The following is a 915,001-nucleotide window of genomic DNA, read 5'->3' as shown; positions in this document are numbered from 1 at the left end:
TTCAGCGAACGGCTCATGCCGTACCTGCTGATCCTTCCCGCGCTCGCGGCCGTGCTGGTGCTGCTCGGCTGGCCCACCGTCCAGATGCTCGGCATCAGCCTGCGCCAGCTCGACCTGCGCGAGCTGGTGACCGGCAAGATGGTGTGGATCGGCTTCAAGAACTACACCGACGTGCTGTCCGACCCCGAGTTCTGGGCAGTCGCGCTCCGCACGATCCTCTTCACCGGCGCGCTCGTCGCCGGGACCCTGCTCGTGGCGCTGCTGATCGCGGTGCTGATGCGCCACCTCAACCCGGTGCTGCGGATCTTCGTGCAGGTTTCGCTGGTGCTCGCGTGGGCGGTGCCGGTCATCGCCACCACCACGGTGTTCCAGTGGATCTTCGACCAGCAGTACGGCATCCTCAACAAGACGCTGGACCGGCTGGGCTTCCATTCGTTCATCGGGTACTCGTGGTTCTCCACCGGCACGAGCACGCTCGTGGTGATCGGGCTGCTGGTGCTGTGGCAGGCCGTGCCGTTCGTCGCGTTCACGCTCTACGCGGGCCTCATCGGCGTGCCGCGCGAGCAGTACGAGGCGGCGGGCATCGACGGGGCCGGGCCGTGGCAGACGTTCCGCGCGGTCAGCTGGCCCGCGATCCGGCCGATCCTGACGATGGTCACGTTCCTGTCGATGCTGTGGGACTTCAACATGTTCGCCCAGGTGTGGGCCATCCGCCAGGGCGGCCCGGACGGCGCGAGCACGACGCTGGCGATCCTGCAGTACCTCAAGGGCATCGCGGGCAGCCACTTCGGCTCCGCCGCGGCCATCGCCACCATCATGCTGGTGCTGCTCCTGCTGGTCACCGGCCGGTACGTGCAGCTGCTGGTCCGGACCAAGGACGGGGAGATCGCATGAGGAAGTCCCTGCCCGCCCGGGTGCTGGTGTCGGCCGCCGGCATCCTCGTGGCGCTGCTGTTCCTCTTCCCGACGTACTGGATGTTCACGACGTCGCTGAAGACGCCGGGCGACGTGCTGTCGCCGAAGTACGACCTGATCCCGACTTCGGCGACACTGTCGAACTTCGCTTCGGCGCTGACCAAGCCCGGGTTCGTCACGTACCTGAGCAACAGCCTGATCGTGACGCTCGGCGCGGTGCTGGCCGCGCTGGTGGTGGGCGTGCTCGCGGCGATCCCGCTGGCGCGCTTCCGCTTCCGCGGCCGCAAGGGGTTCCTGCTGCTGATCCTGGTGGCGCAGCTGGCCCCGCTCTCGGCGCTGTTCATCCCGATGTACCTGCTGATGCGCGACATCGGGCTGCTGAACACGCTGCCGTCGCTGCTGCTGGTGTACTTCGCGACGTCGCTGCCGTTCACCGTGTGGATGCTCTACGGGTTCGTCAACGGCATCCCGTACGACCTCGAAGAGGCCGCGATGATCGACGGCTGCAGCCGGGTCGGCGCGTTCCGCCGGGTCACGCTGCCGCTGCTCGGGCCGGGACTGGTCACCACGTCGGTGTTCAGCTTCATCACCGCGTGGAACGAATTCCTGTTCGCCCTGGTGTTCATGCGCGACCAGTCGAAGCAGACGCTGCCGGTGTGGCTGTCGTCGTTCAAGACGGCGTTCTCGATCGACTGGGGCGGCGTCATGGCCGCGTCGGTGATCTACGCGATCCCGGCGGTGATCTTCTTCCTGATTGTGCAACGGAAACTCGTGTCCGGCATGACCGCCGGCGCGGTGAAGGGATGACGGTGGCTGACCTGTCCGAAACCCGCCGGCTGGCCGAAGCCGTTCTGCTGCCCGGATTCGCCGGGACCACGGCGCCGGACTGGGTGCGCCGCCGGCTCGCCGAGGGGCTCGGCGGCGTGATCCTGTTCGGCCGCAACGTGGTCGACGACGAACAGGTCGCCGCGCTCACCTCGGCGCTGCGGTCCGAGCGGGACGGCGTGGTCGTCGGGATCGACGAGGAGGGCGGCGACGTCACCCGCCTCGACGTCGGCAAGGGCTCGTTCGTGCCCGGCCCGCTCGCACTCGGCGCGGCCGGGGATCCGGAGCTGACCGCGTCCGTCGCGGCCGCTCTCGGCGAGCGGCTCGCCGCGTGCGGGGTCACGGTCAACCTCGCGCCGTGCGCGGATCTCACGCTCGCGGCGGAGGATCCGGGCATCGGCGTGCGGGCGTTCGGCTCGGACCCGGCGGCCGCCTCGCCGCACGTCGCGGCGTTCGTGACCGGCATGCAGAAGTACGGGGTCGCCGCGTGCGCGAAGCACTTCCCCGGACACGGTGCGGCGACCGAGGATTCGCACCTCTCGCTGCCGGTGCTGCCGCGAACCGCCGCCGAGCTTCGGGAGGTGGAACTGGTTCCGTTCGCCGCGGCGATCGAGGCGGGCGTCCGGACGGTCATGTCCGGGCACCTCGTCGTGCGCGAATGGGGCGAGGAACCGGCGACGTTCAACCGGACCGCGCTCGTCGACGTGCTGCGCGGCGAACTGGGGTTCACCGGTGCGGTCATCACCGACGCGTTGGAGATGGGCGCCATCTCCGGGGCGTACGGGCGGCACGACGGGATCGGCGAGGCTTCGGTCCGGGCTCTCCTGGGCGGCGCGGACGCGCTGTGCCTCGGCGGGGCCGCGTTCGACGCGGAGACGCTGGACCGGACTGCGGAAGCGATCGTCGCGGCGGTGACCGAGGGGCGGCTTTCCTTGGCGCGCTTGGCCGATGCCGCGGCCCGGACCGCTTCGCTGGGCTCCTCCCCCGCTCCCGCCGCGGTGCAGCCGGTGGACTACTCGCTCGGCCTGTCCGCCGCGCGGGCCGCCTTGCGGATCACCGGCACGCCGCGGTTGGCCGGCCGGTCGCTCGTGGTGGACGTGCAGACCGAACCGGGCATCGCCGCCGGGCCGATGCCGTGGGGGCTGGGCGCGCATCTGGCGGAATTGGTTCCGGGAACCCGGACGCTTTCGGTGTCCCCGGACGACGTCGCGACGGTGGTGGCCGAAGCCTCGTCGGTCGACAGCGTCGTGGTGGTGACCCGGGAAGCGCACCGGCACCCGGCGGTGCGGGAGTTCCTGGCCGGTTTGTCCACTGTGGACTACACCCGGGTCGAGACCGGAGTGCCGGGGCCGGAAGCCGGTGCCGCGCCGCGGATCGACACGTTCAGCGGCTCCTACGTGAGCCTGCGGGCAGCGGCGGAGTATCTCGCCCGCGCCTGACGCGGTACGTGAGGGGAACCCTCAGGGAATCACCGTCCCTGAGGGTTCCCCTCACGAACTTTCGCGCGGTTAACCCCTGCCGCGCCAAGGGGATCCGGCGTCCGCGCGGAACGCGCTGCTCCCGGGTTCCAGGTCGAGGACGTCGAGCAGGCTCTGGTCTTCGTCGATGGCGTGGTGCAGATGGCCGACCTTCGCCGTGCCGTGGTCGGGCTCGGAAGCGCCGGAGAGAAGCCAGACGCCGTCGGCAGCGACGTGCCGGACGTGCAGAATCGGCTCCTGGCGCTCGAAAACCTCGGCGGTCTGGACGCAGGGCGTTCCGAGCAGCCAGTGCAGCAGCCACCACGCCCGCCGGTCGCGCTCCACGACCAGATCGGCGACCGCCCAGACGAACGGCAGGTCCGGGTGAGCGCGCGCCTGGTCCGCCGTCAGGTCCGGACCGCCTTCCGGAACGCGTTCGAACGGGTCGTCGGTCAGCGAGAAGGCGTGCCCGTCCGCGTTGTCGAAGATGACCGCGTGAAAGGTCCCGCCGCCGGGGTTGCCCGCGCCGATCCCGACCGACAACCGCGCGACGTGCGGGTCCGCGCCGGTCGTCCAGCCGAGCGCGTACGAAGCCAATTCTCCCCGCGGTCCCACGAACTCCCCGAACGCCCGCCGGTCCATTCCCGTGACCGCACGGGTCGGCGCCTCGAGCAGCGCCCCCTCCACCACTTGGATGTCCACTGCCGCAACATAGCGGATCAGAGGGCCAGTTCGGCCCAGACGGTCTTCCCGCCTTCCCGAGGCGTCTGGCCCCAGCGCACAGCGATCGCATTGATCAGCGCCAGTCCGCGTCCTCCGCCCTCGTACCCCTCCCGGTAGCGAGCGAGGACCGGAAGCGAATCGGACACCTCGATCAGGAGCCGGTCTCCGGGCAAGGACAGGGCCACAGTGCACGGAGGACGGGCGTGCCGCATCGCGTTGCAGGCCATCTCGTCGAGCACGAGGCGCACGTCCGCCACCGCGTCCGCGTCAGTGTGCGGGCGGTGGCCGCGCACGAACGCCGCTGCCTGGTCCCGGATCCCGCGCAACGTCGTGGAATCCTGCGTCAGCATCAGGTCCAGTCGCGGGATCGCGCCCTCCGGCGACGCGGCGCGCGCGGGCAAGCGGCTGGGCCGGAACTCGTCCACACTCATCGCTTGACCTCCTCTCGGCCGTACTGCGCCTGTCCGGGGACAGGTACCCGCGCGACGTCGTGCCAATCTTTCGGCGCTGCCCGCGAATTCCGCGGCGATTTCCCGGCAGTTCTCCGGAACTGGATACCCGCGGAGCGGAGGCGGCAAACCGGAATCCCGGGAATGGCGCGCGAAGTCGCCCGCCGCGCAGTTTTCCCGGCCCGGTTCCGCGCTTGCCGTGCGGGGTTTCGTGTGCTGTGCCACCGTTTTTTCATGACTGACATGCCTGCTTACCCGTCCCCTTCCGCCGGAACTCCCGCCGAAGCCCTGCCGCGCCCCGCGGTGATCACGGGCGCTTTCTGGGCGTTCGTCGCCGCGACGCTCGTCGGATTGGCCGGAGCCGTGTTCCTGTTTTTCGCGCATGACGCGCTGGCCGACGCGATGCGAAGAGCGAACGGGCAGAACGCCGCGCGTCTCACCGACGCCCAGATCGACCAGGCGGTCACGATCGGGATCGTCGCCGGGGTCGTGATCGCGGTCGTGATCGCGTTGCTGCGCCTGCTGTTTGCGTTCAAACTCCGCGCGGGCCGCAACTGGGCGAGGATCGTGCTCACCGTGCTCACCGCGCTCCAGGTGATCTCCCTGCTGGCCGGGCAGAGCACGGTCATCGGCTACGTCAGCACCGCCCTGGCCGTGCTCGGCGTGGTCCTTTCCTTTCTGCCGGAAGCCAATCAGTACATCGCCGCCGCGAAGGCGCCTCGCTGACCGCGCGGCCGGTTTGCGCACTGTCTTCAGCGGGTAGCCGGGGAATCCCCGGACACGAAGAGAGGCATCGACGATGAGCGACACCGCCGGACACAAGGCCGAGGAGCTCAAGGGCAAGGCCAAGGAAGCGCTCGGCAACGCCACCGGGAACGAGCAGTGGCAGGCCGAGGGGAAGGCCGAACAGGCCAAGGGCGCGCTCAAGCAAGCGGGAGAAAAGGTCAAGGACGCCGCCAAAGGCGTGAAAGACTGACCCGCGGCACCGATCGGCGGCCGGGACCGCGGTTCCGGCCGCCGCTTTGTGTCCGCCTCTTCCTCCAGACCCCCGGTCCGGTTTCGCGGCCCGGTAAAGTCCGTCGGTGCGGCCCGGTGGCGGGCGGCGCACAAGGAGGCCGGGGTGACGGACACCGACACGCAGACCGATCAGGGCTGGGAAGCCGACCGGGTCGCGTTCTGCGCGGAACCGGCCGTCGACGGCTGGGCCCGCAGCGGCGTGGCCCTCGAAGGCCCGCTCTCCCGGCAATTCGGCACGCTCGCGCAGCTCCTGCTCGACGCGGACTCCCTGCACGAGGCGATGGAGCGCGTGGTGTCCGCCGCGCTGCGGATCGTCCCGCAAGCCGATCTGGCCAGCATCACCCTGCGGTCGTCCGACGGCGGGTTCCACACCCCGGTCTGCACCGACCCGACCGCCGAGGAGCTGGACCGGATCCAGTACCAGACCGGCGAGGGCCCGTGCCTCGAGGCCGCCCGGCACGAACGGCCGGGACACGCCTTGACCAACAACCTTCCCGAGTCGGACGCCTTTCCTGAATTCGGCGTGCGCGCCGGACGGCTCGGGTTCGGCTCGCTGCTGGCCACGACGCTGCTGCCGGACGCCAAGTCCGACCTGCCGCCCGGCGCGATCAACCTCTACAGCCGCGAGCCGGGAGCGTTCGACGACGACGCCGTCGACAGCGCGCTCATCCTGGCTTCGCACGCCTCGCTCGCCCTTTCCGGATCGTCCGCGCACACCGCGGCCGCGCTCAAGGAGGTCCACCTCAAGCGCGCCGTCGACAGCCGCGACCTCATCGGGCAGGCCAAGGGCATCCTGATGAACCGGCGCGGGGTCACCGCCGACGCGGCGTTCGACATCCTGCGCCGCACGTCCCAGGACCTCAACGTCAAGCTGGTCGAACTCGCCCGCACGGTGACCGAACGGCACCGCGAACTCGACCTCTGACTCCCGCCGGTTTCCGTCTCGGTCCGTCCGGCTCGCGTGAATTCCCGGCGAACGGGTAGCCGAGGACCAGGGTCGGACTCCGGCGCGCAGGAGACCGGGACCTAGGTTCCGCCGGTCGAGACCCGAGGCCGGCGGAACCGCCCGGAAACGGTCACTCCCGTTCGAGTTCGCCGTGGCGGCCGGTCAGAGTGCGGGCCACCTCGACGAGTTTCACGTTCAGGTCCTGCGAAGTCCGCCGCAGCAGGTCGAACGCTTCCTCCGCGGTGAGGCCCTCCCGGTTCATCAGGATGCCTTTGGCCTGCCCGATCACGTCCCGCGTATCGACGGCTCGCCGGAACTCGGCGCGGCGCAGTTCGGCGGTCTTCCGCAGGTGCGTGTTCGCCAGCGCCAGCGACGCGTGCGTAGCCAGCAGCAGGGCGATGCGGCGGTCGGTCTCGGCCAGGCTGTCCGGGCGGCGCGAGTAGACGGTCAGCGAACCCGCCGTCCGGTCGAGGCCGGGTGCTGCCGGGAGTTCGGTGGAGAACGCCGCGCGGCAGCCGAGGGCGCGCGCGGCGGCGGTGAACCGGGGCCATCGGGCCTCGGCCGCCAGGTCCGCGCTCGCGACATAGCTCGGGCCGTCCGCGCGGGCCGCCTCCACGCAGGGGCCTTCCCCGTCGCGGTACTGGATCCGGTCCAGCTCAGCGGCGGTCTTCCCGGTCCGGGCAGCGGTGGAAAAGCGGCCGTCGGGACCCAGCACTGTGACGCTGACCCAGTCCGCTCCGGCGACCGCCGCCGCGGTCGCTTCCACGACCTGGCGCAGCACGTCCGCGACCGAGTTCGCGGACAGCAGCATCCTGCTCAGCGATTCGAACCGGTCCGCGGCGTCCGGCCGGGCGCGATCAGCCGCACCGGATTCGCTTTTCACCGCGATCGCCGTCCGAACGAAGCTCCGGCTGCCAGGGAAACGAACTTGCTCGGCGGTGTCCCGGTGCAGCGTCGACGACGGCGACTCGCCGTACGCGGTTCGGTAGTGCGCGGCGAACACACTGGGCGCGTAGCCCCATCGGGCCGCGATCCGGGCGACGGTGTCCTGCTCCGGCACGGCGGCGCGCAGTTCCGCCCGGGCGCGGTCGAGACGGGCCCGGCGCAGGTAGGCCATCGGAGTCGTGCCGAGATGTCTGCGGAAGGCCAATTGCACCGCGCGCGCCGAGACCCGGGCTGCCGCGGCGATCTCCGCGATGTCGATCGGCCGGTCGAGATTGGCTTCGATGAAGGAAATCGCGCGGCGGAGCGTCTGCGAATGGGCGTCGAGCCCGTCCCCGGTGCGCTCTGCGGAGGCCGTGTGGGGGAATGCGTTCAGCACGGCTATGGCGAGGTAACGCGCCGCCGTCGCCACAGCCAGCGGATTCTCCCCGACGCCGGGCACGCCGAGGACGTCGTCCCGCAGATGCGCGACGGTGGACCGCAGATGTTGGGCGGCGCTGGCGTCGACCGGCCGGTGGCCGAGCAGCCGAACCGGCCGGTCGACGCCAGCGGCCTGGCTCAGCAGGGTCGGATCCAGCATGGTGATGCTGCATTTGGCCCGAGCGATCCGCCCGGTGTAGGGCCGGTCCGGGGAGTAGGACACCAGATCCCCCGGGCCGAACGTCTCCGCTTCCGGCAAGCCGTCCACGCGATGGTCCTCGATCGTGCCCGATTCGACGTCGCAGAGGCAGATCGTGCCCAGCGGCTCGACGGAGTAGCTCATCTCGAAGGACAGGTCGAGCCGGTCGGCGCTCAGCCCGTCCACCGCGTGCCTGCGGATGTGCGTGCCCGCGTGTCCGGTGTCGCTGCCGATCCGCATCGGCGCGTACGCGCTGCTCAGGAACGCTTCGGTCCGGCTGAGATCGTCACTGTCGAAGGCGAGCGACCGCACCGCGCCGCTCGCCGCGAACGGCTGCCGGCCGTCGCCGGGTTCGGCCAGCGCCTCCGCCAGCGACGCGGCCCGCCGGACGGCCGCGCCCGGATCAGCGCTGTCCAGCGTCGTGGCCTGGCCCGGCGCCGCCACCAGCACGCAGTCGCGATCGCGGGCGAACGAGACCAGCGCCCGGGCCAGCACCGCGGTCAGCGGCCTGATCCCGCGCAGGTCCACCACCAGGCGCGGGCCCGGTGCGACAGCGCGGCCCGCCGCGTGCAGCGCCTCGACGATTTCGGCCGAGTGAGTCTTCGCGAGCCGGTCCGGCAAGGTCAGCACCACGGCATCCCCGAGCTGCCGAGGGGCGATCTTCAGCTCCGTCACGGCAGCCGCACGACCACGCTTCGCCCGAAATCGCCCGGATCGGGCTTGGCCGCGCATCTCTGCGCCGGACGGGATGCTCGGCTCTCGGCGGTCGCCACACGCACTCCTAGGAGCGGGCCGGACCGGGCGCAGGGCGCGCCTCAGCCAGGGAGTTGTGGACGCTGCCTGCTTAACGCACCGAGGAAAAAGCCTACCCGGCACGATCTTCCGCCGGAGCGGGGCACGCCGGAACCGGCGGCGGGCGCTCCCGGCCAGACTGTCTACTGTGGACTGACGACGGAGCGGCCCGTTCAGCCGCGCGGCCCCGCGGCGCGGCGAAGCCGGTTCGCGATCGCGAGCCCCAGCCCCTTCTCCTCCGGCAGCGACGCGACAATCAGGTCGCAGCCCTTCCGGTCCAGCTCGCGCAGAAAGCCGTAAAGACCGCGCGCGTACTCGGCCAGCGAAGCCGGAACCGCCACCACCGCGTGCGCCCCCGGCGCTGCGACGTCCTGGGAAGGCGGCAGGAAAACACCCACCTGGTGCCCGAGTTTCCGCGCCCGCTCCGCTTCGGCGGCCACCTCGTCGGGCTCGACCAGAATCACCCGGGCCCGCGGCGCGTAGTGCGACGGATGCTGGCCAGGAACCCGGATCGGGCTCACGGACGGCACCTCGAGGGAACTCCCCAGCACCGCTTCGAGATCTTCCCGCGGCACGCCGCCGGGCCGCAGCACGCTGAGGGTGTCGCTGGTGGCGTCGACGATGGTGGACTCGACACCGACCTGGCAGGGACCGCCGTCCAGAATGAAATCGACAGCCTCGCCCAGCTCCGCGCGGACATGCTCGGCGGTGGTCGGGCTGACCGAGCCGAACCGGTTGGCCGACGGGGCCGCCGCGCCGCCGCCGAACGCCGACAGCAGCGCCAGCGCCACCGGATGGTCCGGGACGCGCACCCCCACCGTCTCCAGCCCGCCGGTCGCCGCCGACGACACGCGCGGGCCGCGCCGCAGCACCAAGGTGAGCGGTCCCGGCCAGAACTGCTCGGCCAGCAGCCGCGCGGGCTCGGGCACCTTCTCGACCCAGCCGTCCAGGTGCCCGGCACCGGCGAGGTGCACGATCAGCGGATGCGTGGGCGGGCGGCCCTTCGCCTGGTAGATGCGGGACACCGCGGCCGGGTCCGAGGCGTCGGCGCCCAGGCCGTAGACCGTCTCGGTCGGGAAGGCCACCAAGCCCCCGGCGCGCAGCACCCCGGCCGCCTTCTCGATGTCGCCAGCTGCCGCGGTCACGCTCGCACTCTCCTGCCAGACGGATAGCTTTCCTCGCCCCGTCAGCCTAAGCCGCCCGCGCCAAGCGGCTTCACCCGGCGGCGAACCGCGCCTCCACCGGGTCCGAATGCATCCGCACCAGGTCCGCGAGATGGCCAGCTGCCGCGGATAGCTTCCCTCACCCGTCAGCCCAAGCCGCTCCCGCCAAGCGGCCTCACCCGGCAGCGAACCGCGCCTCCACCGTCGACCCCGCCGGATCCGAATGCATCCGCACCAAATCCGCCAGATGGTTCACCAGCAGCAGACCCCGGCCGCGGACCTGGTCCGGGGCAGCCGGGACGCGACCGGCCATCGGATCCGCCAGCCATCCCTCGTCCCGGACCTGGCAGACCAGCTCTCCGTCGGCGAACCCCAGCCGCACCACCGCGGCCCCGCTGCCGTGCTCGACGCTGTTCACGGCCAGCTCCGACACCGCCATCACCGCGTCCTCGACCCGGTCCTCGGGCAGGCCGTGCCGCCGCGCGGCCTCGGCGGTCACCGCCCGGAGGTCGACGAGGTCGGGTTCGGCGACGACGAAGGACCGGGCGCCAGGCGGGGGCGGCAGCTCGCGGTTGTAGTCGGCGACCACCGCGTCGGGCGCGTAGTCGCCGCTCGAGCGCCACTCCCCCGTGCCGTCGATCAGCCAGGGGTGCGTGCGGAGCGCGTCGGCCAGCTCGGTCGCGCCCAGCGCTTCGGCGTCGTACGGGCACAGGATGGTGGCCCAGCAGCCCTCGAACGCCAGGTTGATCAACGCCTCGTGCTGCGCGCACGCCGGGTACTCCGCCGGCGACCGGCCGGCCCAGATCGGCTCCCCGACGATCCGCACGTGCCGGTCCGGATGCCCGTCGGCGAACGCGCGCAGCACGCCCGGGATGATCCGGCCCGGATTGCGGCCCGCCTCGGTCATGTCGACCAGCAGCACCCGCTCGGCGTCCGCGCCCAGTTCGGCCCGGACCAGGCTCACGTGCTCCGGCGGCGCGGCGACCGCGACCGGCTCGCCCGCCGCAAGCCCCTCGCGGACGAACGCGACCACCCCGGCCGTGAACTCCTCGGCGCTTCGGTAGAAAAGCGCCGGATGCAGGAACGCCTGCTCCGAGTACTTCATGGACGCCCCGAAGGAAACACCGACATCTTCGCGGCCACCACGATCACTACCTCACCTCTGCCGTCCGCCGGACAGCTCGGTTCACCTTGCCCCTCAAGGCTAACCCAGCCGTCCGACAGTTCCGCACGCCCGACCGGACGCCGCGGTGCGACAGGCCCGGAGACCTGCCCTTTCGTCGCCGGTCAGGCCAGGTCGAGCACTGTCTTGCCCCGCCCGTGCCCGGAATCGAGCCGCTCGTGAGCCTGGCGCACCTGGTCGAGCGGCAGGACCTGGTCGACGACGGGACGGGCCTGGCCGCGCTCGAACAGCGGCGTCAGCTCCTCCAGCCGGCGGCGCTCCCGGGTGAGCAGGATCCCGTGCAGCTGCTGATTCCGCTGGTAGAGGGAGCGCAGCTCGCCCTTCGGCGGCAGCACCGTCGCGATCCGGCCGAACGCCCGGGCCGCGGCGGAGCTCTTCGCGACGTTCTCCCCGCCGACGAGGTCCAGCACCGCGTCGGCGCCCTGGCCGCCGGTGTGCTCGAACACCGCTTCGACCGGGTCGGCCTCGTGGTAGTCGATCGGGACGGCACCCAGGTCACGCAGCAAATCCTGGTTGTCCGGGCCCGCCGTCGCCAGCACCCGGGCGCCCGCCGCAACCGCGAACTGCACGGCGAACGAGCCGACCCCGCCCGCGCCGGCGTGCACCAGCACCGTCTCCCCCGGCCGGACCGCCAGCCGGCGGACGATCGCCTCCCACGCAGTCCCGCCGGCGAGCGGGATCGCCGCCGCCTCGACGTGACTGAGCCCCCGGGGTTTGGGTGCCGCGATGCCCGCCGAGACGACGTTCAGTTCGGTGTAGCTGCCCAGGCGGGACGCCATTTCCGGGGTATAGAACACCTCGTCGCCCTCGGCGAAGTCAGTCACGCCGGGGCCGACTGCCGCCACGACGCCCGAGACGTCGCCGCCCAGCACCGCGGGCAGTTCCAGATCCGGGATCGCCACCCCCTGCCGGATCTTCGCCTCGACCGGGTTCGTGCCGGACGCGACCACGCGCACCAGGATCTCGCCCGGCCCCGGCTCAGGACGCTCGACCTCGCGCAGCGTCAAGACGTCCGGGCCGCCGAACTCGTCCATCACCACAGCTCGCACAGACATTCCGCCCTGATACCCGGCACTGGCGCGGCGAAACGTCCTGTTCCGCGCCGAAGCCGAGCGGTCCACTGTGGACCGCTGCGCGACTGCCGGTTACCCGCCGCCCGGCCGGGTATCCCCGCCCGCATGGACACGTTGCTCGGGATCTACCTCAACGACCAGCTGGCCATGGGACTGGCCTGGCGCGAGCTGGCGCGCCGGGCAGCCCGCACCAACCAGGGCACCGAATTCGAGACGCCGCTGCGCGAGGTGGCGTCGGCGATCGCGGAGGACGTCGACACGTTCCGCGGCATCATGCAGGCAGTTCCGGTGCGGGCGAACCCGGTCAAAGCCGGGCTCGCGATCGTGGCCGAGCGGCTGGGACGGTTCAAGCTGAACGGCAGGATCACGTCGCACTCGCCGCTGAGCCGGTTCTGGGAACTCGAGGCGCTGGCCATGGGGATCGAGGGCAAGAAGATCCTCTGGACCACGCTGCGCGATTCGGCGAACCTGGGAAAGCGGCTGGCCGACGTGGATTTCGACGCCCTCCTGCTGCGCGCGGACCGGCAGCGCTCGCTGCTGGAGCCGGCGCGCGTCCGGGCGGGCGAGGACGCGTTCGCCCGGCACTCCTGACCAGGGGGCGAAACCGAGGATCCCCCGGGCGCCCGGCGCCTGGTTGTCGGAATTCCGCGGCGCAGCTACCGTGGCAGCATCGGTTCAGCAAGGAGCCGGCCGCCCAGCACAAGCGAGGCAGTCCAGCGCCGGTCCGCCTCCGCCGGTCCGCAGGAGGCCCCCGATGACTCACCCCGTTCGCCCGGCGAGGCTGCCCACCCGCGCAGCGCCCCTCGCGGACATCACCGTCAGCACCGCCGACGACAGCACGGTCGTCGCGGTCTCCGGAGACCTCGATTCTTCAAGCGCTGACACGTTTTTCGAGCACACCGTCACGGCGATCGCCCAGTCGCCCGGCGGAGTGATCGCCGATCTGGGCGCCGTCACGTTCTGCAGTTGCCGCGGGCTGTCCGTCCTGCTGGCGGCCGACCACACGGCTCGTCTCGCGAAGGTGTCCTTCACGGTGCTGGCGCGCCACCGCGCCGTGCTGCGTCCCCTCCGGCTGCTCGGCCTCGACCGGACCCTCGACGTCCGTCTCGTTCCGTTGCCCCGCAAGGAACTCTCGTAACCACCGGACGGTTTGCGCCTCCGATCAGCCGGGTAGCCGGGGAGTTCGGCAAGACTTCGCTGAACTCCGAGGAAAGGTGCCCATGGCTGCTGCAGCGCATTACGTCGAGGTCAACGCTCCCGCGCAGGCGTGCTACGACTGGTGGCGTCCGCTGACCCGGCTGCCGGAGCTCTTCTCCGACGTCCAGTCGGTCGAAGCCCTGGACGGCGACGGGACGCGCACCCGGTGGAAGGTCGACGGACCCGCGGGGTCCACAGTGGAATGGCAGGCCCGGATCGTCGAGGACGCACCGCCGCGCAAGATCGCCTGGACCACGGTCGACGACGCCGATCCGGACGTGCGCAACTCCGGGGTGGTCCGCTTCGACGACAAGGGCCACGGCCGCACCGGCGTGGAGATCTCCCTCGAATACGAGCCCCCGGGAGGCAAACTCGGCGAGGCGATCGCTTCGCTGCTGGCCGATCCGCAGAAGAAGGTGGAGCGGGCTGCTGAACAGTTTCGGACGGTCATCGAAGCCCGGTGACTACGGTCTCGCGCACCTTCGCGGTTCTCGCCTACCTGACGGCAGCTCGCGGACGCGCTCAACCGGCTGGACCGGTGAACCGACGGCCTGCTCAGCGCTTCTGCGCCGCGCGAACCACTTCGAGCACCTGGTTCGCCTCATCGCCGACGAAAAGCGCCAGCGGGGCGATCAGGGCCCCGCTGGCGCGATGCCCGGTGAGTTCGCGCTTCTCCCGGTCGCCGAACTCGACCGCCCGGCCGCCCCGGTAGTCGGTGATCGAAGGCTGCACGAGATCCGCCAGGCGCTCAGTGCGCCAGATCGGCCGCCCCCACCACGAGCCTTCGACCAAGACCCGCCGGGTCGTGACGGTGTAGCGGCCGCGGGTGAGCGTCCTCTTCATGCTGTACCGCTCGAGCAGCGTGCAGGTCAGCGCGATCCCCGCGACGCGGAACACGATGTCCCAGCCCCCGGCGGCTCCGAGCACGAACAGTCCGAGCACACACCCGAGGAATCCCAGCCGCAGCCACCGGTCTCTCCGTTCGGGCGGCGACTGGCCGGTCCACAGCACCGTCTCGCCGGGTTCCAGCTCCTCCGGTCTTCGTCCTCCCATGCCGCACGCATACCCGGCCAGCCCGCTCCCGAAGCCGGATCCGCGTTCTGCCGGGAGTCAGGCCGCGATGCTGCGGGTGAACGCGACCCGGTCCAGACCCGGCCCGTCGTAATCCGGGAGTACGTCGGACACCTCGAACCCGAGCCGGGCGTGGTACGCGCGCGACGCGGTGTTCTGCGGGCTGGTGATGCACTTCACCTTGCGCACCCCCGATTCCCGCACCTGCCCGAAGAACCACTCGTACAGCGAACGGCCGATCCCCTGCCCGTGCAGCGCCGGGTCGACGCCCACGAAGTGGATGTAGGCGGTGTCGGGGTCGGTCTGCGAGACGAAGCCGATCAGGAAGGCCGCCAGCGTCCCGTCCGGACGCTCCACCAGGCGGCTCGTCGTGGTGAAGTGCTGGAAGTACAGCCGCGGCACCAGCAGCGCCCGCTCCTGCGCACCGGCTTCGCCCTTCAGGCCGCCCCACCACGGTCCCAGCGCGGCGAGCACGCGCGCGTGGTCGTTTTCGGTCGGCTGGCGGAAAGTCAGGTCGGCACTCATGCCCCGACCCTCTCGTTTTCGCGCCCGTCGGGCAACCTGGTTACCGGCGCGGGTCGACGTGGATCTTCGGCGCCCCCGCGGGCCGCTCTCCACCGAGCACCGCCGCGACCTCGCCCAGCCCGACCGTCGCCGCCACCAGCGGCCGCGGATCCACCTCGCCGGCCGCGTACGCGTCGATCGCCTGCGCCAAGCCCGGTGAACCGCTCAGCACGCCGATCGCGGTGACGTCCTTCAAGGCGAGCATCCGCGTGTCCAGCAGGCTCGGCCGCCTGGACAGCCCGATGCAGACGATCCGGCCCGCCGGTTCGACCACCTCGGCGGCGAGCGCGGGAGCGGAGGGATCGCCGGTCGCGTCGACCACCGCGTCGAACGGCGGCTCGGGAACGCTCGTCCCGGCGGAAAAACCCAAGCCGCGCGCGAATTCCACCGACCACGGCGTCGCGCCGACGAGATGGACCTCGCTTCCCGCGGCCCGGAGGAACAGCGCGGTGAGCAACCCGATCGTCCCCGGGCCGAGGACCAGCACCCGTTCGCCCGCGGCCGCCCGCGCGGCCCGGAAGGCGTTGCCGCCCGGTTCGGCCAGCGCGCCCGCGACGGGATCCACCGCGTCCGGCAGTTCGTGCAGCGAGCGCACCGGCACGGCGAGGCGTTCGGCGAGCGCTCCCGCCCGGCCGCCGCGGATGCCGACCTCCTGCCGGTCCGCGCAGACGTGCTGATGCCCGCCCCGGCACCGCCGGCAGTCCCCGCATCCGAGCATCGTGTCGCCGGTGACGCGGCGGCCCACCCACGCCGGGTGCACGCCCCGGCCGACCGCCGACACCGTGCCGCACCATTCGTGGCCGAGCCGCATCGGGTACCGGGCGTGCCCGTCGGCGAGGTACTGCATTTCGCCGGTGAAGAACTCGACGTCGGTGCCGCACACCCCGGCCCGCTCCACTTCGACCACGACCTCGCCGACCCCGGCTTCCGGCTCCGGCACCTCGGCTGGCCCGGCCTCCCCCGGTCCGGTCACCACGAACGCCCGCATGGCCCCGATCGTAGCGGCGCTCAGCCGGTCACGCGCTCGCGCAGGAACGCCGCCGTCGCCGGGTCGGCCGGATAGAACGACTCGATCACCAGCTCGGCGACCGTCACGTCCAGCGGCGTCCCGAAGGTCGCGACCGTGCTGAAGAACGTCAGCTCCAGATCCCCGTGCCGGTAGCGCAACGGCACGAAAATGTCGCCCGGGCCGGGGATCTCCACCTCGGGGACCTCGTCGTCGCACGGATACCCGCGCAGCTCCTCCAGCAGCTCGGCGAGTCCGGCGTCGGCGGTCTGCTCGACCTGACGGCGCAGCCTGCCCAGCAGATGCGCGCGCCATTCCCCCAGGTTCAGCACCCGCGGCGCCATCCCGTCCGGGTGCAGCGTCGCGCGCAGCACGTTCACCGGACCGGTCAGCAGCGACGGCGCGATGCCCTCGGTGAGCACGCCGAGGCTGAGGTTGGCGTCGACGAGATTCCAGCCGCGGTCGACCACCGCCGCCGGATACGGGTCGTGCCCGGCGAGCAGCCGCCGGACCGCCTCGCGGATCACGGTCATTTCCGGCGCTCCGATGTCGGACTCGCCGTAGGCGGGCGCGTAGCCCGCGGCGAGCAGCAGGCGGTTGCGTTCGCGCAGCGGGATGTCGAGATGCTCGCCCAGCCGCAGCACCATGTCCCGGCTCGGCTTGGACCGGCCGGTCTCCACGAAGCTCAGGTGGCGCGTCGAGATGTCCGCCGAGATCGCGAGATCGAGCTGGCTGATGCGGCGGCGGTCGCGCCATTCCCGGAGCAGTTCGCCGATCGGGGCCTTCACCGTGGTCGTCACGCGTCCGAAGCTACGGGGTCTTCCGCCGGGAGACCATTACCCCTGAGGTAACGGCGCGTGCACCACCAGCGCCTCCGCCAGCGGCTTGCGGTCGAGATCCGGCACCTCACAGTCCGGCGCGGGATAACCCACCGGGAACAAGATGTACGGCCGCTCAGTCACCGGCCGCCCGAAAACCTCGTTCAGGAAACCCATCGGATTCGGCGTATGCGTCAACGTCGCCAACCCCATCGTGTGCAGCGCCATGATGAACATGCCGCACGCGATGCCGACGCTCTCGTTCACGCAGCAACTCCTCCTCTACCCCTGAGGTAACGGCGCGTGCACCACCAACGCCTCCGCCAGCGGCTTGCGGTCGAGATCCGGCACCTCACAGTCCGGCGCGGGATAACCCACCGGGAACAAGATGTACGGCCGCTCAGTCACCGGCCGCCCGAAAACCTCGTTCAGGAAACCCATCGGATTCGGCGTATGCGTCAACGTCGCCAACCCCATCGTGTGCAGCGCCATGATGAACATGCCGCACGCGATGCCGACGCTCTCGTTCACGCAGCAACTCCTCCTCTACCCCTGAGGTAACGGCGCGTGCACCACCAACGCCTCCGCCAGCGGCTTGCGGTCGAGATCCGGCACCTCACAGTCCGGCGCGGGATAACCCACCGGGAACAAGATGTACGGCCGCTCAGTCACCGGCCGCCCGAAAACCTCGTTCAGGAAACCCATCGGATTCGGCGTATGCGTCAACGTCGCCAACCCCATCGTGTGCAGCGCCATGATGAACATGCCGCACGCGATGCCGACGCTCTCGTTCACGCAGTAGTTCTTCCGCAGCGAACCGTCCGGCAGCGGGGTGCTCTTCTGCGCGAACGCGACCACCAGCCACGGCGCGACCTCGAGGAACTCCTTGTGCTCGTCGGTTTCGAGCCGGGCGAGCGCCGCGTGCCAGTCCGGCGCGTTGCGTTCGCGGTAGAACTTCCGCTCCTCGACCTCCGCTGCCTCGCGCACCGCGCGTTTGACGTCCGGGTCGGCCGTCGCGACGAACGTCCACGGCTGGTGGTGCGCCCCGCTCGGCGCGGTGTTCGCGATCCGCACCGCGGTCTCGATCGCTTCGAGCGGCACCGGGTCCGGGGAGAACCAGCGGACCGACCGGCGGCGGTCGAGCAGCCGGTACAGCTCCTGCCCGCGCGCGAGGCTCTCCTCCGGGGACAGCCGCGGCGGCGCGTACGGGACGAACGGGTGCTGGTGCCGGGTCATGCCCCGACCCTGCCGCGTCGGCGGTCATCGGTCCAGTTCACATTTCTGGTGAAGGACATAAGCTGAACTGATGTCTCCCTCGTTGCGCCAGCTCGAGTACCTGGTCGCGGTCGCGGACACCGGCGGCCTCACCGCGGCCGCGGACAGCTGCCACGTGTCGCAGTCGGCGGTGTCGCTGGCGATCGCTTCGCTGGAACGGACTTTGGGCGTCCAGCTCATCCTCCGCGGCCCCGGCCGCACGACCGCGCTGACCGACGCCGGGCGCCAGGTCGTCGGCGAGGCCCGCGCGGTGCTCACCTCGGTGGCGGAACTCGGCACCACTGCCCGCGACTACGGCCAAGACCTCGCCGGACGCCTGAATTTCGGCTGCTACACCCCGCTCGCGCCGTTGCACGTGCCCGCCGCGCTGGCGACTTTCCGCACCCAGCACCCGGAAGTCGACGTCTCCTTCGTCGAAGGCACCCTGCCGGACCTGCAGCACCTCCTGCTGGAAGGCCGCTGCGACCTCGCCGTGCTGTACCGGCAGGATCTCGTGCCGGGCATCGCAGTGGACCAGCTCTACGACCAGCCGCCGAGCGTGCTCCTCCCGTCGGCGCATCCCTTGGCGCGCCGGAAGACGGTTTCGTTGCGCGCCTTGGCCGACGAGCCGTTCATCCTGCTGGACGTACCGCCGTCGGAACGCTATTTCCGGGACGTCTTCGCCGCGGTCGGCCTGCCGATGCCGGTCGCACACCGCACGACGAGCTTCGAACTCGCTCGCGCGTTAGTGGCGCGAGGACTCGGCTACACCCTCTCGGTGCAGCGGCCGCCGCTGGAACTTTCCGTCGAGGGCACGCCATTCGCGGTACGTCCGCTGCGCGAGCGAGTCCCGACGACGCCGGTCGTGCTGGCTCGCGCGGAGGGTGCGCGGCTGACTCGGCGGGCGGAGACGTTTCGCGCTTTCTGCCGGGAGTTTTTCGGTGCTAGAGCGTGATTCCGTGTGGTTCGCGGCCGAGAAGCTCGGCCAGTACTGGGCTCGTCTCGGCAAAGTGGCCTTGCCGGGAGGCCTCGAACATCGACAGCTTCATCCGCGCCACCTCCTCCGGCTCGCCCGCGACCCACTCCTCGTCCGCTACTACCACGCGCCGCACCGCACGCCCGCTGACCCGCGACGCGAGCTCGGCCACGTCGTCGAACGTCACCGCCTGCCGCGCGGTCAGCACAACCGGCCCGTCGAACTCCCTGTCCCCGGCCAGAATCACCGCCGCCGCTTCCGCGACATCAGCCCGATCGGTCCACGAAACCGGGCCGTCCTCCGGGGCCGCGATCACCCCGTCCTCCCGCCAGTTCCCGAGCAGCCAGCCGATGCTGTGCGCGTAAAAACCGTTGCGCAGCGCGGTCCACGCGACCCCGGACCCGGCGAGGATCCGCTCGGTCGCCGCGTGCTCCGGGCCTGGCGGAAAAGGTGTGTCCATCCGGGAATTCTGATGGCTGGTGTACAGAATCCGTTGCGCCCCGGCCGCTACCGCCGCCTCGACGCCGGCACGATGCAGGCCGACCCCGTCCGCGCGCGGATCGTTCGAGGAAACCAGCAGGACTTTTTCGGCCCCTTCAAACGATTTCCGCAGTGCCTCGGGATCCTCGTAGGACCCCTGCCGCACCCGTACGCCCCGGTCCGCTAAGTGTCGCGCCTTGGCGACATCCCGGACGCTCACGCCGATCTCCTCCGCCGGGACGCGCTTGAGCAGATGCTCCACAGTCGCCCCGTTGAGCGCGCCGGTCGCCCCCGTGATCACGATCATCTCCGGACTCCCTTCAGCAATGGCAGCAGGATGTCGTCCACGAGATGCCGCAGGAACCGGTCGTCGCACGGTTCGCCGGCGAAGACGATCCGGTGCACGATCACTCCCGGCGCGACCTCGGCGAACAGCTCGGCCGCACCAGGCGCCGATGCGGTCTGCCGCACCCGATCCGCCATCGCCGCCTGGTCCCGGTGCAGGATCCGGCGCATCTCGTCCGCGAGCCGCGGATCGCTGCGCATCCCCGCGAACAGCGCGCCCAGCACCCCGATCTCCTGCTCGGCGATCTCGCGCGCCAGCCATCGCACGACGGCCAGCAAGTTTTCCCGCAGTCCGCCGGAGACGGCCTCGGGCGGAGCCGAGGTTTGCCGCTGCTCCGCTGCCGCCGCGACGACCGCCGCCTTGTCGCGGTACCGCCGGTAAACCGTCGTCTTGGCAACCCCGGCGCGGGCCGCGATCGCCTCGATGGACAACTGGTCGTAGCCGACTTCGGGCAGCAGCGCCAAGGCCGCCTCGTGGATCGCGGCATCCCTTCGGGCATCACGCGGCCTGCCCACCGAGAACTCCTCCGACACGATGCCTCTTTTCGATACGCTCCCGTTGCGTATCGAAAGTACGCCCGAGCCGGCACCCCGTCAACCGGGCCAAGGCAGGACGGTCAGCTCCGGCCATTGTTCCTGCCAGCGCCGGGCTTTCGCCTCGTAACTGCTCCGCGGCGCGTGTCCGGGATTGGGCCGGACGACGAGATTGAACATGTCCGCGAACCCGTGCGGCGCGTAGACCTGCCACTCCCCTCCTTCGGCCAACCGGATCCCCAGACAGGGCGTCGTGGACGGGAACGAGTCGATGGCCGCCTCGGTGGACGGGTACGGCGCGCACGGGACGCCGAAGCGGTCCTCGTACCAGAGATGCACCCGCGCCTCGTTGCGGATTTCCACCGTGATCGGGAGATCCCCGAACCTCCGGGCGCCCTCCTCGATGACCGCGTTCTCCGCGTCCCAGCTGAGATCCGAGTCGTCGAAGTAGAACAGGTCGTAATCCTTGATGCTCTCGGCGGGCGAGCGTCCGGTCACCACGTTCCACACGGTCTGGCACAGGCAGCCCGCGGTCAGGTACCAGCCGGGAAGAGCCAGTTTCGCCGCCCGTGCCAGCACTTCCGGCACCAGCTCGTTGCGCGTCACGAGCTCGCGGAAGGTCCCGAGCTGCCTGTCGATCGCCATCCGGCCGTAGTCCATGCCCCGGTTTAGCACGGCCAGCCGATTACCTCCCGCGTAATCGACCAGCCGCCGATCGTCGGCCAGGCTTGGCCTTACCGAAAACGGGACAACGCAAGGAGAACCCCGACATGACCACCACCGCACCGACCGCCGCCGACCTCGCCCGCCGTTACGTCGACGTGTGGAACGAGACAGACCCGCAGCGGCGCCGCCAGCTCGTCTCGGAGGTCTTCGCGCCGGGCGCGACCTACACCGATCCGCTCGGCGCGGTCGCCGGCCAGGACGAGATCGACGGATTCATCGGCGGCGCGCAGGCGCAGTTCGCCGGGCTCGTCTTCAGCCTGCCCGCGGAGCCGGACGCGCACCACGATCTCGCGCGGTTCCAGTGGCACCTGTCGGCTCCCGGCGCCGCTGAGCCGATCGCGATCGGGTTCGACGTCGTGGAGATCGCCGACGGCCGGATCGCCAAGGTGCACGGCTTCCTGGACAAGATTCCGGGCTGAGCCGCCGGAAACGCCGGGGATGTGGTCTTGACCACAGGCACGAGGTTCAGACCACCCGGGAGGTCTGAACCTCACCCGGCCAAGCCGCCACGCCGCGAAACAGGCGTGGCCCTCCCCACTCTGTCCGTACCCCGCGGGGCGCCTGAGAGTTTCACCCGCGTGGATAGCCGGGTTTGCACCGTCGGCGGCACCGGCTGGTGGTCTCCTGCCGATGCGCTTTCCAGAGGCGTCTCGTCCGCGCGGTCCAGGGTGCCTGAGAGGTTCCGGGGAGGACTTGCTCCTTCGGCGCCGGACCGGGGATGCCGGTTCGGTCTCTCCCGCGCGGGTTCGTCGATCGCGCGCCCAGTCTAGCGCGGACGAAGATCAGCCCGTGCGGCGGGCGTTGCGGCGCTGGGTCAGCTCGTCCGGCACGACGGCCTCGACCAGTCCGCCGTCGGCGCGCTCGGCCGGGAACTCGTGGATGGTGCCGCTGATCTCCTGCATCGCCCCGCTGACCGCGATGCCGAACACGCCCTGGCCGCCCTGGAGCAGATCCACGATCTCCTCCGGCGACGTGCATTCGTACACCGTGGTGCCGTCGGAGAACAGCGTGACCTTCGCCAGGTCGCGCACCCCGCGCACGCGCAGATGGTCGACCGCGACGCGGATGTTCTGCAGCGAGACCCCGGTGTCCAGCAGGCGCTTCACGACCTTCAGGACCAGGATGTCCTTGAACGAGTACAGCCGCTGCGACCCCGAACCGTGCGCCGTCCGGATGCTGGGCGCGACCAGCTTCGTGCGCGCCCAGTAGTCCAGCTGGCGGTAGGTGATCCCGGCGATCTGGCAGGCCGCGGGACCGCGGTAGCCGACCAGCTCGTCGGGCAGCGAGGCGTCGGGGAACAGCTCGCCCTGCTCGCCGTCGGCGACAGGTCCGGCAGGTATCTCCGGACGACCAGCCTCGACCACCGCAAGCCTCCCCTCGCCCGGCCTCGCGGCGGGGCGTTCGACAGGCCGGTCGAGCCCAGGATCGGGATCGGCCGGGGAAAACTGCCACGAGCGCGCCGGGTCGGCGAATCACATCGTGGCGATTTACCGCCTTTGACGGTAAGGCTGCGCCGCGAGCCGGTCAACGCGACGCGCGGCGGACCTCGAGGCCGTGTCGAGGCTTTGGCCCGTTCGCCGTACGGGATTGACCTTTTTTACTCGCCCGAGTAACTTATTACTCATGCAAGTAAACATCGACACGCAAGCCGAACTCGGCCTGAGCGTCACCGAGGCCACCACCCGGGCCCAGATCATCGGCGCGACCATCGCCACCATCGCCGACCACGGGTACGCGCGCACCACCTTCGCGCGCATCAAGGAACGGGCCGGGCTCAGCAGCACGCGGCTGATCTCGTACCACTTCACGAACAAGGCCGGCCTCATGCAGGCGGTGCTGAGCACGGTGTCCGAGACCAAATCGGAATACCTGCGCGAGCGCAGCGAAGGCGTCGACCCGGCGGACCGGCCGGGGAACCTGCGCGCGTACATCGAGACTTCGGTCGCGTTCCTGCGCGACTACCCGCAATGCGAACGGGTGCTGGTCGAGATGGCCGCGCACGCCGACGACCGCGACGGCTGGGCGATGACCGGCGTCATGGTCGGGCAGCTGCGCACCGGCGCGCTGCAGCGGCACCTGGAACAGGGCCGCAAGGAGGGGGCGTTCGGCGACATCTCGCCGGAGATCGTGGCGCTGTCGATCGCGCAGGCCGTCGACGGGGTCGCGGCCGCCTACGCCGCCGATCCGTCCGTGGACCTGGACCGGTACGGCCGGGAACTGGCGGACCTGTTCGCCCGCGCGACCGCGCGGTGAACTCGTGCCCGGCGGGAAACCGCCGGGCAGGGGCGATCAGGTGTCGGCGCCGCGGAAGTCTTCCGGGGACACGGAGTCGAGGAACTCGCGGAACTTCTCGACCTCGTCTTCCTGCTCGTCCGGGATGATCAGACCGGCTTCCTCGAGCACCGCGTCGACCGCGTGGATCGGGACGCCGATCCGCAGCGCCAGCGCGACCGAATCGCTCGGGCGGGCCGAGACCCGGATGTCGCCGTCGAAGACCAGCTCGGCGAAGAACGTGCCTTCTTTGAGGTCGGTGATCACGACCTGCTCGAGCTCGCGGCCGAGCGCGCCGATGACCTCTTTGAGCAGATCGTGGGTGAGCGGCCGGGCGGGCCGCACGCCTTGCTGTTCCAGGGCGATCGCGGTGGCTTCGACCGAGCCGATCCAGATCGGCAGGTACCGCTCGCCCTCGGTCTCCCGCAGCAACAAGATCGGCTGATTCGCGGGCAGTTCGACCCGCACTCCGACGACGCGCATCTCGCTCATCGGGCTTCGCCTCCCTCTCGTGCACACGGGCCGCAGCGCTGGCGACGGCTGACGACCGTTGTCTCCGACGCTACCCGTCATCCGGGCGCTGTGCTCGCTCGCAGCGGACATTCTCGGTTCGTGGTCTCGCGAACCGTCTCTCACGGTACGGCATCCCGGCGCTGAGGTTCAGTCATTGACAAGTGACCGACAACGCGTCTCGGGCATAAGGGTCAATCGCCGGCGACGCCGCGGATGCCGGCTTTGACGAGCAGCGTGTGCAGCGTGACCGACAGCGCGGCCAGTTCGCGCACGACCTCGTCCGCGCGCGCCTTCGCGTCCGCGTCACGATGCCGGTACGCCGGGGTCACGATCTGCTCCAGCAGGCCGACCTCGCGGTCGGCCGCGGCGCGGAACGCGCGCAGATGCCGCGGCTCGAGCCCGAATTCGGTCATCGCCTTGACGGTGCGGGCGATCAGGACCGATTCCGGGCCGAAAAAACCCGCCGCGCCGGGGCGCAGCAGGCCGTACTGGCACAGCTCGGCGAGCATCGCGTCGTCGATGCCCGCCTGCTCCAGCAGGTCTTCCTGGGTGAGCCGGGTGTCCGGCCCGGTCTCGAAGTCCGCCGCCGCGGGCAGTCCCGCCGGATCGCTCCCGTCGCCGAGCGGCACGAGCCGACGCGGCAGCTGGGGAGCCGACGGGACCGGCGCGGGCGGTTGCGCGCCCGCGTCGGCCGCGTCGAGCTGCTCCTTGATGACCTTGAGCGGGAGGTAGTGGTCGCGCTGCGCGGACAGCACGTACCGCAGGCGTTCCACGTCCGCCGGCGAGAACTGCCGGTACCCCGAGGGCGTGCGGCCCGGGCGGACCAGGCCTTCCGCCTCGAGGAAGCGGATCTTGGAAATCGTGACATCGGGGAAGTCCCCGCGCAGCTGCGCGAGCACCGCCCCGATGCTCAACCCGTCCCGCCGGGCCTCCTGACGACCGGGCTGCCCGGCCGCCGTCACTGCGCCCCCTGGCCCCCGTGCCCCGGGCCGGTCAGGAAGACCAGGCGGAACTTGCCGATCTGCACCTCGTCGCCGCCGGCGAGGACGGCCTGGTCGACCGGCTCGCGGTTGACGTAGGTGCCGTTCAGGCTGCCGACGTCGATCACGACGAACTCCCCGCCCTCGCGCCGGAATTCCGCGTGGCGGCGGGAAACCGTGACGTCGTCGAGGAAGATGTCGCTGTCGGGGTGCCGTCCCGCGCTGGTGGTGTCGCGGTCGAGCAGGAAGCGGGAGCCCGCGTTGGGCCCGCGCTTCACGACCAGGAGGGCGGAACCCGGCGGAAGGGCGTCGACGCCCTGCACCGGTGCCTCGGCGGCCGGCGCGGACTCCTGCTGGCCTTCCATGTCGGCCAGGAAATCGGCCCGGAAGACAGAGGTCCGCTCCGGAGACTGCTCCGGGGGAACGCCGGGCCCGTCGTTCGTGCTCACCTGAACTCTCCTCTACGCATGAAGTGTTGTCATCGACCAAGAACGTGCAGCTGTCAACGTACCGTGCCCGACCGGCCCGGAACCCTCGGGCTCCCCTTGAGGCTCCGGGGCCCGGCCGAACGGCTCAGCCCTTGATGAGGGCCTGGTACGCCTCGGCCTCGAGCAGCGCCTCGAGACCGGCCGGGTCGTCGAGCCGGATCTCCACGAGCCAGCCCTCGCCGTAGGGGTCGGAGTTGACGAGCTCCGGCGAATCGGCGACCGCCGAGTTGACCGCCACGATCTCGCCGTCGACCGGCGCGAACAGCTCCGAGACGCTCTTCGTGGACTCGACCTCACCGAACGCGTCGCCCGCCCCGACCTGCTTGCCGACCTCGGGCAGGTCGACGAACACGACGTCGCCGAGCTGGTCCTGCGCGTACTCGGTGATGCCCACCCGCACGAGCGAACCCTCGCGGGTCGCGACCCACTCGTGCTCCTCGGTGTAGCGCAGTTCTTCCGGAGTGGTCAACGCCGCTCCCCTTCCTGGTGCTGGCTTTCGTGCCGACAATCTTCCATCACCGGGTGCGCAGCGCGCGAGCCGCCTGCACGACGTAGAGCGCCCCGGACCAGACATACAGGACGCCGCCCCACACCATGAACGCGTAGGCGATCGGCCGCGCGACCGCCGCGACGTCCGAGCCGCCCTGCGTGAGCAGCAGGAACGGGAAGGCGTACATGAGGACGAAGGTCGCGCCCTTGCCGATGTAGGTGACCTCGGGCGGCGCGAACCCGCCGCGGCGCAGCAGCACCACGCACACCCCGAGCACCAGCTCGCGCAGCACCAGCGGCACGACCACCCACCACGGGATGATGTCGCGGATCAGGAACGCGACGAGCGTGGCGAGGATGTAGAGCCGGTCCGCGGCGGGGTCGAGCAGCTGCCCGAGCCGCGACATCTGGTCGAGCCAGCGGGCGAGCTTGCCGTCGAGCCAGTCGGTGAGCGCGGAGAAGATCAGCAGGGCGAGCGCCCAGCCGTCCTCCTTCGGGCCGAGCAGCAGCCACAGGAACACCGGGACGCCCGCCAGGCGCAGCAGCGACAGCAGATTGGGGACGTTGAGCGCCTGCCGCCACAGGGAGGGCTCGGTCTGGGGCTCGTCGGGGACCGTGGTCACGCCGGTCAGCCTAGAGCGGACGGGATCGCGAGGTTTGTCCTGGCGGGGTGAAAGGCGGGGGTTCGGTTGTGCTGGGGGTGGGTTCGGGCGCGGGAGGTCCGGGGGTGCTCTGGTCTGGTGCGGCGGTGGGGCATGCGCGGCGGTGGGTTTTTCGCTCCGGCTGACGGGCGCTGTGCGAGGCCGGGGTGGGTCTCGCCGCCGGTGCGGTGCCTTGGGGAGGCGCGCTGCGGCGGGCCCGCCGCGCACCCGTACCTCGCTGCGCGGCGCGGGGTGCACGGCGAATCGGCGCGGCCGGAGCCGTTCGGCTCGGCGCTGGAACGATTCCGTCGGTGCGGCAGGTGAATCGCAGCAGCGGGGAAGGCAACAGGGCGGGCCAACGCCGCGACAAGGCGGTGCGGCAGCCGGTCCGGCGCGGCAGGCGAGCTGGCACGGTGAGTGAACCGGTGCCGCGGGAAGCCGGTGCGGCAGCTCCCGGTACGGCAGGCGGGCCAGCGCGGCAGGCGAGCTGGCACGGTGAGCGAACCGGTGCCGCGGTAAGGCAGTGCGGCAAGGAGGTGCGGCAGGCGAGCCAGCACGGCGGGTGAATCGATGCCGCGGCCGAGCCGCCGCAGCGGGTGAATCGGTGCAGCGCCGGGAAAAGACGCGGATCCGCCGGACGGCGGCCGGGACCCCTCCCCGGTTCCGGCCGCCGTCCGGCGGAAGATTCAGCGGGAGCGTCGCCTGCTGGCCGCCCGGCGGTGGCTCCAGCCGCGGCGCTGCAGTTGCGCGTTGCTGAGCGTTTCGGGGCGGCCGCGGCCGTCGGTGCCCACCCAGCGCGGGCGCACGGCTCCGGCTTCGAGCACGTAGGGGCGGCCGCCGCACCACACCACGCTGCAGGGTTCGGTCGGCGGGTCGGTCGGGGCGTCGGTCTCGGCTGCGGGGGCGGTTTCGGTGCTCATGCTCTCGGTGACTCGTGCTCTCTGGCGTCGGGCTTCGGGGACCTGGAACGCGCGGGGCGCCTGCCCTCTACGTCGGCGCGGGACCGCCGAGCGTTAACCGCCCCGGGACGGATTCCTCCGAACGATGCGTCCCGGCGATGCGGATTTCCCCGTCCGGAAAGCGAAACCAACCGTCCACAGTAGACTCAACCGGCGCCGCTCCGGTGTGTCGGTGCCGCTCAGCGGGGGCGCGAGGGGCCAGAATGGGCGCGACCCCGGAGAAAGGATCGCGGTGCTCCCGTCGAAAACCGTGTACGGGCCGCTGTGCGCGGCTGTGGTGGTTTTGCCCGCGCTCACCGCCTGTTCGGGGGATCAAGCGCCACCGGCAGCCGCCTCGTCGGCGCCCTCCGCTATCGCCTCGGCCGCGCCGAGCACGCACGCTCCCCCGCCGCTGCCGCAGACCGCGGGCGCGAGCAGCCCGCCCGCCGCGCCCAGCAGCACCGCGGCCGCGCCGAAACCGTCAAAACAGGCGCCGCCGTCCACTCCGGGCACGTGCGGCACGGTCACCGCGGCGAGCGGGATGACGCTGTACGTCTACGACAACAAAGCCATCCCGTGCGCGGACGCGATGGCGCTCGTCAAGAAGTTCCACCAGGCGATCAACGGCCGCCAGGCGGCGGGCTCGAACAACCCGGTCAACGCGACCGTCGACGGCTGGCTGTGCGTGTCCGGCCCGCCCGCCGCGCAGGGCGGCACCACGTGCAGCAAGGGCGAGCAGACCGTGCTGGCGGCGGTGGTCCCGGCCGAATAGGACCGGGACCGCCGCCGCGGCTCAGGACTTGAGGTCCGGGAAGTCGTCCTCGCGGAACTCGCCCTCGGGCCGCTCGCCGCCTTCCCGGCCGCGCAGTTCGACCCGGCGGATCTTGCCCGAGATGGTCTTCGGCAGCTCCCCGAACTCCAGCCGCCGGATCCGCTTGTACGGCGCGAGGTGCTCCCGCGCGTACGCCAGGATCTCGCGCGCGGTCTCGGCGTTCGGCTCGCGCCCGGAGGCGAGCACGACGTACGCCTTGGGCACGGCCAGCCGGATCGGGTCCGGCGCGGGCACCACGGCCGCCTCGGCGACCGCCTCGTGCTCCAGCAGGACGCTCTCCAGCTCGAACGGCGAGATCCGGTAGTCCGACGCCTTGAAGACGTCGTCGGTGCGGCCGACGTAGGTGATGTAGCCGAGTTCGTCGATCGAGCCGACGTCGCCGGTGTGGTAGTAGCCGTTCGCGAAGGCGGCCGAGGTGCGTTCGTCGTCGTCCGCGTAGCCCGCCATCAGGCCGACCGGCCGGTGCGCGAGGTCCAGGCAGATCTCGCCCTCGGTCGCGCGCTCGCCGGTGACCGGGTCGACCAGCGCCACCGCGAACCCGGGCAGCGGGCGGCCCATCGAGCCGGCCACGACGTCCTGGCCCGGCGTGTTCGCGACCTGGACGCTGGTCTCGGTCTGCCCGAAGCCGTCCCGGATGGTGACGCCCCACGCCTTCTCGACCTGCTCGATCACCTCGGGGTTGAGCGGCTCCCCCGCGCCGACGACCTTCTTCGGCGGCGTCCGCAGCGCGCTGAGGTCGGCCTGGATCAGCATCCGCCACACGGTCGGCGGCGCGCAGAAGCTGGTGATGCCGCAGCGGTCCATCTGCGCCATCAGCGCCGCCGCGTCGAACCGCGCGTAGTTGTACAGGAACACCGTCGCTTCGGCGTTCCAGGGAGCGAAGAAGTTGCTCCACGCGTGCTTGGCCCAGCCCGGCGACGAGATGTTGAGGTGGACGTCGCCCGGTTCCAGCCCGATCCAGTACATTGTGGACAGATGGCCGACCGGATAGGAAACGTGCGTGTGCTGCACGAGTTTCGGCTTCGCGGTGGTACCCGAGGTGAAGTACAGCAGCAGCGGGTCCTCGGCGCGGGTGACCCCGTCCGGGGTGAATTCGGCGGCCGAGGCGTACGCGGTTTCGAAGGCGTGCCAACCGGAAACCGGCTCGCCGACCGCGATCCGCGTGTAGTCGCCGGCGACGTCGGCGAACTTCTCCGCGTCGACGTCGCGCACGATCACGTGCTTGGCGTTGCCGCGCTCCACCCGGTCCACGAGGTCGGCCGGGCCGAGCAGCGTCGACGCCGGGATCACGACCGCGCCCAGCTTGATCGCCGCGAGGATGGTCTCCCACAGCTCGCCCTGGTTGCCGAGCATGACGATCACCCGGTCGCCGCGCGCGACGCCGAGGCCGCGCAGCCAGTTCGCGACCTGGTTGGACCGGGCCGACATCTCCGGGAACGTCCAGCGGTTCTCGGTGCCGTCCTCTTCCACGATCCACAGCGCGTACCGCTGCGCGTTCGCCGGGTCCGCCGCGATCGCGTCGAACCAGTCCGTGGCCCAGTTGAACTCGTCCAGCTGCGGCCACGCGAACTCGCGGCAGGCGGTTTCGTAGTCCAAGCGGTGGGCCTGCAGATAGTCCCGCGCCGCGCGGAATGCCTGGTAGCCGGTGACCTCAGCGCCGTTGCTCACGTCGTACTCCTCGTGCTCGCTTTCCCGTGCCTGTTTTACTCGCCCTTGAAGTCCGGCGCTCGTCGCTCCAGGAAGGCCTGGACGGCTTCCTGGAGGTCCTTGCTCGGCAGGAAGGCGGAGTTCCACGCGGCGACGTAGCGCAGGCCCTCGGCGACCTGGCGTTCGGTGTTCGCCGACAGCACCTGCTTGGTGCCCTGGACGACCAGCGGCGGGTTCGCGGCGATCTCCGCGGCCAGTTCGCGGGCCTTGGCGAGCAGCGTCTCCTGGTCCGGGTACACGTCGTTGACCAGGCCGATCTTCTCGGCGCGCGCGGCGTCGACGTCCTTGCCGGTCAGCGCCAGCTCGCGGACGTGCCCCTCGCCGATGATGGGCGCGAGCCGCTGCAGGCTGCCGATGTCGGCGACGATCGCGACCTTCACCTCGCGGACGCTGAACTTGGCGTCCGCGCTGGCCAGGCGGATGTCGGCGGCGGTGATCACGTCCACGCCGCCGCCGATGCACCAGCCGGACACGGCGGCGACCACCGGTTTGCGGCATTCGGCGATCGAGCTGACCGCCTGCTGCAGCCGCTGGATCTCGCGGTGGAACTCGGTGCGCGGCCCGGCCAGCGCGTCGCCCGCCAGCAGCGGGGCCCAGCCGCCCATCATCGCGGGCAGGTCGAGGCCGTAGGAGAAGTGCTTGCCGCTTCCGGTCAGCACGACGGCGCGCACGCGCGGGTCGGCGTCGAGGGCGGCGAACACCAGCGGCAGCTCGCGCCAGAAGTCGGGGCCCATCGCGTTGCCCTTGCCCGGGCCGAGCAGGGTCACCTCGGCGACCGGTCCGTCGAGGTCGACGCGGAGCGAGGCGAGTTCGGGAAGGGCGGCTACTGGTTCGGTCATGCCGATCATCTTGACTCATCCCCCCGACCCCAGCCCATCCGGTTGACACTGTGCCAACGGCGCTGCGGGATGCTTTCCTGGAGACCCGAGGTGGAGAGGGAGGCGCCCGTATGGACCCGGCACCCGTGCCCGTCGCCGACGCCCCGCCGGCGGAACCCGCGGCGGCCCGCAAGGCCCGGCCGATCGAGCTGTCCGGCTCGTTCCGGCACGACGGCCAGCGCCTGTGCTACACCGAGTACGGCAGCGGCGACCGCGTCGTGGTGCTGATGCACGGGATCATGTTCACCCGCCGGATGCACGCGCCGCTGGCGAGGCGGCTCGCCCGCGCGGGGTTCCGCGTGGTGACCCTCGACCTGCTCGGCCACGGCGATTCGGACCGGCCGACGCAGTCGTGGCGCTATTCGATGCCCGCGTTCGGCGAACAGGCCGTCGCGCTGCTCGACCATCTGGAGATCGAGGACGCGGTGGTCGGCGGCACCTCGCTGGGCGCGAACGTGGCGCTGGAGGTGGCCGTGGCCGCTCCGTCGCGGGTGCGCGGGCTGGTGGTCGAAATGCCGGTGCTGGACAACGCGATCATCGCCGGGCTGCTGACCTTCGCACCCCTGTTGTTCGCCGCGCGCTTCCTGCCCGCGACGGTGCGCGGAGTGGCGTTGGCCGCGCACCTGGTGCCGCACGGGAACCAGTGGGTGGACGTCATCACGGACACGCTGAGCCAGGAGCCGGCGCCGATGGCCGCGCTGCTGCACGGCGTCCTGTTCGGCCGGGTCGCACCGCCCAAGTCGATCCGGGGCACGATCACCACGCCGACGCTGGTGATCGGGCACGAGGGCGACCCGATCCACCCGTTCGGCGACGCGGGCAGCCTGGCCGAGGACCTGCCGAACGCCGAGTTCGTCCAGGCCCGCAGCCCGGTCGAGCTGCGGTTCGACCCGAAGCGGTTGAGCGCGGCGATCCGGGACTTCGCGTTTCGCCGCTACCCCGCCTGAGCCCGGCCCCCGCGGTCCGTGAAGGGCTCCTTGAGGGAATCTGATTCCCTCAAGGAGCCCTTCACGGACTTGGTGGGGTGCGACCGCGTTTTGGCTTCACAGCGGGGCGGCTGCGCTGGTGGCTCGACCGCGGTCGGCTGGGCGGGCGGGCTTGGGACTCGCGGGGGCCGGGCTAGCGCACCCAATGTGGCGTTGGGTGCGTGCGACGCAACCAATGCCGCATTGGGTGCGTTCCGGCGGCAGGGCTCGTCCGCGAAAGGCACCCTCCCGACCCGCGCCCGGCGAGGAAGGGAGACCTGCGGAAGCAGCGCCCCGCCGGGCTCCCCCGGACTTTCGACCGGCCGCGGTCAGTCCTGGTCGGCTTCGGGGAATTCCGGCGGCGCCTGGAGGTCGTGGGCGCGGAACAGCACCGCGTGCGCCACCCCCATCGCCTTGCCGCTCATCGCCGTGAACTGCGGGATGAAGTCGGCGGGCGCGGGGTGGTCCGGAAGCGCGGCCAGGTACGCGGCGTGCGCCTCCAGGGAAGCGACGCCGCGCCGCAGCGGCTCTCCGGTGATGTCGACGCCGTGGGTCGCCCCGGAACCCGGAAGTCCCGGGACCAGGTACCAGCGCGCCGAATGCGGAGCGAGGCCCTTGTCGTCGATCTGCTCCGGGAAGACCCACCGGTTGCCCGCGTCGCGGATCGCGTCAAGGGTCGCGAGTCCGGCGGCGCGGTGGTCGGCCTGGTCGAAGCCGTAGGGAGTTTCGACGTCGAATCCGCAGCCGAGCACGACGTCGGGCTTGAACCGGCGGATCTCGCGGGCGATGTCGCGGCGCAGGTCGAGGCCGTAGACGAGCACGCCGTCCGGGTGTTCGAGGACGGTGAGGCGCTCGACGCCGACGGCCGCGCACGCGTTGCGCTGTTCGGCGACGCGCAGGCGGGCCGTCTCCTCGGGCGGGTTCGGCATGCCTGCCTCGCCGCGGGTGAGCAGGAGGTAACCGACCTCGATGCCGCGCGCCGTCCAGCGCGCGACGGCCGCGGACGTGCCGTACTCCATGTCGTCCGGGTGCGCGACGACGCAGAGCACGCGCCGGAAGGACTCCTCGGGCAGGGCAGGCAAGGTCATACCGGACATCTTCGCGCGCGGACGGCCCGCTGTCTGCGTTATCCGGGCTGATTCCGGTCCAGCCCGGCCACCGGGCCGAACACGATCACCGCGGGCGGGCGGACTCCCGCGGCCGCCGCTTCCTCGGCCACCGAGGCGAGCGTCGAGCGCAGCACCCGCTGGGTCCGCATCGTCCCGTCCTCGATCACCGCGACCGGCGTGTCGCCGGGGCGGCCGCCCTCGAGCAGGGCGGCGGCGAACTTCGGCAGCCGTTCGACGCCCATCATCAGCACGATCGTCCCGCGCATCCGGGCCAGCAGCGACCAGTCCACCAGCGACCGCTCGTCCCCCGGCGCGACGTGCCCGGACACGACGACCACCTCGTGCGCGACCCCGCGGTGCGTCACCGGCACGTCGGCCACCGCGGGCACCGCGAACGCCGAGGTGATGCCCGGGACCATGGTCACCGGCACGCCCGCCTCGGCGCACGCCTGGACCTCTTCGAACCCGCGCCCGAACAGGTACGGGTCGCCGCCCTTGAGCCGGACGACGAACTTGCCTTCCTTGGCCTTCTCGATGAGTGTCCGGTTGATCACGTCCTGGCTCGCCGCGCGGCCGTACGGGATCTTCGCCGCGTCGACGACCTCGACCTCCGGCGCGAGCTCGTCCAGCAGATCGCGCGGGCCGAGCCGGTCGACGACCACGACGTCGGCGCGCGAGAGCAGCCGCCGGGCGCGGACGGTGATCAGGTCCGGGTCGCCGGGCCCGCCGCCGACCAGCGCGACGCCGGGCAGCGTGCCTTCCGGATGCGGCTGGCGGCCGTCCTCGATCGTGCCCGCGTGCAGGCCGTCCAGCATCGAATCGCGGACCGCGGCCGAGCGGAGCGGCTCGCCGCCGGACAGGACGCCGAACAGGAGACCGCCGTGCCGTCCGGTTGCCGGGGTCACCGCCGAACCCGACTCGCCCTCGTCGGCGCGGACGCAGAAGACGCGTTCCCGCTCGGCCTCGGCACAGATCGCGGCGTTGGTCTCCGGGTCGTTCGTGCAGGCCAGCGCGTACCAAGCGTCCTTCAGGTCGCCTTCGGCGTAGCGGCGCTGATGCCACACCAGTTCGCCCGCGTCCGCCATCCCCTGCACCGACGGCGTCGTGTGCGGCGACACCAGTTCGACGCGGGCGCCCGCGCTGATCAGGCGGGGCAGCCGGCGCTGAGCGACGGAACCGCCGCCGAACACCACGACGCGGCGGCCGGTCAGGTTGAGGCCGGAAAGGTAGTGCGGGTCGTCCATGCGCGGAAGCATATGGGCGAGGCGCGGTCTCGCACGGCGAGCGTGGGTCATGCCACGCCGGAGTGTGGCTCAGGCCGCTGAGTCCGTCGGCGCGCTTCGCAATTCGGACATGTCACCGACGGGTCCGCGCATCGTCGGTCACTCCACCCGGAAAACCGGACCGCGCGGCACGAACGGCAGCCGAGCGCCGCGCGGAACCAGAAACGCGTGCTCCCGCGACGGCCGCACGTGGTCGCACTGCGCGTCGGTGATGATCAGCACCGGGCCGTCCGCCGGGAAATCCGGGGCGCGGCGCAGCAGATCGACACCGGGCTGCAGCCGGGTGCCGCCGCGGCCGCGGACCTTCACCCGGCCCGCGATGTCTTCCACCGCAAGGTATCCGGCGTCGTAAGCGGCCGCGTCGCAGAACACCACCCGGGCGGCCGGGACGTCGCGGGCCCGCGCGTACGACGCGATCGCGCCGAGCGCCTTGCCCAGCAGTTCCGCGTTCATCGACCCGGACGTGTCCAGCACGACGCCGAAGGTCGCGCGGCGGTCGACGCGTTCCGGACGGACCAGGCCCGGGCGCGGGATGTCCGGCGTCGCCGACTGACGGCGCGACGCCCGCGCGTAGCTGCGCACCGGCCGCTCGGCCCGGACGTGCTCGTCGAACCACCGGGCCAGTTGCGCGTCCCACGGCAGCGGCGGGTGGTCCAGTGCGCGGATCTCCTGTTCCAGACCGAGCGGCAGCAGGCCGCGGCCCTGCGCGTGGTGATAGACCAGGCCCTGGCTGAGCGCGCGGCGATAGAACTCGTCCAGGTCGACGCCGCCGGCCCGGTCGCCCTCGCGCCACGGCAGCGGCTTGGGTTCCGCGCGGCGCGAGGAGCGGCGGGCGGCGGCGTCCGGTTCGGACAGCCAGTCGCCGAGGACGTCGCCTGCCTCGCGGCCGCCCAGCGTGCGCAGTTTGCGGGCGCGGCGCAGGTCGGTGGTCAGCATGTCGTACACCGATTCCGCGGACAGCCCGGCGAGCTGCGGATCGTGCAGCCCGTCGCCGGGCAGTTCGCCGACGCCGAGGACGACCAGCCAGCCGTTGATCACGTAGTCGCAGGCGACGTTCCACAGGTACGGGTCGCGGCCGAGCGCGCGGCGGTCGTGCCGGAGCGCGGCGTGCAGCATCTCGTGCGCGAGCACGAACCGCCATTCCTCGGCGGTCAGCGCGGCGTGCGGGTTGACGTAGATCTCGCCGTGTTCGGCGTCGACCGCCGCGACCGAGATGTCCCAGGCGCGGACCACCTCCGGATCGGCGATCAGCGTGAACCCGGCGGCCACCGCGCCCAGCAGCGGGAACGACGACGCGAACCAGCCCAGCGCGCGGTCCCACTCCCCCAGGGTCCGGCGGTGCCGGGTCTGGCCGCGCGCGTCGGCGGCCCGCTCCATCGCCTCGGTGGCCGAGGCGATCAGGCCCTGCGCGAACCGCTCGGTCCACGGCGCGGACTTCCCGTGGTACTGGACGTGCCAGCGGCTCGGCGGCTCCGCGAGCGCGAGGCACGGCCGGTCGCCGCCGGTGCCGAGCGCACGGAAGACCTCCGGGACGCCGGTGTCGCGCCAAGAGCGGGCAAGGGAAAGCTCGTCCGTGCCGGGAAGTTCGGGCAGGAGCGTGAGCGGCGTGCCGACCCGTACCGCCTCCGCGAACCGGTGCACCGCAACGCAACACGCCGCGCCGTAGCTCGCCTCGACGGCGCGGTCAGCGGTGATCGCGTCCGCCTCGGCGAGCTGTTCCTCGTCCAGATGGCCGAGGCCGAGATGCAGCAGCAGATGCGCGAACACCCACGCCCACTCGGCGGGATCGGCGTCGCGGGCACGGTTCGCGGTGATCAGTCCGGTGTCGGCGACGACAGCCCAGGCCTCGGAGCCGGTCAGGCTGACGCGGTCCAGGCTCGCGCGCTCCGCGAGCCGCTTCAGGACGGTGTTCGCGCGGACCAGTGCCCAGCCCGCGTCGATCGCTTTGTTGCGGCGTTCGCGGAGGCGGGCGTCGGAACGGACACTGCTCATGCCCGAGCCGCCACCAGCCGCGGCAAGTCGCGCGCGGCCTCGACCAGGAACCACGACGGCAGGCGCGGGTTGCCCGCTTCGTCGTCCGCGATCACCAGCTGCGCCATCTCCAGCGAGATCTCCGCCAGCTCCACCAGCAGGCTCTTCGCGCGGAACGCGAACTGGCGCACCGCCGCCGACGCGTGCCGTTTGTCCGCGGGCAGGTCGCGGGCCAGCCGGACGCGGAACGTCTCGGCGAGGAAGTAGAGCAGGTCGCGCTCGTCCGGCTCGGCGGGCCAGCGCGCGTCGCCCTTGAGGATGGCTTCCAGGTCGTAGGCGTGCCGCGCGACCTTGAGGTACGACCGAAACGCTCCGGCGTGCTGCGGGGTGAGCGTGGCGTACGCGAGCAGCCCGACGGTCTCGTCGTCGAGCGGATCGCCCGCCGAGTGCAGCAGGTCGGACAGCATGTGCCAGGACCGCGGCGTGGAGAACGGTTCCTCGGTCTTCGGCGGCTGGCTCCACAGGTGGTCCGGGCGCTGGGTCAGGTACTCGACCACCGCCGGGTGGATGTCGTGGCCCGCCGCCCAGGCGAGCCAGTCGCCCGCCGACGCGCGCAGGTGGAGGTGGACCAGGCGGTTCACCAGCGCCGAGGCCATCGGCCGGGCGAGCGCCTGGTCGGTGGCGCGGTTCCCGGCGCCGATCACCACCGAACCGGGCGGCAGCTCGTAGGAGCCGATCCGGCGGTCGAGGATCAGCGAATAGAACGCCTTCTGCACGTCCGGCGACGCGGCGTTGAGCTCGTCCAGGAACAGGCAGTACGGCTCGTCGCGGGCGATCTGCTCCGGCGGGCAGAACCGGCTGCGGCCGTCGGCGATCTGCGGGACGCCGATCAGGTCCTCGGGCGCGAGCTGGGTGCCGAGCAGCGACACGCATTCGAGGCCGAGCGCCGCCGCGAATTCCCGGACCAGCGACGACTTCCCGATTCCGGGCGCGCCCCAGAGGAAGACCGGCCGGACGACGGCGGTCGTGAGCAGGATGTCGGGCAGCTGGGCAGGCGTGACCGTGAGCTGGGCGTGCACAACGCGGACCTTTCCGGTTTCAGGACATCCACGTGCGACGCCCGTTTCGTGCCGTTATCGTCCCGCGCCCGGCCCGCTGCCCGCATCCGGTTTTTTCAGCTCCGCGCCGCCGTCGGGTACGGCAGGAGCGCCATCTCCCGTGCGTTCTTGATCGCGGTGGCCACCTGTTTCTGTTGCTGCGGCGTCAATCCGGTGACCCGGCGGGCCCGGATCTTGCCGCGGTCGGAGATGAATTTCCGCAGCAGGTCGACGTCTTTCCAATCGACCTGGGTGATTCCGGCCGTATGGAAGGGATTCGGGCGGCGGCGCGGCGTGCGGTCCGGTTTGGGCACGGCGATCACCAGCTCGACTTCGAGACGCCGGGCAGTTCCCCGTTGTGCGCCATCTGCCGCATGCGCACCCGGGACAGCCCGAATTTCCGCAGGTATCCGCGCGGGCGGCCGTCGGCGGCGTCGCGGTTGCGAATCCGCGTGCGGCTCGCGTCGCGCGGCATCCGTTGCAGCGCAACCACTGCGTCCGCCTTCTCGTCGGCCGAGGCGGACGGCGACGCGATCACCGCCTTGAGCGCGCGCCGGCGTTCCACATACCGCGCGGCGATCACCTTCCGCTGCTCGTTCTTCGCGATCTTCGACTTCTTCGCCATCAGCGTTCTTCCTTGAATTCGACGTGCTTGCGCGCCACCGGGTCGTATTTCCGCAACACCATCCGGTCCGGATTGTTGCGGCGGTTCTTCTTGGTGACATACGTGTAGCCGGTGCCCGCGGTCGACCGCAGTTTGACGATCGGCCGGATGTCGGTGCTTTTCGCCATCTAGAACTTCGCTCCCTTCGCGACGAGATCGGCGACCACGGCGTCGATGCCGCGTTTGTCGATCGTCTTCATGCCCTTCGCCGACACCTTGAGCCGCACGGTGCGGCCGAGGCTCGGCACGTAGTAGCGGCGCGTCTGCAGGTTCGGCTCCCACCGGCGCGACGTGCGGCGGTGCGAATGCGAGACCTGCTTGCCGTAGCCCGGCTTGCGGCCGGTGACCTGGCACACGGCTGACACGGACCCTCCCAAGTTGATAGTGACATTCATGTTCAACTACGCTCGTCACCGTACCCCGCCCCGTCGTCTGGAGATCCAGTGCCCCAACGTCCGCGTGTCCCGCTCGTGCTCTGCAGCGGGATCGCCCGCACCGGCGACCTCGCCGCGCTCCTGCTCCGCGCGAGCCCCGGCACCGCCGTCGTCCACCACGACCTGCGCGACATCGGTTCCGGCGTCGTCCGCCGCCGGATCCTGCTGCGCGGGCGCGACGAGCTGACCCCGCTCGAACTCGCGCACGGCTGCGTCAACTGCACGCTGCGCGAGGACCTGCTGCCGCTGCTGCGCCGGCTGGCCCGGATGCCGCAGGTCGACCGCATCGTGGTGCGGCTGGACGAGGCGATGGAGCCGGAGCCGGTGAGCTGGGCGATCCGCAACGTGCTGGTCGGCGACCGCCCGGTGAGCGACGACGTCGAACTCGAAGCGGTGTTCACCGTGCTGGACTGCGCGACCTGGCTCGCCGACGTCACCGGCGACGACCTGCTCGCCGAGCGCGGCCTGCAGGGCAGCCCCGAAGACGAGCGGACGGTCGCGCAGGTCGCACTGTCCCAAGTGGAATCCGCGGACGTGCTCGTGCTCGCCGGAGCCGCGCCGGACGCGTGGTGCGCGGCCAAATCCGCCGCGGTGCTGGACCGGGTCGCGCCGTCCGTCCCGCGCGTCGAGCTGGCCCGCACCGACGCCGCCGGGCTGTTCGCCGCGATCCCGGCCGACGCCCGCCGCGGCGAGGTCACCGACCTGCACGGCGCGTTGCTGCGCGGCGCTCCGCCACTGCACCCGGACTGCGGCATCGAACTGCTGCGGTTCACCGCGCAGCGCCCGTTCCATCCGGAGCGGCTGCACGAGGCGATCGACCTGCTGCTCGACGGCGTGGTCCGCACCCGCGGCCGGGCCTGGGTGGCGAGTCAGCCGGAAGTCGCGTTCTGGATCGAATCGGCGGGCGGCGGGCTCGGCATCGGGCACGCCGGCCCGTGGCTCGCCTCGCCGGACGGACCGGACTGGGCCGACGTCTCCCCCGAACGCCGCACGCTCGCCTCGCTGCGCTGGGACCCGGTGCACGGCGACCGCGCGCAGGAGCTGGTGATCGTCACCGACCAGGCCGCTCCCGCGGAGATCGAGAGCGCGTTGCAAGCCGCCTTGCTCACCGACGCCGAACTCGCCGAAGGCGAAGCGGCCTGGCGCGCCTACCCCGACCCGTTCGGGGACTGGCACGAGGACCCCTGCGAAGAAACCGAAGAACCCGACCGGCACGCGAACGCCGCCAACCAGAAGGACGAAACCCTGTGAAACCCGGCATCCACCCCGACTACCACCCGGTGGTCTTCAAGGACTCGTCGACCGGCGACGCGTTCCTGACCCGCTCCACCGCCACCTCCGAACGGACCATCGAATGGTCGGACGGGAACACCTATCCGCTCGTGGTGGTGGACATCAGCTCGTGGTCGCATCCGTTCTGGACCGGCACCCAGCGGATCCTCGACTCGGCGGGCCAGGTCGAGAAGTTCCACCGCCGGTACGGGCAGCGCCGCGCCGGGGGTGCGCGCTGATGGCCGTCCCGAAGCGGAAAATGTCGCGCAGCAACACCCGGTCCCGGCGCTCGCAGTGGAAGGCGGCGGCGCCGGACCTGGTGCCGATCGTCGTGGACGGCGAGCGGAAACTGGTGCCGCGCAAGCTGATCAAGCACTTCCAGCGGCTCGAGCGGTGAGCGTCCCGGTCACTGTCCTTTCCGGATTCCTCGGCGCCGGGAAAACCACGCTGCTCAACCGGATCCTCGCCAACCGCGAGGGCCTGCGCGTCGCGGTGATCGTGAACGACATGAGCGAGGTCAACATCGACGCCGCGCTCGTGCGGGACAGCGTGTCGCGGACCGAGGAGCGGCTGGTCGAGATGACCAACGGGTGCATTTGCTGCACCCTGCGCGAGGATCTGCTCGACGAGGTCGCCCGGCTGTGCGAGGACGGCCGGTTCGACCACCTGCTCATCGAGTCGAGCGGCATCTCCGAGCCGATGCCGGTCGCGGCGACGTTCTCCTTCCCCGCCGACGACGGCTCCCCGGTGCTGTCGTCGGCGCGGCTGGACACGATGGTCACCGTGGTGGACGCGGCGAACTTCGCGCGCGAACTGGCGCGCGGGGACAGCCTGGCCGAGCGCAGGCTGGACCAGTACGAGGGCGACGAGCGGACGGTCAGCGACCTGCTGATGGACCAGGTGGAGTTCGCCGACGTGCTGCTGCTGAACAAAACCGACCTCGTCACCCCGGCCGAACGGGACCGGCTGCTCGCCTCGCTGCGCCGCCTCAACCCGGCCGCCGACGTCGTGTCCGCCGAGTTCGGCCGGGTGCCGCTGGAACGGGTCTTCGGCACCGGCCGGTACGACGCCGAACGCGCGCAGGAAGCGCCTGGCTGGGTGGCGGAACTGAACGGCGATCACGTGCCGGAGACCGAGGAGTACGGCATTTCCAGCGTCGTGTTCCGCTCCGCGCGCGCGTTCGACCCGGTGCGGTTGTGGGAGTTCGTGACCTCGCGACTGGACTCCGGCGAGTTCGGCACCGTGCTGCGGTCGAAGGGATTCTTCAGCCTCAGCACCCGGCCAGGCACGCTCGGCCTGTGGTCCCAGGCAGGCAGCGTCGCACGGTTCGAGCCACAGGGAGTTGCCGACGGACCAAGGCAGGAACTGGTGTTCATCGGCGTCAGGCTCGAGCACGCCGCGCTGCTCGACGCGCTCGAAACCTGCCTCTCCGACAGCCCCGCCATCGACGATCCGTTCCCCGAATGGGAACCGGTCCACGTCCACTAAGGACAGTTCCGGCTCACGGCCGCACCACCGTGAGCCGGAACCGGCCACCTACCGCAGCCGCGTGCTCCACCGCCTCGCCGACCGCGGACAGCGCGAACTCGTCCACCGAGAACTGCGTCAAGTCCAGCAGTCCGCATCGGGCCAGCGCGATCAGCTTCGGCACCGCGTCGCGCGGGTACATCCACCGGCCCCGCACCGTCACGCTGTTCAGCATCAGCCACGGGTACGGCAGCGCGAGGTCGTCCCCGATCCCGCCCATCAGCACCACGCGGCCGAACTCCCGGACCGTCATCGCGGCCGCGCGCACGGCGGTGACCGACGCGGACGGCGGCAGCAGATCCAGCACCAGATCCACTGGTCCCGCCACGGAGAGCATGGCCTCGCGGTCCTCGTCTTCGTTGCCGCTCACCACGACTGTCCGGACGCGGTGGCCGAAGCGCCGTTCCAGATCGGCCAGCGCGGCCCGGTTCCGGCCCGGCGCGATCACCTGACCCGCGCCCATCGCGAGCGCCACAGCCACCGCCGCCCCGCCGTACGTGCCGGTCGCGCCGCTCACCAGCACCGTTTCCCCCGGCTGCAATCCGCCGTCGAGCAGTCCGCCGTACGGCACCAGGCAGATCCCGAGCGCGGCCCACCGGCCCGCGTCGGCCTCGTCGATCTCTCCCAGCGGGGCCGCGTTCTCCGTCGGGACCATGATCTGCTCGGCGAACCCGCCGTTCCGGAAGTGGCGCTGCAGAGCCAGTCCCCCGTCGCCGCGCGCCGTCAAACCTTGCAGGACGACATCCGGCGTCACCGCGTCGTCGCGGGAGCGGACGGTCGGATCGCAGCGGACCCAATCGCCCGGCCGGAGTTTCGTCGCGTCGGGGCCGACTGACCGCACCCGGCCGACCGCGCCGGTGCCCAGGATCGCAGGCAGTTCCAGCGCGTACCGCCGGGCGCCGCTGACCACCTCGGCGGTGTAGTGCAGCACCGGCGCCGCGACGACGTCCACCACCACTTCCCCGGTGCCCGGCACCGGCTCCGCGACCTCCTCGACCGACAACGGGCGCCCGAATTCCCTGAGCACAGCAGCCTTCACCGAATCCTCCTTCGTCCCGCCCCCATCGTCGACACAAACGGGAAGGGCAGCCAGGAGTCCGTCGCTACCAGGATGGTTCGTCCGTTTCGCACGAGTTGAACAGGCTAGGTTTATCAGTCTAGGCTGTCGATTGTGGCGGACCGGACGATCGACACCCAGGCACGGCACGGCGGGCGCTACAAGTGGGTCGCGCTCTCCAACACGACGCTCGGCGTGCTGATGTCGGCGCTGGACGGGTCGATCGTGATCATCTCGCTGCCGGCGATCTTCCGCGGCATCGGGCTCGACCCGCTGGCCCCGGCCAACATCGGCTACCTGCTGTGGATGATCCTCGGCTACCTGCTGGTGTCCGCGGTCCTGGTGGTGACGCTCGGGCGGCTCGGCGACATGTTCGGCCGCGTCCGGATGTACAACATCGGGTTCGTGATCTTCAGCGCCGCCTCGGTGGCGCTGTCGTTCGACCCGTTCCACGCGGGCGGCGGGGCGCTGTGGCTGATCGGCTGGCGGGTGGTGCAGGCCGTCGGCGGCGCGATGCTCACCGCGAACTCCGCCGCGATCCTCACCGACGCCTTCCCGCGCGAACAGCGCGGAATGGCCTTGGGCGTCAACCAGATCACCGCGCTGGCCGGGCAGTTCCTCGGCCTGGTCGCGGGCGGGCTGCTGGCCGAACTCGACTGGCGCGCGGTGTTCTGGGTGAGCGTGCCGTTCGGCATTTTCGGCACCGTCTGGTCGATCCGCAGCCTGCGCGAGATCAGCACGCCGCAACGGTCGCGGATCGACTGGGGCGGCAACGTGACCTTCGCGCTCGGCACCGCGGTCATCCTCGCCTCGATCACCTACGGCATCCAGCCCTACGGCGGCGCGGCCACCGGCTGGGGCAACCCGTGGGTGCTCGGCGGGCTCGGCGCCGGGATCGCGCTGCTGGCGGGGTTCTGCGTGATCGAGACCAGGGTGCCGTCGCCGATGTTCCAGCTGTCGCTGTTCCGCATCCGCGCGTTCACCGCCGGCAACCTCGCCGCGCTGCTCACCGCGATCGCGCGCGGCGGGATGCAGTTCATGCTGATCATCTGGCTGCAGGGGATCTGGCTCCCGCTGCACGGCTACGACTACGAGCAGACCCCGCTGTGGGCCGGGATCTACCTGCTGCCGCTCACCGCCGGGTTCCTGATCGCGGGCCCGGTGTCCGGATTCCTCTCCGACCGGTTCGGCGCGCGGCTGTTCTCCACCGGCGGCCTGCTGCTGGTCGCCGGGTCCTTTCTCGGGCTGCTCGCGCTGCCGGTGGACTTCAGCTACCCGGCGTTCGCGCTGCTGCTCGTGCTGAGCGGGATCGGCCAGGGCATGTTCTCCGCGCCGAACACCTCGGCGATCATGAGCAGCGTGCCGGACAACCAGCGCGGCGTCGCGTCCGGCATGCGCTCGACGTTCCAGAACTCCGGGACGTCGCTGTCCATCGGCGTGTTCTTCTCGCTCATGATCGCCGGGCTGGCCGGGTCGCTGCCCGCGACGCTCACCGGCGGGCTGCAGGCGCACGGCGTCCCGGCGGACGTCGCCGCGAACATCGCCCAGCTGCCGCCGGTGAGCACCCTCTTCGCCGCGTTCCTGGGCAGCAACCCGGTGGCGCACCTGGTCGGCCCCGGCGTGCTCGGCCAGCTCTCCCCCGCCGATTCCGCCGCACTGACCGGCAAGGAGTTCTTCCCCACCCTCATTTCCGGGCCGTTCCACGACGGACTGGTCACCGTGTTCGTCGCGGCCGCGGTGATGGCGCTGGTCGCCGCGCTGGCGTCCGCGTCGCGAGGGAAGCGGTACTTCCACCAGGACTAGGTCAGTCCATCGTGAGCACGATCTTGCCGTGGATGTTGCCCGCCTGATAGGTCCGCATCGCTTCGGCGGCTTCGGCGAGCGGGAAGGTCGCCATGATGCGATGCGTCAGCTCGCCTTTCGCGTACAGGCCCGCCAACCGCGCGAGGCGAACCGCCGAGCGGTCGTTCACGGTGAGCTTGATGCCCAGCTCGTCGGCGCGGTCGTGCTCGACCAGGGTGAGAATCCGGGACCGGTCCTCGATGAGGTCCAATGTGTACTCCAGCGCGCCGCCGCCGACCCCGTCGATCGCCGCCGTGACGCCGTGCGGAGCCACCCGTTCGACGAAATCCTCGCTGTAGGCAAGGGGAATCGCCCCGAGCGCCCGCACCTGCTCGTGCCACGCCGGACGCGCGACGCCGAGCACCTTCGCGCCACGCAACCGGGACAGTTGCACCGCCATCGCCCCGACGGAGCCTGCCGCGCCGTGCACCAGCACCGTGTCGCCGGGACCGACGTTGATCCGCTCGATCGCGATCTCAGCCGTCTGCGCCGCCGCAGTGAACGCACCCGCGACCTCCCACGGCATCTCCGGTGGCTTGGGCACCACCTGGTCCGCTCCGGCGACGACCAGTTCCTGATACGCGCCCAGCCGCCCGAAGCCGAGCACCTCGCCGCCCGCCGCGAACCCTTCGACGCCTTCCCCGACCTCGTCGACGATTCCGGCGAACTCGTTGCCCGGCACGGTGAACGCGCCCGGTTCCGGCACCGGGATGAGCCCCGCGAGCACCGCGATGTCGAACGCCTGCACCCCCGCCGCCTTCGCCCGGATCCGGACCTCCCCCGGCCCGGGACGCGGTTCCGCCACCTCCTCCAGCCGCAGCACTTCCGGCCCGCCCAGTTCGCGGAACCCCATCGCCTTGCTCATCGCCGCCTCCAGCGCTCGTGTCGATCACCGCCAGTGTTCGACATCAAGCGGACTTGACGTCAAGCCGCGGGGTCGACCGGCGCCGCGCGATGGGCTAGGTTGATCAGCGATGACTACCGGGACGGCCTCGCGCCACTCACGGATCGGCTACCCGGCGCTCTCCTGAGCGCCGCGCGGGCCCCGCCTGCTTCGTCGTGTTGACAGCCACCTCAACCGACGACAGGAGAATTCATGCCCGACAAGACTTTGCGGATCCCCACCCCTGACGGCCAGGCCGACGCGTTCGCCGCGTTCCCCGCCGACGGCGGGCCACACCCCGGCGTGCTGATGTACGCCGACGGCTTCGGGATCCGGCCCGCAATCCGGGAGATGGCCCGAGAACTGGCCGGACACGGCTATTACGTGCTCGTGCCCAACTACTTCTACCGGCACGGCCCGGCGCCAGTGCTCGAACTTCCGGAGTTCATCGGAGCGGAGGAGCGTCCCGGGGTTTTCGCTCGCGTGCTGCCCATGATCGAAGCGCACACCCCCGAACTGGTCCTTCGCGACGCCGCCGCTTATCTCGAATTCCTCGCCGCCCAGCCCGAAGTCAGCGCGGGGCCGGTCGGGGTCACCGGCTATTGCATCGGCGGCCTTCTCGCGGTCCGCACCGCTGCGGCCCATCCGGATCAGGTGGCCGCCGTCGCCGGATTCCACGCCCCGGTCGGCGCGGCCGGGCCGGACGTCTTCTCCCGGATCACCGCGGAAGCGCACTTCGGCCACGCCGCATCGGATCTGACGCCGGAAACTCTCGCCGAACTCAACCGCGCGCTCGATGCCGCAGGGGTCAGTTGCACGTCCGAGATCTACCCCGGCACGGTCCACGGCTTCACCATGGCCGACACCGACACGTTCGATCCCGCCGCGCTGCGGCAGCACTGGGAAAGCCTGGTGCCGCTTCTCGGACGCGCCTTGCCTCGCGGCTGAGGGCCTTGAACAGCTGACCCGGCGCACCGGTCCGGAATCACGACCGGGCGCCGGGTGCGGCCACTACTCGACCCACCACCAGCCGTCGCCGACCTCGACCGTGGGATGGAGGGCGCAGCCCAGGCCGTCGTCAAGGTAGTCGTGCGAGTCGATCACCACGCCGGGCATGTACTTCTCCGGAGAACCATCGAAGTGCGCGTATCCGGCCGAGCACGCGAGAAACCCCTTCCAGACGCGGATGTACCACACCCGCGGGCCGTTCCCGGTGTCGATCGACAAGACGTCTTCGGGCAACGGCTCGGTCGGCACGCGGTGTTCGGCATCGCGCAGCACGGCGGCGTACTCCGACCTGTGCATCGCGTACCAGGTCGTGGCATGGAAGTGCACCCAGTTGACACAGACCATCAGCGCGATCACTGCGGCGGTGGCCACCGCCCATCCGGCCGCGCCGCGTCGGCCCAGCCTGCGCGTCGCCATCCGCGCGCTGACCGCGGTCCCGATCGCGGCGAGCAGCCACGCCGGAGCGAGGTACAGGATCTCGGGCAACGGAATAGCCCGGCCGAGACCGACGGCGAAGTACTTCACCGCGGCCAAGGGCAGCCAGCCGCACCCGAAGACGACTACAGCCCGCACCAAACCCGGTCTTCGATTTTCCTCGGAGCTCCCCACGATCCCTGGACGGGCGACCGGCCGATCGGTTGCGCTACTCCGAGGACGGCGTGTACAGCGCGCCGAGGAACTCCACCAGCAGCCGCTCCCGCAACGCTTCCGACGCAGCCGCCAGCAGCGCATTGACCGGAGCCATCCGCCCCGGCAACCCACCGCCACCCGTCAGGCCCGCCGCAGCGAGCAGCCCACCGAACTGCTCGGACGTCAACGTTTCCGGATCCAGCGCGGCCACGAGCGCGGCGACGTCCGGATCGACCCGCACCGGGCCTTGCGTCCGCGCCGCCTCGACCGAGGCCGCCAGGTCGGCGAGGAATTCCGGCTCGCTGCCGTGGTTCGCGGCGGTGACGGTGAGGTGCAGGTTCAGCGGAGAAGTCCCGTGCGCGAACTGCGGCTGGACGTACCAGCCGCGTGCCTTCATCTCGTCGGCGACGGTGAACAGGTCGAAGCCGTCCGAGCCGGTGAACGCGACCAGCGTCGACACCGGCTCGCCCAGCACGCGCAGGCCCGGAATCGAAGCCACGCCAGCACGAATCCGTCCGACGGCTTCCCGCGTCCGCGACGCGAGCTGCAGGTAGCCGTCCTCGCCGAGGTGGTGCACGACGGCCCACGCGGCGGCGAGCGGACCGCCGGAGCGGGTGCTCTGCAGCGTCGGGTTGAGCATCGTGTAGCCGGGCCAGGCGGCGCTGGCGAAGTAGTGAGTGCGCCGGAGTTCCGCCGACGCGTGCAACAGGACGGAGACGCCCTTGGCGCAGTATGCGTATTTGTGCAGGTCCACGGAAATGCTGGTGACGCCCGGAACGCGGAAGTCGAACGGCGGCAAGTCCGCGCCCAGCTTCGCGAAGTACGGCAGCACCCAGCCGCCGATGCACGCGTCCACGTGCATGCGCACCCCGCGTGCCGAAGCGGCGGCGGCGATCTCCTCGATCGGGTCGACGACGCCGTGCGCGTACGACGGCGCGCTCGCCACGACGAGCACGGTGGAGTCGTCGATGGCCGCGGTCATCGCCGCCGGGTCCGCGCGGAAGGTCTCCGGATCGACCGGCACCACGATCTTCCGCACGCCGAACAGATGCGCGGCCTTGTGGAACGCGGCGTGCGCGGTCTCCGGGAGCACGATCGACGGCGAAGCGAGGTCCGGCCGCGCCTCGCGGGCGGCGAGGACCGCCAGCAGACACGATTCGGTGCCGCCGGATGTCACCGTGCCAACCGTCTCCGGGGTCCCGCCGAGCAGTCCGGCCGCGCGGGCGACCAGGTCGTTCTCCATCCGCAGCAGGCTGGGGAACGCGGTCGGGTCGAGTCCGTTGGCGGAGCTGGCCAGCGCGTGCGCGGCGGCGGCGATTTCGTCCACTTCGGACAGTCCGCTGTCGTACACGTAGGCGAGCGTGCGCCCGCCGTGCGTCGGAAGGTCGCCGGAGCGGAGTTCGCGCAGCCGCGCCAGCACGTCGTTCACGCCTGCTTCTCCAGGACCGAACGGCGCAGCAGCGGGATGCCGAGCGCGATCAGCACCGCGGGCAGCACCGACGCGCCGATCACGATGGCGGTGATCGCCGAATGCGGTTGCGGGACGGCGGTCGTGCCGGTGCTCGACACGTAGCTCCCGCCCTGCAGCACGAGCCCGAACAATCCCGGCCCGAGCGCGAGCCCGAGCGTTTCGGACGCGGTCCACACGCCGGCCGTCACGCCCGCCCGGGTCTCGCCGGTCCGCTCTTCCTCGGCGCTGATCAGGTCCGGGAGAATCGCCAGCGGGAACACCGAAATGCCCGCGTAGCCGACACCGGCGAGCGCGACGAACACCAGCGTCGCGGCGAACGGGAGCCGGTCGGCGAAGTACATCGCCACCAGGCCGACGAAGAACGACGTGGTGGCGATCCGGAAGCCGGCGAGCTTGCCCCAGCGCGCGCCCACCCGCGGCCACAGCGGCATCGTGACGAGCGCGGGCCCGACGAAGCCGACGAACAGGTAGGTGCGGTAACTCGGGTCGCCGAGGACGTGCTGCGCGAAGTACGGGATCGCGGCCAGCACGGTGCCGATGCCGAGCGCCTGGATGAAGTAGACGCCCATCAGCCACCGGAACGAACGCCACTGCGCGATGGTGCGCGCCAATTCCTTGAGCCGCACCGTGTTGGGCCGCAGCGAGCCGACCGGCGCGCCCTTCAGGCCGAAGTAGACGCCGAGCGTGGCGGCCAGGATGATCACCGCCATCACCAGGCCCATGACCCGGTAGCCCGCCACTCCGGGCAGCAGGTCGGTGATCGCCGGGGCGCCGCCGCCGGACACCAGCACCGCGACCGCCAGCACGCCGATCCGGACGCTGGTGAGCTTCGTGCGTTCCTCGGCGGAATCGGTCAGCTCGGCCGGAAGCGCGTTGAACGGCACCTGGAAGAACGCGTACGCGGTGGCGCACAGGAAGAACATCACGACGACGTACGTCGCGTCCCACACCGGCGTGCCGAAGCCGGGATGCGCGAACAAGGCGAAGAACAGGATCGCGACGCCGATCCCGCCGCGCAGCAGGAAGCGCCGCCTGCTACCGGTGCGCGCGAGGTCGGCGTCCGACAGCCGCCCGGCGACCGGGTTGAAGACCACGTCCCACGCCTTGGGCACGAACACGATGATCCCGGCCGCCGCGGCGGGCACCGCCATGGTGTCGGTCAGGTACGGGAGCAGGAGCAGCCCGGGCACCGTGCCGAACCCGCCGGTGACGAAGGAGCCGAGCGAATAGCGGAATCTCGTGCGGCGGGACAGCGACGCCAAAGGTCCTCCTCCAAGGCGGAACGACGAACGCATGCCTAATGGATCTTCGCCGGTTCCGGGTAGTGGTCGGGAGGAATCGTGCCACCGTCGTGATGCACTGGCCGTACCGGGCCGACTACCGCCTCGTGAGCGGCGGTGCCGGTTCTGACCGGCCTCGCCGCTCACGACCTTCTCTCGTCAGGACAGCGCTTTCGCCGCCTTCGCCAGCGACCCGGCGTCCCCGCGCAGCAGCAGCGTGGTCACCACTGTCGCCTCCCACGCCGCCAGCTCTTCGCGGATCTTCTCCGCGGGGCCGATCAGCGAAGTGTCCTCGACCAGCGAAGTCGGGATCGCCTTGACCGCTTCTTCCTTCCGCCCCGCCAGGTACAGCTCCTGCACCTTGTCCGCCACGTCCGCGTAGCCGAGCCGGGCGAACACGTCGTGGTGGAAGTTCACGCTCTTCGCGCCCATCCCGCCGATGTACAGCGCCAGCGCCGGCTTGATGAAGCTCGCCGCCTCCTCGACGTCGTCGTGCACGATCACCGGCACCGACGCGGCGACCTCGAACCCGTCCAGGCCGCTCCGCCGCGCGCCCGGGCGGGCGAAGCCCTCCTCCAGCGCGGCCCGGTAGAAGCCGTCGGACTTGGGCGAGAAGAACAGCGGCAGCCAGCCGTCGCAGATCTCCGCGGCCAGCGCGACGTTCTTCGGGCCTTCGGCGGCGAGGTAGATCGGCAGGTCGGCGCGCAGCGGGTGCACGGTCGGCTTGAGCGGTTTGCCCAGTCCGGTCCCGCCCTTGAGCGGCAACTGGAAGAACTGCCCGTCGAGAGTCACCGGTTCCTCGCGAGCCAGCACCTTGCGCACGATCTCGACGTACTCGCGCGTGCGCGCCAGCGGCTTCGGATACGGCTGCCCGTACCAGCCCTCCACCACCTGCGGCCCGGACGCGCCCAGCCCGAGCACGAACCGTCCGCCGGACAGGTGGTCCATGGTCAGCGCGCTCATCGCGGTCGCGGTCGGGGTGCGCGCGGACATCTGCACGATGTTGGTGCCGAGCTTGATCCGGCTGGTCGCCGCGCCGACCCAGGCCAGCGGGGTGAACGCGTCCGACCCGTACGCCTCGGCCGACCACACCGAGTCGAATCCGAGCCGTTCGGCTTCGAGCACGGTCTCCTGCGCGCCCGGGATCGGCCCGCTCCCCCAGTACCCGAGGTGAAAGCCCAGCTTCATCAAGCCCTCCTGATCTCGAAGCCCGTGAAGGGCTCCTTCCGGGAAGCAGAGTCCCGGAAGGAGTCCTTCACGGCACGTCCGGCGAGTAGTGCTCCGGTTTCCCGCGCTCGGCGAGCGGGGGAAGATTGCGGCGCGGGGTCTCGACCGGCGGCGTCCCCGGGGCCAGTTCGCCGCGGGCGCGCCGCCAGCCCGCCCGTGCCCGCGGATGGTAGCGGCGGTCGTGCGGAAGCAGCGAGAACGCCGCGTTGATCAGCTTGCCCACGCGGCGGTGCCGGCGGGCGTCCCGCGCGGTCCAGCGGTAGCCGAGCAAATCGCGCACCTCCGGGTCGTACAGCCCGACGGTCAGCCACACGAACTGTTTCGCGATGACCTTCGCGACCGGTTTCCACAGCGGATCCGGAAGCCACGGCAGGAACGGCGGTTTCGCGATGCCGCGGAGGTCGAGGACGTCGCGGGTGGCCTTGTTGTCCTCCAGCACCTCGGCGCACATGTGCTTCCAGTACCGCTGGAAGTCTTCCCACGATTCCGGCACCGGCCGCATCGTCATGTCGTACATCCGCCACCAGCGCACGTGCTCGTCGAACAGCGTGCGCTTCTCCTCTTCGCCGATGCCGCCCATGAAATGGTCGGCGATCAGGACGGTGCTGACGAAGAACGTCGAATGCGCCCAGTAATACGTGTCCGGGTCGAGCGCGTGGTAGCGGCGGCCCTTCGCGTCCACTCCCTTGATGCGGTCGTGGTAACCGCGCACCTCCAGCGCCGTGCGGTGCGCGAGCGGACCGTCGTAGACCACGCCGCCGATCGGGTACAGCGACCGGAACAGCCGCTGCCAGCGCTCTTCGAAGAACCTCGAGTGCTCCTCGACGCCCGCGCCGAGGCCCGGGTGCATGTTCTGCATCGACCCGGCCCACAGCGCGATCAGCAGCCCGCGCCAGTCCCCGAAGTACTTCCAGGTCAGCGAGTCCGGTCCCAGCGGCTCCGGTGCGTCCCTCATCGCGGCTCCTCGGCGGGTCGGCGAAGTGACTACGGCTGTTGTCAGGTTAGGATGTGACAACATCTGTGGTCAACTCGGGACGGGAGCGGGGCATGCCGGGCCGCACGTGGGCGGGCACGACGCTGGACGACCGCAAGGCCCAGCGCCGGGCCCAGCTGCTGGCCGCCGGGCTCGACCTGCTGGGCGCGCAGGGCAGCGCGGCGGTGAGCGTCCGCGCGGTGTGCCGGTCGGCGAAACTGACCGAGCGGTACTTCTACGAAAGCTTCGCCGACCGGGAAAGCCTGGTCGCCGCTGTGTACGAGGACGTCGGAGACCAGGCGAGGAAAGCACTGGCCGACGCGGTGTCCGGCGAGGCCGATCCGAGCCGCCGGGCCGAACGCGCCGTGACCGCGTTCGTGGAGCTGGTGCTGGACGACCCGCGCAAGGGCCGCGTGCTGCTGCTCGCGCCGCTGACCGATCCGGCGCTGACCCAGCGCGGCCTGCACCTGCTCCCGGCGTTCACCACGCTTGTCGGCGAACAGCTGTCGCGCGGCGACGAAACCGGCCGCCAGCTGGTGGCGATCGGTCTCGTCGGCGCGCTCAGCAACGTGTTCATCGCTTACCTCGACGGCACGCTGAAGGTGAGCCGCGAGCGTCTCGTCGAGCACTGCGTGCAGCTCGTGCTCGGCGCGGACGCTTTCGACCCTGGAGCTCACTGAGCGGCTGCCCGCTCGTCGCGCAGCCGCAGCGCGATGTCGATGATCATGTCCTCCTGGCCGCCGACGTAGCGTTCCTCGCCGACCTTGTACAGGATTTCGTGCGCCGGGACGCCGTAGCGCTCGGCGGCGCGTTCGGCGTGCAGCAGGAAGCTGGAGTACACGCCGGCGTAGCCCTGGATGATCGACGACCGGTCCATCACCGGCAGCCGGGTCAGGTACTTCTTCACCACGTTCTCCGCGGCTTCCATCAGCACGTCTTTGTCCACGCCGGTTTTGATGCCCAGCCGCTCGAACGTGGCCGCCAGGACCTCGGTCGGCGAGTTGCCCGCCCCCGCGCCGAGCGCGGCGAGCGAACCGTCGATCTGCCAGGCCCCCGCGCGGTACGCGAGCACCGAGTTGGCGACGCCGAAGCTCAGGTTCTGGTGCCCGTGGTAGCCGACCTGGGCGTCGTCGCCGAGTTCCGCGACGAGCGCGGCGACCCGGTCGGACGCGTCGTCCAGGATCAGCGCGCCCGCGGAGTCCACGACGTACACGCACTGGCAGCCCGCGTCGGCCATGATCCGGGCCTGCTTCGCGAGGTCCTCCGGCGTCGACATGTGCGACAGCATCAGGAATCCGACGGTTTCCAGGCCGAGATCGCGGGCCGCGCCGAAGTGCTGGATGGACACGTCGGCCTCGGTGCAGTGGGTCGCGATCCGCACCGCGCCCGCGCCGAGGTCGGCCGCCGCGCGCAGGTCGGTGACCGTGCCGAGGCCGGGCAGGAGGAGCACGGCGATCTTCGCCTGCTTCGCCTCGTCGACCGCGGCGGCGATCAGCTTTCGCTCGTCCACCAAGGAAAAGCCGTAGTTGAAGGTCGAACCGCCGAGGCCGTCGCCGTGGGTCACCTCGATCAGCGAGATGCCCGCGTCGTCGAGCGCGCGGACGGTGTCGCGCACCTGCTTTTCGGTGAACTGGTGCGCCATGGCGTGGCTGCCGTCGCGCAGAGTGGTGTCGACCAGCCGGACGTCGGTGTTGTTCACGCGGCCACCTCCTGAGCGGCGAAGAGATCGCCGACGCGCGCGGCGGCGGCGGTCATGATGTCGAGGTTGCCCGCGTACTTGGGCAGGTAGTCGCCGTTGCCCGCGACCTCCAGGAAGACGCCCACGCGGGCCTTGCCGCTCCAGTCCGGCCGCGGCGGGTCGAACTGCGGGTCGGCCTTGAGCGTGTAGCCCGGCACGTACTGCTGGACGTCTTTCACCATGCGGTGCACGGATTCGCTGATCGCGTCGAAGTCGGCGTCCGGGTCGACCGCGCAGAACACCGTGTCGCGCATGATCATCGGCGGGTCCATCGGGTTGATGATGATGATCGCGCGGCCCTTGTCCGCGCCGCCGACCTTCTCGATCGCGTGCGAGGTGGTCTCGGTGAACTCGTCGATGTTCGCGCGCGTCCCGGGTCCGGCCGACCGCGACGACACCGACGCGACGATCTCCGCGTACGACACCGGCGTCACCCGCGAAACCGCGTGCACGATCGGGATGGTCGCCTGGCCGCCGCAGGTGATCATGTTGACGTTGCGGTCGGTCAGCTGGTCGGGCGGATTCACCGCCGGGCAGGTCAGCGGGCCGACCGCGGCGGGCGTCAGGTCGATCGCGCGGATGCCGGCCTCGGCGTACCGCGGCGCGTTGGCCTTGTGCGCCTTCGCCGACGTCGATTCGAACACCAGCTGCGGCAGTTCCGCGCGCGCCAGCAGCCAGTCGACGCCCTCGGCGGACGTCTCGAGCCCGAGCTTCGCGGCGCGGGCGAGCCCGTCCGACGCCGGGTCGACGCCCACCATGTAGCGCACTTCCACGTGCTCGCTGCGCTGGAGTTTTGCCAGCAAGTCCGTACCGATGTTGCCCGGGCCGACGATCGCGGCCGTCACCTTGCGTTCCGCCATGCCGCCACGGTGCTCGCCGGGATGGGGCACACTCAACCCATGCGTACCACTGGACGGAACGGCGACGGGCTCGTGACCGCGCGGGTCGCCGCCGTGCTGGAAGCCTTCCGCCCCGGCGACGACGCGCTCGGCGTGTCCGAGCTGGCGCGCCGGACCGGCCTGGCGAAGACGACCGTGCACCGGCTCGCGGGGCACCTGGCCGACACCGGCCTGCTGGAACGCGACGGCACCTCGGTCCGATTAGGACTGCGGCTGTTCGAGATCGGCCAGCTCGCGGTGCGCCGCCGCGGCCTGGTGGAGGCAGCGCGGCCGTACCTGGCGGATCTGCGGGAGGCCACGCGCAACACGGTGCATCTCGCGGTCCTGGAAGGCACCGAAGTCGTGTACCTGGACGTGCTGCGCGGGCCGGACGCGCCGGATCTGCCCTCGCGCACCGGCGGGCGGTTTCCCGCGCACGCGACCGGGGTCGGGAAGGCGATCCTGTCCTGCTCCCCCGACGACGTCGTGACGCGCGTAATCGACGCCGGGCTGCCCCGGGTCAGCCCGCGAACGATCACCGCGCCCGGGTTGCTGCGCCGCCAATTGGCTCGGATCCGTGAGGACGGGATCGCCTTCGAGCGTGAGGAATCCGGCGTCGGCGTCGTCTGCGCAGCGAGCCCGCTGGTCGACGCGAACGGACTCGCCGTGGCCGCGGTATCCATCTCCGGATGGGCAACGCGGATGCGCACCGAACGCGTCGCGCCCGCGGTGCGGACGGTGGCACTGGCGTTGTCGCGGACGGTTTCCGAGACCTGATCAGCCCTTGCTCATCCGCAGGATCAACGCGACCGCATCCTCCGAGTGGCCCTCCGGAGCCAGCACCTCCTGCAACAACAAACCACGAATCGCCGCAACGGCGACAGTCGCCATCGTCAGCGCTTCCTCGGCACTGCGCCCTTCCCGTTCCGCGAGCGAAGCCAGCATCTTCGTCAGGTCGTCCAGCGACTCCACCAGCTCGCGGAAATCCTCCGGCCGGTACGCCGCCAGCCCTGCGACATGAAAGAACCCGCGGACTCGCGACAGCTGCTCCGGGCGGGTATAGGTCCGCCAGATCGCCACGACGAACTCATCGAAGGTGCTGTCGCGAGCCGTCTCGAACAGTGCCTCGTTGTCGCGGGTTCGCTGCGCCTTGAGCATCGCCGCCAAGACCCCCGGCAGCGACCCGAAGTGGTAGCGCAGCAGGGCATGACTGGTGTCGGCCCGGGCGGCGACCTCGCGCAGCGACACGTCCGGCGAGGGAAGCGTCCCGTCGAAGGCGTCGAGAAGCCGCGCCAGAAGACGCTCGCGGGCGTCGCCCTGGGGTTCCGTGCTTGACAAGGTCACCTCCGCAGTTTATCCATTGGAAAAGAACGGTGCAACGGCGGAGGGACAGCTCGTGGGACGGTTTCAGGTAGTCGGCGCGACGGTCGTCGACGGGTCGGGGCGAGATCCCGCCGACGTCACAGTGACGGTCGAAGACGGGTTGATCGCCGAGTCCGACGCGTCCGGCGAGCGCTTCGCCGCCGACGGGCTGACGATGACGCCCGGCCTGATCGACGCGCACGTCCACCTGGGACTGTCGAGCCCGATCGAGCCGCAATTCGCGTTCCGGCTCAGTGCCGCCGAGCTCGCGGCGGACATCTTCGCCACGGCCGGCGCGGCGCTCGACGCCGGTTTCACGACGGTCCGGGACACCGGCGGCATCGACGGCGGCGTCGTCACCACGATAGCCAAGGGGAAGGTCCGGGGGCCGCGTGTGCTGTCGTGCGGACCGGTTCAATGCCAGACCGGCGGCCACGGCTACTACGGAGCCGAATGGGAGCCGACCGAACGGTGGAGCGACCATCACATCCCAGGCCTGTGCGCCCTGTCCATGCAGTCGGGCAACGCGAACGAGCTGCGCAGCAACGCGCGCGAGGCCTTCCGTCGCGGAGCCTCTTTCTTGAAGCTCTGCGTGACCGGCGGGGTGGTCAGCTCGCATGACCAGCTGACCGACACCCAGTTCACCGGCGAAGAAATCGCTGTCGCGGTTCAAGAAGCCGCCGCGCGCGGCACCTACGTGACGGTTCACGCGCACAACAACGAAGGCATCCGGAACGCCGTCGAGGCCGGGGTGCGTTGCGTCGAGCACGGCACCGACATCGACGAGCCGACAGCCGCCTTGATGGCCGCGCACGACGTTGCCCTCGTGCCCACGTTCGCCGTCGTCGAACAACTGCTTCGAGACACTGCGAGCACTGGCCTGAACGAGTCGATTCGCGAGCGAGTGCTGGGAGTTCGGGAGCGGATGGCCGAGGCGCTCGCTGTCGCCAAGAAGGCCGGGCTGCGGATCGGGCTGGGGTCTGACCTCATCGGACCGGCCCAGCACCACCGAGGCGAAGAACTCGCCTTGCGAGCCGGTCTGGAGACGCCGATGGATGCTCTCGTGGCAGCCACGAAAACCAACGCCGAGATCCTCGGCCTCGCCGGCGAAGTGGGAGTCATCGCTCCCGGCTTTCAGGCGGATTTCGTGCTCTGGAACGGAAACCCGCTCGAAAATCCGCAGCTTTTCTCCGACCCGGCCAACGCGATCGTCGTCGTCCAGGCCGGACGCGTAGTGAAGGACCTCCGATGAGCACCCTGTGGCACGGCTGCTTCGCCGACACCGAATACTTCGAAATGCGTTCGAGCAGCGGGTACGACTACGGCGTCTGGGTCACCACACCGCCGGGTTACGACCCCGCCACGACGCGGGCACCGGCCGTCTACGTGCTCGACGGCAACTGGGCCGTGGGCCAGACCGCTCCGCTGATCGTCACGCAGGCGGATCCCATGCAGCAGATCCAGCCGTACCTGCAGGTCAGCGTCGGCTACGCGGGCGAGGACGCGCAGCATTGGGCGCGGCTGCGCAACCGCGACCTCGTCCCGCCCGGCGAACCCGTCGCCCCGGAATTCGTGGATGCCGTGGAGATGGGCGTCAGCACGGGCCGGATGACCCGCGAGGAGGCCGACGCCTACCTCGCCGAACTGCGCGGCACCCGCGCCGACGCGTTCCTGGCCTTCCTCGCCGAAGAACTCCACCCGCGCATCGAACGCGACTACGGCACGGCCGAGAGCGGTCACGGCCTCTTCGGCTACTCCTACGGCGGACTTTTCAGCCTCTACGCCTGGCTCAGCGGCTGCCCGCTCTTCGAGAGCGTCGGAGCGGGCAGCCCCGGCGTTATCGGTGAAGACAGCCAGGTTTTCGCTCAACTCCGAGAGCTTGGCGACCGGCGGCCCGCCGCCAAGCTGCACGTGACCGTCAACGACCGGGAGCTTTTCGGGGACCTGGCCGTCTACCAGAACCTCGCGAAACACGCGGCCACGTTCCTGCACCGCGTCACGTCGCCCGCCGTCACCAGCGAGGTCTTGCGCGAAACGCACGTGACCGGGTTGCAGGCGTCGTTCCTCAGCTACCTCAGGACGTGCCGGTCCCAGTAGCGGCGTGGACTGCGGGTCGCCGGGCTGCCCACGGCATCGCTTCCTCCAGGAACGCGGCGACCCGCAGCAGCAACGATTCCGAACACACCGGCCCGCCCAGCTGCACTCCGATCGGCAACCCCCGCGAGGACTCGCCCAGCGGAAGGCTGATCGCCGGAGCACCGATCAGATTGAACAACGGCGTGAACGAGCAAACGTCGAAAAGCTGCTTCGTCCACTCGGCCGCGGTGAGATCCGCGTTCGCGTCCAGGCGGCCCAGCGGCGGCGCCGGGGTGTTGATCGTCGGGGTCAGCAGCAGGTCGTATCCGGTGAAAAACCGGCCTGCCTCCCGGGAAACGACGTTCATCGCGCCCAACGCCGCGGTCAGTTCCATCGCGCTGATCGAACGGCCGTACTCGACGCACGCCCATGTGGTGCGTTCGAGATTCTCCGGACTCGCCGCGACCCCGGTCAGCTCTTCGATGCCGGCGACCGAACCGGCCAGGAATCCGGACCACAGCACGTGATTCGTGTGCAGGAACGCTTCCCAGTCGAAGACCGGCGTCGCGCGTTCGACGTGGTGGCCCGCCGCTTCGAGCACCTCGGCCACGGCTTCGACCGCGCGCGCCACCTCCGGGTCGACGTAGCTGCCCGCCCAGGATTCGGTGTGCAGGCCGATGCGCAGCCGTCCGGGATCGGCGCCGACCTCGTCGAGCCACGGGCGCGCGGGCGGGGCGAGGACGTACGGGTCGCCCGGATAGCTCACCGCGACCTCGTCCAGCAGGGCCGCGGTGTCCCGGACCGTCCGCGACACCGCAAGTTCCACACCCATGCCGTACAACGGATCGGCGTAGTCCGGGCCGGTCGGCACCCGGCCGCGGCTGGGCTTCAGCCCGACCAGGCCGTTGCAGGCCGCGGGTACGCGGATCGAGCCGCCGCCGTCGTTGGCGTGCGCGATCGGGAGTGCCCCGGCCGCGACGAGGGCCGCTGACCCGCCGCTGGATCCGCCTGCGCTGTGCCCGGTGTTCCACGGATTGCGCGTCGAACCGTAGGCCAGCGCTTCGGAATTGCCGTTGAACCCCAGCTCCGGCGTGGTCGTGACCGCCAGCGTCGCCAGGCCCGCCGCGCGGAAGCGCTCCATCAGGTGAGTGTCCGCCGGCGGCACGATGCCTTGCCCGAGCATCCGCGTGCCCATCCGGGTCGGCACTCCGGCAGCGTGCAGCACGAGATCCTTGATCGCGAACGGGACTCCGGCGAACCGCCCGTCGGGCGAGTAGTCGAGCGGGCGCTCGAACGGGCCGTCGGCGACCGCGTTCAGCTCCGGATTCACCTTGCCGATCGCTTCGACCGCCAGCGCCGCGACCTCCTCGGCGGTGACCTCCCCGGAGGCGATGACCGCGGCCAGCGCGGTCGCGTCGAGGGCGGCGTATTCGTCAAGGTTCATCGAAGTCTCCTTCAGCCGGGGAATGGAAGGCTATGAGCGGGCGCGGGCGGCGGCATCGGCCGAAAAGCCGTTCCGTCGCCGCCGCGGATGTGCGTCCCGTTGACATCGGCGGCGGCGGCCGTTCATGCTCCGTCCGGCAGCGGAGGTGCGGAAATGACCGCGGATGTGCAGTGGTGGGCCCGGCTCGCCCGGGAAGTGCGCGCGGCGGGCCGCGGCGAACTGCCCGTCGAAACCCCGCTCCGCGCGGTGCGGGACAAACTCGGTTTCGCCTGCGTCGCGTTGGTGAGCGGCAGCAAACAGCGCACCACGACGGTCAACCTCGGCTATCCCGCGGACATGCTCGGCTACCTGACTACGACCTACCGCTGGAAATGCCCGATCCACCTGCGCGCCGTCCGGCTGGGCCTGCCGCTGCGCTTCGTCGACATCCCGGAGGTCCACGAGACCAGGACGTACCGGGAAGGCATTCAGCCCTACGGTTTCCGCGAAGGCGTGACACTGCCGCTCTCGCCCGGTTCCGGTCCGGAGCGCAGCTTTGTTGCGCTGAGTTCCCTTCACGATCGGCCGTTGGACGACGGATCCGTCCTCGCGCTCACGATGCTGTCTCATGATTTCGCCGCGCTGGCCGACCCCGGTGCGGAACCGGGCGATCCCGCGGCCGACGTCGTCCTGCTCGTCTCACCGGCGAGGGTCGACGTGCGCTCGGCTGCGATGGAGCACCTGCCGCTGAGCGAGCACGAGGCCCGGCTCGCCGCGCGATGCACCACGGGCGAGCGGACCGGATTCCGCCATCGGGACGCGGACGGCGTCTGGTGGCAGGTGCTCGCCCGGGCGCGCCGTCCGGACGGAGTGCTGCTGCGGATTTCCCGCCTGCCCGATCCCGGGCCATTGACCGGGCGGGAACTGGATGTCGTCGGGCTGGTCGCGCGCGGATGGTCGAACGAGCGGATCTCGGCGGCACTGGGGATCGCAGTCCGGACGGTGCGCAGCCACGTCGAGTCTTCGCTGGTGAAGCTCGACTGCCCGAACCGGACCGCGCTGGCCCGGCACGCGCTCGAGCACGACCTCGACACGCTCGGCGCGCTGGAGGCCGCGCGCCGCTGATTGTGTCACAATCCTTGCGCTCCCGATGGGGCCGTGTTTCACTCCTCCTGCCCATGAATCGCGCAAAAGTCGATGGAGCACGAAGTTCACCGGCTCGCGATTGTGTACCGATTCCCCGGCGGCCAGGAGGCAGCGAATGACCACGTTCGAACCCGAGCACCTGCCCCGGCGGGCGATCAAGCGGCGGCTGCCCCGGCCGTCGGAGATCCGGCCGCTGCTCAAGTTCCGGCAGCCCCGGTTCGACGTCCGCGAGCGCCGCCTCGCCACCGCGCACACCATCGACGACCTGCGCACCATCGCCCGCCGCCGCACGCCGCGGCCGGTTTTCGACTACGTCGACGGCGCGGCGGAGCAGGAAATCAGCCTGGGCCGGGCGCGCCAGGCCTTCGAGAACGTCGAGTTGCATCCGCGCGTGCTGCAGGACGTCACCGAGGTGGACCCGGCGACGTCCGTCCTCGGTGGACAGTCCGCGCTGCCGCTTGTGCTGGCACCGACCGGTTTCACCCGCATGATGCACCACGAGGGCGAGATCGCCGTCGCCCGCGCGGCCGCCCGCGCCGGGATCCCGTACGTGCTCTCGACGATGGGCACCACCGACCTCGAAGACGTCCGCGCCAGCGCACCGTCCGCGCGGCAGTGGTTCCAGCTCTATCTCTGGAAAGACCGCGCCGCGAGCGAAGCACTGGTCGAACGCGCAGCTCAGGCCGGATACGAAGCGCTCGTTCTCACGGTCGACACCCCGATCGGCGGGGCGCGGATGCGCGATGTCCGGAATGGACTGACGATCCCGCCGACGCTGACCGTCCGCACCCTCGCCGGGATCGCGGTCCGGCCGTCCTGGTGGATGAACCTGCTGACCACCGAACCGTTGCAATTCGCCGCGTTGAGCAACTTCGACGGCACCGTCGAGGAACTGATCGGCACGATGTTCGACCCGTCGCTCACCGTCGAAGACCTGCGGTGGCTGCGCGGGCTGTGGCCGGGAAAGCTGATCGTCAAAGGGATCCAGAGTGTCGCGGACGCCAAGGAGATGGCCGCTTCCGGCGTCGACGCCCTCGTGCTCTCCAACCACGGCGGCCGCCAGCTCGACCGCGCGCCGACCCCGCTCGAACTGCTGCCGCGCGTCGTGGACGCCGTCGGGGACGACTGCGAGGTCATCCTCGACACCGGCGTCCGGACCGGCGCGGACCTCGTTGCCGCACGGGCGCTGGGCGCGTCGGCGGCGATGGTCGGCCGGGCCTACCTGTACGGCCTGATGGCGGCCGGCGAGCAAGGCGTCGAGCGCACGATCGAGATCCTCCGCGCCGAGTACGTAAGGACGTTGCGGCTTCTCGGCGTCAAGCGCACCGACGAGATCACCGCGGAACACGCCTCTCTGCGGCTGCCCGCCCGGCTTTGACGGCGGGCTCGGCTAAGATCGGCAGTCGCTGTGGGAAGTTCTGCTGAAACGAGTGGCGAAGTGCGCGAACAGGCGGGCAGTACGCCGGGAAGCATCGCGCAAGCCCTCCGCGACGACCTCCTGGACGGCCTCCTCGAGCCCGGGACGCGGCTTACCGAGGAATCGCTGAGCGCCCGCTTTGGCGCCGGACGGCATTCGGTGCGGTCCGGCCTGCAGACGCTGGTGTCCGAGGGCCTCCTCGAACACCAGCGCAACAAGGGCATCGTCGTCCCCGCGGTGACGACCGAACGCATCGACGCGATGTGCTCGTACCGCTCAATCCTCGAACTCGGCGCACTCCGGCTCGCTCTGCTGCAGAACGCAAACTTCGACGCGGTGGACGAAGCGGTGCGGCGACTCGAAGCGATGACGGCCGAAACACCGTGGCGGCACGTGATCGAGGCACACAGCGCGGTGCACACGGAAATCGTGAAGGCCAGCGGGAATCCTCGCGTGCTCGCCGCGCACCGGGCCTGCGAGAACGAACTGAACTGCATGCTCGCGACGATCCGCGCCGAGTCCTCCGCCGCCCACCTGGCGACGACGCACCGGCACCTCGTCGACCAGCTCCGCATCGGCGGCCAGACCGCGCTGAAGGCCCTGGAGGACGACCTCGAACTCGGCGGCCGCGCGATGATGCACCTCGCGCTGCGCCGCCGGAACGAGGTGCCCCACCTATTGCCGTGAGCGTTCCTGCCGGGACCCGGCTCCCCTACAGAGCAGCCACCGCCCGCTCCCCCGGCACCGCCCGCACCGCCACCGGTCCCTCGTCCAGCAACCCGCGCCGAGCCAGCTCCGGCCGCACCCCTTCGCCGAACCAGTACGCCTCCTCCAGATGCGGATACCCGGACAGCACGAACTCCGAGACCCCGGCCTCGCGGTACTCCTCGATCAAGTCCGCGATCTCCGCATGACTCCCCACGAGCGCCGTCCCCGCACCGCCGCGCACCAGGCCGATCCCGGCCCACAGCGCCGGATGGATCTCCAGCTCCCGCGCCGTCGTCCCGGCCCGGCCGCCGTGCAGCGCGACCATCCGCCGCTGCCCCACCGACTCGCTCGCCGCCAGCTGCGACTGCGCCTTCGCGATCTGCTCCGGGCTCAACGCGTCCAGCAGCTTCTGCGCCTCCGCCCAAGCCTCCGCCGACGTGTCGCGTGCGATCGTGTGCAGCCGGACGCCGAACCGGACCGTGCGACCCTCCCGCTCAGCCAGTTCCCGCACCCTGCCGATCTTCTCCGCGACCTGCGCGGGCGGTTCGCCCCAGGTCAGGTAGACGTCGGCGTGCCGCGCGGCGACCGGGAGCGCCGCCGACGACGAACCGCCGAAGTACAGCGGCGGCACCGGATCCGGTGCGGCGAGCGTCGTGGCGCCCTCGACGCGCAGGTGGTCGCCGGCGAAGTCGAACGGTTTGCCCGACCACACGCCGCGCACGATCGACAAGAACTCGTCGGTCCGGGCGTACCGGGCGTCGTGGTCGTGCCAGTCGCCGAACCGGCGCTGTTCGACCGCGTCGCCGCCGGTCACGATGTTCAGCAGGACCCGGCCGCCGGACAGCCGCTGGAAGGTGCCTGCCATCTGCGCGGCGAGCGTCGGCGAGAGGACGCCCGGCCGGAACGCGACGAGGAACTTCAGCCCGCTCGTTTCGCGGATCAGCGCGGCGGTGGTCAGCCAGGCGTCCTCGCACCAGGTGCCGGTCGGGGTCAGCACGCCCTCGAAACCCAGTTGTTCGGCCGCGCGGGCGACCTGCGCGAGGTAGTCCAGATCCGCCGGTCGCTGCGCGCTGGGGCCCTGGGACTTGCTGGCGTGGAAGCGTTCCACGATCGTCCGGCCGTCCCCGGTGGTCGGCAGGAACCAGTGCAGTTTCAGGCTCATCCGTTCCTCCTCGCGGCCTCGATGTCGGGCCCGTAGCGGCGGTCGACGAACGCCGCGAAGTCGACCTTCCCGGGCAGCGTGCCCTCGTTCGTGAACGCGTCGGAGAGCTGTTGTTCGGACGCGACGACGGCGTCGTCCAGCGGGATCGGCCGGTCCCGTCCGGCAGAGACGGCCTTCTTCGCCACCTCCGGTTTCAACCCGGTTTCCGCTGCCCACGCGCGCGCCCATTCGTCGGGGTGCGAATTGGACCAGAGCTGGGCTTTCACCACGCGCTGCACGAAATCCTTGATCGCCGAGTTCTTGCCCGGATCGGCCAGCGCGGTCGTGCTGGCGGTCTCGAAAGCGAGCCCGTTAGACGCGCCGCGGCCGTCGGCGAGCACGCGGGCGTGCGCGTCGATCTGGGCCTGTGCGGTGTAAGGATCCCAGATCGCCCAGGCGTCGATCTGGTGCTGCGTGAACGCCGCGAACGCCTCGGACGGCTGCAGGAACGAGATTTTGATGTCCTTGGTGGAGAGACCAGCCTTCTTGAGCGTGTTGAGCAGCTGCCCGTGCGCCGAACTTCCCTTCGCAACGCCGACCGTCTTACCCCGCAGGGAAGCGACATCCGTCAGCGGCGAATCCGGCGGTACCAGAATGGTTTCCCGCTCCACATTGCTCTTCGCCACGCTCACCACGGAGATCTTCGCCTTCGACGCGGCCGCGAAAATCGGCGGCGTGTTGCCCACCCGGCCGACGTCGATCGCTCCCGCCGAAGCCGCCTCCAGCAACGGCGGCCCGGAAGTGAACGTGGACCATTCGATCCGGTACGGCATGCCGGTCAGCTGATTCGCCGCGGTGAGCAGGGATTTCACCCCGCCCTTCTGATCGCCGACGCGCAGCGTGACCTTCTTCAGCTCCGCGGGCGAAACCGCGGCGGGAACCGGCGCGCGACCGTCCGAAGCGGACGACGAGCAGGCGGCGAGCCCGGTCAGCAGAAGCGCTGCGGCCAGGACGTTACGCAGGTGCACCTTCGGTCACTCCCAGATCGGCCAGGACGCGGCTGCGCACCTCGGCGTGGTCGGCGGCCTTCCGCGGACGCGGGTGGCCGAGAACGTGTTCGGCGACGATGTGGCCCTCGCCGAGGACGAGAATCCGGTCGGCGAGCACGAGCGCTTCGTCGACGTCGTGGGTCACCAGCAGCACGGCGGGCTCGTGCGTGCGCCACAGGTCTTCGACGAGCCGGTGCATCGCCAGCCGGGTCAACGCGTCGAGCGCGCCGAACGGTTCGTCCAGGAGCAGCAGATCCGGCTCGCGGACCAAGGCCCGGGCGAGCGAAACCCGTTGCGCCTCACCGCCGGACAGCGTGAGCGGCCACTTGTCGGCATGCTCCGCCAGCCGCACCTCGGCCAGCGCTTTCTCCGCGACCGCGCGGTCGTTGTCCTGCCGCAGGCCGAGCACGATGTTGCGCCAGACCTTGCGCCACGGCAGCAACCGCGGCTGCTGGAACGCGACGGAAACCGTGCCGTCCACGGCTGCCGTGCCCTCGATCTCCTGATCCAGCCCGGCCAGCACCTTCAGCAGCGTCGACTTCCCGGACCCGCTCCGCCCGAGCAATGCCACGAACTCGCCACGGCCGATGTCCAGGTTCAGTCTGTTGAGGACAGTGCGGTCGCCGAATTTCTTCGCGAGGTCACGGACCTCGACTACCGGGCTCGCCATCGCAAGGCCCTCCTTTCGAGCAGCCGGACGAGGGCGTCGGTGACGAGGCCCAGCACGGCGTAGACCACGAGCCCGACCACCACGACGTCGGTGCGCAGGAATTCGCGGGCATTGTTGATGAGATAACCGATCCCGGCGTCCGCGTTGACCGTCTCGCCGACGATCAGCGCCAGCCACGCGACCCCGAGCGACTGCCGCAGCCCGACCAGCGCCTGCGGCAACGCCCCTGGCAGAACGACGTGCCACAGCCGTTCGGCGCGGGTGAATCCCAGTGCCCGCGCGGCTTCCACGAGTTGCGGGTCGGCGGTGCGGATTCCCGAGTGGACATTCAAGTACAGCGGAAACGCCACGCCCAGCGCAACCAGGAAGATCTTGGTCTCTTCGCCGATCCCGAACCACAGGATGAACAACGGGATCAACCCGAGGAACGGCAACGTCCGCAGCATCTGCACCGGCGGATCGACCAATGCCTCGCCCCAGCGCGACAACCCCGCGACGGCCCCGAGCAGCAGTCCGGCGAGCGCCCCGAGCGCGAATCCCGCGCCGACGCGGCCGAGCGAAACCGCGAAGGCGCTGCCGAGTTCGCCGCTGCGCGCGACGTCGACTCCGGCTTGCAGGACAGTCCAGGGCGAGCTGAGTTTGTCGGGCGGCAACGCGCCGGTCGAGCTGGCGATCTGCCACGCCGCGACCAGCGCCACCGGGCTGATCCAGCGGCGCAGCGACGGCAGCCGCCGCGGCGCGCGCTCGGGCACGGCCGTTTCGGCGCGCGGCAGCACGCCCGTGGTGGAAATCGACACGGATTTCTCCCGGGTGGGGTTTTCGGTTCAGGGAAAGGAATTCAGCGGCGGGTCGGACAGACCGCGCTCGCCTGCTGCCGGAGGTCGACGTGCAGGCGGCACACGAGGAGGACGCCGCGCTTCATGTCCCCGAGCTTCGATCCCCGGACGGGTGAAGTCAATGTCGGGCCGGACGGCTCTCACGCACTGGAATCCGCGCCGCGGTGTACGGGTTTTGTTCACCGGGCGGGCAGGCTTGTGCCCGGGATCCGGGACAGGTTTCCCGGTCCGCTGCCGAACACCGGCGCGCGGGCGTCACGAAATTGTCGGTGCCGTGGGGTACAAGATCACCATGCACATTTTCCAGGCACAGCAAGCACTCTCCACCGAGCCGGACCGGCGGCGGGCCGGCTCAGCCGCCGAACATCATCCGCCATTCCTCGAGCGATCGGGGCCGGAACACGAAATTCGAGCTCTTCACCCGGGACAGCGACGCCGAAGACTCTGGCGAATACTGGTGTCCCGGATACACCACTGGGTCGCCGGGCAGCGTCGCCAGCCATTGCAGGCTGCGGAAAATCGCGTCCGCGTCGCCGCCGGGGAAGTCGGTCCGGCCGCAGCCCTCCAGGAACAGCGTGTCCCCGGAGACCAGCCGGTCGCCGACCAGGAAGCACTGGCTGCCCGGCGTGTGCCCGGGCGTGTGGAGCAGCCGGATGTCGATCGAGCCGACCGTCACCACGTCGTCGTGGTCGTGCGCGCGCAGGTCGGTGTCCGACACGCCGGTCACCCGGCGCACCCACTCGCTTTCCTGCGCGTTGACGTGGATCGGCACCGGCCGCAGCGCGAGCAGTTCCGCGATCCCGGGCAGCGAGAAGCCCATCATGTCGCCGCCGACGTGGTCGGGGTGGTGATGCGTCGCGAGCACGCCGGTCAGCCGCATCCCGTCGGCCTCCAGCGTCTCGACCAGGTCGCCCACCGCGTACGCGGGGTCCACCAGCACCGCCTCGCCCGATTCGCGGTCCCCGATCAGGTAAGCGAAATTCACCATCTGGGTCGCGACGGGATCCCCGACGGCGAAATCGCGGCCGGCGAGCAACTGGCGGAAGTAGAGCTGGTCTGCCATGCCCGCAGCGTAACGTCACTCCCCCACGGAGCCGTCGGCCAGTTCCCGCAGCGCGTCGAGATGCCCGACGTGCCGCGCGGTCTCCTGCACGACGTGCGCCAGCACCCAGCGGACGGTGAACTCCCCCGACCGGCGCGTGCGGTCCCCCGGCGCGAGCCCGGCCAGCGCTGCCGCCGCCCGTTCCCTTTCCGCCCGGTAAGCCGCGACGACCGTCGTGACGTCGTCTTCCGGCGTCAAGTCCCAGCTCGGGTCCGGCGAGCCCGGCCACAGCGAGGGCTCGTCGGAGCCGCCCGCCTCGATCACCAGCCACCACCGCTCGACGGCGGTCAGATGCTTGAGCACACCCAGCGCGCTGGTGCGCGGCGAACTCGGCAGCGGCGCCGCGGCCGCCTGTTCCCGGGTCAGCCCGGTGATCTTCTGCACCGCAGTCGCCCGGAGGAAGTCGAGGAACCGCGTCTGCACGGTCATCTCGTCGCCGTCGAGCGGATCCGGCCAGACGCGTTCTGCCTCCGCCATGGCCCCGACCCTACTGGCGCCGGAGAGGAATACGCTCGGCGTCATGGTGTGGGGATTTCTGTGCGCGCTGCTGTCCGCGGTGGCCTACGGCGTCGCTTCGGTGATGCAGGCGGTGGCCGCGAAGGCCGCGCCGGACGAGGGCGGCGCCGGGGTCGACCCGCGGTTGCTGCTCCGGGTGCTGAAGCAGTGGAAGTTCGTCGTCGGACTGCTGCTCGACGGCGTCGGCTTCGTCGCGCAGATCGCTGCCCTGCACGTCCTGCCGCTGTTTCTGGTCCAGGCGACGCAAGCCGCGAGCCTCGCGGTGACGGCCGTCGCGGTGCGGGTGTTCGGAGTCCGGCTCGGGGCGCGGGAATGGACCGCCATCGGCGTCGTGATCGCTGGGCTCGCGCTGCTCGGTTCGTCCGCGGAAAGCGAAGGTTCCAGCGAGGTCGGCCTCGGTTTCCGCCTGACGCTCGCCGGTGCCGCCGTGGTTCTCGGGATTGCCGGTCTCCTTGCCGGGCGCGCGGGCGACCGCGTCCGCACCGCTGGGCTCGGGCTGGTCGCCGGGCTGTGCTTCGGACTGGTCGCGGTGGCGGGCCGGGTCATCCCGAGCCTCGCGCCGCTGGACCTGCTGCGCGACCCCGCGCTGTACGTCGTCGCTGTAGCGGGGGCGCTGGCCATGCTGTTCTTCGCCACCGCGCTGCAACGTGGCAGCGTCACCACCGCCACCGCGATGATGGTGCTCGGCGAAACGGTCATGCCGTCGCTGATCGGCGTCCTGCTGCTGGGCGACCGGACCCGGCCCGGGTTCGCCGTGGTCGCGCTGATCGGCTTTGTCCTAGCCGTGGCCGCCGCGCTGGCCCTGGCCCGCTTCGGCGAGCCCGAACCGCCCGTCGCCTCGGCCGGAGACCAGCCGCCGGAAGCAGAACCCGCGGGTCGCGACGTCCGCTGATGACTGCGCCCGGCACGGTCTTGGTGAAAGGTTAGGCTAGCCTTCTTCAGTGGACGAAAGGGAGGAACCGGCGACCGGACCGGCCTCGTCCGCACGAACGGAGGCGCCGATGACCACCGGCCGGGACGTCCTGCGCAGTGCCATCGCCGGACAACGGAAATCCGTCGTCGCCGCAGCCGTCCTCGCGGCGGGGCACCAGGGCGGCGAGGCGCTCGTCCCGGTAGTGATCGGCGTGGTGCTGGACCGAGCCGTCGCCGACAGCTCCGTGCTGACGCTCCTCGGCTGGCTGGCCGTGCTGGCGGTGGTCTTCCTCGTGCTCTCCTCCAGCTACCGCTTCGGCGCGCGGGCCGCGGAGGGCGCGTCCGAGCGGGCCGCGCACGAGATCCGGCTCGCGGTCAGCCGTCGCGTCCTGCATCCTCGCGGCGGCGCGGAAAACGGTGCGCTCGCCGGGGAACTGGTGAGCGTCGGGACCTCGGACGTCCGCCGGGTCGGGATGATCAACGCGGTGCTTCCGTTCGGCATCGCCGCGCTCGCCGGGCTGGTCGTGAGCGCGGTGGTGCTCCTCCGGATGTCAGTGCCGCTCGGGCTGCTCGTCCTTCTCGGCACCCCGCCGCTGCTGTTCCTCGCCCACCTCATCGGCAAACCGCTGGAGAAGCGCAGCGCACTGGAGCAGGAACGCGCCGCGCACGCCTCCGGGGTCGCGGCCGACCTGGTCAGCGGGCTGCGCGTGCTGAAAGGCATCGGCGCGGAACCGGCGGCGACCGCGCGGTATCGGCGCACCAGCCGGGATTCCCTGCGAGCGACCATCCGCGCGGCTCGCGCGCAGGCGTGGCACAACGGCGCCCTGCTCGCGCTCACCGGCATCTTCATCGCGATCGTCGCCCTCGTCGGCGGCTCGCTCGCCGCGAACGGCGAGATCTCCGTCGGCGACCTGGTCGCCGCGGTCGGGCTGGCGCAGTTCCTGCAGACGCCGTTCACCATCTTCGCCTGGGTCAATGGCCAACTCGCCCAAGGCCGCGCTTCCGCCGCCCGAGTCGCCGCAGTGCTCAGCACACCTCCCGCCGTCCCGGAGGGAACCGGCGAACTGCCCGCCCCGGCGACCGGCAGCGTTGAGCTTTCCGCGGTATCGCACGGAAAACTCAACGAACTCGACCTCACCGTCCCGCCCGGCGAACTGCTCGGCATCGTCACCACCGACCCCGCCACGGCCACCGATCTCCTCGACTGCCTAGGCCGCTTCGCCGATCCACACGCCGGTGCCATCCACGTCGACGCGGTGAATCTGTCCACTGTGGACCCCGACCGAGTCCGCGAGGCCGTCCTAGTCGCCGCGCACGACACAGACCTCTTCGAAGGCACCGTGGACGACAACGTCCGCGGCGGAATGCCCGCCATCCCGGACGGAGTGCTCACCGCCTCAGCCGCCGACGAGGTCGCCGCGACTCTCCCCTCCGGCACCGCCACGACCGTCACCGAACGCGGCCGCTCCCTGTCCGGCGGACAACGACAACGGGTCGCCCTCGCCCGCGCCCTCGCCACCGAAGCTCCGGTCCTGGTGCTGCACGATCCGACCACCGCCGTCGACACCGTCACCGAAGCCCGCATCGCCGCCGGAGTCGCGGAACTACGCCGCAACCGCACCACCATCGTGGTCACCACGAGCCCGGCCCTGCTCGCCGTCACCGACCGGGTCGTACTCCTCCAGGACGGCCAGGTCGCCGCCGAAGGCACCCACCCCGAACTCGTCCGCACGAACGCGACCTACCGAGCGGCGGTGCTGTCATGACCCAGCGCGTCGCGGAACCGCGCCCCCACCGCACCACGATCGTGATCACCGCACTCCTCGCACACGGCCACATCACTGCCCAAGGCACCCACCCCAAACCCGCCCACCGAACGGCGGTGCTCTCATGACCCAACGCATCGCGGAACCGCGCCCCCACCGCACCACGATCGTGATCACCGCACTCCCCGAGCACAGCCACATCACCACCCAAAGCACCCACCCCAAACCCGCCCACCAAACGACGGTCCTCCCATGACCCAACGCGAACTCCTCCCCACCGCCCCCGGACCGCGCATCCGGGCTGTCCTGCTCGACCTCCTGCGGCAAGCGAAAGGCCGCGCGATCGGGTCCTTCGCCTTCGTCGTCGGCGCGACCGCGATCGGCCTGCTCACCGCTCCCCTGCTCGGCCGCGTCGTCGACCTCGTCGCCACCCGGCAGCCCGCGGCCGCGCTCGCGTATCCGATCGCCGGTCTGGTCCTGGTCGCCGCGACGTCCGCGATCGCCACCGCCATCGGGGTCTCGATGCTCGCCCGGCTCGGCGAAACCATGCTCGCCGACCTGCGCGAACGGTTCATCGACCGCGCCCTCGGCCTGCCGCTGGAGCAGGTCGAGAAGGCCGGTTCCGGCGACCTGACCACCCGGGTCACCAACGACGTCTCCGTCGTCGCCGACGCGGTCCGGCAAGCGCTGCCCGCGCTCGCCCGTTCGGTGCTGACGATCGTGCTGACCCTGGTCGCGATGGCGATCCTCGACTGGCGTTTCCTCGCCGCCGCCCTGCTGGCGGTCCCGATCCAGCTCCACACCGTCCGCTGGTACGTCCGCCGCGCGACCCCGTTGTACGCCGCCCAGCGAACCGCCGTCGGCGCGCAGCAGCAACAGCTTCTCGACACCATCGGCGGTGCCAAAACCGTCCGCGCATTCCGGCTCGCGGACGCGCACGTCGACCGGGTCCGCGAACGGTCTAACGGCGCGGTGGAGCTGGCATTGCGCGGAGTCCGCCTCGCCACCCGGTTCTACGGCCGGCTGAATCTCGCCGAGTTCGTCGGCCTTTCCGCGGTACTGGCGGCCGGTTTTCTGTTGGTGGGCGCGAATCTCGCGACGGTCGGCGTCGCGACGGCCGCCGCGTTGTACTTCCACAGCCTGTTCGGGCCGATCAACACCGCACTCGCGCTGGTCGACGACGCGCAGGCGGCCACCGCGAGCCTGTCCCGGCTGATCGGCGTCGCGGATCTGCCCGCTCCGGCCGAACCCACCCGCGTCAGCCGTCCCGTCGACGCCTCAGTGAAGGCAGCCGGCGTCGGACACTCCTATGTGGACGACCATCCGGTGCTGCGCGACGTCGACCTCGAGGTCGCGCCGGGCGAACGCGTCGCGCTGGTCGGGGCGAGCGGGGCCGGGAAGACGACGCTGGCCAAGCTGATCGCCGGGATCCATCAGGCCAGCAGCGGCACCGTCTCCATCGGCGGCGTTCCGCTCGACCAGCTCGGCCCGGCCGCCACCCGGCGCGCAGTCGCGTTGATCAGCCAGGAGGTGCACGTCTTCAGCGGGCCGCTGGCCGACGATCTCCGCCTCGCCGCTCCCGAAGCCAGCGACGAAGACCTCCAGGCGGCACTGGCCAAGGTCGGCGCGGCCGAGTGGGTCGAGGCATTGCCGGACGGGCTCGCGACAGTCGTCGGCGAGGGCGGGCATCGGCTGACCGTCACGCAGGCTCAGCAACTCGCGCTCGTACGGTTGGTCCTCGCCGATCCGCCGGTCGCGATCCTCGACGAGGCGACGGCGGAGGCAGGCAGCGCCGGGGCGAAAACGCTGGAAGCCGCCGCAGCCGCCGCGCTCGAAGGCCGCACTGGCCTGATCGTGGCGCACCGGTTGACCCAGGCGGCGGCTTCGGATCGCATTGTCGTTCTGGACGCCGGAGTGGTCGTGGAGTCCGGGACGCACGACGAACTGGTCGCGGCCGGAGGCCGGTACGCCACGCTCTGGACCGCCTGGTCCGGCCTGCGCAGCCACCGTCCGTGAGGGGAACCCCTGACTGAGTTCCCCTCACGACCTTCAGGAGGTTCGGCGCAGCGAAAGCGGGCGCAGGTCGGTCCAGGTGCGCTCGATGTGGTCCAGGCAGGCCTGCCGCGCGTCCGGCCCGAAGGCGGTCCGCCACCCGTCGGGCACGGCCACGAAATCCGGCCACAGGCTGTGCTGGCCCTCGTCGTTCACGAGGACCCGGTAAACGCCGTCGGGGTTTTCGAACGGATTCGTCATCGCTCAGTCCTTTCCCTGCCTCAGCGGATCCCACTGACCGCGTACTCCACCGGATCCGCTCCGGCCGCCCGCCGGTCCACAATGGACTGCAGGATCTCGCCGACCCGCACCGCGGTGTTCGACAGCAGCGACGACGTGATCCCGTGCGTGTGCTCGGTGCCGCCCTGCAAGTAGAGCCCGCCGCGCACGGACGGGTCGGTGGTGATCCGGTAGTCGCGTTCGACCTTCAACCTGCCCTCGCCGTCCCGGCGGCACTGGCCGGCCAGCCCGCCGAGCAGCGGCGTCGGGTCCGCGGGCAGGTAGCCGGTCGCGTAGACGACCGCGTCGGCGTCCAGCACCGAACGTTCGCCGGTCGCCAGCGATTCGACCGTCGCGCGCACGTGCGTGCCCTGGTCGGCGACCTCGACCGGACGCGAAACATTGAACAGCCGCAACCGTTCCACGCCGAGCACCTTTTCCTGGTAGCGCCGCCGGTACAGCTCGTCGATGAGATCGAGGTCGACCGCGGAGTAGTTCGTCGCGCCGTGGTAGCGCATGAGGCGTTCCTTGACCGGTTCGCTTGCCGCGTAGAAGGAATCGACCCCCTCCGGGTCGAAAATCCGGTTGGCGAACGCACTGTCGTCGGCGGGGCTGTAGCCATAGCGCGCGAACACCGCGCATACCTCGGCACGCGGGAACTCGTCGTGCAGCAAGGCGGCGACCTCGGCCGCGCTCTGCCCGGCGCCGATCACCACGAACCGCCGCGCGTCCGTGCCGCGCAACGACTCGACGCGGTGCAGCAGCTCGCTGTTGTGCCAGATCCGGTCTCCGGCGACGACCCCGTCCGGCAGCTTCGCGCGCAATCCGGTGCCCAGCACGAGGTTCCGCGCCCGCAGCTCGACGATTTCGCCGTCCACGCGGGCGCGTACATCGAAGAACGCGACCTCGGCGCCGTCGCGCACCGGTTCGACCGAAACGACTTCGCTGCCGTAGGACACCAGGTCGTCGACCTTCGCCGCGGCCCATTCGAAGTAGTCGTGGAACTCGACGCGCAGCGGGAACAGGGTCTTGTGGTTGATGAAATCGACCAGCCGTCCCTTCTCGTGCAGGTAGTTCAGGAAGGTGAACGCGCTCGCCGGGTTCCGCATCGTCGCCAGGTCCTTGAGGAACGACACCTGCATGGTCGCGGTGTCGATCAGCATCCCGCGATGCCAGCCGAAGCGGGGCTGGCGCTCCAGGAAGTGCGCCGTGACCGTCTCCCCCGAGCCCGCGTTGTGCTCGGCGAGGGCGATCGCGAGCGCGAGGTTGGACGGCCCGAACCCGACTCCGACCACGTCGTACACCGGCACCTGGCTGTCCTCGGCCCCTGCTCGTGACATGAAAGTCCCCTAGCGCGGCACTGCCGCATCACCGTTCTCGACTGACCAATGCTCAAGAAACCCTAACCTAACTTAGGTAAGCCTCAACTAGTACTGTCTGGGTGATGTTCGTCCCGACCACGAAAGGTGCACCGCCGATGCGCGTGGCCATGTTCGGCTACCAGACCTGGGGACACCGCACCCTCAAGGCCCTCCTCGACGCAGGCCAGGACGTGCGGCTGGTGGTCACCCACCCGCCGAGCGACCACGCCTACGAACGGATCTGGAGCGATTCGGTCGCCGGACTGGCCGAGGAGCACGGAATCCGCACTCTGCTGCGCACCCGCCCGGACGACGCGGAACTGCTCGGCGAACTGAAGGCGGCGGACCTCGACCTGATCGTCGCGAACAACTGGCGCACCTGGCTGCCGCCGGAGATCTTCGACCTACCGCGCCACGGCACCCTCAACGTGCACGACTCGCTGCTGCCGGCGTACGCCGGCTTCTCCCCCATCATCTGGGCACTGATCAACGGCGAACCGGAAGTCGGCGTCACGGCGCACATGATGAACGACGAACTCGACGCCGGCGACATCGTCGCCCAGCGCGCGGTCGCGGTCGGCCCGCGCGACACCGCCACGGATCTGTTCCACCGCACCGTGGATCTCATCGAACCGCTCGTGACCGAAGCACTGGGCCTGATCGAATCCGGCACGGTGGTCCCCATCGCGCAGGACCGGACCAAGGCGAGCTTCTTCCACAAACGCGCCCCGCGCGACAGCCTCATCGACTGGACCTGGTCCGCCGAGGAACTGGACCGCCTGGTGCGCGCCCAATCCGACCCGTACCCCAACGCCTTCACCTACCACCGCGGAGAGCAACTGCGCATCGTGCGCGCCTCGGTTTCGGACGGCCGCTACGGCGGAACCCCGGGCCGCATCTTCATCCGCGAAGGCGAGGGCGTGGTGATCGTCGCCGGACGGGACGCACGGCGCGGCCAGTCGCCGGGGCTCCGGATCGAACGCGTCCGCACGGCTGACGACCGGGAACTTTCGGCGGCGGAGTACTTCACGACCATGGGCGGGTATCTCACCGACCGTCCGTAGCCGCCGCCCTCGGCCTCGGACCCCACCTCCGCGACGAGCCGGGTCCGAGGCCGAGATTCAAGTTAGGCTAGCCTTACCTACCTCGCACCGCTAGCCTGTCGGCATGAGCGCTGTTCTGGTGATGGGCGCGACCGGAAAGGTCGGCCGGCACGTGGTGGCCCGCTTGCGGGAACTGGGGCACGCGGCGCGGCCCGTCTCCCGGTCCAGCCCGGTCCGCTTCGACTGGGCGGACCGTTCCACCTGGCAGCCCGCGCTCGCCGGGGCGGACACGCTGTACCTCAACGTATGGGGCGTGGTCGGCACGGCGGATCCCGCGGAGTTCACGGAACTGGCGGTGCGGTCGGGAGTCCGGCGGATCGTGGCATTGTCCGGCCGCGGCGACGACGGCGAGGACTACCTGCTGAAAACCCCGTACGGCCCCTGGGCGCAGGCGGTGATCGACGGCGAGCGCGCGGCCGGCGAGAGCGGCGCGGAATGGACGATCGTGCGCCCGTGCTGGTTCGCGCAGACCTTCGAGGAAGACCCGAAACTGTCCGAACTGCGCGACGGCGAAGTCGCGATCCCGGTCGGCGACGGCGCAGTGCCCTTCGTGGACGCCACCGACATCGCCGCGGTCGCCGTCGCCGCCCTCACCGAAGACGGGCATCAGGAGCAGACCTACGAACTTTCCGGACCGGAACCGCTGACGTTCCCGGAGGCGGTAGCCGAGATCGCGAGGGCGACCGGCCGGGAGATCAGGCAGATGCCGGTGGAGATACCGGAGTACGTGCGCCGCCTGATCGGCCGCGGCTACGACCGGGCGTCGGCGGAAATGCAGGCAGGCCCGTTCGAATGGCTGCACCGGGGGAAAACCGGCTTCCTCAGCGACGGCGTCCAGCGCGCGATCGGGCGCGAGCCGAGGGGTTTCGCCGACTACGCCAAGCGGGCGGCGGCGACGGGCGTGTGGTCCGCGGGCGCACCGAAGTGACCGCGGTTCCGTTCTAGCGCTCGGAAACCTTGCCCCCGTCGACTTCCAGCCGCCGCGTCACCGAAACCGCGTCCAGCATCCGGCGGTCGTGCGTCACCAGCAGCAGCGTGCCCGGGTAACTGTCCAAAGCGGACTCGAGCTGTTCGATCGCGGGCAGGTCCAGGTGGTTGGTCGGCTCGTCCAGCACCAGCAGGTTGACGCCGCGCGCCTGCAGCAGCGCCAGCGCCGCCCGGGTGCGCTCGCCCGGCGAAAGGGTCGCGGCCGAGCGCAGCACGTGCGCGGCCTTGAGCCCGAATTTCGCCAGCAGGGTACGGACTTCCGCGTCGGGGAGCGACGGGACCTCCTGCGCGAACGCGTCCGCCAGCGGGAGGTCGCCGAGGAACAGCCTGCGGGCCTGGTCGACCTCGCCGACCACCACGCCCGGTCCGAGCGCGGCGTCGCCCTCGTCCAGCGGCAGCCTGCCGAGCAACGCCGCCAGCAGCGTGGATTTGCCCGCGCCGTTCGCCCCGGTGATGGCGACCTTGTCCGCCCAGTCGATCTGCAGGTCCACCGGCCCGAGCGTGAACTCGCCGCGCCGCACGACCGCGCCCCGCAGCGTCGCGACCACCGCGCCCGCGCGCGGAGCGGCCGCGATCTCCATCCGCAGCTCCCACTCCTTGCGGGGCTCCTCGACGACGTCGAGCCGCTCGATCATCCGGTCCGTCTGGCGTGCCTTCGAGGCTTGCTTCTCGGTGGCCTCGCTGCGGAATTTACGGCCGACCTTGTCGTTGTCGGTCGCCTTGCGGCGGGCGTTCTTGACGCCCTTCTCCATCCACGCGCGCTGCATGCCCGCCCGGGCCTCCAGCGCCGCCCGGGTATTGGCATATTCCTCGTAGTCCTCGCGCGCGTGCCGCCGCGCGACCGCCCGTTCCTCCAAATAGGACTCGTACCCGCCGCCGTACGTCTTCACTTGCTGCTGCGCCAGGTCCAGCTCCACCACGCGGTCCACCGTGCGGGCCAGGAACTCGCGGTCGTGGCTCACCAGCACGGTTCCCCCGCGCAGTCCGGTGACGAACCGCTCCAGCCGGGCGAGCCCGTCGAGGTCGAGGTCGTTCGTCGGCTCGTCGAGCAGGAAAATGTCGTAGCGGCTGAGCAGCAGCGACGCCAGCCCGGCGCGCGCGGCCTGCCCGCCGGAGAGCGAAACCATCGGCTGGTCGAGGTCGACCGCCAGCCCGAGATCCGCGGCGACCTCGCCGGCGCGGTCGTCCAGGTCGGCACCGCCGAGCGCGAGCCAGCGGTCCAGCGCGGTGCCGTATGCGTCGTCGGCGCCGTCCTCGCCCGCGGTAAGCGCATCCGTCGCCGCGTCGAGTGCGGTTTGCGCGGCCGCGACCCCGGTGCGCCGCGCGAGGAAGGCGCGCACCGACTCCCCCTCGCGCCGCTCCGGTTCCTGCGGCAGGTGCCCGACGGTGGCGGTCGGCGGGTTCAGCCGGACCTCCCCGGATTCCGGGCGGGCCAGCCCGGCCAGCGTCCGGAGCAGGGTGGACTTCCCGGCGCCGTTGACGCCGACGAGCCCGATCACCTCGCCAGGGGCGACGACGAGATCGAGACCGGAGAAGAGGACGCGGTCACCGTGGCCCGCGGCCAGGTCCTTCGCGACGAGTGTGGCGCTCATATCGGAGCCGAGTTTACGGGGAGCCCGCGCGCAGCGTGCCGCGTGTCGGCTCCGTCACTCCGAGTGGGTACTCTGGGCGGGTTGCCGGGTCCAACAAGAGCAGTGAGGTCGGTGAAAAGCGATGGCGGAACCCGCCCCGGTCCCGTTCGGACAGGGGAAGCAGCGGGCTCCCCGGCCGACCGTCAGCAGGCGGCGCGAGGTGAGCCACGCCAGCGCGCGGTCGCTGCTGATGACCGTGCTGGGCGAGTACGTGCTGCCCCGCGACCGTCCGGTGTGGACGTCGATCCTGGTCGAATCGCTCGGCATGCTCGACATCGAGGAGAAGTCCGCGCGCCAGGCGCTGGCCCGGTCCGCGGGCGAGGGCTGGCTGGTGTCCGAGCGCATCGGCCGCCGCGTCCGGTGGTCGCTGACCCCGCCCGGGCGGCGGCTGCTCACCGAGGGCGCCGAGCGCATATACGCCTTCGGCCGCGACGCGCACGCCTGGGAAAACCGCTGGCTGATGCTGATCGTCTCGGTGCCGGAGGCGAAACGCGACCTGCGCCACCGCCTCCGCACCCGCCTCACCTGGGCCGGTTTCGGTTCGCCGGTGGCGGGCGTCTGGGTGAGCCCCGATCCGAGCCGCGAGCCCGAGGCGCAGAAGATCGTCGCGGAGCTCGGCCTCGAAGCGCAGGCCATGTCCTTCACCGCCGAGTACGGCGCGATCGGCGACCAGGAAAGCATGGTCGCGCGGTCGTGGGACCTGTCCGAGCTGACCGACCGGTACGAGGACTTCATCGACCGCTTCACCGGCGTGTCGCCCTCGGGCGCGCAGGCGGTCCTGCGCGCGCAGACCGAACTGGTGCACGAGTGGCGGCGTTTCCCGTTCCTCGACCCGCAGCTGCCCGCGGAGCTGCTGCCCGCGAGCTGGAGCGGAGCCAAGGCAGCCGAACTGTTCCACCGCAAACACGTGGAATGGCGGCCGGCCGCACAGGCGTACTGGGACGAACTCACCGCGAACGAGGAGCAAGCATGACGAGGCTGGAACGCGACGGCGGGCTCGCCGTGCTCACCATCGACGAACCGCCGCTCAACCTGTACACGAAGCCGCTGCAGGACGCGCTTCTCGACGCGATCGGCTCGCTGGAGGAAACCCCCGCCCGAGCCCTCCTGATCCGCGCCGAAGGCCGCGTCGTCAGCGGCGGCGTCGATGTCGCACTGTTCGACGCCCAGTCTTCTGCGGCCGAAGCCAAAGTGCTGTTCGACGAGATGCTCAGCCTCCCGGATCGCCTTGCCGCACTGCCGTTCCCGACCGTCTTCGCCGCCCACGGCCTGTGCCTGACGTGGGCTTTCGAGGTCGCGATGGCCTGCGATCTGCTGCTCGCGTCCTCCCGCGCGAAGTTCGGCCTGGTCGAGAAGGTCGTCGGCCTGACCCCCACCATGGGCGGCACCCAACGCCTAGCCGCCCGGGCCGGGGTCGCCCGCGCGAAGGAGTTCGTCTTCACCGGCACTCCTTTCGACGCCGCCACGCTGGAGCAGTGGAACGTCGTCAACCGGGTCCTGCCAGACGAAGGCTTCGACGAGGCAGCACGGGAATTCACGCGGCAACTCGCCGAGGGACCGACGCAGGCTCATGCCGCCACGAAGCAAATCCTGGCCCACTTCGAACACGGCGGGGTGCCGGAAGCGAACGAGCACGTGACTGCCATTGCGGCTGAGCTGTACAACACCGAGGACTTGCGGGGCGCGGTGAAGTCGTTCCTCGCCGAGGGCCCGGGGAAGGCTCGGTTCAGCGGCCGCTGATGCGGCTTCGCTGCCCCCTGTGCCGGGGTCGGTTTTTATGCCGGTTTGTGCAGGTCAGGAGATAAAGGAGACCTCGTTGCAGGGGCGGTTGGAGGACCCGCTAGAGTAGTCGCATCGCACTTCACGAGGGGTTCCTCGGGGAGTGAGGAGTCCGGGCTGTGGCGCAGTTTGGTAGCGCACTTGACTGGGGGTCAAGGGGTCGCAGGTTCAAATCCTGTCAGCCCGACCGGACGAACAAGCCGCTTGGCTTGGGTGAGAACCCAGGTCGGGCGGCTTTTTTGCTGCGGGGACTTGGTCTTGCCCACGACGTCCCCAGCAGCCGCTTGGGGACCGGATGGGGACCCCGTCGCGTCCGATGTGGAGGGTGGTCTGGTCTCTGCCCCGATCAATGGGAAAAGCGGGTTGCGGGCCGGATAGTATTCCCGGGTGTCGGATGTGGGGGACGAACCTTTCGGCTGGGCCAATGATCCGTCGGTGGTCATGGTGTGCCTGACCTTCGTCCGGGATGCATCCCTGGACGAGATCTTCAGGGTGCTCGCCGCTCAGTCGTTCGGGACAGTGGCCACGCCCTTCTCGTTGGGCGACCTGACAAACAGCACCAACAGCGGCATTCGCATCGCACAGGACAGTCAGTGGGCGGTGGTCGTCGAGCTGGAATCCCTGGCGGCTACGAAATCGGAGATCCTCGCCGCGCTGTCCCGCGGGCGTGAGGTCGTGCAGGTTTTTCGCACCGGATCGGGGATGGAGAACTTCAGCTACTGGCGCGACGGTGAACAGTGGTGCCAGTTCGACCCGATCAATCCCTCCGTCCGGACAGGAAGCCGCCCCGACAGTCTGGTCGCCGAGATGCGGGCCTGCGGCATCTCCCCCGACGGCGGGGCGATGGTGGAGGGCGCTGGGCTGCACAGGCTGGCTGCGACGCTGACCGGCCTGGTCGCTGACACGGCGCTCGTGCTCGATGCCGCGCTTCCGGCCGGAGCGATTCCCCGGCGACGTCGCAGGCAGCTGCCGGACGGTCCATGATTGAGAACCACGGCCAGACTGGCTTCGTGGAGAACAACATCGACCTCGACGCCGCCGAGCAGCAGATCGCGCAGCGGCGCGTCGGCTGGCGCAGGCTCGGCATTCTCGCGGGCGAGACCACCTGGCGGGAGTGCGACGGATGGCCGCACCGGATCACGACTGATCGCGCGACGGTCGCCGACGCCGATTCGATCGGTGTCGAGCTCACCAAAGGCACGCAGCTGGGAATCATCGTGCTGTTCGCCGGCGGCTGGGCGGACTTCATGTTCTATAACGGCGTCGACGACGGCACCGGCATCGTGGAGGCACCCGGGTGGAACGATCCGCTTGACGTCGACAGATTCGGCCAGCTCCTTGATCGGCTCACCAAGCTGTTCTCGTAGCTGCGCACCCGGTGCCAAGCCGGAGAACAAAAAGGGTTCGCCTGACGTCAACCGCGGGCGAGCAGTGCGTACGCGGTGGACGCGGCCTGCCGAAGGAGGCTCGCGTCCGAGCGGGCGCGGGCCAGGACGTAGCCACCCTGGACTACTGACAGCACCATCGTCGCCAGCTCCGCCGCCGGGAGGTCGGCCCGTACGGCACCGGCTTCCTGAGCGTCCTGAATCGCGGGCTCGAGCAGATCAGCGACTCGGCCGAAAGCCTCACCGATGGGCTCCAGCAGTCGAGGGTCGTCGAGCACCGCGCGGTCGTACGTGAGACCGCCGATCTTGCATCCGGCGAGCGCGTCCCGTTCGTCCAGCAGGTAGCGGCGCAATCGGACTAGACCGGGTTCTGTTCCGGCGAGGGAGGACTCCGCAGCTGCTACGACGGCGTTCGCGTTCGCGGCGATCGCGGCGGCTCCCAGGTCGGTCTTCGCCGGGAAGTGGTGGTAGAAGCTGCCCTGGCCGACCCCGCTGGCGGCCATCACCTGGCGCGGGCTCGTCGCCGTGTAGCCGGACTGCCAGATCAGCTCCGCGCCCGTCTCGATTAGCTTCGTGCGGTTGTCGCTCACGAACCCACCATACCTACCTCTAGGTATGGTGGCTGCATGAGCGAAGAAATCACGCCGGACCGGCACCGTTTCGCGATCGGCACGGTCGGAGGGCCGACCGCGGTCATCGACTACGGCGGGCTGCGGTTCGTGACCGATCCGACCTTCGATCCGCCCGGCGATTACGGTGCGTACCGGAAGACCGCAGGCCCGGCGGTTTCGCCCGCCGCGTTGGGGAGGGTGGACGCGGTTCTGCTCAGCCATGACCTCCATTGGGACAATTTCGACCGCGAGGGCCGGGTTTTCGCCAGGAGCGCTCCGTTGATCGTCACGGGCAGGCAGAGTGCCGAGCGCCTCGGGGCTTCGGCGATCGGGCTTGGCGATTTCGAGGTGCACGGGATAGCGGAGGTGCGCGTGCACGTGGTTCCGGCGCAGCACGGGCCCCTCGACGGCGAGCGCGACGACGCCGGCAACATCAACACCGAAGTCCACGGGTTCGTCCTGGAATCCGCCGGGCTGCCCACGGTGTACGTCAGCGGCGACAACGCGGGCATCGGGCCGGTCAAGGCGATCGGGGCCGCGTTTCCCGGGATCGACGTCGCGGTTCTGCACGCCGGGGCCGCGCGGGTGCCGGGCAAGAACGCGGGGCGGGCGCTGACTCTCACCTCCGCCCGGGCCGCTGACGTGGCCGCGTTGCTCGACGTCGGCCAGGTCGTCGCGGTCCATCATGAGGGCTGGTCCGTCTACAGCGAGAATTTCGCTGATCTGAACCGCGAGTTCGCCGAAGCCGGGATTCGGTCTCGTCTGGTTCCGACGAAACCTGGCCGGTGGGCGCTCCGGCACTAAGGGGTTTCGTCCTGGCCGAAAGCCGAACTGAATTCAGTGCTCGTCGGCCACGCGCTGCGCCCGGGCGGAGAGTTCGGTCTTGCGGATCTTGCCCGTCGCGGTCATCGGGAACTCGCCGACGACCTCCACCAGCGGCACTTTGTACGGCGCCATCGCGGTTTTCGCCCACGTGCGCAGGTCCGAGGCGGTCACCGACGCGTCCGGGGCGAGGCTCACGAACGCCACCGGCACCTGTCCCGATTCCGGATGCTCCGCGGGCACGACCGCGGCGGTGCGGACCGCGGGGTGCCGGGACAGCAGGAGTTCCACCTCGGCCGGGAACACGCTCATCCCCTTGACCTTGATCAAATCCTTGTCCCGCCCCAGATAGTGCAGGCAGCCGTTCTCGTCGAGGCGGCCGTTGTCGCCGGTGTGCAGCCAGCCGCCGGTCAACTGCGCGGCCGTCGCCTCGGGGCGGTTCCAGTAGCCGGTCATCACCGACGGGCTGCGCACCACGATCTCCCCCGCTTCGCCGAGCGGAAGCGGGTCGAGGGTGCCGAAGCGGACCACGGCGAGATCTGTGCCGGGCATCGGGACACCGCAGAACACTGGTTCCGCCAACAGGTCCTGGTCCTCGTCCGCCATGCCGTACGGCGTCGCGTCGAAGGTGTGCGTCTCAGTCATCCCGTACGCCGCTTCGCAAAGCACCGAATGCGCGCCGACGGCCTCGCGCCACGCCGCGCGCACGTCCTGGGTCAGCTTGCGCACGAACGAAACGGCCATCGGCATCTTGAGACTGGACAGGTCGCGGGCCGCGAGGTCGGGGCGCTCCAGGAGTTCGAGGTAGTTCTCCACCGTGCCCACCATCGACGTCACGCCGTGCCGTTCGATCGCCGTCAGCGCGGCCTCCGCGTCCCACCGCGTCATCAGCACCGACGTGCCGCCGAGGACGATCGGGTTCAGGATTCCCAGATCCTCGCCGGCGATCCAGAAGACCGGCAGGTAGCACAACGGCACATACCCGGTCTCCACGGTGTGCCCGGTCGCCGCCACGGCCGTCGCCGCGGTATAGAGCATGTGCCGCTGCGTGTGCTGGCAGCCCTTCGGCAGACCGGTCGTCCCGCCGGTGTAGTTCAAGGCCGCCAACGCGTCCAGGTCGGCCGGGTGCTCCGGCGCGGGCGGGTGCGCGGTCGCTTCCGCCCAGGTGGTGGCGGCGAAACCGGTGGGCAGCACCGGGGAACCGCCTGCCGCCGACAACTCCCCCAGCGCCGTCGCGAGCACCTGCCGCACCCGCGTCTCCGGCAGCGCGGCCGCCACGACCGGCAGCACGGTGTCGACCGCGACCAAGACCGTCGCGCCGCTGTCGGCGAGTTCGTAGACGAGTTCCTCCCGCTGGAACATCGGGTTCACCGGCACGTGCACCGCGCCGAGCCGCAGGACCGCCAGCATCGCCACGGTGAACTGCGGGCAGTTCGGCAGGTCCACCGCCACCCGGTCCCCTGCCCGCACGCCCGCGGCGACCAGCCATCCGGCGACCCGGGCGACCAGGTCGGCGAGCTCCCGGTAGGCGATCGTCCGTCCTTCGTAGACGATCGCGGGCTGGTCGGGCCGTTCCCGCGCCCAGTGGTCGACGTGCCCGGGAAGGCTCAGTTCGCCGAGCGGCAGCACGAGGCGGTCCGGGGTGTTCGCCGGCCGTACCCGGGCCTGGCGAGCGCGGACGTCGTCGAGATAGGTCTCGAGGTCCATGTCGGGCTCCTTCGTCACCACGTGTCGATGCGCTTGCGGGGACCGGCCGTGCGCTCGCGCGGCAGCGTCCGGGTGATCCAGGCGCGGGTGTCGGCCGGGTCGATCACGTCGTCCATTTCGAACACGGTCGCCGCGGCCAGCGCTTTGCCGCGGCGGTAACTCTCGGCGAGCAGCCGGTCGAACTCGCGCTGCTTCTCGGCGTGGTCGGAGATCGCGTCGAGTTCGCGGCGGTAGCCCAGCCGCACCGCGCCTTCCAGGCCCATCCCGCCGACCTCGCCGGTCGGCCACGCGACCATCGCTTCGGGCACCCGGAACCCGCCGCCCGCCATGGCCATCGCGCCGAGCCCGTACGCCTTGCGCAGCACCACGCCCACCATCGGCACGTCCAGATGCGCGCCCTCGACGAACATCCGGCCGAACCGGCGCACGGTCGCGGTCCGCTCGGCGTCCGGGCCGACCATGAACCCCGGCGTGTCCACCAGCGACACGACCGGGAGCCCGTGCGCGTCGCACAGCTGCAGGAACCGGGCGGCCTTGTCCGCGGCGTCGGCGTCGATCGCGCCACCGAGATGGCGCGGGTTGTTGGCCAGCGCAGCCCCATAGGCCTGCCTTCGATGCGCACCAGCGCCGTGACGACGCCCGCCCCGAAACCGCGGCGCAGCTCCAGCACCGAATCCTCGTCGGCCAGCAGCTCGATCGCGCGCCGCACGTCGTAGACCCGGACCCGGTTTTCCGGCACCACGTGCCGCAACCGGCGCTGGTCCGCGACTGTCCATTCGCGACGGTCGCCCTGGAAGTACGACAGGTACCGCCGCGCCAGCTCCACCGCCTCGGCCTCGTCCGCGGCGACCAGATCGAGCACGCCGTTGGGTTCCTGCACCGAAACCGGGCCGATCTCCTCCGGCCGGTGCACGCCGAGGCCGCCGCCTTCGATCATCGCCGGGCCGCCCATGCCGACGTTCGCGTCCGCAGTCGCGATCACCACGTCGCACACCCCCAGCAGCGCCGCGTTTCCGGCGAAGCAGCGGCCGGACGCGATGCCGACGGTCGGCACCAGCCCGTTGAGCCTGCCCATCGCGGCGAACGTGTCGAGATCGAGCCCGCCCGCCGTCACCACGTCGGTGTCGCCCGGCCGCCCGCCGCCGCCCTCGGCGAACAGGACGAGCGGAAGCCGTTGCCGCGCAGCGAGATCCAGCATGCGGTCGGTCTTCTCGTGGTTCATGAAACCCTGGGTGCTGGCGAGCACGGTGTAGTCGTAGGAGAGCACGACGCAGCGCGCGTCGGCGGTGTGCTCGGCGTTGACGGTGCCGATTCCCGCGACCAGGCCGTCCGCCGGGGTGGCGGCGATCAGGTCCGCTTCGGTGCGGCGCTGGCGTTGCGCGGCGATCACGAGCGCGCCGTATTCCAGGAAACTTCCGTCGTCGCACAGATCCGCGATGTTCTCCCGCGCGGTCCGGTGCCCGGTGCGCCGACGCTTCGCCACCGCTTCCGGGCGTGCCTCGTCGAGACCGACCCGGTGCCGCTCCAGCACTTCTTCGAGGTCCGGCCGCACGTGCGCGGGGTCCGGTTCGGCCGGTCCGCTGCCCGCCCCGTGCTGGTCGGCGTCCGCGGTCAGTTCCACGAGCGGCTGCCCGGGCCGGGCGAGGTCACCGACTCCGATGTGGACAGACCGCACCACGCCCGCGACCGGCGCCGCGAGCACGTGTTCCATCTTCATCGCTTCGAGCACCACAACCGGGTCGCCGGCCGCGACGCGAGCGCCTGACTCGGCGACGAAGACCACCGAACCAGCGAAGTCGGCCGCGATCCCGTCGCCTTCCGCCGCGGCCTGACGGTGTTCCGGCACCAGTTCGGCGAGGTGTTCGTCCACAAAGGACGTGGTCGCCGATCCCTGCCGGACTTCGTCGCGGGACAACAGTTCCCGGAGGAAGTCCGCGTTCGTGCCCGGTCCGTCGACTCGCACCTCCGCCAGCGCGGAGCGGGCGGCGTCGATCGCCGCGGGCAGCTCCGCCGACGGAACGTGCGTGACGATTTTCGCCAGCAGCGAGTCGTACGTCGTGGTCGCGACCGCGCCGGCGTGCGCGGCGGTGTCGACCCGCACCCCCGGCCCGCCCGGCAGGTCCAGGGCCTCGATCCGCCCGGCCGTGGCGTGCGCCGTGCCGTCCGGCCGCAGTTCCTCCAGGTTGACCCGGCACTGCACGGCCGTCCCGCGCGCGGGCGGGACGTCCTCCTGCGCGAGCCCGAGTTCCGCGAGCGTCGCGCCCGCCGCAATCCGCAACTGGGCGACCACCAGGTCCAGTCCCGTGACCGCCTCGGTGACGGTGTGCTCGACCTGGATCCGCGGGTTCGCCTCCAGGAACGCGAACCGCGCCGGATCATCCGCGTCGACCAGGAATTCGACGGTGCACAATCCGCGATAAGACACCGCCGCGGTCATCCTCGTCGCCGCATCGCGCAGACGCGCCCGGCACTCTTCGGGCACCGTGCGGGCGGGCGCGACCTCGACCACCTTCTGGTGGCGGCGCTGCAGGCTGCACTCGCGGTCCCACACGTGGCTGACCGAGCCCGTGCCGTCGCCGACGATCTGTACCTCGACATGCCGCGCCCGCGGCACCAGCTCCTCCACGAACACGGTGTCGTCGCCGAACGCCCGCAACGCCTCCGACCGGCATCGCTCGATCGCCCCCGGCAGTTCGGCCGCGTCGACGACTCGCCGGATTCCGCGTCCCCCGCCGCCCGCGACGGCCTTGACCATCACCCCGCGGCCCGCGCCGAGGTTCGCGAGGAACGCGCCAGCCTCGGCGACGTCCGAGGTCGAGCGGAGCACCGGCACACCGAGCTTCTCCGCCAGCCGCCGCGCGTCCGCCTTGTCTCCGAACGTCCGCAGCACCGCCGCGTCCGGCCCGGCGAACCGGACCCCGCGCGCCGCGCACAGCTCCGCCAGCGCGGCGCTTTCGGACAGGAAGCCGTAGCCCGGATGCAGCAGCTCGCAGCCGGTGCGTTCGGCGGCCGACACGAGCTGGTCCGCGTCGAGATACGGCCGGTCCCCGGCGAGTACCACGACCTCGTCGGCCAGCCGGTGCACCGGGCCGTCGGGCTCCTCGGCGGCTTTGACTGCCACCGCCCGCCAGCCGAGAGCGCGGGCGGCGCGCAGGACGCGAAGGGCGATCTCGCCGCGGTTGGCGATGAGGACGGAAGGCAAGGGCTGCTCCTTCGGGACGTGAGCCGCCCTCATCCTGCGTTGACATTGACGTCAACGTCAATAGGTATGCTGGCGCCCATGGCATCCGGAACCTGGGCCGTGCGCGAGAAGCTCGACCGCGCCGACAGCGCGACCCGGCACGTGCTGCTGGCCGCCGCCCGCCGCGTCTTCGAAACGAAGGGCTTCGCACTGGCCACCGTCGCGGACATCACCCGCGAGGCCGGGGTCGGGCGCGCCACGTTCTACGTGTACTTCGCGGCCAAGGAGGAGGTTTTCGCGGTGCTCGCGCGCCAGGTGCGCGACCAGCTGGTGCAGGCGCAGGAGCTGACCGGACTCGACCCGGACGACCCGTGGGCGGTGGCGGCGGCGACCACCACCGCGTACCTCGACGCGTACGCGGAAAACCTGTCCTTCCTGACCGTTCTCGACCACCAGGCGATCGCGGACCCGGCGATGGCCGAACTGCGCGAGGAGATCCACGAGCTGCCCACGAAACGGGGCGGCCGCTACATCCGCCGGCTCGCCGAGCGGGGGCTGGCCGACCCGGCCGCCGACCCGGAGACGGTCTCGCTCGGCGGCGGCGGTCTCGTCGCGGTCCTCGCCCCCGTCCTGGCCCGGCACCCCGAACGCCGGGACCGGATCCTCGCCGATCTCACCCGGATGTACCTGCGGCTGCTCGGGCTGCCGCCGGAGAAGCCCGCCGGCCGGAGCTGACCCCGCCGCCGCGAAGCTTCTGTCATCTCGGCGCGCCGGATGCTAAACAGGACCTCCCTGGTTTCACCGCCGCTTTACCCGGTGCGCCCGGTCCGGGGTCCCGGGCGCACCGCCGAGAAAGGGTTGCCATGCCTGTGAAGCGCATCTTCACCTCCACAATGGCCACCGGGCTCGCCGCCGTCTGCGCACTGGCCGCGGCGCCCGCTGCCTCGGCGAGACCGGCGCCGCCGCCGACTCCGGTAGCGCAGGGTTCCGGAGGCGCGGTCGTCTCCGACACCGTCGAGTCCACCCAGGCCGGGATCGACGTGCTGCGCCGGGGAGGCACCGCCGCGGACGCCGCGGTCGCGGTCGCCGCGACGCTCGGCGTGACCGACCCATACGTCGCCGGGCTCGGCGGCGGCGGGTACTTCGTCTACTACGACGCCCGCACCAAGACCGTGTCCACCATCGACGGGCGCGAGACCACGCCCGCGGGCGACTCGTCGTCGATGTTCATCGACCCGGCCACCGGCAAGCCGTACGCCTTCGAGACCGCTGTCGAGAGCGGCCGGTCCGTCGGCGTGCCGGGCATGCTCGCCACCTGGCAGCGTGCGCTGCAGCGCTGGGGCAAGTTCAGCCTCGCGGACAACCTCAAGCCCGCGGAAAAGGTCGCGCAGCGCGGGTTCGTAGTCACGCCGGAGTTCGAGCGGCAGACGCAGTCCGTGGCGGCGAAGCTGGGCCACTTCTCCCCCAGCGCCCAGCTGTTCCTGCCCGGCGGAGCCGCCCCGAAGGCCGGTTCCGTGCTGCGGAACCCCGATCTCGCCGCGACCTACCGGCAGATCGCGCGCGAGGGCATCGGCGCGTTCTACGGCGGCTCGGTCGGCCGCGACCTCGTGCGCACGGTGCAGAACCCGCCGGCCGCGCCGGGCACCGCGACCCCGCTGACCGGCCCGATGCAGCTGTCCGACCTGCGCGCGTACCGGGCGCTCGACGGCACGCCGACGCACATCAACTACCGCGGCTACGACGTGTACGGCATGGCGCCGTCCTCCAGCGGCGGCATCACCGTCGGCGAATCGCTGAACATCCTCGGCAACTTCCCGATGTCCACAATGGACCAAACGCAGGCGCTGCACCACTACCTGGAGGCGAGCCGGCTCGCTTTCGCCGACCGCAACCGGTACATCGGCGACTCGCGCTACGTCAACGTGCCGCAGCAGCAGTTGCTCTCCAAGCAGTTCGCCGCGACCCGCGCGTGCCTGATCGACCCGGCCAAGGCGGGGTCGAGCCCGGTCGCGCCGGGCGATCCGTACGCGACCGGTTCGGGCTGCGCCACCGCTCCGGCGGCGTCCTCGGACAGCAATGAGCAGCACACGAACCACTTCGTCGTCACCGACAAACAGGGCAACATCGTGTCCTACACCAACACGATCGAGCAGCTGGCCGGCAGCGGGATCACCGTGCCGGGACGCGGTTTCCTGCTGAACAACGAGCTCACCGACTTCAACTTCGCCCCGACGCAGGGTTCGGCGCCCGACCCGAACCTGCCCGCGCCGGGCAAGCGGCCGCGGTCGAGCATGTCGCCGACGATCGTGCTGCACGACGGCAAGCCCTTCCTCGCGGTCGGTTCGCCGGGCGGCGCGACGATCATCACGACCGTCCTGCAGATCCTGGTCAACCGGCTCGACCTCGGCATGACCCTGCCGGACGCGATCGCCGCCCCGCGCGCCTCCCAGCGCAACGCGGCGACCACGGACGCCGAACCGGGATTCCTCGCCCTGCCCGTGGTGAAGGGTCTCGAGGCGCTGGGGCAGCAGTTCAAGAACGCCGGCAGCATCGGCGTGGCGGCGGGGATCGAATTCCTGCCGCACGGACAGCTGCTGGCCGCCGGGGAACCGGCACGGCGCGGCGGCACTTCCGCGGCCGTGGTGAACGGGAAGCACTGACGCCTGGACGGCCCGCCGCCTTTCCGGGCGGCGGGCCGTCTCGATCGGCGTTGCCGCTCCCGGTGCTGAGCCGCGGCAGACCGCGACGTGTTCGTGCTCACACGGGAAGCAGCGATGGACGTTTCGCGCTGCGGCCGTCCCCGGAAGACCTGCCGAGCAACCGCCGGACCAGCCAAGGGCCGAGAAACTCCGCCAGCCACCGGATTTCCGCGCCGACCGTGCGCCACACCGGTTCGCGGACGACGGGCGGCAGCGGGGCGCTCCAGCTGTCGTCGCTGCCGGGGAGGCCGAGGCTGTGCGCGACGGCCGCCGCGATGCGGGCGTGTCCGATCGGGTTGGCGTGCAAGCGATCCGCGCACCAGAGGCGTGGGTCGCTGGCGACCTCGTGCCGGTCGCAGTCCACGACCGTTACCCCGTATCGGGCTGCCGCGGAACGGATCCGGCGGTTGAGATCAGCGACTCGCGAGCGCAACGGCGCGGCGATCGGCGCGATTCGGCCGAGGTCGGGGAAGGCAAGGGTGACCACTTCGGCGCCCGCGGCGGTGAGTGCGGCGAACATGGCCGTCAGGTGCGCTTCCACGGCGCCGGCGTCGTAGCCGGGGCGGAGCACGTCGTTCATTCCGGCGACCACGGTGGCCAGCGTCGGCCGCAGAGCCAGCGCCGGAGCGAGCTGTTCGGCACGCACCTGGCCCGCGAGGCGTCCGCGGACGGCGAGGTTGGCGTACTCCACCGGCTCGCCGGTCGCGGCGAGATGCTGGGCGAACCGGTCCGCCCAGCCGCGGTGGCCAGTGGCCTCGTCGCCGTCCCCGATGCCCTCGGTCTGGCTGTCGCCCAAGGCCACGTAACGGATGGTCACGCACCGGCCTCCTGTTTGATCTGCTCGAACCGGGCGGCCATCGCTTCGCTCAGCGCCGTCGCCGCGGAGAGCGGGCGCACCATGACCACGAAGTCGTCGATCAGCCCGTTGTCGTCGGTGTGCAGGAAATCGCAGCCGTTGATCTCCTTGTCCCCCACCTTCGCGGTGAAGACCAGGGCGTGGTCGTGCCCGTCGGCGCTGGAGATCTCCCGGACGTAGCGGAAGTCGGCGAAAACCCGGCTGACGGCGCGCAGGATCGCCGAGGTGACCGGCTTGCCGGGGTACGGCCGGTACGCGACCGGGCTGGTGAAGGTCACGTCGTCGGCCAGCAGGGCTTCGACGGCGGTGTGGTCGCCGCTTTCGACGGCCTTGCGGAACGGGTGCACGCTGCCTCCTATTAACTTTGTTGATTAGGTGCAGCCGAGATTAATCACCGGGGTGTTACCGTGTCCAGGTGTCCTTGAAGTTCGCGATCCTCGCCGCCCTGCTGGAGGGCGAGTTCTCCGGTTACGACCTGGCCAAGTCGTTCGACGCGTCGGTCGCCAACTTCTGGCAGACGACCCCGCAGCAGCTCTACCGCGAACTCGAACGGCTCTCGGCCGAAGGCATGATCGCGCCGCGCGTCGTCGAGCAGGAACGCCGGCCGAACAAACGCGTGTTCCGCCTCACCGCCGCCGGGCGGCGCGCCCTGCACGAGTTCACCGCGACGCCGGTCCAGCCCACCACGATCCGGGACGACCTCCTGGTCAAGGTGCAGGGAAGCGACGCGGGCGACGCCGAAGCGGTGATCGCCGCCGTCGAGGAACGCATGGAGTGGAGCCGCGCCAAGCTCGCCCGGTTCGAGCGGCTGCGCGAGCGCATGCTGGACGGCCGGCCGGAAAGCGACTATCTGCGCGAGAACGACCGCGTCGGGCCTTATCTGACGTTGCTGCGCGGAATCTCGTTCGAGAAGGAGAACCTGCGGTGGGGCGAGCACGCCGCGCGAATCCTCCGGCAGCGCGCCGAATCGGGCGTTTCCAGGCCTGCCTAGCGCGGAGGTGGCGGAACCGTCCCGGGTGACGTATACCCGTGCGGTGACGGGTACGACGGTGGGGCTGTTGCATCCGGGCCGGATGGGTTCGGCGATCGCGGCGCAACTGATCGCAGGCGGGCATCGGGTGTTGTGGTGCCCGGCCGGGCGGTCGGCGGGAACCGCGCGCCGAGCCGAGGAGGCCGGGTTGACCGCGGCGGAGACGATTCCCGAGCTTCTCGAGCGGAGCGCGGTCGTGTTCTCGATCTGCCCGCCCGCCGCGGCCGAGGAGGTCGCCGGATGTCTCGGGGACTACCGCGGGATCTGCGTCGAGGCGAACGCGATCAGTCCGCATCGGACGGTCGCGATCGCCGGCCGGGTCCGCGCGACCGTGGTGGACGGATCGATCATCGGTCCTCCCCCGGACGAGCGCTCGACCGCCCGCGTCTACCTGTCCGGCCCGGACGAAGCCGTCGAACTGGTGCGGGGACTGCTGGCCGGGAGCAGGGCCGAACCGGTGCCGCTGGGCGGACGGATCGGCGCGGCGAGCGCGGTGAAGATGGCCTACGGATCGTTCCAGAAGGCCTCGCGTGCGCTGGCGGCGGTCAGCCATGCGATCGCCGACGACTACGGCGTCGGCGACCATCTGCTCAAGGAAGCGAACGCCTTCGGCGGCAACGCATTGGCGGACACCGACGGGCTGCCTTCCGCGGCCGCGCGGGCCTGGCGATGGGCGCCGGAAATGCTGGAGGTCGCCGAAACCGCACGGGCGCTCGGTCTCCCGGACGCCCTCGCCACCGGCGCGGCCGAGGTGATGTCGCGCTGGGCGGACGACAAGGACGACTTCGGCCTCGACCTTCCGGCCACGCTGCGCCGCCTGCACCGCGAGTGACCGGGCCGGGCCGCGATCTAGCCCGGCGATGCCGCAAAACCGAGTTCCAGCTCGCGTCCGCAGTCCACACGCGACTGACGGGGGTTCTTGGCAGCCCGGGCGTCACCCGCGAGCCCCTCGGCCGATGCCGCGGTCGCCCGCCCCGCGTGACCGCGGCCACTCGGCACGCGCCTTGCCAGACCCCAGTTGATCTGTTGTGCTTAGCCTTACCTAATCACCCGGACCGGCAAAGGGGTGTCGTCGGCGATGTACGCATGTGTCTGCGCGGCTGTGACGATGCCGCAGGTCGAGGCCGCCGTCATGGCCGGAGCCCGCAGCGTCGAGGAGATCGGCGAGCGCTGCGCCGCCGGGACCGGCTGCGGAACCTGTCACGAACGGCTGAACCGGATCCTTCTCGAGCGCGCCGCACCGCAGGACCTCGCGCACAGCGCCTGACCGGCACGCTCCGCTCCGGTTGTGAGCCGCATCACGCGTGGGTAGCATCCGGACCGGTCGAGGCCGGAGGTGCGGACGATGCAAGGCGACGAGGAAGTTCTCGCGCTGCTCAACGAGCAGCTGACCAGCGAGCTGACCGCGATCAACCAGTACTTCCTGCACGCCCGCATGCAGGCGAACTGGGGATTCACGAAGCTGGCCGCGCAAACCCGCGCCGAGTCGATCGAGGAAATGCACCACGCCGAATGGCTGACCGACCGCATCCTGCTCCTCGGCGGCCTCCCGAACTACCAGCGGCTCCTGCCGATCAACGTCGGCCAGACGATCCCCGAGATGTTCTCCTCGGACCTCGCGATCGAAATCGACGTGCTCGACCGGCTCCGGCCCGGCATCCCGATGTGCCGCGCCCACGGCGACGCGGGCAGCGCGAACCTGCTCGAGAAAATCCTTCTCGACGAGGAGCATCACGTCGACTACCTCGAAACGCAGCTGGAGCTGATCGACAAACTCGGCGAGCAGCTGTATCTGGCGCAGCTCGTGGATCAACCGCCCACCGCGGGCTGACCTCCGCCCGGGTAACGAAACACCGCGGCACGGCGACTCACTGGCACAGAATCCGGCACTGCCGAACCCCGGAGGACGCCGTGTCCGACGACGACCGCACAGAGACGACCCCGCCGATCCCGGCCGCGCCGCCGTCCCCTCAGGCGGAATTCGACTACCCGGCCATCGGGACCGAAAAAGTCCTCGATGGCGGCATTCTTCCTGACCCCGCGGAAGACCGCGACAAATGACCGCCGGGCCCGAACCGGCGGACAGCGCGAAGAAATCCGGGCCGGTCATCGCGAGCCTGATAGACAAAGAGATCGACAACGCTCGCGCGAACGCGAGTTCCCTGCAGGTCCGCGGACTGGCGGTGATCAGTTCTTCCGGAACGCTGGTCACGCTGCTTTTCGGGCTCTCCGCGCTGTCGACGAAAGCCCAGAACTTCGTGCTCCCGGACGCGGTCAAGCTTCCGTTGTACCTGGCGGCCGCACTGCTGGTGCTCGCCGCGGCCGCCGGAATCTTCACTAACGCGCCGCGAAGAAGCGACGCGATCGCGCTGAAAAACCTCACGCCGTTGATCGCCGAGGACCGCTACTGGAACGCGCCGTCGATTTACGCGGAAAGGGAAGTCGCCAAAACCCGGCTCACGGTGCTGCAGAACTCGCGAGCGATCAACATCAGCACCGCGCGGACCTTGCTCGTCGCGATCGTTCTCGAGATCGCCGGGGTCGCGTGCGTCACCTGGGCCGTCACGAGCCTCGTCTCGGCCTGAGCTCCGCGGGCGGGTCGTGCGCCCGGTCAGCCCTGGGTTTCCGCCGGGAAGCCGTGCCTGCGGGCGGCCACGACGACCACGATCACCGGCAGCATCAGCAGCAGCACGGTCCACGGGAACGAGCCGCTGCCCGCGAGGCCGAGCAGCACCCCGCCGACGACGCCGCCCGTCGCCATGGCGACGTTCCACAGGGTCACGAGCATCGCCTGTGCGGCGTCGGCGGATTCGCCGCCCGCCTCCCCCGCCGCGGTCTGCAGCAGGGTGGGCACGCCGCCCCAGCCGAGACCCCAGAGCACCGCCGACGCGTAAACCAGCACCGGATCGTGCGCGATGGTGGCCAGCAGCAGCGCGGCCGCGGCGACGAGCAGCGAGCTGACGATGGTCAGCAGCCGCAGCCGCCGGTGGATCTGCGCGCCGACGAGCCAGATGCTCGCGATCGAGGCGATGCCGAAGGCGAGCAGGACGAGGTCGGCGCTTCCGCCCATGCCGAGTCCGGCGAGGAAGGTGGCGATGTAGGCGTACAGGATCGTGTGCGCCAGCACGAAAACGAGCGTCACGAACAGCACTGGGACGACCCCGGGAATCCGCAGTGTCGGCAGCAGCTTCGGCCGCTCGCCGCTGCGGTGGCCGGGGAAGTCCGGGACCGCGGCGGCGATCCAGACCAGCAGCAGCGCCGTCAGGACGGTCATGGCGAGGAATGCGGTGCGCCAGCCCGCGGCCTGGCCGAGGAAGGTCCCGGCGGGCACGCCGAGGCACAGCGCGACCGGGATGCCCGCCATCGCGATCGCGATCGCCCGGCCCTGCAGATGGGCGGGGACCATCCGCCGCGCGTACCCGGCGAGCAGCGCCCAGGCCAGCCCGGCGGCGACGCCCGCGACGAACCGCGCGACCATCGTCAGGAAGTACTCGGACGACACCGCCGTAACCGTGTTGGCGACGGCGAATCCGGCCATCGCGGTGAGCAGCAGCGGTTTCCTTCGCCAGCCCGCGGTGGCTCCGGAGAGCGGGATCGCGGTCAGCACCGTGCCGAGCGCGTAGATCGTGACGGTCTGGCCGGTCGCGGACTCGCTCACGCCCAGCGAACCGCTCATCGCGGGTAGCAGGCCGGCGGGCAAGGTTTCGGTGAGGCTCGTGATGAACACGGCGGTGGCGAGGGCGAGCAGCGCGAACAGCGGAAACCGCGATCCGGCCGGGTCTTCTCCCGCTGCGGTCTCCACAGTGGATTCTGGTGTGGTGCTCATGCTCCGGCTTCTCTTCTGGAAGTGACTGCTGGTGGCGGTCGCTTCCGGATCCGGTCGTCGGACCGTTCCTTCCGCTCCCCGGCGACCACTCTGCGGACGGGGGCTTCGGGATTGCTTACGATCGGCTGACGGCGATCTGACGACAGCGCGGGGGCGACGGATGCGGTTCGGGGTTCTCGGCCCGCTGGCGGTGTGGGACGACGCGGGGGAACCGGTCGCCGTGCCCGAGGCCAAGGTCCGCAGGCTGCTCGCGGTGTTGCTGGCCAGCGACGGCGGTCCGGTCTCCGCCGACCGGCTCCTGTACGACCTGTGGGGCACTGAGCTGCCGGGCAAGCCCCTCGGCGCGCTGCAGGCGAAAGTGTCCCAGCTGCGCCGAGTCGTCGGCCGGGACCGGCTGGAACGCCAGCCCGCCGGGTACCGGCTGCGGATCGAGCACACCGAAGACCTCGACGCCCGGCGGTTCCGCGAACTCGTCGCCAAGGCCCGCTCGACGCCGGACCCGCGCAGCCGGGTGGCGCTGCTCACCGAGGCGCTGGAGTTGTGGCGCGGAGCGGCGTACGCGGACTTCGCGGACGAGGATTTCGCGCGGGCGGACGCGCACCGGCTGACCGAGCAGCGACTGACCGCGGCGGAGGAACGGGCGAAAGCCTGGCTCGACACGGGAGACCACGCTGCCGCGGCCGACGAACTCGCGGTCCTCGTGTCCGCGCACCCGCTGCGGGAAAGCTTGCGCGGGGTGCAGATGCGAGCCCTGTACCTGAGCGGGCGGCAGGGCGATGCGCTCGCGTCCTACGCGGAACTGCGCGAGCGTCTCGCCGAGGAGCTGGGCGTCGACCCGAGCCGGGAGTTGCGCGGCCTGCACGAAGCGATGCTCCGGCAGGATCCTGGGCTCGCCGCCGGACCGCAGCCGCACGGCAACCTGCCCACCCCGCTCGCCGCCGGACCGCTGCCGCACGGCAACCTGCCCACCAGGCTCGCCGCCACCGCACCGCAACTGCACGGCAACCTGCCCAACCCGCACGCCGCCACCGCACCGCAACTGCATGGCAACCTGCCCACTGGGCTCGCCGCCACCGCACCGCAGCCGCACGGCAACCTGCCCAACCCGCACGCCGCCACCGCACCGCAGCCGCATGGCACTCTGCCCAACGCACTCACCCCGCACGCCGCGGCACCGCGGCCGCACAGCAACCTGCCCAGCGCGCTCACCCCGCTCATCGGCCGGGAGCGAGCGCTCGCGCAGCTGACCGGCCTGCTGGGCACGACGCGGCTCGTCACCCTCACCGGCCCCGGCGGGGTCGGCAAGTCGCGCCTGGCCGTGGCGGCCGCAGCCGAAGCCGCCGCGGAATTCCCGGACGGCGTCCGGCTGGTCGAGTTCGCCGGGGTGCGCGACGGGACGGCCGACGACCTCGCCGAAGTTGCCGCAGCCGCGTTCGGAATCCGCGACGACTCCTCCGCGACACCGCCATGCACCGGGGCCGCCGCACCCGCGCGGCGTCTCGCGGCCGCGATGCGCGACCGGCGTGCGCTGCTCGTGCTGGACAACTGCGAGCACGTGGTCGACGCCGCCGCCGAGCTCACCGAACTGCTCCTGCACTCCGCGCCCGGACTGCGCGTTCTGGCCACCAGCCAGGAACCTCTCGGCCTCCCGGGCGAAGGCGTCTTCGCGGTGGAACCGCTGCCGACGACGGAAGCGGTGAGGTTGTTCGTCGAACGGGCCGCCGCGTCCGCGCCCGGTTTTCCCCGGCAGCCGGAAGATTGCGCGCCCGCCGATCTCGAGGCCGTCACCGAAATCTGCCGTCGGCTCGACGGCATCCCGCTCGCGCTCGAACTCGCCGCCACCCGCGTCCGCGGCCTCGGCGTCCGTGAGCTGGCGACGCGGCTCAGCGACCGGTTTTCGCTCCTGACCCGGGGAAAGCGCGGCGCCCCGGCCCGGCAGCAGACTCTGCGCGCGGTGATCGACTGGAGCTGGGAGTTGCTGAGCGCACCGGAGCGGATCGTGTTGCGGCGCCTCGCCGTCCACCGCGACGGCTGCGACCTGGAAGCCGCCGAAGCGGTGTGCGCGGGAGACGGCGTCCGGCACGAGGAGGTGCTCGACCTCGTGACGCGGCTCGTGGACCGTTCTCTCGTCGTCGTCGCGAACGGGCCCGCCGGGATCCGCTACCGGCTCCTGGAATCGGTCGCTGCCTACGCCACCGAACGCCTCCACGAAACGTCGGACGCTGCCGACACCCGCATCCGGCACCTGCACCACTATCTGGCTCTCGCCGAGCGAGCCGAGCCCCGGTTGCGCGGCGACGAACAGCGAACCTGGCTCACGCGTCTGGACGCCGAAGCAGGGAACATGCGCGCGGCCTTGGACGAGGCGGTCCGCGCGAGCGCCACGGAGGAGGCCGTCCGGCTGGCGACGGCGCTCTCGTGGTGGTGGCTGCTTCGCGGTCGTCTCGCCGAAGGCCGCCGCGCCCTCTCGACCGTTCTCGACGCGGTATCCCCGGACGCGGAACTCGCTGTGCTGCACCACGCTTTCGCCTTGCTGACCGGCGATCAAGCCGCCGCCCCCGCCGACGCCGCGGCCATTCGCGACCCGGTCCACCGCGGTCGTGCGCTGTGGCTGCGGGCCTACAGCCTGTTCAGCGTCGGCGACGCGACAGCCAGTGCCGAAACAAACGCCCTCGCCCTCGATCTGTTCACCGCCGAGGAAGATCAGTGGGGCGTCGCCGCGGCGCTGGGCTTGCGGGCCATGCTCGCCTTGGTCCGCGGCGACCTCGCCGGTCTCGGCCGCGACGGCGTCCGCAGCGCCGCGCTCTTCCGCGCTCTCGGCGACCGCTGGGGCGAAATGCAGACCATTCCGCCGTTGGCCGCCCTCGCCGAGATCAAGGGCGACTACCAGGACGCGGCGGACCGCCAGCGCGCCGGCCTCGCGATCGCCCGCGAACTGGACCTGCAGGCGGAGGTGTCCGCCCGGCTGTCCGGCCTCGGCAGGCTCGCGCTGCTGGAACGCAACTGGGAACGCGCGCGCGACCTACACCAGCAAGCGCACCGCATCGCCGTCGAACACGGCTACACCTACGGCCAGATCCACGCCGAGATGGGCCTCGCCCTCGGTGCGCGCCGCTCCGGCGACCTCGACACCGCCGAGAAGCTCCTGCACCACATCCGCGACAGCTACGCCGGTCTGTCCTCCTTGGCCGGGGACCATTTGCTGTACGCGGAGCTCGGGTTTGTCGCCGAACTCCGCGGCGATGCAGGGCAGGCAACAGCTTTTCATCTCCGGAGCCTGGACATCGCCCGGGCGCTCGACGAACCGCGCGCGCTGGCGCTGTCCTTGGAAGGCTTGGCGGGAGCCGCCGCTCGGAAGGGCACCGCTGAATGCGCCGAACTGCTGCTGGGCGCCGCCGACGCCGCCCGCCGCCGGGTGGACGCTCCGCTCCCCCGTGCCGAACGCGGCGACACGGACCGCATCACCGCCGCCGCGCAAGCGGCTCTTTCGGAATCCGGCTTCGCCGAGGCGTTCCAGCGTGGCGCGGGGTTGTCCGTCGAAGCCGCGATCGTGGAGGGAACGGCTGAGTGCGCGAATTCCGCGCGGATGCGGAACTGCCCGGCAGGATAAAGTGCAGTCGGAGCGAGGGGGCGTGATGACGGCAGGCGAGGGGCAGTCCCAGCTGCGCTCGGCTGTTCTCGCGCGGGCCTGGCAGCGGATCCCGGACGTCGAGGTGCTTTCGGCGGCCGACGGCGGGCCGCTGACCCGCACGATCAAGAAGATCATCGACCCGCTCGTGATCCGCACCGCGGCGCGGACCCGGCTGGGCCGTCCGCTGCTGGATCCGGCCGCCGCGGCGGAAGTGACCGAGTTGCTGCTGGCCGATTCGGCTCGGCTGCGCGCCACGGCAGCGTGGTTCACCCACCTGAAGCGGCAGCGGCGGGCGTTGCGCATCACTGCGGGGAACGTTCAGGACGTGTGTTTTCCCCTCGCCTACGAACTCGCGACCGGCTTCGGCATGCCGGACGACTCCGCGCCGGAGCGGGCCGCGGCGGCGTTGCGCGAGTGGCACGGCGAAGACGGTGCGGCCGGGGTCGATCAGGTGAGCCAGTACCTCGCTGATCCCCAGCGCGCCGCTGAGCTGACCGCTGAATTGCGCCGTCGCTGGGCTGCGGCACCCGATGGATCTCCCGCAGCATTCGTCGCGCTGCTCGACGCGGTCGCCGACGGCTTCACCGACGAGTCTTGGCAGAAGCTGGCCGACTCCCCCGCCGGGCACGCGTTCGGCCTCGCGTTGCGGCAGCCCGGCGGCACTGCCGTGCTCACCCGGGCCGTCCGCGAGATTTCCGGTCTGCCCACGCCTGATCTCGGCCTGCAACGCGGCGAACGCACTGCTGTACCTCCGTTGAGCCAGCGCGACGAAACGGGGAACGGGCTTCTCGAACGCAGCATCGAACGCCGGGTCCGCGCGACGCTGCGCCGGGTGGACGGGCAAAGCGCCGTCGCCGACCTGGTCGACGAGGAACTCCGCCGTGCAGCCGCTGGGTTCGGGCTGGAATTACCCGTGCTGGCAACGTGTTTCGTGCTTGGGGTCGTCCTCGCGCCCGCGCTCCGGCCACTCGACGGGCCCCGCGACCTCCCGGGCTTCGCCCAGCGGCTCAACGCTCAGGTCGCGCGGGAGGGATACGTCCTGTACGCACGCCGGGCGCTGGCCGGTTCGACGCCCCTCACCGCGCAGCCGGACGCCGAGATCCTCCGGGAACTGCGCGAATTCGCGAAGCGCTTCCTCGCCCGGTTGTGGGCGCGTCTGCACGGCTTCGACGTCAGCGGAGAGGTCCCGGACGACTTCCGAGACCTCCTCACCGGGGTGGTCCGGTCGACCTCGCTGGACCTGCGGACGAAAGTGCGCCGCGCACTCGTCGCCAACCTGCCGCGATTGGAGGTCGCGTCGTGACCCATCCAGTGCACACTCCGGTCCTCGCGGCGGACGGCGGCCTCATTCGCTTCGCGCTGACGGATCTGCTGGCCGCTTCGGTGCCGTCGATGCGAATCGAACTTACCGACGCCAGCGCGGCCGAACCATGGCTGACCAGGCTCGTCGGCGCCGAAGCCAGCTTGACCGCGCTCCGGGACGGATACGTCGACGTCCCGGCGAGCCCGGAGTTGGCCCGCCTCGCACTGCTGCTGTGGGCCCGCCGGTGGTGGCCTGCCAGCCCGTTGCTCGGGATCCCGTCGCTTGATCCGGCGCTGCTGGATTTCGAAGCGGCCGTCGCGACCGCGGACGTCGCCGAGGGCCTGCTCGACGGTTTCGAGGCCACCCCGGCTGAGCTGTTCGATCAGGCCGTCAGCGCGGGTCTGGTCGCCGCGGCCGGACCGGTGGCCGACGAAGTCCGCCGTCTGTGCGAGCAGCTTTCGACTTGGTTCGACCGCGAAGACGACCTCGATCGGGCCGAAGCCGCGGCCTCACTGGCGGCTCGGGTGGCTCCAGGGCAACGTGCGTACGCCTTGGCGGCGGGTTCCGGCCCCGCCGCGTCTGGCGAGGGCGTGCTGGCCGAGGGACGCGCCAGTGTCGACTGGGCGCGGGTGCCGTCCGGCGTTCTGGACGCCGCGGAGGACACGGTCGCCTGGCGGATCGTGGCGACTAGGACTGCTGCCCGGCTCGACGTCGAAGTCTCGGGAGCGCTCGACGACGCGTCGCTCACCGCGGTGGCGACCCACGACGGTGAGCCGTTCGCCGAGGTGGCCCTGCACCTGGGCAGCGCGGGGTTCGCCGGAACGGCCGACTTGGACGAAGCCGGTGCCAGGCTCGCAGCGACGTCCTCCGGCCGGATCGATCTCATCGTCGGCGCGGCAGACCCGGACGTCGACGGCACCACGTCCGAGGACCGCGCTGAGGTGATCTCCTTGGTGCGGGCCCGCGAATCGATGCCGCCGGAGGCCCGGACGTTGGCGGAGCGAGCCGCAGCCGACGAGGAGTTCTGACGTGCTCGCGGGGTTGCCGCCTCCGCTCGCCTCACCGGACCGGCCACTGCCTGCCGAACTGGCCGATGCGGTGTCGCACGGCTACAACTGCCGTTGTGTCGCAAGGCATTTCGGTCTCGACCCAGTGGCGTACCAGGAATTGCCCGCCTGCTCGCTGAGCCAAGCCGAGTACGACGCGCTGCTCGCCGAGGCCTTCGCCGTCCAGAACGAGGCCAAGAGACTCGCCGCGGCACGAGATGTCGCCGGGGCACAGCGGGCTTATGCACGGATGCGGCAGCTCGCCCAGCAGCTCGACCGCGTCAGCCTCGAAGTCGCCGCGGTCAGCGATCTGGCCACGGTCTGCTACTCCGCGGGCGACCTCCGCAATGCGCGCCAGTGCGCGGAAGCCGTCCTCAACGTCTTCCCGGTCAGCACCGCCGCCATCGTCCACTTCGGACAGTACGCCGAACTGCGGATGATCGAAGGCTCCCGCGAGGTAGTGGAACGCGTCCTCATCTCACTGTCCACAGAGGAGGGCGACCTCGCCAGGGCACGCGAGTTGCTGGCGGATCAGCGGCGGCGCGCGGCGTTCCGGAAGGCCGCCGAACCCGGCCAGTTCCCGCGCGAACAACTCGACCCGCACGGTGCCGACGAGCTGGAGCTGCGGATCCTCGAAGTGCGCGTGCAGGTGGCCGCCGGGGACCCGGCCGGTGCGCGGGACGCGATCGACGAGATCCTGACTAGCCTGGACCGCCTCGCGGACGTGGACGAGGTCCGCGACCAGGTGGCGGCGCTGCAAGCCATGGCCCGGGCTGAACGCGCCCGGATCCGCCAGGCAGGTGGCGAGGAAGCGGACGCGACGGCGGATTTCCTGCGGCTCAACGCCCGGCACGAAGGTCCGACAGCGGCGAAATTCGCCATCAGCCTGGCCGAAACCCGCGCGCTCGACGGAGATTTCCGCGGCGCGATGGCGGCGATAGTCCAGGCCCGAGACGAACTCGCTGCCGCAGGGGTGACCGGCGACATCGCCGAGGCGAGCTACGCGCTGAGCAGCTTGCTCCTGCTCGCGGGTGCTGCAGGGCAGGCGCGAGAACAGTTCGAGCACGCGGGAAAGCTGTGGGCCGCGAACGGCGACACACCCGGAGCGCGACGGCTCGCCGCGGCGCTGGCTCGCTGTGCGGCGGCCGAGGGCGACTGGACGTCGGCGGAAAAGCACGTGGCCCAGCTCCAGGCGGCGGCGCGCGAGTCGAGCGAATGGCTGGAGTGCCTGCGAGCCGATTACCTCGCGGCCGCGATCGGCTACGAACGCGGCGAAGACCCGCGAGCGGTGCTGGACCTGCTGTTGCCGGTGACCCTCGCCGCGCAGGAGTACCGGTTCGCGTTCGCGTCGGCTCAGGCCCGCACAGCGTGGGCGAACAGCGTCGCGGGCCCAGCGGCGGAGCTGCTGATGGTCCTGCTGACCCAACTCCGCGAAACGCGGCTGACCGCGGAGCTGATCGAACGCGCGTGCGCGGTCGGGGGGTATCCGGAGGACCGTTCGCTGAACCTGACCGGCGCGCTTCCCGCGCTGGCACCGCCGGTCGAGGACGGTCAGCTTCCCTTGGCAGCATTGGGTTCGGTCACCTCGTCGCTGCCGCTCCGGCTCGCCCCGCCACCCGGGCTGCGCTGGTCACCGTCCTCGCCGATGGAGCTGGACGCCTGGTCCCAGCTGGCCGCCGAACGTTACGGATGCGGATCGGTGCCGGGGACTGTCGAGACCTGGCCCGCCGCCGCATCCGGTCGCGAGACATTCATCCTGCGCTACGCCGACGCCGGGCACACCTACCTCAGCTGGCGCACCACCAGCGACCTCGACACCGTCCACACTCACCCCATCGACGCCGATCTCGTCGACACCGCGCGCGGCTTCCTCGCCGAGGCTTCCCCGACACCGCGGGAAGGCGAGCCGGTCGCGGACGCGGTCCGTCGTTCGCTCGACGCTTTCGGCAGTTTCGCCGCGGAGCAACGCCTTGCTCGCGTCCTCGCGCTCAACCTCCTGCCCGCCGATCTCGTCGCGCAACTCCGGCGCGCCAACCGTCCGCTGTTGCGAATCCAGCCGTCCCCAGCACTCGCCGCGGTTCCGTGGGGCCTGCTCGCTCTGCCCGACCGTCGCCCGGACCACGCGCTCGACGCCGACGAGGTCGACACCTGCTTCGACAGCGACGTCCGGATCCTCGACCTCGCCGACGTCTCGCTGCTCGCCCCCGCCGGAATCCCGCGCCGCGAACCGGCTCCCGCCGGACCGCCCGTCTACCTGCTCGACCCGCGGATCCCCGGGCAGAGCGCGTTCGGCGAATTGGGCTCCGTGCTCGGCAAGCAAACCGCCGCCTCCCCGCTGATCCGCCACCTCGACGCCCAACTCGCCGCGGGCCCCGTCCGCCCCGCCGCCGCGCGCGGCCTCGACCTGGTCCGCCGCACCGACACCGACCGCCGGCTGCTCGCCGACCTGCTGGCGGAATCGTGTTCGCGGCTGGTGTTCGCCGGGCACGTCAGCCGCATCCAGGACGTCCACGGTGCGCAGACCGCGCTGCATTTGTCGTGCTCGGCCGACCTGCCCGGCACCGCCGCGCCGATCGGGGCGCACCGGCCGTTCACCGCTGCCGACCTGGCACTGTCCGAAGTGGACATGCCCCCGCGGGTCGCGCTGATCGGCTGCGCCAGCGCGAGCGACTTCGGCCTGCCGGAACCGTTCGGCGTCCTGCTCGCCGCGGTCGCCGCCGGGGCCGGGCTGGTGGCCGCAACGGTGTGGGCGCTGCCGACGTCGGCCGCGGTGCCGGGCGCGGATCCGATGGCTGAGTTGATCATCGCCGTGGACACCGCGCTTGCCGGAGCGGACCCGGTTGCCGAGCTGTGCGCGTGGCAGCGGGCCCGGCTCGCCCTCTGGCGCGAGCGACCCGAACCAGCCCGCTCCCCGATCTTCTGGGCAGCCCTGACCTGCCTCGACGCCACCGACGACGGCAAAACTTGGGTTCGGTAGCAGCACGCCCGCCCGAAGCTGTGTCCAGCACACCGGCACAGCGAAAGGCACCCGATGTTCAAGAAGATCCGCGACAAGATCAACGAAGCGACCCAGCAGGGCATGGCGAAGGGCGCGCAGGACTTCCAGCAGCACGCCGAGCAGTTCCGGCAGGCGGCCGCCGCGCAGGGGCACGACATCACGCCGCAGCTGCCGACGCCGCAGCTCGCCGCGCAGGCGTACCGCAATGTCGCGGCCGACCCCGAGATGGCTGCGTTCCTGGCGCTGCCGATGCAGGAGCAGCTGCGCCAGCAGCAGGAACTGCAGGCCTACGGCACCGAACTGCGCCGGCTGTACGACACCGGCGAGAAGGCCACCCTGGTGATCCGCGCGCTGGAGCCCACCGGACGGACGGTCGCCGGGCAGGCGCAGTACACCGCCACGCTGGAGGTCACCCGCGCCGACGGCATGATGTACCGGACGGTCACCCCGCTGATCACCCCGCAGGCGACGATCCAGCAGTACGCGCCCGGCACCCGGCACGAAGCCCGTCTCGACCCCGCCGATCCGGCGAAGGTCGCCGTGTTCGGCCCGATCGCGTAGGCGGCCGCGGTGTTCAACTCCTTGGCATTCGGGCTCCCGGAGGACCCTGAACAGAACCGTGCGTCAAGCCGGCGGCTGTGGCTTCTCGGGATTCCCACGACGCTCGCCTGGGCGGTCGCCGGCTGGTCCGGCGCGCTCGGGCTGCTGGACGGCTTCCGGCTGATGTCGCTGAACCGCGTCGGCGCGTGGGGGGCCGACGCGGGGCCGGCGGGTTCGCTCGTGTTGTTCTTCAGCCTGGCGGTCACGATCGCGTCGTCGCTGGGATTCGCGATGCTGTGGGGCGGCGGGATGTCGTTGCGCCGTATGGGAATCAGCTTTCGGGCCAGCTCGCTGGCGGCAGCACTCGGCGTGACGCTGGGCAGCGGCGTGGCGGCTCCGTCGTGGACACCGCCCGAATCGGTCGGCGAAAGGCTGCCCTTCCTCGACGGCAAGGCCGAGCCGTGGTCCGATGTGGACTGGGTGATCTACTACGAGCCGTTTCTGGTGCCCGCGGTGTCCGGGCTCATCGCGCTGGTCCTGATCGTGGTGCTGCTGCGGTCTTTCCTCCGCGCGGCCGAGGCGGACGATCGCGAGCAGGCGCTGCGGCACTGCGGCCGCCAGGCGACGGGCGTCCTCACCCGGGTGGATTTCACCAACGTCTGGGTGATGGGGAATCCGCGATTCAGCGTCCACGTGCGGTTTCCCACCGAGACCGGCGAGCGCGAGGCCGTGACCACGATGATCACGTCGCTCTTCCAAGCCCCTTCCGAGGGCTCGGCAGTGCGGGTCCGCTACGACCCGAAGGACCCGAAAGCCGTTCTGGTGGAACCGGTTTCCCGCTGACCAAGTCTGGAGCACGTCCATGCGCACAATCGCGCTCGGTTTCCTGACCGGCATCGTCGTCGGAGCGACCGTCTGCTCGCTCGTCGTCGGGATCATCGTCGAGAGTGTTCCGTTGGTCGTGACGGGACTGGGAATTCCGCTCGGCTACGGTGTTCTCGTCTGGCTCGGCGGCCTGCCGCGACGCGCCCGCGAGGCGGCAGTCCCGCCGACAGTGGCACTCGCCCGGATCGAAAGCCTCCGCGCCGGCGGCACCGAAACGGGCGATCTCCCGGTCGAGTTCGTCCTCACGGTGGCGCCGGACGGGGAGCCGGCGCATCGCGCGACGGCGACCCGCACGGTCAACCTGGTCGATCTCCCGAGCTACCGCAAGGGCGACGTCCTGGTGGTCGCTTACCCGCCGGAGCGGCCGTGGAAGGTCCGGCTCGTGGACAACCCGACGCCGGAATGGCAGCGCCGGGCGGCGGAAGCGGTCATCGAACCCGCTCCCGAGTCCGCTTTGGTCGCCCCGCCGCCGGAGGGGTGCGCGGCCGGCGCCCTCACCCTTGTCGGGATACTGCTCGGCGCGGGCGCCGTTCTCGGGCTCTTCCGCGCCGAACTGTTCGCTCCGGAAGCTCCGTCACCGCCTCCCGCGTCCTCCACCGAGACCACTTCCTCCGGGTCCGCGACGGTCGACGTCGGCCCCGAGCAATCGTTGCTGGACGAGGGAGAACTGCGCCGCGCCGTCGACGGGCTGGCCCAGGCCACGGACGTCTCGCAGACGCTCACCGCGGTCGTCCAGGAGCACCGGCTGACGGTCGTCTTCGCCCCGACCGGAGTCCAGGTCCCGCGATTCGATCTCCGCACCCTGCCCGTCACCGAGATCCCGCGCCTGGTCCGGAAAGCCTTGCAGACCCTCGACGTCGGGACACCGCAGACCTGGCAGGTCACCGTCGCGCAGCTGCCGTCCGCACGCACCATCCGCGTCACGGTGACCGGCCCCAACGGCACCGCCACCCTCCCTGGGTGATCAGCCCGTCAGTCCCAGCGAAGCGCCGAGCAGCAAAAGTCCTTTGGCGGTGCGCGGATCCGCGCCGGTCAGGTTGGCGATGCGCGACAGGCGATTGTCCACTGTGTTCGGATGGACGTGCAGTTTCCGCGCGGTCTCGCGACGGTTGAAGTCAGTCTCGAAATAGGTCCGCAGTGTCGTCGTCAGATCAGGCTCTCCATCCAGCCGCGCCGCCAGCGCGCGCAATTGCGGCGTGGCGGCGCTGTCGTGGTTGAGCTGGTATTCGAAGAGGTGATCCGCAAGGACCGCAACGGTGTCCGGGACTGCGTTCAACCGCAGCAGCCGCTCCGCTTCCGCTACCGCCGCCGGGATTTCCGACAGTTCGGCCGCGTGGGCGAACGCGCCGGTGATCTCCACGCCCGTGGTCTGATGCGCTCGCGGCACCGCCAGCCGCGCCTCGTCCAGCACCGCTTCGGCATTGTCCAATCCGGACGGAAGCAACAGCAGGCCGCCGTCGGGATCCAGCGCGGCGAGCACGTCTCCGGACAGTTCGCGACGCAGGTGCTGCAACAGCAACCGCACCTTCCGCTGCCCGGCGAGATGGCGGCCGACCGCGTCGCCGACGGAATCCGCTGGGTCCACGGCGAATCGCAGCGCCAGCACGCCGTACGCCGGGGCGAGCCGGACGTCCGCCGGCTCCGGGACCGACTCCCCCGCCGCCAGCCGCCGCACCAGCGCCCGCGCCGCCTCGCGTTGTTCGTGGTCCGCGGTCTGGAATTCCTTCTGGTGCGCCTGCACCGCCGCGTTCATCACCCGGTGCGTGCACTTCAGCAGCACCGCCGCCGCTCCGTCCGGCGGAGACCCGCCGGACAGGTCGTCGACCTCCGCCCACATCTCCTCGGCCACCAGGAGGTAGGCGTGCACGAACTCGCCGACCGGCAGCCCCTCCGCACCTCGCTCCCGGCCGCGTTGCCGGAACAGCTCCAGCTCGTCCTCGCGCGGTTCGTCCCCCTCCCGCGCCGCGCGCGAGAACATCCGGCCGAACTCGCGGACCGTGTGCGCCATGTGCTGGTGCAGGTGCGCGGGCGCCTTGCCGCGGTAGTGCGGCGAGGTCTCGACGTACCGGCGGATCGTCCGCTCGGCCAGCTTCGGCAGCCGGTGCTCGAAGCTGCGCCACGACAGTTGTGACATGTCACAGCACGGTAGCCGAAAACCTGGGCAATGTGCGCTACCAGCTGGAGAGGCCAGCGGCGACAGTTGGGGTTGTGTCCATGACCGCGATCACAGGAGGTCCCGCACCGATGCGCTGCGAGCCGCTGTTCCGCCCGAAATCGGTCGCCGTGGTCGGCGTTTCCGCGACCACCGCGCTCTCCTGGGGACGGATCGCGCTGGACCGGCTGCTGCGCGGCGGCTACGGCGGCGAGGTCTTCGCGGTCTCCCGCGGCCCGGTCGACCTGCCCGGCGTCCGCACGGTCGGCTCGCTCGCCGAGATCGGCTACGGCCCCGACCTCGTGGTCCTCGCGACCCCGGCGGAAACGGTTCCCGCGCTGGTCAGGGAGGCGCGCGAACTCGGCTCCGGGGCGGTCATCGTGTTCGCGTCCGGTTTCGCCGAGGGCGGCAACACCGCGCTCGAAGACGAACTGCGCGAAGCCGCCGGAGACCTGCCGGTGCTCGGCCCGAACTGCCTCGGTGTGGTGAGCCACCCGGTCGGTGTGCAGCTGTCGACGACGGTTTTCCTCGACCGCGAGCGCGTGCCGCCGGGTCCGATCGCGATCGTCACGCAGAGCGGCGCGATGGGGTTCGTGCTCGCTGACCTGCTCGAACAGGCCGGGATCGGCTACTCCTACTACGCGAGCGTCGGGAACGAAGCCTGCCTGTCCAGCCACGAAATCGGCAGCGATCTGCTCGACCAGCCGGACGTCGAGGTGCTCGTGCTCTACCTCGAAGGCGTGCGTGACGCGGATGGTCTCCGCGCGCTCGGCCGTCAGGCGCGAGCGGCGGGCAAGACCGTGGTCGCGCTCGCGGTGGGCAGCAGCGCCGCCGGACGACAGGCCGCGCTGTCGCACACCGCGGCCGTCGCCGGTGATCACTTCTTGCTCGCTTCGCTGTGCCGTCAGGAAGGCATCCACCTGGTCACCGACGACGACCAGCTCGTGGACGCGGTGCTCTGCGCCCGCAAAGGCACGACGCTTCCTCCGGCACCAAGGCTCGCCGTGCTCACCATGTCCGGCGGCGCGGGCGGCATCCTCGCCGACAACCTGACCGTGCTGGGAGTGCGGATTCCGCCGCTTTCCAGTGCGACGCGCGCGAAACTCGCGGAGGTCGGCGGCGTCGAGGCCGCCGACGAGAACCCCGTCGACCTCGGCGGCAACATCGACCGCTGGCTCGACCGGGTCGGCGATCTGCTCGGCGCGCTCGACGAAGACCCGGAACTGGACGGCGTGGTGCTCTATCTGACGTTCGGCGACCGGTTCCGCGAGGCCTACCACCGGCTGGCCGCGGCCGCCGCTGCGATGCGGACGCCGACGTGGTTCGTCTGGGCCTGTGCGCCGCCCGGCGAGCTGGCGAACGTCGGACGGCCGGACACCGTGCTGCCCAGCATCGGCGCTCTCGTGCGTCGCCTTCGGGTGCTGGTGGCCGACCGGGTCCCCGAGCCCGCGAGCCACACCGCGGCCGATGACCGTCCAGTGTGGACTGAACTGCGCGCGATTCCACTGTTGGCGGACGCTGGCATCCTGCATGTGGACACCGTCGCCGGGGTCGATCTTGCCGCCAAGATAAGACAAAACGGCTGGCCGGGGCCGTATGTGGTCAAGGGCGACGCCGCCGACGTGCCGCACCGGGCCCGGGCCGGACTCGTCCGCGTCGGCGTCACGGCGGCTGAACTGCCCGCGGTGCTGGACACCCTCCAAGCGCGGCTGGACGAGGTCTCCACCGACCCGGACCGCACCCTCGTCGTGCAACCCCTGCTGCCGCACACCGCCGAGCTCGCCCTCGGGGCGACGCGAGACCCGTTGTACGGCACCGCAATCGTCCTCGGCGCGGGCGGCGACCGTGCCGAAGACTCCACCGCACCCCGGCGCGCGCTGCTGCTCCCGGCTACCCCAGAGCAGCGGACGGAACTGGCCGCGTGGGCCGGCGACGTCCTCGCCGCACCGGTCCCCGCCGTCGCCGCCGCGATCGACGGGCTCGTCCGCATCCTCGGCGACCATCCGGAATTCGCCGAAGCCGACCTCAACCCGCTCTGTGTCACCGGCGACGACCTGGTCGCCGTCGACGCGCTGTTCACCGAGAACGCTCAGGAGGCATCCCGTGACTGACCTGCTCGACTATGCCGACAAGGTCTGGCGAGGCGAGGCCGACACTCGCGTCTACCACACCGGCACTCTGCGCAAGGACGGTCTGCACGAGCTGGCCGAGGGCGTCTGGATGTGGCCGGCGTTCGGCAACGTCTTCCTCTTCCCCACTGCCGACGGCCTGTTCTGCTTCGACACCGGCGAACGCCGCACCGCGAAGGACCTGTTCGGCGCGACCCGGGCCCGCACCGACGCGCCGCTGCACACCGCCGTCTACTCGCACGGGCACATCGACCACGTCTTCGGCGTCGGCCCGTTCGACCTCGAAGCCGAGGAGCGCGGCTGGCGTCGCCCGTCCGTGCTGGCCCACGAGAACACGCCGCCGCGCTTCGAGCGGTACGAACGCACCCGCGGCTACAACACGGTGATCAACCAGCGGCAGTTCCAGTCGCCCGGATTCCGCTGGCCGGACCGGTACCGGCACCCCGACGTCACCTACCGCGACACCACGACCCTCCGGATCGGCGACCTGGACGTCCAGCTGAAACACGGCTGCGGCGAGACGGACGACGCGACGATCGCGTGGCTGCCCGACCGGAAAATCCTGTGCTGCGGCGACTTCTTCATCTGGTCCTCCCCCAACCCGGGCAACCCGCAGAAGGTCCAGCGCTACGCCGCCGAGTGGGCGCGGGCGCTGCGCTGGATGGCGGGGCTGGGCGCGGAACTGCTGCTGCCCGGGCACGGCGTGCCGATCGTGGGCGCCGACCGGATCCGGACCGCGCTGTCCGACACCGCCGAGTTCCTCGAGACTCTGCACGACCAGACCGTGGACGCGATGAACGCGGGAGCCACGCTCGACGAGGTCGTGCACGGCGTCACCGCGCCCGCCGAACTGCTGGCCAAGCCGTATCTCAAACCGTCCTACGACGAGCCGGAGTTCGTCGTCCGCAACGTCTGGCGGCTCTACGGCGGCTGGTACGACGGCAACCCGGCCAACCTCAAACCCGCGCGCCGCGCCGACCTGTCCCGCGAACTCGCCGACCTGTCCGGCGGCTCCGACCGGCTGGCCGCGCGGGCGCGGGAACTGCTCGCCGCCGGCGAACACCGGCTGGCCGGGCACTTCGCCCAGCTCGCCGTGGACGCGGCCCCGGACGACGAAACCGCGCACACCGCCCGCGCGGAAGTGTTCACCGCACTGGAAAAAGCTGCGACCTCGACGATGGCCAAGGGCGTCTACGCCTGGGCCGCCGCCGAATCCCAAGCCGTGCTCGACGGAACCGACCGCGCCGAACAACTGCGCGCCCGCACCGCGGGCCGCACCCGCTGGGCCTTCTGACCCGCCTTCCGCACCACCCCGTCCGACAACGACGTTGAAATGGGGACCCCACGATGAACGCTCCCGCTCTCCCCGCCGAAACCGCCGCCGGCGGGCGCACCCGCGGCACCAGCGCCCGCGGCTGGGTCGTCACCGGGCTGCTGCTGGTGTTCATGCTGATCAACTTCGCGGACAAGGCCGTGCTCGGCCTCGCCGCGAAACCGCTGATGCACGATCTCGGCCTGTCGCCCGAGGCGTACGGCCTGATCAGCAGCGGGTTCTACTTCCTGTTCAGCATTTCCGCGATCGTGGTCGGCTTCGTGTCGAATCGCGTGCCGACCAAGTGGATCCTGCTGGTGCTGGGCGTCGTCTGGGCGCTGACGCAGGCCCCGATGCTCGGCACCGTCGGATTCGGCGCAGTGCTGGTCAGCCGGATCGTTCTGGGCGCGGCCGAAGGCCCGGCGAATCCGCTGGCCATGCACGCGGCGTACAAGTGGTTCCCCAACGAGAAACGCGGCCTGCCGAGCGCGTTGCTGAACGCCGGTTCCGGCATCGGCGTGGCGCTCGCGTCGCCGCTGCTGACCGCGCTGATCGTCGGCTACGGCTGGCGGTGGGCGTTCTTCGCGCTGCTCGTCGTCGGCCTCCTGTGGTCGGTGCTGTGGGCGATCTTCGGGCGGGAGGGCAAGGTCGCCGGAACCGCGTCGGTGCACGCGAACGCGGCCAAGTCCGAAGCGGACGAACCGCGTGTGCCGTACCGGCGGATCCTGCTGAACGGCACCTGGCTCGGCGGCTTCCTGGCCGGATTCGCCGCGTACTGGGCGCTGGCCGTGCTGGTCGCGTGGGTGCCGCATTACCTGGAAACGGCGTTGCACTACAGCACGGTGACCACCGGGACCCTGGTCGCGCTGCCGTGGATCGCCTCGGTCGTGTTCAACCTCGCCCAGGGCGCGCTGAGCGACCGGCTGATGCGGCGCGGCGTGTCGAGCCGGGTGGCGCGCGGCGTGCTCGGCGGGATCGCGGTGCTGATCTCCGGGCTCGCGATGCTGCTGTTCCCGCACACCGGCGGCTGGTTCCAGATCGCGCTGCTGACCATCGCCTTCAGCCTGGGCGGGGTCGTGTTCGCGCTCGGCGTCACGATGAACGCCGAGATCAGCCCGACCCGCCAGCGCGGTGCGGTGCTGTCCATCACCGTCGGCCTGGTCACCACCGCCGGACTGCTCGCCCCGTACCTCACCGGGCGGCTGATCCAGGCCGCCTCGTCGCCGGTCAGCGGCTTCACGCTCGCCTTCACGATCAGCGGCCTGCTGTCCATTGTGGGCGGCCTGCTAGCCGTCTTCTTCGTCAACCCCGACCGCACCGCGCGGCGGCTCGGGCTCCGCACCGAGGTGGTTCGCTGATGCCTTTCCAGGACACCAAAAACCCGCTCTACGGCAGCGGCCAGGTCACCGAGGTCGCGCCCGGCGTGCGCTCGATCGGCTTGCAGGGCAACAGCCTGGCGGTGGAAACCGCGTCGGGCCTCGTCGTGGTCGACACCGGACCGTCCCCGGACCTTGTCGCGCCGGTGCTGGACGAGCTGCGCGAACCGGTGCGGTGGATCGTCTACAGCCATGGGCATCTCGGCTACAACTACGGCGTGCCCGGGTTCTTCGATTACGCGGCCGCGCACGGCAAACGCCGCCCGACCGTCGTGGCGCACGAGAACGTCGTCCGGCGTTACCAGCGGTATCTCGAGACGGCCGGGTTGCAGAACCACATCAACACCCGGCAGTTCCGCCGTCCGATGGACGACCTGTCGGCTCCCCCGCCGCTCACCTTCCCCGACCAGACCTACCGGGAAGCGCTGACGCTGACCCCGGACGTCCGGCTGTTGTGGGCGCCCTCCGAAACCGATGACGTGACCGCGGTGTGGCTGCCTTCCCAGCGGGTTCTGTACGGCAGTGCGGCGGTGATCAACGGCATCCCCAACATCGGGACGCCCATGCGGACCATGCGCGACACCGTCCGCTGGGCCGACACCCTGGACCGGCTCGCCGCGCTGAACCCGGCGATCCTGGTGCCGGAATTCGGCCCGGTGGTGCGCGAAGACCCGGTGCGGCAGCTCACCATGACCGCCGCCGCGCTCCGATGGCTGCGCAGCGCGGTGGTGGACGAGCTCAACCGGGGCCGGAGGGTGGACGACATCGTGCACGATCTCCGGTACCCGGCCGAGTTGTTCGACGTGCCGTGGATGCGCGAGCACTACGGGCATCGGGATTACATCGTCCGCGATATCGTCCGCTCGGAAACCGGGTGGTGGGACGGAAATCCGACGACCCTGCACCCGTCCCGCCCGGACGTCGCGGCCGCTGCCCGCGCGGAGGCGATCACGGACAAGCAGGCGGTGCTCGACCAGGCCGAGCGGCTGCGCGGTGACGGGCGGGTGCAGGAAGCGTTGCATGTCATCGATTTGCTGGCGCTCGCGCCTGGCGATGATCCGCTGGTGAAACAGGCGCGGGCGATGAAGGACGAACTGTGCACCGTGCGGGCCGAGGAAGCCAGCAGTTACGTCTCGCGGAGTTTCTACCGCAGCGGCTGGTGATGCCGCGGCGACAGTTGGCGTCCGGCCAGCGCCGAGGGGATCACGGGCACGCACGCGGTGCTCGACCACGCCGAACGGCTGCCCGGTGACGGACGCGCGCCCGGCGACGATCCACTGGTGAAGCAGGCTCGGGCGATGAAGGAGGACTCGCGGAGCTTCTACCGCAGCGGATGGTGATGCCGCAGCGACAGTTGGCGACCGGCCAGCGCCGAGGGGATCACGGGCAAGCACGCGGTACTCGACCACGCCGAACGGCTGCGCGGCGACGGACGCGCACCCGGCGACGATCCACTGATGAGGCAGGCTCGGGCGATGAAGGAGGAACTGTGCGCGGTGCGGGCGGAGGAAGCCAGCAGTTACGTGTCGCGGAGTTTTTACCGCAGCGGCTGGTGATGCCCCGGCGACAGTTGGCGACCGGCCAGCGCCGACCTTCGGAAGCACAGACCGCAGCAACCGAGGCAAGCGTGGTCGAGACAACCACGGCAGAAACCTCCACACTTTTCGGCTCCGGCTAAGCAAGAGGAGCCCCCGGCACGGCGGCCTCAGGTCGGCGCAAGGCCGCAAGCTGCAACCCGAGCACAACGCCGACCCCGATCGCTGCGGTGGACACAATCGCCTCCGCTACCGCGTCCCAGGCACCAGGGACCCGTGCGAATACCTGCGACAGGCTCAAATACAGCGCGGGCCCCGGCAGCACCGCACCCGTCAAACCCGGGATCGTGACCACCGCGGTCGGCACCTTCAGCGTCCGCGAAGCCACTCCCGCCAGCACGCCCAGCACCGTCGTGGCAAGGAAAATCGACACCGGAGCCGACAGGCCGAGCGCCGACCGGCCTGTCCAGTTGGCCAGTGACGTCACGATCCCGGCCCCGCAGGCGAGCAGCCACCAGCGCGCGGGCGTGCCCATCAGGATCGCGTTGCCCAGTGCACCCACCAGGGCCGTCACCGGGACCAGGGCCAGCGGCAGCGCGGCGAGTTGCACCCGGCTGGCCGCGCCGAGGATGTCGAGGTCGTTCGCCACCGACACCACGACCATCACGCCGGTCGCGATCGCCCCGGTGAGCAGCAGGACCGTCACGATCCGGGCGGCCGCCATCAGGTGGAAGTCACCGACCGCGTCCTCGACCAGCGACACCAGCGACAGGATCGGCAGCAGCAGCACCAGGTTCGCCGCCGAAAGGCTCGCCGCCTCGTGCCCGGTGAGCACTCCGAGCGACAGCAAGGAGATCGCGACGACCAGCACCGTGCTGGCTTTGGCCGCGACCTGGAAGAACTCCGCGATGCCGACCGTGCTCAACACCCAACCCACCCGGTTGGCGAGAACGAACAACCCGGCCGACACCGCCGCGGCGAGCACGGTTCCGTTCGCCTGAAGGCAAATCATCGCGGCGAGCAGGCAGCCGCCGAGCAAACTCACGTACCACGGCCAAGTCGGCCCCGCTTGAGCGAGGATTCCGGCGTCGCGCTCGGCTTCGGCAGGCGAAATCGTACCTGCCGCAGCCCGGACGGCGAGCGCCTCCAAATCTCCCATCCGGCCGATGTCGCGCGCGTCGTTCGCCTGCACGCTCCCGAACAGCACCAGCGGTTCTTCCCCGCCGCCGCAGTATTGGAGGTGAATTGCCCGTACTCCCACCGAAATCCGCAGATCCTCGACGCCGCCCGCCGCGGCCAGCCCGCGGACCGTGCGCACGACGACGGCGGTTTCGATGCCCTGCCGGAACATCTGCATCGCCACCTCGAGAGCGAAGCTCAGCACCCGTCGCGCCCGTTCGCGCTCGTCCACTGCCATGGCCCGCACTTTAAGCAGCCGCCCCGACAAGAAAGCGCCCGCGAACGCGCCGAACGGGACCCTTCGCCCGATCGTGGCGGATCCTGACTTCCGCTTAGCAGAAGACCCCCGGACAGCCGCTTGCGCGAGCGACCTCGAGGGCCACACTTTGGAGTGAACCGCCGCGAAACCTGTGACACGGCCCACATCTGAACCGATACACCTTCTGCCGTGCCTCGTACCGCATCGCGCGCCGAACGGCAGGACCTGGGGGAACCGCACGTGCTGACCGCCGCAGAACTCTTTGTCCGGCAAGCCTTCCGGCGACCAGCGGCAGGAACGGCCGTGCCGGAGCCGGTCGTCGCGCTGCTCGGGCCGAAGGGTTCGGGCAAGAGCACCGCGCTGAAAACGATCTCCGGTGCCTGCGGCGGCACGCTCGTCCACGCCCGGCTCGATTTCCAGGACGCCCAGGTCGCCGATCCGATCTCCGCCGCGGCGTACGTGTCCTTCCTACTCGCCCGGCACTGGGACAACCTGCCGCGCGACCCGGCCTTCCACCGCGTCGGGCTTTCCCTGCTGGCACTGAACGAAACCCTGCCGCAGGACCGGGACGCGGCCCGGGCGCACGTCCTCCAGCTCGTCGGGAGCTACCTGCACCAGGACGACGAGCATCCGGTCGCGGACCTGGCCGGCGAGGCGGTCCGGTTCGCGCTGTCGCTGTCCGGGATCGGCGCGCAGGTGCCGGGACCCGCCGTCCAGCAAGCGGTCAGCAGCGGAATCGGCGCGCTGCTGCGGCTCGCGAACCGGCGGCGGCGAAGCGTGCGGCAGGCGCTGAAATGGTTCAGCGGCTTGCTGGAGGGAGCCAGCACGATCGACTCGCTGATCGACCTGAGCCAGCGCAGTTCGGACCCGGTCCCACACGTGCTGAACGCGTTCCTGACCGATTTGTCGCGCAGTGCCGATCAATGGACGACGCCGGTGCGCCGGTGCGAATGCCTGGCCCCGCACAGACAGGACGTCCCGCACGAGCACGCCTGGGCGCTGCTGATCGACAACGTCGATGCCACCCCCGCCGGCCGCGAATTCCTCTCCGCGTTCGTACGAGCACGGCAGAATCGGTTGCCCGAACGCGATCCGCTGCTGATCGTGGCGGCGATGGACCGGTGGTCGTCCGCCTGGGGGCACTGGTGGCGGGAACCGTGGCGGACGAAGGCGGACTGCCCGGACAAGCGGCCGATTCCCCTGCTGTCCCAGGCCGATTTCAAGCAGTGGACCCATCATCTCGCCGCCACTGCCGACCGGGGCGACTCCCCGACCCGCGCGTGGTATCCCGTGTGGCTGGACCCGCCCGGTCCCGAGGTGCTGCGCAAGCTCGCCCCGACCCCGCCGGACGGCTGGGAACCGGCCCTCTTCGACGAGTTCGTCCAACGGCTCTCCGGCGGCCTGCCCGCCGCCGCGCAGGAGATCGGCCGCCGCGCCGGCGAACTTCCGGACGACGCCGCCCCGCCCGCCCGGTCGCTGCTGTTCCAGCCGCACAACGGAATCGCGCTGTGGGAACGCGCGCTGACCTCTTTCCTGCCGCGGTCGCTGCTGGCGGACTCGCTGCCGGCCGTCGTTCCGCAGGCGGTCGCGGTGGGGGTGCGGCTCGGCCAGCCGGGACAGTCGGCTCTGCTGGATCCGGCCGCCTTTCCCGACGCGAACGACATCCTGCGCGCACTGCGGGAAAACCTGTGGGTCAGCACCTTCGCCGCCCGGCCCTCGCGGCTGTGGCCGATCGCCGTCCCGGGTCGGGAACACCCGGCGGCCCTGCACCCGTGGCTGCTCGCCTGCCTGCTGGCCGGTCTGCACGCGCAGAGCGCCGCCGACCGCCATCCGGTAGCCATGACGTGGGCCGAGGTGTTCCGGCGGATGGCGAACACCTGCGCCGAACCGACCGGCGAGGCCGAGGACCAGGCCCGGCGGCTGTATTACGCCCTTGCCTGCGACAACTTCGCGGCCGTCGTCGACGAATTGGTCACCGAATTCGCCAAGAGCGGCCACCCCGATTGGGTCCGGCTGGTCGACCAGATCACGCGGGCGCCGTGCCGCCTGGCCGCGGTCGAGCCGACCGACGACAGCGTCGCGAAGCTCGTGCCGGACGGGCAGCCGGGACGGGAGTCCGCCGAGGCCGCGATCACCAGCATCGTCGCGCGGCTCTGGCTCTACCACGACCCGCACACCGTTCCCAGCCCGGCGCACGACCAGCGGATCTCCAAGAACTTCTCCAGATTGGCCGGCAATTACGCGGCCCGTGACGACACCGACGCGCTGACCGACGCCGCCGCGCAATTCGGCGGCCGGTGAAAGCCTCTTTCCCGACAGGAGCGTGATGGACCGCATTCGCAAGCTGCTGCGCTGGTTCACCTACCGATTCCCGCGGCTGGCCTACTGGGTGCTGCGGCGTCCGGTGCTGGCGACCAGTTTCGCCACGCTGACGGTGGTCGTCCTCGTCGCCGCGGGCCTGCTCGTCCCGCCGTTGTTCGCGCGGTGCGGGGAAGGCATGACCGCGGACGCGAACGACGCGTGCGTCGGCATCAACCTGGACAGCGCGCAGTTCCGGCAGAACGAGCCGGAGCACATGCGGGAGCTGGAAGCCGCGGTCCGGGCCAACAACGCGGCGATCACGGACAATTACGTGTCCGTGGTGCTGTTCCAGGACATGTCGCCGAACGAGGGCGTCGACACCCGGCTCTATCCCGATCTGTACCCGGACATCGAGGGCGCGATCGCCGGGGCGTGGCGGGCCAACCACACCGCCGCGTTCCAGGGCAGCGTGCCGAAGGTGAAGCTGTTCCTGGCGAACATGGGCAGCCAGTACGCGAGCTGGTCCGAGGCCGTCGACAAGATTTCCGAGCACGCGGCGGGCAACCACGTGGTCTCGGTGATCGGGCTCGGCCAGAGCATGGACAACACCCGCGCGGCGGCCGCGAAACTGACCGCGCAGGCGCATCTGCCGGTGATCGGCGCGACCGTCACCGGGGACACCATGAACCTCACCCCCGAGGGCAAGCTCAACACCGGGTTCTTCCGCACCTCGCCCACCAACACGCATTCCGTGGCAGCCGCCGCCCGGTTCATCGCGAGCATCGAGCCGGATCCGTCGCGGGTCGCGATCGTGCAGGACAACATCCCCGGCGACGACTACACCCAGACCCTCGGCTCGCGGGCGGTGAAGGAAATGCCCGCCGCGCACCGGTTCCCGTTCACCTCGCCGGGCGCGCTGCCGCACGACGTCTCCCGCGCCGACCCGCTGCTCACCCAGTTCGCGTACCTGAACCAAAATCTCTGCTCAGTCGCGCCGACGGTCGTCTACTTCACCGGCCGCGGCACCGACCTCGGGCCGTTCGTGCAGTCCTGGACGCAGGGGAACACGCCGTGCGCCAACGGAAAACTGACCGTCGTCACCGGCGACGACGGCGGCTCCGCGATCAACGAGGCCAGCCTCCGCGACGCCGTCCGCGGCGGCCACGTCCGCGTGCTGTTCACCTCGCTCGCCAGCCCGGACGAATGGGGTCCGTGCAACGGCAGCGCCGAACAGGCCGCCTACAACACTTTCCAGTCGGTCTTCACCGGCAAACCCGGCGTGTGCAACGGCCAGACCGTCCGCGCGGACGACGGCGCCGCCCCGCTGACGTTCTCCGTCGCCGACCTGGGCAGCGGCGAAGGCATCCTCGCCCACGACGCCATGATGGTCGCCGTCATGGCCGCCCGCCGAGCCGCGAACGGCAACGCCGACACTGTGGTGCGCACGCCGCTGTCCCAAATCGGCCTCATCGAGGAGATGCGCTGTCAGAACGCCGTCCAGGGTGCGAGCGGGACCATCCAGTTCAGCCCCGATCAGGCGCAGTACGGCAACCCGGTGGAGAAGCCGTTCCCGGTCGTCGAGATCAGGGCCGACGGATCCACCACGACAGTGTGGAACAAGGCGGTCACGACTGCGGTGCCGAAAACGTCCTGCTGACGCCTCGGCCGTCGAGCCAGCCGCGGTAGCGACGCAACGCGCGTTGCTGCAGGACGGTCTCTTTCGCCAGCGCCAGCCTGGGATTCGTCCGCAACCGCGGCGTACGGCCCGCCCCGACCCGCCGTAGCTGGCGGCGCACCCGCGCCATCCCCGCGGCCGAAGCCAGCGCTTTGTCCTTGATCGCCGCCGGTGCCAGCTCCACCGCGGCATCCTCCCCGTGGAGCCACTTCTTCGGCAGGTCGGGATCCACCGCCAGCGCCGTCCCCATCCCGGCCAGGTCGATGCCCCCGGCCAGCACCTGCTCGGCGACCGGCCGCCGGACGATGCCGCCGGTCAGCATCAACGGCAGCGGGCTCGTCCGGGCGAGTTCTTCGGCCAGAGTCAGGAAGTACGCCTCTCGCGCCACCGTGCGTTCGTCGGCGGAACGACCCGACATCGCCGGGCTTTCGTAGCTGCCGCCGGACAACTCGACCACGTCGACCCCGAGCGGAGCCAGCATCTCGATCACCCGGCTCGCATCCGCGGCGTCGAACCCGCCGCGCTGGAAGTCCGCCGAGTTCAGTTTCACCGCGACCGCGAACGCCGGGGAGACCACGTCGCGCACGGCTCGCACGATGTCGAGCAGCAGCCGCGCCCGGTTCTCCAGGCTGCCGCCCCACTCGTCGGTCCGCCGGTTGACCAGCGGCGACAGGAACTGTGACAGCAGGTATCCGTGCGCGGCGTGGATCTCGACCCCGTCGAACCCGGCCTCCTCGGCACGACGCGCGGTCTCGGCGAACCTCGCCACTGTCTGTCCGATCTGGACTGCCGTCATCTCGGTCGGCTGCGCGAGCCGCTTGCTCTGCTTGCCGAGGTTCACCTTGACCGCCGACGGACCCCACGCGACGCCGGGCATGTTCGCCATCACCTGGCGTCCGGGGTGGTTGATCTGCATCCACACCCGCGCACCGCCGCTCTTGGCCGCGTCCGCCCACGCGCGGAACGGCTCCAGCGGCGACTGGTCGTCCAGGACGATGCCGGCCGGCCCGGTCATCGCTTCGGCGTGCACCATCACGTTGCCGGTGATGATCAGTCCGGCGCCGCCTTCGCTCCAGCGCCGGTAGAGGCGGCGGATGCGCTCGTCGGGCAACTGCCCGGGGCCGGCCATGTTCTCCTCCATGGCCGCTTTGACGATCCGGTTGGCGAGCGCGGGCCCGTGGGCGGGCGCGAATGGCGTGAACAGCGGCGAGGTCGTCATGATTCCTTCGCTCCATGCGGTATGTTTGCAGTGCTCACATAAGAGTAGGAGGCGATGTAAGCAGTGTCAACTTCGACGAAGGACGGCTACCATCACGGCGATCTGCGGGCAGCCCTGCTGACGACCGCGATGGGGATGCTCGAGCAGGGCGAGCAGTTCTCCCTGCGGGCGGTCGCCCGGAAAGCGGGCGTCTCCCCGACCGCCCCGTACCGGCATTTCGCCGATCGCGACGCCCTGGAATCAGCGCTGGCCGCCCAGGGTCTGCGCGACCTCGATGCCGACCTGAACCAAGCCGACACCACGCCGAAAACGGTCGCCGAGCTGGCCGAACTGGGCGTCGCGTACGTCGACTTCGCCCTCCGCCGCCCAGCGCTGTTCCGGCTCATGTTCGGCAACGCCTGCGACGACACGAACGACGATCGCGTCACCGCGGCAGCCGCGGTGCACGAGACGCTCGCCCGCGCCGTCGCGAACGTGTTCCCCGACGCCGACCTGGCCAGCATCACCGTCGGCGGATGGGGATTGGTGCACGGACTGGCCTGCCTGCACCTCGACGGCAAGCTCGCCAGCACCTCCGCCGACGACGTCGCGAACCAGGTCCGAGCGTCCTTCACCGCAGTCTTCGCCGCCCGGCCGGGGGACTGACGACTCCCGGTGTTGACAGTGCTCACATCGCAGCCTACCTTGATGTAAGCACTGCACACATGACGTGAGGGAGCACCCCGATGGCACCGTCCAGCCAGGACAGCCCGGCGAGGACCGGAACAGTGGAGGTCGACCTCGGCGGCCGCCGCGTCGCCGTTCCCGAGAGCGGGCTGTTCGACCGCTACCGGATGGACACCGACCTCGACGAGGTGGCCCGCGACCCGCGCGTCAGCGGCGTCGAGTTCTTCCGCGGCCTGCCCAAGACGAAGGTCGAATCGCCGATCGGCCCGACGCTGACGCCGAACTTCTACTACCGGATGTCCTCGGCCCGGCTGACCATGCTCGCCCGGTCCCGCGCGATCCGCGCGCGGCTGCCAAGGGAGCTGGCGCCGCTGGAGGTCGCGCCCGGCCTCGGCCTGGTGTCGGTGATGTTCTTCCGCTACGACGTGTGCGACATCGACTTCTACACCGAGGCCGCCGTCGGCGTCGCGGTCCAGCCCGCGCGGCACGGGAAGCTCGGGTTCGTGGACCTGGTCGCCGCGCTCAAGAACGACCACCTCGACACTTACGTCCTGTCGCTGCCGGTCAACACCGCCATCGCGCAGGTCCGCGGCCACGACGGCTACGGCTTCCCCAAGTGGGTCACCGAACTGGACGTCGACATCGACGCGAGCCGCACCACCGCGCGGGTCGCCAACGACTCCGGCGAACTCGACCTGGCGCTGTCGGCCGCCACTCCCGCGCAGACCAGGCACCCCAGCGGCGAACGCGTTTCGACGCTCACCTCGTACACCACCATCAACGGCGCCTGGCACTCGACGCTGAGCCAGACCAACGCGCTGTCGTCCGGCAGCACGTCCTTCCCGCGCGACGTCGACCTCAAGCTCGGCCGCGGCCGGATGAGCGACGACCTGCGCTCGCTCAAGCCGACCCGCCCGGTCCGCCTGGACGTGCTCGCCGAAGGCCAGCTCGCCCTGCACCTGCCGGTCCCGTATTCGGTTCCCCAGCAAGGAGTTTCGCGATGACCAAGGTTCTGCAGGTGCTCTCCGCCGCCCGCGTCTGGACGCTGAAGGACGGCACCGAGCACCCCACCGGGTTCTGGGCCGAGGAATTCGTCGTCCCCTACACGCTGTTCACCGACGAAGGCTGGGACGTCACCGTCGCCACGCCCGGCGGCAAACAGCCCGTGGTCGACCAGCTCAGCCTCGGCGTCAAAGGCGGCGTGCTCCCGCACACCGCCAAGAAACTGCGCGCCGAACTCGACCGCCTCTCCCCCGTCCTGGAACACCCCGCCGATCTGTCCAAACTGGACCCGGACGACTTCGACGTCGTCTTCTACTCCGGCGGCCACGGCCCGATGGAAGACCTCGCCGTCGACCCGGTTTCCGGTGCTCTGCTGACCAAACGGCTCTCCTCGAACCGGCCGCTCGCCCTGCTCTGCCACGCCCCCGCAGCCGCGCTGGCCGCGAAGAACCCCGACGGCAGCTGGCCCTTCGCGGGCTACCGGATGACCGGCCTGTCCAACATCGAAGAACGCGTCAACCCCTTCGCGTGGAAAGCCAAATGGCTGCTGGAAGACCGCCTCAAAGAAGCAGGCGCCGATTACACCGCAGGCCTGCCGCTCAAGTCCCACGTCATCGTCGACCGCAACCTCTACACCGGCCAGAACCCCGGATCCTCAGCCGCGCTCGCACGCAGCATCATCCAAGACGTCTCCGCCGCCTAGCGCGAACGACGTCACGCCTTACGCTCATCGGCTGACAGCTCCAGGGCGTCGAGAACCAGCGCAGCCATCGCGGCCGGGTCGCCGTTTTCCGGGCGCAGCACCAGATCCGGGGACGCGGGGCGTTCGTACGGTGCGTCCACTCCGGTGAACCCGGTGATTTCACCCGCGCGCGCCTTCGCGTACATGCCCTTCGGATCGCGGTCCTCGCACACTTCGAGCGGAGTGTCGACGAAGACCTCCAAGAACGGCAGACCGGCGGTTTCGTGCACGGTTCGCGCGAGTTCGCGGTCCGCCTGGTACGGGCTGATCAACGACACCACCGCCACCACCCCGGCGTCGGCGAACAGCTTCGCGACCTCCGCGACGCGGCGGATGTTCTCGGCTCGTTGCGCCGGGGCGAAGCCGAGGTCGCCGTTGAGCCCGTGCCGGAGGTTGTCGCCGTCGAGCAGGTACGCGGGGCGGCCCGAGGCGACCAGCCTGCGCTCCAGTTCCACGGCCACGCTCGACTTGCCCGAGGCCGACAGCCCGGTGAGCCAGACTGTCCGGCCGCGGGTCGCACGTTCGTCGCGCGAGACCGCCGCGGGATGCCAGACCACGTTCGGCGCGGTCGCGCTCGGGCCGGTGATCATGCCCGCGCCGACGGTGTCGCCCGAGTGTTCGTCGACCAGCAGGAATCCGCCGGTCGGCCGGTTGCGGGCGTAGGGGTCGAACAGCAGCGGCTGCCGGGTCCGCAGCCGGATCCGGCCGATTTCGTTGAGCGACAACGACTCCGCCGTCTCGTCGCGGTGCAGCGTGGTGACGTCCAGCCGGTAGTCGAGCGCCTGGACCTCGGCCTTGGTCTCGCGCGTGGTGTGCCGGACGAGGTAGTTCGCGCCCGGAGCAAGCGAGGCCTGGTCGGAGAACCAGCACACCATGGCGTCGACGTCCTGGCCCACGTGCGGACGGTTGCCCGGACGGCAGATCAGGTCGCCGCGGCTGAGGTCCAGTTCGTCGGCGAGCTCGATGGTCACCGCCAGCGACGCGAACGCCTCGGGGACCTCGACCCCGCCGGGTCCCCAGATCGCGCGCACGGTCGTGGTGAATCCGGACGGCAGCACGGTCACTTCGTCGCCGGGCTTGAAGACGCCGCCCGCCACCGTCCCGGCGTAGCCGCGGAAATCCCGGCTGTGCTCGCGAATCACGTACTGCACCGGAAAACGCGCGTCGACCAGGTTCCGGTCGGAAGCGACGTGCACCTGTTCCAGGTGGTGCAGCAGTGAAGTGCCTTCGTACCAAGGCATGCTCGCGCCCCGGTGCACCACGTTGTCGCCGTGCAGCGCGGACATCGGCACGAACGTCAGATCCGGGGTCTGCAACTTCATCGCGAACCGGCGGAAGTCCTCGCGGATTTCCTCGAACCGTTCCTGCGACCAGTCGACCAGGTCCATTTTGTTCACGCACACCACCAGGTGCCGGATGCCCAGCAGACTGGCGAGGAACGCGTGCCGGCGCGACTGTTCGAGCACGCCCTTGCGCGCGTCGACCAGGATCAGCGCGACGTCCGAAGTGGACGCTCCGGTGACCATGTTCCGGGTGTACTGCACGTGTCCCGGGGTGTCGGCGATGATGAACTTCCGCTTGGGCGTGGCGAAATACCGGTGCGCGACGTCGATAGTGATGCCCTGTTCGCGTTCCGCGCGCAGGCCGTCGGTGAGCAGGGCGAGGTCCGGGTACGCGTCGCCGCGGTCCCGGCTGGTGCGCTCGATCGCTTCGAGCTGGTCGCTGAACACCGTCTTCGAATCGAACAGCAGCCGGCCGATCAGGGTCGATTTGCCGTCGTCCACGCTGCCCGCGGTGGCGAGCCGCACCGTCGTGACCCGGTCCCCGGCGCTCATCAGAAGTAGCCTTCCTTTTTGCGGTCTTCCATTCCGGCCTCGGAAATCCGGTCGTCGGCCCGGGTCGCGCCGCGTTCGGTCACCCGCGTCGCGGCGACCTCGGCCACCACTTCCGCCGGTGACGAAGCGGTCGATTCGACGCACCCGGTGCAGGTCGCGTCGCCGATCGTGCGGAAGCGAACCGTTGCCGGATAAGAAACTTCGCCCTCGGCGACGGTGAGGAACCGGGTGTCGGCGAGCAGCATCCCGTCGCGCTGGACCACCGACCGGCGGTGCGCGTAGTACAGCGACGGCAGGGTCACGTCTTCGGCTTCGACGTACTGCCAGATGTCCAGCTCGGTCCAGTTCGACAGCGGGAATACCCGGATGTGCTCACCCTTGCGATGCCTGCCGTTGTAGAGATTCCACAATTCCGGACGCTGCCGCCGGGGATCCCATTGCCCGAACTCGTCGCGGAAGCTGAACACGCGTTCCTTGGCCCGGGCTTTCTCCTCGTCGCGGCGCGCGCCGCCGAACACCGCGTCGAAGGCGTTTTCGCGGATGCCCCGCAGCAATGTCGCTGTCTGGAGCCGATTCCGGCCCGCCTTCGGATCCTCGACGCTGCGACCCGCGTCGATGTCGTCCTGGACGCTCGCGACCAGCAGCCGCAATCCGTAGCGCTCAACGGTTTCGTCGCGGAACCGGATCACCTCGTCGAAATTGTGCCCGGTGTCGACGTGCATGACTGGGAACGGCAACGGCGCGGGCCAGAACGATTTCGCCGCGACGTGCAGCATCACCATCGAGTCTTTCCCGCCGGAGAACAGCAGCACCGGCCATTCGAAGGTGGCCGCGACCTCGCGGAAGACGTGCACGGCTTCGGCTTCGAGCGCACCGAGGTGGCTCAGCTCGTAAGCCGGGGGTGCCTGGGACGCCATCGGATCCGCCCTTCCGAGGTTCGAGGACAGAAAAGTAGAACAGGTTCTTGCACTCGGTCAAGCGGCGGAGGACCCTGAGCGCATGGACCTGGCCGCACTCGAAGACATCCGCCGCGTGAAATTCCGCTACCTCCGGTGCCTCGACCTGAAGCGCTGGGACGAGATGGCGGAGACGCTCACCGCCGACGCGCGCGTGCACTACGGCACGCCCTCCTACGGCGAACCGCTGAAGTTCGACACCCGCGACGCGCTGATGGAGTTCCTGCGCACCACAGTCGGCCCCGGCATCACGACGATGCACTTCGCCGGCCACCCGGAAATCGAGATCGACGGCGACACCGCGACCGGGCGGTGGCTGTTCCAGGACAAGGTGATCGTCGCCGAGCACCGGGTGGTGATCGAGGGCGCCGCGTACTACGAGGACACCTACCGGCGCGAGGACGGCGTCTGGCGGATCAACAGCACGGGGTACGAGCGGCTGTACGAAACGCTGGTCTCGATGAAGGACCAGCCGGGCTGGAAGCTGACGGCGAACATGTGGGGTCAGCCCGCCTGATCAGGACGGACGCCGCCCGCCTCGGCGGTCACCGCGTCCGCGACCGCGGCCAGCGCCGCACCCCGCCGCGCGATTTCCGCACCGGTGATCGGCTCCCCGACCGACAACGTCAGCACCAGCTCCTGCCGCCCCGCCGCGTCGAAGGTCGGGGCGGCGAGCAGGCTCACCGCGTGCTTCTTCCGCGGCTCCAGGTCCGCGCCGAGGTACACCCGCTCCCCCAGGCTCGACACCAGCTCGCCGACCAGTCCGCGCACCTCGGGCGGCAGATCCCCGGCCGCCACCCCGGCCATCAGCGTGTAGAGCCGACGGCCCGCCGACGTCAGGCTTTCCACCAGATACCCGTGTTCCCGGCACTCCGCGACCACGCGCCGCAGGTACGCCTCGTCCAGCCGGACCGGCACCGCGGGCGGCGTCGCGAGCCACGCGTCGAAGGCGGAATCGGCGTCCCACAGCACGTACATCAGCCCGACCGGCGGCGCGAACGGATACGTCTCGCCGAGCCGCACTTTGCCCGGCCCGGCGCTCTGCAGCATCAGGATGCGCCCGTCGACCACCGCCGACGCGGTGCACGTCGCCTCGTACCGGACACTGAGTTCTTCCAGATGCGTGCGGGCGATTTCGCTGGCGCCGAAGCCTTCTCCCGCCGCGCGTCCGGCCGCGATCATCGCCGGTCCCAGGCGATACGTCGTGGTCCTCGGGTCACGGACCACGTAACCGCTCGCGGTCAGCTCGGTCAGGATGCCGAGGCAGGTCGGCTTGCTCAGGTCCAGTTCGCGGGCCAGCGCGGACAGCCCGAAGCGCTGGCCCGGCCGGGCCGCGAAATAGTCCAGCAGCCGCACGACCCGCTGCGTCGGCGGCGAGCGCCGGGTAACCGCCATTGACCCGTCCTTAGAACGCGTTCTAGTCTCAACCGACTGTGAACGTACCACTCCGGTACAGATCTGGACCAGTGAGGAGTCTCCGGTGCTGACCGAACCGCTCGCCGGCGCGATCGCCGAAGCCGAAAAGATCATCGCCGAGGCGCCGCACGTCCGGACCGAACAGGACCTGGTCGAGGGGTACGACTACCTCGCGGGCAGCATCCGGGCCTCGGTCCAGACCGCGTGGGCCTACGACCGGGACTTCCCGTACTTCACCCTCTCCACCGGCCCGTACACGAAAATGGGCCTGGACAACCCGGACACCCTGTACTTCAACGAGAACATCCGCGAGGACCGCGAGTACGTCGTCACCGGCACCCGCGGCACCACCGCCGACCTCAGCTTCCAGGTCCTCAACGGGGACTACACGCCGGTCGAGGTGCCCGACAGCGTGACCGCGTTCGACGACCGCGAGATCCCCATCGCCGCCGACGGTTCCTTCGAGATCCGCTTCGGCCCGGCGAAACCCGACCCGGAGCCCGGCTATTTCGTTCTCGGCCCCGGGTCGTCGATGCTCGTCGTCCGCGAGGTCTACAGCGACTGGGCGACCGAACGCCGCGGCACGATCCAGCTCCGCTGCGCCGATACCACCGGCCAGGCGCCGGCCACGCTGACCCGCACCGCGATGGAGAAACGGTATGGCGTCACCGGAAAGATCCTGCTCAGCCGGATCAAGACGTTCCTCGCCTTCCCCAAGTGGTTCTACCTGAACCTGCCGGTGAACACGATGACCGAACCGCGCAGCACGCCCGGCGGCCTGCCCACGCAGTACTCCTCGGCCGGGCATTACGAACTCGCCGACGACGAGGTCATGATCGTCACCGTGCCCCGTTCGGACGCGCCGTACCAGGGCATTCAGCTCGGCAGCACCTGGTATGTCTCGCTGGACTACCTGAACCACCAGACCAGCCTCACCGCCGACCAGGCCCGCGTCGACCCGGACGGCAAGATGCGGTTCGTGATCAGCGAACGCGATCCCGGCGTCGCCAATTGGCTCGAACGCACCGGGCACGACCGCGGCTACGTCCAGATCCGCTGGCAGCGGCTTTCCCGGGAACTGACCGCCGAAGACGGTCCGGAGGTCGAGGTCGTGAAGTTCGGCGAACTCGCCGACCGGCTGCCGTACCACAAGGAGGCTCGCGTGACCCCCGAGGAATGGGCGGAGCGGATCGCCGCGCGACAGGCCGCGGTCGCGGCCAGGATGCTGGGCTGACCCATGGACCTTTTGACCGGCAAAGTCGTTCTCGTGTCCGGAATCGGCCCCGGGCTGGGCCGCTCCATCGCCCTGCGTTCCGCCGCCGCCGGGGCTGACGTCGTGCTCGCCGCCCGCACCGAATCCCGGCTCGCCGAGGTCGCCGCCGAAGTCGAAGCACTCGGCCGCCGCGCCGTCCAGGTGCCAACCGACATCACCGACGACGCCTCGGCGACCAAGCTCGTCGAAACCGCGCTGAACGAGTTCGGGCGGCTGGACACCTTGGTGAACAACGCTTTCGCGATCCCGCCGATCACCGACCTCGCCGAAGTCGACCTCGACGCGGTCCGCGCCGGATTCGAGACCAACGTGCTCGCCGCGCTTCGGCTGACGCGGCTCTGCACCGCCGCGCTCGCCGAAAGCGCCGGTTCGGTCGTGATGATCAACTCGGCCGTGCTGCGGCATTCCCGCCGCACTTTCGGCGCGTACAAAATGGCCAAGGCGAGTCTGCTCGCGCTCGCGCAGAGCCTCGCGTCGGAACTCGGCCCGCAAGGGATCCGGGTCAATTCCGTCGCACCGGGCTACATCTGGGCGGATTCGCTCAAGTGGTATTTCGCTTACCTGGCCAAGGAACGCGGCGTGCCCGCGGAGCAGGTGTACGCGGAGACAGCGGAGACGATCGATCTGCGCCGCCTCCCGGAACCGGACGAGATCGCCGACACCGTCGTGTTCCTCGCGTCCGCGCTCGCCCGCTGCGTCACCGGGCAATGCCTCGACGTCAACGCCGGCGAATACCATCACTGAGGGGAAGAGCATGCGTCCAGGACGAGACAGCGTCGGCACGGTCGAAGACCTCCACGCGTCCGCCACGAAACTCACCGGCCTCGACGATTTCGGCGGCGACGACCACCTCGAAGGCCTCCGCGTGCTGCTCGATTCCTATGCCACTGAGGCGGATTTGACCCCGTACGGCAACAAAGTCCACCGTGCTTTCCTGCGCGGCGCGCTGGTCGCGAGGCTGCTGAGCGAAGCCTCGTGGAAACAGCATCCGCAGTACGCCGACGTGCCGATCGAGCGGCCGATCTTCGTCACCGGCCTGCCGCGCACCGGGACCACTGCCTTGCACCGGCTGCTGACCGAAGACCCGGCGCACCAGGGCCTCGAGGTGTGGCTGACCGAAATGCCGCAGCCGCGCCCGCCGCGCGAGACGTGGCCGGACAACCCGGTCTTCCAAGCGATCCAGGCCGGATACGAACAGCACCACGTCGAGCATCCGGAGTTCATGGGGCTGCACCACATGTCGGCCGACCAGGTCGAGGAATGCTGGCAGCTGCTGCGGCAGTCGCTGAAATCCGTCTCGTACGAATGCCTCGCCCACGTGCCCGGCTACTCGCGCTGGCTCGACGGACAGGACTGGACCGACGCCTATCGCAGGCACCGGCGCAACCTCCAGCTCATCGGCCTGCCCGACGCCGGCCGCCGCTGGGTGCTCAAGAACCCGAGCCACCTGTTCGCCCTCGACGCGCTGCTGGAGGTCTACCCGGACGCGCTGATCGTGCAGACTCACCGCGCGCCCAGCACCATCATCGCCTCGGTCTGCAGCCTCACCGAACAGGCGTCGGAGGGCTGGTCGGACACCTTCCGCGGCGAGGTCGTCGGACGCAGCCAGCTCGACCTGTGGGCCCGGGGCGCGGAACAGTTCGCCGCCGCCCGCGCCCGGCACGATCCCGCGCAGTTCTGCGACGTCCGGTACGAGGACTTCGTCGCCGACCCGATCGGCACCGTCGAGGGCGTCTACCAGCACTTCGGCCTGAATCTCGCCCCGCAAGCGCGCGAAGCGATGACCGCGCTGCACGAGCGGAGCCGCACCGGGGACGCGAAACCGAGGCACCGCTACGACCTCGCCGACTTCGGCCTGACCGCCGGGGAGGTCGACGAGCGGTTCGCCGGATACCGTCCCGCGCACCGAAGTTGAAGCCGTTTCGAGACCGGGATGTTCGGCGAACCGGCCGCGCCGGACGGGGCCGCGCCCTAGGATCTGCCCGACGTTCCTCGAGCGGAGAGCAGGCATGACGACCTTCACCAACACTGTGCTCCAGATCCTCCCGCAGGCGTTGCTGCTGATCGTGGGGCTGTTCGGCCTGATCCTCTCGATCAACCGGCGCTCGCGCGGCGGCTCCGGGCTGATGGTGGCCGCGTTCGCGGTCATGCTCGTCACCACGGCGCTGGACATCGCCTGGCGGATCATGCTGGCGAACGTCGCGTCGTGGATGGCGTCGGACCACCTGAGCACCTCCGAGATGACGACGATCTTCACGATCGTGGGCCTCACGCTCAGCGTGCTCGAAGTGCTGTCGTGGCTGCTGGTCGTGCTCGGCGTCGCGAAGGGCGGCCGCGCGCCGCAGCCCGGTTTCGCGCCGGGCGGGTATCCGACGGGCGGACAGCCCGGGTATCCGCAGACCGGGTACGGGTATCCGCAGGCCGGATACGCGCAGCCGGGCTATCCCGCGCAGCCCCAGCCTGGATATCCCCAGCAGGACCCCGGTCAGCAGTCCGGCTACTCCCAGCCGCTGCCGCCGCAGTCCAACCCGGGCGAGGGACCGCAGCAGCCGCCGAACTGACGCCGGTCAGACCGCCGCTTCGGCTTCGGCGCGGGCAAGAATCGCGGCCACGGTTTCCCCGACGGTCAGCTCCGACGTGTCCAGCCAGAGCCCGAGGTGCGGGGTCTTCTCCCGCAAGTACGCGTCCAGCCCGGCGATCCCGGTGTCGCCCGGCTGGTACGCGACCTTCCCCCGCGTCGCTTCGCGCTGCGCCACCACCTCGGCGCTCGGTGCCAGAACCACGACGTAACACGGGCGCGTGCGCAGCGCGCCGACCATCTCGGTCAGGTGCTCGCCGAGCACGATGTCCTGCAGCACCACGGTGAATCCGGCGTCGGCGTACCCGTCCGCGACCCGCGCCGCGAGCGCGTACCGGAGCCGCAGCTGGCGGACCGCCTCAGCGGGCGGGTCGGCCGGGCCCATCTCGACCCGTCCGTTGACCACCATCCGCCGGAACGCGTCGCCCCGCACGTGCGCGGATTTCGGCAGCCGTTCGGCGAGCGCCTGCGCCACCGTCGACTTGCCCGCCGCTTGGATGCCGGTCACCAGGAAGATCGTCACGCCGCGGACCCTGCCTTCTTCACCGCCGGTCCGCCAACGATTTTCAGCTTCGCTTCCCGCGTCGTCGTGCGGCAACCAGCAGGACGAAGCCGGTGAGCAGGCTGAACAGCGAGCCGGACCCATCCGCGCCGGCTGGGTTTGGCCAGCCATCTCGGCGTCCTGACCGGTCTCCCGACAGCCGGAGTCGCCAAAACGCCGTTCACCTTCTCGTACAGCCAACCCGGCCCTCTGCGCGGCGATTGGTCACCACTGCTGGAAGGCACGGAAGTGGTCGGCCGCGCCCTGCGCACGCGCCCGGACGTCAAGCCGGTCTTCGTGTCGGTCGGCCACCGGATCGGCCTGGCCGAGGCCTGCGACGCGACGCTGGCGCTGGCCCCGAAGTACCGCTTGCCCGAGACGACCCGCAGAGCGGATTCCTTGTGCCGACGCGCGCTCGCGGAAGCTCTCCGCGGCGAAGCCTGATGAACAGTCCCGAACGACTCGCGTTCATCGCGGAGCGACCGTGTCCGCCATCGCGGTATGTCCGCCAAACCGGCCTCGGCCGCTCCGCGGCACCACGCTGAGCGCCAGTTTTCAGCTTGCCTTCAGCCAGTCGCCGATAACCGCGAAATCCTCCTCCGCGAGACCACGTCCTGGCTCGACGCGGTGCAGCAGCGCACGGCCGGGATGCCGAGCGAGCACCCACTCCCGGTCGCCGTCGGTGATCTCGTCGTCCACCCAGACAAACGGACGCCCGTCGGCCCAGGCAACCAAGGTCCGGGTCTTCCAGTGCATGCCGAACCACTGGTCTTCGCGCTCCTCCGCCGGCGAGCGCTCCGGCCAGCGCACGACCGGCAGCGGCGGCAGCCCGAGCCGAGTCGCGAGCTCGGTGTTGGCCTCGTCTTCCCACGTCGTCGCCCACACCAGCTCGACCGGCAGCGAGGCGAGCCGGATCCCCCACCGGGAATCGAGCCGCCGCAGCGGATCCGCCTCGCGCTGCTCGCAGCCAGGTCCGAAGGGAAGCAGCGTTCCGTCGACGTCAAGGAAGAGCACCGAACGGCGATCCAAGGGAGATTTCATCGCGGCGCCAGCTTATCCAGTTGAACCGGCATCACCGTCGCAGCTACGTTCACCGGCGAACGGAGGGATGCCCGTGACGGTCATCGACAAGATCGCCTGGATCCGGTTCGACGCGGGCCGGATCCTCAGCACCCGCTCCCGAGGCAAGGACGTCTACTACCTCCCCGGCGGCAAACGCGAACCCGGCGAGACCGACCTCCAGACTCTCGTCCGCGAAATCGACGAGGAGCTCGCCGTCGCCATCACGCCCGAGAGCGCGAAGCATTTCGGCGACTTCCAAGCCCAGGCGCACGGCCACGCAGCAGGCACCCTTGTCCGGATGACCTGCTACACCGCCGACTACCGCGGCACCTTGACCCCCAGCAGCGAGATCGAGGAAATCGTCTGGCTGACCTACGCCGACCGGAGCCAGGTTTCCCCGGTCGACCAGGTCATCTTCGACCACCTGCGCGAGACCGGCCTGCTAGCGGACGCTCCACATTAGACACTCATCGCGCGCGCCTGGAGCGAAAAGCGCCCGTTAAACCTCCGGCACACCGTACCCCCCTCCCCCGCCAGACTCGCACCGCAGCACGTCCCCGCGCCGCACGCGAAGGCTGTTCACCTTCAACATCTCCCGCGCCTCCGGCGTCCCCGGATTCAGCACCACTCGCGGCGGCGCGCCCGACGACCCGCCGAACAGGCCCCACGCGGGGGTTACCGAGCGCTCCCACCACAGCGACAGGTCCTGATCCGCTTCCATCACGTACTCCCGGATCACCCCGTCCCCGCCGCGCCAGCGGCCCGCGCCTCCCGAGCCCGTGCGGATGCGGTATTCGTTCACCCGCACCGGATACAGCGTTTCGACCACCTCCACCGGCAGGTCGCGCAGCGAGCCGTTGACGTTGTTGATCAGCGCAGTCTCCCCGTCACCGCCATCCCAGGCACCCCAGCCGCCGACGGTCGCTTCCAGGGTCACGAACGGCTCGCCCGTCCGCGGGTGGTCGCCAGCGAACTGCACGATCATCGAATCGCCGTAGCTGGCCGCGGCGACGCGGTCCGGCATCGCGGGCGCGAGCGCGGCCACCACGAGATCGATCAGCATGCCGAGGCTCGAGTAGTAGTACTGGCACGCCGCCGGTTCCCGCGCGCCGAGCATCGACCCGTCGCGGACCTGGACGTCCAGCGGCGCGAACGAACCGCCGTTCAGGCTCACCTGCGGCGAGATCAGCAGCTTGTACCCGACCCGCGCGGCGGAAATCGCCTGGGAGCGGCCGCAGTTGACCGGGCCGGTGGCCTGGTCGGCGCAGTCGGTGAGGTCGATCGTCATCGATTCGCCCTCGACGACGACCCGCACGCGCACCTTCAGCGGCGTGTCCGGGTCGATCGCGTCGTTGTCCAGGTACCCAGTCGCCTCGTATTCGCCGTCCGGGATCGCGGCGATCCGTTCGCGTTCCAGCCGCTCGGTCTGGGCGAAGATCTGCTCGCGCGCGGCGTCGACGGTTTCCGCGCCGTAGCGGGCGAACAACTCGCCGAGGCGCCGCACGCCCATCCGAGCACAGGCGATCTGCGCGCGCATGTCCCCGAGGGTCACGTACGGAAACCGCACGTTCGTCTCGATCAACCGCAGGATGTCCATGCATTCGACGCCGCCCGCGACGATTCGCGTCGGACCCATCCGGAGGCCCTCTTGGTAGATGTTCGTCGAATCCATCGAACCGCCGGGATCCTTGGAACCCATGTCGATCCAGTGCGCCCGGGAAGCCGCGAAGCCGACCAGTTCGTCGCCGACGAAAATCGGCGCGTACACGGTGCAGTCGTTGAGATGCGTGCCGCCGATGTAGGAGTCGTTGAGCACCCACACGTCGCCGGGCTGCCAGACGTCCGCGCCGAACAGATCCTCGGTGTGCCTGGTGCAGATCTCCAGGTTCCCCAGGAAAATCGGCAGCCCCGAGGACTGGCCGAGGACGCGGTGGTTCCGGTCCAGCAGCGCGACGGCGCAGTCTTTGCCCTCGTAGATCGTCGGCGTGTAGGACGACCGGATCAGGGTCATGTTCATGTCCTCGGCCGCCTGGATCAGCGCCGAGCGGATGATTTCGGTGGTGACGGGGCTGATGCTCACGCGTGTTCCTCCTGCAGGTGGCCGGCGGCCGCGAGGGTGACGACCAGGAAGCCGCGGTCGTCGACGGCGAGTTCGGCGTCCGGCGGGACGACCGTGGTGGCGGTTTCCTCGTGCACGATCGCGGGTCCGGCCAGCCGGCTCCCGGGGGCGAGCGACGAGCGCGCCACGATCGCGGTGGGCACCGGCTGTCCGGCGAAGACGACGTCGCGGACCACCGGATCCGGCCGTTCGAGGTTCGCTTCGGCGGCCGCCGCGGAACGGTCGACAACGCCGTGGCCGGTGGTGCGGAGCGCGACGAACTGCACGGGCGCGCCGGGGGTCGCGTGCCCGTACCGCTGGTGGTGGATCTCGGCGAACCGCGCTTCGACGGCGGGCAGGAAATCGGGGCTGTCAACCGGGTCGTCGTCCAGGATCGGCACGGTCAGGGTGTAATCCTGACTTTCGTAGCGCATGTCGACGCCGTGCGTCACCGAGCGGCGGTCCTCGGGGATTCCCTGCTCCTGCAACGCTTCCAGCGCCTGATCGCGCAGTGAATCGAGCGCCACCCGCAGCGCGCGCGTGTCGAGTTCGGCTCCGTTGGCGAAGAACTGCATGGTGAAGTCCCGCCGGACGTCCGCCTCCAGCATTCCCCACGCCGAGAACGCGCCGGGGAACCGCGGCACGATCACCTCGGTGATGCCGATTTCCTGCGCGATGAACGCCGCGTGCATCGGCCCGGCACCGCCGAACGCGAGCAGCGCGAACTGGCCCGGCTCGCGACCGTGCTCGACGGTCAGAGTGCGGATCGCCTGCGCCATCTTGGCGTTTCCGACGTCGCAAATCCCGGACGCCAGCTCGATCGGGTCCATGCTCAGCTGCTGCGCCAGCGTCGAGACGGCGGTGCGCGCGGCGTCCAGGTCGAGCGGCATGCCGCCGCCGGCGAACGACTCGGGATCGACCCGGCCGAGCACGCAGTTCGCGTCGGTGACCGTCGCCTGCGTGCCGCCGCGGCCGTAGCACGCCGGACCGGGCACCGCGCCCGCCGATTCGGGTCCGACCCGCAGCGCGTCGCCCTCGGCGTAGGCGAGCGAACCGCCGCCCGCGCCGACGGTGTGCAGGTTGACCAGCGGCATCAGCAGCGGGAAACCCTCCGCCTCGCCGTCCGGCGAAACGTCGGCGGCGTAGTCCATGACCAGGGAGACATCGAACGAGGTCCCGCCCATGTCCACGCAGATCAGGTCGGGACGCCCGAGCAGCTTCGCCGCCGCGACGCCGCCCATCGTGCCGCCGACGGGGCCGGACAGCAGGGTCTGCAAGGGATGCCGCCGCGCGAACCCCGCGTTGACCAGGCCACCGGAGGACTGCATGACGTGCACCGGGACGTGCAGGCCCTTCTCGGTGAACCGCGCTTCGATGCGGTCGAGGTAGCGGTGCACCGACGGGCCGGTGTAGGCCTCGAGCACGGCGGTCGACGTCCGCTCGTACTCCCGCCATTCCGGCGCGACCTCGTGGGAGAGCACGACCAGCGCGTCGTCGCCGAGCTCGTCCCGCAGGATCTCCCCGGCCCGGCGTTCGTGCCCGGAATCCAAGTAGGAGAACAGGAAACACACCGCGACGGCCTCGAAACCCTCTTCGCGCACGCGTTTCGCGACCAGCCGCACGGCGTCCTCGTCGAGCGGTTCGAGCTCCGCGCCGGTGGCGTCGAGCCGTCCGGCGACCTCCGCGACCGCTTCCGGGCCGACGAGCGGCGCGGGCTTGCGGTAATGCAGGTCGAACAGCCGGTTCCGGTTGCCGCGCGCGATCCGGTAGACGTCGCCGATCCCCTTCGTGGTCAGGATCAGCACCTTCGCGCCGCGCCGTTCGAGCAGCGCGTTCAGGCCTTGCGTGGTGCCGTGCACGAAGAACTCGATCTCCGCGAACGGCAGGTCGAACCCTTCCAGCGCGCCGAAAACGCCGCGCGCGAGGTCGTCGGGGGTGGTGAGCACCTTGCCCGCGCGCAGCCGCTGCGTCGCGCCGTCGTGGACGACCACGTCGGTGAAGGTGCCGCCGATGTCCATGGCGACCCGGTAGGTCATGGGAACTCCTTGTCGGATAAGGGAAATCAGGTGAGCGCGCGACCCTCGGTCTCGGGCAGCGGAAGGACAGCGAGCAGCGCGACGACGAGGAAGGCGACGATCGACGCGACGGTCAGCGACGACGCCACCCCGTGGTCCATCATCGCGCCGATCACCGGCACCGAAACGGTGTTCGCCAGCAGGATCGCCGAGGTGGACCAGGAGTAGCCGACGCCGCGCAGCCCGGTCGGCAGCACCTCGGCCGACCAGGTGTTCCAGATGCCCCAGGCGCCGAGCGAGAAGAACGCGAGGATCAGGTTGCCCGCGTACAGCTGCGTGGAACCGGTGGCGAGGCCGAACAGCACGCCGCCGATCGCCGAGGCCAGCGCGAACAGCAGGAAGATCCGCTTGCGCCCGTGCCGTCGGGTCAGCCACGCGGCGAGCAGGTAGCCGGGCACGGACACCACCTGCGTCACCGCGACGAACCACAGCGCGCCGGACACGCTCAGCCCGCGGTTCTGCAGCAGGACCGGCAGCCAGGTCTGCAAACCCCAATAACCCCAGCTGAAGGTGAACGACGTGAGCAGCATCGGCAGGAACCGGCGGCGCACCGGCGAACGGAACAGGTTGCGCACCGCGCCCGCCTTGCGGTCGGCGTCCTCGACGGAAAACCTTGTGTCGGCGGGGATTCCCGCACCGAGACCACGCAAGACCGCGGCGGCCTCCGCGTGCCGCCCGCGCCGCGCGAGCCAGTACGGCGATTCGGGCACCCAGCGCAGCACGGCGAACGCCCACAGCCCGGCCAGCGCGGCGACAACGGCGACCGCACGCCAGCTGATCGTGCCGAGCGACTGGCTCACGCCGATGCACAGCAGCGTACCGATCGGAAACCCGATGCTGAGCGCGACCGCGCCTTGGCCGCGGCGAGCGGTCGGCAGCAGTTCGAGGAAGTACGGGAACGTGACCGCGTAAACCCCGCCGAACGCGACGCCGGACAGGAATCGCAGCACGACGAACGGCCAGAACGCCGGCGAAAGTCCCGCGGCCAGCGCGAGGACCGCGTAGATCAGCAGGCTCGCGACCGTCACGCGGCGGCGGCCGAGCCGGTCGATCAGCCCTCCCCACAGCAACGCGCCGGGCACCATGCCGAACGCGACCGCGGACAGGGCCCAGCCCAGTTTCGTGTTGTCCACGCCGAATTCGCCCGCGATCCCGTTCGAGACGTAGACCAGCCCGACCTGTTCCCAGGCCTCGACGACGAACGCGAAGAACAGCACCGATCCGGCGAGCCAATGCCGTCGGGTCAGCCCCATCCCGGTGCAGACGTCGCCGACGGTCGGCGCGGCAGCGGTGGGCGGGGCGGGCTCGTGCGGGGCGGCCATGGCGCCTCCTATCATCATCAAAACGTTTTGATGAGCTTTCGCGGCATCAAACCCGCGCGCCGGTGCGGTGTCAAGACCTCCTGGGCCGGCCGGTGGGCGATACTGGGCCGTCCGGAGGCAGCGCGAAGGGGAACGACGGTGGAGACCGAGGGCGGCAAACGGCCGGTGACGATCCGGGAGGTCGCCGAGCGCGCCGGGGTTTCGATCAGCACGGTTTCGCACGCGCTTTCCGGGCGCAGGCCCATTTCCGCGGCGACCAAGGCGCGGGTGCGCGAGGCCGCGGCGGAGCTGGGCTACGACCCGAACCCGAACGCGCGCTCGCTCCGCACCGGCCGGTCCGGGCTGGTCGGGCTCATCCTGCGGCCGCGCTACGCGGTGGCCGGCACGCCCGACCGCGCCGAGACGTTCAACCGGCTCGTCGGGTCGATCGCGACCGAGATGCTGCGGCACAAGACCGGCCTGATCCACGTCCCCGACCTGCACGACCCGGCGGTGGCGAGCGTGCCGATGGACGGCTGCATCGTGGCCCACCCCTACGGCCGCGACACCGCGCTCGCCGAACTGCTCGGCCGCGGCCTGCCGGTGGTGACCGTCGAGGAGGATCCGGAACAGCCGGACCTGCCGTGGGCGGTGCGGCTGGACTACCCACCGGTGGTCGAGGCGCTGCTGGACCACCTCTACGACCAGGGCGCGCGCGACGTGCTGCTGCTGTCCGGGACCGAGGACAACGCCTGGAACCGGCGGCCGCGCGAAACCTATCTCGCGTGGTGCAAACGGCGCGCACTGCCGCCGCGGACCGCCTTGCTCAGCGAGGGCTTGACTCCCGGAGACGTGCCCGAACTGGTGCAGCCCTTGCTGTCCGGCCCGGACCGGCCGGACGCGATCGTGGTCGCGACCAGCGATTTCGCCCCGCTCATCGCCGACGCCGCGGTCGCACAGGGCCTGCGCATCCCGGACGATCTGCTGCTCGCCGCACTGACCGACAGCGAACACGCCCGCACGAGCACCCCGCCGATCACCGCGATGGACCTGACGCACGAAGCTTTGGCCGAACGCGCGGTCGACCTGATGCTGGCGCGGTTGTCGGGTGCCGAAACGCCTGCGGGGCCGGTGTTCCTGACTCCGGAACTGCGACTTCGGGGGTCGACTCGGCGCGGAGGCTGACTCGCGACGGGATGCGCCGCGCTTTTCGCCGCGCGTCCAGCACTCGCGAGCCTGGCGGCCGCCCGTTCCCGCTGCCGGGATGAGCCGCGCTTTCGCCGCACCTCCAACACGCGCGAACCCGGCGGCCGCCCGTTTCCGCCGCCGGGATGAGCCGCGCTTTCCCCGGTGCGTCCAGCACTCGCCAGGTCGAGCCCGGCGGCCGCCAGTTCCCACCGCCGTTTTCGCAGCACCTCCAACACGCGCGAGCCCAGCGGCCGCCCGTTCCCGCCGCCGAGATGAGCCGCGCTTCCCCAGGCGCGTCCAGCACTTGCCAGGTCGAACCTGGCAGCCGCCAGTTCCCACCGCCGCTTTTCGCAGCACCTCCAACACTCGCCAGGTCGAGCCTGGCGGCCGCCTTCCCGCTGCCGGTCCGGGACCGCGCGCACCCCATCAGCCGCAGCCGCCCCCCACGGCGAACCGCGCCAGCCCAACGCTGTTCCCCGCCAAGCCAGTACTTGCCTAAGAGGAAAGTGACGGGGTACTTTCTCCTCAAGCAAGTACTCTCGGACAGACAAGGAGGCGGCCATGGCTGAGCAACCCTCCCCGGAAGAGGCGGCCCGCGCGTTGCGGGACGTCGACCACCGCAGGGACCAGGCACTGGACGAACTGCACGGCGCGAAGTGGGTGGACGTCGTCTTCGCGCTCGTCGTCTTCCTGTATCTGGCTTCGGCGGACTTCCTGCCCAGCGCAGCCGAGTGGAAGGGCCTCGTCCTGGCCGTGCTCGTCGTGGGCTACGTGCTGATGCTGCGCACCCGCCGAGGTGCGGCGGTGCTGGGTCACCGCGTGCGAGTGGACAAGTCCGCGATCCGGCCGAGGTTCGCCATCGCGCTCGTCTTCGTCCTCGTGTGCGTGGCGGCGGCCGTCGCGCTGGCGCTGCTGCACATACAGATCCCTTACGGGAACACAATCCTGGGCGCAGTACTGGCGATCGCGCTGATCGGGTTCGGACAGCACTTGCGGCGAGGGTTGGCCGCGCTGATCCGGCGCAGCCGTTCGGGAGGCGCGCCGCATGGCCATGCCTGATCTGGATCCGCTCCTGCTCGACCCCACCCGGCTGTCCATCGCGGCGTTGCTGTCCGGGACCGAGTGGGCGGAGTTCAGCTGGGTCCGCGACTCGGCCGGGCTGTCGGATTCCGCGCTGTCCAAGCAGATCGCGAACCTGGCCAACGCCGGATACGTCGAAGTCAAAAAGGGGTACGTGGGCAAACGTCCGCGAACTTGGCTCAACCTCAGCGGTTCCGGGCACCAGGCGCTGCGTGCGCACATCGCGGCACTGAATCAGATCGTCGAGCAGTCGCAGCGGGTGGAACGCCGCAGCTGAGTCTGCCCGAAGTGTCCACTGTGGAGTAAATGGCCGATCGCGGCGACCTGCTGGCCACCGCGATCGGCCGTCCGGCTAGTCGACCGGCGTGACCTCGGCCATTTCCGACCAGGCCGCACCGTCGAGGTTCTGGTAGTTGATCTCGGGCTTCTTCGCGACGACCGTCGACATGAACGGGAAGAACTCCTGCGCGTGCTTGGTCGCGACGTGCGCGTCCCCGGCGGCGCTGTCGGCGAAGACCTCGACCATGACGAACTCGTTCTCGTCGCCGCCGTTCTGGTAGTAGTCGAACGAGACGTTGCCCGGTTCGCTCCGCACGTTCGCGGTGTAGCGCTCGATGCCTTCCAGCCACTCGGCTCGCTTCTCGGGACGGATCTGTGCTTTGAGGACGATCAAGATCATGCCCCGAGTATCGCAAGCGACCGGCTACCCAGCGACCGCTGCGGCGCGAATCACCCGTGCCCCGGCCAAAGCCGTCACCAGCAGCACCACTCCTCCCCCGAACACCGCGCTCGCCAGGAACGGCCAGACGCTGAACGCGGCCGCCGGACCGCCCGTCTTGACGATCGAGAACGGCAGCACGCACAGCACCGAACCCACGACCGCGACGAAGATCGCCAGCGCGGCCGCGGCGGCGGTTTCGCGCAGGAGCATGCCGCGGACCTGCCGGACGGTCGAGCCGATCAGCGACAGCGTCGCGAACTCCGTCCGCCGGTCGCCGATCGCTGCCACCAGGTTGTTGGTCAGCGCGATCGCCATGAAGAGCGAAATCAGGACGACCACCAGGTAGTTGATCGACGCCAGCACCTCGCCGGTGCTGCCCGGGACGCTGTGCTGGTTTTCGATGCCCTGCATGGCGAGCGTGCCCGCGGAAACGCCGACCAGCAGGGTCAGGAAAGTGACGATCGGACGGGCGCGTTCCGGAGCCGCGCGCAGGTTCACGCCCGCCAGGTGCGCCTCGGCGTTCTTCGCCCCGCGCGAAAGCCGGCCGACGATCCGGTTGGCCGCGGCGATCAGTTCCGGGGCAAGAATCGCGAACCCGATCGAGCAAAGCACTACGGCCGGACCGGTCAGGCCGGTGGTCGCGATGCTGTCGGCAGGCAGGGCGAGCACCGCGCTTGCCGAGCCGAAACCCGCTGCCAGCAACACCATCGCGGAGATCCGCCGCAGCCGAGCCGACCTGGCGCGGCGCGGGCCGGACAACGCTTCCTCCACCGGGCTCCGCCGAGCCGGGCCGCGACTGCCGATCCACGCGGCGAGGACTCCGGCCAGCAGCACCACCGCGACACCGAGCAACGGCAGCCCGATGCCGGGTGCGTACGACGTACGCGGCGAGGTGAGCCCGGTCGACCGCACGCCGGTCAGCAGCAGGAGCCCGAGCAGGTAGCCGAGCCCCAGCCCGGGCAGCGCGGCCACGGCGGTGATCGCGAGGGTTTCCATCGAAACCAGCACGCGGATCTGCCGCGGAGCCGCACCGATCAGCCGCAATCCGCCGATCTCGCCGGACCGCCCGGCGAGCGTGACGCCGATCGTCGACACCATCGCGAACACGACGATCGCCACCACCCAGCCGCCCAGGATCAGCGGGAACTGGGTGAGGAATCCCCGATCGGCAGCGGCGGTGGCGCCGGAGAGGCCGGTTCCGAGCAGGGCGGTCATCGCGACCACGAGCGCCATCCCGACGAGCGCGACCAGACCGGTGGCCACCGCGGCGGCCCGATGGTGGCCGAAGAGCCGTAGAGCCAGTCTCAGCATGTCAATCCCCCTTCGATCTTGCTGTGGTCACCGGACATTCGCGCCGGATCACCGAGCACTCACGGCATTCGCGGCTCGCTCCGCGGACTCGACCAGCACCGCCATCCGGTTCGCCACCGCCGCCGCGGTGGGCCGGGCCAGCTGGTCGACCACCAGGCCGTCGGCCAGGAACAGGACCGCGTCGGCATAAGACGCGGCCACCGGGTCGTGCGTCACCATCACGATCGTCTGCCCCCGGTCCGCCAGATGCCGCAGCAGGCCCAGCACTTCCCGCGCGCTGCGGATGTCCAGCGCGCCGGTCGGTTCGTCGGCGAACACCACCTCCGGGTCCGTCACCAGCGCCCGGGCCACGGCCACCCGTTGCTGCTGACCGCCGGAAAGCTGTCCCGGCCGGTGTCCCCCGCGCTGCGCGAGGCCGACCTGTGCCAGCAACGCCGCAGTGCGCCGCGGGTCCGGAGCACGGCCGTCCAACCGCAGCGGCAGTTCGATGTTCTCCTCCGCGGTCAGCGCGGGCAGCAGGTTGAACTGCTGGAACACGAAACCGATCCGCTGACGGCGCAGTTCCGCCAGCCGTGGTTCATCCAAAGTGGACAGATCCGTGCCGTCCAGTTCGACGGTCCCCTCGGTCGGGGTGCGCAGACCGGCCGCGCAGTGCAGCAACGTGGTTTTCCCTGAGCCCGACGGGCCCATGATCGCGGCGAAAGCACCGCGCGGAACGTCCAGGTCCACGCCCCGCAGTGCGTCGACCGGGCCGCCTTCGCCGTCGAAGCGGCAGCGCAGCCGCCGGGTGCGGATCGCGGGTGCGGTCATCTCGAGTCCTCCCAGAGTTATGAACGCTCGTTTAAAACGAACGTTTACCTGATACGGTAGCACGCGTGGGACACCGCGAGAACCTGATCACCGCCGCCCGGGAATGCCTCCTCAAGGCCGGTTACGCGCGCACTACGGTGCGCGACCTCGTCGCCGCCTCCGGAGCGAACCAGGCGTCGATCAACTACCACTTCGGGTCGAAAGAACAGCTGCTCACGCAGGCGCTGCAGGACCTCAACGCGGAGTGGGGCGAGCTGCTGTTCGCCGTCCTCTCCGATCCGGACGACGAGAAAGCCGGGCCGGAGCGGCGCTGGGCGCGGATCATCGAGTCCATCCAGGAGCACCGCGAACTGTGGTTCGTGAACTTCGAGAGCATCAGCTACCTCCAACACGACGAAACGATCCGGAAGATCAACGCGGACGGCCAGCAACAGGCGCGCGTCTCGCTCGCGAAGGCCTTCGGCGATCTCGGACCGGACGCCGACCCGAAGGACGTCCACGCGATCGGCGCGCACTACTACTCGCTGCTCGTCGGGACCGCGCTGCAGTGGCTGACCGATCCGGAGAACGCTCCCTCAGCGGCGGACGTCGTCCGCGCCGACTGGCGATCGGTCTAAACCGGAGCAAACGCGGGTCTCGTCGGCGACCAGCAAGGCGAACAACCCGAACTGGCCGAGGAAATCCCGCAGTCCGCAGCCGAGTTCGTTCCGCGCGGAGCCGCGGCCGATCGTCGCGCCGCCGCACATCACGCTGACGTCACGGATCCCCGGCCCCCGCGGCAGCTCCGTTGACACGTCAGCCATCCGGGTGACATGATTCCGCCACCGCTTGGAAACGTTTCCAAACCATCCAGAGCGTAGCTTGGAAACGTTTCCAACAGCGGTTTCCGCCGCTGTTGCTGTGTCCGACTGGGAGGGACGATGACGTCAACCCGAGCCACGCTGATCCAGGTGGCCGAGCGCGCCGGCGTGTCGCTGGCTTCGACCTCGCGCGCGCTGCACGGGTCCGGCGCGAGCAAGGCGATGGTCGAGCGCGTGCGGGCCGCCGCGGCGGAGCTCGGGTACAGCGCGGACGCGATCGGGCGGTCGTTGCGGCTGAAGAAGACGTCGCAGATCGCGTTCGCGGTGGCGGACATCGGCAACCCGGTCTACGTCGAGATCATGCGCGGCATCCACGAGGTCCTGGCGCCGCACGGGTACCGGGTCGTGGTGATGTCCACCGGGGACACCGCGGCGTCGACCGCCGAGCTCATGCACAGCCTGCACGGCGGGTTCGTCGACGGGATGATCGTGATCCCGCTGCGCACCGACGACGAGCTGATCGAGCAGATCGGCCGGGCCCCGGTGCCGGTCGTGGTGATCGGCCGGGCGATGAGCGACCGCGGGATCAGTTCGGTCTCCACCGATTCCGCGGCCGGGATCGGCGCGGCGGTGCAGCACGTGGTTTCGCTGGGCCGCCGCCGGATCGGGTTCCTCAACGGGCCGCTCGACACCACGCCGGGCTCTTCGCGCCAGCGCGGATTCGACGAGGCAGTGTCCGCAAAGGACTTCGCCGCGCAGACGGACGTCGAGGTCGCCGCCGATTTCACCGTCGCAGCGGGGATCGAGGCGGCGCGGAAGCTGCTCGACCGTCCACAACGGCCGGACGCCATCGTCGCCGCCAACGACCTGCTCGCCATCGGAGCCATCCGCGCCGCCCACGAACTCGGGCTCAGCATCCCGCGCGACGTCGCCGTCACCGGGATGGACGACACCGAGCTCGGGCAGGTTTTCCTGCCCCGGCTGACCAGCGTGTCCCTCGGTTCGGCCGAGCGCGGGCGCGCCGCCGCTCGGCTCATGCTCGGGCTCACCGACGACGCCGAGGCTCCGGCGCAGCAGATCTCGGTCGGGACCGAGCTGTTCGTCCGGGAGTCCACTCGGGAATCCACTCCGGACCAGACCGCGGAGGACGCAGAATGACCACCGCGACGCAGCCGCGGGTCGCCCCCGCTCCCCCGCCGCGCCCGAAGAAGACCACTCAGGCGCGCACCCGCCGGCGCGAGGCGATCGCGCTGGTCATGCCGTCGCTGATCCCGATCCTGGTGCTGTCGGTGGCCCCGCTGGTGATCGGCATCGTGCTCGCCTTCACCGACACCCGCCTGGTGCGGCATCCGGACTTCGGCTTCGCCGGGATCGACAACTTCGTCCGTCTCGGCGGGAACTCGCTGTTCTGGGACTCGCTCCGGATCGGTCTGATTTGGACGGTCGGGGTGACCGTCCTGCAACTGGCCGCCGCGATGGGTCTCGCGCTGCTGCTCAATTCCGGTCTCAAACTCCAGGGCCTCACGCGGGTGCTCGCGCTCATTCCGTGGGCAATGCCGCCGGTGGTCGTCGCGATCATGTGGCAAATGATTTACTCGGCCAACGGCGGTCCGCTCAACGCGTTCCTCGGCAGCATCGGATTGCCGGACGGAATCAACTGGCTCGGCGATTTCAACACCGCGCTGCCCGCGGTGATCGTGGTCGGCGTCTGGGTCGGCATGCCGCAGACCACCGTGACGCTTCTCGCTGGCCTGCAACAGATCCCGGCTGAACTGCACGAGGCGGCAGCGGTGGACGGAGCCGGGGCGTGGCGGCGGTTCACCGCGGTGACCTGGCCGAGCATGCGCCCGATCGTCAGTTCGATCACTTCCCTCAATTTTATCTGGAATTTCAATTCCTTCTCGCTCGTTTACGTGCTCACCGCGGGCGGCCCGGGCGGAAAAACCATGGTCCCGATGCTGTTCGTTTACCTCGAAGCGTTCAAGAACCGCGAAATCGGCTACGCCGCCGCGATGGGGCTGGTCCTCGTGATCGTGGTCGTCGCGCTGCTCGCGATCTACCTGCGGTCGCAGTTCCGCGGCGACCGCCCGGAAAGGGGGCGGTGATCCATGCGCTGGTCCGTGCGCCCCGCGCAGTACCTGGCTCTCGTGCTGTACCTGCTGTTCCTCGGTTTTCCGCTGCTGTGGCTGATTTCCGCGTCGGTGAAGTCGTCGGCGGAGCTGAACTCGCTGTCGGTCAACCTGATCCCGAGCGAATGGCATTGGGACAACTACGGCGAGGCGCTCTCCCGCCAGGGCCTGCTGCATTCGGCGTTCAACAGCCTGCTGGTCGCGCTGGCCAGCACCGTGCTCGCGATCCTGATCTCGGTGCCCGCGGCCTACGTGCTGGCCCGGCTCAAGGGCAAGCTGCGCGTCGCGGGCGTCACCTGGATCCTGGTCAGCCAGGTGTTCCCGGTGGTGCTGGTGATCCTGCCGCTGTTCCTCGTGCTGCGGACGCTCGGCCTCGCCGACAGCCTCGTCGGGCTGACGCTCGTGCACACCACCTACATCCTCCCGTTCGCGCTGTGGATGCTGCAGGGCTATGTCGCGGCGATCCCGGTGGAACTCGAGGAGGCCGGGGCGATGGACGGCGCGAACCGGTTCACCGTGCTGCGCACCATCGTGTTCCCGCTGCTGGCCCCCGGCGTGGTCGCGACGGCGATGTTCAGCTTCGTGTCGTCGTGGAACGAGTTCTTCTTCGCGCTGGTGCTGCTGCAGACGCCGGAGAACTACACGCTGCCGATCACGCTGACCATGTTCATCGGCGGCGAGGGCAAGGTCGCCCTCGGTCCGCTGGCCGCGGGCGCGGTGCTCGCGGCGATCCCGAGCATCGCCTTCTTCAGCCTGCTGCGGAAGCGGCTCACCGGCGGCCTCATGGCCGGGGCGGTGAAGGGATGAGCCCCAACCCCATCGGAAACAGTTCGAAAGGTCGGTCGATGAAGACACGACGCGCGGCAGTCGCCGCCAGCCTCGCCCTCACCAGCCTGCTCGCCGCCGCGTGCGGCGGCAGCGGCGGGGACAGCGAGGACGGCGGCCCGGTCACCCTCACGTTCCAGTCCCTGTCGGACCAGCCCGCCGCGATCGCCGCCACGAACAAGATCGTCGGGGCGTGGAACCAGGCGCATCCGGACACGCAGGTGAAGGTCGTCCAGGCCGGCTGGGACAGCGCCTACGACAAGCTGATCACCCAGTTCAACGCGGGCACCGCGCCGGACATCGTGCACTACGAGGCGGCCGGGATCGGCCCGTTCGCGACCGACGGCTACCTCGCCGACCTCTCCCCCTACCTGTCCGAGCAGAAGCGCGCGGACATCCCGAAGGGCGTGCTCGACTCGGTGACGGTCGACGGCAAGGTCGTCGCCTACCCGACCGAGCTGCAGTCCTATGTGGTCTTCGCGAACAAGAAGCTGCTGGAGCAGTCCGGCGCGCAGCTCCCGACCGGCGAGACGATGACCTGGGACCAGCTGCGCCAGATGGCCAAGACCGCCACGAAGGACGGCAAGTACGGCCTGGGCTGGGGCCTGTCGAGCCCGACCGCGACGTTCGTGGCGATGGCACCGGCGTTCGGCGGCAAGTACTTCGAGGGCACCGGCGACCAGGCTCAGATCACTGTCGGCCAGGGCGAAATGGCGCTGCCGCAGCTCGTGCACGACATGAACGCGACCGACCACTCGATCCTGCCGGTGACGCTGACCCAGTCCGGAGGCAAGGCGCTGGCCCCGTTCTACGCGGGCCAGGTCGCGATGACCGTGCAGGGCTCCTACCAGGCGGCGAACATCGAGAAGGACGCGCCGAAGGACCTCGACTGGGTCGCGCTGCCGCCCATCGCGGGTCCGGCCGGACCGGCGCAGGCAGCGAACCCGCAGACGCTGTCGGTCAACAAGGACTCGAAGCACGTCGAGCAGGCCGCGAAGTTCCTGGACTTCTTCACCAGCACCGAGAACCTCGCCGCGCTCAACGAGGCCGACACGCTGATCCCGGCGAGCAACTCCGCTCGCGAAGCGCTGGACAAGAAGCTCGGCGCCAAGAAGGGCTGGAGCACCATCCTGGCCTCGGGCAAGTACCTGACCTCGGCGCCGTATCTGTTCGCCGGCAAGTACGCGCAGTGGAAGGACACCGTCGCGACGCCCGCCTACCAGCGCTTCCTGGCGAACCAGATCGACGCGAACACGCTGGCGCAGCAGCTGAAGGACGGCTGGAAGAGCGTCGGCAAGTGACCGCCGCGCCGGGGCCGGGCGCTTGCTCCGGTCCCGGCGCGCACGACAGGTGCGGGCCGCATGCCCGTGCCGGGGAATGAAGGGACAAGCCGGTGACCTGGCTGGAGGACCGCGCGGTGGCAGTGATCACCGGCGCGGCAGTGGGGGACGCGCTCGGCGGCGCGACCGAAGGGTGGACGCCCGAGCAGATCGAGGAGCGCCACGGCGGCCGGGTGACCGGGATCGTCCCGCCGTGGTACCCGAACTGGCGGGACGCCCGCCCGATCGCGCCGTATCACAAGGGCGACGGGCACATCACCGACGACACCTTGATGACCCGCGCGATCGTGGAGGTGTACGCGAAGCGCCGCGCGCACCTCGACGCGTACTCGATGGCCGAGGACCTGGTGCCGCTGATGATCGGCGAACCGCGCTGGGTGCCGGAGCTGGAGTCGACGGCGCTGTTGCTGCAGCGGGTTTTCCTCGCTGAGAAGTGGATCGTCGCGAAGCTGCATTACGGGCATGTGGACCCGCGGGAGGCGGGCGTCGGCAACATCGTGAACTGCGGTGCGGCGATGTACATCGCACCGGTCGGGGTGGTGAACCCGGGCGATCCGCAGGCCGCGTACGCCGAGGCGATCGACCTGACCGCGCCGCACCAGTCGAGCTACGGCCGGGAGGCCGCCGGGGTGCTGGCCGCGATGGTCGCCGCCTCGGTCGCGCCGGGTGCCTCGATCGACGACGTCGTGCAGGCTGCGCTCGCGGTGTCGCACGACGGGACGTTGGCGGCGATGCGGGCGGTGGTCGACGCCTTCCAGGGGTGGAACGCCGCGCCGAAGACCGACGACGAGGAGCGTGCGCTCGCGCGGAAGATCCGCGAGGTGGTAGCGCCGTTCGATTCGGTCGGGCCGGAGTACCGGCAGATGTCGATGGACGCGCGGCGGCCGTCGCGGACCAAGGCGATCGAGGAATTGCCTGCCGCGCTGGGATTCGTGCTGGGCCATCAGGGCGATTACCGCGGTGCGGTGCTGGCTTCGGTGAACTACGGCCGGGACGCCGATTCGATCGCGTCGATGGCAGGTGCGCTCTGCGCCGGTCTCGGCGGGGCGGCCTCGGTGCCGGACGAGTGGATCGATCCGATCGGCGAGGCCAGCAAGATGGATCTGCGCGAGACCGGGCGGCTCCTCGCTTCAGCCGCGACGGACATCGTCAAAGCCGACCGCGCGCGGGTCCAGGCGCGGCTCGCCGCTCTCGACGCGCTGGCCGCGGCATGAGGCTGACCTGGGCGCAGCCCGAAGACCTGCTCGCGCACGAGTTCGTCCAGTCCACTGTGGAGGGCAAGGACGTGACCTCGGTGCGGGAGCGCTGGATCGCCGCCGGCGGTGATCCGGTGCCCGCGGTGAGCGGGGCAGGACCGCGGCCGGCGCCCTCAGCGTTGCGGGCGCTGGCCCGGACGCTGCTGGACGAACTGGCCACGCTCCCCTGCCCGCCCGCGCCGTACGAGCCCGACGGATGGGACGAGATCGTCGCGCTGCTCCCGCCCGCGCCGGTGCTCCCGGCCCCCGTCGCGGACCGCGCGCTCGGCGCGTGGACCGGCCGGGCGGCGGGTTGCCTGCTCGGCAAGCCGGTGGAGAAGATCCCGCGCGAGGGCATCGAGGAGATCCTGCGCGCGACCGGACGCTGGCCGCTGGACCGCTGGTTCACCGCGGTCGGCCTGCCGGACGACGTCGGGGCGCGGTGGCCGTGGAACCGCCGGTCGGCGCCGACTTCGCTGGAGGAGAACATCTCCGGGATGCCGGAGGACGACGACCTCAACTACCCGATCCTCGCGCTCACGCTGCTGGAACGGCACGGCCGCGAGTTCACGACGGAAGACGTCGCACAGCTCTGGTTGGAGCAGCTTCCGGCCGGACGGGTGTTCACCGCCGAGCGCGCCGCGTACCGGAACCTGCTGGACGCGCGACCGGTGCCGGAGACCGCGACGCACCTCAACCCGTTCCGCGAGTGGATCGGCGCGTTGATCCGGACCGACGTCTTCGGCTGGGTCTCCCCCGGCGACGTCCGCGGTGCCGCGCGGCTGGCGTGGGCGGACGCGCGGCTCAGCCACACCCGGAACGGCATTTACGGCGCGATGTGGGCGGCTGCGCTCGCGTCGGCGGCGATGGTGTGCGATTCCGTCCACAGCGTCCTCGATGCGGCGGAAACCGTTCTGCCGCCGGACAGTCGGCTGGCTGACGCGGTGCGGTTCGGGCGGGAGGCTGCGGCTTACGACGACGGGCTGGATCGGTTGCATGCCCGGTACGGCGACCTGCATTGGGTGCACGTGCTGAACAACGCGGCGGTGATCGCGTACGCGCTGGCCCGCGGCGATGGCGACTTCGGGCAGAGCATCTCGCTCGCTGTCACGGCTGGATGGGACACGGATTCCGCGGCCGCGACGGTCGGCGGCGTGGTGGGTGCGCTGGTGGGGCTCGACGGGATCGGCGAGCAGTGGACGAAGCCGCTCGACAACCGGATCGCGACGTCGTTGCCTGGCGGCGAGCAGCGGATCACCGACCTCGCGGCACGGACGGCCGGGGTGCTGCGATGACCGGGCGAGTTGTCGTGGTCGGGTCCGCGAATGTCGATCTGGTGGTCGACGTTCCGCGGCATCCGGGCGCGGGCGAGACCGTCCTCGGCGGCGATTTGCGGCGCAGTCCGGGTGGCAAGGGAGCCAATCAGGCAGTCGCCGCGGCGCTCACCGGTGGCGCGGAGACGACGTTCCTCGGCGCGTTCGGTCCGGACGACGGCGCGGACTTTCTGCTGGCGTCGCTGACCGACGCCGGGGTGCGGACGGACCTGGTGTCGCGAGTGGACAGTGCGACCGGGACCGCGTTCATCATGGTGTCGCCGGACGGCGAGAACTCCATTGTGGTCGCGCCCGGGGCCAACTCGCGGCTCTCGCTTGCCGGGGAGCAACTGGAGCGGATCGCCGCGGCGGACGTCGTGCTCGCGCAACTGGAGATTCCGCTCGAAGCCGTGACCGCTGCCGCCGCGGCCCGGCGGGCTGGCGCCCGGATGGTGCTCAACGCGGCACCGTCGCGGACTCTGCCGGATCTCGACCTCGACGTGCTGATCGTCAACGAGCACGAGGCGGCCGACCTGGCGGGTGCGTCCGGTGCGCCGGAGGAATTGGCCCGGATTCTGCAGCAGCGCGCACCCGCCGTGGTGATCACGCTCGGCGCGACCGGTTGTGTTGTCGCTGAGCAGGACATCGTGCACCTGCCTGGCTTCCGAGTGTCTCCGGTGGACACCACCGGTGCCGGGGACACGTTCTGCGGCGTGCTCGCGGCGGCGCTCGCCGAGGGGCGTCCGCTCCGCGAAGCCGCCGAACGCGCCGGGGCCGCCGCGGCGCTCGCCGTCACCCGGCCCGGCGCGCAATCCGCTGTCCCGACCGTCGCAGAGGTCGCCGAGTTCGCGGCCGGAGGAAACGCCCGATGACCTACGTGTTCGACCCGCTCGTCCCGCGCCCGATCGACCAGCCGACCGAGGTCCCGCTCGGGGCGCCGCTGTCCCCCGAGCAGCTCGCGGCGCTGGACGAGGCCAAGATCTTCGTCGGCCCGGCGGATCCCGCCGACCGGCCGGAATGGCGGGCTCGGCTGCGGCAGTGGCGTGCCGACGCGCACGAGCGGCACAGCTACCACGGCCGCGCCTACGACCGGCCGGAAGCCGCGTGGGCCGCCGGATGCCACACGGTCGCGCAGGTATGGCTGTGGGACGAGTTGCTGTATTCGTTCGAGGAGCACCGATTCACGCCGGAGCGGTTCCTCGCCGACGCGCACCAGCGGTTCGGCGGCCTCGACGCGGTCGTGCTGTGGCACGCGTACCCGGTGATCGGTCTCGATGACCGCAACCAGTGGGACTTCTACCGCGACGTGCCCGGTCTCCGCGAACTGGTCGAGGTGTTCCGCTCGGCAGGCATGCGGGTGTTCGTGGACTACAACCCGTGGGACATCGGCACGCGCCGCGGCGAGGACGACGCCGCGGAGCTGTCCGCGGTGCTGGCCGATTTCGGCGCGGACGGCGTCTTCCTGGACACCTTGAAGAAGGCTGACCCCGCGCTGGTCGAGCAGCTCGAACGCGCGCGGCCTGGGGTCGTGCTGGAGGGCGAATCGAAGCTGCCGGTCGAGCGGATCGAGGATCATTCGGCGTCGTGGGCGCAGTTCTTCGCCGATTCGCCGGTGCCGGGCGTGCTGCGTTCGCACTGGTACGAGCGGCGGCACATGCAGCACCACGTGCGGCGATGGCACCGCGACCACACCGAGGAGCTGCAGTCGGCGTGGCTGAACGGCGTCGGCGTGATGGTGTGGGAAGTCGTGTTCGGCGTGTGGGTCGGCTGGTCGCAGCGAGACGCGGCGACGGTGCGCCGGATGGTGTCTGTGCAGCGTGCGGCGGGTGAGCTGCTGCGCGAGGGCGAGTGGACGCCGTTGGCGCCGCTGACGCCCGAGGCCGAAGCCGCCGGGGTTTACGCGTCGCGCTGGGAACTCGGCGACTGGACACTGTGGACGGTCGTGAACCGCTCTGACTCGGACTATCTCGGGTCCGTTGTGGACGGTCCGGTGATCGATCTGTTCGCCGACGGACGTGTGCCCGCGCGCGGGATTTCGGCGTTGCTGCGGGTCACCGATGGCGCGGCGGAGCCGTCGTGGCTGTCTCAGGTGGCGACGCTCCCCCACGATCCGCACGCGCGTTTCCCGCATCGGCTCGCGACGCGGGTCCGGCCGCAGCCGACGAACGGCACGCCCGACGACGACGCGGTCGTGGTGCCTGCCGGGCCCTACGCGCTGACGGTCCGGTACCGCGGCCGCGAGACCGGGATGTACCAGGGCGCGCCGTATGTGGACGAGTGGAAGCCGCTGCCGCCTCGGCTGCACGACGCCCGGACGCTGCAACGCGACGGTTCGCTGGCGTCGCCGGTCGCGGTCGCCGCTGCCGAGGTGACGAACGGCGATTTCGCGGAATTCCTTGCCGCTACCGGGTATCAGCCGGTCGAGCCGCATCGGTTCCTCGCGCACTGGGCCGACGGCCGTCCGCTCGCCCCGGACGAGCCGGTGACCTTTGTGGACCTCGACGACGCACGGGCGTACTGCGCGTGGCGCGGCGGCCGGTTGCCGACCGAGGACGAATGGCAGCTCGCCGGGGAGACCGGCGGGCTGCGGCGCGGCACGCCCGCGGTGTGGAACTGGACCGAAAGCGAACACTCCGACGGGAGGACCCGGTTCGTGATGCTCAAGGGCGGCAGCGATTACCGCGCCGAGGGTTCCGAGTGGTATGTCGAGGGCGGACGGCACGCGCCGGACTACAGCGTGAAGCTGCTGCTGCCCGGGTTCGGGCTGGCGCGCGGCGCGACGGTCGGCTTCCGCTGTGCGTGGGACGTGACGCGATGACCGTGTCGAGGGAGGCGTCCGCCGGGGCGCTGGCCGGGTTGCGGGTGGTCGACGCGTCGACGTTGTTCGCCGGTCCGATGGCCGCGATGCACCTCGGCGACATGGGCGCCGAGGTGATCAAGGTCGAGCATCCGTCGCGACCGGACCCGTCGCGCACGCACGGGGTGGCCAAGGGCGACGTCAACCTGTGGTGGAAGACGGTGGGGCGCAACAAGCGAACCGTCACGGCGAACCTGAGCAGCGACGGCGGGCGCGGGGTGTTCCTGGCGCTCGCCGAGACCGCGGACGTGGTGATCGAGAACTTCCGGCCGGGCACGCTCGAACGCTGGGGGCTCGGCTACGAGGAGCTGTCCGCGCGCAACCCCGGGCTGGTTCTCGCGCGGGTGACCGGTTTCGGCCAGTTCGGGCCGTACTCGCCGCGTCCCGGTTTCGGCACGCTCGCCGAGGCAATGAGCGGATTCGCCGCGGCCACCGGCGAACCGGACGGGCCGCCGACGCTGCCGCCGTTCGGGCTCGCCGACGGGGTCGCGTCGCTGGCCACCGCGTACGCGATCATGGTCGCGCTCGCCGGGCGAACTGCCGGCGGTCGCGGCCAGGTCGTGGACGTCGCGATCATCGAGCCGATTCTCGCCATGCTCGGACCGCAGATCACGCGATGGGACCAGCTCGGCACGGTCCAGCCGCGCACCGGCAACCGCTCCACGAACAACGCGCCGCGCAACACCTACCGCACGAGCGACGGGCAATGGGTGGCGGTGTCGACGTCGGCGCAGTCGATCGCGGAACGCGTGATGCGGCTGGTCGGCCGTCCGGAACTCGCGGACGAGCCGTGGTTCGCGACCGGCGCGGACCGGGCGGCGCACGCGGATGTGCTGGACGAGGCTGTCGGCGGCTGGATCGCGCAGCACACGCGGGACGAGGTCGTGGCGGCCTTCGAGGAGGCGCAGGCGGCGGTCGCGCCGATCTACGACGCGGCCGACATCGTCGCGGATCCGCAGTTCCGCACGCTGGGCACGATCCACGAGATCGAGGACCCGGAACTGGGCACGACGTTGATGCAGGGGCCGCTGTTCCGGTTGTCGGACAACGACGGCGTCATCGGCTTCACCGGACGTCCGCACGGCGCGGACACCGACGAGGTGCTCGGTTCGCTGGGCTTCACGGCGTCGCGGATCGCCGAGCTTCGGGCGGAGGGAGCGGTATGACGCCCGCGCTGACCCTGCTATACGTCCCCGCCGACCGACCCGACCGCGTCGCCAAAGCCCTCGCCTCGGACGCCGACGTCGTGCTGGTCGACCTCGAAGACGCCGTCGCTCCCGCGCAGAAGGACGCCGCACGGGACAACGCGATGCGGCTGTTGGCCGAGGTGCCCGCGTCGCGACCGGTGCAGGTGCGGATCAACCACCCGGACACGCCGTGGCACGCAGCGGACGTGACCGCGGTCGCCGCGCTGCCGACGTGGGTGGGCGCGCGACTGCCGAAGGTCGAGAGTTCGCTCGACGTCCGGTCGCACGCCGATGCCTTGCCGGGGCGGGAGTTGCACCCGCTGATCGAATCGGCGCTCGGGGTGGAGCGGGCGTTGGAGATCGCGGTCGCTTCCCCGCAGACGGCGTCGCTCGGCCTCGGCGAGGCGGATCTGCGGTCCGACCTGCGGATCGCCGACGAAGCCGGGCTCACCTGGGCGCGCAGCCGGATCGTGAATGCCGCCCGCGCCGCGCGGCTGCGCCCGCCGGCGATGTCGGTGTACGCGAACGTCCGCGACCTCGACGGCCTGGCGGAAAGCTGCCGGGCCGGGCGCGCGCTCGGCTTCCGCGGCCGCACGGCGATCCACCCGATGCAGCTGCCGACGATCCGCGCGGCTTTCCTGCCGACGGCGGAGGAGGTCGCGCGGGCGCGGGAGGTGCTGTCCCGAATGGACGGTGCCACTCAGGCCGGGGTGGGCGCGATCGCACTCGCCGACGGGACGTTCTTGGACGTCGCGATGCGAGACCAGGCCTTGGCGGTGCTCGCGCTCGTCTCCGACTAAGCCTTGTCCGCGGAAACCAAGCGCAGCAACGGGTCGAAGCGGGCCGGGCCCCCGGTCGTCAGCTGCACCGGTTCCGCGACCGGCTGATATCCGGTCACGACGACGGTGTACTCGCCGGGGAACAGGTCCTCGACGGTGTAGTGGCCCGCCTCGTCTGTCACCGTGACGCGCTGGACCTGGCCCTTCGCGTCCAGCACCGCGACCTGCGCGCCCGGGAACGGACCCCGGACCGCGTGGACAGTGCCGGTGAGCCGGACCGACCGCGCCAGTTCGAAGTTCTCGCGCACCGGCTCGGCGCCCACCTGGACATGGCGAGCCACCGGCTCCCGGCCGCCCGCCTGGACCAGCAGCAGATACGAGCCCGCCGGAGCGTCGAGCGCGAACGTGTTGTCCGCGCCGGTAGTGGTGCGGCGTACTTCGTGGGTCTCTAGAGACGTCAACGAAACAGCCGCGGTTTCCGCAGGCGCGAGGCCGCTCACCGCACCCGAAATCGCCGCGGGCGGCGCGCTTTGCGTTGTGCTGCGGCGTTTGCGCGTCCGCGACAGCAGGATGTCCACGACGCCGAACAGCAACGCGAGCCCGACCAGCGCGGTCGACCCGATCAGCCCGAGCGCGGTCGCGGAGTGGTAGTCCCCGTGCGAACGCCCGAGCTCGCCGAAGAACAGCGACCCGCCGAGCGCGGTGCCGACCGCGGAACCGATCCGCTGACCGGTCTGCAGGACGCCGGCCGCGGTGCCGCCTTCCGCGGGCGGGACTTCTTCCAGGGCGAGCGTCGAGTTCGGCGAAATCACCAGCCCGCTGCCGAACCCGCCGACGAACAACGGCCCGGCCAGCACGAACGCGGTGTTCGCGCCGGAGTAGTCGCGGACGAGCCACGCGGTCGCGGCGAGCCCGATCGCCACGAGCAGCGTGCCGAGCACGACCATCGGCCTGCCGAACCGGTGCACGAGCCGCCCGCCGATGGTCGGCGAGATCGCCGAACCGATCGCGAACGCGAGCATCGCCGAGCCGGCCTGCAGTGCCGTGTAGCCGAGGCCCTGCTGGAAGAAGAGCGTCAGGACCAGGAAAATCCCGGTGAATCCGGCGAAATAGACCATGCCGAGCGCGGAACCCATCGAGTAGCTGCGCACGGTCAGCAGCTTCAGGTTCACCAGCGGCTGCTTGCCGCGGTTGCCGAGCCAGCGCTCCCACAGCACGAACAGCACGAGCAGCCCGGCCGCGACGCCCATCAGCCACCAGCGCGGCGCGGCCGCCTGTTCCTCTTCCTCGATCAGCGGCAGCATCACCAGCACGACCGCCACGCCGAGCAGCACGCTGCCGACCAGGTCCGGCGTCCGTTTCCGGCCGCTGCGCGCGTCCTTGGGCAGCAGGCGCAGCCCGAACAGGATCGCGAGAATCCCGATCGGCAGGTTGACGTAGAAGACCCAGCGCCACCCCTGGTCGACGCCGATGCCCTGGATCAGCAACCCGCCGAGCACCGGCCCGATCGCGGTGGAAAGCCCGACCGTCGCCCCGAACGCGCCGAACGCCTTGCCCCGCTCGCGGCCGGAGAACAGCTGCTGCATCAGTCCGATGATCTGCGGGTTCAGCAACCCGCCCGCGACGCCCTGCCCCAGCCGCGCGACGACGAGCCAGGTCGCGTTCGGCGCGGCCCCGCAGAGCACGCTGGTCGCCACGAACAACGCCAGCCCGAGCAGGAACATCCGGCGGCGCCCGTAGTCGTCGCCGAGCCGCCCCGACGGCACCAGCGCGAGCCCGAACGTGAGCGCGTAGCCGGACACGACCCACGAGACGTCCGCGGGCGTCGCGCCGATCCCGTGCTCCATCGAGGGCAGCGCGACGTTGACGATGCTGACGTCGAGCAGCGTCATGAACCCCGCGATGAGGCACACCCACAAGGCGCGCCAGCGCTGCGGATCGGGCTCGGATGAAGGCGAAGCGTGCACGGACCGTCCTGATTCGAGACCGGTAAGATAATTACTGGTGTTAGAATACTCGCCCATGCCAGCGGAGCGGGACCACGTCGACGGAGTCATGGCGCAGATCACCGGCGTGCGCGAGGAAGACCGGGTCAGCAAGGCGCTGAGCTTCCGCCTGCTGCGCGCCGCCCGGCTGCTGGAAACGGAACTGCGCCGCGAATTCGACGCCTTCGGGGTCGGCCTGTGGGAAGTGGAACTGCTGGGCGCCCTCAAACGAGCCGGTCCCCCGTATCGGCTTTCGGCCGGGCAGCTGCTGGACAGCATGCGCCTGACGTCCGGCGGAGTCACCAAACGCGTCGCCGGACTCGAACGCAAAGGCTGGGTCCGCCGCGACATCGACCAGGCCGACCGACGGCAGATCCTGGTGAGCCTCACCGACGAGGGGCTGGCGCGGGCGCAGGAGGTGTTCGGGATGAAAACGCAGACGGAGGCACGGTTGCTGGGGGTTCTGCCGCGCGCGGAGCAGGAGCGGATGAACGCCGGGCTGCGGGAGTTGCTGCTGGACTGGGAAGGGCCGGACGGGCGGGGGTGATCGGTTGGGGGCCGCAGCCAGCGTCGCCGCGACGGATGCGCCGTCTCGCGCGCTCACCCGCACCCGGCACCGCGAAGCTCTCAGCCCGGCAGACTTCCGCACGCCGCGGCAGCCATCGCCGCCACGCGCACTTCCCCGCACACACGACGGCGGCTCACCCGCTAGCGCGAAGTCCCTCGCCTGGCAGGCTTCCGCACGCGGCAACAGCCATCACCGCCACGACAGACTCGCGGCCACCCGCGCGCGACGGCAGCTCACCCCGCCATGGCCAACCTCCCGGCCCGGCGCACTCCGCACGCGACAGCCGCCATCGCCGCCACGACAGACTCGCCGCCACCCGCACGCCACGGCAACTCACCCCGCCACGGCCAACCTCCCGACCCGGCAGACTCCGCACGCGACAGCCGCCATCGCCGCCACGACAGACTCGCCGCCACCCGCACGCCACGGCAACCCGCCCCGCCACGGCCACTTCGCACGCGGCAGCCGCCATCACCGTCACGACAGACTCATCGTCACGCGCACGCGGCCACAGCCCGCCTGCCGCGGCGCGCTTCCGTGTCCCGCAGACTCCCCGCACGCGGCTCTCGGCACCCGGCAGACTCGCCGCGCACGGGACCGGCCAACGCCACCGCGGTCTCGCGCGCGGACTGTGTCAGCCTCGCCGTCAGACAGGTTCCCCGCACACGGCAGCAACCAAGTCGGCGACGGCTCGTCGTCCGGCAGACGCCCGTCGGCGCCCGCGAACTCCCGGTAGACAGCTCCGCCGACGACACCCGCCGCGGGATCGGGCCGCGGGCTCAAGCTCCGGCGAACTCCCAGCACGTCGCTCCGTGTGGTTCCTCCGAAGCGACTCCCACCGCGCGGCGCAGGGTGAGCCGGTACAGGTGCCACGGCGGCGGGCCTGCGCTCGGAGCGCTGAAGGGTGCCGTCAGAGCATCCCCGGACGCCGTCGCTGGCCAGCCGCCGGAGCGGTAGACCTCGGCTAGGTGCGCCACGGTGTCGGTGTCCACCACGCGGTGGGCGTCGCCCTCGAGGACCAGGTCCAGGCCGCGCAGGCGTACCGAGATGCTGCACGCCGGGTTGGCCGCGAGGTTCCGCGAGCGGCGCGTGCCCGGGCCGCCGACGAAGTACAGGGCGTCGTCCACCCAGACCGCGCCCACGCCCGCCGAGTGGGGGCGGCCGTCTGGGCGGACGGTCGCGACGAAGAACGTCAGGTCGGCGGTCGGGGTGTCGGCGACCAGGACGTCGCGGGCGCGGCTCCACGGCAGCGGGGCGTTCCCGTAGCGGTCGAGGTTGCGGGTCGAGGTCGGTTCGTAGTCAGTCATGCCTATGCGTCGAACGGGGCGGCGTCGAATCGACACGGCCCCGCGAGCAGAGACTCAGGCGACTCCTAACGGGGCAGGGTGGTAGCGGAAACCGTCGCTGGCGCGGTCGATTCGTCCGGGCCCGAAATGCGCGGGCAGGAGAAGGGCGTCTCGTTCGACGGCCAGTTCGCACAGCGTCCGTCGGGACTCCGCGGCAGCGACTGGGTCTACGTCGCCGCCTTGGGCCAGTGTCAGGTCCGAGAACTGGAACGGGTGGTGCAGCACATCTCCGCTCACCAGCGCGTGCTGACCGCCGCCGCTGAGTTCGGCGATCAGGTGGGCGGTGGTGTGCCCGGGCAGGGAACGCAGGGTGATGCCATCTGTTACCTCGTATGGGAGGTCGATCAATTCGACCAGGCCTGCCTCCACCACCGGGAGGACGCTGTCTTCGAATGTCCTCGCCAGGTCGGCTGCCACCCCGCCTTCGGGGGCCGCGGCGTGCACCTCTTGCAGCCAGGCGTATTCGTCGGCCGCGATCAGGTACCGGGCGCGTGGGAAAGTCGGGTCCCACGAACCGTCGACCAGTTGAGTGAAGCCGCCGCAGTGGTCTGGGTGCAGGTGGGTCGCGATGACGACGTCGACGTCCTCCGGCATGACGCCCGTCGCGGCCAGGCGGTCCAAGTACGGCGTGTCGAACTGGTGGTGTGCCAGCAGGACTGGGCGTTCCTTCGCGTTGCCGTTCCCGGCGTCGAAAAGCACCGTCTGGTCCGGCGTGCGCACCAAGTACGTGGTGATCGACAGGTCGAGGTCGCCGCGGTGGTCCCCCAGTTGTTCGGGCGTGACAGCCGGGAACAGTTCCGCGGGGGCGAAGGGCCAGTGGTCCAGTTCGGTGACCGCATCGATTCGCAGCGGCCCGAGCGTGACGGTCATCGGGGCACCGCGGCCATCGCCTCGATTTCCACGGCCAGCTCCGGTTTCGCGAGCGCGGACACCACGATCAGCGACTGTGTCGGCCAGTCGCTCTCCGGGAACCAGCGGCTGAACACGTCCCCCGTCGCGGCGCGGAAACCGGGCAGGTGCTCGGTGCCGGCGACCATGCTGAAAATCTTCACCAGATGCTCCGGCCCGGCACCTGCCGCGGCGAGCACGCGTTCGATGTTCGCCAGCGCCTCGCGCGTCTGTGCTTCCGCGTCCGGCCCGGCGAGTGTGCCGTCCGGTCGTGCGCCGATCTGCCCGGCCACCACGACCAGTTCGTGATCAGCAGGAATCTGCGCGAGGTGGCTGTAGCGGCCGACCGGGCCCGCGATCGTTTCGGGATTCCAGCGCTTGCTCATCAGGGTTCCCCTCCCTTGGTTCGTGCCCACAGTTCACCACGAGGCACCGACAAAAACGGCCGAGGTCAGCCGATCGCGACCACCAGCTTTCCGAACTGGTCCCCCGACGCCAGATCGGCCAGTGCACGCGGACCGTCGGCCAGGTCGTAGACGTGGTGCACCACCGGACGTACGCGGTGTTCCGCGACCAGCGCGACCATCTGCGCGAACTCCCGCGCGCTGCCCATCGACGTGCCCAGCAGGCTGATCTGCCGGAAGAAAAGATTGCGCAGCGACAGTTCGACGTCCGGGCCGGTGGTCGCGCCGAGCGTCACCATCCGGCCGCCGGAGCGGAGGACGGAGAGGCAGGCGTCGAAGGTCGCCGAACCGATGCTGTCCACGACCAGGTCCACCGGTGCGCCGAGTTCGGCGGCCCAGTCGCCGCCGCTGCCGATCGCGCGGTCGGCGCCCAGTTCCGTTGCCCTGGCGAGCTTTTCGGGGCTGCGGGAGGTGACGCTGACCGTCGCGCCCGCAGCTTTCGCCATGGCGAGGGCGAACGTCGCGACTCCGCTGCCGATGCCCGGCAGCAGCACGTGTTCCCCTGCGGTCAGCCCGCCGCGAGTGAACAGCGCCCGGTACGCGGTGAGCGCAGCCAACGGGAGTGCGGCGGCTTCGGTCCAGCTCAGGTGTTCGGGCTTCGGCACGACATTGCCCGCCGGGACGACGACGTATTCGGCCAGCGTGCCGTTCGTCGGCACTCCGAGAATGGCGGGGACTTCCGGGACCACGTCCGGCTCGGCCCAGTCGAGGGACGGGTTGATGACGACCTCGGTACCAACCTCGACGGCGGTGTCCGCCCCCGCCGCGGCGACCACTCCGGCACCGTCCGAGCCCAGCACGGCCCAGGGATCAGCCGGGCCGCGACTGTCCACGATGAACAGATCCCGGTGGTTCAGCCCGGCCGCCTTCAGCCGGACCAGCACTTCACCCGGACCGGGCACCGGTGCCGGAACCTCCGCGACCCGCACCCCGCCGACTCCCGCCACGCCCTCGTGGACGACTGCCCGCATCGCGTTTGTTGTCACGTCCGCGAACCTAACAGCCGCCCGCACCCGCTGCCGACCTGGCGCGAATCCCGTCACAGCAGGGAATTTTCCGGTCCAGCCCGCAGTATGCCGACCGGTCCGAGCCGTTCTTTTTTCACTAGGCTAACTTGGATATATGACTCCTCGCACCGCCGCCGCGGCCCCGTTCGCCGTGCTCGGCCTCGGATGCGCGATCGCTGGCGGGCTGGCGTCCGCGGTCATCGCCCCGCAGCCGACCCCGCATGGCGCGTGGGCGGTCGCTTATCTGGTCCTCGTTGGCGGGATCGCCCAACTCGGACTCGGGGTCGGGCAGGCATTGCTCGCCCCGGCACTGCCGTCCCGTCGGCTTGTCGTCGCTCAGGTCGCGGCTTGGAATCTCGGAAATGCCGCCGTACTAGCCGGAACGCTTTCAGCGGTGACGCCCGTGGTGGACGTCGGCGGCGCGGTTCTGGTCGTCGCATTGGCACTGCTGGTTCTCGGCGTGCGCGGCAGTTCGCCGGACGGTCGCACCCGGTGGGTCAGGCACGGTTTCCGGGCGCTCGTCGTACTGCTGCTCGTCAGCATCCCGGTCGGACTCGTCCTCGCGCGGGTCGGCCCGACCTGAGTCCCAGGTCACGCCCGCAAGCCCGTTCTTTTGCACTAGTATTCTCGTAAATACTCTTTCCGGGAGGTTCCCGTGACCGGCTCGTCCGAGGTGTACATCAGCGGCACCAGCACCGACCCCGCGTTCCGCGCCAGCGAAGCCCTCCGCGCCGAATCCGGCCGGGTGCTGGCCCAGTACCGGGAAAAAGCCGCCGTGGTCACGGAACTTCAGCTCGACGGCAGCGCCCGCGAGGAGGCCAACGCCCGGCTGATCGAGTTCGCGACGGGCCGGTTGACCGAGTACCTGTCCGCCGCGGACCGCGTCCTCAACGCGACCGCCGCCGGCGCCCCCGCGACGCGCCTGCTGGTCCGCGCCTTGCGACGGATTCAGGACGCCGTGCTCCGCACCGTCGAGGAACTGCGGGAATCCGACACCTCTGCCCAGGTCAGCCATGCCGCGCAGGCATTGGACGCGCTTCTCGGCGCTTATCTCGACGCCGAAACCAGCGTCCTGCTGCCCGCGCTGGCCGATCTCCCCGGCGCGGACGTCCCCATCCTGGTCAACGACCTCCGCACGCTCCTCGACGGCGGCGAACTGGACCGCGCGGAAGTCCTCGACGTCCGCGAAATCCCGCACGGCACCCGGCATCCGCGCATCTTCGGCCGCTACGCGCGGCTCGCGCCCGGGGAATCGTTCGTGCTCGTCAACAACCACGACCCGAAGCCGCTGCGCCGCGAGTTCACCGCCACGCACGGCGAGGATTTCACGTGGGAGTACGTGGAATCCGGGCCGGAGAAGTGGCAGGTCCGGATCGGCCGCGCCGCGGTCCCGGCCTGACCCCCGATACCCGCGCCGACCCCCCTTCGGCGCGCCTCCCCGCGGCGGCCGGTCTCCCCCGCCCCGGCCGCCGCGGACCGGGCTTGCTGTGCAACGGACACGCGCACCGGCTGCTGCGCTTTGCGGGCGGAATTGCGTTGGCTGCCGCGAATTCGCGTCTCGCGCCTGACTGGCCGTTGCGGACGGGCTTACCCGTGCATCAGAAAGTCCGCGCAGCCACGCGCTTCGCAGGCGGAACTCCGGTAGTCGCCCGCGAATCCGCGCATCACCGGACGCTGCGGACCGGCCTGCTGTGCGTCACCGGACTTCGCGGATGAAACTCCGTTGGCCACCGCGAATCCGCGCCTAACCCACCGCCGCAGATGGATCGCTGGTGCATCAGAAACGCCCGCCCAGCCACCGCACTCGCGGACGGAAATCCCTTGCCCGCCTCGAATCCGCTCTCTGCGCGTGTCCGGCGTCATCGCGAATCTGCGACCCGCCGCGGAAAATCCAGCGCTGAACCGGCACCAGCGAGCATGGTCAGCGACGACGCTTACCAACAGGCTTCAAATGCGCCAAACACAACGACGGCTCGACAAACGCCTCCAACCGCTCCGCCGTCAGCGGTGCTCGTACCTCCTCCAGCACCCCGCGCATCAGCCCGAGATGCAGGCCGCACACCACATCCCGGCGTTCTTCCGCGATCTCTCGGAACGGGCAGTGCCGCAGCCGGATCACCGGCTGCTCCGGAGAGCCCGACGGGTCCGGAGCGAAACCGGCGTCGCTCAGCACGGTGGACAGTCTGCGGATCCCCTCGGCCTCGTCGACGCGGCGGGTCGGGGGCGGGCGGTCGGCCAGGTAGCGGCCCCACGCTTCGCCTGCGGATTCCGCGGCTTTCCCGGGATCGGCGACGTTTTCCGCGATCAGGCCGGTCAGCATTTCGGCGAGCAGGCGGTAGCTGCGGCGTCCCTCGGCTGCTTCCTCGGCGATCGCGGCGTAGACCGTCCGCGGGCGGCCGGGGCGGGTGCGGTCTTCCGTTCGGCGTTCGGCGAGGCCGGATTCGACGAGGCCCGTCCAGGTGGAACCGCGCGGTGTTGGCGTGCAGGCCGACCTGTTCGGCGACGTCCTGCACCGCTACGGGAGCGTCCGCCGACCGCAGTGCGGCCAGCACCCGGGCCCGGCTCTCGCCCAGTGCGCGGGAGGCGGGCGGATCGGTCAGCGTCTGCTCGCTCATGCGGACCAGTTTAACCGAGTTGAATGAGGTTTTCTCCGCCAGAAGCGGGGTACGGCGGGTCGCTCCCGCAGAAGCGTGCGGGGCGAACTACTGCTGGGCGGAAAGGTCCGGTCGTGGCTGCCCGGCGACCAAGGGCGTGTCCACCCCGAGGTCGCCGAGCTTCACCGCGCCGCCGGGGCTGTCGAGGGGCGCGTCGCGGCCGGGCAGGGTTTCGCTGAAGAACCGGGCGTTGTCCTCGGCGTAGATGCGCCAGCGGTCCGGAAGGTCGTCCTCGTAATAGATCGCCTCGACCGGGCACACCGGTTCGCACGCGCCGCAGTCGACGCACTCGTCCGGATGGATGTACAGCGAGCGTTCGCCGACGTAGATGCAGTCCACCGGGCACTCGTCCACGCACGCCCGGTCCATCACGTCCACGCACGGCTCCGCGATCACATACGCCACGGCCCGCCTCCTTCCGCCGTCTTTTTCACCAATGTACTCGGCAAAAAGGTCAGCCCAGCGGAATGGCGCGGAAAACCCCGTCCGGGTCGTAGCGGTGTTTGACGTCCCGCAGCCGGGCCGAGTTGGGGCCGAAGACGTTCGCCGAAGGGACGTCCGGGCCCAGCAGGTTCGCGTACGCGGCAGGCAAGGCATAGGGGGCCAACGCCGTCGACGTGGCATCCGCCCAGGCTCGGTCGTCGTTGCCCTCCCCCAGCCCGAGGATCTCGACCATGAGGTGGTCCTCCCGCACGGGGAACGCCGTGTCCGCGGCCGGAATCCGGGCGGCCAGGCCGTGGAAGTGGTGGATCGACAGTCCGGACATCGGCGAGGTCCGGCCTTCCGCGGCCGAGGCGAGCACTGACGCGGCCTCTGGAGTGAACGCCGGAAGCGACCGCGTGCGGATGGTGACTGAACGGCCGTTGGGGAACATCGCATCCCGCCGGGCGATCTCTGCCGCGTAGGACGACACCGGCTCGATTTGCGAGGCGAGCGGGGGTCCGAGGCGGGCGAGGAAGCCGTCGGGATCCGCGGCCCCGCACCAGGTGGGCCAGACCAGCACGCACAGTGAGCCGTCGGCACCGGCGAGGACGCCAGTCTGCACGGTGAGTTCGTCCGGCGCGTCGGCCTGGAGTTCGGCTACCGCAGCGAAAACCCGCGCCGCGTCCGACGCCGGGTACCAGACCGGGCCGGTCGTGATCGGCGGTGTCTCGTGCAAGCGCACGCCGAGGGCGGTCACCACGCCGAAATTCCCGCCGCCGCCCCGCAGCGCCCACCACAGGTCTGGCAACCGCGAAGCGTTGGCGATCACAACCTCGCCGTCCGCGAGCACGACCTCGGCACCGAGCAGATTGTCCGAGGCGAGCCCGTACTTGCCCAGAAAAGGACCGTATCCGCCGCCGAGCGCGAGCCCGGCGAACCCGACCGTGCCGATCGTGCCCACGACGGCGGTCAGGCCGTGCGCCTCCGCTCCCGCCAGCACATCGTTCGCCCGGGCGCCGCCGCCGACCACCGCGGCGCGCCGTCCTGGATCGACCGAGACCCGGTTCAGCGGACGCAGATCGAGCGTGATCCCGCCGTCCGCGATCGCGCGTCCGGCCCAGTCGTGCCCGCCGCTGCGCACCGACAGCGGCAGACCCAGTTCGCGCGCGGCACGCACCGAAGCCTGGACATCCGCCGTGCGCCGGCATTCAACCACCACGGCCGGACGCGCGACGACGGCGGCGTTCCAGACCGCCGCCGCCGATTCGTACTGAGGGCCGGACGTGTGCACCTGCCCGGCGGGCAGTCGGGCCCGCAAGGCACGGGCGGCATCCTCGGCAGTCATGGGCGGCTCCCCTGCTCGTCGATTCCGACTCTAGGGCCGAACCGGCCGGAAAAGGCAGCCGCGCACCGAGATTCAGCGGTTCACATAAGCCGCCGACGCCTCGCCGAGCGCCTCCAGCGCCGCCCGGACCCCGCCGTGCGCCTCCTCGCCGGACCGGCACGCGGCGATGATCGTGCGGTTCAGCACCGGCCGCGTCGCGAGCATCCGGACGCCGTCCGGCACCGGTCCGCGGGCGAGCCGCGGGACGAGCGCGGCGCCGACGTTGCCCGCGACGAGCGCCAGCTGCGTCACGTAACTCCCGATGGTGCAACTGATCCGCGGCTCCAGGTCCTGCGAACGGAGCACGTGCACGAGCCATTCGTAGCAGCCGGAACGGCCGGTCCAGCTGATCCACGACACGTCGTCCACCTCGGAGAGATCGACCGTGCGACGGTGCGCGAGCCGGTGCCCGGCGGGCAGCGCGAGATCGGCGACGTCGGAGAACAGCGTGACCTGCGTGATCCCCGCCGGCACCACGGTCGGCCGGTCCGCCCAGCTTTCGAACACCGCCACGTCGAGGTCCCCGGCGAGCACCTTCGGCAGCGTCTGTTCGGCTTCGCCCTCGCCCAGCGTCACGTTCAGCCGCGGGTGCTGTTCGGTGAGCATGGCGAGCGCGGGCGGTAGCAGCGCGTGCACGCACGTCGCGATCGACCCGATCCGCAACGGCCCGAAGACGTCCTCGCGCAGCCGCTCGAGATCCGTGCGCGCTTCGGCCAGCTGAGCCAGCACGCGTTCGGCATGCCCGACCAGCACCTGCCCGGCGCGCGTGAGCCGCACGGTCCGGCCGCGCGGCTCCAAAAGCGCCAGCCCCGCTTCCCGTTCGAGTTTCGCCAGTTGCTGCGACACCCCGGATGGCGTGACGTGCAGCGCGGCCGCCGCGCGGGCGACCGAGCCGTGCTGCGCGACCGCGTGCAGGGCGCGCATCCGATCCACACTGAACACGGTAGCGATGCTACCGGATTTTCCGCAGGAACATTCACTTGTCCTTGATAGTTAGCGCCCCCACCATAGAAGGCATGACCACCGAATCCGCCTCGTTGCCTGCCGCCGGCCCGATCGCCGCGCTCACCGGCCGCGCCGACCCCCGGCTGCTGGCCGCGGCGGGCTGCCTCTGCATCGCGCTGACCTCGGTGCTCATCAAGGTTTCCGGGGCCAGCGGCGCGACCAGCGCGTTCTGGCGCTGCGCCCTCGCGCTGCCGCTGCTCGCGATCCTCGCGTTCAGCGAGGCGCGGCGGACCCGCAAGCGCGCGAAGATCCTGCTGCCGCTGCTGGCCGGGCTCGGCCTCGGGCTCGACTTCGTCCTGTGGGGCGAGGCGATCCCGCGCGTTGGCGCGGGCGTCGCGACCATGCTGCTTTCGGTGCAGGTGGTGATCGTGCCGCTGCTGGCGTTCGTGTTCCTCAAGGAGCGGCCGGACCCGCGGTTCAAGTTCGTCGCGCCGACGCTCATCGGCGGGATCGTGCTCGCCGGCGGCGTGTTCGGCTCGTCGATGACCGGCTCGAACCCGGTGCTGGGCATGGTTTTCGCGCTCGCCGCGGGAGCGGGCTACTCGGCGTACCTGCTGTTGCTCCGGCTCAGCAGCACCCCGGCGACGCAGGTCCGTTCGCTGTCGCTGGCCACCGTGTCGGCGGGCTTCGTCTCCGTCGTGCTCGGGCTGCCGTTCGGCCGCCTCGACCTGGCGCCGAGCCTGCCCTCGCTCGGCTGGTTCGCCGCGCTCGCCCTCGTGGGCCAGGTCGTCGGGTGACTGCTGATCGCCGGGGCGCTGCCGCGGCTGGCGGCCTCGACCGGCGCGACGATGATGCTGCTGCAGCCGGTCGGCGCGGTCGCGTTCGGCTTCCTGCTGCTGAGCGAACGGCCGGGCCCGCTGCAGCTCGTCGGCTGCGTGATCGTGCTCGGCGCGGTGTGCTTCGCCGGCCGCGGCGCGGGCAAGAAGCCCGCGGTTCAGCCGTCGGCCAAGCTCAGCCCGGCCGAGTCGAGCAGCCCGCGCGCCATGTCCCTGAACTCGTCGCGGCGGTGATCGACCAGGCCGTCGCCGCCGAGCAGGTCCGCCGCCAGCTCGTCGACCGGCCAGCAGACCAGCTTGCCGTGCCGCCCGAGCAGCAGCCCGACCTCGCGGATCCGGTACAGGTCGGCGACGTCGAGCCAGGCATACAGCAGGATCTGCCACAGCCAGCGCCCGGCGCGGTCCGGATCGCCGACGGTCAGCACGGTCTTCACGTCCAGCAGCGTGCCGTCGGCGATCCCCGCTTCGGGGTCGAGCTTCCCGAGCAGGAGGTCGCCGTCGGCCCAGCCGGGCACGATGGTCGGTCCGGCGATCCCGAGCGGATAGCCCTCCGGCGGGGCGCCGCCGAGCCGCCGCAGTTCCCACAGCGCGCCGTTGTCGTGTAAGCGTTTCGCGAGTTCCGCCAGCTCGGTCACCTGTGCGTCGGCGGGCAGGGCGCGCAGGTCCGCGATCGTGCCGCCGCCGTCGACGACCCGGGCGAGCCGAGGGTCGATGCGGCCGGAGCGGTAGATGTCCTCGCACGCCGACAGCACCCAGTTCGTCCGCGCCAGTCCGGCTTCCGCGCCCGGTCCGCCGAGCATGCCGGGCGGGGCGTGCTGCGCCTGGTAGCGGCGAGCGCGTCCCAGCAGTTCGCCCCACAGCTCCTCGGCACCCGGCAGCGCACCGCCGCCGGGCAGCCCGTCGCCGAGGTCGAGCCAGGTCGCTGCCGCCGGACGGATGCCGAGCGCCCGCGCCTGGTACTCCGGCGGCAGCTCGTCGTGCGTCGGGTACTGGGCGGCTTGCGCGTGCGCCCACGGGCCGCTGCCCCACTGCGCCCGCACCATGCCGAGCAGCGCGTAGTACGGCGGCGCGGGCTGCACGAGATCGGCGATCCGCTGGCCGAACGCACCGCCGATCTCGGCCCAGTGCTGCCGCGGCGGCCGCGCGAGCGCCGGACGGACGCCGTTCGTCGCCTCCTCGACCCGGCGCGCGGCCGCTGCGGTGCCGGTGAAGACGCGGGCGCACCAGCGCGCGAGTTTCCCGCGCGGGTCGGCCAGTTCGGACGTCAACGACACCCGGCCAGTATCTCCCGGGACAGGAACGGCAGCAGGAGATCGAGGAACTCGCGCGGACGGTCCAGCGGGATCAGGTGCCCGCAGTCGGCCAGCACGTGGCCGGTGAGGTCGTCGGCGATCGGGCGTAACTGCTGCTCCAGCGCGTCGCCCACGGGATTCGCGCCGACCGCCATCGTCGGGACGATCAGCCGCTTCGTGGCCGCTTCGGTCAGCTGCCGGGCGCTTTCCGGCATCGCGCGGTAGTACTCGAAGGCGCAACGGAGCGCGTCGGTGCCGGTGTACGCCTCGGCGAAGGCGGCTTGGACGTCCGCCGGAGCGCCTCGGCCGAGCGTGCCCTGTTCGAGAAACCAGCCGACGTACTCCGCCTCGTGTCCATTAAGGACAGTCTCGCCCAGTCCCGGCACCGCGTGGAAGCCGAACCACCACGGCGCGCTCGCCGGGAAACCCCAGGGCAGCGACTCCATCAGCACCAGGCGGCGCACTCGCTCCGGCTGCCGCAACGCCAGCAGCAACGCGCTCGAAACCGCCAGATCGATGGCCACCACGTCGGCATCCGGCTCCCCCAGCGCGTCGAGCAGGCCCGCGACGTCAGCCGCGACCGTCCCAGCGTCGAAGCCGCTCTCCGGACGGCTGCTCGCGCCCAGCCCGCGCAGGTCCGGCGCGAGCACCCGGTACCGCTCGGCGAGGGTCGAGATGACCTTGCTCCACAGCTGCCAGGTGTGCGGAAATCCGTGCAGCAGCACCAGCGCGGGACCGTTCCCGGCGACGGCGACGCTCAGCCGGACCCCGTTCGCTTCGACCTGCCGCACTGCGTTCATCGCACCTCCTGTGGTTACCATTGGTTACCAGCACACGGTAGGTAACTCCGAGGATGCCGCCAAGACGGCACTTTCCCGACAGGTGGTGAGCCCGAGGTGACCCCCTCCGCCCGCGGCGATCTGTTCGACCCGGCCTGCCCGACGCGCCGGCTGCTCGACCGGATCGGGACGAAGTGGACGTCGATGACGGTCAAGATCCTCGCCGAGGCCGCGCCGGACGAGGTGCGCTTCGCGGATCTTCGCCGCCGCATCCCCGGGGTGTCGCAGAAGATGCTCTCGGTGACGCTGCAAAGCCTCATCCGCGACGGCCTCGTCACGCGGCGGGTCGAGGACACGGTGCCGCCGCGGGTGCATTACCGGCTTACCGCGCTGGGCACGTCGCTGGAATCCGCGCTCGCGGCGCTGCGCACGTGGGCGGAGGAACACATGGCCGAGGTCGACGAGGCCAATCGGAAATCGGAGCGGTAATTTTCCGCACACCGGCGAGTCGGTCGGCCACCGCGAAGCGGATACGGCACACACTCGCGCAAGTGGAATCGCCAACCGAACGGGACCGCAAACCGGCACGGCACGCAATCGGGCAGTTTTTCGCGCATCCGCTCGCGTCGTTCCGCATCATCGTCGGAATCTGGGCGCTGCTGACGCTGCTCGGCGCGGTGATGGCGCTGTCGTCCTCCCCTGCTCCCGGAACCGGGGTGTACCAAGCCTTCTTCCGGCATTTGACGTTCGTCGCGTTCGGCGTCGTCGCCTTCGTGCTCGGACTGCGCGTCCCGTTTTCCCGGCTGCGCAAGGCCGCCACCCCGGCGCTCGCCGCCGCAGTGGTGCTGCTGCTACTGGTACTGACCCCGCTGGGTTCCGACCACGGCGGCGCGCAACGCTGGCTTTCCGCCGGGCCGTTCACCTTGCAGCCAGTGGAAATCGCGAAGGTCGCGCTGGTGTTCTGGGGCGCGCATTTGCTCGTGTCAAAAGAGAAGGTGCTGCACCATTGGCGGCATCTGCTGGTGCCGCTGATCCCGGTGACGCTCGCGTTGTGCGCGCTGCTGCTGGCCCAGCCGAATCTCAGCGGCACGGTCACGCTCGCGCTGATCACCTTGGGCTTGCTGTGGTTCGCCGACGCGCCGAAGCGGTTGTTCGCCGCGATTCTCGCCGGCGGGGTCGCCGGAATCGTCGCACTCGCCCTTTTCGCCAGTTATCGTCTCGCGCGCATCCTTTCTTTTCTTTCGCCGAATCCCGACGCGAGTGGCAGCGGCTACCAGGCACAGCAGGCGCAATACGCCCTCGCCGACGGCGGCTGGTTCGGCGTCGGGCTCGGCCGCGGCGCGGCGAAGTGGAGCTATCTGCCGGACGTCCAGAACGACTTCGTCTTCGCGCTCGTCGGCGAGGAACTAGGGTTCGCCGGTTGTCTCGTGGTGCTGGGCCTGTTCGGCTACCTGGCGGTGATCGGCCTGCGCACCGCGGCGCGGGTCCCCGATCCGTGGGTGCGGCTCGTCGCCGGGACCACCACCCTGCTGCTGGTCGCGCAGGCGCTGATCAACATCGGCTACGTCGCGGGCGCGCTGCCGGTGACCGGCGTGACGCTTCCGCTGGTGTCCGCGGGAGGCACCTCGCTCGTGGTCACCATGCTGCAGTTCGGCATCCTCGCCCAGGCCGCGCGGGAGGAACCGGCCGCGCGGACGTTCCTCGCCGGGCTGCGGAAGAACGGCTCCGGTACAGTCCCAGCGTGATCACCAAGGCACTCTCCGCCACCTGCGCGGCCGTCGCGCTCGCCGGGCTGGCCGCGTGCTCCAACCCGACCGGCAAGTCGTGGGCGATCACCTACGAGATCACCTCCGACCAGCAGACCACGGCCACCGGCGTCGCCTACGGCGAATCCGGCAACCGCTACGAGGACAAGGTCGCGCCGCACCAGCTCACCGGCCCGCTCGGGCTGCCGTGGAAACAGGACGTCGTGGTCAGCGCCGGACAGAAAGCCTCGGTCACCGCCACGCCGTCGACCGCCGCGACGCTGCGCTGCCGGATCCTGCTGGACAAGACGAAGGAACTCGCCAAGGCGAGCGCTCCCGGCCCCGGCAAGCCGGTGACCTGCGAGCACACCACCGACTCCTGACCCGTCCCGGAGCGTCCCCGCGGACTCGCGGGGCGTCGCCGGCTCCCCTCCGCCGCTCGGTACGCTCGTGACCTTCGGGTGAACGCGAGATGGCCGCCAGGCGAACCGGCGGACCGGAGAGGGGTTGTATGGCGACCACGGCCGGAGCTTCCAGCAGCGAGACGTACGACGCGATCACCCATTTCGCCCACGCCATGCCGGGCTGGGTGCAGTCTCTCGTGCTGGCGTACACGCACTACGGCCTGGTCCTCGTGGCCCCGTTCTTCGCGTGGCTCTGGTGGCGGGCGCGCGGGACCGGCTCGCCCGAGCGGATGGCCGCGGCGCTGCTCGTTCCGGCGGCCACCGTGGTCGCCTACGTGCTCAGCGAGATCATCAAGGCCTTCGTCCACGAGCAGCGGCCCTGCCGGGGACTGCCGCCGGACGCGATCGTCGGCGCCTGCCCGCCGCCAGGCGACTGGTCGTTCCCGAGCAACCACTCCACCATCGCGGCCGCGGTCGCGCTCGGCGGGGCCTTCGCGTGGCACAAGGGTGCGCCGTGGCTCGCGGCCTTCGCGGCGACGATGGGCTTCTCGCGGGTGTTCGTGGGGGCGCACTACCCGCACGACGTCCTGATCGGGCTCGCGCTCGGGGCCGGGATGGCGTTGCTGCTGCAGCGATACGCGCTGGGTCCGGCCGCCGGACTCGTGCGGCGGTTCGCGGGCAAAGTGCCGTTCGGGTTGCTGGGCGTGGTGCCGGAAAGCGCGGAAGCTGCGACAGCCCAACCCAATCCGGACGGCGATGCTTCGCCAGGCCAGGCCGCCGGTGCGCGGCCGAGTGCTCGCGACGCAGGTGCGCCTCCCACTCGCCGCGTCGGCCCGCCCGAAGCCCGCGACGCCAGCGGTCGTCCCGTCCGGCCGCCCCGGCGGCAGAATTCGCAGCCCCTCCGCACCGCCGCGCCGCAACCGGGTGCGGCGGACGCACCGGCACCGCGACGGCAGAACTCCCAGCCGATCCGCACGGCCGCGCCCCAGCCCCGCGCGGCGGACGCCCCGGCTCCCGGACGGCAAAACCCCCAGCCGCCCCGCATGACTCCGCCGCCTCGTGCAGCGGACGCACCCGCTCCGGGTCGGCAGAACTCGCAGCCGATGCCCCAGGCCCGGCCCGTCGACGGCCCGCCGCAGAACCGTCCGCCCGCGCAGCCGCCGGTCCGTCCGGCTCGGCAGCAGCCGCGTCCGGCCGGTCCGCCGCAGGGCCGCGCCGCGGGTTCGCCGCCGCCGCGTCCGTCGAACCAGGCCCAGGCCGGTCCGCCGCCGGAGGTCAGCCCGGGAGATCGCCCGTCGCGGCGAACTCCAGGCGCTTCGCGACCGACACCGCCTGGTCGGCGAAACGCTCGTAGAAACGGGTGAGCAGGCTCAGCGCGACCGCGATCCGCTGGTCCTGCGTCCAGTCCGGGGCGGTGACCGTCGCCATCACGCGGGCGTGCAGTTCGTCCACGCGTTCGTCGGCGCGGCTCAGTTCGGCGTAGCCGCCGCGGGCCTCGCCGTGCACGAGGTCGGCGAGCCGCTCGGCCATCGCCGAGGTGACCTCGCCCAGCTCCGCGAACACCGCCTCCAGATCGGCGGGAACGGTCGGCTCCGGGTGGCCGCGGCGCGCGGTGCCCGCGATGTGCGCGGCGAGATCGCCCATCCGCTCGAGCTTCTCCGCGCAGTACACCGCGGCCAGCACGGCGCGCAGGTCGCCGGCCACCGGGGCCTGCAGGGCGAGCAGCGAATACGCCTCGTCCTCGCAGGTCGCGCGCTGGTCGTCGAGGTCGGCGTCGCCGCTGAGCACCTGCTCGGCCAGCGGCAGGTCCATGGTCAGCAGCGCCCGGGTGGCCCGGCGCATCGCCTCCGCCGCCGCCTCGGCCATCGCCGCCAGACGCCCTTCGAGCTGTTTCAGGTCGTCCTGGAAGCCTTCGCGCATGTCGAGCGACTTTACCGGCGGCCGGCGAACAGGCCCGCGTCGGCCAGCGGCCAGGCCTCCTCGGGCTCGGCCAGCTCGTAGCTGTGGCTGCCCTCGTGCCCGCCGGGCACCCGGCAGAAAACGCCCTCGTCGGACTCCGCGCCGCATCGCGCGCGGGTCTCCAGCACGCGGCGGCCGGGCCACCAGCGCAGCCACATCAGCGGCTCCTCGCCGCGTCCGCCGACGGGCGTCGCGTGCTCGTGGCCGTGCCCGGCCTCCAGCTCGCAGAACAGCTCGGGCTCCGTCCCGCGGACCGCGACGCTCCGCAGGACCGAGCGCTCGCGCCCGGTCAGCTCCACCGGTTCGCGGCACAGCGCACCTTCGGCCATGCGGCCAGCGTAAACGGCCGCCGCCGATTCCGCGCGCAGGGCCCGGCCGCGCGCGCGTCCCGCGTGCCGGGCCCTGCTCTTCCGCAGGTCAGCGCACCCGCTCCAGGAGCGCGAACAGGTTCTCCCAGTGCCGCTTCTCGCCCTCGGCGTGGTACGCGGCCGTGTCCGACATCGTGAACCCGTGCGACGCGCCCTCGTACACCTCCGACCGGTAGGTCACCCCGGCCTCGTCGAGCGCGTGCTCGAGCGTCTTGATCTGCTCCGCGGTGGCCGACGGGTCCTGGTCGGCGTGCCCGAAGTACACCTCGCCGGTGATCGAGCCGACCCGCAGGTGCGGGCTGTCCGGCTGGTCGGTGGCGAGGCGTCCGCCGTGGAACGACGCGATCGCCTTGACCCGGCCCGGGAACGCCTCGATCACGCGCAGCGCGTTCGTGCCGCCCATGCAGTACCCGGTGATCACGACCGGTCCCGGCGCGACGCCGTCCTGCGCGGCGAACCAGTCCAGGTACTTCTCCGCGTCGCGAGTGATCGCTTCGGTGTCCAGAGCCTCGATCATGGGCATCAGCTTGCCGAAGACCTCGCCCCGTCGCTCCGGGTCTTCCAGAGCGGCGAAGTCCACCAACGGCGTCCGGCCGCCGCGGTAGAGCAGGTTCGGCGCGAGCACGGCATAGCCCTTCTCGGCGATCCGGTCGGCCATCTCCTCGATCCGCGGCCGCAGCCCGAACGCGTCCGGGAAGAGCAGCACCCCGGGATGCGGCCCGCCGTCCGGCACGGCCAAGTACGCGTCCGCGGTCCCGTCAGCGGCCGGAACGTCTGGCTTTTCCTTGCGCATCCGCTTTGTCCTCCATTGATTGCAGTGCGTACGAGATCAATCTATCCCTGCGCCCGCGCCGCGCGAATGTCCCGTTTCCTGTCCGGTTATTGGACTGAACCACTGCGGTCGGCGGATTGACGGAGTCCGGTTTGCCCGGTCAGGATCACCGGGCCCGCTCCGGGCCGCCCTCCGCAGAACGGACTGTCGATGGCCAGACCTCCACGTTCCCCGCGCGCCCGGAACCGGGTCGCGCTCGCCGCGCTCGTCCTCCTGGGCGGGCTCGTTCCCGCCCAGGCCGCCCAGGCCGCCCCTCCCCCGCGCCAGCCGGAGATCGGCCGTCCCGCGCTCGACCGCAACGGGTGCGCCCGCATCGAAGACTCGCTGCCCCAGCTGGCCGACTGGCCCAAGGTGCGCAGCGCGATGCCGAAGAACCCGGTCGACGAATGGCGGATCAGGCAGATCGTCTCCGGCATGTCGCTTGAAGAAAAAGTCGGGCAGATGACCCAGCCCGAGATCGCCGCGATCACGCCGGCCGAGGTGACCCAGTACTCGATCGGGTCGGTGCTCAACGGCGGCGGCTCGTGGCCGGGCGGGAACAAGCACGCCGGCCAGCAGGACTGGCTGAAGCTCGCGGATTCCTATTGGGACGCGGCCAAGGCCACGAGGACAAAGATCCCGGTAATTTGGGGCATAGATGCCGTGCACGGGAATAACAATGTGTACGGCTCCACTGTTTTCCCGCAGAACATCGCGCTCGGCGCGGCGCACGACCCGTGCCTGGTGCGCGATGTCGAGAACTCGACCGCGCGGCAGATCCGCGCGACGGGCCAGGACTGGGCGTTCGCGCCGACTCTCGCCGTCGTGCAGGACGACCGCTGGGGCCGCACTTACGAAGGCTTTTCCGAGGACCCGCGTATCACCCGCGCCTACGGGTACGAGGCCATGAACGGTCTGCAAGCCGGGGCCCGCCTGCGCATCGGCGCGAACGGCGTGATCGGCACCGCCAAGCACTTCATCGGCGACGGCGGCACGACCAACGGCCAGGACCAGGGCGTGAACGCTTCGTCGGAAGCGGACATGATCAACCTGCACGGCCAGGGCTACTACGGCGCGCTCGCCGCGGGCGCGCAGACGGTCATGGCGTCGTTCAACAGCTGGACCAACCCCGACCTCGGCATCAACGAGGGCAAGATCCACGGCAGCGACAAGGTCCTCAACCAGATCCTCAAGGGCAAGATGGGCTTCGACGGCCTCGTCGTGTCGGACTGGAACGGCATCGGCCAGGTGACCGGCTGCACCAACTCCAGCTGCCCGCGCGCGATCAACGCGGGCATCGACGTCGTGATGGTCCCGAACGACTGGAAAGACTTCATCGCCAACACGGTCGCGCAGGTGCGCGGGGGCGAGATCCCGATGTCCCGCATCGACGACGCGGTCACCCGGATCCTGCGGGTCAAGATGCGCGCCGGGCTGTTCGAGGAGCGCAAGCCTTCGCAGCGCTGGTACGCCGGTTCGCCGGACGCGTTGACGGACAAGGCACTCGCGCGCGACGCGGTGCGGAAGTCGCAGACGCTGCTGAAGAACAACGGCAACGTGCTTCCCTTGGCGCGCAACGCGAAGGTGCTCGTGGTCGGCAAGAGCGCGGACAGCATCTCGAACCAGACCGGCGGCTGGACGCTGACCTGGCAGGGCACCGGGAACACCAACGCGGACTTCCCCGGCGCGACCTCGATCCTCGCCGGGCTCAAGGAGGATCTCGCCAACGTCACCTTCGACCCCACAGGCACCGTCGACCCCAAGGGTTATGACGCCGTCATCGCTGTTGTCGGCGAGACTCCGTACGCGGAAGGCGTCGGCGATCTGCAGCGGAAGAGCCTTGAAGCGGCCAAGCTGTATCCGGAAGACCTTGCGGTGCTGGACAAAGTCAGCGGCAAGGGCACTCCGGTGGTGACGGTGTACGTCAGCGGCCGCCCGCTGTACGTCGACAAGGAACTCAACCGTTCCGACGCGTTCGTCGCCGCTTGGCTGCCCGGCACCGAAGGCGGGGGCGTCGCGGACATGCTGGTGCGCGGCAAGGACCACGGCGGATACCGCGGCAAGCTGTCCTACTCGTGGCCGAAGAGCGCCTGCCAGACTCCGCTCAACCCGTGGAGTCCCGGCTACGACCCGCTGTTCAAGCTCGGCTACGGCCTCACCTCGAACCAGCGGACCACCGTCGGCAAACTCGACGAGACCGAGGGCCCGGCCCGCTGCGGTGCGACCGACGGCGGCGGCACCGCGACCGAGGACCTGCCGATCTACGACCGCACGGATGTCGCGCCGTACAAGAGTTTCATCGGTTCGGCGTCGAACTGGGGCGGCACCGAGATCGGCGCGGACGGCACTGCTTCGCATCCGGAGATCACCGTGGTCCCGGCCGACGTCAACGTCCAGGGCGACGGCCTGAAGGCGACGTGGACCGGCACCGGCGCGGCACAGCTGTATTCGCAGCATCCCGGCGGCACTGACGATCTGCGCGGATATCCCAACGCCGACGGCGCGCTCGAGTTCGACGTGATCGTGCATTCGCCGCCGGTGAACCGGACGGTCGTCAGCCTGCACTGCGTCTATCCGTGCTCGTCGGAGGTCAACGCGACGAAGCTGTTCGGCGATCTGCCCGCCGGGCAGAAGTCGACGGTGAAGATCCCGTTGTCCTGCTTCGCGAGCGGGCTGGACTTCGAGAGCATCGACACGCCGTTCCTCGTCTACACCGACGGCCCGTTCTCCGCGTCGTTCGCGAACGTGCGGTGGTCGCCCGGCGGGGCGAAGGATCCGGACGCGCGGAAGTGCTCCGACCTCACCGGATAGCCCGCGCCAGCTCGACGACCCGGGACCTGGCCGCCGCGCGCGACGCGGCGGCCAGGTCCTCGAGCCCGTCCAGCGCGGGGACGTCGCCGACCCGGGTGAACTCCTGGGACACGAACGTCAGCCGCTCCACGCCCTTGTCGGCGAGGTAGGCGCGCAGATACGACTCCTGGAACTCGAACGCCTCGCGCGGCGTGCCGGGCCCGTATCCGCCGCCGCGAGCATTCACGACCACGAAATCCTTGTCCGCCAGCAGTTTCCGGCCGGTTTCCGGATCGGCGAACACGCCGGGGAAGCTGATCCGGTCGATCCACGCCTTGAGCGTCGCGGGCACGCCGAAGTTGTACATCGGCACCCCGATCAGCACGGCGCGGGCTTCGCGCACCTCGTTCACCAGCGGCAGCGTCAGGTCCCATTCGCGCTGTTCGTCGGCGTCCGCGGTCAGCGTCGCGATGTCTTCCAGCGACAGCACTCCCTTGCGTTCCACCCGGCGGCCGAGCCGCGCGTACGCCTCGCGCAGCGGCGGCACGGGTTCGGCGGACACGTCTCGGTGCCGAACGGTCCCGCCGCCGCTCCGCCACTCGTCGGCGAACAACGCGCCCAGCTGCCTGCTCACCGACGCCTCGCAGTCGGCGCTCGAATCGATGTGCAGCAAAGGCGCTAGCATGACGGTCATCCGGTTCCTCTCCTCGTCCTTGGTCCTCGGGCCGGCACTCCCATGACGGATCGAGACGGGAAAAGGTGACCGATGGACGACGCACTGGCGCGGCGCTTCGAGGACGAGCGCCCGCGGCTGCACGCGCTGGCCTACCGCATGCTGGGTTCGGCGGCCGAGGCCGAGGACGTCGTGCAGGAGTCGTGGCTGCGGCTGAATCGCACGTCCGGCGTCGACAACCTCGGCGGCTGGCTCACCACGGCGGTGTCCCGGCTGTGCCTGGACGCCCTGCGCGCCCGCCGCGAAACGCCCGTCTCCGCGGTGCCTGACGCCGCCGGCGGCGCTGTGCCCGAGGACGAGATCCTGCTGGCCGGCGAGGTCGGGCGGGCGCTGCTGGTGGTCCTGGACCGGCTCGCCCCGCCCGAACGGGTGGCGTTCGTGCTGCACGACCTGTTCGCGGTGCCGTTCGACGCGGTCGGCCCGATCCTCGACCGGACGCCCGCGACCGCCAAGAAACTCGCCAGCCGCGCGCGGTTGCGGGTCCGCGGGGAACCGGTCGTGCCGGTGGCGGAGCTGGCTGAGCACCGGGAAGTGGTGACGGCGTTCTTGGCAGCGGCCCGGGGCGGGGACATGGCGACTTTGCTGACCGTGCTCGCCCCGGATGTCGTGCGGCGCACCGATCCGGCGATGCTGCCGCCGGGGGCCGCCGCGGTGTTGCGCGGGGCGGACGAGGTCGCGCAGGGGACGAAACTGTTCGCCGGGACTGCGCGGTTGGCTGAACTCGCACTGATCGACGGGGATGTCGGGCTGGTGCTCGCTCCCGCCGGACGGTTGGTAGGGGTGCTGAGGATCGAGGTTCGCGCGGGTCTTCTCTGCGCGTATGAGGTAGTGGTGAGCGCCGAGCGGTTGGCGGGGATGGAGATCGCTACGCTCTCCTGCGATGGCGTATAGGGCGTTATACGACTTGGGTGTCGAACGGTTCGTAGCAGTCGAAGGTCTCGATCGAGGCGATCAGGCCGTCGGCGGTCTCGACGAACTGGGCGATGTGCGCGACGAGTTCGTCGCCGCGGCGGAACGGACCCGCGTCACGCGCGATCACCCCGCTCCAGGTGAGACGAAGGATCGCGGTGTCCCCCACCGCCGCGGCCGAGCGCACGTCGTACCGCTGGCTGGACATCAGTCCGGCGCCGGCCTCCGACGCCGCGAGCATTTGGTCCAGAGTGGCGCGAGCGCCCGCGGGCTTGAGCCGGTTCGGATGCTCGACGGTCGACGCCGTCGGGGCGAAGTACTTCCGGAGATTCTCGCCGCACTGCCCGGCCTCGAGCGCCCGCAGCAGAGACGTCGCAAGGGCAACCGGGTCGCGGTCCATAAGAACAACTATAGTTGTACAACCTTGGTTGTCAATTGCATGGTAGGCACCGTGACTCCCCTGGACCCGGCCGATCTCGACCTCGCCACCCTCGCCTGGCTGGCGGGCAGTTCCGCGAACCGGGCGATCCTGGCGGAACTGCGCGAGGCGGGCCACCCCGGCGTGCGCAACTCCCACGGGTACGTGATCCAGCACCTGATCGACCGGTCGCCCACCGTTTCCGAACTCGCCGGTCTTCTCGGCGTCACCCAGCAGGCGGCCTCGAAGCATCTTCTCGAACTGGAGCGGCTCGGCTATGTCGCGAGGGTTCCGGATCCCGCCGACAGCCGGGTGCGACGGGCCCAGCTCACCGACCGCGGTTGGCGGCTCGTCGACGACAGCCGCCGGATACGGCAGCAACTCGATGCGCGGCTGACGAAATCGGCGGGCAAGGACGCTGCCGAAGCGGCCCGGCTAGTCCTGGCTCGCGTGCTCGAAGCGACAGGCGGAACCGCGGACGTGATCGCGCGCCGCGCCGCCCTGCCCAGCGAATAAACCTGCCGCCATCACCGCGCATCAGCGGCGCCCTCATCACGACGATGCATCGCGCGATAACGACCGGGAGCCTGACCGACGACCCGTTTGAAGGCACGCGCGAACGCGAATTCCGAGTCGTAGCCCACCTTCCGGGCGATCTGGCGCAGCGGGGCTTGGCCCTCGCGCAGCAGGCGGGCGGCGACGGTCATCCGCCAGATGCCGAGGTACTCCATCGGGGTGTGCCCCGTTGTCGACGTGAATCGGCGGCTGAACCGGGCCCGCGGGACGCCGACGGAGTGCGCGAGTGCCTCCACGGTCCAGGGTTTGCCGGGATCGTCGTGCAAGAGCGCGAGCGCGGGGCCGACCGCCGGGTCGTGGAGCGCGCGGGCCCACCCGGCCAGCTGGTCGGGCTGGCCGAGGAACCAGGACCTCAGGGTGTAGGTGAACAGCAGGTCGAGCAGCGAGGCCACCACGGCGGGCGTGCCGCGGCCGGCGTGGTCGACCTCGGTGGTGAGCAGATGGACGGCGGCGGCGAGGGAGGTGCCGCGCATCTGGCTCGCCGTGACACGCACGACGTCGGGCAAAGATGCCAGGAACGGGTGCTGCGGCGAGGGTTCGAGCAGGTACGCGCCGCAGACCAGAACGGTCTCGGGACCGTCGCCCTCGATGACGAGGTCGGTGGCCGACAGCTCCTCCAGATCGGCGCCGAACAGTTCGCGCACGGTGCGCGCTGACCGGCCTGGAGTGTCGGCCGCGACGTGTCCAGCGCCGGACGGCAGCAACGCGACATCCCCTTGGGCGAGATGCAGCGCCTCTTCGCCGTCGGGGACGAGCACGCAGGAACCGGCGATCACGACGTAGATCGTGGCGATCGAGCGCGACTCGAACGCGAGGCCCCAAGGGGCCCGCAGCAGCGCCCGGCCGTAGACGACGCCGCCGCGCCGGAGGGCGGCAACGATGTCGCCCACGACGTCCGCCACATGGTCACGGCCGACCGCTTTCACCGGCATCGCCATACCCGATTCACTCCGCCATCGCGCTGAACGGATATGAATCTGTCGAGAGCTGTCATGGCGCGCGTCGATAACCCGTTCATACGGTGAAGTGGTTGCCGATTCGACCCTACCTTGCGAGGAACGCGTGCCTACCACAGTTCTTGTCCTCGGCGCGGCCGGCCGCACCGGACGCCGGGTGGTGTCGTTGCTGGCCGAGCAGGGGCACACGGTCCGGGTCCCGGGGAGACCGGAGGGTTCGGCGACGCCGGTCCGGTTCGACTGGAGCGACCCGGCGACCTACCCGCCCGCGCTGGACGGCGTGGACGCGATCTACCAGTGGCTTCCGATCAGTCCCGACCCCACGACCGAGGTCGCGGCGCTGCTGGACGACGCCAAGAGCGCCGGGGTTCGCCGGGTGGTCCACCTGTCGACGACGACGGCGCGGCTGGCCGGCGAGGGCTTCCCGCTGGACGAGGCCGAGCGGCTCCTCGAAACGGGACCGGTGCCCGCGACCATTCTGCGCCCCAACGTCTTCGCCGAGAACTTCTCCGAACACCCCGCGATTCTGCACGGCATCCGCACCGGGGTCGTCGCGGTTCCCGCGGGCGACGGCCGGGTCGCGCCGATCTCCGTCGAGGACATCGCCGCCGCGGCCGCGGCCGCCCTGACCGAGGACGGGCATCAGCACAAGACCTACTCGCTGACCGGACCCGATTCACTGTCCTTTTCGGACATGGCCGCGATCGTGGGCGAGGCCGCGGGAAAACCGGTGCGGTACCAGGCGATGGACCCGGCCGAGTTCCGCGACGCCTTGCTCCGCGGGGGCACGCCCGGTCCGGTCGCCGACTTCTACGCCGCCATGTACGAAGGCATCCGCAACGACTGGGCCGCCGACGTGACCGACGACGTCCAGCGGATCACCGGCCGGCCGCCGGTCTCCTTCGCCGACTACGCCAGCGCCGCGGCGGCCTTGTGGCGTTGATTCGGCGAGTCTGGCCCGCGTCGATGAGGCCTGCCCCAGCCCAGGGGAGGTGGCGTGCCGCGCCAGGCTGGGGCAGGCATAACGGTGCGGTGAGCGATGGGCGGGACGCTCCTAACCGCACCGAGCTCTATCGGGTTTCTCCCCTTTTCGCGGGTTGTCGGCCTCCCGCGAAACGGTGTCGTCGACTTTCGGGATGACGTCGGTGTCCTCGCCGGCGCCTTCGGCGGCGGCCTCCTCGGCCGTCCGGCGGAATTCGGCCAGCCGGGCTTGTTCGATCTCGGCCTGGACCTCGTAGTCGAGCCGGGCCTGGAGGTCGCGGACGGTCAGCTTTCCGCGCGGGGGCGGGACCGGCCGGCGCGCGTGCCAGAGCCACATCGAGAGCAGTACCAGCAGCAAGAGCACGCAACACCCGATGACCACCGCCGGATGGCCGGTGCGGGCCGCCTCGCCGAGCGTCGCTGCCGCCTTCATGCGATCCACCTCTCAGCTGCGGAAGTGTCTTCGCGGTGCCTCCCCACCATGGGGCCGGCCAGTGGCCTGGACCAGCCAGCAAACCGGGCGAAAAGCGGGCGGCAACCGAGCGAATCGTCTTGCCCCGCACACGGTGACCTGCGGTAATCTAGCGACCCCGCGTTGTTGCGAAGGGGTGTCGCCCATGGGCGAACGGCGAGAAGGACTTGTCCGGGCACGCAAAGCGGCGAACCTGACGCAAGAAAAGCTCGCCGCGCTGCTGCCCGCCGACGAAAAAAGCATCCGCGCCTGGGAATCCGGCCGGTCCGAGCCGCGTCCGCACCGCCGCGACCGGCTCGCCCGGCTGCTGCGCATCAGCCCCGCCCGGCTGGAGGAACTGCTCCGGGAAGGCACCCCGGCGGACCTCCGCAGGCCGCCGGGAGCGCCGAGCGTCCTGCTGCCCGTCGTCGTGGACGGGCGTCCGGTCGCGCTGCCGCTGGACCGGGCGACCGTCGCGGCCAGCGTCCTCGCCCGGCTCGTGCCCGCACCCGGCGACGCGGCCCCGCCAGCGGTTCCGACCACAGAATGGGACGCCATGAGCCCGCTCAGTCGCCGCTCACTGCTCAAGAACGGCCTGCCGGTCGCGGCTTTGCCCGCGCTGGGAATAGGCAGCGCCGAGCACGTCGCGCGAGCGCTGGAGAATCCCCGGCGGTACATGGACAAAACCGTCACGCACTATTTCCGGCGGCAACTCGACCAGTACAAATACGAGGACGGCGAACGCGGTCCGGCCAAAACGCTCCCGATGACGCTGGGCGTGCTGGACATCATCGACCGCATCGCCCGCGACGCGGCGCCCGAGGACCAGCGGGACCTGCTGCGAATCGGTTCGGAGGGCGCGGAGTTCGCCGGCTGGCTCTACCGCGACCGCAGGCAGATGGAAGATTCGCTGTACTGGCACGACCGCGCGATGGAATGGGCGCAGGCGGCGGGCGACGGCACGATGCAGGGCTACATTCTGCTCAAAAAAGCCCAGGTCGCCTACGACGAACGCGATCCGCGGCGGATGCTCATCCTCACCAGGGCGGTGCGCAACGGCCCCTGGTCGCTCCCCCGGCGCCTGCAGGCTGAAGCCGCCCAGCAGGAAGCCCGCGCGGAGGCGATGCTCGGCGCGTCGGCCGATCAGGTCAACCGCACCCTCGACGTCGCATGGAAACTGCTGGACGACGCCGGACCGGCCGAATCGCCGCTGGGCGCGCACTTCAACGCGACTCTCCTGAATATGCAGACCGCGATCTGCTACACCGAAGCGGGCGAACCGCGCCGGTCGGTCGAGCTGTACGAGAAAACGTTGAAGGAAACCCAATTCTCCCGGCGCGACTACGGTTTCTTCCTGTCCCTCATGGCAAACTCGCTGGCCCTTTCCGGCGAACCGGACCAAGCAGCCAAAACCGGCCTGATCTCCGCTCAGCGAGCCGCGGAAACGAACTCCCGGCGCACCAAAGAAGAACTCCGCCGGGTCGTGGAAGTGCTGAAGCCGTGGCACAACCGCCCGGACGTCCGGGAATTGCGCGAGGTGCTCAACGGCTGACCCGTCAGCGAAGCCATTCCCGGACTTCGCCGATCACCTGCCGTTGCCACGCTTGGGTCTGCGGATCGGCGTACCCGGGATCGTCGTGTACCGCGAAGCCGTGCTGTGCCCCGTCGAGCTGGAGCAGCCGGTGTTCGCAGGTCAGCTCCCGATCCGCGGCCCGCGACGACTCGACCGGGACGAAGGTGTCCTCGGTGCCGTGCACAATCAGCGTCGGCGCGGTGATGCGCGGCAGGTTTTCGCGGGCCTCGAACCAGAACGCCTCGTTGAGCAGCGCCCGGCCGAGCCGGAAGCCAGGCCCGTGACCGAGATAGCCCTGCTGTTTGAGATCGACGGCGCCGTGGTCGTCGAGGTAGCCGTCCGCCGACCACGCGGACTTCTCCTCGATGAACCGCGCGCGGTAGTCGATGAGGGGGTTGAACAGGACGAGCCGCTCGACGTCGTCCGGTCGCTTGGCCGCGTAATACGCCGCGACGCCACCGGAGAAACTGGCCGCCGCGAGCGAGGTCCGCACGCCCGGGACGGCGGTGGAAAGGTGCTCGATGCTGGCCCGGATCACGTTGAGCAGCGCGAAAAGCGTCAGATCCTCCTGGCGGCCTTCGCTTTCGCCGTGCCCGGGAAGGTCGACTCTCAGCGACGCTATACCGGCCTCGGCCAGGTGGTCGGCGAGGCGAGTGAAGAACCCGCCTTCCTCGCGGGTGACGCTCGCCCCTTGCACGAGCAACACCGCCCGGCGAACTCTGCCGTCCGGCTCGGTGAGGGTGCTGGCCAGGGTGAGGCCGTCCGGTGTACGAACTGTCCGATAGCTGTCGCGCGACATGGACACTCCCGGAGTTGTCGTCACCTCCCAGTGTGTCAGGTTCGCGCGTTCGGGGGATGAAATTCTCCGACGGTGTAACGAAGTCGACAGTTGAGTTCGGCACGCAGTGCCGAACCCCGCCGAATGGCGCAGTCTCGGCGGGGCCGGGCAAAGCGCGCGTTCTGTCCGGCATCAAGGCCGCCGAAGCTGTTCTCCAGCCAGGAGCCGATGCCCGCTCAGCCGCCTACTTCTTCAGCCTCCTGCTCCCGCCATGCCAATCCTGTTCCCTCCCAGCCTCCCCCGCCCCCACCCCGAACGACGGCAGCTGCGGCATCTCCCGCAAACTCCGCTTCAGCTCGGCGAAGCCCGGGAACGCCGCCAACCCCACCACGTGGTCCCACAGTTCCACCGCCTCCTCGTCCGACGGCAAGCGGCTGATCACCGGCCCGAAGAACGCGACTCCCTCCGGCGGCTGGAAGTGCAGGATCGGCGTCCCGACGTCCTTCCCGGTCAGCGAAAGCGCTTCATCCGTCTCCCTCTGGATCTCCGCGTCCCACGCAGCATCGTCGACCGCGTCCGCGAGGTCCGTCGGAAGGCCAGCGCGCGCAAGGGCCGTCGCAGCCGCCGAGCGGGTGCTGTGCGCGGCGCGGGCCTCGGCGGTGTGCTCGACCAGACCGCTTTCGAAGTTCTGCTCCCCCAGCGCCTCGTAGAGCAGACCGACCGCCTCGCGGCCTTGCGAGGCGCGCACCGCGGCTGCCAGGCGGAGCAACCGCAGGCCCGACGTGTGCGAAGCGTCGTACTCCGGCGGGAAGTGCGTCGAGTAGTCCAGATGGGCGTTCAGCAACCGCAGGGAAATGAACCGCCAGTCCACCGAGTACGAGCGCTGGCGGGCGACTTGGCGGACCCACTTGCTGGTCATCCACGCGAACGGGCACACCGGATCGAAGTAGAAGTTCAGCTCGGCCATGGCCCGACTCTACGTCCCGGAGAGCTCAAGCGCCTTTGCTGCGCCGCCCGGCCTCGCCGGACAGTTCCTGGTGATGCTGCACCGCCAGCTGGACGATGTGCCGCACGTGCGGATCGTCGAGCACATAGACCTGCCGCTTCCCCTCGCGACGGGCGCGGACGAGGCCGGCGAGTTTGAGTTTGCCCAGGTGGTGGCTGGCGGTCGGCACGGTCTGGCCGGTCTCCTCGGCGAGCGTGCCGACGTCGCGCTCCCCGTGCGACAGCAGCCAGAGCAGGTGCAGCCGCACGGTCGCGGAGAGCAGGCCGAACGTCGCGGCGGCGTCCTGCAGCAGGTCGGCGGGGAGCGGTTCCAGCGGGGGCTGGGATGGGGTGGACACGACGGACATCCTCTCGGGTGGGCTCTCAGCGTGACTTAGCCCCCATCACTTGCACAAGTGTTTGACTGTTTTCGTGATCTGCGCTCTACTGGTCCCCGGCCGGCGCGCTGGCGCCGGCCGATGAGTCTTGCGGAGGAGGTGAGCCGGGTGACCGGCGAAGGAAGTAGTCGGCACGACCGTGCGGGAACCCCGGCAGCCATCTAGGTCCGGACGAACCCCGCGCGGTCCGCTGCCGCCCAGCAGACCTCGAGGGGACGACCGATGACCCGCTTTCCCGCCCTGCGCGCCCACGGCGACGCGCCGGTGCTCACTCTCTTCCGGAATCTCGACAGCTCGCCCAAAGGCCTCACCGAAAACGAGGCAGCCGAACGGTTGCGCCGCTTCGGCGAGAACCGCATCGACGGCACAGACCGCGCGCCTGCCCATTTCTGGGCCGCCGCGCGGAGCCCGTTCGTCGCGTTGCTGACCGCGCTCGGCGTGGTTTTCGCCGGCGTCGGCGACATTCGCGGCGCGGTGACCGTCGGCGTGATGGTCGTGCTCAGCGTCGGCCTCCGCTTCTGGCAGCAGTCCCGGTCCGAGCGCGCGATCAGCGCGGTTCGCGATCAGATCACCACCACTGTCACCGTGCGTCGGCGCGCGGCCGCGGAGTTTCCCGGCAGCGAACGCGAGGTGCCCACGGGAGACCTCGTCCCGGGTGACGTCGTGCTGCTCGGGCCCGGCGACGTGATCCCGGCTGACGTGCGCATCGTCGCCGCCAAAGACTTCGTGGTCGACCAGTCCGCGCTGTCCGGCGAGGCACTGCCGGTCGCGAAGCAGGCACCCCGGCCCGGTAAGCACGAGGAGCACGAACTCGTCGAGACGCCCGCGCTCGCCTTCGCGGGTACGTCGGTGGTCGGTGGAACCGCGACCGCAGTGGTCGCCGCGACGGGCAGCGAGACCTACTTCGGCGCGCTCGCCGAGCAATCCGCCGAGCCGCGCGCGGAATCCAGCTTCGACGCCGGCGTGCGCCGCGTCGGGTGGACGCTCGTGCGGTTCATGCTGGTGATGGTGCCGATCGTGCTCGTCGTCAACGGCACGGTCACCGGGGACTGGGCACAGGCCGGGATGTTCGCGGTCGCCGTCGCGGTCGGTCTCACGCCGGAGATGCTGCCGGTCATCGTCACCACGAACCTCGCCCGGGGTGCGGCCGCGCTGTCCCGGCGGCAGGTGATTGTCAAGCGGCTCAACGCCATTCAGGATCTCGCCGCGATGGACGTGCTCTGCGTAGACAAGACCGGCACCCTCACCGAGGACCGGATCGCCTACGCGCACAGCGTCGACTACTCCGGCGGCCCGGACGGCGAAGCGGCCGAGTACGCAGGCCTCGCGGTGCGCTTCCAGACCGACCGGCACGACCGGCTGGACGAGGCGATCGAGGCTCTGTTCGACGGCGAAGCCGACCTGGTCACCGACGCGCTGTTCACCGGCGTCGCCGAGATCGGCTTCGACCACGCGCGCCGCCGGGCCAGCGTCGTGGTCCGGCGCGGCAGCGAGCACCTGCTGATCAGCAAGGGCGACCCGGACGAGATCCTGCCGCGCTGCAGCCACGCGCGCCGCGACGGTGTCGTCGCCGAATTCGACGACGCCGCCCGCATCGGCGCGGAAGAACTGGTGCGCGCGTACGCCGAACACGGCATGCGGGTGCTCGCGGTGGCCGCGCGGGAAGTCGAACCCAGGCTCGGCGGATTTGACGAAACTGACGAGAACGAGATGATCCTCGTCGGTTTCGTGGGATTCGTCGACCCGGTCCACGACGGCGTCGTCAACGCGGTGAAAACCCTTGGCGAGCAAGGGGTCGCGCTGAAAGTCCTGACCGGCGACAACCGGCACGTGGCCGCGCGCGTCGCGGATTCGGCAGGCATCCCGGTCGGCGAGGTCGTGCTCGGCCGCCAGGTCGAAGCGGCGGACGACGCCGAACTGCGCGAGATCGTCAAGGACACCACCGTCTTCGCGAAGCTCACGCCAGCGCACAAGGCCCGCGTGGTCACCGCGTTGCGCGAGAACGGCCGTGCGGTCGGCTTTGTCGGCGACGGCGTCAACGACGTCACCGCACTGCGCACCGCCGACGTCGGGATCGCTCCGGACACCGCCACCGACGCGGCCAAGGACGCGGCGGACCTGGTGCTGCTGGAACGCGACCTCGGCGTGCTCGCCCGCGGCGTGGCCGAAGGACGGCGGACGCTCGGCAACACGCTGAAGTACGTCAACATCACCGCCGCGTCGAACTTCGGCAACGTGCTGTCGGTGCTCGCCGCGAGCGCGTTCCTGCCGTTCCTGCCCATCCTGCCGATCCAGCTCGTGGTGTCGAACCTGCTCTACGACCTGGCTCAGCTCGCGCTCGCGTGGGACCGGGTGGACGAGGACTACCTCAGCAAACCGCGCCGCTGGGACGCCCGCGGGCTGACCGGCTTCATGCTCGTGTTCGGCCCGCTGTCGTCGCTGTTCGACCTCGCGACGTTCGCCGTGCTGTGGCACGTCTTCGGCGCGGGCGCGGACCCGCTGCTCTTCCAGACCGGCTGGTTCGTCGAGGGGCTGCTCTCGCAGCTGCTGGTCGTGCTCGTCCTGCGCGGACGCGGCACTCCCCTGCGCGCCAGCCGCCCGGTCGTGCTGGCGACGGCAGCCGCGGCGCTCGCCGGTTTGCTGGTGCCGCTGTCGCCGCTCGCGGGACCGTTGCGCATGCAGGCGCTGCCCGCCAGCTACCTGCTGTGGCTGGTGCTCGTGCTGGCCGGGTACGCGCTGGCCGCCCAGGCAGCGAAACGCGGTTACGCACGCCAGCGCGCGTGGTGGTAACCGTCCTTTTTCCGGTTTTTCCCGACTATTTCTGAACTTTTCGCACCAACCAGTGGGAGCGCAGATGACGACTGCGGAGATGTTGCTGCGCCTTGGCGCCGGAGTGGGCCTCGGCACAGTGATCGGATTTGAACGCCAATACCGCGCCCGGATGGCCGGCCTGCGGACGAACGCCCTGGTCGCGGCCGGTGCGACGCTGTTCGTGCTGCTGTCCGCGCACGGGTTCAGCGGAGCGAGCGCCGACCCCACCCGGGTCGCCGCGCAAATTGTTTCCGGAATCGGTTTTCTCGGCGCGGGCGTGATTCTGCGCGAAGGATTGACCGTGCGCGGACTCAACACAGCGGCGACATTGTGGTGCTCCGCCGCGGTGGGCGCGCTCGCCGGAGCCGGGCTCTACACGGCCGCTGGCGCGGGCACTGCAGTGGTGATGGCGGTGAACATCGCGCTGCGCCCGCTCGGCCGCGTGGTCGACCGCCGTCCGGCGACCGGCCGCGAAACCCCGACGTCGTACACCTTCCTGGCGGTGACCAAGGACGATGCCGAAGCGCACGTGCGCGCGTTGCTCGTGCAGGCGTTGGCACGCACTGATTTCGCGCTGCAATCGGTCACCAGCACGAACACCGACACCGCCGGGCAGGTGCAGGTGCGCGCCGAACTGTCCGCCGATCAGCGTGACGACAAGCAAATGGAGTCGGCGGTGAGCCGACTGTCCATGGAGCCGTCGGTGACCAGCGTGCGCTGGCAAGCCGAACTCTCCTACACCGATCAGGACAGCGAGAACTAGACCAATGCTGCGTACCTTCCCCACCCGCGGCGCGCTCGTCCGGCCGCGCCGCACGGTCGCCGACGTGGCGGTGTTCCTCGGCGCCGCCGCGGCGTTGTGGCTGATCGTGCGGCTCGCGCACGGTGCCGCCACGGCGTGGACTCCGGCGACCGCACCGTCCACAGTGTCCACTGATCCGGCCGAACTCCCTTACTACGCCGGACGTTCGCTGCTGCGGATGTTCGTCGCGCTCGTGCTGTCGGTCGGATTCACCTTCGTCTACGCGACCGCGGCGGCCCGGCTGCGGCGCACGGAAAAGATCCTGCTTCCCGCACTCGACATCCTGCAGTCGGTGCCGGTGCTCGGGTTCCTGTCGGTGACGATCACCGGGTTCATCGCGCTGTTCCCGGGCTCGCAACTGGGCCTGGAATGCGCGTCGATCTTCGCGATCTTCACCTCGCAGGCGTGGAACATGACCTTCGCGTTCCACCATTCGCTGGTCTCGCAGCCGCGCGACCTCGACGAGGCGTCCCGGCTGCTGCGGCTGTCCCGCTGGCAGCGGTTCTGGCGCGTCGACGTGCCGAGCGGCCTGATCCCGCTGGTCTGGAACGGCATGATGAGCTTCGGCGGCGGCTGGTTCTTCCTCACCGCCTCCGAAGCGCTCAGCGTCAACAACCAGAAGTTCGCGCTGCCCGGAATCGGCGCGTACGTCGCGACCGCTTCCGAAGAGGGCGATCTCGGCAAGGTGCTGCTGGCCGTCGGTGCGATGGTGGTCCTGGTCGTCGGTGTGAACGTGCTGTTCTGGCGACCGCTCACCGCGTGGTCGGAGCGGTTCCGCATCGAAAACTCCGAAGCCGCCGAGGCACCTCGCAGCCTGGTACTCGACCTGCTGCGCCGCTCGCGGATCCCGGCACTGCTCGGCCGGGTGCTCGGCAAACTGGTGTTCCCGCTCGACCGCGCGCTGGCGGTTTTCGGGCTCGCCGAGTACCCGCTGCGGTTCTCCCCCGCCCGCCGGCGCGCCGCGGACATCGTGTTCAGCGTCGTGGTTTTCGGGCTGATCCTCTACGGCGCGGTGCGCATGGTGCTGTTCATCGGCGAGACCACCGGATACGGCGAGATCGGGCACGTGCTGCTGCTCGGCCTGATCACGTTCGCACGGGTGGTGACGCTGGTGGTCGTCGGCACGCTCGTGTGGGTGCCGATCGGCGTGTGGATCGGGATGAACCCGCGGGTGTCGCGGCTCGCCCAGCCGGTCGTGCAGGTGCTCGCGTCGTTCCCGGCGAACTTCCTGTTCCCGCTGATCACCGCCGTGCTCGTGGCGACCGGGATTTCCCTGGACTGGGGCGGCATCCTGCTGATGAGCCTCGGCGCCCAGTGGTACATCCTGTTCAACGTCATCGCGGGCGCTTCGGCCATTCCGCACGACCTGCGCGAGGCGTCGGCGAACCTGCGGCTGCCGCGAGCGCTGTGGTGGCGTCGGCTCGTGCTGCCCGCGATCTTCCCGAGCTACGTCACCGGTGGGATCACCGCGGCGGGCGGCGCGTGGAACGCCTCCATCGTCGCGGAAATCGTGTCCTACAACGGGGTCACGCTCACCGCGACCGGCCTCGGCGCGTACATCGCCGACGCGACCGGCTCCGGCGATTCCGGGCGGATCCTGCTCGGCGTCGCGGTGATGAGCCTGTACGTCGTCGGCCTCAACCGGCTCTTCTGGCGGCGGCTGTACCGCCTCGCCGAACGCCGGTTCTCCCTGTCCTGAAAGGTATCCTCATGTCCGAAGTCCTCGTGTCCGTCGAGCACGTCAGCAAAAGCTTCCCCGGTTCGGCGGGTGACGAACTGCGCGTCCTCGACGACATCACGCTCGACCTGCGCGCGGGCGAGATCGTCGCGCTGCTCGGCCGGTCCGGCAGCGGGAAATCGACGCTGCTGCGCACGATCGCCGGGCTGATCGGCCCGACCCGCGGCACCGTGCGTTATCGCGGCGAAGAACTCGACGGCGCCAATCCGGGTACCGCGATGGTGTTCCAGACGTTCGCGCTGATGCCGTGGCTGACCGTGCAGGACAACGTCGAACTCGGCCTCGCCGCGCGCGGCATCCCGCCGAAATCGCGCCGCGACCGTGCGTTGCAGGCGATCGACCTGATCGGCCTCGACGGTTTCGAATCCGCATACCCCAAGGAACTTTCCGGCGGGATGCGGCAGCGCGTCGGCTTCGCCCGTGCGCTTGTGCTCGAACCGGACGTCCTGCTGATGGACGAACCGTTCTCCGCGCTCGACGTGCTGACCGCGGAAAACCTGCGCACCGAACTGATGAGCCTGTGGCAGCGCGACGATTTCCCGACGAAAGCCGTCTGCATCGTCACGCATAACATCGAGGAGGCAGTACTGCTCGCCGACCGGGTGCTGGTCCTCGGTGCCAACCCCGGGAAGCTGCGTGCGGAGGTGGAGATCGACCTCGCCCGGCCGCGCGACCGCAAATCCCCCGCGTTCGCCGCGCTGGTCGAACGGCTCTACGACCTGCTGACCGGACGCGATCCGGCGGCCGTCGAACCCGCGCAGGCCACGCCCACCGCACGGCCGCTGCCGCCCGCGTCGGTCGGCGGCCTCGCCGGGCTCGTGGAACTGGTGCACGCCCGCGGCGGACACGCCGACCTGCCGGATCTCGCCGCCGAACTGAGCTTCGAGGTCGACGACCTGCTGCCGCTCGTCGACGCGGCAGCCCTGCTCGACCTCCTGTTCGTGGCGGGCGGCGACCTGCACCTGACCCCGGTCGGCACCGCCTTCACCACCGCGGACATCCAGACCAGCAAGAAGATCTTCGCCGGTCAGGTCCGCGACCGGGCGCCACTGGTCCGCACCATCGTCAACGCGCTCACCGCCAGCTCGGACGGCACGCTGCGCGCGGAGTTCTTCCTCGACCTGCTCCGCCGCGGCTTCTCCGCCGCCGACGCCCGGCAGCAACTGGACACGGCGATCGACTGGGGCCGGTACGCCGAGCTCTTCGACTACGACACCGACAGCGACCGGATCGCCCAGACGACCGCCGAATAGCTCAGCTCTCCGGAGCCGTCTCCACGCGCGGCGCCGGGCTGTCCGCCGGGGCGTCCGGAGCCGGGTCCCGGTTCACCGCCGCGATCGCGAGCGCCCCCATCACCGCCACCGCCGCGAACAGGTAGAAGCCCCACGGATACGCCAGCCCCGCCGACAGCAGCAGCCCGGTCACCAGCGGCCCGGACATCGCGCCGAACCGGCCGATCCCGCTCGCCGCGCCGAGCCCGGTGCCGCGTGCTTCGGCGGGGTACACGCGGGCGATGTACACGTAGACCAGCACCTGCGAGCTGAAGGTGAAGATCCCGGCCAGCAGCACGCCGGCGTACACGCTCGCCCCGGGCAGCTTGATGCTCAGCAGCGCCAGGAACACCGCCGCCGCGGCGAACCACAGGATGGTCGAACGGCGGTAGCCGATCTTGTCCGCGACCCGGCCGCCGACCAGCAGGCCGATGACCGCGCCGACGTTCAGCACCAGCAGCAGCGCCAGCGCCGCGCCGAGTTCGTAGCCCGCCGCGCGCATGATCTGCGGCAGCCAGGTGTTCAGGCCGTAGACCAGCAGCAGCCCCATGAACGACGTCACCCAGAACGCGATGGTCGCGCGGCCGTAGCCGTGCCGGAACAGGACGCCGAGCGGGTTGCGGTTGCGCCGGGCTTCCTTCGCCCGTTCCAGCGCCTTCGATTCGGGCAGGAACTTCATCATCAGCGGCACGAGGATCAGTGCGGGCGCGGCCCCGATGACGAACATCCACTGCCAGCCGAGCCGTTGCAGCACCAGGATTCCGAGCAGCGCGGTGAGCACTGCGCCGACGTGGTAGCCGGTCATCAGCACGGTGGTCGCGCTGCCGCCGCGGCCGATCCGCGCGTACTCGGTGATCAGCGCCAGCGCGGTCGGCAGCACGCCGCCGAGCCCGAGCCCGGCCAGGAACCGCAGCACGCCGAACAGCCACGGCCCGTTCGCGAACGCGCAGAGCAGCGTGCAGACCGAGAAGCTGGCCACGGTCAGCAGCATCATTCCCCGCCGGCCGAACAGGTCGCTGAGCGGGCCGATCGAGAACGCGCCGACCGCCACGCCGAGCAGCCCGACCGCGGAGATCAGCGACGCCGTGTTGGGGTCGAGCCCCCACGCTTTGTCCTTGAGCAGCGCGGGCAGCACGACGCCCAGCACCACCAGGTCGAACCCTTCGAGCGCCACCGCCGTCCAGCACAGCGGGGCCACCCAGCGGGCGTGGCGCGCCCGGGGATCAGTCGAGACCGTCATGTCATCACCTGCGTCGTCGGAGGGGACCTGGGCCGGATTGCTTCTAGAACGGGTACTGCGGAAGGTCGCCGCGCACGGTGACCCACTGGGTTTCGGTGAACGCCTCCAGGTTGGCCTGCGCGCCGCCGTGCCGGGAGCCGGTTCCCGAATCCCCCACCCCGCCGAACGGGGCGAGGGCCTCGTCGTTGACCGTCTGGTCGTTGACGTGCACCAGACCGGACGGGATCCGCTCGGCCAGTGCCAGCCCCCGCGCGGCGTCCCGGGTCAGGATGCCCAGCGACAGCCCGTACTCGGTACCGCCGGCCAGGCGCACTGCTTCGTCCACTGTGGAGAACGGCACGACCGGCGCGACCGGGCCGAACACCTCCTGGGCGTAGGCGGGCGCGGCGAGCGGGACGTCGGTGAGGACGGTCGGGCGGTAGAACAGGTCCTCGTAGGTGCCGCCGGTCGCGATCTTCGCGCCAGCCTCCGCGCTCCCGGTGACCACCGAGTGCACGCGGTCGCGTTGTCCCGCGTCGATCAGCGGGCCGAGCGCGACGTCGCCGGTCGCCGGGTTGCCGACGGTCAGCTTGGCCGCGTGCTCGGCGAGCGCGGCCGCGTAGTCGTCGGCGATTTCGGCGGCGACCAGGTGGCGTCCGGTCGCCATGCAGATCTGCCCGGAGTGGTTGAACGAACCGAACGCGCCGACCGACGCGGCCTGTTCGACGTCCGCGTCCGCGAGCACGACGAGCGCCGAGTTGCCGCCGAGTTCGAGGTGCACGCGCTTGAGCCGCTCCCCCGCCGCCGCGGCGATCTTGCGGCCCGCGTTCGTGGAACCGGTGAACGCGATGACGCGCACCAGCGGGTCCTCGACCAGCGCGGCGCCGACGTCCGCGCCGCCGGGCAGCAGGTGGAACAGGCCTTCGGGCAGACCGGCTTCCTCGAAGATCCGGGCCAGCACGACACCGCCGCACACCGCCGTGCGCGGGTCGGGCTTCGCCAGCACCGCGTTGCCGAGCGCCAAGGCGGGCGCGATCGCGCGGATGGAGAGGATCACCGGCGCGTTGAACGGCGAGATCACGCCGACCACCCCGGCCGGAACCCGGCGCGCCATCGACAGCCGAGGCTGGCTGGAACGCAACAGTTCCCCGTACGGATGTGCGGCGAGCGCCGCCGCCTCGTGGCATTCCTCGGCCGCGACCGCGCGGGTCTGGAACTGCGCGAACGCCCGCGTGGCACCGGATTCGCGGACAAGCCAGTCGTCGATCTCGTCGCCGTGGTCCTCGAAAAGCCGCGCAGCCCGGCGCAGCACCCGCGCCCGCTGGTCGTATGGCTTCGCAGCCCAGTCCCGCTGTGCTTCCTGCGCCGCCGCCGCTGCGTTGGCGACGTCTTCCGGAGCCGCCGCGCCCACTCGGGCCAGGGTGTTCCCGGTAGCGGGCTCGACCGCGTCGTATTCCCCGCCTGCGCCGGGGATCCAGCCGCCGGAGAAGATCCGGCCCTGCCATCCGGTTCCGAGCAACGTCATGCCGTCACCGCCACTTCCAGCACCAGCGGCTCCGTGCGCGCGGCCAGCGTCGGCAGCACCTCGTTCAACACCGACTCCAGTTCCTCGTAGGTTTCCGCGCGCCGCGCCGGGCAGCCGAGCGATTTCGCGAGCCCGCTCACGCTGACCTCATCGAACCCGGGCCACGGCGCTTTTCCGCCCCCGGCCGTGCGTTCGCCGTGCCGCACGGCGAGTTTGTCCATGATCGCGTAGCCGCCGTTGGACAGCACGATCACGAGAACGCCGACGCCGTAATGCGCGGCGCTCCACAACGACTGGATCGAGTACAGCGACGAACCGTCCCCGATCACCGCGACCACCGGACGCTTCAGCCCGCCCATCCGCAGCCCGATCGCCGCCGGAATGCCGAAGCCCAGCCCGCCCATGGCCGCGCTGAGGAACCCGAGCGGTTCGCGCGCCGGGACGTATGCGTGCAGCAGCGGACGGCTCGACGGCGATTCCTCGACCAGCACCGTGTCCTGGGGCAATCGGCGCGCGAGCAGGCCGAACACGTGGTCCGGTCCCAGCGGCGCACCCGCCTCCGGCGCCCCGGGCAACTCGACCGTCCGGCCGATCTTTTCGGTGCCCGCTTCCCGCGCCGGAACCAGCTCCGCCAACGGCCCGCACACCGCCGACGGCCGCGCCAGCACGGCGAGGTCGACCGGGCTGCGGTGCGCTTCGTTCGGATCGTCCGTGACCACCGCGATGCGGGTGCCCGGTTCGGTCAGCTGTCCCGGTTCGCGCGGGTACTGGCGGAAAACCGGTGCGCCGACCGACAGCACCGCGTCGTGTCCGGACAACGCTTTCCGCAGTCCTTCCCGGCCCGGCGGCAGATGCCCGGCGAACTGCGGATGGTCCTGCGGGAATCCGGCGCGCGCCCCGAACGCCTCCTGCCACACCGGGCACGCGAGCTTTTCCGCCAGCGTGGTCAGGCCGCGCCACGATTCGGCGTCGTCGGCCCCCGCACCCGTCACGATTACCGGATTGGTTGCGGTACCGAGGAATTCCGCCAGCTCGGCCAGCACCGCGGGCTCGGCGGCGTTCGCGCGGACCAGCTTCGCCGGGGCGGGCAGCGGCTCGTCCACGCCCGCCAGCTCCGACCAGTCGTCCATCGGCACGATCACCAGCGCCGGGCCGCGGTGCTCGCGCGCCTCGTGCCAGGCGCGGGCGAGCGCGCCCGGAACGTCCTGCGCCCGCGGCGGTTCCGCGATCCACACCGGCGTGGGCCGGGCAAGATCGTCGAGCCGATGGCCGGTGAGGAACGGCTCCAGCGCGAGGTGGCGGCGGTCCTGCTGCCCGACGAGCACGACCAGCGGCGCACGGTTGACCCGCGCGGTCGCGAGCGCGCCGACCGCGTTCCCGAGCCCCGCGGTGGTGTGCAGGATCGCGACCGCGGGCCGGTCGTTCGCGAGCGCCCAGCCGGTCGCCATGCCGACCACCGAACCCTCGTGCAGCGCCAGCACGAACTCGAGGTCGTCGGGCAGGTCGGTGAGCAGCGCGATCTCGGTCGACCCGGGATTGGCGAACACCGTCGTGGCGCCGAACCGGCGCAGCACGTCGAACGCGGCGTCGCGAACGGTCGGGGCAGGGCTCACGGACTTCTCCTCGGCAGTGACGGCAACGAGCGGTCCGGAGTCTCCCGGCTCGATCTTCCGCCGCCCAGCCCCTCTTCCACTCAGCGGAAAAGTTCCTCAGCCTTGCAACGCCCGCGTGACCCCCAGCGCGGCCATCCGGACCACCGGCACGAGCGGCGACAGATTCGGCTTGCAACTGGGCACCACCACGGAAATCGCCGCGACGACCTGATCGCCGGGCCCGCGCACCGGAGCAGCGACCGACGACGCGCCCTCGGTCATCTCGTTGCGGGAGATGCAGAACCCCTGCAGCCGGACCTCCGCCAGCACCTGCCGCAGCCGCGCCGGGTCCGTGATCGTCCCGCTGGCCCTGCGCTCCAGCCCGCCGGCGAGAATGCTCTCGAGACATTCCGGCGGCGCGTGCGCGAGCAGCACCTTGCCCGGCCCCGCCGCGTGCAACGGAAGCCGCAGCCCGACCCGCGAGGTCACCACGACATCCGGATGCGCCTCGAGCTTTTCCAGATACAGCGCCCGGTCCCCGTCCAGCACGACCAGATGGACGACCTCGTGCGTCACCTGCAGCAGATCCTGCAGAAACGGCAGCGCGACATCCCGCAGCTCCCGCCCGCCCGGCGCCTGCGCCCCGAGCTGCCACAACCGAAGCCCGATCCGGTACCGCCCTCGGCCAGTGCGCTCCAACGCGCCCCACCCGGTCAACTCGGCCAGCAGCCGATGCACCGTGGCAGGCGCGAGCCCGGTCGCCCGGGTGATCTCGCCGTGAGTCTGCTCGGGTCGGCCGGAAAGAAAGGAATCCAGCACCGCGAACGCGCGGCTCAAGACCGTGCGCCCGGGTTCGGCGGCGTTGCCGGCGATCGCGTGCCTCCGGGGCTGCGGTGGAACAGGACGGGGACTGGCCGCCCATCATCCGCCAGTCCCGCGAACACGGCAACCCGCGTTCCCCCTGACCGTCCACACTGGACGCTACCGCGCGGCCACGAGGTTCGTGAGGGCCACCCTGCGGAACTCTGATTCCCCCAGGTTTCCCCTCACGACCCCGCCGCCGGTTTCGTGAGGGACCCCTTCACGGACCTGGATTCCCTCAAGGAGCCCTTCACGGCCCCGCCCCCGCCAGCCTCGCGCCCGCTCGGGATGCCGCCCCAATGCCACATTGGGTGCGTCCCACGCACCGAACGCCACATTGGGTGCATCACATGCACCGAACGCCACATTGGGTGCGTCAGGTGCACCCAATGTGGCATTGGGGCGCTAGCGGCCACCCCACCCCGCCACCCGCACATCCGTAGCGACCACGCACCCAACCCGCGCGCCCTCAACCTCAGCCGCAGCCGCTGCACCCACCCATCGAGGCACCCCAGCCCGCCCCCGCAGCCGATGCACCCAACAAGCGAGGCACGGCAGCCCGTCCCCCGCAGCCCCCGCACCCAACGAGCGACACACCCCAGCCCGTCCCCCCGCAGCCGATGCACCCAACGATCGAGGCACCCACACCGCCCCCAACCCCGATCCGAAGCCCAACTGCGGTTCGGGGGTGCTTGTCAAGGCATCTTTCCCGCCTTGACAAGCACCCCCGAACCGTCAGCACAATAAACCTTCGGGGTGGCGGGCCCCATAGCGAGCGCAATGTCGCCGCCAGGCGACGAGCCGAGCCTCACCCCCGAAACGTCCGAACCTCCGGACTCACCTCCAAAGCATCCCGATTGAACGTCACCTCCACCCCTCGCCCCCGCAACCGAGACGCCCCCTGATCAAGCTTCCACCCATCCACCCGAACCCCAACCCGCGGATGCCGCCGAACCTGCCCCTCATCCAACCGAACCCGAACACTCGCGCCGTCCCCACCGACCAAATTCAAATAATTGTCACTGAACGTCGCAGGAAGAACCCGCTCCCCAGTCCGCACGTCATAAACCTGCAAATGCACCATCAACGCCACCGACTCGCCGACATTCCGCACATCCACCGCCACCTCAGCCCCGTCGGCCCCGCGCGAAACCCCGGCGATCACCGAAACAGCCGCCCCCGGCATCCCCTCCAACCCAGCAAACCCAGCCTCCCGCCCAGGCTTCTCCACCCAATAGAAACTCCGAACCACCTCCGACCCGCGCAAATCCCGAAGCACCAACCGAACAAAAGCAACCTCAGACGGCGCAGCACCAACCTCCGAAGCCACCCGCCCAACCACAGCACGATCAGCCCCGACCACCCCGCCCACCGGCATCGAGGCACGAGCGAACTCCACCCCGTCCACGCCGTAGAACGAAGCCTCAACACTCCCCCGAACCACCGCCCGGGAATGATTAGCCACAATCACATCGAAGTTCCGCGCATCCAGCACCACATTAACCCGCCGACAAGCATGCTGAACCGCATAGAACGACGAATGCGCCTCCAAATCATGACTGTACATCTGCCAGACAAAACTAGGCTGCGCAGGATTAGTCATCCACATGATGACCCCAGTACGCGGATAAGGCCCCACGCTCCCCATGTGAGCAACCGGAGCCTCGTAAATAGCCCGAATACACTCGTAATTCATCAACTGCGACTTACGCGCGAAATCAGCGAGATTCCGCAATTCCCCATACCGCTCGCCAGTCAGCCGAAGATACCCCGCACCACCCCCATTCCCCCCGTTCCCGTTGACATCCCGATCAGCCCAGAAATCGTCCGGATGCTCCCACGAAGCCTCCGGAAGCATCTTCCGCATGAACTCCAACGTAGGAATAGAATAAGACCCGACCTCATTATGAAACGGCGGCCACTGCGTACCGTCATTCAACGCGAAATGCTTGGCAGGCGGCACCCAGTGATACGGCCCGCCAGACCGGTACCCGTCAACCGGATTCGCCCCGGTATCCCCCGCAGAACTAGTCAACACCACCCGCTGCGGATCCAGCTCGGCAACCAGCGCGTCCAACCCGTCGATCAACGGCTGCGGCGGCGGCCCCTCGTTGCCACCACACCACAACAGGATCGACGGATGATTGCGAAACCGCACAATGCAATCCCGGATATTGGCAAGATCCCGCTCAATATTCTCCGCAGGCGGCCCCTCAGTGGAACAGAAGAAGTCCTGCCAGACCAGGATGCCGTACTCGTCGCAGGCAGCAAAGAAGTCCTCGGTACTGCTCTGCCCGTTCCAGTTCCGAATCAAGTTGAGATTAGCGTCCCGATGCAACCGGACCTGCGCCCGCAACCGTTCCCGAGGGATCCGCTTGAGCGCCTCGTCCAGCCCCCAGTTCCCGCCCATCACCAGGATCGGCTGATTATTGACCGTGATCGCCAGACACTGCGTCACCGCCCCGGACGGCGACCGCATCGGCCTCGTGTACTCGATCCGCCGGATCCCGAAGTCCACCGTTCGTTCGTCGTGCACCTGCCCGCCGGATTCGACCCCGACCGTCAGCCGGTACCGATACGGCTCCCCATACCCGTTGGGCCACCACAGCTTCGGCCGATCCACCCGAAGGCAGGCGATCTCCTTCGACGTCAGCTTCACCGACGACGCCCCAGCCGGAACACTGACCGTCCGCCGGAACCCCAGCCCGTCAAGGGACCCCGTCACCACCACGGACTTCCCGGCAGCACTGTCCAACGCGAGCGAGACCGAGACCTCCGCCGTCCGCAGATCCTGTGACAGCGTCGAGGTGACCTGCACGTCAGCCACCCGCACCGGCCCCGTGGTACGCCAGGTGACCGGCTGCCAGATCCCCAGATCCCGGTCCGGAATGGTGGGCAGCCAGTCCCACCCGGCGGTGCAGAAGAACGTCGGCCCGTTCTTCAGCGTGATCCCGGTCGGACCGCCGTTGCGCCCGCCGCGCGTCACCCCGCTGGCGTAACTCGGCAATGCGGGCGGATCGGTGTAGTCGAGCTTCCCGACCAGCACCGCCAGCCAAGCGACCCCGTCCGCCTCGGCCACGATGTCCGTGACCTCGAAGACCGCGCGCTTGAACGCGCCCTCGACCGTGCCGACCCTGGTCCCGTTGAGCCACACAGTGCCGAGGTAGTTGATCCCGTCGAACTGCAGCCAGAACCGCTGCCCCGGCACCAGCCGCGGCACCCGGAACGCGACCCGGTACCAGTAGCCGGTGTCCTTGAGGGTGTCCGGAACAGTGTCGGTCACGATGTGGCCGTACAACGGATCGGGATACTCGCCGTTGGCGATCATGCTCGTCAGCGGCGTCCCCGGAACAACCGCGGGCTTCAGCCCAGCGACATCCTTCGCACTGGCCAGCACACGCCCGTCCGCAGCCGTGCCGTCGGCCGCGACAAACGTCCAGCCGCTGCCGATCTCGCCGCCGCCGACCTGAGGCGGACGCGCGTCCGGAGCTGCCTCGGCGGTGCCGGACACCCCGAACGCGCCGAGCGCACCGCCGCCCGCGACAGCAATCCCGCCGGACAGAAACCGCCTGCGATTCACCTGGGTCACGTCGCTCCCATAGCCTCTGACATCGTTGTCACCTGCACTTGAACCCTATTATTCGGCCGCTCGCAGGCCCGATGTCAAGCGGCGTAAGGAGGTTTCCGCGCCGCCGCAAGGTTTCTGTCGGGCGGACAACCGGCGGCGGCGCCCCAGCGTGACCGTCGCTGCGCCATAGGAAGGAACCTTTATAAAGTCGGCGGGAAAATCGCCCCGCACCCCTGGCGACCGGCCGCCGCGCGCTTTTAGGGTGACGGCGTTCGGGGCGGGGACCACTGCCCCGCTCACCGGTGCACCACCGAAGGAAAGCGAGTTTCCCATGCCCGAACCCGTCGAGATGTGGACCGCGCCCGACTTCGTCGAGTACGAAACCCCGATGGAGGTCACCGCCTACGCGGCCCGCCGGGAGGAGTGACCCGCCGGACGGGGCCGGTCCGCCGCGGTCCCGTCCGTCCCGGAAAACCTTACCGCTGAGCGAGAATCCCGGAGGACGCGAATGTCCACTGTGCACCCGATGAGTCCGGCGGAGTTCACCGGAGCCCTGCGCGGCCTCGCCGACCGGTATTGGGGCGGCCATCCGTTCCACCGGCGGATGCACGCCGGCGAACTGACCGAGCGCGAATTGCGGCTCTGGGCCGCGAACCGCTGGTACTACCAATGCGTGCTGCCGCAGAAAGACGCGGCCATCATCAGCAATTGCCCGATCCCGGAAATCCGCCGGATTTGGCTGGACCGGATCGTGTACCACGACGGCGCCGTCGCGGGCGAAGGCGGAGCCGAACGCTGGCTGCGACTGTGCGCCGCGGTCGGCCTGGACCGCGCCGAAGTCCTCGACGAGCGACACGTCGCACCCGGCGTCCGGTTCGCCGTCGACGCCTACGTCACCTTCGCGCGCACCAAACCTTGGGTGGAAGCCGTCGCCTCCGGCTTGACCGAGATGTTCGCCGGGCACCTGATGCAGCAGCGGGTGGTCGACGTCCTGGCGAACTATTCGTGGATTTCCCGCGCCGACCTGGCGTACTTCACCAACCGGATCGACAAGGTTTCCGGCGAGGGCAAGGACACTTTGGACATTGTCGTGCAGCACTGCGTCGCGCGCGAACAGCAGGAGAAGGCGGTGGCCGCGCTGTCGTTCAAGTGCGATGTCCTGTGGTCGATGCTCGACGCCATCGAACGTGCCGCGGCCGAGGAGTGAGCCGATGGACACCATCACGACCGCGTCGGTGCCGAAACTGCGCGTCGGCGTCCGACTGACGTTCGATCACGTGCGCGGGACGCAGGTGCTGCTGTTCCCGGAAGGCGTGCTGGTACCGAATTCCACCGCCACCGCGGTCCTCGAACTTTGCGACGGTGCCACCTCGGTGTCCGGCATCGTCGCCACCTTGCGCAGCCGCTATCAAGGCGTCCAGGAGAGTGACGTCCTCACCGTATTGGCCCGGTTCGGACAACGGCGGGTGATCGAATGGACGTGACCGCACCGCTCGGGCTGCTCGCCGAACTGACGCACCGCTGCCCCCTGCACTGCTCGTACTGCTCGAATCCGGTGGAACTCGTCAGCCGGTCCGCGGAAATGTCCACCGCTGAATGGACCGGCGCGCTGACCCAGGCCCGGGAACTGGGCGTGCTCCAGGTCCACCTCTCCGGCGGGGAACCGTTGGCGCGCACCGACCTTCCGCATCTCGTCACGCACGCGAGCGACCTCGGCTGCTACGTCAACCTCGTCACCTCCGGCCTGGGCCTGACCGAGTCCCGGCTGACCGATCTCGTCGACCGAGGTCTCGCGCACGTCCAGCTCTCGGCCCAAGCTGCCACCGCGGACCGGGCGAACCTGCTCGCCGGCGCGAAAGCCTTCGATCGGAAACTGGCCGCCGCCGAGCTCGTGAAAGCCTCGGGCCTGCCGCTGACCGTCAACGTGGTGCTGCACCGGCAGAACCACGACCAGCTGGCCGACATCATCGCGCTCGCCGAGTCGATGGGCGCGGACCGGCTCGAACTGGCCAACACCCAGTACTACGGCTGGGCTCTGCGCAACCGCGACGCGCTGATGCCGACCCGCGCGCAACTCGCCGCCGCGGAACCCATCGTCCGCGCAGCCGTCGAACGCCTCCGCGGCACGATGGAGATCATCTACGTCGTCGCCGACTATTACGAGCCGTTCCCCAAACCGTGCATGCACGGCTGGGGCGCGCGGCAACTCACGATCGCGCCCGACGGCACCGTCCTGCCCTGCCCCGCCGCCAGCGCGATCACCACGCTCACGCTCGACAACGTCCGCGAGACCGCCTTGGCCGACATCTGGTACCGCTCAGAGTCCTTCAACGCCTACCGCGGCGAGGACTGGATGCGCGACCCGTGCCGCACCTGCGACCGCCGCACCACCGACTTCGGCGGCTGCCGCTGCCAGGCATTCCAGCTCACCGGCGACGCGGCGAACGCCGACCCCGTGTGCTCCCGCTCGCCACACCGCGGCACGGTCGACCTCATCCTCGCCGCACCGTCCACTCCGGACCTGATTATGCGTGGCCCAGCCCGATGAAAATCATCCTGCTAGGAACCGCGGCCGGCGGCGGCTTTCCCCAGTGGAATTGCGCCTGCTCGCAATGCACCTCCGGCTCGCCTCCGCGTACGCAGGACAGCGTCGCCTTCAGCGCAGACGGCCGTACCTGGCACCTCCTCAACGCCTCACCGGACATCCGCGCGCAAATCCTGGCCACGCCAGCGTTGCGCGCCGGACCGGGCCCGCGCGAGACGCCTCTGCGCACGGTCCTGCTCACCGACGCCGAACTGGACCACACCCTCGGCCTGCTCATGCTCCGCGAGGCGACGGCCCTGACCGTCCACGCCCCCGCCGCCGCGCTGCACGCGCTGACCGACCACTTCCCGGCCCGTCCCATCATCGGCGAGTACCACGACTGGACCTGGCACGCCTCCACCGAAACGACCCTCGACGGCCTCGTGATCACTTCCTTCCCGATCAGCGACAAACAACCGAAATACGCCCGCGCCTCCGCCCGTCCCGGCCCGTGGGTCGTCGCCTACCGCATCCACGACCCGGCAACCGGCGGCACGCTCGTCTACGCGCCCTGCCTGCGCACCTGGCCGCCCGGCTTCGACGAGTTCACCGACGGCGCGAGCCTCGTCCTCCTGGACGGCACCTTCTACAGCGGCAGCGAATTCACGACGGCCACCGACAGCGCCAACCCAGCCGCCCAGCAGGCGATGGGCCACGTGCCGATCACCACGACGCTGCCGATGCTCACGAACCGCCCGGGGGTCGGCCGGTGGGCTTACACGCATCTGAACAACACGAACCCCGTCGTGGACCCGCAGGGCGCGGAGCTCGCTGCCGTGGTGGGTGCTGCTGCGGAAGTGCCGCCGGATGGAGCCGAGTTCACGCTCTGAACCGCGCGCAATCCTCACGTCGGTTAGCTGGGCACGGCAGACGACGCGGCGTGGATTCCGGGCCGAACTGCTCCCGGACAGAACCGAACTCGCTCGCAGAGTCCCGCACCAACCTCGCGTCAGAACCGCGCGAACCTCACGACGGTTAACCGGAGGGAGAACCACCCCGCTCAGCCCAGCAGACGCCGCAGCGTGAATACCGGAGCCGAACTGCTCCCGGACAGAACCGAACTCGCTCGCAGAGCCGCACTCCAACCTCGCATCAGAACCGCGCGCAAGCCTCACGACGGTTAACCGGACAGCAGAACCGCCCCGCTCGACCCGGCAGAGGCCGTGACGTGGATACCGGAGCCGAATTGCAGCTGGACAGAACCGAACTCGCAGAGTCGCGCACGAACCTCGCGAAGGTTGCGCCACAAGGAAGGGCAGAACCACACCGCGCACCGACCTCACGGACCGGACGCACCGCCGTTCACCCCACGGGAAGCCGGATCAATGCCGGACGTAACGCCCCACCTCCCTACTCAAGCACGCAAACACACCACAGAACCGCGCCGCCACCCACCCGGAACCCGTCTCAGTTCGCCGAGCAGCGGCGCGATCAGCACCGGGCAGAACCGATTCATGCGGTGACCGGGCACGACTAACCGGCCCTCCGCCGGGCCTCGACCGGCGCGCGCCAGAAGCAGTCCACCAGCTGCTGCCACACTCAACCGCCAGGTGCTCGTCTCCTGACCACGACATCCCGGCCAGCAAACACGTTGACCAACCGCAGGTCGCCGGTCACCAAAAGCCCTACCACGGCAAGCAGATGCGACACACTTAGGTCCGGATATCCCCCACCAGCAACAACCGCTCCAACATCTCCGGCGTAAACACGACCCCGGTCACCTCCGCCGCCACCGCGAAAGCCGCCGCGATCGGATTCGACGGCGTTTCATCCGGGCCAGGATCCAACCCTGCCTCGCGCATCACCTGGATCAGCCGCTCCGATTCGCTGCCGTACGTCTGACTCGGCAGGCACGGAGTGAAACCAGCAACAACCGTGCCGTCCACCGCGTGCACGAAGTGCGCCTCCGCATAGTCGTGCCGGTTCACAGCCACGACCTCGCTCTCTTTCGACAGCCGCGCAACGACTTCCGGCAAATTCCCCTGCCACCCCCACGGTTCGACGGCGGTACTCCACCCGCCGGACGGCACCACGCCGACGTACCCTCCGCCGTTCCCGCCTTGGGTCTGCGCGACGTACTCAGCGACCAGATTGTTCAACTCCCCGAACGTCATCTGCTCGCCGCCGACGCCACCGAACCGCCGCACCACCTCGGGCGGATCGAGCCCGCGCACGAACGAAACACAGAAGATGTCCTGCAGCGGCCCGTAATCATCCAGCCATGCCAACTCGGTCAGTAAGTCCGTCATCACGCCTCCAAGATCGACTGCGGCCATGATGACAGGCACCACCGACAAAAACCGGATCCGCGACCAAAGCAGTCCATTGTGGACAGCAGAGGGTCAATGATGCGGCGGCTCCGCCTGCAAAGTCCCGGCAGGCAGCCGATCCGCGCCCCAGCTGCGCTCGAGATACCCGATGATCCGCGCGACGTCCTCCGCGGGCACCTTCTCCGGCTCGCCGTGTTCCCGAGGATCGACGTGGAAGATGTAGAGCCGGGACGCGAACTGGTCGAACGGCAGCGAGGCCTCGCCGAACCGCTCGCCGTTGCCCGCGGTCGAAACCACCACGCCGTCGCCCCAGTCCTGGCCGCTGTCGTTGTTCGGGTTGTAGAAGTACACCCGCATGACGTCGTCGGGATCGGGAGCGGTGCGCAGGATCGTGATCGCGTGCCAGCCGACGTAGCGGGCGGCGCTGTCGGTGACCGCGACCCCGGCTGGCTGCGGGTGGATCAGCGGTTGCTCGCCGTTATAGGACGGGTGGTAGCTCGCGTGGAACTGCCGCAGGAAGTCGTCAAGGTCGATCAGTTTTCCGGTGGCGACGTCGACGTTGATCCGGAAGCCCCGCGAGGCCCACCAGCCGTGGAATTCGGGGTTGACCCAGCGGTGCGGATCGCCCGGCCGGTCGGCGCAGCGGCGGCCCATCTCGGCGTAGATCCGGTCGAGATGGGGCACCACGAGCGACGACACCGGGTCCAGGTCGGCGGGCAGCGACTCGGAGAGCCCGGCCCCGCTTTCCTTCGACGACACCGGCTGTCCTTCGAAGTGCATGACGACCTCGTCGTCGCGCGCCGCCCACACCACGACCTGCAGCAGGTAGTCCGGGTCGTTGTAGGCCCACATCGACAGCGCCCGCGCCGACTGGCAGGTCGGGTTGTCGCCCTGTCCGACTCCGAGCGGCTGGCCCAGCATCGACAGCACGCCCGCGAGCAGCCGCGCCTCGGGCCTCGGCTGGTCGCCGAACACGAGCGCGAGCCGTTCCCGGGCGGCGGTGGACAGCTCCAGCGCCAGCTGTCGCCACAGCGCGGGCACGACCGGCGGTTCGTAGAGGATGCCGCGGTCGAGCAGCAGCGCCAGCCCGTAGACGCACTGCGCGGTCTGCGGGTGCACGGCTTCCTCGATCAGCCGGTGGACCAGGTCGTGGTAGCGCATGAGGCAGTTCCGGCCCACGTCGGACAGGCCGAGCGCCTCGCCGAGGAGGTAGTCGCTCTCGTGCGCCAGGTACCGCAGCAGTTCGGCGTGGTACGGCGACACCAGGCCGGTGTCGTGCATGGCCCGGGCGAACCCGGTCGCCTCGTACTGCAGGCTCGCCGCGTCCATCGCCTCGAGCCGCGCCCGGAAGACGTCGACGCCCGGGTCCTCCCGGCACGCCTCGGTGGTCCCGAACAGGCTGGTGATGAGCCGGTCGAGGCCCTGCACCGACGAACCGCCCAGGTCGACGTCCGGGTCGCCGCGGTAGATCGAGATCCGCGTGATCAGCGATTTGACCTGGTCGACCTGGATCGGGCGCTGGCGCAGGATCCGCCAGATCTCCTCGACGACCTTGTCCAGGATGCTGTCGTAGCCGATCTGGTCGGCGAGGTACCGCAGCAGGTCGCGGATCAGCTGCGCGGTCCGGCCCTGCCGGGTCCGCTCCGCCTCGCTGGGCGGCGTGAACAGCAGCTCCAGGTTCGCCCCGAGCACCTGCGACAGGAACACGCGGGCGTCCTCGGCCGGCAGCGTCGGATGCTCGTAGTCGCCGCACGCGACCGCGAGCATCCGCAGTTCGCTGGTCGCCTCGATCACCACGGTGTCGGAGTTCCCGCTGTGCAGCCCGGGGCCGACCAGCGCGGGGATCAGGATCTCCGGGGTGTCCCAGTCGGTGCCCTGGAAAACCCCGGCCTCCTCCAGCGCCCGCGCCCTCGCCCGGACCGCGGCCGCGCCGTCCGGCTGGAGCAGCACCCGCCGCAGCGCCTCCAGCACCCGGCGCAGCTTCGTGTGCTTGCCGAAGTCGCGGGTCGCGGCCATGGCCGCGACCGCGTCGTCGAGCGACGCCACGCGTTTGGCCAGCGTCGCAGTCGTGCCGGTGACGTCGGCGTTCGGCTCCAAGTGCGTCCTTCGGTCGGGGTGGCGGACTCGTCCGTGCTCAGACGTAGAAGTCCAGTTCTTCCTGTTCCTTCAGCAGGTCGCGCATCCGGTAGGCGTCGTCCCCGAAGAAGTACAGCAGACCCCAGTGCGTGCCGAACGCGGTCCTCTTCGTGACCGTCTCCTCCAGCGGCGCGGTCAGGTCGTGCGACTCGTAGTAGTCGTCGTCCTCGGTCTGCTGGGGGATCCGCAGCTCGCTGACCACCCGACGGCGAGGGTACACACCGAAACAGCCCGCGACGCCGGTCGCGTCGACGACCTCCCGCGGGAAGAAGGCGTCGATCTCCTCCTCCGTCGTTTTCGGGTCGAAGGACAGGACGAGCGCCTGGTAGGCGTTGAAGCCGTAGGCCCGTTCGAGCAGCTCGAAGACCTTGAACCCGGGCGGCCGGTAGGCGACCTCGCCGAAGTACATCTCGCCGTCGCTGGTGACGAAGTACTCCGGGTGCACGAAGCCGAACTCGATGTCGAAGGTCTTGACGAGCTTCTCGATCTGGGCGGTGATCTGCGGCCGGTACCGCTCCAGCTCAGGGGTCGCCGGCACGAACACCGAGTAGCCGAGCGTGACGTACTCCGAGATGTTCAGGAACTTGACCTTGCCGTTGTGGATCCACGCCTCGACCGCGAACTCCCAGCCGTCGAGGTGCGATTCCATCAGGACCGGGAACTCCTCGTCCGGGATCGAATCGATCTCGTCCGGGGTGCGGATGACGCGGTGGCCGAGGCAGCCCGCCTTGTCGAACGCCTTCAGGTGGATGGGGTCGTTCGGGTCGCCGTCGAGCTTGAGCAGCGTCTGGTTGACCCGCTTGAGGAACCGGACGACGTCGTCGCGGGCGTGCGCCTCCTCGAAGATCCCCACCCGGATGCCGCCGAGCTGCGCGCGCCGCTTCATCAGCGCCTTGTCCCGCAGCAGCATCGCCTGGCCGAACAGGCGCGGGTTGTCCATCAGCACCGAGTTGATCGCGCCCGCCCACTCGACGGTCTCCTCGAACAGCGGGATGGCGACGTCGACGCCTTCCTCGTGCAGGATCTCGGCGATCTCCATCGACCGGTCGTTGAGCCGCTCGAAATTCCACGACACGTACGGGATGTCGTGGTCCACGCAGTACTTCTCCGCCCAGTCCGGGGCGACCACGACGTAGCGGCGGTCGAACCGGTCGAGCGCCTCGACCGCGTTGAGCGACCAGCCGAGCAGCGCTACGTATCCCTTGTCCGGATCCTTCGCGACCGGCTCGGACTCTGGCATAGGGCGTTCCTCCGTTCAGCACGTGCGGCTCGCCACGGCGCGGCGGCCACAGCCGTGCTGCGGTCATATACCCGAAACCGGCGAAATGAAACGGATCCGTGCCGTCCGGCGAGGTTTGACGAGCGGAAACCGTTGCGCCATCAGGGTTTTCCGGGCTACCCGGCTCCGCCCGCCTGACCGAGCAACGCGCACGCGGTCGCGAACGCCCCCGGCAGGTCGTGCCCCATCCCCGCCACCACGTCGTCCAGTGCGCGCAAACCCGCCCGTTCCAGCAAGGTTTTCTCGTTCGTCACCCACTCCCCCTTCGCGGCCAGCACCGCGTGCCCGGTCTGCATCGCCGCCACGCCGACCGACGCCGCGGTCTCCGCGACCCGGCCGTGCCGCACGTACGCCGCCTTGGCGTACTCCAACATCCGCTCCGCCGAAGCGCGCCAGAACTTGGGGGCGTTTTCCCGCAACAGCTCCGGATACTCCGGCCGCGGCAACTCCCCGCGCACGACCCGGTTCAGCGCCAGCTCCGCCACCACGAGGTAGCTCGGGATCCCGGCCAGATGGAACGCCAGCGGCTCCCAACGGAACCGGCCCTTCTCCGCCTCGGCCAGCTCGTGCTCGACCACGTCCAGGTCGCGGTAGTGCACGTCCACCGGCCGTCCCTGCACGGTCAGCCACGCGCCGCCGTTGAAGACCCCGCCGCCCCATTCGCCCAGGCCGGACACCTCGCCCGGCAGGCCGAGCGCGCGCAGGTCGTCCGGGTCGAACGCGCCGCGGTAGTACACCGCGTAGTCCCAGTCGCTGTCCGGCCGATGGGTGCCGCGCGCCCGCGAACCGCCCAGCGCCACCGCTTCGACTCCGGGCAAATCGGACAACAGCTCGGCGACGTGCCCGGCGAAGGTTTCCTCGTCGTTTTCCTGCATCCCCAGAACATGCCATGAATCTCTGCCAAGATCGCCAGTATTTCGCCGGTTGTCCAGCCGACCTGGGGGTTTGAATGCACCGATTACGCACCATCGCGCTCACCACTGCCGCCGTCACCGCACTCGGCGCCGCGCCCGCGAACGCCGCGCAGCCCTTCTCCGACACCGTCTTCGCCGCGACGCACAACAGCTACTCCGGCAACGTCGATGGAGCGAAGGGATCCATCTCCTACCAGCTCGACCACGGTATCCGGTTCATCGAATTCGACATTCACGACAACGGTTACGCCACCCGGCACGACTACGGGATCGGCCACAGCTCGCCCGGCGACCTGGTCGACCACGCGGGCAACCCCGCGTCCGACAGCCTTCGCGACTGGCTCGGCGTGGTGAACAGCTGGTCGGCGGCGCACCCGGACGCGGCGCCGATCGTCGTCATGCTGGACCTGAAGGACGACCTCACCGACAACGACTCGTTCGCCGCCGGAAACCTGGCCGCGGTCAACGCCGAACTGAGTGCCGCGTTCGGTCCGCGGCTGCTCTCCCCCGCCGCCTACCGCACCGGAGCGACCACGGATTCCTTGTGCGGCAGGGTCCTTCCGCTGCTGTCGGGCGACGGCGGCACGCGCGCCGCGTACCGCCGGGACGTCGGGTACCACCCCGCGGTCGCGATCAACAGCCGCGGCCAGGTCGTCGAGGTGCACGATTCCGGCGGCGGCGCGCTCTGGTACTGGACCGGACAGCTCGGCGCCGACGGACGCGTCGCCTGGCAGCGCCACGGCCGTTACGACAGCGGCCAGACCCCGGCGGTCGCGCTGGACGGCTCCGGCCGGATCGTCGAGGTGCACCAGTCGCCGAGCGCCACCACCCTCTGGTACCACACCGGCCAGCTGGGCGCGGACGGTGAAATCCGCTGGTCGGCAAGCCATCAGTACGACAACGGCGTGCTGCCGACCGTCGCGTTCACCAGCTCCGGGCTCCGCGAAATCCACCGCAGCCAGTCGAGCGACCAGAACTGGCAGTGGCGCGGCACCCTCTCCGGCGAGACCGTGACCTGGACCGGCAACGCGAAAACGTCCGATCCGCGTTACGACAAGGCGAACGCTGGGCGAATCTCTGTCGCCACCGGCGCCGACGGTTCCACCCCGGCGCAAACCCTGCGGTACTCCACGGATCTCGTCACCGGCGGCCGCGTGCAGTACCAGCAGGTGGCGTTCGACGAATACCAGCAGGGCGACCCGGCCGAACTCCAGGACGGGCTGTTCTACGGGGCTCCGGCGAAGGATTCAGCGTTTTTGGTCGCTGCGCGCAAGAGCGGGCACGTCGTCCGCGGCTGGGACTTCGACAACGCGGGCCTGGCCACCGATCCGCTGGTCAACTACCCGGCGACCAACCACCCGTACGACGACTGGTACCGGCAGCTCACCCAGGACGCCGCGCGCTAGGTTTTCGCCGGAACCGGTTCCGGGCCTGAAGAAAAAGGGGCCCGCGCTCTCCCACCCCGACGGGGAGAGCGCGGGCCTCGCCCGCAGGCTGGAGGGTCGGTGTTCCTCCCAAGAACACCGGCCCCTCCGGCCCGTGGGCGGTCAGGCGGTCCGCTGCCTGAGCCGAGCCGCCCCGACGGCTACGACCGGCATCGACGCTTCCCGAAGCGCCGCCCGTTCGACCGGCCGGCGGACCGCCCCGCCCGGAGTCCGCAGGCAATGTCGCTCCACGGATTCCATGAGCACGGCGGCGACCATCACGACCACGGGGGTAGCCAGCGCGAACCACATGTGGCCTTTGGTACCCAGCCGCGCGGAAAACCAATCGCCCGGCTTCCGGGAGGGCGGTCGCTAGACTGGCGGCGTGCGCACGCGACCGACGCTGACCTGGGCCGGACCTGGCGAACCGCTGCCGCGCACGGGCACGGTCGCGGACGTGGCCGAGATCGTCGCCGGGCGGCGGGTGCTCGTGCTCAGCGGCGCGGGCCTCTCCACCGAATCCGGCATACCTGACTACCGCGGCGAAACCGGCAGTCTCCGCAACCACACGCCCATGACGTACGGCGAATTCGTCGCCAGCGAGGCGGGCCGCCAGCGTTACTGGGCGCGCAGCCACCTCGGCTGGCGCACCATCGCGCGGGCCGCGCCGAACGACGGGCACCGAGCCGTTTCCGCACTGCGCGCGGGCGGCTGGGTCTCCGGCGTCATCACCCAGAACGTCGACGGCCTGCACCGCGCGGCCGGCACTCCCGGCGTGGTCGAACTGCACGGCAACCTCGACCGCGTCGTCTGCCTCGACTGCCGCCGCACCACCGCGCGCGAAGACCTCGACGCCCGGCTGCGCGCGGCGAATCCGGATTTCGGCGCCGTGGCAACGCGGATCAATCCGGACGGCGACGTCGAACTGGCCCAGGAGGTCGTCCGCACCTTTCGCACCGTGCCCTGCACCAGTTGCTCCGGCGTGCTGAAACCGGACGTGGTGTTCTTCGGCGAGAACGTGCCGCGCGCCCGCGTGGAGCGGTGCTACCGGATGGTCGACGAAGCATCCGCGGTGCTGGTGCTCGGATCTTCGCTCACGGTCATGTCCGGCCTGCGATTTGTCCGGCGGGCCGCGAAAGCCGGCAAACCCGTGGTGATCGTCAACCGCGGCCAGACCCGAGGCGACGAGCACGCGACCGTCCGCGCGGACCTGCCGCTCGGCCCCGCGCTCACCGAGCTGCTTGCCGTGCTGGAAACCGCGTTGCCCAGCCCGAGCGCCGCCGGATAAGCTGCGGGCACTCCGATGGAACGGTCCCCGGAAGTACGCCGCAGAGCGGACCGGCCAGCCTGAAGACATCCAGGTCCAGGAGCGGGCGGCAACCCTGTAGTTGTCGACCCGTTTTACCGGAGGTTCTCCGATGTCTCTCGGCATTGGCCTGCCCGTCAGCGACCCCGCCGTCCTGCTCGACTGGGCGCGCCGCGCGGACGCCGGCCCGTTCAGCACGCTCGGGCTGCTCGACCGCCTCGTCTACGACAATCCCGAGCCGCTCACCGCGCTCGCCGTGCTGGCCGGCGCGACTACCCGTATCCGGCTGCAGACCGAGGTCCTGCTCGCCCCGCTGCGCGAGACCGCGCTGCTCGCCAAGCAGACCGCCACGCTCGACCGGATGAGCGGCGGCCGGTTCGTGCTCGGCGTCGGCGTCGGCGGCCGCGAGGACGACCACCACGCCGCCGGCACCCCGCTGCGCGAACGCGGCCGCCGTCTCGACCGGCAGCTCGCCGACCTGTACCGGCTGTGGTCCGGCGCGCCGTACAGCGCCGAAGCCGGTCCGATCGGCCCGGCACCGGCCCGCGAAGGCGGCCCGGAGCTGCTGATCGGCGCGTTCAAACCCCAGGCGCTGGCCCGCGTCGCCCGCTGGGGCGACGGGCTGCTCGCCGCCGCTCCCCCGTCGTGGGTCGGCGGGCTGTTCGACGCCGTGCGCCGCGACTGGCGGGACCACGGCCGCAAGGGCGAACCGCGGCTCGTCGCGCAGGTGAACGTCGCGGTCGGCCCGGATTCCGTCGCGGACGAAGCGAAAACGGCAATGCACGCGTACTACGCGTTCACCGAAATGGCGGAGCACATGGTGAGCGGAATGCTCACCACGCCCGGCGACATCCGCGCCGCGATCCGCGCGTACCGCGATCTCGGCGCGGACGAGGTGATGCTCTACTGCTGGGGCAGCGATCCCGGCCAGGTCGACCGGCTCGCCGACCTCTGCTGAACAGCTGACCTTTTCTGAACAGCACGGGAAGTAAGCTCGCGCCCATGCACGCGTCGACGCTTTCCGGCGGATCTTCCGCGCCCCGTCCCGGAATCGCCCGTCGGCGGGGATGACGGACGAACCTTCCGGGCGGGCCCCCTGGCTCGCCGCGCACCCCCGGCGAGGTTTCCTGCTCGGGGCCGGCGCGGTGCTCGCCGGATCGGGCGCGCTCGCGGCCGCGCTTTCCCGTCCCGCGCCCCCGGTGGCGCGGGACGGGTTCGGCGCGGACTGGCTTTTCGGGCCGTACACCGCGGGCAGCACCGATCCGGACTTCGACGACAGCGCGATGGCGCTGGTTTCGGTGCCGCACTGCGTGGTTCCGCTGTCCTGGCAGGACTGGGACCCGTCGGACTGGCAGCACGTCTGGGTGTACCGGCAACATTTCCTCGCGCCCGCGCAGCTGCGCTGGAACCGGGCGTTCCTCCAGTTCGACGGGGTGCTCAGCGCGGCGACCGTGTACCTCAACGGCCGCCGCGTCGCGATGCGCAGCGGCGGTTACCTGCCGCTGCGCTGCGAGGTCACCGGCCTGCTGACCGACAAGGACAACGTGCTCGCGGTGGTCGTCGACGGCCGCTGGCAGCAGAACACGCCGCCGGATCTGCCGGAATTCCCGCACCCGACGGCCATCGATTTCTATCAGCCGGCCGGGCTGTACCGCGAAGTCCGGCTGACCGGCGTGCCGCAGACGTATCTGTCCGATGTGTACGCGCAGCAGATCGCCGTGCTGACGCCGAACCGCGAGGTGCTGCTGCACTGCACGGTGGATTCGGCCAAGGCGGTCAAAGGCCCCGTTCGGCTTACCGCCACGCTCAGCCAGCACGGTGCGGAAGTCGCGTCCTCCTACACCGATCTCACCGGCCTGCCGAAGGGCGACACCCAGGTCACGGTGTCGTTGCAGGGCCTCGACGCGGTGCAGCTGTGGGACCTGGACGATCCGGCGTTGTGCGACATTCTCGTCACGCTCGCGGTCGACGGCCGGAAAGTGCACACCTACCCCGTGCGCACCGGATTGCGCGACGCTCAGTTCACTGTGGACGGTTTCCGGCTGAACGGGCGGCCGCTCAAGCTGTTCGGGCTCAACCGGCACCAGTGGTACCCGTTCGTCGGCGGCGCGATGCCGGACCGGGTGCAGCGCCGGGACGCTCAGCTGCTGAAAGAAGAGCTGAACTGCACGATGGTGCGCTGCTCGCACTATCCGCAGGCGACCGCGTTCCTCGACGCCTGCGACGAACTCGGCGTCCTGGTGTGGGAGGAACTGCCGGGCTGGGACCACGTCGGCGACACCGCGTGGCAGGAGCTGGCGGTGCGCGACGTGCACGACATGATCGTGCGCGACCGCAACCATCCGTCGATCATCGTGTGGGGCACCCGGGTGAACGAGACGCTCGGCCAATACGCGCTGTACGGGAGAACCGACCAGCTCGCCGCGGAACTCGACCCGATGCGGCCGTGCACCGGCGCGGTCGCGGGCGAGCGCGGTTACGTTTCGCCGCTGTGCCCGGTGAAAGCGGCCGGCGGGGTGTTCTCGTTCAACGACTACAGCCGCCCGCGTCCGCCGGGTTCGCCGCCTCCGCTGCGCCCGCCGCGGCGCGGGGTTCCGTACCTGGTCAGCGAAGCGATCGGCACGCTCGTCGGCTCCGCGTACTTCCGGCGGACGGATCCCCCGGCGGTGCAACGGGAACAGAGCATGCTGCATGCCTGGGTGCACGACCACGCCGCGTCCGATCCGCACTACAGCGGCCTGCTGGGCTGGTGCGGTTTCGACTATCCCTCCGGCTGGTACCACCACTATCGCGGCGTGAAATACCCCGGCGTGATGGACTTCTTCCGGATCCCCAAACTGGGCGCGGCGTTCTACCGGGCGCAACGCGATCCGTCCCGCGGCGCGGTGATCGAACCGGCCTTCTACTGGGATTTCGGCCCGGGCTCCCCGCCGGGCGGCCCGGGTCGCGACGCGATCATCTGGTCGAATTGCGAGGTGCTGGTGGTGACCGTCGCGGGCAAGCGCCCGGTCACCGTGCACCCTGATCGCGCACGGTTTCCGCACCTGGCGTATCCACCGTTCTCGGTGGACCTGCGGGTGAACGGCCGAACGCGCCCGGAGCTGACCGTCGAAGGCCGGATCGGCGGGCAAACCGTGCTGCGCAGGCGATTCAGCGCGGATCCGGCGTACGACACAATCGCGGTGACCGCCGACGACGACCAGCTCGTCGCCGACGGCGCGGACACCACCCGGGTGGCGCTGCGCTTGCTCGACCGGTACGGCGCTCCTCGTCCGCATGCGCGCGGGGTGCTGGCGGTCTCGGCGACGGGACCCGGCGTGCTGATCGGCGACCCCTACCTGGACTTCGGCGCGCTCGGCGGTGCGGCCGCGGTGTGGGTCCGTTCGATGCGCGGCACCCCCGGCACGATCACCGTGAGTGCCACGCATCCGTTCGTCAACACCGGAAGCGCCACGATCGAGTCAGTCTGACGTCACCACACAACCGGGACCTGCGAAACCCCGCCGGTGAGGCGGTTCGAGCGCACTTCCAGCTCGTCGGCGGGCACGGCGAGGCGGAGGTTCGGGAAGCGGCGGAACAACGTCGTGAACACCACGCGCAGTTCCGTGCGGGCGAGGCTGGCTCCGATGCAGAAGTAGCCGCCGTAGCCGAAAGCGATGTGGGAGTTGGGTTTGCGGTCCGCGTCGAACTCGTGCGCGTCGGCGAACACCGCCGGGTCGCGGTTGGCCGACGCGGTCGAGATCATCACCGCATCGCCGCGCGGGATCCGGACGCCGCCGATCTCGACGTCCTCGTGCGCGTACCGGAGCAGCCCGAGCCCGCCCGGCGCGGACATCCGCAGGATCTCCTCGACGGTGGCGTGCACGCGCGCATCGGGGTCGGCGGCCAGCGCGTCGCGGCGGGCGAGGTCGGTGAGCAGGAACAGCACGCCGAGGTCGATCCGGTTCGACGTGGTCTCGTGGCCGGCGAACAGCAATCCGGCGGCGAGCCTGCCGAGGTCGTCGTCGGTGAACGTCGGGTCGTCGGCCTGCGCGGCGACCAGGTCCGAGACGACGTCCTGGCCCGGGTTCGCTCGTTTCGCGTCGGCGAGGCCGGACATGTAGGCGGTGAACTCGGTCATCGCCACCTCGGCGTCGCCGCCGCTGTCGAGCACGCCGATGCGGTCGGAGAGGTCGCGGAACTTCTCGCGGTCTTCGTACGGGACGCCGAGGAGTTCGCAGATCACCAGCACCGGCAAGGGGAACGACAGGTGCTCGTGCAGATTCGCCGGCGAGCCCGCGGCTTCCATCCCGTCGAGGCAGCGATCGGTCAGTTCCTGGATCCGGCTGCCGAGGCGGCGCATCCGGTTCGCCGAGAACGCCGGGACCAGCAGGCGGCGCAGCCGGGCGTGCTCCCGCTCCTCGGTCTCGAAATCGCCCTGCGGCCCGTTGAGCACCGCGGCGTCGGAGACCGTCGAGGCGTCCTCGGGATGCGGGTGGGAACGGCCGAACCGGTTGTCCGCGAACACTTCCCGGGCCTGTTCGTACGCCGTGACGAGCCAGGCCGGGTCGCCCGCCGGGGTCGTCACCGGGACGATCGGGCCTTCGCGGCGCAGGACTTCGTACAGCGGCGCGATGTCCAGGACGTTCGGCCTCGCGAACGGCAGCTGGGTGGGGGTAGACATGCGGGGTCCTCCTCGGGTCAGCCCGCCCGCGTGCGCAACGACGCGAGCCAGTCCTGTTCGTTCTCGGCGCGGCGCTGCACCTCGGCCAGCACGAGCCGGCTCCACGGATCGGCCTGCCCCGCGCCGAGCTTGGCGAGCCGGTCCCGCTGCGCCGCGACGGCGGCCTGGCGGGCGTCCAGCACGCGCAGCCGTTCCTCCGGGGTGAGCCTGCCGAATCCCGCCAGCCGCGCCAGGAACTCGGCCGGATCGCCCGCCAGCTCCGGCGGCAGGTCGGCGAGCAGATCGTGCAGCAGCTCCCGCCCGACGTCAGTGATCGTGTACACGTGCCGCGGCGGACGGCCCTCCTGCGGCTCGGCGGTCCGGGTCACCGCGCCTGCCTCGGCGAAGCGCCGCAGCGCCGGGTAAAGCGAGTTGTTCGACAGCGTGCGGCCGCTGGATTCCTCGATCTGCTTGCGCAGTTCATAGCCGTGCCACGGCCGCTCGGCGAGCTTCGCGAGCAGGAGCACGTCGGTCCACACATAGGTCACCGTAACCTAGGGTCTGGTGAGCGGGCAACGTCCGAACGGCGGATGCCGGAAGAAGATCTCGGGCCCGTTTTTTGTCGGTGTCTCCCGATACGGTGCTGTTCGACCGATCCGGAGGGGGATCTCCTGTGACCGACCACGTCCGCTATGGCCTCTACCTGCCGCCTTTCGGCCCGTTCGGCGATCCGGCCGCCTTGGTCGACCTGGCCGTCCGAGCCGAAGCCGCCAGCTGGGACGGCGTGTTCCTGTGGGACCACGTGGTGCCCGCGATGCCGCCGATCGCCGACACGTGGACCACCCTGGCCGCCATCGCGCAGGCGACCAGCACGGTCCTGCTGGGCCCGATGGTCACGCCGCCGAGCCGCCGCCGCCCGTGGCTCCTGGCCCGGCAAGCCGCGACGCTCGCCCGCCTGTCCCGCGGCCGGCTGATCCTGGGAACCGGAATCGGCTCCGACGAAACCGGCGACTTCAGCCGCTTCGGCGATCCGTCCGCGCCGGTCGAACTGTCGTCGCGGACGGACGAGGCGATGGAGATCATCCGCGCGATGTGGGCCGGGGAGGCTTTGCGGCACGAGGGCTCGCATTACCGGGTGTCCCTCGATGCCGCTGACCCGGAGCCGTACCCCATTCCGGTGTGGACTGCCAGCACGACCCAGCATGAACGGGTTCTCCGGCGTGCCGCGGGGAGTAACGGGATTTTCCCGCTTCCTGGGCCTCAGCCGTTGCCGCCCGCGGAGCTGGCCAGTCTGGTTGCTCGAGTACAGCCGTCGGACCGTCCCTACGAGGTTGCGGTGTCCGGCAACGCGAGCCCGGCGTGGGAGGAACCGGCCACGGTGGATCTCGCGGCGCTCGCGGAGGCGGGGATGACGTGGTGGATGGAATCGCTGATCCACTTCGATCCGCTGGACCTTTCGCTGAAGATCGTGGACGCCGGACCGCCTCGGATCGGGGGTTGACCGGGCAGAGCTTTGCTTGCGGCGGCGGGGTTCGCGCTGTGCGGGTGCCTGTCGGATCGAGGTGTGGCCGAGCCAGTTGAGCTCTCCCGCAACGGCCGCCCGACCACACCCACGGGAGCGCAGCAACCGCCTCGATGCGCGGCCGAGCCAGCCGGACTCGCCCGCAGCAACCAAGCCCACGCCGCCTGACCACACCCGCGGGAGCGCAGCAACCGCCTCGATGCGCGGCCGAGCCAGGTGGGCTCGCCCGCAGCAACCCAGCCCGCCCCGCCCGACCACACCCACCGACCGCAGCAGCCGCATCGATGCGCGGCCGAGCCAGCCGGGCTCGCGCGCAGCAGTCGAACCGGCGCCGCCGGACCGGGCGCGAGTAACCGGGCCGGAACAGAGGTGTTGCGGTAGAGCCGAGCCGGTTGAGCTTGCGCGCGGTCACCGAATCCCGCGCCACGACAGCCGGACCGAGGCATAGCCGAGCCAGTTGGGCTGGGCACGGTAACCGGATCCGTGCCGTCGGGGAATGCCCGCGCGGGCAGCAACAGATCGGGGCCATCCGAGCCAGCCGGGTGCGGAAGCGCTTTCCACCGTGCCGAGGGACAACCGCGCCCTCGGTTGAGGCACAGCCGAACCCGGCAGCGAGTGTCCTCGTGCGCGGCAACGAAATCCGATCAGCTCCTCCGCCCGATCCCCGCCCGCCAGCAAGAAACTTCCCCGCCGCCACCGAATCATCTTTCCCGCCACCTTTTCCAGCCCGCACACCAGCGATCCCCCGCAGTTGCCTGATCGTTCAACCACCGCCCGCCCGCCGGTCGTCCCCCTTCGGCGGCTTCCCTCGGCCGCTCGGGAGAGCTACGGTGGAGGGTGGTTGAGCCTCCAGCCACCGTGTGATTCGTCCCGCGCGCCGGGATGCCCGGTGCCGGCCGGTCCGGCATTCCGCCGCAGCCCTGTGCGCGGCTCAGAGAGAGTGCCGTGATGACCGCCGCGCACATTGCCCGACTGCCCGCGCTTCCCTCGGACCCGACAGGGATGCTTCGGCTGCGCGTGGGCCACCCCGCTCCCGGGACCGCCGTCGTCGAGGTGTCCGGGGAGGTCGACCTGGCCACTGCGCCCCGGCTGGCCGAGGTCGTCGAGGCGCGGCTGCGGAGCACCGTCAGCCTGGTGATCGTCGACCTGCGCCGGACGACCTTCCTCGGCGTCGCGGGGCTGCGCGTCCTGATCCGGTTGAAACTGCTGGCCGCGGGAGCGGACAAGGACTTCTACGTCGACCCGGGCACCGCCCCGACGGTCCGGCGGCTGTTCTCGCTCTTCCCCCTGGACTGCGTGCGGTCCGGCGCCGCCGAGGGGCTCACCGAGATCCCGCTGCCCCGGCCCGCCGGGACGGCGTGACCGTCCACTGAGGACACAGTGAGCCACGGGCCGAGGCACACGCGCCCGGACCGCACAAAAACTCCGGGCTCACGTCGCCCAGCAGATCCCGGAACCGGCGGACAACGAACCACGGACGTCCGCGGAAAGACTCCGCGCTCACGTCATCCAGCAGGTCCCGCAAGCGGCGGACAGCGGACCGAAGCTCACGCGTCCGCGTCGCGGCGAACCACGGACCGAAACTCACGCGTCCGGGTCGCGGAAGTCCTCCGGGCTCACGTCGTCCAGCAAGTCCCGGAAGCGGCGGATCTCGTCCTCGGTCGCCTCGGCCGGTTCCTCCAGGTCGGCGGCCGCGTCGAGAGCGGTTTCGTCGCCCGCCGCCACCGTCACGTCGACCGCTGCCTCGTCGAGCACCGCTTCCGCGACTTCCAGCGGGGCATGCGTGCGCAGGCCGATCGCGATCGCGTCGCTCGGGCGGGCCGAGACGCGCGCGCCGCCGGACAGGACGAGGTCCGCGTGGAAGATGCTGTCCAGCAACTGGGTGATCTCGACCCGTTCCACGCTCTGGCCCAGCGCCGCCAGCACCTCGATGATCAGCTCGACCGTCCCCGGCCGCGCGGACACGACGTGTTCCTGCGCGGCGGCCAGTTCCTGCGCTTCCGGCGCGCCGATGGTGATGGCGAGCCAGCGGCGCGAGCCGGATTCCTCGCGCAGCAGCACGACCGGCGCCGACTCCTGCGCCACCACGGCCAGTCCCTGCACGCGCACCTGCACCATGGGGGTCACCCCGCTTCCGAAAAGGTCCTCCCTGCTGACTACCCAACGTCCGGCGTTTTGTCACGCGAAATCGCCGCGCGCATCACGCCGGATTCACCCGGGCAGCCGGCGCGGACCGGCACGGGCCCGCCGTAAACGTGCCGCGGCGCACAAACCGGAATCCCTGGCGCACGTGTCGATCGGGCCTCGTCTGGGTATGCGGGAGCCATGAACGACGAGGGACCCGGCAGCCGCGCCAGCGGCGGCATGCCAGCCGTGGACCGTTTGCTCGACGAGGTGATCGAGCTGCGGCTTCCGGCGGAGACTTACCAGATCCCGCTTGTCCGCATGCTCGCGCAGGCGGTCGCCGCGCGGGCCGATTATGGGCTCGACGCCATCGCCGACGCCAAGATGGCGGTCGACGAGGCGTGCGCCCAGGTTGTTTCGACAGCCGCCCCCGGGGCGGCGATGACCTGCCAGTTCACTGTCTCGCCCGAAGGGATCCGGTTCACCGTCAAGACGCGCACCCAGCAGCCGGAGCCGCCGAGCGAGCGAAGTTTCGGCTGGCACGTGCTGACCACGCTGGCCGCGAACGTGTCCGCGCGCTGCGTGCCGGACGCCGCCGACGACGGGTACGCGCTGACCCTCGACCTCGACCTGCACCGGGAGGCGAGCGGGTGAACCAGCAGCCCGTCACCCGCCACCGTGACGAATACGCGCACACCGCGCCGCTGTTCGAGGAGCTCGCCGCTCTGCCCGCCGACGACGGGCAGCGGCCGCGGCTGCGCGAACAGCTCGTCACCGAATTCCTGCCGGTCGCCGAGCACATCGCGACCCGGTTCACCGGACGCGGCGAACCCCGCGAGGACCTCGTCCAGGTCGCCCGGATCGGCCTGATCAACGCGATCGACCGGTTCACCCCGGACCGCGGCCCGGACTTCCTGTCCTTCGCCGTGCCCACGATCATGGGCGAGATCCGCCGGTACTTCCGCGACACCGGCTGGTCGGTCCGCGTGCCGCGGCGGCTCAAGGAACTGCACCTCGCGCTCAGCCGGGGTTCGGCGACCCTGTCGCAGACGCTCGGCCGCGCGCCGACGCCCACCGAACTGGCCGAGCACCTCGGCCTCGAGCTCTCCGAGGTCCACGAAGGGCTGGTCGCGGGCCACGCGTACCAGACCTTGTCGGTGGACAAGCCGGTGCACGACGACGCCGAACCGCTGCTGCTCGCCGACACGCTCGGCAGCGACGACCCGGAGATCGAGCACATCGAGAACCACGAGGCCCTCCAGCCGCTGCTGCGCGAACTGCCGAAGCGGGAGCGCGCGATCCTGGTGATGCGGTTCTTCGGCGGTCTCACCCAGACCCAGATCGCCGAGCAGGTCGGCATCTCCCAGATGCACGTGTCCCGGCTGCTGTCGCAGACTCTCGAACAACTGCGCGACAAGCTCACCGGCGACCCCTGAGCACGCCCGCGACGGGGGTCGCCCGACCGGGCTGGATCCCGTTGTCGCGCCCCTTCGGAGCTGCGACGATACGAGTCCGTCCAGCACTGAGGAGGGCCCGATGGCCTCGAGACTCAACCCGTACATCAGCTTCGCGGGCAACGCACGGGAGGCGATGGAGTACTACCACGACCTGTTCGGCGGCGACCTGGCGCTGAACACCTTCGGAGAGTCCGGCGCACCCGCGGACTCCGGCTACGCGAACAACATCATGCACGCGATGCTGGAGGGCGAGAACGGCTTCACGCTCATGGGCTCCGACGTGCCGCCCGGCATGGAGCACAACCCGGGCACGAACATCTCGATCAGCCTCAGCGGCGACGACGGCGACCTGCTGCGCCGCTGCTGGGAAAAGCTGTCCGACGGCGGAACGGTGGCGGTTCCGCTGGAAAAGCAGATGTGGGGCGACGAATTCGGCGCCTGCACCGACCGGTTCGGCATCTCCTGGATGGTCAACATCGGCCAGGCGGGCTGAGCCGGCCGGTCACCTGTCCACCTCGACCTCGGCCCCCACCGGCAGCCGGTCGAAGAACAGCGCCGCGTCCTCGTCGGCGAGGTGGATGCAGCCGTGCGACGGACGGTCGAGCGGCCCGGCGTGGAACGCGATGCCGCCCGGGGCGAAGAACACCGAGTTCGGCATCTCGTCGCCGTACTCGTCGCTGCGGTGGACGCGGTCCTTCCACGCCACCCGGAACGTCCCGGCCGGAGTCGGCTGGCCAGGCCCGCCCGGCTCCATCGGGACCGACCGCACCGCCCTGCCGTTCTCCATCAGCCACGCGCGCCGCAGCGAGAGGCTCGCGCACGCCCCGGTGACCACTGAGCACGAGGGGCTCGGCGGGGTGTGCCGCACCGGCGGCGTCGGCAGCTCCGGCGACGGCGCGAGCGGCAGCCCGGCCGCCTGGGCCTCCGGTTCCGCCGGCGCTCCGCACCCGGCCGCGACCACAGCCGCCCCGGCCAGCACGATCGCGACGATCTTCCCGCGCATCCGTCCGCTCCCGCCTTTCGCTCCCCTCTCCTCTACGGGCGAGCGGAGCGAAAGGTTGCGAACGACGACGAACTCGCGGTGAACGGATTTCGCGTCCGTCGCCACGGGCTGCCGGGGCCAGGGCGGATCGGCCTGCCCGATCCGCGGTGAGCAGCCACGGGCTTCGTAGTATCGACGGCATGGCTGACGATGATGCGAGCGATCCCGCCGCTCGTCGCGGATGCGCTCACACAAGCACGCTCAACGCGCTTCGCGAAGACCAGGTCGACCTCCGAGAAGAGATGCGACAGGGCTTCGCCTCGGTGAACGCCTCGCTCGGCCGGATCATCGAACTCCTCGACCGCGACAGCCAGTAGCGGCCGACTGGCCCCGACTGTCCATTCAGGACGCTTTACCTCCCAGAACCTTCTGCAGCGCCGCCCCGTCCGGCACCCCGAGCCCGGTGCACGCGTCCCAGCCGGCGGCGGCCGAGTACGCGCCGTTGCTGCCCTCGGTGATGTCGCGGAATCCCGGCTGCACCTTGCCCGCGCCGACTCCGGCGTACAGCTTGCTGTGCACTAGTCCGAAGCCGCTCCCGGCCGACTGCGCCAGCCTCGCCAGCAGCGCTGACCACAGCGGCGAAACCGCGCTCGTGCCGCCGACGACGATCTGCTGTCCGTCGACCAGGACCTGGTACCCCGTCGCCGGATCCGCGTTGCCCGCCACGTCCGGGACGCCGCGACCCGGTTTTCCGTCGCCTGCCCGAGCGGGCACGCCCGCGGCTTGCTGGTAGTCCGGCACCGGGAACGCGTCGCTCACGCCGCCGCCGGTCGACCCGCCGCCGGAGGTGTTCCAGACCGTCTCCGAGTTCACTGTGGACGGTGGGGTCCCGTCGAGTTTGGTGCCGCCGCAGGCGAGCGCGTGCGGGCTCGACGCGGGGAAATCGACGTGCTGTGCCCCGTCGGTCTGCCCGTCGGCGCTGCCGTTGTCGCCGGACGCGCAGCACACCGTCACGCCGAGCGCCGCGGCGTCGGCGAACGCCTGGTCCATCGCGGTGCGGGCCTGCGGCGTCCACTGGTCCTCGGACTGTCCCCAGCTGATGCTGACCGCGACCGGCGTCGGCGTCGCGTGCACCGCGGTGCTCACCGCGTCCAGGAAGCCCTGGTCGGTGTTCGGCGCGAAGTACACGACCTGCGCGGCTCCCGGGGCGAGCGCGCCGATCACCTCGATGTCGAGCAGCACTTCCCCGTCGGCCGAATTCGGGTCGCCGGTCGGCGCGTTCTTGCCGCCGTCGACCCCGGCCGCGGTCACCTTCGGTTCGGTGATCTTCAAGCCGGCGAAGTACTTCTGGAGATCCTCCGGCTTGTAGCCCCCGCCGAGTTCGATCACGGCGACGGTCTGCCCGGTGCCGTCGGCGTCGGCCGGGAACCCGTACAGCTGGCCGACTTGGTCCGGGGTGTAGCCCTGTCCGGCGGCTTCCTTGTGCAGCCGGAACATCGCCCGCGCCTGCGGCCGTTCGTCGAGGCCGAGCACGGCGACCACGACGTCCCCGAGCGAGGCGGGCACTTCCAGTTCCCCGGTGCGCGCGGCGAATTCGCCGGCCTCGCCGTGGCGGACCCGGTTCAGTTCGGTCTTGAACGCGGCCGTCATCGCGCGCGCCGGGCCCCGGACCGAGACGCGGCGCGATCCGGCGTGCGTGTCGGTGACGGTGAGCCCGGCGTCGGTGAGGACGGTGCGCACCAGATCGAGATCGTCGGCGCTGGCCCCGTAGCGGTCGGCGAAGTCCTCCGGGGCGAGCGGCTCGCTCAGCGCGGCCACATCCAGTTCGGCGCGGCGCCGCAGGACGACGGTCGCGGTGACGGTGGCGTCCGCGTCGAGCGGGCCGAGCACCTCGGCCTCGGCCAGTGCGGGACGCAGACTTCCGGACAACGATACCCATTGTGATTCTGTCATCACTCTATGGTGAACCCCTTTCGGCTGGTCCACCACCGTCGTATCCCCCGTCCGGAGGCAAAACCTGTCCGGTTTTCTGTCGACCCGATGACCGGGACCGCGGATGCCGCGGCGCGCGGGCGCGCGCACAGTGTCTCCATGAAACGGATCCTGATTCTGGGCACGGCCGCCGTGCTCACGCTGGGCGCGGTCACCGCGTCGAGCAGCGCCGAGGGCGACCTGGCCGCGCACGGCTGGGTCGGCACGTGGGCGGCGTCGCCCGCGGCCGCGGTGGCGAACACGCCGCAGGGGTATCCGAACTACTCGATCCGCAACGTCGTGCACACCAGCGCCGGCGGGAATCAGGCCAGGGTAAGGCTTTCCAACGCCTTCGGCACCGCACCGCTCACCTTCGGCCACGTGACGCTCGCCGTCGCCGCCGACGGTCCGCGCGCGGCCGGCGGCACGATGCGCACGCTGACGTTCGGCGAACAGTCCACTGTGGTCGTTCCGCCCAGGGCCGAGGTGCTGAGCGACCCGGCGTGGCTGCGCGTTCCGGCCGACGCCGACCTCCTCGTGACCACGTACGTGCCGACGCCGTCCGGTCCGGTCACCTACCACCCGCTCGCCCAGCAGACGTCGTTCTTCACCCGCGCCGGCGATTTCGCGGCCGAGGAATCCGGCGCGTCCTTCACCGAGCAAACCGCGGTGTGGCACTACGTCAGCGAGGTCGACGTCCGCGGGCCCGCGCGCGGCACCGTCGTGACGCTCGGCGATTCGATCACCGACGGCGCGCACTCCACGCCCGGCGCGAACCGCCGCTGGCCGGACGTGCTGAGCGACCGGCTGCACGGGCGGCTCGGCGTCCTCAACGCCGGGATCAGCGGCAACCGGCTGCTCCTCGACGGCGGCACCTCGGGGCGCAACGCTCTCTCCCGGCTGGCCGGCGACGTGCTGACCAGCGGCGACGTCCGCACGCTGATCGTGCTCGAAGGCATCAACGACATCCAGCAGAACCCGCACCAGACCGATCCGGCGATGATCGTCTCCGCGCTGCGGCAGGTCGTCGCGCAGGCCAAGGCGCAGGGCATCCGGGTCATCGGCGGCACGCTGACGCCGTTCAAGGGCTGGAAGATCTACGACCCGACGCTGGAGAAGACCCGGCAGGCGGTGAACGCGTTCATCCGGACCAGCGGGATCTACGACGGCGTCGTCGATTTCGACGCTGCCGTGCGCGATCCCGCCGATCCGCTCGCGATGCTCCCCGCCTACGACTCCGGCGACCACCTGCACCCGAACGACGCCGGGTACCAGCGGATGGCCGACGCGGTGCCGCTCACTCTGCTGTGACCGGCACCAGCGGTTTGCGCGGGAACGCCAGCACGGCAAGGAGACTGAGCACGCCGACGCCCACCATGTAGAGCGACACGGACAACGACGTCCCGGTCGAACTCTGCAGCGCGGCCGCGATCAGCGGGGCGAACCCGCCGCCCAGCACCGCGCCCACGGCGTAGGCGAACGACGATCCGCTGTAGCGGAACCGCGATTCGAACAGCTCCGAGAACAGCGCCGACTGCGGTCCGTAGGTCGCGCCGAGGCCGACGTTCAGCACCACCACCGCGACGATCAGCAGCCACGGCTGCGCGGTGTCCACGAGCAGGAAGAACGGGATCGACCACACGACCAGCAGCACGGAACCGGCGAGATAGACGGGTTTCCGCCCGACCGAGTCCGACCAGATCGCCGCCGCGACGATGCTCACCAGCCACACGACGCTGCCGACGATCACCACGACCAGCATCGTCGTGCTGGACAGTTTCAGCACCGAAGTGCCGTACGACAGCAGGTAAGCGAAGAAGATGTAGCCCAGCGCGGTGTTCGCGATGAAGCTGACCGCCGCCGCGAGCACCTGCTTCGGCCGCGCGCGCAGCACCTCCACGATCGGCAGCCGGCTCCGCTCGCCGCTGCTGCGCAGCTTCGCGAACACCGGGCTTTCCTCCACGCGCAGCCGGATCACCAGGCCGACCGCCACCAGCACGAGGCTGACCAGGAACGGGATCCGCCAGCCCCACGACCGGAAGTCGTCCGGGGACAGCGAGTTGTTCACCGCGAAGAACACCAGCTGCGCCAGAATCAGCCCGGCCGGGACGCCGATCTGCGAGAAGGACCCGTACCGGCCGCGTTTGCCCTCCGGCGCGTGTTCGACCGCCATGAGCGCCGCGCCGCCCCATTCGCCGCCCGCCGAAACCCCTTGCAGCACCCGGAGAACCACGAGCAGCACCGGCGCGATGACGCCGGCCTGGTGGTAGGTCGGCAACACGCCGACGCCCGCGGTCGCGAGCCCCATCAGCACCAGCGAGGCGACCAGCATCGCCTTGCGCCCCACGCGATCGCCGAAGTGGCCCCAGACGATCCCGCCCAGCGGCCGCGCGACGAACCCGACCCCGAGCGTCGCGAACGCGGCGAGCGTGCCGGACGCCGGGGAAAGCGACGGGAAGAACAGCTTGTTGAAGACCAGGGCGGTCGCCGTGCTGTAGGCGAAATAGTCGTACCACTCGATGGTCGTCCCGATCGCGCTGGCGAGCGCCACCCGCCGGATCCGCCCCGCCGTGTTCACTTCCTGCTCAAGCACCACTGCCGAGCCCCCTTCTCGTTCAGGCGCGTCATCTTGGCACGGCGGATCCCCTCCGGTCGACCACCGGAAGGCGGGCGCTTCAGCCGCCCAGCAGGGTCAACGACAACCGCGAGTCCGCGACCGCTTCCACCGCGTGCGGCATCGACGGCGGAAGGTGCACCAGCCCGCCCGGCCGCAGGTCGACGGTCTGCCCGGCGGCAGTGAGCCGGAGATGCCCGTCGAGGGCCTGCAGCAGGAGCGCGCGGGGTGCGCGGTGTTCTTTGAGGACGTGGCCCTGCTCGAACGCGAGCACGATGACCCGGACGCCGTCGGCGTCGAGCACCGTGTGGTGGCCGAGCTTTCCCTCCTCGACCGGGGCGAGGGCCAGCAGATCGTCGAGCACCTTCGGTGCGGGTTCGCTCATGGGGCCATTCTCGCGGAAACTCGGTTCCTCCCGTGGACGGAACGTGGACGCCGGAGCGGGCCGACAGCGAACCCGATTCTGTTCCGGCGCCCACGGCCGCCGGGCTGAGCTGGCAGCTTCGGCTCCAGCGAGCCGCCCGCTGAGAAACCGCCTAACCCGCCTTGGCGATCAACTCGTCCGCCACCCACTGCGCGACCCCGGCCGGGTACGGCGTGGACAGCCCCAGCACGACGTGACTGAACCCGGCCTCCAGCGCCTCCCCGATCGCCGCCCGGGTGAGAGCGGGCTCGTCGTAGGACACCGGCAGGTGGATCGAGCGCGTGATTTCCGCCGGGTCGCGGCCGATTTCCGCGCAGTACTCGTTCAGCATCGCGTTGCGTTCGACGGCGTCCGCGATGTCCCCGCCGGGGATGTTCCAGACGTCGGCGTGCTCGGCGACCACCCGCAGCGTCGCGCGGGCCCGGCCGCCGATGACGAACGGCGGATGCGGGCGCTGCACCGGCTTCGGGTTGCCGAACGCACCGGTCAGCTGGACGTGCTCGCCCGCGAAATCGAACGGCTTGTCCTCGGTCCACAGCTTCCGGATCACGGTGCACGCTTCGCCGAACCGGCCCACCGCGTCGCCGGTTTCCAGGTACGGCAGGCCGTGCGCTTCGTACTCCCGGCGAGCCAGCGGATGGCTCGGCCGGGAGCCGACGCCGATGCCGAAGTCGAGCCGTCCGCCGGACACGACGTCGACGGACGCGGCGATCTTCGCCAGCATCGCCGGCGGGCGGAAGCGGTTGCTGGTCACCAAAAGCCCGAGCCGGAGCCGTTCGGTCTGCGCGGCCAGCGCCGAAAGCAGCGTCCAGCCTTCGAAAATCGGGCCGTCCAGTTCTCCGGCGATCGGCAGGAGATGGTCGAACAGCCAGGCGTGCTCAATGGCCGGGATCGCGTCCGCGTCACGCCAGACCTGCTGGAGCTCGGCGTAGCTGGTCTGCATCGGCGCGGTCATGATGCCGAACTGCGGCTTCGTGGTCATCGCGGGAAGTCCTTTCACTCGTGTGATTCGACGCGGCCGAGCGGGCTGGCTTCGACGCCGGTCCAGCTGTCGTCGCCGGGAATGAGCGCGCTGCGGAGATACGCCGTGGTCAGCCGCTGTTGCAGTGCGACGCGTTCGGGGTTTTCGTCGGTGGTTTCCTTGGCCTCGTAGCCGGAGATGCCGCCGAGCGAGTGCTCCGCGCCGAAGAGCGTCAGCAGGCTCTTCTCCCCCGGGCTGAGCCGGTACGCGTCGGTGAACCAGTCCGGGCCGCGCACGGACAGCATCGAGTCGTCCTGGTCGCCCGCGACGATGAGCGCGGGCACCTTCAGACCGGTGAAATCCGGGCTCATGAACGGGAAATGCTCGGCAGCGAACGGTGACAGGTCCGCGCCGCCGACGCCGGTGATGGCGAACAGCACCCCAGCGGACACCCGCGAATCGGACAGATCCTCGCCGAGGCTGCCGTCCGCCTCGACGATGCGCGCGCCCAGGAGCATGCTCGCCGACTGCGCGCCCCAGGAGTGCCCGGCGACGGCGATGCGACTGTGGTCGACCCGCCCCGCCAGCCCGGGCAGCGCCGCTTCGACGGTGTCGAGCTGGTCGATGACGTGCCGCAGATCCTCGACCCGCAACCGCCAGATCACCGGCGTGCGCGGGTCGTCCGCGGGCAGCGCGCGGGTCCGCGAATCGAGGTGAGTCGGTTGCACGACAACGAATCCGTGCGCGGCCCAGTAGTCGGCGAGCGGGCCGTAACCGTCCAGGGACGAGCCGAAACCGTGCGAGAACACGATCACCGGCAGGTCCTGCCCGGCAGCCGGGACGGACACGCGCACCAGCAGGTCCTCGCCGCGGCCCGGCGCGTCGAGCCGCACCGGCTTCACCGAGACGGCCGGAGCCGGGAGCTGTACTGCGGACATGGGAATACCTTCTTTCGCCGTCCGGGCACGAATGGGTGTGGTGGCCGAGGGCCCGGTCTGGCATCATGAGCAAACGGAACGTTGCTCCGGTAACTATACGGAACACTGTTCCGCTTGTCTACCGGCAGCATGCGGAGGGAGCGGCACGTGGGCGAGAACGCGGGGGCCCGGGCGAAACGGGCGGACGCCCGGCGCAACGAGAAAACCCTGCTCGACGCGGCGGCGGCGGTGTTCGTCGAGTCCGGAGTGGACGCGCCGGTGCGCGACGTCGCGACCAGGGCGGGCGTCGGCGTGGGCACGATCTACCGGCACTTCCCCACCCGCGCGGACCTGATCATCGCGGTCTACCGGCACCAGGTCGAAGCGTGCGCCGACGCGGGCCCGAAGCTGCTGGCGGACAGCGCGTCCCCGCACGCCGCGCTCGCCCAGTGGATCGACCTGTTCGTCGACTTCCTCGTCACGAAGCACGGGCTGGCCGGGATCATGCAGTCCGACCACAGCGGCTTCGAGGCACTGCACGCGTACTTCCTCGAGCGGCTGGTCCCGGTGTGCACCGAACTGCTCGACGCGGCCAGGAAGGCCGGGGAAATCCAGACCGACCTGGAGGCGGTGCACCTGATGCGCGGCGTCGGGAACCTGTGCATCGGCGCGGAAGCCGACGACAGCTACGACGCGCGCCGGCTGGCCGGGCTGTTGATCACCGGCCTGCGCGACGCCGGGTGACCGCTAGCGTGCCGGAACCTCGACCTCGTCCGGACGCCGTTCCGGCCGCAACCCCCGCCACGCCGTGTGCCGCAACCGCCCGTCCCCCGGGGTGAGGCGGCGGTACACCACCTCGCCGACCACCTCCGGGTTCAGCCAGTGTGCGCCGCGCGCCCGGTCCCGCGGCACCTGGTCAGCGAACGGGCTTGTCTTGCGCTCCAACGGAACCAGCTGCGCCTGAAGGTCTTTTAGCATCACGTCGGTGAAGCCGGTGCCGACGTCGCCCAGGTACCGCAGCTCCCCCGACTCCGGGTCGTGCGCGCCCAGCAATAGCGCGCCGATCGTGCCCTCGCGCCTGCCCTGGCCCGCGCGCCAGCCGCCGACGATCACCTCGGTCGTCTGCACCAGCGGATGCTTGAGCCAGTCCGGACTGCGCCGTCCCGGGTGGTACCGCGACGTGCGGGCCTTCACCATCAAGCCTTCGAGCATCATTTTCCGCGCGACGTCCAGCAGACCGGCCGGGGTCATGCCGTCGGCAGCGAGGTCGCGGTGCCGGTACCAGGGCGTGATCGCGACCAGCTGCCGGTCCGGCGGTTCGATCTCGGCGAGCCGCTCGCGGCGTTCCTCGTACGGCGCGTCGAGCAGGCTTTCGCCGCCGAAGCTCAGGAGATCGAAGGCGAAGTACGCGACCGCCTGCCAGGTGCGGTTCTGCAGGAGCCCGAAGTCGGGGCGGCCGTGCTCGTCGAGCGCGACGATCTCGCCGTCCAGCACCGCGGGCCGTCCCCCGAGCGCGTCGCCGAGCGCGCCGGCCAGCTGCGGGAACCTGGTGGTGAAGTCGTTGTCGTTGCGGCTGGTCAGCAGGGTGCTCCCGTCCGGGGCGACGCGCATGGTCGCCCGGTAACCGTCCCATTTGAACTCGTACGCGTACGCCGGGCCGTCGCGCAGCGTGCCGCCGTCGGGCGACGCCAGCATCGGCTCGATCGCGGGCGGCATGCCGCCGGCCACTTCGGACATTCGGGCACCTCCGCGCACCACCGTAAGCCGAACCGCCCGGATCCGCCGCCGTAAGATGGCCGGGTCCACGACGGAGGGGGCCGGGACCGGTGCCGAGCAAGGATTTCGAACGGATCATCCGCAAGCTGCGCGAGGTCGAACGCGGCAGCGGCCGCGACTACACGTCGTTCAGCGTGCGGGGCAAGCGCTTCGGCTACCACTGGCCGCGCACGGACACGGTCGGGCTCAAGCAGACCATCGCGGAACAGCAGGCGCTCGTCGCCGAACGGCCCGACGTGTTCGAGGAGCAGTTCACATCCGGCGGATTCGGCTGGGTGGTGGTGCAACTGAGCGGCATCGAGGCTGACGAACTGGCCGAACTCGTGTACGAGGCGTGGCGGCTGTCGGCTCCCGAGGACCTGGCGGCCGAGGTGCCGCTGCCGCAGCTCTGACTATCCGGCATAACCGGTAACACGGTGCCGGGGCACGGCGATCTTCCTCGTGTTCAGGCGGAGGGGGTCTGCGGTGTCGCGGCGATCGGTGCAGGTGCTGGTGGCGTTCGGCGTGCTGGCCGTGGGGGTGTTCCTGGTGTGGCAGCCGCTTTTCGCCGCCGGACCCCGTCGCGAGTGCGTCCCGGGCCAGGACTCGCCCCCTTCGTGCGGCCCGGCCTACGCCGACCCGGCGGAGTGGGGCAAGGTGCTGGTCGGCGGCGCGGTGCTGGCGCTGCTGTACCTGCGCTATCTGGCCGACCGCAAACAGGCTCTCTGATCCTGGCGTCCACATCGGACAGTCCACACAGGACAGTGCGCTGGTCTTGACGTGCGTGAGGGGAACCCTGAAGGAAATCTGATTCCCCTCACGCACCTCTGCGCACCTAAGCGCCAGGACTCACCAGGGGTTGTTGTCCTGCTCGTCCGGGTCGATGCCGCCCGGACGGCGGCCCGGCGGCGGCGTAGCGGGCCCGCCCGGTGCGGGCGGCGACGCGGGCGGACGGTTGGCTCCGCCTGCCGGGGGCGGCGAAGCGGGCGGCTCCGGCTGCTCGTCCGGGGCGTCGGCCTGGTCGGCCGGGTCCGGGTCGGGGTCCGGGAAGCGGTTGCGGAGCGAATCGAGCATGACGGCGCGCGTGTCCGGGTCCTCGTCGCCGAGGCTGCGGCCCATGACCTCGGCCACCCGGTCGGTGATGCCCGACTGCGCCTTGCGCATCGTCTCGAGCACCATCCTGGAGAGCTCCTCCGGCGGGATGGTGCGCGTGCGGGAACTGAACACCAGGTCCGACACGACCCCGTCGGCCCCGACGGTGACCTTGACGGTCCCGTCCGGGCTCGTCGCGGTCAGCCGCAGCTGCTCGGTTTCCTGCTGGGCCGCCGCGTAGCGCTCCGCTTTGCGGGCGAACCCGGCCGCCCATTCGTCCATTCGCCGGATTGCGTCGTCGGGGTCCCTGATCAGGTCGCCCAGCCCACCCGCGCTGGTCATGCTTTTCGTTCTCCTCGAATCCCGTCACCCGCGCCGCTGCGGGCGGGTCTAGTCCTCGCCGCGACGGGCGGGGCCGTCCGTTGACGGTACCCGCCCGCCGCCGCGCCGCGAGAGCGCCACCGTTTCGTTACGTCTCGTCCGGCGCGACGTCGACCCGTTCCTTCGGCTGCAGCGGCTCCGCGCTCTCGTACCGGGCCTCCGCGGGCATGGCGTCCCGGGTGAACGGCACGTTCTGCCCGGTCGGGGCCTGCACGCCGCCGACCCGGAAGCGCTCCTTGAGCTCCCCGCTGTCGGTCTTGCTGAGCATCCCCTCGGTCGCCACCTTCTTGAAGGGCTTCGACTGGCCTTCGTCGCCCTCCTGGTAGGACTTCGCGGCCGTCCGCACGTTGTCCGCGGTCGCCTGGACGCCCTCGATCGCCCCGCTGATGGCTTCCTTCGCCTTCTCGCCGGTCGGGTTGATGATCGGCGGGAGGAACGCGCACAGCAGCCCGTACGCGTCGTCGGACATCGCGTAGTCGGCCGCCTGCGCCGCGGTGTTCAGCCGGTCCACCAGGCCGTCCAGGTGGCTCGCGTGCGCCACGAGGTCGTCGGGTTCTACGCGGAACCCCTGTGCGCCTCCGCTCATCGCCGCCTCACTTCCAGTCCTTGTTCTTCCAGTCGCCGATCACCGGCGGGGCGACGACCTCGTCGGGTGCGAAGAACGACGGGTCGTCCGCCTCGACGAAGCTCGCGACCTTGTGTTCCTTGTCCTCCGGGCCCTTTCCGCCCTTGCCGCCGCCCATGGCTCCCATGCCGGGAGCGCCGGCCGCGCCCTTGCCGCCCGCGGCTCCCGAACCGGAACCGCCGCGCCCGGCGGCGCCCTCCTCGGCCGGGCCGGAACCGCCCGCGCCGCTGAACGCGCCGCCGGAGCCCGGGCCGCCCTTCGCGCCGCCGAGTCCGCCCGCGCCGCCGCCGAGCCTGCTGCTGATGCTCTCGCCGTTGACGCCGCCGACCTTGCCGATGCCGCCGAGCTTCTCCCCGCTCGGACCGGTGCCGCCGCCCGGGAACAGCGGTTTGCCGTCCGGGCCGATCTTGCCGGGGTTGAACGGCTTGATCCCGCCGGGGCCCTCGGGGATCGAGGGCTTGAACGGCTGCGGCTTGTACGGGTTCGATTTGTACGGGTCGCCGTCCTTGCCGGTCGGCACGGTCGGAATCGTCGGGATGGGCGGCTGGGTGAAGGTCGGGCCGCCGCCCGGGTTGCCGCCGCCGGGGATCGGCGGGATGTTCGGCGGAGTGAAGTTCGAGCCGCCGGGCCCGCCGCCGCCCGGGATGGGCGGGATGTTCGGCGGAGTGAAGCCCTGCGCCTTCGTGGAACCGGGGTCGCCCGAACCCGGGATCGGCGGGAACGACCCGCCGGGGCCGCCGCCACCCGGGCTGCTGCCGCCGGGGCCGCCCTCCGGGATCTTCAGCGACGCCGGGTCGAACCTGTGCTCGGGCTGCTGCCCGCCGGGTCCGCCGGTGACGCTGCCCGGGCCGCCGCTTCCGCCGCCGTACGGCTTGCCGTCCGGTCCGATCGGCCGTCCGTCGGGACCGATCGGCTGCCCGTTCGGGCCCACCGTGGTCCCCGCCGGGCCGATCGGCTTGCCGTCGGGACCCAGCGGGCGCCCGTCCGGTCCGATGAGCTGCCCGTTCGGGCCGACCGTGGTCCCGGGCGGGCCGATCGGGTTGCCGTCGGGGCCGATCGGACGGCCGTCCGGGCCGACCCGCATCCCGCCCGGAGCGCCCGCGCCCCCGCCGGGCTTCATCGGGGTGCCCTGGATCGTGGGCCGGAACCGCTCCGTCTCGGCGGGCAGCTTCGGCGGTTCGGCGAACCGCGGCGTCGCCACCGCGCCGCCGATGGTCTGGTCGTACCGCGTCATGATCTGCGCGGCCTGCTCGCGGGCGGCCTGCTGGTCGGTGAAGGTCTTCATCGCCGAGGAGTAGGCCAGGACGTACGCGGTCGGGTCCTTGATCGTCATCAGGACCTTGTTCGCGTCCTGCGCCGAGAACTGCACCGGCGGGTTGGCGTTCATCGCCTTCTGCGTCTCGTTGAGCGCCTGCGAGTGCACCTCCTGCTGGCGCCCGGTGAGCGTCGCGCCCTGCGCGGTGGTGCCGAGCCACTTGCCCACGTTCGCGAGGTGCACGCGCGCCGCGTCGCCCGCGTCGCCCTTCCAGTTCGAGGTGCTCGCGTTGATCGCGTCGCCGAGGTTCTTCTGGTGCGTCGCCAGTTCGTTGCCGAGGCTCACCCACGCCTCCGACGACTCGGCCACCGCGGCCGGGTCCGCGTCCGTGGTGATGGCCTGGATCATCTGCTCGTGCGTCGCGTTCTTCCAGTCGGTGCTCGGCGCGGCGCCCGGATCGCGCATCTCGAGGTCTTTGCCGAGATGTTTCTTCGATTCTTCCAGGTTCCGCTGGTACATCGCCTGGATCAGCTGGTCGCGCGCCTTGCCCTGGACGTTCGGCAGCAGCCAGCCGTTGAAAATGGCGTCGATCTTGGTCGTCGCGTCCTCGCGCAGCTGGTCGCCCGAGGCCACGTCGTCCGGGCGGACCGGGCCGATGTAGTACTTCGACGACGGGTCCAGCGTCGGGTTGTAGAGCGCGGTGTTGCCCGGGTCGTAGTCCGTCGAGGACGGATCGGAGACCGACTCGGCGGTCGGTGCTTTCTTGTCGGCCACTGGTCTCCCCTTCAGCCCTGTTCCTCGGCGGTGCGGTGGATGCGCTCGAAGGCCTCCCGCGAGCTGTGCTCCCGCTCCTTGTAGTTCTTCTTCGCGAGCTTGATCGCCTCGACGTAGGTCGGGAACTCCCGGTGCGCCGCCTGCAGCTGGGTGACCAGGCCCTGCTGGTCGCGCGCGGTCTCGGCCATGTGCTTGCTGACGAACATCCCGGCCGGGCTCTTCGACATCGCCGGGACCCCGGCGATCTTCTCGATCAGGTGCACGTGCGCCTCGAGCGCGTCGAGCACGCCCTGGAGCGCGGCGATCATCTTGTCGCCGGTGCTGTCGTCCACCGCGAACGATCCGCGCTCGGCCAGCGTCTTCAGCTGGCGCGCGGGCAGCGAGAAGCCCACCGGGGCCACGGGGGCCGTCCTCGCTTCCATCGCCATCGGTGCCTCGTCGGTCATCGGGACCTCGTTCTCCTCGTGAACTGTCGCCGCTTGCAAGGGGGGAATGATCAGTAAACCTCGGAAACCGCCTGCTGCACGGCGCGCTTGAGCTCGCGGCTCCCGGCGGGCACGTACTCCGCGGTCAGGTCGCCCGCCTCGCTGACGGCCGACTTGATCAGGTAGCGGCCGTCGGCGGTGTCGAGCCACCCGATCGGGGCGCCGCCGCGCCGCTCGCCGTGCCGGCCCCAGCCGCTCACCGCGATGTGCCCGCCGCCGAGCCGCGGCTGCGCCAGCACGCGTTCGAGCACCTCGACCCCGCCGGGGGCGGCGCGGGAGACCCGCGGGTCCGGGCGGCGCGGCTGCACGCGCCCGCTGACCTCGATCATCCCGAACGCGTCGGTCTCTTCCTCGTCCTCGGCCGCCTCGGCCCGCCGGCGCGCGGTCATCGCGGAGACCTCCTGCGAGGCCGCCTGGCGGATCGTGTGCGCGCCGGTGCTCGCCGGGCGCGCCTGGGGCAGCACGCCGGCGATCACCTCGACGAGCTCCTCGTCGTCGAAGAGGGAGAACAGCAGCTCGTCGGTCTTCGGGTCCTGGGTGATCCCGAGCGCCTGCCTGCCGTCGGTGAGCGCGACCACCGCGATGTCCGCGCCGAGCCCGTCGATCCCGCTGACCGCGACCGACACCCGCGGCTTCGCGAGCAGGTCGAAGGCGGTGCGCACGTAGGGGCTCAGCTCGTCTCCGCTGGAGAGCCTGCGCGCCTCGATCGCGTCGTTGACCACCTTCGCGACCTGGACGTACCGGTCCGGCTCCGCGGGCACGGTACCGATCCGCAGCGGGAACTGGCGGATGTTCCCGCCGGTCGCCTCCCCGATCACCAAAGCTTCGACGACGTCGAGAACGAACTCGAACCTGTCCGCCATCCCGAGGGCATCCTTCCCACAGCCGGGTCGGGCACGGCCGCTCCGGCACCCTTGCGAGTGACGCCGAATTGCGTTGCCGTGCCTGGGATTCGCAATGGGGAAAGACTATCAGTCCGGCAGGGGGCGGTGATCACCACGGGGACGGCTGCCCCAATGTACCGAGGGCCGTGTCCGAAGAGACACGACCTGCGGTTTCGCCGCGCGCGCCGCTTGACGCGCGACCCGGGAGCGGCGGAAATTCCTTGATGCGAGAAAGCTGACAAAAGGCCGCCGCGGATCGCGGCGGCCCCTTGCGGTGCCCGGTTTTACCGAGTTGTTCGCCTGTTCTTCGCCCTCGTTTCGCCGGGTCGTCGCTCCACAGTGGACACGGGCTCAGGAGACGCCGCGCGCCCGTTCGATGTCCGGCGAGCGGTACATCCGCTCCGGGATCCGCGCGAGCGTCGAATCGTGCACCTGCGGCCCCAGCCCGTACAGCTTCTGGAAGCTCATGATCAGCGGCCGCCACGCGTCCGGGTCGACGTGGTCGTCCGTGCCCGGCGTCCGGATGTCGTCGTGCACGAACACCCGCTGCACGCGCACTTCCAGCCCGACGATGCCGCCGCGCTGCGCCTCGTCGTCCTCCGCGAACGGGTGCACGGATTCCAGCACCGCTTCCATCGCGACCGGGCACTCGGCGACCCGCGGCGGCGCGACCGTCTCGGACGGCACCGGCGTGAGCCCGGCGCGGCCGAATTTGTCCGCGACGTGGAAGTAGCCGCGCTCTTCCTTGCGCGGCGGCACCGGATCGGACCCGGTGGTCAGCGCCAGCCGGTCCACCGCGGCGGCCATCGCCGAGGACGGCAGGTTCAGCACGCATTCGCGCGTGCGCAGGAGGTTGAGCGTGGTCTTCGAGCGGGCGCCGAGGCCGAGCATCGCGCGCCAGCCGAGCCAGAACGCCGACGACATCGGGGCCAGGTTGGCCGAACCGTCCTCATTGGACGTCGAGAGCAGCACCACCGGAGTGCCGAAGTAGAGGATGCCGGGCTCGATCGCTGTGTGCGCGGGAAAAGTCGTGTTCACAGCGCCCAGTCTGGCCACCGCCGCCGGTCCGTCGCTGGCGGAAATCAGCCGTCGCTTTCCCGGCCCGGAAAGCCGTGAAGGACTCCTTGGGGGAATCAGATTCCCGCAAGGAGTCCTTCACGGACGGTCAGGCGATTCCGGCGGCAGCGAGAGCGCGGCCGGTGAGGACACGCGCGAGGTGCCGGCGGTACTCGGCCGTGGCGTGCGGTTCGTCCGGCGGCGAGGTGTCCTCCGCGGCCAGTTTCGCCGCCTCCGCCGCGGTCGCCCCGGCGGCCAGCGCGCGTTCGGTCGCCGACGCCCGCAGCGGCGTGCCGCCCATGTTGATCAGGCCGACCGAACGCCCGGCGACCGCGACGCCGACGATCGCCCAGTCGATGGCCCGGCGGGTGAACTTCTCGAAGCCCCAGCCCAGCCCGGCCTGGCTCGGCAGCCGGATCTCGGTGAGCAGTTCGTCCGGCTCCAGCGGCGTCGTGAACGGCCCGAGGAAGAACTCCGCGGCCGGGATCCGCCGCTCCCCCCGCGGTCCGCGCGCGACGAGCGTGCCGTCCGCCGCGAGCACCGCCGCGGGCAGGTCGGCCGCCGAGTCGGCGTGCACCAGCGACCCGCCGATCGTCCCGCGATGGCGCACCTGCGGGTCGCCGACCGAACCGGACACGTGCGCGATCAGCGGCGCGTGCTCGGCGAGCACCGGGTCGTGCTCGAGATCGTGGTACCGGGACAGCGCCCCGATCACCACCTCGTCGCCGTCGGTCCGGACGAACTTCAGCTCCCGCAGCGGCGCGATGTCCACCACGACCTCCGGCGCGGCGAACCGGAGTTTCATCAGCGGCAGCAGCGAATGCCCGCCCGCGAGCAGTTTCGCGTCCTCGCCGTGCTCGGCGAGCAGCGCGAGCGCCTCGTCTACAGTGGACGCGCGCCGGTAGGCGAACCCGGCCGGGATCACTGCGCCACCTCCTGCCCGGACGCGTCGATCACGGCGCTCACGATGTTGTGGTAGCCGGTGCAGCGGCAGAGGTTGCCCTCCAGCGCCGCGCGGGCCTCGTCGCGCGTCGGCTTCGGGTTTTCCTTCAGCAGCGACACCGTCGCCATCATCATGCCGGGCGTGCAGAACCCGCACTGCAGGCCGTGCTGCTCGCGGAACGCGCGCTGCACCGGGTGCAGCCCCTCGTCCCCGGCGAGACCCTCCACAGTGGTCACTTCGTGCCCGTCCGCCTGCGCGGCCAGCACCGTGCAGGACTTCACCGATTCGCCGTCGAGCAGCACCGTGCACGCCCCGCAGGACGTGGTGTCGCAGCCGATGTTCGTGCCGGTGAGCCCTGCGGTGTCCCGCAGGTAGTGCACGAGCAGGGTGCGGTCCGGCACCTCCTGCTCGACCTTCTTCCCGTTCACCTCGATCGAGACCCGCACGTCAGTTCGCCTTCCTAGCGTCGTTCAGGGCCGTCCACACCCGCAGCGGGGTGGTCGGCATGTCCAGGTGCCGCACGCCGAGGTGGGCGAGCGCGTCCACCACCGCGTTGTGCACCGCGGGCGTCGACCCGATGGTCGCCGCCTCGCCGATCCCCTTGACCCCCAGCAGGTTCCGGGTCGTCGGCGTCTCCATGTCCACCAGTTCGAAATCGGGCAGCTCGGGCGCGGTGACGAACGAGTAGTCGGCCAGCGTCGCCGTCGTCGGGTTGCCGTCCGCGTCGTAGCTCATCACCTCGAGCAGCGCCTGCGCGATGCCCTGGCCGAGCCCGCCGTGCCGCTGGCCGCGGAAGGTCAGCGGGTTCACGATCGGGCCCGCGTCGTCGAGCGCGACCAGCCGGCGGACCTCGACCTTGCCGGTCTCGGTGTCGACCTCGACGACCGCGAGGTGCGCGCCGAACGGGAACGTCGGCGCGCCGTCGCCGAACCAGACGTCCGCGGTGAACCCGTCGGCCTCGGCGGCGACCCGCGCCCAGTCGAGCGTCGTGCTGGACGGCGCGCCGCGGACCTGCCACACGCCGCGTTCGGCGTCCAGCTCCAGGTCGTCCGGCGCGGCTTCGAGCAGTTCGGCCGCGACCTGGCGGGCCTGCGCCACGACCTCCTCGGCCGCCTGCCGGATCGCCGAACCGCCGAGCTGCAGCGACCGCGAACCGAACGTGCCGATCGCGCGTGGGACCTCGTCGGTGTCGCCGTGCCGGACGGTGATCTTGTCCAGCGGCACGCCCAGCTGGTCCGACAGCAGCATCCCGAGCGACGTCCCGAGCCCCTGCCCGTGCGGCGAACTGCCGGTCCACGCGGTGACCGAACCGTCCGGGTGCACGTCGACCCGGCCGCTCTCGCCCGACGCGTCGCCGCCGGTGATCTCCACGTATGCCGCGATGCCGAGCCCCAGCGCCACCGGATCCCCGGCGGCCCGGCGCTTCCGCTGTTCCTCGCGCAGCTGCGCGTATCCCGCCGCGTCGAGCACCTTGTCGAGCGCCGCGGCGTACTCGCCGGTGTCGTAGGAGCCGCCAGTCGGTGTCTGGTAAGGGAATTCCTCGGGCCGGATGAAGTTGACCCGCCGGACGTCGGCCGGGTCCATGCCGATTTCCGCGGCGAACAGGTCGATCGCGCGCTCGACCGCCGCCGTCGCTTCCGGACGGCCCGCGCCGCGGTAGGCCGCGATCGGCGTGGTCGTGGTGACCACGCCGCGGCTGCGCGTCTGCACGACCGGGAACCGGTAGACGCCCGGGGCCATCATCTCGGTGAGCGTCGGCAGGAACAGCGCCCGCGGGTACGCACCGGTGTCCTGGAGGACGTCGAGCCGGTACGCCAGCACGGTTCCGTCGCGTTTGCCGCCGATGGTGACGGTGTTGCGCTGCGCGCGGCCGTGCGTCATCGAGGTGAGGTTCTCGCTGCGCGATTCGGCCCACCGCACCGCGCGTCCGGCCTGCTTGGCCGCCCAGGCGAGCAGCACCGCTTCCGGATCCGCGCCGATCTTCGCGCCGAACCCGCCGCCGACGTCCGGCGTGATCACGCGCACCAGGTCCTCGCCGATGCCGAGCCCGCCGGCCACCATTCTCCGGCCGATCTGCGCGTTCTGCGTGGACAGCCACAGCGTGACCCGCCCGTCCTCGCCCCACGCGACCGCCGCCCCGCGCGGCTCGACGGGGGCCGGGGCCACGCGCTGGTTGAGGATTTCCTCGGTGACGACGACTTCGCAGCCCTCGAACGCCGAATCGTCGAACTCCTCCGGGCCGTTCGTGTGGACCACGTTGGTGCCGTGGTCCGGGAACACCAGCGTCTCGTCGGCGAGCGCGGTGTCGAAGTCCGCGACCGCGTCCAGCGGGTCGTAGTCCACATCGACCAGTTCGGCGGCGTCGGCGAGCTGGTACCGCTCCTCGGTGAGCACCAGCGCGACCGCCTCGCCGACGTACCGCACGACGTCCTTCGCCAGGTACGGCTCGGCGACGGGCCCGGCCTTGCCCGGTCCGAGATCGAGATCGGCCGCGGTGTAGACCCCGACCACGCCCGGTGCGGTGCGTGCTTCTTCGACGTCGATGCCGACGATCCGCGCGTGCGCGATCGGGCTGCGCACGAAGACCGCGTGCACGGCACCGTCCAGCGCTTCTTCCTTGAGGTCGTCGACGTACGTTCCGCCCGCGGTGATCAGCTTCTCGTCTTCGACGCGCACCACCCGGGTGCCGACAATGCTCATCTGTCCTCCTGCTCGGGTACCCCGCCGACTATGCCCGCATGTGCCGCCCCGCGTCAGCCCGAACGGATCTGCCACGCCGAAACCGCGGTGCGGGAGAGTCTGCCGCGGCGTGGCGGAAGATAGCGCACGGACCGGATCGGGTCGGCGGCTGAGGCAGTTCGGTGATCAACGGGACTCGGCAGGCGGCTTCCGCGTCACCGTGGGTCCGCCGCTGGGACTCGCTCCTCGAACCAGGTCCGGAGCGACTTCAGCGTGCCCGCGATGTTCTGACCGGCGAGGTGCTCCAAAAAGGCTCTGCGCAGCGGGAGCTGGCCGCGCAGTTCACTGCCCTCAGGAGGCAGGAACTGCTCCCCTGCCCGACGGACCTCTGCGAACGTGGTGAAGATGCCGCTCTTGCCAGGCCGCAACGGGAAGCGCATCGCACCAGCCACCTCCGTGAAATCGACCAGCTGGCGGATCGACCGGTTCACCGCATAGCGGGACCCGGCCATATGCCGAGCGCTGTAGCCCGGCATGGTGTCGCACCAATCGGACAGGCCCCGCACCCAAACGAGCGCCTCCACGGCTCCGCCGTGAAGGAGAAGCCCCGCCTCCTCGCGGGTCAGCCCATCCTCGAAACGTTTGCCGTCGAACGCAGCGAGATCTTCCCGGCACCGATCGTGTGCGCGCTGGAGCAGCCGGAGTGCTCTGGCGGCGGGGACGTAGTCAACCTCGGCTGGCTGAGTCATTTCGGCACCCCTCCGTCTTGTCCCCGCAGTCGCGGCCAGGCATCCGCCTGTTGCTCAGCCCGAGTAAGCCTGCCAACCCAGCACCACCGCCAAAGTAAGCCCACCCAGTCCGATCGCGATGCGCAGCGGCGTCGCGGGCAGGTAGCGCACCAGGATCGAGCCCAGCCACGAGCCCGCGACCGAGCCGAGGCACACCGCGATCGCCGCGGGCCAGAAGACCTTTCCGGTGAAGGCGAACACCAGCGCGGCGATCAGGTTCGCGGTGCCGGTCGCGATGTTCTTCGCCGCGTTCGTGCGGGCCAGCGACTGGCTCCACACCGTCGTCAGCAGCGCGAGCATCAGCACCCCGGCCGCGGCCCCGAAGTAGCCGCCGTACACCCCGACCAGGAACGCGGCGATCCCGGTGAGCGGGCCGATTCCCCGGTGCTCGCTGTGCTCGGCCATGCGTCGCAGCCGCGGACCGGCCATCAGCACGACCGAAGCGCCGCCGATCAGCCACGGCACGACGACGGTGAACGCGTCCGGCGAGCTGACCAGCAGCACCAGCCCGCCGCACGCCCCGCCTGCCGTGGTGATCAGGCACAACGGCAGCAACCGGCGGCCTTGCCCCTTCAGCTCCGGGCGCGCGCCGACCGCCGCCCCGGCGGTCGTGCCCAGCATCGCGACGGTGTTGGTCATGTTGGCGACGACCGGCGGCAGTCCGGCGGCGAGCAGTGCCGGGTACGACACCAGCGACGCCAGGCCCGCGGTCGCGCCGGTCAGCCCGGCCCCGACCCCGGCCAGCACGAGGAGCAGGAATCCGCCGGGGCCAGTGATCACGTTGTCATCTCAACATGCCGTCCCTAGGCGCCCGCCAGCCGGGCCGCAGCGTATCGGCGCAACGTATAGGGCGTTATACGACATTGTCCGAAACCGGACGGGATCGGCCGGGAGGGTTGCCCGGTCGCCCGGCCGCCGCAGAGAATCCGCGCTGACAAGGTTGTCAACGGTTCGGGAGGACGCGGGATGGACGGGTTCACCCGGCGGCAGGCGCTCGGTTTCGCGGGGGCCGGAGCCGTGGTCCTCCTGGCCTCGGGAACAGCGCGAGCGGCGTCCCGGCCCGCTCCGGATCCCGTCGCCGCGACCTACCTGCGGGTCCTGCTCCGGCACACCCGCTGGGCCGAGCAGCAGTTCGACCGCGCCGCCGGGATCTACCCGGCTCGCGACTTCACCTTCGCGGTCGTCCTCGGCAACGCGCTCCTGCTGACCCGCGACGGCTACGACCCGGCCGTCGCCGGAGTCGACCGCGAAACTCTCCGCGCGCACACCCTCGCCACCATCAAGCACTTCGCCGCGTCGAACCGGCTCACCGGCGGCACCGAGTGGGGCCGGAAACTGTTCTTCGACACCACCTTCCAGTCCTACTTCCAGCTCGCCGCGCGTCTCTTGTGGACAGAGCTCGACGCGGCGACGCAACGGAACGTCGAGCGCATCGCCACCGAACAGGCCGCCTACACGGCCGGCCTCGGCACCGGCAACGACCCCGCCTCCGGCGACTGGACGCCCAACGGCCTGCGCGGCGGCTACGTCGGCGACACCAAGCTGGAAGAGATGGGCGTCTACGCGCAGTCGCTCGCCCCCGCGCTCGCCTGGGCGCCGGACGATCCGCGCGCCCCCGAATGGCGCGCGGCTTTCGGTTCTTGGAGCCGCAACGAAGGCGGCCTGCCCGCGGCGGATCTGGCGAACCCCCGGCTCGTCGACGGAAAGCCGGTCAGCGCCAACACCGCGACCAACCTGTACGACACGTTCCTCGTCGAGAACCACGGCTCGTTCGGCCCGCACTACCAGGAAGAACTCTGGCGCACGTCCGGCCGCAACGCGATGCACTTCCTCACTGCCGGAGTCCCGCTGCCCGAGGTGCTCACCGCGCAGCCGAACGGCGAACTGCTGTGGCGCACCATGCTCCTGATGACCAGCGACGCGGGCGAACCGCTGATGCCGATGGTCGCCGACCGCGAACACCTCTACGGCCGGGACGTCATCCCGCTGGCTTTCCGCGCGCAGGTCCTCGGCGACCGGCACGCCGCCTACGCCGAGGCCCAGCTGGCCGCGCGGCTGGAGCCGTACCAGGCGTACCCGCCGGTCGACCGGATCACGAAGTTCTCCGGCGAACCCAAGTACGAACCGGAGGCCCGCGCCGAACTCGCCATCAGCTACCTGCTGCACGAATGGCGCGCCGGGCACGGCGGCCCGGTCAACGCGGTACGCAAGGACGAATTCGACGCCCACGCCGCTCGCGCCGCCGATTTCGGGACCGGGCCGGGTCTCCTGGCGCAGCGCTCCCCCGCCGCATGGGCCGCGACCGTCACCAAACCCGGCTTCGTGAAATTCGCCTGGCAGCCGAACCACGACGACTGGCTGTTCGTTCTCGGCGGCGCCAACCCGATGCTGCTGCCCGCCACGAACATCGCTGTGCGCGAACGCCACGCCACGACATACCGCAAGGTCCGCGACGGATTCGACGGCACTCTCGGCGTGCTGCGGTTCGACACCGGGTACGCCGCACTCGCCACCCTCCCCACCGGCGCCGCGGTCTACGCCAGCACCGGCGTCGCGTCGGACGAAGGCGTGCTCAACGTCTACAACCTAGCCATGCCAGGCGTTCCCGGCCTCGACGGCGACCGCACCTACACCGCCGCCGAGGGCTCGGTGACGCTCGCCGCACAGTCCGGACCGACCGGCGCGCGCACCGACGACCTGACCTTCCCGCCAGTGACCGCGCGGCATGTGCGGATGCTCGGCGTGCAGCCGGATCCGCAGTACGGCTACTCACTCTGGTCATTCGAAGTCCACAACGGCGACGGCCCCGATCTCGCTCTGTCCGGAACCGCGTCCGCCTCGTCGGCCGCGCCGGGCAAGGAGGCGAAGTACGCCACCGACGGCAATTCCGCCACGCGCTGGGCAGTGTCCACATCGGACCGACCGCGCGCGGACAGCTGGCTTGCCGTCGATCTCGGTGCGCCACAACGGGTTGACCGGGTCCGGCTGAGCTGGGAGGCCGCCGCCGGGCGGAAGTACCGGATCGAAACGTCGCCCGACGGCGTCGCCTGGACGCCTGTCGCGACCTATCCGAAGCCCGCACTGCAGAGCACCGGCGGCTGGCTCGACATCGACGGCCGGGCCGGAATCGTCGTCACCAGCCCGAATCCGCTCACCGTCACGAACGACCACGTCACGCTGTCCGCCGGTGCGCCCGCGCCGCTGCTGGCCGAGCTGTACCCCGGACGCGCGGACCTGCCGAAACTCGCCCGGCGCGTTCGCGCCACCGCGCCCGGAGTCCATGCGAGCGTCACGGACGATTTCCTGATGCTGGCCAACCTTTCCGACCGCACCGCGGCCGGAACCGCTTCCCTGCCCCAGGATCGCAGCGCCCTGCTCCTGTACCGAGGCACGCAAAAGGTCACCTCGTCCGGCAGCGCGTTCAGCTACGAACTGGCTCCCGCCGAAGGCCGGATCGAACCGCCCCGATTCACCGTGCGCGGCAGGTCCGGCAGCGCCGTCCCGCCCGGCCTGACCGCGGTAGTGTACGACGCCAGCCGAGTCGACCTGACCGCGCCGCCCGGACTGCTCCCGGCGGTGGTGACCGTGACACCGACCGGCGGCCGTCCGCGCACCGTCACGCTGCCGCCGCGCCGCACCGTGCCGGTCGTCTTCGCCGAGATCCGGCCGTACCCGCTGAACGACCGCGCGCTCGGGGCCGTGACCTTCCCCGCCGAACCGCTGCCGCCCGGGATGACCAGCCCAGACGCCGCCGTCGACGACAACCCGGCGACAGCGTGGCAACCCGGCCCTGGCGGCCGGATGGTGGTGGACCTAGGCGCACCGCTGCAGATCGCGACCGTCGAAGTCGCCTGGACCGCGGGACGGGTGCCCGCCACCGTGGTCGAGACCAGCACCGACGGCCTCGCCTACGCCGAAGCTGCCCGCCCCGACCGAAAGCGCACCGCCTCCGTCGCGCTCGCCCAGTCTGTGCGCTACCTGGCCCTCCGCACCCTCGACTGGCGACGCGGCGACGCCGTCCTCACCCGGATCTCCGCCCTCACACCGCCGAACTAGCCGGCCAGTCCTCGAACGGCAACGCGAGCGTGTGCCCGGTCTGCTCGGCTTTCGCGCGCAGGTACCGGACGTTGTTCTCGTTCGCGAAAACCCCGGTGCGGACCCGTTCGCGCACGTCGATGCCGTGGCGCGCCAGCTGAGCCGCCTTGTCCGGGTTGTTCGACAGCAGATCGAGCTGCTGAACGCCGAACAGGCTGAGCATTTGCGCGGCCGCGGTGTAGTCGCGGGCGTCTTCCGGCAGGCCGAGCGCGGAATTCGCCGCATAGGTGTCCAGACCGGAATCCTGCAGCGCGTACGCGTCGAGCTTGTTGTACAGCCCGATCCCGCGACCCTCCTGGCGCAAGTAGAGCAAGTACCCGCCCGTCTCGGAAATCCGCGCAACCGACTCCGCCAGCTGCGGGCCGCAATCGCAGCGCGCGGATCCGAAGACGTCTCCGGTGAGGCATTCCGAATGCAGCCGCACCAACGGCACCGGACCGGGTTTCCCCAGCACGAAGGCAAGATGCTCGAGCCCGTCGGACAGCCCGGTGAACGTGACCGCCTCGGACTCCACCGCGGGCCCTTCGCCGAACCGCAACGGGATCCGTACTCGCGTGCGCACCTGCGGGACTGTCGTCATCGGGCAACTCCTCTCCCCTCGGTGACTCCGACCCTACTCAGAACCACCGACAGAAACGCGGTCCCGGACTGCGGCCAAGGTCACGTCGGCTCGCGGGCATGGCCGGACGCCGGGAATTGTTCGCCGCCGATCCCGCACGGCTCGTTCCCCGGATGGCTGGCTTCCGCCCGATGAGGTTTCTCAGCGGCGAGGGCAGCGCCGACGGCCGATGATCCGCATCGCTTCGCAGGCATCGCCCCCGCGAACCTGCCCCGCCCGCACCCCGACCGAGCTGTCCGTGAGGGGAACCCTCACGGAATCTGATTCCGTGAGGGTTCCCCTCACGGACCTCTGCGGCTCCCCCGCCCATCCGGGAGCGACATCGCCTGGTACGGGCGCGGGCGGCGGAAACTCCCGGTGTCCGGTGCCCGATCGCCCATCTGGGCCGCACCGGGATCGCGGCCGCGGCAAGCGTACTCCGCTCCGCCGGGCCGGACGACCGGCTAACTCCCCCACGTGGACGGCATCCACCCTTCCTCCCCCACCGGCGGTAGCTCGGGCGAAAGCAGCGCCAGGTCCGGCGGCACCAGCACCGCGGCCGAAACGAGCGCCGCCACCAGATCCTCGTCCGGAGAGCCCGGCCGGAACCGGAACCGCACCGAATCCAGCACCCCCGCCACCGTTTCCGCGGTCCATCCGCCGTCCGGGTCCAGCGCGGACAACCGGCTCGCGGCCAGCGGGACCGGCACCGGGCGCGGCCGTTCCTCCCGCCGCAGGAACGCGCGCGCCACCATCGCGAGAACGAGCCGTTCGTCCGGCCGCAGCCGCCCGGCCGGGACCGGCGACGGCGTCCCGTCGGCGATCCGGATCTCCAGCACGTGCTCGCGGTCCCCCGAACCGCGCGCGTACACCGGGAGATAGCCGGGCGGCAGCGGAACCGGCGCGGCCCCGGCGAACACGAGCCGCGACCGCGGCAGCCGCAGCGGCACCTTGCCGGTCGCCCGCACCCACCACCGGCCCGCGTGCCGCTCCAGCACGCCGTGGCGGCGGCTGACCCGGCGGTCGTCCTCGCCGAGCGGCACCGTCACCTCGGCGGTGTTCCGCCCGAACGTGACCGGGCACCGCGCCGCCGGCGGCACCAGGACTCCCCCCGCGCGTCCCAGCACCACCAGCGTGCCCGGCGGCGACGCGAACCCGAGCGCGAGGCTCGGGTGTCCCGCGGGCAGCGTCCGCATCGCCTCCCCTGCCACGGACACCCCCTGCGGAGCCGCTGCCGGACCCCGGTCGGCCGCGACGGCCCGCCGGGGGCGCGGGGCCGGATCCGCCGCGCACCGCGAGTCAAGCAGGCGGGGCCGGGACCCCTCCCGGATCGTCGCCGGGTTCGAGCAAAGCCAGGTCCGGCGGCACCAGCGACGTCGACAGCAGGAGTTCCTTGATGAGGTTGTCGTTGAGCGCGTTCCCGACCGGTTCGCCGACCTCTTCCCTGGTCAACCCGGCCACCCCGGCGCGGGCCAGCCGGGCGCGCACGGCGCCGACGAGATGCTCGACGCGCTTGCCGCTCCAGCGCCCCTCCGGTTTCAGCTCGGACAGCTGCGCCGCCACCTGCCGCCACGCGAGCGGCTGCGGGTACTGGTCCTGCAGCAGATACCGCTGCGCGAGCGAGACGAGGACGAGCCGTTCGTCTGGCGTCAGCCGCCACATCCGCGGCGGTTCGGTGACGTCCTGCGGCCGCGAATCCGGGCGGCGCCCGTCCGCGCCGGCGACGTACACCTCCAGCAGGTGCTCGCGCCCGGCCGAACCGCGCACGAACGCCGCGGTGTAGCCCTCGGCCAGCGGCACCGGTTCCTCCTCGGGGAACAGCAGCCGCGAACCGGGCAGCCGGATCGGCAGCTTCCCGGTGTTGTGGATCCACCAGCAATCCCGGCGGCGCACCAGGAACCCCTGCTGCCGGCTGACCTTCCGGTCGTCCTCGCCGACGCACACGTGCACGTCGTCGCGGTTGCGCCCGAACAGCACCTGCCTGCCGTCGCGCGGCGGCATCCGCACGCCGCCGGTCACCGCGAGCGCGAAGATCGTGCCCGGCGGCGAGGGCGGGACGCCGTGCGCGAGGCTGCCGTGGTCCGGGCCCAGCTCTTCCGGCGGGCCGCCGGGAAACGCGGTCATGTCTTCGGCAGCTTTCCGGCCAGCGAACCGGCCAATGTGGACACCGGCGCGCACAGCCGTTCCGAGGGCGGTTTTCCGTGCACCACGACCCGAAGGCGTTCCACCCTCTGGTCCCCGTGCGCGTCGGTGTAGGAACGGTAGACGAGGACCGCCTGGCAGGTGTTCTCGGCGAACTCGTCGGTCTTGAGATACGCGTCGTGCCCGCCGACCTGCACGAGCTGGCCGGTCGTGCTGTCCGGCGGCTGGTCCCGGTCGAACATGACGGTGACCGAACGGTCGCTCGCCGGGCTCTTCCAGTCGCACCACCAGCCGCCGAAGCCGCGCTCGATCCGGACCGGGGCGGCGACCCCGGCCGTGGCGGAGATCCCGATCGAGTCCAGCAGCGAGCACGCGTCCACGTACGCCAGCGAACCCGCCGGGAACGCCGTCGCGCGCGGCGGAACCCCAGCCGCGGCCATGGCTTTCGTCGCCGAAGCGACCGCGGTGTCGGCGGCCCGGCAGAGGTCGAGGTGGTACCCGTCGTTCTGCTTGGCCGTGACCTTCACCGCGAATCGATCCTGCAACTGGATCGTCCGCTCGCACTGGTCCGGCGACGACGCGGCGAAAACCGCGAACGGACCCGACTTCGACTGCGCGCCCTCGATCGCGGAACCGGGCGGGTCCTCCAGCTCCACCAGGACGTCCGCTTCGCGGTCGCCGTGATGCAGGAGCACGTCGCAGCGGTTGAAGTTCCCGTAGTCGGGAACCACTTCCGGATCGCCGAACGGCTTGAGCGGCGCGGGATCGACCAGTCGGCACGGGTCGGCGGCCCGCGGGTCGGGACCGATTCCGAGCTTCGGCTGCGCCGGCGGCGGAGTCGCCTCGGTCTTGGCCGGGCGCGTCACGAAATACGTGGCGACGACGACCGCCACCGCCGCGGCCGCCACTCCGGCGAGCAGCAGCCCGCGCCGCGGCCGCCACTCCGGCGAGCAGCAGCCCGCGCCGGGTGCGCCGCCGTTTCGGCACATCGACCGGCAGCGCGTCGATTCCCTCCGCGAGCAGTTCCCCGCCGGCACCGCGGTCGGGCGTTCGGCGGGGTCGCGCCGCATCAGCAGTTCCAGCGCCGGCGCGAGACCGTCCGCGTGCCGCGCCCGCGGGACCGCGCCCTCGGCGACCCGGCGGATGGTCGCGTACTCGTTGCCGCCGGAGAACGGCGGCGCGCCCTCGACGGCGGCGAAAAGCGTTGCCCCCAAGGAAAAAATGTCCGACGCCGCGGTGGGCGGATGCCCTTGCGCGACCTCCGGGGCGAGGTAGTCCGGCGTGCCGCCGATGAGCGGCGAATCGGTGACCGTCTCGTCCGTGCGGACCGAACGGGAGATGCCGAAATCGGTGAGCTTCGCGCGGCCGTCGGCGGCGATCAGGACGTTGCCCGGCTTGACGTCGCGGTGCACGATGCCGTGCGCGTGCACCGCGCCGAGCGCCGCCGCGATCTGCACGCCGATCTCGGCGACCGTGCGCGCCGGCAGTCTCCCTTCCGCGGCGAGGATTTCCGCGAGGCTGCGCGCCGGGACGTATTCCATCACGAGCCACAGCTCGTCCCCGTCGGCGGCGACGTCGAAGAAGGTGACCACGTTCGGGTGCAGCACCCCGGCCGCCAGCCGGGCCTCGCGGCGCAGCGTCCGCCCGCTCACCACGTCGGACAGCCGGGCCTGCTTGAGCGCCACCTCCCGGCCGAGCCGGTCGTCGCGCGCCCGCCAGACGACGCCCATGCCGCCGCTGCCGACGCGCTCCAGCAGCCGGTACCGGTCCGCGATGAGCTGGTCCCCGTGCACCGACGCTCCCCTCGGCGTGGTCCGACCCCTGTGAGGTAACTCGCAGTAACGATACTGCATCACGCGCGTTCGCCGGAAGCGGCCCGGGGACCCCTCCCGCCGTCCGGCCCTATCTTCGCCGCGACCCCCGTCCGAGCGAAGAAGAGGAGACCCATGCGCACCCTCGTCCTGGCCGTCACCACAGTGCTGGCCGCGGCTTTCGCCCCGTCCGCGCACGCCGGTTCCCGGCTGCACATCACCGCGGGCGGCACGCCGGACCACCCGCGCGTCTATTCCGGCGGCGGAAGATCCGTCCCCGGCATCGACGTCGACGCCGACTGGGTCGTCGTCGACGGATTCACCCTCGAAAGACCGTCCGCGCCCGGCGTGGAAATCCGCGGCGACCACGTGACGCTGAAGAACACCAGAATCACCGCCCCGCACGGCGGAGACGGCGACGGCATCCGGTTCTTCGGCGACTACATCGCCATCGAGCACAACACGATCAGCCAGACCTCGAACCGCGACGGCGCGCACGCCGACTGCATGCAGACCTTCTCCAGCGACAGCCCGCCGAGCAATCACGTCCGGATCGAAGGAAACCGCTGCGAGAAAATCGACAATATGTGCTTGATGGCGGAAGGCCCGAACGACGGCGAAGGCGACGGAAAAGGCCACACCACGGATTTCCTGATCAAGGACAATTTCTGCGAAACGCTCGTGGCGTCGCAGACGCTGATGTTCGAGGACGTACAGCAGGCCACCATCACCGGCAACACCTTCGCGGCGGGCCCGGACCACGCGATCGGCCTGGCCATCCACTCCACGGGAGCCCACGTCGAAGGCAACCGCGTGGACCCGTCGATCCCGTGCGAGGTCGGCATCGACGATTCGTCACGGGAGGGCTACACCGGACCGGAGCCCGCTTGCGCTCCGTGACCTTTGTGGACGGTCCAGCCGACCGCGCACCGTGACCGGAACCGCCGGATTCCGCGCGGAGTTCGAGCAGTCGGGTGAATCGAGGGTGACGCGGTTCACCAGCGCACGGGGCGGGTACTTCCTCGGGGACGGCACGCGGGCCGCCCAAGGAGACTCCATGCTCAGTCACCACGAACGCGTCGAGCTGGACAAGATCGAGCGCTGGTTCGAAACCAGCGACCCGGAGCTGGCCGCCGCCCTGCGCCGCGGCAAACCGGCCCGCTCCGCCGCGCTGCTGACCGCGTTCGCGATCCTGCTGGACGTCGCCGCGTGCGGTCTCCTGGTCGCCGGGATCGCCGCGTCGAGCCCGGCGCTGACCGTCTGTGCCCTCTTCGCCGCGGCGGGCGGGGTCGCGGCGCACGTCGCGCGCTGCCGCGGGTGACCACGCCCAATCGGCCCGGAGAAGTCCGTGAGGGCCACCCTCCGGGAATCTGATTCCCCCAGGGTTCCCCTCACGTACTTCCCGCGGGGACACCACGCGACCAACCGGCCCGGCACCTCCGGATGCGCCGCCGTGCCCGCGCACCGCACACTGGTCCAGTGTCCGATTGGGTGCTGCACGTCGACCTCGACCAGTTCATCGCCGCCGTCGAGGTCGCTCGGCGGCCGGAGCTGCGCGGGCGGCCGGTGATCGTCGGCGGGAACGGCGATCCGGCCGAGCGCGCCGTCGTGGCGACCGCGTCGTACGAAGCGCGCGAGTTCGGCGTCGATTCCGGCATGCCGCTGCGGCTGGCCGTCAAACGCTGCCCGGACGCCGTCCTGCTCCCCGTCGACGCCCCGGCGTACCAGGAGGTCTCCGACCGCGTCATGGCTCGGCTGCGGGAGTTCCCGGTGGTCGTCGAGGTGCTCGGCTGGGACGAAGCCTTCCTCGGCGCGACCGCCGACGATCCCGAAGCGCTCGCCGCCGAAATCCGGCGCGGCATCGAGGAGGAAACCGGTCTCTCGTCGTCGGTCGGAATCGGCGACAACAAACTCCGCGCCAAACTCGCGACCGGGTTCGCGAAGCCGGCCGGAATTTACCGGCTCACCCAGGAAAACTGGTGGGACGTCATGGCGGAACGGCCCACTGACGCGTTATGGGGAATCGGCCGGAAAACCGCGAAGAAACTCGCCGAAGCCGGGTATTCCACCGTGCTCGCCCTCGCCGCCGCCGACCCGGACGCGCTCGCCGCGCGGTTCGGTCCGAAGCTGGGTCCGTGGTACCGGCTGCTGGCCGGCGGCATCGGCGACGCCGAGGTGAGCGCGACCCCGTACGTCGCGCGTTCCCGAAGCAGGGAAACGACATTCCAGCAAGACCTCACCGACCCGGACGCCATCGCCAGGGAGACCGCGACCCTGGCCGGACGCGTCGCGCAGGACGTCGCCGACGAGGGACGTCCCGCGGCGCGCGTCGCGGTCAAGGTGCGGTTCGCGCCGTTCCTCACCCACACCCACAGCGTGACGCTGCCCGCACCGTCGTCGGATCCGGCGGTGCTCGCCGCGGCGGCGCAAGACCTGTTGGGCCGCTTCGCTTTCGGCAAACCGGTGCGGCTGCTCGGCGTCCGCGCCGAATTCCCGCGCGCTTGACAGGTCCCGACCGGGCTTGCCAAGGTGGAAACCGACGCGCCCGCCGGGGCGCGGCTCCGGGCCGAGAGGCGCTGCGACGGGGTTTCCCCGCCACGCTCGGCCCGCGGGACTTCGAGAGAAGGGCGCCTCCTGGTTCAGGAGGTGTCGCGTGCCACTGGTTGTCCCGGCCGCCTCAGCGCCGTCGCGCGAGGTGGGCCGTGTGGTCGGCGACCAGGTCGACCGTCTCCGGCAAGACCTGCCGGATCCGCGAGAAAACCTGCTCCCGCACCGAAATCGGCAGCACCAGGTACGCCGAAACCGTGGAGAACAGACCGATCAGCTCGTCCGCGCTCACCGTCATCCGTTCCTGGACGACGACCTGCCGGACGTCGGCGAACAACTCGGACTGCTCGAGTTCCGTGCCCGGCCACTGCAGTGCGTTCTCCGGCGGCGTGCCGTCCGGCGACGGGACCTCAGCGCTCTCCAGGAACGGGGCCTGAGCGTCGTCGACCGCTTTCCGCACAACGGGATCCGCCGGCCCGATCGGCCCGCCGATCGACGCGAACACCCCGCCCGGCGCGAGCAGGGCGGCGATGCGCGGCCACCGCCCGGCCGGGTCCGTCCAGTGCAGCGCCGCGGCCGAGTACACCAGCCCGTACTGCCGGTCCGGTCGCAGGTCCTCCAGTGCGCCGCGACGGGTCTCGACGTCGGCGGGCAGGTGCTTGCGCAGTTCGGCGAGCATCGCCGGATCCGGATCGGTCGCGGTGACCGCGATCCCCCGTCCCGCGAACAACCGGGTCGCTTTCCCTGTCCCCGCCCCGATTTCGAGGGCGTCGGCGACCGGCGCACCCGCGTAGTCCAGCACCTTTTCGGCTAACTCGGCGGGATATCCCGGGCGGTACCGCTCGTACGCCTCCGCCACTGCCCCAAAACTCAACGCGCGCTCTGCCATGCCCGCCATTCTGGCCTGGTCCGCACCGCGCGCGCCTCCCTTTTCCGGGCACCGGCACGGTGCCCGTGCTCCGCTATGCCCGAAAACCCCTGAAAGGAACGGAAAAATGTCGCCCACCCTGCGTACCGTCGACGCCTTGGAGTTCGCGGTCGCCGACCTGTCGCTCGCCGCGGCCGGACGCATCCAGCTCGACCTCGCCGAGCACGAAATGCCCGGCCTGATGGCGCTGCGCCGCGAGTTCGCGGACTCCCAGCCGCTCAAGGGCGCGCGCATCGCGGGCTCGCTGCACATGACCGTGCAGACCGCGGTGCTGATCGAAACGCTCGTCACGCTCGGCGCCGAGGTGCGCTGGGTGTCCTGCAACATCTTCTCCACCCAGGACGAGGCGGCCGCGGCGGTCGTCGTCGGGCCGAACGGCACGCCGGAGCGTCCCGAGGGCACCGCGGTATTCGCGTGGAAGGGCGAGACCCTCGACGAATACTGGTGGTGCACCGACCAGCTTTTCCGTTTTCCCGGCGGCGAACTGCCGAACATGATCCTGGACGACGGCGGCGACGCGACCCTGCTCGTCCACAAGGGAGCCGAGTTCGAGAAGGCCGGCGCGGTGCCCGCCGCGCACGAAGACGACCCGGAGGACTACCGGATCCTGCTGCGCACCCTCGCGGCCAGCCTCGCCGAGGACCCGCAGCGGTTCACCCGGATCGCCGGCGCGATGCGCGGGGTCACCGAGGAGACCACGGCTGTCGTGAACCGGCTGTACCAGCTCGCGGCCGCCGGCGAACTGCTGTTCCCGGCGATGAACGTGAACGACTCGGTCACGAAGTCGAAGTTCGACAACAGGTACGGAATCCGCCATTCGCTCCCGGACGGCCTCAACCGCGGCACGGACGTGATGATCGGCGGGAAGTACGCCGTCGTGTGCGGGTACGGCGACGTCGGCAAGGGCGCGGCGGAGGCGCTGTGCGGACAGGGCGCGCGCGTCGTGGTGACCGAGATCGACCCGATCTGCGCGCTGCAGGCCGCGATGGACGGCCTCGACGTGGTCGAACTCGACGACGTCGTCGAGCGCGCCGACATTTTCCTCACCACCACCGGCAACTTCGGGATCATCTCCGCCGCACAGATGGGGCGGATGAAGCACCAGGCGATCGTGGCGAACGTCGGCCACTTCGACAACGAGATCGACATGGCCGGGCTGGCGAAGGTCCCGGGCATCGTCAAGACCGAGGTCAAACCGCAGGTGCACACGTGGCGGTTCCCGGACGGGCACGCGATCATCGTGCTGTCCGAGGGCAGGCTGATGAACCTCGGCAACGCGACCGGGCACCCGTCGTTCGTGATGTCCTCGTCGTTCGCGAACCAGGTGCTCGCGCAGATCGAACTGTTCGCCAAGCCCGGCGAGTACGCGAACGACGTGTACCGGCTGCCGAAGCACCTGGACGAGAAGGTCGCGCGGCTGCACCTGGACGCGCTCGGCGTCCGGCTGACCAAGCTGAGCAAGGAACAGGCGGAGTACATCGGCGTCGACGTGGACGGACCGTACAAACTGGACCATTACCGCTACTGACCGCGCCGCCGGCCTCGCCGGGAAAAAAGGGGTCCTCCGGCTCCGAGGGGGAGGGAGAGCCGAAGGACCCCCGGTAGTGTTAGCACATCGCCAAGCAGCTTGTACACGGCAAGCTACCCGATCGGGTAAAGCCGCCCCGGCCGCGCAGCGTGGCGGCCGGGGCCCCGGCGACGGTCAGGAAGCCTGCCGCAGCAGGGATTTCTCCGCTCCGGTGCAGGCGCACCCCGCGTCGAGGGTGTGACAGTCGATGATCAGGCCGTGCCGGACCCGGTCCAGGTCGAGGCAGGACGGATCGGTGCACTCGCTGAACCCGCGGTCCGGGTGGACCACCAGGGTGCCGTGACAGTGGTCGATGCCGCTCGTGCAGAACGCGCACTCCATGCTCAGCCGCCTTCCGCTCAGGTATTCGGGTCCCCGGCCCCGTTGCTCCGGGGCCGGACTCCTCCTTGGTACCACTGGAAATCTCGCCGTCGCAGGATACCCGGCGGCGTGTCGGCGCCCCGGTCCGGTGAAGTCCGCCGCAGTCGCTCACCCGGCGTGACGATCGGCATTTTCCGGACGGCAGCAGTGAAATTTCACTGTTCCGCGGCGCGGAACACCCCGCGGCGGACTCAGGCGCTCTTCGGCCGCCGGGCCCGCGACGCCGGCTTCTTCGCCGCCGCCTTGCCGTCGCCGGCGGCCTTCTTCGTCTCCTTGGCGGGCCCGCGGGTCTTCTTCGCCGCCGAGACGCTCGCCTCCAGCGCCGCCATCAGGTCGACGACCTCGGCCTTCTCCCCCTGCTTCGGCGCGCCGACCGTCTCGCCGCCGCCCGCCTTCGCCTCGATCATCGCCTCGAGCGCTTCCCGGTAGGAGTCCGAGTACTTCTCCGGTTCGAACACCGGCTCCGACAGCGAGTCGATCAGCGACCCCGCCATCGTCACCTCCTGCGGGCGGACCTGCGGCGGATCCTCGTGCAGGAACGGGAAATCCGGGACCCGGACCTCGTCGGCCCACAGCATCGTGGTCATCACGAGCACGTCGTCCACGACCCGCAGCAGCGCCAGGCTCTCCCGCTGGCGCACGGCGACCTTCGCGATCGCCACGTGGCTCGCCTTCTGCAGCGCGTCGCGCAGCACCACGTACGGCTTCACCGCGTTCTTCTGCGGCTCCAGGTAGTAGGTGCGGTCGAACCGGATCGGGTCGATCGACTCCAGCGGCACGAACTCGAGCACGTCGATCGAACGCTGGGTGGGCAGCGGCAGTTCGGCGAGGTCGGCGTCGGTGATCACGACCATCTCGCCGTCGGGCAGCTCGTAGCCCTTGGCGATGTCGGAGTAGGGCACCTCCTCGCCGTCGATCGAGCAGAACCGCTTGTACTGGATCCGCCCGCCGTCGGCGACGTGCACCTGGCGCAGCGACACGTTCTTGTTCTCGGTCGCCGCGTACAGCTGGATCGGAATGCTGACCAGCCCGAAGGACACCGAGCCCTTCCACATCGACCGCATGCCGCGCACCTCCGCCGTCCGCCGGTACGTATTCACGCTCGGTGACCACCGTAGCCGCGATCGTCCGAATCCGACAGTCCGCGCAGGTCCGGGCCCCTACGCACAGGCGCCGCGCGTGCGCAGCCACTCACCGGCGGCGGTCTCCGGGTCCTGCGTCGGGAAGTCGGGCGCGATCGGGACCGCCCCGTAGACCCGCCCGGTCCGGTCTACGTCGGCCACGCTCGTGACGAGCAGTTTCGCCCCGTCTGCCAGGTCGAAGACTTCGTTGCCAGTGGCGTATCCCGCGGTGGGGCCGCCGAACGTCGCGGCCCGGGCGAGCCCGCGGAAGGCGATCAGCGTCGCTTCGCCCGAACTCGCGGTGACACGCGACGTCAGCACCGCGACCTGCGGTGCCGGGCGGCTCAGCCGGACCGGATTGACCTCTTCCGTGCCCGGGTGCTCGCCCGACCAGGATCGCCCGTCCCGGACGGACCAGAACTTCGGAGCCAGCCCCGGCCCGGCGAACGAGCCCGCGACGCCGTCCCCCAGCAACGGGGCCAGCACGGTCAGCATCGGCCACATGGTGCCGCCGGTGTCGTCGCGGAGATCGACGATCCATCCGCACGTCGCCTGCGCTTCGACCGCCCGCAGCGCCGCTGCCCCGGCCTGGATGTACCGGCGCTCGCCCGCCGGGTCGGCGATGAGGCCGGGAATCGTCAGCATCGCGACGCCGTTCTCGACCCGGCTCGACGGCACCGCGATCGTCGTCGCGAGCGGTGCCTTCGCTTGCGCGGGGCTGAGCAGTTTCGTGTGCTGATTGCCCAGTTCGGAGATCACCGTCTGGATCGCCGGATAGGTCTCGGAGAAGGTCGAAGCCCCTTCCGCGGCACGCAACGCCTCGGCCTCCACGCGCGGCCAGTCCACCCGGTCCCGGTCCATCGAGTGCGTCCGCAGCAGGTTCAGCGCGCCGAGAAGATACGTCCGCGGCGTCGGCGCCGACGACTGAGCCGCGACCAGTCCGGTGCCGAGCAGCACCAGCACGACGGCCGCGGCCAGCGCTCTTCTCAAGCCGGAGTGCCCGGGAAATGCGGGTTTTCGATCACCCCGACCAGGTTCCCGTCCGGCGCGCGCACCAGTGCGGTGCGGATCCCGCCGCCGAAATCGGTCACCGCTGAGTGTTCGGCCGCGCCCTCCTCGATCAGCTTCGCCACGGCGGCTTCCACGTCGGGCACTGCCCAGTACGTCACCGGACCGTCGCCGTTTTCCGCGCGGCCGTTCGGATCGAGGGCCAGCTCGTAGCCGTGGACGCTCTACCCGACGTAGAACGGCTCGTCGAAATACGGCGACACCCCGAGCACCCGCGTCCACCACTCCTTGGCCGCGGCCAGATCGGCGGCGGGATACACGACCGTGCGCAGTCCCTCGAACATGTGTTCATCCTGGCACAGCGAGAACGCCGTCCCCGCACCTCGACCCACCCCCTGCGAGAACGCAACTTTTCGCGGTCCGCATAATTTTTCGCATCGCGCAACTTTCGCTGCTACTCTCGACCCGGTGACCACCACCGCACCCCTGGGCCTGCGCGAGCGCAAGAAACGAGCCGCGCGGAGGGCACTCGCCGAAGCCGCGCTCCGGATCGCGCTCGAGCGGGGCGTCGACCAGTTGCGGGTGGAGGACATCGCGAACGAGGTGGGCGTCTCCCCGCGCACCTTCAACAACTACTTTTCCAGCAAGGAGGAAGCTGTCTGCGCGTTCATCGTCGAACGGCAGGAGAACGTGCGCGAAGCGCTCCTGGCGAGGCCAGCCGACGAGCCGCTGTGGGACGCGGTCGTCAACGCCTCGATCACCCGGTTCAACGAGGACGACCGCCCGAAACGCGAGCAAGTGCGGCGGGTCCGCGCGCTGATGGAAAACGGCGCGCTGTTCGCCGAGATGCTGCGCGCGTTCGCCACCGTCGAGCGGGTGCTGGCCGACGCCATAGCCGAGCGGGCCGGCGAGCACGCAAATCCGTTGCACGCCCGGCTGATGGCGAGCATTGTGCAGAACGCTTCGCGCATCGCCTTCGAAACCTGGCTCAATTCGGACTACTCCGACGAAGAGTTCGTATCGGCCTTCACCGGCCTCCTGCGGGAGGCAGCCGCCGGGATGCCGGCACTCGCCGCGCCCGCCGCGGCCCGCTAGACCCGAACCGACGCCATTCACTTTTTTTGGGGGAGTACCCGACCGTGCTGGTCAAACTGTTGCGCAGCTACCTGCGCCCTTACCGGGCGGCGCTGTGGGTCGTCGTCGCGCTGCAACTGGTGCAGACGATCGCCGCGCTGTACCTGCCCACGCTCAACGCCGACATCATCGACGGCGGCCTCGTCAAAGGCGACACCGGCTACATCGTGAAGATCGGCGGCGTGATGCTGCTGATCACACTGGTGCAGATCGCCGGGTCGATCGGGGCCGTCTACTACGGGTCCCGCACCGCCTCGGCCGTCGGCCGCGACATCCGCGCCGGAGTCTTCCACCGCGTGCAGGCGTTCTCCGCCCGCGAGATCGGGAAATTCGGCACGCCGTCGCTGATCACCCGCACCACCAACGACGTCCAGCAGATCCAGCTGCTCGCCGCGCTCACCTTCACGCTGATGGTGTCCGCGCCGATCATGTGCGTCGGCGGCATCCTGCTCGCGCTGCAGCAGGACGTCCCGCTGTCGTCGCTGCTCGTCGTCATCGTGCCGGTGCTGGGCGTCGCGATCGGGCTCATCGTCATGCGGATGCGCTCGGCGTTCCGGCTCATGCAGGTGCGCCTCGACCGGATCAACCAGGTCATGCGCGAGCAGATCATGGGCATCCGGGTGATCCGCGCGTTCGTGCGGGACAAGCACGAGCGCGAGCGTTTCGGCCGGGCCAACGACGAGCTGTTCACCGTGTCGCTGCGGGTCGGCAGGCTGATCGCGCTGATGTTCCCCACCGTGATGCTGGTGGTGAACGTGTCGAGCGTCGCCGTGCTGTGGTTCGGCGGGCAGCGGGTCGACAGCGGGGCGATGCAGATCGGCGCGCTCACCGCGTTCCTGGCCTATCTGCTGCAGATCCTGATGGCGGTCATGATGGCCACCTTCATGTTCATGATGGTGCCGCGCGCGGAGGTCAGCGCCGAGCGGATCACCGAGGTGCTGGACACCGAGTCCAGCGTGCGCCCGCCGGACGAGCCGGTCGCGGCCGGGACCGAGCGCGGTCACCTCGACCTGACCGGCGTCGGATTCCGGTACCCCGGCGCGGAAAAGCCGGTGCTGCACGACGTCTCCCTGTTCGCCCGGCCCGGCGAGACCACCGCGATCATCGGCAGCACGGGCAGCGGCAAGACGACGCTGCTCAACCTCATCCCGCGGCTGATGGACGCCACCGAGGGCTCGGTCCGGGTGGACGGCGTCGACGTGCGCCGGCTTGACCCGACGGTGCTGTCGTCGGTGGTCAGCATGGTGCCGCAGAAGCCGTACCTGTTCGCCGGAACGGTCGCCAGCAACCTCCGCTACGGCAATCCGGACGCGACGGACGAAGAGCTCTGGCACGCGCTGGAAGTCGCGCAAGGCAAGGACTTCGTCGAACGGATGGAACAGGGCCTCGACTCCCCCATCGCCCAGGGCGGCACCAACGTCTCGGGCGGGCAGCGGCAGCGGCTCGCGATCGCGCGGATGCTGGTGCACCGGCCGGAGATCTACCTGTTCGACGATTCGTTCAGCGCGCTCGACTACGCCACCGACGCCGCGCTGCGCCGCGCGCTCACCGAAGAAACCCGGGACGCGACGGTCGTCATCGTCGCGCAGCGGGTCAGCACGATCCGCGGCGCGGACCGGATCATCGTGCTCGACGACGGCCGCGTCGTCGGCACCGGAACCCACCACGAGCTGATGGACACCAACGAAACCTATCGGGAAATCGTGCTTTCGCAGCTGACCGAGCAGGAGGCGGCGTGAGCGAGGAAACGAAAACCGCCACCGCGCACGACGACGACGAACCAGCCGCCGTCGCGCGCGACAAGACCCGGCCGCAACCCACAGCGGGCCCCGGCCGGATGATGTCCGCGGGCATGCCCGCGGAGAAAGCCCTCGACTTCAAAGGCTCGCTCGCGCGATTGCTCCGGCTGCTTCGCCCGCAACGGGCGGCCCTGACCGGAGTGCTGGTGCTCGGCGCGATCGGCGTCGCGCTGACCGTGCTCGGCCCGAAGGTGCTGGCCCGGGCGACGGACCTGATCTTCGCCGGCGTGACCAGCAGGCACCTGCCCGCGGGCGCGACCAAGGAGCAGGTGATCGAGGGCCTGCGGGCGCGCGGGGAGAACACCCTGGCCGACATGTTCACCAGCGTCGACCTGATGCCCGGCCACGGCGTCGACTTCACCGCGGTCGGCCAGGTGCTGATGATCGTGCTGGCGCTGTACGTCTTCGCGTCGTTCCTGGGCGTCATCCAGGCGCGGCTCACGACGAACCTCGTGCAGGGCGCGGTGTTCCGGCTGCGCCAGGACATCGAGGAGAAGTTCGCGCGGCTGCCGCTGCGCTACTTCGATCGCCAGCCGCGCGGCGAGGTGCTGAGCCGGGTCACCAACGACATCGACAACCTGGCGCAGTCGCTGCAGCAGACGCTGTCGCAGATCGTCACGTCGCTGTTCACCGTGCTGGGCGTGCTGGTGATGATGTTCGTCATCTCGCCGCTGCTGGGCGCGATCGTGCTGCTGACGGTGCCGGTGTCGGTGTTCGTCGCGGCCAAGATCGGCAAACGCGCGCAGCCGCAGTTCATCCGGCAGTGGTCGACGACCGGGAAGCTCAACGCGCACATCGAGGAGATGTACTCGGGCCACTCGCTGGTGCACGTCTTCGGCCGGGGCAAGGAGGCCGAGGAGGTCTTCCGGCAGCAGAACGAGGCGCTGTACGAGGCGAGCTTCAAGGCGTCGTTCATCTCCGGCACGATCCAGCCGGGCATGATGTTCATCGGCAACCTGAGCTACGTGCTGGTCGCGGTCGTCGGCGCCCTGCGGGTCGCTTCGGGCACGCTGACGCTGGGCGACGTGCAGGCGTTCATCCAGTACTCGCGCCAGTTCAGCCAGCCGGTCACCCAGATCGCGAGCATGGCGAACCTGCTGCAGTCCGGCGTCGCCTCGGCCGAGCGGGTGTTCGCGCTGCTGGACGCCAAGGAGCAGGAACCGGAGCCGGAGCACCCGCAGCGCCCGGAGGTCGTGCGCGGGCAGGTCGAATTCGAGCACGTGTCGTTCCGCTACCTGAAGGACACGCCGCTGATCGAAGACCTGTCGCTGTCGGTCGACCCCGGCCACACGGTCGCGATCGTCGGCCCGACCGGCGCGGGCAAGACCACGCTGGTCAACCTCCTGATGCGCTTCTACGAAATCGACGGCGGCCGGATCACTTTGGACGGCGTCGACATCAAGGCGATGGACCGCGAGGAACTGCGCTCGAAGACGGGCATGGTCCTGCAAGACGCCTGGCTGTTCGGCGGCACGATCGCGGAAAACATCGCGTACGGCGCGGACAACGTGACCCGCGAAGAGGTCATCGAAGCCGCGAAGGCAACCTACGTGGACCGCTTCGTCCGCACCCTCCCCGACGGCTACGACACCGTCCTGGACGACGAGGGCGGCACCGTCAGCGCAGGCGAAAAGCAGCTGATCACCGTCGCCCGAGCCTTCCTGGCAAAGCCGGCGATCCTCATCCTGGACGAGGCGACCAGCTCGGTGGACACCCGCACCGAGGTCCTGATCCAGCACGCCATGAACTCCCTGCGCACCGGCCGCACGAGCTTCGTGATCGCCCACCGCCTGTCCACCATCAGGGACGCAGACGTAATCCTGGTAATGGAAAACGGCAACATCGTAGAACAAGGCAACCACGAAACCCTCATCAACGCAGGCGGCGCCTACTCCCGCCTGTACGCAGCCCAATTCGCAGAAGCCATGGCAGAAACCGAATAAAAAAAGCAAACCCACGTACGTGAGGGGAACCCTGAGGGAATCCAATTCCCTCAGGGTTCCCCTCACGGCCCTAAACCGCAGCCGATGCACCCAACGAGCGAGGCACCCAGCCCTCCCCCGCACCCCGATACGAAGCTCCCCTGCGGTCGGTGGGTGCTTGTCAAGGCATCTTTCCCGCCTTGACAAGCACCCACCGACCGTCAGCACAATCAAGCTTCGGGGTGCCCCACGCAACCACCGCGCGCAATGTCGCCGCCAGGCGACGAGCCGCCCAGCACCAACCCCTCAAATCCGAGGAATATTCCGCAAATTAGACTTAGCCAACTCCAGCATCTTCCCCACTCCCCCACTCAACACAGTCTTACTAGCCGCCAACGCAAACCCCTTAACCTGCGCAGCAGTAATATTAGGCGGAATAGACAACGCATTAGGATCCGTAACCACATCCAGCACCGCAGGCCCGTCATGCGCCAGAATGTCCCGGATCCCGTCCCGAACCTCGCCAGGCTTCTCCACCCGCCGCGCATACAACCCAGCCGCCCGGGCAATCCCCGCGAAATCCACCTGATCATGGTCGGTGCCGAACTCCGGCAACCCGTCCACGAGCATCTCCAGCTTCACCATCCCGAGCGAAGAGTTGTTGAACACCACAGCCTTAACGGGCAAGGCATGCGTCTTGAGCGTCAACAACTCCCCCATCAACATCGCCAGCCCACCATCCCCGCACATAGCGACAACCTGCCGCCCAGGATCAGCAGCCTGCGCCCCAATGGCATGCGGCAACGCATTAGCCATGCTCCCGTGCACAAACGACCCAAGAATCCGCCGCCGCCCATTAGGCGTGATGTACCGAGCCGCCCACACATTGCACATCCCAGTGTCCACAGTGAACACCGCATCCTCAGCAGCTTCCTCGTCCAGCACGTCGGCGACATACTCCGGATGCAACGGAATGTGCTTCGACACCTCATTGGTGTAGGCATCGACCACCCGCTGCAGCCCCCGCTCGTGCTTGCGCAGCATGGCATGCAGGAACGACCGGTCACTGCGCTCGCGCAACCGAGGCAGCACCGCCCGGATCGTCGCCCCGACGTCCCCCTGCACCCCGAACTCCAACACCGACCGACGCCCCATCCGCGCCGGATCGATATCCACCTGCACGGTATTCCGCTGCGGCAGGAAGTTGTCGTACGGGAAGTCCGTGCCCAGCAGCAACACGAGATCAGCCTCGTGCATCGCCTCGTAACAGGCCCCGTACCCGAGCAACCCGCTCATCCCCACGTCGAACGGATTCGAGTACTGCACGAACTCCTTGCCCCGCAACGAATGCCCCACAGGAGCCCCGACCGCCTCCGCGAGCGCGAGCACCTCGTCGTGCGCATTGCGACAACCAGCACCCGCCATGATCATCACCTTCTCGGCCCGATCGATCCGATCGGCGAGCCGAGCGATGTCAGCCTCGGCAGGCACCACAGCAGGCGGGCTCCCCAGCGAAGCCGACTCCCCGGTGGCGTGCGCGGCGGGCTCGTGCGACACGTCCCCAGGCAGCACCAGCACCGCGGCACCGCGACGTCCGACCGCGTTCTGCACCGCGATCCGCGCAAGCCGCGGCATCTGCTCCGGCGAGCTCACCATCTCGCAGTAGTGCGAGCACTCCGCGAACAGCTGCTGCGGGTGGGTCTCCTGGAAGAACCCGGTCCCGATCTGCGTGGAGGGAATGTGCGACGCGAGCGCGAGCACCGGCGCGCCCGAGCGGTGCGCGTCGTAAACCCCTTGCAGCAGATGCAGGTTGCCCGGCCCGCAGCTGCCCGCGCACACCGCGAGCCGCCCGGTGAGCTGCGCCTCGGCCGCGGCGGCGAACGCGCCGGCCTCCTCGTTGCGCACGTGCACCCAGTCGATCCCGCCGCGCGCCGAGCCCCCGGTGCGGCGCACCGCGTCCACCACCGGGTTGAGGCTGTCGCCCACCACCCCGTAGATCCGGCGCACCCCGGATTGCACCAGAACGTCGATCAACTGGTCGGCCACCGTCGCCATGCTTCTGCGTCCCTTCGTGAGAGTCCCTTCGCAGTCTGGCACCGATCAGGGGAACCGCCACCGCATTGACAGGTATTATTGTCAATGGCACGGTGATCGGGACGACCACGAGGAGGGACGCCGCAGATGCCACGCGAGTTCGAGGTGCGCAAAGAGGTTCAGCTGCCCGCGGAGCCCGAGGCCGTGTGGGAGGCCGTCGCGAGCGGGCCGGGCATCGACTCGTGGTTCATGGGCCGCCACGAGGTCGACGCCGCGGCGAAGCGGATCCGGTTCAGCCTCGGCGAAATGCGCACCGAGGCGGAGATCACCGCGTGGGATCCCCCGCGCAGGTTCGCCTACCGGGGCGAAGCCGCCGAGGACGGCACGTTCGACGTGATGGAGTTCCTCGTGGAAGCGGCCGAAGGCGGCACTTCCGTACTCCGGTTCGTGCACCGCGGGTTCGTCCAGGACGGCTGGGACGACGAATACCACGAGTCCTTCGCCGTCGGCTGGGAGATGTACCTGCACACGCTCGCCGAACTGCTGGCGCACTTCCCCGGCCGCTTCGCGACGTACGTGACCGCGGACGGCCCGGCCTCGTCGGCGAGCCGCGACGCCTGGCCGAAGCTGCTGGCGGCGCTCGGTTTGCCCGCCGAACCCTCAGCGGGGCAACCGGTCCAGTTCAGCGTCGGCGACGAGGTGGTCGAGGGCGTCCTCGACTACTCGACCCCGAACTACGCCGGAGTCCGCACCGAGGACGCCCTCTACCGGTTCCACGAACGGTCGCTGCTCGGCATGCCGGTCGCGGTCGGACATCACCTGTTCCGCCCGGACGTCGACGAGACCGCCGAAACCGCGGTCTGGAGCCGCTGGCTCGCCGACGCGCTCAGCTGACGTCAGCGGCGGCGCAGCAGCAACGCCGCGCCGCCGGCTGCCACGAGGACCCCGGCGATCACGTTGCCGATCACCGCTCCGGTCGACGGCAGCGTCTCGTCGCCGTAGCGAAGCAGAAACGGAGACACCGCGGCCCACGCCCCGAGCACCGGCAGCACCCAGGTCAGCGCCTGCCCGCCGGAATCCCGCGCCCGCATGGCTGCGAAAACGACGATCGCCAGCCCGGCGACCGTGTTGCTCACCGCGAGTTCGGCCGCCCCGCCGAAGCGCAGCAGCCACGGCGCGGCGATCAGGTACAGCCCGGCCAGCACAGCGAGGCCCGCTGCGCCCCCGGAGACCGCGGTCTTGCCGGACATCGTGCTGGTGGACATCTGGGATCACCTCAGCAGATCTCGGTTCCATCCCACGGGTACCCAGATTCCGGCCGGGGATTCACGCCCCCGCGGCGGCGCACGCCTCGCGCAGGCCGCTGCGCACCGGTGCCTCGATCCCGGAGACAGCGAAAGCACGCAGCACGAGCGGTCCGGTCGCCACGATCGAAAGCGCGGGCCGGGCGCGGCTCGTCTCTTCGAGCGCGCGCAGTCCGGCACAGCTGAGATAGCCGACCCGCGACAGGTCCACCACCAGTTTGCCGCCTGCCCCGGAGGCGGCCGAGAGCGCGGAGCGGAACTGCCCCACCGACGCGATGTCGATCTCCCCCGCCGCCGTGACCAGCACGATGTCCCCGTCCCTCCGGCTGGTGAAGACGGTCAGACCGGCAGCCCCGCGAGCACCCATTGGCGGAACGGTACGCGTCCGCGCGGCCCGGGCAAACCGTGCTGCCCCAGGTGGGTGGGGCAATTCACCGGAACGTCACTGCTGCGCCAGCAGCTTGTCCCGCAGCTCCGGGTGACCGGCCAGACCCTCCCGGACCGAGTGGTCGACGAACGGCCGCATTTGCTCGCGCGGCGCGAGCGACCAGTCGAGCGGCCCGAGCGGCGGCTGCGGGTCGTATTCGATGCCGAACTGCACGAGCCGCGCGGTGTCCGCTCCGCTCATCCGCTCCACCAGGTGCAACGCCAGGTCGATGCCCGCCGACACGCCGGCGGCGGTGATCACCGAGCCCGTGTCCGCCCAGCGCTGCCGGACCGGCGTGGCGCCGAACGCGCGCAGGGTCTCCAGGAACGTCCAGTGCGTGGTCGCCTCGCGGCCTTCGAGCAGCCCAGCTTGGCCCAGCAGCAGCGAACCGGTGCACACGGAGGTCATCAGCTCGGCGGAGGTCGCGGCGCGGCGGAGATAGCCGATGAGCTTCTCGTCGCCGAGCGCGCGCAGTGTCGGCGCGCCGCCGCCGGGGACCAGCACCCACGACGGGTCCGGAACCTGGTCGAAGGTGTGGCTCGGCGCGATCCGCAACGGCGTGTCGGTGCCGGTGGGTTCCAGGGTTTCGCCCACGACCGCCACGCGGACCGACTGGTCGGCCGCCGCGTAGCCGGCGATCACCTGCAGCGGTCCCACCAGGTCGAGCGGCGTCAGGCCGGGGTAGACGACGAACGCGAAGGTTTTCTGGGTCATGCCGCCACCCTCCCGAGCCCGCGGGCCTCACGGGACACGCGTGTCCGGAATCCTGCGAACCTGGTTGATCCGGCCGGGCGAGCTGCTACGGTGCGGCCATGCCGAGTACCGCCCGGCAGGTCGTGATCCTCGGGTACCCCGACGCCGAACTGCTCGACATCGCCTGCGTGTCCGACGTTTTCGACGCCGCCACCCGGCTGGGCGCGGCCCGGCCGTACGAGGTCCGGCTCGCCACCGTCGACGGGCTCCCCTTCGCCTGCCAGTCCGGGCTCACGCTCGCCCCGCACGTCCGGATCGACCAGGTCCGCGGGCCGCTCGACACGTTCGTCGTCGCGGGCGGGCTGGGCCATCTCGCCGCCGCCAAGGACGAGCGGCTGCTCGCCCACGTGCGACGGCTTTCGCAGCAGAGCAAGCGCACGGCGTCGGTCTGCACCGGGGCGACCGTGCTCGCCGCGGCCGGGCTGCTGAGCGGCCGGCGCGCCACCACGCACTGGTCGCACGCGTCGCGGCTCGCCGAGCAATATCCGTCGGTGACCGTGGACCCGGTGCCGCTTTTCGTGCGGCACGGCGACGTCTACACCTCCGCGGGCGTCACCAGCGGGCTCGACCTCACCCTCGCGTTCGTCGAGGAGGACCACGGCCCGACGCTCGCCCGCGAGACCGCCCGATCGCTGGTCACCTACCTGCAGCGGCCCGGAAACCAGGCGCAGGTGAGCATGTTCCTCGCCGGTCCGCCGCCGGAGCACCGGCAGGTCCGCGACCTCACCGCGTACGTCGCCGAACACCTCGCCGACGACCTCGGCGCGCACGCGCTCGCGAACCAGGCCGGCATCAGCACCCGCCAGCTGACCCGGCTGTTCGACGCCCATCTCGGCACCACGCCGGGGAAATACGTGCGCACCGTGCGCGCGGAACACGCCGCCCGTCTGCTGTCCGGCACCGACCTCCCGCTCGCCGCGATCGCGCGACGCTGCGGCTTCGGGTCCACGGAGACGCTCCGGCAAGCGTTCCTGGACCATTTCGACACCCCGCCCTCGGCCTACCGGCGAGTGCACCTGCGTTCTGCGCACGCCTGAACGAAACGCCCGCTTCCTCCCCTACCCGGTACGGGTGAACCGCGAGCCGGGAGGGCAGGATGTCCGCCGTGGCACCGCACGACTACCCCGACCAGGACCCCGACGACACCGGCCCGCTGCCGCGAGTGCCGGGCGAACCCGCGTCCCCGTCCTCCGCCGTGCCACCCGCCGCTCCGCCGCGCGCCCGGCCGGAGGGACCGCGCCGGGTGCGCCGCGCCGATCCCGGGCGACCGGCCGAGCGCCCCGGACGAGCGGCTGAGCCCGGACGACCCGGCAATCCTGAACGCACGGGCGATCTCGGATGGCCGGTGGAACGCTCCGGCGGCCCCGAGCGATCGGCGGAACCCGGGCGGCCCGAGCGCAATCCCGAACGATCGGCGGAGTACGGCCGAGCCGTTGAGCGATCGGCAGAACCCGGCCGACCGGGTGAGCCTGGGCGGCCCGTCGAGCGCAATCCCGCGCGATCGGCGGAGTCTGGCCGACCAGGTGAGCGATCGGGCACTCCTGGGCGCACCGGCGAACCGGGACGGCCCGGCGACCCCCGCCGTCCGCGCGCCGCCGCGCCACGACCCGCCCAACCCGGCGCCGCACGCTCCGCGCAACCAGGCACCCCGCGCTCCGCCGATGCCCGCAGCGGCGCCCAATCCGGCGAACTGCGCCTGCCCCGCCGCCCCGGCGACACCCCGCCGCCCGGCACCCGCCGCCGTCCCCCGGCCCGGCCGCCGCAGTCCGAAAAGGACAGTCCCGATCCGGCTCTGGCCAAGGAAATCCCGCCGCCCGCCGGGCACGGCCACGGTCATGGACACGGCCACGGCCCGGCCGCCCCGGCGTCGCAGCGGGTCCGCAAACTCCTGATCTGGCTTCTCGCCCCGCTGGCGCTGGCGACCGTCGTCGGCATGATCATCCTGTACCCGTGGGGCAGTTCGCTGCCGAAGAGCGCGGTGCCGCAAGGCACGCCGGTCCAGGCGGCGATCACGACCGCGACGTCCGGTCCGTGTCTGCAGCCCGGCCAGGTCCAGGTCGGCTCGCAGCCGGACCCGGACACGAAACCGTGCCTCACTGTCGACCTGCGGATGTCCGACGGCCCGGCAGCGGGGAAACCGGTGCGGCTGACCGTCCCGATCGAGCCGAGCACGCCGCGGTTCTCCGCGGGCGACAAGGTCGTGCTCGCCTACAACGGCGGCAATCCGCTCGATCCGCAGTCGTTCACGCTCGTCGATTTCCAGCGCGGCACGCCGCTGGTCCTGCTCGCCGCGCTGTTCGCGGTCGCCGTCCTCGTGCTCGGCCGCTGGCAGGGGCTGGCCGCGCTGGTCGCGCTGGTGCTGAGCTTCGTCGTGATCGTGCTGTTCGTGCTGCCCTCGATCCTCGCCGGGGAGAACCCGCTGGTGGTGGCGATCGCCGGGGCGGGCGCGATCATGTTCCTCGCGCTGTACCTGACGCACGGCCTGTCCGCGAGAACCTCGGTCGCCGTGCTGGGCACCTTGGTCAGCCTCGCGCTGATCGGGATCCTGTCGGCGATCTTCTCCGCCGCCGCGTCGCTCACCGGCCTCGACGACAGCACCACGACGCTGATCGCCTCCCTCGGCCACGGCATCGACGCCCGCGGCCTGCTGCTGGCCGGGATCGTGATCGGCGCGCTGGGCGTGCTCGACGACGTGACGATCACCCAGACCAGCGCGGTCTGGGAACTGCGCCGCGCGAACCCTTCGCTCAGCTGGCGCGAGCTGTACAGCTCGGGCCTGCGGATCGGCCGCGACCACGTCGGCTCCGCGGTGAACACGCTGGTGATGGCCTACGCCGGGGCCGCGCTGCCGGTGATGCTGTACTCCGCGATCTCCGGCGTCGGCCTCGGCGCGCTGCTCGGCAGCGAGGACATCGCCGCGGAGATCATCCGGACGCTGGCCGGTTCGGTCGGCATCGTCGCGGCCGTGCCGGTGACGACGGTCCTGGCCGCCTTGATCGCCGCCCGCGAGCCCGTGGAGCACCTCATCAGCACCACCAAACCCGCTGAATCACACTAGCCACACGGGGACTGACCCGGCCGGGCGCGGGCGTCGCGGATGAGGTACGAAGACCGCGACCCCGCACCCGAGGAGGGGCTGTGTTCTCAGCCGTCCTGGCCGGACCCCGAGTCACCGTGCACCTGATCCGCCGCCTGTTCGCGTCGGTGCTGGAAGCGGCCGAAACAGTCCCGCGGATCGCCACCGCACTCGACGAGGTCCGCGCGACCCTGCGCCACCTCGAACGGCTGCTCTCCTACGTCGCCGAAGAACTCCCCGAGCTGACCGACCAGCTGGACCGCATCCGCGCCCGCGTGGACGGCCCGCGGGATCGCGCCGACGTTTGGGATGAGCGGCGGGACAGGCCGCAGGCCCCTCCCGCCGCTCAGCCCAAACGTCGGCATAAAGGCGATCCCGCACGCGACGGCGAAGCCGGTGCCATCAAACGCAGCTGGTGAGATCCACTCCCAACTCAACCCCAGCCAACTCAACCCAGCGTGGCCACGAACCGGCTAACCGCCTCCATCGGAAACCGCTGCAAGTACTTCCCCGAAGGAGCCGCCGAAGCCAGCCGGTACAACGGCCGTTCCGCGACCGCGTCCCCGCGAGCCTCCGCCCGCAGCTCCGCCACCAGCAGTTCCGAAAACACCAGCCCGTTCGCCTCGGTGTTGTTCAGCACCGCGTCCGCCAGCCGACGCAGCTGCAGCGCTCCCAGTTCCCGTCCGCCGGTTCCCGAAAACACCGCCAGGTCGAGCTTCACCGCACGCCGCCGATGGCCCGCGTTCACCAGCAGCGCCACGGTCCGGGTGCCGCGCACGTCGCTGATCACCACGTCCAGCCTCGGCGCGGAAAGCAAGTCCACCCGCCGGACGCCCCACGTGCGCACCACCAGCGTCGTGCCTTCCAGCCAGATCCGGCGGCGATACGCGTAGAGGACCACGTAAATCAGCGGCAGCGCGACGACCGCCGCCACGATCAGCCCTACCAGCTGCCCGCCGATCAGCCCGGCGATCCCGCCGAACGCCGCGGCCAGGATCAGCACGCCGAAGACGCCGGACCACGCGCGGCGGCGGCGCAGTTTCGGTTCGTCGGCGAACAGCGGCAGGCGTTCCGCCGGCTTCTCGGTCACTGCGCGGCTCCCGGCACGAAGGGGTTGGCGGAGCGCTCGCGGCCGATGGTCGTGGCCGGTCCGTGGCCGGGCAGCACGACGGTGTCGTCGGCGAGCGTGAGCAGTGTGCGCAACGAATTCTCCAGGTCGGCGCCGGATCCGCCGGTGCGCCCGACCGATCCGGCGAAAAGCGTGTCCCCCGTGAACACCAGCCTGCCACCCTCGCCGGTCTCGACGGTGAACGCCACCGAACCCGGCGTGTGCCCGGGCAGCGCGAGCACGCCGAGCGTCAGCCCGGCCGCCTCGATCTCTCCCGGCGCGAGCGGTTCGAAGGGCCCGTCGTACCAGTCGGCGTCGCCCGGATGGAGCCGGACCGGTGCGGCAAAAGCGCGCGAAAGCTCGGCGGCCGCGCCGACGTGGTCCGGATGGCCGTGCGTGGCGAGCAGCGCGACCGGCGTCAGGTCGTGCTCCGCCAGCGCTTCGGCCAGCGGCCCGGCGGCGCCCTCGCCCGGGTCGACGACGAGGCACGGGCCCCCGGCGGCGGGGGCCAGCAGATAGCAATTCGAGCGCAGCGGACCCGCGGCGAACCCGGCGACGAGCACCGAACCCTCCTCCCCGGAAGCGGCCTTGATCACGACCCGGTGAAGACTAGCCGCCCCTGTACGGAGTCCTAACAGGCTGTGCCCATACACTGCCGCTACCTCAGACGTGTGACTTCGAGCGGAAACTGGAGGGCGGGTGGCGACCAACCAGCAGCGCCGAGAAGCCGCAAAGCGCAAACTCGAGCGGCAGCTCGTGCGCCGGGCGGAACAGGCGAAGCGACGCAAGATCGTGGGCGCTGGAGTGGTCGGCGGTGTGGTCCTCATCGTCGCCGGTCTCGTGGTGTGGATCGTGAACAGCGGGGGCAGCGGCGACCAGCAGGCCGCCGCGCCACCGTCGAGTTCCGCGCCGCCGGTCCCGAGCGTCACGAACATCCCCACCGAGCGCACCGCGCTCCCCAAGCGCCCCAAGGCGCTGCCGAACCCGACGACGTGCTCGTACCCGGCCGACCCGAGCGGCAAGCCGCCGTCGGGCAAGAAGGCGACCGCGCCGGACGGCAAGAGCGTGTCCTCGTCCGGGACCGTGAACATCACGATGAAGACCACCCAGGGCGACATCCCGATGACGCTCGACCGCGCGCTCGCGCCGTGCACCGTGCAGGCGTTCGAGGCCCTCGCGAAGCAGGGCTTCTACACCGACACGATCTGCCACCGCCTCGGCGTCACCGACCTGCAGATGCTGCAGTGCGGCGACCCGGACGCGAAGGGCGACGTGACGACCGACGGCCGCGGCGGCCCGGGATTCACCGTGCCGGACGAGTTCATCGACACCGCGAAGTACGGCCGCGGCATCCTCGCGATGGCCAACACCGGCCAGCCGAACAGCGGCGGCAGCCAGTTCTTCATGGTCTACGGCAACGCGCCGCTGCAGCCGCAGTACACGATCTTCGGCAGCATCTCCGACGAGGGCCTGAAGGTGCTCGACAAGATCGCGAAGAACGGCATCGGAGCGATCGGCCAGGACGGGTCGACCGGCGAGCCCAAGCAGCAGGTCAAGTTCACCGCGGTCACGGTTTCCTGACGTGACCGGCCGGGTCGAGATCGGCGGCGCCGCTCCTGGCGCCGCCGATCTCGCGGCCGCGGCGACCAGCTACGGCCATTTCACCGCGATGCAGGTCCGCGACGGGCGCGTACGCGGCCTCCGCTTCCACCTCGACCGGCTTGCAGCGAACACCCGCGAGGTGTTCGGCAGCGAACTGGACACCGATCTGGTCCGCCGCTACGTCCGGCGGCTCGTCGCCGGTCAGGGCGATTTGTCGGTGCGGGTGATCATTTTCTCGCGCTCGTCTCCGCACGACCCCGCGATGACGCCCGAAATCCTCGTGCGCACCGCGCCGCCGCGCTCGCACGTCGCCACGCCGATGCGGCTGCGATCCGTTTCCTACCAACGGGATCTGCCGCATGTGAAGCATCTCGGCGGCTTCGGCCTCACGCACCATTCGCGCGCGGCCGTCCTCGCCGGTTACGACGACGCGGTGTTCCTCGCCGACGACGGCCGGATCAGCGAAGCGACGATCTGGAACGTCGACTTCCTGCGCGACGGGACGATCGTGTGGCCGGAAGCCAAGGTGCTGCCGGGAATCACGTACCTGGTGCTGGAGGACCAGCTGCGTGCGGCCGGGGTGCCGCAGGAGACGCGGCCGGTGTACCCGGCGGAACTCCCGGAGTTCGACGCGATGTTCCTGACCAACTCGGCGACAATCGGCCGCCTAGTCGCCTCGGTCGACGATGTGCCGCTACGCACCTCGCCCGCCGCGACGGAACTGCTGACCACGGCTTACGAAGCCGCGCCCTGGGACGAAATCTGACCCAGCCTCACGGCCTCCGGTGCTCCACCCAGACATTCGGCTCGACGTACACCGCCGAATCCTGCACCAGGGACACCAGCACCGGACCATCCGCGACAATCGGCCGCCCGGTCGCCTCAGTCGACGACGTGCCGCTGCGCACCTCGCCCACCGCCACCGAACTCCTCACCACGGCTTACGAAACCGCACCCTGGGACGAAATCTGACCCAGCCTCACGGCCTCCGATGCTCCACCCAGACATTCGGCTCGACATACACCGCCGAATCCTGCGCCACCGACACATGCACCGGACTCAGCGCACCTTCCACGACCACCGGACCATCCGTGTCGAACGGCAGCCCGGTCCACTCCCGCCACTGCGCGAGCGTGCCGGGGATGGTCATCGACACCGGGCAGACCTTCACGATCCGCCCGCCCGCGCGCACGTGCACCCGCAGCCACGCGTCGTAAGGCAAGCCGTCGTCGCGCACCCGGAAGGCGTACTCGCTCATCGGGGTCTCGGGTTCGTCCGCCTTCTGCGACGGCCGCACCGGGGCGTAGAGCACGTCGTGTCCGAGGCGGAAAGCGTTGTCCCGCAACGCGTTCACCATCACCGAGGCGAGCCCGGTACCCTGCCGTTCCTTGCGGACGACGATCTCCAGCGCGGTCGCCGCAGTGCGTTCGCGGCCGGCCAGCCGGTCGGCGTGCTGCCAGCGGATCACCTCGTCCCACCCGCCGTCGGGCAGCGTCTCGCGCCCGGGGCCGCCGAACGCGAACGGTGTCGAGTAGGCCTTGGCGACCGGTTCGTCGCCGTCGGTCGCGAGCAGCACGTAGTCGGCGACCGGGTCGAGTTCGCCGTAATACAGGTGCCCGGTCGGGTTGTGCTGCATGAACACCGGCCACGACCGGTCGAAGTCGGCATGGTCGGTCGCCCGGAAGATCTCCGGGTTCTGACTGCGGTGATGGATGGTCAGCGCCACAAGCTTCAGTCTCGCTGAGCCGTCAACGGGTTATTCGTGCCGGTCAGCGGTAGGTGAACTTCGGCGCGCGCCGGTTCAGGAACGCGTCCACGCCCTCCGCGTAGTCCTCCCCGTGCAGCGCGGCGAGCCGGATCTCCTCGACCTCGTCGTCGGTCTTCTCCTGCCCCGCGACGATCTTCTCGATGATCCGGTTCATCCCGCGGACCGAGGCCTGCGACCGCCCGCACAGGGTCTCGGTGAACCGCGCCGTCGCGGAGTCCAGGTCCACGGCCGGGAAAACGTCGTTGACCAGCCCGATCTCGCGCGCCCGGGTCGCGTCGACCAGTTCGCCGGACAGCAGGAAGTACTTGGCGTTCGCCGGGCCGACCAGCGACACCAGCTGCCGCGTCGAGGCGAAGTGGTAGACGATGCCGAGCTTGGCCGGGGTGATGCCGAAGCGCGCGTCGTCCGCCGCGAACCGGAAATCGCAGGCGACCGAGATCTGGCAGCCGCCGCCGATGCAGTTTCCCTGGACCATCGCGACGGTCGGCTTCCGCATCGCAGTCAGCGCCGCCACCGCGCTGTCCACGGCCTCGTCGTACTTCGCGGCCGCCTCGGCGGTCGAGCGCAGCTCGCGGAACTCGCCGATGTCGGCGCCGGCGGAGAAATGCCGTCCGGCTCCGGTCAGCACGAGCACCTTCAGCTCGGGATCGGCCTCGACCTCGGCCGCCACGCCCGGGATCGCCGCCCACATGCCGCGGGTGATCGCGTTCATCTTCTCCGGGCGGGAGAACGTCAGCCGGGCCACGGCGCCGTCGCGGGTGAACTCGAGTCCGTCCGTCATGCCCAGCACCCTAATGCGCCCGCACCGCCCTCCCGCTGTGGGACAGGTCACCGGGCCTAACCGGACAGCCGCGCCGTCAGCTCGCCCCGGCTGCGCACGCCGACCTTGCCGAACACCGACTTCAGGTGGTCCTGCACGGTGTTCGCCGAGATCCCCAGCCGGGCCGCGATGTCCGAAGTGGACAGTCCGGACAGGACTTCCCGGCACACGTCGCGTTCCCGCGCGGTCAGCCGGTACGCCGCGAGCAGCACGTCCAGCAGTTCCCCGCCGGAAGCACGGCGGATCGTCACGACGAGGTCGCGCGCGTCGTCGTCGGCGACCAACCTGCTGGCCTGCAAGACAATCCAGCCGCCGTGCGCGTCGCGGACCCGGGCCCGGAACGTCCCGCTCGCCGCCGCCTGCGCCCCGGTCGCGACCGCGCGCAGCAGCACCGCGAACCGGCCGTCGGCGATCGCGTCCAATTCGGACTCCCACGCGCCGGCCCCCTCGGTCGCCCCGCGGCGGCGACCGTCCGGTCCGACCACGACGATCGCCGGTTCCGCCGCCGGAGCCGCCCCTCGCGCCAGCGCGGCCACCCGAGTGGCCGCCGCCAATGTCGGTCCGATCGACAGCAGGAATTCCACCTCGCGGTCGCTGAACTCGCCGCGGCGCACCAGACCTGCCGCGGCCCAGCAGACGCCGTCCGCGCGGAACCCGACGCGCAGTTCGCTCTCCAGCCCGAGCGGCCGCCACACCTGCGTCCACCGGCCGCTGCGCTCGCGTTCGCGGCGCGGCAGGTCGGACAGCCGCGCCACCGGCACGGAACGGCGGGCGAGCTGCGCGAAGGCGTGCGGTTCCGCGCCGTCGTACTCGTACGTCGCCAGCAGCGGTTCGTACTCCCCCGGGATCCGCGCCCGGCCGCTGGTCATCGAGCTGATCACGGCGGTGTCCGGGTCCAGGGACGCCCAGCAGGTCAGTTCGGCGGGCACGATCCGCTCGACCAGTTCGATGGCCGCGCTGTGCAGCTCGGCGACCCCGCGACCGGCCGCGGCGAGAGCCGCCAGCTCCCGCCGCACGCTCCGCGCCCGGCCTTCCCACACCCGACGAAGTATGCGCGCGCTCCTCCCGCGCGGGTATCCCTGAATTCCGGGATGGTCCCGCTCCCCCGGCGTTTCTACCTTCGGCGGCATGACTCTCAGCGCAGCGGGCGAAGGCCCGGAACTGGACACGCAAGACTCGACCGCGACGGTGAAAGCGTCCGCCGCGGACACCAGCGGCTACGAACTGTTCGAGATCGACGCCCCGCGCGGCCCCGCCGTCCCGCCGCACGCCGACCCGTGGACGAAGGGCTTCTACGTCCTGTCCGGCCGGATCACCGTCTGCCTCGACGGCGAGCTCCACGACCTGGGCCCGGGTTCGTTCGTGCACATCCCGGCAGGCACCCCGAACACCTTCACGGTGCACACGCCGCACGCGAAGTTCCTCGTGCTCACCCCGGACGACGCGATGGGCCGGTTCTTCCGCGAAATCGACGCCACCGTCCCGTCCGGCGCCCCGTGGCCCGACGCGGTGCCGCTGCTCGGCGCTATCGCCGCCCGGCACGGGGTCGCCTTCGCGGAGCAGGCGCCGTGAACGCCGCGGTGCAGGTGTTCGCCGGGATCGCCGTTCTGGTGCACCTGCTGGCCTTCGCGTGGGAAGTTCTGCTGTTCGAACGCCCGGGCGTGCACGCGGGCATTTTCCGGATCCCTGCGGAAAACCTGCCCGCCACGCGGCTCTGGTCGTTCAACGTCGGCTGGTACAACCTGTTCCTCGCCGCCGGGCCGGCCACCGGACTGGTGCTGCTGCACACCGGAGATCCCGCGGGCGGACGCGTGCTCCTGCTCTACAGCTGCGCCTTCATGACACTCGCCGGCATCGCACTGGGCGTGTCCGACCTGCTCGCACTGAGCCGCCCACGCGGTGCGGGACGCGCCGGAGCACTCGCCCAGGCACTGCCACCGCTGGCCGCGCTCGTCGCCACGGCGTTCTGACCTACGAAGCCGACGTCACCCGGTACACGTCGTACACACCCTCGACCCCGCGCACGACCTTCAGCACGTGCCCGAGGTGCTTCGGATCGCCCATCTCGAACGAGAACCGGCTCACCGCCACGCGGTCCCGCGAGGTCGTCACCGAGGCCGACAGGATGTTCACCTTCTCGTCCGCCAGCACCTTCGTGACGTCCGACAGCAGCCGGTGCCGGTCGAGGGCCTCGACCTGGATCGCCACCAGGAACACCGAGGACGACGACGGCGCCCACTCCACCTCGACCAAGCGCTCCGGCTGGGTCCGCAGGTCGTCGGCGTTCGTGCAGTCGGTCCGGTGCACGCTCACGCCGCCGCCGCGCGTCACGAAGCCGAGGATCTCGTCGCCCGGCACCGGCGTGCAGCAACGCGCCAGCTTCGCCCAGACGTCGCTCGCGCCCTTCACGATGACGCCGACGTCGTTCGAACCGCGGCGGCGCGTGACCGTGGACGGCGTGGCCCGTTCGGCCAGCTCCTCCTCGGCCTCCTCGACCCCGCCGATCAGCGCGACGAGCCGCTGCACCACGTGCTTCGCGCTCGTGTGGCCCTCGCCGACGGCCGCGTACAGCGACGAAATGTCGCCGTGCCGCAGCTCGGTGGCGACCGAGCCCATCGACTCCGCCGACACGAGCCGCTGGATCGGCAGCCCGACCTTGCGGATTTCCTTGGTGATCGCTTCCTTGCCCGCGTCGATCGCCTCGTCGCGGCGCTCCTTCGCGAACCACTGGCGGATCTTCGCGCGCGCCTTCGGCGAACCGGCGAACTGGAGCCAGTCGCGGCTCGGCCCGGCGCTCTCCGCCTTGGACGTGAAGATCTCGACGACCTCGCCGTTCTCGAGCTTCCGCTCGAGCGCGACCAGCCTGCCGTTCACGCGCGCGCCGATGCAGCGGTGGCCGACCTCGGTGTGCACCGCGTACGCGAAGTCCACCGGCGTCGAATCCGCCGGCAGCGTGATGACGTCGCCCTTCGGCGTGAACACGAAGATCTCGCGCGCGGCCAGTTCGTAGCGCAGCGATTCGAGGAAGTCGCCCGGGTCCGCGGCCTCGCGCTGCCAGTCGAGCAGCTGCCGCATCCACGCGATCTCGTCCAGCTCCATCGCGTTGTTGCTGGCGTGCGTGCCCTTGGTTTCCTTGTACCGCCAGTGCGCGGCGATGCCGTACTCGGCGGTCCGGTGCATGTCGTAGGTGCGGATCTGCACCTCGAGCGGTTTGCCGTCCGGCCCGATCACCGTGGTGTGCAGCGACTGGTAGACGCCGAACCGCGGCTGCGCGATGTAGTCCTTGAACCGCCCGGGGACCGGCTGCCACAGCGCGTGCACCACGCCCATCGCGGCGTAGCAGTCGCGCACGTCCTCGACCAGGATCCGCACGCCGACCAGGTCGTGGATGTCATCGAGGTCGCGGCCGCGGACGATCATCTTCTGGTGGATCGAGTAGTAGTGCTTCGGCCGTCCCTCGACCTTCGCGGTGATCCGCGACGACACCAGGTTGTTCGTGAGGTCCGCGATCACCTTGCGCAGGTAGGTGTCGCGCGAGGGCGCGCGGTCGGCGACCAGCCGGACGATCTCGTCGTACTTCTTCGGCTGCAGGATCGCGAACGCGAGGTCTTCCAGCTCCCACTTCACCGTGGCCATGCCGAGCCGGTGCGCCAGCGGGGCGAGCACTTCGAGCGTTTCGCGCGCCTTGCGGGCCTGCTTCTCCGGCGGCAGGAAGCGCATCGTGCGCATGTTGTGCAGCCGGTCGGCGAGCTTGATGACCAGGACGCGCGGGTCCTTCGCCATCGCGATCACCATTTTGCGGATCGTCTCCGCTTCGGCCGAGGTGCCGAGTTTGACCTTGTCCAGCTTCGTGACGCCGTCGACCAGCTCGCCGACCTTGTCGCCGAAATCGGCCTTGAGCTGCTCCAGGGAGTAGCCGGTGTCTTCCACGGTGTCGTGCAGGAGAGCCGCGACGAGCGTGGTGGTGTCCATGCCCAGTTCGGCGAGGATGGTGGCTACCGCGAGGGGGTGGGTGATGTACGGGTCGCCGGACTTGCGGCGTTGTTCGCGGTGGAGTTCTTCGGCTACGTCGTAGGCGCGCTGGAGCTGGCCCAGGTCGGAGTTCGGGTGGAGTTCGCGGTGGATGACCGCCAGGGGTTCGAGGACCTGTTTGACCGGGGCGGCTCGTTGGGCGGTGATTCGCCTGGCCAGGCGGGCACGGACGCGGCGGGTCGCGGAGGGGTTGGGCGCCGCTCCGTTGGGCCGCCCGGTGTCCGCGGCGGTGGCGCCGTTCCTGGCGGGAGTCGCACCGCCTTTGGCGGGGACGTTGGCGTCGAGCTCTTGGCTCACCCGCACCTCCAGCTGCTTCGTGCGGCCTCGAACCTTCAGGGTAACCGGTTGGTCTTTTGGTCGGGGTGGTGACGTGGGTGTTGGGGTGGGTTGTTCGGCTCGTCGCCTGGCGGCGACATCGGCTCTTGGTTGCGTGGGGCACCCCGAAGCTTGATTGTGCTGACGGTTCGGGGGTGCTTGTCAAGGCGGGAAAGATGCCTTGACAAGCACCCCCGAACCGCAGATGAGCTTCGTATCGGGGTGCGCGGGAGGTGTGGGTGCCTCGCTCGTTGGGTGCACTGGTGCGGGTTGGGTGGTGGTGGGGCTAGCGCCCCAATGTGGCATTGGGTGCGTCGGATGCACCCAATGTGGCGTTCGGTGCGTCAGATGCACCCAATGCCGCATTGGGGCGTATCCCCGGCAGTGAGGTGGGGCGGGCCGTGAAGGGGTCCTTGAGGGAATCCAAGTCCGTGAAGGGGTCCCTCACGGCCGGGTGGAGGCGCGTGAGGGGAACCCTCAGGGAATCAGGGTCAATGAGGGTGGCCCTCACGGACAAGTCTGCGAGGGCTAGACGGTGCGGAGGGTGTGCACTGTGCGGCCGTCCAGGGCGGCGCGGCCGTTGAGTGCTGCCAGTTCCAGTACTACTGAAATGCCGGTGAGCGTTGCGCCTGCGTCTTCCAGGAGTTTCGCGGTTGCTGCCACGGTGCCGCCGGTGGCCAGGACGTCGTCCATGACTGCGATGCGTTGGCCTGGTTTCACGACGTTGGCGGGGAGTTCGACGCTGGCGGTGCCGTACTCCAGGGAGTAGTCCACTCGGCCTGCTACCGACGGGAGTTTGCCTGGCTTCCTTACCAGCACCACGCCCATGCCGCGGGAGTAGCCGACTGCCGCGGCCAAGAGAAAGCCGCGGGCCTCGACTCCGGCCACCAGGTCGGTGGCCGGGTCGAGGGTGTTCGCCAGTGCGTCGGCGACGGCGGCGAAGCCGGGGCCGTCGGCGAACAGCGGGCTGAGATCGCGGAACAGGACGCCTGGTTCCGGGAAGTCCGGGACTTCGGCGATCAGGTCCAGTGCCTCGTCGAGCTTCATGAGGGTCAGCGCTTCTTCTTCCCCGACGGACGCTGCTTCGGGTGCCGCGCCGGGACGCCGGCCGCGGCGGCCATGGCCTTTTCCTTGCGGAGTTCGGCGGCCAGCTGGTCCTCGTCAGCAGCGTCGAAGTCGTCGTCGGCGGCTTCGCGCTTGGCTGCCTTCGCCCGGCGGGCGGCGACGCGCTCGGCCTGCTGGCGGTACTGCGGGTCGCGCATCTTGAAGTCGACCAGCAGCGGCGTCGCCAGCGCGACCGACGACAGGACGCCGACCAAGGTACCGGTGAGCTGCACCAGCGCCAGGTCCTGCAGCGTGCCCGAGCCGAGCAGGATGTAGCCGACGATCAGCAGGCCCAGGATCGGCAGCAGGGCGATGAACGCGGTGTTGAACGACCGCATCAGGGTCTGGTTCAGCGCCAGGTTCGCCGCCTCCGCGTACGTGCGCCGCGACAGGCCGAGCAGGCCGCGGGTGTTCTCCCGGACCTTGTCGAACACCACCACGGTGTCGTACAGCGAGAACCCGAGGATCGTCAGCAGGCCGATCACCGTCGCGGGCGTGACCTCGAAGCCCACCAGCGAGTACACGCCCGCCGTGACCACGATGTCGTGCAGCAGCGAGATGAGCGCCGCGAACGCCATCCTGGTGTCGAAGTAGATCGCCAGGAAGATCACGACGGCGACCAGGAACACCGCGAGCGCGATCAGGGCCTGGCGCGAGATCTCGTCGCCCCACGACGCGCTCACCGCGCTGTCGCTGATCGCCTGCTCGCTCGACTTGCCGTTGCTGCCGATCGGGCCGAGGTCCTCGAAGATCTGCTTCTTGACCTTCGCGACCTGGTCCGCGGTCAGCGTCTCGGAGCGGGTCTGGATGGTCGACGCGTTGCCGGTGCCGACCGTCTGGGTCTCCGCCGGCGCCTCGCCCAGCGCGGTGTTGAACGACTTGATCACCTGGTCCTGGGTGATCTGGCCGTGCGAACCGTGCGCGGGCAGCTGGATCTGCGTGCCGCCCTCGAACTCGATGCCGACGTTGAAGCCGCGGAAGATCATCGAGCCGATGCACACCAGGAGCAGCAGCGCGAAGAACATGTACCAGCGCTTGCGCGAGCCGACGATGTCGACCGCGCCGGTGCCGACGTAGAGCCGGTGGAAGAAGCTTTCCTTCTTGGCGGGCTGGGCCGCCGTGCTGCCCTGGCCGGTCGGGCCGTCGGGGCTGTCCGAGGTGACGCCCGCGGTTTCGTCGCTCACGTCAGGCCTCCTTCACGTTCGCGCGGCGGCCGGGAGCGGGGCGCGTGGACTTGCGCTGCGCGCCGAGCTTCTGGACGGCGCCGAGGCCGAGATTCCGGGGGTTGGACAGGAACTTCGACTTCGAGGTCGACACCATCGCCACGAGCGGATGCGTGACCAGGTAGACGACCACCAGGTCGAGCACCGTCGACATGCCGAGGGTGAACGCGAAGCCCTGCACGTCGCCGACCGCGATGATGTACAGGATCGCGGCGGCGAGGAAGCTGACCGCGTCCGAGGCCAGGATCGTGCGCCGCGCCCTCGCCCAGCCGCGCGGCACCGCGGACCGGAACGTCCGGCCCTCCCGGATCTCGTCTTTCAGGCGTTCGAAGTAGATGACGAACGAGTCCGCGGTGATGCCGATCGCGATGATCAGGCCGGCGACGCCCGCGAGGTCGAGCGTGTACCCGATCCACCGGCCGAGCAGCACCAGCACCGCGTAGACGAGCAGGCCGGACAGCACCAGCGACCAGATCGTGAGGATGCCGAGCAGCCGGTAGTAGAACAGGCAGTAGACGAACACGACCGCGAGGCCGATGGCGCCGGCGATCAGGCCCGCCTGCAGCGAGGCGTAGCCCAGCGTCGCGGACACCGTGGTGGCGTCGGACGAGTCGAACGACAGCGGCAGCGAACCGTACTTGAGGATGTCCGCCAGGTTCTTCGCATCGGTCTGGGTGAACTTGCCGGTGATCTGCGTGTTGCCGCCAAGGATGGCGTTCTGCACGGTCGGCGCGGACACCACGTCCGTGTCGAGCACGAACGCCGCCTGCTTGCCGATGTTGGCCGACGTGAAGTCGCCCCAGGTCTTGCCGCCCGCGCTCTTGAAGCTCAGGTCGACGATCCACTGGCCGCGCTGCTGGTCGTAGCCGGAGTTGGCGTTGGCGATCTCGGTGCCGGGGATGATCTCCGGGCCGAGCACGTACTTGGTGGCGTCCTTGTCGCCGCAGGTGACCAGCGGCTGGTTCGGCAGGTCGTTGCCCTCCAGCGGGTCCGCGGCGTTCGGCGCGCAGGTGAGCGAGGCGAGCGCCTTCTGCTGCGCGGCCTGCGCGGCGGCGGCCTCCTGCTGGTTCTTCGGGTCCTTCGGCATCAGGGCGGGAGCCTGGCGCACGGCGCGGGCCTGCTCGATCGGGTTCTTGCCCGCGTCCTGGCCGCCTGCTCCCGAGGCCGGGGCCGACGGCGTCGTGCTCGGCGGCTGCTGCGCCGGGGCGCCTTCCGCTCCCCCGCCGCCGGCGGGCTTGCTCGGCGCGGTCGCCGGGGCGCTCGGGGCGCCGGAGGCGGGAGCCGAGGGCGGCGCGGCCGGGGTGTTCGGGACCGAGGTGATCACCTCGCGGATCCCGAGCTTGGCGGTCCGGCCCAGGTTCTTCGCCTCGTCGCCCTGCTCGCCCGGCACGGTGATCACGATGTTGTTGCCGTCGAGCACCACCTCGGTGCCGCCGACGCCGATCCCGTTGACGCGGGTCTCGATGATCTGGCGCGCCTGGTTCAGCGAGTCGCGGGTGGGCTGGCCGCCGTCGGGCGTGCGCGCGGTGAGCGTGACCCGGGTGCCGCCCTGGAGGTCGATGCCGAGTTTCGGCGTCGCTTTGCCGCTGCCGGTGAAGAACACCAAGGCGTACAGCACGACCACGATCAGGGCGAAGAAGGCGAGATAGCGTCCCGGGCGGAGATGCCCGGCCGATGGTGCCACTGTGCTTCGGTCTCCTCGAACTGGCACGGACTGGATGGACCCCAAGTGGTTCGGGTGCGCGAGCCGGAAGGGGGTCCCCCGGACGCGGCTGGGCGTGAACTATGACGGCGGACACGCACGCAGCACCGAGACAGTACTCGGTGCTGCGTGAGCCCGGCGTTCGCCCGTACCGACTTTCGTAGGCTGTGGGCGGATCACTGCCCGGTGAAGCCCGGAGGCTACTTCTTCCCGTGCTCGAGCGGGGGCGCCACCTGCGCACCGGAGGTCTGCTTCTCCTCGGCGGAGATCGACTCCTGGGCCGGGGCCTCCGAAGACGACGCGGCAGGCGCGGCCGACTCGATGCCCGCGGTCTCGGTCTCGGCCGAGTCCTCGTTCTCCTCGGTCTCGACGACCGGCTCGACCTTCTCGCGCACCGCGAGCCGCAGCCAGGTGGTGACGACGCCCGGCGCGATCTCGATGTCGATCGTGGTCTCGCTGCTCGTGTCGGCGACCGTGCCGTACAGGCCCGACGTGGTCATCACGCGGTCGCCCGGGGCGATGCTGTTCTGCATCTCCTGCTGAGCCGCCTGCTGCTTCTTCTGCTTGCGGGTGCCCATGACGAGCGGCACGGCCACCACGAGCAGCAGCAGCAACGGCAGCAGTAACTGGTTCATGACTCTCCTCGACGGACGCCTTTCTCGGCTGCCCGCGTCCGGTTTCGACGGATGTGCTGTGTTCGAGTGTGCCAGGTACCGGCGGAAACGCCACCACCCGGGCCGCTGTCCGCCCTTGTCAGGCCTGGTCGAACAGCGTCGGACCGCCCGCCTCGGGACGTCCCGCTTCCGGCGGCGGCACGAGCCCGAGGTGGTGCCACGCGGCCGCGGTCGCGACCCGGCCGCGCGGAGTGCGGGCGAGCATACCGGCCCGGACCAGGTAAGGCTCGCACACCTCCTCGACGGTGGTGGCCTCCTCGCCGACGGCGACCGCGAGCGTCGAAATGCCCACCGGTCCCCCGCCGAACGAGCGGGTCAGCGCGCCGAGCACGGCCCGGTCCAGCCGGTCCAGGCCCAGTTCGTCGACGTCGTAGACCTTCAGCGCGGCCTGCGCGACGTCCAAGGTCACCTTGCCGTCGGCGCGCACCTCGGCGTAGTCGCGGACCCGGCGCAGCAGCCGGTTGGCGATGCGCGGGGTGCCGCGCGAACGGCCGGCGATCTCGGCGCAGCCGTCGCGGTCGATTTCGATGCCGAGGATGGTCGCGGCGCGGCGGACGACCAGTTCCAGCTCGGCCGCGGAGTAGAACTCCATCTGGCCGGTGAAGCCGAACCGGTCGCGCAGCGGCCCGGTCAGCGATCCGGACCGGGTGGTGGCCCCGACCAGCGTGAACGGCGCGATCTCCAGCGGGATGCTGGTCGCCCCCGGCCCCTTGCCGACGACGACGTCGACCCGGAAGTCCTCCATCGCGAGGTACAGCATCTCCTCGGCGGGCCGGGCGATGCGGTGGATCTCGTCGATGAACAGGACGTCGCCGGGCGCGAGGTTGGACAGCATCGCGGCCAGGTCGCCCGCGCGTTCCAGGGCGGGCCCGGAGGTGATCCGGATGGCCGCGCCCAGTTCGGCGGCGACGATCATCGCCATGCTCGTCTTGCCGAGGCCGGGCGGGCCGGACAGCAGCACGTGGTCGGGCGGGACGTCGCGCCGCCGGGCGCTCTCCAGCACCAGTTCCAGCTGCTCGCGGACGCGTTCCTGGCCGACGAACTCGTCCAGTTTGCGCGGCCGGAGCGAGGTTTCCAGGTCGCGTTCGCCGGTCTGGGCGAGCGCGGACAGCGTTTCGTCGTCCGCCTCGTACCCGCCGGTGTCGAACTCGGTGACTTCGTGGTTCATCGGCGGCTACCGCTTGCGGCCCAGCGCGGCCAGCGCCGCGCGCAGCACCGACGACGTGGTGTGCCCGTCGCCCTCGGACAGCACCTTGTCCACCGCCTGCTCGGCCTGCTTGGCCGGGAACCCGAGCCCGGCCAGCGCTTCGACCACCTCGCCGCGCAGCGCGCCGGGCGCGGTCACCACCGGGGCGTCGGCGGCGCCGCCGAGCGCGGTGACCTTGTCCCGCAGTTCGAGGCTGAGCCGTTCGGCCCCCTTGCGGCCGATGCCGGGGACCTGGGTGAGCACGGTGATGTTGCCTTCGACGAGCGCCGCGCGCAGCTTGTCCGGCTCCAGCACGGCCAGCGTCGCCAGCGCGAGCCGCGGCCCGATCCCGGACACCGTCTGGAGCAGGCCGAACAGCTCGCGCGCGTCCTCCTCGGCGAACCCGAAGAGGGTCAGCGAGTCCTCGCGCACGACCAGCGCGGTGTGCAGCCGCGTCTGCTCGCCGCGGCGCAGCGTGGCCAGCGTCGCCGGGGTGGCCTGCACGGCGAGGCCGACGCCGCCGACCTCGACCACCACGTGGTCGAGCCCGACGGACAGCACTTCGCCGCGTACCGAGGAGATCATCGTCGTGCTCCTGTTTCGTTCTGCTTCGTGGTGGTTCCGGCCGCCTTGGCCGCGGCCGCGAGCCGCGCCTTGTGGGCGCGGACCAGTTCGGCCGCGCGGGCCTCGGCCTCGGCGAGCCGGACCCGCATCGGCTCGCGCCAGAGGTGGCAGATGGCGAGCGCGAGCGCGTCGGCCGCGTCCGCCGGATGCGGTTTGACCTCGAGCCCGAGCAGCCGCATCACCATGGTGGTGACCTGTGCTTTGTCCGCGCGGCCGGACCCGGTGACGGCGGCCTTGACCTCGCTGGGCGTGTGGAAGACGACCGGCAGCCCACGCCGCGCCGCCGACAGCGCCACGACCCCGCCCGCCTGCGCGGTGCCCATCGCGGTGCGGACGTTGTGCTGCGCGAACACCCGCTCGACGGCAACCGCTTCGGGCCGGTACTTGTCGAGCCAGCGCTCCACCTCGTCGGCGACGCCGAGCAGCCGCTGCGCGAGATCCTGGTCGGCGGGCGTGCGCACGACCCCGACCGCGACCGGGCGCACGGACCGGCCCTTGCCGCCGTCGACCACGCCGAGGCCGCACCTGGTCAGACCGGGGTCGACCCCGAGCACCCGCACCGTTTCTCCTTCGCCCGCGCGAACATTAGTTCGAGATGCAGGCTAACGGTCGCCGAGCGCGGCCCGGCGGACGGACACGCGAAAACGGCGGCCGAGGTGGACGCCGGATCCGCTCCGCGAGCACGATGGGGCGCATGCCGGGACCGGAGGACTACGTCAAGCACCTGGGGCTGGAACCGTTGCCGGTGGAGGGCGGCCGGTTCGCGGAAAGCTGGCGCGCCCCCGAAAGTTCGGCGATCTATTACCTGCTCACCGCGCCCGAAATCTCCGCGCCGCACCGGCTCGACCGGGTCGAGGTGTTCGTGCACCACGCCGGTTCGCCCGCGCGGATGCTCCTGCTGCATCCGGACGGCGAGGTGACGCGCCCGGTGCTGGGCAGCGACGTGGCCGCCGGGGAACGCCCGCAGGTGGTGGTGCCCGCGGGGACATGGCAGGCCACGGTGTCGCTGGGCGCGTGGAGCCTGCTCGGCACCGTCGTGGTGCCGCCGTATACCGACGACTGCGTGGAGTTCGCGGATCCGGCGACGCTGGCCGAGCGCTTTCCGGACGCCGCCGACGACCTAGCCGCGCTGGGCTAGCCGGGAGCCGCGGTCAGGGGCCGTCGACGCCGGGCGTCCAGCTCTCCGGGTCGCCGCTCTCGGTGAGCACCGGCTGCCATTCGGCGAAGCCCTCGGGCGCGTCGGCGTGCCACGGGAAGTGCCCGTCCGGCGTCGCGACGATCATCTGCAGCGCCGGGAAGTCGCCGTCCGGGTAGACGAGGAACGCGGACCCGAAGTACTCCGGGTAGTGGCCTTTCGCGACGCGCTCGAAGATCACCGGCGCGCCCTCGAAGAAATCGTCGTAGCGTTTGCCGACCTCGAAGATCTCGCCGTTGGCGGAGCGGTCGACGTACGCGTCGAGCAGCACCGGGGCCATGTGGTCGGGCAGCCCGATCACGACGGCTTCGGGCACGTTGTGCAACGCCCACGCGCACGCGGTGAAGCAGTAGCCGGCCCCTTGGTCGTCGGCGGGCACGGCGATGACCGCGTTGCCCCGTTCCCTTGCCTGGGTCTCGATCCAGGCGATGAGGCTCTGCTCTTGCTCGGTGAGGGCGGAGGTCGTCACGGCGGACATTCTGCCCCACCCGCGCGCCCGAGCCCAGTCCCCGCGCCGGTCATTTTCCGCCTGCGCCTAGGATTTTCGCGGTTTCCGTTGCGCGGCAAGGGAAACCTTGCACGAAAACGGCCGCGCCCCCGGAGTGCCGGGAGCGCGGCCGTGTCGCGTGCGATTGGATCAGTCCACCTCGGCCATGACCTCGTCGGAGACGTGGAATCCGGCACAGTGCGTAGACGTTGCCCGTCCCACCGCCGAGATCAGTCCACCTCGGCCATGACCTCGTCGGACACGTCGAAGTTGGCATAGACGTTCTGCACGTCGTCGCAGTCCTCGAGCGCGTCGATCAGCTTGAAGACCTTCTTCGCGCCGTCGACGTCGAGCGGCACGCTCACCGACGGCAGGAAGGTCAGCTCGGCCGATTCGTACTCGAACCCGGCTTCCTGCAGCGCCTTGCGGACCGGGACGAGGTCGGTGCCCTCGGAGACGATCTCGAAGCTCTCGTCGAGGTCGTTGACCTCCTCGGCGCCCGCGTCGAGGACCGCCATGAGGACGTCGTCCTCGGTCGCGTCCGCCTTGGGCATGATCACGACGCCCTTGCGGTTGAACATGTAGGCGACCGAACCCGGGTCGGCGAGCGAGCCGTTGTTGCGCGTGAGCGCGGTACGGACCTCCATCGCGGCGCGGTTCTTGTTGTCGGTGAGGCACTCGATCAGCACCGCCACGCCGTTCGGGCCGTAGCCCTCGTACGTGATGTTCTGCCAGTCGGCGCCGCCCGCCTCCTCGCCGGCGCCGCGCTTGCGCGCGCGCTCGATGTTGTCCTGCGGGACGGAGTTCTTCTTCGCCTTCTGGATGGCGTCGTACAGCGTGGGGTTGCCGTCCGGGTCCCCTCCCCCGGTCCCGGTGCGGGCGGCGACCTCGATGTTCTTGATCAGCCGCGCGAAGAGCTTGCCCCGCTTGGCGTCGAGGTTCGCCTTCTTGTGCTTCGTCGTGGCCCACTTGGAGTGGCCGCTCATCTTTCCTCCATCTGTTCCCGCGGCCGCGTGCCTCCCGGCGCGGCCGCCGCAATCCTTGCTCAGGCTTTCCGCACGAGCTCGACGAACAGCCGGTGCACGCGCTCGTCCCGGGTGATCTCCGGGTGGAACGCCGTGGCCACCACCGCCCCCTGCCGGACGGCGACGATCCTATCCGCCCTCGGCCCGTCCGGCGGGTCCTCCGGGTCCGGCACGGTGGCCAGCACCTCGACCCCGGCTCCCGCCTTCTCGACCCACGGGGCCCGGATGAACACCGCGTGCAGCGGCCCGCCGGGCAGCCCGGCGAACGGGAGGTCGGCCTCGAAGGAGTCGACCTGCCTGCCGAACGCGTTGCGGCGCACGACGACGTCGAGCCCGCCGAGCTGCTGCTGGTCCGGGCGCCCGTCGAGCACCTGGCGGGCCAGCAGGATCATCCCGGCGCACGAGCCGAACGCGGGCAGGCCGCCGGCGATCCGCTCGCGCAGCGGTTCGAGCAGCTCGAAGGTCTCGAGCAGCCGCGACATCGTGGTGGACTCCCCGCCGGGCAGCACCAGGCCGTCCACTCGGGACAGCTCGGACGGGCGGCGCACCGGAACCGCGCGCGCCCCCGCGCTCTCCAGCATCGCGACGTGCTCGCGCACGGCGCCTTGCAGGGCGAGCACGCCGACCGCCGGCCGTGCTCCCGTAGCTGTCGCCACCCGACCTCCCGTGAGACGTTCGCATCAGCTTAGGGGGGCCGTCCGGAACGCAACCGGGCAGGTAAGGCGGGCAGCACCGGGGCCGCCGCCCACTCGCGGAGCGCTCCGGCGGCCGGTCCCGGGCCGACGTGAAGTGGACTGCTGAAATCTGTCGCCAGTGGCCACCTCGAAGGTGGTCTCCCCTGGCATCGAGGCAGCCTGTCTCCGGCGGGCCGGCCTCGTCTCCCATGGTAGGCCGTTCCGGAAGCCCCAGGTCAACGCTTCCCGGCGGAAAAGTGACCGAGCCCAAGTGGATCTTTCGGCGTGGAAAGTGGCCTTCCGAGATAGCCGCGCAATGGCCTGCCTCAGCGGTCCACCGTCGTCTTACTCTGGAGGAGAAGACCCATTCAGCTCCCCCGAGAAAGGCCCGCAAGGTGTCGCAGCAGCAGAACGCCGAACCCCAGACCGTCACCGGCACCGCGAAGGTCAAGCGCGGCATGGCGGAGATGCTCAAGGGCGGCGTGATCATGGACGTCGTGACCGCCGACCAGGCCAAGATCGCCGAGGACGCGGGCGCGGTCGCCGTCATGGCGCTGGAGCGCGTCCCCGCGGACATCCGCGCCCAGGGCGGCGTCGCCCGGATGAGCGACCCGGACCTCATCGACGGCATCATCGAAGCGGTGTCGATCCCGGTCATGGCGAAGGCGCGGATCGGGCACTTCGTCGAGGCGCAGGTGCTGCAGTCGCTCGGCGTCGACTACATCGACGAGTCCGAGGTGCTCACCCCCGCCGACTACGCGAACCACATCGACAAGTGGGCGTTCACCGTGCCCTTCGTCTGCGGCGCGACCAACCTCGGCGAAGCGCTCCGCCGCATCACCGAGGGCGCGGCGATGATCCGCTCGAAGGGCGAGGCCGGCACCGGCGACGTCTCGAACGCGACCACGCACATGCGCAAGATCCGCGGCGAGATCCGCCGCCTGCAGTCCCTGCCCGAGGACGAGCTGTTCGTCGCGGCCAAGGAACTGCAGGCGCCGTACGAGCTGGTCCGCGAGGTGGCCGAGGCGGGCAAGCTCCCGGTCGTGCTGTTCACCGCGGGCGGCATCGCCACCCCGGCCGACGCCGCGATGATGATGCAGCTCGGCGCGGAAGGCGTGTTCGTGGGTTCGGGCATCTTCAAGTCCGGCAACCCGGCGCAGCGCGCGGAGGCGATCGTGAAGGCCACGACGTTCCACGACGACCCGGACGTGCTGGCGAAGGTTTCGCGCGGGCTCGGCGAAGCCATGGTGGGCATCAACGTCGAGGACGTGCCGGAGCCGCACCGCCTCGCCGAGCGCGGCTGGTGACGTAGCCGCTCCACCTGAACTGACTGCGCGAGCGGTGAGGGACACCCGTCCTTCACCGCTCGCGCTTTTTACGTTCTGCACCTGTTATGGCCGAACCAGGCAGCGCTCGTAGCCACGTTGCCGCTCCGCGACGTTCGGACGCTCACAACAGCCCATCCGTGATGATTGAAGATGATGCAAATCGCTCACTTCAAGCAGAAACGATCGTCTACACTGAGGGCCGCGCTCAGTTCACGGACCGAAGGGCCTTCATGTCAGAGCCGTCCTCCCCCGAGTCGTTCTCGTCCGAGTCCTCCGTGTCCGATGCGGCCGGTGCGCTTTCCGCGCCGGGTTCCTTCGTGGCCGCCGAACTGGCCTCCCAGCCGCAGATGTGGCGGGCCGCCGCGGACTGCGCCGGGCCCGCCGCCCGAGTGCTGCCGCGGCCTGGCGAGCGGGTGGCCGTCGTCGGGTGCGGCACCAGCTGGTTCGTCGCGATGAGCTACGCCGCCATGCGAGAGCAGCGGGGCCTCGGCGTCACCGACGCGTTCGCCGGGTCCGAGTACCCGCCCGGCCGCGAGTACGACCGGGTGGTCGCGATCTCCCGGTCCGGCACCACTACCGAAATCATCGAACTGCTGTCCGCGCTGGCCGGGCAGCGCACCACGCTGATCACCGCGGTGGGCGACGGGCCGGCGGCCTCGGTCGCGGCGGAAGTGGTCGAGCTGCCGTTCGCCGACGAGCGTTCGGTGGTGCAGACCCGCTTCGCCACGAGCACGCTCGCGCTGCTGCGCGCCGGCCTCGGCGACGACATCGACGAGCTGGCGCGGCAGGCTGAACGCGCGCTGCTGGAACCGGTCGACGATCTGCTCGACGCCGAACAGGTCACCTTCATCGGGCGCGGGGCCGCGGTCGGCATCAGTTGCGAGGCCGCGCTCAAAACCCGGGAAGCGGCGCAGTTCTGGGCCGAGGCCTATCCCGCGATGGACTACCGGCACGGCCCGATCGCCATCGCGCAGTCCGGCAGGCTCGTGTGGTCGTTCGGCGAGACCCCGGACGGGCTGGCCGCCGAGATCGCCCGCACCGGCGCCCGGTTCGTGCACCACGATCTCGACCCGCTCGCCGGGCTGGTCGTGGCGCAGCGGTTCGCGGTGGCGCTCGCGCGGCGGCGCGGGCTCGATCCCGATCGGCCGCGGTCGCTGACCCGTTCGGTCATCCTCGCCTGATGGCCGTCCTCGGCGCCGACGTCGGCGGCACGACCGTGAAGATGCGCGTGACCGACGGCCGTTCCGTGTCCGCCGAATGGCGCGAACCGACCCCGTTCGGCGACCCCGCGGCGCTCGCCGACCTGGTGGCCCGGGCCGCCGCGAGCTACCCGGTCGAGGCGGTGGGCCTGGTGGTCCCGGGGATCGTGGACGAGCGCGCCGGACGGTGCGTGAAGGCGGTCAATCTCGGCTGGGACGACGTTCCGGTCCACGACCTCGTCTCCGCGCGCCTCGACGTCCCGCTCGCGTTCGGGCAGGACGTCCGCGCGGGTGCGCTCGCCGAAGCCCGCACCGGAGCGGCGGCCGGCGACTCGGGACCGGTGCTGTTCGCCCCGGTCGGCACCGGTTTCGCGACCGCACTGGTGGTGCGCGGCGAGGTGCTCGACGCGGGCCCGTGGGCAGGCGAAGTCGGCCAGATCCGGCTGCCCGACGGCCGCCGCGTCGAGGAGGTCGCGTCGGCGTCCGGACTCGCGCGCCGAGCCGGAGCCCCGGACGCGGCCGCAGTCGCCGCGCGGGTTCGCGACGGAGACCCGGCGGCGGCCGAGGCGTGGGGCGAGTGCGTCCGCGCGCTCGCGGAGCCGATCGCCTGGGCGACCGCCGTGGCCGGCTGCACCACCGTGGTCGTCGGCGGCGGCCTCGCCGAGGCGGGTGCCCTGCTGCTCGACCCACTCGCCCGCGAGGTCGCGCATCGGCTCGGGGCGCTGCGCGCGCCTGCGATTGTCCAGGCGCACCACGGGGATCGGGCTGCTGTGGTGGGTGCGACGTTGTTGGCGCTGCGATGATCGTCATCGCCACGTCCAACCCCGCGGGCCGCCGCACCACCGCCGTTGCCGAGGCGGGCACCCTCCTGCTCGAACCACTCGCCCGCGAGATTGCGCATCGGCTCGAGGCTCGCGACTGTCCAAGCGCGCCACGGCGATCGGGCGTGGTGGGCGCGACACTGCTGGCGCTGCCATGATCGCCGTCGCCACACCTAACCCCGCAGCCCGCCGCAGCACCGGCGGCCTCGCCGAAGCGGGCACCCTCCTGATCGACCCCCTCGCCCGCGAGACTGCGCATCAGCCCCGGAGCCCGCGACTGTCCAAGCGCACCATGGCGATCGGGCGTGGCGGGCGCGACACTGCTGGCGCTGCCATGATCGCCGTCGCCACACCTAACTCTGCGGCCCGCTGCACCACCGCCGTCGCCGAGGCGGGCACTCTGCTGCTCAACCCACCCACCCCCGAAGTCGGGCATAGGGCGCTGAGCGCACCTGCGATTGCCCAAGCGCACCACGGGGATCGGGCTGCCGTGGTGGGTGCGCTGCCATGATCGTCGTCGCCACACCGAACCCCGCAGTCGACGTCACCTACCGGGTCGGCGCCCACATCCTCGGCGGCACGAATCGGGTGCTCGACGTGCAGCGGCGGGCCGGTGGCAAAGGCGTGAATGTCGCCCATGTCCTTGCGGCGCTGGATATTCCCGTGCGCGCACTGCTCCCGCTCGGCGGTGACGCGGGACGCTGGCTCGGCTCGGCGCTGGCGGTTCCGTTCGACGCCACTGCGTGCGAAGCCGAGACCCGATCGACGGTCACGGTCACCGGCGACGGACATCCCACGGTGTACGCCGAGCCGGGGCCTCAACTGTCCGACGCGGAATGGGAACGATTCTCGGCGTTGCTCGCCACCCGGCTGCGGGACGCGGAGCTGCTCGTGATTTCCGGTTCCCTGCCCCGGAACGCCGCGCCGGAACTGGTCGGCGACTGGGTTCGGCTGGCCCGGGAAGCCGGGGTCCGGGCACTGGTCGATTCGTCCGGGCCCGCGTTGCTGGCCGCCGCGCGGGCCGGGGCCGACGTTAAGCCGAACCGGGAGGGACTGCTGTCCGCCACCGGTGCCGTCGATGAAGCCTCGGGTGCCGCGGAGTTGTCCAGGCTCGGGGCCGGGCTGGTTGTGGTGTCGCGGGGCGAGGACGGCATCGCCGCCTACACCCGGGCCGGGGTCGTCGCGGTTCCTGTCGTGCCCGGTGTGCGCGGCAATCCCACCGGCGCCGGGGACGCGGCGACCGCCGGACTGGCTGCGGCATTCGTGCGCGGGCTGCCGTTGCACGAGGCGCTGCGCCATGCCGCCGCAGCCGGTGCGGCCGCGGTGTTGCGTCCGGTCGCCGGAGAGATCGATCTGTCCGCGTACTGCCGATTCCTGAACGGAGCGTCCGCATGATCACCCGTCCCGCCTTCGCCCGGTTGCTCGCCTCGGCCCAGGACCGGGGCGGCGCGGTGGGCGCGTTCAACGTGATCCTGCTGGAGCACGCCGAGGCGATCGTCTCCGGAGCCGAACAGGCGCGGTTGCCGGTGATCCTGCAGATCAGCGAGAACTGCGTGACCTATCACGGCGGACTGGCCCCGATCACCGCGGCGTCGCTGGAGATCGCGCGCCGGGCGTCGGTGGAGGTGCTCGTGCATCTTGACCACATCGAGGACACCGGACTGGTCCGCGAAGGCATCGAACTGGGCGTGCACAGCGTGATGTACGACGGTTCGCGACTGTCCTATGCGGACAATGTGCGCAGCACCCGCGAGGTGGCGGACCTCTGCCACGCGGCGGGAGTCGCGGTGGAGGCCGAACTGGGCGAGGTCGGCGGCAAGGACGGCGTGCACGCGCCGGGTGCCCGCACCGATCCGGACGAGGCGGCGGAGTTCGTCGCCGCCACCGGGGTCGACGCGCTGGCCGTGGCGGTCGGCACGTCGCACGCGATGCTGTCGCGCACCGCCTCGGTCGACCGCGGACTGGTGACGCGGCTGCGGGACGCCGTCCCGGTTCCCTTGGTGCTGCACGGATCCTCCGGGCTTTCCGACGACGAACTGCGCGGCGCGGTGGCTGCCGGGATGGCGAAAATCAACATCTCGACGCACCTCAACGGGCTGTTCACCGGCGCGGTCCGGCAGTTCCTCGAGGAACAGCCCGAGGCGGTCGACCCGCGCAAGTATGTCCGGCTCGGCCGCTCCGCGGTGGCGGCGGAGACGGCACGGCTGCTCCGGCTGCTGGCCGGGTAAGGGAAACCGGGAGGTTAGGGTCAGGCTGAACGCGGTGCTGGGAAGCGGCACCGCGCGGATCTGCCTGCCGCCCACCGGATCCGGCTCGGCGGGCACCCCCGAACCTCGATACCGACGGAAGTCTGCTCCACTGCTTCGGCCGGTGACTTTCGCTGCCTGAGTGCGCTATACAGAAGCGCCATGTGCATTTTAATGCGCAAGAGAGGTATACAATGAGCAGATTTAAGCAATCCCTGCGATGTCTGGGCTCAGCGCTGGTTCTGCTGGCCGTCGCGACCCCCTCCTCCGCCCACGCCGCCACCGCCCCCGCCGGGCGGCTCGGCGACCTGACCGGCGTCTCCGCCGACGGCCCGGTGACCACCCTGACCGCGGGCGCCGCGGCCGTCCGGGTCAGCTTCCCCTCGGCGGCTGCCGTCCGGGTCTGGCTCGCGCCGGACGGGACCTTCACCGATCCGGCGGGCAGCAAGATCGTGCTGCCGAACGGCAAGGCCCCCGTGCCGCCGAAGCGCACCGACCGCGGCGCCTACTGGGCCATCGGCACCGGCAAGGCCACGCTCCGCGCCTACAAGCACCCGTTGAAGTTCGCCCTCTACGACGGCGCGGACCGCAAGCAGCTCTGGGCCGAGTCCGCGCCGCTGTCCTGGACCGGGGACACCACCACGCAGACGCTCGCCCGCGGCGCCGCCGAACAGTACGTCGGCGGCGGGGAGCAGAACGGCCGGTTCAGCCACCGCGACCAGACCATCAAGATTTTCGCCGACGACAACTGGAACGACGGCGGCGCGCCCAACTCCCAGCCGTTCTACGCCTCGACGGCCGGGTACGGCGTGCTGCGCAACACCTTCTCCCCGGGCAGCTACTCGTTCGCCGATCCGGTCCGCACGACCCACGACGAGCGCCGCTTCGACGCCACCTACGTCGTCGGCGACGGGCTCAAGGACGTCATCTCCGGCTACACCGACCTGGTCGGCAAACCCTTCCTCCCGCCCATTTACGGCCTGGAGACCGGCGATTCCGACTGCTACCTGCACAACGCGAACCGCGGCGAGCGGCACACCCTCGACGCGGTGAAGGTCGCCGAGGGCTATCCCGAACACGGCATGCCCAACGGCTGGATGCTGGTCAACGACGGCTACGGCTGCGGCTACGAAAACCTCCAGCAGACCGGCGAAGGCTTGCGGGACAACAAGATGCAGCTCGGTCTGTGGACCGAGAACGGCGTGCCCAACCAGGCCGAGGAGGTCAAGGCCGGAGTCCGCGTGCGCAAACTGGACGTCGCGTGGGTCGGCCCCGGTTACCAGTTCGCCCTCGACGCGTGCGACACCGCGCACAAGGGCATCGAGGACAACAGCGACGCGCGCGGGTTCGTCTGGCAGCCGGTGAGCTGGGCGGGCGCGCAACGATGCGGCGTGCTCTGGAGCGGAGACCAGTCCGGCTCCTACGACTACATCAAGTGGCAGATCCCGACTTACGCCGGTTCGACGCTGTCCGGCATCGCCTACAACACCGGCGACATCGACGGCATCTTCGGCGGCAGCCCGCAGACCTACGTCCGCGACCTGCAGTGGAAGTCCTTCCTCCCGGTCGCGATGACCATGGACGGCTGGGCGAAGTCGGACAAGCAGCCCTGGCGCCAGGGCGAGCCCTTCACCTCGATCAACCGCAAGTACCTGCTGCTCAAGGAACGGCTGCTGCCCTACACCTACAGCTACTCGGTGCAGGCGCACCAGACCGGCGTCGGCCAGGTCCGGCCGCTGGCCCTGGAGTATCCCGACGACCCGAACGCCTGGACCGACAAGGCGAAGTACGAATTCCTCTCCGGCACGGACTTCCTGGTCGCCCCGGTCTACGACAGTTCGTCCGTGCGCAACGGCATCTACCTGCCCAAGGGCACCTGGACGGACTACTGGAGCGGCAAGACCTACACCGGTCCGACCACTGTGGACGGTTACGACGCGCCGCTGGACAAGCTGCCGTTGTTCGTCCGCGGCGGCGCTGTCGTGCCGATGTGGGCGGAGGGCACGACGTCCTGGCAGACCCGCGACAAGAGCCGGCTGGACGTCGACGTGTACCCGCAGGGCAAGAGCAGCTTCACCCTCACGGAGGACGACGGCGTCACGCGCGGCTACCAGCGCGGCGAGCAGGCCCGGCAGACGTTCACGGTGGACGCGCCGGGGTCCGGTCCGGGCACGGTGACCGTCGGGATCGGCGCGAGCGCCGGGTCCTATCCCGGCAAACCGGCGGCGCGGAACTACCAGCTGTCCGTCCACACGGGAACGAAACCGGCGGCGGTGCTGGGCGGCCACGGCATGCTGCGGCAGTACGCCAGCAAGGCGGAGCTGGACCAAGCCCCGTCCGGCTGGTGGTACGACCCGTCCGCGCGCGGCGTGGTGCGGGTGAAGACCGGCTCGGTCGATTCCGGTGCCGCTCAGGACATCCGGCTGCTCGGGGCGAGCGCCGTCGGCGGGTTCTTCCCCGCCGACGACAACGCCTCAGTGCGGCTTTCCGCTCCCGCGACGGCCGCTCCGGGCCAGGCCGTGTCGGCAACCGCCAGCTTCACCAACAGCACCCCGCTGCCGGTGCGTGACGTGGCATTGTCCGTGCAGGCCAACGGTTTCCACGCGGAGGCATCGCAGGCTCCGGCGCTCGTGTGGCCGGGTCAGACGGTGCAGGTGCCGGTGCGACTCACCCCGGACGCGGGTCTGCGTCCGGCGGACTACGAGCTGACCGCCACCGCGAAGTACCAGGCCCGGCTGAGCACGCACGAAGCGACCGGGTCAGCGATGGTCACGGTGCCGTACGCGACGGTGGCCGCGGCGTACGGGAACGTCGGGGTCACTGACGCGGCACACGCCGCGAACGGCGACCTCGACGGCAGCGGCAGCAGCTTCCGCGCGGAGGGTCTCGCCGAAGCGGGCTTGAAACCGGGAGCGCAGTTCACCGCGGACGGCGCTCAGGCGACCTGGCCCGACGCCGGTGCCGGGAAGCCGGACAATGTCGTCGCGGGCGGCCAGACCGTCGCCGTGCAGGGCAGCGGCGCCAAGCTGGTCCTGACCGGCACCGGGACCGGATCCGCCGCGAAGGGCCAGGTCGTCGTCCGGTACGCCGACGGCAGCACGAGCCAGGCCGAACTCGGCTTCCCGAACTGGTGCTGCGCCGACCCGGCCCAGTACGGCGCGACCACGGTCGCCTCGGTGCAGGGCAAGAACACGAAGTCCGGTCCGGCCTATCCGACGGTGGCCTACCGGGTGTTCGCGAACTCCGTCCCGCTCGACCCGGGCAAACGGGCCGTCGCGGTCACCCTGCCGTCGAACTCGGCGCTGCACGTTTTCACTGTCGCGATCGCCTGACCGTCCGTGAAGGACAGGCGGATGAAGTCAGCGGCGCGGCGTCAGCTGCAGGATCTGCTCGCCCGCGGTCCGGCCGTTGCCGACCAGGCTGCCGGTGCGGTCGGTCCAAGCGCGCACCGGCGTGGTCTCGCTTCGCCGTCCCGGCTCGGCCGAAAGCGCCAGCACCAGCCCGCTGGAGCGGTTGACCAGCCTGGTCCCGCCGTTCGCCGGGACCAGGAACCATTGCTGAGCAACGCCGGAACCGGCGTTCAGGGTCGGCGCGGTCCCCCAGCCACGGCCCGGAACTCCCAGTGCCAGACCGCTCGCGGCGTTGGTGATGCGGTAAGAACCGTCGCCGACCGGGGTGAACCGCCAGTTCGCTCCATCGCCGGCCAGCCACGAGGGCACGGACGTGGTGCCGGTGCGGCCCGACTGGGCGAGCACGCGACCGGAGCCGATCCGGTAGACGCGGCCCGGGTCGACCAGGGACGCGGCCGGTGCGGCGGACGTGATGGTCACGTCGGCGTAGACGCCGTCGCGGCCGTCCGTGCACGAGATCGAGCAGTACGACCGGAAGGTCTTGCCCACGATCGTCCCGGTGGTCTTGCTCCCCGAGTCGACGAACCAGCGGTACCACGACTGGTCCCGGTACGAACCGGTGTCGCCGATCAGCCGCCACTTCGGGTTCGCCAGGTCCTCGGTCGCGTAGAACCGCTGCGGTCCGACCGAATCGACCGCCTCCGGCTCGCCGATGTACAGCCCGAGGTGCGCGTCGTAGGCGATGTTCATGACGAACAGGTCGGATTTCCGCGGCAGCGTTCCGGCGGCTACCTGCTGGGCGGCGGTGCCGGTGTTCGCCGGGTTGTAGTCCTTCTCCGGCGGCGTGTAGCCGAGAGGGTCGACGTCCGTGGGCACGAGGTTGCTTTCCTTGCCGCCGACGCCAGGCTGCGCCCATCGGCCGTCGTACCACTTCTGCCACGTTCCGGTGCCCATCTTCCCGGACATCGGCGCGCGGGCCACGTGCGCGAGGCCGCTGAACCCGCCGCCGCCCTGACCGGCCTTCGTCACGACGCGGGAACCGTAATAGACGTAGAAGTAGCCGGACTTCGGATCGGCGAACAGCCGCGGATCGCCGTCGCCGTAGTCGAACGTCTGGTTCGGGAACGCCGCCGTGTCGCCGCGTTTCGTCGAGTACGGCGACGTGATCGCGTGCCCGCCGATCCGCCAGGTGCGGCCCCGGTCGGCCGACACCGCCCAGTCGATCGCGTCGTAGTGGGAGAACGAATAGGCGCCGAAGGGTTCGGGGGTGAACTCGTTGTGCACCAAGCCGTACCAGTCACCGGTATCCGGATCGACCCAGGTGCCGACGAGATCGCAGAAGTTCTTCTGGGTGTAGCTGGACCCGGCGGGCGGGTCGGTCGCCTCGCGTCCGGTCGGGCTCGTGTTGCACCGCCAGGTGGTGTCGTTGTTGCGATCGCGCGGCTCGGCCGGGTTCACCGCGTCGCTCAGGCTCGCGTCGCGCTTGGCCGAGTCGAAGTCCTTGCCGGTGTAGAAGTCCCAGACCCGCGGGCCGTCTTTGCCGTAGAGGGCGGCGGACTGCTGGAAATAGAAGGTCCCGTCCCGGTCCAGGAACGGGGCGGCCGGCGTGTCCGTCGGGTACGGGTATTCGGCGACGGCCCCGACCGACACGGAGTAGCCGGGGTCGGCGTGCGCGGCCAAGGGCACGGTGCAGGTCCCGGCGGTGAGGGCCAGGACCGCACCGGCGGTCAACGATGTGCGGAAGCGTGGCATGGCTCGGTTCCTCGCAGGCGATCGGCATCAACAACCGACAAGAACGAACAAGTTCACACAGCTTTAGTGATCGATTGTGCACTGTCAACCCGCCATTCGACCTGCTTCGAGCAGGTCGGGCCGTTTCCGCCCGCGGGTCACGATGCCACCGCGAACCTGAGGGAAAATGTTGACAAGTGATTGGTAAGCGCCAAAAATGCGCAGCAACACGCACTGAGTGTGTGGTCTTCGACCTCGATCAGGTGGTGGCTGATGCGGTTTCACAAGCTCGTGGGCTCGACCTTAGCGGCGACGCTGCTGCTCGCCGGGTGCGGCAGCGGCGACGCGGCGGGCGGCGGCACTGGGGAGAACGCGCTCCCCGGCGCGGCCGAATTCCTTTCCTCGCCCTGTCCGGAGCCGGCGGCGAAACCGGCCGGCGGCGGGCAGCTCGTGTACTGGTCCATGTGGACCGCGGACGAGCCGCAGGGCAAGGTGCTGCAAAAAGCGCTGAAGTGCTTCCAGGACAAGACCGGCGTGAAGGTCGACGTGCAGTGGCTCGGCCGCAAGGCCTACACCCAGAACCTGGTCCCGGCGCTCAACACCGGCACCGTGCCCGACCTGTTCGACCAGGACGTCAGCAAGGTCGGCGCGGCGATCATGACCCCGGGCGGCACGCAGAGCCTCGACGACGTGTACGGCATGAAGATCGGCGAAGGCGACAAGACGGTCAAGGACGTCCTCTCCCTCACCTCGTACGACTTCCCGCAGAACAAGGACCACGAGGGGCACAGCTTCCTCGTGCCGTACGAGATCCAGTCCAGCGCCTGGTGGTACGACAAGGCGACGGCGGGCGGCGCGCTCGGCCAGCCGAAGACCGTGGACGAGCTGATCGGCCTGTTCGACAAGGCGAAGGCGGACGGCAAGGCGGCGGTCAGCCAGGACGGCGACATCCCGTTCTACAACATGTACTACTTCACCCAGCTGGCCGAACGCTACGTCGGCGCGGGCGGGCTGGCGAAGGCGGCGCAGGACCCGACCGGCCGCGCGTGGACCGACGTGCCCGGGTTCCGCGAGGCCGCCGCGCAGACCGCGCGGATCTCGAAGTACTTCATCGACGGCTGGGACGCGGCCAAGTTCCCGCAGATCCAGCAGCGCTGGGCGGACGGCGACGCGCGGTTCCTGTACGTCGGCACCTGGGCGCCCAGCGAAACCCGCGAATACCTGGACAAGCAGGGCGCGGGCACGAAGATCGACTACGGCTCGTTCCAGTTCCCGATGCCGCCCGGCGCCACGCACGACACCGTCGAGCAGATGTCGATCGGCTTCGCCGTGCCCAAGAAGGCCAAGAACGCCGACGCGGCCAAGGCGTTCATCGCCTACTTCCTCAACAAGGGCAACCTCGCCGGCATCCCCGCGGTGGCCGACAACCTGGTGCCCCGGCCCGACCTCGCGGTGCCGGACGACCTGAAGCCGGTCAAGACCGTGATGGACGACCAGAAGAAGGAGCACGTGCTGCAGTACGACGGCATCGACGCGATCGCCGGCGGCAAATGGCAGACCGACGTGTTCGACCCCGCCGACACCGCGCTGCTCAAGGGACAGCTGACCCCGGAGGCGTTCGTGGCGCAGCTCGCGCAGAAGTCCGCCGCCTTCTGGAAGAACCAGCACTGATGGCGACTGTCACGGAGGCGGCCCGGGCCGGGCGGCGGCCCGCGCTCGGGCCGCACCTGAGCCGCAAACGCAAGCTGTTCTGGCCGTTCGCCGCCCCCGCGCTGGCGCTCTACCTCGCGTTCCTGGTGCTGCCGACGATCGCGACCGTGGTGCTCAGCTTCACCAGCTGGTCCGGCGCGGGCGACACGCCGCGGCCGCAGGGCGTCGGGAACTACGTGCGGATGTGGCAGAGCGACGCGTTCCGCTACGCCTTCGGCAACACGCTGATCTACGTCTTCCTCGGCGGCATCGGCACTTTCCTGCTCGCGTTCCTGTTCACCATGGTGCTGCGGGACATGCGCGGCGGGAAGATCGTGCGGGCGATCCTGTTCTTCCCGAACATCGTCGCCCCGGTCGCGCTCGGCATGTTCCTCGGCTTCGTGTTCAAGTACCAGCCGGGCAAACAGGGGCTCGCCAACTACGTGCTGGAGCACCTCGGCGCGGACGCGGCGAAGTTCCTCGCGCCGGAGAACGTGACCGGCGTCGTGACCGCGTCGCTGATCTGGGCCAGTTCCGGCTTCTACATCACCATCCTGATGGCCGCGGTGGACCAGATCCCGCCGTACCTCTACGAGGACGCGGACCTGGGCGGGGCCTCGCCCTGGCAGAAGTTCCGCTCCATCACGCTCCCGCTCACCTGGGACGTGGTGGGCGTGGCCGGGGTGCTGTGGACGATCAACGCGCTCAAGATCTTCGAACTCGTCTTCGTGCTCGCCGGGCCGGGCACCTACGCGCCGCCGAACCGGGCGTGGACGCTCGGCATCTACGTGTTCGACCGGACCTTCGGCTCGAACGGCACGCCGGACTTCGGCGCGGCCTGCGCCTGCGCGGTCGCGATGATCGCGCTCGTCTCGATCCTCGTCGTCCTCCTGCGCCGGTTGATGCGCCGTGACGCCATCCAGTTCTGAAGGAGACCCTGTGACCGTCACGGAAGCGCCGCCGCGCGGCTCCGCCCCGGGCAAGCCCCGGCGCACCCCGCCGCGCCGTCCCCGCCCGGCTCCCGGCAGCCGCAGGCTCAGCCCGCTGCGGCTGCTCGGCTCCGTGCTCGTGTGGCTGTTCACCGCGGGCAACCTGCTGGTGCTGTACTGGCTGATCACCGCGTCGTTCAAGACCCCGGTGGAGATCTTCACGAAGCCGTTCGCCCTTCCCTACCAATGGTTCCACGTCGGCAAGCCGTTCCGGAATTTCGTCTACGCCTGGAACAACGCCGGATTCGGCGACGCCGTGCTGTCCACAGTGGTCCTCGTCGGGCTGGCGACGATCGCTACGGTCGCGGTCTCCGCGCCGTGCGCGTATGCGCTGACCCGGCTCGGCGTGCGCGGTTCGGGCGTGCTGACCAACGGCGTCGCGATCGGCATGGGGGTGCCGTTCCAGACCGTGATCATCCCGCTGTTCGTCGCGTTCAGCGAAATCCACCTGGACAACCAATACGGGCTGTTCGTGCTCTACGTAGCGCTGTCCATACCGTTCACGGTGTTCCTCCTGACCGGGTTCTTCCGTTCTCTGCCCGACGAAATCGAAGAGGCCGCGGTGCTCGATGGCGCCTCACCGGTGCGGGTGTTCGTCTCGGTGGTGCTGCCGCTGGCCCGCGGCGGCGTGGTCACCGCGCTGACGCTCAACGCGATCGGGCTGTGGAACGAAACCCTGCTGGCGATCGTGTTCCTCAAGGACCAGGCCCACTTCACGCTCTCGCGCGCGCTGTTCACCTTCTACGGCGCGGCGAGCTACCAGTCCGAGTACGGCGGGCTGATCGCCGGGGTGGCGATCGTCGTGCTCCCGATGCTGCTGCTCTACGTCGTGCTCGCCCGCCGGATCATCACCGGCCTGACCCTCGGCGCCGGAAAGTAGGACTTCGATGGCCACCGTGAGCTTCACCGACACCACCCGCTACTACGCCGGGGTCGAACGCCCCGCGGTGGACGGGCTCGACCTCGAGGTCGCCGACGGCGAATTCCTCGTGCTGGTCGGCCCGTCCGGCTGCGGCAAATCGACCACCCTGCGGATGCTCGCCGGGCTGGAGGGCGTGGACGAGGGCTCGATCCGCATCGGCGACAAGGACGTCACCGAACTCCCGCCGAAGGAACGGGACATCGCGATGGTGTTCCAGAACTACGCGCTCTACCCGCACATGACCGTCGCGGAGAACATCGGTTTCCACCTCAAGCTCGCGCGCATGCCGAAGGGCGAACGGGACCGCCGCGTCCGCGAAGCCGCGACCACCCTGGACCTGACCGAATACCTCGACCGCCGCCCGGCGAAGCTGTCCGGCGGGCAGCGGCAGCGGGTGGCGATGGGCCGGGCGATCGTGCGGGAGCCGAGCGTGTTCCTGATGGACGAGCCGCTGTCCAATCTGGACGCCAAGCTGCGGGTGCAGACTCGCACGCAGATCGCGTCGCTGCAACGGCGGCTCGGCACCACCACGCTGTACGTCACGCACGACCAGATCGAGGCGATGACCATGGGCGACCGAGTCGCTGTGCTGCGCGACGGCGTGCTGCAGCAATGCGATTCCCCGGTCGGGCTGTTCGAGCGGCCGCGCAACGTGTTCGTCGCGGGCTTCATCGGCTCCCCCGCGATGAACCTCATCGAGACCACAGTGGACGGTTCCGGCGCGGCGGCGGGCGACGGCACGCTCCCGCTCACCCCCGCGCAGCGGTCCGCGCTGACCGGGCCGGGGATCGTCGTCGGCGTGCGGCCGGAAGGCTGGGACATCGGCAGTGCCGGATATCGCGCGGTCGTGGAAGTGGTCGAGGAACTCGGCAGCGACCAGTACCTCTACTGCCGGACCGGGGACCGCGTGCTGACCGTCCGGACCCCGGGCATGGCGCCGTGGAAACGCGGCGAGGAGATCACCCTCGCCCCGCGGACCGGCGCGGCGCACTTGTTCGACGCCGCCACCGGCGAACGGCTGCCTGACGCATGAGCACGATCACCCGCACCGAACTCGTGCTCCCGGCGGCCGAATTGGGGCCGGAAAACCCGTTGCCGCCGTTGCGGCGGACCGAACCGGCGGCTTCGGTGTCCAACGTGGACGAACTGCCCGCGGACCTGGCGGCGAACCTTTCCTACGGCAGGCTGGACACGGTGCTGCCGTGCCGGATGCAGGACGGGTACGGCCGCGACCGGACCGAACAGCGGCTGCCCGCGCTCGTGCTGGAGAACGAGCGGCTGCGCGCCACCGTCCTGCCCGGGCTCGGCGGGCGGCTGCATTCGCTGCTGGACAAGGAAACCGGCCGGGACCTGGTGTACCGCAACCCGGTGTTCCAGCCGGCGAACCTGGCGCTGCGCGACGCGTGGTTCGCCGGCGGCGTCGAGTGGAACCTCGGCAGCACTGGGCACACCACGCTGACCTGCGCGCCGATGTTCGCCGCCGAAGCACCCGGCCCCGGCGGCGAGCCGGTGCTGCGGCTGTGGGAGTGGGAACGCACCCGCGACCTGCCGTACCAGCTGGATTTCTGGCTTCCCGACGGGTCGCGGCAGCTGTTCGTGGGCGTGCGGATCCGCAACCCGCACGCTCACGACGTGCCGGTGTACTGGTGGTCCAACACCGCGGTGACGCAGACGGCCGGGACCCGCGTGCTGGCCCCTGCGAGCAAGGCCTGGCACTACGGCTACTCCGGGCGGTTGGAACTCGTCGACGTCGCGGACGAACTCACCTACCCCGCACGGGCGGAGGCGGCGGCCGACTACTTCTTCGAGGTCGATGGGCCGCCGTGGATCGCCGCCGTCGACGCAGCCGGATACGGGCTCGGGCAGGCGTCCACGGCGCGGCTGCGCGGGCGGAAGCTCTTCGTGTGGGGCGAATCCGCGGGCGGGCGGCGGTGGCAGGAATGGCTCGCCCCGGGCATGGAGGGCTACCTCGAAATCCAGGCCGGGCTGGCGCGGACGCAGCTCGAACACCTGCGGCTGCCCGCGGGCACCTCGTGGGACTGGCTGGAAAGCTACGGCCCGGTCGCGGCCGACCCGGAGATCACGCACGGACCGGACTGGCCCGCCGCGCTCGCCTCGGTCGCCGCCGAACTGCCCGCCGCGGAGGAATTGGACCGGCGCTGGCGAGAATGGCGTGCAGCCGCCGATGCCGCGCCACGAGAACTCCTGGCAACCGGATCCGGCTGGGGCGCGCTGGAAACCCGCCGGATGCTGACGGAACTGCCCGGCACGCCGTTTCCCGAGGACAGTCTCGGCGCGGCCCAGCAACCGTGGCTGGATCTGCTCGACGGCGTGGCGCCCCGGTCCGACCCCGCCGCCGAACCGCCGGACACCCTGGTCAACCGCCACTGGGCCGAACTGCTGGAGGCGGTACCCGACGAAGGCTGGCTCACCTGGTACCACCGGGGAATCGCGCGCTGGGCGGCAGGCGACCGCGACGGCGCGAAGGCCGCGTGGCATCAGTCGCTGGAGGCAGAGCCGAACGGCTGGGCATGGCGCAACCTCGCCGTCGCCCAGGAAGATCCGGCGCGCGCCGCGGAGTACTACCGGCAGGCATTGGACCTGCTGCCGAAACTGGCTCCGCTCGCCGTGGAAGCCGTCACCGCGCAGCTCGCCGCCGGAGATCCCGGCACCGCACGGGAAATGCTCGAACCGTGGCCGGCCGAGGGCAGGTTCGCGTTGCTGCGGGCGCGAACCTCGCTCGCGCTCGGCGATCGCGAAGGGGCGCGCGAGGTCTACGAGCGCGGCTTCACGGTGCCCGGGATCCGCGAGGGAGAGACGTCGCTGAGCGATGTGTGGCACGCGATCTCCCCTGGCCCGCTGCCCGCCGAATACGATTTCCGGATGAAAACCGGTGGTGGGGCCGGATGAGCGCGACCGGCCAGATGGGTGAACAATGGCGCGGCGGCGGGCGCGCAGGGAATGGGTCGAAGGGAGCACAAGCCGATGGCTCGGCATGAACGGTTGAGCACACTGTTGGACCTCTTGGCGAAGCGGGAGAAACTCGACGTCGAAGAGGTGGCCGCGGAGCTGAACGTCTCCGCCGCCACGATCCGCCGCGACCTGGACCACCTCGCCGAACAGCAGCTGCTCACCCGCACCCACGGTGGAGCCGTCGCGAACGACCTCGCCTACGACCTGCCGTTGCGGTACAAAACCGCCCGCCACGCCCCGGAAAAACAGCGGATCAGCGCCGCGGCCGCGGCACTGGTGTCCAACGGCATGGTGGTCGGCCTCAACGGCGGCACCACGACCGCGGGCGTCGCCCGGGCACTGGCCATGCGCGCGGACCTCGCCGACGCCCCCGGCCTCACCATCGTGACCAACGCGCTCAACATCGCCCACGAGCTCGCGGTGCGGCCGAACATGAAGATCGTCGTCACCGGAGGGGTCGCCCGCCCGCAGTCCTTCGAACTGAGCGGCCCGCTGGCGACCCTGGTGCTCAGCCAGCTCAGCCTGGACCTGCTGTTCCTCGGCGTGGACGCGCTGCACCCGGCCGCGGGCGCGTTCGCCTGCCACGAAGGCGAGGCGGACATCAACCGGCTCATGGTCAACAACGCCGCCCGCGTGGTGGCGGTGGCGGACAGCTCGAAACTCGGCCGCCGCGCCTTCGCCCGCATCTGCGACATCACCGACGTCCACGAGGTCGTGACCGACAGCGACGCCGATCCCGACGTCACCGCCGCGCTCAAGGCCGCCGGAATCCCGGTCCAGATCGCCTGAAACCCGGCTCCGGCCCGCCGTCCGCCGCTGCTCCCGCGGACGGCGGTTCTGTCGTGCCCGGGTCCATTCAGGACACCCCCTTTCCGCGCCGCGTTCCCGCTCACCGGGCCTTGACAAAGCCGCTGCGCGATGTGCTTACTACTGCAAGTTCGAGCGTCACCTTGAGCATATTCACGCAGAATAGGAGGCTCCAGTGCCTCGACGACTCGCGTACGCGGCGGCCGGGCTCATCCTCACCGGCTCCGTCGCGACTCCTGCCGCGGCGCAACCGCTCACCTCGATCTCCGTGCCGCGCGGTCCCGACTCCCCCGGCTACCAGCTGCGCATCGACACCGCCCGCCTCGGCCTGAGTCTTACGCGCGGCGGCGAACAATTGCTGCGCACCGCGTCCGACGCGTTCACCTTCGACGGCGGCGTGGCGACGCGCGTGCGGTCGATCTCGCGAGACGGCGCGACCGTCGTCGCCACCGCCGACAGCACGGCGGGCCGCCCGGTGACCCTGCGGATCACCCCGCACCAGGACCGCTTTGATCTGAAGTGGACAGTCGACGGACTCGCCGCCGGACAGCGCGCGACCCACTTCGACCTCACGACGTCCGGCTATTGGTACGGCGGCGGCGAAACCAGCGAAGGGAAAGCCCAGCCGTATCCGCTTTCCGCCGGAACGGTGGACGAGCCGGAGTTCTCCCCCGCCAGCTACATGATGCAGGAACCCTACTTCTTCACGTCGAAATCGGTCGGGCTCTTCGTTCGCACCGCGCAGCCGATGAAGGTCGCGATGACAGGCGGGCGCGCCGACCTGACCGTGACGAACTCCGCGGAGTACTCGAGCACGGTGTTCGTGGAGTCGAACCGCCGAGCGGTGTACGACGACTACGTCGGCGAGGTCGGCAAGCCGGCCAAGAGCGACGCGACCGACGCCGAGTACGCGAGTCCACTGTGGAATTCCTGGGCGCAGTACTACCGCGACATCGACCAGGACAAAGTGCTTTCGTGGGCACGCGATCTGAAAGCGGCGGGCGTCGCCGGGCACACCGTGCAGCTCGACGACAAATGGGAATCCAACTACGGCAACCTGACCTTCGACCCGAAGACGTTCCCGGACCCGAAGAAACTGGCCGACGGGATCCACGCGATGGGCCAGAAGTTCGGCCTGTGGACCACGTTCTGGATCAACCTCGACTCGGCGAACTACGCCTACGCCCGCGACCACGGCTATCTGGTGCGCGCCAAGGGAAATCCGGCCCAGCCGTGCACGGTGACCTGGTGGAACGGCACCGCAGGCATCATCGACCTCGGCAATCCGCAGGCCCGCGAGTGGTACACCGGCAACCTGCGCAAGCTGATGGCCGACTACGGCGTCGACGGCTTCAAGTTCGACACCCGCTTCTTCGACGACCGCTGCGCCGCCACCGGGAACCTGACCCCGCAGGACTACCAGAAGCTCGGCGCGGACATGACCGACGCGTTCGACCAGCAGGGCGCGGGCATCCGCACGCACTGGGGCAACCAGCGCTACGGCTTCGTGATCCGGGCGGTCGACGCGGACACCACGTGGGACGGCCTGCGCACCTCGCTGCGCCGGGCGTCGGCGATCTCGGCCAACGGCTACCCGTTCGTCGAGACGGACATGATCGGCGGCTCGAACAGCATGCCGCCGCCGTCGCGCGAGGTGCTCGTGCGCTGGGCGCAGGCCGCGTCGCTGATGCCGCTGATGTACGCGTCGACGTCCCCGGTGACGACGGTCGACACCACCACCGGCAAGCCGGTCGCCTACCCGGCCGACACCGCGAAACTGTACGCCGCCGCGGTCCGCACCCACGCGAAACTGGCGGGCTACCTGAAAACCCAGGTACAGCAGGCGGTCGCGGACGGCACGCCGATCATGCGGCCGGTGTACTTCGACTTCCCCGCCGACCACCGCTTCGACACCGTCGACGACGAGTGGATGCTCGGCCCCGCCCTGCTGGCGGCCCCGATGATCACCGCGGGCGCCTCCCGCGACATCGCGCTGCCTTCGGGACTGTGGTTCGACCCACACACCAAGCGAGTCGAAAACGGCGGCCGGACCCTGCACGATTACGCGGCGCCGCTGGACACGACGCCGATGTTCGTCCGGATCGGCGCTCCCGGCTGGACGGAGCTCGCGGCGAAGCTGTGAGTCGCCGACTGGGCGTCCTCGCGGCGTCCGGGCGCATGGCCGTGACCCAGCAGCTCGCCCGCATTTCCGCCGCGCACCTTGCCGCCCGTCGGCAGTCGGCGGAAACGCTGGGCGAACTGCTGGGTCACGGCGGGAACTGACCGGAGTCGACGACTAGACCCTCGCGCTGCTGCGACGCGGGTTCGACGGCTACGAAGAAGTCAATCCGGCCTACCGAGATGTGCTCTACTCGATCGACGGACATCCGGTGACCGCGCTGGAGCCACGGCACGTCGCAGCGTTGCACGGCATCACCCGGAGTCGGTCCGCGCCGTCGTGCCGTCGTCCCTGGAGCAGATCGAGGCCGAGCTGGGCTCGCTCGCGCGGACGGTAACCGGCGACCTAGCGGGGCAGCATTCGGCGCGATTTCTATGCGGAAGCTGCCCGCCGTGAGCTGGCCGTCGCGCTGTGGTGGGACTGACCCGTCAAAGCCCCCGCAAGACCCGCTCCAGCGCCGCCCGGCCCGCAGGACCCCAGTGCGGTTTCCCGCCGGGCAGGCCCTGGTCCCCGTTCTGTCCCATGAGGATCAGGAAGAGGCCCTTCATCGCGGCCAGCCCGCGGGCACGCCGGATCGCCGCCTCGTCCGCCCGCGCGTAGCTCTCGAAGAACCGCGCGGCCGTGCCCGCGGGCAGCAGCACCCAGGCAGCAACGAGATCCCACGCCGGATCACCGGCGAACAGGTCGCCGAAATCCACGATGCCCGAGAGGGTTCCTTCTGAGACAACAACATTCGCCGGATGCAGGTCGCCGTGCACCCACACCGGCGGACCCTCCCACGCGCGGGCCGCGACGGCGTCGTCCCAGACTGCCCGGACGTCGTCCGCGAGGCTGTCGAGGGCAACTGCCTCGAGGAATTCCTCGAAGCCGCCCGTGCAATCCCGGGGATGGGCACCGCGATCCGCGGCGATCGGCGCGTCGACAGGGGCCTCCACGTGGAGCGCCCGGAGGAAATCCGCCAGCGTGTCGGCCGCGTGGACGCCGCGGCTGATCGTGCCGCGGTCGAGCGGTTCGCCGGGGACCCACGTCATCACGGTCCAGTGCTTGGGGAAACGCTCGGACGGTTCGCCGAACCGCACGGGCGCCGGCACCGGGAGCGGCAGACGCGGGGCCAGCACCGGCAGCCACCGGCGTTCCTTGAGCTGAAGCTGCGGGGTGGGGTCCATCCGCTGCATGCGGACGGCGAGTTCGTCCCCGAGCCGCCACATCTGGTTGCCCCAGCCGCCCGCCACCTCGCGGATCGGCAGACCGGCCAGATCCGGGTGCTGGTCCCGGAGCAGGTCGCGGACCAGATCTGCGGTGACGTCGGCGGTGGGCATGGGAAGGGACAGTACCGAGACGGCGGCCGACGCAGTCTGCCCGGCCGTGGACAAAATTGTCTGCACTCGCCGCTTGACACAATCTCCAGTGCGCGCTATAGAAATGGATATACGCGATAGCTGACCTGGGTGCCGAAACAACGTAGCCGGGGAGTGATCGACGATGCCGGACACCATCAGCCGCCAGGGCGCGACTGCCCGCGAATTCGTCGAGCTGATCTGCGCCGATCCGGTCTGGTTGCGCGCCGAGTTCGAGGCGATCGTGACCGCCGCGGTGCTCCCGCCGTTGCACCCCAACGACTTTCCCCCGCGCAGCACCGGAAACTCGGCCGAGGAGCGGGTTCCGGCGAGCTTGTGGCGGGCTTGGCCGCCAGAGCACCGGGAGCGTTCTCCTCCGGCAAGCAGCAGGCACCACACCCGACAGCCGTGACATCTCTGGGGAGGTGATACCGGAGACGGGGAAGGTCTGCCACGACGCCCGGCCGAAGAGGCTCGCACAGCCCCGGCATCGCGTCTCGTGACGTGGTCCCGCGACCGCCCCGCCGCCGCACAGCACTGCACGGTTGCTTTTCACCCGAACTGGTTCCGGCCCCGCCGCTTGCGTCCGGCGGGGCCGGATCTCCGCGACAGCCCCGACAAGCGAACGCCCGCCCCGGCGGCGGGCACGTGGGAAGGAGAAAGGGAGGCGCATGGTCATGTTGATGCGAACTGACCCGTTCCGGGAGCTCGATCGGCTGACCCAGCAGTTCTTCGGCGGCAACGGCACCGCCACCCGTCCGGCGGTGATGCTGATGGACGCCTACCGGTCCGGCAACGACTACGTGGTGCAGTTCGACCTGCCCGGCGTCGCGCCGGAGTCGATCGACCTGGACGTCGAGCGCAACGTGCTGACCGTCAAGGCCGAACGCAGGCCAGACTACGGCGAGGACGCGGAGGTCCAGGTCTCCGAGCGGCCGCGCGGGGTGTTCTCCCGCCAGCTGTTCCTCGGCGACACCCTCGACACCGACAGCATCAAAGCCGACTACGACGCGGGCGTGCTCACCCTGCGGGTGCCGATCGCCGAACAGGCCAAGCCGCGCAAGATCGCCATCGGCGGCGGCGGCGGAGCCAAGCAGATCCGCGCCTGACCGATATCGGCCCCGCCCCGAGGCGGGCGGGGCCACGAACTCTCCGCGGTTTCCCGCCCCACTGCTCATGCTCGGACGAGGACTGTCCAATCGCGACACCGCCGCCGGGCTGGGCTGAGCGCCAGCCGGGCCGGGGCCCTTCGGCTGAATCGCTTCGATCGGTGATTGCCGGGAACTCGTTGAGGAAAGCGGCAGTACTCAACGGAGGTCGTACTGGATGTCGATCCCCGAACCCGGCCCGCCGTTGCTGTTGATCGTCAGCCATCCGTGGTCGTACACGTCCGCGAGCTTGTACTCGAACCCGAAGTCGTACTTCTTGTCTCGGCCGAACGTCCCCGGCATCTCCCCCAACTGCATCGCCCCGTGCGGCGATTTGCTCTCGCCGCTGTCCGGATCCGTGACGTAGACGACCGGGCCCAGCGCCAGGCTCAGGTCGCTGTTCAGTTCGGAGTCGGTGCTGGTCTCCACGTGCACCATCACCGCCATGACCTGTTCGGAGCCGTACTTCGACCGCTGCTTCGCGATCTTGGTGACGGTGAACGACGGATCCGTCGGCGCGACAGCCGAAGAACGCGAGAAGTGCACGACCTCGCCGACCTTCTTCACCGGATTGCCCCGCGGGCCGGTCGACCCGGCGGACTGTGCCGCCTCGGGCGTGGACAGCGCGGCGGACGACGCCTCCGTAGTAACGGTCACAGTGACCGTTGGCGGTGCGCTCGCCACCGCGGCATCGCCATTCCCGGAGCAGCCGGCGGAAAGCGCCGCTGCGGTCGCCACCGCGCAGAGCAGCAACGACGAACTTGGTCTCATCAAGGAACTCCCGGTCGATCAGCATGACGACGCGACCGCACCGAAGGCTTTCTTCTCGATCGCAGCACACAAGTCGCAATGACCCGATCGACCGTTACGAAAGCTGTCCGCACCAGACCGAATCCCTCCCGCCTCCGGTCGGCGGTAGCGCGCCACCCCGCTCTCCGCCACCCTGGGCAGTCGAGGACGGGAGGCCGCACGTGAAGGTCGTCATCGCCGGCGCGGGCATCGGCGGGCTGACCGCTGCCCTGCGGCTGCACCGCGAAGGCATCGACTGCGCGGTGTACGAACAGAGCACCCGCGTCGCCGAGCTCGGGGTCGGGATCAATGCCTTGCCGCACGCGGTCAAGGAGCTCGCCGCGCTCGGGTTGCTCGGCCAGCTGGACGAGATCGGGATCCGCACCCGCGAGCTGTTCTACACCCATCGGCTCGGGCAGGTGATCCTGCGCAAGCCGTGCGGGCTCGACGCCGGGTTCACGCTCCCCCAGTACTGCCTGCACCGCGGCAGGCTGCGGAACATGCTGCTGCAAGCGGTCCAGACCCGGCTGGGTCCGGAGGCGGTGCGGACCGGGCATCGGCTGACCGGGTTCGAGCAGGACGCGCAGGGCGTGCGGGTGCGTTTCGCGGAGCGGGGAAGCGGCGAAGAGGTGACCGTGGCCGGGGACGTCCTGGTGGCGGCCGACGGGATCCACTCGGCCGCGCGGTCACTCCTGTTCCCCGAGGAAGGGCCGCCGCGCTGGAACGGGGTCTTGATGTGGCGCGGCGCCACCGACTGGCCCGCGTTCGGCGGCGGCGCTTCGATGATCGTCTCCGGCGGCACCGCGGCCAAGCTGGTGATCTATCCGATCGGGCCGGGCCGGAGCGCGGGCACCCGGCTCACCAACTGGGCGGTTTGCGTTCAGACCGGGCGGCCCGGCGACTCTCCCCCGGACCGGCAGGACTGGGCCAAACCCGGCGACCGCGCGGAGCTGGCCCGGCACGTCGAGCGGTTCCGGTGCCCGGAGGTCGACCACGCCGCGCTGGCCGAGGCCACCGAGGAGATCTTCGAGTTCCCGATGTGCGACCGGGACCCGCTGCCCGCCTGGTCGCACGGACGCGTGACGCTGCTCGGCGACGCCGCCCATCCGATGTACCCGATGGGCTCCAACGGCGCCGGCCAGGCGATTCTCGACGCGTCCAGTCTCGCCGCGCAGCTGACGCGGCACGCCGATCCCGCCGAGGCGCTGCGCGCGTACGAAGCCGACCGGCTGGCCGCCACCGGCGAGATCGTGCTGCGCAACCGCCGGGGCGGCCCGGAAAACGTCATCGACGAGGTCGAGCGGCGCGCGCCGGACGGCTTCGACCGTCTCGAAGACGTCATCGACGCGGCGACGCTCGACGCGATCGTCAGTGGCTACGCACAGGTTTCCGGGGCGTCCCAGCAGCAGGTGAACCGCACCTGAGGTCAGGCGCCCTCCACCGAACCGGGCGGCAGGAAGTCGACGTCGTGCAGCGCCGACACCCGGACCACCTCGGCCGGGTCGGTCAGGTTGTGCAGCTTGTCGAACAGCGTCGCCAGCTTCCCGGCCGGGCTCACCCAGAACAGTCCCCGGGTCATGCCCTCGCTGCGGTTGTAATAAGCGTGCGGGAGCCCCTTCGGCATCCGCACGGTGTCGCCGGGGCCGGCGGTCTCCCACTGGCCGTCGAGGTAGAGCGTGAAGACGCCCTCCAGGATGTAGATGTGCTCGTCCTGCGTCGGATGAACGTGCGGCGGCACCCCGGTGCCGGGCGGATCGAGGGTCTCGAACGCGAAGCTCGATTCGCTGGCCGCCTTCATCGAGTAGGTGTGGCCGAGCACGTTCCACACCTTGTTCCGCATGCCCTCGCGGGCGGGCGTGATCCCCTTGGGCAGGGGACCTAGCACGATTTCCTCGCCGGTCATCACACCTCCTGGCCGATGGTTTCGTCCGACAGGGACTCTGCGCTATCCGGACGCCGGTGTACAGGTGCCATTCACGAGAACGCGAGAACGCCGTCCGCGAGAACCGGCGTCCCGTCCGTCCTGCGCACCTCGAAGGCGACGGCATAGGGAAGCGTCCGGCCCGCGTGGACCAACAGCGTCGTCCCGGGGAAAACCGGGTTCGTGAAGCGGCATTCGACCCCAGTGGGCTCGCCCAGGTAAACGCGGATCCGCGCGCATTCGCTGTAGACGACCGCGTTGGTCGCGCGGCCTCGAAGGACTCGATACGGACGAGTCCAGCAGCATCGGACGGCTCGCGCTTTGGCAATGGGGCCGCGATCTCGTCGCCTTCGCGCGGGTGCCCGCCGCGGTACGTGAGGGGAACCCTGACGGAACCAGCTTGGGTTCTAGTGGTGGTTGCAACGCCTGAGTTGGGCAGGGGTTGCAGTGGTCGTGGTCGGGCGTGGTCGGGCTCCGCGGGGCCGGGTGAGGCTGGCGGCGGAACGCCGCCGCTATTTTGATCTTGTGGCGGAGGGCGTGGGCACGGTCGAGGCGTGCCGCAGGGTCGGGGTCGACCGCAGGACCGGGCACTATTGGCGGCACGGGCGACCGAGCCGGGCGGGCGCGACCGCGCGCCCGGCCGCGCGGCCCGGGCCGGACTCGGGCCGGTTCCTGAGCGCGGGCGAGCGGATCGCGATCGCGGACGGGCTGGCGGCGGGCCGCTCGCGGCGGGCGATCGCGGCCGAGCTGGGCCGCAGCCCGTCCACGATCAGCCGGGAGATCGCCCGCAACGCCCGCCCCTGCGGCGACTACCGGCCCCACGCCGCCCACGACCTCGCCCGGGCACGGCGCCCGCGACCGAAAACAGGCAAGATCGCGGCCTGCCCCGAACTGCGGGACCGGGTGCAGGCGATGCTGACCGACAAATTCAGCCCGGAGCAGATCGCCGCCCGGCTGCGCCGCGACCACCCCGACCGGCCGGAGCTGCACGTGACCCACGAAACGATCTACCAGGCCCTCTACGTCCAAGGCCGCGGCGAACTGCGCCGCGAGCTGGCCCGCGCCCTGCGCACCGGCCGCACCATGCGCAAACCCCGCGCCAGCAGCGAACAACGCCGGCCCCGCTTCGCCGAACCCATGGTCATGATCAGCGACCGGCCCGCCGAAGCCGCCGACCGCGCCGTCCCCGGCCATTGGGAAGGCGACCTGATCATCGGCAAGGACAACGCTTCCGCCATCGCCACCCTCGTCGACCGCTCCACCCGCTACACCCTGCTCGTCGCGCTGCCCGACGGCCGCGGCGCCGACGCCGTCCGCGACGCCCTCGCCGACACCGCCGCGACCCTGCCCGCACACCTGCGACGATCCCTGACCTGGGACCAGGGCAGCGAAATGGGCCGCCACCACGAATTCACCGTCGCCACCGGCATCCCCGTCTACTTCTGCGACCCCCACAGCCCCTGGCAACGCGGCAGCAACGAAAACACCAACGGCCTGCTGCGCCAGTACTTCCCCAAAAGCACCGACCTCTCAGTCCACACCCCCGAACACCTCGCCGCCGTCGCCGCACAACTCAACCGCCGACCCCGCAAAACACTCAACTGGGACACCCCAGCCGAACGCCTCGCTACACTCCTCGCCGAAACCAGTTGAACCACCCGCGTTGCAACAACCCCTCGAATCCACCCAGATTCCCTCAGGGTTCCCCTCACGGCTTTGAACCTGAGCTGCGCGGGCGCTCAATTGTACTCGGAGATCTCCACCCCGAACGTCCCCGGTTCCAGTGCCTCGAAGATGTGCGGCACGTCCCCCGGATAGCAGATGTAGTCCCCCGGCAGCAGCTCAACCGGGTCGTCCATGATGCCGATCCGCGCGCGGCCGGCGCACAGGACGGTGTGCTCGACCACGCCGCTCATGTGCGGATCCGACCGCCGCGGGACGCCGGGCTCGGCGCTGACCAGGTAGATGTCCCGGCGAGCCGCGGACGGGCACGCGGACAGCAGCGTGCACGCGTAGTCGGCGTGTTCGGCGAACACCGTCGGGCCCTTGCCCGCGCGGATCACCTTCACCTCCTGCCGCTCCGGTTCGACCAGCCGGGAGAACGGCACGTCCAGCGCGACGCCGAGCGCCCACAGCGTCTCCACGCTCGGGTTGCCCGCCCCCGATTCCAGCTGGGACAACGTGGATTTCGCCAGGCCGGCCCGGCGCGCGACCTCGGTCAGCGAGAGGCCGGCGCGGGCCCGCTCGCGGCGCAGGGACGCCGCGATGATCTCCAGCGGCGCACCCGTGCTCTCGTTCGGCATGTGTGTTCGCTCCATCAGTCTTCTCGTTCGCCTTGACGAACAGGCCCCGACGTGTTCAGCATAGGACACTATGCGTTCGATTTGGCGAACACTCGACCGCGGCCTCGCCCGCGACATCGGTCTCGTGTGCCTGGCCGACACCCTCGTAGGCGTGTCCTACGGCGCCATCGCGGTGGGCTCCGGCTTCCCGCTGTGGGCGCCGATGCTGCTCTCCCTGCTGGTTTTCGCCGGCGCGTCGCAGTTCATGTTCGTCGGCATCGTCGCCTCGGGCGGCAATCCGCTCGCCGCGGTGGCCGCCGGACTGCTGGTGAACGCGCGGCACGTGCCGTTCGGCTTCGCGGTCGGCGACGCGCTCGGGCGCGGGCTGCTCGGACGACTGGCCGGAAGCCACCTGATGATCGACGAATCGGTGGCATTCGCGCTGGCCCAGCGCGACGCGGCCCGGCGGCGGGCAGCCTACTGGGCGTGCGGCGCCGGGCTCTTCGTGTGCTGGAACCTCGGGGTCGTCGTGGGCGCGTTCGCCGGGTCCGCGATCAGCGACACCGACGCGTTCGGCCTGGACGCCGCCTTCCCGGCGGTGCTGCTGGCGCTGGTGCTGCCGTCGCTGAAGGACCGGGCGTCGCGGCTGCCGGTGCTGATCGGCGTGGTGGTCGCGCTCGCGGCCACTCCCCTGCTCCCGGCGGGCCTGCCGGTGCTGCTGGCGCTGGTCGGAGTGGTCGCGGGCGCCGCCGCGAAGGAGCCGAAGTCCCTGGAAGGAGCGCACTGATGGACGGCGCGGAACTGATAATCGCGACGCTCGTGCTGGCGGCCGGGACGTTCGCGTTCCGGCTCGCCGGGCCGCTGCTGCGCACGAAAGTGCGATTGTCCCCGAGGGCCGAACGGCTGATGACGCTGTCGGCGGTGGTGCTGCTTGCCGCGCTGGTCGCGACCAGCGCACTGACCGAGGGGCCCGAATTCGCCGGGATCGCCCGGCCCGCCGGGGTGCTGGTGGGCGGGGTGCTCGCGTGGCGGAAGGCCCCGTTCGTGGTGGTCGTGATCGCGGCGGCGGCGACGGCTGCGTTGCTCCGGCTCGCCGGGGTGCCGTAACCGTTCCCGGAACAATTGCGCAGCGAATTCCCGGTGGGATTTTCCGCACTCGATCTTCCGGCGGGAAAATACCGATCAGGAGCGGGAGAGGAATGCTCGCCTCCCGCTCCTGATCGGCGGGGAAATCAGTTTCGGTTCATCGAGCGGAAACGGCTCGCGAACCGGTCGTGCCGACCGCGCCGCACGTCGGTTCGTCCGGCTGGGCCGACACGCTCACCGCGTCCCACGCCGCCTTCACCGAGTTGAATTCGGTGCAGCCGTTGGGGAACAGGTTCTTCGCCGCGGTCAGCGTCCAGGTGCGGTAGCTCTGGTAGGAGCTGCCGCTGGTCTTGAGCAGCATCGCGTTGTAGAAGATCTGCACCGCGGTCTTCACGCCGAGCCCGGTGACCGTGGAGTTGTTGCAGGTCGGGCTGGTCGGCTGGCCGTTGGTCGGGTTCGACCCCTCGGCGAGGAGATAGAACCAGTGGTTGCCGGGGCCGGCCGCGGCGTGCACCTCGGTGCCGGGAATCGAGCTGTCGTAGCAGTTCGCGTGGCCGAGCTGGGACGGGTCGTACATGTTGCGGATCGGCCCGCTGCCGACGAGGTTCACCTGGTTGCCGACGAGGAAGTCCGGGACCGCGTACGGCGCGGGCTCGTTCGCGAACCACTCCGACGAGGCGCCGAAGACGTCCGCGACGAATTCCTGGGTGCCGCTGCCGGACATGCTGCCCGGGGTGTGGTCGTCGATGCCGTGGCCGAACTCGTGCCCGATCACGTCGAGCGAGCCGATCCACTGGCCCGCGGTGTTGTTCCCGACCTGGACCTGGGTGCCGTCGTAGTAGGCGTTCTGCTCGTTGAGGCCGACGCGGATCGGCCAGGCGCCGCCGTTGCCGTCGAAGCTGTTGCGGCCCAGCCATTGCGACAGCATCTTGTTCTCTTGCTGGATGCCGTACAGCGCGTCGGCGCAGCCGGTTTCCCGGTCGGTCTCGTCGCCGTTGCCCCAGCTGTCCGTCGACTTGGTGAAGGTCTGCTGGGTGTCCGCGTCCTGGCAGCTGAGGTTCGCGATGTTCGGGTCGGTCATCGAGTATCCGCCCGCGCCGTCCGAGGACGTGTCGAGGTGCAGCGGCTCCGGGCCGTTCCACACGCCCTGCGCGTCGCCGTACGCCACGTGTTCCTGCGTGTGCAGAACCTTTCCGGTCATCGCGTCGACGACGACGTCCAGCTTGCTCGGCCCTTCCGCGTTCCGCCCGGTCACCCGGGTCGTCCAGGCGAGTTTCGGGCTGCCCAAGGCATAAGTGGCGAGCGTCGCGGGCTGCACGCTGTCCACTGTGGGCACTTGAGTGCGGGCGATCGCTTCGGCCTGCTTGGCGGTCAGCTTCGGCGACGTGCTGGGCAGGTCGATCGCGGCGGTCTGCGCGACCGAGGTGGCGAGCACCTGCCCGGCCGAGTTCGTGGCCACGACGAAGTCGCCGCCGATCACCGGGAGACCCTTGTACGAGCGGTCGTACGGCACGTATTTCAGGCCGTTGACCGACGAGATCACCTTGTGCTGCTGGAAAACGTCGTCCTTGCCGGCGTGCAGCGCGGCGGGCCGGGAGGCGACCAGCGCCTGCGCGGCGGTGGCCGCCATGGCTTCGGCGGCCTGCGGACTCTGCGGTTCGAGCGGTTGCGCGTGTGCTGCGGTGGCCGTGGTGACGGCCCCGGCCAGCACCCCGGCTGCGAGCAGCACGAGCGGTCGGCGCGATTTCATCGGCGGTGTTCTCCTCCGGACAGGCCGGATCAGGCCCGGGGGTGGGGGCCGGATTCGGAAGTGGAATGGGATCGAACCCCGCCAAGAGTCGGGTTTTTTCCCACTCCGGACAACCGACGAAGGTCGTTAATTTATCAACTTCGGCGCATGGGTCCCGATTTCCGGTTCCCGCTTTCCGGGAATTCCGCGTTCCGCCCAAGAATCGCCACTCGCCCACCCCGGCAGCAGTCCGGCGTTCCGGATGAATCCGGCGGCAATGAGCCGGTGAATCCTTTGTAGACAGTGGGATTTCCGCTGTCCACAGTGGACTCGACCGGTCCGGCGCGCCGGGCTCCCTAGATGAGCGAACGGCTGGTCCCGGGCCGTTCGCCTTGCTTCCCGGCGGGTCGCGGGTGTGTGATCGGAGACACAGTTCTTCCATCCGCCGTCGCTGAGGAGGCCGTCATGGCCGACAAGCAGAACAGGAGTGCCGACCCCGGGGCCGCCGTCGCTGTGGACGACCCCGCCAAGGTGCGCAACGTCGTCCTCGTCGGGCCTTCCGGATCCGGGAAGACCACGCTCACCGAGGCACTGCTCGCCGCGTCCGGCACGGTGCCGCGCGCCGGTTCGGTCGTCGAGGGCACCACGGTGTGCGACCACGACCCCGCCGCGGTGCGCCAGCAGCGCTCGGTCGGGCTTTCCGTCGCCCCGGTGCTGCACGCCGGGCACAAAATCAACCTCATCGACACCCCGGGGTACGCCGATTTCGTGGGCGAGCTGCGCGCCGGGCTGCGCGCCGCGGACGCCGCGCTGTTCGTCGTCTGCGCCGCCGAGGGCGTGGACGCCGCCACCGTCGCGGTGTGGGAGGAATGCGCGTCGGTGGGCATGCCGCGCGCCGTCGTCGTGTCCCGGCTCGACCACCACCGCGCCGACCCGCTCGCCGAGATCGCCGCCTGCCAAGCCGCCTTCGGCGCGGGCGTGCTGCCGCTGTACCTTCCGGCGCCGGACGGCCTGGTCGGGCTCGTCACCCAGCGCCGCTACGACTATTCCGCCGGCTACCCGCCGCGCGTGGGCGAGCCGGACCCGGCCGTGGCCGAGGAGTTCGCCGAAGCCCGCAACGAGCTGATCGAGGGCATCATCGCCGAGAGCGAGGACGAGACCCTCATGGACCGCTACCTCGGCGGCGAGGAGATCGCCGAGGACGTGCTGATCGCCGACCTCGAGACGGCCGTCGCGCGAGGTTCGTTCCACCCGGTCATCCCGGTGTGCGCGACCAGCGGGATCGGGCTCGCCGAGGTGCTCGACGGCATCGTGCGCGCCTTCCCCTCGCCGCTGGAGCACACCCCGCCCGGCGTGACCAGCCCCGACGGCGCCGAGCACGCCGCGCTGTCCGCCGATCCGGACGGGCCGCTCGCCGCCGAGGTCGTGCGCACCGCGGTCGACTCGTACGTGGGACGGGTTTCGCTCGTCCGGGTGTTTTCCGGGACGCTGCGGCCGGAGCACCCGGTGCACGTCTCCGGCCACGGCCTCGCCGAACGCGGCCACGAAGACCACGACGCCGACGAACGCGTCGCCCACCTCTACTCGCCGCTCGGCGCGAACCTGCGCGAGGTGCCGTTCTGCGTCGCGGGCGATCTGTGCGCGCTCACCAAAGTGGGGTCCGCCGAAACCGGCGACACGGTGTCGTCGCCGGACGATCCGCTGCTGATCAAACCGTGGCGGATGCCCGAACCGCTGCTGCCGGTCGCCGTCGTCGCGAAGTCCCGCAGCGACGAGGACACGTTGTCCCGCAACCTTTCCCGGCTCGTCGCGGGCGATCCGACCCTGCGCCTGGAACGGAACGCGGAAACCGGGCAGCTCGTGCTGTGGTGCATGGGCGAGGCGCACGCGGAGGTGGTCCTGTCGCGGCTGCGCGCGGGCGGCGCGGACGTCGGCACCGAGCCGGTGCGGATCAGCCTGCGCGCCACGTTCGCGAAACCGGCGCGAGGCCACGGACGGCACGTGAAGCAGTCCGGCGGGCACGGGCAGTTCGCGGTGTGCGACATCGAAGTCGAGCCGCTGCCGCGCGGCGGCGGATTCGAGTTCGTGGACAAGGTGGTCGGCGGCGCGGTGCCGCACCAGTTCATCCCGAGCGTCGAGAAGGGCGTGCGCGCGCAGCTGCAACGCGGCGTCCAGGACGGCTATCCGGTGGTGGACGTGCGCGTGACGCTGACCGACGGGAAGGCGCACAGCGTCGACTCGTCGGACGCGGCGTTCCAGACCGCGGGCGCGCTCGCCCTGCGGGAAGCGGCGGCGGCCAGCCGGATCTCGCTGCTGGAACCGCTGGACACGGTCGAGGTCAGCCTGCCGGACGAACACCTGGGCACGGTGCTGGGCGACCTGTCCTCCCGCCGTGGCCGCGTGCTGGGCACGGAATCCGGCGAAGGCGGGCACACCGTCGTGCACGCCGAGGTGCCCGCGGCGGAACTGCTGCGGTACGCGGTGGATCTGCGCTCGCTGACCTCGGGAACGGCGACGTTCACTCGGCGGCACGCCCGGTTCGAGCCGATGCCGCAGGGAGCCGCCGTCCCCACCTGAGCGCGTCTCGTGCGTGTTGATGCCGGTTAGAACCGGCACCGCCGCTCACGACCTGCCACGAGGCAAGCGCCCCAATGCCACATTGGGTGCATGTGACGCACCGAATGCCACATTGGGTGCGTGGGACGCACCCAATGTGGCATTGGGGCGCATCGCCGCTCGCGAGTCAGAACTCGAACCCGCCCGGCCGCCCGTTGCGGTCCGCCACCAACCCGGCCAGTGTCGCGATCGCGATTTCCGCCGGGGTGCGCGAGCCGATGTTCAGCCCGACCGGCCGGTGCACCCGCGCGATGTCCGGGTCCGCCACGCCCAGCGCGCGCAGGGCTTCCACGTGCGGTCCCGGATGCCGCGGGTTGCCCAGCACGCCCACCCACCGCGTCGGCGTCGCCAGTGCGGCTTGCAGGACCGTCCCGAGTTCCGGGCGGTGGTGGTCGGTCACGACGACGTCCGCGTCCGCTCCCGGAGACGGCGCGGTGGTGCGGACTTCGACGCCTTCCGGGGCATCGCTGGCCCGCGCCTCGTCCGGCTCGAACAGCACGGCGTGGTAGCCCAGATCGGCCGCGTAGCGCAGCAGGTATCGGGCCACCGGCGAGGCGAACACGGCCACCAGGGTCCGTTCGGCGGGCGGTTCTTCGACCTCGCCGTGTGCGACGGCGCAGGCATCGGGTTCGGTCGTCATGCGCCTCAGTCTGCCTCAGAGGTCCGGCTCGGCGAATTCGAAGTACTCCGGCAGCGGCGCGGTCCCGGCGAGCTTGAAGTACCGCACCTTCCGGCGCCGCCGCAGCGCCAGCGTGTCCCGCACGGCGTCGTTGTGCACGCGGCGCGCGATGACGACCCGGTGTTCGGCGTCGGTCAGTTCCTCGGCGAGCACGACCGGCAGCCGGGACCGGTCGATCGGGGCCAGGACCAGCGTCAGTTCGTTCTCCGCGGCCTCGCGGTCCGGCCGCGCGGCAGCCTCGGCGCGAGCGGCCGCGGCGTGCAGATCCGCGCCGTCGTGCAGCACGGCGGCGACGGCTCGGGCTACCACGGCTCGGCGCGCGAGAGCGGCTTCCAGAGCGGCCCAGCCCGCGTCGGTCCGGACGTGCAGGCGGTCGAGCCGGTTCGCGGTCGCTACCAGGAACAACCCGCCGAGCACCACGATCGCGGCCGCCGCCACGAGCAGCCACACCAGCACCGTCACGCGAGCTCCCGCTCCCCCGCCGCGACCAGCCGGGGATCCGCCGCGATGGCCGTCTCGTACACCCGCAGCACCTGCGTGACCACGACTCCCCAGTCGTACGCGGTCACCCGCTCGCCCGCCGCGGCGGCGAGCGACGCGCGGTGCGCCGGGTCGCCCAGGAGTTCGCGCAGGCCGTCGGCCAGGGAGACCGGGTCGCCGGTCGTGGTGAGCATTCCGGCGCGGCCGTCGTCGAGGACGCGGCGGAACGAGTCGAGGCCGCTCGCCAGCACCGCGGTTCCCGCCGCCATCGCCTCGGTGAGGATCATCCCGAAGCTTTCGCCGCCGGTGTTGGGTGCGCAGTAGACGTCCACGCTGCGCAGCGCACGCGCCTTCGTCTCGTCGTCGACCTGGCCCAGCAGCTCGATGTGCGGCCACAGCTGCGGCCCGGCCATCCGCCGCAACTGCTCCGGCTCGCCGCGGCCGACCACGAGCAGCCGCAGGTCCTCGAACTCCGGCAGCAGCCGCCGCGCGGCCTCCAGCAGCACGTCCATGCCCTTGCGCGGTTCGGTGAACCGGCCGACGAACCCGATCGTCCCGCCCGCCCGCGGGTAGCCGTCCAGCGGCAGCGCGCGGGAAAAGAAGTCGACGTCCACGCCGTTCGGGATCTCGACCGCGTCGCCGCCCGCGTGCTCCACCTGCACCCGCCGGGCCAGCGCGGACACCGCGATCCGCGCGGTGATCTTCTCCAGCAGCGGACGCAGCACCGGCTGGAACGCCGCCAGCGTCCGCGAGCGCGTCGTCGCGGTGTGGAAGGTGGCCACGATCGGGCCGTCCGCGACCTTCAGCGCCAGCAGCGACAGGCTCGGCGCGGCCGGTTCGTGCAGGTGCAGCACGTCGAAGCCGTTGTCCCGGATCCAGCGCCGCACCCGGGCGTAGGAAACCGGCCCGAACTGCAGCCGCGCGACCGAGCCGTTGTACGGGATCCCCAGCGCCTTGCCCGCCGGGTGCACGAAATCCGGCAGCTGCGCGTCCTCGTCCGCCGGGGCCAGCACCGACACCCGGTGCCCGCGTTCGAGCAGCGCCTTAGCCAGGTCGATCACGTGCCCCTGGACCCCGCCCGGAACGTCGAACGAGTACGGGCACACGATCCCGATCTTCAACCCGCGCGCCACCCGGGTCAGCTCGCTTCTTCCAGCGCCGTCGCCGCCGCGTCGGCGGGCCAGAACGGCTGCAGCATGTGCCAGTCGGCCGGATGCGCGGCGATGTCGCCGGCGAACACGTCGGCCAGCGCCTGTGTCGCGGCGGGCACCTCGGCCCGCGCGGTGACGCGGATGCGCGGGTGGATCCGGATCTCCCAGCCGTCCTCGGTGAACCAGCAGCCGGTCGGCAGCAGCGCCGCGCCGGTGGTGGCCGCGAGCCGCGCCGGGCCGGGCGGCAGGTGGGTCTGCTCGCCGAAAAACCGCACCGGGATCCCGGACGACGTCAGGTCCCGGTCCCCCAGCAGGACCACCACCTTGTTCTCGCGCAGCCGCCGCAGCAGCAGCCGCATCGCCGCGCTGTCGCCGGTCAGCGGCACGATCTCGAAGCCGAGCGACTCCCGGAACGACACGAACCGGCGGTACAGCGATTCGGGCTTGAGCCGTTCCGCGACCGTGGTGAAGGTGCCCGCGTAGCTCGCGAGCCAGACTCCGGCGATGTCCCAGTTCCCGCTGTGCGGCAGCGTCATCACCGCGCCGTTGCCCTCGGCGAGCGCGGCGTCGATGTTCTCCGCGCCGGTCACCGTCACCTGCTTCGCGACCGCCGCGTGGTCCATCGCCGGGAGCCGGAACGTCTCGAACCAGTACCGCGCGTACGACCGCATCGCGCGCCGCACCAGCTCGTCCAGCTCCGCTTCGCCTGCCTGCGGCACGACGCGCGCGAGATTGGCGCGCAGCTGCCGCACTCCCCCGCCGCCGCGCCGCGCGGCCATGTCGGCGCCGAAGGCGAACGTCGCCGACCCGAACGACTTCGGCACCCGCCGGACGAACCGCCAGCCCGTCGCGTAGCCGAACTCGCTGAGCCGCTGGGACAGTGTGCTCACGGTTGCGCCCCGCCTGCCGATGAGTCGGCCTGTTTCGCCGCGGCCGCCCGCGCCGCGCTCGCCACCGCCGCGGCCCGCTGCAGCAGCGTGACCACCGACAGCACCGCGAGCAGCCACAGCGTGATCTCGACGGTGTAAGGCACGCCCAAGCCGTGCAGCCCGGTGCCGACGAGGGCGATGATGAGCCGCTCCGCGCGTTCCACCAGCCCGCCGTCGGCTTCGAGGCCGGACGCTTCGGCGCGCGCCTTCACGTAGGAAATGACCTGGGCCAGCACGAGGCAGATCAGCGCGGCGGCCGCGGCCCGGTTGTTGTGGTCCTGGACGAAGCACCACCACGCGATCGCGGCGAACAGCGCGCCGTCGACCAGCCGGTCGCAGGTCGCGTCGAGCACCGCGCCGAAGGGCGTGCCGTACCCGCGGGCGCGGGCCATCGCGCCGTCGAGCAGGTCGAGCATGGCGAAGCCCCACACGGTGAACGTGCCCCACAGCAGCATCCCCTGCGGGAAGAACGCCAGCGCGCACGCGACGGCGCCCGCGGTGCCGAGCACGGTCATCGCGTTCGGGGTCAGTCCGGCGCGGACCAGGGCGGCGCCGATCGGGTCCGTCACACGGGAGACCGAGGCACGGGCGAAAATGTTGAGCATCTTCCTCGTCTGTGCACCTGATTCGGGGGCGGGTGGGCGACGAAAGCCTATCGACCCCGCTGTCCGAACCGGACCCGCCCGCCCGCGACCCGCCGGAACGTCAGCCGGATTTCGGCAGTTCGGCGAGCGGCGCGGCCGATTCCGCCGCCTCCTCGGCCTCCCGGACGGCCTGGCACTTGGGCCGCAGCCCGGCCAGGATCGCCTCGGAAATCTCGCCGAGCTGGCGCACCTGCTCGGCGCTCAGCTGGTCGAACAGCGTCTCCCGGACCGCCTCGACGTGCCCGGGTGCGGCCTCCTCCAGCGCGGCGAACCCGGAGTCGGTGAGCACCGCCCACGACCCGCGCTTGTCCGTCGGGCACGACTCGCGCTGGACCCAGCCCTTCGCCTCCAGCCGCGCCACCGCGTGCGACAGCCTGCTGCGCGACGAACCGCGCACCGACGCGAGCTCGCTCATCCGCAGCCGCCGTCCGTCCGCTTCGGACAGCGCGACGAGCACCTCGTAGTACGTGTGCGGCATGCCCGACTCGTGCTGCAGCTGTCCTTCGAGGTGTGCGTGCAGCAGCGAACTGGCCTGGGCGTAGGCGCGCCAGACCCGCTGCTCTTCGTCGGTCAGCCAGCGTGGTTCGGACATATCGTCATCATACGCTGGTTGAGCACTCAATTACCGCCGCGCGACGGGCCTCACCACGCGCCCGCGAGCAGGTCGCGGGTTTCGCCGAGCAGCTGCGGCAGCACCTTCGTGTGCCCGATCACCGGCATGAAGTTCGCGTCGCCGCCCCAGCGCGGCACCAGGTGCTGGTGCAGGTGCGCGGCGATGCCCGCCCCGGCGATCACGCCCTGGTTCATCCCGATGTTGAACCCGTGCGCCGCCGACACCGCCCGGATCACGCCCATCGCGTGCTGGGTGAACTCGGCCAGCTCGCGCGTCTCCTCGGGCGTCAGGTCCGGGTAGTCCGCGACGTGCCGGTACGGGACCACCATCAGGTGCCCTGGGTTGTACGGGTACAGGTTCAGCACCGCGAACACGGTTTCGCCGCGGGCGACGATCAGCGCGCGCTTGTCGTCGCCGAGACCGGGCAGGCGGCAGAACGGGCAGCCGTCGGACTCCTCGCCCTCGGGCTTGTCCTGGCCGCGGATGTAGGCCATCCGGTGCGGGGTCCACAGCCGCTGCAGCGCGTCCGGGACCCCGACCCCGTCCTGTTCGACGAGTTCCGGCTCGGTCACTTCAGGATCTTCTCCACGGCCTCGGCCGACGGCGACGCGTTCTCCCGGCGCTCGACCCACTCGGCGATCGCGTCGACCGCCTGGTCCACCGGGATCCCGTTGATCTGGCCGCCGTCGCGGAACCGGAACGACACCGCGCCCGCCTCCGCGTCCTTCGCGCCGGCCAGCAGCAGGAACGGCACCTTCTGCGTGGTGTGCGTGCGGATCTTCTTCTGCATCCGGTCGTCGCTCGCGTCGACCTCGACGCGGATCCCCTTGGCGCGCAACGCCTTCTCCACGCCGCGCAGGTACTCGACCTGGTCGGCGGTGATCGGGATGGCGACCGTCTGCACCGGCGACAGCCACGCCGGGAACGCGCCCGCGTAGTGCTCGGTCAGCACGCCGAAGAACCGCTCGATCGAGCCGAACAGCGCGCGGTGGATCATGATCGGCCGCTGGCGGCTGCCGTCGGACGCGGTGTACTCGAGGCCGAACCGCTTGTTCTGGTTGAAGTCGAGCTGGATGGTCGACATCTGCCAGGTGCGGCCGATGGCGTCCTTCGCCTGCACCGAGATCTTCGGGCCGTAGAAGGCCGCGCCGCCCGGGTCCGGCACCAGTTCGAGGCCGGAGTCGACGGCGGCCTGGCGCAGCGTCTCGGTGGCCTCCTCCCACTCCCAGTCCTCGCCGATGAACTTGTCCGAGTCGCCCCGGGTGGACAGTTCGAGGTAGAAGTCGGACAGGCCGTAGTCGGCGAGCAGGTCCAGCACGAACTTGAGCAGCGACCGCAGTTCGGACGGCATCTGCTCCTTGGTGCAGTAGATGTGCGAATCGTCCATCGTCAGGCCGCGCACGCGGGTGAGGCCGTGCACGACGCCGGACTTCTCGTAGCGGTAGACGGTGCCGAATTCGAACAGCCGCAGCGGCAGTTCGCGGTAGGACCGCCCGCGCGAGCGGAAGATCAGGTTGTGCATCGGGCAGTTCATGGCCTTGAGGTAGTAGTCCTCTTCCTCGAACTGCACCGGCGGGAACATCGTGTCCGCGTAGTACGGGAGGTGCCCGGAGGTGTGGAACAGGTCGCCCTTGGAGATGTGCGGCGTGTTCACGAACTCGTAGCCGGCTTCCTCGTGGCGGCGGCGCGAGTAGTTCTCCAGCTCGCGGCGGATGATGCCGCCCTTGGGGTGGAACACCGGCAGGCCGGAGCCGATCTCCTCGGGGAAGGAGAACAGGTCCAGCTCCGCGCCGAGCTTGCGGTGGTCGCGGCGCTCCGCCTCGGCGATGCGCTCGAGGTGGGCGTCCTGCGCCTCGGCCGATTCCCACGCGGTGCCGTAGATCCGTTGCAGCTGCGGGTTTTTCTCGTTGCCGCGCCAGTACGCGGCGGCGACCCGGGTGAGCTTGAAGGCCGGGATGAACTTGGTGGTGGGCACGTGCGGGCCGCGGCAGAGGTCGCTCCACACGCGTTCCTTGGTGCGCGGGTCGAGGTTGTCGTAGATGGTCAGCTCGCCAGAGGAGGAACTGTCCACCTCCATGACCTCGCTGGTGTCCACAGCGTCCACATCGGACTTGAGGTCCACCAGCTCGAGCTTGAACGGCTCGTTCTTCAGTTCTTCCTTGGCCTCGTCGGTGGAGGCGAACACGCGGCGCGAGAACTGCTGCGCGCCCTTGACGATCTGCTTCATCCGCTTCTCGAGCTTCTGCAGATCCTCGGGCGTGAACGGCTTTTCGACGGCGAAATCGTAGTAGAAGCCGTCGCGCACCGGCGGGCCGATGCCGAGCTTGGCGTCCGGGAATTCCTGCTGCACGGCCTGGGCGAGCACGTGCGCGGCGGAGTGCCGGATCACGCTGCGGCCGTCCTCGGTGTTCGCCGCGACGGCCTCGACCTGGGCTTCGGCGTCCGGCGCCCACGCAAGGTCGCGCAGCTTCCCGTCGGCGTCGCGGACGACGACGATCGTGTCCGGGCCCTTGGTGGGCAGCCCGGCTTCGCGCACCGCGGCGCCCGCCGTAGTGCCCGCCGGCACCACCACGCGCGGGGCGGGTACGGCGGCAGCTGACGACGGTTGGGACACGATCGGACTCCTTTGGGAGATGTGACTGAAACGGCTTCCGCTGATGCTAGCCGTCGGCGGGTTCGCCGATTCGACCGCCGTCAGCCAACACTGCCCCCGGACGCCGAAAGGCCGCCCCGGGCGTGCGGGGCGGCCTCCCGGCGGCGCGGGAAGGGTCAGAGAGTGTCGACGACCTGGTCGAAGTCGAGCCGCGGCAGGCGGTCGAACCACGGGTTCTCGCCCGGCTTGCCGATGTTCACCGCGACGAGCGAACGCCAGTTGTTGCCGGAGAAGAACTCCTTGTCGACGCCCGCGGCGTCGAAGCCGGTCATCGGGCCCGCGGCCAGTCCGGCGGCGCGCACGCCGATGATGAAGTAGCCGACCTGCAGCAGCGAGTTCAGCTTGGAGAACTCGACGCGGCCCGCCTCGTCGGCGAAGTTGTCCTTCACGCCGGGGTTGTGCGGGAAGGTCTGCGGGATGTTCTCGTGGAAGTCGACGTCCGCGGCCAGGATCACGGTCAGCGGCGCGGCCTCGGTCTTGGCGCGGTTGCCCTCGGCCATGTGCGGCAGCAGGCGCTGCTTGGCCTCGTCGCTGCGGATCACCAGCGCGCGCAGCGGCTGGGTGTTCATCGAGGTCGGGGCCCACTTGACGAGGTCGTAGATCGCGCGGACCTGCTCGTCGGTCACCGGCTCCGAGCTGAAGCTGTTGGCCGTGCGCGCCTCGCGGAACAGCAGGTCCTGCACCTCGGCGGGCACCTGCAGCTGCTGGGACTCTGCGAAAGTAGTCATCGGTTCGGCGTTCCTTCCGTGCTGTCGCCTACGCACGGCACCAACCTGGTTGAACGCTTGACTATTTCGCTCACGGCCCCGTTGTGACTCAGCGCACAGGAAGGCCGCCGGTCCGTTACGGGACCGGCGGCCGCGGGCGGAACGATCTTCGCAGGTCAGTAGGCGCCCTGCCCGGCGAGGACCGCGCGGAAGGTCTTCCAGAGGATCACCAGGTCCAGCGCCAGCGACCAGTCCTCGACGTAGCGCAGGTCGAGCCGGATGCTCTCGTCCCAGGAAAGATCGCTGCGCCCGCTCACCTGCCACAGCCCGGTCAGCCCCGGCTTCACCAGCAGCCTGCGGCGCGCGGCCGGAGCGTACGTCGCCGTCTCCTCCGGCAGCGGCGGCCGGGGCCCGACCAGCGACATCCGCCCGGAGACGACGTTGAACAGCTGCGGCAGTTCGTCGAGCGAGTACCGGCGCAGCAGCCCGCCAACCTTGGTGACCCGCGGGTCCTTCTTCATTTTGAAGAGCGGCCCCGCGCCTTCGTTCGCGTTCTCCAGGTCGCGCCGGATCAAGTGGGCGTTCACGACCATGGTGCGGAATTTGAGCATGGTGAACGCTTCGCCGTCCTTGCCGATGCGCCGCTGCCGGTAGACCACCGGACCGCGGTCGCCCGCCTTCACCGCTACCGCGATCGCCAGCAGCACCGGGGAGAACAGCGCCAGCAGCAAGGTCGCGCCGCAGCGGTCGACGACCTCTTTGACCAACCGGCGCCCGCCGGTGAACGCGGGCGCGGTCACCCGAAGCAGCGGCATGCCCAGGACTCCGCTGACGTTCAGCCGCGGCCCGGCGACCTCCATCAGCACCGGCGCGACGACCATTTCCGACGAGGTGCCTTCCAGATCCCAGGCGAGTCGCTGCAGCCGCTCGGGATTCCAGTACTGGTCGGCCGTGATGGCGACGACCCGGTACCCGCCGCGGCGCACGTGCCGGGACAGCTCCTCCAGCCGCCCGACGACCGGAACCCCGTCGATCTCCCCGTGCCCGGTGGACGTGCAGACCGCCTCGACCCGCCATCCGACGTGCGCTTCGGTCCGCGTCCGCTTGATCAGGTCCGCGACCGTTTCCGCGCTGCCCGCCGCCATGACCGGCAGCAGGCACAGCCCGCGCCGCCGTCTCCGGTGCAGGATCTGACGGAGCACGTATCGCTGGGGAAACAGCACTAATGCGACTGCGGGAACTACGAAAAACACCCAGGGCTGCACTTCGAGCGCGCCGAACAGCAGTCCGCCGAACGCGACCAAGACCGCCGCAGTGATCAGCGCCCGACCCAGCGTGCGGTACTCCTCGGGGCCCTCCCCCAGCACCCGGGCGCTCCAGGCCCGGCTGGCCGGAAGGGCGCAGAGGATCGCGAACGCGGTGCCGAACGCGTGCATGTCGTGCGGTGCGAGGCGGTCGATGACGAAGGCGCTGATCGCGATCACCACGCACGCCGCGACGAGATCCGAAGCGATGACCGTCCTGCGGTAACGCTTCTCCCACTCCGCGGCGTGCGTTTTCGGCGGATCGCCTTCTTCCGGCGAGGACGCCGGGACGGGATCGAGCCGGTCTTCCGCGGCGGGATCCACGCGGTCCTCGGCGGCGGGGTCGAGCCGGTGCTTGCCGACGGGCTCCAGCCGGTGCTCGGCGGCGGAGTCGAGCCGGTCTTCCGCGGCCCGGCCGGGCGGCGGCACCGCCACGTCGACCGGCGGCGCGGGAACCGCCCTGAGGTCGACCCGCGGCAGCCCGACGCTGTCCGCGGGCCATGACCGCACCGGTTCTTCCATCAGTCCTCCCGCGCTGCGCAAGCTCCCCGGACCTGATCGCCACCGGCACGCTGAGTCAGGGCCGATGATCACAATCGGTGATCACGAGACGGTCCGGCTCCACGTCGCCGAAGGTGTGACACTCGCCAAGGTATCGGGTGGTCAGCGAGCGGTGTTACAGAGATTTTCCAGCCACGGCCTGCGAGTCTTTCCTGTCAGGAAGCACCGGGAAGATAACGGGGATGTCACGATGGGTCACGCTCACCCGGCAACGGAAATTACCCGCTGTAGTCAAGTTTCCCACTACCTACACCGAACGGCCCAGCGAGCCCGCAGCCGAATCAGCTCCCCCGCGCGGGTCATCACCCGAGCATGCGCCCGGCCCCAACCGCCGTTCGGGCACAAGCTCTCCGCCGACCCGCCGATTTCCCTTGCCCGCAGCGCAATCCGCTCCGGAATGCGGAGGGCCGCCCGGTTTGCGGCCATTCGGCTGGTCTGAACCATCCGGGGATGCCGTCCGCCTGCCGGGCCGGGCGTCCGCCGCACATTTTTCCCGGACTGCCGCCGTGTTCTCACCGCGATCAAGTCCACACTGGACACCCGGCCGAGTCCTGGCTCACTCCCTCCGAAGCGAAGAGCGCCCCCTCCCGGAATGAAGCTGCCTCGGCTCAGGCAGTCGGCGGTGCGGCAGCCGTGGCGTTGAGCGCAGTCACCACCGCTTGCTCCTCGAACTCGAAGTGCGCCTCCAACTCACCAGCGAGCCGCTCCAACTCCGCACGCAGCCGCACCGGGTCCGATTCACCGGGGACGAAGCTCTCGACCAGTTCCCGGATCGAGTCCTGCAGGCGCGCGACCACCTGATGCTGCTCCGCGAGCTGCGCGATCACCGGAGCGAGCGCGGGGAACTGCTCGGCCAGCGCAGGGAACACCACGGAGTCCTCGCCGACGTGATGCCTGCGCAGCGCGGTGCAGAAGCTGAGGCAGTGGGTCCGCATCTCCTGCGCCAGGTCCGGCTCCGGCCGGACGATCGCCGTCGCGCGGCCGTTGGCCAGGTCGTCCGCCTGCGCGCGCAACGCCCGCAACTCCGCGCGAAACCATTGGTGCACTTCGATGAGCCAATCGCCCATTCCTTTGACGCGCTCGTCGATCCGATGCACAACAACCACCGGAATTTCCCGGGTCGTCTTCGCCTGGTAATCGCCGTAACCCGGAGCCTCGGCGATTACCTGCGCGAAAAGCTTCTCGTACGCGGCACCTTGCGGAATGGCCGCCATCGCCTGGTAGGTCTCGCCGCCCACCTCGACGGTCACCAGCGGGTTCCGGCGGATGTTGTGGTACCAGCCGGGATGGCGGTCCGCGCCGTTCGCCGAGGCTACGACCACTCCGTTTCCCTCGATCTCCAGGTAGCCGAGGAGCACCTCGCGGGGCAGGCCGGTCCGTGCGCCGGTCGTCGTCAGCACGGCCAGCGACCAGCCTTCGAACATGCCGCCGAGTGCGCCGCGGTTCGCCCGGAACTCGGCGATCAGCCGGCGGTGAAAATCGTTGCTCACACAATTCCTTTCGGATTTTCGGAAAGGAGGAGTCGAGCACAGGAAAAGGGCATGCGAAAAGACCCCGCAGGCACAAGGCATGGCGCAGCGATCCGGTCGACGGATCCGCGGAACTGCGAGAGACGGAGAGCCCGATCTCTGTGCTGGCTGGTTAGCCGCTACCTCCATGCGTAGGCCCATACGGGGCGCACGGCTAAATTAGCACAGCTTCCGAACCTCGTGCGGCGAAGGCCGAATCCTTTCGCCGGGCCGGTCGCTCTTATGGACGTGCGGCCACGAGGCCGGCACGAACGAAGGAGGCTCGATGACCCTGATCATTGTCGCGGCGGCAGTCGTGGCGGTCCTGGTGTGCAGTTGCGTGGTTTTCCTGCGAGCGCGCGGAAGGTCGAAGCGTGGCTGAGCCCTGGTCGGCAGAGCAGCTCGTGACGGCGGCGCAGCGCGGCGACGAGGCGTCGATCGCCGTGCTGGCGTCCGGCGCGTACCCGCACGTGCGGCGGTTCGCGTTCTCGTTGTGCGCGAGCAGCCAGGACGCCGAGGACGCGGCGCAGGAGGCGATGATCGTCCTGTTCCGCAAGATCGGAACGCTGCGGGCGACGGCCGCGCTCGCGTCGTGGATGTTCCGCATCGTGCGCAACGAATGCCTGCGGCGGGCGCGGGCTTTGGTGCAGCGCGACGAGCCGGTCCCGGAAGCAGCCGGCCCGTCCGCCGAGGAAGACGTGCTGAGCAGGCTCGAGGTCGAACGCCTGTCCGCCGCCGTCGCCGCGCTGCCCGCCGATCAGCGCGGCGTGCTGATCATGCGCGACATCCAGGGCCTGCCGGGAAAGACCGTCGCCAAGTCGCTCGGCCTGAGCACGGCGGCGATGAAGTCGCGCCTGCACCGTGCCCGCACCGCCGTGCGCGCCCGCCTGGATCTCCCGGAGGAAGACCGATGAGCACCCGACCGTCGTTCGCGAGCAAGTCCCTGCCCGTCCATCTCGCCCGCGGGGCGATCGGATTCGGCCTGATCGCCGCGTCGATCGCGCTGGCCCCGGTCCTCGGATGGGCGAGCGTGCTGTTCCTGCCCGCGGGCGTGCTGGCCCTGCGCGGATGTCCGACGTGCTGGGCGATCGGGCTGGCGCAGACCCTCTCGCGGGGCCGCCTGGAACGGACGTGCGCCGACGGGCAGTGCCGGATCTCGACGAGAGGTTCCTGAACTGGCTGGCCCCCACCGTCCTCTCGCGTGCACGCCATGCGCGACGTGCCGGCACGGACGGGAGCGGCCAGCCCTGGAGACGCCGATGGCCTGCCGGCGAAGATCGCCGGCAGGCCATCGGATGCTGCTGGTGGGCGATACTGGGATCGAACCAGTGACCTCTTCGGTGTGAACGAAGCGCTCTCCCGCTGAGCTAATCGCCCGCTCGCGGTGCGGATTCAGCCTACCCCACGACTTTCGGGGGCCTGCAAACGGGTGGTTTGATCCGACTACAGCGCGTCTGCCAGCGAATACCGTCCGAACAATCCCGAGCTAACCAAGGCCTTGCCCGGGCGGGGGCGCGTGCGGGCGTCCGCGACATCCGTGCGACGGTGCTATCGCACAGCGGCCGAACCGCGCAAGATGTACTGGTGGCTCCCCACCGGGCGCCCGCTGAAGGCTGCGCGGCACGGACGGCGACGGACCGGACGGACCTCGGGGCAGACGGTCTCGAACGGGTGATCTCGAGCGCACTCGCGACGGATCCGGGCTCCTGGTGCGTCTCACCGTTGTCCTCGGTCGTCCGGGCCGGGAAGGGAGACGAAGGGTAGGACGATGCGCAACGATCACGTGACGCTCCGCTCGACGGCGGTCTTCGACCTGCTGGCGCCGCGGACCCCGGCGGTTCCGGTGAAGGTGGAGCTGCGCTACGACACCCGCGACCCCTATGCCGTCGTCGCCGCCTTCCGCACCGGGCGGGCCGGCTGGGTCGAATGGGTCTACGCGCGCGACCTGCTCGCCGACGGCCTCCTCGCCGACGCGGGCGACGGGGACGTCCGCATCCGGCCCTCGGTGGAGGACCCGGAGTCGGTCCTGATCGAGCTGAACTCGCCGTCCGGGCACGCCATGTTCGAGGCGTCCGCGCAGGAGCTGGCCGATTTCCTCGACCGCACGTACGACGTCGTGCTGCCGGGCAACGAGCACCTGTGGGTCGACGTCGACGACGCGCTCACCCACCTGATCCCGAACGATCTGGCCTGATCACCGGCCCGCGAGCGGGCCAACAACCCCCCGGTGCCAGGACGGTTGCCGGGGTCCGATATGGTTTCTTCACACCACGGCGACGGGGTGCGGACCGGAATACCGGCACCGCCTCGGACCCGAGGTAGTGCGGACGTAGCGCAGCTGGTAGCGCATCACCTTGCCAAGGTGAGGGTCGCGGGTTCGAATCCCGTCGTCCGCTCGGAGGGCTCAAGCCCCATGCGGTGGAGTGGCCGAGAGGCGAGGCAACGGCCTGCAAAGCCGTGTACACGGGTTCGAATCCCGTCTCCACCTCGCGCGATTAGCTCAGCGGGAGAGCGCTTCCCTGACACGGAAGAGGTCACTGGTTCAATCCCAGTATCGCGCACCAGCGTTGTCCGGAAGCCCTGCCTTCTCCTCGGAGAGGCAGGGCTTTTCCGTGTCCTCCGTGCTTCACGCCGGGAACAAGGTCGAACCCAGCGGCCGGTGTTCGTCGAAGCCGGGAAGGACCAGGAAGGCCCCGCTCGCGGTGGTGGTCGTGAACGGCAGCAGCTCGTCCGCCGCCTCCATGCTCGCCAGCGTGGCGGTGAACGTGTGCAGATCGTTCTGGAAGCTCACGAACAGCAGGCCGGGCGCCGGCGCGTCCATGCTGTAACTGCGGCGCAGCATGAGCCCCGCGCCCACGACGTTCGCGTGCGCCCGGCGGATATGAGCGCCGGCGGGGACGAGATAACGGCCGTCCGGCGTTTTCGCGCCCAGCTCCGGCCCGTCCCCGATGGCCCCGCCCGACAGCGGAACCCCGGTGTCCCTCCGGCGGCCGAACACGGCTTCCTGCTCCGCGACCGGCAAGGCCGCGAACCGCGCCACGTCGAGCACCATCCGCCGGACGACCGCGATCGTGCCGCCCGCCACCGGCGCCGGTCCGGCGATCCACAGATCCCGCTGCTGCTCGGCCGGCGTACGCGGGCCGACGATCCCGTCGACAAACCCCAAGACGTTCCTCGGCGCAGTCTGCCCGTCCGAGACCGGGATGTGCGGTCCGCGCGCTCCGGATTGCCGCCAACGCTCACGCACGCCCGGCGTCGCCAGAAGCGCAGCCGCGACGATCGGCGGGACCAGCGGGTCGCTGGCGCAGATCTGAAGCAGCAAATCCCCGCCGCGGTCGGCCGGAGCAATCTCCTCGCGGGCGGCCGGAGGGAGGTCTTGCGCGCCCGGCAGATGCGGATCCACGGCCCGGACCAGCCTGGGCCCGACGCCGACCGTCACGGTCAGATCGCCCGTGGGCAAGCCCAGCAGCCGCTCGTCCTTCCCCGCGGTCGCAGCCAGGATCTGCCGCCCCAATCCGGCGAGAAGTGGTCCTGGCGCAACGGAAACCTCCGCACTGACGACCAAAAGATGCGATTGCGGCTGCTGCGGCGCGATGATCCCGGCTTGATGCGCCCCAGTGGGCACAATCGGACCGGGCCGGTTCTCGCCGTCGGACACGGGAGCCGCATGACACCCGGCGGCGAGTCCGGCGGTCACGGCCGCCCCGAGAAAAGCCCGCCGGGAAGGGCGACGCTCAGCGGAATTCACGACGGGCAGCGTGACAGATCCCGGTGCGGCAGGCGAATTCGGCTCGGCAAACGGGTGTTAGATCCGGAGTGTGGCTAGGTGGCGCACCGCTCGCGACCCGTGACGCGAGCCCCGGCCGACTCCGCTACCCCGACACGAACCGCATGCCGCTGCTGCATCAACGGCGGGAACCATGCGAGTCCGGCAGTGCGGCACCCGCCCCAACTCGCAACCCCCGACCCCGCAACCACTCCCGTCCCGCACGCGCCGCAACTCTGGCAGCACAGCCGCACTCCCGCACCCGACCGCCGACCCCCACCACTCCCTCCCCCGCCCCGAGAATCGCGCACCACTCCCGCACTCAACCGCCCCCCGTCTCCGGTCCCAGCACGCCGCGACTCCGGCAGCACGCCGCGCTCAACCGCCAACCCCCAGCACCCCCGCGACTCCGGCAGCACGCCGCGCTCAACCGCCAACCCCCAGCACCCCCGCGAATCCCGCGGCACCCGGCGCTCAACCGACGACCTCATCGCCAGTCCCCCACCACCCGCGACCTCGCCAACGCACCATCCGTTCCCGCGCTCAACTGCCGCCCCCTCATCACGCCCGTCTCCGCATTTCCCGCGACTCCGGCCGAACAACACCCGGCCGCCAACCCATCCCACTCCCCCGCGCAGCACAACCCCAACCAAGCGCCCGACCGCCAACCCGGCTGACAATCACCCCAACGGAAACCGGCGGTCATGCCAGACTGGGCGCATGCGTTTTCTCGCCATGGTGGCGATCCTGGGGCTGTCCGCCGCACTGGTCAGCGGTTGTGGTTCTTCCTCCGCCGAAGGGCACCGGCCGGACGGGGCGGGTGTCACGATCCGCGTTCCGGCCGACGCGCCGACCATTTCCGCCGCGGTTTCCCTGGCTCAGACGGGAGATCTCGTGCTCGTCGCGCCCGGCGAGTACCACGAAACGGTGAAGATCACGACGCCAAGGGTCACGCTGCGCGGCGAAGTGCGGGAGAAAGTGGTCGTCGACGGGCAGCTGAAGCGGGACAACGGCGTCGTCGTGTCCGCGCCGGGCGTCGCCGTCGAGAATCTGACCGTCCGGAATCATACGCAGAACGGCGTGCTCGTGACCGGTTCGGTCAAAGCCGCCGACGGGCTGCCGGGGCACGGCGGCGGGTACGACACCGGGGACGAGCCGATCCGTTTCCTCAGTTCGTTCCTGGTCTCGCACGTCACCGCCACCCGCAACGGGCTCTACGGAATCTATGCGTTTTCCGCGCAGAACGGAGTGATCGAGCAGTCCTACGCGTCCGGCGGCGCTGATTCCGGAATGTATGTCGGCCAATGCAAACCGTGCCGGACGGTCGTGCGGGACAACGTCGCGGAGCTCAACGCGGTCGGGTACGAGGGCACCAACGCCAGCGGCGAGATGTACGTCGTCGGGAATCGGTTCAGCGGGAATCGCGTCGGGGCCACCAGCAACTCCGATCACCAGGAGAAGCTGTTGCCGCAGCAGGATTCCGTGCTCGCGGGCAACCTCGTCGCGGCCAACGGGCAGGCGGCGACGCCGGAGCAGGCCGACGGCGGCTGGGGCATCGGGATCGGCATCGACGGCGGCAGCGGCAACCAGGTGCTGCGCAACCGGATCGCCGGAAACCCGAACGCCGGGGTCGTCCTCACCGCGACCCAGGACATTCCGCCGAACGGCAACCGGATCGTCGGCGACGTCTTCGCGGCGAACGGCCTCGACGTCGGCTGGACGTTCCCCGGCGCGACCAAGGGCAGCGGAAACTGCGTTGATTCCGGACCGCTGCACACGATTCCGGAGGGACTGCCGACCAGCGCCGCTTGTCCCGCGGCCGCTGCCTCGCCCTCGGGAATGTGGACGAGGGCCAAACCGCCCGCGGGAATTCCGTTCACCGAGGTCGCGGTGCCGCCGTTGCAGCCGCAGTTTCCGGACGCGCGCACGGCCGGGCCCACGGTCGTCCCGGCAGTGCCGGAGTTTCCGGACGTCGCGAAAATCCAAGCACCGGCGGCGTCGTTGCTGGCAGACCGCGCGTCCGTGACCGCCGCTTAAGGACTCGCCCGGGCCGCGGCAGCACCGGGCTCGCAGGAAACGTCACCGAACAGACAGCACCGCGGCGGCAGACCGCGCATCCATGACCGCCGCTTAACGACGCGCCGCCCCGCGACAACACCGCACTCGACGAAAACAGGACCGCGCTGGCCGACCGCACATCCGCCACCGCCACTCAACTACGAGCCCGGCCCCCGACAGCACCAGGCTCAAAGAAAACCCCACCGAACAGACGGCACCGCGGCGGCAGACCGCGCATCCATGACCGCCGTTTAACGACGCGCGCCCGCGCCGTACTCGACGAAACAGCACCGCGCTGGCAGACCGCGCATCCGTCACCGCCGCTCAAGGACGAGGCACAACCCGCGACAACACCGCGCTCGAAGAAAACATCACCGCACAGGCGGCACCGCAGTGAATTCGTGTGTGTCGAAGGAAATGACGACCGGATCCGTTTCTCCCGGGATCGCGGCCTGCACCCGGTACATGACGCCGTCCGCGTCGAGCCAGTACCGGACTTTTCCCGCGCTGCCGGGGCGGTCGCGCGAATCCGGGCCGGTGAAGACGTCTACCGGATGTCCGTTCACCTGATCGGCCGCTACCCATTCGGCACCGTTCTGCGGCAGCAATTGCGCGTTGTCCGGCCGGTCGCTGCCGAGGCCGAGAAGAATCGCCAATGCGCGGTCGAGTGCGCCCGCGGACGGATTGAGCGGGCGGCCGAACCAGCCGTCCGCAGGCGGTTTCCCGGGAGGGAAATCCGGGACGGCAGCCAGCGGGCGGAGTTCGATCCGGCTGGCGGTCCACCGGATCAGACCATTGCCGGAGTCGTTGCACCCCTTGCCTTTCAGCACTCCGTAACCGGACTTCGCGCGGTAATCGGCCGAACCGGTGATCGCGAGTTCGCCCGCCGCGCCGGGGACACTGATCGTCACCGCGCGGCCTTGTTTCTGGTAATTGCGGAATCGCGCGATCGCGAGCCGGCTCGCCTCGTCCGCGGTGACCGCGCGCGGGCCGGAATCCGGGGAAACCGCGGCGGCATACCAGAATATTCCCGCGCCGAGCGCGACTGTCACTGCCGCGGCGACGACGATCCACCGGCGCGCGATCCGTTTTCCCAGCACAGCGAGTGACCGTAGCAGGGTTTTCGATTCACCCGGTCCGTGTGTCCCGGTGCCGTACCCGGACTGACCGTTTTCTGGTTCACTGTTACAGCTTTGCGCCACGCCGCGCGAATATTCCGCGCAGAGAACGGAGATCCCGCAGTCATGACCCGAGGTGGCAGAAGACCGAGTGGCAGATTCAGGCTGGCGCGCGCCGCCGCCGCTGTCTTAATGCTGGGCGGCAGCACGATGACGGTGACCACCGGCGCCGCCGCTGCCGCCGAGGACGGCACCTTGACCGTCCAGGTGCTCCGCGATTTCTTCGGCACCGGCATCGTCAACGCCGCCATGGACACCCCGCAGCCGGGCATGTCCGTGCTGGTCACCGACTCCGCCGGGCATCAGGTGCGCGGCCGCACCGACGCGGCGGGCAAGGTCGTGGTGGACCCGGCCGCCCCGCTCGCCGGCGGCCGGTACCGCGTCGACGTTTCCGTTCCGGATCCGTATCGCGCGTATTTGCGCGCCGCGCCCGCGTCGACGGAGAAAAACCACTTCGACAGTTTCACGACGTTCGTGGATCTGCGGGAAGGCAAAGACGTTTCGGTGATCACCGCCGTCTGGAACCCGGCCGACCACACTCCGCCCGACGCCCGCTATTACGTTCCGGTGCAAAGCCCGGCGGTAAACAGCAACGGCAGCGCGCCCGATCCGAACAGCCGCGCGCTGGTCGCTTTCGACCGCAGTCTCCGCGGCACCTGCCCGGCCGACTCGGCCTGCCCGACCGTGCTGAACACCCAGGCCCAGGTCGGCACCACCTGGGGCTTGGCGTACGACAAATACCGCGACCGCATTTTCCAGGCGGCGTTCGCGAAACGCTTCACCACCTACGGCCCCGAAGGCGGCGGCGCTATTTACACCACGCCGCTCGGCGGCGGCGCGCCCACGTTGTTCGCGAAAGTGCCGGATGCCGAGGTCACCGCGCACGGCAAGGTCGACATGCTCAAGGATCAGCACTTCGTGGACGTCCCCGGAAAGGAAAGCCTCGGCGGGATCGCGCTCACCGAGGACGGCAAAACGCTGTACGCGGTGAGCCTGGCGACCCGGAGCCTGCTCAGTTTCGACGCGACCGGAGCCACCGCGAAACCGGGCAAGACCGTCCCGATCCCGGCTCCGGATTGTGCCGTGCCCAACGACTGGCGGCCGTTCGCGGTCGCCGCGCACGACGCGAAACTGTACGTCGGCGGCGTCTGCTCGGCGGAGAGCACGAAGCGGCGCGAGGATTTGAAGGCCGTGGTCTACACCTACGACGGCGCGAAATTCACCCCCGTGCTCACCCACGGACTCGACTACCGGCGCGGCTACGTCATCACGGTCCCGGACCCGGACGACAGCATGGACCACTGGAACCCCTGGGACACCTCGTTCTCCTCGTGGGACAAGTTCATCCGGAAGGGCGCGGGGATCAACCCGCAGCCGGAACTGGCGAGCCTGGCGTTCACCCGCGACGGCTCGATGATCCTCGGCTTCCGCGACCGGTTCATGGACGTCTTCGGCTCCGGCAAAGACCCGCGGCCCACCGACGACACGGTCCGGACCGGGATGTCCGGCGGCGACATCACCATGGCGTGCGCGGCGCCCGGCGGCGGCTACGACTGGGAAGGCACCGGGGCCTGCCCGAACCACGGCAAGCCCGAGACGAACGGCCACGAACCGCCCGGCGTCGTCGAGTACTTCCCCGGCGACTTCTACGATCCGAGCCGGTCCGGCAACGGCGTGCACCAGGAGTCCTCGCAGGGGTCGGTCGCCTACATCCCGCAGCAGCAATGGGTGATCAGCACCCAGATGGACCCGGCGCAGTACGTCAGCTCCGACGGCGTCGGCTACTACGACGTCGACTCCGGCATCGGGCCGGGGCAGGACAATCCGAAGCACGGGTACGCGTTCGTGGGCCCGGCGAACAGCTTCGGCAAGGCGGGCGGCCTCGGCGACATCGCCTACCAGGCGGCGAACGCGCCGATCCAGATCGGCAACCTCGTGTGGTTCGACGGCGACCACAACGGCGTCCAGGACCCGAACCGCACCGACGAGGTCCCGCTCGCCAAGGCGACGGTGAACCTTCTCGACGCCGACGGCGCGAAGGTCGCCAGCACCCGGACCGACAAGGCGGGCGAGTACTACTTCGGCGGCGTCGGCGCGGAATACCAGCTGAAGCCCGGCGAGAAGTACACCGTGCAGTTCGACGTCTGCACCGCGGCGACGGACAACGTGCCCGGGACGCCGCCGGCGACCGATCTGCGGTTCACGCTCCCGACCGCCGGACCGGACCGGGCGCACGATTCGAACGTCGTGCCGCCGAAGTCCGGACCGCTCTGCAACGGCTACGCGCCGGTGACCGCTCCCGCCGAGGCGGGCGGGGTCGACCACACCATCGACGCCGGTGTCTACCTTCCGTTGCCGCCGGGTCCGCCCACGTCGTCGGCGCCGCCGGGCACGAGCCCGAACCCGGCTCCCCCGGCGGCCCATCCGCCCGCCTCGGACGCGACGGACACGGATTCGCTGGCCTCGACCGGGATTCCGCTCCTGCCGATGCTGCTGATCCTCGGCGGGGCGCTCGTCGCCGGAGGCACGGCCTTCCTGGTGGCGGCACGCAGAAAGCGGTTCAGGCGGCAGTGACCGCGGCCGAGGTCCGCACGCCTGGTGCGGACCTCGGCCCGGTTTTTCCCCTAGCGAAGACGGGAAACCGCGGTCAGGACAGCGCGCGCAGCCGCGGCAGCACGTCCTCGGCGAACTGCGACAGGTAGCGCTCCTGGTCGTGCCCGGGGCCGTGGAACACCAGGTGGTTCAGGCCCGCGTCGAGGTACGGCTTGATCTGCGCGACCGCCTCGTCCGGGTCGGACGCGACGATCCACCGCTTCGCGACCTGCTCGATCGGCAACTCGTCGGCCAGCCGCTCCATCTCCTCCGCCGACGACACCGTGTGCTTCTGCTCCGCACTCAACGACAACGGCGCCCAGAACCGCGTGTTCGCCAGCGCCTTCTCCGGATCCCGGTCGTACGACATCTTGATCTCGATCATCCGGTCCACCTTCGCCGCGTCCCGCTCCCCCGCAGCCGCCCCCTCGGCCATCGCCGGCATCAGCTTCTCGGTGTACAGGTCCATGCCCTTGCCCGACGTGCAGATCATCCCGTCACCCGCACGACCCGCGTACTTCGCCACCACCGGACCGCCCGCCGCGACGTACACCGGCACGGGACGCTCCGGCCGGTCGTAGATCTTCGCGTTGACCAGCTGGTAGTAGTCGCCCTCGAAATCGACGCTGTCCTTGCTCCACAGCTCGCGCATCAGCCGCACCGACTCCCGCAGCCGCGCGAACCGCTCCTTGAACTCCGGCCACTCCCGGCCCGACACCGCGATCTCGTTCAACGCCTCGCCCGTGCCCGCGCCCAGGATCACCCGATCGCCCGACAACAGCGCCATCGTCGCGAACGCCTGCGCGATCACCGCCGGGTTGTACCGGAACGTCGGCGTCAGCACACTCGTCCCGATCAGCACCCGGCTCGTCCGCTCCGCCACCGCCGGCATCCACGCCAACGCCCACGGCGCGTGCCCGCCCTCGTGCCGCCACGGCAGGAAATGATCCGACACCCACACCGAATCCAGCCCCAGCTCCTCGGCCCGCACCGCGAACTCCACCAGCTCGCGAGGCCCGAACTGCTCCGCCGACGCCTTGTACCCGACCTTCAGCTCCACGATCGCCCTTCCCCGTCCACACGCACCACGCAGGATTCCGTGGCACCGTCAACCGTACCCGGACGGGCCTTGCGGAGGCGGGTGTGCTGTCGGTCACTAACGGGGCTAGTACGTGGCGTTCATCAGGACGAGCGCCGCGGCCTGGCAGCCCGGGCCTTTGTCCCCGCCTGAGGACCACGGACGCGAGTACTGGTCGAAGTCGTTGCGGGAATGGGCGTAGGCGGAATCCGCTTGCCTGGCCAGGAAATCCCGGTAGGGCGCGCCGGCTGTCGCGGCGTCCAGTTCGGACAGTCCGCGCACGAGTCCGGCTTTGAAGTACGACCCGTCGTCGGTGCAGCTGCTGCCCTCCCCCGGGTCGTGGACGATGCCGTCGGAGCCGGTGAAGAACGACCCGGTGCGGGTCGTCGCGTCGGCCACTGAGCGGGCGGTGTTGATCAGGTTCTGGTCTCCGGTCACTTTGGACAGCGCCGTGAGGCCGGAGACGAATACGCCCTGGTTGTAGGTGTAGCGCTGCCCGACCGCGGCGCAGCTGGCACCGTCGACACCGTCCACCACCAGACCGTCGGACCCGATGAGTCCCTTGCCGCGGAACCAATCCCAGCCTTGCTGCGCCCGGGTCCGGTAGGTCGCGTCGCCGGTGCGGTCGGCGATGGTCGCGTTGACCTCGATGTACAGGCTGTTGGAGATGGATGCCTTGTACGTCAGGCCTTCTTTCCAGCGGATGCCGCCGCCGCAGTCGGTGGTCCAGAAGGTTTGCATGTGGTCGGCTTCGGCCTTCGCCGTCGCGAGGTAGCGCTGCTGGCCGGTGCGGTCGTAGGCGTCGAGCCACGCCATCGCCCACCAGCCGGTGTCGTCGGAGAACTCGTTGCGGAACTGGCCGCGGCCGGCGTTGACGTTCTTGTCGTACGTCGTCGCCATCGCGTAGTCGTAGCTGGCCATCCGGCTGACCGACGCGTTGCGGATCACCGCGGCGAGCGACACCGCGGTGCCCCAGCCGCCGCCGTTGCGGAAGTAGCCGGTGCCGTTGTCGTAGAGCGCCATCATCGCGGTCGCCGCCGCTTGCGCACGGTTCGCAGCGTTCCAGCGGGTGCGCGCCCAAGGCGTACAAGCGATCCGGCCGGTGTCGATGGCGCTGCCGCACGCGCGCAGGGCACCGACGCCGCGGTTGTTCCAGTCGTCGTTGTTGTACATCTGGGTGCGCCAGCCGCCGACCCCGGAGGGCGCGGTGGTGAGCCCGAGCTGCGCGCCGCCGTCCCAGGTCGCGCCGCCGTCGAAGGACCGGTCGAGCCACACCCGGTCGCCCGGGCGCGAGTGGTCGACGACGGCCCAGCCCATCGGGTCTGCGTCGGCGAAGTGCAACTGGAGGACGCGGTCGTCGAGCGCCGTCGTGACTGCGATCCGGTCGCTGGACGCCTGGTCGGCAGCGCGGTCGTCGCAGTATTTGTTGCACACCACGATGTTCGCCGCCGGCTGGGGCGCTTTCGCGTGGACCGGCAGCAGCGCCGACATCGTTGTCAGGACCGCCGTGAGCATGACCCGCACCGCTGCCTCCTCGGACCCCGTTCCCCCGGAACGAAGATCCGCCCGAGACGCGGTGCGGGTCAACGAATGACAAAGACCTGGCTCGGGAGTGCCGCCGGATGCCCGGCGCGCTGGGCTATTCCGCGGTCAGGTCCGGGAGGTCGTCGAACTCCACGACCTGGCGGACCTCGACCTCGATCTCGTCGAACAGGTCCGCGTACTCGCTCGCGTACTCGACCGCCTGCGCCCGGTCCGCGGCGTTGACCAGGGCGAACCCGCCGATGACCTCCTTGGCCTCGGTGAACGGCCCGTCCGTCGCCTTCGGGGCCGCGCCGCGGGGTTTGCGGACGATCGCGCCCTTCTCCGACGGGTGCACGCCCTCGGCGGTGATCAGGATGCCGCGTTCGGTCCAGTCCTGGATGAACGCGCCCATTTTCTCCATGAACTCGGGGCTGGGGTTCCAGGCCTCGGGGGCGCTCTCGTCGAGCCGGTGCATCATCAGGAAACGCATTGACCGCTCCTCGGTTGGGGCTGGCTTCGTCCAGCCGTCACATCCTCGTCGAACGGCCTGGCGCGGGTTCGACATTTTTTCAGCAGCGATGCGTCGGCGACTTCCGCGGCCGCGCTGCCCACGCCGCGACGCCCGCGACGAGGGTCACCGCGGCCCCCGCTATGGGGCTGTTCATCAGCACGAGACCGCTGAGGAACGCGGTCCCGGCGAGGAGAAGCAACGCCATCCGGAGCGTGGCCGCCCAGGCGACGACGAAATCCGCGGCCCGGGACATCCAGGGTTCGCGGGTGTCGGGCTTGCGGTGTCGGCCGGGCTTGCGCCGAGCCAGCACGCGGTGCGCGGAGGCGACCATCTCTTCCCGGGTCGCCACCCGGCGAGGAGGACGGGAGTAGGGATCCCAGTCGACGACGACCCGGACCCGGGCGGGGTGGTCGGGGTCGGGGTGGTTCGGTGGGGGTGGCTGCGGGGTGGTGGGGGCGGGCGGGAGCGGCTGTTTGCTTGCCGTTGTGGCGGGGGCGGGCGGAGTCGGCTGGTTGCTTGCCGTTGTGTCGCCGGAACGGGCGGGGCCGGTTGTGGAGTTTGCGGGAGGGTTGGGGATCGCCGAGCTACTCCCCGCTGCCTCGCCGGAACGGGCGGGGCCGGTTGTGGAGTTTGCGGGAGGGTTGGGGATCGCCAAGCCGCTCCCCGCTGCCTTGCCGGACCGAGCGGGGTCGGCTGCGGTGTTCGCGGGCGGGTTGGCAATCGTCTGATTGCTTGCCGCCGCGTCGCCGGACCGGGCGGGGTCGGTTGTGGTGTTCGCGGACGGGTCGGGAATCCGCTGGTTGCTTGCCGCTTCGTCGCCGGACTGGGCAGGGTCGGCTGTGGTGTTTGCAGGCGGGTTGGGGTTCGCCAAGCCGCTTGCCGCTGCCTCGCCGGAACGGGCGGGCTCGGCTGCAGTGCCGCCAGGCAGCTTGGGTTTCGCCAAGTCGCCTGCAGCTAGGGCGGGCTTCGGCGTGTCACCTGGCTCGGCTGCGCCGCCCGCGGCCGCGCTGGCATCTGCATCGGCCGCGTCGCCCGGCGGCAGGGGCTTTTCCTGCTCGTTCCCAGCGCTGTCCTGCATCTCCTCCGCGGGCCGCGCCAGGCTCTCCGGGTCGCGAGGCAGCGCCGCTTCCCCAGCGGGCTCCGGGCTCAACCCGGGCTCCCGGACCAGCACCGCGCCTTCCGCCCGCGCGGGCGGCTCGCCGGTTCGGTGCGGTTGGTCGGCGAGGCAGGGAACCACCGTCATGAGGTCGTCATCCCTTTCTCTTCCGGCCGGCGGACCGGCCCCGACGGCTGTCCGGAGCCCTGGCCGTCGTGCGGAGCGGGTCCCGGATGCGCTCATCCTGGCGAAGACGGTGCGTCACCAGCCAGCTCTACTGGCAGTGTCGCGGTGAACGGTCCCTCAGCGTCGCCCAACGGTTCGAGTGACGGTTTTCGCTACTCTTCGCGGTCACCGATTCGACACCCGGCGGACCTCTAGCCGCGACTTGTCCAGACCTCTCGCCGCGCCCGCGAACTGCGGCGAACCGGCTCTAACGCGGGAAGATGCACGTTCATTCGCACAGTCGCCAGCCGGAGAAACTCGAGCTCGGCACCCCAGTCCCCCACGCAGGCATACACAGAGTGTCACGCCAGCCCTGGTTATTGAGCGGTCAACAGTCACCCACAAGAGTGGTACGGAGAGTGATCAGCAGGAGAGCGTGATGCCCGACGCACTGGCCCGAACGGACGTATCCGCATTAGGCGAGGAGTACGCACAGCTTCGACCAGGGAGATTTCGACCCTTGCCGTCTCGTCGCACCACTGGCTAGCGTGAGACAGGTAAGCCTTACCTAAGTGAAGCGGGACCCACCATGCCGACCCTCCCCCAGCGCCGCATGCCTGACAGCAGGCGGCTGCTCCGGGCGTCCGTGCTGCGAGCTGAACGGACGTCCACGCATTTCGTCACCCTCACCGTCGGCGGGGAGGATCTCGAGGACTTCGCGCCGCTCGGGTTCGATCAATGGTGCCGGTTGTTCTTCCCGCGCGAGGGGCAGCGCGGGCTCCGCCTCCCCACTGCTTCGAGCAATCGCTGGCTCGCGCAGCACATGCTCATGAGCGCCGCGTCCCGGCCGTGGGTGCGGAATTACACGATCCGGGCGACGCGGCCCGGCGAGGTGGACATCGAGTTCGCGGTGCACGGCGACGGCGGTCCGGCCTCGCAATTCGCCGAGAACGCGCGGCCGGGCGACGAGGTCGGGATTCTCGACGAGGGGATCACTTATCTGCCGCCGGACGGCGTCACACAGCTCCTTCTCGCCGACGAGAGCGCGATTCCGGCGGCGTTGGCGATCCTGGAGTCATCGCCGGGTCTGCGGGCCACCGTCTTGCTGGAAGTCGGGGCGCGGGACGACATCCAGACGGTCGACGTGCCGCTCGGCGCCGAAGTGCAGTGGCTGGTCCGCGAGGACGACCGGCTGCCCGGACGGCTCGCGCTCGACGTCCTCGGCCAGCTCGATCTTTCCGATCCTCCGGGCTACACGTGGGTCGCCGGGGAGAGCGGGCTGGCCACCGGCGCGCGGCGGTTCCTCACGCGCGAGCGCAGGGTGCCGAAGCAGGCGATCTCGTTCCAGGGGTATTGGAAGCACGGTCGCGCCTCGCTGGGGTAAGCCTCAGAACAGGCGTCCGGCGTCGTCGGCGGGCGGTTCCTCCAGCTGCAGCAGGAACCGTTTCCGGTCGACGCCGCCCGCGTACCCGGTGAGACCGCCGCTGCTGCCGACCACCCGGTGGCACGGCACGACGATGCTCAGCGGATTCCAGCCGTTCGCGTTGCCGACCGCCTGCGCCGCGCCGGGCTCGCCCAGTTCGACGGCCAGGTCGCGGTAGGTGCGCGTCTCGCCGTAGGGGATGCGGGTGAGCAGCTGCCAGACGCGGCGTTCGAACTCGGAGCCGCGCAGGTCCAGTTCGAGGTCGAAGGTCCGGCGCCGGCCGGTGAAGTACTCGTCGAGCTGCCGAGTCGCGTCGGCGAAACCGTCGTCGGCGCGCGGGCCGAAGTCCGGGAAACGCGGGGTCCGGCTGTGGCCGTCGAAGTAGACGGCGACCAGCGCGCTGCCGTCGGCGACCAGGGTGAGGTCGCCGACCGGGGACGTCGCGACGGTGTGCCGGAAAGCCATCTTCTCCTCCGTGATCGGTGCCACGGAACGGTATCCGGCCGGGCCGTGCGTGAGAGCATCGCCGTCCATGGAAGACGGTTTCGCCGACATCCCGACCACGACCCTCGCCGACCTGCTCGGCCGCGGCCAGGTGCTCGACTACGGCGTGCGGCCCTTGTGGGGTCCCGTGCCGCGGATCGCCGGGCCCGCGTACCCGGTGCGCTGCCCGCCGGGAGACAACCTCATGCTGCACGCGGCCATCCACCGCGCGCCCGCCGGAGCGGTGATCGTCGCGGAATCCGGCGACGTCGACTACGCGCTGGCCGGCGGCAACGTCTGCGCGACCGCCCAGCGCCGCGGCATCGCGGGCTTCGTCCTGGACGGCGTGATCCGCGACCTGTCCGAGGTCCGCGAGGCACGTTTCCCGGTGTTCGCGCGGGGCGTGATCCCGATTCCCGGGACGAAAGCCAAGGTGACGCCGCTCGGCGAGCCCGCCCGGTGCGGCGGGGTGACGGTGCACCCCGGGGACATCGTCGTGGCGGACGAGGAAGGCGTGGTCGTGGTGCCCGCGGCCGATGCGGCGCAGGTGCTCGCGGACGCGCGGGCGAAGCTGGCCAAGGAGGAGGCGCAGACGCTCGACGAGTGGGCGGAGGCGCACCGGGCGAAGGTGGACGCGGCCCTGGAGGCTGGCGGCTTTCGCGGCTGATCCGGAGCGCTCGCTCGCGATGCCCGGCTCGCTGCGGGATCGGGAGGGGTCGATTGCTGGATAACCCGGCTCGCTCCGGCTGGACCGTCCACACCCCGGCTGGCCGGACGCCTGGGCCTGGCTACGGGACCGGGGCTTGCTCGCCGGAGAACCCGGACCCTCCGCGTCCCAGCTGGTCAGGCGGCCTGGTTACGGGATCGGGAGGCTTGCTCGCCGGAGAATCCAGCCCCTCCGCATCCCGGCTGGCCAGGCGACCTGGTTACCGGATCGGGACGGCTGCTCGCCGGAGAACCCGACTCGCCTGGCAACCTGGCTACCGGATCAGGAGGCCTGCCCGCAGGAGAACCCGGCTCGCTCCGGCCTGGCTACGGGGATTCGGAGGCTTGCTGGGCGGAGAACTCGGCCCGCCAGGCGACCTGGCTACCGGATGAGGCTTGCCCGCCGGAGCACCCCGATCACTCCGGCCGCACCGTCCACAACGGACCGGCCGTCGCCAGTTCGGGGCCGGGTTCGGAGTCCGGCGGGAGGGGTTCGGGGTCGGGAAGCGGGCGGTCCGGTCCCGGCGTCACCGGATCGGGTTCCACCGGGCCTGGCGGAACCGGCTCGGGCGGGGCGGGCGGCGCGGTCGAGCGGGGGCGAAGCATCGCGGGCTCCTTTCTCTCCCTGATGGGCTACCGCACACCGGCGGCGGCGAAACATCCACCCGTCCGCGCGAGGTCGGCTAGGGTCGAAGGCGGAGCCGACGAACCGAGAAGAGGCGAGACGATGAGCGCGGACAAGCCCGGCGAGCAGCAGCCGCTCGACGCGGAGATCGTGGAGAGTCCCGGCACGCCGCCCGCTGACCTCCCCGAGCCCGACTACAGCGACAACAGCGCCCCGTCGTTCGACTTCGTGCGGGACCGGATCGAGAAGCGCTACACCACCTCGGTCGGTTCGCAGGAGCTCGCCGGGATCGGCGGGCCGGAGGATCTGCAGTCGCTGGACAAGAAAATCGCCGACCGCAAGGAGGCGGCGAAGGACAAGCTGGCCGAGATCCGCCGGTCGATGGGCAAGGAGTAACGCCGTTTCCCGGCTTGGGCTCAGCGCGGCGGACACTCCGCGCCGCAGAGGTAAAGCCAAGCGGGAAAGACTGGGACGAGCGCGCGGCAAGCATCCGCCACCGGGGGTCGGCTGACCAATCCCGGCAGCACGACCGTCCACAATAGACCCGCCCTGCCAAACTCCGTGGCTTCCCCGCCGCCCGTTCTGGTTGAATCGCCCGTATGGCAACCACCGTGCGCATTCCCGGCCTCGTCCTGACCGAGCACGAGTTCTCCGTCCCCCTCGACCATTCCCGTCCGGACGGCGCGAAGATCACCGTCTTCGCGCGCGAGGTCGCTGATCCGGACGGGCTCGACCGGCCGTTTCTCGTGTACCTGCAAGGCGGTCCCGGGCACGAGGCGCCGCGGCCGTCCCGGGGCGCGCCGAGCTGGCTGCCGCGGGCGTTGCGGGAATACCGGGTCCTGATGCTCGACCAGCGCGGCACCGGGCGCTCCACGCCGGTCGGCACGCTGCCGGGCACTCCGGCCGAGCAGGCCGACTATCTCACCCACTTCCGCGCGGACGCGATCGTGCGCGACGCGGAGTTCATCCGGCAGCAGCTGGGCGTCGAGAAGTGGAGCGTGCTCGGCCAGTCGTTCGGCGGGTTCTGCACACTCGCTTACCTTTCCCAGTACCCCGAGGGCCTGGCCGAGGCCTTCTTCACCGGCGGGCTGCCGCCGATCGCGCGGCATCCGGACGACGTCTACACCGCGACGTTCGCCAATCTCCTCGAGCGCAACCGCCAGTACTACCTCCGCTACCCCGGCGATCGCGAGCGCGTCGAAGCGCTGCTGCCGCTGCTCGACGACGGGGCCGTGGTCCTGCCCGACGGCAGTCCGCTGACCGCGCGGTTGTTCCAGCAACTCGGTTACCTCTTCGGTGCCAGCGGCGGCGAGGAGGCGCTGCACTACCTGCTCGAACGCGACCCGAAGTCCCCCGCCTTCGCCTACGACGTCGCCAGCTCGCTGCCGTTCAGTGCGCGCAATCCGTTGTATTCGGTCATCCACGAGTCGTCGTACTCCGACGGGTTCGCCACCCGCTGGTCCGCCGAGCGCGTGCTGCCGGACGAGTTCCGCACCGACCGGACGCTGTTCACCGGCGAGCACGTGTTCCCCTCGCTCTTCGACGACCTCCACAGCCTCCGGCCGATGAAGGAGACCGCCGAACTGCTCGCCGCGCACGAGTGGCCGCGGCTGTACGACGCGGACGTGCTGCGCGAGTGCACGGTCCCGGCTGCGGCCGCGATCTACGCCAACGACATGTACGTCGAGCGGGTGTTCTCCGAGGAAACCGCGCGGCTGATCCCGACGCTGCGGCCGTGGATCACCAACGAGTACGAGCACAACGGCCTCCGCGCGTCGGGCGATCACGTGCTCGGCCGGTTGATCGACCTCGTGCGCGGGCGCGTCTGACCCGCGGTGCGGGGAACCCTGAACCCCCTTGCCATCCCAGGGTTCCCCGCACCGGCGAGGATCAGGCGACGGTGACGCCGCCGTCGACGGAGTCGGTGGAGAGGGTCAGGTCCTGCCAGGCGTCGAAGTCCTCCTGCACGCGCTGGCGTCCGGCGGTGACCAGCCGCAGCGCGTCCGAGCCCAGCAGCAGGTGCACCGGCGGGTTTTCCACGTCCAGCAGCCGCAGGATCGCGTCGCCCGCGCGGTCGGGGTCGCCGATCCCCTGTCCGGCGAGGGCCTGGCGGCGGGTCCGGATCGGGTCGAACAGGGCGTCGTAGTCGGCGATGCTGCGCGGGGCGCGGACCAGCGACCGGCCCGCCCAGTCGGTTTTGAACGCGCCGGGAGCCACCGCGGTCACCCGCACGCCGAACTGCGTGACCTCCTGGGCGAGGGTGTCGGTGATGCCTTCCAGCGCGTGCTTGCTGCCCTCGTAGAACGCCAGGCCGGGGAACGTGGTGTGCCCGCCCATCGAGGTGATCACGAAGATCTGGCCGTCGCGCCGTTCGCGCATGCCGGGCAGGACCGCCTTGATCGTCGCGACCGTGCCGAAGACGTTGACCTCGAACTGGCGGCGCAGCTCAGCCATCGACGATTCCTCGAAGGTGCCTTCGAGCCCGTATCCGGCGTTGGCGACGAGCACGTCGATCGGGCCGAGTTCCGCTTCGACCTCCCGCACGGTGGGTTCGATCCGGTCCGCGTCGGTCAGGTCGAGGACGAAGGCGCGGGCGCGTTCGGGGTCCAGCGCCCGGAAATCGGCCGCGTGCGCTTCGGTGCGCACGGTGCCCGCGACCTGGTGTCCGGCGGCGAGGGCGCGTCGGGCGACGGCCCTTCCGAGGCCGGTGCTGACGCCGGTGATCAGGAAGGTTTTGCTCACTGCTCAAGGTCCTTTCGTGAAAATGGCAGGACGGCGTGGACCCCGCGAGGACAGCGGGGCCCGAGGACGGGCGAAGGTCAGGACTCGGCGGGAGCGGCCGGTTCACGGCCCCAGCTGGCGAGCAGCCGCAGCCGTTCCTGCGAAGGCGAACCGGCCGGCGCGCTGTAGACGACCATCGACTGGCCCGGGTCGGCGACCGAGGTGAAGATCTCGTACTGGAGTTCGAGATCGCCGGCGACCGGATGCCGCAGGCGTTTGAGGCCGGTGCTGCGTTCCTGGACGCGGTGTTCCGACCACCACGCCGGGAACTCGGGCGACCGCATCATCAGCTCGCCGATCAGGTTGGCGATGTGCTGGTTCCGCGGCTGCGCGGCCGCGGCCAGCCGCAGCCCGTGCACGTAGTCGCGGGCGACGCGTTCCCAGTCCCGCCACACCAGGCGGGCCCGCGGATCGAGCAACGTCCAGCGCGCCATGCTGCGTTCCCGCCGCGGCAGCGCGGCCACGTCGGGAAACAGCAAGGCCCACAACGCGTTCCCGCCGACGACCGTCAGGTTCCGGTCGCTGATGAACGCCGACGCGAGTTCCATCGAGTCCAGCACCTGCCGCAGCGCCGGACGCAGCCGGGACGCATGCTCGGCCTGGTCGAGGCGTTCGGCCGTGGCGCCCGCGAGAGCGAACAGATGCCGCCGCTCGATGTCGTCGAACCGCAGCGCGTCGCAGAGTGCGTGCAGCACCTGCTCGGACGGCTGCCGCGCGCGGCCCTGTTCCAGCCGGGTGTAGTACTCGGTGCTGACCCCGGCCAGCTGCGCGACCTCGCTGCGGCGCAGGCCGGAAACCCGCCGTCCGCCGTCGAATCCGTCCGGAAGACCGATCTCCTCCGGCTTCAGCCCGCCGCGGCGGGCCCGCAGGAAATCGCCCAGGTCGTTCTTGCCCATGCCTCGAGTCTGCCTTCCGCCCGGGCGCTGCCCAAGGCCGTAACTGGTCCTGTCAGTACTACTCACCGGACCGGGCGAGGATGACTGCGCGAGCAGCCAGGTGCAGCGCCAGCCGTTCGTCCGGACGCGACAGGTCGACCTGCAGCAACTGCTCGATCCGGCTGATCCGCGCCGCGACCGTGTTCCGGTGAATCCCCAGCACCGTCGCGGTTTCCGCCAGCGAAGACTCGACATCGAGATATGCCGCGAGAGTGCGGATCAGATCGCCGGGTACGGAAACCAGCGGAGCGAGCAACGCACGCGCGGCAGGCTCGAAGGTGTCCGTGCGGGTCCATTCCAGAAGCAGCTGCGCCATGCCGAGCTGGTCTACGTGCAGGAAGTGCCCGGTCTCCGGACGGGTCGCGGCGAGGCGCGCGGCGTCGGTGGCTTCGGCGACTGTCGCGGTGAGACCGTCGGCGTGCGGGCGGCCGACGCCGAGGTGCGCGTCGAGGGTGCGGCGCAGGCTGTGGTGCACCGCCCGTAGCCGCGCGGACAGCGCCCGCACCCGTTCCGCGGTCGGTTCCTGTTCGAAGGTGACCCAGCCGGTCCAGCCCTCGCCGTGTTCGACGGTGACCGCGTCGATCGACTCCGCCCGGAGCGCGCGCACGACCTCCTGCGTGCGGGAGACCGTGTCGACGTCTGCGGGCACGCCGATGCGCAGGCCGACGTGCCAGCCGCCGAGTCGCCAGCCCGCGTCTGCCGCGCGTCGGCGCAGGTCGGCACCGGGTTCGGTGTCGTGGCGAAGCAGGTCGCCCAGCAGCGCGGACCGGGAACGGGCGTCGCGTTCCAGTTCCAGGCGGTGGGCCAGCAGCCAGCGCTGCACGGCACCGGCAGCGACGGCCAGCGTCGCGGCTACGACGTCCGCGCGCGGCGCCTTCGCGCCGGTCAGCTCGGCGGCCAGCCAGACCGAAGGCTGCGGCAGCACCGCGGGATGCGCCAGCAGAACGCCGTCCGCGAGGGTGACGCGTTGTGGGACCGGCTCGTGCACTCGCACGCGGGCGGCCTCGGCGAGTTCTCCGGCGAGCACTTCACCGCGGTCGTCGAGGACTGCGACGGGAGCGTCCAGCAGCCGGCGCAGCACGGTCACGATTTCTTCGGGCGGCCGCAACCGCTCCCCTAGCGCGCGATGCGCGGCGAGCACTGCCTCGGCGCGGTCGATGTCCGGGGCGGCCAGGGCGAGCCGGGCGTCCACGAGCAGATCGAGCGGATCGGCGGACGTGACCAGCAGCGGAACCGACAGTCGTTCAGCCAGAAGTCGTGACGCGGCAAGGGGTTCGGCTCCGGGAAGCAGGACTCCGGCGGCTTGGGCGTCGGCGCAGCGGCGCAGGAGTGCGTCGATCTGCCAATCGGAACCGAGCGGGCGGACGACCACCACCAGTTCGCCGCGAGCGGGCGTGCCGGACGCGTCGAGCGCGGCCTTGACTGTCTTGAGTGGACGGTCCAAACCGGACTCTCCGGAGCACACTCGGACGGGACCAGCCCACGAGGGCAGCGCGAGCAGCTGGCGGAGAATCACTGGGCTACCACCGGATCGCAGTCGATTCCGTACGCGCGCGGCTCCAGCAGCGGACGTCGTCGCGGGTCGGTCCAGAACGGGGACGCAGCCAGGCACACGACGTCCACCTCCACTCCGGCGCGGATCGCGTCGCACTGCAGCGGGACACCCGTACGACGGTCGAGGACCGAGAGAACGTCCGGAGTGGACGCCACCGGCCGCCCGTCCCGCAGCGCGAGCAGGTACTCGTTCTCCATTTCCAGCCGCAGCAGCGCGCCGTCGCGGTGATCGGCCAGCGTCGCCGAGCCGCGGCCGAAGCCCGGGTGGCCGTGCTGGCCGGGGCCGATGTGCCGCGACACCTCCAGCACCCGGCCGCGGGCGAGAACCTGGCCGTCCAGGGCGGTTTCCAGCGCGGCGAGGTCCGGGCTCTCCCCCGCCGCGAGCACGCGGGAGCCGAGGGCGAGCGCCTCGCTCGTCGTGCCGGGCACCGTGTGGTCGGCCAGTTCGCCGGCCGGGATCGGGGCCAGCGCGATCGCCGCCCAGCCGCCGGAGCTGGCCAGGAACGCGCGGATCCCGCTCTCGACCACCGAGGCCGCCGCGGCGGCGAGCACCACCACCCGACCGCCGGGTTCGGCCATCGCGGCCGGGGCGACACCGCGGCCGGTCGCGGCGACCGAGAGCTGGTCGAGCCGCGGCAGCCCGCGTCCGGACAGGTCCGCGTCCACGCAGGGCAGCCCCAGCTCCTGGGCGATCACCAGCGGAAGCAGGCCGTTGAGGCCGCCGATCTCGATGGTCATCAACGCCTGCGCGCGCTGCCCGGTCCAGCGTTCGATCGCCTTGATCGCCGAGGCGAACTCGTCGCCGCTCGGCAGTTTCTCGGCGAACGCGGCGGTCGCGCCGACGATCCCGACCGGGACCACCAGGGTGTCCGGCGGCAGGTCCGCGATCGGGTGCACGACGGGTTCGCGGCCGGATTCGGTCAGCCGCCGCAGCAGCACCGCCGCGGTGACGGTGTCGCCGCCCCCGCCGGACCCGAGCAGCGCGACGCCGCGTTCGAGTGCCGGCACGTCCGCGGCGGTGATGCGCATGGCTGGTCAGCGTATCAGCGGAAGCTGTAGCCGCCGTCCGGATACAGCGTCGAACCGGTGGTGTAAGTGCTGGTGAACAGGTACAGCACGGCATCGGCCACTTCGGACTCCCGGCCGACGCGGTGCAGCAGGGTGTCCGCGCGGTACTGCGCGAAACTCGCCTCCCGCGCGGCCGCCGGACGCCCGGCCCACAGGTTCCCGTCGATCGTGCCCGGCGACACGACGTTCACCCGGACCGGCGCCAGTTCCACCGCGAGCCCGCGGCCGAGCCCCTCGATCGCCGCGTTGCACGCGATGTACGCCGGTGCCGCGGCGGGCGGGCGCACACTCGCGACACCGGACATCAGCACCACCGAGGCGTCCGATGAGAGCTTCGGCGCGGCGTGCTTCACCGCGTGGTACTGGCCCCAGAACTTCGTGACGAACGGGCTTTCCGCCTCCGCGTCGCTCAGGTCCCGCATCGGGCCGACGGTGTAGGACGCGGCGGGGGTGAACAGGTGGTCGACCCGGTCGAGCGCGCCGAAGAACTCGGCGAGCGACGCCTGGTCGGTGGTGTCCACCGCCTGCCAGGTCGCGGTCGGGCCCAGCTCCGCCGCGGCGGCCCGGAGCTTGTCGCCGGTCCGGCCGCCGAGGTGGACGAGCGCGCCCGCCGCCGTCGCGCGCCGGGCGACCTCTAGCCCGATCCCGGACCCGCCGCCGAGCACCACGACCACCCGGCCGTCGAGCGAACTCACGAAGCCACCTCCACCGGAACGAACTCGTGCGCCAGCCCGAACGCGGGCGGGCCGAACGTCGCCAGCGCTTCCGGAGTGCGCATGAGCGGCGGCGTCGAAATCCCCACCACGGTGACCCGCTGGCCGTAACGCAGCGTCTCGGTGGTGATAGGCTCGGCGGACTCCGCCTCCAGCACGCAGATCAGGTCCGGCACCAGGCAGCGAACCTCGCCGTCGACAAGCGCGACCAGGTTTTCGTTCTGGAAAAGGATTTCCAGCTTGTGCTCACCGTCGAAGGACACCGCTGCCGCGCGGCCCCTAGCGAATCCTTCCTCGGTCCGGCGCTCCACATCGGACACTTTGCCCCGGAACAACACCCGCAGATGCGAGTACAGCGTGTCGCCGAGCGCGGTCGCCAGCGCAGCCACGGGGTCGGCGTTTTCTTCGCGGGCAAGGCGAATCGCCCGGCCGACGCTCAGTGCGAGCGAGAGCGTCCGCGGCACGGCGGTGCGTTTGACGTCCGCGCCGCTCATCGAGTACTCGGCGATGTGCGCGACTCCGCCGAGCCGGATGGTGATCCCGCGCGCGAGCCATTCCATCCGCCGATTGTCGGCGCCGGTGTCGATCAGCGTGGTCTCGCCGCGTTCTCCGGCGATGCCCATCGGCGAACCGGGGACGCCGTACACGCCGAACGTCTCCATCTGCAGCTCCGGGAACGCCCGGCCCATGCCGTCGGCGTCGACCACCGGCAGCCCGAGTCGCGCGCCGACGACCAGCGGGATCATCGAGTTGATCCCGCCGCATTCGATCGGCATGGTCGCGTCGGCCTTCGTGCCGAGGTGTTTTTCCAGTGCCCGCAAGGCCAACTCGGGTTCGGAGCCGTTCGGGAGCTTCTCGTGCACGACGGTCGGCGCGCCCATCTGCGCGGTCGGGATGACGAGGGCGTCGTCGTCCAGGTCGTCCGGGTCGAGCACGGTGACGGGTCCGTGCTCGCGGATCGCCTCGCGCACCAGCAGCCGCCCGACGTACGGGTCGCCACCGCCACCGGTGCCGAGGACGGCCGCGCCGCGGGCGAGATCCTCGAGGTGGTCTTCGGTCAGGGTCCAGCTCATCCCGCGACCCCGATCGGGTCCAGGTCATAGCCGAAGTAGCGCGGACCGGCCAGCGCGATGCCCTCCGGGGTGTGCCAGCGCGGGTCCGCCGGAGCCGCGATCACTGTGACCCGCTGGCCGTAGCGCAGGCCTTCGGTGGTGACGGCCTCGCCGGATTCGCGGTCTAGCGTGCAGATCAGGTCCGGCACCGAAGCGCGCACCTCGCCGTCGACCTCGGCCACCAGATGCTCGTTCTGGAACCGCAGCAGCATTTCCGTGCCGGTGTCACCGTCCATTCCGGACAGCCGGGCCTCGCCGCGGGCGAACCCGGTGACGGTGCGGCGGGCGACGTCCACGACCTTGCCGCTGAACAGCGTCCGCCCGCGCAGCCGCTCCACCACGCGATCCACCGGGTTCTCGTGCTCCTCGCGGGCCTGCCGCACGAGCGCGCCGAGTTCCGCGCACAGGGTCAGCGTTCCGGGCACCATCGATTCGCGCGCCTGCGCGCCGGACATCGCGTAGTTGCTGATCATCGCCGAGCAGCCCATGTCGATGGTCGCCGACCGGGCCAGCCGCTCCGCCCAGCGATTGTCCACAGTGTCCAGTACGCCGCGGTTGCCCTTCTCGTCCGCGATGGACATCGGGGTCGCGCGGATTCCGTACAGGGTCGGCAAAACCATCTGCAGCTCCGGGAACGCGCGGCCCATGCCGTCCGCGTCCACGAGCGGCAGGCCGAGCTGCGCCGCCGCGACGACCGGGATCAGCGAGTTCACGCCGCCCGCTTCGGCGCAGGCGATGTGCGTGAGTTCCTTGCCCAGATAGGTAGCGAGTGTCCGGGCGGCGAGCCCGACCTGTTCGGCGGACGGCAGTTTCTCCACCATCACCGTCGGCGCGCCCATCATCGCGACCGGCAGCACCACGGCGTCGTCGTCCAATTCGGACAGTTTCACCAGCGGCACCGAACCGTGCTCGCGGACCGCGGAATGCGCCAGCAGCCGGCCGATGTACGGGTCTCCCCCGCCGCCGGTGCCGAGGATCGCCGCGCCGCGGGCGATGTCGTCCAGGTCCTTCTCGGTAATCTCAGCCATCGTTCACGCCCCCAGCTGCAAGTCGCCGACCGCCTTGACCCGGATCCGGGTCGCGTTGCCGGGCAGGTACGGGATCGGCACCTCGTCGAAGTCGACGATGCCGACGGACGCCGGGCTCGCCCCGGCGGCCACCGCGCGGTCGACCGCTTCCTGCTTCGCCTCGTCCACCACGGCTTCGCGACGGCCGGGCTCGATCACGTACACCCGGTCGACCTCGCCGCCGATCTGCGCGATCGCCGCGCCGATCGCGTTGGCCACCGCGTAGTGGTCCGGCCGGCGGACCTCGCCGGAACCGGCCAGCTCGTCCGGCAGCAGCACCGAACCGCCGCCGACGGCGACCACCGGAAGCGGCTCGGACGACGTGCGCATCCGGTCCACGACGTCGGAAACGTCCGCCGCGATCCGGTCCAGCGCGGCCCGCACGAAGTCCCGGTCGAGGTGCGCGACCAGCGCCGGGTCGCCGATCTCGGCCCGCCCGGCGGCGACCGCGATGTCCGTGGCGGTCAAGGTGTCTCCGCCGAACACGAGCGCCTTCGAGGTCAGCTCGTAACCGACGGAATCCGGTCCGACGGTCACGCCGGACGCGTCGCCGCGCACCCGGCTGCCGCCGCCGATGCCGATCGAAAGGACGTCCGGCATCCGGAAGTTCGTGCGGATCCCGGCGACGCTCACGTCCGTGGTCGCCTCGCGCGGGAAACCCTGGCGCAGCACGCCGACGTCGCTCGTGGTGCCGCCGACGTCGACCACCGCGCAAGTGTCCAAACCGGACAACACCGCCGCGCCGCGCATCGAGTTCGTCGGGCCGGACGCGAAGGTCGCCACCGGGTAGCGGCGGGCGAAGTCGACGTCCATCAGCGTGCCGTCGTTCTGGCTCAGATACAGCGGCGCGGTAATGCCCGCGCCGGTCACCGACGCGGCCAGACCGTCCACGATGTGCGCCGCCAGCTCGCGCAGCGCGGCGTTGATGACCGTCGCGTTTTCCCGCTCCAGCAACCCGATCCGGCCGATTTCGTGGGACAGCGAGATCGCGACGTCCGGCAGCTGCGAGGAGATGATCTCCGCCGCCCGGGCCTCGAACTCCGCGTTCACCGGCGAGAACACCGACGTGATCGCGACGCTGCGCACGCCGGCCGAGCCCATGTCGTCGGCGGCCTTGCGCAGTTCGCTTTCGTCCAGTTCGGCGATGTGGCGTCCGTCGAACTCGTGGCCGCCGTGCACGAGGTAGCTGCGCCCGGACACCGCGTCGACCAGCCGCTGCGGCCAGTCCACCATCGGCGGCAGCGACGCGCCCGCGGGCAGGCTGAGCCGCACCGCCGCGGTCGGGGCCAGCCGGTGCGCCTCGACGAGCGCGTTGATGAAGTGCGTGGTGCCGATCATGACCGCTCGCACCGCGGCCGGGTCGAACGCCCGCTGCCGCTGCAGCCCGTCGATCGCGGCGACGATGCCCGAGGTGACGTCCTCGGTGGTGCTGGTCTTGATCGAGGCGAGCACCTCGCGGCCGTCCAGCAGGACCGCGTCGGTGTTGGTCCCGCCGACGTCGATGCCGATGCGCACGGAGAAATCCCCTTCCAGGTGACGGAATCAGGCGGCCGGGGCCGGTTCGGCGTCCGCGGTCCGGCTCTTGCCGACCCCGCGGACCAGGCCGAGCTTCCCGGCGGCCACGTACAGAACGAAAGCGACGACGAGCGAGTTGATGCTGGGCAGTCCCCAGTCCACGAACTCGCCGAACAGCGCGGCGGCGATCCAGACGACGATCGTCGCGGGCACCCACACCGGGGCGTCGGTGGGCACCGCGCCCCGCGCCCTGGCCTCCTCCAGCTCGCCGCGCCACTGCTTCACCACGAAGTACTCCGCGACCATGATCCCGGCGATGGGCGGGAACGCGACCCCGAGCACGGTCAGGAAATCGGTGAACTTCGAGAGGATCCCGGCGGCGGCGAGCACGCTGCCCACCACGCCGAGCACGGCGGTGACCAGGCCGCGGTGCGCCCGTTTCCCGGAGACGGTGCCGATGAAGTTCACGACGCCGAGCCCGGACGAGTACAGGTTCCAGTCGTTGATCTTCATCGTGCCCGCGATGACGATCAGCAGCCCGACCCAGCCGACCGACGACGTGACGATCGTGGTGATCTGCGCCGTGCCGACCGCGTGCGCGAGCAGCACGCCGGCCAGGCCGATCACGTACTCGCCGAGGGTGACGCCGACGAGCGTCTGCTTGACGACGTCGCCGGTGGTGCGGTTGAACCGGGTCATGTCCGGCGTGATCACCGCGCCGACGATGAACCCGCCCGCGACCAGCGTCGTGCCCTGCAGCAGGGACAGCGTCGGGCCGGGCGGCGCGGACGCCACGAGCGCGCCGAGGTCGTGCCGGGTCAGTTCGGAGACCACCGACCAGCCGACCAGGACCAGGAACGCGGGCACCATCAGGTACGCCGTCCACGCCATCGAGTGGAAGCCGCGGACCACGATCGCGGTCACCACCAGGCCGAACACGAGCGCCCAGCCCCACTCCGGCAGTCCGCCGACCAGCGCGGCGAGGCCCTGCGCGGACACCGCGGACTGGATGCCGAACCACCCGATCAGGCTGATCCCGATGGCCAGCCCGATGAGCGCGGAACCGCCGCGGCCGAAGCCGGTCCAGCGCGCGATCATCGAGGTGGTGAGGCCCTCGCGGACGCCGATCACGCCGACGAGAATGGTGATCAGCTCGAGGATGACCGAGCCGAGCGTGAACGCCAGCACGGCGTTCCCGAAGCTCATCCCGAAGCCGATGGTGGCGCCGAGCAGGAACTGCGACAGCGCGGAAACCTGGCCGAACCGCTGCACAGCGACCGACCACCACGAGTAACGGGCGGAATCGGGCACCCTGGTCAGCGCGTAATCGTCGACACCGACAGCCGAGGCCATGGCGACCTCCTCATTCTGGAGGGGAACGGTTCCCAGCACGGTAAGCAGCAGCTCCGGCGAGGTCACCGTGCGATCTGCACAGCCTGGACCATCCGGCTGTGCAACCCGCACTCTTACCCGACCAAGGCGTGGACAGCCTCGTACGCGAACGCCGCCGCGCCGACGCCCGCCGCGACGCTGACGACCACGTTCGCCGCCGCGGCGAAGTACGACTGGCGCTCGACCAGCCGGACGGTTTCGTAGCTGAACGTGCTGTACGTCGTGAGCGCGCCGCAGAATCCGGTGCCGAGCAGCGAGTAAACCGCCGCGGGCAGCGCAGTCCCGGCACCGGCGAGCCCGCCGAGCAGGACACAGCCGATCAGGTTGACGGTGAACGTGCCCCACGGGAACAGGCTCTGGTGCCGGGACTGGACGGCCCGGTCGGTCAGGTACCGCATCGGTGCTCCGACCGCGGCGCCGAGGAAGACGAGGAGGACGGTCATCAGACAGCCACCTCCACCGGGACCAGCTTGCGGGTGATCGCGTGCCCCAGCAGGACGGCGAGCAGCGCGGCGGCGAGCGTTCCGCCGAGATAGCCGAAGGCGACCGGCACGGTGTCCGGCCGCAGCAGATTGCGCGCTTCGACCGCGTACGTGGAGAAAGTGGTGAAGCCGCCGAGGACGCCGACGCCGAGGAACGGCCGCACCAGCCGGTGCGCCGACCACGCCTCGGTGACCAGCACCATCAGCACGCCGATGAGGAAGCAGCCGGCGACGTTCGTCCAGAAGGTCGCCCACGGGAAGCCGCCGGTCTCGGTGGGAAGGGCCTGGGCGAGGCCGTAGCGGGCCAGCGCGCCGAGCCCGCCGCCGAGCGCGATCACCCCGAGCACCGACACGTGGTGCCGGACGAGTTCGCGTTGCTGCACGGGATCCCGGAGGTCGACGTCGGGGTCGAGAGGTTCTTCAGGCACAGTCTTCTCCTACTCCACGGACACGCGTCACCGTTCGAGTAGGGACTGTTGGCGGCCCCCGGCCGCGGTTGTCCGGGCGATTCCCGGAGCGGCGAGCCCCACCGCCGCGCGTACGCGAGCCTACCCGATCAGTTCCCCGCCTCCCGCAACGCGGTCAGCGCCGGACCGAACATAGTGGACTTGATCGCCCCGAGCGTGCCGCGGTCCTTGCCCGCGAGCGGAGCGACCCGGTCGACCGCGGCCGTCCGCAGGTCGTCCAGCGCGGCGGTCGCGTCGACCAGGCCGAGCGCCTTCGCTTGCGGACCGCCGAACCGGCTCCCAGTGGTCATCGACGCGACTGCGGCGGCCGGGGTGAGCTTCGCCTGGACGAGCGCGGCCATCCCTGGCGTGAAGGGGAGGTTGATGTCGGCCTCGGGGAAGCAGAAGTAGCCGCGGTCCTCGCGCATGACGCGGAAATCGTGAGCCATCGCGAGCATCGCGCCACCGCCGAAAGCGTGCCCGTTGACCGCCGCGATCGTCGGGACCGGGAGGGCGAGCACGCGGGCGAGGAGTTCGTGGATGCTGGTCACGTATTTGCCCGCGTCGCCGGGGTGGCTGGTGAGCCAGTCGAGGTCGAGGCCGTTGGAGTAGTACTTGCCGCTGCCGATCGTGACGAGCGCGGCGGGTTCCTTGCCCGCGGTGACCGTGTCGAGGTGCGCGTGGACTTCCTCCAGCCACGTTGGGGCGAAACGGTTTTCGTCGGCGCCGAAGTCGAGAACGTGGACGGCGCCGGTGGTGGTGAGGGTGGGCATTTCAGTCCTTTCTGGACTTTTCCGGGGGTTGGAGTGCGAGGATCGCGCGGACCGCCGCGGCCAGCCGTTCCCGGCTTTCCCTGCTGGCGGGACCGGTGGCGAGTTCGCGGCGGAGCAGGGCCGTCGGGAGGTCCACGACGCAGGCGGTGATGACTTCTACGGCTTGCCCGTCGCCGCGGTTCCAGAGCTGGCGGGCGAGGCGGACCAAGAGGCGGACGAGGCGTTTGTCCAAGGCGTGCAAGGCTTCCGCTACGTCTTCCGGAAGCTGCGGCCCCAGCACCCGCTTCGAGGGGACGGCGATCATCATCCGCGCCGCGTCCGGTCGTGCGTCGGCTACTACGGCTGGGGTGTCGGCCGCTGCGACCACTGCTTCGATCGGGTTTGCGGCTTCGTCGACCAGCCGTTCTTGTTCGTCGAGAAAGAAGGTGGCGGCGCGGAGCCAGGTCCGGCCGATCAGGGCGGGGAGGTTGGCGAAGGCGTGGTAGATCGTGCTGTTCGGGACGCCCGCCTCCAGCGCGAGCCGCCGGACGGTGAGCGCCTCGGGACCGAGGTCGGCGATGAGACGCTCGGCGGTGTCGAGGATCAGCTCGGGATCGTGGATCCGGGGGCGGGGCATGGGTGGATGGTAATGGAGCGGATGCTCCAAAACTAGAGCGGGGTGAGGTGTGGCTCAGGGTTCGTGCTTGGGGGTGCTGGTTCTCACCGGCTTAAACGCACGCGAGGATCGCTGCATGACTTTCGCTGGGGCCATCGCTGCGTGCCCAGCTTTGCGTGGGGTTGCTCAGACGTCGTTCGCCTGATGCACGCCGCACGAGCTACTCGCCGGGGCACGCGTCGTTGCGGAGGCAACGTCGGTCTCCGGGGGCAAAGGTCGCTCTGGGGGAATGTCGCTCCGGAGCGAGCGTTCACCGCCGGAAATCTTGTCCGGCACCGAGGAATCGCCCACGCGCGAAGCAACCTTCGGCCGCTCACCGGGCAAGGCGTGATTCCCCGCCCCGTTCGCGGGAGCCGAGCCGCATTCGCCGCAACCGCCCGCGCCCCGCCGCGCAGACCGGGCCAGTCCGCGATGTACAGGCAGCCCCGTTCGCCGAGCAGAGCGCGGCCCCCCCACCCCGTTCGCGGGAGCCGACCGCATTCGCAGCAACCCCCCGCGCCCGCCACGCAGGCCGAATCAGCCCTCGAAGTACAGGCAATCCCGCCCGGCGAGCAGAGTGCGATCCCCGCCTCGTTCGCGGGAGCCGAGCCGCATTCGCCGCAACCGACCGCGCCCCGCGGGCCGGGTCAATCCGCGACGTACAAGCAATCCCGCCCGTCGCGCGCGGTGGCGTCCGGGTCGTCCAGCCAGCGGCCGCCGTCGGCCAGGTAGCGGAAGCGGATCCGGGCGCCCGGCGGGACTTCCACCGCGGCCGAGCGCGTGCCGTTCGAGCGTTTGCGGAGTTCGTGGCGTCCGGGCTGCCAGTCGTTGAAGTCGCCGACCACGCTCACCGGGCCGGGCGGGGTGTCGAGCGGCAGGACGAACGTCACCCGCCGGGCCCCGGAGCCGTTGCTCCGGCTGGTCTTGATCACGGCGTTTCCCTTTCCCGTTCCGGCGAATCGGTCCTTCTGAATCGTTCCATGACCGCCGCCGGGAACCCGGACGCGGCGGGTGCCGCGTCCGGGTGAAAAGCGGGCTCAGGTGGTGGAAACGTCGTCCAGCTGCTCGGCCGCCGGGCGCACCGGGAACAGGTCGCCGCCGGGCGGGGCCGGGATGCGGCCGACCGCGGCCCGGGCCTTCCAGTCCCCCGCGTCGGCGGCGGCGTGCACGCTGTCGAGGGCGGCGTACTGGATGAAATGGATGTCCGGCAACGGCCACGGCGCGGCCCCGGTCGCCGCCGGGAGCAGGTGGTCGACGGCGGCGAAAATGCTGCCGCCCTGCGGATTCCGGTAGCCCCACAGGTTGACGCCCAGGTGCTTGCCCAGCTGCGCCAGGCGAGTCAGCGCGACCAGGTTGAACGTGTGGTAGTGGTACGTCCGCGTGCGGGTGGATTCCTCGGGCTGGCCGCCGTCCGCGGCGATCTGGTGGTCGATCCGGGCCTTGCCGGAGTCGCGGACGATCGTGCGGGCCAGGTCGCGCTGGCCGACGTAGCTCGCGGTCGCCGCGGTCAGCAGGTCGTAGAAGGTGCCGTGGTTGTTGGTCGCCTTCGCCTCGTCGGTGCCGTTCTTGCTGGTGCGCAACCAGGTCAGGAAGTCGGCCGACCAGCCGCGGAACGCCTTGCCGTCGGCCTTCGTCCAGCCGGGCGCGCCCGCTTCGAGGATCCGCGCGGCGTCGAGGACCTGGGTGAAGGTGTAGGAGAACTCGATGATGCCGATCCCGCGCCCGTCGGTCTTGCACGGGATGCCCTGCGCGAAGTTCAGGTTCGGGTTCATTTTCGTTGCCGCGTCGAGGAACCAGGTGCGCAGGTCGAGCGCGGCGCGCTGGGCGTACTCGGCCTTGCCGGTGTAGTACCAGGCGAGCGAAAGCTGGTAGATCGAGTTGAACGCGACGAGCCGCTCGGCCTTGTCCGGCACGTTCTTCATCTCGGGGTTGACCTGGCCGTCGCGGTCGACGTACGGGCAGCCCTGCGGGTTTTCCGGCGTTTTCGGCTGGCTCGGCCAGTAGTACGGGGCGAGGCTGAGGTAGTCGTGTTTGTCGCCGCTCGGCGGGACGCGCTCCTTGTCGACGACCGTCCACGGGCCCTTGGTCAGCGCGTCGTCAGCCTGCTTCAGCAGGTTGGACAGCGACGTGCGCAGTGTCGGGTTCCCGGCCATCAGGCCGATCTTGTTGCCTGCCAGGTGCAGGCCGTCGAGCACCACAGTGTCCGGCACGCAGACGAACGAACACGACCTCGGTGCGGGCGCGGCGGTCGCCGCTCCGGCAGTGGACGCGAGCAGCCCCGCGACCGTCGCGAGGACCGCCGCGAGACGACGCGGACGGGAAGACCGGGAAGGAGGCAGCACCGCAACTCCGTTCAAGAATATGAATACTCCACAGATATGTGAACTGAGATTGAATAGCCGAACGCGCGGGGCCGCGTCAAGAGGAGGTCAGGCGGACCGGCCGCGCCGGACCGGGTTCCGGAGGGTGCCGATGCCCTCGATCATGATGGTGACCTCGTCGTCTGCCTCGAGCGTGACGTCCGGGCCGGGGACGGCAGATGTTCCGGTGGCCAGGACGGCTCCCCGTGGGAAAACGTCGCCGCGATAGAGCCACGCGACCAGATCCGCGAACCGGCGGTGCAGTCGCGCGGTGGACGTCTCCCCTGCCCAGAGCAGCCCTCCGGCGCGGTGGATCGACACGGTGATGCCGAGCGCGTACGGATCCGGGATGTCTTGCGCGGGCACGATCCACGGCCCGGCCGCGCAGGAGCCGCGGTACATCTTGGCCTGCGGCAGGTACAGCGGGTTCTCGCCTTCGATGCTGCGCGAACTCACGTCGTTGACGATCGTGTAGCCGACGATCTCCGCGTTCGCGTTGCACACCAACGCCAATTCGGGTTCCGGAACGTCCCAAGTGGAATCTTCGCGGACGCCGATCGGCTCTCCCTGCCCGCGCACGCGGTGCCCGACGCTCTTGAAGAACAGCTCTGGACGTTCCGCTTCGTACACCCGCGCGTAGACGTCCGCGTCGCCGCTCTCCTCCATCCGCGCCTCGCGCGACACCTCGTAGGTGACTCCAGCGGCCCACACCTCGGTGTCATCGTCGACCGGCGCTCGCGGCTCGCCCGGTTCGCCCGGCGTCAGCTCGATTCTCAGCGCTTCGGCGAAGTCTTCGGCGGACAGGGCCAGCAGGGAGCCGAGCGTTGTCCCGGGCGGGAGCGCGCCGGTGGACTCGCCGTCGGTGACCTGCCAGCCCGCGGCGGTTTTCAGGAGGCGGCGCATCAGTGCGAATCCCTCGGCACCGCGGAACCGCGGGAGCCGTGCAGGAAATCGAAGTCCGCGCCGAGGTGGGCCTGGGTGACGTGCTCGCGGTAAAGCCAGGTGTATCCGCTGTGGTACGGGCTTTCCGGCGGCGTCCACGCTGCGCGGCGGTCGGCGAGTTCGTCGTCGGACACGTGCAGGGTCAGCCGGCGGGCCGGGGTGTCGAGCGTGATCCGGTCGCCGGTGCGGACGAGCGCGAGCGGGCCGCCGACCGCCGATTCCGGGCTCACGTGCAGCACGACCGTGCCGTAGCCGGTGCCGGACATCCGGCCGTCGCAGATCCGCACCACGTCCGTGATCCCCCGTTCGATCAGCTTCTTCGGCACCGGGACGTTCGCCACCTCCGGCATGCCCGGGTAGCCCTTCGGGCCCGCGCCGCGGATCACGAGGATCGTTTCGGGAATGACCGGCAGGTCCGGGTCGTCGGCGACGCGGTGGTAGTCCTCGGCCGTGTCGAAAACCAGCGCCGGGCCGGTGTGCGTGAGCAATTCCGGCGACGCGGCCGACTGCTTCAGCACCGCGCCTTCCGGGGCGAGATTCCCGGTGAGCACAGCGGTTCCGGTGCCGGGCGGCTGGAACGGCGCGTCGACGGTCGTGATCACCTCGTCGTTCCAGCACTCCGCGGGTTCCCTCGTGTTGCCGGCGACCGTGCGGACGTCGGTGTGCAGCAGTCCGGCTTCGGCGAGCCTCGTCAGCACCACGGGAACCCCTCCCGCGTAACAGAAATCCTCCATCAGGAACTTCCCCGACGGCATCAGGTTCACCAACGTGGGGACGGCTCGGCCCAGCTCGTCGAAATCGCCCATCGCGAGCGGGACGCCGACGCGCCCGGCCAGCGCGAGAAGGTGCACGATCGCGTTGGTGGACCCGCCGATCGCCGCGTTGACGCGGATCGCGTTCTCGAACGCCGCACGGGTCAGGATCCCGGACGGGCGCAGGTCTTCCCGCACCATCGCGACAATCCGCTGCCCGGCCGCCTGCGCGGTCTCGAACCGTCGCGCGTCGACCGCGGGCCAGGTCGCCGAACCGGGCAGCTGCATGCCGAGCGCTTCGGCGAGACAGGCCATCGTCGAGGCGGTGCCCATGGTCATGCAGTGGCCGTTCGAGCGGGCCATGCAGCCTTCGGCGAAGAAGCACTCCTCCTCGGTCATCCGGCCGGCTTTGCGCTCTTCCTCGAACTTCCAGACGTGCGTGCCCGAGCCGACGTCGGCGCCGCGGAACTTGCCGTTGAGCATCGGGCCGCCGGTGACCATCACCGCGGGCAGGTCGACGCTCGCCGCGCCCATCAGCATCGCCGGGGTCGTCTTGTCGCAGCCGGAAAGCAGGACGACGCCGTCGAGCGGATTGGCGCGGATCAGCTCCTCGACCTCCATCGCCATCAGGTTGCGGTAGAGCATCGCGGTGGGGCGCATGAGCGTCTCGCCGGTCGCCATCGTGGGGAACGCGAGCGGGAAGCCGCCCGCCTGCCAGACGCCGCGCTTGACCGCCTCGGCGACCCGGTCGAGGTGGACGTTGCACGGGGCCAGCTCGGAAGCGCTCACCGCGATCCCGATCACCGGCCTGCCGTCGAACACCTCCGGGCCGAAGCCCTGGGACCGCATCCACGAGCGGTGGATCATCCCCGCCCGGCCGGACGCCCCGAACCACGCCGCACTGCGCACCCGCCGCTCCCTTCCCCGGAACCCTCCTCGATACCCGATCGGGCGGATCCTGGCAATCGGCTGAGAAATCCGGTGAACCGGACACTTCGCGGGACCGCCGGACGTTGGAGGGGGTGAGAACGTTGCCGGAGACGCGAGGTGTGCGATGAGCCTGATCGGGACCCTGGTCGGGTACGTCCTGACCGTGTTCATCGTGGTGCTGGTGGTGCGGATGGTCCTGGACTGGACCCGCCTGGTCGCGACCGGGCCCGCGTGGCTCGGCCAGGTGCGCCGGATCAGCCACCGCGCCACCGAACCGGTGATCGCCCCGGTGCGCCGGGTGCTGCCGCCGGTACGGGCGGGCGGGGTCGGGTTCGACCTGGCGTTCACGGTGGTGTTCTTCGCGGCGCTGGTGGTGCGGGGTATCGCGTTCGCGTTGTAGGGGGCGAGGGTTCGCGGGCTGATGGCCGGGTTGATGCCGTTGTGGGTTGGCACCTTGGCAGGCTGGCACCTTCGCGGCTGGCATCTTCGCGGGCTGGCACCTTCGCGGGCTGGCACCTTCGCGGCCTGGCACCTTCGCGGCCTGGCACCTTCGCGGCCTGACACCTTCGCGGGCTGACACTTCGCGGGCTGACACTTCGCGGGCTGGTGCCTTGGCGGGGCTGGCGACTTCGAGGGTTGGTGTCTTTGCCGCCTCGTGCCTTTGCGGGCTGGCACCTCGGCGGGCTCGCGCCTTCGCAGTCTGGAGCCGTCGCGGGCTCGCATCTTCGCGGCCTGACGCCTTCACGGCTGGCACCCTCGCGACCTGGCGGTCTTTGGGGCCTGGCACCCATGCGGGCTCGCACCTTCTTCGCGCCCCGACGCCTTCGCAGGCTCGCATCTTCGCGGGCTCGCTCCCTCTCAGCCTGGAGCCGTCTGGCACAACTTCGCCGGTTGGCACCTTCGCGGCTGGCAACCCCGTGTCGGCCCTCGATCGCGGCACCCGGCCATCCGCCCTCGATGGCTGCGGAGCGCCTGCGCGGGCGTCGCTCGCCGTAGACTCCCCACCGTCATCCGGAGGCGAGGGGGGCCGCGGTGAGCGGTAGCAGGGTGTTGGTGGCCGGAGCGAGCATCGCGGGGCCTGCGTTGGCCCATTGGCTGCGTCGGCGGGGAGCCGAGGTGACCGTGGTGGAGCGGGCTCCTGGCTTGCGTCCCGGCGGTCAGGCGGTCGATGCGCGCGGGGTGGCCAAGGAGGTCATCCGGCGGATGGGGCTGGACGAGGCGGTGCGCGCGGCCCGCACGGACACCGCGGGTGCGCACACCGTGGACGTCGACGGGAACGTGCTGGAGACCTACCGCGCCGACGACGACGGCGGCGACGGGTACATCGCGGAAATCGAGATCCTGCGGGGAGACCTGTCCCAGGTCCTTTACGACGACACCCGCGACGGCGTCGAGTACGTCTTCGGCGACCGGATCGCCGATCTCGTCCAGGACGCGGACGGCGTCGACGTCACCTTCGCGAGCGGCGGGCAGCGGCGCTTCGACCTGGTGATCGGGGCGGACGGGCTGCACTCGGCACTGCGCGCGGCGGTATTCGGGCCGCGCGAGAAGTTCGTCCGGCATCTCGGGCTCGTGCTGGCCTTCTACAGCGTGCCCAACGAGTTCGGGCTGGACCGCTGGTTCATCGAGTACCAGGACCAGGCGTCCGCGCGGGCCGTCGGTCTGCGGCCGATCCGGGACGCCACGAGGGCGATGGCCATGTTCACCTTCCCCGCGGCCGGATTCGACGTCGATTACCGCGATGTCGAGGGACAGAAACGCCTGCTGCGCGAGCAGACGGCCGGGCTGGGCTGGCTCGCGCCGCGCATTCTCACGCACCTGGACGACACCCCGGACTTTTACCTCGACCAGGTCGCCCAGGTGGTGATGGACCGCTGGTCGGACGGCCGGGTGGGGCTGATCGGCGACGCGGCGTACAGCTCGTCGCCGATGTCCGGTGCGGGCACCGGGCTGGCTCTGGTCGGCGCCTATCTGCTCGCCGGAGAACTGGCTGCCGCCCAGTGGGATCCCGGGGTCGGGTTCGCTGGGTACGAGGCCCGGATGCGCTCGTTCGTCGAGGCCAACCAGGAGATCGGCCGGTTGCACGCGGAGAGCCGCGCCGTCCCGCGGCCGGACGCCGAACCGGCACCGGAGCCGGATATGGAGGCGTTGACCGCGCTGATCGATCGCGCGATCAACGGCGTCGAACTGCCCGACTATGCCGGGGTGCCGGACTCCGGGCCTAGCCTGCGGACCTGATCAGGCGCGGGGTCCCGCGGTGACTGGGACTGGTTCGTCGCCGGGCCGGCGCCGGGCGGTCCAGGTGTCGTAGCCGCGCATGAGGAAGCGGTGGGCGGGGCGTTCGACCAGGCGGGTGAGGGCCCAGCCGAGGACGACGCCGGTGGTGATCATGGCGGCGGTCTGCAGCAGCGGGTCGACGCCGAAGCCGGACAGCCAGTGCAGCACGAGGTAGCCGATGGCCTGGTGGATCAGGAAGACGCCGTAGGAGATCCCCGCGAACCAGGTGATCGCGCGCTGGACGAAGGCCGGGAGGAACCGGTTCCAGTCCGGGCCCGCCGCGGCCAGCGAGATCACCGCGATCCCGGTCGCGATGCCGAGCGTCGAGCCCCATTCGACGTCGATCCCGGCCGGGGTGACGGCCGCGCCGTGCAGGGCGTGCGCGGTGACGCACAGGACTTCCAGCAGCACGAATTCGGTCGTGGACACCCGTTTTTTGGTCCAGAGCCAGACCGCGATGCCGGCGACGAACAGGTGCCAGCGGTGGAATCCGAAGCCGTCGACGACGACCCGGTACCACTCGGGCGGACCGGAGATGCGCAGCGGCCACTGCGCGAGCGGGACGAGCAGGGCGGCCCACATGACGACGCGGAACTTGCGGCCGTGCCCCCAGCTGCCGCGATAGAGCAGCGCGGCGACGGTGAACGCCATGAGCTGGAGGGGAATCGTCCAGTGCGAGCCGTCGAGGAAGGGGTAGACGGCGGGTTTCCAGTTCCAGAGCATCAGCAGGTTGCCGACGAGGTCGCCGAACCGCGGGCTGAACCAGCCGGGCGGCGAGAGGTACCGCAGCGCGAAGTAGATCACGACGACGGCGGCGAGAAACGGCGGCAGCAACCGCGCGATCCGCCCCCACCAGTACCGGCCGAGCGACCCGCGCCCGATCGTGACGGCGGCGAAGTACGCGGAAATCACGAGCAGCAGGCTCGCCCCGATCTGATGCGGGAACACGAACCGCCGCGGCCCGAGCTCGGGATGCACGACGACGCTCATGAAGGTCGCGTGGTACAGCAGCACCAGCACGACGCAGCCACCGCGCACGAGGTCCCAGCTGATCCGCCGGTTCCCCGAAGACACGCTCACCGGACGGAACGAGGACACGCACGCCACCGTAACTGGTCGGCTTCGCACGGTGCGGAGGGACCCTGGGGCATGGCGGGCGGGCATTTCCGGTACAGGGCGCGGGTTCGTGGTCTTCGGGCGGGGAGTCTGGCGGGGAAAGCCGTGGTGGCAGAGGGGTTTCCGGCTCGGTCGGCTCGCGAGGGGAGGGGCGGCTCGGGGTTGTCGGGTTCCGGTGAGTGAGAGGGTTTCGGTTGCGAGCAAGCGGGATTGACTCGTTGGATGTGACGGACAAATGCTTGCTTGGTTTCCGTGCACTGTGCGGTTGGCGGGGTTGGGGATGGATCGGCGGTGCGACTGAATCGGTCTTGTTCGTGTCGCACGAGCATGACCGGGCGCCACGGACCGCATGACGATTCGAGCGCACCGCGGGGTTGAGCGCTGGGGTCACTTGCGGGATGCCGCCCTCGCCGTACGACGGCCCGCTCCGGCATTCCGCTGAACCGGGACGACCGGCCCGGTTCGACCGGGCAAGCTGGCTTCCGCTCCGACCTGCTCCGGCCCTCCAGCCAGGCTCAACTCGCAGACCCGCTCGGCCGGTCGCAGCCCGCCGCCCGACACCGAGCCAGGCGCGCCCTGCGAATGCGCCCGGCCACCCGCAACCCGCCGACCGAGTCCGCCCCGCAACTGCAACCGGCCAGCCGTCGCGCGCCAGCCGAGCCCACCCCGCGCATGCGCCCGACCAGCCGCGGCCTGCCGACCGAGCTCACGCCGCGAACGCAACCGGCCAGCCGCAGCCCGCCAGCCGAGCTCACCCCGCGAACGCAACCGGCCAGCCGCAGCCCACCAGCCGAGCTCACCCCGCGAACGCAATCGGCCAGCGCACGCTCCGCGTGCGAGACGTCGCGCGCCGCCCGGCACGGACGATCCGCCGGTCCCGGCTCTCCGCCTTGTGGGTTCGGCTCGCGCTCCCCCGTGCAGATCGGCTGACCCGGGCTGGATGATGTTCGAGTCCCTCCGCCTCCAGCTCCCGTAGACGGTCTCACGCTCCGAGCCGTGACCTCTCGCGACCAGGGCTGCTCCGGCTCCGGACGACAGTTCCAGCCCGCAGCCCGCCGGTCCCACGTGCCGGACGCGAAAGACTCCGCCCCGCGGCAACCTTCCAGGATCCCCGCCGGTCTCACGCGCCAGGCTTGAAGGCGACCTCCTTCGTGGCGACAGTGCCCGCAGTCCGGCCGGGGGCGGTTTGGTGGGTCCAATACAAGTTGGTGTGCGCGATGACCTGCGCGGGCGGCGGCGCGCCCCACTTCGTGCGGTCGCCCGTGGTGTGGGCGTCGCTCACCAAGGTCGCGTCGTAGCCGCGGACGAAGGCGCCGTGCAGGGTGGAGCGGATGCAGGCGTCCGTTTGGGCTCCGCTGACCACCAGGTGTCCGATCCGCAACTCGGCGAGGATCGACTCCAGGGTGGTGTCTTCGAAGGAATCCCCGTACGTCTTCTCCACCAAGGGCTCGGACGGCGACGGCGTCAGTTCCGGGACCAGGCCCCATTCCGGGCTTCCCTTAGCCAAGCCTTCGCCGTTGTGCTGGACCCACACCACGGGAACCTCGGCCTCCCGGGCCTTGTCCACCAGTGCGGCCACGTTCGCCACGACGTTGTCTCGTTCGTGCGAGTCCTCGACGACGCCGTTCTGGACGTCGACGACTAGCAGTGCGGTGTTCGGCCGGTTGTCGAGAGTGGTCATCGGATCTTCCCTCCAGTCAGGTACCGCTCACGCTAGCGCCGCCCACCGACAAAAAACTGTCACTCGGGGCGGAGGGCATCGTGCTGGGAGGACGGGCCGAACTCGGTTTCGAAGCGGGTCAGCAGGCGGGAGAGGAGAGCGTTCAGGTCGGACAGGTCGGCCTCGTTCAGGACCGCGTTGAACAGAGACCGTTCCCGTTCGGTGCGTTTCCGGGTGGCGGCGGCCCAGCGGGCGCGGCCTTTGCGGGTCAGGCGGACGGGACGGCTCCGGCCGTCCGAGGACGCGGCGACACGTTCTACCAAGCCGGCTCGTTCCAGGCGGTCGACGCGGACCGTGACGGTTCCGGAGGTGACGCCCAGGCGGTCGGCCAGTTCCTTGGGCGTGAGGACGGCCGCGCGACCGGAGCGGTGCAACGCCGACAATGCCTGCCAATCCCCCACGCTGAAACCGTATTCCTCCGCGACGCCGCGCAGCACCTGCTCGAACTGCCGCGACAGCCGTCCGATTCGCTGGCGGGCCGCTTCGACCTGCTCATCCACGCCGTCCGGCATCACGGCCAGCCACTCGGGCAGGCCCGCCCCCACTGAGTCCAACTGGACACTCCCTCGATACTCAAGGTAGTTTGGTTTGAGTATCAAAGTAACTGGTCCTGGGGAGGTCCGCAATGTCCGGACGCGTCTGGTTCATCACGGGAGCGAGCAGCGGATTCGGCCGCGTGCTCGCGGAAACCGTGCTGGCGCGCGGGGAAAAGGTCGTGGCCACGGCTCGCGACACGAGTGTGCTCGAAGACCTGAAGACGTTCACCGCCCGGCTGGACGTCACTGATCCGGCGTCGGTGGAAGCGGCGGTGAGCGCGGCGATCGCCGAGTACGGGCGGATCGACGTGCTGGTCAACAACGCCGGGCACGGGCTGGTCGGGGCGCTCGAGGAGCTGACCGACGCGCAGGCGCGGCAGGTGCTCGAGACCAACGTGTTCGGCGTCCTCAACGTCACGCGCGCGGTGCTGCCGCATCTGCGGGCGCAGCGCAGCGGGCACATCGTGCAGTTGTCGTCGGTCGGCGGAGTCGTCGGGAACCCGGGGCACGCGCTGTACGCGACGTCGAAGTTCGCGCTGGAAGGGATGTCCGAGGCGCTCGCCGGAGAGGTCGCGCCGCTCGGGATCCGGGTGAGCCTGGTGGAACCGGGGCCGTTCCGGACGGACTTCGCCGGGCGGTCGATGACGTTCTCCGAGCCCATCGACGACTACCGCGACACCCCGGCAGGCATGATGCGCCAACGGTTTTCCGCGCAGGACGGCGCGCAGCCGAACGATCCGGCGAAGGCCGCCGAGGCCATTCTCAAACTGGTCGACACCCCGGACGCGCCGCTGCGGCTGCCACTCGGGCCCGAGGCGGTGACCCGGATCCGGGCGAAGCTCGAGCGGCAGCTCGCCGATCTCGCGGCGTGGGAGGAGGTTTCGCTCGACACGCGGTATCCGGACGACTGAACGATCCAGCCGTCCGGACCGCCGGCGAGTCAGCCCACGGGGCCCTCGGCGGGCACGACGGTGACATCCTGCTGCTGACCGGTCTGGTCGACGACGGTCACCGTCAGCTTGTCGCCGGGGTGGTGCTGGTCCATCAGGGTGGTCAGCGCGGTGGGCGAGTCGACTGCTTTGCCGTCCACCGCGGTGATCACGTCGCCGGCGGCCAGGCCCGCCTTCGCGGCCGCGCCGTCGGGGACGACCTGCTGGATCACCGCGCCCGAACCGGTTCCGCCCTGCTGTTGCTGCTGTCCGGCATCGCTGACGGTCACGCCGAGGAACGCGCTCTTTCCGATGTGGACGGTGTCGGAGCCGGTGCCGCCGACGATCTGGTGGGCGATGGAGATCGCCTGGTTGATCGGGATCGCGTAGCCCTCGTTCCCGCTCGAACCCTGGGAGCCGTCGCCCTGCGAGCCGCCTTGGGAGCCCTGGGAGTTGTCGCCGGGGAAGCCGTTGCCGAGCCCGCCGTGGCCGCGCCGTCCGCCGCCGTTGAACTGGTACCCGGCCGACGCCGCGGTGTCCACGCCGACGACCTGGCCCTGCGCGTTCACGAGCGGGCCGCCGGAATCGCCGGACTGGATGTTCGCGTCGACCTGGATCAGGCCCTGCAGCTTCTCGGACGAGCTGTTCGATTCGTCGGACGCGGTGATCGACTGGTCCAGCGCGGTCACCCGCCCGCCGGCCGGGATCGGCGCTCCCCCGGCGCCGCCCGCGTTGCCGAGCCCGACGACCGCGTCGCCGACCTTCACCGACGACGAATCGCCGAGCGTCTCCGTCGCCAGCCCGGACGCGCCGGCCAGCTTGAGCACCGCGACGTCGTGGCTGCGGTCGTAGCCGAGCACGGAGGCGGTGTACGTCTGGCCGTTGCCGATGTCGGTGACCTTGATGCTGGTCGCGCCCTCGACGACGTGGTTGTTCGTGAGCACCTCGCCGTCGGAGGTGAGCACGATGCCGGTGCCCGCCGCGGCCGCGCCCTGGTAGCCCAGCTCGGTGTTGATGTTGACGATGCCCGCGCTGACCTTCTTCGCGATCGCCTGCGGGTCGATCGCCGTGTTCGACGGGTTGGTCTGGTTGCCGATCGAGCCGAAGTTCTGGTTCCCGGACACGCCGGGCGGCGCGGACGGCGTCCACACGAAGTGCCCGACCCCGAGCCCGACAGCGACCGCCACCACGATCGCGCCGACCGTGACGGCCGCGGTCCGCAACGGGTGCTGCGCACGATGCTGCGTCAGCTGCTGCGTCGGATAAGGCTGACCGGCGTACTGGCCGCCCGGCTGGGGGCCGTACGCGCCGGGCGGCGGAGTGCCCCAAGCCTGCTGCTGTGCCCAGCCCTGCTGGTACGGCTGCCCCGGCGAATAAGGATGCGCCTGCCCGCCGTAGCCGGGCTGTCCCTGGTCGTGCCCGCCGCGCTCCTGCTCGTTCATCGTCCGCTCCCGCGTCTCGTCACCCTCCGCCAGCTCAGCAAACACCCGCTACCTGAGATTTTCCTTGCCGTGATCCGTGCGGAAGCTGTGTACCCGGGACCGGGCACGGAAAAGCCCCGCCCGGCTCGGGAAAGAGCCGGACGGGGCCCGCGGAGACCGCGCCTTCTCCGCGCCGCCGTGGTTCCGGCGGCGAGGGTGGTCAGCTCACGTGCACGTAGTCGACCACCAGCTGTTGCGGGAACTGCGTGCTGCCGTCCGGGTCGCCCGGCCAGTCGCCGCCCACCGCGAGGTTGAGGATCAGGAAGAACGGGTGGTCGTACACCCATTTCTTGCCGTTGAGGTCCGCCGTGGTGCGGGTCTGGTAGGCCTGCCCGTCGACCAGCCAGACGATCTTGTTCGGCGACCAGTCGACCGCGTAGGTGTGGAAGTCGTCGGAGAAATTCGGGCCGTTGAACGCCGCGCCGATGCCGCCCGCACCCGAGTAGCCGGGGCCGTGGATCGTGCCGTGCACGGTGTTCGGCTCCTTGCCGATGTTCTCCATGACGTCGATCTCGCCGTCGTCCGGCCATTGCCCGCCGCCGAGCATCCAGAACGCCGGCCACATCCCTTGCCCGCGCGGCAGTTTCATCCGCACTTCCATGTGCCCGTACGCCTGGCTGAATTTGCCGGACGTGTTCAGCCGCGCCGAGGTGTACTGGCACGCGCCGTACCAGCAGGTGTTGCCGGAATTCTCTTTCTTCGCGGTGATCACGAGGTGGCCTTGGCCGTCGAGCGCGCCGTTCGCCGCGCCCGCGGTGTACCACTGCCGTTCGTGGTTGTTGCCGTTGTTGTCGCCGGTTTCGTAGGTCCACTTGCTGCCGTCTGCGGGCGAACCCGCCGGGCCGTCGAAATCGTCGGAGAACCCGGCGGCCGGGGCGGCGGCGGCGGGGGCGGCGTGCCCCGCGGGCGTCAGCGCGACCGCGCCGGCGAGGGCGAGCGCCGCGGGGATCGCGAGCCGCCGCCAGCGGGAGGAGGTGGGCGTGGACGTCATTGTCATCCCTCAATCACTCGAGGGGCGGCCTGGCGGTGCCACCCCGGGTTTGTTGTGGATGGCAACAAAGTATGCCCACCAGCGCCTTCACCGGCAAGACGTCGCGTGGGTCATTTTCCGACCGCGACCGGCGAAAGGCGCTGACGGGAGGAATTCCGGGCAATCCGGGAGGGATGGACGGGCAACCGGCACCGGTCCGGGCCGAAACCGGCCTGGCGCGCCGGGCCGGTCTCGGCGAGGTCCGTGAGGGCCACCTTCACGGACGCTGATTCCCGCAGGGTTCCCCTAACGACCCGACGCCGCCGTCCGTGAGGGCCACCCTCACAGACGCTGACTCCCGCAGGGTTCCCCTCACGACCCGACGCCGTGCGTGAGGGCCACCCTCACGCAGGGCCACCTCACGACCAGCGGCAGCGGGCCGAAAGGGTCACTCCTCGACGGACGGACGCTCCTCCAGCAGCCACAACACCCCGCTCGGCGGCAGTTGCAGCACCGCCGACGCGGGCTGGCCGTGCCACGGCTCCTCGGTCGCCTCCACCGCGCCCAGGTTCCCGACCCCGGATCCGCCGAAGGACTCCGCGTCCGTGTTCAGCACCTCGGTCCACCGGCCCGCCGACGGGAGGCCCACCCGGTAGTCGTGGTGCGGCACTCCGGCGAAGTTCGCGATGCAGGCCAGCCGCGAGCCGTCCGCGCCCAGGCGCAGGAAGCTCAGCACGTTCCCGGCCGAGTCGTTCGCGTCGATCCAGCGGAAGCCCTCGGGCCGGACGTCGCCGCTGAACAGCGCGGCGGTGTCCCGGTAGATCGCGTTCAGCTGCCGGATCAGGTCGCGCACGCCGCGGTGCAGCGGGGTTTCCAGCAGGTGCCAGTCCAGCGACCGCGACTCCGACCATTCGCGCGGCTGGCCGAATTCGCCGCCCATGAACAGCAGCTGCTTGCCCGGATGCGCCCACATGAACGCCAGCAGCGAGCGCAGCCCGGCGGCCTTGTTCCAGTCGTCGCCCGGCATCCGTTCCCACAGCGAACCCTTGCCGTGCACCACTTCGTCGTGCGACAGCGGCAGCACGAAGTTCTCGCTCCACGCGTACACAAGCGAGAAGGTCATCTCGTTGTGGTGGTACGCCCGGTGGATCGGCTCGTGCGACAGGTAGCGGAGCGTGTCGTGCATCCACCCCATGTTCCACTTGAAGCCGAATCCCAGGCCGCCGAGATGCGTCGGACGGGTGACGCCGGGCCAGGCGGTGGATTCCTCGGCGACCATCACGACGCCCGGGTGTCGCTTGTAGACAGTCGCGTTCAGCTCCTGCAGAAACCGGACCGCGTCGAGGTTTTCCCGGCCGCCGTATTCGTTCGGCAGCCACTCGCCGTCCTTGCGCGAGTAGTCGAGGTACAGCATCGAGGCGACCGCGTCCACGCGCAGGCCGTCGAGGTGGAACTCCTCCAGCCAGAACAGCGCGTTCGCGACGAGGAAGTTGCGCACCTCGTTGCGGCCGAAGTTGAACACGAGCGTGCCCCAGTCCGGCTGCTCGCCGCGGCGCGGGTCCTCGTGCTCGTACAGCGGGCTGCCGTCGAACCGCGCAAGCGCCCAGATGTCGCGCGGGAAATGCGCGGGGACCCAGTCGACGAGCACGCCGATGCCGCGCTGGTGCAGGTGGTCGACGAGGTACCGGAAGTCGTCCGGCGAACCGAAGCGCGACGTCGGCGCGTAGTAGGAGGTGACCTGGTAGCCCCACGAGCCGCCGAACGGATGCTCGGCCACCGGCAGGAATTCGACGTGGGTGAAGCCGGTTTCCTCGACGTAGTCGGCCAGTTGGTCGGCCAGTTCGCGGTAGCCGAGCCCGGGCCGCCACGAGCCGAGGTGCACCTCGTACACGCTCATCGGCGCGTCCGCCCAGTCGGTCGCCTCGCGCCGGGCGACCCAGTCGCCGTCGCCCCAGGTGTACTCCGATTCGGTCACCTTCGACGCGGTCGCGGGCGGCACCTCGGTGGCGAACGCCATCGGGTCGGCCTTCTCGTGCCAGTGCCCGTCCGCGCCGAGGATGCGGAACTTGTAGCAGCTGCCGACCGGCACGCCGGGCACGAACAGCTCCCACACGCCCGAGGACCCGAGCGAGCGCATCGGGTGGCCGCGGCCCTCCCACGCGTTGAAGTCGCCGATCACCCGCACGCCGCGCGCGGTCGGCGCCCACACCGCGAAGGACACGCCCTCGACGACGCCGTTCGGGGTGTCGTACCGGCGCACGTGCGCGCCGAGCACGTCCCACAGCCGTTCGTGCCGTCCTTCGCCGATGAGGTGCTGGTCCAGCTCCCCCACCGTCGGCAGCCAGCGGTACGGGTCGTCGGTGACGACAGTGTGGTTGTCGTAGCCGACTTCGATCCGGTAGTCGCCCGGGTGCTCCGGCAGCGTCGCGGCGAACAGCGCGTCCGCCACGCGGTCCAGCGGAACGCGGCGCTCGCCCGCGACGACCGACACCGACGTCGCGCCCGGGCGCAGCGCACGCACGACGATGTCGCCGCCGGCGGTGTGCACGCCGAGCACCGAATGCGGGTCGTGGTGCTCGCCCGCCAGCAGCCGGTCGATGTCGAGCGGAGACGGGGCCGCCGAGGGCAGATCCGCGGGGACAGCGTTCACGGGGGTCACTCGCTTCCGTCGGTGCTGCGGGCGATCGCCGCCAGCGGCACGCTCAGCCAGTCCGGCCGGTTCGCGTGCTCGTAGGCGACCTCGTACACCGCTTTGTCCAGTTCAAAGGCGCGAAGCAGGTCCACATGCTCCAGCGGGTCGCCGACCGGGCCGCCGGCGCGCGCGTACCCGGCGCAGAACGCGGCGCGGTTGCGGCGGGCCCATTCCATCGCGTGCCGGGTCACGTCCGCGTTCTCGGGCTGCCCGACGAGCCGCTGGTGCGCCGCGTAGTCGAAGGACCGGAGCATGCCCGCGACGTCGCGCAGCGGCGAGCGCAGCGCGTGCCGTTCCGCGACCGGGGCGGCCGGTTCGCCTTCGAAGTCCAGCAACAGCCATCCGTTGACGGTACGCAGCACCTGGCCCAAGTGCAGATCGCCGTGGATGTACTGCAGCGAGATCGGCGCCTCGTGCGCGCGCACGGCCTCGAACACCTCGCGCAGCGCGGGCGCGTGCACCGCCAGCTCCGGGACCGCCTCGGACACCTGGTCGAGCCGTTCGGTCATCGCGCGCACCGTGCGGTCCAGCTCGTCGCCGTCCGCGGGCTCGGTGCCCAGCGCGGTCGCGAGGTCCGCGTGCACCTCGGCCACCGCGGCGCCGAGCCGCTCGGACTCCCCGGCGAAGTCGCCGCCCGCCTCGGCCGCGGGCTGGTCCGGATCGGCCAGCAGGTCCCGGACGCTCGTGGTCGCCATCGCCCAGCCGTCGACCGCGTCCGGCAGGAACTCCTGCAGCATCCCCATCGTCGCGGGTTCGCCGTGCAGTTCGCCGGAGATCGAGCCGACCACGCGCGCCACGTGCTTGCAGCCCGCGCTTTGCAGCGCGCGGTGCAGCAGCAGGTCCTTGTTCAGGCCCGGGCTGAGCTTGCGGAACAGCTTGAGGATGTACTGCCCGCCGTAAACGAGCGAAGTGTTGCTCTGCTCCGCGGTGATCGGCCGCGAGCGCAGCCCGGGTTCGAGCGTCGCGTCCGGTTCCGCGGCGAACCGCAGCGTCCCGGCGGACCCGCCCGCCGCCATCCGGTCCAGCAGCCCGGCGGTGAGGTCCGCGTCGCCGCTCGCCTCGTAGAACCGCTCGCCGAGCAGCGCCGCCGACGCCACCTCGGGAACCCTGGACCGGCGGCCGACCAGCAGCTGGTACGGCTCGGTCCGGTCGCCCTGCACCACGTCGACGACCGCGTGCACCAGCAGCGGATCCGGGCCCGCCAGCACGGTGAGGCTCGCCGGGCGGACCTCGTCGACCGGCCGGTCCTTGCCCGCGAACCAGCGCTGCGCGGGCAGCCAGTCCGGCAGCAGGGCGGCCAGCGCCCCGGACAGCTCGGGAGGTTCGGGCAGGTCGGACAGGTCAGGCGGGGAACCGTGGGGTGACAGCGGACTCACCTCATTCTTCCGGCTCGAGCAGCTGGAACCAGTAGAACCCGTGGCCGGGCAGCGTGAGCAGGTACGGCAGCTCGCCGATGTCCGGGAAGCGCACCCCGCCGGTCAGCTCGACCGGCGTCGCGCCCTGGTGCGCGGACAGGTCCAGTTCCACCGGCTGCGGGAAACGGGACAGGTTGTTGACGCACACCACGACGTCCTCGCGGCCGTCCGGGCGCAGCCACCGGCGCTGGTAGGCGAGCACGCTGGGGTTCGAGCCGCCGAGGTCGGTGAAATCGCCCTGGCCGAACGCGTGGTGCTGTTTGCGGACCTCGATCATCCGGCGCGTCCAGTTCAGCAGCGACGCCGCGTTGTCGGCCTGCGCCTCGACGTTCAGCGCCTGGTGCCCGTACACCGGGTCCATGATCACCGGCAGGTAGATCCGGCCGGGGTCGCAGGTGGAGAACCCGGCGTTGCGGTCCGGGGTCCACTGCATCGGGGTGCGGACGGCGTCGCGGTCGCCGAGCCAGATGTTGTCGCCCATCCCGATCTCGTCGCCGTAGTAGAGCACCGGCGAGCCGGGCAGCGACAGCAGCAGCGCGGTGAACAGCTCCTGCTGGTTGCGGTCGTTGTCCAGCAGCGGGGCGAGCCTGCGGCGGATGCCGATGTTGGCCTTCATCCGCGGGTCTTTGGCGTATTCGGAGTACATGTAGTCGCGCTCTTCGTCGCTGACCATCTCGAGCGTCAGCTCGTCGTGGTTGCGCAGGAAGATGCCCCACTGCGTGCCGGACGGGATCTGCGGCGTCTGCAGCAGGATCTCCGAGATCGGGAACCGCGACTCCCGGCGCACCGCCATGAAGATCCGCGGCATCAGCGGGAAGTGGAACGCCATGTGGCATTCGTCGCCGCCGGACTCCGCGTCGCCGAAGTACTCGACCACGTCGCTGGGCCACTGGTTCGCCTCGGCGAGCAGGATCCGGCCGGGGTACTCGTCGTCGACGACTTTGCGGCACCGCTTGAGGAAATCGTGCGTGCGCGGCAGGTTCTCGCAGTTCGTGCCTTCCTGTTCGAACAGGTACGGCACGGCGTCGAGGCGGAAGCCGTCGATGCCGATGTCGAGCCAGAACCGCAGCACGTCGATCATCGCGTCCTGCACGGCCGGGTTCTCGTAGTTCAGGTCCGGCTGGTGGGTGAAGAACCGGTGCCAGTAGAACTGGCCGCGCACCGGGTCGTAGGTCCAGTTCGACGTTTCGGTGTCGACGAAGATGATCCGCGCGTCGGCGTAGCGGGAATCGTCGTCGCTCCACACGTAGTAGTCGCCGTAGGGGCCGTCCGGGTCCGAGCGCGACTGCTGGAACCACGGATGCGCGTCCGAGGTGTGGTTGAGCACCAGGTCGGTGATCACCCGGATGCCGCGCCGGTGCGCCTCGTCGAGCAGGTACACGAAGTCCTCGACGCTGCCGAATTCCGGCAGCACGGCCCGGAAATCGCTGATGTCGTAGCCGCCGTCGCGCAGCGGCGAGGCGTAGAACGGCGGCAGCCACAGGCAGTCCACCCCGAGCCAGGCGAGGTAGTCCAGCCGGCCCGCCAGGCCGCGCAGGTCGCCGGTGCCGTCGCCGTTCGAATCGGCGAAGGCGCGCACCAGCACCTCGTAGAACACCGCGCTCTTGAACCATTCGGGGTCCTTCGGCGCCGCGTGCGCGTGCGCGAAGTCGTCCGCCTGCGGTTCGACCAGCAGGCCGTCGGCGGTCACCGCCTCCCCCGTGTGCGGCACGTCCGCCAGTCCCGCCGCGGTGCCGGGCCGGCTCTCCTCGTCCATCCGTTCCACCTTGTCGTGAGTCGCGTGTGCTGAGTAGTGGTTATCCCGTTCGGCGCCGGGATAACCACGGGGGTCGGAGCGGCCGCGGCGTCAGGCCGCGAGCCTGCGGCGCAGCGCCACGATGTGCGCCACCGCCCGCCACGGTTCGAGCCGGACGAAGTTCGCCTGGCCCCAGTCCCACGTCTCGCCGGTGACCTCGTCGTGCGCGATGAGCCGCTCGGTCCAGTCGAAGCCGAGCGCGGGCAGGTCGAGCCAGAGCGTGCCCTCGCGCGCGTTGTGCGGGTCGAGGTTCACGATCGCGACGACCGTGTCGCCGGTCGCCGGGTCCTGTTTGGAGTAAGCGAGCAGCGCGTCGTTGTCGATGTGGTGGAAGCGCAGCGACCGCATGCCCTGCAGCGCCGGATGCGCGCGGCGGACGGCGTTGAGCCGGGTCAGCCACGGTTCCAGCGAACGGCCCTCGGCGAGCGCGCGGGCGAAATCGCGCGGGCGCAGCTGGTACTTCTCGGAGTCGAGGTACTCCTCGCTGCCCGGGCGCACCGCCTCGGATTCGAACAGCTCGTAGCCGGAGTACACGCCCCAGGTCGGCGACATCGTCGCGGCGAGCGCGGCGCGCAGCGCGAACATGCCCGGACCGCCGTGCTGCAGCGATTCGTGCAGGATGTCCGGAGTGTTCACGAACAGGTTCGGCCGGCCGTGGTCCCAGTGCTCGACGAGGTCCGTGCCGAACTCGGTGAGCTCTTCTTTCGTGGTGCGCCAGGTGAAATACGTGTAGCTCTGGGTGAAACCGAGCTTTGCGAGTCCCCACAGCCGGGCCGGGCGGGTGAACGCCTCGGCGAGGAACAGCACGTCCGGATGCGCGTCCTTCACCGACTGGATCAGCCAGGCCCAGAAGTCCGGCGGCTTGGTGTGCGGATTGTCGACCCGGAAGATCCGCACCCCGTGCGACACCCAGTGCAGCACGACGCGCAGCACCTCGTCGTAGATGCCGCGCGGGTCGTTGTCGAAGTTGACCGGGTAGATGTCCTGGTACTTCTTCGGCGGGTTCTCCGCGTACGCGATGGTGCCGTCCGGGCGGGTGGTGAAGAACTCCGGGTACTTGACGACCCACGGGTGGTCCGGCGCGGCCTGCAGCGCGAGGTCGAGCGCGACCTCGAGGCCGAGTTCCTCCGCGCGCGCCACGAAGGCGTCGAAATCCTCGATCGTGCCGAGCTCCGGGTGGATCGCGTCGTGCCCGCCCTCGTCCGCGCCGATCGCCCACGGCGAGCCGACGTCGTCCGGCGTCGCGTCGAGAGTGTTGTTGGGGCCCTTGCGGTTCACCCGGCCGATGGGGTGCACCGGCGGCAGGTAGACGACGTCGAAACCCATGCCCGCGACGCGGTCCAGTTCGCGCTCGGCGGTGGCGAAGGTGCCGTGCACCGCGCGGCCCAGCGCGTCGACCCCGCCGGTGGAGCGGGGGAAGAATTCGTACCAGGAACCGAAAGCGGCGCGTTTGCGGTCGACCCACAGCTTCAGCACGCGGCCCTTGGTGATCAGCTCGCGCACCGGGAAGTCGTGCATGAGCTGGCGGACCTCGGGCGAGAGCGCGGGCCCGACGCGCTCGGCGAGATCGCGTTCGTCGTCGCGCAGCGCGGCCGCGGCCCCGGCGAGCAGCGGGCGCTCGGCCCGGCGCTCCGGGCGGCGGGACACGCGGTCGAGCAGCAGCGCCCCGCTTTCCAGGTCGTTCGCGAGCTCCCCCGGCCCCTGCCCGGCGGCGATCTTCACCTCGACCGCGTGCTCCCAGGTGGCCCACGGATCGCTCCACGCGTCCACCCGGTAGGTCCACATGCCCTCGGCGTCGGGCACGATCACCGCGCCGAACCGGTCGAGCCCGCGGCCCTGTTCGGCCATCCGCGTCTGGCGCGCCGCGCGGTCGCCCGGACCGCGCCAGGCGACCGTCGCGGCGACCGCGTCGTGGCCCTCCCGCCAGACCGTGGCGGTGACGGGGAAATGTTCGCCCGCAACGGCTTTGGCCGGATACCGGCCGCAGCTGACAATGGGTGCGACGTCGTCGATCCCGAGCCTGCCGGTCATGGCGATGCCCCTTTTTCACGGTGGGTGGGAGGGTGGTCGGAGTGTGCTTCCGCGAGCACGGTCAGTGTGCCTGATTCCTCCAAAGCCGTTGACAGCGGGGCCTTTTTCTGATTTTCCCGCCACCCGGTCGGGCGAAACGCCCCCATTCGGCGGAACTCCCGGACGCATTCCCGTCCCCCGCCCGCAACACGCTCGCCGAATTGCGTTAACAATCGGCGGCGCGTTCCGGTGATTACCGGTGAGTATCGGTGCGGATGTCCGGGTGACGGTTTCTCGGCGGCGGCTGACTGCAGCCAGAATGCCCCATGACGCCCGCGGCGATCACGCGAAGCGCCCGCACTTCTCGGACTCGGGCTCCTTACAGCTGCGGGATCTCCACCGTGTCCCGCGGCGCGCGCAGCAACAGCAGCGACCGCGCCTCGACCGTGATCCGCGCCTTGGGCTCCAGCACGCCCGGGTTGGCCGGGGTGCCGTCGGCGGTGCTGGTGTCCAAAGTGGGCTTGAAAGTCTCGCCGTACTCCGGGCCGGGCAGCACGATCTCCGCCGGTTCCGCGCCCGCGTGCAGCACCAGCAGCCACGAGTGGTCGGTGACGAGCGCGCCCTCGCGGTTGCGCGCCTGGCTGTTCGACCCGTCGATCCACATGCAGAGCGTGCGGCGGTCCTCGTCGAACCAGTCGATCTCGTCGAATTCCTCGCCGTCCGGGCGGAACCAGACAAGATCGGGCTTGCCGGTGACCGTGGTGCGGCCCTCGAAGAACTCCGGCTGCCGCAAGGCCGGGCTGTGCGCGCGCAGCCGCACCACGCGGCGGGCGAAGTCGAGCATCGGCTCCGACGCCTCGGTCGGGGTCCAGTCGACCCACGACGTTTCGTCGTCGAGGCAGTAGGCGTTGTTGTTGCCGTGCTGGGTCCGCCACATCTCGTCGCCCGCGGTGAACATCGGGGTGCCGGTGGACAGCAGCAGCGTCGCGAAGAGGTTGCGCGCCTGGCGGGTGCGCAGCGCGACGATCGCCGCGTCGTCGGTCTCGCCCTCCGCGCCGTGGTTCCACGAGCGGTTGTCGTTCGTGCCGTCGCGGTTGTCCTCGCCGTTGGCCTCGTTGTGCTTTTCGTTGTAGGACACCAGGTCCCGCAGCGTGAAGCCGTCGTGCGCGGTGACGAAGTTGATCGACTGCCACGGGCGGCGCAGGTTGTGGTCGTACAGATCGGACGAGCCGGACAGCCGGTACGCGAGATCCCGCACGCCGGTCGCGCCGCGCCAGAAGTCGCGGACGGTGTCGCGGTAGCGGCCGTTCCATTCGGCCCATTGCGCGCCGAAGTCGCCGACGCGGTAGCCCTCGCCGGTCGCGTCCCACGGTTCGGCGATCAGCTTGCAGCGCGACAGCACCGGGTCGGTGGTGATCGCGGTCAGCATCGTCGACTCGCGGTCGAACATCTCGCCGCGCGGCCGGCCGAGCGTGCTCGCCAGGTCGAAGCGGAACCCGTCGACGCCCATCTCCTGCGTCCAGTACCGCAGCGAATCGGTGACCAGCCGGACGACCGTCGGCGAACCGGCGTCGAGGGTGTTGCCGCAGCCGGTGAGGTCGGCCATGTGCCCGCGGCGGGTGTGCAGGTAGTACGCCGGGGCGTCGAGGCCGCGCAGCGAGAGCGTCGGGCCGTCCGGGCCGCCCTCGCAGGTGTGGTTGAAGACGACGTCGAGCAGCACCTCGATGCCTGCCGCGTGCAGGGCCGCCACCATCGTGCGGAATTCCTCGATCTCGCGGCCCGGTTCGCTCGCGTAGCCCGCGTGCGGCGCGAAGTAGCCCAGCGGCGAGTAGCCCCAGTAGTTGTGCCGCCCCGAGCGGATCAGCGCGGGCTCGTCGGCGAACGCGTGCACCGGCAGCAGTTCGACGGTCGTCACGCCGAGCCGGGTCAGGTGCTCGATCGCGACCGGGTGCGCGAGGCCGAGGTACGTGCCGCGCAGCGCTTCCGGGATGAAGGGATGCTGCTGGGTGAACCCCTTCACGTGCAGTTCGCAGATCACCGATTCCTCGAACGGCACCTCGGGCTTGACCCCGGTGTCCTGCCCGCCCGGCGCGGCGACGACCGACAGCGGCACCGCCCCCAGCGAGTCCACAGTGGACATCGGACCGCGCTCGGGGTCCCCGGTGAAGCCCTGCGCGGCGTGCAGGCTGGCGAGCTTGCCGTCGATCCGGCGCGCGTACGGGTCGACGAGGAGCTTGGCCGGGTTGCAGCGGTAGCCGTGCGCCGGGTCGTACGGGCCGTGCACGCGGTAGCCGTAGTGCTGGCCGACCGTGACGCCCGGGACGAGCCCGTGCCAGACGCCGAACGTGCGTTCGGTCAGTTCGATCCGCCGCTCGGAACCGTCGTCGCCGATGAGGCACACCTCGACCGCGTCGGCGACGGCGGACGTCACCGCGAACCGGACGCCGCCCGCCTCCGGGTGGGCGCCGAGCGGGAACGGACGTCCGGCGAGGACCTGGTTGTCGGATGCGGGTCGCTGTGCCATGCGCCGATCCTTTCAAACCCTCGGCGGCGACGGGCTCCGGCGCTTGGCTGAACTTGCCCGGAGCAGGGGTGATGACCTGGGCCGACGACGACGGCAGTAGGGGTTCGCTCCGGGCGTGCCCCCGGGATCCCTGACAGGTTCTGTCAGGGGACCGGGGCATGCTGGCCGCATGCGCGCGAGCCGGCTCGTCTCCCTCCTGTTGCTGCTGCAGGCCCGCCAGCCGAGGACCGCCGCCGAACTGGCCGCCCGGCTGGAGGTCTCGCCGCGCACGGTCTACCGCGACATCGAGGCGTTGAGCGCCGCCGGAATCCCGGTGTACGGCGAGCCCGGCCACGACGGCGGATACCGGCTGGTCGACGGCTACCGCACCCAGCTGACCGGTCTGACCAGGCAAGAAGCCGAGGCGCTCTTTCTCACCGGCCTGCCCGCCGCGGCTTCCGGGCTCGGCCTGGGGCCGGTCGCGGCGAACACGGAGCGCAAACTGCTGGCCGCGCTCCCGGCCGAACTGCGGTCCCACGCCGACCGGGTCCGCGAGCGGTTCCATCTGGACGCGGCGTCCTGGTACCACGACACGGAGGCCACGCCGCAGCTGCCGACGGTCTCGGACGCGGCGTGGCAGCAGCGGCGCGTCCGGATCCGGTATCAGCGCTGGGCCGTGCCCCGCGAAGTCGCCCGGACCGTCGAGCCGCACGGTGTGGTGCTCAAGGCCGGGCACTGGTACCTGGTCGCCCGGCATTCCGGGAAGTTCCGGACTTACCGGGTGGCGCGGATTGTCGAGGCGGCGATGCTGGACGAGACCTTCGTGCGGGCTGAGGGGTTCGATCTGGGCCGCTACTGGTCGGAGTACCTCGACGACTTCGACGCCCGACGGCACCGCGGCGAGGCGGTGCTGCGGGTGTCGCCGGAGGGGATGCGGCTCCTGCCGCAACTCGCCGAACCTGCGGTCGCCCGCTCGGCCGCGGGCGGCGTTGTCGAAGCTGACGGATGGACGCGCGTGGTCGTTCCGGTCGAGCAGCCCGACCAAGCCGTGCACGACCTGTTGCGACTAGGTCCGTTGGCGGAAGTGGTTGCGCCGCAAGAGCTTCGCGACCGAATGGCCGAAACGCTCACGAAGATGCTGCAGGGCTACACCGGGTAGCGACCAGCACGAACGACTCCGCGGGCAGCACCGTCGCGTCGCCGACCTCGGGGTTGCCCCACGAAGCCAGCACCTCCCCCGCCACCGGAACCTCGACCGGCTTCGCCCCGAAGTTGCACGCCAGCCGCAGCGTGCCCCGGTGCAGGATCAGCCACGCATCGTCCGGCGGGGTCTCCACCACGACGCGGTCCAGCCGCGGATCGGTCAGCTCCGGATGCGTGCGGCGGAGGCGGATCAGCGTCCGGTACAGGCCGAGGATTTCCCGGTGGCCCGGTTTGCCCGGTTCGGTCCAGTCGAGCCGCGAGCGGGCGACGGTGGCCGGGTCCATCGGGTCGGGCACGTCCGTTTCGCCCCAGCCGTGCCGGGCGAACTCGCGGCGGCGGCCGGTGCGGACGGCCTCGGCCAGTTCCGGGTCCGGGAACGACGCGAAGAACTGCCACGGCGTCTCCGCGGCCCACTCCTCCCCCATGAACAGCATCGGCGTGAACGGGGAGCAGAACACCACCGCCGCGCCGCAGGCGAGCAGGCCCGGCGAGACGGTCGCGGACAGCCGGTCGCCGGTCGCGCGGTTGCCGATCTGGTCGTGGTCCTGCAGGTAGGCCAGGAACCGGTGGCCGGGGGCGACGCGCCGGTCCAGCGGGCGGCCGTGGACGCGCGAGCGGAACGACGACCAGGTCCCGGCGTGGAAGAACGCCTCCCGCAGGGTTTTGGCCAGCGCGCCGGGCTCGGCGAAATCGGTGTAGTAGCCGGTGGTTTCGCCGGTGAGCCGGACGTGCAGCGCGTGGTGCAGGTCGTCGGACCACTGCGCGTGCAGGCCGTAGCCGCCGGCGTCGCGTGTCGTGACGAGCTTGGGGTCGTTCTGGTCGGACTCGGCGATCAGCGTCAGCGGGCGGTTCAGCGCCGCCGAGAGCGCGTCGACCTCGGCGGACAGTTCCTCCAGCAGGTGCACGGCGCGGTTGTCGACCAGCGCGTGCACGGCGTCCAGGCGGAGGCCGTCGAAGTGGAAGTCCCGCAGCCAGCCCAGCGCGTTGTCGATGACGTAGCGGCGGACTTCGTCGGAGCCCGGGCCGTCGAGGTTCAGTCCGGCGCCCCAGTCGGTGCGGCCGGCGAAGTACGGGCCGAACCGGTCGAGGTACGCGCCGGACGGGCCGAGGTGGTTGTAAACGACGTCGAGCAGGACCGCGAGCCCGCGTGCATGACACGCGTCGACCAGGCGTTTCAGCCCGTCGGGACCGCCGTACGGTTCGTGCGCCGCGCCCCACAGGACGCCGTCGTAGCCCCAGCCCGCGGTGCCGTCGAAGGAGTTCACCGGCAGCAGCTCGACGTGCGTGACACCGAGGTCGACCAGGTGCCCGAGCCGGTCGATGACCGCGTCGAACGTGCCCGCTTCGGTGAAGGTGCCGACATGCAGTTCGTAGACCACGCCGCCGGGCAACTGCCGCCCGGTCCACGACTGGTCGGTCCACTCGAACGCGGAATGGTCGTAAACCCGCGACGCTTCGTGCACGCCGTTCGGCTGGCGCAGCGAACGCGGGTCCGGCAGCGGGCGGTCGTCGTCGCCGAGCAGGAAGGCGTAATCGGTGCCGGTGACGTCGGCCTGCCACCACCCGTCCCCGGCGGCGGTCATCTCGTGGTCGGTTCCGTCCACGCGGACGCGGACGCGCTCGGCCGACGGGGCCCATACGCGGAACATCAGGATTCCTCCCGTACCAGAAGCGCGACCGGGTACCGCTCGAACAACGCGGACGCCTGCGGGGCATCACCGACTCCGCGACCGGTCAGCACGTCGGTCCATTCCCCGGCGCGCAGCGGCAGCACCGTGTCGCGCCAGCCGCCCGCCCGGTCCAGGCCCAGCGGCAGCCGCGTGACCGCGACGGTCAGGCCGGCACCGCGTTCGAAGGCCAGAAGGTGTTCCGCGGCAACGCCTTCGGCCTGCAGCGGCCGGTATCCGGTGAAGAGCTCCGGCCGGTCTCGGCGCAGGGTCAGCGCGCGGTGCACCACCAGCAGTTTCGCCGCGCCGGTCTCGTCGATCTCCGGCTGTTCGCCGCCCTGGATGCGGTCGAGAAGGGAGCGCCGGGCGGCGTAGTCGACCTCGCGGCGGTTGTCCGGGTCGACCAGCGAGTAGTCCCACAGCTCGGTGCCCTGGTAGACGTCCGGCACGCCGGGTCCAGCCAGTTGCAGCAGCTTCTGCCCCAGCGAGTTCGTCCAGCCCGCGCCGCGCACCCGTTTCACGAACGACTCGACATCGGCCGCCAAAGCGGCGTCGTCCAGCACCGCGGACGGCCACTCGGCGACGGCGCGTTCGAAGTCCTCGTCGTGGTCCGTCCAGGAGGTGCGGAGTTTCGCTTCCTTCGCGGCCTTGTCGAGGTAGTCGCGCAGCCGCTCCGGCGAGATCGGCCACGCGCCCACGAGCGTCTGCCAGGCCAGGAGATTCAGCGCGGGCTCGTCGATCCCGCGCGCGGCCGTCCAGCGGCGGACCGCGACGGCGAACTCGTCCGCGACCTCCGAGAGCGCCGCCATCCGGGCGCGGGTGTCCTCGGACCGCTTCGTGTCGTGGGTGGTCAGCGTGGTCATCGTGGCCGGGGCCGCGGCCGCCCGGCCCGCGGCCAGCGTGTGGAATTCCCCGGTGCTCAGCCCGAACCGGTCCGGGTTGCCGCCGACCTCGTTCAGCGCGGCGAACCGGGTGAAGCGGTAGAAGGTCGTGTCCTCGGTGCCCTTCGCGACGACCATGCCGGACGTCTGCTGGATCCGCGTCGCCAGCTCGCCGTCGGGCGCGCCGCGCACCTGGCTGTCGAGCGCGTCGAGCGCCGGGGCCAGTTCCGGCCGCCGCTTGCGGGCCCGCGCCACGGCAGTCGCCCAGTGGCCGGACCCCTCGGGAAGGTACGAACGGTAGACCGGGAACGCGATCATCACCTCGGCGACGGCGGCGCGGGCCGCGCCGGCGTCCACGCCTTGCAGCAGCGCCGCGATCCGGTGCACTTCGGCGACCAGGATGCCGTCGGTCACCAACCTCCGCGCGTTCTCCTCGACCGCGTGGTAGTCGGTGCGCACGCCCTGTTCGGCGGCGAGCCGGGTGAACACCGACGCGGCGGCCGGGTCCACGAACACGCCGGTGATCTCGCGCAACGCGTCGTATCCGGTGGTCCCGTCGACCGGCCAGCTCTGCGGCAGCGCCTCGCCCGGGTGCAGGATCTTCTCCGCGACCAGCCACGCCCCGGGCGCGCCCTCGCGGAGCCGCCGGAAGTAGCCGCCGGGGTCGGCGAGGCCGTCCGGATGGTCCACGCGCAGGCCGGTGACGTCGCCGTCGGACACCCAGCGCAGCACCTCGCCGTGCGTTTCGGCGAACACCTCCGGCCGCTCGACGGCGACCGCGGCCAGGTTCGTGATGTCGAAGAACCGCCGGTAGTTCAGCTCCCGGTTGCCGCGCCGCCAGCCGACCAGCTCGTAATGCTGGCGCGCGTGCACCTCGGCCGGCGTGCCGTCGCCGGTGCCGGGCGCGATCGGGAAGCGATGGTCGTAATAAACGAGTTCGGCATTGTCGGCACTGCCCTCGACGGTCAGCTCGGCAACCGCACTGTCCTCGCCGAGCACCGGCAGCAGCAGCCTGCCGCGGCTCCAGTCGATGTCGAAGAACGACGCGTACGGCGATTCCCGGCCGTTCCGGAGAACGTCCCACCACCACTGGTTCGCCTTCGCGACCTCGACCGACATGTGGTTCGGCACGATGTCCACGACGAACCCGAGCCCGGCGTCTTTCAGCCGCGCTGCCAACGCCTTTCGCGCTTCTTCGCCGCCCAGTTCGCCCCGGGCGCGCGTCGGATCGGTGACGTCGTAACCGTGCGTCGACCCGGGTGTCGCGTCGAGCATCGGCGAGCCGTACAACGCCCCGACGCCCAGCTCGCGCAGGTACTCCACGATCGCGGCGGCGTCGGCGAAGCCGAACTCCGGCCGCAACTGCACCCGGTACGTCGAGGACGGCGTGCTCATTCGCTCTCCTTCGCCGTGCGCTGGAGAACCACGAGCGAACGCGCGGCGAGCGTGAACTTGCCGCCGCCTTCGACCGGTTCGACGCCACAGTCCCCGACCGCCCCGGTCCGGGTGTCCACCACGACTGTCCATTCGCGACCGTAGCCGTTGCCCGGCAGCGTCATCGCGATGTCCTCCCAGTGCGCGTTGAACGCGAGCAGGAACGAATCGTCCTCCACCGGCATCCCGCGCGGGTCGAGGTCCGGGATCCCTTCCCCGTTCAGGAAGATCACCACGGACTTGCCGAACGCGTCGTCCCAGTTCTGCTCGGTCATCTCCTCGCCGGCCGGGGTGAACCAGGCGATGTCGCCCAGTTCCTCGCCCTTGCGCACCGGCTTGCCCTGGAAGAACCGGCGGCGGCGGAACACCGGGTGCGCCTTGCGGAACGCGGCGAGCGCGCCGGTGAACTCGACCAGGTCGGCGTTCTCCGTGGCGAGCTCCCAGTCCATCCAGGACAGTTCGGTGTCCTGGCAGTAGGCGTTGTTGTTGCCCTGCTGGGTCCGGCCCAGTTCGTCGCCGTGCAGCAGCATCGGCACGCCTTGCGACAGCAGCAGCGTGGCGAGCAGGTTCCGCCGCTGCCGGGCGCGCAGCGCGAGCACCTCTTCGTCGTCGGTCGGGCCCTCGACGCCGCAGTTCCACGACCGGTTGTCGTCCGCGCCGTCGCGGTTGTCCTCGCCGTTGGCCTCGTTGTGCTTTTCGTTGTAGGACACCAGATCGGTGAGCGTGAACCCGTCGTGCGCGGTGACGAAGTTGATCGACGCGAACGGGCGGCGGCCGTCGTCCTGGTACAGGTCCGACGAACCGGTGATCCGCGACGCGAACTCGCCGAGGGTGGACGGTTCGCCGCGCCAGAAGTCGCGCACGGTGTCGCGGTACTGCCCGTTCCATTCCGTCCACAGCGGCGGGAAGTTGCCGACCTGGTAGCCGCCGGGCCCGACGTCCCACGGTTCGGCGATCAGCTTCACCTGGCTCACGATCGGGTCCTGCTGCACGAGGTCGAAGAACGTCGACAGCCGGTCGACGTCGTAGAACTCGCGGGCCAGCGCGGAGGCGAGGTCGAACCGGAAGCCGTCCACGTGCATCTCGGTCACCCAGTACCGCAGCGAATCCATGATCAGCTGCAGCGTGTGCGGGCTGCGCACGTTGAGCGAGTTCCCGGTGCCGGTGTAGTCCATGTAGTACTGCGGATCGTCCTCGACCAGGCGGTAGTACGCCTCGTTGTCGATGCCGCGCATGGACAGCGTCGGGCCGAGGTGGTTGCCCTCCGCGGTGTGGTTGTAGACCACGTCGAGGATGACCTCGATCCCCGCCTCGTGCAGGGCGCGGACCATGCCCTTGAACTCCTGCACCTGCCCGCCCTGGCCCTGCATCGCGGCGTAGGCGTCATGCGGCGCGAAGTACCCGATCGTGTTGTAGCCCCAGTAGTTGCGCAGGCCCTTCTCGTCGAGGCCGTGGTCGGTCACGAACTGGTGCACCGGCATCAGCTCGACCGTGGTCACGCCGAGTTTCTGCAGGTGCTCGACCACCGCCGGGTGCGCCAGCCCGGCGTACGTGCCGCGCAGCCGCTCGGGGACGAACGGGTGCGTCATCGTCATGCCGCGCACGTGCGTCTCGTAGATGACCGTCTCGTGGTAGGGCACCCGCGGCGCGCGGTCGTTGGCCCAGTCGAAGAACGGGCTCACCACGAGCGAGTACGGCACGTGACCGGCCGAATCGTCCTCGTTGAGCTGTTCCGGGTCGTCGAAGCGGTAGCTGAACAGCGCCTCGGACCAGTCGACGCCGCGGGACAGTGCCTTGGCGTACGGGTCGATCAGCAGCTTGCCCGGGTTGCAGCGCAGGCCGCGGCTCGGGTCGTACGGCCCGTGCACCCGGAATCCGTAGCGCTGCCCGGGGCCGACGCCGAGCAGGTAGCCGTGGTGGACGAACCCGTCGACCTCCTCCAGCCGCGCGCGGGTTTCGTTGCCCTCGTCGTCGAACAGGCAGAGATCGACGTGCTCGGCGACCTCGGAGAACAGCGCGAAGTTCGTCCCCACGCCGTCGTAGGTCGCGCCGAGCGGGTAGGGCTTTCCGGGCCAGGGCCGCACAGGGCTTCTCCTTGGGCATCGGTTTACGTTGTCCGGACAGGCTTTTCGGGGGTTCAGCGCAGCGGGCGGGCCGCGGCCAGCGGAGCGACCGCCGCCCGCACCCGCGGATCGGCGAAGAACCCGTCCACGGTGACGGGAAGCGGGATGCGCCAGTTAGGGTACTCATCCACGGTGCCCGGCAGATTCGGCTGGCGCCGTTCGCCCGCGACGTCCGCGGGCGCGGTGAGCACCAGCCGCGACGCCGCCGAGGCGAGCAGCGTGTGCAGGGCGACCACCAAGTCGTCGTCCGGAATTCCTTCGCTCGCAACCAGTTCGAGCAACGCCCGGCGTTCGGCCGCCGCCTCGGCGTACTCCTGCTCCGCCGGGCGGTCGAGCTGGCCGAGTTCGGCGCGGACCCGGACGTGCTCGGCGTCGAGCCAGCCGGACACGGTCGGCAGGTCGTGCGTCGAAATGCTGGCCATCGCGTCCGGGTCCCAGCGGTCCGGGCGGACGAACGGCTTGCCGGGCGCGTCCCAGTCGCGCTGGAACCACAGCACCGCGGAGCTGAGCAGGCCGCGTTCGTGCATGGTTTCGGTGACGGTGTCCTCGACGGTGCCGAGGTCCTCCCCCACCACGACCGCGCCCGCGCGGTGCGCCTCCAGGGCGAGGACGCCGAGCATCGCTTCGGCGTCGTAGTGCACGTACGTGCCGCGACCAGCCGGTTCGCCCGGCGGAATCCACCACAGCCGCCACATCCCGGCGACGTGGTCCACCCGGATCCCGTCGGCGTGCTGCAACACGCCGCGCACGACGTCGCGGAACGGCGCGTACCCGGCTTCGGCGAGCCGGTCCGGCCGCCACGGCGGCAGATTCCAGTCCTGGCCCTGCTGGTTGAACGCGTCCGGCGGTGCGCCGACCCGCACCTGGGCGGCGAAGACGTCCCGCAGCGCCCAGGTGTCCGCGCCGCCCGGATGCACGCCGACCGGCAGATCGTGCACGACGCCGACCGGCATGCCCGCCTCGCGCGCGGCGCGGCGGACAATGTCCAGCTGCTCGTGGCAGAGCTGCTGAAGCCAGCCGTGGAACTCGATCCGCTCGGCCAGCTCCTCGCGCGCCGCGGCTACCTCGGCGCTGCCGGGATCGCGCAACGGCTCGGGCCACTCGCGCCAATCGCTGCCGTGCACCTCGGCGAGCGCGCCGAACGCGGCGAAATCGCGAAGGTCGTCGTCCAGGTCGACCGGGTGCGGATGGTGCGGGCGCAAGAGTTCCAGCGCGGCCCGTTTCGCGGTCCACACGGCGTCGTAGTCGATCAGCTCGCCGATCGGATCGGGCGCGAGCGCCAGCACCCGGCGCCGGGTGTCCTCGTCGGCGCGGGCGAACGCTTCGGTGTCGGTCACCCGCAGGTACAGCGGGTTCGCGAACCGGCGGCTGGACGGCGAATACGGCGACCGTTCGACCGGATGCGCCGGACTGATCGCCTGCACCGGGTTGACGAGCAGAACGCCCGCGCCCAGCTCGGCGGCCGACCGGGACGCCATCTCGGCGAGATCGCCGAAATCGCCCATCCCCCACGACCGTTCGGAATGCAGCGCGTAAAGCTGGAGCATCCAGCCCCACGCGGGCGGCACCGCGGGCAGCCGGTCCGGGACGACGGCCAGCGAAACCCGTTGCTCCGCGGTCTTGATCCGGTGCCAGCCGAGCGGAAGGTCAGCCGGAAGAGTGGCGCCGACGTCACGCGTCGTGCCGTCTTCGAGCTCAATCCTCGCGGCTTGGCCGAGTTCGCGTTCTTGCCCGGCGCGCACCACCACCGTCGGCGGCAGCACGCGCGCCGCGCTCGCTTCTTGCACCGCGGCCAATTCTCGCTGAATTGCCTGTGGAGTACGGGCATCGACGTCCAGCTGCGCCAATACCGCGATCACGACGTCGGGATCTACCTGTACTTCGACTTGGTCGGAGTTTTCGTAGTGGGTGGCGACTCCATGGGCGGCGGCCAGTTCGGCCAGTTCGGGGGTCACGTTTCGGTCCGGGGAACGGGAATGCGCACCGGACCAGTGTCCCGGGCGGCGCCCCGCGGCGCCATTCGCCTCGCCGCCGCGGACGGGCGAAGCGGTGACCGGCCGGTCGGGGGGCGTGCCGGCCGGTCACCGCCACACGAAACAAGAGGGAAGGCGTTCCCCGGAATGACGCGCGAACGCCCAGTTCACCCGTTCAGGCGCTATTCGCGATTTCAGCGCGCGATTTTCGCCTTAACGAGGTACCGCCGTGCGAAATGGACGCGGTCAGGCTCCGGCCAGCTGCCCGAGCTTCCCGGCGAGCCGGTCCAGCCACGCTTCGACCTCGCCCGGCGAACGGTCCGGCAGCCCGAACACGACCTCGGTCACGCCGGCCTCCTCGAGCTTGGCGAGCCCCTCCGGATCGGGACGCAGGCCGAGCGCGATCACTTCCGGCTCGCCCTCGCGGCCTTCCTCGCGCCAGATTTCGCGCAACTGCGCGACTTTCCCGGTGATGTCGCCTTCGCCCGGCGTGGTCAGCCAGCCGTCGCTGTGGCGCGCGATCCACCGGAACGTGCGCTCGGTGCCGCCCGCGCCGACGACTACCGGCACCTTGGGCTGCACCGGTTTCGGCCACGCCCAGCTCGGCCCGAACTCGACGAACTCGCCCGCGTAGCTCGCCTCTTCCTCGGTCCACAGCGCGCGCATCGCCTCCAGGTACTCGCGCAGCGCGGTCCGCCGCCGCTTCCCGGGCACGCCGTGGTCGGCGAGCTCGTCGGTGTTCCAGCCGAACCCGACGCCGAGCGTGACCCGTCCGCCGGACAGGTGGTCCAGCGTCGCGACGGTCTTGGCCAGCGTGATCGGGTCGCTCTCCACCGGCAGCGCGACCGCGGTCGCCAGCCGGATCGTCGAGGTCACCGGCACCGCGCTGGCGAGCGCGACCCACGGGTCGAGCGTGCGCAGATAGCGGTCGTCCGGCAGCGAGGAGTCGCCGGTCCGGGGGTGCGGGGCGTCCCGCCGGATCGGGATGTGGGTGTGCTCGGGCACGTAGAAGGTCGCGAACCCGGCCTCTTCCGCGGCCTGCGCGGCCGCCGCCGGGGAGATGCCCCGGTCGCTGGTGAACAGCACGATCCCGTATCTCACCCCCGGCACGGTATTAGAACGTGTTTCAGTTTGCAACGGCCCCGGGCGCGGGCGATTATTCCCGCGAAAACCCGGGCTTGACGGCGCCCCCGGCCGGGTACTCCACTGGTACTTGAGCGATCACCGGCCCGTCCTGCCCGAGGAGGGGATCATGCTGCCCCATCGCGACCGCAGCGCCCTGCGGAAGATCGAAGAGGAACTCGCCGCGAGCGACCCCGTGTTCGCCGCGACGCTGAGCCAAGGCGTGCCGCCGGTGCAGACCCGGCGATGGCAGAAGATCCTCGTGCTCGCCGAGGTCACCGTCCTGCTGATGCTGGTCTTCGGCCTGATGGGCGGGGAGACCGGCTGGTTCCTGTGGGGACTGCTCGCCGCGCCGCTGCTGGTCTGGGCGCACCGGACCATGCTGCAGCGCCGCCGCGAACGTGCGGCCGACGACCAGACGTGACCCTCAGCGCTGGGCAGCGCGCTCGAGCAGCGGAGTGAGCCGGTAAGGCACCATCTCGCGCATGACGAGCGCGTTGTTGGTGCGCTCGACGCCGGGGATCTCCAGGATTTCCCCGGCGATCCGGTACAGGTCGTCCGCGTCGGTCGCGACCACGTGCACCAGCAGGTCCTGCGCGCCGGTCAGTCCGCGCACCTGCAGCACCTCGGGCACCGCGGCGAGCGCGCGGCCGACCTCGTCCAGCAGCCGCTGCCGCGCCTGCACGGTCACGAACGCGGTGAGCGGGTAGCCGAGCGCGGCCGGGTCGATCCGGTGTTCGGCCGAGCGCAGCGCGTCGCCCTGTTCGAGCCGGGCGAGCCTGCTCTGCACGGTGTTGCGGGACAGGCCCAGTTCGTCGGCGAGCGCGACCGCGGTGGCGCGCGGGGTGCGGCCGAGCGCGAGCAGGATCCGGGCGTCGGTGGCGTCGAGCCGCTGAGTGCTGGGCATGCTGCGCAATCCTCTCCGCACCGTGTGGTGCCGACTTGGGCGTTCTGCGCAATGTTGAACGCGCTTGTTGTGCACCCTACCCAGCTCTGCTGGACTGGCCTGAACTTTCCGCCCAAGAAAGGTCCGATCCTTCGTGAGCAGCGCCGCCCCCGAACGCCTTCCGGACAACGACACGGTGACCGTCCTGCGCGAGGTGCAGGACCGGGTGCTGTGGCTGTCGACCGCGATCATCGACCACGCGAACCGGGTGCGGCCCAATCCGACCGGGCTCAAGGTCGGCGGGCACCAGGCGTCCAGCGCCTCGATGGTGTCGATCATGACCGCGCTGTGGTTCGCCCGGCTGCGCGCGCAGGACCGGGTCTCGGTCAAGCCGCACGCCTCCCCCGTGCTGCACGCGATCAACTACCTCCTCGGCGACCTCGACGAGAAGTACCTGACGACGCTGCGCGAGTTCGGCGGCCTGCAGAGCTACCCGTCGCGCTCGAAGGACCCGGACCAGGTCGACTACTCCACCGGTTCGGTCGGCATCGGCGCGACCGCCCCGATCTGGGGCGCGCTGGCGCGGCGCTACGTCGAATCGCACGGCGGCGGCGCGGGCACCGGACGGCAGTACTCGCTGGTCGGCGACGCGGAGCTGGACGAGGGCGCGTGCTGGGAAGCCGTCCTCGACCCGAACGTGGCCGAACTGGGCGAGGTCGTGTGGATCGTCGACCTGAACCGGCAGTCGCTCGACCGCGTGGTCCCGAACATCGGCGCGACCCGGCTGCAGGGCATGTTCGAGGCGGCCGGCTGGCAGGTGCTGACCGTCAAGTACGGGCGGCTGCTGCAGGACCTGTTCGAGCGGCCGGGCGGTTCGGCGCTGCGCCGGCGCATCGACGAGATGTCGAACCCGGAGTACCAGCGCCTGCTCCGCTGCACCCCGGCTCAGCTGCGCGAACGCCTGACGACGCCGGAACTGGCTCCGCTGCTGGACACTCTCGACGACGACACGCTGCACGCCGCCATCCGCAACCTCGGCGGCCACGACCTGTCCGCGCTGCTGGACACGTTCGACGCCATCGACGACCACCGGCCGACCGTCGTTTTCGCTTACACGGTCAAGGGATTCGGCCTCGCCAGCGAAGGACACCCGCAGAACCACTCGTCGCTGCTGACCGCCGAGCAGCTGGGTTCGCTGGCCGAGCGCGTCGGAATCTCGCCGGACAACCCGTGGCAGAAGTTCGCCGAGGGCTCCGCGGCCGCGCAGCTGTGCGCCTCGACGGCGGCCCGGCTCGAACGGGAACCCGTTGAGCTGCAAGCTGTTCCGGCCCTGCCGTCCGACATCGGCCGCACGCCGTCCGGCCGCACCACCACGCAGGCCGCGCTCGGCCGCGCGCTGCTCGACCTGACCCGCGAAGCGCCCGAGGCCGCGGAACTCGTGGTGACGCTGTGCCCGGACGTCTCGTCCAGCACCAACCTCGGCGGCTGGGTCAACAAGGTCGGCGTGTGGTCGCCGCAGGAACGCGTCGACTGGTTCGCCGACGACCCGGAAACGATCCTGCACTGGCGCGAGCGGCCCAGCGGACAGCACCTGGAACTGGGCATCGCCGAGGTGAACCTGGTGAGCGCGCTCGGCGAACTGGGCACGACGTGGTCGCGCTGGGGCCGTCCGCTGCTGCCGATCGGGGTGCTTTACGACCCCTTCGTGGAGCGCGCGCTGGAACCGTGGTCGTTCGGCATCTACGGCGGCGGACAGTCCATTTTGGTCGGTACCCCGTCCGGCGTCACGCTCGCGCCCGAAGGCGGTGCGCACCAGTCGGTGACCACGCCGTCGGTCGGGCTGGAGCAGCCGGGTTGCGTGACGTACGAGCCCGCGTTCGCGCTGGACGTCGAGTGGACCCTGCTGGCTTCGCTTTCGCGGCTCGGCCGTCCCGACGGGACTTCCGCTTACCTGCGCCTGTCGACCCGTCCGGTGGACCAGAGCCTGGCCGCGGTGCCGGCCGATCCGGCCGCGCGGGAGCGTCGCCGCCGCCAGGTCGTCGCGGGTGCCTACCCGATCCGCACCGCCGCGGTGGCGCGCCCGGACGTCACGCTGGTGACGATGGGCGCGATGGTCACCGAGGCGCTGGAAGCCGCCGACCGGCTGGACGCGCTGGGCAAGCACGCCGACGTCGTGTGCGTGACGAGCCCCGGCCTGCTGTTCCGCGCCGTGCAAGCGCGGGCAGGCCAGGACACCGCCGACACGTGGATCCTGGAGTCGGCGCTGCCGTCCGAACGGTCCGCGCCGATGGTGACGGTGCTGGACGGGCACCCGCACACGCTGGCGTTCCTGGCGAACGTCCACCGCGTGCGGGCGGCGCATCTGGGCGTGACGCGGTTCGGGCAGTCCGGCGACCTGGAGAGCGTGTACCGGCACCACGGCATCGACACCGACAGCATCATCCAGGCCGCGCTGGACGTGGCCGACTGAGCTAGGAGCATTTCTTGTTCGCCGCCGCCGTCACCCGCCATTGGCTGCCTCCGGTCCCGGACGGCGGCGGATTCAGCCTGACCGTCGACGCCGCGCTGGACGAGGAGGAGCGGCTCACCGTCCTCGTCACCGCGGACGGGCGGACCCGGATCCGGCTCACCCCGGCGATGGCCGAAACCCTCGGGCGCCCGCGCGACGAACCGGAGTTCCGGCAGCGGCTGGCCTCGGCGGGGATTCTGCTGCACGGGGCCGACAACCTGTTCTATTTCACCGACGAGGCAAGGGAAAAGCTGCTCGCCGAACCGGACGACACGTCGGTCCGGCCGCTCACCGGCTCGGACGCCGAAGCGTTCGCCGCGTTCGAGGCCGCCGCGTCCGAACAGGATCTGGACGACGCGTCCGTCGAACTGGACCACTGGGCGGTCTACGGCGCGTTCGCCGACGGACAGCTCGCGGCGGTCGCGAGCATGTATCCGTGGCGTGACGCACCGCTGGCCGACTTAGGCGTGGTGACGCTGCCGGCACATCGAGGCAAGGGGCACGCCCGACGCCTCGTACGGGCGATCTCGCGGCACGCGCTCGGGCGAGAGCACGAGCCGCAGTACCGGTGTCAGCTCGACAACCACGCGTCGATCGCCCTCGCCGCGTCCGCCGGGCTGACCCTGTTCGGCACCTGGGACATCGTCTCGCCCGGCTCGCCTCGCTGACGGCTCAGTCCCCGATCCGGATCAGCGAGCGGGCGCCCTCCCCGCGCCGCATCCGGTCGAACGCGTCGCCGACCTCGTCGAGCGAAATCCGGTGCGTCACCAGGGTTTCCAGGTCCAGCGCACCGGAACGGACCTCGTCGGCGAGCACCGGGATGTCGCGATCCGGGTCGGACGCGCCGTAGACGGTGCTGGTGAGCGTGCGGGCGAAGTGGAAGATCTCCAGCGGGTTCAGCACGACCTGCTGGTCCTTCCGCCCGACGCCGACCACCGTGCAATGCCCGCCGCGGCGCACCGAACTCCACGCGGCGCGGATCGTGGCCGCCGCGCCGACGCATTCGAAGGCGTAGTCCGCGCCGCGCCCCTCGGTCAGCCCGCGTACCTGCTTGGCGAGTTTGTCGTCGCTCACCAGGAAATCCGTCGCACCGGCCGCGCGGGCGAGCGCTTCCTTCTCCGGCGACAGGTCGGCCGCGATGATCTGGCCGGCGCCCGCGAGTTTCGCCCCGAGCACCACGCACAGCCCGATCCCGCCGAGCCCGAGCACGAGCACGCTCTGTCCTTTTCGGACCTTCGCGGTGTTGCGCACCGCGCCGACCCCGGTGAGCACCGCGCAGCCCATCAGCGCGGCCAGGTCGAGCGGCACGCCGTCCGGCAGCGGCACGACGGAGTGCCCCGGCAGCACGGTTTCCTCCGCGAACCCGCCGACGCCGAGCAGAACGTTGAGCGGCTGGCCGTCCAGCTCCCCGCGCGGCAGCGTGGTAACGCCCTCGATCGCCGAGCACAACCAGGGTTCCCCGGCCTGGCAGAACCAGCATTCCCGGCACGCGGCGGCCCAGTTGAGCACCACCCGGTCCCCCGGCCGCACGTGCGTGACGTCGCTGCCGACCTCCGCCACGACGCCGGACGCCTCGTGTCCCGGCACGAACGGGTACTGCGGACGCAGCGTTCCGTCCACCATGGACAGATCGGAATGGCACACGCCGGCGGCCGCGACCCGCACCCGCACGTCCTCCGGACCTACCGGCGGCAGCACGATGTCGCAGACTTCCGGACGCCCGCCCTGCTCGCGCACGACCACGGCTTTGACCACGATGTCTTCTCCTTGAAAGCCGGGGCTAGAGCTGGATGGACTTGAGTTCGGTGAACTCGTCGAGCGCGGCGCGGCCCATTTCCCGGCCGAGCCCGGACTGCTTGTAGCCGCCGAACGGGGCGAGCGGGTTGAAGGCCCCGCCGTTCACGTCGATCTGCCCGGTCCGGACCTTGCGCGCGAAGGCCAGCGCCCGGTCCTGGTCGGCCGACCACACCGCGCCGTGCAGGCCGTAGCGGGAGTTGTTCGCGATCCGCAGCGCGTCTTCCTCGTCGTCGAACGGGATGATCGACAGCACCGGGCCGAAGATTTCTTCCTGCGCGATCGTGGAATCCGGGTCGACGCCCGCGAAAACTGTCGGTGCGACGAAGTAGCCTGTGTCCGCAGGAGCTTCGATGCCGCCCGTCACCAGAGTCGCGCCCTCGGCAATGCCCTTTTCGATGTAACCGCGCACGCGGTCGCGCTGCGCCGCGCTCACCAGCGGGCCGAGCTTTGTCTTGGGGTCCAGCGGATCGCCGGTCGTGAACCCTTCGGCGAACGTCTTCGCGAGCGCCGCCGCTTCGTCGTGCTTCTCGCGCGGGACGAGCATGCGCGTCCACGCCGTGCAGGTCTGGCCGCCGTTGAGGAACGCGTTGGAGACGCCGACCTTCACCGCCGTCGCCAGGTCCGCGTCGTCGAGGATCACGTTGGCGGACTTGCCGCCCAGCTCCAGCGTCACGCGCTTGACCGTGCGCGCCGCGAGCTCGGCGACCCGGGTGCCGGCGCGCACCGAACCGGTGAACGACACGACGTCGACCTCCGGATGCGTCGCGAGCGCCTCGCCGACCTGCGGCCCGTACCCGGTGACCAGATTGACCACGCCGGGCGGGAAACCGGCCTCGTGAATGGCGTCGAAGAGCTGGTAGGCGCTCAACGGCGCGACCTCGCTCGGCTTCACCACGACCGTGCAGCCCGCCGCCAGCGCGGGCGCGATCTTGCAGGTGATCTGGTGCAGCGGATAGTTCCACGGCGTGATGGCCGCGACCACGCCCGCCGGTTCGCGCACGATCAGCGAATTGCCGACCTTCTCCTCCGGCTCGTCCTGGCCGAGCAGGTCGACGTACGTCTGCACGTCAGTCTGCGGCAGCGCGGCCTGGATCCGGGTCGCGATCCGCAACGGCGTGCCGACGTCCTTCGCGATCGTTTCGCCGATCTCTTCCGCCCGCTTGGCAAGGCCGTCGTGCAGCTTCCGCAGCAGTTCGCGGCGGGCGGCCCGGCTGGTCTCCGCCCACGCCGGGAACGCCTCGCGCGCCGCCCGGACCGCCCGGTCGACGTCCGCGGCCGTGCCCTCCGGAATGTGCGCCTGGACCTGCTCGGTGGCCGGGTTTTCCACCGGGATCGAGGTTCCGCTTTCCGCACGGACCCATTCGCCGCCGATGTACAGCACGTCGCGCTCAGCCACCGAGTCTCCTTCGCCCTGGGTTCCGTCCCTCGGGCCGGATTCTATAGAAAACGCTCCGGCTGTCTAGTGCGCCGCGAGCACGCCCTGCGCCGCGAGGAAGTCGACCAGCAGGTCCCCCGCCTCGCGGATGTGCGCCGCCATCGCTTCCCGCGCCGCCTCCGGCTTGCGCTCGTTCAACGCGGCCAGCACCCGATCGTGGTCGTCGCGCGCGAGCAGCGGCCAGCCGGGAATGTCCGCGTACGCCGAAAACGGCACGTACCGGAGGGTCAACGACAGCATCCACGTGAACTTCGGCGCGGCAGCCGCGTGATTCACCATGCGGTGCAACGCGAAATCGGCCCGCTCGGTCGCGTCGAGGTCGCCTTCGCGCACGGTCTTCTCGATCTCGCGCTGGAGGTCGTCCAGCCGTGCCAGCCCCGCCGGATCGAACGCTTCCGCCGCCCGCGCGGCCAGCTCGCCGGAGACGTAGGCCTGCATCGCATACACGTCGACGACGTCCCGGCGCGTCACCGGGATCACCCGGAATCCGCGCCCTGGACGGAAATCCACCATTCCCTCGCCCGCGAGCGCCATCAACGCCTCGCGCACCGGGGTCGCGCTGACGCCGAGCCGCTCCGCGAGATGCTCGGTGCGCAACCGCTCGCCGCCGCGGACCGCGCCGGTCAGGATCAGGTCGCGCACCTGCTTGGCGACCCGCGGACTCAGCCGTTCGCGCGCTTCTCCGGCCACTGTCACGAAAACTCCCCGCCAGCGTTGGATTTCCCGCTATCGTAGCCTTTCCCCACCGATGTGACCCCCGTCACTTTTCGCGCCGGAGAGAACCTGCGGAGGGGGTCGCGGCGACTACCCGGACGAACCCCATGGCCCGGGGTGAACCGCAGTGTCCTCAATGGACACACCGAGGGAGGGAACCCGAATGTCAGCGAAGTCTTCCATCCTGCGCCACGGCCGCCTTGTCGCAGGCACCGCACTGGCCGCGGCCGTCATCGCAGGCGGCACGATCGGCGTCGCGGCGGCCGCCACCAGCGATCATCCGGCGGCACCCGTCGCCGCTGCCGCCGCGCCTGCCGCCGCCGCTGTCGCCCAGCCGCCCGCCGCCGAACAGCCGCCGGAGGGCGCCCGGGCAACCGTGAAGGTCGACCCGAACCCCGCCGCCCCCGGCGGAGACGTCACGATCACCGGCAACTGCGGCGGAGGAAAAGGCCTGAAGAAGGTGATCGGCGGCTACCCAGGCCACCAGATCCTCAAGGACCTCAAGATCGTCGACGCGAACCCGGACGCCTTCAAGGCAACAGCGAAACTCACGACGAAGATCGGCAACGGAGTGGGCCCGGTGATGGTCGACTGCGACGGAGAAGCAGGCGTGACCCTGCTGGTGACCCACACTCCGCCGGCGGGTGAGTGACCATGCCGATCCGCGGCACCCGAGTAACCCGCTTCGGCTCGGAGGCGGTGTCGCCTAGGTAGGCGCCCGACTTCGTCAGATCGAAGTCGTGGGCACGCTGTTGCCGGTCCGGCCGGTGGCCAACGCCCGGACCGGCAACAGCCGCCGACTCGACGCACATCGAGCGGGTGACCGGAGACCTCACGGGCTCGACCATGCGGCCGTCCCGCAGGCTGCCTGCCCAGCAGGTGACCGGCCAGTCCCCCAGGCTGGCCGGTCACCCGTGGCCGACGGCAGCGCGCCCGCCGGTACCACCGCGTGCAGCCTGTATGACCTGCCAGCCCACCAGACTGGCCGCTCACCCCACGAACCCGGGCATCCCCAACCACAGCCAGGCCGCAACCCGCGGCGCTGCCCGCATGACCGCCAGACCACCAAACTCACCGATCACCCCACGAACCCGGGCAACCCCCCACCTCAACCAGGCCGCAACCCGCGGCGCTGCCCGCATGACCGCCAGACCACCAAACTCACCGATCACCCCACGAACCCGGGCAACCCCCCACCTCAACCAGGCCGCAACCCGCGGCGCTGCCCGCATGACCGCCAGACCACCAAACTCACCGATCACCCCACGAACCCGGGCAACCCCCCACCTCAACCAGGCCACATCCCGCGGCGCTGCCCGCATGACCGCCAGACCACCAGGCAGGCCGTTCATGCCGCACCCGACACCGACACGGGTGTCGAACGAGCACCTCCCAACGCTCGCCAACCACCCGCGCACCACCCCCGCGAGGGTGGAAAATCCCGGCCTCCCCGGCCCGAAATCCCCCTGCTGTGAGCGGATGTGCGAGCGCTGTGAGGTTGCTGTGCATCCGGCCGCACAGGATGCCCGGCGGGCGTCGGCATGGTCATCTTGAAGCGTGAGAGTCAACGTTTCCCGCACAGCGCTGATCGTCTGCGCGGCGGCCGCGATCGTCGCGACCGGCGGCGCCAACGCCGTCGTCGACACCGCTGACGTCACCGGCCAGGCCGTCCAGCCGAGCGGCGCGGGCACCCCGGCCGTCGCGACCGGCGGCGATTCCCGCGGTACGGGGACGAGCACCTCTTCCAGCAACACCTCAGCAACCGCCGATGCCCCCGGTGCCGGGACAAGCACCTCGTCCAGCAGCGCCCCCGCAACCGCCGATGCCTCCAGCCCAGGGACGAACAGTTCCCCCAGCAGCACCGCGACGGCCAGCGCGGCAGTCGGCGCGTTGTTCTCCGGCGGCAACCACTTCTGCTCGGCCAGCGTGGTGCACAGCCCCACCGGCGACCTGCTCCTCACCGCCGCGCACTGCATCGGCGGCGACGTCTCCGGCATCACCTTCAAACCCGGCTATCACGACGGCATCGCCCCGTACGGCACCTGGCAGGTCACCGCCGCGGTCGTCGCCGACGGGTGGAAGTCCTCGTCCGACCAGGACCTCGACTTCGCGTTCCTCAAGGTCGCCCAGCCCGGTTCCGCGAGCCTCGAAAGCCTCACCGGCGCCAACCAGCTCGGCACGAACCAGGGCTTCTCGCACACGATCACCCTCACCGGCTACCCGGACGGCACCGAACAGCCGGTCGTCTGCACGGGCACCACCACCCAGTCCGACACCTACCAGCAACGCGTCGCCTGCCCCGGCTTCCCCGACGGCACCAGCGGCGGCCCCTGGGTCATCAACCAGGACCCGAACACCGGAACCGGTACCGTCATCGGTGCCATCGGCGGCTACCAGACCGGCGGCGCCACCCCGGACGTCTCCTACAGCGCCTACTTCGACGACGACATCGCCCAGCTTTACCGCTCAGCGATCAGCTGACCCGGACAGCGACGGAAAACAGGCTCAGGAGGACTGCGGTGAGTTCCGGATCGGGACCGTCGGCGGAGGACTTCGACGAGTGGTACTCGAACATGCTGGACAGCCCCGCCCGCGACGAGATCCCCCAGCGGCATCTGGGCCTGCCGCCGCGGCTGCTGTCGAGCAGTCTGCTCTCCTGGGACGGCATCGCGGAAGTCGTCGAGGCGCTGCGGCTCGCGCCCGGCGACCGGCTGCTGGACCTGGCGTGCGGGCGCGGCGGATACGGCCTCGAGATCGCATCCCGGACCGGGGCGCGGTTGATCGGTGTCGACTTCTCGCGGGCGGCGATCGAGCAGGCTCGGACCTTGGCTCGGCAGTTCGATTCCGTGGACGCGGAGTTCCAGGTGGGCGACCTTGCCGACACGGCCTTACCAGCGGAGTCGGTCGACGCGGTCGTGTGCGTCGACGCGATCCAGTTCCGGGCGACCGCCGAGACGTTTGACGAGATACGCCGGGTGCTCCGTCCGGGCGGACGCGTCGCGCTGACGACCTGGGAGGCTGTCGACCGCGCGGACGAGCGCGTCTCGGCACGAATCCGGGCAGTCGACACCGAAGCCGGACTCGTCGGCGCGGGCTTCGCGAACGTTGTGGTCCGGGATCGTCCGCAGTGGCGGGCCGCGGAGCGCGCGATGTGGGAAGCGGCTGCGGCGCTCGACCCTGGCGACGACGCTGCCCTGCGCTCCCTCCACGACGAAGGCGTCCACGTGCTGTCCGCTTTCGATCTGAGGCGCAGAGTCCTCGCGACCGCGGACGGCTAAGGCTCGAAGCCGAACGACCCGGCGACAAACTCGCCACGGTCACGTCGAATTTGCCCGTCAGCGCACCCGATCAGCTTGAGCTGGGCGGCGCGGCCGGAGCCTGATGCAGCGAGAGATTCTGCCCCGCCTTCTCGTCCGGAGCCCACGCCCCGGCCTCCGCGGTCCACGTCTGACCGGCGAAGCTCACCCGGTCCACGCCCAGCTTCGCCGCGCGGGCCACGAGCCAGCTCGCGATCCGCCAGCCCTCCGCGGACGGGTGCGCGCCGCTCAAGCGCGCCGTGCCGAGTTCGGCGTTCGCGACGGTCACCAGGTTCGCCGGCGGGTTCAGCGTGAGGTTCCGGCAGGTCAGCGCCGCGGGGTACTGGCCGGTCAGCGCTCCGGTCAGCGCGGTGGCCTCGTCTTCCCACTGGGCGTACGCGTCGGGAGCGCCGGAGCGCTGCACCGCCTGTGCCGCTTCGGTGATCGGAATCGTCTGCCAGTTGTCGAGTTTCGCGAGTTTCTTGTAGAACTCCGTCGCCGAGTAGACCGGGTCCTGGAGCTGGTCGGGCGTGCCCCAGCCTTGGCTCGGGCGCTGCTGGAACAGGCCGATCGAATCCCGGTCGCCGCCGCTCAGGTTGCGGAGCTTCGACTCTTGCAGGGCAGTCGCGAGGGCGACCGTCACCGCGTGCGAGGGCAGCCCCTGCTTGATCCCGACGGCGGCAATGATCGCGGCGTTGTTCATGGGTTCCGGTTGCAGCGTGTACTGCGGCGCGGAAGCGTCGTTCGGCCCCTTCGGCAACGCGACCGTGCAGCCAGGGGTCTTCACCTCGTCACTGCTCGAGAACATGACCACCACGACGACCACCGCCGCGAGCGCCACGACGACCGCCAAGATCGCCGCTCGCACGCCACACCCGCGCACCCGTGCCCGCCCTTCCCCACTGCCCACTTTAAGTGCACAGTCTGCCCGGGCGTCCGGGTCGCGGGACGCTCGGGTCGGGTCAGCCGGCGTCGGCGGCGCCCAGGAAGATCGGGTTCGACATGGCGACCATGGCGTTCGGCGTGGTCGTCTTCGGACCGCCCGACGGACGCCGCACCTCGACGCGGACCCAGCGGCTGTAGCGCGGGTACGTCGTCCACGTGACGGTCGCGGTGCCGGATTCCGGGACGGTCTCGCTGTGCTCCGGGCCGAGCTGGTCGAGGAACGTCACGGTCGAGCCGGGAACTCCCCGAACGACCGCGCGCACCTCGATCGGCGTGCCGATGCCCGCGACGAGCCGTCCGCCGATACCTGCGCTGCGGCCCGCTCCGGACACGGAGAAGTCGAGCTGCACGTCCTTCGACTCGGCGAGCCACGAACGCCCTGCCTTGAGCCCGGCGAGCAGTTCGGCCCGGCCCAGCCGGTCCGCCTGGACGACCGTGTGCGGGAGCGCGACGGTCTGGTCCGGGTTGTGCGCGTCGGAATCGCCGATCGCCGGGATCCATCGGCCGCCGCGCAGCAGACCGTCCCAGTGCGTGACGCTCGCTTCGTCGTCCGCGGTCCACGGGCCGTTCCAGACCTCGACGAGGTCGGCGATCTCGTACGCGAATTCGTAGGTGCAGCCGAAACAATTCGCGAATGGGTGCGCGGCCGTGACCAGACCGCCCGCCCGGTGGACCTGGTCGGTGAACCGGCGGAAGTCGCGCGGGTCGGAAGCGCGGTAGCGCCAGTCGATCCACGTGCCTGCCGGGACGCCGATCGCGGGCCAGTGCCCGGACCGCGTGGTGACCTCTTCGCCGTTCAGGATCAGCAGGTCGTCGGTGGCGTAATTGCCCCACACCAGCTGCGAACTGGACGTGTTGTGGTCGGTGGACACGATGAAGTCCAGGCCGGCCGCGCGGGCATCCGCGACCAGTTGCTCGGGCGTGCGCTTGCCGTCGGAGTGGACGGTGTGCAGGTGGGAGTCGCCGCGATACCAGGAACGGCCGCGGTCGCGCGCGGGCGCGGTCTCCGGCGCCGGGTTCGGCTGGAACGGCTTCGCGGTGTCGCGGCCGAAGGTCAGCGTGATGTCGACGCGGTAGTTCAGCCCCTGCGGCGCGACCGTGTACGGACCGAGAATCACGTGCCAGCGGCCAGGCGTGATCGGCCCGGCGAGGTACCCGGGAGTTGCTTCGGCAGCACTGATCGAGAACCGGTCGCGGAAGCCGCCGGACCAGCCGCGGAAGCCGCGGCGGGTGCCCAGTTCGTGCCCCTCCGGCCCGAACATCCCGATGTCGCAAGCATTTCCGCGCGTCCCCGCGGGCACCGACGGCTTGTCATAGGAGTAGACGACGTCGATCTGCTTCACGCCGCGCGGCACGTCGACCGGGAGGTAGTACCAGTCGGGCACGTCCGGCCGAAAGGTGCCGGTGACGGTTTTCGTCTGCTGCCCGGCGCCGGGCGCGGGCGCCGCGAACGAGACGCCCGGCACCATGCTCATCGCCGCCCCCGCCGCGACGACGCCTCCGGCCCGGAACAGGTTGCGCCGGTTGAGTTGCCCAGTGGACATGGCTTACCTCCGCAGCAATGAAGTCGCGCCGACGCTAGCCCTCGAAGCCACCCCCTTCAACGACGCTGCGGTGAACACTGGGCGACTCGCCTCGGCTGCCAGGGATCGCCGCCTCGAGCCGCGCATCCGGCCGACGATGGGCGGGACCGGTTGCCACGCACGGGATCGTGGAGCAGGACCGGAACATTCGCCGATTCGCTTCGCCCGGCACCGACCCGCGCATCACGCGACGCAGGACGACATTCCGCGCACGGAACAGCAACGCAGCTGACTGCCGTCGCACAGCGAGCCGCGCACGACAGCTCGCCTCGTCCAGCACCGCCCGACGGCCTCAGCAAACCGCGCACCGCACGACGCAGCACCACTTGCGGCACCGGGGACCGCCGAGCCGCACCTGACCGCCCGCCAGCGCACAGCGACTCGCCTCGCCCGGCACCACACGAAACCGCGCACCGCACGACCAAGCACCGCCCACCACACCGCGAACAGCACCCGATCACCGCACAGCACGCAGCGATTCGCCACGCCCGCGCACCAACCCGGCACCACGACCCGCCGCGCACAACGCAATGCAGCACCGCCCGCCGCACCCGGGAACAGCCGAGCCGCACCCGACCACCCGCCACCGCAAAGCGACTCGCCTCGCCCGGCACCACACGAAACCGCGCACCGCACGACGCAGCATCGCTCACCACACCGCGAACAGCACCCGACCACCGCCCAGCACGCAGCGACTCGCCTCACCCGCGCACCACACCGCGCACCACACGACGCAGCGGCACGACCTTGCGCAGGGAACAGCCAAGCAGCACCCGACCGCGCGCCACCACCCAGCGCTCAGCAAGTCGCCACGCCCGGCACCGACCCAGCACCACACCACAGCGCGCACCACACGACGCAGCACCGCCGCCACACCAGGAACAGCCGAGCCCCTCAGCCAGCAATTACCCCGCCCACCCTCACTTCACCGCACCACTCCCCTCCTCGACCCGGTCCAGCCATTCCTCCACCAGCGCCTCGAACAACACCGGCTGCTCGAACTGCAGGTTGTGCCCCGCCCGGTCGAGCACCGCGTAACTCGCCCGCGGATAGTGCTCCAGCAATCCGTACAACTCCGCGAATCCCGTAGAAGCGTCCTGCCGACCGCACACGATCAGCGCCGGTTTCCGGTACATCGGACCGCTTTCCGGATCGACCGACAGCTTCCAGCCCGCCAGCATCCGCTGCAGCGCGGCCCGGTCGGCGGCCGCCAGGCCAGGCTCGACGTCCGCGCGGAACCGCGCCAGCGTCTCCTCGGACTGGACCACTGCCATCTCCCCGTACTCCGCCGCCTCCGCCGGATCGAGGCTCGCCAGCAGGTCCGGGTCGGCGCGCAGCACCTCGTGCTCCGGCACGTCCCGTTCCAGCACCGGCACCGGGCGGCCGACCGGGCACACCAGCGCCAGCCCGGCGACCTGCTCGGGCCGCGCCCGCGTGAGGCCGCGCGCCAGATAGCCGCCGTACGACTCGCCGACCAGCAGGAACGGCTCGTTCCCGATCAGGTCGTCCACCAGGTCCGCCAGCCCCGCCACCAGGTCGTCCGACCCGCGCGCGGACCCGGCGGGCGACTCGCCCATGCCGGGCAGATCCGGGTAGATCCGCCGGAATCCGGGCCGCCGCGCGAAGACCGGCTCGAGGCAGCCGGTCATCAGGCGGTGGTCCGGCATCCAGCCGTGGACGGCCAGCACCGGCGTGCCGGAACCGTGTTCGACGTAATGCATGTTCCCTCCCTGTTCGCCGGCCACCGTTGTACCGCACGGCACCGACAATTCCGGGACTCCGGCGGCCGGGAGGAGGCGGCGCCGGCCGCCGGGCGGCAATTCCGGGGGAATTCTCCGGAAAGTCAGCCGCGGGAGCTGATCAATTCTCTTTCGGGTGCCGGCCGGCCCGGGGCGGGACGGCGCGGAACACAAGCCAGCAGAAGGAAACCTGCCACGACGCCCAGGAGCACGTGGCCGGTGACGGCGCACAATCCGCACAATGCGGTCCATAGGACGATCTTCATCCACCGAGTGTAGGACCGCCGGGAATCGCCGTCGGCGGACTTGGGGAAGACTTAGGGTTCGGTTAAGCGGAATTCACCGGAAGAAGCAGAAAAGAAAGGGTTGCCTCTCCTTTCCGCCGGGAGCGGAGCCCTTGCGGTGCGACGGAGCGGGCGGTCCGGCAGGATCGGGGCCGTGCCCACGCCCGGAACCAGCGCGCTCGTCGTCACGCTCCCGTCCGCCGCCGTCCTGCTCGAAACCGCCGCGGCCGTCGACCCCGGACTCGTCCGTCCCGGTCTTCCGCCGCACGTCACGGCGCTGTACCCGTTCCTGCCCGCCGAACGGCTCACCGAACGGACCGACGCCGACGTCGCACAGCTCGCCGCGAGCTTCCCCGCGACGGATGTGCAGCTCACCGACCTCGTCCTCGCACCCGGATTCGTCGCAGCGGCCGCCCCGGCGCTCCAGCCCCTCGCCGACGCCGTGTGCGATCACTGGCCCGACGTGCCTCCGTACGGCGGACGCTTCGGAGCGCACCCGCCAGCGCACCTGACGATCGCCCTTGGCGGCACCGACGACCAGCGCGCCGAGGTCGCCGAACGTGCGCGAGCAGCGCTGCCGCTCACCGCCCGGGCGGACACGCTGCACCTCGTCGTGCTCACGGAGCAGGGTTGGCAGCTCCGGCTGTCGGCTCCGCTCGGAACTCCTGCGCGATAGCCCGCAGCCGAGCCACCTCAGCCGCGAACGCGGTCTCCTGGGGCAGCACCGGCGGCTCCGCGGACTGGTCAAGCACCGGCTCAGAACTGCGCAGCACCCGCACAGCCGCGCTCGGCGACAACTCAGGCCCGACCCCGGACAGCAGCAGTCCGTCGTTGATCTCGCTCATCATCGTCAGCAGCCGCTCCCGGCCGGTCCCCGACGCGTCGTCGAGCCGGACGACATCCGGGTACCGGGAAGCCAGGTGCTCCCGCAGCGGCCGGAGCACCGCCCGCGTCCGCGCGTCGCGCACCGCCCGGCCCACCGCGGGCCACGCAGGCACCGTCAGCCCCACCACGACCAGCAGCACCGATACCGCTGGGAAGCCGACCGCGAGCGTGCACGGAACCGTCGAAAACGCGCCGCGGCACAGCTTCGTGACTGGATGCTCCGTGGTCAGATCACCGATCAGGCCGACGATCTTGCCGATCAGATAAGCGAAAGCGAACACACAGGCCAGCAACATGATGCCCAGCCCGGCCCGCAGCGCACCCGTACCCGCGCGCACCGCCCCGGCCGACACCACGGCGATGTCCGCCACCGCCAAACCCAGGTACAGCGTGTAGACGACGATGTACACGACCAGTGTCGGATTCGACCGGTACAGCTCGTCGAAGAGCCCGACGCCCGTCGGAAGCCCGCGCGTCGCGAAGAACGACGCAGTGAGCACGACGAGCGCGACAATCAACGCCCCGAGCCGCGCGCGCCGCCGACGCTCTGCCACGCCACCGATCTCCGCGACAGTCACTTCAATGCCGTACGCGGCCACCATCGTCGCGAGGTTCGACAGCAGCCGCCCCAGGCTCGGGTACAGCTGACTCTCGATCGCCTGCGCACTGTCGGCGAGCAAGCACAACGCGACGCCGAGGGCGATCAGGCTGGTCGCGAGGCCCGCGCCAGCACCGGTCCGCCGTGCTCGCACCGCGCGCCAGATCCCGACCGCGACGGCGAGCAGGCCGACGCCGAAGAACAAAACGTCGATCATCCGCGCACTACCCGAGCAGCGACGCGAAGCGCCGCGCGCGCTCCGCTGCCGGGCCGGAAGCGCCTGGCCGCAGCTGCGCACCGCTCTCGGTGGCGGCGCTCATCAGGAACACGGCAATGAGCTCCGCTTCGTACTCGTCGGAATTCGTGGTGACGCGGGTGAGCAGATGCGACAGCAGGTGCGCGCTGAGATCCGGCGCGAGCGTCGCCGCTTCGGCGTCGGTGAGCACGCATTCGCCGCGGTGCTCGCACAGCAGGTGCGCGATTTCGTGGGCGATGATGTGGTCCTGGTGCAGCGACGACGTGCCCGCCGCGTACGCGATGAGGTCGAAGTCGTCGTGCCGCTGCCACGCGCCGGAGGGCTGGCCGGGCGCGTAGTCGACCGCGACCAGGTCGATGTCGCGGCCGCGGTGCCGTTCCAGCCGGTCGATCCACGCGTTCATCGACCACGGCCGCGGGGCGGGCACGTGCCGCAGCAGGTCGCGCACCCGGTCGCGGGCGCGCGCTCGCACGGTCGGGTCGATGTCCCCTCCCGAGGCGATCGGCGGCTGGACCAGCCTGGTGCACCAGGGGGTCCCCGGCGCTCCGGCCGCCGCCAGCATAGCCGCCCGGCTCACTCCGGCTTGCGTCCGCGCCGGGTGCGGTCGCGCCCCTCGGCGTAGCTGCCGAGCTGGTCCATCAGGGCGGAAACGGTCCGCCGGTCGCGCTCGGACAGCCGCATCGCGCGCTGCGCCAGGTCGCGGGCCTGGGTGTCGCGCCAGGCGACCACGTCGGCGACCTGCTCGTCGACCCGGCCGGCGACCTCGTCGTCGAAGAAGTAGGTGACCGGCACGCCGAAGAACCGCGCGAGCGCCTGGATGTGCGACCGCTTCGGGTCGCGCCGCGCGCCCACGGCGAGCTGCTGGACGTGCGTGGCCGACATGCTGACGCCGGTCACGTCCGCGACGCCCTGGGCGATCTCGCGGTAGGAGTAGGGCTTGCGGTCCGGCGGATGCACGGTCGCGATCAGGTGCGCCAGACGTTCCGCGAAGCTGCGCTCCCCCGCCTGCTCGGCCATGCCGCCCCCATCACCGTTCCGTCTCCGTAACAGCGACCAGCATAACCGTCCCGAAAACTTGACACCAGCCGTCCCGTTCCGGCTACACTCGCCCCGCGCATCGTTTAGAAAACTAAACACCGGGATCCGCGTGCGGTCGCTGGGGGTGCCCGCACGCGGTCCCGCGCTCGCGCGGGCGAGGGACGCACAAGTGACGCACAGACTGCGGAGGTAGGTTGTGCGCCATGACACTCCCCCACAGTCCCGAAAGGACACCCGTCGTCGTCACCGGCGGCAGCGGTTTCATCGGCCGCGCTGTCGTGCGCGAGTTCCGTGAGCGCGGCTATCCGGTCACTGTCGTGGACCGCGTGCGCTACGAGACGACGGACGAGGGAGTGCGCGTCGTCGTCGGAGATCTGCGTGCCGCCGAAACGCGCGAAGCAGCTGTCGAGGCAGGCGTCGGCGGGATCGTGCACCTTGCTGCGCTGACGTCCGTGCTGAAGTCCGTAGAGCTGCCGCGCGACACGTACGCGGAGAACGTTGCGGTGACACAAGAACTTCTCGAGCTGTGTCGCGTACGCGAGGTGCCGCGCTTCATTCTCGCGTCCACGAACGCAGTGATCGGCGATGTCGGCACTAACACCATCACGGTCGACCTGCCCACGAAGCCGCTTACGCCATACGGTGCCACGAAAGCGGCCTGCGAGATGCTGCTGTCGGGTTACGCGGGCGCGTACGGCATCACGACGTGCGCGCTGCGCTTCACCAACGTGTACGGGCCTGGCATGTCGCATAAAGACAGCTTCGTGCCGCGCATGATGCGTGCGGCGTTGAATAATGAAGGCGTGCGGGTGTACGGCACCGGCGAGCAACGTCGGGACCTCGTGCATGTAGACGACGTCGTGCGCGCGATCGTGCTCGCCTACGAAAGCGGCTACACCGGTCGCGCGATCGTCGGCGCCGGACGTTCGGTGTCCGTGCTGGAAATGGTCGAGACCGTGCGCGCGGTGACCGGGGCCGAGTTGCCGATCGAGCACGTGCCCGCGCCCGCCGGGGAGATGCCGGCGGTGGTCGTGGACGTCTCGGCGAGCGCGGAAACCATCGGCTACCGCCCGGAAATCACCCTCGCCGACGGTCTCGCCACCGCGTGGAAGTACTTCTCCGGACTGGACCGGGCCGAGGCGCCGTGACCGGATTCCTCCGGCGCCACGCGTTCCTGCTGGTGCTCCTCGCCGCGGGAACCACGCTGCGGGTGCTGTCCTGGATCGCCTACCGGCCCGCGCTGCTGTACATCGATTCCTTCCGCTACCTGGACAATCTGCAGGGCCTGCGCGCCGGCGGGATCAACCCGGTCGGCTACGACCTGCTGCTGAAACCGCTGCTCGCGGTCGGCGGACTGTCGTTCGTCGCCGCCGTGCAGCACCTGGCCGGACTGGCGATCGCGGTCGGCATCTACGCGCTGGCCCGGCGGCTCGGCGCGCGCAACTGGGTGGGCGCGCTGGCCGCCGCGCCCCTGCTGCTCGACGCCTACCAGGTGCAGATCGAGCAGAACATCATGGCCGAGGTGCTGTTCGAGGCACTGCTGTTCGGGCTGCTGTGGCTGGTGCTGGCCAAGGGAAAACCGAACTGGCGGCGGATCGCGCTGGCCGGGCTCGTGGTCGGGTTCGGCGTGCTGGTGCGGCTGATCGGCGTGACGATCGCCGCGCCGTTCCTGCTCTACGTGCTCGCCGCGGGCAGCGCGTGGCGTTCGTGGCGCGGCTGGCGCGACGCCGGGGTCGGCTTGCTCGCGATCCTCGTCGTGGTGGTCCCGTACGCGGCGAAAGTCAAGGCGGAGACCGGAAACTGGGGCCTGAGCGGGCCGTCCGGCAGCATGCTCTACGGCCGCACCGCCGCGGTCGCGGACTGCGCGAAACTCCAGCTCGACCCGGTCGTGCGGCAGTTCTGCCCCACCGAACCGGTCGAGAACCGGCTGGTCGACAACTACACGCACGCCGACCTCGACCCGGCGTGGCCCGGCCCGCTGCCGCCCGGCGCGGACAAGGGCGCGCTCGCGCACGAATTCGCGATGACCGCGCTGAAAGCGCAGTGGTGGGACGTCGCGACGTCGATCCTCGGCGACTTCGGCAAGAGCTTCCAGTTCACCCGCTACACCGCGCCCACCGACGTGCCGATCGACCGATGGCAGTTCCAGCTGACCTACCCGGAGTTCGCCGATCCCGCCGCGGTCAAGGCGGTCACCCAGCAGTACGACGGCACGGACCCCCAGGTCAACGAGCCGATCGCGGCGTTCCTGCGCGACTACCAGATCAACGGCGGATTCGTGCCCGGCGCGGTGCTCGGGTTCTTCGCGCTGCTCGGCCTGTTGACCGTGCTGCGGCGCAAGAAACCCCGGCACCCGGCGCGCAGCGGGGCGTTGTTCGCTGCGGGCACCGGGTTGTTCCTGCTGTTCGGGTCCGCCGTATTCGAGTTTTCCTGGCGCTACCAACTTCCCGCGCTCGTGCTGTTGCCAGTCGCGGGTGCGCTCGGGTTCACGACGCTCACTGTGGCGAGCCGTCGCCGTCTCGGCAGTTATCCCGACGCTGTCGACGAAGGCGCGATCAAGGACTTCCACGACCGGCATCCCGGCGCGAAGCTGTCCGAACTGACAGTGGTGATCGCCGCGTACAACGAAGCTGGCGGCATCGGACAAGTGCTGGAGAAGATGCCGGACGAATGTCTCGGGCTGCCAGTGGACGTCCTGGTGGTCGTAGATGGCGGTACGGACAACACTGCGGCTATCGCGGAAGACCATGGCGCGTACGTGTGCGTCGCGCCGACTAACCGCGGCCAGGGCGCCGCGCTCCGCCTCGGGTACCACCTCGCGGCCGAGAACGGCGCGAAGTACATCGTCACCACTGACGGCGACGGTCAGTACGACAACAGCGAAATGGCCGAGTTGCTCGCACCGCTGCTGGACGGCACTGCCGATTTCGTGACCGGCTCCCGGCGTTTGGGCCACGAAGAGGCCGACAGCCGGATGCGCTGGATCGGCGTGCGGGTGTTCGCGTGGCTCGCGTCGGTGCTCACCTGGCGGCGGATCACCGACACGTCGTTCGGATTCCGTTCGCTGCGCGCGGAACTGGCGTGCGCGATCCCGCTCAACGAACCGCAGTACCAGTCGTCGGAACTGCTGCTGGGCGCGACCGCGCAAGGCGCGCGCGTGCTCGAACGGCCGATGAGCATGCGACTGCGCAAGGCGGGCAAGAGCAAGAAGGGCGGCAGCGTCGTGTACGGCGCGAACTACGCGCGGGTCATGACAGGGACGTGGTGGCGCGGGTACGTGCTGCGCCGCGGTCGAAAACGAACCGGTCGAGCATCGTGAACTTCGCGACGAACACCAGCGCGTAGCTGAGCACGTACGCCGCGTCGAGCAGGACGACCCACCAGAAGTGCGGCAGGTGCAACGGCGCGAGCAGGTGGCCGGCGAGCGTCGTCAGGCCCACCGAGGCGAGGCCGCCGAGCGAGATGACGAGGACGTAGGGCAGCAGCTCGCGGACGGGTTCGGGACGGCCGCGGCGGCCCCACACCCAGCGCCGGGTGAGGAAGAAGTTCAGCACCGCCCCGGCCGCGAACGCGCACGCGCTGGCCAGCCACGGGGCCCCGCCCGCGGCGAGCACCGCGATCAGCGCGGCCTGGCTGAGCAGCGTGGCGGCCACCGAACTGGCGGCCGCGCGGACGAACCTGGCCAGGCCGCGGCGGCGCGGCTCGGGCGATTCTTCCGTCGTGCGCGGGTTCGCCGGGTTGGTTACCGTCGTCATAGTCCCAGTCTCCCCTCGGGCCGCCGGCTCCGCCGCGCGACCCCCCGGCCCACAGCGGATTCACAGCTGACTGCCAGCCGAACATCAGCGGCGGGCGATTAGGTTCGGATCTGCCACCGCGACATCCGGGCGTCGTGTACAACGAAAGGCCGTGCCTGTCGCGAAAACGAAAGGAAAGGGTGCTCCGGATGCGAGTGCTGGTTCTCGGCGGTGACGGCTACCTAGGCTGGCCCACTGCGCTCCACTTGTCGGACAAAGGCCACGAAGTGGCTGTTCTGGACAACTTCGCGCGGCGGCAGTACGACGTCGAGCTCGGCGCCGAGAGCCTCGTCCCCATCGAAGACCTGAGCACCCGCGTCGACGCGTGGCACGAGGTGTCCGGGAAGCGCATCGCGAGCTACGAAGGCGACCTGCTCGACGCGGAATTCCTGTTCGACGCCGTGCGCGATTTCCGTCCGGCGGCGATCGTGCACTTCGCCGAGCAGCGGTCCGCGCCGTATTCGATGATCGACCGCGAGCACGCCGTCTACACGCAGCACAACAACGTGGTCGGCAACCTCAACCTGCTGTACGCGATCGCCGAGATCGACCCGGACATCCACCTGGTCAAGCTGGGCACGATGGGCGAGTACGGGACCCCGAACATCGACATCGAGGAAGGCTGGCTCGAGGTCGAGCACAACGGCCGCCGCGACCGGATGCTGTACCCGAAGAAGCCGGGCTCGTTCTACCACCTGTCGAAGGTGCACGACTCGCACAACATCGAGTTCGCCTGCCGGATCTGGGAACTGCGCGCGACCGACCTCAACCAGGGCGTCGTGTACGGCCAGCAGACGCCGCAGACCGCGCTCGACCCGCGCCTGGCCACGCGGTTCGACTACGACGCGGTGTTCGGCACGGTGCTCAACCGGTTCGTCATCCAGGCCGTGCTGGGGCAGCCGCTCACGGTGTACGGCAAGGGCGGGCAGACGCGCGGGCTGATCGACATCCGCGACACCGTCGAGTGCATCCGGCTGGCCGTGGAGAATCCGGCCGGGCGCGGCGAGTTCCGGGTCTTCAACCAGATGACCGAGAGCATGTCGGTGCGGGAGATCGCCGAACTCGTCGCCGACCGCTTCCCCGGGCCGGTGCAGATCGAGAACCTGGACAACCCGCGGGTGGAGCAGCCCGAGCACTACTACAACGTCAAGCACACCGGGCTGGTCGGGCTGGGGCTGGAGCCGCATCTGCTGTCGGACACGCTGATCGAGTCGATGTTCGACATCGTCGGCGCGAACAAGCACCGGGTGAACGACGACCGGCTGCGGCCCACGGTGCGCTGGCGCGGGGCGGTCGAATCCTCCTGATTTCCGCTGCTCTCCCCCGCCGCCCGCGGAAATTGTCGGTGGCGGGTGGGATGCTCTTCGAGTCAGCCCCCGAGGGGGGGAAGAACTGGAAGAGCGGCAAGGAAAACGTGGGGGACGAAGCAGCGGCGCGGTGGAGCCCGGAGCGGGTGCTCGAACTCGCGCCGGACGCCGCGTCGGCGAAAGCCGGGCGCGGGCAGGCGGCGCCGGCGAAGTGGTCGGACGCGGGCGCGTCCGCCCGTGCGGTCTGGGGCGCGTGCCAAGGCAGCGGGAAGCGGCCGTACCAGACGACGGTGGAAACGGCCGGGCCCGCGTTCCGGTGCACCTGCCCGAGCCGGAAGTTCCCGTGCAAGCACGCGCTGGGGTTGCTGCTGCTCTGGGCCGACGGCCAGGTCCCCCGCGCGGAGGAGCCCGGATGGGTGCACCCGTGGCTGGACGAACGGGCCGCGCGCGCGGAGCGGGCCGAGAAGAAGACGGACGCGCCGAAGGATCTCGAAGCTGCGGCGAAGCGGGCGCAGGAACGGCTCGCGCGGGTCACCTCCGGAGCCGCTGAGCTGCGCGGATGGCTTGCCGACCGGGTGTCCGCCGGGTTCGCGGCGTTCGAACGCGGCGGCGCCGACGAGCTGTACACGGTCGCCTCGCGCATGGTCGACGCGCAAGCTCCCGGGCTGGCGAACGGCCTGCGCCGGGCGGCGGCGCTGGTCGGCCGCGGCCGGGACTGGCCGGACCGGCTGCTGGCCGAGTTGTCGCTGGTGTACGTGCTCGCGGACGCGGCGAGCAGGCTGGAGTCGCTGCCCGCCGGGCTCGCCGACACCGTCCGGACCCGGCTCGGGTTCTCGGTGAGCAACGCGCAAGTGCTGGAGTCCGGCGAACGGGTGCCGGACCAATGGCTGGTCACCGGCGCGATCGACGAGGAGCAGGAGTCGCTGCGCAGCAGGCGCACGTGGCTGCGGGGCAAACGCAGCGGCCGGCACGCGCTGGTGCTGTCGTTCGCTCCGCCCGGGCGTCCGCTGGACAGTTCGCTGCCGCCGGGATACGTCGTCGCGGGCGAGCTGGTGTTCCACCCGGGTGCGGTGCCGCTGCGGGCGGTGTTCGACCACCGGGAGGAACCCGTCGCTCCGGAAAGCGGGCCGGTGGGCGGGACCTTCGCTGCCGCGCTGGCCGAACACGCCGCCGCGCTCGCGGCTGATCCTTGGCTGGACCGGTGGCCGGTGCTGGTGAGCGATCTTCGTCCGGCGCGGCACGGGGAGGAATGGGCACTGTCCGATGTGGACGGTGCAGCGCTGCCTCTGGTTCCGTCCGTGGATCCGTGGCCGCTGCTGGCGCTCGCGGCCGAGCGGCCGGTCACGGTGGCCGCGGAGTGGACGACAGCGGGGCTGCGGCCGTTGAGCTGCTGGCATCGCGACGGGATGGTGCGACTGTGACTGCCTGGAACGATCTCGTCAGCACCGTCTTGCTCGGCACCCGCCGCCGGATCCTCGACCCCGCCGGATTACCGCCCGGGGTAACGGAAATCGCCGGACACCGCAGGGAGCCCGCCGACCAAGCGCTCGTCGCAGCGGCGGCGTACACCGGCTATCGGCGCGCCGGGCAGCGACCGCTCACCGGCATCGAGCCCGAACCCGCCGCGGCGGAGGACACCCGCCCGTTCATCCCGAACGTGGCGCGGGCGCGGCTCGGGCACCTGCTCTCCGCGAACCGGCCGGAGCTGGTCGAGGAATGGCTCGCCACGGTGGCGCACAAGGGATTCCGCGTCCCGGCCGAGCGGCTGCCCGCGTTGGCCGACGCGGCACGGACCCGGGTGTCGCTGCGGGCGCCGCTCGCGACGGTCGCCGGGCCGGTCGGCGCGTGGCTCGGCGAGCGGAATCCGGATTGGGCGTTCCTGGTCGCCGCCGACGACGACACCAGCGACGACGCCTGGCAGTTCGGCACCGCCGCGCGTCGGCAGGCCTGGCTGGAACGCGTGCTCGCCGCCGATCCCGCCCGCGCGCGCGAGACACTCGGCGCGGCTTGGGGAAACGAACCGGCCGACGTCCGGGCGACGTTCCTGACCTTGCTCGGCGAGCACCTCACCGAGGAGGACGAGCCGTTCGTCGAAGCCGCGCTCGGCGACCGGGCGGCCGGGGTCCGGGAGATCGCGCTGCGGCTGATCGGCCGGTACCCCTATTCGGCCTCCGGCGAGCGGATGATCGAACGGCTGCGCGCCTGCGTCACCGTGCGCAGCCGCGCGCTGCGGGCCGACGTCCTCGAATTCACCCCGCCCGAACCGGACGAGAGCCTGATCCGCGACGGCATCCGCGTCCCGGCCGGGCCCGGGCAGGGCACCGCCCGGCTGCGCGCGATCATCGCCGCCACTCCCCTGCGGTTCTGGGCCGAGTACGGCACCCCGGGCGAACTGGCCGGGATGCTCGTCGAAGGGCCGCCGCTGAACGTGGTGCGCGAAAGCTGGGCCACCGCCGCGCTTCGGCAGCGCGACGAGCAATGGGCGCAAGCCCTCGTGGAAGCCGAGCCCGGCGGGCGCAGCACCGCCGCGCTCATCGGCGTGCTGTCGCCCGAACAACAGGCCGCCACGGTCGCGAAGCTGACCCGCGGCCTGCCGGTCGAGGCCTTGACCCGGCTCATCCTCGACCTGCCGCAGCCGTGGCCCGCCGCGCTCGGCACGGTGCTGCTCGACTGGGTCGCCGGGCAGCGCGACCACCGGCTGGTCGCGCACGCGGCCGCGCTGATCGCGAAAGCCGTGCCCGTCGCCTGCCTCGGCCACCCGCTGGCTGAGATCCCGCTTCCCGGCGAGGCCGCCCCGTGGCGGCGCGCAGTCGCCGAAACCCTGTCCTTCCGCCGTGAAATGCACAAGGAGCTCGCATGACGTCCCCCGTCCTCCGGCCGCACGCCGAACAGGAATACGCCGGCGAACTGGCCGCTCTCGCCGCGGCCGACGACCGGGCGAAACCGCCGTCGTGGCGGCTGTCCCCGTGGGCGGTGGTCACCTACCTGCTCGGCGGGAAACTCGACGACGGCACCGAGATCAGCCCGAAGTACGTCGGCCCGCGACGGCTGATCGAGGTCGCGGTCGCCACCCTCGCCACCGACCGCGCGCTGCTGCTGCTCGGCGTGCCGGGCACGGCGAAGACCTGGGTGTCCGAACACCTCGCGGCGGCGATCAGCGGGGACTCCACGCTGCTCGTCCAGGGCACCGCGGGCACCGCCGAGGAGCAGATCCGCTACGGCTGGAACTACGCGCGGCTCATCGCCGAAGGGCCGAGCGACCAGGCGCTGGTCGAAAGCCCGATCCTGCGGGCGATGCGCGACGGCAAGGTCGCCCGGCTCGAGGAACTCACCCGGATCCCGGCGGACGTGCAGGACTCGCTCATCACGATCCTGTCCGAGAAGACGCTGCCGATCCCCGAGCTGGGCTCCGAGGTGCAGGCCCGGCCCGGGTTCACGCTGGTGGCCACGGCGAACAACCGGGACAAGGGCGTCAACGAGCTGTCGAGCGCGCTGCGGCGGCGGTTCAACACCGTCGTGCTGCCGCTGCCGGACACCGCCGAAGCCGAGGTGGACATCGTCCGGCGGCGGGTCGGTCAGCTCGGCGCCGCGCTGTCGCTGCCCGCCGAAGCCGCCGATCTCGCCGAAATCCGCCGGGTGGTCACGGTGTTCCGCGAGTTGCGGGCCGGCCGCACCGAGGACGGCCGCACCGCGGTGAAGACCCCGTCGGGCACGCTCTCGACCGCCGAGGCGATCAGCGTGCTCACCGGCGGTCTCGCGCTGGCCGCCCACTTCGGCGACGGCGTGCTGCGCGCGCAGGACGTCGCGGCGGGGATCCACGGTGCGGTGGTGAAGGATCCGGTCGCGGACAGCGCGATCTGGAGCGAGTACCTGGAGACCGTGGTGCGCGAGCGGGAAGGCTGGGCCGACTTCTACCGGGCAGGCCAGGAGATCGCCGGATGACCACTCACCTCCTCGGGATCCGGCACCACGGTCCCGGTTCGGCGCGGGCGGTCGCCGCCCGGCTCTCCGAGCTGGAACCGGACGTGGTGCTGATCGAGGGACCGCCGGAAGCGGACCAGCTCGTCGATCTCGCCGCGGACGACGGCATGCGTCCGCCGGTGGCGCTGCTGGCATACGCGTCCGACGACGTGTCGCGCGCGGCGTTCTGGCCGTTCGCGGTGTTCAGCCCGGAATGGCAGGCCCTGCGGTACGCCGCAGCGGCCGGTGTCCCGGTGAAGTTCTGCGACCTCCCCGCGGCACACCAGTTCGCGCTCGGCGAGGAACGGACCGCACCGCGCACCGACCCGCTCGCGGAGCTCGCCGCGGCGGGCGGATACGACGATCCGGAACGCTGGTGGGACGACTTCGTCGAATCCCGGCGAGGCGAGGAATCGCCGTTCGAGGTGATCGCCGACGCGATGACCGCGCTGCGCGAGGGCGACCGGCCGGACGATCCGCACGAGCAGCGGCGCGAGGCGTACATGCGGAACGTGCTGCGCAAGACGCGGAAGGAAGGCTACGAACGGATCGCCGTGGTGTGCGGGGCCTGGCACGTGCCCGCGCTGGCCGATCCGCTGCCGCCCGCGTCCAAGGACCAGGCTGTCCTCAAAGGACTCCCGAAGCGGAAGGTCGTGTGCACGTGGGTGCCGTGGACGCACGGCAGGCTCGCGTCGGTCACCGGCTACGGGGCGGGCGTCCGCTCTCCCGGCTGGTACCACCACCTGTTCAGCACCTCGGCCGACGTCACCGCCCGGTGGCTCACCGCCGTCGCCGGAGTGCTGCGCGAAGAAGACCTGCCCGTCTCCACCGCGCACGTGATCGAAGCGGTGCGGCTGGCCGACACGCTGGCCGCCCTGCGCGGCCGGTCGTCCGCCGGACTGGCCGAGGTCGACGCCGCCGCCCGCGCGGTCCTGTGCGGAGGCGACGACGTCCAGGCCGACCTGGTCACGCGACGGCTCGTGGTCGGCGAACTGCTCGGCGAGGTGCCGGACCACGTGCCGCAAGCACCGCTGGCCGCCGACCTGATCGCCACCGCCCGGCGGCTCCGGCTCAAACGCGAACCTCAAGCGCGGGAACTGGATCTGGACCTGCGCACCCCCGGCGGTCTCGACCGCTCGCGCCTGCTGCACCGGCTGCAGATCCTCGGCATCCCCTGGGGCGAACCGGAACTGTCCTCGGTGCGCAACAAAGGCACCTTCCGCGAGACCTGGACTTTGTGCTGGGAACCAGGTTTCGAGGTCGACCTGGTCGCAGCCGCGGTCCACGGCACCACCGTGCCCGCCGCCGCCACCGCGGTCGTGCGCGAAACCGTCGCCGAATCTCCGCCGCTCGCCGACATCACCGCAGCGGTAGAACGCTGCCTCCTCGCCGACCTGGGCGACGCCCTGCCGGAAACCCTCGCCGCTCTGGACACCCGCGCCGCCGCCGACGCGGACGTCGCGCACCTCATGACTGCGCTGCCGCCACTGGCGCGGGCAACCCGCTACGGCGACGTCCGTGGCACCGACACCGCGCAATTGCAAGAAGTCGCCGACCGGATCCTCACCCGGGTCTGCGCCGGCCTTCCGCCTGCCGTGCACGGGATCGACGAGGAAGCCGCCGCACAGTTCTGCGAACTCATCGACGACGTCCACGAAGCCACCGACCTGCTCGGCGACGCCGCCCGCGACCGCTGGTTCACCGCACTGGCCCGCCTCTCCACCCGCGACGCCCTGCCCCCGCTGCTGGCTGGCCGCATCGTGCGCCTGCTGCACGACGCCGACCTGCTGGACGGCGCAGAGGTCGAACTCCGGCTGAGCCGCATGCTCACCCCCGGCATCGCCCCGACCGACGGCGCGGCCTACGTCGAAGGCTTCTTCTCCGGCGGCGCGCTCCTGCTGGTCCACGACGAACGCATGCTGCGCGTCGTCGACACCTGGCTGAGCTCGATCCCGCCCGAGGTCTTCACCGAGGTGCTTCCCTTGCTGCGCCGCACTTTCGGCGCCTTCGCCAGTCCGGAAAAACGCGCCATCGGCGAACGCGCCGCCACCCTGTCCGGCACTCGCCGGGTCGAGCCGGCGCTCGCCGAAGACCTGGACGAGATCCGCGCCGCAGCCGCCCTGCCGGTCTTCGCCACCCTCCTGGGAGCCGCCCCGTGACCACCGACCCCGAACGCCTCCGCCGCTGGCGCCTAGTGCTGGGCGGAGATTCCGACGGCACCGGCCACGCACTGTCCGAAGGGGACACCGGCGTCGACAACGTGCTGGCCGCCCTCTACGACGAGCGCCCCAAAAACTCCCGCAGCAGCGGCGACCGCAGCGGCGGCCTGCAAGCCTCCGCACCACGAGTCGCGCGCTGGCTCGGCGACATCCGGAAGTACTTCCCCGGCTCCGTAGTCCAAGTCATGCAACGCGACGCCGTAGACCGCTTGGGCATCACCCGAATGCTGCTGGAACCGGAACTGCTCAGCGCCGTGGAACCGGACGTGCACCTGGTCGGCACTCTGTTGTCCCTCAACAACGTCCTGCCCGAGGAGACGAAGGAAACCGCACGCACCGTCGTACGCAAAGTCGTCACCGAGCTAGAGGAACGCCTAGCCGAACGCACCCGAGCAGCAGTCCGCGGTGCACTGGACCGTGCCGCCCGCACCCAACGCCCCCGAGGCGCGGACATCGACTGGGACCGCACCGTCCGCCGGAACCTGAAGCACTACTCCCCCCAGCTGAAAACCATTGTTCCCGAACAGCTTTTCGGCTTCGGCCGCCGAGAACAAAGCGTCCGCCGCGACGTGATCCTCGCGGTCGACCAATCCGGCTCAATGGCAGAATCCGTGGTGTACTCAGGCGTTTTCGGCGCGGCGCTGGCCTCGATGCGCGCCCTGAGCACGAAATTCGTCGCGTTCGACACCGCGGTCGCCGACCTGTCCGACCACCTGGACGACCCGGTCGACGTCCTCTTCGGCACCCAACTAGGCGGCGGCACCGACATCAACCGCGCGTTGGCGTACTGCCAAGGACTCGTGGAACGCCCCGAACAAACCCTCCTGGTGCTGATCAGCGACCTGTACGAAGGCGGGGTACGAGACGACCTGCTGCGCCGAGTCGCAGACCTGGTGGGATCCGGAGTGCAAGTGGTCACGCTGCTGGCACTGTCGGACTCGGGAGCGCCGTTCTACGACCACGAAAACGCCGCCGCGCTCAGCGAACTGGGGGTGCCCGCTTTCGCGTGTACGCCGGACCTTTTCCCGGATCTTATGGCCGCCGCACTCCGAAGGGAGGACCTGACCCGCTGGGCCGCGTCGGCAACCGCTCAATGACCCGGCGCGCCTAGCCTCTTCCGCCGGGAACGGTTCGGCGAGCGCGGGCTAGGGAGCGAACCCCCGCTCGCTGGTCCGTCCAGCCCAGCGAAACGCGTCGCGCGAGCCGACACGTTTCCCGCTCGAGAAATCTCAGCCGGCCGAGCGGTCCAGCGCGTCCAGCAGCCAGGCGTGCGCGACCCCGACCGGCGCGGCTTCTCCAGTGATCTCGCCCGCGAGACGCCAATAGCGGCGCACCTGCGGATGCCGATCGCCAGCGGTGCGCCGTCGCAGTGCGCAGCGGAACTCCGGGGTGTCGCGGGTGCCGGACGCGGCAGCGTGGGCTGCGGCGAACCGGTCGAGTGCCGGTCCTGCCTCCGGCTCGGATCCGGCCGCTACCTGCGAGTGGCTGGAAATGCTGTCCCATCCGGTCATGGCGAAGCTGAGACCGGGTTTCTCGGCCCTGCGCGGCACCGGCCAGACGCTCCAGCTCCGACCTGGCGACGGTGCGGGCTGGCTGATCACCCGCACTCCCGACGGCGTCCGGTGGACGCGCGCGACGGGCGCTGCGGACGTGACACTGACAGGTTCGGTCCTGGACCTCCTGCTGGTGCTCACCCGGCGGCTGTCAGCCGAACGGATCACGATCACCGGCGACCGCAACCTGGCCGACCACTGGCTGGCTCACTCGGCGGCGTGAGCGCGTGGACGCTACGAAAACCCAGGGCACTAGCTGGCTCAGGGGAACCGAGGGAGGGCGACCCGCACCCAGCACAAGTCCCGGGTCTCAACCAGCCCGAAGCCACTGCCCCGACGGGTATGTCACCATCGGAAAATGGGAACCACCCCCGGCTCGGCGCCCGAGGCGCAGCTTTCGCAGTTGCGGCAGCTGCGTCTGGCCAAGGACGCCATGGACCGGGACTGGGCCGACCCCCTCGACCTGGACGCGATCGCGGCGCACGCCGGCTACTCGCGTTACCACTTCGTGCGTCTTTTCCGAGCCGTGTACGGGCAGACGCCTGGGCAGTACCTCAGCCGCCGCCGGATCGAGCGGGCCGAGGATCTGATGCGAACCGCCGATTTGTCGGTCACCGAGATCTGCGCCCTGGTCGGATTCAGCAGCCTCGGATCCTTTTCGGCGAGCTTCAAGAGACACACCGGACTGACCCCGAGCGAATACCGGGCCCGCCACGTCGACCAGGACTCGGCCCTGGTTCCCGGATGTTACGCGATGCTGTGGCACGGCGGGTTCAAGGGACTGGGCCAGGCAACCGAGCCGGATCCTGAGTGAAGGCAGCCTCAGCGTGCCGAGATCTCCCGGACAGCTCGAGGCTGTTGCTGGCCAAGGAAGCAAGTCTCCCTCGCTGCCTAGCTGCGCGCCGGACAGGGCGAGAAGGCGACGGAACTGGTCCCGGCCCGTGAACGATCGGCAATGACCAGCCCAGCCGCTCTCCGCTCAGACGATGTCGAATTCGTTGCCCTCCGGATCCCGCATAGCGGCAGCGTAGAGCCCGTGATCCGGCTCGTCCTTGATCCGCAGAACAGCGGCGCCAGCCTCGACCAGCCGGTCCGCCGTGGCCTTGACCCGTTGTGCGCGACCATCCAGCGGGACGTCCCGGCCGCCACCGACCTTCAAGTCGAAATGCCACCGGTTCTTGGCCGCTTTCGGCTCCGGAACCTCCTGGAACCACACTTGCGGCCCCGTCCCGAGGGATCGACGATCGACTCCGGGACATCCCCTGCGCCGGGCGGAAGTTCGGCGTCGAGCACCCCACGCCGCCCAGTGAGCGCGCCACGTGGCGTGCCCGGCGGGCGGAGGTTCCAGCACGTATCCCAGTGCCTCGGCCCAGAAGGCCACCATTTTCTGCGGGCCGGAGCAGTCGATCGTCAGCTGAAGCGTCATGTCCATGCCCGGAGCATTCCAGGCAGGTCTGACAAAAAGGCGCTTCCGCGCCCGCCCCGGCCGCACCGCCGAGGACCGCAATTTTCGAGAAGCCTCCCGGCCCCGGCGGACGCTACGGTCGAGCACAGAGAGCGGGCGAACGACGTCCGCCGGATACAAGGAGTGAGCTGTGATCAAGGGCCTGTCCATCGCCAATGTCTGGGTCCTCGACCATGACCGCGCCAAGGAGTTCTACACGGAAAAGCTGGGCCTGGAAGTCCGCACAGACCTCACGATGGGCGACGGCGGGATGCGCTGGCTGACCGTCGGGGCCAAGGACCAGCCGGATCTCGAGATCACGCTGATGGTTCCGGGCGCGCCCGCACTCGATCCGGAGTCCGCTGAGGCGCTGAAGAAGCTCGTCGCCAAGGGGGTGTTGGGAGCCGGGGTCTTCGCGACCGACGATATTCACGCCGATTACCAGGCGTTGAGGGCGCGCGGGGTGGAGTTCGTGCAGGAACCGCAGGAGCGGCCTTACGGCACCGAGGCCATTTTCCGCGACGATTCCGGGAACTGGTTCTCCTTCACCCAGCGGCGGGAGAACCTCGACCTGGACAAAGACTGGAGTTGCTGATGGCCAGGACGGCGGGCCAGGCGGCGGTTCGCCGCCAGGTCGGCACGACGGCTCAGCAGCGCGGGCCGGGGGATCTCGGCTGAGCCGCGACGACCCCGACCAGGCAACAGGGAAGCGGAACAGGCCAGAGGGGAAAGAGGCCGGCAGGACCGAGTTCAACGGCGAGCGGACGGTCGCAGCGATACTGCCGAGGAACGGCCCGAGGACATGCCCGCCGCCGGGTTCGCCCTGCCAGCCGAACTGCAGGACATCGACCCAGCGGCAAGGAGAACACCCACCGGCCGCCTGACAGGACTCGCCGCCGGGCTCATCCCCAGCGGAACTGCATGACACCTGCCCGGCGGCAAAGAGACCAACTTTCCAAAGCCGGTCGCCCAGCAAACTGCCCGCCCGGTTCGCCCCGCCAGCAGAGCTGCACGACACCGGGCCGGTGGCGGCGAGACCGGCTCCCCGACACTGGCCGCCTGACAGAACTCGCCGCCGGAGGTCAGCGCGCGGCCGGTGGAGGCCTCCTACGACGGGACCGTCCGGCAAGCGGTCCAGCCCACCACAGACCGTCCACAGTGGACGGTCAAGGCCCGAAACCGGCTCTTCTCAGCCGAGCAATCACCAAAGACCGAGCATAGCCCACCAGGTCAGGAGGTCACGCGCTGCGCCCCCACCCGCTCGAAACGCAGCACCCCGTCGTCCATGCGGCTCAGGCGCAGATCCGCTGCGTCCAGCAGGTAGTTCTGCCGCATCAGCCACGGGCGGCGGTCGCCTTGGCGGGGCAGGACTGAGGCGGCGCGGGTGAGGTAGCCCGACGTCAGGTTCATGATCGGCCGCCGCCTCGTGGACGGGATCGAGGGCGGGCGGGGCACACAGGTGTCGAAACCGTTGCGCGACAGGTGGTTCAGCAACCGGCACACGTACCGCGAGACGAGGTCCGAGCGCAGCGTCCAGGAGGCGTTCACATAACCGATACACCAGGCCAGGTTCGGCACCCCGCCGAGCATCATTCCCTTGTACACCAGCTGTTCCGACGGTTCGATGACCTCGCCGTCGACAGTCAGCTCGATTCCGCCGAACGCGATCACGCGCAGGCCGGTCGCGGTGACGACCACGTCCGCGGGCAGATGTGCGCCGGATTCCAGCGTGATGCCGTCGGGGGTGAAGCGGTTGATCCGGTCGGTGACGATGTCCGCTCGGCCGCTGCGGAGTGCGCGGAAGAAATCCGCTCCGGGCGTCAGGCAGAGTCGTTGGTCCCAGGGCCGGTATCGGGGCGAGAAATGGGGGTCGACCGGGATCGAGGCGGGCAGCTGCTTCGCGGCCGCGTCGCGCAAGAAAGCCGCGGCGCGGTCGGGCTGGCGGCGCGAGAACTGGTACAGCAACGTTGTCACCAGGACGTTCTTCGTGCGCACCGCGTGGTACGCGAGCCGCGCGGGCAGGAATCGGCGCAGGCGGCGGGCGAGCGAGTCCGTCCACGGGCGGGACAGGACGTAGCTCGGTGAGCGTTGCAGCATCGTCACTGACTCCGCTGTGGAAGCCAGTTCCGGCACCAAGGTCACCGCGGTGGCGCCGCTGCCGATGACGACCACTCGTTTGCCCGTGAAGTCCGACCCCTCCGGCCAGAACTGGGGGTGCACGATCTCGCCGCGGAACGAGTCGCGGCCGGGGAAGTCGACGACGTGGCCGTTCTCGTAGCTGTAGTAGCCGCTGCACAAATACAGGAAAGAGCAGGTGTGCGTGACGACCTCGCCGTCGTGCGAGGCCGCTACCGTCCAGCGGGCCCGAGGCGGACGACCAGGACGCGCGGACCACCCGGTGCCCGAACCGGATGTGCCGGGAGACCTCGTGCTCAGCGGCGGTCTCGCGGATGTACTCGAGGATCTCGGCGCCGGACGCGATCGCCTGTTCCTTGCGCCACGGGCGGAACGGGTAGCCGAGCGTGAACATGTCCGAGTCGGAGCGCACGCCCGGGTACCGGAAGAGGTCCCAGGTTCCGCCGATCGTGTCGCGCGCTTCGAGGATGGCGTACGTCCGGTCCGGGGCTTGCTGCTGCAGCCGGCAGGCCGCGCCGATGCCGGAAAGCCCGGCTCCGACCACCAGGACATCGAAATGCGCCACGATTCCTCCCCGCGAGAAGCGACTCCGCCCACTCTACGGCCGGGGCCGGATCAAGTGGGGCCCCGCCGGGCCAGGCCGGGAACCACCGGCCCGGCGGGGAAAACCGGGTTCACCGCAGGGAAACCACCTTGGTGGCGCCGAAGGTGTCCTTGAGCGGAACTTCCACCGTGCGCCGCCGCACCGTCACGCGGACGCTGTCCTGCAGCTGCGTCGGGTCGGAAACAGCGATGCTGTTCCGGCCGAGCGCTACCGAAGCCGGTCCTGAAACGGATACTTCGTCTACCGTACCCGCACTGTAGAAGTTTGCGAGCAGTGTGTTATCCCACAGCCGCAAAGCCTGGACAGCGGGCGTATTGGCCCGCACGCGCCACGCGAGCACCGACGCGACCGTCCCCACCACCGATGCGCCCGGCAGAACCGCGTACGCGTACTTCGCGTCCACCGGCTTCGCGCCGTGCTCGATCACCAGCTTCTGGTACCGCCGCGTGTTCGGTGTCGTGGTGCCCTTCGTGTTGGCACCGGTGTCGACGTCGCGCCACGCGCCGGTCCGGTCTTCGCGCAGGGCGGTGACCTCGGCGTTGTCGAGCAGGACATACCCGCCGACCTGGTCGAGGTGCAGCCAGCGCGGCCGGTGCAGCGTGCTCGAATCGCCGACCGCGCGCGCGTCGGCCAGCAGCGTGCCGCGTCCGTTCTCGCCGAGGTTGCGGTTTTCGATCGTCGTCCGGACCGCCTGCCCGGACGTGTCGGTGATCCCCGCGCCGAGGCAGACGACGCCCGCCGGAGTGAAGAACCACGACTTCTTCGCGGTCAGCGAACCGTCTTCGGAGACGAAATCCATCGCGTACGCGCCGTGCCGGGCGTCCCAGCGCACGCCGCCGACGTGCGCTTTCGTCGTCAACGGCGTCGCTGCCAGCGGCCCCGGCGGCCCGGCCTTCGCCGTCGTGCCAGGCAGCAGTGCCGGATCGACAGTCGGCCAATAGGCGTCCGAGTAGTGGCCTTTCGAGTTGGGAAGGAACAGATACAGCACCCCGTCGCCGACGTGCCAGCCGTGCAGGTTCATCCCGTTGATCGACTCGTAGCGAGAGATCCGCGTGGAGCCGACGCCGAGCGACGCGGACCAGCCCTCGGTCACGTGCACCATCCGGTCCTGCTGCCCGAAGATCCGGTGCGTCGCGACAATCGGTGCGGGCCGCACGCGTCCGGCGAGCATCTCCTGGGCGAACTCGATGCCCGGCGTCGCGACGAGGTCCGGGCCGGGCGCGAACCGTTCGGGATCGGGGATTTCCAGGAACGGCGCGTACGTGCCTTCCTTGATCCACTTGGCGGCGAGCCCGGAAAGCTCAGACTGCACGGGGCCGGTCGCCGACCGTGCGAGGACCAAAGTCGCGACGGTCAGCTGATGTCCGATGTCGTGCGCGGTTTCGCCCTGCCGCGACAGCATCCGCCCGCGCACCGGCTCCATCAGCGCGCCCGCGTACACGAACGGCGCGAACGTGTCGCCGACCAGCGCGTACACCTTCTGCTTCAGCTCGTCCGGCAGCGCGTAGTCGGTGCCTTCGGTGACGTGGATCGTCCCGGCGAGCGCAGTCAGCAGGACGATGCCGTAGTGGCCGGGGTACGGGATAGTGTCGTGCTGGATGAACGAGCCGTCGGCGTGGAAACCGTCGCCCGCCGCGCGGTCCAGCTTCGCCAGGACGCTGGCCGCTCCCCCGCCGGCGACGTCGGTGATCGCGTCGATGCCGGTGCGGATCCACGCGGTGTCGCCGATCAGCGCGCCGGAAACGATGGAGATGAGCGCCTTGTCCGCTCGGTTCGCGCCGGTTTCGACGATCTTCGGGTTGTTCGCGCGCAGATTCGGGTTCCCGACGAACCGCTTGACCGGGCTGACATACCGCGCCAGCTCGTCGGCGGTCAGCTGGTCGGCGACCGTGACGAGGGTGTGCAGCAGGTAGTACGGGACGCCGATCTCGTAGGTGTACCAGTTGCCGATCTCGCCGACCTGCGGGTTGTACTGGCTGGCGTAGATCAGTTCCAGCGCCTTCTTGATCCCGTCGAGCACCTTCGGATCGCCGGACAGCGTGCTGCCCGGCGTCCCCCAGTCGACGGCGATCGCGCGCAGCCGGGCGTACATCGACGTCGTGTAGTCGCTGCCGGGACCGAGCGGCAGGTCGGTCCACAGTGGACCGTTCCCGGACACCGACATGCTGTCGTAGTAAGACTTCGCGACCCGGCCGAGGTTCTTGAGCGCGGCCGTGCGTTCCGGTGACGGGCGGTTGATGCCCGTCTGCAGCTCGCGGTAGCCGGCCACGATCTTCTTCAGCGGATCCGCGGCAGGTGCGGCGAAGGCCGGGCGCGCAGTGGCGACGAGCGCGGCCGACGCGGCGGCGATGGCACCGCCACGCAGTGCGGTTCTGCGGTTCACGGGCATGACGGTGCCTCCCAGTGGGGTTGGTTGTGCGTGGCGATCCCGGCTGGAACCGGGGTCGCCGCGCACGAGGGGGTCTGCTCAGCGCGCTCCGTCGACACGGCGCGGCAGCTGCCACGGGTTCGCTTCCTGAAGGGCTTCCGGCAGCAGCGCGTCCGGGAAGCTCTGCCAGGCCACCGGGCGCAGGAAGCGTTCGATCGCGGCGGTGCCGACCGACGTCGTGGTCGGCGCGGTCGTCGCCGGGTACGGGCCGCCGTGCTGCTGGGCCCAGCTGACCGTGACGCCGGTCGGCCAGTCGTTCCACAGCAGCCGTCCGGCCAGGCGGGTCAGGGACGGCAGCAGCGGACGCACGAAATCGGCGTCGCCGTCCTCGCCCTGGACCGTCGCGGTGAGGCCGGGTTCGAGGCTGTCCAGCACATCGATCAGTTCGGCTTGGTCGGAGTAGGTGACGATCAGCGACGCCGGGCCGAAGTGCTCCTCGCGGACCGCCTCGCCGCCCGCCAGGAACTCCTTCGCCGTGGTGGCCAGGAGCGACGGGGTGAACGCGTCGCCGTCCTGCGCGCCTTCCACAACCGATTCGACGCCGGACACCGCACGCAGGTCCGCCAGCTTCTGCGCGAACCCGGCCGCGATGCGGTCGTTCAGCATTTCCTGCTGAGCCACCGCGCTGACCGCCTCGCGGAGAGAGTCGTCCAATCCGTGGCCCTCGGGCAGGAAGAGCAGGCCAGGCTTGGTGCAGAACTGTCCCGCGCCGAGGCTGAACGACCCGGCGTAGCCCTTCGCCACCGCTTCGCCGCGCGCGGCGACCGCACCCGGCGTGACGACGACCGGGTTGACGCTGCCCAGCTCGCCGTAGAACGGAATCGGCGTCGGCCGCGAGACCGCGATGTCGAACAGCGCGCGCCCGCCCGGCACGGAACCGGTGAACGCGGCGGCGGAAATCCGCGGGTCCTTGAGCGCCGTGACGCCCTGTTCGACGCCGTGGATCACCGCGAAGGCACCCTCCGGCGCACCGGCGGCGGTCAACGCCTGCGCGACGATCTCACCGGTCCGCGTCGAGAGTTCTTCGTGGCCCGGGTGCGCTTTGAGCACCACCGGACACCCCGCGGCCAGCGCCGAAGCGGTGTCGCCGCCCGCGACGCTGAACGCGAACGGGAAGTTGCTCGCGGCGAACACCAGCACCGGGCCGATCGGCACGAGCACCCGGCGCAGGTCCGGCCGGGCGCCCATCGGCCAGGCCGGGTCGGCGTGGTCGACGGTCGCGCCCAGGAATTCGCCGTCCCGCAGCACCTCGCCGAACAGCCGCAGCTGGAACGTGGTGCGCGCGAGCTCACCCTTCAACCGCGGCGCGGCCGGCAAGCGGGTCTCCTGGTGCGCCAGCGGAATCAGCTCTTCGGCGGCAGCGTCGAGCGCATCCGCGGCGGCGGCCAGCCACCGGGCCCGATCGGCCGGGGTGCTCTCGGCGAACGGCCGGGCGGCAGCGGCCGCGGCGGCCAGCACGCTTTCCAGTTCCGGGGCGGAAGTTTCGCGGCTCAATGGATCTCCTCGTCAAACAGATTCAGGACGTCAAGTGCGCGGCGGCTCGATCAGCCGGGGCACGATCGCTGAACCGCCAGGCTTCGGCGGCCAACGCGGGTTCCCGCGCCGGGGCGGAAGCTTTGCGGTTCAACGGACCTCCTCGTCAAACAGGTTCAGGACGTCAGGCGCGCTGCGGCTCGATCAGCCGGGGCACGACCGACGAACCGCCGGACTGCAGCGGCCACCACGGGTTCCCGCGCCGGGCCGGAGGCTTCGCGGCTCAACGGACCTCCTCGTCAAACAGATTCAGGCACCAGATGCGCGCCAGCCCAGCCAACCGAGACACGACCGACGAACCGCCGGACTGCAGCGGCCACCACGGGTTCCCGCGCCGGGCCGGAGGCTTCGCGGCTCAACGGACCTCCTCGTCAAACAGATTCAGGCACCAGATGCGCGCCAGCCCAGCCAACCGAGACACGACCGACGAACCGCCGGACTGCAGCGGCCACCACGGGTTCCCGCGCCGGAGCGGAAACTTTGCGGCTCAACGGACCTCCTCGTCAAACAGGTTCAGGACGGCGGGGCGGTGCACCACTCGGCCCGGTCAGCCGCAGCGCTCTCGGCGAACCGCCGGGCGGCTGCCGCGGCCAACTCGCGTTCCCGCTCTGGCGCGGAAGCTTCACGACTCAACGCATCTCCTCATCAAACAAACCGTCAAGACACCGAGTGCGCGGCACCAGTAGCGGCATGCAGATCCGGCCACCGCGCCGGACCGGCAAGACCCAAGTGGTACAGGTGCAATTCCGCAGCTCCCGCCTTAGCCAACTCGCCCACGTACGCCGCGATGTCCGGCACCGCACTAGCCGCGACCGCCGTGATGTAGCTGCCGATCGCGACCCGGTCCGGCAGCGCTCGCCGTGCGGCCGCGACCGCGTCGACGCTCGCTTGACCCGGTGCCCAGTTCTGCAGCACGACCGTCTCGGCGTCGTCGGCGGCCGTTGGGGTCAGGCCGGGCAGTGCGCCGGTGACCCACGGGTCGAGCGCGCCGTGCAGCACGATCCGCGTACCCGGCGCCAGCACCGCCAAGACCGCAGCGCGCAACGCATCGGCCGCCTGCTGCCGACCGGAAAGCAGCTTTTCCTTCAACTCACCCGGAAGTCTATCCTCGACCACCGACAAATCCGCCGTAGCGATCAGCCGCTGCACCTCGGCCCGCAGAGTCTCGCGGACGTCGGACGGGTCGAGACCGGTCCAGCCCTCCGCACAAGCATCGCAGCAGCAGATCGACAACAGCCGCGCGGTAGCCGGAGCCCACACGCCGTCGGTCTTCTCGTGTTGATGCTGGTGCACGCTGCCGAGCGGCCCGCACGCCTCCAGCAGCACCGACGAAAGCTTCAGTCCCGCAACGGATTCCGCAGTCAGCGTCGCGGCGTACTCGCGTACCGCGGGCTGCGCGGGGCACAGCGCCCACGGGTACGTCTCGCCGAAGCAGTTGCGCACGGCGTACTGCGGAAACTCCATGCCCAGCTGCGAGTTGTGCGTAAGCACGATCCACGCGGCGGCCGGGATTCCGGCGTCGTTGAGCCGCCGGACCGCCTCGCCGCCGCTGTCCTCCGACGAGACCCAGTCCGGCGCGGCGGGGACGAGATCCCGGCCCGACCAGGCTTCCGCGCGCACCGGGCGGTAGAGCGCGGCGGTGCGCGCGACCACCGAGGTGCGCTCGGCCGACCATGGCGTCGCGGCGCGCGCGCTGTGGTAGGCCAGGGCCACCGCGACCTCGTCCACGCCGAGGTCCTGCACCCGCTCGGCGAACGCGGTGTCGCCGAGCACGTCCCACGGATACGCGTATCCGGTCACCTTCACCGGGTCACCACCTCGCCGTGTTCGGCTCGAAACCGGGCGTGTACTTGCGCATGTACGTCACATCGTCCCGTTTGGTCAGTCCACATCGGACATAGTCCTCGTGCGCCCTGGCGAGCGCGTCCTGGTCCAGCGTGATCCCGAGCCCGGGCCGGTCCGGCACCGCCACCGCTCCGTCGACGAAATTCAGCACGCCCGGTTCGATCACGTCGGCAGTCTTCCACGGCCAGTGCGTGTCGCAGGCGTACGTCAGGTGCGGGGTCGCGGCCGCGACGTGCACCATCGCGGCGAGGCTGATCCCGAGGTGGCTGTTGGAGTGCATGGACAGCCCGACGCCGAAGCTCTCGCAAGCCACCGACAGCGCCTGGGTGTCGCGCATGCCGCCCCAGAAGTGGTGGTCGGACAGCAGGACGCCGATCGCGCGCGCCCGGAACGCGGGCTCCAGGTCGCCGAAGTTCACCACGCACATGTTGGTGGCCAACGGCATGCTCGCCTCGCGCGCAACACGTGCCATGCCTTCGATGCCCGGCGTCGGGTCTTCGAGGTACTCCAGCACGCCGTCGAGTTCGGCGGCCACGCGGATGCTCGTTTCGGGCGTCCACGCCGCGTTCGGGTCGATGCGCAGCGGATGCCCGGGGAACGCTTCGGCGAGCGCGCGAATGCCCTCGATCTCTTGCTCCGGAGCGAAAACCCCGCCCTTGAGCTTGACCGAGCGGAACCCGTACTCGTCGACCATCCGCTTCGCCGAGCCGACCAGCGCTTCCGGCGTCAGGATGTCGCCCCAGCTGTCCTCGTCCGCATCGATGTGCGCGCCGTACTTGTAGAACAGGTACGCGGAGAAGTCGACAGCGTCGCGAGCCTTGCCGCCGAGCAGGTCGGCGACCGGACGGCCGAGGAACTGGCCCTGCGCGTCCAGGCAGGCGACCTCGAACAGCGAGTACACGCTGGCGATCGTCTTGCGGATGGAGAACCCGCCGATCAGGCCGTGCTCGTCGGTCAGCACGGTTCCGGCCAGCTCGCGCGCGATGATCCGCTTGAGGCCCGGCAGGTCGAAAATGTCGTGTCCGGCCAGTTCCGGCAGCACCTTGCGCACCTCGCCGAGGAACGCCGCGTCGCCGTAAGACTCGCCGAGGCCGACCACGCCGTCGTCGCACACCACCTGGACCACGCTGCGCAACGCGAACGGCTCGTGCACGCCCATCACGTTGAGCAGCGGTGCGTCCGCGAAGGCGACCGGGGTCAGCACTACGTCCCGGATCTTCATCAGAGGCCTTTCAGCACGGCGAAACCGTTCTCGACGACCTTGCCCAGCCGGTCGATCTGCTCCGGCGTCGGCTCGATCAACGGCGGCCGGACGGTGCCGACCTTGTCGCCGCGCAGCCGGGCGGCGGCCTTGACCAGCGACACCGCGAAGCCGGGCGTCTCGTCGCGCAACGCCACCAGCGGCAGGTAGAACCCGGCGAGCAGCGCGTCCATCGTCGCGTCGTCGTTCTCCGCGAGCGCGCGGTGGAACCGGTGCGCGATTTCCGGCGCGAAGCAGTGCACCGCCGAGGAGTAGCGCGCGACGCCTGCCGCCGCGTACGCCTTCGCGGACACCTCAGCGGTCGGCAGACCGTTGAAGAACAAGAAGTCCGCGGACCGCTGCGTGCCGAGCGCACGGATCGTGGTGACGATCCGGGTCATCGTTTCGACGTCGCCGTAGCCGTCCTTGATCCCGACCACCGACGGGATGTCCAGCAGCTTCGCCGCGGCCGGCGCGGTGAAGACGCCGGTGCTGCGGTGGTAGACGATCACCGGGACCGACGTGTCGCCGACCGCGTAGCGCACGTAGTCGACCAGCCCGTCCTGCGGCCCGGTGACCAGGTACGGCGGGAGCAGCAACACCCCGTCGGCGTTGCCCGCCTGCGCCGCCGCGACGCCCGCGCGCGCACCGGCCGCACCACCGCCCGCGCCGACCCACACCGGTACCCGCCCGTTCGCGACCTCGCGCGCCTTGGCCAGCAGCGCGGCGACCTCGTCGACCGACAGCGAGCTGAACTCCCCGGTGCCGCACGCGACGAACAGCGCGCCCGCACCGGCGGCGATGTGGCTCTCCACGTTCTCCGCGAACCCGTCGAGGTTGATCTCGAGGTCTTCGGTGAAGGGGGTCAGCGGGAACGCCAGCAAGCCGTCCAGCTCGATTTCGGTCTGTGCCATCAGTTTCTGCTCCAATGTTCACATTCTTGAATGGAGTCTGTTATCGTGACTATGTTCACCCACAAGAACGCTGTTCGGGACGCTAATATGGCCGGACTCACAAGTCAACGGCCCGGTTGGAGGACGCGCATGGCGCAGAAGACGGACCCCGCCACCGCTCCCGCGGAGTCCGCGGGCGTGAAGTCGGCGCGGCGCGCCATCGACCTGATCGAGACGTTCGCCGCGAACGACGTGTGGCTGTCGCTGTCGGATCTCCATGCGCGCACCGGGTTCCCCCGCTCCAGTCTGCACGGTCTGCTGCGCACCCTGCTGGACGCGGGCTGGCTGGAGGCCGACGCGAACTCCGCGCGCTACCGGCTCGGCGTGCGCGCGCTGATCTGCGGCACCGCGTACCTCGACCGCGACGCGATCGTCCCCTACGCCACCGAAGCTTTGGAGCGCATCCGCGAGAAGACCGGCTTCACCGCGCATTTCGCGCGCCGCAACGGCACCGAGGTCGTCTACCTGGAGACGCGCGAGTCGCAGCACTCCACGCACCTCATCTCGCGCGTCGGCCGCACGCTGCCCACGCACGCGACCGCGCTGGGCAAGGCCCTGCTCGCCGAGCTGACCCACGAAGAGGTCGAGGCGCTCATGCCCGACGAGCTGGTCGCGCTCACCCCGAACACCATCACCACGCTCGACGCGCTGCATGCCGACCTCGCGCGCACCCGGGAACGCGGGTACGCCGCCGAGATCGAAGAGGGCACCCTCGGCGTGCGCTGCGTGGCCGCGGTGATCCCGTACCGCATCCCCGGCACCGACGCGATGAGCTGCTCGATGCCGCTGGGCAAGGTCACCGACGCCGACGTCGAACGCGTCGGCGAGCTGCTGGCCGAAACCACCGCCGAGCTCGGCCAGCAGCTGCGCCGCGCCGGAATCCGCTGACCGCCGCCACCGTGTCGCCCGTCCGCGGGCTTTCGTGAGAGGAACTCCATGCCAGACCAGCGTGTGCTGATCACCGGATCGGCCGGCGTCGTCGGCACCCTGATGCGGCCGCGGCTGCGCCGGGAAGGCCGGGTGCTGCGCCTGCTCGACCTCGCCGAGCAGCCCGCCGCCGAGGACGGCGAAGCGGTCGAGATCGTGACCGGCTCGGTCACCGACCCCGAGGCGATGGCCGCCGCCTGCGCGGGCACGGACGCGGTGATCCACCTGGGCGGGCTCAGCCGCGAGGCCTCGTGGGACGCCACCCTCGACGTCAACATCAACGGCACGCACACCGTCCTCGAAGCCGCCCGGGAAGCCGGGATCCGCCGGGTCGTGCTCGCGTCGAGCAACCACGCCGTCGGCTTCCGCCGGAACGCCGACGCGGGCGAGCACGGGCTGCCCGCCGACTCCAGCACCCGGCCGGACACTTATTACGGCGTAAGCAAAGCCGCCATCGAAGCGCTGGGCAGCCTGTACGCGTCGCGCTTCGACATGGACGTGATCGTCATCCGCATCGGCTCGTGTTTCGAGACCCCGCTGCCGCTCGGCATCCGGGGGCTGACCAGCTGGTTGTCTCCGGACGACGGGGCGCGGCTGTTCGAGGCGTGCCTGAGCGCGCCGTCGCCGGGCTACCGGATGATCTGGGGCGTCTCGGACAACACCCGCCGCGTCTACTCGCTCGCCGAGGCCGAGGCGCTGGGCTACAAGTCGCACGACAACGCCGAGGTCTACGCCGAGCAGCTGGCGGACAAGCCCGCGCCGACCGGTGCCGCCGCCGAGTACGTCGGCGGGCCGTTCTGCACCGCGCCGCTGGGCGTGTTCAACCCGCTCTGAGAGGTACCCTCGCCCACGGGACCCTCGAGGAGGAGGACGCCGTGGGCGAGCTCGGGCCTGCCGACACGAACGGCATCCTTTCCCTGCCGTGGATCCGCCCGGAACGCACCAGCGCGGGTCTCGGCTGGGACCGGATCTACCTGTCCAAACAGCGCGAACGGCCGTATCGCGCGGAGTTCGGGCCCGCGCGCACGCACCAGCTGATCCTGCACCTCGCCGGTCCGGTCACGGTCCGCCGCGGCGTCGGGACGCCCGGCGAGCGCAGCAGGCGGATCCCGGCGGGCGGGCTCTTTCTCCAGCCGTCGCACCAGGAACTGTCGGTGGAACTCGGCGGCGAGCTCGACACGCTCCACGTCTACCTACCGGATTCGGCGGTGCAGGAGGCCGCTGGATCGGACGCTCCGATCCAGCTGGCCGACGAGCTCGGCAGCGTCGATCCCCTGCTCGAACAGCTCGTTCTCGCGCTCGACCAGGTCGTGCGCGAGTGGGAGCCCGGCGCTCGCGCGTACGCGGATCAGCTCAGCACGCTCGTCGCCGCGCAGCTCGCCCGCCAGCATCGAGCCGGCCGGAGCGCACCCGCGGCGGCGAGGCCGGTCGAGGCGCTGACCGATCGGCAGTTCGCCCAGGTGCGCGAGCTGATGGACGAACGCCTCGCGGAACCGCTCGGCCTCGACGAACTCGCCGCGGCGGCCGGGTTGAGCGTCAGCCGGTTCGCCCGGCGGTTCAAGGCACGCACCGGGCTGCCGCCGCACCGGTACCTGCTGCGACTGCGCGTGGAGCAGGCCGGATTGCTGCTGCGGACCGGCACCGAACCGATCGCGGACATCGCCGTGCGCTGCGGTTTCTCCCACCAGGAACACCTCACCCGGGTCCTGCGCGCCCAGCTGGGCACCACGCCCGCCGCGCTTCGCCGGGACGCCTGACGCGCGTTTCGTGCAGTCCGCTCAGCACGTCTGTGCAGGCGCGGTCTCTCCTCCGCCCGGATACTCGACGTACCCGCGTGGAAGGACCGTCGATGTTCACCTACACCGCCAACCCGGCCCGGGTCGTGTTCGGCAGCGGCACGCTCGCCGTCGTTCCCGACGAGGTGCAGCGGCTCGAGGCAGGCCGGGTGCTGCTGGTGGCCGGGAAGTCCGCCGCCGAGGCAGCCGACCGGACGGCCGGGGCGCTCGGCCCGCGGCTCGCCGCCCGCTTCGGCGAGCCCGCCATGCACACCCCGGTCGAGGTCACCGAACGCGCGCTCGAGCTGGTCACCGAGCACTCCGTGGACTGCGTCGTCGCGATCGGCGGCGGATCCGCGACCGGGCTGGCCAAAGCGCTCGCGCTCCGCACCGACATCCCGCAGATCATCGTTCCGACCACGTACGCCGGGTCGGAGATGACGCCGGTGGTCGGCCAGACCGAGAACGGCCGCAAGACCACCCAGTCGTCGCCGAAGGTGCTGCCCGAGGTGGTCGTGTACGACGTCGACCTCACTCTCGGCCTGCCCGTGCCGACCTCGCTGACCAGCGGCGTCAACGCGATGGCGCACGCGGTCGAGGCGCTCTACTCGGCGCAGGCGAACCCGATCGTCGACCAGTTCGCTTTGGAGGCGATCCGGTTGCTCGCCTCCGCGCTGCCGCGGATCGCCGCCGATCCGTCCGATGTGGACGCTCGGACAGACGCGCTGCGGGCCGCGTGGCTGGCCGGTTCGTGCCTGGGTTCGGTCGGGATGGGCCTGCACCACAAGCTGTGCCACACCCTCGGCGGCAGTTTCGGGCTGCCGCACGCGGAAACGCACACGATCGTCCTCCCGCACGCCATGGCGTACAACGCCCCGAACGCTCCAGAGGCGATGCGGCGGATCGCCGAAGCGCTCGGTGCGCCGGACGCGCCGACCGCGGTGTTCGATCTGATCGCCAGCCTGCCGGTACCGCATTCGCTGGCCGAAATCGGTCTTGCCGAAGGCGATCTCGCCAAGGCCGCCGAGCTGGCCACCGCAGCGCCGTATCCGAATCCGCGCGAACTCACCCGCGACGGCATCGAAGACCTGCTGCGGCGTGCGTGGTCCGGCACCCGGCCGACCCCCGCTGAAGGCACGCCGCCGGATCTACGCGGGCTCACGCAGGAGGTCGTGGACAGTTTCGCCAACACACCGGACGCTCGGTTGCGCGAACTGCTGTCCGAGCTGGTCCGCACCCTGCATTCGTACGTCGTGCGCACCGATCTCACTCAGGAGGAGTGGGAGTACGCGATCGGCTTCCTCACCCGCACCGGGCAGATCAGCTCGGACACGCGGCAGGAGTTCATCCTGCTGTCGGACACCCTCGGCGTTTCGAGCGTGGTCGACGTGCTCACGAACTCGCGCACGCCGGACACCACGCCGTCGGCCGTGCTGGGCCCGTTCTACGTCGAAGGCCCGCCGGAAACCGAGCAGGGCGCGGATCTCGCCGAAGGACTTCCGGGCACTCCACTGTGGACGGATGTCCAGGTGACCGAACCGGACGGGACTCCGGTGCCGGACGCGGTCGTGGACGTCTGGCAGTCCAATGAGGACGGTTTCTACGACGTCCAGCTGCCCGATCTGGACGGCCCGGTGCTGCGCGCCCGGTTCCGCACCGACGCCGAGGGCAGGCTGCGGTTCTGGACGATCGTGCCGTCGGCGTACCCGATCCCGGACGACGGCCCGGTCGGCGGCATGCTGGCCGCGACCGAACGGCATCCCTACCGCGCGCCGCACGTGCACTTCATGATCGCCAAACCGGGCTACCGCACGCTGGTGACCCAGCTGTTCGTCCGCGGCGGCGACTACCTCGATTCGGACACCGTGTTCGGCGTGAAGGACGGCCTGATCGTCGACTTCGCCGAGCAGACCGGCCCCGCGCCGGACGGGCGCGAACCCTGGCGCCGCCTCGATTTCACCTTCCGCATCTCCCCGGGAACCCACCATGACCAGCTATGACACCGATGTCCTCGTGGTCGGCAGCGGCCCGGCAGGCGGTTCCGCCGCACTGCTGCTCGCGACCTACGGCGTGCGCACCGTGCTCGCGACCAAGTACGGCTGGATGGCGCACACGCCCCGCGCGCACATCACCAACCAGCGGACCATGGAAGTCCTGCGCGACCTCGGCATCGAAGACCAGGCGCTCGCGCAAGGCACTCCCCCGGAGCTGATGGGCGACACCGTGCTGTGCACGTCGCTCGTCGGCGAGGAAATCGGCCGGATCGCCAGCTGGGGCACCGCCGATCGCTCAGCCGCCGAGTACGCGTCGGCGAGCCCGTGCCACATGATCGACCTGCCGCAGACCTACCTGGAACCGATCCTGGCCGCGAACGCCGCCGCTCGCGGGGCGAAACTGCGCCTGGACACGGAATTCCTCGACTTCGCCCAAGACGCCGACGGGGTGACCGCGCGGCTGCGAGACCGGGTCCGCGGCGACGAGTTCACCCTCCGCGCCCGCTACCTGATCGGCGCGGACGGCGCCCGCAGCCGCGTCGCCGAGCAGGCCGGGCTGCCGATCGACGGCCAGTCCGGCAAGGCCGGCAGCATGAACATCACCTTCACCGCCGATCTTTCCGAGCACGTCGCGCACCGGCCGAGCGTGCTGTACTGGGTGATGCGGCCCGGCGCGCACCTCGGCGGCATCGGGATGGGTCTGGTGCGGATGGTCCGGCCGTGGAACGAATGGCTGCTGACCTGGGGTTACGACATCGCCCAGCCGCCGCCCGACGTCACCGCCGAGGAAGCGGCCCGGATCGTCCGCGACCTCGTCGGGGATCCCGGTCTGCCGGTGGAGATCACCTCGACTTCACTGTGGACGGTCAACCACAGCTACGCCACGCAGTACTCGTCCGGCCGCGTTTTCTGCGCGGGCGACGCGGTGCACCGGCATCCGCCGTCGAACGGGCTCGGGTCCAACACCTCGGTGCAGGACGCATACAACCTGGCGTGGAAACTCGCGATGGTCGTCCGCGGCGAGGCGGGCGAAGGGCTTCTCGACAGCTACAGCGCCGAGCGCGCCCCGGTCGGCAAGCAGATCGTGGACCGGGCGAACCTCAGCCGCGACCAGTTCGGGCCGATCTTCGCCGCGCTCGGCATCGACGGCGACTCCGATGCGGACGCCATCACCGCCGGTCTCGCCGCCTGCACCGCCCCGACCGAGGACGGAGCGTTGCGGCGCAAGCAACTGCAGGCGGCGATCGAGCTGAAGAACTACGAGTTCAACGCGCACGGCGTGGAAATGGACCAGCGGTACGTCTCGGCCGCGGTGCTCCCGGACGGCGTCGAGCCCGCTGCGGACCGGGATCCCGAGCTGTACCACCGTCCGACGACCACGCCGGGAGCGAAACTGCCGCACGTCTGGCTCGTCGGCCCGGACGGCCGCCGAGTGTCCACACTGGACCTCGTCGGCCGTGGCCGGTGGACTGTCCTCACCGGACTCACCGGCGGCGCCTGGCGGGACGCCGCCGCGAAAGCCGGTGCGGACCTCGGGCTGGACCTCCGGGTGGTGACCGTCGGTTCGCCCGAGGCGCGCGATTCCTACGGCGACTGGGCGCGGATCAGCGGGATCGAGGAAGACGGCTGTCTCCTGATCCGGCCGGACGGGTACGTCGCCTGGCGGCACGCGGCCGCCGGAACCGGCCTGCCGGAAGCACTTCGCAAGCTCCTGGACCGCTAACTCACGGCATCCCCCACGGATCGCTCGCCCCGCCTGGCGCGACCGGCTGGACCGTGAAGTCCGGCCGGTCGCCGCGGCGGCAGACATACGCGTCCTGACCGCGTCCGAGATCGACCTGCACGTCTCCGTTCGCCAACCGCCGCCAGCGCCGCGGACGGCCGTGCGCGTCCGTCACCGTCAACTCGCCGTCGATGCCCGGGCGCAGGACACACGGCGCGCCGGCTTCGCTGTGCACCTTCAGCCAGCGCGTTTTCCCGCCGGAACGGGAAGCGCTGAGCAGGAACGCGCCCTCGGTCCGGAAGTCGCGCAGCGCGATGTCGCCCCACGCCTCCGGCACCGCCGGGAACAGCCGGATGACGCCGTCCCAGCTCTGCACCAGCATGTCCTGCATGGATTTCGCCGCGGACAACGGCGTTTCGATGACCGGGCCGGATTCCTTGTACATCGTGTTCGGCTGGATATACCGCTTTTGCAGTTCGCCGAGGTAGTACGCGGCCTTCTCGCCGCGCAGCATCTGCGCGGAAATCGACGCGGCCCCGGTGAACGTGTAGCCCTGCAACGCACCCTCGAAGCCGACCCAATGGTTGAGCGAAGTTTCGATGATCTTGCGGTGCTCCGGCTGTTCCCACGTGATCTCGTAAAGCGGATAGATCTGCAGCAAATGCGAGTAATGCCGGTGCGATTTCGCGAACGGGACGCCCGCGCCGATCATGTAACCGTTCTCGTCGGCCGGATAGTCGGTGAGCGTGGCGAGCACCTGCTGCCACTTCCCCGCCAGCGGGTCGGCGATGCGCAACTCGCGGGCGGTGTCCAGCAGCGTCTTGCAACCCCAGCGGATCAGGGCGAGGTCGTAATTGGTGTCCGGCGCGTTCACGCCGTACTCCGGGGAGAAGGTCGCCGGGAGATGCAGCCGGCCGTCCGGGTCGGGTGCGAGGAAGTGCAGGTAGTAGTTGATCGCCTTGCGCAGCAACGGGAACAGCGTGTCACGCAGCAGCTGGCGGTCCATCGTGTGCCGGTAGGACAGCCAGACGTTGTGCAGTGCCCAGGTGAGGTTGCCGACCTCGGGTGTCGGAGTGTCCTTGCCCGGGATGCCGACCGGATAGCCGCTGGTCGAGTCGGCGAGGCCGTTGAGCAGTGTCATGTCCGTGGTGCGCGGGATGCCCGCGGAGTCGGCCTGGTACGGCTGCGCGACCTGGCTGGTGAGCCGGTCGCGGTACTTGCCGAGCGCGTAGCTGACCGCGTCGAGTTCGAGGTGATTGGAACCCTGGATCAGCCAGTATTCCAGCTGCACGTTGAGGTTCCACCACGTCGCGGGCCACGGCGTGTTTTCCAGCCACGGCCCGGAAGTCGCCATCACCGGCGCTTCGCGGCGCGCGGCCGACGCGACTTTGTACAGCTGGATCCAGTAGAAACTCTGCAGCCGAGTGTCCGGAATGGACAGGAAGCTGCGCCGGTAGTAGTCGTGCCACCAGCGACGGTGATCCCAGGTCAGCACGTCCAGCGCGCTCGCGCGCCGCACCGTGTGCAACGCGCGGGCCGCCGAGGTCTTCTCCGGATGCGACCACGCGACCGACGTGTACAGTGTCCGCGCACTGCCCCGGGTGACCTCGCGCCAGGCCGTCACGTGCTCGCCGCCCGCGAGCAGCGGCTGGATCGCGAGGTGCGCGTCGCCAGCCTGCTGCAGCTGGACCGGCGGATTCTCCAGATATCCGTCCGGCGGCGGCTTCTTCCACACCGGATCAGCGCGCGGACTGATCGCCTTCGCCGGATGGAACACCCACTGGAAACCGCGTTCTCCCTCGGACGGCCGCACCTCCACCGCGAGCAGCGACTGTCCGGTGTGGACGATCGCACGCAGCTCCAGGCTGCCCGCCGCGGTGGTGATCGTGCCGGTCAGTTCGGCGTTCCAGACGTCGAGCCGCCAGTCGAGCCCGGTGATCGCGCCGACCGGTTCGAGCGTGAAATACCCGATCGGCAGCCGTGCCAGGCCGAACAGCGACCCGAACTGCGGCCGGTGGTCCTGCACCTGGCTGTGCTGGACGTTGAAGCGGACCGCGTTGCGCCCGGGTTCGGCGTAGATGCCGGAGCCGAGGAAACCGTTGCCCAGGAACGGTCCCTCGTACCAGGTCTTCGGCATCCGCCGCCAGCGCAGGTCCGCGGTCGCCAGGAAATCCGCCCAGTCGACGCCGTCGCGGCCCAGTTCCGCCGCACTGGCCTGCGGCAGCCCGACCGCTCCGGCGGCGATCCCGGCGAGCGCTCCGCCGAGCACTGTCCGGCGCGAGATGTCCATGTCCGCCAGCCTCCTCGTTTTCTAGTCAGGCAAACCCCAGGCCGGAACAGCACCCAGCGAAGGAACGTCACGCGGCCCGAAGTCCGGACGACCACCGCGCGGGGTAACGGTGACCGTGCTTCCCCGCCGCAGTTCGAGCGTGATCCGCCGCGCCCCAACCGACCGCCACGGCAACCGCCGACCCCATTGATCACGCACGTCGATCTCGCCGTCGATGCCGTGGTCAAGCACCAACGGCGCACCAGCTTCGCTATGCACCCGCACGAACTCCGTCGCACCGCGCCGCCGCGACGCGTCCACCAGGAACGCGCCCTCAGTACGCAACCCAGCGATCGACGCGTCCGGCCACTTCGCCGACACCGACGGGAACGCCTTCACCACTCCCCCAGACCCTTGCAGCAGTATGTCCACAACGGACTGTGCGGCAGTGATCGGGCTTTCGATGGCGAAGTTCGATCCCTCGCGGTACATCGTGTTCGCGGTCAGCTCGGTGTCCGCGACGATGTTCCGATCGAGGAAGAACTTCAAGTACCGCAACGCTTCCTCAGGCTGATCCATCACGGAATTCATCGACGACGCAGCCGCGTAACTGTAGCCGTGCCACGCCGACTGATCCGCCGCCCAATGCCGGAAAGTGCGGGTCATGATGTCCCGATCAGCAGGCCGCTCCCAATTCCGCTCCCGCAACGGGTACAGCCACAGCAAATGCGAGAAGTGCCGATGCGAAGCAGCGAGCCGGACGCCGTCGCCGATCAGCACGCCCTCCGCCGGATCCTCTTGGTACGGAACGAGTTTCGTCGCGATCTCCCGCCACATGGGCACGCGCGGCTCGTTCAATCGCAGGATCCGCGCGGAGTCGGCCAACGTCGTCGCGGCCCAGCGGATCAGCGAAAGGTCATACGTGCAATCGGCCGCGTCGGCGTACTCCGGCGACCGGGTGAGCGGCAGGTGCAGGAGGCCGTCCGGTCCGGTGAAGAGGAAGTGCCGGTAGAAGTTGAGCGCCTTGGCGAGCGTCGGGTACAGCACGTCGCGCAGCACCGACTGGTCGAGGTGATGGCGGTACGCGAGCCAGACGTTGTGCAAGCCCCACAACAGGTTCCCGGTCTGGTCCGTTTTGGACGTAGTCCCCGGCACGCCGACTGTCCGCACGCCGCCGGGCCGCAGCCGCCAGTCCCCCGGATGCGAAAGCGCGTAAGTATCGCCGTCCCGGTACGCGGGCGGAACCGACACCTCCAGGTTCGCATGATCGCGGCGGAAGGTCTCGGTGACCGCGTCCAGCTCCGGATGGTTGGTACTGTTCACGATCGGATACGTGACCTGGACGTTCAGGTTCCACCAGACCGCCGTCCAGCTGTTGCCGACCTCCGGGAACCACGGCCCCCATTCGGCGGCGACCGGCCCGTCCTTGCGGGTCGCCGAGGCGATTTTGTAAAGCTGGATCCAGTAGAACCGCTGGACCTGCTTGTCCGGCACGGACACGAAACTGCGCTCGTGGAAGCCGTTCCACCAGCGACGATGCCAGGCGACCAGCAGATCCGGATTCATCGCGAGCGTCCGCCCGACCAACGACACCGCGTCGCGAGTATGCGTAGACCGCGGGAAGGAATACGCGACCGCCGCCGCGAACAACCGCTTCGTACCGACCCGCTTCTCCCGCCACGCCGTCGTATACCCACCACCAGCGATAAGCGGCTGCGCACAGTACCCATTGGCCTGCTCAGGCTCAGGATTCGCGGTGTACTCCGGCGGCTTACGAACCGTCCGCGTCGTCGCCGACACGAGCGGCGCGAACCCCCACGTCGCCCCGGATTCGCCCGCGCTGGGGTCGAGCGAGACGAGCAAGACGCCAAGATCGTTGTGCACCACCGCAGAAAACGCGACCTGCCCGCGCGTCGTAGTGATGGTGCCCCCCAGCTCCGCGTTGTAAAGGTCGAGCGTCCAGTCGACCCCAGTGATCGCTCCGGCGAAGGCAAGCGTGATCGCGCCGATCGGCAACCGCGACAGCCCGATCCCCGCTTCCCACTGGATACGCTGGTCCTGGACCTGGGTGTGGCTGAGCATGAACTTCAGCACCTGCGGCGTCTGCCCGGCGTAGACCTGCACCCCGAGATAACCGTTGGCGAGAAACGGCGCTTCCTGCCAGTTCTTCGGCAACCGCTGCCAGCGCATCCGCGCATCCACCGCAACATCCCGATGCGGATTGCGCTGCGCCGCCACTCCCGGCGGCGCACCCTGCGCCCACAGCCCACCGAACGCCGCCGCCCCAGCAGCGACCGACACCGATCGAAGCACCGTCCGCCGCGACACCCCGACCATGTCACCCTCCGGATTCATATTACGTTTCGCTCCCGCAGGCGCGGGGTCAGCGGAATATATCCAGACAGAGCAAGCGAAAGCCAGAGTTGTTCACCCGGAAAGCCGCACAGACATCCGATGACTGGGATCCGACGGGCGTGCGTTCAGATACCTGAAACCGCCGGATCACCCCATCGCCCAGGACAGCTTCACGCACCGCACTCGCCGAGGCTCCACCCTTCCCACGACGGGCGGCGCACGGTGACAAAGGTTGTGAAGGGCTCCTTGAGGGAACCAGATTCCCTCAAGGAGCCCTTCACGGCCCACCCCGCCAGCCTCGCGCCCACCGGCCTGCTGCCCCAATGCGGCATTGGGTGCGTCCCACGCACCGAACGCCACATTGGGTGCGTCAGATGCACCCAATGCCACATTGGGGCGCTAGCCCCGCCACCACCAAACCGCCGCCGGTGCACCCAACCGTCGAGGCACCCAGCCCCTCTACCGCAGCCGATGAACCCAACCATCAAGGCATCCAGCCCCAACCGCAGCCGACGCACCCAACCGTCGAGGCACCCAGCCACGCCCCCGCAGCCGATGCACCCAACCATCGAGGCACCCAGCCCCTCTACCCGCAGCCGATGCACCCAACGAGCGAGGCACCCAGCCCCTCCCTCGCACCCCGATACGAAGCTCCCCTGCGGTTCGGGGGTGCTTGTCAAGGCATCTTTCCCGCCTTGACAAGCACCCCCGAACCGTCAGCACAATCAAGCTTCGGGGTGCCCCACGCAACCACCACGGCAATGTCGCCGCCAGGCGACGAGCCACCCTCACAACGACGGCAACCCCACCCGCCCCAACCAAGCAGCGAAGAACTCCCCCAAAGACCGCCCAGCATAAGACTCGGCCAGCGCCACGAACCCCTCCGTAGTCACCGCCCCGTGCCGATTCTCCACCGCCCAAGCCTTGACCAGCGCGAAAAACGCCGAATCCCCCATCTCCCCCCGCAGCGCATGCAGCGTCAACCCCCCACGCTTATACACGCGCTCATCAAACATCCGAGAAACCCCAGGATCCCCGATAGTCACATCCGCAGGCTTAGCCCGCACCCGCGCATACCAACCCCGAGCCAACGCCTCCGCAGACTCCCCACCAGCCCGCTCCGACCACAACCACTCAGCGTAAGTAGCAAACCCCTCATTAAGCCAAATATGCCGCCAATCAGCGACAGTCAAACTGTTCCCGAACCACTGATGCGCCAGCTCATGCACCACCAGCCGCTCGTGAGTCCGCTTCCCGTCGACATGGTTGGCCCCGAAGATCGCCATCCCCTGCGCCTCGATGGGATCGTCGAGGTCGTCGTCCGTCACGACCACCACGTACTCGCCGAACGGATACGGCCCGAACCACTCCTCGAGCGCGTCCATCATCCGGCCCTGCCGCCCGAAGTCCCGCGCGAACGCCCGCCGCAGCCGGGGCGGCACCGCAGCGCGCTGGGCGACTCCGCCCGGCCGGTCGACCGCGGTCCCCGGAACCCAGGCGCCGGAAGACAATTCGAGGTCCTCGTACCGCCCGATCTGGACGCTCACCAGGTACGTCGAAGTCGGCTCCGGCCGCTCGAACACCCACTTGGTCGTGCTCGCCGACTGGTACCGCGAGACGAGATTCCCCGTCGCCGCAACGAGATACGGCGACGACGTCGCGACCGCGATCCGGTAGCTCGCCTTGTCCGCCGGATGGTCGTTGCACGGGAACCACGACGGCGCGCCGACCGGCTGGCTCGCCACCAGCGCGCCGTCGGTCAGCTCGTCCCAGCCGATGTCTCCCCACCGGCTGCTGACCGGCCGCGGATTGCCCGCGTAGCGGATCTCCACCTGGAACTCGGCACCGGACGGAAGCGACCGCGCCGGTTTGACCTGCAGCTTCAGCCCGCGCCGCGCGTACTTCGCCGGTTTGCCGTCGACCAGCACGCGCGACACCCGGAACTCGCCGAAGTCGAGCGTCAGCCGGGACAGCGCCTGAGTGGCCTCGCACGTGAGCACCGCGGCGGCGGACAGCCGGTTCGGCCCGATCCGGTAGTCGAGATCGAGGTCGTAGTGCCGGACCCGGTAGCCGCCGTTCCCGTGCGCGGGGAGGTACCCGTCGCCCGAGGTCTCCGCTCCGGGCGCGGCCGCTTTCCCGTTCACCCGCACCGAAACCCGCCTTCGCCCGCTGCCGTGATCGTTTCCAGGATGAGGCACGAGGGCAGGGGCCGCAACGGCCGTGCCCTCACCGCCGCCAGGCCGAGATCGGATTGCCGAGCCAGCGGCTGTCCGCGGGCACCGCGTCGCCGCGCGTCACGAGCGAACCCGGGCCCACCGTGGTGCGCGCGCCGATGCTCGCGCCCGGCAGCACGATCCCGTGCGGGCCGAGCGTCGCGCCCTCTTCCAGCGTCACCCGCGACATGGTCATGATCCGGTCGTGGAACAGGTGCGTCTGCACCACGCAGCCGCGGTTGATCGTCGCGCCGTCGCCCAGTTCGACCAGGTCGGACTCGGGCAGCCAGTAGGTGTCGAGCCAGACGCCGCGGCCGATCTTGACGCCCATCGTGCGCAGCCACGCGGGCAGCAGCGGCGTGCCGCCGAGCGACCCGATCAGCCACGGCACCGCGAGCGCCTCGACGAACGTGTCGGCCAGCTCGTTGCGCCACACGAACGAACTCCACAGCGGATGGTCGATCTCGCGGAACTTCCCGACCAGCAGCCACTTCGCCGCGGTCGCGGTGAGCGCCGCGACGATCCCGGCGGCCAGCAGCACCGGCCCGGCCAGCAGCGCGGCGGCCCAGAAGCCGCCCCACTCCGCCAGCGCCACCAGCGCGAACGCGACGCCGACGGTGAGCGCCACCGCGCACATCACCGGCAGGATCCGGCACAGCTCGACCAGCGCCCGCGCCGCCTTGAGGTGCAGCGGCGGCGTGTACGTGCGGCTGGTGTCGCTCTCCTCCACCGCGCGGCGCACCGGCAGCGGCGGCATGCCCAGGTACGACGAGCCCTTCTTCGCCTTCGCCGGCGTCGAGGACAGCACCCCGACCAGCCCGCGCTTCGGCACCGAACGGCCCGGCGCGGTCATCCCCGAGTTGCCGAGGAACGCCTGCTTGCCGATCCGCGCCGGGGCGGCGTGCAGCCAGCCGTGGCCCAGTTCGTAGGTGGCGACCATGGTGTCGTCGGCGAGGAACGCGCCACTGTCCACTTTGGTCATCTTCGGCAGCGCCAGGACGGTCGACGCCTCCACGTTGCGCCCGACCTTCGCGCCGAGCAGCCGCAGCCACACCGGCGTGAACAGGCTGGCGTACAACGGGAACAGGCCTTCGCGGGCCATCCCCATCAGTCGCTCGGTCGCCCAGACCTGCCACGCGACGCGGCCGTGCACCGGGTGATAGCCCTCGACCATGCCGACGCCCAGCGCGCGGACCCCGGCCAGCACGAGCAGCGCGTAGGTCAGGAAGTACGCCACCGTGGCGACCGGCACGAAGATCAACGCCTGGCTCAACGCGGCACTCAGATCAGAGGTGCCAGCGACCGCGTACCCGATCACCGCGACGCCCGGCAGCGCGGCGATCCCGGGCAGCAGCCCCAGGAACACCGAGGTCGCGCCGTACACCGAAGCCCAGAACCGCGACCGCGGCGGACGGCTCGACGGCCACTTCAGCGCGTCCTTGACGTCCGAGCGCACCGCGGGCGAACCGGCCCAGCGCTGGCCCGCCGGGACCGCGCCGCGCACGGTCGACCCGGCGGCGATCTCCGCGCCCTTGCCGACCCGGGCGCCGGGGAACAGCGTGCTGCGCGCGCCGACCCTGGCTTCGGCCCCGATCCGCATCTTGCCGATGTGCACGACGTCGCCGTCGACCCAGTGGCCGGACAGATCGACCTCGGGCTCCACCGCCGCGCCGCGGCCCAGTTTGAGGAAACCGGTGACCGGCGGCGGCGAGTGCAGGTCGACGTCCTTGCCGATGCGCGCGCCGAGCGCCTTCGCGTACGTCGTCATCCACGACGCGCCCGCGACGCTGTCCGCACCGGAGAACTCGGCCAGCTTCTCGGCGGTCCACAGTCGCAAGTGGACACTCCCGCCGCGCGGGTAGGTGCCGGGGCGGACGCCGGACAGCAGCACGCGCGCGCCGCCCGCGGCGATGGCGATCCGGCCCGCCGGGGTGAACAGCACGAGCCAGGCGAGCACCAGCCACGCCCAGTTCAGCGTCGGCGCCCAGGACACACCCAGCAGCGCCAGCACGTTCGAGCAGGCGGCGGCGAGCGTCGTCCAGCGCAGCCCGACGAGACCCATCAGCGGGACCATCAGCAGCGACTGCACGAGACCGGCGCGGCGCGGCGTAGGCGCGATCTCGCGGCGTTCGGTCTCCTCGCCGCTGAGCGCGTCCAGCTTCGCGGCGAGCGCGCCGAGCTTCGGGTTCTGGTAGATGTCGCTGACCGACACCTCGGGGTGGCGGGTGCGGATGCGCGCGATCAGCTGCGCCGCGGTGAGGCTGCCGCCGCCGTTGGTGAAGAAGTCGGCGCCGGCGGTGCTCACCGACACGCCGAGGATCTCGCTCCAGCCCTCGGCGAGCCACGCCTCGGTGGGCGACAGCCCGGCCGCGCTCGCGTCCACAGTGGACAGCGGCCACGGCAGCGCGGCGCGGTCGACCTTGCCGGACGTGCGGGTCGGCAGGTCGTCGATCGTCGCCAGCAGCGGCACCAGCGCGGCGGGCAGCTGCGCGCGCAGCCGGGTCGCGGCGTCGTCGGTGTCGAGCGTTTCGCCGTCCTCGGGGACGATGTAGCCGACCAGGACCTGGTTGCCCGCCTTGGTGCGGCGGACCGCGGCGGCCGCGCCGCGCACGCCGGGCAGCGCCTGCAGCGCCGCGTCGACCTCGCCCAGCTCGATCCGGCGCCCGCCGAGCTTGATCTGCTCGTCGAGCCTGCCGAGGAACAGCAGGCCTTCCGGCTCCGCGCGGACCATGTCGCCGCTGCGGTAGGCGCGCTCCCAGCCCATCGACGGCAGCGGCGCGAACTTCTGCGCGTCCTTCTCCGCGTCGAGGTACCGGGCCAGCCCGGCCCCGCCGATGACCAGCTCGCCGGTCTCGCCCATGGCGACCGGCTCGCCCTCCTCGTTCACCACGACGAGCTGCCAGCCGACCAGCGGCAGCCCGATCCGCACCGGGCCCTCGCCGGTCATCTGCGCGGCGCAGGCGACAACGGTCGCCTCGGTCGGGCCGTAGGTGTTCCACACTTCGCGGCCTTCGACGGCCACGCGCTCGGCCAGCTCCGGCGGGCAGGCTTCGCCGCCGAAGATGAGCAGGCGCACGTCTTCCAGCGCGTCCGCCGGCCACAGCGCGGCCAGCGTCGGCACCGTCGAGACGACCGTGATGCCCTGCGCGACCAGCCACGGGCCGAGGTCGACGCCGGTGCGCACCAGCGCGCGCGGCGCGGGCACCAGGCAGGCGCCGTGCCGCCAGGCCAGCCACATCTCTTCGCAGGAGGCGTCGAACGCGACGCTCAGTCCGGCCAGCACCCGGTCGCCGGGGCCGATCGGCTCGTCGGTCAGGAAAAGCTGCGCTTCGGCGTCCACGAAGGCCGCCGCCGAGGCGTGCGTGACCGCGACGCCCTTCGGCTTGCCGGTGGAGCCGGAGGTGAAGATGATCCACGCGTCGTCGGCCGGGCCGGGCTGCCCGGTGGCGCCGCCCGGGGTCCCGGCGACGGTGATCTCGCCGTCGGTGGCGATCGCCGCGACGCCTGCCTCGCCGAACACCAGCTCGGCGCGCTCGTCGGGGTCGTCGGCGTCGACCGGCACGTACGCCGCGCCGACCGACAGGGTCGCCAGGATCGCGATATACAGCTCGGCGGTGCCCGAGGAGATCCGGATGCCGACGCGGTCGCCGAGGCCGACGCCGTGCTCGCGCAGCTTGCGGGCGTACGCGTCGATCTCTTCGGTCAGCCTGCGGTAGCTCAGCGGGCCGGTGCCGTCGTCGAGCGCGGCGGCGTTCGGGTGCCGCTCCGCGGTCGCGGTGAGGATGTCCAGGAGGGTGCGCTCGGCGGCGGGCGCGGCGGTCTCGAACAGAGCGGGCGAGAGCGCGGCCTCGACGGCGAGAGTCAGGGCTTCGGTGCTGCCGGAATCGGCGGTCAGCGTCACCAGGCCGCCCCAGCGGCTGGGTGCGTTCCGGTATTCCGGAACGGGGTGGACACGGTCGAACTCTGGGCGCGCAAGCCCATCACTCACCTTTCGCGAGCGTCATTCGGGCCGGCCATCCGAATGAGGCGCCCGTAGCGACCGTCCACCTTACGCGGCGATCAAGCCCAGGTCGCGTCAGGGTAACGGCGGCGTGTCGGACATCACCGACCGCAGGCCAGGCAAGGGAATCCCGGTGCATCGGATACGCCGGGAATTCCCTTGCCGGGAAAGGAATCAGCGGTTGCGAGCCGCTTTTCCGCCCGCCTTCGGCTTCTGCTTCTTTTCGCGGACGCGCACATTCACCCGGACGGGACTGCCCGCGAAGCCGAACTGCTCGCGGAATTTCCGCTCGATGAACCGGCGGTACCCGGCCTCGAGGAACCCGGTGGTGAACAGCACCAGCGTCGGCGGGCGGATGCCCGCCTGCGTCGCGAACAGCACCTTCGGCTGCTTGCCGCCGCGCACCGGCGGCGGCGTGGCCGCGATGAGGTCGGACAGCCAGCCGTTGAGCTGACCGGTCGACACGCGCTGGTCCCACGACGACAGCGCCGTGCGCAGGGCGGGCGCGAGCTTGCGCACCGCGCGCCCGGTGAGCGCGGAGACGTTGACCTTCTCCGCCCACGGCACCCGCACGAGGCCGCGGTCCAGCTCGCGCACCATCGCGTACCGGCGGTCCTCGTCGACCAGGTCCCACTTGTTGAACACGAGCACGCACGCGCGGCCCGCTTCGACCACCATCGTCAGCACCCGCAGGTCCTGTTCGGTCAGCGGTTCCGAGGCGTCCAGCAGCACGAGCGCGACCTCGGCCGCGTCGATCGCGGTCTTGGTGCGCAGCGAGGCGTAGTACTCCGCGCCGTCGGCGAAGTTCACGCGCTTGCGCAGGCCCGCGGTGTCCACGAACCGCCAGACCTCGCCGTCCAGCTCGACCAGCGAGTCGACCGGGTCGACCGTGGTGCCCGCGACCGAGTCGACCACCGAACGCTGCTCGCCGGAAAGCTTGTTGAGCAGGCTGGACTTGCCGACGTTCGGCTTGCCGACCAGCGCGACGCGGCGCGGCCCGGCGGTCACCGTGCCCGCTTCGCGCGGCGCTTCGGGCAGCGCGGCCATGATCGCGTCGAGCAGATCGCCCGAGCTGCGCCCGTGCAGCGCGCTGACCGGGTGCGGTTCGCCGAGGCCCAGCGACCACAGCGACGCGGTGTCGGCCAGCAGCCGGTCGTCGTCCACCTTGTTCGCGGCCAGCAGGACCGGCTTCTTGGAACGGCGCAGCACGCGCGCGACAGCCTCGTCGGTGGCGGTGGCCCCGACCGTCGCGTCGATCACCAGCAGCACCGCGTCCGCGGTCTGCATGGCCATCTCGGCCTGCTGCGCGACCGAGGCCTGCAGGCCGGTGGCGTCGGGCTCCCAGCCGCCGGTGTCGACGAGCGTGAACCGGCGCCCGGCCCAGAACGCGTCGTAGGCGACGCGGTCACGCGTCACGCCCGGCACGTCCTGCACGACCGCTTCCCGGCGGCCGAGAATGCGGTTGACCAGCGTGGACTTGCCCACGTTCGGCCGCCCGACCACGGCGAGCACCGGCTGCGCGGCGGCCGCCCGGCCGTCGGCCTCCTCGGCCTCGATCTTCGCGTCGAGCGCGGCGAACTCGGACTCGTCCGACCAGCTGCCGTCGACCTCGCCGAGACCGTCCACCGCACTGTCAGCGGCGGCGTCAAACCCTGTCATCGTTTCCCAACTTCACCTACGGCGTGGCGAACCCGTGTTCGCCACGCCAGTCGTCCAAAGACTGCACGAGCGCCGCGAGCTGCGTGCGCAGCTCCTCGGTGCCCTGGTCGAGGCCCTTGCGGCCCGGACCGACCTTCAGCGCGAACGGCTCCCCGAAGAGGAGGTCCACGCGCGGGCGCCAGCGGCGCTTGCCGTCGGCGGGCTTGCGCGTCCCGCGGATCGCGATCGGCAGCACGGTGGCTCCCGAAGCGCGCACCAGCCACGCCGCGCCGCGCTCGGCGGCGCCGACGTCGCCCTCGCCGCGCGTGCCTTCCGGGAAGATCCCGACCGCCCCGCCCGCCTTGAGCACCCCGACCGCCGTGGTCAGCGGCGTCCGGTCGATCTCGCCCCGGCGGACCGGGATCTGGCCGATCGCCCGCAGGAACCGGCCTCCGATCCCCGTGAACAGCTCGGCCTTGGCCAAGAACGCGCTGCGGCGCGGAAGCATTCCGATCACCAGCTGCGGATCGACGTTCGAGCTGTGGTTCGCGATCACCACGAGCGGCCCGTCGGCGGGCACCCGGTCGCGGCCGTGCACCCGGATCCGGAACGCCGGACGCAGATAATACCGGCCCGCGGTCCGCCCGATGTCGAGCAGGAGGCCGTTCGCCCCCTCGGGGAGGGCCCTGCTCACCGGCTGACCCCGGCCTCGGCGGCGGCCGGTTCGGCCGGGCAGTCGCCGAGCAGCCCCCGCCCGCGGGCGAGTTCGGCCAGCGCGACGATCACCTGGTCGATGGTCAGCTCGGAGGTGTCCACCTGGACCGCGTCCCCGGCCGCGCGCAGCGGCGAGGCGGCCCGGGTGGAGTCGATCCGGTCGCGGCGCTCCACCGATTCGCGGGCGGATTCGACGCTCGAGGCCCGTCCCGCCGCGGAGTCCTGGGTGTTCCGCCGCGCGGCGCGGACCTCGGCCGAGGCGGTGAGGTAGATCTTGAGCGGCGCGTCCGGCGCGACGGTGGTGCCGATGTCCCGGCCCTCGACGACGATCCCGCCGTCGTCCTCGACCGCGTCGGCGATGATCCGGCGCTGGCGGGCGACGAGCACCTCGCGCACCTGCGGCACAGCCGACACCGGCGACACCGCGCCGGTCACCTCGGGGCCGCGGATCTCGGCCGCGACGTCCTCCCCGGCCAGCCGGATGTCCGGCCGCTCCGGGTCGGTGCCGAGCGAGAAGTCGACGTCGTGCGCGAGGGCGCCGACCGCGTGTTCGTCGGCGAGGTCGATCCCGGCGCGCAGCACGGCGAGCGTGACGACGCGGTACATCGCTCCGGTGTCGAGGTAGCGGGCGCTCAGCCGTCCGGCGAGCTTGCGCGCCACCGTGGTCTTGCCGGTTCCCGACGGGCCGTCCAGCGCGACCACCCCACGTAGGGCTCCCGTCACCGATGCTCTCCTCACGTTCGTCCCGCACACCCAGTCCGGTTCATTCTGCCCGTAGCCGGTCCCGGCACCTCAGGCGGTGTCCGCGGCGGAATTACAGGCATCGCTAGACAAGCTAGCGCCGCTAAGTTAGCGTTGCACTTGTTCCTAGCGTTGCTAACTCACTCGGAGGCTCCCCGTGCTGATCGCCGCTTACGTCCTCGCCGCCGTCCCCGTCCTCGGCATCATCTACGTCGGCTTCGGCTATCTGACCGCCCCGGCGAAAAGCGCCGCGACGTTCGGCCTGCGGGAAATCCCGACCGGCTCGACGGCGTTCTTCGAGATCAAGGGGAACCGTGACATCGGCACCGGGCTGATCCTCGGCGTCGCGATGCTGGCGGGCAGCGCGCACCTGGCCGGCTGGCTGCTGCTGGCCGCGACCGTGATGCCGGTGTGCGACATGCTGATCATCCTGCGGCACAAGGGGAAGAAGAGCATGGCCTACGGAGTGCACGGCGCGACCGCCGCGTTCATGGCCGCGACCTCGGTCCTGTTCCTGCTGGGCTGAACTCCGCGAATCGGACAATGAGTTACCGTGGCCGAGTGAACGTCGAAGTCACCCCTCTTCCCGGAATCGGTGTCCGCAAGGACTTCGCCACCCGCGCGGGCCGCCGCATCGGCGTCGTCACCCAGCGGGACGGCAAGATCGAGCTGATCGTCTCCAAATCCGACGATCCGGACGCCTGCCTCGCGTCGCTGCCGCTGACCGCGGACGAGGCGGGCGCGCTCTCGAACCTGCTCGGCGCGCCGCAGCTGGTGGCGCAGCTGAACGAGGAGCACCGCGAGCTGCCGGGCATCAACACGAAGCAGCTGCCGATCACCGCGGACAGCCCGTTCGACGGCCGTTCGCTCGGCGACACCGCGATGCGCACGCGCACCAGCGTCTCGATCGTCGCGGTGATGCGGGCCGGGCAGGTGCACCCGTCGCCGACGCCGGACTTCCTCTTCACCGCGGGCGACCTGCTCGTCGTGGTCGGCACGTCCGAGGGACTGGAAGCCGCCGCCAAGATCCTCAAGCACGGCTGATGGATCACACCGCACTTTCGCTGATCGAACTCGGCGCGGTCTTCTTCGTGCTCGGCGCGCTGGGCAGGCTCGCCGGCCGGATCGGCCTCTCCCCCATCCCCCTGTATCTCCTCGGCGGCCTGTGCTTCGGCTCGGGCGGCCTGATCCCGCTCGCCGACATCGGCGATTTCGCCCACCTCGCCAGCGAAATCGGCGTGGTGCTGCTGCTTCTCCTGCTCGGCCTGGAGTACTCCGCGGCCGAACTGTTCACCGACATGCGGCGGTCGTGGACCGCGGGCCTGGTGGACATCGTGCTCAACGCCGCACCCGGCGCGGCGGTGGCGCTGATCCTGGGCTGGGGCCCGATCGGCGCGATCGTCATGGCGGGCGTCACGTACATCTCGTCGTCCGGCATCATCGCGAAGGTCCTCGGCGACCTCGGCCGGCTCGGCAACCGCGAAACGCCGGTGGTGCTGTCGATCCTCGTGTTCGAGGACCTCGTGATGGCGCTGTACCTGCCGATCCTGACCGCGGTTCTCGGCGGGGTGAGCCTGCTCGGCGGGCTGGAAGCCGTGGGGATTTCGCTGCTGGTGATCACGGTGGTGCTGGTGATCGCGCTGAAGTTCGGGCGCTATGTGTCGGCGCTGGTGGACAGCGACGACCGGGAAGTGTTCCTGCTCAAGATCCTCGGCGCCGCCCTGCTGGTGGCCGGGATCGCTTCGGCACTGCAGGTGTCGGCGGCGGTCGGGGCGTTCCTGCTGGGAATCGCGGTGTCCGGGTCGACCGCGCACAACGCGACCCGGCTGCTGGAACCGCTGCGGGACCTCTTTGCTGCGATGTTCTTCGTGGTGTTCGGGCTGAACACCAACCCGGCGTCGATCCCGCCGGTGCTGGGATGGGCCGCGGTGCTCGCGGTCGTGACGACGCTGACGAAGGTGGCCACCGGCTGGTGGGCTGCCCGCAGGCAGAAAATCGGTCGGCTCGGCCGCGCCCGCGCCGGGGCGGCTTTGGTTGCGCGGGGCGAGTTTTCGATCGTCATCGCCGGGCTGGCGGTTACCGCTGGAGCTGTCGATGGCGAACTGGCCGCACTGGCGACGGCTTACGTGCTGCTGATGGCGATCCTCGGGCCGACGGCGGCTCGGGTGGTCGAGCCGATCGCGAAAGCCTTCCAGCGCAAGGCAGCCGCGAAAGAAACCGTCACCGCAAGCTGACCCAATAAAGAAAAGGGCTCGCGCCGTTCGACGCGGGCCCTTTTCTTGCCTCCAGCAATGCCACCAGAATTTGTAGCCGATCACACCTTCGCAGGATAATCGATTATCCTGCAAACAAAATAGACGGGAACCGGAAACGCCCCCCCGGTCAGTTTAGAGCTTCACTCACGTTATGAAGCGACTTCCGGATTGGATCGCCGAAACCGCGCTTCCTCGTGGAAATTTACCGGACAATTATCCAGAACCCGCCCGATTATCCGACCGAAGAAGCTCCCCGGTGATAAATGCTCCGGGACAACACTTGTATTTATGCGAATGTTCGGAAGTCCCCTCAGCTTCTCATCGGCTTCGTTTTGAGACAACTCTAATGGGAGGACTTCCTCTGCGTCCGCAGGTTCTTCCACTCCGGCCACGACCAGCGGGTCCTCTTCCTCAGCGTCACTATCAGCCGCAAGCTCGACCCCGTCGGCATCGACCCACTCCGGGACGACTAGCGCGACAGCATCGTAGGCATCGTCCTCGCGGCCCAGCTTGCCCAAGAGGTCGACAATCCAAGCAGCAACCCTGGGCTTCTCCAGAAAAGCGGCGTGGTTGAGGCCGTAGATGAAGCCCAATGCAGCTTGCGGATGCCTTCCACGAAGATTCTTGGCGTCACCATAGCTTTCCTCGACACGATTCGCAGCATTGTTCCCAAAAGACGAGTCCATGCGTTTCGTGGAGATCATCAGCTCTGGCCCAGTATTCCAGGCTGACATCACTACGTCGACTTGCTTCACGTAGTTCTTTCCGAGAAGATTCGCACTCGCAGATATTTCGCCGTTGTAAGTCTTCTTTGAATTCAGCAACTCGACGAGAATCTTACGCTGATCCCGGGTCGCGCCCTTTAGCAGTTCAACCAAGGTAGAAGGCATTATCCGAGGGTGACTACAGCGCGGCCATACCCTGTCTGCTTCGAACCCAGCACGTCGCAGCTCATAAGCCGCCCAAACATCGAAAGCAAGAGCAGGCACACCCGACTGCGAAGTCGCTCCGAGCAGCAGCGGGACGCCGAGCAGCTTCCGCAACGTGACATAATCCGGCACATAGTGGGGCCCAGCAGAGCCCGGTCGCCACGGATTTGAATACCCGTCGCTAGAGCTGACTTCGACGATCCGATCGAACAGCCCCCATGCCTCAGACTTTACAGTCTTGCTGACCAAGTCAGCCTCCTTCAATCGTCGATAGGCGACGCACAATCCCCGCCCCCACAGGTTAAGACGTCAACGCTTAATTCTTTCCCGCGGACAAGAGTTCGTACTCTTCCAGATCGATTTCGTAAACCTTCGCCGCTGCCCTGGTCGCAGCCTCTGTATCACGAGAACGAAACGCTGACTTCAATTCAGCAGATATCATTCTATCCAGCGAGGATGGGCGAGGAACCCTGATTTTCTTGAGATACTGCGCCTGAAACCGAAGCGTTCCGCCACGCATGCGCACACAATAGGCTTCGATGAATGCTTGTGATACCCGCGAAAGAAGCAAACCCCCAAGAACCTCAAGGTCCCAAATATCGGAGACAATGTAGTACAGGTTGTGATGCGGATAGAAGCCACCCGGCTCATAGACAGGATGTATCGCAGACTTCATATCCTGGAGCAGCAACTTCGGCCGCGCGAGCAGGTCAGCGTGCACTTTGTCGATCGTCCTATACCAGCGAGCCGGAGCTTTCTTAGCTACATGCCGCGTCCTCAACTGCGGATGCCTTGAGAAGTACTCGCTCATTTGCGGGTAATCCTCGAGTTCCACGAGAGAACCGTCCTCCGACCACGGGTTGATCAGATAGTTCCCTTGCCACTCAAAATTTCCGGACATCAGGTCGCCGCTCATCGCCATAGGCAGTATGCGATCCGACTCGACTGCACTGCCATCCTTGGTAATATAGACTTTGTCGGCACCAGTCGCGACGCCAATCGAAACACGAGTCCCAGTGTTTTCAGGATCATGAAGCGGATAGTATCGGTCATTCAAATGCTCGACTAAAGCAAGACGAGCAGGCGTGCCAGTCGGCCATAAGTCGCTTCCGCCGAACCAATGAGGCAGTCGATGAGCCTTCACCCCAGGTCCCGAGAAGGCCGCACTTCTGCCTCTGGTCGACCACTTCACCAGTGATTTAGCCGAATTTTCGGAGAAGCTATCTTCCATATCAGCGACGACGACAGGGCCTTGCGCCTTGTTTGCTATGACTGTAATGGCCGGATATGCGGACACTTTTTCTTCAAACGCATCCACACCATGCATTGTCCAAACTTGCTCGACGGAATATTCACGAGAGACCAGTTCCCGCAACGCTGCGCCATACTGGTTCCGCATCCATCGATCCGCACAAATAAAACCGACCTTGCCGTCCGCCTTCAGGATACTGAGGCACCGCTCAAAGAATCCGACGTAAATGTCCCCGCGTCCGCGCATGGTTTGCCAAGCGGTTCGATATTTGACAGCTACCTCGTTTGACAAGTCGTCATACCGGATGTACGGGGGGTTTCCGACTGCGAAGTCGGCTTCCCGGTCATCGTCGTCATCCAGCAAGAAATCTGCCCGTCTCACCCAGCTTCGTGCCAGACCAGCTGCCACCGGCGCGGACGCCCCGGCGGCAGCGAGCAGGTCGCGGCACACAAGCCGGGCAGCTCGCACGTTCCCTGGCTGAAGGTCATACGCACGGATAGCACCGTCCAAGGACCGAAGATCACGGTCCGCGTTCTGCGCAGACCTAATCAACCGCTCGACCGCAGGCCGAAGGAAGGCACCAGTACCACATGAAGGTTCGACGAGGCGAAGCTCGCCGAGGTCTCGATCGGCGTCGTAACCGACCAAGTCAAGCAGTACGTCTACCACCCAGCGACGTGTAAAAACTTCACCGTGGTTCTGATCGAGTGCGGGCATGGTCGCGGTCACGCCGACCACTCTAGAAGTGGGGTACGACAGTCTCAGAAGCGACACGCATGTCGGGTCGGCCACGCCACCACGGATCGTGACCGACCCGACATGCGAGCAGAGAGGTGCTCCGCCGCCGCACGCTTCGATCTCCAGCTCAGCGCAGGTCGAACCGCGCCGCGGCCGGGACGTGCGCCAGCGGGCCCGCCGGAGCGGATTCCGTCCGCGGACGCGCCGGAACCGTGCCGACCAGCGGGATCCGGGCCGAGGTCTTGGCCAGGTCGATGGTCAGCTTCGGCGGGTTCGCCGGTGCGGTGATGAAATTGGCGTCCGTGCCGCCGATCACCAGTGCCAGCCGGTGTCCGGCCGGGACGATGTGGTCGGTGCTCGCCAGGCGGAACGTCATCGTGTACGCCTTGCCCGGCGTCAGCCGCGCTTCGCGGCTCAGGGACTGGTAGTTCGCCAGGTCCGCCCAGCCTCGGCTGATGATCGTGTAGTCCACGTTCGTCGTGTCCGCGCTGGTCACCTTGTAGCAAGCACTGTCGCCGTCGGTGCTCGAACCCCAGCACGTGCGGTCCGTGCCGGTCACGATTCCTTCGCCAGAGCCCGAGAAATTGCGGATCTTCGCGGGGCCGTAGTCCACCAGCATCGCCGACAGATGCGCGGTCGGAGTGCTCGGCGTGGCCGTCACGGTGATCGACGAGGTGCCCGAGACCTGCACCGGCGAAGAGAGCGCGCTAGTGCTGTACAGGACGCGGTTCGGCGATGTGCCCGACGGGTTCGCCGCCCACTCGTTCTCGCCGATCTTCGGGTTGTCGGTGAACGACGCGCTGCCCCGGCCACCCGCAGTGCCGAGCGTGCCGACGCCAGCGGTACGGCCCGGCTGCGGTCGCAACACCATCGCCTTGGTGCCCGGCGCGGGGTAGGTCGCTTCGTTGACCCACTGGTCCGGCTGGCGTTCGACGGTCGCCTGCGGTTCCTTCTCGATGCCGTTGTCGATGCCCATCAGGTAGTGGTCGAACCACCGGTGCAGGGTGTCGACCCACTCGGTGCGGCGGTAGTCGAACGGGTCGACGTGGCCGGTCTGGGCGAGCCAGATCTTGCGCTGCACGCCCTTCGCGGCGAGCGCGTCCCACCATTGGCCGTAGTTGATCGGCATGACGTTCAGGTCGTTGACGCCGTGCGAAATGAACACGGAGGCGCGCACGTTCTTCGCGTTCGCCACGTAGTCGCGCTCCGCCCACAGCGGGCCGTAGTCGCCGTTCTCGGTCGCGCCCTCGGCGAGTTTCCGGTTCTGCGCCGAACAATCCTGGCCGCCGTTGCGCCGCTCGACGGTCTGCGCGAGCCCGTCCGGGTTGAAGCCGAACGACGCGCCGTCCGAGCGGTAATAGTCGTACCAGGAGCTGATCGCGGAGATCGGCACGATGGTCTTGAGTCCTTCGACGCCGGTCGAGGCGACGCCGTTGGCGATGGTGCCGTCGTAGGACTTGCCGATCATCCCGACGCCGCCGTCGCTCCAGCCCGCCGACATCTTCGTGCCGCCGGTTTTCGCGGTGTAGCCCGTCGCGCGGCCGTTCAGCCAGTCGACGACCTTCTTCGCCGACTGGACGTCCGAGTTGCCGCCGACGTCCACGCACCCGGTCGACCGGTTGGTGCCCGCGAGGTCCACGAGCACCACCGCGTACCCGCGCGGCACGAAGTAGTTGTCGTAGAACAGCGGGAAACCGACCGGGCGGCCCTGCGCGTCGTACGTCTTGAACTGGGTTTCGTTGCCGCGCCCCACCGAGGAGTAGTACGGGCTGGCGTCCATGATCACCGGGATCTTCTTGCCCGCCTCGGCCGGTTCCTTCGGTCGCACGATGTCCGCGGCGACCCGGTCCGGCACGCCGTCCCCGTCGCCGTCCCGGCCGAGGTCGACCCACACCGTTTCGCGGATCGCCCCGGCGTAGTCGTACTGCGGCTCCGTGGCGGTTCTCGCCGGGGCGGCCGTCGCGGCCGCCGGCACCACCACTCCCGCGGCCAGCACCGCGGCGGCGCACAGCCCTGTCAGCACACGCATTCCCGTCGCCCTCCAGAGTCGTCGTCGGGTACCGACAACTCTGGTCGGGGCGCGGGCTCCGGCAGCAGGGCCGAAAGTGGGGAACCGGTCAGAGTCCCACGGTGCGGTACAGCGTGCCGACCTCGCCGCGGTTCAGCCTGCGGATCGTGCCCTGGCGCTGGTTGCCCAGCTGCACGTCGCCGACCGCGGTGCGCACCAGCTTGCGGACCGGGTGCCCGGTGGCCGCCATGAGCCTGCGCACGATGTGCTTGCGGCCCTCGTGGATCACCAGCTCGATCATGCTCCGGCCGGAATGCATGTCCTTGACCCGGAACTGGTCGACCTTCACGATCCCGTCCGGCAGCTCCCAGCCCGCGCGCAGCTCCTTGCCGAGCCCGCGCGGCACCAGCCCCTCGACCTCCGCGAAGTACGTCTTGAGCACCCGGTACGACGGGTGCATCAGCCGGTGCCCGAGGTCGCCGTCGTTGGTCAGCAGCAGCAGGCCCTCGGTGTTCTCGTCGAGCCGTCCGACGTGCACGACGCCCGGGGTCTCCTCCCACCGGCCGCGCAGGTAGTCGCCGACGCACGGGCGGCCCCGGTCGTCCGACATCGTGGAGTGCACGCCCTTGGGCTTGTTGAACGCGAGGTACACGAGGTCGTCGCGGAGGTTGACCCGCGTGCCGTCGACGTGGATCACCGCCTCGTCCGGGTGCACGCGGCGGCCCAGTTCGGTGACGACCTCGCCGTCCACCTCCACCCGGCCGGCCGCGATCAGGTCCTCGGCGGCCCGGCGCGACGCCACGCCCGCCTGCGACAGGACCTTCTGCAGGCGGATGCCGTCGGGGTGTTGCTCAGATGTCATCGATGGTGTCCACTTCGGGTAGCAGCGGAGCGATCGGGGGCAGGTCGTTCAGCGACGACAGCCCCAGTCGCTCCAGGAACAGCTCGGTCGTCACGTACAGCGTGCCCGTGGTCTCCGGGTCGGTGCCCATCTCCTCGATGAGCCCCCGCGCCAGCAGGGTCCGGATCACGCCGTCCACGTTCACCCCGCGCACCGCCGCGACCCGGGCCCGGGTGACCGGCTGCCGGTACGCGATCACGGCGAGGCTCTCCAGCGCGGCCCTGGTCAGCTTCGACCGCTGGCCGTCCAGCAGGAGCTTCTCCACGAACGGGGCGTAGGTGTCCCTAGTGTAGAACCGCCACCCTTCGCCGACGCGCCGCAGGTCGATCCCGCTGGCCCGCTCGGTGAACTTCTGCGCCATCGTCCGCAGCGCGACGGTCACCCTGGCGACCGGCTGGTCCAGCGTTTCGGCGAGGGAATCCTCCGCGATCGGCGAGTCCACGACGAGCAGCAGCGCTTCGAGAGCGGCTTCGAGCGCCTCGTCCGACTCGACGCTGGGCAGGCCGCTGTCGACGGCGACCAGACCTTCGTCGTCGGACGGCTCCGCGGCTTCGGGCTCCGGCGCGGGTTCGGCTTCAGCGGATTCCGGCTCGGTTTCGGCTGGCTCCGGCGCTTCGGCTTCCGGCGCGGGTTCCGGCTCGACGGCCTCCACAGGCTCGGCCTCGTTTTCCGGCTGCGGCGCGGTTTCCGGCTCAGTCTCGTCCGGCCCGGCCGCAGCCTGTTCGGCCTCGACCTGAGCCTCTTCCGCCGGAGCGTCCGGCGCCGCCGGAGTCTCCTCCCGCTCCGGTGCGCGGTCGTCTTCGGTGCTCACCCGTATTCCTCCTCATCGGCCGCCGCGCGGTCGTGCTCGGCGGCGACGGACGCCTCGGCCACGCTGCCGCCGGTCCAGCGGACGTGCAGTTCCGCCAATGCCTCCAGCTGGTCGAACTGCACCGACGACTCGCGGTACAGCTCCAGCAGCGCGAGGAACCGCGCCACGACCTCGACCGTGTGCTCGCAGTCCGAGGTCAGTTCCTTGAACGTCGCCTGCCCGGCCTCGGCGAGCTTGAGCCGCAGCAGCGCGGCGTGCTCGCGCACGGACACCCGGCCCATGTGGATGTGCGCGATCGACACCTGCGGCGGCGGTTTCGGCCGGAACACCGCGACCGCGATCTCCGCGAACCGCTCCGGCGTGACGCCGAGCATCACCTCCGGCAGCAGCCCGAGGTACCGCTCCTCCAGCGCCACCGACCGCGGGTACCGCCGCAGCGCGCCTTCCTCCAGCTCGCCGAACAGCGCGGCCACCTGCTTGTACGCGCGGTACTGCAGCATCCGCGCGAACAGCACGTCGCGGGCTTCCAGCAGCGCGAGGTCGTCCTCGTTCTCGACCTCGGCCGCGGGCAGCAGCCGGGCGGCCTTGAGGTCGAGCAGGGTCGCCGCGATCACCAGGAACTCGGTGGTCTCGTCGAGGTTCCAGTCCGGGCCGAGGGCGCGGGTGTAGGCGATGAAGTCGTCGGTGACCGTGTGCAGCGCGACCTCGGTGACGTCCAGCTGGTGCTGCGAGATCAGCTGCAGCAGCAGGTCGAACGGGCCCTCGAAGTTCTGCAGCCGCACCTTGAACTTCGAGGAGCCCTCGTCGGCGGCGTATCCCTCGGGGATGGTGCCGCCGTGCACCGTCTCGTGCACGGCCGGAGCCTCGGCGGGCCCGGGGGCTTCCGGAGCGTCGGTCTCCTCCGGAGCCTCCGCGGCCGCCGTGCTTTCCGGAGCCGCTGCGCCGGGTTCCTCCGCGCCGCGCGTGCTTTCGGCGGCTGCCGCTTCCGGCTCCGGCAGCTCGGCCGATGCCGGTTCGTCCATCAGCCCTCGGTTCCGCCGTCCTCGCCGTTCGCCCGCAATCGCTGCACCAGCACGGAGTCCTCGCCGCGCTGGTCGAAGTCGGCGAGCAGCACGGCGACCGCCTCGCGGACCAGCCTGCCGCGGTCGACGACCAGGTCGTGCTTGGCGCGCAGGTTCAGCCGGGCCTGCTCCATCGCGAGCAGTTCCTCGCCGGAGACGTACACGGTGATCTTCGCGTCGTGTTTGGTGCGCCCGGACCCGCTGCGCGCCGCGTTGCGGGCCAGCTGGTCGGCGTCCGCCGGAGCGCTCGGCTTGCGCGGCGGGGCCACCGGTTCCGCCGGAGCGGGCACGGCGGGACGTTCGAGCGCGGGGGTCGCCGGACTGGAGGTGAGGCGGAACAGCTCCGACGCTCCGGGCAGGGAAGCGCGCCTGCTCACCGAGCGATCACCTCGCGGGCCAGCGCGCGGTAAGCCGCGGCGCCGGCGGACTTGGGGGCCCAGGTCGTGATGGGCTCGCCCGCGACCGTCGTCTCGGGGAACCGCACGGTGCGGTTGATCACCGTGTCGAACACGGTGTCGCCGAATGCCTCGACCACGCGAGCCATGACCTCCTTCGAGTGCAGGGTTCTCGGGTCGTACATCGTGGCGAGAATCCCCGTGATGTCCAGTTTGGGGTTGAGGCGTTCCTGCACCTTCTCGATCGTGTCGATCAGGAGCGCGACGCCTCGCAGACTGAAGAACTCGCACTCCAGGGGGATGATCACACCGTCCGCGGCGGTCAATGCGTTCACCGTCAACAGGCCGAGCGAGGGCTGGCAGTCGACAAGAACATAGTCGTAGTCGTTCATCACCGGACGAAGGACCCGTAACAACGTGTGCTCGCGCCCTACCTCTGCGACGAGCTGGACCTCCGCCGCGGACAGGTCGATGTTGCTCGGCAGCAGGTCAACGCCGTCGACGCGGGTTTTGCGGAGCACGTCCTCGATCTGCACCGAGCGCTCCATGATGACGTTGTAGACCGTCTGGTCCAGTTCGTGCGGCTGGATGCCGAGCCCGACCGACAGCGCGCCTTGCGGGTCGAAGTCGACCAGCAGCACCCGGCGGCCGCATTCGGCGAGCGCGGCGCCGAGGTTGATCGTGGACGTGGTCTTGCCGACCCCGCCCTTCTGGTTGCACATGGCGAGCACCTTCGCCGGGCCGTGCCGCTCGAGCGGCGGCGGCTCGGGGATCTCGCGCAGCGGGCGCCCGGTCGGCCCGATCCCGCTCTCCGCGCGCTCCTTCGCCCGCATCCGGGCGCGTTCGGCGCGGGTCAGCGGCCGTTCCGGCTCGTCGCCCTCGTGGTCCGCCGGCGTGGCGATCCGCGCGTGCTCGAGGTTCGCCGCGGCCGAACCGGAGGACCCGGAAGACACAGCGGGCCCGGACGACGCAGCGGGCCCGGCGGACACTGCCGGCCCAGCTGGCCCGGCGGGCGCTGCCGGGTCCTCCGGCTGGTTCGGAGTCGGTGTCGACATGGCGCGAAAGCTCCTTGTTCGGCGGGGTCTCCGGCAGCCTATGCGGATTTCCGGAGCACCGGCAAAGCGCCGCGCCGGGCCGCACGGGCCGAGTCACCGCAGCGTGGGAAGGCCCTGAGGCGGTTCGGACGTTCAGCCCAGCGCGCGCGGATGCGCGGTGGCGTAGACCTCTCGCAGCGTCGTGACCGTGACGAGCGTGTACACCTGGGTCGTGGTCACCGAGGCGTGGCCGAGCAGTTCCTGCACCACGCGGACGTCCGCGCCGCCCTCGAGCAGGTGGGTCGCGAACGAGTGGCGCAGGGTGTGCGGCGACACCGCGGCGGTGATCCCGGCCCGCTCGGCGGTGTCCTTGAGCACCTGCCACGCGCTTTGCCGGGACAGCCGGCTGCCGCGGGCGTTGAGGAAGATCGCGGACGTGCCCCGGCCGTTCGCGGCGAGCGCGGGACGGGCGCGGACCAGGTACGCGTCGAGTGCTTCCAATGCGGGACGGCCGATCGGCACCAGCCGTTGCTTGCCGCCCTTGCCGTCGAGCAGGACGGTGCGCTCGGTCTCGTCCACATCGTCCACGTCGAGCCCGACGGCCTCGGAGATCCGGGCTCCGGTCGAGTAGAGCAGTTCCAGCAGCGCACGGTCGCGCAAGGCGCGTTCGCCGTCCGGCGGCGGGGTGTCGAGCAGCTTCAGGACGTCCGCGACCGGCAACGCCTTGGGCAGCCGTTTCGCCGCGGCCGGCGGGCGGACGTCGCGGGCCGGGTCGTGTTCGGTGAGCCCGTCGGCGTGCGCGAACTTGTGCAGCCCGCGCACCGCGACGAGCGCCCGCGCGGCCGACGACGCCGCCAGCGGCTGGTGTTCTTCGTCGCCCTCGCGCAGCGCCGCTCCGAATGACGTGACATGCGCGGGCGTGACCTCGGTCAGCCGCACGATCCCCGCCGCTTCCAGATGGGCGGCGTAGCGGCGGAGGTCACGCGAGTAGCTGTCGAGGGTGTTGCGGGCGGTGCCGCGTTCGACGACGAGATGGTCGAGGTACGTGGCGATCGCGCCCCGCACCTCGACTCTCGCGTCATTCACGCCGCCACTCTAGGACGGCACACCGACAGAACCCGGAAATTCAGCCCTCGGCCAGTCGGCGAGCGAACCGCGTCGGCCGGTCCTGCCACGGCGCGTCGGCCGGGCGCGTCTCCGCCGCCCCGGTCAGCACCGCGTGCGCCGACAGCACGCCCGAGACGGTCGCGCCGTTGACCAGCTCGCCCGCCAGCGCCATCCGGACCGCCTCGGCGAGCGGGAACTTCCGCACCACCAGGTCGGCCTCCTCGTCGCCGAGCACCTCGCGGTCCACTTCGGACAGATCGCGCGCGAGGAAGACACGCACCACCTCGTCGGTGAACCCGGGCGAGGCCGCGACGTCGACCAGGGTGTCCCAGCGGGCCGCCGCCAGCCCGGATTCCTCGGCCAGCTCGCGCTTCGCCGCCTCGACCGGCTCCTCCCCCGGCTTGTCGATCAGCCCGGCGGGCAGCTCCCACAGCCTGCGCCCGAGCGGATGCCGGTACTGGTGCACGAGCGTGACGTTGTCCTCGCTGTCCAGCGCCGCGATCACCACCGCGCCGAGGTGTTCGACCACCTCGCGCTTGGCGGTTTCCCCGCCGGGCATCACGACGTCGTCGACCCGGAGGCCGACGACGCGTCCCACGTGGACGACCGTGCTGCCGGCGACGGAGAACTCGTGCGTGCCGGGCGCGCTCACCGAGCCGCCACGGGCGTTTCGGGGAGTTCGACCGGGAGCCGCTCGGCGACCTTGCGGTCCACGACGGCCTTCACGAACGCGCTGAACAGCGGGTGCGGCCGGGTCGGGCGGCTCTTCAGCTCGGGGTGCGCCTGGGTGCCCACGAAGAACGGGTGCTTGTCCGCGGGCAGTTCGACGAACTCGACGAGCCGGTCGTCCGGCGAGGTGCCGGAGAACACCAGTCCCGCGTCGCCGATCTGCTTGCGGTAGGCGTTGTTCACCTCGTAGCGGTGGCGGTGGCGCTCGGACACCTCGGTGGTGCCGTACGCCTTGGCGACCTGCGAACCCGCCTTGAGCTTCGCCGGGTACGCGCCGAGCCGCATCGTGCCGCCCATGTCGCGCTCGCCCGCGACGACGTCGCGCTGGTCGGCCATGGTCGAGATCACCGCGTGCTGGGTGTCCTCGTCGAACTCGGCCGAGTTCGCGCCCTCGATGCCCGCGAGGTTCCGCGCGCTCTCGATGACCATGCACTGCAGGCCGAGGCACAGCCCGAGCAGCGGGACGCCGTGCGTGCGCGCGTAGTGGATCGCGCCGACCTTGCCCTCGATGCCGCGGATGCCGAACCCGCCGGGGATCAGCACACCGTCCACATCGGACAGCACGGACGCCGCGCCGGATTCGGTCTGCGCGTCGTCCGAGGCGACCCAGACGATCTCGACCTTGGCGCGGTGCGCGAACCCGCCCGCGCGCAGCGCCTCGGTGACCGAGAGGTACGCGTCCGGCAGGTCGATGTACTTGCCCACCACGGCGACCCGGACGATCTCGCTCGGGTTGTGCACGCGGTCGAGCAGGTCGCCCCACACCGTCCAGTCGACGTCCCGGAACGGCAGGCCCAGCCGGCGCACCACGTACGCGTCGAGCGCCTCGCCGTGCAGCACCTTCGGGATGTCGTAGATCGAGCGCGCGTCCGGGCAGGCGATGACCGCCTCGGTGTCGACGTCGCACATCAGGCCGATCTTGCGCTTGAGGTCGTCCGGGATCTCCCGGTCCGCGCGGCACACCAGCGCGTCCGGCTGGATGCCGATGTTGCGCAGCGCGGCGACCGAGTGCTGGGTCGGCTTGGTCTTGAGCTCGCCCGAGGGGGCGAGGTACGGCACCAGCGACACGTGCAGGAAGAAGCACTGGTCGCGGCCGACGTCGTGGCGCACCTGGCGGCACGCCTCGAGGAACGGCAGCGACTCGATGTCGCCGACCGTGCCGCCGACCTCGGTGATCACCACGTCCGGCGCGACGCCGTTCTCGTCCGGCCCGGCCGCGGCGGTGATCCGCGCCTTGATCTCGTCGGTGATGTGCGGGATCACCTGGACGGTGTCGCCGAGGTACTCGCCGCGGCGTTCCTTGGCGATCACCTCCGAGTACACCTGTCCGGTGGTGACGTTCGCCTTGCCGTCGAGAGAGCGGTCGAGGAAGCGCTCGTAGTGCCCGATGTCGAGATCGGTCTCGGCGCCGTCGTCGGTGACGAACACCTCGCCGTGCTGGAACGGGTTCATCGTCCCGGGGTCGACATTGAGGTACGGGTCGAGCTTCTGCATCGTGACGCGAAGTCCGCGCGAAGTGAGCAGCTGTCCGAGGCTGGACGCCGTCAGACCCTTACCCAGAGAGGAGGCAACGCCTCCGGTGACAAAGACATACTTGGTAGCCCGCGACTGAAGTCCCACGGGCCGCCAGCATATCCCACTCCCGGCAGATCGCTCGCCGACGCCTCTTCCCGGCGCGGCGGAATCGGTTCACCCGCGCCGCGCTAGGCTGCGCGCGTGCCGAACATCCGCGATGACCACTGGACCGCCCCCGTCGCGGGCGCCTCGCTGGACGCCGCGGTGCGCGTCCCCGGATCGAAGTCGATCACCAACCGGGCCTACGTGCTCGCCGCGCTCGCGAGCGCCCCCACGCGGGTGCGCCATCCGCTCGATTCGCGCGACACCCGGCTGATGCTGGCCGCGCTCGCCTCGCTGGGCGCGCTTTCGGAAGAGACCATCGACGGCTTCCTCGTCCACCCGCTGGGCACCATCAGCGGCCGCGGCGACGAAGCGACCGTCACGCTCGGCAACGCCGGCACGGTCGCCCGCTTCACGCCCGCGCTCGCCACCCTCGGCGACGCGTCGGTGCAGTTCGACGGCGACGAGGCGATCCGCCGCCGCCCGATCGACCCGCTGCTGGCCGCGCTGCGCAAGCTCGGCGCGCGGATCGACGACGGCGGACGCGGCGCGCCGCCGTTCACCGTGCACGGCACCGGCGGGCTGCGCGGCGGCCGGGTGGACCTCGATTCGTCGGCCTCCAGCCAGTTCCTGTCCGCGCTGCTGCTCGCCGGTCCGGCCTTCGAGCGGGGCGTGACGGTGCGGCTGGTCGGCGGCGCCCCGCCGAGCGAACCGCACATCGCGATGACGCTGGACATGCTGCGCCGGTTCGGGGCCACAGTGGAGCGTTCCGGCACGGAATTCCACGTGGAGCCGGCGAAACTGTCGTGCCCGGAGTACGTCGTGGAGCCGGATCTGTCCACCGCGGCCCCGTTCGTGGCCGCCGCGGTCGTCGGCGGCGGGACGGTCCGGGTGCACGGCTGGCCGAAGCAGACCACGCAGCCGGGCGACTGGCTGCGCGGACTGGTGACCGAACTGGGCGCGAAAGCGACGCTGGACGACGACGGCCTGGTCGTCACCGGCGGCGGCGCGTTCCCCGGCATCGACCTCGACCTGCACGAGGTCGGCGAACTGACCCCGGTCATCGCGGCGATGCTGTGCTTCGCCGAGAGCCCGTCGAGCATCACCGGCGTCGCGCACCTGCGCGGCCACGAGACCGATCGGCTCACCGCACTGGCGACCGAACTGTCCGGCCTGGGCGCGGGCGTCACCGAACTCGAGGACGGCCTGGAAATCACTCCCGCCCCGATGCACGGCGGCGTCTTCCACACCTACGAAGACCACCGGCTGGTGATGGCGGCGGCGGTGCTGGGGCTGCGCGTGCCCGGCGTGCTGGTCGAGAACCCGGACACGGTCGGCAAGACGTTCCCGAAGTTCGTCGAGACGTGGAGCGACGCCGTCAGCTGAGCAACCGGCGGACCTCCTCCGCCACCACCTCGGGGTCGGTGACCGGCACCAAATGCCCCGACTCCTCCGCGATCCGGTGCCGCCCCCGCGACGACACCCGTTGCGCGTGCGCGGCATTCGCCTCCGCACGCACCGCGGCGTTCATCCCGTCCCCAGCCCGGCCGCCGGACACAACCGTCACCGGACAACCGTTCAGCGCGGGCGGATTCGTCCGCCAGGTTTCCAGTTCGTCGAGGAAGGTCCGCGCCTGCTCGGTCTGAGTGCGCAACACCTGCGGGGTAAAGCCCTCCCGCACCAGATCGCGCCGGACGTCTTCGGGCGCGGCCCGCAGCATGGGGCGGTACAAGAACTTCAGCAATCCGGTCGCCGCGAGGATCCGGCCCGTGCGCAGCAGTTTCCGTTCGAGGCTGCGGAATTGCGGCGAGAACAGCACTTCCGCCGCCTCGTCGGTCGGGTCGACCAGGACCAGCCCCGACACCTGAGCGGAAGTCCGGGACGCGGCGAGCCGCACGATCGGTCCCCCGGCGCTGTGCCCGACGAGCACGTACGGCCCCGGCCCGAAGTGGCTCAGGACGTCCACGAGATCGTCGGCCATCCGGTCCAGCGTGCGCCCGGCCGGATCCGGCGCGCTGCGGCCGAGCCCGGACCGGTCGTACACCACCGCCCGTGCGAACTCGCCGACCAGCGGCTGCACGAGCCCCCACGACGACCGGCTCGCCGCCGCGCCCGCCTCGAACACGACCGTCGGCGCGTTCTCCGGGCCCCGCAGCACCATCGCGTACAGCCGTCGTCCGTCCTTGGCGGACACCCACTCCGGCTCGCCCTGCACGTGCGCCACCAGCGACCCCCTCGCTTCAAGTTAGGGTCACCTTACTAGAGGTCAGCCCGCGGGACGCTCGTCCCGCTCGTCGTCCCCGAAGAGGTCGCGCAACGTCACCGCGCGGTTGACCCGGACGTGCTCGGCGGCGTACTCGCGCGCCCGCTCCACGTCGCCGGACCCGATGGCGTCCACCAGGCGGCGGTGCTCGTCCAGCAGTTCGCCCCAGTGCTCGTTCTGGCTGGTCAGCCACCGCAGCTGACCCTCGAGCGGATGCAGCATCGTGGTGAGCAGCCGGTTGCCCGCGATGGCGATGATCTCGTCGTGCAGCCTGCTGTTGACCTCCGAAATCCGCGCGCCGTCACCGCCCTGGGTGACCCGCGCGGACTCCGCGAGCAGCCGCTCCAGCCGGCGCATCTCCGGCTTCCCGGCCCGTTCCGCGGCACGCGCGGCGGCGAGGCTCTCCAGCGCCTCCCGGACGTCGAACAGCTCCTCGACGTCCGCTCGCGCCAGCTGCCGCACCACCACCCGCCGGGGCGAGGGCACGACCACGAACCCCTCGGATTCCAGGCTGCGGATCGCCTCGCGCACCGGCACCCGCGAGACCCCGAGATCGTCGGCCAGTTCGCGCTCGACCAGCCGGTCCCCCGGCTTCAGCCGCCCGGTCAGGATCCGCTCCCGCAGCTCGTCGAGCACCCGGGCACGCGTCGCCGCGAGCGGCTGCCGCTCCTCCGTGGCGCCCACCTGACCCCCTCTCGCCGACACCGGCCATTCGCGAGTTTATCGGGCAGGGGGTTGACTCAGCAGACCTGCGGCGCGATATTTGGGATCCCAAGTTTGGGATCCCAAAGCTGCCGGCACGTCGACCGGAGGTCTGCAATGACGCACGCCCCGTCCACCGAAACCAGCGCGGACGTCCAGCCGAAACCCGACCCGCGGCTGTGGAACGAGGACCTGGCACCCGCCGAGGAGCGGCGATGGAAGGTCTACGACATCTTCGCGCTCTGGATGTCGGACGTGCACAACCTCGGCAACTACACCTTCGCGGCCGGCCTGTTCGTGCTCGGCTTGTCCGCCTGGCAGGTGTTCACCGCGCTGCTGTTCGGGTTCGTGATCATCTTCTTCGGGATGAACCTGATGGGCCGGATCGGGCAGCGCACCGGCGTCCCGTTCCCGGTGGTCGCGCGGATCAGCTTCGGCACGTTCGGCGCGAACCTGCCCGCGCTGATCCGCGCCGTGATCGCGATCTTCTGGTACGGCATCCAGACCTATCTCGCGAGCGTCGCGATCACCCTGCTCGTGCTGGCGATCGATCCCGGCCTGAAACCGCTGACCGAGCACAGTTTCCTCGGCCTGCACGCGCTCGGCTGGATGTGCTTCGTGGCGCTGTGGCTGGTGCAGGCGTTCGTGCTGACCCGCGGCATGGAGGCGGTGCGCAAATTCCAGGACTGGTGCGGCCCGCTGATCTGGATCGTGATGATCGCGCTCGCGGTGTGGATCCTCGCCGCGAGCCACTGGCACATCTCGTTCACCAGCAGCCCGCGGCGGCTGTCCGGCGGCGAGCAGGTGCGGCAGTGGTTCGGCGCGGCCGGGCTGATCCTGTCCACCTACGGCACGCTGATGCTCAACTTCTGCGACTTCTCCCGCAACGCCCCGGACCAGAAAACGGTGCGGCGCGGCAACTTCTGGGGCCTTCCGGTGAACTCGACGGCGTTCGCGCTGCTGTCGGTGATCGTCACCGCGGGCAGCCTGCAGGTGTTCGGCGAGGCGATCACCGACCCGGCCGAACTGCTCGCCCGCGTGCACAACACCCCGGTGCTGATCATCGGCGCGCTCACCTTCGCCATCGCCACGATGGGCGTCAACATCGTCGCGAACTTCGTCTCCCCCGCCTACGACCTGGCCAACATTTGGCCCAAGCGGATCTCGTTCACCGTCGGCGGGATGATCAGCGCCGTCGCCGCGCTGTGCGTGCTGCCGTGGAAGCTGTACTCGTCGCCGGTGGTGGTCAACTACTTCCTCGGCGGGCTCGGCGCGTTCCTCGGACCGCTGTTCGGGATCATGATCGTCGACTACTACCTGATCCGCCGCGGCAAGGTCGACGTCGAGCAATTGTTCGTGCGCGACGGCAAGTACCCCAAGGTGAATCCGCGCGCGATGGCGGCCTTCTTCCCGTGCGCGGTGCTCTCCGCGGTGATCGCGCTGGTGCCGTTCTTCGCGCCGGCCGCGCCGTACTCGTGGTTCCTCGGCACCGCCAGCGCCGGATTGCTCTACTACGCCGTTTCGTACCGCCAGCGGAGGGCTTGATGCGGATCCTCGTCACCAACTGCAACACCACCGAGGCCATGACGAAGGAGATCGAGACCGGGGCCCGGGCGGCGGCCAGCCCCGGCACCGAGATCGTCGCACTGACGCCGAAGTGGGGCCCGGAATCGGCGGAGGGCTGGCTGGACAGCTTCCTGTCCGCCGCCGCGGTGCTGGACCTGTTGCGCACCACCGGGGAAACGTTCGACGCGGTCGTCCTCGCCGGGTTCGGCGAGCACGGCCGCGAGGGCGCGCGGGAACTGCTGGACGTGCCGGTGGTCGACATCACCGAGGCCGCGGCGCATCTCGCCGGGCTGCTCGGCCGCCGGTACGGCGTGGTGACGACGCTGGACCGCACGTGCGGGCTGATCGAGGACAGCCTGCACTCGGCCGGAGTGGCCGCCAACTGCGTCGCGATCGTCGGCACCGGGCTGAGCGTGCTGGAGCTGCGCGACGAGGAACGCACGGAATCCGCCCTGCTCACCGCGGGATTGCGGGCGCGCGACGCCGGCGCCGAAGTGCTCGTGCTCGGCTGCGCCGGGATGACCGGGCTGGACCGCAAGATGTCGGCGATGCTCGACGTCCCGGTGGTCGACGGCGTCGCCGCCGCGGTCCGGCTCGCGGAATCACTGGTGGCACTGGGATTGCGCACCAGCCGGGCCGGTTCCTACGCGCGGCCGCTCGACAAGCACCGCACCTGGCCGGGCTGACCGCTCAGCCGCGCACCGGCACCCGGGCGCGCCCGGTCAGGGCTTTGCTCCACGGCAGCCGCCGCAGCACCTCGACGATCGCGAAGGTCAGCGCCACCGTCGCCGGGTACGCCACCAGCGTCGTCCACGGCGCGCCGTAGCGGTCGCCGACGAAGACGAACAGCGGGTCCAGCACCGCGATCGCGATCGGGTGGGTCAGGAACACCGCGAACGACCGGTTCACCGCCCAGGACACGAACCTCCCGCCGCGCTGCCTGCTCTCCGCCCATCGCGCGCCCGCGAGGTAGATGCCGGCGATCACCGCGACGAACCACGGGATCAGGTATGGGCGGAAAGCGTCCGACGCCATCTCCGGCCACTCTCCGAAGTGGACACTCACGAAGTAGCCGGTCTCCGCGATCGCGAGCCCGCCCGCCATCGCCAGCAGGACCCAGCGCGTGTGCGTGCGCAGCCAGGCGTGCACCGCCTCGAAATGCAGCGCCGCCGCGGCGCCGAGCAGCATGTAGAACTGGTAGACGAGGAAAGTCGCGAAGAACTTGCTGACGAACACGTAGCCCAGCGCGGCGGGCGGGTAGCTCATGAAGACCGCGACCGCGACCTGGATCGTGCCGGAGACCGCCAGCACGGTCCACGGACGGCGGCGGATCAGGTCGAACATCTTGGCCAGCAGCGGGAACAGCAGGTACACCTGCAGCGTCACCAGCATGAAATACATGTGGTACCAGGCGTTCCCGGTGAGCAGGTCCAGCCCGAGCGTGCGCAGCTGCGCGCCGACCGACCCGACCGGCTGGCCCGAGGTGATCAGCGTGTAGACCCGGTAGATGACCGTCCAGGTCACGTACGGAATGGCGACCAGCGGAAACCGCCTGCGCCAGAACTTCCCCGTCTGCACCGGCCGGTCCCGGTAGCCGAACACGAGCACGAACGCGGTCAGCGCGAAGAACGCCTCGCGGGTCAGGTGCAGCGGGGTCTGGATCGCGTCGGCGACGACGTCCTGCGGAAAGGTCGTGGAGCCGACCACGTGGATGAGGATGACCAGGGCGAACGTGACGACCCGGTACAAATCGAGCTGACGCAGGTGCGGCGATCGGACGGGCGCCGGCTCGTCCGCACGGACGAGCGGGATCTCGGTAGTGGTCATCGTTCGGCCGTGCTCCCGGGGTCGTTGGCGCTCATGGTGCCAGGCTCTCGTGCGCAGCTGTGAACCACCCATGATCTTCCTGAGACCCGCCTGATGCCGGACGGGACGAGTGTCGGATCAGCCACACCCGTACGGGTGAACCGGAACCCCGCGGTGGTCCGGACCACTCGCCCCGCTTGGAACAGGCCGTTCGTCGGGCCTTTCCGGACACTTCACCACAAAACGCCCAGGCGCGGAAATTGGTCTAGTCCACAGTATTGACTCCGGCTGTGCCCTGGTTCACATTCGACTACGGGCCGGCCCCCGCTCCTGCAGTGATCACCCGATGTCCGACGCTTGCCGCGCATTCCGGTGCGGCGGGCGGACTTCGCTTGTGCGAGGGAGAACCCTTATGCCCCACCGGACCCTGAGACCGCTGGCCGTGGCCTGCGCCGCCCTGGCCGCCGTGGTCGTGGCCGGTCTTACCATCCTGGCCCGGCCCGCCCCGGCCACCGCGACGCCCGCGCCCTCCTCGGGAGGCCTGCGCATCGCCTACTTCGACCAATGGAGCATCTACCAGAACGCCTACTACCTCAAGAACGTCGACAAGATCGCCGACAACATCGACTACCTGCTCTACGACTTCGAGAACATCGACCCGAACAACCTCACCTGCTTCGAGACGACCAAGGCGACCACCCCCGACCCGGGCGGCGAGGACGACCCGAACGCGGGCGACGGCGCGGGCGACCAGTTCGCCGACTACCAGAAGTCGTTCGGCTCGGACATCAGCGTCGACGGCACCGCCGACACCTACAACATGCCGATCGTCGGCAACTTCCACCAGCTGCAGGAACTCAAGGCCCGGCACCCGAAGCTGAAGGTGCTGCTGTCGCTCGGCGGCTGGACCTACTCGAAGTACTTCTCCGACGCCGCGGCCACGGACGCCTCCCGCAAGAAGTTCGTGAGCTCCTGCATCGACATGTTCATCAAGGGCAACATCCCGGCCGCGGGCGGCTTCGGCGGCCCCGGCACCGCCGCGAACATCTTCGACGGGTTCGACATCGACTGGGAGTACCCGGCGCACCCCGGCGGCCACACGGGCAACCACTACAGCCCCAACGACACCCAGAACTTCACCTCGCTGCTCGCCGAGTTCCGCGGCCAGCTCGACGCGCTGGGCAAGCACTACGCGCTTTCCGCCGCCCTGCCCGGCGGCCAGGACAAGATCGCGAAGATCCAGACCGACAAGATCCACCAGTACATGGACTTCGCGGACCCGATGACCTACGACATGCACGGCGCGTGGGACAAGACCGGTCCGACGAACTTCCAGGATCCGCTCTACCCCTCGCCGAACGACCCGTCGACGCCCATTCCGCCGGGCACCGAGAAATACACCATCGACCAGGTGATGAAGGCTTACACGCAAGGAGATCCGGCGTACGGCATCCCCGGCGGGTTCCCGGCTTCGAAGCTGACCTTGGGCATCCCGTTCTACTACCGGGGCTGGACCGGTGTTCCGGCCGGCTCGAACCACGGGCTTTACCAGACGGCGACCGGTCCGTCCGCTCCGCATCCGTTGAGCGGCAACGTGCCCGGCGTCGCGATGTACAAGGAACTCACCGGCGTGGTCGACAACCCGGCGACCACGTTCTGGGACCCGACAACGCAATCCGCGTGGTTCTACGACGGGACGAGCTTCTACGGCGGTTCGTCGAAGCAGTCGATCAAGGCGCGCACCGATTACATCCATTGCAACGGCCTCGGCGGCGCGATGATGTTCTCGCTCTACGACCTCGACCCCGATTCGACGCTGTTCCACGCCGTGGTGGACGGGCTCGCCGCGCCGACGGAGGGCTGCTCCGGCCCGCCGCCGACCACCTCGACGACGCCCACCACCCCCACGACGCCGACCACCCCCACGACCCCGACCACGCCGACGACCCCGACCACGCCCACCACTCCCACGACTCCGCCGGGCGGCCAGTGCACCGCGGCGGCCTGGGATTCGGGCAAGGTCTACAACGGCGGCGCGGTCGTGTCGTACAACAACCACACCTGGACGGCGAAGTGGTGGACGCAGGGCGAGCAGCCCGGCACCTCGGACGTCTGGTCGGACAACGGAGCCTGCTCCGGCAGCGGCGGTCCCACCACCGCGTGCCCGGCGGCGTGGAACACCTCCCAGTCCTACAACGCCGGCGCGGTCGTGTCCTACAACGGCCATCGCTGGTCCGCCAAGTGGTGGACGCGAGGCGAAACGCCCGGCAGCGCCGCGGTCTGGGCCGACAACGGCACCTGCTGACCCCGCAGCAGGCGCGTGAATGACGGCGGCGCCGGGGTCTCCACCCCGACAGGAGACCCGGCGCCGCTGCCTTGCCTGTGCTGGTTTTCCCGCCCCGAAGGGAAACCGCCGCGTTGTCAGTGCACACAGTCGGCGGCGGTACCGGATTTCCTCACCCACGAAGGGAATCCGGTGCCGCCGCCGACTGGTGTGCGGGAGGCGAAAAGTCTCAGTTCCCCGAAGCGGTCACGCCCGGCGCGATCGCCTGCGCGTTGCCCGCGATGCCGTAGCGTCCCGAACCGCCGTTGAGCTGTTCCTGCAACGCCAGGATCGTCGCGACCCGGCCCGCGGCCGAATCCGCGTTGTCCACAGTGGACAGAATCGACGTGGCCGAGGTGTCCGCGCGCACCACCCCGATCGGGCCGGAGCCGCCCGCCGAACCCGGGTCCCCGGCGAGCACCGTGCCCGCGCCGGAGCGGTCCATCTGCGCGGCGAACCGCGCGATCGTCGCGGCCCGGTCCCCCGCGCCGTCGCCGGTCTGCTGTGCTCCGGTCAGCACGATCGCCAGCTGCGCCGGCTGCACGCCCTGGCTCGGCTTCACGAAACCGCCGTCGGTCAGCCCGCCGAGCGCGGCGGCGAGTTCGTCGCCGCTCGACTGCGGTTTCGCGCTCGCCTTGTCCAGCAGCAGCGTCGAGCCGAGCAGCGCGCCGGCGAGCGTGCCGGAGTCGCCCGCGGTCGGGAACTTCGCACCGGCCGGCTGCAGCCGCGTGACGACGTCGCGCAGCTGGTCGGCCTTCGCCGGATCGGTGAACGCGTCGGTGAGCTGGAGTTCGCCGGTGACCGAGGCGCCGGCCTGGCCGACGAGCTTCTTGAGCGCGTCGCGGTCGGCCGGGCGCGCGTCCTGCGTGGTGACGAGGACGACGCTGCGCTTGTCGAGCGCGCCCGCGACGACCTTCGGGCCCATCGTCCCGGCGAACGCGTCGGCGTCGGACAGCCGCGCGTTGAGCGAATTGCGCTGCGCTTCGAGATCGGCGACCTGCGTGCCGAGGTCTTTCTTCTGGTCCGCGAGCCCGGACAGCAGCGAACCGTTGAGCGCGGTCGAGCCCAGCACCACGCCGACGGCCAGCGCCAGGAAGCACGCGGTGATGGAAACGATGTGGTACCGCAGGGAAATCACGTGAAGAGACCCTTCACCCAGGCGACGAACGTGGACCAGGTGTGCTGGATCCACTCGAGATAGACGGAGCCGACGTCGGAGACCAGCAGCGCGGCGATGACGACGACGATGGCGGCGAGCACGAGCAGCGCGACCGCGCCGAGCGACACCCTGGCCCGGTGCAGCGTCGCGACGGCCTTGCCGTCGACCAGCTTCGTGCCGAGCTTGAGCCGAGTGAGGAACGTGGACGGGTTCGACCCGGACCGGCCGTGGTCGAGGAATTCCCGCAGCGTGGCCTGGAATCCGACGGTGACCACGAGGCTCGCGCCGTGCGCGTCGGCCAGCAGCAGCGCGAGGTCCTCGGCGTTGCCGGACGCGGGGAAGGTGACCGCGCCGATGCCCAGGTCCTGGATCCGCTCGACGCCCGGCGCGTGCCCGTCCGGCTGCGCGGGGACGACCACCTCGCCGCCGCTGCGCAGCGTCGCGGTGCCGATCCCGGTCGGGTCGCCGACCATGACGTCCGGCTGATAACCCTGCGCGCGCAGGGTGTCCGCGCCCGCGTCGACGCCGATCAGCACCGGCCGGTGCTCGCCGATGTACTTCTTGAGCTTCTTGAGGTCCTCGGCGTGCCCGTTCCCCGCGGCGACGACCAGCACGTGCCGGTCGCGCACCGGGACCTTCAGCTCCGGCACGCCGACGCCGTCGAGGATCAGCGTCCGCTCGCGGCGCAGGAACTCGATCGTGTTGGCGGAGAAGGCTTCCAGCTGGGTCGACATCCCGGCCTTCGCCTCGATCATCTGGTCGGCGACGCTTTCCGGGGTCTGCTCGACCCCGGTCGCCAGCTGCCGCTCCCCCAGGTAGACCGCGCCTTCGTGGACGCGCAGCTTCGTGCCGTCCTTGACGCTGCGCAACAGGTCCCCGCCGACCGAGTCGACCAGCGGGATGCCCGCCGCCACCAGGATTTCCGGGCCGAGGTTGGGGAACCGGCCGGAAATCGACGGGGACGCGTTGACCACCGCGGCGACCTCGGCGGCGACCAGCGCGTCGGCCGTGGCCCGGTCGAGGTCGAGCTGGTCCAGCACGACGATGTCGCCCGCGCTGACCCGGCGCAGCAGTTCCCTCGTGCGCCGGTCGACCCGCGCGACACCGATGACGCCGGGGAGGGCTTCTTGGTTCCGCGCGAGTAGACCAGTGAGCTTCATGTGGCTGATGGTGACAAATTTGTGCCGGGGTGCGGAGCCGACGCGCCGATGCGGACGTGACTCGTTGTGGTGAGCCATGTCGCGCGGTAGGCGGAGCCGGGGTTAACTGTGCGGTCCGCCCGCCTCGAAATCGAGGTTGGACCAGGGGCTCGCGGGATCGTTCAGCAGCCGGTGGCGCACCCGGGCGGCCGAAACGTATTCCGGCCCGAATTCCTCGCCGTCGAGCGCGAGCAGCCTGCCCAGCACGTATCCGGTGGACAATTCCGCCCAGGAACCGTGGTAACGCCGGGCGATCGCGCCGGCTTCCAGCACCATCAATTCCGCGGTGAGCGCGTCGCAGTACCCGACCGCCAGGCCCCAGCGCGCCAATTCGACCGCGCGGCCGACGTCCCAGCCGATGATGCTGTCCACCACGCCGTCCGGCTCGAGCAGGCCGTCGGCGCGGAACCGCTGTTCGTACCGGACGATCCGGCGCACCGCCTCGAGGAGCGGACCGGCCTGGTCCTCGGCGTCGTTGTCGGAGCACCACTGCCGGACCAGCTCGACCCAGCCGTAGACGTCCAGCGCCAGCCCGCTGCGGGCGCGCAGCACGAGCACGAGGTTCCCGGTGGTGAGCTGGTAGGAATCGCCGAGCAGCCGGTCCATCGCGGCCCGCCAGCCCGTCGCGTCCGCGACGCCCCACCAGTCGCGCAGGCCGCGGACCTCGGCGACGTAGTCGTGGTAGCGCGCGTCGAGGACGTTCCACGGTTCGGCCGACAGCACCGCCTGGTGCGCGCCGCAGGCGAGCGCGTGCGCGACCGGACCGTCGAGAAGTCCGTACCGGGCCGTGTAAAGCCGCTCGACCTGCTGCTCCACCGCGGTGACCCGGTGCGGGTTCGCGTCGACCCAGGGCAGCACGGCCGCCGCGCTCACCCGCCATTCGCCGAGCGTGCCGCGGTTGAACACGACCTGTTCCTCGTGGCCGAGACCGTGCGTGGCCCAATCGAGGTCGCCGCTGAGGAACACCACGTCCGCGCCGAAATCCGGCAGCGCGCCGCGGGTGAACACCTGCAGCGACGGTTCGCCGCCGTGCGCGCAGCAGACTTTCGCGGGCGACCAGGTCCGGTCCTGCGCGAGCCGTTGCGCCTCGTCCCGGTGGATCGGCACGAACAGCTCCTCGTCGCCGAGGAGTCCGAGGAAGCGGTCGAGATCGTCCTCCCGCCGCGCGCGGGCGAGTTCGGCTTCGACGTCGGCCAGCGTGGCCCAGGTCATGGAATCCGGTCAGCCCTTCTTCGCGCGCTTGCGCTTCGCGCCGGTGTTCTTCGCTTTGTCTTTCTCCGCCGTGGCAAGGAGTTCCTCGGCGTGCGCGCGGCCGGTCTCGGTGCCGTCCATGCCGGCGAGCATCCGGGCCAGCTCGCGCACCCGGTCGTCCTGGTCGAGCGTTTTCACGCCGCTGCGCGTGACGCCGCCGCTGGTTCCCTTGTCCACCACCAGATGCTGGTCGGCGAACGCGGCGACCTGCGGCAGGTGCGTGACCACGAGGACCTGGTGCGTGCGCGCGAGCCGCGCCAGCCGCCGTCCGATCTCGACCGCGGCCCGGCCGCCGACCCCGGCGTCGACCTCGTCGAACACCAGCGTCTGCACGGTGTCCGCGTGCGCCAGCACGACCTCGATCGCCAGCATCACCCGCGACAGCTCACCGCCCGAAGCGGCTTTGTGCACCGGCAGCGGCGGCGCGCCGTTGTGCGCCCGCAGCAGCAGTTCCACTTCGTCGACGCCGTCCGGGCCCGCGTGCACCGCGTGTCCGTCGATCGCGAGCGCCTGCCGGTCGCCGTGCTCGGCCGGACGCTGCTCGACGGTGATCTCCAGCTCCGCCTGCCCCATCGCGAGACCGGACAGCTCCTTGGTGATCGCCGTCGCCAGTTCCGCGGCCGCCTTGCCGCGCGCGGCGGAAACCTCGGTGGCGTGCGCGACCAGCTGCACGGCCAGCTCGTCCCGGCGCAACGCCAGCGCGGACAGGGCTTCTTCGGACGTGTCCATCGATTCGAGCCGCCGGCGCGCGTCTTCGGCCCACGCCAGCACTCCGTCGACATCCGCGGCGTACTTGCGGGTGAGGCGCTTGAGATCGGCCTGCCGCGCGAGCACCTTCTCCAGCAGCGCCGGGTCGGCGTCCAGGTTCTCGACGTAGCTGCCCAGCTCCGCGCCGACGTCGCTCAGCAGCGTGGACGCTTCTTCCAGCCGCGGAACGAGGTCGCTCAGCGCGGAATCCTCCGCCGACACCAGCCGCCGCACCGCCTCGCCGACCAGGCCGAGCGCGCCCGGCGCGTCCGGATCGCCGTCCTGCGCGCCGGACACCGCCGCGTGCGCCTCGGTGGCCGTCGCACGCAGTTCGTCGACCGCGGCGAGCCGTTTGATCTGCTCGGTGAGCTCGACGTCCTCGCCCGGTTCGGGAGCGACCGCGTCGATCTCGTTCAGCCCGTGCTTCAGCAGGTCCGCCTGCTGAGCCATCTCGCGGGAGCGGTTGGAGCGCTCGCTCAGCTCGGTGATGACGGCCAGCCATTCCTCGCGGACCTGGCGGTAGGCGGCGAGCGGCCGCCCGACGTCCTCGCCGGCGAACCGGTCGATGACCGCGCGCTGCTCGGCCGGGCGCAGCAGCCGCAGCTGGTCGTTCTGCCCGTGCACGGCGATCACCTGCTCGGACAGGTCGGACAGCACCCCGACCGGCACGGACCGGCCGCCGAGGTGCGCCCGCGAGCGCCCGTCGGCCGCGACCGTGCGCAGCGCGATGACGCTTCCGTCCTCGTCGACGTCGGCCCCCGCGTCGGTGACGATGCGGGCGGCCGCGTCGTCCTTGCCCACGGTGAACCGGCCCTCGACGAATGCCTTCAGCATCCCGTTCCGGACCTTCGACGCCTCGGCCCGTCCGCCCGAGAGCAGATGCAGCCCGGTGACGACCATGGTTTTGCCCGCACCCGTCTCACCGGTGACCACGGTGAAGCCCGCGTGCAGTTCCAGCAGGGCTTCCTCGATGACTCCGAGGCCCTGGATGCGCATCTCGGCCAGCACGACGCATACGGTAGCGGCCCGCACCGACCTTCTGTGCGTTCGAGGTCCGCTAACTCTTCTTTTCGCTGGTCGAACACTTGTGCGGGCGCGTCGCGGATCAGCCGCCCTGGCGCTCCCCGCCGCGCCGGTCGCGCCAGCTGCGCACCGGCAGGCCGAACTTGTACACCAGCCGGTCGGTGAACACGCCGTCCCACAGCCGCACCAGCCGCACCGGCTGCTTGCCGCAGACCACGCGCACCAGCGCGCCCGGCGGCAGGTCGAACGACCGCAGCCCGTCGCAGGTCAGCGCCGCCTTCGGGCCCTTCGGGTCGATGCCGACGGTGATCACCGACTCGGGTGACACGACGAGCGGACGGGAGAACATCGCGTGCGCGTTGCTCGGCACCACGAGCAGCGCCTCGACGTCCGGCCACAGCACCGGGCCGCCGGCGGAGAAGGCGTACGCGGTGGAACCGGTCGGCGTCGCGCACAGCACGCCGTCGCAGCCGAAGGACGACACCGGACGGCCGTCGACCTCGATCAGCGCGTCGAGCACCCGCTCGCGGCTGAACTTCTCGACGCTGGCCTCGTTGAGCGCCCAGGTCCGGTAGATCTCCGCGCCGTCGGCGGTGACCGTGACGTCGACCGTCATCCGGTCCTCGACGTGGTATTCGCGATCGACCACGCGCTGCACGGCGTCGGCGAGCGCGTCCGAATCGGCCTCGGCGAGGAAGCCGACGCGGCCGAGGTTCACGCCGAGCACCGGCACCTCGGCCGGGCGCGCGAGCTCCGCCGCGCGCAGCAGGGTCCCGTCGCCGCCGAGCACGAACACGAGTTCCGCGCCCTCGGCCGGGTTGTGCTCGGGCGCGACCACGGTGCACAGCTTCGCCATGCAGCCGTCCGGGTCGATCAGCTGGAGAACGTCCTCGTCGAGCACGCGCAGCCGGATCCCGGCCTTGGCGAACCGCTGGGACACCTCGCGGGCGGCCTCCCGGGTGGTGTCCCGGTCGGGGTGCACCACGAGGAGCACTTCACGTTCGGCGGTCACTGGGGTCCTTCCTGGACTGCGGTGCGCACGAGCCGTTCGGCGTCCTCGCTGCCCGCGTCTTCCGGCTCCGTTTTGCGGAGCCACACGAAGTATTCGACGTTCCCGGAGGGTCCCGGCAACGGGCTCGCGACGACCCCGCGCAGCGACAGGCCGAGCTTCGCGGCTTCGGCGAGCACGCCCAGCACGGATTCGACGCGCAGTTCCGGATCGCGCACCACGCCGCCGCTGCCGAGCCGGTCCTTGCCGACCTCGAACTGCGGTTTGACCATCGGCAGCAGATCCGCGCCGTCGCGCGCGCACTCGGCGAGCGCGGGCAGCACGAGCTTGAGCGAGATGAAGGAAAGGTCGCCGACGACGAGATCCACCTGCCCGCCGAGGACGTCCGGCGTCAGGTTACGGACGTTCGTGCGGTCGAGGACCACGACGCGATCGTCGGTCTGCAGCTTCCAGTCGAGCAGCCCGCGCCCGACGTCGGCGGCGATGACCTGGTCGGCGCCGTTGCGCAGCAGCACATCGGTGAACCCGCCGGTGGACGCGCCCGCGTCGAGACAGCGACGGCCCTCGACGGCCAGCCCCTCGGGACCGAAACGCTCAAGCGCGCCAAGGAGTTTGTGCGCACCGCGCGACGCCCAGCCCGGGTCGTCCTCGTCCTTCACGACGATCGGCGCGTCGTTTTCCACGCCGGTGGCGGGTTTCGTGGCGACCATGCCGCGCACGGTGACCTTGCCGCCGGTGATGAGCGCGGAGGCCTGTTCGCGGGAGCGCGCGAGTCCGCGCCGCACGAGTTCCGCGTCGAGCCTGGCCCGTTTGGCCACGCCGGTCAGACCTTGTCGATGCTGGACAGGGCCACGGTCAGCTCGGTGTGCACGGCCTCGAACCGGTCCACGTGCTCGGCGGGCGGCAGCGTGTCGAGGTCGTCGAGCCCGGCGACGGCCTCGTCGATGCCCGCCCGCGGGTCAGTCTGCTGCGGGCCGGGTCCGGGGATCGGCGGGGGTCCGGGAACCGGCCGCGGAACGTTCGGGTGCACAGCCCCAAACTACCAGTCAGGCCAGCCCGAGCCCGGTCACTGCCGCCGCGGCCGCGTCGCCGTCCGCGCGCACCTGCGAGACGCCGGTGCGCCACGCCGCGTCGCACAGCGCGCGCAGCAGGTCGAGCTTGTCGCCTTCGCCGCGTACGGTCAGCTCGTCCCCTTCGCTGATCTCCCAGCCGGTTCGCTTGCCGACGCGCAATTCGTCGGCCGGCTGCGCGAGCGCGGTGAGGTCGGCGCCGAGGTGACTCGGCCGTTCCGCCGGGATCGCGGTGAGCAGCGTCGCCGGAGTCGCGATGCCGGTGAGGACGCACAGCGAGTCGAGCCCCGCCGCGACCGCACCCGCGATGTCCGTGTCGAGCCGGTCCCCGACCACCAGCGGGCGCTTCGCCTTCGCCGACCGCGCGGCCGTCTCGAACAGCAGCGGCTGCGGCTTCCCCGCGACGACCGGCTCCGCCCCGGTGGCGATCTTGAGCGCCCCGACCATGGACCCGTTGCCCGGCATCAGCCCGCGCTCGGTCGGCAGCGTGGTGTCGGTGTTCGTCGCGACCCACAGCCCGCCTGCCCGGATCACGATGCTCGCCTCGGCGAGGTCCGCCCATCCGGTTTCCGGCGAATGTCCTTGCACCACCGCGGAAACGTCGTCGCCCGCGGTCCGCACCGGCTCCAGTCCCACGGCGGAGATCTGGTCGCCGAGCGAGACGGTGCCGACAATGAGCACCTTCGCCCCGGACGGCAGCCGGTCCCGAAGGAGCCCGGCTGCCGCCTGAGCGCTCGTGTGCACCTCTTCGGTGTCCGCGGAGATCCCGAGGTCCCGGAGATGCTCCGCGACCGCCGACGGGGCCTTGGATGCGTTGTTGGTCACGAACCGGACCGCCGTGCCCTGTTCGCGCACGGCGGCCACGGCTTCCGCGGCGCCCTCGATCACCTGCGTCCCGTGGTACACGGTGCCGTCGAGATCGAACAGCAGCGCGTCGTAGGCCACGTCAGTCATCCGTCTCGCTGGAACCGTTCGCCTCGTTCGCGTTCGCCTCGTTCGCCAGGTCCGCGGCCCGCTCGGCGGCGTCGGTCTCGTCCTCGGCGTCGGCCTCCGCGGCGTTCAGGAACCACTGCACGGCCTCTTCCTTGCGCCCGGCAGCCTCGAGGTTGTCGGCGTACGCGTAGAACAGGCGCGCGCTCCACGGATCGCGCTTGGCCGCCTGGAGGTCCGGCCCCTGCAACGACACGACCGCCGCGTCCAGCTGCCCGAGATCGCGCCGCGCGCCCGCCGCGACGATCGCCAGCTCGACCTGGGTCGACTTGGTGAGCCGTTCCTTGTCGGTCTCCTTGGCGAGGTCGAGGGCGCGCTCCGGACGTCCGAGCGCGCGCTCGGCGTCCGCGATGATCGCGATGTGCTCGTCGCTGCGCGTCATCCGCCGGACGGCACGCAGTTCGGACAGCGCTTCCTGCCAGTTGCCGGCGTGGTAAGCGACCAGCCCGAGCCCTTCGCGGACGATCGGCACCCGAGACGCCTTGGTCTTCGCGTACCGCGCGTGCTCGAGCGCGGCCTCCGGGTCCTCGTCGACCAGCCCGCCCGCGGCGACCAGGTGCTTCCCGACGGTCTCCGCGAGCCCCTTCGGCAGGGTGCGCAGCTCGCGGCGGACTTCCTCGTCGAGGTCGGAGAACTCGATGTCCTCAGGCAGTTCTGGAGCTTCGAGCAGCTCGCGGGCGAGTGCCGCGTCCTGCTCCTCGACGGTCACCGGCCGCTTGGTGCGAGGACGGTCGTCCCTGCGGTCACGCCGGTCACCCCGGGTGTCGCGGCTGTCCCTGCTGCCACGGTTGTCGCGGTCGCCACGGTCGCTGCGGTTGTCGCGCTCCCGACGGTCCTGCCGCTCCTGCCGCTCGCCACGGTCGTCCCGGCTGTCCTGCGGCCGTTCCTGGCTCTCAGCAGCCTCGACGCTCCCGGTCCGGTCCCCCGCACCCGACTCGACGTCCGCGGCGCTCGAGCCAGCAGTCACCTCGTCGACTACCGCGGATTCCTCGACCGCAGCCGAAGAGGTCTCCTCGACCTCTTCGCGCCGCCCGCGGACACCCTCGTCCTGACGGTCGTTCCGGAACCCACCGTCGCGCTGGTCCTTGCGGAACCCGCCCGAACGCTCGTCCCGGCGATCCCCGCCAGGCCGCTTGTCCCCGGCGCGGTCGTCGCGACGGAACCCGCCGGACCGCTCGCCTCGGTAACCGCCCTCGTCGCGCCGGTCGTTGCGGAACCCGCCCGAACGGTCGTCACGCCGGTCGTTCCGGTATCCGCCGGAGCGATCGTCGCGCCGCTCGCCTCGGTAACCGCTTTCGTCGCGGCGGTCGTTGCGGAATCCACCGGACCGATCGTCCCGCCGGTCTCCGCGGTAGCCGCCCTCGTCGCGCCGCTCGTTGCGGAACCCGCCCGAACGGTCGTCCCGCCGGTTGTCGCGGAACCCGCCGGAGCGGTCGTCACGCCGATCCCCGCGGTAACCGCCTTCGTCGCGGCGGTCATTGCGGAACCCGCCCGGACGGCTGTCGCGACGCTCGTCGCGATCGTTGCGGAATCCGCGGTCGTCGCGCCGGTTCCCGCTGGACCGGTCGTCGCGGAATCCGCCGGAACCCCGGTTCCCGCCACGGAATCCACCGTCGCGCGGACCCCGGTCGTCCCGGTCCCGGTACCCGCCCGGCTTGCCGCCACGGTCATCCCGGTAGCCCCCGGGTTTGCCGCCACGGTCGTCCCGGTAGCCCCCGGGTTTGCCACCGCGGTCGTCCCGGTACCCGCCCGGCTTGCTGCCGCGGTCGTCGCGGTAGCCGCCGCGCGCCTCGCGATCGCCGGGCTTGCCGCCTCGGTTGTCGCGGTCGCCGTAGCCGCCGCGCCGGTCGTTGTCGCGGAATCCGCCGGACCCGCGCCGATCGTCGCGGAACCCGCCGCCCTGGGAGTCCTTGCCGCGGTATCCGCCCGGCCCGCGCCGGTCGTCGCTGCCGCGCCGGTCGTCGTTCCAGCGCCCGCTGGACCGTTCTCCATAAGAGGACTTGCCCTGCGGCCGCCCGCCGCGATCGCTGTAGGACTTCCCATCCGGACGATCACCGTACGACTTGCCGGGCCCGCCGGAGCGCTCGCCGTAGGAAGAACGTCCCTCGGGACGCCCCGAACGGTCGCCGTAGGGCTTGCCGCCGGAACGGTCGCCGTAAGACTTGCCTTGCGGACGGTCGAACTCGCGCTTGCCGCGGGGGCGGAAGTCGCGGTCGTCGTCGCGCTTCGCGCCGTATCCGCGGTTTTCGCGAGGGCCGTCGCCGCGATCGGGTCGGCCGGCGAACCCTCCGGACCCGCGTGCGCCGCGGTCGTCCCGCCGGGGCCAGCCCTGGTGGCTGTCCCGCCCGCCGCGGTCCTGCCGCGCGCCGCGCCGGTCTCCCCGGGGCGCGTCGGACCGGCCGCCGCGGGAGTCCTGGTCGCGGCGAGCCGACCGACCGGACCCCTCATCCGCTGAGTCACGTCGACCGAACTCGGACACCTGGCCTCCTGCCATAGACAACTCTGGAATTCTGAAGACGGCCCTCCGTACGAGGGCCGATTGACTATCCTACGGGCCCGTTCGGAGCAACCTCGCGCGGGCGGACCTGAGCCGCCTCGCGCGCCCTCCGAGCGGACGCGAACATGAGTCTGGGCCCCGGGAGAACCACCAGGGGTTCTCGGACCGGGGCCCAGACCTATCAGGTTAAGTTCGGCGGTGTCCTACTCTCCCACAACCCTTCGGTTGCAGTACCATCGGCGCAGTCAGGCTTAGCTTCCGGGTTCGGAATGGGACCGGGCGTTTCCCTGACGCTAAAACCACCGAAACACTCCGAAACAACACACACCCACCCCTCGAGGGGCGACCGGTGTGGTGTTTCAGAACCGTAGAGTGGATGCGTAACATCTTCGTGGGCAAGTCCTCGGCCTATTAGTACCAGTCAACTCGACAACACATTACTGTGCTTCCATTTCTGGCCTATCAACCCAATCGTCTCTTGGGGGCCTTAACCCACATGGGGTGGGATACCTCATCTTGGAACAGGCTTCCCGCTTAGATGCCTTCAGCGGTTATCCCTTCCGAACATAGCCAACCAGCCATGCCACTGGCGTGACAACTGGCACACCAGAGGTCCGTCCGTCCCGGTCCTCTCGTACTAGGGACAGCCTTCCTCAAGTATCCTGCGCGCGCGGCGGATAGGGACCGAACTGTCTCACGACGTTCTAAACCCAGCTCGCGTGCCGCTTTAATGGGCGAACAGCCCAACCCTTGGGACCTACTCCGGCCCCAGGATGCGACGAGCCGACATCGAGGTGCCAAACCATGCCGTCGATATGGACTCTTGGGCAAGATCAGCCTGTTATCCCCGGGGTACCTTTTATCCGTTGAGCGACACCCCTTCCACCAGGAGGTGCCGGATCACTAGTCCCGACTTTCGTCCCTGCTCGACATGTCTGTCTCACAGTCAAGCTCCCTTGTGCACTTGCACTCGACACCTGATTGCCAACCAGGCTGAGGGAACCTTTGGGCGCCTCCGTTACCCTTTAGGAGGCAACCGCCCCAGTTAAACTACCCATCAGGCACTGTCCCTGAACCAGATCATGGTCCGAGGTTCAGATTCCCAATCCGACCAGAGTGGTATTTCAACAACGACTCCACACCCACTAGCGTGAGCGCTTCACAGTCTCCCACCTATCCTACACAAGCCGAACCGAAAACCAATACCAAACTATAGTAAAGGTCCCGGGGTCTTTCCGTCCTGCCGCGCGTAACGAGCATCTTTACTCGTAATGCAATTTCGCCGGGCCTGTGGTCGAGACAGCCGGAAAGTCGTTACGCCATTCGTGCAGGTCGGAACTTACCCGACAAGGAATTTCGCTACCTTAGGATGGTTATAGTTACCACCGCCGTTTACTGGCGCTTAAATTCTCAGCTTCACCCCCCGAAAGGAGTTAACCGGTCCTCTTAACGTTCCAGCACCGGGCAGGCGTCAGTCCATATACATCGTCTTGCGACTTCGCATGGACCTGTGTTTTTAGTAAACAGTCGCTTTCCGCTGGTCTCTGCGGCCAACCACCGCTCCACCCGCAAGGGGTATCACAGTGCTTGGCCCCCCTTCTCCCGAAGTTACGGGGGCATTTTGCCGAGTTCCTTAACCACAGTTCACCCGATCGCCTTGGTATTCTCTACCTGACCACCTGTGTTGGTTTGGGGTACGGGCCGTGCATGCACTCACTAGAGGCTTTTCTCGACAGCATAGGATCACCCACTTCGCCTCAAACGGCTACGCATCACGTCTCAGCCTATATGCCATGCGGATTTGCCTACATGACGGCCTACACGCTTACACCAGGACAACCATCGCCTGGCGGAGCTACCTTCCTGCGTCACCCCATCGCTTGACTACTACGGAATCAGGTCCCACGCTCCACACACGGCCTCCGTCCGAAGACTTCAACCGCGGCTTCGGGTGGTTAGTGTCAACCGCCTCGCCATGGGCGCACATGCTCGGGTACGGGAATATCAACCCGTTGTCCATCGACTACGCCTGTCGGCCTCGCCTTAGGTCCCGACTTACCCTGGGCGGATTAGCCTGGCCCAGGAACCCTTGGTCATCCGGCGGCAGAGTTTCTCACTCTGCATTCGCTACTCATGCCTGCATTCTCACTCCCGCACCCTCCACGACTCGCTTCCGCGGCCGCTTCCCTGGATGCAGGACGCTCCCCTACCCATCCACACCACTGCACAAGAACCCGAAAGCTCTTGCGGATGTATTGTGTGAATGACACAGCTTCGGCGGTGTGCTTAAGCCCCGCTACATTGTCGGCGCAGGACCACTTGACCAGTGAGCTATTACGCACTCTTTCAAGGGTGGCTGCTTCTAAGCCAACCTCCTGGTTGTCTGGGCAATCCCACATCCTTTCCCACTGAGCACACACTTAGGGGCCTTAGCTGGTGTTCTGGGCTGTTTCCCTCTCGACGACGAAGCTTATCCCCCGCCGTCTCACTGCCGCGCTCTCACTAACCGGTATTCGGAGTTTGGTTGATTTCGGTAACCCGGTAAGGCCCCTAGACCATCCAGTAGCTCTACCCCCGGCAAGAAACACGCGACGCTGCACCTAAATGCATTTCGGGGAGAACCAGCTATCACGGAGTTTGATTGGCCTTTCACCCCTACCCACAGCTCATCCCCTCAGTTTTCAACCTAAGTGGGTTCGGGCCTCCACGACGTCTTACCGTCGCTTCACCCTGGCCATGGGTAGATCACTCCGCTTCGGGTCTAGACCACGCGACTATTTCGCCCTATTCAGACTCGCTTTCGCTACGGCTACCCCACCCGGGTTAACCTCGCCACGCAGCACTAACTCGCAGGCTCATTCTTCAAAAGGCACGCCATCACGTCGAAACGCTCTGACGGCTTGTAGGCACACGGTTTCAGGTACTCTTTCACTCCCCTCCCGGGGTACTTTTCATCTTTCCCTCACGGTACTCGTCCGCTATCGGTCTTCAGGAAGTATTTAGGCTTACCGGGTGGTCCCGGCAGATTCACAGCAAATTCCACGAGCTCGCTGCTACTCGGGAACACCAAACAAACACACGCAACATGTTTTCGCGTACGGGACTCTCACCCACTCCGGTCCGCCATCCCAAGCGGTTCCACTAACACGCGCGCACATTCCGAGGACTGTCAGATCCTCGACGCTGGGTCCCACAACACCGCCTGCACAACGCCTGACAGCTTGACATGCAAACGGTTTAGCCTCTTCCGCTTTCGCTCGCCACTACTCACGGAATCACTTTTGTTTTCTCTTCCTGCGGGTACTGAGATGTTTCACTTCCCCGCGTTCCCTCCGCACCGGCTATATATTCACCGGCGGGTAACACCACATCACTGGTGCTGGGTTTCCCCATTCGGAAATCCTCGGATCACAGCTCGGTTGACAGCTCCCCGAGGCATATCGCAGCCTCCCACGTCCTTCATCGGCTCCTGAAGCCAAGACATCCACCATGTGCCCTTAACAACTTGACCACAAAGATGCTCGCATCCACTCTACAGTTCTCAAACACCACACCAGAAACAACGTGTGTTGCCTCAGGACCCAACAGCGTGCAGTGAACACCCGACCACCCGGACTCCGCTCCCCCGTTCCACACGGCAAGCCGCAGTACTGAGCAGGAACATCATCCACCGTCGCCGGCGATAACCAGTAGTTCCACAATTCCTTGAGCAAGCCCGGCAACACCACACGCGGGTGTTAGACCGTGCCCACTCCCGACCGTGGCCGGGATGTGTTGTGCTCCTTAGAAAGGAGGTGATCCAGCCGCACCTTCCGGTACGGCTACCTTGTTACGACTTCGTCCCAATCGCCAGTCCCACCTTCGACCACTCCCTCCCTTGCGGGTTGGGCCATGGGCTTCGGGTGTTACCGACTTTCATGACGTGACGGGCGGTGTGTACAAGGCCCGGGAACGTATTCACCGCAGCGTTGCTGATCTGCGATTACTAGCGACTCCGACTTCACGCAGTCGAGTTGCAGACTGCGATCCGAACTGAGACCGGCTTTAAGGGATTCGCTCCACCTCGCGGTATCGCAGCCCTCTGTACCAGCCATTGTAGCATGTGTGAAGCCCTGGACATAAGGGGCATGATGACTTGACGTCATCCCCACCTTCCTCCGAGTTGACCCCGGCAGTCTCCCACGAGTCCCCGCCATGACGCGCTGGCAACGTAGGATAAGGGTTGCGCTCGTTGCGGGACTTAACCCAACATCTCACGACACGAGCTGACGACAGCCATGCACCACCTGTACACCAACCACAAGGGAAGCCCCATCTCTGGGGATGTCTGGCGCATGTCAAGCCCAGGTAAGGTTCTTCGCGTTGCATCGAATTAATCCACATGCTCCGCCGCTTGTGCGGGCCCCCGTCAATTCCTTTGAGTTTTAGCCTTGCGGCCGTACTCCCCAGGCGGGGCGCTTAATGCGTTAGCTACGGCACGGACAACGTGGAATGTCGCCCACACCTAGCGCCCAACGTTTACAGCGTGGACTACCAGGGTATCTAATCCTGTTCGCTCCCCACGCTTTCGCTCCTCAGCGTCAGTATCGGCCCAGAGACCCGCCTTCGCCACCGGTGTTCCTCCTGATATCTGCGCATTTCACCGCTACACCAGGAATTCCAGTCTCCCCTGCCGAACTCAAGTCTGCCCGTATCGACTGCACGCTGAAGGTTAAGCCTCCAGATTTCACAGCCGACGCGACAAACCGCCTACGAGCTCTTTACGCCCAATAATTCCGGACAACGCTCGCACCCTACGTATTACCGCGGCTGCTGGCACGTAGTTAGCCGGTGCTTCTTATCCAGGTACCGTCACTTGCGCTTCGTCCCTGGCGAAAGAGGTTTACAACCCGAAGGCCGTCATCCCTCACGCGGCGTCGCTGCATCAGGCTTGCGCCCATTGTGCAATATTCCCCACTGCTGCCTCCCGTAGGAGTCTGGGCCGTGTCTCAGTCCCAGTGTGGCCGGTCACCCTCTCAGGCCGGCTACCCGTCGTCGCCTTGGTAGGCCATTACCCCACCAACAAGCTGATAGGCCGCGGGTTCATCCCATACCGCCGGAACTTTCCACCACCACAGATGCCTGTAGTGGTCATATCCGGTATTAGACCCAGTTTCCCAGGCTTATCCCAGAGTACAGGGCAGATTACCCACGTGTTACTCACCCGTTCGCCACTCATCCCCGGCCGAAACCGGTTCAGCGTTCGACTTGCATGTGTTAAGCACGCCGCCAGCGTTCGTCCTGAGCCAGGATCAAACTCTCCAACAATGTCTTCAAGTTCGATCGAGACTACTCTCAATCAATCATTCTCAAAGGAAACCCCGACGAGGGGGTTTCATATAAGCTCTACTGGCTTAGTTCACTAGCACACTGTTGAGTTCTCAAGCAACACACCCCGAACCAAACCCGACCCCGTGAGGGCGAGCCTGACCGAAGCGGTCATTCCTAGCAGTTTTTGGTGGGACACCCACTCAATCACCCTAGAGGCGAGAGCTTGGTTCGTGTCCCGGCGGCCACCCGGTTTCCCTGGCGACTTGGAGAACTTTACACGCCCTCCCAGGGCCCGAAACAGGGGGGTACCTTAACTGCGTTCCCGCAGGTCAGACCCCCTGTTTCGGGCCGAGGGCGAGATCAGGCCCCGACGCGGACGCCGGCGACCGTGCGCTTGCCCTTGCGGACCACGAGCCAGCGGCCGTGGAGGGCATCGGAAGCCGAGGGCTTCCACTCCTCGTCGGCGATCTTCACGTTGTTCACGTACGCGCCGCCCTCCTTCACCGTGCGCCGCGCCGCGCCCTTGCTGTCCACCAGTCCCCCGGCGAGCAACAGGTCGACGATCGTCGCGTCGCCTGCGGGCTCGACCTTGCCGTTCGGGACCTCGGCCATCGCCGCGTCGAGCGTCGGGCCGTCGAGGTCGGTCAGCTCGCCGCGGCCGAACAGGGCCTGGCTCGCCGCGATGACCTGGCGCGTCTGGGCCTCGCCGTGCACCAGGTTCGTGAACTCCTCGGCCAGCCGCTTCTGCGCGGCGCGCAGGTGCGGGCGCTCCTCGGTGTCCTTCGCGAGCTCCTCGATCTCCTCCCGGTCGAGGAAGGTGAACAGGCGCAGGTAGCGGAGCACGTCAGCGTCGCCGACGTTCACGAAGTACTGGTACCAGGCGTACGGCGAGGTCAGCTCCGGGTCGAGCCACACGTCCCCGCCGCCGGTGGACTTGCCGAACTTGCGGCCTTCGGCGTCGGTGACCAGCGGCGCGGTCAGCGCGTGCGCCGTCCCGCCTTCGACGCGGCGGATCAGATCCACTCCGCCGACGAGGTTGCCCCACTGGTCCGAGCCGCCGACCTGCAGCTTGCATCCGTGCTTGCGGTACAGCTCCAGGTAGTCCTGCGACTGCAGCAGCAGGTAGCTGAACTCGGTGTAGGACATGCCGTCGCCCTCGAGGCGGCGTTTGACCGTCTCCCGGTTCAGCATCACGTTCACCGAGAAGTGCTTGCCGACGTCCCGCAGGAACTCCAGCGTGTTCTGCTTCGAGGTCCAGTCGAGGTTGTTCTCGACGATCGCGCCGGTCGGCGAGTCGTCGAAGTCCACGAACCGCTCCAGCTGCCCGCGGATCCGCCCGGCCCAGTCGGCGACGACGTCCAGGGTGTTCAGCGTGCGCTCCCCGTTGTCGCGGGGGTCGCCGATCATCCCGGTGGCGCCGCCCGCCAGCACGATCGGCCGGTGCCCGGCGCGCTGGAACCGCTTGAGCATCAGCAGCGGGACGAGGTTGCCGGCGTGCAGGCTGGGCGCGGTCGGGTCGAAGCCGCAATAGAGCGTGAGAGGGCCGCGGTCGAGTTCTCGGCGCAGGGCGTCGATGTCGGTGGATTGCGCGATCAGGCCGCGCCAGGACAACTCGTCAAGGATGTGCTCACTCACACCTGTAGATGATCCCCCACCAGGTCAAACGACTATCCCGCGGGTCGCACCTGCCGGCGTTTCCCGCCTCGGCGGTAGGTCGAGACGGCTGGTGAGCCGTCGATCCAGAACCGCCACGGTGTGTCCATCGCCATCGCGACGCCGACGCGCGGGCCGGTGCGCACGTTGTCCGCGGGCACGCGTTCGCCGGCGAGCAGCCGCACCGGCGATTCCGGGTCGGTGAGATCGAGCCCGTTCTGCTCGCGGGCGAGACCCAGCACGGAGGTGAGGATGGCCGGGCCTTTGGCGAGCTCGCCGTTGCCGCGCGCGTTCGGCCGCCGCTTCCGCACGATGTCCGCGCCCTCGACGACCTCGCCGGCGCGCAGCAGCACCGCGCCCGGCTGGCCGTCCTCGGTGCCGACGACGTTCGCGCAGAAGTGCATGCCGTAGACGAAGTACACGTAGAGGTGCCCGGCCGGACCCCACATCACCGCGTTGCGCGGGGTTTTCCCGCGGTAGCAATGCGAAGCGGGATCGTCGAGCCCGCGATAGGCCTCGACCTCGACGAGCCGCACCCCGACCCGGCCTTCGGGCGCGTCGGCCTCGAGGACGGCACCGAGCAGCAGCCGAGCCAGGTCGACCGGGTCCAGTGCCAGTTCTTCGCGCCGGAACAACCGGTCCACACGCACTCCCCTCGTCAGGCCGCCAGCCTAACCAGCGGCCCGGCGACAGATCACTTCAGCCACTGCCGATGCGCCGCGACGCGTTCGACCAGGCGCTCCCGCTGCTCGGCGACCCGGTCCGGCGCGGTGCCGCCGCGAGCGTCGCGCGAACGCACCGAGCCTTCGACGGTGAGGACTTCGCGCACCGCCGGCGTGAGCGCCGGGTTGATGGCCTGGAACTCCTCGTCGGTCAGCTCGTCGAGCCCGGCCCCGCGCGCCTCCGCGACCCGCACGCTCTCCCCCGCCGCCTCGTGCGCGACGCGGAACGGCACGCCCTGGCGCACCAGCCATTCGGCGATGTCGGTGGCGAGGGTGAACCCGGCGGGAGCCAGTTCGGCGAGCCGCTCGGTGTGGAAGGTGAGCGTGCCGAGCATCCCCGCGATCGCCGGGAAGAGCAGTTCCAGCTGTTCGACCGAGTCGAAGACCGGTTCCTTGTCCTCCTGCAGGTCGCGGTTGTACGCGAGCGGCTGCGCCTTGAGCGTGGCGAGCAGGCCGGTGAGGTTGCCGATCAGCCGTCCGGCCTTGCCGCGGGTCAGCTCCGCGACGTCCGGGTTCTTCTTCTGCGGCATGATCGAGCTGCCGGTGGCCCACGCGTCGTCCAGCGTGACGTAGCCGAATTCGGCGGTGTTCCAGATGATCACCTCTTCGGCGATCCGCGACAGGTTCACCGCGAGCATCGCGACGGCGAACGCGAACTCGGCGACGAAGTCGCGCGAGGCGGTGCCGTCGATCGAGTTCTCCACGCTGGTGTCGAAGCCCAGTTCGGCGGCCACGGCTTCCGGGTCGAGGCCGAGCGACGAACCGGCGAGCGCGCCCGAACCGTACGGGGATTCCGCGGTGCGGGCGTCCCAGTCGCGCAGGCGGGAGACGTCGCGCAGCAGCGACTGGCCGTGGGCCATCAGGTGGTGCGCGAGCAGAACCGGCTGCGCGTGCTGCAGGTGGGTGCGCCCGGGCAGGATCGCGTCCGGGTGCCGGGACGCCTGCGACACCAGGGCGTCGATCACGTCGAGCGTGCCCGCGACCACCCGGCGGGCGGCGTCGCGCAGCCACATCCGGAACAGCGTCGCGACCTGGTCGTTGCGGGAACGGCCTGCCCGCAGCTTGCCGCCCAGTTCGGCGCCGGCCCGCTCGAGCAGTCCGCGTTCGAGCGCGGTGTGCACGTCCTCGTCGGCGATCGTCGGGGTGAACGCGCCGGACGCGACGTCCTGCGCCAGCGTGTCGAGCGCGTCGAGCATCCCGGTCAGTTCCGCTTCGGTGAGCAGACCCGCCTTGTTCAGCACGCGGGCGTGCGCGCGCGATCCGGCGATGTCGTAGGGCGCCAGGCGCCAGTCGAAGTGGGTCGAGGCGCTCAGCGCCGCCATCGCCTCGGCCGGCCCGCTGGCGAACCGGCCGCCCCACAGCTGCACCGGCTGGTCTTTCCCGCTCACGTTCTGCCTCTCTCGTCCGGCGTCTCAGGACGCCTGGGTGCTCGGATGCTGGGTGTTTCCCAGCGGAGTCTGCCCGGTCGCGCGGCGGTGCCGCCGTCCGACCGGGCGAAGCCGCCTCCCGGAGAGGCCGGCCACGGTCGCGCTGCCCGCGTGCAGCACCAGCCGCACCTCGCCGGACACGCGCTCCTGCGCCCGCCGGACGAACGCGTCCAGCGGCTCGCGCAGCGGCGAGAACCACAATCCGTCGTGGACCAGTTCGGCCCACCGCCGGTCGACGCCGCGTTTGAACCTCGCCAGATCACGGTCGAGCGTGACCGATTCCAGCTCTTGGTGCGCGGCGATCAGCACCGCCGCGCCCGGTGCGTCATAAGCCTCGTACCGGCCGATCCCGTGCGGCCCGGCCCGATGTCCGAGCCGCTGCACCGCCTCGGCGACGCTGACCGTCTCGCCGTCGACCGCGACCGGCACCCCCTCTTCGAAGGTGACAACCACCTCGTCCGGCGCGCCGAGGTTCGCCACTGCGTCCTCGGTCCAGCGGTAACCGTCGTCCGCGGTCCGGCCCCACAAAGTCCGGCTCGTCGACAGTTCTTGCTCGCCGCGAACATCGAGTTCGACGATCTCGAGGTCCGGAGCGAGTGCCGCGATCATGCTGGACAACGTGTCTCCGCCACCGTGTGCAACGGCCGACGCGTTCCGGTCCCTCGCAGTCGCGACGAGCTGGCTTGCCAGCAGCGGCCGGGCCAGCGCTTCGACCAGCGGGTGCCGGTCGAGAATCAGCGCATTCGCTTGCAGCGCAAGCAAACAGTAGCTGTTCGCGAACTCCTCGCGGACATCCGCGACCACGACCTCAGCAGCCCCGTCGGCCATCGCCTGCCGCCGGAGCGCGCACAGATCCACGTCGCCTGAACCGAAATCCACGGCGACCGCGACCACTTCGCCTTGTTCCTGAAGGAGACTCAGCGCGGCTGAGGAGCCGTGCCCGCCCGGATAGGCGAGCACGACCCGCCGGGTCACGGCTCGTTTCCTTCCGCCGAACCTTGGGCGAGCGCGGTGAACCGCTCGGCGAGGTCTCGTCCGGTGAGCGGTTCGCGCGCGATCACCGCGACCGTGTCGTCGCCCGCGATGGACCCGACGACCTCCTCCAGCGCGGCCCGGTCGATCGCGCTCGCGAGGAACTGCGCGGCGCCCGGCGGCGTGCGCAGCACGGTGAGGTTGCCCGACGAATCCGCCGACACCATCAGCTCCGCGAGCAGCCGGGACAGCCGCGAGGTGCCGCCCTGGACGCCGCGCACGGGACTGCCGTCCTCGGGGATGACGTAGACCGGCGCGCCCGAGTCGGCGCCGCGCAGCTTGATCGCGCCGAGTTCGTCGAGGTCGCGCGACAGCGTCGCCTGGGTGACCTCGATCCCCTCGGCGGCGAGCAGCCGCGCGAGTTCCGTCTGGCTGCGGATGGCCATCGTGGACACCAGTTCGGTGATCCGCGCCTGGCGCCCGACCCGGCTGCTGGTCATTGGCCGTTCTGCCCGAACAGCCAGACCAGCAGGGCTTTCTGCGCGTGCAGCCGGTTCTCCGCCTCGTCCCACACCGCGCTGGCCGGGCCGTCGAGCACCTCGTCGGTGATCTCCCAGCCGCGGTGCGCGGGCAGGCAGTGCAGCACGATCGCCTCGTCGGCGGCGCGCTTCAGCAACGCGGCGTTGACCTGCAGCGCGCGGAACGGGCCGACCCGGTCGAGGCCGTCGTTCTCCTGGCCCATCGACGTCCAGGTGTCGGTGACCAGCACGTCCGAGCCGTCGACGGCCTCGTGCGCGTCGGTGTAGACGTTCGCGCTGCCGCCGGTTTCGGTTCCGCGCTGCTTGGCGTCGAGCATCACCTGCTGGTCGGGCTGGAACCCCTCCGGCGACACGACACGCACGTTCATCCCGGCCGTCGTGCCGCCGAGCAGCAGCGAATGCGCCATGTTGTTGGCGCCGTCGCCGAGGTAGGTGAGCGTGAGCCCGGCGAGCTTGCCCTTGCGCTCGCGGATGGTCATCAGGTCCGTGAGCACCTGGCACGGGTGGAACTCGTCGGTGAGCGCGTTGACGATCGGGATCGACGCGACCGACGCCATCGAGTCGATGCGCTTCTGCGCGAAGGTGCGCCACACGACGGCGTCGACGTAGCGCGACAGCACGCGCGACGTGTCCTCGATGGTCTCCTCGCGGCCGAGTTGCATCGAACGGCCGTCGACGATCACCGGATGCCCGCCGAGCTGGCTGATTCCGACCTCGAACGAGAACCGGGTGCGGGTGGAGTTCTTCTCGAAGATCGCGGCCACGGTGGAGCCGGCGAGCGCCTTCGTGCCGAGCGGGTCGGCTTTCAGCTGGTCCGCGAGGTCGAGCAGAGCGGTCTGCTCGGCCGGGGTGACGTCGTCGTCGCGGAGGAAATGGCGGGGCATCAGTCGGATTCCTTCGTGGTGGTGGAGTCGAGCACGCCCGGGAGGGCGGAGAGGAAGCCGTGCGCCTGCTGCTCGTCGAGCACGAGCGGCGGGGCGAGCCGGACGGTGTCCGGGGCGACCGGGTTGACGAGGTAGCCCGCTTCCTGCGCGGCCTTCGCGACCGCCGCGGAAACCGGCTTCCGCAGGCCGATGCCGAGCAGCAGCCCCGCGCCGCGGACCCCGGACACGAGCGGGTGGCCGAGCGCCTCGACTCCCGCGGCGAGATCCTTGCCCAGCGCGGAAACGTGGTCGAGCAGGTCATCCCGGACGATGGTGCGCAGCACGGCCAGCCCGGCCGCGCAGCACACCGGGTTGCCGCCGAAGGTCGTGCCGTGCTGGCCCGGCTTCAGCAGGTCGCCCGCCGCGCCGACGCCGATCACGGCGCCGAGCGGAAGCCCGCCGCCGAGACCCTTCGCGAGCGTGATCACGTCCGGCACGATCCCGGCCTGCTGGAAGCCGAACCACGTGCCGAGCCTGCCGATCCCGGTCTGCACCTCGTCGAGGACGAGCAGCGCACCGGCGGCCTTGGTGATCTCGCGCGCCGCGTGCAGGTAGCCGTCCGGAGCCGGGATCACCCCGGCCTCGCCGAGCACCGGTTCCAGGAAGACCGCGGCGGTCTCGCCGTCCACGGCGGCCCGCAACGCGTCTACGTCGCCGTAGGGAACGTGCGTGACGCCCGGAACCAGCGGCTCGAACGCCTCGCGCTTCGACGGCTGCCCGGTGAGCGACAGCGCGCCCATCGTGCGGCCGTGGAACGCGCCCTCCGCCGCGACGACCTTGCTGCGGCCGGTGAGCCGGGTGATCTTCAGCGCGGCCTCGTTCGCCTCCGCGCCGGAGTTGACGAACAGGACTTTCCCTTGCCCGTTCAGGCCCGCGACGTCGAGCAGGGTTTCGGCGAGTTCGACCGCGACCGGGTTCACGTACAGGTTCGACGTGTGCCCCAGCTTCGAGATCTGCTCGGTGACCGCGCGCACCACCTCCGGGTGGGCGTGGCCGAGCGCGTTCACCGCGATGCCGCCGACCAGGTCGACGTACTCGGCGCCGTCCGCGTCCCACACTCGAGCGCCTTCGCCGCGCACCAGAGTCAGGCCGGGGGTTCCGTAGTTGTCCATGACGGCCGACTGCCAGTGCTGCTGGCCGTCTGCATTGGACTTGAGGGTAGTCACGCGTGCTCCGTTCCGGGGTGCGCTGCCTCGGGCAGCACCATGGTGCCGATGCCGCGCGAGGTGAAGACCTCGAGCAGCACCGAATGGGCGAGCCTGCCGTCGATGACGTGGGCGCCGCGCACGCCGCCGCGCACCGCTCGCACGCACGCCTCCATCTTCGGGATCATGCCGCTGGCCAGGCCGGGCAGCATGCGTTCGAGACGGTCGACGGGGATCCGGTCGATCAGCGACGACCGGTCCGGCCAGTTGGCGTAAAGGCCTTCGACGTCGGTGAGGACGACGAGCTTCTCCGCGCCGAGCGCCGCGGCGAGCGCGCCCGCGGCGGTGTCGGCGTTGACGTTGTGCACCACGCCGTCGATGTCGGGGGCGACCGTGGACACCACCGGGATGCGGCCGGCGTTCACGATGTCGAGCACCGCGGCCGGGTTCACCTCGGCGACCTCGCCCACGAGGCCGATGTCCACCTGCTCACCGTCCACAGTGGCCTGTTTGCGCTCGGCGGTGAACAGCCGCGCGTCCTCGCCGGAAATGCCGACCGCGTACGGTCCGTGCGCGTTGATCAGGCCGACCAGCTCACGGCTCACCTGCCCGACCAGCACCATGCGCACGATGTCCATGGTCTCCGGCGTGGTGACGCGCAGACCGCCCTTGAACTCCCCCGGCACACCGAGCCGGGACAGCATCGCGCTGATCTGCGGGCCGCCGCCGTGCACGACCACCGGGTGCAGCCCGGCCAGCCGCAGGAACACCATGTCCTCGGCGAACGCGGCCTTCAGCTGGTCGTCGATCATCGCGTTGCCGCCGTACTTGACCACGACGGTCGCGCCGTTGAACCGCTGCAGCCACGGCAGCGCTTCGATCAGCACCCCGGCCTTCTCGGCCGCGCTGGCGAGCCGTTCGTCCGCGGAGACGAGCCTTCCGGTATCCGTCATGACGAGTACGCGCTGTTCTCTTCGACGTACGCGTGCGAGAGGTCGGTGGTGTAGATCGTGGCCTCGCCCGAACCGACGCCGAGATCCACGACGACGTCGATCGCCCGCCCGGACAGATCGGCCGCCGACCGGTCCTCGGCCGTGGTGCCGCCCGCGAACAACGTGACGCCGTTGATCGCGATCGACACCGTCTCGGGATCGATCCGCGCCGGTGCGCGGCCGAGCGCCATCGCGATGCGGCCCCAGTTGGGATCGGACCCGAACAAGGCGGTCTTGACCAGGTTGTCCTCGGCGATCGTCCGAGCCACGACGATCGCGTCGGCTTCGGACGCGGCGCCCTTCACGGTGACGTCGACGTCCTTCGTGGCGCCTTCGGAATCGGCCCGCAGCTGCAGCACCAGGTCGTGGCTGACCTTGGTGAGCAGCTCGGTCAGCTCGGCCTCGGTCGGCTCCACCCCGCTCGCGCCCGAGGCAAGCACGAGCACGGTGTCGTTGGTCGACGTCCCGCCGTCCACGTCGAGCCGATCGAACGTGACGTGCGTGGCAGCGCGCAGCGCACGGTCGAGAGTTTCCTTGTCCGCCACGGCATCCGTGGTCAGCACGGACAGCATCGTCGCCAGGTTCGGCGCGAGCATCCCCGCGCCCTTGGCGAACCCGCCGACGCTCCACCCGGAGTCGTGCCGGGCGAACGCCTGCTTCGGTTTGGTGTCGGTGGTCATGACGCCGGTGGCCGCGTTGAGCGCCGCTTCCGGGCCTGCGTCCAGCGCCTTGACCGCACTGTCCACACCGGACAGAACGGCGGGCATCGGCAGCCGCTCGCCGATCAGGCCGGTGGAACACACCGCGACCTCGATCGCCCCGGTGCCCAGCACCTCGGCGACCTTTTCCGCGGTGGCGTGCGTGTCCTGGAACCCGCCCGGCCCGGTCGCCGCGTTCGCCCCGCCGGAGTTGAGCACTACGGCCTTCAGCTTCTGCTGCTTCAGCACTTCCTGCGACCACAGCACCGGCGCGGCTTTGATCACGTTGCGGGTGAACACGCCCGCCGCGACGTCGAGCGGGCCGTCGTTGACGACCAGCGAGAGGTCGAGCGCGCCGGAGGCTTTGATCCCGGCGGCCACGCCCGCGGCGCGGAAACCCTTCGGTCCGGTGACGGTCACGGTGCCACTCCCACGGTGGAAAGTCCGGTGGCCTCGGGGAAACCGAGCGCCAGGTTCATCGACTGGACGGCACCGCCCGCGGTGCCCTTGGTGAGGTTGTCGATCGACGTGACGACGACCAGCCTGCCCGCGCCGTCGTCGATCCCGAGCTGGAGCTGGACGTTGTTCGAGCCGACCGTGGCCGCGGTCGTCGGCCAGGTCCCTTCGGGCAGCACCTGGACGAACGGCTCCGCGTCGTAGGCCTTCTCGTAGACCGCGCGCGCGGCGGCCTCGTCGACGTCGCCCGCGAGCTGGGCGCTCGCCGTCGTGAGAATGCCGCGCGGCATCGGCGCGAGCACCGGCGTGAACGAAACGGTCACCGGCTTGCCCGCCGCGCCGGAGAGGTTCTGCACGAACTCCGGCGTGTGCCGATGCGCACCGGCGACGCCGTACGCGCTCGCGTTGCCCATGACCTCGGACCCGAGCAGGTTCGGCTTCAGGCTCTTGCCCGCACCGGACGTCCCCGTCACCGACACCACGGTGACCGCGGGCTCGATCAGCCCCGCCGCCAACGCCGGGGCCAGCGCCAGCGACCCGCCGGTCGGGAAACAGCCCGGAACCGCGATCCTCTTGGTCCCGACGAGCTTCTCGCGCGCACCAGGCAGCTCGGGCATCCCGTAAGGCCATTGCCCCGCGTGCTCGCCGGAGTACCACCGTCGCCAGTCCGCCGCGTCCGCGAGCCGATGGTCGGCCCCAAGATCGACCACGAGCACGTCCGGCCCGAGCTGCGCCGCGATCTCGGCCGAATGGCCGTGCGGCAGAGCAAGGAACACGACGTCGTGGCCCGCGAGCGTCTCCGCGTTCGTCTCGAGCAGCACCCGCCCGGCCAGCGGAGCGAGGTGCGGCTGGTGCGCGCCCAGCGTCGTCCCCGCGCTGCTCGCCGCCGTGAGAGCGCCGATCTCGACCTCGGGATGGGTCAGGAGCAGGCGCAGCAGTTCGCCGCCCGCGTACCCGCTGGCACCGGCTACCGCGATCTTCACCGTCATACGAATGATTATGCACGAGCGTGCAAGCTCAAACAAAGAGGGTTTGCTCACCCTGACCGTCCCCTCCCCGGGACTTCCTTGGATTCCCTGCGTTCTCCAGGCTTTTTCCGCCGCCGCGATGGACTGGATCAGCCCTGATCGACGGCGTGCCGATGCGGTTCCGCGGCGGCAGGACTTCCGGACGGGCTTAGGCGACGGGTTCCTGGCCCGCGCTAACGACCGAGCCGCCTGAACAGGCGGACTCGTCAGCCGCGCGAGCTGGGTGCACGGGTTGTTCCAGCCCGCCGAGCCGCCCAGCCAAGACCGCTCAGCAACGCGCATCGTTCAACCGTTCGAACCTGCCTCCTTGACCGCCTGCCCTGTACCTGAGCCACCAGACCTGCGCGGGCACCACCTGTTCCGCGCCCGCCGCTCACCCCGGCACCTCAGCCGCGTGTCCGGCACCCACCGTCGCCCCGGAGCCCACGCCGCAAATCCGGCGCGCACGCCACCAGTCCGGCGCATGCCGCCCGCGCTGGGCCCAATCCGTCACTCCGGCACCCACCACTCGCCACGGAACCTATGCCGTAAGTTCCGCGCGAGCGCCGCTCGCCCGGGAGCCCAGGCCACCGTCCCGCGCGCATGCCGCTCGCCTCGAGACCCACGCCGCAAGTCCCGCGCTGCGGAACCCGCGCCACAACTCCCGCGCGCGCCGCGTCGCGGAACCCGCGCCAGAAATCCAGCGCGCACACCGCCGATCCCGGAGCCCAAACCCCAGTCCGGCCAGCAGCCACCGCCACGCCGGGCCCGCCTCGGGATGCGAACCCGGCGGGCACTCGTCAGTCCACCCCCTCCTCCGCTTCGCGCAGACTCGGCGGTGTGGGCAGATGATTTCCCGGATGTTCCGGATCGCACCCGACCCTCGGCAGCCGCGCCCGGATCCCGCCGGGCGTTCGCGCGAAATGGCGCGCCAACTCGATCACCGAGTCCCCGGCGAGCCAGCGGGCTTCCAGATCCGCGTCCATCTCGTCGGTCCACGGCCGCCCCTGCTGGGCCGGGCGTCCGCGCGATCTTCGCCGCGAGCCGCCGCCCGCGAAGGTGCGCAGGCTCGTGTCGAGCAGTTCCGCGACGGTCGCCACGGACGTCACGTCGAGTTCGAGTCTGCCCTCGACGACGGGTTCGCCGTCCGGCCGTTCTCCGCCGACCGTGACGGTGACCCGCTCGGGCTCGCCGTCCTCGGTGCGGGTGACGACGGCGACCTGGTACTGGACATCTCCTGACCGGACCTCGGTCCGGTGCTCCTGAATGATCGTCATGGCCGCGAAGGTATCCGCGACCCCCGACAATTTTCGATCACTTAACGCGATCGGGTGACTGCGTTCCGAAATTGTCAGACCCCCGTCGTAGCGTCCCCGGCGACCCGAAAACGACCGAGGGGGCTCGATGGACCACCGGAAAAGAACAATGCCCCGGCCTGGCAGACCAGGCCGGGGCACCGCGCAGAACAACTCAGAAACGCAGCAGACCGGCAAGCAGGCCCTGCTTCTCCTCCGCCGCGGCCTTCGCCGCGGCATCAGCCTTCTGCTGCGCATCGGAAGCGACCGGAGACGGAACCGGCTGCGGCACCGCGGCGCACTGGACGTCGGAGCGGTCGCCTCGCACCCGCTTCGGCAACGCGCCGGTGGCGAGGTAGTCAGCGACCCTGTCGTCCACGCACGAAACCCCGGAGAGCGATCCGGCGTGCGTCGTCCCGCCTGGCGCGCTGATGAGGCTCGAGCGCGGGTAACGCTTGCGCACTTCGAGGCTGCCCGAGTACGGCGTCGCCGCGTCGAGTTCCTCGCTGATCAGGAGCGCGCCGCTCGCCTTCGACCCGTCGATGTCCACCGGCTTGCCCGGCTTCGCGGGCCAGTTCAGGCAGGTCGCGTTGTACCAGGTGTTGCTCCAGGTCTCGAAAGGCGCGCGGGTGTGGGTGGCCCAGGCGTCGCGGCGCCAGCGGTCCCAGTCCTGCGGCCACTGGACATCGGTGCACTGCACCGCGTTGTAAACCGCGTAGCCGTTGTCGTCGCCGGGAGCGTTCGACTTGTCGTACAACGCTTTCAGCGTCTGCCAGTCACCGCGGTGCACCCATCCGTCGAAGGCCTTGGCCATGTCTTCCCAGCCGAACACGTAGTAGCCGGCTTGAAGGAAGATGTCGGTCCACTCGTCGCCGCCGATCACGCCGCCCGCCGGGGCGCGGTCGAGCTTCCGCTGCTGGGCGTACCAGAGCTGCTCGACGGCCGAACCGGTCTTGCCGAGGTGGTAGACGTTGTCGTACTTCGCGAGCCAGTCGAAGTAGATCTTGATGTTGCGGTCGAAAGCGACGTCCTGGTCCAGGTTGGCGTCGTACCAGACCTTGCGCGGGTCGACGTTCCCGTCGAGCACCATCCGGCGCATGCGGTCCGGGTACAGCGTGCTGTACACCTGGCCGAGGTAAGTGCCGTAAGAAAAGCCGTAGTAGTTGATCTGCTTCTGGCCCAGCGCCTTGCGGAGGCTTTCCATGTCCTGCGCGACGTCAGTGGTCTTGATGTGCTCGAGCAGCGGGCCGTTCTTCGCGCAGGCCTCGGCGTAGCCCTTCGTGCGAGCGCGCCAGGTGTTCTCCAGCTGCGGGGTCTTCGGCACGTAAGCCGGACGGACCGGAGCGAAGTAGTTCCCGTCGCACGTGAGCGCCGGTTTGCTGGAGCCGACGCCGCGAGGGTCGAAGCCGATCCAGTCGTAGCTGTCTCCGGCGTGCTTCGGCACGTTCCGGCCGAGCACCGAAAGACCGAGGCCGGAACCTCCCGGCCCGCCCGGGTTCACCAGCAGCACGCCCTGGAACTTCGCGGTCTTGTGCTTCACCCGGGAAACGGCGATCTGCGCCTTCTCGCCCGACGGCTGCGCGTAATCCATCGGGACCTCCAGGAATCCGCAGTCGGCTCCCGCCTTGGCGAGTCCTGGTGCGGAACACGGTCCCCACTTGATCGGCGGCGGCGCGTAGCCCGGCCCTTCGGGCTGCACCGCGGTGGCGGCGGGTGCGACAGCCAGCGTTCCGGCCGCGACAGCGGCGGCGGCCAGCGCGGTGACGATTTTCCTCACAGTGGTCCTTTGCGTCCGACGGCAACCAGGGCTCGTCGAAGCTACCGGCTGCGCGGCAGAATCTCGTTTCCCGACACGAGCCGCGCTGTCCCCCGATCGTCGGGATCCGAGACGACGGAGGTGGTCCTCAATGGGTGCGGGCGAAGCCTTGATCACGGCGGTGCGAACCGGGCTGGCCGAGCTGGCGGACCCGGTCAAAGCACCGGAGATGCAGGCGTACATGAAGTCCGCGATGCCGTTTCGCGGCGTGCCGAAACCGCCGCGCGGCAAGCTCATGAAGACGGTCCTGGCCGAGCATGTTCTGCCCGATCGAGTGACGTACGTCGAGACCGTGCTCGCGTTGTGGCGGGAAGCGGAGTACCGCGAGGAGCGGTACGCGGCGATCGATCTCTCCGGGCACCGCGCCTACCGGCATTGGCAGGACCCGGACCTGCTGGAGATGTACGACGAGCTGATCGTCACCGGTGCGTGGTGGGACCACGTCGACGAGGTCGCGATCCGCCGGGTCGGGCCGATCCTGCGCGAGCACCGGGCGGCGGTCACGCCGGCTCTGCGCCGCTGGATGACAGACGCTGATCGCTGGCGCCGGCGGACGGCGGTGATCTGTCAGGTCAGCGCGAAGGGCGAGGTGGACCAGAAGCTGCTGGCCGACGCGATCGAGGCGAACCTCGACGACCGGGATTTCTTTCTGCGCAAGGGAATCGGCTGGGCACTGCGGGACCACGCTCGTGCCGAGCCGGAGTGGGTCCGCGCGTTCGTCCGCGCACACCCGGGGTTGTCCCCGCTGTCCGTCCGGGAGGCGATGAAGCACCTCAGCTGAAGCGAACCGTTCGAGGAATAGGAAAGGAGGGTGCCATGACACCAGCGCTCCCCCGCCCCGGCTGACCGGCCGGTGGCCGGAGCGCGGGACGGGGACAGCGTCGGATCAGGCGCGGAGCGTCGCTCCGAAGCGCTCGCCGGCGGCGGCGACCGCGGCGTCGCGAGCCTTGGTGGCCTCGTCGACGGTCAACGTGCGGTCCGCGGCGCGGAAGCGGAGCTTGTACGCCAGGGAACGCTTGCCTTCGCCGAGCTGCTCGCCGGCGTAGACGTCGAAGAGGGTGATCTCCTCGAGCAGTTCGCCCGCACCTTCGCGGAGCACGTCGGCGAGGTCGGCGGACGGGACGTCCGTGCCGGCGACCAGTGCGACGTCCAGCAGCACCGGCGGGTAGGCCGAGATGCTGGGCGCCGGACGGGAGTCGGGCAGCGGGATCGCGTCCAGGTCGAGTTCCATGGCGACCGTGCGCGGCGGGAGGCCGAGGGCCTCGACGACCTTCGGGTGCAGTTCGCCCGCGTGGCCGACCGGCCAGTCGCCGACGCGCAGCTGGGCGCACCGGCCCGGGTGCCACGGCAGCAGGTCGGCGGCCTGCACGGTGAGCTTCACGCCGGCGGCCTCGGCCACGAGGCGCGCGGCCTGCACGGCGTCGGCCCAGCCTGCCTGGTCGCCCTTGCCCCACCAGCCGGCGCGCGGGCGCTGGCCGCTGAGGACGACGGCGACGTGCACCGGCTGCGCGGGCACGGCGGCCTCCAGCACGGCGAGGTCCTCGTCGCTCGGGCGGTGCTCGACGCCGAGGTCCGGGACCTTGAGCTGGTTCGGCTTCGGCAGCACGACCTGGCCGACGTGGAACAGCGACACGTCCTTCAGGCCGCGGGAAACGTTGCGTTGCAACGTCTCCAGCAGGCCCGGCAGGAGGGTGGTCGCCATCCGGTCGTGGTCGGCTTCGAGCGGGTTCTGCACGCGCACCGTCGTGCGGCGGATGTCGTCCTCGGGCAGGCCGAAGGCGTCCCACACCGCGTCGCCGATGAACGGGAACGGGCGCACCTCGACGTAGCCCGCCTCGGCGAGCGCGCCGGACACCGCGCGGCGGCGGCGCTGGGCGTCGGTGAGGCCGCGGCCCGCGGGCGCGGCGGGCAGGACCGACGGGATGCTGTCGTAGCCCTCGAGCCGCAGGACCTCCTCGACGAGGTCGGCGGGCTGCACGAGGTCGCCGCGCCAGCTCGGCGGGGTCGCGGTGACCAGGCCGACGCCCTGGTCGCTCGTGCTGAGCTGGACCTTGCAGCCGATCTGGCCGAGCCGCCGGACCGTGACGCCGCGTTCGTAACGGACGCCGGCGACCTGGTCGGGCAGGTTGATCGGCATGGTCACCGGGGCGTGCGGGGCGACGCCGCCGACGTCGGTGCGGCCCGGGCGGATCGCGCCGTCGCCGTACTGGCGCAGCAGCCGCGCGGCGAGTTCCACCGCGGCCGCGCACAGCGCCGGGTCGGTGTAGCGCTCGAAGCGCTTCGCCGCCTCGGAGAACAGCTTGTGCCGGCGCGCGGTGCGGCTGATCGACGCCGGGTTCCAGTGCGCCGCCTCGAGCAGCACGTCCGTGCTCTCCGGCGTGATCTCCGTGCTGGCGCCGCCCATCGTGCCGGCGAGGGAGATGACGCCGCTGTCGTCGGCGATCACGATGTCGTCCGCGTCGAGGGTGCGCTCGACGTCGTCGAGGGTGGTGAGCTTCTCCCCCGCCTTCGCGCGGCGAACCACCAGGTCGCCCTGGATGGAGCCGGTCGCGAACGCGTGCAGCGGGTGGCCGAGTTCGAGCATCACGTAGTTCGTGACGTCGACCGCGAGGGAGATGGACCGGATGCCGGCCAGCATCAGCCTGCGGCGGATCCGCCACGGCGTCGGCGCGGTCGCGTCGAGACCGGTGACGCGGCGCAGCACGAACCGCGGGCAGCCCTCGGGGTCCTCGACCCGGACCGGCCACGCTTCGCCCTCGGCTTCCGGGAAGTTGTCGAGCATCGCCGGGTCGCCGAAGGGCACGTCGAGGGCGTTCGACAGTTCGCGCGCCAGGCCGCGGATCGACAGCGCGTAGCCGCGGTCCGGGGTCGGCGTGACCTCGATGACGGTGTCGTCGAGGCCGAGCAGGTCCTTCGCGTCGTCGCCGGGGCTCGCCGTGCCCGGCGGGAGCACGAGGATGCCGCTGTGGTCGTCGCCGAGGCCGAGTTCGGCCGCCGAGCAGATCATGCCGTCGCTGACCTTGCCGTACGTCTTGCGCGCGGCGATCGCGAAATCGCCCGGCAGGACCACGCCCGGCAGCGCGACCACGACGAGGTCGCCCTCGGCGAAGTTGCTCGCGCCGCAGACGATGCCGCGCGTCTTGATGCCGTGCGGGCCTTCGTTCTCGAGCGGGCCGTCGTCCTCGTCGTCGTCCTCTTCGGACAGTTCGGCGTCGTCGGGCTCCGGGTCGGGTTCCTCGCCGACCTCGACGCGGCAGAACCGCACCGGCTTCTTGAAGCCGGTCAGCTCCTCGATCTCCGCGACGCGGCCGACCACGAGCGGGCCGGTCACCGGGCCGAGCTTGCTGAGCTCGTCGACCTCGATCCCGATCCGCACGAAGGCGTCGGCCAGGTCTTGCGGCGTGACGTCGGCATCCACCTCGAGATGCTCGGTCAGCCAGCTCACCGGGACTCGCACTACGCCTCCGTTCCGAAGGGAAGGGTGAACCGGACGTCGCCTTCGACCATGTCGCGCATGTCCGGGATGCCGTTGCGGAACTGCAGGGTCCGCTCGATGCCCATGCCGAACGCGAAGCCGGAGTAGACCTCGGGGTCGACGCCGCACGCGCGCAGGACGTTCGGGTTGACCATGCCGCAGCCGCCCCATTCGACCCAGCCGGGGCCGCCCTTCTTCTCCTCGAACCAGACGTCGACCTCCGCCGACGGCTCGGTGAACGGGAAGAAGTGCGGGCGCAGCCGCGTCGTGGAGCTCTCGCCGAACATCGCGCGGGCGAACGCGTCGAGCGTGCCCTTGAGGTGCGCCATGGTCAGGCCCTTGTCGACGGCGAGGCCTTCGACCTGGGTGAACACCGGCGTGTGCGTGGAGTCGAGTTCGTCGGTGCGGTAGGTGCGGCCCGGGCACACGACGTACACCGGCAGGTCGCGGTGCAGCAGGCTGCGGGCCTGCACCGGCGAGGTGTGCGTGCGCAGCACCAAGCCGGAGCCTTCCTCGCCGACGTAGAACGTGTCCTGCAGCTGGCGCGCCGGGTGGTCCTTGCCGAAGTTGAGCGCGTCGAAGTTGAACCACTCCGCCTCGAGCTCGGGTCCTTCGGCGACCTCGTAGCCCATGGCGACGAAAACGTCGGCGATGCGCTCGGACAGCGTGCTGATCGGGTGCCGGGCTCCGCGCGGGACCTGATCCCACGGCAGCGTGACGTCGACAGCCTCCTCGCGAAGCACGCGCTCGTCGCGCTCGGCCTGCAAAGCCGCGCGGCGCGCGTCGAACGCGGACTGCACCGCCTGCCGGGCCTCGTTGACGCGCTTGCCGGCGTCGGCCTTCTCCTGCTTCGGCAGCGCGGCGATTCCCCGGCGCGCGAGGAGCACGGGCGACTGGTCCCCGAGATGGGCCGGTTTGACGGCGGCGAGCGCGTCCAGGTCGGCCGCGCCGGCGAAGGCGTCCTCGGCCGCCTTGATCGCCGCGCGCAGGGTCTCCGGTGCGAGCACGTCGACCGGCTGTTCTGTGGCTCCGGACATGACTCCTCGGCGTCCGCTGGGACTGGTGTTGTCGGCGGCACGCGGGCATGCCGCCGCACGTGCACATCGGGCAGCTCAGTCTAGGGGATCGGGCGCCGGGCCCGGCCGCTCACCCTCCGCTTCCGGAGCGGCTGCGCCGGATCCGCCCCGTGATCACGACTGACCGTCGCCGGGGACCCGAACGGTGGTCAGCGGATCAGGTGAGAACCGCCTCCCGACCGGCTCGCCCCGGCCGCCCTCGCGGGTGGCTGCGGAGCGGCTCTGCCGGGCGGGGTTTCGGGAGCGCTCGGCACTGCGGAAGCGGAGCGCGGGAGTGGCCAGACCGGAGGCGGGGTGCGGCTCGCGCCGAAGGCGACAGCGCGGGCGGCGACGGTGGCAGTGGCGATGGCGATGGCGATGGCGGTGGCGGGGACGGGGGGCGATGACGGTGGCAGTCGTGGTGGTGGTGGTGGTGGCGATGGCAGTGGCGGCGGTGCCGACGTCGCGGCGGTGATGACGGCGGCGGGAGGGGCAGTGGCGGCGGTGACGGCGACGACGTCGCGGCGGTGATGACGGTGGCGGTGGCAGGGGCAGTGCCGGGGGTCGTGCGGGCGCGTGGGCGCGCGTGGTGTCGTCGGATGCGTAGTGATGCCAGCCATAACGTGCAGCCAAGCGGCGGGCGATCGTCGATTTGCCCGCACCGTGAGCAACGCCGATCCAGTAGAACTGCCGGAGGTCAGCGGCGTGCGGCCATCGCTGCGGTATAGACGCAGACCGCGGCGGCGGTAGCCAGGTTGAGGCTTTCCGCCTTGCCGTACAACGGGATCCGGACTGCTTCGTCGACTGACGAGAGGACGTCCTCGGGCAGGCCGTGTGCCTCGTTGCCAAAGATCCACGCCACCGGGTCTCCGAAGTGGACAGTCTCGAGCGAGGTCGAGGCGTAACCGTGCGCGGCCAGCGTGCGGAGGCCAGCTGCGCGGAGGGCGGTGAGGACCGCCGGGATGTCGCGGGCGCGGGCCAGCGGGACGTGGAACGTCGAACCGGCGGCGGCGCGGACGCTTTTGCCGTTGTGCGGGTCGACGGTGTCGCCGGCCAGGACTACCGCGTCGGCGCCGGCGGCGTCGGCTACTCGGATCACGGTGCCTGCGTTGCCGGGTTCGGCGACGTCGACCAGGACGACCACGAGGCGGGCCGAGGCGAGGACTGTCTCCAGTGGACGGTCGACCAGCGAGCAGACCGCGATGATTCCTTGCGGGGTCACGGTTTCCGACAGGCTCGCGGCGGCGCGATCCGTGATGGGCGACACGCGGGGAGCCGACGCGACCAACGAAGGGTGGGCGGCGGCGGCGCGTTCGGTCACGAAGAGTTCGTGGACCGTCCCGTGGGACAGGGCCGAGGTGACCGCGTTGACCCCTTCGGCCAGGAAGCGGCCGGTTTTCTCTCGTTCCGCGCGCCGGGTCAGTTTGCGCGCAGCAACGACCCGGGGGGTCCGTTCGGTGAACGGATCCGCCCCGGGCCGGAAAATGCTGCCGGTCAGGCCGACTTCGCTTCGCCGGTCGTGACGTTCGCCTTGGCGAGCTCGGCGAGCGCGGTGAAGGCGGCCGCGTCGTTGACCGCGAGGTCCGCGAGGATCTTGCGGTCCACCTCGACACCGGCGGCCTTCAGGCCCTGGATGAACCGGTTGTAGGTGACGCCGTTGGCGCGAGCGGCCGCGTTGATGCGGGTGATCCACAGCTGGCGGAAGTCACCCTTGCGCGCGCGGCGGTCGCGGTAGGCGTAGTTGAGCGAGTGGAGCGTCTGCTCCTTGGCCTTGCGGTACAGCCGCGAACGCTGGCCGCGGTAACCGCTGGCCAGTTCGAGAGTCGCGCGACGCTTCTTCTGGGCGTTGACCGCCCGCTTGACGCGTGCCACTGGTCCATCCTGTCGAATTCGGGGGGTGCGAGGACCCCGGGGTGGTCGGGAAAGGGTGCGGGCCTCAGCGGCCGAGCAGGCGCTTCACGCGGCCGACGTCGTTCTGGGCGACCTCGGTGGTGCCCTCGAGACGGCGGGTGAGGCGGTTGGACTTCTTCTCCATCAGGTGGCGACGGCCGGCCTTCTGGCGACGCAGCTTGCCCGAACCGGTCACGCGGATCCGCTTCGACGTGCCCTTGTGCGTCTTCATCTTCGGCATGCTTGTAGTCCTCTTTCGTGCGGCGGCACACCGGATCACCGGTGTGCCGCTGACTGTGCTGGTCGGCGCTGGGGCGCTACGCCTCGGGAGCCGATTCGGCCGATTCGGCTTTCGCCGCCTTCGGCTTCACGTTCTTGTGCGGGGCCAGCACCATGATCATGTTGCGTCCGTCCTGCTTCGGCGACGATTCCACGAAGCCGAGCTCGGTGACGTCGTCGGCGAGCTTCTGCAGGAGCCGGAACCCGAGCTCCGGCCGGGACTGCTCGCGACCGCGGAACATGATCGTGACCTTGACCTTGTTGCCCGCCGCCAGGAACCGCGACACGTGACCCTTCTTGGTCTCGTAGTCGTGCTGGTCGATCTTCGGCCGCAGCTTCTGTTCCTTGATGACGGTCAGATGCTGGTTGCGCCGGGAGTCGCGGGCCTTCTGCGCGCTCTCGTACTTGAACTTGCCGAAGTCCATGAGCTTGGCCACGGGCGGGCGTGCCTGCGGGGCCACCTCGACGAGGTCGAGGTCCGCCTCCTGCGCAAGCCGCAGCGCATCTTCGATCCGGACAATGCCGACCTGCTCGCCGTTGGGGCCGACGAGCCGGACTTCCGGCACCCGGATGCGGTCGTTGATGCGTGTCTCGGAGCTGATGGGGCCTCCTTGGTCCGAGTGATGTTTTCTCGTTTCGACCTGGTGCCCACATGATTCAGGCCCCGCCTCCGGCTGCTGCCGGTGCACGGGGCCCGCTCTGTCTCCGATCGCGCCCGGCCGGACGGCCGAACGCTTCGCCTCCGCAGTACGCTGCCGGAACGGCACGCACTGCTTCGGCGAGACCGGACCCGGACACCTGTAGCGGTGAGACGGGTGGGAGCGGGGCTCCACTTGCCGCCCCCGATCGCTCGGGAGCTGGTCGCACATGGAAGGGTACCAGACGTGCCTGAACAACCTTCGCCACCGCCCCCGTATTCCCCCGACGACCGCGGGCTCGAGGAGATCCCCAGCGTCGAGGTGATCAGCCGCGCCGCGGTGATGCTGCTGTCCGCGGGCGCCGAACGCCTCGGCCTCGCCGACGCCGACCCGGAGAACTCGCCGCACCGCGACCTCGACGAGGCGCGCCGCCTCATCACCGCGCTCGCCGGGCTCGTGACCGCCTCCGCCGAGTACCTCGGCCTGCACGCCGGGCCCCTCCGCGACGGACTGCAGTCGCTGCAGAAGGCGTTCCGCGAGGCGTCGGTCGTGCCGGACCCGCCGGGCCAGGGGCCGGGCGAGAAGTACACCGGGCCGGTTTACTGAGCCGGAAGCCGTTCCGAGAGATCTTCGAAGACCCGCCTCGCGGCATCGCCGGGCGGGTCTTCGGCGTTTCCGGGTGAGGGCGGGCGGCGATAAGGCCCCGGCGTGCCGGATCGGGACCGCGTGGCACTGCTCCGGTTCGCGATCGACGCTCCCGGCAGGCCGAAGCGATGGACCCGGTCGTGCCGGGTGCCGGAGTCTGGCCTGGCGATCCGCGAGGATTCGGCTCGGGTGATCGCCGCCGCGCTCCGGCACCGGGTTCGGCCCGGTGACCGCGAAGATCCGGTCCGGCAGCTTGCGTGGACCGCGGCCGCGCTCCGGTGCACGGACCGCCCGGCGACCGCTGCCGAGCTCCACGATGCCGACCGATGCGGCCACCTGACCCGCAGCTGAACCGCGCGACACCGTGCGACCGACACGCCTGCGACTGAGCCGCACAACGCCAACCCGCGCGGCCGCCAGGCCCACGACTGAGCCACGCGACGCCAACCCGCGCGGCCGCCAGGCCCACGACTGAGCCACCCGGCGCCAATCCGTGCGGCCGCCGGGCCGACAACTAAGCCACGCGACGTCGACCCGCGCGGCCGCCAGGTCCACGACTGAGCCACGCGACGCCGATCCGCGCGGACAAAGAGGCCAGGGCTGAACCGCGCGACGGCAACCTCTCCGACCGACAGGCCCGCGGGTCACCCACTCGACGCCGACCCGTGCGACCAACCGCCCGTGGCAGAGCCGCCACCACCCCGCGCCAGCCGCATCCCACCGTTCCGAGCCATTGCCTCCCCGCCAACCGACATCTAACATGTTAGATGTGAGAGCACTCCCCAAGGTCTCCCGGTCGCTGCTGCGCGACGAGGCGTACGAGCGGATCCGGCACGCCATCATCGACGGCAGCCTTCCGCCGGGCACTCCCCTGCGCGACGCCGACCTCGCCGAGCAGCTCGGGCTTTCTCGCGCGCCCGTCCGGCAGGCGCTGCTGCGGCTGGCCGAGGACCGGCTGGTCGTGTCGAAGCCGCAGAGTTACACGAGGGTCGCCGAGTTCGACGCCGGTGACGTTCGCGACGCGGTTCGGCTCGTGCGGGCGTTGCACGAGCTGGTCGTGCGCGAAGCCCGGCTCAGCGCGCGGCAGATCGCGGAAATGCGCGAGGCCAACGAGCGATTCCGGGAAGCGGTGGCCGAGGGGGACGTCGGCAAGGCGATCGAGGCGGACGACGAACTGCACGACATTCCGGTGCGCGCGTGCGGCAACCGGGCGGTCGCGGCGACGCTCGACCGGTACACGCCGTTGCTGCGCCGTCTCGAATACGCGCGGTTCAGTTCGCTGCCCGCGCATCGGTCGGTCGCCCGGCACGAGGAGCTCATCGACGCGCTCGAAAGCGGCGACGAGAAAACCGCCGCGCAGCTCACCTCAACGATTTGGACCGATCTCGAAGCTCTCCTGGAGGACGCGTGAGCCTGGCCGATTTCCCCCGTTTCCCGTTGCTCGTCGGGCCTTCGCCGGTGCACCGGCTGGACCGGCTGACCGAACACCTCGGCGGCGCGGCCGTCTGGGCCAAGCGCGAGGACCTCAACTCCGGTCTCGCCTACGGCGGCAACAAGACGCGCAAGCTCGAGTACCTCGTCGCCGACGCGCTCGCCGGGGGCGCGGACACGCTCGTCTCGATCGGCGGCGTGCAGTCGAACCACACGCGCCAGGTCGCGGCCGCGGCGGCGCGCGCGGGAATGAAAGCCGTGCTGGTGCAGGAAAGCTGGGTCGACTGGGACGATCCGCTGCACGACAAGGTCGGCAACATCCAGCTGTCGCGGATCCTCGGCGCGGACGTCCGGCTCGTCGACGCCGGGTTCGGCATCGGGTTCAAGGAGAGCTGGGAGCGGGCGCTGGCGGAGGTCGAGGCGAACGGCGGCACGCCGTACGCGATCCCGGCCGGGGCGTCGGACCACCGGCTCGGCGGGCTCGGGTTCGCCAACTGGGTGCTGGAGCTCGAAGAGCAGGAACGCGAACTCGGCGTTTTCTTCGACACCGTCGTGGTGTGCTCGGTCACCGGCAGCACGCAGGCGGGGATGATCGCCGGGGCGGCGGTGAGCGGGAAGCCGCGGCGGATCCTGGGGATCGACGCGTCGGCGAAGCCCGGCGAGACGCGCGAGCAGATCGGGCGGATCGCGAAGAGCACGGCGGAGCTGATCGAGGCCGGGCCGGTCGGGGAAGCCGAACTCGACGAGCGGTACCACGCGGGCGTTTACGGGATTCCGGACGAGCAGACGCTCGAGGCGATCCGTACCGCCGCGCGGCTGGAAGGCATGATCACCGACCCGGTGTACGAAGGGAAGTCGATGGCCGGGCTGATCGATCTCGTGCGCACCGGCGAGATCGCGAAGGACTCGAACGTCCTGTACGCGCACCTCGGCGGGCAGCCCGCGATCAACGCGTACACCAGCGTGCTCGGCTGAAGCTCTCGTGAGCGGCGGCTTCGGTGCCGCCGCTCACGAGAAACAGCGTCAGTCGAGGACGGCGAGCACGTCGATCTCGACCAGAAGCCCGGCGGGCAGCCCGACGTACACCGTGGTGCGGGCCGCGTACGGGGCTTCGCCGATCAGTTCGTTGTAGACCTCGTTGAACGCCGCGAAGTGGCTGGTGTCGGTGAGGTACACGCGCACCATCACCGCGTCTGCGAAGCTCGAGCCCGCTTCTTCGAGCAGCGCGGTCAGGTTCTTGAACACCTGCCGGGTCTGGCTCACGACGTCGTCGCCGACGATCTCGTTCGTGGCCGGGTCGAACGCGACCGCGCCGGCGACCTGGAGGATGTTCCCCTTGCGGACGGCCTGCGAGAAGTTCGCCGGCGGCTTCGGCGCGTTCTCGCTGGTGATCGCCGTCTTGCCCATCATTGCCCCTTTCCGTTCCCCGTCCATCCACTGTGGACGGAAGCTTCCTCGGCGGCGGCCAGCAGCTCGGGCACGAGCGCCAGCAGCCCGTCGTAGTCCAGCAGCACCTTCGGCACCGACATCGACGCCGCGGCGAGCACCTCGCCGCCCGCGCCGCGCACCGGCGCGGAAATGCAGTGGATGAAGTCCTCGTGCTCGGCATTGTCCACCGCGTACCCGCGCTCAGCGACCTGGTCCAGTTCGGCCAGGTACGCCTCGGGCGTGGTGATCGTGTTGGCGGTGAGCACGGCGTAGTCGATCGCGCGGGCGATCTCCTCGCGTTTCGCCCGCGGCATCGCCGCCACGAGCACCTTGCCGACCGCGGTGCAGTGCAGCGGCGCGCGTTTGCCGACCCGCGAGTACATCCGGACCGCGTGGTGTCCCTCGAACTTGTCGATGTACACCACCTCACCGTCCTCATAGGACGCGAGGTGCACGGTGTGCCCGGTGCGCGAGTTCAGCGCGGCGAGCGCTTCGTGCGAACTGCGCCGGACGTCGCGGTCCTCCAGCGCCTGGTTGGCGAGGTCGAAAAGCGCGCTGCCGAGCCGGTAGTGCCGGGCTCCTTCGCGCCGCACGAAATGGTGCGATTCGAGCGTGCGCAGCAACCGCAGCACGGTCGTCTTGTGCACACCGATCTCTTCGGCCAGCTCGTCGAGCGTCTTGCCGCCGCGGGCGAGACCGCTCAGCAGCGTCAGCGCGCGGTCGAGACTTTGGCTCACGTGACCACCACTCCCTCCCCGGTGAGCCGGACCGAACCCCAGCCGTCGGCGTCCGCCTGCACCAGTTTCGTCACGACGGCCTCGGCCAGCGGCACGCCGACGTCGTCTTGAGTCAACAGTGTCGCGGCAGCTTGCAGGTGCCCGCGACGGAGCCTCGTCAGGGGGTCGGCTCCGCGCAGAGTCGCGGCCAGGAATCCGGCGGCGAAGGCGTCTCCGGCACCGACCGGTTCGACGACATCGACCCGAAGCGCGGGCGAGAACAGCGGTTCGGCCGAGCCCTCGACGAGCGTCGCGCCGCGTTCCCCGTGCTTGACCACCAGCGTGCGCGGACCGGGCAGAAGGGCGCGCAGCCGCACCGGATCGCCGGTGCCCCACACGCGTTCCGCCTCGTCGTCGCCGGTCAGCACCAGATCGGCCTTCCCGGCCAGTTCGGCGAGGACGGACTGGTCGCGTCCGGTCCACAGCGCGGGGCGGTGGTTGACGTCGAACGACACGAGCAGGTCGCCGCGCGGCCGGTCGAGCAGCGCGCGGACGAGCGCGAGGCAGCTGTCCGAGAGCGCGGGCGTGATCCCGGACAGGTGCAGCACGCGAACACCGGAGAAGTCCAGCTGGGACACCAGTTCCGGGCCCATGCCGGACGCGGCGGAACCCGAGCGGTAGTAGCGGACGGGACTGCCGCCCGCGCCGCTTTCCTTCACGTACAGCCCGGTCGGCCTGGTCGAGTCGAAGACGACGCCGCGCACGTCCACGCCCGCCGACGCGATCTCGCGGACGAGCGCGCGGCCGAACGGGTCGTCGCCGACCGCGCTGACCCATCCGCTCGGCACGCCGAGCGCGGGCAGGTGGCACGCGACGTTGGACTCCGCGCCGCCGATGGTGCGCAGCCAAGTGCGCACCTCGTCCGGCGGCCCGGGCTCGGCGGGCACGAACAACGCCATCGACTCGCCGATGCAGAGCACTTCGGGCGACCCGGTCGGACTGCTGGTCACTGACGTCCCTTCCCCGTTGACCTGTGGCGACCCGGATGCTACACCTATGCAACGCATTTTGCGCAACGTCCGTTGCAAGATACGCAACCGAGGTCCCAGATGAACAGCAACGCCGCTCTCACCGCCGCCGTCCGAGCCGGGCGCGGCGAACGGATCGACTGGCGCTTCCGCGCTCTCCCCCCGGCACTGTCCGGGCTCACTCTCAACGAAGCCGCGGCCCGCCGCGCGAAGCTCTTCGACGACGGCTTCTTCGGTCCGTTCGTGGTCCTCGACGCGGCCGCGATGGAGCACAACCTCGCCACCATGGCCCGCTGGTGCGCCGAACGCGGGATCGCGCTCGCGCCGCACGGCAAGACGACGATGGCTCCGGAGCTGTTCGCCCGGCAGCTGGAGCACGGTTCGTGGGGCATCACCGCGGCGAACGCCGGGCACGTGCGGATCTACCGCGCGTTCGGCGTGCCGCGGATCCTGCTGGCGAACCAGCTCGTGGACCCGTCCGCGCTGCGCTGGCTGGCCGGCGAGCTGGCGGCGGACCCGGATTTCGAGTTCGTCTGCTGGGTCGACTCGGTGCGCAGCGTCGAGCTGATGACCGAAGCGCTCGCGGGCGCCGAGCGGCCCGTCGACGTGCTGGTGGAGCTGGGCGGCGAAGGCGGCCGCACCGGTGTCCGCGACGCCGCGACCGCGCTGGCGGTTGCCGAAGCGGCGGCGAAGAGCCCGGTGTTGCGCCTGCGCGGCACCGGCGGCTACGAGGGCGCGCTTTCGCACCACACCGACGACGCGGCCTTGGCGAAGATCAGTTCCTATGTGGACAGTCTTCGCGACGCGACGATCACCTTCGCGGAGAAGGGTTTGCTTGCCGACGGTCCGGTATACGTGACCGCGGGCGGCAGCGCGTACTTCGACCGGGTCGTGGACGAGCTGACCAAGCCGTGGCCGGACGGGCTCGAAGTGGTCCCGATCCTGCGCAGCGGCGCGTACCTGACGCACGACGACGGCTTCTACCGCGAGATCTCGCCGCTCGGCGAGCACCCGCGCATCGCTGGGGTCGACAGCTTCCGTCCGGCATTGCACGCATGGGCGCAGGTCACCTCGAAGCCCACGCCGGAACTCGCGCTGCTCACCGCGGGCAAGCGCGACCTGCCGTACGACGAGGGCATGCCCGAGCCGCAGTTGCTGCGCAAGGACGGCGTCGTCACCGAGCTGACCGGGCACACCGTGCCGAAGCTCAACGACCAGCACGCGTTCCTCGAACTGCCCGAAGGATCGCCGGTCGAGGTCGGCGACTGGATCCGGCTCGGGCTGTCGCATCCCTGCACGACCTTCGACAAGTGGTCGCTGCTGCCGGTCGTGGACAGCGACGGCGAAACAGTGGTCGATTTCGTGCGGACGTGGTTCTGATGGACCTCGTGATCCGCGGCGCGCGCGTCGCCGACGGAACCGGGGCCCCGCTGGAGATCCGCGACGTCGGGATCGACGGCGACCGCATCGCCGACGTCGCCGCGCCGGGAGACCTGACCGCGCCGCGCGTGCTCGACGCGACCGGGCTGGTCCTCTCCCCCGGGTTCATCGACATGCACTCGCATTCCGACCTGCAGGTGCTCGCCAACCCGGACCATCTGGCGAAAATCAGCCAGGGCGTGACCACCGAGGTGCTGGGGCAGGACGGTCTCTCCTACGCGCCGGTCAACGACGAGGTGCTGGCCTCCCTCCGCCAGCAGCTGGCCGGATGGAACGACGACCCGGCGGGCTTCGACTGGAACTGGCGTTCGGTCGGCGAGTACCTCGACCGGCTCGACCAGGGCATCGCGACGAACGCCGCGTACCTGGTCCCGCAGGGCACGGTGCGGATGCTGGTGGTGGGCTGGGAAGACCGGCCCGCCACGGACGCCGAGCTGGCCCGGATGCAGGAACTCGTCGCGACCGGGCTGGCCGAAGGCGCGTTCGGCCTGTCGTCCGGGCTGACCTACACGCCCGGGATGTACGCGACCACCGAGGAACTGGTCGAGCTGTGCCGCGTGGTCGGCGAGCGCGGCGGCTACTACAGCCCGCACCACCGCAGCTACGGCGCGGGCGCGCTGGAGGCGTTCGCGGAGATGGTCGACGTCTCCCGCCGCTCCGGCTGCCCGCTGCACCTCGCGCACGCGACGATGAACTTCTCTGTCAACAAGGGCAAAGCGCCGGATTTGTTGCGGCTGCTGGACAACGCCCTCGACGACGGCTGCGACATCACCCTCGACACGTACCCGTATCTGCCCGGCGCGACCTACCTGTCCGCGCTGCTGCCGAGCTGGTCCACCGAAGGCGGATTGGAGCCCACGCTCGCCCGGCTGTCCGATCCGGACACTCGCGAACGCATCCGCGCGGAGATCGAGGAGTCCGGTTCGGACGGTGCGCACGGCGTGCCGATCGACTGGGACGCCATCGAAATCAACGGCGTGCGCCGCGAGGAGAACGCCGCATTGGTGGGGCACAGCGTCCTCGCTTCGGCCCGCAAGAACGGGAAACCTCCGGCAGAGCTGTACTTCGACACGCTGATCGACGAAAAGCTCGGCACGTCCTGCCTCATGCACGTGGGACACGAGGAAAACGTGCAGGCCATCATGCGGCACCGCACGCACACCGGCGGCTCGGACGGTCTGCTGGTCGGCGCACGGCCGCATCCCCGGGCGTGGGGCACCTTCCCGCGTTACCTCGCCCGCTACGTCCGCGAGCTGGGCGTTCTCGAACTGGCCGACTGCGTCGCGCACCTCACCGGGCGCGCGGCACGGCGGCTGGGGCTGTCCGACCGGGGCCTCGTCCGCCCCGGGCACGCGGCCGATCTGGTGCTGTTCGACCCGGACACGGTCGCCGACACCGCGACGTTCGACAATCCGCGGCAGCCCGCCGCGGGTCTCTCCGCTGTCTTCGTCAACGGCGTCGCCGCGCTCGAAGACGGGTCCCCCACCGGCGCGCTCGCCGGGCATTCCCTTCGCCATCCCGGGAGTCGACGATGATCCACTGGCTGCAGACCAGCACCGCCGGTCTGCTCACGCTGGCCGCGGTGTCCATCGCGGTGCTGCTTTTCCTCATCATCAAGGTGAAGCTCGAACCGTTCATCGCCTTGATCGTGGTGGGCCTGCTCACCGCGCTGGCCGCGGGCGTGCCGGTCGGCACCCTGGTCGGCACCGCGCAGAAGACGTCCGATTCGCTGCTGGAGAAGGGTTTCGGCAGCATTCTCGGGCACATCGCGGCGATCATCGGGCTGGGCACGCTGCTCGGCTCGATCCTGGAGAAATCCGGCGGCGCGCGCGTGCTCACCGCGGCGCTGCTGCGCACGTTCGGCGAGAAACGCGCTCCGCTCGCGATGGGTCTTTCCGGCCTCATCTTCGGCATCCCGGTGTTCTTCGACATCGGCATTTTCGTGCTCGCGCCGCTGGTCTACGCCGCGGCCAAGCAGGGCGGCCGGTCGATCGTGCTGTACGCGATGCCGTTGCTGGCCGGGCTTTCCATCACGCACGCCTTCATCCCGCCGCACCCGGGACCGGTCGCCGCGGCCGGGCTGCTGCACGTGGATCTCGGCTGGCTGATCCTGATGGGCGCGGTCTGCGGCATCCCGGCCTGGTTCATCGGCGGCATCCTGTACTCGACGTGGATCGGCAAGCGCGTGAACGTGCCGCTGGCCGAGGACTTCGCGAAGCTCGCGGGCGAAGACGGCGAGCAGGACGGCCCCGCGCCGTCGCTCAAGCTGGTCGGCGGGATCATCGCGGTGCCGCTGGTGCTGATCCTGGTAGGCACGTTCGGCAGCATCCTGCTGCCCAAGGGGTCCACCGGCGCGGGCATCGCGGCGTTCCTCGGCACGCCCGCCATCGCGCTGACCATCGCGACCATCCTCGCGTCGTGGCTGCTCGGCCGCCGCCGCGGGATGAGCGGCACGGACCTCGCCCAGCTTTCCGCGAACGCGCTGCGCCCGGTCGCGATGATTCTTCTCGTGGTGGGCGCGGGTTCGTTCTTCGGAGCGGTGCTGTCCGCCACCGGCATCGGCAAGGCGGTGGCCGGTTCCCTAGGCGACGCCGGGCTTCCCGTGCTTTTGGCCGCGTACATCATCAGCTGCGGCATGCGCATCGCCCAGGGTTCCGCGACGGTCGCGATCGTGACCACGAGCGGCATCGTCGCGCCGACCGTACTGGAACTGCATTATTCGCAAGCACAATTGGCGCTCCTGGTGGTCGCGATCTCGGCCGGGTCGATCATCGCCTCGCACGTGAACGACGGCGGATTCTGGATCGTGTCCCGCTATTTCGGGCTGACCGTGACCCAGACCCTGAAAACCTGGACGGCTTTGGAAACAGTCCTTTCCTTGAGCGGTTTCGGTGTGGCAGCATTGGCGATGGCATTGGTCTGAACCACATCGGCACATGTTCCGGGGGTATTCGATGACCGAGATTTCCCGCCGCACGTTCGTCGGAGCAGTCGGCGCGGCCGGAGCCGCCGCCGTGGTGGGCGCACAGCTCGCCACGGCAGCGCCCCGGCCGCGCGCGGCCACGACGGTGTACGTCGGCAGCTACACCAACTCCGCGCCGGCCGGCCACGGACTGGACGTCACCCAGCGAGCGGCGGGAAGCCCCGCGCTCACGCCGGTGCGCACTGTCCCGAAGCTGACCGACGTTTCCTGGTTCGACCGGACTCGCGACGGCCGGATCCTGTACGTCACCAACGAAAACGAGGGCGCGGAGACCGGCACGGTGTCCGCGTTGGACATCTCCGACCCGACCCGGCCGAAGCTGCTCGGGTCGACGTCCTCGAACGGCGGCTCGCCCACGCACCTTTCGGTGCACCCGAGCCAGAAGTACGTGCTGGCCGCGAATTACGACTCCGGCAGCGTCGTGGTGCTGCCGATCAAGTCCGGCGGCAAGCTCGGCGCGGCCACCGATCTGCAGCAGCACCAGGGCAAAGAGCCGCACGCGCACCAGGTCGTCACCGATCCGTCCGGCAAGTGGGTGCTCGCGGTCGACCTCGGCACCGACTCGGTGTACGTCTACTCGTTCGACACCGGCAAGGGAAAGCTGAAGCTGCACAAGCAGATCACCCTTCCCGCCGGTGCCGGACCGCGACACCTCGCGTTCCACCCGAACGGCAAATTCGCTTACGTAGCCCAGGAACTGCGGCCGGAGATCACCGTCGCCAGCTGGGACTCCGCCACCGGCACGTTCAAGCCGATCTCCGTGGTGCCCGCGGTTCCGCCGGGCAGCACCGGCGAACTGTTCCCCGGCGAGATCACCGTGTCGCGCGACGGGAAGTTCGTCTACGCCACCGTGCGCGGCCCCAACACCGTCGCCACCTTCACCGTCGCCGACGGCGGAGCCGGGCTCACCCTGGTCTCCTCGGCGGCGTCCGGCGGCAACTGGCCGCGGCATCTCGCGCTGGACCCGGACGAGAAGTGGTTCTACGTCTCCAACCAGCGCTCCGGCACCGTCACCTGGCTGCCGCGCGACCCGGCCACCGGTCTGCCCGGCAAGTCCGCGGGCTCGCTCGCCGTGCCGAACGTCAACTCTGTCTTCTTCGTCTGAGAAAAACCGGGGCTGTCACGCCGCACAGCCCCGTCTTTCCCGGTCATTGACCGGTCCCCGCGACAGGAGTCACCGATGAAGCTGCGTTCTGTCCTGCCCGCTGTCGCCACGCTGGCGTTGCTCGCCGCGTGCGCCCCCACCCAATCCGGCCCGGCCGCCGCCGGCGGAAACCAAACCGACGGCACGCTCAGAGTCTGGCTGTTCGACGAAGCGAACCGTACGCCGAAGGAGGCCGCGGTCAAGGAAGCGATCACCGAATTCGAGGCCAGCCACACCGGCGTGAAGGTCGACGTGCAGTGGGTTCCGGTCGAAGGCCGCGCGGACAAGTTCTCCGGCGCGTTCAACGACCCGTCCAACGCCCCCGACGTCGCCGAGTTCGGCAACACCGACGTCTCCAGCTACGCGCAGACCGGCGCGTTGTCCGATCTCACCAAGGACATCGCGAACTGGTCGGACGGCAAGGACCTGCTTCCGTCCGTGGTGGACACCGCCAAGGCGAACGGCAAGATCTACGGCATCCCCTGGTACACCGGCATCCGCGCGTTGTACTACCGCACCGACGTCTTCGCCGAACTCGGCCTCAAGCCGCCGACGACGCTGGCGGAGCTGACCGAAGACGCGCGCAAGATCCGCGAGAAGAAGCCGGACCTGTACGGCATCGCGACCGGCGGCAAGTACACCTACGCGATGCTGCCGTTCATCTGGGCTAACGGCGGCGACCTGGCCAAACAGGACAACGGCAAGTGGACGTCCACTGTGGACTCCCCGCAGGCCAAGGCAGGCGTGACCGCGTACGCGAACCTGATCAAGGACGACATCTGCCCGCCCGCCGCCTGCGCCAACCTCACCGGCACGCAGAGTGTCACCGCGTTCGCCGGCGGCAAGGCGGGCATGGTGATCGGCGGCGACTTCAACCGCAAGGCCGTCGAAAAGGGCGCGGTGAAGGGCAAGTACGCGATCATGCCGCTGCCCGGCACCGCCCCGGGTTCGGTCGCGCCCGCGTTCGCCGGCGGCAACCTGCTCGGCGTGTTCGGCGCGAGCCAGCGCCACGGTCTCGCGGTGCAGTTCGCCGAACTGCTGGCCGGCGTGAAGTACCAGGAGAAGATGTACGCGGCGATGGGCAACCTGCCCACCCTCGCGTCGGTGCAGAAGAAACTCGCCGCCAGCGACCCGACGTTGAAGGCGTTCGTGGACACCCTGAGCGCGGGCACCAAGTTCGTGCCGAGCACCCCGGCGTGGTCCAAGATCGACAGCCAGAACGTCCTGCCCACCGCCGTGCAGCAGATCGCGACCGGCGGCAAGGACGCGAACGCCGCGCTGGCCGACGCCGCCGCGGCGATGAACAAGAACTTCGGCTGACCCGTGGCCGCAGTCCGTTCCGCGACCGTCCGCCGCGACGGCCGCGCGGCTCTTCTCTACCTGCTGCCGGCGGGCATCCTGCTCGCCGCGCTGCTGGTGTACCCGATTTACCAGCTGGTCGTGATCTCGCTCTACGACTACGGCCAGCCGCAGGCGGCGGGTGCGGCCCCGCTGGTGTTCCTCGGCCTCGACAACTACGCCAGCCTGCTGGCCGACGTCCAGTTCTGGACGGTGCTGGCCAAGACGGTCGGGTTCGCCGCGGCCTGCGTGATCGGCAGCCTGGTCGTCGGCACGGCGCTGGCCGTGCTGGCGAGCCGGGTCCGCGCGCTGCCGCGCATGCTGCTGTTCCTGGCGGCGCTCGGCGCGTGGGCGACCCCGGCGATCGCCGGCTCCTACGTCTGGCTGTTCCTCTTCGACACCGATTTCGGCCTGGTCAACGAGGTGCTCTCGGGCATCGGGTTCAGCGGGATGGAGCACCATTCCTGGACGTTCGGCACCTTCGGCACGTTCGGGCTGGTCGCCGCCGAGGTGATCTGGTGCTCGTTCCCGTTCGTGATGGTGACCATGTACGCCGGGATCAGCGGGGTGCCGAAGGAGACGCTGGAGGCCGCCGCGCTCGACGGCGCGTCGGTCTGGCGCACGACGCGGTCGGTGGTCCTGCCCGCGGTGCGGCCGCTGCTGACCATCGCGACCGTGCAGTCGATCATCTGGGACTTCAAGGTGTTCACCCAGATCTACGTGATGACCAACGGAGGCGGCATCGCCGGGCGCAACTTGATCCTGAATGTCTACGCCTACCAGCAGGCGTTCGCCGGGCAGGAGTACGGGCTCGGCTCGGCGATCGGGGTCGTGATGACCTTGCTGCTGCTGTCGATCACCGGGCTGTACGTCCGGTCCCAGCGCCGGAGTGCCGCATGGCTCTGAAAGTGCGCCGCCCCGCGCGGCTCGTCGCCGAAATCGTGACCGTGGTGATCGCCGGGATCGTCGCGTTCCCGCTGTACTGGATGGTGCTCTCGGCGTTCAAACCGGCGGGCGAAATCCAGTCGGCGCATCCGAAACCGTGGACCTTCTCGCCGTCGCTGGACAGTTTCCAGCGCGTGCTCACGGTGTCCGGGTTCGGTCGGTATTTCCTCAACAGCCTCGTGGTCGCGGTCGTCGTGGTGCTGCTGTCCCTGGTGTTCTCGTTCCTTTCCGCGGTGGCGCTCACCCGGTTCCGGTTCCGCGGCCGGGCGGTGCTGCTGGTGATGCTGCTGGTGGCGCAAATGGTGCCGGTGGAAGCGCTGACCATCCCGCTGTTCTTCCTGATGCGCTCGGTCGGCGGCACGGTGCCCGCGTTCGGGCTCAACGAACTGGGCTCGCTCGTCCTGGTGCACCTGGCGTTCAGCCTGCCGTTCGCGATCTGGATGCTGCGCGGGTTCGTCGCCGCGGTGCCCGCCGAACTGGAGGAAGCGGCCACTTTGGACGGTGCGTCGCGGATGCGGTTCACCTGGCAGATCCTGTTCCCGCTCGTCGCGCCCGGGCTCGTCGCGGTGAGCGTGCTCGCGTTCATCCACGCGTGGAACGACTTCCTGTTCGCCAAGACGTTCATCATCTCCAAGACCGAAAACCAGACTCTGCCGCAGGCGATCCTGGTGTTCTTCAAACCGGAGGACACCGACTGGGGCGCCGTGATGGCCTCGTCCACCCTGATGACGATTCCGGTGCTGGTGTTCTTCGTGCTGGTGCAACGGAAACTCATCGGCGGGACCGCCGGGGCCGTGAAGGGATGACCATGTCCGGTTTCGACACTCTCCTCCCCCGCCCGGTGTCCGCGGAAGCGGCGCCCGGCACCTGCCCGTGGCCCGCTCCGGTGGCGGTGCGCACCGCGGAGCTGCCCGCCGAGGGCTACCGGCTGCATATCACGCCGGACGGCGTCACACTCGAAGCGGCCGACTCCGCGGGCGAGTTCTACGGTCGGCAAACCCTGCGCCAGCTGGCCGGTCCGGATGCGTTCCGCGCCGTGTCGATCCACAATGGACCGGTCGAGCTGCCGTGCGGGACGATCACCGATCATCCGCGTTTCGCCTGGCGCGGCTGTCTTTACGACGTGTCCCGGCACTTCCGGACGAAGGCCGAGGTGCTGCGGTTCGTCGATCTGCTCGCCGCGCACAAGATGAACGTGCTGAACCTGCACCTCACCGACGATCAGGGCTGGCGGATCGAGACGCCAGAATTCCCCCGGCTCACGTCGGTCGGCGGCTGGCGGAAGTCGTCGATGGTCGGCCGGCACGACGGTCCGGAACGCGACGGCCGCCCGCACGGCGGCTACTACACTGTGGACGATCTGCGCGAGATCGTCGCGTACGCCGCCGCGCGAGCGATCACCGTGGTGCCCGAAGTGGACATTCCCGGGCACGCCCGGGCCGCCATCACCGCGTACCCGGAACTCGGCCCGGCCAGCGACACCCCTTGGGAGGTCTGGACTTCCTGGGGCATCAGCACGTCGCTGCTGCATCCGTCGGAGTCCACTCTGGACTTCTTCCGCACCGTCTTCGACCACGTGCTGGACATCTTCCCGTCCCCGGTGATCGCGCTCGGCGGGGACGAGGTGCCCGGCGTCACCGAGGCGCACCGCCGGTTCGTCCGGGCGATCGCCGACCACCTCGTCGCGCGCGGCCGCACGCCGATGGGCTGGGACGAGGTCCTCGACGGCGGCGACCTGCCCGCGATGGTGATCGGAGTGTGGCAGGACCGCGAACGCGCCTCGCTGGCGGTGAAGGGCGGGCACGAGGTCGTGCTCTGCCCCGAGGACGGCGTGTACCTCGACCACCGGCAAAGCGACCACCCGGACGAACCGATCCCGGTCGGCTACCTCCAGGATCTCGAACACTTCTACGGTTTCGAGCCCGAATCCGGACCGCACGTGCGCGGCGTCCAGGCGCAGTTGTGGTCCGAACACCTGGACACCGTGCGGCGGACGGACTACGCGGCGTTCCCTCGCTTGTCGGCGTTCGCCGAGGTCGCGTGGAGCAGCGGACCACGCGATTACGCGGAATTCCTGCCCCGGCTGCGCGACCACCATCTGCTGCGGCTGGACGCGCTCGGCGTGGAGTACCGGCCGCTCGACGGCCCGCACCCGTGGCAGACCCGGCCGGACGCGCCGGGCCGGCCCCGCTGATCGCTGCGGCTTTCTATCCCCGCGAAGCGGCGGCTCGGCTTCGGACTTGCCGAAGCCGAGCCGTATAGGTCGTTATACGCCAGCCGGGCCGAGGAACGTGCCGCCGGTCGCGTCGACGACCTGCCCGGTGACCCAGCGCGAGTCCGCCGAGGCCAGGAACGCCACCACGTCCGCGATGTCCGTCGCATCGGCGACCCGCCGGAGCGCGGACGCGCCCGCCATCCCCGCCCGCATCCGCTCGTCGGCGAACATGTGCGCGGTGCGGTCGGTCGGCGTCGGACCGGGGGCGACGCCGTTCACCGTGATCCCCCGCTGGCCGAGTTCCTGCGCCAGGCTGCGGGTGAACACGTCGAGCGCACCCTTCGTCATGCTGTACGCCAGCTCGAACGGCAGCGCGATGCGCGTGTCCGCGGACGAGATGTTGACGATCCGGCCGCCGTCCCGCAGCACCGGCAACAGCTTCTGCACCAAGAAAAACGGTGCTTTCACGTTCACCGCGAACACCCGGTCGAACTCGTCGGACGTCGCCGAGGTGATCGAACCGGCGCCGGTCGCCGCGTTGTTGACCAGGATGTCGAGCGCGACCTCGCCGGTGCGTTCGCGCAGCTCCGCCGAGAGCCGGTCGAGCAGCGTCTCCGCGTCCCCGTCGACGCCCAGCGTCGTCTGCACCGCGAATGCCTGCCCGCCGTTCGCCTCGATCGCCGCGACGGTCTCCTTGGCTGCCCCTTCGTCGCTGCCGTAGTGCACGGCGACCAGCGCGCCGTCGTGCGCCAGCCGCGCCGCGATGGCCCGGCCAATGCCCTTGCTGCCGCCGGTGACCAGTGCGGTCTTCTGCGTCATTTCTTGCTCCCCTTGAGTGGTGTGAACTTCGATGTCCACACTTTCGGGGAGTCCGCTTACCGTGGGCGCACGAAGCGCTGACGGGTCCGGTCAGCGCTCAGCCAGGCTTGAGCCGGTACCAGACCTCCGGCCGTCCGACCTGCCCGTATCGCGGTTCGCGCTGGGCCAATCCGTTGTCCGCCAAGTACTCCAGGTACCGCCGCGCGGTGACCCGGGACGCCCCGATCGCGCTCGCCGCACCGCCGGCGGACAGCCCTTCGCCTGCTCCGGCGAGCGCGTCGGTGATCGCGTCCAGCGTCTCCGCGCTCATGCCTTTAGGCAGCGGCGCGGCCTCGGTGGTGCGCAGCGTGCCGAGCGCGCGGTCGATCTCCGCCTGCCCGGTGACCTCGCCGGACGCCTCGCGGAACGACGCGTAGCGCTCCAGTTTGTCCCGCAACGACGCGAAGGTGAACGGCTTCAGCAGGTACTGCACGACCCCGACCGAGACCGCTGCCTTGACCAGCGCGAGGTCGCGCGCGGAGGTCACCGCGATGACGTCGATCGGCAGCCCGGCCGCGCGCAGCGAACGGCAGACGGCGAGGCCGTGCGTGTCAGGCAGGTAGAAGTCGAGCAGGACCAGGTCGACGGGTTCGCGCTCGCAGAACCGCAGCGCCTCGCCGCCGGAATGCACCACGCCGGCGACGGCGAATCCCGGCAGCCGCTCGACGTACAGCCGGTGCGCCTCGGCCGCCACCGGCTCGTCCTCCACCACCAGCACGCGGATCACGACGACACCTCCTGCCTCGGCAACCGTACGGTGAACACCGCGCCGCCGTCCCGTCCGACGTCGATGGTGCCGCCGTAGCGCCGGACCGCCTGCACGACCAGCGCCAACCCGAGACCGTGCTCGTCCCCCGCCTTGGTCGACCAGCCCCGGCGGAACATCTCCCCCACCGCTTCCTCCGGCACGCCCGGGCCGTTGTCCGCGACGCGCAGCAGCAGACCGTCCTCTTCGGACCGCGCGGTGACCACCACCGCCGGCCGCGTGCCGGATTCCCGCACCACCGCGTCGATTCCGTTGTCGATCAGGTTGCCGAGGATCGTCACCAGGTCCCGTCCGGCCACGCCGGGGCCGAGGTCGTCGATCATCGTGTCCGGCGTGATGGTGAACTCCACGCCGCGTTCGCTCGCCTCCGCGGCCTTGCCGAGCAGCAGCGCGGCCAGCACCGGTTCGGCGACCGCGGTCATCACGCGGTCGGTGAGCTCCTGCGCCAGCGCGAGTTCGGCGGTCGCGAACTCCACGGCGTCCTCGGGACGGCCGAGTTCCACCAGCGACACGACCGTGTGCAGCCGGTTCGCCGCTTCGTGCGCCTGTGACCGCAGCGCTTCGGCGAGGCTGCGCGCGGTGGTCAGCTCGCCGGTGAGGGTCTGGAGTTCGGTGTGGTCGCGCAGGATCACGACGGTGCCTTGCGCGCGTCCGCCCGAGCTGACGAGCGTCGTGCTCACGACCAGCACCCGCGAATCCGTCAGGTGCAGTTCTTCGGTGCGGTTTTCCGGCGCGGTGAACGCCGCCGTCAGCTCAGGCGACAGCCCCAGGTCTGCGAGCGGCTGACCGACCGGGTCGCCGGTCAGCCCGAGCAGGGTGCGGGCGCCGTCGTTGCACAACCCGACCCGGCCGTCGCGGTCCACCAGCAGCACACCCTCGCGAACCGAATGCAGCACCGCCTCGTGGTACTCGAACAGATTGCTCAGCTCCGCGGGCGCGATGCCACGCGTCTGCCGCTTCAGCCGCGCGCTCACCAGCCAGCCCCCGCAGGCGCCCACCAGCAACACCGCCGCCGCGACGCCGAGCAGCGGCCAGACGCGTTCCTGCACCTCGGCCGAGATCGCCGCGATCGTGATGCCCACCGCGACGAGCGCGACCACCCGATGGTTCGCGTCGAACACCGGCACCACCACGCGCACCGACGGGCCGAGCGAACCGGTGTAGGTCTCGGACACGACACCACCCTGCTGGGCCGCTTCGATGTGCCCGAGGAACCGCTGCCCGATCAACGCCGGATTCGGGTGCGTGTAACGGATTCCTTGCGGCGACATGATCGTCACGAAGTCCACGCGCGTGTCCACGAGCACCCGCTGCGCATACGGCTGCAGCGTCGCGGTCGGGTCCGCGGTGGCGGCCGCCCGAGCGACGTCGGGCGCGTCGGCGATCGAACGGGCCACCGCGAGCGACTGCTCCCCGGCCCGGTCGGTCGTCGTGCGCCGGGCGTCGAGATAGGCGATAGTGATGCCGCCGGAGACGAGCACGAGCAGGATCGCCAGCTGCAGCACCAGCAGCTGGCGGGCCAGGCTCCAGCGGCTCGTCCGGATCCGAGGTGTCGGGGGCACCCGCTCATACCAGCACACGCACGGGTCCGGCAGCACTCCGGTGCCGCTGCCGGGAAGTCCACACCGGACAGACCCGCCGCGAACTCAATGAACACAACGGTGACGCCGGTCATATCCGCCCCGCATAGTGACCCGCGTTCCCCCCACCGAGCTGGAGGCAACGGTGCCGACACCGACCCCCGAAGCGAGCGCGCCCAAGCGCGACCGCACGCGTTACCTGTACCTCGCCGTGATCGCCGCCGTCGCGGCAGGCGTAGCGGTCGGGCTGCTCTGGCCGTCCGCCGGCAAGAGCCTCGCCCCGCTGGGCACCGGCTTCGTCAACCTGATCAAGATGATGATCTCGCCGATCATCTTCTGCACCATCGTGCTGGGCATCGGCTCGGTCGCGAAGGCGGCGAAGGTCGGCAAGGTCGGCGTCACCGCGCTGGTCTACTTCATCGTGATGTCGACGTTCGCGCTCGCGATCGGGCTCGTCGTCGGCAACCTGCTGCACCCGGGCAGCGGCCTGCACCTCAACCCGGCCGACGTGTCGAAGGTGCACCAGCAGGCCGACGGCGGCGAGGGCACCACCGACTTCCTGCTCGGGATCATCCCGAAGACCTTCGTGTCCGCGTTCACCGAGGGCGAGGTGCTGCAGACGCTGCTCGTGGCGCTGCTCGCCGGGTTCGCGCTGCAGAAGCTCGGCAAGCGCGGCGAGCCGATCCTGCGCGGCATCGAGCACATCCAGCGGCTCGTGTTCCGCGTGCTCGCGATGATCATGTGGGCCGCCCCGGTGGGCGCGTTCGGCGCGATCGCCGCGGTGGTCGGCGCGACCGGCTGGGGCGCGCTGCGCAGCCTGCTGGTGATCATGCTCGGCTTCTACCTGACGTGCCTGGTGTTCGTGTTCGGCGTCCTCGGCGCGGTGCTGTGGCTCGGCGCGCGGGTCAACATCTTCAGCCTGCTGCGCTATCTCGGCCGCGAATTCCTGCTGATCCTGTCGACGTCCTCTTCGGAATCCGCGCTGCCGCGGCTGATCGCGAAGATGGAGCACCTCGGCGTCAGCAAGCCGGTCGTCGGCATCACGGTGCCGACCGGGTACTCGTTCAACCTCGACGGCACCGCGATCTACCTGACGATGGCGACGCTGTTCATCGCCACCGCACAGGACCAGCCGCTGGCACTCGGCGAGCAGATCACGTTGCTGCTGTTCATGATCATCGCGTCGAAGGGCGCGGCGGGCGTGAGCGGCGCCGGCATCGCGACCCTGGCCAGCGGCCTGCAGTCGCACCGCCCGGAACTCGTCGACGGAGTCGGCTTCATCCTCGGCATCGACCGGTTCATGTCCGAGGCGCGAGCGCTGACCAACTTCGCGGGCAACGCGGTCGCGACCGTCCTCATCGGATCGTGGATGAAGGAATTCGACCGCGACCGCTCGCGCCAGGTCTTCGCCGGACAGGCCCCGTTCGACGAAGCGACCCTGCTCGACGACAAACCGGCCGAGCCCGCTCAGCCCGTCCCGGCGAACGCCTGAGACCCAGTCCGCGCCCGGGTCCCTTCCCCCCGGGCGCGGACTGTTACGGCGCCGCGACCGTGCACGTCCCCCGTGCGCACGGCCGCGGCGCCTTTCCAGTTCAGCAAGCGGTGCGGCCGTCGTACCCCTGCCGCGAAACCGCGATCGCCTCGCGGTGCCGTTCCGCCCAGTCGACCAAACCGGACAGCGAGTCGTACAGCTCGCGCGCCACCTCGGTCGCCTCGTATTCGACGCGCGGCGGGACCGTCGGGTAGACCGTGCGGGTCAGCAGGCCGTCGCGTTCCAGGTTCCGCAGGGTGAGCGTGAGCATGCGGCGGCTGATCCCCTGCACCGAGCGTTCGAGTTCGGTGAACCGCACCGGACCGCGCGTCGCCTCCAGCAGGATGCCGATCACCCATTTCCCGCTGATCCGGTTCACGACCTCCATCACCGTGCACACCGCGAATTTCGCCGGGTCGAAGTCCGTGGCCTCGTCGGTCACAGCGATGTTCCCCTGGGACATGAAAGTGCCTCCTTCCGCAGTGCTCCATGGTCACACATGATGAGCACTGTAACAAGAGATGCCCTGGATACGACCAGCGGAAACTCTCCCCTGTGCCGGTTATGGAGGACTTTGTCATGCCCGAAACCGCTCGGCATCGCGGCGCGGCGCTCGCCGTGCTGTCCGCCGCCTCGCTGATGGTGGTGCTCGACAGCTCGATCGTCGCGGTGGCCCTGCCGGTGATCCAGACCGACCTGGGCTTCAGCGCGCCCGGGCTGGCCTGGGTGGTCAACGCCTACCTCGTCGCGTTCGGCGGCCTGCTCCTGCTGTCCGGCCGCCTCGGCGACCTGGTCGGCCGGCGGCGGGTGTTCCTCGCCGGCATCGTCGTCTTCACCGCCGCTTCGCTGGCGGCCGGCCTTTCGCCGAACGCGACCACGCTGGTGGTCGCGCGATTTGTCCAGGGCGTCGGCGGCGCGCTGGCGTCCGCGGTTGTGCTGGGAATGATCGTGACGCTCTATCCCGAGCCGCGCGCCCGCGTCCGCGCGCTCGGCGTTTACAGCTTCACCCAAGCCGCGGGCGCGTCGATCGGCATGGTCGCGGGCGGCGCGCTCACGCAGGGTCTCGACTGGCACTGGACCTTCTACATCAACCTGCCCATCGGTATCGCCGCGCTTGTCCTGACTCCGCTGGTCGTCGCCTCCGACCGCGGTCTCGGCCTGCGCACCGGCATCGACGTCCTGGGCGCGCTGCTGGTCACCGCCGGGGTGATGTTGCTGGTGCTGGGCATCGTGCAGGCAGGCGACGCCGGGTGGACGTTCCTGACCATCCTGACTCTCGCGGCCGCGGTCGCCCTGCTCCTGCTGTTCCTGCTGCGCCAGGCCCGGACGCGGACTCCGTTGCTGCCCTTGCGGTTGCTCCGGGTGCGCGCGATCAGCGGGGCCAACCTGACCATGGTCGTGATGGTCGCCGGATTCCTGGGATTCCAGTTCGTCACCGCGCTGTACCTGCAGCAGGTGCTCGGTTTCGACGCACTCACCACGGGTTTCGCCTTCGTCCCGACGCCGGTCATGATCGCCGCGTTCTCGCTCGGCCTGGCCGACTGGCTGAACAGCCGCTTCTCCCCGCGCGCGGTCCTGGTCGCCGGTCTGCTGACGACGTCGGTCGCGTTCCTTTACCTGACCCAGGTCCAGACGGCTGGCGGCTACGCCTCGCACGTGCTGCCATCGCTGATCCTGATGGGCGCCGGGGCGGGAATGGCGATCCCGGCGCTGATGGGCTTGGCGATGTCCGCCGCGACCCCCGACGACTCCGGCGTGACTTCGGGGTTGATCACCACGACCCAGCAGGTCGGCGGCGCGCTGGGAACCGCCGTGCTCGCCACCGCCGCCGCGACCCGCACGGCCGAGGTGCTGAGCGGAGGCGCTTCGGAGAAGGAGGCGCTGGCGTCGGGATTCCGGGTGGCTTTCGGCTTCAGCGCCGGGTTGACCGCTCTCGCCGCGATCCTCGCTGCGGTGCTCCTGGGCCGCCGAGCGGTCGAGGCTCCGGCCGCCGCTCCCGAACCGGTCGCCAGCTAGGCCGCTCGTTCTGGCCGGTTATCTCGACTCATCTCGACGCCGCGAGGTAACCGGCCAGCCCGTGGTGCCCGCGCCGCATCATCCACGCGTGGTTGGCGCGGAAGAACGGCCGGGCGATGACGTCCAGCCTGCGCAGCAACGGTTTCCGCACCTGAACGTGCTGCGTGATCTCCAGCCGGGAACCCCCGCCGTCGGCGTGGATCGCCCCGGCGAGCAGCCCGTCGAGGTCCCCGCTCAACCGGACGCGCACCCGCAGCCCCGCCGCGTCCTGCTGCTCCCGGTGCATCGCGACGACGATCCGGTACGGCAGCCGGGACCGGCAGACGACCTGAGCGGTGTCGTCGTCGACCTGGCGCACCGACTGGACATCCGGCCACCACCGCGGATACGACTCGAGGTCGACGATCGCGTCGAACACCCGCCTCGGGAGAGTCGGCAGCCACCAGTCGCTCCGGAACGTGTACTCGGCGTCCCTCTTCTTTTCGAGGACCACAGCCCGCCCCTCTCTCCCGATCAGCGGAACGCGTGCTTGTCGATCTTGACCGCCGTTTCCTAGGCTGGCCATTCGTTGGGTACGCCGCCGCCTGAACCATCGAGGAGGCTTGCCGTGCCGACCGCCGCTCGAACCGCCCTGGCCGCACTGGCCGCGCTGCTGACCGCGACGCTAGTCGGCTGCGGCACCGCTTCGCCGCCGCCGGCCGCCCCCGCCTTCACCGCGACTCTCACCTCGCCCACGAACGTCGTGCTGCACTGGCCTGCCGACCCGGCCGCGGCGGGCTACCTCCTCGAATACGCCAACGCCGCTGACGGACCGTGGACCGCGCTGCAGTACCTCCCGCCCGGCCAGACCTCGTATACCCATCCGAACCTGATCCCGGAAACGCCGTTCTACTACCGAATCCGGTCCTTCGCCGGTCCGGTGTCGGCGACCGTCACGGCGGGCAACGCTGCCCCGCCCGGCGCCGCCGCCCAGCAGTCCGCCCCGGCCGACCTCGCCGCGACCCCGGCCGCAGACCAGAACCTGCACTTCACCTGGACCGACCGATCGACCGACGAAGCCGGTTTCCTCCTGGAGATCCGCCGCCCGGGCACGCCGGACTTCGTCCCGGTCGAAGTGACCGATCCCAACGCGACCCAATGCGCGCTGTCGCTCCTGCCCGGCGAACAAGGCTCGGCCTTCCGCCTCCGCGCACTGTCCTACGGCCCGCTCTCCCCCGTCGTCGAGCGCACGACCGGAAAGGACTGACCCGTCCGCCAGACAGCGAAGAGCCGCCCGGCCCTGGGACCGGACGGCTCTTCGCGGCTCGGATCAGAGCGGCTGGATGCGGATCAGGCCGGGTTCAGCACCTGCGCGAGGAACTCGCCGGTGTAGCTCCCCTCGGTGGCCGCGACCTGCTCGGGCGTGCCCTCGGCGATCACCGTGCCGCCGCCGGAGCCGCCTTCCGGGCCCATGTCCACGATCCAGTCGGACGTCTTGATCACGTCGAGGTTGTGCTCGATCACGATCACCGTGTTGCCCTTGTCCACCAGCCCGTTGATCACGCCGATCAGCTTGCTGATGTCCTCGAAGTGCAGGCCGGTGGTCGGCTCGTCGAGGATGTAGACGGTCTTGCCGGTGGAGCGCTTCTGCAGTTCGCTCGCCAGCTTGACGCGCTGCGCCTCGCCGCCGGACAGCGTCGGCGCCGGCTGGCCGAGGCGGACGTAGCCGAGACCGACGTCGACCAGGGTCTGCAGGTGCCGGTGGATCGCCTTGATCGGCTCGAAGAACTCGGCCGCCTCCTCGATCGGCATGTCCAGCACGTCGGACACCGTCTTGCCCTTGTAGTGCACCTCGAGCGTTTCCCGGTTGTACCGGGCGCCCTTGCACACCTCGCACGGGACGTAGACGTCCGGCAGGAAGTTCATCTCGATCTTGATCGTGCCGTCGCCCGCGCACGCCTCGCAGCGGCCGCCCTTGACGTTGAACGAGAACCGGCCCTGCTGGTACCCGCGGACCTTCGCCTCGGTGGTGGCCGCGAACAGCTTGCGCACGTGGTCCCACACGCCGGTGTAGGTGGCCGCGTTGGAACGCGGCGTGCGGCCGATCGGCGACTGGTCGACGCGCACCAGCTTGTCGACGTTGGCGAGCCCGTTGACCCGGGTGTGCCTGCCGGGGACCTGGCGCGCGCCGTTGAGCTTGTTCGCCAGCACCTGCGCGAGGATGTCGTTGACCAGCGTCGACTTGCCGGACCCGGACACGCCGGTGATCGACACGAGGCAGCCGAGCGGGAACGACACGTCGATGCCGCGCAGGTTGTGCTCGCGCGCGCCCACCACGGTGAGCTGCCGCTTCTTGTCGACCGGCCGCCGGATCGCCGGGATCTCGATCTGCCGCCGCCCGGACAGGTACGCGCCGGTGATCGATTCCTTGTTCTTCAGGATCTTCTTGTACGGGCCGCTGTGCACGATGTGCCCGCCGTGCTCGCCCGCGCCCGGGCCGATGTCGACCACCCAGTCGCTGGCCCGGATGGTGTCCTCGTCGTGCTCGACCACGATCAGCGTGTTGCCGAGGTTGCGCAGCCGGGTCAGCGTCTCGATGAGCCGGTGGTTGTCGCGCTGGTGCAGGCCGATCGACGGCTCGTCCAGCACGTACAGCACGCCCACCAGTCCGGAGCCGATCTGCGTCGCCAGCCGGATGCGCTGCGCCTCGCCGCCGGACAGCGTGCCGGACGCGCGGTCGAGCGACAGGTAGGTGAGGCCGACGTCGAGCAGGAAGCGCAGCCGCGCCTGGATTTCCTTGAGCACCGCGCCCGCGATCATCGCCTCGCGCGGGCCGAGCACCAGTTCGTCGAGGAATTCCGACGCCTCCGCGATGGACAGCGCGCAGACCTCGGCGATCGACCGGTCGCCCTGCGTCGCGTGCTCCAGCGTGACCGCGAGGATCTCCGGCTTGAGCCGCGTGCCCTGACACGCCGGGCACGGCACCTCGCGCATGTAGCCCTCGTACCGCTCGCGCATGTACTCCGAGTCGGTCTGCTCGAGGCGCCGCTCCAGGAACGGGATGACGCCCTCGAAGGCCGCGTAGTACGAGCGCTGCCTGCCGTACCGGTTGCGGTAGCGGACGTGCACCTGCTCGTCGACGCCGTGCAGCACTGCCTTCTGCACCCGGGCGGGCAGCCGCCGCCACGGCGTGTCCATGCGGAACCCGACCGCTTCCGACAGCGATTCCAGCAGCCGCAGGAAGTAGTCGGCGCTCTGCCCGCCCGCCCACGGCGCGATGGCGCCTTCGGCGAGGGACAGTTCGTCGTCCGGCACCACCAGTTCCGGGTCGACCTCCTTGCGGATGCCGATGCCGGTGCACTCGGGGCACGCGCCGTAAGGCGAGTTGAACGAGAACGACCGGGGTTCGAGGTCCTCGATCGCCAGCGGGTGGCCGTTGGGGCAGGCCAGGTTCTCGGAGAAGCCGCGCACGCGGTGCGGGTCGTTCTCGTCGAGGTCGACGAATTCCAGCTCGACCAGGCCGTCGGCCAGCCGCAGCGCCGTTTCCACCGAGTCGGTGAGCCGCTGCCGCGCGCTGGTCTTGACCGCGAGCCGGTCGATCACCACGCCGATCTGGTGCTTTTCCTGCTTCTTCAGCTTCGGCGGGTCGGTGAGCGGGTGCACCGTGCCGTCGACCACCACGCGCGCGTAGCCCTGCTGCTGCAGGTTCTGGAACAGGTCGAGGTACTCGCCCTTGCGCCCGCGCACGACCGGCGCGAGCACATGGAACCGGGTGCCCTCGGTCATTTCCAGCACCTGGTCGACGATCTGCTGCGGCGTCTGCTTGCTGATCGCCTCGCCGCACTTGGGGCAGTGCGCCTTGCCGGCGCGGGCGTAGAGCAGCCGCAGGTAGTCGTAGACCTCGGTGATGGTGCCGACGGTCGACCGCGGGTTGCGCGAGGTCGACTTCTGGTCGATCGACACCGCGGGCGAGAGGCCCTCGATGAAGTCGACGTCCGGCTTGTCCATCTGGCCGAGGAACTGCCGCGCGTACGCCGACAGCGACTCCACGTACCGCCGCTGCCCCTCGGCGAAGATCGTGTCGAAGGCCAGGCTCGACTTGCCCGACCCGGACAGGCCGGTGAACACGATCATGCTGTCGCGGGGCAGATCGAGATCCACGCCGCGGAGGTTGTGCTCGCGCGCTCCGCGAACAACGAGGCGATCAGCCACGCCTTCGTCCCTTCCATCGTTCTGCTCGGTGGCCCGCCGGGAGATCCGGTGCCGACGGACGTGCCCAGGGTAGGGACGACCACCGACAAAAACCGGACCGCACGTGTTCTGCCTGGGGTTTTCCGCTCTCCGGGGGCCGGGGGAAGCGGCCCGCGGCGGGGTCGCCGGACGCTGTCGGAGGCCCCGCGCGGCAGAGCGGATGCGCGGGCTGGCCCGGTTCCACGATACAGGTCGGCGAAGTGCGTCCGGCCCGGGTGCACGGGCCCCGGGAACCGGCGCGGGGCAGCGCCTTCGGGCGGGTTTCGCGAAAAGTGTCGCCCCCTGCCGATACGTTCGGGGCGTGGCGAGCGAAGAAGCCGGAGCAGTGCGGATCTACGCGGCGGGGAAAGGCGGCGACACCTCGGGACCGGGCGGCTGGTCCGCCCTGCTGGCCTACGGCGACCATCGGAAAACCCTCACCGGCGGGGCGGCGGACACGACCGCGGGCCGGATGGCGCTGACGGCTGCGGTGGAAGCACTCGAAAGCCTGAAAAGGCCGGTCCGCGTGCACCTGTACAGCGACAGTGAGTATCTCCGCACCGCGCTGGACGGTCGTGATTCGGATGACCTCCTCCCCCGCCTCCGCACCTGCGCTGCCCAGCACAAGATCACCTGGCGGGCGGCGGAGGACCCGGCCGCCCGCACCCAGCTAGCCGAACTGTCCGACCTCGCGACGGCGGCCCGCCCCACCGGACGCCCGCCCGCACTGCCGGAGGACGACGAGTGCCGGCACGGCATGACGAAGGCCTACTGCGCCGACTGCCGCCAGCTCGACGCGGGAGTGCTGCCGACCGGCTACCACACGGCGGGCGGCCACGCCTACCACAACGACGCCGACTGTTACTGGCTGCGCAGGGGCCAGCAGCGGCAGGAGCGGATGGGCCGCGACACCCACGAGATCGTGCGGATCGCCTGGGCTTCGGTGATCCCTGGGGAACTCGCCCCGTGCGAGCACTGCTGCACGACGGAATGGCTGGAACTCAATCGGCGCAGGTCAGGGCTTAGCCGGTTTGCATGACGCCCGGACCCGGTCGAACCGGCCTTCGGCGAGGTCGTCCGCAACGCCCCGGCCCCGACGATCCCGAACCACGCCACACCGCTGCACAACGGCCGACACAGCACCTACGCAGACGACCACTCTGCACGACGCCGGACCCGGTCACACCGGCCTTCGGCGACGTCCGCAACGCCTCAGCCCCAGCGATCCCGCACCACTCCAGCCCCGCAATCGCCGACACCACACCAACGCAGATGAGGGCTCACCCGCCCTGCACAACGCACCGCACCCGGTCGAACCAGCCAGCGACGACACCGTGCGCAACGCCTCAGCTCCAGCGATCCCGCACCACGTCAGCCACGCAATCGCCGACGCGACACCAACGCAGGTAAGGGCTCACCCACTCTGCATAACGCACCGCACCCGGTCGAACCGTCCCTCGGCGAGGTCGTCCTCGCGGATCAGCCAGTACAGAACGCCGACGTCGCCCCACGTGAGGCCCGCGTCGCCGTCGCTGTCGATCTGCGCGAGCAGGACCCAGCGCAGCGCCTCGTCGGCGAGAGCGGATTCCGCCGCGTCCTCCGGCAAGACCGCCGCGGCGACCTCGTCCTCCGGCGGCCCCTGGACCGGCCAGGAGCAGCCGCCGATCTGGTGATACGGCGCGGCTGAGGACTCGCGAAGCAGGTCGAAGAACTCCTCGGACCAGTTGTCCGGGTCGGAGAGCGGCAGTCCGTCGCGGGCGAGCGTGCGGCGCAGCACCTCCTGCTGGGAGTTCGGGAAGGTGCCGACGATTTCCCCGGACACCTCGAGCCGCGGGTAAACCTCGACTCCCTCCGGCGCGGCCCGTTCCGCGGTCTCGGCGCCGGCCGGGACGACCACGACCCCGCCGAGAGAAGTCAGATCGACCGGCCCCTCGGCCTCGAACCAGTCGTCGCAGTAGAAGAACAGCAACGAACCCGACGCGGGCAACTCGATCCCGCCAGGCACCCGAGGCAGCGCAGCGCAGTCCACGGAGGCGACGAAGTTCATCGGCAGCTCGCCCCGCCAGACGGGCCACTCCACGTCCGCGGGCAGCGCGGGGTTCCCGCCGAGACACCCGACGCGCGCCCCGTTCCCGCCGGTACTCAGCCGCACCGCGGGCCGGAAGACGGTTTCCCAGGCCTCGGCCACGTCCGGCGGAAGGTTCTCGCGCGCCAGCTTGGCGAGCGGGTCGATCCAAGAGGTCATAGGGAGATCTTGACAGCAGGCACCGACAAAAACGGCCGCGTGGCCACCGCACGGGTGCTCCGGCTACGGTGGGACCTCGTGAACATCGCCGACACGTACACCGGACACGTCGAACCGGGCGGCGACGCCGCGCGCCGGACGCTGGACGGGCTCACCATCACCAAGCTCTCCGTTGGCCCGATGGACAACAACGCGTACCTGCTCGTGTGCCGCGAGGAGAACGAAGCGCTGCTGATCGACGCGGCCAACGACCCGGAACGCATCTCGGACCTGATCGGCCACGGCCCGGACCGCCCCGCGCTGCGCACCGTCGTCACGACCCACCAGCACCCCGACCACTGGCAGGCACTGGGCGCGGTAGCCGGAGCGAACGGCGCGAACACCGCGGCGCACCCGCTGGACGCGGAACCGCTGCCGGTCCCCCCGGATTTCCTGGTCGAACACGGAGACACCCTGAAGGTCGGCACGGTGACGCTGGAGGTGATCCACCTGCGCGGCCACACGCCGGGTTCGATCGCGCTGCTGTACCGGGATCCGTCCGGCCACGCGCACTTGTTCACCGGGGATTCGCTGTTCCCAGGCGGTCCTGGGCGGACAACAAATCCCGAGGACTTCAGCAGCCTGATGGACGACCTGGAGTCAAGGATATTCGGTGTGTTGCCGGATGACACGTGGATTTACCCCGGTCACGGGGATGACACCACACTTGGCGCTGAGCGTCCGAAGCTCGGAGAGTGGCGCGAGCGCGGCTGGTGAGTTTCACCCGATCGGGGCTGCCTGTGAACTATCAGGCGGCCCCGATCGCTGTTAGCGGCAGCGACCCGGGGCCTTGACGGACCGGAGATCCGCCATGGCACTAGATCCTTGCAGCACCAACGACTTCTCGGCAGTGCACCTCACCTATTCGGAGCCGCACGGTTGGACGTCCCCGCCGCAGTGCGTGGAATCCCGTGAGGCAGCCGAAAGACTCCGCGACGCCACCAATTTCCTCTCCGGACAGAGCGCTACTCAGCGTCGGACCTGGAACATCACCCCGTGCACCTGTGGCGGTGCGCTCTGAGCATCGAAGCCATCGCCTGGGCGCTGAACACAGCACCCATTCCCCGCGACCGCAGAGACGCTTCGTCCCTGGCGATCGTCCTGGTCGGGCTGGCCAACCACGCCGGGCCTGACGGGTGCAACGCGTTCCCGTCGGTCAGCACTTTGAGCGGCTACGCCCGGCTGTCCGAGCGATCGGTGCAGTACGCGCTGCGGTCGCTCGAAGAGTTGAACCTCATCCGCCCATCCGATCCCGACATCGTCGCGGCCTACGTCAAGCGAGCCGATCGACGGCCGAAGGGCTGGGATCTCGCTATCCCGAACGAGGTGCAGACAGTGCGCCCCGGTCAGGCCCACGGGGTGCAGACTCGACGCGGCGGGGTGCAAACGGCGACCCGACGGGGTGCAGAGCTTGCACCCGAACCTTCCCTTAACCGTCCAGAGAACCGTTCCGGCGCTTCGCCTGTTTGCGGTCAGTGCGACGGCCGCCCGGCCGATCCGGTCTCGGCTCGCGTCATCTGGCTCGACGCCGACCGCACGCAGTCCACTCCGTGCCCCCGCTGCCATCCGGCAGGTGGTCGCCGATGAACACCGAAATTCTCGACAAGGTCAGCCAAGCCGTCACCGATGCCCGGCTCGCCGGAAAGCCCGCACCCGGCCGCCCGACCTTGGTCAAGCTGACCGGCGCGACCGACTACCAAGTCCGGAAAGCTCTGGCAGCGCTGACTCAGGCCGAATCGACGCCTGATGAACCAGCCGCAGACGTCGAAGGACCTGAGCCAGACAGCTCGCTGCCTCCTGGACGACTGCCGAGGCCGTGGCCTTTGGCCTTCATCGGCCTGGCCGCGGCCGTCGCGATCTGGGGAGGCTGGGTGCGGCTCGGCGAACTGACCGGCTTCGGGCCGATCAACCTCTTGCCCGGCCTTGGCAGCGGCTTCACCTTCAACACCGCCTTGGTCCTCCCCCTGTCCGTCGAGTTCTACTCGGCGTACGCGCTCCGGGTTCTTCTCGCATCGGACAGGCTGACCGAGCACACTCGGCACTTCGCACGGCGGTCGTTCATCGCCAGCCTGGCGGTGGGTGGTGGTGCTCAGGTCGCCAGCCACATCATGGTGGCGGCCAAGGTCATCAGCGCGCCGTGGCCGGTGACCACGATCGTGGCCTGCGTGCCGCTCCTCGTGATCGGGTTGGCGACCGGCCTGGCGACACTGGTGAAACGAGACGCGAGCGCTGGTGATCGCCGATGACCAGCGAGTTGATTCAGGGCACCGGACCGGTCGTGGACGCCGAACTGCTAACGGATGACGAATACCTGGCGGCCAAGCGGCAGCGGTTGGCAGAGGCCCGTCCTGTCGTCCCTACCTGGCTGTCGAACCGAGAACAGCGCATCAACGCGGCGACCTGGGCGGTCCAGTTCGCCTGGCACCGGATCCGTTTCCACTCACTCCGAGCACCGGTATACGTTCTGCGCCTCGCAACGGCTTCACCGCGTGGAGCCGCTCGGGCGCTGACGAACTGGGGCCGGTGGGCATTCGATGCGGAAAGCCGTCCACTGCGCACCGCGAGTTTGCAGGCGCTCGACGCCGACACATACCTGCGCTTGTGCGGCCAACGACATGAGCGAGTGCGTCTCCGGCTCCTGCTGTCCGCTGTCGGTGCGATGGCGGGTGGCGGCGGCCTGGCGGTCATGGACACGCTGTGGCGGACAGGCTGGCTTCTGATCGCGCCAACCGCCGTCCTCGGGCTCGGGCTCCTCGGCCGCCGGGCGGACAACCCAATCGCCACGGCAGCCGTCCTCAGCCAGGAAACCACCAGGCTGACGCCAGATGTGGTGATGCGCGCCTTCGCTGCCGCCGGGCTGGCGAAGGAGACTAACCAGATCAGCTTCGCGCAGCCGATTCAACGGGACGGCCGCGGCTGGCTGGCGATCGTCGATCTGCCGTTCGGCAAGACGTTCATCCAGGCAGCCAGCAAGCGGGAAGCGCTGGCGTCGGGCTTGAACGTCAACGCCGTGACGGTCTTCCTGGACCCGGATGTCGTGAGCGCACGCCGGGTACGGCTGTGGGTGTCCGACATCGATGTCTTCGCCCAGAAGCCGGTCGTCTCGCCGCTAGAGAAGGCCGAGCGATTCGACTTCTGGCAGCCCATCCCGTTCGGAGTGGATGCACGCGACAGGCTGGTGACCTTGCCTCTGATCTGGTCGTCTTTGCTCGTCGGCGCGATTCCACGGATGGGCAAGACGTTCTCGGCGCGGATTCCCGCAGCGGCTGCCGCGCTGGACCCACACGTCCGGCTGTACATCTTCAACGGCAAGGGAGATGCCGCATGGAGGCCGTTCGAGCGGATTGCGCACGTGTACGGATCCGGGGTCCGAGACGAAGTGGTCGGACTCTTGGTCTCCAGCCTGCGCGAGTTGGTGGCCGACATGAACGCTCGATTCGAGCGGATGGCGGCTTTGCCGACCGACGTCTGCCCGGACGCGAAGCTGACGCCGGCGTTGGCACGCAATCGACGGCTGAACATGCCCTTGACCATGCTGGCGATGGACGAAGTCCAGCGGTACCTCGAACACCCGGAGCATGGCGACGAGATCCTGGCCCTGTTGACCGACCTGGCGAAAGTCGGCCCGGCCGCCGGAATCATGCTCGTGCTCGCCACCCAGAAGCCGGACAGCAAGGTCATCCCGGACTCGCTCCGCGGCCAGCTCGGCACTCGCTTCGCCATGCGGGTGATGACTTGGCAGGCATCCGAGACGATCTTGGGTGCGGGCACGTACGCAGCGGGCATGGACGCCTCGAAGTTCCTCTCACGGCACAAGGGCGTCGGCATCCTGCTCGGTGCGGACGACGGCGATCTGGCTGAGCGCGGAGGCCAAACCGTCCGAACTCACCTGCTCGGTGGCGAAGCGCTCGACGCGGTTTGCGCCCGAGGCAGGGCACTTCGCGAAGCCGAGAAGACCTTGACCGGTATGGCTTCCGGAGAGGTGCCTGTAACCAACGCGCCGGTTCGCGTGCTCGATGACCTGGCCTCAGTCTTCGGTCCCGGCGAGGACAAGGCATGGTCAGACACGCTGTTGACCAGGCTCGCGGAGCGCAACCCAAGCGCATACGACGGCTGGTCCCCTTCTCAGCTCGCGGTAGCTCTGAAGCCATACGGCGTGGCGCCCTCACAGGTCTGGGCGACCAACGAGGACGGCAAGAGCGCGAACAAGCGCGGGTACCTTCGAGCTGCGATATTCGAAGCGCTAGCGGCCAGGGTCAATCGTTGAGCGGATGTTCGTGTCCCAACTCCACGGACGGGGCACGAACACCTGCTAGACCACTAACCCGCAGGTCAGCGCGACGAGACTTGCTAGCACAACCCGCTAGAGCTAGCGGTTACGGCCGCTAGCTCGCGGCACCCACAAACCGCTCGGCGCGAGCCCTCGAACCAACCTGGACGCTCCCGGTTCCTCCGGATGTGATGGCTCCAAAGGCCGTCAACTACCTCGACGAGCGTGCCCTCTCGCTGCCAAACGAGTCCGCCCGCGCCCGACCAGCAATCCTGGACGACTCAACCCCTCAAAGATAGCGAAGAACACCTCCGTGTCCGCTGCCCGCGCGGGGTGTTCTTCGTTAAGACCTGGTCTCAAAACTCGGCGCGTCGCTAGGTGAACCAACGGCCCGCCCCTGGCTCCGCACCGCCCGCCTGTGGGCCCGGCCCGACGGACCGGAGGTCTGTCAGAGAGAATGGGGGCCAGTGCCCGCCCTCTCGACCTGGAGACTTTGATGCCGCAAGGGACCGTCCGCTGGTTCGACGCCGAACGGGGTTTCGGCTTCCTCGCGCCCGAGGACGGCTCGCCGGACGTGTTCGTGCACGCCTCCGAGATCGTCGGGGACGGCAGCGCGAAAGTGCTCCGCGAGGGTCAAGCCGTCGTGTTCGAGGTCGGCGAGAACGACCGCGGGCCCCAGGCGCTGCGCGTTCGCGTCACCGCCGATGCGGCCACCGGCAGCGCCGTGGGCCTGCTCGGCACCGTCAACTGGTACGAGCCGGGCAAGGGGTACGGCTTCGCGTCGCCGGACGGCGGCGGCGCCGACATCTTCGTGCACAGCTCCGCCATCGTGACCGGCGGCGTGGTCACCGAGGGGCAGCGGGTGGCCTTCCTGATCGTCGAAGGCGAGCGCGGCCCGCAGGCCGGGCACGTGATCCCGCTGGGAGCAGGGGCCGGCTCACCCGCTGCGGCTGGTATCGCGGACGGTGCCGACGGCACGGTGGCCTGGTACGACGAGGACAAGGGCTTCGGCTTCATCAACCCCGACTCCGGCGCCGGGGACGTCTTCGTTCACGCCCGGGCCCTGGCCGAGGGACTGACGTGGCTCGCGGAGGGCGACCGCGTCGCCTACGAGGTGGCTAGTGGAGACAAGGGCCCGCAGGCCCGCGACGTGCAGCTGGTCCGGGGTGCTGAGCCCCAGACGGCGCCGCAGCGGTCGGCACCTGCCGCGGCCGCAGGGCCGGCGGCGCGGGACGCGCCCGTACGAGGCGGCGAGGGCGTCGTCGCGCGCTACGACGACGACCGCGGCTTCGGCTTCATCACCCCGGACGCAGGCGGCGACGATCTCTTCGCCCACGCGTCCGTGATCATGGGGTCGGAGCCGCTGCAGAAGGGTGACCGGGTCCGGTACGCGGTGCGTCAGAGCGACCGGGGCCCGCAGGCCGACCGCATCGAACGCCTCTGAAGAGGCGGCCCCACCGATGGCTGATCACTTCCCGACGAGAGTGCTCGTTCATCCCCGCCGATGATGCCGTCAGCAACGCGGCTGCAGCCTCCTCCAGGAGATCGATCTCCCTCGCGGTGACGGGGGCCCCGTGCCGACCCGAGGACCTGCTCCGCGCTCAGAAACTCACCAGTCACCCCACCCAACGACACAGAGCTACCGATGTATCCCAAACGAGTGAATGGATGCGTTAGACCTGTTCGCAGAGCTCGATCTTTATGAGCCAGCGGACGTTGATCACGGTGCAGGCCAGCGTGAGTAGCGCCAGCGTGGTGCGTTCGGTCCGGTCGTAGCGCAGCCCGAGGCGTTTGAACCGCAGCAGCCAGGAGATGGTGCGTTCGACAACCCAGCGGACCCGGCCGAGGCGGGACTTGCCCTCAATCCCGCGCCGGGCGATACGGACCTTGATACCGCGGCGGGTCAGGTAGCGGCGGCAGCGGCGGTAGTCGTAGCCCTTGTCGGCGTGCAGCTTGTCCGGTCGGCATCGTGGCCGGCCCGCCCGGCCGTGGTGGCCGCGCACGGTCGGGTTCGTGTCCAGCAGCGGCTCGAACAGCATGCTGTCGTGGGTGTTTGCCGCCGACAACATGATGTGCAGCGGTAGCCCGTTCGCGTCGCACAGAACGTGGTACTTGGAGCCAGCTTTACCCCCGGTCAGTGGGGCTGCGGCCGGTCAGCTCGCCCCCTTTTCGACCGCACCGACACCGCGTCGATGCAGCCTCTGGTCCAGTCGAGCTCGTCGATGTTGGACAGCTCGTCGAGCACGAGCTGGTGCAGCCGGTCCCACACGCCGGCGTCCTGCCACTCACGTAACCGCCGCCACGCGGTGTGCCCGGAACCGCATCCGAGCTGCGCAGGTAGGTCTCGCCAGCGGCAGCCGGTGTCGAGCACGAACAAGATCCCCTCTAGCGCGGCACGGTCATCGATCCGGGGCCGCCCACCCGGACCGCGCGCCGCTGGTCGGGACGGGATCAGGGGTTCGATCAGCTCTCAGAGCCGGTCTTCGACCCGTCGCTGCTGCGTCGTCTTCGCCACGACTGCCCACGATCGACGACCAGGACCGGCAGGTTACGCAGTGACACACCCTTAAGTTTTGAGACCAGGTCTAAGAGTTAGCTATGCATCCTTCGCATACCACTCCCGATAGGTCTCTTGCCAGGGTGGAAGCACCTCCCCGCGAGGCTCCGATCGGTATGTTCGATGAGTCGGGTAGACAGTCATGCCTTGAGCGAATTCCGCCGGTTCGTGCGGCACCATCCATTGACCGTGCACACTAGGGACCGGAATAACCGGCCGGTGACCCGCTTCGATGAAGATGTGATCCATTACCCCATGCTCAAAGTAGTCGAACACGGTGACGACCAAAAACCCTGCCCCAGAGGGATTGGGCGGGTTCGGATTCTCGCACGCATCAACCCACTCCTTGAGCGAGTGGCCATAAGCCCACTCAAACAAAGCACTTTCACCTGGCCGGAGCGAGTATTCGTTCCGATCCGGCGTCCCAACTGACGGCGGGACGGGGATCACCCCGACTCCCGGCACCAAGGGAGATTCCCCCTCGATAAGGTGCGCCTCTCCGCCGAGACTGACGCGCGCGGTTCCGGCACCTTCGTTTACAAGTACACCTCGAACACGAAACCACATGAACCAGTCCTGGTCGCGAGGAAAGACGAAAGGCTCAGCGGAAGAAGCCTCGGAACTCTGCGCCACAGACCGGTGATGCCAAAGCCTAATCTCGTCCGCATTTAGCATTCCACGACGAGTCCGATCAACCAATGGGGGCCACTGCGGTGCTTCCATCAAAGCCACAACTCTTGGCGCTCGTTCATCAACACGAACCCGCACCGACTCGATGACAGCCAAGCGGCTCACATCAGTAGAATCCCGAGCTGCTTCTACCGCTTCCGCCGCAGCCTTAGTTTGATCATGTGCGAGATTGACTTGACGGCGCAGTAGCCGCAGTTGAAATAATGCAAAGACAACAAGAAAAACGTTTACCGCCGCAGCAACGAACGTGCCAATGGATGACAAATTCTGCAACTCGACCGACGGCTGGCTTGACGGGGTCGTACTCGGCGCTTGCTGCAGATGGGAAAGAATCACCAGACCGTTCATGCAGTTCGTCACAACGCAACCGACGCCTTTCATGTGTTTGCCCGACAAGCTAAGTATGGACGTCAGCCGAGATCGTCAGGCTCAGCGACACTCGGTTGCAGCCCAGCACCAAGCTCGCTTAGCACGGTGGACGGCGACGAATCAGCGCAAAGGGTCCGGCGCGGCTTATGCACCAGGCGAGCCAAGACAGAACGAACGCCACAGCACCGAACACCCAGCGATACCACGACCTACCAGAAAAGCAAGGACCAACCACATCACGACCATCGCATAGATCGGAGCACACCATCCAGGTAAGGCTTTGCCTAGGTACGCACCGATCGTGACAGGCGCTATCAAGACGATCATCCACGCAAAGATGGCGGTGATCTTCGGCCAGCCCCCATGGCACCTCTCAGCTCATCGACGTGCTTGGAAGTCGCCGAGACCTACCGGCCTGTTACGTGTGCCAGAAACAACGCATCCCTCAGCCACCGAACAAACCTGACTGAGGGATGCGTTGGCAAGTACGGTTATGGCGTCTTCACGCCACGCGCCGTGCTATAGACCCACGAACGGAAGTCCGGGCTGCTGGTGTAGACGGTCGGTGCTTCGCCAGGGAGCTGGGACGCTCCGCGGCTACATGAACCGACAAGCTGAGCCACTCCGTTCTCGAACCGCACCGCAGGGCCGCCCGAGTCGCCCGCACCTGGGCCGTCCGTGCCATGCGGGTTGTTGGTGCAGATTTCGCCGTCGGTCTGTCCGGCGTCAGCGCACCGGTAGGAGGGGAGCACTCGGGTGTCGAGCTGCTGGAGCGTGACCGGTAGGTCTTCCGGCACGCCGGCGGGGTCGTCAGATCCCCAGCCATACAGCGTGACGCGCTCGCCGGGTTGGGCGTCCCGGCCTGCCAGCTGGATGGATTGCTGCTGAACCCGGTGATCAAGCTTGAGCATGGCGATGTCGTCAGTCGGCGCGGTCATGCCCCAGTGCCAGTTGGGATGAACGACCACCTGCACGACACTGGCCGTCTCGCCGCCAGTCGTCCGGTTCTTCGAGCCGACGCGAACCTTGAAGTGCTTGTCAGCTGTAGGAATCGGCTGGTCGGCAACCCCGTTGAAGGTCAGCTTCTTCGGCGTGGCCTTCGCGTGCGGCTCATCCGTCACGCAATGCGCGTTCGTGATGATCCAGTTACGGAAGATCAAGGAGCCGCCGCAGGTGTGGTAGTCGAAGCGGCCGTACTTCGGGGCGTCGTACTGGAGCGACACCATCCACGACGTGTCGCCGGATGCTCCCGTGCCGCCGACGATGTGTGGTTGCACGTTTGCGCCTGCTGTAGTGGTGGACGAGAGGGTTGCTGTGATGGCTAAAGCGGACGCAGCGAACACAGTCTTCTTCAAGATCACTCTCTCTTAGGTGGAGTTTCCTTGTTCCTCCGGCGGATCGCCGGAAGTATGAGTGCCCCTCCCAACCTCCACGCCCGGGCTGGGAGGGGCCGCAGTCCAACGAAGAGCCACGCTCAGAAGCGGGGAGACTTACAACTTTTCCAAGCCGTCTACGACTCGCTGGAGAAGTACGGGGTATTCGTTCGATGCTGGCGGGGCGTGTGAATCGCGCGGATGAGGTGACGGCTTCACGTCGCGCTTGGGCAGCCCTGCCTTCGTACGCTGGTACACAGCGAGTTCGGCCCAGTTCACCCGACCCCACGGTGTCCGGCATGAACCCCAGCGGCCAGCGCGGGCGTCGACGAGCCCAAGGCCACTGGTCGAAGGACGTGATGAGCCGTCGGGAAGCACCAGCTCTTCTCGACGCTGGTCGGTGACCTCAAGAACGATATGTCGCCGCCAGCCGACGAGGCATACCTTGATCGCGGCGACCTCTTCGAGGTTCTGCCAGCTGGTCTCTGCACGCGGCCCGGTCGCTTGAACGGAGAGCTTAACCAGTTCCGCGGCGACATCTTCCATGTCCGGCTCAATGAACATCGCATTCCAACGGCGCAACGTGCCGGAGACGAACATGCGCACTACGGAGACCGCAGTAGGGAGCGCCACCAGATCGATCGCGGCTGTGAACCGAGGTTGCTCACGCATCCGGGGCACCTCGGCTTTAGCGGGTGCGTCTTGCTCGTGGGCGAGCGCGGTCATCGTCGCCACCTATCCCGGTTGCAGCTCCACCCCACGAGAGCCACGTAGACCAGCACCATCGGAGCGATTAGGAACGTGATGACTTGCCATGCCGGGCTCACCGTGGCGTCCAGAGGAGGTTAGAGCGCTTGACCAAGTGCGGAGCGCCGGCCATGCCCGGTTCCGGCAGATTCAGCAGCTCGTACACGACTTCTTGCAGGTCGGACCCTTCCTTCGTCCACACGCACCCGCCACCGTGGGAATCACCCAGAACCCGGGCAGCGGCTACGTTGGTGCGGTCGAAGATAAAGAGCGCGTCTGTCTACTGCTCGCGGCTGTAACTTCCTGCAATGCCAACAGGTTCGTCGCCTTCCACCATCACGCGGAATACCCAACCGGCTTCCCTTGCCGTGACGAGTGACTGAAGCTCCGGGTATCGACGGACCGCCTCTTCGTCGCTGATCGACTCGCTCATGGGGTCACCACCTCACTCGGCGCAAGCAGTGGCGTCAGCTCGTCAGCGATGATCGCAGCGGACTTCTCGGGCGGACGACTGGAACAGTCCACAGTGAGCACGTTGAAGCCTGCTTCTTCCAGAACCTCTGTCGCGTGCTGGTAGTACTGGAACTCCGCGTGACTGCTGCCTGGCGTGTGCTGGAAGCGGTTGTGTGGTCCACGTGCTTCAAGCCGTTCAGCAATCACGGTGGGGTCGGCTTCAAGAATCACAGCGAGATCGGGGCGCTCAACTTCCTCGTTAAGCTGCCACAAAAACACCGGGTCGACGCCATCGAAGCGTTGGACGACGAGCCCCGAGGCGACGTATCGGTCAGAGATTACGAGGTGACCGGTCTTCAGAAGGGGCTTCACCTCCGTCTCGACGTGGTGATACCTGTCAGCGGTGTACAAGCAGGCGAGCGCGTGACCAGTAACGGTCGGCGTCAAGTCGACAGCCAGCTTGCCGATGGAACCAGTCGACGGCTCGGCCGTCACGTGCACTTGGTGTCCTTCGGCAAGGAGCATCTGGGCTAGGTGCCGGACGATCGTGGTCTTCCCGGCACCGCCTGGCCCGTCGACACTGACGAACAAGCCGCGTTCGCGGCTAGAAGAGAGGTGGCTCGTCATCGCTGCCACCTCCTGAAGGTTGGTTCCGCAGTTCTTCGAGCGTCCGCCGGCCTGCGATATGAACGAACAGCCTTGCTGTCACGATGGCGTCGTAGGTAGCCCGGTGCGGTTGGTCGAGATGACCAAGGTTGTTGCCAAGCTCGAACTCCTCGACCAGCGAGCTGAGCTTGTACGTCGGCAGTCCAGGCTGGAGACGACGCGCCAGCTTGAGCGTGTCGAACACCTCGGGGCACTCCCAGTCATCCAGCTTGCGCGCAAGCACGCCAACATCAACGTGAGCGTTGTGTGCAATGAGGACGTCGGCTTCCAGCGCGCGGAGGACGTGTGTCTTGACGTCAGCGAAGGTGTCATTGTGCTCGACGTCGTGGTTGCTGATGCCGTGGATCCGCCGGGCCATTGGCGTAATCGGCTGATCGGGTCGAACCAGCCACTCATCCGGCTCTCCGATAACGCCGTCCACGATCGGCACTGCGGCCAGCTCCACCACGTCGGGCGGCTGGTGCCCGTTGCCCTCAAGGTCGACGACGACGTACTTGAGACTCTTCCACTCAGTCATTTGGCAGCAGCGTCCTTCCATCCGATGTCCGCGCGACCGTGCCGGTTCGCGTGGTGCGGGTGACGGACGTCGTGCACCTGGAAGCCGAGCGCATGCTGAAGGAAGTACCGCGGTTGCTCGACCGCCAGCCCGGACACGACGGCCGCCCGTTCGCTGATGTCTACGACCTGAAGCGCGTCCGCTTCGGGCAACACGCGGGCCACTTGGTGTATGTCCTCATCTGTTGGGATGCGGTGAGCGCCTGCGCACAGCTCCAGCTGTGAGAGCGGGCAGATGTTGCACAGCTCTCGGATGCCGTAGTGGCCGTTGTAGTCCGGCAGGCCATGCGCGTACGACACGGCACAGGAGGTCTTGCGGAACAAGGCCGACGAGTTCGAGAAGGTATCGAGAACTCGCTGTTCCAACGTCTCCGGAACGATCTTCCGACGGGCGGTGTCCTCGTACGGCTCGGGAATGCCGTTTGCCTTGTAGTAGTCGGCAATCTGTTCCCGGTAGAACAAACCGGTGAACACCGTGGCGTCGGCGTGCGTGCTCAACTCGTGCGCCGCGGCGAGATGCTGGTCGGTGTCGTTCAAGCCGGGGACGAGCGGCCGCCAGTAGAGGATGGTGCGGTACTTCCGGTACGGCGGCGCGCTCATGAGCTTCAAGGAATCCGCGGCGACGTCAGACGGATAGGGCTCAATGTCCTGGCTGTCGATGCCCGAGTACGTAAAGAGCAGTGTCACCTTCACGTGGCGCAGCTGGTTCAGTCGGTCAATGTCGTACGGCTTGAGCTGGTGCCGCGTGATGACCAGCACGTGGTTGGTGAGTTCGCGCTCGTCCAGTTCTTCCAGCACCGCGAAGGTGTGCGGCCGGACCTTCGGAAGGAACGGCTCGGTTGCCCGGTTGAACACCTGGATCGGCGTGACGTGCGGCTGGAAGTAGCGGTGATTCACCAGCACCTCAACCGCCTCGACGTCGGACATGAGCGCCACCGGCTGGTTCTCGTCCCACAAGCCGTAGGTGTGCCGGATGCAGTAGGCGCAGCCCAGCGAACAGCCCTGGATGTGGTTCAGGCTCAAGCCGCTCTTGCGGTACTCCACTACCTCACGAGCGCGCTCGGGCAGGCGAGCAATCTGGGCAGCATCCAGCAACGGTACGGGTGTCAGCATGACGCTTCTCCCTGGTCAGTGGGGGTGTGCCAGGAGAGTAAGCGCGCCATTACGCGATGGCCAGAAATTTGCTCGGTTTTGCTCGAAAAACTTTGACCGCTATCGAACCGAGAAATCAGGAGCCAAGATCGTCGTCCTCGGCGGCCAGCTGCTGTATGACGCGAGTCAGGACCGCACGAGCGTCGGGACCGTACTTGGCCACAGCCGCTAGGTGATCAAAGATGGTGGCGTAGAACTCGATCTCACTTGGCTGACGCAGGTTGATCTCTGCGGAGTAGGACTCAAACTGCACAAGCTGATCGTCGTAGATCCAGAAGCCATGCCGGGGATCGGTCACGTACTTGGTCTTGAAGTCGATAATGCCAAGCAGGATGTTACGCATCGAGGTAAGAGCCATCAGGCGGTCGAGTTGACCAAGCATGATGTCACGGTCAACCAGGCGGTAGCGGAGTGCTGCTTCGGTGATGACGAAGTGGAAGCGCCGGTCTGGCCGGTAAAGCATCTCCTGGCGCTGCATACGAGCCTTCACAGCCTCGTTGATGTCGTTGGGAACCTTGTGCACCATGACAACCTGCGCGAAGCGGGCGCGGGCGTATTCGGGCGTCTGCATGAGCCCGTGAACTACCGTGTTCTCGAATCCGCGGTAGAGCTTGGTCCGCTCGTCCAACTGAGACAGGCTGATCTGGTGGGACTTCATGCCTGCCTTGAGCACCCGTTGCCACTCGGCATGTTGGAGCTCAAGGTTATGCAGGGCAGCAAGAAGACTGGCGGCTTGGTCTTCTGCGTTAGTTGCCCGTGCCCAGTCTCTAATATCGTCATCGGTCGGCGTCTGCTTGCCGGTCTCAATCTTGGAGACTTTAGAACCTGGCCATGACAAAGACTCCGCGAGCCCTTTACCGGATAGCTTGGCAGCTACCCGTAGCTCGCGGAGTCGTTTGCCTAGCGCGTTACGCGCCTCATCAACGCCTGTGGTCCCGTTGTTCATGCTTGGCGACGAACTCTTCTCGTGTGGTGGCGTGATGCTGAGCCGCATCCCGCCAGTGGTTGTGCTGGACGACGACCGCGGGATCTTCTACGGCTTCTGCGCCAAGGAAGTGGTCTTCGTCGTCAAAGTGCATCTTGTACAGGCGGCTGGAGTCGAACAACCAGTAGTCGTAGTCCGGCAGCCCTACGGCCTGTTCGCGGGTGATGTAGCGGATGTCATCGCCTGCTTCACGGGTGTAGCCCGCAACCCACATGGCGAAGCGCGTGTAGTCGGTAAGCGGGAAGCTGACCACCCGGACCCGAGAAAAGCGCCGTCCTTCCGCCGTCGCCTCGCGGATCATGTGCAGCCATCCTTCGTGATACGAGGCGTCCGGCTCGCCGGCCAGGAACTTAGCGAGCGGTTCTTCCTCGTGAGGGATGTTGTACTGATCGCGGAGTTCTAGCCGGTAGGCCGTGTGCTCGAAGGTGCGGAAGAGGTTGCCGAACTCCGGACCCGGCTCGATGAAGGTCAGTTGCCTGCTCCGTTCTCCTGCTGGTAGCGGCGCGCGTAGAACTTCAGTACTTCCTCAGGGATCTCAATCAGGGTCTCATGGTCCGGCACGGGGCCGACGTCGGCGAGCACCTGCGGGTCGGTCACCCTCCATCCCTGGGCAACGTAGGTCACCCGGTCTGTGCGGTCAGTGGCGAACAAGGTAGGTGACGCACCTTCGGTGGACTCTGGATCTTTGCCTAGAAACTTGGCGCGCATAGGGTTCCTTTGCTCGAAGTTCGAGAAAAATGCTCGTCCATCCTCCGGGGCACACGCGCAGACGTCAACCCCTCCGGATGGCGCTCCGCTAGCATCCGTAACTCAGGGTGACCCCAGCGACCCCGCACTTATCGCCGACAAGCAGGACGACCAGTGCCATTCCGCTTGCGATCCCACGATCTCGGCTGACCAGCCACGGTGCCGTGCTGTGGACTGAATTCCACAGCACGGCACAACTCCTACCAAAGTCGGGAATAGCAGTGATTCATTACGCCAAGATGCCACAAATACGTTACCGATTGACCGCCAGGGAGGCAACAGCAGAAGTCAAATCCAATGCGATTGCAGAGCCCCAGATTGCAGAGTCGCCACTCGATCCCTTACTGCAGGACACATCACACTACCCTGAAATTAGCAGAAATGCCGGACACTGCGATCAATAACAAGAGTGAAGTGTCATACGGTTCCGACGTCCCCGAACTACTGCGACCTTAAAATCGAAGGATACAACAATCTCGCACGTCCGCGCATATAGAGCTGAGCAGGACGACCCGAATCCTGGCGCCGCACTTCGTTCACCGAAACCACAAAAGACTCGGTATTCAGCACCTTACGTTGAAAATTGCGCGGGTCTAGCCGGACTCCCCAGACGATTTCGTAGACCCGCCGAAGGTCCCCCATGGTGAACCTTTCTGCACAGAAAGCGGCAGCGATGGTCGTATACTCCAATTTAGCACGCGCCCGTTCGACTCCATCCTGAAGGATTCGCTCATGGTCGAAGGCCAGCGGCATACCGACGCTCAACGGAACCCAGCGCGCGGCCGCAGCATCGGTGTCGCCAACCGGAGCTGGAAGGTCTGGTGCGACAGCCAGATATACAACCGTGATCACACGACCTCTCGGGTCACGACCAGGGTTGCCGTACGTGCCCAACTGCTCCAGATGGAGCAGGTTCACGGGAATGTGGGTCTCTTCTTCCAGTTCGCGCACGGCCGCATCTTGCAGAGCCTCGTCCTTTTGGACGAACCCACCTGGGAGCGCAAGCCGCCCCCGAAAGGGCTCCACTCCGCGCTCCACCAGCAGCACATGGAGCACGTCGTCGCGGATAGTGAGCGCGACCAGATCAACCGTGATCATGACATCGGGTGGCCGCCAGTCATCCATCGGGCGAGTCTAGCGAAGGAGCGCAGCGCCGTGGAGACCCACGGTTGACGTCAGCTTGACAATTACCCAGCCGACCTCAGGTGATGAATTAATGTCAGTCGGACAGATTAATTTAGGTCACACTGACATAGTTATTTTGCGTCGTTCTGACCCTAAATGCGGACCTTTCGGCGCGCTTGCCATTAGCTACTGCGCCCCTTATGCTCTTTCCGCGTAACGCTCAAGCGCAGCGCTTCGCAGGCAGAGAGGGGCGAACAGTGGATGGCACAAGCGATGAAGCGCCCTGCCGCAGCGCACCCGCAAGCAGGCCCCGCTGGAACGCAAATCGCATCCGGGCGTGGATTGTAGCGGGCTCCCTGGCTTTGTTCTGCTTAGGACTCGCCGGCCTGTTTATCCTCATCCTCATAGGAGTCGACAGCGAACGACTACTAGTGTGGCAGGCGACGTTAGCCAGTCTCACACCACCAGCTGCTGCAGCCACCGCCTACTACTTCTCCCGACCGATTGGTAGCAGTCCACCCTCTCCAGAGTCGACCGAAGGGTAACCGTGCAAAATATCCCGTTGCTAGAATTCGACAACGAATCAACAGCAGTGGTGGAACCGGATAAGATAAAGCCAATGGTCAATGCCCCTACGGCTGCCGTAGCATGCTTCTTCCCCGAGATCATTGCCACCATGACGGAGGGTGTCGACTCAGCGCGCCCGCTACTGGAACTTCCCAGCCGGATTCCACTGTGGGAAATAAAGTACAGCGGACAGCGGTTGGCCTTATTCTACCCCGGTACCGGCGCTCCATTGGCTGCGTACACAATGGAGCGCGTAATCGCCTCCGGTTGCCGGAATATCATCGCATGCGGAGGAGCAGGTGCCGTGCAACCAAATACAGACATGGGGGAATCGATATTTATTGTCTCCGAGGCCGTCCGCGACGAAGGAACATCTTATCACTATCTTCCGCCGAGTCGATCGGTCGCCGCCGATCAAGAGGTAGCCAGCCTGCTTGCCGATGTCGTCACAAAGCGCGATCTGAAGTACCAAAAGTGCAAGACATGGACCACCGACGCGTACTTTCGGGAAACCATTTCTCGACGAAACCGGCGACAAGAAGAAGGCTGCGAAACAGTCGAGATGGAGGCTGCGGCACTGATCGCCGTGGCTGCCTTTCGCCAGATCAGATTCGGGCAATACCTGTACGCGGGGGACGACATCAGCGGCGCGGTATGGGATTCACGGGAATGGTGGCACGCAACAGAACTCCGACATCTGGTCGTGGAACTCGCAGCTGAGGCAGCGCTGCGCCTCTCCGGCTAGACCGGACAGAACCGTGGGCGCCCAGAGCCGGTTCTCATGTCAGTTCGTCACCAGACGTTGTTCGTTGCGGATCCCGCTAACCAACGTCGACGGATCGGCGACCTGCATAACAAGTGCTAGACGTCAGCCCTTGCTCTCCCGAGGATCATTGGCTGGCGCAATCGTGTCTTGCCTGCGAATGGTCCCCTTCAAACCGCGAACCTGGAGTTCACCCCCACCGTCATTGGCAAGAATCTCACGAGCCCGCTCGATACCTTGACTCTGGTTGTCGACGATGGCGCTGGCACGAGACGCGCCCGGCTTACGAACCTCTGTCTTACCGTCTTCTCGACGCTGCACGATTCGCCTGTTCACTTCAGACACGGCACTCACCTCAACTAGATGCGGATCAGTTTCCGCGTCACCTAGTGGAACACAGAGGACCGACAGTTTCAGGTATCGAAACTGTCAGCCGCAGCATCGACTTAGCAGAGGTTGCGGACAGAGATCGCATGTTTCCGGTGCGTAAGCGGCTACCTGATCAAGTTAGCAGCCAGCTTTCCTTCGACCGTTCATCGCCCTCGCCCGTACTTGCGGAGAGGCGGCACGACCTGCCTGCGCATTCCTGGCCGTTGCGCAGCCGATGCCCCTTGGTCACTAGCAGGCCGGCTCATGTGGAGATCGCCGACCTGGACCCCAGTATCAGGGCGGTCGGTTGGCTCCTGACGTTGCGAAGTGGCGTAGTCCTCGAATCCGACGATCCTTGCGGCCAAGGACGGGTGGCGACCAAGGTTTTTGGCTGCCACATTGATCTGCTGGCGAGCAGCAGAGCGGAGCCGTTGCCCATGCTGCTCAGTGACGGCTTGCAAGATTCGAACGATCCCCAGCACAAGCAAGAGCACCCCGGCGAGCACCAACGGAGCTGGGTCTTTGCAAGCGATGGCCGCCTGTGTGGCGGCAACCAGAAGAGGAACCGCTACCTCCCGCAGTCGTGGCCCAGGATGGCCCTGCCCGCGCTCGAGCTGAGCTGCGCGCGTCAGCTGGTCGCCAACTTCTCGCAGATTTCCATCCGCAGAGTCGAAGCGAGTGAGCACGACGATCAAGTCCGCCAGCTCTCCCACGGTTTGATGCCAACGGACGGGGTCTGCAGCTGGTTCGTTCTGGAGAACAGCCTCGGCCTGCTGGAGGTGCCTGGTCACCGACTTCCACGCGAGCCGCGATCGATGCTGCTCGACGAGCTCGGCACGCCTATTGCCGCTCCACCACTCGATCGCGTAAACGTCCCACTTCTCTCCCAGGTCCTCCCACCTGGATCTCAGCCGCGGCAGGCTCAGATCTCGGCGCAACGTGGACCCGGCAAACCACGATGGCTTGTCGCCTCCCGCGGAGGCAGCCAGCGCAACGGCGTAACCGACCACCTTGCCACCGGAGACATGCGGCTTGACCTGAACGTCGCGGAGGCGCAACCGGGCAAGAAAGTCCATCTCGTTCAAAGCAGTGACAGCAGTGTTAGCCACGATTTCGGCCAGCTGTTCTCGCTCAGTTGTCGTACCTGCGGTCTTGGCACGTTCAAGCTCGGCGCGAGACGTCCCCTTACGACCGGCGCCGGCGGGAGCTGTGCGAGTCAGGTCGAGTCGCTCCTCGACCGCCAGGCACCACTCCCGCCATCGCGGCCAGTCTCGGTAAGTTCCGGCGACCGTGCCGTCGCCGCGGACCAGGTTGACGAGCAAGTGCACATGGTCGTTGCCATCTGCCGACTTGCCGTGGTGAACAGCGACCCATCGACAACCACCAGACCCGTCTGGTTTCGGTCCGAATCCCATCTGCTCGACAGCGTCGTCAACCAACGTCTTCCACGTGCTGTCGTCGAGCGCCCCGTCGGCAGCTGGCAACGAGAGCGCGACGTGATAGACGTGCCCTGCCTCCAGCTGGACGTCGTGGCCGGTCATCGCGGCATCGATGTCACGAGCCAGCGTCGTTATCCAGCCGCGTTCCCCGATCTGCTCGGCGAACGCTCCGCCCGCCAACCACTCCGGATCCCACGCGGCGATCAAGTGCGGATTGGTGTGTTCGTTGGCCTTGCCCGGCCCGAAGAGGTAACGAAGGAGCCCACCCGTGTCCGCTCCTCGCTTGCCTCCCTGCGGGGCTTTGGCGATCACTGGTCTGGCGGACGGCGCGAGCGGTCCGCTGAGTCAATGCGGCTGAGAACTTCCCGATGCTGTTCCAGCGTCGACGTCAAGTACGCCAACGCGCCGTCGAGCGCAGCAGGCAGGTGTCCTTCTGCGTTGGCTGCCGCGGCCATCTGGTTCAGGTTGGTGCCAATCCTGATGAGCCGCGTCTCCACGACGTCCAGGCGCTCGACCCACCAACGTTGCTCACGAAGGCTCCATCCGTCACTAGCGCCACGGAGCGTCGACTCGATCAGGTACCGCGGTATGGACAGTCCGGCGGTCGCTGCACCGACGACCAAGCGCGTGTACGTCTCCGGGGTAGTCCTGATGTTGATACGACAAGGTGAACCGCCTTCCACCCGCCGCTGCCGACGTCGTCTCCCCTGCTGTTCGGTCATGACGCATTCCCTTCGGACGCGTCGGTGGCGGCTTGGGGAGGCGATCCACCCGCCGAGCGGCCGAAGGCTGCTCGGCGGGTGGGGCACCGATCAGGTGCCCGGTTCTCTAACTTGCTGCCCGGCTCCGGCGATGGCTGTTCGCTCGCCGTCCGGCTGTCTTGGTGGCACAGAATGCAGAGGTTGCCGTGCCCCTCAAGCACCCACCGCTCGACCGAATGACCGCACTTCGAGCACGGTTCAGCGCCAGCTGACGCCTCTGTCAGGACAGTATCTCCAGCGTCCTGATCAGCATTCGGCTCATTCGGCTCAAGTGTCCTGCCTTGATCCGAATGAGCTAAATGAGCTGCCGACGGGGCAAGGCTCCACTCTGAGCTGCCGCCCTTGCCACCGCCGCGTTTGGCGGTCACGTTGGCTTGTGATCGAGCGCGCTTGAGCGTCGCTTTCGAGATGCCATCGACGTCGGCGAGGTCGTATATCTCCGACGCGGGAGCCGATCCACCCAGTTCGGTCAGACGGGCCACAAGCCAATCAGCAGCGTCTTCCCGCCTGCTCGGGGATGCGGTGTCACCGGCTCGAGAGTCACGCAAGATGTCGTGGATTGAACGCTCCGACTCGCCGTTGAACACGAGCCTGGTAGTGCGAATTAGACCCGCGTCAGCCTGAATCTCGACTTCCTCAATCCCATAAGACAACGACGGCAGATCGTCACGACCGAGGCTGTTCTTCACCTGAGTCATGACTCGGACAGCTGGCACAGCGGCCTCATCACGAGCGAAGCCGAAGATCGAGCGCGGCACGTTCTTGAACGCGCCTGAGCCGGTGATCAGTGAAGCCGCGTCGCCGATGCGTCCCTTGCCGAAGTGAGCGATGCCAAGGATGACCGCGCCAGTCCGATCCGCGAGCTGGGCGAGTGGATCTAGCGCTCGTCGTACCTCACGTTCGCGATGGGTGTCGATCCGCTCAGCGATCACGGACATCAGAGGATCGATCACCACCAGGGCAACGTCGTGGTTGACGATCGTCTGCTCCAGGATGTCGTTGTCGAAAGGCAAAGACAGTGTGGCTTCCGTGTCCAAACCGGTAACAACGTCGAATCTTGCAACCTTGGCCAGGTCCGCGCCGACCGCGATCAGCCGCGGCACAATCGCGTGTTTCCACGAGTCCTCGACTGCCACATACAGCACCGTCCGACTGTGCCCGCGGTAGCTGCCGGGCAACTCGCCATGCGTGATCTTGGCTGCGACCCACAACCCGAACGATGACTTCCCGGTGCCTTCCCTGCCCGCCGCGATGGACAACGATCCAGCTGGAACACGCCCGAATCCGTCCAGCTCCCATGCCCAAACGACTGGCACAGGTTCGATCTCCGACGCCCAGGTGATACGCGCGCGGCGGCCCACAGCTGCGTTGTCGTCGACGCTGCCCTTGCTTGGCAACTTGCCGGTCATGCCGCCTCGCTCTTCGATGCGGGACGGTTCGAAGGCCGGACATCTTCACCACAGAGAATCTCGGCTATACGAGTCCTCTGCCGTTCGCTGAACGGCGGCGCGTTGCGCACGATCTCGTCTGCGTACTTGTCCAACCGGCGAGCAAGCTCAGCGCCTCTTGATCGAGTCGGGCGCGGTGTCGTGCGGCTCATCGCACGCGTCCGTCGCCGCAGGTGCGATGGGCAGCGGCGAACTCGTCGAGGTCGGCTATGGACACTCTGACCACACGTCCAAATCGGACGTGCGGGAGCTGCCCCGACTTGATGACTCGACGAATCGTCACCTCGGAAACGGACAGACGCGCAGCCGCCTCCGAGATCGGAACATAAGCAGGTGGTTGGTTCTTGTCTGCCACGGTGTGGCCTTCCCGTACAGGAAGGTCGCGGCGGGCTAAGTGAGTAAGACGCTCCCCCACGGCGTGCCGAGCCCGACGCGACCCTCGCTGCGATTAGCGACGAGGGACACGCCGCGCCCCGGTGCACGGGCCACGCATGGTGTCGCCAGCACCAGACGGCCTGGCGGTCTCGTTGCTCGTGTCAGGTGAACGATGCCGACCCGCTCGACTGCACGGGCCTGGTTGACGACTTCCAGGCTAAGGAGCCTGAGCAGCATCAACAACGACATGGCTGGGCGCTTCAGCTGCGCCGCAAGCAACAGCACGGCAAGGAACCGCATGACCTGGAGAACGTCTTTGACTTCGTCCGCGATGGTCTGCTGATCAGCAGGTCCGCCCCAGAGCCATTGCCCGCCCATGAAGTCCTGCCATCGAGCCGCGAGCACGCCCTTTGGCGACTGCCCAAGCAGATCCTCGAAGAGCGTGTACGGCAGGGTCTCCGCAGCCGCTAGCATCCTCCGCCGTTTTGGGTGGCTGGCAGTCAAGCAGCCAACAGCGGCCGACTCACGCCTGACGAACGCCTCGAACCCGCCGAGCAGACCGTGCGGCAGTTCGTCCTCAAGCGCGCGCTGTTCGTCGGCCGGCACCTGCTCGCGAGCTACCTGGACCGCGCGCATCGATCGACGGATTTCGAGGGCTGAGTAGCAGTGACCTCGAGCAGCCGGAACGATCAAATCACTTTGCGTGACATTGCCGCCGCTCCCCCGAGTGCGCATAAGGCCACGTTAGAACATCTTTGATCACACGTCGAGATGTGAACGACAACCGTCCAACTACCCTCAGTCATCGACTGGCCCGCTGTCGCGTCGGAAGAAAATCTTGACGGATTCCGGCTTGAACCCCGGCCCGCCACGTGCGCCATGGACCAGCTCCAGATCGAAACCCATGGCGGTCAGCAGAGCAAGTCGTTGCCCCGGTTCGAGAGTCTGCCAACGCTCCTGAGCATGCGGCCCGACCATCTCGGCGATCAAACCCGCAGGCAGGCCAACGACGACCTTCGCGGCCTTCTTCTCAAGCTCGACCAGACGAGCACGATGACGCGCCGTGAGCCGGAGAAACTGCTCTCGGGTGATCAAGTCTGACTCGTAGTCGTCGGTGAGCTCCAGGAGTTTTGCGTCGATCACGCGCATCTCTTCCCGTGCCTGCCAGGCTTCCGAGTCGTCGCGGCGGAACAAGTCGCGTGCGTCCGGCTCGGCCAGCCGCTTGACCACAACTCGTTCGACCAGGTCATCAACCCAGACCTTGCGCCGGCCAGTGCAGCCCCGGTCCTGGCAGACGTAGGTCTGATGGCCGCGCTTGTTGACGACGCGGAGCTTGCCTTTGCACTTACCGCATCGCGCGATCTCAGGAGCGAACGTCAGGTAGTGCTGGCGGGCACCCGTCCTGCTGGTAGCCCGAGACGGGTCGCTCAGCAGCATCCGAAGTTCGGTCTGCTGAGCGTCGGTCACGATCGGCGGCCACGCGGCGGGGAGGATCTGCTCGTCCTCACGCCCGCGGTGGTGCACGCGTTTGCCGCAGTTCGCCCACCTCATCGCGACCGACCTGACCGACGAAGTGCTCCAGGTATCTGGTCGACCCGGCGCCACGTCACGTCCGGCGGCCACCCGCGGCGGCTGGATCCCTCGTGCGTCCAGATCCGCGCCGATCTTGCACAAGCTCTCTTTCGCGAGCACACGCTCGACGATCTCGCGAACGATCGGTGCATGCTCGGGGTGTAGTTCGTCGTGGAAGCTGAGCCGCCTGCCGCTGCGGCCGTACTCGTTGATCCGCTTCCAGCCGTAGAGCACGTGCCCTGACGTCTGGCCGGCCTGCGCCCGTTCCAGTGCGGCCGAGGCCACGCGCTCGCTCTTAAGTTCGGACTCCAGCGTGTCGGCCTCGCCGAGTTGTGCGGCGAACGATCTGCCCATGGGCGTAGTCAAGTCGATGTCGTTCCCTCGAATCAGCGTGATCGACACGCGCCTCTTCGACAGCAGCTCGATGGCCTCGGCGCGTTCGCGGCGGTTCCGCCACAGGCGCGAGAGCTGGTAGGCGACAATGCGTTCGACCGAGCCCTTCTCGGCTGCCTCCAGCAGGGCTTCGTACTTCGGCCGGTACGCGCCGTGCAGTGCCGAGATGTCGTTGTCGGCGAACTCCTCCGCGACCGACCATCCGCGCTTCTCCACCAGCTCACGAGCGTCACGCAGCTGCCGCTCGACGCCCTGTTCCAGGCCGAGCGTGTCCTCCGAAATCCGTGCGTAGATCGCTACTCGTTCCCCCATGCCTTACAAGCTACGACATGTTCACCGCTAGTGCGATACACTGTTCCCGGGCGGGGTCGGGAAGACCGGCTCGCCGGAGGACTTCAAGTCGCTGCTGGACGACGTGGAGACGCGGATCTTCGGCGAACTGCCGGACGACACGTGGTTCTACCCGGGGCATGGGGACGATTCGACGTTGGGTGAGCAGCGTCCGCATCTGGCCGAGTGGCGCGAACGCGGCTGGTGAACCCCGCTGTTCAGCAACTCCTGACGCTGGCCGCGGTGCTCCTGGGCGCCGCGGCCTCGTTCACCGCGACGACGCTGGTCGAACGGAGCAAGTGGCGCCGCCAGTACTCGACGCGATGGGATGACAAGCGGCTCAGCGCCTACGCCGAGTACGCCACCGCGCTGAAATCGTGCGCGCAATAGTCCTATCGGATCGCCGCGACCCGCGGCTACCCGGCGGGCGCGCTGCCCGTGGACCTCGAGGAGGGTTTGGCCGCCCTCGCCGACGCCGAGAACGAGCGCGCGACCAAATGGGAAACCGTGCTGCTTCTCGGTTCCCCGGCCGCAGTCGACGCCGGACGCCGCTGGCACGAGACCGTCTGGAAGCTCAGCTGGGTCGCCCGGGGCAAAACTATGAGCCACGACGACTTCATCGGGCTCTATCACGCCATCGGAGCCAAGCGGGACGAGTTCTACGTGCACGCCCGGGCCGACCTGGACGTGCGCAGCGGACGCCTCCCGTTGCCCGATCGCGACTGGCTTCCGCCAGCGGACCGCGAACTGCGGGGGTGACCGGGAGGCGCTCGTTTTGTCCCCTGTCGACCAGGACGATCCGGAAATCCCAAGCCCGCCAACGGAATTCGGCCGCACCCGCGCGTGGCGCGTTGCCCAAGCCACCTCCCCCGAGTACGCAGCGAAGGTCAACTTTCACAGCACTCGGGGAGCGGCATGACAGCGCAACTGTGGTCACGGCGGACCTTGCTCGGCGGCGCAGCGGGCAGCGCAGCACTGCTCATCACCGGCTGCGCGTCAAAGCAAGCCAAAGCCGCCGCCATGCCGCCTGCTCAGCCCGGCGGGGCGCGCGTGATGATCATCCGGCACGCCGAGAAGCCGTCCGGTTCGACCGGGCCGCAAGGGATTGACGTGGACGGCAGTCCCGATTCCCACTCCCTGACTGTTCGCGGCTGGACCCGGGCCGGTGCGCTCGTCGAGTTGTTCGCGCCAGCGACAGGTTCACAGAGGGAAGGCCTCGCTCGCCCGACCGCTGTCTACGCGGCAGGCGGCAACGGCGGCGAGGGCACCCGGCCCAGGGAGACGGCCGGGCCGGTGGCGGAACGGCTGGGCAAAACCGTCCTCACCACTTATGCCAAGGGCAGCGAGAGCGCACTCGCGGCCGAGGTCGCCCGGCTGACCGAGCCGACCTTGATCAGTTGGCAGCACGAGGAGATTCCCGCCCTCGCGGCTGCCTTCGGGGTTGCTGCGCCGCAGAAGTGGCCGGACGAACGGTTCGACATGGTCTGGGTGCTGACCCCGGCCGGGTCCGGCTGGACACTTGCTCAGGTGCCGCAACTGCTGCTGGCCGGGGACAGCGCCGAGCCGATCAAATAGCCTGCTGCCGCTCGTAAGGCAGCTTCTCCCCCGCCTCCACCGCGAACGGCAGGTGATTCCCCTCCGGCGGCAACGGGCACGTAGCGAAGTCCGTAAACGCACACGGCAGATTCACCGCCCGGTTGAAGTCCAGCGTCACCGTCCCGTCCGCAGCAGCCTCGGCGACCGGCAGCGAACGGTTGGCAGCATAAGTAGTCACCCCACTAGTCGCATCAGTGAAAAGAATGCTGTACCCGCCAGTCTTCCCATTGAACGCAGTAAGCGTGTACTCAACCCCATCCCGCTCGAAGACAACCCGCCCAGGTGCCGTGTAGACATGCGACAGTCCCTCCACAACCGCACCCACAGTCGTCGGCCGGGGCTCGTCGAAGGGCTCGAAACGGCCAGTCAGAACCCAAGCCGGATCGGGTTCGTACGCGGGGACCCCGTGGAAGGCTTGCAGCACAGGGGCTTTCGGGTCGTGCACGCGAATCAAATACCCCGACCGGCGGGCGATCTCGATTTCCACCGAACCGGCCGTGACCCGGGTGCCCGCGCCGCTGTTCACTAGCTCGAAGCGGTGGACATCAGTCAGCAAGGTGCCTTCATGCCGCAACTCCCCGCCGTCCGGATCGACGTACGCGGCTTCCGCGTCTTGCCACCATCGGCCGGGCAGGCCGGGGTAGGTCCGGGGCGCATCCTCGAGCCAGTCGAGCGACACCAGGGCCAGCCAGCCGTACGGATCGGCCAGCGTCTTTTCCCGTTCCGCTTTCCAGTCCTGCCACGCCTGTGCGAACTCCACCGCCATGTCCGGATCCCTTCCGTGAGTGTCCAGGGGACAACACCGGACCCGGCATGGCATTCCGGCTCCCAGCACGTGGGAACGGTAGGGTCGCCGCGTGGCGGAGCAGACGGAACAGGCCGTGGAGATCTACACCGACGGCGCGTGCAGCGGCAATCCCGGACCGGGCGGCTGGGGCGCGCTGCTACGCTACGGCAAGCACGAGCGCGAGTTGTACGGAGCCGAGGACACCGTCACCACCAACAACCGCATGGAACTGATGGCTCCGATCCGCGCGCTGGAAAGCCTCACCCGCGCGTCCGTGGTGCGGATCTACACCGACAGCACGTACGTCCGCAACGGCATCCTCCAGTGGATGCCGCGCTGGAAGAAAAACGGCTGGCAGACGCAGGCGAAGCAGCCGGTCAAGAACGCCGACCTCTGGCAGCGCCTCGACACCGCCTGCCAGCAGCACGAGGTCGAGTGGCTGTGGGTCAAAGGCCACGCCGGACTTCCCGAGAACGAGCGCGCGGACAAGCTCGCGGTCAAGGGATCGCAGGAAGCCGCCGCGGCCGGGGTGCGCCGAGCCCGCGGCTGAGCCGTGCGGATCAACTCGCGAGCTTGGCCGTACCGGTTCGGCGAGTTCATGACACGGCGGCTGCGCATGCGGGATCCCGTCCTCCGGCGGACATCGTCGACAGCGTTCTGACCCGTGAAGGTGCGCACCGGTCGACAGGGCTCACGTCGACGCGCGATCTGGTCGTCGCGGCCCGCCCGGTGCCGGATGAGCCATCGATCGCGATCGTGGTCGTCCGAGCAATGCCGTCCACCGACAAAAAAATTAGTCTTGACAGTAATAACCATCGGCAGGCAGGCTCGGCAGCAACCAGAAAGCCGAGAGGACCAGCCATGCCGAAGTTCACGACCGTCGCCGAGTACGTCGCCGCGCAGCCTGAAGTGCTCCGCGAGGTCTACGCCGCTCTCCTGCCCGCGCTCGACAACGCGATGCCCGAACCGGCCGTGCTCTACCACGGCGCGCCTACCTGGAAAGCAGGCAAGAACCCGGTCTGCCTCGCGAAGGCGTACAGCTCATACATCACGCTCGCTTTCTGGCGTGGCCAACTGATCAAGGGCGGCGGTCTCGAACCGAGCGCTCGCGAGATGGCCCACGTGAAGCTGCGCAGCGCCGAGGACGTCGACGCCGAGCAGATCACCGCCTGGGTGCAGCAGGCTCTCGCACTGGAGACAGAATCAGCAGCGTGACGAACCCCTGCCCCTGCGGGCTGCCCGAGCCCTACGCCGACTGCTGCGGCCGGTTCCACCGCGGCGACCAGAACGCTCCGACGGCCGAGTTGCTGATGCGGTCCCGCTACTGCGCGTTCGCCGTCGGGGAGCCCGAGTACCTGCTCGACACCTGGCATCCGGACACCCGCCCGAAGCGGCTGCGGCTCGACCCCGCGCAGGAGTGGACACGGCTGGAGATCCTCGGCCGGACCGGCGGATCGCTGCTGCAGAACGAGGGCACCGTCGAGTTCCGGGCGCACTACCGCTACCAGGGCCGCGACGACTCGCAGCACGAGAACAGCCGGTTCGTCCGCGAGGGCGGGCGCTGGTACTACGTCGACGCGCTCTAGGCGGAACCGCAGGCGAAAATCGGGCGAAAAGACCCCGTCGAGGTCTGTTCCCGGCTCCTCCGGACGGCTACTATCACCGGCAATCGTTAAGGAACTTTACTAACAATCGCCGCCGCCAGGAGCCCGAGGAGGACCGCTCGTGACCCCACGCCGGCCAAGAATGCCCGGACGGCTGTTAGCAGTCGCCGCCCTGACCGCAGCGCTGATCCCCGGAGTCGCCGGGGCCGCTTCGGCCGGGCCGGAACCCGGGCAGGCCGCGATCCCCGGCTATCTGATCCAGTCCTCGGCCAAGGTGTCCGACGACGCCGCGGTGTCGAAGCCCGGTTTCGACGCCAAGGGCTGGTACCCGGTCGGCTCGCAGTCGACGGTGTACGCCGGGCTGCTCGCCAACGGCCGCTACTCCGACCCGTTCTACTCCACGAACATGAAGAACGTGCCGGCCGCGGACTTCAAGGTTCCGTGGTGGTACCGCGCCGACATCAAGGTCGCCGACCCGTCCCAGCGCACCTACCTCGACGTGAGCGGCGTGCTGTCCAAGGCCGACGTCTGGGTCAACGGCGCCCGCGTCGCCACCAAGGACGAGGTCAACGGCCCCTACACCCGGCACGACCTCGACGTGACCAAGCAGGTGCACGAGGGCGTCAACAGCGTCGCGTTCAAGGTCTACCCGAACGACCCGAACAACGACCTGTCGATGGGCTGGATCGACTGGGCGCAGACCCCGCCGGACCAGAACATGGGGCTCGCGCGCGAGGTCGTCGTCCGGCACAGCGGGCCGGTCGCGCTCCGCGGCGCGCACGTCGTCACGAAGCTGAACGTGCCCGCGCTCGACCACGCCGACCTCACCGCGAAGGCCGACGTCCGCAACGACTCCGACGCGCCGGTCCGCACCACGGTGTCCGGCACCGTCGCGGGCAAGCCGGTGAGCCAGGACGTTTCCCTTGCCGCGCACGAAAAGAAGACCGTCACCTTCCCGGTGATCGGCATCGACAAGCCGCAGGTGTGGTGGCCCGCCGGCATGGGCGGACAGCCGATGCAGCAGCTGGACCTCACCGCGAGCGTCAGCGGGACGACCTCCGACGCGAGCCACTCCAGCTTCGGCATCCGCGACGTCAAGGCTCCGCTGAACTCCAGCGGCGGACGGCAGTACGTCGTCAACGGCAAGCCGCTGATGATCAAGGGCGGCGGCTGGTCCCCCGACCTGCTGCTGCGCTGGGACGCGGGCCGGGCGGCGGACAAGCTCGCCTACGTCAAGAACCTCGGCCTCAACACGGTGCGGCTCGAGGGTCACATCGAACCCGACGCGTTCTTCGACCTCGCGGACCGGATGGGCGTGCTGACCATGCCCGGCTGGGAATGCTGCGACAAGTGGGAAGGCCAGGTCAACGGCGACGAGAAGGGCGAGCCGTGGACCGAGGCGGACTACCCGATCGCCAAGGCGTCGATGACCGCGGAGGCCGAGCGGCTGCGCGACCACCCGAGCGTGCTGTCCTTCCACATCGGCAGCGACTTCGCGCCCGACGCGCGGATCGAAAAGGGCTACCTCGACGCGTTGTCGGCGGCGGACTGGCCCGCGGCGGTGATCTCCGCGGCGTCGGCCAAGGCGTCGCCGAAGCTCGGCCCGTCCGGGATGAAGATGAACGGCCCGTACGACTACGTCCCGCCGAACTACTGGTACGACAAGGCGCACAAGGACGCGGGCGGCGCGTGGAACTTCAACTCCGAGACCAGCGCCGGGCCGGACATCCCGACGATGGACACGCTCAAGCGGATGATGACGCCCGCCGAGCTGGAAACGCTCTGGAAGAACCCGTCCGCGCCGCAGTACCACCGCTCCGAATCGGAGACCTTCGCCAACCTGAAGATCTTCGGCGACGCGCTGGCCGGCCGCTACGGCAAGCCGACGAGCCTGGACGACTTCGTCCGCAAGGCGCAGCTGGCGCAGTACGAGAACGTCCGCGCGGAGTTCGAATCGCACTCCCGCAACTTCACCGACTCGAAGGACCCGTCGACCGGGCTCATCTACTGGATGCTCAACAGCGGCTGGACGTCGCTGCACTGGCAGCTGTTCGACGCCTACCTCGACCAGAACGGCTCCTACTTCGGGGCCAAGAAGGCGAACGAGCCGCTGCACATCCAGTACTCGTACGACACCAAGTCGGCTGAGGTGGTCAACTCCACCACGAAGAAGGCGTCCGGCCTGACCGCCAGCGTCGAACTGTTCAACACCGACGGCACGAAGAAGTTCTCGAAGACCAAGAAGAACTTCTCGGTCAACGGCAGCGGCGCGCACGCGAAGGCGCTCGACATCGGTTCGGTCAGCGGGCTTTCCTCGACCTACCTGGCGAAGCTGGTGCTCACCGATGCGGCGGGCAAGGAGGTCAGCCGGAACGTGTACTGGCTGTCCACCAAGGACGACAAGCTCAACTGGAGCAAGTCGGACTGGTACTACACGCCGACGTCGTCCTACGCGGACCTGTCCGGGCTGTCGAAGCTGGGCGCGGCGAAGGTGGCGACCGCGGCGACCTCCGCGCCGGGTCCGGACGGCACCACCGTCACCACGGTGAAGCTCACCAACACCTCGTCGGGCAAGACTCCGGCGTTCATGGTGGACACGCACCTGGTTGACAGCACGGGCACGCCGGTGCTCCCGGTGTCCTGGTCGGACAACCAGGTCAGCCTGTGGCCGGGCGAATCGGTGACGCTCACCGCCATCTACCGCACGGCCGACCTGCACGGTTCGGCTCCGTCGGTGCGGGTCGCGGGCTGGAACACCGGCACGCAGACCGTCCGCGGCTAAGCGGCTCGTGAGTGGCAATGCCGGTTAGAACCGGCGTTGCCACTCACGAGTCCCACAGCCGCCGCTGCTCCGCGTCCGGATCGGACACCGTCACGCTGACGTCGTCGAACACCCGCGTCACCCGGCCTTCCGGCTCGTAGGCCGCCCAGCCGGGATCGCCGGTCGCCACGAACCGGACCCACGTCCCGAACATCTCCTCCGCCATCGCGCGCAGCCGTTCCGGATCGGGGCGGGCGATGGCGAACAGGAAGCGCCAATTCGGGTTGCGGACGTCGTCGAACACGAACGGCAGGTCCACCCCGTGCGCCGCGCCGAGGCCCTTCCCGCGCGGCGCGATCCGCCAGTCCAGCCGGTACATCCACGCCGTGCCGCCCGCCGCGTGCTGGGTTTCGGCCAGCCGGATCGCCGGCAGCCACCAGTCCCCCGCCGTGCGGACGCGGTTCACCAGCTGGTCCTCCGGCCAGTCCGGCAGCAGCTCGCGGTACGCCTCGGTCATCCGCGCGATGACGTCCGGTTCGAGCATCGTCGATCCGGTGCCGAGCAGTTTCGCGCCGCCGGTTTGCAGCCAGGAGAACAGATCCTGCTCGTCGGCCGTGGTGCCGGTGAGGATCCGGACTTCCCGGGCCGCGCCGTCCGCGACCGCTTCGCCGGGCCGCTGCGGCAGAAGATCTCCGTCGACCACCACCCGGTACGTCACGAGCGTGCCGAGTTGAGCGGTGACCCGTTGCTGCGCGGTCAAAATCTCCGTGACCGGCAGCGTGCGCAGGTCTCCGTCGCCCAGTTCGGCCAGCACCGCCTCGCCGACTGCTTCCGCCTCTGCCGGAGTGTGCACGACGGAACCGACCCCGGTGCCGCTCTGCACGATCGCCTGGCTGAACAGCCCTTTCGCGGCCGGAACCGCCAGCAAGGTCCCCACCGTGCGACCGCCGTTGGACTGCCCGGCGAGCGTGACGCGCCGCGGGTCGCCGCCGAACGCGGCCACGTTGTCGCGGACCCATTCCAGCGCCAGCACTTGGTCGTGCAGCGAGAGATTCCCGTCGGAAACGCCAGGCAGCCGGAGCATGCCGAGCACCCCGAGCCGGTACGCGACGGTCACGACGACCACGCCGCGGCGGGCGTACGCGGACGCGTCGAACTGGTGCGGCGCGCCCATCACCCCGCCCCCGCCGTGGATCCACACCAGCACCGGGTACGAACCGGGTGCTTCAGGCGCGTAGACGTTGACGTACAGGCAGTCCTCGTCGCCGACGAAGCGTTTCCCGGTCACGTCGGGCTGCGGAGCCTTGGCCGCGAATTCCGTCACGTCGCGTACCCCGGTCCAGGACGCCGCCGGCACCGGCGGGCGGAACCGCAGCTCCCCCACCGGCGGCTCCGCGAACGGCACCCCCAGGAACAGCCCGACTCCGTCCCGCACCTCGCCGCGGACGGCACCGGCCCGCGTCTCCACCGTCGTCACGAACCGCAGCCTAACGCTGGCCCCCGCGCGTCCTCCGGGACCGCAGGCGATGATTGTCCGGTGGAAATCGCAGCGGAATTGGTGGCGCTGGTCCTGACGGTTCTCCTGGTGACCGTCGTCGCGCGCCGGATGGACTGGTCGGCTCCGCTGTGCCTGGTCGCGGTCGGCGTCGGGGTGTCGTTCGTCCCCGGGGTGCCGCAGTACGAACTGGACCCGGAGATCGTCCTCATCGGGCTGCTGCCGCCGCTGCTGTACTCCGCGTCGATCCAGACGTCGCTCGTCGCGTTCCGCAAGCTGCGCGGGCCGATCGCGCTGCTGTCGGTCGGGCTGGTGGTGTTCACCGCGTTCGGCGTCGGGCTGGTCGCCTGGCTGGTCGTGCCGGGATTGCCGCTGGCCGCCGGGATCGCGCTGGGCGCGGTCGTCGCGCCGCCGGACGCGGTGGCGGCGAGCGTGGTCGCCCGGCGGGTCGGGATGCCGCGCAAGCTCGTCCGGCTGCTGGAGGGCGAAAGCCTCTTCAACGACGCCGCCGCGCTCGTCGCGCTGCGGACCGCGATCGCGGCGATCGCCGGCGCGGTCAGCCTCTGGCAGGTCGGTCTCGACTTCCTCCTCGCGGCCGTCGGCGGGATCGTCGTCGGCTTCCTCGTCGGGCTGATCGTGACGTACGTGCGCGCGAAGCTGGAAGACACGATCACCGACACCGCGCTGTCGTTCGCGGTTCCCTTCGCGGCGTACCTGCTCGCTGAGGCGGTGCACGGATCCGGCGTGCTGGCGGTGGTCGTCACCGGGCTGATCCAGGGGCACCAGACGCCGCGGATCCAGTCCGGGCCGTCGCGGCTGGCCAGCAGGCTGAACTGGGAGACCGTCCAGTTCCTGCTGGAGAACATGGTCTTCCTGCTCATCGGCCTGCAGGTGCGGGGCATCCTGCACGAGGTCGGCAAGAGCGGGCTGTCGGTGTGGCAGCTCGCCGGGATCTGCGCCGCGGTGCTCGCCGCGACGATCCTCACGCGGATGCTCTGGATGGTCGGCATCGGCGTGGTGAAACGGCTCCTGAAAACCTTGGGCCTGGAACGCGGCAAGGTGTGGCCGTGGCGCTATTCGGCGGTGATCGCGTGGGCCGGGATGCGCGGCGTGGTCACGCTCGCCGCAGCGTTCGTGCTGCCCGCGGACACTCCGCAGCGGGCGGTGCTCGTGCTGGCCGCGGTCGTCGTGGTGGCCGGGACGCTCGCGGTGCAGGGCATGACGCTGCCGCCGCTGATCCGCCGCCTGCGGCTGCCCCGGCCGGACCCGGCGGAGGACGCGCTGCAGGAAGCCGCCGTGCTGCACGACATGACCCGCGCCGCGCTCGCGAAGCTGGAGGAACTGCGCCGCCCCGAAGACCCGCCCGAGGTCATCGAGCGGCTGCGCGACCGGTTGCAGGGCCGCTCCGACGCCGCGTGGGAACAGCTCGGCAGGCAGAGCACGCTCGCGGAAACCCCCAGCGACGCCTACCGTCGGCTTCGCGTCCAGCTGCTCGAAGCCGAACGCGACGTGTTCCTGAAAGCACGGGACCGGGGCAGTGCCGACGACGCGGTGCTGCGCCGCGTGCTGGCTCGCCTCGACATCGAAGAATCCATGCTCGACCGCGACGAGGAGGAACCCCCGGTGGCCGAACGCGAACTCAGCACGCCCGCCGCCACGGCGGGGTCCTGCAAGCACCTCAGCCACGCATGGCCGGACAAGGAGCCCAGCACCCGGGATTCCTGCGCCGAATGCGTCGAGGCCGGGATGACCTGGGTGCACCTGCGGATGTGCCTCAAGTGCGGGCACGTCGCGTGCTGCGACTCGTCGCCGGGCAAGCACTCCTCGCAGCACTTCCACGAAACCCTGCACCCGGTGATGCGCAGCTTCGAGCCGGGCGAGACGTGGCGGTGGTGCTTCGTGGACAAGCAACTCGGGTGAGCCGACCGGTTAGGGTCGGGGCATGAGCACGCCCGAACAGGAAGTCGAGTACCGCCAGCACCGCTTCAGCCCGCCCTCGGGCGCCACCGAGATTTTCCTGGTGCGCCACGGGGAATCGATGCCGCAACGGCTCAGCGAGCCGTTCGATCTCGTCGACGGGCAGGCCGACCCGGACCTCGCGCCGGAAGGCCGTGACCACGCCGCCCGCGTAGGCGAGCGGCTGGCGTCGGAACGCATCGAAGCGCTGTACGTGACCACGTTGCGGCGCACCGCGCAGACCGCCGCGCCGCTGGCGGAAAAGCTCGGCCTCACCCCGGCCGTCGAGCCGGACCTGCGCGAGATCAACCTCGGCGAATGGGAGAACGGGCTGTTCCGCAAGCACACCGCCGAGGGGCATCCGCTCGCGCGGAAGCTGTGGGAAGAACAGCGGTGGGACGTCCTGCCCGGCGCGGAATCCGACGAGGCGTTCGGCCTGCGGATCCGGGCCGCCATCACCCGCATCGCCGCGGCGCACCCGGACCAGCGGGTCGCGGTGTTCACCCACGGCGGCGTGATCGGCGAGGCGTTCGCGCAGGCGAGCCGCGCGCTGGAGCGGTTCGCGTTCCTGGGCGCGGACAACGGATCGATCTCGCACCTCGTGGTGCACGGCGAGAACTGGCTGATCCGCGGCTTCAACGACCGGTCTCACTTGGCCGCCCCGCTCGGCTGAGCGCGCTCGTCGCGGCGGACGAACCCCGCCGCGACGAGCTGTACCGTCACCAGCACCGCGATCGCCTCCGCGGCCAGCAGCCCGATGAGCACCAGCACCTGCGTCGTCCCGGCCTGGAGCGGGCTCGCCCCGCCCAGCAGCACGCCGACGTACGCGCCCGGCAAGGTCACCAGGCCGACCGTCCGGGTCTGATCGAGCGCCGGGATCAACGCGTGCCCCGCGGACGGACGGCAGATCTCCAACGCGGCGTGCCGGGGCAAAAATCCCAGCGCTAGAGCGGCTTCGTACTCGCCGTGGCGTTGCTTGAGTTCGTCGAGCGCCCGGCGGGCCGCCTGCGAGGTCGCGGTCATCGAACCGCCGATCACGATCCCCGCGACCGGCACGACGGCAATCGGCTTCGCCGGAACGACGCCCGACCCGAGCACGAGCGCCAGCACCGGAAGCACGCCGGACGCCAGCGAAAGCGCGACCCACCCGATCCGCCGCGGCACCCCGATCCGGCCGGCGGACGTCGCGGCGGCGATGGAGAACATCGCGAGGACGAACAGGCCGGTCAGCCAGCCCGACCGCAGGATCACCGTGATGACCAGCGAAACGAGCGCGAGCTGCGCGACGGCGCGGACAGCCGCGACGAGCACCGCCCGCCCCTGCCCGAGCTGCCCGAACCGCACGACCGCCGCGCCCGCGAGCGCCAGCACCACGAGCACGACGATCAGCGCGGGCCCGAATCCGATCGCACCGTTCACGGGGGTGATCCTGCCGCAGTCCCGGGTTCGGGGCGGTGAAGCGGGCCGCTTTCGCTGGTTGACGCTGCGGGGCTTCCCGGGCAGGCGCGGCGGAGGTTCGTGAGGACAGCTTGGTGTGCTGGCGAGTGGACGGGCTCGCTATGCCACCTGCGCGGCCCGGCGAGCTTCAAGCCTCCCTGGTCACACGCTTCCGCGAGAACAACTCGGCGCGCTGCAGCCGGGCGGGATCCGTCCCGCCGATGCCAGCGCGGCCCCGGAGAGCTTCGCCCCGCCCCGATCAAGCGCTTCCGCGAGAGCAACTCGGCGTGCCGCAAGCGGGCGGGGTCCGCTCTGCCGATCCCCCGCGGCCTTCCAGCCCGAGTCAGGCGCTGCAGCTGAGCTGCCGCCCCTCCCCGGCCACCGATTTCTCCGCGACCACCTGCCCGTCCACCCGGATCCGGCACAGCAGCGCACCCGTGCTCTGCGCGACCAGGCTGCTGAACACCGGCTGCTCGGCGGGAGCCTTCCGCTGCACAGTCACCGACCAGGGCAGCCGCACCTCGGCCTGTTGTTCGAGGTCGCCGCCGGTCGCGACGTAGGTGAGGTTGTGCGCGACGTCCTCGCCGGCCAGTTCGTAGACGACCGTGCGGGTCACCTCGCGCACGATCGCGGGTTCGACGGTCACCGACGGCACCGACGCGGCCGGTGCGGGCCGGTCCGGGGTCGCTTTCGGCATGACGTACCACGCGACAGTGACCGCGACGGCGATGACGCCGACCACGACCACCGCGCTTCCGAGCGGCCGCAGCCTGCCCGATTCCCCCCGGGCCGCCGTGGGCCGGGTCGCGCCAGGAACACCCATGGAGAGGTCTTCTCTTCTCGAGCGCACTTCCCGCGAGTGCGACGTCTGGTTCTTCGCCAGACCGTTACACGGCGTTAGCCAACCCGAGAAAATTAGCTCCATTTCACCCTGATGGGGGTAGAGGACGTGCGCGTACGAGCACGATCACCACGCACGATGCCGATGACGCTCGCGCATCCCCCGGTTGACGCAGGGTGATCAGTCGACGAGCCCGGCGTCGGCCAGCATCCGCAGCACGCGCTGTCCGGCGGGCGGGCAGGCGGCGGCGTCCGCGGCGCGCAGCCAGGCGGCCTCGGCGATCTCCGCCGACGGCTCCGGTTCGCCGGCGTGGTCGGCGGTGTAGCAGGTCATCCGGACGCGGCGGCCGTCGGCGAATCCGTCCGCCTGCTCGTCGAGCAGCGCGAAGAAACGGAAGCTGAGCGGGTCGAGCGCGACGCCCAGTTCCTCGCGGATCTCCCGGCACAGCCCCTCGACGTCGCCCTCCCCCGGTTCGCGCTTGCCGCCGGGGAGATAGAACTTTTCCTTGCCGGTCGTGCGGACGGACAGCAGCCGCCGGTCCCGCACGTGGACCCAGGCCAGGGCATCGATCGGGGTCATGGGCGCCATTTTGTCGTACCCGCGAGGGATGATCGCGGGGTGTACTCGGAAAGCCCGCCGCCGCACTCGCTGCGCCGCCTCGTGCGGTGCCGCTGGGAGTCGGCCGAGCCCGGCCCGAAGCGGATCGTCCCGGACGGCTGCGTGGACCTGGTCGCCGGCGCCGGCCAGGTGTTCGTGGCCGGACCGGACACGACTGCGTGGACGTCGGTGTTCCCGCCCGGCACGCGGCTGCGCGGCCTGCGCTTCCGGCCGGGAGCGGCAGCCGCGATGCTCGGCGTGGGCGCGGACGAACTGCGCGACAGCCGCGTCTCGCTGCCGGACCTGTGGAACCGCCGCGGCGCGACCCTCGCCGACGAAATCCTCAGCGGCCGCGACCTCGCCGACGCGATGGCCGACATCGCGACGGAGCAGGCAGCTGCCGCGGATCCGGTGGTGGAACGGATGCTGGCGCACCTCGCCGCCGAGGCCGCCGGGATTCTGGGCCAAGGCGAAGGAGAAGCGCTCGCCGCGGGGCAATCGACGCACCCGGGCGTGCGACCTTCATCGAAAGCCGCGGGGCAATCGACGCACCCAGGCATGCGACCTTCATCGAAAGCCGCCGACCACTCTGATTGGCCTCCGGCTCAACCGAGCCGAAGCGAACGGCAGGCACGTCGGCTTTTCACTCTCGCCGTCGGCTACGGACCGGCCACCTACCGGCGCATCCTGCGCCTGCAACGAGCCATCGCACTGGCACCGGCCACCGCGACCCTCGCCGAGCTGGCCGTCGCAGCCGGGTACTCCGATCAGCCGCACCTCACCCGCGAATGCCGCGCCCTCACCGGCCTCACCCCGGGTGCCTACTTCGCCGGGCGACTCACTCCGCTGCCAAATCCTGTTGGCGCGCAAGGAAATGCGCCGTCTCCGCGGTAGCCGGATACAACGCCCGGTAATGCGCGTAAAACTCGTCGTACCGGTCCGCCCGGCCCGGATCCGGCTCGATCACCTCGGCAACCGGGTTCCACGCCTCGATATCCGGCTCCAGCCCGATCGCCACCGCCGCCAGGTACGCGTCCCCGAAGCACGCGCCGACAGTTTCCGTCGGAAGATGCTGCGGCGTCCGGGTCACATCGCTGACGATCCCCGTCCACACCCGTCCCTGGGTGCCACCGCCGACCGCCACCAACCGGCGCGCGGGAGCGCCCATCGCGGAAAGGTTGTGCCGCACCCCGTATGCCGTCCCCTCCAACGCCGCGCGGTACAGCTCCGCCCGGCCGTGCGAAGTGGTCAGCCCGGCGATCAGCCCGCGCGCCAACGGATCCGGCACCGGAGTCCGCTCGCCCGCGAAGTACGGCAGCATCAGCAATCCGCGGCTGCCTGCCGGAACTCGACCGGCCGAAGCGACGAGCTCGGCGAAGTCGCCGTCGAAGAGTTCCCGCAGCCAGTCGGTGATCGCGCCGGACGTCGCCATCCCCGCCGCCAGCGAAAAGCTGTCCGGGAAAACCCCGCGCGTCGCCCACAGCCCGGACACCGGACGGGCCTCGGCGACGGCCTGGACGAGGAACATCGTGGTCCCGTACATGACCATCGTGTCGCCGGGGTCGCGCACGCCCGCGCTGGTCGCTTCGGCCCACGCGTCGATCGTGCCGCAGGTGACCGGCAATCCCGCCGGCAACCCGGTCTCGGCGGCCGCCGCGGCGGTGACGGTGCCGACGACCTCGGTCGGCCAGGCGAGCCGCGGCAGGTCGATCCCCGGCGCGACGAGCGCGGACCAGTCCTCCGCCCAGCCGCCCGCGCGCAGGTCGTACATCGGGTCGCACTGGCTCGCCGAATGGTGGTCGAGCACGTATTCGCCGGTCAGCCGCCGCACGAGGTACGAACTCGCCATCAGGAACTGCCGGGCCCGCGCGGCGACGTCGGATTCGTGCCGGTACAGCCACCGCCACTTCGGGCCGACCGCCTGGCTCGACAGCGCGCTCCCGCAGCGTTCCACAATGGACTCTTCGCCGAGTTCGGCGGTCAGCTCGGCGATTTCCGCCCCGGCCCGGGTGTCGACGCCGTAGAGAATCGCCGGGCGCAGCGGACGGCCGTCGGCGTCCGCGGGCAGCAGCACCGGGCCGATGCCGCTCACCGCGAGCCCGGCGGGTTTCTCGCCGCCGGCCAGCAATTCGCGCACCAGCTCGGCGAACCCGGCCCACCACACGGTTTCGGCGTCGTGCTCGAACCAGCCGGGGCGCGGGCGGGAGGTGCTGTGCGGGCGGGCGGCGCGCGCCAGTACAGTGCCGTCCGCACCCACGAGGACGCCTTTCGAACTGGACGTGCCGATGTCGATGCCGAGCAACGGGCCCGGTTGCATCGCAGCACCCCCGGTAAGCGGACGGTAAACGATTACCGGGACGGTATTCTGCGGTCACCGGGGTGTCAAGGAAGCCAGGACGAGGAGGCTCGGTGGCCACGATCAGCGACGTCGCCGCCAGGGCAGGCGTCTCGACCGCCACGGTGTCGCGGACCCTGAACGGCAAGTCCACAGTGGACCCGGAGCTGGCCGCCCGGGTGCTCGAGGCCGCCGAGGAGCTCGGCTATCACCCGAACGGACTGGCGAGAAACCTGCGCCGCCAGGAAACCGCGGTGCTCGCGCTGATCATCTCCGACGTCGAGAACCCGTTCTTCACCTCGATCGCGCGCGGGGTCGAGGATCTCGCGCAGGTGTCCGGGTATTCCGTCGTGCTCTGCAATTCCGACGAGAACGAGGACAAGGAGCGCCGGTACCTCGACGTCGCGCTGCAGGAACGCGTCGCGGGCGTGCTGCTCTCCCCCACTGGCCCGACCACGAGCGTCACGCGGCTGCGCCGGCTCGGCATCCCGGTGGTCGCGGTCGACCGGCCGCTGCCCGGCACCGACGGCGACCAGGTGCTCGTCGACACCCGCCGCGCCGCCCGGCAGGCGGCCCGGCATCTCGTCGCGAACGGCTACCGGCGGGTGGCGTGCCTGACCGGGCCGTCCGGCGTGCGCACCGCCGACGACCGGCTGTCGGGCTACCTCGACGCGGTCGGCGAGGAGAACGCGGTCTTCCGCCGCGCCGAATACCGCGCGGAAGGCGCGCGCCACGCCGCCGGGGACCTGCTGGACCAGCCGGAGCCGCCGGACGCGCTGCTGGTCGCCAACAGCACGATGGCGATCGGGGTGCTGGAGGCGCTCGCGGAACGGCGCCTGCGGGCCGGGCGCGACATCGGCATCGTCTCGTTCGACGACGCCCCGTGGACGACGCTCATCGACCCGCCGCTGACGGTCGTCGCGCAGCCGGCGTACGAGATCGGCCGGGTCGCCGCCCAACTGCTGCTGGCCCGCATCGCCGACAGCACCCGCGAGCCGGTCACCACGACCCTGGACGCGCAGCTGATCGACCGGCAGAGCTCGCACCGCTGACCGGACTACCGCGCAACGGCGGCACCCGGCGAACTGCGGCGGGGCCTCGTGCGTGGCAATGCCGGTTAGAACCGGCCTTGCCGCTCACGAGAAGCCGCAGGAGACCGGAGGATGGGACCGGCGTCTGAGACCGTCCGAGGGCGGCGGACGATCCGACGAGCCGGGAAGACCCGGCGAAACCCGCCGAAGACGTCCGAGACGAGAGCGCGATGCGAGGGGAAACGACGTGCCTGGCGGCCCGGCGGAGTTCCGCCGAGCCGCCAGGCACGCCCCACCCCCTGTCCCCCCAGCGTCCGCCGCGGACGGCGGAGCACGGGCCGCACCCGAGGGCGGGAAACCGATTACTCGTTCGCAACGTAAATCGGCGGTCCGGGAGTGTCAAGCACTCGAAAGCCTGGACAAGCCACCCGGTGCGGGGCAGACTGGCCCGAACTCGCCTACCCATCGTGTTGACTTCTGTGCGATGCGTGTCGATCTTTGGTGAATTCACCCACAAAAAGGCGAGAAACCGCACGAACCCGCACACACGCGCTAGGCTGAGCGTATGTCGATAGCGCTGGAGAACGTTCTCGCAAGAGCCGGCCTCAAAGCCGACGCGAACGAGTTTCTCACGCTCGTGGAGGACGCGGCCCGAAGGCTGTCGCCGCCCAACCCCGACCCCTCGCACTACTTCTCCCCCGACCAGCGCGCCGCGCTGACCGACGCGGGGCTCGACCTGAGCCCGCGCGACGAGGGCGAACCGGACTTCCGCGCGCGCACCGTCGCCGCGCACGCCGTGCTCGCCGATTCCGCGCTTTCGGTCGGCCAGGCCGCCGAGATGCTGAACGTCGACGACAGCCGGATCCGGCACCGCCTCAAGGAAGGCAGGCTCACCGGCTGGAAGGACCAGGGCTGGCGGCTGCCCGCGTGGCAGTTCAACGGCGCGGGCGTGCTGCCCGGCCTCGAAACCGTGCTGCGCGCCGTCCCGGAAGACCAGCCCGCGCTGGTCGTCGCCGCGTTCATGAACACCCCGCAGTCCGACCTGGTGATCAGCGACCGGCCGGCCACGCCGCGGCAGTGGCTGCTCGCCGGCGGCGACCCCGAGCAGGTGGCCCGGCTCGTCGCCACGCTTGGCTCGCCGTTCTGACCCGCTGACCTTCCCCGCCTGCGCGCCGCCCGCCCACCGCGGCGCAGGCCCGCCCCCTGCCCCGACACAGGACGGACGACCTCCCCCGCATGGCCCGGCTCCCCTCGCCTCCGGCGCGGTCTGCTCTGGTCAAGGGGCTGGACCGCAGCCACGACGTGGTTTCGGTGCAGCCCGAGACCCGGCTGGTCCGCATCTTCACCGCGCACGGCAACCATCCGCAGCAGTGGAACACCTTCCGCTACACCGGCCCGCTCCCGCACGGCCGGTTCGACCAGCAGCAGCCCGGCCGCGGCGGCCGTCCGGTCACCGACCCGGGCAACGGCGTGCTGTATTTCGGCCTGACCGTGCGCACGAGCGTCGCCGAGGTGTTCCAGACGACCTCGACGGTCGACCGCACGACGCGCGGCCCGCGGCTGGTCGTGGTGCGCCCGACGCGCGTGCTGCGGCTGCTCGACCTCACCGGGCTGTGGCCCACCCGGGTCGGCGCGTCGCAGGAGATCTCCAGCGGCCCGAAAAAGATCACCCAGGCGTGGGCGCGGGCGATCCGCGGCGCGATGCCGGACCTCGACGGGCTCTGGTACCGCTCGTCGATGGACGCGGGCAAGCCCTCGCTGTGCCTGTGGGATCCGCCCGCGGGCGCGGCGCTGCCGATCGCCCCGGACGTCCTGCTTCCGCTGGACCATCCGGGGCTCGACGTGCCGCTCGGGCGGGTGTGCGAGGAGCTGAACTACACGCTGCTCAGCTGAGGTGCCGGGCCCACCAGGCCAGCACCGCCTCGAACCGCTGCACCCGGTGCCGCGGCTTGCCCGAGCGGGTCAGCTCGTGCCCCTCGCCGGGGAACAGCAGGAACTCCGTCTCGACGCCGGCCTGGCGCAGCGCCACGAACTGCCGCTGCGCCTGCTCCAGCGGGCACCGCCAGTCCTGCTCGGAATGCACGACGGCGAACGGGATCCGCACGTCGGCGGCGTAGCTGAGCGGGCTGCGGCGCCGCTGCTCGTCGGGGTCCGCGCCGACGTAGCCCTCGGTGAAGTAGTAGCCGATGTCGGAGCTGCCCGCGAAGGAATCCCACGCGTTCACCGCGCGCTCGCTCCACGCCGCGCGGAACCGGTCCGGGTGCTTCGCGGCGACCCAGCTCGTCATGAACCCGCCGTAGGAACCGCCCATGATCCCGGTCCGCGACGCGTCGAGGTCCGGCCGCTCCAGCGCCTTGTCGAGCAGCGCGAGCACGTCGTCGACGTCGACGGTGCCCATGTTGTGCACGACCGAAGTACCGTGCGACTGCCCGTATCCGGCCGATCCGCGCGGGTTGCCGAGCACGACGGCGAACCCGGCCGACGCGTACACCTGCGCCTCGTCGAACACTGTCCATTCCTGCTGGGCGAACGGCCCGCCGTGCACCACGCGCAGCACCGGGTGCGGGCCCTCGCCGTCGGGAAGGACGAGCCAGCCGTGCACCGGGTAGCCGTCCGGCGCGGTCGTTTCGAGCTCCACGACCTCGCAAAGACCCTTGTCCCGCAACGGCTTCGAGTAATCGGTGAGCACGCGCGGACCGTCCGAGCCGAGCACCACCAGCTCGCCCGCGGTGTCCAAATCGGCCACTACCGCGACAACCATGTCGCCGTCCGCGGCGAATCCGTGGACCGCCGAGTGCCCGGCGTGCAGCACGCGCAAGTCGTCGAGCTTCGCACCGTCGGCGTCCGTCGGGATCGCACGCAGTTCCACCGCACCGCGGTTGCGCACCGCGACCAGGACCTCGTCGCCGAGCGGAAGCGCCGGGCCGGAGCCGGGCTCGACGTCGACGGTCTCCACATCGGTCAGCCGCCGCGGTTTCCCGTCCGGCACGACTGCGTACAGCCCGATGTTGGAAGCGACGACGACACCGTCCTCATGGGACGTGCCGAAGAAGTAGAGCGTGCCGTCCGGCGCGTACACCGGCTGATCGGCGTACCCGGCGCAGGCGGCCAGCACCTCGGGGGCGCCACCGTCGACCGGGAACGCGACGAGGTCGTGCTCGCGCGTTTCCGTCCGGTCGAAGTCGTGCGGCACGGTCACGACCACCCGCTCGCCGTCCGGCGTCCAGACCGGCTGGTTCACGCTGTAATCGCGCGGCGTCACCGCTTCCGGCTCGCCCTCTTCGAAGGTGTCGAGCACGTACAGCCGCTTGGGCCGGTCGCGCAGGAAGCCGACGTTGTCGATGCGGTAGTCGAGCCGCGTGATCAGCCGCGGCGCCTCGGCGGCGGGCTCCGGCGTGCGCTCGTCGGCGTCCTCGGTGCCGTAGCGGCCCGGCTCGGCTTCCCGCGCGGTGAACGCGAGCCAGCGCGAATCCGGGGCCCACACCGGCGCGTCCGCACCGAGGTGCAGCGACGTGAGCTTCCGCGATTCGCCGCCGTCGACGGGCATCACGTGCACCTGCGGACTGCCTTCCGCGCCCTTGCCGTCGCCGGCGCGCAGGAACGCGACCCACCGGCCGTCCGGCGAGATGGCCGGCGACGAATCGCGCGGACCCTGCGTCCACGGCGATTCGCCGCCGGACAGCGAGATCCGCCGGATCGCGCTGCGGTACTGATCGGTTTCCAGGTCGGGACTGCTCACCGCGGCGAGCAGGAGATCACCGCGCAGCGCGGGACGGCCGGGGACGGCGAGGACTTCGATGTCGGCAGGACGCATGCCGACGACCGTACCCGATCCTTAGCAAGGCAAACGACCTATTTCGCCTCTACCGCCCGGCGTTCGTCGCGCTTGGCCTTCGCCAGGCTCAGCACCGTGGTGACGGTGAGGACCACGACGATCACGCCGAGGGACATCCAGTTGTTGATGTCCAGCCAGTCCGGCGCGAGGTGGTACTCGTGCAGCGCGTGGATCACGAGCTTCGCCCCGATGAAGGCGAGGATCACCGCGAGGCCGTAGCTGAGGTACACGAGCTTCGTGACCAGCCCGCCGAGCAGGAAGTACAGCTGCCGCAGGCCCATCAGCGCGAACGCGTTGGCGGTGAAGACCAGGAACGCCTCCTGGGTGATCCCGAAGATCGCCGGGATGGAGTCCACCGCGAACAGCAGGTCGGCCGAGCCGATCGCGACGATCACCAGCAGCATCGGGGTGATCTTCCGCTTGCCGTCTTCCTTCACCAGGTACTTGTGGCCGCGGTAGTCGTCGGTGACCGGGTAGAGCTTGCGCACCCAGCGGGTGAGCGCGTTCTCGTGGTACTCCTCCTCGTCGCCGTTGCCGCGCAGCATGCTGATCGCGGTCCAGACGAGCACCGCGCCGAAGACGAAGAACACCCACACGAACTGGTTGATCAGCGCCGCGCCGACCGCGATGAACACGCTCCGCATGCCCAGCGCGAGCAGGATCCCGACGAGCAGCACGCGGTGCTGGTGGATCGCGGGCACCTTGAACGAGGTCATGATGATCATGAAGATGAACAGGTTGTCCACGCTCAGCGAGTACTCGGTGATGTACCCGGTGAAGAACTGGACGCCGGGGTCGTGCCCGGCGAAGAACCAGATGCCCGCTCCGAACAGGACGGCGCAGGCGATGTAGAAGATCACCCAGCGAGCGGCCTCGCCGGTGGTCACCTCGTGCGGCTTGTGGTCGACGATCACCAGGTCGATGGCGATCAGCGCGAGCAGCCCGCCGACTGTCGCGAACCACAGCCACAGGGGGACAGTCATCTCTGAAACCTCCGGATAGTGCGCAGCAGCAACTAACCGGAGGTCTCTCCCGCCGGTGCGAAACCGGCCGACGGTGCCGGGGACCTCGGCGAATGACTCGCCGGGTGCACCGTGCTGACGACACCGCCGCGAAGGAATACTCCCCTCACAGCGCGTTCAGTCTGCCGGTTACGGGCTGCGAACGCCAGCCGGGGTTGCCCTCATCACTGGACCGGCCGTGTCTCTTTCGTCACTCCGGGCGTCGAACGGCCGAACCGGCGACTGTCCGGGTTCGTGCTCGGACGCCGGAATCAGCCGGTCACGGCGCCAAGCGGGTGAACTGTGTTTGATCCGTGTGAGGCCGCGTCACCGTTCTCAGCAAAATCGTCATAACGTCGCGTCGTGCCCCGAATCCCGCTTCCCCGCACCCGCGGCTCCCGGCTCGCCGCCGTCGCCGCCGTGGTGCTGGTCGCCGCTGCCGCGGTGACTGTCTGGGCGACTCGCGACCGCGGTCCCGCGCCGGTCCGCACCCAGGACGCCTTCCTCTCGATGCCGGCCGCACCGGGTTCCCCCGACCAGGTGCGGATCGACACCACCACCTACTACCCCGAACACACGCCCGCGCCCGCCGTGCTGCTCGCGCACGGCTTCGGCGGCGACAAGTCCAGTGTGGACCCGCAGGCGCGCGAACTGGCGCAGCGCGGATTCGTGGTGCTCACCTGGTCCGCGCGCGGATTCGGGCACAGCACCGGCAAAATCGGGCTCAACGACCCCGACGGCGAGGTCGCCGACGCGCGCAGGCTGGTCGACCGGCTGGCGGCGAGCCACGACGTGGCGACCGGCTCCGACGGCGCGCCCGAGATCGGCGTGACCGGGGCGTCGTACGGCGGTTCGCTGTCGCTGCTGCTCGCCGGGACCGATCACCGGGTGCGCGCGCTCGCGCCGGTGATCACCTACAACGACCTCGGCCAGGCTCTCGTTCCGAACGCCGCGGCGGCGACCGCTCCGTCAGCGAAGACCCCGGCGGCCGGAGCGTTCTCTCCGGACGGCGTCTTCAAGAAGAGCTGGGCGGGCATCTTCTTCTCCGCCGGTTCGGGCGCGGCCGCGGCGAGCACGCCGTCCGCCGAAGCGCCGGAAGCGGGACAGAAGACCAACGACAACGGCAGCACCGCGGGCAACAGCGGCGGCACCGCGCCACAAGCCGCCGCGCCACCGGCTGGTGCCCGAGCCGAGCGGCCGTCCGCGGATCCGTGCGGCCGGTTCACCGCGGCGGTGTGCAAGGCGTACGCGGAACTCGCGACCACCGGCAAGGCCAGCCCGGAGACGGTCGCGCTGCTGCACCGCGTCTCCCCCTCGTCGGTCACCGGCAAGATCACCGCGCCGACGCTGCTCGTCCAGGGCGAGAGCGACACGCTCTTCGGGCTCGACCAATCCGACGCCACCGCGCGGCAGATCACCGCGGCGGGCGGATCAGTCCGCACGATCTGGTACACCGGCGGGCACGACGGCGGGGTCCCCGGACCGCAGCTGCGCGCGAAGATCGGCGACTTCCTGTGGTCGTCGCTCACCGGTCAGGGCGACCCCGGCCACGGATTCAGCTACGACGTCCAGGGCACGTTGCGCGCCAACGGAACCCCGTCGGTGCGCACGGTCAACGCCGCCGCGTACCCGGGCCTCAGCGGCGCGGGAACCGAGCGGAAGCAGGTGGCGCTCACCGGACCGGCGCAGCCGATCGTCCGGCCCGCAGGCGCGAATCCCGCTGCGGTGAGCGGAATTCCTGGGCTCAACGGACTCGCGGCGGGCACCTCCCGGCTGGCTCCGCTGTTCAGCAGCGACCCACCGGGACAGGCCGCGCAGTTCGGCACCGCGCCGTTCGACAGCCAGGTGTTGCTGTCCGGTTCGAGCACCGTCCGGCTGCAGGTCGCGACCGACCCGGCGCATCCGCAGCCGGAGGCGGTGCTGTTCGCGAAGCTGTACGACGTCGGCCAGGACGGCACCCGCGTGCTGCCCGCGAACGCGGTCGCGCCGTTCCGGGTCACCGGGCTGCCCGCGGACGGCACGCCGGTCGACGTCACGGTGACGCTGCCGGGCGTCGTGCGGCCGATCGATTCCGGGCATTCGCTGCGGCTCGTGGTGGGCACGACGGACCAGGCGTACTCGGTGCCGGCGCAGCCGGGAGTGTTCCGGGTCGGGCTCGCGCCGGGCGCGGCGCTCGCCGTCCCGGTGGTGCCCGGCGCTTCGGTCGGCGCTCCCCTGCCGGTCGGGCAGCTGATCGGCATCGGCGCGACGCTGCTGGTCGCGATCGCGTTCGTCGCGGTCGCGGCGATCCGCCGCCGGCGGGCGCACGACGTCGACCCGGAGCTCGCGGACACGCCGCTGGTGATCAAGGGGCTGCGCAAGCAGTACGCGGGCGGGTTCACCGCGGTGGCGGACCTGTCGTTCCGCGTCGAACCGGGCCAGGTGCTCGGGCTGCTCGGGCCGAACGGCGCGGGCAAGACGACCACGCTGCGGATGCTGATGGGCCTGATCACGCCGACCGCGGGCGAGATCCGCGTGTTCGGCCACCGGATCGCGCCGGGCGCGCCGGTGCTGTCGCGGATCGGGTCGTTCGTCGAGGGCTCGGGATTCCTGCCGCACCTGTCCGGGAAGGCGAACCTGGAGCTGTACTGGGCGGCGACCGGGCGGCCTGCCGAGAAGGCGCATTTCACCGAGGCGCTGGAGATCGCCGGGCTCGGCGACGCGGTGCACCGGCGGGTGAAGACCTACAGCCAGGGCATGCGGCAGCGGCTCGCGATCACGCAGGCGATGCTCGGGCTGCCGGAGCTGATGGTGCTCGACGAACCGACCAACGGGCTCGACCCGCCGCAGATCCACCAGATGCGCGAGGTCCTGCAGCGCTACGCCGCCACCGGGCGCACCGTCGTCGTCTCGAGCCATCTCCTGGCCGAGGTCGAGCAGACGTGTTCGCACGTGGTGGTCATGCACCGCGGGAGGCTCGTGGCCTCGGGCGAGGTCGGCGAGCTGGCGGCCTCGAGCGGCGAGGCCACGTTCCGGGTCGACGACTCGGCGGCGGCCGCGGCGACGCTCAAGAGCGTCGGCGGGGTGTCCGACATCGAGACCGAAGGCGATCTGGTGCACGCGAATCTCGACGGGATGCCGCGCGCCGAGGCGGTCGCCGCGCTTGTGCGCGCCGGGGTCGCGGTCGAGCAGGCCGGGCCGCGCCGCCGGCTCGAAGACGCGTTCCTGCAGCTGGTGGGAGAGGATTCATGAACGAGGGCAACGGTTCCGGCGGGGTGCACACCGACCCGGCCGCACTGCAGGAACTGAGCGACCTGGCCACCGCGGAACCGGCCGAGGTCGGCCCGGACGGCGCGGTCGCGGGCTACCGGGCCGACCGGACGCTGCGGCTCGGCGTGGAGCTGAAACGGCAGCTGCGCCGCAGGCGGACCCAGCTGGTGCTGGCGTTCGTCGCGGTGCTGCCGTTCATCCTCGTGGTGGCGTTCCAGATCGGGCAGGCGAATCCGAACCGCCGCACCGGCGGGTTCGTGGACCTCGCGACGGCGAGTGCGCCGAACTTCGTGGTGCTCGCGTTCTTCGTGTCCGGCACGTTCCTGCTGCCGATGATCGTCGCGTTGTTCTTCGGCGACACGATCGCGAGCGAATCGTCGTGGTCGAGCCTGAAGTACCTGCTGGCGATCCCGGTGCCGCGGCAGCGGCTGCTGCGGCAGAAGGCCGCGGTGTCCGGGCTGCTGTCCATCGCCGCGCTGGTGCTGCTGCCGGTGGTTTCGCTGCTGGTCGGGATCATCTGGTACGGCGCGGGCGACGCGATCAGCCCCACCGGCGACGCGGTCGGCTTCGGCGACAGCCTGCTGGCGCTGCTGATGTCCACTGTGTACATCGTGGTGCAGCTGGCCTGGGTCGCCGGGCTCGCGCTGCTGCTGAGCGTGTCGACGGAGGCCCCGCTGGGCGCGGTCGGCGGGACGGTGCTGGTGGCGATCCTGTCCCAGATCCTCGACCAGATCACCGCTTTGGAGGGTCTGCGGAACTATCTGCCGACGCATTATTCGTTCGCCTGGATCGACCTGATCTCCACGGACATCGACTGGACGAACCTGGCCAGCGGAGTGCTGTCGTCGGTCATTTACACGACGGTGTTCCTGCTGCTGGCGGGCCGCCGGTTCGCGAGGAAGGACGTCACCAGCTAGGCGGATGTCCGGTACGGTTCGGCGCGTGACGATCCACCTGGAACTCGACGCCGGCGTCGCACTCGTGACCCTCGAACACGGGCGCGGCAACACCCTCGACACCGCCACCTGCAAAGAACTGGTGATCAGACTCGAAGAGGCCGAAGCCGCCGGGGCGCGCGCGGTCGTGCTCACCGGTGCGGGCGACATGTTCTCCGCCGGAGTGGACCTGCTCGCGATCGACGAGGGCGGCGCGCGCTACGTCGGCGATTTCCTGCCCGCGCTGTCGGACGCGTTCCTGGCCGTTTTCGGCTTCCCGCGCCCGGTGGTGGCGGCAGTGAACGGCCACGCGATCGCGGGCGGCATGGTCCTGGCGGCCGCGTGCGACCACCGGATCGCCGCGGACGGCCCCGGCCGCATCGGTGTGACGGAGCTGCTGGTGGGCGTGCCGTTCCCGTTGTCGGCGCTGGAAATCCTGCGCTGCACGTACGGCACGACGCCACTGCCGTCCCTGATCTACAGCGGCGCGACGGTCACCATGGCCGACGCGCTCCCCCGCGGCCTGATCGACGAGATCGTGCCCGCCGACGACGTGCTCACCCGGGCCCGCGAACTGGCCGCCCGGCTCGGCGAACTGCCCGCGGAGGCCTTCGCGCACACGAAGCAGCAGCTGCGGCAGCCGTACCACCAGCGGATCGCGGAGAACCGCGTTTCCGACGATGCGCAGGTAGAGCGTTTGTGGCGGTCCGAACCGGCACTCGCGGCGGTGAAGGCGTACGTGGAGAAGGTGCTGAAGCACTGACCCTTGCGGCCGTCGTTCGCCGGCGCCGACCGCGGACAGGAGACTTTCTTGCCTCGGCTCTGCCCTCGAACCCATTGCTTCGGGCGCATGTTTCTGTGAAAGTCGATACGAGGGTCCGGGAACCGGGGGTGCCTCAGTTTGGAGCGCACCCCCGGCTGGGGCCCGCCCGGCTGATCGCCGTCAGTTCTCCTCTAGCTTGACCAGCTCCAGGTCGGTCTGCGGGAAATCGTCGCCGATGCAGAGCAGCGGTTCTCCGGCGATCATCGCGGCCGCGCAGGTGAGGCAGTCGCCGAAGTTCAGCGCGGCGGGATGCCTGCCCTTGCCATAGCGCAGGTACGCGGTCTGCGCGGTCCGCCAGTGCGCTTCGCCGAACGTGAGGATGTCGAACCGCCGCCGTTGCAGGAACGAAGCCAGCAGCGTGGCTCCCCGCTCTCCTTCCTTGTGCGCCAGCACGATCGAGGTCTCCGCCAGGGTCGGGGCCCCGATCCGGCATTCCTCCGCGCCGCCGATCGCCCGGGCGATCGGCACCGCCAGCGGTTCGCCCATGAGCACCGCCACGATCGCGGAACTGTCGATGATCACACGCCACCCGGCCCGTATCCGAGGATTTCCTCGCGCTCGGCCTTGCTGACCGGCTTGCCCCGGTTCTCCGGGGAAACCTGCGGCCAGATCTCCTCCTGCAGGAAGCGCACGAACTCGTCCGCGTTCCGCTCCGCGCGCCGCTGCGCGACCAGCCGGTCGCGCATGATCCGCAGCGACTCGCGGACCGCGCCGGTCTTGGTGGTGCCGGTCAGCTCGGCCACCTCCGCGGCCAGGCGCTCCGTTTCCGGATCCTTGATGTTCATCGCCATGGTGTAATGGTACCGGAAACGGTGTAATTACTTGATGCCGGCCGCGTCCATCCCCCGCAGTTCCTTCTTCAGGTCGGCGACCTCGTCGCGCAGCCGGGCGGCCAGTTCGAACTGCAGGTCGCGGGCGGCCTGCATCATCTGATCGGTCATCTGCTGGATCAGGTCGGCCAGTTCGGCGCGCGGCATCGACCCGACGTTCTTGTCGGTGAGCATGCCCGAGCTGCGGACGCGGTCGCCCTGTTCCGGCTTCTTGCCGCGCGAGGCGTTGCGGCCCGAACCGCCTACCGCGACCGCCTCGTCGGAGTCTTCCGCTTCGGTGTAGACGCGGTCGAGGATGTCGGCGATCTTCTTGCGCAGCGGCTGCGGGTCGAGGCCGCGTTCCTCGTTGTAGGCGACCTGCTTGGCGCGGCGGCGGTCGGTCTCGTCGATCGCGTACTTCATCGAGTCGGTGATCTTGTCCGCGTACATGTGGACCTCGCCGGACACGTTCCGCGCCGCGCGGCCGATGGTCTGGATCAGCGAGGTTCCGCTGCGCAGGAAGCCTTCCTTGTCCGCGTCGAGGATCGCGACCAGCGACACCTCGGGCAGGTCGAGGCCCTCGCGCAGCAGGTTGATGCCGACCAGGACGTCGTAGTCGCCCGCGCGCAGCTGGCGCAGCAGCTCGACCCGGCGCAGCGTGTCGACCTCCGAGTGCAGGTACCGGACGCGGATGCCCAGCTCCAGCAGGTAGTCCGTGAGGTCCTCGGCCATCTTCTTGGTGAGCGTGGTGACCAGGACGCGCTCGTCCTTGTCCGCGCGCTCGCGGATCTCGTGCACCAGGTCGTCGATCTGCCCCTCGGTGGGCTTCACGACCACCTTCGGGTCGACCAGGCCGGTGGGCCGGATGACCTGCTCGACGAACTCGCCGCCGGTCTGCCCCATCTCGTACGGGCCCGGCGTCGCCGACAGGTACACCGTCTGCCCGATGCGGTCGGAGAACTCCTCCCAGGTGAGCGGCCGGTTGTCGACCGCGCTGGGCAGCCGGAACCCGTAGTCGACGAGGTTGCGCTTGCGGCTCATGTCGCCCTCGTACATGCCGCCGATCTGCGGCACCGTCTGGTGCGATTCGTCGATGACCAGCAGGAAGTCTTCCGGGAAGTAGTCGATCAGCGTGGCGGGCGCGGACCCCGCGCCGCGGCCGTCGATGTGCCGCGAGTAGTTCTCGATGCCGGAGCAGAAGCCGACCTGGCGCATCATCTCGATGTCGTAGGCGGTGCGCATGCGCAGCCGCTGGGCCTCCAGCAGCTTGCCCTGCTTCTCCAGCTCGGCCAGCCGCTCCTCCAGCTCGGCCTCGATGCCGCGGATCGCCTTCTCCATCCGCTCCGGCCCGGCGACGTAGTGCGTGGCCGGGAAGATCCGGACCTCGTCGACCTCGCGCACGATGTCGCCGGTGAGCGGGTGCAGGTAGTACAGCTTGTCGATCTCGTCGCCGAAGAACTCGACGCGGATCGCCAGCTCCTCGTACGCCGGGATGATCTCCACCGTGTCGCCGCGGACGCGGAACGTGCCGCGCGCGAAGGCGATGTCGTTGCGCGAGTACTGCACGTCGACCAGCGCGCGCAGCAGCACATCGCGCTCCACCGTGCCGCCGACCTCCAGCTTCGTGGACCGGTCGAGGTACGACTGCGGCGTGCCGAGGCCGTAGATGCAGGACACCGACGCGACCACGATGACGTCGCGGCGCGAGAGCAGGTTCATCGTGGCGGAGTGGCGCAGCCGCTCGACGTCGTCGTTGATCGACGAGTCCTTCTCGATGTACGTGTCCGTCTGCGCGATGTACGCCTCGGGCTGGTAGTAGTCGTAGTAGCTGACGAAGTATTCGACCGCGTTGTGCGGGAACAGCTCGCGCAGCTCGTTGGCCAGCTGCGCGGCCAGCGTCTTGTTCGGCGCCATCACCAGGGTGGGCCGCTGGACGCGTTCGATCAGCCACGCGGTGGTGGCCGATTTGCCGGTGCCGGTGGCGCCCAGCAGCACGACGTCTTTCTCGCCCGCCTTGATCCGGCGTTCGAGATCGTCGATGGCCGCGGGCTGGTCGCCCGCGGGCTGGTACTCGCTGACGACCTCGAACCGGCCGCCGGCACGGGGCACCTCGGAGACGGGGCGGAAGTCGGACTGGGCGAGGACGGGGTGTTCGGTTGCGAAAGCCACGGGAACCAGGGTAGGCCGGGCCACCGACAATTTCCGCGACGGCCCCGCTGAGCTGGGGATCTGCCGTCCTCGCGGGCTCCCCGGACGGCGGTGCGGGGACCCCGCGGACGGCTCAGCAGCTGCAGCAGTCGCACCCGCCGCAGCAATCGCAGTCGCATCCGCCGCAATCGCAGCAGTCGCAGCTGCCGCTGTTCGGTTCGCCGCTCCAGGGGCCCGGGTACGGGTCGCGGCAGCAGAACTGGCAGGAGCAGCACATGTACGTCGCGATCGCGCAGCCCGCGAAGAAGTTCCGGCGTTTCGGCGGGACGGCGAACTTCGGCACCCAGCAGCCGCCTCCCTTGCCGTCCAGCGAATCCCCGCCTTCCGGCGGCTCGGGACCGTCCGGACCACCGGGCCCACCTGGACCACCTGGACCACCCGGGCCACCAGGACCGGTAGGACCGCCGGATCCGGGCATGCCCGCAGGTCCATACCCCGGAACCGGAGTGCCGTAGCCCGGCGGCGGCCCGTACGCGGGCGTCCCCGGCGGCGGCCACGACGCGGGCATCCCCGGCTGCCCGGGCCCCGGTCCGTACGGCGACTGCTGCGGCGTCGGCCCCGGCCCGATCCACCCGGGCGGCGGCTGCTGGCCGTGCAAGTGGTGATGCCCGAACGCCCGCCGCACCGCCTGCCGCAGCTCGTGCACCAGCAACGCGTGCACCAGCGCCGAATCGGTGAACTCGGCCTCGCGCAACGCCAGCTCGACCCCGAGCACCGCGTCCGAGCACAGCCGGTGGGCCTCGTCCAGCGCGGTTCCCGTGGCCAGCAACGGATTCCAGGACCCGGACGCGGCATCCGCGGCCAGGTCCTCCACCGCGTCGAGCAGGTGGGCCACCCGGCCGAACAGCCGTCCGGCCTCCGCGAGCGGTGCGCGGTTGCCCGGACGTCCGGCGATCACCGCGGTCTGCGCGAACGCCGCAGACGACGCCAGCTCAGCCGGTTCGGTCGCCAGCAACGGCGAGTCCCCGGCGCGTATCGCGCGTTCCAGCTCGCCCTGGCGGCCGACCACTTCGGTCAGGACCGCGGTGTCGAAGCCGATATCCGCACCGGTCCGGCCGCCCTGCGCGGCCCAGCGTCGGGCGACGAGCCGTGCCGCACCGGCGACCGGGCGCCGGGCGAAAGCGCCGTCCCGGTCGGCGACGTGGTCGGCCACCTTCGCCGAGGCCAGGACCAGCGACACCGCCGCGGCGAGCCGGGCTCCGTCGCCGACCGCGACCGACGCCGGGCGCATCGACCGCAGCGGGCACGGTCCCGCGGCCCGCCGGGGTCCGCTCGGCGTCTGCGCCTCGACCAGCGCCGACACGATCAGCGCGTCGTAGTTCGTCACGACGCGGGCGAACTGCCCGTGCTGGTCGCGCAGCGCGAGGCAGAGGCCGCACAGGTGTGCCATCCAGTCCGCGTGCAGCCGGCCGGCCAGCCGGTGCCGGCAGGGTCTGATGATCCCGAACAAGTGCGCGTCCCCCCAGGAGAACCGAATGACCCGCGAACTTTAGCCCGCCGGCCGGACCCCTGACCCGGGTTCCGGCGATTCTCGCGAAGGGCGCGGGCAAGGCAGGATGGGCGGATGACCGATCTGCACCCGCCCAAGGTCGAGAGGTTCGACCCGGCCGCCCGCGTGAACATCGACAACAAGGGCATCCGCCGCGACGTGGACGAGTTCCGCGAGGAGCCGTTCGGCCTGTACCTGGCGCGCCCGGCGCCGGGGCGGGCGCAGTTCCACTACCTCGAGTCCTGGCTGCTTCCGGGACTCGGGCTGCGGATCACCGACTTCTGGTTCAGCCCCGGCCACGAACGGGACCAGGACTTCTACCTCGACGTCGTGCGCGTGCACCGCGACGGCCCGCGCTGGGTCGCCACCGACCTCTACCTCGACCTCGTGCTCAAGGACAAGATCTCGGTACGGGTGATCGACACCGACGAACTGCTCGCCGCCGTCGCCGGGAACCTGCTCTCGCAGCAAGACGGCGAGTACGCGCTCGAAGTCGCCTACGCCGCCGTCGAGGGCCTCGCCGCGCACGGATACGACCTGGCCGCCTGGCTGTCCACAAAGGACATGACGCTCGGCTGGCGCAGGCATCCCTAACCGGGAACGGGGGATTCCCCTCCCCTGCCCGGCGGTCAGCCGGATTACCCGGGGCGGTTCGCCCGGCCACGATCAGCGGCATGGAACGAACCGCACACCAGGTGACGCTCGACCTCGTCCGCTCGCTCTATCGCGAACACACTGAAGCGTTGCGCGCCGCGAAGGACGCTCAGCGGGCGCACCGCAACGCGCATCCGGCGATGAAGACGCAACTGGACGACGTCGAGGCGGAGATCACCTACCTGCTCCTGCGGCACCTGCGCCCGGAGAAAGTCGTGGAGATCGGTTCGCTGCACGGGTGGTCGACGAGCTGGATCCTCCGCGCGCTGGCGGACAACGGCACCGGCAAGCTGACCACGATCGACCTCATCGGCAACGCCACCAAGACCGTTCCGCACGCGCTGGCGAAAGGCCGCTGGGAGTTCCGCCAGGGCGACGCGCGCACCCTCGCCGGCGCGGTGCTGTCCGATGTGGACTATCTCTTCATCGACGCCGACCACGGCGCGCGCTTCGCGAGGTGGTACCTCTCCGACGTCTTCCCGAAGATCGACGCCGCGGTGAGCGTGCACGACGTGTTCCACCGCGCCACCCCGCTGCCGTTCACCGAAGGCACTGAAGTGGTGCGCTGGCTGGAAAAAACGCAGACCCCGTACTTCACCGCGGCACGCGCCCGCGCGAAACACGCGTACGCTTGCCTCGACGAACTCAGGCGCGAACTCGGCGTCGACAGCACCGTGCACACCGGGCGCGACAACCCGATGATCTACTTCCGCATCCACCGATCGGTGGATGCGCGGCGGACAGCCGGTGGACCGGAAGTCGCGCCGTTCCGCTGATCCGATCGGCCGCTCCGGCCGGGATTCTCGAAGGCAGCAACCGCTGCGATTCGAGAGGGGACTCCCAGGCAATGCCGGTCATCGAGGTGCGGAACCTCCATAAACGCTATCGCGAGAAGACCGCTGTGGAAGACGTTTCGTTCACCGTCGAGCAGGGCGAGATCTTCGGGATCCTCGGCCCGAACGGCGCGGGCAAGACCACCACGGTGGAATGCGTCGAGGGCCTGCGCTCCCCCGACGGCGGCACCGTTTCGGTGCTCGGGCTCGACCCGCGGCGCGACGTCCGCGAACTGCGCCAGCGCCTCGGCGTCCAGTTGCAGGAAAGCCGGCTGCCCGACCGGTTGCGCGTCCGCGAGGTGCTCGACCTGTTCGCCGCGATGTACCGCACGCCGGCCGATCCGGCGCGGCTGATGGGCCTGCTCGGGCTCACCGAACAGCGGAACACCTTCTACCGCAAGCTTTCCGGCGGCCAGCAGCAGCGCGTGTCGATCGCGCTCGCGCTGATCGGCAGCCCCGAGGTGGTGGTGCTCGACGAACTGACCACCGGTCTCGACCCGCAGGCCCGCCGCGACACCTGGGACCTCGTCGAAGCCGTCCGCGCGGAAGGCGTGACGGTCGTGCTCGTCACGCACTTCATGGAGGAGGCGGAACGGCTGTGCGACCGGATCGCGGTGATCGACGCCGGCCGCGTCGTCGCGACCGACACCCCGGCGGGGCTGGTCGGCCGGGTCGGCGGCGAGCAGCGCATCCGGTTCCGCCCGTCCGCGCCGGTGGACCCGCAGGCGCTGGCCGGGCTGCCGAGCGTGCGGAAGGTCGAGCGGAACGGCGCGCACCTCGTGGTGACCGGAGGCGACGGCGCGCTGCAGGCGGTGACGTCGTTCCTCGCCCGCACCGGCGTCGTCGCGGGGGATCTGCGGGTGGAGCAGGCCAGCCTCGACGACGCGTTCGTCGCGCTGACCGGCCGGAAACTGGACTGAGGGGGACCTGGAAATGCTCTCGAAGCTGACTGTCGCCGAGGCGAAGATCTTCCTCCGCGACCCGGGCGCGCCCGCCGCGGTGCTCGGGATCCCGCTGGCGCTGCTGCTGGTGTTCGGGCTGATGCCGGGTTCGCGCGAGCCGAGCGCCCAGTACGGCGGCGAGTCGCCGCTGGCCACGGTGATCGCGCCGATGGCGGTGGCGCTCCTGCTCGGCATGCTCGCGGTGTACCTGCTGCCGGCCGCGATGGCCTCGCACCGGGAGAAGGGGGTCCTGAAGCGGCTGGCCGCCAGCCCGATGCCGCCGTCGCGGCTGCTCGCCGCGCAACTGCTGGTGAACCTCGCCAGCGCCGTGGTCGCGATCGTGCTCGTCGTGGGGGTGGGCACGATCGCGCTCGGCATGGCCCTGCCGAAGAATCCGGGCGGCTTCCTCGCGGTCACGCTGCTCGGCGCGGTGTCGCTGTTCTCGATGGGCACGCTGCTCGCCGCGTTCGTCCCGAGCGCCCGCGCGGCGAACGGGATCGGCGCGGCGGTGTTCTTCCCGATGCTCGCGCTCGGCGGCGTCTGGGTGCCGAAGGAGCAACTGTCCCCGGTGCTGCAGCACATCGCTGACGTCCTGCCGCTCGGTGCGACGCTCGGCAGCCTGCGCGACACCGCCGCCGGACACGCGCCGCACTGGCTGCCGATGGTGGCCCTCGCAGTGTTCGCCATCGTGTGCTCGACGCTCGCCGCCCGATTCTTCCGCTGGGAGTGAGCGCGATGACCACGACACAGGAAGAAGCCACGACAGCCCGCTCGGTCGCGCCGTTCGCCCGGATGCCGGTGTTCGGCATCGCCGCCCTGATGGCGGTGCCGATGGCGCTCACCGCGAACAACTACGGCTACTTCGGCGACGAGCTGTACTTCCTCGCCGCCGGACGGCATCTGGCCTGGGGCTACGTGGACCAGCCGCCGCTGCTGCCGCTGCTCGCCCGCGCGATGGACGCGATCGCGCCGGATTCGCTGTTCGTCCTGCGGCTCCCGGCGATGCTGGCGATGCTCGCCGGCGTCGTGTTCGCCGCGCTCGTCGCCCGCGAACTCGGCGGGCGCACCCGCGCGCAGGCGATCACCGCCGCGACCTTCGCCGCCTGCACCCAGTTCGTCGCCAGCGGCCACTACCTGGCGACCTCGACGCTCGACCCGTTCCTCTGGACCGTCCTGCTCTGGCTGCTCGTCCGCTGGATCCGGACCCGGCGCGACGGCCTGCTGCTGTGGGCCGGGATCGTCACCGCGTTCGCGTTGTACGTGAAGTTCCTGATCGGCGGCTTCTGGATCGTCGCCGGGATCGCGTTGCTGATCTGCGGCCCGCGCGACCTGCTGCGCCGCCCGCTGCTGTGGGCCGGGGCCGCGATCGCCGCGCTGGCGCTGGTGCCGACGCTCGTGTGGCAGGCCCAGCACGGCTGGCCGCAGCTGGGCATGGGCGCGGCGATCTCGCACGAGGTCGGCCAGTCCTGGGGCGGGCGGCTGACCTGGATCCCGCAGGTGCTGCTGCTCGCCGGCGTCCCGATCGGGCTCGTGCTGCTCGGCTACGGCCTGTGGCGGCTGCTGCGTTCGCCGCGGTTCCGCGCCTACCGCTTCCTCGCCTGGACGACGCTCGCGCTGGCGGTGGTGTTCATCGCGGTGAACGGCCGTTCGTACTACATCGCGGGCATGTTCGCGCCGTGCTGGGCGGTCGCGGCGGTGGAGCTCGAGAACGGGCAGGCGGCGCGGTGGTGGCGCTGGATCCCGACGTGGCCGGTCTTCGTGCTCTCCGCGCTGCTGATGCTGCCCGCCGCGCTGCCGGTCTGGCCGCACTCCTGGGTCGAGAAGAACCCGTCGCTGCCGACGCCCGCCTTCTCCTTCGGTGAAGTCGGCTGGCCGGAAGCCGCGCAGTCGGTCGCCAAGGCGTTCCGCGGCGTGCCCGACCCGGCACACACCGCGATCGTCGGCGAGACCTACTGGACGGCGAGCGCGCTTGACCGCTACGGCCCCGACCTGGGCCTGCCCGAGCCGACCAGCCCGAACCGCGGGTACGCGACGCTGGCCGTCCCGCCCGATTCGGCGCGCGACGTCCTGTTCGTCGGGGCCGATCCCCGGCCGTTGCTCGGGCGCTTCGCCCACCTCGAGCCGGTCGGCGCGGTCACGACCGGGAACGCGAAGCCGAGTGTGCTCGACGGCACCCCGATGTGGCTGGCCACGGCGCGGCTGCGGCCGTGGGCGGAAATCTGGCCCGAGCTGGCGAACACCGGGACTTGACCGGCGGCACCCGCAGTGGGACGGCGGACGGCCTCGCCCGTAGGGTGCGGGCGAGGCCAGCCCCCGATTCGCCGACAGGGAGCAGGATGGATGCCGTGACCACGGCCACCGCACCGAGCACGCCCGGCCGCGCGCTCGCCGGGTTCGCCCGGCGGCCGGTCTTCCTGCTCGCCGCGGGGACCGCCGCCGTACTCCTCGCCACCGCCGGCCGCTACGGCTACTTCGGCGACGAGCTGTACTTCCTCGCCGCGGGCAAGCACCTCGCGTGGGGCTACGCGGACCAGCCGCCCGTGCTGCCGTTCCTCGCCTGGCTGGCGAACACGGTCGCGCCGGGCTCGCTCGTCGTGTTCCGGATCCCGGCGATCCTGGCGACCGCCGCGGGCGTGGTGTTCACCGCGCTCATCGCCCGCGAAATGGGCGGCGAACGCAAGGCGCAGACCCGCGCCGCCGCGGCGTACGCGATCTGCGGGCAGTTCGTCGGCAGCGGCCACTACCTCGCGACGTCCACTGTGGACCCGCTGCTGTGGACGATCGTGCTGTGGCTGCTGGTGCGCTGGATCCGCACCCGCGACGACAACCTGCTGCTGTGGCTCGGCGTCGCGACGGCGGTCGGGCTCAACGTGAAGTTCCTGATCGGCGGGTTCTGGGCGGTCACCGCGATCACCGCGCTCGTGTTCGGGCCGCGGGACCTGTTGCGCCGCCCCAAACTGTGGGCCGGCGCGGCGATCGCCGCGGTCGCGTGCGTGCCGACCTTGCTGTGGCAAGCCGCGAACGGCTGGCCGCAGCTGGGCATGGGCGACGCGGTCTCGCGCGAGGTCGAGGAAGCGGGCGGCCGGGCGATGTTCGTGCCCGCGCTGCTCGCCGGAGCCGGTCTGGTCATCGGCGCGCTGGGCGTGCTGTACGGGCTGGCTGTGCTGCTCGGCAGCGCCCGGCTGCGCGCGTACCGGTTCCTCGGCTGGACCGCGCTCGGAGTCTTCGCGATCTTCCTGATCGGCAACGGCCGGTTCTATTACGCCGCGGGCACTTTCGGCATCCTGTGGGCAGCCGCCGCGGTGCACCTGCAGGACCGGCGGCCCGCGTTGTGGTGGCGCTGGGTTCCGACGTGGCCGCTGTTCGTCCTCTCCGCGCTCTACAGCCTGCCCTACGCGCTCCCGGTGTGGCCGGAGCAGTGGCTGGTCGAGCATCCGACCGCGCCGCGCCCGGCGTACGCGATGGAGGAATACGGCTGGCCGGACCTGGCCGCGTCCGTCGCCAAGCAGTACCGCGCGCTGCCGCCGGAGGAACGGACCCGCACCGCGCTCGTCACCGGCGGGTACTGGCAAGCCGGCGCGCTCGGCCGCTACGGGCCGGAGCAGGGCTTGCCCGAGGCGTACAGCGCGAGCCGCGGATTCTGGTACTTCGGCCGCCCGAACGACAACGCCGACACCGTGCTGTTCATCGGCCGCGAACCGGCGAAGCTGGCGGCGCACTTCCGGTCCGCGCGCGTCGTCGGCGAGGTCGACAACCGGCTCGGCGTCCCGAATTCCAGCCGGCACATGCCGATCTGGCTGCTCGAGGGCCGGATCGGCTCCTGGGCCGGGATCTGGCCGCAGCTGAAGGACCTCAAGGCGTGAGGCTCGAAGACCTCCGGGGGGTCAAACTCGACTGGCGGGGCTCGCTGACGCCTCCGGCGGTGGGGTGGAAAGAAAGGACGCCGGTGCGGTGGCACCGGTGGTTCAGCCAGGCCGAGACCGTGCTCGCGTGGCTCCTGCTGGCGGTCTCCGTCCTGCTCACCGTGCTGGGCAGCGGCCGGACGAGCGACTACCGGACGGCCACCCTGCTGATCGCCGCCGGCGCCGCGGTCTGGCTGCTGCTGACGACCGTCGTGCTCAGCCCGAAGCTCCGCGATCACCCGGTGACCGCCGCGGTGGCGTTCGCCGGGGTCGTCACGTTCGGCGCGATCCTCGAAGCGCGCGAAACGTACTTCGTCATCTTCATGATCTACGCGTTCTTCGCCGCGATGCGGATGAAGCCGATGGTGCTGGCCGTGCTCGGCATCGGCGTCACGTCGCTGCTGATCAACACCATGACGCTCGGCGGGCCGATCCACGCGCTGTCGGACTCGCCGGGGATCTGGATCGCGCTGGTGACCGTGCAGACCGCGGCGATCAGCGGCGGCGGCGCGGTCTTCGCCGCCGTGGGCAGGCAGAACGCCGAACGCAAGCGGATGCTCGACCAGCTGGCTGCGGCCGAGGCGGAGAACCGCGGGCTGCAGCGGCAACTGCTCACGCAGGCGCGCGAAGCGGGCGTGCTCGACGAGCGGCAGCGGCTGAGCCAGGAAATCCACGACACGCTCGCACAGGGATTCACCGGGATCATCACCCAGCTCGAAGCCGCCGCCCAAGCCCGCGGCGACACGGCCGAATGGGAACGCCACCTCGCCGCGGCCACCCAGCTCGCCCGGGAAAACCTCACCGCGGCCCGGCGTTCGGTCGCCGCGCTGCGCCCGGAACCGCTCGAAACCGCGACGCTGCCCGAAGCGCTGGCCGAGGTCGCGCGGCTGTGGAGCGAACGCACCGGCGTGCCCGCGGAATTCTCGACCACCGGGACCGCCGTCCCGCTGCATCCGGAGCTGGAAGCCAGCCTGCTGCGGATCACCCAGGAAGCACTGTCCAATGTGGCCAAACACGCGCGGGCCAGCCGAGCCGGGATCACCCTGTCGTACATGGGCGACGAGGTGACTCTCGACGCGCGCGACGACGGCGTGGGCTTCGATCCCGCGCACCCGCCCGCGCCGCCCTCGGCGGAAGGCGGGCACGGCCTGCCCGGCATGCGGCGGCGCGCCGAACGCCTCGCCGGCACCCTGCACGTCGAGTCCGAACCGGGCGGCGGCACCGCGATCTCGGCGCGCCTGCCCGCGATCCCGGCTGCGACACTGGATCCGACCGAGGGGGCCTCATGACCATCACGCTGCTCATCGCCGACGACCACCCGATCGTCCGGGACGGGCTGCGCGGCATCTTCACCGGCGAGCGCGGCTTCGAGGTGCTGGGCGAGGCCGCGCACGGAGCCGAGGCGGTCACGCTCGCCGAGGCCCTTCGCCCGGACGTCGTGCTGATGGATCTGCGGATGCCCGGAACCGACGGCGTCGCCGCGATCACCGAACTCGCCCGCCTCGGCAACCCGGCGCGCGTGCTCGTGCTGACCACGTACGACACGGATTCCGACGTGCTGCCCGCGATCGAAGCGGGCGCGACCGGCTACCTGCTGAAGGATTCGCCGCGCGAGGAACTGTTCCGCGCCGTCCGCGCCGCCGCCCGCGGCGAGGCAGTCCTCTCCCCCGCGGTCGCGAGCCGGATCATGGGCCAGATGCGCGCACCGGCCCAGGAACCGTTGTCGCAGCGGGAAATCGAGGTGCTGAACCTCGTCGCGCGCGGGTCGACGAACAAGGAAGCGGCGAAGAAGCTGTTCATCAGCGAGGCGACGGTGAAGACGCACCTGCTGCACGCGTACGCGAAGCTCGGCGTGAAGGACCGGGCGGCCGCGGTGGCGGTGGCTTTCGAGCGCGGGTTGATCGGGTCCTAGCCCCACAGGTCGCTGCTGCGGGACGCCACCTGGGCCACCACCGCCGCCACGAACTCCTTGCCCGGCAACGGATCCAGCTTCCGGCCGTCCCGGAGCCGAGGCGCGATCAGCCCCTCCGCAGCCTCCCGCGGGCCGAGCACCGCCTGGTACGGCACCAGCCGCCGGTCACGGATCCGCGCGCCCAGGCTCCCCCGGTCCGCCGGAACGACCTCGGCGCGCAACCCGGAGTCCATCGCCTCCTCCGCGACCGCTTCGGCCGCCGCAAGTTCCGCGTCGCCAACCGGAAGCACCGCCACTTGCACCGGTGCCAGCCACGGCGGGAACGCGCCGCCGTGTTCCTCGATCAGTTGTGCCAGCACGCGTTCCAGGCTGCCGAGCACCGCGCGGTGCACCAGTACCGGCCGGTGCGCGCGGCCGTCCGGGCCGACGTATTCGAGCCCGAACTGCTCCGGCTGGTGCAGGTCGACCTGCACGGTGGACAGGGTCGATTCGCGGCCGGAACTGTCGGCGATCTGGATGTCGATCTTCGGGCCGTAGAACGCGGCCTCGCCCGGACCGCGTTCGTACTCGATGCCGTCGAGCGCGTCGACGAGCACCTCGGCCGCCTGCTCCCACGCCTCGGCCGCACCGGCGTACTTGCCGCGGTTGTCCGGCAAGGAAAGGCGATAGCGCGCGGGTTTCAAGCCAAGATCCCGGTACACGCGGCGAATCAGCGCGAGCGCATCCCGCACCTCCGCGCCGACCTGCTCGGGAAGGCAGAAAATGTGCGCGTCGTTCAACTGGATCGCCCGCACCCGGCTGAGCCCGCCGAGGACGCCGGACAGTTCGGCGCGATACATCCCGCCGAGTTCGGCCAGCCGCAGCGGCAGTTCGCGGTGGCTGCGGGCGCGGGAACGGTAGATCAGCGCGTGGTGCGGGCACAGGCTCGGCCGCAGCACTACCTGCTCGCCGCCGACATCCATCGGCGGGAACATGTCGTCGCGGTAATGCGCCCAGTGGCCGGAAAGCTCGTACAGCTCGCGTTTCCCCAGCACCGGCGACGCCACGTGCCGGTAGCCGGCCCGGCGTTCGATCTCGCGGACGTACTCCTCCAGCACGTGCCGCACGGCGGCGCCGTCGGGCAGCAGATACGGCAGTCCCGCCCCGATCAGCGGGTCGCTGCCGAACAGGCCGAGTTCGCGGCCGAGTTTGCGGTGGTCGGGCATGGCGGTCTCCTCACGGAAGGCGAGGCGAGCGCACGACGAAGCCCGGGGCGCTCGCCCCGGGCTCGAATGGCAGTGTTCAGCGCGCCGGGACGGGATCCGGCGTCGTCGTGGACTGGGCGCGCTTCATGCCGCGAACGGTAACCCGCACCCGGCGGATCCGCATCCGGTTTTCCGGCTCAGGGCTTCCAGCCGCTTTGCCCGGCCCACTTCTCCGCGCGCACGAACGCCTCGTTGACCCAGCCCTGCTTCTCTTCCGCGTACTGCTCGACCGTGCCGTCCGCGGAGTGCTTGCGCGCCAGTTCTTCCTTCACCTGGGCGTAGCTGTCGCGCTCGTCCGGGTGCGCGCGGATCCAGTCGCGGAACAGCAGCGCGAGCCGCCACGCCGGGGTTTCGGTGGACCGGACGTGCAGGTTGACCGGCCGCTTCGGGTCGGCGCTCTGGTGGAACCGCTTGAGCCACTTCCCGTCGCCGCCCTGCGGGTCGTCCCACCATTCGCCTTCGCGGCGCGGGAAACCGGCGTCGGCGAGCGCCTCGGCGAGCGAGTCCGCATCGTCCAAAGAGGACACTGTGAGCTGCAGGTCGAGGACGTCCTTGGCGGGCAGGCCCGGCACCGCGGTGGACCCGATGTGGTCCGCGCGCACCAGCCGCGAACCCGCGATCTGCCGCAGCCGCGCCAGCCGGCGTTCGGCCTGCAGCGGCCAGCTCGAGTCGTACGGCGAGATCACCGGCGAGGCGGGCGGACGCGGTTTGCGCAGCCGGAGGTTCGCCTCGAACGGCACCAGCCGGTCCGCCCACAACGCGTCCACTTCGGCGAGCACGACGTCCGGCGTTCCGCCGTTGTCGAGCCAGACGTCCGCGACGGCGCGCCGCTGTTCCTCCGCGGCCTGCGCCCGGATCCGCGCCCGCGCGTCGGCCTCGGGCATGCCGCGCACCTCGACCAGCCGGCGCACCCGCACCTCCACCGGCGCGTCGACCACCAGCACCAGGTGATACGCGGGCGCGAGGTCGTTCTCCACGAGCAGCGGCACGTCGTGCACCACCACCGCGTCGTCCGCGGCCGCGGCCATCAGCTCGCCGGTGCGCTGCCCGACCAGCGGATGCACGATCGAGTTCAGCCGCCTGCGCGATTCGTCGTCCGCGAACGCGCGCGCGGCGAGCGCGGGACGGTCCAGCGAACCGTCCTCGGCGAGGATTTCCCCGCCGAACGCCTCGGCCAGCGCGGCCAGCCCGGGCGTGCCCGGCTCGACGACCTCGCGCGCGATGCGGTCGGAGTCGATGACGACGGCCCCGTGTTCGGCCAGCCGGTTCGCCACCGTCGACTTCCCAGCACCGATCCCGCCCGTCAGGCCCACTCGCAGCATGGCCACACCCTACTGTGCCGATGATCGGCCATCCGACCACCGCCAAGGCCGAACGACTTCGCCGCACCGAGGGGTCGCTCCGCTCGTGGCCGGACGAGCAACGAGCCCCGCCGTCACCCGCTCAGGCGACACCGGGCCCCCTGCACGTGCAATCGCACACGTACCCGCACACCCTCCGCGCAAACGCAAGCACTTTTTCGGGCGTAGCCGAACTGATGTGGGTGACACGCCGCGTGCTTGCGCTGTTTTCGCGGGTCGAGTGCGTACCGTGCGCGGCGGAAGGGTCGCCCACACGGAGGAACAATGGCGGAGAAGCACGTCGGGAAGCACCGGCTCGGCACCCCGGGTCTGGTGCACTGCGTCTCCTATCGCCAGGTCTCGGACGCACTAGCGGAGTACCGGCGCACGTGGTTCAGCGCGCTGCTCGTGCCCGCGAAGCACAGCCTGGCCGGCCTCCGCCGCCGCGCCCGCGAAGCCGCGCTCGAACGTGCTTGGGTCCCCTCGGTTTCTCTGGAACGCGCCTGACCCGCCGCTCTCACGACAGGGTCCGCGAGGTACCCACGAAGGACGTCAACCTCGGCGCAATACGGCGAGTACGTGAGGGCCACCCTGAGGGACTCTGATTCCCTCAGGGTGGCCCTCACGGACGAACCTCGCTCACGCCACCCGCGTCGGCCTGGGCGGACACGCTTCAGCTGCGCCCGCGAGGCTCTGCTTGAGTCCTCGGCGTTGGTGGTGAAGTCCGTGAAGGACTCCCCGAGGGACTCTGAATCCCTCAAGGAGCCCTTCACGGACCGGTCGGGGTCAGACCGCGTGGGTTTCGATCGCGATCTCGTGGCTCAGCGTGCGGTGCACCGGGCATTTGTCCGCGATCTCCAGCAGCCGCGCGCGCTGGGCGTCGTCGAGGTCGCCTTCCAGGGAGATTTCCCGGGTGATCCGGCTGATCAGCCCGACCTCGGTCTCGCAGCGTTCGCAGTCGCGGGCGTGCACGCGGTCGTGCCGGAGCCGGACGGTCGTGCGGGTCAGCGGGATCCCCTTGCGGTCGGCGTACATCCGCAGCGTCATCGAGGTGCAGGTGCCGAGCGCGGACAGCAGCAGGTCGTACGGCGTGGGACCGGCGTCCGCGCCGCCCACGCTCTCCGGTTCGTCGGCGAGGAATTCGTGGCCCGCGGTCGTGACGCGCTGTGCATAGCGGCCGCTCCCGGCATCGGTGACGACGACAATGCCGGGTTCCGGCTGGGTCATGGGGAGGGATTCCTTCTGCTCGGCACCGCCCGCCCGGTCCGGGCGGTCGCTTGTGGACGGTCCGGGAACGACGTTCCCAAGAAGCCGTGAATATCGTATCTTCTGCTTGCGAGAAGCGGACGCGCTTCCCGCGGAGCACGGGCAAAAGGGGGGTGGGAGATGGCCACCCGGCATCTCTCGACACGGCCGGCGGAGCAGCACAACCGCGGCCGGTTCCTCGACGCGGCTTTGACCGTCCTCAGCGAACGAGGCGTCGCCGGATTGACCGTGCGCGCGGTGGCCGAACAGGCCGGGGCGTCCACGATCACGGTGTACACGCGCTTCGGCGGCCGCACCGGTCTGCTGGACGCCTTGTACGAGCGGGCTTTCGACCTGCTGGGCGAGGAACTGCGCACCGTTCCGCAGGACGACGGGATCGCCGAGCTGGTCGAGGTCGCCCTCGCCTACCGCCGGTTCGCGCTGGAGAGCCCGGCCCGCTACGGCTTGATGTTCGAGCGCTCGGTGCACGACTACGACCCCGACCCGGCGCTGCGGTCGGGAGTGCTGCGCACGAGTTTCGCCGAGTTCGTCGCGAAAATCGACCGGGTCTGCCCGCCGGACGTCGTCGCGCAGGAATGCGGCTACCTGCTCTGGACCTCGATGCACGGGCTGGTGAGCGTCGAGCTGACGATCCGCTCGCAAAGCCCGCTCGACGACTGGTTCCTCAGCTCGGACGAATCCGCGCACGAAACCATCTACCGCCGGGGAGTCCACGCGACGATCGACGGGCTCGGGCTGCGCAACTGACCCGCGCCCGGTGCGTCGAGCCGCGGAGAACGGCTCGGCCGTCCGCGGCCCGGTGTTCGAGCCTTCGGCGCACGACTACGCCCCCGGCCCGCGCTGCGGTCGGGGTGTGCTGCACAGAAGTTTCGCCGCGAGAACCGACCGGTTCTGCCCGCGCGACTACTAGCTCTCAGGCCCGGCGAATCGGCGCACGAACCACCTACCGCCCCGGCGTCCACGCGACGATCGACGGGCTCGGGCTGCGCAACTGACCCGCGCCCGGTGCGCCAGGCTTCGGAGAACAGCTCGGCCCGACGTCCGCGGCCCGGTGTTCGAGCCTTCGGCGCACGACAACGCCCCCGGCCCGCGCTGCGGTCGAGGTGTGCCGCGCACGAGGTTCGCCGATTTCGCCGCAAGGCCCGACGTCGCCCCGCAGCACTGCGGCCAGCCCCAAGACCCAGAAAAACAATTCGGCCCCGGTCCACCAGGACCGGGGCCGAACTTGTCAGAGACTCAGCGAGTCAGTCGCTCACGCGCCGCCCGACAGCTTCTCGCGCAGGGCCGCGAGCTGCTCGTCGCTGGCGAGCGTGCCGCCGCTCTTCGCCTCGACCGGGGCGGACGAGGTGTAGCTCTGGTCGCCGCCCTCGATGCCGGTGGCGGCGTCGGCAGCGGCTTCGGCGTCGGCCTCGGCGGCCTTCTTGACCTGGGCCATGTGCGCCTCGTAGCGCGTGTGGGCCTCGGCGTACTGCCGCTCCCACTCCTCGCGCTGCTTGTCGAAGCCTTCCTGCCACTCCTGCGTGTCCGGGTCGAAGCCTTCGGGGTAGATGTAGTTGCCCTCGGCGTCGTACTCGGCGGCCATGCCGTACTGGGTGGGGTCGAACTCGGTCTCCGGCGTGACGCCCTCGTTCGCCTGCTTCAGCGACAGCGAGATGCGGCGGCGCTCGAGGTCGATGTCGATGACCTTGACCATGACGTCGCCGTTGACCTGGACGACCTGCTCCGGGATCTCCACGTGGCGCTCGGCCAGCTCGGAGATGTGCACCAGGCCCTCGATGCCCTCTTCGACGCGCACGAACGCACCGAACGGAACCAGCTTGGTGACCTTGCCCGGCACGATCTGGCCGATCGCGTGGGTGCGGGCGAACTGGCGCCACGGGTCTTCCTGGGTCGCCTTCAGCGACAGCGAGACGCGCTCGCGGTCCATGTCGACGTCCAGGACCTCGACCGTGACCTCCTGGCCGACCTCGACGACCTCGGACGGGTGGTCGATGTGCTTCCAGGACAGCTCGGAGACGTGCACCAGGCCGTCGACGCCGCCCAGGTCCACGAAGGCGCCGAAGTTGACGATGGAGGACACGACGCCCTTGCGGACCTGGCCCTTGGCGAGCGCGTTGAGGAACTCGCTGCGCACCTCGGACTGGGTCTGCTCGAGGTAGGCGCGGCGGGACAGGACCACGTTGTTGCGGTTCTTGTCCAGCTCGATGATCTTCGCCTCGAGCTCGCGGCCCACGTAGGGCTGCAGGTCGCGCACCCGGCGCATCTCGACCAGCGACGCGGGCAGGAAGCCGCGCAGGCCGATGTCCAGGATGAGGCCGCCCTTGACGACCTCGATGACGGTGCCCTTGACGGGCTCGTCCTTCTCCTTGAGCTCCTCGATCGTGCCCCAGGCGCGCTCGTACTGCGCGCGCTTCTTGGACAGGATCAGACGGCCTTCCTTGTCCTCCTTCTGGAGAACGAGGGCTTCGACCTCATCGCCGACGGCGACAACCTCGGCCGGGTCGACATCGTGCTTGATGGACAGCTCGCGCGAGGGGATGACGCCCTCGGTCTTGTACCCGATGTCGAGCAGGACCTCGTCGCGGTCGACCTTGACGATGGTGCCCTCGACGATGTCCCCATCGTTGAAGTACTTGATCGTCTTGTCGATAGCCGCGAGGAAGTCTTCCTCCGACCCGATGTCGTTGATGGCGACCTGCGGGGCCCCGGTCGGGGCGGTCGGGGCGGTCGGGGCGGTGGCGGTGTCGGTGGTCATTAGGCGGGTTGCTCCGGTGGATGGGTGTCGTAGGTGGATGTGAAGTTGGCTACCGGCAGTGCACGCGGCGGGCTCGCAACCGGCATGCGACGACCCTGCTCAAACGTCCGGCGACCAAACGTTCCACCAGTGAACGACCGCGGCATGACCCGCTGACGATGCGCGGCCCCGGTGGGTAGTCACCCAGGCAGCGCGAACCCCACTGCGCTAACACGTATCGTACGCGGGCCTGTCCGGGGGACACAATCAGGGTCGCCCTCGGCTCCCGGTACCTTCCTCGCAACGTTTCCGCCGGTCCGGGCATTCCCCGCGCCCAGCCGGCCGCACCCGGGAGAGGAGACCGGCATGCCCGAGCCCGCCGCGGCCCCGGCGGACCGCCACGCGAGCGCCGAGGAACGGCTCGGCACGGTCGGCGTCGCTCATCGCGAAGTCGCCGGGAACGAGGCGGAAGCGGCGAATCTGGCCTGGTGGGACGCGGATGCCGACGACTACCAGGCTACCCACGGCGGATTCCTCGGCGACGCCGATTTCGTCTGGTGCCCGGAGGGCGTGCGCGAGGAAGACGCGCGGCTGCTCGGCGACGTGCGCGGCAAGCGGGTGCTCGAAGTCGGCTGCGGACAGGCCGCGTGCTCGCGCTGGCTCGCGGCCGCCGGAGCCGAACCCGTCGCCACCGATCTGTCCGGCGGCATGCTCCGGCACGCCCGCGAAGGGAACGCCCGCACCGGCGCGGCGGTCCCCCTCGTGCAGGCGAACGCCGAGCGGCTTCCGTTCGCCGCGGCGAGTTTCGACATCGCGTGCTCCGCGTTCGGCGCGCTCCCCTTCGTGCCGTCGCTGGAGACCGTGTTCGGCGAGGTGCGCCGGGTGCTGCGCCCCGGCGCGCCGTGGGTGTTCTCGGTGACCCACCCGATGCGGTGGATCTTCCCGGACGATCCCGGCCCGCAGGGGCTCACCGCGACCCAGCCGTACTTCGACCGCACGCCGTACGTCGAGGTGGACGACGACGGCACCGCGACGTACGTCGAATACCACCGCACGCTCGGCGACTACGTGCGCGCGCTCGCCGCGTCGGGCTTCGCGCTGGAGGACCTCGTCGAGCCGGAATGGCCGGCGGGCCACACGCGCACCTGGGGCCAGTGGAGCCCGCTGCGCGGCAGGCTTTTCCCCGGCACCGCGATCTTCCGCACCCGCCGCGACTGACCGGCTACGCTGCGGCAGTGAGCTCCGCAGGCCGATTCGCCGAACTCGACCCGCTCCTGCCGCCGCCCGTCCCGCTCGCGGGCGGCGAGCGGCTGCGCGCGGTGACGGCGTCCGGCACGCAGGTTTCCGCGATGCTCCAGCGCTACCGGCACGGTCCGGGCGACGCTCCCCTGCTCTGGTCGGCGGCCGAGGTGTGGCAGCTGTTCCCGGATCCGGAAACCGCGGGCACCGAAGCGTTCGACGCGCTGCTCGGCGCGCTCCGCTCCCAAGTGGACACTGAAGCGCCGGGCGCCGATTCGGCGTGCGTGGTCAACTGGCCGAGCCGCGACGCCGAAGCCATCCGGGCTTTTCTCGATCACGGGCTGGTTCCGTTGGCCGCATTGGCGGTTCGCCCCGCCGTCGCGCCGGAAGAAACCGCCGCGGACGCGTCGATCCGCCTCGCCGGACCCGACGACTATCCGGCGGCGCTGGCGCTGTGCACCGCGACCTTCGACTACACCGGCCTTGTCGCGCACCGGAAACGCGAGCAGACCGCGGAGCTGCTCGGCCCGGCGCTGCGCCGCGCGCTCGGCGAGAAGGCGACCTGGCTCGCCGAGGCCGACGGCGAAGTGGCGGCGCTCGCGCAATGCGACTGGGTGGAATCCGCGCCCGGGAACGAGGCCGCCGAGCTGCTGCCGACCGGGCGCTGGGGGTACGTGAACAACGTCGTCACCGCCCCGGGCAGCCGCGGCCGCGGGATCGGCCGCGCGCTGATGGCCCGCGCGCACCGCGAGCTGCTGAACCAGGGCGCGACCGGCACCTACCTCTATTACAACCCGACCAATCCCCTGTCGTCGGTGTTCTGGCACCGGCAGGGCTACCGGCCGCTGTGGACGTCCTGGGAGGCACACCCAGCGTGGGCCTTGCGCTGAGGCCGCCGCTCTTTGGTGTGACGTCCGGCGAGCCGCCTTGCCGACCTCGCCAGGTCAGGTCTAACTTTTGAACTGACTAGTCAGTTCAAAATCCGTGGAGTGTGTCCAGTGCAGGTCCGTGCCGACCGGGTGTCCCTGAAGGGTCCCCACGGCCCCTTGTTGCCGCCTACCTCGCTCACCGTCGAGGAGGGCTGCCTCACCGTCGTGCACGGCGAACCGGGCGTCGGCATCACCGCGCTGGCGCTCGCGCTGGCCGGACGGTTGAAGCCGACCACCGGGACCGTGACCGCCGAACCCGAGGGCGACCTGCGGCGGCTCGTGGCCGTCGTGGACTCGCCGGGAGTCAGCGAGCCGGACGAAGCCTTGTCGCTGCGCATCGTCGCCGGCGAAGAACTGGCGCTCGCACACCGTCCTTCCAGCAAGGATGCTGTCACAGCCTGGCTCTCCCAGCACGACGCGGCTCCGTACGCCGACAGCCGGTTCGAGAATCTCGAGCCCGCGCTGCGCATCCGGCTGCTCGCCGCGCTGGCCGCCGAACGCGACGGCGTGCGCGTGCTCGTCCTCGACGCGCCCGACCGGCACACCAGCAACGTCGAGACCTGGGCCGCGGTCGCGAAGGAGCACGCCGCCCGCGGGTTCGCGGTGGCCGTGCTGGCCGCGACGACGCCCGAGTCGGCGCTCCCCTGCCCGCCCGCCAAGGTCGGCGAGGTCGTACAGCCGGACCCGGTCCGGCTGTACGCCCCGCCGGAACCCGCCGAGGCCGAGCAGACCCGGCAGCTCACGGACACCGCCGAACTGACCGCCGAAACCGAGAACTCCGAGGGAGACCGGGCATGACCACCCCCCACAAGCGGGCCGGCGGACTGAACGCGTTCCGGATCGCGCGCAACGAGCTGCGCAGGCTGTCCACCGGGACGCTGCCGAAGCTCGCCATGTTCGCGCTCGTGATGGTGCCGCTGCTGTACGCGTCGTTCTACCTCTACGCGAACTACGACCCCTACGGCCGCCTCGACAAGCTGCCCGCCGCGGTGTTCACCGAGGACGCCGGCGCGAAGGACTCCGGCGGGGCCGAGCGCAACGTCGGCCGCGAGGTGACCGACGAACTGGTGAAGTCCGGCACCTTCCAGTGGCACCAAGTGTCCGAAAAGGACGCCCGGGACGGCGTGCGCGACGACAAGTACTCGTTCGCCATCGGCATCCCGCACGACTTCTCGAAGGCGCTGCTGTCGTCCGGCAATTTCGAGCCGCAGCAGGCGACCATCACGCTCACCACCAACGACGCCAACAACTACCTGTCCGGCACCATCGCGAAACAGGTGGCCGACCAGGTCCGCAAGACGATCGCGGAGAAGGTGGGCAGCGAGGCGGCGGACAAGTTCCTCGTCGGCTTCTCCACCATCTACGGCAAGATCTCCGAAGCGACCGACGGGGCCAAGCAACTGGCCGACGGCGCGGCGAAACTCCAGACGGGGCAACATCAACTGGCCGACGGGGCGAGCCAGCTCGCGACCGGGTCGAGCAGTCTCGCGACCGGGCTGGGCACGCTCAAGTCGAGCACCGCGCAGCTGCCGAGCCAGACGCAGAAGCTCGCCGACGGGGCGGGCCAGGTGGCCGACGGCAACCAGAAGGTGGCGAACGCGGGCTCGCTGGCCGCGTCCGCCTCGTCCGACGTGATGGGCCGGATCGACAGCTACCGCGGCCAGCTGGCCGCGAAGCTGCAGGAATCCGGGATGTCGGAGGATCTCAAGAACGCGATCCTGGCCGACTACGACAAGCTGCGCACGGACGCGAACCAGGCGAACGGGAAGATCCAGTCCGCCAACGGAGACCTGCAGAAGCTCTCCAGCGGCGCCCGGCAGGTGTCCGACGGGGCGCACCAGCTCGCGTCGGCCTCGCCGCAGCTGGCCAACGGGATCGCGCAGGCGTCCGACGGCGCGAACCAGCTGCGCGACGGCGCGGCGAAGCTCAACGACGGCGAGAAGACCGCCGCAACCGGCACCGACCAGCTCGCCGACGGTTCGGCGAAGCTGCGCGACGGGCTCGCCGCCGGGCTGAAGCAGATCCCGAACCCGGACGACCCGACCCGGACCGCCACCGCGAACACGATCGCCGACCCGGTCGCGGTCGCGTCGAACGGCGTCGCGTCGGCGGGCACCTACGGCGCCGGGCTCGCGCCGTTCTTCATCTCGCTGGCCACCTGGATCGGCGCGTTCGTGCTGTTCCTGCTGATCCGCCCGCTGTCGACGCGCGCGCTCACCGCCGGCGCGTCGCCACTGCGGGTGGCGCTCGGCGGCTGGCTGTCCTCGGCCGTGCTGGGGCTGGGGCAGGTGATCGTGCTGTTCGCCGCGGTGACCTGGCTGGTCGGCATCCACGTGGCGCATCCGTTGGGCGCGATCGGCTTCGCCTGTCTGGTGTCGCTGGCTTTCACGTCGATCGTGCACGCGTTGAACGCGCTCTTCGGCGCGGTCGGCAAGTTCCTCGGGCTCGTGCTGCTGGTGCTGCAGCTGGTGAGCGCGGGCGGCACGTTCCCGTGGCAGACGATCCCGGACGCGCTCTATCCGCTGCACATCGTGCTGCCCATGGGTTATGCCATCGACGGGTTCCGGCACCTGCTGTACTCCGGCGCGTCGCTGCAGATCCTCGGTGACGTAGGGGTGCTGGTCGCGTACCTCGTCGGCGGGATCCTGCTGTCCACTCTCGCGGCGCGCAAACACCGGGTGTGGTCGGTCTCGGCGCTCAAGCCCGAGCTGAGCCTGTGAGGGAAACGACCAAACGGAAGCTCTTCGAGGCCACCTTGCGGCTGTCGGCCAGTCGCGGGCTGGTCGGGCTGACTGTGGACGACATCGCGGCTGAGGCCGGGGTCGCCAAGGGGACCGTTTACTACAACTTCGGGTCCAAGGACGGGCTCGTCGACTCGCTGCTCCGGTTCGGCGTGGATCTGCTCGCCGGGCGGTTGCGGGCTGCCGGGTCGGACGACGATCCGTTGGCGGTGATCGAGGCTCAGGTGGATACGACGCTGGAGTTCATCGCGGAGTATCCGGGGTTTTCGCAGATCGTGGTCAGCGAGTTGTGGCATACGCCGGGGCGGTGGCACGACACGTTGGCGTTGCTGCGGGAAGAGCTGATCGCTGTCGTGAAGGCGCAGCTGGAGCGCTTGGACGCGGCTGGGCGGTTGCCGGAGGGGCTGGACATCGCGACGGCCGCGGCTGGGTTGTTCGGGACGATGCTCGTGGTGGCGTTGGATTGGCAGGTTTTTCATCCGGCGCGCGATCGGGCGGATGTGCTGGGGTCGGTGATGTTGCTGATTCGCGGGGTCAAGAGGTGAAGCTCGGGGGTGACCTTCCCTGGGCGACGTGGTGGGGCCCGGCGTTCGGTGCCGGGCCCCTGGGGGTTAGTGGCAGTTGGCGCAGCAGCCGCAGCCCTTGCCGGTGCAGGCGGAGCAGCATCCGTGCCGCAGGACGGTCTGGAACAGGCGTTTGATCATTGCTCGGTCCTTCCGGGTTGGTTCTTCCTGCGTGGGTCACGCTAAGTGGGGTCGTGGTTACTGGGGTACCGCTGACTGGGCTTGGGGGCGGGTGAATCCTCCCTCGGGGTGTCTCGGCTCGTCGCCTGGCGGCGACATTGCGCTCTGGCGTGCGTGGGGCACCCCGAAGCTTGATTGTGCTGACGGTCTGAGGGTGCTTGTCAAGGCTGGAAAGATGCCTTGACAAGCACCCTCAGACCGCAGGAGAGCTTCGTATCGGGGTGCGGGGGTGGTGTGGGTGCACCGATGCGTTGGGTGCATCGGTGGCGGTTTGGGTGGGGGTTGGGGCTAGCGCCCCAATGTGGCATTGGGTGCATGTGACGCACCCAATGTGGCGTTCGTTGCGTCTGACGCACCCAATGCCGCATTGGGGCGCATCGCGGGCGGGTGAGGCGCTGGCGGGTGGGCCGTGAAGGGCTCCTTGAGGGAATCCACGTCCGTGAAGGAGCCCTTCACGGACCGGCGAACGGTCGTGAGGGCCACCCTGGGGGAATCAGAGTCAATGAGGGTTCCCCTCACGGCTTCACTGTCCACAGGGGACGTTGAGCCAGTCTGCGTTGGGGATGCTTTTTCTCGTGTCTTCTAGGCGGGTCAGCAACGGTTCCAGTTGGGTGGGGTCTGCGGTGTATTCGAGGATTGCTCGGTAGAAGGCGCCGGTCATGGTTTTGGGCATTAGGTCGGAGGCGTCGAAGCAGACGGGTTTTCCTGAGGTGAGGGTGTCGGCGACCTTGCGGCGCACTGGGTCGCGGTAGACGTTCTTCGCGACAGCGGTTCCTGCGGAGAAGGCGGTCGCGTTGGGGTTGCCTGCCCAGATTTGCTGGGCTTCCGGCGAGACCAGGAACTCCAGGAACTGGCGGGCTTGCGGGGTGTCGGCGAACATCGCGGCCAGGTCTGCCGAAACCTCCGACGCGCCGGAGCCGGGGAACGGGAAGAAGTCGTAGTCGGTTCCCGGTTGCGGGCGGGGGCCGGCCGGGGTGTGCAGGTGCATGGTTTGGTAGCTGCCCATCGCGAACGAGCCCTGGTGTTCCATTCGGCAGCCTGGCGGGTCGGCGAAGAGGGGGCGGGCTGCGTCTCGGAAGTCGGTGAGCAGGGCGGAGGGGGCGCCGCCTTGGATGCCGCCCGGGTGTACTGCCAGGGTGCCCCAGTCTTGGAACGCTTTGCGCACTGGGTCTGAGGTCCACGGGAGAGTTCCGGCGGACCATTGGCGGTAGATCTCCGGGCCTGCGGAGTGCAGCAGGATGTCTTCGACCCAATCGGTGCCGGGCCAGCCGGAGGCGGGAGGGGCGGCTAAGCCTAGGCACCATGGGGTGTTCTGGCTGTTCGCCAGGGTTACCAGCTGCGGCCAGGTGCTGGGTTTCGGGCCGGGCAGGGTTGCTGGGCGGTACCAGATCGCGCTTTTGAGGTCGGCCTTCACCGCGACGGAGTAGAGCTTTCCGGTGCCGAGGCGTTGCAGGTTGACCCATTGCCTGCCGTAGAAGGATTCGGCTTGGGGTTCCAGGAAGTCGAGGGGTTTGATTTCCCGGCGGCGGGCGTAGTCGGCCAAGAGGCCAGGGCTGGACAGGACTGCGATGTCGGGGGCGGCGCCTTGCTGGACGTCTGCGGCCAGGACCTGCTCTACCGCGCGCGTGCCTTGATAGTGGACTTCGATGCCGGTCTTCGCTTCGAAACGTTGCTTGACCTGGTTGAAGGCGGCTTCCTCGCCTTCGGTCCAGACGCCGATCACCTGGAGCGTGTTGCTGCCTGCGGCGACTCCGCACGCCGACGAAGCCGCTAGCAGCGCGGCGGAGGCCAGCAGGAGCAGGTTCTTCCACAGTGGACGGTTCATGGCCGGTACCGGTATTCGTCGATCCTTCGGTACAAGCCGACGACGGTCAGGGCTCCGGCGAGGATCAGGGCGGCCGGGACCAGCACTGGCAGGCCGCCGGATTCGGTGGCTGCGGTTCCGGCGGACGTCACGGCGCGGGCGGCTGACGTGATGGCGTTCTGCGCTGGAGCGGTGGTCGAGGCGGACAGGGTTTGGCGGCGGAAATCGTCCACAGTGGACCCGCAGCCGGGTGGGCCGCAGCGTTGGTACAGGAGGGCGGCTAAGCGGGCGTGGCCGTCGGCGTCGGCGGCTTCGATGCTTTTCTCTCGGACGGCGACTGCTTCGTCCACGCTGCTGCGCACGGTGTCGAGGCGTCCGGCTAAGGCGGCGGCCAGCAGCAGTCCCGCGATGACGCCCAGGCCTAGGGCGGTCGCGCCCAGCAGAGGCAGGTTCAAACGGCGGCGGAAGCGTTGGCGGAGGAAGACTTGCGTCGACACCAGCAGGGCGAGCAGGACGAGCGGCGGCAGGAGCCAGAGGATCAGCGGGCCCGCGCTCATCCTCGTGCCGGAGATCTGGGTGTCGAGGGCGGCGCGTTCGTCTTTTTGCAGTTTGCCCAGCAGGTCGAGGACGTTGTCGGGGCCGTGCAGCAGCAGCGAGGCGTACCAGAGGTCGGCCAGCCCGACTAGTTCCCCGCCTGGTTGCCGGAAGTGCGCGTCCGCTTGGCCCATGGCGCCGGAGTACGACGCGACCAGGCCTTCGACGGTTTGCAGGGTTCCGGTGCCGGGCTCGCCTGCCTGGTTGAACTCCGCGACGCGCGCGAGGCTTTGGCTCGCCGACGCCATCCGGTTTTCGTACTCCTGTCCCGGACCGGCCAATTTCGCCTCGCCGGAAGCGAAACTGGCGATGGCGGCGGCATCGGCGGACACGAGGGCGTCCCGCGCGGCCGCGACCTCGAGGATCGCCCGGCTGGTCGCTGACGAGATCTGGTCGGCTGTCCGGACCACGCCGCTTACCGCGAGGTACGACGTGACCAGCGCGAGCACGGTCCCGGCCAGCAGCACTGCCCTGATCCGCACGAGCGCTTGTCGTGTCCGCAGCGTCACGCGGCACCTCCGTCGAACCGTTCGCCGCACTCCTCGCAGAATCGCGCGTCGGACGGGTTCGGGTTTCCGCACTGCGGGCAGATCGCCGGTTCGGCGTCCGGAAGGGGCACGGCGCGGGTGTCGCGAGGTTCGCCGCCGACGTTCGAGACCGTGGAGACCAGCAGGTTGAGCAGTTCGCTGCGGGTGACCTCGGGGCGCAGGCGCACGTCGTCGCCGTCCGTTTCGACTACCCGGGCGAGCCGGCGCAGCACCTCCGTGTTGCCGGTCCGCGTGGCGATTTCGACGGCCTGGCCCCATTCCCGCGCCGCTCGGGCGTGGTCGCCCGCGGCGTAGGCCTCGTCGGCGTTGACCAGAGCCTCGCTCAACTCGGCGTGCATGGTGTAGCGGCGCACCTTCGGGTCGACCAGCGTCGGTGCGACCGGGTCGCGGGTCCAGTGCGCCAGAACGGGCACCGCCGAATCCGGCGAGCCGTCGACCTCGACCCAGGCGAGCATCCGGTCGGAGCCGTATTCCGGTGGAGCGTCTGCCGAAACCTCGACTGCGAGCTGGAATTCCCGGGTCTCGCCGGCGCTCCAGGAGCCGAGGGAGAGGACCGTTTTCCGGTCGCCGTCGGGGACGCAGCGCGAGGTCAGATCGTATTCGCTCGGCCAGACCTGTTTCACGAACCGGAGCGTGGTCTGCTCGGTGACGCCGATCCGCAGCCGCGCCGACGGGATGACCTTGGCGAGCGCCGCGGACATCAGTGCGCGGAAGTCGTCGACCATGTCTTCGTCGCGCACCACCGAGTCGACGGAACCACGCAGCACCCGGCCGATCTCGACCAGCTCGGCGCGTTGCCAGCCGTCGCCGATTCCCCTTGCGTCGCAGACGAATTGGCCTTCGCAGGCGTCCAGTTCGCGACGCAGTGCCTCCGGGGATTGCGACTGGTTGTTCCCGTCGGTCAACAGGATCGCGTGGCGCACTGCGTCCGGCACCGAAGCGAACAGGTGCCGTGCGCATTCCAGCCAGGTGCCCATCGCGGTGCCGCCGACCGCGACGAACCGCTCCACTGCGGCGACCGCGGCTGCCCGCGTTTCGTTCGACGCGACCGCGAGACCGAACTCCGCGGGATACGCCAGGTCGGCGCGCTCGGTGCCGCGGACGACGGCGAAAGCGACGCCGTCCGGGAGGGCCCAGATCGCCGCGGCTGCGGCCCGGCGCGCGGCGGCGATCTTCGTCGGCGGGTAGCGCATCGAGGTCGAGCAGTCGACCAGGAGCACTTCCGCGCCGGGCGGCCGAAGAGCGGCGTCGCCGTCGTCGCACGCGGAAACGGTGACCACGGCCTGCATCGCGGTGTCGCCTTCGCCGAGGTAGCGGTTCTGATGGACCTCGACGTCCCAACCCCTGCTCATCCCTCGCCCCTTCGCCGCCTACACCCAGGTCGTCGGCCTCGTCTCGTTCGCGCGGTCGACCAAAGCGTCGTGGTACTCCGCCGAACCCGCCCGGCGCGCGATCCGCCGGTACGACTGCTCCACCAGCAGCCGCAGCCCGTGCTCGTCGAGCCGTTCGCCGAGCACCGGACCCGGCGGCATCCCGCGCATTCCGGCCAGGAAGCACCGCAGCGCGCTCTCGCGGACCTCGGCGGTGAGCCGATCCGCGGTGTCGCGGTCCACTTCCAGCGCGGACAGCCGGTCGATCGCCTCGGCCAGGTCCTCGATATCGGGCAGGGCGTCGCCCACCGGCAGGATTCCCGCGCGCACGCGGATTCCGGCGATCCGGGCCGCCTCGTCGTGCCGCGAGTACTCCGGGACCTGGTCCAGCAATTCCACCGCGGCCGTGCGCTCGTCCAGCTGCAGATGCCCGCGAGCCAGCCCGAAAACGGCGTTGACCTGCAGATGGTCGCGCACCCACAGCGCGTCGTAGTAGCGCGCCGCCTTCTTCGGGCCGCCGCAGTGCTCCGCGCACAGGCCGAGCGCGAGCTTCGGCGTCTCCTCCCCCGGGATGTCGCGGTGGACGCGCTCGAACCAGGTCTGTGCACTCTCCACGGCACCGACGGCGAGCGCGACCAGCCCGCGATGCCAGGCGATCCGCCAGTCGTGCCTCGCCCGGGCACCGAGCAGTTTCTCGGCCGCGTCCACTCGTCGCGCGGCTTGCTCCGCGCCGGTCGAGTCCACTTCGGACAGTTCGAGCCAGGCCCGGCAGCGGCGCAGCTCGACCTCGACCGTCGAGTCTGCCCGTTCGAGTTTCTTCAGCAGCCGAGCGGGATCCGGTGCGCGGACGGTGCGCAAGAAGGCGACCGCCGGATCGTGCGGATCCTCGTGCGGCACCGGCAATCCGAGCGCGATGTCGAGCGGTGCGGGCAGCGCGCCGAGCGGGCCTACGGTGCGCCGGGCGCGACGCACCCACTCGCCGACCGGCCGCGGCTGGCCGAGCCCGGCGTCCAGCAGTACCGCCGCTTCGGTGAACAGGGTGGAGATCGACGGGCGCGATTGGCGGTCGCGCAGCGAAAGGATCTCGTGCAGGACGCCGTCGAGCTGCACGAGCATTTCGCCGGTGGTGGCGAACCGGTGCTCGTACGGCCCGGTCGCCCGGTCGAGCACCTGGGTGAAGGATTCGACGCCGAGCGCGATCCGTTTGTCGGCCGGACGCGGCCAGCCGTCGCTGCAGCGGAACAGGTCGCGCAGCGTCGCGCCGACGGTGTGGATGTCCGAGCGCACGGTGAGGCCGTGCTCGTCCAGTTCGGTCGCGCCGATCTGGAACCGCGGGTTGCCGACGATCGGGCTGGTCTGGTCGCCGATCTTGCGGATCGCGCCGAAATCGATCAGCTTGACCCGCTTCTCGCCGTGGATCACGTTCTGCGGGCTCAGATCGCAGTACAGCAGCCCCTGTTCGTGCAGGTAGCCGAGCGCGGTGAGGATCTCCCGGCCGTACGCCACGACGTGTTCGACCAGCAGCTTGCCCTCGGGCCCGTCGAGCATCGCGCGGCCGCGCCGCATCACCTCCGCGAGCGGGAGGCCGTCGACGAACTCCATGACGATGTAGCGCGCGTCCGGCCCGCCGTGCGGATCGGGATGCGTGGCGACGTCGTGGATCCGGACGATGTTCGGGTGGTCGAGCGAGGTCAGCACCTGGCTCTCGGTCTCGGCGATCCGCACCGCGGCTTCGTCGCCGGTGTTGAGCAGGCCTTTCAGCGCGACGTACTGCTTCAGCCGCAGGTCGGTGCCGAGGTAGACGTACCCGAGCCCGCCGCGCGCGATGCAGCCGTGCACCTGGTAGCGGCCGTCGACCACATCGTCCGGAAACAGCTTGGGAGAGAAGGAAAACGGCGTCCCGCACTGCGAGCAGAAGCCTTCGGTGCGCGCGGGACGGCCACCCGCCGAGCGGCCGACCGGCGCGCCGCAACCGCGTTTGCCGCAGTACCGTTCGTCCTCGGCGACGTGCGGATCGGCGAGGACGCGCCCGGCGATGTCCGGCAGGACGACCACGGGGAGCGGGATGTAGTCGTCGCCGGTGCCGTGCCCGGCGGTCTGCTGCTCCCGCGTGACGACGGTGTCGGCGATCCGGCTCGCGCCCGGAGCGGGGATGACGAGCGTCGCGTCGGCTTTCGGCGGCGGCTTCTTCGGCTCGGATCCCGGCGCCCAGCCGCATTTCGCGCAGAACCCGGCGCGGCTGATCGTGCCGGAGCAGTTCGGGCGGGCGCAGGCGATCATCGATTCCCCTTGCGCACCGCGGCACCGAACGCCTCGACGGCCGCCGCGGCCTCCTCCGGATCGCACGCGCCCTCGTACAGCAGATGCCAAGCGTTGGCGTACAACGAATCCAGCAGCGGATCCTCGACCCGGCCGGCTGCGCGGGCACGGTCTCCGTAACCGTCGAGACGAAACCTCAACTCGGTACGGCGGTCATGTGCCGCGTCCAGCCGATCGCGTGCGCTTTTCGCCGCGGCCAGATCGGCGGCCACCACCCCGGCGACCTCCTCGACGTGTCGTTCCGCCCACGCGACCTCACCGAGATCGGCGGCTTCCTGCAACCGGCTCACCGCGCCACGGCGGCGACGCACCCGCGGCGGCGGAATGTCGCTCACCGCGAATCGCGGAGCCAGTTCGGAGAGGTGTTCCTCGATCGCGGCGAGTTCGTCGATCTGCTTGTCCAGCGCGGAAATCCGGCGCGCCAACCCGTCCGGGCGCGCTCCGTTCCGGCGCGACCGCAACTCCGTCAGCCCCGGCGACGACTCGCGGCGGAACCCGAGCGCGAGCCGGATCCCCAGCCCCGCGGCACGGTCCGCGAGCGGCGCGAGCACCTCGCCGATCAGCTGTTCCGGCTCGGCCGCGTCGTCGATCGCGTTCACCACCACCGTGCGGCCGACGCCCGAATGCGTCACCCCGTTGTCCAGCGTGAGGTCAAGCCGCTCGGCGAGCCGCTGCCGCACCTGAGCCGAGGTCTTGCCCGCCGCGTCCACCGCGAGGTCGACGCTTCCCGCCGGCGGCAAGGTTTCCTTGGCCAGGGTGTCGCGCAGTGCGTTCGCCGCCGCCGAACGCTCCCGGTCGGCAAGCACCACCGCGAGATCCAGCGCGGCGGCCTTCGCGGACCCGGCCTCGCCGGTCACGACGATCCACACGCCACGCCCCTCGCCGAACCAGCCCACGACCTCGCGCGCGAACTGCGGGTCGTAGGCGACCCGGTCGAGTTCGCGGCCGAAGGTCTGGTCGACGGCCGGGCTCCCCCGCCCCCACCGGTCCGCGCCGAGGTAGCCGAGAATCGTCTCGACCGGGATCATCCACGCGACCCGCTCGCCCTCGGCCTGGTAGCGGGACACGACCATGCCGACCACGCGGCCGGTCTCCTCGTCGAGCACGGCGGTGCCGCTGAACCCGCCGGTGATCGGCTGGTCGTCGTTCTTCCGGCCCAGCTGCACCCATTCGCATCCGGGCCCGCCCTCGCCGGCGAGCTCGCCGAACGTCCACAGCCCCTCGTCCGCGCCTTCCGGAAACCCGTAGGCGCGCACGGCCTGCCCGTCGGACAACGGCATCCGGTACAACGGCGCGCCCTTGGCTCCCGGCACCCGCTCGGCCAGCCGCAGCACGGCGATGTCGCCGCGCTCGTCCGGCCCCGGCGGCACCCACGCCCCCGGCACGACGCGGCCGGAACCGACCGGGGTGCCGGGCAGCCCGACGAAATCGACCAGGACGTCCGCGTCCGGCCCGCCCGCCCGCTCGACGACGTGCGCGCAGGTGAGCACATGGTCCTCGTCGAGCATGGTGCCTGCCCCGCGGATCCCGCCGGTGCGGTCGCGCAGGCGAACCCGCCAGCGTCGACGCTCGGCCTGGTACCCCACGAGGGGACCCTACGCCGCGCGATCGGCGGCCCGGGCGGCGTTCGCGGAAAGTGGCCCACGCTGGAGCAGCAAGCTCACCCGTTCAGCGGCGTGAAGACACTTCTCATGGGTGACACCGGTTTCGGGGAGTCGCCTCGTGTTGGCGGGCAGTCAGATCGCCGTGCTGGTGTTGGCGATCTTGCTTGGGTTGGCGGGCAAGGGTTTCGGGCCTGCCGCGCCGGGTTCGACGCGGGTTGGCCGAGGCGAACGGTAAATCTGCGGAGGCTGCTGATTCGGGTTTGCTCGGTTGGGTTCGCTACCGATTCCGTTGCCCGTGCGGGTTTGCTCGGTTGGGTTCGCTACCGATTCCGTTGCCCGCGCCGGTGTTCGCCTTCGGTGCAGAGCTGTCGCCGGTGCCGCCGATTCGCGCGCTTGCCCGGAGGTGCCGCCGATTGCCTTGCCCGCGGCGAAGATCCGTGAATCCCCGCCCGTGCTCGTCCGAACGGGCGAGCCGCCGAGTTCTTTCGTCCACGCCGACGAACCGCGACCGCCGACCGGACTCCCTCGCCCGCACAGCCGACTCGTGCCCGCCCGCTCGGACTCGCCGAGCCCGTTCCAGCCTCGCTGTGCCTGAGTGCCCGGGACCAGTCGCCGACCGGCCCCGGGCGTGCCTCAGCTCAGTGCGCGGCCTCGTTCCACGAGCGTCCGTATCCGACCGAAACCTCCAGGGGCACGGTGAGTTCCGCGGCAGAGCCCATGCCCTCGCGGACCAGTTTCTCGACGTCCGCACGCTCGCCGTCGGCGATTTCCAGGACCAGTTCGTCGTGGACCTGGAGCAGCACGCGGCTGCGCGAGCCCGCTTCGGCGAGGGCGCGGTGCACGTTCAGCATCGCCACCTTGATGATGTCGGCCGCGCTGCCCTGGATCGGGGCGTTGAGCGCCATCCGCTCGGCCATTTCGCGGCGCTGCCGGTTGTCGCTGTTCAGGTCCGGCAGGTAGCGGCGGCGGCCGAAGATCGTCTCGGTGTACCCGCGCTTCGCAGCCTCCCCGACGACCGACTGCAGGTAGTCGCGCACCCCGCCGAACCGCGAGAAGTACGCCTCCATCTGCTCTTTCGCGTCTTCCGTCGAGATCTTCAGCTGCTGCGACAAGCCGTACGCCGACAAGCCGTACGCCAATCCGTACGACATCGCCTTGACGCGGTAGCGCTGTTCCGCCGTGATTTCCGCGGCGGGCACGGAAAACGCGCGCGACGCGACGAACGTGTGCAGGTCCTCGCCGCTGTTGAAGGCCTCGATGAGGCCCTCGTCCTTCGACAGGTGCGCCATGATCCGCATTTCGATCTGGCTGTAGTCCGCGGTCATCAGCTCGACGTAGCCGTCGCCGACCACGAACGCGTCGCGGATGCGCCTGCCTTCCTCGGTGCGCACCGGGATGTTCTGCAGGTTCGGCTCGATCGACGACAGCCGTCCGGTGGCCGCGATCGTCTGCTGCAGCGTGGTGTGGATGCGCCCGTCGTCGGCGACCGATTTGATCAGGCCCTCGACCGTGGTGCGCAGCCGCGTCGCGTCGCGGTGTTCCAGCATGTGCTGCAGGAACGGGTGCTCGGTCTTCTCGAACAGCGACTGCAGCGCGTCCGCGTCGGTGGTGTAGCCGGTCTTGGTGCGCTTGGTCTTCGGCATGCCCAGCTCGTCGAACAGCACCACCTGCAGCTGCTTCGGCGAACCGAGGTTGATCTGCTTGCCGATCACCTCGTACGCGGATTCCGCGGCCTGCGTGACCCGGCTGAGGTAGTGCGCCTCCAGCTCGGTGAGCTGGTCGACGTCGACCGCGATGCCCGCCGCTTCCAGTTCGGTGATCACTTCCAGCAGCGGGAGTTCGAGCTCGGCCAGCAGCTTCGCGCCGCCGAGCTCCTCCAGTTCGGTGGCAAGCGCGCCGGCCAGCTCGAAGACCGCGCGGGCCTTCACCAGTTCGGCGGAGATTTCCTTCTGCTCCAGCTCGTCCGCGCCGCCGTCGAGCAGCGACAGCTGGCCGTCGCCGTCTCCCGCTTCCGAGCGCAGCTCGCGGTGCAGGTAGCGCAGGGCCAGATCGTCCAGCCCGAACGTGCGCTGCCCCGGCCGCGCGAGGTATGCGGCGAGCGCGGTGTCCATGCTGAGCCCGCCGAACGTCCAGCCGCGGGAGCGCACCGCGTGCAGCGGCACCTTCAGGTCGTGGCCGATCTTGCGGATCTTCGGGTCCGCCAGCCACGCCGACAGCGCCCGGTCGTCCGCCTCGTCCATCGCCGTGACGTCGACGTACGCACCCTCGCCGTCAGCCGTGGCGAAGGCGACCGCCTTGAGGTCGGAACGGACCGACGAACCCGTGGTGCGGAACGACAGCGCGACCGGCTCGGCCGCTCCGGCGTGCGCTTCGAGCCACGCGCCGAGCGCACCTGGCGCGAGCGCGGAGCCGGACACCTCGAAGCCTTCCTCGGCCTCCGGTTCGGCGCTGCTCAGCGTCTCGAACAGGCGGTCGCGCAGGACGCGGAACTCCAGCTCGTCGAAGAGCCGGTGCACTGCCTCGCGGTCCCACGGGCGCAGCTCCAGCTGGTCCGGCACGGACTCCAGCGGCACGTCGCGGACCAGCTCGGTGAGCTGCCGGTTGAGCTGGACCGAGGACAGGTGCTCGCGCAGCGCGTTGCCGACCTTGCCCTTGACCTCGTCGACCCGGTCGATCAGGTCGGCCAGGCTGCCGAACTGCCGGATCCACTTGGCCGCGGTCTTCTCCCCCACGCCGGGGATGCCGGGCAGGTTGTCCGACGGGTCGCCGCGCAGGGCCGCGAAGTCCGGGTACTGGGTCGGCGTGAGGCCGTATTTCTCTTCCACCGCGTCCGGCGTGAACCGCACGAGGTCGGAGACGCCCCGCTTCGGGTACAAAACGGTCACCCGATCGGTGACGAGCTGCAACGCGTCGCGATCGCCGGTGCAGATCAGGACGTCGTAGTCCTCGCCCGCCTGCGTGGTGAGCGTGGCGATGACGTCGTCGGCCTCGTAGTTCTCCTTCGTGAGCGAAGGGATGCCGAGCACCTCGAGCACCTCTTTGACCAGGTCGACCTGGCCGCGGAACTCGTCCGGCGTGGCGCTGCGGTTGGCCTTGTAGTCGGCGTACGTCTCCGACCGGAAGGTCTTGCGCGAGAGGTCGAAGGCGACCGCGAGGTGCGTCGGCTTCTCGTCGCGCAGCAGGTTGATGAGCATCGAGGTGAAGCCGAAGACCGCGTTGGTGACCTGCCCGGTCTTCGTGCGGAAATTCTCCGCGGGCAGGGCGAAGAAGGCGCGGTAGGCCATCGAATGGCCGTCGATCAGCAGCAGCCGGGGTCGTTCCTGCGCACCGGCGGCGCCTGTGGTCTTGGCAACGGTTCGGTTCTCACTCGGGCTCACGGGGGCGAGTCTAGGGTGAGGGTCTGACACTCTTGCGTGTCGCATAGGTTGAGGAGCAGAGAGTGACCGAGCAGACGGCGGAAATCACGCCGGGCCAGTTCGCGGGCATGGACCCCGCGGCCGCGGACCAGCAGCTGAACGACAAGATCGGGCTGAAGCTCGTGGAGCTGACCCCCGAGCGGGTCGTCGGCACGATCCCCGTCGAAGGCAACCTCCAGCCCTACGGCCTCCTGCACGGCGGCGCGAACGCCACCGTCGCCGAAGCCCTGGGCTCGGTGCTGGCCGCACTGAACGCAGGCCCGGAACGCGCCGCGATGGGTCTTGAGCTGTCCTGCACCCACCACCGCGCAGTCCGCTCCGGCACCGTGACCGGAGTCGCGACCCCCCTGCACGTCGGACGAGGCACCATCACGTCGGAAATCGTGCTCACCGACGACGAAGGCCGCCGCACCTGCACCGCCAGGCTCACCTGCGTCGTCCGGGACCGCCCGCCAGGCGCCTAATCCCACGGAGAGGCGGTCGTGAGGGGAGCCCTGAGGAACTCTGATTCCCTCAGGGCTCCCCTCACGACCGTCCGCGCCCAGGATCGACACACCCGCACCCGCTGCTGAGAAACCCCCAATGCCACATTGGGGCGCTAGCCCCACCCCCCACCCAACCGCAGCCAGCGCACCCACCGAACCAGGCACCCACACCTCCCCCACCTCCGATACGACGCCAAAAACACGGCGCGGGGGTGCTTGTCAAGGCATCTTTCCCGCCTTGACAAGCACCCCCGCGCCGTAGTCACAATCAAAAATCGGGGTGCCCGTCTCACCACCCGGGCGCAATGTCGCCGCCAGGCGACGAGCCGACCTCACCCCACCCCGAGATAAGCCTCCTTGATACTGGTATCAGCCAACAACTCCTGCCCAGTACCAGTCTTGGTAATCTGCCCAGTCTCCAGCACATAAGCCCGATGCGCCCGAGACAACGCCTGCTGCGCATTCTGCTCAACCAGCAGCACCGTAGTCCCCTGCCGATTGATCTCCGTGATAATCCGGAAAATCTGCTGAATGAACTGCGGCGCCAACCCCATCGAAGGCTCGTCCAGCAACAACAACCGAGGCTTAGCCATCAACGCCCGCCCGATGGCGAGCATCTGCTGCTCACCCCCGGACATAGTCCCGCCGACCTGAGTCTTCCGCTCAGCCAACCGCGGAAACAGCTCGAACACCCGGTCGAAATCAGGCTGCAGATTCTTCCGGTCCTTGCGCGCATAAGCGCCCATGTCCAGATTCTCCAGCACCGTCATGCCGGGGAAAATCCCCCGACCCTCCGGCGCCTGCGAAATCCCGCGAACCACACGCAAATCCCCGCGCAGCCGCGAAATGTCCTCGCCGTCGAACCGAATAGCACCGCCGGAGATCGGCCGGATACCGGAAATCGCCCGCATCGTGGTCGACTTGCCAGCGCCGTTCGCCCCGATGAGGGTGACGATCTCGCCCTCGTTGACCGTGATGGACAGCCCGGCCACGGCCTGGATCCGTCCGTAATGGACCGAAACGTCGGAAAGCTCAAGCAACGTCATCGTCGGGAACTCCCAGGTAAGCGGCGATCACGGCGGGGTTCTCCCGGATTTCGGAAGGCAGCCCGTCGGCGATCTTCTTGCCGAACTCCAGCACCACGATCCGGTCGGTGACGCCCATGACGAGCTTCATGTCGTGTTCGATCAGCAGGACGGTGTAGCCGTCGTCGCGGATCGTCCGGATCAGCCCCATGAGCTCTTCCTTCTCCGCCGGGTTGAACCCGGCGGCAGGCTCGTCGAGGCACAGCAGCTTCGGCTCGGTGGCGAGCGCCCGCGCGATCTCCAGCCGGCGCTGATAGCCGTACGGCAGGTTCTTCGCCCGGTCCGCGGCGCGGTCGGCGATGCCGACGAATTCCAGCAGCGCCATGGCCTTCTCGATCGCCTGCTTCTCCTCGCGGTGGTGCCGCGGGACTCGCAGGAGGGCGCCGAGCAGGCTCGTCTTGTGCCGGGCGTCGGTGCCGACGACCACGTTCTCCAGCGCGGTCATCTCGGAAAACAGCCGGATGTTCTGGAACGTCCGCGCGATGCCGAGCTGGGTGATCCCGTGCCGCGACGTCTTGCCGAGCGGCTGGTCCTCGAGCAGCACCTGCCCCGAGGACGGCCGGTAGACGCCGGTCATCGCGTTGAAGCAGGTGGTCTTGCCCGCGCCGTTCGGCCCGATCAGGCCCAGGATCTCGCCGCGCCGGATCTCGAAGGACACCGAGTCCAGCGCCACCAGCCCGCCGAAGCGGACGGTGACGTCGTCGACCTTGAGCAGCGTCTGCCCGTAGCCTGCCTGGATCTCCCGGTCCGGCGCGACGACCTCGGCGACCTCGGCCTCGTGCTCGGCGAGCTCGTCGGCGGTCATGTTCGCGACCTCCGCCACGAGGCCGCCCTCGGCCGGGACCTCGGGCCCGGTTCCGTTGCCAGGGACCGTCATGCCTTCTCCCCCGGGTTGTCGGTGACCAGCGAACCGTCGCTGCTGACCTGTTCGCCCTTGCCGAGCAGCCGCTGGTACGCCTGCCTGCCGTAGGCGAGCAGCCGCTGCCGCGCGCCGAGCAGGCCCTGCGGGCGAAAGATCATCAGGACGATCAGCGCCAGCCCGAAGATCAGGTACTTGTACTCCGCGATCTGCTGAAACCGCAGCGGCACGTACGCCACCACGATCGCGCCCAGCAGCACGCCGACCTTGTTGCCCGCGCCGCCGAGAATGACCGCGGCCAGGAACAGCATCGACGTGACCACGTCGAACTTCTGGTTGTTCACGAAGCCCAATTGCCCCGCGTACAGCGCGCCGGAGAGGCCGCCGACCGCGGCGCCGCCGACGAACGCCCAGATCTTGAACTTGAACGTCGGCACGCCCATGATCTCGGCCGCGTCCTCGTCGTCGCGGATCGCGACCCACGCGCGGCCGACGCGGCTGCGCTCCAGGTTCCCGACCACGAACAGGATCACGATGATGATCGTGACGCAGAGCCAGTACCACGGGATGCCGTCGGTGTTGTTGAAGAGCGGGTTGCCGTCCGCCTTCACGCCCGGCGGGTGCCCGACGCCCTGGAAGCCGCGGTTGCCGCGCAGCGGGTCGATGTTGTCGGCCAGCAGTCGCACGATCTCGCCGAAGCCCAGCGTGACGATCGCCAGGTAGTCGCCGCGCAACCGCAGCGTCGGCGTCCCCAGGATCACCCCGAAGATCATCGTGACCACCATCGCGATCGGCAGCACGACGAGGAACGGCAGCTTCGCCAGCGACGAGTCCGGGCTCGTGAAGAGCGCCATCACGTAGGCGCCGATCGCGAAGAACCCGACGTAGCCGAGGTCGAGCAGACCCGCTTGGCCGACCACGATGTTGAGCCCGATGGCGACCAGCGCGTAGCGGGCCACCTCGAACATCGCGATCGGGAAGTCGTACCCGGGCTGGGTGGTGATCAGCGGCGGGTTCAGCACCGGCAGCAGGTAGACCAGCGCCACCAGCGGGATCAGCACCCCCCACTGCTGGACCCGGGACAGCCTGTTCCACCAGTCCGAGAGCGGACGGCGGCGCGCCTTCGCCGGAGCGGCGGGCGGCGTCGTAGTCGTCGTCATACCCGTGCCTTTCCGAGCGATTCGCCGAGAATGCCGGTCGGGCGGAACATGAGGATCAGCACCAGCAGGGCGAACGCGACGACGTCGCGCCAGGCGCCGCCGAACAGCGACTGCCCGTAGTTCTCCACGACGCCGAGCAGCAGGCCGCCCAGCAGCGCGCCGCGCAGGTTGCCGATGCCGCCGAGCACCGCGGCGGTGAACGCCTTGATGCCGAGGATGAAGCCGCCCTGGTACGAGGCGCCCTGCGGGATCTTCATCATGTAGAACAGCGCCGCCGCGCCGGCCAGCAGGCCGCCGATGAGGAACGTCAGGGTGATGACGCGTTCCTTGTTGACGCCCATCAGCGTCGCGGTGTCCGGGTCCTGCGCGACCGCGCGGATGCCGCGGCCGAACTTGGTGCGGTTGACGAACATGTCCGTGCCGACCATCAGCAGGATCGACGCCACCACGGTGATGATGGTGACGATCGTGACGCTGCCGCCGAAGATCGTGAACACCTCGTCGTTGCGCAGCAGCCGGATGCTGTTCTCCGGGTTGCCGCCGCGCCAGATGAACAGGATCTGCTGCAGCACGAAGGAAGCGCCGATCGCGGTGATCAGGAAGACCAGCCGGGGGGCCTTGCGTTTGCGCAGCGGCCGGTAGGCCACGCGTTCCAGCACGACCGCGGTGCCGCCGGACACCGCCATCGACGCGATGAGCGCGAGCAGCAGGAAGCCGATCAGCTCGAAGATCGGCAGATCCGGGGTCGCGCCCGGGCGGAAACCCAAGCCGTAGAAGGTGAACCACGTCGCGAAGGCGCCGTAGATGAACACCTCGGAGTGGGCGAAGTTGATGAGTTTGAGCACGCCGTAGACGAGGGTGTAGCCCAGCGCTACGAGCGCGTAGATGCTGCCGTAGGAAAGACCGTCGATCGTGTTGTCCCAGAACTGGTTCAGGAACGAATTCACGTCGAAGGTGATCCAGCTTCCGCCGCCCTGCGCGAGGACGAGCGAACTGAGGTCAGGGGTCATCGACACACTAGTTCTCCATGTGGGTCCGGGGTGCGGGCCCGGCGGGATCTCGCCGCCTGGCCCGCACCCCGGTACTGGAACCGAAAGCGGTGAGCTACTTGATCTCGGTGTTGCGGACGATCTTCCCGTTCTCCACCTTGTAGGTCCACACGGTGGTCGCGGCGAGCTCGCCGTGGTCGTCCCACTTGAAGTGCTTCGTGATGCCCTGGCCGTCGTAGGTCTTCACGAAGTCCAGCAGGCCGGCGCGGTCCTTCTTGCCCGCGTCGATGCCCTTCAGCAGGATCGTCGCGACATCGTAGGCCTCGGGCGAGTAGGTGCCCGGGTCGACGCCGGTCGCCGCCTTGTAGGCGTCGGTGAACTTGGTGAACTGGTCGGCGGGCACGCAGGGGCAGGTGAAGTACGCGTTGGCCGCGGCGTCGCCGGCGCCCTTCACGAACAGGTCGTCCTTCACGCCGTCCGGGCCGACGAACTTGGCCTTGACGCCCGCGTCGTTCAGCTGCTGCGCGAACGGAGCGGCTTCCTGGTAGTAGCCCGAGTAGAAGATCGCGTCCGGCTTCTCGTTCTTGATCTTGTTGACCACGGCGGAGAAGTCGGTCTGCTTCGTCTTGACCTTGTCCTGGCAGCTCGCCTTGTCGCCGAGCGCCTTGACGGTCGAGGCGGCGAGACCGGTGCCGTACTCGGAGTCGTCCTCGATCACGCAGACCTTGTTGGCCTTGAGCTCGCCGGTGATGAACTTCGCGGCGGCCGGGCCCTGCGCGTTGTCGTTGCCCAGCGCGCGGAAGAAGGTCTTCCAGCCGTTCTGGGCGAGCGACGGGTTGGTCGCGGACGGGGTCACGGCGACGAGGCCCGCGGAGTTGAAGATGTTGCCCGCGGCCTTCGACTCGCCCGAGAACGGGAGGCCGATGACGCCGATGATGCCCGGGGTGTTGACGATCTGGGTCACGATGCCCGGCGCCTTGTCCGGGGTGCCCTCGGTGTCGAACTCCGCGAGCTTGACCTGGCAGCCCGGGTTCGCCTTGTTGTGCTGGTCGACCGCCAGCTTCGCGCCCTTGAGGATGTTCTGGCCCAGGGCCGCGTTCGCGCCGTTGATCGTGCCGGCGTAGGCGATCGAGGTCGGCGCGCACTGCGCCTTGCCGTCTCCCGCCGGGTCCGCCGCGTTCGCCGCCGCCGACGGGGCCGCGGCCTGCGGCGCGCCGCTGTCGCCACCCGAGTCACCGCCGGTCCGCGCCGAGCAGGCGCCAAGGGAGATGACTCCCGCCGCGGCCAGCACGATGACCTTAGTGAGTCGTGCTCTCTGCACTCGTTCCTCCAAATGCCACCCGCCACGCTCCTGCGGAACGGCGGGTCCCTGCGTGGGACTTCGACTGGGCGCTGAACGTAGCCGCCGGGTGAGGTGTTGCACAGAGTCACAGCGAGTCTTGTATCCACATCGTGACGGTCGTCACGAGAATTAACGGACGATTTACACTCGATCGCCTGATTGCAACGACCGAGTGAATGACTCTTCGTGTCCGAGCACCCCTCGAACGGACCTAGACCTGACGTCCGATCGATGGAGGCAGTGTAGGAACATCCCCTCTGTCATCGTGACCGACACCACGATCCCCCGGCCTCCAAGGTAGCAACCTTGCCCTTTCGCGCAGGGCAGATCAACCCGCACGGGTGGGTCGCGAACCGGTGCCGCAGAAGGGTTTTCGCTGGTCGGCGCCCAGGTTTCGGCGCGACACGGCGGGCCGGGACGGATGCGGCGAACCGGAAGGCAGTCCCGCTGGGCGGGAGCGCGCTCCGGGTCCGGTCGGTGACTCTCCGGAACGGTTTCCGGCGTTTCCGGAGTGCCGGGCCACGAAAAAGCGGGCGCGACCCCCTGGTCACGCCCGCTTCCCCGGGTGCTTGCCGGTTGCTCAGCCGATGCTTTCCACGACCGCCTCGGCGACGGCCTTCATCGTGGTGCGCCGGTCCATCGCGGTGCGCTGGATCCAGCGGAACGCGTCGGGTTCGGTGAGCCCCTGGCGGCTCATCAGCAGGCCCTTCGCCCGGTCGATGACCTTGCGGGTCTCGAGCCGGTCGGTGAGCCCGGCGACCTCGGCCTCGAGGGCCTGCAGCTCGGAGAACCGGCTGACGGCCAGCTCGATCGCGGGCACGAGGTCGCGTTTGGCGAACGGTTTCACCAGGTACGCCATGGTGCCCGCGTCGCGGGCCCGTTCGACGAGGTCGCGCTGGCTGAACGCGGTGAGAATGACGACCGGCGCGATCCGGTCGCCGGTGATCCGCGCGGCCGCCTCGATGCCGTCGAGCTTCGGCATCTTGACGTCGAGGATCACGAGGTCCGGCTTGAGATCGGTGGCCAGCGCGATGGCCTCCTCGCCGTCGCCGGCCTCGCCGACCACCTCGTAGCCCTCTTCGCGCAGCATCTCCACCAGGTCGAGCCGGATGAGCGCCTCGTCTTCCGCGACGAGCACCCGTCGCTGCGGCACGCCGGCGGCGGCGCCGTTCGACTCGGCAGCCTGTTCGGTCACCGGTGTCCTCCTGAAGGCTCGGCGGGACGTCTTCGACACGCGGTCACCCGCGAGAGCCCAGCGTACCGGGACCGATCCAGATCCCACGATGGCGTTCACCACGAAGTGGCGGGCGACACCCAGCCCCGGCCCCAAGTCGATCACCGTCGAGCCCCGTCGATCACCGGACCCGATCACCGGACCCGGTCGCCGGAGGGGAGGACGGGTCCCGTAAAGTTTCCGGCACTGCGCCCCCGTAGCCCAACTGGCAGAGGCAACGGATTCAAAACCCGTCCAGTGTGAGTTCGAATCTCACCGGGGGCACCCGGAAATCTTCCGTTTTCACAGGTCAGCGGCCTGCGGCTCCGGGAGCGGCATCCGCGCGAAGCGCATTTCCGCAGGTCAATCGGTGTGAGTTCGAATCCCCCTTGGGTTCGGACGATCGAGGCTCAGAGGAATACCCCGTCACAAAACTCGCCGTCTCGCTGTAGCCCAGGCGCTGGGCGACTTCCTCCGTTGTGAGACGGCCTCGCCAGCACCGCTTCCGCCGTCGTCGCTCGTACCTCGTCGGCCCGGGCGCGGATTGAGGTTCGTTCGGTGCTCAGCCGCCGACGCAGGGTCCGTGGATCGACGTGGAGTTCGGCTGCTCCCCTGTGTCATCGACGGGATGCCGCCGGGATCGTGCAGGGGATTTGCCCGGCGAGTCCGCGGTGGAGGGTCCGGCGGAGACGAAGGTCGGCGCACTGTCTCTCGCACATCCACGCGGTGTGTTCGTCTGTCTGGGGAAGGCGTTCGTCGAGCAGGGCGCGCGGGAACACAACTGCCGATCGCTGAGGTCCGGAGGTCACCGTCGGGACCGAGGCCGTCGGCATCGGATCCGCAGCCGCGCCGAACGAGAGTTCAACCGGGACATCGCCGAGATCGCGGGCCAGCAATGGCCCGAACAGGGTCGGGACGACCGCGCCGAGGTCGTGCTCGAGCAGGAACCGGCGGACGTCCGGCGGGATTTCCCCGTCGGCGAGGATGATTCCCGCGTGCTCGTCGGACTCTTCGAGCGACATCCGGCTGAACGCGTAGCTCAGCGCGAGGCAGGCTCACCGTCGAGCGCGGCTCGCAGCGTCGGGCTGGACAGGAGCGCGAAGCGCAGCTGCCGGTAGTCGCCCAGCGTGAAACGGCTGCCGACGTCCGCGGCGATGCTGGGCCGGTCGCCGAGCGCGCCGAGGACATGGCGGACGACGGCAAGCTCCTGATGCGCATCGATCTCGACGGCGGGATCGGCGGGATCGCTCGCCGCGGCCCCGCTTCCCGCCGACACGTCGCGATGGTCCACGCCGTGTTCGGCGGCCGCCTCGGTCATGGCCCGCACGGCGATCGCGCTCCGGCGGAAGTCCCACCACGCGCCCGCTTCCATGCGTCCGAAAGTAACGAATGCGAGTGCGCGCCGCGCCTCTTGTCGCGGTGGTGCGGCAATAGCCTCAACGCAGGCCCGCGAGCTTTCCCAGCTGGGCCTTCCCGCCCGCGAGCAGTCGGCCGTGCCAGTGGCGCGGCAGCCCGAAGCGGTCGTCCATCGTGATGCCGCGCTGCGTGGCGACGGTCTGCGATTCGGTGTAGCGCAACAGTCCTTGCTCACCGTGCCGCCGTCCCAGTCCGGATGCCTTCCAGCCGCCCATCGGCGCCGGATGGGACGCGAAGGCCGCCGCGTAGCAGTCGTTCACGCCGACGCCGGGGTCGACTACCGGCAGGTGCGGCAGGCCTACGTCGGCTACGTTTACGGCGACTCGACGTGCGGCCAGGCGGCGCTGTACGGGCTCGGGCAGTCCGGGATCCCGATCGTGAACGTGAACAACAACTGCTCGACCGGGTCCACGACGCTGTACCTGGCTCGGCAGGCCGTCGAGTCCGGTGCCGCCGAATGCGTGCTGGCACTGGGTTTCGAGCAAATGCAGCGCGGCGCGCTGACCATACAGTGGCCGGACCGGCCCAGCCCGTTCGAGCGGTTCGACAAGGTCGCGCACGCGGTGCAAGGCATCTCCGACGCTCCGTTCGCCGCTCAGTACTTCGGCGGCGCCGGCGCGGCCTACGCGCAGCAGTACGGTACCGGCCCCGAGACGTTCGCCGCGATCGCGGTGAAGGCCCGCCGGCACGCGGCGAACAACCCGTACGCGGTGTTCCGCGACCCGGTGACGACCGAGGACGTCCTGAACTCGCCGCACATTTTCGGCCCGCTGACGCGTTTGCAGTGCTGCCCGCCGACCTGCGGCGCGGCGGCCGCGGTGATCACGACCGAGGAGTTCGCGCGCAAGCACGGGCTGCGCACCGACGTCTCGATCGCGGCGCAGGCGATGACCACCGACACGCCGTCTACTTTCGACGAAGCAGACATGCGCAAGCTCGTCGGCTACGACATGTCGAAGGAAGCCGCGCGGCAGGTGTACGAGGCCGCGGGCGCGGGCCCGGAGGACATTCCGGTGGTGGAGCTGCACGACTGCTTCACCACCAACGAACTGCTGACCTACGAAGCGCTCGGGCTGACTCCAGAAGGCACCGCGGAAAAGTTCGTCGCCGACGGCGACAACACCTACGGCGGCCGCGTGGTGACCAACCCGTCCGGCGGCCTGCTGTCCAAGGGACACCCGCTCGGCGCGACCGGCCTCGTCGACGTCGTGCTGGACACAGACCTGCCCACGTCCTTCACCACCGCCACGCCCTCGCCCGGCACGACCGGGACGCTGATGCCGGCCTCCCGGCGCGAAGCCCTCCTCGCCCAAGCCGCACGCATGTTCGCCGAACACGGCTACACCGGAGTCGGCATCGAAGACATCGGCTCCGCCGTCGGCATCACGGGACCCAGCGTCTACAACCACTTCCCCAGCAAACTGGACATGCTCACGACCCTGATCGCCCGCGGAGCGGCCACGCTGCAAACCGAACTCTCGGCCGCCTACCTCGCCGCTGCCGGCGCACCGGACGCCCTGCGCCGCCTCGTCCGCTCCTACCTCAGGTTCGTCTGCGCCCACCCGCACCTGATCGACCTGCTGATCACCGAAACCGGCAACCTGCCGCCCGCGGAACGCCACCAGGCCCGCCAGGTCCAGCACGACTACCTCACCGAATGGGTGCACCTGAGCCGGCTCGTCGACCCCGGCCTCGACCCGGCTGTCGCGCGCATCCGGGTGCACGCCGTGCTCAGCATCGCCAACGACGCCGCTCGGATGCCCCGCCTGCACGACAATCCCGCCCTGCCCGCGGCGCTGGAGATTTTGGCCGACCGATTGCTCGAGGCTCCGCTCTGAACGTCGGACACTGGATGCCCACCCAGAAAATCATCGTCGCGAGGCACCGCGCGGCCGGCAATGGGGACCCCACCGGTGCTGAGCCGCGATCCCGGCGAGCACCTGTTCAGTTGGTGACGACCCGGCATCCGAGCCATCGCGCGGCTCCGCGCGCCGAGCGGGACAACGGCTCGGCCACGTTCAATACCAACGGGACGACACTCGCCCCGACCAGCAACTGCCGCGCAGACCGCTTGGTCGCAGGAAAAGCCCCGCACACCGACAATCGTCGAACCGCGACCAGCAGCGCCACAACGACGTCCCCGACGGACTCCCCTCCTACGTACTCCCAATCTCCCACCGCGGAGACCAATTTTTGCCAGCCGACCGGGCACACGCACCGATCACGCTCACCATCGGCGGCTGAACAGGCACCTCGACAAGCGGTTGCCGTCCAAGGTGACGGCGGCCCAGCTGGCGAGGAGTCAGGATTCGTGGGCGGTTCCGCACTGTCCATTGTGGCCGTTGACGGGTCGAGACGAGTCTGAGGCTTCCGGTAGCGCCATGTCGGAGATGCCTGGCGTTCGATCAGCCTTGTATGTCCGGAAAGCCGGGAATAACCTTCCAAGATGAGACGCTGGGGGACGAAACGTAAGCGCGGACCGCGGCCCTGGGCCGACCTGCACGAGGAGGAGTTGCGGGAAGCCGTCGATGGCCCTGATCCGCAGGACGCGGCCCATGCCATGACCGTCCTCGGTTACCACTGTGAGGGCAGGGACGAGTTGGCCGATGCCGAACAGTGGTACCGGCGGGCGCTGGCCACCGAGGATTCGGTCCATGCACCGATGGCGATGTTGCGGCTCGGCGGGATCCGCGAGCGGCAAGGTCGTCAGGACGAGGCCGTGCACTGGTTTCGGCTGGCTGCCGAGAGCGGAGAACCCGAGGTGGGGCCTGGTGCCGCGCTGCGGCTCGGTCTTGTTCTGGAGGGTCGCGGCGAAGACGAGGAAGCTGCGGAGTGGCTTCGCCGGGCCGTCGAGTCCGGCCAGCCGGGGACGGTCCCCGAAGCGTTGTTCTGGCTGGGGTCGCTGGCCCACAAGAACCACGACCTTGACACGGCCGAACACTGGTTGCGGCAGGCCGCGGACTCCGCCGCCCCGTCCGCAGTGAGCCGAGCGATGCATGAACTCGGCCTCATCGCCGACGAACGCGGCGAGCAGGGGGAAGCCACGCGCTGGCATCTCCAGGTGGTCGAGCACGGCGAGTTCGCGGCGCCGGACAGCATGCTCTGGCTGGCCGCCGACCAGCTGAAGCGCGGCGAACGCACCGAGGCGGTCGTATGGCTGCGCCGGGCCGCTGAAACCGACAATCCCCGAGTCGCCAAGGCTGCGCGCGCACTTCTGGAGAAGTTCTCAGACCTCCTCGGCGACTGAGACACGTCCGTCTCGATCAGGCGGCGCGGCAGAGATCTCGCGCAGCGCGAACTCAGTGTCCACTATGGACGTTGTTACGCGTCCACGGAGATCGCGGCTCCGGGGCAGACTGTGGCGGCTTCGCGGACGGTCGCGTGCAGTTCTTCGCCGGGGTGTTCGTCGAGCAGGAGCACGATGCCGTCGTCCTCGCGTTGGTCGAACACTTCCGGCGCGAGCAGCACGCAGGTGCCCGCGCCGCAGCACTTCGCTTCGTCCACGGTGACCTTCATCGGCGTTTCTTCCTTTCGTTCGGCGACGCGGTGACCGGTGCCTGCCACAGGCCGATCAGCGCGTCGATCAGGCCGGTGGCGGCGTCGTTCCAGTCGGATCGCGGGGTGGCGGTCTTCTCGGCGAGGGCGCGTTCGCGTTCGGCGGTCAGGTGGACCAAGAGAGTCCGGGTCATGTCGCTGCGTTCGGCGGCCGCTTCGGGCGGGAGGTCGGGCAGTCGTTGTTGCAGGCCCTCGACGATGCGCGCCAGCGACGGGGAGGACAGGGACTCCTCCACGACGATCGGGCGCAGCGTCGGATCTGCCATGGCCTGTTCGGCGAACCGGGCGTACCAGGTCGGGCTGCCCAGTGCGGCCAGATGCTCGGCCAGCGGACGCACCAGGCAGTCGAGCCAGTCCCGCAGGTCGGCGCTGTCGCCGATCTCGGCCAGCCGACGCTGCCGACGTTCCTCGATCGCGGCGGAGTGTTTGCGCGCGATCGCCCGGACCAGATCGGTTTTGGTGCCGAAGTGGTAGCCGACTGCGGTGTTGTTGCCCTGCCCGGCTGCTTCGCTGACCTGGCGGTTGGACACGGCGAGAATCCCGTGCTCGGCGAACAGGCGCTCGGCAGCGGTCAGGATCAGCTCCCGGGTCGCGTGCGCCCGAACCGGCGCGTCCCGGTCGGCGGCGTTGTTCCTCATGACTGTCACCATCGCACGGGCAGTTCCCGCAACCCGCCCACAGCCAGGCCCTCGATCCGGCGCAGTTCTGCTGCCGGGACGTCAAGTTCGAGCGACGGCAGCATTCGCAGCAGTACTTCGAGGGCTACCTGGAGTTCGGTGCGCGCCAGCGGCTGGCCCAGGCAGGCGTGCGCACCGGCGCCGAACGCCAGGTGCGGGTTCGGGCTGCGGTGCAGGTCCATGACGGCGGCATCGGTGAAGGCGGTCTCGTCGCGGTTGGCCGCGGCCATGCTGCACATCGCGGTGGTACCGCTGGGAAGCACGGTTCCGGCGACCTCGAAATCCTCTGTGAGATACCGCGACATGCCCACGCCCGCGTTCGCGTCCAGCCGCAGCGTTTCCTCGACCGCGGTGCGCACCAGCGACGGGTCGGCGAGCAGTTCCTCCCACCGCGTGCGGTCGGACAGCAGCATCGCGACCATCTTCGCGATCATGTTCGCCGTCGTCTCGTGTCCCGCGATCAACAACCCGATGCCGGTCGCGGTGAGCAGCGCGTCCGACCAATGCTGCCCGTCCGCGTCGGTGTCGGTGACCAGCGCGCTGAGCAGATCCTCCCCCGGCTCTGCGCGTTTCGCCGCGATGTGCGCGCCCATGTACCGGCCGAAGTCCGCTTGCGCGGCGTCGAATTCTTCCTGGGTGTAGCGGGTCATGCTGAGCATGACGTCCGACCAGTGCGCGAACCGGTCGCGGTCGGCGTCCGGGACGCCGAGCATGTCGCAGATGACCCACACCGGCAGCGGAAACGCCAGCCCCGCCTTCAGATCCGCCGGACCGCCCTTCGCGACCATCTCGCCGATCAGCTGCTCCGCCATCGCCGCGATCCCCGGCCGCAACGCGTTCATCCGCTTCGCCGTGAACCACTTCCCGATCATCCGCCGCCAGTTCAGATGCGCCGGACCGTGCTGCGGGATCACGGTCGCCATCTCGCTGTTGAACACCCCGCCGCTTTCGGTGTCCGCGACCCGCGCCGCGTCGTCGGCCGGGGTCGGACGGGTGAACCGCCGGTCCGAGAGCACGGCTTTCACATCGGCGTACCGGGTGATCAGCGCCGCCTCGTCCCCGCTCGCCAACGCGACCCGCGCGACCGGGCATCCCGCGCGCAGCTCCGCCCACTCAGCCGGAGGCTCCAACGCCCCCGGCTGCTCGAAGGGAAACCGCGGCAACTGCTCCACGTCGCTTTCGGGCATCGCAACCTCCTGCTCGCAACCGGCAACCGGCACGATCATGGCGAACCCGAGTTGTTAAGTCAATCAGCTGACTTAATTGGGTTGTCGGGCGGAGGCCGCGGCAGGTCGCGACCTTCTCCTCAGAACCAGTTCTTGACGTGCTCGAACCACTCGGGCTGCGCGGTGGCCAGGACCACCAGCAATACCCCGACGGCGATCGCGACGAACACCAGCGAGAACAGGAATCCCACCAGCCCGCGGGCCAGTCCGCCCGAACCGCGCCGGCGGTTGAGCTGGGCGTGGTAGGCGGCGTTGCGGGCGAAGGTGCTGCTGTTCTGCTGCACCTGCCGCTGGTAGTTCTGCTGGGCGTTCCGTCCGGCGGGCGTGGTCATGGTGGCTCCCCTTCGTCGATGTCGGCGTCGCGGTCCGCGGCGGCCTGCGACCAAGGTGTCAGCGGCGCGCGCCGTGCGAATCCGTGCTGATACGGAAAGCCGGTACGGAAAACCGGGTCAGGAGCGCTGGGCGGACCAGGCGGCGATCTGGGTGCGGTTGGCCAGGCCCAGTTTGCCCAGGATGTGCTGGACGTGGCTTTCCGCCGTGCGCTCGGAAATGTGCATCAGCGCGGCGATCTGCTTGTTCGTCAGCCCTTGCGCGACCTGCGCCGCGACCTCGGCTTCGCGCGGCGTCAGGCCGGCGGGTGCGTCGCCGCGGAGGGTCGCCGCCAGTTCGTCGGCACGGCGTCGCAGCGGTGCCATCCCGAGCCGTGCGGCCGACGACGTCGCGGTCGCGCACAGCGCGGCGGCTTCCTCGACGTCGCCCGGACGACGGCGGCGCGCCAGCACCTGGGCCAGCTCGAACCGGGCGTGGGCGGCGTGCGGCGCTATGCCGGCCGTGTCGTTGGCGGTGATCCCGAGCCGGATCTCGCGGACGGCCTCGTCCAGTCGCCCGCAGGTCGCCTCCGCGATTCCCAAGTAAGTCCGTACGGAGCCGACGTTCGTCACGGTCCCGGCACCTCCGGTGACGAACAGGTCGGCGGCGGGCCGCAGGCGGGCGGCCAGGTCCGCCGCCACCTCCGGCTCGTCGAACATCGCCGCCAGTTCGGCCCTCGTCGCGAGCGACGGGAGCAGTGCGGGCTGCGGAAAAGCGTCGGGGCCGGCGGAGCGGCGCACGATGCGCCGGGCACGCTCGAAATCGCCCCGCTGCGCCAGATAAAGCGCGTAGACCGGCGAGGCGAACGCGGGCGTGTAGCGGTCGAACAGCTCGAACTCCTCGGCGGTGAGCAGGTCGCCGCGGCCGACGAGACCGTCGATGATGAGCAGCACGAACAACGAAACGCCGCGCACCGAGTCGTGCGTGCGGCCTTCGATCAGCCGCACGCACTTTCGGACCGTCTCGACGGCGTCGTCGAACCGGCCCCGGGCGACCTCGACGGCGGCCACCGCGCGCAGGTACTGCCATTGGGCGAGCGGCCTCCGCAACCGGTCGGTCAGCAGCCGCATCGGCCCCAGCGCCGCCTCCGCGTCGTCGACCCGGCCGAGCATCATGTACCCGTCGAACCGCCAGAGCCAGCCCCACAGCGTGGTCTCGTCGTCCTGTTCGGACTGGCCGAGCGCGTGCATCCGCTCGGCCAGCTCGAGCCGTTCGTGCACGCCGTCCGGGCCCGAGCGCGCCATCTGCCGGGACCGCAGCGCCGAGCGGAGCACCTGGGTGTCGCCGAGCCGTTCCGCCATCGCGAGCGCCTCGCCGGACACACGCTCCGGGTCGACGCCGCCGACGAATCCGGCCTCGCCCGCCAGCAACGCCAGCAGCCGGGCGCGCATCGGGCTGTCCTCGTCGGGCAGCTGGGCCAGTGCCTCGGCGGCCAGCCGGTCGCCGCGGAAGCCGCCCCACGGATCGGAAAGCCCTTCCATGGCAAGGGAAACCGACCCGAGCGCGTACGGGTCGCTCGCTTCGCGCGCGGCGTCGGCCGCCCGGGCGAGGACCGCTCCGGCGGGCTGGATGTCGCCGTTGCGGGTCAACGCGGTGGCCTGCCGCAGCAATAACCGTCCCCGGTCGCCGGGCGACAGCGGCGCGCCGGCGTCCAGCGCCTGCTGGTAAAGATCGGCGGCCTGCTCCCAGGCGAGGCGGTCCAGCGCCAGGTCGCCCGCGCGCTCCGCCCACGCGACGGCCTCGCCCGGCTCCCCCACCGGCAACGACGCCAGCCAGTGGTGCGCGATTTCCGCGGCCCGTTCGGCGGCGTCGGGACGAGCGGCCAGCCAGGTCGCCATCCGGGCGTGCGCTCCGGCGCTGGTCGCCGTCGGCAGGTCGGCTCGCGCGGCTTCCCGGATGAGGTCGTGGCGAAAACGCCAGCCGTCGCCGCGGACGAGCAGACCCGCGGCACCTGCCTCGTCGAGCGCGCCGAGCACGGCCTCGACCGGACGGTCGGTCACCGCGGCCAGTTCCGGCGCCGCCGGCTCGCTGCCCAGCGCGGCGGCGATGGCGATCAGCTCTCGGCAGCAGCCGGTGAGCCGGGCCAGCCGCGCGCGGACGGTGTCGAGCACGCCGTCGGGCAGCGTGTCGCTTTCGAGCAGCGGGGCCAGTTCGTTGACGAAGAACGGATTGCCTCCGGTGCGGCGGCTGACGACGGCGGCCACGTCCGGAGACACTTCCTCGCCGGTCGCGAGTTCGAGCTGGCGCTGGACATCCGAAGGCGGCAAGCCGACCAGGCGGACGCGGGACTGTCCAGCTTCGTGGGCCAGCGCCGCCAGCGCCGAGATCAACGCCTCTCGGCCGCCGGTCTCGGTGTCGCGATAGGTGGCCACGAGCAGCAGCCTCGACCGCGACATCCCGCGCGCGGCGTGCACCAGCAATGCCAGCGACGCCACGTCGGCCCACTGCAGGTCGTCGAGCACCAGAAGCAGCCCGTCCGGCTCGGCAGCGTCGCGCAACTGGCCCGCGACGGCTTCGAACGCCTCGAAGCGAGCAGTCGCCGAGTCGGCCGACGGGTCGCCTTCGGCGAGCGCGGCGGGCAGTGTGCCGCCCAAATCGCGCACGAGCTGCCGGAAGATCCAGTACGGCGGGCTGCCTTCGTCGTCGCTGGCCCGGCCCCAGGCGACCGGGACGCCCAGCGCCGCGGCCCGCGCGGCGGTCTCCTGGGCCAGGCGGGTCTTGCCGATCCCGGGCTCGCCGGTGATCAGGACGAGCTGGCCGCGCCCGGACCGCGCCTCGTCGAACCGGGCGGCGAGCAGTTCGGCCTCGCGGGCCCTCCCGACGAACTCGCCTGTCATGCCCAGAACCATAAGGTTCGCCCTGCTGGTCCGCCTAGGCGTGGGAAAGCACTTTCCCGCCCCGCGCGTACACGGCGACGACCCGCCGCAGCGCCGCCGGATCGGCCAGCGGGTCGCCGTCGACGGCAAGGAGGTCCGCGTCGAATCCCGGCGCGACGCGGCCCTTGCGATGCCCGAGCCCGCACACCCCGGCCGCCACGGACGTCATCACGCGCAGCGTTTCGGCCGGGCTGAGGCCGATGCCGCGCAGCATCACCGACGCGGTCGCGAGGACACCGTGCGGCTTGACCGGCGCGATGCCCGCGTCGGTGCCGGCGACGAACGGCGCGCCCAGCTCGTGCAGCCGCCGCAGGTTGCGCGTCAGGGCGGGCAGCCGGCTCGCGATCTCCGGCGGCGGTGCGATGCCGGGTACCGGCTCCATGCCGACCGTCGCCCCGACGACGACGCGCCGCGCGGCGATGCCGGCCATCAGGTCCTCGCGCACGTCGACGCCGGCCGCGGACCAGAACGTCACGTGCTCCATGCCGTCGACCCCGGCGGCCAGCGCGTCGGCGATCGCCGGGGTGCCGTGCGCGTGCGCCGTGACCGGCAGGCCGTGGCGGTGCGCCTCGTCGACCGCCGCGCGCAGCACCTCGACGTCGAACTGGGCGCACTCCTGGCGCGTGCCGGGGGTCATCGTGCCGCCGCTGGCCATGATCTTGACGACGTCCACCCCGTTCGCGACGTGCTCGCGCACGGCCTTGCGGACGCCGAACTCGGTCGGCTCGGCGACCCCGCCGAGGAAGTGGCAGTGCCCGGACGGCGTGGTGATCGGCGGTCCGGCCGCGACAATCGTCGGCAGATCCGGCCGGCCGCGCAGCCGCAGGGACAGGTAACCGCGGTCGCCAAGGTCGCGAACGGTCGTCACGCCCGCCCGCAGCGAGGCCCGGCCCGCCTCCGCCATCGCGGCCAGCGCCTCGTCGTCAGAGCGGGCCGCGAGCGCGCCCACGGCGTCGGCGCTGGCATCGAACGCCAAGTGGACATGGGTGTCGATCAGCCCGGGCAGCAACGTCGCCCCGCCGAGATCGACGACGGGCACGCCCGCGGGCGGCGCCGCACCGGCCTCGACCGAGCGGATCACCGGCCCGTCCAGCACCACGAGCGGGTCGGCGAGCAACCGGGATCCGGTGCCGTCGAAAAGCCACGCGGCGCGTATCGCGGTGAGCTCGCGCCGCTCGGTGACAATCAATCGGGTCATGCGGACGACAGTCGCGGGTCGGCCGCGCGGGCGCGTCCGCAGTTGTACGGAAATCCGCTACGCAATTGAGCTTTCGAGCTCACGCCGGGAAAAGCAGGCTAGCCAGCAGAACGTGCACCGCAGTACCGCCGACGATGCTCAGTACTGCGTTGCGCCGCCACAGATGCAGGGCGATCGTCACCGCCAGCGCGATGGTCGGGGCGAGGGCGCTCGGGGACGTCCATGACACGTCGCGCAGGCAGTAGACCAGCAGGATCACCATGACGCCCGCTGGCATGCGGGTGCTCAGGTACTGCACGGTCCGGCTGGCGCGCAACGGGGCCAGGACGGCGAACGGGAGCGCGCGCAGGCCCCACGTGACCGCGGCGGATACCGCGACCGCGGCGAGGAGGTAGGCGGGGTCAGGCATTGCTCACGCTCCGTTCGGCGACGAGGCCGCGGACGACCAGGCCTCCGACGAACAGCACGAACGCCGCCAGCAGCATCTGCCCAGGGAAGACCACGCGGGCGACGACCGCGCTCAGTGCGGCGAGGACGGGGGTCGGGAGGTCGCCCTTGCGGTCGCGCACGGCGTCCAGCGCGAGGACGACGAACAAGGCGGTCATGGCGAAGTCCAGGCCGACGACACCGCTCGGGATCAGCGCGCCGAGCAAGCCGCCTGCGGTGGCTCCGCCGACCCAGAACAGGTGCAGGAACAGTTGCAGCCACAGGATTCGCGCGCCGTTCCATTCGCGGGCGGCGTCCGTTGTGGACAGTGCGTAGGCCTCGTCGGTGAGGGCGAACGTGCTGTACGCGCGTGCTCCGCGGCCGCGTACCCGGTGCAGCGGGAAGGACAGCGCGTAGAAGACGTGCCGGACGTTGACCAGGAACGCCGAGAGCCCGATCGACGCCAGCGGAGCCGCCGTCGCGGCCAGGCCGATGAGCAGGAACTCGAACGAGCCCGCGTAGATGAACGTGGTGAAGACGGTCGCCCACCACCAGGCGAGGCCCGAATGCGTGAGGAACGCGCCGAACGCGAGTCCGAGCGGGACCAGGCCGATCCCGACGGACCCGCAGTCCTTCAGCGCGGCCAGCGCGGGCGAGCGATCACGAACAGCCAGGTCGGAGACGGTTTCCACGCTTGGAACACTACGTCAGTCCGGGGCTAATTTGGTGTCCGATCATGGCGCTAGAATGGGTCGGTGAGCAATGTAGTTAGGCTGGATGCGCTGGATCGGGATATTTTATTTCACCTGCGTCAGGACGGCAGGCTGACCAACGTCGAACTCGCCAAACGCGTCGGGCTCACTCCTCCCCCTTGCCTGCGCCGGGTCAAGCGCCTCGAGGACGCCGGAGTGATCGCCGGCTACCGCGCGGTGATCGACCCGGCCACCGTCGGCCGGGGGCTGGAAACGCTCATCGACCTCGAGGTCTACGCGACCGACCGGGCGACGATCGAGGCGCTCGAGGACACCATCGCCTCCTACGAGGAGGTCATCGAGTTCCGCCGTCTGTTCGGCCGCCCCGACTACTTCATCCGCGTCGCGGTCGCCGACCACGCCGCGTACGAGGAGTTCCAGACCCGGAAGCTTTCCGGCCTGCCGGGCGTCCTGCGGGTCACGTCGCACCTGACGATGAAGAAGATCAAGGGCGACGCCTGAGTCCGGTGGCACGATCTCCGCGGTGCCGTCCGGAGTTGAACCGGTGAAGCGCGACGGCTGGCACGAACCGGATCGCCCACTCGGAGCGGGGCCCGCGGCAGGGCCCCGTTTGCCGTGTCAGGGGCCGGAAATCCCTCCCTCTGAGACAGGTGAGTGATTCGAGGTGGGCACCATGGACGAAAACCTGGCCTGGCAGATCGCGCTGGCACTGCTCCGGGTTGCGATCTCGTGGGTGGCGCAGCAGACAAGGCCGATGCCGGTGCCTCCCCGGCTCGGGCGTCGCGCTGCGCCGGGAAAGACCCGCTGAACTCCCCGGTGCCGGGTCGGGCGTCGATGCCCGGCCCAGCGTTCGGTTCCTCCAGGAGTTCCGCGGTCAGTCCATCCGCAAAACAACTTTGCCGAGCTTGCCCGGAGAACCCAGCCGGACATAAGCGTCACGCGCCTGCTCCAGCGGATAAACGCTGTCCACCGGCACCGTGAGCCGCCCCGCCGCGAGTGCGCCAAGGAGTCCTTCCCGCACCCGGGTCGCGAGCACCGCCTTCTCGACCGTGCTGCGGGCGCGGATCGTCGACCCGAGCACCCGGCCGCGGGCGCGCATCAGGTCGAACAGGCGCAGGGACGCCTCCTCCCCCGCACCGACTCCGATGACCAGGATCCGGCCGTACGGCTTGAGCCACCGCACGCGGCGCAGGCAATCCTTGCCACCGACCAGTTCCACGACGATGTCGTACGGGCCGTGTTCCTCTTCTTGCTCCGGCGTCACGACGGTCGCGTCGGGAGCCAAGGCCTGGACAGCGGCGTGCGCCTCCGGGCGGCGCACGCTCGCGACGACATCAGCTCCGGCGAGTGCGGCGACCTGGAGCATCGCGGTGCCGACGCCGCCGGCCGCGCCGGTGATCAGGACTCGGTCGCCGGGGCGGACGTCGGCCTGGTCGACCAGGCCGTCCCAGGCGGTGCTGAACGCTTCGGGGAAACCGGCCGCGTGGACGTCGTCGACCGAGTCCGGGATCGGCAGCAGCAGGCTCGCCGGGACCGCGATGCGTTCGGCGTGGGCACCGCCGCCCACTACGGCCATGACGCGGTCTCCGGCGGACCAAACGGCCGTGGCCGATTTTTCGACCGCCCCGGCGATTTCGAGTCCGGGGATGTCCTCCGGCCAACCCGGCGGGGCGGGGTAGGTGCCTCGGGCCTGCTGCAGGTCCGCCGCGTTCAACCCGGCCGCGCGGATCCGGACCACGACCTGGTCGCCGTCCGCGGCCGGATCGGGTGCCTCGCCGAGTTCGAACTCGCCGTTCCTGATTTTCACCGCGCGCATGCGTGTTCCCCTCGCCCGAATAGCTCCCGCCGCTGCGGGAAATCACGCCACGACGTTAGCGCTCCGGCTTCCCGGCACGGCCGAGCGAGCCAGCGCCTGTCCCAGCCACTCGTTGATCACCCGCGTCGATTCGTGCCCCGGCTGGTCGGTCAGCGGGACCGGCCGGTGTTCGGGCCAGCTCGCGGCCAGCGTCGCCGGATCGGGTATCGGGCCCAGTGCGGTCAGCAGGGCGGGCAGGGTCGGGTGGAAGCGGGCCGGGCGGCCGGCTGATCGGAGGGACCAGCCGGCCGGTCCGGCGGTGACGCGGACGCCGGGGCGCAGCGTCGACAGCCGAGCCGCGACAACGGTGCGGGCGTAGCTTCCCGACAGCACGCCGGTGAGCCAGTCCGTTCTGACAGTCCCGCAACTGCCGCACATCAGGGCATCACGTCGCCGCTGTTCGGGCCGAGCACCTGGCCGACATACAGGTTGCCGCCGGGGTTGGAGGCGAGCAGGACGGCGGTCGGCGCGATTTCCTCGACGGTGCCGAAGCGGCCGAGCGGCAGTTCCGCGGCTTTCGCCGAGCGCCAGTCGTCGCTGATTCCGGCCAGCAGCGGCGTTTCTACCGGGCCGGGAGCGATGGCGTTGACCAGCACGCCTCGGCTCGCCGCTTCCAGGGCGATCGACTTGGTCATCGCGATCACCCCGGCCTTCGCGGCGGCGTAGTGCGCGAGACCGACGCCACCCTTGATGCCCAGTTGCGACGCGACGTTGATGATCCGTCCGTCGCCGCGTTCGAGCATCGGGCCCAGCACTGCGCGGTTGAGCAGGAAGACACTGGTCAGGTCGATGTCGATAGTCTGCTGCCAGGTCTCTAGCGGCATCGTGTCGGCGGGAGCCTCGGTCAGCAACCCGTGCGAGGTCACCAGGACGTCGATCCGGCCGAGCAGACGGGTCGCCTCGGCGACGCCGTCCGCGACCGCTTGTTCGTCGGACGCGTCCATGACCACGGCACCGGTCGCGCCGAGTTCCGCCGCGCGTTCGGTGACCCGCGGCTGGACGTCGGCCAGCACGACGGTCGCTCCGGCGGCGACGAAGTGCTCGGCGATCGCGCGGCCGATGCCGCTCGCCGCGCCGGTGACCAGCGCGGTCCGGCCGACGAGCGGACTGGGGTCGATCATGGGAATCCTTCCGGTTTCGGTGGTGCGCTAGCGATCACGGGCTCAATCCCGCATCGCGACGGTGAGCGCGCCGTCGACCGTGATCGCCTGGCCGCTGACGTACGAAGCCGCCTCCGAGCTGAGGAACTCGATCACGCTGGCGATCTCCTCCGGCCTCCCGACCCGGCCCCACGGGATCGTGGCACCGGCCCGGCGAAGTCCTTCAGGGCCAAGGGAATTGGCCGCGTCCAGCGACTGCGGCGTCTCGATCAGGCCCGGGACGATCGCGTTCGCCCGGATTCCGCGCGGTCCGAACTCGACCGCGAGGCTGCGGATCAACCCGAGCACGCCTGCCTTCGCGGTGGCGTAGTGCGCGTGCTCCGCCCAGCCGTACACCCCGCCGGCGATCGACGAAATGGCCACGATCGAACCGCCCCCGCGCAGGTGCGGGGTCGCCGCCCGGGCGAGCCGCATCACGCCGTGCAGGTCGACTTGCAGGACTTCGTCCCACTGGTCGTCCGTCATCGTGTCGAAGGCGGCGCGGCGCAGGATTCCCGCGTTGGCGATCACGTGGTCGACCCGGCCGAAGGCGTCCAGGGCCGCGGCCACGAAGGCTTGCGCCGACGCGGTCCGGCTGACGTCGAGTTCGACGATCAGCCCGGTGCCGCCCGCCTGCTCGACCCCGGCCAGCGTTTCCTCCGGATCGTGCGGGTCGCCGGGGAAACTGCCGATCACGACCCGGTCGCCGCGCGCTGCCAGGCGGATCGCGGCGGCCCGGCCGATGCCGGACGCCGCGCCGCTGATCACTGAAACCGCCGTCATGCCGCTTCCGCTTTCGTTCCGGCCGGGCGCACCGCGGCCCCGGCGTCGGGGGTCACTGTCTTGGTGCCCAGCATGATCAGGCCGGACGCGAACGTCCCGAGCGCGCCGACCAGCAGGGCGGCCGTGGAGAACGACATCGCGTCCGCGACCAGTCCGGTCAGGATCAGGCCGCCGACGATCGCGCCGGGCTGGCTCATCGCGCCGATGAACGTGCTTCCGGTCGCGCGGCAGTCGGTGTCGTAGCACTCGGCCTGGAAGAACATGATCGCGGCGTACGGGCCGAGCAGGAAGAACAGCCCCAGCATGTAGGTGACCAGCACGTAGGCCGGGTTCTCCGGGCCGACCAGCATCGCGGCGAAGAAAACGCCCGCCAGCAGCCAGCCGGTCACGATCACCTTCTTGCGGCCGAACCGGTCGCCCAGCCAGCCGTGCGTGAGGTAGCCGAGCGCGCCGACCAGGTTCGACACCACGACCAGCACCAGCGCGTTGCCCGCCGAGATGTGCTTGCCGGATTCCAGCACCGTCGTGCCGAGCACCGAGAAGGTCTGGATGCCGAACCAGTTCACCAGCCAGGCCAGCGACAGCATGATCGTGTTCCGCAGGTGCTTGCCGGAGAAGATCCGCTTGAACGGCGCCGCGTGCTGCTCCTCGAGCCCGACCCGCGCGGCGAAGGCCGACGCCTCGTCGCCGCGGCCCTCCTTGCGCAGCCGCCGCAGCGTCTGCTGGGCGACGAACTGCGGGCTTTCCTTCAGCCGCAGGCACAACAGCGCCACCACGAACGCCGGGATCGTCGCCAGCAGGAACGCGATCCGCCAGCTGCCGGGGCCGAAGACCGCGGTGATCAGGCCGACGAACGCGGCCGCCAGCAGCGCGCCCAGCGGCCAGCCGGTCTGCACGATCGAATAGACGAAACCCTGATGGCGCTTGATCTTCCGGTCCTCGGTCAGCGCGTAGAGCTCGTTGAGGTAGGTCGCGTTCACCGACTGCTCGGCGAGCCCGAGGCCGCTGATCCCGCGGACGCCGACCAGGCTCGCGGCGCCCGCGGTCGCGGCCGTCGCGGCCGAGGACAACGCGGTGCCGCCGACCGAGATGATCATGCCCTTGCGCCTGCCGAGCCGGTCGACCAGCGGGCCGACCGCCAGCACCACGACGAAGGTGCCGACACTGACCAAAGTGGACACCAGCAGCGCGAAACTCGCGTCCCAGTGGAAACTGTCGGAGATCCGGGGCAGCAGGGTGCCGAACATGATGAAGTCGTAGACCGCGACGGCCCAGGCGAAAAAGGCGATCTTGGTTGCCCGTCTGGTCTCCTTGACCGAGACGGCGGGCAGCCCGCTCCCGGGTGCTGGGGTGGTCATCTGGACGCTCCTGTCGTGAGCCGGGTCAGGCGGTGCGCGGGAAACGCGCCTGGAAGTCCTGCGCGATCTGGTCGAAGGTCGCCCAGCGGACGCCCTCGTGCCCGTTGATGTGCTCGATCAGCCGCTCCAGCATCAGCAGCACCTGCGGGCGGCCGGACACGTCGGGGTGCACGGTGAAGGTGAAGACCGCGTAGTCGAGTTCGCGGTAGACCCAGTCGAACTGGTCGCGCCAGATCTCTTCGAGGTGGCGCGGGTTGACGAAGCCGTGGCTGTTCGGGCTGGACTTGACGAACATCATCGGCGGCAGGTCGTCGAGGTACCAGCTGGCCGGGATCTCGACCAGGTCGGTCTCGGCGCCGCGGACCAGCGGCTTCATCCAGGTCGAGGCCGGCTTGTCGTAGTCGATCTTGCTCCAGGAGTCGCCGACCCGGACGTAGTACGGCGTGAAGTCGCGGTGCATCAGCGAGTGGTCGTAGCGGATCTTCCGCTCCACCAGCAGTTCGTTGGTGACCGGCGAGAATTCCCACCACGGCGCGACGTACCCGGTCGGCCGCGTGCCGGTGCGCGCCTGGATCAGCTCCAGGCAGTAGTCGAGGATCTCCGATTCCTGCGCGCGGGTCATCGCGATCGGGTTCTCGTGGCTGTAGCCGTGCAGGCCGATCTCGTGGCCCGCCGCGACCACCTGCTCGAACTGCTCGGGGAAGGTTTCGATCGAGTGGCCGGGCCAGAACCAGGTCGCCGGGAGGCCGTAGCGAGCGAGCAGCTGGTTCAGCCGCGGCACGCCGACCTCGCCGGCGAAGATGCCGCGCGAGATGTCGCCCGGCGAGTCCTCGCCGCCGTACGACCCGAGCCAGCCGCCGACGGCGTCCACGTCGATGCCGAAGGCGACGAAAATTTCCTTGGCCATGCTCAGATTCCTTTCTCACGGTTCGCGCGGCGGCGCAGCCGGTCGGCGGCGTCGTCGGCGGGAAAACGGGACAGCAGCAGCGCGAGCAGGATCCGCGTCTGCGTGAACGGGAGGGCGGTCGCCGGGACCGCGCCGGCGGCGATCGCGTCGACCGCGCCGCCGCTGCCGTAGATGGCGGCACCCGGTCCGAACGGGACCCGGCTCGACAGCGCCACGACGGTCCCGGCGTCGACGGCCGTGCGCAGCGAGCGCAGGTAGCCGCGGTTGAGGTTCCCGGAACCGGTCCCGGCCAGCACGATCCCGGGCGTCCGCTGCTCGACGAGGTGGTCGAGCAGTTCCGGGGTCGCGCCGGGCGAGAGGGTCAGCGTTTCGACGCGGAGCGAGCCGAATCCGGGACCGGGCAACGGAAGCGGCGCGGACCGGACCGGCCGGGCGGTGATCAGCGGGCCGTCGTCGAGCACCTGCCCGATCGGTCCGCCGGACTGCGCGGCGAACGGCTGCGGCAGCAGGGTGTGCGCCTTTCGCAGGCCCCGCGCGGCGAAAAGCTCGCCGGCGAACGAGACCAGCACGCCGAGCCCGCGGGCCTCGGGCGCGGCCGCGACGGCGATCGCCTGCCGCAGGTTGCGGGGCCCGTCGGAGCCGTCGCGGTCGGGCGCGATCTGCGCGCCGGTGAGCACCACCGGCCGGTCGTCGTCGTGGACCAGGTCCAGCAGGAACGCCGTCTCCTCGATCGTGTCGGTGCCGTGGGTGAGGACGATGCCGTCCACCTCGGGGCGGGCCAGCTGGGCGCGCACCGCCTCGGCGATCGAGGCCAGGTCTTCCAGAGTCAGGTTGAACGAGTTCTCCCGCAGCACGTCGACCGGTTCGACCTTGACGGCGGGGTCTTGCCCGGCCGCCGCGAGCAGCGCGCCGGCTCCGTCGGCGGCGACCGAGGCTCCGCCGGGACCCGTGCGGGAGGCGATGGTGCCCCCGGTGGCCAGGACCACGATGTGCGTCATGGGCGTTGAGTGTGAGCTACACAAACGTTTGTGTCAATCGTTTGTGTCAATCGTTTGTGGCGAGGTGCGCGCGGGCCGGGCATACTGAAGCCCGACGACAGGAGGCAGATGCCCGCGACCGTGCGGCCCTTCACCCAGCGGATGATCGCCGAGGACGTGGGCGTCAGCGTGACGACGGTGTCCCGGGTGCTCAATCCGGCGGAAGAGCATCCGGAGCGCTGGGCGTCGCCGGAGAAGGTCGCGGCGATCCTCGACTCGGCCGAGCGCAACGGATACCGCCGCAATCCGCACGCCGCGAGCCTGCGCACCGCCCGGTCGAACGTGATCGGCGTGCTGGTCCCCCGGCTGCAGGACTTCGTGCTGGCGACGATCTACGAGGGCATCGACGAGGCCGCGACCGAGGCCGGGATCTCGACCTACGTCACGAACTCGCTCGACAACCCGGAACTGCAGCGCCAGCGCACCCAGCAGATGCTGGACCGCCGGGTGGACGGGCTGATCTTCGGCGACGCGCACTCCGACGACACGTTCCTCGACGGCCTCGCCGAAACCGGCGTCCCGTTCGTGCTGACCTCGCGCAGGCTCGGCAGGCACGTCTCGATCACCTGCGACGACCCGGCGGGCGGGCGGCTGATCGCCGACCATCTGCTGGAGACCGGCCGCCGGGACGTCGCGATCGTCGCCGGGCTCCCGTTCGCGTCGACCGCGCAGGAACGGACCCAGGGGCTGGTCGACCGCTTCGCCGAGGCCGGGATCGAAATTCCCGCGCACCGCATCGTCTACAACGGCTTCGACGCGGCCGCCGGACGCGAGGCCGCCGATCAGCTGCTGGCGCGCAAGCCCTATCCGGACGCGATCTTCGCGACCAACGACTTCGCCGCGATCGGCGCGATGGGTTCCTTGCGGGACAAGGGACTCCAGATCCCCGAGGACGTCGCGCTGGTCGGCTACAACGACACTCCCCTCGCCGCGTCGATCTCCATCCCGCTCACCACGATCCGGTCGCCGATGCACGAGATGGGACGCCGGGCGCTGGCGACGCTGCTGCGCAAGCTGGCCGGGCAAGAGGTGGAATCGGAGCGGCTGCAGCCGGAGCTGATCGTGCGGGCGTCGACGGTCGGGTGAGTTCCGCAGAAGTCTGTGAGGGGAACCCTGAGGGAATCTGGGTGGATTCGAGGGGTTGTTGCAACGCGGGTGGTTCAACTGGTTTCGGCGAGGAGTGTAGCGAGGCGTTCGGCTGGGGTGTCCCAGTTGAGTGTTTTGCGGGGTCGGCGGTTGAGTTGTGCGGCGACGGCGGCGAGGTGTTCGGGGGTGTGGACTGAGAGGTCGGTGCTTTTGGGGAAGTACTGGCGCAGCAGGCCGTTGGTGTTTTCGTTGCTGCCGCGTTGCCAGGGGCTGTGGGGGTCGCAGAAGTAGACGGGGATGCCGGTGGCGACGGTGAATTCGTGGTGGCGGCCCATTTCGCTGCCCTGGTCCCAGGTCAGGGATCGTCGCAAGTGCGCGGGCAGGGTCGCGGCGGTGTCGGCGAGGGCGTCGCGGACGGCGTCGGCGCCGCGGCCGTCGGGCAGCGCGACGAGCAGGGTGTAGCGGGTGGAGCGGTCGACGAGGGTGGCGATGGCGGAAGCGTTGTCCTTGCCGATGATCAGGTCGCCTTCCCAATGGCCGGGGACGGCGCGGTCGGCGGCTTCGGCGGGCCGGTCGCTGATCATGACCATGGGTTCGGCGAAGCGGGGCCGGCGTTGTTCGCCGCTGGCGCGGGGTTTGCGCATGGTGCGGCCGGTGCGCAGGGCGCGGGCCAGCTCGCGGCGCAGTTCGCCGCGGCCTTGGACGTAGAGGGCCTGGTAGATCGTTTCGTGGGTCACGTGCAGCTCCGGCCGGTCGGGGTGGTCGCGGCGCAGCCGGGCGGCGATCTGCTCCGGGCTGAATTTGTCGGTCAGCATCGCCTGCACCCGGTCCCGCAGTTCGGGGCAGGCCGCGATCTTGCCTGTTTTCGGTCGCGGACGCCGTGCCCGGGCGAGGTCGTGGGCGGCGTGGGGCCGGTATTCGCCGCAGGGGCGGGCGTTGCGGGCGATCTCCCGGCTGATCGTGGACGGGCTGCGGCCCAGCTCGGCCGCGATCGCCCGCCGCGAGCGGCCCGCCGCCAGCCCGTCCGCGATCGCGATCCGCTCGCCCGCGCTCAGGAACCGGCCCGAGTCCGGCCCGGGCCGCGCGGCCGGACGCGCGGTCGCGCCCGCCCGGCTCGGCCGCCCGTGCCGCCAATAGTGCCCGGTCCTGCGGTCGACCCCGACCCTGCGGCACGCCTCGACCGTGCCCACGCCCTCCGCCACAAGATCAAAATAGCGGCGGCGTTCCGCCGCCAGCCTCACCCGGCCCCGCGGAGCCCGACCACGCCCGACCACGACCACTGCAACCCCTGCACAACTCAGGCGTTGCAACCACCACTAGAACCCAAGCTGATTCCCGCAGGGTTCCCCTCACGACCGGTCCGCGACGCGGTGGCAGGTCACGATTGCCGGTCCATGGAGCCCCAGTCCGCGGGGGCTTCCTGATCGACCAGCCGCAGCGCTTCGTGCATGACGGCGTCCTCGATCCAGGCCAGCGGCTCCGCGTCCACGACCAGCGGCTCGTTGTCCGGGCCCCGCGCGATCTCCCTGCCCCGCAACAGCCACGGACGCACGCCGGGGCCGCCGCGTTCGCGCAGGTGCTGGTAGTCGTGCAGGCGCCGGGCCAGCCACAGCCGGAGCGAGCGGCCGCGCCACCACAGCTGCCGCGCCAGCGAGTTCGCCGACAGTCCCGGCAGCAGCATCCCGGTGAGCCCGTCGCGGCTTTCCTCGCCGGAGCGCAGGTCCGCGTCCGGGCCGCGCGACCACCGGACGTACAGGTCGTCCTCGCCGGCCCGGCGGAACGCCGAGACCAGTTCGTCGAGGTCGCGCACGACGGGCAGCCGGTTGTCCCATTCCGTCATGGGCCCGGGATTACCCGCGTCCGGCGGAGGCAACCTCAGCGGGCGACGACCCGCACGCCCCGCAGCAACGGATCCACCGGATCGGGCAGGAACATGCCCGCGGCGACCCCGCTTCGCAGGTAGTCGAGCATCGGCCGGGTCAGCACCTCGCCGGGCAACACCGCCGGGACACCCGGCGGGTACGGGCTCATCGTTTCCGCGACAATCCGTCCAGCGGAGGCAACCTCAGCGGGCGACGACCCGCACGCCGCGCAGCAACGGATCCACCGGATCGGGCAGGAACATACCCGCAGCCACCCCGCTTCGCAGGTAGTCGAGCATCGGACGGGTCAGCACCTCGCCGGGCAGCACGGCCGGGACGCCGGGCGGGTACGGGCTCATCGTTTCGGCGACGATCCGTCCAGCGGCCTTCTCGACCGGGATCTGTTCGGCCGGGCCGAAGAACGCGTCGCGCGGCAGCATCGCTTGGTCCGGTTCCAGGTCCTCGGGCGCGGGCAGGTCCACCGGTTTCGCGCGGGGCAGCTCATCGGCGTGATCGGACAACGCTTGCAGCGCCTCGACCAGCCGGGCGGCCGTCTCCTCGTCGTCGCCGACGGTCAGCTGGGCGGCGATCCGGCGATGGTCGGAGAGTCCGACGTCGACCCGCTGGTGTTCGCGCAGCCAGTGGTTCGCGTCGTAGCCGGAGCAGCCGAGGCCGGACACGTCGATCAGCATTTTCAGCGGATCCCGGTCGTCCGCCCGGCCGGGGCCGAGGAGTTCGGCGTCGCCCAGCACGGTGATCCCGGCGATTCCGGCCAGCCGCTTCCGGGTGTCCGCGGCCAGCTCCAGCACAGTGTCGAGCAGGCCTTTTCCGTGCTCGACCATCTGCCTGCGCCAGCCGTCGAGTCCGGCGTAGACGAGCGACGACGGGCTGGTCGTGTCGAGCAGGTCGGCGCGCATGGCGAGCACGTCGGCGTCGACCAGGTCGCCGCGCAGGTGGTAGACCGAGCCCTGTTCCAGGCCCGCGCCCATCTTGTGCACGCTCGTCACGCACAGGTCGGCGCCCGCGTCCATCGCCCACGCCGGCAGGTCCGGGTGGAACGGGAAGTGCGCGCCCCAGGCTTCGTCGACGATCAGCGGCGCCCCGCGCTCGTGGCAGATCCGCGCGACGCCGCGGATGTCCGCGCAGGACCCGTAATCGGTCGGCGTGATCAGCAGCATTCCCTTCGCTGCCGGGTGTTCCGCGAAGGCCGCCTCGGTTTCTTCCGGACCGGGCGGATGGGCGAAGTGCAGGGTCCGGTCCCAGCGCGGGGACACCCACACCGGCCGGACGCCGCTCAGGATGAGCCCGGCGACCACGGATTTGTGCACGTTCCGGGAAATCAGCAGCTCTTCGCCCGGACCCGCGACCGACAGCATCGCCGATTTGACCGACAGCGAACTGCCGCAGGTCGAGAAGAACGCGCGGTCCGCGTGCACCGCGTCCGCCATGAGGTCTTCGGCCTCGTTCAGCACGCCGCGGGTCAGCGCCCGGTCGTCGAGCCCGTTCATCAGGATGATGTCCGAGGCGAACACGTCGCGGCCGACGATCTCCGTCAGCCGGGGGTCGGCGCCGCGGCCCTGTTTGTGCCCGGGCGGCAGGAAGGACACGTGCCCGGACGCGCGGAACCGCCGGATCGCCTCGAGCACTGGTGCGCGGGAATGATCGGCCACCCGCCCTGCTTACCCAGCCGGGCCGATCTCAAACAACGACCCGTTTCAGGCGCCCCGGAAGGGGTAATCCCCGCTGGTCTTCACCCGGAGACGGAGGAATCATGACTCAGATGACAGAACAACCGCAGCAGGCAGGCGGCTCGCTCGCGACGCCGCGGCGCACGTGGATCGGCGACCACGACCCGACGGACCAGAACTGGCAGGAGGTCGGCGACGAGATCCAGCTGGCCGCCCAGCGGGCCGGAAGAGCGTGGCAGCAGCCGGAAACCGATTGAGCGAAACCCCGGGACCGACGACGGCGAAGAGGGATGATCGGGCAGGCGCAGGCGCCTGAACGTCCTCCGGCTTTCGCCGCCGTCGCTTTGTGCGCACCCTCGACCGCCGTCGCCGCACCCCTGTCGACGGCCGAATCGTCGCAGGTCAGCGCGGCGCGGGTCGGCCAGATGGCCGATGCCGGGACGGGGTTGCCCGCCGACTGGCCTGAATGGACGGACTTTTCGGACGATCCTGTCCGTCCGCCTGCCTCCCTACCTTCGGAGCGCTCCCGCTTCCCGCAGAAGCGGACCGTTGCCGAAGGAGTGCGCATCGATGAAGATGCTCGTGGGGCTCGCCGCGCTCGCCGTCGCGGGAGGTCTGGTCGCCGCGATCTGCCTGGCCGCCGACTCCGGCGGCACCGACTGGCAAGCCGCGTGCGGAACGACCCCGGCTTCGACGGCGGGCAAGCATCCCGGAGCCGTCGCGGACGCCCGGAAAGCGTTGCTGAGCAACGGGAACGACCCCCGGCTCGAAATGGAGGTCGTCGACCTCGACGCGTGCGCGGTGGAGGTCGGTTGGAAGGCCGATCAGCCGCAGCCGACGGCGTCGGTGGTGAAACTGCTCATCGCGCTTGATCTCCTCGACCGGTCCGGAGTCCCCGAAGACAGCGACGCCGTCCACGCCATGCTCGCGGCCAGCGACGACCGGGTCGCCAGCCGGTTCTGGCAGCAACTCGGCGGACCGGCGATCGTCCGGCGGCAGGCCGGGAAGCTGGGGCTCACGCACACTTCGCCGCCCGACGATCCCGGCCAGTGGGGGTCGACGAAGATGTCGCCGGAGGACGTCGTCACGGTGTACCGGCACATCACCTCGGCACGGTCCGCCGACGAACGCGATTTTCTGACCGAGGCGCTGGAAAGCGCCCCGCTCACCGCCGCCGACGGATTCGACCAGCATTTCGGGATCCCGCGCGCCTTCCCCGGTGCGACGTGGGCGATCAAACAGGGCTGGGGCACGTCGGAGGGGCGGCGGGTGCTCAACACGACCGGTCTGGTCCGGACCGGGTCGCGGACGTTCGCGGTCGCGGTGATGAGCACGTGGGACGACAGCATCGATGTCGGGACCGCGACCAAGGCGCTCACTACGGCCACGGGGGCGTTGAAGGATTCGCTTGTCGCCAACGGCAAACTCACCTGAGTTCGTCCTTTGTGGACACGCGCGTGCTCTCAGTTCATGCTTTGGCGCTCTGCAGTTTCAGCGGATTCTTCGGCGCGTCCGGCCGCGCGTCGATCATCCGCTGCCCCAATTCCTGCAACTGCTTTCGGCCCATGGCCGAGCGGACCTCCGGGAACCACTCGTCCTCTTCTTCCTCGACGTGGTGGCGGACGTTTTCGGTCAGGACGGTCACCTTCGCGTCGAAGGTTTCGTCCTCCGGGTCCAGGTCGAGCAGCTCCGACAGCATCCACACCACGACGTGGTGCTCCTCGACGCTTTCCAGGACGTGGTCCTTGGTCTCCGGCACGGCTTCCTTGGCCGCCGGGTAGAAGATCTCTTCCTCGATGTAGGCGTGAATGGTGAGTTCTTCGATGATCGAGTCGACGATGCGGCGCTTTTTCCGGTAAGCCTTGTCGCCCGCTTTCTCGAACTCCTTGAAAAGCTTCTCCACCGTCTTGTGGTCGTTCTTGAGCAGCACGATCGCGTCGGTCGACATCGGGGTCCTCCCAGCGCGGTCCGGGCGCGGGCAGCGCAGAGTCGCCCGCCCGCCGTTTCTTGGCCCGCGGATTACCCTTTTCCGGGCCGGGAAAACGTCGTTTGCGCGCGAGGCCGCCGGGGTACTCCGATGCCCCCCGACCCCAGGAGAACCTCGGTGAACGACCAGACCGGCGACGAGCTGACCTTCGGCATCGAGGAGGAGTTCTTCGTCGTCGACCGCGACGGCCGGCTGGCCCAGGCGGACGACGTCGTCGACCGCGCCGCGGAAACGGGCGGCGACAACGGCGAACTGCAGCACGAACTGACCCGGGCGCAGGCCGAGATCGCCACCGACGTCTGCCGGACCCGTGGCGAGGCACTGCAGCGGCTGCGCGAGTTGCGCGAAGACCTGGCGGCGGCCGCGCGGCGGCAGAACCGCCGGTTGCTGCCCGCGGCCTCGCCGCCGGTGTCGGAGGAGGGTTTGCCGGACGTCACGCCGAGTCCGCGTTACGAGCGGATCGGCGAGCATTTCGGGGCGACCGCGCGGACGTCGCTGACCTGCGGCTGCCACGTGCACGTCGCGATACCGGACAAGGAGACCGGCATCCAGGTGCTCGGGCGGATCCGGCCGTGGCTGCCCGCGCTGCTGACCGTGACCGCGAATTCCGCGATCGCCGACGGCTACGACACCGGTTACCGCAGCTGGCGCTACCAGCAATGGAGCCGCTGGCCCTCGGCCGGACCGCCCCCGCGGTTCGCGTCGCTCGACGAGTACGAAAGCGTCGTCGACGCGTGGCTGCGCTCGGGCGCGATCCTCGACCGCGGGATGGTCTACTGGGACGCCCGGCTCTCGGAGAAGCAGCCGACAATCGAGTTCCGCATCGCCGACGTCGCCGCGACGCCCGAGGAGGCGGTCTTGCTCGGCGTGCTCGCGCGAGGCCTGGTCGCCACCGCACTGGCGGACGACAATCCCCCGCCGGACCTGCCGAACGAGGTGCTGCGCGCCCACCTCTGGCGCGCGTCGCGGGACGGCATCAGCGGCTGTTGCCCGCACCCGCGCAGCGGCGATTTGGCCCCGGCGAAGGCGGTGCTCGCGGATTTGATTGAGGTGACGTCGTCCGCGCTGGAATCGGCCGGGGATCTGGAGTTCGCGCAGGAGGCGACGGCACAGCTTTGCGCCGAGGGCTGCGGCGCGGACCGGCAACGGCGGCGGTTCGCAGAGCGGGGGCGGGGCGAGGATGTCGTGGACTTGCTCGCGGGCAATCCCTGACCGCCAGGCCCGTCAGCAACACCGCTCTGGCCGAGCTGACCTCATCCGAGATCCGCGCAGGAACCCACAGCGCAACTGTGCGCCGAAGGCTGCGGCGCGGACCGGCAACGGAACCGGTTCGCAGAGCGAGGCCGCGGCGGGGATGTCGTGGACTTGCGCGCATGTACTCCCTGACTGCGGGCCGGTCAGGAGAGCGGTGCCAGACGATAAACGCGCCGAACGGGGACGCGGCGAGCGACGTCACGGACCTGCTCGCAGGCGCACCCTTCACCGCCGATGCGCCCACGCCGCAGCCAAGCAATAAACACCGAACGCCGCGAGACCGAGCGCCACCACCGTCAGCAGCACCGCGCCGAACGGCTGGGCGGCGAGGGTTTTGAGGCTGGCATCCAACCCGCCCGCCTGTTTCGCGTCGGAGCGGAAACCGGCGTAGCCCAGCAGGAACGCGGTCACCGCGAAAACGACCGCCTTCGCCAGGTATCCGGTGCTGCCCAGCCATCCGACCCAGCGGCGGGTCTTGCCGGGCAGCCCGGCGAGGTCGAGATCCTCGAGGAAACTCTGCTTCACGCCCTTGACCCCGGCCGCGACGGCGACGCCGAGCACGATCGCGGCGGCGGCCACCACGAGTGCGGGGCCGGCGGGCAGCTGGAGCAGCTTCGCGGTGAATTCCTGCTGGGTCTGGTCGCTCGAACCACCGCCGCCCTGGCCCGCGGCGAGGCGGAAGGCGGTGGCGCCGATTGCGAGCACGACGATTCCTCGCGCCGCGGCGCCAAACCGTTTGCGCGTCCGTTTTCCGCCGCTGGTCCAGGTGTATCCGGTCGCGGCCATCAGGAACTGCCACAACCCGAACGCGACGAGCCCGGCCGCGAGCACCCACAGCAGGACCTGGCCGAACGCCGTCGATCCGACCTCTTGCAACGCGCCCTTCTGATCGGGCTGTCCGCCGCTGCCGAAGGCGACCCGCAGGGCGAGGTAGGCGAGGATGAGGTGGACGAGCGCGTAACAAACCATTCCGGCCCGGCCGAGCAGCTGGGCGGTGTCGGTCTTTTCGCCTCGGGCGACCTTGGCGGCGATCCGGTTCATGGGGTGGGGATACCCGCTGTTGCCCCCGCTACCACTGGGCCAGGTGGCGCAATCCGCCACCTCGGTGAGCCGGGCTCACGGAGGGTAAGTCCACAGAGGACGCGCTCGCTCGAGCCAGGGTGGCACCGGGACCGGCTGCGCGGTTCTGCGGCGCGTGCGCGCGTTCAGAACGGCGTCGTCGAGGCTGCGCACGACGGGCAGCACGCGGTTGAGACCCAGCAACGCCAGTGGACGCAGCACAGCCCGCTGTTGCGCGACCACCGCGAACCGCACGCCGGCGCCGCGGGCGTTCTCGGCCTGCTCGGCGAGGGATTTCAGGACCCGGGCCGAGCAGAACGGCACCTCGGTCAGGTCCACGAGCAGGGCGGGCGGCAGCAGCCCGAGTTCGCCGGACACGATCCGGCGGAGCCGGGGAACGTCGGCGGCGTCGAGGTCTCCGGCGAGGGTGACCACAGTCGACTTCGCGGGGCCGGGCCTGCGGTCGGAACGCCCCCTCGTTCGGCTGGTCGGGTGCGGCGAGACCGGCGATGCCGCCAACATACCTTCGGGGCGCCCGTTTTGCGCAACCCTGCCTCACCCGGCCGGCGGTACGCGAGGGCGTCAGGCGTCCTCGATCCGCCGGTCGATTTCGCGGATCACAGCAAGGCTGCCGTACTCCGCGTTCGACATGACCGCGCGCCGATCGGCGGGTAGCTGAAGATGTTCTGCCGCCACCCGGTGACCCGCCCCCGGCATCGACGACCGGATCGCAGCCCTCGGCAATGTCCACCACCGCTTCCCGGCGGTCGAAGAAATCCGACGCGGTCATGCCCCCTCCCCCGGCGGGAAATTCGGTGGCTTGGCGGCGAAATTCGGCAAATGGTGGCGCGTCCGGGGCAAGTCGACGATCTCGGTGATCGGCGTGTCCAGCTCCAGCCGTCCCTCGTCCACCAGCTGCAAGGCGGCCACCGCCGTGAAGGGCTTGGTGATGGACGCCGTATCGAACCGGACGGCAAGCCGGTTCGGCACCGCCCACCGGCGGCTCGGGCGCTCAGCCAGGCGTCGAGGCCGGTGAAAGACATTCTCCGAAGGTAGCTCATCCCACCGTGACCACCCGGGCCCAATCGGGCGGGGCCTCCGGCCGGTAATCGGGATCGTTTTCGTTCACCTGATGTTCCCGGCGGAACAGGCCCACCACTGTCCGGCACGGCGGTTTCGCGGCGGGCCAAGGGGTTTGGCCGTCGGTCAGCGCCACGAGGACGTCCGGGCGCGGGCTGCCCTTCAGCGCTTCGGCGAAGCCGGCGCACAGATCCGTCCCGCCGCCGCCCAGCAACGGGATTCCCTCGTCTCGGCACAACTGCGTGACATACGCGGCGGCGTCGCACGACAGCACCGAAACCAGATCGCGTCGACCGCCGACCGCGCGGACGATCTCGGCGATTTCGAGGATTGCGCTGCCCAATTCGGCGTCGCTCACCGAGCCGGAAGTGTCGACGATGACGCAAACCTGCGGCGGCCGGCGGCGCAGGCTCGGCAGGACGATGCCGGGCAGGCTGGCCGATCTGCGCGCGGGACGGCCGTAGGTGTAATCCTCGCCCGCACCGGAAATCGCCGATCGGAGGGCCGCGCCCAGCAGTTTCCGCCACGGTTGCGGCGGGTGAAACGCTTCCTCGGCCCAGCGTTTCCAGCCCGCCGGGACCGCGCCGGGGTTGCCGTTGATGCCTTGCGCGACGCGGAACCGGACGGCGTCTCGTTCCTGCTCGCTGAGTGCGTTCGCGCCGTCCGGGCCCAGCTCCCATTCCCGGTCCAGACCGTCGGCGCCGCTACCGCAGTCGAGCCAGGCGTAACCCACGGTGTAGGGGCCGAGGCGGAATTGCGTCAGGTATTCCTCCATCAGCTCCCCCTCGCGCAGCCTGAGCAACTGCGGGTCGACGGTGCCCTCGGGCCGGACCAGGCCGTCGCCGAAGACGTCGTCGTTGATTTCGCAGTCGGCGGCGATGTTCATCCGCAATCGCTCCCCCGGCCCGGTGAGCTCGTGTTCCGCGGCGAACCGGTCGCTGCGGCCGTGGTGGTCGCGCAGCAGGTGGGAGACCTCGTGCACCCAGACCCCGGCCAGCTCCTCCAGCGGCATGCGGTCCACGAAGCCCGGCGACACGTAGCAGCGCCAGTGGCGGTCGACGGCCATCGTCGGCACTCTCCGTGACTCCACCACGTGCAAGGCGAACAGCGCAGTCGCCAGATACGGTCGCTGCCGGACGGCGTATAGCCGCGCGGCGTAGAGCTTCTCCTCGTCCATCACTTCTCCCCCGCGCGGTCCGCGCGCCGGGACAAGGCGACCGCTCCGGAAATCCGCTCGATCGCCGCTGGGACCTGCCAGTCGTCGCGGCGCAGCGAGGCGAGTGTCGACGCGGGCACGACCACCAGGTCCGGCGCGCCGGTTTCCAGTGCCAGCACCAGCAGCGACCACGCCGCGTCCCAGCGGGACTGATCCGGTCGCTTCCGTACCGCTTCCACCACACCGTCGAGCACGGTCTGGCGGAGGTCGCCGCGTTCGGGCAAGACGGCTGTGTGCGGGTTCGCGAGCAAGGCTTCCGGATCCGGCAAGTCCATTTGGTCCAGGCTGGCCAGCAGCTCCAGGCCCGGTCCGTCGCCGACCGTGCCCCTGACCAGCATGGACAGCACTTCCCGGGAGGCGCCCGCAGCGGTGGCGAAGGCGATCAGGCGCAGGGTCATTTCCCAGCTGCGTGGCGAGGGCCACGGACCGCCGCGGCGGGTTTCGCTCTTCGGCAGTTGGTGCACGAGGCCGGGCCGGGTGGTTAGCAATCCGCAGACCGCGCGGCGGGCGAACGTCACGGCGTCCGGCAACTGTCGTGGGTCCAGCTCGGGCAGCGCTGCCTTCGGCCACGTCCCGCCGAGTCCGCGTACCACGACGTCGTGGTCGTAGGTCCACTGCAGGTGCACGAAGCGGTTGGCCAGCGGCGGGCTCAGCTCCCAGCCGTCGGCCGCGGAGGAACGCGGGTTCGCGGCGGCCACGATCCGGACACCCGGCGGAAGCCGCAGGGCCCCGACCCGTCGTTCCAGCACGACCCGCAGCAGCGCGGCCTGGACGGCGGGCGGGGCGGTGGAAAGCTCGTCCAGGAACAGCAATCCCCGCCCCGCTTGGACCAGGCGCACGGCCCAGTCCGGCGGAGCCATCGGCACGCCCTGCACGGCGGGGTCGTCGCCGACCACCGGCAGGCCGGAGAAGTCGGACGGTTCGTGCACGCTGGCGATCACCGTCGTCAGCGGGAGTTCGAGCGCCTCGGCGAGGTGGTTCAGCGCGGCGGTCTTGCCGATGCCGGGCTCGCCCCACAGCAGCACCGGCAGATCGGCGGACACGGCCAGCGTCAAGGCTTCCAGCTGACTGTCGGGGCGCGGTTCGGTTTTCGTGTCGTCCAGGAGGGCGAGCAGATCGGCGGCGACGTCCAGCGGGCGTCGGGTTTCAGCGGAGATTTCCATGGCAGCAGACAGTTTTGATCACCTTTGGGGTTGGTTCAGCGAGTGGCGGCGGCGCGCACGCCGGGTGGTGTCCGGAGCGGACCGAAGGGGTCCTCGACCGGCGAGTCCAGCCCGGTAGAGACCGTGGACGACCTGGCCGCGCACAGCCGTTTCGAGTTCTTCGCGCAGGGCTCCGCTGCGCAGGAGCACGTCCGGTCCGAGCAGACTTTCGACGACGGCGAGGGCACCGGCGGCGTCGCCGTGGTCCAGCCGCGCGCGGACGTCCACGAGGTTCTCCGGCGACCGGTGTGCTTCATCGATTGCCCGCAGGCACGGCAGTTCAGGGCCGCCCAGCGCGCCCAGGAGTTCCTCGCGGCGGATCTCGTCGGGGTCGTGGTCGAGCGGGACGAGCACGCCGTCCACTACGCCGATCCGATGGGTGGCACCGCGGCATTCGACGTGACGATTCCTTGTGTGGCTGGGGTTTTGTGCCGTGCTGGGCCGAGGGCCGGGCCGGAGTGCCGCCGCGACGAGCGGATGCAGCTGACTGGCTTCGAGCAGTCCGGCGTGGAGCAGTTCCAGGTCGGGCAGGACCCGGGTCGCGGCGTCCGGCAGGACCGGGATTCTGCGGGTGGGGTTTCGCCCGCCCAGGTTCAGGGTCAGCCGGTGCCGGGAGGTGAGCCGGACGGAGACGAGGCCGTCCGTGCTGCCCTCCGCGCGCAGCAGCAGCTCCGCCTCGGCGCGCCAGCGGTCTACGGCGCAGTGGCCGATTTCGGGCGGGATCGGGCTGCTCCGGTCCGGCGGGCAGCGGCTCGATCGTTCGCGCAATTCGCCCGCGCTGTGGCCCATTCCCGGCGGGAACGAGCTGCTCCGGTCCGGCGGCCAGCGGCCCGACCGGTCCTGCAACTCGACCGCTCCCGGCAGGAACGAACAGGTCCGGTCCGGCGGCCAATGCCCCGGCCGGTCCCGAAACTCGCCCGTTCCGGGCAGGATCGGGCTGGTCCGGCCCTGCGGCCAACGCCCCGACCGCTCCCCCAACTCGCCCGCGCGGCGCACATCCCACAGGTGGCGGTGCAGATCCAGGCGATAACGCCGGTCAGGCCGGGGATGCGGATGCAGACCGGCACCGCGCTGCGAAGGCGACCACAGCGCAAGGCTGATCCGCTGCCCGGCAGCCGCCCACGCCGGCGGCGTGCGCGCGACGAGCTGGACGTCGCCGTAGCGGGCCAGGGACACGGTGAGTCCGGGACGCAGCAGGCCGTCCGGGGCGATTCTCGGGAAATGCCAGCGGAGCAGGTCAGGAGCCAGCTGCCGGAGATCGGCGCGGATCTGTGCGGCCAGCCCAGCGCCGTGGATCCGGCTTGCCGTTCGCAGGTTCAGATCCACGTCGACGCGGGCGGCAGCACAGGCTCCGGCCCAGTCGCCCGCGGCCCGGCGGGCAGTCGCTGACTCGATCATCGACGGCGGCGCGGCGAACTGTCGCACGCGCGCCCAGGAAAGAAGACGAGGATTCTCGTTCGCGGGGAATGGGTGCATCAGCACTCACCTGGGGCGAACGGAACCTCCGATCTGCACGAGTAGTCGTTCATCACACCCGAGCGTAGCAGGATCGCCGCGGGCCGCGCCGGAACGTGTCATATTCTGACACCCGTGGCCGGACGGCGCGTTGTTCCGCAGAGCGGTCAGCGGGCATCACCAGGCGCGTCCGGGCGGCTACGGTCCATGCACGCGACAGGGAGGGAGTCCTGGTGACGGAGCCGAAACGGCAGACCCTCACCGAGCGCCGGGCCGAGGAGCTGCGGATGAGCATCGCGCTCACCGCACGCGACCTGTTCGTGGCCGAGGGCCACACGGCGGTCACTGTCGAGCGGATCTGCGAGATCGTCGGGATCAACCCGCGGACGTTCCACCGGCACTTCCCGGTCAAGGAGGACGTCCTGATGCCGCTGCTGCGCCGCAGCGAACGGGTCATCCTCCAGGGACTCGAGGACGCGCCGGACGACGCGGACCCGGTCGAGGTCCTGACGGCCGCGCTTACCACGGAGCTGAACCGGCGGCAGGTGCCGGAGTACGACCACCAGATCATGACGCTGATCGTCAACACGCCGCAGTACCGGCTCCGGTTCGTGGAGTGGTGCGAGGGGCTCAGCGAGGCGGTGACGCGATTTCTGGCGCGGTATTACGAACTCGACGAGGATCCGTTCCTGCGCGAGCTTCCGGCGCTGCTGGTGATCCAGACGATGCGGCACGCGCTGATCCAGTGGGTGCAGAACGGCGGGTCGGACGACTTCGCGGACATCGAACGGTGGGAAGCGCGCGGGTTGCGGCTCGCGTTGAGCGGATTGACCCGGCTCCCCAAATAGTCCTTTGTGGACCGGACGCGAAACCCGCCCGGTCCACAAAGGACGTTACGAAGACGCGCCTGCCGCGTGAAGCGCCGCGATGTACCCGTACACCACACCCTGTCCGATCGTCGCGCCCGCGCCCGGGTACGACGCGCCGAAGGCGTTCGCCGCGGTGTTTCCGATCGCGTACAAGCCTTCCACCACGGTGCCGTCCTCGCGCAGGACTCGGGCGTGTTCGTCGGCGACCAAGCCCCCGCACGTGCCGAGGTCGCTCAGGACCACCTTGACCGCGTAGTACGGCGCGCGGCGCAGCGGGGCCAGGTTCGGGTTGGGGGCGACCGTGGGGTCGCCGTAGTAACGATCGTACGCGCTGTCGCCGCGGCCGAAGGCGGTGTCGCGTCCGGTGGCGGCGAGAGTGTTGAACTGCTGGAAGGTGTCCTGGAAGGAATCCGCCGGAACGCCGATCGCCCGGGCGAGTGCGCCGAGGTCGTCCGACTTGTGGGCGATTCCTGCCCGGTACCACGATTCCGGGAGCGGCTGCCGCGGGAAGCAGCGGCCGGCGAGGATGTAGCTGTCGCGGTAGCGCTGGTCGAAAACCAGCCACATCTCCTCGACCGGCGTCCCGGCTCGGTCGCGCGCCAGGATTTCCTGCCCGAACGACATGTAGTCGGTCGCCTCGTTGATGAACCGTTTCCCGGTCTGGTCGACGATGAACGAGCCCGGCAGCGAACGCTCCGCGAGCATGACCGCCGGGGAGCCGCCTGGCACCGGGGCGAAGGCCGGGAACCACCAGGCCTGGTCCAGCAAAGCGGTGCCCGCGCCGAGTTCCTGGCCGGCGAGGATGCCGTCGCCGGTGTTGCCTTCCGCACCCAGGCTGTACTCGCCGAGCCGCGGCGACTGGAACTTGTGCCGTGCCGCCACGTCGTGGTCGAAGCCGCCCGCGGCCAGGACGACGCCACGCCGGGCCTGCACGGTGACTTCGCGATCCCCTTGCCGCAGAACGGCTCCGGTGACCCGGTCGCCGTCGCGCAGCAGGCGGACGAGGGCGGTCTCTGTCCACACGGGAATGCCCGCGCGCAGCACGCCCGCGAACATCCCGGCCGCAAGCGCTTGCCCGCCCGCGAGGTAGTCGCGGCCGATCAGCATGCCGCCGATGCCCAGCGCGGCCCGGGCGAAGATCCGCGGCAACGCCTTGAGCGGCTTGCGCGCCACCAGGTTCATCCACTTGTAGTCCGCGCCGGTGACCGGCATCGGGACCGGCGCTTCCATCACGCCGGGACGCAGCCTGGGGCGCTCGTCGCCGAGCACGGAGGCGTTGAACGGGCGGCATTCGCACGTCCGTCCTTCCGCACGGCCGCCCGGTTCCTCGGGGTGGTAGTCGGAGTAGCCCTTGGCCCAGAAGAACCGCATGGGAGTGGTGCGGCGCAGCATGTCGACGGCGGCGGCGCCGTGTTCGAGGTAGGCGCGGCCGCGTTCGGCCGGGGCCGAGTCGCCGACCACGGCGTTCAGATAGGTGCCCGCGTCGGCGACCGAGCGGTCCGGCAACGCGGCGTTCCCGGGGATCCAGAACGCACCGCCGGAACGCGCGGTCGATCCGCCGACATAGCCGGTCTTCTCGACGACCAAAGTGGACAGTCCGCGTTCGTGCGCCGCGAGCGCGGCGGCCATCCCGGTTCCCGAGCCGACGACGAGGAGATCGACGGTCGTGTCCTCGGCAGGCACGAGCGCGGGCATTTTCTTCTTCATGTCCTTCGAACTCCACTTCGTTCTCGGCAGGAGGCCGGGTCACCGTATTTCGCCGGGTGCGCCGGTCCCCCGGCCGAGTCCAGTCAGCGGAACATCAGCGGCCGAGGAATGCCAGGACAGCGGCTTCCCAGGCGGCTTTCTGCTCGATCATCACCCAGTGCCCGCAGTTCGGGAAGATGTGCACCTCGCCCTGCGGCAGCGCACGCATCGGAAGCAACGCCATGTCGACCGGGCTGACGCGGTCGTCGCGCCCCCAGGTGACCAGGGTCGGGACGTCGAGGCGGCGAAGCTGGGCCCAGGCCGGGGTTTCCGCGCTGCGTGCGGCGGCCGCCATCGCGGCCAGTGCCGCCGCGCCGTACATCCGGCGCGAGTTCTCCAGCGTGGCGGGATCCGTTGCCTGGCTCCAGCGTTCCTCGATCAGTTCCTCGGTGACCATCGCCTGGTCGTAGACCATCGAGCGCAGCCAGGCGACGAGCGCGTCGCGGGTCGGGTTTTCGACGAACTCGCTGAGCCGGACGATCCCTTCTCCGGGCTGGGCAGTGAAAATCGGGGTTCCGATGCCGCCGATCGTGACCAGCCGCTCGACGCGTTCGGGGGCCGCGAGGGCGAAATCCGTCGCGACGAACCCGCCCATCGAGTTGCCGACCAGGCGCACGCGGTCCAGGGAGAGACCGTCGAGCAGCGCCCGCACGGCGGTCCTGGCGGACTGCATCGGGTGCACGGCGCCGAAATCGTCGCTGACCCCGAAACCCGGGAACTCCAGGACGATCGTGCGATAGTGCGGGGCGAAGGCCGGCAGGTTGGCGCCGAAGTTGCGCCATCCGGTCACGCCCGGCCCGGAACCGTGCAGCAGCACCAAAGGCGGGCCGTCGCCGCTTTCGCGATAGCGCAGCACACCGTGTTCGGTGGGGAGTTCAAGCAGTTCGGGGGTCATGGCCCGACCTTGCCAGCGGAACCGGGGCCGGTCGATCGCCCTTCCCGATCAGCGGACGCCCGCGCTGATCCGCCCGTAGCGGCCCCGGAAAAAGACCAGCGGCTCCAGGTCGGACGAGTACAGATGCCGCACCCGTGAAACGACGATCGCGTGATCGCCTGCCACGTGCTCGGCGTCGAGTTCCGCCTCGATCCACGCCAGCGAACCGGCCACCACGGGCGCGCCCGAAGGCGAGGGCGTCCAGTCGATCCCCGCGAACTTGTCGACGCCCCGGGCCGCCAGCTGACGGCACACCGCCTCCTGCGACTCGGACAGGATGCTGATCGCGTAACACCCCGCCGAGCGCACCCGCGGCCACGAAGTGCTGGTCGCGGCCACGCAGAAGGCGACCAGCGGCAGATCCAGCGACACCGACGTGAACGAGTTCGCCGCCAGCCCGACCGGCGAACCGGTTTCCTCGTCCATGCCGGTGATCGCCACGACGCCGGTCGCGAAATGTCCCAGCACGGTGCGCATCAGAGCGGGGTCGGACGGTTCGGTCACTGCACTTCCCCCTTCGCCGCGGCGCGTCCGGCCCGGCGTCCGTAGAAACTGCCGTCGCCCAGCGAAGCGCCACTGACGTAGCCGCCACTGCAGATCCCCGCCGTGCAGCGGCCCGCCGCGAACAACCCCGGGATCGGCGCCCCGGACACGTGCAGCACCCGCGAGTCCAGGTCCGTCCGCAGTCCGCCCAGCGGGAAGCCTGCGGTGGCGCCTCGCAGGTCGAAGGCAGCGACCGCGCCGGTAAGCGGGCGCAGCCATTCCGGTTTCTTGCCGAACAGCGGGTCCCGGCCTTGCGCCGCATACGTGTTGTAAAGCTCGACCGTGGTTTGCAGCGCCCGTTCCGGGAGGCCCATGTCGGCCTCGAGTTCGGCGACGGTCTCCGCGGCCCAGGTCGGCGGGACGCGGAAGTTCGGGGTCGCGGTCTCGGTCGCGAGCGCCTCCTCGTGTGCTTGTTCGTCGATCACCAGGTACGCCTGGTTGTCCTGGTGGAACAGCGTCGCCTGGCCGATCCGGCCCGGGTACGTGTCCTCGGTGACGTAACGCTGGCCCTGGCCGTTGACGAGGATGCCGCGCGCCATCATCTGCGGGTCGCCGAAGAACGCGACCTCCGTGGCGTCCATGTGCGCAGTCGCCGCACCGAACGCGGTGGCCGCCAGGATGCCGACGCCGTCGTGTTCCTCGATGGCGGCTCCCGGGCGGCCGATCAACCGCGGCGCGTGATCGGCGACCATCTGCTCTGAGTAGGCGAATCCGCCGGTAGCCAGGACGACACCAAGGTCGGCCCGCACGGCGATCTCGCGTCCGTAGCGCCGCGCGAGCACTCCGACGACTCGGTCGCCGTCCACAATGAGACTGCTCAGGCGGACGTCGTAGGAAACGCGCACGCCGAGCGCTTCGGCGGTCTCCGCGAGCGGCTTCATCAGCATGTATCCGCCGCCTTGCTCGCCCGTGCGCTTGTTGCTCATCCGCGGCACGTGCCCGCGCGGCGCGGGCCTGGCGACGGCGTTGAACGGGGCCGCGTTCTCGCCGCCGGAGTACGCCAGGCCTTCGTCGTGCGGCGGTTCCCAGCCGGGCTCGTCCCAGAGTGCCTCGCGGAAGGGCACGCCGTTGCCGACCAGCCAGTCGTAGTGCTCCAGGCTGCCGCGGCAGTAGTCGGCGATCTTGGCTTCGTCCGCGCCCGGGCCGACGGCCGCGAGCAGGAACCTCTCCATGTTCTCCGCGCTGTCCTCGAAACCGAGGGCGCGCTGGAGCGGAGTGCCGCCGCCGAGGTACACGAACCCGCCGGCCAGCGCCGCCGCGCCGCCCCAGCCGCTCGTGCGTTCCAGGATCAGCACCTGCGCGCCGGACCTCGCCGCCTCGATCGCCGCGGACACCCCGGCGATGCCGTACCCGGCGATCACCACGTCCGCGGAGTCGTGCCATTCGGCGATCGCGGCGGCCGGGACGGGACGCAGTCGGTCGGTCGTCATGGTTCAGTCCTTCCTAGGCCAGGAGGTCCCGCATCATCTGCCAGAGCTTCTCGCGCGCGGGTTCGGTCAGGGACAGCGCCGGGATCGTCAGGAAACCGTGGAACAGGCCCTCGAACCGGTGCGCGGTGACCGCTGTCCCGGCCTCCCGCAGGCGCTGCGCGTAGTCGTCGCCGGAGGTGCAGAGCGGGTCCAGTTCGGCGGTCGCGACCACGGCGGGCGGAAGGTCTGCCAGCGACTCCGCCCGGGTGGGCACCAGGCAGGGGCTGTCGGTTCCGTCCGGCGCGTATTGCGCCCAGTACCACCGCATTGCGCGCTCGGTGTTGTAGTAGCCCTCGCCGTAGCGCTGGTAGGACTCGGTGGTGAAATCGTCGTCGATCACCGGGTACAGCAGGACTTGCCCGGCGATGCGCGGGCCGCCGCGATCGCGGGCGGCGAGGCACACCGTGGCGGCCAGGTTGCCCCCGGCGCTGTCGCCGGCCACGCCGATCCGGGCCGGGTCTCCCCCGTACTCAGCGGCGTGTTGAGCAGCCCAGACCAGGGCCGCGTACATGTCCTCCATCGCCGCGGGCCCGGGATGCTCCGGGGCCAGCCGATAGTCGACCGCGATCACGACGGCACCCAGCGCGGCGGCCATCGAGCGGCAGAACTCGTCGTGGCTGTCGAGGTCGCAGAACACGAATCCGCCGCCGTGCGCGAAGACAACCACCGGAAGCGGCCCATCGTGCTCTGGCGCGTAGATCCGCAGCGGCAGGTCTCCGCCGGGGCCTTCGATCACGCGGTCCTCCGCGATCCGCATCGCGGGCTGGTGGGTCAGCGGCGCCCGCCGGGACCGGATGATCGCCCGCAGTTCGGCGGGCTCGTGCTGGGTCACGTCCGGGAAATCGGCCAGCCCGGCCAGCATCGCCTTCACCTCGGCGCCCGCGGGATCGTCCAGCACGAACCCGCGATACCCGGCGGCCGCGACGTCGTCGCAGATCGAGCGGTACTTGCCGAGCCCGCCGATGTAGGGCATGAACACCCGGGGCTTGCCGGGGATGTTCGCGCCGAGGTACCAGGAGTTGGCGGCCGGGAACAACGTCGCCGCCGCGTTGGCGTTGCACTCGGCCACCCAGTGTGCGACAGCTTCTTCGGTCGCCTCGATGGTCGACACCCGGTTTTCGTCGAGATAGTCCACACAGGACGCGATCCAGTCCACGTGTTGTTCCGCGGTCAGCACCATGTTCGCCAGGACGCTCGGGCTGCCGGGCCCGGAAACGACGAACATGTTGGGGAATCCGGCGACCGTCAGCCCGAGATAGGTGCGCGGGCCCGCCGACCACGCGTCGCGCAGCGTGCGCCCGTTCCGGCCGCGGATGTCGATCCGGGACAGCGCACCCGTCATGGCGTCGAAGCCGGTGGCGAAGATCAGCAGGTCGAGTTCGTGGAGAGCGTCCGACGTGCGTACTCCGTCCGGCGTGATCTCGCTGATCGGCGTGCGCCGCAGGTTGACCAGCTTGACGTTGTCCCGGTTGTACGCCTCGAAATAGCCGCTGTCGGTGACGATGCGTTTCGTGCCGATCGGATGGTCGTCCGGGATGAGCTGCTCGGCGATCTCCGGATCGTGCACGAGTTCGCGGATCTTCGCCTCGACGTACTCGCGGGCGGTGTCGTTGGCGGCGAGATTCGTGGTCTGGTCGGGAAAAGCCTTGGCGAACAGGTATCCCCCGCGCTCCCACCACTGGTCGTAGATCCGGGTCCGTTCGGCGGCATCGACCTCGAGCGCGCCGCGCGGGTGCGGGCTGTTGGGCGTTCCGCCGCCGCTGATCCGCGACAGCCGCCGCCGTTCGGGATAGCCGGCTTTGATTTCCGCGACGTACTCCGGGGTGAGCGGGTGGTTCCGCGCGGGAATCGAATAGTTGGGGCTGCGCTGGAAAACCGTGACCCGCGCGGCGGTTTCGGCGACGACCGGAATCGCCTGGATCCCGGACGACCCGGTCCCGATCACGCCGACCCGCTTGCCCGCGAAGTCCACGGCGTGCCGCGGCCAGGCGCCGGTGTGGTACAGCTCGCCCGCGAAACTGTCCCGTCCGGGAATCTCCGGCAGGTTCGTCGCGGACAGGACACCGGTGGCCAGCACGAGGAACCGCGCGCTGACGGTCCGGGCGGTGTCGGTGCTGACCGTCCACCGCCCGGACCGCTCGTCGTACTCCGCCGCCGTCACCCGGGTGGAGAACTCGTACGCGGGACGCAGGTCGTGCCGGTCCGCGACGTGGTCGAGATACCGCAGGATCTCTTCCTGGGTCGCGAACCGTTCGCTCCACGTCCAGTCCTGCTGCAGTTCTTCGTCGAACGAGTAGGAATAGTCGATGCTTTCGACGTCGCACCGCGCACCGGGGTACCGGTTGTGGTACCAGGTGCCGCCCACCCCGGCCGCGCTCTCGAAGCCCCGCACCCGCATGCCGCGCGCGCGGAGTTTGTGCACCGCGTAGAGACCGGCGATCCCGGCCCCGACGACGACTGCGTCGAAACAGTTTTCCACGTTGGTTCCCCTAGGTGCGGCAGTCGGCTCAGGCTTCTCCGCGCGCGGCGGCTTCCTTCATTTCCTTCATCCAGAGCCATTCGTGGCCCCAGTAACTGTCCGCGGTGATTTCCTCGGCGGTGTAATAGCTTTCGTCGACGAGCTGGCCGCCGTAGCCGTACTCGATGTCCCAGCCGCCGGGGACGCGCACGTAGAACGAGATCATCTTGTCGTTGGTGTGCCGCCCCAGCGTCGAGGACACGGGGAAATCGCGCGCCAGGACCTGGTCGTAGGCGCGGCCGACCGCGTCGAGCGAATCGACCTCGACCATGACGTGGATCAGGCCCGGGTCGCGGCCCTCCAGGCTCGGCATGATCGCCAGGCTGTGGTGGCGCTGGTTGATCCCGAGGAACCGGATCCGAAGCGGGCCGGCTTCCGGCGGGCCGGGCATCCGGAACGCGCCGCGGGACAGGAAGCCGAGCGTTTCGGTGTAGAACTCGAAGGACTCGTCGAAGCTGGTGGTCGGCATGACCACGTGCCCGAGGCCCTGCGCGCCGGTGACGAACTTGTGGGCGTATTTGGTGAGCACCGGGCTGTGTTCGAGGACCGGCCCGTGGAAGAACTCGAGCGGCGTCCCGCCCGGGTCCTTGGCGGAGAACCCGGCCTCGACCTTGCGCCGGTCCGCGAGTTCCTGCGACATCGGCGTGCAGTCCACCCCGGCCTTTTCGAGGGTCTCGCGGAGCCGGCGCAACGCCGGGGCGTCCCGCACTTCCCAGCCGACCGCCGTCACGCGGTCGGCGTCGCCGTGCTCGACAGTGATCCGGGACGGCCGCTCGTCCATCCGGAAGTGCAACGCGTCCTTCTCGTCGCCGAAGCCCGGCGCGAAACCGAGCACGTCGAAGCCGAGTTCGCGCCAGCGTTCGAGGTCGGTGGCGATGACCCGGACGTAGCCGAGTCCCTTGATTTCGCTCATCGTGGGTGTCCTTTCTCAGATCATCACGCGCAGCGGGCCCTGCGGGACTTCGACGTTCAGCGACGCCAGCGCGGCGGCGTGGTAAGTGGTGCTCGTGACGTGGATGGCGTGGTGCAGACCGGCGTGCGCGTCGCGCCAGAAGCGCTGCAACGGGTTGTCCATCCGCAACGCGTTGCCGCCGGCGCGGTCGAAGATCTCGTCCGCGGCGCGCACCGCCCGCCACGCCGCGCGGGCCTGGTCCCGGCGGATCCGGGCGCGGGTGGCGAAGTCGATCTCCTCGCCGCGGTCGACCTTGTCCCACACGCGGTCCACATTGGACAGAAGCTGCTGGCGCGCGGCGTCGATCTCCGAGGCCGAATCGCTGAGGGCGTGCAGCACGTACGGGTCGTCCTTGACGAGGGTGCCGGTCGCGCCGACGCGGTTGCGCTGGTAGTCGATCCCGGCAGCCAGCACGCCCTCGCAGATGCCGATGGTCGCCGAGGTGATGCCGAGCGGGAAGATCGTCGACCACGGCATCTTGTACAGCGTCTCGGTGACGCCGTACTCCCTCGCCGCGGAGCCGTCGATGACCTTGTCCGCGTCCATCACCCGGTACGCCGGGACGAACGCGTCCTTGACCACGATGTCCTTGCTGCCGGTGCCGCGCAGGCCGACGACGTCCCAGGAACCGTCGATGATCTCGTAGTCCGAACGCGGCAGGATCACGTGCATGCTGTGCGGCGGCATCAGCGGCTGGCCGTCCTTGCCGCCGAGCAGTGCGCCGAGGAAGATCCAGTCGCAGTGGTCGGTGCCCGACGAGAACTGCCAGCGGCCGTTCAGCACGAAGCCGCCGTCAGCCGGAACCGCGACCCCGGCGGGCATGTACGGCGACGCCTGCCAGGTGTCGGTGTCCTCGCCCAGGATCTCTTCCTGCACCTTCGGGTCGGCGAAGGCGAGCTGCCACGGGTGCACGCCGACGATACCGCCCACCCAGCCGGCCGACCCGTAGATGCTCGCCGTCTTCATGACGGTCTCGGCGAACTCGCGCGGGTGCGCCTCGTAGCCGTTGTACTTCTTGCGCTGCAGCAAGCGGATGATGCCCGCTTGCTTGAGCCGCTTCGCCATGTCGTCCGGCAACCGGCCGAGCGACTCGCCTTCGTCGGCGCCGGCCCGGAGGTCCTCGGCGATCGCCTCGATGTTGTCGATTGCTGCATGCGGCATGACGGCTCCTTGTGTGTGGGTCGAGCTTGCCAACCGGGAAACCGGATCGGGCCCGGTTTCCTGATGAGTGGAACAGCGGTTTCAGTACTCGATCGCGATCTCGTCGCTGACCGGTTCGGCCTGGCACGCCAGGACGTAACCCTCGGCGAGATCGTCCTCGGTGAGAATCTCGTTGCGCGCCAAGTTCACCTTGCCTTCCGTCAGCGCGCACACGCACGCGCTGCAGGCGCCTTCGCGGCACGAGTACGGCGCGTCGACGCCCGCGGCCAGCAGCGCGTCGAGGAGTTTCGCCCCGGCTTGCCACGGGACGACGTGGTCCTCGCCGTCGAGCGAGACCCGCACGGTGCACGCGACCTCGCCGGTCCCGGATTCCGCCGGTGCGAACGGATCTTGCTGCAGGGAAAGAAACCGTTCCGAATGCACCCCGGCCATTCCGACGCTCGCGGCGACCTCCGCGGCCACATCCATGAGCGGCTCCGGGCCGCAGAGGTAGAGGTCGCGGTCGGCGAACGGACGCAGCAAGACTGTCAGCAGGTTCCGGCTGGGATAGCCTTGCAGTGATTCCAGCAGATGTATCACCGTGAAGCGATCGGGAAACTTGCTCTCGAGGGCGGCCAGTTCGGCGGCGAAGATCACCGACGCTTCGTCACGGTTCGCGTAGAGCAGCACGACTTCCCCGCTGCCGCCGAACAGGATCGACTTCGCGATGGCGATCACCGGAGTGATCCCGCTGCCGCCCGCGAGCAGCACCACGGACTGGTCCAGCGAAGCGGGCGTGAACGTCCCCGCCGGCGGGAGCACGTCCAGCTCAGCGCCCGCGGCGACGGTGTCGCACAGCCAGTTGGACCCGTGCCCGCCCCGCACCCGTTTGACGGTGAACTTCATCGCCTCGTCGCAGTGCGGCGAACTCGACAGCGAGTAGCAGCGGGCGGAACCCGTTCCGGCGTCCGGGACCCGCACGGTCAGGAACTGCCCGGCGCGGTAGCCGAACGCGGGCCCGCCGGCCGGCTCCACGACGAACGAGCGCGCATCGGCGGTCTCCTCCACGACGGCGGTCACCCGGACCCGTTTCCCGCGGCCGGTACTCGTTTCGGCGGACATCCACCCTCCTGGTCGTCGTCCTCGCCCCGCCGGACGGGGCCTGCGCACGGTACGGCCGCGCCCGCCCGACGGATCGCGGTCGTTTCGCTGACTGGGAGACGAGTCGCGAAAGATCTTGTGCGGCAGGCGCTTCCGCCCACGTCAACGGCATAATTCGACGCGGCTTCCCACCAAGCGGTTGCTCGGGCTCGCTCCCGCCCCCGGCTGTGCTTGCATCCCCCGCATGCTGACCACCGACAAGATCACCCGCACCGTCGCGGAGTACGCGCGCAGGCTCGAAGCAGGCGACCCGGCGCGGATCGCCGCCCTTTACGCCGAAGACGCCACCGTCGAGGACCCCGCGGGCAGCGCGGTCCGCAAGGGCCGGGAAGCCATCGCAGCGTTCTACAGCGAACTCGAAGGCCTCGCCCTCACCGCCGAGCTGCTGACCGTCCGGGCCGCCGGCGACACGGCCGCCTTCCACCTGCGCGTGATCACCACGACCGAGGAGTTCGTCAGCGCGATCGAGCCGATCGACGTCATGACGTTCGACGAGCGCGGCCGGATCACGAGCATGCGCGCGATCTGGAGCCCGGCCGACGTAGTGCACCAGCGGCGTTCCAGTCAGTGAACTGTGACCGGGTTCATGGCCCCGGCGCTTGTTAGAACCGGAACGCACCGGACCGACAGCTCCCCACCAACCCTTTCCAGGAGAGCGCGATGACTTCTCTGCACCAGGACGAGATCCGCCGGATCGAAGCGGATTCCGCCCCCGCCCGCGGCTGGCATTGCCTCGGTCTCGTCCGCGATTTCGCCGACGGGAAACCGCATACCGTGCACGCCTTCGGCACGAAACTCGTGGTGTTCCGCGGGGCGAACGGAAAGATCAATATCCTCGATTCCTATTGCCGGCACCTCGGCGGCGACCTGTCCCAGGGCGAGGTCAAGGGCGACGAGATCGCCTGCCCGTTCCACGACTGGCGCTGGGGCGGCGACGGCCGGTGCAAGCAGATCCCGTACAGCAAACGCGTCCCGATGCTCGCGCGCACGCAGGCGTGGACGACCTTGGAGCAGGACGGTCTGCTGTTCGTCTGGAACGACCCGGAAGGCACGAAGCCGACCGACGAGGTCGCCATCCCCCGCATCGAGGGCGCGGAAAGCGACGAGTGGACCGACTGGCACTGGTACACGACCGTCGTCAACACCAACTGCCGCGAGATCATCGACAACGTCGTCGACATGGCGCATTTCTTTTACGTGCACGGATCGCTGCCGACGTACTTCAAGAACGTCTTCGAGGGCCACGTCGCGACCCAGTACATGAACGGCGACTCCCGCGACGACTACCCCGCGCCCGAAGGACAGCCGAAAATGCTCGGCAGCACCTCCGTCGCGTCGTATTACGGCCCGTCGTTCATGATCGACGACCTGACTTATCACTACGATTTCGGCGACCACCACACGGTTCTGCTGAACTGCCACTATCCGATCACGGCCGATTCGTTCGTGCTGCAGTACGGGATCATCGTCAAGAAATCGGCCACGCTGCCGGAGGACGCGGCAATGCGCTCGGCGATCGCGCTCGGCGACTACATCAAGGTCGGCTTCGAGCAGGACGTCGAGATCTGGAAGAACAAGGCCCGGATCGACAACCCGCTGCTGTGCGAGGAGGACGGGCCGGTGTACCAGCTGCGCCGCTGGTACGAGCAGTTCTACGTCGACGTCGCCGACATCCGCCCGGAGATGGTCGACCGCTTCGAGTACGAACTCGACCTCACCCGGCCGACCCAGGCGTGGCACGACGAGGTAGCCGCCAACATCGCCCGCCAGGCCAAGCCGACGGAGACCGCACCGTGAACGAACCGAGGACCGACAACCGGCTCGATGACATGCCGATGCAGCCCCTGCGCTGCCAACACTGCGCGGCGCGGCTGCTGGTGCGCAAGAGCACGGTGCACCAGACGAGCCTGCAATGGAACGCCGAGGCGATCGAGGCTTGCGCAGAACTGGGCACGTCGCCGATGCCGGGTCCCGCGCTGGCAGGTTGTTCGCGACTCAAGGAGTCCCTCGACGCCGAGGTCGCCGCCGGGCGGCTGCGGATCGTCCAGACCGTATGACCGCACGGATGCGCCGTGTCCGGTTTCCCCGGGCACGGCGCATCTTGCTGTCCGGAGGCGGTTTACAGCCGAGCTCCGGTGTGCCTACACTCCAAGGTGTCAGATTCTGACAGATAGTCTCAATCTGACATACGCAGTCTGGAGGTGGTGTTGCAATGGCGCACATCGAGGAAGCCCCCGCGGCGATGATCGACCGCGTCGCGTCGCTGCTGGAGTCCTTCGTGGGCGAACGGCCGCTGACTCTGGCCGAACTCGCCCGCCGCTCGCACGTGCCGCGGTCTTCGGCGCACCGGATCCTGCAGCGGCTGGTCGAACTCGGCTGGGTGGAGCGCAAGGAGTTCACCTACACGCTCGGGGTGCGCATGTTCGAACTCGGCTCGCAGTTCACCCGCTGGCGCACCGTCCCCCGCGCCGCCGTCGCGGTGATGGCTGAGCTGCATCGCCGCAGCGGGCTGACGGTGTACCTCAGCATGCTGGTCGGCGCCGAGATCATGCACCTCGAACGGATCGGCTCGTGGCCGTCCGCCTCCGGGCAGTGGAGCGCGGGCGCCCGGCAGCCGGTCACGCTCACCGCCCCGGGCCGGGCGCTGCTCGCCACCCTCTCCCCCGACCACTGGCCCGAGCTGCATTTCGGCTACGCGCCGACCCAGTACTCCATCCAGACCCGCAGCCAGCTCATGCGCGACCTCGCCCGGGTCCGCGACCGCGGCGGGGTGGCCGTGGACGCGCAGGGCACCCATCACGGCGTGACCGTGGTGGCCGCGCCCATCACGACCATGGACGACGACGGGCACTTCGCGCTGTCGGTGTGCGGGCCGACGCGAGCGCTCGATTTGGTCGCCACGATCACCGAGGTGCGCAATGCCGCGGCGACGGTATGGCGGGTCGCCAACGGCGTGCCCACGCTGCGGCCGCGGGCGGTGCCGGACTTGCCGACTGCGGGGGTCGAGTTGCAGCTGGCCAACGGCGGGTCTGCTTCCGGCTGATCGGCCCTTCGCCGCGGAGGGCCGATCAGCCGGTGCATCAGGCAGTTTGGCCGCCGTCGATCACAAAGTCCTGTCCCGTGCAGTAACTGCTCGCATCACTGGCCAGAAAAGCCACCAACGCCGCCACCTCACCCGTCGTGCCGGGGCGGCGGATCGGCTGCCCCGCCACCGCGCCGCCGCCTGCGCGGGTCGTTTCGGAGATCATCTGCGTGTCGATCGCGCCCGGGCAGACGCAGTTGACCCGGATGCCGAACTCGCCGAGTTCCTTCGCCGCGGATTTGCTCGCCCCGCGCAGCCCCCATTTCGACGCGCCGTACCCCAGACCGCCCGCGAAACCGGTCAACCCCGCGGTCGAGGCGACGTTGACGATCGAACCGCCGCGTTCGCGCATCAACGGCAGCACGGCCTGCATCCCGAGGACCGGGCCGATCAAATTGACTCCCAAGGTGTGCGTCAGGTGGTCCTCCTCGAAGCTCTCCAACGGGGCCTTGCGGTAGAAACCGGCATTGTTGACGAGGACATCGACCCGGCCGAACTCGGCGCGGGTGCGTTCCATCGCAGCGGCCCAGTTTTCCTTGCTGCGCACGTCCAATCCGACAGCGAGCGTCTCGCCGTCGATCCCGTCCGCGACCGCGGCGACGGCGCTTTCGTCCAGGTCCGCCAGGACGACGCGGGCACCCAGCCGCGCGGTGGTCCGGGCGTGCTCGGCACCCTGGCCTTGCGCGGCACCGGTGACGAACACGATTTTGTCCCGCAGGTCGACGAGTTGATCGGGCACGTTTCACTTCCTTCGGCTCGGAGCACTCAGCCGCGCGAAGGTACCTTCGCCGGAAGGGGCCACGGAGGGCATGCGTCGGCTCAGCGGACACCTGATTTCGCCGTTTGACCGGTGCCGCGCGGGACCGTAAGCTCGTACCAAGCGCTTGCTTCGTGCCGACGGAAGAAGGCTGCCTTTGAAGGATTTCCATGGCAAGCCGGGCGTCGCGGTCGTGACCGGCGGCACCGGAGGGCTGGGCTCCGCGATCTGCCGGGCCCTCGCCGCGCGCGGCTCCGCGGTCGCCTTCACCTATCGCAGCGATCACGAAGCGGCCAAGCGGCTAGCCGCCGAACTCGAAGCGACCGCGGATCCCCTGGACCTCACAGATGCCCGGCAGACCAAGGCGTACATCGAGCGTTTCGGAGCGATCCACACCCTCGTCCACGCCGCGCCGCCGCCGGCCACGATCGCCTGCTGCGGGTCCATCCCGCCGATCACCGCCGCCATCACCGGGTCCTTCACCGCTTCCGCGGTCGCGGTGGCCGGCGCGCCCTCCAGCAGCCGCGCGACCATCGTGGCGAGCATTTCGACGTGCCCGATCTCCTCGGTCGCGGTGTCCATGATCAGGTCCTTGTACTTGCCCTCGATGCGGCAGTTCCAGCCCTGGAACAGGTACTGCATGGTCACCGTCATCTCGCCGTACGCGCCGCCGATCAGCTCCTGGAGCTTGTGCGCGTAGACCGGATCCGGCTTCTCGGGCTTCGCCTCGAACTGCAGCAGCTTGGTGTGTCGGAACATCAGCGTCCTCTCCCGGGGATTCGAGCCGGGCGGCGCGCCCGGCGAGTCCGGCAGGAATGCCCGCGATCATCCGTCCTACACCCGGCATTCCGGGGTCTTTTCAGGGATTTCGGCGCGGCAGCGGCGCGGTGGCGGGCCCTTCGAGAACGGTGCCGTCGACGTCGAATCGCGAACCGTGGCACGGGCAGTCCCAGCTGCGCTCGGCGGCGTTGAACCGCACGAAGCAGCCGAGATGCGTGCAGCGCATGGAAACCGCGTGCAATGTTCCTTCCCGGTCGCGGTAAACGCCTTTGCGACCGTGTCCGTCCGCCAGCACTTTCGCCTGGTCCACGGCGATGTCGTCGGTGCTTTTCGCGTCGGCTTGCGCGAGCCGGTCGCCGACGAAGTCCTTCGCCACCTTCGCGTTCTGCTGCATCAGCTTCGATGCCGACTTCAGCGAAATCCGTTGCGGGGAAAAGAGGTCCCGATGCGGATTGGCCAATCCGGTGATCCCGTCGGCTACCACGGTCGCCGCCGCGCTCCCCATCGCCAGGCCCCATTTTCCGAACCCGGTCTCGACCCACAGCTTCCGGGCGCCCGGGAAGTACGGCCCGGCGATCGGGATGCTGTCGTAGGCCTTCGGGTCCTGCGCGGACCACCGGTGCGTGACCTCGTCGACGTCGAAGTGGCGCGCCGCGAATTCGCCCAGCTCGGTGTAGCGCGCGAAGTCGACCGGGTCGCCCGCCGGATGTCCTTGGCCGCCGAGGATCAGCCGGTCCTCGTAGGAGGCGAAAGACCACAATGGACTTCCGGCGCTGATCGCCAGCTCCTGCGGCGGCTTGCCGGATTTCAGGGTCGCGGCGACGCAATACGACCGTTGGACCTCCAGCCGGGGGAAGAACAGCCCGCGGTCGAGGATCGGGTAATGCGTTGCGACGACCACGTTTTTGGCGTCGAGCGCACCGTCCTCGGTCGTGACGCGGTACGGCGGCGCCGCGCTGACCTGCCGGACGCGACTGTTCTCGAAGACGCGGCCGCCCTCGGCCTCGACCGCATCGGCGAGCCCGCGCACGTAGTCGGCCGGATGGAGCGCGAGTTGCCCGGACAGCCGCACCGCGCCGTGCACCGGGACCCGCAGATCGAGCGTGGTCGTCCATTCGACCGGAAGACCCGCCTGCGTCGCGGCCTCGTACTCCGCTCGCACGGTGTCCACCTCGTCGGCGTCCATCGCGAACGTCGCGGCGGGCAGCCTGCGCAGGCCGCAGTCAATGGGTTCGGCCAGCTCCGCGACCAGTTCGACCCCTGCCAGCGCCGCCTCGGCGTAGGCCATCGCGGTGGCCGCGTCGTGCTCGCTGAGGAGCGTCGAGTACACAGTGGACTGCAACGCGGTGACCTTCGCGGTGTTATTGCCGCTGGCTCCTTCCGCGATGCGTCCCGATTCGAGGACGGCCACGTTCACGCCTCGCCGGGCGAGCAACAACGCGGTGGTCATCCCGGCGATGCCGCCGCCGATGACGGCGACCTCGGCGCGTTCCCGCCCGCGCAAGGACGACCGGCCGGTCGCCGACGCGCAAGGACTGATCTGCGGTGGTGGTCATCAGAGGCTCCTCCGGGTGCCCATCGGGAGGACGCCGAGCACGATCATCGCCACCGCCAGGCCGAGGTGCAGCCAGTTGTCGGCGGTGTTGACCGGGATGAAGTTGGCCGAGCTGCCGTGGTCGATGACCAGCCCGTACACCCACAGCGCCAGGTAGACCACCCCGCCGACGACGAGGAAGTTCTTCGCCCCGGCCGGCGTGCGGGCCAGCGCGAGCCCGGCGACGCCGAAGGCCAGGTGCACGACGTTGTGCAGGATCGACACGCTGAACAGCCCGAGCAGCAGCGCGCCCGAATGGTGCCCGGCACCGGTGAGCTGGTCGTAATGCGTGGTGACGCCCGGGATGAACCCGAGGATGCCCACGAGCAGGAACACGGCCCCCACACCGGCGGCGACGAGCTGGCGCGGCGTGCGCCGCGCGACGGCAGTACTCATGACCGGAGCCCTCCCTGAATCCCCCGCACCGGGTCCGGCGCGGAGATATCCGGATAACCGGTGCGGGACCGGGCAAACCTCGACTGCCGGCCGCGCGTCCGGAATCCTGTTTGAAGCCCGCCGCCGCGGGCAACCGCGAGCATGCGGTTACGGCGGAGCGAGCTGTCCTCGCCAGGCATCAGGCGGCAGCGACGCGGCCGCGGCTTCCGGTACCTCGCGCCGGACGGCACCCCGGTGACCGACTCCGAGGTGCTCGAGCGCATCCACGATCTCGTGATCCCGCCCGCGTGGCGGCGGGTGTGGATCTGCCCCCATCCGACCGGGCACATCCAGGCGGTCGGAACCGACGACGCGGGCCGCCGCCAGTACCTCTACCACCCCGAATGGCGTCGAGCGCGCGACGAGGAGAAGCACGATCGGGTGCTCGACCTGGCCGCGGAACTGCCGACCGTCCGCGCCGCCATCCAGAAGGATCTGCGCCGGTGCCACCTCGACCGTCGGCGAGTCGCGGCCGCCGCGCTGCGGATGATCGACCGGGGCGTCTTCCGCAGCGGCGGCGAGGAGTACGCCGAAACCAACGGTTCTCACGGCGCGACCACGCTGCTGCGCGAACACGTGAAAATCAGCGGCGACGAGCTGACCTTTTGTTATCCCGCCAAAAGCGGCCTGGTCCGGTCGCTGAGCATGCGCGACGGCGAACTCGCTGCCGTCCTCAAGTCGCTCCGCCGCTGTCGCACCGGCACCGCGCGCCTGTTCGTGTACCGCACCGACGACGGCTGGCACGAACTGCACGCCAGCGACGTCAACGAACGGTTCAAGGAACTCGCCGGCGAGGAGTTCACGGTGAAGGACCTGCGGACCTGGCACGCAACGGTGCTCGCCGCAGTCTCGCTCGCCGCGCGGGAGCCACCGACGTCCCAGCGCGGCCAGGCGAGGGCCGAGACCGCGGCGATGAAGGAGGTCGCGGAGGAACTCGGCAACACGCCTGCCGTCGCCCGGCGCTCGTACGTCGACCCGCGCGTGCTGCGGGAATTCGAGAGGCACAGCACGATCCACCGCGCGGTGCGGAAGGCCGATGCGGACGGGCTCGCGGAGGAGGAGCTGCGGGAGCGGATCGAGAAGGCAGTCATCCGGCTGCTGCGGCAAGCCCCGTGACGATTCGAGGCTTCAATCATATGTACCGCTAATGGTATGTTGCGCTTATGACTCTAGCCGGAAAGACCGTCCTCATGTCCGGCGGCAGCCGCGGCATCGGCCTGGCCATCGCGACCCGCGCGGCGCGGGACGGGGCGAATGTCGTTCTGCTGGCCAAAACCGCCGAACCGCATCCGAAGCTGGAAGGCACCGTCTACACCGCCGCGAAGGAGATCGAAACCGCCGGCGGGCAGGCGCTGCCGATCGTCGGCGACGTGCGCTCCGAGGACGACGTGCTCTCCGCGGCCGAAGCGGCGGCGACGCAGTTCGGCGGCATCGACATCGTCGTGAACAACGCCAGCGCGCTCGACCGGTCCGGCACCGAAGAGCTCTCGATGAAGCGCTACGACCTCATGCAGGACATCAACACGCGAGGCACGTTCCTGCTCAGCAAGGCGGCGATCCCGCACCTGCGCAAGGCCGCGAATCCGCACATCCTGACGCTTTCGCCGCCGCTGAACCTCTCCCCCGCGTGGATCGGCGCGCACCTGGGCTACACGCTCTCCAAGTACGGCATGAGCCTGTGCACCGTGGGCCTCGCGGAGGAACTGAAAGCGGACGGAATCGCCGCGAATTCACTGTGGCCGCGCACCCTCATCGACACCGCAGCGGTGCGCAACATCATCGGCGGCGCAAGCCAAGCGCGCACGCCGGAGATCATCGCCGATGCTGCGTACGCGATCCTCACCCGACCGTCGCGCGAATGCACCGGGAACCTGTTCATCGACGACGAAGTACTCGCCACCGAAGGCGTAACCGACCTCTCCCGCTATCAGCGCGGCGAAGGCGAACTGGCACTCGACATCTTCGTCGACCCGGCCTGATCCCGCATCCGGTCGAACTCCCCGGGCAGCGTCTCGCCCTCGTTCATCCTCGCCAACAGCTTGTGCAGCGAATCGTGAGAGCGCTGCGGAAGGTCGCTGAGCACGTGCTGGTCGAGGTCGACCAGCAGTTCGTTCGCCTTGCGCAGCGTCTTCCGCCCCGCGTCGCTGAGGTCGACGACGTAGCGCCGCCGGTCTTCGGGGTCTCGGGCGCGGGCGGCGAGCCCGAGGGTCTCGAGGTCGTCCAGGCTGCTGACCATCGTCGCCGGGTCGATGCGCAGGTACGCGCCCAGCGACAGCTGCGACATCGGGCCGTTGTCGGCCAGCGCCTGGAGAACGCTGTAGTGCCGCACCCGCAGGCCCAGCCCGTGCAGCCGGTCCTCGGCGAGCCGGAACACGACCTGGCCGAGTTTGACCAGCAGGCAGCTCGTGTGCTCCCCGATCCCGCCCGGCACCAGCGGACCTGACATCGTTTCCCCTGCCCATCATTAGCGGACCGTACGAATCCGATGATACGGGCCGGTCACGCCCGCAGCCGCACACTGCCGTCCATGGCCGCGAAAGCGCGCCGGACGTGCCCGGGGAGTTCGCCCGGCGCACAGTCGGGCAGCCATTCGTCCAGCGCGCACCGCCAAGCCGCGACGCAGAACTCGACGAGCAGCCGCAGTTCGAGGCGGGAATCCCCGAGCCTGCGCACGATCTCAGCCTCGATTTCCGCGCAGTGCCGCAGGGTGTGCCCGTTCAGCGCCGGTGATTCGTCGATGAGCCGGAGCGTCGCGGGGAACCGCTGGTACCAGTTCTCGTCCATGCGGCCAAGGGTCGCGAGCATCGCGTCGCGGAAGACGTCGGCGAGCGGGCCGGACTTGGCGGTCTCGTCCAGGACGTCGAGGTAGGCGCTCCAGAGCTCCTTGACCGCGGCGAGCGCGACGTCCTCCTTCGAGCGGAAATTGCGGAAGAACGTCCGGCGCGACACCTCGACCTCGTCGAGCAGCGCGTCGAGCGGGGTGGCGTCGAATCCGCGTTCGCTGAAGATCGCGATCGCGGTTTCCACCAGCGCTTGGCGGGTGCGCTGCTTCTTGCGCTCGCGCAGCGTGAGCGGTCCGGGGTCGGTCATCCGCGGCAGTTTACCCAGCACGCACCGCGGGCGCATATGCTATACAGAAGCAAATGCCACACTGTGGCACATTGACTTCCAGGGGGGTTCCCGACCGTGCGTGCACTCGTTGTCGACCACACCGCGCCCGCGCATTTGTCCCTGGCCGAGGTCGCCGACCCGGCCCCCGCGCCCGGCGAGGCGCTGGTCCGGGTGGCCGCGGCGTCGCTCAACTTCGGCGAGGTCAAGGACGCCGCCGATCCGTCCGCCGCGAACGGCACCGTGATCGGCTGGGACGCGGCGGGCGTCGTCGTCCAGGCGGCCGCCGACGGTTCCGGCCCCGCTGTCGGGACGCCGGTCGTCACGCTCGGCACCGCGGGCTGGGCCGAACTGCGCGCGGTGCCGACGAACTTGATCGGCACCGTTCCGGATGGCGCTGACCTGGGCGCGATCAGCACTCTTCCGGTCGCCGCACTGAGCGCTCTGCACGTGCTGCGCCGGATGGGCCCGGTCCTCGGACGGCGGGTGCTGATCACCGGCGCGTCCGGCGGAGTGGGCCGGTACGCGGTGCAGCTCGCCGCCCGCGCCGGGGCGGAGGTCGTGGCGATCAGCCGGGATCCCGCTCAGGAGAAAGGCCTGCTCGCGCTGGGCGCGGCCGAGGTGCGCACGTCGGCCGCCGATGTCGGCCGGCCGGTGTTCGCGGTGCTGGACAACGTCGGCGGGCCGGATCTCGTGGCCGCCTTCGCCGCGTTGGAGGCGGGCGGCACGCTGATCAACGTGGGCCGCTCAGCCGAAGGGGACGCGGTGCTGCCGCCGGAGGCCTTCTTGGGCACCGGGGGGCGGCACGACCGGTCGATCCGCACGTTCTTCCTGCTGGCCGATCCCGCGGCCGGCTTCTCCGCCGACCTGACCTGGCTGGCCGCCGAAACCGCCGCCGGACGGCTCGACCCGGGCATCAGCTGGCGCGGGCCGTGGGACCGGTACGCGGAGGCGGTGCAGGCGCTGGTCGGCCGGAGGTTGCGCGGAAAGGCGGTACTGGAGATCGGCTGAGCGGACCGGACGCGGCACGCGTTAACCTGGCCTCACCCGACAGCGCGAGAACCACGGAACCCAGGTGAACCAGACCGGAGCACAACCGCCAGCCGGAACGCAGGCCATCCGCCGGGCGCTCGGCATCCTGCGGCTCCTCATGGACGAGGACGGGGAACTCACGCTGTCCGCGATCGCCCGCAAACTGGACCTCACGCCGGGCACGACGCACCGGGTCGTGGGCGCGCTGAGCGCCGACGGGCTCGTCGCGCACAACCCCCGCACCGACAGCTACCACCTCGGCCCCGGCTCGATCCTGCTCGGCCAGGCCGCCCAGCGGGTGCACGGGCTCCAGCTCGCGCTGCCGGTCATCCAGCGGATCAACGCCGACACCGGGGAATCGGTCAACATCACGATCCGCGAGGGCCACGAGTCGGTGGTGCTGCTGCGCGCGCAGTCGACGCTCCCGCTGCGGTTCGAGCAGCACCCTGGCGCGCGTTTCCCGTTGTACGCCACGGCTTCCGGCAAAGCGATGCTCGCCCATTCGCTCGACGCGGAGTCCTACCTCGCGAGCCTCCCGGAGCAGCTGCCCGCGCTGACGCCGCACACCCTCGCCACCCGCGACGCCCTCGCCGTGGAGCTGACCGAGACGCGCGATCGCGGGTACAGCATCGACAACGAGGAAAACGTCGCGGGAGTGCGCTGCGTCGGCGCGGGAGTCCTGGACGACCGCGGTCTGGCCCGGGCGGCGGTGGTGATTCAGGTGCCGACTGTTCGGCTGCCCGAGGACCGGATTCCCGAGCTGGGAGCACTTGCGATCGAGGCGGCGAAGGAGATCGCGCCGTTCCTGCCGCCGGACCGGCTCACTCGCTACTGACGTCAAGCCAGCCGTACGTGAGGGGAACCCTGAGGGAATCTGCTTGGGTTCTAGTGGTGGTTGCAACGCCTGAGTTGTGCAGGGGTTGCAGTGGTCGTGGTCGGGCGTGGTCGGGCTCCGCGGGGCCGGGTGAGGCTGGCGGCGGAACGCCGCCGCTATTTTGATCTTGTGGCGGAGGGCGTGGGCACGGTCGAGGCGTGCCGCAGGGTCGGGGTCGACCGCAGGACCGGGCACTATTGGCGGCACGGGCGGCCGAGCCGGGCGGGCGCGACCGCGCGTCCGGCCGCGCGGCCCGGGCCGGACTCGGGCCGGTTCCTGAGCGCGGGCGAGCGGATCGCGATCGCGGACGGGCTGGCGGCGGGCCGCTCGCGGCGGGCGATCGCGGCCGAGCTGGGCCGCAGCCCGTCCACGATCAGCCGGGAGATCGCCCGCAACGCCCGCCCCTGCGGCGAATACCGGCCCCACGCCGCCCACGACCTCGCCCGGGCACGGCGTCCGCGACCGAAAACAGGCAAGATCGCGGCCTGCCCCGAACTGCGGGACCGGGTGCAGGCGATGCTGACCGACAAATTCAGCCCGGAGCAGATCGCCGCCCGGCTGCGCCGCGACCACCCCGACCGGCCGGAGCTGCACGTGACCCACGAAACGATCTACCAGGCCCTCTACGTCCAAGGCCGCGGCGAACTGCGCCGCGAGCTGGCCCGCGCCCTGCGCACCGGCCGCACCATGCGCAAACCCCGCGCCAGCGGCGAACAACGCCGGCCCCGCTTCGCCGAACCCATGGTCATGATCAGCGACCGGCCCGCCGAAGCCGCCGACCGCGCCGTCCCCGGCCATTGGGAAGGCGACCTGATCATCGGCAAGGACAACGCTTCCGCCATCGCCACCCTCGTCGACCGCTCCACCCGCTACACCCTGCTCGTCGCGCTGCCCGACGGCCGCGGCGCCGACGCCGTCCGCGACGCCCTCGCCGACACCGCCGCGACCCTGCCCGCGCACTTGCGACGATCCCTGACCTGGGACCAGGGCAGCGAAATGGGCCGCCACCACGAATTCACCGTCGCCACCGGCATCCCCGTCTACTTCTGCGACCCCCACAGCCCCTGGCAACGCGGCAGCAACGAAAACACCAACGGCCTGCTGCGCCAGTACTTCCCCAAAAGCACCGACCTCTCAGTCCACACCCCCGAACACCTCGCCGCCGTCGCCGCACAACTCAACCGCCGACCCCGCAAAACACTCAACTGGGACACCCCAGCCGAACGCCTCGCTACACTCCTCGCCGAAACCAGTTGAACCACCCGCGTTGCAACAACCCCTCGAATCCACCCAGATTCCCTCAGGGTTCCCCTCACGTACCTTCGCCCCCGCCGAACTGCGCCCCATCGATAGTCATCCAGGTGCCGACTGTCCGGCTGCCCGAGGACCGGATTCCCGAGCTGGGCACCCTGGCGATCGAGGCGGCGAAGGAGATCGCGCCATTCCTGCCGCCGGACCGCCTCACTCGCTACTGACCCCCAACGCCCGCGCCGTCAGCGAAGCGAGATGCGCAGGCTGATGCTCGGACAACTGCCGAATCTGCGTCCGGCAGCTGAACCCGTCCGCATGCACCACCGTCCCTTCCGGCGCCGCACGGAGCGCAGGCATCAGCTGGTGCTCCGCGACCGCGACGGAAACGTCGTAATGCCCCCGCTGGAACCCGAAATTCCCCGCCAACCCGCAACAACCCTCACGCAGCACTTGCGAATGCTCGGACAACCGCCCGAGCAACTGCGAATCGGCGTCGTAGCCGAGGTCCGCGTGCTGGTGACAATGCACCTGAGTGAGCACCGGCACCGCGGACTTCGTCAACACGGGAAGCTCGCTGTCCCCGACATGCTCCGCGAACGTCCGGACACTGCGCTTCAGCAAGGCCGTCCGCGGGTCCTCCGGCAGCAGCTCCGAGCCATCCTCCCGCAGGGTCGCGGTGCAGCTCGGCTCCAGGCCGATCACCGGAATTCCCTGCTGCAGCCACGGATCCAGCGCATCGAGCGACCGCCGCAACACCCGGCGTGCGGCGCTCAGCTGGCCGGTGCTGTGCCAGGTCAGTCCACAACAGACAGTCCGCTCCGGGATGACCACCTCGTGGCCAAGGGCTTCCAGCACGGCGACCGCGTCCCGGCCGACCTGGGGGTCGAAGAAGTTCGTGAAGGTGTCCGGCCACAGCACGACTTTCGACGAGGACGTCACCCGCTCCCGGCGGCGGAACCACGAAGCGAACGTCGGCGACGCGAGTTGCGGCAAAGCGCGTTCGGCGGCGATCCCGCCCAGGCGGTTCAGAACCGGCCGGAGCGGGCCGCCCGCGACGGCGTTGATCGCGCGGGCGAACGGGGCGCCCAGCCGGAGCCATCGCGGCAGCGCGCCCATCGTGTAGTGCGACATCGGGCGGATCCGTCGCTCGTAGTGGCGGCTGAGGAATTCGGTCCGGTAGGAGGCCATGTCGACGCCGACCGGGCAGTCGGATTTGCACGCCTTGCAGCCGAGACAGAGGTCGAGCGCGTCGCGGACTTCGGGTGAGCGCCAGCCGTCCTCGATGACGTCTCCGGCCAGCATTTCGAACAGCAGACGCGCCCGGCCGCGGGTCGAGTGTTCTTCCTTGCCGGTGGCGCGGTAGCTCGGGCACATCATCCCGCCCGACGCGGAGACGCATTTGCCCACGCCCACGCATCGCCGGGACGCCGCGGCCAGGTCGCCGTCGTCGGCGTGCAGGGCGAGCCGGGCCCGGGTCGGCAGGATCGGCGGGGCGATGACCGTGCGCAGATCGGCGTCCAGCGGCGCGGGATCGACGACGCGGCCGGGGTTCATGCCGTTCGTGGGGTCGAAGGCGGCTTTGAAGTCGGCGAACGCCTGCATCAGCCGCGGCGAGAACATCAGCGGCAGGAGTTCGGCCCGCGCTTGGCCGTCGCCGTGTTCGCCGGACAGCGAGCCGCCGTGGGATACCACGAGTTCCGCGGCCTCGACCATGAACGACCGGTACGCTTCCTTCGCTTCCGGGGCGGCCATCGGGAAATCAATCCGCACATGCAGACAACCGTCGCCGAAATGGCCGTAGACCACGCCTTTCCGGCCGTGCTTGTCCAGCAGCAGGTCGAATTCGCGCAGGTACGCGCCGAGCCGGTCCGGCGGGACCGCGGAGTCCTCCCAGCCGGACCACGCCTCGGAGCCGTCCGCCAGCCGCGTCGCGAGACCGGCGCCTTCTTCCCGGATCCGCCAGAGTTTCCGCTGGGCAACAGGATCCTCCACGACCAGCGACGAAGCGCCGACCTGCGGAGCGCGCGCGGCGACCTGGCGGGCGACGGCCAGCGCCTCCGCCGCGTCGTCACCGCCGGTTTCCAGGTACAGCCACGCCATTCCGTCCGGCAGGGTGCTGCGGTCGCCGGGTTTCCGGGCGTCGAGAGCAGCGACCAAACCGGCCTCGATGCCTTCCATGGTCAGCACCGGCAGGTCGAGCAGCGACGGGACCGCGTCGGCGGCGGCGATGCTGTTCTCGAAACCCAGCACGGCGAGGGCGCGCGTCGCCGGGATCGGGGCCAGGTCGACGACCGCGCTCAGCATCGTCACGCAGGTGCCCTCGGAGCCGACAAGGGCCTTCGCGACGTCGAAACCGTTCTCCGGCAACAGGTATTCGAGGTTGTACCCGGAGACTCGCCGGGGCAGTTTCGGATAGCCGAGCCGGATGTCGGCCAGGTATTCGTCGCGCAGGTCCCGCAGGCCGCGGTAGAGCGCACCGACCGAATCCGAGCGGGCGCAGAGTTCCTCCAGCTCCGCCGGTGAAGTGGGACCGACCTCGAGCCGGGTTCCGTCGAGGAGGGCGATTTCCAGCGCGCGGACGTTGTCGACCGTCTTGCCCCAGGCCACCGAATGCGAACCGCAGGCGTTGTTGCCGATCATGCCGCCGATCGTGCACCGGCTGTGCGTCGACGGGTCCGGGCCGAAGGTGAGCCCGTGCTCGGCGGCCCGTTCGCGCAGCCGGTCCAGCACGAGACCGGGTTCGACACGCGCGGTGCGGGCGGCGGGGTCGAGGTCCAGCACGCGGTTGAGGTGCCGGGTGAAGTCCAGGATCACCGCGCGGTTCGCGGCCTGCCCGCCGATGCTCGTCGCCGCGCCGCGCGGGAGGACGGGCGCGCCGTGGTCCGCGCACACCCGCAGCGCCGCCACCACGTCGTCCGCGCTGCGCGGCCGCACCACGAGCAGCGGGACGTGCCGGTAGTTCGACGCGTCGGTGGAGTGGGTGGCGAGCGTGGCCGGGTCGCCGGCGACCTCGCCGGACACCGCCCGCGCGAGTGCTTCCTGCAGTGCCGATTGCGAACGGGCTCGGGCCGGCATGGGCGTCTCCTGGGAAATCGGGGGTTCACAGCGCCGCGGTCGCCGGGCTACCGTGAAGGCTCGCCACATAGTGGATATAGCTTCCACATGTTGTCAACATCGACGTGAGGAGTGGTCTCCTTGACCGACATGCCCCGCAACGAAAGCGTCTTCACCTGGGCCGCGCCCCCGCTGAAGTTCGGTGCCGGCGCCCTCGACGAGCTGGGCGCGGAGGTGGCCGCCCGGCAGGCCAGGTCGTGCCTGATCCTCACCGACCCCGGCGTCCGCGCCACCGGCATCCCGGACCGGGCGCTCGACTCGATCCGCGCGGCCGGCGTGAAAAGCGAGATCTTCGACGGCGTCGGCGTCGAACCGACCGACGCGAGCATCGACGAGGCCGTCGCCTACGCCCGCCAGCAGGAATGGGACTGCTTCGTCGCGATCGGCGGCGGCTCGGCGATCGACACCGCCAAGGCCGTCAACCTGCTGACCACGCACCCCGGCGAACTGCTCGACTTCGTGACCCCGCCGATCGGCGCGGGCAAGGCCCCGTGGCTGCCGCTGAAGCCGCTGATCGCCGTCCCGACCACGGCGGGCACCGGGTCCGAATCGACCACGATCTGCGTCGTCGACCTGCTTGGCCTGCACCTCAAGGCCGGGGTGAGCCACCCGTCGCTGCGCCCGTCGCTGGCGGTCGTCGACCCGCGCACGACGATCAGCCTCCCCTCGGCGGTCACCGCGGCCAGCGGCATGGACGTCCTCTCGCACGCGCTGGAGAGCTACACCAGCGTCGCGTTCGACGCGAAGCCCGCGCCGGAAGACCCGATGAAGCGACCGGCGTTCTGCGGGTCCAACCCGATCAGCGACGTCTGGTGCGAGATGGCGCTGACGTTGGTGGGCAAGCATTTGCGCGCCGCTGTCCTCAATGGACGCGACCTGACCGCGCGCACCCAGATGGCGCTCGCGTCGACCTACGCCGGAACCGGATTCGGCAACGCCGGCACCCACCTGCCGCACGCGAACGCGTACCCGATCGCCGGCGCGGTGAAGCAGTACCGCGCCGAGGGCTACCCGGAGATGCCGATGGTCCCGCACGGCCAGGCCGTGTCCGCGACCGCCGCCGAGGTCTTCCGCTGGACCTATCCCTCGGCGCCCGAACGGCATCTGCACGCCGCGCACCTGCTGTCCGGCGGCCAGACCTTCACCGCCACCGACGGCGCCGACGCCCTCCCCCACGTGCTCGCCGAGCTGATGGCCGACATCCAGATGCCGAAGGGACTGCACGCGTTCGGGTACGGCGACGAGGACATCGACACCCTCGTCGACGGCACCCTCAAGCAGACCCGTCAGCTGGCTGTCGTGCCCCGTCCGGTCACCCGGGCCGCGCTCGAAGACATCTTCCGCCGTTCGCTCTGACCCTCGGGAGTTATCAATGGCGACAACTCCGGAAAAGAGCACCGACGTCCGCCTGGTGGTCGCGTCGAGCGTGTTCGGCACGACCGTCGAGTGGTACGACTTCTTCCTCTACGGCACCGCCGCGGGACTCGTCTTCAACAAACTGTATTTCCCCGGCTCCGATCCCCTGGTCGGCACCGTGCTGGCCTTCGCGACCTTCGCGCTCGGCTTCCTCGCCCGCCCGGTCGGCGGGTTCGTCTTCGGCCACCTCGGCGACCGGGTCGGGCGCAAGAAGATCCTCGTCGCGACCATGCTCATCATGGGCACCGCGACCTGCCTCATCGGGCTGCTGCCCGACTACCGGATGATCGGCCCGGCCGCCCCGATCATCCTCGTCGTCCTCCGGCTGGCCCAGGGCGTCGCGGTCGGCGGCGAATGGGGCGGCGCGGTGCTGATGGCCACCGAGTACGCCCCGGCCGGGAAACGCGGGCTCTACGGCAGTTTCCCGCAGATCGGGCTGGCCATCGGGCTCACGCTGGGCACCGGCGTGCTGGCGCTGCTGAACGCGGTCACCAGCGACGAGGCGTTCCTGTTGTGGGGCTGGCGAATCGGCTTCCTGCTGTCCGCCGTGCTGGTGGTGGCGGGCCTGCTGATCCGGGTCAAGGTGATGGAAACCCCGGCCTTCCGCACGATGGCGGCCGAGGAGTGCACCGCGACCGTGCCCGCCGTGGAACTGGTCCGCGACCGGCTTTCCCGGCGGCACCTGCTGCTCGGCATGGGCAGCCGCTTCACCGAGGGCGTGGCGTTCAACGCGTGGGCGGTCTTCGTGATCTCCTACGGCAGCGGAACGCTGAAGCTGGACCGGCAGCCGCTGCTGGTCGGCGTGATGATCGCGGCCGCGGTGATGGTGGTGTTCATCCCGGTGTTCGGCCGGGTTTCCGACCGGCTCGGCCGACGCCGGACCTTCACCACCGGAGCCGTGACGACGCTGGTGCTGGCGATCCCCGCACTGGCGGCACTGCACAGCGGCAATCCGGTGCTGATCACGCTCTCGCTGATCGCGGTGCTGGGCATCAGCTACCCGGTGATGTACGGCCCGCAGGCGGCGTTCTATGCCGAACTGTTCCCGATTTCGCGGCGGTGCACCGGGATTTCGGTGGTGTACCAGCTTTCCGGCGTCGTGGCTTCAGGGCTGACCCCGCTGATCCTGGCGTATCTCGCCGGGAAGACCGGCACGACCGGCATCCTGGTCTACCTCGCCGCGACGACGGTGGTGAGCGTGGTCTGCACGCTGGCGATCCGGCAGAGCGACCTGTTCGAGGACGACGAGCGGATTTCCGCGCCAGTCAAGGAGGTTCCCCGGTTCACCTGAGCGGCGAGCCTCGTGAGCGGCGGTGCCGGCTCTCACCGACACCGCCGCTCACGAGGCCGGACCGGCCGCCTCGGTGAGCTGCTCCCGCAGCGTGCCCAGCGTCCGGGCCAGCAACCGCGAAACCTGCATCTGCGACAGTCCGACCCGTTCGGCGATCTGGCTCTGCGTCATGTTCGAGAAGAACCGCATGACGACAATCGCGCGCTCCCGTTCCGGCAGGCTCCGCAGCAGCGGCTTGAGCGTTTCCCGATCCTCGAGCTTCTCGATTTCCGGATCCTCGTCGCCGAGGGTGTCGGCCAGCGCGATCGAGCCGCTGTCGTCGTGGGCCGGATAGTCGATGGACGCAGCCTGGTACGCGTTCCCGGCGTGCAGGGCCTCGGTGACCTCGTCCAGATCGAGGTCGAGATGGTCGGCGAGTTCGCGCGCGGTGGGCGCGCGGCCGAGGCGCTGGCCCAGGTCGGTGGCGGCCTGGCCGATCGTCACGTGGAGTTCCTTGAGCCGCCGCGGGACGCGGACCGACCAGGTGTGGTCGCGGAAGTACCGGCGGACCTCGCCCATCACCGTCGGGACGGCGAAGGCGACGAAATCCGTCTGCCGCGCCGGGTCGTAGCGGTCGACGGCGTTGATGAGGCCGATCCGCGCGACCTGCAGAAGGTCCTCGGACGGCTGGCCGCGCCGGGCGAAGCGGCGGGCGATGTGCTCGGCCAGCGGGAGGTGTTCCTCGATGAGGCGGCGGCGCAGCCGGGAGTGCTCGTCGGTGTCCTCGGCGAGGCGGCTGATCTCCTCGAACAGCACCGCGCAGTGGCGGTAGTCGTCGCGCCGGGTGCGGGTCATGGTCGCCGCGGTCATGTAAATCCTCCTGACAGCCGAAGGGAACGTGACTCGTGTAGTGCCATGGAGCGCATCGCGTCGCCGACGCTAATCATCCTTAGTGGACAGTGCTCGGCGCCGCAAGGCGAGCAGGCGGCGGCTCCGCGTGCTCGCCGGGGCGCCAGGCAGCCGGAGTGTCATGGCCGGGTGGTACCCGCCCGAGAGCAAGATCAATCAGGCGGCCACCCGAATGGGGGCTCAAGTCACATCGCGCCGACGCGGCAGAGTGGCGCGATCGCCGACGGAACGCAAGACCGGCGGGGCGAGCTGCCCGATGCGGTGACCGTCCCTCGCGCGATGCGGTGACGAACCGGAGAATCTGCGGAACGACGCTGGCACCGGCGAAATAGCGGAGAACGACGAAATCCACTCCGGAATCGGTTTCGATCGCGGTCAACCATCCGTGGACTTGGGTCGAGAGCGCAGCATTGCGGACGTCTCCCCAGCGGGAAGAATCAGCTTCCGGACCGCCATCGCCCGCGCACCGAACGGCGGTCGGCGCGGCTGAGCACACCCGAGGTGTCGCGCGTCCAGTGTCCGCCGCGGGAATCGGTGAAGGACAGGCCGGGCACGGCGGCCGCGGAGTACAGGTCGTCCACCGGCATGGCGTCCTCGCCGAACGGCAGCGCGCGGACGGCGGTCGCGCCCGGCGGGATGATCGCGAGCCGGGTGCAGTGCGGCTCGTCCTCGTCCGGACGGTTGACTTCCAGGGAGCAGTCGAACACCGGTGCATCGCCGCTGTTGTGCGCGCACACGACGTAGTCCTCGTCCCGGTCGTGCCGAGCGCCCTCGTCGAGCCACGCGGAGACCGACTGCGCCTGCTGCTCCTGCCGGACTTCCGCCTGGTCTTTCCGGTTGAGCAGCATGATCCACACATACGAGGCGAACCCCAGCAGCGAGCCCGCGCTCCCGATCGCCGATACCCACGTCGCGGTCAGTTGTGATCCCATTTCCGCTGATCTTCCCCGATCCGGCCGCGCTGAAACCCCCGTCCGGCAGAGGTTTGGACCTTCACCGGCCGGGGTACCAAGAGCGCGGCGCGGAACCCCTTCCGCTCCCAGACTTTCGTTGCCGCGGGGACGCCGGTGGTGCCAAGACACCGCCGGCGTTTCTGCTGTCCACAGTGGACTCAGACGCTCAGGTCTTCAGCCAGGCAGGACGAGTGCCCTTGCACAGCGTGCGCCATTCTTCGTCGAACCGGTCCTGCACCATCTTCGCCGCGGCTTCGTCCCGACCGTAGAGGAGACCGAAGGTGAACGTGTTCTGGTTCTCGCTGAAGCCGTCGATCGCGAAGTGCCGCAACATAACTCGGTCGACCACGGTGTCCTGATGCTTGCCCAGCGTCTGCTGCACCGCCTTGACGTGCTTGCGCCACGTGCGCAGCTTCTTGCCGAACACCGGCCGGACGGCGTCGGCAGCGTAGCGAGCGCGCTTGGCCTTCTTCCGGACGTTGTGCAGGGCCTTCTCCAGCTCAGTGCCGCTGAGCCCCTCCGTCGCCGCGGTGGCTCGAGAGAGCTTGCGCGCGGTCTTGCGCAGGGGTTTCCGCAACGCCTTCTTGCCCGCCGGGCGCATCGTGTCGAGCAGCGCGGCGATCGATCCCAGCAAGGTCACGTATCGGGTGCTGGACAAGGCTTCCGTCGCACGGGCCAGTTCAGTTTGGGAGGTGCGGGCGAAGTCGCGGGTCAGGTATTGCCGCAGTGGTCCGAAAATCAGCTCCGGCGGGACCTCGTCGAGACAGGATTCGAGGCGCGCTTGGCTGACCTCGGTGTCGCGCGCGGGGGCGAGTTCAGTTCCGAGCCACTTCAGTTCCGCCGCGATCGCGTTGGCCTTCTTCTTGCCCACCAAGGATTTGAACGTCTGAAGCGCGCTCCGCAGCTTCCGCGCCGCGACCCGGAGCTGGTGCACCGAATCGTCTTCCCCGACGCGAAAGCCCAGGTCAGCGCGACGCAATCGCTCGAATTGCTCGCGCAGGTACGCAGCCAGGACCTCGTTCGAGCCACGCTTGCCTTCGGCGGTGTCTCCGATCAGGCGTTGCAGCTTCGACGGCCACCAGGCGTTCTCGGCACCGCGCTTCCGCAAGGCGCGATCGAGCCGGTCGAGCAGCTCAGGTCCCGCCTCGACGTCCAGCTCGCGCCAGCGGTCCAGCCGAACCGCTTGTCCCCCAAGGAATTCTCCGGTGACATGGTCGTCCGCCAGCGTCGCCAGGGTCCGGCCGGACGCGTCGGCCAGACGGTGTGTGAACCGGTCGGTCCGCAGTTGCGCGACCGGACGCAGCTTGCGGTCCAGCGTGTACGCGCGGACCAGCTTCACGACGGGCGCAGGCATCGTCGAGTCGTCGAGCGGAAACCGCAGCTCGTGAGCGGACGTTCTCAGGCACCACCCGGTGTCGCTGCTTCTTCGCAGCGTGAGCCCGGCTCTGGTCAACCGGAAGTCCTTGGTGTCGTAGTAAACGGTCTCCAGCGTCCGCTCGGCGGGTGCTTCCTGCGTGATCCCCTTGCCCGCCAGCTGCGGCACCCGGGCTTTCAAGCTCAGCTCGTACTTGCGTCCGGACTCTGCACTTCGCATTCCCCGCTCCTTCAGTCGTTGTCGGCGGCGCCGGCGACGGCCTCGGCGATCGCGGGCACCAGGCCCTCGTCGAAGACGCTGGGCACGATGTGCTCCCGGTCGAGATCGTCGCCGACCGTCTCGGCCAGCGCGTGCGAGGCCGCGAGCAGCATCCGCGCGGTCACCTTCGGGGCGCCGGAGTCGAGCAGCCCGCGGAACATCCCCGGGAACACGAGGACGTTGTTGATCTGGTTGGGCAGGTCGCTGCGGCCGGTCGCGACGATCTCCGCGTGCTCGTGCGCGGCGTCCGGGTCGACCTCCGGATCGGGATTGGCCAGCGCGAACACGATCGCCCGGTCGGCCAGCCGCGCGAGGTCGTCGCCCTTGAGCAGGCCGCCGACGCTCACGCCGACGAAGACGTCCGCGTCGCGCAAGGCGTCCTGCAGGCTTCCCTGGACCGCGTCGCCGCGGTTGGTGTTCTCCGCGAGCCACTGCTTCTCGCCGGTCAGATCGCGTTCCCCGTGCAGGACGCCTTTGCTGTCGCAGACCACGATCCGCTCCGCGCTGAAATCGGCTTTCAGCAGCAGCCTGGCGATCGCGGACCCGGCAGCGCCCGCTCCGGAAATCACCACCGAGGTGTCCCCTGGCGTGCGGTCGGTCAGCTTCAGCGCGTTGTGCAGGGCGGCGAGCACGGCTATCGCGGTGCCGTGCTGGTCGTCGTGGAAGACAGGAATGTCCAGCTCGTCGTGCAGCTGCCGCTCGACGGTGAAGCACCGGGGCGCGGCGATGTCTTCCAGGTTGATCGCGCCGAAGGACGTCGCGAGGTCCTTGGCCGTGCGCACCAGGTCTTCCGGCTCGCGGCTGGCCGGGCAGATCGGCCACGCGTCGACGTCGGCGAAGCGCTTCAGCAGCGCCGCTTTGCCCTCCATCACCGGCAGCGCGGCGGCCGGGCCCTGGTCGCCGAGCCCGAGCAGCGCGGAACCGTCGGAGACGATCGCGACGGAGTTGCTGCGCACGGTTTCCCGCGCCAGCACCGAGGGGTCCTCCGCGACGCGCTTGGCCAGCTCGGCGACGCCGGGCGTGTAGTGCTCGGCGAGGTCGTCGGCGTCGTCGAGCCGCACTCGGGTGGTGACTTGGATCTTTCCGCGACTGCTCATGGCAGCCGGATACCCGGCCGCGCGGCGGCGGAATCCTGCTCGGTACGTGAGGGGAACCCTCATTGAACTGCGCCCCGGAAGTTGGACTGGGAATCCAGTTCCAGCTGTCCGGGGAGTGGTTCGTTGCATCCACACAGTTCGTTGTCTGAGTGGCAGCGGGCGTCCGCTGTTGCGTTGTTCGAGGACGGGTATGGCGCGAAGGCCGTGGCGTCCCGGTTGGGGGTGTCGGCGGGTGCCGTGCGACGCTTGCGTGATCGTTGGAGGCTGCGGAGCGCGGGAGCGCTGATGAACAAGCCAGGCAGGCGGTCGTTCGCGTTCGAGTTCAAGCTGGAGGTCGTGCGCCGGTATGTCGGCGGCGAGGCGACCGCGGCCGAGCTGGCGCGCGAGCACGGGCTGTCCTCGCCCAAACTCGTGGAGAACTGGGCGCGGGCGTATCGGCGCGAGGGCGAGGACGCGTTGCGGCCCAAGCCGAAAGGCCGTCCGCCCGGTGTCGCGGACTCGCCGGGTCCCGGCGAGCTGGAGCGGTTGCGGGCGGAGAACCTGCGGCTGTCGGCGGAGAACGCCTACCTAAAAAAATTGCGGGCCTTGAGGGAGCAGGGGCGAGGGTGAAAACCCAGGCCGTCGCCGCCCTCAAGGCCGACTATCCGCTGCCGGTGCTGCTGGCGGTCGCGGGCCTGGCCCGGTCGACGTTCTTCTACCACCAGGCCCGGCCCGACCGGCCCGACCCGCACGCCGGGCTCAAGGCCGCGATCGCCGAGGCGTTCGAGGCCGCCCGCGGCCGCTACGGGCACCGGCGCGTCCACGCGGTCCTGGTCCGCGCCGGCTGGCGGGTGGCGAAGAAAACCGTGCGCACGCTGATGAACGCCCTCGGCCTGGTCTGCCAGGTCCGGCGGCCGCGCCGGCGCCGGACCTGGCCCGGGCAGCCCGGCACGGCCGCCGAGAACCTGCTCAACCGCGAGTTCGGCGCCGACGCCCCGGACACCAAATGGGTCACCGACGTGACCGAGTTCCGCATCGGCGACCGCAAGCTCTACCTCTCGCCCGTGATCGACCTGTTCGACCGGTCCGTGGTCGCCTACGCCTGCGGGCCGTCCCCGACGCTGGAGCTGACGAACTCCTCGCTGCGCGCCGCGATCGCGACCCTGCCCGCCGGAGCCCGCCCGCTGGTGCACTCCGACCAAGGCTTCCAATACCAGCACGCCTCCTGGCGCACCCTGCTCGCCGACGCCGGCCTGACCCAGTCGATGTCCCGGCGAGCCACCTGCCTGGACAACGCCGTCGCCGAGAACTTCTTCGGCCACCTCAAAGAAGAACTCTTCCACCACACCAAGTTCGACACCGTCGACACGTTCATCACGGCACTGCACGACTACATCGACTGGTACAACACCACCCGCATCTCCACCACGCTCCAAGGCCTGAGCCCGGCCGAATACCGAGCCCAGACCCCCGCCGCCTAACCTCTACATAACCAGTCCAACTTCCGGGGCCCAGTTCACATTGACTCTGATTCCCTCAGGGTTCCCCTCACGTACCGGGAAGACCCGCGCCGGGCGCCGTCAGTCGAGCACGAGCGCCGCGTCCGGTTCGGTCACCCGGAAGCTGAAGCTTTCCTCCAGGTACAGCGTGAGCGTCTCGGCGTCGTGGTGGCGGTAGCCGACCGAGAGGTCCTGGCCGAGTTCCAGCACGAAGTCGCCGCCCGCCAGGCTCAGCACGACCGCGCCGGTCAGCCCCGGCGTGCGCTTGACCCGGCCGCCGCCGAGGGCCCGGCGGAGGTGGTCGAGCACGAGCAGGCCGCCGTGTTCGGTGCTCTCCACGATGGCGGTGTAGCCGTCGGGGTTGATCGCGAGCGCGTACGGTCCTTCGATTCCGTTGCACCGCAACGTGTTCACCGCGTTGGCGACCACGTGCGGATAGCGTTCCGGATCGGTGCCCAGCGTGCCGTGGTCGTACGGGCTCGCCTCGACGATGCCGGTGATCCCCGCCTCCGGCCAGCCGTGGAACACCGCGCGGTTCTCCAGCAGGCCGACCTGCGCGGCGGCCTGGTCGAGGTCGTCGAACTCCAGGTCGTCGGCGCCGCGTTCGGCGTCCTCGAGTTCCTTGCGCTCTACGGTGAACGGCACGCGCACCTCCACCAGCGGCAGCACCCGGCGCTGCTGCGCGAGGGTTTCGCGTTCGCGGGCGGTTTCCGGCGGATCGACGCGCCGGGTCCGGCCGAGGGAGGTCGCCGAGTGCGTCCAGCCGTGCGGGCCCTCGACGTCGACCATCTTGCGTGCCGCCAGGTGCGTCGCCAGCCGTTCCCGCGCCTCGTCGTCGATCTGCTTCCAGCCCTCGGCCGGGATCGGTGCGAGCTCGCGCATCAGGTGGTTCATCATGCTCCCTTCAGGCTGCCGATGCCCAGCGAACCGTCGTCCGGCGGGGTCTTGCCGGCTTTGCGCTCCTGCTCCTCGACGTAGCGCTCCGGGTCGACGTCCCCGGTGTCGATGCCCTTCCCGCCCTCGTGCTCGGCCTTGAACGCCAGGAACTTCCGGCCGAGTTCCTCGCGCAGGCCCGGGTCGGCGTGCTTGCGGAAATCGGCGAGCGCGTCGTCCTCCTCCTCGGCCATGTGCTCGCTGTTGGCGGTGCGGGCCTGCCGGACCGCTTCGAGCCAGGCCGCGCTGCCCGCCGGGTGGCGGCGGGTTTCGGCGACGGCGTCGCGGATCTCGTTGTGGTCGCCGACCGCGTCGAGCGTCTCGTCTTCAGCGTCGGCGCCGCGCTGGATCAGCTCGGGGTAGAAGACCGCTTCCTCGGCGGCCGCGTGCAGGTCCAGCAGGTCGGCGAGCGGTTCCCAGGCCCGCGCCAGCTCGTCCGGGCCGTCGAGGTCGTCCAGTGCCGCGAACGCCCGCCGGAACCGCTCGTGATCGTCGAGGATCAGGCTGGTGATGTCCGTCATGGCCCTCGACGTTAGCTCTCCCGGCGGCGGCGCGCTCGTCGTGTTTGCGCGAGGCTGCTTGCGGGTAACGGGATCCGATGGTCGCGCGTCAGGAACCGGGAGCCGAGCCGCCGGACACCACCAGCCTCGACAAGCTCCGCCGAGCAGCCAGTGAATGTCGCGGCTGCGGGCTTTACCGCGACGCCACGGCGACGGTTTTCGGCGTGGGCGCCAAGCGCGCGGACATCTTCGCCCTCGGCGAGCAGCCCGGCGACCAGGAGGACCGGCGCGGCGAACCGTTCGTCGGACCGGCCGGGAAGCTGCTCGACAAGGCGCTCGGCGACGCGGGACTGGACCGCGATTCGCTGTATCTGACCAATGCGGTCAAACACTTCAAGTTCAAGCTCCGCGGCAAACGCCGGATCCACGAAAAGCCGGCCCGATCCGAGGTCGTCGCGTGCCGGCCCTGGCTGGTGGCCGAACTGCAAGCGGTACAGCCGCGGCTCGTGCTGCTGCTGGGCGCGACGGCGGCGCAATCGGTGTACGGCAGCAGTTTCCGGCTCACCCAGCATCGCGGCGAACCGCTGGATCCGCCGGAAGAATTCGCCGAACTGTTCGCCTCGGCGGTCGCCACCGTGCACCCGTCCGCCGTGCTGCGCGCGCCCGACCGCGACACGGCGTACGACGAGTTCGTCGCCGACCTGCGCGGCCTCTGACGTTTGCCGCTCCCGGCAAGGGGAATCCGGCCGCCATGAAAGCAGTGACCTGGCACGGCAAGCGGGACGTGCGAGTCGACCACGTCCCTGACCCGAAAATCGAGGAGCCGACCGACGCCGTCGTGCGGGTGACCTCGACCGGCATTTGCGGGTCCGACCTGCATCTCTACGAGGTTCTCGGCCCGTTCATGACCGAGGGCGACATCCTCGGCCACGAACCGATGGGAATCGTCGAGGAGGTCGGCAGCGGCGTGAGTTCGCTGAAGCCCGGCGACCGCGTGGTGGTGCCGTTCAACATTTCCTGCGGGCACTGCTGGATGTGCGAGCGCGGGCTGCAATCGCAGTGCGAGACCACCCAGGTCAAGGACCAGGACAAGGGCGCGGCGCTCTTCGGCTACACGAAGCTCTACGGCCAGGTGCCCGGCGGGCAGGCCGAGTACCTCCGGGTCCCGCAAGCGCAGTACGGGCCGATCAAGGTGCCCGAGGGCCCGCCGGACGAACGGTTCGTCTACCTGTCCGACGTGGTCCCGACTGCGTGGCAGGCCGTGCAGTACGCGGACATCCCCGACGGCGGTTCCGTCGTGGTCTTCGGCCTCGGCCCGATCGGCCAGATGTGCGCGCGGGTCGCGCTGCACCAGGGCGCGGGCGAGGTGATCGGCGTCGACCTGGTGCCGGAGCGGCTGGCTCGGGCCCGCGCACACGGCGCGACGACGCTGGACCTGCGCGACCACCGGCAGATCGGCGACGCGATCCGCGACCTCACCGGCGGCCGCGGCGCGGATTCGGTGATCGACGCGGTCGGCATGGAAGCGCACGGCGCGCCGATCGGGAAACTCGCGCACAACCTGGTCGCGCTGCTGCCGCAGACGCTGGGCGCGAAGGTGACCGAGAAGGCCGGGATCGACCGGCTGAGCGTGCTGTACGCGGCGATCGACAGCGTCCGGCGCGGCGGCACGATCTCGCTGTCCGGCGTGTACGGCGGGATGGCCGACCCGATCCCGATGATGGAAGTGTTCGACAAGCAGATCCGGTTGCACACCGGGCAGGCGAACGTGCGCCGATGGATCGACGACGTCCTGCCGGTGCTCACCGCGGACGGGGACCCGCTGGGTGTGGAAGGCTTCGCGACGCACAAACTCCGGCTGACCGACGCGCCGCGGGCCTACGAGATGTTCCAGAAGAAACTCGACGGAGTGCAGAAGATCCTGCTCGAACCAGCGGCGTAACGGGGCGCGTCCGGGCTTAACGGCCCGGACGTTCCTCCGCCGCGCGCCGAGCCAGCCGTTCCCGCTGCGGAACCACGACGTACTTCGGGTCCTTTGTGGACTCCACCCCGGCCGCGTACACCCCGAACCGCGTGCACAGCCCGGACGCCAGGTAAGCCGCCCCCGCGGCAACCCCCGCCGCGCGATGGCGACGCGCAGCCAACGACAACGCCGCCCCAGCCGCGGTGAGAACCTTGGCCGCCTTCAGCAACCGCCCGGCCCGGCCGGTCCGGTACGGCTCCGAAGCCAGCCCCAGCCCGGTCTCCAAGTGATGCTCGGCGGCCAATTCCGCGGCGGCACCGGCAATTCCAGCCCGCACGACGGGACCGTTTTCCTTCCGCGGCACCGCGATCAGCGCGATTCCCGCCCCGCTGGTCAGCGCGCTGCCCGCGAACAGCACCGGCAGCGTCCCGTGCGCCTCGTGCCAGGACGGCGTCGCAGTGTCGGCCAGCAGCACCGCGGTATACGTGCACATCGCCGGCCCCAGCACGCCCGCGCCAGCCCCAGCCAACCGGCCGAGCCGCGGGAAACGCCCGGTCACCGCGGAGAAAGCCGCACCGGCGGCGAGACCGGAGAACGGCGACAGGATCCAGGATCCCACCGACAGCGGTGAAGTCGGCTTGAACACGCGCAGCATGTTCAAGAACCGCGTCGGCTTGCCGAGGTCGTGGATCAACGCGACCACACTGGCGATCGACCCGCCGGAAGCCGCCAGCCGACCGACCTTGGCCAGCTCCGGACGTCCGGTCGCGTCGGCGAGCGCGGCCAGCGACGCGGACGCACCGGCCGCGCCGCCGAGGAACAGGTACAACGGCACATCCGGCTGCTTCCATGCGGGCTCCTTGAGGATCGGCCTGCCGTAGTACGACCGGAATTCGGCGGGCTCGACCATCGCGCGTTCGCGGCGGGGGCTCATCGGCGCCGTCCCAGGAACGACACGACCAGCGCCGCGGCCACCCCGGCGGCGGTCGTCGCGGCCCGCTTCCACATCTGCGGCAGGTCGCGGGTCGTCACGACCGGGTCCGGCGGGAAGCCGTAGACCTCCGGTTCGTCCAGCAGCAGGAAGAACGCGCCGTCGCCGCCGACCCCGTCGCCGGGATCGTGCCCGTAGAGCCGCGCCTCCGGGACGCCGTCGTCGTGCAGCGCCGACACCCGCGCGGCGGCGCGCTCGCGGAGTTCGTCCAGCTCGCCGAACTGGATGGAATCCGTCGGGCACGCCTTGGCGCACGCGGGTTCCATCCCGGCGCCGAGCCGGTCGTAGCAGAGGGTGCACTTGAACGCGCGGCCGTCGCTCTCGCGTTTCTCGATGACCCCGTACGGACACGCCGGAACGCAGTAGCCGCAGCCGTTGCAGATGTCCTGCTGCACCACGACCGTGTCGAATTCGGTGCGGAACAGCGCGCCGGTCGGGCAGACGTCGAGGCAGGCCGCGTGCGTGCAGTGCTTGCAGACGTCGCTGGACATCAGCCAGCGCACGCCCGGTTCTTCCGGCTGCTGCTCCGGCGCCCCGACCGTCGGCATCCCCAGGTCGACCGCGGGCTGCTCGATGAACGCCACGTGCCGCCAGGTGTTCGAGCCGAGATCGCCGGTGTTGTCGTAGGACAGGCCGAGCAGGTCCTCCCCGCCCGCCTCCGGGACGCCGTTCCACTCCTTGCACGCGACCTCGCACGCCTTGCACCCGATGCACACCGACGTGTCGGTGAAAAAGCCCATCCGGGGCTGGGCGCCGTACTCAGCCATTGGCTCGCCTCCGGTACTCCGCCACGAACTCCAGCAGCTCCGGCCCGCGCGGCCGTCGTCCGGGACGGATGTCGCAGGTGGCCGCTTTGGCCTCCTGGATGTGCACGTTCGGGTCCATCACGATCGAGAGCAGGTCGTTGGCCGCGTCGCCGCGGGACAGCCCGTTCGGGCCCCAGTGGTAGGGCAGCCCGACCTGGTGGACGGTCCGGCCGCGCACCTTGAGCGGTTTGACCCGGTCGGTGACCAGCACCCGGGCCTCGATCGCCGTCCGCGCCGACACGATGGTGGCCCAGCCGAGGTGGACCAGCCCGCGTTCAGCGGCCAGCGCGGGCGAGATCTCGCAGAAGAACTCCGGCTGCAGCTCGGACAGATACGGCAGCGTCCGGCTCATCCCGCCCGCCGTGTGGTGCTCGGTGAGCCGGTAGGTGGTGAACACGTACGGGTAGACCTCGCTGCGCGCCGGGTTGTACTGGTTCACCGGGCTGTCCAGCGTCTGCCGCACCGGCGATTCCTGCTGGCCGTACAGCGCGTTCGCGACCGGGCTCTCGAAGGGCTCGTAATGCGTGGGCAGCGGGCCGTCGGCCAGCCCGGCGGGGACGTACAGCCAGGCTTTGCCGTCGGTCTGCATGATGAACGGATCGCGGCCGCTCAGCGCGTCCTGTGCCTTCGCCCCGTCCGGCGGGACGTAGCTCGGCGCCTTCGTGGCCTCGAAGTCCGGGACGTCCGGGCCGGTCCACTTGGACTCCTCAGCGTCCCAGTAGACCAGCTTTTTCCGTTCGCTCCACGGTTTCCCGTCCGGATCCGCCGACGCGCGGTTGTACAGGATCCGCCGGTTCGCCGGCCACGCCCAGGCCCAGCCGCCCGCGATCCAGTCCTGTTCGGAGCCCGGCTGGCGGTTCGCGGCGTGATTGTGGCCGTCGGCGCGGACGCCGCAGTAGATCCAGCAGCCGCAGGACGTCGAACCGTCGTCCTTCAACTGGGTGTACGACGAGAGCGGGCCTTCCGGTCCGTGGCCGTTGATCTCCGCGAGCACGGACTCCGCGCTCGGCTCGGCGGTCGGGCCCTCGGTCGGATAGCTCCAGGCGAGATCGCGCAGCGGGGCGTCGCGCTCGCCGCTGCCGGCGCGCTCCCGGATCAGCCTGCCCAGGTGGTAGTAGAACCAGAGGTCGCTGCGGGCGTCGCCGGGCGGTTCGACCGCTTTGTGGTGCCATTGCAGCAGCCGCTGGGTGTTGGTGAAGCTGCCGTCCTTTTCGGTGTGCGCGGCGGCGGGCAGGAAGAAGACCTCGGTGCCGATCTCCTCGGGTTTCAGTTCGCCGGTCTCGATCTCCGGGCCGTTCTTCCAGAACGTCGCGCTTTCGATGAGCTGCAGGTCGCGGACCACCAGCCAGTCGAGATTCGCCAGCCCGAGCCGCTGGAACTTCCCGTTGGCCGAGCCGACCGCCGGGTTCTCGCCGACCAGGAAGTACCCCTTGCACTCCCCCGCGATCTGCTGCTGGACCGTCTGGTACGTCCCGTGGTCGCCGGTCAGCCGCGGCAGGTAGTCGAAGCGGAAATCGTTGTGCGGCTGGGCGCTGTCGCCCCAGTACGCCTTGAGCAGGCTGACCGTGTACGAGCGCATGTTGCCCCAGAAGCCGGTCTTGCCCGCGTCGGCCTCGACGAAACTGTCGAGGTCGAGGTGCTGGTGCGCGTGCGGCATCGGGATGTAGCCGGGCAGCAGGTTGAACAGCGTCGGGATGTCGGTCGAGCCCTGGATGCTGGCGTGCCCGCGCAGCGCGAGGATGCCGCCGCCGGGACGGCCGATGTTGCCCAGCAGCGTCTGCAGGATCGAGGCGGTGCGAATGTACTGCGCGCCGACCGTGTGGTGCGTCCAGCCGACCGAGTACACCCACGCCGTGGTGCGGTCGCGGCCGGAGTTCGCGGTGATCGCCTCGGCGATTTCGGTGAACTGCTCGACCGGCAGGCCGCAGACGTCGGCGACCGCCTCGGGCGTGTAGCGGGAGAAATGCCGTTTGAGGACTTGGTAAACGCAGCGCGGATGCTGCAGGGTCTCGTCGGTTTTCGGTTTGGTGTCGATCGCCGCGCCGCCGCTGCCGTAGGACTCGGCGCGCGCGGACGTCTGGTGCTTCTCGCCGCCGTGGTGCCCGCCCGGCTGCCCCGGGTCGCGGTGGCCGGCCGCCGGGGCCGCCTCAGCGTCCTCGTACGCCCAGGTCGAGTTGTCGTACTGGCGCTTGTCCGGGTCGAAGCCGGAGAAGAGGCCGTCGAGGTCCTCGGTGTCGGCGAACTCCTCGGTCAGGATCGCCGCGGCGTTCGTGTAGGCCACGACGTACTCGCGGAAGTCCAGCTCGTGCTGCAGGACGTAGTTGATCAGCCCGCCGAGGAACGCGATGTCCGAACCCGCCCGCACCGACGCGTGGACGTGCGCGACCGCGCTCGTGCGGGTGAACCGCGGGTCGACGTGGATGATCTTCGCTCCGCGGGCCTTCGCCTCCATCACCCACTGGAACCCGACGGGATGGCATTCGGCCATGTTCGAGCCCTGGATGACGATGCAGTCGGCGTTGGCGAGGTCTTGCTGGAACGTCGTGGCGCCTCCACGACCGAAGGAGGTCCCCAGACCGGGAACCGTGGCGGAGTGTCAAATACGGGCCTGGTTTTCGATCTGTATCGCGCCGAGCGCGGTGTACAGCTTCTTCATCAGGTAGTTCTCTTCGTTGTCCAGGGTCGCGCCGCCGAGGCTCGCGAAGCCGAGCGTGCGGTTGAGCCTGCGGCCCTGGTCGTCGGCGTCCTGCCACGTCGCGGCTCGCGTCTCGAGCACGCGGTCGGCGATCATGTCCATCGCCTGGTCGAGGGACAGCCGTTCCCAGTCGGTGCCGTACGGACGGCGGTAGAGGACCTCGGTGACGCGGCTCGGGCTGGTCACGAGCTGTTTGCTGGCCGAGCCCTTCGGGCACAGCCTGCCGCGGGAGATCGGCGAATCCGGGTCGCCCTCGATCTGGGTGACCGCGCCGTCCTTGACGTAGACCTTCTGCCCGCAGCCGACCGCGCAATACGGACAGACGGAACGGACTACCTTGTCGGCGTCCTCGGTGCGGGCGTGCCAGCTTTCCGATCCGCGGGATTTCGCCGCCGAGGCGCGCGCAGTGCGGTCGGGACCGGCCAGCTGCCGGTACACCGGCCAGCCTTCGATCCACTGCCGCATGCCCACGCTGTCACGGTAATCCGTTCTCCGGGCGCTCGCAGCACGTCCGGCGGGTCCCGTCGCCGAGCGGTTCGGTGAGCCCGGCCGCGTCGAGGTGCTCCAGGAGCGGGATCATCACCCGGCGGGTGCTGTCCAGCGCCTGCCGCGCCCGCGACACGGTGAAGGGCTCGCCGAGCGCGGCCAGCGCCTCCGCCGCGCGCTCCGGCGCGTCCGGGCCCAGCACCACTCCGTCGGCGATCGCCCGCAGCCGGCCGACCCGGACGGCGGCGGCCAATTCCCGTTTGCCCAGGCCGAGTTCCCGCAGTTCGTCCGCTTCCGGCGCGCGGAACGGGTGCTCGGCGAACCGTTCTTCGAGGACTGCGACAGCCTTTTCGACTTCGGCGGTCAGCCCGGTGCCGGGCTTGCGCACGAGCCCGTCCTTGAGGATCAGCTCGCCGGTGAGGACCGCCGGGATCAGGTCCGCGTCCGGGAGTCCGAGCCGTTGCCGGAACGCCTCGGCCGGGATGCCCGCCGCCAGCGGATGTTCCCGGGTCCACGCCGCGACGACTTCGGCGGCCTCCGCTCGCGACCGGCGGAGGCGGGCCGGGTCGGCGTGCCAGCCGCCGAGCCGCTCGCCCACCTCCGGCAGCCCCAGCGCGCGGAAGTCCTCGTGGCGCACGAAACCCGCCCGGCGGAGGTAATCCCAGCCCGGCTCCACCGCGGCCAGCTCTTCACCCCGGGCACGCGCGGCGCCGCGGCGTGCGAGCGACGGCGGCCGGACGTCCACCACGTCGAACCCGGCCGGGATCCGGTGCTCGCCGGGGTCGCGCAGCAGTCCCCGGTCGCCGGTCCGGAGCGGCAGCGGGCTCGCGAGCAGCAGCCGCGCGGTGTCCGTCCCGAGCGGACGGACGCGGACCGGCACCGCTGCGGATCCGAAGTGCAGCACGAGGTTCCGGTGCAGTTCGCCGGACGCCGCGCCGCGCAGCCGGACGTCTATTTCGGTCGCCGGACGCCACGCACCCGGGGTCAGCAGCACGTCGCCCCGCCCGACGGAATCCTTGGGCACGCCGCGCACGTTCACCGCGACCCGAGCCACCGCGGACACGGTTTCGCGCGGTTCGCCGAGCGCCTGCAGACCGCGGATCTGCACGCGGTTCGCGCCGAGCGTCAACTCGTCGCCGACCCGCAGCGTGCCGCCGCCGAGGGTTCCGGTGACGACGGTGCCCGCGCCTTTGATGGTGAACGCGCGGTCGATCCAGAGCCGGACGTCCGCGTCCAGGTCGGGCGGCGGCAAGCGGCTGGCGAGTTTGGCGAGCTGCGCGCTCAGTTCGTCGAGCCCTTCGCCGGTCGTGCCGCTGACGCTCACTGCGGGCACCTCGCCGAGCGCCGTCGCCGCGATCTCCTCAAGCGCCGCCGCTGTCGCTCTCGCCGGATCGGCGCGGTCGGTTTTGGTGACGGCGAGCAGGCCGTGCCGGACGCCGAACGCGTCGAGCGCCGCCAGGTGTTCCGCGGATTGCGGCATCCAGCCCTCGTCCGCCGCCACGACGAACAACGCGGCCGGGACAGGACCGACGCCCGCCAGCATGTTCGGGACGAACCGCTGGTGCCCGGGGACGTCGACGAAGGCGATCTCCTCGCCGCCCAGGCGGGTCCAGGCGAAGCCGAGGTCGAGGGTCAGGCCGCGGCGGCGTTCCTCGGCCCACCGGTCCGGTTCCATGCCGGTGAGCCGGCGGATCAGGGTGGATTTCCCGTGGTCGACGTGGCCGGCGGTGGCGATCACCCGCATCGGCGGACCGCCTCCCGCAGGGTCGCGTCGTCCGCCGGGGCCACCGTCCGGAGGTCGAGCAGGCACCGGTCCCGCACGATCCGGCCGACCACCGCGGGTTCGCCCAGCCGCAATGCCTGCGCGTACCGGGCAGGCAACGCGACCGCCGCGCTGGGCAACTCGACTCCCGGCGCGCCACCGCCGCCGACGACCGCGGCCGAATCCACCGCCTCGGCGTCCACGCCCGCCGAGCGCAACGACTGAGCTAGCGCCTCGGCGCGTTGGCGAAGACCCTCGGCGACAAGCGCCGCCCGTACTGGTGGTTCCGGCCCGCGAAGGGTGGCTTCGAGCGCGGCGAGGGTCAACTTGTCGACGCGGAGCGCGCGAGCCGCGGGATGGCGTCGCAGCCGGTGCACCAGTTCGGCGTCTCCGAAGAGCAAGCCCGCCTGCGGACCGCCGAGGAGCTTGTCGCCGCTCGCCGTGACGACGTTCGCACCGTCGGCCAGCGCGGTCGCAACGTCCGGTTCGTCCGGCAGCAGCGGATGCGGCGCGAGCAGCCCGGATCCCACGTCGGCGACCACCGGCACGCCGAGCCCGGCCAGTTCGGCGACGCTCGCCTCCGAGGTGAACCCGGTGACCCGGTAGTTGGAGGGATGGATTTTGAGCACGAATCCGGTGTCCGGACCGATGACCGCCGCGTAATCCGCCGCCGAAGTCCGGTTCGTGGTCCCGACTTCGCGGAGCCGCGCACCGGTCGAGGCGAGCAGGTCCGGGATGCGGAAGCCGTCGCCGATCTCGACCAGTTCGCCGCGGCTGACCACGATTTCCTTGCCTGGAGCCAAGGTCAGCGCACACAGCAGCAAGGCCGCCGCGTTGTTGTTGACCACGTGCACCGCCCCCGCGCGCGGCACCGCCTCCGCCAACGCGGCGAGCGTCCCGCGGCCGCGTTTCGCCCGCTCCCCTGTTTCGAGCGCGAACTCGACGTCCGTGGCACCGCCCGCCGCGACGATCGCGTCCAGCGCAGCAGCGGACAGCGGCGCGCGGCCGAGGTTCGTGTGCACGAGGACGCCGGTCGCGTTGAGCACCGGACGCAGCGAGGACACCGTCGAGGGCAGCCGGGCCACTACCTCCGCTACGACGTCCCTGGGCTCGATCTCGCCTGCGCGCGCCCGTTGCTGCGCTGCTAGGACGAGGGACTTCACCAAGTCCCGGCCCAGTGTCTCGACGGCTTTCGCGATCCTCGGCTCGCCGAGCACCACGTCGGTACGCGGGATCGCCCGGCGCGGGTCATCCATGACCGGCCGCCCTCACGAACAATCGACCCACACCCTCACCGGACTCGACCCCGCCAGCCCGCGCCCGCCGCTGCGCCGCCACGACCAACGAACTCACCAGGTCCCGGCCGAGTGTTTCGACGGCTTTCGCGATCCTCGGCTCGCCGAGCACCATGTCGGTACGCGGGATCGCCCGGCGCGGGTCACCCATGACCGGCCGCCATCACGAACAATCGACCCACAACCAGGCCACCACCAAGCACCTCGACAGCTCTCGCCACCCTCGGCTCACCGAGCACCACGTCAGTACGCGGGATCGCCCGGCGCGGGTCACCCATGGCGGAGGCGGACGGGAATCGAACCCGCCAGCGGCAGGACCTGCCGCTCAACGGTGTTGAAGACCGCGCCGGTCACCAGGCCGGATACGCCTCCCTGGGGCATTCCGCCATCCTGCCAAGACCGTCGCGCCCCCGCATGATGAAAAGCATGAGGCTGACCCAGTACGCCCACGGCGGCGGCTGCGCGTGCAAAATCCCGCCCGGCGAACTGGAAACGATCGTCCGCGGCCTGTCCGGTGCCGCGCCGGAGAACCCGCCGGGCGAACTCCTCGTCGGCCTCGACGACGGCGACGACGCGGCGGCCGTCCGCATCGCCGGGAACGTCGCGCTCATCGCGACGACGGACTTCTTCACCCCGGTCGTCGACGACCCGTACGACTGGGGCCGGATCGCCGCCGCGAACGCGCTGTCCGACGTATACGCGATGGGCGGCGTCCCGGTGGTCGCGGTCAATCTCCTCGGCTGGCCGCGCGAGGTGCTGCCGTTCGAACTGGCCGCGGAGGTGCTGCGCGGCGGCTTGGACGTCTGCGCGCGAGCCGGATGCCATCTGTCCGGCGGGCACAGCGTCGACGACCCGGAACCCAAGTACGGCCTCGCCGTCACCGGCACCGCGGACCCGGACCGCTTGCTACGCAACGATTCGGGCAAGCCGGGCACGCCGCTCACGCTGACCAAGCCGCTGGGGATCGGCGTGCTGAACTCGCGGCACAAGGCCACCGGCGAACGCTCCGAGGAGGCGATCGCCGCGATGACCGAACTCAACCGCGCGGCGTCGGCCGCCGCGCTGGAGGCGGGTGCGGTGTGCGCGACCGACGTCACTGGCTTCGGATTGCTCGGCCACCTCCACAAACTGGCCCGGGCGAGCGGCGTCACCGCGCGACTGGACCCGGCGGCCGTCCCGTATCTCGAGGGCGCGCGGGAGGCGCTGCGCGACGGGTATGTCAGCGGCGGGACGCGCCGGAACCTCGACTGGGTCCGGCCGCACACCGATCTCTCCCGGGTCTCCGAGGAGGAAGCCCTGCTGCTGGCCGACACACAGACTTCCGGCGGCCTGCTCGTGGCGGGCGAACTGCCCGGCTACCCCGTGATCGGCGAGCTGGTGTCCCGCACCGACCACACCATCGTCGTCGGCTGAGGTCCGTGAAGGGCTCCTTGAGGGAATTGGATTCCCTCAAGGAGCCCTTCACGGACGGCTGGCGGAACCCGCGCCGGATTGGCGGGTCTCCGAAGTGGGTAGCCCCTGCCCGAGGTGAGACATGCGCGCTGCGATCGAGATTCTGCTGTGGTGGCTTGCCCTGACCGGGCTGTGGACCCTCACGCTGTCCACCCCGTCCGCACCGGAACTGATCGTCGGGGCCGGCGCCGCGGCGGTCTGCGCGATCGCCGCCCGTTCCGCACGCCGGGCGATGCACGGGGCGTGTCAGCTCAAACCGAACTGGCTCACTTGGCTGGCACCGCTGCCCAAAGCCGCCGTCAGCGAATCCGTCGCCGCATTGCGCATGGTCTTCCAACGACCCTCCGCCGGAAAGTGCGAAAAAATCACCGTCCCAGCCGAACCGCGCGCGCAGCACGAAGCACGCCTCGCCATCGCGACAGTGGTCGTCGGCTGCACCCCGGGCGCGATGGTCGTCGCGAGCCCGCCAGACGACACTGACCTCGTCATCCACCGGCTGCTCCCCGGCTCCTCGATCCTCGATCGGGTGACGCGATGACGTGGCTGCTCCTCGCCGCGCTGCTGCTGATGGCAGGCGGTCTCGGCACCGCGTTGTGGCTCGCCGCCCGGGGCACCGCGATCGAGCGCCTCGCCGGGATGCAGTTCGCCGGCACCGTCACCATCCTGACGCTCCTGCTGCTCGTCCAGGCGTACGGTCCGTCCAGCGCCGTCATCCTCCCCCTGACGCTGACCGTCCTCGCCTTCGCCGGAACGCTCGTCTTCGCGCGGCTCCTGGGGACCCGATGACCCTCGCCGCGCAGATTCTCGTGTTCGCCGGGGTGTTCGTCGTCCTCGCCTCGGCCGTCGGCCTGCTGCGCGCGAAAGACCTGCTGACCCGCCTGCACCTGCTCACCCCGGCGACCACGCTCGGCGCGCCGCTCATCGGGGTCGGGCTCGTCCTGGTCAACGGCGTCCACCTCGGCTCGGGCGCGATTCTCGCGACGGTCGTCCTGCTGGCGGTCACCAGCCCGATCCTGCAATCGGCCAACGCTCGGCTCGAAGCCCGCCACCGCGGCGAGATCGACGAGGACCTTCCGTCATGACAGCCGCCGTGCTGCTCGTCGCCCTCGCACTGGTCGCCGCGGCCGGTTTCGCCGTCGTCGCGACGCACGACCCGAAGCGGCAAGCGATCACGCTCACAGTGTTTTCCCTCTGCCTCACCGTGCTTTTCGTCGTTTTCCAAGCCCCGGACGTCGCGCTGTCCGAACTCGCCGTCGGCGCGGCGATCGTCCCGCTGCTCGTCCTGCTGACCCTGCGGAAGACGGGGAAGCGATGAGGACCCGCGACGGCGTCGGAGCCGCCGGGCTGGCCGGGGTCGCGGCGCTGTTCATCGCCGCGTTCACCCGGATGCCCGCCGCCGGGTCCGCGAGCCACGTTTACCGGGACCTGGTGCTGCCGATGGGGTTCCGGGAAATCACCCCGAACCTGGTGTCCTCGATCAACTTCGACCTCCGCGCGCTCGACACCCTCGGCGAGGAAACCATCGTCGCCGCCGCGGTCGTCGGCACGCTCGCGCTGCTGCAACCGCCCGAAAAGGAGCCGGAAACGGACGGGACCGGCTACGTCCTGCCCGCCGTGAAGCTCGCCGGTTTCCTGCTGCTGCCGGTCTCGGTGCTGCTGGGCATCGACATCGTCGTGCACGGGCACCTGACGCCCGGCGGCGGTTTCCAAGGCGGCGTCGTCCTCGCCACCGGCTGGCATCTGCTCTACCTCTCCGGCAGCTACCGCGCGCTGGCCCGGCTGCGCCCGATCGACTGGTGCGAATACGCCGAAGCGGCGGCCACCGGCCTGTACGTCGTGACCGGTCTGCTGGGTCTCGCCATCGGCGGCTCGTTCCTCGCGAACGTATTGCCACTCGGCCAATTCGGCTCGCTGCTGTCGTCCGGGACCGTCCTCGTGCTGAGCGTGCTGATCGGCATCGAGGTCGCCGCCGGATTCGTCGTCCTGCTCTCGCGGTTCTTCGTGCACGGGCTGGAGGAACGGTGACGGGCGTGGTGTCGGCGGCCTGCTACGGCGTGGCGGCGTGGCTGTTGCTGCTCGGCTGCGCCGGGATCATGCGCAGCCGCCATCTCGTGCACACCGTGGTCTCGCTGTCGGTCGCGCAATCCGGCACGTATGTCCTGCTGCTCGCGATCGGCTACCAGGACCAGGCCACCGCCCCGATCGTGTCGCAGGGACAGGCACAGCCGGTGGTCGACCCGATGGTGCAGGCCATGACGCTCACCGACATCGTCGTCTCGGCGACCATCACCGCGCTCCTGCTCGCACTGACGCTGCAGATCTCGCGCCGCCACGGCACGGTCGATCCCGACGAACTGCGGGCCTTGCGCGGCTGACCATGACGACCCTGCCCGCACTCGCCATCGCCGTCCCGCTGCTCGCCGCCTGCCTGCTGCTCGGCCTCGGCGGCAAACTCCCCCGCGTCGTCGTCGACGTGACGGCCACGGTGACCGCGGCGGCGGTGTGCGCACTGTGCGTGGTCCTGCTGACCGCCGCGCACCACGAGCGGGTGGTCAGCTGGCTCGGCCGCCAAGGTCCGGAAGGCACCCGCTCGGTCGGCATCGTGCTCGTCGCGGACGGGCTGAACACGACGTTCGCCGTGCTGGCCGCGTTCCTGACCGTCTGCGCGCTGCTCTACAGCTGGCATTACTTCGAGGCCGTCGAAGCCCGCTACCACGCGATGATGCTGCTCTTCCTGACCGGCATGATCGGCTTCCTCTTCACCGGCGACCTGTTCACGCTGTTCGTGTTCTTCGAGCTGATGAGCGGCGTCGCCTACGCGCTGACCGGGTACCGGATCGAGGAGGCGGACTCGGTGCAGGGCGCGCTGAACTTCGGCGTGGTCAACTCGCTCGGCGCGTACTTCACGCTGATGGGCATCGGCCTGCTCTACGCCCGCGGCGGCCAGCTCGGGCTCGCGCAGCTGGGCGTCGCGCTCGACGGCCGTCCGGCGGACGCGCTGGTCATCGCCGCGTTCGTGTTGGTGTGCACCGGATTGCTGGTCAAAGCCGCGAGCGTGCCGTTCCATTTCTGGCTCGCCGACGCGCACGCCGTCGCTCCGACGCCGGTGTGCGTGCTGTTCTCCGGCGTCATGGTCGAACTCGGGCTTTACGGCGTGCTCCGCGTCCGCACGACCGTGTTCGGGACGGTGCTCGATGACGCCACCGTCAGCCGGATCTACCTCACCGCCGGGATCGCCAGCGCTGTCCTCGGTGCCGTGCTGTGCTTCACTCAGCGGCATCTGAAACGCTTGCTGGCCTACTCGACCATCGCCCACATTGGACTGTTCCTCTGTGGACTCGCCGCCACCGGCGGCGAAGCGACCGCCGCGTTCGTGCTCTCCGTGCTCGGACACGCCGGAGCAAAGGGCGCGCTGTTCCTGCTGACCGGCGTGTTGAAGGACCGCTACGGCAGCGTCGACGAAGACGATCTCTTCGGCCGCGCAACACATTCACGGACCGAAGCGGTGCTGTTCCTCATTGCCGCAGCCGCCCTCGCCGGGTTGCCGCCGTTCGGCCTGGCGCTCGGCAAAGACGCCGCCGAACACGCCGGTCCGGAGTGGCTGATGATCGTGTTCGCGATTATTTCCGCGCTAACCGCCGCGGCAGTGCTGCGCGCCGGGCTCCGAGTCTACTTCGGACTCGGCAGGCCGCCCGACGACGATTCCGAGGACACGACACCCGGTTCCGGCGAGGAACCCGAGACCGGCCGGCCGATCGAACGCACCCCGATCCCGATGCTGGCCGCCATCGTCGTCCTGCTCGCTTTCGCGCTGGCCGCCGGGATCGTGCCGTGGATCCGCGACGTCGCCGCGGCCGCCGGTGCGCAGGCGGTCGACCGCGCGGGATACCTCCACGACGTCCTGCCGACGCTGCCTTCGCCACTCCCCGCGACGGCGCCCGAACTGTCCTGGACCGGCCCCGGCCTGCTGTCCGCCGCCGCGACCGCCGTCCTCACCCTCGCCGCCACCGCGCTCGCCCTGTGGTCGCGACGCCGTGCCCCGAAACCGGTGCACGAAGCCCTCACCGTCCTGCACCGCGCGCACTCCGGCCAGGTCGGCGACTACGTGGCGTGGCTGCTGGCGGGCGTCGCCGTCCTCGCCGGGCTGGTGTGGCTCTGACGTCGCGTTTACCCGCCGGTCAGCCGGGCTACCCGCAGGGCGGCCCGTGACGTCGACCGTGAGGAGTTGCCGTGCCCGCCAGCACCGCCGACGGCCCGAAACTGCTGCCCGAAACCGAAGAACTGGCCACCGGCAAGAACTTCGCCGCGGTCACCACGGTGCTGCCGAGCGGCAGGCTGCAGACGCAGATGATCTGGGTGCACGTCGAGAACGGCAGGATCGTGCTCAACACCGAAACCCACCGGGTGAAGTACCGCAACGTCGAGCGCGACGACCGGATCACCGTCCTCATCCGCGACGAGCAGGACCCGTACCGGTACGCGGAAGTCCGCGGCCGCGTGACCGGCATCGAGACCGGCGAGCGGGCGCGGTCGCAGGTGGACCAGCTCGCCCGCAAGTACACCGGCGACGACTACCCGCCGGACGCGATCAAGTCCGAACGCGTCATCCTCCAGGTCACCCCGGAGCGGCAGACGTTCATCGACCAGAAGAAAGGCGTCGCGGACTGAGGCGCCCTCACCCGTGCGGGTCGATGTCGTCGCCGAGCAGCCGGTGCACCGCGTCGAGGTTCTCGTACCGCTGCTCGGGCAGCTTGCCGAGATGCCCGATGACGTCGTCGCCCGCCCCCTTCGCGGCGGCCCGGCGGAGGAGCTCGTCGCGCTCGCACGGGTACTCGACTTCCGTTAAATACTCCCGGACGTCAGACATGGCGCTCCCTTCCTCGGGTTCTCCCTCCGGCATACCCGCCCGCTCCGGGATCATGCGGGTTAGGCTCGACTGGTGAACGAATCCCCGGAACCGGCCAAGATCGGGAACGTGCTGCATCCCGTCGCCGACGTCAGCTCAGCCGTGCGGTTCTACGCCACGACCTTCGGCCTGTCCGCGAAATTCGTCGACGGAGACCGCTACGCAGCCCTCGACGCGGGCGGAACGACCCTCGCCCTCGCCGGTCCGGAAGAAGACGTCACCGAAGGGGTTCCGGCCGCGTCGTTCAAGGTGCCTGACGTCACCGCCGCGCTGGCCGCGCTGGTCGCCGGTGGTGGAACCGTTGTCCGGCAAGCGGAACAGGGCCCGCACGAAGTCCGTGCAGTAGCCCGCGATCCGTGGGGCAACACCATCGTCGTCTACGGACCCCAGTAACAGAGCCGCAGCGGGACCATGTCCCGCTGCGGCTCGCCTAGCGCGGCCTCCGTACGTGGTCCGCGATCGCCGCGTCGTCGTCCGCGTCGTACATCTCGTCGATCAGCCCCGCGAACGAACCCACGACCGCCGCGCGCTTGACCTTCCCGTTCGCCGTCCGCTCGCCTCGCGAAGCTTCCAACGGCCGCGGCAGCACCCGGAAATCCTTCAACTGCTCCGCCCGCGCGAGGTCCGCGTTGACCCGCTCCACCTCGGCCCGCAAGCGCCCGTCCAGCTCCGCGCTCGCGGTCGCACCCGGTTCGATCAGGACGGTCAGGTACTTCCGCCCGTCGCCGACCACGATCGCTTCCTCGATCAGCACGCTCTCCTTCAGCCGGATCTCGATCGGCTGCGGGTCGACGGTCTTGCCGCCCCGGGTGATGATCACGTCCTTCTTCCGCCCGATCAGCCGGATGTCCCCGTCGGCGGTCCGCTCCATCAGGTCGCCGGTGCGGAACCAGCCGTCCTCGAAGACCGCTTCGGTTTCCCCGGGGTTCCGCCAGTACCCGCTGAACAACAACGGCGCGCGGATCAGCATCTCCCGGTCGCCGGCGATTTTCACCTGGTAGCGCGGGTCCGCGAACTCCCGGCCGATCCGCCCCGGACGCGGGAACGGCTGTCCGAACTGCCCGATCGGGCACCCGCCGGTCTCGGTGAGCCCGTAGTTCTCGCGCAGGTCGAGGCCCCAGATCTGCCACAGCGCCACGACGCTTTCCGGCATGGCCGCCGAAGCCGTCCACGCGACGCGCAGCCGGTCCATGCCGAGACTTGCCCGCAGCGGAACGAAAACTGCCCGAACCGCGACGGCGTAAGCAATCCTCAGCGGCACCGGCGCACGACGGCCGGACCACCGCCGCTCAGCCATCCGGCGGCCGATCCGCATCGCGGCCCGGTACGCGAGGCGGCGGATTCCCGTCCAGGACTCAGCGAGGGCGATCAGCTCGGCGGCGAGCTTCTCGTAAAACCGAGGCGGCCACAGCACGACCGTCGGCCGTACCGCGCGCAGCACCTCGCCGTAGTCCTCGATCCGGCAGAAGGTCACGACCAACCGCGTGTGCAACGGGGTGAAAACGAGCAGCACCGCGGGCGCGACGTGCGCCAGCGGCAGGAACCCGACGACGTCGTGCCGCTCGGTCCGGCTCTCCGGGTACAGGCCGATGACGCTCTGGATCGCGTGCTGGAGCGTGCGGTGGGAATGGGTGACGCCCTTGGGCGCTCCGGTGGAGCCGGACGTGTAGAAGAGGACGGCCGGGTCGTCGAGCGTCGTGGCGGCGATCAGCTCTGCCAACGCGTCTGGTTCCCCGGCCGCGCGCAGGTCGTCCCAGCTCACGCCGGTGATCCCCGCGGGCAGGTCCGGTGGAGCCGCCTCGATTCCGGCGACCAGCCGCAGGTCCGGAGTGTTCCCGGCGATCTTCGCGACCTTGGCGAGTTCCGTTTCCGTCTCACCGATGAACGCGACCGCCTCGCTGTGGGCGAGCACCTGTTCGATCTCGGCAGGCGAGTTGGTCGGATACACCCCGATCACGACCCCGCCGACGCTCTGCACCGCCAGCGCGGCAAAGACCCATTCCGGACGCGCGCTGCTCATCACCGCGACCCGGTCGCCGTGCCGGACCCCCTGCGCGACCAGGCCGAACGCGAGTTCGCGCACCCGCTCCAGGTAGGTTTGCCAGGTGATCGCCCGCATCGCCCCGCCGCGCGAATACCGCAGCGCGACGGCGTCCGGCTCGCGGCGGGCGCGGTCGAGCAGCAGGCCCGGCAGCGTCCGCTCCGGTTCGAACTCGGTCAGCTCCATGCCCAGCCCTCTCTTCCCGCCGCGAGGCGTGCTCCGGCGGCGCTCACGCGGCACGCTCGCCGAGGTGGAGGAAGTCACCCCGGTACCACGTCACGGGCCGCCCGCCGCCGACCCGCGCCTCGCGCACCCGGCCGATGAGGATCACGTGATCCCCGCCGGGCACCGCCTGCTCCAGTTCACAACGGAGGATCGCCGCCGCGTCCGGAAGGAGCGGATGGCCCTGGTCGTCGAACTCGAAGCTCCCGTACGCGAACTTGTTCTCGCCCTTCGTGGCGAACCGCGTCGCCAGCTCGGCGTGCGAGGGAGTCACCACGTTCACGACGAATCGCTCGGCCGCCATGAAAACCGGGAAACACGTCGCGCCCCGGTCGAGGCACACGAGCACCAGCGGCGGATCGAGCGACAGCGAAGCGAAGGAACTCGCGGTGAATCCGTGCAGCGTGCCGTCCTCGCCGCGGGTCGTCACGATCGTGACGCCGGACGGGAAACGGGACAGCGCCGAACGGAAGACGGCCGGGTCCAGATCGTGCGATACGTCAGCCATTCCATGCCTCCCGGGCAGCTCGTGCGGCAGGGTCGGTGAAAACTGTTCGCGCGTCGGCGGCCGTGACCTGCAGTTGTTTCTCGTCCGGCCAGCCGGCGGTTTCCTGGAGGAGAGCCAGTTTCAAGGCCGCGAACACCGCGGGCGGTTTCGCCGCCGCCGCGCGTGTGTGTGCGGACGCGGCCTCCAGCAACTCCCCCGGCTCAACCACTTCGTCAACGATGCCCAGCGCTTTCGCCTCGGACGCGTCGACGGATTCCCCGCCCAGCAACAGCCGCCGGGCGCCACGGTCGCCCAGCACCTCGCGGACGCGGGCGATCCCTTTCACCGCAGGCAACATCCCGTGGTCGACCTCGGGGAAGACGAACCGCGCTCGCGATGACGCGTAAACGAAATCGGAGAACAGCGCCATCTCGATCCCGCCGCCGACGCACCAGCCGTTCACCGCGCACACCAGCGGCCGGGGATAGTTCTCCAGTGCGCAGAGCAGCGCGTGGAACGCGGTCATCCGTTCGGCCATCGACTCGGCGTCGTAACCGACCGCTTCCTTGAGGTCGCCGCCCGCGCAGAAGAACCGGTCGCCCGCGCCGGTCAGGACGACGGCGGGAGCGTCCGGGCCATGGGCGAGGTCTTCCAGCGTCGTGGTCAGCCGGCTGATCAGCGAGTTGCTGAGCGCGTTCGCGGGCGGACGGCTCAGGGTCAGGACCACCGCGCCGTCCGTTTCCCTGGACACCTGGACGGCGCTGAGCGAAGCGGTGGTCATGTCGCCGGTACGCCGGAAGCGGACGGGAAAACCGGAGCACGCTTTTCCCGGAATGCTTGGCGCGCTTCCCGGTAATCAGCTCCGGCGAAGTCGAGAATTTCCAGCGCGCCGGACAACTCGTGCTGCGGCAACGCATTCGTGAGCCACATGTTGAGCGCGCGTTTCGTGAACCGGAGCGCCTGCTGCGATCCCTGCGCGAGCTGAGAGGCGACCTCCAAGGCACGCGGGAGCACTTGTTCGCGAGGCACGGCCAGGCTCACGAGCCCGATCCGTTCAGCTTCCGCTCCGGTCAGTTTGTCCGAGGTCAGCACGTAATACTTCGTCTTGGCCATCCCGACCAGCAGCGGCCAGATCAACGCGGCGTGGTCGCCCGCGGTCACGCCGACCTTGGTGTGGCCCTCGATCAGCACCGCGTCTTCGGCGGCGATGCTGATGTCCGCGAGCAACGCCGTCGACAGGCCGTAGCCGACCGCCGGTCCGTTGATCGCGGAAATGATCGGCTTTTCGATCCGGAGCACCGTCGAAATCCGCCGGCGCTCGGATTCCAGCATCGCGAGCGCCGCTTCCGGGGCCGGATCGGGTTCGCGCACGTCCATTCCGGTGCAAAACGCCTTGCCCGCCCCGGTCACCACGACGACTCGCGTCTCTTCGTCGCGCTCCACGTCGGCCCAGATCTCGCTCAGCTCGTCGAACATCGGCATCAGCAGCGCGTTGTACCGCTCGGGCCGGTTGATCGTGATCAGCAGGACGCCGTCGGCCGGGCGCTCGACGAGCACGTTTCCGCTGCCGTGCTGGTAAAGGCCGCTCATCGGACTGCCTCCGCGGTCTGGTTCTCGGACTGGAACCGGCGCAGCGCTTCCTCGTGCGCCGGACGCGCGGCGCGGATGCCGGCCAGCACGTCGTCGGCAGGGCGCACCACGTTGCGCGGATGCTTGAACCGCGGGATCACGTACTTGCCGAACAGTTCGATCGACCGCATCAACTGGTCGTGCGGGAGACTGTCCACTCGCAACACCAGCGACTCCACGCCCATGTCCGCGTACCGCTGGACGTGCTCGGCGCAATGCTCCGGGTCGCCGACGAGGAAGCCCTGCGAGCGCTCGAACAGGTACTCCTCGTCGCTGAAATCGACGTCGTTGATCGCGCCCATGTAGGCGTAGTCCTGGGAAAGTTTCGCCAGCCGCCCGTACGCGTCGGTGGAAAGCTTGGACATCTCGAACAGCGGCCGGGCCTGTTCGCGGGCCAGCGCGGTCGTTTCGGCGCAGTGCATGCCGCCGCTGACCAGCACCATCTTGCGCGGCGTGATCGGGTACGGGTGGGTGGTGGCGGCGAGGGTCTCGTCGTAGAGCTTCAGCATGTTCTCCACGAGGTCGTAGCCGAGGTAGAACCCGCCCATGATCGCGCCGATGCCCATCGCGGCGGCGGTTTCGACCGAACTCGGGCTGCCCGCGGCGACCGAGATCGGCGGATACGGCGCCTGCAACGGCTTCGGCACCAGGCTGCGCGGCGGGATCTTGTAATGCTCGCCCACGAAGGAGAACGGATCGTCGAGGAACGCCCGGCGGATCAGCTCGATCCCTTCGCGCCACTGGGATTTGTTCTCCGTCGGGTCCACCTCGAACGCCCGCAGCGCGAGCGTCGTGTTGCCGCGGCCGGTGCCGAGTTCGATCCGGCCGTTGGACAGGATGTCCTCGGTCGCGATCCGTTCCGCGACGCGCAGCGCGTGGTTCATGCGCGTCGGCAGCAGCGTCACGAGGTGGATGAAGCGGATCCGGCTCGTGAGCGCCATCAGGTACGGGTAGAGCACCTCCGGCGCGGACACGGTCGCCGTCCCGATGGCGACGTGCTGTTCGGAACTCCCGAACGCGTCGAAGCCGACCTGCTCGGCGAGCAGCACCTCCTCGACCAGTTCCCGGTAGCGGTGTTCGTGGGTGAGCCCGACCGGGGTGTCCCCCTCCGACATGAGGATGAAGTCCATGATCTCCCCTTCCAGCCGATGTTATTGGTCGATAACATAAGACGCAGAAAACCCGTGGTCAAGGCTCTATCGTGGAGGAAACGTGTTACTTGCTACTAACTTTGCCGGGAGGAGCGCATGAGCGAGCTGCGGATCGAGCACCTGACCTCGCCGGAAATCGCCGACGCTCTGGCGAGCGGCATGCGGACCGCGATCCTCCCGCTGGGAGCTACCGAACAGCACGGCGCGCACCTGCCGCTGTCGGTCGACAGCGACCACGCCGACCGGCTGGGCGTGCTCGTGGCGGAGCGGCTCGGCGATGCGCTCGTCCTGCCGACCGTGCGCCTTGGCTGCTCCGCCCATCATCTCGGCTTCCCGGGGACGTTGTCGGTGCGGCCCGAAACACTGGAAGCCATCTGTTTCGACTGCTGCGAAAGCCTTGCCGTACATGGGTTTCGCCGGATGTTGATCTTCTCCGCGCACATTGGCAACTATCCGCTGCTGAGCGAGATCGAGGCGAAGCTCTCCTCGCGTCTGACTGCTGAGCTGGACGTGGTCGCGTTCGCCGACTCGGCCGCGGTGCTCGATGCCTGGCGCACCGCCGTCGCCGATCTAGCCAGCCAAGTCGGCGGACATGCCGATGTCGCCGAAGGCTCGATCATGCTCGCGCTTCGGCCGGAGGCGGTGCGCGCTGATCGTGCCACTCCTGGCCTTGCCGAGCCGATGGACGATGCTCTGCTGGCTCGGGTATTAACCGGAGGCGTCAAGGCGGTTGCTCCGAACGGGGTGCTCGGCGATCCGCGCGGGATGTCTACCGACCTGGGCTTTGCCTGCCTCAGCGCGGTCGCGGCCCTGCTGGCAGAGTACGCGGCGGCTCGTTATCGGCCTCTCACCTAGACTCGGGTCATGACGAGCTCATCTCGCGCCGCGTCGCCGCGTTCCTCGCGCAGGCAGACGCTGATCAAGGTCGCCGGCGAGTTGTTCCACGAGCGGGCTTTCGACGCGGTCACCACCGAGATGATCGGTGCGCGGGCTGGCGTCACTGGGCCTGCTCTTTACCGGCATTTTCCCAGCAAGCAGGCGTTGCTGATCGCGGTGCTCGAGGATCCGTTGAAGGATTTGCTGGCCAATGCGCGCGAGACCGCGGCGGAGGTTACTGATCCGCGCAAGGCGCTTGAGGCGATGATCGACTATCACGTTACGCGGAGTCTGCAGAATGTGCCTTCTACGTTGGTGTTCTTGAAGAATGAGCACAACGTGCCCGAGGAGGAACGGCATCGGATGCGGCGGATGATGCGGCTCTACGCCGAGGAGTGGAGTGCGCTGGTGGAGCGGTTGCGGCCGGATTTGTCGGATGCGCAGAATCGGGTGTTGACGCATGCTGTTTTTTCTATGATTAATTCGGTGCCGCAGTTTAATAGCGGGCTGGATGTGGAGAGTGTGGCTTCTACGATTCGTACTGCGGCGGTTAATGCGTTGCTTGTGCCTGCTGGGGGTGTCTGATCTCCCGGGGCTCGTCGCCTGGCGGCGACATTGCGCCCGTGGTTGCGTGGGGCACCCCGAAGCTTGATTGTGCTGACGGTCGGTGGGTGCTTGTCAAGGCGGGAAAAATGCCTTGACAAGCACCCACCGACCGCAGAGAGGCTTCGTATCGGGGTGCGCGGGAGGGGCTGGGTGCCTCGATGTTTGGGTGCAGCGGCGGCGGTTGGATGGTGGGGCTAGCGCCCCAATGAGGTCTTTCCGGTAATGCGGTGAGCGGTGGCTGGGTGGCGGTGCTAGTGCCCCAACGAGGTTCCCCGGCAGCGCGGCGATGGGCAGTTGAGTGGCAGGACCTGTACCCCAATGAGGTTTCCCGGCAGTCCGATGTTCGGCTGCCAGGCCCTGAGACTCACGGCCCCATTGAGGTTTCCCCAGCAGCGCGATGTGCGGCGGCCCGGCGGTGGGACTAGCCCACCAATGAGGTTTCCGGCAGCGCGGTGCCTGACGGTTGGGCGGTGGGACTAGCCCACCAATGAGGTTTCCGGCAGCGCGGTGCCTGACGGTTGGGCGGTGGGGCTCACGGCCCCAATGAGGTTTCCCCGACTGCGTGGTGTGCGGGGGGTCGGCGGTAGCCGTGCTGGTCAAGGCCCCGCGGAGCACCAGCCGAGGAGACGCGCCGGGTTGCCTCTCTCGATGAGGTCCGTGAAGGGCTCCTTGAGGGAATCTGATTCCTTCAAGGAGCCCTTCACGGACCTCCCCACCGCGCGCCCGCCGCCGCAGGAGGGGCGGAACCCTCCGCGAGCGCGGTGCACGGGGCTGCCCCTGGTCGATGGGCGCAATACGGCCCGCGAGAACGTCCGCGAGGGGAACCCACCAGGGAATCAGAGTCAATGAGGGGCCCCTCACGCGCCTTGGGACCGCAGCGGATCAGAGCCGGCGACCCTGCTCACATTCAAATGTCTGACATTCGGTGTTAGGGTCACCTTATGAACGATCTTCGGGCACCCCATCGGGTCGCCAGTCTTGCCGCGCAGCTTGTGGACACCTTGCGGGAGCAGATCGCCTCCGGGGAGTGGCCCGTCGGGATGCGGATTCCGGCGGAGAATGACCTGGTCAAGCAGCTTGGCGTCGGGCGCACGACGGTCCGGGAGGCCCTCGGCGCGCTGGTGCATCTCGGGCTGCTGGAGGCTCGGCGCGGCGACGGGACGTACGTCCGCGCGTCCAGTGAGATGCAGTCCGTCTTGATGCGGCGGGCCAATTCCTCTCGGCGGGGCGACGTGCTGGAACTGCGGGCCGTGCTGGAGGAGTATGCCTCTGGGCTGGCTGCGGTGCGTCGCAGCGACGACGACCTCGCCGAGTTGCGGCATCTGCTCGAAGAGTCCGAGAGGCGAGACGACACCCGGACGGCTGCCGAGGCGGACGTACGTTTTCACCAGGCCGTCGTGAACACAGGCCGGAATTCACTGCTTACTGAGGTGTACGACGTCCTCAGCGCGTCCGTTGTCGAGCAGATCGGCGACACTCTTTGGACTGATGAAACCGCCGACGAGCACGCTCGGTTGCACCGGCAGCTGATTGACGCGATCGCTGCGCAGGACGAGGTCGGGGCGCGTTACTGCGCGGCCGAGATCGTGAAGCTCACCGGGGCGGAGCGGGAGAAGTGACGGCCGAAGTTGAGGCGCCGTCGGTCGCGAAGAGAGCGGTCACCAAATCTGAGTGGTCCGTGGGGTTGTTGCTCGCGATCCTTCTCGTGGCCGCCAATCTGCGGGTGACGTTGACTGGCGTCGGCACGTTGCTGCCTGCTATCGAACACGACACGGGGCTGCCTGCGTCGGCGGGCGGCGTGTTGAATACGTTGCCGTTGTTGATGTTCGCGGTGACTTCGCCGCTGGTCGGGCGCGTCTCGCATCGGATCGGGTCTACGCGGTTGCTCGTGCTTTCGCTGGCGGTGCTGGCGGCGGGCACAGTGGTTCGGTCGCTGCCGTCGGTTGCCTGTTTGTTCGTCGGGACGGTGTTGCTGTCCGCGGCGATTGCGGTCGGGAATGTCTTGCTGCCGACCGTGATTCGCGCTCACGTGCCAGCCTCGCGAATCCATACTGTCAGCGCGCTTTACGTCACGGTCATGGGTGTGGTCGCGGCGGTGTCGTCCGGGATTTCCGTTCCGCTGGCGGGAGTTTTGCCGGGTGGCTGGCATTCCGCGCTGGGCTGGGGCGTGGTCGTCGCGTTGGCCGCGCTGGCGGGATGGCTGCCGAGGCTGCGCGGTTCGCGGCCGGATGCCGGGGCGCGGGCGGGCAGTTCGCACGCGCCGACTCCATGGCGATCTTGGCTGGCATGGCAGGTTTCCCTGTTCATGGGCCTGCAATCGCTCGCCTTCTACACCGCCGTCGCGTGGCTGCCCAGCATCCTCATCGGGCAGGGCATGAGCACCGCGGCGGCCGGCTGGATGCTGTTCTACTACCAGCTCGTCGCGCTCGCCACCGGCATGGTGCTGCCCTTGCTCACCCGGGGCCGGGCCGACCAGCGGCTTCCGGCGGCCGCCGCCTCGGCGGTCACTGCGGCTGGGTTCGCGATTCTTCTTCTGACGCCCGGAATCGCGATCGTCGGGTGCACGTTGCTCGGGCTGGGCAGCGGGGTCTGTCTCGTGCTGGCGCTCAGCTTCCAGAGCCAGCGCGCCACCGGTCCGCGCGAGACGACTGCGCTGGCGGGGATGGCGCAGTCCATCGGCTACCTGGTCGCGGCGGCCGGACCGCTGGTGCTCGGCATCCTCCACGACGCCACCGGAAGCTGGTCCGGCGCGCTCGTCGCGCTCACCGCGTTGAGTGTCGTGATGGTCTTCACCGGGTACGGAGCCGGGCGCGACCGGCACGTTCGCGCTGATGTCTGACCTCGACCTCGCCGACCAGGTGACCCGCCAGCTTCTCCTGCTGACGCGGCTGGTCAAGCGAGCGGAAGCTGCACCGGACGAGCCGATGTGCTTGCCGCTGCTGGCCATGCTCGCCGAGGAGGGTCCGTTCCGGGCCGGGGAAATCGCCGCGGTGCTGGGCGTGAACCCTTCGACGGTCAGCCGCCAGGTCGCCGGGCTGGTGCGGTCCGGGCTGGTCGAACGCCGGGCCGATCCCGAGGACGGGCGGGCCAGCCCGCTGGTCGTCACCGCCGCGGGACGGCGGGTCCTCGACCTCGAACGACGACGACGGGCCACGCAGGTCGGCGACGCTCTCGCCGCGTGGTCCCCGGAGGCCCGGGCGCGGTTCGCGGACCTGCTCGGATGTTTCGTCCGCGATCTCCGGCAGTCGGGCGTGCTCCCTGCCAAGTGAGCAGAACCCCTTCCGCTCGATGTTATTGACGGATAACATCGGAACATCGATAATTCCAGTTCAGCTCGCTCCGATGGTTATTGCACAGTAACTCCGGGCGAGATTCAGGGAGGTTCGCCATGCTGGATACCGCGGGCAGCGTGCGCGCGGCCGTGTTCGCGCTCGAGGAAGGCCGGATGGTCGTGGTCGTCGACGATCACGACCGGGAGAACGAGGGCGACCTCGTGCTCGCGGCCGACAGTGTCACTGCCGAGCAGATGGCCTTCCTCGTCGCGCACACCACCGGAATCGTGTGCGCGCCGATGACCGGGGAACGCGCCGACGCGCTCGCGCTCCCGCCGATGGTGGCGGAGAACAGGGACGCGCACGGCACCGCGTTCACCGTCTCCGTGGATCACACGGACGCCGGGACCGGAGTGTCCGCGACGGCTCGTACGCTCACCTGCCGCGCGCTGGCCGATCCGGCCACGACGCCCGATAACCTTCGCCGTCCGGGCCACATCTTTCCTTTGCGGGCACGAGACGGCGGTGTGCTCGTCCGGGCCGGGCACACCGAAGCCGCCGTCGATCTGCTTCAGCTGGCTGGCCGGGCACCGGTCGGTGTCATCAGCGAACTGATCGGCCCGGACGGCGAAATGCTGCGCGACGAGGCCGTGCGGAAGTTCGCCGCGGAACACGATCTGCCGGTCGTCGCGATTGCCGATCTGATCCGGTATCGCCGCCGGTCCGAGCGGCTCGTCGAACCGGTCGCGACCGCCGCGATGCCGACTGCCTTCGGCGATTTCCGCGCGGTCGCGTACCGGTCCGAAGTGGACGGAGCCGAACACCTCGCCCTCGTCATGGGCGATGTCGCCGCGGCCGGCCACTCTGAGCGAGGCGTGCTGGTGCGGGTGCACAGCGAATGCCTGACCGGCGACATCCTGGGCTCGTTGCGCTGCGACTGCGGCACTCAGCTCGAACAAGCGATGCGCGCGGTGGCCGACGAGGGTTGCGGAGTGATCGTTTACCTGCGCGGCCACGAGGGGCGCGGGATCGGGCTGGCGCGCAAGATCCAGGCGTACGCCCTGCAGGAATCGGGTCTCGACACGGTCGACGCCAATGTCGCGCAGGGTCTTCCCGTGGATTCCCGCTCCTATGATTCCGGGGCGCAGATCCTCGACCATCTCGACGTCCGGAGAGTGCGATTGATCACCAACAACCCGGAGAAATACCGCGGACTCGGCGAATACGGGCTGCGGATCGTGGAGCAGGTCGCACTGCGCGCGGTCGAAACTCCGCAGAACCTCCGTTACCTCCGCACGAAACGCGACCGGATGGGCCACCGCTTCGGCGCGTTGACCGATCCAGTGCCGGAGCAGAAAACTTCCTGACGCTTGTTACCCGGCGGGCGGCCGGTGCTCCCCCGCGGCCGGCCGCGCATTGTCTCCGGCGACCAGCCACAGTGGACTCCTGTTATGGTCTGCGGTGACCACGTCCCGTTTCCAGGAGGAGCCGCCGCGATGGCACAGAAAGTCCTCGTCGAGATGATCGACGACCTCGACGGGTCCGAAGCCGGGCAGACCGTCCCCTTCGGACTCGACGGCGTCCAGTACGAAATCGACCTGTCCGACGAAAACGCCGCCGCCCTGCGCGACGAACTCTCGACGTTCATCGCCGCCGCCCGCCGCACCGGCGGCCGCAAGACGACCGTGCGCGCCACGGCCGCGCCGACCGCCGAGGAACGCGAACGCTCCAAGGCGATCCGCACATGGGCGCTGGACAACAACTGGGCCATCGCCGAACGCGGCCGCATCCCGCGCGAGGTGATCGCCGCCTACGAGGAAAGCCAGAAGCCGGAGCCGAAACCCCGCAAGCGCACCGCGAAAAAGCGCGCCGGGAAATAAGGGCTCGGGCTCGGCGGGTTCCGGATTGATCATTTCGGGAAAGGCCGGACGAGGCGTTCGCTCCCCCGCCGGAGTTCCGGTGCCCGGAACCCAGTCCTCCGCGCACGAAGAAAACACGCGCCCGGCCGCAGGCTAATGCCTCCGGCCGGGCGGTGTTTTCCGGGCGGGAAAGAATGAGGGTTTTTTCGGCTCCGGCGAGTTCCGGTTCCGGCGCCCGGCCAGGTCGGCAGTCGCGCGCCAGGTTCCGGCGCCCGGCCAGGTCGGCAGTCGCGCGCCAGGTTCCGGGGCCCGGCCAAGTCGGCAGTCGCGCGCCAGGTTCCGGCACCGGCCAGGTCGGCGGTCGTGCCCGGCTCACTGCCCAGATCAATGCGCGGGCCACGATTGAGTGGATGGCGGGCAGCGCGCGGACCTCGCTGAGCGGATGGCGCCTCGGTTGAGCGGATCGCGGGCAGCGCAGGCCGCGGCCGGGCGGATGGGCGGATGGGCGGATGGGGTAGCGCACAGGCCGCGGCTGCGCGGATGAGGTAGTGCGCAGGCCGCGGTCGAGTGGATGGCGGGTAGCTCCCCAATGTGGCATTGGGTGCGTCAGATGCACCCAATGTGGCGTTCGGTGCGTGGGATGCACCCAATGCCGCATTGGGGCGCATCGCTGGCGGCGAGACGTTTCGCGAACAGCACGGCCGACCCGCCCTGTCACCGGCAACGGCTCCCGTCCCATCCCTGGCCCCCGTCCCATCACCCCACCGGTCCGCAGTGCCGGTAACGGCACCGCCCCCATCACCGGCCCTGGGCCTCGGCAACGGTCGCATCGCGGTCGAGACTCCAAAGCCACCGCGCCGCGTTCGTCCGCACTCCGCAAAGCGGCCTTCTCGACCGCCGTCGACGGGTGCCATCCTCAGCTCGTCGGACCGCCGCGTCCGGCTTCTCGCCTGCCGAAATCTCACCGTGAGCAGTGGAAGGCCGCTACAGTTGCCCGAAAACGCCGTTACAGGGGGCAACCGTGGAGTTTCAGGAAGTAGTGCGGCGCAGGCGGATGGTGCGCAAGTTCACCGACGAGCCCGTGGCCGAGGAGAGCATCCGCCGGATCATGCGCAACGCGCTGCGCGGGCCGTCCGCCGGGTTTTCGCAGGGGCAGGCGTTTCTGGTGCTCCAGGGCGACGACGTGCGGCGGTTCGCCGACACCCTCGAGTCCTGGACGCTGGGCGACGACACCAAGGCCGCGCCCGTGATCGTGATCCCGTTCTCGGTGAAGGACGTCTACCTCGACCGCTACGCCCAGCCGGACAAGGGCTGGACCGACCGCAGCGAGGACCACTGGCCGGTGCCGTTCTGGTACATCGACACTGGCATGGCCGTCCTGCTGATCCTGCAGACGGTGGTCGACGAGGGGCTCGGCGCGGTGTATTTCGGCATCGGCGCCGAGGATTTCGACAATCTGCGTGCCGAGTTCGGCATCCCCGACACCCACGAACCGATCGGCGCTATCGCCATCGGCCACGACGCCGACGCCAAGATCTCCGCCGGCGCCTCCCCGGCTACCCGCCGCCGGAAGCCGGAGACCGAGACTGTCCACTACGGACAATGGTGAGCCTTCTCGCCAGCGGAAGCCGGAGACTCTGAGCGTCCACTTTGGATGCCGCTGGACCGGGCTCGCGCCGTCGTCGAGGTTCAGGAACACCTCGGCGGCGGCCAGCAGGGCCTGAGTTGATCTTTTCAGCACGGGAGAACAGGTCCGCCCGCCGCGCAGTGAGCGCGGCTTGAGGCGGCCGTGAGTCTCCACCTGCCCAGGCAAGGGCACCGCCGCGTCACCTGGATGTCAGGGCGGGCGAACCCGGACAACACGAAAATGTTTCGGGAGCGCCGGAAAGCCGCGAGAAGCGACATAATTCCTGTCACCAGTCCGACGTTTCGCTTCACCTCGACCACTGGGCGCGAAAAGACCGCACCCGGCCGTTTTCATCCGGGAAAGCCCCGGTGCGAGCTTCCGGCGGAACCGGCCGCCCAGAGGCGCGCCCGCGGAAAAGCGCACCGGAGCAACATCGTTCCGGCCGAACAGCGCAACCGCACCGGCCGTCTGCCGCACGGTTCACCTTGTTGGCATAAACCCGAGGAACAAGACCGCAATTCCCTCGAAAGTGCCACCAATCCCGCGAAGCAGCACTTGCATATTCCAGACCGACGCGGAATGTCACCGAATTCGAGGACCAAGGAACCTTGACGGCCGCCCGGCACGATCGCGGCGACCCGGGACACCGCCTCCGGACAGCGACTTCGCGCCACTCTTCGTGCCACGGATTTCACCCCAGCGGAGCAGTTCGGCGTGCGCCGACCGGGTAATCCGGGCCCCGGAAGAAGGGAAATCCTGGTAACATCGCCCGTGCGGAGGATCGGTTTGCGGTAAACGCACGACGACGATCAGACTTCACCGGAACCCTTCGCCGGATCGTCCCGGATCCGTCGACAGCTGCCACTGGCTGTTGAAAAACAAAGGGTATTCACGGCATAAGTCCTCTTTGCCAGATAAATGGCCGTTCGCGTGGTCTAGACCTCAATATCCAGCCGTGCCGTATTTGTCAGCCGCGACACGCATCGAACAGGTCACGAAATTGTCAACACCGACGTCCGTAGGTTACGTCGGCGTTACATCCACCGATCATTAGGAATATGGATCTCACCGAGTACCCGACCGCCCGCCCCGGTCCGGCACCCGACACCGAGGAAGCATTCGCCCAGGTGATGGCCGACGTCACCGGGCAGGAAAACGTGTCGGTCGACAGCAACTTCTTCGCCGATCTCGGGGCCAACTCGCTCGTGCTGGCACAGTTCTGCGCGCGAGTGCGCAAGCGTGCCGATCTTCCCGCGGTCTCCATCAAGGACATTTACCGGAACCCGACCATCGCCAGTCTCGTCTCCGCTTTGTCCGAAACCGAGGAGGTCCCCGCCGAGGCGCCGGCCCCGGCCCCCGCGGCGCCGCCGAAGCGGGCCAGCGGGCTCGAATACTTCGGCTGCGGAATCCTGCAGCTCGCGGTCTTCCTGGCGTATTCCTGGCTCGTCGCCCAGGTGCTCGGCGCGGGCGCCGACTGGATCGTGGCCGGGACCGGCCTGCTCGACGAGTACCTGCGCGCGGTCGGGTTCGGCGCGATGGTGCTGGCAGTTCTGTGCACCCTTCCGATCGCGCTCAAATGGATCCTCGTCGGCCGCTGGAAACCGAGCGAGATCCGCGTGTGGACCCTCGGCTACGTGCGGTTCTGGGTGGTCAAGACCCTCGTGCAGCGGAACCCGCTGGTCCCGCTGTTCGTCGGCTCTCCGCTCTATTCGCTGTATCTGCGCGCGCTCGGCGCGAAAATCGGCAAGGGCGTCACGATTTTCTCGCGATTCGTCCCGGTGTGCACCGATCTGCTCACCGTCGGGGAAGGCGCGGTGGTCTGCAAGGACACCTACTTCACCACCTACCGCGCGCAGAACGGGCTCATCCGGACCGGGCCGGTCGCGATCGGTGCGCACGCGTACGTCGGCGAGATGGCCGTGCTCGACATCGAGACCAGGATCGGCGACAACGCCCAGCTCGGGCACGCCTCCTCGCTGCACGCCGGGCAGGCGGTTCCGGAGGGGCAGAGCTGGCACGGTGTCCCCGCGGTCCCCGCCGACGTGGTCTACCGACGCGTCGAGCCGCGCGCCTGCGGCAGCGTCCGGCGGGCGTTCTTCGCCGTGCGCCAGACGCTGACCGCGGTCCTCCTCCTGGCTCCGCTGGTGCTCGGCCTGCTGAGCTTCCTGGTGAGCACGCTGCCGAACCTCAGCCCGGCGATGGGCCTCGGCTCGGCCGTCATGGACTTCACCTCCCCGAAGTTCTACTGGAAGGCCCTCGTCGTCTCCTTCATCCTGTACTTCGGCCTGCGGCTCACCGGGTTCCTCATCGTCACCCTGGTGCCGCGCCTGCTGAACCTGGCGCTCAAACCCGGCGAGGTCTACCGCCTCTACACGTTCCGCTACACCGCGCACCGCGCCATCCGCGTGCTCACGAACCTGCGGTTCTTCAAGACCCTGCTCGGCGACAGCTCGGCCATCGTGCACTTCCTGCGCGCGCTGGGCTGCCAGGTCTCCAAGAAAGAACAGACCGGGTCCAACTTCGGGCTCGAGGAGAAATTCGAGAACCCGTACCTGTTCGAGGCCGGCGCGGGCACGATGGTCGCCGACGGGCTCTCGGTGGTCAACGCCGAGTACACCAGCACCTCCTTCCGGCTTTCCCGGGTGCGCGTCGGGGCGCGGAACTTCCTCGGCAACCACGTCGTCTACCCCGCCGGCGCCAGGACCGGGGACAACTGCCTGCTCGCCACCAAGGTCCTGGTGCCGCTCGACGGCCCGGTGCGCGAGGGCGTCGGGCTGCTCGGCTCCCCCAGCTTCGAGATCCCGCGTTCGGTGGAGCGCGACAGCCAGTTCGACCACCCGAAGACCCCGGAGGAATTCCGGCGCAGGCTCGCCGCCAAGAACCGGCACAACGCCGGGGGCATGCTGCTGTACGCCTTGTCCCACTGGCTGTTCTTCTACGGGCTGCTGCTGATGACCTGGGCCACGGACGTCTACTACGACCGGATCGGCGCCCCGCTGTTCGCGCTCGACACGCTGGCCATCCTGGTGTACGGCACGGTTTTCTTCGTCGCCCTCGAACGGATCACCGTGCTGATCCGGCCGCTGCGCCCGCTGTCCTGCTCGATCTACGACCGGCGGTTCTGGCGGCAGGAACGGTTCTGGAAAGCCGCGGCGACGAACGCCCACCTGCGCGTGCTCGACGGGACGCCGTTCAAGGGCGTGCTGTGGCGGCTGCTCGGCATCAAGGTCGGCAAGCGGCTGTTCGACGACGGCGCGGGCATCATCGAGAAAACGCTGGTACGCCTGGGAGACGACGTCACGCTGAACGTCGGCTCCGTCGTCCAGTGCCATTCGCAGGAGGACGGCGGTTTCAAGATGGACCGCATCTCCATCGGCAGCGGGTGCACGGTCGGCGTCGGCGCACTGGTGCATTACGGCGTGACGATGGGCGACGGGTCGACGCTCGCCCCCGATTCCTTCCTCATGAAGGGCACTGAGGTCCCGGATCGCGCGCACTGGGGCGGGAACCCCGCGCACGAGATCCGGGCGGACCGCCGTCAGCCGGCGGCGAGATCGTGACGGACCACCGACAATCACGGGAAGGACGACCCATGAGAACCGGACTGGGAGCGGTTCGCGAGCATTGGCGCGAAGTACTCACCGCCGGCGGCCGCACCGGCGTCCCGCGCTGGACGCTGGAGGCCGGCTCCGCGATCGGCGACCACGAAACGCCGGTCCCCCGGGGGCTCGCGGCCGCGCTGCGGCTGCTGGCCGAGCAGCTGCGGGTGCCGCTGAGCTCGGTGCTGCTCGCCGCGCACGCCAAGGTCCTCGCCGCGCTGTCGGGCGAGACCGAGGTGTGCACCGGCTACGTCGCCGAGCCGGGCGGCGCGCCGCTGCCCTGCCGGCTCAGCACCGGATCCGGCACCTGGCGCGAGCTGATCGAGCACACCGCGGGAATCGACGCACAGACTTTCGCCTTCCGGGACTTCCCGGTCGACGAGCTGCGCGCCGAACTCGGCATCGGCGCGCCGCCGTTCGAGACGGTCTTCGACCCCACCGGCACCGACGGCGACCTCGCCGGGGACACCGTGCTGCGGCTGGACGTTTCACCGGACCTGGAGACGCTGCGATTGCGTTTCCGCACCGAGGTGCTGGATTCCGAAGCCGCCGAACGCATCCTCGGCTACCACCTGAGCGCGCTCACCCAGATCCGCACCGACGTCACCGCGCCGCACCGCGAAACGACCCTGCTGTCGGCCGCGGAGCTCAAACTGCAGTTGGAAGGCCTCGCCGGGCCGCACGTCGAAGTGCCGGACCTCCGTTGCCACGAACTGTTCCAGCGCAATGTCGCCCGGAATCCGGACGCGATCGCGGCGGTGCACGGCGACCGGAAGTGGACGTACCGGGAGCTCAACGGGCGCGCGAACCGCCTGGCACGGGCACTGATCGCGCGCGGGCTGCGCCGCGAAGGCGTCGTCGCGGTGGTGACCGAACGCAATCTGGACTGGATGGCCGCCGTGCTCGCCGTGTTCAAGGCGGGCGGCGTCTACCTGCCGATCGAGCCGCATTTCCCGACCGACCGCATCGCGACCACGCTGCGCCGGGCCGACTGCGAGCTGGTGCTGACCGAACCGGGCAGCACGACGACGCTCCGCAAGGCGGTCGAATCGCTGCCCGGCGTGCGCACCTTGTTCGTGGACGCCGCGTACGAGGAGAACCACTCCGAAGACGATCTCGGCGTCGCCGTCGAATCCGGCCAGCTCGCCTACATCTACTTCACCTCGGGCTCCACGGGCGAGCCGAAAGGCGCGATGTGCGAGCACGCCGGGATGGTCAACCACCTCTACGCCAAGATCAACGACCTCGGCATCACCGAAGATTCGGTGGTGGCACAGGTCGCGCCGCAGTGCTTCGACATCTCGTTGTGGCAGCTGGTTTCCGCGCTGCTGGTCGGCGGGACCACGCTGCTGATCGAACAGGACGTGATCCTGGACGCCGACCGGTTCGTGGGCAAACTCGGCAGCGGCGGGGTTTCGGTGCTGCAGGTCGTGCCCTCCTACCTCGAGGTCGTGCTGTCCGCGGTGGACAAGAACCCGGTCGCGCTGCCGGACCTGCGCTGCGTGTCGGTGACCGGCGAGGCGCTCAAAACCGAGCTGGCGCAACGCTGGTTCGCCACGATGCCGGACGTCAAGCTGGTCAACGCCTACGGCCTCACCGAAACCTCGGACGACACCAACCACGAGGTGATGGACCGCGCGCCGACCCGGGAGCGGGTGCCGCTCGGGCCGCCGGTGCAGAACGTGCGCGTGTACGTCGTCGACGAGCGGCTCGACCCGGTCCCGCTCGGCGCGCCCGGCGAAATCGTGTTCTCCGGGGTGTGCGTGGGCCGCGGTTACGTCAACGACCCGGAACGCACCGCGCGGGCGTTCACCGCCGACCCGCACCGCCCGGACGCCCGGCTCTACCGCAGCGGCGACCACGGCCGCTGGCTGCCCGAGGGCAAGCTGGAATTCCTCGGCAGGCGCGATGCGCAGGTCAAGATCCGCGGTTTCCGCATCGAGATCGGCGAAATCGAGAACACGCTGCTGCAGGTGCCCGGCGTGCGCGACGGCGCGGTGGTCGTGGCCGACCGCGGCGGGCAGGGCAAGCGGCTGGTCGCGTTCTACTCCAGTCCGGACCAGCTCGACCACGAGCTGATGCGCGAGCACCTCGGCACCGCGCTGCCGGAGTACATGCTGCCCGCGGCGTTCCACTGGCGCGAGCAGTTGCCGTTGACCGCCAACGGGAAGATCGACAAGAAGAACCTCGCCGCGCTGGCCGCCGAGCTCGACGTCGCGGACGAAGACCGCGACCAGCCGGTCACCGGCACCGAAGAGCGGCTCGCCGCGGCCTGGGCGGACGTGCTCGGCATCCGGGCCGGCCAGGTCGGCCGCCGGGACCATTTCTTCGACCGCGGCGGCACGTCGCTGTCCGCGGTGAAGCTGGCGATCGCGCTCGACCGCGCGGTCTCGATCAAGGACGTCGCCAAGCACCCCGTGCTCGCCGACCTGGCCGCGCTGATCGACAGCCGGTCCCCCGCTTCCGGAAACTCCTGACCCACGCGAACCGCGGAAATCGAAAGGATTCCCCGATGTCGTTGTCCCAATTCCTGCCGAAGACGTCCCCGCCCGAGCCGGATTTCTCTCCCGGGCTGCCCGCGGTGCTGCGGGCCGAGGCGGGCGGCGACCCGGCCGGCTGGGCGAGCACGCACCGGGAGACCGTGCGAAGACTCGTCGCCGAACACGGCGCGGTGCTCGTCCGCGGTCTCGGGCTGGCCGAACGGACCGCGGTCGCGGCCGTGTTCGGGCGGCTGACCGACCTGCTGACGACCGAGCGCGAGGCCTTCGCGCCCCGCACGACCTATCCCGGCGGGGTGCACTCCTCGACCGAATGGCCGCCGAACCAGCCGATGTGCATGCACCACGAACTCAGCTACACCCTGGAATTCCCGGGACTGCTGCTGTTCGCCTGCGTCAGCCCGCCGTCGTCGGGCGGGGTCACCGGGGTCAGCGATTCCACCGCCGTGCTGGCCTCGCTGCCCGCCGACCTGCGCGCGCGGTTCGAACGCGACGGCTGGCTGCTCACCCGCAGCTTCAACGACGAGATCGGGGCGTCGGTCGCCGAGGCGTTCGGCACCGAGGACCGCTCCGCGATCGAGGAGTACTGCCGCGCCAACCGGATCGAGTTCGAGTGGCAGCCCGACGGCGGCCTGCGCACCCGGCAGCGCCGCGACGCGATCGTCGGGCATCCGGTCACCGGCAGGCCCTGCTGGTTCAACCAGATCGCCTTCCTCAACGAGTGGACGATGGCCCCCGAGGTGCACGAGTACCTGGTCGACATCTACGGGGCCGACGGCCTGCCGTTCAACACGCGCTTCGGCAACGGCGACCCGATCGGCGAGGACGTCGTGCAGCTGCTCAACGAGGTGTACGAGGAACACACCGTGCGCGAACCGTGGCAGGCAGGCGATCTGCTGCTGGTCGACAACCTCCGCATCGCGCACAGCCGGGACGCCTACGAGGGCCCGCGCGAGGTGCTTGTCGGGCTGGCCGATCCGGTGCGGCTTTCCGATTGCTCGCTCGCGTCTGAGGGGAAAAATCAGTGACCACGCAATCCTTCACCGCCGGATCCGCTTCGGCGGACCCGGTCGCCGTGCCGCCGTTCGCGGTGATTTCCGGCGCCCAGGTCCAGCAGGCGCTGGCCGGGCGCGAACGCGAGGTCGTCGACCTCGTGGAGACCGCGTACCGGGTGCACGGCTCCGGCGATTCGGTCAACCCGCCGTCCTATTTCCTGCGCTTCCCCGACCGTCCGGCCGACCGGATCATCGCCCTGCCCGCCTCGCTCGGCGGGAAGACCAATGTCGCGGGCCTGAAGTGGATCTCCAGTTTCCCGGGCAACGTCGCCGCCGGGATCCCGCGGGCGTCGGCGGTGCTGATCCTGAACGACCTCGCGACCGGTTATCCGTTCGCCTGCCTGGAAAGCTCCATCATCAGCGCGACCAGGACCGCTGCGTCCGCCGCGCTCGCCGCCGACTGGCTCAGCCGGACCCGGCAGCGGCCCCGGCGCGTCGGATTCTTCGGCGTCGGCCTGATCGCCCGCTACATCCACACCTTCCTCGCCGGGACCGGCTGGGAATTCGACGAGATCAACGTGCACGACCTGCACCCGGACAGCGCCGCCGGATTCCGCGGCTACCTGGAGCAGTCCGGCTTCACCGGCGAGATCAGCGTCCACGAGACCGCCGAAGGCCTGATCCGCGACAGCGAACTGGTGGTCTTCGCGACCATCGCCGGCGAACCGCACGTGCACGATCCCTCGTGGTTCTCGCACAATCCGCTGGTCTTGCACGTGTCCCTGCGCGACCTGGCCCCGGAAATCCTGCTGGCGTCGGCGAACCTCGTCGACGACGTCGACCACTGCCTCAAAGCCAACACGTCGCCGCATCTGGTGGAGCAGCGCACCGGCAGCCGGGACTTCCTGCTCGGCACCCTCGACGACGTGCTCTCGGGCCGGGTCAGCCCGCCCGCCGACCGGCCGCTGATCTTCTCCCCGTTCGGGCTCGGCGTCCTCGACCTCGCGGTCGGGGCCTTCGTCCACGAGAGAGTGTCCGACGCCGGCGGACTGCACGTCATCGAGGACTTTTTCCACGAACTGCGCCGGTATGGCTGAGCGCCGTCCGCCACTGAGCTGTGCCTGAAGGGGAGAAAACTGTGCGTGTCATCACCGTTCCCGAAGCTTTCAACGAGGAGGCGCTGTACGTCGACCTCCGCTGGAGCTTCGGCTACTCGCTCTACCTCAAATGCGAGGGGTTCAACTTCGCCGGTTCCATCAAGCTGAAGGCCGCGACCGAAATGGTCGACGCGGCCGAACGCGACGGCCTGCTGCGGCCGGGCTCGATCATCGTCGAGTCGTCGTCGGGCAACCTCGGCGTCGCGCTGAGCATGATCGCGGCCAGCCGGGGGTACAAGTTCCTGTGCGTCACCGATTCCCGCTGCAACCTGGCGACGCGCCGCGCGATCGAGGCGCTCGGCAACGAGGTGCACATCATCACCGAACCTGATCCGGAAAGCGGTTTCCTCGGGGCGCGCATCGGCCACGTGCGGATGCTGTGCGCCTCCGACGAGCGCTATGTGTGGCTCAACCAGTACACCAATCCGGACAACTGGGGAGCGCATTTCCACCGCACCGGGCCGGAAATCGCCGCCGCGTTCCCGAATCTCGACGTGCTGTTCGTCGGCGCGGGCACCACGGGCACCCTGATGGGCTGCGCGCGGTTCTTCCGGCAATGGCACCGGCCGGTGCGGATCGTCGCGATCGACAGCGTCGGCTCGGTGACCTTCGGCGGCCCGGCGGGCAGGCGGATGCTGCCCGGGCTGGGCACCAGCGTGCGCCCGGCGATCCTCGACGAGTCCTATGTGGACGACGTGGTGCTGGTCGAGGAACCGGATTCGGTCCGGGCGTGCCACCGGCTGGCGCGCAACGGATTCCTGTTCGGCGGCTCGACCGGGACAGTGGTCAGCGGGGCCACCAGCTGGCTGTCCGAACACGACGCGCACCACCTGACCGCGGTGGCCGTCGCCCCCGACCTCGGCGAGCGCTACCTCGACACGATCTACCAGACCAACTGGCTGCAGGGCATCTACGGAGAGGACGTGCTTTCGCCGCGGCCCCGGCAGTCCGTCTGAGCCGCGCGGGGCGGCGCACCGGCATCCCCCGGCGCGCCGCACCCCGGCGGGATCAGACCTTCTTCTGCCATTCGTCCCAGCTGAAGCGCCAGTCGGTCCAGCCGTCGCCCGGTTTGAGGTCCACGCCGGTGTCGGTCACCACCACGACGTCCCCGCGATGGGAGTTCTCGTAGAACCACTTCGCGTTGTCGACGCTGACGTTGAGGCAGCCGTGCGAGGTGTTGGTGCGCCCCTGCTGCCGGACCGACCACGGCGCGGAATGCAGGAACTGTCCCGAGTTGGTGAGCCGCAGCGCGTACTTGACCGTGGTGCGGTAGCCGCCCGGCGAGTCGGTGGGCACGCCGTACGTGCTGGAGTCCATGGTGTACGGCGACTGCACGGTCATGATCAGCATCGTGCCGGAAACGCTGCGCGCGGACGGCTTGCCGAGGCTGACCGGGGACGTCAGGACGAGCTGGCCGTCCTTGTACGTCCGCATCTGCTTTTCCTTGTCCGACACCTTCGAGATGATCGCCGGGCCGGTCTTGAAGCTGATCTTGCGGTCGGCCTTGCCGAACACGCCGTTGCCGAGCGCGCGGCCGGCGATCTTGATGTCGAGGGTGACCGTGGAGTACGCGGGCCAGTATTCCTTGGTGCGGTAGTGCACCTCGTCGTCGCCGAACCAGCGCCACGCCCCGGTGGCGGGCTTGTCGGAGGTGACGGTGAGCATCTTCTCGGCGGCGGCCTTGTCCGCGACCGGCGCGGAGAACTTGATCGTGATCGGCATGCCGACGCCGGTGGTCTCGCCGTCGAGCGGGATCACCGACGGATACGCCTGCGCCTTGGCAGTCGCGGTGGTGAAGGTGCTCGTGCGGGTCACCGGGTTGCCGTCCGCGCCGACGGAGCGCGCGGTGAGCGTGTACTTCGTGCGGTAGTCCAGGGGCTTGCTGCTGGTCCAGCGCTGCTTCGCGGCGTCCATCTCGCCGGGCACCGGAGCGCCGTCCGCCGCCGCGAGGGTGACCTCGCTGAGCGTGGACCCGCCGGCCACCGCGGTGACGGGTTCGCCGGGCGCGACGTCGTTCGAGCCGTCCTTGGGACCGAGGTCGAGGGTCGCGGGCACCGCCGGCGCGGCGCTGGTCTTCTGGTCGTTGCCCGCGGCGGGACCGGGAGCCGGTGCGGACGTGCACGCCGCCGTCAGCGCCAGCCCGGCGAGGATCCCCGCGATGATCTGCGTTTTCCGCCCCAGCACCTGACCAGCCCCCATTCGCGATTACTACCGGACATAGTAGTCATACCGGTCAGGCGCGGAGCAGGGCGGGAGCCGCTGCCCGGCGGTGGTGTCCGGACAGGGAGACCCAGGTCACGAATGCTGCCGCAGCCCGCGCCGCAGCGCCTCCCGCTCGCGCTCGGACGCCGACCGCGCGAAATGCAGCAGCACGCCCTCGGGATCGCCCGCGTCGGCGAGCAGGTTCCGCATCGCGCGGGCGGCTGCTTCCTCTCGCGACGACACCGGCGTGTAGCAGTAGGCGCGGCTGCGTTTCTCGCGTTCCACCCAGCCCTTGCTGTGCAGATGGTCGAGCACGGTGAGCACCGTCGTGTAGGCGAGGTCCCGGTTCAGCTCCTCCAGCACTTCGCGGACCGTGCGCGCGTCTCCCGCCCGCCACAGGACGTCCATAGCCGCCGATTCCAGCTCGCCCAGTCCCTGCACGCCCCGCATCCTAGGGCGCGCCGGTCCGGTGTCAGTACGCGGTGAGCCCGCCGTCGACGACCAGTTCGGTTCCAGTGACGAACGAGGATTCGTCACTGGCCAGGAAGAGCATCGCGTGCGCGACCTCGGCCGGGCTGCCCGCGCGGCGCATCGGCGTGCGGACGATGTCGGGCTGCTGGTCGCCCTGTTCGTCGAGCAGGTCCTGGATCATCGGCGTCGCGATGACCCCCGGGTGCACCGAATTGACCCGGACGCCGCGCGTCGCGTACTCGACCGCGGCGGTCTTGGTCAGCAGCCGCACCGCCCCTTTGGACGCCTGGTACGCGGCGGCCGCGCCGCTGCCGACCAGGCCCAGCACCGAGGAGGTGTTGACCACCGATCCGTTGCCGGAGGCGCGCAGCAGCGGCATCGCGGTCTTCATCCCGAGCCAGGTCCCGGTCTGGTTGACCGCGATCACCCGGTCCCAGGCGTCCGGGGCCGTCTCCTCGATGCCCGGCCAGTCCACGATCCCCGCGACGTTGACCAGCACGTCGAGGCGGCCGAACCGCTGCCGGGTCCGTTCGACGGTTTCGCGCCAGTTTTCCGGCGAGGACACGTCCAGCCGGTCGGCCAGCACGTCGGTCTCCAGCCGTGCCGCGAGTTTCCGCACCGCTTCGTAGTCGACGTCGGTGACGACCAGGCTGGCGCCCTCCCGGGCGAACAGTTCCGCGGTGGCTTGGCCGATCCCGCCGGTCGCTCCGGTGAGCAGCACGACTTTTCCGTTGAGCCGCATAAGATATTTCCTTTCGTCGGAGGGATATCAGGCCGCGGTGTAGCCGCCGTCGGCAGCGACGACCGCGCCGGTGACGAACGCGGACCGCGGCGACGCCAGAAAGCCGATCACCTCAGCGATTTCTTCCGGCTGCGCGACCCGGCCGAGCGGATGGGCAGTGCCGAACGACCGCAGATACGCCCGGCTGTCGGCGCGGAAAGTGTCGAGCAGATCTGTTTCGATCACGCCGGGAGCGACCACGTTCGCGCGAATTCCGTGCGGAGCGCCTTCCAATGCGAGCACCTTTGTCAATTGCGCCAACGCTCCTTTCGACGCGCTGTACGCCGCCGCCTCGGCCAGCCCCACCGTGCTGGCGAACGAACCGACCGTGACGATCGCTCCCCCGCCGTTGTCGGCCATTACCCGGAATGCCTCTCGCGCCTGCAAAAACGCTCCGCGGGCATTGACGGACATCACCTCGTCCCAGTCCGCCGCCGTCGTCTCGGTGATCGGCTTGTTCACCGAACGCCCCGCATTCGCGACCAGAATGTCGAGCCCGCCGAACTGTTCCACCGCCTTGAGCGCCGACCGCACCGCAACGTCCTCTTCGGACACATCACCGACCAGCACCGCCATGCCGTCCTTATCGGCGAGCCGTTCCACTTCGGGCCGGATGTCCGTCGCCAGCACTCGTGCCCCGTGCGCTCGCAGCCAAGCGACCGTCGCCGCGCCGACCCCGCGCGCGGCCCCCGTGACCAGGGCGACCTTGCCCGCCAGTTCGTTCGTCATGCCGCCCAGTCTCAGCGTCGGCGGACCTCGTTGACAGGACGTGCCACACCCACCCAGCCGCCGCCTACCCTGGTTCGCATGGGCAGTACGGAACTGGGCGAATTCCTGCGAGCACGCCGCGCGCAACGCTCCCCGGAGGACGCCGACGTGCGCTATTCCGGCCGACGCAAGGTCGCGGGCCTGCGCCGCGAGGAAGTCGCCGTGCTCGCCGGGGTGAACGTCGACTACTACGCGCGCTTGGAACAGGGCCGGGAAACCCGCCCGTCACCGCAGGTGCTCGACGCCCTCAGCCGCGCACTGGACCTGGACCCCGACGCCCGCGAACACCTGTACCGCATCGCCGGAACCACCCCGCCCGACCTGCTCTCCCCGGCGCCCCAAACCGTAAGCCCGGAACTGCGGCAGCTCATGGACAGCTATCCGCACGCACCCGCGTTCGTGCTCAACCGCGTCCTGGACATTCTCGCGGCGAACACCCTCGCCGACGCCCTGTTCTCCCCCTTCACCGCGGCCGACAACCTGGCCCGCATGACCTTCCTCGACCCGGCGGGTCCGCAGTTCTTCGCCCGCTGGGACTGGACGGCCCAAGCGACCGTGGCAAACCTGCGCGCCGCGGCGGGAGACCCGGCCCTGTCGCGCTTGGTCGCGGAACTCAGCGAGGGCAGTTCGCGGTTCCGGACGCTGTGGGAAACCCATCAGGTGCGGGGGAAGACCCAAGAGCCCAAGCAACTCGTCCATCCGGCGGTCGGACCGCTGACGCTGACCTACCAGGCATTCGACGTGCGCGGGGCGGCTGGGCAGCAGTTGATTGTCTATCAGGCTGAGCCCGGCAGCCCCAGTGCTGAGGCTCTGTCGTTGCTGCGGAGCGTTCCGATGCGGGTGCGTCCGGGCGCGGGCATGTCGTGAACGAGATCTGGTAGCCGCGCGCGGAGTTGGCGGCGAACCGGCGGGCGGCGCGGGTGCCTCGGCTGGTTCGCCTGGAATTGGTCGAGCGGCCCGCGGTCGATGGTCTCGGCGAGATCCGCCACGACGCGTTCGCCACTTCTTCCTCGCGAGGCAAGACGTGGATCGCGACCGGCCCATAGCGCGATGCCTGAGCGCGATGCCACGCGCTCGAAACCACGGCCGTCCAGCCAAAGCATGCGGCGCCAACCGGCCCGTGCTCCCGCAGAACACGCGCGATACTCGAGCACACTCTCGGCGCGCTCGAAAACCTCGCCCTCGAGGCAAGGCGTGCGGCGCGAACCGGCCTGTGTTCCCACGAAGCAGGCCCGTTCGCGCCGCACGCCGGCCGCCGGGGCGCGCGTCGGTGCCCGAGCGCACTTTCGCGCGCGTGCACCGGCGGCCTCCGGCCGGGGTCGTGCCGCCCGGGGGAAAGCGGCGCGAGCCCGGCCAGGGCCTCGGCGGGTTACTTCGTGACGATCTTCTGGCCGACCACGATCAGGTTGGCGTCCGGGATGTACTTCGCGTTCAGCTGCTGCAGGTGCTGCCAGCCGCCGTCGACGTTCAGGTTCTTCGCGATGCCGGACAGGGTGTCGCCGGCGGCCACGGTGTAGCTGCCGTCCGGGTTGGAGGACGGGGCGGCGTGCTTCGGCGCGGACTTGACCTTCGCCTCGGCCTTCACCTGGACCTTCGGCTTCGCGGCCACGGCCTCGACCTCGGCCGAGCCGCCGGAGGTGTCGCCGCCGAAGTCGGCGTAGCTCGCCGGGCCGGATCCGCCGCGGCACTGCCACGGGGCCGAACCCTGCTTCGCGTAGATCCGGTCCGCGACGATCTGCTGCTGCGCGGGCGTGGCCTTGTCGGCCGTCGGGGCGAACTGGCCGCCGCCGTTCGCGAGCCAGGTCTTCGTGACGATCTGGAACAGGCCGGCGGGGCGGCCCGCGCGCTGGCCCGCGGCGGTGTTGTTGACCGCGGTCGGGTTGCCGCTGCTCTCGCACTTGACGATGCCGGCCTGCCCCGGGAAGGCGTTGGCCGTGCCCGCCCCGGCGAGGCCGATGCCGCCGAGGGTGGCGCCCGCGAGGGCCGCGGTCGCGCCGGTGCGCTGGAGGGTCGTTTTCGTCTTGCTGGGTTTGCTGTGCCGTCCCACGGTGGGTGGGCTCCTTCGCTGTCACACCGCATCGCCGTCCTCGTGCCTGAACCAGGCGCGAGCCGCGACGGCGCGCGGCGGCTTCGGGTCGCTGATCCTCGGGGTAGATCGCAGGTCACCGCAAAAGCGCGAGAAGATTACGAAACGGAAACGGCAGGTGTACAGAGTCAGTGGGATCGGCCACAGATCGCCTCGGCGCGTAGCAGTCAGGCGACAGTGCGTCATGGCTATGGCCACCTACTTGGTGAATCAATCACAGCTCAACGGCAAGGTTTTCTAGAGCATCCCTCAACATCAACACGCAAATTTCTCTTCGCGAGCAACTTTCTAACTGTATAGATGGTTAGTGATCTGCCTGCGTCGCGAACGTTATGGTCGAGATAAACACAGGTCCGCGGATCTCGTTCACCCCGCGCTACGGCACCCGGGCCCGGCCCAGCACGCCCCGCCGGACCAGGCCCGCTCCCCCGGACGCACCCGCGACCGGCACCCGCCACCGCTGACCCGAGCAACTGGACCACCGGTCCAGACCACTGCCATGGTCAGGACCACCCTGCCCGCCGCCCGCCGAGCCTCGCTGCCGAAACCGCGGTCCGGCACCCTTCCCCGGCGGAAACAGCACCCGCAACCGGACCGGACGGCGAAAAAACCGTAAACGCCCCGGAAACCTCGACATTTCCCGCATCCGACATATCCCGGAATCCCGCCCGCAACCGTCCGGAAAGGCTTCCCACCATGCGGTCGTCCGGCTCCGATTCACAGGCCGGAAACGGGGCGTGAATATTCACGTTCCGTTTCGCGCCGTCGCGAACACCGTTGCGCATTCAGTCGTTCAGCCCAGTACGGCGAACTCCGCGAAATCGCCGCGTTCACTCTCCCGGCGCATTGCCTCGCCTCACTCCGGCCGTTTCTTTTCTTTCCGGAGCCGGACGCGGCTCGCCGTCGTCCGGAGCGCCGGTGCACCGGAACCGGCTGCGCTACGCTGTGCCCCGCGGTATTCCAGTGAGGTCGACCGGGGAGGGCTGCGCCCAGCGCGGTCCTCCCCCGCCTCTGCTCGCGACAAACCGTTTCCCCCGCCGCCGGCCGTTTTCCCGCGGTCCGCGAATCCCCGCGAAAAGGAGGAGGAGTGCATGACGGACGCGCGGCGCGGCGCCGGCCGAACACATCCCCGGGCCGGAACCGAAGCATTCCGCCCGGGACGGCGCGACGCAATACCGCGAGAACGACCGCTCCGTTTACCGGCGAAGCGGGTCCGGCGGCTCTCCCCGAGCATCGAGCGGGAACAGTTCGCCCCGAACGCCCTTTCGCAGGGAAGACCGCCGCGCACCGGGGCGGGCTCCCGGCGGCCGCCTCCGGCCGCGCCACCACCATTGCCAGGGGAGAACAGCCCAGATGACCATCCTCGACCATCCCGCGCCGCTCACCGGTCCCGCCGTCCACTGCGATCTGCCCGGCCCGCGTTCGGCCGAGTACCTCGAGCGGCAGGACCGCCGGGAACCGAACGCCCGCGGCGGCCCCCGGCGGCTGCCGATCGCGATCACCGAGGGCTCGGGAAGCTTCGTGCGCGACGCCGACGGCAACGTCTTCATCGACTTCCTCGCCGGGGCGGGCGTGCTCTCCCTCGGCCACAACCATCCCGAACTGGTCGCGGCCATGACCGCGCAGCTCAGCAAGCTGACCCACGCGCTCGACTTCGCGACCCCGGTCAAGGACGAGTTCTCCGAGGCCCAGCTCGCGATGCTGCCCGAGGCGCTGCGCCCGCGAATGAAACTGCACTTCTGCGGACCCGCCGGGACCAACGCGGTCGAAGCCGCGCTGAAACTGTGCAAAACCGCGACCGGACGCGGCGGCGTCGTGTCGTACCAGGGCCGGTTCCACGGCAGCGCGCACGCCGCGCTGGGCCTGATCGGGCAGCGGCCGGGCGCGCACCCCCTGTCCGGCACCCAGTACCCGCCGTACTCCTCCTGCCCCCGCTGCCCGGCCGGCCACGATCCGGACACGTGCGCCGCGACCTGCCCGGACCTGCTCGAACGTTCGCTGCACGACCCCGACGGCGGCCTCCCGCTGCCCGCGGCGGTGGTGCTGGAACTGGTGCAGGGCGAGGGCGGCGTGGTCCCGGCGCGGGCGGATTTCGTGCACCGGGTGCGCGAACTGACCCGGGAACTGGGCATCCCGCTGATCGTCGACGAACTGCAGACCGGCTGCGGCCGCACCGGGACCTGGTTCGCCTTCGAGCGCTACGGCATCGAACCCGACGTGATCGTCGCGTCCAAGGCGCTCAGCGGGATCGGCTCGCCGGTCTCGCTGATCATCTACGACGAGCGCCTCGACCACTGGGCTCCCCGCCCGCACGCGTTCCGCGGGAATCAGCTCGCCTTCGCCGCGGGCGCGCGGGCGATCGAGGTCGTCAACCGCGACAGCGTGCTGGACAACGTCGTCGAGCGCGGCTGCCAGTTCGAGGAACTGCTCTCCCCGCTGGCCAGCCATCAGTGGGTGACGGACGTGCGCGGCGCCGGGCTGATGTGGGGCATCGAACTGGCCGATCCGCGCACCGGAGCGCCCGCGTCGGAACTCGCGCTGGCCGTGCAGAACCACGCGTTGCGCCGCGGGCTCATCGTCGAATTGGGCGGACGCGGCGACAGCGTGGTCCGGCTGCTGCCGCCGCTCAACGTCACCGCGGACGTCGTGCGCACGGCCGCCGGAATCCTGCTGGCCGCGCTCGATTCGGCTACCCGCGAGGCGCGCTGACCGACGGCCGCGCCACCGCCCGGGGTCTGGCGGTGGCGCGGTTCGCCGTCAGAAGACGAACCACTGCGACGACACCAGCACCAGCCCCAGCGAGCACACCGCGACCACCACCAGCCCGAGCGCGGCCACCACCAGCGGTCGCAGCCCGCTGCGGGCCATCTGGCGGAGGTCGAAGTTCAGGCCGACCCCGGCGAAGCACAGCAGGAACGCCCACTTCGAGAGGTTCCCGAGACTGGCGACCTCCGCCTTGGTGAACACGTGCGCGGTCGCCAGCGCGGAGACCGCGACGAACCCGAGCACGAACTTCGGGAAGGTGCGCCACACAAAACCCGCGCGGCCCTTGAGCCCGCCGCCGACCGCCTTGCCGCCGCGCGTGGACCAGTATGCCGCGTAGCCGAGGACGACCAGCCCGATCAATGCGTTCCGCGTGCTTTTCACCGCGACGGCGACGTCCTGCGCGTGCGGGGAGTACGCCGCGCCGGTCGCGGTCGTCTCGGCGGTGTTGTCCACCGCGAGTCCCGCCCAGAGGCCGAATTCGGTGTCGGTCAGGTTCAGCGCGTGCCCGATCGCCGGGAAGGCGAACAGCGCGACTGCGCCCAGCGCGAGGATCGCCGCGATGGCGTAGCCGGAGTCCTCATCATCGGCGTCGATGGAGCCGCGGCCGGCGATGATGGCCGACACGCCGCAGATCGAGGTGCCGATCGCCAGCAGCGACGACAGCTTCCCGCCGAGCCCGAAAGCCTTGCCCACCAACAAGATCACCGTGGTCGCCACGGCCATGTCGATCAGGATGAGACCGAGGCTGAACCCGCCGAGCTTGGCGAGGTCGCCCAGCACGAACCGGGCGCCGAGCAGGACGATGCCGGTCTTCAGCCAGAACTCGTAGGTCCCGACCCCGGGGCGGAACAGCGCCGGGATGCCGATCGTGTTGCGGATGACCAGTCCGAGGACGATCGCCCACAGCACGTATTCGATGTCCGGCAGCGCGGTCCCGGTCGCGTGGCCGAGGCCGCGGATCCCGTTCTGCGCCAGCGTTCCGACGATGCCGACCGCCGCGAGCAACAGAAGCCCCGGCAGATATCTCACGACCGCCGGTACCGTTCGGCGGCCCTCCAGCGCGGCGGTCATGTGACGAGGAACGGGATCGCCGGCAGCACGCCGAACGCGGCCAACGCCACCAGTACGGCCGCGACCAGCACCGCGGCCCAGTCGGCGCTGATCCGCGCAGCGCCTCTCGGTTTCGGATCGGAACTCATGACCGCAGGACTGTAGGCGGACCTGCCGCGCTGGTCCTCGCCGTCCACCAGCTGGACGCTCCATTGTGGACACGGTGGTACAAGACCGTCCGCGTCAACGGTGCCGCCGCCCTGGATATTCACTGGACAACGCTTCCGGCGGCGCGCAAGATCAAGAGACGTGACCGACCTCGCCGCCTTGCCGCTCGCTGATGCCCAGCTGTCCGAAGCCCGATCCTCCGACGCCGCCGAACTCCTTGTGCTGCAACGATGCTGCTGGGTCCCGCAGGCAATCGTCAACGACACCCTCGACGTCCCCGCCCTGCACGAGGACCTGGACACCGTGCGCGGCTGGGTCGAGACCACTCGTGTGTGGACGGTCCGGATCGGCGGGCGGCTCGTCGCTGCCGTGCGCGCTCATCTCGAGGAGGACCGCTGGGAGATCGGCCGTTTGATGGTGGCCCCTGACCTCGCCGGACAGGGCGTCGGCCGGTGGCTGCTGAGCTATGCCGAGCAGCAGGCTCCGCCGGAGGCGACCAGTCTGGTGCTGTACACCGGGTCGGGCAGCGAGCGGAATCTGACGATGTACCGGCGCGCCGGGTACCAAGTGGCCGAACCGCCCGCGAACACGCTCGGGAAACACATTCGCGGGGCGGTTTACCTCACCAAGAGCGTCTAGCGCTTTCCCTTGGCACACCGCCGTTCGCCGCGGAATTCGGGGGCGGTGCCCGGTTCGCCTCGTCACAAGGTGGTGCCAGCGTCACCAGGACAACCGCCGCCTAGCTCCCCGTCTCCGGCCGCCGCACCCTGGCAGCAGGGCCGCACCCCGGCGGCCGGACTGGAGCAACCCTTGTGAAAGCACTGCGCATCACCGCGTTCGGTGCCGAAGCCACGCTCGCCGAGCTTCCCGAACCGATTCCCGGACCGGGCCAGGTCGTCGTCGATGTCGTGGCAGCGGCGGCGAACCCGCTCGACCTCAAAATCGCCTCCGAAGTCATGACCGACTTCTTCCCGGTCGCCCTCCCCTACGTCCTGGGCACCGACTTCTCCGGGAGGATCGCGACGCCCGGCGCCGGCTGGCAGGTCGGCGACCCGGTGATCGGCCGCCTAGACCCGGTCGCCGGCGGCGCGTTCGCCGAGCAGGTCGTGCTCGACGCGGCGCACCTGGTCCCGGCACCGTCGCACCTCACTCTGGAGACCGCGGCAGGCCTCCCGACCGCGGCCGCGACCGCGTGGCAGGCGCTGGTCGAGGTCGCGGACGTCCACTCCGGACAGACAGTTCTCGTGCACGCCGCGGCCGGGGGCGTGGGCAGCTTCGCGGTCCAGATCGCGCGACGGCTCGGTGCCCGGGTGGTCGCGACCGCGTCCGGTTCGGGCGTCGCCATCGCGGAGAAACTCGGCGCCGACGAGGTGCTCGACTACCGGAAGACCGACTTCGCCCGCGAGCTCCGCGGAGTCGACGTCGTGCTCGACACCGTCGGCGGCGAAGTCGGAACCCGGTCGCGGCGAGTCCTGAAACCCGGCGGACTTCTCGTGACCACCCCCGCCCCGGCGGACGGCGCCGCGTTCGTGTTCCACGCCTCGGACGCCGCCCGGCTGGCGAAGGTGGCGGACCTGGGCCTGGAAGTGCTCGTCGACCGCACCTGCCCGCTGGCGGACGGCGCGCGGGCGCTCGCCAGCCTCGCCGAGGGCCACGCGCGAGGCAAGGTCCTGCTCAGCGTCGCCTGAGTGGTGCTGACGACGCCTGGTTGCGCCGATCGCGCGAAGGCATAGTGGCGGCATGGACTTGCGCGAACTAGGCGGGTACCTCAAGTCGCGGCGCGACCGGATCAGCCCGGCGGACGTCGGCCTCTCCGCCGGGCCGCGCCGCCGGGTGGCCGGGCTGCGCCGTGACGAGGTCGCCGCACTGGCGCGTGCCTCGACGGACTACTACGTGCAGCTGGAGCAGGGCCGCGGCGCCCAGCCGTCCGAGCAGATGCTCGCCGCGCTGGCCCGGGCGCTGCGGCTGACCAGCGACGAGCGCGACCACCTCTACCACCTGGCGGGCCGTCCGCTGCCGCCCGCGTCAAGCGGGAACGCGCACGTCCACCCGGCCCTGCTCAACCTCCTCGAACAGCTGACCGCGACGCCGGCGCAGGTCATGACCGACCTCAGCGTCCCGCTCGTGCAGAACCGGCTCGCCGAGGCGCTGCTCGGCGCCCCGGCGCCCGGCGACGGCATCCGGGCCAGCTTCGTCTACCAGTGGTTCACCGACCCCGCCGCGCGGCGGCGATACCACCCGGACGAACACGAGCACCAGTCGAGCGTCTTCGTCGCCGACCTGCGCGCCGCGCTCGCCAAACGCGGCCGCGACGCCCTGGCCGACGAACTCCTCGCGACGCTCCTCGCCCGCAGCGAGGAATTCGCGCACCTCTGGGAGCAGCGCGAGGTCGCCGTCCGGCGCACCGACCGCAAACGGATCCTGCACCCGGCCCTCGGCGTGCTCGAACTCGACTGCATGAACCTGCTCAGCGAGGACGGCAGCCAGCGCCTCCTCTGGTTCACCGCGCCACCCGGCCGCGACGACCTGGAACTGCTGGCTGCCGTCGGCACCCAAGACCTCGCCCCGCGTCAGTCCGCTATGGACGGACAGCGAGGATGAGCTTCCCCAGCGCCTTCCGGTTTTCGATGGCTTCCAACGCCTGCTGGACGTCCGCCAGCGGATAGCTCCCGCCCAGCGGCGGCACGATCGCGCCCTCGGCCAGCTTCGGCAGCAGCTCCGCCCACTGCCCCTGCAGGTACCCCGGCCGCGGCAGCGCGTACGCGCCCCAGCCGACGCCCACGACGTCCAAGTTGTTGAGCAGCAACCGGTTCACCTTCACCTCGGGGATGGACCCGCCGGTGAACCCGATGACCAGCATCCGCCCGTCCGCGGCGAGGCAGCGCAGCGAATCGGTGAACCGGTCGCCGCCGACGACGTCCGCGATCACGTCGACGCCGCGGCCGCCGGTCGCCGCTTTCACCGCGTCCTTGAAGCCGTCCGCCAGCACGTACTCGTCCGCCCCGGCCGCGACCGCCGTCTCGCCCTTCTCCGGCGTCGACACCACGCCGAGCACCTTGCCCGCGCCGAACGCCTTCGCGACCTGGATGACCGCCGTCCCGACCCCGCCGGCCGCGCCGTGCACCAGCACGGTTTCCCCGGCCGCCATCCGGCCGCGCCGGCACAGCGCGAAATGCGCGGTCAGGTAGTTGAACGGGATCGCCGCCGCCTGGTCGAAGCCCAGGTCGTCCGGGATCGGGAACACCGCGTCGGCCGCGCACGCGACCCGCTCGGCGAACCCGCCCAGGAACGGCAGCGCCGCGACCCGGTCCCCGGCCTTGACCGCCGCGCCTTCCGGAGCCTCCGCCACGACCCCGGCGACCTCCGCGCCCGGGATGAACGGCAGCTCCGGCTTCACCTGGTACAGCCCGCGCGTCTGCAGCAGATCCGGGAACGACACCCCGGCCGCGTGGACGTCGATCAGCACCTGGTCGTCAGCGCGCGACGGCGCGTCGGCTTCGACTACCGACACGGTCGACGGGCCTTCGAGATCCTTGATGTGTACGGCTTTCATGCGTTTCTCCTGGTTCACAGCGCGGAGAGGATGTCGTTGACGCGGTCTTTGGCGTCGCCGAAGAGCATCGCGGAGTTGCCGCGGAAGAACAGCGGGTTCTGCACGCCCGCGTACCCGGAGGCCATGGAGCGTTTGAACACGATCACGTTCTCCGCTTCCCACACCGTCAGCACGGGCATTCCGGCGATCGGGCTGCCCGGGTCCTCGGCCGCGGCCGGGTTGACGGTGTCGTTCGCGCCGATCACGAGGACGACGTCGGTGTCGGCGAAATCGTCGTTGATCTCGTCCAACTCCAGCACAATGTCATACGGCACCTTCGCCTCGGCCAGCAGCACGTTCATGTGGCCCGGCAGGCGACCGGCGACCGGGTGGATCCCGAACCGGACCTCGACGCCCTTGTCCCGCAGTTTCCGGGTCAGCTCCGCCACCCCGTACTGGGCCTGGGCGACCGCCATCCCGTACCCGGGGGTGATGATCACCCGCGACGCCCCGGTCAGCAGTTCCGCCGCGCCTTCGGCGGTGATCTCCCGATGCTCGCCGTAATCCTTGTCCCCCGACGGTCCCGCCTCGATCCCGAAACCGCCCGCGATGACGGAGATGAAGGACCGGTTCATCGCCTTGCACATGATCCAGGACAGGTACGCACCCGAGGAGCCGACGAGGGCGCCGGTGATGATCAGCAGGTCGTTCTCCAGCAGGAACCCCGACGCCGCAGCCGCCCAGCCGGAATACGAGTTCAGCATCGACACGACGACCGGCATGTCGCCGCCGCCGATGGAGGCGACCAGATGCCAGCCGAGCGCGAGGGCGAGGACGGTGACGACGATCAGCAGCCACAACGCCGGGCTGATCACGAACCAGGCGGTGAACGCCACGAACAGCACCAGCGCGCCCAGGTTCAAGTAGTTCTTGCCGGGCAGCATCAACGGCGCGGACTTCATCTTCGCCGACAGTTTCAGGTTCGCCACGATCGACCCGGTGAAGGTCACCGCGCCGATGAACACGCCGATGAACACCTCGGCGTGATGGATCCCCAACGTGCCCAACGCTTCGAGGTGGCGGGACTCGCCGCCGGTCGGGTCGCACTCGACTTGCAGGTAGCCGTTCCAGCCGACCAGGACGGCGGCGAGGCCGACGAAGGAATGCAGCAGGGCGATCAGCTCGGGCATCCCGGTCATCTCGACCACCGCCGCGCGCCGCAACCCGATCCCCGCGCCGACCGCCATCGCGACGATCATCAACGCGACCGACGTCCCCGTGATCTCCCCCGTGACCGCTTGGGCGATGGTCGCGATCAGCGCGACGACCATCCCGGCGATCCCGAAATAGTTCCCCACCCGGGCGGTTTCGTGCCGGGACAGTCCGGCGAGGGCGAGAATGAACAACAGCCCGGCCACGATGTAGGCGGCCTGGCTCGCAGTGTGCACAGTCATCAGAACAGAACGCCTTCCGGGTCAGCTGCGGGAGAACATCGCGAGCATCCGGCGGGTCACCGCGAACCCGCCGAAAATGTTGATCGTCGCCAGCAACGTCGCCACCCCAGCCAGCACGACGACCACCGTGTTCCCGCTGACCAGATTCAGCAGCGCGCCCACCACGATGATCCCGGAAATCGCGTTCGTCACCGACATCAACGGCGTATGCAACGCATGATGCACATGCCCGATCACGTAATACCCGATCACGATCGCCAACGCGAACACCGTCAAATGCGGCAACAACGCCGCCGGAGCCAACGCCGCCAACACCAGCACCACCGCCGCGATCCCCAACACCACGCCCAAGCGACGACCCGAGGACATCGGGGCCTTCTCCGGCTCCTCCTTCTTCACCGGCGCTGCGGGTTTCTGCGGCGCGGCGGAGACCTGCACCGGAGGCGGCGGCCACGTCAACTCGCCGTTGCGGACCACGGTGATCGACCGGACCACCACATCCTCGAAGTCCACGACCAGCCGGCCGTCTTTCTCCGGGGTCATCAGCTTCATCAGGTTCACCAGGTTGGTGCCGTACAACTGCGACGCCTGCGCCGGAAGCCGCCCCGCGAGATCCGTGTAACCGAGAATCGTGACGCCGTTGTCGGTCACGACACTCTCCCCGGCGACGGAGCCCTCGACGTTGCCGCCGTTCGCCGCCGCCATGTCCACAATCACCGAACCGGCCTTCATCGACGCCACCATCTCACCGGTGACGATCCGCGGCGCCGGACGGCCCGGGATCAACGCCGTCGTCACGATGATGTCGACGTCCTTGCACTGCGCCGCATACAGCTCTTTCTCGCGCGCCTTGTAGTCCTCGCCCATCTCCTTCGCGTAACCCGTCGCGGAAACCTCCGCGTTCGGGTCCTCGATGGACAAATACTCCCCGCCCAAGCTCTTCACCTGATCCGCGACCTCCGGACGCGGATCCGTCGCCCGCACGATCGCACCCAGCGACCCCGCCGCACCGATCGCCGCCAACCCCGCCACACCCGCGCCCACCACCAGGACCTTCGCCGGGTTGACCTTCCCCGCGGCAGTCACCTGGCCGGTGAAGAACCGCCCGAACGTATGCGCCGCCTCCACCACCGCCCGATACCCCGCGATATTCGCCATCGACGACAGCACATCCAACGACTGCGCCCGGGAGATCCGCGGCACCGCATCCATCGCCAGCGCCGTGATCGGCCGCCTCGCGAGATCCTCCACCAGCTCCGGCTTCAACGCCGGAGCCAGCAGGCTCACCACCGTCGCGCCCTGCTTCACCGCATCCAACTGCCCAGACGACGGCGCATTCACCCCGAACACGATGTCCGCCTCCGCGACCGACCCCACCGTCGCACCGGCGTCCGCATACGCCTGGTCGAAGAACCCCGACAACAGACCCGCGCCCGGCTCCACCGCCACCTCATAACCCAGCCCGCGCAGCTTGCCCACCGTTTCCGGAGTCGCCGCGACGCGCGTCTCCCCCGGCAGGGCCTCCTTGAGCACCCCGATCAGCATGCCGTCTCCTTCCCGCTCGTTCGCGGAAGATCCGCCGGCCGGGCCTGACGGCGTTTTGGGTCGCCACCTGGTCCGACTTCGCCCGCTTCAGGTACAGATGCGCTGGATACTCCCATGCCGCCCGGCCTCCGGCAGCCAACCGAAGCCCCTTTTTCGACGGCAAGTCCGACGAGATCACGGTCATAGCGCGGGCAGCGGGGCCGACCGGGCCGTTCCCGAGGTCGCGGCGGCGAGCCGGAAACCGCCGACTACCCGGTTGAACCGCCTCGCGGGTCCGGCCCGGGTCCGGCTGCGGAGCACGGTCGCCGGATCGATCACGAGGCCCGCAGTGATGTCCACCACTTGACAACGGGGCCGCCCAGACTCAGCCGACCGGGCGGCGCAGTCGGCTGCTCCGCTCGGAGCCCGCAGTCGCGTGGCGGGTCAGCATGGGCGTCAGTTCGTCCTCGAATATGGGAAGGCCGAGCGGCTCCGTCCTGGCGATCATCTTGCGCACGAGCAGTTCCACCGTGTTCAGCCGGGTCCACATTGGACACGGCCTGCTCCGGCAACTCCTCGGCAGCGGTGAGCCTTTACTCATCACAAGCCACTGAGCAGGACAAATGCCCGGCTTGAGGGTCGACGGGTGCGTTCACCGCCGCGGATACACGTACACGCCTTCGGACTCCTTGTCGACCACCGCGACGTTCCGGTCGATCGCCGCGGGCAGCGAGGTCTCCTCGGCCAGCGGTTTCGCCTCTCCGGTGGACAGGTCGATCCGCACCGGGGCTTCGCTGGTCCCGTAGGCGATTCCGTCCGGCCCGACGGATTCCACCTTGACGGCCTTCCGCGTTTCGGTTTCGGCGAAGCAGGAGCCCTTCTTCGCTTCCAGATCGAAGACGACCAGCCCGGCGACGAGATACCGGCCGCCCGGGTCCAGGAACGGCTGCGGCTGCCTGCTGTCCCGGTCATCCACTGTGGACTGTGCACAGCGGACCGAGGCCAGCACCTGCCCGGTCGCCGCGTCGTGGACCGCCCACATCCGCACGGTCGCGTCGTCCTCGACCGGCCATGCCGCGAGGACGTGCTGCCCGTCCGGAGTGCCGTAGGTGCGCACGTCCGCGCTGCCGACGTTCGCCTTCGCCCCGGGCGGGACCACGTCGCCGCTGAACCAGCCGCCCGGCGTCCAGAACGCCCGGAATCCCTGCACCAGCGGCCCTTTCGCGGTCGCGCCGGGGACGGTGAGGTTCAGATTGCAGTCGCCGATGTCGTGCTCGCAGGGTTTCGGAGCCTTCAGCGCCGGGCTTTGCTGCTCGTAGGTGGCGACCTGGCCGGTGGACACGTCCGCGACCGCGGTCGCGCGGTCCACCTCGACCAGCGCCGTTCCGCCGTCCTGCACGGCGAACCGGCTCGCCTCGGCCGGGACGACGATCCGCCGCGCCGCCTTCCCGCCGTCCGGGGTCGCGCCGATGTCGAACACGTCGAGTTGCGTGACCTTCTTCGCCTTGTTGACCGCGTCGCCGCCCTCCAGGCCAGTGCTGGCCAGAACCGCGTAGTCCTTGCCGTCCTTGGCCGTTTCGAACAATCGCGGGGAGACGTCGTGGTAGTTGGTCTCCTCCTCGGGCAGCTCGACCGGCGCGCTCGTCCAGCGGTCCGCGCCGGTCTTCTCGTCCTTCGCGACGACCCGGACGGTCTTGCCGTCGTTCGACGCTTCCGCGAACAACACCGCACCAGCCCGCGCGGCGAGGACCGGATCGGTGAGTTTGCCGCCGTCAGCCCCGACCGCCGACCAGCCCTTGGCCGCGTCGAACGCGTCGGGAATCTTCTGCTGCGCCGCGGCCGGGTCCGGTTGAGGCGCGGGAGGCACCGGCGGTGCCGGGACCGGCGAAGAACCGCACGCGGTCAGCACGAGCGCGGCGGTGCCGAGCACTACGGCTGCGACCGGCCGGTTCACTGGCCCGCCCCCTCGCCGAGGAGCCGCAACGCACTCTTGTAGGACAGGGTGTACTCCTCTGGCTGGACGTCCTTCCGCTCCACCTTCACCTCATGGTCCGCGGCTTCCTTCAGCGGAACGCACTTGCCCGGCGACGAGCAGACTTCGCCCTCGGCGTCGATCGCGACCTTCTCGTCGGTGTCGTTCGTCCAGGCCACTCGGTAGGAGGCGACCGTGACGTGCACGTCCGGATGCTTCGAGAACCAGGTGCGTACGTGGTCCTTGCCTTGTTCGCGCGGGGAAACCCAGGCGTTGACGTCCTCGGCGGTGGGATCCGGATGCGTCTTGAGCATCTCGAAGTAGCCGGTGACCGCACCGGTGAGCGTGCTGCGATCAGCGGGCGGTGGCGCGGGAGTCGGAGCCGGGTCCGAACAGGCGGAAAGCACCGCCCCGGTGACGAGGGCGCCGGCGATGACAACGGAATTCCTTAGCCTCGGCATGCGAACTGCGACGGCCGGGCGCGAGCGCGGGTTCCCTGCGTGCGGCAGATATTTCGGATCCGCCAGGCCGCGCACCCGAGGTAAGTGCTTGCACTCCGCTAGCACTCGTGGTCTCCTAGAAGCGCTTGCAAAACACAATCACTCCGAAAGGGAAGCCATGATCCGCCGAGTACTCGCCCAGTGCACCGTCTCCGAGCTCGCGCGCGCCGAGAAGTGGTACACCGCGTTGTTCGACCGCGGTCCCGACGCGCGGCCGATGCCTGGCCTGCTGGAATGGCACCTCGACGACGCCTTCGGGCTGCAGGTGTGGTCCGAACCCGACCGCGCCGGGCGGTCGACGGTCGTCTTCGAGGACACGGATCTCGACACGGTCGCCGCCCAGGCGACGAAGGCCGGTATCGCGCACGACGGGCCGCAACCCGGTGGCGGCGCGCGCATTCTTCCGCTCGCCGACCCGGACGGGAACCGCGTCGTGTTCAGCGGCAAGTGATCCGGCTTGACCGCCCGGCCCGGACCGGCCTAGGGTCGCGACTAGAGAGATCGCTCTAGTCGGGAGACCCGAGGGAGGTCCGATGCCGCGCGTGGAGCTGTCCGCCGGGCCGATCGACTACACCGACACCGGCGGCACCGGGCCGGTTCTGGTGTTCGGGCACGGGTTCCCGATGTCCGGCACGCAATGGCGCAAGGTCGTCCCGCTGCTGGAGGGCTGCCGCTGCGTCCTGCCCACGCTGCCGCTCGGCGCACACCTCGCCCCGATGCGGCCCGACGCGGACCTGACCCAGTTCGGGATCGCACGGCTGCTCGGCGAATTCCTCGCCGCACTCGACCTCCACGACGCGACAATCGTGCTCAACGACTGGGGCGGCGGCCAATTCCTCGTCGCCGACGGGCTGGCTCCGGCCGAGCACGTCGCCCGGGTCGGCCGGCTCGCGCTCGTCGCGTGCGAGGCGTTCGACAACTTCCCGCCCAAACCCGCGCGACCGGCCGTGCAGCTGCTCCGGCTTCCCGGCGGACCGTGGCTGCACGCCCAGGCCACCCGGACGTCGTTCTACCGCCACGCCAAAGCCGCCTACGGCGGGATGTGCGAAAGCCGGATCCCCGACGACGTTCTCGAGGGCTGGTTCGCGCCGGCGTTGCGGGACAAGGAAATCCGCCGGGACATGGTCAAATTCGCCACCGGGAGCCCGCCGCGGCGAGTGCTGCTCGAATGGACCGAGCGGCTGCGGTCGTTCGACCGGCCGGTCCTGGTCGCGTGGGCGGGCAAGGACCGGATGATGCCCGCCGAGCACGGACGGCGGCTCGCCGAATTGTTCCCGGACGCCCGCCTCGTCGAAATCCCGGACAGCGGCACGCTGATCCCGGAAGACCAACCGGAACGGCTGGCCAAGGAACTGATCGCGTTTCTCGCCGAAACGGGCGCGGAATAACGCGTCAGGCCGACACGGTCAGCGGAAAGCGCACTCCGGTCAGTTCCTCGGAGACAGTCCACAAGCGACGGGCGGTCTCGAGATCGCGTGCTTTCGCCGACCGGCCAACGAGTTTCGGCGCGCCGCGGTTCTGCAGGAAACCGCGTGGGCCCGCGTAGCTGTTCCCGGGAATGTCGGCGAGCGCGGCATAAAGCGTCGGCCGGGCGCCTTGTTCGGAGGTTTGCGCGAACACGCGAGTGCCGAATTTCGCGATAGAAGAGAGCACCGGCGTCTCGACTTTCAGCAGATTCGTCGCTGCCACTCCCGGATGCGCGGCGGTCGCGAGCACCGGCGAACCGGCTTCGGTCAACCGGCGCTGGAGTTCAGCGGCAAACAGCAGGTTCGCGAGTTTCGACTGCCCGTACGCCGCCGTCGCCCGGTACGGCCTGCGCTCCCAGTTGAGGTCGGAGAAATCGATCGAGCCCACGCGGTGGCCGTTCGACGAAACCGTCACCACCCGGCCGCGGATCTGCCGCAGCAGCAGGTTCGTGAGCGCGAAATGGCCGAGATGATTGGTGCCGAACTGGGATTCGAAACCGTCGGCGGTGCGCGACAGCGGCGGGATCATGATGCCCGCGTTGTTGATCAGCAGGTCGATCGGCTCGGTGAAGTCCGCCGCGAACGCGCGGACCGAAGCCAGGTCGGCGAGGTCGAGCCGGCGGACTTCGGCATCGCCGGGCAGCTGGTCGGCGACCTCGCGGCCACTGCGCGGATTCCGCACCGCGAGCACGATCCGCATGCCCTTGGCGGCCAGCGCCGCCGCGGTCGCCCGCCCCAATCCGCTGTTCGCACCGGTGATCACCGCGGTGCGGCCGGTCTGGTTTTCCGGAAGAAGGTCCATGCCCCCAAAGTAGGCACCGGCAACAATGTTGTCAATGGAAACATACTGCTAGACTGACCGGGTGCCCGACCAGTCCGAAGACCGCCCCTACCACCACGGCAGCCTCCGCACCGCCTTGCTCGACGCGGCCGAACGCGGGTTGCGCGCGCACGGGGCCGATCAGCTGTCGCTGCGCGACCTGGCCAGGGAGATCGGCGTCAGTCACGCCGCGCCGCGCCGGCACTTCCCGGATCGGCAGGCATTGCTCGACGCGCTCGCCGAAGCCGGTTTCGCGCGCCTGGACAGCGCGTTGCGCACGGCATTGAAGACCGCCGAAGACTTCCCGGGCCGCGTACGCGCCGCGGCAACCGCGTACACCCGCTTCGCCACCGAGAACTCGGCGCTGCTGGAACTGATGTACACCAGCAAACACCGCCCCGGCGCGTCGCGGATCGTGCAGGCCGCCGAAGCGCCGTTCGCGCTGATGAACGACCTGATCGTCGAAGGCCAGCAGCAGGGCGCGTTGCAGGAAGGGCCGCCGCAGCGGATCGGCGTCGTGCTGTTCGCGACGCTGCAAGGAATCGCGACGCTCGGCAACGGCGACCTCGTTCCGCCGGAATTGCTCGACGGGCTCGTGGACACCGCCGTCGAACAGTTCCTGCGCGGCGCTCGTCCATACTGTGCCGATGGTTACTGACCCGACCACAGCCACGGCCGAATGACTTCGCCGCAACGGTTGCGTGCCGCTTCGGGGGTCGGCCTACTTTTGGTCGGATCAGTAACGAAACCGGCGGGCCGAGCGAATGGCGCGGACAATTGGATACCGTGGGCGGCATGGCTGACCAACGACCGCTCGGCTTGCGAGAACGCAAGAAGCTCGACACGCGCAAAGCGCTGAGCGACGCCGCCGTGGCGCTGATGTACGAGAGAGGTCCAGACAACGTCGTCCGCGAGGACATCGCCGAGCGGGCCGGGGTGTCGCTCCGGACGTTCAGCAACTACTTCGCCACGAAATACGACGCGGTCGCCTACCGGCAGGAACACCGGATCCGGCTCAGCGCGGAACTGCTGCGCCACCGCCCGGCGGACGAACCGCTGTGGACCGCGCTCGCCGAAGCGCTCATCGAACCGCTGCGCGCCGACGGAGTGCCGTACGGGCAGCCGGCATCCGAGCAGCTCAGCGCGGTGCAAGCGTGGAGCGCGACGCCGGAGATGCGCACCGCACTGGCCCGCGTGCAAACCGGCGACCTGGTCAAGGCGATCGCCGAACGCACCGGCACCCGGGTCGGCGACCTGTACCCGCAACTGGTATCCGACGTCGCGATCGCGGCGATGACCACGGTCCTGAACCGGTTCCTGGACGAAAGCCTGGAAAAGACGGTCCCGGCGACGCTGCGCGACGTGTTCGCGCGGATTTCGCGGGGGCTCCCGCCGCAGTGATCAGCCCCGCGACGCCACGGGCAGCGAGTTCTCCCGGCCATGCGCCACAAACTCCGCCCGCAACGCCCGTCGATCCTCCTCGCTGAGCAGCCGATACGGGCTAGTCCGGGTCGGCGCGAACCACACCTCGCCGCCCTCCCAACCCAGCGCACGCAACGGCGCCTTGTCCACCTTGCCGCTGCCCGTCACCGGAGCATCGTCGATGATCCGGACGAACGTAGGCCGCCATTTCGTCCCCAGATCCGGTTGCGCGGCAAGGAATCCATCGAACTCGACCGGATCGAATGCGGCATCCGCAGCGAGGATCACCGACGCCATGAGCAGGTCCCCGGTCCGCGGATCGGGCACGCCGTAGCAGTGCGCCGCCGCGAACGCCGGGTAGCGGCCCAAAATGCGCTCGACCGGGGCGGTGCCGAAGTTCTCGCCGTCCACGCGGAGCCAGTCCGCCGCGCGGCCCGCGAAGTACAGGTAGCCGTCGCGGTCGCGGTAGCCGAGGTCGCCGGTCCAGAAGTCCTCGCCGCCGAATTTCAGCCGTTCGGCCATCGCGGCCGGGTTGCGGTAGTAGCCCTCGAACGTTTTTCCCCGGCCCACCGCGACGATCTCGCCGGTCGCTTCCTCGCCGTTCAGCAGCAGACCGTTCTCGTCGAATTCCGCGAGCGGGCATTCCCGGTTGTCCTGGTCGCGGATTTCCGCGCGCATTCCGGGCGCGGGACGGCCCAGCGCGTTCGGCGGCGCGTTCGGGTCCGGCACGATGCGGATTCCGCCTTCGCTGGACCCGTACCCTTCCCGCACTTCGCAGCCGAACCGACGGCGGAATTCGGCGGATTCGCCCGGCGCGGCTTCGGAACCGAAGGCGACCTCCAGCCGGTTGTCGGCGTCGGTCGGCTGCTCCGGCTGGGCGACGACGTAGCTCAGCACCCGGCCGACGTAGTTGAAGTAGGTCACGCCGTGCGCGCGCAGGTCCGGAATGAACTGCGACGCGGAGAACTTCCGCACCAGCACGATCGTCGCGCCGACCTTCGCCGCCGCGGCGAGGTTCATCATGATCGCGTGGCCGTGGAACATCGGCAGGCACAGGTAAGTGACCGAATCGCGGTGCAGCGAGACGCGTTCGACCAGCGCGTCGGTCAACCGGCCGAGGCGGCCGTTGCTGCAGATCACCGCTTTGGGCGTGCCGGTCGAGCCGGAGCTGAACAGCAGCAGGAAGATCGCCGCCGGGTCCGGGAGCCGCGCGGGCAGGTCCGCGCCCGCGTGCGCGGCGAGCAGATCCTGGTACTCCGTCGATTCGACATCGAGGATCCGGCGGACGGTCGGCAGCTCGAGGCTCGCCACCTCGTCGCGGTAGAGCGGTTCGGTGAGCAGCACGTCGACGTCCGTGTGGCTGATGTCCGCCGCCAGCTCCGCGCCGCGCCGGGTGGAGTTGACGCCGACCAGGACGTCCCCGGTCACCGCGGCGGCGAGGATCCAGAACACGAAGTCCGGCAGGTTCTGCAGCAGCACCCCGACGTGCCGCTGCGTCCGGCCGGGACCCGGCTCGAAGGTGCGCAGCAGCGACGCGCGGATCGCGGCCTCGCCGACCACTTCAGCCCACGTCCAGCTCCGGCCCTCGAACCGCAGCCCCTCGTGCGAGTCCGCGCGCCGGGACCGGACGACTTCCGCGAAGGTCTCCATCAGCGGTCCGCCGCGAGCACGATCGCGGAGTGCGGCACCGGAGAACCGCCGGTGACGAGCACGTGCTCCAGCGGCTTCGCCGGCTGGTTCACCGAACTGCCGCGAATCAGCCGGACGCCCTCGGCGATTCCGTTGACGCCGTGGATGTAGCCCTCCCCCAGCTGGCCGCCGTGCGTGTTGACCGGCAGCCGTCCGTCGAGTTCGAGCGCGCCGCTGGCGATGAAATCCTTCGCTTCGCCGCGACCGCAAAATCCGTATTCTTCCAGTTGCAGCAAGACCATCGGGGTGAAGGCGTCGTAGAGGATCGCGGCGTCGATGCCGTCCGGCCCCACGCCCGCTTGAGCCCACAATTGCTCGGCGACCAGCTGCACCTCGGGCATTTCGTCGATGTCCTCGCGATAATAGCTGCTCATCGAAATCTGTTGCGGCCCAACGCCTTGCGCCGCCCCGGCGATCACCGCAGGCGGATGCGGAAGGTCACGAGCCCGTTCCGCGCTCGCGATCACCAGCGCCTGCCCGCCGTCGCTTTCCTGGCAGCAATCGAGCAGCCGCAACGGATCGGCGATCATCCGCGACGCCTGGTGGTCTTCGAGCGTGATCGGCCGTTCATGGAACCAAGCCTTCGGATTCACCGCCGCGTGTTTGCGCGAAAGCACCGAAACTCGGCCGAAGTCCTCGCTCGTAGCCCCGTATTTGTGCATGTACCGCCGCGCCAGAAATGCTTCCTGCTGCGCGGGCGTGAGCAGGCCGTACGGATTGATCCAGTTCCGATATTCCTGATCAGTGTTCGCGGTGTAGGCGAACGGCGGCGGCCCGGCCCCGAACCGGTGGCCCGAACGTTCGTTGAATGCCCGGTACACCACAACGACATCCGCGAGCCCAGAGCTGACCGCAAGCGCGGCCTGCTGCACCGGCGCGCACGCCCCGCCGCCACCGTGCGGAATGCGGCTGAAGAACTTGAGCTGCGGAATACCCAACGCCCGAGCGACCGCGATCTCCGGGTTGGTTTCCATGGTGAACAACGCGAATCCGTCGACTTCTTCGACGGGAATCTGCGCGTCAGCAAGCGCGGCGAGAACGCATTCGCAAGCGAGCTGCCATTCGCTGCGTCCGGAATTCTTGCTGAATTCAGTCGCGCCGATCCCGGCGATCGCGGCCTGCCGCGCGAACCCGCTCATGCCGCCACCGTCACTCGGGCCGACACATGCACGCCGCGTTCGTGACTTCCGGTGACCTTGATCGTCACCGCGTCCTGAGTCGCTTCGATGACCTCGCCGGCGAAAGTGAGCGTGTCCCCGGGAAACAACGGCAGCCCGAGCCGCAACGAGACTTTGCGGATCCGCGTCGCCGGGCCGCAGACGTCGGTGACATAACGGTCGATGAACCCGTTGGTGGCGTTGATGCTGATGAAGATGTCCGGCATCCCGCGTTCCCGCGCTTTGCCCGGGTCGTGGTGCACGTCCTCGAAATCCTGGGACGCGATCGCGGTGGCGACGATCGTGGTGCGGTCGAAGGGGATCGCCAGCTCCGGCAGGCGGTCCCCGAGAGCCAAGGTCATCGGGTGTGCTCCTTCGGGTCGCGCGGCCGCAGTTGCGGGAGGATTTCGCCGTGCGCGTGCTCGCTGAAACCGACCTGAAGCGGCAGACCGACCTCGAGCCGGTCATGGTCGACCCCGGCGATGTCCGCGACCAGCCGGACGCCCTCCTCCAGATCGGCGAGCCCGACCGCGAGCGGGTAGTCGAACGCGGGATCCTTCGGGTGATACAGCACTGTCCAGCTGTGCAATATCGCGCGGCCGCTGGCGACGACCGTGTCCCACGCGAAACTCCGGCACACCGGACACGCCGGGCCGGGCGGATGCCGGAGGGTCCGGCAGTCGGTGCAGCGCTGGATTTCCAGGCGTCCTTCGCGGGCGGCGGCGAAGAAGAACTGGTTGTCCTGGGTGATCGTGAGCCGCGGGACCGCGGTGTGCTCCCCCATCACTCGCTCCGTTCGGCCGGGCGGAACCGCAGGATCCGGAAGCGTTCGTCGACCAGCAGCTCGCCCGCTTCGTCCACGTAGTGCTTGCGCAGCGTGACGAAATGCCCGTAGCCGAGCGCGGTGCGTTTGCACCCCGAGACGGCCTCGATGGTGAAATGGCAGGTCACGTGCGTGCCCGGCGATATCTCACGGACGTACTCCTGCTCGACGTCGGTGGCCACCACTGAGGTGTAGCCGGCCGCGTCGAGCACGTTCATCAGCCGCGAGTACGCGAAATCCTCCGCCGCGCCCTCGCGGCGCAGCTCCTGGAGCTCGCGGTAGCGCCGGTACCCGGCCATGATCCAGGTCGAGCACATCGCGGGCGGCGCGACGACGCCGGACCGGCCGGCCGCCTTCGCCGCAGCGTCGTCGACGTACACCGGATTGCGGTCGTCGAGCGCCTCGACCCAGTTGCGGATCATCGCCTCGTTCACCGCGTACCGCGCCACCCGCGGCGGCTCGGCCTGCTGGCCGGTGAACTCGGCGAAGTCCGTCCGGAGACCGGTCATCACCCCTCCTTGAGCAAGCGTTTGGCAGGACGGTAAAAGCGCGCGGACGGGCGGGCAAGGGAAAGTCCCGGTGGGCGGACGGCTCCGGTGATCGCGGTTCTTGCCGGGCACTCGCTAGGCCTGGCTGCGGCCCGGTGCGGCCTTCTGGTGATTCTCCCCGGCGGACGGCCATGGCGGGCGCGCTGTGGCGACACCTGCGCGGCGGGACGGAGCACCCGGTTGACCCGCGAGGAATCCCCGCGCACCCGCAGGCCAATGCCCTCTGCTGCGGGGAAAGACTCAACGAAGCCGTCTGGCCGGGCGGCTCGGCAGGGAGCTCCCGTGGCGGCTCGGCGAGCAGTCCCCCGGCAGCAGCTCGGCGAGCAGTCCCCCGCGGCTGCTCGGCAGGCAACTCCCGTGGCGACTCGGCGAGCGATCCCCACGACAGCCCGGCGAGCAATCCCCCGCGGCAGGTTCGCCAGGCAACTCCCGTGGCGACTCGGCGAGCGATCCCCGCAACGGCTCGGCGAGCAATCCCCCGCAAGCAGTTCGGCAAGCGATCCCCCGCGACAAACTCGCCAGGCAACTCCCGTCGCGACTCGGCGAACGATCCCCACGACGACTCGGCGAGCAATCCCCCGGCAGCAGCTCGGCAAGCAATCCCCCGCGACAACTCGCCAGGCAGCTCGGGCCGCGAGGCTCACTCCCACCGCACCAGCCGCCGCACCACCTTTCCCGTCGCGTTGCGCGGCAGCGGGTCCCGGGTCAGGAACCAGGCCGTCGGGACTTTGTACCGGGCCAGCCGGTCGGCGAGATAGCCGCGCAGTCCGTCGGCGTCCACTTCGGACTCCGCTCGCAGCACTACCTTCGCCGCGACGATCTGCCCGTAATCCGGATCCGGCAGCCCGGCCACGATGCACTCCGCGACCCCGGGATGCCCGGCGAGCTGTTCCTCCACCTCCGCCGGGTAGATGTTCTCCGCCCCGCGCAGGATCAGGTCGCTGCGCCTGCTCAGCACGAACAGCGCGCCGTCGCGCAGCTGGCCGAGGTCGCCGGTCCGGAACCAGCCGTCGGGGGTGAACGCGGCGGCCGTCGCGGTCGGGTCGTTGAAGTAGCCGAGCATCACCTGCGGGCCGCGGAGGTGGATCTCGCCGTCGACACCGTCCGGGACCGGGCGGCCTTCGGGGTCTCGGATCTGCACTTCCATGTTCGGCACCGGCCTGCCCGCGGTGTCCGGGTCGGCGAGGAGTTCGGCGGGGGTCGCGAGAGTAGCCGCGGTGGACGATTCGGTCAGGCCGTAGTTCGTGCTCAGCGAGGCGGCCGCGCCCGGCAAGGCGCCCCGGAGCTGGTCGTTCAGCTCGGCGGTCGACGGCGCGCTGCTCACCGAGACCGTCTTGAGCGTGCTGAGGTCGTACCCGGAGAGATCGGTTTCGACCAGCCGCGACAGCATCGTCGGGACCGCGCCCCAGTTGGTGATCCGTTCGGCCTGCACGAGCTCCAGCACCCGGTGGATGTCGAATTTCCCCTGGTACAGCACGGCGGTGTCGCCCACCGCGAGCCGCACGACGGCGAGGTTGTGCAGGGCGGCGATGTGGAACAACGGCGTGGCCAGCAGGAATCGGCGGTCCCGCGCCGGACGGCCGAATTCCGCCGCCAACGCGTCGTTGAACAGGTGGAACCAGACCGCGGCGAGCACGTTGCGGTGCGAGTGGGTCGCGCCCTTGGGGTGGCCGGAAGTGCCGCTCGTGAAAAGGATGACGGCGGGGTCGTCCTCGTCGACGGGTTCCGGTTTCAGCTGCGCGCCTTCGTGCTGTCCGAGGAGTTCCCGGTATTCCGGGCTGCCGAATTCCAGCACCGGATACCGATCCGCGACCAGCGGCTTCCGGGACGCGTCGGTCAGCACGACCTTCGGCGTGGTCAGGTCGAGACCGTGCGCGACCTCCGGCGCGGCCCACATCGAGTTCATCCCGACCGCGACCGCGCCGAGCGACACCGCCGCCCAGAATCCGACTATCCATTCCGGACAGTTCGCCGCGCACAACGCGACCCGGTCGCCGCGGCCGACTCCGTATTCGGTCCGCAGCACCGAGGCGAGCGCCGCGACCTGGTCGTAGTGCTGGGCGAAGGTGAGCCGACTGTCCACAGTGACCAGATACTCGCGATCGCCGAACTCGCGCGAGGCCGCCAGCAGTTCGGTCAGGCACCGGTGCCGCCGCGCGAACACCCTCGCCGGACGGCCCGCGACCGGCTCCGGCCGGATCTCGAACTCCGCGCCCGGCGCGGTCAGCCGCGCGATGATGTCGTCCCGATCGGTCATCGGTCGCCTCCCGTAGTGATCATCGGATCGTCAGCTGCCCGCCGTCGACGTTCCAGCACTGCCCGGTCACCCAGCCCGCCTCCGCGCTGGCCAGGAACACCGCGGCCGCCGCGATGTCGAGCGGCTCGCCCACCCGCCGCAAGGGCACCTGCGCGCGAACGTACTCGGCCCACGAAGCCGGATCCACGTCGTCCAAGCGGCTCGTGCCGACGACTCCGGGGCACAGCGCGTTCACCCGGATCCCGTGCTGGCCCAGCTCTTTCGCCGTCGAGGAGGTCAGCGACTGCAGCGCCGCTTTCGACGCGGAATAGGCCGCCGATCCCGCTCCGGACAGCTTCCCGCCGATCGAGGAGATGTTCACGAACACCCCGCCGTCGCCCTGGTCGACCATCCGCCGCCCGAACGCGCGCGTCATCAGGAACGGCCCGCGCAGGTTGACCGCGATGACCCGGTCCCAGGTCTCGACGTCGAGGTCCAGCACCGGCAGCCGATCCGGTCCGCGCGCGGCCGCGGCATTGTTGACGACGATGTCCACACGGCCGAACGACTCGAGAACAGTCGCCAGCAGCCGGTCGATCTGCGCCGGATCGGCGACGTCGCTCACCACCGGCAAGGCCCGGCCGCCGGACTCGCGGATCTCGTCGGCCACGGACTCGATGTCTCGCCAGCCCGCCGCCTGTTCTTCCGGCGGGTATTGCTCGCGCGGGCGTCCGCTGCCGGTCACCACGATCGCGCACCCGGCCTTCGCCAGCTCGACCGCGATCGCCCGGCCGATCGACCGCATCCGGCCCGCCCCGGTCACCACCGCGACCTTGCCCTCGAACCCGCTCAGCGGATACATCTCAGAGCCGTTCCACGATCGCTGCGGTCGCCTGGGCGCCGCCAGCGCAGATCGCGACCACGCCGAGCGTCTGGTCGCGGCGCTCCAGTTCGTCGACGATCTCCGCGAGCAGCCGGATCCCGGTCGCGCCGACCGGATGGCCGATCGCGATGGCGCCGCCGTTGACGTTGAGCCGGTCCTCGTCGACGCCGAGCGTGCGGGCGAACGACAGCGGCACCGACGCGAACGCCTCGTTGACCTCGAACAAATCGATGTCGGCGACGGTCATCCCGGCCCGGCCGAGGACGCGCTCGGCCGCGCGGATGGGCCCGTCCAGCAGGTACTTCGGTTCCGCGCCGACGATGGCCTGCGCGACCAGCCTCGCGCGCGGGCGCAGGCCGAAGGTCTGATCGGCGTCGACCAGCAGAGCGGCCGACGCGCCGTCGGAAATCTGCGACGCGGTACCTGCGGTGTGCAGGCCGTCTTCCTTGATCGGAGCTAGTCCGGCGAGGGCTTCGGTGCTGGTGTCGCGCAGGCCTTGGTCGCGGTCGAACAGGCCGCCGTCGAGCGGGACCGGCAGGATCGAACGGCCGAACCGGCCCTCGTCCCAGGCACGGCGGGCGCGGTGCTGCGAGCGGAGGCCGAACGCGTCCAGGTCCGCGCGGGTGAGCCCGCGCCGCGCGGCGATCCGGTCGGCCGCCTCGTACTGCGCGGGCAGGTCGACCTTCCAGGACTCCGGGCGCGGACGGCCCGCGTCGCCGAGGTTGCTCAGCAGCGGCACCCGGCTCATCGACTCGACCCCGCACGCCATCCCGGCTTCCACCAGCCCGGCCGCGATCTGCGCGGCGACCAGGTGCACGGCCTGCTGCGCGGACCCGCATTGCGCGTCGATGGTGGTGGTCGCGGTCTCTTCCGGGAGCCCGGCGTGCAGCCAGGCGAACCGGCCGACGTTGTTCGACTGCTCCCCCGCCTGCGTGACGCATCCCGCGACGACATCGGTGACCAGCGCCGGGTCGAGGCCAGTGCGGTCGAGGATCCCGCGCTGCACGTGGCCGAGCAGTTCGACCGCGTGGATGCCGGACAGCGCACCGCGCCGCTTGCCGAACGGGGTGCGGATCGCATCCACAATGACCGGCGTACCCATCAGGCACCTCCTGGAGTCGTGCGGGCCCAGGCGTCGGTGAAGACCGCCGCGTCGCCGCAGGTCACTTTCAGGCTCAGCTCATTTTCCTGCTGCCACACGGAAATTCTTAACGTCTCGCCCGGGATCACCGGACCCGCGAAGCGCGCACCCAGCTCGCGGAGGCGTGCGGGTTGGCCGTCGAGTAAGTGGTCCACGACGGCTTTGGCGACCAGGCCGTAGGACGCGAGCCCGTGCAGGATCGGCGCGGCGAAGCCCGCTTTCGCCGCGACCTCCGGGTCTGCGTGGAGCGGATTTCGGTCCCCGTTCAGCCGGTACAGCAGCGCTTGCTCCAGCGTGGTGGCGACGTCGAGCACGTGGGTCGGATCGCCTTCCGGCGGCTTCGGTCCGGCTGCGACGCCTGGGTCGCCACCGAAACCTCCCTCGCCGCGCGCCCAGACGGACATCTTCGAGGTCCACAGTGGACCGTCGGCGTCCGCGACCTCGTGGGCGAGCACGATGACCGCGGCTTTGCCCTTGTCCTGCACCTCCGCGATCCGCGTCGTTCGTTCCGCCGAGCCGGACGACGGCAGCCGGTCCCGGTGGAGCGTGACGACCTGTCCGGCGTGCAGCAGCCGGGTCAGCTCGACGTCCACGCCCGGCAGCGTCAGCCCTTCTGCGGGACGGTCTCCGGCGGAAATCCCTTGTCCGGCAACGAGTGCGAAGGTCGGGAGGACCTCCAGATCCCGTTCGTAGCTGTACCGGAGGTCGGTGCCGGAGCCGAGGGAAAGGTGGTACAGCAGCACGTCGCGGGTGGTCCAGGCGATCTGCTGGGTGCACGGCGGGGCGTTGAGCGCTTTGTCGACGTCGATGGGCACGGGGTCCTCCTAGGCCGGGGTGCCGATCGGGGGTGCGGAGGGCAACCGGTCCCCGAGCTCGGCGGCGAGTGCGTCGGCGGTGCCGAGAGTGAAGGCGACCTGACGGCCCCAGAGGAAGTAGCGATGGATCGGATAGTCGACGTCCGCGCCGATGCCGCCGTGCAGGTGCTGGGTCGCGTGCACGACCCGCAGTCCGCCGCGTGAGGCCCACCATTTGGCTACCACCGCGGCGATCTCCGCTTCCTCCTCGCGGCCCTCGTCAAGCAGCCAGGCGGCGCGTTGCGTGCAAACGCGGATCGCCTCAGTGTCGAGGTAAGCGTCCGCGGCCCGTACGGCGACAGCTTGATTTGTCGACAGTGGACGTCCGAATTGGACTCGTTCCGAGGTGTATTTCGCGGTGGTCGCCAACGCTTCGGCACACACGCCGACGCTGACTGCGGCCAGTGCGACCCGGAGCCTCCGGAGTGTCCATTGCAGAGCGTCGTCGCCGGTAGCCAGGATGTCTTGCGGGGCGACCACTGCTCCGTTGAACGCGATTGATGCGTGGCTTTCGCGGCTGGTGACTTCGACGGGTGTCACGCTGAGGTCGGCTGTGGGCACGAGTACTAAGTGGACCTGGTCGGCTTCCTTGACTGGCACCAGCACCAGGTCGGCCTGCGCGCCTGCGGGAATCGAGACGACTTCGCCGGTGAGTTCAAGGGCATCGCCGCGCCGGGTTGCGGTCACCGAAACCGTGTCGTCGAACGCGCCGACCAGCAGCGTCGAACCGTCCAGCACGCGCGGCAGGATCCGGTTCCGTTGGTCGTCGGAGCCGAACTGCGCGACTGGCAGCAGTCCGCCCGCGATGACATTCCACAATGGAACCGGGGCGACGTGCCGCCCCACTTCCTCGAGCAGCACCGCCAATCCGGACATTCCCAGCCCGGCCCCGCCGTCCCTTTCGGACAGGCAGATCCCGAGGAGGTCCGCCTCCGCGAGCACCCGCCAGAGGTCAGCGTCGAACCCGCCCTGCTTCTCGACGGCTGCTACCCGCTCGACGGTCGCGCGGTCGGCGAAGATCTTCGCGGCCAGCTCGCGGACCGCGCCCAGGTCGTCGTTGAGGTCGAAATCCATGTCAGCTCCTGGCCTTTTCCGGACGGCGGCGCGCGGACAGCGTCATGCCGAGGGTTTTCGCGGCGACAATCTCGCGCAGCACCTCGTTCGTGCCGCCGCCGAAGGTGTTGTTCTGCGCACGACGGGCGAGCGTCTCGACGCGTCCGTTCACCGCCGCGCCGGGCGAATCGGGGCGCAGCAGGCCGCGAGCGCCGAGCACTTCCTGAAGCCTGCTGTACGCGGTCACCACCGCTTCGGTGCCGAACACCTTGGCAGCAGCGGAATCCCCGCCGCCGAGGGTGCCCGCGGCGACGTCCGCGACCAAGCGCAGGTTGATCAGATCCGTGGCGCTGAGCAGCGCATACACCTCGGCGAGGGTGTGCCGGACCCACGGCAGGTCGTACACCGTGCCCGGGCCGAACGGTTCCTCCCGCGCCCACTTGAGGACCGCGTCGTACATCTGGTTCGCGATGCCGCCGCGCGCGGCGAGGGCGACGCGTTCGTGGTTGAGCTGGCTGGTGATGAGCCGCCAGCCGTTGTTCAGCTCGCCGACCACATTGGACAGTGGAATTCGGACGTCCTCATAGTACGTTGCCGAGGTGCTGATCCCGCCTACCGTGTGGATTTCGGTAGCGGAGAATCCCGGAGTGTCGGTCGGCACGAGCACCACCGAGATACCGCGATGCGGCGGGGCGTCCGGATCGGTCCGCACGGCGAGCCAGATCCAGTCGGCGAAGATCCCGGCGCTGGTGAAGATCTTGCTGCCGTTGATGACGAGCTGGTCGCCGTCGATCCTCGCCCGCGTCTGCAGGGACGCGAGGTCGGTACCCGCACCGGGTTCGGTGTAGCCGATGGCGAACATTAGCTCGCCGCGTAGAATGGGCGGCAGGAAGAACTTCTTCTGTTCCTCGGTGCCGTGGTGCATCAACGCCGGCGCGACCGTGTTGAGCGTGACCAGCGACAGCGGGGCGCCGGCGCGCAACACCTCGTCGTAGAACACGAAGAGCGCTTCCGGGTCCTCGCCGCGGCCGCCGTATTCCTCCGGCCAGCCGAGGCCGAGCCAGCCGTCCGCGCCCATCCGGCGCAGGATCCGGTCGAACACCGGACCGCCCTCGGTCTGCTCGACCAGCGCGCGGCGGTCGTCCTCCTCGATGATGCGGGCGAAGTACTCGCGCAGCTCGGCGCGGAGCCTTCGCGAGCGCTCCGACAGCTCCGGATGCATGCGGTTTCTCCTCAGGATCGGGTCAGCGGGGCAAGCCGAGGACGCGGTGGGCGATGACGTTGAGCTGGATTTCCACGGTTCCGCCGCCGAACAGCACGGCGGGCAGGCCGAGGTGGTCGAGGACGTGCCCGCCCTCCGCGCTCGCCGAGCCGGGGCCGAGCAGGGCGATCACCTCGCGCGAGCCTTCCTGCTGGGCGAGCGCGCTGAACACCTTCTGCACGCTGACCTCGGCGCCCAGGTCCGTTCCGGCGAGCCGGGCCAGCACACCGCGGAGGCCGAGCGTCGCGAGCGTGAGTTCCCGCGACGCGCACCGGCCGAGCGCGGCCAGCACGTCGGGATCGTCCGGACGGTCGCGGAGCAGCTGGCGGATCCGGTCGGACGAACCGTGCGCGAGGGTCGCGCCCATGTTGTGCCGCTCGTTGGCGAGCGTGGTCGTCGCGAGCCGCCAGCCGCTGTCCGGTTCGCCGACCAGGTCGCGGTCCGGGACGAACACGTCGTCCAGGAAGACCTCGTTGAACTCCGCGCGTCCGGTGGCCTGTCTGATCGGGCGGACGGTGACGCCTTCCGCGGCCAGATCGACGAGGAAGTACGAAATCCCCCGGTGCCGCGGCGCGTCCGGGTCGGTCCGAGCGAGGCAGACGCCCCAGTGCGCTTCGTGGGCCAGCGACGTCCAGACCTTCTGCCCGGAGATCCGCCAGCCACCGTCCACTTTGGCCGCCCGGGTGGTGAGCGAGGCGAGGTCGGAACCCGCGCCGGGTTCACTGAACAGCTGACACCAGCGGATTTCCCCGCGCAGCGTCGGCATGACGAACCGCTCGCGCTGCTCCGCGGAGCCGTGGACGAGCAGAGTCGGCAGCACCCATTCGCCGATCACCGTGGTGGGCTGCGGAATTCCGCGGCGCTCGAACTCCTCGGCGATGACAGCTTGTTCGAGCGGTCCGGCGTCCAGGCCGTACGGTTTCGGGTAGTGCGGGGCGGCGAGACCGGCGTCGGCGAGCACCTGGGCGGACGGCTCGGTCTGGTCGAGAACGGACGCGATCTGGCGGCGCAGTTCGAGGCAGTCGTCGGGGCTGGCGAGGGTCAGGTCGCGGGTCGTGGTCCGGGCGCGTTCGCCGAGGGTGCGGGCGGCTGATCGGCCGAGGGAGCCGGACAGCGCGACGGCGCGGCGCCAGTACAGGTGCGCGTCGTGTTCCCAGGTGAAGCCGATCGCGCCGAGCAGGCGTAAACAGCTGACGGACGCGTCCACTGCGGCTGGGAGCGCGGCGTGCCTCGCCTGCGCGGCGGCAAGTGCTTGCTGCGCAACGGAATGCCGCTCGGCACGAGCCGCGTCCCAGGCGGCGGCCGTCGCGATCTCGCGGTGCAGGAGGATGCCCGCCGCTTGATGCTGGACGGCTTGGAACGAGCCAATCGGACGACCGAACTGGACGCGGGTTCGGACGTGGTCGACGGCGCAGTCCAAGGTCCAGCCGCACAGTCCGGCTGCCTCCGCCGCCGCGGGGACCGCGAGGGCCAGCTCCGCCCGTTCCGGGTCGATCTCAACGACGTTGTCCTGAGATACCAGAAAGTTCTCCAGCTTGAGCCGAGCCGCGGATCTGGTCAGGTCAACGGCCTCGACTGGGATCAGCTGGCCGGGCTCTGGTCGCACCACGAACCAGATCTCTTGTGCGCGGACGACCGCGAGCTCCGCGTCCGCGAGCCCGAGCGCCGGACAACTCGTGCCGTTGACCTGCCAACCGTCGGCGGTGCTGGTCGCAGTGAGGCCTTCTAGTACGACAGCCCCGGTCGCACCGGCGGCGAACGCGGCCAGTGTTTCCGTCGGTTCGGCAGCGGCGAGGACGGCGCTGGCCATGACGGTCGGCAGGAACGGCCCGGGCACCAGGTGCCGGCCGAACTGCTCGGCGACCACGGCGAGTTCGAGCAGCCCGCCGCCTTGGCCGCCGACGGATTCCGGCAGGTGCAGCGAGTGCCAGCCTTGTCCGGTCAGGGCTTTCCAGAGGTCCGGCCGCCCGGGTTCGGCGCGCGTCTCGGCGATCGGCGCGTGCCGGGCGGCCCAGCCGGCGGCGGACGCGGCCAGGTCGCGGTGTTCCTCGGACAGGGCGATGGGCATAGGTCAGATCCGTTCGACGAGCACGCAGCTGGTGGCGGCCGCGGCGCAGATCGCGATCATCGCGAGGCTGGCGTCGCGGCGTTCGAGTTCCTCGACGGCCGTCGCGAGCAGGCGGATGCCGGTAGCTCCCGCCGGATGGCCGAGCGCGATCGCGCCGCCGAGCACGTTGAGCTTGTCCTCCGGGACGCCGTGCACCTGCGCGAACGACAGCGGGACGGCCGCGAACGCTTCGTTGACCTCGAAAAGATCGATGTCGCCGATCGTGAGACCGGTGCGGTCGAGAAGCTTCTGCGCGGCGGCGACCGGCCCGTCGAGGAGGTATTCGAGGTCGCCGCCGATGACGCACTGCGCGAGAAGCCGCGCCCGCGGGCGAAGCCCCAGTTCCTCGGCGCGGCCGCGGGACAGGAACAGCGCGGCACTCGCGCCGTCGGAGACCTGGGACGAGGTGCCCGCAGTGTGCAGCCCGCCGGGCACGGTAGTGCGGAGCCCGGCGAGCGCTTCCGCCGAGGTTTCGCGGAGGCCCTGGTCTTGCGTGACCAGCTGGCCGTCCGGCATTTCCAGCGGGAGGACTTGGCGGTCGAAAAGCCCAGCGTCCCAAGCCTTTCGCGCATTGTGCTGGGATCGGAGGCCGAACGCGTCGAGGTCCGCCCGGGTCAGCCCGCGCTTCCGGGCGATGCGGTCCGCGGCGGTGTACTGGTCGGGAGTTTCCAGGGACCAGTCGGCGGGCCGCGGCGTGCCCGCGCCGGTCCCCTGCTTCGGGGTGAGCGGCACGCGGGACATCAACTCGACGCCGCACGCGACGCCCGCGTCGGCCGTTCCGTTCGCGATCTGGCCGGTGAGCAGGAAGGACGCCTGCATCGAGGTGCTGCACTGGGCGTCGATCGTGGTGGCCCCGGTCGCGGCCGGGAGCCCGGCGTACAGCCAGGCGGTGCGGACGACGTGGCCGTACTGCTCGCCCAGCGGCGTGACACAACCGCCGATCACCTGGTCCACCGCACCCGGCTCGAGCCCCGCGCGGTCGAGGACGCCGCACTGGACCCGGCTGAGCAACTGGACGGCGTGCAGCGCGGAAACCCAGCCGTCGCGCTTGCCGAACGGCGTGCGCACCGCGTCGACGAGGACTGGCGTGGTGTCTTTCAAGCCCGGATCTCCTTGTCGCGGGAAGGCGGGACCGGCCCCGGGAATCGAGCAAGCGTTTGGTTGGAGGTTAGCTCTGGAGCGGCGAGCGGGACAAGCACAGGTACTGGTGAGCGGGAGTGGCCTGGCCGGGTGCGCCACCCGTCAGCACCCGCTCCTGAACGAGCCAAGCCCGACCGGCTCGCGTCAGCCCGCTCGAGCCCGCGCCACTCCACTCGCCAGCGGACACGATCTGCCCAGCCTGCGCTGCGGCTCCCCCGTCTCGCTCCGCCGATGCCACTCACCGGGAACGATCACCTGCCGAGCCCGCGCCCACGGCACCACGTCGGCATCCCCACCCCGCCACTGCCCGCCGCCGAAGCCATTCACCGGGAGCGATCACCCGCCGACGCCCGCCTCGGCACCACGTCGGCATCCCCACCCCGCCACTGCCCGCCGCCGATGCCACTCACCGGGAGCGATCACCCGCCGACGCCCGCCTCGGCACCACGTCGGCATCCCCACCCCGCCACTACCCGCCTCCGATGCCACTCACCGGGAGCAGCCACCCGCCGATTCCCCGCCCCTCGGCACCATGACGTCATCCCTTCCCCGCATTGGAGGCCCTGTGTCCCACCCCAGCACCAGCTTGTCCGGCCGCACCGCCATCGTCACCGGGGCTGGAGCGGGGCTCGGCCGGGCCGAAGCGCTCGCGCTCGCCGCGCAGGGGGCGAACGTCGTCGTCAACGATGTGAGCGCGGCCGGGGACGAGGTCGTCGCCGAGATCGAGGCGCGTGGCGGGCGGGCGTTGGCCGTCCGGGGCGACATCGGTGGCTGGCAGTACGCCGAGGACCTCGTCACCGCGGCGACCGAGCACTTCGGGTCGCTCGACATCGTCGTCAACAACGCAGGCATCACCCGCGACGCGATGCTCTTCAACCTCAATGAAAAGGACTGGGACGACGTCATCCGCGTCCACCTCAAGGGGCACGCGGCTCTCTCGCGCGCGGCGGCGCGTCATTGGCGGCAGGTCAGCAAGACCACTGGCGAGCCCACCTACGCACGGCTGATCAACACGGCGTCGGAGGCCTTCCTCCTCGGCGGCGCGGGGCAGCCGAACTACGCGGCGGCCAAGGCTGGGATCGCGGCGCTGACCTTGTCCTGCGCGCGCGGGTTGAGCCGCTACGGCGTCCGCGCGAATGCGATCTGCCCGCGCGCCCGGACGGCGATGACCGACGGGATCTTCGCCGCCGGGCGCAGTGCGGGCGGGTTGGACATCCTCGCGCCGGAGCGGGTCGCGGCGTTCGTCGCGTACCTCGCAGCCCCGGCGGCGGATGCGGTGAACGGGCAGGTGTTCGTCGTGTACGGGGACATGGTCGCGCTGCTCGCCCCGCCGACCGTCGAGCATCGGTTCGTGTCCGGGCAGGGGGCGTTCGATCCGGCGGAGCTGGAGCGGACGATCACGCCGTACTTCGCGGAGCGCGACCCGGGGAAAACGTTTGCGGCCGGCGACATCGCGGGGCTCGACGACACGGAGACGACCAACCCCTCGTGAGCGGCAATGCCGGTTAGAACCGGCATTGCCACTCACGACGTCACCGCACGGCCGCGGTCATCTCCTCCAGCATCGGCCGGACGTCCCGGCGGCGGTAGCCGAGCAGTTCCGTCTCGCGGGCGTCCGGTTCGTACGCGATCGTCGCGCCGCGGCCGGGCACCAGGACCCGGTCGGGCAGGAACGGGTGCTCCTCGTCGCGTTCCTCCAGGGTCCGCCCCGAACCGGAGATGTCGAAGATCAGCTGGAAGTAGTCCCGGAAGCTGAGGTTTTCGTCGCCCACCAGGTACGCCGCACCGGATTCCCCGCGCAGCAGCGCGCCCTCGACCGCTTCGGCCAGGCTCCGCACGGACAGGTAGTTCGTCCCGCCGACCGGCGCGAAGTCCGGCACCTTCCCGGCCAGTTCGCCGTCGGCCCAGGCCAGCATTTTCGCGAACTGCCGCGTCGACCGGCCGGGGGCCATGCCGACGATTGACGGCGGGTTCAGCGTGCACACCGCGAACCCGTCCCCGGCCAGGGCGCGCGCTCCTTCGTCGGCGAGGCGGCGCGCGTCGACGTACGGGTTCGTTTCCGCGAGATCCGGCCGGACCTGGTGGTAGTAGCTGCCGATCTGGACGAAACGTCCGACGCCGGCCCGTTTCGCGCGCGCCGCGATCGCGGTGACGCCGTCGATTTGGTACGTCCGCCAGAACTCCTCGTCGCCCCAGCCGGTGACGTGCCGGATGTCTTGTCCGGCCGCGAAAACGACGGCGTCGAACGGGGCCAGCGCGGCCTCGTCGAAACCGTCGTGGGCGTAGTCGCCGAGCAGCACCGGCAGGCCCGCCACCAGCGAATCGGCGTCGGGTTCGTGGCGTCCGGCGACCGTGACGGCGTGCCCGGCACCGCTCAAGTGCACGGCGGTGTTCGCGCCGATCATGCCGGTGCCGCCGATGACCAAGACCTTCATGCGCATTCCTCTATCCGAAGTGGACCCGTCCGCCGTCGACCACCGGGCCGCGTTCCGACGTGATCCGAAGCCCGCCGTCGGACCAGCCTTCGACCTGCAATTCCTCGCCGGGGAACACCGGCGCGGCGAACCGGCCTTCCAGTAACGTCAGGTCCGCCGGATGCGCGCCGACCTGCCGGGCGGCGACCAGCGCGCCCGCGCCGAGGGTGGCCAAGCCGTGCAGAATCGGCCGGGGCTGGCCGATTCCGGCCGCTGCCGCGGGGTCGACGTGGATGTGGTGCCGGTCCCCGAGCAAGCGGTAGAGCAGGGCTTGATTGTCCGCAGTGGACAGTGGCGCGGTCCAATCCGGACTGTCCAAGGCGGGCGGACGACCGGGTCCGCGTTCGCCGCCGAACCCGCCGATGCCGGGGCAGAACAACGACCACGTCGCGACGAAGTAGTCCGATTCGACGGCCACTTCATAGACCGCCGCACTGCCTTTGTCCCACACCTCCGGGACCCGGGCCCGCAGGGAAACCTCGCCCGCAGGCGGCAATGGCTTCAAGACCTGGAGCCGTTGCGAACCGTGCACCGCGTTGCCGACCTCGAACGCACCGGCCGAGCCGAGGACGTCCGGGGCCCATTGGGCCAGCGTCAGCGCGAACGGCGACAGCACCCGCAACCGGTCCTCGAACACCAAGTCGAGTTCGTCCGGCCGGGCGCCGATGGCGAGCGCGTAGAGGATCGGGTCGCGGTCGGTGTAGGCGATGGTGCGTTCGCCGAGGACCCGGCCCTTCCACTCCGCGGGGCTGTTCACTGCGCCCCGTAAACCGGTTCGGGCGCGGGCGCTTCCTTCAGCAGCTCGCGCACGGCCGGGCCGACCTCGTCCGCGGTCCAGCGACGGTCCAACTCGCGGGACGGACCGTGGCTCCAGCCGTTCTCCACGCAGATCCGCCCGCCCTCGACCTCGATCACGCGGCCGGTGACGTCCGCGGCGTCCTCGCTGGCGAGCCACGCGACGATCGGCGACACGTTGCCCGGGTGCATCGCGTCGAACCCGTCGTCCGGCGCGGCCATCTGCGCCGCGAACGGGCCCTCGGTCATCCGGGTGCGCGCGGCCGGGGCCAGCGCGTTCACCGTAATGCCGTACCGGCCGAGTTCCGCGGCCCCGACCAGCGTCAACGCGGCGATCCCGGCCTTGGCGGCACTGTAGCTGCCCTGGCCGACGCTGCCCTGCAGACCCGCGCCGGAGGTGGTGTTGATGATCCGCGCCGCCCGCGTACGCCCGGCTTTCGCCTCCGCGCGCCAGTAACCCGCGGCGTGGTGCATCAACGCGAAGTGTCCCTTCAGGTGCACCGCGACGACCGCGTCCCACTCCTGCTCGCTGGTGGTCACGATCATCCGGTCGCGCACGAAGCCCGCGTTGTTCACCACGATGTCCAGCCCGCCGAACGCGTCGACCGCCTGCTGCACCAACGCTTCCGTCGCCGTGAAGTTCGCGACGTCGGCACCGTTGGCCACTGCCTCGCCGCCCAGCGCGCGGATCGCCTCGACCACTTCGCCGGCCGGACCGTCGGACGCGCCTTCGCCCGCGCCCGACGTGCCGAGGTCGTTCACCACGACGCTCGCGCCCTGGCGGGCAAGCTCCAGCGCGTGCTCGCGCCCGAGCCCGCGGCCCGCCCCGGTCACGATCGCGACCCGGCCTTGCAACATCCCGCTCACATCATCTCCGTTTCGTCGGCCGGCAGGCGAGGCGGTTCCCCGTAAACCAAGCAAGTGTTAGGCTACCAAGCAATCGCTAGGTTAGGAACGCACGTGACGATTTCCACGCAGCTCCACGACAACGGCACCTTCGTGGTCACCATGGACTACCCGCCGGTGAACGCCCTGCCGGTCGCCGGATGGTTCCGCCTCGCCGAAACGGTCCGGGAGGCGGGCGAGGACCCGGCGGTGCACGTCGTCCTGCTCAGGGCCGAGGGACGCGGCTTCAACGCGGGCGTCGACATCAAGGAAATGCAGCGCACCACCGGATTCGACGCCCTCGTCGGCGCGAACCGCGGCTGTTACCTGGCATTCAAGGCGATCTACGAATGCGCCGTCCCGGTGGTCGCCGCGGTGAACGGCTTCTGCCTCGGCGGCGGGGTCGGACTGGTCGGCAACTGCGACACGATCATCGCCGCCGACGACGCGTACTTCGGCGTCCCCGAGGTCGACCGAGGCGCACTGGGCGCGGCGACGCACCTCGCCCGCCTGGTCCCCCAGCACCTGATGCGCACGCTGTACTTCACGAGCCGCACCATCGCGGCGAAAGACCTGGTCCAGCACGGCTCGGTATTGGAAACCGTGCCCGCCGCCGACCTGCACGACGCCGCGCTCGCGCTGGCCGGCGAGGTAGCCGCGAAGGACCCACGCGTCATCCGGGCCGCGAAAGCCGCGCTGAACGGCATCGACCCGATCGACGTCAACCGCAGCTACCGTTACGAACAGGGCTACACCTTCGAACTCAACCTCATCGGAGCCGCCGACGAACACCGCGACGCTTTCGTCGCCACCGGCCGCCCGACGAACGACTGACCTCTCGAGGAGACCCGTGCCTCTCCGCACCCCGCTCACCGAGCTCACCGGCGTGACCCACCCGATCGTGCAAACTGGCATGGGCTGGGTAGCCGGCCCGCGCCTGGTCTCCGCGACAGCCAACGCCGGCGCACTGGGCATCCTCGCCTCCGCGACGATGACCTACGACGAGCTCGACCACGCCATCAAGGAAGTCAAGCAACGCACGGACAAGCCCTTCGGAGTGAACCTCCGCGCCGACGCGGGCGACGCCGCCGAACGCGCCGAGTTGCTGATACAGCACGGCGTCAAGGTGGCATCTTTCGCCCTTGCGCCCAAAAAAGACCTGATCGCCCGGCTGAAGGACCACGGCCTGGTCGTCATGCCCACCGTCGGCGCCGCCCGGCATGCCGAAAAGGTCGCCTCGTGGGGTGCCGACCTGGTGATGATGCAAGGCGGCGAAGGCGGCGGCCACACCGGTCCTACGGCCACCACCCTGCTGCTGCCATCCGTACTGGACGCAGTTGATATCCCAGTAGTCGCCGCCGGAGGCTTCTTCGACGGCCGCGGACTCGCCGCTGCTTTGTCCTACGGCGCAGCAGGAATCGGCATGGGCACGCGATTTCTGCTAACCAGCGACAGTGCAGTGCCGGACGAGATCAAACGCACCTACCTGGGCTTCGGCCTGGACGGCACCGTCGTCACCACCAAGGCCGACGGCATGCCGCACCGTCTGTTGCGCACCCCGTTCATCGAGGGCCTCACGAGGGAAGGCTTCGTGCAACGCATGGCGCGAACTCTGCGCCGTACCAAGGATTTCAAACGCCTGAGCGGACAGTCCTGGCCTTCCCTGATCAGCGACGGCCTCCGCATGAAACGCGGCAGCGACCGCTCGTGGACGCAAACGATGCTGGCCGCGAACACCCCCATGCTGCTCAAAGCAGGCTTGGTCGAAGGCGATACCAAGGCCGGGATGCTGGCGGCCGGGCAGGTAGTCGGAGTGATCGAGGATCTGCCGAGCTGCGCGGAACTGGTGACTCGAATCGTCGACACCGCACAGGAACGGTTGAAAGCCACCGCTGCGCTGGCGGACTAGATCGGAACCGGCTGTCTTGTCCCCGGATCTGCTCCAGGTTTAGGTTCGGAGCCATGACGGAGACTCCCAGGCTGCCCGGCTTGACCTTGGCGGACGCCGACCGGCTGGTGGCGTCCGCGCTCGAGGTCGCGGCTGAACGCGGCTTCCCGCCGCTGGCGGTGGCGGTCCTCGACGTGGGCGGGTCGGTGATCTCGCTGCGCCGGGCCGACGGCGCGATGCCGATGACCAGCCGGATCGCGGTGGCGAAGGCGCGCACCGCGTTGCTGACGCTGCGGCCCTCGGGCAAGCTCGAGCTGCCGGGCGCGATCGTCGACAGCATCCAGCATCTTCACGGCGGCGACTACGTTCCGTTCGCCGGAGGCATCCTGATCACCGCTGACGGGGTGGTTCTCGGCGCGGCCGGAGCTTCCGGCGGGCACGCGAAAGAGGACGAAGAGGCCGTCCAAACCGCTGCGGACCGGTGGCTCATGAGCGGCAATCCCGGTTAACACCGGCATCGCCGCTCACGACACCGAGCTCACAACCGCTCAAGCACGGTCACGTTCGCCTGCCCGCCGCCCTCGCACATCACCTGCAGGCCGTACCGCCCGCCACTCCGCTCCAGCTCGTGCAGCAAAGTAGTCATCAACCGCGCCCCGGTCGCCCCGATCGGGTGTCCCAGCGCGATCCCGCCGCCATTCACGTTGACCTTCTCGTGCGGCACACCGATCTCCTGCATCCAAGCCAAAACCACCGGCGCGAACGCTTCGTTGCACTCGAACAGATCGATGTCCCCCACCGACAGCCCGGTCTTCTCCAACGCCCGCTGAGTAGCCGGAATCGGCGCGGTCAACATCCACACCGGATCCGCCCCGTACACGCTGATGTGATGCACCCGAGCCCGCGGCGTCAACCCGTGCTCCTCGACCGCCCGCTCGGAAGCGATCAGCAACGCTCCGGCCCCGTCACTGATCTGCGACGCCACCGCAGCCGTGATCGGACTGCCTTCCTCCAACGGCTTGAGACCGGCCATTTTCTCCAGCGTCGTATCCCGCCGAGGCCCTTCATCCACCGAAAACTCGCCGACCGGCGCGATCTCCCGCGAGAACCGGCCGGAATCGATAGCGGCCGAAGCCCGGCGATGGCTCTCCAAAGCGAACTCCTCCAGCGACCGCCGGGAAAGCCCCCACTTCTCCGCGATCATCCGCGCCGAGCGAAACTGCGACACTTCCTGATCACCGTACCGAGCCACCCACCCAGGCGACTCCGCAAAAGGCGTGCTGAACCCGAACTGCTGCCCCACCACCATCGCCGAAGAAATCGGAATCGCAGACATATTCTGCACTCCCCCGGCAACGATCAGGTCCGCAGTCCCCGACATCACCCCCTGCGCCGCGAAATGCACCGCCTGCTGGCTGGACCCGCACTGCCGATCGATAGTCACCCCAGGCACGTGCTCCGGCAGCCCCGCCACCAGCCAAGCGGTCCGAGCCACATCCCCAGCCTGCGACCCGACCGTGTCGCAACAGCCGAACACGACATCGTCCACCGCACCGGGGTCGATCCCGGTCCGCTCCACCAGCGCACGGATCGCGTGCGCCCCCAAATCCGCGGAATGCGTCCCCGCGAGCGAACCGCCGCGCCGCCCGACCGGAGTGCGAACCGCGTCCACCACATATGCCTCAGGCACGAATCCTCCAGAATCAGGGATGCTGACTGCTCACCGAGACGACTTCACCGGTGAGATAAGACGAATAAGCACTAGCGAGGAACACCATCACATTGGCGACTTCCCAAGGTTCCGCCGCCCGCCCGAACGCCTCGCGCCCCTTCAGTTCGGTCAGCAATTCAGCAGTGGTGACCTTCTCCAGGAACGGATGCATCGCCAGACTGGGCGACACCGCGTTGACCCGGATCCCCGACGAAGCCAGATCCATCGCCGCCGACCGCGTCAACGCCATCACCCCGGCCTTGGCCGCCGCGTAGTGCGCCTGCCCCTCCTGCGCCCGCCAGCCGATCACCGACGCGTTGTTCACGATCACCCCGCGGCAACCGCGAGCGATCATCCGCCGGGAAGCCGCCCGGATACACCGGAAAGTCCCGGTAAGCGTCACGTCGAGCACCAACGACCACTGCTCGTCCGTCATCTCGGTGATCGAAGCCGTACCGCCGAGACCGGCGTTGTTCACCATGACCTCGACCCCGCCGAACGGCTCGGCCGCGTCCAGCAAAGCCGCGACCTGGTCCTCCTTGGTCACGTCGCACACCACCGACGCGACCCGATCGGCGCCGAACTCCGCCCCCAGCTTGGCAGTCGCCTCAGCGAGCCGGCGCTCGTGCGTATCCCCGATCACGACCGCCCGGGCGCCTTCCTCCAGGCACCGCCGGGCAACCGCCGCCCCGATGCCCGCGCCCGCCGCGGCAGTCACGACGATCACGCGCTCGGCAAGCAACCCGTGCCCCGGCACGTAATCAGGCGCGGGCTGTTCCGGTTTAACGCTCACGGTCGCGGCTCCCTAGGCAGGCCGAGCACCCGCTCGGCAATGATATTGCGCTGGATTTCGTCCGAACCGCCGTAAATGGTGTCGGCCCGGCTGAACAAGAAAAGCGTCTGCTGAGCATCAAGATCGTAAGAACCGGCGGCAGTCAACGCGGAACCCCCGCGGACCTCCATCGCCAGTTCACCCAGTTCACGATGCCACCGAGCCCACAACAGCTTCGACACCGAAGCCTCCGGCCCCTGCGACCCAGCCTCGTAAGCGCTCAGCGTCCGCAACGCGTGCACCCGCAGCACTTCGAGGCCGACAGCTGCCCGCGCCAACCGATCCCGCACCACCGGATCGTCATAACGCCCGTTCGCCCGCGCGGCAGCGACAACGCCAGCCAATTCCCGGGCGAACCCGACCTGCTGCCCGATCGTCGACACCCCGCGCTCGAACCCGAGCGTCGCCATCGCGACCCGCCACCCGTCCCCGGGCGCGCCGACGACCAGCGACTCTTCGGTCCGGGCCCCGTCGAAGAAGACCTCGTTGAACTCGCTGGTCCCGGTCAGCTGCCGGATCGGCCGCACCTCGACCCCAGGCTGGTCCATCGGCACCAGCAAGTACGACAGCCCGGTGTGCCGCCGAGATCCCGGTTCGGTCCGCACCACCGCGAAGCACCACTGCGCGTGCTGAGCGAGAGACGTCCAGATCTTCTGCCCGTCGATCACCCACTCGCCGCCCTCCAGCCGGGCCCGCGTCCGCACCCCGGCCAGATCCGACCCGGCGTCCGGCTCGGAATAGCCCTGGCACCACAGCTCGGTGACCCCGACGATCCCCGGCAAGAACCGCCGCCGCTGCTCGTCCGTGCCGTGCGCGATCAACGTCGGACCGAGCAGTTCCTCGCCGAGGTGGTTGACCCGTGCCGGCGCGTTCGACCGCGCGTACTCCTCGTGGAAGATCACCTGCTGCAGCAGGCTCAGCCCGCGCCCGCCGTACTCGACCGGCCAGCCGAGGCAGGTCCAGCCGTGCGCCGCCAGATGCTGGTTCCACGCCTGCCGTTCCTCCGGCGCTTCGTGCTCGCGCCCGGACCCGCCGAGGCCCTTCAGCGCGGCGAACTCGCCCGCGAGGTGGTCGCCGAGCCACTCGCGCACCTCGGCGCGGAACTGCTCGTCCTCGGGGGTGTAGCGAAGATCCACCCGTCCTCCTGGTCCGCCGGTGCCGGTCCCGCCACGCTACCAAACCAAGCACTTGTTTGGTAGCATCGCCGCCGAACCGAGAAGGAGTGATGCGCGTTGAGCGGAACCGAAGAAAGCACCGACGAGCAGGTCGTGACGTACGAGGTGCGCGGTCCGGTCGCGGTCGTCACGCTGAACCGGCCGCAGTACCGCAACGCCCAGAACTCGAAGATGACGTACGCGCTCGACGCCGCCTTCACCAAGGCAGTGGACGACCCGGACGTCAAGGCGATCGTGCTGGCGGGCAACGGCAAGCACTTCTGCGCCGGGCACGACATCGGCACCCCGGGCCGCGACATCGACCAGAGCTTCGAGCGCAAAGCGGTCATCTGGTGGGACCACACCGACCGGGCGGGCGTCGATTCGCGGTTCGCCCGCGAGTCGGAGGTCTACCTCGGCATGTGCCGGCGGTGGCGGGAGATCCCGAAGCCGGTGATCGCGATGGTGCAGGGCGCGTGCATCGCGGGCGGGCTGATGCTCGCGTGGTCGTGCGACTTCATCGTGGCCTCCGACGACGCGTTCTTCTCCGACCCGGTGGTGCGAATGGGCATCCCGGGCGTCGAGTACTTCGCGCACCCGTGGGTGATGAACCCGCGCGCGGCGAAGGAGTTCCTCTACACCGGCGACCGGTTCGGGGCCGACCGTGCGCAGGCGCTCGGCATGGTCAACCACGTCGTGCCGCGCGCCGAACTGGAAGAGGCGACGTTCGCCATCGCCGAGCGCATCGCGCAGATGCCGCAGCTGGGCCTCGCGCTCACGAAGAAGGCCGTCAACCAGGCCGAAGACCTGATGGGCATGCGGTCCGGAATGGACTCGGTGTTCGGCCTGCACCACGCCGCGCACGCGCACAACGCCGAGCTGGACACCGATTCGCTCGCCGGGCTCGACGCGCGTTCCATGGCGAAGGCCAACAAGAAGGCCGCGGGAGAGTCATGAGCCCGGAATTCACCGCCGCGGAAGAAGAATTCCGTGCGGAGGCCCGTGCCTGGCTGGCGGAGAACAGCCCAGGCCCGCTGCCGTCGATGGACACCGAGGACGGCGCCCGCGCGCACCGCGAGTGGGAAGCGAAACTCGCCGAGGGCCGGTGGTCCGTGGTCACTTGGCCGGCCGAGTACGGCGGCCGCGACGCGACGTTGATCGAATGGGTGCTGTTCGAGGAGGAGTACTACCTCAGCGGCGCGCCGACCCGGATCGCGCAGAACGGCATCTCGCTGCTGGCCCCGATCATCTTCGAGCACGGCACCGACGACCAGCGCCAGCGGCACCTTCCGCGCACCGCCAACGGCACCCGGATCTGGGCGCAGGCCTGGTCCGAGCCGGAGGCGGGCAGCGACCTCGCCGGGATCCGCAGCACCGCCGTCCGCGACGACGAACGCGGCGGCTGGGTCCTGGGCGGTCAGAAGATCTGGAGCTCCCGCGCCCCGTTCGCGGACTGGGGTTTCGGCCTGTTCCGCTCCGATCCGGAGGCCGAACGGCACCGCGGGCTCACCTACTTCCTGTTCCCGCTCGATTCGGACGGCGTCACCGTCCGGCCGATCGCCCAGCTCGACGGCGACTGCGGGTTCGCCGAGATCTTCTTCGACGACGTCTTCGTGCCTGATCAGGACGTCCTCGGCGGGGTCGGCGACGGCTGGCGCGTCGCGATGAGCACGGCGGGCAACGAGCGCGGCCTGTCGCTGCGTTCGCCGGGCCGGTTCCTCGCGGCTGCCGACCGGCTGCTGGATCTCTGGGCCGAGCGCGGAGCCGAAGCTCCGCACTTGCGCGACCGCGTGGCCGACGCCTGGATCAAGGCCGAGGCCTACCGGCTCTACACCTGGGACACCGTCGACCACGTGCAGCACGGCGGCGACGTCGGCGCGGCGGGCAGCGTCAACAAGCTCTTCTGGACCGGGCTCGACCTCGGCATCCAGGAAACCGCGCTGGACCTGCTCGGCGCGGGCCAGGAAGTGCGCGGACGGTGGACGGAGGACTACCTGTTCGCCCTCGGCGGCCCGATCTACGCCGGCACCAACGAAATCCAGCGCAACATCGTCGCGGAACGGCTGCTCGGCCTCCCCCGCGGCGACCGCAGGAAGGCACAAGCATGAAGTTCCGGCTGTCCGCCGAACAGCGCGCGTTCGCCGAAGCGCTGGACGCCCTGCTGGGCGCGGCCGACGTCCCCGGCGTCAACCGGTCCTGGGCCGCCGACCGGCCGGAATCCGGGCTGCTGCTGTGGAAACAGCTCGCCGAACTGGGCGTGACCGCGCTCGGCGTGCCCGAGGAACACGGCGGCGTCGGCGGGACTCCGGTCGATCTCGTCGTCGCTTTCGAACGGCTCGGCTACCACGGCGTGCCGGGCCCGGTGATCGAGTCGATCGCCGCCGCGCCCGCGCTGCTCACCGACGCTTCGCTGCTGTCCGCGCTGGCTTCCGGCGACGCGGTGGTGACCTTCGCGAGCGCGCCGGACACTCCGTACGCGCTGGATGCCAACGTCGCGACGGACGTCTTCGTGGTCGGCGATTCGCTGGCTCGGGCGGAAATCGGCCGCTCGCTGCAGTCGGTCGATCCCTCCCGGCATCTGTTCGAGGTGACCGCCGGTGCCGAGGTTCAGCCGCTTTCCCCGGAAACCCGCGCACAGGCGCTCGATCTCGCCCGCCTCGCCTGCGCCGCGGAGCTGCTGGGCTGCGGCGAACGGATGCTGGCCGACACCGTCGCCTACCTCGGCCAGCGACGTCAGTTCGGCCGCGTGATCGGCGAGTACCAAGCACTCAAGCACGCCGCCGCGGACGTCCGCGTGGCGCTCGACTTCGCCCGTCCGCTGGTGCTCGGCGCGGCCCGCGAACCCAGCGCCCGGGCGATTTCGGCCGCGAAGGTCGCCACGTCGGACGCGGCCCAGCTCGCCGCGCGCACCGGACTGCAGTTGCACGGCGCGATCGGTTACACGCTCGAATGCGACCTGAGCCTGTGGCTGTTGCGGGTCCGGGCGCTCGTGGGCTGCTGGGGCACGCCTGCCGTGCACCGCGCGCGGGTGCTGGAGAGCCTGATGAGGGGCCGCTGATGCACTTCGCGCTGACCGACGAACAGCGGGAACTCGCCGCCGCCGTCCGAGGGCTGGTCACCCGGCGGGCCGCGAAGACCGATCTGCGGGCGGCGATCGACTCACCCTCCGGATACGACACCGAACTGTGGACCGCGTTGTGCGAGCAGATCGGCGTCGCAGCGCTGGCCATCCCCGATGAGTACGGCGGGGCCGGGTTCAGCCTCTTCGAGACACATGTCGTGCTGGAGGAACTGGGCGCGAGCTTGACTCCGTCGCCGCTGCTGGGCTCGGGAGTGCTTGCCGCACAAGCGTTGCTGGCCGCGGACGCGCCGGAGCTTCTTCCCGGGATCGCGGCGGGCGAGGTCGTCGCGCTGGCCTGGGCAGACCGTTCCGGACGGCATCGGACCGACGGTTCGGACGTGGTCGCGTCCTCGGGCGTGCTGAACGGCACCGCGACGTTGGTGCTGGACGGTGCGCAGGCATCTCACCTGCTCGTAGTTGCCATGGCAGACGGACGCCCTGCGCTGTTCCAAGCCTCCGCGACGCCTGAAGCGACCCCGGCGGTCGACCAGACGCTCAGGTTCGCCAAGGTGGAGTTCCGCGACACCCCGGCGACCCTGCTCGCCGCCGACTTCGCCGAAGCGCTCCCCCGGCTGCACGCCATCGCCGCGATCGCTTGCACCGCACTGCAAGTCGGCGGTACACAGTCCTGTTTGGACCGTACCGTCGCGCATCTCAAGGAACGCGAACAGTTCGGCCGGCCGCTCGGTTCGTTCCAGGCGTTGAAACACCGGGTCGCGGACATGCTGGTGCAGGTCGAAACGGCGCGCTCGATTTCCTGGGCGGCCGGGTTTGCGGCCAGCAACGGCGACGACGTCGTCCAGCAGGCGGCGTACGCGAAATCGTGGTGCAGCGAGGCTTTCACCGCGGTCGCCTCGGAAACCGTCCAGCTGCACGGCGGGATCGCGATCACCTGGGAACACGACGCCCAGCTGTACTTCAAACGGGCGCACGCGCTGGCGCAGCTCTTCGGCGACGCCCGCGAGCACCGCGCCCGGCTCCGGAGCGACACATGATCCACCACGTCGGAATCACCGTGCACGACCTCGCCGCGTCGACCGAGTTCTACCGCGACCTGCTGCGCGGCAGCGTCGAAGGACCGTTCGAGCGCAGCGGTCCGCGGATCGACGAGGTCACCGGATACCCGGGAGTGATTGTGCGCCAGAGCTTCGTGTCGGCGGACGACGGCGACACAGTGGTCGAGCTGCTGCAGTACGAAAACGGGTCGCCGAAGCGGATCGACCCGGACCACGGGCAAGCGGGCGCCGCGCACGTCGCGATCACCGTCGCCGACCTGGACGCGACGCTGGAGCGGCTGCGCGGACGCGGGGTCGCCGCGATCTCGGAGCCGATCGTCACGAGCCACCCGATGGCGGGCTGCCGCGCGGTGTACGTGCTCGATCCGGACCGGGTCCGCGTCGAACTGGTGCAACTGCCCGCCTGAGCTAGACGAACACACTGGAGGAATGAATGGGCGGCAAGTCCATGACCCTGGACGGCGTCACCGAGTACGTCCGGTCCGGGATGACCGTCGGGATCGGCGGCTGGGGGTCGCGGCGCAAGCCGATGGCGATGGTGCGCGAACTGCTGCGCAGCGACGTCGAAGACCTCACGCTGGTCACTTTCGGCGGGCCCGAGGTCGGGCTGCTGTGCGCGGCGGGCAAGGTGCGCCGGGTGATCTACGGGTTCGTCTCGCTCGACACGATCCCGCTCGACCCGCATTTCCGCGCCGCGCGCGAGGGCGGCCGGGTCGAGACGACCGAGTACGACGAGGGCATGTTCGTCGCCGCGCTCCGGGCGGGCGCCAACCGGCTGTCGTTCCTGCCGACGCGGGCCGGGCTGGAGAGCGACGTGCTGCTGATGAACCCGGAGTTGAAGACCGTCGCGTCGCCCTATGACGACGACGTCTACATCGCGGTGCCCGCGGTGCGCCCGGACGTCTCGCTGCTGCACCTCAACCGCAGCGACACCCTCGGCAACGGCCAGTTCCTCGGCCCAGACCCGTATTTCGACGACCTGTTCGCGATGGCGTCGGGCAAAACGCTGCTGAGCGTCGAGAAGATCGTGGACACCGAGGACCTCACCGCCACCGAGCGGTCGACGTCGCTGCTGATCAGCCGGATGTTCGTGAACGGCGTGATCGAAGCCCCGAACGGCGCGCATTTCACCTCGTGCGACCCGGATTACGGCCGCGACGAGGCGTTCCAGCGGCATTACGCCCAGTCGGCGCAGGACGAGGTCTCGTGGAAGCAGTTCCGCGAAACCTTCCTGACCGGCGACGAGGCCAGCTACCACGAAGCAGTGCGCGCTTTCCACCGCGCGACCGAGAAGGAGTCCGCATGAGTGCCCCCGCAACCCGCGCCGAGGTCTGCATCGCCGCGTGCTCCGACGCGTGGCGCGGCTCCGGCGAGGTGCTGGCCCACGCGGTCGGCACGGTCCCGGCGGTCAGCGCGCGGCTGGCCCGGCTGACCCATTCCCCCGAACTGGTGTTGTCCGACGGCGAATGCCACTTCATGGCCGACCCGCCGCCGCTGGGCAAGACCGCGGCGGCGGGCGGGACCGTCGAGGGCTGGGCCCCGTTCGGGCGGATCTTCGACATTCTCAACACCGGGCGGCGGCATTCGATGATGGGCGCGAGCCAGATCGACCGGTTCGGCAACCAGAACATCTCGCTGATCGGCGACTGGCGGAAGCCGAAACGCCAGCTCATCGGCATGCGCGGCGCGCCGGGCAACACGGTCAACCACCGCACCGACTACTGGGTGAGCCGGCATTCGAGCCGGGTGTTCGTGGACCGGGTGGACGTCGTGTCCGGGGTCGGCAACGACCGGGCCCGCGCGCACGCGTCGACGGCGTTGCGGTTCCACGACCTCGGCGTCGTGGTGACCGACCTGGCGGTGCTCGACTACGACGAGGACGGCCGGCTGAAGGTGCGCTCGCTGCACCCGGGCGTCACCGAAGAAGAGGTGCGCGCGAACACTGGTTTCGAGCTGGACTTCAGCGGTGCGGGCGTGTCGCGGGTGCCGGACGAGCACGAACTGGCCCTGATCCGCACCGTGCTCGACCCGAAGAACGCCCGGGACCGGGAGGTCAAAGAGTCCCGGTCCTGAACCGCTCAGTCGGCGAGCAGCCCGCCGTACAGCATCGCGAGGTACTGCTCCGCCACGACGTCGTGGCGGAGCTTTCCGCGCGGGTTGTACCAGCGGACCGACGACCAGACGGTGTCCCGGATGAACCGGTACACGAGGCTCACCTCGAGGTCGGCGCGGAATTCGCCGGTCTCGCGGCCCGCCTGGAGCACGCCGAGCCACAGTTTTTCGATCTTCAGCGACGTCTTCCCGACGAATTCGAAATCGGCGAGGCTGCCGACGACGGCCGATTCGTTCTGGTAAAGCGCCACCGCGAACGGCCGCTCGTGAATCGTCGCGAAGGCGGTGTACACCAGCGCGTCGAACTGCTCGCGCGGCGTGCCGTCCTTCCCGGCGATCTCGGTGAACGCGGCCAGCAGGTCGTCCATGAACTCCTTGAGGATCTCGCGGAGCATGTCCTCCTTGGACGCGAAATGGTGGTACAGGCTCCCCGAAAGGATGCCCGCCTCGTCGGCGATGTCGCGGACGGTGGTCTGGGAATAGCCCCGGGTCGCGAAGAGCTGAGCGGCGATGCCCAGCAGCTCGCCGCGCCGGGTGCCGCCGTTCTTGACCGGGGCCCGGCCGGTTCGCGGAGTCATCGCATGGATCCCTTCCTGCCCGCTGCTTTCCCCTATGCTACCGAACAAGCACTTGTTCAGTGAGGAGACCCGCGTGTCGACACCTCGCACGATGCCCGCCCTGCTCGACGAAGCCGCCCGCCGCCACGGCGGCGCCCCGGCTGTGGTCGACGGTACGACACAGCTGTCCTGGACCGCATTGCGGGAGCGAGTGCGGGTGGTTTCCCGCGCACTGGCCGCGGTCGGCGTCCGGTCCGGCGACCGGGTCGCGGTGTGGTCGCCGAACCGGGTGGAGTTCATCCTGACGTTCCTGGGCGCGCAGTGCCTCGGCGCGGCGCTGGTGCCGATCAACACCCGGTACCGCGGCGAGGAAGCCCGGGTGGTGCTGGAACGGTCCGGTGCGTCAGTGCTGGTGCTGTGCAACGGATTCCTCGGCAACGACTATCTCGGGATGCTCACTGAAGCCGCTTCCCGTTCGGGCGGCTCCGGTGCGGTGCCTGGACTTCCGCAGCTGCACACCGTGATCGACCTCGGATCGGACGGCGTCGCGTTGCCGTGGAAGGAATTCCTCGCCAGGGCGGAGGCGGTGCCTGCCGTCGACGAATCCGTGGTGACGCCTTCGACGGTGGCGGACATTCTCTATACCTCGGGCACCACCGGCGTCCCGAAGGGCGTGATGAGCACGCACGCCCAGACGATCGGCGTCGCGGATGTCTGGGCGAAGGGCGCGTCGCTCACTCCCGCCGACAACTACGCGATCGTGAACCCGTTCTTTCACTCCTTCGGCTACAAGGCCGGCGTGGTCGCGGCGATCACCGCTGGCACGACCATCTACCCGGTGCTGACCTTCGACCCGGTCGCGTTGATGGAGCTAGTCCAGCGAGTTGGCATCTCAGTGCTGCCCGGTGCGCCGACCATCTTCACCACGCTGATCAACCACCCGCGCCGCACCGAATTCGACCTGTCGTCCCTGCGCTTCGCGATCGCCGGCGCGGCTTCGGTGCCGGAGAACCTGTTCTCGGACATGCTGGAAATCCTCGGTTTCGAGCAGGTCGCGCAGGCGTACGGACTCACCGAATGCGTGGTGGCGACCCAGTCGAGGCCGAACGAGGACCCTCGCCACGTCGCCCACACGACCGGCCCGGCGGTACCCGGCCTGGAGATCCGCGCGGTCGACAGCGAGGGCAGGGACGTGCCGGTCGGCGCGGACGGCGAAATCCTCATCCGCGGCGAGTTCGTGATGCTCGGCTACTTCGACGACCCGGACGCGACCGCCGCGGCGATCGACGCCGACGGCTGGCTGCACACCGGCGACGTCGGACAGCTGGACGAACACGGCTGCGTCAAGATCACCGGACGGCTCAAGGACATGTTCACTGTGGGCGGGTTCAACGTGTACCCGGCCGAGGTGGAAAACGTGCTGAGCACCCACCCGGACGTCGTGGAAGCCGCGGTGATCGGCGTGGACGACGCCCGGATGGGCTCGGTGGGGCGCGCTTACGTGACGCTGTGGGCGGGAGTCGAGCTGGATGCGGAGGGGCTGCGCGAGTACTGCCGGGAACGGCTGGCGAACTTCAAGGTGCCGCGGGAGTTCGTGGCGATCGCGGAGCTGCCGCGGAACGCGAGCGGGAAGATCGTGAAGCGGGAACTGGCCTGACGGTCTCCGCGGCTCACCGGGAACTCAGCGGAGCGGACTCCGACGTAGTGGCCCGGAAAGTCCGCCCCAGTTCCGGCCCCCGGCCGACATAGTGGCGAAACACGTAAAACAACGGCTCCCAAGCCGCCACGCGAATGTGCCGGAGGTCCGGTTCCGCGAGCTCCGGATGGACGTGCACCCGCAGCACCTCGGCTTCGACGATGCCCAGACTTGGGTCGCCGGGATGCCGCACGGCCGTCACCCGGCATTCGACCTGGAGCGGGCATTCCGCGGCCCGGTCGACCGCGACGAGGTCGGCCGGGACCGGGGTCAGACGGGCCGCACCGAATTTGTCGCGTTCGGTCCGGAACTGGCCTGCCTTGTGCTCCGGCACCACGGGAGCGCCGGTCAGCCCGGCCAAGCGTTCGACGGCGGGCCACAGTTCGGCGCTCGGGTAGTTCAGCACGCAGTCCGGCCGCTCGCGCAGGTTGGCGAAGGTGTGGCCGGTGCTGCCGAAGCCGAGCACGGCGGTGCGGCCGAGCACCCAGGCCGACGACATCGGGGCCAGGTTGGTCGTCCCGTCGGCGTTCGCACTGGACAGCAGCACGACGGGCGTGCCGGGGTAGAGCACCGGCGGGTCGATCACGACGGAATCCATGACCGCATCCTGGCGGCGGGACGGTTCGGCGGGCACCGAACCGTCCCGCGCGATCAGACGAGCCGCTCCAGCACCATCGCCATGCCCTGGCCGCCCGCCGCGCACATCGTCTCCAGGCCGAAGGTCGCGTCCCTCGCCTGCAGGCCGTGCAGCAGCGTCGTCGCCATTCGCGCGCCCGTTGAGCCGAACGGGTGGCCCAGGGCGATGGCCCCGCCGTGCACGTTGACGCGGTCGAGGTCCAGGCCCAGCTGGTCCACGCACGGCAGCACCTGCGCGGCGAAGGCTTCGTTCATCTCCACCAGGTCAACGTCCTCAACGGACAGTCCGGCCCGGCTCAACGCCTGCTGGCTCGCCTCGACCGGGCCCAGCCCCATGATCTCCGGGCTCAACGCCGACACCCCGGTGGCGACGATCCGCGCCAGCGGCTGGATCCCCAGCTCGCGCGCCCGGACGTCGCTCATCACCACGAGCGCGGCCGCTCCGTCGTTGAGCGGGCAGCAGTTCGCCGCGGTAACCGTCCCGTCTGGACGGAACACCGGCTTCAGTTGAGATACCTTCTCCAGCGTCACGCCCGCGCGCGGACCGTCGTCTGTGGACACCACAGTGCCGTCCGGCAAGGTCACCGGCGTGATGTCCTTCTGCCAGAACTCCCCCGCCGCCTCGGCGAGATTCTGGCTGCGCACCGCGAAGGCGTCTTGGTCCTCCCGCGACACTCCACAATGGTCAGCGACGTTCTCCGCGGTCTCGCCCATCGCGATGTAGACGTCCGGCAGCGCACCGTCTTTCCGCGGGTCTGTCCATTGCAGACCACCGGCGGCCCGCTTCTCCGTCACAGCCATCGCGTCGGCGTAAAGCGGGTTCTTCGTGTCCGGCATGCCGTCGGCTTTCCCTTGGGAGAACCGCGAAACGCACTCGACGCCCGCCGACACGAACACGTCGCCCTCGCCGGCGCGGATCGCGTGCATCGCCATCCGCGTGGTCTGCAGCGAGGACGCGCAATAGCGATGCACAGTCGTGCCGGGCACCGCGTCGAGGCCGAGTCGCAACGCGACCATCCGGCCGAGGTTGTACGCCTGTTCTCCGGCCGGTTGCGCGCAGCCGAGCATCAGGTCGTCGATCCGGCCGGCCTCCGGGACCGCGGCCAGCGCGGCTTCGACCATCTGCGCGGCGAGGTCGTCCGGCCGCAGGTCCTTGAGCGAGCCCTTGTACGCCCGCCCGATCGGCGAGCGGGCGGCGGAGACGATCACAGCTTCGGGCACAGCGAGGTCCTCCTCAGGCGTTCGGGGTGTGCTGGAGGAAGGCGGGCCATTCGCCGCCTCCGTCCACATTGAGCACCGCTCCGCTGACATGGCTCGCGAGCGGCGACGCGAGCAGCAAACAGGCTTGGCCGACCTCGGCCGGCGACGCGAACTGTCCGCGCGGGATCGTCCGGGCGACCGCGTCGCGCTGCGCCGGATCGCCGTAGTGGTCCTCGGAACCCGGCGTCTCGACCAATCCGCAGCTGACCGCGTTGACCCGCACCTGCGGAGCCCACTCGACCGCCAAGCTGGTCGTGAGACTTTCCAGCGCCGCCTTCGCCGCGCCGTACACCGCGGTGCCCGGGCTGGGCCGCCGCGCCGAAATCGACGTGATGTTCACCGCCGACGCCCCGGGCGTCTCGCGCAGGATCGGATGCGCAGCCTGGAGGACGTACGCCGCGGACAGGAAGTTGAGCTCGTTGATCTTGCGGTGAAACCGCGGCGACGCCTCGGCGAACTGCGCGAACGGCGCGCCGCCCGCGTTGTTGACCACGACGTCGAGCCGTCCGTGCCGCTCGCCGATCTCCTCCAGCCACTGCCGGACCTGCTCCGGCTCCCGAACGTCGACCTGCGTGAACCGCGGCTTGCGGCCGTCCGCCTCGCGCAGCTGCCCGGGCTCCGTGCGTCCGCAGATCTCGACCTTGGCGCCCGCTTCGAGGAACGTCGCCACGATGCCGTCGCCGACTCCGCGCGCTCCGCCGGTGACGAGGACGACGCGATCGGTCAGGTCGAAGCTGACAGGCATGCTGCTCCTTCTCGCCGGGAGCGCTCAGCCTACCAAACAAATGCTAGGTTGAGGACGAGGAGGTTTTCCATGCCACAGGAAGCAATCCGGCGAGTCAGCATCGTCACCGGGGGCGCGCTGGGGATCGGCGGGGCGACCAGCCGCCGCCTCGCCGCGCGCGGGGACCTGATCGTGCTGAACGACATCGACGCCCCCGCCGCTGCCGCCGCGCGCGCCGAGATCGAGGCGGCCGGCGGCGCGTGCGAAACGGTCATCGGCGACATCGTGACGGACGAGGCGGTCGAGGCCGTCACCGCCGCGGCCCTGCGCCTGGGCGACGGACGGATCGACGTCCTGGTCAACAATGTCGGCGATTTCCGCCCCGCTTCCCGGGATTTCCTGCACAGCACGCCGGAGCAGTGGGCGCGCTTGCATGAACTGAACCTGCTGCACGTCTTCAAGCTCACGCACCAGGTGCTGCCGCACATGATTTCGCAGGGCTCCGGCGTGATCGTGAACAATTCGACGGTGGAAGCGTTTCGCGGCATCCCCGGACACGCGGTGTATTCCGCTTACAACGCCGGGGTTTCGGCGTTCACGAAGAGCCTGGCCGTCGAGGTCGGGCGGCATGGCGTGCGGGTGAACGCGATCGCGCCGGACCTCGCGGACAGCCAGCAGACACCCGCCGCCGCGATGCTGCGCGACAACGACCCGGCCGCGATCGAAACCTGGGTGCCGCTGGGCCGGTTCGGGCACGTGGACGAGTACGCGAAGGTGATCGAGTTCCTGACGACGGACGCGGCTTCCTACGTAACCGGCCACACGATCCCGGTGGACGGCGGGACGCTCGCGGCGTCGGGATGGTATTTGCGGACGAACCGCAAGGGGTTCACGAACTTTCCACGGGAAACGTGAGGCGGTGAGGCGGTCCGGCTCCCTTCGGCTCACGCCACCCACGGCCCCGTCCTCGCCTCACTGCTGCCCGTCCTCGGCCCGTCACAGCCCCGCCTTCACCTCACCACGGCCCGTCCTCCCCCACTACAGCCCCGTCTTCACTCCCCCACAGCCCGTCCTCACCCCGCCACAGCCCCGCCTTCGCCCCGTCACAGGCCGTCCTCACCCCGCCACAGCCCTGCCCTGACCGCACCACGGATTCGTCCCTCGCCCCGCGTCGGCCCTGCCGTCGCGCCGCCAGGCCCCGTCTTGGCCGCATCGCGACTCCGCCCGCCCACCAACACTCGCCGAGCCCGCGCACCACCACGGCCCCTCCCACGAGCCGCCAACCCCCGCCCGGCCCACGCGCAGCCGACCAGCCGGGCGGCAACCCGAACGGTGCCTCGTGAGTGTTCATACCGGTTAGAACCGGTATGAACACTCACGAACCGCTCAGCCCACGTACCCCGCAGGCTGTCCCCAGTCCGCGCCCCGCGTCGTAGTCCGGTCCACCAGCACGCATCGCGTCCCGGTGAAGTTCGTCGGCATGCACTTGTTGCAGTGGATGCACAACGACGGCGTCTCCGGCTCCGCCGCGATGCGGTTCACCAGATCCGGCTCGCGCAGCAACGCCCGCCCCATCGCGACGTACTGGAACCCTTCCCGCATCGCCAAATCCATCGCCGCGCGGTCGGTGATCCCGCCGAGCAGCACCATCGGCAGCTTCACCGCGGCTCGGATCTGCCGAGCGTCCTCGAGCAGAAACGCGTCCCGGTAAGGATATTCGCGAATGAAATGCTTCCCGACCGCCTGCACGCCCAGTTTCAGCGGCTGCGGCATCACCGCCGCGAACTCGCGAACCGGCGCGTCCCCTTTGAACAGATACATCGGGTTGAGCAGCGACGATCCGGCGGTCATTTCGAGCGCGTCGCAGGTGCCGTCGGCTTCGAGCCACTGCGTCACCGGGATCGCCTCGTCGAGCCAGAAGCCGCCGGGGGCACCGTCGTCCATGTTCATTTTCACGATCACCGCGATCCGGTCGCCGACGGCGTCGCGCACCGCACGCATCGTGTCGCGCGCGAGCCGGGCGCGGTTTTCCAGCGAACCGCCGTATTCGTCGGTGCGGTGGTTGAGTTTCGGGCTCAGGAAGGAACTGATCAGGTAGTTATGTCCTAAGTGGACCTCGATGGCGTCGAAGCCGCACTCGATGGCGCGCAGGGCCGCGTCGGCGTGGGCGCGTTTGACGCGTTCGATGCCCGCGTGGTCGATTTCCTGGGCGAAACTGAGCGTCGTCTTGTGGAAGTACCGGCTCGGCGCGAGCGCGGGCAGCCCGTTCCCCTTCGGATTCGCGACCGGCCCGCCGTGCCCGATCTGCGCCGAGACCGCCGCGCCCTCGGCGTGCACCGCGTCGGTGAGCACGCGCAGTCCAGGGAGGGATTCGTCGGTCCAGTAAATCTGATGCCGGTCGGTGCGGCCTTCCTTGGCGACCGCGCAGTAGGCGACCGTCGTCATCCCGACGCCGCCCTTCGCGTAGCCGACGTGGAAATCGACCAGATCCCGGGTGACCCGGCCGTGATGGCTGAGCCCCTCGTAGGTCGCCGCCTTGACAACGCGATTGCGCAACTGCACCGGCCCGAGCCGGGCAGGAGCCAGCGGATCGGGCGGGGTGGGGGTCGTGGAAGTCACCCTGCCACGGTAGGAAACGGAGGGTGCGGCCCGCTCCCACGATCTCGGTGACCGGGAGAGCGGCGGGCTCTTGAGTGCGGTAACGCCGCGGCCGGGCCCGGCGACTTCTCTTCATGCCTCACCAGAGGAGAAACCGCCCATGACCGATTTCAAGCCGCGTCCCCGCTATCACCCCGACGCGTTCACCGGCCCCGTCGCGATCGCCGAGCGGCTCAAGGAAGCGTCCGAAACGGACGGGCCGACGGACTACGCGAACCGGATCAACCTGGAGATCCTGGGCCAGCTCGCGGCGATCCGACGGCACGCGCTGGTCATCGCCACCATTGTCGTGCTGTGGGCGATCCTGACCTCGATCGGGATCATCGTCATCACGGCGCAGCTGCTGAGTAGTGCGTCGCCCGCACACCGCTACTGAGGGACCGGCCAGGGAGCCGCTTCCTCCAGCTGCGCCGCCAACGACAACAACACCCCCTCCTGCCCCAGGTCCGCCGCGAACTGCACCCCCAACGGCAGTCCGTCGTCGTCGCTCCCGAGCGGCAGTGAGATCGCAGGCATCCCGGTCACGTTGAAAACGCTAGTCCACGCCGAAAACCCGGCCGCGTGCTCATAGATCGACGCGGGATCCGTCGTGTCCAGCAAGCCCAGCGGCGGAGTCGGAAGCGGCAGGATCGGCGTGAGCAGGACGTCGTAGGAGGTGAAGACCTGCCCGACCTCCCACCCGATCTCCTGGGCCCGCCGCAGTGCGCGGTGGAGTTGGTTGGCGGTCAAGCCCCGGTAATGGTCCAGCAGCAGCTCAGTGAACGGCTCGACATCGCCCGGCTGGAGTTCGCGGCCCAGGGTGGCCAGCCGGTCTTCGACGATCACTACCAGGTCCGCGCCCATCAGCACTCCGCCGGTCGTACGGACGTCCGGGAAATCGAACGGGGCCACGGTTTCCTCGACGTGATGGCCTAGTTCCTCGCACAGTTTCGCCGTCTGCTGCACGGCGGCCAGGCACGCCGGATGCGGGTCGACGCCGGTTCGGGCTTGGGTGGCGAGGCCGATGCGGAGGCGGCCGGGAGCGCGGCGGGTCGCGTCGAGGAAGGTGCCGGGAGACGTCGGGGCGGCGAAGGCTTCACCCGGGAGTGGTCCGGCGATCGCGTCCAGCAGGGCGGCGCTGTCACGGACAGTCGTGGTCACCGCGTGGGCGACGGAGACCGGGGCGGCGAGGGTGCCGGAGTCGGGGGCGCCGGTGGTGCGGCCGCGGCTCGGTTTCAGGCCGACCAAACCGCACATGGCCGACGGAATCCGGATCGAGCCGCCGCCGTCGGTTGCGTGGGCGGCGGGGACCAAGCCCGCGGCGACGGCTGCCGCGGAACCGCCGCTGGAGCCGCCGGGTGAGCGGGACGGGTCGTGCGGGTTGCGGGTGGGGCCGTGCAGTTGCGGTTCGGTGCTGGCGTTGAGGCCGAACTCCGGCGTGTTGGTGGTGCCGAGGATGACCAGACCGGCGCGCTTGTAGCGGCGGATCAGTTCGCTGTCCACTGTGGACACTGCGGCGGCGAAGAGCGCACTGCCCTGGGTCGCGGGGAGACCGGCGATTTCAGTGCCGAGGTCCTTGACCAGGAACGGGACTCCGGTGAGCGGGCCGTCCGGGAGACCGGCGTCGATTTCCGCGAGAGCGGCCTCGAAGCGGCGGCCGACGACGGCGTTGAGCTGCGGATTCGCCTCCTCGATGCGGGCGATCGCCTGCTCGGCGGCTTCCCGGGCGGACAGGTCGCCGCGGCGGATGGCGGCGGCGGTGTCGAGGGCTGAAAGGGTGGACACAGCGAGGTCTCCTCAGAAGGGCTCAGCCGAAGAAGGCTTGGCCGCCGTCGAGCGGCACGGTGGCTCCGGTCAGGTAGCGCAGATCGGAACCGACCAGCGCGACGACGGCGCGGCCGATGTCCTCTTCGCATTCCCCGATCCGGCCCATCGGAATGGTCGCGACGAATTCGGCGGCCTCTTCGGGATTGTGCTCGGTCCACCATTTCAGCCCCGGTGACAACGCGTGCGGCGCGATCGCGTTGACCCGGATCCCGTCGCGCGCCCACTCCACCGCGGCAGTGCGCGACAGCGAGCGCAAGGCTTGTTTCGCTGCGGCGTAAGCACCGTAGGTGGTGGGATCCCAACGCACCATCGCTGACGTGACCAGGTTGACGATCGAACCATCACCGGTCGCCTTCAAATGCGGGTGCGCAGCTTTCATGAACGCGAAAGCAGCGAACGGTCCGGTCTCGAAACCTCGCGCGAAATCCTCGTCGCTCATTTTCAGCAACGGGCCGAAAGCACCGGAGTACGCATTGTTGACCAGAATGTCCAGCCGGCCGAACCGCGAAACAACCTCGTCGACAACGCCGGGAATAGCCGTAGTATCCGCGACATCGCACTCGAACGGCTCCGCGGAACCTCCCCGCTCACGCACGAGGCGACAGGTCTCGTCGAGTTTGCCGCGCGTACGCCCGAGAACCGCGACCGACGCCCCCTCCCCTGCCAGCGCCAGCGCGATTCCTTGCCCGACGCCTTGTCCGGCACCCGTCACCAGGGCCACCCGGCCCGCGAGCGTGTTCATCGGCCTCCTTCGTCTGGGGCAACCGGTCGCGCGACGTGTTTCGCCACGAAAATGCCGTCGGCGGAAACGCAAACCTGGCCGCCGGCGAGAATTTCGCCGGTGGTGTGGATCCGGCGGCCCTCGCTGGATTGCTGCCGCGCGCGAATCGTCAGTTCCTCGAACAGCGGGGTCGTCCGGTGGTAGCGGACGCTGAGCGTGCCGGTCATCCCGTCCGGCCCGGGCCCCCAGCTGTTGGCGACGCCGAGCGCGTGATCCAGCAGCAGCGCGGAAATCCCGCCGTGCACGCAGCCCGGCGGACCCTGATAAGGCAGGCCGAGCGTCACGGTTCCGGTGACCGAGCCGTCCGGCAAACCGTGCAGGCGCAGCGGCGGCGCGAGCGCGTTTTCCGGGCCGGTAACGGGATCGTGGCGCGGTCGCCCGGCCCACATTCCGACGAACCGGTCTTGCCGCTCCGGCGCGTGTTCCTCGAGCTGGTCGGCGATCCGGTCGAGTTCGCGGGCGATCTCGGTCATCGGCGCGGCGCTGTCCGCACCCGCGTGCAGGAGCGCGCTGACCACCCGGCGGGCCGCCGCGACGGCAGCGTCGATGCCGTCGTCGTTCGGGACGGGCGACAACGGGACGTTTTCGGCGTAAGTCGTCATCAGTAGTGCGCCGCCGGGCGGAGGGTTGCCTCGGCGCCGCCGTCGACGTAGACGACCTGGCCGGTGATGTGCGTGGTCGCGGCGTCGGCGAAGTACGCGAGGACGCGCGCGACATCCTCCGCAGCCGCGTAACCGTGCAGCGGCATCGGGACTGCTTTGTCCATCACCGCTTTCATCTGCGGGTCGGCGAAAAGCCCGTCGGTCATCGGCGTCCGGACCACGCCAGGCGCGACCACGTTGACCGCGATTCCCGCGTCGGCCCAGCCGGGCGAAACCGACGTCCGGCGCGCCCATTGCGCGATCGCGGACTTCGAGGACGGGTACAGCTGGAGCGCGCGATTGTCCGCGATCGCCGCGCGGGCGGCGGTCAGCGCGGCTTGCTCGTCGCCGCGCAGGCAGGCGTCGACCACGGCGGGGTCGTTCGGCTGGGTCCCGGAGATCGAGCCGACCAGCACGACCCGCGGCGCCTCGGATTTCGCGAGCAGCGGCTGCAGGGCTTCGATGAACTCGGTGCTGCCGAAGTAGTTCACCGTGACCATGGCTTCGCCGGGATTCGACGTGCCGGCGCAGGTCACCACGGCGTCCACCGGCCCGGTGCGCTTGCCGACCTCCTCGGCGGCAGCGGCGCGACCGTGCGGGGTCGAAAGGTCCGCGTCCACGTCGCTGCCCGCGAGGTCGACGCCGAGGACCCGGTCGCCGCGTTCGGCGAGGAGACCGCTGAGCGCCGCCCCGATCCCCGAACTCGCTCCGGTGACGACGACGGTGCGCGGCATGAGGGCCTCCTGAGGTGGGGTTCCGGGAACGGCCCCGACGCTACGAGGACTCAGCCCGGCGCGGCGGTCCCATCCCGGTCACCGGGAGAACCCGGCCCGCCCAGCCCCGCCAGCAGCAACCGGCAAGCCAGCACCGTGTCCGCCTCCGCCTCCTCGGCGGTGATGTGCCCGTTCAGCTGGGAGGTCAGCACGCCGTACCAGGTCTGCTCGATCAGCCGGACCAGACGTCGGTCGTGCTCGCTCGCCTCGGCCACCCCGGCGACGCGCAGGATCAGGTCGGCGAACTCGACCGTCGCGGCCATGTTCGGCGACTCCCCCGCGACGGTCGCGTTGTTCGACTGCAGCATCGCCTGCGCGAGCCGCGGCCGTTCCAGCAGGCGGCGGGCGGCGTCGACCAGCACGCGCGCGACCGCCTCGGCCGGTTCCTGGCCGGGTTCGACCGGGACGCTGTTGCGGTCCAGCTGCTCGACCTGGCTGTGCAGCAGCGCGGTGAACAGGACCGTCTTGGACGGGAAGTACCGGTAGAGCGTGGCGATGGCGACGCCGGCGTCGCGGGCGACGTCGAGCATCTGGATCCGGTCGAGGCCGTGCTCGGCGCCGTGGTCCGCGGCCGCTCGCAGGATGCGGCGGTAGCGCTCCTGCTGCGCGGGCGAACTCGGCGTGGCCGGCGCCCGGTTTTCGGCGACTCTCGGCACCGCGACTCCTCCGCTCGTGATCAGGCCATTCTCGCGCACGATCCTCCCATCGGGGGCCGCCGCTACCGGTGAGTGGGATGACCGCGCCCCGGCGCGCCGCGGATGCGGTTGGCTCGCCGGGTCGCGACGACTTGGAGGACTCATGGCTTTCGACGACCAGTTCGACGTGGTGGTGGTCGGGTCCGGCGCGGGCGCGCTGACCGGCGCGTACCTCGCTGCCCGGGCCGGGTTGCGCACCGCGGTGGTCGAGGCCGCGGACCGGCTCGGCGGCACTTCCGCGTACTCCGGCGCGGCCTGCTGGCTGCCCGGCACGCAGGTCCAGGAGCGGTTCGGGGTCGCGGATTCCACCGCCGCCGCGCGCGAGTACCTGCGCGCGCTGCTCGGCGAGGACCGGACCGGGCGGCAGGAGGCGTTCCTGGCGAAGGCGCCGGAGCTGGTCGCGACGCTGGAGGCGGATCCGGCGCTCGAGTTCGAATGGCGGGCGTTCCCGGACTACTTCGACCGGCCCGGCCGCGTCCCCGGCGGACGCTCGTTCGTCCCGGTCGACCTGCCGCTGTCCGAGCTGGGCGAACGGGCCGAGCTGGTGCGTCCGCCGGTCGACCGCGACCGCGCCGGTCGCGGGCACCGCGACGCCCCGTTGGACGGCGGCCGCGCGCTGATCGGCCGGCTGCTGCTGGCCTTCGACGCGACCGGCAACGGCACTGTCTTCACCGGTACGCCGGTCGACGAGCTGGTGGTCGAGAACGGGCGGGTCGTCGGCGTCGGACCGCGGCGGATCGGGGCGACCTACGGCGTCCTCATCGGCGCCGGCGGGTTCGAGCGGAACGCGGACCTGCGGGAACAGTCCGGCGTGCCCGGCTCGGCGGCGTGGTCGATGGCACCAGCGGAAACGAACCGCGGCCAGGTCCTGGCGGCGGCGATCGCACTGGGTGCGGCCGTCGACCTGATGGACGAGGGCTGGTGGTGCCCGGGAATCGCGATGCCGGACGGCGGCGCGTCGTTCACGCTCGGCTTCCGCGGCGGACTCGTCGTCGACCGCGACGGGCGGCGCTACGCGAACGAATCGCTGCCATACGACCAGATGGGTCGTGAGATGGCAGCGGACCCGGCGCGACGGGTCCCGTCGCACATCGTGTTCGACAGCCGCGAGGGCGGTCGGCTGCCCGCGATCGCGTTGCCCGGCGGACGGCCGGACGACCACCTGGCGGCCGGCACCTGGGTGGAAGCGGACACGCTCGCGGAGCTGGCGAAGCTGATCGACGCGCCCGAGTTGCCCGAGACCGTTGCCCGGTTCAATTCTTTCGCCGAAGCCGGGCACGACGCGGATTTCGGCCGTGGCGAGGACGAATACGCACGGCACTTCGCGAATCCGGTGCTGGTCCCGGTGGATCGCCCGCCGTTCCGCGCCGCCCGGCTGGTGCTGTCGGACTTGGGCACGAAGGGCGGCCTGGTGACCGATCCGGACGCCCGGGTGCTGCGCGAGGACGGTTCGGCGGTGGAAGGCCTTTACGCGGTCGGGAATTCAGCGGCTTCCATGACCGGCGGTTACTACCCGGGGCCGGGTATTCCGTTGGGCACGGCGATGGCTTTCGCGGCCCGGGCGGTCGACGATCTGGTGGCACGGGCCGGAAGCTGAGCCGGAGCCGGAATTTTTGAGGAACGATCGTTCTTGACTGATCGTTCCTCAAAAGGCTACCGTCAGGACATGGGCAGGCGAAGGGCATTCGACGAGGACGAGGTGGTGCGCGCCGCCGTGGGGTTGTTCGGCGGCCGCGCGTACGACGGAGTGTCCGTCGACGACCTCGTCACGCACCTCGGCGTGCACCGCAACAGCTTGTACAAGACGTTCGGCAGCAAGCGCGGCCTCTATCTGGCCGCGCTGCGCCGCCATCTCGCCGACGACGTCCGTCCCCTGGCCGGAGCGCTCGCCGCGGCGCCGGACGCCGCGACGGCGCTCCGGCTCGTCGCGTCGGCCGACCTCGGCCTGCTGCTGCTCGCGGCGGTCGAACGGGCGCCGGCCGACGAGGAGGCGGCTGCCGAGGTCGCCGAGGCGCTGGCCACGCTCGACCAGGCGATCGCCGACGCGCTCGGCATCTCCACCGCACTGGCCGCCGCCCTCACGTCCGCCGCACTGGGCCTCCACCTGCGCGGCGACCCCGGCGACCCGGGCACCGCGCTGGCCAACTGCTCGATCCCCTTAACTGACAAGGAAAAGACATGGCATTGGTCACCATCGACGGCGGCAACCTCGTCGTCGTGATCGAAGGTCTCGACAAGCTGTGGGCCTTCAAGAGCAGCCTGACCATCCCGCTGGCCAACGTCCGCGGCGCGACCGCGGACCCCGGCATCGCCGCCGACCCCAAAGGGATCCGCGCGCCCGGAGCCCACGTGCCCGGCGTGATCACGGCGGGCACGTTCCACCTCGACGGCGAAAAGGTTTTCTGGGACGTCAAGGATCCGGCGAAGGCCGTCGTGCTCGAACTCGCCGACGAGCGCTACGCCCGCCTCGTCCTCCAAGTCGACGACCCGCGCGCGACCGTCGCACTGGTCGAGAAGGCGCTGCGCTGATGCTCTCCCACCTCGCAGCAGTCGCACTGACCATGGCCGCCCCCGTCGCGGCGGCGCCCGATCTCGTGCCCGCTGCCGACCGCGAAATCGTCTTCACCGTCGAGGGGACGCCGACGTACGGCACCCTGCACGTTCCCGCGCACCGGGCCGGCCAACGTTTGCGCGCCGCGCTCCTGCTGCCCGGCAGCGGCCCCACCGATCGCGACGGCAACCAGCCGCGCATGTCGCCGAACACCCTGGCGCAGGTAGCTGATGCGCTCGACCGCGACCGGGTCGTCACGCTGCGGTTCGACAAGTACGGAACCGGCGCCACCGGGCTCGGCGCCTACCGCGACCATCCCGAAACACTCGACTATCCGGCGTTCGTCCGTCAGGCGAAAGCCGCCTACGAGACGTTGCGCGAACAGCCGGAGACAGCACCGCACGCGCTGACTGTCGTCGGGCACAGCGAAGGCGCGATGACCGCGCTGCTGCTCGGCGGCTCAGTCCGTCCCCGTCCGGCCGGCCTGGTGCTGCTGCAACCCCAAGCCCTCCGCTTGCTGGACCTGGTCGCGCTCCAGCTGCACGCCCAGATCGCCGAGGCGGCCCGCCACGGCCAGCTCGACCCCGAGCAGCAGCGGACTGTCGACGCGGCGATCGACGCCGCCGTCACCGCCCTGCGCGAACACCGGCCGGTCGACGCCACCGGCCTGCCGCCCGCCGTCGCGCAGCTGTTCCAGGGCTTCCAAGGGCAGAACGGCCGGTTCGTGGACAGCGACGACGCCGTCTACCCGCCTGCCACCGCCGCGGCGCTGCGGCCGGGGACCAGGGTGCTGCTTACCTGTGGCACGAATGACGCGCAAGTTCCTTGCGCTACAACGGATGCGCTGACCGTCGCCCTGCGCCGCGCGCACGTCGGCGGACCGGGCCGGGTGCGGCTGCCCGGAGTGGACCACCTGCTGCACGACGCCGGCCATCCGGATACGCCCGCGCCTGCTGTGCTCGACGCCCTGCATCGATTTGCGGGGCGCTGAGGGGTCGTGAGTGGCGATCGCGGTGCTAACCGGGATCGCCACTACACCCACCCTCACTGCGGCGAAGTGAACGCCGCCAACTGCTCCGACCCGGACCAGTCGTGCCCCCAATAACTGTCCCGCGTGATCTCCTCCGCCGTATAGAACCGCTCGTCCACCAGCATTCCCTCGGTCCCGTACTCCAGGTCCCACCCGCCAGGCGCCCGGACGTAGAACGAGACCATCTTGTCGTTCGTGTGCCGCCCCAGCGTCGAGGACACCGAGAATCCGCGTTTGCCGACCTCGTCCAGGGCTCGGCCGACCGCGTCGAGGGAGTCGACCTCGACCATCAGGTGCACCAGGCCGGGCGGTTCGCCGTGCGGGGCCGGGCAGATCGCCAGGCTGTGGTGGCGCTGGTTGACGCCCATGAACCGCACCCGGCGGGGTTTCTGGTCCGGGGCCGCGCCGCCCATCGCGACCGCACCGCGCGGGAGGAAGCCGAGCACCTCGGTGTAGAACGTCTCGACCTCGGCGAAGCTCGTCGTCGGCAGCACGACGTGGCCCATGCCCTGCGCGCCGGTCACGAACTGCTGCGTCCACTTCGTCCGCACCGGGTCGTGGTCGAGGACCGGGCCGAAGAACACCTCGACCGGGGTGCCGGACGGGTCGTCGAAGGTGAGCGCCGAATCGACGCGGCGTTCGCGGCATTGCTGTTCCGACAACACTTTCACCGCGGTACCGGACGCCTCCACCGCGCGCCCGACGGCGGCCAGCGCGAACTGGTCGCGCACCTCCCAGCCGACCGCGAGCACGCGGTCGTCCTCGCCGGGCAGCACGATCAGCCGTGCCTCGCGCTCGTCCATCCGGAGGTACAGGCCGTCGGCGACCGGGCCGGCCGACTCGGCGAAGCCCAGCGCCTCCACGGTCAACTCGCGCCAGCGCGGCACGTCCCGGCTCTGGACCCGGAGGTATCCGAGCCCTCGGATCTCGGTCATGGCGAAACTCCTTGCGGGGTGGGGAAAATCAGATCATGGACAGCATCGGTCCGGGCGGCGGCTCGACGTCGAGGTCGGTCAGCGCGGACGCGTGGAACACCGAACCGGGCACGTGGATCGCGTGCGCCAGGCCCATGTGGCCGTCGCGCCAGAACCGCTGGATCGGGTTGTCCATCCGCAGGCCGTTGCCGCCGCTGCGGGCGACCACCTCGTCCATCGCGCGCACCGCCCGCCACGCCGCGGCGACCTGGGTGCGGCGCGACGCGGCACGGTCCGCGAGCGTCGCCGGCTCGCCGGCGGCGGCCTTGTCGTAGAACCGGGAAACGTTGTCCAGCATGGCGATTCGCGACGCTTTGATCTCCTCGGCGGCGGCGCTGATCGCGTACAGCACGTACGGATCGTCCTTCACCCGGGTGCCGGTGATTTGCACGCGCGTGCGTTGATATGCCAGATGCGCGGCCAACGCACCTTCCGCGATGCCGATCACCGCGGACGTGATGCCGAGCGGGAAAATCGTCGTGAACGGGACGCCGTACGTCGGGTTGGCGCGACCGGATTCCCGCAGCGCGCTGCCGTCGGTCATCCGGCTGAACGGCACCGCGCGGTACTCCGGGACGAACGCGTCCTTGACGACGATGTCCTTGCTGCCCGTGCCGCGCAGGCCGACGACGTCCCAGGTGTCCTCGACGATTTCGTAGTCCGCGCGCGGCAGGATCACGTGGTAGTTCCGGGGCGGCTGCACCACATTGCCGTCCGCGTCGCCGAGGAAACCGCCGAGGAAAATCCAGTCGCAATGGTCGGTTCCGGACGAGAACTGCCACCGTCCATTGAAGACATACCCGCCGTCGACCGGCTTCAGCACACCCATCGGCGCATACGGCGAAGCGATCCAGGTGTCGTTGTCCGCACCCCAGATTTCTTCCTGCACGCGACGATCGCAGAGCGCCATTTCCCACGGGTGGACGCCGACGATCCCGGCGACCCAGCCCGTCGAACCGTCGAGCGAAGCCAGCCGCATCACCGTTTCCGCGAATTCGCGCGGATGCGCTTCCGCACCGCCGTAATCGGCGGGCTGGAGCATTTTGATCGCGCCGGTTTCCCGGAGCACCTTCGCCGCTTCGTCGGCGAGCCGGCCGAGCCGCTCGTTTTCCGGTCCGAGCGCGGCGATCTCTTCGGACCGTTCCTCGACGGCGGCAAGAGCGGGATGGGTCATGGCGCTTCCCTTTCTCCGGTCCGGATACGGTGCGGTCCCGGCTGCCCTGAGCCTCCCAGCGGAACCCGCGAGCGCGCGGGTGCGCTCCCGGTCAACGGGATCAGGGCCGCGGCACCTGGTTCCGCACTACCTTGCCGGTCACGTTGCGCGGCAACGGTTCCGTCCCGATCCGCCACCGCGACGGGACCTTGTAATACGCCACCCGCTCGGCCGCAAACGCCCGCAGCTCCTCCGCGTCGACCGGTGCCGAGACCACCACGACCGCAGCCACTTCCTGCCCCAGGTCGACATGCGGTACGCCCAGCACAATGCATTCCCGCACCGCCGGGTGTTCCGCGAGCACGTTCTCCACCTCGGCCGGATAAACGTTCTCCCCGCCGTGCAGGATCAAATCCGAACGCCGTGCGGTGAGCCGGAGCAGCCCCTCGGAAAGAACCCCGATGTCCCCGGTGTGCAGCCACCGATCGGAGTCGATAGCGGCCGCGGTGGCCTCGGGGTCTTCCCAATAGCCGAGCATCGTGAACGGACTGCGGACGCAGATCTCCCCCGCGCTGCCGTCCGGCATCACCTCGCCGAACGCGTCCCGGATCTCCAGTTCCACCGTCGCGATGGGACGCCCGACAGTACCGGGGAAAGCGGCCAGATCATCCGCATTGGCAACGGAAATCGCCGTGGACGATTCCGTCAGCCCGTAACTGTCGACTAATCCCTGTTCCGCTATCGGGAGTTCCGCGCGCAGCCGTTGGTGAAAGGCTGGTGAAGAAGGAGCAGCACCGAGCGTGAACGCAGTCAGCGAGGAAAGGTCATACCGCTCGAGGTCGCCGTGTTCCAGCAGCCGGTGCGCCATGGTCGGCACGACGCCCCAGTTCGTCACCCGCTCAGCCTCGACCAATCGCAGCACCCGCTCCGCGTCGAAACCGCCCTGGTGCACCACAACCGCGCTGCCGTCGGCGAGCCGGGGCACCACCAGGTTGTGCAGTCCGGCGATGTGGAACAGCGGCACCCCGAGCAGGTACCGCCGCGCGGACGGCTCCGCCGGGTCGCCGAGCGCACGGGCGATTTCGCTGTTCAGGCGGTGAAACTCGATCACCGACGTCAGGTTCCGGTGCGTGTGCACTGCGCCTTTCGGCCGTCCGGTGGTGCCGCTGGTGTAAAGGATGACTGCCGGATCGTCCTCGGCCACAACGCACGAAGGCAGCGGTACCTCCCGGCGCGCCAGCCGGGGAATGTCCTCCTCGACGGTCAGCACCGGAACGCCGTCCAGCAGCGCCGCCCGCTTCGAGTCGGCGACCACCAGAGACGGTCGGGTATGACCGAGCGCGTACGCCAGCTCCCGCCGTGACCACCACGCGTTGTAGCCGACCGCGATCGCGCCCAGCGACACGGTCGCCCAGAACGCGACCACCCACTCCGGACTGTTCGCGGCCGCGATCGCGACCCGATCGCCCTTTCCGATCCCGTATTCGTCGCGAAACGCACCCGCCACCGACGCCACCTGCCGGGCGTGTTCGGCGAAGGTGATCCGACGGTCAGCCGTCACCAGATACTCGCGTTCACCGTGCCGCGCCGAAGCCGCGAGCACCTCCCCCAGCGACCGCGCGCGATGGGCGAACACCGTCATCGGCACGCCCAGCACCTCTTCGGTGCGCAGTTCGCACGGCCCGCCGGGCGCGGTCAGCGCCTGCCGAGGATCAGCGGAGAGGCTCATCCAAGGTCTCCCTCCTCGCACCGGTGCGGGCGTGATTGTGCCTGCTCGCAGCGGGGAGCGCCGGGCCGATTCCAGTGACCGGGACCGGCTCAGCGGAACGCTGGCTCGCCGTACGCGCCCTGCCGCAGCAGCCCGGGCGACTCGGCCCGGCCGTCGAGAACCCGGTTGGTGCGCCGGTTGACCTTCCAACCCTCGTCGGTGCGGGCAAGCGCCCAATGGTTCGCGGTGGCGCGCCGGATGACAAAGCGGTCGTCCTGATATACCACCATCAGCGAGTGGCAGACCGCGATCGCCGTGTCGCCGTCGACGGTCACGTGCGGCGGGCCGACGAAATGCGCGCATCCGCCGGAGATCCAGCCCTGGTGGGCGCTCGACCGCACCATCCGGGCCAGCTGCTCCCGGCCTTCGAGGTAGATCTCGTCGACGTCGTACGCGCCGTCCTCGGTCCACAGCGCGGCGACGTCCTCGGCCGCGCCGGCGTCGACCAGCGGACCGTACGCGGCGATCAGCCTGCTGATCTCGCGTTCGTCCTCCAGCCGCGCGAGCCGCGCCTCCAACTGGGCGATCCGGTCCACTTCAGACCTCGCTTCCTAGCTCGGCGAGCGCTTCGAGCTGCTCGCGGTAGTGGTCGGCCGAGTGCGCGGCGATCCGCGCGCTGATCGTCGTCGCCCCGGCCTCGACCACCCGGGTCAGCCGCTCCCGGCAGGAGGCCGCGCCGGGGTCCAGCGGCCGTCCGGGCGACAGCACGACCTGGAAGCCCTCCGGCAGCGCGACCGTGCCGAGCATCCGGCGCAGATCTGCCAGCGACAATCCGAACGGGACCCAGCCGTCAGCGAGCTCCACCGCCCGCCGGAGCGAGCGCTTGGTTCGGCCGCCGATCCACAGCGGGACTTTCGCCTGGACGGCATGCGGTTCGACGATCATCCCGCCGAAGTCGTAGTGCGGTCCGCGGTACTCCGGCAGCCGCTGCGACAACGCGGCCCGCAACGCCCGGAGCGCATCGTCGGCCCGCTCGCCGCGCTGTTCGAACGGCGCGCCCAGCAGGTCGAACTCCTCCCGCAGCGATCCGACGCCCAGGCCGAGCACGAGTCGTCCGCCGCTGACCGTGTCGAGCGTTCCGTAGCGCTTCGCGATCTCCAGCGGGTGGTGATATCCCAGCACGAGGACCTGCGTGACCAACCGGATGCGGCTGGTACGAGCAGCCAGGAAGCCGAACGTCGCGAGCGGATCCCAGTACGTCGAGCCGCGCTGCTCCGCCACCTCCACCGGCACCGCGACGTGCTCGCTGCACGTCAGGTGATGGAAGCCGAGGCGGTCCGCGGTCTCCGCGATCCGCGCCAGGTCTTCGATGCCCGCGCTGTCCTCCCAGGCGTTCGGATCCCCCGGCAGCCGGGTCACCACGGGGCTCACGAGGCCGATGTCCATGCCGCCATGCCTACCGGCCGCCGCGCCGGCGCGTGCGGGTCCTCCCGCTGATCGGGAGCCGTGCCGCACTCGTGACCCGCCGCGTGTTGACGCTCCGGGAGGCCGCCGTGTTACCGTCAAAACTAGAAATGATTTCAATTCGTCCGCGAGGAGCACAGCATGACGGTGGTCGCGATCGAAACGGACTCCCTCGGCACGGATGTCGCGCGGGACCGCGCCCTGCCGCCGTCGATGGTCGAGCGGATGACGCTGATCCTCGACGCCTTCGACGCGCCGAGCACCCGGCTCACCCTCGAGCAGGTCGCGCGCACGACCCATCTCCCCCGTTCGACCGCGCACCGCATCCTCGACCAGCTCGTGCGGCTGCAGTGGCTGTCTCATTCGTCGTTCGGCTACGCGCTCGGCGCACGGGCGCTGAACCTCGGCGGCACCGGCGGCAACCACCTCGAACTGCGCGAGGCGACCGCGGCTGTGCTGCACGAACTGCAGTTGCGCACCGGGATGGTCGCGCACCTGGCGATCCTCGACGGCGCTGACGTCCGGTATCTCGACAAGGTCGGCGGCCGGTTCGCTGCGGTCGTCCCGTCGCGCGTCGGCGGCCGGGCGCCCGCGCAGTGCACCGCGCTCGGCAAGGCGATGCTCGCGTGGCTGCCCGCCGAACAGGTCGAGGACCGGGTCATGCCGACGCTCGGCCGCCAGACCAGCCGCACGATCTGCGACATGGTGACGCTGCACCGCGAACTCGGCCGGATCCGCGACCGCAACGGCCTCGCCTTCGAACGCGGCGAATGCTTCTCTGACATCTCTTGCGTCGCCGCTGCCATCCGAGGACCGGAAGGACCCGAGGCGGCGATCTCTCTCGTCGGCGACGCCCAGACCGCACTGGAGCGTGTCGCACCGCTCGTCGTGGTCGCCGCGCGGCAGGTCACCCAGGAGTTGTACCCGATGGTCCGGCTGCGCACCGCCGAGCCTGCCTGGAACTGACAGTCCACAGAGGACTCTCGGTCACCGGGACGTCACCGGCCTCGGGGCCGCCCGCCGTTCTACGTTCAGCCTCGCAGAAGCGGGGCACTGGAAGGAGATCCGACGATGACCACAGTGGAGCCGGCACCGGACGAGGTCCGCGTGATCGAGGCCGGCGCGGCGCCCACGCGGTTCGCCCGCGGGTGGCACTGTCTCGGGCTGGCCGAGAGCTTCGCCGACGGCAAGCCGCATCCGATCACCGCGTTCGGGCAGAAGCTCGTGGTGTTCGCCGGCGAGGACGGCAAGCTCAACGTGCTCGACGCGTACTGCAGGCACATGGGCGGCGATCTGTCGCAGGGCACGGTGAAGGGCAACGAGGTCGCCTGCCCGTTCCACGACTGGCGCTGGGGCAGCGACGGCCGGTGCAAGCAGATCCCCTACAGCCGCCGGGTTCCGCTGCGGGCGCGCACCGCCGCGTGGACGACGATGGTGCAGGACAAAATGTTGTTCGTCTGGAACGACCCCGAGGGCAATCCGCCGCCCGCCGACGTCGTCATCCCGCGCATCGAGGGCGCCACGCGCGCCGACTGGACCGACTGGACCTGGTACGAAACGCACGTCGACACGAACTGCCGCGAGGTCGTCGACAACGTCGTGGACATGGCGCACTTCTTCTACGTCCACTTCGCTTTCCCGACCTACTTCAAGAACATCTTCGAAGGACACGTCGCCACCCAGCTGCAGCGCGGGACTTCGCGGGAGGACGTGCGTCCGCCCGCGAAGGACGGCCAGCCGAAGGCGCTTGGCAACACCTCCGTCGCCTCGTACTACGGGCCGTCTTTCATGATCGACGAGCTGACATATCACTACGAGGGCATGGACATCGACGCCGTCCTCATCAACTGCCACTACCCCGTCACGGCGAATTCGTTCAAGCTGCAGTACGGGATCATCGTGAAGCGCACCGACAAGCTCTCCGGCGCCGAGGCGGAGGAAACCGCGCGCAAGATGGGCGATTTCATCCGCATCGGGTTCGAGCAGGACGTGCAGATCTGGAAGAACAAGACCCGGATCGAGAACCCGTTGCTGTGCGAGGAGGACGGTCCGGTCTACCAGCTGCGGCGCTGGTACGAACAGTTCTATGTGGACGTCGCGGACGTCACGCCGGAGATGACCGAACGGTTCGAGTTCGAACTGGACACCGCGAAGCCGAATGCCGCGTGGCGCAAGGAGGTCGAGGAGAACCTCGGCCGCCGGACCGGCGAGCGCGTCTGATGGCCGTCCGCCCCGACAACCGGCTGCTGGACGAGCCGATGCGGCCGGTCCGATGCGGAACGTGCGAGGCTTGGCTGAAGGTGCGCAAGAGCAGCTGGTATCAGACGAGCATCCAGTGGGATACCACGGCTTCCGAGCGCTGTGTCGAACGATCCGCCTGTGCGGAGGACCTGTTCCGCGGCTGTCGCGCGCTCCAGGATTCGATTGACCGGGCGGTTGCGGACGGGGGAATTCCGGTGGCCGGCGAATGAGCACGCACGAGAAGTACGGGCCGTGGGCGGTCGTCGCGGGCGGTTCGGAGGGTGTTGGCGCGGCGTTCGCGCACCAGCTCGCCGAGGCCGGGATCAATCTGGTGCTCATCGCGCGCAAGCCTGAGCCGTTGGCGGAAACTGCGGCGGCGGTCGAAGCGCGGGGTGTGGAAGTCCGCACTGTGCAAGCGGATCTGCTCGATCCGGAGGCGCTTTCGGCGATCCGGGAAGTGACAGACGGGCTTGAGGTCGGTTTGCTGATCTTCAACGCTGGCGCGAACAGTTACGGGCACGAGTTCGTGACCGGGGATTTGTCGAAGGTGCGCGGAGTAATCGATCTGAACATCACCGCGCAGCTCGCGTTGACACATCACTTCGGCGCGCTGATGGCAGCACGCGGGCGAGGTGGGATCTTGCTGGTCGGCTCGCTGGCGGGGTATCTCGGGCAGGCGGAGATCAGCGTGTATTCCGCGGTGAAGGCGTTCGGCCGGGTGTTCGCCGAGGGGCTGTGGCTGGAGATGCGGGACCGCGGCGTCGACGTGCTCGAACTGGTGCTGGGGGTCACGCGGACTCCGGCGATGGAGCGGGCCGGGCTGGCGTTCGACCTGCCCGGGCTCAACGTGGCCGAACCGGAGGACGTCGCGCGGGAGGGTCTGGCACACCTCGCGGACGGGCCGGTGTGGGTCGCGGGCGGGAACCTCGCCACCGCGGAGAAGCGCAGCGGATTCCCGCGTGCCGAACTGGCGCTCGCCGCGCACGAGGCAACGCGAAAGCTGCTCCCGGCGCGGTAATTCACGCGGAGGAAGGGGCGGACTCAGGCCGAGTCCGCCCCTTCTTTCGTCAGGAACCCGCTGACCGCGGAGTGGAAGCCAGCCGGGTCTTCCATCCACGGCAGATGACCGGCTGGCAACTGGACGCGCGACACCATAGGCAAGGCGCGTTCCAGCGAGTCCACCGCCGAGCGCGGCCGGATGTCCGCTGTTCCGTCCACGATCAGGGTCGGCACCTTCAACCCTTCGCACTGACCACGCAGGTCCGGCCAACGCTCGCGGTTCAGCGCCGCGTTGCACTCGAAATTGACGCCGAACCACGGGTCAGCCATGGCTTCGGCGTGCTCCAGGGCGCGTTCCCGGCCGGCGAATTCCGCTGACCATTGCAGGACGCAGTACTCCCGGTCTTCCTCCGCGGTGCGGTCCTTGGCTGCCAACGATTCCCACCGCATCAGGCGGTTTCCCAGAGAGTTGCGGAGGTTGCGTTCGTAGTCCGCGTGCCAGGTCGAGTCGTCGTCGATTCCGGTGCCGGAGACGTAAACCAGCTTCGCCACGCGATCCGGGTGCGCCAGCGTGTAGCGCAACGCCAGCTGCGCGCCCCACGAGTGGCCGAGCAGCGCGACGCGGTCCCAGCCGAAATGGGCTCGGACCGCGTCGAGATCGGCCACTGTCGTCTCCACCGAGTACGGTCCCCGCCGCTCCGACTGGCCGCATCCGCGCTGGTCCCAGCGACAGACGGTCGCGGCTGCCGAAAGGTCAGCCGCGACGTCCGCCATCATGTCCCACAACCCCGGGCCGCCGTGACAGAAGACGACCGGTTCGCCGTCGCCCGTCTTCGCCGCCCAAAGCCGGATACCGTCTTCCGTCCGCACCGCGTGCTCCACGCGACGCAGTATGCCGCTGTCAGGCCCGCGCGACCGCCACCCGGGCAGCCGTGTCGCTTTCCTCGACCAGCCCGCCCTGCGCGGGTTTGCGCCCGTGCTTCATCACCAGGATGATCGCCACCCCGACGACGCCGACGACACCCGCCCACAGGTACGACTGGGTGAACGCGGCGTCGCCGTAGATCACCGCGTGCGACTGGGGCAGCGTCATCCGGACGTGCCCGGACATGATCGCCCCGGTCACCGTCACCGCGGCCGACGCCGCCAGCATCGCGATCACGCCGGCAATGCAGTTGCCCGCGCCGCCGAGCCGCGCGGGCAGGGCGTCCTGCAACAGGTTCGCGTTGGAGGAATGCAGGAACCCGACCGCGAACCCGGCGACGAAGCTGGTGATCGCGACCTGCCACTGCACGGTGAACATCCGCGAGCCGAGGAACATCACCACGAGGAAGCACAGGCTGGACGCGAGCAGCACCTGCCGCGCGCCGATCCGCTTCGACAGGTAGCCGCCGAGCGGGCCGACGACCATGCCGACGACGCCGAGCGGGAACGTCCACAGTGCCAGTTGCAGCGCGGAAAGGCCGACGCCGTAAGTGTTTCCGGGGATGTGCGGGGTCTCGAACATGGTCGGGCTGAGGATGCTGTGCGCGTTCATCATGTACGACACCAGCCCGACCGCGACCACCGTCGGCAGGAATTTGCGGCCGACGAGCACCCGCAGGTCGATCAGCGGTTCCTTGGCCTTCAGTTCGCGCAGCACGAACGCGGCCAGCAGCAGCACCCCGAGACCGAACGCGCCGGCAGTGGTCGTCGAGCCCCAGCCCCAGGTGCCGCCCTTGCCGACCGCCACGAGCAGAATGCCAAGGCTCGCACCGAGCAGAATGGCACCGAGAATGTCGAACGACGATTTCACCCGCACCGTGCTTTCCGGAACCAGCCACGCGTGCAGCGGAAGCAGCACGCCGACGTAGATGACCATGAACCAGAACACGCTGCGGAAACCGAAATTGTCGATCAGCGCTCCGGCGAGAAACGGCCCGGCGACCGCGCCCATGCCGATTCCGGTGACCACCGAACCAAGCGCGATCGGCACGTAAGACCGCGGGATGACGTCGCGGACGAGTGCGTAGGAAATGTTCACGATGCCGACCAGGCTGCCCTGCAGCAGTCGGCCGATCAGCAGCACGGCGAACACGTCGGTGGTCGCGCAGAGGATGCTGCCGAGCAGGAAGATCGCGCCCATCACGAGGATGATCCGCTTCTTGCCGTAGCGGTCGGCAGCCTTGCCCGCGAGCGGCAGCACGACCGCGCCGGCGAGGGTCACCACCGAGGCCGCCTGCGCCACGTCGAGGGTCCGGAAATGCGCGGCCATCCCGGGCAGCGCCGGGTACACCATAAGGATTTCGAAGGTGGCGATTTCGGAGAGCAGAATGATCAGCGCGCAGACCGCGATGATCCGCCCGCGGGAAACAGGTCCGTTCGCCGGATTCAGGTCGAGTGCCATGCCGGTCCCTTTCCAGAAGTGATCGGGGGAATCCCCGCCGGAATACGAGGTCCCGCACTGATGAGGCCGGAATCGACGTGAGCGTAATCACGGCCGCCGCACCGCCCTCGCACGATCCCGCTCACCGGGAGTCCGCGTCAGATGCGCGACATTGACGACCACGTCGATGCCACCGAGGCCGGGACGGCGGCCGAGACCACGGACCGGTCCATGCCCACCTCACGGAACCTCGTACGTAACCTTGACCTCGTCCGTCCTAGGCCGGGCCTGACAGGCCAGGATCAACCCCTCCGCAAGATCCCGGTCATCCAGGACTTCGTTGTGCGCCAGATCCACTTCACCGCGCACGAGCACGCAAGCGCAGGCGCTGCACGCACCCTCCCGGCACGAGAACGGCGCGTCCAAACCGGCCGCCAACAGGACGTCGAGCAACGCATTCTCCCGGGGCCAGCGCAAGGTCAAAGTTTCCCCGTCAAGCTCGACTTCCACCGAGCTCGCAGGACCGGACTCGTCCACCGCCACCGCCGCGAACGGATCGCCTGTGAGCGACGTGAACCGTTCTACGGTAATGCTTTCCACTCCGAGTCCTTTAAGGACCATCGAAGCCAAATCCATGAACGGTCCTGGTCCACAAAGGAACGCTTCCCGATCTCGGTACGGCGCGGTCAACGCCCGAAGCCCGGCCTCGGTCGGCAATCCCTGCACTGACTCCAGCCAGTGCAGCACGGTCAACCGATCCGGATGCTCCTTCGCCAGCCGCAGCAATTCGTCCCGGAAGATCACCGACTGCTCGTCCCGATTCGCATACACCAGGGTCACATCCCCGGAACCGGCTCGCAGGCAGGATTTCAGGATCGACAGCACCGGTGTGATCCCGCTTCCGGCAGCGAGCAGCAACACGTCGGCGTCGAGCGAATGCGGCGTGAACGTGCCCGATGGCCGCAGCACCTCCAGCACAGTCCCCTCGACCGCGTTGTCCACCAACCAATTCGACCCGTACCCGCCCGCGGTGCGCTTCACCGTCATTCTCGCTGGCTCCTCGCAATGCGGGGAACTGCACAACGAATAGCACCGCGCGACACTGTCCTCAGTGGACGGGATCCGCACGGTGAGGAATTGCCCCGGCAAATAGGTGAAACTGCCGTCGATCGGTTCCAGGACCAGCGAATGCGCGTCAGCGGTCTCGCGGACCACCTCGGTCACCCGCACACGCATCGCGTTCATGCCGAGCGCGCGGCCGCGTGCTGCGCCGCAAGATAGCCGAAGACGATCGACGGGCCGATCGTCGCGCCTGGACCGGCGTATTCGTTGCCCATCACCGCGGCGGTCGTGTTGCCGGTGGCGTACAGGCCGTCGATCGCCGAGCCGTCCTCCCGCAGGACCCGGCTGTTCTCGTCGCACAGCAGGCCGCCCTTGGTGCCGAGGTCGCCGACCTCGATGCGGAACGCGTAATACGGGCCTCGCTCGATCACGTCGAGACAAGGATTCGGCAGCGTCGGATCGCCGTAATACCGGTCGTAGGCGGAATTCCCGCGACCGAAGTCCGCGTCCACTCCGGTGCGGGCAAAGCCGTTGAACCGCTTCACCGTTTCCGCCAATGCGTCGGCCGGAACGCCGATCTTCTCAGCCAGCCCGGCGAGGGTATCCGCACGGTGCGCGATGCCCGCCGCGTAGTACGGCTCCGGAATCGGCGCACCCGGCAAGATCTGCGCGAACGGGTACCGCGCCCGGGCTTTGGCGTCCATGACAAACCAGGCGGGCACGTGTCCGCCCTCGAGCTGGGCGTGCACGAAGGTGACGTACGGCGCGGACTCGTTGGTGAACCGCGTGCCCTCGGCCGACACGATGACCGAACGCGGGATCGACCGCTCGGACACCAGCGGCACGACCGCGCCGGACGGATGCCGCACCGACGGCATCCACCACGCGTCGTCCATCAGGTCGGTAGCCGCGCCGACGCCCAGCCCGGCCTCGATGCCGTCGCCGACATTCTCGCGCGCACCGCCGCTGTAGTCGTCCCACGCGGCTTCCGGTAGATAGCGTTTCCGCAGATCAGCACTGTGCTCGAAGCCGCCGGTCGCCAGCAGCACGCCACGGCGGGCACGGATCCGCCGCGGCGCGCCGTCGTGCTCGGCGACGATGCCGGTCACCCGGCCGTCCTCGACTACCAACTCGGTCATCGGCGACCGCAGCCACAGCGGAACCCCGGCGTCCTTCAACGCCATCCGCAACCGCGCGACGAGCGCACGACCGCCGGTCGCCATATGCCGGCGCCGTACCACGTTGGACGACACTCGCCAAGCGGCGATCACCGACGCCCACCGACCGCGCCAAGTCCGCTTCACCATCGCCAGATCGTGGTAATCCTTCGCGGTGACCCACAGGCCGAGCGGCCCCTTCATCGTGTTCGGCCGCTGGTACCGCTCGTCCTCGCCGAGCTGCCGGGTGTCGAACGGCTTCGCCTCGACCGACCGGCCGAGCGGACGACCGCCCTCCAGCTCCGGGTGGTAATCGGCGTAACCCTTCACCCAGAAGAACCGCAGCCACTTGCTTCGCTCCAGTAGCTCCATCGCCGCCGGACCGTGGTCCACATACGCGTCGAGCCGCTCAGCGGGCACCCGCCCCTCGGTGAGCAGATCGAGGTAGCGACGGATCGACGCACGGCTGTCGTCGTGCCCGGCCGCGCGCAGCGTCGGGTTGTTCGGGATCCAGATGCCGCCGCCGGAAATCCCGGTGGAACCGCCGTACATCGCGCCCTTCTCGACGACCAGCACGTCCAGCCCGGCCGCCGCGGCGGTCAGCGCCGCGGTCATCCCGCCGCCGCCTGAGCCGACGACGACGAAGTCGTATTCGGCGTCCCAGGCCATCACTCGCCGTCCTTCCGGAGCAGGAACGCGAGGACGGCGCTTTCCCACGCGTCCTTCTGCTCGATCATCGTCCAGTGGCCGCAGTTCGGGAGAATGTGCAGTTCCGCGTGGGGAATGGTGCGCATCGGAATCAGCGCCATGTCGAGCGGGCTGACCCGATCGTCGCGGCCCCACGTGATGAGCGTGCGGGCGCGGATCTTGCGCAGCGTCGCCCACAGCGGGGTGACGTCGAAAGCCGCGGCCGCCTGCGCCTGCAGCACCCCTTTGGCGTACATTTTCTTGGCGCTGGCCAAGGAATCCGGCGCGGTAGCCAGCCTCCACCGCTCCTCGATTAGCTCTTCGGTGATCAGGCCGCGGTCGAACACCATCGAGTTCAGCCACTGCACGAGCCGTTCGCGCGTCGGATCCTCGACGAACTCGGTCAGCAGATTGATGCCCTCGCCCGGGGCCGGGCTGAAGATGTTCGTGCCCATCCCGCCGACAGTCACCAGCCGGCGAACCCGGTCCGGATGCTCGATCGCGATGCGAGTGGCCACGAATCCGCCCATCGAGTTGCCGACCAGGTCAGCGGCGGCGATGCCGAGCCCGTCGAGCAGGTCGAGCACCGCGCGTTCGGCGGCGGGCATCGGCGGCGCGTCGACCGGATCGCTCACGCCGAAGCCGGGGAATTCCAGGATCAGGCACCGGAAATGCGCGGCGAACGACGGCAGGTTCTCGCGGAAGTTCTGCCATCCGGTCACGCCGGGACCGGATCCGTGCAGCAGCACGACCGGCGGGCCGTCGCCTGCTTCGTGGTAGCGCAGCACGCCCCGGTCGGTGCGAAGTTCGCGCAGCGTCGCGTCGTGGCTCAGTTCCGGCATGGCTGACCTCTTGCTCGTGGGTGCGGGATGCCGCCGAAGCTAGCCAGCCGCCGAACCCGCGCGCGGCGGAAGTCCCGGTCACCGAGAGAGCCGCGATCAGGGGTCGCCCGCGGCTTTTACCGTCAAGTCATGCAAGCCACCGAAGCACCGAGCCCGCTGGAGATGCGCCGCGCACTGAGCCGGTTCGCCAGCGGGGTCACCGTGGTGACCGGCGTCGACCACGACGAGGCGGTGGGATTCACCTGCCAGTCCTTCACATCGGTGTCGCTGGAACCGCCGCTGGTGCTGTTCTGCGCCGACCGCGGCGGCCGAGCGTGGCCGCGCATCCGCTCCGCCGGACGGTTCTGCGTCAACGTGCTCGCCGAACCGCAAACCGATCTCTGCACCCGCTTCGGATCCCGCCGCGGGCTTCGCTTCGAAGGACTGGATTGGGAGCTTTCCCGCTGGGGCACGCCGGAATTGCCCGGTGTCCTGCTGCGCGTGCACGCCGAGATCGAGACCGTGCACCGCGCGGGAGACCACGACGTCGTCCTCGGCCGGGTGCTCGCACTCGACCCCGGAACCGACGAACGGCCGATGATTTTCTACCGCGGCGATTTCGGCGTCGAAGGAAGTCCGGACGAGGTTCCGGGTTATCTCTGGGGGTGGAGCGACCGCTGAGCCGCGCCGACGGCGAAGCCTCGTCAGCGCGGCCTCGGTCGCCGCTCACGCGCGCGGGTTGAACGGATCGGCGATGCGGTTGCCGGTGTCGATCCACGCGGTTTTGACCTCGGTGTACTCCTCGATCGCGTGGAACCCGTTCTCCCGGCCGATGCCGCTTTCCTTGAACCCGCCGAACGGGGCCACGTAGTTCGTCTTGCGGTAGTTGTTCACCCAGACGCTGCCCGCACGCAGGCGGCGGATCATCCGGTGCGCGCGGGCGACGTCGCGGGTCCAGACGCCGGCCGCCAGCCCGAACGCGGTGTCGTTGGCGATGCGGACGGCGTCGTCCTCGTCCCGGAACTTGATGACGACGGCGACCGGCCCGAACACCTCCTCGCGGGCGATCCGCATGTCGTTGGCGACCCCGGTGAACACGGTCGGGCGGACGAACAATCCCTTGCTCAGCGCGGGATCCTCGGGCCGGCCGCCGCCTGCCGCCAGATGTGCGCCGTCAGCCTTGGCGACCTCGATGTAGTGCAGCACCTTGTCGTACTGGGCCTGGCAGGCGACCGTGCCCATTTCGGTGTCCGGGTCGAGCGGGTCGCCGAGTTTGATCCGCTCGGTGCGCTCGATCAGCGCGGCGGCGAACTCGTCGTGGACGTCCTCGTGGACGAGGACCCGGGACCCGGCCATGCACGTCTGCCCGGTGGCGGCGAAGATCCCCGCGACGACGCCGTTGACCGCGTTGTCCAGATCGGCGTCCGGGAACACGATGTTCGGGGACTTCCCGCCCAGCTCCAGCGAAACGCGGGCGAGCCGTTCCGCCGCGGTCACCGCGATCTTCTTGCCCACCGCGGTCGATCCGGTGAAAGCGATCTTGTCGACGCCGCGGTGCCCGGCGAGCGCGGCGCCCGCCTCGCCCGCGCCGGTGACGACATTGACGACCCCGTCCGGGAACCCTGCCTCCTGGATCAGCCTGGCCAGCACCAGCGTGGACACCGGCGTGATCTCGGACGGCTTGACCACCACCGTGTTCCCGGCGGCGAGAGCGGGACAGAGCTTCCACAGCAGGAGCGCCAGCGGACTGTTCCACGGCGTGATGGCAGCGACCACGCCGATCGGCTCGCGCACCGTGAAGACCTGCATGTTGGGCACACTGCTGGCGAGCGTCTCCCCCACCGGAGCTTCGGCCACACCCGCGAAGAAGTAGCAGTGGTTGGCCAGCGCGGCGGTCTGACCGGCGACCTCGCGGATGAGCTTGCCGTTTTCGAGCACCTGGATGCGGGCGAGTTCATCGGCGTTTTCCTTGATGAGGTCGCCGAATTGCCGCAGCAGAGCGGCGCGTCGCAACGGGGTCGACTGCGCCCACGGTCCCTCGTCGAACGCGCGCCGGGCCGCGGTGACCGCGTCGTCGACGTCCTGGGCCGTGGCGGCGGGCACGTGCGCCCACTCCTGACCGTCGAACGGGTTGACCGACGGGAAGGTGGCGCCGTCGGACGCGACGCGCCATTTTCCGTCGATCAGCATCTCGTAGTTCTCGGTGGACATGAAAGCAGTTCTCCCAACAGGTGTTCAGGCGGAGGCGGAGACAGCCGGTTCGGTCGCCGGGGCGGCGGGCCGCCGACGGCGCGAAGTACCGGCGACAGCGACAAGCGAGATGGCAGCGGCGACGACGGTCAGCAACGCGAGCGGCCACCACCTGGTGCCGTTGCCGACCACGGCTTCGGCGATGAAAGGCGTGGGAGCGCTGAAGATCAGCGCCCCGAGCGCGTTGCTCAGCGCGGTGCCGCTGTAGCGGACGCGGGTGTCGAACTGGTCGGCGATCACGCTGGAAATCACGGAGTACACGGTGGCGTGCGCGCCCAGCATCATGACGGTGATCACGACACCGGTGACGACCGGGTGATCGCCGTCCAGCAACCAGAAGAACGGGAACACGGCGACGGCGGTGAACGCGATTCCGCCGAGCAGCACCGGGCGCGCGCCGATCCGGTCGCTCACCGACGCCACGAGCGGCAGTGCGAGCAGGTCGACGGCGGCCGCGATCATCACGATGAGCAGTGCGGTGTTGCGGGGCATGCCCAGCGACGCCGTCGCGTAGGTCAGGAAGTACACCGAGATCAGGTAGAAGACGACGTTGACCGACGCCTGCACGCCGGTGCCGGCGGCGAGCCCGCGCAGCGCACCGGTGAAGACTTCGCGCAGCGGCAGCCGCGCTGTCCGTCCGGCCGACTTGAGCTCGCTGAACTGCTCCGGTTCGCCGACTCCGAGCCGGATCACCAGCCCGACGCCGACGAGCACGAAACCGGCGAGGAACGGGATCCGCCAGCCCCAGGCGAGCAACTGGTCGTCCGGCAGGGCCGACACCGCGGACATGACCGCCGTGGCGAGCACCAGGCCGAGCGGGCTGCCCATCTGCGGGGCGGACCCGAACAGCCGCCGGCGCGACGGCGGTGCGTGCTCGACCGACATCAGCACCGCGCCGCCCCATTCGCCGCCGACCGCGAGGCCCTGCAGCAGCCGCAACGCGATCAGCAGGATCGGGGCCGCGATGCCGATCGAGCGGTAGGTCGGCAGCACCCCGATCAGCCCGGTCGACGCGCCCATGACGCCCAGGGTCGCGATCAGCGTGGTCCGGCGGCCGAATTTGTCGCCGAGGTGGCCGAAGATCGCGGCTCCGATCGGCCGGGCGACGAACGCGACGCCGAGCGTGGCGAACGACGCCAGCCGTCCGCTGTGCGGGTCGGCCTCGGGGAAGAACAGCTCGCCGAAGACCAGGGCCGCGGCGAGCCCGTAGATGAAGAAGTCGAACCATTCGATGGTGGTGCCGACGAGGCCCGCGACGGCGGCGCGCCGGGACATGCTGCGGGTGGACGGGTTCATGGCTGTCTCCTGTGGCCTCAAGCCGCGGTGCTCGGGGTGGTGGAACGGGACGCCGCCGCTTCCCCGGCGACCCGGCCGAAGCAGAGGGCCCGCAGGACGGAGGTCGCGCCGGGGTATTTGCCGTGGTAGATCCCGGCGGTCTCGCCGACGGCGTACAGGCCGGGAATCGGTGCGCCGAGGCGGTCCACGACGCGGGCGTGTTCGTCGGTTTTGAGGCCGCCGAAGGTGAAGGTGATGGCGCAGGTGACCGGCCACGCGACGTACGGCGGCTCGTCGATCGGGCGGGCCCAGTTGGATTTCGGCGGTTCGAGACCGCTGGTCGCGATCCCGTCGAGCGCGGTGACGTCGAGCGGGCCCGGCCGGGCCGCGGCGTTGTAGGCCTCGACGGTCGCCACGAGCGCGGCAGGGTCGAGATCGAGCCGCTGCGCCAGCGCTTCGAGGGTGTCCGCGGTTTCGGGCTCGCGGTCGGTCAGCACGGCGCGGGCGATGTCCTGGCGCACCAGTTTCTGGTCCGCGACGACGTAGGCGAACTGATCGGCGTCGCGCCAGATCCGGTAGGCCACCGACTCGAAGGTGTTGTCCGGGGTGTCGGAACCCTCGTCGAGGAACCGCTGCGCGCGGTGGTCGACCAGAATGCCGTACGGGTAGACCATGACCAGGGCTTCCGGCGAACGGGTGCGCGGATCGACCGGCTCGCCGTGGAAGCGCTCGAACTGCCCGTCCGTCGCCGCGCCCGCCCGCACGCCCATTTCGATGCCCTCGCCCTGGTTGGCGCGCCCGCCGGGGGCGATCGGCGAGAGTTCGTGCCCGCGCTCGCCGAGGTGGCGGTCGAGCAGTGCCGTGCTTCCTTCGAAACCGCCGCAGGCGAGCACCACCGTCGGCGCTTCCCACTGCGTGCCGTCCGCCGTGACGACGCCGGTCACCGCGCCGGTCTCGTCCTGGACGAGGTCGTGGGCGGCGGTGTTGTAGCGGATGGTCCCGCCGAGGGTTTCCACCCGCGCGGCAAGGGTTTCGACGATCGCCGCGCCGCCGCCGACGGGCATCAGCCGCGGGCCCTTCGAGGTCAGGAAGTAGGTCAGGTCCGGTTTGGTGGCGACGCCGTTCTCGTTGAGCCATTCCATCGTGGGCCGGGCCAGTGCGGCCAGCCTGCCGATGATCGCCGGATCGGTGCGTCCGCCGCTCAGGTCGCGCATCCGCGCGGAGAAGTCGGCAGCCGGTTCGCCGTCCGGTTCGAGCCGGAAGAACGCGCCGGTCCACGCGGTGTTGCCGCCGCGCTGAGCCTTCGACGTCCGTTCGAGCACGACGACCCGGCCTTCCGGACGGCATTCGAGAAACCGCACCGCGGTCGCGAGCCCGCCCGCGCCGCACCCCACCACGACCAGATCTGCCTGTTGTCGACTCACGAAACTCCCTTTCTCGTCCCGAGCGCGCCATTGAGCGGTTCAAGAATTCCGCTGTCCAGTCCGAGCATCGCGGAAAGTAGGAGAACACGCGCTCAAGGCTCAGTCAACCCACAATGCGGTTTACGCGAACCATCTGACGGTCTATGGTGGTGGACATGGCTGAGACTGGTACCGCTTCCACGCGGGTCGACGGCGGCGTGCGCAGCATCGCGAGAGCCGTCGAGGTGTTGGAACTGTTCGACGCGGCGCATCCGATCCGGCAGCTCCGCGAGCTGGTCGCACTCACCGGCCTGCCGAAGACCACCGTCGTGCGGCTGCTCGCGACGCTCGAATCCCTCGGGCTGATCGTGGACCGTGGCGACTCCTCCTACGGACCCGGCGCGGGTCTCCTCCGGTGGGTCAAGCTCGCGGAAGCGCTGTGGGAGGTCGGTCCGGAGGCGCGCCAGATCATGGCGCGGCTCGCCGAATCCTGCGGCGAGACCGTGAACGTCTACGTCCGCCGCGGCCTCGACCGGACCGCGATCGCCCAGGCCGAGGGCACCGCGACGGTCCGCAGCGTGGTCGCCGTGGGGGTGCCGTACCCGCTGGCGAGCGGAGCCAGCGCCAAGATCCTGCTCGGCGGCGCGCCGGACGAGGTGCTGCACGAGCTGGCCGGCCGCCGGTCCGGCCTCGAACTGGAGCCGCTGCGGCGGGAGGTCGCCAGCATCCGCGAGGCGGGATACGCGGTGACGCACGGCGAACGCGAACTGGGCGCGTCGGCGGTGGCCGCCCCGATTTTCGCCAAGGACGGCCGGGTGATCGCGGCACTGTCCGCGAGCGGGCCGACCTCGCGCTTCACCGCCGATCGCGTCGGCCGCTACGTCGACGCGGTGACCGCGGCCGCCCGCGAGATCAGCGAAGCCGGGCTCGGCCCGGTGGAGGTGTTCCTGTGACCGCCGACCTGCTCGAGGGCGTACGCGTCCTCGACCTCACCAACGTGCTGGCCGGTCCGTTCGCCGGGTACCAGCTCGCGCTGATGGGCGCCGAGGTGATCAAGGTCGAACCGCCCGGCACCGGCGACCTCGCCCGCCAGCTCGGCGCCGATCCGGGGCTGTCCGGCGAAGGGCTCGGCGTCTCGTTTCTCGCCCAGAACTCCGGAAAGCGGTCCGTGACGGTCGACCTGAAGAGCGAGGGAGGCAAGGACGTCTTCGCGAAGCTGGTGGCGCGCGCCGATGTGCTGCTGGAGAACTTCCGTCCCGGAGTGCTGGAGCGTCTCGGGTTCGGCTGGGACCGGCTGCGGGAAATCAACCCGAGACTGGTCTACTGCGCCGTCTCGGGATTCGGCGCGACCGGGCCGATGCGGCGCAGGCCGGCTTACGACCAGGTCGTCCAAGGGCTTTCGGGCATCATGAGCGTGACCGGCACGCCGGAGGTCGCGCCGCTGCGAGTCGGGTTCCCGGTGTGCGACAGCTTCGGCGGGCTCGCCGCGGCGTTCGCGATCTCCTCGGCGCTGCTCCGCCAGCGCCGCACCGGCCAAGGAGCTTTCCTCGACACCTCGATGCTGGACGCCGCGCTCACCGCCATGGGCTGGGTGGTGTCGGATCATCTGATCGGCGGTCGCGAACCGGCTCCGATGGCCAACGAGAACATCACCTCCGCGCCGTCCGGCACGTTCGAGACCGGCGACGGCGCGCTCAACATCGCGGCGAACAAGCAGGAGCAGTACGAGATCCTCTGCCGGGTGCTCGGCCGCGACGAGCTGATCAGCGATCCGAGGTTCGCCGTCCGCGAGGACCGCAAGCGCAACCGGGAGGCCCTGCGAGCGGAGCTGGAGACCTCCCTCAAGGAAAAGAGCGCGGCGGAGTGGGACGAGATCCTGCTGGAGACCGGAGTACCGGCCGCGCCGGTGGTTTCCGTGCCCGAAGCACTGGCGTCGGAACAGATCGCGCACCGCGAGCTCGTCACGACAGTCGAATCGCCCGCCGCGGCCGGCGGGGCGATGCGGGTGCTCGGCGCCCCCACCCGGGTCGACGGCGCACGGGTCGCCGCCGGCTCGCGACCGCCGCGGCTGGGCGAACACACCGACGCGATCCTGCGGGAATTGGGGTTCGCGGAACCCGAGATCGCCCGGCTGAGGGAGGAGAAGGCGGTATGACCTCCGCTCGCGAAGAAGCGGTCCGGGCGACGTCGACCCGGGACGTGACCGAATGGTGGTCCACCGCGGTCTCCGACATCGAGCCCGGGAGCATCCGGCTCCGCGGCTACCCGGTGCAGGACTTGATCTCCGGCGCGGGCTTCGCGGAGACGGTCTGGCTGATGGTGCTCGGGGAGCTGCCCGACAAGGCACAGGCCGCACTGCTGGAGAAGGCCCTCGTCGCCGCGGTGGACCACGGCCCGCAGGCCCCGTCGATCGCCGCGGCGCGGATGGCGGCCACGTGCGGCGTCGGCCTGCACGGCGCGATGTCCACGGGCGTCGGCCTGCTCGGCGACGTGCACGGCGGCGCAGGACAGCAGTGCATGGAACTCCTCGGCCAGCTCCGCGCGGAGTCCGAAAAGGACGGTCTCGAGACCGCGGTCGCCAAGACGCTGACGGACTTCCGCTCCCGCCGGCAGCACATACCCGGCTTCGGGCACCGGTTCCACCCGCGCGACCCGCGCCGCGACCCCCTGCTGGAGGCAGTGGCCGACCAAGCCGCGGCCGGAGTGGTCGAGGGGCGATTCCTCGCCGTCGCCAGGGAACTCGAACGGCAGCTGGCGGCCGGACGGGCCAAACCGGTCCCGATGAACATCGACGGGGCGACCGCCGTCGTCTACGCGGAACTCGGGTTCCCGCCGGAACTGGGCCGCGGGCTGTTCATCCTGTCCCGCTCGGTGGGGATCCTGTCCCACGCCTGGGAGGAACGCCAGTCCGGACGCCGGATCAAGGGGCCGATCCCGCCGCCGCTGCTGCCCGCCTACACCGGGGCCTCCGAACGTCCGGTGCCGCAGCCGTGACCCTCGATTCGTTCCGCGCGCTGCGGCCGCTGCCCGGCGGCACCCGGTTCTTCAGCCTGCCCGCCGCCGAAGCGAACGGCGCAGGCCCGCTCGCACGCTTGCCCTACTCCACCCGCGTCCTGGCGGAAAACGTGCTGCGGCACGAGAACGGCCGCACGGTGACGGCCGAGCACGTGCGCGCGCTGGCCCGCCGGGACACCGCCGCGGCGATCCCGTTCCACCCGGAACGGGTGCTGCTGCAGGACGCTTCCGGCATTCCTGTCCTCGCCGACCTGGTCGCGCTCGCCGAGCGGGCCGCCGGACTCGGGCTCGACCCGGCGTCGGTCGCCCCGCGCAAACGGATGGACCTCGTCGTCGACCACGCGCTGGAGCTCGACACCGCGGGCTCTCCCCGGGCCGCCGCGACGAACCTCGACCGCGAGTACGCCCGCCACGCCGGCCGGTACCGGTTCCTCCGCTGGGCCCAGACCCGGTTTCCCGGCCTGCGGGTGGTCCCGCCCGGCATCGGGATCTGCCACCAGCTGAACCTCGAGGTGCTCGCCGACGTCGTCACGCCCGGCCCGCTCGCCGGGTTCGATTCCGTCGTCGGCACCGACAGCCACACCACGATGATCAACGGGCTGTCCGTGGCGGGCTGGGGAGCCGGCGGCATCGAGGCGACTGCCGCCGCTCTCGGCGAGCCTCTTTACCTGCGGGTGCCCGAGGTCGTCGGGGTCCGGTTGACCGGAACGGTCCGGCCGGGCGTGCTGGCGACCGACGTGGCGCTGACGCTCGCCGCGCTGCTGCGGACGCACGGGGTCGTGCAGCGGATCGTGGAGTTCCACGGACCCGGCCTCGCCGGTCTGGCCGTGCCCGACCGCGCGACCATCGCGAACATGGCACCCGAGTACGGCGCGACGATGGCTTATTTTCCCGCCGACACCCGCACGCTCGACTACCTTTCCGCGACTGGCCGCCCCGCCGGACCGGTGCGCGACTACCTTGCCGCGCAAGGGATGCTCTACGGAGCCGAGCCGGACTACGACGACGTGATCGAGCTGGACCTCGCCACGGTGGACCGGACGCTGGCCGGGCCGTCCCGCCCGCACCAGCCGCTCCGGCCCGCCGACCTGTACGACCCCGCGGCGGCCCGGCCCGGCTCTGGCGATCTGCCCGACGGAGCCGTGGTGATCGCCGCGATCACCAGCTGCACCATCACGTCCAACCCGCGGGCGATGGCTGCCGCTGGGTTGCTGGCTCGCAACGCCGTCGCCCGCGGCCTCGCAGTCGCCCCGTGGACGAAGACCTCGCTGACCCCCGGTTCGCAGGCCACCGCGGACCTGCTCGCCACTGCCGGCCTGCAACCGGCACTGGACGAACTGGGCTTCCAAGTCGCCGGATTCGGCTGCGGCACCTGCATGGGCAACTCCGGCCCGCTCCGTCCGGACGTCGCGCGGCAGATCGAGGCCCGCGATCTCGCCGTTTCCGCCGTGCTGTCGGGCAACCGGAACTTCCCCGGCCGGATCCACCCCGACGTGCGCAACGCCTATCTCGCCTCGCCTCCCCTGGTCGTCGCGTTCGCGCTCGCCGGGCGCACCACGATCGACCTGGACCGCGAACCGCTCGGCACCGCCCGCGACGGGAATCCCGTGCTGCTGGCGGACCTCTGGCCCGCCGAAGCGGACATCGACGCGGCCGCCGCGCTGGCGTCTCCCGGCGCGTTCTCGCCCATGACGACGGATCGCTGGCAGCGCCTGCCTCATCCGGACGAGGAAAACTACCAGTGGGAAGACGAAACGGGGACGATCCGGCGGCCGCCGTTCGCCGACGCCGAGATCGCCAGGCCGGTCCGGGAGGGGGACATCCGAGGCGCGCGGCCGTTGCTCGTGCTCGGCGACGGCATCACGACCGACCACATCTCCCCGGTCTCGCGCATCCTGCCCGATTCGGCGGCGGGCCAGTGGCTCGCCGAACGCGGGGTGGCGCGCGAGGACCTCGGCACCTACAGCTCCCGGCGGCTCAACCACGAGGTGATGCTGCGCGGCGGTTTCGCCAACCCGCGGCTGCGCAACGAACTCGCCGGGGAGCGGCCCGGAGGCTGGACCCGCCTCCTCCCCGACGGCGACCTCGTACCGGTGCACGTCGCGGCCGCCGCCTACGCCGAGCGCGGCACTCCCGCGGTCGTCGTCGCCGGCCATTCCTACGGCGCCGGGTCGGCCCGCGACTGGGCCGCGAAGGTCACCCGGCTGCTCGGCGTGCAGGCGGTCCTCGCCCGGAGTTTCGAGCGCATCCATCGCACGAATCTCGTCGCGTTGGGCGTGCTGCCCGTCGAATGCCCTGAGCTGGGCGCGTTCGACGGCAGCGAGGAGTTCGACGTCCTCGGCCTGGAACACGGACCGCTCGTCAACGCCCCGCTCACCGTCGTCGTCCGCCGCGGCGGGCGGGCGGTGTCCGAACACCCCGCCGTCGCCCGCGTCGACACCGGTGCCGAGGACGAATGGATGCGCGCGGGCGGTCTGCTCGCCCGGCTGCTCAAGACCGCGCAACTCTCCCACCGTTGATTCGAAAGGTTTGTCATGCAGTTCATGGTTCTCAGCCGCCGCCGCACCGAGACGTTCGAGGAGGCCGACTTCGCCGAGGTCATCCCCGCCGAGACGGACCGGGTGCGCCGCCTCTACCTCGACGGGGTCGTCCGCCAGATCTGGCTGCGCGACGACCTCCCCGGCGCCTGCTTCGTCGTCGAAGCGCCGGACGAATCCACGGCCAGGTCCACAGTGGACGCTTTGCCGATGGCCAAGTCCGGGCTGTCGGAGTTCACAGTGATCCCGCTTCAGCCCTACCGAGGGTTCGGACCACGGTAAGACCGGTTCCGAACGCGCGGACCGGCCCGTCAGACTCAGCCCCACGGCAAACGGGTAGCCGCGACGTCGGGTTTCGAGGCGCTCATTCCTGCCGCTCCCGACTCCCCGAAGGACACGGAGCCAGGCGCGCAGCCGACAACGCCGCAGCCCGGGCCACCGGGACGCGCGGCAGCTCGCTGTTCGGAACGGCGTCTCTCGGCCCGGCGACTGTTCCGGGTCGAGAGAGCGCCGTCGCCTCCATCCGCGAAAGCCTCCGAGCGGGAACCGACCCGCTCCGAAATACGGCAGGAACGCATACGGCACACGTGTTTTCGGCTGAACTCCGCGCTGGGCGATCCGCCAAGACTCTTCTCTTCGCTCCCGGGTTCGCGGCTGTCGCGCCGGGAGAAACCTTGTTTTCGACACCTCACCAGCATGTCGAACACCTGTTCGATACCGCATCGCTCGGCCAGGTAAAGCTCGGTCACCCACTCGTTACGGCACACCTCACCGCACGGAGTCATAGCGCGCGCATCGCGCCAAAACCAGCCACTCGCGAACCCCTCGCCTAGCACCCCCGGCCGATCGACCCGGCCTCCTCCTCCAGCGCCCGCACCATCGCCACCGCAGCGGGCTCCGGCCGCTCCCCCGTCACCGCCCACAACGTGCGCCGCAACCCGCCGCACTCGTCGCGTACGGGGATCCATCGGACGTCGGCAGGCAGTGAATCCGCCGCGAACCCGGGCACCAGCGAAATTCCCAGCCCCGCCGCGACCAGGCCCAGCCGGGTCGGCCACGTGCGCACCGCGAACGCGATCGACGGCCCGGCGATGCCCGGCCACGTCCCGAATTCCGGCGAACCGCCCGCGCCGACGATCCACTGCTGTTCGGCCAGTTCGTCCGGCTCGACCCAGCTTCGCCCGGCGAACGGATGCGATTCCGCTACCGCCACTCCGTACCCGATTCCGCTACGCAATTCGCTGCGGCGCAAGCCTTCGAAATCGTATTCCGGAAAACCGTCGCCGGTGACGACCACCGCGACGTCGAGCCGGCCGCGGCGCAGCGACTGGAGTTGCGCGGACGTCGCGGATTCGGCGAGCTGCACCTCCACGCCCGGATGCGCCCGCAGCAGCCGGGAAACCGCGCGCGGCAGCAAAACCGCCGACGCGGCGGGAAATCCGCCGACCGAGATCCGCCCGGCCAGCCGGTCGCGCAGTCCGGCGAGCTCTTTTCCGGCCGCGCTCACGCTTTCCAGCACCCGACCGGCGTGCCGGATCAGCACTTCGCCTGCTGTCGTAGGACGGATTCCACGTGCGTGCCGTTCGAACAACGCGGTTCCAGTAGCACGTTCACTCGCCGCGATCTGCCGCGACACCGCGGATTGCGTGTAGCCGAGCCGATGCGCGGCAGCACTGAACGACCCGGTGCGGGCAACCTCGACCACGACCCGGAGGCCGGTGAGCGTCAGATCAGCCATTCCGCCAACCATATCCGAAACGAACGGCCCCGGACGTCCACAGTAGACGCCAGCGCGGCCCCCTCCCTTGGCCCGCGACGCGAAACACCGGCTCGAACCGGGATTTTCGCGCCCCGAAGGACACCGAGCGTGCCCCAACTACCCCGCCGCGGGTGCCGCCGAACGCCCGAATCGCGGTTGCGGCGAACAGCCGAATTCGCCTGGGCTTCCGGAGCGGGCGAAACATTCGCGCGGAACAGGACGATGTCATTGCCGGGAGCGCCGAAGGGAATCGCCAGCGTGACCGTCGGCCGACGGTCTACTGTGGAATGCCCGCAGTTTACTGGACCCGTGATGTCGTTTCTGGTTGTGCGGCACTTCTCATCGCCGCAAGAGATAACGCGGATTCAGCTCCCGCTCCACGGAGGAGCCGACCCCCAGCCCCACCGAGGCACCGGCTGGTCGCCCACCGGCCCGGCGTCCGGGGCGGAGAACACCACCGCGAGCCTGCTGCCCCACTCCAAATATCCCGCGAGCGCGGCGCGGAACTCCGGGTCATTAGGCAACCCGACCTCGTCCGCAGTAGCCAGCAGCAGCGAAACCCACCGGCGCCGCTGCGGTTCGGTGATCGCGCGGCCAGTGTGCCTGGAAATCATGTGCGCGTGTCCGCCGTGTCGCTCGGTGTACGCGGGCGGTCCGCCGAATACCTCGCCCAGCCAAACCGCCACGTGGGCGGGGTGCGACGGGCTCATCCCCGCGAACACCTCGGCCAGCAGGTCGTCCTCGGGCACTTTCGCGTAGAACGCCTCGGTCAGCCTGGCTAGCGCGGGCGCTCCGCCTGCCCACTCATAGAGCGTCGGCACCGCACCGCCCGGGCCGGTCACTTCGGTGCGTTCGTAATGCCGCATCTCTTCGATCTGCTCGACGTAGGGCCGGATCTCGGCGAAGAACGCGGCGAAATGAGGGCCGCCGCGGAAGCCCTTGAGGTGGGCTTCGGCGGAGGTCCAGACTATGCGGAGGACATAGCTTCCCGGTTCGTCGACGGCGTGCGAGAGTTCGTACTCGTGACACTGTTCCGCGGCGGCGAGCGACTTGGCCGCGCGTCGGTAGGCGGCTTCGAAGTCTGCGTGCCCGCCGTCCGGGATGCGGTACCGGATGTACTCGATGATCACCGGATCACCCAAGCACGCGCCCGGCCGCCCGCCTAGTACGCACTTTCCGGTGCGTACTAGGCGATGATGGAGGGATGAAAGCGCGCTACTCCTGTGCGGTCGAGCTGGCCGTCGACGTCATGGGCGGGAAGTGGAAGCCGGTGATCCTGGCGCGGCTCAAGGAAGGCCCGCACCGCTACGGCCAGCTGCGCCGGGCCATTCCGTCGATCACCGAGAAGGTGCTCACCGAACAGCTGCGGGAGCTGGCCGCGGCCGGGCTGGTGGACCGGACCGAGGTGGGCGGCCGGGTGCCGACGGTCGAGTACCGGCTGACCCCCGAAGGCGACGAACTGCGCCCGGCGCTGACCGCGTTGTACGAATGGGGCAGCCGGTATGCCGAGCGCAACGGCATCCAGGTCGGCGGCTGAACGCTAGCTGAGCAGGTCGGCCAGGACCGCCGCTTCGCTGATGTCGCTGCGTTTCGTCGCGGTCAACAGGGTCAGCGGGCCCTTTTTCGCCAGTGCGCGCAACTGGTCCAAGGCTTCCGCGCGTTCCGGTTCTTCCAGTTCCGAGCGGTAGCGTTCGGCGAATTCGTCGTAGCGGTCCGGGTCGTGGGAGTACCACTTGCGCAGGTCCGTCGACGGGGAGATCTGCTTGAGCCAGTCGTCCAGATGCGCGCGGTCCTTGCTCAGCCCGCGCGGCCACAGCCGGTCGACCAGGACCCGCGCGCCGTCGCTGGATTCCGGGGCGTCGTAGACCCGGCGTACCTGGACTTGGCGTTTGCTCATCGGGGCAGCGGCTCCTTCCGGTGTCAGCGGTTCCCGTCGCCACCCAGCGTCCGCCGGCAGCCGCCGCGGCGCAAACGAAGGGGGTATAACCCCAGGGTATGGAACTGCGTCAGCTGCGGTATTTCGTGGCCGTGTTCACCGAGGGGTCGATCAGCCGGGCGGCCGGGTTGCTGCTGATGTCGCAGCCCGCGCTGACCAGGCAGATCCGGGTCCTCGAACGCGAACTCGGGACGCCGTTGTTCGACCGGGTGCCGACGGGCGTGCAGGCGACGGTCGCCGGCCGGGCCTTGCACGAGCACGCGCGGCAACTGCTGCGGCTCGCGGACGCGACACGGGAGGTCACGCGGTCCGCGGCTCCGGTCAAGGAGCAGGTCGAGATCGCGTTGCCGCCGGGGATTCCGCAGGACTGGGTGCTCGCGGCGCTCGCGGAAATCCGCCGTCAAGTGCCGGATGCCGCACTGTCGTTTTTGGACGCCAGCAGCACCGAGCAGCTGCGAATGCTCAGCGAGGGGCGGATCGACATCGGGCTGATCCACCAGAACCCGCCGTCGACGCTGCATGGGCGGTTGTTGTTCGAACATCCCTTCGGCGTCGCGATCCGGCCTGGTCACAAGCTTTTCGGACGCGAGCACTGCCGGTTGCGGGATCTCGACGATGTCCGGGTGCTGGCGCATTCGCGGGCGCAGGTCCCGGCCGGGCACGACCAGATGCTCGCCGCGGCGCACGGGCTCGGAGTGTCGCCGAACTGGCGGCTCGCGCGGTTCAACGAGAACGCGCTGGCCTGCGCGGAGGCGGTCGAGGCGGACGCGGTGCTGCTCAGCCGCCCCAGTGCGAACCGGATGCTGCCCGAGTGGGCCTGGAGCGAACTGGTCGAGCCGGGCGTCCCGCTGACGACGTGGGCGGCGTGCCAGCCGCAGACCCGGCGGATCGTCGGCGCGGTCATGGAGGTGCTGGCGAATTTTTAGTGTTGCACTGTTACGCAACGCCGTTTTACTATCGAGGATGTGAGCCCGAGACAGCGTGATGCCGCACTTCGCGAAAGCCTTCTGGCGACGGCCGCCCAGGTGCTGGCCGAGGAAGGCGGTCCAGCCTTGTCGACTCGGCGGCTGGCCCGCGAACTGGGCGTGTCGACGACGGCGGTCTACACCTACTTCGGCAGCGTCGAACAGTTGCGCCGGGAGGTGCGACTGGAGGGCTTTCGCCGTCTCGAAGAAACGATGGACTCGCCCGCCGAGGACCCGGTGACCGCCCTCGCCGCGGCGGTGGCGGCATTTTTCCGGTTCGGGATGGCCGAACCGCATCTGTACCGGGCGATGTTCGTCGACCGTCCGCTGGACGACGACCGTGCGGGCGAGGCCTGTTTCTTGCTGCTGCGGAAGCTTCTCGACCAGGCGGTGGGGTCCGGCCGGTTTCCCGGCGTGCCCGCGGAGCAGACGGAAATGTGCGCGGCTCAGGTGTGGAGCACGCAGCACGGGCTGGCGACGATGGTGCTCAGCGGCGCGTTGCCGGAGGCCGCGGGGCGGGCGGCGCTAGCGGATCTGCTGGTACGGCTGGCGATCGGGTACGGCGACGCGCCCGACCAGGCGGCACGGTCAGTGGCGGGAGCACTGCAGTGAAGCGGCGTTTCCTTGGCAGCAAAGGAAACCCAGCACCGAGACCGCGGATCGACACGCCGTCCGGGATCGTGCTGTCCGCAATCCCCTCGGCGGTCCTCGCGCCGCTCAACGCCGTCGCCGGCACCGGAATCGCGGTCGGCGCCGCGGCTGCCCTCGCCGCCGTGCTCGCAGCGGTCCGGATCCGGCGCGGAGATCCGAAGGGACCGGCGTTCGGCGGGCTGGTCGGCGTCGGCATCGCCGGGTTCATCGCCTGGCAGACCGGATCCGGCGGCGGGCTTTTCCTGCCCGACCTCGTCTGGTACCTGCTGGCCGCGCTGGTGCTGGCCGGGTCGATCGTCGTGCGGCGGCCGCTCGTCGGTATCGGCTGGGCGGCGATCGGCCGCGCCGGGACCGAACGCGCCGCGCGCCGCCGGTTCACGGTCGCGACCGCGATCCTCGCCGCGGGGTTTCTCGTCCGGGCGGCGGTGACCGGCCTGCTCAGCCTCGACCCGGCGAACGCCTGGCTGGTCGCGGCCAAAGTCGCGACCGGACTGCCGGGCACGCTGGCCGGGCTGGCCGTCCTCGCCTGGGCACGGCCCCGTCCGGGAGCCCGGCCGGACCGGACTCCCGAACGGGCCAGGCTCAGCCGGTGGCCAGAACCTTCAGCCGGTCGATGCCCGCACTGAAGTAGTCCTGGTCGAGCGGCGTCGAGGTGTACTGCCAGAAGGTGTAGAAGCCCCAGTTGTACGGCAGCGCGCCCGGCGACGACGAGTACGCCGCCACCCACAGCGGGTTGGTCGAGCTGAAGTCGCCCTTGTTGCCGGTGCACTGGGTCCACCAGCTGGTGGCCGTGTAGATCACCGGCCAGCGCGACGTCTTCGCGTGGTACTCGTCGCTGAACGCCTTGATCCACGACACCATCGCGGACTGGCTCAGCCCGTAGCAGGCGGAGTTGGGTCCCCATTCGATGTCGAGCGTGCCCGGCAGGGTCTTGCCGTCCTTCGACCAGCCGCCGCCGTGCGCGACGAAGTAGTCGGCCTGCGCCGCGCCGCCCGAGAGGTCGGGGCGGCCGTAGTGGTACGCACCGCGGATCATGCCGACGTTGTACGAACCGTTGTACTGCTGGGTGAAGTCCGGGTTCTGGTAGCCGGTGCCCTCGGTCGCCTTCACGTAGGCGAACCGTTTGCCCTGGTTCCAATAGGACTGCCAGTCGACCGCCCCTTGGTAGCTGCTCACGTCGATGCCCGACGTGGTCGCCTCGACCGACGCCGGCGCGACCCCCGTGCCGCCTCCTTCGTGCGCCCGGATGGAGGCGCCCATCTGGTGGTTGTCCGGAGTTTCGGCCGAGGTGCCCGAGGCCGCGGCAGGTGCGGCCCCAGCGTCCGGCGCGGTCGCCACGAGCAGGGCGGCAGCCGCGGCGAGCACCGCACCGGTCAGGCGGCGGCGCGCCCTCCCGGCGGGTCCCCAGTGGTGAGTGGTCATGACAGGTCCTTTCGGATGCCCTCGCGACGCGCCACCCGATCAGGTGGCACGAGGACCTGATTCTGTTACTAAATGTGATGCACTGTCACTGCTCCAAGTGAACTAATTTCCACTTGACCGGACAACGAGAAAGACATTCTCAGTAGGCCGTTGCGGTCGAGTTCCGCGAAAACGCCGCCGTCCGGCCGCCGCCGCCTTACTCTCCTCGGCCATGTCGAAACCTCGAAGAACCCGGACGATCCTCCAGCTCCTGGTCGTGCTCCTGACCCTGGCCGCTACCGGCACCGCACACGCGAGCGAGCAGACCTTGCTGCACTTCAACCACGGCTACGGCGTCCTCGACCGCGAGACCGCCGACGCCATCGAGCATTCGGCCTATCTCAAGGACTTCGCGAACTTCCAGGTCCGCACCACCACGGGCGCGGGCGGCGAAAAATGGACCGGCCGCTACCTGATGGGCCGGGAAACCTACGTGGAACTCTTCGGTGTCGGCGACGTCCCCGGCAAGGACGGCGACCTCGGTTCGGCGGGCCTGGGAGTCTCGGTCGAACACACCGGACAACTGTCCACAGTGGTCCAGCGCCTCCACGATGCGGGGATCACAAACCCGCTGGAATTCCTGCAAACCCGCGACTTCGGCGACGGCAAGCCGGTCCCGTGGTTCAACGGAGTCTTCACCACCGACCAGTACGACACCTTCGGCGCGTGGGGCATGGAATACCGCGAGGAGTACTTCGCGGACCCGCGCAGCAACACCGGCCCCGCGCAATACCCCGGCGACATCAGCCGCAATCGGTACCTGCCGGACGACTACCGCAACCACCAGATGCGCGACGTCACCGGCATCCGCCTGGGCATCACGGCACGCGACCTGGGCAACACCCTGCCCCTGCTGCGCGCCGGAGGAATGACCGTACGTCAGTTCCCCACCGGCGCCGTCGCCTTCGACGGCATGACCACCATCCGCTTCGACACGGTAACCGCCGACCAAGTCGGTTTGCGCCAGCTCGACCTGGCCCTGAACGGCCCCGCTGGCACGCGGCACGTTGAGCAGCTGGGGCACTCGACTCTCACTGTTGGCCCAGGTGCGCACGCCCGCTGGACCTTCGCCATCCGCAGCTGACCCGTACGTGAGGGGACCCCTGAGGGAACCAGATTCCTTCTGAACTGCGCCCCGGAAGTTGGACTGGGAATCCAGTTCCAGCTGTCCGGGGAGTGGTTCGTTGCATCCACACAGTTCGTTGTCTGAGTGGCAGCGGGCGTCCGCTGTTGCGTTGTTCGAGGACGGGTATGGCGCGAAGGCCGTGGCGTCCCGGTTGGGGGTGTCGGCGGGTGCCGTGCGACGCTTGCGTGATCGTTGGAGGCTGCGGAGCGCGGGAGCGCTGATGAACAAGCCAGGCAGGCGGTCGTTCGCGTTCGAGTTCAAGCTGGAGGTCGTGCGCCGGTATGTCGGCGGCGAGGCGACCGCGGCCGAGCTGGCGCGCGAGCACGGGCTGTCCTCGCCCAAACTCGTGGAGAACTGGGCGCGGGCGTATCGGCGCGAGGGCGAGGACGCGTTGCGGCCCAAGCCGAAAGGCCGTCCGCCCGGTGTCGCGGACTCGCCGGGTCCCGGCGAGCTGGAGCGGTTGCGGGCGGAGAACCTGCGGCTGTCGGCGGAGAACGCCTACCTAAAAAAATTGCGGGCCTTGAGGGAGCAGGGGCGAGGGTGAAAACCCAGGCCGTCGCCGCCCTCAAGGCCGACTATCCGCTGCCGGTGCTGCTGGCGGTCGCGGGCCTGGCCCGGTCGACGTTCTTCTACCACCAGGCCCGGCCCGACCGGCCCGACCCGCACGCCGGGCTCAAGGCCGCGATCGCCGAGGCGTTCGAGGCCGCCCGCGGCCGCTACGGGCACCGGCGCGTCCACGCGGTCCTGGTCCGCGCCGGCTGGCGGGTGGCGAAGAAAACCGTGCGCACGCTGATGAACGCCCTCGGCCTGGTCTGCCAGGTCCGGCGGCCGCGCCGGCGCCGGACCTGGCCCGGGCAGCCCGGCACGGCCGCCGAGAACCTGCTCAACCGCGAGTTCGGCGCCGACGCCCCGGACACCAAATGGGTCACCGACGTGACCGAGTTCCGCATCGGCGACCGCAAGCTCTACCTCTCGCCCGTGATCGACCTGTTCGACCGGTCCGTGGTCGCCTACGCCTGCGGGCCGTCCCCGACGCTGGAGCTGACGAACTCCTCGCTGCGCGCCGCGATCGCGACCCTGCCCGCCGGAGCCCGCCCGCTGGTGCACTCCGACCAAGGCTTCCAATACCAGCACGCCTCCTGGCGCACCCTGCTCGCCGACGCCGGCCTGACCCAGTCGATGTCCCGGCGAGCCACCTGCCTGGACAACGCCGTCGCCGAGAACTTCTTCGGCCACCTCAAAGAAGAACTCTTCCACCACACCAAGTTCGACACCGTCGACACGTTCATCACGGCACTGCACGACTACATCGACTGGTACAACACCACCCGCATCTCCACCACGCTCCAAGGCCTGAGCCCGGCCGAATACCGAGCCCAGACCCCCGCCGCCTAACCTCTACATAACCAGTCCAACTTCCGGGGCCCAGTTCACTCAGGGTGCCCCTCACGACCGCTACCGAGTTGTGAGGGGACCCTTCACGGACCGCCCCGCCCCGTCGCCGGGTGCGCCCCAATGCGGCATTGGGTGCATCCCACGCAACGAACGCCACATTGGGTGCATCTGACGCACCCAATGCCACATCGGGGTCTTCACCGGAGCGCGGTGTGCGGTGGGTTCGCGGTAACGGTGTTTGTCAGGGCGCGGCGGAGAACCGGCCGACGAGCCGCCGGGCGGTTCCCCTCGCAGAAGTCAGCGGGAGAGGAGAAGCCACGCAGTCCGGCCGTTGCTGCGCATCGGCCGGACCGAAGCCCATGCACCCCAGCGACTGAGAAGGTCTCGTTGGGGGCGCTAGCGCACACCGGAACCGATGCACCCATCGAGGGCACCCAGCCCTCCCCCGCACCCCGATACGAAGCTCCCCTGCGGTTCGGGGGTGCTTGTCAAGGCATCTTTCCCGCCTTGACAAGCACCCCCGAACCGTCAGCACAATCAAACTTCGGGGTGCCCCACGCAACCACTCAAAGCGATGTCGCCGCCAGGCGACGAGCAGTCACCCCTCCTCCTCCCCAGACCGCAACACAGCCAACTCAGTACGCCCCCGAATCCCCAGCTTCGCGTAAATCCGCGTCAAGTGATATTGCACAGTCTTCACCGACAAAAACAACTCCGCAGCCACCTCCCGATTGGACTGCCCCCGAGCCACCATCCGCGCCACCGCTTCCTCCTGCGGCGTCAACGAATCCACTCCTCCCCGCGGCAAATGCACCCCACCGGCCCGCAACTCTCGCTCACACCGAGCCACATACGTAACCGCCCCCAAAGAAGCGAACCCGTCCCGAGCAGCAACCAGTTGCGTATCCGCCCGAGCCCGCCGACCCAACCGCCGCAACGTCTGTCCGTAAGCGAACGCGATCCGAGCCTGGTCATACCGCAACGGCAACCCCGAAATCATCTCCACCGCAGCATCAAACGCCGCCACCGCCCCGACATGATCATTCCGCGCCCCCAGCAACCGCCCCCGCGCAGCAGCAAGCCGAGCCCGAGCCGAAGCATGCTCCCGCTTCCCGGCAGCCCGCTCATGCGGAGCCAAAAAGGCATTCGCCTCGTCAGACCGTCCACTAAGGACCAAGGCATGCGCGTACAGATCATGCCAAGGCCAATGCCCCGGCTCATCCACCGAAGTCGGCAACGACAACCGAGTCAACGGATGCAATGCCCGCAAAACCCCAGCAGAATCCGCCGCTGCCTCCGCGACCTGCGCCCGGGCCAGCAAAGCAGGAACCCGCATGATCTCGTAATCCTGCGGCCCGGAAGCACAAGCCAGCAACGCCTCCTCCGCCCGCGCCTGATCCCCGCGCAACGCGTGCACCGCGGCGGAGGTCCAATGCAGCAAAGGCGCGGTAAGCACAATTCCCGTCCGGTCCACCAGCACGAGTGCTTCCCGAACCACCCGCAGAGCGTCGTCCCATTCTCCGCTCAGGAACAACGTCCGCGCCAGCCAAGCCTGCGCCCACAAGGAAATCCGCGCCGAACCGCCCAAATAACTAGTGGGCACAGCACTTTCCAGATCCACCCGGGCGTCGTCGATCCGATCGGTGAGCAGGTTCAGCCATCCCCGCGCCATCACGATCCGCTGCGCCTGCGCACCATGCCGGATCCGCTCAGCCAATTGTGCGTAATCCCGCCGAGCCTGCTTGGCCCGCCCCGAAGCAGCGAGCCCGAGACCTCGGATCGCCGCCGCCTCCACTGCGGCCGGGGTCTCCGGCACGGCCAGTTCAAGAGCGCGATCCGCCCACCGCACGAGGTCCTCTGCCGAGTACCGGCAAAGCGCGTCAAGCACGTACCGCTGACATATCAACGCGGCCGTCTCCGGGTCCCGCGAAGCGTTGACGATATCCCACGCCCGGCTCAGCCGTCCGCCAGCTTCAGCGGCTCGACCCCGCACCACCGCCAGATAACCCAGCACCGCGTCCCGCAACGGCGTCTCGCGCACGCTCTCGACTTCCGGAGCCAGCGCAGCCGCCCGGAACACATCGCCAGCACCGATCAGCGCATCGACGGCCCGGGTGATCCGGGCCTGGCGCAGCTCAGCATCCTCGGTAAGCCGCCCAGCGTCGTTGAGCAGCACCGCAGCCGTCCCCCACGCCCCGGCCGCAGCCCGCTCGACCGCCAGCGCGTCGAGCCGATCCGCGACGCTCGCGTCCGGCACCGGGCTGGCCGCGACCAGCAACCGCAAGCTCCGCGCCGGATCCTCGACCAGTTCCGCCGCCCGCCGCTGCAGCTTCGACCGCCGTTCCGGACCCAGTCCGGCGAGCACCGCCGCGCGAACCATCGGATCCGGCGGCCCCACCTCGGCGAGCCCGCGCGGCGCGAGTTCGACCAGCCGCGCCGCGCACGCCTCGTCCAGCACCGGCAACGGATCGCCGTCGAGATCGGCCAGCGACGCCACCGACCGCACCGCCGCACCAGTGCCGAGTACCGCGGCGGCCGCGACAAACCGTTCCGCCGCAGGGGAAAGCCGCGAGACCCGTTCGCGGACCGAAGCGGCGACCGCGGCCGGTGCGGGCAGATTCGGATCGAACCCCGCCCACGTCGTACGCGGAACTTCGGTCAGCAGCTGCACGACATTGCGCGGCCAGCCAAGAGTGTGACGGCACAATCGTTCAGCCATCGTCGGGTGCAAGGCGATGCCGCGCGCCGAGGCCAATTCGGACACTTCCGCAGCGTCAAGTGGCGGAATGCGCACCTCGTCGCCGGACATCCGGGCAAGCAGCTCCAGAACGTCCGCACGTGCGCGAGAATCGCCGGTCGCGACAGTGAGCAGCACCGTCGCCCGCGTCGCCGGATGGTGTCGCAGCAACGACGACAGCGTCCGCACGGAGTCCACATCGGCCAGTTGCGCATCGTCGATCACCAGCAACGTCCCAGGCACCAGCTCCGCCGCAATCCGGCTGGCAAGCGGCAGCGGCCCGCCGTCGGTCGACAGGCCCGGGAACAGCTGCCGCAGCACGGCGAACGCGCTGTCGCTCTCCCATTCGGCCGCGGTCCCCTGGAGCACCGGGCCGGGGAACGCGTCGGCGGCCCGCCGCGCCAGCGTGGTGCGCCCGGACCCGGCCGGACCGCACAGCAGCACCGCGCGTCCGGCCCGGGACAGCAGGCCGGCCAGCTCCTCCGCCGCGGTCGTCACGGTCCTCCCCGCTTCGCCGAATGCCTCCGTCAGCCGGGATCGCCCCCGGCCACGGGCAGGACGGTGCCGGTGACGTACGAGGCCTCGTCCGAGGCCAGGAACGCGATCGCCGCGGCCTGCTCGTCCAGGGTGCCGTACCGCTTGAGCAATGACGACCCGACAGTCTGGTCGATGTGCGCCTGGAACCACTCCCGTTCCTGGTCAGTGGCCGGATCGGGGCCGCCGCGCGGGATCCGCCGCGGCGGGGCCTCGGTGCCGCCCGGCGCGGTCGCGACCACACGGATGCCCGCGTCGGCGTACTCGAACGCCAGCGACGCCGTCAGCGCGTTGATCCCGCCCTTCGCCGCCGAATACGGGATCCGGTGGATGCCCCGGGTGGCCGCCGACGACACGTTCACGATCACCCCGCCGCCCCGCTGCGCCATCGACGGCAGCGCGGCCCGGCAGGAGAACAGCGTGGTCAGCAAGGACCGGCGCAGTTCGGCCTCGATCTCGTCCGGGCCGAACTCGGTGAACGGCTTGAACCGCAGCGCGCCGCCGACGTTGTTCACCAGCACGTCGATCCGGCCGAACCGAGCCAGCGCGGCTTCCACGACCGCCTGCGCGCCGGCCCAGGTCTCCAGGTCGGCGACCACCGCGGCGGCTTCGGGAAGCTCGTCAGCAAGGCCGCTGACCAGGCCGGACCGGTCGGCGAGCACCAGCGCGCCGCCCTCCGCGGCGATCCGCCGGGCGGTCGCCTCGCCGATCCCCTGCGCGGCCCCGGTGACCACCACGACCTTGCCCGCGAACCGCCCCGGCGACAGGAATTTCGGTCCCGCCGCCGCGCCGCCCATCGCCCGCCGGGTGGTGACCTTCGACCGTTCCGCGTGCTCGGCGACCAGCCGTCGCGCGGTCGCCCGGTCCCCGGATTCGAACGCGGCGACCAGGTCCAGGTGGTCTTGCGTGCATCGCGGATGGCACCAGGTCGCGTTGCGCAGCGTCTCGGCCATGTGCCCCTTCACGCCGAGCGCCTGATATGCCTGCAGCAGGTGCTCGTTGCCGGTGAGCGTGAACAGGTAGTCGTGGAACGCCGCGTTGGTTTCGGTGTAGGCGGCAGCGTCCAGGAACCGGTCGCCGTCCACATAGGGCACGGTCGACTCGGCGAGCAGCCGGTACCCGGCGAGCTGGCCCGAGGTCAGCCGTCCGATGGTCAGTTCGAGCGCACCCAGCTCGAGGGCTTGCCTGGCCTCGAAAACGGCGTCCGATTCGTGCACCGAGGGGTGCTCCTCGCCGATTTCGTACTCGCCCGGCGTTTCGTCGGCCGCGGGCAGCATTTCCTGGCCCGCGATCGTGCGCGCGACCCGCGCTTCTTCCGCAGCGGACAACACCGCTCCGGCCCGCAGCGGGGCCAATTCGACCTCCGGGAACAGCTCCTGCCCGGCCAGTGCGCGGCCCGCGACGAACTCCAGCTCCGGTTCAGGTTCCGGCAGTGCCGTGGCAACCGGCTCGACTGGGATCTCAGGCGCTCGAACTGGTGCCGCCAGCGCGAACTTCTCGTAGTAGAACCCGGTCGGCTCGAACCCGGCGGACGCGAAATGCCCGCGCACCGCCTCCACCATCGGCGGCGGGCCGCACAAGTACACCGCGACATCCCCGCCGTGCAGGTGTTCGTCCCGGATCAGCGTGGTCACGTAACCCTTGTTCGGCGCGGCGCTCCCCGGATCCGACACGCAGTAGTCCCAGGTCAGGCCCGGAACCTCGGCGGCGAGCTTGTCCAGCGTCGCCGTCTCGACCAGGTCGTCGTCGGTGCTGACGCCGTACACGAGATGCGCCGGCCGAGCCACGCCGGAATCGCGCATAGTACGCACAATGGACAGAATCGGCGCGAGCCCGGTGCCTCCGGCCAGCAGCAGCACCGGCCGGTCCGTCTCGCGCAGGAAGAAACTCCCGTGCGGGCCGGTGAAGGTCAATTCGTCGCCGGATTTCGCCCGCCCGGTCAGGTAATCCGACATGACGCCGCCCGGCGTGAGCTTCACCAGAAAGGTCAGCCGCTTGTCGTCCGGCGCGTTGCTGAACGAATACGACCGCGTCACCTCGGTCCCCGGGACAGTGATGTTCACGTACTGGCCCGGCAGAAACGCGAGCCGGTCCCGATCGCTGATCTCGACGGTCAGCGACATCGTCGTCGGCGAAAGCCGTTCCAGCGCGACGAGAGTTCCGTGATGCTCGGCGGCCTGCGTCTTCGCGACCGCCGACGTGCTCGCGATCTGCAGCACCAGATCGGACTTCGGCTTCATGCTGCACGGCAGGACATAGCCGCGCTCCGCCTCGTCCGCGCTCAACGCGTCTTCGAGATAAGACCCGCCCTCGTACTCCCCCGATTCGCAGAACGCCTTGCAGGTTCCGCACGCGCCGTCGCGGCAGTCGAGCGGAATGTTGATGCGCTGCCGGTACGACGCGTCCGCGACCGTCTGGTCCGCCGCACAGGTGACGAAGCGCGTGACGCCGTCCTCAAAGGACAGAGCGATCCGGTGGTTCATGACCGCCTCCGCTCAGAAGTGGTACACGTCGACGACGTGGTGGATGTAATCGTTCTTGAGCACCACGGTCTTCCGCCGGATCAGCGGGGACGGCCCGGAGAAATCGACGGTGTAGAACGAAGTCCCGTAATAGGGGTCGACCGTGTTGTAGCGGAAATACATCGTGTGCCAGTTGAACCGCACGTCCACCAGATCGCCGTGCCGCTCGATCAGTTCGACATTGGTGATGTTGTGGCTCGTCCGCGGTTCCGGAAGGGACGTCGCGCTCGAGCGTTCGGTGCGGATCCGGAACACCCGGTCCTCGAGCCCGCCCTTGTTCGGGTAGTAGATCAGCGAAATGTCGCGCTGCGGGTCCTCGGTGAGCAGATCGTCGTCGCCCCAGGACGGCATCCAGTACACGACGTCGTCGGCGTAGCAGTCCAGCCACTTCTCGAACTCGCGGTCGTCCAGGTACCGCGCCTCGCGGTAGAGGAACTGTTCGACATCGTGCTGGGTGATGGTCTTCTCGGCGGCGGCGGTCATCGGGCTTCTCCTCGAACGGCCTGCTCGCGGGCGATCGCCGCGCGCATGGTTTCCTGCCAATACCCGTGCTGCACCGGATAAAGGCCCTCGTCCTCGTTCTTCTGACCGGCCGACACCACCCCGTCCAGCCCCAGCGACGACGCGACCTCGTCCGGTCCGGTGAGCCAGTGCTGCGCGCCGCGGCTCATGTCGTTCCAGGGCGCGGCCGTCGCGCGGAAGGTGAGCTGGCAGGACCGGAATTCCTCCAGGTCGTCCGGCGTCGCCATGCCCGAGGCGTTGAAGAAGTCCTCGTACTGCCGGATCCGCCACGCCCGCGATTCGGCGCTCTCGCCCTTCGGCGCGATGCAGTAAATGGTGACCTCGGTCTTGTCCGGCGCGATCGGGCGGAAATGCCGGATCTGCGTGGAGAACTGGTCCATCAGGTACACGTTGGGGTACACGCAGAGGTTCCGGGACCCGCGCACCATGAACTCGCCCTTGGCGTCGCCGTAGCGCTCCTTCAGCTCCGCCATCCGCGGCCACAGCGGCCGGTCCTGCGGGTTGCCCGCCCAGGTCCACAGGCACAGGTGCCCGTGCGGGAACGACCAGTACCCGCCGCCGGACTTGCCCCACGACCCGGCGTCGAGGGTCTTGGTGTCGTTCGCCGATTCGCCGGTGTTGCGCCGGGCCGTGGTGGCGGCGTAATTCCAGTGCGTCGCGGTGACGTGGTAGCCGTCCGCGCCGTTCTCCGCCTGGACCTTCCAGTTGCCGTCGTAGGTATACGTGGAGGCCCCGCGCAGTACTTCAAGCCCCTCCGGCGACTGGTCCACGAGCATGTCGATCACCTTCGTGGCGTCGCCGAGATGCTCGGTCAGCGGCAGCACGTCCGGGTTGAGGCTGCCGAACAGGAACCCGCGGTAGGACTCGAAGCGGGCGACCTTCGTCAGGTCGTGCGAGCCGCCGGTGTCGAACGACTCCGGGTAGCCCGCGCCGTCCGGGTCCTTGACCTTGAGCAGCTTGCCGTCGTTGCGGAAGGTCCAGCCGTGGAACGGGCAGGTCAGCGTCGGCCGGTTGTCGCGTTTGCGCCGGCAGATCATCGCGCCGCGGTGCGCGCAGGCGTTGATCAGGCAGTGCAGGTCGCCTGCCTTGTCGCGGGTGACGACGACGGGCTGGCGGCCGATCGTGGTGGTGAAGTAGTCGCCGGGGTTCGGCAGCTGGCTCTCGTGCGCGAGGTAGATCCAGTTGCCCTCGAAGATGTGCTTCATCTCGAGTTCGAAGATCTCCTCGTCGGTGAAGATCCGGCGGTTCGCGCGGTACACGCCCGCCTCCGGGTCCTCCACCACCGCGTCCGCGACTACGGAAGCAGCGTGGTCCAGCGTCTCGGTCATGACTCCTCCAACGGGCCTCTGATCTGCACTGATCGGCTCCCCAGCAGGGCGTTTCCCGCACTGTGCCAGCCCGTGGCCGCCGCCACACCAGGGCAAGACCCAGTCCTGACCTAGGGTGTAATTATTCGATGTCGTTTATCAATCGCACGTAAATCGCTCCTTGTCTTCACTCAATGCCGGAACTTACGGTGAGCGGGACCACGCGAGGAGCCGGTGAGGAGGCAGCCCGATGGAACTGCGCCACCTGCGGTACTTCGCCGCCGTCGCCGAGACCTGCCACTTCGGCCGCGCCGCCGAACGCCTGCACCTCGCCCAGCCCGCGCTGTCGCACGCGATCCGGCAGTTGGAGGACGAGCTCGGCGTCGCCCTGCTCAGCCGCACGACGCGGCAGGTGCAGGTCACCCCGGCGGGCCGGTTCTTCCTGGCCGAGGCCCAGCGGATCCTGGACGCCGTCGAGGCGGGTGCGCGCGGAGCCCGGCGCATCGCCGACGGCCGCCGCGGCCTCGCCCGGATCGGCTTCACCGGCACCGCCGCGCTGTCGCACCTGCCGCAGGTCGCCCGCGCGCTGCAGCACCGGCTGCCCGAGGTCGAACTCGAGGTGCACGCCGACCTGCTCACCGGCGAGCAGTGCGAACAGCTGCGCGACGGCACGCTCGACATCGGCGTGCTGCGTCCGCCGGTCACCGGCGGAGACCTCGACCTGCGCATCGTCGAGACCGAGCCGCTCGTGCTCGCCGTCCCGGCCGACCACCGGCTCGCGGTGGAACCGGTCGTGGCGATGAGCGATCTGCGCGCCGAAGCTTTCGTCACCTATCCGGCCAGCTACTCCGTCGTGAACGAAGCGGTCCTGCGCAGTTGCCGCGACGCCGGATTCACCCCGCAACGCGAGCACGAAGCGGCTGGCACCGCGGTGCTGCTCGCACTCGTCGCCGGCGGTCTCGGCGTCGGCGTCGTCCCCGCGTCCGCGCGGGCGCTGCCGCTGGCCGGGGTCGTGTTCCGCGACCTCGCCGGGGCGGCCACCGTCCAGCTCGCGCTCGCCTGGCACCGCGACCGGGCCTCGGCACTGGTCCCGGCCGTGCTCGACGCGCTCGGCGAGCTGTTCCCCGTCGAAGTGCCCGTGTCAGGGAGGACACGATGAAGATCACCCGGGTGGAGGCGATCCCGTTCGCCATCCCCTACCGCAAACCGCTGCGTTTCGCTTCCGGCGAGGTGCACACGGCCGAGCACGTGCTGGTCCGCGTGCACACCGACGACGGCGTGGTCGGCGTTGCCGAGGCACCGCCCCGGCCGTTCACCTACGGCGAGACGCAGGCCGGGATCGTGGCCGTCATCGAGACCGTGTTCGCCCCGCAGGTGGTGGGCCTGAGCCTGCTCGAACGCGAGACCGTGCACGCCCGGCTCGGGCGCACGGTCGGCAACCCGGCTGCGAAGTCCGCTGTGGACATGGCGATCTGGGACGCGCTCGGGCAAAGCCTCGACGTCTCGGTCACCGAACTGCTCGGCGGCTACACCGACCGCATGAAGGTGTCGCACATGCTCGGCTTCGACGAGCCTGCCGCGATGGTCGCCGAGGCGGAACGGATTCGCGACAGCTACGGCATCACGACGTTCAAGGTGAAGGTCGGCCGCCGTCCGGTTTCCCTCGACACCGCGGTCGTTCGCGCGTTGCGGGAGCGCTTCGGCGCCGAGGTCGACCTGTACGTGGACGGCAACCGGGGCTGGACGGCCGCGGAATCCGCCCGCGCGATGCGGGAAATGGCCGACCTCGACCTGCTGTACGCCGAGGAACTGTGCCCCGCCGACGACGTGCTCGGCCGCCGCTGGCTCGTGTCGCAATTGGACGTTCCGTTCATCGCCGACGAATCCGCGGTGACCCCGGCCGACGTGACCCGCGAGATCCTCGGCGGGTCGGCCACCGCGATCAGCATCAAGACCGCCCGCACCGGCTTCACGCGTTCGCAGCGCACGCACCACCTCGCGGAGGGCCTCGGGCTGGAAGTCGTGATGGGCAACCAGATCGACGGCCAGATCGGTTCACTGTGCACTGTCGCGTTCGGATCGGCGTACGAGCTGACGTCGCGCCGTCCCGGCGAACTGTCCAACTTCCTCGACATGACCGACGACCTGCTCGCCGAACCGCTGTGCATCGCGGACGGCGAACTGGTCATCCGCCCCGGCGCCGGCCTCGGCGCCGCACTCGACCCCGGCAAGCTCCGGCACTACCGGCAAGACCGCTGAGCCGGAAACCCCGATGGATCAAGGAGGATTCATGACTGCCACGCATTCCCCCACCGCCGCCGCGTCCGGAGCCAACGCCACCGAACGGTTCAAGAGCGACAAACTCGCCGGCGTCGCGGGCACCCCGAAGGAACGGGTCAGCCTGCTCGCCCGCGAGGTGCTGGAGGCCGTGCACGCGACCATCCGCAAGCACAAGGTGACCTACGAGGAGTACAACGCGCTCAAGTCGTGGCTGATCAGCGTCGGCGAGGACGGCGAATGGCCGCTGTTCCTCGACGTCTGGGTCGAGCACGTCGTCGAGGACGTCGCCACCGAGCACCGCAAGGGCAACAAGGGCACCATCGAAGGCCCCTACTACGTGCCGGACGCCCCCGAGCAGGGCGCGCGCGGTTCGGTTCCCTCGCGGGAAAACGAGCCGGGCACGCCGCTCACCTGGACCGGACAGGTCACCTCGACCACCGGCGCGGCATTGGGCGGCGCGAAGGTCGAGCTGTGGCACGCGGACGCGGACGGGCTGTACTCGCAGTTCGCGCCGGACATCCCGGAGTGGAACCTGCGCGGCACCTTCACCGCCGACGACGAGGGCCGCTTCGAAATCCACACCGTGCGGCCCGCGCCGTACCAGATCCCGACCGACGGCGCCTGCGGCAAACTGATCGCGGCGGCGGGCTGGCACGCGTGGCGTCCGGCGCACCTGCACGTCAAGGTGTCCGCGCCGGGCCACGAACTGCTCACCGCGCAGCTGTACTTCCCGGGCGACGAGCACAACGACGACGACATCGCCTCCGCGGTGAAGCCGGAACTGCTGCTCGACCCGAAGCCCGCGGACAACGGCGAGACGATCGAGTACAACTTCGTCCTCGACCCGGCCTGATTCGATCGGAGAACCATGCTCTACCACGTGCGGATGGACGTCCGCATTCCCCCGGACCTGGACCCGGCGGTCCGCGACGCCCTCATCGCGCGCGAGAAGGAGTACAGCCAGCAGCTGCAGCGCAGCGGGAAATGGCCGCACATCTGGCGGATCGCCGGCGAGTACGCGAACTACTCGGTGCTGGACGTCGCCGACCACGACGAGCTGCACCAGATCCTGTCGAACCTGCCGCTGTTCCCGTACATGGACATCCAGGTGACCGCGCTCGCGCGGCATCCGTCCAAAGTGGACTGACTCACTCGCCGACCGTCACCACCCGGTCCGCGTGCCCGGCCAGCAGCGGATCGTGGGACGCCACCACAACCGCCGTCCCGCGATCCGCTGCCCGGCGCAAAGCCGTCAGCACCATCTCGGCGTGCGCACGGTCCTGATGCGACGTCGGCTCGTCCGCCAGCAGCACCAGCGGACCCGCCGCCAAAGCCCGCGCCACCGCGCCCCGTTGCTGTTCCCCGCGCGAAACCTCGCCCGGCAGCCGATCCGCCAGCTTCGCGAGGTCCAGGGTTTCCAGCAGTTTCGACTGATCCGGCGGCTCCACCGCGGTCCGCGCGGCGAAGGCGAGGTTGTCCGCGACCGTCAACTCCTCGAACAGCGCGATCGACTGCGGCACGAAAGCCAGCGCGTGCCAGGGCTGTTCCGAAACCGGCACGTCCGGCATCGGCGGATGCGCGGTGACGGTTCCGCTGTCCGGCTTGTCCCAGCCGCCCACGATCATCAGCAGCGTGCTTTTCCCCGAGCCCGACGGGCCGGTCAGCGCGACCAGTTCGCCCGCCGCCAGCTCCAGGCTCGTGTGCCGCAGCACCGGCATCCCGCCGTGCGAACGGCTTACGTCGGACACGCTGAGCAGCGCATTCACCGGACTCTCCCGTCCACCAGCTCCACCACGTCATCCGCCGCCTCGGCCAGCACCGGATCGTGGGTCGCGACCACCACGGTCTGTCCCGACTCCGCCAGCGCACGAAACGCCTCCGCCACCAACCCGGCCGACGAACGGTCCAACTGCGCAGTCGGCTCGTCCGCCAGCACCGCATCCGGGTCACCGACCGCGGCGAAAGCCAGCGCGGTCCGTTGCTGCTCACCACCGGAAAGCTGACGCGGGCGGTGGCCTCGGCGGTGGTCCAGACCCAGCCGCTCCAGCAAGGCCAGGGAAAGGTCGGTACCGCGCATTTTCGCGGCCAGCTCCAGATGTTCTTGCACGGTCAGGTAATCCAGCAGATTGTCGACGGGATTCTGGAAGACGTAACCGATCCGCCGTCGCCGCACGGCCCGGCGAGCTCGCGCGGACAACGCGGTGACGTCCGTGCCGCCGACCTCGACCCGGCCTTCGTCCGGTCGCTCCAGGCACGCCAAGAGACGCAGCAGGGTCGATTTGCCGGAGCCGGACGGGCCGACCAGCGCGGTGATCCGGCCTTGTGCGGCGGCGATCGACACCTCGTGCAGAGCGGTCAGCGAGCGACCGGCGGTGCGATAGCTATGCGTCAATCCGGTACCCCGGACAGCATCAGGCAGTGTCACGCAACACCTCCGAAGGCAGTGCCCGCGCAGCCGCGCGTTGGGCCGCATAAGTAACGACAAGCGCGACGACCACCGCCGCGAGCAGCAATTGCCCACCCGGTCCCCACGGCACTGGGATCACGGTGCCGGGCGGCGTCGCCGGATCGAGGTCGTAACCCTCGTAAGTCACCGAGACCGCGACGGCCGCGAACCCGACGCCCAAAGCGAATCCGGCCGCCAGCAACCCGCCGACTTCGTACGCAAGCGCTCGCCAATGCGCGCCCGAGGTGATGCCCATCCGTCGCAAGAGGACATACGCTCCGCGGCGCGCGCGAGCCCGGGCGTTGAGATACAGCAACAGTCCAACTAGGACTACCACACCGACCAAAGCGGACACTGCGGTCAAGAACGCGAAGGTGTAAGTGACTCCGCCGTACACGCCGTGCGCGGTGACGTCGGTCGCGCGGCTCACCGTCCCGGCCGGAACCCCGGCTTTGCCCAGTTCCGGCAACACTTGCGCCGGATCGCCGCGCGCCCACAGCTCGCGGTGCACGCTCTCTCCGGCGAACTTGGCGAGAATGTCCTTGCGCAGCAACAATTCCGGGAACCCAGCGCTCTTCCCGGGCAGCTGCGCCACCGTGATGACGCGCAACGGCAGGTCTTTGCCGCCGATGCTCAGCGTCGCCTGCGCGGGTGCGTCCGGGACCCCGGCGATGATGCCGACCGCATTGTCGCCGGCCAGTTCGTCCAGCAGCTCCGGCAGGGTCGGCCCGCTGAGGTGGTCGTCCCAGAACGCGGCTGAGCCGAACGTCGCCGGGTCGACGCCGAGCACGTTCACCGTCTTGCTGCCCAGGTACGCCGAGTCGTAGCGGTCGACCAGCGCGGCTTGCCCGGCGAGGCCGGGCGGGATCGCGGCGGGGCCGGTCAGATGCACCACGACGTCCGAGCCGACCACGAGCTGTCCCTCGTCGGCGAGCGTGCGCTGGACGGAACTGGTGACGGTGGTGGCGAAAATCGACAGCGCCACCGGTACCGCGGTTGCCCCGACCAGCACGGCTGCCGCTGCGGGGGCCGAAGCCAGCCGTCGCCAGGCCAGGAACGCCACCGCGCGTTCCCGCCGCACCGCTCGCACGCGCGGCAGGGTCAGCCGCACGACCCGGGTCACCAGCATCGCCAGGCCCAGCACCAGCAGCAACGGCACGACGATCAGCCGCGGCGGGATCCGCGCGACCGAGCCCGCCTGGCCGAGCCCGGTCTGCGTGCCGTCGCCGAGCGCGAAGTAGCAGACCACGGCGGCGACCAGCGGGAGGATTTCCCACGGCAGATGCCGGATCCGCGACGTGCGCGCGTCGAACATCGCCCGCGTGCGCAAGACGACCGACCCGGCGATCCCGGCGAGCGTCGCCAGGAACGCCACCGCCGCGCCGCCGATCGAAAAGCCGAGCGCGGACGACGTCACCAGCGGGCTCGGCCCCAGCGCGCTCACCAGCCCGCGCGCGGCGAACCAGCCGCCGACCGTGCCGAGCAGCGCGATGGAACCCAGCTCCAGCAACGCTTTCCCAGCCAGCGCACCCGGCCCCGCCCCGCGCGCGGACAGCACCGCCAGCTCGGCCCGGCGGCGTTCGACCCAGAACGACCCGACCGTCGCCGAAATGACCAGCCCGGTGAGCGACCCGGCGACGCCGATCGGCACGACCGTCGCGGCGAGCGAGGATTCGACCTGGTCCGCGCGGTCCGCGATGCCGCCCAGCGACGACGTGAACTGCATCCGGCCGCGCTGCGCGAACAGTTCGGGAGTGTTTTCGGTGCGCTCGCGCACCCGTTCCAGCCCGGCGATCGTGTCCGGCGCGTTCGCGGTGGTCAGCCCGTTCTGGTCGACCGAGGCTTCGAGCATGCTGCCGACGCCCGAATCGGCCGGGGTCAGCCCGAACAGCGCGTCCCGCGACACGAACCCCACCGGGAAGACCGGAGCCTCGCTCAGCGGATTCGGCCGGTACAGCGGCTGCAGATGACACCAGAACGGCTGGTCGGGCAGCTCGCGCAGGTCCTGGTACACCGCGGCGACCGGCATCGTCGCCACCGGCGCTCCCGGCGGCACCCCGGTCCGCGGGCTCCAGCCGCCCTGGATCGCCACCTGGTCGCCCGCGTGCAGCCCGCGCGCCCGCGCGAACTGGCTCGGCAGCCAGATCCCCTGGCCCTTGCCGCCCTCCAGCACCTGCAGGTGCGCGGCGAAATCGTCCTGGGCGACCAGCCACATCGCGGACTGCTCGGGGTTCGGCGAGCCCGGCCGGACCGGGTTGACCTTCGCGCTGCTGGTCAGCGTCGACCGCACCCCGGACAGCCGCGGCACCTCGCGAGCCGCGTCCCGGGCGACGGCGAGCCGGGCGTCGTCGAGCGCCTTCCCGGTCGGTCCGGTCGCGCCCGGGTACGGCTGGGACATCGGCAGCCCGCCGGACCACTCCGCGCCGACCGCCCACTGGCACGCCCGGCTCATCTGGTCGTGCAGCGTCGCGTTCCCGGCCGACGACAGGAACAACGCCACTACCGCCGCGGGCAACGCGACGAGCACCGCCGCCGCGATCGCCGCCACGACGACCGCTGGTTGCCGCCACCCCGTTTTCGGCGCCCGCGTCCACGGCGTCGCCCCCCACCCGCGCATCTGCCGAGTCTGCCACGATCTCGACCCCGGCGGGTGCCGGTCGATGCGCACAGAGCGGGTTTTCCCGGGTACAGAACGCTTACTTCGCCTGCCAGACCGGCGCGCGCTTCTCGACGAACGCCATCGTCCCCTCGCGGACGTCCTCGCTCGTCATGACCCCGACGGCGTTCTCCCGAGTGTTGTCCCAGTCGCTGTCGTCGGCCGCGATCGCACCGTCCACAATGCCCAGTGCGACGCGTTTGCTGGCCTGCACCGCGAGCGGCGCGTTCGCGGCGATCTTCTCCGCCAGCGCCAGCGCCTCGGTCAGCACCTCGGCGTCCGGGACGACGTGGTTCACCAGCCCCAGCGCCGCCGCGCGGGCGGCGTCCAGGGGTTCGCCGGTGAACATCATCTCCATCGCGATCTTCTGCGGGATCTGCCGCGGCAGCCGGAACACCCCGCCCGCCGCCGCGAACAGGCCGCGTTTCACCTCGGGCAGCCCGAATTTCGCCGATTCGGCCGCCACCACCAGGTCGCTGGCCAGCGCGAGTTCGGTGCCGCCGCCGAGGGCGAATCCGTTCACCGCGGCGATCGTCGGCTTGGAAATCGGGTGCCGCACGTAGCCGGCGAAGCCCCATTCCTCGTGCCCGGGCGCGGCGAGCGATTCGCCCCGCGACACGGCTTTCAGGTCGGCGCCGGCGCAGAACGCGCGCTCCCCCGCGCCGGTCAGCACGACGACGCGCGTTTCCGGGTCCTGTTCGGCCCGGTCCAGCGCGGTGCCGACGAGTTCGCTCAGCTCGGCGTTGACCGCGTTCATCGCGTGCGGCCGGTTGAGCGTGACGACCAGGACGTGTCCGCGCTGTTCGACAAGCGCGGCCGGGGCGTCAGCGGGCATGACCGTCCTCCTCCGCCGGCGCGAAGACCGGCACCTTCTCGTGGTCAGATTCGGGACCGGAGGGCACGAACACTGCCCGCACCGGCAGCTGCCAGAGGTCCGCGTCCGGGTCGGCGTCGAGCCGGCACCACCACCACGGTCCCTCGGCCAGCTCCACGATGCCGACGACCACGCGCTCCGGCTCGCCGCCGTCGCGCGCCCGCTTGTGCACCACCGACCACGACACCACCGTGCCGGTTCCGGCGGCGGCCGTCCACTCCAGATCGTCGTCGGGGTCCGGGACCGTGCGCGGGTCCAGGTACTCGCCGGTACCGCGCCGCCGCAGCAGCCGGAACTCGCCGACCGCAGTGCCGTCGAAGAACGCCGCGGACTCCTCGTCGCGGGCGACTGGGTTGATCCGCACTGTCATGCCTCCGTTCCGAGCACGAGCGTGCTGTGGTGGTCCAGAATGCCGCCGTTGCCCGAAACCAGCACGGTGTCGTGTTTCGGCACCTGACGTTCGCCGCCCTGGCCGCGGGCCTGGATGATCGCCTCGGACAGCGGCGTCATGCCCCAGAGGTAGTAGGACGACAGCTGGCCGCCGCCGGTGTTGACCGCGAGCTTGCCGTCCGGGCCGAGCATGCCCGGCGTCGCGACGAACTCGCCGCCTTCGCCCTTGCCGCAGAACCCGTAGTCCTCGAGGGTGAGCAGAGCGGTGAAGGTGTAGCAGTCGTAGATTTCGGCGACGTCGATGTCCTCGATGGTCACTCCGGCCATCTCCATCGCCGCCGGACCGGACTGGGCCGCACCGCTCACGAGACCGAGATTGTCGTTGCGGCGGAAGGAATTGCCCGGGTGCGCCTGTCCCCAGCCGAGCACCTGCACCGCGGGCTGGGCGAGTTCTTTCGCCCGCTCGGCCGACGTCACGATCACCGCCGCGCCGCCGTTCGACACCAGGCAGCAGTCCAGCAGGTGGAACGGCTCCGCGATGAACCGCGACGCTTGATGGTCCGCCAGGGTGATCGGATCCCGCAGCTGTGCCAGCGGGTTCTTCGCCGCCCACGCGCGCTGCGCGACCGCGATCGCGCCGAGCTGTTCGCTCGTGGTGCCGTAAGTCTTCATGTGCCGTCGCGCGGCGAGGGCGTAGAACGAGTTCGGCCCGGCGAAACCGCTGGAGCCCAGCAGGCTTCCCCAGCCGGTCGGGGTCGTGCGCCGTCCGCCGTAGGCCGCGCCGGTCGCTTTGCCCTCCTTGAGCGGCGCGTCGGCGAAGACGCAGGCCACGGTGTCGGCCATGCCCGCTTCGACGGCCATCGCGGCATACTGCACCATCGCACCCGCCGTCGAGCCGAACGCCTGCATCTGGGTGAACAGGCGCAGGTCGCGCAGTCCCAAGTCGACTTGCAGGCTGAGGTCCACGCCGGGCGTCGTGCCGGCGGACACCAGCAGCCCGTCGATGTCGGACAGCCCGATCCCGGCGTCCGCGGCTGCCCGCCGGACGGCCTGCGCGGCGAACTGCCGCGCGCTCGGACCGTAGACTTTGCCCAGCTCAGTGAGCCCGAGACCGGCGATTGCCGCCCTCCGGCGCGCCGGGGTCTCCCGCCTGCTCGTCATCATCGCACTCCGTTCCCGACCGGTGGTCGCACCTCCACGTTCGCATCCCGCTGACGCGGCGTAAACGACCGGTCGGGACACCGGCAGATGTGCGCCCGCGACACGTGCGCCGATGTCGCTCCCGGAAACCTGCCGGTGTCGGAATCCGTGATGTACATCGCGGATTTCCGCGCCCAGCATGGGAATCGAGACCCGACGACGGGAAAGGCGGTCCGGCGATGGCGATCAGCGCCGCGGAAACCGAACAGCTGCGAGAGGCGGTGCGCGACCTGCTCGCGGACCGCTGCACGGAGTCCGACGTACGCCGCGTGATGGCGAGCGACTCCGGTTACGACCCGCAGCTGTGGAAACAACTGGCCGAACTGGGATTGCCCGGCCTGCTGATCGCGACGGAATACGGCGGAGTCGGCCTGGGCGCGGAAGAACTCGAAGCGGTGTCGGAGGAAATCGGGGCGGCGCTGCTGCCGTCGCCGTTCCTGTCCAGCGCGGTGCTGACGTCGACGCTCATCGACGCCGCCGGGTCCGAAGAGGACAAACAACGTCTGTTGCCCGCGCTGGCCGACGGGTCTTCAATCGGGACCGTCGCCGTCAGCGCCGCTTGGACGCCCGAAAGCGTTGCAGTGCAAGCAAATGGAACTCTCATCGGGACCACGCCCTATGTGACCTTCGGCCAGGTTGCCGACGTCATTCTCGTGGTGGCTCGCACCGGCGACGACATCGGCATCTTCGAGGTCGCACCCGACGCGTCGGGTTTCACTCGTACCGCGGAGTCGGTATTCGACCCGACCGTGCGGCTGTCCCAGTTCACCTTCGCTGATACACCAGCGCGACGAATTGGTACCGCAGGCTGGGAAGCCGTGCAGAAAGCCTTGGACGTCAGCGTGATCGCACTCGCCGGAGAACAAGCGGGCGGTGCCCGGCAGATTTTCGAAACGACCGTCGACTACCTCAACACCCGCGTCCAGTTCGGCCGCGCGATCGGCAGTTTCCAGGCGATGAAGCACCTCGCCGCGGACCGGCTCCTGGACGTCGAGTCCGCGACGTCGGCCGCCCGGCACGCCGCGGCCGACGGCAGCCCGGGCGCGATCGCGCTCGCCGGGTTCGCCTGCGCGGAAGCGTACGAAACCGTTGCCCTGTCGGCGATCCAGATGCACGGCGGGATCGGCTTCACCTGGGAACACCCGGCGCACCTGTACCTGCGCCGCGCCCGCTCCGGCGCACAGCTGTTCGGCGGCTCGCGGCTGCACCGGGAGCGCTACCTCGTCTCGAAGGGGGCCTGACCATGATCACCATCGATCAACTCCGCGAAGAAGTCCGCGCGTGGCTCGCCGCCGAATGGACCGGGCTCGCCCCGGCCGAGGATCGCTGGAGCACCACCCCGGAACGCATTGCGTGGCTGGAGAAGGTCGTCGCCGCCGGGTACGCCGTGCCGACCTGGCCGGTCGAATGGTCCGGCCGCGCCTACCCGGCCGAACTGGCCGACGTGATCGCGGCGGAGTTCGACGCCGTCGACGCGCCCGGCGCCCGCCAGGACAAATACAGCATCCCGGCCAACACCGTCCTCGCGTTCGGCACCGAGAAACTCAAGCACGACCTGCTGCACGACGTCCTCACCGAACGCTCCCGGACCTGCCTGTTCTACAGCGAACCCGGCGCGGGCTCAGACCTCGCCGGCGTGCGCACCACCGCGGTCCGCGACGGCGACCGCTGGATCGTCAACGGCCAGAAAGTCTGGACGTCCGGCGCGAAAACCGCGGACTACGCGCTGCTGATCGCGCGCACCGACTGGGACGCCCCGAAGCACAAGGGCCTCAGCTACTTCGTCGTGCCGATGCACCAGCCCGGCGTCGACATCCGGCCGCTGGTGCAGATCACCGGCGAGTCCCACTTCAACGAGGTCTTCCTGACCGACGTCGAAATCCCGGCGGACTACCTGGTCGGCGCAGAGGGCAAGGGCTGGCGCGTGCTGCAGACCGCGCTGGCGTACGAACGCTCGATCATGGGCGACGGCGCGCGGGCCTCGCGACACGGATCGATCGCCGACGACCTCGTCGAACTGGCGCGGGAACGCGGCCGCCTCGCCGACCCGGTCATCCGCGACAACCTTGCCACCGTGCTCGCGTTGCGCGAACTCAACGCGCTGAACAACGCCCGGGCGAAAGCCGCCGCCGAACAGGGCACGTCGAGTTCGGTGATGTCGCTGGGAAAGCTCGCGATGTCCGGCATCCTGCACGCCGAAGGGCGGCTGCGCACCGACATCGCCGGTCCGGAAACGCTGCTCGCCGGGGACGAGAACCCGGTCGCCGACGACGTGAACTTCCTGGCGCTCAACGCGTTTTTCACGTCCATCGGCGGGGGCACCGACCAGATCCAGCGCACGATCATCGCCGAACGCGTCCTCGGGCTTCCCAAGGAACCCGAGATCGACCGCGACCTGCCCTTCCGCGCCGTCCGCCGCAGCTGAGCCCCGAGGAGGCTGGTTCCCTTGCCCGACACCTACGACCCGCCGCTGTCCGGGGTCCGCGTGCTCGATCTGTCGTCCGGCCCGATGACCGCGGCCGCACGGCTGCTGGCCGATCTCGGCGCGCGCGTCACCCGGGTCGTCCTGCCCGGCGTCACCGACGAACGCACCACCGGACCGGTCGTCGACGGCGTCGCGATCGGCACCGCGATCGACCGGCACGGCTTCGCCCACGCCACCGCCGAACCCGGCTCGCACGGCTGGGAACAGCTGCTGGCCGACGCCGACCTGCTGATCGAGACCACTCCGCCCGGTTCGCCCGCCGAAGAACGGCTCGACGTCCCCGGCCTGCGCACCCGGCATCCCGCGCTGGTCGTCCTGTCGATCAGCGACTTCGGCCGCGCCACGACCCGGCGGCACTGGCAGGCCACCACGCCGGTGTTCCACGCGCTGACCGGCCAACTCTCCCGGTCCGGCATCCCCGGCCGCGCGCCGCTGCTGCCGCCCGGCGAACTCCCGTACCACGTCGCCGCCGCGCAAGCCGCGTTCCAGGCAGTGAGCCTGTACCTGGACCGGCTGCGCACCGGACGCGGCGACCGCATCGATTTCGCCGTCCTCGAAGGGGCGATGCAGGCGCTGGACCCGGCGTTCGGCATGGTCGGCAGCGCGGCCGCCGGGGTGCCGTTGAGCGACCTCCCGCGCGGACGCACCGAAGAACGCCACCGGTACCCGATTTTCCCGTGCCAGGACGGGTACATCCGGATCTGCCTGCTGTCGCGGCGGCAGTGGCGCGGGATGTTCGAGTGGATGGGCAGCCCGGCCGAATTCGCCGATCCGAAGTACGACCAGGTGCGCGAACGCTACGCGTCGCCGAATCTGCTGCCCGCGATCGGCCGCTTCTTCGCCGATCAGACCCGCGCCGCGCTGGAGTGCGAGGGCCAGCGCCACGGCGTGCCGACCGCTGCGGTGCTCACGCTCGCCGAAGCCCTGCACACCGACCAGCTCGCCGCACGCGGGTTCTTCCGCGACACCGAACTGTCCCCCGGACTCGTCGCGCCGGTGCCGGCCGGAATCACCGAGATCGACGGCCACCGCGCCGTCGCCGGCCCCGACACCGGCGCACGCGTCACCGCCGCGCCGATCCTCGCTGGCCGCTCGCGGCGCGGCGAAGGACGTCCGCTGGAGGGAATCCGGGTCCTGGACCTCGGCGTGATCGTGGTCGGCGGCGACACCGGACGGCTCTTCGGCGACCTCGGCGCGGACGTCATCAAAATCGAGAACTCGGCTTTCCCGGACGGTTCCCGTGCCGCCCTGCCCGGCCTGATGTCGCACGGTTTCGCCGCCGGGCACCGCAACAAACGCGCCATCGGCGTCAACCTGCGCGACCCGGAAGGGCAAGCGCTGGTGCGGCGATTGGTCGCGCAGTCGGACGTCGTGCTGACCAACTTCAAACCCGGCGTCATCACTTCGCTCGGGCTCGACCGGGCCGCGCTGGCCGAGGTGAACCCGGGCATCGTCGTCGTGGACAGCTCCGCCTTCGGCCCGACCGGCCCGTGGGCCGCCCGGCTCGGCTACGGCCCGCTGGTGCGTGCCGCGACCGGACTCACCAGCGAGTGGATCTATCCGGGCGAACCGGGCACGTTCAGTGACGCCGTCACGGTCTATCCGGACCACGTGTGCGCCCGGATCGGTGCATTGGCCGCGCTGGCGCTGCTCGTCCGGCGCGAACGCGACGGCGAGGGCGGGTCGGTGAGCGTCGCGCAATCCGAGGTGATGCTGAGCCACTTCGCGGACCGGATCGCCGCCGAAGACCTGGCCCGCCGGGGACACCACCTGACCGAACCGGCCCACGACGCGCCGTGGGGCGTGTTCCCGACCGCCGGTGACGACGACTGGCTCGCCGTCACGGTACGGAACGACGCGGATTGGGGCGCGTTGTGCTCGGTGCTGGACCGCCCTGACCTGGCAGCCGACCCCGGTCTGGCCACCCGCTCCGGCCGCGCCGCTTCCCGGACCCGGATCGACGCGGCGGTGACCGAGTGGACGGAACGGCATTCCCCGTTCGAGGCGATGGATCTGCTGCAGGACGCCGGGGTTCCGGCCGGGGCGATGCTGCGGGCGGGTGATCTGCCGGAGTGGGAGCAGTACCGGGAGCGGCGGGTGTTCCGGGAGGAGTTGCATCCGTGCGCGGAGGAGCCGTACGTGCTGGAGAATGTGCAGATCCATGCCGCGCATGTCGCTGACCCGCCGACGGGGCAGGCGCCGTTGCTGGGCGAGCAGACGTTCGAGATCGCGGCGGAGTTGCTGGGGTTGGGGGTCGCGGAGACGGCTGGGCTGGTCGCTCGGGGGGTGTTGGAGGCGCCTGAGGAGCAGGGCGGGCGGGCTGCTCGCGCCGGGTGATTTCCGGCGGGGCGAGCTTCGAGGCGAACGTTTGCTTCCCGCGAAGCCGCATCCGACGCCTCGCCGATGCTGCCGCCCGAGGATGCGGCGGGGCCGAGTGCCCGCCTGGCAGTCCGCCGCCCCAGGCCCGACGGAGCCAAGCGAAAGCACCCCGCCACGCCACAATCCGCCCGGCCGCTCGGCGAACCCGCCCCAGCCCCTCGCCGAGTGGCCAGGCACCCCAGAATCCAGCGGCCCGAACGAAGCCGCCCCGCCTGTCCACCCCAGCAACCCGCCAAGCCCGCCTGGCCGCCCCGCGAAGCCACTCCCGCCAACCCGCTAACCCGGCCCAGCCACCCCGGGAACCCGCCCGGCGCCCCGCCGAACTTCGCTCCCCGCCGTATGATCGCCGCAACCCGCTCGCCTCGCTGGACATTGGACGATGGAGATCGATTTCACCCGGCTGAAGTACTTCGTCGCGGTCGCCGACGAACTGCACTTCAAGCGCGCGGCGGACCGGCTGCGGATCACCCCTCCGCCGCTCAGCAAGCAGATCAAGCTGCTCGAACGCGAGCTCGGCGGGCCGCTGTTCGAGCGGCACTACCACGAGGTCCGGCTCACCCCGCTCGGCCAGGCGCTGCTCGGCCCGGCGCGGGCGATCCTGCGCCAGGTCGACGACCTGAAGGACATCGCGGCCGGAGTTCTCGAGGACGGCACGCCGATCCGGGTCGGGGCCACCGCGTACGCGCCGTCGGATCTGCTCGAGGACCTGGAAACCGCGGTCGGCGGGCTGGCCGCTCCGGCGACGTTCGAGGTCGCCGGTTCCGCCGCCGAGGTCACCGCGAAGCTCGTGTCCGGGCATCTGGAGCTCGGGCTGATCCACCTGTCGGTCGAGGATCAGCGGCTGCGCGCCCGCACCGTCGCGGAGTACCAGGGCGCGATCGCGGTCCGCGCGGACGATCCGCTCGCCTGCCGAGACCTCGTGCACATCGAGGAACTGCGCGACCGCGAGGTGGTCATCGACTTCGCCAGGCCGAACCCGGTCATCCTCGCCGCGCTGACCAGGAGACTCGCCAAACGCGGCGTCCGGAACATCGTGCGCGCGGTCAGCGGGCGCGGCGGCGAGCTCGAAATGGCCGCGCAGGTGTTCAACCGGCGGCTGGTCGCGCTCGTGTCCTACGCGCCGGCGTCGTTCATCGGCCGGATGTTCTCGCCGCCGGAGTTCAAGCTGGTCCGGATCGACGAGGACGGCTGGGAACCGAGCAGGCTCGCGCTCGCCTGGGCCGCCGACCGCGCCGCCGGGCCGCCCCGTCCGGCCGACCTCGCCGAGGCCCTTTCCGCGAAACTGGGCCCGATCCGCAGAGGCTGAGCCAGGTCCGTCCGCAGTGGACCGGTCAGGACTCGACGAACCTGCTCAGCAACCGCCCGAACTCGGCCACGTCGCGGCTCGGCCAGTCGCGCAGCCGCTCTTCGAGCCGGTTCCGTTGCGCCGCACGGGTAATCGCCAGCGCGCGATGCCCGGCTTCGGTCAGCTCGAGCCGCTGCCTGCGCGAATGCCGCGGGTCCGGGCTGCGCACCAGCAGCCCGGCGGTCTCCAGTTCCGCCAGCTGCCTGCTGACCGTCGAGGGGTCGAGCCCGTACTCCTGGGCGAGATCCGCCGCGTGCGCGCAGTCCGCGAGGTCGATCGAGGACAGCATCGTGTACTGCACGAACCCGAGCCCCTCGTACAGTTCGTTCGAGCGCACCCGCGACCCGCGGGAAAACAGGATCATCGCGCGGTGGATAGCGTCCAGGGCATCGCCGTCGCGGTCTTCTCCCGGCATGTCCCCGCATGCTAGAGATGCACCATACAACTGTCAACGCGGCTCGGCGGCGATCCCCCGGCGCAGCAGGTCTTCCGCGTCGACCCCGGCTTCTTCAAGCAGCGCACGGGTATGCGCCCCGAACGCGGGCACGTCGCCCATCCGCGCCTCGACGTCCGCGAACGTCACCGGCGGCAGCAGCGCGTCGACGGTCGCGTGTTCGGTGCCGATCTTGCGCCAGCGGTCGCGGGCGCGAAGCTGCGGGTCCGCCACGACGTCGGCGACCTGTTTCACTTGCGCCGCAGGGATTCCGGCGTTCGCGAGCCGCTCGTCCAATTCCACTGTGGACCATCGGACGGTCTCGGCGGCGACCGCCGCGTCGCATTCCGCGCGGTGTTCGACGCGCTGCACGTTCGTGGTGAATCGCGGGTCGTCGGCCAGCTGCGGGGCTTCGAGGACTGAGGTGACCAACGTCCGCCAGCCGCTGTCGTTCTGGACCCCGATCAGCATCTGACCGTCTTTCGTCGGGTACGCGTCGTAGGGGGCGATCGACGCGTGGCTCAAGCCCATGCGCGCGGGCTGGCGTCCGGAGTACATCTGGCTGTACATCGCGTAGCCCATCCACTCGACGGTCGCCTCCAGCATCGACACCTCGACCGTCGCGCCCTGCCCGGTCCGCCAACGGCGCAGCAGGGCGGCCAGCACCGCTTGCGCGCAGTACATTCCGGAGGCGATGTCGGACGTCGGAATGCCGGTCTTGACCGGGGTGTCCGGGGTGCCGGTGATGCCGATCAGGCCCGCTTCGGCCTGGACCAGCATGTCGTAGGCCTTGCGTTGTTCCCTCGGCCCGCCGGCGCCGTAGCCGGAGAGGTCGACGGCCACCAGTTCCGGGTGGCCGGCGCGCAGTTCTTCGGCCCCGAATCCGAGCCGCGCGGCCGCGCCCGGAGCCAGGTTCTGGACGAAGACGTCGGCTCGGGCGATCAGACGGTGGACCGCGTCGCGGCCTTCTGCGGTTTTCAGGTCTACGGCCAGGGATTCTTTGCCTCGGTTGAGCCAGACGAAGTGGGCACCGGTGCCGTGCACGACGTGGTCGTACTCGCGGGCGAAGTCGCCGCCGTCGGCGCGTTCCACCTTGACGACCCGGGCGCCCAGATCAGCCAACGTGCGGGTGGCCAGCGGGGCGGCGACTGCCTGTTCGATGGAGACGACGGTGATTCCGTCGAGCGGGAGCGCGGAGTCCGAGTGCATGCCGATTACTATTACCCGGTTTTCGCGGGGGTGCCCGGGTGAGTTGTGTCGCGTGGAGCACCCTGAAAGCTAGCCGCGCGGGTCGAACGGGATGCCGGCCGGCTTCGACTTCTCCAGCAGGTCCTGGTACCGGCCGTCGCTGATCTTGATCGTCGCGGCGCCGAAGTCCGCGGCCATGAGGCGGTCGCGCAGCGCGCTCGACGGCCACCCGTCCCAGCCGACCAGCGGCGGATAGCGCCAATCGTGGTAGTGGTTCTCCGGCGGCTCGTCGTGGGCGTCGGCGAGGCGGAAGAAATGCGTGCCGGGGCCGTCCTTGTGGTACACCGCCTTCGGGTGGGCACCGTCGAAACTCACCTTCGACCGCGGGTACGTCACCTGCGAGGAATGCTGTGTGGTCGTCACGTACTCGACCTGGTTCGACGACTGGTCGATCCACGAGATCACGTGCTCCCAGTCGTGCCGGTGCCCGCCGAGGCCGCTGCCGTCGACGGCCTGGTCCTTCTCGAAATAGCTCGCGTACACGACCGCGCACCAGCCGTGGTTGCAGGTGGCGCGCGAGTAGGTCTGGGAGTTGTCCAGGTCGGACTGGTCGTGGCAGTTGCCGTTGACCGCGCCGGTGGTCTTGAGGCCGGGCGCGAGGGTGCCGTCCGGGCCGATCGCGGGCGTGGCGTAGCAACCGTCGCCGTCGTAGTCGTAGGCGGGCGAGAAGGACTGCTCGTATCCGTTGGCGTTCTGCGGCAGGTTGTGCGGCGGATCGGCGTACGCCGCGGACACCGGGAACAACAACGCGACGCAGGCTGCCACCGTCGCGACGCGGGCGAGCGGGAGTTTCCTCATGTCCGGATGGTGACACCGCGAACGCGGAAGGTGAAGGGACGCAGGGGAAGCATCCGGTGTCCGCACGGACCTTCAGCTCGCGAGGACCTCCGCGCCGCGGTGCACGCGCAGCAGGTCAGCCCGTACGAGGTCGGCCAGCAGCCGTTCCTCCTCGTCCGCCTCCGACGGTCGCGGCGGCAGTTCCCCGCTTCCGGCCAGCGCGCCTGCCGCCGCCTCCGCGAAGGACGCCATCGTCGGCGACTGTCCGTCCCGCTGCAGCAGCGCGCCCGCCGAAGCCGCGAGACCGCGCAACCCCTGTCCGGCCTCTTCCAAGGCTTCTCGCTGCTCCGAAGAAGGCTCTCGGCTGCCGGGTTCGGGGCTCAGCAGGTCCTGGTGCGTCCGAGCCGCCGCGCGGAACCGCAGCCCGACCTCACGCCGGCCGCCTCCGCCGCGCAACCGCTCCGCCACCGACGCGAGCAGCTCGCCAGTTTCGGAGACGGCGTCGGAAAACCGTTGCGCCACCGAAGGTTTCGGCACCCCGGGCACCGCGGCGAAGCCGAACAACAGGCCGATCACCACCGCCAGCACGACCAGCAGCAGGTACTCCACGAGCACCGACACCGCGTCCAGATGCCGTGTCGTCGCGTTCATCCCGACGCTCATCAGCACCATGCAGCCGTTGAACACCATGGGCTGCACCTGCATGAACGGAAACCCGACGAGCAGCGCGACAATCCCCAGCGGCAGCAACGCGCCCGGCGGCAGCAACCACAACGCGACCGCCAGCACCACGGCCCCGGCCGCCGCACCGGCCGCGCGCTGCCACGCCTTCGCCAGCGTGTCCCGCCATTCCGGCTGCATGAGCGCGAACGTCGTCATGAGGAACGACACGGTGAGCGGATCGCCGGGCCGGAACGTCGCGATCACCGCGGCGACCAGCATCCCCAGCGCGCACCGCACCGCGTGCCGCAACTGCGCGGACCGCCACGAGAACACCCCGGTCGCCTCGCGCCGCAAGGCCTCGCGGACGAGATGCCTCGGGAAGTCCACAATGGACTCGTCGCGGTTCAGCACGGCTTCCCGGATCGCGAACAACCCCGCCCAGGCTTCGTCAAGCAGCGCGGCGGTGTCGCCGGGCAACGCGACGTCCGGGTCGGTCCGTTCGATCTCCGGCGGTTCCGAAACGGTCTTGGCCCGCACGGCTTCCGCTAACTCCGCGACCTGTTCGTCCGCGGCGTCGAGCACGCGGGAAACGGCCGCTGCCTGCTCTTCATCGAACGCACGCAGCCGGTCCCGCAGCAATGCGGCGGTGCCGTGGTACCGGGCGCCGCCAGCGAGAACCCGCGCCTGCCACGCGCGCGGCCGGTCGGTCACCCACAACCGCACCGCCCGCTCCGCGCTCGCGCGATCCGGCCCGGCGAGCGCGTCGGCCAGCGCGGTGCGGGTCGGCTTGCCCGGATCGCTCAGGCCCATCAGCAGCCGCAGCACGAACACGACCGCGACGGCCAGCGCCGGCGCGCAGATGATCTGCACCGGGCTGGCCGCCCCGCTCAACTGGAAGCCGTAGCCGAAGACCGAGGCCATGCCGAGCCCGAGCCCGACCGTCACGTACCGCGGCCCGAGCGCGGGCACCACCGCCGCCGCGAACACCACCAGCACGAGCAACGCGATCGACGCGACCGGCGACACCTCGCCCAGCAACCGCGGCCCGGCCCCGCCGATCACCACCGCGGGTGCGAACGCCGCCAGCAGCCACAGATCCGGCCGCAACGGCCCGCCGGTGGCGGCGATGAAGCAGAACAACGCGGTCAGCCCGGCCAGCACCGCCGTCCCGCCGAGCCCGAGCGCCACCCCGAGCCCGGCCGTGCCGCCGACGACCACCAGAACCGCCGCGAGCATCCCGCCGCCGCGCGCAATCGCGTTCATCCCGCCCCGTTCCGTCACCGCGCAATGCCGCCGGGTAGCCTCGCACGCCGCGCCCGGTCGCCGCGCGTCGGGGAAAGCCCGTGCGGCGATCGCGGTTCAAACCCGGGCAGGCACGCACGACCGCCCCACCACTCGCCCTCGTGCGCGGCAATTCCGGTTCTCACCGGCGCAGGCACGCACGATTCAGACGGTCGTGCGCTCCGGCGGCAGCGTCAGCAGGTTGTGCACCTCGCTGTGTTCCTCCCCCGGCAGCCCGTCCAGCCCTCGCAACGCCGCGCTCCGCGCCGCCACCTCCGCCTCGGTCCGCGGCGACATCAGCGCCGACCCGCCCGTCGCCAACGCCTGGTTAGCCTCCACGAACTCCCGCGACCGCCGCTCGTACGCCGCGAAAGCGACGTCGTGCGGGGCATCCGCCAGTTCGTACGCCAGCAAATACGCACCGATCATCGCGAGACTCGACCCCTGCCCGGACAGGAACGACGTCGCGTGCGCGGCGTCCCCGGCCAGCGCAACGCGCCCCTTCGACCACACCGGCATGTGGATCTGGCTGACCACGTCGAAGAACAGGTCGTCCGCCGAGCGCATCGCCTCGACCATCCGCGGCACCTCCCAGCCGCAGTCTTCGAAACGGCTCGCGACCAGTTCGCGCTGTGCGGCCGGGTCGGCGAACGCTTCGAAGGGCGCGTCGGCGCGGGTGAACACCAGGAACCCGTGCACGTGGTCGCCGTCGCGGTTGCCCGCGGCGTAGAGCGACGCCGACCGGCCCGCCACCGCCCAGGACATGCCCTCGTGCGAGAGGCCGAGGTAGTTCGGCATGGTGAATCCGGCGAAGCAGTAGCCGAGGTAGCGGTGGAACTGCTCCTCCGGTCCAAAGGCCAGCGAACGGGTCTTCGAGTGCAGCCCGTCCGCGCCGATGACCAGGTCGAACGTCTGGCTCCGGCCGCTGGCGAAGGTCACGTCGACCGCGTCGCCGCGGTCGTCCAGCGCGGCGATCGACTCCGAGAAGCGGAACTCGACGTCGTCGCGGACCGCGTCGTACAACAGGCTGGTGAGGTCGCCGCGAGCCAGTTCGATGTCGTGCCCGGCCTCGTCCCCGGTGATCACGGTCGGCGCGACGCTGTTCAGCACGCTCCCGTCCGCGTCGAGGAACGAGAGCCGCCGGGTGGCGACGTGCCGCTCCCGCGCCTGCTCCGCCAGCCCCATCCGCCGCAGCACCTCGACGGCCGGGCCGCGCATGTCGATCGGGTACCCGCCGCCGCGCACCGCGGCCGCCTTCTCCACCACGGTGACCGCGAAGCCGTACCGGTTCAGCCAGTACGCCAGCGCCGGGCCCGCGATGCTCGCCCCCGAGATCAGCACACTCCTGCTCATGGTTCTCCCCTTAGTTCCCCGGCAGGCGATAGATGCCTACCTTAGGTATCATTTTCGAGACCGGCCGGAACCGCCTCGTGCGATCCCGGTGACCCAACTGTATACCTAAGTTAGGTATCTATTCAAGGAGCCCGCGATGTCCGCCGTCCCTTCCCTGTTCCGGGACCTGCTCCCCCGGCTGAACGAGCTGAGCGGGACGCTGCGCCGGGGCAAGCTGTTCGAGCGCGCGGTCGAGGCGACCGGGCTGCCGCTGGAGCGGCCGGCGATGAGCGTGCTCGGCATCCTGCACATCGAGGACGCGCCGCTGCGGGTCGGCGAGATCGCGAACCGGATGAACGTCGTCGGGCCGCACGTGACGCGGCAGGTGCAGGGGCTGGAAAGCCGCGGGCTGGTGCGGCGCGTGGCCGACCCGGACGACCAGCGGGCGCGGCTGATCGAGCTGACGCCGGAAGGGAAAACCGCGGCCGAACGCTACGTCGCGGTCATCGAGGGCTGGTTCGCCGACGCGATGAGCGACTGGACCGCCGAAGACCGCCAGCTCCTCGACCGGCTCATGACGAAGCTGGTCGAGGACCTGACGGCCCGGCTGTCCGATTTGGACTGAACGGGACTACCGCGACATCCGCAGGAACTCCTGCTGCTCGCGGTCGTAGCGCTGGGTCAGGCCGTTTCCGTAGCGGTCCCACCAGTTCTGCGTGTGCCCGTTCTGGCGGGTGGTCGTGTCGCCGTAGACCTCGCGGTCGTATTCGATCCGCGCGTCGTGGAACTGCTGCTGGAATTCCTGCGGCGTCAGGCTCTGCAAGTGCTGCACGGCGTCCGGGTCGAGGGTGCGCGCGCTCTGCACGATGTCCGCGCCGCCCATGTGGTTGAGGATCGCCCGGACGCCGCCCGCGCCGCGCATGTGCGCGCCGGACATGATCGCGGCCTGGGCGCCCGCGTCGGTGAACTCCATCGCCCCGGCGCGGCGCGCGTTCGCGGTCATCAGCTGCGCGACCACCGCGCGTTCTTCGGCGCTGCCGAGGCCGTATTCCCGGCGGGCGGCCATGATCTGGTCGTAGCCGTTGTGCATGCTCTCGCGGAAGCCGTACGCCTCGCGCACGCCGCCCTGTTCGCCGGTCGCGCCCTCGGACCGCATGATCGAATCGACGACCCGGTCGTCCAGCTGCTGCGGTGCGGCACCCCCAGCAGCCGCACCGCCGCCGCCCGCCCCGGCTCCCCCGCCGCCCGTGCCGCCGCCGTAGCCCTGGGCCACCGCGGTGTCGGCGTCGGCGTAGTTCCGCGCCGCGTGCTGCACCTTGCCGTTGACCTGTTCGATCAGCTTCACGAAATCGCCGAGCGAGGACACGAGTTTCGACTGCAGCAAGGTGTTCGCCGCGGCGACCCCGCTGCCGATGCCCGCGAACGACAAGGCGTCGATCACGAGCGTCTCGAGGTCGCGGACGGCCGAGAACGCCGCGGCGCCGAGGCCCTCCACGTTCTTCACGATCGCCGACACCTCGGCCGGCAGCACCCGGTAGCTTCCCGCTGTCATGCCCGTGACCCTCGCGCACCGGCCCGGGGCGCGCCAACGGCCGAATTACCCACTTTCGAAGGGGATCGAATCGCTGCCCGGTGGGTACCTGGGCGGCATGGAGTCCGACGAGGACCGGCACGACCGGACCGACCACGAGATCGAGCTGCTCTCCGAGCGGCTCTGGGCCTGGTCCCGCGAACCGGACGGCGAGCGGGAGCCGGAGCTCGGCCCGCTCGCCGAGGCCGGGTTCGCCGTCGACGGCGGTGTCGCGCGGTACGGCTCCGGCCGTCCGTGCGTCGCCCTGCTGCTCCCGTCCGACCGGCACCGGGAGTTCGGGCACAACCTCGTCGCCGCGGCTGTGCTCGGTGCCGCGCTCGCCACCGCCGCGACGCTGGAATCCGGCTCCGTCGTCGTCACCGACCGCGCGGGCGACGAGATCGACGCGGTGCTGACCTTCCAGCCCGGCGTGCACACCTGGGCAGCCGCGCCGCTCGCCGCGCGGACCGAGCTGCGCGTGACCGTGCACGGGAATTCCGGGCCGGCACCCGAAGACAGCACCGACGCGGTCGCCGGGCTGGTGCAGGTTTTCACCGCGATCGCCGCGCTTCGGGCCCGGCTGCCCGCCGGCGCGGCGGTGCAGGGAATCGTGACGCACGGCGGGGAATCCACCGATGTAGTGCCCGATTTCGCCGAAGCCCGCTTCGGGTTGCGCGCACCGGACTCCGAAACGCTCGGACACGTCGTCACCGAAGTGACCACCGCCGCCGAAGGCGCCGCGATGGCGACCGGGACCAAGGCGAACGTCGAACGGTTCGGCCCGATTCACGCGCGGTTCCAGGACAATCCGGTGCTGTCCGGGCATTTCGCCCGGCATCTCGCGGCGTGCGGGATCCACGCGTCCCCGTCCGGGTCCGCGGCGATCCCCGGACGGCCCGAGGTCGGCGACCTGAGCGTGCGGATGCCGACGATCCACCCGTCCGTCGCCCTCCACGATCCGGTGCGCGCGGTCGGCAGCCGCGCGTTCGCCGAGGCGACCGGGTCACCGCGAGCCCGGACGGTGCTGCTCGCGACCGCGTCGGCGCTGGCGCGCACCGCGTCGGACCTTCTCGCGCATCCGGCTCTGGTGCGCCAGGCTTGGGACAATTTCGCCGATCGAGCGCGGCGGGGTGGCTAGAGTCCTCCGCATGGGGACGACTGACTTGCCGCTGCCAGATGGCCGCAACCTTCGGGTCCACGACAGCGGAGGCGACGGATTCCCGTTGGTGTGGCACCACGGAACTCCGCAATCCGGTCGCCTGCTGCCGCCGGTGGTCGAGGCCGCGTCCGCGCGAGGATTCCGGGTCGTTTCCTATGCGCGGCCCGGGTACGGCGGATCCACTCCGCAGGTCAGCCGCACGGTGGGCTCGGCTGCCGACGACGTGCGCCAGCTGGCCGACGCACTGGACTTGCCGCGGTTCGCGGTGATGGGAGCGCCGCGCTGCTGCCGGATCGGGTGACAGCGGCGGTGTGCCTGGCCGGATTGGCTCCGTACTCCGAGGAGTACGACTGGTACGGCGGAATGGTCGACGACAGCTCGTTGCGGGCCGCCCGCAAGGGCCGCGAAACCCGGCTGCAGCACGGAGAAACGCAGGAATTCGACCCGACAAGCTTCACCGACGCGGACTGGTCGGCGCTGCGCGGCACGTGGGGTCCCCTCGGCGAGGACGCCGGGGCTGCCGGGGACGTGGCCGCGGAAGCCGACGACGACCTCGCGTACGTCGCGCCATGGGGCTTCTCCGCCGCCGACGTGCGGGTCCCGGTGCTGCTGGTGCACGGCGGCGAGGACCGGATCGTCCCGGCCAGCCACAGCGAATGGCTCGTGCGGAACCTCCCGGACGCCTAACTGTGGCTCCGTCCGCGCGACGGGCACATCTCGGTGTTCAACGCGCTCCCGACCGCGCTCGACTGGCTGCGCAACCTCCCCGCCCGCTGACCGCCGGTTATCGTGTCGGGCATGAGCAACGTCGAGACCGACCCGGCCGAACTGGCCTGCGGCGGCGACCCTGTTGACCCCGGCAAGGTCGAGATCCTCGACGCCCGCTCCGTGCCGCTCGGCGGCCCGCGCGCGATGCCGGTCCGCCGCACGCTGCCGCAACGCCAGCGGTCGCTGATCGGCGCGTGGTGCTTCGCCGACCACTACGGTCCCGACGACACCTCCGTCAGCGGCGGCATGTCCGTCGGCCCGCATCCGCACACCGGGCTGCAGACGGTGAGCTGGCTGTTCACCGGCGAGATCGAGCACCGCGACAGCCTCGGCTCGCACGCGATGGTCCGGCCCGGCGAGCTGAACCTGATGACCGGCGGGCACGGCATCTGCCACGAAGAGGTGTCGACGCCGGAAACCACGACGCTGCACGGGGTCCAGCTGTGGGTCGCGCTGCCGGACGAGCACCGGCACACCGCTCGCGACTTCCAGCATTACGTCCCGCCGTCCACCGCCCTCGACGGAGCGACCGCACGCGTCTTCCTCGGCACGCTGGCCGGGGAAACCTCGCCGGTCAAGACCTTCACTCCGTTGCTGGGCGCGGAAATCGTCCTCGACCCGGGAGCATCGCTCAGCCTCGCCGCGGATCCGTCCTTCGAGCACGGCGTCCTGCTCGACACCGGAGAGCTCACCTTCGCGGGCACCCCGCTGCAGCGGGCCCAGCTCGGCTACCTCGGCATCGGCGCGACCACGCTCGACCTGCACAACCCCGGGTCGTCCCCAGCGCGGGCGATTGTGCTCGGCGGGCCGCCGTTCGGCGAGGAAATCCTGATGTGGTGGAACTTCGTCGGCCGCAGCCACGACGAGATCGCCGAATACCGCGAAGCCTGGGAGGCGAACTCCGACCAGTTCGGCGCGATCGAGCCATACCCCGGCGGGCCGGCGCGGCTGCCCGCTCCCCCGCTGCCCGCGGTGCGGATCAAACCGCGCCGGAACCCGTCGTGAGCGGCTGTCGCGGGTAGGCGGGGGATCCGCGCTCACGACCCTCCGCTGAGCCGGTTCCGCGCCCCGGACGGGTCGAAGTTCACCCGCCGGAGCGGTCCGGCGGCCAGCAACACCACCGCCACCGCGCTCAGCGCCGCGAGCACCAGCGCCGCCACGAACCGGGCCGGAACCGACGTCGCCGAGGACAGCACCGCGTAGCCGCCCAGCACCACCGCGACCGGCCCGAACAGCGCGATCGCCGTCCGCACCGGCGGGATCCGGCTGCCGTCCGGACGCCGCGCCGAGACGACCGCCGCGCCCGCCGACACCACCGCGGCCACCAGCAGGCAGGCGCCCACGGTGTCGGAGAGCCGGTGCCAGCTGAGCGCGACGGTCGCCGCGGCCACCCAGGCGACGCCGGGCGCACCCACGGCGAGCACCCAGGTCCGGAACCGCGCGGGCAGCACCACGGCCAGTGCCAGCAGCACGGCGGTCGCCGCGCTCACGTGCCCGCTCGGGAAGCTGTTGTGGTGCGGAGCCCCGGCCGACCCCACGTCCGGCCGGTCCAGCAGGTAGATCTTGAGCAGCTGCGCGGCGGCCAGCGGCAGCAAGTACAGCACCAGCGCGGTCACGCCGAGCGCGAACCGCTTGCGCAGCACCGCGAGCGCCACGATGACGATCCCGGCCGCGCCGAACACCTCGACCCCGTCGATCCCGGCCAGCGGCCGCGCCCAGTCCACAGTGGACCGCGGAAGGCCCTGCGCGAAGCGGACGACCCCGTCCTCCGCGCGCTGCCCGGCCGCGGTCCGCACGAACAGCAGGTAGGCGACGACGAACGCGCCCGCGAACCCGATGGCCGCGGCGATCAGCACCGCGGTCCGCGAACGCCGCGGCGGGGCGAGCGCGTGGCGCGGCGCGAACAGGGGCACGGTCGGCGGATCAGGAGTCAGTACTGCCATGCCTTCGAGCCTGGCCGCGGGATTTCGAGATCTCGTCAGGGCCGTGTCATGGTTTCGCTACAAGATCCGCCCGGCTCGCGCGAATCCGCGGGCATTCCGAATAATGGCCACCGTGGCTGTGGTGTTGGTGGTCGAGGACGACGCGTCCGTCCGCGAGGGCATGGAACTGGCGCTGCGCAGGCAAGGACACACCGTGCACACCGCGGCGACCGGCGAGGACGGTGTGGCGCAGCTGCGCGAACGCGTGCCGGACCTCGTGGTGCTCGACCTCATGCTGCCCGGCATCGACGGGTTCGAGACCTGCCGCCGGATCCGCGCGCTCGGCCAGGTGCCGATCATCATGCTCACCGCGCGCAGCGACGATTTCGACATCGTCGCCGGCCTCGAAGCGGGCGCGGACGACTACGTCGTGAAGCCGGTCGAACCGCGCGTGCTCGACGCCCGCATCCGCGCGGTGCTGCGCCGCACCGCCGCCGAACCCGGCGCCGCGGGCCCCGAACAGCACGGCGACCTGGTGATCGACCGCGCCGGGATGCTGGTGCGCAAACACGGCGAACCGGTTTCGCTCACCCCGACCGAACTGAAGCTGCTGCTGGAGATCTCGCGCACGCCGGGCCAGGTGTACAGCCGCAGCCAGCTGCTGGCGTCGGTGTGGGGACACGATTATCTCGGCGATTCCCGCCTGGTCGACGCCTGCGTGCAGCGGCTGCGCGCGAAAATCGAGGACGTTCCGGCGCGGCCGGACCACGTGCAGACGGTGCGCGGCTTCGGCTACCGGTTCGGCCGCTCGTGAAACGGCTCCGGTCGTGGGTGTCCGGGCTGCGCCTGCGACTGGTGCTGGCGTTCGCCGCGATGACGCTGGTCGGCGCGGGCGCGGCGGCGGGCGCGAGCTACGTGTCCGCGCGCAACACCATCCTGGCCGGCGTGCAGGACCCGGCGATGGTGCAGCTGCGCGACGAGGTCAGGACGTACCTGCCGCAGCTGACCCTGCCGCCCGACCAGCGCCAGCTCGACAACATGGCGAGCTCGCTCAAGGGCGTCACGACCGTGGTGTTCGGGTCGCTGCATTCGCGCGTCGGGCTGAACCCGGCGGAGATACCCGGCGGGCTGCGCACCGCGGTCGCGGGCGGGACCAGCATCCAGTTCCAGCGCGTCATCGAGGGCGGGCGCCCGGTCCTCTACATCGGGATGCCGCTGCTGCGCTACGGCGCGACGAAGGGCGAACACACCGGCATCGAGGTCTACAAGACGGTCCCGCTCGCCACCCAGCAGGCCGCGATCGAGCAGCTGGCGACGCGCGCGTGGGTCATGACCGCACTGGCCTTGCCGATCGCGGTCGCGCTGGCTCTGCTGGCCGCGCGGCAGGTGCTGCGCCCGGTGCGCGCGCTGAACTCGGCGGCGCGCAAACTCGGCGACGGGCAGCTCGACGTGCGCCTGCCCGCGAAGGGTTCCGACGAACTGGCCCAGCTGGTCACCACGTTCAACCACACCGCGGCGGAACTGGAACGGACGGTCGGCTCGCTGCGCGAGATGGAGGCCGACGCGCGCCGGTTCGTCGCGGACGTCTCGCACGAACTGCGCACCCCGCTGGCCGCGATGAACGTGGTCACCGACGTCCTCGACGAAGACGCCGACCAGCTGCCCGCGGACACCGCCGTGGCGGCGCGCCTGGTGTCCGCCGAAACGCGGCGGCTGACCCGGCTCGTGCAGGACCTGGTCGAGATCTCCCGCTTCGACGCCGGACGGGCCGAGCTGCGGGTCGAGGAGGTAGACCTGGCCGAGGCAGTCGCGAACAGCGTCGCCGCCCGCGGCTGGACCGACTCCGTCGCGGCCGACCTGCCGAGCGTCACCGTGCCCGCGGACCCGCGACGGCTCGACCTGGTCGTCGCCAACCTCGTCGGCAACGCCCTGCGCCACGGCGCGCCGCCGGTCGAGATCCGGCTGAGCACCGACGACACGACCGTTTTCCTCACTGTCACCGACCACGGCCCGGGCATCCCCGAGGAGGTGCTGCCGAAAGTGTTCGACCGCTTCGCGAAGGCCGACACCTCGCGCGCCCGGTCCGACGGCAGCGGTCTCGGCCTGTCGATCGCGCTGGAAAACGCCCGGCTGCACGGCGGCGACATCGAAGCGGCGAACACCGGCGACGGGGCGCGGTTCACGCTCCGGCTGCCCCGCACCGCGATGGAGGAGCGATGAAACTTCTGCGACTCTTCGTCGCTTTCGCTGCTGTCTTGGCCCTCGTCGGTTGCGGTATCCAGCCGACCGGAGTGGTCCCTGCCGGCGATGCTCCCGGCGGCTTCCAGCTGGGCACGCCGCGTCCGCAGATCACGCTCTACTTCGTGTACGCGGGACAGCTCAGCCCGGTGCAACGTGCCTGGGCGAGGGACGCGACCCCCACAACGGTGCTGACGGAACTGTTCGGCGGCCCGACTCGCACGGAAGAACAAGAGGGCTTCTACTCGATGCTCTCGCCCGGCCGGCACGTCACGGTCGACACCTCGGCTCAGCCGGTGACCGTGACCGTCTCCGAATCGATGAAACTGCTGTATCCCGTCGGCCTGCAGCAGGTGGTCTGCACTGTCTCCGCGTCGCTGGCGGCGTCCGGGCAGCCGGTCGGCAAGGGGATCACTGTGGTCGCCTCGGACACCAAGCTCGAATCCCTGTACTGCAACTAGCCTTCCGGCACGAATCCGCGCACGACCCGCTCGACGATCCCCAGCATGGCTTCCGTCGCGCTCTCCCCCGGCGGCACCTGCCGCAACGCCGCCTCCAACGCGCCGAACACCGCACCGGTCAGCGCGGCCGCCTCGACCCGGTCCAGCTGCGGCGCGCACGTCTCGTACAGCTTCTCCGCCCACCGATCGCCCACCGCCGCGTTGCGCAGCAGGTATCCCGCGCGCAACGCGGGCACCCCGGCCAGCAGCCGGGTGCGCACCTCGGTGAGCGGATGGTCCAGGGGGAAACTCCACGCGTCCGCCGTCACCAGCGCGTGGACGGTCCTGGTCACCATCTCCGCCACCGGCGTCCCCGGCTCCGCCGCGGCGAAGACCCCGTCCACCACCTCGTCGTAAAGATGCTGGTCAGCGAAGACGACGTCCTCTTTGGCGGCGAAGTAGTTGAAGTACGTCGCCGGGGACACCTTCGCCCGCGCGGAGATCTCGGCGACGGTCGTGCCGTCGTAGCCCTGCTCGTCGAACAGCGTGAGCGCCGCCTCGATCAGCGCCTGGCGGGTCCGCCGCTTCTTCTCTTCCCGCAACCCGGTCATGCGTGAATCTTAGCGTTACTCTAAACTTAGAGAGTCTCTAAGATTGGAGGTCCCGATGGAACGGACCGGATGCGTGGTCGCCGGGGGCGGTCCGGCAGGCGTGATGCTGGGCCTGCTGCTGGCCCGGGCCGGGGTCGAGGTGGTGGTGCTGGAGAAGCACCGCGACTTCCTGCGGGACTTCCGCGGCGACACCGTGCACCCGTCGACGCTGCGGTTGCTGGACGAACTGGGCCTCGGCACCCGGTTCGCCGCACTGTCCCGTTCGGTCCTGGAACGGATGAAAATGGAGATCGGCGAGGAAACGGTGATCGCCGCCGACTTCAGCAGACTGCGCGGCCCGCACAAGCACATCGCGATGGTCCCGCAAGCCGAATTCCTGGGCCTGCTGGCCGAAGCCGGTGCGGCCGAACCGAAATTCACCCTGCGCATGGGCGCTTCTGTTACCTCTCTGCGCCGCGAAGGCGGACGCGTCACGGGCGTCAACTACCGCGACGAAAACGGTGCCATTGCCACACTGGAAGCCCCGCTCACCGTGGGCTGCGACGGACGCTGGTCGAAAGTGCGCCAAGAACTCGGCCTCGCATTGCGGGAGACAGACGTCCCGATGGACGTCTGGCAGGTGCGAGTGCCGAAAGCCGGACCGGGCGAACAGGGGGTGTTCGCCCGGTTCGGCCCCGGATACGCCTCGGTGACGATGGACCGCGGCGATTACTACCAGACCTCGTACCTCATCCCCCGAGGCCAAGACGCCCGCCTGCGTTCCGGCCCGATCGAAGACTTCCGCTCGCGGCTGGCCGAGTTGTTCGGCTGGACGCCCGCGCAAGTGTCCGCCGTCCGCTCGTGGGACGACGTGAAGTTGCTGGAAGTGACCATGGGCCTGTTGCCGCGCTGGCACGCCCCCGGCGCGTTGTGCATCGGCGATGCGGCCCACCCGATGTCGCCGGTTGGCGGTGTCGGGGTGAACCTGGCCGTGCAAGACGCCGTCGCCACCGCACGACTCCTCGCAGAACCGTTGCGGCGCGGGGAAGTTCCAGGGTCCCGCCTGGCCGCCGTACGCCGCCGCCGGTTGTTGCCGACTGTCGCGGTGCAGTCGAGTCAGCGGGGTGAACACGAGATGCTGCTGCGCCCCGCGCTAGCCGGGACGCTGGACCGCTTGCCCACGCCGATGCGGGTGGTGCAACGATTCCCGGCGCTTTCCGGGGTGACTGCTTACCTTGGCGGCGTTGGGTTGCGGCCGGAACACGCCCCTGCTTTCGCCCGACGGTCTGGTGTGGACAGTCACGCTGGCTGACCGGTTGGCGGTCCGGTGCGGTGCCGCTTGGTTTTTGCGGCGCCGCACCGGATTTGCTGTTCCGGTGGGCGGCACCGGATTTGCTGTTCCGGTGGGCGGCACCGGATTTGCTGTTCCGGTGGGCGGCACCGGACTCGCTGCCTTGTTGAACGTGCCGCACGGAACTTGCTGCCTTGTCGGACGGCAGTGCACCGGACTCACTGCCCTGTTGACCGGTGCCGCACCGAACTCACTGCCTTGCCGGACGGTGCCACACCGAACTCGCTGCCCCCATTTGAACGGTGCCGCACCGGACTCACTGCCCTGTTGAACGGTGCCGCACCGAACTGGCTGCCTTGTCGGACGGGGCCGCACCGAAGCGTGCTCCTCAGCCATCGCAGCGGGAAGCTCCGCCGAGCCGCAGCGTCGCCAACCAAGACTGCGCTGGCTTCCCGCAACGCCGGATTCATCTTCCATCGCAGCGGTTCCGACCCAGAACATGGTCCGGCCGCCCCTCTTCTGGAAGGGCAACCGCATCGCCCAGCGGAGCCGCACCGTCAGTCAGCGCACCACCGGCTTCCAGCGCCGCCCCGAACTCACCCCCTCGGCTGAGCGGAACACGTCGCAGTTCACGGCAGCGAGCCGTCCAAACTCCGCCGGAGCAGCATCCGCACGGCTACCCCGGCGCTTCAACCACGCCGACCAGCGCCACCCCGCGGCAGCTACGCAGGGTAAGCCCGCACCGATCGGGCGTCCTGCAACGCCCGAGCCCACCATTCGAGCTGGTCGAGCAAGGCCTTCGCCGCGGTCTCGACGGCAGGGTCGAGCGGTTCGCCGTCCTCCCCGAACCGGCCGTGCACCCCGTGGAAGCTCACGGTTTCGCGGATGGTGACCGCGTGCAGTTCGGCGAAGACCGGGCGGAGGTGCTCGACCGCGCGCAGCCCGCCGGAAATCCCGCCGTAGGACACGAACGCGACCGGCTTCGCGTGCCATTCGCCGCGGAACCAGTCGAGGACGTTCTTGAGCGCGGCCGGGTAGCTGTGGTTGTACTCGGGCGTGATCACGACGAACGCGTCCGCCGCCTCGAGCCGGGCAGCGACGGGCGCGGCCCCTTCGCCGTTCATCGCGAGCGGCAGCGAAATCTCGGCGACGTCGAGGACGTCGACCTCGAACCCGCCGTGCCGGTCGGCCTGGCGGGAGAACCAGCGGACGACCGTGGGGGCGAACCGCCCTTCCCTGGCGCTGCCGACGAGCACAGCGAGCCGGACGGGAGCTTCGGACACGTTTTTCTCCTTTTTTCCGGGGCGGAACAGGTTTCCCGCCTCCGGAAAGGAGTCTCGAACTTCAAGCTCCCTTTAAGTCAAGCTATGCTGTGCGCATGGCGAAAACGGAGCTGCCCGAACTGACCGTGGGCGAACTTTCCCACCGCAGCGGCGTACCCGCGTCGGCCCTCCGGTTCTACGAGGACGAGAACCTGATCCAAAGCAGGCGCACCGCGGGCAACCAGCGCCGCTACCGCCGCGACACCCTGCGGCGGGTCACGTTCATCCGCATGTCGCAGCGGGTGGGCATGCCGCTGGCGCAGATCCGCGACGTGCTGGCCCTCCTCCCGGACGACCGCACCCCGACCCGCGCCGACTGGTCCCGCATCTCGTCCTGCTGGCGCTCCGACCTGGACCAGCGCATCCGCCAGCTGGAACAACTCCGCGACCAACTGAACGACTGCATCGGCTGCGGCTGCATGTCCCTGGCCAAATGCCGCCTGGCCAACCCAGAAGACCGCCTAGGCCAAGACGGCCCCGGCCCGCGCCGACTGCCGGACCACCGGGGCGCCGGATTCGAGTGAGACCGCTCGGCAGCTGACTCCGGGAGGTTGGCTGGCTGCTCGGCCGATGCTTCTTCGCGTGGGTCCGCGGGGGTTCTCCGCAGAACTGCACCTCCGCGAGGCCGCGTCCGCTTCGGCTACCAGCCCAGTGCTCACGGCGCACTCTCACCGCGCGCTTCAGCCACCAGCGCAGCCTTCGCTGCACGCTCTCACTGCGCGTTGGCCAGCAACCCAGCTCGCACCGCGCATTCTCACCTCCCTCGCCAGTCCCGCTCTCGCCGCGCGCTCGCCTCAGCGACGAGCCCAACACTCACCACATGCCTTCACCACGCCCGCTTCAGCCGCCAGCTCCGCTCTCGCTTCACGCTCGCACTCAGCAGTCCCGCTCTCGCCGCACGCGCGGACTGCACCCACCTCAGCCACCGGCCGTTCTCTCACCACATCCCCTCACCACACCCGCTGCAACCGCCAGTCCTGCTCACGCCGCGCGCTCGCACGGCGGCCGCCGCAGCCACCCTCCGCTCTCTCGCCACCTTCCCTCGCCGCACCCGGCTAAGCCGCCAGCCTCGCCTTCGCCACGCGCTCGCACCGCGCCGCCTCAGCCACCGGTTCCGCTCTCGCAACGCACTCGCACCACGCCCGCCGCACCCGCCAGTCCCGCTCTAACCACGCGCCCTCCATCGCGCGTTGGCCAGCATGCGTCGCCATCACTCCCCCGGCCCGCCGCCGCGCGAGCAATGCGGCAGCTCGTGGCCCAGGTACAGAGAGAGCAGCGACGGTCCGCGTGTTCCGCGACGCGAGCTGCCAGGTCAGCCGGTCACTCCCTCGGTGCGTCAGCCGCTCCAGGTCATCCCAGCAGCAGCCCCCTCACGTAGGCGGCCTGTCCGGCGTGTTGCAGGTCGTCAGAAAGCACGCTGACCAGCCGGACGCCAAGGGTGACCGGTGGGTTCCAGCCTTCGTCGACCACGCGGTCCAGTGCCGTTCCGTTGAGGCTGGTCACCCACGAAACCGTGTGCTCGTGCACGGCGTCGTAGTAGCCGGTGAGCAAATCCGGCGACTTCGGCTGGACCTTGGCCACGTCGTCGCTGCTGTGCCCGTAACCGATGTCGCCAGCGGGAAACGGCAGGGCGAATTTCTCGCGCCAGTCCTGTGCCGTCCAGAACTGGTCGGTGCCCGCGACGGCCGCGACATGGTCGTCTTGCACCCGCGCCAAATGCCAGACCAGCCAGCCGATCGAGTTGGCTTCCGGGCCGGGGCGCGCTGCCAGCTGCTCCGCGGTCAGCCCGTCGACTGCCTGGTGCACCACTTCCCGCACCCGGCCGAATCCGTCCACGAGCAGATCGGCCACATTCATCTCGCGCTCCTCTTCGTCGTCGTGCGCTTGCCTCGATCATGCCTCGAAGATCCGCTTGTGCCCAGCACTGTGACTCGAGCGGCACGAGGGGTCCCTTCGCACCGGATCGCACGGCCTCGGCACGGAAAATCCCTTGACTACCAGCGGTGACCGCAACTGTCCATTTCGGACCTGACGCGCGCGGCCGACGGCAGGTAGACTCCGGCGCGAGAGCGATCTGCACGCCGACGACGCGAACGGAGGGACCCGTGGCGATCACCGCGCCCCGAGCCCTGCCCGGGTTCGACAACATCGCCGGCATCGCGATTCCCGCCTGGGCGGGCATGGTGATCGCCGCCGCCTGCGCGATTTCGGCGATCACGGTGCTGCTGGTGATCCTGCGCAACCGGCGGAAGTAGTTCACGCAGCGCGTTCGCTGCGATATCCGGCGGATCTCACGTGCGGCGGTGCGGAATTCTGCGCCAGACCGGGAGGATCACCGGTCCGCGCGCGTGAACCGGCTGGTGATGACGTGGTCCTTGGCCGGTCCGGTCACCACCCATTCCTGCTCCCACTGGCGATCGTCGAGCACGCGGTACGCTCCGCGGTACCAGTCGGCGGCGCACGGATGATCGGCTGTCCACTCGCCGGTCGTCAGGTCCACGTCGTGGAAAAACCCGCCGTGGTCGAAGTGGACGGCGGCGCGCGAGCCGCCGGCCGGGCGGTAGTGCAGAGTCCGGACAAACGGTCCGCGATGCGCTCCGAGCTGCAGCTCTCCTGACTCCCGATAGACGAGCACCCCGTCCTCGCAGGTGAACGTCGCGCGGCCGCTCGCCTCGCCCAGCGCCGCTCCGTCGACATCGACGATTTCGCGGGCGAGCTGCCATTCGCCGGAGAAATACCCGGTCAGGTCATCGATCGGAAAAGCCACGGATCCCATTGTGCGCCTCCGGTCCGCGGGCGAAGGGCACCGGGACTGTCGTCTCGACACCGTCTGTCACGGGGGTGGCGTGAAGGGTCCCGTCATCCCCGGTGTCACCAGTCGCCAGGCTGTTTACCCTGTGCGACCGGGCCCGTCGCGAACGCCGAAAACGGCCGGTGCGATGGGGACTCTCGCGCCGAACCCGGCGGGGCAGGCTCGCCCGGACGGCTCGCCGCCCTAGAATCGGCCGCGTGGCGCACCCCGATCTGGCCGAGCAGGCCACCCGTTCCCCCGCTCTCGAGACCTTGCAGCGCGTCTTCGGCTACGACGCGTTCCGCGGCGACCAGGCGGAGATCGTCGAGCACGTGATCTCCGGCGGCGACGCGCTGGTGCTCATGCCCACCGGCGGCGGGAAATCGCTGTGCTACCAGATCCCGTCGCTGGTGCGCCCCGGCGTCGGCGTGGTGATCTCGCCGCTCATCGCGCTGATGCAGGACCAGGTCGACGCGCTGCGCAACGTCGGCGTGCGCGCCGGATTCCTCAACTCCACCCAGGATTTCGCGCAGCGGCAGGAGGTGGAGGAGGCGTTCGTCGCGGGCGAACTGGACCTGCTCTACCTCGCGCCCGAACGGCTGTCGGTCGAATCCACCGTGCGGCTGCTCGACCGCGGTAAAATCGCCCTGTTCGCGATCGACGAAGCGCACTGCGTCTCCCAGTGGGGCCACGATTTCCGCCCCGACTACCTGATGCTGTCGTCGCTGCACGAACGCTGGCCGGACGTGCCCCGGATCGCGCTCACCGCCACCGCGACCGAGGCCACGCACAAGGAAATCTCGCAGCGGCTCGGCCTGGACGGCGCGAAGCATTTCGTCGCGAGCTTCGACCGGCCGAACATCCAGTACCGGATCGTCCCGAAGAACTCGCCGCAGAAGCAGCTGCTCGACCTCCTGCGCACCGAGCACCCGGGCGACGCCGGAATCGTCTACTGCCTGTCGCGCGCGTCGGTGGAGAAGACGGCGGATTTCCTGGTGCAGAACGGAATCCGGGCAGTGCCGTACCACGCCGGGCTCGACAAGTCGACTCGCGCGGCGAACCAGGCGAGGTTCCTGCGCGAGGACGGGCTCGTCGTGGTCGCCACGATCGCGTTCGGCATGGGCATCGACAAACCGGACGTCCGGTTCGTCGCCCACCTCGATCTGCCGAAGTCCGTGGAAGGCTATTACCAGGAAACCGGCCGCGCGGGCCGCGACGGGCAGCCGTCGACCGCCTGGCTCGCGTACGGGCTGCAAGACGTGATGCAGCTGCGCAAAATGATCGACAAGTCCGAGGGCGACGAGATGCATCGCCGCCTGCAAGCCCGGCATCTGAACGCCATGCTGGCGCTGTGCGAGACGGTCGAATGCCGGCGCACGCAGATCCTCGCGTACTTCGGGCAGTCCGGCCAGCCGTGCGGGAACTGCGACACCTGCCTGGCCCCGCCGGAACGCTGGGACGGCACCATTCCCGCGCAAAAACTACTGTCCACAGTGGTCCGTCTGCGCAACGAGCGGCGGCAGAGTTTCGGCGCCGGCCAGATCATCGACATCCTGCTGGGCAAGACGACGCCGAAGGTCACCCAGTTCCAGCACGACACGCTGAAGGTCTTCGGCATCGGCACCGAACTGCGCGAACCGGAATGGCGCGCGGTGGTGCGGCAGCTGCTGGCGCGCAACCTGCTCGCGGTCGAGGGCGATTACGGATCGCTGGTGCTGACCGAAGGTTCGACCGCGGTGCTGAACGGTTCCCAGGAAGTGCAACTGCGCCGCGAACCGGAACGCCCGGCGCGCGCCCCGCGCACGTCCCGCCGCACGCCAGCCGCTCCGATCGACATGCCCCCAGAGGCGGAACCGGTGTTCGAGCGCCTGCGTGCCTGGCGCGGGGCGACGGCGAAGGAACAGGGCGTCCCGGCGTACGTGATCTTCCACGATGCGACGCTGCGCCAGATCGCCGCGATGATGCCGACGACGCTCGACAAACTGGGCACGGTGAGCGGGGTCGGCGAGAGCAAGCTGGCCAAGTACGGGGAGGGTGTGCTGGCGGTGCTGGCCGAGGAGTGAGGCTGGCCGGAAGAACAGGCGGCGTCCCCTCGACAGTCGTCCCTGCTAAGCAGCTTCAGAACGTTCCGCCTGGCGATGCCGCTGCCCGGAAGGCTTGGTTCGTGCTCGTACCAAGCGTTCCGGGCAGTACATTGCGGGGATGGCGTGGGGTTTGAGCGAGCTGATCGCGAAGCACGACGTACCGGGCGCGCAGGTCGCGGTGCTGGCCGACGGCGAGATCCGGGACGAGGCCGCGGGCGTGCTGAGCCTCCGCACGCGAGTCGAGGCCACGACCGACTCGGTGTTCAAGATCGGTTCGATCACCAAGATCTGGACCGCCACCCTGGTCCAGCAGCTGGTGAACGACGATCTGCTCGACCTCGACCGCCCTCTTCACGCCTACCTGCCCGGGTTCCGGCTGAGCGACCCGGCGGCCACTGAAACCCTGACCGCCCGCCACCTGCTCACCCATACCGGCGGGGTCGACAGCAACCACCTCGTCGACACCGGACGCAACGACGACGCGATCGAGAAGTTCGTCGCTGCCCTCGCCGACGCGGCTCATCTCTTTCCCCCGGGCCGCGTTTTCTCCTACTCCAACAGCGGATACGCCGTGCTCGGCAGGCTGGTCGAAGTCTTGCGCGGCAGGACCTTCCACGACGTGCTCCGGGATCGATTAGCGACGCCGCTGGGACTTTCCACCCTCGCCTCCGACACTTACGAAGCGATCCTGCACCGCACCGCGGTCGGCCACGTCGAGACCGAAGGAAGACTCGCGCCGACGAAGAGCTGGGCAGTCCGCTATTTCTCCACGCCCAGCGGCTCGCACCTCGCGATCAGTGCCCGCGATCTGCTGGAGTTCGTTCGCCTGCACCTCGCCGACCACACGCTCGCGGGACTGCGCGAACCCCAGCTCGAATCCGTCCCCGACTTCGGCGGCGGCGTCCTCGGCTGGGGGCTCGGCTGGATGCTCTACCGCGACGGCGTCGTCGGCCACACCGGCGTCTCCAAAGGCCAGAAGGCTTTCCTGCGCGTCGTCCCCTCGGCCGGGGTGGCGATGGCCGTCCTGACCAACAGCGCGGGCGCCGAACCTCTGGCCCACGAACTCTTCAGCACGGTGCTCCGGGACCTCGCCGGCGTCGAGACGGCACCGCTTCCCGTACCGCCCGCGAAACCCGTTCCCCTCGACGAGGACCGGATGTGCGGCACCTACCGCACCACCTCGGACGACATCACTCTGACCGTCGACAACGATCGAGCGTTCCTCACTTACCGTCCCCGCAAGGAGACCGCCGAATCGCGGCACGGCAAGCCAGCGCGGCGCGTCGAGGTGGTCCGCCTCGACGACCACGCGATCATCACCGCCGAACCGAAGCTCGACGGCCACCAGGTCTGGTCGCTGATCGGCTCCGACGAGCACGGTCGCGCACGCTTCCTGCACAACGGAGCCGCCGCCTACCGAGTCGATTGATCTTCACGCGACCCAGCACGGCCCTGCGGAAGGTGCGCGAACCCGGGTCCCAACCAGCAGCGTCACTCAGCCGTCCGAGGACGCGTGGTGTCCGACACCTTCCGCACCGCCCCGGCGATCTGCGAGTGATACCGCCCGTTGGTCTTCTCGTCCACGAAGCGCGCCGCCTTTCCCACGGCCTCGTTGACCTTCTGCGGGTTGTTCCGCACATACGACACCGCGCCCGCGGCACCGGCCAGCATGGTGAGTTTCTTCATCAAAGCCATCGCGCACAGCCTTCCCCTGCGGAAACATCCGTCACCTCCTCAACGCCGCCAAGCCGCCGCGAGTTCCCCGGGGAAACTTGGGTGACAGGAGGCGGCGAAGGCAGGCATCATCCCACGCGTGCGCGATCTTTCGGCCCTTCCCAAGGTGCATCTCCACGTCCACCTCGAGAGCACTGTCCGCCCGGGCACGCTCAAGGAGCTCGCGGCCGTCCACGGGGTCGAAGTGCCGGACAAACCGGCCGCGTTCAACGGGTTTCGGGCGTTTGCCGATCGCAACAGTCTCACTCGGTCGTGTTTGCGCGCGGCGGAAGACTTCGCGCGGATCGCGCGCGAGTTCTGTGCGGACGAAGCCGCACAGGGGACTCGGTACGTCGAGGTTACGTTCACCGCTGCCTCGCACGGGGAACGGCTCGGGGATCTTGAACTGCCGCTCGACGCGGTCCGCAAAGGACTGACGGAGGGCGGAAAAGAGCATGGGCTGCAATGGCGATTGATCCTTGATCACTCGCGGCGCAGGTCGGTCGAGCGGGCGATGAAGACCTTGGACCTCGCCAAGCAGTATGAAGAGGTCGTCGCGATCGGGATGGCGGGCGAGGAAAGGCATTCGCTCGCTCCGTTCCGGGAGGTGTTCGTCCGGGCGCGGGAGGCGGGAGTGCACCTCGTTCACCACGCGGGCGAGGACGCTGGGCCGGAGAGCATCCGCGAGGCGATTGAAATCGGTGGCGCGGAGCGTATCGGCCACGGGATCCGCATTGTCGAGGATCCGGAACTGACCGCCCAGGTAGCGGAAAGCGGGATCGCGCTCGAGGTGTGCCCGTCGTCGAACGTCACGCTCGGCTTGGTGCCGACGCTTCCGCGGCACCCGCTCCCCCGGTTGATCGAGGCGGGGCTGCGGGTCACGCTCAACACGGATGTCCCGGACGTCACGGGCACCACGATCACCGACGAATTCACTCGAGCGAGGGAAGTTTTCGGGTACGACGACGCGTCCTTGGCTCAGCTGGCCCGCAACGCGGTCGAGGCATCGTTCGCACCGGAGGAGACCAAAGCGTTGCTGCGCAAGGAGATTGACGGCTGGCTCAGGTCGGCAGAAGGCGCGTGACGAGCACGCCCAGCTGCTGCGCGTTCCGGCATTCGTGCATCTCCACCAGGTCCGCGTAGTCCGGCGCGGCCGAATCGCCGGTCCCCCACAGGGATCGGCGTTCGGGGTTCAGCCAGTGGACGTGCCGGGCACGCGAGCGGATCGCGCGGACGGCCTCGAGATTCGGGTCGCCGCCGTTCGTCCGGGCGTCGCCCAGGATGAGGACCGACGTTCGCGGGCCGACGGCGTCGAGCCAGTGCGAAGTGAATTGTCCTAGTGCGCGGCCGTAATCGCTGTGGCCGTCCCAGCGGACGACTGCGGCTTCGCTGAGCATCCGCGCGCCCAGCTGTTCGGGATCGGCGGCGCCGGTGTCCACGAGATGTGTTACCTCGTCGGTGCTGTCGACGAAGCCGAAGACGCGGATCTTGCTGAACTGGTCCCGCAAAGCCTGCACCAGCAGCATCGTGAAGTTCGCGAAACCCGCCACCGAACCGGAAAGGTCGCACAGGAGGATGATTTCCGGGCGGCCGGGACGCCGGTGCCGGTAGGCTGGACGCAAGGGCACGCCGCCAGTGGAGAGTGAACGACGCAGCGTTCGGCGCAAGTCGATCTGGCCGCGTGTGGTGCGTTTGCGGCGTGCGGCAAGCCTGGTGGCGAGTTTCCGGGACAGCGGCTGGATCGTGCGCCGCAGTTCGGCCAATTGCGTGCGGCTGGCCAGAAGAAAGTCGACGCGGTCGGCGGCGGGCGCGATCGCGTGCTTGGCGATCCGTTCGCGGCCCCGGACCTCGGCGGCCCGGCGGCGGGCTTCGGTGCGCACCCGGCCGCGGAAACCCTCGACGCGGCGGCGGATTTCGTCGCGGGTGAGCCGGTCGGTGAACTCGTCCGGGGAGCCCGCGGCACGCATCGCGGCCAGCACCTGGGCGATGAGCGTCTGCGGTTGCAGGCGGTCCAGCGTCTGGTGCGCCGAATACCCGCCGCCGGGACCGGTTCCCACGCCGTACTGGCCCAGCAGGTCCACGGCGAGTCCGGCGAGCTGGTCCAGCGCCTGGTCGTCGCCTTCGGCCAGGGCGGCGGCGAGCGCTTCCCGCAGCTCTTCCCGGTCCCGCGGCGGGTTTTCGCGCGCAAGCTCCGGGGCGCCGACGCCGGCCGGGAAGTACAGGTCGAACGCGGCGTCGAACACCGTGCGCTGCCCGCCCCGGCGGACCAGCGCGGCGGCGAGCCCTTCGCGGACCAGTTCGCGGTCGTCCAGGCCGAGCACCTCCAGCGCGGCCGCCGCGTCGGCCGTCTCCCCCGGACCGGCCGGGATGCCTTGCGCCCGCAAGGCCCGCACGAACTCGGCGAGCCGTCCGGTCAGGCCCGGCGCGGCGGTCACGACGCGTCCAGCACCTGGTCGAGACGCAGCCCGGCCCCGGCCTTCGCGATGTCGTCCTGGTGCTTCAGCACGACGCCGAGGCTTTCGCGCACCACCCGTTCGTCGAGCGCGCCCGCGCCGAGCTCCAGCAGCGTGCGCGCCCAGTCGACGGTCTCCGCCACCGACGGCAGTTTCCGCAGGTCCATCGCCCGCAGCGCGGCGATCACCCGCACCACCGAATCCGCCAGCGCGGCCTCGATGCCGGGCACCTTGAGCCGGACGATCTCGCGTTCCAGGTCCTCGTCCGGGAAATCGATGTGGAGGAACAGGCACCGCCGCCGCAGCGCCTCGGACAGCTCGCGCGTCGCGTTCGACGTCAGCACCACGAACGGCTGCTGCGTCGCGGTGATCGTGCCGAGTTCGGGCACGGTCACCTGGAAATCGCCGAGCACCTCCAGGAGCAGGCCCTCGATCTCGACGTCGGCCTTGTCCGTTTCGTCGATCAGCAGCACGGTCGGCTCGGTGCCGGAGATCGCGGTGAGCAGCGGGCGGCGCAGCAGGAATTCCTCGCCGAAGATGTCGGTGCGCGCCTCGTCCCACGTCTCGTCGCGGCCCGCGGTGATCCGCAGCAGCTGCTTCGCGTGGTTCCACTCGTACAGCGCGCGGGCCTCGTCGATGCCCTCGTAGCACTGCAACCGCACCAGCCGCGAGCCGGTGACCTCGGCGACCGCTGTCGCCAGCGCGGTCTTGCCGACCCCGGCCGGGCCCTCGACCAGCAGCGGCTTCCCCAGCCGGTCGGCGAGGAACACCGTGGTCGCGACCGCGGTCGACGCGAGGTACCCGGCCTCGGCCAGCTGCGCCGACACGTCGTCGACGGACGAGAAAAACCCGGTGCCCACGTGGCCTCCTAAGCGATCGCTCACCCGCACTGTACTGGGCGGGCGTCGCCAACGGCGTCCCGGCGACCAGACATCGGATCTAAGCCCGCTCACCGCCTAGAAGAGACACGGAAAGCCCGAGATTCCTCCGACGTATGCCGGAGCCGGTTCACGGCAGGCTCGGAATGACCTGGTCCACCAGCCGTTTCGCGACCGGGCACGACCCTTCGTTGCTCACGGACCGGTCGAGGTACCAGATGCGCACCGCCGAGTCCGTGCCCGGGATCTGGACCTGATAACGACAGCCGCCGCCGGCTTTCGTGGTGTCCTTCCGGACTTCGTGCCCGCTCTGGG

The 915,001-nt window shown here is 70.1% G+C and carries 849 protein-coding genes, 7 tRNA genes, 3 rRNA genes, 13 pseudogenes and 2 riboswitches (2 of these 874 only partly in view); of the genes and pseudogenes, 378 read left to right on the top strand and 494 right to left on the bottom strand.

Annotated elements, in window-relative coordinates; translation table 11 throughout:
• The 3 genes in view from DMP23_RS15485 to DMP23_RS15475 are tightly spaced (each overlapping or abutting the next) and all read left to right on the top strand, a layout consistent with a single transcriptional unit that may run on beyond the window.
• Positions 1-894: the 3' portion of a carbohydrate ABC transporter permease gene (locus DMP23_RS15485; protein ID WP_037805758.1), read on the top strand. The gene continues 93 nt to the left of window position 1, outside the view; only the last 894 of its 987 coding nucleotides appear in the window; the start codon falls outside the window, past its left edge; its stop codon occupies positions 892-894.
• Positions 891-1,721 carry a carbohydrate ABC transporter permease gene (locus DMP23_RS15480; protein ID WP_337821444.1) on the top strand — a complete coding sequence of 277 codons (831 nt, stop codon included), beginning with the start codon at positions 891-893 and terminating at the stop codon, positions 1,719-1,721. The genes DMP23_RS15485 and DMP23_RS15480 overlap by 4 nt, the downstream gene beginning before the upstream one ends.
• Positions 1,718-3,178 (top strand): glycoside hydrolase family 3 protein, encoded by a 1,461-nt coding sequence (locus DMP23_RS15475; RefSeq protein WP_337821443.1) that lies wholly within the window; start codon positions 1,718-1,720, stop codon positions 3,176-3,178. The genes DMP23_RS15480 and DMP23_RS15475 overlap by 4 nt, the downstream gene beginning before the upstream one ends.
• Positions 3,179-3,247: 69 nt before the next feature.
• Here the strand turns inward: DMP23_RS15475 and DMP23_RS15470 are convergent, their stop codons facing one another.
• Positions 3,248-3,898: a hypothetical protein gene (locus tag DMP23_RS15470; RefSeq protein WP_337821442.1), complete on the bottom strand. Its 651-nt coding sequence runs from the start codon at positions 3,896-3,898 to the stop codon at positions 3,248-3,250.
• A 17-nt stretch (positions 3,899-3,915) separates the two neighbouring features.
• Entirely contained in the window at positions 3,916-4,350 is a 435-nt protein-coding gene (locus DMP23_RS15465; protein WP_337821441.1) for an ATP-binding protein, read from the bottom strand.
• A gap of 252 nt (positions 4,351-4,602) precedes the next feature.
• Here DMP23_RS15465 and DMP23_RS15460 point away from each other — a divergent pair, with 252 nt between their 5' ends.
• The 3 genes from DMP23_RS15460 (at position 4,603) to DMP23_RS15450 (ending at position 6,310) form a co-directional block, all read left to right on the top strand.
• Positions 4,603-5,094, top strand: a complete 492-nt coding sequence (locus DMP23_RS15460) for a hypothetical protein (RefSeq protein WP_337821440.1) — start codon at positions 4,603-4,605, stop codon at positions 5,092-5,094.
• A gap of 73 nt (positions 5,095-5,167) precedes the next feature.
• Positions 5,168-5,344 (top strand): CsbD family protein, encoded by a 177-nt coding sequence (locus DMP23_RS15455; RefSeq protein WP_043834367.1) that lies wholly within the window; start codon positions 5,168-5,170, stop codon positions 5,342-5,344.
• A 144-nt stretch (positions 5,345-5,488) separates the two neighbouring features.
• On the top strand, positions 5,489-6,310 hold the full coding sequence (locus DMP23_RS15450) for a GAF and ANTAR domain-containing protein (RefSeq protein WP_337821439.1): 822 nt from the start codon (positions 5,489-5,491) through the stop codon (positions 6,308-6,310).
• Between the two features lie 151 nt (positions 6,311-6,461).
• On the opposite strand, the gene DMP23_RS15445 is transcribed toward DMP23_RS15450, so the two are convergent.
• From DMP23_RS15445 to DMP23_RS15430, 4 genes are all read right to left on the bottom strand, one after another.
• Positions 6,462-8,567 carry an ANTAR domain-containing protein gene (locus DMP23_RS15445; protein ID WP_337821438.1) on the bottom strand — a complete coding sequence of 702 codons (2,106 nt, stop codon included), beginning with the start codon at positions 8,565-8,567 and terminating at the stop codon, positions 6,462-6,464.
• Between the two features lie 290 nt (positions 8,568-8,857).
• Entirely contained in the window at positions 8,858-9,829 is a 972-nt protein-coding gene (locus tag DMP23_RS15440) for an L-threonylcarbamoyladenylate synthase (protein ID WP_275293104.1), read from the bottom strand.
• Positions 9,830-10,022: 193 nt separating this feature from the next.
• Entirely contained in the window at positions 10,023-10,952 is a 930-nt protein-coding gene (locus tag DMP23_RS15435) for a sensor histidine kinase (protein ID WP_337821437.1), read from the bottom strand.
• A gap of 182 nt (positions 10,953-11,134) precedes the next feature.
• On the bottom strand, positions 11,135-12,085 hold the full coding sequence (locus DMP23_RS15430; RefSeq protein ID WP_337821436.1) for a zinc-binding dehydrogenase: 951 nt from the start codon (positions 12,083-12,085) through the stop codon (positions 11,135-11,137).
• 123 nt (positions 12,086-12,208) lie between these two features.
• On the opposite strand from DMP23_RS15430, the gene DMP23_RS15425 reads away from it, so the two are divergent.
• The 3 genes from DMP23_RS15425 to DMP23_RS15415 all read left to right on the top strand — a co-directional run bounded on the left by DMP23_RS15425 (position 12,209) and on the right by DMP23_RS15415 (position 13,764).
• A complete protein-coding gene (locus DMP23_RS15425; RefSeq protein WP_337821435.1) occupies positions 12,209-12,694 on the top strand; it encodes a hypothetical protein in 486 nt (161 codons plus the stop codon).
• Positions 12,695-12,857: 163 nt separating this feature from the next.
• Positions 12,858-13,241: an STAS domain-containing protein gene (locus DMP23_RS15420; RefSeq protein ID WP_337821434.1), complete on the top strand. Its 384-nt coding sequence runs from the start codon at positions 12,858-12,860 to the stop codon at positions 13,239-13,241.
• 82 nt (positions 13,242-13,323) lie between these two features.
• Positions 13,324-13,764, top strand: coding sequence for an SRPBCC family protein (locus DMP23_RS15415; RefSeq protein ID WP_337821433.1), 441 nt, complete (start codon positions 13,324-13,326; stop codon positions 13,762-13,764).
• 91 nt (positions 13,765-13,855) lie between these two features.
• Here the strand turns inward: DMP23_RS15415 and DMP23_RS15410 are convergent, their stop codons facing one another.
• From DMP23_RS15410 to DMP23_RS15380, 7 genes are read right to left on the bottom strand one after another with little or no spacing between them, the layout of a single operon-like run.
• Positions 13,856-14,353 (bottom strand): hypothetical protein, encoded by a 498-nt coding sequence (locus DMP23_RS15410; protein ID WP_337821432.1) that lies wholly within the window; start codon positions 14,351-14,353, stop codon positions 13,856-13,858.
• Positions 14,354-14,410: 57 nt separating this feature from the next.
• On the bottom strand, positions 14,411-14,896 hold the full coding sequence (locus DMP23_RS15405; protein ID WP_037805737.1) for a GNAT family N-acetyltransferase: 486 nt from the start codon (positions 14,894-14,896) through the stop codon (positions 14,411-14,413).
• 40 nt (positions 14,897-14,936) lie between these two features.
• On the bottom strand, positions 14,937-15,923 hold the full coding sequence (locus DMP23_RS15400; protein WP_337821431.1) for a zinc-dependent alcohol dehydrogenase: 987 nt from the start codon (positions 15,921-15,923) through the stop codon (positions 14,937-14,939).
• 20 nt (positions 15,924-15,943) lie between these two features.
• Positions 15,944-16,741 (bottom strand): helix-turn-helix domain-containing protein, encoded by a 798-nt coding sequence (locus tag DMP23_RS15395; RefSeq protein ID WP_043834352.1) that lies wholly within the window; start codon positions 16,739-16,741, stop codon positions 15,944-15,946.
• Positions 16,742-16,777: 36 nt separating this feature from the next.
• Positions 16,778-17,026: a hypothetical protein gene (locus tag DMP23_RS15390; protein WP_337821430.1), complete on the bottom strand. Its 249-nt coding sequence runs from the start codon at positions 17,024-17,026 to the stop codon at positions 16,778-16,780.
• Positions 17,027-17,041: 15 nt separating this feature from the next.
• Positions 17,042-17,290 carry a hypothetical protein gene (locus tag DMP23_RS15385; RefSeq protein WP_337821430.1) on the bottom strand — a complete coding sequence of 83 codons (249 nt, stop codon included), beginning with the start codon at positions 17,288-17,290 and terminating at the stop codon, positions 17,042-17,044.
• Between the two features lie 15 nt (positions 17,291-17,305).
• Positions 17,306-17,995 carry a nitroreductase family protein gene (locus DMP23_RS15380; protein WP_337821429.1) on the bottom strand — a complete coding sequence of 230 codons (690 nt, stop codon included), beginning with the start codon at positions 17,993-17,995 and terminating at the stop codon, positions 17,306-17,308.
• A 70-nt stretch (positions 17,996-18,065) separates the two neighbouring features.
• Between DMP23_RS15380 and DMP23_RS15375 the strand changes: the two genes are divergently transcribed.
• Positions 18,066-18,968 (top strand): LysR family transcriptional regulator, encoded by a 903-nt coding sequence (locus DMP23_RS15375; RefSeq protein ID WP_275293096.1) that lies wholly within the window; start codon positions 18,066-18,068, stop codon positions 18,966-18,968.
• Here DMP23_RS15375 and DMP23_RS15370 read toward each other — a convergent pair.
• Genes DMP23_RS15370 through DMP23_RS15360 form a run of 3 tightly spaced genes read right to left on the bottom strand, consistent with a single transcriptional unit; the run spans position 18,958 to position 20,993 of the window.
• Positions 18,958-19,776 (bottom strand): NmrA family NAD(P)-binding protein, encoded by an 819-nt coding sequence (locus tag DMP23_RS15370; protein ID WP_337821428.1) that lies wholly within the window; start codon positions 19,774-19,776, stop codon positions 18,958-18,960. The two genes, DMP23_RS15375 and DMP23_RS15370, sit on opposite strands and share 11 nt — an antisense overlap.
• Positions 19,773-20,348 carry a TetR/AcrR family transcriptional regulator gene (locus tag DMP23_RS15365; RefSeq protein ID WP_336157855.1) on the bottom strand — a complete coding sequence of 192 codons (576 nt, stop codon included), beginning with the start codon at positions 20,346-20,348 and terminating at the stop codon, positions 19,773-19,775. Before DMP23_RS15365 ends, DMP23_RS15370 begins: the two co-directional genes overlap by 4 nt.
• Before the next feature lie 60 nt (positions 20,349-20,408).
• Positions 20,409-20,993 (bottom strand): nucleotidyltransferase family protein, encoded by a 585-nt coding sequence (locus tag DMP23_RS15360; RefSeq protein ID WP_337821427.1) that lies wholly within the window; start codon positions 20,991-20,993, stop codon positions 20,409-20,411.
• Between the two features lie 125 nt (positions 20,994-21,118).
• Between DMP23_RS15360 and DMP23_RS15355 the strand changes: the two genes are divergently transcribed.
• Entirely contained in the window at positions 21,119-21,493 is a 375-nt protein-coding gene (locus DMP23_RS15355; RefSeq protein WP_037805722.1) for a nuclear transport factor 2 family protein, read from the top strand.
• A 230-nt stretch (positions 21,494-21,723) separates the two neighbouring features.
• Positions 21,724-21,823: riboswitch (glycine riboswitch) on the bottom strand.
• A 33-nt stretch (positions 21,824-21,856) separates the two neighbouring features.
• On the opposite strand, the gene DMP23_RS15350 is transcribed toward DMP23_RS15355, so the two are convergent.
• Entirely contained in the window at positions 21,857-22,438 is a 582-nt protein-coding gene (locus tag DMP23_RS15350; protein ID WP_009078853.1) for a MerR family transcriptional regulator, read from the bottom strand.
• A gap of 259 nt (positions 22,439-22,697) precedes the next feature.
• Here DMP23_RS15350 and DMP23_RS15345 point away from each other — a divergent pair, with 259 nt between their 5' ends.
• On the top strand, positions 22,698-23,327 hold the full coding sequence (locus tag DMP23_RS15345) for a TetR/AcrR family transcriptional regulator (RefSeq protein WP_337821426.1): 630 nt from the start codon (positions 22,698-22,700) through the stop codon (positions 23,325-23,327).
• Between the two features lie 36 nt (positions 23,328-23,363).
• Here DMP23_RS15345 and DMP23_RS15340 read toward each other — a convergent pair whose 3' ends face one another.
• The 7 genes from DMP23_RS15340 to DMP23_RS15310 all read right to left on the bottom strand — a co-directional run bounded on the left by DMP23_RS15340 (position 23,364) and on the right by DMP23_RS15310 (position 27,922).
• On the bottom strand, positions 23,364-23,837 hold the full coding sequence (locus DMP23_RS15340) for a bifunctional nuclease family protein (RefSeq protein ID WP_009078856.1): 474 nt from the start codon (positions 23,835-23,837) through the stop codon (positions 23,364-23,366).
• A 212-nt stretch (positions 23,838-24,049) separates the two neighbouring features.
• Complete coding sequence (gene ftsR / locus DMP23_RS15335; RefSeq protein WP_063697699.1) at positions 24,050-24,820, bottom strand: transcriptional regulator FtsR; 771 nt, start codon at positions 24,818-24,820, stop codon at positions 24,050-24,052.
• Positions 24,817-25,287: a glycogen accumulation regulator GarA gene (gene garA / locus DMP23_RS15330; protein WP_009078859.1), complete on the bottom strand. Its 471-nt coding sequence runs from the start codon at positions 25,285-25,287 to the stop codon at positions 24,817-24,819. Before garA ends, ftsR begins: the two co-directional genes overlap by 4 nt.
• A gap of 124 nt (positions 25,288-25,411) precedes the next feature.
• Positions 25,412-25,795, bottom strand: a complete 384-nt coding sequence (gene gcvH / locus DMP23_RS15325; protein ID WP_037805718.1) for a glycine cleavage system protein GcvH — start codon at positions 25,793-25,795, stop codon at positions 25,412-25,414.
• 46 nt (positions 25,796-25,841) lie between these two features.
• Positions 25,842-26,438 carry a CDP-alcohol phosphatidyltransferase family protein gene (locus tag DMP23_RS15320; RefSeq protein WP_043834337.1) on the bottom strand — a complete coding sequence of 199 codons (597 nt, stop codon included), beginning with the start codon at positions 26,436-26,438 and terminating at the stop codon, positions 25,842-25,844.
• A gap of 704 nt (positions 26,439-27,142) precedes the next feature.
• Positions 27,143-27,376, bottom strand: coding sequence for a hypothetical protein (locus DMP23_RS15315; RefSeq protein WP_037805714.1), 234 nt, complete (start codon positions 27,374-27,376; stop codon positions 27,143-27,145).
• A gap of 351 nt (positions 27,377-27,727) precedes the next feature.
• Complete coding sequence (locus DMP23_RS15310; RefSeq protein WP_337821425.1) at positions 27,728-27,922, bottom strand: hypothetical protein; 195 nt, start codon at positions 27,920-27,922, stop codon at positions 27,728-27,730.
• Positions 27,923-27,935: 13 nt separating this feature from the next.
• Between DMP23_RS15310 and DMP23_RS15305 the strand changes: the two genes are divergently transcribed.
• Positions 27,936-28,166: a hypothetical protein gene (locus DMP23_RS15305; protein WP_037714276.1), complete on the top strand. Its 231-nt coding sequence runs from the start codon at positions 27,936-27,938 to the stop codon at positions 28,164-28,166.
• A 21-nt stretch (positions 28,167-28,187) separates the two neighbouring features.
• On the opposite strand, the gene DMP23_RS15300 is transcribed toward DMP23_RS15305, so the two are convergent.
• Both DMP23_RS15300 and DMP23_RS15295 read right to left on the bottom strand, forming a co-directional pair.
• Complete coding sequence (locus tag DMP23_RS15300; protein WP_337821424.1) at positions 28,188-29,894, bottom strand: AMP-binding protein; 1,707 nt, start codon at positions 29,892-29,894, stop codon at positions 28,188-28,190.
• 35 nt (positions 29,895-29,929) lie between these two features.
• A complete protein-coding gene (locus DMP23_RS15295; RefSeq protein ID WP_443111268.1) occupies positions 29,930-30,781 on the bottom strand; it encodes a crotonase/enoyl-CoA hydratase family protein in 852 nt (283 codons plus the stop codon).
• A 101-nt stretch (positions 30,782-30,882) separates the two neighbouring features.
• On the opposite strand from DMP23_RS15295, the gene DMP23_RS15290 reads away from it, so the two are divergent.
• Positions 30,883-31,758 carry an alpha/beta fold hydrolase gene (locus DMP23_RS15290; protein WP_337821422.1) on the top strand — a complete coding sequence of 292 codons (876 nt, stop codon included), beginning with the start codon at positions 30,883-30,885 and terminating at the stop codon, positions 31,756-31,758.
• A 347-nt stretch (positions 31,759-32,105) separates the two neighbouring features.
• On the opposite strand, the gene DMP23_RS15285 is transcribed toward DMP23_RS15290, so the two are convergent.
• The 8 genes from DMP23_RS15285 to rpmB form a co-directional block, all read right to left on the bottom strand.
• Positions 32,106-32,873, bottom strand: a complete 768-nt coding sequence (locus DMP23_RS15285; RefSeq protein WP_337821421.1) for a PIG-L deacetylase family protein — start codon at positions 32,871-32,873, stop codon at positions 32,106-32,108.
• A gap of 29 nt (positions 32,874-32,902) precedes the next feature.
• Positions 32,903-34,129 (bottom strand): uroporphyrinogen-III C-methyltransferase, encoded by a 1,227-nt coding sequence (gene cobA / locus DMP23_RS15280; protein ID WP_037806542.1) that lies wholly within the window; start codon positions 34,127-34,129, stop codon positions 32,903-32,905.
• A 138-nt stretch (positions 34,130-34,267) separates the two neighbouring features.
• Positions 34,268-36,160 carry a vWA domain-containing protein gene (locus DMP23_RS15275; protein WP_337821420.1) on the bottom strand — a complete coding sequence of 631 codons (1,893 nt, stop codon included), beginning with the start codon at positions 36,158-36,160 and terminating at the stop codon, positions 34,268-34,270.
• On the bottom strand, positions 36,157-37,218 hold the full coding sequence (locus DMP23_RS15270) for a MoxR family ATPase (protein WP_337821419.1): 1,062 nt from the start codon (positions 37,216-37,218) through the stop codon (positions 36,157-36,159). Before DMP23_RS15270 ends, DMP23_RS15275 begins: the two co-directional genes overlap by 4 nt.
• Before the next feature lie 95 nt (positions 37,219-37,313).
• On the bottom strand, positions 37,314-37,559 hold the full coding sequence (gene rpsR, locus DMP23_RS15265; protein WP_037805702.1) for a 30S ribosomal protein S18: 246 nt from the start codon (positions 37,557-37,559) through the stop codon (positions 37,314-37,316).
• On the bottom strand, positions 37,556-37,861 hold the full coding sequence (rpsN, locus tag DMP23_RS15260; RefSeq protein WP_037805700.1) for a 30S ribosomal protein S14: 306 nt from the start codon (positions 37,859-37,861) through the stop codon (positions 37,556-37,558). The genes rpsR and rpsN overlap by 4 nt, the downstream gene beginning before the upstream one ends.
• Complete coding sequence (gene rpmG, locus DMP23_RS15255) at positions 37,861-38,028, bottom strand: 50S ribosomal protein L33 (protein WP_037805699.1); 168 nt, start codon at positions 38,026-38,028, stop codon at positions 37,861-37,863. Before rpmG ends, rpsN begins: the two co-directional genes overlap by 1 nt.
• The gene (gene rpmB / locus DMP23_RS15250) at positions 38,029-38,265 is read right to left on the bottom strand and encodes a 50S ribosomal protein L28 (RefSeq protein WP_009078885.1); all 237 of its coding nucleotides are present in this window, start codon (positions 38,263-38,265) and stop codon (positions 38,029-38,031) included. It lies immediately after the preceding gene.
• A 78-nt stretch (positions 38,266-38,343) separates the two neighbouring features.
• Here rpmB and mrf point away from each other — a divergent pair, with 78 nt between their 5' ends.
• Genes mrf through DMP23_RS15230 form a run of 4 tightly spaced genes read left to right on the top strand, consistent with a single transcriptional unit; the run spans position 38,344 to position 41,094 of the window.
• On the top strand, positions 38,344-39,585 hold the full coding sequence (gene mrf / locus DMP23_RS15245; RefSeq protein WP_337821418.1) for a ribosome hibernation factor-recruiting GTPase MRF: 1,242 nt from the start codon (positions 38,344-38,346) through the stop codon (positions 39,583-39,585).
• Positions 39,582-39,845: a type B 50S ribosomal protein L31 gene (locus DMP23_RS15240; RefSeq protein ID WP_037805695.1), complete on the top strand. Its 264-nt coding sequence runs from the start codon at positions 39,582-39,584 to the stop codon at positions 39,843-39,845. The genes mrf and DMP23_RS15240 overlap by 4 nt, the downstream gene beginning before the upstream one ends.
• A complete protein-coding gene (rpmF, locus tag DMP23_RS15235; protein WP_037805693.1) occupies positions 39,845-40,003 on the top strand; it encodes a 50S ribosomal protein L32 in 159 nt (52 codons plus the stop codon). Before DMP23_RS15240 ends, rpmF begins: the two co-directional genes overlap by 1 nt.
• The gene (locus tag DMP23_RS15230) at positions 40,000-41,094 is read left to right on the top strand and encodes a GTP-binding protein (protein WP_337821417.1); all 1,095 of its coding nucleotides are present in this window, start codon (positions 40,000-40,002) and stop codon (positions 41,092-41,094) included. The genes rpmF and DMP23_RS15230 overlap by 4 nt, the downstream gene beginning before the upstream one ends.
• Before the next feature lie 13 nt (positions 41,095-41,107).
• On the opposite strand, the gene DMP23_RS15225 is transcribed toward DMP23_RS15230, so the two are convergent.
• Positions 41,108-42,172 (bottom strand): zinc-binding dehydrogenase, encoded by a 1,065-nt coding sequence (locus DMP23_RS15225; RefSeq protein WP_337821416.1) that lies wholly within the window; start codon positions 42,170-42,172, stop codon positions 41,108-41,110.
• 132 nt (positions 42,173-42,304) lie between these two features.
• On the opposite strand from DMP23_RS15225, the gene DMP23_RS15220 reads away from it, so the two are divergent.
• Positions 42,305-43,993, top strand: a complete 1,689-nt coding sequence (locus DMP23_RS15220; RefSeq protein ID WP_337821415.1) for an MFS transporter — start codon at positions 42,305-42,307, stop codon at positions 43,991-43,993.
• A 1-nt stretch (position 43,994) separates the two neighbouring features.
• Here DMP23_RS15220 and DMP23_RS15215 read toward each other — a convergent pair whose 3' ends face one another.
• Positions 43,995-44,897, bottom strand: coding sequence for an NADP-dependent oxidoreductase (locus DMP23_RS15215; protein ID WP_134727461.1), 903 nt, complete (start codon positions 44,895-44,897; stop codon positions 43,995-43,997).
• Positions 44,898-45,128: 231 nt separating this feature from the next.
• On the opposite strand from DMP23_RS15215, the gene DMP23_RS15210 reads away from it, so the two are divergent.
• Entirely contained in the window at positions 45,129-45,863 is a 735-nt protein-coding gene (locus DMP23_RS15210) for a dienelactone hydrolase family protein (RefSeq protein ID WP_134727460.1), read from the top strand.
• A gap of 63 nt (positions 45,864-45,926) precedes the next feature.
• On the opposite strand, the gene DMP23_RS15205 is transcribed toward DMP23_RS15210, so the two are convergent.
• The 5 genes from DMP23_RS15205 to DMP23_RS15185 form a co-directional block, all read right to left on the bottom strand.
• Positions 45,927-46,496: a hypothetical protein gene (locus DMP23_RS15205; protein ID WP_337821414.1), complete on the bottom strand. Its 570-nt coding sequence runs from the start codon at positions 46,494-46,496 to the stop codon at positions 45,927-45,929.
• Positions 46,497-46,566: 70 nt separating this feature from the next.
• Entirely contained in the window at positions 46,567-47,982 is a 1,416-nt protein-coding gene (locus DMP23_RS15200) for a pyridoxal phosphate-dependent decarboxylase family protein (protein WP_337821413.1), read from the bottom strand.
• The gene (locus DMP23_RS15195; RefSeq protein ID WP_037805686.1) at positions 47,979-49,286 is read right to left on the bottom strand and encodes an MFS transporter; all 1,308 of its coding nucleotides are present in this window, start codon (positions 49,284-49,286) and stop codon (positions 47,979-47,981) included. The genes DMP23_RS15200 and DMP23_RS15195 overlap by 4 nt, the downstream gene beginning before the upstream one ends.
• 177 nt (positions 49,287-49,463) lie before the next feature.
• Positions 49,464-50,492 (bottom strand): LLM class F420-dependent oxidoreductase, encoded by a 1,029-nt coding sequence (locus tag DMP23_RS15190; protein WP_134661635.1) that lies wholly within the window; start codon positions 50,490-50,492, stop codon positions 49,464-49,466.
• 67 nt (positions 50,493-50,559) lie between these two features.
• Positions 50,560-51,486, bottom strand: coding sequence for an oxygenase MpaB family protein (locus tag DMP23_RS15185; protein WP_337821412.1), 927 nt, complete (start codon positions 51,484-51,486; stop codon positions 50,560-50,562).
• A 92-nt stretch (positions 51,487-51,578) separates the two neighbouring features.
• Here DMP23_RS15185 and DMP23_RS15180 point away from each other — a divergent pair, with 92 nt between their 5' ends.
• Positions 51,579-52,184, top strand: coding sequence for a TetR/AcrR family transcriptional regulator (locus DMP23_RS15180; protein WP_134727455.1), 606 nt, complete (start codon positions 51,579-51,581; stop codon positions 52,182-52,184).
• Here the strand turns inward: DMP23_RS15180 and dmpG are convergent.
• On the bottom strand, positions 52,178-53,203 hold the full coding sequence (gene dmpG, locus DMP23_RS15175; protein WP_337821411.1) for a 4-hydroxy-2-oxovalerate aldolase: 1,026 nt from the start codon (positions 53,201-53,203) through the stop codon (positions 52,178-52,180). The two genes, DMP23_RS15180 and dmpG, sit on opposite strands and share 7 nt — an antisense overlap.
• Complete coding sequence (locus DMP23_RS15170) at positions 53,200-54,102, bottom strand: acetaldehyde dehydrogenase (acetylating) (protein WP_037805678.1); 903 nt, start codon at positions 54,100-54,102, stop codon at positions 53,200-53,202. The genes dmpG and DMP23_RS15170 overlap by 4 nt, the downstream gene beginning before the upstream one ends.
• Positions 54,103-54,141: 39 nt before the next feature.
• On the opposite strand from DMP23_RS15170, the gene DMP23_RS15165 reads away from it, so the two are divergent.
• Positions 54,142-54,897 (top strand): IclR family transcriptional regulator, encoded by a 756-nt coding sequence (locus tag DMP23_RS15165; protein WP_037805676.1) that lies wholly within the window; start codon positions 54,142-54,144, stop codon positions 54,895-54,897.
• Here the strand turns inward: DMP23_RS15165 and DMP23_RS15160 are convergent, their stop codons facing one another.
• Positions 54,898-55,464: a TetR/AcrR family transcriptional regulator gene (locus tag DMP23_RS15160; protein ID WP_337821410.1), complete on the bottom strand. Its 567-nt coding sequence runs from the start codon at positions 55,462-55,464 to the stop codon at positions 54,898-54,900. It lies immediately after the preceding gene.
• Between the two features lie 52 nt (positions 55,465-55,516).
• On the opposite strand from DMP23_RS15160, the gene DMP23_RS15155 reads away from it, so the two are divergent.
• Together DMP23_RS15155 and DMP23_RS15150 are read left to right on the top strand one after the other, a co-directional pair.
• Positions 55,517-56,734, top strand: coding sequence for a metal-dependent hydrolase family protein (locus DMP23_RS15155; protein WP_337821409.1), 1,218 nt, complete (start codon positions 55,517-55,519; stop codon positions 56,732-56,734).
• The gene (locus DMP23_RS15150; RefSeq protein WP_337821408.1) at positions 56,731-57,579 is read left to right on the top strand and encodes an alpha/beta hydrolase; all 849 of its coding nucleotides are present in this window, start codon (positions 56,731-56,733) and stop codon (positions 57,577-57,579) included. Before DMP23_RS15155 ends, DMP23_RS15150 begins: the two co-directional genes overlap by 4 nt.
• On the opposite strand, the gene DMP23_RS15145 is transcribed toward DMP23_RS15150, so the two are convergent.
• Entirely contained in the window at positions 57,557-59,002 is a 1,446-nt protein-coding gene (locus DMP23_RS15145) for an amidase (protein ID WP_337821407.1), read from the bottom strand. The genes DMP23_RS15150 and DMP23_RS15145 overlap by 23 nt on opposite strands.
• Before the next feature lie 153 nt (positions 59,003-59,155).
• Here DMP23_RS15145 and DMP23_RS15140 point away from each other — a divergent pair, with 153 nt between their 5' ends.
• The 3 genes from DMP23_RS15140 to DMP23_RS15130 all read left to right on the top strand — a co-directional run bounded on the left by DMP23_RS15140 (position 59,156) and on the right by DMP23_RS15130 (position 62,231).
• Positions 59,156-60,106, top strand: coding sequence for a helix-turn-helix transcriptional regulator (locus DMP23_RS15140; protein WP_337821406.1), 951 nt, complete (start codon positions 59,156-59,158; stop codon positions 60,104-60,106).
• A 136-nt stretch (positions 60,107-60,242) separates the two neighbouring features.
• The gene (locus DMP23_RS15135) at positions 60,243-61,505 is read left to right on the top strand and encodes an alpha-hydroxy acid oxidase (RefSeq protein WP_337821405.1); all 1,263 of its coding nucleotides are present in this window, start codon (positions 60,243-60,245) and stop codon (positions 61,503-61,505) included.
• A gap of 60 nt (positions 61,506-61,565) precedes the next feature.
• Entirely contained in the window at positions 61,566-62,231 is a 666-nt protein-coding gene (locus DMP23_RS15130; RefSeq protein ID WP_051728480.1) for a GntR family transcriptional regulator, read from the top strand.
• A 25-nt stretch (positions 62,232-62,256) separates the two neighbouring features.
• Here the strand turns inward: DMP23_RS15130 and DMP23_RS15125 are convergent, their stop codons facing one another.
• The 6 genes from DMP23_RS15125 to DMP23_RS15100 all read right to left on the bottom strand — a co-directional run bounded on the left by DMP23_RS15125 (position 62,257) and on the right by DMP23_RS15100 (position 67,527).
• Positions 62,257-63,414: an LLM class flavin-dependent oxidoreductase gene (locus DMP23_RS15125; RefSeq protein WP_337821404.1), complete on the bottom strand. Its 1,158-nt coding sequence runs from the start codon at positions 63,412-63,414 to the stop codon at positions 62,257-62,259.
• Positions 63,411-64,421 carry an ABC transporter substrate-binding protein gene (locus DMP23_RS15120; protein ID WP_337821403.1) on the bottom strand — a complete coding sequence of 337 codons (1,011 nt, stop codon included), beginning with the start codon at positions 64,419-64,421 and terminating at the stop codon, positions 63,411-63,413. Before DMP23_RS15120 ends, DMP23_RS15125 begins: the two co-directional genes overlap by 4 nt.
• On the bottom strand, positions 64,408-65,112 hold the full coding sequence (locus tag DMP23_RS15115; RefSeq protein WP_337821402.1) for an ABC transporter ATP-binding protein: 705 nt from the start codon (positions 65,110-65,112) through the stop codon (positions 64,408-64,410). Before DMP23_RS15115 ends, DMP23_RS15120 begins: the two co-directional genes overlap by 14 nt.
• Positions 65,097-65,909: an ABC transporter permease gene (locus DMP23_RS15110; protein ID WP_337821401.1), complete on the bottom strand. Its 813-nt coding sequence runs from the start codon at positions 65,907-65,909 to the stop codon at positions 65,097-65,099. Before DMP23_RS15110 ends, DMP23_RS15115 begins: the two co-directional genes overlap by 16 nt.
• A 391-nt stretch (positions 65,910-66,300) precedes the next feature.
• Positions 66,301-67,011, bottom strand: coding sequence for an MBL fold metallo-hydrolase (locus DMP23_RS15105; protein WP_275291991.1), 711 nt, complete (start codon positions 67,009-67,011; stop codon positions 66,301-66,303).
• A 15-nt stretch (positions 67,012-67,026) separates the two neighbouring features.
• A complete protein-coding gene (locus DMP23_RS15100) occupies positions 67,027-67,527 on the bottom strand; it encodes a mycothiol transferase (RefSeq protein ID WP_337821400.1) in 501 nt (166 codons plus the stop codon).
• A 43-nt stretch (positions 67,528-67,570) separates the two neighbouring features.
• Here DMP23_RS15100 and DMP23_RS15095 point away from each other — a divergent pair, with 43 nt between their 5' ends.
• The 3 genes from DMP23_RS15095 to DMP23_RS15085 all read left to right on the top strand — a co-directional run bounded on the left by DMP23_RS15095 (position 67,571) and on the right by DMP23_RS15085 (position 72,260).
• The gene (locus tag DMP23_RS15095) at positions 67,571-68,458 is read left to right on the top strand and encodes a hypothetical protein (RefSeq protein ID WP_337821399.1); all 888 of its coding nucleotides are present in this window, start codon (positions 67,571-67,573) and stop codon (positions 68,456-68,458) included.
• A gap of 109 nt (positions 68,459-68,567) precedes the next feature.
• Complete coding sequence (locus tag DMP23_RS15090) at positions 68,568-70,244, top strand: ABC transporter ATP-binding protein (protein WP_337821398.1); 1,677 nt, start codon at positions 68,568-68,570, stop codon at positions 70,242-70,244.
• A 252-nt stretch (positions 70,245-70,496) separates the two neighbouring features.
• The gene (locus DMP23_RS15085; RefSeq protein ID WP_337821397.1) at positions 70,497-72,260 is read left to right on the top strand and encodes an ABC transporter ATP-binding protein; all 1,764 of its coding nucleotides are present in this window, start codon (positions 70,497-70,499) and stop codon (positions 72,258-72,260) included.
• Positions 72,261-72,293: 33 nt separating this feature from the next.
• Here the strand turns inward: DMP23_RS15085 and DMP23_RS15080 are convergent, their stop codons facing one another.
• Both DMP23_RS15080 and DMP23_RS15075 read right to left on the bottom strand, forming a co-directional pair.
• Positions 72,294-72,497, bottom strand: a complete 204-nt coding sequence (locus DMP23_RS15080) for an MbtH family protein (RefSeq protein WP_043831019.1) — start codon at positions 72,495-72,497, stop codon at positions 72,294-72,296.
• Between the two features lie 20 nt (positions 72,498-72,517).
• Positions 72,518-73,855, bottom strand: a complete 1,338-nt coding sequence (locus DMP23_RS15075) for a lysine N(6)-hydroxylase/L-ornithine N(5)-oxygenase family protein (protein ID WP_337821396.1) — start codon at positions 73,853-73,855, stop codon at positions 72,518-72,520.
• A gap of 137 nt (positions 73,856-73,992) precedes the next feature.
• On the opposite strand from DMP23_RS15075, the gene DMP23_RS15070 reads away from it, so the two are divergent.
• Positions 73,993-74,940, top strand: a complete 948-nt coding sequence (locus DMP23_RS15070) for a methionyl-tRNA formyltransferase (protein WP_336157830.1) — start codon at positions 73,993-73,995, stop codon at positions 74,938-74,940.
• Positions 74,941-75,043: 103 nt separating this feature from the next.
• A complete protein-coding gene (locus tag DMP23_RS15065) occupies positions 75,044-75,907 on the top strand; it encodes an NAD(P)H-binding protein (RefSeq protein ID WP_037805648.1) in 864 nt (287 codons plus the stop codon).
• Positions 75,908-75,920: 13 nt separating this feature from the next.
• Here the strand turns inward: DMP23_RS15065 and DMP23_RS15060 are convergent, their stop codons facing one another.
• Positions 75,921-77,558, bottom strand: coding sequence for an ATP-binding cassette domain-containing protein (locus tag DMP23_RS15060; RefSeq protein WP_037805647.1), 1,638 nt, complete (start codon positions 77,556-77,558; stop codon positions 75,921-75,923).
• A gap of 121 nt (positions 77,559-77,679) precedes the next feature.
• On the opposite strand from DMP23_RS15060, the gene DMP23_RS15055 reads away from it, so the two are divergent.
• The 5 genes from DMP23_RS15055 to DMP23_RS15035 all read left to right on the top strand — a co-directional run bounded on the left by DMP23_RS15055 (position 77,680) and on the right by DMP23_RS15035 (position 80,743).
• Positions 77,680-78,570 (top strand): PaaX family transcriptional regulator, encoded by an 891-nt coding sequence (locus tag DMP23_RS15055; RefSeq protein WP_078870119.1) that lies wholly within the window; start codon positions 77,680-77,682, stop codon positions 78,568-78,570.
• The gene (locus tag DMP23_RS15050) at positions 78,567-79,337 is read left to right on the top strand and encodes an enoyl-CoA hydratase/isomerase family protein (RefSeq protein ID WP_337821395.1); all 771 of its coding nucleotides are present in this window, start codon (positions 78,567-78,569) and stop codon (positions 79,335-79,337) included. Before DMP23_RS15055 ends, DMP23_RS15050 begins: the two co-directional genes overlap by 4 nt.
• A gap of 152 nt (positions 79,338-79,489) precedes the next feature.
• Positions 79,490-79,563, top strand: a tRNA-Pro gene (locus tag DMP23_RS15045).
• Positions 79,564-79,763: 200 nt separating this feature from the next.
• Complete coding sequence (locus tag DMP23_RS15040; RefSeq protein ID WP_337821394.1) at positions 79,764-80,360, top strand: DUF6461 domain-containing protein; 597 nt, start codon at positions 79,764-79,766, stop codon at positions 80,358-80,360.
• The gene (locus tag DMP23_RS15035) at positions 80,357-80,743 is read left to right on the top strand and encodes a hypothetical protein (protein WP_337821393.1); all 387 of its coding nucleotides are present in this window, start codon (positions 80,357-80,359) and stop codon (positions 80,741-80,743) included. The genes DMP23_RS15040 and DMP23_RS15035 overlap by 4 nt, the downstream gene beginning before the upstream one ends.
• Before the next feature lie 47 nt (positions 80,744-80,790).
• Here DMP23_RS15035 and DMP23_RS15030 read toward each other — a convergent pair whose 3' ends face one another.
• A complete protein-coding gene (locus DMP23_RS15030; RefSeq protein WP_337821392.1) occupies positions 80,791-81,351 on the bottom strand; it encodes a TetR/AcrR family transcriptional regulator in 561 nt (186 codons plus the stop codon).
• Between the two features lie 36 nt (positions 81,352-81,387).
• Here DMP23_RS15030 and DMP23_RS15025 point away from each other — a divergent pair, with 36 nt between their 5' ends.
• A complete protein-coding gene (locus tag DMP23_RS15025; protein ID WP_337821391.1) occupies positions 81,388-82,176 on the top strand; it encodes an MBL fold metallo-hydrolase in 789 nt (262 codons plus the stop codon).
• A 33-nt stretch (positions 82,177-82,209) separates the two neighbouring features.
• Here the strand turns inward: DMP23_RS15025 and DMP23_RS15020 are convergent, their stop codons facing one another.
• The 3 genes and pseudogenes from DMP23_RS15020 to DMP23_RS15010 all read right to left on the bottom strand — a co-directional run.
• On the bottom strand, positions 82,210-83,901 hold the full coding sequence (locus DMP23_RS15020) for an AMP-binding protein (protein WP_337821390.1): 1,692 nt from the start codon (positions 83,899-83,901) through the stop codon (positions 82,210-82,212).
• 122 nt (positions 83,902-84,023) lie between these two features.
• A pseudogene (locus DMP23_RS15015) lies at positions 84,024-84,458 on the bottom strand (carboxyl transferase domain-containing protein); the annotation flags it as partial.
• 98 nt (positions 84,459-84,556) lie between these two features.
• Positions 84,557-87,136: pseudogene (locus tag DMP23_RS15010) on the bottom strand (ATP-binding protein); the annotation flags it as partial.
• 45 nt (positions 87,137-87,181) lie between these two features.
• Between DMP23_RS15010 and DMP23_RS15005 the strand changes: the two are divergent.
• Together DMP23_RS15005 and ggt are read left to right on the top strand one after the other, a co-directional pair.
• A complete protein-coding gene (locus tag DMP23_RS15005) occupies positions 87,182-87,817 on the top strand; it encodes a TetR/AcrR family transcriptional regulator (RefSeq protein ID WP_238605868.1) in 636 nt (211 codons plus the stop codon).
• Between the two features lie 128 nt (positions 87,818-87,945).
• Positions 87,946-89,742: a gamma-glutamyltransferase gene (gene ggt, locus DMP23_RS15000; RefSeq protein WP_037811565.1), complete on the top strand. Its 1,797-nt coding sequence runs from the start codon at positions 87,946-87,948 to the stop codon at positions 89,740-89,742.
• Between the two features lie 97 nt (positions 89,743-89,839).
• On the opposite strand, the gene DMP23_RS14995 is transcribed toward ggt, so the two are convergent.
• Together DMP23_RS14995 and DMP23_RS14990 are read right to left on the bottom strand one after the other, a co-directional pair.
• Complete coding sequence (locus DMP23_RS14995; RefSeq protein ID WP_337821389.1) at positions 89,840-90,598, bottom strand: SGNH/GDSL hydrolase family protein; 759 nt, start codon at positions 90,596-90,598, stop codon at positions 89,840-89,842.
• Positions 90,595-90,984 (bottom strand): nuclear transport factor 2 family protein, encoded by a 390-nt coding sequence (locus tag DMP23_RS14990; protein ID WP_037811563.1) that lies wholly within the window; start codon positions 90,982-90,984, stop codon positions 90,595-90,597. The genes DMP23_RS14995 and DMP23_RS14990 overlap by 4 nt, the downstream gene beginning before the upstream one ends.
• A 68-nt stretch (positions 90,985-91,052) precedes the next feature.
• On the opposite strand from DMP23_RS14990, the gene DMP23_RS14985 reads away from it, so the two are divergent.
• The 6 genes from DMP23_RS14985 to DMP23_RS14960 all read left to right on the top strand — a co-directional run bounded on the left by DMP23_RS14985 (position 91,053) and on the right by DMP23_RS14960 (position 94,252).
• Positions 91,053-91,628, top strand: coding sequence for a PadR family transcriptional regulator (locus tag DMP23_RS14985; RefSeq protein WP_134661683.1), 576 nt, complete (start codon positions 91,053-91,055; stop codon positions 91,626-91,628).
• A gap of 43 nt (positions 91,629-91,671) precedes the next feature.
• Positions 91,672-92,499, top strand: a complete 828-nt coding sequence (locus DMP23_RS14980) for a DUF1932 domain-containing protein (protein WP_337821388.1) — start codon at positions 91,672-91,674, stop codon at positions 92,497-92,499.
• 246 nt (positions 92,500-92,745) lie between these two features.
• Positions 92,746-92,934, top strand: a complete 189-nt coding sequence (locus DMP23_RS14975) for a (2Fe-2S)-binding protein (RefSeq protein ID WP_037717597.1) — start codon at positions 92,746-92,748, stop codon at positions 92,932-92,934.
• Positions 92,935-93,012: 78 nt separating this feature from the next.
• Entirely contained in the window at positions 93,013-93,498 is a 486-nt protein-coding gene (gene bfr / locus DMP23_RS14970; RefSeq protein WP_275292008.1) for a bacterioferritin, read from the top strand.
• Between the two features lie 80 nt (positions 93,499-93,578).
• Positions 93,579-93,728: a hypothetical protein gene (locus tag DMP23_RS14965; protein WP_337821387.1), complete on the top strand. Its 150-nt coding sequence runs from the start codon at positions 93,579-93,581 to the stop codon at positions 93,726-93,728.
• Positions 93,725-94,252: a hypothetical protein gene (locus DMP23_RS14960; protein ID WP_134727412.1), complete on the top strand. Its 528-nt coding sequence runs from the start codon at positions 93,725-93,727 to the stop codon at positions 94,250-94,252. The genes DMP23_RS14965 and DMP23_RS14960 overlap by 4 nt, the downstream gene beginning before the upstream one ends.
• Positions 94,253-94,278: 26 nt before the next feature.
• Here the strand turns inward: DMP23_RS14960 and DMP23_RS14955 are convergent, their stop codons facing one another.
• Entirely contained in the window at positions 94,279-95,493 is a 1,215-nt protein-coding gene (locus DMP23_RS14955) for an MFS transporter (RefSeq protein ID WP_337821386.1), read from the bottom strand.
• 160 nt (positions 95,494-95,653) lie between these two features.
• On the opposite strand from DMP23_RS14955, the gene DMP23_RS14950 reads away from it, so the two are divergent.
• Genes DMP23_RS14950 through DMP23_RS14920 form a run of 7 tightly spaced genes read left to right on the top strand, consistent with a single transcriptional unit; the run spans position 95,654 to position 106,860 of the window.
• Entirely contained in the window at positions 95,654-99,103 is a 3,450-nt protein-coding gene (locus DMP23_RS14950) for an AfsR/SARP family transcriptional regulator (RefSeq protein WP_337821385.1), read from the top strand.
• Between the two features lie 25 nt (positions 99,104-99,128).
• Positions 99,129-100,427, top strand: coding sequence for a hypothetical protein (locus tag DMP23_RS14945; RefSeq protein ID WP_337821384.1), 1,299 nt, complete (start codon positions 99,129-99,131; stop codon positions 100,425-100,427).
• Positions 100,424-101,455: a hypothetical protein gene (locus tag DMP23_RS14940; protein ID WP_337821383.1), complete on the top strand. Its 1,032-nt coding sequence runs from the start codon at positions 100,424-100,426 to the stop codon at positions 101,453-101,455. The genes DMP23_RS14945 and DMP23_RS14940 overlap by 4 nt, the downstream gene beginning before the upstream one ends.
• Before the next feature lies 1 nt (position 101,456).
• On the top strand, positions 101,457-104,450 hold the full coding sequence (locus tag DMP23_RS14935) for a hypothetical protein (RefSeq protein WP_337821382.1): 2,994 nt from the start codon (positions 101,457-101,459) through the stop codon (positions 104,448-104,450).
• 54 nt (positions 104,451-104,504) lie between these two features.
• On the top strand, positions 104,505-105,032 hold the full coding sequence (locus tag DMP23_RS14930) for a hypothetical protein (RefSeq protein ID WP_238605859.1): 528 nt from the start codon (positions 104,505-104,507) through the stop codon (positions 105,030-105,032).
• A 9-nt stretch (positions 105,033-105,041) separates the two neighbouring features.
• The gene (locus tag DMP23_RS14925; RefSeq protein ID WP_337821381.1) at positions 105,042-105,854 is read left to right on the top strand and encodes a DUF3592 domain-containing protein; all 813 of its coding nucleotides are present in this window, start codon (positions 105,042-105,044) and stop codon (positions 105,852-105,854) included.
• 19 nt (positions 105,855-105,873) lie between these two features.
• Positions 105,874-106,860 (top strand): hypothetical protein, encoded by a 987-nt coding sequence (locus DMP23_RS14920; RefSeq protein WP_337821380.1) that lies wholly within the window; start codon positions 105,874-105,876, stop codon positions 106,858-106,860.
• On the opposite strand, the gene DMP23_RS14915 is transcribed toward DMP23_RS14920, so the two are convergent.
• Positions 106,861-108,030, bottom strand: coding sequence for a PucR family transcriptional regulator (locus tag DMP23_RS14915; protein WP_337821379.1), 1,170 nt, complete (start codon positions 108,028-108,030; stop codon positions 106,861-106,863).
• Between the two features lie 80 nt (positions 108,031-108,110).
• On the opposite strand from DMP23_RS14915, the gene DMP23_RS14910 reads away from it, so the two are divergent.
• From DMP23_RS14910 to DMP23_RS14895, 4 genes are read left to right on the top strand one after another with little or no spacing between them, the layout of a single operon-like run.
• Positions 108,111-110,159: an acetate--CoA ligase family protein gene (locus DMP23_RS14910; RefSeq protein ID WP_337821378.1), complete on the top strand. Its 2,049-nt coding sequence runs from the start codon at positions 108,111-108,113 to the stop codon at positions 110,157-110,159.
• On the top strand, positions 110,152-111,471 hold the full coding sequence (locus tag DMP23_RS14905) for an alkyl sulfatase dimerization domain-containing protein (protein WP_337821377.1): 1,320 nt from the start codon (positions 110,152-110,154) through the stop codon (positions 111,469-111,471). The genes DMP23_RS14910 and DMP23_RS14905 overlap by 8 nt, the downstream gene beginning before the upstream one ends.
• Before the next feature lie 53 nt (positions 111,472-111,524).
• Positions 111,525-112,847, top strand: coding sequence for an MFS transporter (locus DMP23_RS14900; protein WP_337821376.1), 1,323 nt, complete (start codon positions 111,525-111,527; stop codon positions 112,845-112,847).
• Entirely contained in the window at positions 112,847-114,028 is a 1,182-nt protein-coding gene (locus tag DMP23_RS14895; protein WP_337821375.1) for an alkyl sulfatase dimerization domain-containing protein, read from the top strand. Before DMP23_RS14900 ends, DMP23_RS14895 begins: the two co-directional genes overlap by 1 nt.
• A 511-nt stretch (positions 114,029-114,539) precedes the next feature.
• Here the strand turns inward: DMP23_RS14895 and DMP23_RS14890 are convergent.
• A complete protein-coding gene (locus DMP23_RS14890; protein WP_337821374.1) occupies positions 114,540-115,817 on the bottom strand; it encodes a threonine/serine exporter family protein in 1,278 nt (425 codons plus the stop codon).
• A 210-nt stretch (positions 115,818-116,027) separates the two neighbouring features.
• Between DMP23_RS14890 and DMP23_RS14885 the strand changes: the two genes are divergently transcribed.
• Both DMP23_RS14885 and DMP23_RS14880 read left to right on the top strand, forming a co-directional pair.
• A complete protein-coding gene (locus DMP23_RS14885) occupies positions 116,028-118,139 on the top strand; it encodes a hypothetical protein (protein ID WP_337821373.1) in 2,112 nt (703 codons plus the stop codon).
• Between the two features lie 25 nt (positions 118,140-118,164).
• Positions 118,165-119,796 (top strand): ABC transporter substrate-binding protein, encoded by a 1,632-nt coding sequence (locus DMP23_RS14880; RefSeq protein ID WP_037811541.1) that lies wholly within the window; start codon positions 118,165-118,167, stop codon positions 119,794-119,796.
• Here DMP23_RS14880 and DMP23_RS14875 read toward each other — a convergent pair.
• Positions 119,765-121,033, bottom strand: coding sequence for an NADH:flavin oxidoreductase/NADH oxidase family protein (locus DMP23_RS14875; protein WP_337821372.1), 1,269 nt, complete (start codon positions 121,031-121,033; stop codon positions 119,765-119,767). The genes DMP23_RS14880 and DMP23_RS14875 overlap by 32 nt on opposite strands.
• A gap of 63 nt (positions 121,034-121,096) precedes the next feature.
• Between DMP23_RS14875 and DMP23_RS14870 the strand changes: the two genes are divergently transcribed.
• The 3 genes from DMP23_RS14870 (at position 121,097) to DMP23_RS14860 (ending at position 123,404) form a co-directional block, all read left to right on the top strand.
• A complete protein-coding gene (locus DMP23_RS14870; RefSeq protein WP_037811537.1) occupies positions 121,097-121,678 on the top strand; it encodes a TetR/AcrR family transcriptional regulator in 582 nt (193 codons plus the stop codon).
• 80 nt (positions 121,679-121,758) lie between these two features.
• Complete coding sequence (locus tag DMP23_RS14865; RefSeq protein ID WP_337821371.1) at positions 121,759-122,703, top strand: acetoacetate decarboxylase family protein; 945 nt, start codon at positions 121,759-121,761, stop codon at positions 122,701-122,703.
• Positions 122,700-123,404: a type 1 glutamine amidotransferase domain-containing protein gene (locus tag DMP23_RS14860; protein WP_337821370.1), complete on the top strand. Its 705-nt coding sequence runs from the start codon at positions 122,700-122,702 to the stop codon at positions 123,402-123,404. The genes DMP23_RS14865 and DMP23_RS14860 overlap by 4 nt, the downstream gene beginning before the upstream one ends.
• An 11-nt stretch (positions 123,405-123,415) precedes the next feature.
• Here DMP23_RS14860 and cysC read toward each other — a convergent pair whose 3' ends face one another.
• Complete coding sequence (gene cysC, locus DMP23_RS14855) at positions 123,416-125,278, bottom strand: adenylyl-sulfate kinase (RefSeq protein ID WP_337821369.1); 1,863 nt, start codon at positions 125,276-125,278, stop codon at positions 123,416-123,418.
• Positions 125,278-126,195 carry a sulfate adenylyltransferase subunit CysD gene (gene cysD, locus DMP23_RS14850; protein ID WP_134727395.1) on the bottom strand — a complete coding sequence of 306 codons (918 nt, stop codon included), beginning with the start codon at positions 126,193-126,195 and terminating at the stop codon, positions 125,278-125,280. The genes cysC and cysD overlap by 1 nt, the downstream gene beginning before the upstream one ends.
• An 82-nt stretch (positions 126,196-126,277) precedes the next feature.
• Here cysD and DMP23_RS14845 point away from each other — a divergent pair, with 82 nt between their 5' ends.
• On the top strand, positions 126,278-126,751 hold the full coding sequence (locus DMP23_RS14845; RefSeq protein WP_336157803.1) for a nuclear transport factor 2 family protein: 474 nt from the start codon (positions 126,278-126,280) through the stop codon (positions 126,749-126,751).
• Here DMP23_RS14845 and DMP23_RS14840 read toward each other — a convergent pair.
• Positions 126,739-127,629, bottom strand: coding sequence for a helix-turn-helix domain-containing protein (locus DMP23_RS14840; protein WP_337821368.1), 891 nt, complete (start codon positions 127,627-127,629; stop codon positions 126,739-126,741). The two genes, DMP23_RS14845 and DMP23_RS14840, sit on opposite strands and share 13 nt — an antisense overlap.
• A gap of 85 nt (positions 127,630-127,714) precedes the next feature.
• On the opposite strand from DMP23_RS14840, the gene DMP23_RS14835 reads away from it, so the two are divergent.
• The 4 genes from DMP23_RS14835 (at position 127,715) to DMP23_RS14820 (ending at position 131,484) form a co-directional block, all read left to right on the top strand.
• Positions 127,715-128,884 carry a hypothetical protein gene (locus DMP23_RS14835; RefSeq protein WP_337821367.1) on the top strand — a complete coding sequence of 390 codons (1,170 nt, stop codon included), beginning with the start codon at positions 127,715-127,717 and terminating at the stop codon, positions 128,882-128,884.
• Between the two features lie 3 nt (positions 128,885-128,887).
• The gene (locus DMP23_RS14830; RefSeq protein WP_337821366.1) at positions 128,888-129,667 is read left to right on the top strand and encodes an SDR family oxidoreductase; all 780 of its coding nucleotides are present in this window, start codon (positions 128,888-128,890) and stop codon (positions 129,665-129,667) included.
• Positions 129,668-129,677: 10 nt separating this feature from the next.
• Positions 129,678-130,838, top strand: a complete 1,161-nt coding sequence (locus DMP23_RS14825) for a sulfotransferase family protein (protein WP_337821365.1) — start codon at positions 129,678-129,680, stop codon at positions 130,836-130,838.
• Positions 130,839-130,932: 94 nt separating this feature from the next.
• Positions 130,933-131,484, top strand: coding sequence for a hypothetical protein (locus tag DMP23_RS14820; RefSeq protein ID WP_275292037.1), 552 nt, complete (start codon positions 130,933-130,935; stop codon positions 131,482-131,484).
• A gap of 6 nt (positions 131,485-131,490) precedes the next feature.
• Here the strand turns inward: DMP23_RS14820 and DMP23_RS14815 are convergent, their stop codons facing one another.
• Entirely contained in the window at positions 131,491-132,024 is a 534-nt protein-coding gene (locus DMP23_RS14815) for an AAA family ATPase (protein WP_337821364.1), read from the bottom strand.
• Between the two features lie 129 nt (positions 132,025-132,153).
• On the opposite strand from DMP23_RS14815, the pseudogene DMP23_RS14810 reads away from it, so the two are divergent.
• Positions 132,154-132,486, top strand: a pseudogene (locus DMP23_RS14810) (endonuclease V); the annotation flags it as partial.
• A 111-nt stretch (positions 132,487-132,597) separates the two neighbouring features.
• On the opposite strand, the gene DMP23_RS14805 reads toward DMP23_RS14810, so the two are convergent.
• Positions 132,598-133,083: an HAD domain-containing protein gene (locus DMP23_RS14805; protein WP_238605840.1), complete on the bottom strand. Its 486-nt coding sequence runs from the start codon at positions 133,081-133,083 to the stop codon at positions 132,598-132,600.
• Between the two features lie 73 nt (positions 133,084-133,156).
• Here DMP23_RS14805 and DMP23_RS14800 point away from each other — a divergent pair, with 73 nt between their 5' ends.
• On the top strand, positions 133,157-133,567 hold the full coding sequence (locus DMP23_RS14800) for an NUDIX hydrolase (RefSeq protein WP_337821363.1): 411 nt from the start codon (positions 133,157-133,159) through the stop codon (positions 133,565-133,567).
• Between the two features lie 36 nt (positions 133,568-133,603).
• On the opposite strand, the gene DMP23_RS14795 is transcribed toward DMP23_RS14800, so the two are convergent.
• The 3 genes from DMP23_RS14795 to DMP23_RS14785 are packed head-to-tail and all read right to left on the bottom strand — an operon-like array spanning position 133,604 to position 138,599.
• On the bottom strand, positions 133,604-135,184 hold the full coding sequence (locus tag DMP23_RS14795; protein ID WP_337821362.1) for a hydantoinase B/oxoprolinase family protein: 1,581 nt from the start codon (positions 135,182-135,184) through the stop codon (positions 133,604-133,606).
• Positions 135,181-137,238 (bottom strand): hydantoinase/oxoprolinase family protein, encoded by a 2,058-nt coding sequence (locus DMP23_RS14790; protein ID WP_337821361.1) that lies wholly within the window; start codon positions 137,236-137,238, stop codon positions 135,181-135,183. Before DMP23_RS14790 ends, DMP23_RS14795 begins: the two co-directional genes overlap by 4 nt.
• A gap of 26 nt (positions 137,239-137,264) precedes the next feature.
• A complete protein-coding gene (locus DMP23_RS14785) occupies positions 137,265-138,599 on the bottom strand; it encodes an MFS transporter (protein WP_337821360.1) in 1,335 nt (444 codons plus the stop codon).
• 138 nt (positions 138,600-138,737) lie between these two features.
• Between DMP23_RS14785 and DMP23_RS14780 the strand changes: the two genes are divergently transcribed.
• The 3 genes from DMP23_RS14780 (at position 138,738) to DMP23_RS14770 (ending at position 141,123) form a co-directional block, all read left to right on the top strand.
• Complete coding sequence (locus DMP23_RS14780) at positions 138,738-139,763, top strand: LacI family DNA-binding transcriptional regulator (RefSeq protein ID WP_337821359.1); 1,026 nt, start codon at positions 138,738-138,740, stop codon at positions 139,761-139,763.
• 564 nt (positions 139,764-140,327) lie between these two features.
• The gene (locus tag DMP23_RS14775) at positions 140,328-140,825 is read left to right on the top strand and encodes a hypothetical protein (RefSeq protein ID WP_337821358.1); all 498 of its coding nucleotides are present in this window, start codon (positions 140,328-140,330) and stop codon (positions 140,823-140,825) included.
• Positions 140,812-141,123, top strand: a complete 312-nt coding sequence (locus tag DMP23_RS14770; RefSeq protein WP_238605833.1) for a transcriptional regulator — start codon at positions 140,812-140,814, stop codon at positions 141,121-141,123. Before DMP23_RS14775 ends, DMP23_RS14770 begins: the two co-directional genes overlap by 14 nt.
• 75 nt (positions 141,124-141,198) lie before the next feature.
• Here DMP23_RS14770 and DMP23_RS14765 read toward each other — a convergent pair whose 3' ends face one another.
• From DMP23_RS14765 to DMP23_RS14755, 3 genes are read right to left on the bottom strand one after another with little or no spacing between them, the layout of a single operon-like run.
• The gene (locus tag DMP23_RS14765; RefSeq protein WP_337821357.1) at positions 141,199-141,525 is read right to left on the bottom strand and encodes a putative quinol monooxygenase; all 327 of its coding nucleotides are present in this window, start codon (positions 141,523-141,525) and stop codon (positions 141,199-141,201) included.
• 24 nt (positions 141,526-141,549) lie between these two features.
• Positions 141,550-142,878, bottom strand: a complete 1,329-nt coding sequence (locus DMP23_RS14760) for an ABC transporter permease (protein ID WP_337821356.1) — start codon at positions 142,876-142,878, stop codon at positions 141,550-141,552.
• Between the two features lie 48 nt (positions 142,879-142,926).
• The gene (locus DMP23_RS14755) at positions 142,927-143,688 is read right to left on the bottom strand and encodes an ABC transporter ATP-binding protein (RefSeq protein WP_337821355.1); all 762 of its coding nucleotides are present in this window, start codon (positions 143,686-143,688) and stop codon (positions 142,927-142,929) included.
• A 65-nt stretch (positions 143,689-143,753) separates the two neighbouring features.
• On the opposite strand from DMP23_RS14755, the gene DMP23_RS14750 reads away from it, so the two are divergent.
• Positions 143,754-144,305 carry a TetR/AcrR family transcriptional regulator gene (locus DMP23_RS14750; protein WP_337821354.1) on the top strand — a complete coding sequence of 184 codons (552 nt, stop codon included), beginning with the start codon at positions 143,754-143,756 and terminating at the stop codon, positions 144,303-144,305.
• On the opposite strand, the gene DMP23_RS14745 is transcribed toward DMP23_RS14750, so the two are convergent.
• Positions 144,264-144,491, bottom strand: a complete 228-nt coding sequence (locus DMP23_RS14745; RefSeq protein WP_337821353.1) for a hypothetical protein — start codon at positions 144,489-144,491, stop codon at positions 144,264-144,266. The two genes, DMP23_RS14750 and DMP23_RS14745, sit on opposite strands and share 42 nt — an antisense overlap.
• Before the next feature lie 117 nt (positions 144,492-144,608).
• Here DMP23_RS14745 and DMP23_RS14740 point away from each other — a divergent pair, with 117 nt between their 5' ends.
• The 10 genes from DMP23_RS14740 (at position 144,609) to DMP23_RS14695 (ending at position 156,174) form a co-directional block, all read left to right on the top strand.
• Positions 144,609-145,646, top strand: coding sequence for a LacI family DNA-binding transcriptional regulator (locus DMP23_RS14740; RefSeq protein ID WP_134661720.1), 1,038 nt, complete (start codon positions 144,609-144,611; stop codon positions 145,644-145,646).
• Entirely contained in the window at positions 145,643-146,593 is a 951-nt protein-coding gene (locus DMP23_RS14735; RefSeq protein WP_337821352.1) for a carbohydrate ABC transporter permease, read from the top strand. Before DMP23_RS14740 ends, DMP23_RS14735 begins: the two co-directional genes overlap by 4 nt.
• Before the next feature lie 3 nt (positions 146,594-146,596).
• The gene (locus tag DMP23_RS14730; protein ID WP_037811494.1) at positions 146,597-147,424 is read left to right on the top strand and encodes a carbohydrate ABC transporter permease; all 828 of its coding nucleotides are present in this window, start codon (positions 146,597-146,599) and stop codon (positions 147,422-147,424) included.
• 38 nt (positions 147,425-147,462) lie between these two features.
• Complete coding sequence (locus DMP23_RS14725; RefSeq protein WP_337821351.1) at positions 147,463-148,743, top strand: ABC transporter substrate-binding protein; 1,281 nt, start codon at positions 147,463-147,465, stop codon at positions 148,741-148,743.
• Between the two features lie 92 nt (positions 148,744-148,835).
• Complete coding sequence (locus tag DMP23_RS14720) at positions 148,836-149,996, top strand: ADP-ribosylglycohydrolase family protein (protein ID WP_043828766.1); 1,161 nt, start codon at positions 148,836-148,838, stop codon at positions 149,994-149,996.
• Positions 149,993-151,312 (top strand): ADP-ribosylglycohydrolase family protein, encoded by a 1,320-nt coding sequence (locus DMP23_RS14715; protein ID WP_337821350.1) that lies wholly within the window; start codon positions 149,993-149,995, stop codon positions 151,310-151,312. Before DMP23_RS14720 ends, DMP23_RS14715 begins: the two co-directional genes overlap by 4 nt.
• Positions 151,309-152,202 (top strand): ribokinase, encoded by an 894-nt coding sequence (locus DMP23_RS14710; protein ID WP_337821349.1) that lies wholly within the window; start codon positions 151,309-151,311, stop codon positions 152,200-152,202. The genes DMP23_RS14715 and DMP23_RS14710 overlap by 4 nt, the downstream gene beginning before the upstream one ends.
• Positions 152,199-154,148, top strand: coding sequence for an SUMF1/EgtB/PvdO family nonheme iron enzyme (locus tag DMP23_RS14705; protein WP_337821348.1), 1,950 nt, complete (start codon positions 152,199-152,201; stop codon positions 154,146-154,148). The genes DMP23_RS14710 and DMP23_RS14705 overlap by 4 nt, the downstream gene beginning before the upstream one ends.
• Entirely contained in the window at positions 154,145-155,353 is a 1,209-nt protein-coding gene (locus DMP23_RS14700) for a CaiB/BaiF CoA transferase family protein (RefSeq protein WP_337821347.1), read from the top strand. The genes DMP23_RS14705 and DMP23_RS14700 overlap by 4 nt, the downstream gene beginning before the upstream one ends.
• A complete protein-coding gene (locus DMP23_RS14695; protein WP_337821346.1) occupies positions 155,350-156,174 on the top strand; it encodes an HpcH/HpaI aldolase/citrate lyase family protein in 825 nt (274 codons plus the stop codon). The genes DMP23_RS14700 and DMP23_RS14695 overlap by 4 nt, the downstream gene beginning before the upstream one ends.
• On the opposite strand, the gene DMP23_RS14690 is transcribed toward DMP23_RS14695, so the two are convergent.
• A complete protein-coding gene (locus tag DMP23_RS14690) occupies positions 156,171-158,120 on the bottom strand; it encodes an MFS transporter (protein ID WP_337821345.1) in 1,950 nt (649 codons plus the stop codon). The two genes, DMP23_RS14695 and DMP23_RS14690, sit on opposite strands and share 4 nt — an antisense overlap.
• Positions 158,121-158,175: 55 nt before the next feature.
• On the opposite strand from DMP23_RS14690, the gene DMP23_RS14685 reads away from it, so the two are divergent.
• A complete protein-coding gene (locus DMP23_RS14685) occupies positions 158,176-158,685 on the top strand; it encodes a MarR family winged helix-turn-helix transcriptional regulator (protein ID WP_337821344.1) in 510 nt (169 codons plus the stop codon).
• 800 nt (positions 158,686-159,485) lie between these two features.
• Here the strand turns inward: DMP23_RS14685 and DMP23_RS14680 are convergent.
• From DMP23_RS14680 to DMP23_RS14665, 4 genes are all read right to left on the bottom strand, one after another.
• Positions 159,486-160,013, bottom strand: a complete 528-nt coding sequence (locus tag DMP23_RS14680; RefSeq protein WP_337821343.1) for a pyridoxamine 5'-phosphate oxidase family protein — start codon at positions 160,011-160,013, stop codon at positions 159,486-159,488.
• Between the two features lie 54 nt (positions 160,014-160,067).
• Positions 160,068-160,922 carry an MBL fold metallo-hydrolase gene (locus DMP23_RS14675; RefSeq protein WP_337821342.1) on the bottom strand — a complete coding sequence of 285 codons (855 nt, stop codon included), beginning with the start codon at positions 160,920-160,922 and terminating at the stop codon, positions 160,068-160,070.
• Positions 160,919-161,326 (bottom strand): RidA family protein, encoded by a 408-nt coding sequence (locus DMP23_RS14670; protein ID WP_337821341.1) that lies wholly within the window; start codon positions 161,324-161,326, stop codon positions 160,919-160,921. The genes DMP23_RS14675 and DMP23_RS14670 overlap by 4 nt, the downstream gene beginning before the upstream one ends.
• A 65-nt stretch (positions 161,327-161,391) precedes the next feature.
• On the bottom strand, positions 161,392-162,390 hold the full coding sequence (locus DMP23_RS14665) for a zinc-binding dehydrogenase (RefSeq protein ID WP_337821340.1): 999 nt from the start codon (positions 162,388-162,390) through the stop codon (positions 161,392-161,394).
• A 136-nt stretch (positions 162,391-162,526) separates the two neighbouring features.
• On the opposite strand from DMP23_RS14665, the gene DMP23_RS14660 reads away from it, so the two are divergent.
• Positions 162,527-162,994, top strand: coding sequence for a hypothetical protein (locus DMP23_RS14660; RefSeq protein WP_337821339.1), 468 nt, complete (start codon positions 162,527-162,529; stop codon positions 162,992-162,994).
• A 72-nt stretch (positions 162,995-163,066) separates the two neighbouring features.
• On the top strand, positions 163,067-163,810 hold the full coding sequence (locus DMP23_RS14655) for a DUF2249 domain-containing protein (protein ID WP_037811473.1): 744 nt from the start codon (positions 163,067-163,069) through the stop codon (positions 163,808-163,810).
• Positions 163,811-164,332: 522 nt separating this feature from the next.
• Here the strand turns inward: DMP23_RS14655 and DMP23_RS14650 are convergent.
• The 4 genes from DMP23_RS14650 to DMP23_RS14635 all read right to left on the bottom strand — a co-directional run bounded on the left by DMP23_RS14650 (position 164,333) and on the right by DMP23_RS14635 (position 167,796).
• A complete protein-coding gene (locus tag DMP23_RS14650; RefSeq protein ID WP_337821338.1) occupies positions 164,333-164,731 on the bottom strand; it encodes a hypothetical protein in 399 nt (132 codons plus the stop codon).
• Between the two features lie 382 nt (positions 164,732-165,113).
• Complete coding sequence (gene fdxA / locus DMP23_RS14645; protein WP_336157779.1) at positions 165,114-165,470, bottom strand: ferredoxin; 357 nt, start codon at positions 165,468-165,470, stop codon at positions 165,114-165,116.
• A gap of 49 nt (positions 165,471-165,519) precedes the next feature.
• Positions 165,520-166,833, bottom strand: coding sequence for an FAD-binding oxidoreductase (locus DMP23_RS14640; RefSeq protein WP_134661736.1), 1,314 nt, complete (start codon positions 166,831-166,833; stop codon positions 165,520-165,522).
• Positions 166,834-166,905: 72 nt separating this feature from the next.
• The gene (locus DMP23_RS14635; RefSeq protein ID WP_240015261.1) at positions 166,906-167,796 is read right to left on the bottom strand and encodes a LysR family transcriptional regulator; all 891 of its coding nucleotides are present in this window, start codon (positions 167,794-167,796) and stop codon (positions 166,906-166,908) included.
• A gap of 92 nt (positions 167,797-167,888) precedes the next feature.
• On the opposite strand from DMP23_RS14635, the gene DMP23_RS14630 reads away from it, so the two are divergent.
• On the top strand, positions 167,889-168,614 hold the full coding sequence (locus DMP23_RS14630) for an EamA family transporter (protein WP_337821337.1): 726 nt from the start codon (positions 167,889-167,891) through the stop codon (positions 168,612-168,614).
• Positions 168,615-168,887, top strand: coding sequence for an EamA family transporter (locus DMP23_RS14625; protein ID WP_337824403.1), 273 nt, complete (start codon positions 168,615-168,617; stop codon positions 168,885-168,887).
• Here the strand turns inward: DMP23_RS14625 and DMP23_RS14620 are convergent.
• Both DMP23_RS14620 and DMP23_RS14615 read right to left on the bottom strand, forming a co-directional pair.
• The gene (locus tag DMP23_RS14620) at positions 168,812-169,927 is read right to left on the bottom strand and encodes a hypothetical protein (RefSeq protein ID WP_337821336.1); all 1,116 of its coding nucleotides are present in this window, start codon (positions 169,925-169,927) and stop codon (positions 168,812-168,814) included. The genes DMP23_RS14625 and DMP23_RS14620 overlap by 76 nt on opposite strands.
• Entirely contained in the window at positions 169,918-170,745 is an 828-nt protein-coding gene (locus DMP23_RS14615; RefSeq protein ID WP_337821335.1) for an alpha/beta fold hydrolase, read from the bottom strand. The genes DMP23_RS14620 and DMP23_RS14615 overlap by 10 nt, the downstream gene beginning before the upstream one ends.
• Before the next feature lie 96 nt (positions 170,746-170,841).
• Between DMP23_RS14615 and DMP23_RS14610 the strand changes: the two genes are divergently transcribed.
• The 4 genes from DMP23_RS14610 (at position 170,842) to DMP23_RS14595 (ending at position 174,237) form a co-directional block, all read left to right on the top strand.
• Positions 170,842-171,213 (top strand): winged helix-turn-helix transcriptional regulator, encoded by a 372-nt coding sequence (locus DMP23_RS14610; RefSeq protein ID WP_337821334.1) that lies wholly within the window; start codon positions 170,842-170,844, stop codon positions 171,211-171,213.
• Positions 171,214-171,275: 62 nt separating this feature from the next.
• A complete protein-coding gene (gene ftsW, locus DMP23_RS14605; RefSeq protein ID WP_337821333.1) occupies positions 171,276-172,469 on the top strand; it encodes a putative lipid II flippase FtsW in 1,194 nt (397 codons plus the stop codon).
• The gene (locus DMP23_RS14600) at positions 172,466-172,852 is read left to right on the top strand and encodes a hypothetical protein (protein WP_037811455.1); all 387 of its coding nucleotides are present in this window, start codon (positions 172,466-172,468) and stop codon (positions 172,850-172,852) included. The genes ftsW and DMP23_RS14600 overlap by 4 nt, the downstream gene beginning before the upstream one ends.
• 128 nt (positions 172,853-172,980) lie before the next feature.
• Positions 172,981-174,237 (top strand): phosphatase PAP2 family protein, encoded by a 1,257-nt coding sequence (locus DMP23_RS14595; protein WP_337821332.1) that lies wholly within the window; start codon positions 172,981-172,983, stop codon positions 174,235-174,237.
• Here the strand turns inward: DMP23_RS14595 and phoU are convergent.
• The 3 genes from phoU to DMP23_RS14580 all read right to left on the bottom strand — a co-directional run bounded on the left by phoU (position 174,149) and on the right by DMP23_RS14580 (position 175,993).
• Positions 174,149-174,793 carry a phosphate signaling complex protein PhoU gene (gene phoU, locus DMP23_RS14590; protein ID WP_037811453.1) on the bottom strand — a complete coding sequence of 215 codons (645 nt, stop codon included), beginning with the start codon at positions 174,791-174,793 and terminating at the stop codon, positions 174,149-174,151. The two genes, DMP23_RS14595 and phoU, sit on opposite strands and share 89 nt — an antisense overlap.
• Before the next feature lie 11 nt (positions 174,794-174,804).
• The gene (locus DMP23_RS14585) at positions 174,805-175,161 is read right to left on the bottom strand and encodes a hypothetical protein (protein ID WP_037811451.1); all 357 of its coding nucleotides are present in this window, start codon (positions 175,159-175,161) and stop codon (positions 174,805-174,807) included.
• A gap of 88 nt (positions 175,162-175,249) precedes the next feature.
• Positions 175,250-175,993, bottom strand: coding sequence for a dienelactone hydrolase family protein (locus DMP23_RS14580; RefSeq protein WP_337821331.1), 744 nt, complete (start codon positions 175,991-175,993; stop codon positions 175,250-175,252).
• A 189-nt stretch (positions 175,994-176,182) separates the two neighbouring features.
• Here DMP23_RS14580 and DMP23_RS14575 point away from each other — a divergent pair, with 189 nt between their 5' ends.
• Positions 176,183-178,822: a glycoside hydrolase family 3 protein gene (locus DMP23_RS14575; protein WP_337821330.1), complete on the top strand. Its 2,640-nt coding sequence runs from the start codon at positions 176,183-176,185 to the stop codon at positions 178,820-178,822.
• Here DMP23_RS14575 and DMP23_RS14570 read toward each other — a convergent pair.
• Positions 178,812-179,495, bottom strand: a complete 684-nt coding sequence (locus DMP23_RS14570) for an FMN-dependent NADH-azoreductase (protein ID WP_337821329.1) — start codon at positions 179,493-179,495, stop codon at positions 178,812-178,814. The two genes, DMP23_RS14575 and DMP23_RS14570, sit on opposite strands and share 11 nt — an antisense overlap.
• Before the next feature lie 72 nt (positions 179,496-179,567).
• Between DMP23_RS14570 and DMP23_RS14565 the strand changes: the two genes are divergently transcribed.
• Positions 179,568-180,425 (top strand): sigma-70 family RNA polymerase sigma factor, encoded by an 858-nt coding sequence (locus tag DMP23_RS14565; RefSeq protein ID WP_337821328.1) that lies wholly within the window; start codon positions 179,568-179,570, stop codon positions 180,423-180,425.
• A gap of 4 nt (positions 180,426-180,429) precedes the next feature.
• On the opposite strand, the gene DMP23_RS14560 is transcribed toward DMP23_RS14565, so the two are convergent.
• On the bottom strand, positions 180,430-180,843 hold the full coding sequence (locus DMP23_RS14560; RefSeq protein WP_337821327.1) for a nuclear transport factor 2 family protein: 414 nt from the start codon (positions 180,841-180,843) through the stop codon (positions 180,430-180,432).
• A gap of 51 nt (positions 180,844-180,894) precedes the next feature.
• Here DMP23_RS14560 and DMP23_RS14555 point away from each other — a divergent pair, with 51 nt between their 5' ends.
• A complete protein-coding gene (locus tag DMP23_RS14555; protein WP_337821326.1) occupies positions 180,895-181,377 on the top strand; it encodes a MarR family winged helix-turn-helix transcriptional regulator in 483 nt (160 codons plus the stop codon).
• Positions 181,378-181,388: 11 nt separating this feature from the next.
• Here the strand turns inward: DMP23_RS14555 and DMP23_RS14550 are convergent, their stop codons facing one another.
• A complete protein-coding gene (locus DMP23_RS14550) occupies positions 181,389-182,369 on the bottom strand; it encodes an AraC family transcriptional regulator (RefSeq protein WP_337821325.1) in 981 nt (326 codons plus the stop codon).
• A 130-nt stretch (positions 182,370-182,499) separates the two neighbouring features.
• Here DMP23_RS14550 and DMP23_RS14545 point away from each other — a divergent pair, with 130 nt between their 5' ends.
• Positions 182,500-183,336, top strand: coding sequence for an NmrA family NAD(P)-binding protein (locus DMP23_RS14545; protein WP_337821324.1), 837 nt, complete (start codon positions 182,500-182,502; stop codon positions 183,334-183,336).
• Between the two features lie 111 nt (positions 183,337-183,447).
• Here DMP23_RS14545 and DMP23_RS14540 read toward each other — a convergent pair whose 3' ends face one another.
• Positions 183,448-183,807 carry a hypothetical protein gene (locus tag DMP23_RS14540; RefSeq protein ID WP_337821323.1) on the bottom strand — a complete coding sequence of 120 codons (360 nt, stop codon included), beginning with the start codon at positions 183,805-183,807 and terminating at the stop codon, positions 183,448-183,450.
• Between the two features lie 184 nt (positions 183,808-183,991).
• Between DMP23_RS14540 and DMP23_RS14535 the strand changes: the two genes are divergently transcribed.
• Entirely contained in the window at positions 183,992-185,377 is a 1,386-nt protein-coding gene (locus DMP23_RS14535; protein WP_337821322.1) for a helix-turn-helix domain-containing protein, read from the top strand.
• Between the two features lie 4 nt (positions 185,378-185,381).
• On the opposite strand, the gene DMP23_RS14530 is transcribed toward DMP23_RS14535, so the two are convergent.
• From DMP23_RS14530 to DMP23_RS14520, 3 genes are all read right to left on the bottom strand, one after another.
• Positions 185,382-186,197, bottom strand: a complete 816-nt coding sequence (locus DMP23_RS14530) for an alpha/beta hydrolase (protein WP_337821321.1) — start codon at positions 186,195-186,197, stop codon at positions 185,382-185,384.
• A gap of 223 nt (positions 186,198-186,420) precedes the next feature.
• Entirely contained in the window at positions 186,421-187,143 is a 723-nt protein-coding gene (locus DMP23_RS14525; protein ID WP_134727357.1) for a DsbA family protein, read from the bottom strand.
• A 25-nt stretch (positions 187,144-187,168) separates the two neighbouring features.
• Entirely contained in the window at positions 187,169-187,528 is a 360-nt protein-coding gene (locus tag DMP23_RS14520) for an ArsR/SmtB family transcription factor (protein WP_051171745.1), read from the bottom strand.
• 252 nt (positions 187,529-187,780) lie between these two features.
• Here DMP23_RS14520 and mgtA point away from each other — a divergent pair, with 252 nt between their 5' ends.
• The 4 genes from mgtA to DMP23_RS14500 all read left to right on the top strand — a co-directional run bounded on the left by mgtA (position 187,781) and on the right by DMP23_RS14500 (position 194,162).
• The gene (mgtA, locus tag DMP23_RS14515) at positions 187,781-190,348 is read left to right on the top strand and encodes a magnesium-translocating P-type ATPase (protein WP_337821320.1); all 2,568 of its coding nucleotides are present in this window, start codon (positions 187,781-187,783) and stop codon (positions 190,346-190,348) included.
• A gap of 64 nt (positions 190,349-190,412) precedes the next feature.
• Complete coding sequence (locus DMP23_RS14510) at positions 190,413-191,132, top strand: MgtC/SapB family protein (RefSeq protein ID WP_275292074.1); 720 nt, start codon at positions 190,413-190,415, stop codon at positions 191,130-191,132.
• Positions 191,133-191,136: 4 nt separating this feature from the next.
• Positions 191,137-192,870, top strand: coding sequence for an ABC transporter permease (locus DMP23_RS14505; protein ID WP_134661750.1), 1,734 nt, complete (start codon positions 191,137-191,139; stop codon positions 192,868-192,870).
• A gap of 11 nt (positions 192,871-192,881) precedes the next feature.
• Positions 192,882-194,162 (top strand): ABC transporter ATP-binding protein, encoded by a 1,281-nt coding sequence (locus DMP23_RS14500; RefSeq protein WP_134661751.1) that lies wholly within the window; start codon positions 192,882-192,884, stop codon positions 194,160-194,162.
• Between the two features lies 1 nt (position 194,163).
• Here the strand turns inward: DMP23_RS14500 and DMP23_RS14495 are convergent, their stop codons facing one another.
• The 5 genes from DMP23_RS14495 to DMP23_RS14475 all read right to left on the bottom strand — a co-directional run bounded on the left by DMP23_RS14495 (position 194,164) and on the right by DMP23_RS14475 (position 202,966).
• The gene (locus DMP23_RS14495; protein ID WP_134727353.1) at positions 194,164-195,420 is read right to left on the bottom strand and encodes an MFS transporter; all 1,257 of its coding nucleotides are present in this window, start codon (positions 195,418-195,420) and stop codon (positions 194,164-194,166) included.
• A 43-nt stretch (positions 195,421-195,463) separates the two neighbouring features.
• Positions 195,464-196,924 carry an aldehyde dehydrogenase family protein gene (locus DMP23_RS14490; protein ID WP_337821319.1) on the bottom strand — a complete coding sequence of 487 codons (1,461 nt, stop codon included), beginning with the start codon at positions 196,922-196,924 and terminating at the stop codon, positions 195,464-195,466.
• Entirely contained in the window at positions 196,921-198,537 is a 1,617-nt protein-coding gene (locus tag DMP23_RS14485) for a thiamine pyrophosphate-dependent enzyme (protein WP_238605800.1), read from the bottom strand. Before DMP23_RS14485 ends, DMP23_RS14490 begins: the two co-directional genes overlap by 4 nt.
• A gap of 96 nt (positions 198,538-198,633) precedes the next feature.
• Positions 198,634-199,353 (bottom strand): IclR family transcriptional regulator, encoded by a 720-nt coding sequence (locus DMP23_RS14480; RefSeq protein ID WP_337821318.1) that lies wholly within the window; start codon positions 199,351-199,353, stop codon positions 198,634-198,636.
• Positions 199,354-200,185: 832 nt separating this feature from the next.
• A complete protein-coding gene (locus DMP23_RS14475) occupies positions 200,186-202,966 on the bottom strand; it encodes a glycoside hydrolase family 2 protein (protein WP_337821317.1) in 2,781 nt (926 codons plus the stop codon).
• Positions 202,967-203,276: 310 nt separating this feature from the next.
• Here DMP23_RS14475 and pqqA point away from each other — a divergent pair, with 310 nt between their 5' ends.
• The 5 genes from pqqA to pqqB all read left to right on the top strand — a co-directional run bounded on the left by pqqA (position 203,277) and on the right by pqqB (position 206,359).
• On the top strand, positions 203,277-203,372 hold the full coding sequence (gene pqqA, locus DMP23_RS14470; protein WP_037358081.1) for a pyrroloquinoline quinone precursor peptide PqqA: 96 nt from the start codon (positions 203,277-203,279) through the stop codon (positions 203,370-203,372).
• An 81-nt stretch (positions 203,373-203,453) separates the two neighbouring features.
• Positions 203,454-204,152: a pyrroloquinoline-quinone synthase PqqC gene (pqqC, locus tag DMP23_RS14465; RefSeq protein ID WP_337821316.1), complete on the top strand. Its 699-nt coding sequence runs from the start codon at positions 203,454-203,456 to the stop codon at positions 204,150-204,152.
• Between the two features lie 4 nt (positions 204,153-204,156).
• Positions 204,157-204,429 (top strand): pyrroloquinoline quinone biosynthesis peptide chaperone PqqD, encoded by a 273-nt coding sequence (gene pqqD, locus DMP23_RS14460; RefSeq protein ID WP_037811406.1) that lies wholly within the window; start codon positions 204,157-204,159, stop codon positions 204,427-204,429.
• On the top strand, positions 204,420-205,493 hold the full coding sequence (pqqE, locus tag DMP23_RS14455; protein WP_337821315.1) for a pyrroloquinoline quinone biosynthesis protein PqqE: 1,074 nt from the start codon (positions 204,420-204,422) through the stop codon (positions 205,491-205,493). Before pqqD ends, pqqE begins: the two co-directional genes overlap by 10 nt.
• A complete protein-coding gene (gene pqqB, locus DMP23_RS14450) occupies positions 205,490-206,359 on the top strand; it encodes a pyrroloquinoline quinone biosynthesis protein PqqB (RefSeq protein WP_337821314.1) in 870 nt (289 codons plus the stop codon). The genes pqqE and pqqB overlap by 4 nt, the downstream gene beginning before the upstream one ends.
• 822 nt (positions 206,360-207,181) lie before the next feature.
• Here pqqB and DMP23_RS14445 read toward each other — a convergent pair.
• From DMP23_RS14445 to DMP23_RS14430, 4 genes are all read right to left on the bottom strand, one after another.
• Entirely contained in the window at positions 207,182-207,805 is a 624-nt protein-coding gene (locus DMP23_RS14445; RefSeq protein ID WP_337821313.1) for a DUF6461 domain-containing protein, read from the bottom strand.
• Positions 207,806-207,871: 66 nt separating this feature from the next.
• Entirely contained in the window at positions 207,872-209,896 is a 2,025-nt protein-coding gene (locus DMP23_RS14440) for a hypothetical protein (RefSeq protein ID WP_134727346.1), read from the bottom strand.
• A 37-nt stretch (positions 209,897-209,933) separates the two neighbouring features.
• Entirely contained in the window at positions 209,934-211,175 is a 1,242-nt protein-coding gene (locus DMP23_RS14435) for an ATP-grasp domain-containing protein (protein WP_337821312.1), read from the bottom strand.
• 155 nt (positions 211,176-211,330) lie between these two features.
• The gene (locus DMP23_RS14430) at positions 211,331-212,089 is read right to left on the bottom strand and encodes a nucleotidyltransferase domain-containing protein (RefSeq protein ID WP_337821311.1); all 759 of its coding nucleotides are present in this window, start codon (positions 212,087-212,089) and stop codon (positions 211,331-211,333) included.
• 74 nt (positions 212,090-212,163) lie between these two features.
• Between DMP23_RS14430 and DMP23_RS14425 the strand changes: the two genes are divergently transcribed.
• Positions 212,164-213,534, top strand: coding sequence for a hypothetical protein (locus DMP23_RS14425; RefSeq protein ID WP_337821310.1), 1,371 nt, complete (start codon positions 212,164-212,166; stop codon positions 213,532-213,534).
• A gap of 141 nt (positions 213,535-213,675) precedes the next feature.
• Here DMP23_RS14425 and DMP23_RS14420 read toward each other — a convergent pair whose 3' ends face one another.
• Complete coding sequence (locus tag DMP23_RS14420) at positions 213,676-213,864, bottom strand: hypothetical protein (protein ID WP_037811394.1); 189 nt, start codon at positions 213,862-213,864, stop codon at positions 213,676-213,678.
• A gap of 73 nt (positions 213,865-213,937) precedes the next feature.
• On the opposite strand from DMP23_RS14420, the gene DMP23_RS14415 reads away from it, so the two are divergent.
• The 3 genes from DMP23_RS14415 to DMP23_RS14405 all read left to right on the top strand — a co-directional run bounded on the left by DMP23_RS14415 (position 213,938) and on the right by DMP23_RS14405 (position 218,328).
• The gene (locus tag DMP23_RS14415) at positions 213,938-214,840 is read left to right on the top strand and encodes an NAD-dependent protein deacetylase (RefSeq protein WP_037811392.1); all 903 of its coding nucleotides are present in this window, start codon (positions 213,938-213,940) and stop codon (positions 214,838-214,840) included.
• A 130-nt stretch (positions 214,841-214,970) separates the two neighbouring features.
• Positions 214,971-215,816: an LLM class flavin-dependent oxidoreductase gene (locus tag DMP23_RS14410; protein WP_134661765.1), complete on the top strand. Its 846-nt coding sequence runs from the start codon at positions 214,971-214,973 to the stop codon at positions 215,814-215,816.
• A 109-nt stretch (positions 215,817-215,925) separates the two neighbouring features.
• On the top strand, positions 215,926-218,328 hold the full coding sequence (locus DMP23_RS14405) for a glycoside hydrolase family 2 protein (protein ID WP_337821309.1): 2,403 nt from the start codon (positions 215,926-215,928) through the stop codon (positions 218,326-218,328).
• 2 nt (positions 218,329-218,330) lie between these two features.
• Here DMP23_RS14405 and DMP23_RS14400 read toward each other — a convergent pair whose 3' ends face one another.
• Positions 218,331-219,521 (bottom strand): cytochrome P450, encoded by a 1,191-nt coding sequence (locus DMP23_RS14400; RefSeq protein ID WP_336157751.1) that lies wholly within the window; start codon positions 219,519-219,521, stop codon positions 218,331-218,333.
• A gap of 17 nt (positions 219,522-219,538) precedes the next feature.
• Positions 219,539-220,048, bottom strand: coding sequence for a PadR family transcriptional regulator (locus tag DMP23_RS14395; protein ID WP_107051004.1), 510 nt, complete (start codon positions 220,046-220,048; stop codon positions 219,539-219,541).
• 125 nt (positions 220,049-220,173) lie between these two features.
• Between DMP23_RS14395 and DMP23_RS14390 the strand changes: the two genes are divergently transcribed.
• Together DMP23_RS14390 and DMP23_RS14385 are read left to right on the top strand one after the other, a co-directional pair.
• Positions 220,174-221,001, top strand: coding sequence for an LLM class flavin-dependent oxidoreductase (locus DMP23_RS14390; protein WP_337821308.1), 828 nt, complete (start codon positions 220,174-220,176; stop codon positions 220,999-221,001).
• A 969-nt stretch (positions 221,002-221,970) separates the two neighbouring features.
• Positions 221,971-222,384 (top strand): STAS domain-containing protein, encoded by a 414-nt coding sequence (locus tag DMP23_RS14385; RefSeq protein WP_240690536.1) that lies wholly within the window; start codon positions 221,971-221,973, stop codon positions 222,382-222,384.
• Between the two features lie 222 nt (positions 222,385-222,606).
• Here the strand turns inward: DMP23_RS14385 and DMP23_RS14380 are convergent, their stop codons facing one another.
• Positions 222,607-223,140, bottom strand: a complete 534-nt coding sequence (locus tag DMP23_RS14380; protein ID WP_037811381.1) for a bifunctional nuclease family protein — start codon at positions 223,138-223,140, stop codon at positions 222,607-222,609.
• A 207-nt stretch (positions 223,141-223,347) separates the two neighbouring features.
• Here DMP23_RS14380 and DMP23_RS14375 point away from each other — a divergent pair, with 207 nt between their 5' ends.
• The 3 genes from DMP23_RS14375 (at position 223,348) to DMP23_RS14365 (ending at position 225,096) form a co-directional block, all read left to right on the top strand.
• Positions 223,348-223,800 carry an ATP-binding protein gene (locus DMP23_RS14375; RefSeq protein WP_037811379.1) on the top strand — a complete coding sequence of 151 codons (453 nt, stop codon included), beginning with the start codon at positions 223,348-223,350 and terminating at the stop codon, positions 223,798-223,800.
• On the top strand, positions 223,797-224,582 hold the full coding sequence (locus DMP23_RS14370; protein WP_037811378.1) for a SigB/SigF/SigG family RNA polymerase sigma factor: 786 nt from the start codon (positions 223,797-223,799) through the stop codon (positions 224,580-224,582). The genes DMP23_RS14375 and DMP23_RS14370 overlap by 4 nt, the downstream gene beginning before the upstream one ends.
• Positions 224,583-224,682: 100 nt before the next feature.
• Positions 224,683-225,096, top strand: a complete 414-nt coding sequence (locus DMP23_RS14365) for a VOC family protein (RefSeq protein WP_037811377.1) — start codon at positions 224,683-224,685, stop codon at positions 225,094-225,096.
• Positions 225,097-225,105: 9 nt separating this feature from the next.
• On the opposite strand, the gene DMP23_RS14360 is transcribed toward DMP23_RS14365, so the two are convergent.
• On the bottom strand, positions 225,106-225,606 hold the full coding sequence (locus tag DMP23_RS14360; protein WP_337821307.1) for a L,D-transpeptidase: 501 nt from the start codon (positions 225,604-225,606) through the stop codon (positions 225,106-225,108).
• 179 nt (positions 225,607-225,785) lie between these two features.
• Here DMP23_RS14360 and DMP23_RS14355 point away from each other — a divergent pair, with 179 nt between their 5' ends.
• Complete coding sequence (locus DMP23_RS14355; RefSeq protein WP_337821306.1) at positions 225,786-225,962, top strand: hypothetical protein; 177 nt, start codon at positions 225,786-225,788, stop codon at positions 225,960-225,962.
• A gap of 25 nt (positions 225,963-225,987) precedes the next feature.
• Here DMP23_RS14355 and DMP23_RS14350 read toward each other — a convergent pair whose 3' ends face one another.
• Positions 225,988-227,538 carry a S53 family peptidase gene (locus DMP23_RS14350; protein WP_167753922.1) on the bottom strand — a complete coding sequence of 517 codons (1,551 nt, stop codon included), beginning with the start codon at positions 227,536-227,538 and terminating at the stop codon, positions 225,988-225,990.
• A gap of 138 nt (positions 227,539-227,676) precedes the next feature.
• Between DMP23_RS14350 and DMP23_RS14345 the strand changes: the two genes are divergently transcribed.
• On the top strand, positions 227,677-228,867 hold the full coding sequence (locus tag DMP23_RS14345) for an SGNH/GDSL hydrolase family protein (RefSeq protein ID WP_337821305.1): 1,191 nt from the start codon (positions 227,677-227,679) through the stop codon (positions 228,865-228,867).
• Here the strand turns inward: DMP23_RS14345 and DMP23_RS14340 are convergent.
• The 4 genes from DMP23_RS14340 to DMP23_RS14325 form a co-directional block, all read right to left on the bottom strand.
• Positions 228,854-230,152, bottom strand: coding sequence for an MFS transporter (locus DMP23_RS14340; RefSeq protein ID WP_134661772.1), 1,299 nt, complete (start codon positions 230,150-230,152; stop codon positions 228,854-228,856). The genes DMP23_RS14345 and DMP23_RS14340 overlap by 14 nt on opposite strands.
• 79 nt (positions 230,153-230,231) lie before the next feature.
• A complete protein-coding gene (locus DMP23_RS14335; protein ID WP_037811371.1) occupies positions 230,232-230,555 on the bottom strand; it encodes an AraC family ligand binding domain-containing protein in 324 nt (107 codons plus the stop codon).
• Between the two features lie 151 nt (positions 230,556-230,706).
• Positions 230,707-231,576: an LLM class flavin-dependent oxidoreductase gene (locus tag DMP23_RS14330; RefSeq protein WP_337821304.1), complete on the bottom strand. Its 870-nt coding sequence runs from the start codon at positions 231,574-231,576 to the stop codon at positions 230,707-230,709.
• A gap of 14 nt (positions 231,577-231,590) precedes the next feature.
• Positions 231,591-232,493, bottom strand: a complete 903-nt coding sequence (locus DMP23_RS14325) for an alpha/beta hydrolase family protein (RefSeq protein WP_337821303.1) — start codon at positions 232,491-232,493, stop codon at positions 231,591-231,593.
• A 129-nt stretch (positions 232,494-232,622) separates the two neighbouring features.
• On the opposite strand from DMP23_RS14325, the gene DMP23_RS14320 reads away from it, so the two are divergent.
• Positions 232,623-233,216 (top strand): TetR/AcrR family transcriptional regulator, encoded by a 594-nt coding sequence (locus tag DMP23_RS14320; RefSeq protein WP_443111342.1) that lies wholly within the window; start codon positions 232,623-232,625, stop codon positions 233,214-233,216.
• A gap of 3 nt (positions 233,217-233,219) precedes the next feature.
• On the opposite strand, the gene ligD is transcribed toward DMP23_RS14320, so the two are convergent.
• Entirely contained in the window at positions 233,220-234,209 is a 990-nt protein-coding gene (gene ligD / locus DMP23_RS14315) for a non-homologous end-joining DNA ligase (protein ID WP_337821301.1), read from the bottom strand.
• A gap of 89 nt (positions 234,210-234,298) precedes the next feature.
• Here ligD and DMP23_RS14310 point away from each other — a divergent pair, with 89 nt between their 5' ends.
• Complete coding sequence (locus DMP23_RS14310) at positions 234,299-234,640, top strand: MmcQ/YjbR family DNA-binding protein (protein ID WP_037811366.1); 342 nt, start codon at positions 234,299-234,301, stop codon at positions 234,638-234,640.
• Positions 234,641-234,713: 73 nt separating this feature from the next.
• The gene (locus DMP23_RS14305) at positions 234,714-234,956 is read left to right on the top strand and encodes a hypothetical protein (protein ID WP_337821300.1); all 243 of its coding nucleotides are present in this window, start codon (positions 234,714-234,716) and stop codon (positions 234,954-234,956) included.
• 120 nt (positions 234,957-235,076) lie between these two features.
• Here the strand turns inward: DMP23_RS14305 and DMP23_RS14300 are convergent, their stop codons facing one another.
• The 11 genes and pseudogenes from DMP23_RS14300 to DMP23_RS14250 form a co-directional block, all read right to left on the bottom strand.
• Positions 235,077-235,661, bottom strand: a complete 585-nt coding sequence (locus DMP23_RS14300; protein ID WP_238605776.1) for a YbaB/EbfC family nucleoid-associated protein — start codon at positions 235,659-235,661, stop codon at positions 235,077-235,079.
• A 325-nt stretch (positions 235,662-235,986) separates the two neighbouring features.
• Positions 235,987-236,286 (bottom strand): annotated as a pseudogene (locus DMP23_RS14295) (type VII secretion target); the annotation flags it as partial.
• Positions 236,287-236,293: 7 nt separating this feature from the next.
• Positions 236,294-238,354, bottom strand: coding sequence for a PPE domain-containing protein (locus DMP23_RS14290; protein WP_337821299.1), 2,061 nt, complete (start codon positions 238,352-238,354; stop codon positions 236,294-236,296).
• Between the two features lie 11 nt (positions 238,355-238,365).
• Positions 238,366-238,800 carry a hypothetical protein gene (locus DMP23_RS14285; RefSeq protein ID WP_134661780.1) on the bottom strand — a complete coding sequence of 145 codons (435 nt, stop codon included), beginning with the start codon at positions 238,798-238,800 and terminating at the stop codon, positions 238,366-238,368.
• Between the two features lie 50 nt (positions 238,801-238,850).
• Positions 238,851-239,702 (bottom strand): ESX secretion-associated protein EspG, encoded by an 852-nt coding sequence (locus DMP23_RS14280; RefSeq protein ID WP_238605774.1) that lies wholly within the window; start codon positions 239,700-239,702, stop codon positions 238,851-238,853.
• A gap of 372 nt (positions 239,703-240,074) precedes the next feature.
• Positions 240,075-240,761 carry a flavin reductase family protein gene (locus tag DMP23_RS14275; protein ID WP_337821298.1) on the bottom strand — a complete coding sequence of 229 codons (687 nt, stop codon included), beginning with the start codon at positions 240,759-240,761 and terminating at the stop codon, positions 240,075-240,077.
• A 127-nt stretch (positions 240,762-240,888) separates the two neighbouring features.
• Entirely contained in the window at positions 240,889-241,704 is an 816-nt protein-coding gene (locus DMP23_RS14270) for an FAD binding domain-containing protein (protein WP_337821297.1), read from the bottom strand.
• Entirely contained in the window at positions 241,701-242,168 is a 468-nt protein-coding gene (locus DMP23_RS14265) for a (2Fe-2S)-binding protein (RefSeq protein ID WP_337821296.1), read from the bottom strand. Before DMP23_RS14265 ends, DMP23_RS14270 begins: the two co-directional genes overlap by 4 nt.
• 1 nt (position 242,169) lies before the next feature.
• A complete protein-coding gene (locus tag DMP23_RS14260; protein WP_337821295.1) occupies positions 242,170-244,422 on the bottom strand; it encodes a xanthine dehydrogenase family protein molybdopterin-binding subunit in 2,253 nt (750 codons plus the stop codon).
• A gap of 194 nt (positions 244,423-244,616) precedes the next feature.
• Positions 244,617-245,150, bottom strand: coding sequence for a hypothetical protein (locus DMP23_RS14255; protein ID WP_337821294.1), 534 nt, complete (start codon positions 245,148-245,150; stop codon positions 244,617-244,619).
• Between the two features lie 54 nt (positions 245,151-245,204).
• Complete coding sequence (locus DMP23_RS14250; RefSeq protein WP_337821293.1) at positions 245,205-245,969, bottom strand: sulfite exporter TauE/SafE family protein; 765 nt, start codon at positions 245,967-245,969, stop codon at positions 245,205-245,207.
• 186 nt (positions 245,970-246,155) lie between these two features.
• Between DMP23_RS14250 and DMP23_RS14245 the strand changes: the two genes are divergently transcribed.
• Entirely contained in the window at positions 246,156-249,245 is a 3,090-nt protein-coding gene (locus tag DMP23_RS14245; RefSeq protein ID WP_337821292.1) for a discoidin domain-containing protein, read from the top strand.
• Here the strand turns inward: DMP23_RS14245 and DMP23_RS14240 are convergent.
• From DMP23_RS14240 to DMP23_RS14225, 4 genes are all read right to left on the bottom strand, one after another.
• Positions 249,229-249,864 (bottom strand): GTP cyclohydrolase II, encoded by a 636-nt coding sequence (locus DMP23_RS14240; protein WP_337821291.1) that lies wholly within the window; start codon positions 249,862-249,864, stop codon positions 249,229-249,231. The two genes, DMP23_RS14245 and DMP23_RS14240, sit on opposite strands and share 17 nt — an antisense overlap.
• 482 nt (positions 249,865-250,346) lie before the next feature.
• Positions 250,347-251,093 (bottom strand): FHA domain-containing protein, encoded by a 747-nt coding sequence (locus DMP23_RS14235; protein WP_337821290.1) that lies wholly within the window; start codon positions 251,091-251,093, stop codon positions 250,347-250,349.
• 88 nt (positions 251,094-251,181) lie between these two features.
• A complete protein-coding gene (locus tag DMP23_RS14230) occupies positions 251,182-252,006 on the bottom strand; it encodes a hypothetical protein (RefSeq protein ID WP_051728843.1) in 825 nt (274 codons plus the stop codon).
• Positions 252,003-253,817 (bottom strand): serine/threonine-protein kinase, encoded by a 1,815-nt coding sequence (locus tag DMP23_RS14225; RefSeq protein ID WP_337821289.1) that lies wholly within the window; start codon positions 253,815-253,817, stop codon positions 252,003-252,005. The genes DMP23_RS14230 and DMP23_RS14225 overlap by 4 nt, the downstream gene beginning before the upstream one ends.
• Before the next feature lie 153 nt (positions 253,818-253,970).
• Between DMP23_RS14225 and DMP23_RS14220 the strand changes: the two genes are divergently transcribed.
• From DMP23_RS14220 to DMP23_RS14210, 3 genes are all read left to right on the top strand, one after another.
• On the top strand, positions 253,971-254,735 hold the full coding sequence (locus DMP23_RS14220; protein WP_337821288.1) for a right-handed parallel beta-helix repeat-containing protein: 765 nt from the start codon (positions 253,971-253,973) through the stop codon (positions 254,733-254,735).
• Between the two features lie 157 nt (positions 254,736-254,892).
• Positions 254,893-255,156 carry a DUF3040 domain-containing protein gene (locus DMP23_RS14215; protein WP_037811598.1) on the top strand — a complete coding sequence of 88 codons (264 nt, stop codon included), beginning with the start codon at positions 254,893-254,895 and terminating at the stop codon, positions 255,154-255,156.
• Positions 255,157-255,278: 122 nt separating this feature from the next.
• Positions 255,279-256,340, top strand: a complete 1,062-nt coding sequence (locus DMP23_RS14210; RefSeq protein ID WP_337821287.1) for a DNA polymerase IV — start codon at positions 255,279-255,281, stop codon at positions 256,338-256,340.
• Positions 256,341-256,397: 57 nt separating this feature from the next.
• Positions 256,398-256,475: riboswitch (S-adenosyl-L-homocysteine riboswitch) on the top strand.
• Positions 256,476-256,512: 37 nt separating this feature from the next.
• Here the strand turns inward: DMP23_RS14210 and DMP23_RS14205 are convergent.
• A complete protein-coding gene (locus DMP23_RS14205) occupies positions 256,513-257,271 on the bottom strand; it encodes a class I SAM-dependent methyltransferase (RefSeq protein ID WP_275294165.1) in 759 nt (252 codons plus the stop codon).
• A gap of 106 nt (positions 257,272-257,377) precedes the next feature.
• On the opposite strand from DMP23_RS14205, the gene ahcY reads away from it, so the two are divergent.
• Complete coding sequence (gene ahcY / locus DMP23_RS14200; protein ID WP_337821286.1) at positions 257,378-258,838, top strand: adenosylhomocysteinase; 1,461 nt, start codon at positions 257,378-257,380, stop codon at positions 258,836-258,838.
• A gap of 174 nt (positions 258,839-259,012) precedes the next feature.
• Here the strand turns inward: ahcY and DMP23_RS14195 are convergent, their stop codons facing one another.
• From DMP23_RS14195 to DMP23_RS48045, 5 genes are all read right to left on the bottom strand, one after another.
• Entirely contained in the window at positions 259,013-259,219 is a 207-nt protein-coding gene (locus DMP23_RS14195; protein ID WP_037811335.1) for a hypothetical protein, read from the bottom strand.
• A 230-nt stretch (positions 259,220-259,449) separates the two neighbouring features.
• Entirely contained in the window at positions 259,450-260,322 is an 873-nt protein-coding gene (gene ku, locus DMP23_RS14190) for a non-homologous end joining protein Ku (RefSeq protein ID WP_037811333.1), read from the bottom strand.
• 96 nt (positions 260,323-260,418) lie between these two features.
• On the bottom strand, positions 260,419-261,369 hold the full coding sequence (locus tag DMP23_RS14185; protein WP_134727327.1) for a S41 family peptidase: 951 nt from the start codon (positions 261,367-261,369) through the stop codon (positions 260,419-260,421).
• Entirely contained in the window at positions 261,366-261,548 is a 183-nt protein-coding gene (locus tag DMP23_RS14180) for a VOC family protein (RefSeq protein ID WP_337821285.1), read from the bottom strand. Before DMP23_RS14180 ends, DMP23_RS14185 begins: the two co-directional genes overlap by 4 nt.
• A 63-nt stretch (positions 261,549-261,611) precedes the next feature.
• The gene (locus DMP23_RS48045; RefSeq protein ID WP_443111267.1) at positions 261,612-261,731 is read right to left on the bottom strand and encodes a VOC family protein; all 120 of its coding nucleotides are present in this window, start codon (positions 261,729-261,731) and stop codon (positions 261,612-261,614) included.
• A 124-nt stretch (positions 261,732-261,855) separates the two neighbouring features.
• Here DMP23_RS48045 and DMP23_RS14175 point away from each other — a divergent pair, with 124 nt between their 5' ends.
• The 3 genes from DMP23_RS14175 (at position 261,856) to DMP23_RS14165 (ending at position 266,263) form a co-directional block, all read left to right on the top strand.
• A complete protein-coding gene (locus DMP23_RS14175; RefSeq protein ID WP_037811329.1) occupies positions 261,856-262,482 on the top strand; it encodes a TetR/AcrR family transcriptional regulator in 627 nt (208 codons plus the stop codon).
• Between the two features lie 44 nt (positions 262,483-262,526).
• Complete coding sequence (locus DMP23_RS14170; RefSeq protein WP_337821284.1) at positions 262,527-264,260, top strand: ABC transporter ATP-binding protein; 1,734 nt, start codon at positions 262,527-262,529, stop codon at positions 264,258-264,260.
• A 113-nt stretch (positions 264,261-264,373) separates the two neighbouring features.
• Complete coding sequence (locus tag DMP23_RS14165) at positions 264,374-266,263, top strand: ABC transporter ATP-binding protein (RefSeq protein WP_205669803.1); 1,890 nt, start codon at positions 264,374-264,376, stop codon at positions 266,261-266,263.
• Between the two features lie 285 nt (positions 266,264-266,548).
• Here DMP23_RS14165 and DMP23_RS14160 read toward each other — a convergent pair whose 3' ends face one another.
• Positions 266,549-268,297, bottom strand: a complete 1,749-nt coding sequence (locus DMP23_RS14160) for a pyruvate dehydrogenase (RefSeq protein ID WP_134661862.1) — start codon at positions 268,295-268,297, stop codon at positions 266,549-266,551.
• A 126-nt stretch (positions 268,298-268,423) separates the two neighbouring features.
• On the opposite strand from DMP23_RS14160, the gene DMP23_RS14155 reads away from it, so the two are divergent.
• Complete coding sequence (locus DMP23_RS14155; protein WP_337821283.1) at positions 268,424-269,170, top strand: SRPBCC family protein; 747 nt, start codon at positions 268,424-268,426, stop codon at positions 269,168-269,170.
• 2 nt (positions 269,171-269,172) lie between these two features.
• On the opposite strand, the gene DMP23_RS14150 is transcribed toward DMP23_RS14155, so the two are convergent.
• From DMP23_RS14150 to DMP23_RS14140, 3 genes are all read right to left on the bottom strand, one after another.
• On the bottom strand, positions 269,173-269,541 hold the full coding sequence (locus DMP23_RS14150) for an SPW repeat protein (protein WP_134661798.1): 369 nt from the start codon (positions 269,539-269,541) through the stop codon (positions 269,173-269,175).
• 61 nt (positions 269,542-269,602) lie between these two features.
• Positions 269,603-269,947: an STAS domain-containing protein gene (locus DMP23_RS14145; protein WP_037811322.1), complete on the bottom strand. Its 345-nt coding sequence runs from the start codon at positions 269,945-269,947 to the stop codon at positions 269,603-269,605.
• A gap of 75 nt (positions 269,948-270,022) precedes the next feature.
• Complete coding sequence (locus DMP23_RS14140) at positions 270,023-270,721, bottom strand: DJ-1/PfpI family protein (protein ID WP_337821282.1); 699 nt, start codon at positions 270,719-270,721, stop codon at positions 270,023-270,025.
• A gap of 98 nt (positions 270,722-270,819) precedes the next feature.
• Between DMP23_RS14140 and DMP23_RS14135 the strand changes: the two genes are divergently transcribed.
• The 3 genes from DMP23_RS14135 to DMP23_RS14125 all read left to right on the top strand — a co-directional run bounded on the left by DMP23_RS14135 (position 270,820) and on the right by DMP23_RS14125 (position 274,255).
• Positions 270,820-271,797, top strand: a complete 978-nt coding sequence (locus DMP23_RS14135) for a GlxA family transcriptional regulator (RefSeq protein WP_037811315.1) — start codon at positions 270,820-270,822, stop codon at positions 271,795-271,797.
• 59 nt (positions 271,798-271,856) lie between these two features.
• Entirely contained in the window at positions 271,857-273,818 is a 1,962-nt protein-coding gene (locus DMP23_RS14130) for a YibE/F family protein (RefSeq protein ID WP_443111266.1), read from the top strand.
• A gap of 80 nt (positions 273,819-273,898) precedes the next feature.
• Positions 273,899-274,255 carry a hypothetical protein gene (locus tag DMP23_RS14125; protein ID WP_337821281.1) on the top strand — a complete coding sequence of 119 codons (357 nt, stop codon included), beginning with the start codon at positions 273,899-273,901 and terminating at the stop codon, positions 274,253-274,255.
• Between the two features lie 29 nt (positions 274,256-274,284).
• On the opposite strand, the gene DMP23_RS14120 is transcribed toward DMP23_RS14125, so the two are convergent.
• Both DMP23_RS14120 and DMP23_RS14115 read right to left on the bottom strand, forming a co-directional pair.
• Complete coding sequence (locus DMP23_RS14120) at positions 274,285-274,926, bottom strand: hypothetical protein (RefSeq protein ID WP_337821280.1); 642 nt, start codon at positions 274,924-274,926, stop codon at positions 274,285-274,287.
• Entirely contained in the window at positions 274,923-275,507 is a 585-nt protein-coding gene (locus tag DMP23_RS14115) for an MBL fold metallo-hydrolase (RefSeq protein WP_337824401.1), read from the bottom strand. The genes DMP23_RS14120 and DMP23_RS14115 overlap by 4 nt, the downstream gene beginning before the upstream one ends.
• Positions 275,508-275,643: 136 nt before the next feature.
• Between DMP23_RS14115 and DMP23_RS14110 the strand changes: the two genes are divergently transcribed.
• Both DMP23_RS14110 and DMP23_RS14105 read left to right on the top strand, forming a co-directional pair.
• Positions 275,644-276,525: a peptidylprolyl isomerase gene (locus DMP23_RS14110; RefSeq protein ID WP_037811311.1), complete on the top strand. Its 882-nt coding sequence runs from the start codon at positions 275,644-275,646 to the stop codon at positions 276,523-276,525.
• Position 276,526: 1 nt separating this feature from the next.
• Complete coding sequence (locus tag DMP23_RS14105) at positions 276,527-277,312, top strand: aminotransferase class IV (RefSeq protein WP_337821279.1); 786 nt, start codon at positions 276,527-276,529, stop codon at positions 277,310-277,312.
• Positions 277,313-277,319: 7 nt separating this feature from the next.
• Here the strand turns inward: DMP23_RS14105 and DMP23_RS14100 are convergent, their stop codons facing one another.
• From DMP23_RS14100 to DMP23_RS14085, 4 genes are read right to left on the bottom strand one after another with little or no spacing between them, the layout of a single operon-like run.
• Positions 277,320-277,469: a hypothetical protein gene (locus DMP23_RS14100; protein WP_337821278.1), complete on the bottom strand. Its 150-nt coding sequence runs from the start codon at positions 277,467-277,469 to the stop codon at positions 277,320-277,322.
• A gap of 56 nt (positions 277,470-277,525) precedes the next feature.
• Entirely contained in the window at positions 277,526-278,272 is a 747-nt protein-coding gene (locus tag DMP23_RS14095; RefSeq protein WP_337821277.1) for an N-acetyltransferase, read from the bottom strand.
• Positions 278,273-278,315: 43 nt separating this feature from the next.
• Positions 278,316-279,095 carry an enoyl-CoA hydratase/isomerase family protein gene (locus DMP23_RS14090; RefSeq protein WP_337821276.1) on the bottom strand — a complete coding sequence of 260 codons (780 nt, stop codon included), beginning with the start codon at positions 279,093-279,095 and terminating at the stop codon, positions 278,316-278,318.
• A gap of 56 nt (positions 279,096-279,151) precedes the next feature.
• On the bottom strand, positions 279,152-280,174 hold the full coding sequence (locus DMP23_RS14085; protein WP_337821275.1) for a helix-turn-helix transcriptional regulator: 1,023 nt from the start codon (positions 280,172-280,174) through the stop codon (positions 279,152-279,154).
• 88 nt (positions 280,175-280,262) lie between these two features.
• Between DMP23_RS14085 and DMP23_RS14080 the strand changes: the two genes are divergently transcribed.
• Together DMP23_RS14080 and DMP23_RS14075 are read left to right on the top strand one after the other, a co-directional pair.
• Positions 280,263-280,706 carry a cupin domain-containing protein gene (locus tag DMP23_RS14080; protein ID WP_337821274.1) on the top strand — a complete coding sequence of 148 codons (444 nt, stop codon included), beginning with the start codon at positions 280,263-280,265 and terminating at the stop codon, positions 280,704-280,706.
• Positions 280,703-281,104, top strand: a complete 402-nt coding sequence (locus DMP23_RS14075; RefSeq protein ID WP_037811300.1) for a DUF1304 domain-containing protein — start codon at positions 280,703-280,705, stop codon at positions 281,102-281,104. The genes DMP23_RS14080 and DMP23_RS14075 overlap by 4 nt, the downstream gene beginning before the upstream one ends.
• Before the next feature lies 1 nt (position 281,105).
• On the opposite strand, the gene DMP23_RS14070 is transcribed toward DMP23_RS14075, so the two are convergent.
• The 8 genes from DMP23_RS14070 to ruvC form a co-directional block, all read right to left on the bottom strand.
• The gene (locus DMP23_RS14070) at positions 281,106-283,463 is read right to left on the bottom strand and encodes a RelA/SpoT family protein (protein ID WP_134661805.1); all 2,358 of its coding nucleotides are present in this window, start codon (positions 283,461-283,463) and stop codon (positions 281,106-281,108) included.
• A 546-nt stretch (positions 283,464-284,009) separates the two neighbouring features.
• On the bottom strand, positions 284,010-284,528 hold the full coding sequence (locus tag DMP23_RS14065; protein ID WP_238605755.1) for an adenine phosphoribosyltransferase: 519 nt from the start codon (positions 284,526-284,528) through the stop codon (positions 284,010-284,012).
• Positions 284,529-284,533: 5 nt separating this feature from the next.
• Positions 284,534-285,769: a protein translocase subunit SecF gene (gene secF / locus DMP23_RS14060; RefSeq protein ID WP_337821273.1), complete on the bottom strand. Its 1,236-nt coding sequence runs from the start codon at positions 285,767-285,769 to the stop codon at positions 284,534-284,536.
• A gap of 1 nt (position 285,770) precedes the next feature.
• Positions 285,771-287,492 (bottom strand): protein translocase subunit SecD, encoded by a 1,722-nt coding sequence (secD, locus tag DMP23_RS14055; RefSeq protein WP_238605753.1) that lies wholly within the window; start codon positions 287,490-287,492, stop codon positions 285,771-285,773.
• A 218-nt stretch (positions 287,493-287,710) separates the two neighbouring features.
• A complete protein-coding gene (gene yajC / locus DMP23_RS14050) occupies positions 287,711-288,145 on the bottom strand; it encodes a preprotein translocase subunit YajC (protein ID WP_167756704.1) in 435 nt (144 codons plus the stop codon).
• A 118-nt stretch (positions 288,146-288,263) separates the two neighbouring features.
• Complete coding sequence (gene ruvB, locus DMP23_RS14045) at positions 288,264-289,352, bottom strand: Holliday junction branch migration DNA helicase RuvB (protein ID WP_134727315.1); 1,089 nt, start codon at positions 289,350-289,352, stop codon at positions 288,264-288,266.
• 6 nt (positions 289,353-289,358) lie between these two features.
• Positions 289,359-289,955, bottom strand: a complete 597-nt coding sequence (ruvA, locus tag DMP23_RS14040) for a Holliday junction branch migration protein RuvA (RefSeq protein ID WP_037811291.1) — start codon at positions 289,953-289,955, stop codon at positions 289,359-289,361.
• Entirely contained in the window at positions 289,952-290,554 is a 603-nt protein-coding gene (gene ruvC, locus DMP23_RS14035; RefSeq protein WP_037811289.1) for a crossover junction endodeoxyribonuclease RuvC, read from the bottom strand. Before ruvC ends, ruvA begins: the two co-directional genes overlap by 4 nt.
• Positions 290,555-290,688: 134 nt before the next feature.
• Here ruvC and DMP23_RS14030 point away from each other — a divergent pair, with 134 nt between their 5' ends.
• A complete protein-coding gene (locus DMP23_RS14030) occupies positions 290,689-291,132 on the top strand; it encodes a cupin domain-containing protein (protein ID WP_337821272.1) in 444 nt (147 codons plus the stop codon).
• 13 nt (positions 291,133-291,145) lie between these two features.
• Here DMP23_RS14030 and DMP23_RS14025 read toward each other — a convergent pair whose 3' ends face one another.
• From DMP23_RS14025 to pdxT, 3 genes are all read right to left on the bottom strand, one after another.
• Positions 291,146-291,667 carry a DUF4262 domain-containing protein gene (locus tag DMP23_RS14025; RefSeq protein ID WP_037811286.1) on the bottom strand — a complete coding sequence of 174 codons (522 nt, stop codon included), beginning with the start codon at positions 291,665-291,667 and terminating at the stop codon, positions 291,146-291,148.
• A 239-nt stretch (positions 291,668-291,906) separates the two neighbouring features.
• Positions 291,907-292,662 (bottom strand): YebC/PmpR family DNA-binding transcriptional regulator, encoded by a 756-nt coding sequence (locus DMP23_RS14020; RefSeq protein WP_037811285.1) that lies wholly within the window; start codon positions 292,660-292,662, stop codon positions 291,907-291,909.
• A 59-nt stretch (positions 292,663-292,721) separates the two neighbouring features.
• Positions 292,722-293,357: a pyridoxal 5'-phosphate synthase glutaminase subunit PdxT gene (pdxT, locus tag DMP23_RS14015; protein ID WP_134661810.1), complete on the bottom strand. Its 636-nt coding sequence runs from the start codon at positions 293,355-293,357 to the stop codon at positions 292,722-292,724.
• A 413-nt stretch (positions 293,358-293,770) separates the two neighbouring features.
• Here pdxT and pdxS point away from each other — a divergent pair, with 413 nt between their 5' ends.
• From pdxS to DMP23_RS13980, 7 genes are all read left to right on the top strand, one after another.
• Entirely contained in the window at positions 293,771-294,682 is a 912-nt protein-coding gene (pdxS, locus tag DMP23_RS14010; protein ID WP_037811282.1) for a pyridoxal 5'-phosphate synthase lyase subunit PdxS, read from the top strand.
• A 368-nt stretch (positions 294,683-295,050) separates the two neighbouring features.
• Positions 295,051-295,884 carry an SIS domain-containing protein gene (locus DMP23_RS14005; RefSeq protein WP_337824400.1) on the top strand — a complete coding sequence of 278 codons (834 nt, stop codon included), beginning with the start codon at positions 295,051-295,053 and terminating at the stop codon, positions 295,882-295,884.
• On the top strand, positions 295,884-296,705 hold the full coding sequence (locus DMP23_RS14000; protein ID WP_337821271.1) for an ROK family protein: 822 nt from the start codon (positions 295,884-295,886) through the stop codon (positions 296,703-296,705). The genes DMP23_RS14005 and DMP23_RS14000 overlap by 1 nt, the downstream gene beginning before the upstream one ends.
• Positions 296,702-296,881 carry a hypothetical protein gene (locus tag DMP23_RS13995; protein WP_337821270.1) on the top strand — a complete coding sequence of 60 codons (180 nt, stop codon included), beginning with the start codon at positions 296,702-296,704 and terminating at the stop codon, positions 296,879-296,881. Before DMP23_RS14000 ends, DMP23_RS13995 begins: the two co-directional genes overlap by 4 nt.
• Positions 296,882-297,230: 349 nt before the next feature.
• The gene (locus tag DMP23_RS13990; RefSeq protein ID WP_337821269.1) at positions 297,231-298,118 is read left to right on the top strand and encodes a 1-phosphofructokinase family hexose kinase; all 888 of its coding nucleotides are present in this window, start codon (positions 297,231-297,233) and stop codon (positions 298,116-298,118) included.
• Positions 298,115-298,951, top strand: a complete 837-nt coding sequence (locus DMP23_RS13985) for a class II fructose-bisphosphate aldolase (protein WP_337821268.1) — start codon at positions 298,115-298,117, stop codon at positions 298,949-298,951. Before DMP23_RS13990 ends, DMP23_RS13985 begins: the two co-directional genes overlap by 4 nt.
• Positions 298,952-299,163: 212 nt before the next feature.
• The gene (locus DMP23_RS13980; protein ID WP_337821267.1) at positions 299,164-302,301 is read left to right on the top strand and encodes a TIM-barrel domain-containing protein; all 3,138 of its coding nucleotides are present in this window, start codon (positions 299,164-299,166) and stop codon (positions 302,299-302,301) included.
• A 27-nt stretch (positions 302,302-302,328) separates the two neighbouring features.
• Here DMP23_RS13980 and DMP23_RS13975 read toward each other — a convergent pair whose 3' ends face one another.
• Positions 302,329-304,071 carry an RICIN domain-containing protein gene (locus tag DMP23_RS13975; RefSeq protein WP_337821266.1) on the bottom strand — a complete coding sequence of 581 codons (1,743 nt, stop codon included), beginning with the start codon at positions 304,069-304,071 and terminating at the stop codon, positions 302,329-302,331.
• A 252-nt stretch (positions 304,072-304,323) separates the two neighbouring features.
• Here DMP23_RS13975 and DMP23_RS13970 point away from each other — a divergent pair, with 252 nt between their 5' ends.
• The 8 genes from DMP23_RS13970 (at position 304,324) to DMP23_RS13935 (ending at position 313,713) form a co-directional block, all read left to right on the top strand.
• Entirely contained in the window at positions 304,324-305,721 is a 1,398-nt protein-coding gene (locus tag DMP23_RS13970; RefSeq protein ID WP_337821265.1) for an ABC transporter substrate-binding protein, read from the top strand.
• Positions 305,721-306,668 carry a carbohydrate ABC transporter permease gene (locus DMP23_RS13965; protein WP_037811270.1) on the top strand — a complete coding sequence of 316 codons (948 nt, stop codon included), beginning with the start codon at positions 305,721-305,723 and terminating at the stop codon, positions 306,666-306,668. Before DMP23_RS13970 ends, DMP23_RS13965 begins: the two co-directional genes overlap by 1 nt.
• A 10-nt stretch (positions 306,669-306,678) precedes the next feature.
• Positions 306,679-307,608: a carbohydrate ABC transporter permease gene (locus tag DMP23_RS13960; RefSeq protein ID WP_037811268.1), complete on the top strand. Its 930-nt coding sequence runs from the start codon at positions 306,679-306,681 to the stop codon at positions 307,606-307,608.
• Positions 307,609-307,615: 7 nt separating this feature from the next.
• Positions 307,616-308,683 (top strand): sn-glycerol-3-phosphate ABC transporter ATP-binding protein UgpC, encoded by a 1,068-nt coding sequence (locus DMP23_RS13955; RefSeq protein WP_037811266.1) that lies wholly within the window; start codon positions 307,616-307,618, stop codon positions 308,681-308,683.
• A complete protein-coding gene (locus DMP23_RS13950) occupies positions 308,680-310,560 on the top strand; it encodes a DUF5107 domain-containing protein (protein ID WP_337821264.1) in 1,881 nt (626 codons plus the stop codon). Before DMP23_RS13955 ends, DMP23_RS13950 begins: the two co-directional genes overlap by 4 nt.
• A gap of 75 nt (positions 310,561-310,635) precedes the next feature.
• On the top strand, positions 310,636-311,412 hold the full coding sequence (locus DMP23_RS13945) for a DeoR/GlpR family DNA-binding transcription regulator (protein ID WP_043835871.1): 777 nt from the start codon (positions 310,636-310,638) through the stop codon (positions 311,410-311,412).
• A 193-nt stretch (positions 311,413-311,605) separates the two neighbouring features.
• Positions 311,606-313,573, top strand: coding sequence for a glycoside hydrolase family 31 protein (locus DMP23_RS13940; RefSeq protein WP_337821263.1), 1,968 nt, complete (start codon positions 311,606-311,608; stop codon positions 313,571-313,573).
• Positions 313,570-313,713: a hypothetical protein gene (locus DMP23_RS13935; protein ID WP_337821262.1), complete on the top strand. Its 144-nt coding sequence runs from the start codon at positions 313,570-313,572 to the stop codon at positions 313,711-313,713. The genes DMP23_RS13940 and DMP23_RS13935 overlap by 4 nt, the downstream gene beginning before the upstream one ends.
• Before the next feature lie 324 nt (positions 313,714-314,037).
• Here DMP23_RS13935 and DMP23_RS13930 read toward each other — a convergent pair whose 3' ends face one another.
• Positions 314,038-314,928, bottom strand: coding sequence for an aminoglycoside phosphotransferase family protein (locus DMP23_RS13930; RefSeq protein WP_337821261.1), 891 nt, complete (start codon positions 314,926-314,928; stop codon positions 314,038-314,040).
• A gap of 163 nt (positions 314,929-315,091) precedes the next feature.
• Between DMP23_RS13930 and DMP23_RS13925 the strand changes: the two genes are divergently transcribed.
• Both DMP23_RS13925 and DMP23_RS13920 read left to right on the top strand, forming a co-directional pair.
• Positions 315,092-315,358, top strand: a complete 267-nt coding sequence (locus tag DMP23_RS13925; protein WP_337821260.1) for a hypothetical protein — start codon at positions 315,092-315,094, stop codon at positions 315,356-315,358.
• A gap of 265 nt (positions 315,359-315,623) precedes the next feature.
• Positions 315,624-316,055, top strand: a complete 432-nt coding sequence (locus DMP23_RS13920) for an Hsp20/alpha crystallin family protein (protein ID WP_337821259.1) — start codon at positions 315,624-315,626, stop codon at positions 316,053-316,055.
• Positions 316,056-316,253: 198 nt separating this feature from the next.
• Here DMP23_RS13920 and DMP23_RS13915 read toward each other — a convergent pair whose 3' ends face one another.
• Complete coding sequence (locus DMP23_RS13915; protein WP_337821258.1) at positions 316,254-316,751, bottom strand: hypothetical protein; 498 nt, start codon at positions 316,749-316,751, stop codon at positions 316,254-316,256.
• Position 316,752: 1 nt separating this feature from the next.
• On the opposite strand from DMP23_RS13915, the gene DMP23_RS13910 reads away from it, so the two are divergent.
• Complete coding sequence (locus tag DMP23_RS13910; protein ID WP_238605740.1) at positions 316,753-316,947, top strand: hypothetical protein; 195 nt, start codon at positions 316,753-316,755, stop codon at positions 316,945-316,947.
• A gap of 118 nt (positions 316,948-317,065) precedes the next feature.
• Positions 317,066-318,307: a flavin-dependent oxidoreductase gene (locus DMP23_RS13905; RefSeq protein ID WP_337821257.1), complete on the top strand. Its 1,242-nt coding sequence runs from the start codon at positions 317,066-317,068 to the stop codon at positions 318,305-318,307.
• A 2-nt stretch (positions 318,308-318,309) separates the two neighbouring features.
• Here DMP23_RS13905 and DMP23_RS13900 read toward each other — a convergent pair whose 3' ends face one another.
• On the bottom strand, positions 318,310-318,786 hold the full coding sequence (locus tag DMP23_RS13900; protein WP_037811256.1) for a cupin domain-containing protein: 477 nt from the start codon (positions 318,784-318,786) through the stop codon (positions 318,310-318,312).
• Between the two features lie 510 nt (positions 318,787-319,296).
• Between DMP23_RS13900 and DMP23_RS13895 the strand changes: the two genes are divergently transcribed.
• Positions 319,297-320,457: an IS30 family transposase gene (locus DMP23_RS13895; protein ID WP_443111332.1), complete on the top strand. Its 1,161-nt coding sequence runs from the start codon at positions 319,297-319,299 to the stop codon at positions 320,455-320,457.
• An 86-nt stretch (positions 320,458-320,543) separates the two neighbouring features.
• Here the strand turns inward: DMP23_RS13895 and DMP23_RS13890 are convergent, their stop codons facing one another.
• A complete protein-coding gene (locus tag DMP23_RS13890; protein ID WP_037815642.1) occupies positions 320,544-321,107 on the bottom strand; it encodes a helix-turn-helix domain-containing protein in 564 nt (187 codons plus the stop codon).
• 70 nt (positions 321,108-321,177) lie between these two features.
• Here DMP23_RS13890 and DMP23_RS13885 point away from each other — a divergent pair, with 70 nt between their 5' ends.
• Both DMP23_RS13885 and DMP23_RS13880 read left to right on the top strand, forming a co-directional pair.
• Positions 321,178-321,873 carry an AzlC family ABC transporter permease gene (locus DMP23_RS13885; protein ID WP_037815640.1) on the top strand — a complete coding sequence of 232 codons (696 nt, stop codon included), beginning with the start codon at positions 321,178-321,180 and terminating at the stop codon, positions 321,871-321,873.
• Complete coding sequence (locus DMP23_RS13880) at positions 321,873-322,193, top strand: AzlD domain-containing protein (protein ID WP_037815638.1); 321 nt, start codon at positions 321,873-321,875, stop codon at positions 322,191-322,193. The genes DMP23_RS13885 and DMP23_RS13880 overlap by 1 nt, the downstream gene beginning before the upstream one ends.
• 136 nt (positions 322,194-322,329) lie before the next feature.
• Here the strand turns inward: DMP23_RS13880 and DMP23_RS13875 are convergent, their stop codons facing one another.
• The gene (locus DMP23_RS13875) at positions 322,330-323,922 is read right to left on the bottom strand and encodes a M4 family metallopeptidase (protein ID WP_051729111.1); all 1,593 of its coding nucleotides are present in this window, start codon (positions 323,920-323,922) and stop codon (positions 322,330-322,332) included.
• A 444-nt stretch (positions 323,923-324,366) separates the two neighbouring features.
• Here DMP23_RS13875 and DMP23_RS13870 point away from each other — a divergent pair, with 444 nt between their 5' ends.
• On the top strand, positions 324,367-326,478 hold the full coding sequence (locus DMP23_RS13870; protein WP_037815636.1) for an elongation factor G-like protein EF-G2: 2,112 nt from the start codon (positions 324,367-324,369) through the stop codon (positions 326,476-326,478).
• A gap of 166 nt (positions 326,479-326,644) precedes the next feature.
• Here DMP23_RS13870 and DMP23_RS13865 read toward each other — a convergent pair whose 3' ends face one another.
• From DMP23_RS13865 to DMP23_RS13815, 11 genes are all read right to left on the bottom strand, one after another.
• On the bottom strand, positions 326,645-327,157 hold the full coding sequence (locus DMP23_RS13865; RefSeq protein WP_037815635.1) for an XdhC family protein: 513 nt from the start codon (positions 327,155-327,157) through the stop codon (positions 326,645-326,647).
• 15 nt (positions 327,158-327,172) lie between these two features.
• Positions 327,173-327,658: a hypothetical protein gene (locus tag DMP23_RS13860; RefSeq protein ID WP_037815634.1), complete on the bottom strand. Its 486-nt coding sequence runs from the start codon at positions 327,656-327,658 to the stop codon at positions 327,173-327,175.
• A complete protein-coding gene (locus DMP23_RS13855; RefSeq protein WP_037815685.1) occupies positions 327,655-328,797 on the bottom strand; it encodes a glycosyltransferase family 4 protein in 1,143 nt (380 codons plus the stop codon). The genes DMP23_RS13860 and DMP23_RS13855 overlap by 4 nt, the downstream gene beginning before the upstream one ends.
• A gap of 17 nt (positions 328,798-328,814) precedes the next feature.
• Positions 328,815-329,717, bottom strand: coding sequence for a phosphatidylinositol mannoside acyltransferase (locus tag DMP23_RS13850; RefSeq protein ID WP_037815633.1), 903 nt, complete (start codon positions 329,715-329,717; stop codon positions 328,815-328,817).
• On the bottom strand, positions 329,714-330,361 hold the full coding sequence (gene pgsA / locus DMP23_RS13845) for a phosphatidylinositol phosphate synthase (protein WP_037815631.1): 648 nt from the start codon (positions 330,359-330,361) through the stop codon (positions 329,714-329,716). The genes DMP23_RS13850 and pgsA overlap by 4 nt, the downstream gene beginning before the upstream one ends.
• Before the next feature lie 100 nt (positions 330,362-330,461).
• A complete protein-coding gene (locus DMP23_RS13840; protein ID WP_134731363.1) occupies positions 330,462-330,992 on the bottom strand; it encodes a MarR family winged helix-turn-helix transcriptional regulator in 531 nt (176 codons plus the stop codon).
• Between the two features lie 50 nt (positions 330,993-331,042).
• Positions 331,043-331,585, bottom strand: a complete 543-nt coding sequence (locus DMP23_RS13835) for an HIT family protein (protein ID WP_037815627.1) — start codon at positions 331,583-331,585, stop codon at positions 331,043-331,045.
• Positions 331,582-333,627, bottom strand: coding sequence for a threonine--tRNA ligase (gene thrS, locus DMP23_RS13830; RefSeq protein WP_337821256.1), 2,046 nt, complete (start codon positions 333,625-333,627; stop codon positions 331,582-331,584). The genes DMP23_RS13835 and thrS (DMP23_RS13830) overlap by 4 nt, the downstream gene beginning before the upstream one ends.
• A gap of 155 nt (positions 333,628-333,782) precedes the next feature.
• Positions 333,783-334,394: a malonic semialdehyde reductase gene (locus DMP23_RS13825; protein ID WP_037815622.1), complete on the bottom strand. Its 612-nt coding sequence runs from the start codon at positions 334,392-334,394 to the stop codon at positions 333,783-333,785.
• Positions 334,395-334,549: 155 nt separating this feature from the next.
• A complete protein-coding gene (locus DMP23_RS13820; protein WP_337821255.1) occupies positions 334,550-336,199 on the bottom strand; it encodes a sugar transferase in 1,650 nt (549 codons plus the stop codon).
• Positions 336,200-336,846: 647 nt separating this feature from the next.
• Positions 336,847-337,728 (bottom strand): nitroreductase/quinone reductase family protein, encoded by an 882-nt coding sequence (locus DMP23_RS13815; RefSeq protein ID WP_337821254.1) that lies wholly within the window; start codon positions 337,726-337,728, stop codon positions 336,847-336,849.
• Between the two features lie 392 nt (positions 337,729-338,120).
• Here DMP23_RS13815 and DMP23_RS13810 point away from each other — a divergent pair, with 392 nt between their 5' ends.
• Together DMP23_RS13810 and DMP23_RS13805 are read left to right on the top strand one after the other, a co-directional pair.
• Complete coding sequence (locus tag DMP23_RS13810; protein ID WP_337821253.1) at positions 338,121-338,660, top strand: RNA polymerase sigma factor; 540 nt, start codon at positions 338,121-338,123, stop codon at positions 338,658-338,660.
• On the top strand, positions 338,657-338,920 hold the full coding sequence (locus tag DMP23_RS13805) for a hypothetical protein (protein WP_037815611.1): 264 nt from the start codon (positions 338,657-338,659) through the stop codon (positions 338,918-338,920). Before DMP23_RS13810 ends, DMP23_RS13805 begins: the two co-directional genes overlap by 4 nt.
• Positions 338,921-339,048: 128 nt before the next feature.
• On the opposite strand, the gene DMP23_RS13800 is transcribed toward DMP23_RS13805, so the two are convergent.
• Positions 339,049-339,123: transfer RNA gene (locus DMP23_RS13800), tRNA-Val, on the bottom strand.
• Between the two features lie 391 nt (positions 339,124-339,514).
• Here DMP23_RS13800 and DMP23_RS13795 point away from each other — a divergent pair.
• The 4 genes from DMP23_RS13795 to DMP23_RS13780 all read left to right on the top strand — a co-directional run bounded on the left by DMP23_RS13795 (position 339,515) and on the right by DMP23_RS13780 (position 340,310).
• Complete coding sequence (locus DMP23_RS13795; protein WP_005159130.1) at positions 339,515-339,940, top strand: SsgA family sporulation/cell division regulator; 426 nt, start codon at positions 339,515-339,517, stop codon at positions 339,938-339,940.
• A gap of 129 nt (positions 339,941-340,069) precedes the next feature.
• Positions 340,070-340,142: transfer RNA gene (locus DMP23_RS13790), tRNA-Gly, on the top strand.
• A gap of 21 nt (positions 340,143-340,163) precedes the next feature.
• Positions 340,164-340,234, top strand: a tRNA-Cys gene (locus DMP23_RS13785).
• Between the two features lies 1 nt (position 340,235).
• Positions 340,236-340,310 (top strand) — tRNA-Val (locus DMP23_RS13780).
• A 62-nt stretch (positions 340,311-340,372) separates the two neighbouring features.
• On the opposite strand, the gene DMP23_RS13775 is transcribed toward DMP23_RS13780, so the two are convergent.
• Entirely contained in the window at positions 340,373-341,494 is a 1,122-nt protein-coding gene (locus DMP23_RS13775) for a Dyp-type peroxidase (protein ID WP_337821252.1), read from the bottom strand.
• 738 nt (positions 341,495-342,232) lie between these two features.
• Here DMP23_RS13775 and DMP23_RS13770 point away from each other — a divergent pair.
• The gene (locus DMP23_RS13770) at positions 342,233-343,549 is read left to right on the top strand and encodes a right-handed parallel beta-helix repeat-containing protein (RefSeq protein WP_337821251.1); all 1,317 of its coding nucleotides are present in this window, start codon (positions 342,233-342,235) and stop codon (positions 343,547-343,549) included.
• A gap of 392 nt (positions 343,550-343,941) precedes the next feature.
• Here the strand turns inward: DMP23_RS13770 and DMP23_RS13765 are convergent, their stop codons facing one another.
• Positions 343,942-344,670, bottom strand: a complete 729-nt coding sequence (locus tag DMP23_RS13765; protein WP_337821250.1) for a hypothetical protein — start codon at positions 344,668-344,670, stop codon at positions 343,942-343,944.
• A gap of 228 nt (positions 344,671-344,898) precedes the next feature.
• Here DMP23_RS13765 and DMP23_RS13760 point away from each other — a divergent pair, with 228 nt between their 5' ends.
• The gene (locus tag DMP23_RS13760; RefSeq protein ID WP_337821249.1) at positions 344,899-347,322 is read left to right on the top strand and encodes an SdrD B-like domain-containing protein; all 2,424 of its coding nucleotides are present in this window, start codon (positions 344,899-344,901) and stop codon (positions 347,320-347,322) included.
• Positions 347,323-347,395: 73 nt separating this feature from the next.
• Here the strand turns inward: DMP23_RS13760 and fgd are convergent, their stop codons facing one another.
• The 4 genes from fgd to DMP23_RS13740 form a co-directional block, all read right to left on the bottom strand.
• On the bottom strand, positions 347,396-348,400 hold the full coding sequence (gene fgd / locus DMP23_RS13755) for a glucose-6-phosphate dehydrogenase (coenzyme-F420) (RefSeq protein WP_337821248.1): 1,005 nt from the start codon (positions 348,398-348,400) through the stop codon (positions 347,396-347,398).
• Between the two features lie 105 nt (positions 348,401-348,505).
• Positions 348,506-349,933 (bottom strand): glycoside hydrolase family 76 protein, encoded by a 1,428-nt coding sequence (locus DMP23_RS13750; protein ID WP_337824399.1) that lies wholly within the window; start codon positions 349,931-349,933, stop codon positions 348,506-348,508.
• 124 nt (positions 349,934-350,057) lie between these two features.
• Positions 350,058-350,432, bottom strand: a complete 375-nt coding sequence (locus DMP23_RS13745) for a YciI family protein (RefSeq protein WP_134731348.1) — start codon at positions 350,430-350,432, stop codon at positions 350,058-350,060.
• A 79-nt stretch (positions 350,433-350,511) separates the two neighbouring features.
• On the bottom strand, positions 350,512-350,802 hold the full coding sequence (locus DMP23_RS13740) for a hypothetical protein (RefSeq protein WP_134731346.1): 291 nt from the start codon (positions 350,800-350,802) through the stop codon (positions 350,512-350,514).
• Between the two features lie 1,525 nt (positions 350,803-352,327).
• On the opposite strand from DMP23_RS13740, the gene DMP23_RS13735 reads away from it, so the two are divergent.
• Positions 352,328-353,098 carry a siderophore-interacting protein gene (locus tag DMP23_RS13735; protein WP_337821247.1) on the top strand — a complete coding sequence of 257 codons (771 nt, stop codon included), beginning with the start codon at positions 352,328-352,330 and terminating at the stop codon, positions 353,096-353,098.
• Positions 353,099-353,101: 3 nt separating this feature from the next.
• On the opposite strand, the gene DMP23_RS13730 is transcribed toward DMP23_RS13735, so the two are convergent.
• A complete protein-coding gene (locus DMP23_RS13730; RefSeq protein WP_374204381.1) occupies positions 353,102-353,626 on the bottom strand; it encodes a methylated-DNA--[protein]-cysteine S-methyltransferase in 525 nt (174 codons plus the stop codon).
• A 43-nt stretch (positions 353,627-353,669) separates the two neighbouring features.
• Here DMP23_RS13730 and DMP23_RS13725 point away from each other — a divergent pair, with 43 nt between their 5' ends.
• Positions 353,670-354,287: an RraA family protein gene (locus DMP23_RS13725; protein WP_037815601.1), complete on the top strand. Its 618-nt coding sequence runs from the start codon at positions 353,670-353,672 to the stop codon at positions 354,285-354,287.
• 455 nt (positions 354,288-354,742) lie between these two features.
• On the opposite strand, the gene DMP23_RS13720 is transcribed toward DMP23_RS13725, so the two are convergent.
• Positions 354,743-354,931, bottom strand: a complete 189-nt coding sequence (locus DMP23_RS13720; RefSeq protein WP_337821246.1) for a hypothetical protein — start codon at positions 354,929-354,931, stop codon at positions 354,743-354,745.
• A 121-nt stretch (positions 354,932-355,052) separates the two neighbouring features.
• Here DMP23_RS13720 and DMP23_RS13715 point away from each other — a divergent pair, with 121 nt between their 5' ends.
• Both DMP23_RS13715 and DMP23_RS13710 read left to right on the top strand, forming a co-directional pair.
• A complete protein-coding gene (locus tag DMP23_RS13715; protein WP_337821245.1) occupies positions 355,053-355,346 on the top strand; it encodes a hypothetical protein in 294 nt (97 codons plus the stop codon).
• Between the two features lie 203 nt (positions 355,347-355,549).
• On the top strand, positions 355,550-356,779 hold the full coding sequence (locus DMP23_RS13710) for an alpha/beta fold hydrolase (RefSeq protein WP_037815594.1): 1,230 nt from the start codon (positions 355,550-355,552) through the stop codon (positions 356,777-356,779).
• A gap of 61 nt (positions 356,780-356,840) precedes the next feature.
• Here the strand turns inward: DMP23_RS13710 and DMP23_RS13705 are convergent, their stop codons facing one another.
• The 17 genes from DMP23_RS13705 to DMP23_RS13625 all read right to left on the bottom strand — a co-directional run bounded on the left by DMP23_RS13705 (position 356,841) and on the right by DMP23_RS13625 (position 374,385).
• Positions 356,841-357,692, bottom strand: a complete 852-nt coding sequence (locus DMP23_RS13705) for an oxidoreductase (protein WP_275295613.1) — start codon at positions 357,690-357,692, stop codon at positions 356,841-356,843.
• 77 nt (positions 357,693-357,769) lie between these two features.
• A complete protein-coding gene (locus DMP23_RS13700; protein ID WP_337821244.1) occupies positions 357,770-358,627 on the bottom strand; it encodes a helix-turn-helix transcriptional regulator in 858 nt (285 codons plus the stop codon).
• A 58-nt stretch (positions 358,628-358,685) separates the two neighbouring features.
• Positions 358,686-360,110, bottom strand: coding sequence for a PucR family transcriptional regulator (locus tag DMP23_RS13695; protein WP_240691388.1), 1,425 nt, complete (start codon positions 360,108-360,110; stop codon positions 358,686-358,688).
• 68 nt (positions 360,111-360,178) lie between these two features.
• The gene (locus DMP23_RS13690) at positions 360,179-361,249 is read right to left on the bottom strand and encodes a DUF917 domain-containing protein (RefSeq protein WP_134731336.1); all 1,071 of its coding nucleotides are present in this window, start codon (positions 361,247-361,249) and stop codon (positions 360,179-360,181) included.
• A gap of 14 nt (positions 361,250-361,263) precedes the next feature.
• Positions 361,264-361,983, bottom strand: coding sequence for an SDR family oxidoreductase (locus DMP23_RS13685; protein ID WP_037815587.1), 720 nt, complete (start codon positions 361,981-361,983; stop codon positions 361,264-361,266).
• A complete protein-coding gene (locus DMP23_RS13680; RefSeq protein WP_037815585.1) occupies positions 361,980-363,074 on the bottom strand; it encodes an S-methyl thiohydantoin desulfurase domain-containing protein in 1,095 nt (364 codons plus the stop codon). The genes DMP23_RS13685 and DMP23_RS13680 overlap by 4 nt, the downstream gene beginning before the upstream one ends.
• Positions 363,071-364,141 (bottom strand): S-methyl thiohydantoin desulfurase domain-containing protein, encoded by a 1,071-nt coding sequence (locus DMP23_RS13675; RefSeq protein WP_037815584.1) that lies wholly within the window; start codon positions 364,139-364,141, stop codon positions 363,071-363,073. Before DMP23_RS13675 ends, DMP23_RS13680 begins: the two co-directional genes overlap by 4 nt.
• Positions 364,142-364,144: 3 nt before the next feature.
• On the bottom strand, positions 364,145-365,695 hold the full coding sequence (locus DMP23_RS13670) for a hydantoinase/oxoprolinase N-terminal domain-containing protein (protein ID WP_037815583.1): 1,551 nt from the start codon (positions 365,693-365,695) through the stop codon (positions 364,145-364,147).
• A gap of 27 nt (positions 365,696-365,722) precedes the next feature.
• Entirely contained in the window at positions 365,723-367,048 is a 1,326-nt protein-coding gene (locus DMP23_RS13665; RefSeq protein WP_337821243.1) for a purine-cytosine permease family protein, read from the bottom strand.
• A 113-nt stretch (positions 367,049-367,161) separates the two neighbouring features.
• Positions 367,162-367,530: a fluoride efflux transporter CrcB gene (gene crcB / locus DMP23_RS13660; protein WP_037815581.1), complete on the bottom strand. Its 369-nt coding sequence runs from the start codon at positions 367,528-367,530 to the stop codon at positions 367,162-367,164.
• Entirely contained in the window at positions 367,530-367,907 is a 378-nt protein-coding gene (crcB, locus tag DMP23_RS13655; protein WP_443111341.1) for a fluoride efflux transporter CrcB, read from the bottom strand. Before crcB (DMP23_RS13655) ends, crcB (DMP23_RS13660) begins: the two co-directional genes overlap by 1 nt.
• A 218-nt stretch (positions 367,908-368,125) precedes the next feature.
• Positions 368,126-368,788 carry an enoyl-CoA hydratase/isomerase family protein gene (locus DMP23_RS13650; protein WP_037815577.1) on the bottom strand — a complete coding sequence of 221 codons (663 nt, stop codon included), beginning with the start codon at positions 368,786-368,788 and terminating at the stop codon, positions 368,126-368,128.
• Position 368,789: 1 nt separating this feature from the next.
• Positions 368,790-369,404, bottom strand: coding sequence for a TetR/AcrR family transcriptional regulator (locus tag DMP23_RS13645; protein ID WP_238605723.1), 615 nt, complete (start codon positions 369,402-369,404; stop codon positions 368,790-368,792).
• 665 nt (positions 369,405-370,069) lie between these two features.
• Complete coding sequence (locus DMP23_RS13640; protein WP_134670334.1) at positions 370,070-370,354, bottom strand: isoamylase early set domain-containing protein; 285 nt, start codon at positions 370,352-370,354, stop codon at positions 370,070-370,072.
• Between the two features lie 105 nt (positions 370,355-370,459).
• Entirely contained in the window at positions 370,460-371,764 is a 1,305-nt protein-coding gene (locus DMP23_RS13635) for an alginate lyase family protein (RefSeq protein ID WP_051729108.1), read from the bottom strand.
• An 87-nt stretch (positions 371,765-371,851) separates the two neighbouring features.
• Positions 371,852-372,685, bottom strand: a complete 834-nt coding sequence (locus DMP23_RS13630; RefSeq protein ID WP_337821242.1) for a fumarylacetoacetate hydrolase family protein — start codon at positions 372,683-372,685, stop codon at positions 371,852-371,854.
• Entirely contained in the window at positions 372,685-374,385 is a 1,701-nt protein-coding gene (locus DMP23_RS13625; RefSeq protein WP_337821241.1) for an IlvD/Edd family dehydratase, read from the bottom strand. Before DMP23_RS13625 ends, DMP23_RS13630 begins: the two co-directional genes overlap by 1 nt.
• A 145-nt stretch (positions 374,386-374,530) precedes the next feature.
• On the opposite strand from DMP23_RS13625, the gene DMP23_RS13620 reads away from it, so the two are divergent.
• Together DMP23_RS13620 and DMP23_RS13615 are read left to right on the top strand one after the other, a co-directional pair.
• A complete protein-coding gene (locus tag DMP23_RS13620) occupies positions 374,531-374,806 on the top strand; it encodes a YggT family protein (protein ID WP_037815567.1) in 276 nt (91 codons plus the stop codon).
• Between the two features lie 632 nt (positions 374,807-375,438).
• Positions 375,439-376,644 carry an FAD-dependent monooxygenase gene (locus DMP23_RS13615; protein WP_051729107.1) on the top strand — a complete coding sequence of 402 codons (1,206 nt, stop codon included), beginning with the start codon at positions 375,439-375,441 and terminating at the stop codon, positions 376,642-376,644.
• Here the strand turns inward: DMP23_RS13615 and DMP23_RS13610 are convergent, their stop codons facing one another.
• From DMP23_RS13610 to DMP23_RS13600, 3 genes are all read right to left on the bottom strand, one after another.
• The gene (locus DMP23_RS13610) at positions 376,645-377,781 is read right to left on the bottom strand and encodes an acyltransferase family protein (protein ID WP_238605721.1); all 1,137 of its coding nucleotides are present in this window, start codon (positions 377,779-377,781) and stop codon (positions 376,645-376,647) included.
• Between the two features lie 1,138 nt (positions 377,782-378,919).
• Entirely contained in the window at positions 378,920-379,480 is a 561-nt protein-coding gene (locus tag DMP23_RS13605; RefSeq protein ID WP_037815565.1) for a cysteine hydrolase family protein, read from the bottom strand.
• A 59-nt stretch (positions 379,481-379,539) separates the two neighbouring features.
• Entirely contained in the window at positions 379,540-380,064 is a 525-nt protein-coding gene (locus DMP23_RS13600) for a MarR family winged helix-turn-helix transcriptional regulator (RefSeq protein WP_134731396.1), read from the bottom strand.
• 80 nt (positions 380,065-380,144) lie between these two features.
• Between DMP23_RS13600 and DMP23_RS13595 the strand changes: the two genes are divergently transcribed.
• Positions 380,145-380,966 (top strand): oxidoreductase, encoded by an 822-nt coding sequence (locus DMP23_RS13595; protein WP_337821240.1) that lies wholly within the window; start codon positions 380,145-380,147, stop codon positions 380,964-380,966.
• 29 nt (positions 380,967-380,995) lie between these two features.
• Here DMP23_RS13595 and DMP23_RS13590 read toward each other — a convergent pair whose 3' ends face one another.
• The 7 genes and pseudogenes from DMP23_RS13590 to glgX (DMP23_RS13560) all read right to left on the bottom strand — a co-directional run bounded on the left by DMP23_RS13590 (position 380,996) and on the right by glgX (DMP23_RS13560) (position 393,871).
• Positions 380,996-382,426, bottom strand: coding sequence for a S1C family serine protease (locus DMP23_RS13590; protein ID WP_337821239.1), 1,431 nt, complete (start codon positions 382,424-382,426; stop codon positions 380,996-380,998).
• A 202-nt stretch (positions 382,427-382,628) separates the two neighbouring features.
• Positions 382,629-383,456: pseudogene (locus DMP23_RS13585) on the bottom strand (glycoside hydrolase family 16 protein); the annotation flags it as partial.
• Between the two features lie 427 nt (positions 383,457-383,883).
• Entirely contained in the window at positions 383,884-386,085 is a 2,202-nt protein-coding gene (gene glgB / locus DMP23_RS13580; protein ID WP_337821238.1) for a 1,4-alpha-glucan branching protein GlgB, read from the bottom strand.
• A 5-nt stretch (positions 386,086-386,090) separates the two neighbouring features.
• The gene (locus DMP23_RS13575; protein WP_337824398.1) at positions 386,091-387,458 is read right to left on the bottom strand and encodes a maltokinase N-terminal cap-like domain-containing protein; all 1,368 of its coding nucleotides are present in this window, start codon (positions 387,456-387,458) and stop codon (positions 386,091-386,093) included.
• A gap of 46 nt (positions 387,459-387,504) precedes the next feature.
• On the bottom strand, positions 387,505-389,298 hold the full coding sequence (gene treS, locus DMP23_RS13570) for a maltose alpha-D-glucosyltransferase (RefSeq protein ID WP_337821237.1): 1,794 nt from the start codon (positions 389,296-389,298) through the stop codon (positions 387,505-387,507).
• A 90-nt stretch (positions 389,299-389,388) separates the two neighbouring features.
• Positions 389,389-391,368 carry an alpha-1,4-glucan--maltose-1-phosphate maltosyltransferase gene (locus DMP23_RS13565; RefSeq protein ID WP_134731312.1) on the bottom strand — a complete coding sequence of 660 codons (1,980 nt, stop codon included), beginning with the start codon at positions 391,366-391,368 and terminating at the stop codon, positions 389,389-389,391.
• A 358-nt stretch (positions 391,369-391,726) separates the two neighbouring features.
• Positions 391,727-393,871 (bottom strand): glycogen debranching protein GlgX, encoded by a 2,145-nt coding sequence (gene glgX / locus DMP23_RS13560; protein WP_337821236.1) that lies wholly within the window; start codon positions 393,869-393,871, stop codon positions 391,727-391,729.
• Positions 393,872-394,040: 169 nt separating this feature from the next.
• Between glgX (DMP23_RS13560) and DMP23_RS13555 the strand changes: the two genes are divergently transcribed.
• Entirely contained in the window at positions 394,041-395,009 is a 969-nt protein-coding gene (locus DMP23_RS13555) for a helix-turn-helix transcriptional regulator (protein ID WP_337821235.1), read from the top strand.
• On the opposite strand, the gene treZ is transcribed toward DMP23_RS13555, so the two are convergent.
• From treZ to DMP23_RS13530, 5 genes are all read right to left on the bottom strand, one after another.
• Positions 394,978-396,705: a malto-oligosyltrehalose trehalohydrolase gene (gene treZ, locus DMP23_RS13550; RefSeq protein WP_337824397.1), complete on the bottom strand. Its 1,728-nt coding sequence runs from the start codon at positions 396,703-396,705 to the stop codon at positions 394,978-394,980. The two genes, DMP23_RS13555 and treZ, sit on opposite strands and share 32 nt — an antisense overlap.
• The gene (gene treY / locus DMP23_RS13545) at positions 396,702-398,996 is read right to left on the bottom strand and encodes a malto-oligosyltrehalose synthase (RefSeq protein ID WP_337821234.1); all 2,295 of its coding nucleotides are present in this window, start codon (positions 398,994-398,996) and stop codon (positions 396,702-396,704) included. Before treY ends, treZ begins: the two co-directional genes overlap by 4 nt.
• Positions 398,993-401,119 (bottom strand): glycogen debranching protein GlgX, encoded by a 2,127-nt coding sequence (gene glgX / locus DMP23_RS13540; protein ID WP_037815545.1) that lies wholly within the window; start codon positions 401,117-401,119, stop codon positions 398,993-398,995. The genes treY and glgX (DMP23_RS13540) overlap by 4 nt, the downstream gene beginning before the upstream one ends.
• Positions 401,120-401,172: 53 nt before the next feature.
• Positions 401,173-403,113, bottom strand: coding sequence for a 4-alpha-glucanotransferase (malQ, locus tag DMP23_RS13535; protein WP_337821233.1), 1,941 nt, complete (start codon positions 403,111-403,113; stop codon positions 401,173-401,175).
• Between the two features lie 264 nt (positions 403,114-403,377).
• The gene (locus DMP23_RS13530; RefSeq protein ID WP_337821232.1) at positions 403,378-404,232 is read right to left on the bottom strand and encodes a TIGR03619 family F420-dependent LLM class oxidoreductase; all 855 of its coding nucleotides are present in this window, start codon (positions 404,230-404,232) and stop codon (positions 403,378-403,380) included.
• Positions 404,233-404,383: 151 nt separating this feature from the next.
• Between DMP23_RS13530 and DMP23_RS13525 the strand changes: the two genes are divergently transcribed.
• On the top strand, positions 404,384-404,677 hold the full coding sequence (locus tag DMP23_RS13525) for a DUF3040 domain-containing protein (protein WP_337821231.1): 294 nt from the start codon (positions 404,384-404,386) through the stop codon (positions 404,675-404,677).
• 3 nt (positions 404,678-404,680) lie between these two features.
• On the opposite strand, the gene DMP23_RS13520 is transcribed toward DMP23_RS13525, so the two are convergent.
• Entirely contained in the window at positions 404,681-405,160 is a 480-nt protein-coding gene (locus tag DMP23_RS13520; RefSeq protein ID WP_037815539.1) for an Lrp/AsnC family transcriptional regulator, read from the bottom strand.
• Between the two features lie 133 nt (positions 405,161-405,293).
• Here DMP23_RS13520 and DMP23_RS13515 point away from each other — a divergent pair, with 133 nt between their 5' ends.
• The gene (locus DMP23_RS13515) at positions 405,294-407,609 is read left to right on the top strand and encodes a transketolase-like TK C-terminal-containing protein (RefSeq protein ID WP_134731306.1); all 2,316 of its coding nucleotides are present in this window, start codon (positions 405,294-405,296) and stop codon (positions 407,607-407,609) included.
• Positions 407,610-407,623: 14 nt separating this feature from the next.
• Positions 407,624-408,316 carry a GNAT family N-acetyltransferase gene (locus tag DMP23_RS13510; protein ID WP_337821230.1) on the top strand — a complete coding sequence of 231 codons (693 nt, stop codon included), beginning with the start codon at positions 407,624-407,626 and terminating at the stop codon, positions 408,314-408,316.
• 4 nt (positions 408,317-408,320) lie between these two features.
• On the opposite strand, the gene DMP23_RS13505 is transcribed toward DMP23_RS13510, so the two are convergent.
• The 3 genes from DMP23_RS13505 to DMP23_RS13495 all read right to left on the bottom strand — a co-directional run bounded on the left by DMP23_RS13505 (position 408,321) and on the right by DMP23_RS13495 (position 411,576).
• Positions 408,321-409,403: an alcohol dehydrogenase catalytic domain-containing protein gene (locus DMP23_RS13505; protein ID WP_337821229.1), complete on the bottom strand. Its 1,083-nt coding sequence runs from the start codon at positions 409,401-409,403 to the stop codon at positions 408,321-408,323.
• Between the two features lie 25 nt (positions 409,404-409,428).
• A complete protein-coding gene (locus DMP23_RS13500) occupies positions 409,429-410,841 on the bottom strand; it encodes an aldehyde dehydrogenase family protein (protein WP_337821228.1) in 1,413 nt (470 codons plus the stop codon).
• A gap of 63 nt (positions 410,842-410,904) precedes the next feature.
• Entirely contained in the window at positions 410,905-411,576 is a 672-nt protein-coding gene (locus DMP23_RS13495) for a GntR family transcriptional regulator (RefSeq protein ID WP_009079497.1), read from the bottom strand.
• 181 nt (positions 411,577-411,757) lie between these two features.
• On the opposite strand from DMP23_RS13495, the gene DMP23_RS13490 reads away from it, so the two are divergent.
• The 3 genes from DMP23_RS13490 to DMP23_RS13480 all read left to right on the top strand — a co-directional run bounded on the left by DMP23_RS13490 (position 411,758) and on the right by DMP23_RS13480 (position 414,872).
• Positions 411,758-412,246, top strand: coding sequence for a hypothetical protein (locus DMP23_RS13490; RefSeq protein WP_337821227.1), 489 nt, complete (start codon positions 411,758-411,760; stop codon positions 412,244-412,246).
• Positions 412,247-413,151: 905 nt separating this feature from the next.
• Positions 413,152-414,075 (top strand): trypsin-like serine peptidase, encoded by a 924-nt coding sequence (locus DMP23_RS13485; protein ID WP_205670237.1) that lies wholly within the window; start codon positions 413,152-413,154, stop codon positions 414,073-414,075.
• A gap of 38 nt (positions 414,076-414,113) precedes the next feature.
• A complete protein-coding gene (locus DMP23_RS13480; protein WP_051729105.1) occupies positions 414,114-414,872 on the top strand; it encodes a class I SAM-dependent methyltransferase in 759 nt (252 codons plus the stop codon).
• A gap of 70 nt (positions 414,873-414,942) precedes the next feature.
• Here DMP23_RS13480 and DMP23_RS13475 read toward each other — a convergent pair whose 3' ends face one another.
• The 3 genes from DMP23_RS13475 to DMP23_RS13465 form a co-directional block, all read right to left on the bottom strand.
• Positions 414,943-415,758, bottom strand: a complete 816-nt coding sequence (locus tag DMP23_RS13475) for a hypothetical protein (protein ID WP_037815525.1) — start codon at positions 415,756-415,758, stop codon at positions 414,943-414,945.
• Positions 415,759-415,852: 94 nt separating this feature from the next.
• On the bottom strand, positions 415,853-417,379 hold the full coding sequence (locus DMP23_RS13470) for a CehA/McbA family metallohydrolase (protein WP_337821226.1): 1,527 nt from the start codon (positions 417,377-417,379) through the stop codon (positions 415,853-415,855).
• A 959-nt stretch (positions 417,380-418,338) separates the two neighbouring features.
• Entirely contained in the window at positions 418,339-419,139 is an 801-nt protein-coding gene (locus DMP23_RS13465; protein ID WP_337821225.1) for an alpha/beta fold hydrolase, read from the bottom strand.
• Between the two features lie 456 nt (positions 419,140-419,595).
• Here DMP23_RS13465 and DMP23_RS13460 point away from each other — a divergent pair, with 456 nt between their 5' ends.
• Positions 419,596-420,117, top strand: coding sequence for a 2'-5' RNA ligase family protein (locus tag DMP23_RS13460; RefSeq protein ID WP_337821224.1), 522 nt, complete (start codon positions 419,596-419,598; stop codon positions 420,115-420,117).
• On the opposite strand, the gene DMP23_RS13455 is transcribed toward DMP23_RS13460, so the two are convergent.
• The 3 genes from DMP23_RS13455 to DMP23_RS13445 are packed head-to-tail and all read right to left on the bottom strand — an operon-like array spanning position 420,059 to position 422,197.
• The gene (locus DMP23_RS13455; protein WP_336161958.1) at positions 420,059-421,141 is read right to left on the bottom strand and encodes a hypothetical protein; all 1,083 of its coding nucleotides are present in this window, start codon (positions 421,139-421,141) and stop codon (positions 420,059-420,061) included. The genes DMP23_RS13460 and DMP23_RS13455 overlap by 59 nt on opposite strands.
• 7 nt (positions 421,142-421,148) lie before the next feature.
• The gene (locus DMP23_RS13450) at positions 421,149-421,757 is read right to left on the bottom strand and encodes a hypothetical protein (RefSeq protein ID WP_235146665.1); all 609 of its coding nucleotides are present in this window, start codon (positions 421,755-421,757) and stop codon (positions 421,149-421,151) included.
• On the bottom strand, positions 421,754-422,197 hold the full coding sequence (locus DMP23_RS13445; protein WP_037815518.1) for a hypothetical protein: 444 nt from the start codon (positions 422,195-422,197) through the stop codon (positions 421,754-421,756). Before DMP23_RS13445 ends, DMP23_RS13450 begins: the two co-directional genes overlap by 4 nt.
• Before the next feature lie 224 nt (positions 422,198-422,421).
• On the opposite strand from DMP23_RS13445, the gene DMP23_RS13440 reads away from it, so the two are divergent.
• Together DMP23_RS13440 and DMP23_RS13435 are read left to right on the top strand one after the other, a co-directional pair.
• Entirely contained in the window at positions 422,422-423,366 is a 945-nt protein-coding gene (locus tag DMP23_RS13440) for an NAD-dependent epimerase/dehydratase family protein (RefSeq protein WP_037815517.1), read from the top strand.
• Entirely contained in the window at positions 423,363-425,537 is a 2,175-nt protein-coding gene (locus tag DMP23_RS13435; protein ID WP_337821223.1) for a glycosyltransferase family 2 protein, read from the top strand. The genes DMP23_RS13440 and DMP23_RS13435 overlap by 4 nt, the downstream gene beginning before the upstream one ends.
• On the opposite strand, the gene DMP23_RS13430 is transcribed toward DMP23_RS13435, so the two are convergent.
• Positions 425,467-425,973: a GtrA family protein gene (locus tag DMP23_RS13430; protein ID WP_043830087.1), complete on the bottom strand. Its 507-nt coding sequence runs from the start codon at positions 425,971-425,973 to the stop codon at positions 425,467-425,469. The genes DMP23_RS13435 and DMP23_RS13430 overlap by 71 nt on opposite strands.
• 188 nt (positions 425,974-426,161) lie before the next feature.
• Here DMP23_RS13430 and DMP23_RS13425 point away from each other — a divergent pair, with 188 nt between their 5' ends.
• The 6 genes from DMP23_RS13425 (at position 426,162) to DMP23_RS13400 (ending at position 434,595) form a co-directional block, all read left to right on the top strand.
• Positions 426,162-427,319: an NAD-dependent epimerase/dehydratase family protein gene (locus DMP23_RS13425; protein ID WP_134668117.1), complete on the top strand. Its 1,158-nt coding sequence runs from the start codon at positions 426,162-426,164 to the stop codon at positions 427,317-427,319.
• Positions 427,320-427,426: 107 nt separating this feature from the next.
• Positions 427,427-428,740: an SWIM zinc finger family protein gene (locus DMP23_RS13420; RefSeq protein WP_336161955.1), complete on the top strand. Its 1,314-nt coding sequence runs from the start codon at positions 427,427-427,429 to the stop codon at positions 428,738-428,740.
• Entirely contained in the window at positions 428,737-430,179 is a 1,443-nt protein-coding gene (locus tag DMP23_RS13415) for a DUF5691 domain-containing protein (RefSeq protein ID WP_337821222.1), read from the top strand. Before DMP23_RS13420 ends, DMP23_RS13415 begins: the two co-directional genes overlap by 4 nt.
• On the top strand, positions 430,176-431,261 hold the full coding sequence (locus DMP23_RS13410) for an ATP-binding protein (RefSeq protein WP_037815508.1): 1,086 nt from the start codon (positions 430,176-430,178) through the stop codon (positions 431,259-431,261). Before DMP23_RS13415 ends, DMP23_RS13410 begins: the two co-directional genes overlap by 4 nt.
• Complete coding sequence (locus DMP23_RS13405; RefSeq protein WP_337821221.1) at positions 431,258-433,438, top strand: DUF5682 family protein; 2,181 nt, start codon at positions 431,258-431,260, stop codon at positions 433,436-433,438. The genes DMP23_RS13410 and DMP23_RS13405 overlap by 4 nt, the downstream gene beginning before the upstream one ends.
• On the top strand, positions 433,435-434,595 hold the full coding sequence (locus DMP23_RS13400) for a VWA domain-containing protein (RefSeq protein ID WP_043830097.1): 1,161 nt from the start codon (positions 433,435-433,437) through the stop codon (positions 434,593-434,595). Before DMP23_RS13405 ends, DMP23_RS13400 begins: the two co-directional genes overlap by 4 nt.
• Positions 434,596-434,727: 132 nt before the next feature.
• On the opposite strand, the gene DMP23_RS13395 is transcribed toward DMP23_RS13400, so the two are convergent.
• On the bottom strand, positions 434,728-435,009 hold the full coding sequence (locus DMP23_RS13395; RefSeq protein WP_337821220.1) for a hypothetical protein: 282 nt from the start codon (positions 435,007-435,009) through the stop codon (positions 434,728-434,730).
• Between DMP23_RS13395 and DMP23_RS13390 the strand changes: the two genes are divergently transcribed.
• Both DMP23_RS13390 and DMP23_RS13385 read left to right on the top strand, forming a co-directional pair.
• Positions 435,008-435,274, top strand: coding sequence for a hypothetical protein (locus DMP23_RS13390; protein WP_337821219.1), 267 nt, complete (start codon positions 435,008-435,010; stop codon positions 435,272-435,274). The genes DMP23_RS13395 and DMP23_RS13390 overlap by 2 nt on opposite strands.
• 135 nt (positions 435,275-435,409) lie before the next feature.
• A complete protein-coding gene (locus DMP23_RS13385; RefSeq protein WP_337821218.1) occupies positions 435,410-435,865 on the top strand; it encodes a helix-turn-helix transcriptional regulator in 456 nt (151 codons plus the stop codon).
• A gap of 165 nt (positions 435,866-436,030) precedes the next feature.
• Here the strand turns inward: DMP23_RS13385 and DMP23_RS13380 are convergent, their stop codons facing one another.
• Complete coding sequence (locus DMP23_RS13380) at positions 436,031-436,483, bottom strand: VOC family protein (RefSeq protein ID WP_337821217.1); 453 nt, start codon at positions 436,481-436,483, stop codon at positions 436,031-436,033.
• A gap of 163 nt (positions 436,484-436,646) precedes the next feature.
• Between DMP23_RS13380 and DMP23_RS13375 the strand changes: the two genes are divergently transcribed.
• Positions 436,647-437,090: a VOC family protein gene (locus DMP23_RS13375; RefSeq protein WP_134668122.1), complete on the top strand. Its 444-nt coding sequence runs from the start codon at positions 436,647-436,649 to the stop codon at positions 437,088-437,090.
• 635 nt (positions 437,091-437,725) lie between these two features.
• Here the strand turns inward: DMP23_RS13375 and DMP23_RS13370 are convergent.
• The 6 genes and pseudogenes from DMP23_RS13370 to DMP23_RS13345 all read right to left on the bottom strand — a co-directional run bounded on the left by DMP23_RS13370 (position 437,726) and on the right by DMP23_RS13345 (position 447,195).
• Positions 437,726-439,199 (bottom strand): annotated as a pseudogene (locus DMP23_RS13370) (flavin-containing monooxygenase).
• Between the two features lie 106 nt (positions 439,200-439,305).
• Positions 439,306-441,624 carry a polysaccharide lyase 8 family protein gene (locus tag DMP23_RS13365; RefSeq protein WP_134731276.1) on the bottom strand — a complete coding sequence of 773 codons (2,319 nt, stop codon included), beginning with the start codon at positions 441,622-441,624 and terminating at the stop codon, positions 439,306-439,308.
• Between the two features lie 78 nt (positions 441,625-441,702).
• Positions 441,703-443,157, bottom strand: a complete 1,455-nt coding sequence (locus DMP23_RS13360; RefSeq protein ID WP_134731274.1) for an aldehyde dehydrogenase (NADP(+)) — start codon at positions 443,155-443,157, stop codon at positions 441,703-441,705.
• 696 nt (positions 443,158-443,853) lie between these two features.
• Positions 443,854-445,002 carry a hypothetical protein gene (locus tag DMP23_RS13355; protein WP_337821216.1) on the bottom strand — a complete coding sequence of 383 codons (1,149 nt, stop codon included), beginning with the start codon at positions 445,000-445,002 and terminating at the stop codon, positions 443,854-443,856.
• Positions 445,003-445,006: 4 nt separating this feature from the next.
• Positions 445,007-446,263 carry a glucarate dehydratase family protein gene (locus DMP23_RS13350; RefSeq protein ID WP_337821215.1) on the bottom strand — a complete coding sequence of 419 codons (1,257 nt, stop codon included), beginning with the start codon at positions 446,261-446,263 and terminating at the stop codon, positions 445,007-445,009.
• Complete coding sequence (locus DMP23_RS13345; protein WP_238605697.1) at positions 446,263-447,195, bottom strand: 5-dehydro-4-deoxyglucarate dehydratase; 933 nt, start codon at positions 447,193-447,195, stop codon at positions 446,263-446,265. The genes DMP23_RS13350 and DMP23_RS13345 overlap by 1 nt, the downstream gene beginning before the upstream one ends.
• 129 nt (positions 447,196-447,324) lie before the next feature.
• On the opposite strand from DMP23_RS13345, the gene DMP23_RS13340 reads away from it, so the two are divergent.
• From DMP23_RS13340 to DMP23_RS13320, 5 genes are all read left to right on the top strand, one after another.
• Positions 447,325-448,122 carry an IclR family transcriptional regulator gene (locus DMP23_RS13340; protein ID WP_037815491.1) on the top strand — a complete coding sequence of 266 codons (798 nt, stop codon included), beginning with the start codon at positions 447,325-447,327 and terminating at the stop codon, positions 448,120-448,122.
• A gap of 48 nt (positions 448,123-448,170) precedes the next feature.
• Positions 448,171-448,995 carry an NAD-dependent epimerase/dehydratase family protein gene (locus tag DMP23_RS13335; RefSeq protein ID WP_337821214.1) on the top strand — a complete coding sequence of 275 codons (825 nt, stop codon included), beginning with the start codon at positions 448,171-448,173 and terminating at the stop codon, positions 448,993-448,995.
• 41 nt (positions 448,996-449,036) lie between these two features.
• A complete protein-coding gene (locus DMP23_RS13330; protein ID WP_134731264.1) occupies positions 449,037-449,918 on the top strand; it encodes a helix-turn-helix domain-containing protein in 882 nt (293 codons plus the stop codon).
• 92 nt (positions 449,919-450,010) lie between these two features.
• Positions 450,011-451,936 (top strand): maleylacetate reductase and hydroxyquinol 1,2-dioxygenase domain-containing protein, encoded by a 1,926-nt coding sequence (locus DMP23_RS13325; RefSeq protein ID WP_337821213.1) that lies wholly within the window; start codon positions 450,011-450,013, stop codon positions 451,934-451,936.
• On the top strand, positions 451,923-453,653 hold the full coding sequence (locus DMP23_RS13320) for an FAD-dependent oxidoreductase (protein ID WP_337821212.1): 1,731 nt from the start codon (positions 451,923-451,925) through the stop codon (positions 453,651-453,653). Before DMP23_RS13325 ends, DMP23_RS13320 begins: the two co-directional genes overlap by 14 nt.
• 1 nt (position 453,654) lies before the next feature.
• Here DMP23_RS13320 and DMP23_RS13315 read toward each other — a convergent pair whose 3' ends face one another.
• The 7 genes from DMP23_RS13315 to cmk all read right to left on the bottom strand — a co-directional run bounded on the left by DMP23_RS13315 (position 453,655) and on the right by cmk (position 467,544).
• Positions 453,655-455,943, bottom strand: a complete 2,289-nt coding sequence (locus tag DMP23_RS13315; protein WP_337821211.1) for a glycosyl hydrolase family 95 catalytic domain-containing protein — start codon at positions 455,941-455,943, stop codon at positions 453,655-453,657.
• 21 nt (positions 455,944-455,964) lie between these two features.
• Positions 455,965-458,259: a glycosyl hydrolase family 95 catalytic domain-containing protein gene (locus DMP23_RS13310; RefSeq protein ID WP_337824396.1), complete on the bottom strand. Its 2,295-nt coding sequence runs from the start codon at positions 458,257-458,259 to the stop codon at positions 455,965-455,967.
• Positions 458,260-459,065: 806 nt separating this feature from the next.
• Positions 459,066-460,421, bottom strand: coding sequence for a M1 family metallopeptidase (locus DMP23_RS13305; RefSeq protein WP_337824395.1), 1,356 nt, complete (start codon positions 460,419-460,421; stop codon positions 459,066-459,068).
• Between the two features lie 82 nt (positions 460,422-460,503).
• Positions 460,504-464,391, bottom strand: a complete 3,888-nt coding sequence (locus DMP23_RS13300) for a Pls/PosA family non-ribosomal peptide synthetase (RefSeq protein ID WP_337821210.1) — start codon at positions 464,389-464,391, stop codon at positions 460,504-460,506.
• A gap of 273 nt (positions 464,392-464,664) precedes the next feature.
• A complete protein-coding gene (gene der, locus DMP23_RS13295) occupies positions 464,665-466,149 on the bottom strand; it encodes a ribosome biogenesis GTPase Der (protein WP_134668134.1) in 1,485 nt (494 codons plus the stop codon).
• A 16-nt stretch (positions 466,150-466,165) separates the two neighbouring features.
• Positions 466,166-466,822: a lysophospholipid acyltransferase family protein gene (locus DMP23_RS13290; RefSeq protein ID WP_337821209.1), complete on the bottom strand. Its 657-nt coding sequence runs from the start codon at positions 466,820-466,822 to the stop codon at positions 466,166-466,168.
• Entirely contained in the window at positions 466,819-467,544 is a 726-nt protein-coding gene (gene cmk / locus DMP23_RS13285) for a (d)CMP kinase (RefSeq protein WP_037815473.1), read from the bottom strand. Before cmk ends, DMP23_RS13290 begins: the two co-directional genes overlap by 4 nt.
• Before the next feature lie 196 nt (positions 467,545-467,740).
• Here cmk and DMP23_RS13280 point away from each other — a divergent pair, with 196 nt between their 5' ends.
• Genes DMP23_RS13280 through DMP23_RS13270 form a run of 3 tightly spaced genes read left to right on the top strand, consistent with a single transcriptional unit; the run spans position 467,741 to position 469,817 of the window.
• Positions 467,741-468,109: a DUF4267 domain-containing protein gene (locus tag DMP23_RS13280; RefSeq protein WP_134668135.1), complete on the top strand. Its 369-nt coding sequence runs from the start codon at positions 467,741-467,743 to the stop codon at positions 468,107-468,109.
• A 35-nt stretch (positions 468,110-468,144) separates the two neighbouring features.
• Positions 468,145-468,627, top strand: a complete 483-nt coding sequence (locus tag DMP23_RS13275) for a cation:proton antiporter regulatory subunit (protein WP_009079551.1) — start codon at positions 468,145-468,147, stop codon at positions 468,625-468,627.
• Positions 468,627-469,817 carry a cation:proton antiporter gene (locus tag DMP23_RS13270; RefSeq protein ID WP_337821208.1) on the top strand — a complete coding sequence of 397 codons (1,191 nt, stop codon included), beginning with the start codon at positions 468,627-468,629 and terminating at the stop codon, positions 469,815-469,817. Before DMP23_RS13275 ends, DMP23_RS13270 begins: the two co-directional genes overlap by 1 nt.
• Positions 469,818-469,987: 170 nt before the next feature.
• On the opposite strand, the gene DMP23_RS13265 is transcribed toward DMP23_RS13270, so the two are convergent.
• The 11 genes from DMP23_RS13265 to DMP23_RS13215 form a co-directional block, all read right to left on the bottom strand.
• Positions 469,988-470,728 carry a hypothetical protein gene (locus DMP23_RS13265; protein ID WP_337821207.1) on the bottom strand — a complete coding sequence of 247 codons (741 nt, stop codon included), beginning with the start codon at positions 470,726-470,728 and terminating at the stop codon, positions 469,988-469,990.
• Between the two features lie 355 nt (positions 470,729-471,083).
• Positions 471,084-472,748 (bottom strand): Eco57I restriction-modification methylase domain-containing protein, encoded by a 1,665-nt coding sequence (locus tag DMP23_RS13260; protein ID WP_337821206.1) that lies wholly within the window; start codon positions 472,746-472,748, stop codon positions 471,084-471,086.
• 136 nt (positions 472,749-472,884) lie between these two features.
• The gene (locus tag DMP23_RS13255; RefSeq protein WP_337821205.1) at positions 472,885-474,786 is read right to left on the bottom strand and encodes a Xaa-Pro dipeptidyl-peptidase; all 1,902 of its coding nucleotides are present in this window, start codon (positions 474,784-474,786) and stop codon (positions 472,885-472,887) included.
• An 88-nt stretch (positions 474,787-474,874) separates the two neighbouring features.
• Positions 474,875-475,627 (bottom strand): pseudouridine synthase, encoded by a 753-nt coding sequence (locus DMP23_RS13250; protein ID WP_037815466.1) that lies wholly within the window; start codon positions 475,625-475,627, stop codon positions 474,875-474,877.
• Entirely contained in the window at positions 475,617-476,477 is an 861-nt protein-coding gene (gene scpB / locus DMP23_RS13245) for an SMC-Scp complex subunit ScpB (protein ID WP_443111265.1), read from the bottom strand. Before scpB ends, DMP23_RS13250 begins: the two co-directional genes overlap by 11 nt.
• Entirely contained in the window at positions 476,474-477,499 is a 1,026-nt protein-coding gene (locus DMP23_RS13240; protein ID WP_337821204.1) for a segregation and condensation protein A, read from the bottom strand. Before DMP23_RS13240 ends, scpB begins: the two co-directional genes overlap by 4 nt.
• The gene (locus DMP23_RS13235; protein ID WP_134668136.1) at positions 477,499-477,915 is read right to left on the bottom strand and encodes a cobyrinic acid a,c-diamide synthase; all 417 of its coding nucleotides are present in this window, start codon (positions 477,913-477,915) and stop codon (positions 477,499-477,501) included. The genes DMP23_RS13240 and DMP23_RS13235 overlap by 1 nt, the downstream gene beginning before the upstream one ends.
• Positions 477,912-478,988, bottom strand: coding sequence for a ParA family protein (locus DMP23_RS13230; RefSeq protein WP_235146667.1), 1,077 nt, complete (start codon positions 478,986-478,988; stop codon positions 477,912-477,914). Before DMP23_RS13230 ends, DMP23_RS13235 begins: the two co-directional genes overlap by 4 nt.
• Positions 478,989-479,120: 132 nt before the next feature.
• Positions 479,121-480,053 (bottom strand): site-specific tyrosine recombinase XerD, encoded by a 933-nt coding sequence (gene xerD, locus DMP23_RS13225; RefSeq protein WP_134668137.1) that lies wholly within the window; start codon positions 480,051-480,053, stop codon positions 479,121-479,123.
• 40 nt (positions 480,054-480,093) lie between these two features.
• Positions 480,094-480,726 carry an NUDIX domain-containing protein gene (locus DMP23_RS13220; RefSeq protein ID WP_134668138.1) on the bottom strand — a complete coding sequence of 211 codons (633 nt, stop codon included), beginning with the start codon at positions 480,724-480,726 and terminating at the stop codon, positions 480,094-480,096.
• Positions 480,723-482,423, bottom strand: a complete 1,701-nt coding sequence (locus DMP23_RS13215) for a CTP synthase (protein ID WP_081684781.1) — start codon at positions 482,421-482,423, stop codon at positions 480,723-480,725. Before DMP23_RS13215 ends, DMP23_RS13220 begins: the two co-directional genes overlap by 4 nt.
• 96 nt (positions 482,424-482,519) lie before the next feature.
• Here DMP23_RS13215 and aroA point away from each other — a divergent pair, with 96 nt between their 5' ends.
• Positions 482,520-483,806, top strand: a complete 1,287-nt coding sequence (aroA, locus tag DMP23_RS13210) for a 3-phosphoshikimate 1-carboxyvinyltransferase (protein WP_337821203.1) — start codon at positions 482,520-482,522, stop codon at positions 483,804-483,806.
• Here aroA and DMP23_RS13205 read toward each other — a convergent pair.
• Together DMP23_RS13205 and DMP23_RS13200 are read right to left on the bottom strand one after the other, a co-directional pair.
• Entirely contained in the window at positions 483,799-484,644 is an 846-nt protein-coding gene (locus DMP23_RS13205; RefSeq protein ID WP_337821202.1) for an alpha/beta fold hydrolase, read from the bottom strand. The genes aroA and DMP23_RS13205 overlap by 8 nt on opposite strands.
• Before the next feature lie 42 nt (positions 484,645-484,686).
• Positions 484,687-485,367 (bottom strand): GntR family transcriptional regulator, encoded by a 681-nt coding sequence (locus DMP23_RS13200; protein WP_337821201.1) that lies wholly within the window; start codon positions 485,365-485,367, stop codon positions 484,687-484,689.
• Between the two features lie 135 nt (positions 485,368-485,502).
• On the opposite strand from DMP23_RS13200, the gene DMP23_RS13195 reads away from it, so the two are divergent.
• Positions 485,503-486,930, top strand: coding sequence for an NCS1 family nucleobase:cation symporter-1 (locus DMP23_RS13195; protein WP_037815454.1), 1,428 nt, complete (start codon positions 485,503-485,505; stop codon positions 486,928-486,930).
• Positions 486,930-487,637: an aspartate/glutamate racemase family protein gene (locus tag DMP23_RS13190; protein WP_337821200.1), complete on the top strand. Its 708-nt coding sequence runs from the start codon at positions 486,930-486,932 to the stop codon at positions 487,635-487,637. Before DMP23_RS13195 ends, DMP23_RS13190 begins: the two co-directional genes overlap by 1 nt.
• A 4-nt stretch (positions 487,638-487,641) precedes the next feature.
• On the opposite strand, the gene DMP23_RS13185 is transcribed toward DMP23_RS13190, so the two are convergent.
• Entirely contained in the window at positions 487,642-488,778 is a 1,137-nt protein-coding gene (locus DMP23_RS13185; protein WP_337821199.1) for an acyltransferase, read from the bottom strand.
• A gap of 391 nt (positions 488,779-489,169) precedes the next feature.
• Here DMP23_RS13185 and DMP23_RS13180 point away from each other — a divergent pair, with 391 nt between their 5' ends.
• A complete protein-coding gene (locus DMP23_RS13180) occupies positions 489,170-491,062 on the top strand; it encodes a glycosyl hydrolase family 18 protein (RefSeq protein WP_337821198.1) in 1,893 nt (630 codons plus the stop codon).
• Between the two features lie 208 nt (positions 491,063-491,270).
• Here the strand turns inward: DMP23_RS13180 and DMP23_RS13175 are convergent, their stop codons facing one another.
• The 24 genes from DMP23_RS13175 to DMP23_RS13060 form a co-directional block, all read right to left on the bottom strand.
• Positions 491,271-492,218, bottom strand: a complete 948-nt coding sequence (locus tag DMP23_RS13175; protein WP_275295384.1) for a copper transporter — start codon at positions 492,216-492,218, stop codon at positions 491,271-491,273.
• Entirely contained in the window at positions 492,215-493,399 is a 1,185-nt protein-coding gene (steA, locus tag DMP23_RS13170; protein ID WP_037815443.1) for a putative cytokinetic ring protein SteA, read from the bottom strand. Before steA ends, DMP23_RS13175 begins: the two co-directional genes overlap by 4 nt.
• A 102-nt stretch (positions 493,400-493,501) precedes the next feature.
• Positions 493,502-494,650 carry a DUF1266 domain-containing protein gene (locus DMP23_RS13165; protein ID WP_337821197.1) on the bottom strand — a complete coding sequence of 383 codons (1,149 nt, stop codon included), beginning with the start codon at positions 494,648-494,650 and terminating at the stop codon, positions 493,502-493,504.
• A 9-nt stretch (positions 494,651-494,659) separates the two neighbouring features.
• Positions 494,660-496,444, bottom strand: coding sequence for a DNA repair protein RecN (gene recN, locus DMP23_RS13160; protein ID WP_037815441.1), 1,785 nt, complete (start codon positions 496,442-496,444; stop codon positions 494,660-494,662).
• 97 nt (positions 496,445-496,541) lie between these two features.
• Entirely contained in the window at positions 496,542-497,471 is a 930-nt protein-coding gene (locus DMP23_RS13155; RefSeq protein WP_337821196.1) for an NAD kinase, read from the bottom strand.
• Positions 497,468-498,286, bottom strand: a complete 819-nt coding sequence (locus DMP23_RS13150; RefSeq protein ID WP_337821195.1) for a TlyA family RNA methyltransferase — start codon at positions 498,284-498,286, stop codon at positions 497,468-497,470. The genes DMP23_RS13155 and DMP23_RS13150 overlap by 4 nt, the downstream gene beginning before the upstream one ends.
• 5 nt (positions 498,287-498,291) lie before the next feature.
• Entirely contained in the window at positions 498,292-498,498 is a 207-nt protein-coding gene (locus DMP23_RS13145; protein ID WP_009079580.1) for a hypothetical protein, read from the bottom strand.
• A 16-nt stretch (positions 498,499-498,514) separates the two neighbouring features.
• A complete protein-coding gene (locus DMP23_RS13140; RefSeq protein WP_337821194.1) occupies positions 498,515-499,492 on the bottom strand; it encodes an HAD-IIA family hydrolase in 978 nt (325 codons plus the stop codon).
• Positions 499,485-502,007, bottom strand: a complete 2,523-nt coding sequence (locus tag DMP23_RS13135; RefSeq protein WP_337821193.1) for a hypothetical protein — start codon at positions 502,005-502,007, stop codon at positions 499,485-499,487. Before DMP23_RS13135 ends, DMP23_RS13140 begins: the two co-directional genes overlap by 8 nt.
• Positions 502,008-502,215: 208 nt before the next feature.
• Positions 502,216-502,332 (bottom strand): 5S ribosomal RNA (gene rrf / locus DMP23_RS13130).
• An 84-nt stretch (positions 502,333-502,416) separates the two neighbouring features.
• Positions 502,417-505,536: ribosomal RNA gene (locus tag DMP23_RS13125) — 23S ribosomal RNA — on the bottom strand.
• A 276-nt stretch (positions 505,537-505,812) separates the two neighbouring features.
• A 16S ribosomal RNA gene (locus DMP23_RS13120) occupies positions 505,813-507,332 on the bottom strand.
• The 16S, 23S and 5S rRNA genes sit together here, the layout of an rRNA operon.
• Before the next feature lie 363 nt (positions 507,333-507,695).
• On the bottom strand, positions 507,696-508,970 hold the full coding sequence (gene tyrS, locus DMP23_RS13115; protein ID WP_238605677.1) for a tyrosine--tRNA ligase: 1,275 nt from the start codon (positions 508,968-508,970) through the stop codon (positions 507,696-507,698).
• Between the two features lie 32 nt (positions 508,971-509,002).
• Positions 509,003-509,638 carry a DNA-3-methyladenine glycosylase gene (locus DMP23_RS13110; protein ID WP_037818187.1) on the bottom strand — a complete coding sequence of 212 codons (636 nt, stop codon included), beginning with the start codon at positions 509,636-509,638 and terminating at the stop codon, positions 509,003-509,005.
• Positions 509,639-509,682: 44 nt separating this feature from the next.
• Entirely contained in the window at positions 509,683-511,098 is a 1,416-nt protein-coding gene (gene argH / locus DMP23_RS13105; protein WP_037818185.1) for an argininosuccinate lyase, read from the bottom strand.
• Between the two features lie 24 nt (positions 511,099-511,122).
• Positions 511,123-512,112 (bottom strand): argininosuccinate synthase domain-containing protein, encoded by a 990-nt coding sequence (locus DMP23_RS13100; RefSeq protein WP_337821192.1) that lies wholly within the window; start codon positions 512,110-512,112, stop codon positions 511,123-511,125.
• On the bottom strand, positions 512,109-512,609 hold the full coding sequence (locus DMP23_RS13095) for an arginine repressor (RefSeq protein WP_037818182.1): 501 nt from the start codon (positions 512,607-512,609) through the stop codon (positions 512,109-512,111). Before DMP23_RS13095 ends, DMP23_RS13100 begins: the two co-directional genes overlap by 4 nt.
• Complete coding sequence (gene argF, locus DMP23_RS13090) at positions 512,606-513,532, bottom strand: ornithine carbamoyltransferase (protein ID WP_337821191.1); 927 nt, start codon at positions 513,530-513,532, stop codon at positions 512,606-512,608. Before argF ends, DMP23_RS13095 begins: the two co-directional genes overlap by 4 nt.
• Positions 513,532-514,737 carry an acetylornithine transaminase gene (locus tag DMP23_RS13085; protein ID WP_134667958.1) on the bottom strand — a complete coding sequence of 402 codons (1,206 nt, stop codon included), beginning with the start codon at positions 514,735-514,737 and terminating at the stop codon, positions 513,532-513,534. Before DMP23_RS13085 ends, argF begins: the two co-directional genes overlap by 1 nt.
• Positions 514,734-515,669 carry an acetylglutamate kinase gene (argB, locus tag DMP23_RS13080; RefSeq protein ID WP_037818179.1) on the bottom strand — a complete coding sequence of 312 codons (936 nt, stop codon included), beginning with the start codon at positions 515,667-515,669 and terminating at the stop codon, positions 514,734-514,736. The genes DMP23_RS13085 and argB overlap by 4 nt, the downstream gene beginning before the upstream one ends.
• Positions 515,666-516,826 (bottom strand): bifunctional glutamate N-acetyltransferase/amino-acid acetyltransferase ArgJ, encoded by a 1,161-nt coding sequence (gene argJ / locus DMP23_RS13075; protein ID WP_337821190.1) that lies wholly within the window; start codon positions 516,824-516,826, stop codon positions 515,666-515,668. The genes argB and argJ overlap by 4 nt, the downstream gene beginning before the upstream one ends.
• Complete coding sequence (gene argC, locus DMP23_RS13070) at positions 516,823-517,851, bottom strand: N-acetyl-gamma-glutamyl-phosphate reductase (protein ID WP_134667960.1); 1,029 nt, start codon at positions 517,849-517,851, stop codon at positions 516,823-516,825. The genes argJ and argC overlap by 4 nt, the downstream gene beginning before the upstream one ends.
• 818 nt (positions 517,852-518,669) lie before the next feature.
• Positions 518,670-519,146, bottom strand: coding sequence for a helix-turn-helix domain containing protein (locus tag DMP23_RS13065; RefSeq protein WP_134667961.1), 477 nt, complete (start codon positions 519,144-519,146; stop codon positions 518,670-518,672).
• A 193-nt stretch (positions 519,147-519,339) separates the two neighbouring features.
• The gene (locus tag DMP23_RS13060; RefSeq protein ID WP_134729177.1) at positions 519,340-520,941 is read right to left on the bottom strand and encodes an alpha/beta hydrolase; all 1,602 of its coding nucleotides are present in this window, start codon (positions 520,939-520,941) and stop codon (positions 519,340-519,342) included.
• Positions 520,942-521,071: 130 nt separating this feature from the next.
• On the opposite strand from DMP23_RS13060, the gene DMP23_RS13055 reads away from it, so the two are divergent.
• Positions 521,072-521,761: a DNA alkylation repair protein gene (locus DMP23_RS13055; protein WP_337821189.1), complete on the top strand. Its 690-nt coding sequence runs from the start codon at positions 521,072-521,074 to the stop codon at positions 521,759-521,761.
• Positions 521,762-521,866: 105 nt separating this feature from the next.
• On the opposite strand, the gene pheT is transcribed toward DMP23_RS13055, so the two are convergent.
• The 6 genes from pheT to infC all read right to left on the bottom strand — a co-directional run bounded on the left by pheT (position 521,867) and on the right by infC (position 528,281).
• Positions 521,867-524,437, bottom strand: a complete 2,571-nt coding sequence (gene pheT, locus DMP23_RS13050) for a phenylalanine--tRNA ligase subunit beta (protein ID WP_337821188.1) — start codon at positions 524,435-524,437, stop codon at positions 521,867-521,869.
• A complete protein-coding gene (gene pheS, locus DMP23_RS13045; protein WP_037818167.1) occupies positions 524,437-525,492 on the bottom strand; it encodes a phenylalanine--tRNA ligase subunit alpha in 1,056 nt (351 codons plus the stop codon). The genes pheT and pheS overlap by 1 nt, the downstream gene beginning before the upstream one ends.
• Positions 525,493-526,207: 715 nt before the next feature.
• Positions 526,208-526,996, bottom strand: coding sequence for a TrmH family RNA methyltransferase (locus DMP23_RS13040; RefSeq protein ID WP_443111340.1), 789 nt, complete (start codon positions 526,994-526,996; stop codon positions 526,208-526,210).
• An 8-nt stretch (positions 526,997-527,004) separates the two neighbouring features.
• Positions 527,005-527,382: a 50S ribosomal protein L20 gene (gene rplT / locus DMP23_RS13035; RefSeq protein WP_009079612.1), complete on the bottom strand. Its 378-nt coding sequence runs from the start codon at positions 527,380-527,382 to the stop codon at positions 527,005-527,007.
• 64 nt (positions 527,383-527,446) lie between these two features.
• Complete coding sequence (gene rpmI / locus DMP23_RS13030; RefSeq protein ID WP_037818166.1) at positions 527,447-527,641, bottom strand: 50S ribosomal protein L35; 195 nt, start codon at positions 527,639-527,641, stop codon at positions 527,447-527,449.
• A gap of 76 nt (positions 527,642-527,717) precedes the next feature.
• Positions 527,718-528,281: a translation initiation factor IF-3 gene (gene infC, locus DMP23_RS13025; protein WP_200864208.1), complete on the bottom strand. Its 564-nt coding sequence runs from the start codon at positions 528,279-528,281 to the stop codon at positions 527,718-527,720.
• Between the two features lie 282 nt (positions 528,282-528,563).
• On the opposite strand from infC, the gene DMP23_RS13020 reads away from it, so the two are divergent.
• From DMP23_RS13020 to DMP23_RS13010, 3 genes are all read left to right on the top strand, one after another.
• Positions 528,564-528,923, top strand: coding sequence for a DUF1844 domain-containing protein (locus DMP23_RS13020; RefSeq protein ID WP_037818165.1), 360 nt, complete (start codon positions 528,564-528,566; stop codon positions 528,921-528,923).
• Between the two features lie 808 nt (positions 528,924-529,731).
• Positions 529,732-530,373 (top strand): GntR family transcriptional regulator, encoded by a 642-nt coding sequence (locus DMP23_RS13015; RefSeq protein WP_443111264.1) that lies wholly within the window; start codon positions 529,732-529,734, stop codon positions 530,371-530,373.
• Positions 530,370-531,368 carry a 1-aminocyclopropane-1-carboxylate deaminase gene (locus DMP23_RS13010; RefSeq protein WP_337821186.1) on the top strand — a complete coding sequence of 333 codons (999 nt, stop codon included), beginning with the start codon at positions 530,370-530,372 and terminating at the stop codon, positions 531,366-531,368. Before DMP23_RS13015 ends, DMP23_RS13010 begins: the two co-directional genes overlap by 4 nt.
• A gap of 48 nt (positions 531,369-531,416) precedes the next feature.
• On the opposite strand, the gene DMP23_RS13005 is transcribed toward DMP23_RS13010, so the two are convergent.
• The 3 genes from DMP23_RS13005 to DMP23_RS12995 are packed head-to-tail and all read right to left on the bottom strand — an operon-like array spanning position 531,417 to position 533,496.
• On the bottom strand, positions 531,417-531,800 hold the full coding sequence (locus DMP23_RS13005; RefSeq protein WP_037818159.1) for a RidA family protein: 384 nt from the start codon (positions 531,798-531,800) through the stop codon (positions 531,417-531,419).
• Entirely contained in the window at positions 531,800-532,558 is a 759-nt protein-coding gene (locus DMP23_RS13000) for an IclR family transcriptional regulator (protein WP_337821185.1), read from the bottom strand. Before DMP23_RS13000 ends, DMP23_RS13005 begins: the two co-directional genes overlap by 1 nt.
• Entirely contained in the window at positions 532,555-533,496 is a 942-nt protein-coding gene (locus tag DMP23_RS12995) for a sugar kinase (RefSeq protein ID WP_443111339.1), read from the bottom strand. Before DMP23_RS12995 ends, DMP23_RS13000 begins: the two co-directional genes overlap by 4 nt.
• Positions 533,497-533,646: 150 nt before the next feature.
• Here DMP23_RS12995 and DMP23_RS12990 point away from each other — a divergent pair, with 150 nt between their 5' ends.
• The 8 genes from DMP23_RS12990 (at position 533,647) to DMP23_RS12955 (ending at position 543,609) form a co-directional block, all read left to right on the top strand.
• Positions 533,647-534,945 carry an amino acid deaminase gene (locus DMP23_RS12990; RefSeq protein WP_337821183.1) on the top strand — a complete coding sequence of 433 codons (1,299 nt, stop codon included), beginning with the start codon at positions 533,647-533,649 and terminating at the stop codon, positions 534,943-534,945.
• Entirely contained in the window at positions 534,945-536,540 is a 1,596-nt protein-coding gene (locus DMP23_RS12985; RefSeq protein ID WP_337821182.1) for an N-acyl-D-amino-acid deacylase family protein, read from the top strand. The genes DMP23_RS12990 and DMP23_RS12985 overlap by 1 nt, the downstream gene beginning before the upstream one ends.
• Positions 536,537-537,928 carry a GntP family permease gene (locus tag DMP23_RS12980; RefSeq protein WP_337821181.1) on the top strand — a complete coding sequence of 464 codons (1,392 nt, stop codon included), beginning with the start codon at positions 536,537-536,539 and terminating at the stop codon, positions 537,926-537,928. The genes DMP23_RS12985 and DMP23_RS12980 overlap by 4 nt, the downstream gene beginning before the upstream one ends.
• Positions 537,929-537,959: 31 nt before the next feature.
• Complete coding sequence (locus tag DMP23_RS12975) at positions 537,960-539,093, top strand: lactonase family protein (protein ID WP_337821180.1); 1,134 nt, start codon at positions 537,960-537,962, stop codon at positions 539,091-539,093.
• Between the two features lie 75 nt (positions 539,094-539,168).
• Complete coding sequence (locus tag DMP23_RS12970; RefSeq protein WP_337821179.1) at positions 539,169-540,452, top strand: extracellular solute-binding protein; 1,284 nt, start codon at positions 539,169-539,171, stop codon at positions 540,450-540,452.
• A gap of 3 nt (positions 540,453-540,455) precedes the next feature.
• Positions 540,456-541,376, top strand: a complete 921-nt coding sequence (locus DMP23_RS12965) for a carbohydrate ABC transporter permease (RefSeq protein WP_037818152.1) — start codon at positions 540,456-540,458, stop codon at positions 541,374-541,376.
• The gene (locus tag DMP23_RS12960; RefSeq protein ID WP_037818151.1) at positions 541,367-542,221 is read left to right on the top strand and encodes a carbohydrate ABC transporter permease; all 855 of its coding nucleotides are present in this window, start codon (positions 541,367-541,369) and stop codon (positions 542,219-542,221) included. Before DMP23_RS12965 ends, DMP23_RS12960 begins: the two co-directional genes overlap by 10 nt.
• Before the next feature lie 2 nt (positions 542,222-542,223).
• A complete protein-coding gene (locus DMP23_RS12955; protein WP_134667971.1) occupies positions 542,224-543,609 on the top strand; it encodes a beta-N-acetylhexosaminidase in 1,386 nt (461 codons plus the stop codon).
• Between the two features lie 72 nt (positions 543,610-543,681).
• Here DMP23_RS12955 and DMP23_RS12950 read toward each other — a convergent pair whose 3' ends face one another.
• From DMP23_RS12950 to DMP23_RS12940, 3 genes are all read right to left on the bottom strand, one after another.
• Positions 543,682-544,449: an SDR family oxidoreductase gene (locus tag DMP23_RS12950; protein ID WP_134667972.1), complete on the bottom strand. Its 768-nt coding sequence runs from the start codon at positions 544,447-544,449 to the stop codon at positions 543,682-543,684.
• A 97-nt stretch (positions 544,450-544,546) separates the two neighbouring features.
• Positions 544,547-545,215, bottom strand: a complete 669-nt coding sequence (locus DMP23_RS12945; RefSeq protein WP_037818149.1) for a response regulator — start codon at positions 545,213-545,215, stop codon at positions 544,547-544,549.
• Entirely contained in the window at positions 545,212-546,816 is a 1,605-nt protein-coding gene (locus DMP23_RS12940) for a sensor histidine kinase (protein ID WP_167756637.1), read from the bottom strand. The genes DMP23_RS12945 and DMP23_RS12940 overlap by 4 nt, the downstream gene beginning before the upstream one ends.
• Positions 546,817-546,979: 163 nt before the next feature.
• Between DMP23_RS12940 and DMP23_RS12935 the strand changes: the two genes are divergently transcribed.
• Positions 546,980-548,326, top strand: a complete 1,347-nt coding sequence (locus DMP23_RS12935; RefSeq protein ID WP_337821178.1) for a cation:dicarboxylate symporter family transporter — start codon at positions 546,980-546,982, stop codon at positions 548,324-548,326.
• Between the two features lie 100 nt (positions 548,327-548,426).
• Here DMP23_RS12935 and DMP23_RS12930 read toward each other — a convergent pair whose 3' ends face one another.
• Complete coding sequence (locus tag DMP23_RS12930) at positions 548,427-548,828, bottom strand: winged helix-turn-helix transcriptional regulator (RefSeq protein WP_337821177.1); 402 nt, start codon at positions 548,826-548,828, stop codon at positions 548,427-548,429.
• 116 nt (positions 548,829-548,944) lie between these two features.
• Here DMP23_RS12930 and DMP23_RS12925 point away from each other — a divergent pair, with 116 nt between their 5' ends.
• Positions 548,945-550,381 (top strand): MFS transporter, encoded by a 1,437-nt coding sequence (locus tag DMP23_RS12925; RefSeq protein ID WP_238605661.1) that lies wholly within the window; start codon positions 548,945-548,947, stop codon positions 550,379-550,381.
• Between the two features lie 28 nt (positions 550,382-550,409).
• Here DMP23_RS12925 and DMP23_RS12920 read toward each other — a convergent pair whose 3' ends face one another.
• Positions 550,410-550,874 (bottom strand): SRPBCC family protein, encoded by a 465-nt coding sequence (locus DMP23_RS12920; protein WP_337821176.1) that lies wholly within the window; start codon positions 550,872-550,874, stop codon positions 550,410-550,412.
• Between the two features lie 114 nt (positions 550,875-550,988).
• On the opposite strand from DMP23_RS12920, the gene DMP23_RS12915 reads away from it, so the two are divergent.
• A complete protein-coding gene (locus DMP23_RS12915) occupies positions 550,989-551,627 on the top strand; it encodes a fibronectin type III domain-containing protein (RefSeq protein WP_337821175.1) in 639 nt (212 codons plus the stop codon).
• An 83-nt stretch (positions 551,628-551,710) separates the two neighbouring features.
• On the opposite strand, the gene uvrA is transcribed toward DMP23_RS12915, so the two are convergent.
• The gene (uvrA, locus tag DMP23_RS12910) at positions 551,711-554,572 is read right to left on the bottom strand and encodes an excinuclease ABC subunit UvrA (protein ID WP_337821174.1); all 2,862 of its coding nucleotides are present in this window, start codon (positions 554,570-554,572) and stop codon (positions 551,711-551,713) included.
• 340 nt (positions 554,573-554,912) lie between these two features.
• Here uvrA and DMP23_RS12905 point away from each other — a divergent pair, with 340 nt between their 5' ends.
• Complete coding sequence (locus tag DMP23_RS12905) at positions 554,913-555,629, top strand: RNase H family protein (RefSeq protein WP_337821173.1); 717 nt, start codon at positions 554,913-554,915, stop codon at positions 555,627-555,629.
• Positions 555,630-556,004: 375 nt separating this feature from the next.
• Here the strand turns inward: DMP23_RS12905 and DMP23_RS12900 are convergent, their stop codons facing one another.
• A complete protein-coding gene (locus DMP23_RS12900; protein ID WP_337821172.1) occupies positions 556,005-556,835 on the bottom strand; it encodes a YwqG family protein in 831 nt (276 codons plus the stop codon).
• A 78-nt stretch (positions 556,836-556,913) separates the two neighbouring features.
• On the opposite strand from DMP23_RS12900, the gene DMP23_RS12895 reads away from it, so the two are divergent.
• From DMP23_RS12895 to DMP23_RS12870, 5 genes are all read left to right on the top strand, one after another.
• A complete protein-coding gene (locus tag DMP23_RS12895) occupies positions 556,914-557,591 on the top strand; it encodes an MBL fold metallo-hydrolase (RefSeq protein ID WP_337821171.1) in 678 nt (225 codons plus the stop codon).
• A gap of 279 nt (positions 557,592-557,870) precedes the next feature.
• Entirely contained in the window at positions 557,871-558,461 is a 591-nt protein-coding gene (locus DMP23_RS12890) for a helix-turn-helix domain-containing protein (RefSeq protein ID WP_337821170.1), read from the top strand.
• The gene (locus DMP23_RS12885; RefSeq protein WP_337821169.1) at positions 558,458-559,120 is read left to right on the top strand and encodes a hypothetical protein; all 663 of its coding nucleotides are present in this window, start codon (positions 558,458-558,460) and stop codon (positions 559,118-559,120) included. The genes DMP23_RS12890 and DMP23_RS12885 overlap by 4 nt, the downstream gene beginning before the upstream one ends.
• Entirely contained in the window at positions 559,117-561,141 is a 2,025-nt protein-coding gene (locus tag DMP23_RS12880) for a cell division protein FtsK (protein ID WP_337821168.1), read from the top strand. The genes DMP23_RS12885 and DMP23_RS12880 overlap by 4 nt, the downstream gene beginning before the upstream one ends.
• Positions 561,142-561,640: 499 nt before the next feature.
• On the top strand, positions 561,641-562,588 hold the full coding sequence (locus DMP23_RS12870; RefSeq protein WP_443111263.1) for a cold-shock protein: 948 nt from the start codon (positions 561,641-561,643) through the stop codon (positions 562,586-562,588).
• A 229-nt stretch (positions 562,589-562,817) separates the two neighbouring features.
• On the opposite strand, the pseudogene DMP23_RS12865 reads toward DMP23_RS12870, so the two are convergent.
• The 12 genes and pseudogenes from DMP23_RS12865 to DMP23_RS12810 all read right to left on the bottom strand — a co-directional run bounded on the left by DMP23_RS12865 (position 562,818) and on the right by DMP23_RS12810 (position 572,563).
• Positions 562,818-563,611, bottom strand: a pseudogene (locus DMP23_RS12865) (IS5 family transposase).
• Positions 563,612-563,740: 129 nt separating this feature from the next.
• Positions 563,741-564,739: a hypothetical protein gene (locus tag DMP23_RS12860; protein ID WP_337821167.1), complete on the bottom strand. Its 999-nt coding sequence runs from the start codon at positions 564,737-564,739 to the stop codon at positions 563,741-563,743.
• 512 nt (positions 564,740-565,251) lie between these two features.
• On the bottom strand, positions 565,252-566,115 hold the full coding sequence (locus DMP23_RS12855) for a S1 family peptidase (RefSeq protein WP_337821166.1): 864 nt from the start codon (positions 566,113-566,115) through the stop codon (positions 565,252-565,254).
• 135 nt (positions 566,116-566,250) lie between these two features.
• Complete coding sequence (locus DMP23_RS12850) at positions 566,251-566,859, bottom strand: hypothetical protein (RefSeq protein WP_337821165.1); 609 nt, start codon at positions 566,857-566,859, stop codon at positions 566,251-566,253.
• 301 nt (positions 566,860-567,160) lie between these two features.
• Complete coding sequence (locus tag DMP23_RS12845) at positions 567,161-567,313, bottom strand: hypothetical protein (protein ID WP_337821164.1); 153 nt, start codon at positions 567,311-567,313, stop codon at positions 567,161-567,163.
• A complete protein-coding gene (gene tmk, locus DMP23_RS12840) occupies positions 567,310-567,960 on the bottom strand; it encodes a dTMP kinase (RefSeq protein WP_337821163.1) in 651 nt (216 codons plus the stop codon). Before tmk ends, DMP23_RS12845 begins: the two co-directional genes overlap by 4 nt.
• Positions 567,938-568,516 (bottom strand): 3'-5' exonuclease, encoded by a 579-nt coding sequence (locus DMP23_RS12835; RefSeq protein WP_337821162.1) that lies wholly within the window; start codon positions 568,514-568,516, stop codon positions 567,938-567,940. Before DMP23_RS12835 ends, tmk begins: the two co-directional genes overlap by 23 nt.
• On the bottom strand, positions 568,513-569,667 hold the full coding sequence (locus tag DMP23_RS12830; protein ID WP_337821161.1) for a radical SAM protein: 1,155 nt from the start codon (positions 569,665-569,667) through the stop codon (positions 568,513-568,515). The genes DMP23_RS12835 and DMP23_RS12830 overlap by 4 nt, the downstream gene beginning before the upstream one ends.
• 115 nt (positions 569,668-569,782) lie before the next feature.
• Positions 569,783-570,652, bottom strand: a complete 870-nt coding sequence (locus tag DMP23_RS12825) for a helix-turn-helix domain-containing protein (RefSeq protein WP_337821160.1) — start codon at positions 570,650-570,652, stop codon at positions 569,783-569,785.
• Positions 570,627-571,154: a DUF6879 family protein gene (locus tag DMP23_RS12820; protein WP_337824391.1), complete on the bottom strand. Its 528-nt coding sequence runs from the start codon at positions 571,152-571,154 to the stop codon at positions 570,627-570,629. Before DMP23_RS12820 ends, DMP23_RS12825 begins: the two co-directional genes overlap by 26 nt.
• 5 nt (positions 571,155-571,159) lie before the next feature.
• Positions 571,160-571,288 carry a hypothetical protein gene (locus DMP23_RS12815; RefSeq protein WP_337821159.1) on the bottom strand — a complete coding sequence of 43 codons (129 nt, stop codon included), beginning with the start codon at positions 571,286-571,288 and terminating at the stop codon, positions 571,160-571,162.
• Positions 571,289-571,879: 591 nt separating this feature from the next.
• On the bottom strand, positions 571,880-572,563 hold the full coding sequence (locus DMP23_RS12810; RefSeq protein WP_337821158.1) for an NUDIX hydrolase: 684 nt from the start codon (positions 572,561-572,563) through the stop codon (positions 571,880-571,882).
• 562 nt (positions 572,564-573,125) lie between these two features.
• On the opposite strand from DMP23_RS12810, the gene DMP23_RS12805 reads away from it, so the two are divergent.
• Positions 573,126-573,875: a nucleoside phosphorylase gene (locus tag DMP23_RS12805; protein WP_337821157.1), complete on the top strand. Its 750-nt coding sequence runs from the start codon at positions 573,126-573,128 to the stop codon at positions 573,873-573,875.
• 123 nt (positions 573,876-573,998) lie between these two features.
• On the opposite strand, the gene DMP23_RS12800 is transcribed toward DMP23_RS12805, so the two are convergent.
• From DMP23_RS12800 to DMP23_RS12775, 7 genes are all read right to left on the bottom strand, one after another.
• Positions 573,999-574,238, bottom strand: coding sequence for a DUF2188 domain-containing protein (locus DMP23_RS12800; protein WP_337821156.1), 240 nt, complete (start codon positions 574,236-574,238; stop codon positions 573,999-574,001).
• A 188-nt stretch (positions 574,239-574,426) separates the two neighbouring features.
• Positions 574,427-576,013 carry a relaxase/mobilization nuclease domain-containing protein gene (locus DMP23_RS12795; protein WP_337821155.1) on the bottom strand — a complete coding sequence of 529 codons (1,587 nt, stop codon included), beginning with the start codon at positions 576,011-576,013 and terminating at the stop codon, positions 574,427-574,429.
• Positions 576,010-576,423, bottom strand: coding sequence for a plasmid mobilization protein (locus tag DMP23_RS12790; RefSeq protein WP_337821154.1), 414 nt, complete (start codon positions 576,421-576,423; stop codon positions 576,010-576,012). The genes DMP23_RS12795 and DMP23_RS12790 overlap by 4 nt, the downstream gene beginning before the upstream one ends.
• Positions 576,420-577,871, bottom strand: coding sequence for an AAA family ATPase (locus tag DMP23_RS12785; protein WP_337821153.1), 1,452 nt, complete (start codon positions 577,869-577,871; stop codon positions 576,420-576,422). The genes DMP23_RS12790 and DMP23_RS12785 overlap by 4 nt, the downstream gene beginning before the upstream one ends.
• Positions 577,872-578,058: 187 nt before the next feature.
• Positions 578,059-578,265: a helix-turn-helix domain-containing protein gene (locus DMP23_RS48040; protein WP_354744876.1), complete on the bottom strand. Its 207-nt coding sequence runs from the start codon at positions 578,263-578,265 to the stop codon at positions 578,059-578,061.
• 35 nt (positions 578,266-578,300) lie between these two features.
• Positions 578,301-579,020: a hypothetical protein gene (locus DMP23_RS12780; protein ID WP_337821152.1), complete on the bottom strand. Its 720-nt coding sequence runs from the start codon at positions 579,018-579,020 to the stop codon at positions 578,301-578,303.
• Positions 579,021-579,083: 63 nt separating this feature from the next.
• On the bottom strand, positions 579,084-580,562 hold the full coding sequence (locus DMP23_RS12775; RefSeq protein ID WP_337821151.1) for a recombinase family protein: 1,479 nt from the start codon (positions 580,560-580,562) through the stop codon (positions 579,084-579,086).
• Between the two features lie 34 nt (positions 580,563-580,596).
• Between DMP23_RS12775 and DMP23_RS12770 the strand changes: the two are divergent.
• From DMP23_RS12770 to DMP23_RS12755, 4 genes and pseudogenes are all read left to right on the top strand, one after another.
• A pseudogene (locus DMP23_RS12770) lies at positions 580,597-580,788 on the top strand (MBL fold metallo-hydrolase); the annotation flags it as partial.
• Entirely contained in the window at positions 580,785-580,970 is a 186-nt protein-coding gene (locus DMP23_RS12765) for a hypothetical protein (RefSeq protein WP_337821150.1), read from the top strand. The pseudogene DMP23_RS12770 and the gene DMP23_RS12765, both read left to right, overlap by 4 nt.
• A 48-nt stretch (positions 580,971-581,018) precedes the next feature.
• Complete coding sequence (locus DMP23_RS12760) at positions 581,019-581,339, top strand: hypothetical protein (RefSeq protein WP_337821149.1); 321 nt, start codon at positions 581,019-581,021, stop codon at positions 581,337-581,339.
• Positions 581,340-581,495: 156 nt separating this feature from the next.
• The gene (locus DMP23_RS12755; RefSeq protein ID WP_337821148.1) at positions 581,496-582,155 is read left to right on the top strand and encodes a hypothetical protein; all 660 of its coding nucleotides are present in this window, start codon (positions 581,496-581,498) and stop codon (positions 582,153-582,155) included.
• Here DMP23_RS12755 and DMP23_RS12750 read toward each other — a convergent pair.
• Positions 582,148-582,942: a DUF1684 domain-containing protein gene (locus DMP23_RS12750; protein WP_337821147.1), complete on the bottom strand. Its 795-nt coding sequence runs from the start codon at positions 582,940-582,942 to the stop codon at positions 582,148-582,150. The genes DMP23_RS12755 and DMP23_RS12750 overlap by 8 nt on opposite strands.
• 91 nt (positions 582,943-583,033) lie before the next feature.
• Between DMP23_RS12750 and rnhA the strand changes: the two genes are divergently transcribed.
• The 4 genes from rnhA to DMP23_RS12730 all read left to right on the top strand — a co-directional run bounded on the left by rnhA (position 583,034) and on the right by DMP23_RS12730 (position 587,349).
• Positions 583,034-583,513, top strand: a complete 480-nt coding sequence (gene rnhA, locus DMP23_RS12745) for a ribonuclease HI (protein WP_037818141.1) — start codon at positions 583,034-583,036, stop codon at positions 583,511-583,513.
• A gap of 311 nt (positions 583,514-583,824) precedes the next feature.
• On the top strand, positions 583,825-584,178 hold the full coding sequence (locus DMP23_RS12740; RefSeq protein ID WP_337821146.1) for a DUF1801 domain-containing protein: 354 nt from the start codon (positions 583,825-583,827) through the stop codon (positions 584,176-584,178).
• On the top strand, positions 584,175-584,549 hold the full coding sequence (locus DMP23_RS12735) for a YchJ family protein (RefSeq protein WP_037818138.1): 375 nt from the start codon (positions 584,175-584,177) through the stop codon (positions 584,547-584,549). Before DMP23_RS12740 ends, DMP23_RS12735 begins: the two co-directional genes overlap by 4 nt.
• Before the next feature lie 160 nt (positions 584,550-584,709).
• Positions 584,710-587,349, top strand: a complete 2,640-nt coding sequence (locus tag DMP23_RS12730) for a glycoside hydrolase family 2 protein (RefSeq protein WP_337824390.1) — start codon at positions 584,710-584,712, stop codon at positions 587,347-587,349.
• A 43-nt stretch (positions 587,350-587,392) separates the two neighbouring features.
• On the opposite strand, the gene DMP23_RS12725 is transcribed toward DMP23_RS12730, so the two are convergent.
• A complete protein-coding gene (locus tag DMP23_RS12725) occupies positions 587,393-588,805 on the bottom strand; it encodes a carboxylesterase/lipase family protein (protein WP_337821145.1) in 1,413 nt (470 codons plus the stop codon).
• A gap of 60 nt (positions 588,806-588,865) precedes the next feature.
• Here DMP23_RS12725 and DMP23_RS12720 point away from each other — a divergent pair, with 60 nt between their 5' ends.
• A complete protein-coding gene (locus DMP23_RS12720; protein WP_337821144.1) occupies positions 588,866-590,743 on the top strand; it encodes a Na+/H+ antiporter in 1,878 nt (625 codons plus the stop codon).
• Between the two features lie 22 nt (positions 590,744-590,765).
• Entirely contained in the window at positions 590,766-591,452 is a 687-nt protein-coding gene (locus DMP23_RS12715) for a histidine phosphatase family protein (protein WP_275293749.1), read from the top strand.
• Here DMP23_RS12715 and DMP23_RS12710 read toward each other — a convergent pair.
• The 3 genes from DMP23_RS12710 to DMP23_RS12700 form a co-directional block, all read right to left on the bottom strand.
• Positions 591,428-592,198, bottom strand: a complete 771-nt coding sequence (locus tag DMP23_RS12710) for an ABC transporter permease (RefSeq protein ID WP_337821143.1) — start codon at positions 592,196-592,198, stop codon at positions 591,428-591,430. The genes DMP23_RS12715 and DMP23_RS12710 overlap by 25 nt on opposite strands.
• 361 nt (positions 592,199-592,559) lie before the next feature.
• Positions 592,560-593,039: an MmpS family transport accessory protein gene (locus tag DMP23_RS12705; protein ID WP_037818131.1), complete on the bottom strand. Its 480-nt coding sequence runs from the start codon at positions 593,037-593,039 to the stop codon at positions 592,560-592,562.
• Between the two features lie 198 nt (positions 593,040-593,237).
• On the bottom strand, positions 593,238-593,636 hold the full coding sequence (locus DMP23_RS12700; protein ID WP_037818130.1) for an NUDIX hydrolase: 399 nt from the start codon (positions 593,634-593,636) through the stop codon (positions 593,238-593,240).
• A 39-nt stretch (positions 593,637-593,675) separates the two neighbouring features.
• Between DMP23_RS12700 and DMP23_RS12695 the strand changes: the two genes are divergently transcribed.
• Positions 593,676-594,548 (top strand): AraC family transcriptional regulator, encoded by an 873-nt coding sequence (locus tag DMP23_RS12695; protein WP_337821142.1) that lies wholly within the window; start codon positions 593,676-593,678, stop codon positions 594,546-594,548.
• On the opposite strand, the gene DMP23_RS12690 is transcribed toward DMP23_RS12695, so the two are convergent.
• Positions 594,493-595,971 carry an FGGY-family carbohydrate kinase gene (locus tag DMP23_RS12690; RefSeq protein ID WP_337821141.1) on the bottom strand — a complete coding sequence of 493 codons (1,479 nt, stop codon included), beginning with the start codon at positions 595,969-595,971 and terminating at the stop codon, positions 594,493-594,495. The two genes, DMP23_RS12695 and DMP23_RS12690, sit on opposite strands and share 56 nt — an antisense overlap.
• Before the next feature lie 92 nt (positions 595,972-596,063).
• Here DMP23_RS12690 and DMP23_RS12685 point away from each other — a divergent pair, with 92 nt between their 5' ends.
• The 3 genes from DMP23_RS12685 to DMP23_RS12675 all read left to right on the top strand — a co-directional run bounded on the left by DMP23_RS12685 (position 596,064) and on the right by DMP23_RS12675 (position 598,913).
• On the top strand, positions 596,064-597,041 hold the full coding sequence (locus tag DMP23_RS12685) for a LacI family DNA-binding transcriptional regulator (RefSeq protein WP_134667988.1): 978 nt from the start codon (positions 596,064-596,066) through the stop codon (positions 597,039-597,041).
• 544 nt (positions 597,042-597,585) lie between these two features.
• Positions 597,586-598,167 carry a hypothetical protein gene (locus DMP23_RS12680; RefSeq protein WP_037818127.1) on the top strand — a complete coding sequence of 194 codons (582 nt, stop codon included), beginning with the start codon at positions 597,586-597,588 and terminating at the stop codon, positions 598,165-598,167.
• Between the two features lie 89 nt (positions 598,168-598,256).
• Positions 598,257-598,913, top strand: coding sequence for an RES family NAD+ phosphorylase (locus tag DMP23_RS12675; RefSeq protein WP_037818125.1), 657 nt, complete (start codon positions 598,257-598,259; stop codon positions 598,911-598,913).
• On the opposite strand, the gene DMP23_RS12670 is transcribed toward DMP23_RS12675, so the two are convergent.
• Entirely contained in the window at positions 598,906-600,834 is a 1,929-nt protein-coding gene (locus DMP23_RS12670; RefSeq protein WP_337821140.1) for a S9 family peptidase, read from the bottom strand. The two genes, DMP23_RS12675 and DMP23_RS12670, sit on opposite strands and share 8 nt — an antisense overlap.
• 38 nt (positions 600,835-600,872) lie before the next feature.
• On the bottom strand, positions 600,873-601,838 hold the full coding sequence (locus tag DMP23_RS12665) for a TerC family protein (RefSeq protein ID WP_037818122.1): 966 nt from the start codon (positions 601,836-601,838) through the stop codon (positions 600,873-600,875).
• 381 nt (positions 601,839-602,219) lie between these two features.
• Between DMP23_RS12665 and DMP23_RS12660 the strand changes: the two genes are divergently transcribed.
• From DMP23_RS12660 to DMP23_RS12650, 3 genes are read left to right on the top strand one after another with little or no spacing between them, the layout of a single operon-like run.
• Positions 602,220-605,087, top strand: a complete 2,868-nt coding sequence (locus DMP23_RS12660; protein ID WP_337821139.1) for an alpha/beta fold hydrolase — start codon at positions 602,220-602,222, stop codon at positions 605,085-605,087.
• On the top strand, positions 605,084-606,022 hold the full coding sequence (locus DMP23_RS12655) for an ABC transporter permease (protein ID WP_337821138.1): 939 nt from the start codon (positions 605,084-605,086) through the stop codon (positions 606,020-606,022). The genes DMP23_RS12660 and DMP23_RS12655 overlap by 4 nt, the downstream gene beginning before the upstream one ends.
• A 25-nt stretch (positions 606,023-606,047) precedes the next feature.
• On the top strand, positions 606,048-606,803 hold the full coding sequence (locus tag DMP23_RS12650; protein ID WP_443111262.1) for an enoyl-CoA hydratase/isomerase family protein: 756 nt from the start codon (positions 606,048-606,050) through the stop codon (positions 606,801-606,803).
• Between the two features lie 180 nt (positions 606,804-606,983).
• On the opposite strand, the gene DMP23_RS12645 is transcribed toward DMP23_RS12650, so the two are convergent.
• From DMP23_RS12645 to DMP23_RS12630, 4 genes are all read right to left on the bottom strand, one after another.
• A complete protein-coding gene (locus tag DMP23_RS12645) occupies positions 606,984-607,385 on the bottom strand; it encodes a type II toxin-antitoxin system VapC family toxin (RefSeq protein ID WP_337821136.1) in 402 nt (133 codons plus the stop codon).
• Positions 607,382-607,654 carry a type II toxin-antitoxin system VapB family antitoxin gene (locus DMP23_RS12640; protein WP_067582069.1) on the bottom strand — a complete coding sequence of 91 codons (273 nt, stop codon included), beginning with the start codon at positions 607,652-607,654 and terminating at the stop codon, positions 607,382-607,384. Before DMP23_RS12640 ends, DMP23_RS12645 begins: the two co-directional genes overlap by 4 nt.
• Positions 607,655-607,681: 27 nt before the next feature.
• Positions 607,682-609,841, bottom strand: a complete 2,160-nt coding sequence (gene uvrB, locus DMP23_RS12635; RefSeq protein WP_167754127.1) for an excinuclease ABC subunit UvrB — start codon at positions 609,839-609,841, stop codon at positions 607,682-607,684.
• 112 nt (positions 609,842-609,953) lie between these two features.
• The gene (locus tag DMP23_RS12630; protein ID WP_337821135.1) at positions 609,954-611,330 is read right to left on the bottom strand and encodes a DUF5685 family protein; all 1,377 of its coding nucleotides are present in this window, start codon (positions 611,328-611,330) and stop codon (positions 609,954-609,956) included.
• Positions 611,331-611,444: 114 nt separating this feature from the next.
• On the opposite strand from DMP23_RS12630, the gene DMP23_RS12625 reads away from it, so the two are divergent.
• From DMP23_RS12625 to DMP23_RS12590, 8 genes are all read left to right on the top strand, one after another.
• Positions 611,445-611,963 carry a DUF402 domain-containing protein gene (locus tag DMP23_RS12625; RefSeq protein ID WP_337821134.1) on the top strand — a complete coding sequence of 173 codons (519 nt, stop codon included), beginning with the start codon at positions 611,445-611,447 and terminating at the stop codon, positions 611,961-611,963.
• Positions 611,964-612,043: 80 nt separating this feature from the next.
• Positions 612,044-612,799 (top strand): class I SAM-dependent methyltransferase, encoded by a 756-nt coding sequence (locus DMP23_RS12620; RefSeq protein ID WP_134667995.1) that lies wholly within the window; start codon positions 612,044-612,046, stop codon positions 612,797-612,799.
• 71 nt (positions 612,800-612,870) lie between these two features.
• The gene (locus DMP23_RS12615) at positions 612,871-613,776 is read left to right on the top strand and encodes an ABC transporter ATP-binding protein (RefSeq protein ID WP_134729118.1); all 906 of its coding nucleotides are present in this window, start codon (positions 612,871-612,873) and stop codon (positions 613,774-613,776) included.
• Positions 613,777-613,789: 13 nt separating this feature from the next.
• On the top strand, positions 613,790-614,527 hold the full coding sequence (locus tag DMP23_RS12610) for an ABC transporter permease (protein ID WP_134729116.1): 738 nt from the start codon (positions 613,790-613,792) through the stop codon (positions 614,525-614,527).
• A 5-nt stretch (positions 614,528-614,532) separates the two neighbouring features.
• On the top strand, positions 614,533-616,047 hold the full coding sequence (locus DMP23_RS12605; RefSeq protein WP_167754126.1) for an ArnT family glycosyltransferase: 1,515 nt from the start codon (positions 614,533-614,535) through the stop codon (positions 616,045-616,047).
• 95 nt (positions 616,048-616,142) lie between these two features.
• Complete coding sequence (locus DMP23_RS12600; protein WP_443111261.1) at positions 616,143-617,660, top strand: ArnT family glycosyltransferase; 1,518 nt, start codon at positions 616,143-616,145, stop codon at positions 617,658-617,660.
• An 83-nt stretch (positions 617,661-617,743) separates the two neighbouring features.
• Positions 617,744-618,988: a sensor histidine kinase gene (locus DMP23_RS12595; RefSeq protein ID WP_037818107.1), complete on the top strand. Its 1,245-nt coding sequence runs from the start codon at positions 617,744-617,746 to the stop codon at positions 618,986-618,988.
• A complete protein-coding gene (locus tag DMP23_RS12590; protein WP_037818105.1) occupies positions 618,985-619,611 on the top strand; it encodes a response regulator in 627 nt (208 codons plus the stop codon). Before DMP23_RS12595 ends, DMP23_RS12590 begins: the two co-directional genes overlap by 4 nt.
• On the opposite strand, the gene thrS (DMP23_RS12585) is transcribed toward DMP23_RS12590, so the two are convergent.
• Positions 619,608-620,816, bottom strand: a complete 1,209-nt coding sequence (gene thrS, locus DMP23_RS12585) for a threonine--tRNA ligase (RefSeq protein WP_443111260.1) — start codon at positions 620,814-620,816, stop codon at positions 619,608-619,610. The two genes, DMP23_RS12590 and thrS (DMP23_RS12585), sit on opposite strands and share 4 nt — an antisense overlap.
• A 176-nt stretch (positions 620,817-620,992) precedes the next feature.
• Entirely contained in the window at positions 620,993-622,177 is a 1,185-nt protein-coding gene (coaE, locus tag DMP23_RS12580; protein WP_337821132.1) for a dephospho-CoA kinase, read from the bottom strand.
• Positions 622,178-622,480: 303 nt separating this feature from the next.
• Here coaE and DMP23_RS12575 point away from each other — a divergent pair, with 303 nt between their 5' ends.
• Positions 622,481-622,702, top strand: a complete 222-nt coding sequence (locus DMP23_RS12575) for a hypothetical protein (RefSeq protein ID WP_037818102.1) — start codon at positions 622,481-622,483, stop codon at positions 622,700-622,702.
• A 279-nt stretch (positions 622,703-622,981) separates the two neighbouring features.
• Here the strand turns inward: DMP23_RS12575 and DMP23_RS12570 are convergent, their stop codons facing one another.
• Positions 622,982-623,422, bottom strand: coding sequence for an OsmC family protein (locus DMP23_RS12570; protein ID WP_134729106.1), 441 nt, complete (start codon positions 623,420-623,422; stop codon positions 622,982-622,984).
• A gap of 159 nt (positions 623,423-623,581) precedes the next feature.
• On the opposite strand from DMP23_RS12570, the gene DMP23_RS12565 reads away from it, so the two are divergent.
• On the top strand, positions 623,582-624,208 hold the full coding sequence (locus DMP23_RS12565; RefSeq protein WP_037818099.1) for a TetR/AcrR family transcriptional regulator: 627 nt from the start codon (positions 623,582-623,584) through the stop codon (positions 624,206-624,208).
• 505 nt (positions 624,209-624,713) lie between these two features.
• Here DMP23_RS12565 and rpsA read toward each other — a convergent pair.
• A complete protein-coding gene (gene rpsA, locus DMP23_RS12560; RefSeq protein ID WP_337821131.1) occupies positions 624,714-626,216 on the bottom strand; it encodes a 30S ribosomal protein S1 in 1,503 nt (500 codons plus the stop codon).
• 345 nt (positions 626,217-626,561) lie between these two features.
• Here rpsA and DMP23_RS12555 point away from each other — a divergent pair, with 345 nt between their 5' ends.
• The 5 genes from DMP23_RS12555 to DMP23_RS12535 all read left to right on the top strand — a co-directional run bounded on the left by DMP23_RS12555 (position 626,562) and on the right by DMP23_RS12535 (position 631,649).
• On the top strand, positions 626,562-627,413 hold the full coding sequence (locus DMP23_RS12555; RefSeq protein ID WP_336161571.1) for a class I SAM-dependent methyltransferase: 852 nt from the start codon (positions 626,562-626,564) through the stop codon (positions 627,411-627,413).
• A gap of 17 nt (positions 627,414-627,430) precedes the next feature.
• A complete protein-coding gene (locus DMP23_RS12550; protein WP_337821130.1) occupies positions 627,431-628,324 on the top strand; it encodes a GNAT family N-acetyltransferase in 894 nt (297 codons plus the stop codon).
• Between the two features lie 108 nt (positions 628,325-628,432).
• Positions 628,433-629,161 carry an ABC transporter ATP-binding protein gene (locus DMP23_RS12545; RefSeq protein ID WP_337821129.1) on the top strand — a complete coding sequence of 243 codons (729 nt, stop codon included), beginning with the start codon at positions 628,433-628,435 and terminating at the stop codon, positions 629,159-629,161.
• Between the two features lie 26 nt (positions 629,162-629,187).
• The gene (locus DMP23_RS12540) at positions 629,188-631,083 is read left to right on the top strand and encodes a YhgE/Pip domain-containing protein (RefSeq protein ID WP_337824389.1); all 1,896 of its coding nucleotides are present in this window, start codon (positions 629,188-629,190) and stop codon (positions 631,081-631,083) included.
• Positions 631,080-631,649, top strand: a complete 570-nt coding sequence (locus tag DMP23_RS12535) for a TetR/AcrR family transcriptional regulator (RefSeq protein WP_037818094.1) — start codon at positions 631,080-631,082, stop codon at positions 631,647-631,649. The genes DMP23_RS12540 and DMP23_RS12535 overlap by 4 nt, the downstream gene beginning before the upstream one ends.
• Positions 631,650-632,370: 721 nt before the next feature.
• On the opposite strand, the gene DMP23_RS12530 is transcribed toward DMP23_RS12535, so the two are convergent.
• From DMP23_RS12530 to polA, 6 genes are all read right to left on the bottom strand, one after another.
• Positions 632,371-633,672: an ABC transporter substrate-binding protein gene (locus DMP23_RS12530; RefSeq protein ID WP_337821128.1), complete on the bottom strand. Its 1,302-nt coding sequence runs from the start codon at positions 633,670-633,672 to the stop codon at positions 632,371-632,373.
• Positions 633,669-634,754: a hypothetical protein gene (locus tag DMP23_RS12525; RefSeq protein ID WP_337821127.1), complete on the bottom strand. Its 1,086-nt coding sequence runs from the start codon at positions 634,752-634,754 to the stop codon at positions 633,669-633,671. Before DMP23_RS12525 ends, DMP23_RS12530 begins: the two co-directional genes overlap by 4 nt.
• Positions 634,751-636,145, bottom strand: coding sequence for a VWA domain-containing protein (locus tag DMP23_RS12520; RefSeq protein ID WP_337821126.1), 1,395 nt, complete (start codon positions 636,143-636,145; stop codon positions 634,751-634,753). Before DMP23_RS12520 ends, DMP23_RS12525 begins: the two co-directional genes overlap by 4 nt.
• Before the next feature lie 18 nt (positions 636,146-636,163).
• Complete coding sequence (locus DMP23_RS12515) at positions 636,164-638,443, bottom strand: tetratricopeptide repeat protein (protein WP_337821125.1); 2,280 nt, start codon at positions 638,441-638,443, stop codon at positions 636,164-636,166.
• Entirely contained in the window at positions 638,440-640,068 is a 1,629-nt protein-coding gene (locus DMP23_RS12510; RefSeq protein WP_240691302.1) for a trypsin-like peptidase domain-containing protein, read from the bottom strand. The genes DMP23_RS12515 and DMP23_RS12510 overlap by 4 nt, the downstream gene beginning before the upstream one ends.
• A 656-nt stretch (positions 640,069-640,724) precedes the next feature.
• On the bottom strand, positions 640,725-643,463 hold the full coding sequence (gene polA / locus DMP23_RS12505; RefSeq protein ID WP_037818090.1) for a DNA polymerase I: 2,739 nt from the start codon (positions 643,461-643,463) through the stop codon (positions 640,725-640,727).
• A 107-nt stretch (positions 643,464-643,570) separates the two neighbouring features.
• Between polA and DMP23_RS12500 the strand changes: the two genes are divergently transcribed.
• Positions 643,571-643,966 carry a PaaI family thioesterase gene (locus DMP23_RS12500; RefSeq protein ID WP_162836026.1) on the top strand — a complete coding sequence of 132 codons (396 nt, stop codon included), beginning with the start codon at positions 643,571-643,573 and terminating at the stop codon, positions 643,964-643,966.
• Positions 643,967-644,319: 353 nt separating this feature from the next.
• Here DMP23_RS12500 and DMP23_RS12495 read toward each other — a convergent pair whose 3' ends face one another.
• From DMP23_RS12495 to DMP23_RS12470, 6 genes are all read right to left on the bottom strand, one after another.
• Positions 644,320-645,033: an ABC transporter ATP-binding protein gene (locus tag DMP23_RS12495; RefSeq protein WP_337821124.1), complete on the bottom strand. Its 714-nt coding sequence runs from the start codon at positions 645,031-645,033 to the stop codon at positions 644,320-644,322.
• Entirely contained in the window at positions 645,020-645,949 is a 930-nt protein-coding gene (locus DMP23_RS12490) for an ABC transporter ATP-binding protein (protein ID WP_037818086.1), read from the bottom strand. The genes DMP23_RS12495 and DMP23_RS12490 overlap by 14 nt, the downstream gene beginning before the upstream one ends.
• The gene (locus tag DMP23_RS12485) at positions 645,946-647,091 is read right to left on the bottom strand and encodes a branched-chain amino acid ABC transporter permease (RefSeq protein WP_037818085.1); all 1,146 of its coding nucleotides are present in this window, start codon (positions 647,089-647,091) and stop codon (positions 645,946-645,948) included. The genes DMP23_RS12490 and DMP23_RS12485 overlap by 4 nt, the downstream gene beginning before the upstream one ends.
• The gene (locus tag DMP23_RS12480; RefSeq protein WP_037818218.1) at positions 647,088-648,101 is read right to left on the bottom strand and encodes a branched-chain amino acid ABC transporter permease; all 1,014 of its coding nucleotides are present in this window, start codon (positions 648,099-648,101) and stop codon (positions 647,088-647,090) included. The genes DMP23_RS12485 and DMP23_RS12480 overlap by 4 nt, the downstream gene beginning before the upstream one ends.
• A gap of 94 nt (positions 648,102-648,195) precedes the next feature.
• A complete protein-coding gene (locus tag DMP23_RS12475; protein ID WP_037818084.1) occupies positions 648,196-649,371 on the bottom strand; it encodes a branched-chain amino acid ABC transporter substrate-binding protein in 1,176 nt (391 codons plus the stop codon).
• Between the two features lie 631 nt (positions 649,372-650,002).
• Complete coding sequence (locus DMP23_RS12470) at positions 650,003-650,617, bottom strand: ANTAR domain-containing response regulator (protein WP_009079762.1); 615 nt, start codon at positions 650,615-650,617, stop codon at positions 650,003-650,005.
• A 229-nt stretch (positions 650,618-650,846) separates the two neighbouring features.
• Here DMP23_RS12470 and DMP23_RS12465 point away from each other — a divergent pair.
• A tRNA-Leu gene (locus tag DMP23_RS12465) sits at positions 650,847-650,920 on the top strand.
• A gap of 332 nt (positions 650,921-651,252) precedes the next feature.
• Here DMP23_RS12465 and DMP23_RS12460 read toward each other — a convergent pair.
• The 3 genes from DMP23_RS12460 to DMP23_RS12450 form a co-directional block, all read right to left on the bottom strand.
• Positions 651,253-651,657 carry a hypothetical protein gene (locus tag DMP23_RS12460; RefSeq protein ID WP_051728789.1) on the bottom strand — a complete coding sequence of 135 codons (405 nt, stop codon included), beginning with the start codon at positions 651,655-651,657 and terminating at the stop codon, positions 651,253-651,255.
• A 17-nt stretch (positions 651,658-651,674) separates the two neighbouring features.
• Positions 651,675-652,007, bottom strand: coding sequence for an AraC family transcriptional regulator ligand-binding domain-containing protein (locus tag DMP23_RS12455; RefSeq protein WP_238605623.1), 333 nt, complete (start codon positions 652,005-652,007; stop codon positions 651,675-651,677).
• A gap of 64 nt (positions 652,008-652,071) precedes the next feature.
• The gene (locus tag DMP23_RS12450; protein WP_158714446.1) at positions 652,072-652,266 is read right to left on the bottom strand and encodes a hypothetical protein; all 195 of its coding nucleotides are present in this window, start codon (positions 652,264-652,266) and stop codon (positions 652,072-652,074) included.
• Between the two features lie 9 nt (positions 652,267-652,275).
• Between DMP23_RS12450 and DMP23_RS12445 the strand changes: the two genes are divergently transcribed.
• Both DMP23_RS12445 and DMP23_RS12440 read left to right on the top strand, forming a co-directional pair.
• A complete protein-coding gene (locus DMP23_RS12445) occupies positions 652,276-653,889 on the top strand; it encodes a thiolase C-terminal domain-containing protein (RefSeq protein WP_337821123.1) in 1,614 nt (537 codons plus the stop codon).
• A 608-nt stretch (positions 653,890-654,497) separates the two neighbouring features.
• On the top strand, positions 654,498-655,298 hold the full coding sequence (locus DMP23_RS12440) for a tetratricopeptide repeat protein (protein ID WP_337821122.1): 801 nt from the start codon (positions 654,498-654,500) through the stop codon (positions 655,296-655,298).
• Positions 655,299-655,372: 74 nt separating this feature from the next.
• On the opposite strand, the gene DMP23_RS12435 is transcribed toward DMP23_RS12440, so the two are convergent.
• The 8 genes from DMP23_RS12435 to DMP23_RS12400 all read right to left on the bottom strand — a co-directional run bounded on the left by DMP23_RS12435 (position 655,373) and on the right by DMP23_RS12400 (position 663,070).
• The gene (locus DMP23_RS12435) at positions 655,373-655,567 is read right to left on the bottom strand and encodes a ferredoxin (protein WP_134668010.1); all 195 of its coding nucleotides are present in this window, start codon (positions 655,565-655,567) and stop codon (positions 655,373-655,375) included.
• Positions 655,564-656,244 (bottom strand): TetR/AcrR family transcriptional regulator, encoded by a 681-nt coding sequence (locus DMP23_RS12430; protein ID WP_134668011.1) that lies wholly within the window; start codon positions 656,242-656,244, stop codon positions 655,564-655,566. The genes DMP23_RS12435 and DMP23_RS12430 overlap by 4 nt, the downstream gene beginning before the upstream one ends.
• Before the next feature lie 5 nt (positions 656,245-656,249).
• Positions 656,250-657,470 carry a cytochrome P450 gene (locus DMP23_RS12425; RefSeq protein ID WP_337821121.1) on the bottom strand — a complete coding sequence of 407 codons (1,221 nt, stop codon included), beginning with the start codon at positions 657,468-657,470 and terminating at the stop codon, positions 656,250-656,252.
• A 119-nt stretch (positions 657,471-657,589) separates the two neighbouring features.
• Positions 657,590-657,841 carry a hypothetical protein gene (locus DMP23_RS12420; RefSeq protein ID WP_337821120.1) on the bottom strand — a complete coding sequence of 84 codons (252 nt, stop codon included), beginning with the start codon at positions 657,839-657,841 and terminating at the stop codon, positions 657,590-657,592.
• 117 nt (positions 657,842-657,958) lie between these two features.
• The gene (locus tag DMP23_RS12415) at positions 657,959-660,715 is read right to left on the bottom strand and encodes a helix-turn-helix transcriptional regulator (protein ID WP_337821119.1); all 2,757 of its coding nucleotides are present in this window, start codon (positions 660,713-660,715) and stop codon (positions 657,959-657,961) included.
• A gap of 34 nt (positions 660,716-660,749) precedes the next feature.
• Positions 660,750-661,952 (bottom strand): metal-dependent hydrolase family protein, encoded by a 1,203-nt coding sequence (locus tag DMP23_RS12410; RefSeq protein ID WP_337821118.1) that lies wholly within the window; start codon positions 661,950-661,952, stop codon positions 660,750-660,752.
• A 79-nt stretch (positions 661,953-662,031) separates the two neighbouring features.
• Positions 662,032-662,361 carry a branched-chain amino acid transporter permease gene (locus DMP23_RS12405; RefSeq protein ID WP_337821117.1) on the bottom strand — a complete coding sequence of 110 codons (330 nt, stop codon included), beginning with the start codon at positions 662,359-662,361 and terminating at the stop codon, positions 662,032-662,034.
• Positions 662,354-663,070, bottom strand: a complete 717-nt coding sequence (locus DMP23_RS12400; protein WP_337821116.1) for an AzlC family ABC transporter permease — start codon at positions 663,068-663,070, stop codon at positions 662,354-662,356. Before DMP23_RS12400 ends, DMP23_RS12405 begins: the two co-directional genes overlap by 8 nt.
• A gap of 63 nt (positions 663,071-663,133) precedes the next feature.
• Here DMP23_RS12400 and DMP23_RS12395 point away from each other — a divergent pair, with 63 nt between their 5' ends.
• Positions 663,134-663,592, top strand: a complete 459-nt coding sequence (locus tag DMP23_RS12395; RefSeq protein WP_037810799.1) for an Lrp/AsnC family transcriptional regulator — start codon at positions 663,134-663,136, stop codon at positions 663,590-663,592.
• A gap of 172 nt (positions 663,593-663,764) precedes the next feature.
• On the top strand, positions 663,765-663,899 hold the full coding sequence (locus tag DMP23_RS12390; RefSeq protein WP_337821115.1) for a hypothetical protein: 135 nt from the start codon (positions 663,765-663,767) through the stop codon (positions 663,897-663,899).
• A gap of 66 nt (positions 663,900-663,965) precedes the next feature.
• Here the strand turns inward: DMP23_RS12390 and DMP23_RS12385 are convergent, their stop codons facing one another.
• The 7 genes from DMP23_RS12385 to DMP23_RS12355 are packed head-to-tail and all read right to left on the bottom strand — an operon-like array spanning position 663,966 to position 670,131.
• Positions 663,966-664,907 carry a zinc-binding dehydrogenase gene (locus DMP23_RS12385; RefSeq protein ID WP_337821114.1) on the bottom strand — a complete coding sequence of 314 codons (942 nt, stop codon included), beginning with the start codon at positions 664,905-664,907 and terminating at the stop codon, positions 663,966-663,968.
• Between the two features lie 42 nt (positions 664,908-664,949).
• Positions 664,950-665,279 carry a hypothetical protein gene (locus tag DMP23_RS12380; protein WP_134668019.1) on the bottom strand — a complete coding sequence of 110 codons (330 nt, stop codon included), beginning with the start codon at positions 665,277-665,279 and terminating at the stop codon, positions 664,950-664,952.
• Positions 665,280-665,323: 44 nt separating this feature from the next.
• Positions 665,324-666,067, bottom strand: coding sequence for an SDR family NAD(P)-dependent oxidoreductase (locus tag DMP23_RS12375; protein ID WP_337821113.1), 744 nt, complete (start codon positions 666,065-666,067; stop codon positions 665,324-665,326).
• A 42-nt stretch (positions 666,068-666,109) separates the two neighbouring features.
• Positions 666,110-666,868 (bottom strand): SDR family NAD(P)-dependent oxidoreductase, encoded by a 759-nt coding sequence (locus DMP23_RS12370; RefSeq protein WP_337821112.1) that lies wholly within the window; start codon positions 666,866-666,868, stop codon positions 666,110-666,112.
• Positions 666,865-668,226, bottom strand: a complete 1,362-nt coding sequence (locus DMP23_RS12365; protein WP_051728785.1) for an MFS transporter — start codon at positions 668,224-668,226, stop codon at positions 666,865-666,867. The genes DMP23_RS12370 and DMP23_RS12365 overlap by 4 nt, the downstream gene beginning before the upstream one ends.
• 25 nt (positions 668,227-668,251) lie before the next feature.
• The gene (locus tag DMP23_RS12360; protein ID WP_043839932.1) at positions 668,252-669,133 is read right to left on the bottom strand and encodes a polysaccharide deacetylase family protein; all 882 of its coding nucleotides are present in this window, start codon (positions 669,131-669,133) and stop codon (positions 668,252-668,254) included.
• Between the two features lie 2 nt (positions 669,134-669,135).
• A complete protein-coding gene (locus DMP23_RS12355) occupies positions 669,136-670,131 on the bottom strand; it encodes an asparaginase (protein WP_238605615.1) in 996 nt (331 codons plus the stop codon).
• 108 nt (positions 670,132-670,239) lie between these two features.
• Between DMP23_RS12355 and DMP23_RS12350 the strand changes: the two genes are divergently transcribed.
• On the top strand, positions 670,240-671,256 hold the full coding sequence (locus tag DMP23_RS12350; protein WP_037810787.1) for a LacI family DNA-binding transcriptional regulator: 1,017 nt from the start codon (positions 670,240-670,242) through the stop codon (positions 671,254-671,256).
• 74 nt (positions 671,257-671,330) lie between these two features.
• On the opposite strand, the gene DMP23_RS12345 is transcribed toward DMP23_RS12350, so the two are convergent.
• The 4 genes from DMP23_RS12345 to DMP23_RS12330 form a co-directional block, all read right to left on the bottom strand.
• Complete coding sequence (locus DMP23_RS12345) at positions 671,331-672,491, bottom strand: IS30 family transposase (RefSeq protein WP_443111338.1); 1,161 nt, start codon at positions 672,489-672,491, stop codon at positions 671,331-671,333.
• 143 nt (positions 672,492-672,634) lie between these two features.
• The gene (locus tag DMP23_RS12340; protein ID WP_337821111.1) at positions 672,635-673,096 is read right to left on the bottom strand and encodes a DUF6098 family protein; all 462 of its coding nucleotides are present in this window, start codon (positions 673,094-673,096) and stop codon (positions 672,635-672,637) included.
• 35 nt (positions 673,097-673,131) lie between these two features.
• Positions 673,132-673,302: a hypothetical protein gene (locus DMP23_RS12335; protein ID WP_337824388.1), complete on the bottom strand. Its 171-nt coding sequence runs from the start codon at positions 673,300-673,302 to the stop codon at positions 673,132-673,134.
• A gap of 19 nt (positions 673,303-673,321) precedes the next feature.
• Positions 673,322-674,788: an aminotransferase class I/II-fold pyridoxal phosphate-dependent enzyme gene (locus tag DMP23_RS12330; protein WP_337821110.1), complete on the bottom strand. Its 1,467-nt coding sequence runs from the start codon at positions 674,786-674,788 to the stop codon at positions 673,322-673,324.
• Between the two features lie 101 nt (positions 674,789-674,889).
• Between DMP23_RS12330 and DMP23_RS12325 the strand changes: the two genes are divergently transcribed.
• Entirely contained in the window at positions 674,890-675,063 is a 174-nt protein-coding gene (locus DMP23_RS12325; protein WP_158691544.1) for a hypothetical protein, read from the top strand.
• Positions 675,064-675,376: 313 nt separating this feature from the next.
• Entirely contained in the window at positions 675,377-676,240 is an 864-nt protein-coding gene (locus DMP23_RS12320) for a serine hydrolase (RefSeq protein ID WP_337821109.1), read from the top strand.
• A gap of 34 nt (positions 676,241-676,274) precedes the next feature.
• Here the strand turns inward: DMP23_RS12320 and DMP23_RS12315 are convergent, their stop codons facing one another.
• The gene (locus DMP23_RS12315) at positions 676,275-676,754 is read right to left on the bottom strand and encodes a hemerythrin domain-containing protein (protein ID WP_336161353.1); all 480 of its coding nucleotides are present in this window, start codon (positions 676,752-676,754) and stop codon (positions 676,275-676,277) included.
• A gap of 156 nt (positions 676,755-676,910) precedes the next feature.
• Here DMP23_RS12315 and DMP23_RS12310 point away from each other — a divergent pair, with 156 nt between their 5' ends.
• Complete coding sequence (locus tag DMP23_RS12310) at positions 676,911-678,005, top strand: glutamate--cysteine ligase (RefSeq protein WP_037810777.1); 1,095 nt, start codon at positions 676,911-676,913, stop codon at positions 678,003-678,005.
• A 267-nt stretch (positions 678,006-678,272) separates the two neighbouring features.
• Here the strand turns inward: DMP23_RS12310 and DMP23_RS12305 are convergent, their stop codons facing one another.
• The 6 genes from DMP23_RS12305 to DMP23_RS12280 form a co-directional block, all read right to left on the bottom strand.
• Complete coding sequence (locus tag DMP23_RS12305; protein WP_134729005.1) at positions 678,273-679,088, bottom strand: DUF1206 domain-containing protein; 816 nt, start codon at positions 679,086-679,088, stop codon at positions 678,273-678,275.
• Positions 679,089-679,163: 75 nt separating this feature from the next.
• Positions 679,164-679,541, bottom strand: coding sequence for an STAS domain-containing protein (locus DMP23_RS12300; protein ID WP_337821108.1), 378 nt, complete (start codon positions 679,539-679,541; stop codon positions 679,164-679,166).
• Positions 679,542-679,892: 351 nt separating this feature from the next.
• The gene (locus DMP23_RS12295) at positions 679,893-680,096 is read right to left on the bottom strand and encodes a serine hydrolase domain-containing protein (RefSeq protein ID WP_337821107.1); all 204 of its coding nucleotides are present in this window, start codon (positions 680,094-680,096) and stop codon (positions 679,893-679,895) included.
• 67 nt (positions 680,097-680,163) lie between these two features.
• Positions 680,164-681,363: a vWA domain-containing protein gene (locus DMP23_RS12290; protein ID WP_337821106.1), complete on the bottom strand. Its 1,200-nt coding sequence runs from the start codon at positions 681,361-681,363 to the stop codon at positions 680,164-680,166.
• Complete coding sequence (locus DMP23_RS12285; protein ID WP_337821105.1) at positions 681,363-682,565, bottom strand: AAA family ATPase; 1,203 nt, start codon at positions 682,563-682,565, stop codon at positions 681,363-681,365. The genes DMP23_RS12290 and DMP23_RS12285 overlap by 1 nt, the downstream gene beginning before the upstream one ends.
• An 18-nt stretch (positions 682,566-682,583) precedes the next feature.
• Positions 682,584-684,080 carry a hypothetical protein gene (locus DMP23_RS12280; protein WP_337821104.1) on the bottom strand — a complete coding sequence of 499 codons (1,497 nt, stop codon included), beginning with the start codon at positions 684,078-684,080 and terminating at the stop codon, positions 682,584-682,586.
• A gap of 212 nt (positions 684,081-684,292) precedes the next feature.
• On the opposite strand from DMP23_RS12280, the gene DMP23_RS12275 reads away from it, so the two are divergent.
• Positions 684,293-684,907 carry a TetR/AcrR family transcriptional regulator gene (locus DMP23_RS12275; protein WP_037810767.1) on the top strand — a complete coding sequence of 205 codons (615 nt, stop codon included), beginning with the start codon at positions 684,293-684,295 and terminating at the stop codon, positions 684,905-684,907.
• Positions 684,908-684,952: 45 nt separating this feature from the next.
• Here the strand turns inward: DMP23_RS12275 and DMP23_RS12270 are convergent, their stop codons facing one another.
• The 8 genes from DMP23_RS12270 to DMP23_RS12235 form a co-directional block, all read right to left on the bottom strand.
• Complete coding sequence (locus tag DMP23_RS12270; RefSeq protein WP_337821103.1) at positions 684,953-686,635, bottom strand: 3-ketosteroid-delta-1-dehydrogenase; 1,683 nt, start codon at positions 686,633-686,635, stop codon at positions 684,953-684,955.
• 94 nt (positions 686,636-686,729) lie between these two features.
• A complete protein-coding gene (locus tag DMP23_RS12265; RefSeq protein WP_337821102.1) occupies positions 686,730-687,569 on the bottom strand; it encodes an alpha/beta fold hydrolase in 840 nt (279 codons plus the stop codon).
• A 48-nt stretch (positions 687,570-687,617) separates the two neighbouring features.
• Complete coding sequence (locus DMP23_RS12260) at positions 687,618-688,112, bottom strand: flavin reductase family protein (RefSeq protein ID WP_337821101.1); 495 nt, start codon at positions 688,110-688,112, stop codon at positions 687,618-687,620.
• Positions 688,109-689,581: an FAD-dependent oxidoreductase gene (locus tag DMP23_RS12255; RefSeq protein ID WP_337821100.1), complete on the bottom strand. Its 1,473-nt coding sequence runs from the start codon at positions 689,579-689,581 to the stop codon at positions 688,109-688,111. Before DMP23_RS12255 ends, DMP23_RS12260 begins: the two co-directional genes overlap by 4 nt.
• 13 nt (positions 689,582-689,594) lie before the next feature.
• Complete coding sequence (locus DMP23_RS12250) at positions 689,595-692,099, bottom strand: flavin-containing monooxygenase (protein WP_337821099.1); 2,505 nt, start codon at positions 692,097-692,099, stop codon at positions 689,595-689,597.
• A gap of 28 nt (positions 692,100-692,127) precedes the next feature.
• Complete coding sequence (locus DMP23_RS12245) at positions 692,128-693,051, bottom strand: VOC family protein (RefSeq protein ID WP_043839902.1); 924 nt, start codon at positions 693,049-693,051, stop codon at positions 692,128-692,130.
• A 15-nt stretch (positions 693,052-693,066) separates the two neighbouring features.
• Positions 693,067-694,251: an acyl-CoA dehydrogenase family protein gene (locus DMP23_RS12240; protein WP_337821098.1), complete on the bottom strand. Its 1,185-nt coding sequence runs from the start codon at positions 694,249-694,251 to the stop codon at positions 693,067-693,069.
• Between the two features lie 81 nt (positions 694,252-694,332).
• Positions 694,333-695,352, bottom strand: a complete 1,020-nt coding sequence (locus tag DMP23_RS12235) for a 2Fe-2S iron-sulfur cluster-binding protein (protein ID WP_337821097.1) — start codon at positions 695,350-695,352, stop codon at positions 694,333-694,335.
• 223 nt (positions 695,353-695,575) lie between these two features.
• Here DMP23_RS12235 and DMP23_RS12230 point away from each other — a divergent pair, with 223 nt between their 5' ends.
• From DMP23_RS12230 to DMP23_RS12215, 4 genes are all read left to right on the top strand, one after another.
• Positions 695,576-695,962, top strand: coding sequence for a nuclear transport factor 2 family protein (locus DMP23_RS12230; RefSeq protein ID WP_037810752.1), 387 nt, complete (start codon positions 695,576-695,578; stop codon positions 695,960-695,962).
• 89 nt (positions 695,963-696,051) lie between these two features.
• Positions 696,052-697,188: a Rieske 2Fe-2S domain-containing protein gene (locus DMP23_RS12225; RefSeq protein WP_337821096.1), complete on the top strand. Its 1,137-nt coding sequence runs from the start codon at positions 696,052-696,054 to the stop codon at positions 697,186-697,188.
• A complete protein-coding gene (locus DMP23_RS12220) occupies positions 697,185-697,448 on the top strand; it encodes a ferredoxin (RefSeq protein ID WP_337821095.1) in 264 nt (87 codons plus the stop codon). The genes DMP23_RS12225 and DMP23_RS12220 overlap by 4 nt, the downstream gene beginning before the upstream one ends.
• Before the next feature lie 155 nt (positions 697,449-697,603).
• Positions 697,604-698,434: an IclR family transcriptional regulator gene (locus DMP23_RS12215; protein ID WP_337821094.1), complete on the top strand. Its 831-nt coding sequence runs from the start codon at positions 697,604-697,606 to the stop codon at positions 698,432-698,434.
• Between the two features lie 37 nt (positions 698,435-698,471).
• Here DMP23_RS12215 and DMP23_RS12210 read toward each other — a convergent pair whose 3' ends face one another.
• Positions 698,472-699,212 (bottom strand): SDR family NAD(P)-dependent oxidoreductase, encoded by a 741-nt coding sequence (locus tag DMP23_RS12210; RefSeq protein ID WP_337821093.1) that lies wholly within the window; start codon positions 699,210-699,212, stop codon positions 698,472-698,474.
• A gap of 211 nt (positions 699,213-699,423) precedes the next feature.
• Between DMP23_RS12210 and DMP23_RS12205 the strand changes: the two are divergent.
• Positions 699,424-699,642: pseudogene (locus tag DMP23_RS12205) on the top strand (SDR family NAD(P)-dependent oxidoreductase); the annotation flags it as partial.
• Here the strand turns inward: DMP23_RS12205 and DMP23_RS12200 are convergent.
• The 3 genes and pseudogenes from DMP23_RS12200 to DMP23_RS12190 all read right to left on the bottom strand — a co-directional run.
• A pseudogene (locus tag DMP23_RS12200) lies at positions 699,635-699,989 on the bottom strand (manganese catalase family protein); the annotation flags it as partial. The pseudogenes DMP23_RS12205 and DMP23_RS12200 sit on opposite strands and share 8 nt — an antisense overlap.
• A 100-nt stretch (positions 699,990-700,089) precedes the next feature.
• Positions 700,090-701,514, bottom strand: coding sequence for an FAD-dependent oxidoreductase (locus DMP23_RS12195; protein WP_337821092.1), 1,425 nt, complete (start codon positions 701,512-701,514; stop codon positions 700,090-700,092).
• A 51-nt stretch (positions 701,515-701,565) separates the two neighbouring features.
• Entirely contained in the window at positions 701,566-702,000 is a 435-nt protein-coding gene (locus DMP23_RS12190; RefSeq protein WP_043839884.1) for a DUF4383 domain-containing protein, read from the bottom strand.
• 141 nt (positions 702,001-702,141) lie between these two features.
• Between DMP23_RS12190 and DMP23_RS12185 the strand changes: the two genes are divergently transcribed.
• On the top strand, positions 702,142-703,155 hold the full coding sequence (locus DMP23_RS12185; RefSeq protein WP_337821091.1) for a DNA topoisomerase IB: 1,014 nt from the start codon (positions 702,142-702,144) through the stop codon (positions 703,153-703,155).
• A 47-nt stretch (positions 703,156-703,202) separates the two neighbouring features.
• Entirely contained in the window at positions 703,203-704,018 is an 816-nt protein-coding gene (locus DMP23_RS12180; RefSeq protein WP_337821090.1) for an SDR family oxidoreductase, read from the top strand.
• Here DMP23_RS12180 and DMP23_RS12175 read toward each other — a convergent pair.
• The gene (locus DMP23_RS12175; RefSeq protein ID WP_051728782.1) at positions 703,967-704,485 is read right to left on the bottom strand and encodes a MarR family winged helix-turn-helix transcriptional regulator; all 519 of its coding nucleotides are present in this window, start codon (positions 704,483-704,485) and stop codon (positions 703,967-703,969) included. The genes DMP23_RS12180 and DMP23_RS12175 overlap by 52 nt on opposite strands.
• A gap of 53 nt (positions 704,486-704,538) precedes the next feature.
• A complete protein-coding gene (locus DMP23_RS12170; protein WP_337821089.1) occupies positions 704,539-705,129 on the bottom strand; it encodes a TetR/AcrR family transcriptional regulator in 591 nt (196 codons plus the stop codon).
• A gap of 96 nt (positions 705,130-705,225) precedes the next feature.
• Between DMP23_RS12170 and DMP23_RS12165 the strand changes: the two genes are divergently transcribed.
• The 3 genes from DMP23_RS12165 (at position 705,226) to DMP23_RS12155 (ending at position 708,310) form a co-directional block, all read left to right on the top strand.
• Positions 705,226-706,158: a zinc-binding dehydrogenase gene (locus tag DMP23_RS12165; protein ID WP_337821088.1), complete on the top strand. Its 933-nt coding sequence runs from the start codon at positions 705,226-705,228 to the stop codon at positions 706,156-706,158.
• Positions 706,159-706,222: 64 nt separating this feature from the next.
• Positions 706,223-707,014 (top strand): IclR family transcriptional regulator, encoded by a 792-nt coding sequence (locus DMP23_RS12160; protein ID WP_051728781.1) that lies wholly within the window; start codon positions 706,223-706,225, stop codon positions 707,012-707,014.
• Between the two features lie 135 nt (positions 707,015-707,149).
• Positions 707,150-708,310, top strand: a complete 1,161-nt coding sequence (locus tag DMP23_RS12155; RefSeq protein WP_443111338.1) for an IS30 family transposase — start codon at positions 707,150-707,152, stop codon at positions 708,308-708,310.
• Between the two features lie 204 nt (positions 708,311-708,514).
• Here the strand turns inward: DMP23_RS12155 and DMP23_RS12150 are convergent, their stop codons facing one another.
• A complete protein-coding gene (locus DMP23_RS12150; RefSeq protein ID WP_337821086.1) occupies positions 708,515-711,379 on the bottom strand; it encodes an FAD-binding and (Fe-S)-binding domain-containing protein in 2,865 nt (954 codons plus the stop codon).
• 129 nt (positions 711,380-711,508) lie between these two features.
• On the opposite strand from DMP23_RS12150, the gene DMP23_RS12145 reads away from it, so the two are divergent.
• A complete protein-coding gene (locus DMP23_RS12145) occupies positions 711,509-712,774 on the top strand; it encodes a hydroxyacid-oxoacid transhydrogenase (RefSeq protein WP_107050982.1) in 1,266 nt (421 codons plus the stop codon).
• Positions 712,775-712,790: 16 nt separating this feature from the next.
• Complete coding sequence (locus DMP23_RS12140) at positions 712,791-714,125, top strand: MFS transporter (protein ID WP_337821085.1); 1,335 nt, start codon at positions 712,791-712,793, stop codon at positions 714,123-714,125.
• A gap of 48 nt (positions 714,126-714,173) precedes the next feature.
• On the opposite strand, the gene DMP23_RS12135 is transcribed toward DMP23_RS12140, so the two are convergent.
• The 4 genes from DMP23_RS12135 to DMP23_RS12120 form a co-directional block, all read right to left on the bottom strand.
• Positions 714,174-714,974 (bottom strand): SigB/SigF/SigG family RNA polymerase sigma factor, encoded by an 801-nt coding sequence (locus DMP23_RS12135; RefSeq protein WP_037810723.1) that lies wholly within the window; start codon positions 714,972-714,974, stop codon positions 714,174-714,176.
• A 476-nt stretch (positions 714,975-715,450) separates the two neighbouring features.
• Complete coding sequence (locus DMP23_RS12130) at positions 715,451-715,945, bottom strand: hypothetical protein (RefSeq protein WP_337821084.1); 495 nt, start codon at positions 715,943-715,945, stop codon at positions 715,451-715,453.
• Between the two features lie 187 nt (positions 715,946-716,132).
• A complete protein-coding gene (locus DMP23_RS12125) occupies positions 716,133-717,560 on the bottom strand; it encodes a CYTH and CHAD domain-containing protein (protein WP_337821083.1) in 1,428 nt (475 codons plus the stop codon).
• 11 nt (positions 717,561-717,571) lie between these two features.
• A complete protein-coding gene (locus tag DMP23_RS12120; RefSeq protein WP_337821082.1) occupies positions 717,572-718,696 on the bottom strand; it encodes an NAD(P)-dependent malic enzyme in 1,125 nt (374 codons plus the stop codon).
• A gap of 81 nt (positions 718,697-718,777) precedes the next feature.
• On the opposite strand from DMP23_RS12120, the pseudogene DMP23_RS48035 reads away from it, so the two are divergent.
• The 3 genes and pseudogenes from DMP23_RS48035 to DMP23_RS12110 all read left to right on the top strand — a co-directional run.
• Positions 718,778-718,948, top strand: a pseudogene (locus tag DMP23_RS48035) (helix-turn-helix domain-containing protein); the annotation flags it as partial.
• Positions 718,949-718,981: 33 nt separating this feature from the next.
• Positions 718,982-719,305: a helix-turn-helix domain-containing protein gene (locus DMP23_RS12115; protein WP_240691576.1), complete on the top strand. Its 324-nt coding sequence runs from the start codon at positions 718,982-718,984 to the stop codon at positions 719,303-719,305.
• Positions 719,302-720,156, top strand: a complete 855-nt coding sequence (locus DMP23_RS12110; RefSeq protein ID WP_337819872.1) for an IS3 family transposase — start codon at positions 719,302-719,304, stop codon at positions 720,154-720,156. The genes DMP23_RS12115 and DMP23_RS12110 overlap by 4 nt, the downstream gene beginning before the upstream one ends.
• 99 nt (positions 720,157-720,255) lie before the next feature.
• Here the strand turns inward: DMP23_RS12110 and DMP23_RS12105 are convergent, their stop codons facing one another.
• Together DMP23_RS12105 and DMP23_RS12100 are read right to left on the bottom strand one after the other, a co-directional pair.
• Positions 720,256-721,056: a family 1 encapsulin nanocompartment shell protein gene (locus DMP23_RS12105; RefSeq protein WP_337821081.1), complete on the bottom strand. Its 801-nt coding sequence runs from the start codon at positions 721,054-721,056 to the stop codon at positions 720,256-720,258.
• Positions 721,057-721,067: 11 nt separating this feature from the next.
• Entirely contained in the window at positions 721,068-721,628 is a 561-nt protein-coding gene (locus tag DMP23_RS12100; protein ID WP_134728980.1) for a hemerythrin domain-containing protein, read from the bottom strand.
• Between the two features lie 77 nt (positions 721,629-721,705).
• On the opposite strand from DMP23_RS12100, the gene DMP23_RS12095 reads away from it, so the two are divergent.
• On the top strand, positions 721,706-722,323 hold the full coding sequence (locus DMP23_RS12095; protein WP_337821080.1) for a UdgX family uracil-DNA binding protein: 618 nt from the start codon (positions 721,706-721,708) through the stop codon (positions 722,321-722,323).
• 35 nt (positions 722,324-722,358) lie between these two features.
• On the top strand, positions 722,359-723,549 hold the full coding sequence (locus DMP23_RS12090; protein ID WP_337821079.1) for a zinc-dependent alcohol dehydrogenase: 1,191 nt from the start codon (positions 722,359-722,361) through the stop codon (positions 723,547-723,549).
• Between the two features lie 16 nt (positions 723,550-723,565).
• On the opposite strand, the gene nrfD is transcribed toward DMP23_RS12090, so the two are convergent.
• From nrfD to DMP23_RS12055, 8 genes are all read right to left on the bottom strand, one after another.
• Positions 723,566-724,504: an NrfD/PsrC family molybdoenzyme membrane anchor subunit gene (gene nrfD, locus DMP23_RS12085; RefSeq protein ID WP_337821078.1), complete on the bottom strand. Its 939-nt coding sequence runs from the start codon at positions 724,502-724,504 to the stop codon at positions 723,566-723,568.
• Positions 724,501-725,328 carry a 4Fe-4S dicluster domain-containing protein gene (locus DMP23_RS12080; RefSeq protein ID WP_037810706.1) on the bottom strand — a complete coding sequence of 276 codons (828 nt, stop codon included), beginning with the start codon at positions 725,326-725,328 and terminating at the stop codon, positions 724,501-724,503. Before DMP23_RS12080 ends, nrfD begins: the two co-directional genes overlap by 4 nt.
• Positions 725,321-728,533 (bottom strand): formate dehydrogenase, encoded by a 3,213-nt coding sequence (fdh, locus tag DMP23_RS12075; RefSeq protein WP_337821077.1) that lies wholly within the window; start codon positions 728,531-728,533, stop codon positions 725,321-725,323. The genes DMP23_RS12080 and fdh overlap by 8 nt, the downstream gene beginning before the upstream one ends.
• A gap of 4 nt (positions 728,534-728,537) precedes the next feature.
• A complete protein-coding gene (selB, locus tag DMP23_RS12070; protein ID WP_337821076.1) occupies positions 728,538-730,292 on the bottom strand; it encodes a selenocysteine-specific translation elongation factor in 1,755 nt (584 codons plus the stop codon).
• Positions 730,283-731,566, bottom strand: a complete 1,284-nt coding sequence (gene selA / locus DMP23_RS12065) for an L-seryl-tRNA(Sec) selenium transferase (protein WP_337821075.1) — start codon at positions 731,564-731,566, stop codon at positions 730,283-730,285. The genes selB and selA overlap by 10 nt, the downstream gene beginning before the upstream one ends.
• Positions 731,559-731,756: a hypothetical protein gene (locus tag DMP23_RS12060; RefSeq protein ID WP_337821074.1), complete on the bottom strand. Its 198-nt coding sequence runs from the start codon at positions 731,754-731,756 to the stop codon at positions 731,559-731,561. Before DMP23_RS12060 ends, selA begins: the two co-directional genes overlap by 8 nt.
• The gene (locus tag DMP23_RS48030; RefSeq protein WP_443111259.1) at positions 731,749-731,883 is read right to left on the bottom strand and encodes a hypothetical protein; all 135 of its coding nucleotides are present in this window, start codon (positions 731,881-731,883) and stop codon (positions 731,749-731,751) included. The genes DMP23_RS12060 and DMP23_RS48030 overlap by 8 nt, the downstream gene beginning before the upstream one ends.
• Positions 731,883-731,977: transfer RNA gene (locus DMP23_RS12055), tRNA-Sec, on the bottom strand. The genes DMP23_RS48030 and DMP23_RS12055 overlap by 1 nt, the downstream gene beginning before the upstream one ends.
• A gap of 45 nt (positions 731,978-732,022) precedes the next feature.
• Between DMP23_RS12055 and selD the strand changes: the two genes are divergently transcribed.
• The 9 genes from selD to DMP23_RS12010 all read left to right on the top strand — a co-directional run bounded on the left by selD (position 732,023) and on the right by DMP23_RS12010 (position 737,725).
• Complete coding sequence (gene selD / locus DMP23_RS12050; protein WP_337821073.1) at positions 732,023-733,018, top strand: selenide, water dikinase SelD; 996 nt, start codon at positions 732,023-732,025, stop codon at positions 733,016-733,018.
• A gap of 121 nt (positions 733,019-733,139) precedes the next feature.
• Positions 733,140-733,595, top strand: coding sequence for a Na+/H+ antiporter subunit E (locus tag DMP23_RS12045; protein ID WP_337821072.1), 456 nt, complete (start codon positions 733,140-733,142; stop codon positions 733,593-733,595).
• Complete coding sequence (locus DMP23_RS12040; RefSeq protein ID WP_037810694.1) at positions 733,592-733,843, top strand: monovalent cation/H+ antiporter complex subunit F; 252 nt, start codon at positions 733,592-733,594, stop codon at positions 733,841-733,843. The genes DMP23_RS12045 and DMP23_RS12040 overlap by 4 nt, the downstream gene beginning before the upstream one ends.
• Positions 733,840-734,139, top strand: a complete 300-nt coding sequence (locus tag DMP23_RS12035; RefSeq protein WP_037810692.1) for a cation:proton antiporter — start codon at positions 733,840-733,842, stop codon at positions 734,137-734,139. The genes DMP23_RS12040 and DMP23_RS12035 overlap by 4 nt, the downstream gene beginning before the upstream one ends.
• Complete coding sequence (locus DMP23_RS12030) at positions 734,136-734,372, top strand: Na(+)/H(+) antiporter subunit B (protein ID WP_116204707.1); 237 nt, start codon at positions 734,136-734,138, stop codon at positions 734,370-734,372. The genes DMP23_RS12035 and DMP23_RS12030 overlap by 4 nt, the downstream gene beginning before the upstream one ends.
• Complete coding sequence (locus DMP23_RS12025) at positions 734,369-735,082, top strand: MnhB domain-containing protein (RefSeq protein WP_337821071.1); 714 nt, start codon at positions 734,369-734,371, stop codon at positions 735,080-735,082. Before DMP23_RS12030 ends, DMP23_RS12025 begins: the two co-directional genes overlap by 4 nt.
• A complete protein-coding gene (locus tag DMP23_RS12020; protein WP_078870357.1) occupies positions 735,079-735,432 on the top strand; it encodes an NADH-quinone oxidoreductase subunit K in 354 nt (117 codons plus the stop codon). The genes DMP23_RS12025 and DMP23_RS12020 overlap by 4 nt, the downstream gene beginning before the upstream one ends.
• A gap of 2 nt (positions 735,433-735,434) precedes the next feature.
• Positions 735,435-737,216: a complex I subunit 5 family protein gene (locus tag DMP23_RS12015; RefSeq protein WP_337821070.1), complete on the top strand. Its 1,782-nt coding sequence runs from the start codon at positions 735,435-735,437 to the stop codon at positions 737,214-737,216.
• Between the two features lie 71 nt (positions 737,217-737,287).
• On the top strand, positions 737,288-737,725 hold the full coding sequence (locus DMP23_RS12010) for a PPOX class F420-dependent oxidoreductase (RefSeq protein ID WP_336161283.1): 438 nt from the start codon (positions 737,288-737,290) through the stop codon (positions 737,723-737,725).
• A 7-nt stretch (positions 737,726-737,732) separates the two neighbouring features.
• On the opposite strand, the gene DMP23_RS12005 is transcribed toward DMP23_RS12010, so the two are convergent.
• Positions 737,733-737,924, bottom strand: coding sequence for a DUF2795 domain-containing protein (locus DMP23_RS12005; protein WP_199817499.1), 192 nt, complete (start codon positions 737,922-737,924; stop codon positions 737,733-737,735).
• 72 nt (positions 737,925-737,996) lie between these two features.
• Between DMP23_RS12005 and DMP23_RS12000 the strand changes: the two genes are divergently transcribed.
• Entirely contained in the window at positions 737,997-738,356 is a 360-nt protein-coding gene (locus tag DMP23_RS12000; RefSeq protein ID WP_337821069.1) for a VOC family protein, read from the top strand.
• A gap of 37 nt (positions 738,357-738,393) precedes the next feature.
• On the opposite strand, the gene DMP23_RS11995 is transcribed toward DMP23_RS12000, so the two are convergent.
• From DMP23_RS11995 to DMP23_RS11975, 5 genes are read right to left on the bottom strand one after another with little or no spacing between them, the layout of a single operon-like run.
• Positions 738,394-740,190, bottom strand: a complete 1,797-nt coding sequence (locus DMP23_RS11995) for an AMP-dependent synthetase/ligase (RefSeq protein ID WP_337821068.1) — start codon at positions 740,188-740,190, stop codon at positions 738,394-738,396.
• Positions 740,191-740,233: 43 nt separating this feature from the next.
• A complete protein-coding gene (locus DMP23_RS11990; protein ID WP_134669279.1) occupies positions 740,234-740,734 on the bottom strand; it encodes a flavin reductase family protein in 501 nt (166 codons plus the stop codon).
• The gene (locus DMP23_RS11985; protein WP_134728965.1) at positions 740,727-741,494 is read right to left on the bottom strand and encodes an enoyl-CoA hydratase/isomerase family protein; all 768 of its coding nucleotides are present in this window, start codon (positions 741,492-741,494) and stop codon (positions 740,727-740,729) included. The genes DMP23_RS11990 and DMP23_RS11985 overlap by 8 nt, the downstream gene beginning before the upstream one ends.
• Positions 741,491-742,303 (bottom strand): enoyl-CoA hydratase/isomerase family protein, encoded by an 813-nt coding sequence (locus DMP23_RS11980; protein ID WP_337821067.1) that lies wholly within the window; start codon positions 742,301-742,303, stop codon positions 741,491-741,493. The genes DMP23_RS11985 and DMP23_RS11980 overlap by 4 nt, the downstream gene beginning before the upstream one ends.
• The gene (locus DMP23_RS11975) at positions 742,300-743,472 is read right to left on the bottom strand and encodes an LLM class flavin-dependent oxidoreductase (protein WP_275291550.1); all 1,173 of its coding nucleotides are present in this window, start codon (positions 743,470-743,472) and stop codon (positions 742,300-742,302) included. The genes DMP23_RS11980 and DMP23_RS11975 overlap by 4 nt, the downstream gene beginning before the upstream one ends.
• A 117-nt stretch (positions 743,473-743,589) precedes the next feature.
• Here DMP23_RS11975 and DMP23_RS11970 point away from each other — a divergent pair, with 117 nt between their 5' ends.
• From DMP23_RS11970 to sbnA, 13 genes are all read left to right on the top strand, one after another.
• Positions 743,590-744,348 carry a creatininase family protein gene (locus tag DMP23_RS11970; RefSeq protein WP_337821066.1) on the top strand — a complete coding sequence of 253 codons (759 nt, stop codon included), beginning with the start codon at positions 743,590-743,592 and terminating at the stop codon, positions 744,346-744,348.
• Between the two features lie 9 nt (positions 744,349-744,357).
• Positions 744,358-744,954, top strand: coding sequence for a TetR/AcrR family transcriptional regulator (locus DMP23_RS11965; RefSeq protein WP_043839820.1), 597 nt, complete (start codon positions 744,358-744,360; stop codon positions 744,952-744,954).
• Between the two features lie 962 nt (positions 744,955-745,916).
• A complete protein-coding gene (locus DMP23_RS11960) occupies positions 745,917-746,594 on the top strand; it encodes a FadR/GntR family transcriptional regulator (protein ID WP_337821065.1) in 678 nt (225 codons plus the stop codon).
• Positions 746,591-747,814 carry a CynX/NimT family MFS transporter gene (locus tag DMP23_RS11955; RefSeq protein ID WP_337821064.1) on the top strand — a complete coding sequence of 408 codons (1,224 nt, stop codon included), beginning with the start codon at positions 746,591-746,593 and terminating at the stop codon, positions 747,812-747,814. Before DMP23_RS11960 ends, DMP23_RS11955 begins: the two co-directional genes overlap by 4 nt.
• Entirely contained in the window at positions 747,807-748,244 is a 438-nt protein-coding gene (locus DMP23_RS11950; RefSeq protein ID WP_337821063.1) for a MarR family winged helix-turn-helix transcriptional regulator, read from the top strand. The genes DMP23_RS11955 and DMP23_RS11950 overlap by 8 nt, the downstream gene beginning before the upstream one ends.
• Positions 748,245-748,363: 119 nt before the next feature.
• Entirely contained in the window at positions 748,364-749,614 is a 1,251-nt protein-coding gene (locus tag DMP23_RS11945) for a bifunctional 3,4-dihydroxy-2-butanone-4-phosphate synthase/GTP cyclohydrolase II (RefSeq protein WP_337821062.1), read from the top strand.
• A gap of 129 nt (positions 749,615-749,743) precedes the next feature.
• A complete protein-coding gene (locus DMP23_RS11940; RefSeq protein ID WP_043839812.1) occupies positions 749,744-750,127 on the top strand; it encodes a histone-like nucleoid-structuring protein Lsr2 in 384 nt (127 codons plus the stop codon).
• 1,000 nt (positions 750,128-751,127) lie between these two features.
• Positions 751,128-751,715 carry a nitroreductase family protein gene (locus tag DMP23_RS11935; protein ID WP_275294896.1) on the top strand — a complete coding sequence of 196 codons (588 nt, stop codon included), beginning with the start codon at positions 751,128-751,130 and terminating at the stop codon, positions 751,713-751,715.
• Between the two features lie 1,076 nt (positions 751,716-752,791).
• Positions 752,792-755,293 carry a Pls/PosA family non-ribosomal peptide synthetase gene (locus DMP23_RS11930; RefSeq protein ID WP_337821061.1) on the top strand — a complete coding sequence of 834 codons (2,502 nt, stop codon included), beginning with the start codon at positions 752,792-752,794 and terminating at the stop codon, positions 755,291-755,293.
• A 32-nt stretch (positions 755,294-755,325) separates the two neighbouring features.
• Complete coding sequence (locus tag DMP23_RS11925) at positions 755,326-757,809, top strand: non-ribosomal peptide synthetase (protein ID WP_337821060.1); 2,484 nt, start codon at positions 755,326-755,328, stop codon at positions 757,807-757,809.
• A 35-nt stretch (positions 757,810-757,844) separates the two neighbouring features.
• Positions 757,845-758,858 carry a TauD/TfdA family dioxygenase gene (locus DMP23_RS11920; protein WP_337821059.1) on the top strand — a complete coding sequence of 338 codons (1,014 nt, stop codon included), beginning with the start codon at positions 757,845-757,847 and terminating at the stop codon, positions 758,856-758,858.
• Positions 758,855-759,922, top strand: coding sequence for a 2,3-diaminopropionate biosynthesis protein SbnB (sbnB, locus tag DMP23_RS11915; protein ID WP_238605558.1), 1,068 nt, complete (start codon positions 758,855-758,857; stop codon positions 759,920-759,922). Before DMP23_RS11920 ends, sbnB begins: the two co-directional genes overlap by 4 nt.
• 41 nt (positions 759,923-759,963) lie before the next feature.
• The gene (gene sbnA, locus DMP23_RS11910) at positions 759,964-760,938 is read left to right on the top strand and encodes a 2,3-diaminopropionate biosynthesis protein SbnA (protein ID WP_134667800.1); all 975 of its coding nucleotides are present in this window, start codon (positions 759,964-759,966) and stop codon (positions 760,936-760,938) included.
• Between the two features lie 52 nt (positions 760,939-760,990).
• Here the strand turns inward: sbnA and DMP23_RS11905 are convergent, their stop codons facing one another.
• From DMP23_RS11905 to DMP23_RS11890, 4 genes are all read right to left on the bottom strand, one after another.
• Positions 760,991-762,181 carry a L,D-transpeptidase gene (locus DMP23_RS11905; protein ID WP_134728703.1) on the bottom strand — a complete coding sequence of 397 codons (1,191 nt, stop codon included), beginning with the start codon at positions 762,179-762,181 and terminating at the stop codon, positions 760,991-760,993.
• 96 nt (positions 762,182-762,277) lie between these two features.
• Complete coding sequence (locus tag DMP23_RS11900; RefSeq protein ID WP_167754101.1) at positions 762,278-762,625, bottom strand: BlaI/MecI/CopY family transcriptional regulator; 348 nt, start codon at positions 762,623-762,625, stop codon at positions 762,278-762,280.
• A gap of 31 nt (positions 762,626-762,656) precedes the next feature.
• The gene (locus DMP23_RS11895) at positions 762,657-763,397 is read right to left on the bottom strand and encodes an SDR family NAD(P)-dependent oxidoreductase (protein WP_134728701.1); all 741 of its coding nucleotides are present in this window, start codon (positions 763,395-763,397) and stop codon (positions 762,657-762,659) included.
• Between the two features lie 27 nt (positions 763,398-763,424).
• Positions 763,425-764,165: an SDR family NAD(P)-dependent oxidoreductase gene (locus DMP23_RS11890; RefSeq protein WP_337821058.1), complete on the bottom strand. Its 741-nt coding sequence runs from the start codon at positions 764,163-764,165 to the stop codon at positions 763,425-763,427.
• A gap of 78 nt (positions 764,166-764,243) precedes the next feature.
• On the opposite strand from DMP23_RS11890, the gene DMP23_RS11885 reads away from it, so the two are divergent.
• Positions 764,244-765,071 carry a helix-turn-helix transcriptional regulator gene (locus tag DMP23_RS11885; RefSeq protein WP_337821057.1) on the top strand — a complete coding sequence of 276 codons (828 nt, stop codon included), beginning with the start codon at positions 764,244-764,246 and terminating at the stop codon, positions 765,069-765,071.
• Positions 765,072-765,573: 502 nt separating this feature from the next.
• Here DMP23_RS11885 and DMP23_RS11880 read toward each other — a convergent pair.
• Positions 765,574-766,251: a LysM peptidoglycan-binding domain-containing protein gene (locus DMP23_RS11880; RefSeq protein WP_238605554.1), complete on the bottom strand. Its 678-nt coding sequence runs from the start codon at positions 766,249-766,251 to the stop codon at positions 765,574-765,576.
• A gap of 1,392 nt (positions 766,252-767,643) precedes the next feature.
• Between DMP23_RS11880 and DMP23_RS11875 the strand changes: the two genes are divergently transcribed.
• Positions 767,644-768,999, top strand: coding sequence for an aspartate aminotransferase family protein (locus DMP23_RS11875; RefSeq protein ID WP_337821056.1), 1,356 nt, complete (start codon positions 767,644-767,646; stop codon positions 768,997-768,999).
• A gap of 48 nt (positions 769,000-769,047) precedes the next feature.
• Here the strand turns inward: DMP23_RS11875 and DMP23_RS11870 are convergent, their stop codons facing one another.
• Both DMP23_RS11870 and DMP23_RS11865 read right to left on the bottom strand, forming a co-directional pair.
• The gene (locus tag DMP23_RS11870; RefSeq protein WP_337821055.1) at positions 769,048-770,127 is read right to left on the bottom strand and encodes a YeiH family protein; all 1,080 of its coding nucleotides are present in this window, start codon (positions 770,125-770,127) and stop codon (positions 769,048-769,050) included.
• On the bottom strand, positions 770,124-770,255 hold the full coding sequence (locus DMP23_RS11865; protein ID WP_275294888.1) for a hypothetical protein: 132 nt from the start codon (positions 770,253-770,255) through the stop codon (positions 770,124-770,126). Before DMP23_RS11865 ends, DMP23_RS11870 begins: the two co-directional genes overlap by 4 nt.
• Before the next feature lie 160 nt (positions 770,256-770,415).
• Between DMP23_RS11865 and DMP23_RS11860 the strand changes: the two genes are divergently transcribed.
• From DMP23_RS11860 to DMP23_RS11850, 3 genes are all read left to right on the top strand, one after another.
• Positions 770,416-770,913 carry a GNAT family N-acetyltransferase gene (locus DMP23_RS11860; RefSeq protein ID WP_337821054.1) on the top strand — a complete coding sequence of 166 codons (498 nt, stop codon included), beginning with the start codon at positions 770,416-770,418 and terminating at the stop codon, positions 770,911-770,913.
• A gap of 173 nt (positions 770,914-771,086) precedes the next feature.
• Positions 771,087-771,962, top strand: a complete 876-nt coding sequence (locus DMP23_RS11855) for an NADP-dependent oxidoreductase (protein ID WP_337821053.1) — start codon at positions 771,087-771,089, stop codon at positions 771,960-771,962.
• A 52-nt stretch (positions 771,963-772,014) separates the two neighbouring features.
• Positions 772,015-772,875 carry an MmyB family transcriptional regulator gene (locus DMP23_RS11850; protein ID WP_337821052.1) on the top strand — a complete coding sequence of 287 codons (861 nt, stop codon included), beginning with the start codon at positions 772,015-772,017 and terminating at the stop codon, positions 772,873-772,875.
• Here DMP23_RS11850 and DMP23_RS11845 read toward each other — a convergent pair.
• From DMP23_RS11845 to DMP23_RS11815, 7 genes are all read right to left on the bottom strand, one after another.
• Positions 772,853-773,827: an NADPH:quinone oxidoreductase family protein gene (locus tag DMP23_RS11845; RefSeq protein WP_134728691.1), complete on the bottom strand. Its 975-nt coding sequence runs from the start codon at positions 773,825-773,827 to the stop codon at positions 772,853-772,855. The two genes, DMP23_RS11850 and DMP23_RS11845, sit on opposite strands and share 23 nt — an antisense overlap.
• A gap of 14 nt (positions 773,828-773,841) precedes the next feature.
• Entirely contained in the window at positions 773,842-775,260 is a 1,419-nt protein-coding gene (pntB, locus tag DMP23_RS11840) for a Re/Si-specific NAD(P)(+) transhydrogenase subunit beta (protein ID WP_337821051.1), read from the bottom strand.
• 21 nt (positions 775,261-775,281) lie between these two features.
• Positions 775,282-776,805, bottom strand: a complete 1,524-nt coding sequence (locus DMP23_RS11835) for a Re/Si-specific NAD(P)(+) transhydrogenase subunit alpha (protein WP_337821050.1) — start codon at positions 776,803-776,805, stop codon at positions 775,282-775,284.
• A 180-nt stretch (positions 776,806-776,985) separates the two neighbouring features.
• Complete coding sequence (locus DMP23_RS11830) at positions 776,986-777,147, bottom strand: hypothetical protein (protein WP_337821049.1); 162 nt, start codon at positions 777,145-777,147, stop codon at positions 776,986-776,988.
• A gap of 22 nt (positions 777,148-777,169) precedes the next feature.
• Positions 777,170-777,334 carry a hypothetical protein gene (locus tag DMP23_RS11825; RefSeq protein ID WP_337821048.1) on the bottom strand — a complete coding sequence of 55 codons (165 nt, stop codon included), beginning with the start codon at positions 777,332-777,334 and terminating at the stop codon, positions 777,170-777,172.
• Between the two features lie 102 nt (positions 777,335-777,436).
• Positions 777,437-778,738, bottom strand: coding sequence for a hypothetical protein (locus DMP23_RS11820; protein WP_337821047.1), 1,302 nt, complete (start codon positions 778,736-778,738; stop codon positions 777,437-777,439).
• Positions 778,735-779,217: a hypothetical protein gene (locus DMP23_RS11815; RefSeq protein WP_336161037.1), complete on the bottom strand. Its 483-nt coding sequence runs from the start codon at positions 779,215-779,217 to the stop codon at positions 778,735-778,737. Before DMP23_RS11815 ends, DMP23_RS11820 begins: the two co-directional genes overlap by 4 nt.
• Positions 779,218-779,374: 157 nt before the next feature.
• Between DMP23_RS11815 and DMP23_RS11810 the strand changes: the two genes are divergently transcribed.
• A complete protein-coding gene (locus DMP23_RS11810; protein WP_337821046.1) occupies positions 779,375-779,707 on the top strand; it encodes a VOC family protein in 333 nt (110 codons plus the stop codon).
• A gap of 82 nt (positions 779,708-779,789) precedes the next feature.
• Entirely contained in the window at positions 779,790-780,644 is an 855-nt protein-coding gene (locus DMP23_RS11805; RefSeq protein ID WP_337821045.1) for an alpha/beta fold hydrolase, read from the top strand.
• A 4-nt stretch (positions 780,645-780,648) separates the two neighbouring features.
• Here DMP23_RS11805 and DMP23_RS11800 read toward each other — a convergent pair whose 3' ends face one another.
• Positions 780,649-781,524: an oxidoreductase gene (locus tag DMP23_RS11800; protein WP_337821044.1), complete on the bottom strand. Its 876-nt coding sequence runs from the start codon at positions 781,522-781,524 to the stop codon at positions 780,649-780,651.
• A 61-nt stretch (positions 781,525-781,585) separates the two neighbouring features.
• Here DMP23_RS11800 and DMP23_RS11795 point away from each other — a divergent pair, with 61 nt between their 5' ends.
• Together DMP23_RS11795 and DMP23_RS11790 are read left to right on the top strand one after the other, a co-directional pair.
• The gene (locus tag DMP23_RS11795) at positions 781,586-782,200 is read left to right on the top strand and encodes a TetR/AcrR family transcriptional regulator (RefSeq protein ID WP_037812193.1); all 615 of its coding nucleotides are present in this window, start codon (positions 781,586-781,588) and stop codon (positions 782,198-782,200) included.
• A gap of 137 nt (positions 782,201-782,337) precedes the next feature.
• Positions 782,338-782,943: a TetR family transcriptional regulator gene (locus DMP23_RS11790; RefSeq protein ID WP_043828694.1), complete on the top strand. Its 606-nt coding sequence runs from the start codon at positions 782,338-782,340 to the stop codon at positions 782,941-782,943.
• Here DMP23_RS11790 and DMP23_RS11785 read toward each other — a convergent pair whose 3' ends face one another.
• The 13 genes from DMP23_RS11785 to DMP23_RS11725 form a co-directional block, all read right to left on the bottom strand.
• Entirely contained in the window at positions 782,944-784,614 is a 1,671-nt protein-coding gene (locus tag DMP23_RS11785) for an AMP-binding protein (RefSeq protein WP_337821043.1), read from the bottom strand. It abuts the gene before it with no gap.
• Positions 784,614-785,792, bottom strand: a complete 1,179-nt coding sequence (locus DMP23_RS11780) for a lipid-transfer protein (protein WP_337821042.1) — start codon at positions 785,790-785,792, stop codon at positions 784,614-784,616. The genes DMP23_RS11785 and DMP23_RS11780 overlap by 1 nt, the downstream gene beginning before the upstream one ends.
• Positions 785,789-786,172: a MaoC/PaaZ C-terminal domain-containing protein gene (locus DMP23_RS11775; RefSeq protein WP_134728671.1), complete on the bottom strand. Its 384-nt coding sequence runs from the start codon at positions 786,170-786,172 to the stop codon at positions 785,789-785,791. Before DMP23_RS11775 ends, DMP23_RS11780 begins: the two co-directional genes overlap by 4 nt.
• Positions 786,169-786,594 (bottom strand): Zn-ribbon domain-containing OB-fold protein, encoded by a 426-nt coding sequence (locus tag DMP23_RS11770; RefSeq protein WP_134667785.1) that lies wholly within the window; start codon positions 786,592-786,594, stop codon positions 786,169-786,171. The genes DMP23_RS11775 and DMP23_RS11770 overlap by 4 nt, the downstream gene beginning before the upstream one ends.
• Complete coding sequence (locus DMP23_RS11765; RefSeq protein ID WP_337821041.1) at positions 786,594-787,142, bottom strand: FAS1-like dehydratase domain-containing protein; 549 nt, start codon at positions 787,140-787,142, stop codon at positions 786,594-786,596. The genes DMP23_RS11770 and DMP23_RS11765 overlap by 1 nt, the downstream gene beginning before the upstream one ends.
• A gap of 679 nt (positions 787,143-787,821) precedes the next feature.
• Positions 787,822-789,438, bottom strand: a complete 1,617-nt coding sequence (locus DMP23_RS11760; RefSeq protein ID WP_337821040.1) for a class I adenylate-forming enzyme family protein — start codon at positions 789,436-789,438, stop codon at positions 787,822-787,824.
• Between the two features lie 19 nt (positions 789,439-789,457).
• The gene (locus tag DMP23_RS11755; protein WP_337821039.1) at positions 789,458-790,279 is read right to left on the bottom strand and encodes an SDR family NAD(P)-dependent oxidoreductase; all 822 of its coding nucleotides are present in this window, start codon (positions 790,277-790,279) and stop codon (positions 789,458-789,460) included.
• A gap of 1 nt (position 790,280) precedes the next feature.
• Positions 790,281-791,402 (bottom strand): steroid 3-ketoacyl-CoA thiolase, encoded by a 1,122-nt coding sequence (locus tag DMP23_RS11750; RefSeq protein ID WP_337821038.1) that lies wholly within the window; start codon positions 791,400-791,402, stop codon positions 790,281-790,283.
• Entirely contained in the window at positions 791,402-792,256 is an 855-nt protein-coding gene (locus DMP23_RS11745; protein ID WP_337821037.1) for a MaoC family dehydratase, read from the bottom strand. Before DMP23_RS11745 ends, DMP23_RS11750 begins: the two co-directional genes overlap by 1 nt.
• A 9-nt stretch (positions 792,257-792,265) precedes the next feature.
• On the bottom strand, positions 792,266-793,369 hold the full coding sequence (locus tag DMP23_RS11740; RefSeq protein ID WP_337821036.1) for an acyl-CoA dehydrogenase family protein: 1,104 nt from the start codon (positions 793,367-793,369) through the stop codon (positions 792,266-792,268).
• Between the two features lies 1 nt (position 793,370).
• Positions 793,371-794,570, bottom strand: coding sequence for an acyl-CoA dehydrogenase family protein (locus tag DMP23_RS11735; RefSeq protein WP_337821035.1), 1,200 nt, complete (start codon positions 794,568-794,570; stop codon positions 793,371-793,373).
• Positions 794,571-794,592: 22 nt separating this feature from the next.
• On the bottom strand, positions 794,593-796,677 hold the full coding sequence (locus DMP23_RS11730) for an acyl-CoA dehydrogenase (protein ID WP_337821034.1): 2,085 nt from the start codon (positions 796,675-796,677) through the stop codon (positions 794,593-794,595).
• Positions 796,678-796,680: 3 nt separating this feature from the next.
• Positions 796,681-797,817 (bottom strand): steroid 3-ketoacyl-CoA thiolase, encoded by a 1,137-nt coding sequence (locus DMP23_RS11725; protein WP_337821033.1) that lies wholly within the window; start codon positions 797,815-797,817, stop codon positions 796,681-796,683.
• Positions 797,818-798,421: 604 nt separating this feature from the next.
• Between DMP23_RS11725 and DMP23_RS11720 the strand changes: the two genes are divergently transcribed.
• A complete protein-coding gene (locus DMP23_RS11720) occupies positions 798,422-799,348 on the top strand; it encodes a 3-oxoacyl-ACP reductase (protein ID WP_337821032.1) in 927 nt (308 codons plus the stop codon).
• 40 nt (positions 799,349-799,388) lie between these two features.
• Here DMP23_RS11720 and DMP23_RS11715 read toward each other — a convergent pair whose 3' ends face one another.
• The 3 genes from DMP23_RS11715 to DMP23_RS11705 are packed head-to-tail and all read right to left on the bottom strand — an operon-like array spanning position 799,389 to position 801,992.
• The gene (locus DMP23_RS11715; protein WP_337821031.1) at positions 799,389-800,291 is read right to left on the bottom strand and encodes an NAD-dependent epimerase/dehydratase family protein; all 903 of its coding nucleotides are present in this window, start codon (positions 800,289-800,291) and stop codon (positions 799,389-799,391) included.
• 10 nt (positions 800,292-800,301) lie between these two features.
• A complete protein-coding gene (locus tag DMP23_RS11710) occupies positions 800,302-801,087 on the bottom strand; it encodes a MaoC/PaaZ C-terminal domain-containing protein (protein ID WP_134667773.1) in 786 nt (261 codons plus the stop codon).
• Positions 801,084-801,992, bottom strand: coding sequence for an SDR family oxidoreductase (locus tag DMP23_RS11705; protein ID WP_337821030.1), 909 nt, complete (start codon positions 801,990-801,992; stop codon positions 801,084-801,086). Before DMP23_RS11705 ends, DMP23_RS11710 begins: the two co-directional genes overlap by 4 nt.
• 93 nt (positions 801,993-802,085) lie before the next feature.
• On the opposite strand from DMP23_RS11705, the gene DMP23_RS11700 reads away from it, so the two are divergent.
• The 3 genes and pseudogenes from DMP23_RS11700 (at position 802,086) to DMP23_RS11690 (ending at position 804,407) form a co-directional block, all read left to right on the top strand.
• Positions 802,086-802,844 carry an enoyl-CoA hydratase family protein gene (locus DMP23_RS11700; protein ID WP_134667771.1) on the top strand — a complete coding sequence of 253 codons (759 nt, stop codon included), beginning with the start codon at positions 802,086-802,088 and terminating at the stop codon, positions 802,842-802,844.
• Positions 802,840-803,919: pseudogene (locus DMP23_RS11695) on the top strand (NAD(P)H-dependent flavin oxidoreductase); the annotation flags it as partial. The gene DMP23_RS11700 and the pseudogene DMP23_RS11695, both read left to right, overlap by 5 nt.
• 53 nt (positions 803,920-803,972) lie before the next feature.
• On the top strand, positions 803,973-804,407 hold the full coding sequence (locus DMP23_RS11690; RefSeq protein ID WP_240691276.1) for a GlcG/HbpS family heme-binding protein: 435 nt from the start codon (positions 803,973-803,975) through the stop codon (positions 804,405-804,407).
• Between the two features lie 29 nt (positions 804,408-804,436).
• Here the strand turns inward: DMP23_RS11690 and DMP23_RS11685 are convergent, their stop codons facing one another.
• Genes DMP23_RS11685 through DMP23_RS11675 form a run of 3 tightly spaced genes read right to left on the bottom strand, consistent with a single transcriptional unit; the run spans position 804,437 to position 807,577 of the window.
• Entirely contained in the window at positions 804,437-805,588 is a 1,152-nt protein-coding gene (locus DMP23_RS11685) for an acetyl-CoA C-acetyltransferase (protein WP_134728653.1), read from the bottom strand.
• Positions 805,589-805,601: 13 nt separating this feature from the next.
• Positions 805,602-806,402, bottom strand: a complete 801-nt coding sequence (locus DMP23_RS11680) for an SDR family oxidoreductase (RefSeq protein WP_337821029.1) — start codon at positions 806,400-806,402, stop codon at positions 805,602-805,604.
• A complete protein-coding gene (locus DMP23_RS11675) occupies positions 806,399-807,577 on the bottom strand; it encodes an acyl-CoA dehydrogenase family protein (protein ID WP_337821028.1) in 1,179 nt (392 codons plus the stop codon). The genes DMP23_RS11680 and DMP23_RS11675 overlap by 4 nt, the downstream gene beginning before the upstream one ends.
• 96 nt (positions 807,578-807,673) lie before the next feature.
• On the opposite strand from DMP23_RS11675, the gene DMP23_RS11670 reads away from it, so the two are divergent.
• Genes DMP23_RS11670 through DMP23_RS11640 form a run of 7 tightly spaced genes read left to right on the top strand, consistent with a single transcriptional unit; the run spans position 807,674 to position 813,805 of the window.
• Positions 807,674-808,552 carry an enoyl-CoA hydratase gene (locus DMP23_RS11670; protein WP_037812239.1) on the top strand — a complete coding sequence of 293 codons (879 nt, stop codon included), beginning with the start codon at positions 807,674-807,676 and terminating at the stop codon, positions 808,550-808,552.
• A complete protein-coding gene (locus DMP23_RS11665) occupies positions 808,549-809,703 on the top strand; it encodes an acyl-CoA dehydrogenase family protein (RefSeq protein ID WP_337821027.1) in 1,155 nt (384 codons plus the stop codon). The genes DMP23_RS11670 and DMP23_RS11665 overlap by 4 nt, the downstream gene beginning before the upstream one ends.
• A complete protein-coding gene (locus DMP23_RS11660) occupies positions 809,700-810,653 on the top strand; it encodes an acyl-CoA dehydrogenase family protein (protein WP_337821026.1) in 954 nt (317 codons plus the stop codon). Before DMP23_RS11665 ends, DMP23_RS11660 begins: the two co-directional genes overlap by 4 nt.
• Entirely contained in the window at positions 810,653-811,711 is a 1,059-nt protein-coding gene (locus DMP23_RS11655) for an acyl-CoA dehydrogenase family protein (protein ID WP_337821025.1), read from the top strand. Before DMP23_RS11660 ends, DMP23_RS11655 begins: the two co-directional genes overlap by 1 nt.
• On the top strand, positions 811,708-812,139 hold the full coding sequence (locus DMP23_RS11650) for a VOC family protein (RefSeq protein ID WP_051728898.1): 432 nt from the start codon (positions 811,708-811,710) through the stop codon (positions 812,137-812,139). Before DMP23_RS11655 ends, DMP23_RS11650 begins: the two co-directional genes overlap by 4 nt.
• A 26-nt stretch (positions 812,140-812,165) precedes the next feature.
• A complete protein-coding gene (locus tag DMP23_RS11645; protein ID WP_337821024.1) occupies positions 812,166-813,038 on the top strand; it encodes a CoA transferase subunit A in 873 nt (290 codons plus the stop codon).
• The gene (locus DMP23_RS11640; RefSeq protein ID WP_337821023.1) at positions 813,035-813,805 is read left to right on the top strand and encodes a CoA-transferase subunit beta; all 771 of its coding nucleotides are present in this window, start codon (positions 813,035-813,037) and stop codon (positions 813,803-813,805) included. The genes DMP23_RS11645 and DMP23_RS11640 overlap by 4 nt, the downstream gene beginning before the upstream one ends.
• A 5-nt stretch (positions 813,806-813,810) precedes the next feature.
• Here the strand turns inward: DMP23_RS11640 and DMP23_RS11635 are convergent, their stop codons facing one another.
• A complete protein-coding gene (locus DMP23_RS11635; protein ID WP_336161012.1) occupies positions 813,811-814,422 on the bottom strand; it encodes a TetR/AcrR family transcriptional regulator in 612 nt (203 codons plus the stop codon).
• 73 nt (positions 814,423-814,495) lie between these two features.
• Here DMP23_RS11635 and DMP23_RS11630 point away from each other — a divergent pair, with 73 nt between their 5' ends.
• A complete protein-coding gene (locus tag DMP23_RS11630; RefSeq protein WP_337821022.1) occupies positions 814,496-816,058 on the top strand; it encodes an AMP-binding protein in 1,563 nt (520 codons plus the stop codon).
• Between the two features lie 13 nt (positions 816,059-816,071).
• Here the strand turns inward: DMP23_RS11630 and DMP23_RS11625 are convergent, their stop codons facing one another.
• The 3 genes from DMP23_RS11625 to DMP23_RS11615 are packed head-to-tail and all read right to left on the bottom strand — an operon-like array spanning position 816,072 to position 818,738.
• Positions 816,072-816,695 carry a flavin reductase family protein gene (locus DMP23_RS11625; protein WP_337821021.1) on the bottom strand — a complete coding sequence of 208 codons (624 nt, stop codon included), beginning with the start codon at positions 816,693-816,695 and terminating at the stop codon, positions 816,072-816,074.
• Positions 816,696-816,748: 53 nt separating this feature from the next.
• Positions 816,749-817,954 carry an acetyl-CoA C-acetyltransferase gene (locus DMP23_RS11620; RefSeq protein WP_337821020.1) on the bottom strand — a complete coding sequence of 402 codons (1,206 nt, stop codon included), beginning with the start codon at positions 817,952-817,954 and terminating at the stop codon, positions 816,749-816,751.
• Between the two features lie 13 nt (positions 817,955-817,967).
• On the bottom strand, positions 817,968-818,738 hold the full coding sequence (locus DMP23_RS11615) for an SDR family oxidoreductase (RefSeq protein ID WP_043835638.1): 771 nt from the start codon (positions 818,736-818,738) through the stop codon (positions 817,968-817,970).
• 69 nt (positions 818,739-818,807) lie between these two features.
• Here DMP23_RS11615 and DMP23_RS11610 point away from each other — a divergent pair, with 69 nt between their 5' ends.
• Entirely contained in the window at positions 818,808-819,632 is an 825-nt protein-coding gene (locus tag DMP23_RS11610) for an SDR family NAD(P)-dependent oxidoreductase (RefSeq protein ID WP_337821019.1), read from the top strand.
• A gap of 471 nt (positions 819,633-820,103) precedes the next feature.
• On the opposite strand, the gene DMP23_RS11605 is transcribed toward DMP23_RS11610, so the two are convergent.
• Complete coding sequence (locus DMP23_RS11605) at positions 820,104-821,336, bottom strand: NADH:flavin oxidoreductase (RefSeq protein ID WP_134667758.1); 1,233 nt, start codon at positions 821,334-821,336, stop codon at positions 820,104-820,106.
• A 139-nt stretch (positions 821,337-821,475) separates the two neighbouring features.
• On the opposite strand from DMP23_RS11605, the gene DMP23_RS11600 reads away from it, so the two are divergent.
• Positions 821,476-821,751 (top strand): hypothetical protein, encoded by a 276-nt coding sequence (locus DMP23_RS11600; RefSeq protein WP_134667757.1) that lies wholly within the window; start codon positions 821,476-821,478, stop codon positions 821,749-821,751.
• Here the strand turns inward: DMP23_RS11600 and DMP23_RS11595 are convergent.
• Genes DMP23_RS11595 through DMP23_RS11575 form a run of 5 tightly spaced genes read right to left on the bottom strand, consistent with a single transcriptional unit; the run spans position 821,745 to position 826,032 of the window.
• Positions 821,745-823,139, bottom strand: a complete 1,395-nt coding sequence (locus DMP23_RS11595) for an amidase (RefSeq protein ID WP_337821018.1) — start codon at positions 823,137-823,139, stop codon at positions 821,745-821,747. The genes DMP23_RS11600 and DMP23_RS11595 overlap by 7 nt on opposite strands.
• Before the next feature lie 22 nt (positions 823,140-823,161).
• Positions 823,162-823,923, bottom strand: a complete 762-nt coding sequence (locus DMP23_RS11590; RefSeq protein WP_337821017.1) for an SDR family NAD(P)-dependent oxidoreductase — start codon at positions 823,921-823,923, stop codon at positions 823,162-823,164.
• Positions 823,920-824,564 carry a PaaI family thioesterase gene (locus DMP23_RS11585; RefSeq protein WP_337821016.1) on the bottom strand — a complete coding sequence of 215 codons (645 nt, stop codon included), beginning with the start codon at positions 824,562-824,564 and terminating at the stop codon, positions 823,920-823,922. Before DMP23_RS11585 ends, DMP23_RS11590 begins: the two co-directional genes overlap by 4 nt.
• Positions 824,564-825,337 (bottom strand): SDR family oxidoreductase, encoded by a 774-nt coding sequence (locus DMP23_RS11580; RefSeq protein WP_037812263.1) that lies wholly within the window; start codon positions 825,335-825,337, stop codon positions 824,564-824,566. The genes DMP23_RS11585 and DMP23_RS11580 overlap by 1 nt, the downstream gene beginning before the upstream one ends.
• Positions 825,338-825,387: 50 nt before the next feature.
• On the bottom strand, positions 825,388-826,032 hold the full coding sequence (locus DMP23_RS11575; RefSeq protein ID WP_051728922.1) for a TetR/AcrR family transcriptional regulator: 645 nt from the start codon (positions 826,030-826,032) through the stop codon (positions 825,388-825,390).
• Positions 826,033-826,174: 142 nt separating this feature from the next.
• Between DMP23_RS11575 and DMP23_RS11570 the strand changes: the two genes are divergently transcribed.
• The 4 genes from DMP23_RS11570 to DMP23_RS11555 all read left to right on the top strand — a co-directional run bounded on the left by DMP23_RS11570 (position 826,175) and on the right by DMP23_RS11555 (position 829,613).
• Complete coding sequence (locus tag DMP23_RS11570) at positions 826,175-827,668, top strand: FAD-dependent oxidoreductase (RefSeq protein WP_337821015.1); 1,494 nt, start codon at positions 826,175-826,177, stop codon at positions 827,666-827,668.
• A gap of 69 nt (positions 827,669-827,737) precedes the next feature.
• On the top strand, positions 827,738-828,292 hold the full coding sequence (locus DMP23_RS11565) for a TetR/AcrR family transcriptional regulator (protein WP_337821014.1): 555 nt from the start codon (positions 827,738-827,740) through the stop codon (positions 828,290-828,292).
• Positions 828,250-828,600: a hypothetical protein gene (locus DMP23_RS11560; RefSeq protein ID WP_043835659.1), complete on the top strand. Its 351-nt coding sequence runs from the start codon at positions 828,250-828,252 to the stop codon at positions 828,598-828,600. Before DMP23_RS11565 ends, DMP23_RS11560 begins: the two co-directional genes overlap by 43 nt.
• Positions 828,600-829,613 (top strand): alpha/beta hydrolase, encoded by a 1,014-nt coding sequence (locus tag DMP23_RS11555; protein WP_337821013.1) that lies wholly within the window; start codon positions 828,600-828,602, stop codon positions 829,611-829,613. Before DMP23_RS11560 ends, DMP23_RS11555 begins: the two co-directional genes overlap by 1 nt.
• Positions 829,614-829,666: 53 nt before the next feature.
• Here DMP23_RS11555 and DMP23_RS11550 read toward each other — a convergent pair whose 3' ends face one another.
• From DMP23_RS11550 to DMP23_RS11530, 5 genes are all read right to left on the bottom strand, one after another.
• Positions 829,667-830,587, bottom strand: a complete 921-nt coding sequence (locus DMP23_RS11550; RefSeq protein WP_134728642.1) for a VOC family protein — start codon at positions 830,585-830,587, stop codon at positions 829,667-829,669.
• Positions 830,588-830,615: 28 nt separating this feature from the next.
• Positions 830,616-831,800 (bottom strand): acyl-CoA dehydrogenase family protein, encoded by a 1,185-nt coding sequence (locus DMP23_RS11545; RefSeq protein ID WP_037812269.1) that lies wholly within the window; start codon positions 831,798-831,800, stop codon positions 830,616-830,618.
• A 100-nt stretch (positions 831,801-831,900) separates the two neighbouring features.
• A complete protein-coding gene (locus DMP23_RS11540) occupies positions 831,901-833,508 on the bottom strand; it encodes a class I adenylate-forming enzyme family protein (RefSeq protein WP_337821012.1) in 1,608 nt (535 codons plus the stop codon).
• A gap of 89 nt (positions 833,509-833,597) precedes the next feature.
• Positions 833,598-834,083 (bottom strand): nuclear transport factor 2 family protein, encoded by a 486-nt coding sequence (locus tag DMP23_RS11535; RefSeq protein WP_337821011.1) that lies wholly within the window; start codon positions 834,081-834,083, stop codon positions 833,598-833,600.
• 1 nt (position 834,084) lies between these two features.
• Positions 834,085-834,933, bottom strand: coding sequence for an LLM class F420-dependent oxidoreductase (locus tag DMP23_RS11530; RefSeq protein ID WP_337821010.1), 849 nt, complete (start codon positions 834,931-834,933; stop codon positions 834,085-834,087).
• 159 nt (positions 834,934-835,092) lie between these two features.
• Between DMP23_RS11530 and DMP23_RS11525 the strand changes: the two genes are divergently transcribed.
• From DMP23_RS11525 to DMP23_RS11510, 4 genes are all read left to right on the top strand, one after another.
• Positions 835,093-835,917 carry an IclR family transcriptional regulator gene (locus DMP23_RS11525; protein ID WP_037812275.1) on the top strand — a complete coding sequence of 275 codons (825 nt, stop codon included), beginning with the start codon at positions 835,093-835,095 and terminating at the stop codon, positions 835,915-835,917.
• A gap of 105 nt (positions 835,918-836,022) precedes the next feature.
• Positions 836,023-837,171: a Rieske 2Fe-2S domain-containing protein gene (locus DMP23_RS11520; RefSeq protein ID WP_337821009.1), complete on the top strand. Its 1,149-nt coding sequence runs from the start codon at positions 836,023-836,025 to the stop codon at positions 837,169-837,171.
• Positions 837,171-837,422 (top strand): hypothetical protein, encoded by a 252-nt coding sequence (locus DMP23_RS11515; RefSeq protein WP_134667742.1) that lies wholly within the window; start codon positions 837,171-837,173, stop codon positions 837,420-837,422. Before DMP23_RS11520 ends, DMP23_RS11515 begins: the two co-directional genes overlap by 1 nt.
• Entirely contained in the window at positions 837,419-838,210 is a 792-nt protein-coding gene (locus DMP23_RS11510) for an SDR family NAD(P)-dependent oxidoreductase (RefSeq protein ID WP_134667741.1), read from the top strand. The genes DMP23_RS11515 and DMP23_RS11510 overlap by 4 nt, the downstream gene beginning before the upstream one ends.
• Before the next feature lie 23 nt (positions 838,211-838,233).
• Here DMP23_RS11510 and DMP23_RS11505 read toward each other — a convergent pair whose 3' ends face one another.
• The 5 genes from DMP23_RS11505 to DMP23_RS11485 form a co-directional block, all read right to left on the bottom strand.
• Positions 838,234-839,073: an alpha/beta fold hydrolase gene (locus DMP23_RS11505; protein ID WP_134667740.1), complete on the bottom strand. Its 840-nt coding sequence runs from the start codon at positions 839,071-839,073 to the stop codon at positions 838,234-838,236.
• A 19-nt stretch (positions 839,074-839,092) separates the two neighbouring features.
• Complete coding sequence (locus DMP23_RS11500; protein WP_037812285.1) at positions 839,093-840,577, bottom strand: MFS transporter; 1,485 nt, start codon at positions 840,575-840,577, stop codon at positions 839,093-839,095.
• A 219-nt stretch (positions 840,578-840,796) separates the two neighbouring features.
• Positions 840,797-841,801 (bottom strand): ferredoxin--NADP reductase, encoded by a 1,005-nt coding sequence (locus DMP23_RS11495; protein WP_337821008.1) that lies wholly within the window; start codon positions 841,799-841,801, stop codon positions 840,797-840,799.
• Positions 841,798-843,444 (bottom strand): FAD-binding protein, encoded by a 1,647-nt coding sequence (locus tag DMP23_RS11490; RefSeq protein WP_337821007.1) that lies wholly within the window; start codon positions 843,442-843,444, stop codon positions 841,798-841,800. Before DMP23_RS11490 ends, DMP23_RS11495 begins: the two co-directional genes overlap by 4 nt.
• The gene (locus DMP23_RS11485; protein WP_134667737.1) at positions 843,444-844,304 is read right to left on the bottom strand and encodes an alpha/beta fold hydrolase; all 861 of its coding nucleotides are present in this window, start codon (positions 844,302-844,304) and stop codon (positions 843,444-843,446) included. Before DMP23_RS11485 ends, DMP23_RS11490 begins: the two co-directional genes overlap by 1 nt.
• A 129-nt stretch (positions 844,305-844,433) precedes the next feature.
• Here DMP23_RS11485 and DMP23_RS11480 point away from each other — a divergent pair, with 129 nt between their 5' ends.
• Positions 844,434-844,964, top strand: coding sequence for a flavin reductase family protein (locus DMP23_RS11480; RefSeq protein WP_134667736.1), 531 nt, complete (start codon positions 844,434-844,436; stop codon positions 844,962-844,964).
• 45 nt (positions 844,965-845,009) lie between these two features.
• On the opposite strand, the gene DMP23_RS11475 is transcribed toward DMP23_RS11480, so the two are convergent.
• From DMP23_RS11475 to DMP23_RS11465, 3 genes are read right to left on the bottom strand one after another with little or no spacing between them, the layout of a single operon-like run.
• On the bottom strand, positions 845,010-846,494 hold the full coding sequence (locus DMP23_RS11475; protein ID WP_134667735.1) for an aldehyde dehydrogenase: 1,485 nt from the start codon (positions 846,492-846,494) through the stop codon (positions 845,010-845,012).
• A 24-nt stretch (positions 846,495-846,518) separates the two neighbouring features.
• Positions 846,519-847,829, bottom strand: coding sequence for an MFS transporter (locus tag DMP23_RS11470; RefSeq protein ID WP_337821006.1), 1,311 nt, complete (start codon positions 847,827-847,829; stop codon positions 846,519-846,521).
• Between the two features lie 17 nt (positions 847,830-847,846).
• Complete coding sequence (locus DMP23_RS11465) at positions 847,847-849,232, bottom strand: FAD-binding protein (RefSeq protein ID WP_337821005.1); 1,386 nt, start codon at positions 849,230-849,232, stop codon at positions 847,847-847,849.
• A gap of 155 nt (positions 849,233-849,387) precedes the next feature.
• Here DMP23_RS11465 and DMP23_RS11460 point away from each other — a divergent pair, with 155 nt between their 5' ends.
• Genes DMP23_RS11460 through DMP23_RS11440 form a run of 5 tightly spaced genes read left to right on the top strand, consistent with a single transcriptional unit; the run spans position 849,388 to position 855,045 of the window.
• Complete coding sequence (locus DMP23_RS11460) at positions 849,388-850,164, top strand: IclR family transcriptional regulator (protein WP_037812737.1); 777 nt, start codon at positions 849,388-849,390, stop codon at positions 850,162-850,164.
• Positions 850,161-851,366, top strand: coding sequence for a CaiB/BaiF CoA transferase family protein (locus tag DMP23_RS11455; protein ID WP_337821004.1), 1,206 nt, complete (start codon positions 850,161-850,163; stop codon positions 851,364-851,366). Before DMP23_RS11460 ends, DMP23_RS11455 begins: the two co-directional genes overlap by 4 nt.
• Positions 851,363-852,205 (top strand): citryl-CoA lyase, encoded by an 843-nt coding sequence (locus DMP23_RS11450; protein ID WP_337821003.1) that lies wholly within the window; start codon positions 851,363-851,365, stop codon positions 852,203-852,205. Before DMP23_RS11455 ends, DMP23_RS11450 begins: the two co-directional genes overlap by 4 nt.
• Positions 852,202-854,745 (top strand): aconitate hydratase AcnA, encoded by a 2,544-nt coding sequence (gene acnA / locus DMP23_RS11445; RefSeq protein ID WP_337821002.1) that lies wholly within the window; start codon positions 852,202-852,204, stop codon positions 854,743-854,745. Before DMP23_RS11450 ends, acnA begins: the two co-directional genes overlap by 4 nt.
• Positions 854,746-854,760: 15 nt before the next feature.
• Complete coding sequence (locus tag DMP23_RS11440) at positions 854,761-855,045, top strand: hypothetical protein (protein WP_134667729.1); 285 nt, start codon at positions 854,761-854,763, stop codon at positions 855,043-855,045.
• Positions 855,046-855,592: 547 nt separating this feature from the next.
• Here DMP23_RS11440 and DMP23_RS11435 read toward each other — a convergent pair.
• Both DMP23_RS11435 and DMP23_RS11430 read right to left on the bottom strand, forming a co-directional pair.
• Entirely contained in the window at positions 855,593-856,501 is a 909-nt protein-coding gene (locus DMP23_RS11435) for a LysR family transcriptional regulator (protein WP_134667728.1), read from the bottom strand.
• A 386-nt stretch (positions 856,502-856,887) separates the two neighbouring features.
• The gene (locus tag DMP23_RS11430; protein ID WP_134667727.1) at positions 856,888-857,652 is read right to left on the bottom strand and encodes a group II truncated hemoglobin; all 765 of its coding nucleotides are present in this window, start codon (positions 857,650-857,652) and stop codon (positions 856,888-856,890) included.
• A 74-nt stretch (positions 857,653-857,726) separates the two neighbouring features.
• Between DMP23_RS11430 and DMP23_RS11425 the strand changes: the two genes are divergently transcribed.
• On the top strand, positions 857,727-858,059 hold the full coding sequence (locus DMP23_RS11425) for a winged helix-turn-helix transcriptional regulator (RefSeq protein ID WP_134667726.1): 333 nt from the start codon (positions 857,727-857,729) through the stop codon (positions 858,057-858,059).
• 3 nt (positions 858,060-858,062) lie between these two features.
• Here DMP23_RS11425 and DMP23_RS11420 read toward each other — a convergent pair whose 3' ends face one another.
• On the bottom strand, positions 858,063-858,419 hold the full coding sequence (locus tag DMP23_RS11420; RefSeq protein ID WP_037812305.1) for a DUF488 domain-containing protein: 357 nt from the start codon (positions 858,417-858,419) through the stop codon (positions 858,063-858,065).
• A 98-nt stretch (positions 858,420-858,517) separates the two neighbouring features.
• Between DMP23_RS11420 and DMP23_RS11415 the strand changes: the two genes are divergently transcribed.
• The 3 genes from DMP23_RS11415 to DMP23_RS11405 are packed head-to-tail and all read left to right on the top strand — an operon-like array spanning position 858,518 to position 860,700.
• Complete coding sequence (locus DMP23_RS11415; protein ID WP_134667725.1) at positions 858,518-859,384, top strand: LysR family transcriptional regulator; 867 nt, start codon at positions 858,518-858,520, stop codon at positions 859,382-859,384.
• A 39-nt stretch (positions 859,385-859,423) separates the two neighbouring features.
• On the top strand, positions 859,424-860,035 hold the full coding sequence (locus tag DMP23_RS11410) for a TetR/AcrR family transcriptional regulator (RefSeq protein WP_134667724.1): 612 nt from the start codon (positions 859,424-859,426) through the stop codon (positions 860,033-860,035).
• Positions 860,032-860,700 (top strand): DUF3159 domain-containing protein, encoded by a 669-nt coding sequence (locus DMP23_RS11405; protein WP_167756723.1) that lies wholly within the window; start codon positions 860,032-860,034, stop codon positions 860,698-860,700. Before DMP23_RS11410 ends, DMP23_RS11405 begins: the two co-directional genes overlap by 4 nt.
• On the opposite strand, the gene DMP23_RS11400 is transcribed toward DMP23_RS11405, so the two are convergent.
• Positions 860,657-861,496: a GH25 family lysozyme gene (locus DMP23_RS11400; protein WP_078870432.1), complete on the bottom strand. Its 840-nt coding sequence runs from the start codon at positions 861,494-861,496 to the stop codon at positions 860,657-860,659. The genes DMP23_RS11405 and DMP23_RS11400 overlap by 44 nt on opposite strands.
• Before the next feature lie 211 nt (positions 861,497-861,707).
• On the opposite strand from DMP23_RS11400, the gene DMP23_RS11395 reads away from it, so the two are divergent.
• The 4 genes and pseudogenes from DMP23_RS11395 (at position 861,708) to DMP23_RS11385 (ending at position 864,056) form a co-directional block, all read left to right on the top strand.
• A complete protein-coding gene (locus DMP23_RS11395) occupies positions 861,708-862,619 on the top strand; it encodes a DUF5829 family protein (protein ID WP_337821001.1) in 912 nt (303 codons plus the stop codon).
• 58 nt (positions 862,620-862,677) lie between these two features.
• Positions 862,678-862,848: pseudogene (locus tag DMP23_RS48025) on the top strand (helix-turn-helix domain-containing protein); the annotation flags it as partial.
• Positions 862,849-862,881: 33 nt separating this feature from the next.
• Positions 862,882-863,205, top strand: coding sequence for a helix-turn-helix domain-containing protein (locus DMP23_RS11390; RefSeq protein ID WP_240691576.1), 324 nt, complete (start codon positions 862,882-862,884; stop codon positions 863,203-863,205).
• Positions 863,202-864,056, top strand: a complete 855-nt coding sequence (locus DMP23_RS11385) for an IS3 family transposase (protein WP_337819872.1) — start codon at positions 863,202-863,204, stop codon at positions 864,054-864,056. The genes DMP23_RS11390 and DMP23_RS11385 overlap by 4 nt, the downstream gene beginning before the upstream one ends.
• 598 nt (positions 864,057-864,654) lie before the next feature.
• On the opposite strand, the gene DMP23_RS11380 is transcribed toward DMP23_RS11385, so the two are convergent.
• The 4 genes from DMP23_RS11380 to benA are packed head-to-tail and all read right to left on the bottom strand — an operon-like array spanning position 864,655 to position 871,699.
• Positions 864,655-867,291 (bottom strand): helix-turn-helix transcriptional regulator, encoded by a 2,637-nt coding sequence (locus tag DMP23_RS11380; protein WP_337821000.1) that lies wholly within the window; start codon positions 867,289-867,291, stop codon positions 864,655-864,657.
• Between the two features lie 29 nt (positions 867,292-867,320).
• A complete protein-coding gene (gene benC, locus DMP23_RS11375; RefSeq protein WP_134728624.1) occupies positions 867,321-869,810 on the bottom strand; it encodes a benzoate 1,2-dioxygenase electron transfer component BenC in 2,490 nt (829 codons plus the stop codon).
• A gap of 12 nt (positions 869,811-869,822) precedes the next feature.
• Complete coding sequence (gene benB, locus DMP23_RS11370) at positions 869,823-870,332, bottom strand: benzoate 1,2-dioxygenase small subunit (RefSeq protein WP_037812312.1); 510 nt, start codon at positions 870,330-870,332, stop codon at positions 869,823-869,825.
• Positions 870,329-871,699 (bottom strand): benzoate 1,2-dioxygenase large subunit, encoded by a 1,371-nt coding sequence (gene benA, locus DMP23_RS11365; RefSeq protein ID WP_337820999.1) that lies wholly within the window; start codon positions 871,697-871,699, stop codon positions 870,329-870,331. The genes benB and benA overlap by 4 nt, the downstream gene beginning before the upstream one ends.
• A 229-nt stretch (positions 871,700-871,928) precedes the next feature.
• Here benA and DMP23_RS11360 point away from each other — a divergent pair, with 229 nt between their 5' ends.
• The 4 genes from DMP23_RS11360 to catC are packed head-to-tail and all read left to right on the top strand — an operon-like array spanning position 871,929 to position 875,105.
• Positions 871,929-872,837, top strand: coding sequence for a LysR substrate-binding domain-containing protein (locus DMP23_RS11360; protein WP_037812316.1), 909 nt, complete (start codon positions 871,929-871,931; stop codon positions 872,835-872,837).
• A complete protein-coding gene (locus DMP23_RS11355) occupies positions 872,834-873,937 on the top strand; it encodes a mandelate racemase/muconate lactonizing enzyme family protein (protein WP_037812318.1) in 1,104 nt (367 codons plus the stop codon). Before DMP23_RS11360 ends, DMP23_RS11355 begins: the two co-directional genes overlap by 4 nt.
• Positions 873,938-873,968: 31 nt before the next feature.
• Positions 873,969-874,811, top strand: coding sequence for a catechol 1,2-dioxygenase (catA, locus tag DMP23_RS11350; protein ID WP_337820998.1), 843 nt, complete (start codon positions 873,969-873,971; stop codon positions 874,809-874,811).
• Between the two features lie 15 nt (positions 874,812-874,826).
• Positions 874,827-875,105 carry a muconolactone Delta-isomerase gene (catC, locus tag DMP23_RS11345; protein WP_037812322.1) on the top strand — a complete coding sequence of 93 codons (279 nt, stop codon included), beginning with the start codon at positions 874,827-874,829 and terminating at the stop codon, positions 875,103-875,105.
• A gap of 1 nt (position 875,106) precedes the next feature.
• Here catC and DMP23_RS11340 read toward each other — a convergent pair whose 3' ends face one another.
• The 6 genes from DMP23_RS11340 to DMP23_RS11315 form a co-directional block, all read right to left on the bottom strand.
• Positions 875,107-875,724 carry an ABC transporter ATP-binding protein gene (locus tag DMP23_RS11340; RefSeq protein ID WP_337820997.1) on the bottom strand — a complete coding sequence of 206 codons (618 nt, stop codon included), beginning with the start codon at positions 875,722-875,724 and terminating at the stop codon, positions 875,107-875,109.
• Positions 875,721-876,350, bottom strand: a complete 630-nt coding sequence (locus tag DMP23_RS11335) for an ABC transporter ATP-binding protein (protein ID WP_337820996.1) — start codon at positions 876,348-876,350, stop codon at positions 875,721-875,723. Before DMP23_RS11335 ends, DMP23_RS11340 begins: the two co-directional genes overlap by 4 nt.
• Before the next feature lie 19 nt (positions 876,351-876,369).
• Positions 876,370-879,021, bottom strand: coding sequence for an ABC transporter permease (locus DMP23_RS11330; RefSeq protein WP_337820995.1), 2,652 nt, complete (start codon positions 879,019-879,021; stop codon positions 876,370-876,372).
• A 79-nt stretch (positions 879,022-879,100) separates the two neighbouring features.
• Positions 879,101-879,895: a crotonase/enoyl-CoA hydratase family protein gene (locus DMP23_RS11325; protein ID WP_337820994.1), complete on the bottom strand. Its 795-nt coding sequence runs from the start codon at positions 879,893-879,895 to the stop codon at positions 879,101-879,103.
• Positions 879,885-880,304 (bottom strand): Zn-ribbon domain-containing OB-fold protein, encoded by a 420-nt coding sequence (locus DMP23_RS11320; RefSeq protein WP_063697733.1) that lies wholly within the window; start codon positions 880,302-880,304, stop codon positions 879,885-879,887. Before DMP23_RS11320 ends, DMP23_RS11325 begins: the two co-directional genes overlap by 11 nt.
• A complete protein-coding gene (locus DMP23_RS11315; protein WP_043835779.1) occupies positions 880,301-881,485 on the bottom strand; it encodes a thiolase family protein in 1,185 nt (394 codons plus the stop codon). The genes DMP23_RS11320 and DMP23_RS11315 overlap by 4 nt, the downstream gene beginning before the upstream one ends.
• A gap of 218 nt (positions 881,486-881,703) precedes the next feature.
• Here DMP23_RS11315 and DMP23_RS11310 point away from each other — a divergent pair, with 218 nt between their 5' ends.
• From DMP23_RS11310 to DMP23_RS11295, 4 genes are all read left to right on the top strand, one after another.
• On the top strand, positions 881,704-882,765 hold the full coding sequence (locus DMP23_RS11310; protein ID WP_134667708.1) for an acyl-CoA dehydrogenase family protein: 1,062 nt from the start codon (positions 881,704-881,706) through the stop codon (positions 882,763-882,765).
• A 2-nt stretch (positions 882,766-882,767) separates the two neighbouring features.
• Entirely contained in the window at positions 882,768-883,949 is a 1,182-nt protein-coding gene (locus tag DMP23_RS11305) for an acyl-CoA dehydrogenase family protein (RefSeq protein WP_337820993.1), read from the top strand.
• A 21-nt stretch (positions 883,950-883,970) separates the two neighbouring features.
• A complete protein-coding gene (locus tag DMP23_RS11300; protein ID WP_337820992.1) occupies positions 883,971-886,346 on the top strand; it encodes a CaiB/BaiF CoA-transferase family protein in 2,376 nt (791 codons plus the stop codon).
• 421 nt (positions 886,347-886,767) lie between these two features.
• The gene (locus DMP23_RS11295; RefSeq protein WP_043835726.1) at positions 886,768-887,694 is read left to right on the top strand and encodes a LysR family transcriptional regulator; all 927 of its coding nucleotides are present in this window, start codon (positions 886,768-886,770) and stop codon (positions 887,692-887,694) included.
• A gap of 25 nt (positions 887,695-887,719) precedes the next feature.
• Here the strand turns inward: DMP23_RS11295 and DMP23_RS11290 are convergent, their stop codons facing one another.
• From DMP23_RS11290 to DMP23_RS11270, 5 genes are all read right to left on the bottom strand, one after another.
• Positions 887,720-888,148, bottom strand: coding sequence for a MarR family winged helix-turn-helix transcriptional regulator (locus tag DMP23_RS11290; protein ID WP_037812335.1), 429 nt, complete (start codon positions 888,146-888,148; stop codon positions 887,720-887,722).
• 33 nt (positions 888,149-888,181) lie between these two features.
• Positions 888,182-889,375, bottom strand: coding sequence for a CaiB/BaiF CoA transferase family protein (locus tag DMP23_RS11285; protein ID WP_337820991.1), 1,194 nt, complete (start codon positions 889,373-889,375; stop codon positions 888,182-888,184).
• 69 nt (positions 889,376-889,444) lie between these two features.
• The gene (locus DMP23_RS11280) at positions 889,445-890,212 is read right to left on the bottom strand and encodes an NPP1 family protein (protein WP_336160968.1); all 768 of its coding nucleotides are present in this window, start codon (positions 890,210-890,212) and stop codon (positions 889,445-889,447) included.
• Between the two features lie 72 nt (positions 890,213-890,284).
• A complete protein-coding gene (locus DMP23_RS11275) occupies positions 890,285-892,117 on the bottom strand; it encodes an FUSC family protein (protein WP_337820990.1) in 1,833 nt (610 codons plus the stop codon).
• A 183-nt stretch (positions 892,118-892,300) separates the two neighbouring features.
• A complete protein-coding gene (locus DMP23_RS11270; RefSeq protein ID WP_337820989.1) occupies positions 892,301-893,488 on the bottom strand; it encodes an FAD-dependent monooxygenase in 1,188 nt (395 codons plus the stop codon).
• Between the two features lie 136 nt (positions 893,489-893,624).
• Between DMP23_RS11270 and DMP23_RS11265 the strand changes: the two genes are divergently transcribed.
• Positions 893,625-894,092: a MarR family winged helix-turn-helix transcriptional regulator gene (locus DMP23_RS11265; RefSeq protein ID WP_037812343.1), complete on the top strand. Its 468-nt coding sequence runs from the start codon at positions 893,625-893,627 to the stop codon at positions 894,090-894,092.
• Positions 894,093-894,098: 6 nt separating this feature from the next.
• On the opposite strand, the gene DMP23_RS11260 is transcribed toward DMP23_RS11265, so the two are convergent.
• Positions 894,099-895,019: a hypothetical protein gene (locus tag DMP23_RS11260; RefSeq protein WP_337820988.1), complete on the bottom strand. Its 921-nt coding sequence runs from the start codon at positions 895,017-895,019 to the stop codon at positions 894,099-894,101.
• Between DMP23_RS11260 and DMP23_RS11255 the strand changes: the two genes are divergently transcribed.
• The 4 genes from DMP23_RS11255 to DMP23_RS11240 all read left to right on the top strand — a co-directional run bounded on the left by DMP23_RS11255 (position 895,018) and on the right by DMP23_RS11240 (position 897,969).
• Complete coding sequence (locus DMP23_RS11255; protein ID WP_337820987.1) at positions 895,018-896,175, top strand: peptidase dimerization domain-containing protein; 1,158 nt, start codon at positions 895,018-895,020, stop codon at positions 896,173-896,175. The two genes, DMP23_RS11260 and DMP23_RS11255, sit on opposite strands and share 2 nt — an antisense overlap.
• Before the next feature lie 10 nt (positions 896,176-896,185).
• Positions 896,186-896,497 carry an alpha/beta fold hydrolase gene (locus DMP23_RS11250; protein ID WP_240690862.1) on the top strand — a complete coding sequence of 104 codons (312 nt, stop codon included), beginning with the start codon at positions 896,186-896,188 and terminating at the stop codon, positions 896,495-896,497.
• Complete coding sequence (locus DMP23_RS11245; protein WP_337820986.1) at positions 896,494-896,883, top strand: hypothetical protein; 390 nt, start codon at positions 896,494-896,496, stop codon at positions 896,881-896,883. The genes DMP23_RS11250 and DMP23_RS11245 overlap by 4 nt, the downstream gene beginning before the upstream one ends.
• A 111-nt stretch (positions 896,884-896,994) precedes the next feature.
• The gene (locus DMP23_RS11240; protein WP_336160955.1) at positions 896,995-897,969 is read left to right on the top strand and encodes a pirin family protein; all 975 of its coding nucleotides are present in this window, start codon (positions 896,995-896,997) and stop codon (positions 897,967-897,969) included.
• Between the two features lie 32 nt (positions 897,970-898,001).
• Here DMP23_RS11240 and DMP23_RS11235 read toward each other — a convergent pair whose 3' ends face one another.
• The gene (locus tag DMP23_RS11235; RefSeq protein ID WP_336160953.1) at positions 898,002-898,907 is read right to left on the bottom strand and encodes a phosphatase PAP2 family protein; all 906 of its coding nucleotides are present in this window, start codon (positions 898,905-898,907) and stop codon (positions 898,002-898,004) included.
• Between the two features lie 112 nt (positions 898,908-899,019).
• Between DMP23_RS11235 and DMP23_RS11230 the strand changes: the two genes are divergently transcribed.
• The 3 genes from DMP23_RS11230 to DMP23_RS11220 are packed head-to-tail and all read left to right on the top strand — an operon-like array spanning position 899,020 to position 901,585.
• Entirely contained in the window at positions 899,020-899,700 is a 681-nt protein-coding gene (locus DMP23_RS11230) for a response regulator transcription factor (RefSeq protein ID WP_336160951.1), read from the top strand.
• A gap of 59 nt (positions 899,701-899,759) precedes the next feature.
• Positions 899,760-901,106 carry a HAMP domain-containing sensor histidine kinase gene (locus DMP23_RS11225; RefSeq protein ID WP_337824387.1) on the top strand — a complete coding sequence of 449 codons (1,347 nt, stop codon included), beginning with the start codon at positions 899,760-899,762 and terminating at the stop codon, positions 901,104-901,106.
• Positions 901,103-901,585, top strand: a complete 483-nt coding sequence (locus DMP23_RS11220; protein WP_337820985.1) for a hypothetical protein — start codon at positions 901,103-901,105, stop codon at positions 901,583-901,585. Before DMP23_RS11225 ends, DMP23_RS11220 begins: the two co-directional genes overlap by 4 nt.
• Here the strand turns inward: DMP23_RS11220 and DMP23_RS11215 are convergent.
• Positions 901,582-902,175, bottom strand: a complete 594-nt coding sequence (locus tag DMP23_RS11215) for a TetR/AcrR family transcriptional regulator (protein WP_336160948.1) — start codon at positions 902,173-902,175, stop codon at positions 901,582-901,584. The two genes, DMP23_RS11220 and DMP23_RS11215, sit on opposite strands and share 4 nt — an antisense overlap.
• Before the next feature lie 55 nt (positions 902,176-902,230).
• Here DMP23_RS11215 and DMP23_RS11210 point away from each other — a divergent pair, with 55 nt between their 5' ends.
• Positions 902,231-903,466, top strand: coding sequence for an FAD-dependent oxidoreductase (locus tag DMP23_RS11210; protein ID WP_337820984.1), 1,236 nt, complete (start codon positions 902,231-902,233; stop codon positions 903,464-903,466).
• 701 nt (positions 903,467-904,167) lie between these two features.
• Here the strand turns inward: DMP23_RS11210 and DMP23_RS11205 are convergent.
• On the bottom strand, positions 904,168-904,728 hold the full coding sequence (locus tag DMP23_RS11205; protein WP_134670126.1) for an NADPH-dependent FMN reductase: 561 nt from the start codon (positions 904,726-904,728) through the stop codon (positions 904,168-904,170).
• Between the two features lie 95 nt (positions 904,729-904,823).
• Between DMP23_RS11205 and soxR the strand changes: the two genes are divergently transcribed.
• Entirely contained in the window at positions 904,824-905,291 is a 468-nt protein-coding gene (gene soxR / locus DMP23_RS11200) for a redox-sensitive transcriptional activator SoxR (RefSeq protein WP_134670128.1), read from the top strand.
• An 826-nt stretch (positions 905,292-906,117) separates the two neighbouring features.
• Here soxR and DMP23_RS11195 read toward each other — a convergent pair.
• Complete coding sequence (locus DMP23_RS11195; RefSeq protein WP_337820983.1) at positions 906,118-906,624, bottom strand: mycothiol transferase; 507 nt, start codon at positions 906,622-906,624, stop codon at positions 906,118-906,120.
• 248 nt (positions 906,625-906,872) lie between these two features.
• Between DMP23_RS11195 and DMP23_RS11190 the strand changes: the two genes are divergently transcribed.
• Entirely contained in the window at positions 906,873-907,022 is a 150-nt protein-coding gene (locus tag DMP23_RS11190; RefSeq protein ID WP_158714476.1) for a hypothetical protein, read from the top strand.
• A 77-nt stretch (positions 907,023-907,099) separates the two neighbouring features.
• Here DMP23_RS11190 and DMP23_RS11185 read toward each other — a convergent pair whose 3' ends face one another.
• Entirely contained in the window at positions 907,100-907,534 is a 435-nt protein-coding gene (locus DMP23_RS11185) for a DUF6314 family protein (protein ID WP_240690949.1), read from the bottom strand.
• Between the two features lie 242 nt (positions 907,535-907,776).
• Here DMP23_RS11185 and recQ point away from each other — a divergent pair, with 242 nt between their 5' ends.
• Positions 907,777-909,621 carry a DNA helicase RecQ gene (recQ, locus tag DMP23_RS11180; protein WP_337820982.1) on the top strand — a complete coding sequence of 615 codons (1,845 nt, stop codon included), beginning with the start codon at positions 907,777-907,779 and terminating at the stop codon, positions 909,619-909,621.
• A gap of 139 nt (positions 909,622-909,760) precedes the next feature.
• A complete protein-coding gene (locus tag DMP23_RS11175; RefSeq protein WP_337820981.1) occupies positions 909,761-911,071 on the top strand; it encodes a serine hydrolase domain-containing protein in 1,311 nt (436 codons plus the stop codon).
• 62 nt (positions 911,072-911,133) lie between these two features.
• Here DMP23_RS11175 and DMP23_RS11170 read toward each other — a convergent pair whose 3' ends face one another.
• Positions 911,134-911,337 carry an antitoxin gene (locus DMP23_RS11170; RefSeq protein ID WP_037812373.1) on the bottom strand — a complete coding sequence of 68 codons (204 nt, stop codon included), beginning with the start codon at positions 911,335-911,337 and terminating at the stop codon, positions 911,134-911,136.
• 118 nt (positions 911,338-911,455) lie between these two features.
• Between DMP23_RS11170 and add the strand changes: the two genes are divergently transcribed.
• Positions 911,456-912,439: an adenosine deaminase gene (add, locus tag DMP23_RS11165; RefSeq protein ID WP_337820980.1), complete on the top strand. Its 984-nt coding sequence runs from the start codon at positions 911,456-911,458 to the stop codon at positions 912,437-912,439.
• Here add and DMP23_RS11160 read toward each other — a convergent pair.
• The 3 genes from DMP23_RS11160 to DMP23_RS11150 form a co-directional block, all read right to left on the bottom strand.
• Positions 912,417-913,790, bottom strand: a complete 1,374-nt coding sequence (locus DMP23_RS11160; protein ID WP_167756726.1) for a vWA domain-containing protein — start codon at positions 913,788-913,790, stop codon at positions 912,417-912,419. The genes add and DMP23_RS11160 overlap by 23 nt on opposite strands.
• Entirely contained in the window at positions 913,787-914,668 is an 882-nt protein-coding gene (locus DMP23_RS11155; protein ID WP_009080300.1) for an AAA family ATPase, read from the bottom strand. The genes DMP23_RS11160 and DMP23_RS11155 overlap by 4 nt, the downstream gene beginning before the upstream one ends.
• 148 nt (positions 914,669-914,816) lie before the next feature.
• A protein-coding gene (locus DMP23_RS11150; protein ID WP_158691474.1) for a hypothetical protein crosses the window boundary here: on the bottom strand, positions 914,817-915,001 show its 3' end. Its footprint extends 304 nt past the window's final position; 185 of the gene's 489 nt are visible here — the last part of the coding sequence; its start codon lies off the right edge, out of view; it ends in the stop codon at positions 914,817-914,819.

It is taken from the genome of Amycolatopsis sp. A1MSW2902 (genome assembly GCF_017312175.1).
Taxonomy (GTDB): domain Bacteria; phylum Actinomycetota; class Actinomycetes; order Mycobacteriales; family Pseudonocardiaceae; genus Amycolatopsis; species Amycolatopsis nivea.
Note: the sequence above shows the minus strand (reverse complement) of the source record. Positions and strands in the feature narration are given on the sequence as shown.

Coding starts and splice junctions, on each gene's coding strand:
- DMP23_RS12620 (WP_134667995.1), top strand. CDS start 612,044: ATGGAACGAACCGCACACCAGGTGACGCTCGACCTCGTCCGCTCGCTC.
- DMP23_RS14530 (WP_337821321.1), bottom strand. CDS start 186,197: ATGTCGCGCGACAGCTATCGGACAGTTCGTACACCGGACGGCCTCACC.
- DMP23_RS14755 (WP_337821355.1), bottom strand. CDS start 143,688: ATGACCGCACCCGCGATCCGCACCCGGCGGCTGCGCTGCCGCTTCGAC.
- DMP23_RS12655 (WP_337821138.1), top strand. CDS start 605,084: ATGAACGAGGGCAACGGTTCCGGCGGGGTGCACACCGACCCGGCCGCA.
- DMP23_RS13650 (WP_037815577.1), bottom strand. CDS start 368,788: ATGCCCACCCTCACCACCACCGGCGCCGTCCACGTTCTCGACTTCGGC.
- DMP23_RS11975 (WP_275291550.1), bottom strand. CDS start 743,472: ATGGACTTCATCCTCATGTCGGAGGGGGACACCCCGGTCGGGCTCACC.
- DMP23_RS12485 (WP_037818085.1), bottom strand. CDS start 647,091: ATGACGACGACTACGACGCCGCCCGCCGCTCCGGCGAAGGCGCGCCGC.
- DMP23_RS15480 (WP_337821444.1), top strand. CDS start 891: ATGAGGAAGTCCCTGCCCGCCCGGGTGCTGGTGTCGGCCGCCGGCATC.
- DMP23_RS12450 (WP_158714446.1), bottom strand. CDS start 652,266: ATGGGCGGCTGGAAGGCATCCGGACTGGGACGGCGGCACGGTGAGCAA.
- DMP23_RS14365 (WP_037811377.1), top strand. CDS start 224,683: ATGGCCTCGAGACTCAACCCGTACATCAGCTTCGCGGGCAACGCACGG.
- DMP23_RS13710 (WP_037815594.1), top strand. CDS start 355,550: ATGGCAACCACCGTGCGCATTCCCGGCCTCGTCCTGACCGAGCACGAG.
- DMP23_RS15065 (WP_037805648.1), top strand. CDS start 75,044: ATGAGCGCTGTTCTGGTGATGGGCGCGACCGGAAAGGTCGGCCGGCAC.
- DMP23_RS15125 (WP_337821404.1), bottom strand. CDS start 63,414: ATGAGCCTGAAACTGCACTGGTTCCTGCCGACCACCGGGGACGGCCGG.
- DMP23_RS12705 (WP_037818131.1), bottom strand. CDS start 593,039: ATGGGTGTTCCTGGCGCGACCCGGCCCACGGCGGCCCGGGGGGAATCG.
- rpmF (WP_037805693.1), top strand. CDS start 39,845: ATGGCCGTCCCGAAGCGGAAAATGTCGCGCAGCAACACCCGGTCCCGG.
- DMP23_RS14570 (WP_337821329.1), bottom strand. CDS start 179,495: ATGACCGTCATGCTAGCGCCTTTGCTGCACATCGATTCGAGCGCCGAC.
- DMP23_RS12440 (WP_337821122.1), top strand. CDS start 654,498: ATGAGACGCTGGGGGACGAAACGTAAGCGCGGACCGCGGCCCTGGGCC.
- DMP23_RS13455 (WP_336161958.1), bottom strand. CDS start 421,141: ATGATCGACGTTTTGTTCTTCGGCGTCGGCCTGCTCGCCGTCGCGGTC.
- DMP23_RS13350 (WP_337821215.1), bottom strand. CDS start 446,263: ATGAAGATCCGGGACGTAGTGCTGACCCCGGTCGCCTTCGCGGACGCA.
- DMP23_RS12190 (WP_043839884.1), bottom strand. CDS start 702,000: ATGAGTACTGCCGTCGCGCGGCGCACGCCGCGCCAGCTCGTCGCCGCC.
- DMP23_RS14575 (WP_337821330.1), top strand. CDS start 176,183: ATGGCCAGACCTCCACGTTCCCCGCGCGCCCGGAACCGGGTCGCGCTC.
- DMP23_RS12665 (WP_037818122.1), bottom strand. CDS start 601,838: ATGACTGTCCCCCTGTGGCTGTGGTTCGCGACAGTCGGCGGGCTGCTC.
- DMP23_RS12135 (WP_037810723.1), bottom strand. CDS start 714,974: ATGACCGCGGCGACCATGACCCGCACCCGGCGCGACGACTACCGCCAC.
- DMP23_RS12615 (WP_134729118.1), top strand. CDS start 612,871: ATGCCGGTCATCGAGGTGCGGAACCTCCATAAACGCTATCGCGAGAAG.
- DMP23_RS11790 (WP_043828694.1), top strand. CDS start 782,338: ATGGCTGACCAACGACCGCTCGGCTTGCGAGAACGCAAGAAGCTCGAC.
- glgX (WP_337821236.1), bottom strand. CDS start 393,871: ATGGCACAGCGACCCGCATCCGACAACCAGGTCCTCGCCGGACGTCCG.
- soxR (WP_134670128.1), top strand. CDS start 904,824: ATGGCGAAAACGGAGCTGCCCGAACTGACCGTGGGCGAACTTTCCCAC.
- DMP23_RS14695 (WP_337821346.1), top strand. CDS start 155,350: ATGACGCCCGCGCTGACCCTGCTATACGTCCCCGCCGACCGACCCGAC.
- DMP23_RS15150 (WP_337821408.1), top strand. CDS start 56,731: ATGAGCACCCTGTGGCACGGCTGCTTCGCCGACACCGAATACTTCGAA.
- DMP23_RS11890 (WP_337821058.1), bottom strand. CDS start 764,165: ATGACGAACGAACTGGCGGGCAAGGTCGCCCTGGTCACGGGGGCCGCG.
- DMP23_RS12255 (WP_337821100.1), bottom strand. CDS start 689,581: ATGACGACCGACCGACTGCGTCCCGTCCCGGCCGCCGCGATCGCCGAA.
- DMP23_RS11750 (WP_337821038.1), bottom strand. CDS start 791,402: ATGGGTACGCCGGTCATTGTGGATGCGATCCGCACCCCGTTCGGCAAG.
- DMP23_RS12490 (WP_037818086.1), bottom strand. CDS start 645,949: ATGACGGTCCCTGGCAACGGAACCGGGCCCGAGGTCCCGGCCGAGGGC.
- DMP23_RS11580 (WP_037812263.1), bottom strand. CDS start 825,337: ATGCCGCGCACCGTCGTCGTCACCGGAGCGAGTTCGGGGATCGGGGCG.
- DMP23_RS13700 (WP_337821244.1), bottom strand. CDS start 358,627: ATGGGCAAGAACGACCTGGGCGATTTCCTGCGGGCCCGCCGCGGCGGG.
- DMP23_RS14950 (WP_337821385.1), top strand. CDS start 95,654: ATGCGGTTCGGGGTTCTCGGCCCGCTGGCGGTGTGGGACGACGCGGGG.
- DMP23_RS11400 (WP_078870432.1), bottom strand. CDS start 861,496: ATGACCACTCACCACTGGGGACCCGCCGGGAGGGCGCGCCGCCGCCTG.
- DMP23_RS12960 (WP_037818151.1), top strand. CDS start 541,367: ATGGCTCTGAAAGTGCGCCGCCCCGCGCGGCTCGTCGCCGAAATCGTG.
- cobA (WP_037806542.1), bottom strand. CDS start 34,129: ATGGACGACCCGCACTACCTTTCCGGCCTCAACCTGACCGGCCGCCGC.
- DMP23_RS11590 (WP_337821017.1), bottom strand. CDS start 823,923: ATGAACACGCTCGCGGGCCGGGTGGCCCTGGTGACGGGTGCCGGACAA.
- DMP23_RS12515 (WP_337821125.1), bottom strand. CDS start 638,443: ATGATCGCCTGCGCCCGCCCGAACTGCTCCGGCACGATCAGCCGCGCC.
- DMP23_RS11650 (WP_051728898.1), top strand. CDS start 811,708: ATGATCCACCACGTCGGAATCACCGTGCACGACCTCGCCGCGTCGACC.
- DMP23_RS11310 (WP_134667708.1), top strand. CDS start 881,704: ATGGCGATCAGCGCCGCGGAAACCGAACAGCTGCGAGAGGCGGTGCGC.
- DMP23_RS12150 (WP_337821086.1), bottom strand. CDS start 711,379: ATGCCGGCCCGAGCCCGTTCGCAATCGGCACTGCAGGAAGCACTCGCG.
- DMP23_RS11395 (WP_337821001.1), top strand. CDS start 861,708: ATGTCGAAACCTCGAAGAACCCGGACGATCCTCCAGCTCCTGGTCGTG.
- DMP23_RS15055 (WP_078870119.1), top strand. CDS start 77,680: ATGGCGGAACCCGCCCCGGTCCCGTTCGGACAGGGGAAGCAGCGGGCT.
- DMP23_RS12480 (WP_037818218.1), bottom strand. CDS start 648,101: ATGACCCCTGACCTCAGTTCGCTCGTCCTCGCGCAGGGCGGCGGAAGC.
- DMP23_RS11450 (WP_337821003.1), top strand. CDS start 851,363: ATGACCTCCGCTCGCGAAGAAGCGGTCCGGGCGACGTCGACCCGGGAC.
- DMP23_RS14065 (WP_238605755.1), bottom strand. CDS start 284,528: ATGAAGCTCGACGAGGCACTGGACCTGATCGCCGAAGTCCCGGACTTC.
- DMP23_RS12575 (WP_037818102.1), top strand. CDS start 622,481: ATGGCGGAGAAGCACGTCGGGAAGCACCGGCTCGGCACCCCGGGTCTG.
- DMP23_RS14330 (WP_337821304.1), bottom strand. CDS start 231,576: ATGACCACGAAGCCGCAGTTCGGCATCATGACCGCGCCGATGCAGACC.
- DMP23_RS12605 (WP_167754126.1), top strand. CDS start 614,533: ATGACCACGACACAGGAAGAAGCCACGACAGCCCGCTCGGTCGCGCCG.
- DMP23_RS12170 (WP_337821089.1), bottom strand. CDS start 705,129: ATGACCGACCCCGGACCGCTCACGCTGCGCGAGCGCAAGAAGCAGCGC.
- DMP23_RS14580 (WP_337821331.1), bottom strand. CDS start 175,993: ATGCGCAAGGAAAAGCCAGACGTTCCGGCCGCTGACGGGACCGCGGAC.
- DMP23_RS14425 (WP_337821310.1), top strand. CDS start 212,164: ATGCACCGATTACGCACCATCGCGCTCACCACTGCCGCCGTCACCGCA.
- DMP23_RS13980 (WP_337821267.1), top strand. CDS start 299,164: ATGAGCAGATTTAAGCAATCCCTGCGATGTCTGGGCTCAGCGCTGGTT.
- DMP23_RS13675 (WP_037815584.1), bottom strand. CDS start 364,141: ATGGCTGAGATTACCGAGAAGGACCTGGACGACATCGCCCGCGGCGCG.
- DMP23_RS15460 (WP_337821440.1), top strand. CDS start 4,603: ATGACTGACATGCCTGCTTACCCGTCCCCTTCCGCCGGAACTCCCGCC.
- DMP23_RS15435 (WP_337821437.1), bottom strand. CDS start 10,952: ATGAAGTACTCGGAGCAGGCGTTCCTGCATCCGGCGCTTTTCTACCGA.
- DMP23_RS14435 (WP_337821312.1), bottom strand. CDS start 211,175: ATGCCAGAGTCCGAGCCGGTCGCGAAGGATCCGGACAAGGGATACGTA.
- DMP23_RS14890 (WP_337821374.1), bottom strand. CDS start 115,817: ATGGCAGTGGACGAGCGCGAACGGGCGCGACGGGTGCTGAGCTTCGCT.
- DMP23_RS14550 (WP_337821325.1), bottom strand. CDS start 182,369: ATGCCGGTGAAAGCGGTCGGCCGTGACCATGTGGCGGACGTCGTGGGC.
- DMP23_RS13385 (WP_337821218.1), top strand. CDS start 435,410: ATGGGAACCACCCCCGGCTCGGCGCCCGAGGCGCAGCTTTCGCAGTTG.
- DMP23_RS13165 (WP_337821197.1), bottom strand. CDS start 494,650: ATGACCTGGGCCACGCTGGCCGACGTCGAAGCCGAACTCGCCCGCGCG.
- DMP23_RS14285 (WP_134661780.1), bottom strand. CDS start 238,800: ATGACCGACGAGGCACCGATGGCGATGGAAGCGAGGACGGCCCCCGTG.
- DMP23_RS11815 (WP_336161037.1), bottom strand. CDS start 779,217: ATGCCGAGGCTAAGGAATTCCGTTGTCATCGCCGGCGCCCTCGTCACC.
- DMP23_RS12755 (WP_337821148.1), top strand. CDS start 581,496: ATGACAGCGCAACTGTGGTCACGGCGGACCTTGCTCGGCGGCGCAGCG.
- DMP23_RS12565 (WP_037818099.1), top strand. CDS start 623,582: ATGGCCACCCGGCATCTCTCGACACGGCCGGCGGAGCAGCACAACCGC.
- DMP23_RS11995 (WP_337821068.1), bottom strand. CDS start 740,190: ATGGAGCTGACCGAGTTCGAACCGGAGCGGACGCTGCCGGGCCTGCTG.
- DMP23_RS14380 (WP_037811381.1), bottom strand. CDS start 223,140: ATGGTGCAGGTGCGCGTGCAGGGACTGGCCGTGGTGGCGCAGGAGTCG.
- DMP23_RS15275 (WP_337821420.1), bottom strand. CDS start 36,160: ATGAGCAGTGTCCGTTCCGACGCCCGCCTCCGCGAACGCCGCAACAAA.
- DMP23_RS11585 (WP_337821016.1), bottom strand. CDS start 824,564: ATGACGACTTACGCCGAAAACGTCCCGTTGTCGCCCGTCCCGAACGAC.
- DMP23_RS11305 (WP_337820993.1), top strand. CDS start 882,768: ATGATCACCATCGATCAACTCCGCGAAGAAGTCCGCGCGTGGCTCGCC.
- DMP23_RS13995 (WP_337821270.1), top strand. CDS start 296,702: ATGATCGTCATCGCCACGTCCAACCCCGCGGGCCGCCGCACCACCGCC.
- DMP23_RS15400 (WP_337821431.1), bottom strand. CDS start 15,923: ATGCGGGCGTTCGTGGTGACCGGACCGGGGGAGGCCGGGCCAGCCGAG.
- DMP23_RS11170 (WP_037812373.1), bottom strand. CDS start 911,337: ATGGCTTTGATGAAGAAACTCACCATGCTGGCCGGTGCCGCGGGCGCG.
- DMP23_RS15060 (WP_037805647.1), bottom strand. CDS start 77,558: ATGAGCGCCACACTCGTCGCGAAGGACCTGGCCGCGGGCCACGGTGAC.
- DMP23_RS13565 (WP_134731312.1), bottom strand. CDS start 391,368: ATGACCGGCAGGCTCGGGATCGACGACGTCGCACCCATTGTCAGCTGC.
- DMP23_RS11235 (WP_336160953.1), bottom strand. CDS start 898,907: ATGGCAGTACTGACTCCTGATCCGCCGACCGTGCCCCTGTTCGCGCCG.
- DMP23_RS14490 (WP_337821319.1), bottom strand. CDS start 196,924: ATGACGTTGCTCGGAACCGGATGGCAGGGCCGGATCTTCTCCGGCGGC.
- DMP23_RS12390 (WP_337821115.1), top strand. CDS start 663,765: ATGGACGAAAACCTGGCCTGGCAGATCGCGCTGGCACTGCTCCGGGTT.
- DMP23_RS13095 (WP_037818182.1), bottom strand. CDS start 512,609: ATGACCAGCAGCCGGGTCGGGCGCCAGGCGCGGATCACCGAACTGGTG.
- DMP23_RS14960 (WP_134727412.1), top strand. CDS start 93,725: ATGACCGCCGGGCCCGAACCGGCGGACAGCGCGAAGAAATCCGGGCCG.
- DMP23_RS13735 (WP_337821247.1), top strand. CDS start 352,328: ATGCCTGACAGCAGGCGGCTGCTCCGGGCGTCCGTGCTGCGAGCTGAA.
- DMP23_RS12455 (WP_238605623.1), bottom strand. CDS start 652,007: ATGGAAGCGGGCGCGTGGTGGGACTTCCGCCGGAGCGCGATCGCCGTG.
- DMP23_RS11555 (WP_337821013.1), top strand. CDS start 828,600: ATGCTCTCCCACCTCGCAGCAGTCGCACTGACCATGGCCGCCCCCGTC.
- DMP23_RS14975 (WP_037717597.1), top strand. CDS start 92,746: ATGTACGCATGTGTCTGCGCGGCTGTGACGATGCCGCAGGTCGAGGCC.
- DMP23_RS13805 (WP_037815611.1), top strand. CDS start 338,657: ATGAGCACCCGACCGTCGTTCGCGAGCAAGTCCCTGCCCGTCCATCTC.
- DMP23_RS11270 (WP_337820989.1), bottom strand. CDS start 893,488: ATGAGCAGGAGTGTGCTGATCTCGGGGGCGAGCATCGCGGGCCCGGCG.
- DMP23_RS14560 (WP_337821327.1), bottom strand. CDS start 180,843: ATGGACCGCGACCCGGTTGCCCTTGCGACGTCTCTGCTGCGGGCGCTC.
- treY (WP_337821234.1), bottom strand. CDS start 398,996: ATGAGCACGCCGTCCTCGACGTACCGGGTGCAGTTGCGGCCGGAGTTC.
- DMP23_RS13380 (WP_337821217.1), bottom strand. CDS start 436,483: ATGGACATGACGCTTCAGCTGACGATCGACTGCTCCGGCCCGCAGAAA.
- treS (WP_337821237.1), bottom strand. CDS start 389,298: ATGGACGAGGAGAGCCGGCCCGGCACCGCGGCGGGACTGGCGGACGTG.
- DMP23_RS11425 (WP_134667726.1), top strand. CDS start 857,727: ATGAAAGCGCGCTACTCCTGTGCGGTCGAGCTGGCCGTCGACGTCATG.
- DMP23_RS11920 (WP_337821059.1), top strand. CDS start 757,845: ATGTCGTTGTCCCAATTCCTGCCGAAGACGTCCCCGCCCGAGCCGGAT.
- DMP23_RS14640 (WP_134661736.1), bottom strand. CDS start 166,833: ATGACTGCCGAGGATGCCGCCCGTGCCTTGCGGGCCCGACTGCCCGCC.
- DMP23_RS14215 (WP_037811598.1), top strand. CDS start 254,893: ATGCTCAGTCACCACGAACGCGTCGAGCTGGACAAGATCGAGCGCTGG.
- DMP23_RS13795 (WP_005159130.1), top strand. CDS start 339,515: ATGCGCAACGATCACGTGACGCTCCGCTCGACGGCGGTCTTCGACCTG.
- DMP23_RS13255 (WP_337821205.1), bottom strand. CDS start 474,786: ATGCGTGTGCTGACAGGGCTGTGCGCCGCCGCGGTGCTGGCCGCGGGA.
- benA (WP_337820999.1), bottom strand. CDS start 871,699: ATGACCGAGACGCTGGACCACGCTGCTTCCGTAGTCGCGGACGCGGTG.
- DMP23_RS15080 (WP_043831019.1), bottom strand. CDS start 72,497: ATGACGAATCCGTTCGAAAACCCCGACGGCGTTTACCGGGTCCTCGTG.
- argF (WP_337821191.1), bottom strand. CDS start 513,532: ATGCCCCGCCATTTCCTCCGCGACGACGACGTCACCCCGGCCGAGCAG.
- thrS (WP_443111260.1), bottom strand. CDS start 620,816: ATGCCCGACCACCGCAAACTCGGCCGCGAACTCGGCCTGTTCGGCAGC.
- ahcY (WP_337821286.1), top strand. CDS start 257,378: ATGTCGCCCACCCTGCGTACCGTCGACGCCTTGGAGTTCGCGGTCGCC.
- DMP23_RS14700 (WP_337821347.1), top strand. CDS start 154,145: ATGACCGTGTCGAGGGAGGCGTCCGCCGGGGCGCTGGCCGGGTTGCGG.
- DMP23_RS11215 (WP_336160948.1), bottom strand. CDS start 902,175: ATGACCGGGTTGCGGGAAGAGAAGAAGCGGCGGACCCGCCAGGCGCTG.
- DMP23_RS11960 (WP_337821065.1), top strand. CDS start 745,917: ATGAACGATCTTCGGGCACCCCATCGGGTCGCCAGTCTTGCCGCGCAG.
- DMP23_RS12680 (WP_037818127.1), top strand. CDS start 597,586: ATGTCGATAGCGCTGGAGAACGTTCTCGCAAGAGCCGGCCTCAAAGCC.
- DMP23_RS15135 (WP_337821405.1), top strand. CDS start 60,243: ATGACCACGTTCGAACCCGAGCACCTGCCCCGGCGGGCGATCAAGCGG.
- DMP23_RS13840 (WP_134731363.1), bottom strand. CDS start 330,992: ATGTCCGAACCACGCTGGCTGACCGACGAAGAGCAGCGGGTCTGGCGC.
- DMP23_RS13410 (WP_037815508.1), top strand. CDS start 430,176: ATGACGTCCCCCGTCCTCCGGCCGCACGCCGAACAGGAATACGCCGGC.
- DMP23_RS14255 (WP_337821294.1), bottom strand. CDS start 245,150: ATGACTCAGCCAGCCGAGGTTGACTACGTCCCCGCCGCCAGAGCACTC.
- DMP23_RS12870 (WP_443111263.1), top strand. CDS start 561,641: ATGCCGCAAGGGACCGTCCGCTGGTTCGACGCCGAACGGGGTTTCGGC.
- DMP23_RS11530 (WP_337821010.1), bottom strand. CDS start 834,933: ATGGACATCGGCCTCGTGAGCCCCGTGGTGACCCGGCTGCCGGGGGAT.
- DMP23_RS12810 (WP_337821158.1), bottom strand. CDS start 572,563: ATGGATGACTGGCGGCCACCCGATGTCATGATCACGGTTGATCTGGTC.
- DMP23_RS14400 (WP_336157751.1), bottom strand. CDS start 219,521: ATGTCTACCCCCACCCAGCTGCCGTTCGCGAGGCCGAACGTCCTGGAC.
- DMP23_RS11265 (WP_037812343.1), top strand. CDS start 893,625: ATGTCCGCCGTCCCTTCCCTGTTCCGGGACCTGCTCCCCCGGCTGAAC.
- bfr (WP_275292008.1), top strand. CDS start 93,013: ATGCAAGGCGACGAGGAAGTTCTCGCGCTGCTCAACGAGCAGCTGACC.
- DMP23_RS13690 (WP_134731336.1), bottom strand. CDS start 361,249: ATGCGCATCACCGCCGCGGACGTGCCGGCACTCGAACGCGGCGTCGCG.
- ligD (WP_337821301.1), bottom strand. CDS start 234,209: ATGTCCGAAGTGGCCGGCGGCATGCCGCCCGCGATCGAGCCGATGCTG.
- pntB (WP_337821051.1), bottom strand. CDS start 775,260: ATGACTGTGCACACTGCGAGCCAGGCCGCCTACATCGTGGCCGGGCTG.
- DMP23_RS15430 (WP_337821436.1), bottom strand. CDS start 12,085: ATGTCTGTGCGAGCTGTGGTGATGGACGAGTTCGGCGGCCCGGACGTC.
- DMP23_RS13820 (WP_337821255.1), bottom strand. CDS start 336,199: ATGGAAGAACCGGTGCGGTCATGGCCCGCGGACAGCGTCGGGCTGCCG.
- DMP23_RS14840 (WP_337821368.1), bottom strand. CDS start 127,629: ATGGCGGTTACCCGGCGCTCGCCGCCGACGCAGCGGGTCGTGCGGCTG.
- DMP23_RS12460 (WP_051728789.1), bottom strand. CDS start 651,657: ATGTCGCTCGAAGAGTCCGACGAGCACGCGGGAATCATCCTCGCCGAC.
- DMP23_RS13250 (WP_037815466.1), bottom strand. CDS start 475,627: ATGACATCTGAGCAACACCCCGACGGCATCCGCCTGCAGAAGGTCCTG.
- cysD (WP_134727395.1), bottom strand. CDS start 126,195: ATGGCGTCCCAGGCACCCCCGGCTTACGAGCTGAGCCACCTCGGTGCG.
- DMP23_RS12225 (WP_337821096.1), top strand. CDS start 696,052: ATGACTTCTCTGCACCAGGACGAGATCCGCCGGATCGAAGCGGATTCC.
- DMP23_RS14760 (WP_337821356.1), bottom strand. CDS start 142,878: ATGCTGAGACTGGCTCTACGGCTCTTCGGCCACCATCGGGCCGCCGCG.
- DMP23_RS14675 (WP_337821342.1), bottom strand. CDS start 160,922: ATGACCGTCACGCTCGGGCCGCTGCGAATCGATGCGGTCACCGAACTG.
- DMP23_RS15415 (WP_337821433.1), top strand. CDS start 13,324: ATGGCTGCTGCAGCGCATTACGTCGAGGTCAACGCTCCCGCGCAGGCG.
- DMP23_RS13240 (WP_337821204.1), bottom strand. CDS start 477,499: ATGGACGAACCGGCATCGGCCGAGCTGCCGGAGCCGGAAGCGGCAGCC.
- DMP23_RS12030 (WP_116204707.1), top strand. CDS start 734,136: ATGACAGCCGCCGTGCTGCTCGTCGCCCTCGCACTGGTCGCCGCGGCC.
- DMP23_RS13900 (WP_037811256.1), bottom strand. CDS start 318,786: ATGACCGGCGAGGAAATCGTGCTAGGTCCCCTGCCCAAGGGGATCACG.
- DMP23_RS14670 (WP_337821341.1), bottom strand. CDS start 161,326: ATGAGCAAGCGCTGGAATCCCGAAACGATCGCGGGCCCGGTCGGCCGC.
- DMP23_RS11635 (WP_336161012.1), bottom strand. CDS start 814,422: ATGACTCCGCGAACCGGCCGGGCCCCGGTCAAGAACGGCGGCACCCGG.
- DMP23_RS14210 (WP_337821287.1), top strand. CDS start 255,279: ATGCGCCGCCGTGCCCGCGCACCGCACACTGGTCCAGTGTCCGATTGG.
- DMP23_RS13725 (WP_037815601.1), top strand. CDS start 353,670: ATGGAAGACGGTTTCGCCGACATCCCGACCACGACCCTCGCCGACCTG.
- DMP23_RS12785 (WP_337821153.1), bottom strand. CDS start 577,871: ATGACCGGCAAGTTGCCAAGCAAGGGCAGCGTCGACGACAACGCAGCT.
- DMP23_RS11280 (WP_336160968.1), bottom strand. CDS start 890,212: ATGAGGAAACTCCCGCTCGCCCGCGTCGCGACGGTGGCAGCCTGCGTC.
- DMP23_RS12405 (WP_337821117.1), bottom strand. CDS start 662,361: ATGCCTGACCCCGCCTACCTCCTCGCCGCGGTCGCGGTATCCGCCGCG.
- DMP23_RS14155 (WP_337821283.1), top strand. CDS start 268,424: ATGCCACGCGAGTTCGAGGTGCGCAAAGAGGTTCAGCTGCCCGCGGAG.
- DMP23_RS15285 (WP_337821421.1), bottom strand. CDS start 32,873: ATGTCCGGTATGACCTTGCCTGCCCTGCCCGAGGAGTCCTTCCGGCGC.
- DMP23_RS14565 (WP_337821328.1), top strand. CDS start 179,568: ATGGACGACGCACTGGCGCGGCGCTTCGAGGACGAGCGCCCGCGGCTG.
- crcB (WP_037815581.1), bottom strand. CDS start 367,530: ATGACCGTCCTCCTCGTCTTCCTCGGCGCCGCGGTCGGAGCACCGATG.
- DMP23_RS13770 (WP_337821251.1), top strand. CDS start 342,233: ATGCGTTTTCTCGCCATGGTGGCGATCCTGGGGCTGTCCGCCGCACTG.
- DMP23_RS12430 (WP_134668011.1), bottom strand. CDS start 656,244: ATGAGGAACAACGCCGCCGACCGGGACGCGCCGGTTCGGGCGCACGCG.
- DMP23_RS14230 (WP_051728843.1), bottom strand. CDS start 252,006: ATGACCGCGTTTCCCGGCGGCCCGCCGGAAGAGCTGGGCCCGGACCAC.
- DMP23_RS15050 (WP_337821395.1), top strand. CDS start 78,567: ATGACGAGGCTGGAACGCGACGGCGGGCTCGCCGTGCTCACCATCGAC.
- DMP23_RS14205 (WP_275294165.1), bottom strand. CDS start 257,271: ATGGCAGAGCGCGCGTTGAGTTTTGGGGCAGTGGCGGAGGCGTACGAG.
- DMP23_RS14770 (WP_238605833.1), top strand. CDS start 140,812: ATGGCCATGCCTGATCTGGATCCGCTCCTGCTCGACCCCACCCGGCTG.
- DMP23_RS12975 (WP_337821180.1), top strand. CDS start 537,960: ATGACCGAGATTTCCCGCCGCACGTTCGTCGGAGCAGTCGGCGCGGCC.
- DMP23_RS14915 (WP_337821379.1), bottom strand. CDS start 108,030: ATGTCACAACTGTCGTGGCGCAGCTTCGAGCACCGGCTGCCGAAGCTG.
- DMP23_RS15315 (WP_037805714.1), bottom strand. CDS start 27,376: ATGAGCACCGAAACCGCCCCCGCAGCCGAGACCGACGCCCCGACCGAC.
- DMP23_RS11730 (WP_337821034.1), bottom strand. CDS start 796,677: ATGCCCATCGCCCTGTCCGAGGAACACCGCGACCTGGCCGCGTCCGCC.
- DMP23_RS13335 (WP_337821214.1), top strand. CDS start 448,171: ATGCCAGACCAGCGTGTGCTGATCACCGGATCGGCCGGCGTCGTCGGC.
- DMP23_RS14300 (WP_238605776.1), bottom strand. CDS start 235,661: ATGACCAGCGCGGGTGGGCTGGGCGACCTGATCAGGGACCCCGACGAC.
- DMP23_RS11760 (WP_337821040.1), bottom strand. CDS start 789,438: ATGACCGATCGGGACGACATCATCGCGCGGCTGACCGCGCCGGGCGCG.
- DMP23_RS11600 (WP_134667757.1), top strand. CDS start 821,476: ATGACCGATTTCAAGCCGCGTCCCCGCTATCACCCCGACGCGTTCACC.
- DMP23_RS11825 (WP_337821048.1), bottom strand. CDS start 777,334: ATGTGGACCCGGCTGAACACGGTGGAACTGCTCGTGCGCAAGATGATC.
- DMP23_RS13315 (WP_337821211.1), bottom strand. CDS start 455,943: ATGGACATCTCGCGCCGGACAGTGCTCGGCGGAGCGCTCGCCGGGATC.
- DMP23_RS12835 (WP_337821162.1), bottom strand. CDS start 568,516: ATGACTGAGTGGAAGAGTCTCAAGTACGTCGTCGTCGACCTTGAGGGC.
- DMP23_RS13945 (WP_043835871.1), top strand. CDS start 310,636: ATGGCTCGGCATGAACGGTTGAGCACACTGTTGGACCTCTTGGCGAAG.
- DMP23_RS11225 (WP_337824387.1), top strand. CDS start 899,760: ATGACGCTGGTCGGCGCGGGCGCGGCGGCGGGCGCGAGCTACGTGTCC.
- DMP23_RS13345 (WP_238605697.1), bottom strand. CDS start 447,195: ATGGCACAGACCGAAATCGAGCTGGACGGCTTGCTGGCGTTCCCGCTG.
- DMP23_RS14830 (WP_337821366.1), top strand. CDS start 128,888: ATGGACCTTTTGACCGGCAAAGTCGTTCTCGTGTCCGGAATCGGCCCC.
- DMP23_RS15170 (WP_037805678.1), bottom strand. CDS start 54,102: ATGGCGGAACGCAAGGTGACGGCCGCGATCGTCGGCCCGGGCAACATC.
- DMP23_RS14325 (WP_337821303.1), bottom strand. CDS start 232,493: ATGTCCGCAGTACAGCTCCCGGCTCCGGCCGTCTCGGTGAAGCCGGTG.
- DMP23_RS14715 (WP_337821350.1), top strand. CDS start 149,993: ATGAGGCTGACCTGGGCGCAGCCCGAAGACCTGCTCGCGCACGAGTTC.
- DMP23_RS12060 (WP_337821074.1), bottom strand. CDS start 731,756: ATGGGTGACCCGCGCCGGGCGATCCCGCGTACCGACATGGTGCTCGGC.
- DMP23_RS11640 (WP_337821023.1), top strand. CDS start 813,035: ATGAGTGCCCCCGCAACCCGCGCCGAGGTCTGCATCGCCGCGTGCTCC.
- benC (WP_134728624.1), bottom strand. CDS start 869,810: ATGAACCACCGGATCGCTCTGTCCTTTGAGGACGGCGTCACGCGCTTC.
- DMP23_RS14920 (WP_337821380.1), top strand. CDS start 105,874: ATGCGCACAATCGCGCTCGGTTTCCTGACCGGCATCGTCGTCGGAGCG.
- DMP23_RS14765 (WP_337821357.1), bottom strand. CDS start 141,525: ATGATCTTGATCGTCCTCAAAGCACAGATCCGTCCCGAGAAGCGAGCC.
- DMP23_RS12640 (WP_067582069.1), bottom strand. CDS start 607,654: ATGGCGATGAACATCAAGGATCCGGAAACGGAGCGCCTGGCCGCGGAG.
- DMP23_RS13270 (WP_337821208.1), top strand. CDS start 468,627: ATGGATCACACCGCACTTTCGCTGATCGAACTCGGCGCGGTCTTCTTC.
- DMP23_RS11785 (WP_337821043.1), bottom strand. CDS start 784,614: ATGGAGACCTTCGCGGAAGTCGTCCGGTCCCGGCGCGCGGACTCGCAC.
- DMP23_RS15410 (WP_337821432.1), bottom strand. CDS start 14,353: ATGGGAGGACGAAGACCGGAGGAGCTGGAACCCGGCGAGACGGTGCTG.
- DMP23_RS13745 (WP_134731348.1), bottom strand. CDS start 350,432: ATGCGTTTCCTGATGATGCACCGGCTCGACGAGAGCGCCCCCGAGGCC.
- DMP23_RS11625 (WP_337821021.1), bottom strand. CDS start 816,695: ATGGATTCCGTCGTGATCGACCCGCCGGTGCTCTACCCCGGCACGCCC.
- DMP23_RS11735 (WP_337821035.1), bottom strand. CDS start 794,570: ATGCATCCGGAGCTGTCGGAGCGCTCGCGAAGGCTCCGCGCCGAGCTG.
- DMP23_RS15210 (WP_134727460.1), top strand. CDS start 45,129: ATGCCCGACAAGACTTTGCGGATCCCCACCCCTGACGGCCAGGCCGAC.
- DMP23_RS12950 (WP_134667972.1), bottom strand. CDS start 544,449: ATGACGCAGAAGACCGCACTGGTCACCGGCGGCAGCAAGGGCATTGGC.
- DMP23_RS12995 (WP_443111339.1), bottom strand. CDS start 533,496: ATGGCGTTGTTCGTGCCCGCCGAGCCCGGGCCGCCGGACGAGGTGCGC.
- DMP23_RS11515 (WP_134667742.1), top strand. CDS start 837,171: ATGGCCGTCCGCCCCGACAACCGGCTGCTGGACGAGCCGATGCGGCCG.
- DMP23_RS11490 (WP_337821007.1), bottom strand. CDS start 843,444: ATGGCCTGGGACGCCGAATACGACTTCGTCGTCGTCGGCTCAGGCGGC.
- DMP23_RS13630 (WP_337821242.1), bottom strand. CDS start 372,685: ATGCGCCGCCTCCTGAAAACCGCCGCGGGCTGGCAGGTCACCGACGGC.
- DMP23_RS11690 (WP_240691276.1), top strand. CDS start 803,973: ATGACGGAGACTCCCAGGCTGCCCGGCTTGACCTTGGCGGACGCCGAC.
- DMP23_RS12105 (WP_337821081.1), bottom strand. CDS start 721,056: ATGCGCGAGCTCGCACCGATCCCGGCCGAGGGCTGGAAGCAGATCGAC.
- DMP23_RS11805 (WP_337821045.1), top strand. CDS start 779,790: ATGCCGCGCGTGGAGCTGTCCGCCGGGCCGATCGACTACACCGACACC.
- DMP23_RS14510 (WP_275292074.1), top strand. CDS start 190,413: ATGACGACTGCGGAGATGTTGCTGCGCCTTGGCGCCGGAGTGGGCCTC.
- DMP23_RS14080 (WP_337821274.1), top strand. CDS start 280,263: ATGACTCTCAGCGCAGCGGGCGAAGGCCCGGAACTGGACACGCAAGAC.
- DMP23_RS15165 (WP_037805676.1), top strand. CDS start 54,142: ATGCGTACCACTGGACGGAACGGCGACGGGCTCGTGACCGCGCGGGTC.
- DMP23_RS12305 (WP_134729005.1), bottom strand. CDS start 679,088: ATGAACCGGATCGCCGCCAAGGTCGCCCGAGGCGAAAAGACCGACACC.
- DMP23_RS14775 (WP_337821358.1), top strand. CDS start 140,328: ATGGCTGAGCAACCCTCCCCGGAAGAGGCGGCCCGCGCGTTGCGGGAC.
- DMP23_RS11460 (WP_037812737.1), top strand. CDS start 849,388: ATGGCTGAGACTGGTACCGCTTCCACGCGGGTCGACGGCGGCGTGCGC.
- DMP23_RS13190 (WP_337821200.1), top strand. CDS start 486,930: ATGCGGATCCTCGTCACCAACTGCAACACCACCGAGGCCATGACGAAG.
- DMP23_RS13005 (WP_037818159.1), bottom strand. CDS start 531,800: ATGGGCAAGACGGCGATCACCAGCGAGAACGCGCCGAAGCCGCCGGCG.
- DMP23_RS15465 (WP_337821441.1), bottom strand. CDS start 4,350: ATGAGTGTGGACGAGTTCCGGCCCAGCCGCTTGCCCGCGCGCGCCGCG.
- DMP23_RS11945 (WP_337821062.1), top strand. CDS start 748,364: ATGCTGGATACCGCGGGCAGCGTGCGCGCGGCCGTGTTCGCGCTCGAG.
- DMP23_RS12320 (WP_337821109.1), top strand. CDS start 675,377: ATGAAGATGCTCGTGGGGCTCGCCGCGCTCGCCGTCGCGGGAGGTCTG.
- tmk (WP_337821163.1), bottom strand. CDS start 567,960: ATGACGAGCCACCTCTCTTCTAGCCGCGAACGCGGCTTGTTCGTCAGT.
- DMP23_RS15380 (WP_337821429.1), bottom strand. CDS start 17,995: ATGACCCGGCACCAGCACCCGTTCGTCCCGTACGCGCCGCCGCGGCTG.
- DMP23_RS12045 (WP_337821072.1), top strand. CDS start 733,140: ATGCGCGCTGCGATCGAGATTCTGCTGTGGTGGCTTGCCCTGACCGGG.
- DMP23_RS11660 (WP_337821026.1), top strand. CDS start 809,700: ATGAAGTTCCGGCTGTCCGCCGAACAGCGCGCGTTCGCCGAAGCGCTG.
- DMP23_RS15140 (WP_337821406.1), top strand. CDS start 59,156: ATGACCGCGGATGTGCAGTGGTGGGCCCGGCTCGCCCGGGAAGTGCGC.
- DMP23_RS14030 (WP_337821272.1), top strand. CDS start 290,689: ATGCCGGGACCGGAGGACTACGTCAAGCACCTGGGGCTGGAACCGTTG.
- DMP23_RS11980 (WP_337821067.1), bottom strand. CDS start 742,303: ATGAGCGGCCTTTACCAGCACGGCAGCGGAAACGTGCTCGTCGAGCGC.
- DMP23_RS15290 (WP_337821422.1), top strand. CDS start 30,883: ATGGACCCGGCACCCGTGCCCGTCGCCGACGCCCCGCCGGCGGAACCC.
- DMP23_RS12375 (WP_337821113.1), bottom strand. CDS start 666,067: ATGATCGACCCCAGTCCGCTCGTCGGCCGGACCGCGCTGGTCACCGGC.
- DMP23_RS12365 (WP_051728785.1), bottom strand. CDS start 668,226: ATGACCACCCCAGCACCCGGGAGCGGGCTGCCCGCCGTCTCGGTCAAG.
- DMP23_RS12860 (WP_337821167.1), bottom strand. CDS start 564,739: ATGAACGGTCTGGTGATTCTTTCCCATCTGCAGCAAGCGCCGAGTACG.
- DMP23_RS11175 (WP_337820981.1), top strand. CDS start 909,761: ATGGCGTGGGGTTTGAGCGAGCTGATCGCGAAGCACGACGTACCGGGC.
- DMP23_RS13955 (WP_037811266.1), top strand. CDS start 307,616: ATGGCCACCGTGAGCTTCACCGACACCACCCGCTACTACGCCGGGGTC.
- DMP23_RS15295 (WP_443111268.1), bottom strand. CDS start 30,781: ATGATCGGCATGACCGAACCAGTAGCCGCCCTTCCCGAACTCGCCTCG.
- DMP23_RS12880 (WP_337821168.1), top strand. CDS start 559,117: ATGACCAGCGAGTTGATTCAGGGCACCGGACCGGTCGTGGACGCCGAA.
- DMP23_RS12145 (WP_107050982.1), top strand. CDS start 711,509: ATGCCCCGCAACGAAAGCGTCTTCACCTGGGCCGCGCCCCCGCTGAAG.
- DMP23_RS12985 (WP_337821182.1), top strand. CDS start 534,945: ATGGACCTCGTGATCCGCGGCGCGCGCGTCGCCGACGGAACCGGGGCC.
- DMP23_RS13985 (WP_337821268.1), top strand. CDS start 298,115: ATGATCACCCGTCCCGCCTTCGCCCGGTTGCTCGCCTCGGCCCAGGAC.
- DMP23_RS11810 (WP_337821046.1), top strand. CDS start 779,375: ATGATCCGCCGAGTACTCGCCCAGTGCACCGTCTCCGAGCTCGCGCGC.
- DMP23_RS11770 (WP_134667785.1), bottom strand. CDS start 786,594: ATGGGGGAGCACACCGCGGTCCCGCGGCTCACGATCACCCAGGACAAC.
- DMP23_RS14500 (WP_134661751.1), top strand. CDS start 192,882: ATGTCCGAAGTCCTCGTGTCCGTCGAGCACGTCAGCAAAAGCTTCCCC.
- DMP23_RS15095 (WP_337821399.1), top strand. CDS start 67,571: ATGGTGTGGGGATTTCTGTGCGCGCTGCTGTCCGCGGTGGCCTACGGC.
- DMP23_RS11540 (WP_337821012.1), bottom strand. CDS start 833,508: ATGAGCCTCTCCGCTGATCCTCGGCAGGCGCTGACCGCGCCCGGCGGG.
- DMP23_RS14860 (WP_337821370.1), top strand. CDS start 122,700: ATGACCAAGGTTCTGCAGGTGCTCTCCGCCGCCCGCGTCTGGACGCTG.
- catC (WP_037812322.1), top strand. CDS start 874,827: ATGCTCTACCACGTGCGGATGGACGTCCGCATTCCCCCGGACCTGGAC.
- DMP23_RS13875 (WP_051729111.1), bottom strand. CDS start 323,922: ATGAAATCGCGCCGACCGCTCGTGCTGCTCGCAGCCGGGGTGCTGGCC.
- DMP23_RS13140 (WP_337821194.1), bottom strand. CDS start 499,492: ATGACTGACGTGGCCTACGACGCGCTGCTGTTCGATCTCGACGGCACC.
- DMP23_RS13230 (WP_235146667.1), bottom strand. CDS start 478,988: ATGTCGACACCGACTCCGAACCAGCCGGAGGACCCGGCAGCGCCCGCC.
- DMP23_RS12555 (WP_336161571.1), top strand. CDS start 626,562: ATGCCCGAGCCCGCCGCGGCCCCGGCGGACCGCCACGCGAGCGCCGAG.
- DMP23_RS11255 (WP_337820987.1), top strand. CDS start 895,018: ATGCCCGTGACCCTCGCGCACCGGCCCGGGGCGCGCCAACGGCCGAAT.
- DMP23_RS11665 (WP_337821027.1), top strand. CDS start 808,549: ATGAGCCCGGAATTCACCGCCGCGGAAGAAGAATTCCGTGCGGAGGCC.
- DMP23_RS11905 (WP_134728703.1), bottom strand. CDS start 762,181: ATGGGGGCTGGTCAGGTGCTGGGGCGGAAAACGCAGATCATCGCGGGG.
- DMP23_RS11780 (WP_337821042.1), bottom strand. CDS start 785,792: ATGAGCGGGTTCGCGCGGCAGGCCGCGATCGCCGGGATCGGCGCGACT.
- DMP23_RS15105 (WP_275291991.1), bottom strand. CDS start 67,011: ATGGCAGACCAGCTCTACTTCCGCCAGTTGCTCGCCGGCCGCGATTTC.
- DMP23_RS13970 (WP_337821265.1), top strand. CDS start 304,324: ATGCGGTTTCACAAGCTCGTGGGCTCGACCTTAGCGGCGACGCTGCTG.
- pqqC (WP_337821316.1), top strand. CDS start 203,454: ATGTCCACTGTGCACCCGATGAGTCCGGCGGAGTTCACCGGAGCCCTG.
- DMP23_RS12140 (WP_337821085.1), top strand. CDS start 712,791: ATGGCGACAACTCCGGAAAAGAGCACCGACGTCCGCCTGGTGGTCGCG.
- DMP23_RS14740 (WP_134661720.1), top strand. CDS start 144,609: ATGACGTCAACCCGAGCCACGCTGATCCAGGTGGCCGAGCGCGCCGGC.
- rpsN (WP_037805700.1), bottom strand. CDS start 37,861: ATGGCGAAGAAGTCGAAGATCGCGAAGAACGAGCAGCGGAAGGTGATC.
- DMP23_RS12415 (WP_337821119.1), bottom strand. CDS start 660,715: ATGACAGGCGAGTTCGTCGGGAGGGCCCGCGAGGCCGAACTGCTCGCC.
- DMP23_RS11950 (WP_337821063.1), top strand. CDS start 747,807: ATGTCTGACCTCGACCTCGCCGACCAGGTGACCCGCCAGCTTCTCCTG.
- DMP23_RS11435 (WP_134667728.1), bottom strand. CDS start 856,501: ATGGCTGATCTGACGCTCACCGGCCTCCGGGTCGTGGTCGAGGTTGCC.
- DMP23_RS13865 (WP_037815635.1), bottom strand. CDS start 327,157: ATGACGACCGAACCCGATGCCTGCGCCGTCGCACACGGCGAGGTCGAA.
- mgtA (WP_337821320.1), top strand. CDS start 187,781: ATGACCCGCTTTCCCGCCCTGCGCGCCCACGGCGACGCGCCGGTGCTC.
- DMP23_RS13595 (WP_337821240.1), top strand. CDS start 380,145: ATGTCCGGACGCGTCTGGTTCATCACGGGAGCGAGCAGCGGATTCGGC.
- DMP23_RS11865 (WP_275294888.1), bottom strand. CDS start 770,255: ATGAGTTCCGATCCGAAACCGAGAGGCGCTGCGCGGATCAGCGCCGAC.
- selA (WP_337821075.1), bottom strand. CDS start 731,566: ATGGATGACCCGCGCCGGGCGATCCCGCGTACCGACGTGGTGCTCGGC.
- DMP23_RS13195 (WP_037815454.1), top strand. CDS start 485,503: ATGACGCACGCCCCGTCCACCGAAACCAGCGCGGACGTCCAGCCGAAA.
- DMP23_RS12850 (WP_337821165.1), bottom strand. CDS start 566,859: ATGACCGCGCTCGCCCACGAGCAAGACGCACCCGCTAAAGCCGAGGTG.
- benB (WP_037812312.1), bottom strand. CDS start 870,332: ATGACCGCCGCCGCCGAGAAGACCATCACCCAGCACGATGTCGAACAG.
- DMP23_RS14320 (WP_443111342.1), top strand. CDS start 232,623: ATGCGGAGGGAGCGGCACGTGGGCGAGAACGCGGGGGCCCGGGCGAAA.
- DMP23_RS15075 (WP_337821396.1), bottom strand. CDS start 73,855: ATGTCACGAGCAGGGGCCGAGGACAGCCAGGTGCCGGTGTACGACGTG.
- DMP23_RS12280 (WP_337821104.1), bottom strand. CDS start 684,080: ATGCACCCATTCCCCGCGAACGAGAATCCTCGTCTTCTTTCCTGGGCG.
- DMP23_RS15370 (WP_337821428.1), bottom strand. CDS start 19,776: ATGATCGTGATCACGGGGGCGACCGGCGCGCTCAACGGGGCGACTGTG.
- DMP23_RS12715 (WP_275293749.1), top strand. CDS start 590,766: ATGAGCACGCCCGAACAGGAAGTCGAGTACCGCCAGCACCGCTTCAGC.
- DMP23_RS15025 (WP_337821391.1), top strand. CDS start 81,388: ATGAGCGAAGAAATCACGCCGGACCGGCACCGTTTCGCGATCGGCACG.
- DMP23_RS12385 (WP_337821114.1), bottom strand. CDS start 664,907: ATGCGCGCGGTGAAAATCAGGAACGGCGAGTTCGAACTCGGCGAGGCA.
- DMP23_RS15360 (WP_337821427.1), bottom strand. CDS start 20,993: ATGGCGATCGACAGGCAGCTCGGGACCTTCCGCGAGCTCGTGACGCGC.
- DMP23_RS15185 (WP_337821412.1), bottom strand. CDS start 51,486: ATGAGGGACGCACCGGAGCCGCTGGGACCGGACTCGCTGACCTGGAAG.
- DMP23_RS12570 (WP_134729106.1), bottom strand. CDS start 623,422: ATGACCCAGCCGGAACCCGGCATTGTCGTCGTCACCGATGCCGGGAGC.
- DMP23_RS12350 (WP_037810787.1), top strand. CDS start 670,240: ATGCCCGCGACCGTGCGGCCCTTCACCCAGCGGATGATCGCCGAGGAC.
- DMP23_RS14525 (WP_134727357.1), bottom strand. CDS start 187,143: ATGGCCGAGCTGAACTTCTACTTCGATCCGGTGTGCCCGTTCGCGTGG.
- DMP23_RS11925 (WP_337821060.1), top strand. CDS start 755,326: ATGAGAACCGGACTGGGAGCGGTTCGCGAGCATTGGCGCGAAGTACTC.
- pgsA (WP_037815631.1), bottom strand. CDS start 330,361: ATGCTCAACATTTTCGCCCGTGCCTCGGTCTCCCGTGTGACGGACCCG.
- DMP23_RS15405 (WP_037805737.1), bottom strand. CDS start 14,896: ATGAGTGCCGACCTGACTTTCCGCCAGCCGACCGAAAACGACCACGCG.
- DMP23_RS13320 (WP_337821212.1), top strand. CDS start 451,923: ATGACCAGCTATGACACCGATGTCCTCGTGGTCGGCAGCGGCCCGGCA.
- DMP23_RS11645 (WP_337821024.1), top strand. CDS start 812,166: ATGGGCGGCAAGTCCATGACCCTGGACGGCGTCACCGAGTACGTCCGG.
- DMP23_RS13760 (WP_337821249.1), top strand. CDS start 344,899: ATGACGGTGACCACCGGCGCCGCCGCTGCCGCCGAGGACGGCACCTTG.
- DMP23_RS13715 (WP_337821245.1), top strand. CDS start 355,053: ATGAGCGCGGACAAGCCCGGCGAGCAGCAGCCGCTCGACGCGGAGATC.
- ku (WP_037811333.1), bottom strand. CDS start 260,322: ATGCGGTCGATGTGGAAGGGCTCGGTGTCCTTCGGGCTGGTCAGCATT.
- DMP23_RS12230 (WP_037810752.1), top strand. CDS start 695,576: ATGCTGACCACCGACAAGATCACCCGCACCGTCGCGGAGTACGCGCGC.
- DMP23_RS12080 (WP_037810706.1), bottom strand. CDS start 725,328: ATGGCTGAGTACGGCGCCCAGCCCCGGATGGGCTTTTTCACCGACACG.
- DMP23_RS12285 (WP_337821105.1), bottom strand. CDS start 682,565: ATGGAAATCTCCGCTGAAACCCGACGCCCGCTGGACGTCGCCGCCGAT.
- DMP23_RS11550 (WP_134728642.1), bottom strand. CDS start 830,587: ATGACCGAGATCCGAGGGCTCGGATACCTCCGGGTCCAGAGCCGGGAC.
- DMP23_RS11500 (WP_037812285.1), bottom strand. CDS start 840,577: ATGGCACTCGACCTGAATCCGGCGAACGGACCTGTTTCCCGCGGGCGG.
- DMP23_RS14350 (WP_167753922.1), bottom strand. CDS start 227,538: ATGACAGAATCACAATGGGTATCGTTGTCCGGAAGTCTGCGTCCCGCA.
- DMP23_RS11525 (WP_037812275.1), top strand. CDS start 835,093: ATGACGGTGGTCGCGATCGAAACGGACTCCCTCGGCACGGATGTCGCG.
- DMP23_RS12925 (WP_238605661.1), top strand. CDS start 548,945: ATGCCCGAAACCGCTCGGCATCGCGGCGCGGCGCTCGCCGTGCTGTCC.
- DMP23_RS11775 (WP_134728671.1), bottom strand. CDS start 786,172: ATGACCTTGGCTCTCGGGGACCGCCTGCCGGAGCTGGCGATCCCCTTC.
- DMP23_RS11870 (WP_337821055.1), bottom strand. CDS start 770,127: ATGACCGCCGCGCTGGAGGGCCGCCGAACGGTACCGGCGGTCGTGAGA.
- DMP23_RS14875 (WP_337821372.1), bottom strand. CDS start 121,033: ATGACGACCTCGCCGCTGTTCACGCCATTCGCGCCCGCCCACGGGCCC.
- DMP23_RS12445 (WP_337821123.1), top strand. CDS start 652,276: ATGGGACGCGAAGGCCGCCGCGTAGCAGTCGTTCACGCCGACGCCGGG.
- DMP23_RS14705 (WP_337821348.1), top strand. CDS start 152,199: ATGACCTACGTGTTCGACCCGCTCGTCCCGCGCCCGATCGACCAGCCG.
- DMP23_RS11965 (WP_043839820.1), top strand. CDS start 744,358: ATGACGAGCTCATCTCGCGCCGCGTCGCCGCGTTCCTCGCGCAGGCAG.
- DMP23_RS11615 (WP_043835638.1), bottom strand. CDS start 818,738: ATGCCTGTCAGCTTCGACCTGACCGATCGCGTCGTCCTCGTCACCGGC.
- DMP23_RS14745 (WP_337821353.1), bottom strand. CDS start 144,491: ATGGCTGACGTGTCAACGGAGCTGCCGCGGGGGCCGGGGATCCGTGAC.
- DMP23_RS12265 (WP_337821102.1), bottom strand. CDS start 687,569: ATGACCCCCGAACTGCTTGAACTCCCCACCGAACACGGTGTGCTGCGC.
- DMP23_RS11440 (WP_134667729.1), top strand. CDS start 854,761: ATGCAGTTCATGGTTCTCAGCCGCCGCCGCACCGAGACGTTCGAGGAG.
- DMP23_RS13525 (WP_337821231.1), top strand. CDS start 404,384: ATGCTGCCCCATCGCGACCGCAGCGCCCTGCGGAAGATCGAAGAGGAA.
- DMP23_RS12520 (WP_337821126.1), bottom strand. CDS start 636,145: ATGAGCAGGGGTTGGGACGTCGAGGTCCATCAGAACCGCTACCTCGGC.
- DMP23_RS13445 (WP_037815518.1), bottom strand. CDS start 422,197: ATGGCCGAGCAGGCGGGGGAGCGCAGCTTCGCGGAACGTCTGGCGCAC.
- DMP23_RS12270 (WP_337821103.1), bottom strand. CDS start 686,635: ATGAAGAAGAAAATGCCCGCGCTCGTGCCTGCCGAGGACACGACCGTC.
- DMP23_RS14825 (WP_337821365.1), top strand. CDS start 129,678: ATGCGTCCAGGACGAGACAGCGTCGGCACGGTCGAAGACCTCCACGCG.
- DMP23_RS15090 (WP_337821398.1), top strand. CDS start 68,568: ATGACCACCGGCCGGGACGTCCTGCGCAGTGCCATCGCCGGACAACGG.
- DMP23_RS14375 (WP_037811379.1), top strand. CDS start 223,348: ATGAACGACGAGGGACCCGGCAGCCGCGCCAGCGGCGGCATGCCAGCC.
- DMP23_RS14420 (WP_037811394.1), bottom strand. CDS start 213,864: ATGTGGTTCGCGCTGGCTACCCCCGTGGTCGTGATGGTCGCCGCCGTG.
- DMP23_RS13425 (WP_134668117.1), top strand. CDS start 426,162: ATGCGAGTGCTGGTTCTCGGCGGTGACGGCTACCTAGGCTGGCCCACT.
- DMP23_RS11330 (WP_337820995.1), bottom strand. CDS start 879,021: ATGCGCGGGTGGGGGGCGACGCCGTGGACGCGGGCGCCGAAAACGGGG.
- DMP23_RS12235 (WP_337821097.1), bottom strand. CDS start 695,352: ATGTCCGCCGAAACGAGTACCGGCCGCGGGAAACGGGTCCGGGTGACC.
- pqqB (WP_337821314.1), top strand. CDS start 205,490: ATGAAAATCATCCTGCTAGGAACCGCGGCCGGCGGCGGCTTTCCCCAG.
- argC (WP_134667960.1), bottom strand. CDS start 517,851: ATGACGGTGAAGATCGCGGTAGCCGGTGCCAGCGGGTACGCGGGCGGC.
- DMP23_RS11510 (WP_134667741.1), top strand. CDS start 837,419: ATGAGCACGCACGAGAAGTACGGGCCGTGGGCGGTCGTCGCGGGCGGT.
- DMP23_RS14865 (WP_337821371.1), top strand. CDS start 121,759: ATGGCACCGTCCAGCCAGGACAGCCCGGCGAGGACCGGAACAGTGGAG.
- DMP23_RS11970 (WP_337821066.1), top strand. CDS start 743,590: ATGAGCGAGCTGCGGATCGAGCACCTGACCTCGCCGGAAATCGCCGAC.
- phoU (WP_037811453.1), bottom strand. CDS start 174,793: ATGCGCGAAGGCTTCCAGGACGACCTGAAACAGCTCGAAGGGCGTCTG.
- DMP23_RS14355 (WP_337821306.1), top strand. CDS start 225,786: ATGGCTGACGATGATGCGAGCGATCCCGCCGCTCGTCGCGGATGCGCT.
- DMP23_RS14880 (WP_037811541.1), top strand. CDS start 118,165: ATGGACCGCATTCGCAAGCTGCTGCGCTGGTTCACCTACCGATTCCCG.
- DMP23_RS13520 (WP_037815539.1), bottom strand. CDS start 405,160: ATGCCCAGCACTCAGCGGCTCGACGCCACCGACGCCCGGATCCTGCTC.
- DMP23_RS15305 (WP_037714276.1), top strand. CDS start 27,936: ATGACGCTGTACGTCTACGACAACAAAGCCATCCCGTGCGCGGACGCG.
- DMP23_RS14260 (WP_337821295.1), bottom strand. CDS start 244,422: ATGAGCATTGTCGGCACCCGGGTGGTGCGCGTCGAAGACGAGAAGCTG.
- DMP23_RS14540 (WP_337821323.1), bottom strand. CDS start 183,807: ATGAAGGCGGCAGCGACGCTCGGCGAGGCGGCCCGCACCGGCCATCCG.
- DMP23_RS11275 (WP_337820990.1), bottom strand. CDS start 892,117: ATGAACGCGATTGCGCGCGGCGGCGGGATGCTCGCGGCGGTTCTGGTG.
- DMP23_RS13310 (WP_337824396.1), bottom strand. CDS start 458,259: ATGGTCGGGGTGTCGCGGCGGACGGTGCTTCGATCGGTGTCGGTCGCT.
- ruvB (WP_134727315.1), bottom strand. CDS start 289,352: ATGAACCACGAAGTCACCGAGTTCGACACCGGCGGGTACGAGGCGGAC.
- DMP23_RS12625 (WP_337821134.1), top strand. CDS start 611,445: ATGACCGATCTGCACCCGCCCAAGGTCGAGAGGTTCGACCCGGCCGCC.
- DMP23_RS12495 (WP_337821124.1), bottom strand. CDS start 645,033: ATGACGTTGCTTGAGCTTTCCGACGTTTCGGTCCATTACGGACGGATC.
- DMP23_RS12120 (WP_337821082.1), bottom strand. CDS start 718,696: ATGAGCAGTCGCGGAAAGATCCAAGTCACCACCCGAGTGCGGCTCGAC.
- DMP23_RS15455 (WP_043834367.1), top strand. CDS start 5,168: ATGAGCGACACCGCCGGACACAAGGCCGAGGAGCTCAAGGGCAAGGCC.
- DMP23_RS12590 (WP_037818105.1), top strand. CDS start 618,985: ATGACCATCACGCTGCTCATCGCCGACGACCACCCGATCGTCCGGGAC.
- rpmI (WP_037818166.1), bottom strand. CDS start 527,641: ATGCCGAAGATGAAGACGCACAAGGGCACGTCGAAGCGGATCCGCGTG.
- DMP23_RS12970 (WP_337821179.1), top strand. CDS start 539,169: ATGAAGCTGCGTTCTGTCCTGCCCGCTGTCGCCACGCTGGCGTTGCTC.
- DMP23_RS13645 (WP_238605723.1), bottom strand. CDS start 369,404: ATGCCCCGCCCCCGGATCCACGATCCCGAGCTGATCCTCGACACCGCC.
- DMP23_RS14630 (WP_337821337.1), top strand. CDS start 167,889: ATGACCACCGAATCCGCCTCGTTGCCTGCCGCCGGCCCGATCGCCGCG.
- DMP23_RS12885 (WP_337821169.1), top strand. CDS start 558,458: ATGAACACCGAAATTCTCGACAAGGTCAGCCAAGCCGTCACCGATGCC.
- DMP23_RS11250 (WP_240690862.1), top strand. CDS start 896,186: ATGGGGACGACTGACTTGCCGCTGCCAGATGGCCGCAACCTTCGGGTC.
- DMP23_RS12130 (WP_337821084.1), bottom strand. CDS start 715,945: ATGGGATCACAACTGACCGCGACGTGGGTATCGGCGATCGGGAGCGCG.
- DMP23_RS12790 (WP_337821154.1), bottom strand. CDS start 576,423: ATGACCGAACAGCAGGGGAGACGACGTCGGCAGCGGCGGGTGGAAGGC.
- DMP23_RS12500 (WP_162836026.1), top strand. CDS start 643,571: ATGGACCCCGCGGCCGCGGACCAGCAGCTGAACGACAAGATCGGGCTG.
- DMP23_RS11420 (WP_037812305.1), bottom strand. CDS start 858,419: ATGAGCAAACGCCAAGTCCAGGTACGCCGGGTCTACGACGCCCCGGAA.
- DMP23_RS15070 (WP_336157830.1), top strand. CDS start 73,993: ATGCGCGTGGCCATGTTCGGCTACCAGACCTGGGGACACCGCACCCTC.
- DMP23_RS12315 (WP_336161353.1), bottom strand. CDS start 676,754: ATGTCGACCGACGCGATCGTGCTGCTCAAGAACGACCACAAGACGGTG.
- DMP23_RS11520 (WP_337821009.1), top strand. CDS start 836,023: ATGACCACAGTGGAGCCGGCACCGGACGAGGTCCGCGTGATCGAGGCC.
- DMP23_RS11495 (WP_337821008.1), bottom strand. CDS start 841,801: ATGAACGCGATGCGTGTGCGGGTGACCGAGGTGGTCCGCGAGACCGCT.
- DMP23_RS14005 (WP_337824400.1), top strand. CDS start 295,051: ATGTGGCGGGCCGCCGCGGACTGCGCCGGGCCCGCCGCCCGAGTGCTG.
- selB (WP_337821076.1), bottom strand. CDS start 730,292: ATGCGGGTGATCGCCACCGCCGGCCACGTCGACCACGGGAAATCCACC.
- DMP23_RS11315 (WP_043835779.1), bottom strand. CDS start 881,485: ATGACGAGCAGGCGGGAGACCCCGGCGCGCCGGAGGGCGGCAATCGCC.
- DMP23_RS14090 (WP_337821276.1), bottom strand. CDS start 279,095: ATGACGGACGGACTCGAGTTCACCCGCGACGGCGCCGTGGCCCGGCTG.
- DMP23_RS13395 (WP_337821220.1), bottom strand. CDS start 435,009: ATGACCGGATGGGACAGCATTTCCAGCCACTCGCAGGTAGCGGCCGGA.
- DMP23_RS12990 (WP_337821183.1), top strand. CDS start 533,647: ATGAACAGCAACGCCGCTCTCACCGCCGCCGTCCGAGCCGGGCGCGGC.
- DMP23_RS11895 (WP_134728701.1), bottom strand. CDS start 763,397: ATGCGGCTCAACGGAAAAGTCGTGCTGCTCACCGGAGCGACCGGCGGG.
- DMP23_RS14805 (WP_238605840.1), bottom strand. CDS start 133,083: ATGAAATCTCCCTTGGATCGCCGTTCGGTGCTCTTCCTTGACGTCGAC.
- DMP23_RS14360 (WP_337821307.1), bottom strand. CDS start 225,606: ATGCGCGGGAAGATCGTCGCGATCGTGCTGGCCGGGGCGGCTGTGGTC.
- DMP23_RS13065 (WP_134667961.1), bottom strand. CDS start 519,146: ATGACGATCATTCAGGAGCACCGGACCGAGGTCCGGTCAGGAGATGTC.
- DMP23_RS12730 (WP_337824390.1), top strand. CDS start 584,710: ATGCCCGGACGGCTGTTAGCAGTCGCCGCCCTGACCGCAGCGCTGATC.
- DMP23_RS13975 (WP_337821266.1), bottom strand. CDS start 304,071: ATGCCACGCTTCCGCACATCGTTGACCGCCGGTGCGGTCCTGGCCCTC.
- DMP23_RS11610 (WP_337821019.1), top strand. CDS start 818,808: ATGCCACAGGAAGCAATCCGGCGAGTCAGCATCGTCACCGGGGGCGCG.
- DMP23_RS15475 (WP_337821443.1), top strand. CDS start 1,718: ATGACGGTGGCTGACCTGTCCGAAACCCGCCGGCTGGCCGAAGCCGTT.
- DMP23_RS11240 (WP_336160955.1), top strand. CDS start 896,995: ATGAGCAACGTCGAGACCGACCCGGCCGAACTGGCCTGCGGCGGCGAC.
- DMP23_RS12185 (WP_337821091.1), top strand. CDS start 702,142: ATGCGGTTACGGCGGAGCGAGCTGTCCTCGCCAGGCATCAGGCGGCAG.
- DMP23_RS13620 (WP_037815567.1), top strand. CDS start 374,531: ATGAGCCTGATCGGGACCCTGGTCGGGTACGTCCTGACCGTGTTCATC.
- DMP23_RS14595 (WP_337821332.1), top strand. CDS start 172,981: ATGGCGACCACGGCCGGAGCTTCCAGCAGCGAGACGTACGACGCGATC.
- DMP23_RS13055 (WP_337821189.1), top strand. CDS start 521,072: ATGGGTGCGGGCGAAGCCTTGATCACGGCGGTGCGAACCGGGCTGGCC.
- DMP23_RS15180 (WP_134727455.1), top strand. CDS start 51,579: ATGCCGGGCCGCACGTGGGCGGGCACGACGCTGGACGACCGCAAGGCC.
- DMP23_RS15020 (WP_337821390.1), bottom strand. CDS start 83,901: ATGGACCTCGAGACCTATCTCGACGACGTCCGCGCTCGCCAGGCCCGG.
- DMP23_RS15005 (WP_238605868.1), top strand. CDS start 87,182: ATGGCATCCGGAACCTGGGCCGTGCGCGAGAAGCTCGACCGCGCCGAC.
- DMP23_RS13750 (WP_337824399.1), bottom strand. CDS start 349,933: ATGCTCACGGCGGTCCTGACAACGATGTCGGCGCTGCTGCCGGTCCAC.
- DMP23_RS13950 (WP_337821264.1), top strand. CDS start 308,680: ATGAGCACGATCACCCGCACCGAACTCGTGCTCCCGGCGGCCGAATTG.
- DMP23_RS14900 (WP_337821376.1), top strand. CDS start 111,525: ATGAACGCTCCCGCTCTCCCCGCCGAAACCGCCGCCGGCGGGCGCACC.
- DMP23_RS14405 (WP_337821309.1), top strand. CDS start 215,926: ATGACGGACGAACCTTCCGGGCGGGCCCCCTGGCTCGCCGCGCACCCC.
- DMP23_RS12700 (WP_037818130.1), bottom strand. CDS start 593,636: ATGACCCCGATCGATGCCCTGGCCTGGGTCCACGTGCGGGACCGGCGG.
- DMP23_RS14140 (WP_337821282.1), bottom strand. CDS start 270,721: ATGACCCAGAAAACCTTCGCGTTCGTCGTCTACCCCGGCCTGACGCCG.
- DMP23_RS14845 (WP_336157803.1), top strand. CDS start 126,278: ATGGACCTGGCCGCACTCGAAGACATCCGCCGCGTGAAATTCCGCTAC.
- DMP23_RS15345 (WP_337821426.1), top strand. CDS start 22,698: ATGCAAGTAAACATCGACACGCAAGCCGAACTCGGCCTGAGCGTCACC.
- DMP23_RS12930 (WP_337821177.1), bottom strand. CDS start 548,828: ATGTCCCAGGGGAACATCGCTGTGACCGACGAGGCCACGGACTTCGAC.
- DMP23_RS14585 (WP_037811451.1), bottom strand. CDS start 175,161: ATGGCCGAAGGTGCGCTGTGCCGCGAACCGGTGGAGCTGACCGGGCGC.
- DMP23_RS12095 (WP_337821080.1), top strand. CDS start 721,706: ATGGTCGCGCGTCAGGAACCGGGAGCCGAGCCGCCGGACACCACCAGC.
- DMP23_RS11800 (WP_337821044.1), bottom strand. CDS start 781,524: ATGGACCTTCTTCCGGAAAACCAGACCGGCCGCACCGCGGTGATCACC.
- DMP23_RS14730 (WP_037811494.1), top strand. CDS start 146,597: ATGCGCTGGTCCGTGCGCCCCGCGCAGTACCTGGCTCTCGTGCTGTAC.
- DMP23_RS15035 (WP_337821393.1), top strand. CDS start 80,357: ATGATTGAGAACCACGGCCAGACTGGCTTCGTGGAGAACAACATCGAC.
- DMP23_RS13590 (WP_337821239.1), bottom strand. CDS start 382,426: ATGAACGAGCAGGAGCGCGGCGGGCACGACCAGGGACAGCCCGGCTAC.
- DMP23_RS48030 (WP_443111259.1), bottom strand. CDS start 731,883: ATGGGTGACCCGCGCCGGGCGATCCCGCGTACTGACGTGGTGCTCGGT.
- DMP23_RS11475 (WP_134667735.1), bottom strand. CDS start 846,494: ATGTCCACCGAGAACTACGAGATGCTGATCGACGGAAAATGGCGCGTC.
- DMP23_RS14520 (WP_051171745.1), bottom strand. CDS start 187,528: ATGTCCGTCGTGTCCACCCCATCCCAGCCCCCGCTGGAACCGCTCCCC.
- DMP23_RS13930 (WP_337821261.1), bottom strand. CDS start 314,928: ATGCCCACCGCCGACGTCACCGCAGATCTGGTCCGCGACCTGCTCCGG.
- ggt (WP_037811565.1), top strand. CDS start 87,946: ATGCCTGTGAAGCGCATCTTCACCTCCACAATGGCCACCGGGCTCGCC.
- DMP23_RS11845 (WP_134728691.1), bottom strand. CDS start 773,827: ATGAAAGCCGTACACATCAAGGATCTCGAAGGCCCGTCGACCGTGTCG.
- DMP23_RS11325 (WP_337820994.1), bottom strand. CDS start 879,895: ATGCCCGCTGACGCCCCGGCCGCGCTTGTCGAACAGCGCGGACACGTC.
- DMP23_RS11875 (WP_337821056.1), top strand. CDS start 767,644: ATGACCATCCTCGACCATCCCGCGCCGCTCACCGGTCCCGCCGTCCAC.
- DMP23_RS12370 (WP_337821112.1), bottom strand. CDS start 666,868: ATGACGGCGGTTTCAGTGATCAGCGGCGCGGCGTCCGGCATCGGCCGG.
- DMP23_RS14505 (WP_134661750.1), top strand. CDS start 191,137: ATGCTGCGTACCTTCCCCACCCGCGGCGCGCTCGTCCGGCCGCGCCGC.
- DMP23_RS12740 (WP_337821146.1), top strand. CDS start 583,825: ATGCCGAAGTTCACGACCGTCGCCGAGTACGTCGCCGCGCAGCCTGAA.
- DMP23_RS14710 (WP_337821349.1), top strand. CDS start 151,309: ATGACCGGGCGAGTTGTCGTGGTCGGGTCCGCGAATGTCGATCTGGTG.
- DMP23_RS13880 (WP_037815638.1), top strand. CDS start 321,873: ATGGACGGCGCGGAACTGATAATCGCGACGCTCGTGCTGGCGGCCGGG.
- DMP23_RS11990 (WP_134669279.1), bottom strand. CDS start 740,734: ATGGCTGACGTATCGCACGATCTGGACCCGGCCGTCTTCCGTTCGGCG.
- DMP23_RS13870 (WP_037815636.1), top strand. CDS start 324,367: ATGGCCGACAAGCAGAACAGGAGTGCCGACCCCGGGGCCGCCGTCGCT.
- DMP23_RS14820 (WP_275292037.1), top strand. CDS start 130,933: ATGACGACCTTCACCAACACTGTGCTCCAGATCCTCCCGCAGGCGTTG.
- DMP23_RS11360 (WP_037812316.1), top strand. CDS start 871,929: ATGGAACTGCGCCACCTGCGGTACTTCGCCGCCGTCGCCGAGACCTGC.
- DMP23_RS13990 (WP_337821269.1), top strand. CDS start 297,231: ATGATCGTCGTCGCCACACCGAACCCCGCAGTCGACGTCACCTACCGG.
- DMP23_RS11285 (WP_337820991.1), bottom strand. CDS start 889,375: ATGCACTCGGACTCCGCGCTCCCGCTCGACGGAATCACCGTCGTCTCC.
- cysC (WP_337821369.1), bottom strand. CDS start 125,278: ATGAGCGCCGGGGACCGGGTCACGACGGTGCGGCTCGCCACCGCGGGC.
- DMP23_RS14725 (WP_337821351.1), top strand. CDS start 147,463: ATGAAGACACGACGCGCGGCAGTCGCCGCCAGCCTCGCCCTCACCAGC.
- rpsA (WP_337821131.1), bottom strand. CDS start 626,216: ATGACCACCGACACCGCCACCGCCCCGACCGCCCCGACCGCCCCGACC.
- DMP23_RS13555 (WP_337821235.1), top strand. CDS start 394,041: ATGCGCGCGAGCCGGCTCGTCTCCCTCCTGTTGCTGCTGCAGGCCCGC.
- pheS (WP_037818167.1), bottom strand. CDS start 525,492: ATGTCCGGAGCCACAGAACAGCCGGTCGACGTGCTCGCACCGGAGACC.
- DMP23_RS14785 (WP_337821360.1), bottom strand. CDS start 138,599: ATGGCCGCCCCGCACGAGCCCGCCCCGCCCACCGCTGCCGCGCCGACC.
- DMP23_RS13185 (WP_337821199.1), bottom strand. CDS start 488,778: ATGACCACTACCGAGATCCCGCTCGTCCGTGCGGACGAGCCGGCGCCC.
- DMP23_RS15100 (WP_337821400.1), bottom strand. CDS start 67,527: ATGGCGGAGGCAGAACGCGTCTGGCCGGATCCGCTCGACGGCGACGAG.
- DMP23_RS13390 (WP_337821219.1), top strand. CDS start 435,008: ATGGCGAAGCTGAGACCGGGTTTCTCGGCCCTGCGCGGCACCGGCCAG.
- DMP23_RS12325 (WP_158691544.1), top strand. CDS start 674,890: ATGACTCAGATGACAGAACAACCGCAGCAGGCAGGCGGCTCGCTCGCG.
- DMP23_RS11715 (WP_337821031.1), bottom strand. CDS start 800,291: ATGAAGGTCTTGGTCATCGGCGGCACCGGCATGATCGGCGCGAACACC.
- DMP23_RS13920 (WP_337821259.1), top strand. CDS start 315,624: ATGTTGATGCGAACTGACCCGTTCCGGGAGCTCGATCGGCTGACCCAG.
- DMP23_RS11985 (WP_134728965.1), bottom strand. CDS start 741,494: ATGACCACCGCTTCGCTCAGCGCCGTCCAGGTGTCCAGGGAAACGGAC.
- DMP23_RS15420 (WP_337821434.1), top strand. CDS start 12,858: ATGACTCACCCCGTTCGCCCGGCGAGGCTGCCCACCCGCGCAGCGCCC.
- DMP23_RS12675 (WP_037818125.1), top strand. CDS start 598,257: ATGGCCCGGCTCCCCTCGCCTCCGGCGCGGTCTGCTCTGGTCAAGGGG.
- DMP23_RS15425 (WP_337821435.1), top strand. CDS start 12,209: ATGGACACGTTGCTCGGGATCTACCTCAACGACCAGCTGGCCATGGGA.
- DMP23_RS14790 (WP_337821361.1), bottom strand. CDS start 137,238: ATGACCTACCGGGTCGCCATGGACATCGGCGGCACCTTCACCGACGTG.
- DMP23_RS11850 (WP_337821052.1), top strand. CDS start 772,015: ATGGACTTGCGCGAACTAGGCGGGTACCTCAAGTCGCGGCGCGACCGG.
- DMP23_RS11565 (WP_337821014.1), top strand. CDS start 827,738: ATGGGCAGGCGAAGGGCATTCGACGAGGACGAGGTGGTGCGCGCCGCC.
- DMP23_RS14895 (WP_337821375.1), top strand. CDS start 112,847: ATGCCTTTCCAGGACACCAAAAACCCGCTCTACGGCAGCGGCCAGGTC.
- DMP23_RS13965 (WP_037811270.1), top strand. CDS start 305,721: ATGGCGACTGTCACGGAGGCGGCCCGGGCCGGGCGGCGGCCCGCGCTC.
- DMP23_RS12240 (WP_337821098.1), bottom strand. CDS start 694,251: ATGCCGCATGCAGCAATCGACAACATCGAGGCGATCGCCGAGGACCTC.
- DMP23_RS14160 (WP_134661862.1), bottom strand. CDS start 268,297: ATGGCGACGGTGGCCGACCAGTTGATCGACGTTCTGGTGCAATCCGGG.
- DMP23_RS13665 (WP_337821243.1), bottom strand. CDS start 367,048: ATGGCCTCGGCTGTCGGTGTCGACGATTACGCGCTGACCAGGGTGCCC.
- pqqE (WP_337821315.1), top strand. CDS start 204,420: ATGGACGTGACCGCACCGCTCGGGCTGCTCGCCGAACTGACGCACCGC.
- DMP23_RS14410 (WP_134661765.1), top strand. CDS start 214,971: ATGTCTCTCGGCATTGGCCTGCCCGTCAGCGACCCCGCCGTCCTGCTC.
- DMP23_RS13605 (WP_037815565.1), bottom strand. CDS start 379,480: ATGACCACTCTCGACAACCGGCCGAACACCGCACTGCTAGTCGTCGAC.
- DMP23_RS12090 (WP_337821079.1), top strand. CDS start 722,359: ATGAAAGCAGTGACCTGGCACGGCAAGCGGGACGTGCGAGTCGACCAC.
- DMP23_RS11195 (WP_337820983.1), bottom strand. CDS start 906,624: ATGAATGTGGCCGATCTGCTCGTGGACGGATTCGGCCGGGTGCGGGAA.
- DMP23_RS12900 (WP_337821172.1), bottom strand. CDS start 556,835: ATGACCTCTTGGATCGACCCGCTCGCCAAGCTGGCGCGCGAGAACCTT.
- DMP23_RS14245 (WP_337821292.1), top strand. CDS start 246,156: ATGGACGGGTTCACCCGGCGGCAGGCGCTCGGTTTCGCGGGGGCCGGA.
- DMP23_RS12610 (WP_134729116.1), top strand. CDS start 613,790: ATGCTCTCGAAGCTGACTGTCGCCGAGGCGAAGATCTTCCTCCGCGAC.
- DMP23_RS11390 (WP_240691576.1), top strand. CDS start 862,882: ATGAACAAGCCAGGCAGGCGGTCGTTCGCGTTCGAGTTCAAGCTGGAG.
- DMP23_RS15375 (WP_275293096.1), top strand. CDS start 18,066: ATGTCTCCCTCGTTGCGCCAGCTCGAGTACCTGGTCGCGGTCGCGGAC.
- DMP23_RS15115 (WP_337821402.1), bottom strand. CDS start 65,112: ATGGCGAGCCCGGTAGTCGAGGTCCGTGACCTCGCGAAGAAATTCGGC.
- DMP23_RS13440 (WP_037815517.1), top strand. CDS start 422,422: ATGACACTCCCCCACAGTCCCGAAAGGACACCCGTCGTCGTCACCGGC.
- DMP23_RS11480 (WP_134667736.1), top strand. CDS start 844,434: ATGCAAGCCACCGAAGCACCGAGCCCGCTGGAGATGCGCCGCGCACTG.
- steA (WP_037815443.1), bottom strand. CDS start 493,399: ATGAAGCTCACTGGTCTACTCGCGCGGAACCAAGAAGCCCTCCCCGGC.
- DMP23_RS14130 (WP_443111266.1), top strand. CDS start 271,857: ATGTCCGCCGTGGCACCGCACGACTACCCCGACCAGGACCCCGACGAC.
- DMP23_RS14135 (WP_037811315.1), top strand. CDS start 270,820: ATGCCGAGTACCGCCCGGCAGGTCGTGATCCTCGGGTACCCCGACGCC.
- DMP23_RS14335 (WP_037811371.1), bottom strand. CDS start 230,555: ATGAGCGAACCCGCACCGAAGGTGCTCGACGATCTGCTGGCCCTCGCC.
- DMP23_RS12015 (WP_337821070.1), top strand. CDS start 735,435: ATGACGACCCTGCCCGCACTCGCCATCGCCGTCCCGCTGCTCGCCGCC.
- argB (WP_037818179.1), bottom strand. CDS start 515,669: ATGACGGATACCGGAAGGCTCGTCTCCGCGGACGAACGGCTCGCCAGC.
- DMP23_RS12435 (WP_134668010.1), bottom strand. CDS start 655,567: ATGAAGGTCACCGTGGACGAAGCGAAGTGCTGCGGCGCGGGCACCTGC.
- DMP23_RS13365 (WP_134731276.1), bottom strand. CDS start 441,624: ATGCCCGTGAACCGCAGAACCGCACTGCGTGGCGGTGCCATCGCCGCC.
- DMP23_RS14020 (WP_037811285.1), bottom strand. CDS start 292,662: ATGAGCGGCCACTCCAAGTGGGCCACGACGAAGCACAAGAAGGCGAAC.
- DMP23_RS12355 (WP_238605615.1), bottom strand. CDS start 670,131: ATGACGCACATCGTGGTCCTGGCCACCGGGGGCACCATCGCCTCCCGC.
- DMP23_RS13925 (WP_337821260.1), top strand. CDS start 315,092: ATGCCGGACACCATCAGCCGCCAGGGCGCGACTGCCCGCGAATTCGTC.
- DMP23_RS13720 (WP_337821246.1), bottom strand. CDS start 354,931: ATGCTTCGCCCCCGCTCGACCGCGCCGCCCGCCCCGCCCGAGCCGGTT.
- DMP23_RS12180 (WP_337821090.1), top strand. CDS start 703,203: ATGACTCTAGCCGGAAAGACCGTCCTCATGTCCGGCGGCAGCCGCGGC.
- DMP23_RS13490 (WP_337821227.1), top strand. CDS start 411,758: ATGTCAGCGAAGTCTTCCATCCTGCGCCACGGCCGCCTTGTCGCAGGC.
- DMP23_RS13470 (WP_337821226.1), bottom strand. CDS start 417,379: ATGTCCACTGGGCAACTCAACCGGCGCAACCTGTTCCGGGCCGGAGGC.
- DMP23_RS14220 (WP_337821288.1), top strand. CDS start 253,971: ATGCGCACCCTCGTCCTGGCCGTCACCACAGTGCTGGCCGCGGCTTTC.
- DMP23_RS12750 (WP_337821147.1), bottom strand. CDS start 582,942: ATGGCGGTGGAGTTCGCACAGGCGTGGCAGGACTGGAAAGCGGAACGG.
- DMP23_RS12025 (WP_337821071.1), top strand. CDS start 734,369: ATGAGGACCCGCGACGGCGTCGGAGCCGCCGGGCTGGCCGGGGTCGCG.
- DMP23_RS12420 (WP_337821120.1), bottom strand. CDS start 657,841: ATGACCACGCCCGCCGGACGGAACGCCCAGCAGAACTACCAGCGGCAG.
- catA (WP_337820998.1), top strand. CDS start 873,969: ATGACTGCCACGCATTCCCCCACCGCCGCCGCGTCCGGAGCCAACGCC.
- DMP23_RS15190 (WP_134661635.1), bottom strand. CDS start 50,492: ATGAAGCTGGGCTTTCACCTCGGGTACTGGGGGAGCGGGCCGATCCCG.
- DMP23_RS11470 (WP_337821006.1), bottom strand. CDS start 847,829: ATGAACCCGTCCACCCGCAGCATGTCCCGGCGCGCCGCCGTCGCGGGC.
- DMP23_RS13265 (WP_337821207.1), bottom strand. CDS start 470,728: ATGCCTTCTACCTTGGTTGAACTGCTAAAGGGCGCGACCCGGGATCAG.
- DMP23_RS13180 (WP_337821198.1), top strand. CDS start 489,170: ATGCCCCACCGGACCCTGAGACCGCTGGCCGTGGCCTGCGCCGCCCTG.
- DMP23_RS15355 (WP_037805722.1), top strand. CDS start 21,119: ATGACCACCACCGCACCGACCGCCGCCGACCTCGCCCGCCGTTACGTC.
- DMP23_RS13825 (WP_037815622.1), bottom strand. CDS start 334,394: ATGACTACTTTCGCAGAGTCCCAGCAGCTGCAGGTGCCCGCCGAGGTG.
- DMP23_RS11545 (WP_037812269.1), bottom strand. CDS start 831,800: ATGACCCATCCCGCTCTTGCCGCCGTCGAGGAACGGTCCGAAGAGATC.
- DMP23_RS11290 (WP_037812335.1), bottom strand. CDS start 888,148: ATGCCGGGAGAAGACCGCGACGGCGATGCCCTGGACGCTATCCACCGC.
- DMP23_RS15085 (WP_337821397.1), top strand. CDS start 70,497: ATGACCCAACGCGAACTCCTCCCCACCGCCCCCGGACCGCGCATCCGG.
- DMP23_RS14955 (WP_337821386.1), bottom strand. CDS start 95,493: ATGAGCACCACACCAGAATCCACTGTGGAGACCGCAGCGGGAGAAGAC.
- der (WP_134668134.1), bottom strand. CDS start 466,149: ATGACAGGGTTTGACGCCGCCGCTGACAGTGCGGTGGACGGTCTCGGC.
- DMP23_RS14165 (WP_205669803.1), top strand. CDS start 264,374: ATGCCCGCGGAGAAAGCCCTCGACTTCAAAGGCTCGCTCGCGCGATTG.
- DMP23_RS12845 (WP_337821164.1), bottom strand. CDS start 567,313: ATGAGCGAGTCGATCAGCGACGAAGAGGCGGTCCGTCGATACCCGGAG.
- DMP23_RS15215 (WP_134727461.1), bottom strand. CDS start 44,897: ATGAGCAAGGCGATGGGGTTCCGCGAACTGGGCGGGCCGGAAGTGCTG.
- DMP23_RS14025 (WP_037811286.1), bottom strand. CDS start 291,667: ATGTCCGCCGTGACGACCTCCGCCCTCACCGAGCAAGAGCAGAGCCTC.
- DMP23_RS13325 (WP_337821213.1), top strand. CDS start 450,011: ATGTTCACCTACACCGCCAACCCGGCCCGGGTCGTGTTCGGCAGCGGC.
- DMP23_RS12780 (WP_337821152.1), bottom strand. CDS start 579,020: ATGCGCACTCGGGGGAGCGGCGGCAATGTCACGCAAAGTGATTTGATC.
- DMP23_RS14680 (WP_337821343.1), bottom strand. CDS start 160,013: ATGACTGACTACGAACCGACCTCGACCCGCAACCTCGACCGCTACGGG.
- DMP23_RS13890 (WP_037815642.1), bottom strand. CDS start 321,107: ATGCCGAACGAGAGCACGGGTGCGCCGCTGGAGATCATCGCGGCGTCC.
- rpmG (WP_037805699.1), bottom strand. CDS start 38,028: ATGGCGAAAAGCACCGACATCCGGCCGATCGTCAAACTGCGGTCGACC.
- DMP23_RS11415 (WP_134667725.1), top strand. CDS start 858,518: ATGGAACTGCGTCAGCTGCGGTATTTCGTGGCCGTGTTCACCGAGGGG.
- DMP23_RS12825 (WP_337821160.1), bottom strand. CDS start 570,652: ATGAACAACGGGACCACAGGCGTTGATGAGGCGCGTAACGCGCTAGGC.
- DMP23_RS11655 (WP_337821025.1), top strand. CDS start 810,653: ATGCACTTCGCGCTGACCGACGAACAGCGGGAACTCGCCGCCGCCGTC.
- DMP23_RS12670 (WP_337821140.1), bottom strand. CDS start 600,834: ATGCGTCCTGCCGACATCGAAGTCCTCGCCGTCCCCGGCCGTCCCGCG.
- DMP23_RS11260 (WP_337820988.1), bottom strand. CDS start 895,019: ATGACAGCGGGAAGCTACCGGGTGCTGCCGGCCGAGGTGTCGGCGATC.
- DMP23_RS11940 (WP_043839812.1), top strand. CDS start 749,744: ATGGCACAGAAAGTCCTCGTCGAGATGATCGACGACCTCGACGGGTCC.
- DMP23_RS12955 (WP_134667971.1), top strand. CDS start 542,224: ATGTCCGGTTTCGACACTCTCCTCCCCCGCCCGGTGTCCGCGGAAGCG.
- selD (WP_337821073.1), top strand. CDS start 732,023: ATGAAAAGCATGAGGCTGACCCAGTACGCCCACGGCGGCGGCTGCGCG.
- DMP23_RS12115 (WP_240691576.1), top strand. CDS start 718,982: ATGAACAAGCCAGGCAGGCGGTCGTTCGCGTTCGAGTTCAAGCTGGAG.
- DMP23_RS12830 (WP_337821161.1), bottom strand. CDS start 569,667: ATGCTGACACCCGTACCGTTGCTGGATGCTGCCCAGATTGCTCGCCTG.
- DMP23_RS14145 (WP_037811322.1), bottom strand. CDS start 269,947: ATGGGTGCTCGCGGGGCTGCCGGTCTGACCGTCTTCACCAGCCGGAGG.
- DMP23_RS14685 (WP_337821344.1), top strand. CDS start 158,176: ATGCCAGCGGAGCGGGACCACGTCGACGGAGTCATGGCGCAGATCACC.
- DMP23_RS14280 (WP_238605774.1), bottom strand. CDS start 239,702: ATGGCGGACAGGTTCGAGTTCGTTCTCGACGTCGTCGAAGCTTTGGTG.
- DMP23_RS15145 (WP_337821407.1), bottom strand. CDS start 59,002: ATGAACCTTGACGAATACGCCGCCCTCGACGCGACCGCGCTGGCCGCG.
- DMP23_RS14445 (WP_337821313.1), bottom strand. CDS start 207,805: ATGGCCGCAGTCGATCTTGGAGGCGTGATGACGGACTTACTGACCGAG.
- DMP23_RS11560 (WP_043835659.1), top strand. CDS start 828,250: ATGGCATTGGTCACCATCGACGGCGGCAACCTCGTCGTCGTGATCGAA.
- nrfD (WP_337821078.1), bottom strand. CDS start 724,504: ATGAGCCCCCGCCGCGAACGCGCGATGGTCGAGCCCGCCGAATTCCGG.
- DMP23_RS12005 (WP_199817499.1), bottom strand. CDS start 737,924: ATGTCTGACGTCCGGGAGTATTTAACGGAAGTCGAGTACCCGTGCGAG.
- DMP23_RS11570 (WP_337821015.1), top strand. CDS start 826,175: ATGGCTTTCGACGACCAGTTCGACGTGGTGGTGGTCGGGTCCGGCGCG.
- DMP23_RS14945 (WP_337821384.1), top strand. CDS start 99,129: ATGACGGCAGGCGAGGGGCAGTCCCAGCTGCGCTCGGCTGTTCTCGCG.
- pqqA (WP_037358081.1), top strand. CDS start 203,277: ATGCCCGAACCCGTCGAGATGTGGACCGCGCCCGACTTCGTCGAGTAC.
- DMP23_RS14910 (WP_337821378.1), top strand. CDS start 108,111: ATGACCGCGATCACAGGAGGTCCCGCACCGATGCGCTGCGAGCCGCTG.
- DMP23_RS11295 (WP_043835726.1), top strand. CDS start 886,768: ATGGAGATCGATTTCACCCGGCTGAAGTACTTCGTCGCGGTCGCCGAC.
- DMP23_RS12360 (WP_043839932.1), bottom strand. CDS start 669,133: ATGGCCAAGGAAATTTTCGTCGCCTTCGGCATCGACGTGGACGCCGTC.
- yajC (WP_167756704.1), bottom strand. CDS start 288,145: ATGAACCAGTTACTGCTGCCGTTGCTGCTGCTGCTCGTGGTGGCCGTG.
- DMP23_RS13405 (WP_337821221.1), top strand. CDS start 431,258: ATGACCACTCACCTCCTCGGGATCCGGCACCACGGTCCCGGTTCGGCG.
- DMP23_RS14635 (WP_240015261.1), bottom strand. CDS start 167,796: ATGCGCGCCCTGCACGCGGTCGCGCAGCACGGCTCGGTCGCCCGCGCG.
- DMP23_RS13340 (WP_037815491.1), top strand. CDS start 447,325: ATGGCGCAGAAGACGGACCCCGCCACCGCTCCCGCGGAGTCCGCGGGC.
- DMP23_RS12775 (WP_337821151.1), bottom strand. CDS start 580,562: ATGGGGGAACGAGTAGCGATCTACGCACGGATTTCGGAGGACACGCTC.
- DMP23_RS12690 (WP_337821141.1), bottom strand. CDS start 595,971: ATGCAACCGGGCCCGTTGCTCGGCATCGACATCGGCACGTCCAGTTCG.
- DMP23_RS12410 (WP_337821118.1), bottom strand. CDS start 661,952: ATGACCCGATTGATTGTCACCGAGCGGCGCGAGCTCACCGCGATACGC.
- DMP23_RS12125 (WP_337821083.1), bottom strand. CDS start 717,560: ATGCGAAGTGCAGAGTCCGGACGCAAGTACGAGCTGAGCTTGAAAGCC.
- DMP23_RS12530 (WP_337821128.1), bottom strand. CDS start 633,672: ATGAACCGTCCACTGTGGAAGAACCTGCTCCTGCTGGCCTCCGCCGCG.
- DMP23_RS14535 (WP_337821322.1), top strand. CDS start 183,992: ATGGGCGAACGGCGAGAAGGACTTGTCCGGGCACGCAAAGCGGCGAAC.
- DMP23_RS14385 (WP_240690536.1), top strand. CDS start 221,971: ATGACCGCCGCGCACATTGCCCGACTGCCCGCGCTTCCCTCGGACCCG.
- DMP23_RS11755 (WP_337821039.1), bottom strand. CDS start 790,279: ATGTATCCGCTGAGCGGGTTCGAGGGCAAGGTCGCGGTGGTGACCGGG.
- DMP23_RS12245 (WP_043839902.1), bottom strand. CDS start 693,051: ATGAGCGAAATCAAGGGACTCGGCTACGTCCGGGTCATCGCCACCGAC.
- DMP23_RS12290 (WP_337821106.1), bottom strand. CDS start 681,363: ATGGACGAGGAGAAGCTCTACGCCGCGCGGCTATACGCCGTCCGGCAG.
- DMP23_RS11220 (WP_337820985.1), top strand. CDS start 901,103: ATGAAACTTCTGCGACTCTTCGTCGCTTTCGCTGCTGTCTTGGCCCTC.
- DMP23_RS11485 (WP_134667737.1), bottom strand. CDS start 844,304: ATGCCGGAACTGAGCCACGACGCGACGCTGCGCGAACTTCGCACCGAC.
- DMP23_RS14240 (WP_337821291.1), bottom strand. CDS start 249,864: ATGACGACAGTCCCGCAGGTGCGCACGCGAGTACGGATCCCGTTGCGG.
- DMP23_RS14495 (WP_134727353.1), bottom strand. CDS start 195,420: ATGACGGTCTCGACTGATCCCCGGGCGCGCCACGCCCGCTGGGTGGCC.
- coaE (WP_337821132.1), bottom strand. CDS start 622,177: ATGCTGCGAGTGGGCCTGACGGGCGGGATCGGTGCTGGGAAGTCGACG.
- DMP23_RS12100 (WP_134728980.1), bottom strand. CDS start 721,628: ATGACGGACATCACCAGCCTGATCCTCGACGATCACGAGCGGTTCCGG.
- DMP23_RS13680 (WP_037815585.1), bottom strand. CDS start 363,074: ATGAGCTGGACCCTGACCGAAGACCACCTCGAGGATCTCGCCCGCGGC.
- DMP23_RS12040 (WP_037810694.1), top strand. CDS start 733,592: ATGACGTGGCTGCTCCTCGCCGCGCTGCTGCTGATGGCAGGCGGTCTC.
- DMP23_RS14000 (WP_337821271.1), top strand. CDS start 295,884: ATGGCCGTCCTCGGCGCCGACGTCGGCGGCACGACCGTGAAGATGCGC.
- DMP23_RS13430 (WP_043830087.1), bottom strand. CDS start 425,973: ATGACGACGGTAACCAACCCGGCGAACCCGCGCACGACGGAAGAATCG.
- DMP23_RS15340 (WP_009078856.1), bottom strand. CDS start 23,837: ATGAGCGAGATGCGCGTCGTCGGAGTGCGGGTCGAACTGCCCGCGAAT.
- DMP23_RS11765 (WP_337821041.1), bottom strand. CDS start 787,142: ATGACCGGTCTCCGGACGGACTTCGCCGAGTTCACCGGCCAGCAGGCC.
- DMP23_RS14430 (WP_337821311.1), bottom strand. CDS start 212,089: ATGCAGGAAAACGACGAGGAAACCTTCGCCGGGCACGTCGCCGAGCTG.
- pqqD (WP_037811406.1), top strand. CDS start 204,157: ATGGACACCATCACGACCGCGTCGGTGCCGAAACTGCGCGTCGGCGTC.
- DMP23_RS14930 (WP_238605859.1), top strand. CDS start 104,505: ATGTTCAAGAAGATCCGCGACAAGATCAACGAAGCGACCCAGCAGGGC.
- DMP23_RS11930 (WP_337821061.1), top strand. CDS start 752,792: ATGGATCTCACCGAGTACCCGACCGCCCGCCCCGGTCCGGCACCCGAC.
- DMP23_RS11835 (WP_337821050.1), bottom strand. CDS start 776,805: ATGCTGATCGGGGTGCTCAAGGAGGCCCTGCCGGGGGAGACGCGCGTC.
- ruvA (WP_037811291.1), bottom strand. CDS start 289,955: ATGATCTCCTCGGTACGCGGCGAAGTGCTGTCCGTCGGGCTCGACCAC.
- DMP23_RS14735 (WP_337821352.1), top strand. CDS start 145,643: ATGACCACCGCGACGCAGCCGCGGGTCGCCCCCGCTCCCCCGCCGCGC.
- DMP23_RS14345 (WP_337821305.1), top strand. CDS start 227,677: ATGAAACGGATCCTGATTCTGGGCACGGCCGCCGTGCTCACGCTGGGC.
- DMP23_RS13885 (WP_037815640.1), top strand. CDS start 321,178: ATGCGTTCGATTTGGCGAACACTCGACCGCGGCCTCGCCCGCGACATC.
- DMP23_RS12425 (WP_337821121.1), bottom strand. CDS start 657,470: ATGCCCGAAAGCGACGTGGAGCAGTTGCCGCGGTTTCCCTTCGAGCAG.
- DMP23_RS12175 (WP_051728782.1), bottom strand. CDS start 704,485: ATGTCAGGTCCGCTGGTGCCGGGCGGGATCGGGGAGCACACGAGCTGC.
- DMP23_RS14650 (WP_337821338.1), bottom strand. CDS start 164,731: ATGCTGACCGGCCTGATCGCGGAAAACGTCGCCGATCCCGGGAAAGCC.
- DMP23_RS11210 (WP_337820984.1), top strand. CDS start 902,231: ATGGAACGGACCGGATGCGTGGTCGCCGGGGGCGGTCCGGCAGGCGTG.
- DMP23_RS12035 (WP_037810692.1), top strand. CDS start 733,840: ATGACCCTCGCCGCGCAGATTCTCGTGTTCGCCGGGGTGTTCGTCGTC.
- DMP23_RS12340 (WP_337821111.1), bottom strand. CDS start 673,096: ATGACGGAATGGGACAACCGGCTGCCCGTCGTGCGCGACCTCGACGAA.
- DMP23_RS12980 (WP_337821181.1), top strand. CDS start 536,537: ATGATCCACTGGCTGCAGACCAGCACCGCCGGTCTGCTCACGCTGGCC.
- DMP23_RS14150 (WP_134661798.1), bottom strand. CDS start 269,541: ATGTCCACCAGCACGATGTCCGGCAAGACCGCGGTCTCCGGGGGCGCA.
- DMP23_RS14660 (WP_337821339.1), top strand. CDS start 162,527: ATGACTCCTCGCACCGCCGCCGCGGCCCCGTTCGCCGTGCTCGGCCTC.
- DMP23_RS12215 (WP_337821094.1), top strand. CDS start 697,604: ATGGCGCACATCGAGGAAGCCCCCGCGGCGATGATCGACCGCGTCGCG.
- DMP23_RS14195 (WP_037811335.1), bottom strand. CDS start 259,219: ATGGAGTGCGCGTTCTGCACGAGCGGCATCGACCACTGTCACGGCACC.
- DMP23_RS11740 (WP_337821036.1), bottom strand. CDS start 793,369: ATGGATTTCGACCTCAACGACGACCTGGGCGCGGTCCGCGAGCTGGCC.
- DMP23_RS14615 (WP_337821335.1), bottom strand. CDS start 170,745: ATGAACGCAGTGCGGCAGGTCGAAGCGAACGGGGTCCGGCTGAGCGTC.
- DMP23_RS11355 (WP_037812318.1), top strand. CDS start 872,834: ATGAAGATCACCCGGGTGGAGGCGATCCCGTTCGCCATCCCCTACCGC.
- DMP23_RS13465 (WP_337821225.1), bottom strand. CDS start 419,139: ATGCATTACGTCGAACACGGTTCCGGCACGCCGGTGCTGGCCGTCCAC.
- DMP23_RS11885 (WP_337821057.1), top strand. CDS start 764,244: ATGGGCAGTACGGAACTGGGCGAATTCCTGCGAGCACGCCGCGCGCAA.
- DMP23_RS11320 (WP_063697733.1), bottom strand. CDS start 880,304: ATGACAGTGCGGATCAACCCAGTCGCCCGCGACGAGGAGTCCGCGGCG.
- DMP23_RS48045 (WP_443111267.1), bottom strand. CDS start 261,731: ATGTTCGAGGGACTGCGCACGGTCGTGTATCCCGCCGCCGATCTGGCC.